This window comes from cyanobacterium endosymbiont of Epithemia clementina EcSB (genome assembly GCF_029919255.1).
Lineage (GTDB): Bacteria > Cyanobacteriota > Cyanobacteriia > Cyanobacteriales > Microcystaceae > Rippkaea.
This window is the reverse complement of record NZ_CP123991.1, coordinates 807,402-1,730,147: the sequence shown is the minus strand read 5'-3', so window position 1 is coordinate 1,730,147 and position 922,746 is coordinate 807,402. Positions and strand designations below refer to the sequence as shown.

Genomic DNA, 922,746 nt, shown 5'->3' with positions numbered 1-922,746 from the left:
GATAATAGAATAAACCTTGCTTAAGAGACTTTTGAGCAATCAACTCTAAAGGACACTTAATCACTAATTAACATTTTTTAAATTACATTTTTTAAAAAATGTTAATTAGTGATTGTGTTTTTTTAGCCAAAGAAAAAGAGACATTCAAAAGAACATCTCTCTTTAAAAAATTATGCAAGATGGGGAACCTTGAGAGCCTAGGGAATTACATCATACCCATGCCGCCCATGCCGCCCATGCCGCCCATGCCGCCCATGCCGCCCATGCCGCCCATATCAGGGGCTGCTGGGGGTTCTGGTTCTGGTTTCTCGACTACTAACGCTTCAGTAGTCAATACCATACCAGCAATAGAAGCCGCATTCTGTAAAGCAGAGCGAACGACCTTTGCGGGGTCAAGGATACCGGCTTTAATCATATCCTCAAACTTGCCTGTGACAGCGTTATAACCTATATTAAACTCTGTGTTGCGGACGCTCTCAACAATAACTGACCCTTCAACTCCAGCGTTATCTGCCAATTGACGCAGAGGGGCTTCCAAGGCTTTGGTGAAGATGTTGGCTGCTACTTGCTCTTCGGGGTTAGTTAAAGTTTTCTTAAATTCAGCAACTTTATTAGCTAAGTAAATTAAGGTTGTCCCTCCCCCTGGAACAATGCCTTCTTCAACTGCCGCTTTAGTTGCGTTGAGGGCATCTTCAATACGAAGTTTGCGATCTTTTAGTTCCGTTTCAGTGGCAGCTCCCACCTTGATAACGGCTACACCTCCAGCTAATTTCGCAATTCGTTCTTGAAGTTTTTCGCTATCGTAGTCAGAGTCAGTTTCTTCTAGTTGTTTACGGAGTTGGGCTACCCGTTTCTCAACGGCAGCTTTGGCTTTGTGTTCGCCACTAGCAACGATAGTGGTGTTATCTTTTTCAATAGTCACTCTAGCGGCTTTTCCCAACATATCGATAGAAACCGCATCAAGACTTAACCCCACATCCTCAGAAATGACGCTACCACCAGTGAGAATGGCAAGATCTTGAAGGATAGCTTTACGGCGTTCCCCAAACGCAGGAGCTTTAACAGCTGCTACATTGAGAACCCCGCGAGCTTTATTAACGACCAAGGTAGCTAAGGCTTCCCCTTCTATGTCTTCTGCAATGATTAGTAGAGGACTGCCCGCGCGAGCAACATTTTCAAGGATAGGAACTAGATCAGCGATTGCACTGATTTTTTTGTCGGTAATCAGTATCAAAGGTTTTTCAAAGTCCACTAGTTGCCGTTCAGGATCACTGATGAAGTAGGGAGAAAGATAACCACGATCAATTTGCATCCCTTCTACCACTTCTAATTCGGTAGTTAGGGACTTGGATTCTTCCACAGTAATCACCCCATCAGTGGTGACTTTATCCATCGCCAAGGCGATCATTTTGCCGACTTCGACATCGTTACCAGCCGAGACAGTAGCTACCTGAGCGATAGCCTCTCCCTTGACTGGTTGAGCCACTACTTCAATTTCCTTGACAAGATAAGCGATGGTCTTTTCAATACCACGCCGTAAAGCAACCGGATTGGCTCCAGCAATGACATTTTTTAACCCCTCTCGAATTAAGGCTTGACCAATAACGATAGCAGTCGTGGTTCCGTCTCCGGCTACTTCTTTGGTTTTAGAGGCTACTTCTTGAAGAAGTCTAGCTCCCGTATTTTGCAAGGGATCTTCGAGTTCAATTTCTTTCGCGACGGTAATTCCATCGTTAACGATCTGAGGGACTCCAAATTTTTTTTCGAGGAGGACATTACGGCCTTTGGGACCCAAGGTAATGCGAACTGCATTAGCTAAGGAATTAACCCCTTGCTCTAATGCCCGTCTCGATTCATCACTGAATGAAACAATTTTTGCCATGATTTTTTCTTAGGTACTTTGGTGACTCTCTATATTGACAACTCCCCTGATTTAGAAAGCTTCAAAAGCTTCAGGTGAGCTACGCTGCTACGCCTACTTGTAAAAGACCAGGGACACAGAGTTGGCTGTTTGTGCCAATTCTTGTGCCAATGTTTTAACCTTAATGCGTAGTGCTTCACACTCAGAACTAATTTAGAGTTAAAAAACCAAATTCTCTAGTTTGAATTGAATAAGGTTGTCCTGAGTGAATATTTTTCGGGACGGTTTGACCCTACTTATGTCAATTTAGCACTCAATAGGAGTGAGTGCTAATAATTCCGTCATCGAAATAAGAATTGTCTGGATTTTCTGATAACTGAGGGAGGGATTTCCTCACCCTTACTGTAGAGATAACGGAACACGATGAGGGGTATAGCAATAAGGGGAGAAAGAGTTCATCTCTAAATATTCTTTGGCAAACCTGCAGCACGTCTTTCACCTTTGCGAAGAAAATGCCTCAATCTTTATCAAACTTTTTAAAGTAAGGAGTTTTCATATTTGTTTAGTTAGGGTTTTCTCCGATCTGAGATTTGAATAAGTTAATCACATCTCTTAAAATTTTCGGTGATCTCATCTTGATCAGACTCATCTTCGGGGTTGTTAAGAACAATAACTTGTGTATTAAAAACTTTAGACATATCCAACTTGAAACCTGAACAATTTATTCATATTAAACCACTGACGAACCCCAGCAGTTCTCGTGATATGGATTTTTTTTCTTGTTCCCAACAACGAAAAGTCTTTGTATTCACCCCTAACAGTTTAGTGGTTTTTCTAATCACAATAAGATTATTATTTCTAGTTTGTTTAGTCATTGGTGAAGTCTACCTAATTTAGGTTTATGCACTATTTATTGTTACTTAGACTTTTTTGATCTTCAAGAGTCGATGTTCTTTCATTCTGAAAAATAGAGAATTATAGAATGAAAGAACATTAAAAATTGCTATTTTTCAAAAAATAGGGAAGGTAAGATATAGGAATTTATGACCAAATTAACTATAGGGTTATAAAACTAAAAAATAGAGCTATAATTATTGATTATAGCTCTATTAAATAATCAATTATTGACAATAATTTTTATGTTTCTTTCTTGAAAAAAGCGAATATATCCTAGTTTATGAGTAACTTTTTTTGAAAAAACTTTTACTTTTATAGAAAAGTTAAGTATGACGACCTCAGTTCTCCAAAAATTAGACAAGGTAAACACTAGATTATCATAAAGTTTGACTAACCAATCTTGATGGTTTAAAACCATACACTTAGATTATTTACTATAAATTAACTTAATAATATGAATCAATTCTGGTTTATAAATACTGTTTTTTATCTAAAATTTTATTTTTTAGTTAGTCTAGGTATCGTTGATTTGATAGCGCTTTACATTTGAATAAATAAAAGACTGTCAAATGTAAAACTTCTGAAAAACTAATATGTACTAAACTTATCAATTGTACAAATTTTGAAGTATTCAACAGCATTGATATTTTTTTACTTAGTTTTTAAACACTGGCATATGATTTTATAATCACATATATTTTTTTATTATTTTTATATACAAAAAATTCATTTTTTTCTGAATTATTATTAATCTATAATCTATAATCTATTTATTTACTAAAAATTTTATTTATTTTATTGTAGCTTTATCGACAGTAATTATTTTTAAAAAAAAACTTGAGCCGTTGCCATAACAAATTGTTATATAAAAAAATAACATGGTCAAAAGATTAATATTATTTTGCATGCTGCACTTATAATCACTAGCCCTCTTTTAGTTTTTTTAAAAAAATTTAAGGATGCATAAATAGTCTATAAGACCTCTAATAAACTATCATCTCATTAACTTTGATAATCTTCGAGACAAATGTCTTCTAAATTATCTTTTAAGAATTATCCAGTATTGATAACAATCACATTAATATGTATAAATTTATTCGGTATTATAGATACTGTTGCTCTTGAAGATTACTCTTAGTTAACACCCCCAAAAATAATCAGTATTCTTTCTCCTGAAGGAAAAATTTAATCAGCAATTTTCTGCGAGTGATCTACTCGATAAGCTGATAACGCGACCTTTACTCCTTGAGTCGTAAATTTTTGAATGAGAACTTCCCCAATACTCGATGATGGTACGGTAACAAATACTAATTTATGATTAAAATAAAATATGATTTTTGAGAAAAAATTCATGTTACATTAATTATGCCTAAACTAATTTGGTTAGGAATTGATCCAGGGTTAGCCATTCTAGGATGGGCAATTTTACAAGAAACAAAATCAAATCATCCTCTATTGATTGACTATGGGACTGTTGAAACTTCAAAAACTTTATCAACCTCTCAACGGTTAGTAGAAATTGAACAAGATTTAGTGGGGTTAGTACGAGAATTTAGCCCCCATAGAATTGCTATTGAGATGCCCTATTTTAACCGTAAAATTAAAGCCGCAGGTGGTGTAATGCAAGCTCTAGGAGTGGTTAATTTAGTGAGTTATCGTGAAGTTAAAATCGAGCCGATCTTTCTCCATCAATCGAGTTGGAAATGTCATTTGGGAAACGGACGAGCTACCAAAAAAGAAGTAGCTTACATGGTGAGTCATTTATTTGGGTTAGAATGCCTTCCCATTGATGATAGTGTGGATGCAATCGCCATTGCCTATGCGGCTTTATGTGGACTAACCAATAATATTAAATGAAGACACGATGTTGCAGAGAAGGCATTTGTCTACGTACCTGTTGAATACGGGAAGGGTTAATTTCTGCGATCACCATTCCTTCTTCTTCTCCTGCATCGGCCAAAATTGTCCCCCAGGGATCGACAATACAAGCATGCCCATGAGTATACCGTCGTTCGTAATGATTTCCAGTTTGAGCAGGGGCGATTACGTAACAGGTATTTTCAATAGCTCTAGCTTGGAGTAATACCTTCCAGTGATCCTTTCCTGTAAAGGCGGTAAAAGCAGCGGGAATAAACAAAACATCAGCTCCCTGATGAGATAGGTGACGGTAAATTTCAGGAAAGCGGACATCGTAGCAAATAGAAAGGCCTAAATTGCCAAATTGCTCAGAAGGATAAATATTAGGCAAGTTTTGTCCCGCCATTACCGTACTTGACTCGCGATATGTATTGCCATCAGGAACATCTACATCGAACAGATGAACTTTTTGATAACGGGCGACTTCTGTTCCATGAGAATCGACTAAGATGGCCGTGTTGTAAGCTTTGGTGGAATCTCCTTCCACCGGTACGGGAAAACCTCCCCCCAAAATTGTAATTTGAAAGCGTTGTGCCATAGTCTTGAGAAATTTTTGAGATTTTTCGTTAACGACTTTCGCTTCCTTTAATTTTTCTTCTTCTTTACCCAAAAATGCAAAATTTTCTGGTAGTCCAATTAATTCAGCCCCCCGACGCACAGCCAATTCTATTAGTTCTTCGGCCTCAGCTAAGTTTTTTTGAAGATTAGGCTGACTGGTCATTTGAATAGCTGCAGCAAGATAGGATTTCATCAGTTCCGTTAATAATATTGTAGATGCAACGTAGACTTCTATTTTAACTTTCAAAGTTTCTTATATCCAATCTTGGTCTTCTTCTTGATCAAAATTGGAAGACTCTTTATCCTTACGATAAGGAGGAGTCAAAACGCGGTAATTAGCATCATAAACTTGATCGACTGTTTTATTTTCTGACTCAAGAATCTCCGGCTTTTTCGGGGGGGGGTCAACCGATTCTTGAAACAGTGGACTGTCTTTAGACTCGCCGAGTTCACGATATGTATAGGAATAAATTGAGCCTTGACGAGAGGCTTTTCTTGGGGGCTGTCGAACCTCAAAATCTGTTGTTCGATCCTCCTCTTCTTGCAATTTTTGTTCTAATTTTTCACGAGTAAATGTGGGTTGTCTCGGTGGTTTTTCAATATCCCAACCATCTTCTTCCTCAAAGTCTTCTTCTATTTTTCCCCAATTCCTTTGAGATGTTTTTCCCCAGTCGGTTTTTTTTGAAGAAGGGGAAGACCCTGAGAGTTGAGAGGATTGAAGAGGAAAGGTAAAGTCTCTAGAAGAAAATGATGAAGAAAATTGATTGATAAATTGTATTATCAAACTGGTTAAAATTCCAAAAACACTAAACAACATTACCCAAATTCCCACAGGTAATGTTAAAGTAAATAAGGCAGTTTTGGCATTTATTCCTAGAAAATAAAGAGTTACAGTCTGCTGGTTTTGAATGAGAAAAACAACAGTTGAAACTAAAATTAATAACGGTAATAATAACTTCATCTGATATCATTATTGAATAATAAGGTTACCGACCAGAAGGGTGAGCAAGAGCTTTACCCACCCCATCCTTAATATTATTTAATTTTAGGTTTTTTATTCTTCTTCATCGGTTTGGGAAATAGCAAAACTTAGAGAGCCTAATTCAAGTTTTTCTCGAACTTGCTGCTCGACAGTTTCCGCAATTTTGAGATTTTCTTCAAGGTACTTAACCGCATTCTCTCGTCCCTGGGAGATGTTGTCTCCATTGTAGCTGTACCATGCCCCTTTACGATTGATGATATCAGTTTGTTCAGCTAGATCTAACATACAGCCCATGCGAGAAATTCCCTTCCCAAAGATAATATCAAATTCAGCGATGCGAAAAGGGGGGGCGACTTTATTTTTGGCAACTTTAACTTTAACTCGAATTCCGTACTCTCCTTCATTACCTTTTTTGAGAGTTTGAATACGGCGAATATCTAAACGGACTGAAGCATAAAATTTCAGAGCGTTTCCTCCTGTAGTAACTTCAGGACTACCATAGGTAATTCCTATCTTTTGGCGTAGCTGGTTCAGAAAAATGACTACACAGCCTGATTTTCCAATATTTCCGGCAATTTTACGTAAAGCTTTACTCATAAGGCGAGCTTGTAACCCCACCTGGGTGTCCCCCATTTCTCCTTCAATTTCAGCACGGGGAACTAAGGCGGCTACAGAATCTATCACAACTATATCAACGGCAGCGGATCTAACCAATTGATCGACAATTTCTAAGGCTGATTCTCCGGTATCAGGTTGAGCAACGAGCAAATTTTTAATATCTACCCCTAACGCATCGGAATAAGTGGGATCAAGGGCGTGTTCTGCATCGACAAAAGCCGCTACCCCTCCGGCTTTTTGGACTTCGGCAATCGCATGGAGAGCGAGGGTTGTTTTACCAGAACTTTCAGGACCATAAATCTCAATTACTCGTCCTTGGGGAAGTCCTCCTCCTAGGGCCAAATCTAACGTTAATGCTCCACTGGAAATAGTTTCTACCCGCATCCGCGCTGCATCCCCTAAGCGCATGATGGAGCCTTTACCGAAATTTCGTTCAATTTGATTAAGAACTAAGCCTAGGGCTTTTTCTTTGTCAGGATTATTCGTTATAGTAGCCATTAACGCCTCAAAAAGTTTTCAGATAAAAATTTATAGTACAAGAATATCCGTCCATTGTAGCTGTTTTTTGTGGCAGCTGACATTAAGTGTGACAATTTTGTTATAGTTTTTGTTATTTAAAGTCATATTGAAAATGATTATAATCATCAAGTTATTAGGTGACGAATAGATTATATATACTTTCAAAAATCTTTAATAGATTTTAACTGAATAAAGGGCTAGCTATTTGCTCTTCTGTTATTCAAATAGACTGTACTAATTTACCTTAGTTGGTTTGACTGGCAAAGGAATAAAATTAATTGTTCAAATCGTATTTTTATTTACTAGATCTTAATGGTTAAACTTATATAATTCCCTTCTCTATACGCTTTTTGATTCGAAACAATAATTAAGTTTAATTAGGTAAAGTATTTCCTATATTTGATACATCTAAAATCAATCTTGTACAAGGCAACAAAATAAAAGTTCACAGACATATAAAAGTAGATAAACATTATCAGCTCTAGTACTAGATAAGTGTAGAATAAATCAAAATATACGTTAACTAGCACTTTTTTTGTCCAAGGTATGTAGAAATAAGTGGTGTAGACAACGACTTTTATAGAGAAATCAAGATTTTTTGGGGATAAACTCAAATACTATACTTTAGTTATTTTTTTAAGTATATAAAAGTTTTTTCAAGAAAAATAATCTTTAAATAAAAAAATGTTTTTATTCTCTCTTAGAGTTATATATCGTAATTATAGTTGAATATAAGATCAATATTTGTTGTTAAATTCATGATATTTATTCTTTCATCCAGTAGAAATAAAAAATGCTAGTTGCAATTTAAAACTTTTTATAAAAAAATTAAAAAATAATATTCTATAAAATTAAAACCAATTTTTAGAGGCGCAAGAAAAAGTTTGCTTATGTTAACTTTTCAACAAGAAGAAACCAATAAATCGATATTTTTTTAGTTAAAATAGTAATTCTTATAAAGTAAGTATAACTTGATGATTAAAAGAAGAAGTAAAATTTTAATCCAAACAAATACATTTTTCCAACTTGATATATTTAGACTTAAATCTATGAATCTTAAAAAGAGTCACTTTCTGGAAAAAATATTTTTTAAAATATCTACCATAATTGACATCTATAAACTCACTAGGAATTAGTTATTCTGCAATTTATACTACTAGTTGTATCCAAAAATAACAAACTCAGAGAAATTAACAGTGTAAGTTAGCTAAGCTACTTATCCAAATGTTTCAATTAACTTAATTAACTTTGGTAGCTATATTTTGTCATCAGATTTTATCTAGTAATGGCGCACATAAGGGGAGTTATGAATAATTAAATTGAAGCAATAAGATTGGTATTTTTAGTAAAATATTTTACTACTTTATGTAGTTTTTTTTATAGATTAAATATCTTTAATGCTCACAATAAACATAAATATATAAAACCTGAAAATACTTTTTTAAAAGAAAATAATTAACTGAATTTAATGAAAATTTAATTTCATTAAAAATTTATCATCTGATTGAATAATAAACATATATTGATAGATAATATCTGTTTATATTTTTTTCAGAAAAGAGTAATTTTAACGTCGTTAATATACATAAGATTCTTCGTTTAAAAAATATTTAGAAGTAGTAATATAAAAATATAGCAATATAATTACTAGCAAAATTACTATTTTATATAGTTATTTGATATGGGTAAAAAAATAACTTTTACGACGGATAGCCTCAATATCATTATCATAAATAATAGAAAGATTGAGATAGTGAAGTATTTTGTCTTTAAAACATAAATTAAAGTTAATTTTTTATTTTTTATCGATTGAGTTACAGCCTAATTAGTGGATAGGATTGAATCCTATTTTTCTTGAGATAAAAAACTGTACTGATTTTACTTAACTGTATTAATAATCCTAAGTGAGATAAACCTGCCACAAACTTTAGAAAAGTTATCACAACACTAGCAAGTCCAAATTCAATAAAATTAAAAGTTTTAACCTCATTAGCACAATCAGCGATGACTAAGCCAAAAAAGTATAAAAGTAAGCTAAAACTATGTTTGATATTTATAATTATATTCATAAATATCAAACATAATAACTAGTTTATTGTTCAATAACTCAAAAAAAATAAAATATAAATTAAGATTTTTCTAGTTTTTTATTAAAATAAATTAAGCATATAACTTCTGAAGATTAATTGGAGTTACTGCTTTATAGTTGTGGAGTTCAGATTCAGACTTACCACTTGAGAAATAAAAAAAATATATTTAGCATCAAAAATATTATCTGAAATCAATATTAATCATAACAACTTAAAAAATGATACGATTGACGAGATAAATGTCCACGAAAGGAGTAACTATAATACATTGGTGTAGTTTTTTCCAAAAATAAAACCTATAAAGTCTAAAAGCACCAGTAGATAAGGCAAGCAGAGCTGTAATAAATCCGTTTTTCATATTTCCTACTTAAATATATTTAATATTATTTTTCGAATAAACCCATTCTGGTCATCTGTTATGATATTTCCACTTTAAATATTTAAAGATTTTATTGAAAAATAGAGAGTAATTAGTCTGATTTTGGATTTTAACAAGATAAAATACACCTTGGCTAAGTATTGAACAGATCTCGTAGAATTAAACTAAAAAACTAGGGGCAAAATAAAGATTTTAGCAGAAGATATAAGATATTTGGCTTAAATTTTAGCTATTAAGTAAAGAAGTTAATCCTCTGAGTCCACCCAGGGTATTTTTCTTGTATTTTAGCTTTAATTTTTTTTAAAGCTTGCTTATTGAACTCCTTTATGTCTTAATAGAGAGAACTCTAAAATTTAGGGAAATATTAAAGACTATGTTGGGATGCTCCTGTGAGAAGTACTCTCGTAGGTTATTGACAAGAATTTTTAGCGAATTTAGCTTCCTAGACCATTTCTTTGGAGCTGCATCTATGTCTCAATATGAATAAAGCTAAACCCTGCATAAGACACAAAATCATCAGATTAAAAGTTTACATAACATTAATCAGAACTCAAAGTTAAAAATATTGCATTTTCTTGGTAAACGAGGATATTATATGAATACAAAAGAAATACTAAGCCGATATGCTGCTGGGCAAAGAGATTTTAGAAATATTAATCTAATTGCTGCTAATTTAAGAAATGTAAACTTAAGTGGGGCTAATTTAAGTGGTGCAGATCTCAGAGGAGCTAACTTAACCAAGGCTAATTTAAGTTATGTCAATCTTACCCAGGCAACCTTAACGGGAGCCAATTTTACCTCAACCAATCTGACTTCGGCTAATCTTAGTGCCATCGATTTAAGTGATGTAAATCTAAGCAATGCTTACCTCAATAATACTATTATGTCTAGTCAAATAAGTTCTACTTAAAGTCTCCAATAATGTTAGTATTGACTCATCTCAACCTAGTGATCGTGCACAGTTAACTGAGGATATAATAATGACCCAAATAGTTTTGGGAGAGCATGAGGGTATTGAATCTGCTCTACGTCGTTTTAAAAGACAGGTCAGTAAAGCTGGAATTTTTACTGATATGAAAAAACACCGTCATTTTGAAACGCCAACTGAAAAACGTAAACGGAAAGCAATAGAAAAACAGAAACAACGCAAAAGAAACTATTCTTAAAAAACCTCAATTAGCCTTGTATTTTTAACAGGGCTGTTATGTATTTTAACTAAAAAATTAACGAAAAAATTAAAAATTAAATCTGGTCATTTTAACTTCACTAAAAAGTATTAAGTCTAATTTAGACTAGGCTGGACAGAAGTTAGTTTTTAATCGTCAAATTATTGGAAATGCAAAAGTTACTTCGAGGCATAAATATTTTTCTCATAGGAATGATGGGAACAGGGAAAACTACTGTGGGAAAACTTTTAGCACAAGAGTTAGGTTATCGTTTTTTTGATACGGACGTTTTAATTGAACGAGTGAAACAACAACCTATAGAAAAGATTTTTGCTTCTATAGGAGAGGAGAATTTTCGACAAATTGAAAGCCAAGTGCTTATTGAGGTAGCCGCCTGTACCAAAAGTGTGATTGCGACGGGAGGGGGTATTATCTTGAGACCTCAGAACTGGAGTCATCTTCGTCACGGTTTAATTATTTGGTTAGATGCTTCTGTAGAATTATTAACAGCTCGTTTAATTGACGACCAAACCCGTCCCCTTTTGCAAAAGACTGATTTAAAGAGTAAGTTAAACTCCTTATTAGAGCAGCGACGTTCTCTATATACTCAAGGAGATTTACGGATTTTTATTAATGAAAACGACACTCCTGAGATGCTTATTTCTAAAATATTAGAAAAAATTCCGAGTAAAATTATATCTAGTCTCGAAGTTTCTAAGAATTCAAACTAAATATCAACTTTAGCTTAACTATGTTATCTCTTTAAAAGAGAAGAACTAATGGTTTAGATTGGCTCTGTAGATTTTACGATAATTTCGTCATAAATTGACCATTGTATTGAAATAATCTACCGCTATAATCTAACTCAGCAGCAGTAAGAAAAATCAATCAAAAAATTATTTTGACAGACAAAAACTTTTTTGATTTCCTCAATATTTAAAACTATGATATTGGCATCTAAGGGAAAAGCTCTTTTTCCAGATTACGGGATTTATCAACCATGGACAACGATAGATTTGTCTTAAAATTATATTTATCCTTACCACAATCTTCTTTATTTGCTCATAGTAAACCAACAAACATAGAAAGTAGAAAATTAACTGTTATTAACCAATAAACCTACTTTATCCTCTGAATAAAAAGCCAAATAAAATCTTAAATACTTGCCTTGTGAGTTTTCAATGTAGCCGTATTTTAGGATTATATATGAATAATATGAGTATATTTTTAGATAAAATTAGATAACAGCTAAAGCATTTTACAAACCTTATTAGTAATTAATTTCCCAGCCAGTTTATGTCCTAATTGATTCCAATGTCCACTTCCTAAAACAGTATTTTCAAATCCGTGTAAAAATTGATTATTCTTATCGGCATAGAATTGGAATTCTGGGGCTAGATTAAGCACATAAAATTTCTCTTTTTCTCCTAACGCCTTAATTCGTTTATCAGGAGAGAATTCATCCACTACTCTTTTTTGTTTAAAATATTTATCTCGTAGAGATTTATCAGGATAAACTTGTGCTGGATTACTCAATGTTACAGCCAAAAACTTAGCTTTTATTGTTTCACTTTCTTGTCTAATCATTTTAACCAATTCTTCGGTAATATCCCAAGCTTTTTCCCAGTTTTCGTCCTCATTATTTAAGTAAAGTTCTGGCACAAAATCAAGATATTTAATAAAATTAATACTGTCATTATTTGAGTGGTATTCGTCTAAAAAACTATGGCTATTTTTAAAGGCAATTCTCGCCTTATTTATCATTTGTAATAGGTGAAAATTATTAATAATAGAAAAAATAATTTTTCTACTTAAACTACTACGCCACTGATAAGTTTTTGTTTTCTTAAAAGAAAAATCCATGACAAACTTACCCTCTTGTTCAATCAAAAAAGGACTAAATCTATCATCATAACTCAATATTTTTGAATTATTAACAATATCGTTACCTGTGAAAATAGCCAGGATTACCATGTCAGGAGAATAATGTTTAACCTGGTGTTTTAAAGTCATTAATTCTTGGGCAGTTCCATAGTCTCCCACCCCAAAATTGATAGCCTCGACCGTCTGATTATTAATACTGGGACAATTACGTAATTCCTGTTCAATAAATGACCAAAAAGTCTCCTCTAAATTTACTTGAATTGCTTCTGCAAAAGAGTCTCCTAAAATAGCAATTCTAAAGGTATCTTTTGGCTTTTCTTTGGTATAGTATTTATCTCGTAGTCCATCTTTATTTACCTTAACCCATCCATTTCCTTCTTGAATCCACCAACCGGAAACTCCTGGAATTAAAGCGTGTCCTCTATATTCATCGACTTGATAAAAACTAGGATAGGAAATTCTAGCAATTCTTAACCCAATTTCACCTAGACCTAAGGCAAAGAAAATACCACATAATCCTAACAAAATATCTAATCCAAATTGTTTAAATTTAAACATAAATCCTGAGCAATTAAATAAATTTAGTCTATTATTATAGAATATTACCGGATAGATTTTTGAGTTTTATGGTCAAATAGATGAATTTTATTTGGATTTAAAGATAACCAAAAACTTTGCTTATTCTTATTAAGAAGAGCCCAATCATCAGAAGATAGACATACTTTCATGAGAGAATTCATATCAGTAACTAGATGAAAAACAATCGAAGTTTCATTGCCTAAATTTTCGATTAAATTTACTTTAACTTCTAAATTATTAGGTGAAGGAGAACTAACGGTCAAATGTTCGGGGCGAATTCCTAAATATACTGTAGTTCGAGTATATTTTTTAAGATAAGGTTCCCAAAATTGTGGTAATTTTAGAGAAAACTGAGGATGAGTAATCGTGATAGGAGTCTCAACTGTAACCTCAAGAAAATTCATAGGAGATGACCCAATAAATTCTGCCACAAAACGATTAGCAGGATGATTATAAAGTTCTAAAGGAGGGGCTAATTGTTGAATTTCTCCACCATTTATGACCGCAATACGGTCGCCCATGGTCATTGCTTCAGTTTGATCGTGGGTGACATAAATGGTGGTAATGTTCATCTTTCGTTGTAGTTGAACAATTTCTGAACGCATCATTGTCCGTAATGTAGTGTCTAAATTCGACAAGGGTTCATCCATCAAAAATACTTGCGGTTTACGGGCGATTGCGCGGCCTAAAGCAACCCGTTGTTTTTGTCCCCCTGATAACTCTTTAGGAAAGCGATCTAAGAGATGATCCACTTCTAAAAGTTGAGCAACTTGGGAGACTTTTTCGTTGATAACTTGTTCGGTCGTAGAAAGATAACGCCAGGACTTAGGCAATGATCGTGTCAAGTTAACTAAAGCTGATTCTAGCCACTTAGGTAAGGATGAGATGGGTTTCCTTGAGTCATCTCGGCTCATACGACGCAAACCAAAAGCAATGTTATCATAGACATTTAAATGAGGATAGAGAGCATAATTTTGAAAGACCATGGCAATATCCCGTTGTTTTGGGGGAAGGGTGTTCATGACACGATCCCCAATTTTAATATTGCCCCCCGTTGCTGTTTCCAGTCCACAAATGAGACGCAACAATGTACTTTTTCCACAACCTGAAGGTCCAACAAAGACCATAAATTCCCCGTCGTTAACTGTCAAGTTAATATCTCGTAGAACGTTGGCTTGTTTACTCTTCGAAAGATTTGACTCAGTTTCTGAAGGGGTCGATTTTGCGCCCCTAGGGGAGAAACTCTTATAAAGATGTTCTAAAATAACTTTAGCCACGTTGACCCTTTACAACAATTTTGATTCAAATTTTATCTTAATACCTGTCTAACCAAGAATGTTTTTTTTCTACTTTTCTTTCTTTTTTTGTCATCAAAATATTAATGAAGTAGGTAGATTTCAATAAAGGTAAAAGAAGAAATTATTTTACCTACTTATATTCAAGCAATTAGATTTTGATTTGTACTGTTTTAATTTGTGTTTTTGGGAGTGTTTTTAAAATCAAAACTTTGCTTAACTTTCTTAGCTAAATTATATTTAATTTCTGTTATTGTTCTTGCAGAAATTTTTTTTATATATTCAATCAATTTCGATAAGTCTTGCTATTCCAATTTTTTTACTAAATTATTAAGAATGCTGGTATCTTGCAATTATTATTGAAACTTATTTATCTCCATGCTATCAAATACTAACCCCAGCTTTACCCATAAAATTTTAATTAAAATTCACTCTTTATTACTCATTCTCTTATTTCAAATAAGATAGTAAAAATTAAATTATCTCAACAATAAGTATAAGTTTCATGGAGTTATACTTATTGTTGTTTGACAAACCCTTTTTTTTATAACAATGCAGTAACTATTTAAAAATTAACTTAAAAAGAGAAAGTTGTATATATCAAAATAATAAAAATTAATCGTTGTTAAATTAGATGTAATCAATATGGATATATATTCTCATAATAGTTAAGCTTTTTTGAAAAAGAAAGAACATATTCCGTTTGAAAAACGTATAAATTACCAAAGATATCCTAGACATTGACATTAAGAATATAGCCAAAATCAATAGAGTTAATTAACAATAGATAGAAACAATGCTAAAAAATATAAATTAAACTGGTTAATAATCAATAAAACTGTTACTACAGTAGCACAAATTAAGTTAATAATTAGTATTATTTATTCAAATAAATGATAAACAATTTAATTGAATAAGTTTCTTTGCATAAGAAAAAATAGAATTAAATTCGACGTATAATACCTTAACATTGTCAATAAAAACATGCAAATCAAAAGAAAAATTCAGTTTTTTTAGAAACTTAAGATTGGACATTAAGACTATTTAAATTAACTAACTAGTCTTATGAAGACTATTAATTTTACTTTTAAAAAATGTGTTAATTAGTTTTTTTAGGTAGTTTATAACTTGTGTTAATTTTTAAACTCAAAACTTATTAACTTGGTTATTAACTTGGCATTCTACTCGTTAATTCTATATTATAAGTTCTGTAAAACCGACTTATCTAAGTTCACTCGATAAATACTACCTAGTAGATAATTTTTTATATTATAGGTAATTGTGATTGACAAAAAGGTATTTTTTTAAAAAAAAAGTAGCGGCTTAAATTTACTATTAACTTTGGTTATTCATTTTAACATAAATAGTATAGTCATACTACTGTGGTCTAAGCAATTAATAATAAAATGACCAAAAATTGATAGTTTACTCTAAATCAACCTTTTTTTAAAAAAAAGTTAAAAAGAAAGAATTTTAATAGTTTTTTGAAAAAACTATAGAATGTAAAAAACTAGTCTTTTAATGGTTTTTAGGCTATTTTTAGTTATGTTGTTAATAACATTAATAACATTTACAATGTTACTTTGCGCTTTTAGCAAATCTCTTAAACCGTCTGCTTTAATACTAGCTAATTGGATTCAATTAAGTATAGGTAATATAGTAATATAGAGTAGACGATAAGTACAAAAGTAAAGATACCTAAGTTATAAACGGGGTAAACTAACATACTCTCCCATTAACCTCTGTTGTAACGGGAAATTTTTTCTACATTACTGTTAAAAATTCCTTGTTCAACAAAACTGTTTAAATTCTTAATATTTCCACTAAAAACTCAGAAACAGGACTCTTCGAAGACTTTTAAGTCAGTTTCTGTATGCCCTACAATATCGTTAAGATAATTTTCTAAATATTAAAATTCTTTATCTAGGCACATTTATTGCTATAGTTAACAACTCTTACACGTTTAATCTGTTGTTCTGAATAACAAGCCAAGGTCCTTTGACTACACCATAAATTAGATTCTCTTGCTTTAAAACCATCAGTGGACGGGACTATTCTACGTCTATACAATAGATTCAAGCAAGTGTCTCCAAACTTTTAGTGAGATATGCTTCCTTGCGCTTTCGATGTATCCCAGTTGACTATAGTGGGGACATTCTGCGAAGATTTTAGGTAAACTAAGCTAAGTGTAAATATTTACTATTGGACAATGACTATAGCCGACTTTCTAACGAACGATACCCATTTAGTTGCCCTGCTCTACCTAACTTTTAGCGTTCTCTATCTGTTGATTATTCCTGGAATGGTTTATTTTTATCTAAACAGTCGTTGGTATGTAGCTAGTTCTTTTGAACGGGTATGGATGTATTTTTTGATGTTTTTCTTTTTCCCAGGAATGTTAGTATTGAGTCCTTTTTTAAATTTTCGGCCTAAAAGGCGCAATTTAACAACTTAATCCAGAAAATCACTTAAATTACAAGATGTAATACAACATGCGACGAATTGATGTTATTGCCATTGGGATTACTGTTTTTGCCGCAGGCGGAGTGGCTTATCTATTTTTTCAGACTGTAGGATTTGATGAAATATCAGCTGGAATTTGGAGTCAAGCCTTATTGATAGTAGGTCTAGTTGGCTGGACACTTACCTACCTGTTTAGGGTGATGGGTAAAAAAATGACCTACAATCAACAAGTTAAAGACTATGAGGATGCAGTCTTACAAAAACAACTTGAAGCAATGAGCTCAGAAGAACTTGGGAAATTACAACAGAAAATCGCACAAGAACAATCAACGTCTGAATGTTAATCAATAAAAATTGTATTTGACCTCTGTAAGGGTCAACACCCGTTTATCCCTTCTAACTTCCGACTTGGTAATTTACAACTATGACTTCGGTTTCTGATTGTTTCCAATCTCTACGCGATCAAGGTCGATGTGCCTTAATTCCCTTTATCACAGCTGGTGATCCTGATTTAGATACTACTGCCCGAGCTTTACACCTTCTTGATAGTTTAGGAGCAGATTTGATTGAATTAGGGGTTCCCTATGCCGATTCCCTGGCTGATGGACCTGTGATACAAGCGGCCGCCACCCGTGCCTTAGGCCATGGGACTAAATTGCAAGATATCTTAGGGATTGTTAAAAAAGTTTCCCCAGAAATTAAAGCCCCGATTGTTTTATTTACCTACTACAATCCTATTTTTTATCATGGAGTAGAAGCTTTTCTGAAACGAGTTAAAGAAGCTGGTGTCAAAGGTCTAGTTGTTCCTGATTTGCCCCTGGAAGAAGCTCAGAGCCTGTTAAACTCCGCAGCTGCGGAGAGCATTGAGGTGGCCCTATTAGTTGCCCCTACTAGTCCGATAGAACGAGTTCAGGCAATCGCTAGTCAATCTCAGGGGTTTATCTATTTGGTGAGTGTGACTGGAGTAACGGGAGTACGATCACAAGTAGCCAGTGGGGTAGAAGAGTTGATCACTAGTTTACATAGTATTACTGACAAACCTATTGGGGTCGGTTTCGGTATTTCCGAAGTTAAACATGCAGTTCAGATGAAAAATTGGGGGGCGGATGCAGTGATTGTAGGAAGTGCTATTGTTAAACGGTTATCTCAGGGAACTCCCGAAGAAGGATTAAGTTCGGTTGAAAAATTTTTTAGATCTTTAAAACAAGGGATCAATTAACCCAAACTTGTCTGACCGTTGAAACGCATTGAGTATCTAGTGATATCTCTGTGGTGGAGTGTCACGTTGAAGATTAATTCTTAAAAATTCCTATGTCATCTTCCCAAAAAAGAATCTTATTCATTAGTAATGGACATGGAGAGGATAATCACTCTTCCTATGTGATTGAAACCTTACTCGAACTTTGTCCGGACCTAGAGATAGCAGCAATGCCTATTGTCGGGGAGGGGAATGCCTATCGTCGGTTGAATATCCCGATTATTGGGCCTACTCAGAATATGCCATCTGGAGGATTTTCCTACATTAACCGTTGGCGTTTTCTCACAGACCTCCGAGCGGGATTGATTGGGTTAGCTTGGAAGCAATTAAAAGCAGTTTGGGAATATGCCCCTGCTTGTGATTTAATTATGGCAACAGGGGATACTGTGTCCCAAGGGTTTGCCTATTCTACAGGATATCCCTACGTTTCTTTTATTTCCTGTCTATCAAGTCTTTATGAAGGGAAATTATATATTGGTCCGTTTATTGGGCATTTCCTGCGATCACAAAAATGTTTAGCGGTGGTGACTAGAGATCCCTATACCGCTCAAGATCTTAAACGACAAGGAATCACTAAAGCCAAATTTGGCGGAATTCCTTCTCTAGATAAACTCATCCCTACGGGAAAAGATCTACATCTTAACCCCAATGTTCCCACTATCGCCTTACTTCCAGGCTCGAGACTTCCTGAAGCAGAGCGTAATTTTAAATTACAATTGAACCTTATTCTAGAAATTATTAAAGTGATGCCCGCCGATCACATTCAATTTCGGGCAGCGTTAGTCCCCAAACTAATGAACCAATTAGCCGAAATAGCCAACAATGAAGGATGGGAACACAATGAAGGTCAATTAACTTACCAGTCTGATCACGGAATAGCTGAAGTTAGGTGTTATTCTAACGCTTTTAGCGACATCCTACACAATTGTACCCTAATGTTAGGAATGGCTGGGTTAGCAGTAGATCAAGGGATAGCCTTAGGAAAACCAGTCATTCAAGTCCCAGGAGAGGGCCCCCAATTTACTTATAAATTTGCCGAGGCGCAAACCAGACTCATTGGTAGTTGCGCTCAAACTATCGGAACCGGACCTGCTACTCGAGAAACCCTGCGTGAAGCAGCCAAACAAATAGCAGAAACGGTAGCGGATAAGGAGTATTTAGCCACCTGTGTTGAAAAAGGACAAAAACGCTTTGGTCCACCTGGAGCATCTGTTAGAATCGCTAAACTTTTATTGAATTATATGGGAGATTAAATCCAAATAATGTTCAGTAAAAAAAGATAGCAAAGTTAAAAAAATTATTTTCTTCTTATGAGGAAGGAGGTTGGTATCGTCAATTTGTCAAAGTTTAATTTTGGCAAAAGTCTCAGATATAGAATGATTTCCCATCTCATCAAGAATTATTTATATTTTTCTCAAGGAGTTCAATAGAGCGACCTGCGTCTAATCTAAAATATAAAAATATATCCTAATTTAATTAGGATTAGGTTTCTATAAGAGATTTGTAAATTAAAATAATCGACAAAAAGATAGAACAATCATATTTTACTTACCTTACTGATCTGGCTCTATAAAAACTTAAACAATTCCTCAATAAGGTTTTCAAGACGTTAATATTAATAATTTCATATGACAGGTTTAGTAACCCCACTAATCTAAAGTTTTCGAGCTTATTAGCTGATAATCTATGATTATAAATCTATAAAAGCCAAAATCATTGGTTTATTGTTAATTCCTTCAGGTCTATTTTCAAGTATTGAGCAGGTTCTTAATGAGGAAAACAGTCCTCATCTATAAAAAAATGAATAAGGGTATGTTCGCAATCTAAATTACTAGTTAAAACTGCATGGTAGCATTGAATAATCTAATCTTAGAACAGATAAATTAAGCTGGATAAATTTATCTACATAAGTCAAATTAATTGAGAAAATGTGTTACAATACCACACTAGTTTATCTAACCTTTCTCATTGAGAGAGGTTAGATAAACTAGTGTGGTATTGGACTCAATGACTATTGATATTGACAGTAAAAAAAATTTACTGACTGTGCTGATATGTTAAACACCTTAACTGTCCAATACTAGCTAAATTTTAAAAGATTAATTTAAAAGATTAATTACCAATAATGACTATAAAAAAACGATCAAATTGGTGGCGAATACTTCCATATTTATGGACACAATGGTCATTAATTATCAAAGGACTATTCTGTATTTTAGGATTTGTATTTATAACTCTTTGTTTGCCATATCTTGCCGGCAAAGTAGCCCTATTTATTGGTAAAGGAGATGTAGAGAAAGTTGTCTATTGGTTAGGGTTAGGAACTTTGGCATTTTTAGTTCGGGGAATCTTTCAATATGGGCAAAATATTTTTATGATTGATGCTGCCCTTATGATGACTTTCTCCTTACGAAAAGGAGTCTATACTCATCTCCATAAACTAGGATTAGATTTTTTTGAAACGGCAAAAACTGGCGACTTGACCTATCGTTTAACAGAAGATATTGATCGGGTTGGGGAAATTATTGATAAACTATCTCATCAATTTATTTCTAATTTTCTTCAATTAATTGTCATTCCTGCTTATATGTTTTATTTGAACTGGCAGTTAACTATTGCCAGTTTCATTTTATCTCCCTTAATGGCTATTTTAGTAAGTCATTTTGGGGGAAAACTATTACTATTATCCCGTCGTAGTCAAAATCAAGTTTCCAATCTTTCAGCCTTATTAACAGAAGTTTTTAGTGGTATTCGAATCGTTAAAGCGTTCGCCGCCCAGGACTACGAAGTCAAGCGATTTGCCCAAGAAGCAGAGCGTAACCGTCAGTCTAAATATCATGCAGAACAACTCAAGGCATTTCAATATCCAATTGTAGGGTTTCTCGAAGCGATTAGTATTATGTTGCTTTTCCTGATTGGAGGCTGGCAGATTTCCCAAGGAAATCTAAAATCTGAGGAATTTGTTAGTTATTTGGCAGCTGTTGCTTTGTTGCTGCATCCCATTGACTTAATGACCAGCAATTACAATGAATTTAAACAGGCTGAAGCATCAATAGATCGTATTTTCGAATTAGTTGACTGTACACCAAGTATCGTTGAGAGTCCTAATGGGTTAATTCTACCCCAGGTGACAGGAAGAGTAGAATATTCCCAGGTTAGTTTTGCCTATCAACCCGGTCAACCAGTTTTGCGGGGACTATCCTTATTAGCCGAACCTGGTCAAATTCTTGCCTTAGTGGGGTCTTCTGGGGCTGGTAAGACGACTTTAATCAATTTATTACCCCGTTTTTATGACCCTCAAGAAGGTCAAATTTTTATCGATGGAGTAGATATTAGAAGTGTTACCTTAACTAGCCTCCGTCGTCAAATTGGTATTGTTCCCCAAGAAACTACTTTATTTTCGGGAACGATTGCCCAAAATATTGCCTATGGACGAGAAGAGTTGGAGCAACAGACCATCGAAGAAGCGGCTAAAATTGCTAACGCTCACTCATTTATTAGCAAATTACCCCAAGGCTATCAAACTTGGGTAGGGGAACGCGGAGTTAACTTGTCGGGGGGACAACGGCAACGAATTGCAATCGCTCGTGCTGTTCTGCCCAATCCTCGTATTATGATACTAGACGAAGCTACATCTGCGTTAGATTCTGAATCCGAAGCATTAGTACAAGAAGCCTTAGAACGGGTAATGGAAAATCGCACCGTTTTTGTGATTGCCCATCGTTTAAGTACCGTCCACCGCGCTGATTGCATTTTAGTTTTAGAAAAAGGACAAGTCGTTGAGTTTGGAACTCATAGTGAATTGTTGGTGAAAGAAGGCCGTTATGCTAGATTCTATAAAAAACAATATGCAAAAGGAAAGAAAGATTTTTAGTTGATAGGTTTAGAGAAGATCAAAAATGTTGTAGAGCCTTGCAGGCTTTCACAAGATACTTAATGTTATAGGTTTCAAGATTCCTAATCCCAATTTTATAAAATCTAGCCACACATTTCCGTAGGGATTAACCTTTGTCAATTTTTACAAAGTCCACGTCTGTGGTTTGAGTTGATGAAGATGGTGTTATATAAACACTATTGGGAAAAAAACTAATATCTAAAACTTTAGACAGTAGTGATTGTAATCTATGGATTAAACAAACAATAAATTTTGTATAAAAAGGAACAATTTAAATTGGATGAATTGAAATAATTTAATCAATTTTACCTCACCTGTCATCTAAAATAATCAATACATTATAGTATTGATTATTTTTTTGAAAAATTGTTTGAGTTGATAAAAATTTACTTATCGTTAAAATTATTCCCAAATCAGAGTATTTTAGAGTTTAAAATAATTTTCACTAATCAGAGTTGGGTAGAGTCATTTAATCGAGAAATTTAGAAGATATGGAGAATAATAATGGACGTGCTTTAATGAGCATTAAAACATGTCTAATAAAAATTGAAAAAAATAGGAAGTCATTGTACATCTTCGCGCTGAAATTCAAAATCTATTAGAAGATAGTCCCAGGTTAAAACCAGAATTAGAAACAATATATCCTAAGCTTATTAAGTCGCCACTCAATCCGTATCTAAACTGTATAACCTGTCTATGGATATTAATTTTTCTTTAAAATAAGTATTTAGATGATAATCGGTTCCAACCCAAATAATAATAAATTTATATTCTTAAAATAAGTTAATAAGTCCTTATTTTTAAGGTATTTATTAAACTCATTAGGTATTTTTCTGATTTTATTTTCTATTTCCTGTTACCCGTTCCCTTTTATTAAAATCTTTGGCTTATAACTAAATTAGCCATTAGTTGATAGCGATCAAACAGTAGAGAATAATTTATAGGAATTAGGCATTGACAAACTCACTTAAATATAGTTTGTATTAAAACATAAAGTAATCACTAAAAATAAAGAGAAGAAAACTGATAAAAAATAGGGCTTATCAAGATAGAAGATGGCTATCAAAACTCTTATATCGTTTAGACCTCTGTCATTGACATTCGATCGCTGAATCCCAATTTTCAAGTTGCAACTGTTTGTTCAATATATTTGACAATTTGTTTCATCACGGCATGAGTCTGTTCCAGCGAAAAGAATAATGAAGCTGTCGATTTATTCAATGAAGTTAAATAAGATATTGACATCATAGGTAAAGTATTAAGTATGAGTGATTCAATTGTAAAAAATTTTACAGTAATGCAATCTTAAGTAAATTTACTGGCTATTTTTGGTCAGAAAATAAACATAAAATTATCAAACCAAATATATAGTGATCGCTATTTCAATTAGGCTGTATCAATGGGTAGCTTTAAATTTAAACATGCTCTAAAACCTACCGCTATATGCCTTCCGTCTGTACTACGGTTTAAATGATTCAAAATCTGCCATTTACGATCACCATCCGCCTTGATTGTCTTAAGTGTAAATTTTTCTAAATTTTCGTAACTCTTCTAATAGAAAAGACTTTGTTAATTGAGTCACGTTTAATCAAGAAATTTGTTCTTTGATAAGAGCTTTAGCTCCAATTACAATATTTTACATTTTCCGTTAAATGATGCCTCCTTATTTGGACAACGTCTAGAGTTATTTTTTAACCGAATTCATAAAAGCTTTCATTGTTTTATTTATTTATTCTTATTTAATTATTTTAAAGTAATTAAATATTTTTTTAAGAAAAAATTAGAAAATTTGGACTATATTTAATCTATTAATAGACGTTATTTTTTAGTAAATTAATCTTTAAATAACTCTGGTTATAAAATTGCTACAATTTAAGCACGCTTGATTTAGCATATATATCTTAATAACTTCAAAAAATTTGAGCAATTTCTAACGCTAAATTAGGACAAGGAAGAATTGTCAAGCAAAGTCCATTTTTGCTTCTAACTTCAGCTTAATTTTTAAAACATAAACAATTGTAGGATTAAATATAAGCTATAATATTCAATATTTTAGTTTTCCTAAAAAACAATTAGACTATTAATATATAAACAGTTTACTACTTTATATATTTAAGTAAGGGAGTGACAATTACTCATTTTGTGTTCACTACTTAGCTATGATTTTACGAAGGAACCGTTTAAGAACTTTTTTGAGTGTTTTATTGATGAAGAAGTAGACTTTGGAGATAATTTTGATCATTTGGTGGCTTGGTATCAACACAGAAATAATACAATTTTTTTAAGTCTTAAAATTTATAATTTAAAAATTTAAGACTTAAAATGTAATAATAAAAATTAATAATTTTGTTGGTACAAAATATAATAATAGAATTTAATATCAACAGATATTAAATTCTATTACTCAAAGTAGTTTTGAAAACATGAGTAAAAATCAGCAGAGTTGGTTAAGTAAACTACCCAAAAGCATGCCTCCATTTATTCGTAATGGAAAAGTAGGAGATTGGAACAATTATTTATTTTCCCTCACAACAGACAAAGATTTTAAAAAATAATTTAAATAAGGAACTGCAGGAACAGTATTAGAAACACTCTGGAGAGATATTTAATCTACTTCTTCGAAGTCTGATCAAATGGAGTTAGATTACTTATTAAAAAACTCTACTTTTTTTACAAAAAAATTAACAGTTTAATTGTTAATGTTAATTAAACAGTCTTTCAAAGCATAAGCAACTTGCTGTTGTTCTTTAAAGGAAATATCAGGGAACATCGGTAAGGATAATACTTCACGGACTGCTTTCTCAGTTACCGGAAATGCACCAACTTCATAACCTAACCCTTGGTAAACCTTCTGTAAATGCAAAGGAATGGGGTAATAAATCATGGAAATAATTCCTTTTTTCTGTAATTCCTTCTGAAGGTAATCACGGAAACCTTCAGTTTCTCCTCCTTTATTTTTAACTAAAATAGTGTATTGATTCCAAACATGATACCCTCCGAATAACTCTTGAGGCAGTTGAATTCCTAAGATGAGTTTGAGCAACTGATGATATCGTTGCGCCACTGCTCGCCGTTGTTGGTTCCAACGATCTAAATAACGTAATTTAACTTGTAAAATTGCGGCTTGAATAGTATCAAGACGGCTATTTATTCCGACTAAATCATGATGGTAACGTTGACGGCTACCATGTTCCCTGATAGTACGAATAGTATCGGCGAGCACATGATCATTCGTGGTGACAGCTCCCCCATCTCCACAGGTTCCTAAATTTTTCGTGGGAAAGAAACTAAAACAACCAATATGGCCAATATTTCCTACCCTTTTCTCGTTCCATCTCGCTCCTGTTGCTTGGGCACAGTCTTCAATCACATAGAGATTGTGACGTTGAGCAATGTCCATAAGTTGATTCATGTCAACTGGTTGACCGAACAGATGAACCGGAATAATGGCTTTTGTTTTGGGGGTAATTGCCTTTTCTAAGAGGTCTATATTTAAATTAAAGGTCGTGTTATCAATATCTACAAAGACTGGAGTAGCCCCAGTCATAGAGATAGTTTCTGCAGTAGCAATAAAGGTAAACGGAGAGGTGATAACTTCATCCCCTAGCCCAATATTGAAGGCGCGTAAGGCTAAATAAAGAGCATCACTTCCAGAATTACAGCTTACACAATGAGAAGTTCCCACATATTGGCTAAATTGTTGCTCAAAATCACTAACAGCATCACCACCAATATAACGACCCGAGCGAACCACATCGAGGACAGCTAGGTCTACTTCTTCACTAATTAGCTTGTATTGACGGACTAAATCGACTGGGGGAATTGTATTCACTCGTACCTACCCGGAATTTATATTTTATGAAAACAAATTTTTTACTTAAAAGCAATTAATCTTATCTATTTTGAAGCTTGATTTAACTGCTATCGTAATCCTTCAGAGAACACCACTGGTGTTGGGTTGATAGGCTATCTCAAAGCGTAGAGTGATTATATCCTGAAGGTTAATGTCTGGGAAATGTTGATTTCGAAATTGAAGGTAGTATTCTATTAACTGCCATCGATACATTAAAAGTCTGAAAGGTCTGTTTTTGCGAAATAGCCAGTGACATCAATTTCTAGCACTAAATCAGGAGGCGAGTTTAAACGCCAATTTTAGACATTCTTTAGCAAATACAGCGTACCAACTTTGGGGATAAAAGCAATAATCAGGTTCGATCTCACATTCTTCCGACAATTTCATAGTCACTGGAGTAAAACCATCGTGTTCTTGCTGGGTCTGTTCGAGAAGCGTGGCAATAATGTCAGCGATTCAATGGACATTTCGTCTGTGTTTAGGATAAGAGAGACATTAATAGAATTTCTCCATTACGGCACTTTAAGTGAGAAATTTAATCCTTTTACCTTTGTTAGCATCAATCTCGATGTTCCTGCCAAGTTGTAGATAATTTGATCTATTGATCCTGGTGGAAGTTGAATATTTCCCGATGAGACGAGAGCGAACATGAGTTAATCAATCACGAAGCATACCAAATTGACTCTACCCGTTGTGCAATTTCTGATAACTGTTGCTGTCGAATTTTTGGACTTAAAGTCATTTCAGTTTCCTCCAACAAGACCGTAACATGACCTATTTTTCTTCCTGGGCGAACATTAGTTTTTCCATACCAATGAACGTAAGAACCAGGAATTTCTGAGAGTTTCTGCCGTTTTTCTGGATAATCTTGCTTTGAATATTCATAACCTAACAGATTTACCATCACAGCTCCTAAACAGTTTAACTCAGTTGACCCCAATGGTATTCCTGACAATGCCCGCAACTGCATTTCAAATTGAGATATTTCACAAGCATCGAGGGTATAGTGTCCTGAATTGTGGGTACGGGGAGCAATTTCATTAACCAAAACCTTATTTTGAGGAGTTAAAAACAGTTCGATCCCAAAAATTCCCACCACTTCCAATTGAGTCAATAAATTAATGGCTATCTGTTTTACTTCTGTTTGAACTTCTGTTGAAATATCTCCAGAGACGATCACCCACCTACATACTTGATCCGGTTGGTAAGTTTCTACCAGAGGATAAACTGCTACCTCTCCAGTGACACTACGGGCAGCCATGACGGCTAATTCCCGTTCAAAGGGAATAAACTCTTCTACCATGACTCCTCTTCCCTTCAAACTTTTGGCGGTGGTTTCTAGCTCCTCTGCATTTTTAACAATAAAAGTCCCCTGACCATCGTAACCGTGACGACGAACTTTCAGCACAACCGGAAAGGAAAAGTCGAGAGAGGATAGGTTTTCTAGAGTGGTAAATTTAGGTACAGGTAAGCCAATGTGCTGTAGATAAGATCTTTGCTGATATTTATCCAACAATGGAGTAAGAACTCCCAAACTAGGACAAAAACGGACCCCTTTTTCTTCTAAAGGTTTGAGGACCTCGAGATCAATAAACTCATTTTCAAACGTAATTACATCACAATGAGCAGCCAGATCGATGGTAGCTGCTCTATCACTAATAGGGGCAAAAATGACCTCCGTTGCAATAGACACGGCAGGATCGTCCTTCTGGGGCGTTTGAATGATCAAATCAAAACCCAACTTTTGAGCAGCCTTGGCCATCATCCAGGCTAACTGACCTCCTCCAATAACACCAACGCGCTTCACTGTCATTTGAGTCATGAAATTAACTATCGACAACCTAGAGATTCACGAGTACTTATTCCCGTTTTAGAATTAACTCCGTCAGCGCGGTCGCAAAGTTTGGCTACCTGTTGACTGTCTAGAACTGCTAGGGTAAAGTCAGCCCCAGTAATATTGGCATTGTCAAAAATTGTCCTCAGCATAATCGCTTCAGTTAAGATAGCATCTCTTAAGTCAGCTCCTTTAAAGTTGGACAGGTAAGCTAAACTGTTAGTTAAATCAGCCCCATGAAGGTCGGTTTCAATCAAGTCTGTAGCATTAAAAACTACTCCATGCAAGTCAGCATCCCTAAAACTCGCGTCAGTCAAATCTACATTAGTAAATTGTGCTGTCTTTAGGTCCTGTCCTGAAAAATCTTTACCAATTAACTGTACATCTTTAAAACTAGCTGCCTCGCCAGTCACTGCCGAAGAACCGGCTGCTAGGACAGACAATGGACTCACGAAAAAAAATACAAATAAGAGGGAAAATAGCACCAATTGCAGGAAATATTTCATTAACTCAATCGCTAATAACGTACCGATATCATCGTCTTCGATTGTAAAGGAAAATTGGCTCCCCTTACTTTTAAAATTAATAGAAATCAACGGCTTGTTTAGCCTTACACCTAGTAGAAATTCCACCCATTTTCATTAGGGTCTCTAACGACTTCTGCCATAGAACAAATTTAAAGTTCTCACCGTCAACACTTGGGGGGGAGTAGCGTCGGGAGGATAGAGAAAATCAACTTCGACTTCTCGTCTTTCTCCTGGTTCGAGGTTAATTCTGACTAAAGCATCCCCCTGTTGTCCCCGTCGTTGAACCAAATGAAAATAACGCTCTTGGAGTTGACCATTTCGAGTGGCATAGGCAACCTTTATGGTTCCTCGGAAAAATACCTGACCTTGGGGACGATAGGCAAATACTAAACGATCAGCATGTTCATTTTGTTTAAAAGGAGTTTGGAGAGAAATCTCAACGGTTTGCTTTTCAGAACTCTTGTTAGTTACTGGGAGAATTAAATTGTAATGTACTCCATAATTCCCATGAGCGCGGTAGGCAGTGTCGGGATATCGAACGACCATTGGTGCACTTTGAATTTGCTTGGTTCCATGAGTTCCCGTAGTGACTGTACTCAAGGGATAAGAGAAAGCTTTTCCTCGCTGAGGAATACTCAGATGGATTTTGTTAGGTCTATCGGTCAGTCGTGCTACCCATTCAGACCCCACGGAAATACCGGCCACTCGTCCGTAAATTGTGTTTTCTCCTAAATCTTGATCCATTGGTGTCGGAGGAAGATCCCTCGGAGTAACTAATTTTCCAGTGGTAATTAAATATCGCCATTCGTTAAGAGTTGGTTTTCTATAGATTATTTTCTTGGGTTTATTTTTATCCTCACTAATTTCGAAACGAGGAACTTCGTATAAAGCTAAATTAGCCATGTAGACAGGGCCGTTACTGTAGAGACGCATGAAAGTTGAACGACCATTGCTTGGACTAATGGGCAATGTAAATAACATCCGGCTCTCGCTCGGTCTCAGTATTATACGGGTAGGAAATTTATTATGATTAACTCCTCGTAAAATATCGCTCATTAATCGAGAACCTGGCCCCGAAAAAACTTGTCCTGATGGATCTTCGACTAAAGAAGGTAGATTAATAAATGGTGCATCAGGAGAAGTACGATAACTTGCTCCCTGTAAAACTTTAATGATGATTGTTTGGGAAGTAGGGTTATGAACGAGCAGTCCCTGATAAAGAGTTCTTTGTGTGTAAGCTGGCCGAGAAATATGGTGGGTGAAAACGTCAAAACGTCCTTGTAGCGGTTTATTTAAGTGGGCGTTGGGAAATCTTTTTCCACTTGAGGGAAATGTTGACAACAGGATGCCTTCAGTTTCGATTACTTCAGGACTGTTGCTATTGAAAACTAACACATCGTTGAGTTTTCCTGGAAGAGTCCTAACTTCCTGAGGTTGGGCAATAAAATCTGGGCTAGCCTCCCGAAATGTTAACGGGTAAATAGTTTGAGCCACTATGAGTGATGATAGAAGGGACAGCATAGGCTGAGAACAGCAGGTCTAAAAATTTAATTCTAGCTTTCCTTAAGATTGCCGTCTTTAACTCAAGATTGTCAATCCCTGGTCAAAGTTGTAATTTTCTACAGATCCTAACCTATCACATTCGTTCTTTATTACTTTTACATCAGCACTCAGCAATGGGAATAAAAATTGGTTAATATCTTTGGGATGAGTGAGCGCCCAAGCAATCAGTAAATAGTATTTTAAACTTTTCCATTATTTCTACTAGCTAAGAATTAGTCAAATCTATTTTTTTAAAAAAAAATTAATAAACAGGTGAAAAGAACTAGGTTTAATCTCCAATTTTATTTGTTAGAATAAAATAAAAATAATTAAGATAATATTTTTATCCGAGTAAGAAAAGTATAAAGAGGTATAAAAAATATTTTATAGATAACTGAATGATGAAAGTTCTATATTAAACTTAATTTCCTAAACTAATATCATATAATTATGATCAATGATATTTCTCATAATAAACTCTTACGCTCTTTTCAAGGAGAAGCACAACTCCAAACTTTTTAAGCAACATAATCTTGACTGATAATTCTTAAAACTATCAAACAATAAAAACTAGTTTTAACCACGATTAGGTGTTATGGTATGGGTTAATCGAAACTCCAAACAGACTGTGTTACGTTATATCATTCCTATTTTCGATCCCGATGTTCGACACTGGTCAGGAGAAGCTCGCTTTTTACGCTGGCTAACCTTCTTGTGGATATCCCTAGGCTTAATTACCCTGTTTTCCGCTTCCTATGCCGTTGCTGAAGCCGAAACAGGGAATGGATGGTACTATATGATTCGTCAGTTAATCTGGACTTGGATCGGATTACAAGGGTTCAATATAATTGTGCGATCGCCTCTACAATATTTATTTAAACTATCCCCTTGGTGTCTATTTCTAGTATTAGGATTGATTCTCTCAACCCATGTTCCTGGTTTGGGAGAAAATATCAACGGTGCTACTCGCTGGATAAAATTAGGTCCAGTTTTAATTCAACCATCAGAATTAATGAAACCTTTTTTAGTCTTACAAAGTTCCCTAATTTTTGGACAATGGGAACGGCTACCCTGGCGAATTCGTTGGCAATGGTTAATTGCCTTTGCGGTTATTTTAGCTTCAATCTTATTACAACCTAATTTGAGTACTACTGCTTTATGTGGGATGAGTCTTTGGTTAATTGCTGTCGCGTCAGGAATTCCAGCAATTTATTTAACCTCAACTGCTTTAGGGGGAGCTTTAACTGCGTTTATTAGTATTAGTTTACGAGAGTACCAACGAGAACGGGTCACAGCATTTCTTGATCCTTGGGAAGATCCTATGGGGAATGGCTATCAATTAGTACAAAGTTTGATGGCAGTCGGTTCAGGGGGAACATTTGGCACAGGATATGGGATGTCTCAACAAAAACTTTTCTATTTACCTATCCAATATACTGACTTTATATTTTCAGTTTTTGCCGAAGAATTTGGCTTTGTGGGAGGAATTATTTTGTTATTATTTCTATTTAGCTATGCGACTTTTGCCCTACGAATTGCCATGAAATGCCGTCATCGAGTCAAACGACTAGTAGCTATTGGGGTCATGGTCGTAATGGTGGGACAAGCCTTACTTAACATTGGTGTCGCAACAGGTGCTTTACCTACAACGGGTTTACCCTTTCCTTTGTTTAGCTATGGAGGGAGTTCAAGTTTAGCAAGTTTAACCCTAGCGGCTTTATTAATTAGGGTAGCTAGAGAAAATAATGAAGCTCCTGTTGTTACTTTATCAGTTCCTAGCAAACCTGTTATGTAAAAGGACAAAATTTAATTGTTAATAATGGGTTATCCAAAACTCTAATTATTTAGATATAAAGTATCCTAGTAGTTTTTATGTTTTAATTTAATGAAGCTAAACTTAATATCTCTGCTTATTAATATCTCTATTTAATTTTAGACTTATGGCTTTATGGCGTCAAATCCTTAACTCGATTTAATCAATGAGATTCCAAACTAAGAAAGACTTGCCATTATTAATTATTCATATTTTATATAAAAAAGTAATAGTTTTATTTTTTGGACAAATAGATCTGACAGCAACTTGTATTTATTTTAGTTTAAGCGCCGGTAAAGTTGGTCAAAATAATTAACTATTAGATATTCGCCTTCGGTAGAGAAAGCCGTCTATATCAAGATTAATTGTCGTTAAATGAGATGTAATTAATGTTAAAATAATCTATAAAAAGAAAAGAATATATACTGAGAGATTTTAATTTAAAATAATTGAAGAGGTATTTAGATAGTGATATGAAGATGGAGTAAGTAAACAAGAAAAAAAAGCAATATTTAAAGCTTTATTTTTTGAAATGTTTAATAGATATCAAAAATATCCAGTAGCGATTTTATGCAAACAATTAAATTGTATCAATTGCAATAAAATATTCTAAATAAAATAGTAAAAATTGTAATTGTTTTATTTTTAAAGTTAGACAGACCAATTTATTTTTAAAAAATTATTTTTGCTTTTCACAAAAAAAATAAAATATTTGCTAGGTAATTGACTTCTGGTAATTCTAGTAATACCGTATAAACACGGTATAGGTTATAAGTATATTTGTCTACAAAAAACTGAAATCTCTACGAGTCTCTTTTGCTCCAATCTATCTGCCAGAATCTTCTTTATAAGCTCTCAAATATTGAGAAGATTAAACTTATGTCTTATGCTATTACAATAAAACTAAATAATCTAAAGCTCCTTTACCTAGTTAATTTTTAAGGCGGTGCAAGATTTCAGTTAAACGGAAAAGATTAAAATGGATGAACAGTCCCAAAGCAAGCAGAGTTAAATTATTGTGGAGATAACCTTTTTAGGAACTAGTTCTGGTGTACCAACAAGATCACGGAATGTATCAAGTGTTGCTCTACGTCTGCCCCAAAGGGCAGAAGTCTGGCTATTTGACTGTGGGGAAGGGACCCAACATCAACTTTTGCGCAGTGATCTCAAAATTTCCCAAATTACCAGAATTTTCGTCACCCATATGCACGGCGATCACATCTATGGGTTAATGGGACTGTTAGCTAGTTGTGGTTTAGCAGGAAATGCCCAAGACATCGAAATTTATGGGCCACCAGACTTAGTAGACTACTTGAAAGCTTGTGCTAAGTATTCCCAGATAAAACTCTCTCATCGAGTACGAGTTTATGAAGTACGCCCTGGTGTCACATACGAGGATGATCAATTTATCGTCCGTTGTGGGTTACTCAAACATCGTGTTCCGGCCTATGGTTATCGTATCGAAGAAAAAGATCGTCCCGGTCGCTTTGACATAGAAAAAGCAACTGCTTTAGGAATTCCTCCAGGACCGATTTACGGTCAGCTCAAACGAGGTGAATTCGTCACTTTGCCCGATGGACGTAATATTCGAGGACAAGATCTGTGTGGAGACAAAGAAACCGGTCGTAAAGTTATTTATTGCACTGATACAGTCTTTTGTGATGGGGCTGTAGCCTTAGCGCAAGGGGGAGATGTCTTAATCCATGAAGCAACATTTGCCCACCAAGATGCTCAATTAGCCTTTGACCGTCTTCATTCTACCTCGACCATGGCAGCACAGGTTGCCTTAATGGCTGGCGTTAAACAGTTGATTATGACCCATTTTAGTCCCCGTTATGCCCCTGGAAATGTCTTACAATTGATTAATTTACTAACAGAAGCTAAGGCAATTTTTCCTAATACTCTTCTTGCCCGTGATTTCATGACCTATGAAGTACCCAGACGTAGACGCTCTCAAGAAGCGTTGGAAAAGACTCGGTAGTTAACAATAGCTAATGAGATAGGTGCTATAACAACAATATTAATTGTTTGTATTTGAAAACAAAAACAACTCCCTTGACGGTGAAGGGAGTATTAACCTTTAATCTTATTTAAAGGATATATCCTTAAGAATTAGTGAATCCTAACAAACACTTTGTATGGACGATCACCGCCACTGTTACCGTTTTGTCTCGAACTCGATAAATTACGCGATAAGTGTAAGCCAACTTATCACGAATCGTTGAATTGTCCCCTTCGGAAATAATTGCTCCAGCTAGAGGACAGTCCTGAAGACTGTGGGTAATATCTAGGATTTGACGGACGACGGCCGCCGCATAAGAGGGCGAGTCGCGGGCTATATATGTGGCAATTGCATCGACATCCTCAATTGCTTTGGAAGACCAAATTACTCGATAAGCCATTTGTTTAAAAGCCCCTCAACTTCCTCCTGTTGTAAGGTGGTTCCCTGATCGGCAACGTATAATCCTTGACGCACTTTTTCAAGTACGTATAAATGATACTGGATATCTTCAATTGAACAATCATCTGGTAATTGATTCAAGATAGATTGGATTCTCTCTTTAACAGTATTCATGGTCGAAGATAACTAAAATTGATAGGATTAAGAACTTATAGAAAAACTATATATACCTTTCATTCTAGCTATAGCGAGAAACAGTTGTGATAGAATCGCAAGGCTAAGATGTTGCTATAGCCTAATTTGTATTTTTGTTGCTGACTCCCATGCAAATCCGAAGACGTTCTCCTAATCCTGCCATAGATGTTGATGTTTTCCGTTATCAAGTTCGTGTTCCCGATGAGCAACCGCGACACATTCTTGAAAAAATTGTTTGGCATAAAGAAAAAGAAGTTGATCGTCTAAGACAACGTCTATCCCTGTTAGAGTTACGCAAACGAGTGAAAGATTTACCTCCCCCTAAGGATTTTTTAGCCGCTATCACCTCGGCAAAAACCCAACCAGCTTTAATTGCAGAACTCAAAAAAGCTTCCCCTAGTAAAGGAGTTATCCGTGAAGATTTTGATCCGGTAGCGATCGCTCAATCTTATGCTAAAGGAGGAGCAAGTTGTTTATCAGTACTAACCGACACTAAATTTTTCCAAGGAAGCTTTGATAACCTTGCTCTAGTGCGTCAAACAGTGAATTTGCCCCTAATATGTAAAGATTTTATCCTCTATCCCTATCAAATTTACCTTGCTCGTACTAATGGCGCTGATGGCGTTTTACTGATTGCTGCTATTTTAAATGATCGTGATCTTACCTACTTTATAAAAATTGCCCAATCCTTAGGTATGGTTTCTCTAATTGAAGTTCACTCCCTAGAGGAATTGGATCGAGCCCTTGGCGTTGAAGGCGTATCCTTGATTGGAATTAACAATCGTAATTTAGAAACCTTTGAGGTGGACCTTAACATCACGAAGAAATTATTAGCTGCTCGACGGGATACAATTAAAAAACAAGGAATTAAAATTATTAGCGAGTCAGGATTGCATACTCGTGATGACCTCAAACTTGTTCACCAAGCCGGGGCTGATGGAGTGTTAATTGGGGAATCTTTAGTCAAACAACTGGATATCACCGAGGCTATAACTCAGTTATTTTCTTAAATCGGGTGGTCGATATAGATTTTATTTATTAAAATAAAATAATTATTATAACAAAAATGGAATAATTCCTAGGGATTGACCATCAATTTCGCAAAACTTATCATGAGTCGATGAAATTTTGTAATGCTATACTTTTTGCTTTTGCCTAAATCAAGACCATCAATAATAATTGATAATGAATAACCTATAACTAAACATTAAGTCTCTTTCCTTCTTTAGTTAACTACGAACTGTTACTTCAATTACTAGAACGCAAAAGTATAGCTGTTGCTTATGAACAATCCGTCTTACAAAATCATGTTCGACAACTTATTCTTACCCTACGCAAGGCCGGTGCCCAACAAAAACAACTCGAAGCGATCTGTAACCAAATTTGTATCCCTTTTGAACATTATTGGTCCCTTAATAGTTTTAATTATTCTTTAAACATCTATTACCGATTAATCAAATTAACTAGGGAGTCAGAAAAAAATAGATCTGAATTAAACCTTAAAAATAACCAAAGCCATCAGCTTAACTTTTTAGGGTGAATAAAAATGGAGTAGACTGACTATTTGGAAGAGTTTCAACCCGAAACAGGAGCCAGAATTCATGGAAAATAAGCATATGTTAATGATCCCAGGACCAACCCCTGTCCCCGAAAAAGTTTTGCTAGCTATGGGCAAACATCCCATCGGTCATCGCAGTAGTGGTTTCAGTGAAATTATTGCAGAAATTACTGAAAATCTCAAATGGTTACATCAAACCAAGAGTGATGTTTTGATGTTAACCGTTAGCGGAACCGGGGCGATGGAAGCAGGGATTATTAATTTTTTGAGTCCTGGCGATCGTGTATTAGTTGGTAACAACGGAAAGTTTGGTGAACGGTGGGGGAAAATTAGTCGGGCGTTTGGGTTGGAAGTGGAAGAAATTACTGCCGAATGGGGCAAACCTCTAGATTCTGAAGCCTTTCGTAAAAAATTGGAATTTGACAATCAAAAACACATTAAAGCGGTTATTATCACCCATTCAGAAACCTCTACGGGGGTAATCAATCCCTTAGAAACTATTAATAAATACGTCAAAGCTCACGGGGAAGCTTTAATCATCGTCGATGCTGTCACCAGTTTAGGGGCTATCAACGTTCCTGTTGACGATTGGGGGTTAGATGTGGTCGCTTCTGGTTCCCAAAAAGGTTATATGGTCCCTCCGGGGTTGGGTTTCGTGTCTGTTAGTCAAAAAGCCTGGGAAGCTTACAAAACTGCAACTCTTCCTAAATTTTATTTAGATTTAGGGGCGTATAGGAAAGCAACAAATAAAAATAGCTCCCCTTTTACGCCTCCGGTTAACTTAATGTATGGGTTACAAGTGGCTTTACAAATGATGAAGGACGAAGGGTTAGAAGCAATGTTTACCCGTCATCGTCGTTTAACTGAGGCTACTCGCGCAGGGGTTAAGGCCTTAGGGTTACCTTTGTTAGCCGATGATGAGGTAGCGAGCACCGCCGTAACGGCTGTCATGTCGACAGGAGTTACAGCTGAGGCTATTAGATCGACGATTAAAAAGCAATTTGATATTTCTCTAGCGGGAGGACAGGATCACCTTAAAGGGAAAATTTTCCGCATCGGCCACTTAGGTTTTGTCAGTGAGCGAGATATTCTGACGGTGATCGCTGCTTTGGAATCTACCTTAATTATTCTAGGTAATCAAAGAGCGACTCCAGGAGTAGGAGTTGCTGCTGCTTCTAAGATTTTAGGATAATCTGTCTCGAAGTTCTAGTCCCCCTTTTTTAGGGGGATTTAGTCTATAAGCTTGTAACTAGAAAAAATTCCTGGCTAGGAAATTCATAAGATCATCATACTTTGGAGTACTAGGCTGAGCAAGATATGCTAAAGCCACCGGCGGCTACCTTTTCACGTCTTTTGATACCATCAAAGTGTATGAATAAGCCATCTCTGTGTTGATCCTAATACACTAGATACTGCTCATAAAGTTTGCCTATGCGGGAATCTCAGTTAGCTTCTATAAATCGATTGGTTAAGCTGAAGTTTTCTTTGACTGTGTTAACCTTCTCTAAATTTTGACCTCTTTCATAAACTACAAGGGCTGAATTCTCTTGTTAGGCTAGTGCAGCATCGGAGTCAATGATGATCGTATGTTTTTTCTAAAGCTTCTCTTATTAGACTATTACTAACTATTCCTTCTGGGGTTAACTCATTAAATAGGTCATTCATTAAGAGTCTATGTTTCTACTTCAACAATATTGTCTTCTATTCTTAGATAACCTAAAAACCAGAAACAAGCAATGGCGACTGCATCAATGCCGCAATCTACATAGGTTACACTAACTATAGTCTAGTGCCTTTTCTAGGGTGCCATTGAGAGAAAACTGTTCGGACACACAACTCCAATCACTTGACCTTTTCGCCCCATCACGTCAAACACTTTCTCCTAAATTTGGACAATCTCAGTGGTTCCCTTCCTATAGAGATTTCTCATGGGATGAAATAATGTAATTAAATCAATCTTTTTGGCAATTCTATACTCATTTTCTTACCAAAAATAGCCAATTAATTAGCTTAAATGAGTATCACTATATAAAGTTTTCCATGATCATATCATATATATTCAAGGTTCCGTCTATAAAATTAATATTTTGTTTGACTTCATTCCATAAATCAATAATTATATAATTTTTTTTTGGACAGAAAGGGAAACAAGCTTATGGAAAATAACCTAATAATTGAGAAAAAAATATTAGGTTACGCTTGCTACATTGTGTTTTGTGGCTGATTTTACTTTTGAACGATGGACAAATAGCGTTTCTTATTTCTGTTACACAAGTGCTGATACCACAACCATAGTCAGAAGCTTGTTTAGTCGTAGATAACTAACCGGCTCATAAAGCCACAAAAGTTAGAGAACTGATGATATCTATAGAAGCACAAAGTACATTTTTATCTCCTTATTCTCCTAATTTCAACTCCATTGAAAACTATTGGTCAAAAATTAAAGAAAATGTGCCAACTCAAGAATACCCGAATCCTATAGGTATCAATCAAGCGATTGGTTTAGTGCTCGGTGAAGACATAACTGGCTAGTTTACGTATTACTGCTAATATAAGCTACCCAATTTAAAACTACTATAAAGCTATCAATAAAAGGTAACTGCCGTGACCAATTTGTAATCATGACAAAGTCAGTTTTTAGTGAGACTCTATCAGACGTAAATAAGAGAATTATGTTTCAAAACTAATAAGAGAATTATCTCTCAAAATTTTTAATTAATCCTCTCTTGTTCATAGACATTATGATCCTTTACCCAAACCTGTTATCGCTTTCCCTAAAATCTTATGAATTTGTACTGCATTTACTTGTAGACTCCTTTATTCGCTCTTATACCCACTGCTTGAGATATATTTAATAAGCCTTCTTGTTCTAATTTCTTCCCTAAGCCAGTTAAAATTTGTGGAATAATCCAGGGTCCTTGATAAATCCATCCTGTGTATAGTTGTAATAAACTAGCTCCAGCTGTAATTTTGTCCCAGGCATCTTCTGGGGTAAAAATTCCCCCGACCCCAATAATAGGCAATTTTCCTTGAGTTTTTTGGTAAATAAAACGGATAATTTCTGTTGAGAGATCACGGATAGGGAGTCCACTGATTCCCCCGGTTTCTTCTTGAATTTTGTTTCCTGTTTTTGGGAGAATATTAGTGATTAATCCTTCTCTTTTGATAGTAGTGTTCGTCGCGACAATTCCAGCTAATTTGTGAGCTTGGGCCAACTCAATAATCGTTACAATTGTTTCCCAATCTAAGTCAGGTGCAATTTTAACAAAAATGGGCTTATGCTGTTCATTTGCGTGTTGTAACTCCTGTAAAATAGTCTTAAGTTGTTCCCTTTCTTGAAGTGCTCGCAATCCTGGAGTATTGGGAGAACTTACATTAACTACAAAATAATCAGCTTTATCTTCAAGATAACGAAAACTTTCTACATAATCCTTAGCAGCCTTTTCTAGGGGGGTGATTTTAGATTTACATAGGTTGATTCCAATGGGAATAGTACGGGGGTTACGCTGCCAAATTTTCCCCAAGGTTTTAGCGATTTTTTCTGCTCCTAGATTATTCGCTCCCAGGCGGTTTAAAAGAGCTTTATCAAGGGGTAAACGGAATAAACGTGGACGGGGATTTCCTGATTGAGGGTGGAGGGTAACAGCTCCTAATTCCGCCAAACCAAAGCCTAAATGACTCCATATCGCTGCTGCTATTCCGTTTTTATCACATCCGGCAGCCAATCCTACGGGATTATTAAAATTTAGTCCCCATAATGTTTGTTTTAGGCGAGGATTATAGACACAAAAAGACTCATCAAGTTGGGAAATTAACCAACGTCCTCCTACAGTGTTACGAGTGCGATCAACTATATTTAGCGTTTTTAAAAGTTGTGAATGTGCGCTCTCTGGGTTATTTTTTACTGCTGTTAATAGGAGAGGATAAAAAGGTTTAACTAAATTAAACATATGAATAATCAACAGATATAGGTTAATTGAGTTAAAAGAAACTAAATACCAGCATAACGTTTTCCTTGAGTAAAACCTGTTAAGTATCATTAATTAATAATCTTCATTTATATATGATAATTAGAAAAAATTACTGATAAAGGCATTGTAATTGCTTTTTAAAAACCTCAGTGTCACTATTTTAATTTTTTGATTGTACTTGAAAAATATCCAGGTTATTGAAAACAATAATACTATTAGCAATAAATTGATTATTCTCTTATTTAAATTTTTTTTATATATATTTTGTTAACTCTACTTAATTAACTTTGCTTTTTTAAAAAACTTGTCCTATAGTTTATACAGAAGATAAAAAGCTTCAAAAATATTAATTATTAATTATATTTAATGATGATAATCTATTGTCTTTCTCTTCAAAAGACTAATATATAAGATATAGAAAAAAGCCTTTTTTATCGAATAAATAGTAGGATTTTACTCAATCAAAGCAAAATTTTATTCTCTATGCTATTCTAATGTTCTTCTTTCCTAAAAGTTAAAGTTTACTACTTGGCTTTTTGTTGCAAATTATAAGGATATTAGTCTATCTATTATCCTCGGTCTCTGATTTTTCGTGCTTAGATCTACACTAAAAAGAAATTTTATTCAACTAGATTTCACATCATTACAACCTCTCCAAAAGATTGATTGACTTCATCTAGCAAGGAATGACTTATATTCTAAGTATTTGCTGTTAACTCTTTCTTAGAAAAAAAAATTATTAATTAATTAATTTTATCTGGGTGTTAGTATTCTGTGCACTTGTGTTTATTTAAGCACGGAAAATGGTGTCGTTAATGTTTAAATATGGTCTTTCAAGGATGCTTTTTACCTTAGCATTTAAATTATTTTTACAGTTGGTCATGGCTTAATTTACTCTAAAACTATCAAACTTTTATTGTTACTAACAATAAAAGTTTAAGTATGCTTGTTGCTAGTAACTATTTTTATAGAGTTAATGTTTGCTAATTTTTCTAGCCCAACAGCCAAAGCTTTGTTCAGTCAAGTGGCGGTAATTTGTCTTTTTAATGGAGTTCTATCTTGATGTTTTGGACTGCAAATTAGACGGCAAAATTAAATTTTAGGGACACAAATTTATGTTAGTTTAGTCAGGGATAAAATTACCCCTGAATAGATATAACTTGCGTCAATTTTATGATTTAAACTTCTTGCGAGCACAAACCCTGATTCTTGGACCAGATCTGCAAGTTATGCATCCTATGGATGAAACTAGTTCCATCTATGGAACGTCTCGAGAGTCTCTTAAACAAATAGAAGAAAAAATTTAGGTTGCTCTAACAGAACTTTATGAAACCTTTTCCCAGACCATTCACGTTTGCTATTTTTATTTTAGTGGCAAAATTTACTTAAATATGCGCTTTGTAGATGTTTTTTAGCATCAATAAGTCAATATCAAATTGATATTAGTTGTCTTAATGATGTGACTGTATTACCTTCTGAATTAGGGAAATGATGGGTTAGGTATTCAAACAGAATTCCCAACCCACACTCTTGTTACTAGACACTACAAAGGTGTCACCTGAATTTCAACTTCTGCGGTAACTTCGGGGTGTAATTTTACTGTTGCTTTGTAAAATCCAGTTTTACTAATTTCAGGTAAAGTAATCCCACGACGATCCACTTCTTGATTGGTGACTACCTGAATTGCCTCAGCCACTTCTTGGGTGGTGACAGTACCGAAAATAGCTTCACCTTCCCCAACTTGTTTACGGATAGTAAAACGTCCAATAGTTGCCAGGGCTGTTTTATGGGCTTCAGCTGCTTGTTTTTCAGCTAGCAGGCGTTGTCTTTCTTTTTCTTTGCGTTGTTCTACCTGTCTGAGAATACCTGATGTTGCTATAACCCCTAGTCCTTTAGGGATTAGATAATTGCGAGCATATCCTGGGGCAACTTCTACGAGATCTCCCGTATTTCCTAATTTATTGATAGATTGATTCAATACAATTTGAACGCGTTTAGCCATGGTTTCCTCTATGTCTTAAGCAAAATTTGTTTAGTTAAGCACAATCAATGATTGTAAAACTAATTAGTTATTCCTTACAAGTTAGAAGCTAATGTTGAAGATGAATTTGTTCCAATCTCTCCCCAAGATCAAATTCCTCCTTTTATTACTAAAATGATTGTAAAACTAATTAGTTATTCCTTACAAGTTAGAAGCTAATGTTGAAGATGAATTTGTTCCAATCTCTCCCCAAGATCAAATTCCTCCTTTTATTACTAAATAGTTGTATAATTAAAAAGATTTTGATAATCTGACCACCCTTAACAAGTTATGCTGTTCCGTCAACTCTTTGATGAGAAATCTTGGACTTATACTTACCTCATCGCTGATCGCACCACAAAAGAGGCATTACTGGTTGATCCAGTATTTGAAAAAGTTGAACGTGATTATCAACTTTTAGAAGAACTAGGATTAACCCTCAAATTCTGTTTAGAAACCCATATTCATGCTGATCACATTACAGGAACAGGAAAACTGAGAGAAATGACTGGATGTATGGGAATTATTCCCGAAAATTCCAGAATTGCCTGTGCTGATCGTTTTTTAAAAGACCACGAAACCTTACAATGTGGAGAGATTATTCTAGAGGCGATCGCTACCCCTGGCCACACCGATAGTCATCTGGCACACTTAGTCAATAAAACTCACTTATTGACAGGAGATTCTTTATTTATTCGAGGATGTGGACGCACTGACTTTCAAAGTGGAGATGCAGCAACCCTTTATGACTCAGTAACTCAGCGACTCTTTACTTTATCTGATGATACCTTAGTTTATCCTGGTCATGACTATCAAGGTCACACGGTTTCTACTATTGGAGAGGAAAAAAAATGGAACCCTCGCTTTGCAGGACGGGATAAAACTAACTTTATTACCTTTATGAACAATCTTAATTTACCCAATCCTAAAAAGATGATGGAAGCTGTCCCTGCTAATAAAAATTGTGGGAAAATCTAAGAAAAAATTTAGTTCTTTAAGCAACTTTAAAAAAGAAAGTTAACAAAAAAATATATTGCTAATTTATTATTGTCTTATTTAGTTATAAGATTAGCTTATAACTAATAGTTATCTTAATAGTAAAAATAACTATTTTATTTCAAAAAGATTACCCATAAAAATAATAAATCTATCGTTTTTTTTTTAATAATTATTTTGATACAATGTTTATCCGTAATCTTGAATTTTAATATTCCTGCAGTCGCTGATATTTAAAAGTGGTATTTTTAAACCAAATTAAAAGAGATAATCAACGTCAAATTAATCTTAGGTTACTGGAATTTCTAGATTTAATTAAATTAAACTATTCCCAAGATTCAAAAATAATTACTTGTCCCGATCTTAATTTTTAATACCTCTGATGAATTTGTAAATGACGTTCAATTTTCCACTCTTAATTTATGGCAGTGTTATTTTAGTCCATTGCTGAATAAATTAGAAAGTAATAGTTCTTAGTTGCCAGAATTACTTATAAACAGAAGACAGATTAGCTAACTGAAAAACTATCTATTTTTTTCTGTAAAGATAAAAATATTTATTTAAAAAAAGGTTAAGTATAGTTAACTTACTTTCAAATTATATGTGTTTCAGTAAAGGTATAAAAATAATTAAAATTATCCCATTTGGCTCAGTCTATTTAAATTAGTTAAAATTACAAAAAACAATTTTAGTAAAAAAAGTTAGCAAATTAAAACAATTGATTCCAACAGTCTCAAAAAACGCTACTCAGTTGTTTCTTTTTTATTTTTGTTCTTTGGTAGATCTCTAGGGGCTAGAGATATTTTTAAGGAGTTATCCGTAACCTGGACCATATAAAGTTTATTATTGACAGATAAACTTCAAATATGTGCTTTCTGAAAACATGAAACAAGAGCTAAAAATAAAGAACAAAAAATTGATAGAATGGACTAAGTTATCAAAATATGGAAATAAGTATCCAAACTCTTCAATCGAACCTTTAAAAAAATAATTTTATACATTAAAGATTCTTACCCATTGTAAAAAAGCATTGCGTAATCTAGTAAACTAGAATAATTTTGTTGAACTTAATACCTTGGGAAATAAGGTTGCTGTACTGTTCCTCTCCGAATAACAAAGGAGAAATTACATGGATTAATTCCGTCGAATCTACTGCAATAGATGTCTGTTGCCGAGTTTGCAGTACAGTAGAGTACACCGAGTTTCTGAAGGCTTAGTTCGATGTGTCTAGAATCCTTTTAGATGACATTAGGGATTTAAACTACGTTTAATGATAAACGACCGGAATTATTGGCTTTTCAGTTAAGTTCAAGAACTCTTTAAAAGGCTCTATTGACAAAGACCTCAATTTATGACTCGTCATAAATTGAAAATGAAGTAAAAGTTGGTAAGACTGAATAAGAGAATCCTACTTCGTAAGCGTTCTCTTATTCAAACAGTTAACAACCAACTTAGAAAATATATCTCAGATTGAACATTCGAGATATCGAAGTATTTGGAACTGTTTTGTTAATCTTTGTTCTCGACTGATTTCTTATGCTCATTTACTTAAAAAACCTTCTCTCAACTTAGACTTAAAAGATAAGGTAGTCTTGCTTCCTACTATTTTTAAACAACCATTGTGGTCTGGATTGTTGGTGGTTATTATTTGAAATAATCATCAACCTCGTCCTATTTTGACTTAGATATTGAGAATAACAACCGTATTTTTAAATTTCGTCGAACTTACGTTGTTTAAAATCAGCCCAAGTGAGGTTAGGGTGAGCAGGTAAACTCTAATTATTACCTTATGTCTTTTGTTTCCTAATCGTTTACTATATGAGAATATAACTGTTGATATGTTAATACAAATCATTGGACATTTGCTAGCTGGTTGTATTGGGATTAGTTTAGGACTATTAGGGGGAGGAGGTTCAGTTCTCACCCTGCCCATTTTAGTCTATGTTATGGAAATTCCCCCCAAAAGCGCGATTGCCATGACCTTAGTTATTGTGGGGACGGTCAGTATCATCGGGGCAATTCCCCACTGGCGTAAAGGGAATGTGAATCTTAAAAAAGCATTTTTATTTGGAAAAGCTAGCATGTTAGGGGCTTTTTTGGGAGCTAATTTAGCTATTCTTCCTTTTATTACAGAAACAATGCAACTGCTACTATTTGCCGTAATGATGATTTTAGCGGCTATTTTAATCATTCGGAAAAATATCTCACCCTCTTCATCTCTTTTCAAAGAAAATACTAACTCTAATCAAAAGGTTCAACCCGTCTATCGATATAGTTGGCTTTGGTTGGTCTTAGAAGGGTTAGGAATTGGGGTTTTGATCGGACTAGTGGGAGTTGGGGGAGGATTTGTTATCGTTCCAGCCTTAGTTTTGTTAGGAAATACCCCGATAAAAGAGGCTATTGGGACCTCCTTGGTAATTATTGCCTTAAATGGAATAGCTGGATTTCTAGGATATGTGGGTAAAGTTCCTCTTGATTGGAGTTTAATGGCTTCATTTACCCTAGTAGCGAGTTTCGGAACCTTTTTCGGGGCGTATTTATCTCAACATGTTCAAGCCAAGCAACTACAAAAAGGATTTGGTTATTTTTTAATTGTCGTAGCAGTCTTTATTTTAATTCAACAATGAAGTGTTTCACCCTGTTGATTGGCTTCAGGTGAAACCCAAACTCAGATTATGATAGAAGTAGCGAGCTCTAATCTTAGAGGATCGCTACAATCGAAAACAATATCCTTGCAATAGTATAGTTAATTAACATAAACAATCCTATGACATCCTACGTAGCTTCATCTGCCAGAGCAGAAATGAGTGAACTTCGACGGCTTAAAACCTTATTACCACCAGAATTGCAAAGTTGGGTCATGGTCGAAGGTAGCACCGAAGTCAATCCTTCTCTGCTTCGCTGTGAAGAACTTGGAAAAGATGAAGTTGAAATACAAGTTGATCTGACTCAATGGGAAAACTTCTCCATTGACCAGCGTAATCTACTCTTTTGGCATGAAGTTGCCCGAATTCAAAATGACACAATTCCCAGAGAAGGATGGGAAATGGCTGCTCTGGCTATTGGTTTAGGGGGAGCAGTTGGCGAACTTTGGGTACAAGATGGTTTACTACTCTTGTTAGCCCTTGCTTTATGCGGAATTTCTGGCTATCGACTCTGGCAGAAAAATAACGGTGAACGGAAACTCCGAGAATCCCTTGATGCAGATGAAAAAGCCATTACCCTAGCCACCCGTTTCGGGTATTCCCTACCCAATGCCTATAAAAGTCTTGGTAGTGCTTTAAAAACTCTTATTGAACAAACCCCAAACCGTCGCCAACGGAAACAGTATGAAACTCGTCTCCAAGCTCTCAGAAAAAGTGCAGCTAAAGCAAAAGCTAAAATGCAGCAAAACCCAGTTCAACGTCCTCGTCTTTAGTAAAAGATTATTAACACTAATAAGAGTTTTGTGTTAACAGTTTGACAACGAAGAAAACAAAATTAAGCCAATTCCCACTTTACATAATTTGCCAAAGACGTAAAATTTAGTGATCTCTGACTTATGATTTTTGATCTTCATATGTGACTCGCCAGATACCAGAAGCAAAGTTTCCAATTGTTGTTGTTGTTGACAATCAGCCAATGATGCAGGGGCATCTGCATCATTGGCTTTATAATAGCCTCTACCATGCACCAGTTTATATGAATTGCCCCAGTTTTGGAGTGTTCTCAAAGGAGATATGAGTCCAGTGGGTTCTCGACTCCCACCCCAATTCCTGATGAAGTGGGTCTTTATGAAATTCCTTAGTGGCAACGGTTAAACGTTAAGGCAGGAATAACCAAAGAATGACAAGTTTATGGGCTATCGCAGGTGAAAGTTTTTGAAGATGTGGAAGGTGAACACTTCATCATTAATCAATCGGTTTCGATTAAAATTTATAACCTAATTTAAATTTTTTTAAAAACAAAATTTTTGATCTAAAGGAGTAATTGATGGTCATTTGTCTCAAAAAACTTTATAAAAAAGTGAATTACTTTGTTCTAAAGTTTGACTAACACAGTTCTTTATACTTATCAAGATTTTTCCTCTCATCTGAACCATTGCCATAGAAATATATCAGTTTTTAAATTGCCTAAAAATTAAAATTTTGGATGTTGGGTAACATTTTTACTTATAAAAAAATGTTTTTTTTTATAAAAGTACAGTAAATCTTCTAGCTCAATAAAGAGTATGTGGACTATTTTTAATGAGAAAATTAACTGATCACTTACAATATGTTCACATTGCTGATCAGTGCAATTACTTGATTATGGAAAAAATTTTAGTCTCTATTTAGACTGAGTAGAATAAGTTAGTAGTTAATAACTTCTAAAACTCTTATTCTGACTGTATTCTATAACTCAGAAAACTTAATTTTGATAGAGATTAAGTTTTCTGAGTTATAGAAACCTTGCGAAGCAGTGCTTTCAACTTTTTTTATTATGATTTTTCCATGACTAGTCTAGAAGAGCAAAAATACTTGTAACAACCGTGACTTGGTCACAATCAACCGATAACAATTATCGACACTATTTATATTTTTAAATAGAAATGTTAAGCGCAGTCCTCACCAAAAATCCATTTATTTAGATGGGTTTAGGAGAACTGAGAAATAAACGGCAACGTACATTGACAATAAGAAATTACAATTTCAATATTATCTCTTTATAGAAAGATGAATCTTATTTTGTTGCTTATTGTGATTGTGTCCCGATTTTAGTAACCCATTGTTTCAAGGTAGCTACTACTTCCTCAATAGCCATCTCTCGGGAGTTTCTTCTTGCCCGTTCTACCACTTCTACCTTACCAGATTTGAGTGATCGCCCTGTCACAATACGATAGGGAATACCAATTAATTCCGCATCCTTAAATTTAACTCCGGCCCGTTCATCTCTGTCATCTAAGAGGGTTTCTACCCCAGCTTGGTTCAACTTGTTATAAAGTTCCTCAGCCACTTCTATTTGTTTGGAATCATTAATATTGGGAATAACTACGACCACATGATAAGGGGCGATTCCTATCGGCCAAACAATTCCATCCTTATCATAAAACTGTTCCACAGCCGCTTGAGCTAGACGAGAGACTCCTACTCCGTAACATCCCATAACTAAGGGCTGTTCTTCTCCTTTTTCATTGGTAAAAGTTGCCCCCATTGCTCGGGAATATTTTGTTCCTAATTGGAAAATATGTCCGACTTCGATCCCTCTAGCGGTTTTTAGAGTTTGTTTGGTATCATGAACCGCGCGATCACCCACCATAGCTGTTCTTACATCTACTACTAATTTCGGTAACTTAAACTCTTTATCCCAATTAGCCCCTATTTGATGATATCCATTCTTATTAGTCCCCGTGATGAAGTTTTTCAAATCTATAACAGTTTTATCCACTATTCTCAAGAATCCCGGGGCGTAATCTTTGCTAGAATTAATATAATTGTCCTCTAGATCAGGAGCAATATATCCTAATGGTAAGGGTTTAGTCGCCCATTTTTGTTGTGATATTTTATTAGAAGTTCCCAAATCTAAAATTGCACTTCCTTGATATTGAGGGGCAAATATTGCTAATTCATTTTTTAACTTGACTTCGTTTATATCGTGATCTCCACGAATTGCAACTAGCACTATAACAGTCTTTCCACTATCATACAAAACCTCATAGAGGACATTTTTGACGATCAATGTAGGGGAGCATTTCAAGAATTTACAGAGTTTCTCTATAGTATCGGTTGCTGGAGTTTCTCGTATTTCTGATTTTATAAAAGGAGATTTTTCCGCATCAGGAGGCAAAGATACAGCTTTTTCCACATTAGCTGCATATTTTCCATCTTCGGTATAGAAGATTTTATCTTCCCCTGCTTCAGCAAGGATCATAAACTCCTGAGAGGCTGATCCCCCGATCACCCCTGAATCTGCTTGTACAGCTCTAAATGCTAAACCACAACGACGAATTATGTTCCGATAAGCTTGATCCATAGCTTCGTAGGTTTCTTGAAGACTTTCACGAGAAGTGTGGAAGGAATAGGCATCCTTCATAATAAATTCCCGTCCCCGCATTAAACCAAAACGGGGGCGAATTTCGTCACGAAACTTGGTTTGAATTTGGTATAAATTGACAGGTAATTGACGATAGGAATGGATCATGTCCTTAGCAAGAGTGGTGATTACCTCTTCATGAGTTGGGCCCAGTCCTAATTCCGTTTGTCGTCTATCGATCAAAGAAAACATAATCCCTTCTGCTTTAGTATAGGTTTCCCATCGACCTGACTCTCGCCATAAGTCTGCCGGTTGCAGTTGAGGAAGTAAACATTCTTGAGCGTTGACAAGGTTCATTTCTTCACGGACAATTTGGGACACCTTTTGTAAAACTCGCCACATCAGTGGTAAATAGGTATAAATTCCACTACCAATGCGACGGATGTATCCCGCTCTCAATAGCAGTTTATGACTAGGAATTTCTGCTTCGGCAGGATCTTCCCTCAGGGTAACAAAAAGCATTTGAGACAGTCGCATGGCTAGTTTCCTCCTATTGACCCAGGATTCATTATGGCATCTTTTGGTGATCTTCGAATCTTGCAAGAGGACTTCTGTTAAATCTGTCCTAGTTTCATTCGTTCTTAGACGAAAGAAGACAAAGAACAAATATTACCCCCGATTAATATAGAACTAGGAGTTAAACCGAATAATTTACGAATATCCTAGATTAGAAGTTGATTAATTTGAAATCTTGAGTCAAGCGGACAATTAGCAGTCTATCGTTGAATTTTTTTGATAAAATTCAACTTTTTTAAAAAATCAAATTAATTTGAGGCATCATTTAATCGATACATTGGGCACACATGGTAGATAACTTATTCGATTAGTTTAATAGTCTGGGTGATTAGCTAATTAGTTTATATAAAAAAAATTAACCTTATTACTTTGAAGCGTTTAATTATTTATTAAATTGGCTTGCTATTGTCTGGCATTAGATTGTTACTCTTGTAAGTAAGACTTCAGTCTTCAGTAGAAGATTAGCAAATATTTAGCTCCAATTAGCAGTAAATCATTTTGGAAACCTTCTAACTTTTGATTTACAAAGAAGATAATGGACCAGAGAAAAGGTATGTGATGCCTATATCTCAGAGATTAATCTTCATCTAGTTTAATTCTATTACTCAATTTTAAGAATTGAGAAAAGTAAGAAAAATATCAAATTTTATTGTCTAAACCGACAGGTACTTTATCATATTTATTCATAATTTTGCATGGTGAATATAAAGCAAATATCCAAAGTATTCTTAAAGTTTACGTAACTTTAAGAATACTTTGGAATAATTTTATAATCTAGTATATCTTAGCTTCAAAAATTAAGACAAAAAAATGTTAATGTTATAAAAAATAATTCTAGATTGAAAGATTAATTTAAAATTTAATCATCATCTTGGAACTAGGTTGAATCTCAAAAATAAAGCAAATAATGACCCTGAATTAGTTGGGCGGTATTCTAGTTTATAGCATTATCCTACCTCTGCTTAGTCCTTGTCTAAGTGATATCCTTTGTTTTTTATCTTGAGTTGATGTAGTTTGAGGTAAATAAGCAGCACTATGTTAATGCGCATTATGGCTTTAAAAGTAACCGCCATAAACAAAGCTCCACAGTAGTTTAACAGAGTTATCTATAAAACTCTAATTAACTAATGTTATCTCTTCGTTGAAGAGTGTTTTTCAATGAGGAGCAGAAAAAAGTTTATTTAATCACACTAGCTCTATATTTTCTTGTTTAAGAAAATATAGAGCTAGTGTGATTAGATTATCAATAATGGGGTGAAAGTTAGAGAGAATTGCCATTTATTTAATAGCGATTTTTATTTGTATAAATTAGAATGAAAAAACCTAAAAAGCACTGGTTGCACGAAAAAATGAAGCGGCACTCCATAGATATTCCTGCTGAAATCATAGAAACTAACAATAAGACTAATCAATCAACTCCACAACTAGCAGAGAGTGTTCAAGTCAATTCGTAGTTTTGTCAATCGTCTACTTGGACGTTAGAAAGTAAGAAAAAGTATAAAATAATTCTCTCATAGCCGAGAAAAACATCCTTCAATTGAGGTAGTACAACTTAAACTCAATACTATTGAATAATTGTCATAAAACCACACAAATACTACTCTAAAAGGACTAACTACTTGTTTACAAGGAAAAATAAATGTTAAAGTCAATATTCGTGCTGTGTGTCGTCTAATTCAAACATTTAAATGAACTCCAAAAAATACTTTATGTCTTGAAGGCTTATACAGATAGGGGTCAGACCTTGAGACAGGAATATTCGACGAAACTTGGATAACTAAAACTTTTAGACCTAGTTTTTATTGACAAAACCGGAGCTTAGCTAGCTATAATTTGTTAGTGTACCAGAGCAACTGAGGGAAAACGAGCTTATGAAAAACGTCCCAATAATTGAGGAGAAAATATTACGTTAATTGGGTTACTCGTCACATCGAATTTTTCTATCCCTTTTACTTTTGAACGATGGACAAAGAAAAAAGCTTTTCTCACTTATAAAACAGAAGTGCTAACACCATAAATCTAACCAGGAGCACAAATTATACTTTTATCTTCTTATTCTCTTGATTTCAACTTCATTAAAAACTGTTAGTTAAAAATCAAAGAATATTTCTGCACTCGAGAATACTAAAATTATAGAGGTATCAATCAAACTATCAATAAAGCGATTTATTTAGTAATCGATTAAAACATAAGCCGTAACTAAAAAATGAGAACAAAAAAGAAGTGAATGTACTCAGAACAAAAGGAAACTATTTAATATCTGTGATCTCTTATAAATTAGAGAAAAAGTTTCAATTTGGACTAGTTTTAAAGAGTTTTAAAAGTTATAGTTATATTAAGTTAATGGACCGGCGAGCTGACAAAGCTGAAAAGAGATTGAAGAACTTTTATAAAAAATATACGAACTAATGTCTCTATTAGTTTTCGAGCTTTGTTTGAACTTCTTAGGCTAGAGAACCTTCTAATTCAGAATGAGTTGACAGTTGACCTATTCCCTAATAGTTCTTAATATAGTATTGTCTATTTGTGCTCGAGCTCTTAGCGCAGCTTAACCCATCTAAAAAACTATTTTGGTGGTCTACAGTAGGAAGCAAGGAAATAAACGACAAAAAAAGTTCCAGTTTATCTAACGCACTTTACTTAAAATTTAATTTGAGAAAAGTCTATTAGTCTACTTTTTGTGGCTATTGATATCTTTCTAAGCTTCAATTGTAAAACCTGTTCTGTGATATCCTCCAATATTATTTAGAGGATACCGATCAGCAATGATAGTTACTTATTCATTATTTATTATTCAAATATTTAGCCACCGTTTGCACATCTTTATCCCCTCGTCCCGAACAATTAATAATAATACGAGGACTGCCTTCCAATTGAAGACAAAGAGTTGCCAAATAGGCGATCGCGTGAGAAGTTTCCAAAGCGGGAATAATCCCTTCTAATTGAGACAATTGTTGAAAAGCTGCTACCGCCTCAGCATCGGTAACACTATAATATTCCGCGCGATGGCTATCTTTAAGATAACTATGTTCCGGGCCAACCCCAGGATAATCTAATCCAGCACTGATTGAATGGGCTTCAATCACTTGGCCATCTTCATCTTGTAAAAGATAACTCATTGCTCCATGTAAGACTCCCGGACGACCTTTTGTTAAGGTTGCAGCGTGCTTTCCAGACACAATACTCTCCCCTGCGGCTTCGACTCCAATTAACCGCACAGAAGGGTCATTCACGAACTCATAAAATAGTCCCATAGCATTAGAACCTCCTCCTACACAAGCTAAAAGAATATCGGGTAAACCGCCCCATTTTTCTAAACTTTGACGACGGGTTTCTTGTCCAATAATTTGATGAAAATCACGCACCATCATAGGATAGGGATGGGGACCAGCTACTGATCCGAGAATATAATGGGTTGTCTCCACATTTGTTACCCAATCTCTAATAGCTTGTGAGGTAGCATCTTTAAGAGTTCCTGTTCCCACTTCAACAGGTTTTACAGTAGCCCCCAACAAATTCATGCGGAAAACATTCAATTTTTGACGTTCCATGTCATGAACGCCCATATAAATAATGCATTCTAGACCAAAACGGGCGCAAACAGTGGCAGTCGCTACTCCATGTTGGCCTGCCCCTGTTTCAGCAATAATGCGCTTTTTATTCATTCGTTTAGCTAACAGCACTTGTCCCAGGGCATTATTAATTTTATGCGCTCCAGTATGGTTTAAATCTTCTCGTTTGAGGTAAATTTGGGGACCATTACCATCAGGATGACTATAATAGTTGGTTAAGCGTTCAGCAAAGTAGAGGGGACTAGGTCTTCCTACATAGTCTCGTAATAGTTGATTTAATTCTTCGCAAAAGTCGGGATCATCTTTGTAGTGACTGTAGGCAGTTTCTAGTTCACTTAAGGCTGGCATTAAGGTTTCGGGAACATACTTTCCACCATAACTGCCAAAACGTCCTAAAGCATCAGGATATTGGCGTTGTGTGGCTGAAGTGGTAGAAATAGGGGTTATGCTCATTACAGTTTCGTGATCTATGATCTATTCAAAATAGTGACACTCTCGGTGTTAATTCTATCGAATTTAACGGGGGATTCTTTCTTTCTTTCCTATCCCAACCCGATTAAATATTAAATCTATTTAAAAGTTTTCCGAAAAAATACCATGAATCAAACCATAAATTTAGATGATACTCGTAATAGGAAAATTAAAGATGTCGTTGGGGCTAATCTGACCGGAGTCAATTTTTCAGGGGTTAATTTAGTTGAAGTTAACCTGTCCAAGGCTAGTTTACAAGGGGGAATTTACAAGGAGCTAATGTCACTAATGCCGACTGTCGTGATGTTGACTTGTGAGGAACAATTCTCTTAGATATTGAAAGGAGTAATCTAAGTTTGGCTAGGGGTTTTTGCAGAAACTGTACTTAGCCACTTGGATTTAACAGGAGTCGATTTTTGCAGTTGTGACTTGCGAGGCGCATCTTTAGTGAGAAGAAAACTATGGGAACAACACTACAAGAGGCTGATCTCAGCAATGCTAACTTATCAAGAGCCAATCTATCCCAAGCTGATTTAAGAAGAAGAGATTTTTCAAGACATTTCCTCTATTAAGGTACTCTTTTAGAGTTAACTATCAGCCGTTAAATTTAAATCTTACAAGATTCTCATACTTAAATCTAACCAGGGTGATCGTGTAATTGGCGCACTACTTGAAATATAATCAACCCCCGTTTCTGCTATTGATCGAATAGTTGTTAAAGTAACATTACCCGAAGCTTCAATTTTTACTTTAACGTTGTGATTGCGGATAAGTTGCACCGCCTGTTTCATTAAGGCTAATTCCATGTTATCCAACATAATGATATCAGCAGCACCTTTCAGGGCTTGGTTTACTTCTTCTAGAGTGGTAGTTTCTACTTCTATAGTGAGAGGGTAAGGGATAGTCCGGCGGATGCTATCAATAGCTGGTTTAATACCCCCTGCTGCTTTGATATGATTGTCTTTGATCATTACTGCATCATCTAACCCCATACGATGATTAATTGCTCCTCCAACCCGAGTGGCATACTTTTCTAAAATTCTTAAGCCAGGGGTTGTTTTACGAGTGTCTACCAATTGGGTGGGAAGGTCTGCGATCGCCTCTGTGTATTTTTGGGTAGCTGTGGCAATTCCACTGAGGCGCATTGCTAAATTTAAGGCGACTCTTTCTCCCATCAACAGCACATCCAACGGTCCGTTAAACGTACTAATCACTTGTGACGGTTGTACCTGGTTTCCCTCGGCAATCGCATAATTGACTTGAACCTGATCGCTCAATAGTTCAAATACCCTAGCGGCTATGGGCATCCCTGCAATAACTCCTGTTTCTTTAGCTAACCATTGCGCTTGTCCCCATTGTTGTAAAGATAAACCTTGAGCGGTGCGGTCGCCTCGCCCCATATCTTCTTGCAACCATGTGTTAAGTAATGGATCTAAAATTAGCCGATGGGGTAAGATGTTCATCATCTAAATTGGTAATTGAGACTAAGAGAAAGAGGGGATGAGAGGCTAGACGAATTAACAGTTTTTATGGATTTAGACTATACCTAAGTTCCAAATACACAACTTCTTAGTACGGTAACATCACTAATCAGTCAATTGTTTTGCTTAATTATTAATAATCGATTCTCTTAAACTTACTTTACATTCAACTCGAAGTAATTAGCAAGGACATTCTTCCAATCTATCATTAATTTTATGTAAATAGATGAGCCAAAATAAAAAAGTAAGAACTGATTCTAAAACAGTGACTAAGTTAATGGCTCTAAATAAACATCGAAAAGCAAATTATTTTATCTCTCTATATTTGAACAACTGGAGTTGGGTTTGTATTGCTTTAATTGAAATCATTTATAATAACTCCTTTTAGCAAGACTTTGTTTAACCATCCTAGCTTAATCATGCTAATCTTCAAACACTACTCTGGCAATTTCATAAATTTTTCTTTGATGCTATTCTCTTTCTACTATGTTTACTTCTGAACTCTAACTTACTAGAAAAACTAAATATAATCCTTTTTTCATTATTCTAGTTTAGATTTATCTCAACCACTTGTATCAAAAATACTTACTTTTTTTTCATTCCTTTATCTTGACAAATTTTTTAAGTTTTATATCCTTTCTTTTCTGAGAAAAATATACTTTTTTATTTCTATTAGAAATAGTGTTAATTAATTAACAACATTATTATATGTTTCTCAAAATCTACCCCAACCTCTTCAACCTCGGTAAAAATCTTTTTTCTCTAAGCTTATAGCTGTTTTACTATTTATTTTTTGTTATAATCTCTATAATTACTACTTTATATAGAAAAAATAACACTACATAGTATTTGTTCTATATAAAAGTAGCAATTTTATATAGAACAAACAGTTTTGATTTTCTATGTTGTTTAAATATTTTTTATTAAAATAATAAACATTGTTCTAGTTTATTATTTACTGAATATATTCTGCTTAGACATTTTGTCTATAAATATTTAAAACTTATTTGATATTTTTGATCTTAAAGTTTTTAGTATATGTTTTTTTGTGATTTAATTACAATGTAGATCTATTATTTCTACTGTTCCATAAGTACAGATTAAGTTAAGAGATTGAACATAACATAATTTAATTTACATACAAAACCTTCTATGAAATCATTCATCTAATAATAATAGCTTTTGACAAGTCTATTATTGATAATAAAACTTTATCTTTATCTTTATCTTTATCTTTTATATATTTACATGACAGACTCGGTAGAACCAAAATTATTTTTCTTCTACTTCTCGGAGAATCACACCATCCCTCTCTTCCTTGAATGCTCTATATAGAAACTATTGGCAAATTAAATTTGCCAATAGTTTCACCCAATCTGCAATTTATTTAACTTTCTATTCTCTTGTCCTTAAACATACTATGTTTAATCTTTTTTGCGTTTTGGAAAGAATTTCTGGATTGCGAGTTAACTTTGACAGTTGTTGATCTCCTCAATTCTGTTAGCCTAATTTTTAGGCGGGTTTACATCTAGTAAAAGTTCCCAGGATTACACAAGCTTTTTTTATACGAAAATTGGATTTATATAGTGAAGTTGGAATAAAAGTATTTGAAGTTATTAGTTGTTAATCTAACATTATAAGTCTATAACAGCTGTTTATATTGTTTTTCTATTTATAGAATGAATAGCTGTTACTGCTAATTTTATATATAGCATAAAAGAAAAGTTGCATATTTAAAATAATCTTGGACAATGAATTTAGGAAAATTAAAAACATAATTTATGCAGAATAAATTATCATACAATGTTCATTGTAAACAGAATGTGGATCATCTCGTGAATAACATTGGTAACAGGAGTAGTTTGATCGTATAGTATAAAAGGGTAACGAAGTTAACGTTCAGGGTGACATATATCTTTGGTTAAGACAGATCATTATGCTCCCTGATGTTGTTCACTTTCTTATCTAAAGATAACTATACTCAGCGATTGTGGTGGTCGTTTTATAGTTTTTAAAATTTTGATAGATTTGCTTGTCAGTTTCTAGTTATTAGAATCAAGAGAATCAAGGAATAATCTTCTGAATATAGAATTATAAGAGGATTTTCTGATTGATATCTGATACATTTGTCAATCAAACTAGATGAGCAAAATTTATGTTGTATCAAGCCCATCTTAGATTTAAGATGCTAATCTTTTCACGGATTGTAATTCTGCAGAAAGTGCTATGTCCTATACAATTGCTAACAGTTGTCCAAGCTGTACCCCCTGTCAAATAAAATGTCCTACTGGGGCAATTCAAATCAAGGATGGAGAGTATCTGATTGACCAGAGACTATGTAACAATTGTGAAGGCTATTTCTCAGAACCTCAATGTATTGTCCAATGTCCCATCAGTAGTCCTATTCCTGTTCAAGCCAAAAAAGGTAGATATAAAAGTGTTTCGAGAATAGCGACCTCTGATGAGCTTTTTGTCAATGGAAATAATACCCCGTTTGCATCATCAATGGTCATTTGGGAAGGATGCAATGTGTTAACTAGTGCGGCGGTTTTACCCTGGGAAAAAGACGATAATGGAGCATTATATTACCAACGAGAGGTTAAACAAGGTCGTGGTACAATGATTTTTCGATTAAATGATAGTTTAGAATCAGCTTCTTCTGAAGAGTGTAATTATGCATCCAATATTTCTAACTTAGAAACGATTGATATTCGTTCGGCAAGTTTACATCTTATCTTTTCAGCTTATGCAACTACATTAGATAAACCTTGGGAGCAAGAGTTTATTATTAGTGATCAACAAATTGAAGATTATTTAGGTTTAGATAAACGTAAAGATCTCAGTAAAGCGGCAAAGCTATCGTTAATTAAAACATTAGTACAACAACCAGGCCAACTTAGAGTAACGGTTGATTGGCCAAAACAGGGAAAAGTTGAGGGATTTACGGTTCCTGAAAGTCCTCTATGGCATATTTTAGATATTCAACATCATTTCCAGCAAGACGACTCGGGATGTCAACATTTAATTGGGCTAACCTTCACCATAAAACCAGGACTGTGGGCAAAGTATTTTTTGAATAAACAAGGTTATAAACGACGGATTGCTTTTTATCAATATGGATCCTTGCCTAAGTTTCTTTTAACGACGGTCATGAGTATTTGGCAGCAACATCAAGGAGCAGTTCGGATTATGTTGTGGTTGCTATTTAAAAGTAAAATGGGAAGAAAACAATGTTTAACAGTTTCTACCTTAATGCGAGTGGCCTATGGTCAAGGAAAAATCAACCAGTCAAACTTGCAAAGGGAACAACGAAAGCGACTCATTCGTTCTTTTGAAAGTGACCTCGAAGTACTTAACCATTATGGTATTAAAGCTGTTTTCGATCCTGTTTCTTATCCTGAAACTATTCAACCAATGTGGGTAAAATTGGCGGACTTACCTGATGATGCTGATGAAGCCTTAGACTTTTGGATTAATGACGGTTCTCAAGAAAATCGCGTTACCGATGCCGGTCGTCGTGGTAAATGGAATCAGTTAATGAAAGCGCGCATTCGTAATTTTGAATTGCCCCCGGAGTGGGAAGAACAACTGGCTAAATTTGAGCGTAAAAAACAACAACTTGCCAACCGAAAAAGTCGTTCTAAAAAATTATCTAATCTCACGGCTGAACAGATTTTAGCTGCCAGACAACGTCAAGGAATGAGTCAAAGGGCATTAGCGGAGAAGTTGGGCAAAAGTCAAAGTTGGATTCGAGATGTAGAAAGGGGACGTTTTTCTGCAAAACCTGAAGACAGAGCGATCCTACAGAACGTTTTAGGATTGAGGTAAAAGTATAAAGGATTGACAGATTTATAAGATGGTTTTCATCAGATAATGAAAGTATCGATTTTATTATTATACTTTATGTCTATAAAGTATAATAATAATGCTTTCAGAAATTTATGAAATGTATTCATGATTATCAACCCAGAAAGGGAACGAAAAATTGTCCCTATCCGTAATAGGTTGCCTACTAAAAACGGTAACTGGAGTTTTGTTCGGAGACGTTCGACGTCATTACAAATCGATGGCTAAAAAACAATCAATGAAAAACCCCACCGTGTGAATTCGTGGGATTGTCTGAAGAATATTGCTTGTCTAGGACATTTATGAAGCCATCACCAGTGGTGGTTTGGTACAAATTATCCGTCCGGCAGAAGTTTGTAACGCAGAAGTTCACAATGACTCGGCTCTCACCCCCTACATACTTCTTCCCTTATTCTACCACTACCATTGGTCCAATGTTCGAGATTTCTACTCCTTGAGTCTGGTTTTTTCCCTTTTTGAGTATTTTAAGTTTGATGGTGTCTCCTGAAAGATAAATGGGGCCAATAGCTTGAGCAATATCATTAATGTTCATTAAAGTTGAGGATAACCACTTTTTGTAAATTGGCTACTTTACTTAGATTATAGTCGTTGCTTAACAAGATTCCGTTATTTGTTTAAAACAAATGTACTAATTTAGCATCAACGGTAGTAATCTCCTCATAATCTGCCAAATGAATAATAATCCGCTGAGGAAATGCCTCTTGTATTCGGTTGAGGATATCTAACCCTCGCCGTCCCCAAACTCTTTTTTGATCATTACTGGCATCGGCTAGTTCTTGTAATTACTGTAGGACAAATTGGGGAACTAGCAACTGTCCTTCAATAAATCCGGTTTCGAGAAGTTATTCGATACGACCTTCAATGATATAACTGATGTTGAGAACCTTAGTAGAGACTGGTTTTAACGTTTCTTCGTCCACTAATATGAATTTCAATGCTATTGGAGTTAATCAAGCGTAAGAAGGTGCGTCTATGGGTATCGGCTAAACTACTAATCCCCATGAAGGAGAAGACAACACTCCCTAAGATACCAACTATTAATTTAATGAAGATCAATTTTCTGGGAATGGGGAGTAAAAAGATAGGGGCTAACAGGAGATTAGCAATTAATAACCCAATGACTAGCCTCACAGCCCGTGTCACATTGATTTCAATGGGGGTACTACTAATTCTACTTTCTAAACGAGGATATGTGGTTTAAACGACTAAGCCAGAGGCTAGTCCAATAATTGAGGTAAAACCAACTATTAACCAGCGTAAGGTGTAAGGTTTTTAAACTAGAGACTTGATCTCGAACAATCAATACATAGAAACAAATCAATGCTATCAAAACTGATTCCGGCAGCTACTAGGATAGATATGAGGATAATAATGACATCAAGTATAAGTCCTATTCTACATCAATATTTTGGAAACCTAAACGATAAAATTACGATATTTTTCTAAATTTACATGAATATAAAAAAATAAGCCAAATCATCAAAGTTTTTTTCTATCAGACTTCTTCAATTAGTTAAACAAATGAAATTAAGTAATCTGCCTAAGGCAGCTTATCTCCATATTCCTTTTTGTCGTCGTCGTTGCTACTATTGTGATTTTCCAATATCGGTATTGGGAAATAAAACCGATATTAGAAAATCTTCTTCTATTTCTGAATACGTGGAAGTATTATGTCGAGAAATTATCGCTACTCCATCTGACAATAGTCTTCTAGAAACGGTTTTTTTCGGAGGAGGAACTCCATCTTTGTTATCTCCATCTTATTTGGAAAAGATTTTAATCACTTTAGATAAACATTTAGGGATTGTTCCTAATGCAGAAATTTCTTTGGAGATAGATCCTGGAACTTTCAGTCTTAAACAATTACAAGATTATAAAATTGCAGGGGTTAATAGAATTAGTTTAGGTTGTCAAGGATTTCAAGATAATTTATTAGAATTTTGTGGAAGAACTCATCGGATTGATGATATTTTTAGAGCCGTAGATTGGATTAATAAAGTTAACTTTAAAAATTTTAGTCTTGATTTAATATCAGGGTTGCCTCATCAAACTTTAGAAGATTGGCGAATTTCTTTAGAAACTGCGATAAAAATTGACCCATCTCATTTATCTTGTTATGATTTAGTTCTTGAACCTAGTACCGTTTTTGGGAAACGATATCAACCTGGAAAAAGTCCCTTACCTACGGATGAGACAACCGCAACAATGTACCGTCTTGGTCAACAATTATTGACTGAAGCAGGATATCAACATTATGAAATTTCGAATTATGCTAAACCAGGTTATCAGTGTCGTCATAACCGCGTTTATTGGGAAAATATGCCTTACTATGGCTTTGGAATGGGAGCAGCAAGTTATACAAATCAACAACGCTTTACTCGTCCTCGTACCCGAAAATATTATTTTACATGGGTAAATCAGTTGTCACAATCAGGCGGTTTTATTGATTGTCCTAAATTATCTAATATAGATATTCTCCTGGAAAATCTTATGTTAAGACTAAGGTTGTCTGAAGGTATAAATTTATCTTTAATAAAAGCAGATTTTGGAGAAGAAATAACTAGCAAAATCATATTTTGTTTGTCTAATTATTACCAGCAAAATTTAATTAATTTTATTGATGAGCAAGAGAATAAAATATTATTAGATAATACAAAGAAAATACCAGAGAACACTAAGTTAAAATTAACTGACCCTGAAGGATTTCTGTTTTGCAACACTGTTCTAGCAACTTTATTTTACAATCTAAGAGATAGCCTAAATTAGCAAGTTATTAGTACTATATTTTTAGTATTACTGCCCAAAAATCAGGTAATTATATTATTGGTTTATAATTTAACTATGAAATAGTCTAACAGTTAAGCTTAGTATATTGGTGAGAATTAAGTCACAATTTTTGATATCATATAAACAGAGATTAACAAGTTACGGAGAGAAAAAACCTTGTTAGACGAAAAAGCTAAAAAAATAATGTTACGCAAAATTCCTCACGGACTTTATATCTGTGGTGTCAAGGATGGAGAAGAATTAAATGGATTTACTGCAAGTTGGGTAATGCAAGGTTCATTTGAGCCTCCTTTGGTAATTAATTGCGTCAAAAATGATTCTAGTTCTCACAAAATACTTAAAAAAAGTGGTGTTTTTGCCTTGAGTTTCCTTGAAGATGGACAAAAAGAATTAGCTGCTAAATTTTTTAAACCTAAACGTCGTGTTGGGAATAAACTTGAAGACGTAGAATTCGTTGAGGGAACTGAAACTGGATGTCCCATCATTAAAGATTCTCTTGGTTATGTAGAATGTCAAGTGGTTGGTTTTGTAGAAAAAGGAGATCATACCGTCTTTGTTGGGGAAGTTATTGGTGCAGGAGTTTATCGTGAAGGAAAACCCTTATCATTAGAAAGTACGGGTTGGCAATACGGTGGTTAAATAAGTTATTAGTAAACAGCAAACAATCAATTAGTTTATCGACTATTTACTTTCCCTTAAGCTATTTTATCGATTTCCTTTTGTTGTTATTGTCAACAGTTGAGATATTTGAAAGAAAATATTAGAGGATAAAATGCCATTAATTAAGATAAAAACGTCTGTTGCCGAAACCAACTCATCTATTGTGGAAAGCTTATTAACAAGTCTTTCATTTAAGATGGCTAAGCATTTTGGTAAACCAGAATCTTATGTGATGACTGCTTTTGAACCAGATGTCCAAATGACTTTTGGAGGAACTTTTGATCCAGTTTGTTATGTGGAAATTAAAAATATTGGCAAAATGACTCCAGAACAAACTAAATCTATAAGTAAAGATTTTTGTCAGGAAATAAAAGATAAATTAGGAGTTCCCACGAATCGTATCTATATTGAGTTTACTGATGCTGAAAGATCTATGTGGGGATGGAATGGAGGAACTTTTTAAGAGTTGTTAATTATCCCGATTAATTTAATGCTATAGTAATAGCATTAATGTTATTACTATAGAAACAATGGTTATCTTAAGAATTATTTAAATTATTTTTATCCCAAATACTTTAAATTTGCCGTAGCTTCCATGTTAGAATAGCTTGCCGTGCCCCCCACTTAGGAGTTTACATTGAATTTGACATTTATTAAGTAGTTTGTCTACTCATTTCACTGGACTTACTTGATGTTAAAAAAACTAAACAATTGTATTATTAGTCAATAAAATAAGTTTTTTAGAAAAAGTAATTGAAACCCGGAATGTAATTTTAACAAGAGTTAAAAGTGCTTCTTTAATCAAAAGTGGTGCCATGAAAGTTGAGATAAAAGTAGACATAGCGGGGGAACTTCTCTCTATTAACATTTTCCGCTTGCTTGACACCGCTGTTTAACAATTAAGATAGTAGGTCAAGGAGCCTGTTAAAAACTTCGGGGTTACCTTTCCCGTCCGCAAAATTATTATTAATCTAAACCCAGGAGGTCTTCGTAAAGAAGTATCTTGTTTTTGTTTGCACATTAGTTAGTGTGAAAATATTGACTGCCCTATAACAAATAGGAGTCGATTTATTGAGAGATCATTTCTTGTTAGAAGAAGTCTTGATGGCAGCTGGACTAACGTTGCAGGGATATTACCTATCGCTACAGCTGCCAAACAGATAGAGATTTAGTGATTCCCACAGACAACGCACAGGAAGTAGCTATGATTAAACGTTAGTTCGACGATATTTAAAAACACGGTTGTTATTCGCAATATCTTAGTCAAGATATGACGAGGTTAACGATTATCTGAAATAGCAACCGCCAACAATTTTTATTTAAAGACGGTAGTAGGTGAGGCCAAATTACCTTTTAACGCCAAATCAATAGAAGATTTTTAGATAAAGAAAGATCAGTCATCAGTCAAATACAAAGGTTAACAAAATAGAACCATTGATAGAATAAAGTAAAAGAGTCAAGATTTAACCTTGAGTAGTTCATTAGATATTATTGTAATTGGAGGAGGGGCAGCTGGATTTTTTGCCGCTATCACTTGCGCCCAAACTCATCCCCATAGTCGCGTCACTTTACTAGAATCAACTTCCAAAGTATTAACGAAAGTTCGTATTGCTGGGGGAGGACGTTGTAATGTTACTCACCACTGTTTCGAGCCAGCACAATTAATCACTTATTATCCCAGAGGAGGTAGGGAATTACGAGGGGCATTTACTCGCTTTCAACCTAAAGATCTGATTGAGTGGTTTGAATCTCAGGGAGTGGCTTTAAAAACGGAAACGGATGGTCGCGTTTTTCCAGTTTCTGATACTTCAGAAACTATTGTTGATTGTTTAATAAAAACAGCCAAGAAAGCGAAAGTTAATATCGATATAAATTCAGAAGTTATTAACTTAATTAAAAAAAATAATCACTTTCAAGTGGAGTTAAAAACAGGAAAAATATTAAAATGTGATCGCATTTTAGTTGCAACAGGCAGCAATAAAATTGGCTATCAGCTGGCAAAATCTTTAGGACATGAAATCATCTTACCTATTCCATCTTTATTTACTTTTAAGATTAAAGATTTTCGTTTTCAAGGATTAGAAGGAATCGGTCTAAATCAAGTGGGATTAAAGTTATTAGGGACAGAAAAAAAACAGCAATATCAACAATCAGGATCGTTTTTGATTACCCATTGGGGTATTAGTGGATTTGGGGTTCTTAAACTATCTGCATTTGGGGCAAAAATATTACACAAGAAAAAATATAATATGTCTTTACTAATTAATTTTTTATTTCCCGATAATACTGACGAAGTCAAGCAAAAATTGTTAATTGCTAAATCACAAAATCAACGATCAAATAAACTTATTTCGAGTTATCCCCTTTTTAATCTGCCTAAAAGACTGTGGAAAAAATTACTAGAATATGCTAATATCGATTGCGAAAAAAATTGGTCAGAACTATCTCAAAAGGAAACAATCAAGTTAGCGAAAGAACTAACTCAAGGACAATATGAAATAATAGAAAAAGGAGTTTTTAAAGATGAATTTGTTACTTGTGGAGGCGTTAATTTAAAAGAAATTAATTTTAAAACTATGGAAAGCAAAGTTTGCCCCCATTTATACCTGGCTGGAGAGGTTTTAGATATTGATGGAGTGACAGGAGGATTCAATTTACAAAGTGCCTGGACTACGGGCTGGTTAGCAGGCAAAGCAATAGGAAATAAATGATGATCTAAACCACGATTTCTGATCGACTATTTAAGAAAAAACAGCGAAAATAAAAAGGGTATTTAAACTAACTGTTTTTTAGATTTAAGAAACAGTTAGTTTAAATAAATAATAGATGATTTATTATTAATAATAACTTGATAATGTGCTAGTAATAATTTTTTATTACAAAATATGTTTGCATCAATTGATTTGATAAAATCACCCACTGTTCTCTTTGTTTCGAGCAAACAGCAGTGCCAACAAACACCATATTATCAACAACAATAAATACTGCCTAAAAATGGTTTCCTACTAGTAAAGTAACCATTAAGTTTCCGGTTATTCTCTGTCTTTGTTCAACCCTAAATAGAAATAAAGAAAATATGATACTATTAAAAGTGTAATTAATCACAAAATCTAATACTAGACACCAATATCGCTAACGTTAAAGGGATTAGAGCTCAATTGAGATCATTTATCTCTGAACAATAAACCGATTTTGTGCACAACTTTATAACTATTATTTAGTACAAATTTTGTACTAAAAATCGAGTAAACATCATCACCATAATTAAAATCATTAGACTTTCTACTAAACCATGAGTAATTGCTGTTTGTTGTGCAATCTGCCATCAATAATCATCAAAACTTAACCCAAGTTGTCCTAAAAGTTCAACCATTGACAATGGGTAAATTATTGAATCCTAATCCTGTAGTGACTCCTAACAATAAAGGGATTCCGACTATGCCAAAACAAGAAGATGTCCTCTAACGCTACCAGTAAGAGCGCACAAATCACCGCAGGACTTGAAACCCCTGCCGCCGTTTCAAGAAAACAACCAAAACACTAAGCAGTGATAGTTACTTGTTAAATACGGCGATATACCGAGAATTGTAATAACTCTTGAAAATTATTGACAATACTATTGCTCCGACTATGTTGTTTAACAAGAAAACTGCTCTAAATAAAATGTAAAGGATGTGGCAAGCCATAACAGCTCTATTAATGGTTGTTGCCATACTTTGGAGTGAAGGCATCCGCCCTATCAATGCTACATTGACCACTGTAATTAGTTAAACTAACGAAATCACTTTTTATTCTGACCATCTCTGAAATTACGAGAAAAACAAAGATGCACAACACAGGGGCGAGGACAACAATTATTCAATTGTGTAAAAAACAGTCTCTTGATAGTCCACATAGACTCCCCAATTCTGGGGAAAACGATCTTATACACTGAAGATAACAAGTGTTTAAAAAAATTTAACTCTTAATCTGACTTTGTTAAACTCTCAAGCTCAATCCAATGGATAGTTGATTCATTGGATTGAGCTTGAGAGACCCTTTATAAAGTAAATCTTAGGATAAGACGTAGGGCGTATTATCCTGTGCTAGGAAACTAAAACTTGAGTGCAGTTGACTTCTGAATCCATCAGAATTCGTGGAAGTCGATATTTAAACCCACAAAGAATTTCCCAGGAAATAGTTCCTGAAGCGTTTGCCCAATCATCTGCTGTAATTTCTTCTGTCCTATCTTTGCCAATTAAAGTGACTGTTTCTCCGACTTGAATATCTGCGATAGAACTAACATCTAACATTAACTGATCCATGGTAATTGCCCCAATTTGGCGTACCCGTTTACCTCGGATCAAAACTTCTAAACTGTTGGAAAGGTTACGGGGAACTCCGTCTGCATAACCAATACCCACAACAGCAATACTCATCGGACGATCACTGACAAATTGATACCCATAACTAACCCCTGTTTCTGGGGGAATTGTTTTGACTTGAGTTATTTTGGCTTTAACTTGTAGTACAGGTTTTAAGGAAGTAATCAAACGCAAATGAGGAGCGGGATATAATCCATACAAAGCTAATCCAACTCTAACTAAATCGTAGTGTAAATTCGGGTCAATCAAAGTTGCTGCTGAATTGGCTAAATGTAGAGGGGGTAATTTAAATAAATGGGTTTTTAATTGAGAGATTACCTTCTCAAACCGTTGGTGCTGTTTTTGCATCACTACGGTATCAGGATTATCTGCCGTAGCGAGATGGGAATATAAACTAGCAATTTTGAGATAGGGCAACCGACTCACTAACTCCACAAATTCTTGTGCTTGATGCCAAGGTGTCCCTAGACGGGACATTCCTGTGTCAAGTTTCAGATGAACGGGTAATGACTCTTCCAGTTGACTAAGAGTATCAGAAAAAACTAAAGCTTGCTGAGGGTTACAAAGAGTAGGTTGTAATTGCCAGTAGGCGATAGCGGCGATTTCTTCAGGGGTATTAATTGCCCCTAGAATCAAGATAGGGGCTGTAATTCCTGCTTCTCGCAGTTCAATCCCTTCTGTTAAAGTAGCTGTCGCTAAACTATTAGCCCCAGCCTGTAAGGCTATCTGGGCGACCTTAATAGCACCGTGGCCATAAGCATCAGCCTTAACCACAGCCATTAACGATGTTTTTGGTGATAACAATCCTTTAATTTCCTTAACATTATGAATTAAGGCTTCTACATTAATTTCTATCCAAGCCCGTTGACGGATAATTTCTGATAGATGGTAATCGTGGCGATTTTTTTTAGTAATCTCACACGCTGACTCTTTACTCAACATCACCCCTCACTCCACACACACTCAAATCTTGAATCCATTGAGTTCTTCCTCGAAGCTTTTGATAGACTTAGAAATATGCCCAATCTAACAAAAGTTTCTGAAAAGTCAAGGAATCTATCTCAAAAGACTTTTACACAACTTGAAAGTTTGTGTAGATTAATCTAGACTAAGCAGAGGCATTAGCGGAGACTGAACCAATGCTCGCCTCAACGTACCAGTATAAACTAATACCAGACAGGCAGCAGATTAAGGCGATCGACTATGCACTGAGTGTTTGTCTTTCGATCTGGAATTATACCTTGGAAAGGGGTAAAAATTGGCTAACATCTAGTAAGTTGCCTTTCAATATTTGTTCTTCAAAAGAAGAATATATAATCCCTTATGGTGTTCCCTATCCTAATTGTCATAAACAATCTCAGAGGCTGACAAAAACTAATAAGATTATCAATACAGGTAGTGCTCAAGTCCTAAAACAAGTTTTAAGAGTTTCAAACGAGGTCTTTTTCGACATGCAGTTCAGAAAATTGTACCTTCCTCGTTCCAAACATAAATATAGAATGCGTTCTTATAAGAATCCCCAGATACTTGAAAAGTATGTCGAAGTTAATCAGATTAAGTTACCCCAATTAGAATGGGTAAAGTTAAGAAGGTCTATAAACATACAAGATGGGTTTGAGTTAATACAGGCTTGCATTTTACGGGGAGCGTCTGGTTACCTTGTAATGTTCTCAATGCAATTAAAGGTGAATATTCCCGATGTCCCCTTTCATTGGCACCCATTAGAAATTGGTTTAAGATTGGATAAACTTTGTGCTATCTGTGATGGTGAACTTGTGGACGGACTACAATTTTTAAACCAACCACACCGCAAGATAGAATGGCTGCAACTTAGATTAAAGAATAAGCAAAAAGAGTCTAATAATCGTTACAAGTTAAATCAAAAGATAGCTAGATTGTGTCGGCGTATTTCTGATACTCGCAGAGACTGGTATTTTAAGTTAGTTTCCTACTTCGTTGATCAAGCTCAATCAGCATTCATTGAGAATATTGATTTTCAATCATGGGGTAGACGGATACTTTCTAAAGATTGTCTTGAGGATAGTTTTAAACGAACCATAACCATCCTTAAGTTAAGGGTATGGAAACGAGATGTTTTTATTCCTAAAGTTTACAAGAATTTTACCTCACACATACACATCAATTATGGATTTCATACTGGCAAGAACACTTTTGATGTTAGAAAACATAATTGTCCCGGATATTAAGTGTCGAACACACAGATGTGGCCGCAGCTCAAATTATTAGCGTGGTGTAGAAAGGATATGGGCCAAGACATAGCATATCGCGAAATGCCTGTGAAGACAGTCCGACGGTGCGGGGCTTTGCCTAGTAAACAATCTAAGAAGAAGAAACCCTTAAATGTGAATTTAAGAATCTCCCGTCAAGCTACGCTGTGACGGCGAGACTATGCCAAAGGCAGGATTAACCCTCAACCATTTATTAATCAATGACACAAACTCTGGTTGTTAAAATTGGAACATCGAGTTTAACTCAATCCACAAGTGGAAAATTAGCCTTGTCCACCATTGCTGCTTTAGTGGAAACCTTAACCCAGTTGCAACAATTGGGCTATCGGGTGGTATTAGTCTCTTCTGGGGCTGTAGGAATAGGATGTGGCCGTCTGAATTTGAAAGAACGCCCAAAAAAAATAGCTTTTAAACAGGCAATCGCTGCTGTTGGTCAAGGTCGTCTCATCCGTGTCTATGATGACCTATTTACCACCATCGGGCAGCCTATTGCTCAAGTTTTGCTGACACGACGGGAACTAATCGAACGTAGCTGTTATGTTAATGCCTCTAACACTTTCCGATCACTATTCGAGTTGGGAGTTATCCCTATTGTTAACGAAAATGATACTGTAGCTACTGAAGAGTTAAAATTTGGCGATAATGATACCCTATCAGCCCTTGTAGCCAGTGTCATCCGTGCCGATTGGTTATTTTTACTTACAGATGTGGATAAACTTTATTCGGCCGATCCTCGATTAGTTCAGGATGCTCAACCGATTACTCTCGTCAATGCCGAAGAGATTGATACACTAAAAGTCAATGCAGGGAATAAGGGGTCTCAATGGGGAACAGGAGGAATGGAAACCAAACTAACAGCTGTACGACTGGCTACTAGTGCCGGGGTGAGAACCGTGATTACTCATGGACAAAACCCAGGTAACCTGCTCAAAATTTTACGAGGGAAGGCTATTGGGACTCAATTTGAACCCCAACCGTGTAATGAAAACGCCCGTAAACGCTGGATTGCTTACGGGTTGGTTCCTAGTGGCAAACTCTATCTCGATCAAGGGGCAATTGAGGCTATTTGTCACCAAGGAAAGTCCTTGTTAGCGGCGGGTATTATCAAAGTTGAGGGACAATTTGAAGCATCCGATGCAATTCAATTATGCGATAAACAAGGAGAAGAACTAGCCAGGGGAATTGTTAATTACAGCAGTTTAGAAGTAAAAAAAATTAAAGGACATCACTCTGATAAAATTGCTGAAATTTTGGGTTATGAAGGGCCACAAACCATGGTGCATCGAGATAATTTGGTTATCCAAGAGAGTCGGAAATTCGGGAAACCTGATGTCACCCCTCAATCTTGAAATTAGAAAAAACCTATGGGGTGGGCAATGCCCACTGGAGTTTAATGTCCTTGAAGGAGTGACTTAAGGTTGGGAAAACTGACGACTATAAACTTCATCTTCCTTTTTAGTTTCAATTTTTAGATTAGAACGTGGATAGGAAACACACAAAAGGGCGTACCCTTCTCCTTGAAGTTCGGAAGATATCCCCATTCCCTCACCTTGTTCTACCGTTCCTTCTAGCAATTGTGCAGCACAGGTAGTACAAACTCCTCCACCACAAGATGTAGGTAAATCTAGTCCTGTTTCTTGAGCCACATCGAGAATTTTTCGATCCTCAGCAACTTCAATGGTGTAGGTATTGCCTTGGTGATTAATTTCAACAGTATATATATTGTCCATAAATTACGTCGTAATACTTTCCTCAGTCTAATGTATCCCTCCTAGAGAGGTTGGCGACAATTGTGAAGAAACATAGCTAAATTAAAAGCTTACATGTAAGTTAAACGACAATTTATTGATTGAGAGAAATTAAAGTGTTACGCTAGGTAACATGGAGTTTTTCAGACTTATCTCTTTAAGTTGATCATAATTTTGTTTTAGGGCATTTGATTTGGATTGAACCCAATGCGCCTTTCGATGATGAAGTTGCAAGTTCTCACTTAATTAGGACTTCATTGTTAGGGGTTTTGGAGAGCACATTGACTTTTTCCTTACACAACGAGAATCAATCCTAGACAGGCATTTAAGCTAGGATTAATTCTCGTGCTAGTGGTGCTGTAGTTTTTCCATAATTAAGAGAGAGCATTTAAAATTGATTTATCTTTTTGACTTGACACAGCATAAAAATACTCTAAGCAATTCATAAAGAAATGTAGAGTATCCCAGAAAGACAATAAGTATTCATTGTTAGTCACCACAAAATGCTAAAAATATTTTTGTTGAGTAAATCATCCTTCTCCATTGATAATGGAATATAGGTGATAAATGACCAGAAAAATTGGCCAGCTAACGCAGAGGAATCATCGTGCGATTATCCAAAGGACTCGAAATTGAAATGTACACAGGGACATCCGATGGACAAATTGTGGGATTGTCTGAACGTATTATTAAAGACTTAGAAGGATTTGTTCGAGAACCTGATTCACGCAACGTAGAATACACCACAGCTCCTTTGTCCTGCTACGATCGCCTATTGTGTGCTACCATTCGACCCCGACACAACTTAAGGAAATATCTACAACGCATTGGTAATTTCACCTTGGTTCCGGGAAGTACCCTGTCATTAGGAAACAGCGATCACTTCTATCGCTCCGATCTCCATAATCCCTACCATAGTTATATTGAGAAAACCTATGGTACGAGAGTTGTGACTGCTAGTATTCATATTAATATTGGAATTAATGATCCGGAAACTTTAATTCGAGCTTGTCGCCTCATTCGCCTAGAAGCTCCTCTTTATCTGGCATTAAGTGCATCTTCTCCTTTCCTTGATCGGCAGGTCACTGGCTATCATTCTACCCGTTGGCATTTGTTTCCTCAAACTCCTGATCGTGTCCCTCTTTTTAAAAGTCATGGTCACTTTATTTACTGGACAGAAGAACAGTTAGCTCGCCAAACCATGCAGAATGTCCGCCATCTCTGGACTTCAGTCCGTCCTAATGGAGATAATCGTCCCTATAATCTTAATCGCTTGGAATTGAGAATTTGTGACCTGATAGTTGAACCAATCGCTTTATTGTCAGTTGTGGCATTGTTAGAAGCTCGTTTAATTCAACTTATTGATGAGCCAAATCTTGATCCCCTAATTCATAGTCAATTGTCCCCGGACGAATTATTGACCATTACTGCCAACAATGAAAAGGCAGTCGCCAAAGACAGCCTAAGTGCGCAACTAATCCACTGGCAAGATGGACGTAGGATAGACGCACAAAGTTGGATTCAAGAATTATATCAAGAAATATTACCAACGGCTAAACAGAGAGGCTTTAGTTGCTTTCTTAACCCCGTAAAAAGAATTTTACGCGATGGCAATCTAGCACAACAATGGCTTAGAAAATATCAGTCTGGTTGTCCCATTTCTTTGATTTTAGCTCAAGAGATCGAAGCCGTTGCCCAACTTGAACAAGAGTTAGAGGATAAATTGTGTCAATCTTTGCTAGTTGCCTAAGAATAAGTATCAATACATATATAGTTTATATAAACTGATAATTATGAAAATTTAAAATTAAATATTGATTTAAATTAAATAAAAACTATAGATTTATATGCCCAGAATTATTTTGGTTAACCCGCAAATTCCCCCAAATACCGGTAATATTGCCAGAACTTGTGCAGCTACGAACACAGAATTGCATTTAGTCGGTCCATTAGGATTTGAGTTAAGTAATCGTTATTTGAAACGGGCGGGTTTAGATTACTGGCCCTATGTCAATCTTAACTACCACAATAGTTTAGAAGACTTTTTAGCCTGGCATGAGCAACAGGGGGGGCGTTTACTTGGCTTTAGCGTTCGGGGTCGTCGTTCTTATCTTGAATGGACATTTCAAGATAGTGATTGGCTGTTATTTGGGAGCGAAACCGAAGGATTACCCCAATCTCTTCTAGCTAATTGTCAAGAAACCCTATATATTCCTATAAGTCACCCTCAAGTGCGTAGTTTAAACTTGTCGGTGAGTGTCACCATCGGTCTATTTGAAGCACGGCGACAATTGAGTATAGTTTAAGTGTTTAATAAGCAATCCATATCCATTCTCTGAAAATGCCAAGGAAATCAATTTTATGGAATTAAGAAATCGACCGTGTTGTCTTCATCGACTCAAAACACCTTAAACCAGAGCTTTCGATCGTTAGACAATACTCCATCACGAAACCTTCAATCAACTCCTATCGTCTACAGACTTGCATCGGACAAAAAGATTAGATGTAAGGGTCTCTCATTGAAATCCGAATCAGACTATACTTATTTAAAATAAATCAGCAAAAAAATAAGTTGATTTTAATATTTCATCAGTGAAATGATATCTGAGTATATTGACTTATTAATATATCTCTATTAAGATATTCCCCTGTAAAATCAAGTATCTATTCCGTTTCTGAAAATCGACCGGATTTATAGATTTTTAACAATGGCTCGTTCCTAACATTAGGAGGTTTTTTTGAAAAATACATTTACACGCAAAGTAACGCCCATATCTTCGTGCCTTACTGACTATCCTGATACATCAGTTATCCCTATAGCCGAACTTCCCTTAAGCAGTTTGACTCCCAATAACAATTGTGGTCAAGTACGTCGCTCTACGGCCATGATTGGACTAGCCATTTCTATGGGAGCTACAGGATTATTACTGACTCATAATAAAGCAGCAGTAGCAGCTAACTCATTAACTGCTACTGCTACCCTTTCAAATCTATCAGCCTCGTTGAGCTCAACTGACGCTACTAGTTCCACTAAGAGTCAATTAGCTCCTCTAAATCTTAAGCACAAAGTCAAGCTCGGAGAATCTATCAGGCAACTAGCCCAAGAGTATCAAGTGGAAGCAGCGGCACTCGCTACTCTCAATAAACTTTCTGTTGAAGCCGACTTAGTTTCTGGGCAAATTTTAAAAATCCCTTCCTTAGAAGAATCTCAGCTGCAGGCTCCATCACGCCAACTTGGCACAGTACTCTCCGAGTCCCAAGAATTACCCTCCAAATCCGTTAATACTTCACTCGAGCACCTTAGAAAAACTCGTAAACGTTTACAAGATAGTTTGGCTGAATTAAAAACAGAGAAGTCTAACCTAAAGTCTGATATCAGGTCCTTGCTAGCCGATGTCTCTGACGTGAGTCAACCCTTAAGACCTATTAGCAGTAGCAGTAAACTTCAAGAGAATGGGTCTGTCAGAGAAACGGCGATTCGAGTGATTAGTTCCCAAAAGACTGAATCAGTTTCTGCTTCAAGTCTGACTACGCTTGTAGATACTACTGGTTCTCTGTCTTCTAGTTTGTCGAGTGAGAATGTTTCTTCTACTTCTACACCAAAAAAAACTAGTGAAAATTACCCTTTGCCGTTGTCATCTTTGACAAAACTTCCTTCAGTTCCCTTGGCCCAGATGGAACAAGAAGAAATTACTCAATTTAATGAGCCTATTCCGATTCCAGTTTCTACACCTGAAAACGATCTAGCCTCAACCGCTGTCCTTCTTCCCAACTCTTCAACCCTTAGAAAATCAACCTTTGAACCATCTAAAATTGAGATCTCTGTAGAATCAAGCTCAACTGAGCAAGCTCGGATTTTTCCTAAACCACAAGTAAAATTAGTTCAAACTGAAAAATCCTATCGCGTTCAACCTGGAGATACTCTTAATAGTATTGCTCGTCATCATGGCTTAACCCTTTCAGAGTTAATTCGAGCTAATAGTATTACTAATCCAAATTTGATTAAGGTTCATCAGAGTTTGGTTCTTCCTGAATCTGCAACAAAGGCACAATATAAAAATCAACCTCGCAAGGCTCTGAATATTCCTCAATCTCGAAATTTAGTAGCCTCATCTCCCAGTCGATTTTCTGATTCTCCTCTTCCAGTTTCTATGAGTGCACTGTCATCGGCTTCTTTGGCTGAAGTTAATAAATGGGAGAAACAGTCGTCTGGAAATAAAGATATCGAAATGCTCGAGATTTCTGTTGATCCTAGTCCGGATTCCTATACCGAACAACTCAAAACAGATATTGCTAACCTTGAACAGGAATATGCAGTTGAGACTGGACCTGGTAAGATTAAAATAGAGCCTGATACTCCTAAGAAATCTAGAACTTCTGTACTAAGACAAACTCTAAATCCTGAGTGGGCCAGTGATCGCCATAATTCCCCTTCTTCTCAACAGCAAGTTGCCCAACAGCTACCTAAATTCCGTTCTCAGTTAATGGGAGCTGCTCCTAACGATACAGAACAATATAATGACGCTTTCCGTATCCCCGTGGGTACGAACGTTGGACCTGAATTACCACCCTTATCCGTTCCTGATAATTATCTTCCTAATACCCCTATGCAGTTTACTGGCTATATTTGGCCTAGTAAAGGGGTGTTGACTTCCGGCTATGGCCGACGCTGGGGCAGAATGCATCGGGGAATCGATATTGCTGCTCCCATTGGTACTCCTATCATTGCCGCAGCCCCTGGTGAGGTGATTACAGCCGGATGGAATTCGGGAGGCTACGGAAAATTAGTTAAGGTTCGTCACCCTGACGGCAGTATTACTCTCTATGCCCATAATAACCGTCTGTTGGTCCGTCGTGGACAAAAGGTAGAGCAAGGGCAACAAATTGCTGAAATGGGGAGTACGGGATACAGTACTGGTCCTCATCTTCATTTTGAAGTTCATCCGAGTGGCACAGGAGCAGTTAATCCTGTAGCCTTGTTACCCAAGAAAAGAAAGTAATCAATAGATTTTTTCAGTTCAATCCTTTCTCAGGGGAAGGTTAGACTTCCTCTGACTTTTTCTATTTACCTTGGTTAATCTCATTATTTTGTGTTATGCTAATTACGATAAAAAAGGTGCGGCTCAGTAGCTCAGCAGGTCAGAGCAGGGGACTCATAAGCCCAAGGTCGGCAGTTCAAATCTGCCTTGAGCCATTTAATTAAGTCGAAAATTTTTCAAGCGTATTCTTAGCAATTGCTAGGCTATTGAGTGATTTGAACCCTAGGATGTTTGTTGAGGACTCAGCAGTTTTCACTGAGTTGATCCTGTCAGGATCAACTCAGTGAAAACTTATCTCCATATTTTGTTAAATAATTAGAGGAGCAAAATCAATCTGGTTCTACTTAACCAGTTATGTGAAATTATTAATACGAATGTCTTCAAAGCCTTATTTAGTAATTATTTTAGTTTTTAATAGTTTTCTTGTTATTAATATTAATGTACAATCAAGCTATCTTAGGGGTAAGAACATTTTTGCCGTCTTAAGTCAGGTAGGGTTATTAATTGTATGTTTGTAGTGAGTTACGCTCGGACCTACACTCTCGGGGATAAAGCCATTACTACAAACTTTTAAAAAATACAAAAATAGTTTTGTCTCTATACTTAATTTTTGGGACATCATAATTAGGAGATTAAAATTATAACTTTAGCCGCGGTAAAAACTATTTATAAGCAATATTTTGCACTTTTATATCGAAAAAACGGTTAGATGATTAAAATCAGTAAGTTTTACTTGACTAAATTTAGATAACTTAATAGATGAGTTAGAATTTTTAGTTAAAAAAGATAAACAAAAATTATAGAACTGTTTAATAACCTTGTTTTTACAAGCTTCAAAATGGTGTTGTGCTCCTTAGGATAAAATAATTTAGAAGTAAAAAACTTTTTGATTAATAATTGAAAAACTAAAGAGGTTTACTAACTAAAAACTAAACAGAGAAATCTCTGAGGCATTACCCATTTATTTTAATAGTTGCTCTAGGAATACTGACAATAGGAATAACGCAACGATACTAATGAGCTTTATGGATAATTTTTGGAGATGTTTCAATCTAGTGATAATGGTTAGATTGTGATAACATTCTTATCAAGAAATTTAAACATAATTAGCTGATTTTATGATACGGTCTATAGTTTGTGTAAATATTTATATTTATTTCAAATAAAAACAATTATTTTTACAAAAAAATCTAGTATTCGGAAGATTATGGTGGCTATAGGAAATAAATTTTAGCTCAAAAATTGAGTTTATCTAAAGATTTTAGGGGTCAATGCTGTAGTTATTAATGGCGATGGTTAGTTGATTGTTTTCAATAAACTGTTTAATCAAAATAACCCAGCCGGACATTTTTACTGAACTGAGTTCCGCTTTGATGAGAAATTAACCAATTAGTTTTGCAGTTACGCAATCATAATTTAATAAGCCATTGGAGCAAAATTTACTAAGAAAACTGTTACGAGTTATCGAAAATATAGTTATAAATTTGGAAATGTCGATATCATTGCGCTTGGGATAATTCACCTACGCAAGTCGGCTTTCATAGTAAATCACAACCTATTGTTTTGGATTAACTGTAATTTCAAGACAGCACTCAAAAAAGTTTTAGCACGGTGACAGTAAGACTTACTCAGACAAATAAATATTAACCATTTATTTTCTAGCTCAAACAATTCATTTTCAGTGCGATAACTCAAAAAGTTTAGCTACAACTGGCATAAACAAGGACTTACAGATAACTTAATAATAGAAATCTCCTACACCAACAGAACTAGAAAAACTTGAGTATTTTTCTTAGAAGTCAAAAATTAGTCTAAGCTAAACTGGTAATGAATTTATAATTTATTAAGTTGTCAAGAGTAATCAGCATAGTTATGAGCAAACAAGGAGGACAAACTCAACCAATCCGGTCACTGGAAGATGCCCTTAACCTTTGTCAGGCACTGGGAATGCGGGTTAGTCGTCAGCGTCGCTTCATCCTAGAATTACTTTGGAAAGCTAAGGGACATTTGTCCGCTAGGGAAATTTACAAGTATCTCTCTCAAGAGGGCAAAGAGATCAGCCACACTTCAGTATATCAAAACCTAGAGGCTCTTTCAAACCAAAGGATCATTGAATGTATTGAACGATCTGACGGCAGACTGTACGGTCATATCAGCGATTCTCACAGTCATGTTAACTGCCTGGATACACAACAAATCATGGACATCCATCTGAAATTACCCCCGGAATTACTTGAACAAGTGGAACAGCAAACAGGGGTAAAAATAACTGACTATCGAATCGACTTTTTTGGTTATAAGCAATCAGACAAACCTGGACTAAACTAAAGATAGTGTTATCATTTTTTTCCCAAGCGTCGTGAGCGATCGCCCGATTAATCTACTCCTAATTGATAATGATGCTATTTTTCGCTTAGGATTATCTAATGTCTTAAGCAACTATTCAGATTTTCGTGTTGTCGTTCAAACAGATTTTTCTCAACCTATCCGAGAAACCTTAGTGGGACAGTCAATAGATTTAATCATCTTAGATCCTGATACCCCCAACAACGTCTCAGAGGGGTGGAGGTTGCTTGAAGAAATTAGACAAACCTATCGCACTCTTAAAATATGCTTGTTAAGTCATTTAACCGACCCGTTGTCACTACAAACGGCTAAACAAGCTGGTGTTGAAGGTTATTGTCCAAAAGGGATAACGATAGAACGTTTGATCGAACAACTGCAGAAAATAGCTCAAGGTCAGACAGCTTGGCCGACCCTAGCTGTCTCTTCGTCTAATGTAACCCTAGAACAACCTAAATCTCCTCAAGCATGGCTTTTACAGGGTAAACAATTAGGATTAAAACAAATTAATAAGACTATTGCACAAATTAATCTACGGCTTAACCAAAACCAATTATCGTGGGTTGACAAAGAATTTTTGAAAGAGAGAAGGCGAGAATTATTAGCCGCAAAATGGTTAGTTAATAGATTAATTCCCATCGATGTTACTATGGCTGCTCCAACCTCACAATCAAAGCTTTCCTCAACAGGCTCTCAATATCAGAACGCTCCTCCCGGATTCTCAGCCGAGTCCTCAACAAACATTCTAGGGTTAAAATCACTCAATAGCCTAGCAATTGTTAAGAATACGCTTGAAAAATTAGCGATTAACTCCGATAATTTAACATCAATTCCTTTAGAAATAGATATTCTCCAAGCTAATAAAAAAGAGGAGTTGATGACCATTGTTATTCATCAGTTGGGGAGAAGCTTAGAAGACTTAGAGTTCATTAAAGCAGATGCTTCAGAATTACCGAAGGATACCGCCATGATTACCCAAAAAATTTGGCAGGAATCAGCTGTTAATTTCTTAGGCAAGTATTGTGTATTACTACCTACAACAACCTTAGATGATATTGAAAATATCGTTGACAATAATATCAGTTTAGTCCAAGAAGAGTTCATCAAAAAAATTTATTTTTTTGATGAATTGCTAAAATATTTACTCTTCGAACAAGGATTAATAATTGAGGGAATTTTATATTGTACTAATAATACTAAAAATTGCCATCAAGCTGAGATTTTTCTTGAAAATTTTATTATTCAGATAGCTAATGGAATTGTGTTTTTAATTTTAAATAATTTCTCAGATATTGAATTAATAAGCCGTAAATTATATTTAGAGAAAATGAGTTCTTCTAGGGAAATTGCTAAATTTCGGAATAACTTGTCTTGGGCTTATCGTCAAGAACAAGTTTGGGAGGAACCGCGCAATATTTTTGAAAGTAAATACCGACTATTATTCTGGAGTAAAAAAGGAATTGAAGCAACCTTTATTCATGCCTCACGACAACATGAACTTAAACAGCTTAAAGGAATTCGTTGGGCAGTTACCATTATTTTAGAGTCTCGTGATGCCTTTGCTCCGGTATTGCGTTCTATGGTTAGATTGATTGGTAATGGCTTAGTTTATCTACTTACTCAAGTTATTGGCAGAGGATTAGGACTAATTGTTCGTGGAATCATTCAAGGAATTAGCAATAGTTTACAGGAAACTCGCTACGGAAAAAATCGGGAACGACGAGACTCCTGACCCTAAGGGGGAAGAAGGAGAGAGTTAGGGAGGACAACCGTTAAGATGCCTGACTGTTAAAAAGCCAGGCATCTTAACGGTTGTTTCTTGTAAATTCTTTGACATCATCGTTCATAATAAAAATAAAAGAACTTCTTGGCTGAACTTAGTTATGGAAAACTATTCTTAAGTTAACCTCAGAGCAAAATCTAACTCAACAAACTATGATAAAGAAAAATATAGCAATCCCCAAGGCTAAGCAATCAAAGAAACATAAAATCTCCTTAAGAGAATGGGCTCGGTTTGTTACTAGTTTTATGCTCATTCAATCATTACTAATAGCCACACCCGGTTGGGGACAAACGAAAACAGACACCAAAACTGATCAAGGCAGCTACACCGAATTAATTAAGAAAATTGAATCGGATCAAGTGGCCAACGTAGAAATTGATCCTAAACAACAAAAAGCTAAAGTTACCTTGAAAGACCCAGATAAAAAAGGGCAACACCAAGAAATTCCCATATTTAAAAATCATCTTAATACTGAATTAGTTGCCAAACTTCGAGATAACAAAGTACCATTTGCAATTCGTCCCTCTGCTGATAACTCAGCTGCAATCGGATTAGTTACCAATTTAATCGTTCTTTTTTTATTATTTGCGATTTTTATCGTAATTCTACGACGTTCAGCCGGTGTGTCTGGTCAAGCTATGAACTTTGGAAAATCCCGCGCCCGTTTCCAGATGGAAGCCAAAACAGGAATTACCTTTGACGCAGTGGCTGGTATTGACGAAGCTAAAGAGGAATTACAAGAAGTAGTGACTTTTCTCAAACAACCTGAAAAATTTACTGCAATAGGTGCAAAAATTCCTAAAGGGGTACTGTTAGTCGGTCCCCCCGGAACTGGCAAAACTTTACTAGCTAAAGCCATTTCAGGAGAAGCCGCTGTTCCCTTCTTTAGTATATCTGGCTCAGAATTTGTGGAGATGTTTGTCGGTGTCGGGGCTTCGCGGGTACGAGATTTATTCAAAAAAGCTAAAGAAAACGCTCCTTGTCTAATTTTTATTGACGAAATTGATGCAGTGGGTCGTCAACGAGGAGTAGGTTATGGAGGAGGAAATGATGAAAGGGAACAAACCCTTAACCAATTATTAACAGAAATGGATGGCTTTGAGGGTAATCATGGAATTATTGTAATTGCAGCCACCAACCGTCCTCATGTCCTCGATAAAGCATTGTTACGCCCTGGACGTTTTGACCGACAGTTAATGGTAGATTATCCTGATTTTAAAGGTCGTCAAGGCATTTTAGAAGTTCATGCCAGGGATAAAAAAGTTGATGAAAAAGTATCCTTAGAAGCGATCGCCCGACGGACTCCAGGGTTCACGGGAGCAGATTTGGCCAATGTTCTCAACGAAGCGGCAATTTTCACAGCACGGCGACGCAAAGAAGCCATTACCATGACAGAAATTAACGATGCTATTGATCGGGTCGTAGCTGGAATGGAAGGAACTCCTTTAGTTGATAGTAAGAGTAAACGGTTAATCGCCTATCATGAAGTGGGTCATGCGATCGTAGGAACTTTATGTAGTGGCCATGATCTCATGGAAAAAGTTACTTTAATTCCCAGAGGACAAGTCAAAGGTTTAACTTGGTTTACCCCAGATGAGGAATATAGACTAACCACTAGAAGTCAATTATTGGCCAGAATTGCCGGTTTATTGGGGGGTAGAGCTGCTGAAGAAATAATTTTTGGTGAGGATGAAGTCACAACTGGGGCTGGGAACGATATTGAAAAAGTGACTGACTTGGCCCGACAAATGGTAACTCGCTTCGGAATGTCTGAGTTAGGATTAGTTGCCTTAGAAAATGATGATCACAATGAGTCTGATTATTCTCAAGAGATTGCCGGTAAAATTGACCATCAAGTACGATGTATTGTAGATCATTGCCATGATAAAGCTCAAAAGATAATTCAAGAGCATCGTACTGCCATTGATAACTTAGTAGACATTTTAATTGACCAAGAGACCATTGAAGGAGAGCAATTCCGCCAATTATTAGAAAAATTTGAGGTTTATTTCCAGCAGCCCTTAGAATTTCCCGTTAAATTGTTGTAAATCTGTAGAATTATAGAATTTTATATCTCTGCCTGTAAGCTTATGAAACTCTATTCAAATTACTTTTTCGATAGTAATAAGTTAGTAACCTAACTATGACCTATAGATTTAGAGTTATTAAACCTTCTGGTATTTTAGATGGTACCTAAATCGATAGTTTCTGCGAAGCAATTATTTCTTTGATTTAAGTAGAGACCATAATAATGGTTATTGATTTTACGAATGTTACTTTTGTGTAAAGTTTAGGTTGGGAAGCATTAGTGATTTCGCTAAAGAGAGCAGAAATGTTAGGAACAAATTTATTTCTCTGTTCAATCAACGAATAAATTTAAATTTTATTTAGATTGGCTAGTACACATTAAATTTTTGACATATTTTCTAGTCAAGAATAATTAGAACAAAGAATTAAGTATCTACTACATTGAGTGTAATAAGTTAGCAAGAAAAGTATCAGTTTGATAAAACTATCCTTCCAAAATTATCAAAGTTAGTTAAGCTTTATATAAACTTATATTATAATTAATTTAATTTTCTGATTGAGCGCTTTTGCAAATCATTCTATAAATTTATCGAGAGGCTCATAAATTATTGTTTTCGGTTTTAAAAAAATTCTTATATTCTCTTTTATTTAATACATCTTCCCTAAGACTGATGACATTTTGGGGATTTTATCTATCTTAGCCTTCTCTTTGTAAGTTAGGCTTTCTTTATTCTTGAATAAGGGATATTTACTATTGATTATCCCAGCCAGTTTTTTATCTTTTGATCTTTTTTCAGTCTGCCCACTACTATTTTGACATCAGGAAGTATTTCTTTGATAACCCTTTTATAGGACACCCACAAATCTATACAATTCTACTGAATTTAGGATAGTAAAAATTCACTAAACCTTAACATAGTCTGAATAGTCTGATTGGGCAATAATGTTAATAACAAGCAAACTCCTAGAAATTTTTAAAAATTTAAAATCAGGTTTTCAAGACATTAATATCGATGATTTTATATGACAGGTTTAGTAGAACTATCTATACTAATCTATTCTATTTGGATCAATGCCTCTGAACTTAGACTAGACAAATAGTCTACTATTGTCTCTTTATTTTTTATCAAAAACTATCGATTTTCGATTTTCTATATTTACTAAAATTGCCGCATATTTTTTGACTATTCTAAGATAGATAATTTCATAAATTTTTAACTTTTTTATTCTTTGAAGTTTTTCTTTTAATAAACTGTCGATCTCTGACGGAGTCATTTTCTTCGAGCAGCTTTTTCGCAATTAGTTTCCAAAACTTCTTGAATGACTTTTGAAGCTAGTCTTATCTGTATAGTTTTTTGATTTTTGACAAAATATAGTCATTCACTCAACATTTTATGATATTAACTCCATCTAAACTAATAACTATTTATTTAGAAAAATACCAAAAATATTTTTGACTCTATACAGGTGATTTTCTTGAGTTCTATCAAGATCAAATCTTAACTCATTAAATAATAACTAGCCACTTTTACCCCGTTGATATTAATCACCTGAGTAATGAGATTGAGCAGTAGATTAGATAGCATTTTTTTAAAATACTGTGTTTTATAAATTAAAGTAATTTTTTTTCAAATAAAAAGTTTTTGTAACTTTATAAGTCTTATGAAAAAAAAGTTTCGGTTTCTATCTATTATCACTTTGTCGTAGTTAGTCTAGAAGAGCAAAAAATATCAGATCATCTGAGTTACTATCGCATTGATGACTATGACAATGGCTAATTAATCAGTAGATTAATTTAAGTAAAACTTAACTTTAATAATTATTAAAAATATAAATGTTGATTTCTTCTTCTATTTTGACTGGTGAATAGCTTATCAGCTAATTAACTAATTCTAAAACTTATTATTATCGATAATAACTTTTGATTGAAATAATTTGATTGGGGAGAACAAATTTATTAAGTAAGTAACATCCCAGGAGTTTATTACTTTAATGTAGACTGAGATTTATTATCCCCTGTCACTAATCATGGGGACAGCATTTTTTACCAAATGTAGAGATTTATTCTTGACAATTAGAATAAATTGACACTTGACCGGCAAAACTATAGTGATTGCTGAGAAAAACCTACAGTTTATTTTTGTTGCTCTTGTTTAGTAGTAGTTATTTTGATAAATTTACGGGATAACAATCACTATCGATGGGAACACAAACCGATGAATTCTCTTGTTAGCCATATTGAGGTGCAGTTAATTAACCGTGAAAGCAAGTTACCGATGATTAAGGTTATTTATTAACTTTAACTGTTGAACAAACCCTTCTGTAAGTTTATCAACAAATAGAAAAAATTATCGTTTATTGCGGTTCAGGAATAACTCCTTGTGTTGATTTATTCTCCTTAGGTTTAGTAGCTATCACCACTACAAAATTATGTCCAGTATTGTGGAGCGATTAGTGTTCTTAATTTAATAGCTTAAGAAGAATTCTGGACAATTATGTCTTTGGAGTTCTCTTAATAATTAAAGACCTAGACTTAACTTAAAATACTTACAAAGAAGTATTTTCTTGTTGACTTCTACCTTAAAGACTCCTCCTTTCTATTTGAGATCTCCATCACAACAAAGGAGGAAACTTTTAAGGTAAGATTTTAATTAAGTAAAATTGCTTAACTAGACTATTAAGCTAAAAAAATAAATTTTATTTCTAAATAATCTTAGGTTTTAATTTCATGAATGCTACGAATATTTGTCTTTTTAAGAAAGAGCGTGTTTCAATATTTATTGATGGTAATAATATGTTTTATGCTCAACAAAAAAATAGCTGGTTTTTTGACCCTAGGAGAGTTCTAGAATTTTTCACTAAAGATCCTATCGTTAGTTTAGTGAATGCTTTTTGGTACACTGGCTTAAAAGATTCTCAAGATCAAAGAGGATTTCGAGACGCTTTAATAAGTTTAGGATATACAGTAAGAACCAAAATTCTTAAAGAATATTATGACGATACATCAGGTCGTTATTCACAAAAAGCTAATCTTGATATTGAAATTGTAGTTGATATGTTTAATACAGTAGATCAATATGATCGAGTGATTCTTTTTAGTGGTGATGGAGACTTTGAACGAGCAATTGAACTGTTACGTTCTAAGAGTACCCATATTACAGTTGTCTCCACGGAGGGTATGATTGCTAGGGAATTGAGAAATGCTACTGATCGCTATATTGATCTTAATGATATTCGCCAAGACATTGAAAAGCTCGATTTTCAAAGTTAAGGAACGCTAACATCATATTGTCTGATGGGGAAGGACTGATGGTCCGTAATCCCCCATCTTAGTTAGATTGCTTCAAGATTGCTTTCTCCAGTGCGAATACGGATAATTTGCTCCACAGGAGAGACAAAGATTTTCCCATCTCCAATTTCCCCGGTGCGCGCTGCGGCGACCAATTTGTTGACCACCATATCTACCTGAGGATCTTCAACGACAATTTCTATCTTAAGTTTTTGGAGAAACTCCACCGTGTATTCTGACCCACGATACCGTTCCGTTTGACCTTTTTGTCGTCCAAATCCCCGCACTTCTGAAACTGTCATTCCAACAATGCCTGCATTGACGAGAGCAATTTTAACGTCATCTAATTTAAAAGGGCGAATGATCGCTTCTACTTTTTTCAAATTAATTACTCCTTATGAAAAGATATTTATTCGCTTCTAGTTATAATGCCAGTTCCTAGGCTTATGTTATCTAGAATCCAAAAATTTTTCTAAAAGCTACTGCATATGAAGTCTTCGAGAAAAGGTTCAAAGTAGTGGTAAGTTGCTCGAAAGTATTCATGAGGAACACTATCAAACAAAAGCAACTGAATGTATCTTTCTCAAACGTAAGGTTGGACAACCTGGATATTACTTGAATTTGTAGTATTTTATAGATATTTCCAAATAAATATCAAAGAGTCTCTCCTAAAAATCCAGCAATTTGCTTAACTGCTACTTCTAACACATCAGGATTATGAACTAAAGCAAATCTAACATAACCTTCTCCCTGTTTTCCAAAGCCTGCTCCAGGAGAAACTGCAACTCCAGTTTTTAATACTAATTGCCTACAAAATTCAGTTGATTTATTCTGCCATGGTTCTGGTAATTTTGCCCAAACATACATAGTTGCTTGAGGAGATTCGACTAACCAATTAATATTATTTAGTGCTTTAATAAAAACATCACGGCGTTTTTGGAATTCAGCAACAGTTTGTTTGACAGTTTCTTGAGATCCTTCTAGAGCGGCAATTGCTCCATCTAAAACTCCTCGATATTGATTAAAATCAATAATTGCTTTAATCTTTCTTAGTGCCGTAACAAGTTCAGCATTTCCAACAGCAAACCCAATTCGAAATCCACCCATATTGTATGACTTAGAAAAAGTAAAAAACTCAATTGAACTAGATTTATTAGGATCTGCTTGTAGAATAGAAGGCGGTGATTTTATCTCATCAAAAACAATATCAGCGTAAGGAAAATCATGAACTAAAACTAAATCATGTTGCTGACAAAATTTGACTGTTTCCTCAAAAAAGGACAAGGAAGCCATGCTCGTCGTGGGATTGTGGGGATAATTCAACACCATCAAACGAGCTTTAGCCAGAACAGAAGTGGGAATATCGGCTAAAACAGGTAAAAATTGATTCTCCGCTAACAAGGGCATTGTATGAATTTGTCCCCCTGCTAAATAAACACCACCTGCGTAGGAAGGATAGCCAGGATCAAGCAATAAAGCTATTTCCTGAGGATTAAGGATCGCTAGGGGTAAATGACCTGTTCCTTCCTGAGAACCAATTAAAAGTAATACTTCTGTCTGAGGATCAATCTCAACATCAAAACGGTGAGTGTACCATTTAGCCACAGCTTCCCGAAAAGTTAGTGTTCCATGGTACAACAAGTAGCCGTGGGTCGTGGGGTCGTGCAAAGATTTTTCGATAGCAGCAATTGCCACATTTGGAGCTTGCAAATCAGACGATCCCAAGGATAAATCTATGATAGTTTTCCCTGCCGATATGGCCTCGGCTTTCGCCTGATCCATATCAACAAAGACGTTCCCTGACAGGGCTTTGAGACGGTTAGCAAAGCGCATAGTCTTTACAAGAAGACAGTTATCTAATGACTTGTTTGAATAGATTAGTAAACAGTTATTAATCATTAACTATTTATTATTAACTGCTCACTATCTAACTTAAATAAGGATTTAAAATATCCTCAATAAGTTTTTGTTTGGTAATAGCCCCTTCATGGGAAGCTAAAAGTTCTTTGTCTTTATAGAGTCTCAAGGCTGGGACCCCTTCTACTTTACACTCAGCAGTTGCTTTAGGGTTAGGATCAACTTCTAATTTAACCACTTTTAGGCGATCACCATAAGTTTTGGCGATCAAACTAATAGTGGGAGAAACTAATTGACATGGACCGCACCAGGAAGCCCAAAAATAGACTAGAACAGGTTGCTTAGCGTGAAAAACTTCTTCTTCAAATTTGGGATCAGTAATTTCGAGAACACTACTCATAATTGGTTTTTTAATTGGCCATCTAATAATTGAGTTACCAGTTATCTAGGTTAGAGGTTAGCCAGTTATTTTACTTATCTTTTGTTCAGATAAATCCTGAAATAGAACAAGCTAAATTCGACCAGTTGAGGGGGACGTATATTATTACGTCCCTAAAAATTAGAACGAGATTTTTTGTAACGTATTTTGGGGTTCTCCTTTAGAGATTATCCAATTGTTTCCGTAAGTCTTCTAATTCTGCATCCACCGCCGAATCTTTTCGAGATGATTGGGTATTAGAGGCTTCAGGTAATTTCTGCGGTTCAGAAATCCCACCAATTTGAGCTTTTAACATGGCTAGTTCGTCATCTACACCACTTCCAGACTCTAATCTAGCAAATTGTTCTTCAATACCAGTGCCGCCCAACTCTCCAATGGCTTGAGAACGAGCTTCCATATCCAATACTTTGGATTCCATTCGCTCAAAGGCTGCCATCGAACCACTAGTATTAACGCCACTCAACGTTTGTTGAATTTCTACGTTAGCTTTAGCTGCTTTGGACCGAGCGATTAGCATATTTTTCTTAGTCTTGGCTTCAGAAATTTTACTTTCTAAAGCTACTAGATTACGCTTGAGGGTATTTACTTGACCATTTTGTTGTTCCAGCTGTTGTTTAAGAGTCACAGAAGTATCAGTATGAGTTTTTTTACGGACTAGGGCTTCTCTAGCTAAACTCTCATCTCCTTTAGATAGGGCAAGTTTAGCCCGTTGTTCCCATTTGTTTGCTTCTGACAGATCCTGATTATATCGTTGCTCAGTACGCTTTTGTTCAGCAATAGCACGGGCGACGGCTTGACGCACTTGTATCAAGTCTTCTGCCATATCATTGATGGTTTGTTCTAAGACTTTTTCGGGGTCTTCTGCTTTGCTGACGAGATCGTTTAAGTTAGCTCGGACAACTCGGCTTAGGCGATCAAATAATCCCATGATGCTGTTTATCCTCCGGTGCGTGTACTAGGGTAAGTAAAATTTTAAAGTTAAGATTGCTTTTTTATGCCACTGAGTATGGCTTGTCCATTTCTAGTTTGGCATATGAATGGTCACGGAGGGAGAGTGAGGAAGTCGGAGAAAAAAAACAACTTTGAAATACTCCTGAACAAAATTTATCTCTATTTCTTAAAAATTACGTCTTAGAATTGATCGAGCTTAGCATTAATTTCATCTATTTCTGAGGAAGATACTGATGATTGGTTAGACTGACGTGAGGTCAGTTTTTCAGCTTTGAGGTTGACAATTTCTGTATCGATGATTTTATCCATTTCTAAGGCCATGAATTGCTTTTCTAAGGGATCAGTACTCAGACTTTGGGTTATTTGTGACTCTGCTTCGAGTTCCAGAATCCTCGATTCCATCTGCTCAAAAATGCTGGTAGAACTGCCTGAATGTAGATTTCCAACAATTTCTTGTAGTCTTTGGGAGGCTATCGCTGATCGCAGTCTGGCTACGTTAAGGCTTTTTTTTGCTTTAGCTTCGGCATATTTACGTTCTAGAGTTCGTAAATCTTGCTTAACCTTCTCAACTACCTGATTTTGTTGTTCTAGTTGATTTTCTATCCCTTGAACTTGTATTTGGTAAGATCGGCGGTTAATTAGGGCTTCTCTGGCTAGGGGATCATTTCCTTTGTCAATAGCCATTGTTGCCCGTTCATACCATTTTTCTGCCGCCTTTTGGTGGTGAGCTAACTGGCGTTGTGCACTTTTGTTAATGGCGATCGCTTCTGCTAATGCTCGTCGCATGGCGATCAATTCCTGTTCTATTTGGGTAATCGCTGTCTCTAAAACTTTTTCTGGATCCTCTTCTTCTTTTATTAAGCTATTAATCTGTGATCGCACGACTCGACTAATTCTTTCTAACCATTCCATAACTATCCTCAATTTCCTCGATCCACCTATCCATGTTAACTTGAGTTCGGTTTGAGGCGGAGAGGCGGAGAAGTTAGGAGTAGCCGGAGCATTCTTGTACTCCCTGACTTATGAAACAATAAAACAGTGGAATTTATTTTCATGTTTGTCTACCTAACTTATCACTCAGAAAGGTTACTTGATTAGATTTAGAAATTATATTAATTATTATTAATACATTTTTTTAATCATTAATTTAATTGAGTTTAGTTACCATTTCTGAAGAAAGAGTAATGGTCCATTGTGACTCCCAAAGATTACAATTTTTGTCTCAAGAACTACATCAATTAAAAAGAATCAAAGACAAGCAGCAGTTCAAGAAACTTTATAATGATGGACATGTCGCTGTGGGAATATAATTATTTACCGCAGCGACATGTCCATCAATGAAGATAATTAAAAACTTAACTAATAAATCTGATATTTATTTACCTATCTTAGTAAGAAAATATGGAAATGGTAATCCTATAAATAGGAATATTAATACTTATTTTTAATTTAAACTTATTTAACAAATAAAAAAGTTATTTTTTGTTATTCAGACAAAACTAATTATGTAAAAAAACACTTCTGAAGGATAGAACGCCCCAAAAAAAGTGATATTTTTTAATTTTAGAGTTTCTCTATACAAACAATAATTATCTTATTTTTCTCTTTTAATGAAGTAAAAATTATTTCTACGGACAGATAAAATTGAGAGAATACTAACGTAAACTCTATCGAATAAAATAAATATTGATTATGCTTCTTATTTTGAAGACTTAATAATATGATTTACATTAATTTTAGGATATTAGTTGTGTATGGCTAAATAATTATTATCCGATAATGGTGTATTACTTAAAAAATTGAGCGAAAATCGTAAGGCTACATGAAATCGGTATATAAAAGTTGACAGGTAACTGTATCATTAAAAACCGTCAACCACCCAATTATAAAAAAATATTTATAATAAACCGCTCCAAAGATAATTCTTATTGAAGATCATTTTTAAAGCTGTTTTTCAGAACAAAACAATTATAGCCCTCTTGTTCCCCTTTTTAAAAACTATTTAACATCGACATCATGTCAGATGTTTCTATAATTTAGAATTAAAATCTACTGCTTTGACAACCACAATAATTTACTTTTTCTTGTTTTACTTCTGCTAAGTACCTTTTTTTTAAAAAAAATCTAATTTACTACCTATTTAAGAAGCTATTTTGAATTTAATAAATACTTAAAATTTTATATTTCTTACTGTTCTTTTATCCAAGGTACATTGTCATCATCATCTTCTCGTTTTTATTGGGAGTTGTGCCATGTTTTTAAATAATATTTTTTTGTTCCTTATATGGCTATGTATTTTCAACGTCATGCTACTAATGATAGTCTTCCTGTTTCCTTATCTCAGTCTTTTGATTGGTTGGTTTAACTGTCGGAATTACTGCTATACCCTGGAGGGTTATTGTCCGTCCCAAATTGGGAGATTTAGAAATAATGTCAGATTACCTAATTAGCAAGTTTAGTTGTAATAGAGTAACCATAACTTTTCCCATGGAGCTGTCACTATTTTTGATGTCACATAAGTTTTACTAAGATATATTTAGCGTTATATAAACCATATAAAATGGTTTCCATTATATTTATTTTTTCATAAAAGCATTTTGGGTGATTTTTAATAAACTAAAAATATAAAATTTTTTGTAGACGATAATGGCTTCAATTATATAAAATTGAAAACAATCATATCCAATTAATAATATTTACTATTTTATGTTTAATAGATGAATTAGTTTTAGGTATGGGATGCTGCGCTAAAAAAGTTAAATCGTCGTAGTTCTTTATCGAAAAGTGTTATCTAATTTTTGTTAACTAACCCAGAATAACTAAGTTTTTTTCTAAAAAATAAAAATAATATTGGAGCTAGATGGAATTTAATTCATCATTAAAATTAATTGTCCCTATATTTTTGTGATAGTAGTAATTATGAAAACCGTACTAATCGATAACTACGATTCTTACACTTTTAATCTTTACCAAATGATTGCACAAGTAAATGGAGAACCTCCAATTGTTATACACAATGATCAATTAACTTGTTCTGAACTACAAACCTTATCATTTGATAATGTAGTCATTTCTCCTGGGCCGGGTCGTCCAGAGAATTCGAAAGATTTTGGAATTTGTCAACAAGTTATTGAAAAAATAGAGGTTCCCTTACTAGGTGTCTGCTTAGGTCATCAGGGAATTGGTTATGTCTTTGGAGGCCGAGTCATATATGCTCCTGAAGTAATGCATGGACGCTTGAGTCGAGTCTATCATAACGAATCCGAAATATTTGCCGATATTCCTCAAAACTTCTGTGTTGTTCGCTATCATTCTTTGGTCGTTTCCCCAGCATTGCCCGAGAGTCTAGAAACAACTGCTTGGACAGCAGATGGGGTTATCATGGGGTTACGCCACCGCTCAAGACCAATTTGGGGTGTACAGTTCCACCCTGAGTCTATTAGTACTGAGTATGGATATACCTTGTTAGAAAACTTTAAGAATATTACTAAGCAGTATTCTACCCAAGAAAACAGAAGAAAGAGTTTAATAAATCAAAAATTTTCTATTATTCCTACTGGTCACCTCCATCAATTCCATAATCTTGATTATCGAGTTTATAGTCGTCAACTCAATATTGATCGAGATCCCGAACAAGTATTTGTTCATTTATTTGGAGACGAGTCTCTTGCTTTTTGGCTTGACAGCAGTCTAGCCGATCCAAGTCTTTCACGTTTCTCTTTTATGGGAGACGGTGGCGGTTCCAACAGTCGATTAGTTCAATATAATGTTCAGACCCGAGAAGTGTCTGTTACTCAAAGAAACGAATTGAGTGTGTATAAAGAGGGCATATTAGACTATCTTAAGCGAGAACTTGAGTTGCTTAATTGTCGCTGTGATGGTCTACCTTTTGACTTTAATTGCGGTTTTGTTGGTTACTTTGGTTATGAAATCAAAGCAGAATGTGGAAGTACATTAGAGAATCCTTCATCATTGCCTGATTCTAGCTTTATCTTAGCTGATCGATTAATTGTCTTCGATCATCAAGAACTGAAAACTTATGTCTTGTATCTAACGAAAAAGGAACAAAAAGGTGAGGCTGAGGCTTGGTTTGACACTGTAGAACAGCAACTGTCCACATTACCGCAGTTAGAACCACCTACTCTCAAAAACAGTGACAAACCAATAACTTTTCGCTTTAGCCGCTCATATCAAACCTACTTAGACAATATCCAACATTGTCTTCATAAAATCTCTCAAGGAGAAAGCTATGAAGTCTGTTTAACTAATAAGATCTCTACTGATAGTCAACCTGATCCTCTAACGCTTTATCGAATATTACGTAAAACTAATCCAGCACCTTACTCAGCATTTTTCAGATTTAAAGATCTCGTCGTTCTTAGTTCCTCTCCAGAGCGTTTCCTAAAAATTGATCGTAATAACAAAGTTGAATCTAAGCCAATTAAAGGAACAAAAGCAAGGGGAATCAATGCTCAAGAAGATAAGAAAATACAAGAAAGTTTAAAAAATGGGGAAAAAGAGCGTGCTGAAAACTTAATGATTGTGGACTTGCTACGAAATGATCTAGGATCCGTATGTGAAATAGGTAGCATTCATGTCCCGAAATTAATGGATGTCGAAACTTATGCCACTGTACATCAATTAGTCAGTACTATTTGCGGCTACCTTCGTCAAGATCTTAGAGCTACTGATTGTATCCGTGTAGCTTTTCCTGGTGGCTCAATGACCGGTGCTCCCAAAATGAGAACCATGGAAATTATTGACAAACTTGAAGGAGAAGCACGGGGTATTTACTCAGGGGCAATTGGTTTTCTAGGACTAAATGGCACAGCAGATTTGAACATTGTCATACGTACAATCGTAATGACCCCAATTGAGACGACTATCGGCGTAGGAGGAGCAATTGTTGCTCTATCGGATCCCCAGATAGAATTTGATGAAATAGTCCTCAAGGCACAGGCCTTAATTCGGGCTATTTTACTCACAGTTCATGGAGAGATCAATCCTAATCTCTACCATATCGTTGACACTCCATCAGTGAAACCTGCTGTTAAAGTTAAAGGGCAAGTTTAATATTTTGTGGACAATAAATTTTTATAAATTTCTTTGTTTTAGTAACTATCCATGGGTTTATTTTTCGATGATTTTCCCGTATTACACTACATAAATAAAGTTAATACGACGAGTCTTTGACAGACAATAGCAATGACAATAGTAGTTCGATCCTAAGTTCTCTTTTCTAGAGAATAGGCAATAACGGACTGGGTTTCATTATCAACAGTAGAGGAAGTTTAGCCTAAAATTAAAGTCAATATTTTTTTATAATTGCGCTTGCAATAGCAATTTTTTACCTTTGTTACTTAGATAGTTTTTATTCTTACTCTTAAACGAGAGTATCACCTCAAGAAGATAACACTGTAATAAATTTATGGGCTTCTGCTATTAAACTTCAGGGAAAATTTATGATTTTTATAAAAAAAGGCTGTAAATAGAGATAGATACAGGTGCTGATGATAATCACTTAATTTTTTAAATAACAAACCAAGAAACCCCCAAAAAAAACAAAAAAATTATATGAAGATGTAGATGAAACTGAAAGACACAGCAAAGACAAAAACATAAATATAGTAATTGTTCTTAATAATGACTTGGTGCATACAAATTATTTAGTTAAAGCCAAACTAAAAAAATGAGAAGGAAAAAGATTATATATATTTTATACCAAATTAGAATCCAGAACTAAATGTAATAGAACGAGAATGGCATAAAATAAAAGCTCATAAAATTGTCAGAAGTATCTTTTAAAGATAATTAAAAAAGATGATTATAATTTAGCTAAGGCAGTTAAACAGAGTCTTGTTCAAAGAAATTATTCTGAACAATGTTAATTAAAGCAATACAAGGTTAACTCTAGTTGCTTGAATGTAGAGATACAAGATAATTTTTTTTCTTCACGTCTACTTAGAGCTTAGAATCATCTACTTTATTTAAATAGAGGTTTTTTATGAGGGGTTAACATTAATCTCCACAAGTTAAGTAAAATAAAACGATAGGTAATCTTAGGAACATCAAAGATGATATTTGCATCAATTTTTTTAAAAAGTTATTCTGGTGTAGCTTAATCTACATCTAAACAATTAGAACATTTCAGCTTATGAAGCTAGTTTCTATAATAGTTAATTCGGTTGACTAATGAAAATTCCGAGTTTTTTGAAGGGCAATATTACGGTATGTTTAGAAGTATGTAAAATTTGTTATTATCCATCCTTAGATCCATAATAACATGATAATTTCGTAGAGTAGTTAATCAACCAAATTACACACTTAATTTTAGGAAGGTATCTTGAAAGTGGAAACGACTTCAACCAATACAGAAGCCATGCAGGAAAACATACAGGATTACGTGGCTCAACTGCAACTCTACATGGCATTACATTCTCGTAGTCTTGTTCCCTCTTTAACAAGAATTGAAGATCCTTCCCCCCGACTATTGCAAGAAACCCAGGCAACAATTGAAAAGTTAGCATCTCGCCAAACTCGCTAACAGTTGACTCTTTTGTTTATCTATGAAAAGGCTTTCATTATTGTCTATGTAAATGGGATGATACTGGGGGCACCTGATGAATTTAGAAAGTGACGTCAATCATGTCTTTAGCGCAAGTCCGAATTATTTTAGTTGAACCTGCTGGCCCATTGAATGTGGGAGCAGTAGCGCGAGTCATGAAAAATATGGGGTTACAACAGCTAATTTTAGTTAGCCCTCATTGTGATCCTTTGGGGGAAGAAGCGCGATTAATGGCTGTTCATGGTCTAAACATTTTAGAACAAGTTCAACAAGTAGGCAGTTTACCTGAAGCATTGCAAGGATGTCAGCAAACGATAGCTACTACAGCCCGCCCTCGTAGCCTTCCGACTCCTCTAGAAACTCCCAGTCAAGCCCTCCCCTGGTTATTAACCTCAAACCTCCCCAGTGCCTTAATTTTTGGACCGGAAGATCGGGGACTAAGTAATGAAGAACTCAATTACGCCCAACGTTTTCTCTGTATTCCGGCTAGCCCGGCTTATCCATCTTTAAATCTTGCCCAGTCCGTTGCTATCTGCGCATATGAACTATACCAAGCTGCCCAAATCCCTCTGGAATTTTCTTCATTCCCTTCGACCTCCTTTTCAAAACTGGCATCTTTTGATGTACTCGAAGGCTATTATCAACACCTCGAAATGGTTTTATTAAAGATGGGTTATCTTTTTCCCCATACGGCTAAGGCTAAAATGGAAAAACTCCGCCGTCTTTATAACCGCTCAAACTTAAGTGCTGAAGAAGTGGCTTTACTGCGAGGAATTCTTGGACAGATTAATTCCATATGGCAACATTTACCCGACAATTACAGTCACAAAAGTAAATTATCTCGATCAGATTGATACTGATTAAGGTTGCAAGTGTTGTTTTAACTTGTCTCTTCTTCAATTTATTTTAATTGCAAGGATTCTTAGACTATGCCCCGTCGAATGATTAATTCCTCCTATAATCCCAAAAGTAGTGCAATTAACAATGACTCTTCTGGTCGTTCGATCAATGGCAAAAGTAGTTCTCGTCCTCAACAGATAAATAGTGTTTCTGGGGTAGGGCCTTCAACCAGACGACTTCCTCGCCAAAGGGTTTCAACCTCAACGGTTTCTGCCAAACTTCTTGATCGGCGCGCTAAAAATTCTCGTTCCAATTTGATGACTGTCTTGTTTTTGTATATTCTCCGTTTAGGTATTATGGGGGTGGGAGTAAGTGCGATTACCGGAACAATTTTAACCGTATTCGCTCCCACCAGTTTACTTGCCACCTACTTTAATTCTACCCAACTGACAGCTTCTGAAGAGTCTGTGCAATTTGAAGAAAAAATCCCTACAGCGACTATTAACAACACAACAACTATTCCCCCAGGGAAAGAATTAACTCATCTCAAAACCAAATTAGAAAAGGTAGCCAGCCAAGAGAAATACGCTAAAGTCAAGCCTCAAGGCTGGTTTATCGATTTAGATAACGGTAACTATGTCAATTTTAATGGAGATACTTCTCTTTCTGCTGCTAGTACCATTAAAATCCCTGTTCTTGTCGCTTTTTTCGAAGAGTTAGATGCCGGAAGAATCTATCTAGACGAAATGCTAACTATGGACAAAGAAATTATCACTGGAGGGTCAGGAAGTATGCAATATCAGGAACCTGGTACTAAGTTTAGTGCCTTGGAAACTGCCACAAAAATGATTGTTATCAGCGATAATACAGCCACGGATATGTTAGTCCGTCGTCTGGGAGGTAAAGAAGTTCTCAATAAACGTTTTAAGGAATGGGGATTAACCAGCACAGAGATTAATAATCATTTACCCGATTTAGAAGGGACAAATACCACCAGTCCCAAAGATTTAGTACAATTATTGGCTCGCGTTGAACGGGGGGATTTATTGACAGTACGATCACGTGATCGTATGTTGGGAATTATGCAAAAAACACGTACTCAAACCTTATTACCCCAAGGACTGGAACAGGGTGCAATTATTTCTCATAAAACAGGGGATATTGGTACGATTCTAGGAGATGCTGGCATCATCGATATTCCCACCGGTAAGCGTTATATTGGAGCTGTCTTTGCCGAACGTTCCTACAATGACGTCATGGGGAGAATGATCATTCAAGATTTTTCTCGCACCGTTTATCAACACTTAAAATGGTATAAACCTAATCAAAATGTTAAACCTTAAAAACTCGCTCAACCGTTTCGAGAAACTACTGTTAAGGCTGAAAGAAAACTAAAAAGGAGATCTCCTCAAAGGTCACTGTAAGCTCATTTCAGTAGAAAATAAAAAACTGATAGGGTCCACCTTGGGTGCTTTTCAATTCTCAAGAAGAAGCGATTACTCGTTGCGTAGGACTGATTTGGACTAATCAGTGTAATTTGATCGGCCTATTCGCATCTATTCCCTATTTTCTTGATAATCAACAATTTTATCTTCAATAATTTCAGCAACAGATCCTTCTAGACGATGGAGACGAATTTGCAATAAACGAGGGGGTTCAACTGTGACAACTGTAAATTCTAAATTGTCATAGAATAAAGTTTCCCCTATAGAAGGAATTTTCTGCCACTGATAGAGTAAGAATCCTCCCAAGGTTTGGTATTCATCCGTTAGCGGTAACTCTAAGTCTAAAACTTTATTGAGTTCTTCGAGATTGATTTGAGCTTTTACTAAAAATGTTTGATCATCCAACATTTGTAGAGAAATATCTTCTGTCCGAGTTTCTTCTAAATCACTATCAAGAATTTCTGCAATTAAGTCTTGAAGAGTAATTAATCCAGAAGTTCCTCCAAATTCATCTACGACAATCACTATTTTCAACTGTGATCTCTGCATTACAGATAGTAATTCATCTAATGGCATGGATTCAGAGACGAATTTAATTGGTTTGAGCCAACGACGCAAAGAAGATTCCTTTGTTAATTCTCCTTGAGCCAACGGAGGAGCTAAATCTTTAAAATCAATAAAGCCTAACATATCATCAAGGGAATCTCCTTTAACCGGATAACGAGAATGACCAGTAATGGCGACTTCTTCAAGTAAATCCCCAAAAGTTGCTTCCTCAGAAATGGCAATTAATTGAGTACGGGGAACCATTACCTCAACAGCCATTACCTCGCCAAATTCAAAGACATTTTTCAGTAGTGCTCGTTCTTTGGCTTCTAAACCAGTTGATTCTCCTTCAGTGGCAATGATCAATTGAAGTTCTTCTGAGGTCACTTGGTTGTATCGTCTTTCCCTCATGTATTTAATCCCAACACTACATAATAAATAGCGAGTTGATTGATTTAAAATCCAGATAAAAGGGTTAAAGATTTGGGCAATTACCCCAATGGGAGGACCTAAGAATCTAGCTAACTTCTCTGAATAAATCAAAGCAACAGATTTAGGACAGAGTTCTCCTAACACAATTTGTAAATAAGCAACTAGCAAAAAAGCAACTGGGATAGCAAGACTATAGGATAGGGATTGGGTCAATTTAGGCGCAAACGGCATATTCCTCAAAAGAGGATTAACCAAAACTGCCATGGTTCCTTCTCCAATCCAACCGAGAGCTAAACTAGAAAGAGTGATTCCTAATTGAGTGGTTGAGAGAAGACGATCAATACTACGCTGTAGGGATTGGACAGTTTGAGCTTGCAGATCACCAGCTTCTACTAATTGACTAATGCGTGACCGCCGCACCGACACCATAGCAAATTCGGCGGTTACAAAAAAGGCATTAATAGCAATCAGTAAAAATACTAATAAAAGACGTAGTAAGATTTCACTAAGACTCAAACTATTCATTGAAAAATAAAGCTTGTAATCATTATTAATAACCTCTAAATTTTGCAAATTCAATCTTTACTAAATTGTTATTTGAGGCTAGTAATTGCTAATTTTGAACCAACCATAAAGCTTTAAACTCTCGTTGAGAGAAAACATTTCCATTATAGATCCTAAAACTCAATTTATATAATTAGATTAATGTTGGTAACTAAATCACTGAAAATCGTGTGTACTATCAATTATAGTACGCTATAAATCTCTTCAAGAGTTGCTTAACTCCTTATTTCTACCTTCGACAGACTTACGTATTACTGATGAGAAATTAAGCCGACAAAATTCTCCTTTAATTTTAGACAATTAAATTGTGGGAACTGTAGTAAAGGTTGGGAAAAAGTTCACTAAATTTCACAAAGGTGTCTCGTCTAGGTTCTCTAGTTAAGAAGTACCTGTGATCATTATTTTTATTGTCAGAAAGTATTGAGAAATCATTTTTGATTAGACGTAATTTGTCAGATACTAACTTGACGGTGGTTATACTGACTATAATGATGATGAACAGTCCGAGGACTATTCTAACTTACAAGCTATCTTATTGCTGTGTGCAGTACAATTTGATTCGGTATTGTTGCTACTACATGATAGTAGAGGCGCAATTCCTTAAAAGCCTCAAACGAACCATGAACTAGTCAATAAATAAATTTGCGAGGAGATTTTGAGCAGTTATTCCTCCTCAACTGGATAAATTGCTCAAACATCAGATTTTCAAAATAAATACTGATATTTCTTGAAATGTTACCTTAAAGTTATTTGCAGTCAACCTCAACACGATTTTAATATTCAACAGTTAGAATATAAATCGAAAATAAGTAGGGTCAACGGTTGTTGCTCCCTACTCTCTGCTTAGGTCAAAAAACAAGACTAGACTTCTTTTACCTCATATTTCAACAGGGATAATCTATTCCCAGATGATTCTTAACCGAGGAAAAATTAACCAGACGTTGCCGGATTGTAATCTTCGATTGTGATAGTGACAGGGTTAACATTCCAAATTTCTTTGCAATATTCCCTGATCGTGCGATCACTAGAAAATTTACCCATCCGCGCTGAATTCAGAATAGACATATCTGTCCACTTTTCATGATCACAGTATGCATGATTAACGGCCTCTTGGGCATCAATATAAGATTGATAATCAGCCATCAACATATAAGGATCATGGGACATTAAGGGACCAACAATGGGTTGGAATAATTCCCCATCTCCATGACTAAAGTAGCCACTGGCAATGCGGTCAATAACACCCCGTAATTCTTCATTGTTATGATAATAATCTATGGGGTTGTATCCATTAGCCTTGAGATCGTAAACTTCTTCGGCCGTTAAACCAAACAAGAAAAAGTTTTCAGCCCCAGCTGCTTCACGAATTTCAATGTTCGCTCCGTCTAAGGTTCCGATGGTTAATGCCCCATTCATAGCAAACTTCATGTTACCGGTTCCAGAAGCTTCTTTGCCGGCAGTGGAAATCTGTTCGGATAAGTCAGCGGCTGGATAAATCCGTTGACCTAAAGAAACGTTAAAGTTAGGTAAGAAGACAACTTTTAATCGGCCCCGAACATCGGGATCTTTATTAACAACTTCGGCCACGGCGTTGATTAATTTAATGACCAACTTAGCTAAGAAGTAGCCAGGAGCTGCTTTACCACCAAAAATGAAGGTTCGAGGAAGAATATCGACATGAGGATTCTGTTTGATGCGATTATATAGGGTAATGATGTGTAGAACCATTAAATGTTGCCGCTTGTACTCATGAATTCGCTTAACTTGAACATCAAATAGGGAATTAGGATCAACTTGAATGTTTCTGTGTTTGAGGATATAAGCCGCTAAGCTGCGTTTATTGCCTTGTTTAACTTCACGCCAACGATGACGAAAGTCGGGATCATGAACAACAGCTTCTATGTTCCGCATTTCATCCAAATTTTTGAGCCAACCATCCCCAATTTTTTCATTAATTAAAGTAGCTAATTCTGGGTTAGACAGTAAAATCCAACGGCGTGGTGTGACCCCATTGGTTTTGTTATAAAATTTCTCAGGCCAGAGCTTAGCAAAGTCTTTGAGAGTATCTCTTTTCAAGAGTTCTGTATGTAAAGCCGCTACCCCATTGATCGCATGGGAACCAACACAAGCCAAATTAGCCATGCGAATTAGCTTTTCTTCCCTTTCTTCGACCAAAGATAGACTAGATATCAACTGTTCATCTCCAGGGAACCAGGTCCTTACATCTTCAAGGAAACGATAGTTGATTTCGTAAATAATTTCTAGATGTCGGGGGAGAAGACTAGCAAATAATCCTGCTGGCCAACGTTCTAATGCTTCTGGCAACAGAGTATGGTTAGTATAAGCGAGGGTTTTTTGGGTTATATCCCAAGCTTTCTCCCAAGAATAATTGTGTTTATCCATTAATAACCGCATCAATTCAGCGACGGACACAGCAGGGTGAGTATCGTTAAGTTGGACCGCAACCTTTTCATGGAAATCATCTAAACTATTGTGAGTCCTTAGATGAATACGAATTAAGTCCTGTAAGGAAGCAGAAACAAAGAAGTATTGCTGCGCCAAACGGAGTTGTCGGCCTGCGGGAGTATTATCATTAGGATAAAGAACCTTAGAAATAGTCTCTGCATCCATTTTCTCGGCTACTGCTTGGTCGTATTGTCCAGCGTTGAAGGCATCAAAATTAAATGCTTCACTGGCTTCTGCTTTCCACAAACGTAGGGGGTTTACGGTGTTGGTTTGATAGCCTGGAACGGGTGTGTCATAGGGAACGGCAAGGATAGTACGGGCTGGGATCCATACCATTCTCATGTTACCTGCTTCATCGTGAATCATTTCGGTATGGCCCCCTAACTTAACCTCTACGCTCTCGGTGGGATGAGGTAATTCCCATGGGTTGCCAAATCGTAGCCAGTTATCAGGAATTTCTGCTTGCCAGCCATCTCTAAGGGTTTGATGGAAAATTCCAAATTCGTAACGAATTCCGTAGCCAATAGCTGGAATTTCTAGAGAAGCAAGAGAATCAAGAAAACAAGCAGCTAAACGACCTAAGCCTCCGTTACCTAGTCCTGGATCTGGTTCTTGTTCAATAATTTTGTCAAAATCAAGATCTAATTCCTCGACGATTTGACGCATTTTATCATATATATCTAGGTTGATTAGGTTGTTCCCTAGGTGACGACCCATGAGGAATTCAGCCGAGAAATAAGATACGATTTTTACTTTTTCTTTTTTATAGGTTTCTATTGTTTTAAGGAAGCGATGCAGAAGGCGATCGCGGACAGTATAAGCGATAGCTACATAATAGTTATACAAAGAGGCATTGGAGCGATCAATGCCTTGGAGGTAGAAGAGGTTGTCTAGGAAAGCACGTTTCAGTGTTTCCACACTCATCCCGGTGCGATCATCTTCCACTTTAATGTTTGACTGAGGGGTAAAAGTATCCATATTAAGGTCGTAAGTTTTCTCTATGCATTGATAATCCTAAGTCAGTTTAACAGGATGATGCTAGTACAGATTAAGCAACTACTAGCCAGCATAAGCGATTATTATTGGAACTACAGTTTTTTAGTTAAGTTTTGCTGACAAACTTATTTTTTAAAAAAGACTAAAGATTAATCATTAATGGTTTTAATCGAGTGAATGATTGTTATCTAGTTTAAAATATATGGAAACTGCTATATAGCAATTCTTCATGAGGATTTAGATTTAGAAAAGTGGTGTAAAAATTTACATTCAGTGAGTCTATCTTCTTTAAATTTATTAAAATTACGGACATTCAAACATAAAAAATAGTATTTCTATGTTGCACATTATATGCAATTTAACTGATTAATCAATATATTCTCACTCGATTTTTTATTAATCTCAACAAAATTAAAAATTTATATCATAATTACTAAAATCAATAACTAAATAAATTTAGATTTTTTTGTTAAAACTTATAAGACAATATTTGTTATTTTTAAAAGTTACATTAATATATAACTTTTATTCTTAAAATAAATACAAAAAAATCTCTTGGGTATTGTTTTATTGGCGATTTTAACAGTTATTTGTCATTTTTTTAGAAAAAGACTTAAAATTAACAGTAAAACATCACCGAATAAGTTAATAATAGATTCTTTTATATAAAAGTAACTGCTCCAGCATAAATAGCTAATATAGCTAAAAATTAAAATAGTTTTTAGCTCAATTTTTAAAACGGCAAAACGAAATAATAATCTGACTTATAAGAAAATATTGACCAATTTTTGAAGAACTTAAATAAAGTAGGTTATAAAAACTAAAAATGTTCTAGAAATTATCAAATATAAACTAATAGCAGTAATAATCTATTGCTTTTGACTATTACTTTGTAAAATAAATTTTCAAAAAATACGCCATGTATCTTAGCTATATTAGTAAATAAATCTATGCTTACTTTCAAGATGAATTAAAATTATAGAATAAAAAAATAATTACAACAATGATAATATTAAACAGTTTTTATGAACTTTTTATACGGATAAAACTAAAAAATTTATACAATTACCAAATTAAAATTAATCTAGTTAAACCAGCTAAATAACCTATCAATCAATTTTAAAAAATAAACTAAATGTAAACTACATTAATTTCAATCAAGTTTAAAATAGTAAAAAAAACTAAAGTAAAACAGCTCTATAAACTAATATTTTTAATTATTTCTAATGTTCTTATTGTTCTGTTAAGAAAAATTATTTTCGTGGTTAAATGGTTTTTCAATTTATTATTGATAGCTAGAAATGTCTCAACCAAGTCTTAGTTTTCTTCGGAAAAATTGATTAATGATACTAAAATGTCAGATGATTAGCTCTAAATAAACGTTGAAAAAATAAGTTATTTTATATCTGTATAATTAAGTAATTAAAGCCAAATTTATTACGCTCTGTTTTTACTTGACTACAATTAGAATAATAATGGTCTAACTTAAGACCTCAGATAAATAGTCTGCCGTTGATTCTACTAAGGGAATTATATTCTCGTAAACCATACGAGTTGGACCAATAACGCCAACGCTTCCTACTGGGATATTTCTTTGTTTATAGATAGCAGAAATCAAAGTACAAGGATGCATTGACTCTAGGGGATTTTCTGAACCAATTCTAATAGTAACTCGTTGAGTTGTTAATAATTCAACTTCAGGAACTTCAAAAATTAATGGTAATAGCTTATCTTGTTGTTCTTCTAATAAATAGAGTAGAGTTTGCACCTGTTTTAATTGAGAAAATTCCGGTTGATGCAAAACTTCTGAAAGACCGTGTATCATAATTGGGGTTGAAATAGATGATTTTAAATAATCTGATATCTGTTGTAATAGAGCTTTTAAAAACCCTGTATAATGAATGAGGTTATTGTCGATATCCTGCCAATTTAAAGCGACCAAGTTTAACAGACTTTTTCCTTTTAAATGGCTATTTAAAAAGTTAGAGATAATTTGTAGTTCTTGTGCTAACCATCTTTCATCATTAAGCTTTTCGTTGAGGATAGATTTAGGAATATCAACTAGAATAGATTGAGTTTGATAACTATTTGTAACAATTATTAGAATAACTTGGCTTGACGAGACAGGTATTAATTGTAAATGACGTAATTGATTTAGAGAACTTTGAGGAAGTGTAATTAAGGCGATATAGCCACTAAAATTTGCTAATATTTGAGTTGACTTTTGCAATAGCATTTCATAGTTAAAGGTCTCTTTTTGTAATTTTTCGTTTAAATATTTTTCAATTTTTTGTCTAATGTAATTGTCAGGTGTAATTAAATTATCAACGTAGATTCGATAACCACAGTCAGAAGGAATTCGACCGGCCGAAGTGTGAGGTTGATAGAGAAAACCAGCTTTTTCTAATTTTCCTAAAGCTTTTCTAATAGTAGCCGAGCTTACACTAAAATCGTATTCTTGAACTAAAGTTTCTGAGCCTACTGGTTCAGCTGTAGCAATATAATGTTGGATAGTTGTCCGTAGAATGTTTTGATAACGTTTAGTTAAAGCGTATTTAACAGTCATAATAATAAAGGCATAAAGACTAAAATTTGATGAAAGAATTTATAGTAATCAAAAAGCGCAAATATCTCTTAGTATAGGAAATTGCTATGATAATCCCTTATAGTAAAACCGTTTAACTAAATAAGTTCTTTTAGACTAGTGGAATGAAATTATAAAAAGAACAAAAAGTTTTGTTTAGCAAGGTTTACATGGCTATAAAAACTTGGTTTCTATAAAGAAAAAGTTTTTGGAGTTATAGAATAAAGTCAGAACAAGAGTTTTGAAAGTTATCAGCTACGTAATTGATCACATTAGATCCGAAAGGGATGTTAAACAAAAATCCTTTAAACAGTGTTTAGTTCATAGTAATTGTGAAAAAGTATTAGTAATGAGAGATGGTTGGATCAACGCAGAGAGCATAGGCATCAATGCCACCAATAATATTCCTAACATTAGTAAAACCATTATTCAGTAGCCAGCGGCACATTTGAGCTGAACGCATACCATGATGGCAAATAACGAAGGTTTCCGCATGGGGATTAAAATCTGTTGCTATTGTATCTGACCATCTCCTAAATTCACTTAAAGAAAGTACTTTGAACCCTTTGATATAAGCGATCATCACTTCATGTGGTTCTCGGACATCTATCAATTGTAATTCATCTTTGGCTTGAGCTAGTCGTTCAGCTAGTTCTGTGACAGTAATTTGAGGAATGGATAAATTTTGAGGCATACAAAACAGTCGTCTTAAAAAATCGTTCGATAGCCCAGCTTAACAGTTTTGAGGAGGAGAGAGAAAAAAATTACTTTAGGATGTTTCGTTCAAGATTAGGGTTTTCTTAAAAATTTTGTGATCAATGACGACTACAATCAAAGGTAGTCATTGATCACAAACGATGAATTATTGTGAAGCTTCGTTCTTTTTTCATCATCTTAGCTGTTAGTGTCCTCATCCTCTTGTTTGGGGCTAGTAGTAATCTGTATTGGATCTTGGGACAGAGTCCTCTCAAGCTCTTGCCAGGAGGCGTTCTTAGGGAACCCATAACGGCGGTTTTTATTCCGAAACAAGCTCCAGTTATGGTCTCGTTACTTGTTAATCCTGATCGTCTGGAATCCTTGTCCCAGTATATTACCTTTCCTAAGGGAAGACGGAGGTTACATCGAGAATTCCTTTCCCTTGAAAAGCAACTTTTGTCTAAAACGGGGCTCGATTATAAAACTCAGATTCGACCTTGGTTAGGGGAAGAAATTACCTTAGCTGTGACTTCCCTAGACTTTGATCGCAACCCAGACAATGGGGTTCAACCTGGTTATTTATTAGCTGTCACCACTAAAGATAAAGAGTTAGCCAAAATATTCCTTCAGAGTTCCTATTCTAAAGACGCGATTTCTGGAACCTCAGATCTGATTTTTGAATCCTACAAAGGGGTCAATTTAATTTATCAACGTCACCGCGATAACCCTATTAATACTCGTCTTTCTGCCACAGCTATCCTAGACGATTTGGTGTTATTTGCAAATGATCCCAAAATCTTGAAGGATGCTATCAATAATGTTCAAGTTAGAACATTAAACCTGAAAAATTCTCCTAACTATCAAGAAGCGTTAAAAACGATTACTGAACCTCGTATTGGCATCGTTTATGCTAATTTTCCAGCTCTATCCGCTTGGTTAGGCAATTTACCCATTCCTGAAATTCCTGAAATTACTCAAACTTTAACAGTCGCTTTTTCTGTCAAATCTAGGGGGTTAGTTGCCCAAACAGCATTGATTGGGGGATCAGAACAAGGGGAAGAACCTCCTGCTTTATCCAAACCTGTGGGTGCATTAGCATATGTACCTGTTAACAGCATCTTGACAGCTGCGGGAACTAACTTAAATCAATTATGGAGTCAAATTGAGACAGGACTAGCAAACGAGAGTCCCCTACAACAGTTATTAAATCGCATCCTAGTCTCTGTTCAAGAACCTTTAGGATTAGATTTATCTGAAAAGGTTTTTCCATCTATTAAAGGAGAATTTAGCTTAGCTCTTATCCCTAGTTTGGGTAGAGGGGAACCTGACGGGATTTTTGTGGCTAAAAAGGTACCAGATGTAAATTTTTCTGAGTGGGTAGAAAACTTTGATAAACTAGCACAAGAACAGGGATATAGTGTAGGAAATTTACCATTATTAAATAACACTGTAACTGTTTGGACAAAATTTAACACAGCAATGGGAAATAAGGATAATTTAACTTCTTTGGAAGCGAGAGTTAGTGGTGTTCATGCAGAAGTGGATGATTATGTGATTTTTGCTACTTCAGTTGAAGCAATGTTTCAAGCACTTTCAACTCCGGAAATAACTTTAATTCGTAGTAGAAAATTACAACAAGCTGTTGAAGCATTACCCCCTGAAAATGACGGTTATTTTTATATAGATTGGAGTCAAGGAAAAAAATTACTAGAGCGAAAATTTCCGATTGTTAAAGTAGTTGAACTGTCTATTAAACCTCTATTAAACAATTTGCGGTCCCTAACAGTAAGTAGTCAAGGAAAAGAAAATGGTATTCGCCGTGCAACTATCTTTTTTAATTTAGGTGTTCATTAAATTAAAGAAGATAGTTGAAAGTTAATAGTTATTGGTAAGACTTAATACTTGTTGACTCCTACTTATTTTTTTAGTTTTTATATTTATTTACTAATCGCTCTTTGTGTCAGGGCGATCACTTCTTGATTTTTGCTGATTGCCTAAAGCACAAAAAACTTTGACTTAACTTAAGTAAGTGAACTTAAATAAGTGTAAGATAAAAAAGTACTTAAAAATGAGTAATTGGCAAATACTAGCCTGTATAAAAATCAAGCTAACAGTATTATAAGAGCACAAACAATAAAAGTTAACTCTCGACCTAAAAGTTTTCTATAGGACCAGAATAAGAACATAAATATGATGTTTGAATACAAGAATATGGAAAGTTTTTACAAAAATAAATTAAATAAAAAGAATAGAATAAATTTTTAAAAAATTTATTCTAATTAAGATAGAAAATACGTTATAGATAAAGGAATAGATACAATCATTGTTCTTGATAATGACTGTATCTATTCTTTTGTCTACCAAATTAGAGTCCAGAACTAAATATAGGAGAATGGCATCAAATAAAAGCTCGTGAAATTACGGGAAAGATGTTTGAATATGAACATAATTTAACTACGAGTAATTTGAAGAATGTATAAATGCAGTCAAACAAAATCTCGCTGAAGGAAGTTACTCTAAAAGATATCGATTAAGACAGTTTAAAGTTAACTTTAATTTCTTATATAGATAGACATAAAGCATTTTCTAAACGTTTATTCAGAACGAGATACTTTCTAGTTAGTTAGTATTTCATCATTATCGAGATATATAAATAATTTTTGAATCACCAGTAACTGTCATTGATTTTGAAAATAACTATTATTCAATAATAATTTCTAATTAAACTAGACAGATTTCATAATTGATTAAAACTTGATCGCCATTAGTTAACTGTCGATCTCGCCGTGTTTCTATTATTCCATTTACTAACACCTCTCATCTTTAAATCTGTAACCATACTTTCCCTCTAGTTATCACCAGTCCTTTTTAGTTAAGAAACTGACCTAGTTTTATAGTTATCTGTTCTCGATTAGATTAAAAGTCAATTATAACTTAATTAATATTTTTTTCTAGGTTTACTCTTTATATCAAAATCCTAAAAGATTCTGGCTCTCCTGAACTGAGTCTTACAAATTTGGTATCTGATAAGTTACAAAACACGACTTTCAACTGTTGTCTATTATGATTTTGTCACAGCTAGTCTAAAAGAGAATAAATTATTTACGTAAGTTTATAGGAACGCAACAGGAAGATTTTAAGAGTCTGGGAAGTTTTTTACTCAAATTTAACCAATAGAAGATATTTTGTAGAGTACTTTTTCAATTTTCTCTTTAGAGAAAGAGAAAAAAATCGCTTAACGCTTCGTCGCTATAGTTCTGATGATTTAGGTTAACCTCCTATAAGTTAATTAACTTATAGGAGGTTATTACTCTTTGAAAGAGAAGATTCTAGTTTGGTTCGCTTAAAATTGAAGAATCTTTAGGCTTTTTGTGTCGGAGCAGGATAGTTAGTTGGACCAAAACTAAGATAAATATTTATCCTGAAGTGCAAAGAATAGTTCTTTTTTGAGGTCTTTACCGTCATTAACCTCATTCTACACTCCTAAAGGAAGTAGGTTCAACACGAATCGCTATAATACTTGAAGGATGAAATACAATGTATTCTCATTAAATGTTTTTAGTAAGAACATTTATAAATTTTTTAGGGTCAAATTTAAGACGCTCTTGATGAACTAATAAAATTTGTCCAGTATATTTACTCTGTAATGCATAGCCCCAGTCTGTGCAAATATTTGAACCAAACAGCAATCGAGACTTTGGTTGTTGTTGAATGCCTATAATCGGGGTTGTGTCGACTATAAATGAGATACTTTTTCGAAGTTGACACAGTTTACTATTGCTTAGGTGTAATGGTGTGTCTTCAGGACGGAGAGGAAGTTCAGGAGTTAAAGGAAATTGTCCTCGCTGACTATACTGACTTAGAGATTCCTCTATTATAGCTTTAATAGTGTTACTGGCGGCAGAATACTAGGTCTGATCACTAAAAAGAATAATAGGTTCTAAGGTTGCTACAAGATCGTATCTGCTAAAGTAAATCTCTTGGGAAATTAAATCCAAATTCGAGATCACATACCCCTACTGTCTTCAACAAAAAATTCTACGATATCCCCATCTAGGTATGCTTGAAACCAGACAGACTCCTCAATGATCTGTTTGTCATCTAAAAAATCTGTCCTTAATCCCAGTTTAAGTAAACTATCAAGATTCAGTCGAACATCTGGGGGCGCCTAATGACCTCTCGGACAGTTCATATTTCTCTAGACACCAGGTCTTAAGAGAGATAATAGCCATAGAGTTTATGAGAAAAAACAATAGGTCACTAAATAAATCTTACACCATTAAAGTAAATAGATAAATACATAAGTACTTATTGCATGAGGTCTGGGTATGAAGTGCGAGGTGTATTTTGCCACTCGACCGATCCAATACTTCAAATTAACAGTATTGCTTGACATCTTCACCCCATTTATTAGCTAAATCGGAAGAAACGCAGAAGCTTAAAGTCATTTATTCTTGTAGAAAGGGTTAAGTTGACATAACGAGGCAATACTTACGATATTCAGCCTGAATACTTTAACATCACCAGCAAAGCGATCCTATCCTAATAAGGAATAAAACAAAACAGACGACAGGCTAATTGGAGATAAGAAATTTATTTATTATTGAGCCAAATGACTGGGCTAACTTTGCAAAGCTTGCAACCTATTATACATTAATAAATTAATAGAAATTCAAGGAATAATCGAATTATTATTAAACTTCATTATTAAGTATCTTCCATCAGACTATTAATAATAAAGCACCTGATTGTGTAGTCAGTTAAATTAATTATCTTTAGATCTAACTTTCATAAAAGTTGTCTAACTATGACATGATAATTATAAATTTTAGTCTAAATTATGGTCGTCCTAATTAAGGCAAGAACTTAGTAAAAGCTTAAATTTTCTCAATTCAAGGTGTTTAAATGGTGGAACTTATAAGATTTTACTAAAAATTTCTACCATCAACCACAACGAAGAATTCTCGAGGTTACTCTAATTGTCATCAAAATGAATCTTTTTACTAGTTATTCAAAATAATAACTGAAGGAAAACAGTGTTTTCCTTATTACCAATTTCTAAGTTATTTTAACCTTGATATTAGTTAATCCATTTAATAATTTACTATTTATCGACCCCACAAAAAATTGAAGGATAGAAGCTTACAACATGTAAGCTTGGTTAAGTTAGGGTTAACTTGGGCGTTAGCTGTTAATGATAATTCCTTCAGTTCCTTCTACAACTTTACCGATCTGATAGGCTGGAACTCCTTGGCGTTCAAAAAAATTTAGGGTTGATGTAGTCTGTTGGGATGGTACAATCACCACAAACCCGATTCCCATATTAAACGTTTCCAACAGACTTGGCTGGCTAATGTTACCAATCTGAGCTATCCAGCGAAAAATTAGCGGAATTTCCCAGCTTTGGGGATTAATAACGACAGATTGCCCTTTATTTAAACAGCGAGGTAGGTTTTCTGGTATTCCTCCCCCTGTAATGTGTGCCATGGCGTTAATCTCTATTCCTAAGTTTAATGCCTCGAGGATTGGTTTCACATAAAGTCGGGTGGGGGTTAAGAGAACCTCCCCTAGGGTTTGTCCGTCAAATATTTCACGGCCATCGCTCCAATCAAGGCCATTGAGCTCTACTATTTTACGAATCAGACTAAAGCCATTACTGTGTACGCCACTACTGGCAAGTCCAATGACAATATCTCCGATCTTGACTTTGGAACCATCAAGAATTTTATTTTTTTCCACAATTCCCACACAAAACCCCGCCACATCATATTCCCCAACCTGGTAGAAACCTGGCATTTCCGCGGTTTCTCCCCCTAATAAAGTACAATCACTCAAACGACACCCTTCAACAATACCCTCAACAACATCGCTAAGTTGTTGTAGATTTAGTTTTCCAGTAGCTAAATAGTCTAGAAAAAATAAAGGTTCAGCACCACAGGTTAAGACATCGTTAACACACATGGCTACTAAGTCAATACCAATGGTACGATGTTGGTCCAGTGCTTGGGCTATTTTCAGTTTAGTTCCTACACCGTCGGTTCCTGAGACCAGGACAGGATTTCGATAGTCTTGGGGTAACTCGAAGTATCCCCCAAACCCACCAAGTCCCCCTAATACTTCCTTACGATAGGTACTTTCAACTCCCCGACGAATTTTTTCAACGAAGGATCGTCCTACTTGTATGTCTACTCCTGCTTCTCGATAATCCATAGATATCTTGTAACGGTTTCCCGAGTTATATCTTAAACTGTATTTATCCACTTTCGTTTATTCTTTATTTTTGCTCCAAAAGGGTTAACTAGGTTTGGATAATTTGTTTAAGTTCAGAAAATGGATGATAAACGATTTACCTTATCATAGTTTCCAAAACTTATTCATAATTATGCAGATAAACATTTTTTTTGATATTTTTTGAGGTCATTTGAGGACTTTTCTAAGATGTCAATTACGTCCTGCTGAACATAAAAATACTCTCTTTCTTTAAAGTTGAATGCCTATTGATAAATTCAAATGAATTTTGATTAAAATATTGATATTACTGTATTTTCTCAATTATGCTCGGGTAACAGAATTAAAGATGACAGCGTGCAGAATACCTTTTTATTGCTTTGCTAAGCAACAATTATTCTAATTTTGAAGTTTCATGAAATTGAAAAATATTCCAGGCTAAAGTTTAAATGTAATTTGGGGCAACACTGTTAATAGTAATTCCCCAGTTAGTTTTAGACTAGTAATTTTAGAGTAGACTTTACTTTTTAAAATGTTATTGACCAATATCCGTATTGTTACGTATCTAATTGTAGCCTAGTTTGCCTTTAGTTCGGAACAAGAGGATAGACCCATGTTCATCCGAAACTGATTGTTAAGGACATGAGCTGGTCTCCAGAAGTAGCAATCCTGTCCCCTTGTGTAGTAATATCGGTTAAAGAGATCATCTCATCTATCATTACATTAGCTAATAACCATGAAGGCTTTTTCAGCTTCTTCAGTGATACAGTTTGTTTTTACAAAGTTTCTTTGGGTAAACACAAGCAAATTATTTTTTCTCTCTATATTTAAGTAATTGAAGTTTAATTTATTTTGTTTTGATTCATATTTTTTATGGTAACCGCTTTTAGCAAAAATTCATTTAACTTCCTTAGTTAAATCATATTTACCTTCAAACATTATCTCGGCAACTTTATAAGCTTTTATCTGATGTAATTTTCTCTATAAATAGGTTATTTTAAACAGTTCTAGAATAGATTTTTTTTAAAAATACTTGCACTTAACTTACCATAAAAAGTTATAATAGAGTTGTCCGCAATAATTTAATCAACTGATGTTATCTTCTAATTTCAGGATGTTTATCAAGTATAAATAGAAAATAATTTTTATATTAATTTTTTTAAAAAAAAGCTATATATAGCGTAACTAAATTATCAGAAATAAGATAAAAAATAGAAGAGGCTAGGTTTTAAAAAATGGGAGTTATCGATAGTTGATATGACTATTGATCATTGATAAAATTAACAATGAATAAGCTTTTCACTCTGGCAAACCGTAACTTAACAGCCAAGTTTTATTTTAAAATTTTGCTAAATTATATTTTTTTAAGCTTCTAAAACTTTTTTTGTTACACACTAAAGTAAGAAAATTAATGGGTTGAAAGTTTTAGAAGGCTAGAATATAGTATTTCCCACAAGCTACCCCAAGACAATCAGAATTATAAATCATAAAAAATATTTAGGGTAAAAGAAAACAGAGACGTTTTCAACAAACGTCTCCCTCAAAAATCACTCAACTTAATTCTAATCTCTAACTAAATTGTTCTTCTATTTCTAGATCAAATAACATTTGCAGAGATTGAAGACAACGTTTTCGAGCTTCAATATCCTGTTGGGCTCGCAATTGTACCATTGGTTCATGGAGAATTTTATTAACGATTCCTCGTGTTAAAGCTTCAATTACTTCTTGGTGTTTCTCAGCAAATTCAGTTCCCAAACGAGATAGAGCTTTTTCTAATTCCTGTTCTCGAATACCTTCTACTTTAGTTCGCAGAGAACTGATAGTGGGAACTGTCTCTAAAGAACGCCACCACAACTCAAAGGCTTTTATTTCTTCTTCAAGGGGTCTTTCAGCTTCTTGTGCCATCCGACGACGGCTTTCATGATTTTGAGCCACCACTGCTTTTAAATCATCCACATTGTAGGATTCAATGATATCCATCTCTTGGACATCAGCAGCTACATTACGGGGAACTGAGATATCCAACAACATCAAGAAATGATTGGGATCTAATGCCTCAGTAAGATTTTCCTTACATAAAATTGGTTCTGTGGCTCCTGTACTAGTAAAAACAATATGGGAAGCAGCTACTACTTGCATCGTCTCATCAAGAGGTTTCAAGGTAAGAGGTGCTTGAGAAAATTTATTAGCTAAATCTTGGGCACGTCGTTGGGAACGGTTGACGACAGTAATATCAGTTGCCCCTTTAGCCAAAAGATGCTGCACCAGCAAACGAGCCATTTTTCCCGCGCCAATAATGGTCACTCGACGATTGGTAAAATCTTTGGCTTTAGTTTGGGCTAATTCTACCGCGGCAGAACTAATAGAAACAGCTCCAGTTCCGATATTGGTCTCGCTTCGAACCCGTTTGCCAGCAGTTATAGCTTGCTTGAAGAGACGATCAAGCAATCGCCCAATACCTTTGTATTTTTTAGCTAATCTGTGAGTAGTTTTCACTTGGGCTAAGATTTGTCCTTCCCCTAAGACTAGACTTTCTAAACCCGCAGAGACTCGAAGCAGATGACGGACTGCATCCTGGTGGAGCAAAATGAATAGGTATCGTCGTAGAGAATTTAACGATAAATGACCCACTTCAGATAGAAATTGATTAATTTCTACTACCCCTTTTTCTGTATCAGTAACCACTGCGTAAATTTCTAAACGATTGCAGGTGCTAATAATCGCTACTTCGTCGATGTGGAGATAGCTTCTTAAATGGACAATAGCTTCTTCGAGTTTTGCTTCTTGAATACTCAACTTTTCGCGGATTTCGACGGGGGCTGTTTTATGGCTTAAACCCACAACGGCAATATTCATGTGTTCTCCTACAAGGATTCGATCTTGCACTGTTAAGCAATGAAAAATTTAAGAATTTAAGTTCTGCTCTCTTTGATTTGGATAATTTATATCTAAATAGCCACTATAGCTAATATTTATCGAAATAAACCTTATAAAATTTAAAACAGAAACTAGGAGCTTGGGAATCGGGAGCTCCAAAAATTTCTACTCAAAAGCCTTACCATTCCAGACTCCTATACGGACACTACTCCTAAGCGATGGAATCTGAAATTGTTCGCCCTTATGGTCTCTTACTCCTCACATTTCAATTGCAACTGAGGCGATCTAGTGAAGATTAATGGACTTAGGTTTGTTAAACAGATGAACTCTATCGATAAAACGGGCTGTCTTAGATTGACTGGAGATAACTAAACTGTGAGTCCCGGCTCTTGTATGGAAGAGACGAACCCCTTTCATTAAAAATCCCCGGGGTAATTCCACAAGCAGCAAAGAGAACAGTTTCACCACAGGCTAATTCATCAGCGTTATAGATTCCGATCAGGATCTTCGATGCCCATTTCTCTGAGTCGTGCTAGGTTTCCCTCTTTGCTTTCGCTAATTAAACCAGTTTTAACAACTGCGGAATCATAGACTAACTGTCCTTGAAAATGTCCATCTAAACAACGCATGTCCGCAGCTGAAATAACCTTTTCGGGAGCTGCTCCGATCTCCATTAAAGCATAAATATTGGTTCCTTCAAAAGCAATTGAATCCCTATTAAATTATTTATTTTAATTTTTAAGTATATATTTTTTCGATAAATAATTAAATATCGATTACATGTCATTTGAAATCTATTTTTAGATAAATAGATACTTTTTTCTATTTAATGCAAATTAATATAGTTATTTTTTTATTGCCATGAATATTTTTAGTCATTAAATCACAAGAAAAACAAGTTGCTATTAAATCTATTTTTTTGCTCAATCAAATTATTATTTTTTGAATTAAAATATGATAATAGGTAATAGTTAGTTATTTTGAATTTAGAATCTCATTGATTAAACTGAGTTTAGTATTTGATGCAATTTCTCATCTATTACATTTGTCCGGACTATACGTCAGTCTAAAACATTAGTATAATTTTTTTTATCCTATTTTATTAGCTTTGTCTTAACTAAACTACTTATCTACACTAAGTTTTTCTCAAAAAATAATAATCATATTTATTTTTTTATTTTTTTTATTTTTGCAGTAGTTTAAATTTTATTTACTTCTTTATGTAAAAAAATCTACTCTTTACAAATTATTTCGTCTAAAAGCTATTTAAAATATTTGATATTTTCTTTATTTAAAGTTTTTTATACTTTTCAGATTATTATATAATCTTTTTTTCTTCTTAGATAATTTATCTAGAAATGACATTGCATTTTCTAATCTTAATTTAATCTTATTCATTAACCATGACGAGCATCAACTTTCATCGTAATGTCTGTAAATTCAAAGCTACTAATCTTAATCCTCAATTAACTTTTAAATTTAAAAATTAACAAGAAAATAGATCAAGAACTTTAAAATTTAACTATCCCATGTCCCGTACTATTACTTACAGTCCTGCTTATACTCTTGTTGTTACCTATGAATGTTTCAATCGTTGTACCTATTGCAATTTTAGAGTTGCTCCTGGTCAAGATTCGTGGTTAAGTATTCCCAAAGCATGGCAAATCTCACAATCTCTTCAAGAACAAAATGTTTGTGAAATACTTATTCTTAGCGGAGAAATTCATCCCCATTCTCCAAAAAGACAATCTTGGTTACAGAGAATTTATGAGCTGTGTCAATTGAGTTTATCTCTAGGATTTTTACCCCATACTAACGTTGGACCATTAAGTTTTACTGAGATGAAAACTCTCAAATCTGTCAATGTATCGATGGGGTTAATGTTAGAACAAATTACTCCTAAATTATTAGAAACTGTTCATCGCCACGCCCCTAGTAAAGTTCCTCAATTGCGCTTACAACAGTTGGAATGGGCAGGACAATTAAAAGTCCCCTTCACCACAGGACTTTTATTAGGAATTGGAGAAAATTCTGATGATTGGTGGGAAACATTGGGAGCGATCACCCAAATTCATCAAAAATGGGGCCACATTCAAGAAGTTATCTTACAACCCCATAGTTTAGGACACCAACAAGCCTTTTTAACCCCTTCTTTCAATCCTTCTAAACTACCAGAAATAATAGCCAAAGCAAGACAAATTTTACCTAACAACATTACTCTACAAATTCCTCCTAATTTAATCTTAGACCCTTCTTGTTTACTTGATTGTTTAGAAGCAGGAGCCAAAGATTTAGGTGGAATTAGCCCAAAAGATGAAGTTAATCCAAATTATCCTCATTTAACCCATCAAGAACTATTTGAACTTCTCCAATCTCAAAAATGGAATTTAGTTCCTCGTCTTCCTATTTATCCCCAATACGATTGTTGGTTACCTTTATCATTAAAGCAAGCTGTGGAAAACTGGAGAAACCAACAGAGTACAATAAACTATCCTTCTCATAGTCAAAATAAAAATTACTAGATATTATCAGTATCAGTCTTGAATCTATTTTGTAGATTAGGTTAGGTACGGAATTAATTTCAAAATTAATTTCAAACAGAATTTAATTCGATAAAAAACAACATTTAATAATTAAAACTTAAAAAATTATAAGTTTTAATTATTAAACAAATAGCTTGCCCTCAAAGAAGGCAAGCTATTTGTTTAATAATTAATCCTGGCATCGAGCTATTGTCCCGGTGGGCTACCCCACAAGTATCTTGGCCGCTGCCGCGTTTCACAAGCGAGTTCGGGATGGTATCGCAGTGGGTCCACGGTGCTAGAGACACCAGGAAGTGAAATGATTAAGAAAAGTACCCTCAAGACTGCAAAAAACGAGAAAAAAAGTTCAAAGTAAAAGTTCAAAGTAATATAGAAGGTCAAGCCCTCGATCTGTTAGTATGCCTCGGCTTCATTCATTACTGAATGTCCACCTAGCACCTATAAACGGGTAGTCTTCCCGTGATCTTACCAGGTTAACCCTGTGAGAGCACTCATCTCGAGGTGGGCTTCCCACTTAGATGCTTTCAGCGGTTATCCGCTCCGCACTTGGCTACCCTGCGTTTACCGTTGGCACGATAACAGGTACACCAGCGGTGCGTCCTTCCCGGTCCTCTCGTACTAAGGAAGGCTCCTCTCAATGCTCTTACGCCTACACCGGATATGGACCGAACTGTCTCACGACGTTCTGAACCCAGCTCACGTACCGCTTTAATGGGCGAACAGCCCAACCCTTGGGACGTACTTCCGCCCCAGGTTGCGATGAGCCGACATCGAGGTGCCAAACCTCCCCGTCGATGTGAACTCTTGGGGGAGATCAGCCTGTTATCCCTAGAGTAACTTTTATCCGTTGAGCGACGGCCCTTCCACGCGGTGCCGTCGGATCACTAAGGCCGACTTTCGTCTCTGCTTGACTTGTAGGTCTCGCAGTCAAGCTCCCTTATGCCTTTGCACTCTACGGCTGATTTCCAACCAGCCTGAGGGAACCTTTGCGCGCCTCCGTTATCTTTTAGGAGGCGACCGCCCCAGTCAAACTGCCCACCTGAAACTGTTCTTTCCCCGGCTAACGGGTTAAAGTTAGAATTCTAGCCTTTCTAGAGTGGTATCTCACCATTGGCTCCATCTGACCCACAAGCCAGACTTCAAAGCCTCCCACCTATCCTGCGCAAGAAAAGCCCGAACTCAATTCCAGGCTACAGTAAAGCTTCATAGGGTCTTTCTGTCCAAGTGCAGGTAGTCCGTATCTTCACAGACAATCCTATTTCGCCGAGCCTCTCTCCGAGACAGTGCCCAGATCGTTACGCCTTTCGTGCGGGTCGGAACTTACCCGACAAGGAATTTCGCTACCTTAGGACCGTTATAGTTACGGCCGCCGTTCACCGGGGCTTCAGTCGCTAGCTTCGGTTACCCTAACCAACTTCCTTAACCTTCCGGCACTGGGCAGGCGTCAGCCCCCATACTGCGTCTTACGACTTGGCGGAGACCTGTGTTTTTGGTAAACAGTCGCCTGGGCCTCTTCACTGTGACCACCTCTCGGTGGCACCCCTTCTCCCAAAGTTACGGGGTAATTTTGCCGAGTTCCTTAGAGAGAGTTATCTCGCGCCCCTTAGTATTCTCAACCTCCCTACCTGTGTCGGTTTCGGGTACAGGTAATTAGAAATTAACGTGGTTCGGGCTTTTCTGGGAAGCTTGACATCAGTCACTTCCTCTCCGTAGAGAGTCGGACTCGCAACTTAGCTCAGGACGTTTTCTCCGTCCCTCAATACCTCGTATACTTACACCGGTAACCATTATCCGGCTGACTTAGCCTTCTCCGTCCCCCGCCACAATTTCTAATCAGTACGGGAATGTTAACCCGTTGTCCATCGACTACGCTTTTCAGCCTCGCCTTAGGTCCTGACTAACCCTCCGCGGACGAGCCTTCCGGAGGAACCCTTAGGGTTTCGGGGTATATGATTCTCACATATATTTTCGCTACTCAAGCCGACATTCTCACTTCTATGCTGTCCACACCTGCTTGCCGCTAGTGCTTCACCCTACATAGAACGCTCCCCTACCACAGTTTCCTGTCCACAGCTTCGGTAGAATACTTAGCCCCGTTCATTTTCGGCGCAGGAGCGCTTGACCAGTGAGCTATTACGCACTCTTTTAAGGATTGCTGCTTCTAGGCAAACCTACTGGTTGTCTGTGCACTCCCACCTCCTTTATCACTTAGTATTCATTTGGGGACCTTAGCTGGTGGTCTGGGCTGTTTCCCTTTCGACGATGAAGCTTATCCCTCACCGTCTTACTGGTTGATGCATAACGGGTATTCTGAGTTTATCTCACGTTGGTACCGCTCTCGCAGCCCGCAGCGAAATAGTGCTTTACCCCCCGCCATGGTACACAACCGCTGCGCCTAAACGCATTTCGGGGAGAACCAGCTAGCTCCGGGTTCGATTGGCATTTCACCCCTAACCACAGCTCATCCGCTGATTTTTCAACATCAGTCGGTTCGGACCTCCACTTGGTATTACCCAAGCTTCATCCTGGCCATGGTTAGATCACCCGGGTTCGGGTCTACAAATTGTGACTAGCGCCCTATTCGGACTCGCTTTCGCTTTGGCTTCAGGTATTTCCCCTTAACCTGCCACAACCTGTAAGTCGCCGGCTCATTCTTCAACAGGCACACGGTCAGACGTTAAATCGTCCTCCCATTGCTTGTAGGCTAACGGTTTCATGTTCTATTTCACTCCCCTTACTGGGGTTCTTTTCACCTTTCCCTCGCGGTACTATTTCACTATCGGTCACACAGGAGTATTTAGCCTTACGAAGTGGTCTTCGCAGATTCACACGGGATTTCTCGTGCCCCGTGCTACTCGGGATTCAGCTAGGCTGTTTAAGTTTTTAACTACAGGGCTTTTACCTTCTCTGGCGCAGTGTTCAGCTGCTTCGTCTAACCGCTACAGTCCATGTTGCTGTCCCACAACCCCATCTGCCGAAGCTGATGGTTTAGGCTGTTCCCTGTTCGCTCGCCGCTACTGGGGGAATCGCTTTTGCTTTCTTTTCCTCGGGTTACTAAGATGTTTCAGTTGGCCCGGTTGGCTCGCACCACCCTATGTATTCAGGTGGCCGTGTTTAAGGTTGCCCTATTCGGATATCTCCGGCTCAATGCTTGTTTCCAGCTCCCCGGAGCGTTTCGTCGGTAACTACGTCCTTCATCGCCTCTGTGTACCTAGGTATCCACCGTTAGCCCTTTGTAGCTTGACCATTTCAATATGGTACTTATCACTTGGACTTTTCTACACGGACAGTATTTTTTTACGCTTCAGTTAACAACGTATTAACAACGCGTTAACTAATAACATAAGAATATGACCGTTTTCTCGTTTTTATGCAGTTTTCAAGGTACTTTACTGGACTTTAACTGCCCAGCAGTCTGTCCTACTTTATCCAAGTAAGACTCGGTGCTGGACCCATGTTTGAATGTTGCTTTAAAAAGCACACATTGTATTTAGGTGGGCCATCCTGGACTTGAACCAGGGACCTCACCCTTATCAGGGGTGCGCTCTAACCACCTGAGCTAATAGCCCTCGTTCCGAACCAATTCCAGTTTAGAAGCTAATACAAGCAGTTTTCCCTTGCACGACCTTGGGATCCATTCTAAGGAAAGGCGTTTATTTAGGCTTTAGACTTTCGTCTTTTACCTTTTACCTTTTACCCCGAATTAAGGTCTCCCTATAAGGAGGTGATCCAGCCACACCTTCCGGTACGGCTACCTTGTTACGACTTCACCCCAGTCACCAGCCCTGCCTTAGGAGTCCCCCTCCAAAAGGTTAGGGTAACTACTTCGGGCGTGACCAGCTTCCATGGTGTGACGGGCGGTGTGTACAAGGCCCGGGAACGAATTCACCGCAGTATGCTGACCTGCGATTACTAGCGATTCCTACTTCATGCAGGCGAGTTGCAGCCTGCAATCTGAACTGAGGCTGGGTTTGATGAGATTCGCTTTCCCTCGCGGGGTCGCTGCCCTTTGTCCCAACCATTGTAGTACGTGTGTCGCCCAGAGCGTAAGGGGCATGCTGACTTGACGTCATCCTCACCTTCCTCCGGTTTGTCACCGGCAGTCTCCCTAGAGTTCCCAACTTAATGATGGCAACTAAGGACGAGGGTTGCGCTCGTTGCGGGACTTAACCCAACATCTCACGACACGAGCTGACGACAGCCATGCACCACCTGTGTTCGCGTTCCCGAAGGCACCCTCGAATTTCATCAAGGTTCGCGACATGTCAAGCCCTGGTAAGGTTCTTCGCGTTGCATCGAATTAAACCACATACTCCACCGCTTGTGCGGGCCCCCGTCAATTCCTTTGAGTTTCACACTTGCGTGCGTACTCCCCAGGCGGGAAACTTAACGCGTTAGCTTCGGCACGGCTTGGGTCGATACAAGCCACACCTAGTTTCCATCGTTTACAGCTAGGACTACAGGGGTATCTAATCCCTTTCGCTCCCCTAGCTTTCGTCCCTGAGTGTCAGTTCCGGCCCAGTAGCGCGCCTTCGCCACCGATGTTCTTCCCAATATCTACGCATTTCACCGCTACACTGGGAATTCCCGCTACCCCTACCGGACTCTAGTTTCTCAGTTTCCACCGCCTATCTAGAGTTAAGCTCTAGCCTTTGACAGCGGACTTGAGTAACCACCTGCGGACGCTTTACGCCCAATAATTCCGGATAACGCTTGCATCCTCCGTATTACCGCGGCTGCTGGCACGGAGTTAGCCGATGCTTATTCCTCAGGTACCGTCAGATCTTCTTCCCTGAGAAAAGAGGTTTACAACCCAAGAGCCTTCCTCCCTCACGCGGTATTGCTCCGTCAGGCTTTCGCCCATTGCGGAAAATTCCCCACTGCTGCCTCCCGTAGGAGTCTGGGCCGTGTCTCAGTCCCAGTGTGGCTGCTCGTCCTCTCAGACCAGCTACTGATCGACGCCTTGGTGAGCCTTTACCTCACCAACTAGCTAATCAGACGCGAGCTCCTCTCCTGGCAATAAATCTTTCACCTTACGGCACATTGGGTATTAGCAGTCGTTTCCAACTGTTGTCCCCAACCAAGAGGCAGATTCTCACGCGTTACTCACCCGTCCGCCACTAGCTCCGAAGAGCTCGTTCGACTTGCATGTGTTAGGCATACCGCCAGCGTTCATCCTGAGCCAGGATCAAACTCTCCATAGTGTTTGATCTGACTTGCGCCGATATTTCCCAATTAAATTGGTTCTTCGGCTCCTTATCTATTTAGTCTTATCGTTTTTTTGTCTACTAGACAGGAAAAACAATAAGATGTATAATTTTTCCAATGACAAGGGTTTTATGGCTTTTAGCTTCTAAACTATGGATTTTTCAAGGTTCAGTGCGCTGGTGGAGAGCGTGTTGCTCTTAACCGCGCATTTACCAATCTATACCAACGTCCTAGAAAATGTCAACCCTTTTTTAAAACTTTTTTTCTTCTCCCTCTGTAAGCCTCTTTAAACAAGGGTTGTGGAATTTGCTTCAAGTCAAGAGATTTATTATGTAGCCCAAGTATTTATTTTTCAATTTACTCCACAAAAAGTAGTTACTACATTGAATCTGTCTCAATTACGATTGTTGAACGTGAGTTCGATGAGGACAGTGTGAAGAAGCAATTCCAGTTTTACAAAGCTTTGCTATTTTTTTCAGAGAATGGTCACATTGTGAATTATATAGAAGACATGTTGGCGAGTATGTGATATTCTCGATGTGTGAATTTATTGAGTGTCATTGATAATCTGCTGTCCCATAGGAGAAACTGCATAACCTAAAAACGTTTTAACTGCTTCTGAAGAAGGTTTTTGGTAAACATAATAGAGTGATTGCCTATAAGGATATTTGGAGACTTCAGAAGTATGGTCGTCAATGGGGACAGTTCGTACTATCTGTTGATTTCCAATTTGAGAATAGGTTGCATAACTAATGCCATCAGTTCCTAGAGCTCGTAATATAGAAGTAGTGGAAGTAGTTACCTCTTTAGTTGTGGTAATGATGTCGGAAGTATTACCAAAATCTTTCCTCTTTAGGATTAATTGTTCAAAAATCTGACGTGTGCTACTGACAGAAGGGTGATTAATCACTTGAATTGCTCCTGGAGATCTTCCTAAAATTGACCAATTGGTGATTTTTCCTTGAAAAATGTCAACTACCTGAGTTTGTGTTAATCCATGACGAAAAGGATTTTGAGCTCCAATTACGATGGCAATCACATCTTTAGCCATAAGAATAGCAGTTAATCCTTGAGATTTTTCATCATTGGTGAGATCACGAGATATTGCTGCAATATCAACGTTGCCCCTTAATAATAACTCAATACTTTTATCCGATTTCTGTGTGTTTACAATTATCTGAGCTTCTGGAAATTGTTGTTCAAAACCATTTTTTAGAGCTTGATTAAGTAATTCCATAGTGGTCGAGCTACTAATTCTGATGAGAATCCCTGGGGGGATCTTTGTAGGAAAAAAGAAAGTTCCTGAATCGGTAGGAGAAGGAGGCGGTGGTAAAGGAGAACCGGATGTAATTACTTTATTTTTAGGAAATATGGTCATTCCAGAGGAAAAAAATCGGTGATTTTCGCTAATTTTTTGAATAAACCACCAATAAGCCCCTCCTAAAATTCCGGCAGTAATCAGAAGAAACATAATAATCACGTAGGTCTTGTTTTTTTGTGACATAATTCGTCTCTAATAACAACTTCTGACCAATTGTACTTAAGTTATGTCCCGACGAAGACTTACAATAAAGAACTTTATTGATAATCTATAACTATTAAGGACTTTTAAATCTTTTGATTGTAAAAATTTAGTCTTTTATAGACTTAGTCTGATAGATCAGCAGCTAATAACTTCCAAAACTTGATCTTTATAAAAATTCAGTTTGAAAGTATTGAAAACTTTGATGAATAAAACTTCCGGCTTTTGTTTATCATAACTTTGTTGGAACTGGTCTAAGCTACAGTAGAAAGAAGAGCTAAAAGGTACAAATCCTTTATCCAGCAAGACGTGCCCGCACTTGAAACTCTTAATACCTAATTCAGGTTTGTATAGTTAAAATAATCATTTAAGTAATCCGTCAGGGTTATATGTACAGACGTTCGAGTTGACATTGACCAGTAGTTTTAGTTATTCCTCTCTTGAAGAGAAAAAATTTTTTAGGAACTTGAATGAGCAACGAAACTTATTTCAACCATCCCACCTTCGGGCTACTTTATAGAGTGTGTCTATTAGATAATAATCAAGAGTTATTTACAACCTTATATGCTCAACGGTTATTTTTTCTATTAAAAATTTTGCCCACTGACATGCTTTTTGAGCCAGTAAGTCGTTCCAGTGCTAGGCTATTGGTAGAGACTCGTGTGCGTGACCTGCGCCGTTTAGGAGCTTTTCAAGATTATCAAGAACTCCAGATGATTTATAAACGAACATTTCCCTGATTATTTGGAACATTTAACTCTACGTCAAAACTATAGTATTTTTCTAGGTCAATGACCATTGCTCAACGTCTTAATCGAATTCGTCAACAACTACCTTCTCATGTTCGTTTGATAGCTGTCACCAAACAGGTATCTGTTCCTCAAATGCGGGCAGCTTATGAATCAGGAATACGAGACTTTGCTGAAAGTCGTATTCAAGAAGCCATATCAAAACAAGAACAACTCAACGACCTAAAAGATATTTGTTGGCATTTTATTGGGCATTTACAAGCCAATAAAGTAAAAAAAGTGCTGTTACACTTTGACTGGATTCATTCGGCTGACAGTCTTAAAATTGTTCGGCGTCTTAATCGACTTGCCGCTGAATCTTCCCTATCTCCTAAAGTCTGTCTTCAGGTCAAAATTTTATCCGATCCTAATAAATATGGCTGGATAGAAGAAGAACTTTTCGCAAACTTATTAGAACTAGAAAACTTTAAAAGCTTGGAAATAAAAGGTCTGATGACAATTTTACCTTTAGGTTTATCTAAAGCAGAAATTTTAGCTACTTTTAAAAAAGTAAAAGATCTAGCTCATAAAATCAAAAGACAGTCAAGCTTAGATCTCAATCAATTGTCAATGGGGATGTCTGATGACTATCAACTAGCCATACAAGCAGGAGCAACTATGATTCGTCTAGGGAGAATTATCTTTGGGAAAAGAGATTGAATATGTTTGGTGATTAACTTCCTCATTACCCTGAAAATTGATTAAAAGCGTCTTTGTTTCTATTCAAGACAAAAAAGTTCACATAATCTAACATATTCTTTTTATTTCATAAATTGTTTATATTCTTTAGAGATCTTTGTTCGTTGGTATCCTAAAATGTAAGACAGCTGGTCAAAGATATCCTAAAATGTTAAGACAGCTGGTCAAATAATATTTTTCTAAAATCTAAAATGAGGGAACATATTTTTGAACTTAAACGACTAAGAACATGTTATTGAAGTAAAACGACTAAATAGTAGAGCCATCCGGACTAAAAGGAACTGGCTTTGATAGCGTCGCCAGACTAGAAAAGTTCACTCGTCCTTACAACAAACTAGGTAGTGCGAAGAGTGACTCAATAGAGCCCTAAATCTAATTTTAAGCCAACAGGTACAATATTGTTTTTTAACCTTTATTTCCCTTGTTTGGTTAACCCTTTGTAAAAAACGGAAATTTTGAATATGTCTTTGACAGAGAAGCTAAAAAGAATTGTGGGTATTGATGAACCTGTATATGATGAATACGATCCCTATGATTCAGAAGATTATAAAGAAATGGAGGAAGAGCAGCATCTCTCTTCCATGGGAAAAGACTATACTCAACCGTCTTCACGCAACCGTGATTTGAATTTAACTTCGGATTCATCTATAGGAACAAATAGGAATAATGTCATCGGAATGCCGGGGATTACTAATAGCATTGCTGAAGTAGTAGTAGTTGAACCCCATTCATTTGACGAAATGCCCCAGGTTATCCAAACCCTGCGGGAGCGTAAGTCTGTTGTTCTTAATTTGAATGTGATGGATCCCGAAGAAGCACAAAGAGCCGTAGATTTTGTAGCAGGTGGAACTTATGCTATTGATGGACACCAAGAAAGAATAGGTGAGAGTATTTTCTTATTTACCCCAAGCTGTGTTAAGGTAAGTACTCTTTCTGGGATGGTTCATGATGTGCCTGAAGTTCCCACAACTCCTGTGCGTACTTCAGCTCCCACCCCTAGTTGGGGAACTGACGCCAGCCGCCTGGTTCAATGATCAGTGGAGATGTAAGGTCCCGTTACGTCGATATTGTGGTAACTATAATGTTTTGGTGAAAGCTGGATCGTTAAGTTAAATTCAATTAAAACTTGTGTCTATTAGATTAGGTATCATCGGCGGCGGGGTGATGGCAGAGGCTATAATATCCCGCCTTTTAAACAAAAAACTTTATCAATCTCACGAGGTGTTAGTTAGCGAACCTAACCAACAGCGGCGAGAGTTTCTTGAACAAACCTATCGGGTTCATATTGCTGAAGACAACCAAACAGTAGTTGAGTCGGGAGAGGTGTTATTGTTATCCATCAAACCCCAGGTGTTAGATGAGGTTTTGTCCTCACTAAATTTGGTAGAACGTCCTCAGCCTTACCCGCTCGTTATCTCTATTTTAGCTGGGGTTCCCTTAATTCGTTTAGAAGCAGGTTTCCCTAAATATCCAATACTGCGAGTAATGCCCAATGTGCCGGCTACAGTCGGAGCAGGGATGACCGTGATCTCTCCTGGACAAGGAGTTAAACCAAACCATTTGACCTTAGCAACTACTCTCTTTGAGGCAGTCGGACAAGTGGTACAAGTGCCAGAGTCTTTAATAGACGCGGTCACAGGACTATCGGGATCAGGACCCGCTTTTGTAGCAATGATGATTGAAGCTTTAGCTGATGGAGGAGTGTATGCTGGCTTGCCCAGGAAAATTGCCATTCAACTAGCGTTACAAACGGTGTTAGGAACGGTACAATTGCTACAAAACACTGAGTTACATCCAGCCCAATTGAAGGATAAAGTCACTAGTCCAGGAGGAACTACAATCGCTGGAGTAGCCCAATTAGAAAAAGCTGGATTTCGGTCGGCTATCATTGAAGCGGTACAGGTAGCTTATCAGCAATCCCGAAAATTAGGCGAATAAGTGAAATGAGTAGCCTTAAATGAAAAGTAAAAAAGAAGATTATTTTGTTTCTCTGATTTCGTGAGCTTTGATTAAAATCAGTTCCGAACTAACAGGTTGATAAAAAGAAATGGATGCAATCCTTTTTTTTGTGATTGTTTCAGCTGTACTTTGACTAAATTACTTGTATTCATTTACTCGATCCAAATATATCTGTTATATTAGAATTACTTTTTTATTTTTCAACTCTCTGGAACTATTTTATTCTTTTTTTTTCACCTTTCTTGGTGTAGCATAACTCTCCTCTCCCTTAAATAATCCATCTAAAAATTGTTTTTATAATTGTATTGCCTGAATAATTCCACTTACAATTTTAAATGTTTTTAACTCTTTAAACCTTAGGATTTAAACATAATATTTCTACTTTTGCTTTAATTGTAGATAAAATTTTTGAATTGCAAACCAACCTTGATAGTTTCTACTATTTATACTGTTAGCTTAATTTTTAAAAAGGCTGGCATATAACTAGTTCTCTCTTTTAACTACTTTTCCATTTTAGACTTTTTTAAGCTCGCTTACTTGATTATTCTAATGATTAACAATAATGACTTCTGATTTTGTTTATTCCTATCCTCCTCTAATTTCAGGGATTTTAATTAGACGCTATAAGCGATTTTTAGCTGATATTGAACTTGAAACAGGTAAGATAATTACGGCTCATTGTGCCAATACAGGGCCAATGATAGGAGTGAGTAAGGTTGGCAGTCATGTTTATGTTTCTAAAAGTGATAATCCTAAGCGAAAATTAGCCTACACTTGGGAAATGATTAATGTTGAGGGAACTTGGGTTGGAATTAATACGGCTCTCCCTAATAAGGTAATTAAACTAACTTTGGAACAACAAAGTTTAGTAGAGTTAGCAGGACAATATACCCAAGTTCATTGTGAGGTTCCCTATGGGAGTGATAAAAAAAGTCGTATCGATTTTCTTTTAACACAAGATGGGAACAAGTCTCCCATTTATATAGAAGTAAAGAATACAACCCTTAGCCAAGGAAAAATAGCCCTCTTTCCTGATACTGTCACCAGTCGCGGACAAAAACACTTAAAAGAATTAATATCACTTTTGCCAGATGCAAAACCAATCATGCTCTATTTTATCAATCGAAAAGATTGTTATTCTTTTGCCCCTGGAGATAATTTCGATGCCACTTATGGAAAACTTTTAAGGAAAGCGGTTAATAAGGGAGTAAAAATATTACCTTATCGTTTTGAAGTTACTCCTAAAGGCATTCGCAATTTAGGACTTGCAGAATTTTTGATATCTTCCCTATCTTAAAGTTAAAATCAATTTTAGGTAGATTATCTCAGTTAACCACAGACTGCTAATTTTACAACGGTCAGAGAACGTGTGATATTTTTCTTTGTATTATATTCAAAAAATAACAGAGAGGTATAATTGTTCAATACCTCTCTAAAACTTAAATAATTATCCCAACAAAGTTTTGAGCTTCAAATCAAAGCTAAAACTCAAAACGGATCAAGTCGTAAACTTCTATATATTTATCTCCTAAATTTTGCCAAGAGTAATCATACTGCATCTCTTGTTTAGCTAGATTATAAAATCCTTCTCGAGTATATTACCATAACTCTAAAGGACGATGTAAAGCAGATTCTAAACCATTAAAATCTGCTTGGAAGAAAACATAACCATTGCGTTCTTCAGCGTGATGAAACTGATCATAATTTCGATCAAATACCGTATTAATCAAACCACCAACCCCACGCACAATAGGAATAGTTCCATACCGTAAAGAAATTATTTGAGTTAATCTACATGGTTCGTAATTGCTAGTAACAACTATCATATCTGCTCCTGCATAAATTAAGTGGGATAATTTTTTATTAAACTTAAGTTCTAAATGAACATCATAATTATTGTTTAAGTGATGTTTTTCATGCCAGAACCAGTTATTAATATCTGAAGCAGTAACTGCTCCTAAAAAGAAAAATTGTACTCTCTTTGCTATTCTAAAATAGATAGAATGGCGAACTAAATAAACTTCTTTTTGATCATCCAAGCGACTAATATAAACAACAATGGGTTTATCTTCATCTCTTAATAAGAAACGTTATCTTAAAGCTTTTTTATTACGAGCTTTTAATTCAAAATCTTCAGAGCCATAGTGTTTCAGGATATAGCTATCAATATCGGGACTCCAAATACTATAGTCAAGTTCATTAAGAATGCCACCAAATTTTTGTTGATGAATTTCTAAAGTGTGGCTCAAACTATGACCCTCGTTTCCAAAATGAGCTTCCCAAGCATGATGAGTAGAAACCGTGTTGACATAGTTAGAGTAAACAATACCTCTTTTTATAGGTTGACGACACTATCATTAAAGTTATCGCATAGATGATCATAATTGAGATAGTAGAGCTCATTATATGGTCCAGTTGCTCATCATCAACGCCGGCAATACTTTTGTGTTTGAAGTTATGAATGGTATAACCAACTATCTTTTTCAAGATCCTATAATGTGTATAAACTTCAAACAGTAAAATTGGAACCAGTGCCGTCTGCCAGTCATGACAGTAGATAATATCAAAACGTTTATTACTCTTAAAAAGAATTTTTAAGGCCATTTTACTGAAAAACGCAAAGCGCGTACAATCATCTATAGCGTCATAATAATATCTTCAGTTGAATAAATAATCGCGAGGGTTGGGTTGAATAAAACACAAAGTCGCCCGTATACATTACCACAAAAAACGGAACACTAAACAGTTCTATCCTTATGAAGGAATAAATAAATCTTGATAGACCTAATGGATCTCCCAAATGGGATTGTAGCATATACTATCATTCATAGGGAGAATTAGTTCGACACAGTTACCTTTACTTTCGAGTTCCCGACTTAGTCTGTAAGCTACGTCCCCCCACCCCCACTTTGATGGCGGGGACGTATTTTGAGGCAATTTGGACAATATACATAATAGTTTGCTACCTAACTTCTCCCATCCTCACTATTTATTGTAACTGTATCAGTTTTTAATATTTATAATGAGTTATGTCAAGGAAATAGTTTTCGATTCAATAATTTAGAAGAAAGGAACTTTTGAGATCGAATCAGGCTAAAACCTGATTTCACAAAGATGAAGTCTGTCTCCAGAGCTAAATTATAAGCTGGTGAAGACAAGCTTATGTTATACCGTTTTACTCTTGTCAGATTTAAGCCACAATTTTTAATTGCGTTAGAACTTAAGTCCGGTAAGGCCATTATGTGTTCTTACTATCAGCTGTCGATTTTGCATTTTCACTAGTAGTTTTGCTTTTAGTTGTCGTTTTGCTTTTTGTTGATTTACGGTTTGTCTTTTTCTTAGTTGTCGCTTTTGTGGCTAACAATTCCAATGCTGTTTCTAGAGTTAAAGTATCAACTTTTTCTCCTTCGGGAAGACTTGCATTAACCTTGCCATGTTTAACATAAAGACCATAGGGACCCTCATAAAGATTAATGGCTTCTTTGTCTTCAGGATGGATTCCCAATTCTCGTAGCGGTTTCTTGGTCCCTTGACCTCCTCTTCTAGTTCGCTTTAATTGGGCTAATAATTCTAAAGCTCGTCCTAGGTTAACCGTCAAGACATCATCCCCAACTTTTAGGGAACGATAATCTTTACCTTCTTTGCCCCGATCATGAACTATATAAGGACCAAACCGCCCTAAACCTGCTTTGATTTTGGCTCCCGTATCAGGATGATTTCCTAACAGACGAGGGAGAGATAACAACCCCACGGCTTTCTCTAGAGTGACATCTTCAGGTTTCATGTCTTTGGGTAAGGAGGTGCGTTTGGGTTTCTTATTATCCTCGCTAACCTCTCCCAATTGAACGTAAGGACCATAACTCCCGATAAGAGTGTAGATAGATTCTCCTGTTTCAGGGTGTAACCCTAATTCTTTAGGTCCTTCTATTTTTTGCTTAAGAATTGTGGATATTCGTTCAGGATTTAGATCAGCTGGGGTCAAATCCATGGGAATTGAAGCGGTAATCACTTCTTCTTCTTGTATCACCTCAATATACGGTCCAAATTTTCCAAGTTTAACAGTAACCTCTAAATTATCTAGATTAACAGCCTTAGCAACTGCAGGATCTATATTCTCAATACCCAATTGAACCAGATTGTCTAACCCCTTTTCCCCAAGATAAAAATCCTTGAGATAGGGTACCCATTGAGTTTCTCCAGTGGCAATTTCGTCGAGGGTATGTTCCATTTTCGAGGTAAATTTTGTATCCACCAAATCATGGAAATGTTGCTCTAATAGACTCACTACGGCAAAAGCGGTAAACGTCGGGACTAAAGCTTTACTGCGCATTTGAGCATAACCGCGATCAATAATTGTCCCGATAATGCTGGCGTAGGTACTCGGACGACCGACTCCCTCACTTTCGAGAATTTTCACAAGAGATGCTTCCGTAAATCGAGTAGGGGGCTGGGTTTCATGGCCTAATACGTCTAATTGCTGACAATTAGGATGATCTCCTACTTTTAGGGATGGAAGGATTACTTCTTGGTTTTCTAAAGCTGCTTCAGGATCATCAGACCCTTCAACATAAGCGCGGAAAAACCCTGGAAAATCAATCCGTTTACCTGAAGAGCGAAAGCCTGCGTCTTCTACCTCGAGACTAATAACAATTTGGGTTAAACGAGCATTTGCCATTTGACAGGCTACAGTACGCTTCCAAATTAAATCATAGATGGAAAACTCATTGCCTGATAACCCTGTTTCTTGGGGAGTGCGAAACTCATTTCCGGCCGGACGAACAGCTTCGTGTGCTTCTTGGGCTCCCTTACTTTTAGTTGTGTATTGACGAGGTTTGGGGCTAAGGTATTCTTTGCCATATTTTTGTTCAACACAGTTCCTCGCAGCAGCAATGGCTTGATCAGATAAATGGACAGAATCTGTTCTCATATAGGTGATATACCCTTCTTCATAAAGTTTTTGGGCAATCCGCATAGTATCTCGCGCTGAAATTCCTAATTTTCGGTTAGATTCCTGTTGTAGGGTAGAGGTAGTAAAAGGAGGAGCAGGTTTGCGAGTTGTGGGCTTTTCTTCTGTATTGCTAACAGTCCAATGTTTTCCGTCTAAGCGATCTTTAAGAGTATAGGCTTGATCTTTATCAAGAAGAATTACATCCCGTCCCTGAGTAATTTTTCCAGTATTGGGGTTGAAATCGTTAGCTGTGGCAATTTTTTTGTTCTTTAGAGTCACTAATTTAGCATCAAAGGAGTTCTTATCTTTTGCTTCTAATAAAGCTTTGAGATTCCAGTATCCTCCCGACTGGAAAGTTTGGCGTTCTCGTTCTCGTTGTACCAATAGACGAACTGCTACTGATTGCACTCGTCCAGCGGAAAGACCGCGAGCGATTTTTTTCCAAAGTAACGGAGAAACCGTATAACCAACTAAACGATCTAAAATTCGTCTTGTTTCCTGGGCATGAACCAAATTCTTATCAATATCACGACAATTCTTCAACGCCTGTTGGATAGCCTCACGGGTAATTTCATGAAAGACCATACGCTTGATAGGAACTTTGGGCTTCAGTAGCTGGAGCAAATGCCAACTGATACTTTCCCCTTCACGGTCTTCGTCAGTAGCAAGAATTAACTCATCTGCCTCTTTTAAAGCAAATTTAAGTTCTTGAACCACTTTTTTCTTCCCTTTGGGAACGACATAAAGTGGCTCAAAATCATTTTCAATGTTAATCCCTAAGTTTGACCAACTTTTCTCCTTATACGATGCGGGAACTTCCTCAGCTGAGGCAGGGAGATCTCGTACATGACCCATAGATGCCTCGACGCGATACCCTTTGGGTAGATAGTTTCTAATGGTACGAGCTTTAGTCGGAGATTCGACGATAACAAGCGTTGGCATAATAATAGTTCAGTCTAATCGAGCGAGTGTAGCAAATAAATCAGGTCTGTAACAGAGTCCTAATCAGCTCATAGTGTCTGGGATTCCTATGTTAATCAGCTTATAGCATAAAGAATTGACTTGCCTTTTGAACATTTTTGGATCCAACACAAGGCCATTAATGACGATGATAAGGAGTTTCAGTCAATTTTTTCATCTATCTTGTTAGGTAATTTAGCATGACTTTCTGAAAGATTAACTCAATTTATAAGGAATCATGCGTGAGTCTTTCTATGTCTGACTGGACACGATCTATGATGTATGAAGAAAATCAATGGTTAAGGATGTCATTTCTAAGTCTCTCTAGAACAGAGATATCAGTCAATAATGTTTAAATTGTTTATAAATACTGAGAGTGTTAATTGTAAATAAATATTGCATACTTCAAGAAGCTTGATTAGAATCAAAGATCAATTGTTGACTAGGATGCAATTTTTACATAAACAAGAGCCACAATTTATGGAAGGGTAAGACGCTAAATTCAGATTCACTTCTTTTGCTGAAACCTGGACAGGTCGTCTAGGTATGCTAAGTTTCACTTTCAGAAAATATTACTTCGTAAACTGATGGCACAAAAATAATAAACTGAATGAATTGCTTGATTCAGTTTATTATTTTCAATCAGAATTATTTACGGAATTCGGGCGACAATTGCTTTACCAATTTCTAAAGAAGCAGTGGCCGCCGGAGAAGGTGCGTTACAAACGTGTAAAGCTTGTTTATCTTGAATAATTAAAAAGTCATTTACTAATCCCCCATCAGGTTTCAGAGCTTGGGCGCGAACTCCCGATTTACTCGCAATTACATCAGAGACGGTTACTTCAGGGATAATTTGTTGTAGACTGTGAACAAAAGCAGCTTTGCTAAAAGAGCGGATCATTTCTTTTATACCTTCATCAGCGTGTTTGGCTGCCAGCTTCCAAAATCCTGGATAGGTCATAACTTCAGCACAATCTTTGAGGTTAAAATCTGTCTTTTTATATCCTTCTCGCTTCAAACTCAACACTGCATTAGGTCCAGCATGAACGCTACCGTCAATCATGCGGGTAAAATGAACACCTAAAAAAGGAAATTCGGGGTTAGGAACAGGGTAAACAAGGTTTTTTACTAAATAACGTTTTTCAGGAATCAATTCGTAATATTCACCCCGGAAGGGGACAATTTTAACTTGACTATCAACTTTTGCTAATTTAGCTACGCGATCACTATACAATCCGCTACAATTAATAACAAAATTAGTTTTAATTGTTCCTTGATTGGTTTCTAAAATTTGGCTATCGGAAGTTTTAATAATTCTTTTGACTTCTGTATTAAGGCAAATTTCTCCTCCTTGCTTTTGAATTAATTGAGAATACTTTTGACTTACTTTTTTATAATCAACAATTCCTGAAGTAGGAACATAAACTCCAGCTAAACAGTTAACATAAGGTTCTATTTCCTTGACTTCTTGGGAGCTAATCTTTTTGACTTTTAACTTTTTCTCTAAACCCAGTTGATAAATATTCTCTAATAAGAGAAGTTCTTTTTCTTTCGTAGCAACAATAACTTTTCCGCAAACTTCATGAGGAATATCATAGGTGCGACAGAAATCCACCATAGATTGATTACCAACAGAAGTAAATTTTGCCTTAAAACTACCAGGTTTATAATAAATTCCTGAGTGAATGACACCACTATTTCGACCAGTTTGATGAAAGGCAACACAGTCCTCTTTTTCTAAAACTACAATCGAAGCATTAGGATATTTCTGACCCAATGCCATACCCGTGGAAAGTCCAACAATACCTCCACCAATAATTGCGAAGTTATACATGATTTTTTGATATTAAAAACAGTCTTAATCTTATCATTTATTCCCTTGTATGAGAATTATAGGAAAAGACTAGATAAAAGTATCAATTTATCAGTTCTTAGAATTAACTTAATTCACTGTTGATTATTCAATTTCAGATTTCATTCTCTCTAAAGTCAAATTCATTTGATAAAACATTTGCTGAGGGGTGATACCAAATTGTCCTAGTTGAGTTTTAAGTTGTTCAACAGTTATTTTTGCCATAAAATCTTCCGATAGTTCAAAGCGTTTCATGAAAATTTTATACCGATCCATAAGGGCTTCCATTTTATCTATAAAAATTTTCTTGCCCTCACGATCAAACTTTCCGTATTCCCCTCCCAATTTCATTAAAGATTGATAGTCTTCAAATAATTGCTTGGCTTCTTGTTGAACAACTTCAGAATCAAAAAATCCCATTGTTATTTTACGTAATTTTAAACGGTGTTAACCAGCAGTCCCGTATAACAACAGAACACCACATTCCATTGTAAATGACTCTAAACTTCCTGAAAACTACGGTTTTCCGTATTATCTTTAGTAGTTAACTTTTTAGTAGTTAACTGAGATACTAACAACTGTAGGATATGTATTTCCTTAACAATTGTCTAATAAAGATTGTAGCTTTACTACTAGACATTGTAAACTTGGTAATTAATTTTGTTAAGATGCTTCTGAGTTTAAGAGGGAACTGTTTCCCTATCAACGACAGTCAAGAACAGTAGATTAAATAAATTAGATCAATTATTACTATTTCATCAAATATTCCATGGAAATTTTGGAAAAACTATTAAATAAACCAAAAAGTCGTAAAGTTGGGATTATCTTAGCCTTACTCGCTACCATTGTTCCGTGGCCGATTGCAGGACTTCATAAATTCTACTTAGGACAACCTGTCTGGGGAGTCATCTATTTTCTATTGTGGGATAGTCCTATTCCCCGCATTGCTTGTACTATTGACGTTGTATGGTACCTTGTGCAAGGGCAAGAACTGTTTACAGCTCAGTTTAACGGGTTATCCTTAAATAATCCCCAATTCGTTGAGCTTAATCCTAGCATCACTAAACCGATACAAGTTGAGGCTATCGCCGAAGGATTACGGGAATTGGATCAATTACGGGAAGAAGGTTTAGTTTCAGAGTATGAATTTGAACAAAAACGTCGTCGACTTCTTGATCGCATTGCTTAATTTATATAAGAAAACTTATCAATACCTATTTAAGAATTTTATGAATATCTAACTTAATTAATTTTGTCATATATTTGATTTATTTAACTTGATTTGTTTTAGTAGTATTTGTTAACTCTTTATAAGTAGACATACATAACATAGTACTTTATTTAAAACTATCAATCAAATAGATCAACTATTGATTGACATTGAATAAATTAGAAAATAGACTAATATAATTAACTTTTAATAAACTTGGGAATATTAAAAATAGTAGCTTATGTATTATTGAAAATAACTTTTAATAAAATTGAATTATATTTAGATTTTTATGTTTAGCTTTTGGTAAATTAACCTTCTTATTTTATTTTTAAAAAACTTTAATATATTTTAAATTTCGTTATAGTATCAAATATTTCATGTAATGAAATATTTGATACTAGTAAACGTCTATTTTTATGTTAATAGCCAATAATTTAGTTTAATTTTTTTCTTTTGTTTTAAAAAAATTAGAGTATTATTTCTCTTGTTTTATGCTAAATATAGCAATTGTTTATAAAAAACGAGGACTTACTTACACAGAAAAAAAGACATTGCAGTGTTATTTACTACTGTCTGTAGTTGAATCCATAAACTTAATTTAACTTCAGAAAAAATACTTCATATCTTGAAAGTTTATACAGATAAAGTTCACACTTTAGAGCTCTAGGAAAAAATCTGATGTTAATCACAGCGATCATTACATCAATTTTTTTATTTTCTTTTACTTTTGAACGATGGATAAATATAAAAATTCATCTCATTTCTATGACAGAAGTATTGATACTATCGTAGTATTAATACTTCTGTCATAAGCTTATATAGTCATGAAGAATCAACTAACTTATAAAGTTGTAAAAGTCAGAAAACTGATGGAATCTATATAAGAAAAACTCATATTTTTATGTCTTTATTCTTTATTTTTATAATTTTAACTTTAGTATAAACTTTTGATTAAAAATCAAATAATATTTACAAACTCAAAAATATAAAAATCCTAAAGGTATTAATCAAGCGATTAATTTAGTGGCCGATTAAGACAGAATTGATTGGTTGAGTAATTGCTGTTATTAAGAACTACTCAATTGACAAATGCTGCTAGTATGTATGGAAAATTAAAAACTTATAGCCTGATTTTAAAAAAGAAATAAAGAGATCATAGCAGAATATTTTCCCAGCTTGGGTTAAGATATATTCATCAGAATAGAAGCAGTCAGTCTTGTCTAAGACTAACTAAAAAAAATTATAAAAAATAGAGAAGTTACTTTTTGTACTTCTTTTTAGGAAGATATATAAAATAAAAGAGAAGATAGGAAACTTTGCTGTTTAAGTTAGATTTATTTCTTTCTTAAGAGTGCTTTTAAATGACATTTAACCATCAATGATAGCTGTTAATCAACAGTCATCTTTAATGGTAGTGTCCATCACAACAGACTTTTTTTTGTAAAACTTTTTGTTGCTGGTTAACAGAAGAACTTTGATCACTAGATACTGTAACTGACAAAGAGGACCTAGGGGATGATTGATAAACTTTCCCCATCTCTAATTCTAAAGCTGTACGTTTAAGATGATTAGAAATCCCTTCAACAGACAAAATGACAATGGCAATATAAATAAAATAGAGATGAAGAGGACGTAACTCAAAAGTGGGAAAGGAAATCTGAACACGGGAAAATCTAGAAGAATTTTCTGCCATTTTTGGGGGAAAAGAATTGGCTAAACCCCTACCATTTAAACCTAAATAATCAGCAACTTTCCTAATTAGTCCTCTGACATAAATAGGTTCTGGTAAGTCCTTTAAAATGCCATTTTCTAGTGACTTTAACAACCCCAGAGAAATAAAGGTGTCAGCGGCAACTGCCTCAAGAGAGATATTCTGCTCCCGACGAGCTTGATTGAGTTGGGCTCCTATATCGGCGAGAATATCATGTTGTACTTGTTCGAAATCATAGGATGAGGTTTTTTTATCCCATCGAAGCCTAGATAGAAGTCGCTTAATTCCCCTCAAAGAGGAAACTACCGGTGAATCTACTTTATACTCCATTTCTGTAAGTTCCCCCGTCTGATTTTCCGTCACCAATATATTCAGATAAATTTTAGCCACTAACCGTCGCCAAAAAGTTATACTCCCTTTTCTGGGAGAGATTTCAGATCGCTCTATCTTGGATGGTGAATCTGAAAATGGATTAACAGAGGGCTTTTTTCTAGACATAATGCTCAACTGAGCTTTTGAAATGTTTCCGTAATCAAATAGGGGCGAGATCTCAGAAAATCAATTTCTGAAGTTGTTAGCAAACGATAGTGCCCGCTGGGTAAGCTAGATTCATGGAATGACTCTGAATCTATGGTAATAGAACCGATCGCACTGCGGTGGAGTCGGAGTATATTACACCCCATCTGTTGTACGATACGGCGGATTTGACGGTTTCTTCCTTCAGTAATAACCACTTGCAAGTGGGTTTGCTGATGAGGGCAACAATGAATTACCTTAACCTGGGCTGGTAAAGTCTTTTTGCCCATAAGCATAACACCTTCACGCCATTGTTGTAAGCGTGTTTCTGGAATATTTCCAGAAATAACAACCTCATAAGTTTTCGGTAAATGATACCGAGGATGGGTTAAGTTGAGGGTTAATTCTCCATCATTAGTCAAAAGTAAAGCTCCAGTTGAGTTGAAATCTAGTCGTCCAACTGGATGTACCCCTGTACCCTGACAGAGTTTTTTTGGTAGTAAATCAAGGACTGTAGGACGATGTTGAGGGTCGTCACACGTAGAAACGACTCTTTGAGGTTTATTGAGTAAAATATACAGAAAATTAGGCCGTTGGGCTGGTTGAATAATTTGGCTATCTACTTCTAACCGATCATATTTAGGATCAGCCTTTTCACCTAACTGCACTTGATGTCCATTAAGCTTTACCCGTCCGGCTAAAATCAATTTTTCAGCTTTTCGACGAGAGGCAATTCCCCACTGGGATAAAATTTTTTGAACCCTTTCTTTCATGTAGTTTACCTGTCTTAATAAGACTTAACTTTAGTTAAAAAACTTGAAATACAGTCTTCTATAAACAGACTTTTTAGCTCAACTAGATGAGAACCCCTGCCCTCTAACTAATTCTGATCAGCTATACAACACCTACACTAGTTTATTATTTCTTAGTTCCTTGAAAACTCTTATTAAAATGAATGTAAATATAGAAATAGTCTTGGTGAGACTTTACTTTTGACTCAAAGACACCATAAATAGGTAATCTTCGACGACTTTTAAGTTATCGAAATAGCAAAATTAACTTGATTTTATCTTCAATTTTTGACTTATGTTTCCGATTAATCGCCCTCGTCGTCTACGTCAAACCATTCAGCTGCGCCGTATGGTGCGAGAAACAGTTTTGACAACCAATGATTTAATTTACCCTTTATTTGCTGTTCCTGGGAGAAAGATCGCCACAGAAGTTAAATCTATGCCAGGAGTTTATCAACTCTCGGTAGATAAAATTGTTGATGAAGCCAAAGAGATTTACGATTTAGGAATTCCGTCTATTATCCTTTTTGGTATTCCTAGAACTAAAGATATCGCAGCGACAGGGGCTTGGCATGATCATGGAATCATTCAACAGGCGGCTACTGCTGTTAAAGAAGCAGTTCCCGATTTAGTGGTTATTGTCGACACCTGTTTGTGTGAGTATACCAATCACGGTCACTGTGGCTATCTAGAAGTGGGGGATTTAACTGGACGAGTCCTTAACGATCCCACTCTAGAGTTACTGAAAAAAACGGCAGTTTCCCAAGCTAAAGCAGGGGCTGACATTATTGCCCCATCAGGGATGATGGACGGATTTGTCCAAGCGATTCGACAGGGGTTAGATGAAGCAGGATTCAATGATACTCTTGTTCTTTCCTATGCTGCTAAATATGCTTCTGCTTACTATGGTCCTTTCCGTGATGCAGCCGAATCTTCTCCTAAATTTGGAGATCGTTGTACTTATCAAATGGACCCAGGAAATGCTCGAGAAGCCCTCAAAGAAGTGAAATTAGACATTGAAGAAGGAGCAGACATGTTGATGGTTAAACCTGCTTTATCCTACATGGATGTAATATGGCGTGTTAAAGAGATAACCGACCTTCCTGTAGTAGCTTACAACGTTTCTGGAGAATATTCTATGGTCAAAGCAGCAGGCCTTAATGGTTGGATCGACGAGAAAAAAGTGATCCTAGAAACTCTAACTAGTTTCAAACGGGCAGGGGCCGACTTGATCATGACTTACCATGCCAAAGATGCGGTACAGTGGCTAAAAGAAGTTTGAGGGTGAAGAGCAAGGTGACAAGAAGGAGTTTTTAACTCTAAACTTCATGAATCGAAACTCCGAACTCTTAAAATACGTTGTTAAGCTTAACATTAAATTCAGATCAAGGAGAAGAACTTGTGACTCGTCAATCCCTCCCCAGTTTACAACCTTTAATTGGTGGCATCATTGCCGCTTTATTGGTTGTTATTAGCTTTAATTCATTTATTGTAATTAACCCTGGTCAGGCAGGGGTGCTTAGTGTTTTAGGAAAAGCCCAAGATGGGGCATTGTTAGAAGGATTACACTTTAAACCGCCGTTAATTTCAACTGTGGACGTTTATGATGTAACGGTACAAAAATTTGAAGTTCCTGCCCAAAGTGCTACTAAAGATCTACAAGATCTTACCGCTAGTTTTGCAATCAACTTTCGTCTTGATCCTTTACAAGTAGCTCAAATTCGCCGGACGCAAGGAACATTACAAAATATCGTTGCAAAAATTATTGCTCCCCAAACCCAAGAATCTTTTAAGATTGCAGCAGCTAAACGCACTGTAGAACAGTCTATTACTCAACGAAGTGAACTGAAACAAGACTTTGATGATGCCCTCAATGAACGCTTAGCTAAATATGGCATTATTGTCCTTGATACAAGCGTTATTGATTTAAACTTCTCTCCTGAATTTGCTCGCGCCGTTGAAGAAAAACAAATTGCTGAACAACGGGCTCAACGAGCGGTTTATATTGCCCAGGAGGCTGAACAAGAAGCTCAAGCCGATATTAATCGTGCTAAAGGGAAAGCAGAGGCCCAACGTTTACTAGCAGAAACTTTAAAAGCCCAAGGTGGTGAATTAGTTCTCCAAAAAGAGGCAATCGAAGCTTGGAAAGAAGGGGGAGCAAAAATGCCTAATGTGTTAGTGATGGGAAGTGAAAATAAAGGAAGTGTACCGTTTCTATTTAATCTAGGGGATCTACAAAACAAATAACCTTTACTTTAAGTTTTGAAACATATTGTCTAGCTTCTGCGCGGGAATACCCGCGCTGTAGACGGGCGGTACCTGTCAAAAAATAGGGGAGTATTTGCAATGTATTGATGTCGAGATCAAAACACGATCAGAGCTTGACTAAAAAGTTGGAAAACCTAGAGTAGGTCTAGCTCCACCTCTGAGAACAGTCCAAAAAATTAAAGGGCGGATTTCGCGGATCTCATTAAATTAGCTAATAGAGACGGGCACTTCTAGATTACGTTAGACAGTTAGTAACACTAAAAAGTTAGAAAACGAGTATAAAGGGGTTTCTAGTGATTTAAAGACAATATGCTTACAGCTAATAGATATTGAGTAGTGCTGATTGTGGAGGTATCCGGGCAGAGGTAGATAAAAGGTAATATCTTCTATCTAAATGAAGATTACTGAAATATCAACCTCCCGTTGTCGAGTAGATAGACCAGAGTTCTATGCTCAAACTGATCGTCGGGAGAAGTATCAGAGATGAGTACAGTGGTTACTACTTGCTAATTATTTTTTATCCAAAATTTCTAGCAATTACTCATAAGAACGTAGTGCAAAGTAAAGATAAAAAATATTACCTTATTGCAAGGCAGATAGTGTATGAACTTACAAAATCTTGTAACATTAATCAATGTTCTAAACATAACACGTAGTGCTATAAATTTAGCTGCCATATCTCCTCAAAGAGTTATCAAGATTTAACTAATAATATTAAAAATCGTGTTTAGTAACACTCAAAGAAACCCTATTACAATAATTCTAAATTAGTTTAAATTCAAGTAACTTTTTGAATTGAGGTAAAACAGTTCCACTCACACTTACCTAAAATTTAAAAACTTGTGTATTTGTACACTAATTCGCCAATCGGGGTTTTGTAAAACAAAATCCAGAATTAGTTGTTTACTTTCAGGGTTGTTCCATTCTTGCTGTAAATACTTAATCGCATCCAAAGGGACTTTTTTAGCCTCTTGGTATCCCCAGTATAAATCTAATTCTGATGCAATAACAACTTTTAATTCATTAACCTGATTATAAATACTTTCATTGGGTAGCCCAAACATTTTTGGGGAAAAAGTTACCCAGTCAAAACTACCACTAAATGGATGTGTTCCTGATGTTTCTAAATGAACTCGCAACCCTAAACTCCTTAATTCGTCCGTTAAGGGATCTAAATTATGAATCAAGGGTTCTCCCCCTGTAATAACAACGATGGCGGGATTAGTTTGTTTCGCTAACTCTGCCAACTCTTCTACAGACCTTTGAGGATAAGGTTTAATTGGCCAGGACTCTTTTTGATCGCACCATGAACAGTGAACATCACATCCAGCTAAACGAATAAAAAATGCACTTACTCCCATCCATGCTCCCTCTCCTTGGATAGAGTGAAAGGTTTCCACAATAGGATAAGTAATTGGGGTCGGTGCGATCACTGTCATTCAAAATAATGGTAAACTGTCTACCTACTATTATTAGCGATTTCTCCGACAGATAACCATTTTTATCAAAAAACAATTAACAATCTATTTTAAGATTGACTAATATCTATAGTCTATCGTCTGTTTAACCTTCTGGTGTGATTATCATTGAAATGGCAGAAAGTTTAGCCAGTGATTCAATTTCTAAAGAATTACTCTAACTTAAAAAAATTAATAAACTTTTTCCTTGAAAGACTTACTCTTTTCAGCTTAACCGATCCTAGTTTTCTCCAGACGAGCGAATCAATTATCCATGAGAAGATTAATTAAAATCGCCTTTTGTATAATCTTAAGTTCCTCAAACTAAATTTCTAAATTAATCAATAAAAACTAAAAAATATAAGTCGCCATACCATTCTTGTAGTTATGTATTGACAAGTTAACTCTAACACTAGCTGTATAAAATATAGAAAACAATCACTGTATATTCTGGCAACAAAAACTATTAAAAATAGGCATTTTTTTAAAATCAAGATCAAGAATACTTAAAATAAGTCATTCTATTTTGAAGTTAATTAAAAATTAACTTCAAAATAGAATCATTTTTGAATATTACATAATCATTCTAAATTCTTTAAATCCAATTAAATCTCACTTCATAAAAGCTTATAAAGTACTGAAAAAGTGAGTAAAAACAGCCTCAAATCTTCCAACTAAACTTTGTTGACTACATACAATTACTTTCAGTTACATTGGTAACAATGAATAATGAAACAATTTTTTAAAATTGAAGAAATAGACTTTTACTGACTTTCTTTACGGTTTGATTGTTTGGGCAAGATAAAATATAAAATTAAACAGTGTCGTCAGGAGGTGTTAACAATAAGGTGAAGTTGGTTAAAAGAAGAGTCTTCAAAGAATTTGTCAGTTTTTAACTCTAAAGTTTCCTGACTTGGCATTTTACTAGTTAATTCTAGATAATCCAGTTTGATGTAACCGAATTTTTTTACAAAACCTTTTGTCTTACAATACTAAAATATTGTAGGCTGGATTCAGTAACTCAATTTTTAATTCACTCTCACTGACCATTACTGGACTTTGGTTCTTCTCTAGATTAATTTGACCGCTTCTTTTAAAGATCTATTAAACCATTAGTAATTTTTTTATGTTAACTTTAACAAATTTTCAAGTTGAAGATTGCGATTTATCTGATGATACTTTACGCCGTTATTTAGCTACTCCAGCCATTGCGGTAGATACAGAAACTATGGGCTTAATTCCCCAACGTGATCGTCTCTGTTTAATACAATTATGTGATCCTAATGGATTTGTTACAGCTATTCGTATTGGACTAGGACAAACAGAAGCCCCTAATTTAAAACAGTTAATGGAATCTAAAAAAGTACTTAAGGTTTTTCATTACGCACGGTTCGATGTCGCGCAATTACTGTACAACTTTAAGATTCAGACTCAACCTATTTTCTGTACTAAAATCGCTAGTAAATTAGCTCGTACTTATACCAATTCTCATGGATTAAAAAGTTTAGTGCAGGAATTAGAAGGCATTGAATTGAATAAAAGTTCCCAAAGTTCAGATTGGGGAAACATCTCTAATTTATCCGAGGCACAACTAAATTATGCGGCAAATGATGTCTTATATTTACTATCCATTCAACAAAAATTAAGAACTATGTTAAAACGAGAGGGAAGGTGGAAATTGGCTCAAAATTGTTTTGATTGTATCCCTGTTTTTGTAGATTTAGATCTTGAACAATATAGAGATATTTTTGAACATTGAACTCTTAATAAGAGAAAAAAATTAACTATTGTCTTGTGAAGTATTGTCCATGTCCATTTTTTTTGAAAGAAAAGGCGATCACCTAAAAAACTATATTTATTTGTTAGGATGGCTTTTTCAAAGCTAAGAAAATTTTTGGCTAACAATGCTTATCAAATGCCAGGCTTCGCGTTAGGATGACAATAGCAGCAATTTTAGAACTGAAGTAGATTGAGGTTAACTATGGAAGCAATGGCACTCACTAGAGACAATGTGGAACAAGTGTTGGATGAGATGCGCCCTTACTTGATGGCTGATGGTGGTAATGTAGAACTCGTAGAAATTGACGGTCCTATCGTTAAACTTCGCTTACAAGGTGCTTGCGGATCTTGTCCCAGTTCAACTATGACTCTAAAAATGGGAATTGAACGACGGTTAAAGGAAATGATCCCTGAAGTTGCCGAAGTAGAGCAAGTTATATAAGATAGTCTCCGAATGACCCCCACACCTAAATTAGAAAACGGTAATGGGGTTTTTCGGTTGTTTCAGGTCATTTGTATATTCCTAACAAAAATAGCTTTTTTTTCCCTAAACTAATTTTCATTTTCTCAATCATGCCTAGATTTCTGCCAAATTCAGAGCCTTGAACAGTTGCTCCTCAAAATTAGCACTCGTTAGATTTGCTCTGATTTAAGTTAGATTAACCGAGACTAAACAGTGGAAATAGACTTTTATAAAAAAAGTATTTTCAAAAAAAACACTTAAATTTGCCTCACTAAACCTTGAATAATTCAAGATAGCTTTATTTGGAAGATCGGCAGTATCGATTGAATTAGTCTCATAAAAATTTGTCCGAAATATATTAGTATCACTGAATTTAATCCCATCTATTTTAGAGCTGAAGTCAACTTTATCCGACAAAAATAATTTGATAATCAATATCAATATAAAAACTTGCTCAATACCCATTTGAAGACGGTATGTTTATTGGGGTAAAGTCATGTTGCCATAATGCTTCGGCTTTCTATCATAAAAACCTCAGAGGAAGTAACTTCTTCTGAGGTTTTTATGATAGAAAGAGTGTCAGTACAAGAGTTAAAGGACAACAAAGGAGAAGAAAATGGACTTCGTCTACAAAACATCTTGTAAGACAAGCCAATTATTAAACCGCAGTAAGGAGGACTTGGGTTTGAAATTATACTCAACTTTTTAGGAAAGACTGAGATTAGATAATCTCCCCATTTTCAAGTTGTAGTATCAGGATGCCATCTTTTATTCTAAATTCCAGGTAATCCTTGAGAAGAGATGTTACCTATTTATTAAGGCACATCGATATTATTAAGAGATAATTACTTATACTTGACTGTTTGCGCTTTTTTAGATAGGGAGTTCTCCGTTTAAAAGGAACACTGTCAGAATAGGGGTTATCATCAGTTACTGAGATGTGTAGAGACCTGGCAAATTGCTGGCAATACAAAGTCTCCTAGAATCATGTTATACCCCTTCACATAACATGATGAAGGTTAAAGGGTTAAGTTAAGATAAGAATTAACTGATTTACGATGGGCGTCTTTAAAAATTATGTCGGGTAAGAGCAAGGAATCTAATGACTTTTGAGTCCCCAACACTGAAAAATTATCCCTCAAATAATTTGTGGCGAAATACCTGGCGGCGGTTTTGTCGTAATCGCCTAGCTTTATTGGGGTTAGGTTTATTAAGTCTTATTATTACTAGTATCGTTGTTGGTCCATTCTTTTATCATGTTCCCATCGATACCATTGACTTTTCTCAAGCGTCTACTCCCCCAAGTTGGCAACATCTTTTTGGCACCAATGATCTTGGGCAGGATCAACTCGCAAGGGTGTTATTTGGAGGACGCATTTCCTTAACTGTGGGAATTACGGCTATGATGGTGGCAATTTTTTTAGGAACTGCTATCGGGGTGATCGCTGGGTTGTATGGGGGGTTAGTAGACAGTGTATTGATGCGCTTAACGGATTTGTTTTTATCGTTACCCCAATTACCCCTATTATTGCTGGTAGTTTATCTATTTCGAGATACGATTAAAATGATTGCCGGCCCTGAGTTAGGTATATTTATTTTAGTTGTGATAGTCATTGGTGGACTTAATTGGATGTCCGTAGCGCGACTTGTGAGAGCAAATGTGTTAAAACTACGGGAAATGGAGTTTATAAGTGCGGCGACTGCCCTGGGTGCTAGTCCTTTACGATTAATCTCGGTTCATATTCTACCCAATGTCTTAAGTGTCATCATCGTAGCGGCGACTCTAGCAGTAGGTAATGGAATTGTTACCGAATCTACTTTAAGTTTTCTAGGATTGGGATTTCCTCCTGATATGCCAACTTGGGGACAAATGCTGTTTCAAGCCAAAGATTATTTGACCTGGTCACCCCATATGGCTTTTTTTCCAGGGTTAGCGATTTTTTTGACTGTTTTAAGTATTAACTATGTTGGAGATGGTTTACGGGATGCATTGGACCCTAAAACCCGTCGTTAAGTTTTTGTTAATGATCTCCAAACCGACAACAGATAATGTTATCCTGAGACTCGGTTGTGGGTACGTAGCTCAGTGGATAGAGCACCAGGTTCCGGTCCTGGGTGTCGGGGGTTCAAATCCCTCCGTTCCCGTCTGTCCTAAAAGTTTATTAAGTAATAAATTACGAGTATTTTAAATATAGATGTTATTATAGGGAATACCTCGTTAATCAGAAAAAAGTCTTTAGTGGAAATTATCAGCATAATAACTATACACTCTTCGCAAGAGTGAAATTATTTTTATACTAATTTTCTTTAGTTAGTTAAGAAATTAAGAAAGACTGGATTTAAGAAAATACTATAAGTCTTAAAAAGAGAGAATATAATTATTGCTTGATATAATTGATATATAGACAAAAGAATATATTAATTATGATCAGATAATGTTTAATCGTTTTACTTAGTCTCCCATTTTAAACATTACTCTCTATACATTCATGATGAAATAATAAAAACAGATTATGGGATATATTTGATAGCCTTTGATTAGTTATTTAGTCAACTGCATCATTATAAATATTTCTTCTTAGCTTTTTTTAAAAAAAGAATTAGATTTATATTTAATTCTAATAATTCAATCTATGCTATCAATTAACTTTGTCAGTTTTTATTATTTGTTTCTTGTTTGTTTTTTTACTTATATTTAGAGAATAAAAGAAGAATAACAAACTCTATATATAACCAACACTGCCTAAATTTGTTATTCGTTTTTTGTATATATCAAATATACTAACAATATGTTTCTATCCATTTTTAAGGTAAAAAGTTTATCTATTGCTCATAAAAAATAATATTTTATTATTGATTAATATCTTAATAATCAGTATGATAATTAAGATTTTTTATGAAAACATTTATCTATTTTAGTTAGAAAACTATCGAAGTTCTTATTTTTTTAGACTTTTTTACCAAAAACATAGATTGTTTAATTCTATTGAACTTATAACGTAGAACTAACGAGTAAAATCACGAGTTTAGAAAATAGAGCTGAAAAATAATACTTTTATACTTAGTATTTTATTGTTAAATTTCAACATTCAAGCTGTAATTGTTTATCCAAAATGTTTGGTTATCTATCTAAAGAAATTACTCAGAATTAATAAATTTTAATTATTAAAGGAAAATACCAGTCAGTGTTCCTATCTCTCTTGAGAACTTTTTCTCCCAAATATGTAAAGTCCCTTGAGATGTCGAGTTGTATATTATTGTCAATATAAGGATTTGGGGCAAAATCTTGATTGTAAAAATAGTCACAAGTTCAAAGTCGATAATCTCCAGAAAGTTCAGTCAGGGTCAAAAGTTTTACTTCATAATTTTTAAAAACATTTCTCTAAAAATTTGACTTATAATTTAGTTTCTTAAAAACTAAGCAAAGAGGCGTTCTCTTTTCAACGTTTTGTATCTCAGTTATGGTAGAGTACAGTTTATAAAGGATTCTGAGTAGGTATTCCTATTTGACGAGGAAATTGCCGGGGAGTTGTAGATCTTTTTTGAATATAAATAAAGTTGCGAGTACTCTGAGTTAATGGAGTTTCAATATTTTTAATTGATATAATTTCACCCCCTAATTTTTCTAAAGCAGATTTTAGGTTTAACTGATCTTCATCGTGCCAATGTCCCCTATATAATACAGCTATTCCTCCGATTTTTAAGAGAGGCAAGGCATATTCAGTACAAACAGAAGGTCTACCAACAGCACGAATTAAAGCTAAATCGTAAGTTGCTCGATATTCTTTAATTTGTCCAATAGTTTCTGATCTTCCGACTAATGTTTGACAATTATTTAACTTTAAATTGTCTAAAATAAGGTCAATAAACTTGATCTTCTTAATTCTTGAATCAAGAAGAGTAACTTGTAAATTAGGATAAATTGTAGCTACTGGAATACCTGGAAATCCTGCCCCTGTACCAATATCGATTCCCTTTAAAGATAACTTAATATCAATAATTTTTGTATCAATGCCTGCTAAAGAATCCCACAAGTGTTTTTCCCAAAAATCATTGGGGTCAGTAATCCTAGTTAAGTTGATTTTACGATTGGATGATATAATTCCTTGATATAATTTCTCCCATAGTTCAAGTTGTGATTTAGTTGGTTCCCAATGTAGAGTTTTTCGCCAAATTTCATTTAATTCAGGTAATGAGTCAGAGGACATAAATCGTTAAGTTTTAATCTTTTAAATAAGTTATTTGATTAGTATTGTATATCTTAACAAGATTGATGCTTTTTTTTTGAAGTAAATAAATAATTTTTTCCAATTCTACCTAAACAAAGAGTAGGGAACTAAATTAAAAATAGATCAATAATTGATGCCGATTTAATACTTAAATATCAAATAAATTGTGTTATATAGAAATATAAATTAACTTTAATTTAAGCACCTTCATTGTAATCATTACTTTCCATAAGATCAAGGGTAAAAAAATTGATTGAACAAAATGTAAGTATATCACTTATTTAAGTAATACATAAGGTTATCAACACTATTTTTTTTAAAATATCGGTATTTTATGATTGGGGTTCCTTGGAAAATCTTCTTCTGGTCGCGATAACAGTAGCAAAATTATCATCAGAGAAAACCATAATATTTGCTCTTTATTCACACTTTATTTACATCTATCTGTGTAATGCCCATAGCAATGCTGATATCTATATCTGCTTGTTTGATATGGACATTGTTTACTCCATCTTCATCTTCTGTCATAATCACTAATCTCTTGCACCTTTGCAAAGTACGGACGATACAGAGTTTACATTTAAGGTACACTTTTAATATAGACGTTGATTTGTTTTTCCTATAATTCTAGTTTGGATGGAGAAAACTTTGCTAATAGTTGTCCAATCAGGATTATATACTTTTTTTTTGTAATCGTCAGGGCCGTTCATTGATATTCTTCCGTAATAACGATCATACGAATACAAGTTTCTTTAAACTTTGCTAAAGTAAGTTTAACTTCAGGACTAGGAACATTCATAATTTCCTCTAACCTTAACTAAATCAACTCTTGTTTGGTACCTTGATAAGTTCCTGTGTCGGGAATTGAGTCGAAGGTTTGGGAATTAACTATAGCACTTATAACACTTGTTGTGCCATATTGTGCCATAAAATTATTGAGAATTGATAGCGTGTTAGAATTAATTTGGCAGCTACTTTAATCGAAATCATATAGGAGTGATTGCACATAGGAGTAATTGTGTTTAGGTTCCCAGTCTGACTAACTATTGCCTTTGCATATCATACTCATGCGTTTGCGTTCAGAAAAAAAAGTCAATTTCCCCGCTCGTAAAAGTTATTTTTCTACAGTAACTTCTTCAAAGTTAATTCTACCAAATCAAGTTGATAACATCTTTATATGTTTAGTCGTACCTATGATTCCAATCTCTCTAGACTCAACTGGTGTTATAGTCCAATTATTTAGCTAATACGCGGAATAATAAGGAATTTTTCTCATATATATTAATATAATCTGCACAAGAAAATCACTCCTACAGTTTATATCTGTTCCCACTTACTCGAAAATAACCTTGAGAAGTCTTGACAGAAAGACATGAGTGAGTAAGCTAAATTGAATTAATTCGCTATATGATTTTTGATTTTAAGAAACAATCAACTAACGTAAATATACGATTAAGGTAAAAATTTATCTATTGCTGCTTTTAATTCTTCAATTTCCTTATTGATATCACCTTCTTGTGCCGCACGTGCTAGACATTCGCTTAAGTGTTTATCCAAAATTAACCGAGATACTCGCTCAATTGTTTCTCTAACTGCCGCTAATTGGACTAAAATTTCTGGGCAGGGAAAGTTCTCTGTTAGCATCGTTTTAACCCCTCTAGTATGTCCTTCAATGCAAGAAAGGCGGTTATAGATTTTCTTTAAAGATTCGTCATTATTAACATGAGAACGTATCCATGATAGTAATTCTTATTATTGATTGGCATAATCGATGACTCTATGGTTTTTTCGTAGAGATTTTGTAAATTGCTTTTTGGACCAGTAATTTAACTGTATAACTTTCGAAGTATGGAATACATATATCAGGCTAAACACCTTACTATTTTAGTACAAATAATGATTATTGAAACTGTTAGCTACATTTTCAGGGGTTATTTGTTCATAAAATTCAAAAGGTTGATGAATCCAAGGATTATTTTCTAAATATTCCACATAATAATCAGGTTTAATTGTAGAACAACTTTTATACCAGAGGACAGCAGAGCGAATTTCAATTATCTTTTGATTATAATCATAGTTATGTAACCATTTAGTTCCTTCTTGAAGACTCATACCAGAATCAACTAAATCGTCGACTAACAGTATTCGATGTCCTAATGATTCTCCTATCATGGCTAAGTGATTAGAAATTTGAATTTTTCCTCGGAGTTCATTTTTTTTGCCTATATATGAAGCGGTATAGAGAATGGCTAGAGGTTTTTTATAAAGACGACAGAGAATATCCCCAATTCTTAACCCTCCTTTAGCTAAACAAACTATTTGGTCAAATTCCCATTGAGATTGATATATCTGAACTATTAAATTTTCAATATATTTATGATATTCTGGCCAAGAAACATATAAATCAGACATGGGCTAAGCTGTTGTAAGATAACACATAATATGTACTATTATACATAGTAATTTAATAAATTAACTTTGAGGTGTTTCTCCTATATTAAAAAGAATATTGAAGTGTTATAAACTTTTTTTTTTGCAACGCCTCAATATTCATAAATTTAAATAAATGTTTTCATAATTTTGCTCTTATACAGACGTTAATAAATAGGTAAAATAACAAGAAATTTAATTAAACCTAAACGATTTACAAGGAAACTTAGATATTTTTTTTTGAGTAAATGGAGCATCTGAGTACACGGAAAAGAGATGAACTTTCTTTAACTATTTATTGTCCAGTCATTTATCATTAGTACAAATGATAATTTAAATTAGAAAAATATTTCTAGTCTTGATTCATAAGAACTTATTAAAAATAAGAACATTAAATATAATAGAAAATATAATAGATTTTTTTAAATCAATCATATTCATTGAAAATTTACTTATTAAAATTGTAATGTATTACTACAGTAAACACGCTAATTTTGATATTCCATTCCTAAGATAATTTCGAAACAAAGTACTATCTTGTCAATTAGACATAATCTTCACTTTTTGACCTCTTTTTTTTGTCAAGCTTAACTAATATTTAAAGCTAAATGAAATTCTATAAAAAAATATTTAAAAGCATATGACTAGTATAAATTTTCAATAAAGACTTTTATCGTATAACAGCAAATTTAGTCAATAGAACAAGATTATTAAAATCAATTTTTTCCTAAAAAAATCTGCAGAACTAATTAAGTTACCTAGTAACTTAATTATAATTAATATTATATATTGATGTATATAATTGATAAAAACTCAGAAAAAATTTAAATCTTATAAAAGATAAATCAGAATATATTTTTTATTTACTATTATTTTCTTTATATAATAGACTTATATAAGTAAACTAAAATAGAATATAAGATTCTAAAACTTCCAATTAATAAATCGCAAAAAACAATAAATAGTTAATTTTAAAAAATCTAAAAATAGAATTTAAAGTAGTTTCTTTGGCTTTCAATTAACATTCGATTTTTAAGCTACTTTAAAGCTTAAAAATATAAAAAAAATTTTAACTTTTTTAGCTTTGCGAAAGCCATTAATTCTATTAATATCAAATATATAAAGAAAAAAATTGATTGTTAATAATTAAATTTTCAGAAATAGCAATTCTAATATAAATAGTATTGTTGCAATTTTTGTCTTGCGCAAAATATATTTTATGCTTGACATTTTTACTTAACTTATACCTATAGAAGCAAAGACTTAATTCAGGTTTAACAATTAAATTCCAAAGTTAGAAAAACTTACCACTACTTATTTTTAGATTCTAAATGAGATAAAAATAGTTTTTTTACTGTAAATATATACAATATTGACTTATTTTTTTATATTTAAACTTTACAAAAATAAGCAAAAATGATAAATTAACTCTAAAATAGTTTCCTTTAACAGGAAAAAATATATCTTAAAATTTCTTTTAAAAAGGTATATATTTTTTTAAAAGAAAATACATAAAATATATAAACTATCTCTTTTTTAAAAATTATTAAAACTAAGTTTTTTCATGCTTAGAACAAACATAAAATTCTAAAAAAATAAGAATTTTATAAAAAAATAAAATAAGTAAAAATTTAGATAAATGAGTTTTTATCTAAACTAAAGAGGTTACTTTTAATCTTCAAAACTTCTATAAGGAAGTCATAAATAAATTGATTTGATTGACTGAAGTATTGGCAGATATATCTCATTTCACGAGACTAGTAAATATTTAATTAAGTTTTTTAATAAAAAACCTAACCTAAAAAACTAACAAGCTTTAAATACTAGTTAGTTGAAAGATATTAAGAATAAGTAAAAATATATTTAGCTTAATATTCATTTTTTTTAAGAAAATTAGCTTAAATATTAAGAGTATTGAAATTAACTAATCAGCATCAACAGTATACCTATTATTATATAGGTTAAGTCTAAATTCATGAAAAATACTGCCTATTTTAGCCAAGGAATAAATTTGAAAAAGATAGAAAATCCTAATATTAAATTGAAGTTTATTAAAAAGAAAGTTTGTAAATTCAGACATTAAGTTAATTTTTAATCCTAAAGTTAATTAGCCTGCTATTTTACTAGTGAATTAATAATAAAAATTATAGTATCACTTCTTTTTTTATTTATTAATGTATAATATATATATTATACAAGCTTTAGTAGAATTAAAATTCGCGCTTTCTTTACTAAAAACTTAGTAATACAAGAATCGGTTTTCAATAAAATATGAATTTTAGTATAAGTATAGATAAGTTAATTTTCTAAAAAAAATATTGCATCGCTAAATATTTTCTATTTATTCATAAAATTACTGTTTATAAATTCCTTGTCCTATATTTATATAGAGCAATATTACTGATTAGATCATATTATTTACATATATTTTAACTTTTTTTTAAAAAAAATTGGTACTCTATTTTTCTGAATTAAATAAAAGTATAAAATTACTTTTATTTAACCTCTGTATATTTATACAGCTTTTTTTGATATAAAAATTACTGAAGTGTGACGTTCTTACTAATATAAGCTAATAGTTCCTTGTATCTTGAACTTGATAATTACTCAAGGATTTAAATAACTAAAATTAGGGAAGCTATGGATATTTTTGTTTTTATCAGCTTACTTATTAGTAAGCTAGCTTTAAGAAAACCTTTACGAGGTATATCATCTTCCAAATTGCTTTATCAGTTTTAATCCTCTTTTCCTTTATCATAATTTTCGGTGTCCTAGCAGCCTATACCTTTTCCCAAAACTAAAATCAGTCTACATTAACCCAAATATTTGGTCTGTTATTTGGACTATCCTGGTTATTATTGTAGGGGTTTTGAACGTCTTTTCAAATGTAATGCAAATGTCCCCATCGAAAGTAGAAGTTACAGATAGGGGCATTAACTGTCAATCATGGATAAACTAATAACTGATGTAGAGGTCAACAGCTGTTGACCTCTACTGATAAGAAATAACCCTTACACTGACCTACTCAACTAAATATCATGACAACATTCGAGGGAACTTTTACTCAAAATCTATCTACCTTACGCTTTGCCGTCGTTATTGGTCGTTTTAATGACCTAGTGACCGAAAAACTTTTATCAGGTTGTCAGGATTGTTTAAAACGGCACGGTATCAATGTTGAGCCTGACAGCAATCAAGTTGATTATATTTGGGTCCCAGGGAGTTTTGAAATCTCTTTAGTGGCTCGTCAACTAGCTATATCTCATCGTTATAATGCCATCATTTGTTTGGGGGCTGTGATTCGAGGACATACTCCTCACTTTGATTATGTAGCCGCAGAAGTTGCTAAAGGGATAGCAGCAGTGGGTTTTCAAACAGGCATTCCGGTAATTTTTGGGGTTTTAACCACCGATACTATGCAACAAGCTCTGGAAAGAGCTGGAATTAAAAGCAATTTGGGTTGGAATTATGCTCTTAATGCCTTGGAAATGGCCAGTTTGATGGGGCAAATTAACCAGCAAGTACGACCCTCAACGTACCAAGGTAATAATCCTCCTAAGTTACCAGTTTCTTCCCATAATCTCCCAATGGTTAGTGAATCTTTCTCAGAAATTTCAGAACGACCAGAATAATCTTTGAAGTTGACAAATCAACTGATGCTTTAGAAAGCTAAAAATTCCCCGTTGTCTCAGTAGATTAACGGGGATATTAATTAATATGTTTTCACTGAGGGGGATGAAAATGTCAAACCATTAGGCTGCTTCAGTATTAGCTACATGAAAGAAGCTTAAATGTAAAACCGTTCTTTTCCAAGGATGAGCTTGTACTTCCCTAATCAAAGCTTTGCCTGTCCAAGATAAATCAGATATCTTAACTTCAATGATGGTCTCATTGACAGAAACCTTTTTTAAAAGGTTAATTGCTTCCTTCGCATTAACGACTAAGGACACAGAATTTGCTCCATCATGGCCATATAAACTGCTAGGAATTAATCCTTCGCGACGCAGGGCATTAGGTTTACTGCCTTCGGGCCTTTTTTGACATTCAATACTAAGAGACATAGATAATTACTCCCTAAAACAAAATTGTTAATTGTTAATCAAATGTTGAATTAACGGGTTCTCCGTTGACATTAAGTAACGCCCGTTTCGGTCCGTGAATCGGATCTTCGACGATTATCGTTTGATCACGACTTGCTCCCAAGGAAATGATCGCAATGGGGGTTTCCATTAATTCTGCTAAGAACTTAAGATAGCTTAAAGCAGCTTGGGGAAGATCATCGAGAACACGACAATTAGTAGTCGACTGTTGCCACCCTGGCAAAGTTTCGTAAATAGGCTGACACTGAGCAAATTCTCTAGCGTTACTAGGAAGATGATTACAAGTTTTACCATCGAGCTTGTAGGCAATACAGACTTTTATCTCCTTCAATTCGTCAAGGACATCAAGTTTAGTAATAGCTAAACAATCTAAACCATTAATCCGTACTGCATAGCGGCCAATAACTCCATCAAACCAACCACAACGGCGACGACGGCCAGTAGTAGTTCCAAATTCTGCGCCGCGATCACCTAATAATTCCCCTACTTCGCCACGCAATTCTGTCGGAAACGGTCCTTCTCCCACACGAGTTGTATAAGCTTTGGCGACTCCAATTACCCGATCTATAACAGTCGGCCCCACTCCAGCTCCCACACAAGCTCCTCCTGCGATAGGGTTAGAAGAAGTTACATAAGGATAAGTGCCGTGATCTAAGTCTAGCAGGGTTCCTTGAGCCCCCTCGAACAGGATATTTTTACGTTTTTGGATAGCTTCAGCAATTTTAAGGGAACTATCCACCACATAGGGCCGTAGTTGTTCAGCATATTCTAAGTATTCCCCGATGACAGCTTCAGGATTGAGAGGGGATAGGTTATACAGTTTTTCTAAAATGACATTTTTATAGTTAATCGTCCATTCTAATTTTTCCTGCAAGCCGTTAGGGTTCATTAAATCAATGATCCTAATGCCTGTTCGTTCCGACTTATCTGCATAGGTCGGTCCTATTCCCCGTCCTGTTGTCCCTAATTTATGTTTACCCCTTCTTTTTTCAGATGCCATATCAAACAGACGATGATAGGGCATCGTGACATGAGCAGTTTGAGAGATAAAGAGGTTTTCAGTTGATACTTCTAAGGACCGAAATTGCCCTAATTCTTCGAGTAAGACTTTAGGATCAATAACTGTTCCTGAACCAATGATACACTCTGTGTTCGGGTAGAGAATCCCTGATGGAATCAGATGAAGTTTGAAAGTTTTTCCCTGAACAACAATGGTGTGGCCGGCATTAACTCCCCCCTGGGGACGTACCACCACATCGGCTGAACGGCTCAATAAATCAGTAATCTTCCCTTTTCCTTCGTCGCCCCACTGTGCGCCGATGACAATTACGTTAGCCAAGAGTTTATAAAAAAAGCTAAAGTTCACACAAACCGTCATTGTCTCTTATCAGGGAAGTTTCTGTCAAGCTAAGATTATTTAACTGGTTGGCTTTTAATCAGTTCATTAGCTCACTTACCCAAAAAAATAGTCTATTTTGACTGATAAAAATGTCTATTACAGATTATCAAGATTCAGAATTTTTGATAGTATCGTTCTTCGTAAGTTTTCTACTCTATAGATTTTGCTCGGATAAAAGTTATGAGTTTACTATTTGGAGATACAACCCTTTTGAATTAGTTGCTTAACGATAAAACCCTCATTTGTTTTCTTAGACAGAGCAAAGTATTCAGAACCTAAAACAAAGTTAAGAATAACTTTTCACCAAGAACAAATATTAAATAATATACATCTCTGATTAAGAGAAAAAGGATAGTTCGAGAAAATTTAGACACTGTAACATAAAGTAAAACCTTGAGATAGTTTCTGAAAGAAGAATCTACACATTTTCTAACTGTTTCAAATGCTAGGTAGCATTTGTTTAAGTCGAGTTTTTGTAACAGACCACCAATTATTAATTTTGTTTAAATCTAGATAGTCAGGTTATTGAGCTATTTTTTCCTTAACTTTTATTATTATTTTGCTTAAGAAAATTTAAATTATTGTTCGTCCTCAATTTTGCTATGTTCTCCTTTTTTAGTGCAAATTATGCAAATTACAATTTATTGGGTTGAACCGCCTCCGTTTTTCTCTATTTTTCTATGTCATAGTCATCTTTTTCTTATTTGGTCAAAAACGATGAATTTGAAGCTCATCTACACGCTGGCATAAATAATTTGTTTTAAGGTAATCTAATAATAGTTAATTCTCAATGAGATTTATTAAGTTATCCAGAACAATACATTCTATCTATAGATATTATGCAACTAATTCTTTATAGTAAACCTGGTTGTCATTTATGTGAAGGACTAAAAGAAAAATTAGGACAGGTTAAAACTCTAAATGTCAACGTAGAAATTAGAGATATCACAACTCGTGAGGATTGGTTCAAAGCCTATCAATATGAAGTTCCTGTTCTGTATCAAAAATGGGGAAAGACTGAAAAAATAATTCCCCGTCCTTCTCCCCGTCTTTCCGTTGCTAGATTGGAGCAATTACTACAAAAATATACATTAGAGAGTGATGCATAAAAAATATTTTTTATGCATCACTCTCTAATGTAAAAGTATGCTCTCTAGGCAATCACTCTATTAAGTAGGGTTTAGCTTAATTAAAGTAGTTAATACACTATTTTTATTTAACCTATTATGAAGGATTAAAAAAGTAGCAATAAATAATTATTCTTAACTCCTCATACCTAAATAGTTTTTAAGACTACGATAGATAAGCGATAATTCAATAATTTAGATTGATTTAAAAGCAACTAAAAATGTTTTGCTAGAAGGGTTTATTTCAGGATTATGAAGTTGGTTAATATTAGGTCTAAACAGGTTATCTGAGTCTTCAAATTAAATGTATCATTCGGGTGAATTTTACTTATTCTTCTCTTGTAGAAAGGTTAAAATAGTAGTTACAGTTATAGCCGTTGTCTGATACCCAGGGAAAACAACTGTGCGGTTAAAATTTAACTTGTTCCTTTTCTTATGTAGTTATCTCTACTTTTTCTCAAAAAAATATACTAAAACGTCCTAAAATTCTGCTTAAACTTCCTTAAAGTTAACTTTCCACCGCTAAAGTTCCCCGAATACTACAAGAGTCGATCGCAGAATTAAGAGTGATCTGGCTTTTATTATTGAGAGTTTTTATAGTGGTAATCTCTTTAGGGCTATTAACTACTAGTCAGGAGGAAACATTTCCAGCAATTGCTCAATATGACATTCTTTAGTTATAGATTTTGGTATTTGAGGTAGGAAGTTGGTAGACTTCTTACAATAATTTATGCTTGAGTATTCAAGTATTGCGTCACCATATTGCTGGTTCCCATAGATTTTGTAGCTCTCGATAGTTTTACATCAAGGAATACTCTTTGTAGTTGGTTATTTATAGAAATAGCGACATTGTCCTTAACTATATCGATGATCCAGATATTTAAAAGTGAAGATAATCCGGGTTATCGTTTTTGATCTCTATCAAATCATCTGGGGTTAAATTATATTTATTTAGGTTAGAATATTCCTTTTTTTATAAAAAACTTATTTAAGAGTAGTAATAACAGTAATCATTGTTCAGTTTTATAAAAAAAAGAATATAGATGAATAGTTATTGTCCTCTCAAACTTTGAGCTTACCTACACAAACAATAAATAATATTCCTTTAGCCAGACCGATACTATTGTTAGCTATGCTTCAGTTACGTTATTAATTAGAGCTATAAAAATAGATCTAATTAATGTTTTTAACTAGTATTTGAAGTCAATATTTGTAGTTAGTCAATTGTAATATGAGGTTGATTATTCTTAAGTTGATTGTTGTTAATGATGTTTACTTCGTTACAGATGATCACCGCCTCTTGTTTGGTTGAGAATAAACCTATGCCACGTTTGGCGTAGGTTTATTCTCAATATTTAGTTTCCAATTTAAATAAATAAAACTTAGTCAAGTTTAACAATAACATTGCCCTGGAGCTAGCAAAAACTTTAACTACTCTTAGTTTAATCAGCCCCTTCTTAAGAAGATATAATTTAGTTATCTTAATCTTTACTGGGGAAAAAATTACCTAAATTAAGACATAAATTTTCCTTTATCTAGCTATTCAGTTAGGAGCTTTCATCTACATGGAATTTTATTAAAGTTAATATCTATGATTAATTGGCTATCTCCTAGTCTAAATATAGAAATTTGTAAATTTTTTCTCCTTGAGTTAACGATAATAAAGCGGTAATTTTTTTAGAAAATTACCGCTTTATTGTCCAATTCTTTTATTAGAAAATAGAGTAATAGTCTATTAGATTAATAGACTATTACTTAGACCGCTATTTACTGCTCTTTGTTAGTAGCTTTAATTATAAGTGTGATTTGAGTTAGCACATATTGTAAAGAAAAATGACAGCTCCATACTAGACATAGAATTTATTAATTTAAATCTGGTGCTGTAAATATTAAGTATCGTCTCGATATTACCGATATATTTTATTATCTAAATCATTTCTATCAAGGAAATAAACAGCATTGTCATTTTGTTTTTCAATTGAAAGTAAAAAATAGATACCATTTCCATTTGTAAAGATATGAAATTATGATTTTTGTAATCGTTTATCATAGGTCAGAAGATCGAATTATTAAAAGATTTTATTTATTTCAGATTTTCTCCGTTGTAAAAAAATATTTCCTAATCTAGTTAGCGATAATCGTTTGGTGGAGCTTATGTCCTGAACAATAATATTATTATGCTATTTTTTCTAACTTACAAAAGATAAATTATAGAAACTAGTTTCATTAAAACTACTCGGATAAAATTCTTTTATCAGATTTGATATAGAACAAACTAAGTCTTTAAAACTAAAAAAATACCTGTAAATTTTATGACTTTAAATTTCTATAAATACTGATTAAGTTATCAATAAAATTGATTTAGTAAGTTATGAAGATATGATTGGATAGTTTATATGCTGCTAGTTTTATAAACTACCTAATTAGAAACTACTATCATCATATTGTATATAGAATTTTTTTATACAAATTTTTAGATTTAACTTTAAAGACTTATCCATAGTTCGTAGTATTTACTTAAAAGTTTTTTATTTTTTAGTGAATAAAGAAGTTTTAAACAAAATTTAATAAATGTTAACGATTGTCTATTAATAAAGTTGCATAACTTTATTAATAGACAATCGAGAAGTTACATTCAAAGTTAAAGAAGAAGTGTGTCCTCGGGAAAGATGAGCAGCTGCAGCACAACCAATCATTGCAGCATTATCAGTACATAATTTTAGAGGAGGAAAATGAATTTTCAGATTGTGTTTAACTCCTGATGCTTGTAATTGTTTTCTCAATTCACTATTAGCCGCCACACCTCCCCCAACAGCAATAGAATGAAGACCATAATCTAAAGCACAGGCAATAGTTTTTTTAGTGAGTGAGCGTGCTACAGTTGCTTGAAAACTGGCTGCTATATCAGCTACGGGTAATGGTCCATTATCTCCCTTATCTAATTTCTGAACTAACCGCAATACCGCTGTTTTCAGACCGCTAAAACTAGAATCATAAGGATGATAGCCACCTCCCGGTAAAGAAATTCGTCCTTCTGGAAAAAGAAACGCATTAGGATTACCGGTTTTAGCGAGGCGATCAATGGCTGGCCCCCCTGGATAGCCTAAATTTAATAATCGTGCGACTTTATCAAATGCTTCCCCGGCCGCATCATCATGAGTTGTGCCCAATTGTTCATAGACTCCACAATCTTGAACTCGAATTAAGCTGGTATGACCGCCTGATACCAACAAACATAAAAATGGGGGTTCCCAAGTAGATTCACTTAAATAAGTTGCGTAAATGTGGCCTTCGAGGTGATGAACGCCAACAAAAGGCTTTTGGTGTACAAGAGAGAGAGTTTTAGCCGTTGTAATTCCCACCATCAATGCCCCTACTAATCCTGGGGCGACAGTAGCGGCTACACCGTCAATTTCTTGCCAACTAATTTGAGATTGGGCTAACGCTTGTTCAATACAAAGATTGATGTTTATTAAATGTTCGCGGGAGGCTACTTCAGGAACAATACCACCATAAGTGCGATGTAGAGGAATTTGTGAGGCTACTACACTACTCAAAACATTGCGATCATTTACAATTGCAACGGCAGTTTCGTCACAACTTGTCTCAATGGCTAATACCGTCACCATTTTCTGCTGGCTTGTAGCGAAAGACTACTTTTTTTTATTTTATTCACTTGACTGACTGATCAGAGACTAAGATGTTATCGATACTTAACTTATCTTTTTATCTTATATGCAAAAAGTTAGTTTTTAAAAAAAAGGAAACATTTCTTATGAAAGAATTGCTGATTTTAATTTTAATAGCAACTTTCTAGTCCGATTCTACACCTTTGGCTTCCGCAGATATCTTAATATTGGCTGACTCCTTATGGTGAGTCAGCTGCTTACCAATAAAAATCTCATAATTTTTGTAACGCCACCGGCGATCCTATGTTAGGTAAAAACACACTAAAATGCACAAGCTCTCTATGGATCCAAATGTTATCCTCATCGTATTACTTTAAATTATGCAGGAGATTTTACTTACCACTCCTGGTATTCTTTTCCTCTATATTACTGGATAGCTTAGTTAGTTTAACCGGGCTTATTTAATTACGATTAAAGATCGAAAAAATACAAAAATCAAAGAAATCATTATTGATTTACCTTAAACATTTAATGAAATACTAAAGTATTTTGTTTAGCCTGTAGCTGCTTTTGGTGAATTTATCTCTGGAGAGTTAACTATGACAGACACTAAAATTACCGTTTCTCCTTGTTAATTAACAATTCATGGAAGGTTTGACAAAGGTTATCTCCCTGCCCCTGCTTTAATAGCAGTACTATTGACCGTTACTGCCAGTTTGTTAATTAAATTCAATCGAATTCAACCGTTTTTATCCTGACCTTTTATTTAATCCTTTTAGAGTAAAATAAAACTAGACTATTAAATTAATACTAAAACTTTATGGATTATCTTAATTAGGGTTATTTTAGACTGTTTCTTTCCTTGTAAAAATTATCCAATTTTCTTGAACTTCTGCTATCAGATTACCAGGAAGAGAAGAAATGCGGGATCGTCTAGGAGCATTAATTAGCCTTGTTAAGGCTTCTATCTGCTCAAAGTTAGGATTTTTGGGACTTATCTTTGAAAGAAATCGACGCATAACTCGTCGTTGTAATGGAAGAGGGACTGACTGCAAAACTAGACGATTTAATTGATTTTTATCTTCATTAAGTGCCTTTTCTAAGCTAATTTGAGCACAACTCTCTAAATATTCAGTTTCCTCCTTTATTATTTCAGCGGTTCTAGCTAAAGTTGTTTCAATTTGAGGATTAAAATTTATTTTTAAATAAGGGATTAATTCTTTTCGGATACGATTGCGGGCATAGTTCAAATCTTCGTTTGCTAGATCTTCCCAGATCGGAAGCTTATACGTTTGACAAAACTCCCGAATTTCTGAACGATTTATAGTTAATAAAGGACGAACTAAAGTAATATTATCTGTCAGGAGACGTTGCCAGGTTAAAGCACTTAGTCCGTCGTTTCCTGCACCACGAACGAGATTATAAAGTAAGGTTTCAGCGCGATCACTTTGGGTGTGTCCAGTAACAATTATAGGAAAGTTGTTCTCTTGGGCAATTTCTGTTAATGCTTTATATCGCCAATTTCTAGCCGCTGCTTCAGTTTCTTTGAGTTGGGAAGCAGTTTTTAAATAAAAAGGAATTCCCCATTTTTTAGACAATTGTTGTACAAAATCTGCTATTCCAATGTCAGATTTCCACCTATGATCACAATGGGCAATCGCAATCTTCCAAGTCCATTTTGATTGTAAGTCAAGTAAAAGCTTGAGTAAACATAACGAATCTTGACCCCCTGAAACTGCAATTAAAATATATTTTCTTGGCGGTAATAGATTGCGTTCTCGTAATGTGGTATGTAAGCGAGCATGAAGAAGAGTCCACATATCTTTCAGAAAAGTAAAAAGGAACAGGTAAAAGAAAAAAGAAATATCAAGAGAAATTTTAAGTAATAAAAAAAATAAAAATACACTATAGACAGGCCAGACATGCCTTAAGTCTAGGAATTATTAATCATAAATAACATATACTTCTCCCCTTATTTTGTCATGATGATAGTCTATATTAAAGCTCAACAAAAAGAGCTTTAATTCCACTCAAAAAATGAACTTAAGAAAATTGCTGAATTAACTTACCAATACTTTAAATTATTTTTGGTCTCAGTGTACATGAACTATATTCTCAATGTAATTTTTTTACACTATCAATGATTAACAGATTATATAGAGCTTTAGTATTGAGTAAGTTCATAAAAGTTAAAAGTACCGTCGAAGAAGTAAAGTGGTTTGAAGTCCTCTGATAACACAAAATCCCAGATATACTTTCTGAATTAGATTGTAACAATATCACTATCTCAGCAGCTTTCATCTGTAATTTCCTCATTGCCTTGATTAGCTTTACCGATGATAAACGTCAATAGTTTAAATACACTGTGGATTTAAACAAAACCCCTCATGATACTTTACTATGTTCTCATATCATCTCAGAAGAATAGATCATGGTTGTTCATGATGTAATTTTGTGATAAATGCTTTTAGTATAATCTCCTTATTACTTGTGAAGTTTGTATTCACTTTTATACTAACTTATTTATATTATAGATTCCGATAGACAGCCTCTATAAACACCTTGTGTCATTAGTCGTTAATCAATAGATTATTCCATCCCATTAGCCTTTAAGAACCGTTATCAGATTATTAAAATGATTATTTATTGTGCTTTGGCTATGTTGATAGCTACCTTTTTTGTTACTAATTTAAGGGATATATTTTTACTGAAATTTCTAGAAGAGTTAATGTCTGACTTCATGACACCATTACTTTAGGGTATCTTTTTAACTGTACCAATTGCAAACAAATTGATACGGTTAAAGCTCAGAGTTGCACTTGGGAATGCAGATGGAGCCAGGGTTTGTATAGCTCATGTAGATTTAAAATCGGACAATTTAATCTTTAACAACTGTAAAGTCAGTATCAAAGAACTAAAGAAAGCTTTTTAAAATTTATCTAGAGTAGCTCTTGATATTGAGAGATTTATTTTCTACTGTCATAGATGAAATATTATCGAAGGTTAGAAGTGCAATCATCATTCAAAATCTTTAGACCCGACTTGATTAAACTACGTGAGAATGAAGAAGAGATTTGATATTCTTCTCGTTTAAATCTTTCTTTTCCACCATTGCCAGTATTAATATACCTTTAGCCTTAGATCGAGTAAATGCTATTTTAATGGTGGCTCTAACATATGCTTTAAGAAAGTTACCTTTAGCACTCACTTTTTGTGTAGGCGATAGAATCCCATAATTTTGGTCATTTTTATAGTATGGGGAATGAATAAGGATCGATCCTGAACTTTTTGTGTCAACATCAGCGATCACCCATTCATCAGATTTATGCGCGATGGCGGTGTCATAATAATACAATTGGAGGAAAAAGACCAACAGCCCTATGTCAAAAATAGAAACTAGAACCGAACCCATGGTACTTAACATGGGTCCCCACCATCCCTCAATGCACGGGGTATTACGTTTGATCGTAACCCTAGATGGAGAAGATGTGGTAGACTGTGAACCCGTTATCGGTTATCTCCATCGAGGAATGGAAAAAATAGCTGAAAACCGTACCAATATCATGTATGTTCCCTACGTCAGTCGGTGGGACTACGCTGCAGGTATGTTCAATGAGGCAATTACCGTTAATGCCCCTGAAAAACTAGCGAATATTGAAGTTCCCAAGCGCGCCCAATATATCCGCGTCATCATGTTAGAACTCAACCGTATTGCTAATCATTTATTGTGGTTAGGTCCATTTTTAGCAGATGTTGGCGCACAAACTCCATTTTTCTACATTTTCCGTGAACGGGAGATGATCTACGATCTTTGGGAAGCAGCATCAGGAATGCGGTTAATCAACAACAATTACTTCCGGATTGGGGGGGTTGCCGTTGACTTGCCGTATGGTTGGATTGACAAATGTGAAGATTTCTGTGACTTTTTTGACCCTAAAATTGATGAATATGAAAAATTAATCACTGACAACCCCATTTTCCGTCGCCGTGTCGAAGGAATCGGTACTATTACCCGCGACGAAGCTATTAATTGGGGTCTATCAGGTCCTATGTTAAGAGGATCTGGGGTTAAATGGGACCTACGTAAAGTTGACCATTACGAATGCTATGACGACTTTGACTGGGACATTCAATGGGAAACTGCAGGGGACTGTTTTGCCCGTTATTTAGTCCGTATCCGGGAAATGCGTGAGTCTGTCAAAATTATTTATCAAGCGCTAAAAGGCATACCAGGAGGTCCTTATGAAAACCTCGAAGCAAAGCGGATGATGGAAGGCAAAGAGTCCCAATGGAATGATTTCGACTATCAATATATCGCCAAAAAAGTTGCCCCCACTTTTAAAATTCCTGAAGGAGAACATTATGTCCGCTTAGAAAGCGGTAAGGGGGAAGTTGGCATCTTTATTGTGGGTAATAATGATGTTTTCCCTTGGCGTTGGAAAATTCGTGCAGCCGACTTTAATAACCTGCAAATTCTCCCCCATCTTCTAAAAGGGATGAAAGTAGCTGATGTTATGGCAATTTTGGGCAGTATCGATATTATTATGGGCTCGGTAGACCGTTAATGGTTTTTTAGTGATAATTAATTTTTGGAGGAGGTTAATCTCCTCTCTTTTTTTATTTAAGTTATTTATTGGAGTTTAGAGACTGTGCCTAAACTAAATATATGAGTAGGCTTTGTTAAGCACATTATAGTTTTTGAGCAATTTCTCTTTTTTATTTTTCTGCTGTAACGTCCCAAAATATTTTTTGAGGCGTTACAGTTTAATACACGCCCTAAAATTCTCTTAAGATTTACTTAATCAACAGTCTCTTAGATTCTATGTTTAGATTAGTAAAAAAATTGTACTTTACATCTTAACTATAATATTTAGTGTTTTATGACTGAAACCTCCCAAACTTTTCAACTACCAACACATGAAAGTGCTATTGCTTTAGCGGGAATTGGAGAAGAAAACCTTAAATTTTTGTCCAGTTATACTGGAGCTAATTTAGTTTTAAGGGGTCAAGAGTTACAGATTTATGGAAAAGAAAAATCTGTTAAATGGGCAATACAGGTGGTGAGATTACTCCAACCATATTGGCAGGAAACAAAATCAATTTCTCGTCCTGATTTAATGACAGCCTTTCAAGCAATAGATACAGGACAAACTGAGGAATATAAAAACTTACAACAATCAGTTTTAGCCAAAACTAGACGGGGAGAAATTATTCGTGCAAAAACATTTCGTCAACGAGAATATATTAAGACAATTCAAACCCATGATATTACCTTTTGTATTGGACCAGCCGGAACTGGAAAGACTTTTTTGGCAGCTGTTTTAGCTGTGCAAGCATTATTAAATAATCAATGTGAACGTTTAATTCTAACCCGTCCTGCAGTGGAAGCAGGAGAGAAATTAGGGTTTTTGCCAGGAGATTTACAACAAAAAGTCAACCCTTTTTTACGGCCTCTTTATGATGCATTAAATGAATTTATTGACCCTCAACGAATTCCTGATTTAATTGAACGAGGAGAAATAGAAGTTGCGCCTTTAGCTTATATGCGAGGACGAACTTTAAATAATGCTTTTGTGATTCTTGATGAAGCTCAAAATACTACTCCTGCTCAATTAAAAATGGTCTTGACACGCTTAGGTTTAGGTTCAAAAATGGTGGTAACTGGAGATATAACTCAAACCGATTTACCTCGTCATCAGGATTCAGGATTAGTGATAGCAAAAAAGATTTTAAAGTCAGTAGAGGGTATTGCTTTTTGTCAATTTTTTCAGGTAGATGTGGTTCGGCATCCATTAGTACAAAAAATTGTAGAAGCTTATGAAAAGTTTGAAGTTAATTAAGCCGTATTATTCAATATCGTTTTTCTCACCTTAACTGCGGAAGCAGACCTTGTGGAGATCAATAGCCATTGAACCTCACAAAAAAGGGTAGCTTTTTTAGAAAATTAACACAAGAATTTTTCTTTTATTTTTTTAAAAAAATAATTAAACAGCCCAGTCTTAGCTTATTTAAACCTCCTGGATTCTATAGGAATTTAGAAAAAAAAAGAAGCAGCAGCTCTATGCTAGAAGCAGCATTTATTGAGGTCTGGTACTATGGAAATAAAATTTCATCTTGGTTCTATCAAAGTATTTTGTGATCTAGATGACTACTATCAAAGATAAAAATAGCATTGTCACTCTGTTCTTACACTGACAGTATTTATTGTAGAAACAAAGATACTGTTTTCGTTCGAAAAGAAACACAATTGTGACCATCGTAATTGCTTGTCATGGGTAAGTATATCAAACCCTCAAAAAAAGATTTCACTTTATTAAAGTGAATATTCTGGACAAAGATCTCATTGTACTGTTTTTTATAGACTCACAAAAAAGAAATTATAGAAACTAGTTTTATCAATTTTATCCCAATAAAAATCTTTAATCAGTCTATCAGTAAAGCATACTGAGTTTTTAAAAACTTAGTTGGGTGGGATGAAAGTTTCATGGAATGTTATTTTAACTTTAAACAATTTTTAGTATTTAATAACTGCAGTGAGTTATTAACTTTTAAGTTAACTCTAAATAAGACAGACAATCTTAAATATGTTTCTGAGTTAATGCAAGACTGAATCAGTATTTTTTTGACAAGTAAAGAATATATTACTTATTTTTTAAACAAGCTCTATCAACAAAAACTAAAAAAATAGTAGATCGAATTATATTTAATTAATATTTTCTGTGTAAAAAATCAATAAAAAAGATAAAAATATTTCTTAAATTAAATAGTTTTAAAATTTTTTTTGAAACTATTAATTATTAATGCTTATTCTTTATCCGTTATTACTATGAATAATATAACTATCTAGCATAATTTCTTCTATTTTATAAAATATTTTAGAATACTAATTAACTTAGAACTTATTGATTTAAGGATTATCTACCAATGTCTATAATCTTTCTGCTAGCTTTAATTCTGAAGAGTAATCTAGCAAACACTTTCTAGTAATTTTTGAAATAAATTTTCTCTGTTTGCTATGATACTATCCCTAATAATTTTCTATCAAGAAAGCCTTTTTTAAGATAGTCCTATTTTTTTGATAAAATGTTCGTCAATTAAATTTAGCTATTTTGTATTTACTCTTAGAATTTAATTCAATAAAGTTTTCCTTATTAGTGGGTTAACAAATCTCTCGATATATAAATATTCATATACCTGGCTTACTATAGTAATTAGTGTTTCTTAAACAAGGCTCCAATTTTTTTCTGATCTGATTAGCTTTAATTTCAGTATTTTTTTAAAAAAATACTGAAATTATTTATATGGGTTTAAATAACTATTTTTTTTATTTTAAATTTATTTATCCAACAATTTCTTAAAAATTTTATTATAATAATAAAATTTTACTTATATAGCATAAATACTACTTTTTTATCATTTATGCTTTAGATACTGTTAAAAGTAAATATTCTTTTATTTCATAAATTTATCCTATGAATTTAGTATTATCTCGATAATATCAAAATTTTGTAAGTAGTCTTAAATTTCTTTGAATTAGCAATACTACTAATCTGTAACAAGAGAATAAAGAATTTATTTTTAATGTTTATTGATTCGTTTTGTTAATCTAACAATTTTAGTTAACTTAGTAATATTTATGAGTACAATTTACAACACAAAAAGGTAGACTATAGCTTTTTTTAAAAAATCAATGTTTTAAATATAATATGTTGTACTATACTGACTTAATCAAGACACAGATTGCCGGTAATTTAAGCTAAAAAATTAAGTTTAGTATATTTTTATATTAAATCTTATGCGTTTTATTCAAAAAAACATAAAATATTTATTGCTTATTCCTATAATTAGTAATAGCTACATTATGGTTGATCGCCTTTTCTTTGTATTAATAAGTTCCCCTAATCTCGAAAAGTAGAAGAGAATGCAGGCGTATGTGCTTGTAAAACACATACTAAGTTTTTGGTAATTTAAAAATTAGTTAGCATAAAAAATATCCTAGAAATAGATAAATAATGAAATAAACTTTAGCTACTTTACTATTATTATTTTTTAGTCTTATTCAACTATCTAATTTATCATGTAAAGTTAATATTTTAAGAGAGAAAATGGAGAATAAAGATAAAATTAAATAAGTTTAGTTAATGAGGAACTAAACTCTATGCTATGCTTAAAGATATGAATACTTTGTTTTATAGTTCGTCCTTAGAAAAAATTTTAGTGAGGAGATAGCACTTGTCGATAGTATCTACACTTTTTAGTTAAATTATTAAGTTTTTAGAATCATTAACATCTAATATATTTAGGTATTATTTTATAGAGTAAAAATTATTTATAATTAGTTTTTTTATTTATCTTAAATCCTATAGGATTAGTATTATTACTCTGTAACTTACAAGATAATTTTTACTTGTTTTTAACGCTTTTGTTGATATTGATGCTTGTCTAAAATGTTTACAAGTATCAAATTTATACCCATAAATAAAAAATAATGGGTATAAATTAAACCTAATTTAATACATATAGCTTTTCTCTTTGCTGATAATTCTAATTTTTCTTTCTAGTCATTAACTTAAGACTTAAGCATGGCATTTACTCTTGAAGTTTTTAGAAAAGTGAGAACAAACAATTGACTAGTTCAAAGCAAGCGTATGTAAGTATTAGAAATAAACATCACTTAACTAAAGATATTACTTTGTGTCTGCTCAAAACCTTAAAATGGCATATATTAATAGTCCTTTACCCATCTTTTGAACGAGTTTTATGGCATAAATCTAAATAATAATTCCAATACCACCCACAGTTCCAAGATTTAGCTAGGATTGTTGCAGGCGATATTGGACGGTAGCCTAAACCTGTGTATGTAGCTCATACATTTAGATCAATCTAGTGAGGGTTTAACACAAAATTATAATGTTGTATCAAAAGTGTTTTCTTGGCTCTTATCCTTCAATTTCTGTCGCCCAATCGGAGATTTTCAGCCAAAAGTAGTTAAGATCGACCAAAATATTAGACGTTTAATTGAGAGAATCCGCAAAAGTGAACAAAAAAACAAGAATTTTACCTCAGTTATATTCAGTTATAGTAGAATAAGCTATAACCAAGCTAAAAACGGTTTCGATCAATTGAGGTTTCTCATTCAAACGTCGGAAAAATGTTTATTATCTGATGACTGTGTGAAAGTGTTAAGTTGAATGAGAAACCTCAATATAATTTTTGTACAAACTCCATGACTTCAGCCAATACTGACTCGAAATATAATGATAAAACTCTAGAGGCAATGAAAAACTTTGCTGAACAATATGCGAAACAGACTGACACTTATTTTTGTAGTGAACCATCAGTAACAGCGGTGGTTATTGAAGGACTGGCAAGACATAAACAAGAATTAGGTGCTCCTTTGTGCCCTTGTCGTCATTACGAAGATAAAGAGGCTGAAGTGAAAAATACTTTTTGGAACTGTCCATGTGTTCCCATGCGTGAACGTAAGGAGTGCCATTGTATGCTGTTTATCACTCCAGATAACGACTTTGCAGGAGATCAACAACAGATTAATTTTGAATATATCAAAGAAGTTCGTGACAACATCGATTCTTAAACGAAACCATGTCAAAAAAGCAATTTTGGCGAGGAATTGAGCAATTCAACTATCGTGAATTCTATAGTTGTCATAATACTTTAGAAGCTCTATGGATGGATGCTGTAGAGCTGGATAGACAATTTTATCAAGGTATTTTACAAATTGCTGTTGGTTGCTACCATTTGGAAAACCATAATTGGCGTGGAGCAGTAATTTTGTTAGGGGAAGGCATTAGACGGCTTAGTTCTTATCAACCTGACTATCGAGAAATTGATGTATCCAGCCTAGTAAGAGAAAGCCAAAAATTATTACACTATCTCCAACAAACTGATTCTGAGAAAATTGCTGTGGTGGCTAAACAATTCAAAGATGTTTTAGAGAATGACACTCAACGTTTTCCCTATATCCTTACGGTTAATCATTAACCAAAGTCTCTGTAATGAAGTGCTAGCTAAAAATAAAGAATAGAAAACTTATAGAACAGAGAATATTTTTATGACAAAAGGCATTCAAAAGACTATTTTAAGAAGGAATAAGCCACTAATTGTAAACTAAGCTCTATGCTTAGTGTTTTCGCTTAATTCTAATGTTAGGGTTGTCATCATTTATTCGAGGTATTTAACGATTTATTTCAGAATGACCAAGAATTAGGTTTCTTTACATTGATTAATCTCAGTCAAAAAAGGAGAGGACCAGTTAGTTGAAAGCCCAGAGATAAATGAGCAATTTTGGGTTATTCCAATAAGTATTATGATAGCTATTGCTTTATTTGTTTCAGACGACTCACATTTGACATAACCTATACAATGTGTAACTCTTGGAAGCTTAAAAAATCCTCAAGTTAAAGAGCAAAGAAAATCGAGAGCCAAAAATATAGTTTTGGTTACACGAAATATGCTACCATAAGCTGACGTACTCTGGAGAGGTGGCTGAGCGGTTGAAAGCGGCTCCCTGCTAAGGAGTTATGGGGTAACACCCATCGAGGGTTCGAATCCCTCCCTCTCCGTTCTTAAACTTGTGTAACTTAGACCGTAAAAGCGCAGCAACCTATTGTTTAGCTTCTACAATCTTGTTCAAGATTCATCTACTTTTTGAAGTAAAACCCTCAAAAAACACTTTACATGAGAGTTAACTAAATGATGATCAGTTCTTTAAGAAAAAATTTTTTGAAATTTCCCATTACCTTAGCTCTAGCCCTTATGTTGAGCAGTAGCTTATTGGTTGGTTGTGGTAAGGAACAAAAACAAACGATTAACTCCTCTTTCTCTGATGGACTAAAATTAGGAGCTTTATTACCTGTAACTGGTGATTTATCTTCAATTGGTCAGAATATGCCCGAAGCTGTCAAATTAGCCATCGATGAAATTAACGCTTGCGGTGGGGTTAATGACGAACCTGTAACTCTCATTACCGAAGACACTCAAACTGATCCCACCGCCGGCGTATCAGCAATGACAAAATTAGCAGAAGTTAATAAAGTTGCGGGAGTAGTTGGAGCATTTACCAGTAGTGTATCAAGTGCAGCTGTTACAATTGCGGTTAAAAATAATGTGATGTTAGTCTCCCCAGGTAGCACCAGTCCCGTTTTTACTGAACAGGCAAAAAATGGTGATTTTCAGGGTTACTGGGCTAGAACTGCTCCTTCTGATACCTATCAGGCTCGGGCTTTAGCAGCCTTAGCCAATAAAAAGGGCTTCAACACTATTGGAACGGTAGTGATCAATAATGACTACGGAGTTGGGTTTGAACAAGAATTTATCTCTGCGTTTAAAAGGCAGGGAGGAAAAATGACAGGTAAACGCAGGCCTATTCGTTACGATCCTAAATCGGCTGTTCTCGACAGTGAAGCAGCAGCAGCCTTTGCAAATCAACCTGACGCTGTGGCAACGGCTCTTTATCCTGAAACAGGAAGTGTTTTATTGCAAGCGGCTTACAAACAAGGGCTAACCGAAGGAGTAATTGTACTATTAACTGACGGGGTTTATTCAGAAGACTTTATCAAGCAAGTTGGTCAAACAACTAATGGAATATCCATTTTAGCGGGGGCTTTAGGAACAGTTCCCGGAGCTGATGGTGAAGCTTTAGAAGCTTTTACAACTAAGTGGAAAGACAAAACAGGGAATAAACTTACTGCTTTTATACCCCATAGTTGGGATGCTACTATTCTCCTAATGTTGGCAGCGGAAGCGGCAGATGCTAATACAGGAGAAGGAATTCAAAGTAAAATTCGCGAGGTGGCTAATGCCCCTGGAATAGAAGTTACGGATCCTTGCGAAGCAATGGAGTTAATTCGCAGTGGAAAAGACATTAATTATCAAGGAGCTAGTGGTAACGTTGATATCGACGGAAATGGGGACGTAGTCGGAATATATAATGTCTGGACAGTCAGGGAAGATGGAACTACCGAAATAATTGATAAAATTAGTCCCACCGATGCAACTGAAGACTAAAAAGATGTTACCTATGCTAATTTTATGTTATTTTTTCTTATAAAATAGGTAGTTTCAAAGTATTTCTCTAATTTTATCGGTTTTAGCAGCCATGATATAATCATTCTTATGGAGTCCAGCAATGGCATGGGTCCACCAAGATACAGTAACTTTTCCCCACTCTGTTAGTAAAGTTGGATGATGCCCTTCTGATTCAGCGAGATCTCCGACGGCCTTAGTAAAAGTGATTGCTTCTCGGAAATCTGGAAATTCATACAATTTTTTTAGTTGTAACTGTCCTTCTTTTTCAACAATATGCCAATCAGGAATCTGGGTTTTTAGTTTTTTAACTTCTTCTGGAACAACAGAAGGAGTATCAGCACTGACAGCTTCAAGTTCTTGTTTTGCAAGATCACTCATGATGGACTACTCCAATTTTTCGTTGTCAACATTATAACCAAATTGACTGATTTTTAAGAGTTAAAAGCGAAAAAAAAAGGATTTTTGTATAATACCTATAATCAAAACTATGTCAGTTCAGACAGATAGGGAGTCCTCATGATACAATCCAAATGGTTCTAAAACAGCATCAGGAAAAGCCAACTGTGGTTCAAGTATCCTTATCCTCCTCTCCTTCAACCATTTCCCTACTTCATCAAGGGGAACAGACTTTAAAGGACTGGCTTAATCAATTAGCCCAAAGAATTATTGAGGGCATTCGCATCACTAGATCAGAAGCCCTAACCCTCACAGAAATTGAAGGACAAGAGAATATTCTGTTACTATGTGAGGCTGCTGATTATATCAAACATGCCTGTTGTGGAACAAGAGTGGATCTGTGCAGTATTGTCAACGTGAAATCGGGGAACTGTTCAGAAGATTGTAGCTTTTGTTCCCAGTCTGTTCACCATCAGGGAGAAGACTCCCCCATTTATGGACTAAAGTCTTCCGAAGAAATTCTTGATCGAGCTAAATCCGCAGCAGCAGCAGGGGCAAAGCGGTTTTGTTTAGTGAGTCAAGGGCGAGGTTCCAAATATCAAGGAGTAAACTCCAAAGAATTTGAGCAAATTTTAGAAACTATCCAACTAATTACTACCAAAACAGATATTAAACCTTGCTGTGCTTTGGGAGAAATTACCGCAGAACAAGCCCGGTCCTTAAAAGCAGCTGGAGTTACCCGCTACAATCACAATCTAGAAGCCTCCGAGAATTTTTATCCTGAAATTGTTACCAGCCACAGTTGGCGTGATCGCGTTAAAACTGTTAAAACCGTTAAAGAAGCCGGTATTCAGTCCTGTACGGGAGGTATTTTGGGCATGGGGGAAACCTGGGAAGATCGGATAGATCTCGCTTTAGCCTTGCGAGAATTAGAGGTAGAATCTGTTCCTATAAATTTACTTAACCCTAGAAAAGGAACTCCCCTAGGAGGACGTTCCCCACTTAATCCCTTTGAAGTGCTCAAAGCGATCTCTATCTTCCGCTTTATCCTACCTCAACAGATCCTGCGTTATGCTGGAGGACGGGAAACAGTTATGGGCGAATTACAAAGTCTAGGGTTAAAAGCCGGAATTAATGCTATGCTAATTGGACATTATCTCACAACCTTCGGACAACTTCCAGAACGAGATATCGCTATGGTTGAATCGTTAGGACTACAAGGGGGTGAAGCTCCAATCCCTGGTGAACATAAAACACAATCGCAAGAAATTAAAACCCATCGTTATCCCAAAACTATCCCCGATTTAAGGTGTCTGCTACCAATGAATTTCTCTGGGCAATAATTGGTCTATTATTAACTGTTTTCAGTACATTTGTGCAGGCTTTCGTGGTTGGTTTGCCGTGGAATTGGGAACAACAAGGCGTTGAATCCATACCTCTAGGCGTAACCTTTCAAGTGGGAGCCGTGTTGTTGACTGGGTGTGTGGGAGGAAAGAATGCCGGGGTTCTGTCACAAATTGCTTATGTTTTCCTGGGTTTATTTGGATTGCCTGTCTTTGCTCAAGGTGGGAGTCTAAATTACTGGCAAGAGCCCAGCTTTGGTTATCTGTTGGGATTTATTCCAGGAGCTTGGCTATGTGGTTTTATGGCTTTTCGAACTAGGCGAAGATTGGAGTGTTTAGCCTGGAGTGCTGTCTGTGGATTATTGATTATTCATCTATGTGGCTTGGTGTATTTAATCGGGTTATCTTTTTTGAATCCTACAACAGTTTCTCCTAAGAGTTTGCCCGAGTTGATCATGAATTATTCTGCCAATCCCTTGCCCAGTCAGTTAGCGATTACTTGTGCCGTTGCTGTAGCGGCTTTCATTTTACGTCAACTGTTATTTTACTAAGAAACTTCATTTGAGCAGAAATTAGGGTTAAAAATTATCCTAAATATAGCGAACGCACATGAAAAAAAACAGTTTTTTTTGGCTGGTTGGCCTAGCTGGTTTAATAATTGATCAAATAACTAAATATTGGGTTACTCAATGGTTTACGAATTTAGGACAAACTATCCATATCTGGTCAGGAGTATTCCATTTTACCTATGTTATTAACACAGGAGCTGCCTTTAGTTTTTTTACTGGGGGGGCGAAATGGCTGCGCTGGCTTTCTTTAGGAGTTAGTTTAGGGCTAATGGTTTTAGCTTGGTGGGGGAATAAAATGAGGTTTACAGAACAGTTGGGTTATGGATTTATCCTGGCAGGAGCATTAGGAAATGGAATAGATCGTTTTTTATTTGGATATGTAGTCGATTTTCTTGATTTTCGATTAATTCAATTTCCAGTTTTTAATTTAGCTGATGTGTTTATCAATTTTGGCATTATTTTTTTATTAATTGCTAGTTTTTCTGAGCCATCATCTCCCCAGCAGTCAAACTTTTAAGTCTCAGAGATTGTTTGTGGATCACATTCTAAAAGAACCGTAGGTAACATTACCGTAGCATAATTTACGATAAAAACGGACTGGGTGTGTTGCGGGGGCAAAAGAAAGACTAACCTAGTAAGGTTTGTTCTGTGCCACGATCGAAATTTTCTAGCCAGAATATGCTACAACAGCCAACAGTATTATAAAGCTTCCGGAGACTGGGTTTAATTAACTAAACAATTGGAGAAAACTTGTCTGCAACTAACTGCTTTGAGGGGATTTGAGGGGAGAAAAGTTAATCTGTTTGGATGAACTAATAATCCCTAATATGTGAGTACGGGAGGATCCACTTAATTAAAAGGAAACAGACAACGTTTTTAGAGACGAAATTTATCGTTTATGGCACAGCGTACTGAGTTAATAGATTCGCTCAAACTACTTGACTCTGAGTGCAGAAAAGTGTCCCTGGTCGGTAAACCACTCGTTATAATGAGATTATATTCAGTATTTTTGCTGATTATCTTATAAATTTACAATTTTCCCCTAATTATCTAAAGGTTTACTGTCAATTTTGGAAATTAGTCTCAGCTGCGATCGATAGGTTATCAGTTATCTTTAGTGTAAAGCTCTATGAATTTAATAGGCTAACGGTTAGTTGATCAATTATCATTGAGTTAATGAAAGAAAAGTAAAGATTAATCAGTATTTAATTGTTTCTCTTGGAGATACAAATCTTTTATCTTAACTTTTCCCTATTTATCAGACTTTTTAAAGTCGGTATTTAATATCATGTTAGGTCAGTTAGCTTAGAATAACAGTATAAAGTGTTGGTCTCGTCACAGATCGATAATAGTCATTGACTAATGTAGAGGAATGTTTATGAACGTTTTTGGTATAGGACTCCCAGAAATGGCATTGATTTTTGTAATTTCCTTATTAATCTTCGGACCCAAGAAACTACCAGAAATTGGACGGAGTTTAGGCAAAGCTATTCGAGGCTTCCAAGAAGCCTCTAAAGAGTTTGAAAATGAGTTTAAACGTGAAGCCCAAAAATTAGAAAATTCTGTGACGATGAAAGCCCAGTTAGAGGAAAATAAAACTACCAAACCATCTTCTGTAAATAATCCTGCAAGGGAGACAATTAATAATACGCAAAAAGAATAGACAGTTAAAAAATTGTTGTTTAATTTATTTAGTAGCTTAAATAATGTAGAGAAATATTCTAAGAGGAAATTTTAGATGAGTGAACAAAGTCCCTATGAGGTCCTAGGAATTAATGATTTAGCCTCATTTGAGGAAATCCAAGAAGCTAAAAATCGTTTGAGTCAAAAATATCGTGAAGATAATAAAGCAGTTGAAAATATTGAAGTGGCTTATGATGCCATTATTATGGACCGTCTTAGAATGAGACAAGAAGGAAAAATTAAAGTGCCAGATCGTATCCGTTTCCCGGAAAAATCGGTAGAAATTCCTTCAACTCCTCTTTCCCTATCTTTAGATAATTCTCTCCCGTGGGTACAAGGTTTTATTGATACACCATCTTCTAATGATATTCTTTGGACGACTGGGGTATTCGCAACCTTGGCTACCTTTATTATTGTTATGCCTTCCAGTAAGATTCCTTTTATTTTGGTGTTAGGAGTTTTTGCAAATATCTATTTTCTCAACCGTAAAGAGCAACGGTCTGTAAGGGCTTTTTTCATAACTATCGTCGGTTTATTAATTGGTGTAGGATCAGGAACAGTTATTATTAGTTTACTCAGTAGTGCTAATCTTAGTATTTCTTTAGAGTTAGATAGGCTAACAAGTGTCGTTACATTGATTATGTTTTGGTTAATCAGCAGTTTTATGCGTTAAAATAAACAAATGTGACCTAGTTGAGATAATTATCTAGAACTATTAGCCTCTGCCTAATGAGAGTAATTACAACTATTTTTAAGTCATAAAAAATATAAAATTTTAGATAAATAAAAACAAACTACCATAAACTATAGTTATTAGAGTGTAAAAGTTAATTAACTTTAATGATTAAGGTTCTTTTAACTTAGCAGTGACAAAATTTTAATAAACAAGAGATAAAAATCCACGTTGCAATGGTTTCAAGATTCCAGTAACTCTATTTTTAGAGAAATAAAGTTTTTAAGGTCATAGAATACAGTAGGAATAAAAGTTGTTTAGGTTAGTAAAAAAAATACCATTTAAATAAGACTAACCCTCTAAAATTTTTCATTCAACTCACTTCTAGAACAATATCTTTTAAAGATAACTAGGACAAGTTAGATTGTGGTTTTAGTGAATTTGTCTACTCCTAATATTTTATTTTGGCTATTAATGGAATTAACCACATCTCTACAATAGCAATATCTCAAAATTTTAAGTAAATCAGTCTCCGAATTCTTTTTCAAATAAACCTGACAATATTACTGGGAAATTTAAGCTTAAATCATCTAATTTATAGAGTAAAATTTAAATAGCAAGGAAAAGTGTCGCATAAAAATGATGAGGAGTAATCAGTATCATGATATTAATTTAGTATCAAAAGTCCAAGGAAAGCAGTATGATTGCAACAGCACAATCGTTTAATTTAGAAAATATAAAAGGATTAAAACCAGAATTACCTCCAATTAGTGGTTGGGAACGAGAAATTACCTCAGTAGTTCAACACGACGACTCAGTCTTTTTATCTACTACAAACATAACTCTGGACAATGTTAAAGCAGGGTTTGCCTGCGCCCTTCATATGCACCAACCCACAATTCCTGCAGGAAAAAAGGGTGAATTGATTTGTAATCTCCAGAATATGTTTGAAAATCAAGACGTAGGAGATAATCACAACGCGGAGGTTTTTTCTTGGTGTTACCGTCGCATGGGTGAATTTATCCCAAGAATCGTCGACAATGGGGGAAATCCCAGAATTATGCTCGACTATTCTGGAAATCTTCTCTGGGGATTTCAACAAATGCAGAGTTATGACATCCTTAATGAGCTTAAGCGCATCACCTGTGAATCTCAATATCAGCCCTATGTAGAATGGCTAGGGACTATGTGGAGTCATGCGGTAGCCCCCTCGACGCCTATTCCCGACCTTAAACTCCAGATGCGGGCGTGGCAACACCATTTTGCCTCAATTTTTGGTTATGATGCCCTCAAACGGGTGAAAGGCTTCTCACCACCGGAAATGCACCTCCCCAATAACCCCGATACTCTTTTTGAATATATCAAAGCTCTTAAAGAATGCGGTTATCGTTGGTTACTGGTGCAAGAAGACTCAGTAGAAAGGTTAGACGGAAGAAATTTACACCAGAATGGGGATGATAAATATGTTCCTAACCGTTTAGTAGCGCGTAATTCCTACGGGGAAACCGTTAGTATTACTGCCTTGATTAAAACCCAAGGGTCTGATACTAAACTTGTTGCTCAAATGCAGCCCTACCATGAAGCTAAATCACGGGAACGGTATAAAATTAGAGATATTGAGATTCCTTGTTGTGTTTCCCAAATTGCTGACGGGGAAAATGGTGGAGTCATGATGAATGAGTTTCCTGATGGATTTAACCCTGTTTGGGATAAAATCAAAGAAGAAGGTAATGTGGTAGGCTTCAACGGAACTGAATATATTGAACTCCTTGAAACCGCAGGGGTCAACGCCAATGATTATCCCACTTGTCAAGCCGTAGGACAACACAAAATTTGGAATAAGATTGACCTAAATAATGTTACTCCGGAGGTAGTTGCTAAAGCTATTGAAGAGTTACCAACCATTGATGATCGGTTTCACATGGATGGGGCTTCTTGGACTGACAATTTGAGTTGGGTTAATGGTTACGAAAACGTTTTAGAACCCATGAATCAACTCAGTGCTGATTTTCACCGGAAATTCGATTCTTTAGTCCAACGTGATCCTTGTGTCACTAAAACTCCCGAATATCAGGAAGCGTTACTCTACACCTTGTTAGTGGAAACCAGTTGTTTCCGCTATTGGGGACAGGGAATTTGGACTGATTATGCCCATGAACTTTATAATCGTGGACAAAGATTAGTTAAATAATTTAAGGTTGATTTTCCATAAATTCAGAAGTCCCAATTGATCAAGTGGTTAGTCGGGGTATTTTAAAGCTTGGAAGATACTGAAAAGAAGAAAGACATCATGTATCAGAAAATTACTTTCAGCTCAATAAGTATTTTAAAATAGACAAAAATTGCTTTAACTTTTAATTGTTTACTTTTGGATGTTACTCTTTCTGATAATCTGGCTAGATTCATTAATAAACCTGTTTACTAAATTCCCACCCGAAAAAATAGGAGTAAAATTGTACAGGTTCTTATAAAAGAATACTCATAATAAAATTATCGTAATTAATCTTTATTATTAGAAGTTTTATCTGACCGAGTTGTATTACTAAGATAATTAAAATTATATCAAGAAACGATTTCAGTTGCAATAAATCTATTAGAATTAAGCATAATAAATATTGTTATTTATTTGATATAGATAATTATCTATATAAACTCAAAATATCCTTTCTAAGGATACTTTTTTACGGTTAATCCATTGTAATTAATCTTAATTAAGATTAATTACAATGGATTAAAAAGAGATAATTAAGTTAGTTTAATAACAGAAAAATACCATCCTAATTGGAGGAAATAAAAAAGTAAGTTTTTGGATGTAGACTAGTATATGTTTGTCTTTTCCAAAAATTTTATTGATAAAAGACAAACATATTCAACATTGTTTGTGAATGTTACATTGTAAAAAAATAACATTTATAAATTAAATCTAGGTCTAATTAGTTTAACTATAAATACCCAAAAAATAGATAATATATCAATATTAGTGAATTAATTGCTGTTGCATACAACGACAAATATTAATCAATAAATAATAAATTTATATCGAAATAAACTAATTACTTTGCTGAATTTTTTCCCAATTTTTACATGTCTATAATTTTAAGAGTTCTATTTAATAATATTTGACACTAAAGATTAGATATCTGTCTCTGAAATATTCTACTGTGAATAAGCTATTATATTTCTAATATCCGACTAGCTAATTCTATGGTTATTTTAGCTATAGATTTAACTAATAAATCAGTGATTATGCTGAATTAAAATTTCACTTTTTACATATAGTACTTTGGAATTAAAATCATCATACTCTCTTAACGTCCTGTCAGTACTTTTCATCTAGAGCAAGTAACTAATCAGTATGAGTTTATATAGTCAAAAATAAATATCATTCATTCTTCTAATACTTCAGTTACATTATTTTTGACTATATAAATTATTATAATTTTAATTAAAAATTAGCTTATAGATTTAACTTAAATAATCAATTATTTCAGGATAAACTTGATGAGTAATAATGACTCAAAATAATAATAAATTTTATACAAATTTTAAATAAATTTACGATGCAAGTAACCTTCCAGTAAGTGATCGCAAAAACTATCTACTAATATTACTATTGTTAGTAGTAATATTAGTAGAAAAAATTGTTTAAATATAAATAATCGCGACGTGCCAACAATTTTAAGTGAAATATATTCAACTCTTACTTCCCCTAATATAAACAGAAAAAAATATTTTTAGTATTAGAAATATTTTTTTCTGTTTATATCAAAAATAAAACTTAGAGTATAGTACTAAAAATATAACACAACAAAAAATATCTATATTTTTTGTTGTGTTATTAACAACTATTTTAAATAGTAGAAATATACGAATAGAAAGAATAATTATAATTTATACATTAATAATCTTCATGGCAAGAGTATAAATTAATGGTTTAATCAACTAATAAGTACGACCAAAATTCAACATTAATATTTATTGAATTATCTGAATAATATATACCTTCCAAAAAGTGTTATTTTTAAAGTAAAATAACTACAAAAAAATATAAAATTATTACCTAATAATATTGATTATTTGCTGAAATAACTAAAGCGACTGAGTTTTTACTATAGAACTAATGAATAAAATCTATTTTTATTAATTTTTAAAATTCGACAATATTGGGTTACAGAAAAAAAGATAAAATATAGAATTTAAATATGGTTGTTTTAGTTTAAAGCAAACCTAATCATAAAATAACTTATAAAAAGAAGATATAAATAATACGTACATAGGAAATAAAAACATTACATATAATATAATTTTTTATATATGAATAAGAATAAACTTAATTGAGTTTATTAAAATCTATATTTGTAAGTTTACATAAGTCTTTTATTACCTCATAGTCTTAATGTTAAACTCATTCAAAATTTAAGGTAGACAAAATTTTTAATATTTCTTTTACATTAAATAGTTAGAAATACTTGTTTGATTATTTATTTAAGTTAACTCTCTAAATTAGAACGCATAGTCTAAAGACATTAAGAAAATGACTTAAATTGTTTAATTAAAATTACTTATTTTATCAAAAGTCACTTTATTAATTTAGGTAGTAGAAATAGACTTACTTCAATTTCCTACTTGTGCTTTCACATTAACAACAGCTATCGCAATAGCCTCGTGTTAACTCACAAAGATTTCTTCATAATTTATTTTTGCTTCTAGTCTGTTCTCTATTAAGATTTATTTGGTTATGAATTGATTTTATACAGACGCTTAATTTTAATAATCCATAATATTTTTTTATTTTTTGTACGAATTAATTTACTAATAATTTTTATAATTAATACAAAAATATAGGTAGTCTATGCATTGACTAATAAAGTAAAAAATATTTTATTAGTACTCTTTTTTCTAGTCAAAGCTAATCTAATTCAAATTGAATTAGATTAGCTTTGACTAGCAGTTTTAATTTTAAAAATATCTTCTTCTTCTTAAATAAGAAGAAGATATTTTTATCAAGTTTTTTATCTAAATAGAAATTATTTATGTCTGTTATTTTGACTTTTAGTAAGTTATTTGACAGGAGTAAAAACCTTGTTTTACAAAACTAATTTTGCTAAAAATTCAAGACTATATATTGACTCAGATTTAAGTATATAAAATAAATCTTTAAAATTTATATACCCCCTAAACGTCCAACTACAATATTTTTCAGAGAAGTTTATCGAGAAACTAGGTGATATTTTTAAAAACCTGTCCTTTGGACATATTTTCTTAAAATTTTTAAAAATTGTGTCTAATTCCTAAATAGGAACTTTAACACTACCGAAAAAATAAAGACAGTTAATACTGTACAAAAGTGTTAATGTTTATGTACTAGTTCTATTTTTAAAAAAGATTTCTATATTGTCAAGATAAATTATAGTTTTTATTTTTTAAATAAAAATGTTTTATTAATTTGAAGTTAACCTTTTTTGTATGTATTTATTTTTTATACTAAACTAGGTTGACTGGGTTAATAATTCGTATCGTTATTTAACTTTTCAATGATTTAATCAAATATAAACATATAGAAATAGTAGGGAATTTGAATAATATGAACAGGAATAATAAAAAAAAATATTTGGTTAAATCGTTTTTTAGTAGCTGACACATTTTTAGCTATTGCTTCTTTTTCTTTGGTTAGCTGTGACGGTAACCGGACGTTCAATAGATATTCTTCTTGGTTCTAATTTATGCTACGAATTATGGCAACCTCTATTTAATCCAGCAATCACTATTATATTTTTAGGCATGATCCTCAGTTAGCTAATTAGTAAAATCTCTAATTGGTTTTAATCCTAAAGTCAACCTACGATAAAAACCTACTATAAAGTTGAACAATTTTAGTCATCTAACAGATCATGATTAGGTAAATTTTAAAGACTTTGTTAATATTAATGTCACAAGCGAGCCATCGGAGAATATTCTAAAGTTATGAGCCAATCTACTAAATCCATCGTAATTTCCCCTTCCATTCTCTCAGCTGACTTTAGTCTTTTAGGAGAAGAAGTCCGAGCCGTAGACAAAGCAGGAGCTGATTGGATTCATGTTGATGTAATGGACGGTCGTTTTGTCCCTAACATCACTATTGGTCCACTGGTCATTAAGGCAATTCGTCCCTACACTGACAAGCCTTTGGATGTTCACTTAATGATTGTTGAACCTGAAAAATATGTTGCTGATTTTGCCAAAGCTGGTGCTGATATTATTTCTGTTCATGCCGAACATAACGTTTCTCCTCATCTACACCGCACCCTAGGACAAATTCGAGAATTAGGTAAAAAAGCTGGCGTAGTTCTTAATCCTTCTACTCCCTTAAACTTAATCGAATACGTCCTAGAACTATGTGACTTGGTACTGATTATGAGTGTTAATCCGGGATTTGGCGGTCAAAGCTTTATTCCCGAAATGGTAGGTAAAATTAGTACACTCCGTCAGATGTGTGATGAGCGTGGACTAGATCCTTGGATCGAGGTTGATGGAGGTTTAAAACCAGACAATACTTGGCAAGTGTTAGAAGCGGGTGCTAACGCTATTGTTGCCGGCTCAGCAATATTCGAAGCTCCTAGCTATGACGAAGCCATTGAAAAAATTCGAAACAGCAAGCGTCCTCAGCCAGAATTAGCGGCAGTTTAACCTCTAAAATTTGAGTTCATACAAATATGAACTCAAAGATGATAAAAGGCGATCAATTTAATCGCCTTTTTGATTAGAATTAGCTCTCCATTTGATTATTTTGCTTTATCGTCTGTAACTTTTGTAGAAGAACGTCAATTTCAGCTTTTAGATGTAAATATTTTAGTTGCTGTATTGCTTGATAGGATTTGCTTAGTTGTCTTACTGAATTTGACTCTATCTTTGTTTGTGACCGCTGCTGAGTTGAGGAACTAATAGAGGTCTGGTAGTTGGGTGAAGACGAACGAGTAAGAGTTTGAATAGTCATCTATCGTTTTATTAAGTAAAGTTACTTATTATCTACTAACGTAACTCGAACATTATAACTTAACAATGGATCAAGATAGATCTCAATAGCATCGATTATCTAAATTTAAAGGATTTAATTTACTATCTTTTTCTATGCACAGTCATACAATTACCTTCAGTGTTATAGACTTCAATTATTCTACCGGTGTGATCCTAATGTCTTGTAAAGGATGTTAAAAATTAAACAGATAGTTAGACGATTCAGTTCGAAGCCGTAAATTTTGCTATTCTTTGAATTGAAGAGTAGTATTGCATATCTATTCAATGCAATTGAACTTTAGTTTAATTAACAATATATTTCCCTCTGTTAATGCTAAAAAAATTTATATAAATAATGAATTAACATTTATATATTTGTTTTGTCTTTAGCAGAAAGAACTATCTGCTTTAAAATTGATTTTTATAAAATTGGATGTGATTAATGCTGGAATAAATTTACCTAATAAATAATTAAATATATATTGAAATATTTAAGATAAAAATTATTTAATACCTTTTCATTTAAGAGGTGTTAAATAGTGACATAAGGAATGAAATAAGTGAATAGAAAATAACTAAGATATTCAAAAATTTAAATTAATAACTATATATCAAAACTCTCAGCTATTGAAACAGTCAGTAATTTTATCAATTTCTTTAATTGAAGAATAAAAAAATTATTATGTAATATATATAGATTTATATAAAGGAGTTAGCGTAGAAATCATATAAATAAGCAAATCCTGAAATATATAAAATATAGAAGCTTTAAAAAGGCTTTAGCTAAAATTTAATATATTTAGTCTAAATTGAGAAAATTCTATTAAAAATATTCTAAATAAATTAATACTACAGGTTAGAATAGTAGAAAATATGGCATAATACAGAAATTTTAGTACAGTTTTATGATTGATATTAGTAATTAAATAATTACTATTAGTTAGTCTAGTATTTTATATTTTTAATTTATATTTAGAAGTAATTTAAACAGTATAAAAAAAAAAGAAATAAAAACTGTTATTCATTTAATATTCGCCATAATCTATAATACTTTAACTTTATAGTTGTTATTTTTTTATATTAAAATTTAAGAGTATATAGTAACTATTAATAATTAAAAAATTATAATAAAAACATATGCAAAAAAATGATGATTTTACTAAACAAAGTAGAATTTGTTTTTTCTAAAAAAACAAGAAACGAGAAAAAAACTTTTATCTTTTTATTAAAAAATAATTTCTTAATAAAAAGATTTAGATACGGTCAGATTTAACAAAAAAGAAAATTATCCATGTGGATATATATCTAAAAAGATATATCACTTCCTAAAAACCAAAAAAAATAAAGATAATTAGTTTAGTCAAGGGTGTTGAGAAAAAAAGCAAAAGTTTTAAATAGATGGCAGAAAAAACTGAGTATAAACTATAGAATTTTCTACCTAAATCTTTAAGTCTGACAGTTATCAAAAGTGCAATATTATTCCATAAATTTAACCAGATTAATTATCTTATTATTAATTGCATAAATATTTTAGAAGAGCTGGTAAAAAAATACAAAATATGTCCTGGTTAAATCTTAAAACATATTCAACTTAAAAAGCAAGAAGCTTCAAGCATATAAATAAAGTACAATTAAGTTATAAATATAAACTCTAACTAACTTTTTCAAATATATACAAACTTAAAAAAGAATTTAGAACATTTTAAATTAGCCAGTTATTATAAAAAAATTGAAAAAATTAATCGAAATTTTTTTTATATTTTTTTATAAAATTACTATATATAAGTCTAAAAATAGCTTAAATAAGAATAAAAAATATATAAATATATTAAAGTTTTTCCATAGTAAATTATTAACTGTTTTCCCACAGAAAATAGTTAATAATTTACTATATAAATTGTAATAATAAATATTATTACAATTTATATATGCTTAACTTTTTATTTTATAAATTTGATTATATTACTATTATTAATAAGGCAAAAACAAATTAATGCACATTTAATTAATAAAAAATAGGATATCTTATATTATAGTTTTGTCGTTTAATTAGGCAATATAGGTAATATTTCAAAGTTGTAAGTTCTGTTAATTTAAACTATGCGTTCAATAATTATAATATTCAATCGATCTAATTAATTAGTTTAAAAAGCTATTTTTTTCTATCTCCACTAATAGTTGATTGTCTAACGGAACCTCGAATATTAGCGTCAATAAGAACTTAACGTCGTATAAACTATAAAATCATGTTTACTCCGTTTGCTAGAAATATAGGCGATATAAACTCTATTATTGCTTTAGTCTGATTAATCTTGAGTCGAATCTTTTCAGTTAAAGTTAGAAAGAAAAACTAAATAACTTTGTTGCAAATCATTAAAAATAGATTTAATAATGTCTATTATAAGTGGAATATTCATCATAAAACTGAGCATTAATACCACCACTAAGAATTTAAGTAATGGTTAATGAGAAATGACTACACCTGTTAATTTTTATTCCTATAAAAACTAATCATAACAATGAAAATAATATTAGGTGATTACTTCTTCAACTTCATATTAAATCAACAAAAGATACCTAAAATAGATATCCGTTATCCATATAATTCTGATTCAATTGAAAAGTCTAATTGAATCCAACATAAGTTTGCCAAACATAAGCAGGTACAAAGAAGAATAGGGAGATTATTCAGAGAACATCAATCTATAGTCAAAATTTGATAATTTTTAGATAATCTAACTAGCAGTAAGTCCGCTTCCATAAAGGTAGTTTTACAGTGAACTCGATTAGTTTTAACTCATGATTAAGAAAGATTCTAAACAAAGTCGAAATATCGAGAGAGATGAATCTCAGTACAGAGTATATAAAACATATATCGATGACCGGTATCAAATCAAAAAAATAATTTTTTGAAGTCAACTATCATTCTATTTTAGAACATTCAAACTAAAATTTAATCACTTTTTTAAAAATATTTAGTAATTTTTAAATAATTTTGAGTGATAAAAACATATGGCGATCACCTTATTACTTTATTCATACCAAAAAGTATATATCTGAATATAGTTTTTAATTCATAACTTCTACTTGTTCGTCAATAGGGTAGTCATATACACTTGTAGCACATGCATCCGCACTTTTTGGAGACCAACATTATGCGAACCCTTCCACGGACTTCAACAACCGAGATGGAAGTTACCAGTATTCGCTTAGAACGAAGCTTAAAACAAAAGCTTAAGGAATTAGCAGGAAACCAAGGTTATCAGGCATTAATCAGAGATATTCTTTGGAACTATGTACAACAGAAATCAGGAGATTATCGACCTCAATTTTCGAAAATGGATATTCGCGCTACCATCGAAGCTTCTGCTAGAAAAGATGAAAGCTGTGTTCTCACAGGTAAACTAATTCCAGAAAACGAACTTATGTTGTTGGGATTGACTATTCATGGAGATTTAGTCCCTTTAAGTATGGAGAGTATTACTAATCATTAACATATTCCCCCACTAAGATCTATAGATTTCAGTGGGGGATTTTTTCCAAATCATTGTTAGGAATTTTTAGATCAACGGGACAGCTTGAATTCTTAATGTCTCTGTCTCTTTAAAAATTGAGAGTTCAGACTACCCCAAGGTGTTTTAGTTAATTTACAAATGCACCACACTATCGTAAAAATAGTTACCAAAATATTGCAACTGTTTTCTAGAACATTTATCAATTAATCATGCTCTCTTTAAATTAAAACTTAAGTAAACAAACAGTCTCTAATGACTTTAGATGAAACTTTATCGCTAATGATAACTTTCCCAATTTCTGTAGGAAGAATAAAACGAACTTTACTAGCTTTCACTTTTTTATCAGTTTGTAAAACATTAATAACTTCGTCAATTTTTAACATTTTAGGAAAAGCAGTTGGTAATCCTACTTTTGCAATTAAATTATCTTGTCGTCCAGCTTCTTCTTCAGTCCATAATCGCAACTTAACGGCAATTTTGCCTGCCGCTATCATTCCCATTCCTACTGCTTCTCCATGATTAATTATTCCATATCCAGTTAAACTTTCTATCGCATGACCAATAGTATGACCGTAATTTAAAATAGCTCGTAACTCTGCTTCTTTTTCGTCTTGAACGACAACATCTACCTTGGCTTGGCAAGATCTGGTTATAATAGTTTGCAATAATTCCTGACTTAAACTATCTAAATTATCAAGGATTGTAGCTTGTTCTAATTTACTAAATAAATCTCGGTCCCAAATAATTCCATATTTAATCACTTCTGCCATTCCTGCGCGGAATTCCCTCACGGGTAAAGTTTTCAGTACGAAAGGATCAATAAAAACTAAACGGGGTTGATAAAACGCCCCAATAAGATTTTTTCCTTGGGGATGATTAACCCCTGTCTTACCTCCGATAGAAGCATCCACCATTCCCAAAAAGGACGTAGGAACCTGAACAAAATTGATTCCTCTAAGCCATGTAGCTGCTGCAAACCCTGTCATATCACCGATAACCCCCCCCCCTAAGGCTATCATGGTTGATGACCGTTCGAGATGATTTTTTAAGGCTATATCATAAACTTGGGCAATCAGATTTAGAGTTTTATAGAGCTCCCCAGAGGGGATCAGATGGTTAAATACTTTAAATCCCGATTTTGTGAGAGAGTCAACCACTATCTCTCCATAATGGTTAAAAATTTCTGGATTAGAAATTAGAAGAATTTTTTGACCCAGGTTAAGGAGTTCAAGATAACTCCCCAATTGACTGAGAATATTTGAGGCGATCACAACCTGATATGAGGCATGTGGTAGTTTAACTTCAACAATTGAAGGTATCACGGATCAACTATTTCCCCTTGTAAGTATTGTCAATATTGATTAATTGTAAATGACAATGTTATAAGTTGGAATATATCAACAAAGATTCTGACTGTTAATTAATAAATAATTACTAAAGTAGCATTCGCTTTCAATTTATTTGAATAAAGCAACATAAATAGGGTTGTTTATGTTGCTTTATTCGACGAAAATACAGATTTTACTAATCAGTAAATATAGGTGATTAGATATTAATATTTTCTTTGTTAAAAGTTTTTATTAATTTTTTTAGCTATCTATTCTATGAATACTATTTAGTAGTAGGTTTAAAAAAAATAATTATAAAGATAAGTTTATATTTTATTTTTAAATACATTTAAATAATTAATAATTTAACTATTTTTTTATTAAAATTCAAAATAAATATTGTATTTATCTCTAATTCATAAAGTTATTATTTTATTTACGTATTTTTATTTTTTTAAAAAAAGTTTCCAAAATTAACAATAATTCATATTAAAAATACTTAAAAATAAAATATGTAGCATCTAGCTAAGAAAAATTTAATTTGTTGAGAAAAAATCTTGAGCTAAAATACAGAACTTCTGCTAGGTTACCTTTACTCATAACCCTATTTAGAATTTATTAAAGAAACTTCAGTGAATCTCACTAAAATTAATTTAGCTAATTTTTAAAAAAAGCTGATTTTAAAAATGCTATTCTCAACGAATTAGATTTAGAGAAAGTATATTTAAATATAGCTAGTCTTCAAGAGGATGATTTACGAAGTGTTAATCTTGCTTTCCCATAATTAAAAGATATTAGTTCAGATCATAAAGCTCTTTAGTAAGAAATATAACCATCAAATAATTATGTCCATAGAGGAGATTTTTCGAGTACAATAACTTAATGCTCGTTATTATCAGGAGTTGTTTAAAATGTCTGTTTTTGCTGTCGGTGCTTTTGCAGGATATCTCGTTGTATTCACAGTGATTGCCTTAGGATTATATTTCGGTCTACGAGTTGCCAAAATTATCTAAGAATCATTAGTAACCAGTGATTAGAAATCATTGGTTACCGAAAAACTATATTTTAAGTCTTGCTCTTTGAGGACCATTTTCTTATGGCGTACTTTTTTAAAAAAGTAGCGGGTGGGGTAACCAAATATTTAAAAAGTCTAGTAAATATCATGTGTTAATTAACATATAGTTAAATAGTTGTCTCAATAGATTGAGCTAAAGCTTCAAAAGTTTATCCCCTTTACAACAAAAAAAAATACGGCTGGTTAAAGTTAGTAAGCATTGAGTGAGAACGCTATAACCGAACGATTGTAAAGAAATTTTTAGCAAAGAATCAACTTGATTAACCTCACATCTGGCACTGACAAATAATAAGTAAATCATGGTTAAAGTCTTGTATAGAAAGTATAATTTGGATTTTAAAGGCTTTTTGATATCCTGTTAGGGTGCTTTCTAGCAAAATTAGAATATTCAGGATATTATTTCTTCCGCTATTACTTGTTTTTCTAGTTTCTGGGTAACTTAGCAATTAATATGGGGGAGTTATTAGAAGTTTATTTGATTACAATTCCTACACTCAAGTAGATCTTGCTGGTAAATTTTGCTTTTGATTAGTGATACGCTAATCAAAAGCAAAATTTAAAAGACTTCATCAAGAATAAAACTAGAATCAAAAAACATGTTAAGCCATGGTTTATAAATATCTTTTAAGAATTAAAATAATTTATCAAGTATTAACTACAATATAAGGAGTTCTCTTCTAGAAACAATTCAACAGTTAGCTAAATGATTAGTTAGCTGTATCTACGTTAGACATTGTAATTAGTTCTCCTACTTGTCTTGAACAAAAAAAAATTTAAGTATTTTCTTCTGTTTGAACAGTTATCAAGTCTAAAATTACACAAGCCCAATATTCAGTCTGAACTCCAACTCTATATAAGCTAAATCTTATAGAGGATTAAAATTGACTATATACGACAAAATACAGTATGAAAAAGCCCAAAAAGAACATTAGAGAAGGCTGAAACTTCGTCAGTTATCTTTCCAAACTCGTACTATTCTTTTTCCTGAGAATGTTTGCCAAACCAAAGATATTATCAAGCGAACAACTGCAAAATTTACTTTGCTTAATTTAACAGGGGATTCAATAAAATCTCATCCTAAAACTAACTTTTTAGTTGCTTCCGATAAACGACGAAAACTAACTTCTCTTTCATTGGAAATAGAAACACTATATCACGCGTTCAACATCTCAAAGAGGTCTCATTGTTCACTTATCTTCTATAGCGATGTCTCTTTTATAGAGATACCATCTCTAATAGATAACAAATCACTAAGAATATCTTAGATCAATTTTCCAAATAATTTCCTAAAAGTTTGCTTCCCTTTCAAAAGCTTAAAAAAGTTAGTACCTTGGTCTAGTAAACACAATTGTTGTCTGTCAATTTCATCGCTGCTGCAATATCCTGACGATTAATGACTTGACAAACAGACTCAATAACTATTTGATCCCAGCTGTGTGTTGTAATACAAGGTAAATTACCTAGCGTAAAAAATGAGGAGAAATTTAAAATTAAAATAAATAATTGAATCAAACTTTTTTTGTTAAAACACCCACGAGGGTAAACCATCTCTACTCTACTGAGTATTTTAGTTGGACTGAGGCAGGATAAATTCGCAATCTACGGTTAGGTTCCTCTCCAAGACTATCAGATTGTAAACGGTAATGTTCTACTAATTCGTGTTGCATTTTCCTCACTTTAGGTGATCGCGGTAATAACTCCACAGGTTGTCTTTTAGGCAATACAATCTGTTCTACCGCTAACCTTGCTTCTTCTAAAGCTTCTAACTCATCATCATTACCCCCACGGGTAAACAAGCGTAAATCTGCCGTTTCAGGAATTCTTAGTTGATCCATCCCTAAAATTCGCTGTAAAGTTCTGGTAATTTGGGGAATGGTATTAGACTTAACCTCATGAATGGGAATTTGACGAATATTAACAATTTGACGCAGCTTAGATTGATTTTTAACGTGTGATCTCAAGGCTACTACCACATCAGCACCGTGTAAATCTTTAGTTAACACGATCGGAAGATTGAGAATTTCGATCACCTGTTCAATCTGTGATCGTCCAATACCGTAAGGGTAAATATATACAGGCCAATCCTCCCCATTGGGACCTGGAGTACGAACCTTATGGTTTGTTGGCTCTGGTTGATGCCAGGAGGCGTCTAACAAACGATCAAATTCTGAAGCTAGCCCTCCCTTTTGTTCGCTGAGAAAAGGAGCTACTGGACTAATTTTACCGGATGCACGCCATCCTACAGGATGTTCTGGTGTCTCTAAAAAAGCATGGCTTCTCAAGACATTATTAGATGGTTTATCAGGGGTTTCCTTGGTAATTTGAATCCGTCCGTAGTTGTCAACCGTTCTGATTGGGGGGTTAGGTTTGCCACCGCGCAGGAGAAGATCGACAGTTTGCGAGACATCTTCATGAATCACCCAACGCTGACATTCTAACATTTCGACAGCAATTTCAAAGGTGGGAGGAGCTTTCCGTTCTAATATAGTTTTTTGTGAACTCCGTCGCCTGGCTTCTTCATCTCCCAGTATTACTGCCTGAATACCGCCAACTAAATCAGAAAGAGTCGGATTCTTAATCAAATTTTCAATGCGGTTACCGTGGGCAGTTCCCACCAATTGAACTCCTCTTTCAGCAATAGTACGGGCAGCTAATGCTTCAAGTTCGGTTCCAATTTCATCGATAACAATGACTTCTGGCATATGGTTTTCCACTGCCTCAATCATCACTCTGTGCTGCAATTCAGGACTAGCTACTTGCATCCGTCGGGCACGACCAATAGCAGGATGGGGAATATCTCCGTCTCCGGCAATTTCGTTAGAGGTATCAATAATCACGACTCTTCTATGCAAATCATCGGCTAACACCCGTGCAATTTCCCGTAAAACGGTGGTTTTTCCTACTCCAGGACGACCTAACATCAGTAGAGATTTTCCTGTTTCCACTAAATCCTGAATTAAGGTAATGGTTCCAAAAACAGCCCGTCCCATACGACAGGTTAAACCAATAATCTCTCCACTGCGATTGCGAATGGCACTAATACGATGTAAAGTGCGCTCAATTCCGGCTCGGTTATCGCCGCCGAAATGTCCAACGCGCTCAATACTATAATTCAAATCTTTAGCAGAAACGGGGACATCTCCTAGATATGAGACTTTACCAGGAAAACGTGCTTCAGGCAATCTTCCTAAATCCATTACGACTTCAATCAAGTTATCATGTTGAGGATGTTCCTTAATTTTGGCTCGAATAGTGGAGGGTAGAATTTCTAGGAGCTTATTGAGATCATCAATAATCTGCATTTGTTGAGAAGAGGTTAGCTCTGACATTAAAGGTTCCGAAGTTGAGGACGATAAGGAGGAATTTAAAAAAGTATTTGTTTCGGGATCTAACATAATTTAAAAAGCGTCGTCAATAGGTCAAAAATAAAAAAATTATTCAATAATTATTTTTTTTTAAAGGAAATACTAAAGAATTGGCAGTTTTTATGGCTTTTGAGAGTAGATAAGGCTGATTTTCTAAAGTTAATTGGAAGTTTGAGTTTATTGATTGGGTTTCTAAGTGTCTTACTATGGGGGATAGTAGCGAGCGAGCATAACTACCATAGGCAACGCCAGACACAACTAAAGTAGACGACATCGAAGGGGTCAAAAGTCCTATTTCTCTTAATTTAGAAACAGTATGATGATTGGTTCCTCCTGCCAGTTGAACAAATCCAGGTATTTGAGCCTTGAGAACTTTTTGAGCCAACTTAATCGCTGCGTGTGTGGTTCCCTTTCCAATATCCCCACTCATAGGGCGACCATCAGTTTGCCAAATTAAGGGAATAGGTAAAGGGGAGATCACATCGTAGAGATAATGGAGATAGTCAATTAACCCACGCCCGTCAGGACAGCTAATAGCGAGCAATTTAAGATAACTAATCCAAGGAGCTATCACCTGCCATAATTGTTTAAACTGGTTTTCTCGTCCCACTTGAGTATGAATTTCCATGGCATCAACACCCATTCTTTGAATAAAAGGAACTATTTCTTTTGGAGAAACCAAATAGGAGCGGGTTTTAACTAATTGATAAGGACAGACAGGGATACAACGACCACACCCATAGCAACGGCTTTCTAAAACCCCAAAACTCCCTTGTTTAGTTTCAATAATAGCTCGAGGAGGACAGACTGTCTCACACGGACGAAAACAGTCTGAGGGACAATGTTGAGAATCAAAGTAAGCTTTCCGAAAGTGAGGATCTTCTCCATCATTTAAACTTACCATTAACCATGGTGTTCCTTTTTGAGAAAATCCCTGATTTTTTTGATTATTTTCTAACTTTTTAGCTATGATTAACGCTTCTTTGGCAGCGGTAATCACGGCAGGATCAGCAGCCACGTCAACACAGTCAGCCCCGGCCAAGGCATAAGCCAAAACAAGAGTACGAATGGCTGGCAAGTCTTGGAAACTCGCCCCACAAATTAGCTTAAACCAGTTTCCTGCTTTGAGGGATTGTAAGGGATAAGATGCGCTCACTCTTATATGCTAGTTTTTAGTTCACTTTTTGTGTTAGAGAATTCCCGTAGTATTTAAATCCCTGTTAAGGATAGGGATAACAAAAATTCAGTCAAAAAACCGTTGATCTGGAGGAAACTCTTATCTCATCAGAGAAGAACTTTTAAGAAAAAAGGAAAAATTATTGCCGATGAGAAGTCCTGTTAAGACTGCCCAAAAAATTTCCTGCGACAACGATTCATACTAACACAGATCACTTTATTATCTTAATATAAGAGAAGCAAAAAGTTCAGTTTTTTCTTATAAAACTAAGAAAATTATCGGCTAATTTCTGTTATTTTTATCCTCAGTTATCGAATTTCAGGTGAGGCATCGCTAGATAGTAGCCTAGATGAAGTTTACAGTTATTCAATTTTTAGTTATGATCTCCCTAAATTTAGGGCAACTTAATGTCATTCGACATACCGTGTGAGAAGAGGATAAACAAGTGTTCAGTTTAACTAATATTTTACAATTTCTCTGCTTAATTCCCATTCTAGGGGGAGCTATATTCTCAATCCTAACAGTTTTAACAATTCAACATTTTTTGAAGAACTCTGAGCCAAATATTATCTATAATTTCACCCCACCCCTAACCGTTCTTAAGCCAGTTCGAGGACTAGAAAAAAATTTAAAACGTAATTTACGTACTATTGCCACTCAAGATTACCCGAACTATCAGATTATCTATTCAGTTCAAGATCCCGAAGATCCTGCTTTACCTATTTTAAAAGAAATCCAAGAAGAATTTGGTTCGGATCTAATTTCTTTAGTAGTGAGTACTCTTGAAGCAGGAGCTAATGGAAAAGTTAATAACCTTTTGGGAGCCATAAAAGAAGCTCGTCACGACATTATTATCATCAGTGATAGTGATACTAATTTACAACCAAATTATCTTAAAAAGATTGTGGCTCCTTTAGATAATCCTGAAGTAGGATGTGTCTGTACTTTATTTAAAGTAATCAGAGGTAATCACTGGTTTGAAAAAATGGAACTTCTGACTATCAATGCTGACTTTATACCTAGTGTTATTTTTGCTGAAGTAACAGGAGCTTCTAATGCTTGTTTGGGTCCTTCTATTGCTATTAGACAATCTACGTTAAAAAAAATAGGCGGCTTAGAAAGTTTAGCAGATTACCTAGTTGAAGATTATGAAATAGGACGAAGAGTATGGACTTCTGGTGAAAAGATGGTTTTATTACCCTATATTATTGATGTAGTTGTAGATCTAAAAAACTCGCGTGATTGGTGGAATCACCAAGTATATTGGGATCAAAATACTTATTTAGCACAACCTCTTCCTTTCATTGCGACTATCCTTATTAGAAGTATTCCCTTTGCCTTACTACTTGCTTTGATTAGAGGAGATATAATTGGACTATATAGTTTCATAGGATCTATAACTATTCGCCTAATAACCGCAGCAATAACTTCCTGGAAAATGGAAGATATGGAGGGAATAAAAAGTCTCTATCTATTGCCATTTCGCGATCTACTAGGTTTAGTATTCTGGGTGTTATCATTTACTCAAAGAACAGTAGTATGGCGTGGAGTAGAATTCAAGCTTGCCAGTCATGGAAAAATGGTGATTCGTCATCATTAAAAAATTAGTAAAGATAACTCATTTACAAATTAATAATCATTAACTCAAAAAAAATAAAAACTTAAAAGATGCTTATCAATGCCTGCAATCATTCTCAATTCTATAGCTAGGAAACCTATTTTTTAGTAACTTAAAAACTGAAATTATTTACCAAATCCTGGCAAATAATTGTTTAATAAAGCCTCTACAGTATCTATGGCTTTTAAAATCTTGTTTATTCCCAGTAAATCAAGATTAATATCGCCATCTTTTTCTTAAACGATTAATCGTTTATATGGATGTAAATATTTTAGCTATATATAGACTAATTGCTTTAGCTTTGAGATCTAATTAATTGTAGTATTTCTACTGCTAAACGATTATATTGTTATACTTTTTTTATAAAAAAACTTCTAATATATATGCCAATAATTAAATTATTTTAAGTTAAATTAGGGCAAGTATTATTTATTTTATTCTAAAACTTTTACATAAATTAAATGATCTGACGTTGTTTTAGATACAGAATGTGCTGTTGTATCTAGCTCTAGTAAAGGAACATTTTTTGAGCTAAAGATAACAATTTGATACCTTTCTATTTTAGGAGCCAACCTTAAAAGATAGTAACACTCACGCATAAAAACTAAATTAACATCCAAATTAATCCCTATAACCTTATACTAAATGTCTGTAGAAAAATTCTTAATTGCAGAGCCTAGGGAAAAAATTCCCGCTTTGAGAATTAACATATATAAACCACTAAACTTATCAATAGCCTTTTCCAAAGCAGTTTGAATGGCTATTTAAATGTATTACAAAAAATTAGGACGTTCATACAAATCTGCAAAATATCAAATTCCACAACAGTTATCCTATTGTTAAGGCCAACCGGATACGAGCTTTATCAATTCCTGATCCAGCTCTGTAACTAAGGTGACTTTGCCTGTGAACATTAAAAGCTTACCACCCTTAGCTAATTTAACCTGTTTCTAGTTACCAATACTCTATATATAAAGATATCTTGGAAACTTAAACGTTGATATCCTCTCAAAACTATCACCTGTTAAATAGTCTCAATTGTATGATAGTAAATATGGGCTAAGATGGCTGCTATCTTAGTATTATAAATCGTTACACATTCCCGATTCGCAGTCTAAGTGGAGTAGGCTCTTAAATAGTTTTAAGAGCCTCCGCTGGGATAACATAGATCTCAGAATATTGTTGGCAATCCCCTAATATATCCTCCCACATCTCGTTGGAATAAAGCGTTTGCCTTTATCTGAATGACAACAGGATCAAGAGTTGCCAGTCCTTGTTGAGATAGTTCTTCAACATCTCCACGTTGGATAAATGCAAGGATGCAATCACAGAAAACTCTGCTACTTGGCAGACTTAAAACATTAAAATTTGGCTGGAGAATAACAGAGTAGTTTTGGATGTCTAATAACAGAAGTTTAAGAAATTTCCCTTATTTTATTTCAAATAGTTCTTTGCTTAACTGACTAATTCAATCATTCGTTGGTAGGACTTTTGGGCACTTTCTCCAAAAGAAAAAATGCCATGATTCATCAATACCATGCCAACAGTTTGTTTTTAAACTTTAGCAGTAAGTTTTCCTGCATACAGACAACCTAAATCAAACCCAAACATAATGTAAGAAATAAAAAACACACGATTATCGTAAATTTCTTAGATTCGTCCCCAACCTGTGGAGGTATTAGTGAGCGAAACTACCGCATCGGCGTGAGTATCATAGACCTATTTCTAGAGAATGGTTTCTAACCATGGAGATTGCGCAGTTGCGTAAATTACTTGGTTTTTCAGTTCATTCATCATCTAGAAGTTTAAAAAAACTGAAAATTTGGCTAATTTAACAAAATGGGTGAAGTAGACTTGAGAAAATACTCCTTTTTTAAGAGTCACTAAATTCAGACTACTCCCTTTACAAGAAAGAATGTTGTCTGTTTCATCCATCAAATTTTCTTGGCGGATTTTAACTGAGGTCTTGCCAGCTGTATGCAAAACTCAAATAGATTTTTATCCTAAAGATTCAGAATTATAGACTTGTAGAGCAAAATATAAACAATATTTAGCCACTTATTGATTCTTGCACAAACTTTCCATGAGTTCTTAAAACTTCCAGTTAAATCTTGAACATTAGTTATATCACTATTAGTTGATATCATTTGTCAGCAATTTCCACTTATTAATTTACTTTTGGTGTGCACTAAAAATTCTGTCACCTTAATTTTTTTAAACTCATTTTTTAGTGGTGTACTAGGATGATAGAGTTCAAAAAACATACTTAGATAAATCAGTCATCTTTTGTGACATACTCCGTAAGCCCTCAAAGGAATTAGAGAAATTATTGCTCTAAGATCCACTATTGCTCTAAAATCCATGGGTAGTCCTTCCAATAGAGTGATTCCTTATTAGACTTTCCTTAGAATCCACTTATTGGTTCATGCTATGAGGTGAGGTTAACTGCTAGGATTTTAGAGAACATAAAAGGTAATCCGTTCACAGCCCAAGCTTATCGGTTAAAACCGATAACATTCATCTTAAAACCGATTATGAAGAGTTTAAAAGCGCATGTTCAGTTACAAGCAATAATCTACCAAATTCAACCAGAAACAGCTAATGAATATCTTGAACTTAATATTGCTCGAAACACCGGACTCATTTCTTCTGAAGAGTACGCAGAGACAATATGGATGGTAACTGCTTCCTCTGCAGAGACTGAACAGCTATGGATTAATCATCAATTATTTTCTCAACTAGTGACAACTCTAGTTAACGAATATTATCTTAGTTTTATTATTTCAGATTAACTGATTCACCCCTCACAGATGCTACTCTACCTAAGTGCTTTTACTTAGCCTAGGAACTTCTGCTGAAATAAAACATCAAGAAAATATTTGAGAATGTGTATCTCGTGGTGGTCTCCTAGACGTACACCAAGACCGATTCTCTGCTGAGAATAACTTAATAACAAGTTAAATGTCTCTTTCTTGGTCAGTTCTAAAACTATGTTCCTATCAAACTGTAACGACTCTTCTATCTAGTTTAGGAGGAAAAAATGTAACTTGATTACCAGTAATCAAATTTACTATGCTGCTAACTTTTGAGTCAGTTTGATAGCCAAGGTAATTTAGAGGGTTGAATGTTAAAATTAGTTTTAGTTTAAAAAAATTGACAAGAAATTTAATTAGTAGTTAAAATTCTATTAGAGAAAAGTAAACTTGAGATAAGGTCTTTAATCGAATTTGAAGATAACGTAGGATGTGCCCAAGAAATTTATATAAGAGCTACTGTTGTTCATTCCTTCAAAGATTACTAGTTAATGACTAGTAAAACAGAGTTAACTAACAAACTGATAAAAAATTGTAATTAAAAAACTTGTTAATAAAAAATAGAGACATCTATTGATGTTGATTCTGATAAAGTTTCTGTAACAGAAACTTTATCAGAATCAACATTTTGGGAAAAGAAGTTTTTAGATTCTCCTCTTCCCAAAATTATTTTTATTGATTATGGAAAAAATTTAGAAATTTTTTAGTTATGTGTCTTAAATCAAAAAAATTTACCGTATTTTTTGCTAGAAAAATTTTTATTTCTATCACTAAACAGATTTTTTGGCTGTTGGTAGTTTCAATTTATCTTTCCAAAAAGAAATTATGGCTAGGCAATTTTGAGGAATTAACATTAATGAAAATCAGAAAATATAAAAGTTCACAAACCTTAGTCAATTTACCTCCCAATTTGCCTACTATGCACAACAAAGATTATTTAAGAGTTTACAAGATTTAAATTGACGATAAAAACTGAAAGCATTCTGTTGCTTGGCTTCGTCAAAGACTTATAGAATATTTTCGGACTTAAAATACTTAAATAAGCAACTCTACTTGAGATTTAATCCATAATTTAGATTCGATAGACTTTCAAAGAAAAAACAAGTAGTTGCTGATTAGTTATCTTTAAATATCAAGCTAAAAAAAGAATTTTAATGTCAATAGGTAACAGGAATTAATGTATACTCATCCCTAATTCTATAGAAATTCTCTCCTGACAAATTAGTCTCACTTATTATTTTCACTTACCTATCCCTTATAAAGGATGTACAAATAATGCACGCAATCCCCCGTTATTTAGCTACATTGCCTCTTAGCCTAATTCTAGGACAAGTTATTATTCCTTGTACCCTGGCTGCGCTTCCTCGTACTCCCGATAAAACCGTTGAATGTGAAATGCTGATTATTGGTGGAGGACTTGCGGGAGTAGCTGCAACTTATGAAGGTCTACTTGCCGGGAAAACTGTCTGTCTTACCGAAATTACCGACTGGGTGGGAGGACAAATTTCGGCCCAAGGAACTTCAGCTTTGGACGAACGACAAACCCAGCGCTCACAACTAATTTACCCCCGTGGTTATCTAGAATTGAGAAAACGTATCAAACAGCATTATGGCAAGCTCAATCCTGGAGACTGTTGGGTAAGTGAATCCTGTTTTTTACCAAGAGATGGTGATCTCATTTTAATGAAGATGTTGGAAGATGCAGCTAATAAACACAATGGAACCCTAAAATGGTTTCCTTCAACAGTTATTAAAGACATAAATATTGGCAAAAACCCTCGAGGAGGAACAGGAGAACAAATTTTAAGTGTGATCGCTATTCAACATCAATCGGCTGATGGCCAACCTCCTCTTAATACTTATCCTCTCTCACAAACCATTGAAGACGCTTACAGTTACGAAAATTCTCCTCGCTTTAATAAAACTATTATTCATTTTACTCCCAAGAAAAATAACAAACAAGAACCCGCAGACTGGTATGTTATAGAAGCCACAGAAACAGGAGAAATCATCGGTTTAACGGATATTCCTCACCGTTTAGGGATTGACCCTCGTTCCTATCTTGAACCCTCTTCATCAAGCGTTACAGGTAATCCTTACTGTACTCAAGGGTTTACTTACACTTTTGCTATAGAAACCATGAAGGAATCTCAAACACATAAAATGCCGATTTTTTATCCACAATATGCCCCTTATTATAGTTATGAATTAGAACGATTAGCTGACTTCGATTTAGTTTATACTTACCGACGAATTTGGAGTCGAGAAAAAGGGAAATCTAAAAAATTTGGGGGAATTAATTTTACTGTCCCTACTCCCGGAGATATCTCCATGCAAAATTGGACTTGGGGTAATGATTATCGTCCAGGGAATCCTCAAGACAACCTAATCTATACTCGTCAACAATTGCAAGAGACTGGACAATTGAAATCTGGGAAATGGATGGGAGGACTAAGGACTGAGTCCCTTCGGAAAGGAGAAGAAAACGCCTTAGGATATTTTTATTGGTTAATGAGGGGAACTACAGATTCTCAATTAGGAGAAGGAGTCAAAAAAATTAATCTCAATCATCGTTTTCTATCAGGTTTTGACTTTCCGATGGGAACTAAACATGGGCTATCTAAATATCCTTACATTCGCGAAGCAAGGCGAATTATTGGACGAAAATCTTCTGCTTATAAAGATGGGTTTCTTATAACAGAAATTGATATTTCTCGCCGTAATTATCAAGATGAATTTTATAAAAAAACTCTTTCTCCTGATACCTATCGTCGTCTTCATGCAACTATTCGACGATGGGAAGGTTTTGCGATTTTAAGTGGAAGAATTGCTCCCAGTGATGTAGCAAGACGAAAACGGTCTACTATTTATCCTGACTCGGTAGGAATAGGTCATTATGCTATTGATTTTCATCCTTGCATGACCGAATTTCCTGCCGAAAAACCCAAAAACACTGAACGAAAAGGAGAAAGACAGGGCGCTGGGCAAGCTTATCCCTTTCAAGTTCCTTTAAGAGCGATGATTCCCCAAAAACTTGATAATTTGTTGGTAACGGGGAAGAGTATTGCCGTGAGTCATATTGCGGCTGCAGCTTATCGGGTACATTCGTTTGAATGGTCTTCAGGGGCGGCCGCTGGAACCATTGCGGCTTTTGCTTTGAATCAACAAACCTTACCGTATCAAATGGTTAAAGAGCCAATCTTTCGCTCAGAAAAGTTAAAGAAATTACGAAAAAAATTGGATGATAATGGTAATTTTACAAGCTTTCCAGATACTTCTATTTTTAATAATGATTGGGATAATTGGAAATAAAATTGATTGAAATTCTAGGATCAATATAGTTGTAGAAACTATATTGAGATTGTCATGAAGACGATTAGCCCAACACATTTTACTATCATGTTTGGTCGAGTAACAGTTTGAGCACAGTTCTGATAGCTTGGCTTAGATTTCTATTTGCAGTGGAAGTAAATGGTTTATTAATCTTTACTTTTGTATGCAAGTATAAACAGCTGAATAATTATTAATGATTAATTAATCAATTTAAAATGTCATATTTGTCCCTTAAAATTTTAAATTCCTAAGAAACTACTGCCAAAAACCGTTAATCTAGATCAAAGATTAAGGACGATGTAGGAGTACGGTGGTGGCCTTTAAGATTGGTTTATTAGGTTTAGGAACAGTAGGGGCAGGAACCGCCCAGATATTGCTTGATTCCTCAGGGCGAAATCCTCTGTTGGAAGAAATTGTTATCAGTCAGGTAGGGGTACGATCTCTAGAGAAAACCCGTCCAATTAAATTTCCCCCAGGAGTGCTTACCACAGACTTAGAAGCCATTGTTACTGATCCTGAAATTAACATTGTGGTGGAATTATTAGGGGGACTAGAACCAGCGCGAGCGCTAATTTTGCAAGCAATCGACCAAGGAAAACACGTTGTGACAGCTAATAAAGCAGTTATTGCCCGTCACGGGGACGAAATTTACGAAGCAGCCAATTGTGCAGGGGTGTATGTTCTTCTAGAAGCATCTGTTGGTGGCGGAATTCCTATTATTAAACCTCTCAAACAGTCTTTGGGGGCAAACCGCATCACCAGTATTATCGGCATTGTTAACGGAACTACTAACTATATTCTGACCAAAATGACTACCGCTGGGGCTGATTTTAATGAGGTCCTAATCGAAGCACAACAGTTAGGCTACGCTGAAGCTGATCCCACCGCCGATGTAGATGGGTTGGATGCGGCTGATAAAATTGCCATTTTAGCCTCTCTAGGATTTGGTGGACGAGTCAAACGCGAGAGTGTCTACTGTGAGGGAATTCGCAAAGTAAGTGCAGTCGATATTGCTTATGCAGATAAATTAGGGTTTGTGATTAAACTTCTGGCAATCGCTAAAGGATTAGAAGGAACAGAATCTGATACTCTTCAACTACGAGTCCATCCTACCCTAGTGCCTAAATCCCATCCCTTAGCCAATGTAGACCAAGTGAACAATGCCATTTTAGTTGAAGGAGATCCTCTTGGACAAGTTATGTTTTATGGTCCAGGGGCAGGGGCAGGTCCTACAGCCAGCGCAGTTGTTTCAGATATAATAAATATTGTGGCCATACTCAAAAGCGATAATCATACCCAAACTCTTGACCCTTTGTTGAGTTGTATTCATCAACATTATTGTCAAATAACCCCGATAGAAGCCATTGAAACCCGTTTTTATGTTCGCTTTCTCACTGGAGATGTCCCAGGAGTAATCGGTCATCTAGGAACGAGTTTTGGGAACTATGAAGTAAGTTTAGAGTCTGTGGTACAGATTGGATTTAAAGAGGAACTAGCAGAAATTGTGGTTGTTACTCACTATGTTTGCGAAGGAAATTTTCGAACTGCCTTAGATGAAGTCCGTACCCTAGAGGCAATCAAAAGCATACCTAGTGTTTTACGAGTTTTGTAGATCTGTGAGTAGTCAATTGCTGTTAACCCTCCTAGTCTCTCTAATTCCTCCTATGGTTAATTTAGCCAAAATATCACCATCTCGACTGTGTCCTACTCCAGTTTTATCTCGTTTGCAACGTCATCAAGTTGTCTCAGGAGAAAGCCTATCTAGTATCGCCCAAAATTATAATTTAATTCCCGAAACTTTGGTAAGACTTAATCCGAATCTAAAAAGAAAGTCAGTTCGGATTGGACAGAAGATTCTAATTCCTCCGTTTAATGGAATTCGGGTAAAAGTTCCGAATGGAGCGACTTGGAATGATTTAGCTACAGCTTATGGTATTCGTGCTGATGTACTTTTTGAAATTAATGGTTGTGTCAAAACTCCCACTGTGGTGTACATTCCTGGGGTAAATTGGCAGATTGAAGCAAAGACTAGGCGAAATGACTATATAGGACTTGGTAAATATCCCTTACCCTCCGTCGCTAGGGTAGGGCTAACCTATGGATGGCACCGCGATCCAACTACAAGACAGTCTTTTTTTCATGGAGGAATAGATTTATTAGCTCAGATAGGAACTTCAGTCCTGGCTGCTGATACCGGAAGGGTAATATTTGCCGCTCAGGAAGGAACCTACGGGTTTTTAGTCGTAGTAGACCATGGTGATGGTAGACAGACCCGTTATGCTCATTTAAATCGGTTTCAGGTAAAGATCGGTCAGACAGTTCGAGGAGGAGATATAGTAGGATACGTGGGAAAAACAGGGCGGCCAGACTTACTGGAATCTCATCTACACTTTGAAGTTCGTTATAAGTTTCCCGTAGGTTGGGTTGCTCAAGATCCACTGACTCATTTACCAAAACTTTAACTTTAAGTCGTGTCCGTAACAAAAAGTTTTTAGTAGAGGTAGAGAACAGAAAATGAGGAACAGTTTTTCATCACTTTATGCCTTTTGCATGAATGCGTTTTAGCTTATTAACTGTTCCCCATACCCGTTAACCTATCAATTAGTATCCACTGGAACAAACAGTCTTGATTTTTGCAGATATTTCCAAGCAACTCCTTCAGGATCTTTACTTTTACTCCATTCAGGAAAGCTAGGCTCGCTTTTTCGTCTTCCAATAGTACTTGGAGTCGTGTCCAAACGCTTAGCCAAATCTACTTGGATTAAAGATAATTCAGAAGAGGTTTCAGCAGATTCCTCCTCGGTTAATGAACTTTCTGAGAGCGTCTGAGCAATTGTTTTCGGTTCGAAATTAGCATATATCTCAGTAGAGAGTTGGCCTAATTTTTGTCGTTCTTCTTTGAGTTCGGCTAGTTGAGAAAAAACTCTTACTGCTGTGTCAGAAAGTTCATTTTGCTTAGTTTTGGGAGTCTTTGGCATGATATCGGAGTCAATGCTGTCAGCTATTAGTTCAACATTTTCTGAGTCTTCAATTGAAAGTTTAGGTTCACTGTCGTCAAAAATACTACCTAGAGTACTAGCTGTAATGAAGTAATAAACCCTGCCTTTATCGGGTAATTCTTTGCAATAAGCCCCGTATTCCTGAGCTTTCCTGGAGAGAAATCGGTTTGCGCTTCTAGCAGAGAGATTAGCTTTCAAGGACAAATCCATTGAAGTGAGGCATCCCTGGTTTACTTGTAGCAACTCATTAAAAATTGGGTTAATCTGAAAACACCACTGTTGCCATTGGTAATTATTCCAAGCTTTCCAGAGAATAGTTAAACTCACGACTCCTAAAATCCATAACCAAGCTTTATACAGAAGAATGATCCCTGCCGCTAAGGGAAGGATAAGAATGAGAAAGGCGGCTGAATTGCCATCAAATACTTTTCCAGTCATAATTTCTGGTTATCAATTGAAGTGCATGACAAAACTAATGTCATTAAGGACATCAAGTCCTGTCAATATTTAAGATCTAAATGTTGAAGAACTTTATATTAACAGTATTGTATCTGAATGTCGTCAGAATATATTCTTAACTCGTAGGACGGTTAAATGGGGGGATTCTCACGACATTTTTGACAAAAATAAAAGCATCTCTCTAAAAGTAGTTAGCTATCAATACTTTTAGAGAGTACAATATGTTACGAATAAACTTTTTAAACTAGGTATTAAGCGAATGAAGAGTTTCAGTTTTAGATAGTTGTTTTTTAGAAAAAAAATTGATATTTTAAAATTTAAAGACACGATTTTACTTGTACTCATTTATTATAGTGATAGGCTTTGGAAATTCTCAAGGAAGTTAAGAGGTAAGAAAATTCTTGGCTATCTAATGTAGGAATAAAACTCAAAGCATGTACAGTTAATTTTAATATTATTACCCTTGTTGTCCATCATAAATAGTTTTTAGCAAAATATAAAAATATAGATTTGCTTAGAGCAACTTATCACTATGTAATAGTACAGTTCTATGTTGAAGATAATATTCGCGTTATTTCGCAATATTATCTTCAACTTTTGTCAAAAAAATGTAGTTTTGCTACTAGTTAATAATTAATTAAAAGTGATTTTATCCGTAAATAATAATACTTTTTATCAAAGTAGAATCATGTTATTTTTGTAATAAAAAATGAAAGTAAGATAACAACGCCAATTTTGGAAACATAATTTTAGAAACATTAAATTAGGCATACTCTTGATTTTGTTGATCATATAAGATGTGCTCATTACAATTTAGTTCATTATGAATTAGTTTATATGCTAAAAAACTGATAACACTAGAGTCCTCACCATTATATTCAAGCTGATGTTCATGATTTAATATGGAGGAATTCAGAAAAGCCAATGCCCGATCATAATAAATCTCAGGGATAAACAGGTTAAAAATAACAAATTTAGTTCAAAACAACTGTAGGTTGAGTTTTCTCGTGCAAACCAAACCCACAATCAAGACTAGAGCAATCCCACTGGGTTAAATATAAGCCGTATAATGCAAAAGCAGGATTTAGACTTAGCTAAATGGCAACTATGAGAATTAAAAGATAATCTTTTTGTTAGCGAAATTCTTAGGCTAAAAGCCTAATACACTCAGGACAGAAATTTGGATAGATCCATCAAGAATATGAAAGAAGTTATTGAAGTATATCTAGAGAAAAAAGACATTAATTAAATATCTGGATTGATCAGGGTTCAAAAAGTAATTATCTAATAACAAAATTGCCGATAGTCGTAGCAGAATAAGTAGTCTCAATTTTGAAAAAAGTTTGGCTTTTAAATTTGACACCAACCTGAAAGTCAGATGAGACTTTAACATTCTGGCGGTCGGATAGTTACTATAAAAATAATTGTGTAGCGGGATAGTATGAAAATTTCTGAAAGAAGCTATTGAGAAAATTAGATAAAAGTATCTCTTTTCTATTGATGCTTTTGTTTGACCACCAATCATTTTTATTATTTATAGACATGATTGAATGATCATAATTTATTTATAAGATCACAATTAATTACAATTTATATAACGAAATATTGTGGCGATAAGTTCCAAATTTAACAAGAGATTTCCTAGTCAAGATAAAAGCGAAAAGAAGATAATCTTTGACAGTATCATTTTCAAAAAATTGAATTGGAAATCAAAGAAATTCTACTTTACATTATGATCACATGTATGTATTCATATGATTCTGTAAGGTGTGGATTATGTAATGTAGTTTAAGACTAGCCTTGTTCCAGTGTTTATTGTTTAATCTCTAAAGAGTTTGTCCCACTGATTGAGGCAGTAATGGTATAGAAAAAATTTCCTTAAGAGATAGGTAAAAATAATCATTGCAATTCTTTATAGTCCACTATACACGCGACAAATCAATAAGCAAAAATCTGGTGTATTATATTATCTTTTACCAATCTATCCTAGATAGATACCAACGCGAGACAAATTACGCTAAGCTAATCCTCTATTGAATTCATTAATAAATATTAATATTAGTGTGTTAACGAAGTATAATGTGTGCTAAATTGACCCTGATGCAGTAGAGTCAACAAAATAGGTTCCACCACTAGTTACTTTAAAGCGGTTAGATAATACATAAGCAATTGTTGGAGATCGTCAACTAAAGTTCACAAGAATATGAATTTTTTTTCCAGCTTCTCATAGTGACTCCAACTCAGATTTGATGTTTATAGATATAGAAGATTTTTTTATAAAAAAAATTCGTTTTCGATGATCAATATTATTTTTTTACATGTTGTATTGATTTTTAAAAATAGATAAAAGACTTTAAAATAACCCCTTTCATATCAGGAAAGGGGCCATATAAATTATGGGATAGTAATTATTTAACAGGAGTTAAGGGGTTCTCCTCGACTGTAACTGGATTAGGGTTTGTCTCAGGACTATTCGCTTCAGATGAGGGAAACACTTGCCAGAATTTACTCACATAATCCTTCCAATTATCTAGGATCATCTGTCCTTTTTGGCTACCTGTATGGTCAACATGAGATTGAATTAACCCTTTTAACTGAAATTCTCCTGCTTCAGTACAAATTTTTTGAATTTCCACAGTTTCAAGATTCACTTTTTCAGGGAAGTTTCCTTCTTCATCTAAGAAGTAACCTAGTCCTCCAGTCATTCCTGCACCTAAGTTACGGCCAACGGTTCCTAAGACTACGATCACACCTCCCGTCATATACTCACAGCAATGATCGCCAGCACCTTCAATAACTGCTTTTCCGAAGGAGTTGCGCACCCCAAATCGTTCACCTGCACGACCATTGGCATATAAAAAACCACCAGTTGACCCATAAAGGCAAGTATTACCAACAATAACGCTGTTTTCAGGCTTATATTTACTTTCCTTGTGTGGAACAATCACAATTTTTCCTCCGTGCATTCCTTTACCAACATAATCGTTGGCTTCACCTTCGAGGTGTAAAATCATGCCAGGAAGGTTAAATGCCCCAAAACTTTGACCAGATACCCCTTTGAAGTTGAGGTTTAATTCCCCTTTAAATCCCGTATTTCCATACTTCTTAGCAATTACCCCAGAAATACGTGCTCCAACTGTGCGGTCAGTATTGACAATCTTGATATTTTTTATCACGGAACGGTGCTCATCAATCGAAGAGGCAATCTCCGTATCAGCTAAAATGCGATCATCTAATACCTCTCCATTACTGTGAACTGCTTCATGGTTTAACCAACTACGATCTTCTTTTACATCAGGAAGTTTAACTAAACAATCTAGATTTAACGCTTTGGTTTTGGTTAATTTTGGTGTTTTACGAGGAATTAAAAGATCGGAACGTCCAATTACCTCATCTAAGGAACGATAGCCTAATGTTGCTAAAATTGACCGTATTTCTTCGGCAATAAAGTAGAATAAGTTGGTCACATTTTCAGGAACCCCAGTAAAACGTTGACGCAATTTTTCCTGTTGAGTCGCGACCCCTACCGGACAGTTATTTGTGTGGCAAATACGGGCCATTATACAGCCCTCAGCGATAATAGCAATAGAACCAAAACCGTATTGTTCAGCCCCCATTAATGCAGCCATCATTACATCCCATCCAGTTTTTAAGCCCCCATCGGCACGTAAGATGACGCGATCACGCAATTGATTTTCTAACAACGTCCTATGAACTTCGGTAATCCCTAATTCCCAAGGACATCCCGCATGTTTAATGGAACTTAAAGGTGATGCACCCGTTCCTCCATCATGCCCCGAAACTTGAATAACATCGGCGTTAGCTTTAGCAACACCTACTGCAATGGTTCCGATGCCAATTTCTGCTACTAATTTGACTGAAACCTTAGCCATAGGGTTAATCTGATGTAAGTCAAAGATCAACTGTGCCAAATCTTCAATGGAGTAAATATCGTGGTGAGGAGGGGGAGAAATCAGGGTAACACCAGATTTAGACCGCCGCAACATGGCAATATAGGAACTGACCTTTTTCCCTGGTAACTGTCCTCCTTCCCCTGGTTTTGCCCCTTGAGCCATTTTAATTTCTAATTGCTTCCCGTTCATCAAATATTCGGGAGTTACTCCAAACCGCCCTGATGCAATCTGTTTAATAGCAGAACTTGCTGTATCTCCATTTTTTAGTCCATTTAGGTGAGGAAATGTAGGGGAATTTCCATCAGCATCCACGTCTGTAAGAGTAGTAAAGCGGATGGGATCTTCTCCTCCTTCTCCAGAATTAGATTTTCCTCCCAAACGGTTCATAGCGATCGCTATGGTTTCATGTGCTTCCCGTGATAAAGCCCCTAAGGACATTCCCCCAATACAAAACCTTTTAACAATAGCCTCGACTGTTTCCACTTCTTCAACAGAAATAGAAGGGCGATCACTGTTAAATTTCAATAGATCTCGCAAGGCAGTAATGGGACGTTCTTCAAGATATTTACTATACATAGCATAATGATCATACCCCTCTTTATTACCGCCATTTAACCCTTCTTTGTAAACTGCTACTGCTTTATGAAGAAATTTAGCCATTTTTGGGGAATTCATATGATATTCTCCCCCTGGACGATAGTTAATAAAGCCGAAGTTTTTCAGTTTTTTATCGGTTAAACTGGGAAAGGCGCGACTATGAATAGCAATAATTTCCTCAGCCAATTCTACAGTACTCAACCCACCAACACGGCTAGTGGTTCCGTCAAAAGCCATCTTAATTAATTCAGGACTTAGGCCGATCGCCTCAAAAGTTTGCGCCCCATGGTAGGAAGCCAATAAAGAAATTCCCATTTTAGAGAGAATTTTCAATAACCCTAATTCAACTGCATGACGATAGTTTGCAAATGCTTCGTCAAGGGTAATGGGTTCAATTTTTCCGTTGCCCATTAATTTCTGAGTTTTTGTATCATTCCACCATTGACGGATAGTTTCGAGGGTTAAATAAGGGCAAACTGCTGATGCGCCATAACCTACTAAACAGGCAAAATGATGGGTACTCCAACATTGTGCCGTATCTGTCACTAAGGAAGTTTGCAGACGTAACCCATGTTTAATTAAATGATGGTGGATAGTTCCTACAGCTAATAAGGGAGGAATATAACTGGTTGTTTCCGCAACACTGCCCGTTTCCGAGACACGATCACTCAAAACAATAATTTTTGAACCGTCTTGAACTGCTTGAATGGCTTCGTCACACAATCTATTTAAGCTAATTTTAAGTCCTCCAGGACCAGCAGTTAGATCGAACAAGGTAGATAGTTGCGTTACCTTAAATTCAGAAGATTTAATCTGCTCTAATTCCGTCTCATTGAGTACAGGACTTTCAATTTTTAACAAATTTGCATCTTCTGCCTTGGGATCTAATAAGTTTCCCCGTTCCCCTAATAACATTTCCAAAGACATCACCAAACTTTCCCGTAACGGATCAATGGGAGGGTTAGTCACTTGGGCAAACCGTTGTTTAAAGTAGTCGTAGAGTAGATGAGGTTTATTTGAAAGAACGGCTAATGGAATGTCATCTCCCATACAGAAGATAGGTTCCTTTCCTTGAGTTGCCATGGGAACTACAATCATTTCTACATCTTCGGCCGTATATCCAAAAGCGGTTTGTTGTTGCAAAAGTTGCCCAGGTTTATCTAGAAGAAGATTTTTTGAGAAGGGTTGGAGAGTAATTTCTCGACGAAAAGTCTGCAACCATTCCTGGTAAGGATGCCGTCGGGAAATACGTTGCTTAATATCCCAATTTTTAAGAATTTCCTTAGACTCTAAGTCGACGGCAATAGTTTGTCCAGGTCCTAATCTTCCTTTTTCTACAATGTCTTCTTCTGGTAAATCAACGACTCCTGCTTCGGAACCGATTACCAAATAGTCATCTTTAGTAATGCAATAACGAGCAGGCCGTAAACCGTTACGATCTAAACAGGCTCCTACCATTTTGCCATCACTGAATGTAAGTAAAGCTGGACCATCCCAAGGTTCTTGAAAACCACTATAGTATTGATAAAAACTAGTTATTTCGGGATAATCTTTTAAATCAGGTTGATTTTGATAAGCTTCAGGCACCAAGATCATTGCCGCTTCGAGGGGACTACGACCTGTCCTGACCAACAATTCTAAAGCACTGTCGAGGTTGTAGGAGTCACTGTTGTCATTATTGACAATGGGAGTTAATGCCTCTAGTTCTTCAGAAGTCCATCCTGGAATTTTTAAGTGAACTTCTCTGGCTGCCATAGAATTAATATTCCCAATGAGGGTATTAATTTCTCCATTGTGACCCAACAAACGCATTGGTTGAGCCAAAGACCACTTTGGCATGGTATTGGTACTAAAGCGACGATGGTATAGAGCAAATCGACTACTATAGTTAGGGTTTTTCAAATCTTCATAGAATTCTCCCAAGATTGTACTACGAACCATTCCTTTATAGACAATGGTGCGACAACTAAAAGAACAAATATAAAAGTCATCTGCCAGTCGTTTACCAATCCGTGACCGTACTATATATAAAATTCTGTCTAATGCATCTCCGGATAACCCGGCTGGAGAAGTCACCATGACTTGTTCGATATGGGGTTGATTTCGTTTAGCCTGAACCCCTAAAACCTCAGGTTTAACAGGAACTTCTCGCCACCCCAATACCTTTAAATTGGCTGCGGATACTACTGTCTCAACATGAGCACGTTGTGCTTCCCTTTTAATGTCATCGTGGGGAAGAAAGACCATACCGACCCCTAATTGGTCAATAGGTGGCATAGTTAAACCTTGATTCGTAAACCAAGGAATTAATACCTCACGGGGAATAGCTGTCATGACCCCCGAACCGTCTCCTGAGTCATTATCCGCGCTACAGCCTCCCCGATGTTCTATACAGCCTAACGCAACAATTGCCTGTTCAATAAGTTTATGGCTTTCTTTTCCTTTTACATCAGCAATAAAACCAACCCCACAGGCATCTCTTTCTTCCACCAACCATTTTTGACCAAAATAGGGGGACAATGGTTGATGAGTTGACTGAAGGAGGTGGTTTGTCTTTTTCATAGGGCTACGCTTATACATACAAGTTTAAGATACGGTATTATGGTGTTTAAGACTGCAAAATTGGTCGCTAAAGCCGGTTTAGCGAAGAGCTCACAAAACCATCATGTTTAGGATGTGGTTAACAACAATTAATGATAACGGAACAAAACAGATAATCTTCCCACACTTCTAGTTGTAGAGGCATTCAAAGATCCTTGACCTCCATGCTATCGAACCTTAGCCATGACAATGCAATCTGTTAATGATAATTTAGCTTATCTAATATTTTAGACCGACTTAAATTTTCGATATTTTCTTAAAATTACAGTAAAATCGCAACGATGAAGCTAATTTCTAGGAAATGCAACATTTGTTTCTCTCAGTGCGTCTTGTGGACAGGACAAAATACGTCAATCACTAAAGATGCCTAATGACTCGCAGAAATTCTAAATAAACTCCGAAACCTCTAAGTTTAACCTTTTCCCACTTAAATCAAATTCTTTAGAATATTTATGAAACCCTCACTTCTGGGCAAAACAGCTACTATCATCGCCTTTTGCTTCACTGGTTTTACTCATCATCTCCCTAGTAACGCTTCAACTTTCGAGCAACAAGAAGTCAATCAGGACGACCTTATCGCCATTGCTAGACCCTACGGTGACAACAAATACGACTTGCTAATCATACGTCAAATTCCTGGACAGCAAAAGTGTTGGAGTGAAAGTGGAGCTAATCCGATCTTAGTTAATCCATTGCTCCTCAACTTTGACTTTACAGGAAGTTGCGAACGTAGTACAGATAGTAACGGCTATTCCATCCGCATTGATGGACAAGATTATGGTCTAGATTATCTCTTACGCATAATAAAACATGATGGAGAACTTATACTTGTCGGAACTAATCGTAATGATCTTAGTCAATCCGAAATTATCGTCGGAAGAAGTAACGGAATAGCCAATGGGTTTATGCGACTTGAACTTGAGCCTGGTTGGAGATTCACAAAACGGACCTATAACGGCAGAGTATTAGGTCATGTTTATCTTACAGGGGATAGTTCAACTATAGAAGAACAATCTCTTTTGATAGCCACTAGCTCCTCTAGTCCCAAACAGGAGACTCAAGATAGTAGACCTATGCGAGAGATGACTTTCACTGCAGACAATCAACCCGACAGTAAAACCTCAGCTGCTTTCAAACCCTTATCTTCAGTATCTATTTCTCAAAAATCTTTTTCTTCTCCTGTTTCTCCTACAACTATGCCCTCGTCTAGTGCCCTACCTCCACCCCCTCAACCTCGTTCGTTGTCCACTATTACTGAACCTTTACCTAAGTTTTCTGACTTACCCCCCCTAGCACTTCCTCCTCAAAACAATAGTAATTCTATCGTTCCGCCTCCTCAATCCTCAACAAGCACTGATTTAGAACGTAAAGGGTTATCTAATGTTGGAGGTTTTTTGTCTAATCCTACGCCTGTCGTCCGACGTACTTCCCTTAAAGGATACCGTGTGATTGTCGCTACGAACACTAATCATCAAAAGGTTAAAGTACGCTCACTCTATCCTGAAGCGTTTCCCACTTCTCATAACGGAAAGTCCGTCTGGCAAGTAGGACTATTTAGCGAGCGTGATAATGCTGAGGAAGTACATCGAACTTTAGAAAATGCCGGACTAAAACCGACCATTATTCCCTAAGTGGGAAAATATAGTCATTCAGTGGGCGAGGAAAGTTCATCCAATTCTTTTACATAAACTTTATTTTTACTTAATCACCTAAGCCAATCGATATTAATACAATGGGAGATGTGAGTTAACATTTAGAGAGGATTGGACTATGTATACTCCGCCTCTTGCCCGTTTGATTGAGCAATTACGACATTTACCAGGGGTTGGACCTAAAACTGCCCAAAGACTTGCGTTGTATATTCTCAAACGCCCAGAAGAGGAAATTCGAACCTTAGCCAATGCTTTAATTGAAGCAAAAGAGAAAGTTGGACTGTGTCAAGTTTGTTTCCATTTTTCTGCCGACCCCGTCTGCGAAATTTGCCACAATCCTCACCGAGATTCCCAAGTTATCTGTGTAGTGGCCGATTCTCGCGATGTGATTGCCCTAGAAAAAACTAGAGAATATAAAGGGAAATATCATGTTTTAGGGGGTGTTATGTCTCCGATGGATGGTATTGGCCCTGAACAATTGTACATTCAACCCCTCGTTAGACGAGTTAGTCAAGATAGACTTAAAGAAGTAATTATAGCTCTTAGTCCTACCGTGGAAGGAGAGACGACCACTCTCTACATTGGTCAACTCCTCAAACCTTTTACCAAAGTTACACGCATTGCCTTTGGATTACCGATAGGAGGGGACTTAGAATATGCCGATGAAGTGACTTTAACACGGGCATTAGAAGGACGACAGGAATTAAAATAATTGATAATTGTTTCGTTTTCATCAGTAATGAGTGCATGGATGTAGTCATAACGGAAATTGGATTACGTTGCTGCTTAGAAAATTTGGGCTAAACTTAGCAAAATTTGCCTCAAGGAGCATCCGTCATTAAGTATCATTAACTTTTTCTGAATTTTCCTTCCTGTCCTCTTGAATTAATCAATAAGCAACCGATTTCTCTAACCTATCTGACCCAGATTACTGTAGCTGAGGCGTTAATCGATGCTCACTTTAGAGTCTGCTGGTCAAAACTATCAAATTAGTCTGGATTAATCTCTCCCTTTCTCTATTCCCCCTTCTTCCATTGACCGGAAACATTTACCCTACCAAAACTCAATAATGGCTGCCATTTAGCTTCAAACCACAGAAATAGTATATCTCCCCTATGGCTATCTATAGTAACGAGACTGTAGACAATTTTCCAAGGGGTTGAATTGATTAAATAAAGAAAATGTAAATTAGTGATCGCTGGAGCGTTAAAGTCCCCGATTACTTCCTTAACTCTAGCTAGATTTCAGAAAATAGGAGCATTAACTAAAACTGGATGTTATTCTTTTTACTTATGTTGGAAAGGACCAATATTTAGAGAAACGGGCGCACAATTACTTTCTTCTGTTGGCTTAAAAACGCTAGAATCTGACTCCAATTTTGTTAGGTGGTGGCTTAAGCGTTTGCACTAGACAAAAGTGATCAATTGGAAATTGAGATTTGACAAAAACTCCGGAATGTCTTGAACGCAACTTACCTGTTTGCTTTCAACGGCAGAACTATTGTAAACCGATAATTGAGTGGCTCATCGTTAAGAAACACTAGAGGTAAATACCTGTTAATTACACCGATATTAATTCTCTTTGGGGAGTAAGGTTGTCTTATCGGGTTTTTGTTCTCTGTTTTTTTGCTTATCTTTGTTCTCCCTGTCTTGTTCTCTTTTGAATTCGGCTAACAAATTAGCCACCTTTTGTCGAATTTTGTGATGTTTTTCCACGCCCTCATAGGCGTAACGGTTAAAATTGTTTCGCACGATTATTTCTTCGAGGTATTTAACGCGATTGCTAGTATCTGGATGAGAAGAAAACCAAGCAGGGGGACGGTTTTTCTGTTCTACATCCATGATCTCTATTAAATTTTGCAGCCCGTCAGCCGCATAGCCCGTAGTCGCTAGTAGTCGTGTCCCAAACATATCAGCCTGTTCTTCCATTTTCCGACTGTAGTTAAGGATAATGAGATTTCCGGCTAATTCCCCTAGATAGGGAACATATTGAACTACACTGCTGGCTAATGAGCCTTGAGTCATTTGTTGGAAACCGTGAGAGAGAACGGTGTGGGCTAATTCATGGGCAATTAACCCGGCAATTTCCGCTTCTGAGTTGGTTTTAGCGATCACTCCTGCATTAATAAAAATCTTGCCCCCAGGCAAAGCAAAGGCGTTGATATTTTCATCCATCACAATATAAAACTCGTACTCAAACTCATCTCGTCCTGCAACAGAAGCTAATTTTTGTCCAATTTCATTAATAAATCGATTAATTTCTGGATCTTCTACCAAAGTTAGTCGTTTTTTCAATCCTTGAGCATAATTTTCTCCAATAACTGCTTCTCCTTGTATTAACAAATAGGTAGTTTCTAAAGTAGAAAGAGGGGCAAATACATTTCCCATTAAAACCACGCTTATGCCGTCTATAATTGCAGTTCCCACCACATTCCAAGTCATTTTCTTTTGTAATCTATCCTGATATTTGGCTAAATTTTTATCTGCTACTTCCTTAAATTCAGATGCACGAAAGTGATCTGGATTAAATAGAAAAAATTGACGGGCGGTTAAGGAGGCAGTTAACCAATTTTTAGCTTCTTCATCAGCTTTAATTTTAGCTGCCACCAATGAAGCTTCATTTGGATAAAGAGTCGTCGCATTATGTAGAATTTTTAAAGCTTCTTCTGAATTTTCGTCTGTTTCAAGAACTTTGGCATAATGGAGATGACCGGGGATAAATTCAGGGTGTTTTTCTGTTAAAAGTTTTAATGCACTTAGTTTCTTACTTTTATAGATAGGGTTTCCTTCTAAACTTTCTTGGTATATTCGCCAATAAACACCACCTCCAGGTAATAAATTTTTGGATTCATACACTGGTTCAGGGATAATTTCCTTGTTAAATTCTTTTTCAGCTTCAAATGGCTCTTTAATTTCTCGATAGAATCGTTCAGCGAGCAAAGTATCTCCACAACGATAAAGATGATCAGCTTTAGCTAGAATTTGATAGCGATCTATTTTCTCGGTTAAAGTTGTATTTTCTGGATTTTCTTCTAGATTATCAGCTATTTTTTCTTCTAGTGCAGAGTCAGCCTCAAAGGGGATTTTGTTGATGGTAATGAGTTGATTTAATGAAACATCTACGATTGTGTTGTTAACAGTTTCTCCTTCTGTTTCTGCTTTGATGGGAAAGGTAAATTCAGGAAAAGCTGCTTGACAATCCGTCCCAGCAACTTTTTTAGCTGAAGTGAAGGCTTCTATCTTAGGTCTAGTCGATTGTGGTTCAGGGAACTGTTTAAGCTTAGTTTTTTCTCCTGAGACAATCACTCCTGAAACTAAATTTTGTTCAGACTCAGATTTTAATAAAGAATTATCATTATTTCGGGAAAAAGACAAAGAAGACTCTAACTCCAGTTCTTCTGCTTGAGATTTGTCTGGGATGAAAAAAACTTCTTGGGTTACTCCTGTTGAAGTCGGTATGACAACACCCATTGTCGTTAATAATAAACACCAGCGTACATTCATCACAATACCTTTTTTCATTTATGTATTAGTTACAAAAACTATAGATTTTTTTAGAAAAACTATAAATACAAGATTAATCAGACGTGTGCAATTGATTGAGTAGATTTTATCCAAAGAATCAATTGTCTTATGCTTTTAGCAGTCCGTGTTATTTTGAGAATAAGAGTGAATTTCCAGGAAGATATTATTACATATGATAGTCAAGTTTTATGAATTTGGTGATAGATTAAGTTGTTGAGACTAACAGTTTTTTTTTCTTTAAAAATTAATACAGTTCCCTCTGAAGTCTCAGTCTCGACAGGTCAATTCGTTTAGAAAACCTCTCTTATGAGATATCAGAAGGCAGTCTCAATTCTGTATTGGCAGAATACGGTTAGGTAGAATGTATTTATGTCTTTACTGACCGAAAAACCAGTTGTTCTAGAAGACTTATCTTTGTGGAAATGGATATAAAAGGATAAGAATTTACTGTCATAGATATTTTAGATAGTGTCAAATAGATAGATCGTCCAATGACAATTAATTGTCGCAAAAATATCAACAATGCTCGTATAAACAGCTTTAAATAAGTCATTTTTGTAACTTTATAGGTTGATCTTCAAGCCTTAGTTCTTAAACAAAAAAATAGATTAATCTATATAAAACTAAGTCTCTTTTTGTTATGTTTTAAGCTAGTCACCTTGAAAATTACTGTTATAGTAGCAAATTTCAATTGGGTAGCTTACAATGACAGCAGTAGAGAAACTAGCCAATTGTATCCTTGTAAGTTAATAAATTCATAGTTCGATTAAGTTCTCTAAAATTCTTGAATTGACAGATATTCTTTTATTTTTAACTAACAGTTTTTAATGGAGTTAAAATCAAGAGAATAAAGAGATAAAAATACGACTTTTGTTTCTATAAATTTTATCAGTTCTCTAGCTTTTGTGGTTTTATGAGCAGGTAAATTTTCCATGACTACACAAACTCCTGGCTACGGGGGGGATTGGCACTGCGTTACATAAGTGAGAACCGCTTTTTTATTTGTATATCTTTATAAATATCAAAAAGGCGAAAACACAATGTAGCGATCGTTACATTGTGCATAATATTTTTTCCTCGATTATTTCGAACATTTTCCATAAGCTTAGTTTTCCTTTAGTTGCTTTAGCATATTGATTAGTCATTGCTAGCTCAACTCCAGTTTCGTCAATACATACTAGGTCTTAAAGTTTGAGTTGTACGAGTGTCCTCTAATATTCCCGTTTCAACACTTGAATTTTACCTGTGTATAGTTTCAAGGCATAAAGTATTTTTTAGGGTTAAGTTAAGTTTTTGACTATCTTTTCTATCTGGATTATTTCCGTGTTATTGTGAGTAGTTTTTTGTAACTAAATTCAGTATTACCATACTATATTATAAGTTTCTATAGAGAGAATCAGCCTAAGAAGTCAATGGATAAAAATGAATAATTAACTTTTAATAAAAATTAAATAAATAAGAAATATTGATATTTAATCGATTTAAATTAAATTAGTTTAACTTTAATTAATACTTTTTATCGGCAGCTTATTTAAGAATATTTCTATTTATAAGAATATTTCCATTTAATTGCCTTGATAAATTATATGGAGTTCAGCCATTAAGCAGAAATTATCATAATTTTTTGTTATAGATATTTTCTATATGTAAATATTTAATTTCTACCTTTTAAAACTCTATATAATTACTTGTTTAAAACATCTATCTGAACATTGCTTTTATTATTGTATTTTCTAAAAGTTTTATTGAATCTGAATTTCTTTAACTTTCTATCATCTTATCCTTAAACATAAAATTTTTATTTTTGTTCTCTTTTTATAGAAAATTTTTGGGTCGTAAATAAACTTTCATCGTCTTTACTTCTTTAATTATGCTAACCTAATTTTAGGTAGGACAGACTGATATCTGGGAGTCGCTCTTTTTTAACTATTTTTTATAGTACACTTATTTAAGTTTTCTTAGATAATTACCTTTAGTTTAAACTGTTCAATGTAAATTACTCAAAACTAAAAATATCTCTTACAGAAACTCTCTAACGAATGCTTAAACACCGCAGTAATATTATCCACATCACTTAGGGTCAATAATCAAATATTTGATTATTGACCCTAAGTGATGCTCTGAATTCAGATTATAATTGGGTAATTTAGCAAAGTTACTCAAGGGTTTTATATTGTTCTACCATATAAGTATGGTAGAACAAATATACTAAAAAATGTCTATTACGGTTGTTATTCTAAATATCTAAGTCAAAACACGATAAAGTCGACAAGTATCTGAAATAGTAACTGCAAACAATCAAGCATACAATGACTGTTTAAAAATAGCACGAGACAAGGCCAGTCAACTCTAAATCAAATCGAGAGAAGGTTTTGTGAGTAAATTAAGCATAAACAATTGGTCGAGCAAAAAAGTGAACAAAATAGTTACAAGTACTTCAATTGTTCGAACATTTAATATAAGAGATATTTTTAAGTTTGCCGTTAATCAATAGAATTTTATCGCTAAGTTTTACTAACTTTTACTTCATCTTCTGTTAATAATAGAGTAATTAATTTAAAGCTTCGTTAATAGAGTTTTTCATAGTAGTTCTCAAGCAAGATATCCTCAGTCTCAAAATAATTTATCAGTTAAATCTTGCCTTAACTCAAGAACCGGTTTATAGTAATTTGTATTATCTGAAGTTAACTTAACAATTAATAATTTGTCGTAGTTCTGTGTAATTAAATATAGTTTAAATCCCTAATGCCATTCATAGGATTTTGTCTCCTAGATTGCGACACCTCAGCTTTTCCATTAATTTTGGACAAACTTACATTTGAGAAAAATGCAGCCGTAGTGATTACCCTAGAATCTTCGTTCCCTTATTTCATAATCTTAATCAGGATCCTGTAAAATTGTTTGCTTTAAAAAATTGACAAACATTATCCCCGATTCTAATAAGAAAAATCGTTGGGGGTCAACAGTTGTTGACCCCCAACGATTTTTTTATTGAGTAATAGGTTGTTTATCCTGTTCTTTAGCTAAAAATTTCTCCAATTCCGTCAACGCATCAGCATCAACTTTCGTTTGCATAGGACAGAATTTAGGTCCACACATTGAACAAAACTCCGCTGTTTTGTAGACATTTGCAGGTAAGGTTTCATCATGGTATTCCTGAGCGCGATCAGGATCTAAAGACAATTCAAACTGACGATTCCAGTCAAAATTATAACGAGCTCTTGACAGTTCATCATCGCGATCTCTTGCCCCTGGACGGTGACGAGCAATGTCGGCTGCATGGGCAGCAATTTTATAAGCAATTAATCCGTTACGAACATCTTCTGCATCAGGTAATCCTAAATGCTCTTTGGGAGTAACATAACATAACATTGCTGTACCATACCAACCAGCCATAGCAGCCCCAATTGCTGAAGTAATATGGTCGTAGCCTGGAGCGATATCAGTTACTAATGGTCCCAAAACATAGAAAGGTGCTTCGCTGCACTCTTCTATTTGTTTTTTTACATTAAACTCAATTTGGTCCATAGGAACATGGCCCGGACCTTCTACCATCACTTGGACATCGTGTTCCCAAGCACGATGGGTTAATTGCCCTAAAGTTTTCAATTCAGCAAATTGTGCTTCATCGGAAGCATCATGAGTACAGCCAGGACGTAAAGAATCCCCTAAACTAAAAGAAACATCGTATTTTTTAAATATCTCGATAATCTGGTCAAAATGAGTATAAAGAGGATTTTGCTTATGATGGTGTAGCATCCACTTGGCGATGATACCGCCACCGCGAGAGACAATTCCTGTTAAACGATTTTTGACTAAAGGAAGATGTTCAATCAACAATCCTGCGTGAATCGTCATGTAGTCCACACCCTGTTGAGCGTGCTTTTCGATGATGTGCAGGAAATCATCGGGGGTAAGGTTTTCAATGTTTCCGTGAACGCTTTCTACTGCCTGGTAAATAGGGACAGTCCCAATAGGAATAGTAGATGCTTTGATAATAGCTTTACGGATGGTGTCTAAGTTTCCTCCCCCTGTAGACAGATCCATTACAGTATCTGCACCGTATTTTACTGCTAGATTAAGTTTAACTACTTCTTCATCCACATTAGATGAGTTCGGAGACGCGCCAAGATTAGCATTGACCTTACATTTAGAGGCAATACCAATACACATCGGTTCGAGATTTGGGTGATTAATATTGGCGGGAATAATCATCCGTCCCCGTGCCACTTCCTTTCGAATTAACTCAGGGGAAAGGTTCTCTCGCTTAGCTACATAGTCCATTTCCTCGGTAATTGTGCCTTGACGAGCATAATACATTTGGGACACATTGCTGTGGCCATGACGCTTAGCAATCCATTGTGATCTCATATTTTATACCTCAAGAAACAGCTTTTCTACGCCGGCATCAACCGGTCTCAGGTTCTAAGGGTCTCTCTCAGTCTAATTAAATAAGATCCCCCTAGATCTGACACTCCACTGAACTAAGTCTGAGTGGATTCTTGGGCTGAATCTTGCCTATACCGGCATTGCCAGCTTTGGTCTTACAGTTTCATGTCTAGTCCGACTACACTTTCTACAGCAAGCACTCTGATGGACTACTCCCCAAGCGTAAATTCGGGTATGTCTTACCCTATTTGATTTCTAATCTTATCTTAACCGTTTAACCTTATGGTTTTGACTTTTCTAGCAGTTATGGTGAAAGATTCAAGGGTAAAATTTACGGAGCTAGGATATTAAACCGGTCTCCTCATCACTCTAAAGGCTATTTACTCATAAACAACCTAGGATATTATACCTCAACTGGCTGTTTTTTAAAACCAAGATTTTTCGATAAGTGTTAATTTTAACATTATAGTTATTTTTGTTGATCGGGAAGGAAGCTATATAATAAAAATAAAAAGTAAAAGAAAAAAGTAGTTAAAGATAATTAAAATCTCGAACAATATTTATGGAAAAACCTCTTAGACAGACTAATTTATTCGCAAAAATTATCTTAGTCATGTTTTAAGTAAACTATCAAAAATTACCCAAAGAAAACTACATAAGAGTAAAGTTTTTACTTGCCCACAAAATTGATTATTAGTATTGACAATATTTAAAATGATTAAGTCTTAACTCAAAAATATCTGTACGATAATGACTGATTTCTCTATAACATATCAATTAATTCGATGAAGAATTGATCGGCAAAACTTTAATTTTTAACTTTTTTAAATATTTGACATTTTTTCTTTATTAGTAAAATAGACGGAACTTTTGGAAGAAGTTTTGGTGAATTACTTCCAACTAATTTTCTTTAGTGTTAAGTTCATTTATTTCCCATAATTAAAAATTATATTCGCTTCTCATCCATAAAAAATTACAAGAAAAGGAACAACTATAAGAGTTTTGAGATCCTCATATATATGATGAGTTCTTTCAATCAGTTTCTTTCCTAAGAATTTAGTATAACTATTCAATAGTAATTAACTTCAGGTTATTATTTTCAACTTTTTTGATATTTCCTAGCTTATTGTATTTTCTCACAAAAAATTACAAAGAGTAGGGTATATGCTTATTAAGCATATACCCTACTCTTTGTAAAAAATTATATTTGTCTCTAGATTTTATATTATTAATTAACTAAAAAAAATATTAGTTTATAGATAAATAGTTATAGTTATACCTATTTCCATCTAACAACACTCTAATGACCACTAAGCAGAAATTCATTATGAGGGGAAGATCCTGTTGGACACTAACCCAAAAGTAAAAAGTTACAACGGATACTATGAAGATCAATCTAATTGAAGGTTCTCAAGACTTAATCAGTTCTTTGTCTGTTATATTTCTTCCAACTATCATCCCAGTCAACCATACAAGAAATTCTATAATGATTATTCAGTCCTTCCTATAATCCAGAGCTTTATTTTTAGCACAAGCCAGTCCTGACACAGAGCAAAATCTACTATGGGGTTGAATAAACCTAAAAAAAGGGCAAACATAGGGATTAAGAACACAACTTCAATAAGCACTGAGGTTACTGTATTGCTTCGAAAATAAGGCATAATTCTACCTCTAGTTGGATTAGTTTAGACAATCACCAAAAATTGAGCAAAAGATTATGGGGGTTATCTTTCAAAAGCGCACTGAAGTAGGCTAGTATTTGGCGACTAGACCAGTTAGTCATCAATAATTATCCCAATCGGTTAATTTTGGCTTTAGCCAGAGGAGGGGGGTTTCATTGCCTTTGAAATCGCTAAACAACTAAATCCTCTCTTAGATATTTGTTCAGTGAAGAAATTGGGTATTCCAGAGTACAAAAAATAGGACATGGAAGCTATCACATCAGGGGAAGTAAGAATTAATTATTAATCAAAAGATGGTCAATCGATTAAATATTTATCCTCAGATGATCGAACAAGTTGCTACCAAGTTAGAATATCGTGATCGCACTTATTGAAGACAGCGACCGTTATTACCCTTCATCAGAGTTTTTATAAAATAGAAATAGTCTGATTTATCAAAAAAATAGACCCGACAGCAACTCATCTTTATTGAGGTTAAACGACCAGGAAACTTCTTCATAAAAATAATAAATTAACTATCAGAAATTTCTCTTAGATAGAGAAAACTGTTTATTCCCAAATAGATCGTTAACAAATAAAATTCAATTAATATATAAAAAAAACTACAGAAGAGTTAGTCCGCTAAAATAATACATAGCAAAATATCTAAGGTACAATATTTTAAATGCTCATAAAACAACAATTTTAAAAAATAGCCATAAGAAATAGAGTTAGTGAAAAGGAAATCGACTTCTTCTTTTAATTTTAAATAGTCTTAGATTAATTATCTTTTTGTCCAAACTGATAGAGGTAGTTGAAACACCACAAAATGGTAGTGGAGTCTTTGTCTATTTGACTGGGGTGCTAGGATTCGAACCTAGGAATGGCGAGACCAAAACCCGCTGCCTTACCGCTTGGCGACACCCCAACACTTACGCCTTCGTAATTATAACAGGAGTTGATGGGAATTTGTCAAGTTCTTTTTCTGAATAAATAGATTAACCGAGAGATAGTACAGTTCATTTACTAAATTTTATTTGATATTTATCATCAAATAAAATGATAAGAGGAATATACGCTACTTATACTACTGATAGCGTATATTCTCTTTTTTCACTACGTCGTAAGCATTTTACTCCACATAACTCCGCTACAATATGGTACTTCTCGGTAGGTTAGCTAACCAACAGAAACTTTGAGAGTTGAAGGGTTCCCCAGATTCCCTTCTAGAACAACTCCTCGTCCATTGGCGGCTAGATGACGTACAATTTTGTAGACTGCTTCGACTGCATCAGGAGCTCCTGCTTTCGTTGCTAACGTAGCCATATCTAAAGTTCCAACAGAATTCTCAATCGCCTTTTGAACTTCAGTTTGTAAAGATAAAACAGAAGAAGCCATCTTCTTACCTGCTTCTACCCCAGGTTGATGATAGGCGTTAACGTTAACTAACGAGCCATAAAAACTGACAGTACGTTCATACATCGCAATTAAAGCCCCAACAGTGCGAGGATTAACTTGGGGAATAGTAATGGTCACAGAATCACGGTTATTCTCGTATAACGCCTGTCTGGTTCCTTGGATGAACCCAGATAGATAGTCTCCAGAAGTGATTCCTGGATCTAATTCAATGGACGATCCTTGACGATCCTCTAATACTTCAATAAAAGTGGCAAAGAAATTAGGAACTCCTTCACGCAATTGCTGAACATAAGCATGTTGATCCGTTGACCCTTTATTTCCATAGACCGCAATACCCTGATAGACTGTGTTGCCATCGAGGTCTTTTTCTTTTCCTAAAGACTCCATAACTAACTGCTGTAAATAGCGACTAAATAACAGCAAACTGTCTTTATAGGGAAGGATTACCATATCTTTCTCTCCCTTCCCATTGCCAGAATAATACCAAGCTAAGGCCAACAACGCTGAGGGGTTAGTTTTAAGATCCTTAACCCTGGTTGCTTCGTCCATTTCCTTAGCTCCAACCAACATCTCTTGGATATCAATACCCTGCAATGCGGCGGGTAACAACCCCACGGCAGAAAGTTCAGAAGTTCGTCCGCCTACCCAGTCTTGCATGGGAAAACGGGCTAACCAGTCCGAGGCTATCTGATCCATTTTACTTCCTGGCATGGTAATAGCGACCGCATGAGGGGCAAAGTCTAAACCTTTAGTTTCGTAAGCTGCCTTTAGTTCTAACATCCCGTTACGGGTTTCAGGAGTTCCCCCAGACTTAGTGGTTATTAAAACTAGAGTACTTTTGAGGCGATCACCTAAACGGGTTAAAATGCGATCAATGCCTGCTGGATCATTATTATCAATAAAATGGATGGCCATAGGGGGAAAGTCGGGGGATAAAGCCTCAGCCACAAATTGGGGTCCTAAGGCTGATCCACCAATACCGATAGAAAGAACATCGGTGAATTTATCGGCAGTGGGAGGTTTAATGGCTGCATTATGAACTTTGGTGACGAAATCTGCAATGGCTTCGAGAGGTTCAGTAATTTCTTTTCTAATGTCGTCATTCGGTGCTAATTCCGGAGCACGTAACCAATAGTGACCTACCATCCGGCCTTCGTCTGGGTTGGCGATCGCCCCAGCTTCTAGAGCCTCCATATCTTGAAAGGCTTTCTCAAATTTAGGCTTAAGACTATCAACGAAGGTATCATCAAAGCGCATTCTGCTGATATCAAGGTATAGTCCTAATTTTTGGTGGTAATATAGCCAATTTTGATAACGTTGCCAAAGTTGTAGCTTATTCATAGGAAATACTGCACTATCAAGATAAGTTTTTGGAGATGATTAAATATCTCTCCAACGATCATAGATATAGATCCTAGAGATAAAGGGTTAAGATTTCATTATTTTTTTAGGGAAATGATAACTTTACAATAATTTAAAATTGATTATAGGTTGAAACTTGAGACTATAAAAACAAAAGCTACCTTTGTATCCCTTATTTTTGTAGTCTCACTCTTTAAAATAGAATGCTAAGTTTAATTAGAAACCCCCACTTATGATAAGAGAAAAATAATTTAGATAAAAAAAGATCTCTAGAAAAATACCTAGAAAATTATTTAGCTTAGTATTGTAGTTAAGACTAACTATAAAAAGTGTCTAAACAATCAAAAATATGGAAAATTAAGAACATGATATTTAATAAAGAAAAAAAAGTAATAAACCACTTTAAAAATCAACTCACTAATTTAGATTAATACCTGCTAATTTACAAATAAAGATAGATAGAATAAAAATTTTTTTGTATAAACTAATCAAAATATTTTAAAAAATCAAATTAAAAATGAAAAAAATCTGAAATTTTTAGTTTTTTTCATTAAAACCTTAGCATATTTTATATGGACAAAGAGGTCTTTAAAAAATAAAATTTTACTATTTTAAATATAAATTGTTAATAATAAAAAAATATCTATAATACAGAATATGTAGTTTTTTTTCTTAAAAAAGAATAGAATTAAAGCCAATCAGGAAAAAAGTTGAAAGTCCTTTTAGGAAAAGACTAATTGCTCTAGTAGATGAGAACTATGAATGTTAATTTGTCTATAAATGTGTAAAATAGTCGACCTTAGAAATTTCATATTCTTAATTTATAAGAATGAAGAAAAAATAGCTGAGTATGTAAACTATTTTGAAGTAAAAGTATTGTTAATAGAGTAAGGGAAAAGCTAATTTTATAAAGAGCAATCTTGCATCCAATTATTCTCTATAATTGGATGTAACAGAAAGATGATGAAGATTAGTAGATGACTCTTGAATTAAGAGTTAATACATTTATTAAAATAGTCAAATAAAAGAAAAAATTTTAAATTTAACTCATTATTATTAATATCATTAGTTAAATTTTTTCTATTTTTTAAAAATTATATGACTATCGGATCTAGATTTTTCTAATTTATGTTAGAAGTGAATTACTAATTTATAGTGTCTAACTTTTTATTGTTAGTAGATAGTTAAAAGTTTGGCTTTCTTAGATCAAATAAATAAATGAGTAAAAAATAAAAATACTAACTATCATAAACTCTATTTATAAGACAAAAAAGTTAATTAACTATAAAATTAATTAGTATAAATTATTATATACAATATAACTTATGCTTGTTTATGGAGAACTAAACCATTTTAATAAATTTAAAATTACCAACTTACTTGCTTGTTATTTTATGATAATTAGAATTAAATATTCATATTTAATTAATTAACAACTTTATCTAAAAGTTCATTATTTTTTTAAAAAAATTCCTATATATCTTCTTATATTATATTTTTAAAAAAATCATAAATATTATTTAATTTTCTCTATCTTAGCTTTATCTTCTTAACTAAGAATCCATTTTTATTCATAAATATATATTTGCTATAAAGTATACTAGTCAAGTTTTTATCTTTTTTAAGAATGAGTTTTTTATTAATCTTTCTTTTTACTTGATTTAACAGTTAAATTTATAATTATTTTTTTAACATATACAATATATCAGCTTTTTTTAGAAAAAACTTCTTATTTTTTGAATATATATTGATGATTATATACAAATATATACTGACTATTTTATTTGTTTAAATCCTCTAAAACTAAAATAGATAAATATTAATCATCACTTTTTTAAAAAACTGTCAGTTTAAAATCTCTTTTATTTACTAATAAAAAAATATTTTTTTTATTAGTAAATAAAACAACTTAATTAAATACTAAGTTTTTAATATTTGATATTATTTTTTTAATAAATTAACTTGCGGCTTTTTTGACAAACTGTTGATATCTGACGGAGTCATTTCTATTTTTTTGAGTATAATTTTTGATGATAGTTTCTAAGACTTTTAGGAGATATGTCAAGTTGGGGTAATCAAAATAAATAAACTGAGTTAAACTATTAAAATATATTGCAATGCAATCACTAATCTTTTGACATGCATTTTACTAAGTAATTCTATACTAATTTGTCATTGTGTTCAATTTTCTAAACTTACTTTTTTAACTTTTGATAAGTAACTTTTATTAGAAATAACAGTTAAGTTTTTAATAAAAGCAGTAGGAGTAATTAGAATATTTTTAGTTTGTATTTGTGATCCTCTCAATCTGGTAAAATAGCTGGACTACCTTAAAAGTATATTTTCTTTAAACAAAAGAGCTAACTCTTTAAGTATACCTAATATATTTTTTCAAAAAAATATATTGCCGTTAAAATAAAAAAGATTTTTTTATTTGTTTGAATCATTGATTTTCATTTAAATATTAATTTGTAGTATATTTGAATTTATTAGCAAATACTGAAAGATAGTGTTCAATATTTGTTGAAACTAATAAATTAAGTATAATTAAGGTTGTATTAGCTATTTCAGTAATATACTTAACCTTTTATATTAGACTTTTTTAGCAAATGTTCCTCAACAAAATTAGTGTATACTTCACCAGTTAAAAAAGCGGAAGTTTCTAAAATTCGTTGATGAAAATCAATAGTGGTAGGAACCCCTGTTATCGCACATTCTCTTAAAGCTCGTTTCATCCGTTTAATTGCCATTTTCCGGTCAGGAGCCCAGACAATCAATTTACCAATTAAAGAGTCATAATAGGGGGGGATTTCATAATCTGTATATACATGAGAATCCATCCGTACTCCCGGACCTCCAGGGGGAAGATATGCACTAATTTTACCGGGATGGGGACGAAAATTATAGTCTGGATCTTCAGCATTAATACGACACTCGATTGCGTGACCTTGGAGTTTTATTTGATTTTGAGAAAAGCCGAGTTTTTCCCCTTGGGCAATACGAATTTGTTCAGCAACTAAATCTAACCCAGAGATCATCTCCGTCACAGGGTGTTCTACTTGAATACGGGTGTTCATCTCCATAAAGTAAAAATTTCCCTGCTTATCAACCAAGAATTCTACTGTTCCGGCCCCTACGTAATTAATACATTTAGCTGCTTTAACAGCTGCTCTTCCCATTTTTGCACGTAATTGGAGGTTGAGAAAAGGACTAGGAGCTTCTTCAAGTAGTTTTTGATGACGACGCTGGATAGAACAATCTCTTTCTCCCAAATGAACCACATTGCCATAACTATCAGCCAGGATTTGAAATTCAATGTGACGGGGTTGTTCAATAAACTTTTCGATATACACTCCTCTATTGCCAAATGCCGCCTCAGCTTCTCCCTGAGCCCCTTGGAAAGCACGAGAAAATTCTTTATCTTCTCGAACCAAGCGCATTCCCCGTCCTCCACCTCCAGCAGTGGCCTTAATGATGACAGGATAACCAACATCACGGGCGATGGCTAGGGCTTCTTGTTCCGTGTCGATCACCCCCCAACTTCCAGGAATCGTGGGAACTCCTGCTTTCTGCATAGTTTTTTTTGCAGTAGATTTATCTCCCATTGATCGGATAGCTTCAGGACTCGGCCCGATAAACGTAATTTTGTGATCTGCGCAAATTTCAGCAAACTTAGCATTTTCTGCTAAAAACCCATACCCTGGATGAATGGCAGTGGCATTGCGCGTGAGGGCAGCAGCAATGATATTAGGAATGTTGAGATAGCTTTTATTACTCGATGGCGGACCGATGCAAACACTTTCATCTGCAAGTTGGACATGAAGTGCCTGGCGGTCTATGGTGGAGTGAACAGCAACCGTGGCGATTCCTAGTTCCTCACAACTGTGTAAGATTCGTAAGGCGATCTCTCCGCGATTTGCAATTAAAATTTTAGAAAGTTGCATCGTTGAACCAGTGCATGAATATGAGACAGTCATACTTAGTAGAATATCTGGTTTTGTACGTTAATATTCACTCAACTATACAACTAGCCAATGTGTACCAGATGTTGTGTATTAATCAATCAACTCCTTTTAGCTATCATTAATGTTTAATAAAGAAAGTTATTGACTATTAAAATTAGCACATAATCCTTTTTATATTACCTATATCAAACTTAAGACTCAGTAAATAGATTCAATTTAATTGTCAAAACCACAAAATAACTATTGCTCAAGATTGAGCAACGACTTAAGATATTAAGTATAACCAAGATTAAACTACTTAAAAAACAAAATATTTTTAGGTTAGCACTCTGCTATTTTGTGTCGAATTCTAAGATCAATGTTGTCTGACTACCAATTTCTAATGGACTAACTATGTCTAAACTATACACTTGACAAATCCATATATTGGCAAAAATATATCTAGATCTAGGAACTCTTAGGACGACTGTGAATAAGAAGTGGCCGCAGGCATTTTGTCAATACCCTAGAAACAGAAATATATCATAACTTAGTTAGTTTCCCTTTATGTGAAAAGGGAAACTAAAATACATAGGACTGATTCTGAACCTGAAACAAATATAAATCTTAGAAAGAAGTGTTTTATAAATTAAGGGTAATAGTAATTTTCTTAAAGATTAAGTAAATAGATTAATTTTTGTAGAAAATGAACGATTAGAAAAATTTTATTGCTAAATTGCTAAGTTAATTCAAAGCTTTAACCATATCTACTTTGAATGGATTATCCCAGAAAATAACTATTTTGATCAATTGATAATTAAAAAATGTATAATGCCAGATACGATAGCCATATCCTCCTAAAAAACACAGTAAAATTAACTTATTTTTATTAGTCAATTTTTTACTTCTTTCTTTTATTTAACTGAGAATATCTCAATTTATTAGCAAAATTTATTAGATTTTAATTTTCTAGTATTTAACTAAATATTTTAAAATACCTATAAAATTAAAATTAAATGTTAATTAACTGAATATAGTAATTTTCTATTTACTTATATTATCTAATGTTCGTAAAAATATAAATATATATAGTCTTATTCTATCAAATAATTTTATCTATTTTAGATAGAAATGTTTTCTAAAAATTACCTCAAATACTATTTAAAATAGTTCATAAAAGATGTATTTTTATGAATAAACTTCATTTTTATTTAATTATTAATTACTTTTATGACTATTAATATTCATCTATGAAATAGTCTTAATTTCAATAAATAGGTTTACTACATAGATACTCTATTATAAAATTCTTATTTTTTGCGACAAATATTATCTGTCATAAACATAGCCTATTCTTTATTACAAACTATTAACACTATTTTAGATAGTACCTTAATTATGTATATAATTACTTTTATAGTACCTCTTTATAACGTTTTTTTAGGTCACTTTCTTTTTATAATTGAGTGTTTTTTTACAACTTAATTTAGTATTATTAAAGTTTTATCCAATTAAAAACCCTTAATTCTCTTATGATGGAAGATTGCCTAGTTGCAAAAAAAACTCAACGTCAGATTGAAAGCTTTTGATGACCAATGGATAAGCAAATTTCCCTTAAAATTAATAGATTTCATACCTCTTGAAACACAAGATGTGATAACTTTACGGTGAAAAGGAGGAAAATAATTTTTGCTCAGATATATCGCTAAAACTTGCAAAAACTTCCTTTAGAAAGAGCTGGTAACAAGGTTTTTCTAAACTAAGTTCCTAAAAATTTATAGACTCAAAAACCATCTTGGGAAGAAGCTTTAATTCCACCTCCCAATTCTTGAACCTCAAATGTAGACTCAGAAATTTTTTTTATTTTCCTGTTATTTAAGTCCAGATCACACTATACTAAATCTCCTTAGCCGTTTCTTGATTAAGAATATTAACCCAGGAACATCTTTATCATTATTTGAGCTATATATAACCGGAACCAATTCCCTCAACAGTGACAATCTCCTAGATCTGTTGATCCATAATCTTAAATCCTCATCAGAAAATACTGCAGAATTTCTCGACTCGATTAAAATTGATCCTGAAGTAGGTGATCGATACACACCAAGATACGTTACCATCAAAATTAAAGATAACAATGATGACCAAAATCATGAAAGTAATTCATAGCTTAACCAATGTCTGAGATATCTGAAAAAATAATCTTGGTTCGGAAATTGATTAGAAATCACAATCTTATTAATCTTTTTTCAAGGTGATTACCAACACAGCATTCGGTTAGAAGTGATCGGGAAGAAAAAATCCAAAATAAATGTTTTTTCTACTAATCGTTTTATCTTAAATCATGGAAAACACCAGAAAAACAAAAAGAAAGACTCCAGAGTAAATTCTAACTAAAACCTAGGTAATTTTTATGAATATAAAGAAACAATTAGAAATTCTCGCCAATAACGCTCCTGAATATGGCGTGTCTATAGAGATTATGGAACAAGCTGTAAACCCAGTGCTTAAATTCTTTGCTAATCAACACAAACAAACAGATTATTTTGTTTTACATACGAGTGATCGTCATTGGATAATTACGACTCTCAATAACCGCAAACAACCCCAAATAACTAAGCGAGTGGTCTATGGTTTTGTTAGCCATCAAGATGCCCGCAATTTTCAAGACACCGTAGATCCCAGTAGTGTTAATCTCCCTATTGATATTGTTTCTATACCTATAACTCACCTTTTTTTTCAAATGTTTGCTATTCGTCAAGTTGATAGCATTATTCTTATGGATAACCCAAATAATCAGACACAAGGGATTGAAATTCAACGAGAAGACATAGAAAATATGATTCAAAAACAACTTCAACAGGTTACACCTAATCATTTCTTAAAAATTAAGAATACACCGCCTAATTTAGCATAATAATGTTAATATTGATTATTTTCTTAATTGATCGATGAAAAACTATTGAAACTCTCTAAGTTATTACAACGTCTACACTTGTTCTATTTGTCGTCATGGCAAAATTTCTGCTTTAGCATTGTATGAAAGCCTTTACTTGCAATTCCTACCGTCATAATTTTTACGGCTAATTTAGAAAAACAAGTGATTACGATAGCTAATAGGCAATTCGGCTTAACCTGGTGTTGGACAAAGCAAAACTGGCAAAGAATAACCACCGAAAATTTCCTCAGATGGAAATATTTCCGTCGGGGCGATCACTTTTATTGTTCCGCCTACTGCCATAATGGGTTTGGGAGTTTACCTTTTCTTTCCCTTTCCCACAAGTCATCTGTCTTGGTTCCCTTGAGCTTGAATTGGACTGACTTTTATCTTCTATCTAGCCTGTTCGTTATAGCTAAGCCTCGAATGTTATCAGTTAATTCTGTTTTTCTGTCCAGAAGCCCTCAGACAACGCAGCCAGTAACAGTAAGGCAAGAGGCACACCATGTCAAAGCAGACTCTTTCTCTTTTACCCTCTCCCACTTTCTCCCCCTCTTTCCATGCCTCTGCCCCGTCTGTTATTTCTGATCATTGGTTTGAGTATAATTCTTGGATTGATTATATGGTTGATCAATTCGGTTTATCGTCTTTATATTCAATTCTCTTTTACAGCACCTTTATTAGGTAATCTATTGATTATCCTGATTATAGGTCTTTTGGGCTTGTTAATCTATGCTTTTATTTATTATTTCAACTTAGCTGTCTCTGGTAAGTTTTTCTTTACTCGTCGTCAAGAACGGTCTCGTCCTAAACTCCCTGAACAAAAAACTGAAGCGGCACACGAAACCCTTAAAGCAGTACGCCGCCAAGTGCAACAGATCCAAGATAAAGTCACTCAAAAAGCTCTATTGAGTCGTTCTCGTCAAATTGAAACTAGTTTGGTTAAAGGCAATTTACAAGTTGTGGTTTTCGGTACAGGATCGGCGGGGAAAACCTCTCTAGTTAATGCCTTAATTGGGGAAATGGTGGGCAATGTAGAAGCCACTCTCGGAACGACTAAAATTGGGGAGACCTATTCTCTTAAGTTAGCAGGAGTTCCTAGAGACATTCTAATTACAGATACCCCAGGAATTTTGGAAATAGGAGTAGAAGGAACTGAACGGGAACAGTTGGCACGAAAATTAGCGACAGAAGCAAATTTATTATTATTTGTGGCGGATAATGATTTACGTCAATCAGAATATGATCCCCTACAAACTTTAGTAAATATCGGTAAGCGATCATTATTGATCTTGAACAAAATCGATCTTTACCCAAAAGAAGAATTGACACTGCTAATGAAGCAGTTGCAACAAAGAGTTAAGGGATTGATTTCCCCTTTAGATATTATTGCAGTTGCTGCTAAGCCTCAACCATTTTTATTAGAAAATAAGGAAATTGTTACGCCAGAACCAGAAATTATCCCCCTAATTAAGCGTCTTGCTGTGGTTTTAAGGGCAGAGGGAGAAGATTTAATTGCTGATAATATTTTGTTGCAATCTCAACGCCTGGGAGAAGAAGCTAGAAAAATGATTGATCGTCAAAGACGACAACAGGCGGATAAAATTATTGATCGTTATCGATGGATTGGTGCCGGAGTTATTTCTGTTACTCCTTTACCCGTAGTCGATATGTTGGCAATGGCAGCAGTTAATGCCCAAATGGTGATTGAAATTGGACAAATCTATGGCTGTGAATTAAATAGTGATCGTGGTAAGGAATTAGCCCTATCTTTAGGAAAAACTTTAGTAAGTTTAGGGATAGTCAAAGGAGCCTTGGATTTGTTAAGCAAAGCCCTACAATTAAATGTAACTACTTATATAGTTGGGAAAGCGATTCAGGGAGTAACAGCTGCTTATTTAACCCGTGTTGCTGGAAAAAGTTTTGTTGAATATTTCCGTCACGATCAAGACTGGGGTGATGGAGGAATTACCGAAGTTGTACAACGTCAATTTGAACTGAGTCGTAAGGATGAATTTGTTAAAAGATTCGTTACCGACGCTATTGCTAAGGTAGTGGAACCCTTAACAGCAACTTGGGAAGAGGACGAGGAAGAATTAACTCTAGTATCTATAAAACAAAAAGCTATCCTAGAGGAGGATGATTGGTGATTTATGCCATCAATTAACTTAGCTACTCAGACTGATATCTTAGATATTCATCAATTAATCAAACAAATATTTTTCGAAGAGAAATTAACTAAAATAACAGCCGAAGGATATAACAATTTTTTTGAATTTATTGCCTGTAGTTCCTTAAGAAAAAGACTGGTCTGCGGGTCTAAAATGTGGTTATATAAAATAAATACTGAATTAATCGGAATTCTTGAAATAAGTCGAAGCAACCATATTCTACTCTATTTTGTCAAAAAAAACTATCGAGGACAAAAAATTGGGAAAATATTGTTTAATCATGCTAAAAGTTGCGTATTAGGAGAAATTACTGCTAACTCAACTGACTATGCTTTGCCAATTTATTTAAAATTAGGATTTGTCAAAACAGGTCCAGCTGTCAATCGAGGGGGTATTATTGTTTTCCCCTTTTTATTGAAAAACTTTCGTCGTTGAGATATTTCTTCGGGATATCCCAAGAATTCTAATACTTCACGATTCTAGTCTTTTACTTCGTTCCCTGCCAACTAGAATATCTTGACCAATCTCCCCATAATTTTGGCTTGCCTGTAGTCAGCATTAGGAGAAAATCATAAAAATTAAACAAAGGATAAAATAGGTCTATCATAGTACCTATGTTCGTCGAAAAAAGAGGTAAAAATCTTACCTTTAATTTATAACTATTTTCGTTCTCATTAAAACCTATGGAATCCTTAACCCCTGCACAACAAGAACTATTTGACTGGCTAGTTGAGTACATTGACAAAACCCAGCATGCCCCTTCCATTCGTCAGATGATGCACGCGATGCATTTGCGATCACCAGCTCCTGTTCAGAGTCGTCTAGAAAGATTACGAAACAAAGGTTATATAGATTGGACAGAAGGTAAAGCCCGTACAATTCGAATTTTACGCCCTAAACCCAAGGGTATTCGTATTTTAGGAGCAATTACGGCTGGCACATTGGTTGAACTATGTGCCGACAAACAAACTAAATTAGATTTATCTGAAATCACTGAACAGAAAAATTACTATGGATTACAGATTGTAGGAGACAGCATGATCGAAGATTTAATCACTGAAGGCGATTTAGTTATCATGCGATCCCTATCTAGAGATGAACATCCTAAAGATGGAGAAATTGTAGCTGCCATTGTTCAAGGTCATGGAACAACTTTAAAACGATTTTATCAAAATGGTGAAAAGGTATTACTTAAACCATCAAATTCTCAGTATAAACCGATGGAACTTAAAACTTCTGAGGTAGAAATTCAGGGAGTTTTGGTAGGAGTTTGGCGTGCTTACTCATAATGTATCCTAATTACCTCAACGAGTGAGCTAAAGAGTAGGGGTAGACAACTTCTCGCCTTAATTAATTGCTTTCAATATTTTTTTGTAAACTACATATATTCACTAGTGCTGAAATAGATACTTCCCACCCGCGAGACCGCACAATAGTAGATTGTTTAAGTTCTCCACTATCAGAGTTTAATTTTGACGGTAGGGGAGCTGCCCCATCTCAGAGGAGAAAATATTGTCTTTTTTATATAATTTACTGCGTTGATATCTCTCAGTAGAAAATTTTAAATCAATGTAAAATAAAAAGCAACAAAAAAAAAAAGTACTAAATGTTATCCTGATTAGAAATTAGGCTAATGTAATTTAAAAAATAAGAATTATTGAAATTAACTAAAAGCTAAAGATTTTCTTATTAACCTAGTGTAATAGTGGAAAGATTCTGCTAAAAAAACAATCAGAAGTCGAAGAAAATAATTAAATAGAACTGTTTATTCCGAAATACAATTATAAAAACAATATCTACATAAAAAAAAGAAGAAATAGTACAGAACGATCTGAGTAGTGGAAGAAAAAGAATCTGAAAGCAATAAAATACAAAATATCTTGAATATATCTCAGAAAAAGACAAAATAGATACAAGTAAAATAAACTCTTCAAAAAATACTTAAGTTTTTTCTAAAAATACTAGAAGTAATAGCACAAATAGCTTATAGTACAAAACTATACATAAAAAAATGGTATCAAATAAAAATATATAATTACAAAAAAATGTTTGAATTAATCACGACAAACAAGTAAGTATTTGCCAAAATACTTACTTGTTTGTTTTAAATATTGATGGACAAAATTATCTTGTTTCTATTTGTTTTTTTAGAAAAACCAAGAAAATATATATAATGTTAATACAACAATAAATAAAATAAGATGAAATTGAGAATTTGTTATGGCAGTGACGGAAGCTATCAAATCATGCTCAGGATAAAATGGTTTAAAAGTGGAGGTTTTTTGTTAAAAATTAGAAAGTTGAAAAAGTTAATTAACTGGAAATCAAATATAAAAATCTAAATATTATTTAATAAGGTTAAAAGTTCAACTTACTTTCTTAATATTTGTTATGTATAGATTGTCTATTTATGTCCGACTATTTATAGTTCCTAAGCAGAGGATAAAAGTTTCATAGAAATGAATGTGGACAAGAACTGTAATGGACAAACTAGTGTGTGCTGAATTCAGTTTCGACCTAACCCAATTAGGCTAGTTTCCTATGAAACGACAATCGCTGAGATTAGAAATTTTCTGTATTTTCTTCTGTTAAGGTTATTAACCTTTTAATCACCAACAATTTACCTAAATAGCTTAGGCTGATCAATGAATTATTGCTCTTCTACAGTAGAAAGACTTTTAAACTTATGCTATCTACTCATTCATGGATCTCTTTAACTTCCGTTCTCCAATCAGAGAAACGAAAGACCCCAGCCACGCTTTGACTTATTTACGGTGAAGAAATTCCGATGATATCTAAAGGCGTATAGCAAGCATACCAGGAGATTATTCAATTAAGTCAAACCACGAATAAAAGGGAAGAGATTTTATTGGGTTGAGCTCAACGGTCTATCTTTTTTGAATTATGGTTAACCCACATGGAATTCTATCAAGCTAAAGCTTAATCAGAAGTTTATATGAGATGATATCTTCTGATTAAAATTGAAATATTGTCTCAACTAGCTCAACGGATATTAGAGTGAATAATATCACTTATCAGACAAATAGAGGTATTATTAGCAATTGCAGGAATAAAAAAAGTTAAAGAGAGATGGCAAAACTCTTAATATTTATTAAAGCAAGAAATGAGAGAACCCATCAAAATGTGGCTAGTGCGATAGGAACAACCTACGTGAATATTACCCGATTACTTGGAGTCTTCCAACGCCAGGAATAAATCAGGATTGATAACGACTACAATATTTGTTTCCCAAATAAATTCAGATTACTTTTAATAGTAATTATTGACAAGTATATCGTTGATAACCATAACCATTAACTTGAGGAAGCTTTTTTTGATTAACAACACATTGTTTTAAGTCAATAGGAGCCTGGAAATTAACTGTCCAAACTTCAATAGAGTAGGGAATTCTACTAACTACCTGTTTTAAATTTTCTGTTGCTTCAGAGGACTCTAATTTATCTTGATGAACTAACAAAAATAAAGTATCTTGTAGTTCTGAACGTCGTTGTAGTTCTAGAGCAATTCCCATAGTTTCCCCTGTTTGGACTAAGCTTCTATGAGTTGTTGCAATCAAAACCGGACTAGAAGCCGTGTCTTTAATGACTGAAATTAAGCGATCAGGAAGATAATACTTTTGATATCCTAAATTAACTAATACGGTAATCGCTCCTAGAAATCCCATAAACCAAACAGCATAAACAGCCAACTTCCCGTTGCCATTGAGTTTATCATAGATAATCCTTAACAAATAAGTAGGATTAAATGACATTCGGTATTTTTCTTTAACTATTGAATCATCAAGGTTAGATTGATTCCAAAAAATAGCAAGACTCACAGCCACTAAAACGATAACAGCTGGAAAATAAACAAAACTGTATCGTGCACCACGGGTGATGTCCAATCCAACAACATAAGTAATTCCTAAAAAAATAGCAATTGCACTAAAAATAAATCCTATCAACCCTTTTGTTGGCAAGTAATAGTCTGAATATTTTAATCCTTCTTTGATTCCTTGTTTTACATAAGGAATAAACCAAATAAAAAAGAGTAACAAAATTAGACCCGATAAAATAACAATGGCTAGGGAAGAAGATTCAACGGGCAGCAAAGATATCATGGGAACCCAAACTGCTAACAGTTGGAATGGAGGACTAATCATATATAAAATATGTTTAATTGGATGAACCCAGGTAATCATGCCATTCCCATATCCTTTAGGAATAATAATTGCCATCCAAGTTAATCCAGCTGAAATTGCTCCGATAAAAACTAATACAATACGGATTAAATTTCGTGATATAAAAGACATTCCATCCTTTTTTTGCTGATAAAAACGATAAATTAAAAATATTATCGTTATTCCTTCCGCCAATAAAGTTATTCCGAAAAAATAATGAACTGACAAGCCAATTCCATTAATGAATATCCAGGTAATAACTAACCATAAAGGTAATATTTTTTTTGAAAAAAGAATATTGATTGAGAAGGTAAAACAAGTCAAAGAAGCAATTACAAAAAGGATTGCCAATGTATAGTGACGAGCTTCTTGTGCCAGGAAAATACCATAAGGAGAAACTGCCATTAAAGCCGCACTAATTTGTCCAACTCGTTGAGAACGGAAAGCAACTCCTCCTAAGAAATAAATTGCTGGAATTGATAAAATTCCTAATAAAGCAGAAAGTGATCGCATCACCCAAACATCTACGTATTCTCCCAGTAGGGGAAATAATTTTACCCATAAATGTACCAACACAAAATACAGAGGAGGATGGTTATCTTCTTGCAAGAGTAATGAAATAACATCTCCAATATTTGCATCAGAATTAAATTTCAGGGGTTGTAATAAAGTATCAATGGAAATTACCTCATTAAGTGGAACCGAGGTGAAATCATTTCCCAAACTCAACACCATCGTAGCAAATTCATCTGTCCAAGGGGGCTTAGCAGTTAAGTTGGTAAACCTGAGAATGGACCCAATAACAATCCATAATCCCAGTAACAACCAGTCCGCCGATCTCGGTAACTGATCAACCCAACGTTGAGACAATTGCATTTTTAACACGGACTACCTCACGACCAACTTTCCATAAAATAACTCATATTGTCATCTGTTGGGAAAATTGGAAAGGGTGATGAGGGATTAAAAGATCGAGATATAAACCATGACTTTTTTCTAAATAGTTGTTGATAAAAGTCTATTGTCAACAACTATTTAGAAAAAAATGAACACCTTTGGCAAACTATTGTTGTTGATTATAAACACAATTTTTATTATGCAGTGATGCGTCTTTCATCAACAACTATTTCTGGTATATTACGCTTAAGCTAGTAAACTCTACAATTAGAGTAAAACTTGCGATTCTACAAAATATATCTAGGCGATCAAGTTAGTTGGTATAAAGGAGACAAATGATTGTACATAATTTAAAGTTGACTTTCTAACTTTGTAATACTACAGTTAATCTGATACCTTAAATCTTTATATGCTGTAGTTTCCTTTATTTGTTCTCTAACGCGAAGATTAACCTTTTAAAGGTTATAAATTTTCAACTTTATAATATGAGCAAAATATTTAATTGTTTTATCTTTAATATCAAAATTATTTGTAGTCATATTTATTTCTGCCTCATCTAATAGTTTCTCTTCCACTGAACAGCACAGATAAATTAATTGATTCAATTAATTTAAGTGATTTTATGTCAACCTATTTTTTTTTTGAGATTATTCCAACTATTTGTATCTTTAATCTAACTTAAAAACTACCATATTATTGTTATATGATTTTAACTATTTTCTATAAAAAACGTTATCTACTTCTTTCTTTTTAAGAAAATCATGTTTATACTTAGATTTATCAGGATTTTGCTGTACCTAAAAAATAGCAAATGTAAGATAACTATTTTTAGTTTATTCATGCCTAAAAAATAGTTATCTTACATTTTAGAAAAAATAATTTATTTTTTTGTATTTTTATGAAATTTCTACTGATAAAATTAACTACAATTTATTTTTTTTAAATTAAAAACATTGTTAAACCTATTTTTCAACTGATTTAGTTGAATTAACTTAATACCCTATTTAAAAATAATCAATATTTCCTAGTATCGATTATTTTGTGACTACACTTTTAAATTAAATCAAGCTATATTAGCAAATTCATTGTACTAGTTTTTATGAGAAAATTTCAGCTAATTCTGACAATCAATTATGCGCTATATATATTTATAAGTGCGAGAGTATAAATGTAGTATTAATCACTTTTTTGAATTATTTTTAATAGTAAATTTAGTTTTATCTTTAATAAATTAATGAAGTATCTTGGGCTTATGTATAGATTTTTTTAAAAAATTAATTTAATCTAATTAACAAGAATCAGAAAGTTTATTTTTTTTCTTTAACTTGCTAACGGTCATTAATAAATAGCCTTTAATTAATAACTATTTACCATCACAGAAGACTAGAATTAGCCATTGATAAGCAAGGGGCTAATTCTAGCTTAACGATACCTACTGCCTATCTTCATAATGCACTTTTATTCACAAAACTAAACTACAATAGGGAACTAACTTGGTCAACTAAATATTCTGTAATTCGCGTTAAGTCCAGATCCAATTTTAGCTGGAAACGCAGACTGTCACTTTAAGCATCCACATAGATGAAATTATCCTAGAATTAATCAAAGAATTTTTAAAGAGAAGGCCTTCAAGTAACTTATTGTTTAGGGCAAATGTAGTTAGAAAAAACCAATTTCTTTACCATCATCAATACCAATCAAACCAACAGTAATTTCTTTCATTGCTTGAATAGCTTGAATAATGCTAGCGATGAAGATCCTTAAAGAATTGTAGGGTTCTCAACGAAAACTAGCTTATCAAAATCGTAAGCTAACATAGCACAGGTAGAGTAAGCGGAGATAGTAGTCAAGAAGAACACCTCTATAAGTCAAATAACGACGAATGGTGTACATATTGCTACCAGTACAGGTGACATCGGAGTATAACAATGACTTAGCTACAGCTTCTTTAACGATCACAGCAGTATATGTTGCTCAGCAACCTGAATCTAATTGGGACATTGTATTAAGCTTAGTAATATTTACTTGATTATTTTTAACATTTTATTCGGAAAGTAGGCTTGAATCGGAAGTCTTATCAGTTCAGATAAACTACTTAGATAAACTACACACGCAGTTTTTAACTCTTTAAGCAAAGGATTGTTATCCTAGATGTAACAATTTGCAATATTTTTTCAGTAACGGCACCGATTATGGTTGTATTTATGTTAACTCAGCCATCCGCTCAAGATACCGAGGCTCTTAAAAAGGTTTGGCAAGCTCTACACCGAGAAAGTTGCCCTTATAACTATAACTTCCACATGCACACTGTTCACTCCGACGGACAATTAAAACCCCAGGTTTTAATTGAACAAGCAGTGGCTCTCGGTCTCAGGGGGATGGCAATTACTGACCACCACTCTATCAATGGTTACCAAGTGGCGCAAAACTGGATTAATGAGACGCGCCAACACAATCCTCACAAACCTTTACCTCATCTTTGGACTGGGGTTGAGATTAGTGCTAATCTACTTGATACTGAAGTTCATATTTTAGGCTATAGTTTTGATCCACAACACAGTTTGATGCAGCCTTATCTCCGAGGGACTCATCCCGAAGACCTTTGGGTTTCAGCTCATCAGGTTATAAACGCTCTCCATCAAGCTGGTGGTTTAGCTGTCCTAGCCCACCCTGTTCGTTATAATCGTTCTGCAAATGAGCTTATTCACGCTTGTGCTGATTTAGACATTGATGGGGTGGAGGCTTTTTATGCCTATGGTAATCCTAAACCTTGGACCACTAGTCCAAAACAAACAGAACAAGTATTAGCTTTAAGTAAAACCCATGGGTTATTTAAAACCTGTGGAACTGATACCCATGGTTTAAGTTTGCTTCGACGGATCTAGTTTAAGACATACAAACTGGAAAACAAGAAGGAGAAACATTTATTATTGACTTCAGCCTTTCATGATTAATTACTATTCCTTGTTTAATCTTTCCCAATTCAAAATACTACTTATTTTATCCCAATGCCAGCGCAATAAATGGGCTGGCTGTCCTATGGAAATTCCAGGCAGATTAATGGCTTTTCTGGGAGATTCTGTTCCTAGGGAAATAGCAGTTGGCACCTCACAGACTCCCCATTTTACCAAGTTTTCTAATCCGGAAAACAAGGGCAAAGTTGTTCCTGACAATGTTCCATTTGTTAAACTTGCAGTTCCTTGTTTAACTTCAATTTGTCGCTCATCCCAAGGATAAATCCCATCTCCTAAACCAATAGGAGATAGAGCGTCACTAACTAGAAAAACTCCCTGGTCATAATGACTCGATTTCAGTAAGATTTCCATCATAGTTGGACAGACGTGTCGACCATCGGCAATTAATCCACAGTAAACATTTTGATTAATTATCGCTTCCCCTAATAATCCTGAGTTACGATGGTGTAAAGGGGGCATAGCATTGTAAGCATGCGTTACCATTGATGCGCCTAATTTGAAAGCTTTTTTTGCTTCTTTGTCTGTAGCTTGAGAATGTCCTAAACTAACAATAATTCCTTGATATTTTAAATAAGGAATTACTTTATCGGTTGAGTCTAATTCAGGAGCCAAGGTCATTATCTTGACGCGATGAGCATAATTTCCTAAAATTAGTTTAGCCGCTTCCAGACTAGGTGTTAATAGATATTGTTCAGAGTGTGCTCCTTTTTTTTGAGGGTTTAAAAAAGGTCCTTCTAAGTGAACTCCTAATACTTTTGCGGTCTCTTCGGATTTAATAACTTGTTGGCTTATAAATTGATCAATTACTGAAAGCGCTCTCTGGATATTTTTAACTGATGTTGTGACAATCGTGGGGCAGAATCCATCGATTCCTTCTTCCCATAGAAAATCACAAATTTTTTGTAGCATAGGCAAATCTTTTTCTTCAATTTCAGGAAAGGACAATCCTAACCCTCCATTAATTTGTAAGTCTATGCCTCCTAATGATAAATAATCTTCTTCTAAATCCAATATTGTCTCATTTTGGATATATTTAAAACTTGTTCCCATTGATGAGATATCTTCAATAATTCCTTGGGAATTAATAGAAACTTGTTGACTTTCTTGATAGCCGGATATTTTAGCATTAATAATTTTAATATTTTTTAGCATTTTTTAATGTAAATTACTATTTTTTGATTAGATTTTATGAATCATCTAGAATCGTAAGTTCACCAAGAAGCTCAGCTTAATCAATGGCTCCATTGTTATCGAGTCTCCATATCTAGATAGCTTTTCATTGTTAGAATAACTCTGTCGAATATACCTGAGCAACTATCATGACTAACTCTTCTTCTCGTGTAGGCATAATTATGGGAAGTGATTCTGATTTACCCACGATGAAAAGTGCGATCATCGTTTGTCAAGACTTTTCAGTTTCTTGTGAAGTTACGATCGTGTCTGCTCATCGTACACCAAAAATAATGGTAGATTATGCCCAGACTGCGCATAAAAAGGGAATAAAAGTTATCATTGCAGGGGCAGGAGGAGCAGCCCATTTACCGGGAATGGTAGCTTCTTTAACTCCTCTCCCTGTCATTGGCGTTCCTATTGCTACCAGTCATTTACAGGGGATAGACTCTCTTTATTCCATTGTGCAAATGCCTAGAGGCATTCCCGTCGCCACCGTCGCCATTGGAAACGCTGAAAATGCTGGACTACTGGCAGTGCAGATTCTGGCGTCCCATGATTCTAAACTACTGAAACAAATCCAACAACATCGACAAGATCTAACAAAAATAGTTATCGATAAGCAAGAAGAACTCAAACAGTTAGGCTATGAAGACTATTTAAAAAAAATGGAACAGAAGTCATAATAGGTAAAAAACACTATCAATAGAAACCTCCAATGATCCGTATACTATTAAGTCTGTTAAGTATTTTCTTATTGTGGTTTGGGACTATTACCAGGATTTTAGCCGAAGAAACTCCTATTGCGCCAATTACTCAAGAACAATTAGAATGGGGGAAGGAAATTGCAGAAAAAGCTTTCGAAGCCACGCAAAAAGAAAATTTTACCCAAGCAGAAACCTATTGGACTCAATTAATCAAAAAATTTCCGATAAATTCAGCATTATGGAGTAATCGGGGAAATACTCGTGTTAGTCAGAATAAATTAGACAAAGCGATTGCAGACTTTAATAAGGCTGTTGAATTAGCTCCTAATGAGTCTGCTATTTATCTTAATCGAGGAACAGCTCTAGAAAGACAAGGAAAATATCAAGAGGCAATTATAAACTATAACCGAGTCTTAGAAATTGCTCCCAATGATGCTATGGCCTACAATAATCGAGGGAATGCCCAAGGAAGTTTAGGCAACTGGGAACAAGCATTAAAAGATTACCAGACAGCTGTCAACATTGATCCTGACTTTACCTTTGCTAAAGCCAATGTTGCTTTGGTATTCTATCAATTGGGAAACACGAAGGAAGCCTTAAAGCAAATAAAAAATATTATACGAAAGTATCCTATGTTTCCCGATACGCGAGCAGCATTAACAGCTATTTTGTGGGACTTGGGAAAACAAGGGGAAGCGGAGAGTAATTGGGTAGCAACGGTAGGAATGGATAACCGTTATCAAGACTTAAATTGGGTAACAAAAGTTCGTCGTTGGCCGCCGCGCTTGATAACAGCTTTAGATAAATTTTTGAATCTAAAGTAAAGTATGATCGGTATCATCCGCCCTATGCTATTTTGCGTTTAAACCATCTCATTAATTGAGCGAAATAAACCGTAGAATACTCCAGTATTAATACTAAAAATTAGACTATAAAACTTGATATTTATAGACTGTGATTGTATAAGTTTATATTGAAGTATGCGCTCCTCCCTGCACCTTAATTAGGAATTTAATTAATGATTAATTTAAGGATTTATTATATTGATTAAGATCAATATAATAAATTTGATCCACTTGTATGGTGTGCTCATTAACATGAATTGAATCTCCTTGATTCTTAAAAATCAAATAGAGTATCATCTCCGATACCATTAACCGAGTAATAATGGATATTATCATTTGTGTAAACAACTATTCATCAATAGTTTTCAGGAAAGGTTAACTAGGATAAATTACAATTTTGTTCGTTGATTAGACAATCTCAGGTTGTCTAGAAACTGATTTTAGTTTAAATGTTCTAGTTGAGAGTTGAAATTAACTTCAAAAAATAATTTTTTTATATTTGATACCAATTATTGACTAACTCTATATTCTTAAGTTTTCTCACTATAAATTTATTAACTTCACTCAATTACGTTAGAAGCCTAACGTAACATTCAATAACCAGATAAGTCATTTGCAATTTATATCAAAAATTTAGTTTTAGGATAGATAAAATAATTTAATTAAATTAATTACTCTGATAGTTTTATGTTTATTACCTGACTAGAATAGCGAATAAATACACTTAAGTATTGATTTCTTCGTAGAGATTTTAATAGCTATCTCCAATTTTGAAAATCTCTTCATTTTATTAGTGCTCTGCTCTTTGTTTCTAGTGATGTCCTTATGTTTTAAGACAGCTTATATTGAGGTTTATTTGTCAATGTGTAACTTTTAGAAACATTCCGTACGAAACTTAATCCAAATATTGGACATTTCTGACTAAACAAGAAAAAAGTGAAAAATACTATTTAAGAGTTTTAATTGTGACTAACAATATAAGTGTTCTCCTATCTAATCACACAACTCTAATTTTCAATATGCGTTCATCATTAAGATGACTAGACTCTTAATTGCTGGTAAAGCAAAGGGGGGGGAAAATCAGAAATCGTTGATAGGATTAAAGGAAAGTGGTTATGATGAGGAACAGGAATCAGATGTGAAGCTTCATCTCATTACTGACAGCCGCCATTTTCATTGTAACCCTTTGGATTCATCTGCGAGGTATGGATGATTGCTCGAGCTTTGACATTTCCAGAAATATTGGACAAATTCTCCCCTTTGCCCTTCCGACGTCCTTTACTAATTATCGGACATGGAACTAGAGATATCGATGGAAAACAAACGTTTCTTAATTTTGTGAACACTTATCAAACATTAGATACCTCACGCCCCGTCATTCCCTGCTTTTTGGAGTTAACAGAACCGTTGATTCAAGAAGGGATTGATCGTTGTGTGACTGAGGGATTTAGGGAAATGACGGCTCTCCCTTTTTTATTGTTTGCTGCCCGTCACACAAAATTTGATGTCACTAATGCTTTAGATCAAGCTAAAAAACGTTATCCCTTTTTAAGGTTTCACTATGGCCGACATTTTGGTAATACCCCCCTGCTGTTAGATGTCTGGCGATCACGCTTAGCTAAACTTGATAAAGAAACCATTGCCCCTGAAGACACTGTATTACTTATTGTTGGCAGGGGTTCGAGTGATCCTGATGCTAATAGTGAAATGTGTAAATTTTCCCGTTTATTATGGGAAGGAAGTCACTACCGCACAGTTGAAACCTGTTTTATTGGTATTACTCATCCCCGTCTAGAAGAAGGGTTTGAACGAGCAAGACTCTATAATCCTAAACGCATTATCGTACTTCCTCATTTTCTGTTTACAGGGGCATTGGTTAAGAAGATTTTTTATATTTGCGCCCAACAACAAGAACAGTACCCCGATATTGAGATCCTTAGTTTTCCTGAAATTGGATTGACTCCGGAATTATTTTTAATAATTCGCGAACGGGAAATTGAAAGTCAACTAGGACAGACTCAGATGAATTGTGAGATGTGTAAATTCCGACTAACTCCCATCGAACATGACCATTTTCACGACCACCATCATCTCCCTCAAAATTCCTATGATGATGTGATGCAATATCATGAAAAAATCTGGCAGGTTCCCTAGAAAATGCTAAACAAATAGAAAGTTGTTCTAATAACTGTTTACTACAGATTTAACTCGTTAGAATAACCCAACAACCAGTTAGCCATAGTAGCACGGCGAGTTTGTTTTGGTCCAAATTCACCGATTTTATAGCCTTTAAATCCTAACTTTTCTTTGAGTAATTGTTTATTTTCTTTAGGAATAGAACGAGTCAGCTTAACAATAGGAGGTCGATTTTCAATAAAATCTGGGGGGTCTGGATAATCTTTTCGCCAATCTTCAGGAACTTTAGTATTATCCCAAATTTTGCGAGATTGATCATAACGATAGCCTAGATAGTACCAAACCAATTGGTTGACGGTCGCGTCATCGATTTCCTCATTAAGAATTGCCCAGATGGTATTGGTGTTGAGAGGAGGTAACTGAGTGGTCATTCGCTTTACGTCAGATATCAAAAGTAAATTGTCAAAAAACTTTATTGGGTAATAGACTAAATTATTGTCTCATAAAAACCTCACCAACCTAAAACTTACCCTTAGTTAAGGTTGCTTTCCCCTTGTCTCTCTATATTTCCCGATACGATTACCTCCCAATTGGGAAATCGGCTTAATGTTAACTTTGATGTCTTTGCGGTTTCTAGAACCAGAAGAGCATTTAAGGTGCTGTTTCCTTCCTGGTGTAATTTCTCCTAAATATCCGTTCCCATCTCTTGTTAGTTATATTGGAGCGGGTATTGCCGTAGCTTGTCACTTTACCCCAACTTCTATGTGAGTTTCTTTGATTTTTTAATTGTGGTTTCAAGAAAAACTAACAAAACAGACAATTTTAAAGACTATAGTTGTTTCAACTGAGGGAATCATTATTGTGTTGACAGGAAGAAAAGGAACCGAAGTTGCTAGTAATTCTATTTTAGGTAATAAATAATTTTAGGCAATAAGTTAATTATTATAGTAGGTGTGGAAGCAAAATCTATATCTTAGTCCGGGGATGCACAACACAACAGCAGGGATTTATGGTGAGCAATTATATTGCAATTGTCTACACTCCAGCAGTCTTAGTGTTTTTCTCGTTATCATTTTTGACGAAGAATGGTTGTTTAGAATTTATTAAGTAAGTTAATTTATTATCTGGGGTTAATGGAAATATTTCCCGGGTTAGTCGCCCCACTAAATTTTGCTTAAGCAAGACTAGTTCTGACCATGAAGGTATCCATTAGATCCCTTTAGTTAAGTCACTATTTTTTAACCGAGTTTTCCTCGTTTTTGTATAGATTTAAATCAGCCAAATTCAAGCTTACACTATCAATATTTATTTATTTAAAACCATCGTCTCTGCTTAAATTAGTGCCCATTAGATTAGTCCCAGTTAAATTAATCTAGATATGTATTGACTTTAATAAATTTTGGCTTTTGAGATCGATAGTATTAAATTATTAATTTCTTTATTTATAACAACTAAGCAAACGAATTACATTAATAAATATGAATAATTTTCTAGGAATTTAGACTGAATTTAATGACAATAAACTCGATTAGCTAAATTAGATTTAAGTACATTTTACTAATATAAATATTTAAGTCTCTTAGCTACCTACGACCATTAATTAAGCTTGCTCTATAGAGCAAGCTTAATTATAGAGGTGATCTAATTTCTAATTAAACTGGCAAAAATACAGTCTTTTTAAGAAAAACTCTCTATATAATTAGAATTTTTATATCTTTATCAAAGACAATATCCAATTAATGAGGACATCACAGTCAATGTAAAGTCTAATTTTATAGAATTTCATATTTGACCAATAGGTCACTATAAAATTAATAAAAAATTACTTATTTAACCTGCTACTTCATTCAATTTAGTCTTATCTAATTAAGGATAAAGTTTGATCCTTTATAATAAGTTTATTAAAAACTCTAATAGTCTAATTGTCATTAGAGCAGATTTTTTATTCAAAATTTATTTGAATAAGCTAAATATTTTAACTGAATCTATATTAATAACATATAACTATTAAATAATCCTTATAAATATATTTTTTAATTCAGAAAAACTTAATATTACCGTTTTTTTATTTTACATAAGATGTTAATAGTTTTATTTGTCGAAAAGTAGATCAAACAACAACTTGTATCTATTCTAATTAGACCACAAGGAAACTTCATCAGAATAATAAATTAACTATGAGAACATATTTATAGGATAATTAAGCTAACTTAAAAAGTTTAAAAAACATATTCTTAAATATTTAAGACAAGAATAATAAAATTATTTTTAAGTAGTAATATTAAGTATTAAACAACAAAAAGAAATGGAGTAAGTAAACAATAAATAGAAATACTTATAAAAGATTTAGGTTAATAATTACGAATAAAAAACTTAGATACTGAAACGAGAACCAAAAGCTAAACAGCTTGAACATACTAGTTTTTTAAAAATTATGTCAGAGTTACATGAAAGATTTAAGTAAAAAACAAAAAGCTAAATTAAACTAGGTGTATAATTAAATCACCGGTACTCTCAATAAAAATACACCAGTTAAGAGAAAACTTTTAAAGATTTCCAATAAAAATAAAACTGAGTATTAGGATTATTTTTATTGGCTATTTTGATTCAAAAAACTTATTCATTCTATTCAAAAATCTGTAGTCTGTAGGGTAATCAGATGTTAGATTTAAGAAATTACTATCTATAAAGAACAGTAGAAGGTATTGAGAATAAATTGAAGTTAATTTAAGAGAGAGCTTATGGGCTCAGAAACTTCGTCACTTTTCAACTCCTGGTTTTTTTTAGCTGGCATTTTACTGCTTAACTCTACGGTTCAATATAATCACTGTTTTTGAAAGTAGCAGATACTATTATTTAAATAATAGTATTTTTTCGGCAAAAAAAATTGAGAGAATTAATGAATTCATAAATATTAATATTGGCTTAATGGTCAAAGATTAGAGCCTATGGAATAGAGTTGTCCGTCCATCAACAAACGAGTAATTCCTTTAGCGTATAAATGGGAGCAACTCTTGTAAAGAAGACGACCATCAGGAACTTTAATCACTCGTTGGGAGCGGTTAGAAAAGCGACGCGCTCCTTGATGATTATCAAATACTGGTAAAGTTTTTTGTTGTACTTCTTCGGCTGGAATTTGACCTAAATGAGCAAATTCTTTGAGAGGACGAGCAATTAATTCAGCCGAGCGATCAATCACTAAATAACAGGTTTTAGGAAAAATAGCAGATGATAAGGGTAGGACTTGAACATCTCCATCTTGAGCTAAAGATTGATCATAATTCTCTTCTTCTCCCTCATCCCAATCGTCATCCTCTAAATCTTCATCATCATCAATCCCATCCGATAAATCCTCCCCAATCATTTCTCCAAGGGCAATAACATCGACTACTTCAAGATCGTCTTCTTCGTCCTCTTCGTCTGAATGTTGAATATATCTTGATAACTGATCCTTTACTAAGATGGGGGGCTGTTTGGTACTAGTTTCGGTTGAAGATAACTCTAATTGACTCTTTGAGGTTACCAGTACAAGCTTACTATCAGTTTTGGGAGTTTGAGACTCTGATTGACATTCTGATATCATCAACACAGGTTTAGCGTAAGTTTGTGTAGATGATAACTCTGACTTAGCCGTCCGTGCTAAACGTTTTTGTTGAATTAACTCTTCATACTCTGACTCTGATAGATAACTTTTTAGAAAACGGCTAATAGTAGAGCTACTGACCCCGTAACGATCAGCCAAGGTGGATGTAGTTTCTGGTGTTTGGCGATAAAGCTTAAGAATTTCTTGCTTATCGTCGTCGTTTAGTTTCTTGGGACTCATAGGATTCTAGCTACCTTCTTGGCAGTTTGACTTCACCCTAACACGCCGAATCACATCTGGTAAGATCATCGGTTGTAACCTAGGGATGGGTGTGTCTCAACAGATGACTAGATAGTCAAGCATTATATTGCCTGATCCAGTTTATCTCTCACCGTTGAGTTTCACCTATTTTCAGTATCAAAAATTTAATGATTATGGCAATAGCAAAGACGACACCAGCATTATTGATGTTAGTCGATGGAACTTCTTTTGAGGGATGGTCATTTGGAGCAAAGGGAACTACTTTAGGAGAGGTCGTTTTTAACACAGGAATGACTGGCTATCAAGAGGTTTTGACCGATCCGAGTTACTGCGGTCAAATCGTCACCTTTACTTACCCTGAGTTGGGGAATACGGGGACTAACCCTGATGATGAGGAATCCTCTTGTCCACAGGTTAAAGGAGTTATTGCGCGTAATATAACCTATCGTCCGAGTAACTGGCGATCTACTGAATCTCTCCCTGATTATTTAAATCGCCACAAAATTATTGGAATCTATGGCATTGATACTCGTGCCCTAACTCGTAAAATTCGTTCAGTAGGAACGATGAATGGGGCAATCTCTACAGAAATCCTAGAACCGACAGAATTACTACGTCAGGCTCAATTAACTCCTAGTATGGCTGGTTTAAATTTAGTCAAGGAAGTGACCACCAAAGAGGTTTATGAGTGGTCTATTCCGACTGATCCCATTTGGGAGTTTCGTCTGAGTAATAAAGAAATTTCAAAAAGTACTTTAACGGTAGTAGCGATTGATTTTGGGATCAAACGGAATATTCTCCGTCGTTTAGCTAGTTATGGTTGTCGGGTTATTGTAGTTCCAGCCGATACGCCTCCTGAAGAGATTTTAAAGTATAATCCTGACGGAATTTTCTTGTCTAATGGGCCTGGTGATCCCTCAGCAGTTGGAGAAGGAATCGAAGTTACCAAAGCATTAATTAAAACAAAGATACCTACTTTTGGAATTTGTATGGGACACCAAATTTTAGGATTATCTTTGGGAGCAGAAACCTTTAAATTAAAGTTTGGTCATCGGGGATTAAATCAACCTTGTGGATTAAATCAACAGGTAGAGATTACAAGTCAAAATCATGGTTTTGCAGTGGCAGAAAAGTCCTTAGATGTTGATGTAGAAATTACTCATCTTAATTTGAATGATCGGACTGTAGCAGGTTTATCCCATAAAACTTTACCTTTTTTCTCGGTTCAATACCATCCTGAAGCAAGTCCTGGACCCCACGATGCAGATTATTTATTCGAGAAGTTTGTTAGGTTAATGCGAGATAATCAGAACTAAGAATATAGGTTAAGTGATTGTATAGGGGTCGACGGTTGTAAACTCTTAAATATTTTTTATTGATGGACTCGACTTTTATCGTCGTTCACTGGAAAATAAAAAGTGTCAAAAACGATAGTTTTGTAGAGATAACTATCAAAAGTTATACGCCAAACGTCTTTATCAGCACAAATTTCTAGAAAAGCCTCGCGTAATGTATCTAAACGGTAGAAGACCAGTTGCAGAATACCAAAAACAAAGTAGATTATGTCACACTTCTTGTTCCACTGTTTGAGATAGATTTTCACTCATCTTTGGTAAAAATGTGTTAACTCACATTACTCACTTTTACAAAAATTTTGGCACACATAAGTGCAGATTTAGCAGCAGAATAAATACCTTCTCTAGAAGATTTATTAGCAGTTTCTGCAGCATCATCTACTAAAGCCACAAAATCTACAACCCGACGAGGACGAGGAGATTCAGATATGAGATGGGCTTCGACTTTGATAATTTTGTCTCCTTCTAAGTGAAGAGAAACACGCTGACGAATACCGGCCAATCCTTAATAAAAGACTTATTAACCTTCATCGTCCCTGTATCTACCTCCATATGGTCGTATTTAGGGAAACCCCCAGCGTAGAAGTCAGGGTATTGTTATAAATATAAACATCTAAGCGAGATCTTCGTAGTAAGCTATTTTATTTTTGGGGAGACGAATGCGTCATTGAAAGGCGATTACATGATTATAATCTCCCACATCAATCGATTTAGCGATTGGTGTAGAAGTTAGTCCCATCAGCATCAATCACTAAATCGATCTTTTTCCCTTGAATATTGCCGTTAGAGTGGTCAGCATAGTGAAAAATAGAAGCATCGGTGTGGTAGGAAAATCGAGTTGATAGACAGTTCTGTTAATCCAATTCACCCCCGATGATGCAGTCCGGTCGGGTAAGAACCCGTCGAGAATTTTCCGACGACACTTCTCAATATATTCATTATCCCGTTCAGTATTGATATCGACAGTAACATTAAGACGGGGAGATCATTTTTATTCTTCTCACTCGATGGTCAATAATTTCCGGCAATAGCTCAAATTCGTCTACTATGCAATAAGAGAACAGCTCCACCGAAGAATTTAGCTTTGTCCAATTGACGCTTAAATAAATAGGTTTCTATTCCAGCTTTTGCTAATGTTTCAGTTGCAAAAGACCCAGCCGCTCCTGACCAAACAACAGCTACTTTTAAAACCAAAGTTTTTCTCCTAAATTTCTACGAGCGTTACGAAAAGCATAGTAATAATGTACTTTTATCTTCAAGGAGGCGATCAATTTAATCTGTCTAAACTAGAAATAGTGCTTAACAAGTTTTGTTATAGAAGTTAATAATTGTAAAAGTAGATAGTTATTGTGAATTCTGATGACTTCATAGTCTGTCCTTAAAATCCTCACTTGAGAGCAAATTATCTTTGCTAGGATTCATTCAGTCGAGACATGACTATACTGAGAGATGAGAATGTTGCTTAAGTTATGAGGACAGAATTTTCAATCATGGCTGATCTTAGTAGTTTAGTTCAAAAAGCGTTTTATCTGGGAATAGGTCTAGCGTCTTATGCAAATGAGAAAGCTCGTATAGCTCTAACTGAGTTGGAGGAACAAGCCCAAAAAGTAGCCGATAAAATGGTGGCGCGAGGAGAGATAACCGCCGAAGAAGCCCGTAAGTATGTTGATGATTTGGTACAGCAAGCTCAGAAAAAGACAGAAGATTCATCTCAATCTCCTTCCGATAAGGAACCTCGATTAATTGAAATCATTACTGAAGAGGAAGAGACCGCTAAAACCTCAAAGTCTGACAATATAGATGAACTGCGAGATCAAGTAGATCTTTTACAAGAAGAATTACGGCGTTTGAAAGGCAAATAGGCCATTTATTATTGAAATAGTTAGGGTTGATTGAGAAGGACTTTTTTTAAAGATCACTCTCAAAAACTTTTGAGTAAGTTATTGGGCGCAAATAGACAAAAAATGCGTTATTTTAGTTGGTAGTAAAGACTTTGATTAACTAATGTTATCGTCACCTCTTTGTTCGAGGTTGTTTTTCAATTTTTAGTACACAACTACTTTATTTAAATTAAGTCAAATTAAAAAAGTTTGTTAAAAAACAAAGATACAGAGCTAAGTAAATAAATATAAAATAAAAAAGTAGTTAAATAAAGAGTAATTGCTATATGCCAATCTATACTAAAAACTTCACTGATTTTCTTAAAGTTAACTAGTAACCCAAAAACTTCATACAGAACAACAATAGAAATTGTTTCTTAAAATCCAATTAAATAGTGAGTTTTTTAAAAAAATTTTTGTATAAATTTCAGAAAATACAATTTAGCAAACAATTTTTAGATAGATTATTCAAGGAAAAAAGTAATTGTAGATTTTTCCAGTGAGTGGAAGCAAAGAAACTTAGAAGAAAGAAGACATAAAATATATCGAAAAAATGTCACCAAAGGATAAGAAAATTTATTAATAGTAAATAATTATCTAAGTTTTTAAAAAAGACAAGAACAAGACTTAATCTGTTTTATATGAAATTAAAAAATAAAAAAATATAGAGAGTTTAGATTTAGAAATAGATAGTATCAAAAATACTGTAAAGACAAAGAAATAGATACGCTGATCGTTTTGATAATAACTCAAGACATACAAGCAGTCTAGTTAAAGCTAAATATTAATAATAGGAAAAAAAGTTATATCTATTTTTTTCTATAAAATTAGAGTCCAGAGCTAAATTTAATGGAATCTGAATTCAACTGAAAGTTATGGATAGAAAGAAAAGCAGCAGTTTTATGTTAAAAACAACATTTATTGAGATCTAATTCCATAGATGTAAAATCTGCTCTCAATTTTATCGAAATATTTTGTTGTCTAGATTACCTATATCAAAAATTTGAACAGTATTCTCATTTTTTTATAGACTTCCACAGGAGAAAATACAAGAATTAGTTTCATCGATTATATTTCTATATAAGTCTGTTATAAGCCTTTCAGTGAAACACACTAAATTTTAAAGGCTTAGTTAGAAGTTCTCAAAATTCTGTAGTATGGTACTAGAGATTTAAACTTTATTTGACTAAAAACGATTGCGGTTGATTATTCGCTTTTAAGTTAATTCTAAATAACACAGATGACTACAAACTTGTTCTTAAATAAAGATACGGTTTAATTAAACCATAAAGTTTAATTTAAAAAATATTGGGGCAAAGAAAATATATCTATCAAAAAAAACATTAATTTCTACTAATAAATGCTTGGATTATTTGCTTATGAGTAACTTATACGGAGGTAAGTATAAGACACTCTGTAAAGCTCTAGGAAAATCTGTTTAAAATATTTAGATAGATCAAGCTTTTATCTCTAGTAGTCCAGTACTTTTAGTTGGTCTAAAAGCGGGTAATAATACAGTACTAAATAGACCTAGAGGAAATGGAGTAAGTTGAACATATATACTATCTAAAAATTAGAAATATAGCTCAAATATTGACTAATTCTTTAAAAGATTTAAGACAATAAAAATGTTGTTATTTTTCAAATATAACGATTTTTATGACAAATATTAAAGAATAAATAAAATAAATATAGACTAGTGATAGCAGTGGATAAAAGCTATTAAAATTTACTCATAAAAAAAGAGTTTAGAAGTAAATATACTTATTATTACCAACTAAGAACTCCTAGTAAGTTAATTAACTAAGGACTAAATATAAAAGTTTAAATTTTATTCGATTAAGAATAAAAAATATGTTATTTATACACTATTTATTTTGATAAATTGATATCATATTAAATGATAATAACATAAAATTATTTATGTTCGACTACTTACAAAATTTTAACTAAAATTTAATTTTCTAATTGTATTTATTAATAAAATTAGTTACTATTGAGTAGTTTTTAAGTTAGTCCAATATATAGCGATTGCTTTATCGATTCTAAATGTTTGATTTCTAGATCACATTTACACGAAAATCATAGCTACAATTCTGTAACTAAAGACGGTCAAATAGTTTCCGCAAGTAATGAAGCACTCTGTGGAAATGAACATCTAGAAAATTTATCACTTTTAATTTTACTTATTTGTGCTCCTGCTGTAGAATAGACAAATATTAAAAGAAGTTCTTTAACTGTTGATTGATCTGGAGATGATTTATTCGATACTTCTAAAAAGTTATGCAGTGGAAGGCTAGATTAGTTTGTAGACTTATTAAGTATAATTGGCTAACAGTTCTGAACTTAAGACTTTACCAGAATTATCTTTGATATTTTAGAGAATTTACTATTCACTAAATTCTAAAATACTCCAATATATTATCCTTGATATCTCTTTTTATTTATATAAATAAAAAGTTTTAGTAAACTCTTATATTCAGTGATTTTGGTTCTACCAAACCTTTTATGCAAAATCAACATCTTAGGATAAGAAAACAGAAAACTGGAAATAGATTGTAACTTTCTGTTTGTTTTATAAAACCAATAATCATTGTCATTTACTCTTTTTATAGAGTGAGAACTATTTCCATCTTTTTATCATCTTTTTCAGCGTATAATTTTACTCTTTTTTCTAAATTTTAGATAAGTTATCTTCTTTGTTGACTAGAATTCTGCACCATACTTGAAAATATAATATATTCCCTTCTTAAGTTTCTTCTAAATTAATTTTTTAAAAAAAAATAACACTAATATTTACGCGATATGTGAGGTCTTTGTATATACCGATTTTAAAATTTATTAGGACGTAGGCCTTATACCTCCATGATTATCACATACCATAACTCTTTCGACGGCTATAAACTATGGATTCACAAAAACTCCTATCCCATTATGAACCTTTGCTGCGGTAACAGGAGAACGATCAATTAATTGTCCTCCTAAACTTAAAGAAGTTGAACTTCCTCCATCCAGGTTTAACGCATTGACCGCCCCTAACTGTTGCATAATTTGTGCCATTTCTCCCAAACTTGCTCCCCGTCCCCCAATACGGTTATGAACTGCAACTAACATAATTTTTCCCTGGTCTGTTACGCCAATAGCACTACGAGAGGCTTTTTGTTGCTGAAATTCCTTGCTAAAATTTTCCAAAGTTCCGTTAATCACGATACGATTATTACTAATTAACAATGGACCTGCCCCAAGCATATTAGGATAGGTATTAAAATCGGCAGGAACCGTGGTGTTTTCAAGCCGAACTTCCGTTCCTAGTTGCAACGCAGCGGTAGAGACAGAATTTTTACGAATGGTCAACAAGTAGCCGTTGGGCGGGATAAGAAAGGAAGTTTCACCTGCCTTTCTGGCTTTTATTTGATCAGTCACTCTATTATTTTGTATGAGGATAACTGTTTCCTTATCTGACATAGGGATATATTTAGGTCCCCATTCGGGGGTGTAACGAGCTATTCCTGCTTGGACATAACCACTGTTGAGAAACAGGACAGGAATGCGTTGTCCTTTGCTAGTGACTAAAGTCTCTCGAAGACTGAGACGACCCATTTTTATTTGTCCTTGATCATTCCAGGCAATTACTCCCCGACCTAGAATAGGACTGGATAACCAACGAGTATGTGATCTAATTGCCCCTAGGGGTAACTTATTATTGCGGTTAAAAAAACCTCCATTGATGGCTGCTGAGGCTTTCCACTCCCTAGCCATGGTCACTAAGGGAGCCGTCCCTTCTTGTCGGTTAGAATGTGTGGTGATAGGTCTTAGGGCGATTTTAGATGATCTCGCGTTTATCTCTAACCAGTTAACCGGAAAAATATCTTTCCGTAGTTTAACTAACTGTTGTCGCCAAACAATATCCTTTGTCCAAGCAATTTGCCTTGGTATCTTGGCGTCAGGACGGACATCGATGACGATACGATGGGGGTTAGAAATACTAAAAACATTTAAACTGTGGGCTGTGGGTAAATTTATGTGGACTTTTGTGAGTTTCTCACTGTTTTCTAGAGAAAATAGCTGAGAATTGATGGGGGTAGAAATATAGCCACCGAGATCATCTTCATCAGGAGCACTCCAGGTTCTAGGAGTTATGGGTAGTCTAGTTTGCGTTTGATCAGAAGGAGAGATATTAGTACTCCCTAAAATCATCACCACCCCTTTTCCTTTAGCTTGACTAACCTGCCAAACGGTCGGACGATCAACATCTACCACAATGCGCTTACCCCAAGTGTGGCTTCCTTCACGTACATCACCAATGCGTGCTGGTGGCAAGGTAATCTCTAGGAAGTTACCCCTAACTTGCAAAGTCCCTCCCGCTAATTTCATTAAGTCAGTTACGTCTAAATATCGATAGGGAGCAATAAATCGTGCTGGAATAGGAAAAAACTGGCGAGAATCGGTAGAAAACCATCTAAGAGGCTGTAAATTAGGTTCGCTCGTGCTCAGAAGTTCTACCCCTAATAAATTCATCGCTCCAATGTCACTGATTCCTATCCGTTGATCGTTATCCTGATTCCACTGGCTCCAAGGAATGTTAAATAGTTTCCCATTAAGATAAATTTCTTGTCCTTGTTGAAATTCATCAGAAGCCTCGACAGGCAAAGGCTTAGGAAAAATAGTATATTGGGCAATTTTATCGGACTTTCCAGAAATTAACCAATAAATCAACAAAGTTGATACTAAGGAAAAACAATAAAGGCTAAGAGGGTTCCACTGTACTTGTCTCACAGATTCGTCCTCACACAGTTTTATTTAATTTTAGGTTCCAGATATCAATTTAACATAGAAAAATATACCTAAGTATTTTTTTTTTAGAAATTAATATAGAAATAAGTTCAACGCTTAGTGCCTTTTATTAGATTTTAACAATAAACTGGGTATTAATCTTAGAAACTGTTTGAAAAGAAAATATTAAGTAGGATTCGTCATGTCAACTGTCTCTGTTTTTAGTATATTAAGATGTATAGATATACTCTATTCTTGCCTTGATATATACTTGATCTACATTTTATAGTGGGCTCTCGCAGATATAAAAATTAATTTTTTTGAAAAAAAGTGAGCTTTGTGATAAACTTACGCAAACCTATTACGCAAAATTATTGTTATTGATTTTCTGAAACAACTAATCAATTATTGTTTGAGCTTTTAATATTTTTTTATTATCAAAATTTTTACTAAAAATTAGTAGATTAAAATTCAGTATATTTTTACAAGCCTAAGTTCGGTAGAATTCTTGAAAATTATCCATTCTGTGAACTCTATCAATAACTACAGTGTAGACAAATTGCTAGAATACTAGACTTACTTAGTTTGTGATTACAACAAAGTAAGTCTTCATTAAGTATGGCAAGTGGTTAAAAATTTCCTCCCCAAATTTATACACTCTATTACTCCTCTAGCGTCAACTCCAGAAAAAAAGTAAGTAAGCTAAATTACATTTAAATATCTAAAAACAATCACTTACAAACTAGACAATGTAGATTAATTTAATTAATCTAAACTTATTTTGCTGATTGGACTCTCAGAAAGCAAAAAATCAACACTATTTAAACAATTGAAATAGTTAATATCCTAACATATTAACTATTTCAACTCATATTAGTAGGGTCAAATTGTTAAGAAACTCCAATACCCAAAGTTACTGTTTAATTTTGCTAAAAATTAAACAGTAACTGAAAAAAGTTGTGTTAATAATATATTGCTATGGCTGTTTATGATGCTATCAATTCTGTCCGAAAACAACGCAAAGAAGCCATAAAATTTACCTGTGAGGTAGAATTCAATAGTACGGTACGGTAGAAATTTGATAGAATATACTTTTTGAACTCTGTTTAAAGAGCAATAGCGGTTTTGACCGCTCGACTTCAACCCAGATTGTTGTAGAAATGTTAGTGTATACCATATAATACCCCTCCTGTCCTAGAAGATGGACTTGCTCGAAAGTGATGGTAGGGAAAATCCTCTCTCATATATCAGGGAAAACCGAACAAAATAGGCTTGACGGCTTTGTTAACCTAGATTTAGAAGGATACAATTATTCAAGTTAAATTTCAAATCGTTTTTTGTTACCAGCTAGGAGGTTTCTGTTAATGGCTTCAACTGACTACAAAGATTATTACGCCATCTTAGGAGTTAATAAAAACGCTAGCGGAGAAGAAATTAAAAAAGCCTTCCGTAAGTTAGCTGTGAAATATCATCCTGACAGAAATCCTGCCAATCAACAAGCGGAAGAAAAATTCAAAGAAATTAGCGAAGCTTACGAAATCCTATCAGATCAGGAAAAACGTCAGAAATATGATCAATTTGGTCAATATTGGCAACAGGCTAATCAAGGTAGTTGGCCTAATGGTCAGAGTGGTGTTGACGTTAGCGGTTTTAATTTTAGCCAATATGGTAATTTTGATGAATTTATTAATGAATTATTAGGTCGTTTTGGCTCAACTAATGGACCAACAACAGGAGGTTACAGTTATCGAACTACCACTGGAAGACAGCCTGAATATGGTGATTTTAGTGGCTTTTCTGATATAGGCGGTTTTGGGAATCAACCCCCTGCGACTGATCGAACGGCAACCCTACGTTTAACTTTTTCTGAAGCTTTTAGAGGTGTACAAAAACGCCTTAATTTAGGCAATGAAGTTCTTGATGTTCGCATTCCAGCTGGAGCAAAAACAGGGAGTCGGGTAAGAGTCCGAGGCAAGGGTTCTATTAATCCCTATAATCAGCAACGGGGAGATTTATATCTCAAAATTGAATTAATATCCCATTCGTTTTTTCAATTTGAAGGAGAGCATCTAATCTGTGAAGTTCCTATTACTCCTGATGAAGCTATCTTAGGTGCTTCTATTGAAGTTCCTACCCCCGATGGAATAGTAACAGTAAGAGTTCCCCCAGGAATTCGTTCGGGTCAATCTTTGCGCCTTCGGGGTAAGGGTTGGGTCAATCCTAAAGATGGACGAGGAGACCAACTAGTCAAAATTGTGATTGATACGCCTCAAAGCCTAACAGAAACGGAACGAGAACTTTATCAAAAAATTAGTGCTAGTCGTGTATATGACCCACGTAGTCATTTAAAAAAGGTAAGTCTCTAACAGAGACAAAATGAACCTATAATTGAGCCACCACCTACTTTTGAGCAGAGAAAAATTTTTGAACTGTTAATGGAATGAGTTAACCATTCTTTATAAATTCCAGGAGTTTTATGTATATCAATTTTCAATATTGATTAATTTTATCTTTCACTTTTAAGCTTGTTTTTTTTTGAGCTTAAAATTTGCTCTTTGATACGAATCTTGAAACGAAATTTTAAGATCATCTGAACTATTACTCACCATCACGTCAAGATGAATGTAAATGCAATATTGAGGCATCTATAAATCAATGTCATTGATTTATAGATATGACAATCCCAACTTGAATTGTCAAAGGGAGTTTGCGAAAGAAATTGATCACAATCTGATTGTGGTTGGTTGTTCGTACTGTCATGAGTATATTTTTTCTATCTCAATGTTTATCTTAATCTGTAGCTTTTTCTTCTAGCATCCAGTCTTTTTAAGAAGTGTAATACAGTTTTTCTATTTGAATAATCATCGTTAATGCTCCTGATGAACTTTATATGTAAACTATTCTCTAAAAGAATTCCTGTAAAGCTTATCCGGAAGTATTAATATTTATTTTTGAAGTACTCCCGTTTCTAGTTAGATAGTACAACTAACTTATCTCAGCTAAACACCTTCAGGATATTATTAGCCTAATCCAGGTTTAGTGGAACCTCAATGAATTGAATTAGCTGTCAAATAAAAAATTGTCTTTAATCAAAATAATGACATTAACTCTATTGAAAATTACCATATCTTTTCCAAAGACTTCAACCAAGGTGTTTGAACCTTCTTGACATAAATTCTAATTGTCTTCTAGCGACTCCAGATCTAAGCTGATGGCAACAACCCCAATTTTATCTCTTTCCAAGGCATTGGAACTATAAATAATAGCATTTTTAAGTAAATAACTATACATTAATTTTTAATAATTAAATTATTTTGTATCTCTATATTTAAACAATTAGGGTTGAAGTGATGTTTTTCAGAACAACTACTTTGTTGCTTAATAACGACTTTATTTAACTAAATTAGCCAAATTATATTTATATCAAGAAATTACTTCGTAAATTTTATAATTTTTTATCTGATGCCAATATCTTTCTATAATATTTACTTATAAAGTAAATATTATAGAAAGATATATAACTATTTTTCTATTTATTTTTCCATCCATTTAAAAAAACACTTATATGTACTGAGTTAGTATCACAAACAATCACTTTTTTATGTAACAAATAATTTTTTATTCTAGTTAATTCAGAACATAGAGTGATTATCTTCCTCACTTTCAACTTTCTATAATTTTATTTAATTTAATTCAACATTCAATAAAAAATCTTAGATAATTAAATCTGTCTAAAATCACTCAAATTTATCTCTAACTTAGCAGATTAGTCTTCATGAAATGTATATTTTTTAAAAAAAATTATACATATAGCGATTGCACATATCAGAAATATCAAAGAAATGATATTATTTTTGCTACTACAAGATTTATAATGATTTCTTTGGTAAATTAGAAGTACTTTGAAAAAAGCGAGTACTAAATAAGAAAAAAAACTTATTTTTAATAATTTAATCAATTAACTAAATAGGTTTATGTATGAGTATAAGAAATGTATTAGTCGTTCTATTTTAGAAAAAAAGGCTAATTTTTTGATAAAAATTTTGGATAATTCAGTTAATTAAATTTTTCTCTAAATCGGAAATACAAAAAGTTTTTTCCTACTACTCCAAAAAGGTTTTAACCCTACCATTAGGACTTAACACTAAGCGAATAGTTTGATTCTCCGACATATCGAGGGATGAAACAAAGGCACTACCAGGAGTAGGAATGAATGCTTTCTCATAATACACAATAGCTGCTTTTCCCAAAGGAACCGCCCGTTTCAAGGAACCATCAGACTGAACTATTAAGCGATACTCTAGAGTTTGAGAAAGATTTCTAGGTGGTTGCCAGCGTTGCTGAAAATACTGACGAGCTTCTGCTACTTGAGGGATGGCATCAAGAAGAGTTGTCTGGGGAGTTGGTTTAGCGAAGATATAATCTTCGGACAAAGGGTTAACAATAGGGGTTTTGGGGGTTTGTTTTTCAGGAGATCGCTCTACTAACGCCTCAGCTTGTAGGGATGGTGGGATAGGAATACTAGGAATAGCACCAATACGGTCAGCCATCGTTAAAGGAGAAGAAGGCATGATCCCAGGGCCAGGGATTCTTGATCCTTGAAGGGTTAGGATATCTTCAGCCGAAGGCTGATTAGGGACTTGATAGTAGTTATTAGCTGTTGAGGCTTGTGGAGAAGCAAAGGGTAATACAGAAGGAACTGACAACATTGGAGGAGTGGGAGGTTTTATATCAACAGATAGATTACGAGGAGGTGGGGCTGCTATGCTAATCTTTTCGGGGGGTGGTAAAGGATCTTTCGTGGCCAACATTGGAGGCATTGATGGAGAAGGAATAGGTGCGCTAGGTGGAGGTGGTACAGGAGGCAACACATCTAAAAAAGATAACATTTGTTCTGGACTTTCTTTATTTTGAATTAAGGACACATCACCAGGATTTAGTCTATCGAACCATTTTGGTCCCACCATTGGAATAGCAATAGCCAATAAGGCAACTACTGCTGTCCATGTCCACACCCAAATTCCCTGACGTTGAATAGAATTTTTCGAAAAAGATAAGACAGTCAAATCCTCTTGATAATCTTCTAAAGCGTTAAGCAGATCAAAAAGCTGGGAAGAAGTCAAACTAACGGAGGGATGGGAGGCTCTAGCTTCTAGGGAACCTAAATTAAGCTGATGGCTTAAAAATCCTTTGGGCTGTAGTGAGGGAGGTAAATTGAGCTCATCTATTATTTCCTCACTTGAAGAGGTTGAAGAAGAGAGTTTAGCCGAACAGGTTGTGTCTTCAAAGGAAGACTGATGAGTAATAGTCAAACAATTAACGGTTTGATAGAGGAGATTTTGGACATAACAAGCAACCACATCACATAAAATCTCCAATTGAGAGAGATCTCCCTGAAGCGTTACTTGTTGTTCTTCTAAGAGTTTAGGATCATCGAAATTTAGCACAAAGTTTAACTCTTTTGGGGAAGCTTCTTCTCGCCAACGAGATAAACAAGAGCGTTTGTCCCATAATTCCAGAGTACAAGTAGGAGGAGTGTAGCGTCGAATAGGAGTATTGCTAAATAATTTCATAGATAAGCTATAAATTTAGGATGGGGACAGAGCAATTGATAATTTAAAAGGCGTCCTAACGGGTATAATCTAACATGACTAACCAAAGACGATGATGGCCATTAGTAGTACTGTAAAAGAGTGAATCTACTAAGAGTTTAAAAGCTAATTTTGATAACTGAGAAGATTCAAGACGTTTGTTTTCAGATACGTTTGAGTGATAAAGGCGAGCAAACTTGTTAAAGTAATTGCTAAGTAGGGCGAGTCCTAATGGATCTTTGTTTTGAGCTGTAATCTGTTCTAAGAGGGTGACGGCGCGACGGATGATTTCTTGATTTTGTTGGCATAAATAGCAAATAATAACGATCAGCGAGCGCGCCTCTTCTACTTTTAATAGTTTTGATTTTTGGTTCTCGTACGACGTTAGAGATTGTCTTTGTACCCATGGGAGCCAATTCTGAATCATGGTTGTCTGTAAGTTTAGTTCAGTAGCTACTCCAATCAGACTATCACCATTAAGATTGGTTAAAGCTTCTAACCCCAGCAATATTAAGTCTAAATGGATGTTGATCCGTTCGAGTTCTTCTGAAGTAGGAACATTAGCTAAAGGAAATTCTGCCCAACTGGTTACAGATATTGACATTTCGATAGTAGAAGACATTGATTGAGTTCCTCTCAATAGTATGTTATCAGTAGTTCTAGCATTGGTTTACCTAACTATTTTAAACTCCTTCGTAAGGAGATCACCTAATTCTTAACTCATTTAGTTATCGGACTAATTATTAGCCTAAAGTAATCTCAGATATTCAGCAATTAGAAATAAGATAATGGGGTTGAAATCTGCAACTGATCTAATGCTTAAAGCTAACTTCAAGAAGTTATTAATGGTTTTATCTACTTCTTCTAGTACTACGACTATCTCTCGTATTGTTACTTTTATTCGTCAGATTTTCATATACTTTTTTCTTAAGTTTTTTCATTATCAAACTGATTTGAGCTTTCATTAAAATTTGTTTAGTTAGTCTGTCTGTAGAGGTAATCCTAGAAATTATTCTTAAACCTCTCTTAATTTGAAGTCGCTTGGAACATTTCGTTAATTTGAGTTCACAATCAATTGTTTTCTTCTTGTTCTTTGTGCTGTAGTTTTAATTATTAGTTCTATAAATTAGCCTTCCTTAACTTTTATTCAATTGACTACTTTATTTTTTGTAATTATTCTCTTAGTAGAGGTAAGTTTTTAGCAAATATCCAGTTAATGTGGTAACTATATTTTGAAAATTAGAAGTTAGTAACAAGTAATTTTTTATTATAGGACAACGGTCATTACTTTTTTTAGTATTAATTTAAGTTTTTTTGGGAATGAATGTTTTAAAAACACAATTATAAGTTTCTATTCTTACAAAAAAATAAAAATTAGATTTAGTTTTTTAGTAAACTTCATTATATACTATTTAATTAAATTAATTGTTGTTCTCTCAGAACAACAATCTTTAACTCTATTTTCTACCTATGACACTCATCTAATGACAGAAGAATTAGATGAACTGGGGTAATTAAAGTGGTAAATGTTGGAATTATTTTAGGAATTTTTGACTCTTGAGTCATCATTAACCATTGTAATCACTTTTTATTTAATGGATCAGAGAATAATCTAGGGTTGATTAGAACTTAATTGATGGAATTACTCCAGCGTAAAAATTGGTGATTATAACAAAGTAAATATATACTCAAAAAATAATTTATATTACTCTTAATTATTAGCATATTGCGTTGTCCTAAACAGAATTTTATTCTGTCCGCTAAATCGGAACTCCCTACTAGCGTAGAACGATAAAATTATCGTTCTATACAGCAAATAATTAAATAACAATTACAGAATATTGAAGAATATATTGAAAAATTCGGCAAAAATACTCTTGATCTCAATCGTTCGCTAGAAAAAAATCACAAAAAACTTTTCTAGATATTGAAACAGATATCTATGCTAAATTAATTCGTGACACAAAATTTAAGGAGAACTCCCACATCAGGTTAGGATCAAAATTTTTCTCTAATCACTCCAAACTAGAAATTTTCTGTCACTCGTCAACATTCATGTCGGGCTTGGGAAAAGAAAATAAATATTTATATTATATTTTTACCCTTTGATTTTAGATAAGTTTTGTAGGAAAAGATGTACTAGAACTTGCCCTGTGTATATATCTGAACACTTAATAGTCATAATTTCTTGATTTTAATACTAAGTCTCTCCTTAACTACAATTTGGCTTTGTCGTTGATTGGTACTAGTAATCATTAATGAATACCCCCATTCCTTGCTCCACAAACTTTCTATAATTTCGGCTAAGAGCTCTTATTATGAAGATAATAAAAAAAAATATTATTTGTTAATGAGCAGTAGTGTAAAAATTAAGAGCAGAGACTGCCATCGCTAAAAATTAGAGATTTTAAAGAGTTGTTGTGGGTGATTCGGGCAAAATACAGTCAGTGGCGATGCTAACTAAAGGTAAACAACCGGCAGCAGAAATTGAGAAAAAATTGTTGCTCTTCTAGCCTGAATGTAACAAAATCATAATAAAAAAAGCTGAAGATCCTATTTTCCGTAGCAATCAATTTATCGTACCTCAGTTAAGAAAAGCCAAAAACGTTTATGTGAGCAATCTAAATCCCTAAAAATTAACATTATCCTTAATTAAAATTCATTACCTTGAGAGCAACTGTCAAAACTAAGATATTCACAACCGCAAGCAGAGTTTGACTCCAGATTTTCAACCAGTAGAGGTGGAGGCTCATGAATTTTGTGCAGTATAGGTAAAGGGCAACTAAACAGCTGAAAAATATACTTTAGCTTTCACAGGATCAGGAATCATAGTTCTATCTCCTTCTTTCCAATCCACAGGACAAACTTCATCGGGGTGAGTTTGAACATGTTTAATAGCCTTAAGAGTTCGCAAGGTTTCCTCAACACTACGGCCAAAGGAAAGATTGTTAACAGTGGAATGTTGAACAATTCCTTCCTTATCAACGATGAATAGTCCTCGTAGAGCGACTCCCGCTTCTGGATCTAAGACATTATAGGCAGTGCTAATCTCTTTCTTGATATCGGAAATCAGAGGATAATTAATATCACCAATTCCTCCTTCTTTACGGTCAGTTTGAATCCAAGCTAGATGAGAGAATTCACTATCGACTGATACCCCCAAAACTTCTGTGTTAAGTTTGGCAAATTCGTCATAGTGATCGTTAAATGCTATGATTTCAGTGGGACAAACAAAGGTAAAGTCTAAGGGATAGAACAATAAGACAACATATTTGCCACGATAGCTAGATAGTCTTTTGGTCTGAAATTCCTGGTCGATAACGGCTGTCGCGGTGAAGTCTGGCGCAGGTTGACCGACCTGCAGGCGTCCTTCTGTCGTCATAAGTCATAAGTCTCCTAAAATCTGCTAACCTTGGGAAAACTTTCACGTTCACCTTCGGTTCTGAATATATCATAAAATCCTTACCGATGTGCTGTTGAACAATATCATACTTGTTAAGTCATAATGGGTTCCTTTATGTTTATATGCAACGAAATTAATGACATATAGGTAAAAAATCCTCCGTACTGCAATAGTCGGAGGGATTTTAGTCGACCAAAAATTTGATTTAGGCGTTTTCGCCAAAAATTTGATTTCTTAGGGCATCAAATTCAGCCATTAACTCTTGGCGGTTAGACGCCTTCCAAAGATAACGCCACGCAAACCAAGCAGCGTGAGTTAACCCTACGAGTTGTAAGACAGGAGCCAAAAGGGGAACATCGCTAATTGCTCCGAGAACCGCCACAATAATCCTAACGCTGATTATAGCAAGAATGACAATGCCGAGAGTCGTCAGCAGTTGTTTATAGGAGTTGAACCATCGTCCAATGTAATCAGAGGCATTAGAAAGAAGATCAACTACAGGTTCTAGCCACTCTTGCCAAGGCTGATCAGTCATAGGAGGTTGCTGGGTCAATGTCCCTGGAACTTCAGTATCTAAGCCTTCAGGGATCGTTTTTTCTTGAGTTTGGAATTCCATCGTATCTTGAGCTTGGGGTTCCATCGTACATCTATCCTTAATCTAAGATTGGAGATTTTTGCAGGCGACAAGACAGTCGCATCATTTAGTATTAGTATACCGCCTAGCGTTTGCCCATATTACCAGACACATCGATGGCTAGATAATTTCCTTGAAACAACTGTCAACTTTTTGTAATCTTCCAGTTTTAATCTTAAATCAATTCTTAGTAGTTTTAGGCGAGCTTATCTTAATTTTCATCCCCTAATTAGTTCTTGCTAAGACAGACTCTTGATGTCTTAATCCTTGATGGAGTTGAGAAGACTTACAACAATAAATCTCACATGAGTTGTTGGGACTCTCGATTAATTTAACTTTATCAAGGTCGACACCGAGTTCTTCAATAGGTTTTCGCAGTAATTGAGCAATATGAAGGACAATATTTTCGGCAGTAGGAACGACTTGAGCAAAGTAAGGAACATCTTTGTTAAGAAAATTATGGTCAAACGGCTCAACTACATAGTTCTTGACCACCTCTTGTAAGGCGACTAAATCTACTAACATTCCTGTACGTGTATCAATCTCTCCAGTAACGGAAACTTCGAGATGATAATTGTGGCCGTGGCCGTGAGGACGGGCACATTTTCCATAAATTTTAGTATTTTCTTCTAAGCTTAATTCGGGAAGAGCTAAGCGATGTGCCGCACTGAAATGGGTCCGAATGGTCAAACTAGCTTTCATAGCATTTCCTTGGTATTGCGCCGACAATTGGGGGTATTCAAATAATTGGATATTAGCAAGAGGTAAATAGGGCGCTAACCTTTGCCAAATAACTCTTGCTAGGTTTTCAGTAGTGGGTAAAGTGTGTTGGAATTCTTCCCAAACATCGTTGAGATAACTATAATCGAGTTGACCAGTGACTTCTCTTTTGATAACTCGCTTGACGGTGGAAAGGTTTTCCACCATGCCATACTGATCGACTTCTCCAATTAAGGAAACGTAGAGGACATAGTTGTGTCCGTGACCAGGAAACCATGTACAAGCCCCAAATAGTCGTTGATTTTCCTCTTCATCGAATTCGGGTAGCCAATACCGATGACTCGCCGAGAATTGAGCGCGGCGGCTAATAATGCATTCCATAAAAGTTGGAAAAAACAATTTTCATAGAGTTTAGCAAACCTTGTCCTTTTTAGCATAAACTAATTAGAGACATATTCTAACTCTCGACTTTTGTAATGTATGGTCCTTAACTTAACCAAAAGTAAGTTTTTGATCTTATGAACAGTTAGTTTATTTTTTTAAAAAAAGAAAAACCCTAGATATGCTATCGAGTTGAGGGTTATTAACTAATTATTTGATGCGATGTAGCTGTTAGTTGGCAATAACTATTTTACTGTTTTTTGTGGAAAATTTTGGTTAATTCCTAAAAATATTTTTAATATAAACTTCAGCAAAGACACGACCGACGGGTTTTGAGATTGATATTTATCCGCTCAATTTTTTGTTTAAAAAATATTTAAAGAGTAAAGCTTGTTTGATTAAAACACAACTGGTAAAACCATCAAGATTGATAGTTGTGTCGTTTGCAACAATTATAGGCAAAGAAAAAGCAAGAATTTTAGGAGAAAAGGCTAAATGAATAGGTAAAATTTTAGTTTTACTAATTTTAAGAACTATCACCCTTTTAATAAAAGTAAATTGGGTAAAGACCTGAACATGCTTTATTTTTTTGTTCAGACATAGCGAAATCCTAGGAGATCTTGACAAATATTGGTAATTAATTACATGAATCAACAATATTAAAGAAGTCAATACGAATCTACTTCGTGAGCAAAAATTGAGTACCGAGACTAAAAAAGCTTAAATAGAAGTAATTCCCTAACAATTACCTATTTATTCTAAAAAATTACTTTATCACCCAAATCACATACACTAAAACTATAGTTTGCACTCCTCTTCGAAATTGGTTTCGCTATCCTTGTGACAACATTAAACTTGACAATTGATCTATATTACGGAGAGAAGAGAAATTAAAGCATCTTAGTTATCATGCTCTCCCAAATTGTCCGCCCCCTAGTTCAAACTCAAATCCGCTTGTTAGCAAATTCTCAAGCTACCCAAGCGACTCTAGTTGACACCATTGCTCGTTGGTTAGGTTATCTTGGGGTTCAGGCGAGGGTGACTAAACTTTCTCCTAAGGCTGAACGCATTCATGTTTGTCTGACAGTAGCTAAACCTGATTCATGTGATTCTAAAGACTGGCAACAAATTCTTGAAAATCTGCGATCATCGGAAATGCATATTGGGCGATCACACTCTAAGATTGATACCCTTACCAAGGGTAGTTATAACCACATGAATGATGGCCAACAATTGCAACTGTCTAGATTACTAGCGTATTTAATCCAAGTAGGAATTCCCCATGATAAGATTGACTGGCATGAGGTAGAAAATCAGCTTTCTCCCCTTAAGTTAGATCAATCTATTCTGATTAGTATCAAATCTGCTCTAAAGGTTCCTCAATCACCAGAATTATTAAAAAAACTTGACCCGGATGTAGCGGCGAGTGCCTTTCCCATTGCGGTAAGGATTGCTTGGTTGGATCAAGAAATTAATTCCCATGAAAATAATGCTCTTATTGCTTTATTAGCAGCTATGAAATGATTAAGCTTACTAATAGATTATCAGCTATTTTTTCTTAAAACTAGTCTTTATCTTATATTATTTATACTACTCCTAATGTCTGATCTTTTATGTTTTTTCTTGTCTTGTACTTAAGTACAAAGTCTTAAAGTAGAATCACATATATTATGTAGATAAACACCTTTATAAGTCGATTAAATCAAATAATACTACTATCAATTTTCTTTTTAGTTTCTTAGACAGGAACTTCGTATCGGTTTATATTAAAACTAATAGTTTAATAGCTAAAGAGGAATAACTAAAAAAGTTTAGATGGCCAGACAACAAAAAAAATACCAGACATTGTCCCCATTGTGTCTTGAAAATTACCTTCAATTATTATGTTCTTAACACTAGTTAAAAGAGTTATATTAAATTCTGTTAAGGCTAAAGATTGACAATAAGTTTCTGCTTCTAATATCTTAGCCATTGACTTTAAATCAGCAACTAATGCTTATGGAGTAACTAAATTATGACAGGATAACCCTAAAATATCGCGTAATTGACATTAATTAGGATTAATTACTAATGAGATTAAAGTGTTTTTTAACGCTTATTTTCATAGAAACTTTTGGCATAGAAATTATAAGTTTTGATGATTAATTTAGCTAATTTGTTTAGATTATATTAATAAAATTATTAATAACAATCAATATTTTTATTAAATAAATAAATTAATTGTTATTACATTTTTATGTAAAGTATTTTGTGATTTATTAAAAGATAGATATTAGCATCAATAACTACTAAGCCGACATATTAGGAGCTAAGTCAATATGTCAATTATATTTGATGGTTAAAATAGGTTGAGTAAAATATTTTTGTACTTCAATAGAAGTACAAAAATATTCTTTTCTAACGCTATTGCTTTATAGGTAATTTACCATTGTCTAGCTGCTAAAATAGCAGCTAGACGTAACTTTAATACCTTTAATTTGAATAGACTAAAACTAGAGGACATGCATTTTTATTGGAAACTTAATAACTAAAAAATACATCATTAATTTATAAAATATCTTGATAAGTATCTTGCTATTTTTAAATTAAATTGATTCTTCAATCAGAAAACTAAAATATTCCATAAAATTAATCAATTTTATGGAATATTTTAGTTTTTATGATTTTTGCTAAGCTTTCTAGTTGTCAGACTTAGTCCTCCTTTTTCTAAAAAGAACAATGTTTTTAAAGTAGTAATTTTACTTTTCATATGAACTGGAGTTTTAAAATTAAATTGTGAATAAGATTTCAACAAATCTACTGTTATTGTTAGTGTTAAATCACTAACAATAACAGAAAAATATTTTTGCAGTTTTAACTTATATAAAATTTTTCCGGAGTCAAAAGTTTAAATATTTTTCTGTGATCATCATCACCTGAATTTATATTATTCAATAATATCGTCAATTTTTCTCGTTAAATCTGTCGAACAAACCTTAGAACTTTCTAAATTTTTAGCTATCTGAGAAAAAGGTATGATCGGGTGGTATTGTTATCATTTGTTGGAAAATTTAAATCAGACAAAAAAGTAACAATATATCCAGAAGTTGGAGAAACTGACGAACAAGGTTTAATATGCAATTAGAAATGGTTATTGTGTTTGAATAGCCAACTGTCTTAAGACAAAAAATTGGGCTAAAAAGCACAAAGTAGAAGTTTCAACCTATAATTTAGGAGATTTAGTAGAATTATGAGTTTTGATTTTGATTTATTCGTCATTGGTGGTGGTTCAGGAGGCATTGCTACTGCTAGACGCGCTGCCGAATATGGAGCTAAAGTCGGGTTAGCAGAATTTAATCGTCTAGGGGGAACCTGTGTTAACAGAGGATGTATTCCCAAAAAGTTAATGGTGTATACTTCTCACTTCCCCAGCCTCTTGGAAGAGTCCCAAGGATACGGATGGAGTCCGGTTAAAAGTATCCTCGACTGGCCTAAAATGATAGCCGCCATCAATAGGGAAGTTGATCGTCTCAATGGTATTTACCAAAAAATGTTGGATAAATCCAATGTTCAACTGTATCGTGCCCATGGTAAATTACTCGACCCCAACACCATAGAAGTGGGAGATACCAAAGTTACCGCTGATAAAGTTTTAATTGCTGTAGGAGGACGTCCCGTTAAACCTGACATTCCAGGGAAAGAATATTTAGCAACCTCTGATAGTATGTTTGAGCTACCTGAACAACCCAAGCGCGTCGTCATTTGGGGAGGCGGTTACATTGGGGTAGAATTTGCCTGTATTATGCATGGACTGGGATCAGATGTGATCCAGATTATTCGCCGCGATAAAATCTTGAAAGGGTTTGATGAAGATCTCCGATCTACTATCCAAGAGTCTATGGAAAAACATGGTATTCGCATCCTGAAGAACTGTTCCATCTCTGAAGTAAAAAAGACAAACCAAGGTTTAATAATTTCTCTAGAAGGAGATAGCAATAATGACATGGTGTTGGCTGATACCATTGGGTTAGCTGCTACTGGACGTATCCCTAACTTAGAGAACTTAGGATTAGAAAATACAGAGGTTGAAGTACAAAATGGAGCGATCGCTGTCAATAAATATAGTCAAACCACCGAACCGAATATATATGCAGTCGGAGACTGTACAGATCGTATTAATCTTACTCCTGTCGCCATTAGTGAAGGCCGAGCCTTCGCTGACACCAAATTTGGGGGAAAATCGCATCTAATGAGTTATGAAAATGTCCCATCTGCCGTTTTTAGTACTCCAGAGGCTGCTACAGTAGGATTGACTGAAGCAAAAGCTAAAGAACAATATGGGAAGAATGCTATCAAAGTGTATAGTAGCGAGTTTCGGCCTATGTATTATGTACTACCTGACAAAGAGGAAAAAACTTTAATGAAACTTGTTGTTCATCAAGAAAGTGATAGGGTTTTAGGCGCACACATGGTAGGAGATCATGCTGCCGAAATCATTCAAGGAGTAGCGATTGCAGTAAAGATGGGAGCTAAAAAGGCTGATTTTGATGCTACTATTGGGATTCATCCAAGTTCTGCTGAAGAGTTTGTGACCATGCGTTAAATTTTTTTTGTCGTAAAATTCAGGGAAGATTTGATCAGCAAATCCATTAGGTTTCTCCTAAAATTTTCTGGTTACTATAATATACAAGTCTGCATCTAAAGATCTCTTGATTTGTTGCCTCATACCCCCGTAGAGACCCTGTATAAAAAGTCTCTACGGGGGTATTACCATCCACGATGGTAATACCCCACTGATATTTAATTCTTTCAATATACTTAGATTGATTCCTCATCCTGGGGTTACGACGCAGATAAGAACTTATTATTTTTTCGTTAAAAATCTAACCTTTATCTAATTCACTCTAAGAAATATAGTTTTTGAGATCAACGGTTAAAGCAAATTTCTAAAATTCTAAACTTAATTGAATATAATTTTTGTTTTCCTCTTGCTGAATTCTAGCCATTTCTGACTTACCATTTGTATATTCTTCAAACCAGGGTTCAGAACTGCCTGGGGATTTTTCATCTCTTATCCACCATTGTCTAAATACCTCTTTTCTAGCATCATCGGGAAGAACAACCTGGTACACCCTCACTCGCTTTTTATCAACTTTTTTAGAACCAATACAAGTTAATCCATAGCCAATTTTATCTAACAAGCGCCGTATAATTGTGATAGGACTAGAATTTTTAGCAATACCAATTCCCATAATAGTTTTGATTTCAGTGCGATTTTTAATGGCAATTTTTGCCATAGCTTGCAAGTCTTCATCCGTGGGCTTTAACTTTCGTTCATGGTTCATGAGTAACACCGGAATTCCCAACACCTCCATCGTCCCAATAATTCCCCCTAATTGAGAACTATTAAAATCAGGCACGAAAAGACTCCCCTGTCCTTTTTCTATGATTTTTTTTGCAAGAATGGTATCTCTATCTGCTAAATAAGAACGCCCTAAAGTTAAGAAATAATGGATACGAAGTTTATCGTACAATCCTTCATTATCTAAGGCAACTAATTGAGGAGTTACTTCAATACAATAACGTTTTTGTAAATTATATTTTTTGATGTTATGTCGTTCGACCACAGTTTTAACTAACCTCTTATTTAACGCTTGATATTGTTGTTTAGTAATTTCATTGCCTTGGGAAATCATTAGACATTCTTCTTTATAATTTTGTTCTCTAATACTTTCAATGGCTTTTATTAATTGGTGAGAATTATTGCTATTAGACGAACATTTTTTATGTTTTGTTGTTTCTTGAATTTTTACCAGTTTCTTCTTACGAAAAACAGGATGATTTTGGTCGGTAATATTTTTTAATATCGACTCTCGATAATGAGTCATTGAAACATTAACACGAACCGCCATTTTTGCCCAACAAAGTAAAGACTCTGCTTGAAATTCTGTATCTATATCATCTAAGGCTTCTAGGTCAGATTGTTGTAATAATTTAATATTTAACTGAGTAACACGATTACTAGAAGTTAATAAATTAGGAATTGAAGTAGAACCATTTCCCACCTTATTAAACCCATAGGAAGCACACCAAAGATAACGAGGAATATTATCACGAATTCGTCCTATTGATTGACAGACAGACGTGGCAGTTTGTATCCCTTGAGCTAATCCCCAAACGGAGGTAAAATGATCTTTAATATCTATACTGACTCCCGTCTCAATGGAAGGACTAGCCAAAATGATATCGTAGTTTAATAGAATTTGATTAAGGTGGTTGATAGATTGGTAAGCGTTATGATTAGGGTCGGTTAACGATTCAGAATCAATCCTTAGGATTCTCACCTCTGGGAATCGCTTTTTTAAGTAAAATTCTAGGGTTTGTGTCCCCCACTTACTAGTTAATTTCTGAGCGGATAAACAAACAAAAGGTTTACCCCCTTGCTGAATGTGTTGTACTAAATCTTTAAGCCATTCTTGGGGAGTGGTTTCCGGATAGTTATATACTCCCCATGCTTCTTTATTGTTAGATTTCCAATTGTTAATTACAATGAACGGTTTTAATTTAATTCCCATCAAAGAAATTAAATAGTCAAGAGAAATATCACTTAAGTCTGCATCAGCAATAACTATTTTTCCTTGAAATTCTAAGTTTTGTTCAAGTAGCTTCTTAAAAGTTCTTAGAATAGAAACCCTGTTTTCTTTACAAGTCTTTGAGTTTAATCCATGCCATAAAACCTGTTCAACTTCATCAATAATAATTAGACTGTCTATCCAATCACTAGGATTAAACTTAGATAAAGAATTAGGATGAAGAGAATCAATACAAAGTCCACATCCTTTTATATTTTCAATATTATTTTTTTTAATTTCTGTTAAATAAGGAATTTGAAATCGTTGACAAAGTTGTTCGACTAACTTAACTCGATGACCAATTACTAATATCTTTTGTTTACGAGCGATAGCCTGTTCGACAATCTTTTCAATGGCCTTAGTTTTTCCAGTCCCTATTGGAGATTTTATTCCTACTAATTTAGCATTTATAGGAATAGATAAATCTCCTAAATATCGAGTATTAAGCTCAACATCAGAAGGATAAGTTAATTGACTTAAACCTTGTGCTTTCCAAGTTTCTAGAGATAAGGCTTTTTCGTAAGCTTCGTCAAAAGTTTTGAGTCCTTTATGAGCTAAAAAATCATCTACTCCTTTTCCCCATTTTGGTAGCCAGACAATGACATTAACTTGACATCCTGCTCGAGTAAATAAACTTCCTAATTTTCTAATAGCAGAATTCACTTCTTTAATAGTACTTGGTTTACTATCTTGATCAAAAGCAATATAAATTTTTCTTCCCGAAATCGCTAGTTTTTCGAGTTGTGGAATGAGACGAGACTTTCCGATTCGGTTACCTAACTTATCTCTAGGGGTTCGATAGCCATTATTAATTCCCGGAAGAGCGATTGCAGGATATCCTGCTGTTAATAACGCCCCCGCTTTTTTAGCCCCTTCAGTAATGCAAAGAGGGATCGAAGGATTATTTATAACCCATTGCCAAAAACCTAAATCTGGGAGTTGATTATTAATCTCTTCTGGAGTAATATTTAGGTGGTGGCGTTGGGCTAATTGTCGCCATAGATGCAATGGGACCCGCAAAGCGAAAACCCCCGCCGATGTTTTAGGGGGATGCTCATATTTAATTGACTTGTGCTCATCATAACTCATACGGGGGGAATTGGGTTTGAAACATCCCCATAGATCCTCGCCGCCTGTCAACAGATCTACTCCTGAACACCACCAGCCTCCTCGTTCTGTATGCTTATAACGTCTCAAAATGGAATTATTAACTCGACCATCATTACGTCTAGGAAGTGCGTCAGAATAGAACAAATACTCTAAAGGGGAAGTGCCCTCTAAGGCTGTCACATTGAGGTTAATCAATTGTTCGTCAACACCGCTATTTTGCCATTCCTGTCTATGGTTCATTATCCCTTCTTTATCCGAGACTAGTTGAAGCAAACTCTATATATAGCGTTTGGATCTTTAATCTTAAAAGAAAGACTCCAGATATGGAAGATACTAATGAACTACCCCACAAAATTGTTCTAACAATAGAAGAAAATTTTGTGGTACTCCTCCGGACAAGTCGCACAAACATAAAGAAAGTAAAGCCGCAGCTCTATGCTAGAAGCAGCATTTATTGAGGTTTGATATTTTGAATATAAAATCTCCTCTCATTGCTTACCTTTAAATGAATTAATGTTATAGGCTGAAAAAGTTAGTCGAAAAGAAAAAAAATATTGTATATCTTTCCCAAGAAAAAACTTGAGGAACAGTAGAAGAGATGAATGACAAATTGAAGTTGATAAAAAAGGAAAATTAATAGGTTTAGAAATATTATTAATTTTTAACTCCAAAGTCTTTTGGATTTGGTATTTCACTAGTTAGTTTCTCATTATTAGCTTAATCTAATCAAATTTAGGTTACTTTTCTTAAGTCTTTATTCTGTTGAATCTCTTCTGAGAAGATAATCCTAAAAATTTTGTTATAGATAACAAATATTGAGCTAATTTAGCTTAAAGATAACTAAGTTATTGGGATTATTCATGACTTTTATATACACTTAAATCAATTTAATTATTCAATTAATCTCTCAATTTTAAAATTGAAATCACTCATTCCTTTAAGGGATTCAACCCGAAAACAATAGTTACCTTCAACAGTACTGGTAAACACACAAGTTGCAGAAGGATAGGGACTACTATCTTGAATAATTGCTTGTCCCTTGGGATCTTCAATATAAAGATTAAAATCTACATTTTTCACCGTTGGAATCACCGCAACTTTCCAAACAACACCACTATCAAGATGATGGTAATGATTACGAGAAAAAATAATTGTCACTGGATTAACATCAATGGCAAACTTACAATTTCCTTTAACCGATGTTACTCTAAAGAAATAGGTTCCACCTACAAAACTTGTAAATGTACAATAAGCATCGGCATTAGTACTATTATCTCGGGCAATAATATTGCCTACGGGATCTTCAATCATCAAATCAAAATCTACATCATCCCGCTCAGGGATAATGGACACCCGCCAGGTTTTACCTTGGGGTAACTCACAAGTATAAGTCTGGGAAAATTCGTTCATGGTGTCTCCCGCTGATGATAACTCAACACCGTATTACTTAATAACATTGCTACAGTCATAGGACCTATTCCCCCAGGAACTGGCGTAACATATTGCGCTGTATTAACCACAGAGTTGAAATCCACATCCCCTACTAGTTGGGAAGTTCCATCTGCTCGAACAACACGATTAATTCCCACGTCAATAACTACCGCCCCAGGTTTAACCATATCTGCGTTAATGAATTCTGGTTTACCAACCGCAACAATTAAAATATCCCCTTGACGGGTCACACTCCGTAAATCTCGGGTCTGAGAATGAGCCATAGTTACTGTGGCATTTTTTTCAAGCAACATTAACCCTAATGGTTTGCCCACTAAAATGCTTCTTCCTACCACCACCGCTTGTTTACCTGCCACTTCGATCTGATATTCTTCTAAAAGACGCATGACTCCCGCGGGGGTGCAACTGCGTAACCCTGGTTCACCACGCATTAACCGTCCTAAATTCATCGGATGAAGACCATCAGCATCTTTATCGGGATCAATGGCCAGTAACAATTGTACTGCGTCTAAATGGACCGGTAAAGGTAACTGGACCAATATACCATCTACTCGCGGATCTTGATTGAGTTGTCTAATAACGGTTTCTAATTCATCTTGGGAGATATTGCCAGAGAAATGATGACCAAAAGAAGCAATTCCCGTCTTAGCGCAAGCAAGCTCTTTATTACGAACATAAACTGCACTAGCTGGATCATCCCCTACCATCAATACGGCCAATCCTGGAGGACGGCCAATGCTAGGTTGTTGCTTTTGAACCCATTCTTGGAGTTCACACTGCATTTTTTTGGCTAAGGCTTTACCATTTAATACAAACGAAGTTGAAGAAGACATCGACAAATAATTAATGAATTTGGAACTAGTAAAAATTTCAAGGTGTCCTTATTTCAAGGTGTCCTTTCAGTTAAAATATCTCAGTTAAGTGAAGCTACTCCCACTCATCATGAAAGATTTAAACATTAGAATTTGCCATGGTGGATTTCTGTTCTTACTGCTAGGAGAAATTATCGGTTGTAATCGACTAGATTTTTTCAGAATAGCTCAAATACCAGTAACTCCTATCGATGAACTCATCCAATATCAGCAACCAAAAGAAGATCATCAAACTCAAGAGACAACTTATTATATCGAAGGAACTGTGGTTGATCATGCGCCCTTTATGGATAATGGTTCCTATAAACTTCAAGATGATACAGGGACAGTTTGGGTTCTGACCAATGGCATCCTTCCCAGACGAGGAGATTCCATAACTATTAAAGGACGAGTAGAATATCAGCCAATTTCTATTGGTGGCCAAGATTTAGGCGAATCGTATATTGTAGAGTTAGAACAACTTGAGACTAAACCCCAAACTGCCGATCAGCCCACACAACCATTACCTTCTTCTCAACCTGAATCTACATCGACACCGGATTTGGATGTTAATGAACTTCTACTACCCCATAAAAGTAACTCAAAATAAAGTTAAATTAGATTCAAATAACTATGCGATCGCATAAATACTCATCTCCTCCTCAATTATCTCTAACTAATATCGAGTACAAAGACACTAAATTTCCTCTTCAGGTGGCCTTGGCGATTGTTTACCAAGAGGATAATTTTTTACTCCAATTGCGTGATAACATACCCACAATCGCCTATCCTAACTGTTGGGGTTTATTTGGAGGTCATGTAGAGTCAGAAGAAAACCCAAAACAAGCACTAAAACGGGAACTAGTTGAAGAAATTAATTATAAAGTCTCTAACCCAATAAAGTTTAGAGTTTATAATGAACCGAATATTACTCGTTACCTTTATTCTTCTCCCTTAACTGTTGCGATAGAACAATTAGTCTTGCAAGAAGGAGTCGATTTTGGGTTAGTACCTGTAAATATGATTAAGCAAGGACAATGCTATTCTCCAAAAACCGATCAGGTTCATCCCATCGGAAAAGTTCATCAGGCAATCCTACTTGATTTTTTTGAGTACAACTTAAAGCTAAAAGAAAACATAGTGATCACCTCTACTCACACTTAATTCTTCCATTGTGGTGGTTTAATCAAAGCCATCGAGGTTGAAGACGGCTAATTCTATCACCTAAACCTTGTTGATTTGCTCGAACCCATTTCATATTGTCATTATTCTGTAAAAATCCCCATGAATAGTCCGATAAAACCCGTTCGGTTGCATCAAATTTGTCTCTGGGGGGGGATTGTCGCAGCTGTAACTCTCCAGTCTCTGGCCACTCCTGCGTTAAGTTCTCCTAAATCAGAGATAACCATCTTAGAGGATAATCCTAAAGTGGTCATCGATGAGATGTGGCAAATTGTTAACAATGAGTTTGTAGACAAAGAATTCAATCGAGTTAAATGGAAGGAAAAGCGTCAAGAATTGCTCAGCCGAAATTATGCCAATCATAAACAGGCATACAAAGCTATTCAAAAAGCCCTAAAATGGCTAGGGGATCCTTATACTCGTTTTTTGACCCCTGATAATTTTGCTACCCTTACTAGTCAGACCTCTGGGGAATGGTCTGGTGTGGGGGTAAGACTAACATTTGACAAACGTACGAGCCAGTTATATGTGGTGGAGGCCGTTAGAAGTTCACCGGCTGCTAAGGCGGGTATTAAAAGAGGTGATCGTATTAATCGCATCAACGGCCAACCAACAAGTTTAATGACTCTCGAACAGGCTATAGATGCAGTTAAAGGGGAATTAGGAACTGATGTTATTCTAGAACTGTCCCGTGGGGAGAAAGAGGTGTTTGTCGTTACCCTAACACGATCACAGATTGAAATTGCTTCTGTAACTTATAACCTCAAACAGGAGAGAAAACTTCGCCTCGGTTATATTCGCCTCGACGAGTTTAGTTCACATGCCGCCGAGCAAATGACAAGCGCAATAAAAGATTTGAGAAATAAAGAGGTATCCGCTTATATTTTAGATTTACGGGGAAATCCAGGAGGATTGCTTCTTGCCAGTGTAGATATTGCTCGTCTTTGGCTCAAAAAAGGAGAAATTGTTATGACGGTTGATCGTCGTGGTGGTGATCGTCATTTTTCAGCTAATGGAACCTCATTAACTGATTTACCCTTAGTGGTGTTGGTCGATAATGGTTCAGCCAGTGCCAGTGAGATCTTAGCAGGGGCGTTAAAAGAAAATCAACGAGCAACAGTGGTAGGAACTACCACTTATGGTAAGGGAACTGTACAGTCAGTTCACTCCTTATCAGATGGGTCTGGGTTAGCGGTTACCATTGCCCGGTATTATCCCCCCAGTGGGAAGGATATTAATCAAAAAGGGATTAAACCCGATATTTATATAGAAATAAGCGAAGAGGAACATACACAACTGAGGGATGATCCATCCTTAGTTGGAACTCATGCTGACCCCCACTATAGAAAAGCTGTTGAACTTTTAGGAGGACATGCTCCCTCTGTCTCTTTACCCAAAATCCCTAGACCAGTTAGTCTTCGTTGGGAAACTTTACACGAAGTGGTAAAGGATAAAAACCCCCGTTGAGAAAGAATGAACCGACGAGTTGAGGATAATTGAATTGTTGATCATCTGGATTGAGGTAGAACATTAATCCCTTGCCATACAGGAGCCTCCAGAGCTAGTTGTTATACTCCCTTGTGTAAAGAGGTTGCATGCAGGGTTTCTACAAAAATATCGAGAAAAAAATAAAGGGGTGTTGAGATGCAGATTTAGTAGGTTAAGTTAACTAGGCTTCTGACTATTAATAATTAATAAATTTGATTAGTAAAGGATGATCTAAATTACCATTTACAAGAAGCACTCGTTGACCATCTTTGCCTCCAACTGAAGTTATCAGTACCGAACGAAGATTGATATTTGAGAGTAAACAAAGTTGAACATATAGTTTAAGTGAAATGCTTCGACCGCAAAATGAGAATCCTAAGGAACAGTTATTCTCCCAACACTTAAAAACTTTTCTTAGGATTGTCTATGTGATGCTCGCATCTTCTTATAAGATAAAAACTTGCCGTTTACATCCTTAAAAAATTCAGCAGGATCATCTTTAGGAATATCAGCCAAGGAGAGAATTGGAAGTAAATAAGCAACATCATTAGCACATAAGAAAATATTGCAGAGTTGTTCCCGTAAAATTGATATTTCCATTCCTAACAGGAGTCTCTCAACTAGACCAGCGAGAAGCTTATTTTTCCGATCTGGTAGATAACCAATGTATTCTACTTCAACATTGATGGTAATTTGGGATTTAGAGATCAGTTGTCAAGAAATATTTTGTGCTGATTCAACTTTAAAGGTTTTCCGTTGAAGAAATAGTTTGTCCAACAGTTCTTCAGTTAGCTGAATTTGAAGTTTAGTATCACTAAATTCATTAATTAAAGCAGGATAGTACTGAGCTTCTTTTTCTAATTTTTACCTTTCTACGGCTAAAGACTGTAGCTAATTTTCTAACACCTCTATTTTGTTACTAGTTTCTATTAATTGTTGGATCAAATCTTATCTAACTTTATTTTAATACTCAAAAGCTACCGAGTTAGGGGATGCAGATAAGAAATTGTTAGTCAGAATTTATTGAGTAGTTTTATTCAACAATTTTTGCAAATTGTTCCTTTGCTTTTGTCGATCCTTGTATTGAGGACTTTTATTAGTAAACTTTGTTGAGATAACAGCAATTTATCGTTCAAGTTCTTATATTTTATCCATTTGTACTATCCTTTCTTGGTCCTAACTAAGAGTTGATGCTATCCAGGCTTTATAAGAGATCAAATTAAGTTAATTTTGCAAATTTTTTTAGTTACTCTAAGAATTTTTAGTTCATTTTTAGCTGTGAAAATATTTTCTTTTAAACTACTAATTTAGCTTAATATTTTACGATTGTTTAGGAGTATATCAATTCAACCATATGTTTTACAACATAGCAAAAATCTTAGTATTATCGTCTTTTATTGCCCTAAGATTAACAGGTTTAATAAGAATATTTTCTCTTATATCTTCCCAAATAGATCATTCCTGAACTGGCTAAAAAAACAAATTTGTCGGATAGTCTAAACCAAATAATCTTTCATTAAGAACTCCTTCTGTCGGTGCTAAAGTAAAGTACTAGGGTCGGTAAGTTTAGCACTAGAAGTAATAGGCTCAAGGAGTAAGTAGCAATTCCCTGCGTAATTATGGGGATTCTGTACACTGAAAATCAAACTGGCAAAAGTGGTTAAACTGGTTGTTTCAACAATAAGCCAGTCATTATCTCGGAAAAGTTCTGAGATAATGACTGGAATTAAACTCTTCTCGTTATTAAGGATTAAGATCTTTTCTTTCTTCTTCCAGAAAGTTTAGTAATTGTTCAGCTACTAGCTCATAGCTCATTTTGCTCATTGGTTCCACTGAAACTTATGCCTTTTTGTAACTTCGACAAAGACTTTACCTCATGGGTCTTTAATAAGAAGAAGTTATCCAAAATCGTTTCCTTTGAAGAGGCATATTGGTTTATCATGATCCTGATTTCATCAGGTAAATTAGTTTAACGCCCCCATGTTTTGCTGAACATTAAATTTAAATAGTGGCTTGACGTAAAGACTTAATGGTACTTATTGTTGACCCACTCACCTGCTCAATATCTTGGGTGGTGGTAAATCGCCCTAGTCCGAAGCGCAAGGAGGCATAAGCTAGGGAATCCTGATATCCTAAAGCTAGGAGAACATGAGAAGGAGTTGTTCCCATCGAAGAACAAGCAGAGCCTGAAGATACTGCTACTGTTGACTGTAATCCTAGTAGTAAGGCAGAGCCGTCAACCTTTTCAACACTAATGTTAAGGTTACCAGGTAACCGTTTAGTGGGGTGACCATTAAGATAAATACCGTCTAGTTGACTTAATCGATGCCAAAGGTGATTGCGCAATTGACTTTGACGTTTTCCTTCAGACTCTATTTCTTCTAATCCTAATTCCACAGCTTTAGCAAATCCTACAATTTGGGGGGTATAGAGGGTTCCTGAGCGTACTCCTTTTTCCTGTCCCCCTCCGTGCAACTGGGCAGCTAAGCGCACTCTAGGATTACGACAGCGGACATATAGTGCCCCGATGCCTTTGGGTCCATAAACTTTGTGGGCAGTTAAAGACATAACATCTAAGTTCATCGTTTGAACATCTAGAGGAATTTTTCCGATCGCCTGCGCTGCATCACTGTGGAATAAAACTTGATGATCATGACAAATTTGTCCAATTTCTGCCAAAGGTTGAATAACCCCAATTTCATTATTAGCCGCCATGACTGACAGTAAAATTGTCTCAGGACGAATAGCTTTTTCTAATTCATATAAATCGACTAATCCGTCCTTTTGAACAGGTAAAAAGGTTACTTCAAACCCTAGTGTTTCCAAATAATGGCATGGCTCCAACACTGCTCGATGCTCAGTTTGGACGGTAATAATATGTTGTCCTTTATTAAAATAGGCTTCAGCAATTCCTTTGATTGCTAAATTATTAGCTTCTGTTGCGCCACTGGTAAAAACAATTGCTTCGGGACTACAATTAATGGCATCCGCTAGAGTTTTTCTAGCCTTTTTAACGGCTGCATCGCTTTCCCACCCATAAATATGAGCAGTACTGGAAGGATTACCAAAATATCGAGTAAAATAAGGCATCATAGCCTCTAGTACTCGCTCGTCCATAGGAGTCGTGGCATGACAGTCTAGGTAAATGGGACGTTGGGACATACATAATGAATCTAAACCACCCGGAGTTGCCAATACCTCACTCGCACCTGTCAGTGCTGACAGCACATTACTACCCTAGTCTTATTAAGACACCACTTTCCTTGTTATGTTATGATAACACATTTTTTTTAAAACGTAGGATTTTCATCGCTCGAGCTAGGTATCCTTTCTGCTGAAAATTCTGTTTAAATTGTTGAAACTCCCCTGCATCAAACCAAAGACCATGGCATTCTAAACAAGTTTCATACCAAAGGGGATATTCGTCAAAATCAAATATTTTGAGCATTGGAACTTGACATCGGGGACAATTCACTTTTTTTTGTAATGATTCTGATGGACTCTCCTCCTGAAAATCTCCTAAGTCTATAGTCTCAGAACCTTTAAGATTTTTTAGCTGTTCGGCTTCTAAAGAGTCAAACCAAATTCCCCGACATTGGTAACATCGTTCCACTTTGGTCTCTTCATAGATAACTTTTTCTAAATTCCCCCCACATTTGGGGCAGATTGATAGATTCATAAATTCTTTCTTAACCAATACTCCTTTTTTCTAGGATAGCTAAGATTTATCCCAGAAGGGTACAAGATAAACTTGACTGTAACATTAAAACTGCTAAAAAGATAGGAATAAAAAATGAGTACGAAGTTACAAAGAATTATTGGGTTAACCGGAGGAATTGCCACTGGAAAAACTACGGTTTCTAACTACATTAATAAGATTTATAAAATTCCTATTTTAGATGCTGATATTTATGCTAGAGAAGCAGTTAAACCAGATTCTCCTACATTACAGGAAATTTTTACTCGCTATGGCCAATTGATTCAGTTACCTGATGGACAATTAAATCGTCAGATATTAGGAGATATTATTTTCAATAACTTAGAAGAAAAACAGTGGTTAGAAAGTAAAATTCATCCTTTTATTAAAAAAAAAATTGAGAAAAAAATAAGTAAGTTAAAATCTTTAATAATAATTTTATCTATTCCTCTACTATTTGAAGCTAAACTAACTAATTTAGTAACAGAAATTTGGGTTGTCCGCTGTTCTTATTCCCAACAAATTAAGCGATTAATTAAAAACAATAAAATGACTCAGAAACAGGCTATAAAAAGAATAGAAAGTCAAATCTCCTTGGAAAAAAAAGTTGCTTTAGCTGATGTCGTTTTGGATAATTCTTTGACTCTAGATGTACTGTATCAGCAGGTTGACTTTTACCTAAAAAATAGATTTTTTAGGTAAAAGTAACTCCTTAGAGGTATAGACAATTTGTTTTCCTCAAGAAGTTGAAGTTACAATAAAATTATTGAATATTTATTAAATTTTTAGGAGCAAATCTGAATAATATTTACTATTGTAAACCTGGTTGTTTTTCTTATCGAATTTAGCTATTATTAATTTCCCCTTAGAGGTTCTAAATAAAGATAAAGGCTAAAGCCACTCCTTAACTAAGAATCGTTAAAAGTTCGGACACTAGGGTAGGATAGTTCAATCGAACAAAATAAACGGATACGAAGACAGTCTGAGTAGCGTCAGGTTTTCTAGAACCAATAGCTACGAAGTTAAAATTCACTAATAAGCCAGTGGCATGTTCTATCCTTGTGAGGCTATGGAGTACAGCATCAGATAATAAAGTTAGTTGGCGGACATAATCAATGGTAAATCTGTTTTATTACCATAGAAAGCCATGTTACTACGAAGAGATAAACATCCTGCGTTTTCTAGAAAAGGGTTTTGGGTTTTTAAGATAGAATTCGATTGACTATCCTATGTGCTAGGAATTACGCATTAACAGATCAACTTAAATATAAGCTGTTTGAAAACATAAAGCTATCCTAAAAATCAAGAGCAGAAAACTGATAAAATAGAGGGGAGTTATAGTAACTCTTATAAATAAATCAATGGCTGAGTATCATTTATATATCTATGCTTGTATGTTTTGGTGAATACCAATATTCAGACTGTAATTGTCTATCCAAGATATTTATCAATTTACTCATGACGATGTGAACCATTTCTGGCTAAAAGAAAGTTATTAACCTGTTTATTTATTCAATAAAATTAAGTAAAAAAATAAAGTATTAAGTTAAGTTAAAATTTTTAAGACACAGTCATTAGAGAACTTATTAAGAATACAACTTAAATTGATTTATTAGCCATATTTGGTGATATAAGTTTTTCTAGTTAAATAAATTCAATAAACAAAAAATAAGATATTTTGTCTGAAAAAATTAACTATTTTAAACTGATTTTTTCAGAAACTTTAACTTGATATCTCCGTCCGGACTATACTATTTAAAATTGACAGATATTAACAAAAAAATGGATGATCATTCATTAAAACAAATTTGGAAAAGTCAAAGTATTGAAAAGCATTTTGAAAACGATATTGTTCGATTTTATATTTTATTTAGTTAAGATAATCAAGACTTCAATGAAGTTAGCACCCGCACTAGAAACCCCAGCTCATACAACAAGCCAAGTGCACCAAATTGTAGGCGAGTATCCGAAATCTTTTGACGTTACTCTCAAAGCAGAGTAACGGCTTAACGACAAAATTAGGAAAGCTAACATTAAAACGGTCAATCAACCCCCAGAAACAAGCTAAAATTAAAAGGCGAACCCCGCAGCTCTAGCTAGTGGGGACTGGCTAGAGCTGAGTTGTGCAAGATAATCAATAATCTTAAGAAGCTCGAAACAGTTTTTCTGATAGTTAAAAATGATATATATATCATTGTATATATATCATAGCTAATAAATAGTCCTTAGCACTGACTAGGTGAAGAATCCAAACGAGGGCAGATGAATGGCAACATTTTCTATCGAGAAAAGACTAATGTAAGCAGTAAAGTCTTAACTGCAAGCTAGGAAAGCCTGCGCTATACTTTTGCGCAGTTCGCGGAGAAAACTCCCACTCCTCAATAATATGTGCCTACAAGCGGCAAAAAGAACTAATTTGTTAAAGATTTTATCTAAATTAGTTTTGTGCACACGGGACTGACGGGGCTCGAACCCGCAACTTCCGCCGTGACAGGGCGGTGCTCTAACCAGTTGAACTACAGTCCCATCTCCCAAACCGTCTACGAGTATAACTAAATCCACTGACATTTGTCAACCCATAAAAAAAATACTTCAGATATTATAATAAATAACCCTACGTTTTAGAACATTTTAAAGTCTTAAAACCGTTTACTATTAACTGTTTCTTCCCTGTGGTCAGACAACTTCGTGGTAAATAGCAATAAAATAATTCTCTCGAAAAGGAAAAGGAGAAATGACGTTTACTTGGGAAAAACTTAATTGATTGAGAATAACCTATATATAGTTAATAGCTTAGTTCTTGCTGATTCAGCTAGATTTGCTTTACAAAAAATACCTTAATAAAAGTTGCAGAGTTGAGAAGCAACATCCAAGAACTCAACCCAAAAGATCCCGGTTGTAGTCGTAAAATAAGTCTTTGACTTTTCCAGAGCCACTTTACACTCAGGAATTTCTGAGAAGGTAACTGGATACGGACAACGTTGTAATGAACTCTCACTGTTCTAGAATTAAGGATTCTAAAATTAATTTAATACCACTATAGACTTCTCCACTGAGAATATATGTTAAGTAAGTCTAAACAAACTTTTAAAAAGAGAATTATTTTGCATTTCTACATTTAAGCAATTACAGTTAAATTTATATTACCTTTCTTCCTTATTTTTTAAATTTTTATATTTTGTATAATTTTTACTAAATTAAAAATTTAGTTGACTGTTAAATTTATGTTTAAACATAAATTTAATGCTCTTGTTTTTGGTTTAAAAAAATGTAAGTAAACTTTCATCATTCTTGCTTCACTGATTGTGCTAGCTAATTTTTGAAGTCAACTAGTATCTAGTAATTGCTCTTCTAAAAAATGTTCTACATTTATTAAAATCTACCTATTTAGGTTTATTTATCCTATAACTAAATTACTTAATCACCATCTTTAAAAAAGATAAATAACTACATTTGTAACAAATACTACTATCAATATAATTCACTGATGCTTTGAATTATATTGATAGTAAAGGATTAAATTTTAATTTACAATATCAGGAGGAGTTCATAAAAAAAATTTAATTTATGCCATGAGAATACTTCTAGTACACCATACTAATACTTTCTTCAAAAAAAGATAGTTAAATACTATCTTTTGTCATCAAAAATAAGCAATTATTATGTGAGATAAACTATTGAAATGCTAAGTCAAGAAACTTCGTAGTTAAAAATTGATAGATTTTCTAAACGTATCAGCTCTCTTTTTAAGAAAACTTTAATTTTTTAATAAAAAATTAAAGTTTTCTTAAGTTGTTACTCGGTAAAAATAGATAATAATTTCTTCAATTTAATGATCAGCCTAACTAATTAACAATTTTTTGGTATAGTGAACAATATTTTTAATGCCAATTAGCTAATCTTAATAATTACTATACCTAATCTAGGTTTTTCTATAAAGTCTTATACACCTAGTCTAATTTTACTTTTATAGTCAAATTTTTTTAAAATTATTTAACTGAATATTAACTGGTTTAGTTGCATAGAATCTATCCACTGCTACTTTAGTTTATTGCATTGATTTATTTACAATTTTTATGATTTATAAAGATTTACATTGACTTCAAATCTATACTAACATCTTCAATATTGAAAATAACCTATTTTACTCTCTTTTTGAAACTGTTATTATTTTTATAATTACCACGTTAATTATTTTACATAAAAATGTAAACACTACATAATAACTTCTCTGTTTTTTGATAACAGCAATTTTGTCAGTTACCAATTTAATGTCTTATTTTTCCATACTTGTAATTTTTAATCTAAATTATTGAGCATTATTTCTATTTTTTAGCTCACTTTATTCCTTTTAGCTACATTCTTAATCCCACTATTTTTAAGTATTTTTTATTTTTTTAAAAATGTTATCTACTTTTTAAGTTAGTTAAACTATTCCGTTAATTTAATTCATACTAATTTAGATTTAATTTAATAATAAACTGTCTTACAATAGATATTTTCTTGTAGCCTATACCAATAAAATACCCAATATTTAATTGATCATTTATATAAAATAATTTAATATTTTAATCTCAATTAAGATAAATTTTAATAGGTTTAAATCTTAAAATTCTATTCTTAGAATTAAGTAAATATTCAGATATTTCAACTCAATTTATACATAAAATACTCAATCATGTTGTTTATACAATTTAAATTGTAATAAGCTAATAATTAATTATTAAACTTTGTATTTATATCTTTAATCGTTACATGATATTTTTCTTAAAACCGGATATTTGTTGAATAAAAAAGAAAAGTAGCTTTCAAGTAGCTTCTATGACAAGATTGTGAATAGTCCATGACTAACAAATTTATTTTAACAAAAATTTAATTGTGCTGGACACTATTTATTACCTCAGACTACGGAAAAACAATCATCTGTTTTTAGTCTACTAGTTATATTTTAAAGTTAATTTAAGAAGGAAAAGTTTACTATAAAAATTATTTTAATAACTCGAAAATTTACTTTATTATCGTCTGTCATTTACTGTTCATTTAAATCAAAGAATTAGTCTAGAATTATCTCTTTTCCGAGAAAAACAAAAATACTATAACAATTATTTACTAATATTCATAGCTCTACAATAACCGTTAATATCGTCTTGCTTAAAGTAGTATTTGGTCGCTAGACGTAGATCTACTTCCGTTTACTTATAGTGTCCTAACTCTGCTAGAAGAATACCTTGATGACGGTAAACCCTAACATAAGTAGAATCCAAATGTAAAGCTTAAGTGTAATTTTCGATGGTTGTTTGTTTATTTCCTGACTTTTAAAAACTCAATCTCTGTTGATAATGAGGATCGGTTTTATCAGAATTCATATTAATTTCGTAAAATAAACTTTTCATATTATTTAACTCGTCAATAAATCCTTTGAATTATCATGTTTATAAGTTAACTAACCAATTATTTTTTTGATCTATTTAATAGATCAAAAAAATAGATTTAAATATTTTCTTGAGAAACCTATTGAAATTTTTATTTCGTTTATTTAATTAAAAATTAATCTCTTATTAACTTTAATCTTTAATAGTTTTTAATTGTTAGTTACCTACGATTTACTATTCGGAGTGTAGGAGTAATAGAAACTGGAATATTAGTAAAAAGAACATTGCATAATCTAGAACTAATAGCAATTTCTAATAATCCAATATCTGAGATAATATTGAAGATATTTAGCAAAATATTTTCAACTCTTTGATTATCTACAATTTGATTTTCTATTTGTAGTTTCATTATTGTAGAGGTCCTTAATTGATTGGCTCATAACGACAGCAGTGGGCAAACTAGCCAATTGTGTCTTCATCGGTTACTGAATCAATCACTTCATTGATAGCCTGATTGAGTCCTCTAGAATTTTAGGATTATTAAATTTGTAAAAATCATTTAATTTTTGATCAATAGTTTTTAATTAGATTAAAATCAAAAGGATAAGGAGATAAAACACAACTACTGCTCCCAAAGATTTTGTCAATTCTCTAATTTTTATTAATTTATAAGTTGGTAAATCATCCATGATGATACAAGCTTTTAGCCACAATTATGATACCAGTACTTCTGTAATATAAGTAAGAAAAGCTTCTTTATTTGTTCATCGTTCAAAAGTAAAAACAGCTAGAGAACCCGATGTAGCCAGCACTCCAATTAACGTGATATATTTTTCTGTACTTGCCTTAGCACAGTGACGAGTAATGACTAGAAAAACTCCAGAGACAATTAACAAAACTTTAATTTACTTAGAAACAATCTACCAGCTGTTGATTTGATTAATTAGTCTTATTGTTAATTTATATAAATTTAGTAAAAATATATATAGGATATGAATTTATTTTTTAATAAAACTGACGTTTTTTGTGTCTTTACTTTAATCTATCTAAATAGAATCAACTATAAATAAATTTTAAAAAATTTATTTATAGTTGACAAGGTCCTATTCTAAATACTCTTCTGCTTGATAAGTTTAAATAATACAGTCAGAGGTGAAAGAAAAAGCACAAAGGAAAATATAAACTGCTATGAGTTCACCGGAAAGTATAAAATATAAAATTTTACTTAATTTTTTTTTGTTCTTTTTAGTATTAAGCCTAAATAATCAAAATAAAACCTTATCCTATAAAAATAGGAATGTTCTATTCCTTTTTTTTTTAAAATTATAGAAATAGACCTATTAGTGGTAAGATAAATAATTTTATTAAATCCATTTTTTTTACTGGCTAAAACAGGTAAAAAAAAGCTATTTTTAAAATTTAACTAAATTTAAATTTTTTTAATCTTAACATTCAGAATAAAAGACAGAAGTATTTTTAAAAAAAGTTTCATATCAAAGAGTTACTGAGCAACATATGCTTGGTCCCTAAGGTCATAGTCTCACTTATTTTCAAACGAGAACGGCGTATTTCTTCTCTAAAATATGCCGTTAATTTGTCGATATAAGCACATAATGACAATGTTGTTCAAATCTTTAACAGAAGCGATCTAGATCACAAAATACTTGAGTAAGATTAAAATTAAATTTTATATCCATAGCACTATGCTTTAGTAAATACTACTTCTGTAGTAAATCTATATATTTTTCTTTTTCTTCATAAATTTTCATCAGACTCAGTTTTAAAAACAGCAAACTTCAGAAATAATTTTTAATCCCAGAGTTAGGATAACTCTGGAGTCTATAGTTGTTGATTTTTAAGTAGTTGAGGGTAAATAACTTTAATAAATAAAACACTAATTTTACTACTATAAATACTATAGTAAGCCACGATGTTTTAGTAAAGATTCAGTTTTAGGTTCTCGTCCTCGAAAAGTTTTAAATACTTCCATTGGGTGAACGCTTCCTCCCAACGCTAATACCGTATCCCGAAATTTTTGACCTACTTTTATAATAGCTTTTTCATTTTTCAAACCTACTTCTTCAAAAGCAGCAAAAGCGTCTGCACTTAATACTTCTGCCCATTTATAACTGTAGTACCCAGCCGCATAGCCTCCTGAAAATATATGACAAAAAGTACACAAAAATGAGTCTTCTGGTAAGGGTTTCATTACCATTGTTTTTTGAGAAATTCGATCACGGACTTGAGAAGTAGTTTTTTCTTTATTGGGGTTATAACGATAGTGTAATTCTAAGTCCAAAAAACTAAAGTGCAACTGACGTAACATGGATGAACCACTCATATAATTACGTGCAGCCACTAATTTTTGGTAAAAATGTTCTGGCAAGGTTTCTCCTGTTTTATAATGTTTAGCTATGTTGAATAAAGTATGGCGATCATAACACCAATTTTCCATAAATTGACTAGGTAGTTCCACAGCATCCCATTCAACATTATTAATTCCTGATGCCCCTGGATAATCTACTTGAGTTAACATATGTTGAAGTCCGTGACCAAATTCATGGAACAAAGTAGTGACTTCATTAAAGGTCATTAAACTAGGTTCTTTCCCCACAGGAGGGGTTTGATTACAGATAAGATAAGCAACAGGTAAACGAGTATAAAATCTTCCGTCTGTTTGAATTTTTGCCCGGCCAATACAATCATTCATCCAAGCCCCTTCCCGTTTTTCTAGTGGACGACTATAGGGGTCAAGATAAAAGGAGGCAATCGCTTCTCCTAATTCATTTCTAACCTGGAAATAACGAACCTCTTTGTGCCATACAGGGGCTTGACCATCAGCAGGAGTTATGGTGACCTGAAAAATCCGTTGTGCTAAAGTAAATAATCCCTTTAATACTTGAGGTAAAGGAAAATAAGGACGCAATTCTTCAGCAGTAAAATTAAACTTTATTTCTCTTTGTTTTTCTGCCCAAAAACTAATATCCCAATGTTTTAAGTTATCAGTTTTAGCGAAAGTTTTTAAAGTTTTTAAGTCCTGAACCGCCGCTTTGTAACTAACTTGACGTAATTCTTCAAGAAGTTTTTCAACCGTTTCTACATCGGGAGCCATTTTACGGGCTAAACTGACTTCAGCATAGGTATTATAGCCTAATAATTGAGCTTTTTCTTTACGTAATTCTAAAATCTGTTCTATTAAGGGATTGTTATCCAAATGTCCTTTAGAAGCACGAGTTAAAAACGCTTTATAAACTTTTTCTCGTAAGTCTTGTTGACTACTATACTTTAAAAAAGGCACATAACTAGGATAATCAAGTGTAATCACCCAAGGTCCTGCCTCTGGGGTAGCATTTTCTTCCCCTTCAGATCGAGCTGTTTGAGCAGCTAAACTCAGCAAACTAGCGGGTAAACCATCAACTTCTTTTTTCGTTTTTAATTTCAGTCTGAATGCTTTGGTTGCATCAAAAACATTATTAGAAAACTTAGTAGAAAGTTCTGCCAATTCTAATTGAATTTGATTAAATCGTTCTCGTTTTTCTCCTTCTAAGCCTACCCCAGCGAGTTCTGCTTCACGGATAGCTGTCTCAACAATGCGCTTCTGGGCAGATCCTAACGTATTCCATACTTCACTGTTTTGCAGCGCTTTAAATGCCTTATACAAGAACTGACTTTGGTTGATTTTGTTGGTAAATTGAACAACATAAGGTTGAGATTGTTCATAAGCTTTTCGCAGTTCTTGACTATTTTTAACTGACATTAAATGCTCGACAATTCCCCAACTCCATCTTAACCGTTCTTCAATTTCTGTTAAAGGTTCTACCAATCCTTCCCAAGTGGGAGTGACATTAGTTTCTAAGTTAGTTAATTGGAAATCTAAATTTTCAATTAGTTCAGTTATAGCCAGAACTATTTGATCAGTCCGAATTTCATGAAATGGAGGAAGTCCTTCCCCAATGAGTAAAGGGTTATTTCTTCTAGTCGTGTTGGTCATAGTTTTGTTATATACGGTGCTAGTAAACTTAGAATAGTTAACTGATAGTTAAGAATCGAGAACAAGAAACAATTAGGAGAAAAAGTCGAGAAAATATCAAAATACCAAAAACTTTAAAAACTTAGTAAGTTGGTAGAAACGCATGAATATTGCTTAATAATAAGACTTTATCACTATAATTCTTCTTAAGAATGAACCAACCATATAGTAGAACTTAACAGATTGAAAGAAGTGTTACCTCAATCAAAGTTAATATGAAAGAGGAAGATAGAAAGCTATATACTGAAAGGAAGTATATCAGAATTTTTAAACATAACACAAGGTTTAGTTTGTGAAGAAAAAAACACTTCTTATCATAACTAAAAAAGTATAATTGTGCTCGTAAAAAAAAATGTATATGACTCCCACTTTCTTTTAAAAAGAAAGTAGAATGATTATTAGTCCTCTTAAACAACTAAAAAGTTAAAATCTGTTTCTAGTTCCTTCCTCTTGAAGTATTTAGTCCTACATGACAGATTAAGTAAAATTTTAATACACAAAAGTAAAAACCTTTTGAATTTCACCTTAATCTATTTAGACTTAAGGAACAACTGCCAAGGGAGTCAATATTGGCTTAATGTCAATACAAATTAGTCATGGGGCTCTTTTTTTGTTGGAGTCACAAAAATTGGAGCAACTTTCGATAAAAGAGCTAAAACTTCTAGACAGAGTATAAAGCTATGTTCGACTACTCATGTATACAGCAGCTCCAGCATAAGCTGAACCACCTGTAACTTCCAAACGCTTATATTCACTCGACTCCCCAGACTCAGGAGAAAAAGTCTTTTTAATAGCTTGTAATTTACGGACCAATAGGTTTAAATTTATCCCTCATGCAGAACACTATGTCATACAAGAACCAGAAGGTGTAATTCTCTTTTCTTCTTTGATAAGTTTTTTTATTTTATCCTGCTCTATCTTACGAGAATCAGCTAGGTAGTCAGTGCACGATTCATTCCCTTAATTAGCTTTTTCAATTATGGAAGCATCGAGACAAAAGTTACGATATAAATTTAAAACATCTCTCATCATGAAAGATGTTTTAAATTTATTTAGCGAAAGCTCTCTTATGAATTTCATAATCATCAGTCTAATAATTTAACAGAATCAGCTATTTGAAGAAATTGATAGCATAATTTTTTTGAAAAAAATCGTACTATTACTTATAGTAACATTTATCTAAGAAAGAAAAAAACTTTTTACCAGTGCAATTTTTATTTTAGTTATTGTAAAATTTTAGTTGTCTTAAGGTATTAGAACTTTTAAAGCAAAAGACAGCAGCATTTACAGAAAAATATATTCGGAGTATCTTCTTTTGAAGATACTAATAAATTTACCAACAACCAAAGTTAAATAAAGAGTTAAGTCAATCAATTGTTTATATAAATCAATAATTAAAACATTGCTTGGTGAACTTAAAATTTATAAAATCACTAGATTTTTACTATTTATAGACAAAATATAGAGTAAAATTAGCTATTATTAATAATAGCCTGTATAGGCTAGCATAAATAGTAAAAATCTTTTTTTTATAGTCATAAATTTCCTAAAAATTATTTTATAAATATAAGGCTAAAAATTAAATTTATTCAAAGAATGAAAAGCTATCTTAGATAAGATAAACAGTTTTAGAAAATTAAATTTTTAAAACTATAACAATTGAAATTATTAATACCTTGCAGGATAACTATCCTATAGGTTAAAACATACCTAAAAGAAAGTCTCAGGAAAAATACATAAGAATTATACTTTAGGTTATTCAATATCTAATTCAAGATAGTTGATCTTTTAATTACCGATAATCACAGATATAATAGATACAAAAAAGCGAATAATTTATGAGCTATTTAAATAAATTGTTAACATAAATATATTGAAAGAGTCTATGATTGTTACAGTTGTCACTGAAGCTAATTTACTTTTTCCAATATAAAATTTTACTAGTTGCTTGAAGGTAATTCAGCGAACTATCCTTGATTACTAAAAAATAGGACAAAAAAAGTATTTATTTTTTAGTTAATTAATAACTTAAATGGCATTAAAAGTAATTATATTTATGTTGATACAGAACATGAATACTACCATCGTAGTTAGTAAACCTCATTATTGGTTTTTAACCCTATAGAAAAAATGCAATAACTATGAGATCATAAAATTTACCACAATCAGAGTAATTGTCTGATAATTTTACTTTTTATTGTAGATTTATTATTTATCACTGAGCTTTAATAATCGAACTAACTATCTCTAGCCATAAAAATATTTATGGCTTGTATTGCATTAACATTACGCAAATATTGATTTTCTTTTTTTCTAAACCTAGCCGTATTAAGATAGGACTATTTTAATGAAAAAAATCCTAGATAGGAATTTACACTATTTTTTATTTTTCTTTTAAAAAATATTATAGTTGGCAACTAATGACTACTAATACTTCTGTTATAAATACATTAAATAATCATAAAAAGAATAAAGACAAAAAAATTAAAGAATAACTAAAATTTTAACTTCAATTTATAATTATTCTGTCTTAGCTAGTCTATACAACTATCTGTTAAGAGGAAAAGATAACTTTAAATAAGTTAATAAAATAATGATCAATCATATTAACTGGCGATTAAAACTACTAACTATCTATTGTTAATAGATAGTTAGTAGTTTTAATCAAAAAAGGTATTATAAAGATGATAATAAACAACTTAAACTATATAAAATACAACTTTTGTATAAGTATTATTAATATAGCGTGTACTATTAGTTATAGTATTTTTAGTAAAAAAATACTATAACTAACCTATTCTTAACTAGAGGCTCTAATAATAGATTTAAAATCATTTATTTTCCTCTTTTAGAGGGGCAGAACGTGCAAAACTTAACCTATTGAGGCTCTTTTATCAGTTGAGAAATCTCTGTTCATGTTAGAGAAGAGTGGAGAAATCGAGAGCAAAACCCCCAAACCGAAATTAAGACTATTACACTAATTTTAATGATGCCGATGACTTACTTCTGTTGACTCCACGGTTTGTTTATTTAAAATAAAGAGTTTTTTATTCGTAATTTTTAACAATGAATGGATTCTACAGACTCAGTGTGACAAATTTTCCCCTTACTGAGTAGTTTGAATTTTTAGTTGAGAAAAGAAAAAAAAACTGAATTTTTTTGGCATATAATTGCCATTGAGTTAAAGTTCGGCGAATATTTTCCCTTTTACCTCCTCACCCCCAGTCTACACTTTGACTTTGTGTCAACCCATGACATCACAATTTAGGTTTGATATTCCCCTTTTTCTCTTACTTTCTCAAATCTTTGTCCCTCTTCCTTTCTGCCTTCTTCCTTTCTTCAAATTGAAGTAAGTTTTTATAACCGGATTTGGGATAAGTTTCTCTTATCAAAATTCAGAAAGGTTTATAAGATGTGCTTAGAGCATTAGCTTTCAAGTCTACATAAGAAAAATAAATGACGGACATATCTTATGTTAGGATGATACTTATAACTGAAAACGAATCTACTTAGGGCGACTAAATAGGGTTACATCTGACTTCTAAACACATAGGATTCTAGGAAATACGATTAACACTGGTTGCTCAACCTGGAGATGTGAATAGAAACAATTGGGTAACATTAGCGTTATCCAAAAACTAAAAGTGAGCTAATGGTATGGTTTTAGGTTTTCAACTAGGTTTTAATTGGGTTAAAATAATCTGGTATTTATGTATGTAGATTGTCCTTAATGATTAATGTCTAACAAAACCAAAATCACTCAACCAGCTGAAGTAATTTAATACAAATAGCACTTAACCGTTTAGTTGACTGTAACCATTGATTAGTTCACTGTTAGAAACAATTAAAGTGTTTCTTTTTGGTTCTATCATCAACTCAATTCACCTAGAAAGCATCTCGCATGCAATGAATGTTGGTGCTGACAAGTTTATTCAAAGAGGAGTTCACTAAATATCGAATGACAATTCTCGTTTTAAGATTGGTAGAGATACATCCAGAAAACGAGCAACCTCCTCAGACGAGATTACTTACGTCAGCTTAATTGGATAGCCGACGTTCGGGTGAAAGTATAAGGGTGAGTAAATTTTCGTTGATTCTTCATTGGCTTGAAGTCAATTGCGACTAAATTTAGACAGTTTTTTGACTAATCTATATCGACAGGCACTCGACTTAATAAAGTGTTCTAGTCGGCTACAAAAGTTTGAGGGAATTGCATGCCAAAGCAAATTGTTATCGCAGAGCAACACCACATTGCTGCTGTTTTCTGGGAAGATCAAATTCAAGAGCTAGTGGTTGCCACTGGCAACCAACAAGTTAGCGACATTTATTTAGGAGTAGTCGAAAATGTAATTCCAGGCATTGATGCAGCATTTGTCAATATTGGGGATGCAGAACGCAATGGGTTTATTCATGTCACCGATTTAGGTCCTCTTCGCTTAAAAAGAAGTGCGGGAGCCATTACAGAATTGTTGACTCCTCAACAAAAGGTGTTGGTTCAGGTAATGAAAGAACCTACTGGCAATAAGGGTCCACGACTCACAGGGAATATTACATTGCCAGGCCGGTACTTAGTCTTAATGCCCTATGGTCGAGGGGTTAACCTTTCTAGAAGAATTAAAAATGATGATGAACGTAGTCGCCTACGTGCTTTAGCTATTTTGATTAAACCAGCAGGAATGGGGTTACTTGTTCGGACAGAAGCCGAGGGGAAAGCTGAAGAAGCCATTATGGAAGACTTAGAGTTTCTCCAGCGACAATGGGAATCTATTCAAGTTCAGGCTACTTCAACCCGTCCTCCTTCTCTACTCAACCGTGATGACGATTTTATTCAACGGGTGTTACGGGATATGTATAGTGCAGAGGTAAACCGCATTGTTGTAGATTCCCAGGCAGGGGTAAAACGAGTAAAACAGCACTTAATGAACTGGAGTGGTGGCCGTTCTCCTGAAGGAGTGTTGATTGATCATCACCGCGAACATCTTGGAGTTTTAGATTATTTTCGCGTTAATGCCGCGATTCGAGAAGCGCTTAAACCTAGGGTTGATTTACCTTCTGGCGGTTATGTCATCATTGAACCCACCGAAGCGTTGACAGTTGTTGATGTTAACTCTGGTTCATTTACTCGTTCAGCAACAGCCAGAGAAACGGTTCTGTGGACTAATAGTGAAGCAGCCACAGAAATTGCTCGTCAATTGCGTCTACGTAATATTGGAGGGGTAATCATTGTAGACTTTATCGATATGGACTCACGGCGCGATCAACTTAAGCTATTAGAACATTTCAATAAAGCCCTCAAATCTGATAAAGCTAGACCTCAAATTGCACAACTCTCTGAATTAGGTTTAGTTGAACTGACTCGAAAACGTCAAGGCAAAAATATTTACGAATTATTTGGTCAACCCTGTCCCAGTTGTGGCGGTTTAGGACATATGATTCGCCTTCCAGGACAATCTGAATTGATTCCTTTAGAAACGGTTACTGTAGCTTCTTCTTCCCCTGTTGTAAAACCGGTGGAAAAATCGGTAGAAAAGCCTGAAATTCTTGGAGAATCTGGTTTTGAAGATGAAATCCATCAGACCTCCAGTCAACTGGAATTGCTTCACCATCCAAGCTATCAAGAACAGGGTAATGCCCCCAATACCACTCGTCGTCGCCGTCGCCGTCAATCTCAACCTCAATTCAAGGATGAGTCAACAACTAAAATGGTTCCCAATCTTGTGGTAAAAGAGAGTGACTATTTAGGAGAAATAGAAGCTGAACCCAGGAAAGAACGAGGGCATAGGCATTTACGCCGAGAAGAAATACTCATGGAAAAGGTATCTGTGGAAATGACCCCTTTAGAACAAGACCTATATGCTTTAATGGGAGTTTCTCCTCTAGTGTGTCTTGATCGTGAGTTTAAAGACCCTAAGTCTGTATTAGTATCCGTTAAGTTTCCTGAACATTCAGCAAATATGTCGAACACACAAGAAATAAGAGAGGAACAAGAGATGCAAGAGGTAAAAGAGGAACCAGAGATTCCTTCTGGAGACACATCATTTGTTATTCCTCAATCTATTCCCCTTGAGGTGTCTGAGTTTTCTGATAATGAGGAGAAGACAGATGATAAAGCAGCATCAACAAAACTATCAGAAAGTGACTCTGAACGCCCTGTTATTCGTCGTCGTCGTCGTCGTTCTTCCGCCAAAGAAGCTTGAGAATTATCTTTGAATTCAAATAAATACATAAGAAGGGACAAAGTTAAATTATCCCTTTTTATGTGTGATAAAAATTACGTCAGCTAATATTGATGAAGATTAATCTAGATTTATTGTCCCCACGGACGTTAGTTGCTACAGAAGCTGATGAAGTGAGACACGAAGCACTATTTAGCCCCGTGATAGTATTTGCTGTTTCAAGCACGTCTTATTTTAAAATAAATGATAGTTAAAGACAGTAGATATCTTACTTTGGCTGTGACAAAATTACAATAAACAAAGGCTGGAAGTTTCGCCTTATAAAATTTCCAGTATCCAAAAAACTTGATTTATGTAAAAGTTCAGTTTTTTAAAAAAACATAATACAGTCAAAATAAGAGGTTTAAAAATTATTGTCCACCAATTTAGGATTCTAAAGCCAGAAGATCTATAATAATTCCCCAAATCACTATTTTAGTAAAACTAAAATAGTGATTTGGGGAGAGGTATCTTTAAAGATTTTAAAATCTATATTGTTATGCAACTCAAAAGGTTGTCTTAAACAAGATTTAAATGTCTGAAGGGATTTATAAACTATCATCAGTATGATCTCTTATCTGGAAAGGTAATCGCTTTTTCAAGCCTAATATAAAATTTTTAAATATTTACTACCAATGACTATACAAAAGTGTTTATAAAGTAATGAAAGCCATCTAACTAGTGGGTTAAGATGGAGTGTTTGATTATGAATGGGCTCTAAAGCTCTAAAGGGGCAGACTTAAGCCTTAAGATCAACCTGCTAAAGAGTTAACAGAAGGAGTAAGTTAATTTTCTTAAGTAAATACTTTTCAAGAATGTCTACCAGCCGACTCACTGTAGTTTTTGAGTAGTTGATTCAGTAGGCATTGTTTAATTCTTAGTAGCATACTTTTTAGGAGTCTATTACCAGTCATTTTCAATAAGAGTTGAGGAGTTAACCATAATAGGGGAGCTAAAGCTACCGTAACTTCTAAATTAGCTTAGCTTTTTAAACAGGTTTTTTCCTTACAATTTTCTGGGATTGGTTGTCCCCTAAGCTTCAAAAAAAAGCGATCATTGATATAATCAATGTCCTAAATTTGACAATCTTGAGACCTTAAATATACCTTGCCTTGACTATCAACCCAAACGTTTAAAACAACTATGGGTTGGAAATAATAAAGTTCCATAAGGGACAGGGAGATTGACTCTGAGGCACTAAAATGAACATCCATAGACAATTGATCGACCTAAAAATTTGCTTTGAAAGATTTTTTGTCTAAATTTTAGTTTAGTATTTTTAAATGATTGAGAAAATAGATTTGACAAAAAATTAGGTTTTGTTAGACAAATTTCGAGAAAACCTTTTACTAATTAGGTTATACTCACGTGAACTTTAAATTGAGTTAAATTACTTAAGTATAGCGATCTAAATCTCAATATAACCAATCAGGTTACAAATTTATTGCCTATGGCTATTTCCATTGCTCATCTAGGTCCGACAGGAACTAATGCAGAAACGGCTACTCTAGCTTATCAGCGTTGGTTAGAGCAAAAAGAGGGAAAAAAATCTCTTCTGTGTCCCTATCCGACAATTGCTAAAACTCTATACGCTGTTGCCTATGGGGAAACTCAACAGGCTGTTGTTCCGGTGGAAAACTCTACAGAAGGAACAGTGGCTATTATCTTCGACAGTCTTTGGCAATTAGACAAACTCAAGATTCAACAAGAGTTAGTCTTGCCTATTTCCCATGCTTTATTATCAAGAAGAAAATCTCTAAAAGGACTGAAAACAGTTTATTCCCATCCCCAGGCTTTAGCACAATGTCAACATTGGTTAGAGCAGAATTTGCCCTCTGTCTCTTTAATTCCTACAAATTCGACCACGGAAGCCCTACATCAGATCGATCCCGATTCTACCTCGGCGGCGATCGCCTCTCCCCGTGCTGCTAAATTGTACAATTTTCCTATTCTGATCAATGATATTAACGATTATCCCGATAATTGTACTCGGTTCTGGATATTGGAATTAACGCCAACCACCATAGAAGGGAGTCGGATTTCCTTAGGATTTAGTGTTCCTGATAATGTCCCTGGCACGCTGGTTAAACCCTTAGAGGTATTTGCCAAACGGGGAATTAATTTAAGTCGTATCGAATCGCGCCCTACCAAGCGATCACTGGGGGAATATCTATTTTTTATAGATCTTGAGATCAACTCAGAGTTCAATCTTATTGAAGAAGCCCTAGCTGAACTGAGAATCTATACGGAAACTTTAAAGGTTTTTGGGGGGTATAGGGTATTATCGCTCAAAAAAATAGATGTTGCTCAATTTTAGGCTATTTGTACTAGTTTATTGCATTTTGAAAAGCTGTTCTAGCCGCTAAATAATTACGGGTACAAGTTAAAACTCTGATTCACGTTTTAAGCTGGTTGCAGTATTTTATATATCTAGTAGGGTTTATCGTTCTGTGGCTATACTGTAGAGATTTCCAGCGATCCAGTAGGATAACTATAGAGAAATATCAGGCAAGTCTTAGGACAATTCAATCTTTTGATCTATCAATTTTTCTGAGAGACGTACGATATTTTTAAATAACTGTTGCATTTCGTAAGCTAGGGGTCTTAAATCTTCGTATGGAGGTTGATTATCGACTCATTCTAGCAATCCCACTCGATAGGTTTTTTTCGAACGATACCGAGCAGTCTAAATCTTCGCTGTCCAAGGATAAGAACTTTCATTCGATCACCAGGTTAACCTTGAAATCTAATCACTTCAGCATAACAACCTACTTTAGCAATTTTGCCATTGAGAGGATTAAGCATCAAGACTCCAAAACAACAATCATTCTCTAAAACCGTATTTATCATCATAAAATAGCGAAATTAAAAGATATGAAGAGTAAGGTGGCAATTTGGGAATCAAACGACCCTTGGTAAGGGAAACAGGAGATGTTCTCTAACGGACAAGGATGAAGATGTCATAATGTACACAGAGCGTCCATAAGCCACTATCTACCACTTTAGCCAATTCTTATCGCTCAAAGTGACTTCTCAACTTTAAAACTTTGTGTTTGCTCGGGAACTTCTTAAAAATTGGTCTCATCACGGAGAGGGTGGGATTTGAACCCACGTTGGTTTGACCCAAACCCGATTTCAAGTCGGGCGCATTCGACCACTCTGCCACCTCTCCAATAATACGAACAGATTCCATTCTATCAAAAATTCTTGGACCAACACGTGATTAATAAGACTTTACGAACTACCGGTAAAAAGCTCTACTCATGAATACCTGAAATAGGTTAGATTTATTGATTGGTTAAGAAAGTTAAGTATTTAGGAAGGCTCCACCTGGAGCAATCGCATCTTGATGACGATACAAACATTCTTGAGAAGCAATCATCCCATCAGGATCAACCCAAACCAAAGATATTTCTCTAACTTCTCCTTGATTCAAAGAAACTAATGAAAAATTACGTAATTTAACCTTATCTTTTTCTATGTAGCGGGGAACACTAGCAGCATTCAAATAAATTGTTTTTGTTGAATTATGTTCAACTTGAATTCTGAGTCGAGCATTTGTATACCGTAATCGGTGGTGCATATGCCCGAAAGTTACTAAGGGAATGTGTTTACCCAAAGCGTGAACTTCAATGATAGCCTGTGCCAAATCAGGGTCACCGTGATCACCTCCCAAGGGTTTCCAATCACGTCCACAGATCGCTTCAGGTTCTTCTCCTAATCCTGTTGGTCCATTATGTCCTAAAAGAACGATAGTATTGTATGTTGCCTGTTGGGCTGCAGCGACAATTTTAGCAGTAGACTCTGCAAAACTAGTGACACCGTAGTGATCCCGTAAAAAGCTCTTGTTCTTCCATTGAGAGCCGCCCCAACTGTAGGGACGACTTCCCACCACCGAAAGGTTTAATTCTACAAAATCTAGCTTCGCATAACCTACATGGGCTGTCCCTAATAAATCGAGTTGTGCTTGTAGCCAATCTTCTCTGGTCCGATCATAAGGACATTGTTCTCGCCCCCAGTCTGAAGCGGTGTACCAAGCATCATGATTGCCCATAATAGCCGCTTTAGGGAGATCAAGATTAGCAATTAAACGAACAATAGAAACTGCCTCATTCCCAAAATCCCCAACAAAGAGGACAAGATCAACTCCTAAATTTTCTAGGGCGAGATTATCGTCCTCTTCCCACTGACCGTGAATATCACCGACTACGGCAATGGTTAATTTTTGCTTAGAATACTTGGCCATGCTAGTTTGACAAGGACTCAATTAAATCCCCCAGTTCAACCTGCTGATAGTTGTAGCTTTCAACCCCAACGAAGACGGCAACTTATTTTCAAAGACTTTGTAACTTAAGGTTTTATTGCCTACCGGTCTATCATAACATGCATAGAGAGTATACCCCAAAAGTACTATTAGTTTAATCTGAAGTGATGGGAAGACCAAAATTAATCTTTGTCTGTCTGCCTACATTGACATCTTTTCATAATTAAAAATTATGCACACTATAACAGCAGAGACAGAAAACAAAAAATGAAGAATTTAGATTGTTCTTTCTTTTTCGTTATGATGATTTTCCTTCTAATTACTTCAAAAAACAATGGGAAATAAACTACTTTGCCATATGTCAATCATTAAAAACTGTACAGTGTGACTGATTTTACCAATAAATAAACTTACTTACAGAGGACTCCGATCAACGTATAGACATCAGTTAATACCAGATAAACAGCAAATTGAAGTAATTAATATACACTAGATATTTAAAGTTTATTACGAGATAATGCCTTAAAAAAATATAAAAACTAGTTAATTTAGTTTTTAATAAATTGATCGTCAATATTTGTTTTTTAAAACAGAAGAATATTATTAGTAATCAACAGAAAAATAATATATCTATTAAGATAGCTAATGTTTAAGTACTAGATTAATTTCTAATATTTTTAGACATGGTCTATGCTAATATGTAATTCAAAATTTTACTTTTATCGTTTTATAAATAAATTTAATATGCGTTTTTACGCGTATCTTCAGATGCTTATTAATTGTGTTAATAGCCCAATATAATTAATAATTAATTTGCTAAAGGTTAATTTAAACATCGAAATTTATGTATTTGCAGGAATAATATAGCCTCTTATTGGAGAGGAGATTAATTTACATTAACGTTAATTAAACAAAAGTTAAAGTATAGAAAAGAAAATGGCAGCTTTAGGCTATAGACAGATTTTTTAAATGTTTGGTGTTAGGGATATCAAATCAAGTCCAGATCTTGCTGAAGTATTTTGCGATTCAAGTTACTTAAATTAAAGTTTTTAATAGAAAAAATACGATATTTTCTATTTTTAAAAACATGAAATAATTAGAGATAATTTCTTCTTAATAAGAAGAAATTATCTCTAACAAATTTTATGCATTACATATTTTTTTCGATTATAAAAAAAATCTAATTAACTATAGTAGTTTTGTCAAGCTTATACCCTTAAAAACAATGTTTGAAAGAAAATTATATAAATTTAGTGTTATCGATATTTCAGTGAAGCCCACCGAGTTTTTGAAGGACTAGTTAGATGAAACCAAAATTTTACGGGATTGCATTAGAAATGTAAACTACAGCCATAGTAGTGCCCATAGCGAATTTTCTACTTTTAAGTTGCCTCGAAGTTACACAGATGATTGTAAACCGATTTTTGAGTTAACAGAAAATTTAATTAGTGAATTATTTGGAGACTGAGAATATTTTGTTTATAAACTCTTTAAAAAGCTTTATAAACAAAATTGAACTGTTTATAATTGTTTTATTTCTTTCTTACTCTACTGATTACTTACGCTTATTTACCCCAAAAACCTTATCTTAATTTAGAGTAAAAAATAGGCTAGTCTCGCCTCCTGTTGTTTCATAATAATTGTTGTCGCCTTAATCGTTTGTGGTTACTATTCCAGATAATCGTCAATCTAGTCAAATTTTAACTTAAAATATGTTAATAATAACAACAGTATTTTTAAATTTTGTTGAACTAATATTAAAGTCTTTTCAGTTAATCAATGGGATCTTTTTCTTCATGATTCTCAGGTTAGGTACTCATCTAAAATTTGCAACGCTAAAAATTAACGTAATTTGGGTTATAATAAAGCCGGGTAACTAAATAAATGAAGAAAAAGTTAAGGCACAATTTTTTATACTACCGCCTCATACTACCTCTTTATCAGTTGACTAAGAGAATTTTAAAATAAGAATTGGGATAGTTTTTAATTATTACTCCTTGTTGAGAAACTAGTCCAAAAGTCACTACAAGAAGTATATCAGTTTTAAACTGGATAAGTTAAGCATACTCCAAAATTTTCTTGATCTTCTTCCATTGTCAATCAGAACATCAACTTTGGCAAGTAAAATTCTAAAAATAGTATTAAGGGCTTGTAACCGTTCAACAGCTTTAAAGGTGGCATACAAATCAAGATGGTTACAAGTTATGGGCAAAGTACAACAAATTACTCTCATCAACAAGATTTTTAAATTCTTCTAGTTTAGGTCTGACTCTCGTATCAATAACAATAACATGAAGATATTTATGGATGATATTGATTAAGCTGGCTTAGTAAACTACATGGAAGAGAAGTTTACACTCTCGTGACTAAATTATGGCAGAACGATCACGATCAGCATAAATTAATTAATGTAATCATTGTTTTACTAACTCTTCTTGTTAAGGCTGTAATTATGATAATTATCGAAATATTAGTTAATTTAGTGCATCGATTATGGCTGTTATATAATTTCAGCTCATAGATTTATATTGCCGGAGTTAAGTTAGACTATCAGAATAGATCATTGATTATCAACAGATTGATAAGTTTTAAATTCTGTTTTTTAAAAGCAGAATTCAATTATGGCTAAATCTAGTCATAACAAGACAGTTTTGCTTATGAACATTATCTATTGAGCAGTGACAATAAAAAAACTGTCATGTTTATAGGAACTTTAAAAAGAAATTTATGTCAAAACAGGTGTGTGTGAGGAGTAAGAATGAAAGACAAAAGCTCTTGGGGTCGAAACATGGCAAGACTCCCGAGAGTTTTTTTTCATAAGAAAGATTGATAGTTTATATTTTCAGTAAGCCATATAAATTTTTTCTAAATAAGGTTAAATGTTGGCTATCTCTAATTTGAAGAAGAATGTTAAGATAATTTGTAATTAGCTGACTCAATTATTGATTTTAGGTTTTAGACAGTTAATTTTAATTAAAAACATAGTCAACCAAAAGAATTACGCTTTTATCTAGCAAAAATTAGTTTAATTTATTTCTTTTTAAAAAAATTAGCTATTTTATATTGAGATAAATCAAATTTCAACAAATAACTAAAAATACTTTTATTATGACAATATTTTTTATTCTAAAAGCTTAAAAGTTGTAAAACTTAATTTCTTCTAAAATTTCTAATTTCTACAACCTAAAAATTGGAAATTTTATTTATTGTTTTTATTGCAGCCAATCAAAAAAAGCATAAGGTCAATTAATTAAATATACTTAGTTATATTTAACTAATCAATAATTATATCTTTTTAATAGAAAGTCTTATCACAGCAGTTATCGAATTACAAAGAAAATATTTTTTGATCAATCTTCGTTAACACCCTATATAACTAATAGTTTCTAGCACTTCTACTAATTGGACAAATAAAAACTAAATATTTATCAAAATTAATATAAAAAAAGTATAAACAAACTATGTCAATAAAAAAATACTTTTAATCAAAATGATAAAATCAAGTATCTTATTATGATTCTACATCTCAGAATAACTTACTCTATTATTTTTTAAGCTAACAGCACAATGTGTATATCAGCATACACTGATCCACAATTATAATATTTAGTCTAACTAAGTGAAGCTAAATCGTCTTTTAGTCTTACTTGTAATTTTCCATTCTAAAGTTAGTTGTAATGAACTTAAGATACAAAATTTATATTCAAAAATTAGAAAAAATAAATGGATAAAGAGTTGTTTCTTCTGACATTTTTAATGAAACAAAAAGTCAATATAATAGTTGTTATTAATGACTAAATTACTTTTGCCAAAAGCACATTATTCTATTTAATTAGTTAAAAAAATAAGTTAAACTTTTTTATTGCTCTTTATTAGAGCAATAAAAATAACTATATGGTTATAAATATGTCCTTATTAATATAAGTAAATAACTGAATTTTCTAATTTTAGTAATAGAGAAAAGATTTTATATTAATAGATAATCAATAATCTTGACAAAAATGTCATATTAGTAAAGTCTTGACTAAGAGCTTATTCCTCTAAAAGTCAAGATGCCTGGCAATAAAATCACTCTCTTAAACAACCTCTTTAGAAGGTCACAACTAACAATTGTATTTAGATTAAATAAGAAAATACTTTCTCAGAGAAAACCATAATGAAGTGTAGCTCTCAAATAAGTGCTAGCTTAGTATGCCTAGTGGAAATCTTAGGTCTTTCTAGCTCTGTAAATACCAATTCAATCAGCGATCTTACAATTGAAATCGCTGGATTAGGGGAACGTCGTGGACAGCTTTGTTTAAGTCTATTTTCAAGCAGTTGAGGTTTTCCAAATAGCAAGAAAGATGCAATTGAAAGTGAATGTGTAAAAATCACCGATAATCCTATGCGGATAACATTCAATAATTTACCTTCAAAAACTTATGCTGTAGTAGTTTTTTTAGACCATAATGAACATGGTAAACTTAATCATAATTTTCTATAACTTCCCACAGATTTGGATTTTATAGCAATCCAATAATTAAGAGCGGTCCTCCTAGATTTGGCGATTCAGCTATTATAGTAGTTGGCAAAAATATCAATATTTAGATTCAATTGCAATTTATTTTATAATTAATAATTTTTCCAAAATTTGCCTAAATATCATAGAATTAAAGGTGCAATAAATGACCCACTAATATAGTAGTATATTATTAATAATCTACTTTATACAGGCTAGCATCTAGTAATTAGTTTTTTAAAACTATGTTTCTATTTTAGACTTATTTATGCTTACCTACTTAATATCTAAATAAATGTTAGGTATTGTCTTTTTAGAAAAAAATGAGATAAGTTAGATAAATATAGCCAATAAAATTTTTACTGTATGTTGGTTTTTATCTAAAACAAAATGATGCAATCAAAACCGATTCCAATTATCTATGATTTAGTACTAATTGGGGGGGGGCACAGCCATGCAATAACACTAAAATTATGGGGAATGAACCCAATTCCTGGAGTACGACTCACTTTAATTACAGATACCTCCCACACCCCTTATTCAGGGATGTTACCAGGTCATGTAGCTGGTTTTTACAGTTTTGATGAAACTCATATTGATCTGCGTCGTCTTGCTCGATTTTCTAGAGCTCAACTTTATCTTGATCAAGCAATTAATTTAGATCTAATTAATAACAAAGTAATTTGTGCTAAATATCCACCAGTAGATTTTGATTACTTATCTATTGACATTGGAAGTACTCCAGAAACAGTTAATATTCCTGGCGCTTCTCAATATGCAATTACTGCTAAACCTATTCCTAAGTTTTTAACAGTTTGGAATGAAATAATTGAAACGGTTATTAAGAAGCCTCACCAACAATATTCTATTAGTATTGTTGGTGGCGGAGCAGGAGGAGTTGAATTAGCTTTAAATATACACAGTCGTTTAACTGCAATTTTGCAAAAATTTAACCAGCCTTTATCTAATATAAGAATTAATCTATTTCATCAAGGAGAAACCTTACTTACCAGTCATAACTCTTGGGTTAGTAAAAGATCAGAAACTATCTTAGAAAAAAGAAAAATACAACTATTTCTCAACGAGAGGGTAATAAAAATAACGTCTAATAATTCTAATAGTTATCAAATTTATTGTGATACAGGTTTAGCTGTTGACTGTGATTTTATTTTCTGGGTAACTCAAGCATCAGCACCTAGTTGGATAAAAGATTGTGGATTAAAAACTGACAATAGAGGATTTATCTTAGTTAACAAGAACTTACAATCTATTTCCCATCCCAATATTTTTGCAGCTGGTGATATTGCTACAATTCAAGATACTTCCTATCCCAAAGCGGGGGTTTTTGCAGTTCGGCAAGGAAAACCTTTGTTTAAAAACTTACAGAAAATTATTTTAGAAAAACCTTTAATATCTTATCAACCTCAAAAGTATTTTTTAAGTCTAATTGGAACAGGAGATAAAAGAGCCATAGCCTCTTGGGGTTATTTGGGCTGGGAATCTTCTATTTTATGGCATTGGAAAGATTATATTGATCGACAATTTATACAGCAATTTACAAACTTTCCTTCAATGGATAAAAATTCACTAATTACCATTGATAGTTTAGATTTAAAAACCAGTAACTTGATGCCTTGTGTTGGCTGTGGCTCAAAAGTAGGAAAATCTATTTTAGAAAAAGTCTTAAATCGTTTAGAAATCAGACACAATAAAAATGTTTTAGTTGGACTAAATAATCCTGATGATGCAGCAATAATAATTTTAAAAAATCAAAGTTTATTAGTGCAAACTATCGACTTTTTTCCAAGTCTAATTAATGATCCTTTTATATTTGGACAAATTACTGCTCATCATTGTCTAAGTGATATTTTTGCCATGAGCGCAACCCCTGATAGTGTTTTAGCGATTGTTACTCTTCCTTATGGATTAGAAAAAAAACTAGAAGAAACCCTATATCAATTACTTTCTGGAGTTATTAAAGTTTTAAATAGATCTCAGGTTTCTCTGATTGGTGGTCATACGATAGAATCTTCAGAACTAGCATTAGGATTATCCTGTAATGGGTTTATTTTTTCAAATAATTTTTTTAAGAAAAGTGGTATGAATTCAGGGGATAAACTAATTTTAACTAAAGGAATTGGAACGGGTACTTTATTTGCGGCTGATATGAATTATCAAGCTAAAGGAAGATGGATTGATAATGCTGTCGAATCCATGTTACTATCGAATCAACAAGCAGCAAAGATTTTCTTAAAATTTGAAGCGACAGCGTGTACAGATGTAACTGGGTTTGGATTGCTAGGACATTTAGTAGAGATGATTAAAGCTTCTAAAATATCGGTCAGTCTAGACTTAGAAAATATTGTAGTCTTGGAGGGAGCAATACAAACAACAAAACAGGGAATTACTAGCTCTTTATACCCTCAGAATTTACAAGCAAGCAATTATATTCTTAATCTAGAAGAAGTTAAACATAAAAATAAATTTCCCCTACTATTTGATCCTCAAACTTCCGGGGGACTGCTCGCCTCAATTCCTTCAGATAAAGCTGATAAATGCTTACTGAATCTGATTCGGTCAGGATTTAAAGATAGTTGTATTATCGGTCAAGTTTTAGAAGAAAATCTCACCGAGCCTTTTATTATAATCAATTAATATTGAAGTCTTCATATTTACTACTTGTGAAGTACCGATTTTTTTTGATTTGGGAACAGTCAAGAAAAAACAGAATAAAAGTACACCTGATGTATCCAATAAATTCTATAACTTATTTACTATAAATATTGAGCTCTAATTTTAATGGTATCCTACTTAATCGTAACAGCATAATTACCACAAAGATTTTGTCTCAAAAATCCCAAGTGTTTCAATCCTATTTAGATAACAATAGAAATTGTGAGATTCTCAACAAAAAATTGTCTTACTTAAATTTTAAAAACAGTCCAACTCTAATAGTAACATTTCTAACTGCTGTCTATATCAAGAAGTCTTAATTTTCTAGTAAGTACCATTTTTGAGTCCATATTAGGAGTGATAAAAATGTCCCTAGCTGCTTGTACTAAATCCCCTCTTAAAAGTATGCTGTTTATTGGAAAATGACATTAACAATGGATATTTCTATGTTTCTACATTTAGTGGTAATATTAAAAATATTTGATGAAGCAGCAAGGAAAAAGTAAGCCTAAGCGGAGATTGCTCTCCTCCTCCGCAGTAAATAAAATAGCTAATTATGTCTTTATAAGTTACTAAATTAATCATTTTATTGAAAGAGCAAAAATAATGTAATTTTTAATTCTGTAAAGATTATTAATTTTTAAATTGACTGTTTTTAATTTTGTTAAAACAATAAAAATAACGAGATAAACATACAAACTATTTTTCTATATATTCAACTATTTCTCTGATTTTTTTGTTCTATTAGCCAATCAATTATCCACACTAACACAATTAGATAACGACTGTTATGATATTAACACTAATAAAAAAATGATTTATTATTTGTTTCTTCTGAAAAATTTGTCCTAAAAAGTTAAATATTATTTACATTTAAATTTAACATTTTTTTGATTAAGTTTATCTTTTAGATAAGATGATAGATGGTGTAAATACTAACTGTAACACCTATTTTTGGGGTATGGGTGGGTATTTAGTTATTGTAGAATGGCATTATTATCTTCTTCTAGAAGTTGTTCTTTGATATGATATTAAACTATTCTGTCTCAATAAAAGAAAGTTTTTTTGTCAATAAGGGAAGGATTCTACACTTTTTACTGATTCATAAGCTCTAAGGCGATGACTAAAAAAACTATAATTTACTTCAAAATACTCTGCTAGTTGTTGTGTTGATTAATTAGTCTTAATGTAAATCTACATAATTTTAGTAAAAATATCTATTGAGTAAACCTTTATTTATTAGTAAGATTAATATCTTTTTTATTTTTAAATTTTTATTTAAATAGAATAGAATCTATACTAGATTTCTTCTTAAATAAATGCCTTAATCAATAAGACTACAAGTTTAAATATTAAATTAAAAATTTATAAAAATTAGCAGAAAATATATATTCTAATTTACTTTTCGTAATTTTAGTGGCTAGAATCTTTTTTAAGAGGTGGTAAAGTAGTATTGTACGAAGCAAAAACGTTAGGATAGTTTTTAAAAAAGTAGTTTACACATTCTCTAACTGTTTCAAATTTAGGTAATATTTGTTTAACCTAAATTTTCATAAAAAACTACTAATTCTTAATTTTATTTAAATCTGAAAAGCAAGGTGACAGATACTATAGTTCACATTGAGTGTTTTCTAATATTTCTCTAATGGTTACTCGCTTATGAAGAGGAGCATTATCTAAAATAATGATATTTTCTAGTTCTAACTAAGGAATTAAATTTTGAGATAAATAAACTTTATATAAATCTTTATTACGACTGCCATCAATAGTCAAAGAAGCAAATATTTGCTTCTCTTTTAAGGTACTGACTTAATTAGCTATTGCTTTTTTTAAAGTTTTAGAGTACATAATCTTACTTATCTAAGACTATATGAATAATTACCTTTATAATTAAAGTTAATCTAATAAAGATAAGCTCATTTTTGTTTAGCTATTTTTTTATATTTTTAAAACCTTTATCTAGTTTATTCTAATTTTTGGTTAGAATAATTTATATTCTGTTAAGTAATGTTATTTTCTTATAAGGGGTCTCTTATTAGAAGAGTTTTAGCTTCGGTATACTTGATAAAGTACTTAAAATTGTTAGTTTTGATTTTAATTATGTATTCTTTATTTATTAGTCATTAATTTTATATATGTTCTTTACTACTTTAATTGCTATATAAACAATCTTGCCACAGTGATACTAATCAAAATAGTAACTATGAATCTGTTTTTCTTTTAACAGATTCATAAAATAAATTTAATATATTTAATTTATTAAAAATAGGAAAATAGCTTGAATATAGACTAGTTTTAAAAATGATAGTTATATTTTTATTCCCAAAAGTTAAAAATAAATGGCAAAGAATAAAAGAAGATGAATTAGCCGATTAGTGTTCGAAGACGAACACTAATCGGTGATGGTTTGCCTCATTGCTATCGAACTACACTCGGAACAATCTAAATCTTATTCAATCAGGTTAAAAATTAGTGTCAAATTTACGCCAACTGACGTCTATATTAGTTTCTAATTTTGTTTAAGCTTATTATTTCAAGCAACTTTTTGATTTTCTTAGTATGGATTGACAGTTTACCTGCTTCCTTAATAGCTCTTAAAATAGTATCGTTAGTATCGTTTCTCGATGTCCAACTACTTAGAAAAGCCTTCTTTTATTTCTCCATTCTCTCCCAAAGTAGGATATGATTTTCCTTGTTGGCGGCAAACTCGTGCTATTTCAGGATAACCCCATTCAAATAAAACTTGATCGTATATCTCAGAGTCTAAGCGAGTACTATCATATATTTGTGCTGCTAACCGTTGACGTTGCGCTTCAAATAGAATAACTGCAGCAGCTACAGATACATTAAGAGATTGCACCATTCCCAACATGGGAATAACAATATGTTCGTCGGCTAGTTGAGCCGCTTCTTCAGTAACTCCCCATTTTTCTGCTCCAAAAACAATGGCACTAGGTTGAGTATAATCTATCTGACGATAGTCTAAGGACTTAGAACTAAAATGAGCCGCATAGACCTTAAATTTTTGGCGTTTAAGGTGACTTATAGCTGTTTTGGTATCAGGATGAACATTCAGAAAAATCCATTTCTCGCTTCCCTGAGATACCTGAGAAAAAGTAGGTAATTCTGCCGTAACATTAACACTATGAACTTCGAAGATTCCTACAGCGTCGCAAGTGCGTATAATGGCAGATAGATTATGAGGTTTATGGACGTCCTCCGTTAGGACGGTCAAATCCGGTTGCCGTCGGTCTAAAACTTGTTTTAATCGATGGTAGCGTTTGGGAATCACGCTTCCCATCATATAGCAATACGTACCATTAGTATTGATAAATTAACACACAAGGTAGAGTATCTAAATCCCTTCGTGTAGAACTATAGGAGGCAATTACTTTTCTGCAATTATCAAATTTAACTCTCAATAAAAATTTAATAAATATACTATGGTTACTATCCAACTGGAACCTTCTTGCCATCCTCTTGCTGAGTACATCTATCGTTTAGAACAAGGGGAAGCACTTCTTAAAAACTCACCTAACAATGTTCTTGAAGTGGTAGGTATTTTAAAGAGTTATGGGATGATATTAGATGCTTATTCCCGTAATTTAATTTATATTGCTGAAAATCAATTTTTAATGATATTTCCTTTTTTTAAATATTTTAATGGTGATGTTTCCTTCCAGAAATTATTGCACCATTGGGGTCATAATCGTATTAATTTTGAGTATGCTGAATATTGTATGAAGTCTATGATGTGGCATGGGGGAGGAGGACTAGATAAATACTTAGATAGCCCAGAGTTTCAAGAGGTTGTCAAACAGATTATTAAAGTCAAGTTTAAGAATAACTTTTTAATGTTAGCTTTAGACAAAATTTTTCCTGAATTTTTGCCTGAACAGATAAGAATGATGTCCTATTATAGTGGCTTGGGACAATTTTGGCGAGTCATGGCTGATATATTTTTGTCTCTTTCTGATCGTTATGATAGAAAAGAAATTAAGTCAATTTCACAAGTAGTTAAACATATTTTAGATGGGTTAGTTAAAGATGCTAATAGACCGATTGTTTATCGAGTTATTTTTTTAAATAAAGGCTACGATATTATTCCTAAATCTGTTGGGTTAACCTTTTTGTCTGACACAGCAGTTCCTTATATAGAATCAATTTTCTTTCGAGGAACTCCCTTTTTAGGAACTATTTCTTACAACGCTCAAGCTTATCAAATTCCCCAAGAACAAAGGTTATTTACTTATGGTGCTTTATATGCTGATCCTCTCTCTGTTGGATGTGCAGGAATTCCACCTACTTTACTAATGCAGGATATGAGACATTATTTGCCAAACTACCTTCATCAGTTTTACCAAAAAAGTATTCGTCAAGAAGACGACTTATTAGTGAAAATTTGTCAGACTTTTCAAAAATCTATGTTTTGTGTAATGACAGCTGCTATTAAAGGATTAGCTCCTTATCCTCTAAATACAACTAAATTTGAGCATAAAAAAATAAATCGCGCTTATTTAGAAAGGTGGATGGATAGATTTTTAGCCTCTCGTTTACTAACAGCTAATCAATAATTCTGATTTTAAATATTTATCTTATAGAAAGAAGATTTCATTTTCGATAAAACTACAGGTAAATTTCCTAAGTTATTGACTACTCACACCATCAATATATATTTTTAACTAATTTCAAAATTTATTATGTTAATGAGTCACTCTCTTATAAGAAAGTCTTTTTTAAGAAATTATCGTTTTGATAAATTTTACTACAAAAGTAATGGATGTAAAATACGATAAAAGACTTAAGGCAATTAAGATTAATTGTGCTTGGTACGTTGCGGTGCGATTTAACATTAGTTGATACTTGCCATAAGGACAATCAATTAAGTCCATGATCCTTAATGTTTTGTGTATAAAAAACTCTAATAAAGAACAGTCATTACAGTCAACAAAACCGCAATTAAATTCGCAGTAAGTTAAAGTAAGAGGCACTTTTCGGATAAGGTATTGTTCAAAACTTCTTCACTAATTTTCTTGCATCAGTTTATCTTCTATTGATTTATCTTTTCCTCTCCAATATAAATTGGATAAATGTATAGACAACTACATGGACATAAGATTTAGATGATAGCTTTTTGAAAACTGGACAGATATTCATTGTTCTTCGTCATTAATTGAACTTTTAAATAACTTCTTAATCTAAACGAGTGGATTGACCGGTGAGGTAAAGCACAATTATGTTAGCAGAAAACCAAGCTTATACAAAAGACAAAAACATAGTACTGCAGTGTCAGCGAGGCAATTCTATCTTATTCCGACAACTGTGCTGGCGCTATTAACATTGTGTGGCCGTGAAGTACCTGATAAATTAGTACAGGAAGTCTTTCTCCGAGTTTGGAAAGCATCACCTCGACTATGAAACCCCAATTACTTTTTTGCCTGACTGTACTGAATTACCTCGAACGTGGCTACTGATAAAAAATGGAAGTTAGCGTAAAGTCTCTCTTGAACTGAGGACAGCGCAACCTTAAATATGACCCTTTCTCTGTTATCAGATACTTCTGACTTAATATATGGCTATATTATTGAGATTTAGTTTAACAGGGATTACAAACGCTTGGCTTAGAACATCATGTTATTTTAGCATTGCATAACTCAGAAGATGTCTCCCAAAAAGAGGTTGCGAATATCTTAAATTTACCTGTGGGAACTGTAAAATCTCGTTTATTTTATACTCGCAATCAAGTTCATAAATTTTTTGAGCAACAAAGAGCATTATAATGCCCAAATTATTCTATAAACATCCAAAAATAATCTCTTTTATTTTAAAAACAGTCTATTACCTCTACTGAAAAACTCTCCTTTGAAAATCAATTAATTTATAAGGTGACTAAATAATCTCAATCTAAAGGTCACAAAAGCCGACCTTGGGTTTGGCTTGTTCCTGGCGCAGTGGTCGCTAGTAGCTCTTAGTAAGAATTATCATTGGTTGCAACTATCTTACCCAATAGGAAATAGAAGAAATATAACTGAATTAAAAACTTTTATGGTTAAAAATTTGGAGGAACCCCTAGGAGAGATACCAGGTAAAAACCATTATAAACTATTGTATTCTAATTGATTGTTGTTAGTAAATCTTGAAACCAAATATCTCAGTATTAACTCCCTGACGTTACTTTATCATTTTTAAAGTCATGAAATCACTGAAAGTACCTAAGAAGATCTTAAATATAAAATTTCATTCACAGAGTACTAATAATATTTTTATTTACTCTTTCGTTACATGGTGCTATCGTTTTCACAGAATCTTTTTCGCAACAAGATTATTTTATTTGTAAGTATCAACATCAATAGCATGCCTGAAAAGTAGTGACTTGGGAAGACCAGGCTAGAAGAGCCTATAAAAATTGATGGAACAACTTAACCTCAGCAATGATCAAGTCAACAAACTTAATTCTGTTCGTTAAAGATATCGTCCTCAAATAGAGCAGTTGTGGGAAAGAATACAAGTAACCCGCTAATATTGACGGCAAATAAGGCAGGGTAATACCTCTATACCAGATAGAGAAGCAAAACATCAAGAAGTGATTAGCTTAGATTAAAAATTACACAATTTACGCTTTGAGTGTTGAGCGATAGGTTTTGTAAATCTTATAAATGTGATCAATCAATCTATTTATCTATTCTTAATACTGCTCTAGGTAAATTATGATTTTTTTAAAAAAAATCATAATATTTTAGATGTTTATAGTTTATAAAAGCAATGTATTTATACAGGTTATATTATCATTTTTACACGATTGGGTATCCTTAAGTATAATTATTAGCAGCTAATTTAAGACCCGTCTACTCAAGATTATGACAGCAAATAAACTTATTAACATAACTCAAAAATTACAGTTTATAAAGTCTATCTTATCAGATAAATAGTAGTTATTTAAACTTTAGATCTAATCAACAATGGTATTCTATTGTTACAGACTTATTACAATTTATTTAAATCGACTCCAATTAAGTTTAAAAAAAAATAAAGATGTAAATCAATAGATCTTAACTATTTAAATTTCTATATTTATGTCATTCTAATCAAGTTATTATTGTTTTCATTTATATTGCTTATAGCAACCGCTTTGAGCAGTATATTAGTTAGATAACTTAGCCAAATAATATTGGTATCAAAACATACGTCAGGCAATTCCATATTTTAAAATTTATACAATAATTAAAATTAGATATTGAGTTCTAGTTTTTTATAATTTTTTTAAAAAATATTTATTTCTTCAATATTTATTGTTTAATAATAATTCTTAAAAAGCTATTTGTATGCACTTAGTTGTTATCTTTAATAACAACATTATCTTTGTTGTATTTCTACATTTAATTTGTATTAATAACATAAAAATTTCTCGTAGTTACTTTTTTGCCTTCATTTTTAGCCTTTCTTAGGTTTTAAATTTTTTCAGGAGTTAATTTCACTTTTGTCCCTTTTTTATTAACCTTAGATAGTTGTTAGCTATGACAGTTTATTTTACTCTTTTATGAGACTTTTTAAAGATATCTTATATCTTCTTACATCTATCCAAAAATTACATAATTATTCTGTATACTTGAATAATTTACAGATAAATTATTTTTAATAAATTTTTAGCGAGTCTACAATTTATTAAAATTTCTATCCTACTGTATATAAAAATAATTTTTCTATTTTTATTCTCATTCTGAAGATAATTTTTGAGTCGTGAGTCACGTTAGATAATTTTTGTCCTTCTAATTCTACTAGCTGAATTTTCAGGCAGACTAACATCGTAGTGTCTATCTTAGCCTCAATGTTCTTGAGACTGATGACTGAGCTATTTTTTCATTGTTTAGTAGATTAACATTTCAAGAAAAAAACAAAAAACATTACCCATTTCTGGTTTCCCATCCTCGCTTAAACACTTTCCACCGCAAATTCTAGTCTAGATAGATCAAGATCACCCTTGAAAATATAATAGTCAGGATGTCAGAATGGATTTTAGGTAATTCATTAAGATTCGTTTTGGGACGCGAGGATATTAAGTGTCGATTAATTTTCAAGAAATCATTACTAAATTACATGAGTTTTGGGGCAATTGTGGGTGCTTGATTACTCAACCCTACGACACAGAGAAAGGAGCAGGAACTATGAGTCCTCATACTTTCTTGCGGGCAATTGGACCTGAACCTTGGGCAGTAGCCTATGTAGAACCCTGTCGCCGGCCAACAGATGGCCGCTATGGAGAAAACCCTAATCGCTTTCAGCACTATTTTCAATATCAAGTACTTATTAAACCCTCTCCTGATAATATTCAAGAAACTTATCTTGACTCTCTGAGAAAGTTAGGAATTCATCCTGAAGATCATGATATTCGTTTTGTCGAAGATAATTGGGAGTCTCCTACTCTAGGAGCCTGGGGTGTAGGTTGGGAAGTTTGGTTAGATGGCATGGAAATTACCCAGTTTACCTATTTTCAACAATGTGGGGGGATTGATTGTCATCCAGTTTCCATCGAGATTACTTATGGGTTAGAACGGTTAGCTATGTATCTCCAAGATGTAGAAGCCATTACCAAAATTCAGTGGAACGATCAGGTGAATTATGGTGATATTTTTCTAAAAAGTGAAGTAGAACAGTGTACCTATAATTTTGAAGCCTCCGATCCCGAATTATTGTTTAAATTATTTGAACTATACGAACAGGAAGCTAAACAACTCCTTAAACGAGGGTTAGTGTTACCGAGTTTAGATTATGTTCTGAAATGTTCCCACAGTTTTAATTTGTTGGATGCACGGGGAGTTATCGCAGTAGCCGAAAGAACTCGTTATATTGGACGTATTCGCAATTTAGCCAGAGAAGTTGCCCAATTATATTTACAACAACGAGAGGAATTAGGATTTCCTTTGATTAAATAAGATAAGTAACAATTTTTTGTTTCTGATGGAAAAAGTTATTTATCTTATGAAGACATTAGAATAAGTTAACAAAGCTGGAGTTAAATCTGAGTGAGAAAGTAGAAAATCTAAACACCGAGGATGTTAAAAGAGTTTTTAGTGCTTTAGAAGATCCAAAATATAAATGAAAATCTCTCAAAGATATAGATTCAAGAAAAAGCATAGAGAATGATTATAGTTTTAGCTTTTCTATACAAAGAAAATGGTAAGATAGTCAGGTATTTTTCTGTTGCTCCAACAAAAGAATCTTTGTGTACAACTGGAAAAATTTTGGGTTTATGTCAAATCCTTTAGAAAAGCTGATTGGTGCTTCACAAAATAAAATTGATTAGAGAGACTTTAAACTGTGTCAGATATTTTACAATCTTGAGATTTTTAACCTATCTTTTTTATGTTTTGAACACTTCTGGAATCAAATTATTAGATTTATCTGAAATAGCTAAACTCGAAAAGGTAATCATGTTAAAATCTGTAATTTACTTTGTTACACGAAGTTCCTTGTTCCCCTCTAGTAACAGTTTTGCTTATCTATGGTTACATTTCTAGTGGTGTGGGACTGAGTTTCATTGTGGCAATGAATGTGAGGGCATAGGCTCTTTTTCTTTTCAGATCTTTGGAAAATTCTGCTTAGATGGATATTCTTCGGTCAGGCACCACACAAAATGACATTATTGATGACCGAAATTCTTCACAAAAGTAGTTCCTAATATCTAAAAATTCCATGTAGATAGGTTATACTTAATTTTTTAAAAATTTTGATCTGCGTGACGGTACATGGCTTTGTTTGAATCACAGGAAAGAAAATTGTTCGTCCCGTTTTCCGACATAAAATTTGGAACATGCCGAATTTAGTAATGAAAATGCCAAGTACCATATAGCTTGTTAATAGTAGTTTTCCACTATATAGCTCATACTAATAGTAGTAGGATAAACTGTCCAGTTCTATCTTCATTAGTTACTAAATCAATCGCTAGATTTAGTTTTCTAGAATTCCGGTATTTTTGAGATTGCAAAAATTCTTTAATTTTTGATTAACCATTTTCAATGGAGTGAAAATTGCGAGAATAAGGGAATAAAAATACTACTTTTGCTCCTATTATAAATTCCATAAGTTTTCTGATTTTTATAAGTTTATAAGTCTATGTATTTTTCATGACTACATAAGCTATTAACCATAGTCATAGTATCAGTACTTCTGTTATATAACTTAAAAATGCTTCTTGATTTATCAATTATGTAAGAGTAAAAATGGTAAAAAAAATCTAATAATTGCTTCAATTAATGCGATTTTTTCTAAATTATTTGGATATTTACCATAAAATTAGTTTTTAAAATTTATTCTGATTAGGTAACAGATAATTGCTAGATAAACTTCAGGTTTGTCAATGTAAACTAAGTTCAAAAATTAGAACTATATCTATATCAACGTCCAATATATCAAATATTGGGAGGTTTACTTAAGTTCTTAAATTAAATTAAATATATTAAAAGTAGCATCGTCACTATAAATTGTTCGATAATATTAAGTAGTTATGCCTCTCTTGATAAAAGTTTTTTGACTACGAGGAAATAGTGTAATACTTTTTATTATTTAATAATGTCTAAGCAGACTATTTACAATACTAAGTCTTTTAAAAAATGTCCTACTTATTTTGAAATTAATTAATTGATAATGAAAACAGCCATAATATCTATATTCTACTGATTTGAGCTATTATTATTGATAATAGTAAAACTACATGGATTTAGCTCTTTTGGTGTATCTATCCCCAAAAAACGAAATCGAAACCAACTATCGTAGGATTTCATGTAGACTTACAAGCTCAAAACCGATAACTTTCAGGGATTAATGCTAGTTACTGACTCTACCAAAGCAACAAAAACTAATAAATCCCGACAATGGACTTTATCCTCTGCAGTTGAACAGTTCGTGCGGGGTAATTCTTGAAACAGCACCAATTAGTTAAGTAGTCAGACTGCTCATAGTAGCTGTAGCTAGAGTAATTTTGGGAATAACTTGGCAAAGATCTGACCAAAATGCTAGTTTGGTCGTGGTGGTCGCTGGTCGTATTATTGTAATCCTAAATAAAAATCAACGATGACACTCTACTCAACTTCACTAATTTTAGCAATGTCGAGGGGATATAGCCCTAGAGAAATCTCGGTTAGAGCTTAATTTGGTAAAGAGACAGTTCTAATACCGAAAACCACCAACAGTTGGTCTTATTTTGGTTGATATCTATTAGTATCGTGAGTAACGACTGAGTCTTTAGAACTTGTTAACTTTTTATTTCATTGAGGATAAAGAGCCATCGTCTGCTTAATCAGAATGTACTTAATTTAATGAAAGCATCTAGTTAAAGCAAATTTAACTTAAGCGTAATACAATAGACATCGTCTTTAATATCTAACATGATAGATAGTAAATTTTCCTTTAGTTAGGAACTTCATAATAGTTTAGTTAGATCTCTCAGATAAGTAAGTCTATGCTATTGCCTAAATCGGTGTGAGGAGTTAAATAAATGACTTTAAGAAATAATGCCTTAAAAATTCTCAAGGAAACGAGTAGAACATTTTACATTCCCATTAGCCGTCTTCCAGATGGGCTACAGGAAGCCGTCTCCTCTGCTTATTTATGTATGCGGGCCATCGATGAAGTAGAAGATCATCCTCAACTTGATAATTTCACCAAAGCTAAACTCTTACGCCGTATGAGTCTCAATTTACAGTCAGGGACGGAAAACACTAGTATTGAGGATTTTTCAGTTGGATTAATGCCCTATAATGCTATCTTGCCAGATGTAACCTTACGGGTAGGACAATGGGCTTTATTGGCCCCTGACTCCATTGCTCCTCGTGTTTGGGATGCTACAGCAGCAATGGCTGATCGTATGGCCTATTGGGCTGAAAACAACTGGACAATCAATACTGAAGCTCACTTAGATCAATATACTTTTAGTGTGGCTGGGGCAGTAGGGTTACTTTTGTCTGACTTGTGGGCCTGGTACGATGGGACTCAAACTAACCGAACCTATGCTATTGGATTTGGTCGAGGGTTACAAGCGGTTAATATTGTCCGTAATCATCGCGAAGATCTGAAACGTGGAGTAAATTTCCTGCCCCAAGGATGGCTAGAACAAGATGTTCATCAATATGCTCGTCGTAACCTTACGTTAGCTGACTACTATACTAAGTCTTTGCCCCCAGGACCGGCCTTAGATTTCTGTAAAATTTCTTTAGCATTAGCCTATGGAACTCTAGAGGTGATGGCTTTAGGCCAAAAAAAATTAAGCCGTAGTGACGTTATTGCTTTAGTCCAACAAGTAACCGGTTTAAGTCATTAGGTTAAAAATTAGCGATTAAGTTTAGAATGAAGTCTCTCTTCGGAGAGATTATTTTTTTTGTGATTAAATTGAAAATTTACTGGCTCTTTTAAACCAAGTTATTACAGATAAGTTGCTAATAACTTCAAGAACTTGATAGGTATAAAAATATATTTTTTATACCTTAAAACTTTTGTAAGACAAGATTTTTAGTGTTTTATATCATTTTTTTGTTTCTAATTTAGAAGAATCAATTAATGAAGAACTCCTCATTAACTATCTATTAAAAATAGACAACTGTCCCTCAGTTATTTGTTCTAAATGTTGATAAGCTTGGTTAGTAACGACTCTTCCCCTAGCTGTGCGACGAAGATAACCAATTTGTAATAGATAGGGTTCATAAACTTCTTCAATAGTTTTTGCATCTTCTCCCGTAGCAGCCGCTATCGCTTCTAGCCCAATGGGTCCTCCTTGAAATTGATTAATCATGGTTTCTAAGATTAGGCGATCTGTCCAATCAAGTCCTTGAATGTCCACTTGATAAATATCCAAGGCTTCGGCTGCTAATTTTTGACTAATACAATTGAGTCTTTTCACTTGCATATAGTCTCTTACTCGCCGTAATAAACGATTAGCAATTCGAGGGGTTCCCCGTGAACGATGAGCTATTTCTGCTGCTCCATTTTTAGTGATTTCCGTATTCAGAATTTTGGCGGTTCGTAATACGATCAACATTAATTCATCAGTTTTGTAAAACTGTAATCGTTGAATGAGCCCAAAGCGATCGCGTAAGGGAGAGGTTAACGCCCCGATTTTAGTCGTTGCTCCAATCAAGGTAAACTTGGGCAAGGAAATAGTGTTAGTTCTAGCAGCTTGTCCTTTACCAAGGGTAATGTCGAGACGATAGTCTTCCATTGCTGGGTAAAGTAATTCTTCAGTCAATCGGTTGAGACGATGAATTTCATCAACAAAAAGAATATCCCCTGGTTTAAGATTAACTAGAAGTCCTGTAATATCTCTAGGACGCTCTAAAGCAGGAGCGGTTGTCATTGTACAGTGAACCCCCATTTCCGTCGCTATAATCAAGGAAATAGTCGTTTTACCGAGTCCAGGAGGTCCGTACAAAAGTAAGTGATCGAGAGAATCTTGTCTAGTTTTGGCAGCTTCTATAGCAATAGACAAAATATTTTTAAGGCTTTTTTGTCCAATATAGTCAGCTAAGCAACTAGGACGAAGAGTCTCATCTATATTTTGCTTTTCTGGGGGTGTGGCTCTCCCTGACAGTAAAATTGCAGAAGATGGGGAAGATTTCTTGTGTCTAGAGGATGATTGAGGGTTAGACGATTGACGAACAAACGATTGAGACTTAGCTGAGCGTTTAACTGTCATTGAGAACGATCAGGTTATTAATGGATTATTTTTACTATCCTAATGGCTATTGAAAGTAAAATCATGAAAACTTGTTTCCTAGCTATAGGTTGAATGCTCGGTCAAGTGTGGAAATTCAGAAAATCTAGACTAATTATGATCAAGCAACGTGTCCCCTCTATTCAAGGACTTAATTTAGGCATTATTATGAATCAGGAGAAAACTTTCAGCTATTTTAGATTAAAGATGAAGGCATTGTGCTTATAGTAGAAATTAAACCTATGAACTCACCCACTGAAAGATATAGCATTATACAAGTAGTTATTTAACTGTTAATCGATGCAGAATAAGTCATTGAAAAAATTTAAAAAATCAGTTGATCAGTGAAAAATTTTGACTCAATGGAAACTATCTAAGAGCAGCGATCCTAACTGTTTTATTAAGAAGTGTTTAATTTTTGTGATGTACGCCATTATAAAATATAAACATCACTTAGATTGACATTTACTTCAAAATGGCTTTTGACAGTCTACCGTTTACTCAGGATACCTTGAATTCTCTTAATAAGATTAATGAATATCACTCCATCATTATTCGCTTAGAAAAGATTTCTAAAATTTATGGTAGTGGCGATACCACTGTCCATGCTCTCAACAACGTTAGTCTAACTATAGAAAAAGGAGAATCTTGTGCTGTCATGGGGGCATCAGGTTCGGGGAAGTCGACCTTAATGAATATTGTTGGCTGTCTTGATCGTCCCACTTCAGGTTATTATTACCTTGACAGCATTAACGTCTCGGGACTACAAGAAACACAATTAGCTGCCATTCGTAATGGTAAAATTGGTTTTGTTTTTCAGCAATTTCACCTATTACCGCAGATGACAGCCTTAGAAAATGTCATCTTACCGATGGTTTATGCAGGAATTGCCACTCAAAAGCGACGTGAGCGCGCTGCCGCTGCTTTAGAAAAGGTAGGATTAGGGAATCGTCTTCATAATAAACCTAATCAACTTTCGGGCGGACAACAACAAAGGGTAGCAATAGCCCGCGCTATTGTCAATAATCCTTTGTTACTTCTGGCTGATGAACCTACAGGGGCCCTCGATTCCCAAATGACTCAAGAAATATTAAGTATTTTTCAAGAACTTAGTGATACTGGTATTACACTAGTAATAGTAACTCACGAGTCAGAAGTTGCCCGTCACTGTCAACGGACGATTTGGTTTCGGGATGGACAAATTTGTCAGAATTAACGGTATTCCAGAAGAATTTCTGCCGAAAACAAAGTTTTCTAATTAACTAAGAATAGTTTTTATAAAAAAATCTGTAGTAATCAATTATAAACCTATAACATTGTTATTAGTTGCAATAAGTATATTAAAAATTATTTTTAATATACTTCGCTAATCAAATTGAGTATGCTAGATTAGCCATTAATCAATTATAAAATTGATACTATCTTATTTATTAAAATGTTTTTCTAGCCTGGACAGAAAAGTTGCATTTATTTATTATTATTTGTTATTACAAAAAAAATTTTTGTAATAACAAAGCGACTTTTTATTAGGTTTAGTTAAAATACAGCAATGATCTATTTAGTTTAGGAATAAAATCTACGATTTAGCGTGAAACGATCCAATATATTAATTGGGAAAAATATTGATTATATAGAATTAACTAGTTAAATATCAGACGAAGAAAGTCAATGTTTATTTTTTGAAGACTAATTAATTAGTCTTCAAAATAAGAGGCGCCATATGATAATACTTTTTGTTATTTTTTCTCTTAGATTTTTTAAAAAATCTACTTATTTTAGCTAAAAAGATAATATTAATATTGAATATTTCTACAAAGTTTTTTGTCTTAATTAAATTTTTTTATATTCTTGAATTTTTTAGTATATGTTCTTTTTTAAGATAAATACATAAGAGTTACTCTTTACATTTAATAATAAAAATTATTAATCTAAAACAGACAGATTTTTACACCCGAATCAAACTTTTATAAAAATTTTATTAATTTAATGTATTTTTCTGAAAGTTTAACTGTAATAAATACAATTTTTTAAAATCAAAAAATACAAATTACTGTTTGGTATTCTTCAAAAGAGAAACAAACTATTTATATAAAAGTCTAGATCTGATATAAATAGTTTGTTTTTTAAAACTTAGATTTTATTTGTAAGACTTAGTTAGGTATTTAATTTTAGTGGTATTTATTAAGCAATGATATTAAATTTAAATTTAATTAAATCTAATACAAACTCTGTCTAAATAAGTTTAACTAAAATCACTTTATTAAAAGCTATTTTAGTAAAGTACTACCATTTTAATTAAAACAGAATAATTTAAGGTTATAAAACACAATTTCTAGAAAAAGATAACGATGTTTTTTTACAAAAACTAAGTACTTGCTTACATAAAAAAATAGGTATTAGAGTTGGGGTATCTACTATATATCATTTCGTCTAAAAAAAATTAACATAAAAAATACTTTATGTCTTAGTAGCTTACACAGATGGGTGTGAACTTTGAGACGAACATATTTGACATTGCTTGGATAACTCAAACTTTCAGACCTAGTTTTTATCGAAGTAACCGGAGTTAATTTAGCCATGATTCATTACTTTGTAAGAAGTACTAAAAGAAAACTAGTTTATGGAAACTATATCAACAATCAAACATATAAAATTGATTGTGGTGCTTTATAAATCAATTTATTTATTTTTTAACCTTATAAATTATGAAATTATATTTCATGATTGTGACTAGTAGCTTATGTAGTTATAGATAATTACGCAGCTCATATAACAATAAAAGTTAAATAATTGATCTTCTTTTTTTAAAAAAGTTATTTTTTTTTTATTTCTTAACTTTAATTGTATTAATATACGTTGATCATTGCTTCTAAATAAATAGATAATTTTAAAAAAGTCATAGAATATTAAAGTATTAATGCACATAATTTTTGCGGTATTTTTTCTATATTTAAAGCTATTTTTTTAGTATATAATTATCAGAGTTACTAAGTGTATTCAAAGAATAGTTAACAGATATAGTACTTAACTATTACTCCAATAGTGGTGCTTTTTTATAAAAGCTAGAAATACTAAAATAAACCAAATTATAGAAATTAGATATAAGCTATCTATTCTGTTTTCTAGATTAGAATAAGATGGTGATAAATAAGTAGCAATATTTTAAGCCTTAAAGCTGGAAATAATTATATTTTTATGCAAACAATATTTGTTTTTTGACTAGATCTAAAAAAACATATAAATTAATATTATTATGTTAATGTTTACAAAAACAATTTTTTAGATAGTTACATAATCCTAAAAGAATTTTATTTTTTCTAAAAAAGAATATTGAGATAGGAATGTCCGAAGGAAAAAATACAAAAACTATGCCTTTAATACATCAAAATTTGATAATTTTTTAAAAAGACAAAGCACCCAGAAATTTATTTAATCCTCCCTTAGATTAAGATTTAAACTTTATCAACCTGTTTGAAATGGTCAATTAAAAATAAATTAGGTTGATACTATGTCGATAGTATCACTAACAAACAATGATAAAAACTTTCAGTTAAGATGGTGAGTGTTAGAATACACATGGGTTCAAAGACGAGGTTAAATCAATTGCTGACTCTCGGTGTTAATATTGATCATGTAGCCACCATCCGCCAAGCAAGACGTACGGTGGAACCTGACCCCATCGCTGCTGCCGTCTTAGCGGAATTAGGAGGGGCAAATGGTATTACTACCCATCTCAGGGAAGATCGTCGTCATATTCAAGATATAGATGTACGGTTGTTGCGTAAAACTGTTCGTACTCATTTAAACTTAGAAATGGCTGCCACTGATGAAATGGTTGAGATCGCCCTCGACATCAAACCAGATTACGTGACCTTAGTTCCCGAAAAACGAGAAGAAGTAACTACCGAAGGAGGGTTGGACATTGTAGGGAATTATTATCGTCTGAAAGAAATTGTTGTCCGCTTACAAAGTGCAGATATTCCAGTAAGCTTATTCATCGATGCACAGGAAAACCAGATTCAAGCATCAGCCAACACCCAAGCTCAATTCATCGAACTCCACACTGGTAAATATGCAGATGCCCCTAACGCCGTAGTACGTCAAAAAGAGTTGGAATTTTTAAGACAAGGATGCGAAAAAGCGTTAACCTTAGGATTACGAATAAATGCTGGTCACGGTTTAACCTATTGGAATGTTTACCCTGTTACTTGTTTACCAGGGATAGAAGAATTGAATATCGGTCATACTATTGTCAGTCGTGCGGTGTTAGTGGGGATGGAACGAGCAGTCCGAGAAATGAAACTAACTATGAGAGGAGAATTCTAAATTATTAATGATCCTTAACATAGAAAATTTTTTTGAGATTGATAATTGATCTTGAGTAGTTTAGATACTAATCACTAATCAATGAAAACCTACTATTACGTTTTAGCCAGCCAACGTTTTCTCGTAGAAGAAGAGCCCCTCGATGAAGTATTTCGGGAGAGAACGCGGAACTATGAAGAGACAAATAAAGAAATTGATTTTTGGTTGATTAAACAACCCGCCTTTATAGAAGCCCTAGAATTCGCAGAGGTTAAAGCGAAATGTCCTCAACCATCTGTTGCCATAATCTCCCTAAATTCTGAGTTTATTACTTGGCTAAAATTACGTTTAGAATACGTTATTAAAGGTGAATTTGAAGCCCCATCAATCTCTATTGCTGATCCTTTAGCTTCCCTTGAAGGAGTTTAACAAAAATTATAAAGTAGAGGTCAAAGGTGATTAATTCTCCCCCGAAACTGATATTCAATTATTAGTAGTTAGGGTAACTTCTTGTACTTCACCAATATTTCCTAACTTTCGGCTAGGCTGATTATTAACAACAAGGTTGACTACTCCCGCATTACCAGCCCGAATAATCAAACTTTTTTGGGCAATCCAGCTTTGCTTAGTGCCTTTTCGTAAAATTCCTTCATATTCAGTTTCACCGTCTATCTTAATTCTCATCCAAGAATCCTCTTCTAGAACAACAGAAACGGCTACAGGACCATCTGAATTGAGATTTAAATCGTCTACTGACTTTTGACTGACATTTTGGGCAGCAGGGATGGTACTAGATTTAGGAGAAACAGATTCAAGGATATCGGGAGTAGTTTGAGATTTTCGGCTTGCTAGATTTTTAGTCTTTTTTGAAAGGGTTTTTACCACTTTGGAAGTCTTGTTTCGGGAAGAAGATTCAGAAGATTGAGAGACAGAGAAAAGATAAAAAAGCCCGGTTGCAGCTCCTACTAAGAGAAAAACAAACCCATAAATTTTGAGTTTAGATGGCAAGGGAATGAAAGAAATTGATAATTTTTCATAGGTCACGGGTATTAAATTTTTCAGGAGAGAAAATGCTTTTTTTCGTATTTTTGATGCTTTCTGTGTGCATTTTAAGAGAAATGACAAATCTTCTCCTAAAGATTCGACTGATGAAAGTCTCACGAATTCAGGGGAAATTTCAGAAGAGGGTTCCTCAACTTGTTGGAAGAGAAGCAGATCAGCTAAACTATGTCCGTCGAGGTTTAAGGCTTTTCCATAACGGCGCAAAAGGGCTCGCACATAGACGAGTTCGGGTAATTCATCAACCTGCCCTTGTTCGAGAGCTTTTAGAATAGATAAGTTAATGAAAGTACTCGTCGCTATTTGCTCTAGGGTTAAGGATCGAGATAATCTTTGTTGACACAAATAAGCCCCTAATTCTCGGAGTTGTTGAATTTGGTTGGGGTTATAGTTACTCATTGGTTTTCTTTAAAAGAGAAATGGAATAAAAATAAAAATTATAGAGTTCGGTTTGCTCTCGATTATTGTATCGTAGCGTCAGTTACGGTTTCCTGACGAATGTTAATACTACATTTATAACTAAAAATAACGCTGTTTTGATCCTTCTAACAAAATGGCATTTCCTTCTACCCTTTTTTGATTATCTGAAATATCAAAAGTATTAACTCATTTTTCAAATTCAATACTCTGTTTAGTTCCGATGCTAATCCCAAAAATTCTCCCTAAATCAATTTGATTTTGAGAAACTTGTTGACGGACATCATCTTGACACAGCCAAATCATTCGTTTTTTACCGGCGGTAGAGCGATTGCTACTATCAGGGCTATAAATAAGTTTTGTTACCGATCCTTCCCGAGGATTGAATTTACAATTAAAACGATTACGTTGTAATTTATCTCGAGTCCCTTTTGCCATGAAAGCTCCTCTGATTCCTTCTTCGGTGTTAAACACATAATAGGTTTCTAGACTATCGTTAAATTCTACCGAGCTATTACTATCTAGTTTTACAGTTTCTCGCAGTTCGTCCTGGCATAATCGGACACTTGATCTGAGTCCGTTTTTATCTAGATTAAAATTAACTTTAGTTACTAGTCCCTCACTCCCGTTAACTAAACAGTTATAGTTCAGGGGTTGCCAATTATTCCTGGTCCTTAAACGCGCTGTTCCTTTAATTTTATGCTCTGTCTTAGAAATTGGTGATCGCTCTACGGTGTCAAAAGATATTTCTACCCGTCTTCTCATATCTTCAGTGGCTGCTACTTTAGTTTCAATAGTCTTTTGACAAAGTTCTAGCATTAAATTGTCCGAGTTAGTTTGAGCTAAGATGGGACTAGGTAAGAGTAAACTACTCAAGCCAGTGATCATGCTTACTTTTAGTCCATAACTAATTAAGTTTTTTGAAAACGACATAGACAAACTGATAATCTGCTTCTGTCTTTTAGTATAAAATTTAGTACATTTGTAATGTAAAAAATGACTTAATAAACTTTAATCACAAAAATAGATTCAGCATAAAAATTTTAGTTTTGCAAAAATACAAAGTCCAAATATTATTCAGTAGTAAGGGAACACATTTCAGATATTTAAACTATTAATACATATTAAATTAATTAAAATATAAAAAAAAACTAAAGAAAAAGTGGTGTATTTAAACAGTCGTATATAATGTCCGCCAAGATACTTTATACTTGTTAAGATTTTTAGACAAATGACCGTAATCAATAAATTCATAGTAGCAACTTCTGCTGCTACTCTTGTTTTAACCATAGGCAGTTCTTTGATATTCAATGTTCATAGTTATACTAACTTGCACCAAGCTGAAACCCACAATCATTTAAAAACTACTCCTGCAAAGTTGATTCAAAAAGAGTCTGTCCCATCAGGAGCTCAGACTCTTTTTGAGGTGCAAAATTCAATTATTTCTTTGGCTATTCCCCAATCTATTACTGTTCTTTTTTTCTTAGTAATGGCTGGATTAGGAGGTTTTTTAAAACTCAAAATAGCTCATGCTAAGTTTAGACATAGTAAGTCGTGATAGAAAACAAATAGATAAAAAGTAAATCGATAATTTGTAAAATATCACTAATTTATTACAACAAATAGATTAAATTTTAGTTTCAATTGTTTTGACACTAATTTTATTCATGTTCTCTATCAAGTTTTCTGAGAACAATTTTTTGAGGACAGTATAGATATTGATCAAGTAAATTTTTGTAGAAGTTTAATATTATTTTTTTTAAAAATTGGAAAATAAACAAAAAAGCACTATAACATAAATATTTTTCTATATCACTGATCAAGAACTAAAATAGCTAAGTTTTCAAAATTAATATAATAGCAAAATAATAGCAAAAAATTAATATAATTACAGTAAAAATGATATAGATAAGAAAAATATCGGGAAATTAAGAACTTAAATCAGTTGCATTTATAGCTAACGATTGTTTCTTTTGGGGATGGGATGAAAGACAAAGTAATTTTTTAAATTTAGCAACATATTTTGTCATATAAATTTATTATAAAACTGATAATTTAGATATTCTCAAAGCTAACATGGAAAGATGTCGAAATAATGGAGTTAATTTAGGGTTATTAACTGATCGTTGTTATTGTTATAAACGTCAAGTATTTGTCTCTCATTGGTACTACATTGCTCAATATTTTCCTAATGCAGTATTAAATGAGAGAAATATAGTTTCTGGGGTTACACTGTCTCTAAAGATTCTACTTTGAGTTTCTTATCAACTTAATTTAACCTAGAAAAACTTTCATTAAAGATAAAATAATATTAAATTTAATAAATAAACAAGCCATGAAAATTTTAATCATTAATGCAGGTTCAAGTAGTCAAAAAAGTTGCTTATATGACTTAACTAATAATTATTTGCCTGAACATTCTATAGAACCAATTTGGGAAGCTAATATTGATTGGACAGTAGCTAGAGATCAAGGCATTTTAACGGTTAAAGCTAATGGAACTAGAAAAAATCATTATATAAACTATGATTATCCTTGTCAAGGAATATCCCAAATGCTTAATACCTTAATTCAAGGAAAAACAAGAGTAATTAAAAATTTTTCAGATATTAATATTGTCGGTCATCGGGTAGTTCATGGAGGCACAGATTATTCTGAAGCAACTTTAATTACTCCAGATGTAAAAGCGGCAATCGCCCGCTTAATTCCACTAGCTCCGACCCATAATCCGTCGCATATTAAAGCGATACAAGCTATTGAACAGATATTAGAAAATGTTCCACAAGTAGCAGTATTTGACACTGCTTTCCATTGCCATATACCACTAAAATCAGCAGCTTATCCTATTCCTTATAAATGGTTAGAAAAGGGGATTCGTCGTTATGGTTTTCATGGAATCAGTCATAAATATTGTGCCGAAAAAGTATCTCAAATTTTAAATAAACCTCTAACATCTTTAAAATTAATTACCTGTCATTTAGGCAATGGTTGTTCCTTAACAGCGATCAAGAATGGAATCAGTATTGATACGACGATGGGATTTACTCCTCTTGAAGGATTAATGATGGGAACCCGTAGTGGTTCTATTGATCCTGCTATTTTAATTCACTTAATACGCAAATATAACTTTACGGCAAATCAATTAAATACGATGTTGAATAAAGAATCGGGGTTTCAAGGAGTCTCAGGCATTTCTGCTGATCTGCGATCTATTATTCAAGCAGTTAATGAAGGGAATTCCCGCGCACAATTAGCTTTTGATATGTATATTCATCGTCTGCGATTGCACTTAGGAGCAATGTTAGGCAGTTTAGGGGGGTTAGATACATTAGTTTTTACTGCAGGAGTGGGGGAAAATTCAGCTATTGTACGTGAAAAAACTTGTGAAGCGTTTGGATTTATAGGACTGAAATTAGACCCTAATAAAAACAATAATTCTCCGGTAAATACCGATATTGCAGACGATGATTCAACTGTAAGAATTCTCGTTATTCATACCGAAGAAAATTGGGCAATCGCTCAAGAATGCTGGAAAATATTTAATCAAATATCTTTACCTTGATAGATAAAATATCATGTAACTACTTCCTCTCACAATCGATAATTAAGAATACAGAAGTTGTATGGAATTATTTCATCTATGCTTATCCTAATTTTATAGTCATAAAAGATATATATGTTATATATTAAACATAATATTTCTGCTTTTACTCCTATTCTAGAAGTTATTTTTAAGCGTGAGCTAACTTTATAGTTCTTGCTTTTTTGATCGCATTAGCTGAATTTTTAAACAGACTGGCATCTAGAGATTACTAGTTTTATATTTTACATTCATTGAAGTTCACCTACTTATTCTAAAACTAAGATATGCTAATTTAAATATTTATTAATAGACTTTCTACTAATAAATATTTAAATTTAAAAAATTGTATTAGTCTGATCGTACAGATATTTTATCTTATGTAATTAAGCAATAAAAGTTTTTTTTGTTAAATTAACTTATTGATACCTTTGCTTATTCGATGAAATTATAAAATTTCTTATTACCATATAAACTATTAGCTCCAAGTAGTTAATAATTTTTGTTTAGCAATTAATAGACTTTTTTATTATTTTAGGCTAATTTTAGTCAATAAAAATACTCTTATGAATCTTAATAAGTATTAAGATTAACTATCGTGTTTAATAAAAGTAAATCAAAAAAATTCTAAACAATCAGGGTTGTTAACATAAAAAATAATACCAGTTTTTGTCTATCAAACTACCTCTAGTTATCCTTATCTATACGAAACTACAACAGAAACTTTAGTTACTAAACTTTCTAGGGCAGCAATACTAAAAGATTAATATAAACTAGGAAAGACTGCACAATCAGAAACAGTCTAAACTTTATTTATTTTTTTATTAGATCAAAACCAAGTTAAATTCTATTTATTCTAAATCTCTAACTGCTAAACTAGGGTTTATAAATTATCAGTATTACTGCTACTAATAAATATTTATTATGCATAATTTTGAAGTTTAAAAAGCACTTTTTCTGCTGCATTGAATAAGACATAAATTATTTTTTTATTATGTGAGTTTTATGATAAAAATAAAAATTAAAATAATAAAAGTCAAGATATTATTATTTCTTCTCAAAGCGAATACCATTAAAAACAACATCAATTTTATGTCAAGGAGTATAAAAACCATCGTAATTATTAGCACATATGATATTACGAATAATTATCTGTCAAGTATTTTAAATAAGCATTTCTTTCTTACTGGCAATATAGTGTTGATTTTCTCTATGTAAACTATTACTGCGGCTATATTCTGTGGTATGAATAGTAGCAATTAAAAGTAGTTTGAAATGATGTTTGAGATCAATTGTCGTATCCCCTACCAACCAATCATGGGAGTAGACCGATTAAAAAGAATTCTTTTTAATCGGTCTACTCCCATGATGACTTATGCTATCGTTTGTGTTAAAAACCCAATGGAAGAAATTTTCCGCTATAGCTACAGTAACGCGATGGACATAAATTTCTTCTACTAATTTGTGTTTTAGAGCATCTTCAAACTCAGTTATATTAATTTAACCTTATTGAAATCACTAACTTTTTAACAATTTATGAGTTCCCCGATTTTACAAAAATAACTAGGATAATTTCACTAAAACGCCCGGTTCTTTTTGAATTGGCAACACTTCTATAACATCGGTTTTAGCACAGTATATTAAATCTTCTTCATGATTTGCTCTTAGCAATCGCTGACCATGACTTGCTTGACTAAATAGTTCAAGTAAATTCTCTTTCCATTGGGTATAAAGGGCAACTGCGGCGATAACTTCATCGTTCCCTACAATTATGGCATTAGCCGACAGTAAAGCAGGGGCGATCGCCCCTGCACACATCGTATCTTCGATAGAATAACCTCCCTGCCATCCTGAGCCAATTAAACCAATGGTTTCTGGCTGGGAACCTAACAAATAGCGCACAGTTGCTTGACGGTTAACCATAGCAGAGGTGATCACAGTGGTCGAGTTTTTCACCTTTTGCAAAGCACGAGTGCCGTTAGTAGTAGTCAAAAATAGCCGCTTATCCCCTACTATTTCAGGAGTACAAACGAGTGGAGAATTATCTAGATCAAACCCTTCTATTTGAGCTCCCCCTCTTTCACCAGCCCGAAGGCTTTTTTTGGGGAGCCAGCAATCGCTGGCTTCTCTCAAGTTATCAATGTTACTAAACACTTGTACTGCTTCTGCACCAGCATTTAAGGCAGTGGCTATCGTAGTTGTTGCCGGTAAAATATCGATCACGACGGCACATTCAGGTAAATTATTGGGGGGAATTAGTTCAGGGGTGTGGTAAACAAAAAGCTTCATTGTGTTATAGTAGTTAAATTTTAGAGCACAGAAATGGACACAAAATTTACATATTCTCTTAAAAAATTGAAGATTATATATAAGTTTGGGGTGATTTATAAAGTCTGAAAGAATTAGTTAAAATAATCGCCAATAATCTATTTAATGATAAAAGTAATTAAATAGATTATACTTAAGATACTTGACTTCTCAATTAAACTTTAAAGCTTTTAATAAGAATGGCTAAAGACAATCTCAGGTTATTAAATCTGATTAAATCAGAGGATACATAATTCTTTTTGTTTAACTAAACTAATTCTATTTTTTTAAAAAAATTAAAGATAAAATGTTCTTATCAATAAAATGCTTCTCAAGAGTAACCAGCTTTTAGCTTAATGTTATAAACACCGAAAACAAGGTAAATAAACAGATAAAATAGTTGATATTTGCCAATTTTTTTCAGAAAAAGCATGAAATTACTAATTTTAAATATTATAGATTGTGCTAAACATTGTCAGTTAATTAATGTAAATATTTAGTGTAACATTTGATATTACATTTTAATATAAAAGAAATAACCTCAATTATTTAATCAAAAATCTATTAACAAATATTTGGCACTTAAAAATGAAGAGGATTTAAGCAAAGAACAAAAAGTCAAATTAAACCAGGTGTATAAAACTTTACAAGTTCTCTTAAAAAGATATAAGTTTAAAAAAAGAGTAATTCATGTCTTTTTACTAAAAAAGTAGGACAAGTACAACCTATTATTATTGCTAATTAGTATAAAAATACTTATTTTGCGGAAAAAGTAATAGATGTAGATTTAAATACCTATAGTTTTTATTTTTTAATAAATAGTTCAAAAAAAAGTATAAACTACTAATAATTAATTAGGATTAATTAGAATTACAGCTCATAAATTTAGAAGTTTTATTTATTGTAGATTTACAAGTATTCCGTTTTAAAATTTTACTAATTATCCCTTTATAATAAGGTCAATAGAACCTTTATTTAACTGTTAAAATTATGTTTTTTAAAATCGGTAAAGGTATATAATCACTCTAATTATTTTTGACGATGTAAGTAAACAGCTATACATAAACACAAAAGATAAATTATACAATGCTCTATGTATAAATAAGCCAAATTATCTTCATTTTTAAATATCCTTTTGACAATTTTATAGATTTTTATTTTGATATTATTCTGTTCGTCTAATATTTATTAAGTTTTAAACTAAGAGTTGTAAAGAAAATAAATATAATTTTCTTTTTTTATTATCTCAATTTAGCTTTAATTAAATTATTATCTCTGCCATATTTTTAGTTTATTTTTTAAACCTGGCTTAATTATTGTTATTGTCTTTATTTCTCTTAGTTGCTATTTTTACTTCTTTTTTTCTAATCTTACGGACTCTTTCAGAAGTTAATTTAACTTCTTTATAGCTTACTTTAAGTAGATTAACACACTAATAATAGCAAAAATTGAGCTAAAAATAATTAGATAGAACTTTTCATTCATTGGAGTTTTATCCGGTTAATAAGTACTTTAAAAGTTAAATTTATATTAAGAAGGCAATTTTTAGGAGAGTAATTGATTAAGATGTCTGTCTAAGTAGAGTAATTTTTGGAGACAAAAATGGAAGAAATTAATTTAGGCGACGTCCTACATTGGACTCCCGGAGCTAAGAGAAAATTAGAAAATATTCCTTTTTTTGTGCGAACTCAAGCCCGTCAACGCATCGAAGCATTTGCCAGGAAGATTGGTTCTGATGATGTTACGGTTGAAATAGTCGAACAGGTTCGGTTAGAAGTTGGACAGTAATTTTTCTAAAAAACTTGAAATATTTCTTTTTTGAAAAGACTGTTTGTTAGCTAAATCTTAAGACAGTTGTGGGGTGTGTTTAAGCCATGCCAAGTGGGTGAGCTTAAAGCAGTATTAAATACAAAAGGACTTAAACAAAGGTAGTTGCTAGGTACTAGTCAGCCTAAAAATTAAACTAATACAATTAGAAAAGCAGAAACTATCAAAGTTGACTTACGACCCGAAAATTTTCTCCGGAACGAGCACAAGAGTAGAGATATTGTATTCAAATGCAAGAAAACAGAGAATTGCAGAAACTGCAGGTTGGGTGAATTTATCAAAAAACATAATTAGAAAAATAATCTCTAGATAGATTATTCAAGAAGCCAAATTATTGTAGAATTCACCGAGCAGTGGAGAAAAAAGAGCAAAGAACTTAGAATGAGGAAGATATCAAGCATCTTGAAGAGCCCTCAGAAAAAGATGAAACGACTTAACAATAGTCAACCTCTATCTTAGGGTTTAAAAAAATAGAAAAGTTAAATTAACTTCTGAAAGAGTCCGTAAGATTAGAAAAAAAGAAGTAAAAATAGCAACTAAGAGAAATAAAGACAATAACAATAATTAAGCCAGGTTTAAAAAATAAACTAAAAATATGGCAGAGATAATAATTTAATTAAAGCTAAATTGAGATAATAAAAAAAGAAAATTATATTTATTTTCTTTACAACTCTTAGTTTAAAACTTAATAAATATTAGACGAACAGAATAATATCAAAATAAAAGTCTATAAAATTGTCGAAAGGATATTTGAAGATGGATATGATTAGACCGAGGTGATAAAATGAAGTCTTTCTCCAATAAATTTCTTTAAAAAACTTAATTAAAGCAGTACATAGTATAAATTAGCTCTACTAGACCAAGTCTAATAAATTAGTAACTAATAATTCCCAAAACTTTCATGCTAAATAAAATATAAAAAAAAAGTTTTTATGTATTATTTTTTGAATTGCTAAAAAATAATACACCCTACGTTAATTAAGAGTATATAAAAAATATAAATTAGGTTACTTTTTAAGGTTGACTTATATCTGTATATTTAATACACATAAATTATTTATAAAACAGCAAAAACTAATATATTATGAATTCATAGATGACTTTTATAAAAAAAGTATTAAGTATAAAAAATATTTGATTGGAGATTAATCTTTTAGTTAATTGTCATGAAACTTAGGAATAAAATATAAAGAATAAAACTTAGAAAAAATTTTAGTTTTAGACTCAAAATCAATTGTACATAGTTAATAAAAATGTTAGGATCTACTTTAGTAGAAAAAATAATTATCAATGACCCTACTTGAAGCAGAAGTCCATGCCTCACTGCGAGAGTTTTTGCGCCAGCAAGGACTGCCTTTATGGGATCACCATCTAACCATGGCAAGATTAGTCTCAAGGGGTTTGCGCTTGGGACGTTCAGCAATTATTCAAACTGGGAGTACAGTATCCCGTTATGGATGTAGTTACTTAATGCCAGCATTATTGAGTGATCGCCCTGTTTTATTAGTCGCCTCTTCCACACTTCAAGAAAAATTATTAACCGGAATTATTCCTAAATTACAAAAGTGGTTACAAACTGATCAAGTTATTCATACAGAAGATGAGAGATTAACTTGGGATAATTTTCGGGGAATATTAATGGTCTCTCCCCAAACTTGGTTAAGTACTCATATAGAAAAAAAAAGTTATTTTTCCCTTGAAATTCCTACTTTAATCGATAATGCTGATGAGTTAGAATACTGGACAAGGGAATACTTTACTAGCACCCTTGAACCTCACGATTGGCAACAATTGCAAAAAAACTACTCGGCCTATGGCAATTTAATTCAAGAGGTGCGTCTTTACCTGGCAAAAAAAATTCTAAGCCGTTCCATTAATCCCTATCAATGTTATCTCTTAACCCAAGAGGAATACAATACTCTGCAACATTTAGGAGAAGTACTTAAAGGAGACTCATCCTTTAAACAATTTTTGGAAAAAATATCAGCAAAAAATCAGTTGCTTTGGGCTTCTATAGATTATGAAATTCAAGATTTTTTCCTTCATAGTAGTCCCTTGGAAGTAGGTTCCATATTACAGTCAATTTGGCAAACATCCCCTGTTGTTTTGATGGGAGGGTTTCTAGATGAGGATAAAACTGCAACAACTTACCGTGATAGTATTGGATTAAAAAATGAGGTTCTGTGTCTTAGATTCTCTCCCAATCGACAAAATGAATTTATTAAATTATATATTTGTGATCGTTTACCAATGCCAAATACACCTGAATTTCAAGGAGTAATGCTTAACCAAGTTCGTCATCTTGTTACTTTATGTTGTCATCGTTCACAACTGATTGTTATTCTAATTGATGATATGCCCTTAAAAGCACGAGTTGGAACAGTTTTAGCAGCTGAATTTGGATCGCGGGTACAAGTTGAAAAAACTCAAATTCCTAATAATGGAATTTTAATTAGTGGTTGGGACTTTTGGCATCATAATCATGAAGAATTGCCCGTCCCTCAATTGTTAGTGATGGCGACTTTGCCAATTCCTTCCTTAGAAAATCCTTTAGTGGCTGCCCATGTTAGCTTTTATAAAAAACAACATAAAGATTGGTTTCGCTTCTATCTTTTGCCAACAGCTCTGAAAATAATTCAACGAGTGGTGATGCCGTTACGGGAATGTCAAGGGGTGGTGGCTTTATTGGATAATCGAGTCAACTATCGAAGTTATGGTAGTCGAATATTAACAGCTTTAGAACCATATGCAAAAATAAATTATCTTGATGTTAGTTGGTTCCAAGATTAATTATTTGTTATGCTCTATTTAATCGATCTTTATTGTTATTTATTACCAACATAAAAGTCTGTTTTAGAGAGGTAGTACTGGGGTTATAGTCAAGATTTAAAAACTTTTAAATAGAAAAAGAAAGTGAATAAGATTGAGGCAGAAACTATATTTTTTGAAAGTTTGATTGATGTCTTAAACAAGAGGAGTTAAGTTGCGATTAGATGATGATAATGGATTAAGTTTATTAGAAGCTAAGATTTAGCTTGATGTCGTTGATAGACTAGAGCTTATTAAATTTATTAACAGCCTCTACCACCTCTAAATATTTAGTATTACGGTATGATTATGTTGCGCTCACTTTACTACTTTAGCTTTTGGTAAATCCGTCTCAGATTTAGTTCAATTAGAATGATTTTATCAAGAAGGATGATCAGGAATTTTGTAGTAAAATCAGCGATTGTTTTTGAAACAGAAATTGGTTAAAAAAACATATTGTAAGTTTGGCTGAAACATTAATCACTAGAAATTTCCCTATTTTGTTTTGGATTAATTACTAGTTTAGTGATACCAATGAAGATTACTTAAACTATTTATTAAATAACTATTTACTTATGTGTAAATCTATTTATAGAAATGTTTTTTAGGAAAAAATAATTTAAATTTTATCAGCTAACTTAAAACGTCATAAAACATTTAATTTATATTAAAAACTGAAATATATTCTAGCATTTTTTTATTTAAATCAAATTATTATTAGTTTTTAGCTATTTTTTATAATCTAATCTAGTATTGTAGAATACTTTTTTCTAATTCTTGATAGAAATAAGTATTTAATTTGGTTTAATTTAATTTAAGGGAAGAATAGACTCCATATTTTGCAAAATTGATTGTCTTCAATTAGGAGTAATAATACTTTTATTTTTAAAAATAAAAACCTTATCATAATCCCTACTGACAGATCATTATCAAAAAATATTTAACTGTTCATACCTGGATAACTCTATATAATTTCAGTTAAATGTTCAATAAATCTTTAAATGATAAAGAGGTAAACAATAAAAATTGTTTACCTCTTTATCAGATTAGTAAACTAATTCAATTTCTCAAATTTGTTTTGACAGGAGCAACTTTAAAAATCTTCCTTTATTCACAAGATTTCTAGTCTCGGCACAATTGCAATTTTTATTAGAGTTAGACTTTAATAGTTGGCACAGTTAAAAACTGTAAAAATATCTTTTAGAAAAAAAATAAAGCATAATATAAACCTAGTACTTACCTAGGGTATTCTACCTATAGAATGACTAAAATAGCTTCTTAAATTATCACCTTTAAACATCAATTTTTTTATAGAAAAATATTAAAGGAAAGACTTTAACTAATGCGGAGATAATTTTAAAAAAACTTAACCCTACTTCACAGACTGATAAAACAGGAACTATTAAGATTAAACTTCAATTAAGATTAAACTTCAATTTTTGTTTGAAGTTATTATAAATCAGGGTAAACAGCAAACAGAGATAAGAACCGATGACTTAGGCTATTTTAATAGTTATAATTATTTATATATTTTTAACAACACAGTTAAAAAATTCTTACAAAAGGAGAGAATATATTTTTTATCTAAGTAGGACAAACAATTTCAGCGACAGAACTAGTTAAAGATGTAGTAGTCCTTACTTATCCTCATTATCAATGGGGATAAGTAAGGACTATTACTATATATTTCAATCACTTATTTTATCTCTCAGTAAACTATTTAGACAGTCATTAAAGAGCAACTGAGCAAACCTAAATAACCAACATATTGAATTCGTGTTGAGGACCTGCCTCGTAATTAGTAAAGTAAAACTGATTATAAGCAGTTACAAAAAATAACTACGACTAATTTCAGAAGCGAACTTTTACTAAAGTCTTTGTCCTGTCTTGATCAGTTACTAGGTAGCTTTTAATAAATTGACTTACTTTTCATTTAAAAATTGACGGTAAATGAAAAAAAATGATAAAGCAGGGATTATAGCCTAACATATCCCTGCTGAACCGTACTCAATTATAGTCAAAATTAATGGGTGCAGGACTCTGGTTAAAGAGCTAGTATAAAGATTCTTCTTGGTGAGTCTCGATAGTACAATCAGAAGTCGGATAAGCAACACAGGTAAGAACAAATCCTGCTTCAATTTGGTCATCATCTAAGAAAGACTGATCAGACTGATCAATAGTACCAGAAACAATCTTACCAGCACAGGTAGAGCAAGCACCCGCACGGCAAGAGAATGGAAGATCTAATCCTTGCTCTTCTGCTACGTCCAAGATGTACTCATCATCAGGTACTTCGAGAGTGGTGTTGATTCCTTCTGCTTCGTTTTTCAACGTAACTTTGTAGGTGGCCATATGTAATTCCTCTTTTCAAGTAAAGCGGCTATTGACTGTTATTGAGCAAGACTTGATTGCAAGTCTTATTCTCTGATACTAAGGGAAAAAGAACCAGAGTTAGGAAAGGATTAGTAATGAGATTTTTAAATAAACTTAACATAAGTTAATCTTATGTTTTATTAGAGAATATAAATACCATAATCTAGCTCAATAACAATTTTTTATTATCTTATCTTCAAGTTAATTTGATTGATTTCATATCAGAAAACTGTCCTCAAAAATCCTTAATCGATTACTATGAATTATAGTTATGACTATAATTGATGATCCGTACTTACAGACAATGTACTAGTTAGTAGACGATGAACTCAATAAGGAAGATATATTCCCTCTCGCAGCCCCTAAGAATTGGCATTATTGGCACAGGATATGTCGCCCAGAAACGAGCAGAAACTTTTCTTCAAGACGAGCGATCACAACTGTGTTGTGTCACAGGACATACTCCCGACAAAGTAGCTACTTTTGGACAAACTTACGGTATTTCTACTTGTGAGTCTTGGGAAACACTGATTAGCCATCAAGAAATTGACTTAGTAGTTATTTGTACCATTAACCAAGATCATGCCGTGATCGCTCGCACGGCCCTCAAAACTGGAAAACATGTAATTTTAGAATATCCATTAGCTCTCAATTTTGCTGAAGGATCTGAGTTACTATCCTTAGCCATTCAACAAGAAAAACTCTTACATATCGAACATATTGAACTCTTGGGAGGAATGCATCAAAAAACTCGTCAATATCTTCCTCAATTAGGTCAAGTCTTCTATGGTCGTTATACAACAATCACCTCTCAAAAACCAGCCCCACGCCGTTGGACTTATCATCGAGAGATGTTTGGCTTTCCTATGATAGCTGCTTTACCTCATATTCATCGCTTTACTGACTTATTTGGTACAGTATCTAGCGTATCCTCTAACGTTCGCTATTGGGATGCTCCAGAAGAAGGATATTTCACAGCTTGTTTATGCGATGTTCAATTGGAGTTTAATGATCAGTTAAAAGTTGATTCAATATATAGTAAAGGAGAAGTGTTTTGGAAGAGTGAACGAACTTTTGAATTATATGGAAGTAGCGGAACCTTGAAATTTGTCGGTAATTTAGGGACATTAATTACGGAAGAAGGTACTAAAACCATTGAATTAAGCAGTCGTCGCGGTTTATTTGCCCAAGATACTGAACAAATTTTAGATCATCTGTTTGGAAAAATTCCTCTTTATGTTAGCCCCCAATCAAGTCTTTATGCCCTGCAAGTTGCTGATATTGCTTACCAGTCTTCTCAATTGGGCTCTAAATTGAATGTTGAGTAAAAAAACCATGGGATGGCCATTGTCCACCCCAAATTTAATTGTGATGTATGAAATACCATTTATGATACTCAAAGATTGATGGCAATTAACATATAAATCATCGTGATAAGAGTTACCGTTGCCATTATTCAAGTCTAAAAAATAGAGAATTGTGTTGTCTTTAAAAGAGAAAGTATCTGCACTCAAAAAACTCGATTACAGCAACATTGCTATCGCAATACATTAGATAATATAGATTATACATTCAGTATTGGCTAGAGTTATTAGTAAACTTTTGGAAAAGTAACTTGTGCTATTTTAAGTCCTTTGGACCGGTACTTTTAGGCGGTTATCTTGGCTTTTTTTGCTTGAGTATTTATAAGTATTCCTCCTGTAATTAAAACCACAACCACACCGTAGACTTCTGCAAAAGCCATTGCAAACCATTTATTCTTTATTTAGAGATAAACATTTTTAATCTAAAAGATATTGGACTTTAATTCAGATTAATTGAAAGTTTTTCTGAAAAATTCTTTTGTTGGTGATTAAGATTAAAGTTCAGCTCGCACTGTAAACTGATAGTCCCCCCCTGGTTCTAGCTGATAGTCACAGTTTTCTAAAAAACGCCCCAACGGTTCATAAATTAAAGCTCGTCCTAGGGTTGGGTGAACCGATAAATGACCTCGCTGAAAACACCATTTAAATCGCCATTCATACTGAGAAGCCCTAACTTCTCCTTCAATTTGGCCATGCTGCCAAGACTGCTGAGTAATGCGGACATAAGCGATGGTTTCTGATCGACGTTGAGAATTCACAATAACGTTAACCTGTAATTTGCTTTGACATACTCCCCATGCTAAAAGATACAGGGATTCTTTAAAAGAAACGTGATTGTATTGCCTTAAAGTCGGTGTATACTTCATCGATTACTATCACTTTATAGGTGGTTTTAAATCTAGTTTTTCTCTGGAATAGAAGTCTTTTTTAAAAAAGTCCGTAAAATCGAATATTGACTAATTGTTTTAGTTAAATCAGAAGCTATTCGCCAAGTAAAAGTAAAATCTCTCAGACTAGAGATTGGAATTGTTATCACAATTCTGGTAACTGTCACTAAAAACGTCAAGGGAAAACACCCAACTTCGAAATCCGAGATCAAGTTGACAAAGCCATCTTCCCTCAACACAAGAATTGTCTAAAATCTCTAGAACTTGTGCTAAGATACTACACATCGAATATCATATATTATTTATAATAAGTAAAGCTATCACTATGTATTGGACTAACTCAAAATTGCATAAGTAAGTGAGCTTAAAGAAGCATAAAATAAAAAAGTACTTAGACGAGAGTGATTACTAGAGGCCAACTATTGAAGTTTACTTATTTACTTGCACCTAAAAATTATCTCTAAAACTATAACAAAAGTAAAAAAATATTTTTACTTTTGTTATAGACAATCAACAAATATAATTATAAAAACAATTTATAAATTAATTTTTTAAGCGGAAGAGGAACTGTGAAATTCTCCCAGAAGTGAAAGGAAAAGAACTTGGAACAAAAAATATATAAATTATCTTAATTCTAAAAAAAAATAAAAATTATAAAATAATTAAATGTTAACCAATAATCATCTAATTTTTTAAAAAAGAAAAAAGAATTAGATCCCAGGAAAATACATTTTTTTTAGACTCAAGCTAAAAATAGCAATTAATTAAGATCATAAACTAGCTTTTATCAGTTTATTGCCAAAAAACAACTATCAAAATATTTCTTTAGAGAAAGAGGTAGATACAACAAAGACAAAAAATAGATAATGGCGTCATTCTTTATAAGAATTAAGTACATACAAATGGTTTAATTAAACCTAAATTAAAATAGCAAAAAAAATCATACTAATTCTAAGAATCTTTCTAACTTATAGTTAACAATAGATATAATAGGAAAATAGCATCTAAACAAAAACTAACAAGATTGCTTTGACAATATTTAAAGATGAATATAATTGAGTGTTTAGCTAAGATGATCAAAGAAAGTATTCATCTAATAAGTTCTTTTAAAAACCTTTATTAAAGGAACTTAAACTTAACTCTGATTACTTAGACCATGGAGATACAGAATAATTTCCTTTTTCAATGTTTTTTAAAAATTTATTTAAAGCCACTTACTTAGGCTATAATCTCTCAAGATGGTTAAAAATTTTAAATCTTGATACTTCAATACATAATATATGATTCAATTATTTAACCGATTATGGCTGAATTTCTTGGAACTACCGGAAATGATACCCTAACTGGCAGTCAAGAGAACGCTCTGAGTCAGGGGCTTAGAAGGTCAGGACTTACTCCTTGGTGCGGCTGGCAATGATATTCTCAGGGGCGGTAGTGGTGTTGAATTACTCTTAGGAGGCACTGGCGACGACTTTCTAGCGGGTGGCAGCGGGCATGAAACTATTAGAGGTGATGTGGGTGATGACACTATCCAAGGTTTGACAGGTCAAAGCTTCCTCGCCGGTGGTTTCGAAACAGATATACTTGAAGACAATAAAGATGTTGATATCCTTATCGGTGGCAATGTAGGAGCTAGTGATGATAAACAGAAGAAACTAACTGGCGGCAATAGTTTAGATATTTTTGTCCTGCAAATTGTTGCAGATGTAGAGCAGTTTGACACTATTACTGATTTTGAAGATGGCACTGATTTATTTGATAGTATTAACTTTGGCGCTGTAACCAGAATTAAGCAAGATAAAAATGATGTTGATATTGTCTCTGGTGAGAATACTGTTGCCAGAGAATTAAACACTAATGCAGTTAGGATCACTATTGCGGACTTTGTTCAACCCGTTGTTTAAGGTAATGCCTATTAATTCCTAGTTCCTAATTCAGATATTATCCCTCTAATCGTTTATAACATAGAGGGATTTTGTCATTATGGATTTTTATATCGAGTTTTTTATGAAAAAATTTTTTATTATTGACCATTCACTATCTAATCTTCAAGGACATCACTATGAATGTAGTGTATCTATTGCGGAAGCAGCTGCGAGACAGGGTTATCAACCCATCATTGTTGCTAATCATAGCTTTCCTAAAGAACTATATCATCCAAGTATTAAGATGCTTTCTGTTTTTGAGGTCGATTGGTTTAACAACCCCGTTAATATTCAAAAGCTTCAAGGTTGGAAATTATATTTACAGAAATTTCTAGAAATTTTAAACGATAAACCGTTAGAAACATTTTATCAAAAAATTGAATCTACTTTAAAATTTTACCTAACTTACTGGAATTTAACTCAACCTAAACTAAGGCTTTTTCTAGAAAAAGTTCAAGGAAGTACCTCGAGACTTTGGGATTTGATTAACAAAGATATTAAACTTTTACAATCTATTCCTTTGTCCAATTCACTTTGGGGAATAGGTAAACTAATTTGGGGATTATTCAGATTTATCATTGATATAATTAGTACTAAAATCAATAGAAAGTTAATAACCTTATTAACTCATAAACCTGCTAGTTTTCAGGAGAGTTTATCAAAGACACTTAAAGATCTAAACGTTAATCCAGACGATCATGTTTTTATTCATACCATCGGAATTGAACAAGTTGAAGAAGTATATTTCTTCTTAAGAAAAAATAATGCTTCGAGTCTACCTCAATTCCATATTCTACTGCGTCGAGATATTAAAGATCCCTTAGTTGTTTATACTAAAGGAATGGGATTAAAAAAACTTTTACAGCAGTTTGTTGAGTCCAAACTTTGGCCAGATAAAATACAATTTTATACAGATACAGAAGATCTTGTTCAACGATATAATACCCTCAGTGCCGTTATTTTTGATCAAATTCCTATTCCATTTCGTCAGGAAAAACTTAAGAGTATACCCAAAAATAAAAGTTCATCTATACCCATTAATATTGTTTACTTAGGAGATGCAAGACCAGAAAAAGGTTATCATCATTTACCAAAAATTGTAAATGCCTTATGGAAAGATTATATTAAACCAGGAAAACTCAGATTTATCATACAATCTAACTTTAATATTGAGGGTGGATTAGGAAATATTCGTACGGCAAAACTTCAATTAGAAAGATATCCTAACCAGAAAGTTTCTTTGATTAAAGAAGCAATGTCTCCTGATGATTATTACCAACTTCTAGGAAAAGCAGATATTCTGATTTTACCCTATGATCCTGATAGTTATCGTGTCCGAACTTCAGGTGTATTAACTGAAGCGTTGGCAGCAGGAAAACCTGTTGTTGTTCCGACTAATAGTTGGTTGGCAAAACAGGTAGATTTATCACGAGCATGTATTTATAAAACCTTAGATGAAATCCCTGAGAGGATTATTTCAATAGTTGAAAACTTACCCAAATTTACAGCAGCAGCCAAGCAATTTTCTTTAGAATGGAAAGAAAAAAATTCACCAGATTATTTAGTTAAGTTTCTATTGAGCAGAAAGAATATTACAATTCAAAATTTAAGTTCTATTTCTCAAGCGGTAAAAGTTAAGTTATCTCCTCAAAAAAATATTAATTCTGAAATTTTAAAAGTTCTTTTGCTTATAGAAAGTGATTGCTTATTAGAACAGAATAATAAGAAAGATTTTATACTCAAACAGATTGAATACTTATCTCGTTGCGGCTATAAAATTTATGGAATATTTTTTCCCAGTTCTAAAACTATAAAACAAGAAAATTTTGATAGTTTCAGAAGTAAACTTAATCGGGTAATTACTAATCTTAATCAAGATTTTTTTCTGACTCAAAGCTGCATTATTAACTACAGAACTCCCAATTCACTCCCTCAAGGTATTAGTGCTCGTAAATATACTCAAGATCTTTGTAAAGATAAGACAAGTTTAGAACGAGCTCTAGTCGAAAGATATAATTTAGAGATTCATTCCTTACTAGAAACTAATCAGTTTGATCTCACTTTTATTAACTCCATTGCTAGTTGGAGTATTATTGAAAGATATTCTTTAGATCAAGCTCCAATTATTTGTGAAGTTTCTGATATTTTATCCTATCAGTATGCCTCAAAAAACGATAGAAATATTGATCTCGCTGAATATCAACTAGAATGCCAATTACTTAATAAATGTAGTGGATTAATATTTCATCATGATTATGAGTTAGAAAAAATAAAAGAAAAAGTTAAAAATCCTCAAAGCTATCTTTTATCTTTTGATAAAACACAAGAATTTAAGCAATTATCAAATAACAAATATTATAGCTTAATGGATGAGATACTATCTTCATTACTTAAAAAACGAGCTTTATCAATTAAAGAAAGTAATAAAAAAGTTGCTATTTTATATCCTTGGGGAGATATTTTAGAACGTAAAAGTGGAGCTAGTAAACGAGTTGGATTATTAATAGATTATCTCAAGTCAGAACTATATCAAGTTTGGTTATTGACAACCGGAGAAAGAAAAGATTTCCGAAGAGATAATATCCGCTATACTTATTATCAAGAATCTCAGACAAATTATTCTTTAGTTAAAGACATTTATGCAGATGCTTATCGAACTTGTTCTAAAGCTTTAAATTTAAGTTTAGCTGACAATAAAGAACAAAAAGTAACTGATGAATGGAATCATTGGTTACCGTGGATTTATTATCAATATCGTTTCGATAGTGGCTTTATTAGCCAGATAGAAAATATAGTGGAATGGGCTGATGTAATTATATTAGAATATCCTTTTTGGTCCTTAACAGTTACTAATATTTGTCGTCAATATCAGACCAAATTGATTATAACGGCTCATGATATTCTTTCTAAACAATTAGATAGTTCAACTCTCCCAGGAAAAATTGCTTTAGCTGAAGAAATCGAAGGACTCAAACAAGCCGATCATTTAATTTGTGTTTCTCAGAATGATCGAGATTTTCTGAAAAAATATAAATTAGATGCTCAAGTAATTCCTAATCCTGTTGATTTAGATTCAGATAAATTTATCGATCATCAAGAAGAAATATTTAAAATTTTAGATAAAAAATGCTTAGAATTACTGACTCAACCATTTTGTTTATTTGTAGGAAGCCAACATCCTCCTAACATAGGGGCAGTTGAAAAAATTCGTCAAATATCTCAATCATTTGCTCAGGAATATCCCCGTGTTAATTGTAATTTTGTCGTGGTTGGTAGTTGTTGGAAACCGGAACACCAAGATAACTTTTTATCCTTGGGGAAGGTGGAAAATCAAGTACTATCATTCCTCTATCAAAAAGCATCTTTGATTATTGCACCTATCATGTCGGGAACTGGAACTTCCTTAAAAATTATGGAGGGGATGGCTTACGGAAAAGTTATTCTAGGAACTACTATTGCCTTTAGAGGTTATCCTGTCAAATCGCAACAGGAAGCCATTATATGCGACTGCTTAACAGATTATCCTTTGCAGATAGCTGCTCTGCTGCATAATAAACAAAAACAACAAGAAATTGGATACAACGCTAAAAAATTGGCTCAAGATTACGATTACCGCCACTTATATTCTTTATATAAAGAATTGATTGAACTTTAACAATTATTTCCGGGAGCATTCTAAGCTTACAAATTTTGTTTTTCTCCGATTAGTTATCTTTCCCGGTCTCCCTCTCACCTAGAGGGAACCTACCCTTAAATTAACGCGTCGACTGATGAAAAGTTTAAATATCTAATAATTGTTGAATTTATTAGCCTTTAAGGATGTAAATTCAATCACAATGATTAGGTATTTTAAACCAAAGCTAGGTTAAACATTAATATTATTGACCAGTCATGAGTTGACTTACTTGACTCTTGTTTCTAACATTTTACGAATGCAATGGTTTTAATCCACTAACTCAGTCCCTAAGCAAAATCAACTGTTTATTTCTTATAAAGTTTATCCTAAAGGCTTCAGCCCCACTGGATAAGCCCCTCGGGGATTTATTACAAACATAAAAAATATGTTTAAACTAGAGAAGCGTTATTAACCAATATATTATGAAAGTTCTGATTGCAGATTTTGATTTATTCAGTAAAGTAGGGGGTGGACAAACCTTTTACAAAAGTATTATTAAAAAAAATTCCCAGATTGAGTTTTATTATCTTCTTGAAAAAGAACCTTTAAACACTTCTCGCCCACTCAATGCTAATGTTCTCAAGTATCAAGAAAAATTTCTACTTACTGATTTTAAGGATTTCTTTGAAGTAACTCCTCCTAAATGGGTTGAACGGGCTTGTGTTATGGCTAGTAATATTGCTGCCTCTGTCGCCGGCCAACAATTTGATATTATTGACGTTCCTGATTATGAACAATGGGGAATTTTTTTGCGATCAGCCCTAAATCGTTATCAAGTCAATTTTAAAAGCATTGCCCTATCAATGCATGGAAAAATATCTAAAACCTTACGGTTAGATTGGTTTGACTTTGGACGAGATAATATCCCCTTAGATATTCAAGAAGTGATGCAGTATAAAGCCGTAGATATTCGCTATGGTATTAGTAAAAGTTATCTAGATGAATGGAGAGAAATTTCTGAGCTTCCATCGTATTACTATAATCCCCTTCATTTTTTTGATCTTCCTAAGCCTACCCAATGTTTAACATCAGAAACTGCCCCGAACTTAAATTTTATTGGACGAACAGAAAAACGAAAAGGCCCTGACATTTTTATTGATTTAGTATGGTGGCTCCCCCGTTCCAGCTATACTCGTGCTCAAATTATTGGTCCCCATAGTTATAACTATAACAACACAATTTCTTCTCAAGATTATCTTGACAAGATGTTAAAAAACAGACTGAAAGATCTCGATATAAGTTCTCCAGTCAGTAAGAGGGAATTGGTAGAGTTATTTGCGAGTAAATCTATTACTTTTGTGCCGTCAAGATATGATACTTTTAATTTAGTTGCCTTAGAATCTCTATTGTCTGGTTGTCCAACAGTAGTTGGCAATGGAGCCGGGGTTTGTCGCTTTTTAGAAGAGCAATTTCCTAAAGTCCCCTTTATAACCATTGATATTAATGATATTTATTCGAGTCTTCCAGCAATTATTCAAGTGTTGGAAAACTATGAAGAATATCGCCAAAACCTAGTAAATACAATTCTCCGTACTAATTTAGAAATAACTGATCCTACCTTAGAAGAAATTTATCATCAATCTTCTGTAGCTGAAGTACAAATAAAAAATGAATTAGATCAATGGTATTTTCAACTTATCGATTATTGGGAATCAAATAAACTTGGCTTTAGTTTCTCTAAAATACCAATTATTAAAGCAGTAAAATCTAAAGTTAAGTCCAAAATGAAACCAGCTTATGAGCAACTTAAACAAACTGTGGGAGAAGTTAAAGAACAATTAAGAAAACCCTTAGAGGAAACAAGTAATGCTCAAGTATTAAAAGCTTCCAAATTAATCAGACGTTATAAATATACATTTAATGCGTCAGAATTAACCCAGAAAGATTTGGGTAATAAAGTTAAAGAATGTTGGAAGTTAGGATCAGCTTTTGAAGCGGGTGTTCAAAACTGGCGGTATCACTTAGAAAATGGCTATCGTATTGATCGGGTGCGTCTGTGGAGAGAAATTGCTAGACTTGAGGAATTACGGGGCAATGATTTTGTAGCTGCTACCTATAAAATTCGGGGAATGCGTTTATTAAACGGCGATAATTTTGGAGATCTCCCCTTTGTCCTACAAACCTTAGAAAAAAAAGGGTTAACTTGTGAAACACAGGTTTTAGAAGCAATATATGGCAATTTAGCCGAACGAGAAAGTCGATGTCACACTCTAATTGAGCAGGCTTTTAACGACAATAAACAGAATAATTCTGACTGGAACTATGAAATTATCGATGATCGCCGAGAGAAGTCTAATTATAAAGTAAGTGTTATTGTTTCTCTCTATAATGCGGCTGAAAAACTTCCCTTATTTCTGAAAACTTTACAGCACCAGACTTTGATGCAATCAGGATGTGGAGAGATTATTCTAGTTGATAGTGGTTCCCCAGCGGATGAATACGCAGTTTTTCAACAGTTGGCCCCCAAACTTAATTTACCAATTCTCTATGTTAAATCGCACAAACGAGAAACTATTCAGACAGCTTGGAACCGTGGAATTTCTCTTGCCAAAGCTCCTTATTTGTCTTTTTTAGGCGTAGATGAAACTATTCTTCCTGAGTGTTTAGAAGTCTTAGTCAAAGAACTAGATAAAGATCCTAAACTTGACTGGGTAATTGGTCATAGTTTAGTCACAAATGTTGATAAACAGGGCAGTTGGATTAATGATATAATGCCCTATTATCGAAATAAATATAAGCAAGATCTAGTCTACTTAGAAACCTGTTATTTATCTTGGGTAGGAGCATTATACCGTCGTTCAATTCATGATCGTTTTGGATACTATGATGGTACATTTAAAGGAGCGGGAGATACGGAGTTTAAGAGTCGAGTTTTGCCCTTTATTAAAAGTAAAGTTATCGACCGAACTTTAGGAGTTTTTTGGAACTATCCTGATGAGCGAACTACCCAAAGTCCTCAGACCGAAATTGAAGATTTGCGAGCCTGGTATATACATCGAACCTTAGCGGGGGTGCGTTATGCTTTTGCTAATCGAAAGATTGAGGAAATAGAACAATTAATTTACCTATGTTTGTGTTATCGTAAGTCCTACTGTCGTCATACCAGTACCGATTTAGAGTATGCTTATAACCTAAGTTTATATCTGAAAGAAATTGCTCCCGAATCCCAAGCTCTCAAATATTTACCAGGAATAAAAACTCTACTTAATGCATATCGAGAGTTAGATTGGGTGCCCAAACTTTCTCGTTTTTCTCCCCTAGGACGTATGTTAAAAACTAGAAATATTGCCCACAAAATTGAGCAAGAACATCTCAAATCTTGGCATTCAGAACAAAGTTTAGGCTTACAACCAAACTATAAAATTTTCAATGATAATCGTCATGAACAACACGCTTTTCTTTGGTTTACTGAGGTAGAAAAAAGTTAATGATTAATCAATTTAAAAACTGGTTAAAGGTTCGTCTGAGCCGGACATTGGCTCCAGAGATTGATCGACAACTAGGAGTCAATCAAAAATTAGAAGAGGTTAGACTCTATGGGGTTGCTCCTTGGTATAAAGAGAACTTCTGGGAACCACCTGTTCAACTTGCATTACGAGATCTCTGTCGTCCTGGATATGTGGTGTTTGATGTAGGAGCAAATTTTGGAGGGTTGACTACCGTTATGTCTCGTATGGTAGGGCCAAAGGGAGTGGTTTGTTCCTTTGAAGCCAGTCCCCGGATTGTTGATAAATGTCAACGTAATATTGTCTTGAGCGGCTGTAGTAATGTACAGCTTTTTCATACTGCAGTTTATCATAAATCTTATGGAACTGTTCCCATTTATTTGGGTAGTCATCTTAACGATAGTATCTATACGGATAAACAAAATGAGTCTGCTACTTATCAGGTTTCAACTATTGCCTTAGATGATTTTGTAGAACACACTGGTTTAGTTCCTCAGCTGGTAAAAATGGACATTGAAGGAGCTGAATTTGATGCAGTAAAAGGAATGCATAAAACTATCAAATCAGCTAAACCACATTTGATTTTAGAAACTCAACCAGAAGATACTAATTGTCTCGATTTTTTAAGAGAAGCTGGTTATATTTCCATCGATTTAAACACCTATCAGATCATTGAAAGTTCACAAGACTATCCTAAAGGGGTGGGAATTAGGAATAACCTTTATCTTCATCAAGATAGACTGTCTGAAGTAGTTTATAATCCTCCCTTTGACTTTGAGGAATATGCCTCCTTGGAGGCAACGGATTTTGAAACCAAAACTAATGGCTCAATTTATCTTGGAACACCTTTGATTCTAGATGGAGGACGTTATCTAATTGATCTTAATTTTGTGGCTCAAGGTGAAGATAATGACCTAACCTGTGGTGTTAGAGTAGGGAAAAAAACTATTTTTCGTTATCACGCTTATAGTAACTTACTGGCTTCTAGTTATCGTGATTGGGTAATTCATTTGTCTGAAACTTCAAAAGTTGATTTTTATTTTGAATTTCTTAATGGAACAAAGGACAAAACTCTATCAGTACAAGGAGCAAAAGTCAGAAAAGTAACTAATTTCCAAAACCAACCGACCAACCTTTATATCTAAATATTTAGTCAAGTTATTTTTTCGGAATCACTTTAAAATTAAAAATCATGCTAGTCCCATTATTAAGCCTCATCTTAGGTATTGCCTTGTTGAGCATGACTCTATTAGTTTATTCAGGACCTCCTATTTCTCAAAATATCCCCTGGCTATTGAAGTTAAAAAATAAGCCGCGTTTCGCAGGAGGAAGTGGTTTAATTTCCCTGGCTTTAATTTTGGGAATTGTTGGCTACTTTAATTATGTTGACACTTCAGTTCTCAGAACAATGAGAATTTGTTTAGGAGGACTGGGACTAGGTTTTATTAGTTTAAGTTTTCTCGAAATTTTTAAGGATTCTGAAACATTTAATAAATACAATAAGTTAGATCAAATTAGCCAAACAATAAATGAAATTCTGATAATTTTCAAATATTTTGATCTTAGAACTATGCTTACAGTTACTGCAAGTATAGTTCTATTCTCTATCTTTTTAATTAGTTTCTTCGATGCTAATTATGGGGGTGATGCTTTCATGTATCATATCCCCTTTGCAGCTAGAATTTGGAACATCATTCCTCCAGAACAGTACACTTTTGAATACAATACAGAACACCGCTTTCTAGGATTTCCTTTATTAGCGAACTTTTTACAAGGTTTCTTTTGGTTTATTTTCCAAAAACCAGAGGCAACTAATTTATTGTGTTATGTTAGCTTGATAGTTTTCATTAGTTATCTAATTTTTTATCTAAGGATTCCTTTCTATTTAGGAACAATTGCCCTTTTAGCTGTTCCCATGGTTCATATGCACGCAGCTAGAAGTTATATTGATTTACCTGGAAATATTTCCGTTTCAATTCTTATTTTAACGACCTACCTTTTATACATAGGTAAAATTAATCTTAACATTAAGAACTTGTTGATAATCTTTTTGTCCGCTACTGCAGCAGCCAATACGAAGTTTCAACTTATTCCTATTACCTTTATAACTCTTTTTTTTACTCTAACTAAGATACTGATTAAATTTTGGGAAAATACTCCCCAAGGAAAATCTAAAATAATAGGCTTAACTAAGCCATTATTAATTAGCTTTGTTGCTAGTCTAATAATTTTCGCTACACCGATTAAAAATTTGGTTTTGTATCAAAATCCATTTTATCCCGTTAAAGTCGAAATTGCTGGAATGGTTCTTAATCATAATGAAGCAGTACCAGATTTTATGCACGAAAATATTAAAAAGCTTTCCCCTACCTTTCGTTGGGCAAAGTCAGTTCTAGAAATTAATGTTTTTGATTCCAGAAGACCCTGGCAATGGACTTTAGCAATGGACTTTATTTCCTGGAATGAAGAAAAATTTGGAATGGGAGGATATTTTGGCGGATATGTAGTTTTCAATATATTATTATTCATCTTTCTTTGTTGGAAACAGAACAATACTGATTCAAAAGTAGCCATTGCGTTAATGGTTATTATGACTTTACTTACATCCATTATGCCTCAGTCTTATGAACTTCGATATTATATGTATTGGATGATTGTTTTTGTTTCATTAAATTGCTATTTTATTTGTCGTTTAGTGGAAGGTTCTTCTCTAAAAAATTCCTGGATTAAACCTGAGAATTTTGCTTTGATTGCCGCTAGTTTTATGATAATTTTTATTACTAAAACTCGATATTTTTTTACAATTCCTGAGTTTTCTTCATTTCATAATCAGGTTCAAAGAACTGACATTATTGATCAAGATTTACGAAAAAGTTTTGAACATGGAGAGCAGATTTGTCTAGTTGCAAAAGTTCCTCATTCTTTCCTCTACAATTCTTATTTTCACTCTTATTCTGACTATTCAATCAAAGCAGAATTTGATATGTCGCCAGAGTATATAGAAGAAAAATGTAAAGGTAGAAAAATTATTCGATAACTGCTATTTATTGCATCATTTAGTCCTGTCTATTTAACATTAGAGCTTAATCCTTAATATGTTTAAACATATTCAGACAGAAAATTTAAGTATTTTTTATCTCTTGGGAATTGTTGTTTTAGCGTTCTTATTGAGAGTCATGTTTTTGGGAACTATTCCCAATGGATTTTTTCCAGATGAGGCTTCTAATGCTTATAATGCCTATTCTATAATTCACACTTTAAGGGATCAATATGGAGAATTTTTACCAGCATATTTTAAGTCAGCTAATGATTACCGTGAAGGCTTATATATCTATGCTATGGTCCCCTTTATTAAAATCTTTGGACTTAATGTATTTGGGGCTAGAATAACCTCAGCTTTCATCGGAACTTTGACAGTTTTAGTTTTATATTATTTAACTAAAGAATTTTTTTCTCAACGTATTTCTTTATTTTCTGCCTTATTTTTAGCCATTTCTCCTTGGCATATTCAATTTAGTAGGATTACTTTTAGGGCTATCTTATTTCCCTTATTATTTTGTCTTGCATTACTATTTTTTTTGAGAAGTCTTAAGACTTCTAAATTAATTCCGATATCGAGTTTATTATTTGCAATTAGTATTTACACTTTTTACTCTGCGAGGGTATTTGTTCCTCTTTTTATGATAGGATTAGTCATTATTTATAGACAATACTTAATCAGAAATAAAAATCAAACAATTCTTGCTATAATCCTCTTTACTATTTTATTTATTCCTCAGTTTACTTATCAACTTTCACCTCAAGGAATGGCCAGAGCTAATGAAGTAGGTCTCTTAAAAGATATCTCCGAAATTACAAGTCATTACTTCTCCTATTTTAGTCCTGATTATTTATTCTTTAAAGGAGACCCTATTCCTAGACACACTATTGATAATATGGGGGAATTATATTTATTTGAAATAGTGACTTTAATCTTAGGTATAGCAGGATTAATTAAAAATCAAGTTAAATACAAGCCAATACTTATTTTATGGTTGTTTCTTTACCCTATTCCAGCAGCATTAGTTAGTCCATATAGTGCGGTTAGGACTTGTGTCGGTGCACCTCTTTTTGCGATGATATCTGGCTATGGAATATTCTTATTGCTCGATAAATTTAATGGTAAGTTCAAATCTATAATAGCGTGGGCAAGCTTAGTGATTATTTTTGCTAGTTTAACCATCTTTACTGAACATTATTTTGTTGACTACCCTAAGCTAAAGTCAGATGCTTGGTTACCAACCTTTCAAGATGTTATTTTTGAGGCAGATAACAGCAGCGCTGACTGCATAGTTATTAGTGATAACATCGAGAGCAAGTATGTTTATATATTAGTTCCGTTTTATACACAAATGCCAGCAGCTGAATATCAAGAACTTGAGATTGATGTTGTTACTGATAAATTAGATATGAGAAGATGGAAAGTCATCGATTTTGAACCTTATAATCAGGGAGACTTACCAAAAATTGAGTATCATCTGAATGATAATTGTCTTTACCTACTACATTCTTACCGCGATAAGAACGTCTTGAAAACAGATAAATATCGTTGGCAAGATATTAAGACGTTTAAGACAATTGACGATGAACCATATTATCGATTAGTTAAGTTAATCAAAAATTGATTATCAATAAGTTGTTGTTTGTTTGTTGTCTATTTAAACTGCTTGTTAGAGTTGTGATGCGAAGACTGGCATAAAAAAACTACGATTTTATTTTGAGTTTATTTTGGATCAAAAAAGTTATGCTCGCCAAAATAACACCTAACCAAGCTAGACTACTAATCCAATTAGTCCAAGCTAGACCATGAAAAGTTACACGAATTTTATGGGTTCCTGGTTTTAAATTTAATCCGACCAAATTATGATCTCTATGATTCACTGGAAAATACTGCATTAGCTGATCATCGACCCAAACTTTTAGCATTTGAGGATAATATAGAACAGGAAGTTGAACAATCTGAGCATCTTGGTTAAGAGTAATCTCACACAGGGTACTTATTCCTTTTTGGAAACAACTATTTTGGGTAACAAAAACAGGGATGACCATACGCGCTGGAGACATTCCCTCAAAAGAGAGTCGGTTGACCTTTATTTTCAACATTTGACCATCATTGGTTGATCCTTTAAATACAAATTTGAGTCCAAGATCCTCTCCAGGAATAGGAGCCTTATAAACGGGAATTGCCCAATTTAACGTGCGGGAGGTTAAAGGAATCGTATCAAACGGTCTGCCATCAGACTGAATCTCGAGCGAGGCTGTCCCCGTAATATTATCTATATCAACTTCTCCTTGAAGGTGGAGAATTGGCTTTTCATTGTCTTGCCATAGAGGGTAACGAAATTCTGCTCCTAGCAATAACGGACGATTAACAAAAACATCCCAAGTAGCATACCCAGGAAGCCAGTCTAGGGGAAGTAAACGTAATTCTGCTCCTCCGTACAATGTAGTAATGGGGGCGCGATGTAAATAATCAAGTGCGCCAGAATATCGAAATAGAGGTTCTTTGATTAAGTCTGCAACTGTTGCTGTACTGCGAGGAATAGGAAGCCAAGGACGACTGGCAATAATAATAATTAAAATACCGATGACTAAATGGCGACGGTCTAACCGTTGGCGAAATATCAACACCACTGCGTAACCTGTTAATAATGCTCCTGACCACATAACATGGGTTAAAATACGGAAGGTAAATTGAGTTACCCACAATTGACGGGGTAGTAACTTCCAGAAGTCGATGGGACTCCAAGTAGCAAACAAGGCAATCAAAAAAATCCATAGTAACCCAATAAGATAGGGTTGGGTTGACTGTAATTTATAAGGAACTCGACGGGAGGAGTAATGGTAGTAAATCACCACTCCCCAAGCAGCTAGGAAAATCCAACCTACAGCAGGGTGTAGTCCATAGGTGGGGGCAAACCCAGTTTCCGAAGGCGCAGGAGGCAAAGAGGTAGGGGAAATTAGGGTAGATAGGGGTGTATACCAACGACTGTAAAAAGGGTTAGAACCTCCTACTTGCTTACCGACAGCTAGGTTATCTGACAGTAAGACCACGGGAACAAGAAAATAGAAGGCTAATAACCACCCCAGTCCATAAGCGAGCATAGGAGGGAGTAGTTGGGACCATTTAAACCCTGTTTTACGAGTTTTGAGAAAAACAATAAACCCCAATATCCCTATTGTTAGGGTTGTATAAATAAAGGTGATAATATGAGTAGTTGCTAATAAAAACCAACTCAAACTACTTGTAAGGAGATAACGCCTTTTTCCTGTTGCGTAACATTGAATAGTGTAATAAAGAACAAGAGGTAAAATTCCTTGGGCGATCGCTTCAGTAAAGGCTCCCCTCGCATGAATATTATTAAGAAAATAGGGAGCTGATATGTAAGATACTCCTGCTAAAACTGCTCCGGTTTGAGAGTTAATTAACCAGAGGCTGAGACGATAGATATAAAAAGCTCCTACTAAAAATGATATCCAGATAACCAACTTATAGGCATCATAGGGGTTTGATGGAGTAATAAATTTATAGAGTAATGCGCCGACAAGATAGGGAACTTGACTATAAAATTGAAACCCTGGATAACGCCAACCATGATTTTCAACAGGGGCAACCCTCAGGGGAAATTGGCCTTCTTCTAAGGCGAGACGCGCTTGGTGAATATAGCCAATATGAGACTGGGGATCAGGATAGGGAAAAATCACTTCTGATGAAGCCATTGGTCCCATCAATCCAATGGCAATCACACCATAAAGAGAGAGAATTAATAAATTAGTTTTATACGGTTGTACAAATGTAGTTACTATGTGATGCAATTTCCAAAAATTCATCAAAAATTATCCTTAATTATTAATTTTTTTCCAAATTCCTAAAATTGATTTACCTAAGGAATAGCTAATCAAAGGATCTATTTTTCTCGACAAAGGAACCATTAAAGTATCCCATAATTTAATTTGTTTAGAGGTCGGACTGGAACTTTTTAAAAGTAAGCGATTCCCTAAAGAAGCTAGTACTCCAACAGAATCTAAGTAATTTAGTTTTTGACAGTCTAAATTATCAGGCATGATTGATAGTAAAGTTTGTTTATCATAGCGGCGGTAATGGCCAAGGGCTAGATCGAAAGGAGTAAAAAGCCATTGATGGGCTGGGCAAAGAATAATCAAATACCCTCCTTTTTTCAAGTAATTAGTCGCTAAATAAACCTCATTTTTATCATCTTTAATATGCTCTAAAACATCTATATAGATTAGAGAATCAAATTGACATGAATCTTTCATATCAATCAAAGTTCCATTTTTAACTAAACAAAAATTGGGCAACTCTCCTTGAGAAATTAAATCTTGAATAGCAGATGCTAATTGAATATCTGGTTCTAAACAAATCCAGTGTTTATGATGGGTCTTGCAAAGAACTTTAGTTGTTCCTCCCATCCCAGCACCCACTTCCAAAACTTCATTGCCTAGATACTGCTCAATTAGATTACAAAAGTAAGTTTTCCAGTTTTTTGCTTCACGGGCAATTTCCAGCTCTGATCCCACATACTGATACCGATTATTTTGCAGACATTCACCCATATAACTCCCAAAATTGTTTCATTACTTTTTGATAATTTTATTAGACATTTTCTTGATATTGTTTGTATTTAAAGTTATCGCAATTAGAATAACACTAAGCCAAGCAACAAAACTAATTGAGTTAGCCCAGGCTAATCCAGTAAAGATAACTTGAATATTATGGTTACCAGGTTTTAGACGCAGACCGACTAGATTATATTCATAATGGTTGACGGGAAAATATTCGACGAGTCTTCCATCAATTTTTACCAGTTGCATTCTAGGATAGTACATCACTGGAAGTTGGACCACTTGCGCCTGTTCTCCTACAAATAATTCGCAAATGGTTTTAAATCCTCGTGACTTACATTGATTTTTAGTTATATCAAGAGGAATTGTCGTATTTTCAGAAGAGATTCCTTCAAAAACAAAATTATCTAGTTCAATTTTAGGGCGTTGACCTTGCTCAATATTTCCTTGAACAATTAACTGGAGACGGAATAGTCCTTCATTAAATTCCAAATTTTTTAGCTTCTCTGAAGCAAAAGGAATGCGCGCACTTATTCTAGGTTTATTCAAAGATATTTCGCCAAGGATTTCTTTATTTTCATCTGAATGTAGCTCTAATACCGTCACCAATAAAGTGGTTGGGTTAGGTACAGTATCTTGAACCACCTGTCCTTCTAAAACAAGGACAGGGCTGTCTGTTTCTTTCCATATAGGTAAAATCCGCCAACTGGGTTCATTTTCTAAGACCACTGGTAACAGTCTATTATTAATATGATCCCAACTTCCATGACCCGGAATCCAAGTATTGGCCAATAATGGCAATTGAGCATTGCCATATAAGGTATTTACTGGACTACGATTTAGATAATCAACAGCTCCTGAATGACCAAATTTAGGATCTTCAAGTACTTCATTGACGGTGATATTGCCTTTAGGAATTGGTAACCAAGAACGATTGGCTATGACAATTACTAAAATTCCTATTAATAAATGACGGCTATTTAAATGGCGTTTAAATAGCAAAATAGAGGCATACCCTACTAATAATGCTCCACTCCACATAACATGGGTCAGAAAACGAAAAGTAAATTGTGTTACCCACAATGATCTTGGTAGCAAATGCCAAAAATTGATGGGACTCCAGGTAATAAATAAAACCAAGGGGAAAATAGAAAGGAGTGCAAAAATATAGGCATGATTGGCACTCAAACTAGGGGGCAAAGTTTTTAAGGAAGAATAGTAATAAACAACGACTCCCCAAGCAGCCAAAAAAACCCATCCGACGGCAGGGGTTAACCCATAAGTAATTCCTTCTCCTGTAGGGGTGGGTGGGAGAGCAGCAGGAGCAAGTAAGTTAGCTAAGGGAGTCATCCAATTTGTGAAATAAGGACTAATTTGATCGATATAAAATCGCATACTAACGTACTTCGATTCCAGGACAACAGGCATCAGAAAATACATGCCAAGAAGCCAGCCTGAAAGATAACTTATAGTGGCTCGAGCTAACTGTTTTATTAAAGTACAATTCTTTGTTTTTTTTAGAACAAGTAAAACTCCAAAAATACCAAAAAATAAAGAGCCATAAATAAAAGTAATAATATGAGTTACTGCTAGAGTAAACCAAGCGATGCTACTGAGCAAAATATAATAAATTTTAGGACTATTAAAAGTGCGAATAGTGTAATATAAAACAATAGGTAAAATACCTTGAGCGATTGCTTCAGGAAATGCCCCGCGAGCATGAATTGTATTGAGAAAATAGGGGGCTGACATATAAGATAATCCGGCTAAAATAGCAGCGATATGATTACCAGTTAACCAACGGCTCAGACGGTAGATAAATAGTCCCCCAATAAACAATGCTCCCCATAGCATGATTTTATATGCTGTATAGGGATTGTCAGGGGTAATAAATTTGTAAATTAATCCCCCTAATGTATACGGAATTTGGCTATAGAATTGAAAGCTAGCATAACGTAAACCATTATTTTCATAGGGGGCAATGCGTAAGGGAAATTGTCCCTCTTCTAAAGCCATTCTTCCTTGGATAAGGTAGGCTAAATGGGCTTGGGTTTCTCCTGTAGAAAAAATAATAGAATTTGAAGCCATCGGTCCCATTAAGCCAATAGCAATCATGCTATAAAGAAAAATTACTAATAAATTCTTACTGTAATGGGTAATCCACAATTTAGACAACGACGTGAATCGCAATATTCGTAAATTTAATTTAAGAGTCATTTGCTATTTGAGTTGGTAAATAAAAATTATGTCGTTTCGTGAGTAAATAGGGATATGATTAGCTAAAAATCTCCAGTTTTTTGCCGCTAGAGAATTATGTAAAGCTTGGGAAATAATTTGTTGTTTAACCGTACTATCAATTAATAAGTACTTTACATTTAATTGAGCAATATCTATCGTTTCTGGATTAAAATTATCATAACTGTAATAAGATTGAATGTCAATTGCGTAATTTTTTTCTTGGCTTAATAAATATAAATACTGGACAAAGTTGATGTTAACCCCGAAAGTTTTATAGACAATAATATCAACATTTTTCTCCGGCAAAAGGTGATTGTTCAGTAGATATTTGACAGCATGCTGGGTTTCTTGTCCCCAATTAATAGTTGAATCGTCTGCTAAGCGCCATTTTTCTGGAGTCCACAGAGGATTAACATAACTCAAAGATTGGGGAATTCCTAATAATCCAAAATAAATATACAGACTGAAACTACCTATCAAAAAATATTTTTGCCATTTCTTCTTAAGAAGAAATGTAAGATAGGCAATACCAAAATAGATAAAAATAATCAAAGGATAAAAATATCTGTAGCCAATAATAAAGCGGCTTTTATAGGTTAAGCTTAAATAAATTAACGGATAAGATGCTCCTAAACAACATAAATATAGCTGCCATCTATTTTTTCTTAAAATTATCAACTTTTGAAGCCAATTTTTGGCATAAATTCGTTCAATTAATATTTTTTTAAATATAATAATAATTATAGATATAGTGACAATAAAAAGGGCAGGATTTTCTTTAAACCAAAAAATTTTATTTAGATATTCTAAGGAAGTTATATTAACAAAATTTTCATATACAAAAGGTTCGCGAATTCCACCTGCTGTACTCAAATTCATTTGAATTCCTTGTATATAACGCTGTATATTATGAATGATTGATTGATTAGGTAAATTACGAAAAGCATAGCAGTACATGAAAATAATTAATATCGGCTGTATCAATAAACTAATAAATCCTAAAACACTGAATTTAATAGCTAAAATATTAAGATTTTTTTTTAAAAGATAGATTAAACTGATTGAGTAAGCAGATAGAATTATTGGGACTAAAATAAGATTGCTAAATTTAGCATTAATCGCAAGAAAAAAAACAAAATTTAGAACAATAAAACAAGTGATCAATTCAGATTTTCTAAATAGTTCTAATTGACGAATTATGATGATTGTTGTCCAGAGAGATGATAAGGCATAAATACTAACAGGTACATCAAAAGATATTAAAAAATTATGGCTGTAAAAACTAGGAGAAAATACATATAATATGGTAAAAAAAATAGAGACATAAGTCGGTATTTGTGGGAGACAAAAAGTAAAAAAATACACCCAGAGCAAAAATATGCTATTAATAAATAAATAACAAAATCTTAAAATAAAAATTATTTTTTTAAAATTTTCTGGATGTTCTAGTAAGAAACTATAACCAAGATTGAAAGCAGCTAGACGGACTTCCCTGTTTTCTTCTCCACTAATAACATTTATAGGAGGAACTACTATCTGATAATCAGAAAAAAATAGGTTAATAATTAGAGAAGTAACTAATTTAAAAAAAAGGGGATGCTCTTGATTCAAACCCAATCCTTGAGTATAAGCATAAGCTGCTCCAATATAAGCAGGCTCGTCAGACGTAATAGAAGTTTGACTAATTAGATAAATCCCTAATATAAAATATACTAATACCAACGCTATAAAAATTAACCTGTTGGATAAAGAATATAAGTTTACTTCTTTAAAATTCATAAAAGTAATGAGATGAAAGTAATGACTTAGCTAGGGTCTCAAAAACAATCATAAAATACGAACTCGTGTTGCCCATTGCCTGAATTATTTTGTACATTAAGATTGAATGGATCCTCAATTAAGTCAACTTAGAGTGAAGTGGCAGGTCAGTTTGCTGATCTTATCCTGAAAAATTTTAGAGAAAGACTTAATTAAGTTTAGCTAACTAAAAAGGTTGTCTTAATTTTGATGAAAACATTAGAACTAGAAAATCAGGGTTGTTGGGAGTTGAAGCTTTTTGTTTAAAACAAAACGCCTTATCACCTCAAGGAGGAACTAGATTTGTTTATTTCAGTAATTATTCCCTGCTATAACGAAGAAGAAGTCATCAACGAAACTAATCATCGCTTAGTAAGTGTTATTGAACATCTCACTCCCCAATTTGAATTAATTTATGTTGATGATGGTAGTCATGATCAAACTCCCCATTTGCTGCGTCAATTACAACAAGCTGATCCAAGAGTACACGCCATTCTATTATCCCGCAATTTTGGACACCAAATGGCTGTGACTGCGGGTTTAGACCATGCAGCCGGAGATGCTATTGTCTTAATTGATGCAGATTTACAAGATCCTCCTGAAGTGATTGAAGAAATGGTCTACCAATGGAGTCAAGGGTATCATGTTGCCTATGGAGTCCGAACGGAAAGGACAGGAGAAACTGTCTTTAAACGTTGGACTGCAAAAGTCTTCTATCGACTTATTAATTGCCTATCGGATGTTCAAATCCCCCTTGATACTGGAGATTTTCGTTTAATGGATCGCCAAGTAGTTGAAGCTTTAAAAATAATGCCCGAACGTGATCGCTTTTTGAGGGGAATGGTTAGTTGGATTGGTTTTCAACAAATTGCCATTCCTTACCAAAGATCTCCTCGACTGGCGGGTGTAAGTAAGTATTCTTTGTGGAAAATGATTCGTTTTGCCGCTGATGGTATTCTTTCTTTCTCCTTAGTTCCCTTAAGAATGGCTATTTGGACTGGTATTTTTACCTTTGGATTCTCTTTAATTGGTATTATTTATGCTTTAGTTCTTCGTTTGTTTACTTCAATTTGGGTTCCAGGGTGGACATTGCTTTTTATCTCTGTGTTATTTATTGGAGGAATTCAATTGGTTTTCTTAGGAGTGATTGGTGAATATATTGGTCGCATTTATCGAGAAAGTAAACAACGTCCTTTATACTTAGTTCGAGAACGATTAGGTTTTGAAAAAAAAAATCACCGAATCATAAAAACTACCGATAGTAATTGTATTTAATTTAGTAAACATTGGAATGTTATAACAACGTTCTAGGCTATTTTACTAGTTGTATTTCAAGTTTAAGTACTATATGACAGTTCCCACTTTCTTAGGATACACTACTTTTTAGTGTTAGAAAACATAGCTTCTCTCATAAAACTGAAATTTATTTCAGTTTTATGAGAGAAGCTATATTAAAACTAACTAAAAAACTCATTTATGACCTTTTTCAATTTTTTATGTTAGATAACTCATCTATTGACCATCACCATTTCTCCAACAATCGCAATAAAATTTCTTCCCATATTGCCATCATTGGCGGAGGATTTACTGGATTAACGGCCGCTTACCAATTAACTCGTCAAGGATATAGAGTAACCGTTCTAGAAAAAGATGAAGAAATAGGCGGATTAGCAGGAAGTTTTGAAGTCAATGGAGAAAAACTAGAGAAATTTTACCACCATTGGTTTACTAATGATAAATATATTATGGAATTAGTCAAAGAACTAAATGTTGAAGATCAAGTTACTTATCGATCTACTCACACAGGAATTTACTACGCTAACAATTTTTTTAAACTAAGTTCTCCCTGGGATTTATTAACATTTAAGCCTTTACACTTATTTAACCGAATTCGTTTAGGAATTTTTGTTCTCTGGGTTCGTCGTATTAAAAATTGGAAAAAATTAGAATCAATTAATGCTCAGGAATGGTTATTAAAAATTTGTGGAAAACAAGTTTATCAGGTAGTGTGGGAACCTTTACTAAAAGGAAAATTTGGCATGTTTGCTGAGAGTATCTCTGCGGTTTGGTTTTGGAATAAAGTTAAGTTACGAGGAGGAAGTCGCAATAAAGATGGTGGGGAAATGTTGGCTTATTATCGCGGAGGATTTGCTGCTTTAGCTGAACGTTTAGAGACTGAAATTTCTCTCAGCGGTGGTGAAATAAAGACTAATACAACTGTGAAAGGATTAATAGTAGAAGGCGACCACGTAGTGGCAATTAAAACCTCACAGGGACTCATTAATGCTGATGCAGTGATTGCGACTCCTGCTTTACCGATTATTGCTGATCTGCTTGCTCCTCACGTTAATTCTGAATATGTTGACCAACTTCGACAAATTCAATATTTAGCTAATGTCTGTTTGGTATTAGAATTAAATCGCAGTTTATCTAAAACCTATTGGCTTAATGTCAATGACCCTAATTTTCCTTTTGTGGGAGTAATTGAACATACTAACTTCGAATCCCAAGAAACCTATGGCGGACGACATATTATCTATTTATCTAAATATTTACTAGAGACAGAAGACCTTTATCAAATCAATGACGAAGAAGCTTTGAATTACTCAATTCCTTATTTAACAAAAATGTTTCCTGAATTCAGTCGTGACTGGATTATTGACTATCATTTCTGGAAAGCACGATACTCACAACCAATTGTTTTGAATCACTATAGTCAATTGATTCCTGAGACAACAACTCCCTTGAAAAACTTCTATATTTGTACAATGTCTCAAATTTATCCTGAAGATAGGGGAACTAATTATGCGATTCGTGAAGGTAGAAAAATAGGATCTTTTGTTGGAAAACAAATACAGTCTATCAAGCTAAATAATTAAGTATTAATGACTATTAATAGTTCTTTTAGAGATTATGTCAATTCCTATATTAAGTTTAATTTTTGGAATTATATTATTAATTTTTACTATTTTAGTGTATCAAGATTATTCTCTTTTTAGAGGGATTAATTTAACTTTTAAACTAAGGAAAAATAAACTTTTTCTTGCTAGTTTTAGTTCTTGTTCTCTAAGTCTAATATTAGGAATAATTGGACAGTTCGATTATATTCATCCTTCTCTTTTAAGAACAATACGATTTTTTCTAATTGCTGGAAGTGGGTATTATCTGAGCTTACTTTTGGTTCAAAGTTTTCAACTTACAAAAAAAACATTTCCTTTACCATTTCTCACTATTAATTTTTTAATAAGTAAAAAATGGTTGTCAAAAACTTATCCCTTCTTAGGAATTGTTATTTTTTATATTATAATCTTGTTATTCTTTTTATTTTTTGGTGATCGCGTCGGTTGGGAAGGGGATGATATTGATCAGCTTGATGGAATTATCAACTTTTCTTATAAAGGAAAAAACTTAGTTTATCGCTATTACTGGCAGCCTTTAACCTATCAACTAAATCTTTGGCTTAATTCTTGGCTAAAACATCCCAGATTGCTTTTTTTTATTCCTCAAATAATTGGTGCAGCTAATATTTCTATTCTATTAATGGCTGTCTACATTTTCTCTGGGAGACGTCTAAATTTAATTTTATGTTTTTGCTTTTTGATTATTTTTCCAGAAATTCTATTTTGTAGCTTATACTATAATTCGACCGTTTTTGCTATGTTTCCTATGTCCATAACTATCTTGCTTCTATTTTGGACAGAAAGTCCTATTAAAGCAAAAAAAATATGGAATTATTTTCGCTATTTTGCAATTGGTATAACTTCAACTATAGCAGTATTTTTTCGACTTGATTTTTTACTTTCTCTGCCTTTGTTATGGTATTTAATGTTGTTTGATGATTCGTTAGAACAGAAAATAGAACAAAGATTAAAATTTTATTTTATTTATATTTTAACTAGTTTTAGTTTATTGGCAATTTTCTCTTTCACTGATATTCTCAACCTCACAAAAATTATCTATATTACTACCAGTCATCATGAAGGAGTTAACACTTGGACAATTCAACAATCGTTAACTAACTTATTTAGTGTCACCAATTTAGTAATATGGATTATTTTAATAATAAGCTTAATTTGTCTTACTCTTACAAAGATTAAAAACAAAGACTGGAAGTTAGTTTTACTTATTTTATGTGTTCTACCTTTATTTTATTCTCTACCAAGTTTAACTAGTCCTAAGTATTTAATGCCTGGAATTATTTTTTTACCTTTCTTCTGTGCTTCAACCACTTTAAAAATTAAATCTAAACTAGATAAAAATCAATTTCAATCTTTAGTCTTTAGTTTTATTACCTTAAGTTTATTTCTACAAATAGTTGCCATACAGTTGGTTCCTAGAATTCCTTTTATAGAAATCACAGCTAATCCTAATTTTATATATACTCATGACGGAATCAGAGTCCCTGGAGGATATTTAAAGGGATATAATGAAGTAAAAAAAGCACAAATCAATAGTTCTCATAGACCTATTAAATTTGCTCGTAAAATGGCAGAAGTTATCCAAAAAATAGATAAAAATGTCACTCTAATTTATTTAGATAAATCTGATAGTTTCGCTACAGAAGTTTGGATTTGGACATTTACTACTTTTTACCTTAAACTTGAAGGATATCAAGTTGAACATTATGATCGAGATAATAAAATAGTTTTATCATTGGCAGATAAAACAGTAATTATGCAAAAAGTCAATCAGGAACAATATGAAAAATACCTAGATATTAATCCAGAAAAAACTACTTTAATTAAAGTTCCTTATATAAGTCATAAAGATCCTCAAGGATTAAAAAAATTTTTCGAAGATTTTTATGACTCTCTAGATAAATTAGCATCAAGATATTAGAATCAAGTGAGGTGAATTTTGGTTATATTGAACTTGTCATGTAAGATGATTAATATTTACTTTTGAAAGCCTGATTGAGAAATTATCCAAACTTATAACAATTTACTTGTTGTCAAAATTTTTATAAGCAAAATCAGACTAAAATATAATTTTAGTCTGATTTCGCTATCTTAAATTCTGTAAATGCTAAATTATCGAATGAAATTACTAATTAAGATTGATATTCATAAAACATTTGCTTTACCATTTATTGTTTATTTAAATAATAACTTTAAAGATGATAGTTATCATTATAAACTTATTCTTTAAAAATTTTCTATAAAAAATGATAGGGTTTTTATAAATATAAAAACCCTATCAGTGAAAAGAATGTCTACATGCAGTAGCTCATTAATATGAGTCAACAGTCTAATAATTAACTCCTACATTCAGTTCACTAGTTAAAGACTAGATCATACAACAACGAAGTTATATCGTTGATTTTTTTCAAAAAAAACGCTTTTATCTTCTCCAAAAGAAATAATTACTATATTTAATTACTATTTGTAAATAGATTACATGGCTTTAAAATATTCAGTATCTAGGGATAATAAATCTTGTTGGAGTTATACCTATCCTCCTCATTTAGAGGATAAGTAAAATTTATTATAATAACTTCGATAAGCATTGTAAAACCAATGCTTTTGATGCTAATTTAGTATATTATTTACTGCTGGATTCATTAATGATCATAATTTAGAGACCTCAATTTTCTCCATTGATCTTAATATCCATGTAGAAGTTGATATTGTCTGTAATCAGGGGTCCGTAAAGGCTTAAAAACTTGTGACTTATCTATTTTTACCCCAAAAAATTAATAAATTTTCTCTTTATCGATGGTAGTCACCGCTCTTTTATGAACTCTGATCTTGCCGTTTTTATGATGAGTATTTTACCTATGCTAAAGTCTAGTGTAGTTATTGAAATCCATGATATTATGCTTTGTTGCGATTACAGTAATGAGTTTAAGAATTGGTATTGGAACGAACAAGGTATATTAGGCGTCTATTTATTAATAGCTGCTAATCTAGTTAAAATCTTGGTTTCAGGTAGATCCATTTTTTTCTTAATTAGAAACGGCGTTTCTTCAAACATCCAAAACTGGAAAAAAGATAGAAATCTTTGGCTAGGAGTAAGTTATTTATGGTTCTCTCATATAGAGAAAAGTTATCAAAAGTGGATAAAATTAATATACAAAAAAATAATTTAGTTGTTGATTAACTTAGTTGCCAACCTTTAATATAAACTATCATTGTTTACTAGATTAACTTAGGAGAGAAAACTAACTTGAATACTATCTGTCGTGTCTGTGACTCTAGTAATTTAGAATTAGCGATTGACTTAGGAAATCAACCTTGGTGTAATCATTTTTTAAAATCTGAAGAAGTCGGAACAGAACCCTTCTACCCCTTACGAGTTCTCTATTGTCATGACTGTGGAACCGTCCAACTTGATTACACCGTTAAAAAAGAAATCATGTTTGGAAATCATACTTATTTATCTGGAGTAACAAAGTCCTTAAGTGAACACTTTAGAAAAGTTGCTTATGAAGTTGATAGTCGCTTTTTTAAAAAAACTCCTAACAAATCCGTCTTAGATATTGGTTCTAATGATGGGACACAATTAAAACATTTTCAAACTCTTGGTTATGATGTTCTAGGAGTAGAATCATCGAAAACTACAGCTAAAATTGCTAATAATGCAGAAGTTCCTACCCTCAATGATTTCTTTAATTTAGAAGTGGTTAAACGTCTTGATCGTAAGTTTCATGCTATTAACGCAGCCGGGGTATTTTTCCATCTTGAGGAACTCCATTCAGTTACTGAAGGAATTCGAGAAGCATTACATGAAGATGGGGTGTTTATCGTGCAGTTTCTCTATATGAAACGTATTATTGATAATCTAGCTTTTGATCAGATTTATCACGAACATTTACTTTACTATAATCTCAACACTATTGAAGTATTACTTAACCGTCATGGACTCTCCATGTTTGATGCTTATTTATCTCCTATTCACGGCGGTTCAATTATCGGATTTGTCACTCATGAAGGAACTAAAAAACCCAGTGATCGCCTCCTCGAAATGAGGAAAGCAGAAGTGAATGAAAAAAGTAATGAATTATCTACCTATTTAGATTTTGCTAAGCGCATCGAACAAATGAAAGTAGATAACTTAACTTATCTTGAAAAAGCTAAAAAAGAAGGTAAGCGAGTCTGGGGATTTGGCGCACCGGTTAAAGGAAACACTATGTTAAATTACTTTGGAATTGGAACCCAATATCTTGATTATTTAGTTGAAAAGAACGAGCTACGACGAGGACTCTACTCCCCAGGAATGCATATTCCCCTTATCCTAGAGAAAGAATTAACAGAACTCCCTGATATTTACTATGTGTTAGCCTGGAACTTCAAAAAAGAGATTTTGGCAAACAATCAACACCTTATTGACCAAGGAACGGAGTTCTATTTTCCCGTCAATCCTTCTGAAGTTTAATTACAAAGCATAACTCGATAGATAATAGTGCGGGTGAAAACTTATTACCCTTTACTCCCCTATCGAAATCAACCTCTTCCCTAACTTAAACTTAACCTAACCTAATCGCACAGTTAAACCCTTTAGGATTTAAGTTCATAATTCTCTTAACCTCTGAGTGGGCAGAGGGGGACTCGAACCCCCACAACCGAAGTCGCCACATTTTGAGTGTGGTGCGTCTACCAATTTCGCCATCCGCCCTTGGAACTATACTTCCGATTATACTGTGTTTTACCAGTTTCTAACAATTGCTGATATTCATGGGAACTCGCCCAACGATCGAGCTCTTTGGCCCGTAATACGGGTACAGGATGGGTTAGTTGCTCAGTTTGCGCCTTTTTGAGCATTTCTCCTAAAAAGGTATCGTTAATGCCTTCATAGTCTCTGGCTTGTTCAATAAACGCATCTAGATTTAATTGAGGGGCAATAGTCGGAGAGCCACCAGCCAATTTCATTAACACTGACATCACCACTTTAGGGTTTTGAGTTGCTAACAAAGCGGCGCGATCACAACTAAATTCTGCACAGCGCAACCATTCCAAAATCTGACTTTGTAAAAATTGAGCAATAGCTACTCCCCAATTAGGCAATAACTTTGCCGCCAACACCATAATGTTAGCCAAGGTCAAATAAACCCCATGCTCACACTTGAGGTGTCCTAATTCATGGGCCATCACCCCTTGAATTTCTTCAAGGGTCAAAATTTCAATCAAAGAAGTGTGAATTACCATAAAAGGCTGTTTTCCTTGCATGGCAAAGGTATAAGCGTTAGGAACGGAATTTTGTTGTATGTAGAGTTGAGGCGGTTCTAAATCAAGGATACGACAAGCTTCTATCAACAGATTGTGGAGAGCAGGAAGTTGCCTATCACTGACACGAACACTTGAAGCAATGTTATTCAGGTAAAAAAACTGTTCAGCCACTGACCCCAGTAAATTGCGTACTACTATGTCGAGTCCAGGGAGTTGTTTGAGGGCAGTGGTAGCTTGTAGATCGAGGGGATGACGGAAATCGTCGGCTTTCAGACCAATTAAAAGATTTTTTGATAAATCCATATTATTCTATAGGAAACAACCAATTTTTAACTCGTTGTAGATTTTTCCAGTCAGGTTTACGGGTTAAGCCATCTTCAATATTTTCTCTAATATCTTGACGAATGCCCTCATCGAGAGAGATCATTCGTTTAGCCGCTTCAATATGACCACGAACCCCTTTAGCTCCAATGTCTAGCATGGCGAGGGCTAAGTTGATCCTTGCTTGGGGAGGCCTGTCATCTATTTTAATACTTTTGTTAGCGGCTTTGAGAGCGCTTTGAGGTCTATCAACGAGAAGGTAAAGCCAAGCTAAACAGGTCCAGGCGGTGCTGTTTTTTGGCGCGCGATCACAAATATGTTTAAAACAAGGGATTAGCGTTTCGGGAGATTCCCCTTGCTTATAACGTTCCAATCCTTGTTCAAAAGCAGTTTCAAGAGAGTCAGTCATCAAAATTTATGGTAGATAAATTTATGGATAGTATAAATACTAGGGAAGAACCGAGACAGACACTTTTGGTCTGTCCCGATCTCTTCCTCGTTAAAGAAACAACGTCTAAAAGGCGATGTTTTTAAACTGCAAAAGAGGTGCCGCAACCACAGGTCTGACTGGCATTGGGGTTAGTAAATTGAAACCCACCACCAATCATGGCATTACTATAGTCGAGAACAAGTCCATATAGGTAGAGGATGCTTTTGCCATCACAGACAATTTTAAATCCTTCGTAATCAAACACTTCATCGTGTTCAGTAATTTTGCTTTCGTCTTCAAAATCCATCATATAGGACATTCCTGAACATCCTCCTTGACGGACGCCGACGCGCAAACAAAGGTCTGTCCCTTGTTGTTCGCGCAACATCAGAACATGCTTTAGAGCAGTTTCTGTAAGTTGAATTCCTTTGGATTGGGTTTGAGTGGCTTGTGTCATCGGTGATGGTGACTCCTAAAAGCTATAAGTTCTACAAGCTTTCCAGTCTCTATAATAACGAGAATAACGATTTATTGTCCTAAGTTTGGTGCTAGTTTCGATGACTTTTGAATTAATTGACTAATTGCTACTTTAAGTTACGGTCGGTCACATTAACTGTTAAATCTGTCTAATTTAGAGTTTACTGCCATTCATCTTTACTGTCATTCATCGGAGGAAAGTTCTAATCTTTCTCCTTGACTTGATTTAGAAAAAGAGGTTTAGTGATTTTTTACATATCCAGTTCCCTAAAAACAAGATTGAATACATGTTCGAGAATACTTTCTTTTTCTCAGAAACTCGTTTACTTATCACACATTTAGTCGTTTAAAAGAACTTAGGCATAAAAGAGCTTAAGCAAAAGAAATAAACCAGAGTTTTGTCCACCTGATTTAATTTTACTATTTACTTGTTCTTTGTTCAGATCGTTTTAGAAACGTAACACGTACTTACTCTTATTTAACAGAGACATAGTCTTTTGTTTTTAACTAAACTTTTTAAGTTGTTTAGCTTCTCGCTTGATAGTTTTTCTTTGACTGTCCAATTGAGTATTTAATTATTTTATGCAATAAAATATATTTGCTATTGCTTTAGGTCATAAGTTTAATAAATACTCATTTTTTTTATATTTTTTCAAGGCAAATGCTGATTTTTTTATTTTGATACAAAACTATTTAATTCAAGTATTTAGCTGCCCTACTATCTATTAATAAAAAATATTATTTTTGTCTTCTATTTATTTTTTGGAGTTCATTACTTCTTATTTGTTAGAAATTTTAATTGTCTGTAAATCTGTTTTTATCTTAATTAAAATTAGTGCAATATTAATTAATAATTAAATAGGTATTTTTTAAGCTAAGGTACATATTTTAATGACTATTAAATTATTCTAAGTATACTTTTTTGTACTTAAATTACTATGAAGCTAAGTTGTTATTAGATGTATTTTTTTGATAAATTTAATTATTCTTGTGTCAAATTTAGCGGATTTTAATCCAGACGTAATACACAATTTTTTAGAGCTAATTCTTGACAATCAAAATTTCTCTTTATTTAAGATAAATTAAAAATATATTTGGCATAATTCATATTTAAAGGAGTTCAAAATAGTCTAACTTTTTCAGTGAAGTTGAGTAATGTTTATTCGTATATTAAAAAATGTAGAATTGACAATAGTAACAATAAACTATCAACAGTTTAGAAGAAACATATAAAGTAATTACCCAAGAGTTTTTTGCTAGAAGTTAGATAGATTTGTCGTCATAAATAAGACTTTACACTCTATATTGATTTATATCATACAAATTACAAAGATCAACAGATCAACAATAATCAAGATTTAAAATATTTGGATTTTTATATGCAATTTTTAAACCTCTATTTTATTTAGAGTTTAAGTTAAAAAATATAAATCCAGCTTATAGTTGGCAGCAACAACATTCATCTGATTCAAGTTCAGATATTAAACAGATCCGGCGTTATGCTCCCAATATAATCGCAGACTATTATTGCGTCTGACCTTGGGAGGTCATTCAGCGAGCTATAATCATCATCTGGTTGTTTGTCTGATTTCTCATCCATCCCCAGTGGAAACAATGGTTCCATGATGATCAACTTAATAAACAGAAATATGCTAGGGAATTACAATAAATTCTCACCTATCTTGGCTCGACCTCTATTAAAGTAGGTCAGGCACTCTCAACTAGACCAGATTTAATTCGTCCAGATTTGCTCGAAGAATTAATCAAATTCCAAGATCAACTTTATTTTTACAAAAATGAGGAAGCTTTTGTCATTATTGCAAAATGCCTAGGTCGTACTATAGGTGAAGCTTACCGAGTAATTTCTCCTTCTACCGTAGTTACAGCTAGTTTAGGATAAGTTTATTAGCCAGTTCTACAAACGGGAGAAGAAGTAACTGTTAAAGTACAACAGACTAATTTACATTCTACCTTCACCTGCGATCTCTTTTTAATCCGATGGGCTACCTGTCAGTTTTTTCGGTAGTTTACCATTAATTCAGATTAAGATCTCAGCTCAATTGTTGATAAATTTGGCGTTAAGTTTTTTCAAAAGATTGAGTACATAAATGAAGGAAAAAAGCCAAAAAATTTTTCTTGAATTTTGGCAATGACCTTGATATCAAAATTATCTGTATTTATTGGCAAAATACTAATAAATAAGTTTTTACTCTAGATTGGATCAATGGGTTAAAGTGACAGACACAAAAAAAATAAAACAACCGAGCTTAATCCTTATGTCATTGTTAAAATTGGGGTAGTATCAGGGTCACTCCAACTTCTAGAACATGTTTTTTTATGCCGATCTTTATCCAAAGAATTTATTTGCTACCTTTGATAGACGCATAGCATTTATTGACTTTGGCATAATGGCTCAAAGAGACTAAAGAAACTATTGCAAGTTTTGTGGTTAATTTAATAAATTGGGATTACAATGCCTGGGCTAAATACTTTCTTCCTCTAGGGTTTTTAACTCCTAATACGGATATTACGCTAATTATTCTAGCTTTGGAAAAGGTTCTAGACAATGCAATTGGTCAATCAAAGTATAGGTAATTTGAACTTCAAAACTATTACTGATAATTTTTAGATTTTAGTATATTAATATCCTTTCTGAGTTCCGGCTAAATTTGCCTTGATTATTCGGTCTTTAATCATCCACGAAGAGTTAGCCTTAAGTCTTCGTGGATGATTTCAAAATTATTTAAGTGGTTGATCCTCCTGTTTTCCGAAGATTATTAACGGAAGAATATCTCCAACTGTATCGGCAGTTATCGGAAATTATTTTTAAAAATAGTAAATGCCAATGGCAATTATTAGAAAATATGATTGTTATCACTAGTCCTGATGAATAACCAGATTTGCTGCCAATGGGACAATTAGGATTTTAATTTATTTTTTCGGATGAAGGATGCTATTTACGCCATTAATTATTATTAATAATAACTGAAGATGACCAGCTACATATAGAGAAAGTGCAACGCATTTTGGAATTATTTAAATGATGATTTAAAGCCTTAAAATTTACTCGATACTGCTCTTAAACTTTTTAAAATTAGCTAATGTGGGCGTTGTCGCTATTCCTTCTGGCAATGTAAAAATAAGCTGGATTGATGATTATTAATTGCTAAAAAAAATAATTACTGACTGTTCTTTTTGTATTATGTACCTAAACTGCCTTATTTTTTGATCTTTGCTGGTTTGTTTATTGGATTAGCTTATGGTATTGCTTTTGAAGCAACCATTAAGTCTCAGGTAAAAAATGGTTAAAAAAAACTGTAGATAAAATACTTAATAATTAAGTATTTTATCTACAGTTTTTAGAAATTTAGGTATAAATTTGGGTATTTTTCGTATCTAAGCTAGAAATATTTCTTTTTAATCTTTGGATATGCTATAGTCTCTTCTTGCCGCTAACTGTTTTTATCGCTGCTTTAGTTTAAATTTAATTTAAAAAAGTCTTACAACGATTAAAGACTAACAGTTCTAAAGCAATCGATTTGAACGCATTACAATTTCCCAAGTAGGGTGGATAATACCCACCCTACTTGAGAAATTGCTTTGATTTGGAATCAACCTGGTGGCCAGGTCATCTGACGTTTTCCTAGAATATGTAAGTGTAGATGATTGACTGTCTGCCCACCATCATTACCATTATTAATGACGACTCGATAGCCATTATCTAATCCCATTTCTATAGCTATTTTTTTAACTATTAGTAATAAATGTCCTAATAAAGTTTTGTCCTCTTCAGTTCCTTCCTCTAAGTTAGCAATTGGCTTTTTGGGAATAACTAGAATATGAACAGGTGCTTGGGGATTAATATCTTTAAACGCTAAGGATATATCATCTTCATAGACAATGTCCGCAGGAATTTCTTTACAAATAATTTTGGCAAAAATTGTTTCACTCATAAGAAAGCCAGCTAAATTGGTTTAGTATTTTACCATTTTATCTACTTAAATTATTTTAATAATAAAAATTTGTTATTCTATATTCTCAATTCTTAATTTCCATATCCACCTCCTCCAGGGGTTTCAATAACAAAAATTTCTTCTGGGTTCATTTCAGTCATGGCTGTACCAGCTAATTCTTCAAGTATTCCATTTTTTCTAATTACATAGTTTTTACCCACTATTCCTGGTTTTCCTCCTAGTAAACCAAAGGGAGGAATAATACGATGACTCGATAGAATAGTGGCTGTCATTGATTCTAAAAATTTTAGACGACGAATTACCCCATTACCCCTTTATATAATCCTTGACCACCACTATTAGGGCAAATCCTAAAATCTTCTAATATGACAGGAAATCGCCATTCTAAAACTTCTGGATCAGTTAAACAAGAGTTAGTCATATGGGTATGAACAGCATCGGTTCCATCAAAATTATAACCCGCTCCAGATCCTCCACAGATTGTTTCATAATACTGATATTTCTCGTTACCAAAGGTGAAGTTGTTCATCGTTCCTTGGGAAGCTGCTAGGACTTTCAATGCACCATATAAAGCATCAACAATTGATTGAGAAGTCTCCACATTTCCAGCAACAACTCCAGCTGGATAATTTGGGTTTAATAGACAACCTTCAGGAATGATTAAATTAAGTGGTTTTAGGCATCCATTATTGAGCGGAATATTATCTTTTACTAAAGTTCTAAAAACATATAGAATAGCTGCCTGAGTAACTGATTTTGGGGCATTAAAATTATCATTTTTTTGGATAGAAGTTCCAGTAAAATCAATAGTTGCACAACGACTTTCTTGGTCTATTTTGACTTTTACTTTAATTTTTGACCCTTGATCCAAGGTATAGGTAAAATCTCCATCTTTCAAAATTACAATTGCTTTCCTAACACATTCTTCGGCATTATCTTGAACAAACTCCATATAATTATGGACGGTATCGAGTCCATATTGTTCAATCATGTGATGTAATTCTTTTACCCCTGTTTTATTAGCTGCAATTTGGGACTTAAAGTCCATAATATTTTGTTCCGGATTGCGCGCAGGATAGGGATTATTCCGTAAAATATTTCTAATATCTTCTTCTTTAAAAATTCCTGATTCCACTAAAAGACAATTATCAAATAAAATCCCTTCTTCTAAGATGGATTTAGAATGAGGAGGCATTGATCCTGGAGTAATTCCCCCAATATCCGCTTGATGACCACGGGACGCTACATAAAAGATAAGTTTAGGAGTATTAGAATTTGCAAAGACAGGTGTTATAACGGTTACATCAGGTTAATGAGTTCCTCCATTATAGGGGTTATTAGAAATATAAACATCGCCAAATTTAAAGTAATTTTCTTTGTCTTTAATTAAGCTTTTGACACTTTCACTCATACTTCCTAAATGCACGGGAATATGGGGCGCATGAGCTACCAATAACCCTTGTTTATTAAAGATTGCACAAGAAAAATCAAGACGTTCTTTGATATTTACTGAAGATGCTGTATTTCGTAGGGTGATTCCCATCTGTTCAGCAATGAACTGATAGAGATTGTTAAAAATTTCGAGATAAATAGGATTGGGTTGAGATTTATGACACATTATTTAATTTGTTTCTAAGGTTTAAGTGAAATTTTTCTACTGAACTTTTATTGATTTTTATAATATACTGAGCATTAGTTATAGAAATGACTATAAAAAATAAATACTTTTTAAGTATTCTAAATTAGATTTAAAGATTCCAAGAAATTCTTATACAACTATATATTTAAATCTCATTTTTAAACTAAACTCAGTAAATTAATATCGTTGCAGAATAAGATGATTATACTCAGTTAATATCGCTTTCCAGTTAGGTTCAACAATAATGGTACTGATTTTTTCAACGATAATTGCAGGTCCTTTAATATTATCTTGAGGTTGTAAGTCTTCTCGTCGATAAATAGGAGTATCGTGCCAACTGTCATGGGTAAATATTTGAACAATTTCTAAGTATTTAGGAGACTCATTAAGGGGGCGAATACGATCAATAAAAGGCTCTTCTGGAGTTTCCATTTGTTGAATTACTTCGATAGAAATTGATTCTACAATTAAAGGTTTGTTTGATTGAATAAAACCGTAGCGCGATTGATGCTCCTCCTCAAATAATTTAACCATCGTTTCTGACGTATCTAAAAGATTAATTAATAAGGTTGAGTCTGTACCTTGATATTTTAAGTTAACTTTTTTCTTTACTTTATTTTTTACTTCTAAAGTCTGAGAATTAAGTTTATTATTACCTTCGATTTCTAACTCATTACCCAATGTATTTAATTGAGAAACTAATTCTTGAGTTAACAACTCTTCAACAGATTTTTCTTGAATCACACAAAGATCTGCTAAACCCATTCCATAAGCACTTAAAACTCCTGCATAAGGATGAAGGAAAATTGTTGTGATACCTAAAGTATCGGCAATTAAACAGCAAACTTGTCCTCCTGCACCGCCAAAACTAGTCAGAGTGTATTTTGTAACATCAAAGCCTTTTTGTAGAGATACTTGTTTAATTGCATTGGCCATATTTTGAACTGCAATTAAAATAAAGCCATCGGCGACTTTCTCTGGGTTAGTTAAATTACCTGTAGCACAACAAAATTTTTGTGTCAGTTGAGTAAACTTTTGATTAACAATTTCTCTGTCTAAAGGCAAATTTTCTTGAGTTCCAAAGATAGCGGGAAAATAACTAGGACTAATTTTCCCTACCATAACATTAGCATCCGTTACTGTTAATGGTCCACCGCGACGATAACAAGCAGGTCCAGGATTTGCCCCAGCAGACTCTGGACCCACACGAAAGCTAAACCCATCAAAAAATAGTATAGAACTACCACCAGCAGCCACCGTGTGAATACTTAACATAGGAACTCGAATTCTGATCCCCGCAATTTTATTATCAATCTGTCTTTCATATTCTCCATTGAAGTGAGCAACATCAGTAGAAGTTCCCCCCATATCGAAAGTAATTATCTTTTTAAAGCCTGCCCTTAAGCTAGTTTTAACTGCCCCAACAATTCCTCCTGCAGGACCTGATAGAATACTGTCTTTTCCATGAAATTGATTAGCATCAACCAATCCTCCATCTGATTTCATAAACATCAATCTGACATCAGGTAACTGACTTAAAACTCGGTCTATATATCGACGTAAAATAGGTGATAAATAAGCATCAACAACCGTAGTGTCTCCTCTCGCTACCAGTTTCATTAGAGGACTAACTTGATGGGAAACTGAAACTTGAGTAAAGCCAATTTCTTTAGCGATTTGACTAACTTGATTTTCATGGTAAGGAAAACGAAAACTGTGCATAAAAACAATGGCACAGCTTCTAATTCCTTGGTCGTAAACTTGTTTTAAATCTTGATATACTTCTTTATGGCTAATTGCTTTTAATTCATGACCCTGAACATCATATCTTTCGTCAACCTCAATAACATCTTTATATAACATTGAAGGTAAAATTATATTAAGTGCAAAAAGATTCGGGCGATTTTGGTAGCCAATTCTTAGAGCATCTTTAAACCCTTTGGTAATTAGTAAAACTGTGTGAGTACCTTTTCTTTCGAGTAAAGCATTGGTTGCCACAGTGGCACCCATCTTGATTACTTCTAGTTGTTTGGTATCTAACAATTCATAAGTATTAACTCCCATAATATCTCGGATACCTTGAATAACAGCATTTTGATATTTACTCGGATTTTCTGATAGAATTTTATATAAAATAATTCACTTTGTACTAGAAATTTTAAAGAAACAAAACCGTTTGTCTTGTGTTGAAATATTATCTATAATTTTTTGATTGTCAGTTACCACAACTACATCGGTAAAAGTTCCACCTCGATCAACAAAGACTTTTAACATTAATTAATTTGCTTCAATAAAGACAACTAATTTATATTCTAATCAATAGAAGGTTATCAATAAATGATTGAAAGCAACGGTTGTTTAAACCGTCGCTCAGTAATTAAGACGCAAATTTAATTTTTTCAATCATCAAATAGGGGTCAAATCAAATATAGTTAGGGAATTAATAATGATTTGGTTACTTCTAAGTCCTTAATGTTGAGTAAGATCTGCCCTTACTCCAAATCAATTCGTTCAAGTTGCCAGAGAATTTGATTCCCCTCTCTTCTTACTCGTGATACAACCCAATTACGCCAAGACCAATGATCGCCCCGACTGGTCACAGCACTAGCATTAACATCCATTAAATCAGCTAATTCTGAGCTAGTAATTAAGTACCCTCTGTTAGAGATTTCATCAGCAATGCGGAGAGTTTCTATGAGATTCTGAATTTCGATAACTCGTTCTTCACGGGTCAACTGTATTTCGTCAAGGGTAGTGACAGATGATTCAATCATAATAGTATATGCTGCAAATCTACGTGATTTTGATCTGAAGTAAATGGTTATTTAAGTACCTAAGATTTGGATAAATCTTACTATTTCTCATCATAGCGAGTTTTTTTTCTAGGATCAGGTTTAAAGATTATGTATCAAAAGTTACTGACCTTTTTTACTAGAAAACTTTCCTAACTCATAAACTATCATTTATGGGAAAGACCTCAAGCCAAAGAATTGGGGATAAACAACGGTTAAATTTTACTGTAAAATAGTTGCTGTAAATAAGCAAATCAAGAGAGTTATCTCGAGTAAAAGTGTATTATTGAAACTTTACCCATCTGACAAGACTTTTAATCTGGGTAGAGCTGTTCGTGTTTTAGACCTTAAACTAAATTTAGTGTTTACTGAAGGGTAAGTTTTGGTTAATCGTGTCAATTTCTTCCTGTTCCATCTCATTGACTTCTCCAATATAGTGTCTAAGGATTTGACTCATTTTTCGATCGTAAAAGCGGTGTAAACTGTGGTTAGGAGTTGCCGCAAAGCCTCTGCGCTGCTTATGTAGTCCTCCTGCACCGGGATCGAACATGGAGATTTTTTCTTGAATTGCCCATTGAATGGGTTGATAGTAACAAGTTTCAAAATGAAGACAGTCATATTCCTCTAAACAACCCCAATAACGCCCATATAAATTTTCTCCTTTTCGTAGACAAAAAGACATTGCCACAGGACATTGATTATTATCTTCAGTATAAGCAGCCACCAAAACTATTCGATGACGATAATGGGGATAAAGCTGTTCAAAAAACTTGCTGGTTAAATACTGACTTCCCCAATAAAATTTCTCACAAGTACTGCTATAAAATTTATAAATTAAAGGAAATAGATTATGGGGAATGTCTTCTCCTATAAAGGTTTTTACTTCTAAACCTGCTTTAATAACTGCCTTCCGCTCTCGCTTAATATTACGGCGTTGATTAGCGTTAAAAACGGCTAGATAATCATCAAAACTATTAAACCCTTTATTAGACCAAATATAACTATGATGAAGCCAAGAACTAAATCCATTATTTTCCATCAATTGCCGCCAGTCAGGGTCAACAAATAAGAAATGACACCCTGACAGTCGGTTGCGATCGCAAAAATGGTCAATCGCAGTCATCATTAATTGGGTAATTTCTGTTTCATCTTCCTTTGGAGCAATTAAAAAACGATATCCTACTGCTGGAGTAAAAGGAGTCATCCCTAACAATTTAGGATAATAAGGAACACCTAAGCGATGGAATAAATTTACCCATTGATGATCAAAGACAAATTCTCCGTAACTATGACTTTTAATATAGAGAGGCGCTGCCCCAATAAGTTGTTTATCTCGCCATATTGTGAGATGATTCGGTTGCCATCCAGTGCCTGGAATAGCACTTTGGGATATTTCAATATTATTGAGCCACTCCCACTCCAAAAATGGTGTTTTTAAGGTTTGAGCAAGTTCATCCCAGGCAGCTTTCGGAATTTCGGCAATTTTTTTAATCCAAGCGATGGAATATTGGGGTTTAATTTGTTCAACCATGAGTGATCGCGTGAATAGGAGGATGGTTATCTTTTATAGAGTAATCAATATTTTCTAAGGATGCAGCCGATAATGGAGGAAAATTTCTTGTTCAACTTGCTTGACTGTCAACAATTGTAAGGGTTTAGCTTGATGAGACAGAAAACCCATTCCTTCAACCGGGGTAGGAGATGTCACCCCACCGAGCAGAAGAGGACAAATAGTTAGCCATAAGTTATCAATCAAATTAGCTTCTAAAAGAGAAGCAATCAGGTTTCCTCCTCCTAAAATTGCTAATTTACTTAGTTCTAATTGATATAACCGTTCAAACACATTCTGCCAATCTATTTGTCTCCCTTGAGCTACATTAGAAATAACTAACTTTTCAAATCCCTGATGACATTTTTTATTCCAGGTATTAGCCCCTTCTATTGTCGTTATTAGCCAACGAGGAATTAATTGAGAAAAAAAGGGTATATTAGGATCTATTTTCCCAGAGCCCGAGACTACGATTTGTACGGGTTGTAGCGGTTTATTTTTTTGCTTTCGAGTCTCTAATAAGAAAGAGTTTGTAATTGATAAAGTTGTTCCATAAGCTCTTAAAGTTTCTGCACCAAAGAGAACTCCATCCATTAAGGAGATTTGCTCCTCTAAATGGGCTTTATCCGCCTGAGAACCAAATCGTGAAGGGTTGCGTTGGGAATCCGCAATTTTGCCATCGGCTGTCATGGCTAGAATAACCGTTGTCTGGGGTCGTTTTTCTAACATTTTTCACAAAATTACATTAAACACAATAAGGAGTTAAATAATCACAATTAGCTAAGCCAAGATAAATAATTATCATTGAACTGTTCTAAGGAAAGTACATGGATACCTGAATTGCTTTTAGCTAAATTATGATTTTTAGACGTATTAAATCCCCAGTTAGCTAAAAATAATTTAACCTTTTTTAAATCTGATTGTTCTTGAACTTTACACAAGGTTTTTAATAAGTCTTCAACAAACCACAATTGGCTAGAACATTGGGAATTTTTTAGGATTAATTCTCTCAAAATTTCATGTTTTTGTTGTCTTATTTCCTTGCCTAAAATGTTTTTTTTTGGCAATTCTACTCCCTCTTTTCCTAATAATTGTTGAACAAACCTTCCTTCTTTTGTAGTAACAATATATAATAGAGTAGAAGAGCTAGTGACTTTACCAATTTTTTCGATCACTCCAGGATAAAATCGATGTAGTTTTAACCAGCTTTCTAAATCAGAATTAATCCAATTATCTCTGACCTCGTCTAGTTTAGTTATAAGAGTTTGTTTGTTTAAGTTATCTAATTTAATAATTTTTTGACAAAGGTTAGACCAATCATCTTGCATCTGATTCTGATCAAAACCCAGAACCAAAGCTCTTAATAAAATAGGCATTTCCCACCCAGTTTCAATCACGGAGCGTAATCGATAAAAACTATGAGAAAAATTATCAAGAAAATCTAAAGAATGTTCAGTCCAAACTTGAATATAGGTCAATTTAGTTGTTTGGAAATATTCCAATAAACCATCACAAATAACGCCATCAAAATCCAGAGCTAGGATTCGGGGCTCAGTAGAGATAACCATTAGTACTTCTCAACTTTTATAGGAAAAACTACGTTCTCATCATGACATACTTTAGCGAGAAAAACGTAGAAAGTTTTATAGTCTAATTTTTTAAAAAAAGTGACTTAAATCCTGAAAATTATTTGAATTGAGCAATTTCTATAACTGTTGTATATAGTTGCTTAATTAGGACAATATTTTGATAAATTTAGTTTTACCAAATCTTTTATATAAAAAATAAAAACAAATAATAGTTCTTGATAAATACTCTATTAAAAATTATTATTTGTACATAGTAAATTTTATTTACTATAAAATGGTGTCTTACCCAGCATGTCAATTTAATTTATATATAACCATAATACTAAACTCAATATATAACATCAATATTTTTTATGCAAGTAGACTTTGAATTAACTTAAACTCTTAATTGTTAAGACATAATAAATACTATTCAAAAGTAAATACATAAAAAGTATTTAATTTTAAATTAAAATTTTTTCTATTTAAATGCTAATTATTAGATGTAATGTAAATTACATCTAATAATAGAGTTTTTTAGTTTAAGACACTAAAAATATTTAGATTTTAAAAAATGAGCTTATAAAGAACAATAAAAACGACCAAATAAATTAACAAAAAATAGAAATAATCTTCTAATTTTACTTTAAAAGCCATCACTCAAGAACTATTAGAGACTGAAACAGCTAGCAATTAATTTTTTATAAAAAAAATTAATACAATAATTATAAAAACAACACATCTATAAGTTTAAGTTTAAAAAACTTATCAAGATATAAAATATTAATATAGATATTGAAAAATCTTGAGTGGCATCGGAGAATCTTATGTATTAGAATTCAATATTTGAATGTTTAATTATATTAATACATTCAAATAAAAAACTTAAGGTGCTAATTAAAAGGAAAAATCTTATCAGTTTTAAGTAAAAAACTAAAGGCTTAATTAAACTAGTGTATAAATTGACTGTTATGTCCAGTAAAATGTCATTTTTTTTAAAAATAGACTAATTATTATAACTATTTAAATTGGTCAATTAATGTTTTAAAAAACTAATTCTTTATGGACAAAAATATGTGTTGTAGTTGGTCTAGTTGTTGGACCAGAGAAAATATTGTCTATTTTAATCAAGAAATAAATTAGGAATCAGTATAAGGTGTTAAGAATATATTGAAGTCAATTAAAAGTAGGGCTCATAGATTTAGAAAATTCGTCAAATCTAAATCTAAAAAATTATTAAATTTAAATTTAAATTTAACTAGTGAAATCATACCATCAGTATGGTATGATTTCACTAGTTAAAAAATTCTATAATTGTTCTTCTCTTTAAATAATTAATAAATTAATTATTTGTATAATTATATGTTATGCCAGACGCTGCTTTCAAGAATTATTTCAATATTCTTGAAAGCAGCGTCTATAGATTCTCTAACTATTTCAAGTTTAGATAACATTTATTTGAGTTAGGTTTTTACAAAAAATTAAAAAATATCGGGAGTTTTAAAATCTGAAGAGTTAGGTAAAATATACTATTGTTTACATTTAGTCTATTAGACTATATTACTATTTTTTTAGCTTATAAAAAACTTGAAATAAGTTTATTCTAAAACCTTCCTTAATAGTTTAAATAGTTTTTTTTAAAAAAGCGCTAACATAATTAACTATGTATCTTCTTGTTGAAAACTACTGATCGCACTTATTCCAGCATTAAACTACTTATTTTTTGCCCAGAAAATTGTCTTAACATTTCTGTGTAATGCCATATATTTATCCCCTCTAAAATGTCCTTAACTTTCCACTCTCTTGGATTTAAGGATAAAACTACCACTCTCATTCTTATTCTGTAGTAAGTTTTTAAGTTGCGAGTCAACTTTGATAGTTCTTGCTCTTCCAATTCAGCTAACAGAATTAGAAGAGCAAGCTGACCTCTAGTGATCACTATCATTTAAAACTTTCATATTTTAGACTTATTTAAGCTCATCTACTTTTTTTAAAAAACACCTAAAATTCTCAGTTCCAATTTTTAAAATTATCTCTGTCCCTTCTCTGCACAAAATAAAAAAACTATGATTCCAAATTGACTCATCATCAAAACTGAAACCAATTAAAGAGTAAAGCTAAATCAAACCAATTATAAATATAATAAAGCGATAACTAATGCTAACAAGGTATTATCAGATAGGATAAATTTTACAACAGTATGCGCCATCAGTATTTACAAAGTTTGGTTAAATAACATTGCTGAGATCTTTGTATAATCAGCTTTTTTACTTTTGACTTTAACGTGGCATCATAATCCTTTAGTCTTAAATTTACCATCGTCAGTGAATATGTTCTTTTTATTAGAAGTCGGAACAGAAGAATTGCCCGCAGATTTTATTGATAGTGCAATCGCCCAATGGGAACAACGCATCCCCTCTAGTCTAGAAGAAGAATTCCTCACTCCGGAGTCCATTACCGTTTATGGGACACCCCGTCGCTTAGCAGTCTTAATTGCTGGACTCCCCAATCAACAAGAAGATCGCACTACAACTATCAAAGGGCCATCAGCACAAGCAGCATTTAAAGACGGAAAACCAACTAAATCAGCAGAAGGATTCTCTCGTAAACAAAAGGTAGACATCGCTGATCTAGAAATTCGCCCTACGGAAAAAGGGGACTTTGTGTTTATTGACAAAAAGATTAAAGGACAACCTACATCTGAGATTTTACAAGAATTAATCCCCACCTGGATTACAAAATTAGAAGGAAGAAGGTTTATGCGGTGGGGGAATGGGGACTTACGCTTTCCCCGTCCCATTCGCTGGTTAGTGATCCTGTGTGATGATCAAGTCCTCCCTTTGCAATTAGTTAATGCAGAAAACACCTTAATTAGTGATCGTATTTCCTATGGTCATCGTATTCTTCATCCCGCTCCTATTAGCATCCCCCACGCATCTCAATATAGGGAAACCTTACAAACTGTATTTGTTGAAGTGGATCAGGCTTACCGTCGTACAACCATTCAAAAAGAAGTCAATACGATGGCCAAAAACCTAAAAGGAACCTCAGATATTCCCCTTGATTTGTTAACGGAAGTAACCAACTTAGTAGAATATCCCACGGCAATTACTGGAAAATTTGATGAAGAATTTCTTGAACTTCCCACCGAAGTCATCACTACCGTGATGATGACTCATCAGCGTTATTTTGCGGTTAAAAATTCCCAAGGGTCACTATTATCTAACTTTATTATCATTTCTAATGGTGATCCCATAAAATCTGAAATCATAGCTACAGGAAATGCACGGGTGATCCGAGCTCGTCTAGCAGACGCCCAATTTTTCTACCACGCAGACTGTAGTAAACCCTTAGATAGTTTTCTTCCCCAACTCGAAACCATTATCTTTCAAGAAGAATTGGGAACTATGAAGGACAAAATTGACCGTATTATGACGTTATCCCAACAAATTGCCCAACAATTGGAGTTAACACAACAAAAATATGAAGAGATTGAAAGTACAGCCATGCTGTGTAAAGCAGATCTTGTCACCCAAATGGTATATGAATTTCCTGAATTACAAGGAATTATGGGACAAAAATATGCCCTGGTTAGCGGAGAGTCGGAAGCAGTGGCTCAAGGAATTTTTGAGCATTACTTGCCCCGTGGGGCTGATGATATTATGCCACAGTCCTTAACTGGTCAAGTGGTAGGACTTGCTGATCGCCTGGACACTTTGGTAGGCATTTTTGGGTTAGGTCTGATACCTACTGGATCATCTGATCCTTTTGCCTTAAGACGGGCAGCTAATGGAGTTATTAATATTATTTGGAAAGCGCAATTAGAGATTAATTTAGCAAAATTATTGGACCAAGGAAGTCAAGATTTTGTAGCGATTCATAGTGATAAAAAATCTCCTCTAGTAAGATTAGAATACTTCTTTATTCAACGCCTTCAAACTCTCCTCCAAGAGGAATTAAAGATTGATTATGATTTAGTCAATGCAGTACTAGGAGAAGATGATCCTGAATTTCGGGAACGCGCTTTACATAATTTATTAGATGTCCGTGATCGCGCTCAATTCTTACAGAAAATACGCAATAATGGTCGCTTAGATGCTATCTATAAAACGGTTAATCGTTCGACTCGTCTTGCTTCCCAAGGAAACTTAGACTTTCTTGAACTTGATCCTAGAAAAGTTGTTATTCCTAAACTTTTTCAACAGAATTCAGAGATGTCATTTTATGAAGAGTTAGTAGATTTACTCCCCAAAACTTTGTCTGCAAAATCTCAACGTAACTATCAATTGTTGGTGGAAGGTTTAGTTAAAATTACTCCGATAGTAAGTGATTTTTTTGATGGAGACGATAGTGTTTTAGTGATGGATAAAGATCTTAAAGTTAGAACAAATCGCTTAAACTTATTAGGAATACTTCGAAACCATGGAAGAGTTTTATCGGATTTTGGAGCTATCATCAAGGGATGATTGTAGTGGTTTAACTTCGATATTTAATTTACAATTAAAATATTTTAAACGCAATGATGAACTCAATTAAGTTGATCAACAATTAATCATTATTATTAATAAGGTTTAGATTTTTTTAAAAAAATAAATAAACATAAAAAATTAATAAAAAACTGCTAATTAGCATTTAAACCAATGAAAAATAAAATCGATAATTTTTTGATAGAAAATCAAGGATTTATTGTTCATTCATTACATAAAAGTGGTACTATGTTTTTACATAAATTTTTTAAAGATTTATCTATAGAAAAAAGAATTAAGTATTTTTCACGCAATAATAACCCCCCTGACTACCAACATTTAAAACAAGATACTAACATTGATTTTTGTTTATGTCCAGAGCGAAATTTTAACTTAGAAGAGTACATTTTCAAAAATGTTAAAAATATAACTCATATTATACAAATAAGAGATCCTAGAGATATTTTAGTGTCTGAATATTTTTCGTTAGGTTGGACTCATCCTGATAGTCAATGGAGTCAAGAAAGAAAAAAATTAAGGAAATGGGTACAAGAAAACTCTATTGATACATATGTTGTAGAAGCGTCCGAAAAACTATTTACTTTCGGAGATCAACCCTTAAAAACTAGATATCAACCACTATTAAATTTATCAACCTTAGAAAATAGAAAAATTATTATTGTTAAATATGAAGAAATGGTCACAAACTATAGCAGTTGGCTTTCTAAAATTATTAAGTCCTTTCAATTCAATCAACTTGTAGCATCATTCTTAATTCAAAAATATTATATGAAGTACCATAGGGAGTTCAAACCTAGAGCAGAAAATTTAGTCCATAAACGAAAAATAATACCAGGAGATCATAGTAATAAGTTACGCCCAGAAACTATTGAGCAATTGAATTCTATTTTTCAAGAAATTTTATCAAAGTTTAACTATTTTTAAAAAAATTATTGAAGACTCTAATTATAAGCTAGAACTAAGATTGTGTCTCAAATAAGTTTTCAGATAATCTAAATAACACACTGGTTATATTTCGAGGTAAAAAAACTCTTCTAATCGCAAATTTAGTAAAAGAACGTTACATTAAATATTGACTTTGTAACTTTGGATAAAGGAGCCTCCATGTTAGAGTTATATCAATTTGAGTTGTCTCAATATTCTGAAAAGGTACGGCTAATTCTTGACTACAAGGGATTGGATTACCGCAAAATCGAAGTAACTCCAGGAGTTGGACAGCTTAAACTGTTTAAACTGTCCGGACAGCGACAAGTTCCTGTTTTAAAGGATGGCGAAACTATTATCGCTGATTCAACTAAAATTGCCTTTTATTTAGACCGTAAATATCCTGAAAAACCCATCATTCCCACCGATCCCTTGGCGAGGGGACAGTGCTTATTGATTGAAGAATGGGCCGATGAATCCATTGGCATTAAAGGACGTACTGCATTAATTGGGGCTTTGAATAAAAATCCTAATTTTCGTACCTCTATTTTGCCTCGAGAGGTCCCCGACTTCCTCAAAACTTTTATCGAGGCAGTTCCTGGGGATTTACTCACAGTTTTAGGAACAGGAATTGGATTAGGTCCAGAGGCAATCAAATCTGCTCATATTGGCCTTAAACAGGATTTAGAAGCTTTAAGCTTGATTTTACAGCATCGTCCTTATTTAGTGACGGAAGAACCCACCCTCGCGGATTTGACCGTAGCGGGGTTAAGTATGATTTTGAAGTTTCCTGCCGGAGATTACCTCGATATTCCTAATCAATTAAAAGGAAAGGGAATTCCTGAGTTGACGGATAATACTACTTATGACACTTTTTTCCTGTGGCGAGATCGCTTCTACACTGATTATCGCAAACCTCAAAGAAAAACAAATTCAGGTCAAAGTAACCCTACACAGATCACGATTGATTAATTGCACTAAATTACTAAACTTATAAACTAATGAAAACTTCAAAAGATAATTTTGAAATCGTCAAATCTGACCAAGAATGGCAGGAAATCTTAAGACCAGAACAATTTGATGTCTTACGCAAACATGGAACTGAAATTGCTGGAACTAGCCCCTTCAATAAACAATATAGGACAGGAACTTATGTCTGTGGTGGTTGTGGATATCCCTTATTTACTTCAGATATTAAATACAATAGTGGAACAGGTTGGCCTAGTTTTTATGATTCTATTAAAGGGGCAATCGCTACTTCGGTTGATCAGTCTTTATTCATGACCCGTAAGGAAGTCCATTGTAGTCGCTGTGGCGGTCATTTAGGCCATGTTTTTAGTGATGGTCCAGCCCCAACCGGACTACGTTACTGTATCAATGGGGTATCGTTGAAGTTTTTTCCTAAAGAAGATATTTAGATTTTACCGTCTTTTCTGAACAAACGGTTGTTCAAAAAAGACGGTTGGCATAGCCAACCTTACTGATAGTTAGTTATTTTAATACTTTTAAATCTAAGGGTAATGCCAATTAATTTAATTGTCCTAGTGGCCTCCTTATTGATTACTTGGTTAGTTTTCAACTGGACAACGGAAGTTATAAAAGCCAGTGTTAAAACTGCCTTTATTATTATCGTAATTGTTATGGCTTTACAAATTACTTTAGGAATTTCTCCTCAACAACTATGGGATCAAATTCTTAGTTTTCCCAAAATAATCCAAGAATTACTTAATAGGTAAATAGTTAACGGTGAATCTTTGTCACCTATTGGTGACAAAGATTAGTGACTAAAATTCAGCACTAAAAGGAGTTCTTGGAAAGGGAATAACATCTCGAATATTACCCATTCCTGTTATAAATTGCACCAATCTTTCAAATCCCAAACCAAACCCTGAATGGGGAACGGTACCATAACGATGTAAATCTAAATACCACCAAATTTCTTCTTCTAAAAGACCTAATTCACTAGTTCTTTTTTGCAACATATCTAACCTTTCTTCCCGTTGGGAACCTCCAATAATTTCACCAATTTTTGGAACTAAAACATCCATCGCCGCTACGGTTTTACCATCATCATTCAACCGCATATAAAAAGCTTTAATTTTCTCAGGATAATTAGTTACAATTAACGGCTTTTTAACTAATTTCTCTGCTAAATATTGTTCATGTTCCGACTGTAAGTTAATACCCCACTCTACAGGATATTCAAACTTTTGTTCTGCTCTTTCTAAAAGTTTAATAGCTTCAGTATAGGTAATTCGTTCAAAATCATTATCTATGATGTTATTGGCTGTTTCTAAAACAGTTTTATCAATGCGTTTGTCAAAAAAATCTATGTCTTCTGGACAAGTTTCTAAAACAGATTTAAAAATGTATTTGAGGAATGCTTCAGCTAAGTCTTGATTACCTTCAAGATTACAAAAAGCCATTTCAGGTTCTACCATCCAAAACTCAGCTAAATGGCGGGAAGTATTAGAATTTTCTGCTCGGAATGTTGGACCAAAAGTATACACATTTTTAAAAGCCATGGCCATCACTTCTGCTTCCAATTGACCACTAACAGTTAAATATGCTCGCTTGCCAAAAAAATCTTGACTGTAATCTATACTTTTTTCTTCATTGTTGAGAACTTTATTTAAGTCCAAATTAGTGACAGTAAACAACTCCCCCGCTCCTTCGCAGTCACTAGGCGTAATAATAGGGGTATGAACCCAGATAAAATCTCTTTCTTGGAAAAAACGGTGAATTGCATTTGAACAGGCGTTTCGAACCCGCATAACAGCGCCCATGGTATTAGTGCGTGCTCGCAAATGTCCAATCGTACGCAAAAACTCAAAGGAGTGGCGTTTTTTCTGGAGGGGATAGGTTTCAGGATCGGAGCCCCCATAAACTTTTATATATGATGCTTTAACCTCAATACGTTGCCCTTTTCCTGGGGAGAGAACTAAGGTTCCTATTACCTCAACAGAAGCACCGGTATTCAAACATCTAAGGACATCTTTATAGTTAACGACGGTAGCATCAAGAACCACTTGAACACTAGTCATGGAGGAACCATCATTGACCTCCATAAAAGTGAATTCTTTCAATTCTCGTTTGGTTCGTACCCAACCTTGAACCGTAACTGTATCATTGGGTTGACCGTTTCGTAAAATGTCTCTAATACATTGTGTTGGCATATTTATGTCTTAGGATCTGTTCAGGCTCAAACCTCTCTCATACTAACACTGTAGCACTTAGAACGAGTTAATCTCTCCGAGAAATAGAGTAAAATACTTGACACATTGACAGAAATAGAGTATCTCTCGAGCTTATTCATCTTTTACTAATAAAGCCACTGTATAAACTGAGATACCTTCTTCACGTCCAGTCGGTCCTAGTTTTTCATTTGTTGTTGCTTTAATTCCGATCTGATCATATTCAATATCTAAAATTTCAGCTAACTTTTCTCTCATGTCTAAGATATAAGGTTTGATTTTTGGACGTTCAGCAATAATAACTGAGTCAATATTACCAATCTGCCACCCTTGTGATCGCATCAATTTATTGACTTGTTCAAGTAATGCAACACTATTTGCCCCTTTCCATTGAGGGTCAGAAGGAGGGAAATAATGACCAATGTCTCCTAGACTTAACGCCCCTAATATAGCGTCCATAATAGCATGTGTTAACACATCGGCATCACTGTGTCCCAACAAACCGACAGTATGAGGAATCTTAATTCCTCCTAGAATTAAAGGACGACTTTGAACCAAACGATGGATATCATATCCATTACCAATACGAACGTTCATCTTAGTAGCCTTCTTGTAGATATTAATAATTAAGTCTAAACTAGCTTTAGGAAAATAGTAAAACTATGTAGTTGTTTACAGTTATTATTTTGATTTTATTTACCCAATGTCTCTTTTTTAGTATTTATCTTTTGCTTTAGTTATAGCTTTATCTTAACAAGAAAAACAAACCTTTGGTAAAGCTATTCACAATTTAGCTTATATACCTTATTCCAAGTTTAGGGTAAGAGCAGCTATTTTAGGAGTACACAAAACTTATGTTAGAACCAACATCAAAAATGTTAGTTTTTGGTTAACTTTCTCCATTGGCAATAGCTATTGCTTCTGTTAACAGAAAAAATACCGAGGATCTTTCTCCTATCATACCCCGCGGGGCTTGTCGCTAACGGATTGCTGAATTAGTCCTACAAGTAGAGATTATTGTTAGTGATGATACTCAAGTTTTTTCTTTAAAAGATTTACTTTCTTTTTTATTTGAGTTCAATTATTTGGCACAAAATATTCTAAAATATAGATAGTTATAAGTCCCAACTATTTCACAAACTAAACTTTTATTTTGGTGTGTTAGTCTTACTTACCATCTAGCATTACCAGAAGTAAAATTTGATTTTTAGCACTAAATAGATACACGTTCAAAATCATTAATTGTTAGATTTTTTAGGAGTAGTACAACCTAAGTTTTTCCGGTACTTCTTAAAAAAGTAAGGATTATATCCCCTACTTTATAAGTTCTAATAAAAACAGTTTGTGATGTAGAATAACCTAAATATCAGAGCTGGATCTATTTACCGTTATGAATATAGCATTAAATCACAAATAAAATATCTCCCTATGGTTGATAATAGTAGGCCTTCCTGTGAAGAGATAATCTTGCCCCGTAGTGACACAAGTTTCTTAATAGAAGTACATTATCAGCAACTAATTGGCCCCTGAAATTCCGAGCAGCTTATCTAATTATTTTTTAGCTAAAATAATTAGATAAGCTTTTTTCGATAAAATGCCTAAAGTGTTAATTCATAAAATATAAGTGGTTGGAGCAATAGCTAATTAATCGAGTTTTATTGTCATTCATTCCTAGTTTAAGCACTTAAATATTACTATCAACCCATTCCCTAAAAAGGATATGGCGGATTTCTGAAAGATTTTCTTATGAAAACCTTGGACTATTTATCAATATCTGTTTATTTTAGTTAGAATAGTTCTTATAAAAATAAGCGATTTATATGATTTTTGCTGATCGTCATTTACTTTTTTAAAAATCAAGATTATTGATGAAATTTGTTATGACTGAAATAAACTCATTTGAAGATTAATTAGGCATTACATTACGTCCCAAAATTTTACCACCTTGACTATTAACAATATATTTTAAACAAGGTTCCAATCGTTAATCTGGCGTTTCTGTTCTTCTTTCTTGACTAAGACTAGAAGCTTGTTCTCCAAATACAACTAAAGTTGATTTTTGAATAGATTTAATATCCTTAGCATAATTCTGTTGCCAAAACCTTGCTAAAAAGGAAAAAACAGCATAAAGACTTTGAGTATTAGGAGTTCCCTTGTCTAGAAAACCTAACCATTTTTACCCTACCATTTCTGCGTTAGCGAATAATGGACAAACTGAAATGATTACAAAAATTTACGGCAACGAGCATAACGATAGACTCAATTTCTTTCTTTGAAAGGAGAATCAAACAATAGATTCTATAATTACTTTTGTTAAATATTTGTAGCTAAGGAAGATTGATAATAGTCAACACTCCTGTGAGAAAATATTTGTTATGGCTAAGACAAGCAATTACCTTTAGAATGTCTCATTTAAATTCAATTAAATATTGATTAATTTTAAATGCAAAAAACGTAAATTTTATCTTAAATAATTGAAGAAATACTTTCTTAATTTTTTAAATATTGCTTACGCAATATCTTCTTAAGAAAATTGACTAAAGTTATCCTAAAAACTTAACTAAAGCCTCTAATTTTTCCCAGGCAGCCCCACTTTTTAAAATTTCTTTAGCCCTCGTAATTCCTTCATTATGCTCTTCCCAAGGAGTAATTCCTCCTACTTGTAAAGCTAAAGAAGCATTCAACGCCACCACCTCTTCTTGAGCAATAGTTCCCTTACCCTGTAAAACATTCTTTAAAATAGTGGCATTCTTTTCTACGTCTCCCCCTTTCAACGCCGATAAAGGAGCAGAAGTCAATCCTAATTTTGAGGGAGTTATATGACTATAATCAAGAGTTTTATCTCGTAATAAGGCTAAATCGGTAGCATCTTGTAACCCTGCTTCATCGAGTTTTTCTCGCCCATGTAAAATAATAGCTTTAGGCATTCCTAATTGATTTAATGCCTCTGCCATTGGTACAATAAATTCGGAGGAATAGACTCCAATAACTTGTCCCGTGGGACGTAACGGATTAACTAATGGACCTAATAAATTAAAAATAGTACGAACTTTCAAGGTCTTACGAAAGGAGGCGACATGTTTCATTGCTGGATGCCACCCTGGGGCAAACAGAAATGTAACTCCCACCTCATTTAAAGCCTCTTCTACCTTTTCTGAAGGGGCGCAAAGTTTTACTCCCAAATACTCTAAAACGTCAGCAGAACCCACTTTACTCGATGCTGAGTGGTTGCCGTGTTTAGCTACTTTAACCCCGGCTGCTGCGGCTACAAACGCTACTGCAGTGGAAATGTTAAAAGTAGAAGCCCCATCTCCTCCAGTCCCACAAGTATCAATGACAGGTTCCCCAATCGTTACCTCAGTTCGATGCAAAGATTGGGACTGTAACACTTGCGCCATCCCTGCTAATTCTTTCCCGGAAACTCCTTTAGCTTGAATTGCCGCTAAAATTGCCCCGGAAACTACAGGTGGAATGGCTTCTGATATCCACCCCTTCATCAATTCAGAAGCCTGAGATTGAGATAAAGACTCTTTTTCAAGAAGTTGTTGTAGAAGTTCAGTCCAGAGATTAGGAGAATCTTGAATCACTTTTTTGAGCTTTGCTTATTTTAGTAGGGGACCAGATTACCACAATATATTTTACATCTCACTATTTCCCCTCATTCATTACGGCTGTTGAAAATAGGAGAAGACAAAATATTCAAAAAATTGATACTTAACTATGGCCATTTGTCTATATTTTCAGTCATGAACAACTCTATTTTAATAGTTCTTAACATTTTGTTTCATAGGTTGGATTTGTTTTTTGCTAATTTAGGTAATCTATCCCGATAAATATATCCTTTGGAAAGAGGCTAGACTAACTCAATAATGTATAAATCTTATAAAAGTTAACAAAGCAATGTAACCTTATTAAGGAACAAAAAGTGTAAGTACTGACTCTCAACCCATAACTTCCCAACCTGTCAGAACATCACCCCGAATAGTCATCAGTTCTAAATCTAAATACCAAATACTATAGCCGAAAGCCATGAATAAAACAGAAACCCATAATCTACTTCAATAAGATTTACTCAGTTACTCTTATAAAATCAGAAAATATTTCATATAACCTTACAATTACCCTGAAACTGCTACTGGACTACACATTATGAAAATTTCCACAACTTCTCCCGATCCTGTTCGTGCCTACCTAAGAGAAATTGGTCGTGTTCCTTTACTGACTCATGAGGAAGAAATCCTTTATGCTAAGCGGGTACAACGATTAGTGAGCCTAGAGAACATCCAAAAATCTTTAACTGAAGAACTGGGACAAGAACCCACCATAGCTCAATGGGCGAAAACTGCTAGGATCACTCAGAAGGAACTTCGTTCAGTGATTGCTACTGGAGAAGCAGCTAAGCGTAAAATGGTTGAGGCTAATCTTCGCTTAGTCGTATCAGTGGCCAAAAAATACCTTAAGCGCAATTTAGATCTCTTAGACTTGATTCAAGAAGGAACTATTGGGATGCAACGTGGGGTAGAGAAATTTGATCCCACTAAAGGGTATCGTTTTTCAACCTATGCTTATTGGTGGATTCGTCAAGCTATCACCCGTGCGATCGCTGAGAAAAGCCGTACTATTCGTTTACCGATTCACATCACCGAAAAACTCAATAAAATTAAGAAAGCACAACGGCAACTTGCCCAGGAAAAAGGCCGTGCTGCGACCATTCAAGAACTAGCTGAAGAACTGGAGTTAACCCCCAAACAGGTTCGGGAATACCTGGAACGCGCTCGTCAACCCCTCTCTTTGGATCTGAGGGTAGGAGATAATCAAGACACCGAATTAGGAGACTTATTAGAGGATACCGGCCCGTCTCCCGAAGATTATGCCACCTATTCCTCCTTGCAGTTGGATCTCGACAAACTAATGGAAGATCTCACACCACAACAGAAGGAAGTATTAGCTTTAAGATTTGGCCTTGCTGATGGCAAGCCTCTGACGTTAGCCAAGATTGGTACTATCCTCAGTATTAGTCGTGAACGGGTTAGACAAATTGAACGAGAAGCCTTAGCAAAACTCCGAAAACTTAAGGCTAATATTAGGGAATATTTGGCTAGCTAAGTAATTTATAAGGTTAAGAGGTTGGAGAATACGGAACAACAGTTCGGTTTTACTGACCTCAATATAACAACTAAACCTGTTAAGGTGAAACATGAAGGTTATCGATACTGTCCTATTAGTTGTGGTCAATAACCCTCTAATTTGGGTAGAGTCTATAGGAGATTAGTAGTGACTAATAAATTTAAATATTCTCAACGCTTCTTTGACAATGAGGGAGAAGATAGGGAAAGTTTATGGGGATACATTCAATCTTTGAGTCCAGAAACTATTGCCAGATTGTCAAAGCCAGACTCCTCTGAAGTATTCCAATTTATGGAACAGAATATTGTTGGTCTGTTAGGAAATCTGCCATCCGAACACTTTGATATTACCGTGAATACCAGTCGAGAAGATTTGGGACGTTTATTAGCTTCTGCTATGATGAGTGGTTATTTTCTACGGAATGTAGAACAACGAATGGGATTTGAAAAATCTTTGCAATTAATAAGTAAAACAACGAAACCGTGAGCTATAAAGTTGCTTAACTGTTCTCCTTGGCAAGATTTTCAGAGGAAAAGTCCTATGGGAAGAATTTAACTAATTAAATCTTTGCTATCTTTGCTTGAAAAATCTGTGACTAAATGAATACGGGTTTACCTACTTTCAGCCTAAGATAATAGAGATTATCTTAGGCTGAAAGTAAGGGTCGAGGTTTCCATTGACGAGACCTTAAGAATCCCTATCTTGTTTAGGTGTCGGGGACTATGTGCCAATAGACTCGGGAGAAAACGGGTATTCCTTACTATCAACTCATAGTTAGAAGCGCTTTCCAGTATTGAGGACTCAAGCAAAGCCGATTTTACGAATCGTTCTTAAAGTTGGGGAATGATTAGGGTGTTATGTACACGCTCGGAATCTTAATAGGACATCAGGCGCTATCATGATGGACAGAAATTGGATGAACTACTACTGGAGGAATTCTCAGTGGAGCCTTTAGTCCAACCTGTTTTTATCCTTGATGGGAACTTTAAGTGAGTATTATCAAGATTAACTGCTTTGCATGATTCGCTTTGTAAAAGCGATACGATTTGACAAATGTAAGACAGTTTACTCGACTAAAAAAACCTTAGGATTTTAATCAAGAGTTGATAGACCTAGAAGCAATTATTGGCACTCGAACTCATCCAAAATGTTTACTATATCCCTGGCGATCACATTACCAAGCTTGTCATCAAAGAATTAAAAATCAACTTCCCATGCGTGAAAACCCTAATCCTTTACCCCATAAAAAAATAGGCGTTGCTGTTATCTATAATGAGGACGGGCAAATTTTAATTGATCGTCGTCTTAAAAAAGGATTACTTGGTGGTTTATGGGAATTTCCAGGGGGAAAATTTGAACCCAATGAGACTGTTGAAGATTGTATCAAACGAGAGGTTTTAGAAGAAATTGATATTGAGATAGGAGTACGAGAACATCTTATTACTTTTGAGCATGCTTATACTCATTTTAAAGTTACTTTAATTGTTCATCGCTGTCGTTATTTAACAGGGGAACCTAAACTCATCAGATGTGAAGAAATTCGTTGGGTAACTTTAGATGAAATTAATAGTTATTCTTTTCCAAAAGCCAATACTAAAATTATTGAAGTATTGCAAAATCAGGGGCAACCCCCAAAAAATAGAACATGAAAACTACTATTTTTATCCAAAATATTTTACTAAAAAAATCGTAATTTTCAATTATCAATTGAACTGGATAACTTGTTATCTACAATCACTTTTAAGTCTACTACAGATAGTCGGTAGAGACGTTGTATACAACTTTCCTGTCCCAGTTACATTCATAGTATTTAGTTATGCTAAATTAATCGTTAGTAAAAAACTAACTCCTTATTTTAAAAAACCTGCCTTTGCAGACTGAATTAATTAGGTAGGGTAAGCAATTTGTTTGTTTAGCCTAACTCTTCAGAGTTTAAGTTCATTCTTTCCAAGAGTTAAGCGTAACTGATACTCTGAAAGCTTAATTACAAACGCATCATTGACAGCATCGTCAAGGGTAAGTAAATTTTCATAGGAACCAGAAGCAGAACGAGTACTTAATAAATATAAACTTGGTATACGCAATACTAAAGGCTAAAAATATAAGCTATGCTCTACCCAACTCCAGAAAATAGACAATAAATAATAACTTTTATTAAAATCAGTATGGAATCGTCCCTCACACAATCTTCACCGCTATTGCAATAGTTAATTTTATTAAACTTGGTGAAGTATTTTGAAACTTCAATTTATTTCACAGACATAATTTGGTCGCCTTTGGCCACTTCTTGGAAAGCTTGAACTACTGCTTGTCTAGCCCAGCGATCAGTTTCTAAAATCTCTTCTAAAGTCGGTGTTAAAGTATTTTTATTCGTAAAGCGATCACAAACAATCTCAATTAATTTGGGAATATCAAGAAAGGTGATTTTCTTTTCTAAAAAGAAAGCTACTGCTTGCTCGTTAGCTGCATTCAATACTGCTGGCATTACCCCCCCTGCTCTTCCCGCGGCATAGGCCAACTGAATACAGGGATATTTTTGATGATCTGGTTCCCAAAAGGTTAAACTACCGGCTTTAACTAAATCGAGTTGTTCCCAATTAGTATAAATCCGTTCAGGCCACGATAAACTATACAGTAAGGGAAGACACATATTAGGCCATCCTAATTGGGCTAACACTGAGGTATCTTGTAATTCAACCAAGGAATGAATAATACTTTGAGGATGAATTACGATATCGATGTTTTCGTAATCTAACCCAAACAAATAATGAGCTTCGATGACTTCTAATCCTTTATTCATCAGGGTAGCTGAGTCTACCGTGATTTTACGTCCCATTGACCAATTTGGATGTTTAATGGCATCGTCAACGGTGACAAAGCGTAATTTTTCTACCGGCCAGTCTAAAAAAGCTCCCCCAGAAGCCGTTAAAATAATGCGGCGCAATCCTTCGGAAGGAACCCCTTCTAAACATTGGAAAATAGCAGAATGTTCTGAGTCAGCAGGAAGTAATTTAACCCCATGTTTTTCTACTAAAGGGAGGACTACTGGTCCTCCCGCAATTAATGTCTCTTTGTTAGCTAAGGCGATATCTTTTCCCGCTTCAATGGCTGCTATTGTGGGCAACAACCCTGCACAGCCTACGATTCCGCTAACTACACTTTCTGAGTCTCCGTAACGGGCTACTTCAGTCACTCCGACTTCTCCAGTAAGGAGAATAGGAGAATAGTCAAGAGAAGCAATAGTTTCTTTGAGGGTCTCTAATTGATTTTCGTTACAAATAGCGACAATTTCAGGTCTGAATTGCCTAATTTGTTGAGCTAACAGTTGGCCATTATTGTTTGCAGCTAATCCAACAACCTGAAATCGTTCAGGGTATTCGCTAACAATATCCAGGGTTTGCGTACCAATGGAGCCAGTGGAACCAAGGATGGAGATTTTCTTCACGGTGCTTAAGAATTAACGAAAATGTCGGGAGAAGCCCCTACCTAAAAATACCATGAAGAATCCTCATATTTTGAGTAGTGATCAATTTGACCTAGGGTTGTGTATTAACAATAGTTTAAACTATCTCGTGCACTTACTCCAGTAACAGGGTTAACTCCATCAGCTATCTCACACATTAAGAAAACTTAATAGCTATTAATCACTAAATTGGCTAAACTAACCCTCATAATAATTACATCATAATAAAGCGGGTAAGAGTAGTAATAATATGAACTAAAATGGCATTGGTTAAGTCGGCAAAATCCAAATTTACGTGCCCAAGAAGTTTATCGGATTTACCCCTCGTAAATTCGCTTTGAGCATTACTCCTTGAATTAAAATCTCATAAAGATAGATTTGACACTTCAAAATTAGCCTGCCTTATAATTGAACTACTCGCTAGTTTGGATAAAACTATCCTCTAACACTAAATCCTTGGCATCAAGACCGATTCGTAAGGTTATTTGGGAATCTAAATCCCCTGTAGAAGATGCCTCTACTCTACCCAGACCCAGAAGGGTTTGCAACTGTTGGGCAGCTTTTATATCTCCTTTCTGCACGACAATTTCTGTTTCACTCAAAAGTCGAGGCGAGTCTTTAATCACATAGACGTTATGAAAGTCATGATCTGCCAAATATTTCATCATCAGTTTTCCTAACCCGGGAGCATCGGCTGCATTTTGTAAGGCAATTCTGACCCGGTTCGAGGAACGATGGCGCAGAGGTCTCCATTCAGAGGTAACATTAAAGTATTCTTGCATAATTTGATCAATTCCCCCTGAAGAAAGAACCCAATAGCTACGAGAATCAAATTCATCTTCCTGACTAAATCGTCCGGGTAACATCACCATTTGAACGTTTTCCCGTTCTACTTTTCGTCCAAAATTGGCTAAGGTTAACATTTCTTCCCAGGTGAGATTAGTATCAATGCTCTGTTCAAGAAGACTCATTGCTTTGGGAATTTGAGGCAAAATAGTGGGGGCATACAGCCGTTTTAGTAGGGCTTTTAGTAGGATTTGTTGTCGTTGTACCCGTCCAATATCTCCATAACTATCTTTGCGAAAACGAGCAAAATGTTCAGCTTGTTCCCCACTGAGAATTTGCTGTCCTGCTTCAAGGTCAATTTTTAAGTTCTGGGTTTTGTCTTCATATTTCATGGGATGAGAAACAAAGACTTCCACACCACCTACCAAGTTCACTAATTTGATAAAAACATCAGTGGTAACTCGAACATAGCGATCAATAGGGACATTATTTAGCGTGTTACTCAAAACCCGAGCAGTCAAAGCTGGACCCCTATAAATGTTAGCATCATTAACCTTGGTATATCCTACCCCTGGGATGTTAACTCGGCTGTCCCTGGGAATGGAGAGTATTTTTACTGAATAATCGCTGGGATCAAAACGTAATATCAAAATTGTGTCACTACGCCCTCCAAAAGCATCCAAACTTCCTGGTGGGGCATCAGGAACTCGATCAATTCCTAAGACTAAAATATTAACAGGACGAGACAATCGATATTGTAAGACTATTCCCTCTTCCTTTTGTTGAGGTTGAGGTATTACAGCAGATGAAGTGTCCGTCTTAGGAGTCAGGGTTTTTTGTTCCCAAGGGAGCTGCATCTGCTCAACAAAAGGAATTAACTTTTCTGATAAGGGACTAAAGAGGGTAATGGTCGCCCCAACAGTAGCCGATAGTGCAGCTGTACAACTAAATGTGATCCCCCATAACAGTCCACGATAAAAAGGGATAAGTTTTTGCGAACGGAGATTTTTAGCAGGAATCTTGGTTGCAGAGGTATTTCTTGACTTATAGAGATATTTGCCAGATTTAGGAAATTTTCTAGGAACTGGTGTTTGTTGAAGACCAGTTACTGTAGACATTCTTTCAAAACTATCGGTCATGTTTACCTCATCACCATAAACCGCCCTTGGATGACATTAAACTTGTGAAACAATTATCTGTCGTCATTATTATGGATGTTAGTTTCTGGTGAAAAGTTCCTTCTTCCTTAAGAATTTTCAGTATTTTTACCCTATCTATTTTTTCCTCTTAATCCCTGTTACTGTTTAGCTTGTCCCGTACTTTTTCTTATTAATTTTTCTTATTAACTTAGGTTAGCTGACTCTAAATCTATTCCCGGTTAGGATTCTAGCGGCGAGTTTACCGAAATATTCCCCCTGTATATAACGTATGTCTTTCTCTACTATGAGAGATAGATAATCTTCCCGATTTCTCATCCCTTCAGCAATCAATACAATTTCCGTGTTGGGAAGTTATCTTAACTCTAACAAGAGTGGATTGTTTGACTTTACCTCAACCAATTTCATCAAGTCTCTAGTTTATAGATAACATTGAGCTTCCTTTAACTTATCCAATCCTATATTTATATAATCTGATAAAATTCCGCGAATACTCCCAATTTATCTATAACTTTAACATTTTATGGAGGTCTATTACCGCTTTAAAGTCAGTACATAAACATTTTTTATTTAAAAAAAAAATGATTTCTACTCCACTGAACAAACATGCCCCGTCCTCACAATAATACGGTATGATGAGGAGTGTTGTCTTTATCAAAAATTCTGAACAAAAAAACTTATGGCTAAAAAATCGATGATTGAGCGAGAGAAAAAGCGCGCTCGCTTGGCAGAAAAGTATGCCGAGAAGCGGGCAACTCTCAAAGAAGAATTCCGCGTTGCTGAGACTTATGAAGAAAAGATGGATCTTCATCGCCAACTTCAACGCCTCCCCCGCAACAGTGCACCTAGTCGTCATCGGAACCGTTGTATGGTAACAGGTCGTTCTAGAGCTTATTATCGAGATTTTGGTCTATCTCGTAATGTCCTACGGGAATGGGCACATGAAGGGTTGTTACCTGGTGTTGTTAAGTCTAGTTGGTAATCATTAAGTGGATGCTCAATGGAATTAAGTGACCAGTTATTAGTGAATGATGATTGGTCATTGTTCACCTGTTTCTAAGATAAGTTAGCCCAGTCTTTTGAGACCTTCTTAGCTAAACGTCTCCCAAAATAAACTCTAAAAGTCTCGATTTAGGCTTTCAGTCCTGTCTACTATTTTTATAATTCTCGATCATAGGTTAAACATTCTATTGAGTTTCTCCGCACTGTTCTTAGGCAGTGGTCATGATTTGGTAAATTTTAATAAATTTCAAAAACTGTTCTCTTTGAAAGGTTTTTATTGTCGGACACACAAGCGATCAATAACTCTCAAGGATTGAATCACTCATTACATTAGCCACAGCGGACTCGCTAAGAAATGTTTCTCGAAAGTAAAAATCTTGTATTTCCGTTACAATGAGAATAATGAGAAAACTTAAGTCGTTTTCTCCTTCCGGTTGCTGGCGAATAAAAATCTCGATTGCTTGTTAGGCTATGTTGTAGCTAATCGATTTGGAAATAAACTCTTGAGTAAGCTGAGTTTGTAGGACCCCCTCAACCATTTTCCTTCCGGTAAGAAAAATGATTGAGGGAGCGGGGTAGTCAGAGAAATTGGTTCAGCGACCATAAAAATTTGTTAATAGCAAAAAGCTGCAATGGAGTTTGCTGAAGATACGGATTCTATTATACAAGGATATGCTCAAGGTTATTTTGTAATGGCCGATGAGATGGGTGTACTAGATTGGTATTCAAGTCGTCAACGGGCTTTAATTCCTCTTGATGAACGTTTTCACTATCCGAAGTCTTTACGACGCATTTTAAATAAAAAACGGTTTTCAGTGGAGATTAACCGAGATTTTTTAGGGGTTTGTCGAGGATGTGCTGAGCGAGAAACGACTTGGATTTCACCCCAACTAATCAAGATTTACTACAACCTCTATCAACAGGGTTGGGCTTATAGTTTTGAAACCTGGCAAGGAAATGAGTTAGCTGGAGGAATTTTGGGGATTGCTATTCGGGGGACGTTTATTGGAGAATCGATGTTTTATCGGGTTCCTGATGCCTCTAAAGTAGCAATGGTTAAGTTAGTAGAATATCTTAAAAAAAGAGATTTTGTGTTGTTTGATGCTCAATTACAAAATCCTCATCTCGAAAGGTTTGGAGCTTATAAAGTTAGTGCTAGAAAGTATCAGATTTTATTGCAAAAAGCCCTAGCAAAAAACTGTGTTTTTGGGAATGCTGGGCAACCACTTAATTATGAGTAACTTTTAAAATTATGAGTTGATAATGGTTGACTCCTTAGCAACAGCTCAAACTAAGACTTAGCTTAATATAATTAAGCTTTCTTCAAATGAATTCACACAATATTTCTTTATTATATTAAAATTTGCATAACATCACTAAACAACGTTTAGCAAAATACTTATCATTTTAAATCTTTTCTATAAAGAAGTTTTTGACCTATCTCAGATCAATATCTTTAGGAGTGTGCAGGTTTCTATTTTTTTTAAAATTAAGATGGAGCAAAAACCTAGCCTCATTTACTTAAATATCATAAATGATATCCTTACTTATCCACACCCAGTCAACCAGTTGAATCTTAATTTCATTCTAAATAAATAAAATTAACACTAATTTTTAGGTCATCTGTTACCAACCAAGAGATATGAACATTATAATAGATATATCCATCAACACTTTTAGAAAAAAACATAGTTCCCTAAAAAAAGTACAAATATTTACGTTGATATTTTCTATTGCTCGATATGTTAATTTAAATCGCTTTTTAAATAAATACTTTATTTAAAAAGCGATTTTTTGAAAACTAATTCCTGCGACTACTTAATAAATTTTTACTGAATTTTGTTAGCAACAAATATACTAATTATCTTCATGCTACTTACTGGTAAGATAAAACTTTAAATGAATCTAGATTAACTCTAAAATAGAATTGCAGGATATCTATCTTACTTATTGGGAATCTAGTATTAATTATGGGTCTATAATGTTCATATTAATGATTGCGCTTTTCGTGGTACTTTTTATTATTTCTCAAATTCATACTCTAGCAGTTGATAATAATAACAAGACAAAAATATTTAAAATTTAACATGCAGGTTGTCATCCTAATATAAATATATTAGCTGAGGGAAAATTTTAAAATTTAGAACTCTACAAAGAAATAAATTCTACTCTGTAGAGGCGATTTCGAATTTAGTTACCCACGGGAAATAATATGTCCACATATGATGACCACCTTAGTCTCCATGAGATTAAAGCCGTTTCGACCTATGTTCTTTCACAAACTCAAAACGACTAGCTAAGATAGCGTTATTATTATGAAGGATTGTTAAGGAGTGATGAAATGTCCGATTTTAATACTATCCGCATTCGGGGTGCAAGACAGCATAACTTAAAAAACATTGATCTAGACCTTCCTCGCGATCACCTGATTGTTTTTACAGGGGTTTCAGGTTCTGGTAAGTCGTCTTTGGCTTTTGATACCATCTTTGCAGAGGGACAACGGCGTTATGTGGAGTCTTTGAGTGCCTATGCAAGACAGTTTTTAGGGCAATTAGATAAGCCAGATGTAGATGCGATCGACGGGTTAAGTCCGGCTATTTCCATTGATCAAAAGTCAACATCTCATAACCCTCGGTCTACAGTAGGGACAGTCACAGAAATTTATGATTATTTACGGTTATTGTTTGGAAGAGCTGGAGAGCCCCATTGTCCAGTGTGTGATCGCAGTATCACACCACAAACCGTTGATCAAATGTGTGATCGTGTCATGGAACTTAAAGATCGCACCAAATTTCAACTTTTGTCCCCTGTGATACGGGGACAAAAAGGAACTCATAAAAAGTTATTGTCCAATTTAGCTTCTCAAGGATTTGTTCGAGTCCGAATTAATGGGGAAGTTCGTGAACTTTCTGATACTTTTGAATTAAAGAAAAATCAATATCATAATATTGAAATTGTGATAGATCGTCTGATAAAAAAAGAAGGTATTGAAGAACGGCTAACAGATTCTTTAAGTACCTGTTTACATCAGTCAAACGGACTAGCAATTATTGATATTTTAGATTCAGATGATAATAATAACTGGGGACAAGCAAAGTTTTCAGAAATTATATTTTCTGAAAACTTTGCTTGTCCAGAACATGGGGCAGTTGTCGAAGAATTATCCCCCCGTTTATTTTCTTTTAATTCTCCCTATGGTGCTTGTCCAAACTGTCATGGGTTAGGAAGTTTACGTCAATTTTCCCCTGATTTAGTGATTCCTGACCCTTCTATCCCTTTGTATGCTGCGATCGCACCTTGGTCGGAAAAAGATAATTCTTACTATCTTTCTTTTTTCTATAGTGTGGGTCAAGCCTACGGTTTTGATATTCAAACTCCTTGGAATAAATTAACTAAGGAGCAACAAGAAATTTTACTTTATGGGACTAAAGAACCTATCTCTTTTAAAGATGATTCTCGCACTGATAAAAGTGAAGATTGCTATCGTACTTTTAATGGTATTATAGCGATTTTAGAGCGAAATTATCAAGAAACTAATTCAGATATTTTCAAACAAAAACTAGAAAAATATCTGATTGATAGAACGTGTGAAGTTTGTAAAGGAAAACGATTGAAACCTGAATCTTTATCTGTCCGGTTAGGTCAATATATGATTGATGAATTAACTAGCGTTTCTATTGATAAATCTTTAGAAAGAATTAATCAATTGCAATTGACTAAAAGACAACGGTTAATTGGAGAACTAGCTTTAAAAGAAATCAAAAATCGCCTACAATTCCTCCTTGATGTGGGATTAGATTATTTAACCTTAGATCGGGGAACTAAGACCTTATCAGGAGGAGAAGCACAACGTATCCGTTTAGCCACCCAAATCGGCTCAGGATTGACAGGAGTGTTATACGTATTAGATGAACCTAGTATTGGTTTACACCAACGGGATAATGGACGTTTATTAAATACCCTCAAAAAGCTGCGAGACTTGGGTAATACCTTGATTGTTGTTGAACATGATGAAGAGACAATTCGCAGTGCAGACCATCTTGTTGATATTGGACCCCTTGCAGGAATTCATGGTGGACAAATTGTCTGCCAGGGCGATTTAGAAACATTAATTCAAACCGATAAATCCTTGACAGCGGATTATCTATCTAGGAGAAAAGTCATAAAAACTCCGACTAAACGTCGCTCTGGAAATGGAGCGTATTTAAAACTAATTAGTTGTCGAAAAAATAATCTAAAAAATATTGATATTGAAATTCCTTTAGGCAAATTAGTGTGTATTACAGGAGTTTCAGGCTCAGGAAAATCTACATTAGTTAATGAATTGTTATATCCTGCCCTACAACATCATTTAACTCGTCATGTTCCTTTTCCTAAACAATTAGGTAAGATGAAAGGATTGGAGGCCATAGACAAAGTAATTGTTATTGATCAATCTCCCATTGGCAGAACACCCCGATCCAATCCTGCTACTTATACGGGAGTTTTTGATAGTATTAGAGAGCTTTTTTCCAAAACCATCGAAGCAAAAGCCAGAGGATACAAACAAGGTCAATTTTCTTTCAATATAAAAGGGGGGAGGTGTGAAATGTGTGGCGGTCAGGGAGTTAATGTTATTGAGATGAATTTTCTTCCTGATGTTTATGTTAAATGTGAAGTTTGCAAAGGATCAAGATACAATCGAGAGACTCTACAAGTTAAGTATAAAGATTATTCTGTTGCTGATGTTTTAAACATGACAATTGAAGAAGCGTTGGGCGTTTTCCACAACATTCCTAAAGCTATGAAAAGGCTACAAACCTTAGTAGATGTTGGGTTAGGTTATATTAAACTAGGGCAGTCTGCACCGACCCTATCGGGAGGAGAAGCACAACGGATAAAATTAGCCTCAGAATTGTCCAGAAGGGCAACTGGAAAAACCATCTATTTGATTGACGAACCAACGACAGGATTATCATTCTATGATGTCCATCATCTATTAAATGTGTTGCAACGTTTAGTAGATAAAGGAAATTCTATATTAGTGATTGAGCATAACTTAGATGTGATACGTTGTGCGGATTGGGTTATTGATTTGGGTCCAGAAGGAGGGGATAAAGGAGGAGAAATCATTGCTCTAGGAACCCCAGAACAAGTTGCCAGTAATTCTAATTCTTACACAGGAAAATATTTAAAACAAACTTTAAAACAATACTAGGTACGAAAGTCTTAAGTTATGCGATCTACTACAGTAGTAGATCTAGAAGAGCTAGTCGTTTGTGTCAATAGAACTAACTTAAAGCTAATTAATAAAATTTTGCTTAAATTCAACTATTTCGTGAAAAAAGTGCAAGTAACAATTAATAGCTAATTTAGCGTGACTCTACATTGAAAGAGACAACTCAAGAAGGACATCGTCCTTCTTGAGTTGTCTCAACTAACACGCCTTTTGATTATATTTGAAGTAATCCTTAAAATATTCTCATATTTTCTATAAAAACTTGGCAATAACTGTAATATAATAAATATTATATCTTTTTTAAGATCTTCATAGATTGGGACAGCTTAGTTATCCAAAAGTAGACAATCTTTCTTCTGGAAGAACTTATAACTCGATTTTACTACTCAAATACAAGAGTCTGACTATGCTGCGAATCAACGAGACAAGGACAAGTATACTCGCGACTGTCTTGTTGCTGGAATCGATGAAATAAACTGCACTTTTGACCTGGTCGCCCAGTCGGTATTTTGAAACTCTAAGGTAGATTAACATTAACCACGGTTTGAGTAGAGAAGTCAGTGTCTAAACTAGACTCCTAAGGTCTTGTTATTTCTAATTGTTAAATGACACTCTGTAGAAAAATTTTCTGATAATAAAGATAATCGTGCTCATACCTTGGAACAAGCGCTAAAGAATTTATCGTAAACTACCAAACCCCGTGCGCCTTACTATACTACTTGGTTATTGGCCAATTTTGGGTTAGTTACACGATGGCTGTTAAGGCTTTGTTGACCGCTTTCTTGAGGGAAATTATAATTACCGGCCAAGAGGCAATACTACCATAGCTCTAGAAAAATTGGGTGTTCACAGAGGCATGATCTTATTAATCAAGGCTCTTGATTGTTCAAATTATGATACTTAAGAGAGTCTGTCGCCCAGGTGTTAAAAATGCTGGGGGATAAGAGAGCCGTGGATCTCTAAGTTAAGTTGTTAAACAGCACAATAGAAGCGACTTAAAAAGTGAAAAGCAATTTATGTCAGGAAATTGGTAGGGATTTTGACAGGGAAAGGATTAACAGCAACGTTGTTCAGCCATAATCGATTCAAGGACCATTGGTTATGTGGAAGAAGCTGAGGTGATACCTATACGTTCAGCAGAAAATAGACTGAAATTACCTGCTTTTGAGAAATTTGTGGAACACAATCTGTCTAAACAGTCTTCTCTCAGAGAGGTTAGTCTACCGACAGCATTAGAATTACGGGGTTAGATTGATAACCTTTTGTAGAACTCCTAGGACTATCAACAACTAAAAGGATGCTCAAAGAAATTCGCCCTAGAAGGGCGATAATTTAAACCCAATAATTTGGTTAGGAATCTTTTGCAGATATGTAATAAAGTGTCCTAAGCTGCTTTTAAGCCATAGGAAGACATTTGCATGATGTCACGAGTGCTAAAGCCAATGTTGCTTAATGCCTCTCCATAACTAATCATGAAGTCTTCAATTAATGCTTCTTTTTCCATTCCTAGAACTTCTGCATCGTCTCTAACTTGATTAAGCATTGTCCAAACGATAGGTAAATTGCCTTTGTTAGCTTCTTCTAATTCCGCTTTTGATGTTTCAAAATTCTTTTGAAGCCAGACCTCACCAAAATTTAGATGAGCATATTCATCTTTAACCACTCTTTCGGTAATTTTTCGAGCAAAGGGGTCAGCAACAGGAATGTAGATATTATAAGCAGCAATAGCAAAAGCTTCGATGATCAAAGATTGAATTAACAAGCAAGTAACAATCTTTCCTTGGGCTTTGGCTTGTTGAAAATTCCCATTGAGTTGGGCAAAAAATTTTTGAGCATACTCCATATCAGGAGTAACGCTCAAATTCTTCCCACAGGACTCAAAACCTTTCTTGTGACGGTTTTCCATCTTAGCAAGACGGATTAACTCATCTTTGTGATCAGGTAGCATTTGAGCTATATCTATATAATTTTGATGCGCCTCTTCTTCGCCTTTGATAACGACGGCATTAATGCGGCTGTAGGCGTCCTTGTAGGTTTCGCTGTTGAACTCAAGCTCTGAGCGTGTGGCAAGCTCTTGCATAAGATAGTTTATCTCCTGTGGATTATTAACTGAGTTTACGGGTTAAAGTGGTGTCCTTATGAAAATCAAGACTCTTGGTGGTTAAGTCTAACTTGACTATTATCCATAATACCTTATGAAAATTAAGACTTTTGAAGATTGACTCTAACTTAGCCATTCTCCATTAAAAAAGAATGCAGTTTTAAATAAACGTTAAAAACAAATCATTTTATGTTGCTAAGTAAATGAACTTAAATAAGTCTAGAATAGGATAAGCAGTTAAAAATAGAGTGCTCACTATAGACTATTCTGTCTAATCATACTGAAAATCTCAGAAAATTACCTAGCTTAAAAAGCTTAAATTGAAGCTCGAAAGCAATAGAGACGTTAATTAGCGTAAATCTGACACTAATTTTTAACCTAGTTGAATAAGATTCAGACTTTTATATCTAGTTTTTAGTTAATCAACTCCCCTGTTTGTTCCACAGATAAGTTTTTAGGCGGACTGTCTAGGAAGCCCATTTTAAAGATAAATAACGATTTTATCTATCTTCTACCCCAGTGCTAACAGTCTAATGATGCTAGCTCTATCTTTTCTTTTTTAAGGGACTTGTTGAGCTTTGTTTAACCCGAATAAGGTTCTTTTCATCTTCTCATTTAAGAAATACTCTTAAACGAGAAGATGAAATTAGTTAATCAGAGTTCTTATGGCTAATTCTTTAGACACACTTTGGGGTCTGTTTATGGTAGTTGCTTTTAAAGCTGTAACTTTTAAAGCTTTAAAAGTTACAGCTTTAACATACATTAATGTAGTGCTGTTTATTTATGTCTAACCAATGACTGTAGTGCATTAAGAGAGATATGTCTTCAGTTTCAGGAACCTTTTATCGTTGATATTGACTAGAATTATTAGATTGTATTGATAATTAATTCAGTGGTAGTGTGAGGAAACAACATGCAAAAGACGCTCTTTCTGAGTCCCCCTTCCTTTAATGGTTTTGATGGAGGTGCAGGAGCAAGATATCAAGCGAAACGTGAAATTACCTCTTTTTGGTATCCGACTTGGTTAGCACAACCGGCAGCATTGGTTCCTGGGAGTAAACTAGTAGATGCTCCTGCTCATTATCAAACGGTGGAGGATGTTCTTAAAATTGCTAAAGACTATGAACTGGTTATTATGTATACCAGTACCCCCACTCTTCTTAATGACGTAAAATGCGCTCAGGCTATTAAAGCCCAAAATCCTAACACTCAAATTGGTTTATTAGGGGCACATGCGGCGGTTTTACCGACTAAAACTCTCGAAGAAAATCCAATTCTTGATTTTGTTTGTCGCAATGAATTTGATTACTCTTGTCAAGAATTAGCTGAAGGAAAGTCCTACGACCAAATTAAGGGACTCAGTTACCGTGATCAACAAGGAAATATTAAACATACTGAAGAACGGGAATTAATTCACGATTGGGATTCAATGCCCAGTGTTTTCCCTGTCTATGCAGATAATCTTGATATTAGAAACTATTTTGTTGGTTATTTACTTAATCCCTACATTTCTTTGTACACAGGTCGCGGTTGTCCTGCAAAATGTACGTTTTGTCTGTGGCCCCAAACTATCGGAGGACATCAATATCGCGCCAAAAGTCCTGAAGCGGTAGGAAAAGAAATGGCGTTAGCAAAATCTCTTTGGGGAAATTCTATTCGGGAATATTTCTTTGATGATGATACTTTTACCATTGATAAAAAACGGGTAATTGCTATTAGTGAATATCTCAAAAGACTAAAATTAACTTGGAGTTGTAATGCCCGTGCTAACTTAGATTACGATACTTTAAAAATTCTGCGAAACAACGGATTAAGATTACTTTTAGTCGGTTTTGAATCAGGAAATCAAAAAGTACTTGATGGAGTGAAAAAAGGTATTAAACTTGAAGTCGCCCGTAAGTTTATGGCTAACTGTAATAAACTTGGAATCAAGGTTCATGGGGCGTTTATTATCGGTTTACCCAATGAAAGCAAGGAAACCATTGAAGATACTATTCGCTTTGCTTGTGAGGTGAGTCCCCACACGATTCAAGTGTCTATTGCTTCGCCCTATCCCGGGACAGAATTGTATCAACAAGCTTTAGATAATGGTTGGTTCACTAATGGAAATTTAGTAGCAACTTCTGGCATTCAAATGTCCACTTTGCAATATCCTAATCTATCGGCAGCAGAAATTGAAAATGCAGTTGAACAGATGTATCGCCGTTTTTATTTCCGTCCTGGGGCAATTATTCCTATCGTTAAAGAAATGTTAGTTGATCCCCAGATGTTAGTGCGTCGTTTACGAGAAGGACGGGAATTTATGGCTTATTTAAATGAACGTCATAACCGAACTTTAGTTAACGCTTCTTAATCAATGGCACATGGCTTTTAATTAAAAGCCATGTGCCATTGATCGCAAAGGGCGCGCTTCCAGTAGGCGCGTCTTTCCTTTAATTCTATAAGACTTGTTATATTAATTGATGATAAAAATCATGTATATTGAATAATAAGTTCATACTTTATACGAATTAACTCAAGGCTTCTTCAATGAGATAATTCATCTGTTTATTGTCGATATCAGATAATATAAGATTAGGATAAATTGCTGTTTCTTTGAGTGGATGATTTAAAAGTTTGCAACTATTATTAGTCTTATTAAACCTGAACCCTAATGAATTATGAACAACAGAGACAATATCAAAAGTAATTTCACCTGAGGCAGAATTAATCGGCTTTCCATCTTGAGGATCTATAACTTCAATTAACCATTTTTCTCTTTGAGCAACTGCTCGGATGTTCTCTCCTAATTTCAAGAATTCTTTTTTTAATCTCTGTTTTTCCTGCTGAACTTGCTGATTAGTTTTTTCTAGAGATATTTCAGCCTCTAATAAAATAATGACCATTGTTTGAGGATAAAATTTATACTCTGGTAACAATCTCGAGTAATTTTCAATAACAAACCTGGTTGGCGGTTGAATATAAATCTCAATGAAAAGTTGAGTTGCTTGTTGATAACTAATAATAGGTTGATTTGGTAACATTAAATCCAACTACTAAAAACAACTACTTCCAATAAATAGTTGCAAAGACACAACAACTATTTTAAGACCGTCTAGGTTGAACATGGCCAAGTGATCGTCCAATTTTGCTAGACAATCTTATCCCGAATAACCTTACATTATTTTTCTTTCTAAAAAGAAAGCCTAATACAACATTGGTATTATCTCCACTTTATACTTATACGAGTATCTCTTTGGAAGAGAAATTAGTCGGCTATCTCAAGGCTGGTAGTAACGTTACCCTCGTCTTTAAAGAGATTGATAGACTATAAGTTTTAATTTTCAGTTACTTTCTCAGTATTGGGGCTAATCCTTCTTTTTGCTGCTATTAGCTATTACCTTAGCACTAGTTATCGTTTTCTCTATCAACTTATAAAAGACTTGTAAGTTTATGCCTAGTAGATTAATGATTACTTTGGATGTTATTGTTTTGCTGTTACTCTTAAATGGGTAAAGTGATGACGCTAAAAATAGACATAAAAATCATAATCGAAAGCGATAGTATAGCCAAACAGCGATTATATCAAAAAATATTAGATCGAATTCTATTACCCACAATATGACATAAAATTGAATTTATACGCAACTTTTGCCTAAAATTTTATTTATGTCAATTCCTCCTACAACCGATATTTGGAAATACAAACCTTGGTGGTGTCAACCATGGACAGTTCTTTTAACAGGAACAGGGATAATTTTGGGAAGTTGGCTACTATTTCATAGAATTTGGCTGACGGCTATGAACTCACTTCCCATTTTGATATGGTGGTTTTATTTTTTGATTTTTGTTCCTCATTTATTTAAACAACAAAGTCTCAATCGAAAACAGTAAAATTTTATTATTGCTTAATTTTAACGACAGAATAAGGCAGATAATATTTGCCCTAACCTTACGATTATCGAAAATGGTAAGGTTTTTTCTGATGTCACTATGAATTTTCTAAAAACAAGACCTTTCTATCGGAAAGGTCACTAAGTCTTCTTTTCTAAAAATTAGCAGTTCATCCCAGTCAAAAAAAACTATTAAATTTTCTTCAAATCAATAATAGGTTTCTGATTCATCTTAAATATAAAGAAATTATGATACTCACTTTATCTAAATTTGTCTGCTAAAGATTTCTAAATCTTAAAAGCGTTCTTGACTAGATCTAGATTTAATTCCTACTATTATAAAAGTAACTTGTTGCCCAGTCTAAAGTAATTTATAATGTGCAGACAGCCCTAACCAAATTAGATGCAGTATTTTACTAAGTGATAAATTTTCTGGACTATAGTTAGTACTATATAACTAATAAGTTTTATTTTGTTGTCATAACTTTATCATTGGCAACATTATAGGTATTTTAGAAGCCTCTTAAATGTAAGTTAAAAATAAAAAAAATTAATCCTATCTGGAGAAAAAATTAGTACATCCTAACTTTCATGATTTCCAAATCTGCTCTCGGTGCTAATTAACTGCATTTAACTTATTAAGATTTTATATTTTCTCGTTACTGTTAACTCATTATAAATTTACCCTTAAGAAGGTAAAATAATTAAATAGTTTGTATTTTGTACTTGTCAAGTAGTAGAAAAACCTACAAAATACTTATATGATTTTTAAGACAAATTTTATCCTATTGATGAATTTTAATTTTCTTGTTTATTTAAAATTTCTTTGATCTAATATTTTTAGCCCCCATTTTTATCATGAAATATTTTATGCCATCAGAGGAACTTTTATCTTAGCGACTATTAATCTAGAAGAAGATAAATAGAAAGCGATTAATATATACGTAATTTTTTCAAAAATGTGATTTATATAAAAACTAAAATAACTAGTATATTACTTTAATTAAAATTAATTTCAAGAGCAATTTAAATTAAAGAAAATAAATGCACTAGTATTTAACGGAGTTAATTTGAGTAACTTAAACGTTGCCGAGAAAATTTACTTTGTATCAAAAGGAATATATGTCCGTAATAGACCTAAATCTAGGTTTAAACCTAAGTTTTATATCCTTCCTGTAGAAGGAGGTGGAATATTACATGGTATCTATAATAGAAAAGTTATTTATAAAAATTGCTGTATTTAAACTTGCGGACTTGCATATTAGATATTTTGAGAAAAAAAATTATCAGGATTAAAGTTTAAAAATTATTCTAATACTAATATTGTTATTCATGGTGGTAAACTATTTCCCTTAGATGAAATTGGTTTACCTTATCAAATAAAGCACTAAAGTTTTAGACACTTTAGCGGCATGGGACTTTAAAGAACAAACAACCCGGTCGACGACAGCCTATCCCAGATCAGATAGCTACGGGACAATTGCATTTTCATCATTATTCTTTCTTTAAAATTCTCTATTTCCATTATTATATTGCTGATGCTTAAGGAAAAATTATTCGAACATCTCCTATTAAAATTGCTAACCCTTAAGATGTTTCACGATATGACAAGAGCTAAAAATTATGTTGTAGCCCAAGACAGTCTAAGAGCCTTTGACGAGGATTGAACTCGTGACCTCACCCTTACCAAGGGTGTGCTCTACCACTGAGCTACAAAGGCAATATTTAAATCGTTCAAAAACCTCTACTTTCTACCCTATATAAGGTTTGTGCAGAATAGAGAACCTTGAAAAGCATCGTGGTGGGCCGAGCTGGATTTGAACCAGCGTAGGCATAGCCAGCGGATTTACAGTCCGCCCCCATTAACCACTCGGGCACCGACCCATTTGCACCACGATTAAGAATTTTAGCACAGCTATTTTCAATATGCAATTTTTTTCTGAGAAAGTTGATTTAAAGGTTGTGGATTGGTGGGCGATCACTCTGAAACAGAATGCCCTGACCATGAGGGAAGTCACTCTCATCATAAATCTCTCCAACTAATTCTTCTAAAATATCTTCTAAAGTCACCAACCCTACGGTTCCGCCATATTCATCTACCACAATAGCAATATGAATTCGTTGCTGAAGCATCTCTTTAAGTAAATTCGTCACCCGCTTAGTCTCAGGGATATAGACGGGAGAATCCATCGCGTCGGTGACACAGATTTGAGACCGCGTTTCCTTAGATACCGATTGCAGGGTCTGGAGAGCTTGTTTAAGATGTACAATTCCTACAATCTGATCTTTGGACTCTCCTTGCACTGGAATACGAGAAAAGCCCGTTTCTAAAGATAAATTGAGTAACGATTGTAAACTAGCCTCATGGGAAATCGTGATCATGTCAATCCGAGGTTTAACAACATCTTTAGCCATCAACTGATCGAGCATTAAGGCTTTGTGGAGTAGTTGGTGCCTATACAAATCCAAATGTCCTTTTCCACCCAAAATCTCGATCATTAGCTGTAAATCTGTTAAAGATTCTCCATATTGCGCTACTTTATCAGATTTGCCTTGAAATAAATAAATTGTCTTTTGGGTAATGGCTTCAAAAACTTGAACCATTCCGATCACGCTCAGAAATTGGGATAGCCAGAAAATGGGGCGGACAGCAAGACGAAAAAAAGCACGATTATTAATGATTGCCAAAGATTTTGGGGTTATTTCGCCAAAAATTAGGATAAAAATCGTAACAACTGCTGTTGCTACCCCTAATCCTGCATTTCCCAACCAAATAGCAAATAAATTACTGGTAAGAATGGCCGAAAAATTGTTAACGAGATTATTCCCGATCAATAGACTCGTAATAAAACGCCGTCGTTTTTCAAGGACTAAGCGGTAAATTCCCGAAGGATCTCCTTGATGCTCAATCAATCCCCTCAGTTTAAAATTATCAAAAGCAGTAATGGCAGTTTCTGAACCTGAAAAAAACGCGGATAAGAGCAGCATAAGGAAAACTGCCACCAAATCTAGCGAAACCTGCCCTAACAAGGGAGCAGGTTCAGCTATAGCAAAAAGGTCAGAGTCAATAGGTGACAAAATAGTTGATAAGGATAGTGACTGAAAGGCTCAGAAATAGTATATATGTTCTGAAAACCTTAAGAGTCGTTTGGACCAATTTAAAAAATGATGGATAACCCAGTCATTAATTTAGGTTAATTTAAGCAATATAAGCGACTTTGAACGCCCACAAAATTAATCCTATAATTGCTCCAAGAACTAAGAAGGTAGAAATGGCGACGAGAACGGGCTTATCGGCTCCGTCGAACTTCATAATGCCGCGATTAAGGTCTGACATTGAACTTGGCTCCTGGCTTGAAATTGAACAGGTTAGAAAAGTAACTCTAGCTAATAGGTTAGCGAAGATTTGACTAGAGTGGGCTAAAAATTATGACAAAGATCTTCTCGAAACGGTTCGGCAACAGGGTATATTAATTAAACAAAACTCCGAGTAATTTATGAATTGGTCAGTTGGTGCCATTGTTCTGTATTCAATTTTTGTCACGTCAATCTTGATTTATGTTCCTTTTTTGGCGGTAGGATATGCCCGCTTCCAAATTGGATATAATCGCTCTAGTCCCCGTGCTATGCTGGAGAAATTACCCCCCTATGGTCAACGAGCTACCTGGGCTCATCAGAATGCTTTCGAAACTTTTATGATTTATGCTAGTGCAGCATCAATAGCTTATGTAACGGGAGTAGATTCAGCTTTAGCTAGTTATGCGGCCATTACATTTGTCGTAGCACGTTTATTGTATTCTTTTTTTTACATTGTCAATTTGCCTTTGGGGAGATCACTGATGTTTGCTACAGGCCAACTGTGCACTTATTGTTTATTTGTTTTGAGTTTCCTTGAAATTCAATCGACAGTTCAATAACTGTATTTTTTATAGGGTACGATTACATAAAAGTATCAGCAAAAAGACTAATGTAGGAGTTAACAGTTGTTGACCCCTACTGAGTAACTTAATACTCATTTAAGAAACACTAATTCCTAAATGATGTAACTCTTGGTAGATCTGGTCAGATTGTTGCCACACTTGACCATCAAGGGCGATTTGCTCAATTAAACTTGCTAGACGCAAAGCCTTGAGAGCCTGCTCTCCCCCCACAGAAGGTTGATCACCGCCTCTGACACAGTGAACAAAATGCTCCAACTCTGCATGGAGAGGTTCAATATTGCTGGTATAGACTTTTTCGATGAGTCCATCTTGACGATAGAGAACCTGACCGTAATCACTAGTGTAATTGGCCGTGGTCTGACGATGGATTAGAATTTCATTGTTCAGAAAATCCGCTTCTGTTAGGCTATTTTCACAATGTGCTGCTAGACGGCGAATTTTGCGGTGGGTTACTTTGCTAGCAGTCAAGGTAGCGACAATGCCATTAGCAAATCCTAAGGTGGCGGTAACATAATCTAGATATCCTGAATTGGCGGCACGGCTACCACTAGCAGTTAATTTAACCACGCGATCACCCACCAGCTCAAGTAACAAGTCAATGTCGTGGATCATCAGATCTAAAACTACAGAAACATCGTTTGCCCGTTGAGAATATGGACTCATGCGATGGGCTTCTAAGGCCAGTAACTCCTCAGTTTTAAGGACTTTACTTAACTCTAGGAAGGCTGGGTTAAATCGTTCTATATGTCCCACTTGTAGAATCCCATTAGATTCAGCTGCCGCATTAACTAACGATTCAGCTTCAGCAATACTTGCCGCAATGGGTTTTTCAATAAGGGTATGAACCCCGGCTTTGAGACAGTCCATTCCTACTGAGTGATGCAACCGTGTCGGCACGGCAATACAGACAGCATCAACATGGGGCAGTAAGTCATGATAATTTTCAAAAAAACGAACTCGATATTTACTAGCGGTATCTAAACCTCGTTCAACGTTGACATCGGAAACACCAACAAATTCTACATCTTTGAGTAAGCTAAAAACACGAGTATGGTGTTGACCCATGTTGCCTACCCCAATCACACCGATGCGAATGGAATCAAAGGGATTTCGTGGTCTTTTTCGGGTCAATTGTGCGTCTGACATTCTCCTGGACACTCCTACACCAAGTTTTGACTTAAAATAGATTTCAGAACGAAAAATTTTAATTCTTCAGTCGATCACAAAAAATACTAGCACAGTTTGTCAAAACGTAAAGAATTTCAACAGTGATAGATAAGTTTGCCGATCCCCTACTGACTTCCGACTTTTCTTAAGCCTCTTCTTCGTAGTATTCAGGTTGTTTCTGCTTTTGAGGAATGTTGACACGAGGAGGGTTATAAGGTTCGAGTTCAACATCATCGTCCCAAACATCTTTCCGAACTTCATCGTATTCATGCTCTCTTTCTTGCCGTGGTAGTTCGTAACGAGCTGTCCGTTCTGCCCTGACTTCTCCCCAGTTATCCTCTTCTAATTCTTCGTAGCAGATAGATTCAGTTTGTCTTTTTGGGGGGGAAGTGGCGATGGGCTGCTCCCAGGTATCCTCATCCCACCGTTCTTCCGTTACTGAGTGTCGTTCTTGGAAAGGAGTATGAGTCCGCACGGGAATTCCGGTTCCAAGTTGGTTCTCCGGTCGAGTTGTGGGAGGATAGTAAATATCTTCTTCTTCTTTTTCCCAGGGAGGACGGCCAATGCCTAACCTTTCCAGAACTCCTACAGTTATTTGAACTAATTGCTCTTCTGCCCCTTCAAAAACAATTAGACGATTAGGACCACTACTGATTACTTGTTCAATAGAAAGTTCGTAAGTACTAATTAATCGGTCAGGAATATGTGGCAGTCCAAGAGAAGCAATAATAATAGAAGACACTTTCCCGGTTTCAAGATTAAACTCGAAGTCCCGAACTCGTCCTAACGGTTCTCCTGTCTCAGTGATTACTTCGCAGTTAACAACACGAGAGTGAGCATCAATATCGACAGTTTTAATCACGTCTTCATCTTCGACCAGGACGACATCTCCGATCTGATGACTACTAGAAAGATACATATATCGGGGCATTCCCGACAATGAAAGCACATTGTCTCGTAATCCTAGGGCAATTACTTCTCGTTGGTCTATATCTACTAAGACTTCCTTGACAACACCTAACTTTTTACCTGTATTGCGAGTGATGACCTGTGTATTAATAAATTCGTTACGTAATCGGATTTTATCGCTAGTCATTGTGTCCATAAGTTGGAATTTTGGCTCCCGGAGGATAGCCAGAATACAATAAAGTTTTCTTTGGTTTGACGGTTAACCCTCAATTTATAGATAATAGCTCATGGTCTAACATTTATGGTGTAACACTGAGGTCAAAGTATGAGCTCTAGTCTAATTTTAATCGAAAAGTATTTACCGTAATTCAGAACTTATGTAGGGTCGAACTTGTTTAGAAGGATTAATCATAAAAATGTTAATTTTAACTGAAATATCCTCTCTATTATTTTAACTAACTTTTTAGCAAAATAGATGTAAAAGAAGAATTTCTAATCAAAAGTTAAAATGCACTTTCTATTTCTTGCTTTTAGTACTGTGAACGGTCCCAGTTTGCTCTAAAAACTTGACAGTCCACACATCTTACACAAGTTAAGTCAAGACTTAACTTGTGTAAGATGTGTGGACTGTCAAGGTGAATTTTTTGGTAAAAATATATTTTTCTAGATTTTAATTTGTAAAAAAATCTACAAGTTCTTACAAAGTAAGAACTTGCCCGTTCTCTTGCCAAGAATTAACTATAATTACTTGTTTAGAGTTATTTATATTGATTTTTTTGTTAAGTATAATCCAAGGTAATATCTTGACTAGTAAACTATTTTTTTTAGGTAATCACTAGTAATTTTATTGATTGAGTCTCCTGAAAATAATTAATACTGACACGGAAGACTTAATGATAATAGTTGTTTAGAGCCATTATTTGTGATTCAACCACGGTAGATTATTCTCTAATGAGATTATGTCGTGTTTTTTTTTGAAAAGTTAGACGAAGATCATCTTGATTTGTTGTGACAAATAGAGTACTTATTGAAAATTCAATTAAATTTGAATCATTTAAAAAATAATAATTGTTCATTGTGCATAGGGATTGTTTATTTTAGATAAACAATCTATAATATATTCCTATAATATATTCCTATAATTTTATGGAAGCAGCCGCTGAATTCTTTTTGAAGAGGAAACATTTTAAAAAAAATAAAAATTAAATTTTAAAAGATAGATGTTGATAACAAATAATGTTTGCTTTAAGTTTACTTTATATTATGTCGAGATCTCAGAGGTTTTTTATATTTAATTCTTTGAATATCTAAAGTATCAGATAATTACTATTACTTATGCTCATCATCCTTTGGATGTATTTAAAGGCTATATTGCAGTCATTTAATATGTTTGTATAAAGGGAATTGATGGATAAATATTTGATGTTTTTGATTATACAATTAAAGGTAAACTAGATACTATTCAACTTGTTTTCAAAATTTTTTAGTAGTACAAAAAACATAGGCTGGATAAAAAATCCTGCCAATAAATGATCAATTTTTATGTTATTTATACTATATGAAAAGAATTAAAAGTGATTAAAATAGTAGTAATTGCTTATGATTAATAACATTATCTTGCTCTAAAAATAGAGCTTTTTGTTTGTAAAATAACTCAGGTTATACAACTTGTTTTACAGTAAAAATAGCTAAATTAATAGGTTTAATAGTGACTCTATCACTATTAAAAATAGATTAAAATCTCCGTAGGTTATATTTATTTACTTTTATTTATTCTAACTAGAATATCTTTCGGTAATTAGCTCATAATTTCTTGTATTTAGATTGATTAGACTATCATTATATCGATAATTTTAAAAAAATTTATATACCAAAAATCTGATAAACAATATTGATTTTACTCTGTTATATATCGGGGATGCTTCGAGCTCTATTTAAGAATAACTTTTAATCTTTATTAAGTAATAAAAACTCGCACTTAATTCTTCCAACATCCATACTTTAGTTGTTTATTTCTTATGAGAAATAACTTCAGAGCGAGTTTTATATAAGTACAGGGCATTATAACCAGCTCAGAAAACTTGAAAATTATCAATGAGTATAACTGATATTTAGATAACTATTGGATAGTTATACTGTACCGATTCACAGATTCCATTCTTCTCTTAAATCTTTCAATAGAGTCAGTAGTGTCAAGTTAGTAGTTTGGCAAGTTGTTTTTCTATATAAAAGAGTATATCATCTCTATCTTTATTGAAAATAATCAGTGTTTTTATAAGTGGAAAATGTTGCCAACGTTCATGACGACCTCTGCCTCATATTGGTAAATAAACCAATTCCTCATGAGTCATCTGAGTCTTTAATTATCGAATTTGTTAAATATAGACTATAGTTGACCTTCTATTATTTGTTTTGATCTAATCAAGTAGCATAGACTGGGGACATTTGTTATTATTCTCACTTTTTAATACTTTTATATATTACTCACCACGAAAATAGCAGGCATTAAAATAATAGGGCTTTACCAAACCTAGGACAGTAAAAACCTGCCAGACCAAAACACAGTTTGATTTGCCGATAACGTTTAACGTTAATAACAAGCAAACTATTTAGAACCCAAAACTATTTTTAAATCAAGTTTTTAAGACATTAGCGTCAATAATTATACATGACAATCTCGGTAGAACCAATAGTAGTTTGTTTGACTATGTTTTGTGATTAAATAAAATTCTAATTAATAGAACGTCCACCAAATTTTTCTCGCAAAAGTTCATCATTATCATTAGCAATAGTAGCCGATAAAGTAATAGCACGAGAAATTTCTTCTGGGGATAAGTCAGCTACAGAGCGTTGGCTTAAGACAACAATTTTATCCTTCATAATTCCAAATCTGGTTTCTAAGGTTTCCTCCCAATTCATAGTTAATAATTTTCGCATCAACCCTTCTTCATCTTCAGCAGGAAGTTGCAATACTGCTGCCCAAACTGTTAGTAAATCATCATCTGTTTCCCCAGTAAGCTGAACATATACTTCCACACTTCCATATTGAAACTTCCAAAGATAACCTTGATCATCATGATAAACCATCGCACTTTCATTTTCTGCTAGGCTACTGATTACCGTTTCAATGACTTCATGATGGGTGCTAGTGGTACTAACAAAATTATCAGGGAGAGTTCTTTCTGTGGTGTTTTCAGAGGTTAAGTTTATCATAGTCCTCACTCTAATCACTTTGATACTGATGTTTTTAACGACGGCTTTAGACTCATTCTAATTGTATTATCTAATTTAAGCTCACTAATAAGACAATATTTTATAAAAATTTCCGTTAATCAATTAACTTTTAAGGAAAAATAGTCTAGAGAGTGTCTATTATAGCTATCTTCCTTTTTAGGATTATGTTAAGTTTTTATCAAATTTAGAATTTATTGGTTTAATTAAGTTAAATGAATAATCATAAAACCTCAGCCTAGATAGTCCTCTAAAACTATTAATGGTGCTACGAATTCAAGACTTCCTTTAGATTTGTTTTGTCAAAGTACAATGTCATCAAAAGTTGCGCAATCACATTCGATCAGAAGTTATCGATAAAATGACAGACGTGGCGGAAGCTTTTCTTGAGACAGTGATGAAAAGGAGAATTTGTCATTCAATTAAGCCTGAAATTATCACCTAAATTTTCTGTAGGAATGTTTGCGATTATTGAGATTTTCTTCGAAAAATCATTTAATCGCTCTCCAGATAGAGCAAGGAGTTACTGAAGAAATTTCTGATATTTTTCTTTATGAGGTTCTGGTATAAAGGATAGAATGGGGAAGGAGGAGAGTCGAGGGAGATTGTTTAAGAAAATAAGACTGTATATACTGGGTTAATCACCAATGACTAATGATCGATCACAACAAATTGCTTTCTTGGGACTGGGTTTAATGGGCTCTTCTATGAGCGCTAATTTAGCTCGTAAGGGATTTGCTGTTAAGGGTTGGAATCGTACTCCCAGTCGCCCTAGTGTTAGGATAGCAAAAAAAGCAGGGGTAACAATAGTCTCGTCAATAAAAAAAGCAATAGAATCAGCTGATTTTGTCTTTACTTGTGTTGGGGACGTTCCCGGTGTGGAAGAAGTGATTCTAGGAGAAGAGGGAGTTATTAACCATGGTAAGCCTGGAGGATTAGTGGTGGATTTCAGTACCATTGGCACTGATGCCGCTCGTCATTTAGGAACTCAATTGAAACACCAAAATTTTCGCTTTTTAGATGCACCCATTTCAGGGGGAGACCTTGGGGCGCAGCAGGGAACTTTAACCATTATGGTAGGGGGTGAAATAACTGCTTTTAAAGCATGTAAACCCTATTTTGAAGCTATGGGAAAAACTATTATTCATTGTGGTTTGGTAGGGAGCGGACAGGGAGTAAAAATGTGTAATCAAACCCTTTGTGCTGTACATATGGTGGCTTTATGTGAAGCGATTAAAATGGCAGAAAAGCAAGGAATTGATCCTACTCTAATCATAGAGATTTGTAGTACAGGGGCAGCAAGTTCTTGGGCATTAAACAATTTAGGAGCAAAAATTGTTGAGGGTGACTATAATCCAGGATTCGCTATCAAATATATTTTGAAAGATTTACGATTAGTTAAAGAAACTATAAAGAAATCAGGAGATAGTTTACCAGGTGTAGACTTAGCAGAACAGCTTTTTAGGCTGGTTTCTAAGATGGATAATGGAGAGGGATTAGAACAAGGAACTCAGGCAATGATTCGTTATTATCAAAGCAAACATTAGCTTAATAGTTGGCATTGTTATAAGAGAGCAATTATTAAATAAGTTAAACTTAAATTCCTAGGTTCAAATTATTCTTTAAATAGAACAAAAGTACTTACATAGGTGGGCAATTCTTGCCCTACAGGTTTTATCCGATTAGTTGATTAATATTTTAGATTAAGAGTTTTAATATTTATCCACATAACCCATATGTAGGGTAAAGATACTGGCACTTACACTATATATGTGGTATAAACAAAACTGTATCTTTAATTATTGACATAAAATTAAGTACGAAAAATAGTACAAGACTGTCAATTTTATTGCTTCAGTTTACGTTCGTCTTTAAATAGTTCAAACTAACGATGCAGCCAACTGTCTTAACTTCTTCTGATACTTCTCAAGTAACTCACCATCAATCCTCTTCTACTCGAGAAAATCCCGTTAATTTGGGAACTAGTAAAATCCAAGTTATTCGCCGCGATAACTCTTGGACTTCTCTGAATATTGGAAAAATTCGGGAGGTGGTAGATTGGGCTTGTCAAGGTTATAACGTTAATCCAATTGCTTTGGAAGCCGGACTAAAAACTCGCTTACGTCACGGGATTACTACCAGAGAAATTCAAGATAATTTGATTAACTGCGCTTTGGAAATGTGTAGTCCCAATGAACCGGGCTGGCGTTATGTAGCGGGAAGACTTCATATTTGGAGCTTATGGAAAGATACCCTCGTTAGTCGAGGCTACCAATATGGTGACTACTATAAAACCGTTAGTACAAAGATAGAATCTAAAGCTTATGATCGAAGAATACTTACTTATTCTGGCGAAGAATTAAAGGAAGCTGGCAGTTGGATCAATCCTGATTGGGATACAGACTATGATTATGCCGGGGCAGTACTTTTAACGGGACGTTATCTGTTACCCGATGAACTTCCCCAAGAAGCTTTGTTAACTTGTTCGTTGTTGTTGGCGACAGTAGAAGAGCCTGAAAATAGATTGGTTTGGGCGCGACGGTTTTATGAAGCAATTGCCACCCGTATAATTTCTTTAGCTACCCCAATATTAGCTAATCTTAGGACTCCTGGGGGATCGTTGACGAGTTGTTTTATTATATCTATTGATGATAATTTAGAGAGTATTTTTAAAGAAATAACTAACACCGCTAGAATTTCGAAGAATGGAGGTGGGGTTGGTATTAATGTGAGCCGAATTAGGGCTACTGGAAGTTGGGTAATGAAAAAAGCCAACGCTTCTGGGGGGATTATTCCTTGGATTAAATTATTTAATGATACTGCGATCGCCGTCAACCAAGGAGGTAGACGGGCGGGAGCTGTCACTGTTGGGGTGGATATTTGGCATTTAGATGTTCCCGAATTTTTGGAAATGCAGACGGAAAATGGAGATCAAAGACGCAAAGCTTATGATGTCTTTCCTCAGCTTATTTTGACTGACGAATTTATGCGTCGGGTGATGAATAAACATGAATGGACATTAGTAGATCCCTACGAGGTTCGGCTCAAGTTAGGCATAGAATTAGCTGACTTGTGGGGAGAAAAATTTGAGGAAGCTTATCAAATAATCGAACAAAAATTAGGACAGGAAATAACTCTTTATAAGCGTATTCAAGCCCGTGACTTATTTAAGACAATTATGCGCTCACAGGTAGAAACGGGAATGCCCTATTTGGCCTTTAAAGATACCATTAACCGTGCTAACCCTAATAAGCATCAAGGGTATATTCCCGGAGTAAATTTATGCACCGAATCCTTTAGTAATGTTTCCGCTGGAAAAGAAGCACATTCTTGTAATCTTGTATCCCTAAACTTAGCTAATCTTGATGCCGAGGAGCTAAAGTATATTTGTGGTGTTGCTGTTAGGATTTTAGACAATACCATTGATATTACGAATAGTCCCTTTGATGATGCGAAAGTCCACAACGATAAATATCGTACTATTGGAATCGGCTGTATGGGGTTAGCAGATTGGTTGGCAAAGAAACATCTATCCTATGATAATTTGACGGAAATTAATCAGCTGTTTGAAGAGTTTGGTTACTGGTGTACTCACGCTTCTATGGAGTTAGCCAAAGAGAGACAACCCTACCAAGCTTTTGTCGGAAGTGAATGGCATCAAGGTAAGTTAATTGGGGCAAAACCAGTAGAATGGTTTTTAAAAAATGCCACCCATAAAGAACGCTGGAAACAGTTATCGGAAGACATTCAAACTTACGGAATTCGTAACTCACATATTACGGCAATTGCTCCTAATACCTCGTCTTCTTTAGTTCAAGGATGTACGGCTAGTATTCTTCCAGTTTATAGTCGTTTCTTTTATGATAAATGGGCAAAAGGAACCGTTCCCATTGCCCCACCTTTTATTGAAAAATCTTTTTGGTTTTATCCTGAAAATAAAACCTTAGATCAACAAAAAGTAGTGAAAGCTGTAGGACAAATACAGCAGTGGGTCGATACAGGGGTTTCCATGGAATTATTATTTAATTTGAATCAGGGTGTTTATTTTCCCCATGAACCAGAACGCTCCATTAATGCTAAGGATATTTTTGAAACTTTAGTATTAGCTTGGCAAAAAGGTTGTAAGGCAGTTTACTACGTTAGAACTGTCCAAAAAGATGATTTTAAAGAGTCTGATAGTGGTTGTTCCGCTTGTGCAAATTGATTAATCTTAATCGTAACAAAAGACTGCGTTCTTCTACGTATTTTGGAGAATATTGTAAATTATAGTTTATATAGTAGGGACTACTGTCTTTAACTATCAAAAGATAATATGATTTAATCTTCTCGATTTAATTAAATAAATGCGAGAGACAAAAAAAGTTTTAAAAAGTAGTTAAAGTCCTTTTTTTGTTCTTATTAAAATATGAATAAAAGAACTGTTTAAATATTTAATTGTTAACTTTAATCGAGTTAATCGAGAAAATTTATTAAGAATATTTTGATAATAGTTTTAATTTAAAATCTTTAGATAGATTTACTTCTAACCGTTTTTCTTATATAATTTTATGTTTGTCCTTAAAAGAAATATGAATATAGACTATTTACCTAAATAAAATCTATAAAATTCGTATGAATGATAAATATTAAAATTTATACAAAAATATTTAGATCTTACGGTAGTAGAAATTATCTAATTTAGATTTACTAAAATTTAATCGAATATATTGAAGGCATAACAATTAGTAAAGATATTAAATAGAGAAAACAGAATAGTAGCTAATAAGATAAGATCTTATCACTAGCAAGGTAATTTTTGCTGTAGAGCAAGCTAATTTTCTATTTAAAATAGATGTGTAATTTAAATTAAATAAACACGTAAAATATTATAACTAAATCAACTACACTGTAAAAAAAATAAAAGTTAGATTCTGGAAATTAGATTGACTGATTTTTATGTGATGTTAGAATGATAAAGGCTTACTTGTACATTACATTATATAAACTCAATTGCACTATGGTAGTAACTAATAATAAATTACCTAAAAAAATGCCCATTAACCCTATTTTTAATCCAGATGGAGATGATACGATAGAAAATCGTTCTATTTGGTTTGGTAACACAACAAATTTAATGCAGCTTAATGATGTTAGGTTTCCGTGGACAGTAAGTTTATATCAACAAATGAGAGAGAACTTTTGGATTCCCCAACGGCTAGACATTACCCAAGATATGACGGATTACACTAATTTAACTAATGATGAACGCTATGCTTATGAAGGAATTTTGGCTTATCTTACCTTTTTAGATTCGATTCAAACCTGCAATATTCCACACCTAAAAAGTAGCGTAACAGCACCAGAAGTTAGCCTCTGTATGGCGGAACAAATTTCTCAAGAAGGGATGCACAATCAAAGTTATCAATATATAATCGAAACGATTATTCCCCCAGAAAGACGCAATCATGTCTATGAGTTTTGGCGCACCGATAAAGTTTTAAAAGAACGCTGTAAGTTCATTGCAAATTTATATCAAAAATATATCGATGATCCAACTTCTGAGAATTATTTTGTTGCGTTAATGGCAGACTTTTTATTAGAGGGATTATATTTTTATAATGGCTTTATTTACTTCTATAATCTGGCGTCAAGGATGTTAATGCCAGGATCAGCTGATATTTTTAAAATGATTAACAGAGACGAATTAAGTCATGTTCGTCTGTATCAAAAATTAATTCCAGAAGCGAGAAAGGTATTTACTCATTCTATCGATCAAATTTACGAAATGTTTGCTAAAGCAGTCGAACATGAATGCCGTTGGACTAATCATATTATTGGTAATAATATCTTAGGAATCACTGAGTCTAGTACTGAACAATATACAAAATATCTAGCCAATATTCGGTTGCGTTCAATTGGATTAGAGCCTCTCTATCCAGAGGTTAAATATAACAAGAGTCCCTACACTCATTTAGAGCGGTTTTCTGATACTAAAAAGGAAGCGCATACTAAAGCAAATTTCTTTGAAGCAACAGTTACTAGTTATGTTATGTCTTCAGGGGTAACTGGATGGGATGAGATATAACAAAATGTCCTGAGCAACTTGGCGGTTGTTCAGGACATTTTGTTATATCTCAAGGGAATAAGAAATAATAAAATATCCTAGCCCTTTTAACGATTGCCATGACTAAAGTTTTAAACTAACTCCCCTATTTTAGAATTTTGACTGTTTATAAATTAAATCAATATAATTCATATTTAAGTAATGTACAGGGAAGAGAACCATTGTAAACAGGAATACGACAAGAAGTTCTTAATCCTATTTGTTTACTTAATTCTTTGTTTGCTGTTAAAATATAAGCATTCCAACCTTTAAAACGTTGTTTTAAGACATCACCTAATAACTTATATAATTTCGCTAACTGTTGGGAATTACCAATACGCTTACCATAAGGTGGATTGCAAATAATGATACCCTTGTCGGTTGGAGCCTCAATTTTTTCTAGTTGAACTTGATTTAATTTAATGTCTTTATCAAGACCACAAGCAGTTATATTAATGGACGCTTGTTCGATGACATCCCGATCTTGATCGCTTCCAAAAATAGGAGCTTTCAACTGGGCTAATTGTTGTTTTTTAGCTTCTTTAACTATTTTAGAGTAAATAGTTGAATCGAAGTCAAGCCAATTCTGAAAACTGAATTTATTTCGATATAAGCCTGGGGCAATGTTTAGCCCTTTTAAGGCAGCTTCAACAGGTAAAACACCTGAACCACACATGGGATCTAAAAAAGGAATATTCCCATCCCAATTAGCCATATCTAATAAGGCAGCTGCTAGGGTTTCTTTTAAAGGAGCTAATCCCATAGCTGAACGATATCCTCGCCGATGTAAACTTCTGCCTGAACTATCTAAACTTAGAATACAATAATCATTATTAATATGAGCATTGATAATAATATCAGGATTTTTAACATCAATATTAGAACGAGTGTTAAAACATTCTGTTTGTTTATCAACAATAGCATTTTTGATTTTTAATGCTGTAAAATGAGTATGATTTAAATTTCGATTACTTCCAGTACAATTAACAAGAAATGTTTGATGGGCTTGTAAATACTTAGACCAATCTATATTATAAACATTTTTATACAACTGATCTGCATTATCACTTTTAATTTCTTGAATGGGGACTAAAATTCGAAAAATAATTCTTGACCACAAATTTACTCGATAAAATAATTCTTTATTTCCGTGAAAACGAACTCCTGCAAAACCAGGTTTAACTTCAGTTGCCCCTAATGATTCTAATTCTTTAGCCGCAATTTCTTCTAATCCTCTCGCGACAGTAGCAAAATAAATCTGGTTCATTATATATTAGCTAATAAAACTGTTGGTGTATTTGCTGTATTTTACCATTATGTACTAATTAAGTGAGATAATTAACAAAAAAGTAACACCATGTTTATTATATAAATAATCCACTTTTACTTAATGTAAATTTCATCTAATCAAATTTATATAAATAACAATTATATAAAAAACAAATTTTATTTTTTTTATATAAAAAATCTCATGGTCTTGTTAATAGTTTTTGAAGTGACTATCTATAAAATTATTTACTATGTATTAGGTCGTCAAAATTAACCGTGAAATTGTATACAAAGAAATCTTTAATTGCTATGTACTTTATCAAGTACATAGCAATTAAAATACGATAATGGAAGGACTTTGGCTAATACTTTTATTTGAGATATATTTATGAGCAGTAAATTATTTATTACTGTTTATGTATTTTTCTTGAGTAAAACAATAAATATTAATTAAAATTAATATTTATTGTTTTAAAATCAGGGTTTAAAAAACTAGTTTGAGACTAAAGCTAAAAAAAAGAGCTTATATTTAATTATCAATTAATTTTAATTTTTATTTATGTACTAGAAATAGTGTAAAGTTTGTATCTCAATCAAGAGAAAAAAATATATATAAATACGCGTAATACTTATATTAATGAGTAACCGTTTTACTTAAGTTTTACTACTATTAGTTAATTAAGTAGATAAATATAAATAAATTTATAATCAAGAAATGTCAAAAATAAATACTAGATATATGTTTACATAAAAAAATCTAATTTTAATAGTGTTTGACATTAAAATTAACTTATAATCCAATAATTTTCTACTCAAGGTCAACAAGATAAAGATAAATATAGAATCTTGTCAATAGTTTTTAGAAAAAGATAAAAAACTTATAAGCTTATAACTGCTAATAACGATCCAGGAGATAAAAACAAAATGAGAAAGTGAAATTAACTTCAAGAAAAATATGTAATTTCAAAACAAGAGCTGGAAATAGAAACCGACAAAGAAAGCACAGTAATTATCTATATCTCAAGAGAGAATATCCTCAAAAAACTAGAAAAACTGTAAAGAAAAGAAAATAGACGCAGTAATTGTTCTTACTCATTACTCAATGTATACAAGTTGCTTCGTTAAAACTAAACTGAAAAAACAAGAAAAAAATGCTCTGATCTACATTTCTTACTAACTTATAGCCCTAAACTAGGTATAATGGAAAGGAAATATTTTTCTATAAAATTGATCAATTTTATAGAAAAATATTTGAATATACATATGATTGACTAAGGTAGTTGAATCAAGTCTTGCTCAAGGAATTTGCTCTAAATAGATGGGAAAAAATAATTTGTATTTTCAGCGTTTATTTGGAGCTGATTACTGAGTCAATAGCTAATAGTTATTTTATGTTTCTATCAAACAGGTTATATGACATGGAACTAAAGAACGCCATGTTATGTATCTTCCCACACTTCCTTATCAAGGGGAAAATGCTAGGATGCCGATGGGTTGTTTAGTAACACGAAGGGAGTTCAAGATAAGAAAACAACTGTTTCCAAACACAATGGACGTATAATAACTAAAATTCTACTTATTTCTCTTAAAATTGGAGTTTTTGTGGATTTCTGTCAGTTTTATAACGGGTTTTCCGAGCATTCCCAAAAGCCGGGTCAGATTTATCTGGGAAGACTCCCCGTGATAGTACGAATGGCTCAAATGAGCGATATTAAAGGGCTCACCGAAGTTCTGCTCGGGAGTTTTCATACCCCCCAACAATGGTTTTCCTGGCTACAACCTTTATTCAGGTTAGAAATCCATGAAGATTTGCGCATCCGTTTTCGATCACATTCCCCTTATTATTGTTGTTTAGTAGCCATGGTTTCTAGTGGGACATCCAATGATTCCCAAGAATCAGTTATTGGTACAGTCGAAATCACTCTGGGTTCTAGGTTGCATTTTCAATCTTTATACATTAGTAATTTAGCTGTTAGCCATTCTTATCGAAGACGGGGAGTTGCTAAACATTTACTCCAGAAATGTGAGCAAGTTGCCCTAGAATGGGGACATTGCTCCCTTAGTTTGCACGTCTTAGAAGATAATTACCCAGCCAAACAACTTTATCTTAATAATGGTTATCAAGTCCAAGGGACTGAATTTACTTGGCAAAGTTGGTTATTTAAAACTCCCCGACGATTATTCTTAAAAAAGATATTAAAGTCTCCATAACATTCTGCAGGACAAAATTAAGGACTATTTGTTTAGTTAACCTTATCTAGGTTGGCTAAACAAATTTGTGCTGCTAGTTCTCAAAAAGGCGTTCAATTTATTCTTAACCAGAAAGTTTTCCCACACTGACTATCTTGAACTGAGCCACAAAATAGTTGACTAAGATAGTTAGAAAATAATTCTTAATGTTTTCAGGTAGTTCGAAAAACTTTTGATATAGAATTAGAGGACTGATAGGTTTGCTCCTATTCAAGATAATTTCGTTACCTGAGTTCGACATAAGGCAGTTAACCTTGTTCATACCCATGCCAGTTCCCAAGAAAAAACCAAACTCTATCCAAATTATCCAAAAACTACAAAGGGAGATTGCAACCTTAAAAGCAGCCCAAATAGCTACTTTAAGAATTCAACAAGAATTGCGTGAAAGTGAACAACGATGGCAATTAGTATTGCAAGGGACAAATGAGGGAATTTGGGACTGGAACCTTAAAACCGATGAGCTTTTCTTTTCTCATCGTTGGAAAGAAATGTTAGGGTATCAAAATGAAGATTTATCTAACCATTTGGATACTTGGAAAATGTTGCTACATCCCCAAGATAGAGAAAGGGTAATGGCTGCAGTACGAGCTCATTTGGAAAGAAAAACTAACCATTATACGGTTGAATTTCGACTCAAATGTAAAGATGGAACTTATAAGTGGATTTTATCACGGGGACAAGCCCTTTGGGATAAACAAGAAAACCCAATTAGGATGGTAGGAACCCACAGTGATATTAGCGATCGTAAACAAGAGCAAATTCTATTAAGCTCCCTAATTGATTGTATTCCTGACTTTATCTTTTGTAAAGATCCTCAAGGGTTTTATAAGGTCTGTAATAACGCCTTTGAAACTTTTGTCGGACGCGACAGAAAAGATATTATTGGAAAAACAGATTTTGATCTTTTTAGTCCCGAAGAAGCCCTATTTTTTCGGGAACAAGATCGTATTATGATTCACAACAAACAAGCTCATCGTAATGAAGAATGGATTACTTATCCTGATGGAAGTCGTCGTCTTCTCGACACATTAAAAACCCCCTTTTGTTGTCCTGATGGTAACTTAATGGGATCGATTGGGATTAGTAGAGATATTACTGATCGCCAACGACGAGAAGAAACCTTAAAAAAGCAAGCTCAACGTGATAGTTTACTTAGCAGTATTGCTAGACAATTAATTGATCAAGACTTCAATACTGCTGTTGAATTTACCCTAGCAGCTCTAGGAGAATTTACCAACGGTGATCGCGGCTACATCATACGTCATTCTCCTCAACAATGCCTTTGGAATATGACCCATGAATGGTGTAACGAAAATATTCCCTCTACTAAAAAGCAGTCCCAAAATATTCCTTTACAAGACTTTCCCTGGTTCTCAGAACAACTCCTGAAAGGCCATCCTATTCGAGTAAACTCACCAGAAGATCTGCCCCGACAAGCGATCGACGAAAGGGAAATATTTAAAAATAGTCTTAGTCCTACCCTAGTTGTAGTTCCTATGGTGGCCACTGGCCAAACGTTAGGGTATTTAGGGTTTGACGGAAAAATTACCAAACATTGGACTCAAGAAGATATAAATGTCTTGAAACTAGTGGGAGAATTCTTGGCTATTGCCCAAGCAAGATCTCAAGCAGAAGAAGAACGCACTGAGTCTAAAGCTAGGTTTGCTGGCATTTTAGATAATGCGAATGAGGCGATTATTTCTATTGATGAGAATCAGTGTATTACCTTGTTTAACCACTCTGCCGAAAAAACCTTTGGCTACCAAGCATCAGAAGTGTTAGGACGCCCTTTTGATCTACTTATTCCCCAAAGGTTTAGTGACAGTCACCACCGACATATTAAGGATTTTAGTATAGCCTCTGAAATTGCTAGACAAATGGGAGGTCGTCGCCCCGTTTTTGGTCTTCGTCAAGATGGGAGCGAATTTTTAGCCGAAGTCTCCATTTCTAAAATTAAACTTAAGGGACGCAAAGTATTTACTGCCATAGTGCGAGATATCACCCAACGCAAACAAGCAGAAATAGCCCTGAAAAAAGCTAAAGAAGCTGCAGATGCCGCCAATCGTGCTAAAAGTGAATTTTTGGCTAGTATGAGTCATGAATTACGGACTCCCCTCAATGCTATTTTAGGGTTCACTCAGGTAATGCAACGTGATCGCAGTTTAAGTCAAGAACAGCAGCAGAATTTGTCGATCATCTCACGTAGTGGCGAGCATTTATTAACTTTGCTCAACGACATCCTAGAAATGTCCAAAATTGAAGCAGGCCGCACGAGTTTAAACCAGAATAGTTTTGACCTATATCGCTTGCTTTCTAACATAGAAGCTATGCTAAAGTTAAAAGCTGAAGCTAAGGGGTTGCAACTGATTTTTGAACATACCCCAGAAGTTCCCCAATACCTGACCACCGATGAAGGAAAATTACGGCAAGTTTTAATCAATCTATTAGGCAATGCCATTAAATTCACCGATGAAGGGGGTGTCACTCTGCGGGTTAAAGGGAATCGGGAATCAGAAAAAATTATGATTACCTTTGAGGTAGAAGATACTGGACTAGGTATTGCCCCCGAAGAGATAGACCAACTATTCGCTGCTTTTGGACAGACAGAAACCGGACGCAACGCTCAAGAGGGAACAGGGTTAGGCTTACCCATTAGTCAGAAGTTTGTGCAGTTAATGGGGGGCGATATTCAGGTTAATAGCGTGCTGGGCCAAGGCAGTTTATTTACTTTTACCATTAAGGGACAGATAGCATCGGCTAGTGCTATTGAAACGAAAAAACCTATTCGCAAAGTCATTGGATTAGCTCCTGGCCAACCCAGATACCGTATCCTAGCGGTGGACGATCGTCTAGAAAGTCGTATTCTTTTAGTTAAATTGCTCTCATCGATGGGGTTTGAAGTTCGTCAGGCCAGCAACGGAAAAGAAGCTATTGATATTTGGGAAAGGTGGGAACCCCATCTAGTGTTAATGGACATGAGAATGCCTATTATCGATGGCTACGAAGCTACCCAACGCATCAAAACTACCACCAAAGGACAGGCTACCGTAATCATCGCCTTAACTGCTAGTGCCTTTGAAGAGGAACGCAATGTTGTTTTGTCAGCCGGATGTGATGACTTTATGCGAAAACCCTTTCGAGAAGAAGTTTTATGGGATAAGATTGCCCATCACCTTGGTATTTGCTATATTTACGAGTCTATGAGAGGAGAAGATAATCGAATAGAGGAAACAGATGTTGGAGGACAAAAAGATACCTCCGATGATCTATTGCAACTATTATCTATGATGTCTCCTGAATGGATCAGTCAAGTTCACCAAGCTGCTATAGAATGCAGCGATGATGCCATACTAGATTTAATTACTCAAATCACTCCAGCAAGTGAGCTTTTAGCTGTTACTCTAAAAGATTGGGCTAATGACTTTCTTTTTGATCAGATTATTGAATTAACAAATAAGGCAATAGTTAATAATAATTTAGATGATTAGCAACTTATGATCTTAGAAAAAGGCAATCTTCTTGTCGTTGATGACACTCTTGATAACCTGCGTTTACTCTCAGCCATGTTATCAGAACAGGGCTATAAAGTCCGTAAGGCTCTTAATGGACAGATGGCCTTAAAAACTGTATCTCAAGTTCCCCCTGATGTCATTTTGTTAGATATTAATATGACAGGAATCAATGGCTATGAAGTTTGTCAAACTCTAAAAGATAATCACAAAACCAAAGAAATTCCTGTTATTTTTATTAGTGCACTTGACGATATTTTAGATAAGGTAAAAGCTTTTGAAGTGGGAGGAGTAGACTATATTTGTAAGCCATTTCAGGAAGAGGAAGTTATTGCTAGAGTTGAAAATCAATTAACTATACAACGGCAAAAAAAACAACTCCAACAAGAAATAAAAGAACGAAAAAAAACAGAACAAACCTTGCGGGTTTACCTTCATGCAGTATCTCACGACTTACGTAACCCTGTGTTAGGAATGGCCATGGTTTTGAAAAACCTACTTAAAAAAGGAAGAAAAGAAAATAAGCCAACCATAGAGATGTCTAATGCAGTATTAGAACAGATAGTAGCTAGTTGTGATCGCCAACTTAATTTAATTAATTCTTTAGTAGAGACCCAACAATTTGAAATGGGAGGAGTCTGTCTTAATTGTACCCCCTTGGATTTATTTTCATTGAGTCAGAAATTAGCTGCAGAATGGCAACCAATATTAAAGGAACATAAAGGTATATTAGATGTCTTAATATCTCCTGAATTACCAGTAGTTAATGGAGATAGTGATCGCCTATGGCGGGTGTTTGAAAATTTGTTGGCTAATGCCCTTAAACATAATCCGCCTGGCTTAAAATTAACTATAAATGCTGAAGTTTTAACTTCCCAAAAATCAGCTTTTTATACTCAGAAGGTGATTGAAAAATCTTCTCAAGATAAAAGAATGGTTATCTGTATCTTAGCTGATGATGGAGTAGGAATGAATTCAGAACAAGCCGAGAACTTATTTGAAAGATATCATCGAGGAGATGGGGCAAAAAAAACATTAGGGTTAGGTTTAGGACTTTACCTTTGTCGTCAAATTATTGAAGCCCATGGGGGAGAAATTGGGGTAATCACTAATCCAAATGCTGGGGCTAAGTTCTGGTTTACTTTGCCAGTTTTTGATAGTTTAAAAAATACTAATTGATTTGGTTTAACTTTCCATTTTTAAGTAGCTGACTGACTAAAAAAACTAAATTAAAGATGGTGAAATATTGATTTTTTTAACAAAACTCTTACTTTAATCAGTTTTTACTTTCATAACTCAGTCTAGTTTTTGTTTTTTAGCTGAGAGATTTTGTATAGTTTATCAAGGTAGTATTAACAGTGTCAAGCAATTTTTTTTACTCTTTTAACACGAAAATTAACTTACAATTCAAGCGAATAGTAAGTTAAGCATATCCATCACCAGTCAAGAAAAAGTCCTTCCTCCTTATTAAGTAAATTTCACCAATGAAACATTGGTTTCCAACTATTCTTACCGCACGGCCATGATTGAGAGAGTATATTACCCTTGGTTAAGGGTAGTGCATCAGAAGCAAAAATCACCCTTTGTCTTAATTAACCAAACATGATTAACTTAAGAGAGTTAATAAAGTCAAATATTTTCCTTATAGTTTCAGATCACTAGAAAAGTGTAATTTTCTATCCCAGATTAACTATGGAAAAAAGTACATCAACTAATAATCGCTACCAAACAAACTTGATGTCTATTCCTCCTTGGCTTAGACGCTCTGTTGGTAAAGCCAGTGAGATTTCTGCCGTTCAGCGTATTATCAAACGACGAAACATTCATACAATATGTGAAGAAGGTCGTTGTCCAAACCGAGGGGAATGTTACGCGCAGAAAACAGCGACCTTTCTGTTAATGGGTCCAACCTGCACTCGTTCGTGTGGTTTTTGTCAAGTGGATAAAGGTCATTCCCCCATGCCATTGGATGCCTTAGAACCGCAGAAAGTAGCGGAATCAGTCAATTTATTAGGATTACTCTATGTTGTTTTAACCTCTGTAGCGCGGGATGACTTAGCTGATGGAGGTGCGAATTGGTTTGTCAGAGTTATGGAGTCCATTCGTCAGAGCAACCCCCATACTGAGATTGAAGTACTAACTCCAGACTTTTGGGGAGGGAAAGAAGGAAAAATTACTCAAAGACAACGAGTTGCTACGATTGTAGCTGCTAAGCCTGCCTGTTATAATCACAATCTTGAAACCGTTAGACGTTTGCAAAATATCGTGAGAAGAGGGGCTAAATACGAGCGTTCTTTGGGTGTTTTGAAGTGGGTCAAAGAACTTGATGAATCCATTACGACCAAATCAGGATTGATGTTGGGGCATGGGGAAACAGAAATAGAAATTATCGAAACCCTTAAAGATTTAAGAAAAGTGGGATGCGATAACCTTACCTTAGGACAGTATATGCGTCCGTCTTTAGACCATCTCCCTGTGCAAAAATACTGGGCTCCTGAAGAATTTGATAAATTAGGAGAAATCGGACGGTCTCTAGGATTCTGCCACGTCCGTTCAGGCCCTTTGGTTCGAAGTTCTTATCATGCAGGGCAAGCTTAAACTAATATTATCTTGTTACCTTATTGACATACCCCACTCACTTCAGGAGGTGAATTTTCTAAAGATCACTGTCTCGGATTTTCAGTTTAACGGGTTCGCTTAAATCAAGGTCTTTTCTTGTCTTCAACCCACAGACGCTCTCCACCCAAAGTAGAGTGAACTTCAGATTGTTATCCCACTTCAGAAGTCCGTTGTTCTATGGCCTTTTCGATTATATGATTCAGATCATGTCGTGAAATCCTCCTAACCCTGACCACTTTAGGCGATACAGAATAGGCTTAATGACTTACAAAAAAGTGTTTTGCCCCACAATTATCTCTAAGCTAATGAGACTGTTTAAGTCTTCTAGACAAAGCTTAAAAAAAAACGTATTCTTAATAAGATTTAGCACTTTTCGCTTATTATCTGACGATGTCGTGGTCCACTAAGTCTTCTTTCCTTTCGTTGAGTGTTGTTTTCTCCACCTATTGTCTGTTTGGCTGGAATGTAGGTCTCTCTGTCTCATCCTTAACTCGTTACTTGATTCAACAGGGGAAAACTTGGGGATGGCTTCTCGAAAGTGACACAGTATTTTTGATGTTGCACATTTTGGCTGGGGTTCTCGTACTAATAATTACTGCTAGTTTAGTTGCAGCACCAGTTGCGTTGATTACTATCGTATTTGGGAGTGGGTTTAAATCCGATAATCGTGCTATGGTTTCTGTACTCTGCTGGACTTTTGCCGTTGTCTTGATGGTTTGTTGGCTAGAGTATTTTATCAGGCTACTCTTGTTGTTGTGTGCAGCTACTTTGGGAAAGTTAGAACTACAAGATAAAGGGTATCCGCAATGGAAAGTTTTGTTTATTTTGATGGTAATCTGTCTGGGGAGTTTTGGATTGGGGCTGGCCGTTTTTCATGGATATACTTAGAGGGGATCTTTTGAAAGAGAAATAAACTTTGATGCAACATTGTATACTGTGTTATATCGATTGTATTTCATTAACTAAACTGATAATATCTGCTCTATAATATTAAGATTATGTCTAATAATCCTCAAAAACCATTTCAAAGAATTGTTGTTATCCTCTCAGGTTTAGCTTTACTGGGAGTTATGATACTCCCCATGTCGCGTTCAATAAATCAATCTCCGTATCCATTAGCAACCTCCACCACCAACAGTTCCCAACGAGAAAAGTTACAGGCAATCGCAGACGGATATGAACAGGTATTAAAACGCGAACCCAAAAATCCTACTGCGCTACAGGGATTAATAGAAGCAAAATTGCAACTCAAAGACTTAGAAGGGGCTATTATCCCAATGGAAAAATTGGTTCAATTATTCCCAGAAGAAGAAAAACTCGCGACTATCTTAAAAACTATGAAACAAGAATTAGAAATACAAAAAAATCCATCCTCTCCTGTATTGTCTAATAATAATTCAGAACAACCCTAAATATGAGATAAGGATGAGAATTAATCTGATTCATTTTTTTTAGTCGATTTAATTAAGAAATTAATATATACTAAAGCCTTCTTTTCATGAAAAAAGGCAGTCTATCACAAATCTAATTGTAAAGAAGAAAATAGGTGTTAGCTTGGTCAAGTTACATTACAAAACAATTACTCTTTAAATAATCTTTTAGTCCTTAAATCAATCATATTTTTATACGTAGTTTAATTCCTTTAATATTTGATAAATATCAGCAACAATGTGTTATTTTTTAGGGAAAAAGCTTTATTTTTATCTAAGTTAAACTGCTCAGGCTTATAACCAATAATTTTTATCTAATCTGGTGACTTTCCCGCCGCCATTCCACAAGCATAAGCTAGTCCATCAAAGATCACATAACTTTCGCCTAAAACTTTATAAATTTGTCCTATTGCTTATTTGTCTCCTAATATAGGAGCAATTTTTTTAACTAAGTCTTGAACATAGTGAAACTGAGTAGAATATAATCTATTTCTAGAAATAGAGAAGGAGAAATCATAAACAGTTTTATCAACAAAACTAGACTTATAAATTCTTATAATGATGAGTATCTTAGAAATAATTGGGATAAATAGAAGTAAAATGAGTGCCGCTTTTAGGTTTTAAAAATTCTATTTTGAACTTTCCTATTTATCAATATGGGGTGTTTGTTGATTTTTTAAATAAATCCAGATAGAATTAACATAAACGAAATATTAAACCTTATTCAATAAAATTTATACTAGATATATACTAGAGATTGAGCATCATTTAATTCCCAACTATTGTTATCAAATATAATATTAAATTTTTCTGTTAGTTGGGTAAGCTCTTTATGAGCTTATTTGAATAAAACTGACTTATCCCATAATTAGAACACGCATTGTTCATCTTTTTTTTTCAGAATTTATACTTTTTATTTTCTTAAATTTAAGGCAAATTATTTTACTATAAAAGCATTATCAACAATTAAATTTAACTCTAAAAATTAGAAAACAGTAAATACTTGGAATTTAAGCTGTATTGACATTTATTAATTTAGCGACAAAAATTACGCTCTAATTAGTTAATTTTTAAAAAAATGTTGTTCAACAATTATGATTTTTAGGCTTCTAAAAAATTTAAACAAACAATAGATTAGCAAAATTTAAGCCCCAATTATTTTTTTTAAAAAAGTTTTGAATAGGAAGTAATCTAATCTATTAGATATAAATATGTTCACGTAAATACTTACTTTATTAAGCGGGGAATAATTTATCATTACAAAATTACTATTAACTTAATAATAGTATATTTTAAACTAGGGATGTATAAAAAACGATGATAATTTCTTCTGCTCCTTAGATTACAAGTACTACAATTATTATAAGGAATGCTTGATAGATAATCATAATCTATTGTTACCTATCATCCTCGCTTAGTTATTTAAGTTTTATACCTTCTAAAGAAGCCTTTGATTAAGGAGACAAATTTAAGTTCTATCGTAAAGTTGAAGTCGATATCCTAAAAGGACATGTCTTAATTAATGCTCAAGAAAATAACGTATAAATATTTATACTTTTTAAGTATAAATTTTAGGAACTTTATTTCTGTAAAAAAATAAAACTTTATTACATTTACATCCTATTGACTTGTTCTCCTATTTCTCGAATTTATGAAGATATCGATTTTAGTCAACTTATCGAATCTTAATATTAAGTGAAAGTACACAAAACAAAGTAAAAAACTTTTTCTTGTTCTGACTTTCGGAGTTCGTTAATCATCCCCTCCCTTCAGGAGTAGCCAATTCAGGGTATCCCGCCTCAATTAAGGCAAAATCACGCATACGACAAGAATCACATAAACCACAGGGTGTTTCTCCCCCTTGATAACAAGACCAAGTATGCTCAATAACAACCCCTAGAGCAATAGCGCGGTGTACAATATCTACTTTAGAATTCCAAAGTAAAGGGGCAATTAATTGAGGGGCATTGCCTTCAACTCCTACTTTTGAAGATAAATTAGCTAAATTTTGATAAGCTTCAAGATAGTCAGAACGACAATCAGGATATCCTGAATAGTCTACAGCATTAATCCCTATGAAAATCGCCTTAGCTTTTTTGGTTTCTGCTAAAGAGAGGGCAAGAGCGATAAAAATAGTATTTCTTCCTGGAACGTAGGTAGAGGGAATAATATCAGGTTCAATTCCTTTTTGAGGAACAGTCAAAGACTTATCAGTTAGGGATGATCCTCCCCATTGGGCAATATTAACATCAATAATGTAGTGTTCGGTGATACCTAAGTCTTGAGCTATTTTCTCAGCCGCTGCTAATTCTTTTTCGTTGCGTTGTCCATAGCGTAGAGAAAGGGCAATTAAATTGTAACCTTCGAAGAGAGCGATTGCAGCTGAAGTAGCTGAATCTAAGCCTCCAGATAGCAGAACAACAGCTTGAGGTTGATCCATCATTTCTTGTATACTCCCTGTTAATAATAATCTATCTTTGCAGTTATTGTGGAAAATTAACCAATGAAAAACCTTCAAACTCGCTTTAGTGAAGATATTACTGATGTTAAATGGCAATATTTAACGCCCCATGTCCAAAGAGATGCTATCATTTTCGTAACTAAACATTTAGACCTAATAGAAGTTGAGGTTGCTATTGCTCAAGATGATGTCAACTCTGTACAACATTGGATTAGCAAAGCCTTAATTCACAAACCCTCTCCCGAACAATTGACAACTTGGAATGCTGATTCCTCCATTTCATTTAACACGTTAATTTTACAACCTTTTGTATTAATTCAATCAATGTAGAATACAAATAAATTTGATAATACAAAGTTTCAACGTAATTATATTAATTTTATTAACGCTTTGATGCTTAGTAAATGTTCCTACTGAATAGGACTAAAAGCAGGCATAAACAAGAAATTTACTATTTTCAAAAGTTATAATCTGTCAATTTAAAATTATCAATTTTTTTCTATGTTATATGATTTTTTCTAGTCCATAAATAAGAGATTGTAGTTGAGTTATTTTGCGAATAGCTAATAAAACTCCTGCCATATAACAAGAGCGATTACTGGTATCATGGCGTAGAGTATAAAGTTCCCCTTTTGCCCCAAAAAGAATTTCCTGGTGGGCAATTAAGCCAGGTAGACGCACACTATGAATTCTAATATTATCATTCCCCAACCCACCTCTTGCTCCTTGAATAGTTTCTGTTTCTTTCACCGAAGGAGGATTATACGTTTTGCCCAAGTCTGATAACATTTGAGCCGTTTTAATAGCGGTTCCGCTGGGTGCATCTGCCTTTTGATTATGATGAAGTTCAACGATTTCTACATGATTAAAGTATTGAGATGCTTGAATTGCCGCTTGTTGTAATAACACCATACCAATGGAAAAATTAGGGATAATCAAACATCCAGTACTAGCTTTTTCGGCAAATTCTCCTAATTCTTTGATTTGTTCTTCGCTTAATCCTGTCGTTCCTACTACTGGCCGTACCCCATAGGCGATCGCACTTCGCACATTTTCATAGACCCCATCGGGGTGAGTAAAATCCACCATAACGCCTTGTACTTTTTCTTGGGCAGCTAAAACTAAAATACTTTGCAAATCATTAACGATCGGTACCTCTAAGGCCCCACATCCGGTCACTTCCCCGATATCTTGCCCATAATAATCAGGGTTATGATCTACTGCTCCGACTAACATCATATCTTCAGCTTGAAAGACAGCCTTAACGACCTCACGCCCCATTTTACCTGCTGCTCCGTTCACTACTACTGGAATTAAAGATTCAGTTGTCATTGATAATTATCCTGAACAATAAGTATACAAATCGCATATTTTTGTATCTTAACCTATTTAACACTTCTGCAGTCAAGTCTTCTATAATTCCAGGGATTTTGTACTAATTTGTGGGCATAAAGTAGATATTATCAAATGATTGGAGTTAATGATTTACTGAACATCCCTCATTAATCTGACAGTAACAATGGGTTTAAAAAAAATATCAATTCATTTAAAAAATAAATTACTAAAAAAATTACTCAGTGACTAATAAAAAGGTATGAAAAACTGTAAATAAACTAAGCAAAGAAAAGAAGTTGTCTAGATTAGGGACAGCAAACTTTTAAGAAAGAGTTTTTTTAAAAAAGTAAAAATGTTAGCACTACCATAAAAATCATACAATTACAGCCAATTTAATAACCTAAAGCTCTAAATTTAGAAGTAAGATATTTAATATTTTGCAAAAAATATACGTTAAAAAACTAGTTAAAAGTGATAAATACGTCAGGTATAGACAGAAAAAGTATTCCTTGGTTAAGAGAAAATAGATTATAAAGAAGATGAAAAAAAGTATTTTTTATATATAAAGCTTAAAATTTTTAAATAAAACGATTTAATTGGTATTCAAAGTCTACTTATTGCATGCCAAAAGCCTTTTAATAACTAGACTAGGTGTTGAATTAGAGAAGTTACTACCCATTCTGAACTAAGAATAGTTTTTAAAAACGTCAAATGTATTAACAATCAATTCAAATTAATTAAAAAGAGAGCTTAAGAACTCTAAAAAATTGGTAAATTTTTAACCTCGAAGTTTCTTTACCTGGGACTTCACTAGTTAATTCTACATTGTCAGTTCTGTATATCCATTGAATTTCACTGAAATAATGCACGCAGTTTAAGATAAAAACTAAAACCTAATGAGCATAACGTTTATCTTAACTACTTAAGTTAAATGATTAATCCTGAAGAGGGACAACAACTCCTAACCTCCCCCAATTTTAGCGATCATCGATCATATTAAAGTACTCGATCAACTATGTTGGCTTGACCTTTAAATTGCTGTTGTCTTGCTATAATTTCTGATTACTGATACCAATGAATGAATTTGTTATCCGGTAGTGTAGCCAATTATATCTCTTGGGTAATCAAGATTGAAAGGTGGCATTAGAGTTACATAAGTGACCGCCTCCTTAAAAAGGACTCAGAAATTGACATCAGAGGACTTAAACTGACACAAGCTTACAGAAATGTAAAGCAAGCCTGTCACGATACCTCAGATTGCTTGCTACAGTTAAGCATTGTGGATGCTTTAGAGGCATTAGGAGGGCTTAAGATAAATTGTGCCAAGAAGCTTTAAAGTCTGACAATGGATTGGCAAAAATCTCTGCAATCAGTGTCTTGAGAGAGTCAGGAAATCTCGAAGCAATTCCTCTATTGATTCCTTTTGTAACTGAATATCTGGGCAACTTCATAGCGAATTTGCCCAGATATCAGGACGTTTAGACAGTAAACAAGCTCAAAAATTCTGACAACCTTATCTCAATATTCATCAGTTGAATAAGTAGCGCAAGAAGCAAAAGTATATTTAGTCTCTTTACATCTGTAACAGTAAGAAAATTTTGTTGAAACTAGAGAAGAAAGTCTGTCACAATAAAAAAGTCATAGCATTCAAACATTAAAACTAGGAGGAAACACTTTGCCACATACTATCATTACTGAAACCTGTGAAGGGGTTGCTGACTGTGTGGACGTTTGTCCTGTTGCTTGCATACATGAAGGTCCCGGCAAAAATATTCATGGAACTGATTGGTATTGGATAGACTTTCAAACTTGTATTGACTGCGGAATTTGCATAACAGTTTGTCCAGTTGAAGATGCAATTTTTCCAGAAGAACGCCCTGAATTGCAGAAAACACCATTTTAAATGGTCTGAAATAGATGTTCTCAAAGGCTCAGGGGAGAGGTATTAAAAGGTTTTTAGTTAGTCTTTTACCCTAATTGTTGATAATGTTAAGGTCTATGGAAAATATCTTAGAAGTAGAAAGTGTTTATGCAGGATACGTTGAAGACTTCAATATACTGCAAGGGATTAATTTTCGTGTTACCCCAGGGGAATTAGTAGCTGTAATTGGTCCTAATGGGGCAGGAAAGTCCACGTTAGCCAAAACGATTTTTGGACTATTAACCCCCAACCAGGGCAAAATTATCTTTAAAGGAAAAAATATCGTTCGAGTACCATCAGATAAAATTGTCCGCCATGGGATGTGCTATGTTCCTCAAATTTCTAATGTTTTTTCCGCCTTAACCATCGACGAAAACCTAGAAGTGGGAGCATTTATTAAAAAAGGATCTTTAAAACAGGATAAAGATCGCATTTATACCATGTTTCCCCGTTTGGGAGAACGTCGTCGTCAACGGGCTGGAAAGCTATCAGGGGGAGAACGCCAACTGTTAGCGATGGGACGGGCTTTAATGCTTGATCCTGATTTGTTACTCTTAGATGAACCTTCGGCTGCTCTATCCCCAATTTTAGTTAATAATATTTTTGAGCAAATCAAAGCCATTAATCGAATGGGCAAAGCTATTGTTTTAGTAGAACAAAACGCCAAAAAAGCTCTGTTAATTGCTGATCGAGGCTATGTTTTAGAAAATGGCTGTGATCGTCTTGAAGGATCAGGAGAATCCCTTCTTGGTAATCCTAAAGTTGGTCGACTATATTTGGGCGCTGCTTATCAAAAGTGATATTAACCAACTTTACCGAACTTAGGATAATAAAAGTTTCTCAAAACCAAACATAGCCTAAATCTAGCAATAATTTTATTAATAAGCAAACTATTAATAACTAAAATAATTCTTGAATAAGATTTTTAAGATGTTAGTATTAACGATTATACATAACAGGTTGAATAGAACCTAACAACCTTAATCTGAAACAGATTAAGGGAATAAATTTTTTAAAAATAAAGGAGAAGGATTCATCTGATTTTTGGTGTTGAAGAGGTCGAGACAATATAAACATATTTAATGTTGTCAAATAAATCTATTTATCTTTAAAAAAAAGATTGAACTTTCGGTTGTTATTTCAAAAGTTATTATCTTGATTTAATCATAAATAAATACAATTTACTTTATGATTAGAGTCTATCGGCTCATTGAAGAATATTTTTTCAAAAAAAATTTTTGTTTGTAAAGTAATGAAAAACTAAGTTATGTTTTAATTTTTTTAAAAAAATCTAAGTATTATTTTTCGGTAACTAATAATTACTATTATTAGTTACCGAAAAATAAAGTGAACAAACTAAAATAATAAAGCCGTATTCCATCAATATTTTTATTAAAATCATATAAACCAACAACAAGACCAATCAATGAACTCCACGACTAGCAGAACTTTTTTAACTCAGTTATAGTTTTATCAATCGTTATCTTAGATGTTAAAAAGTAAAGATAAGCATAAAACTCTTCCCTCATAGCTTAGACGACTATCTTTTAATTGAGGTAGAACAACTTAATGTTGCTAAACAATCTTTAGAACAAAATAAGGATGCTCTTCTGCAGGAACTTATTATTAGCTTAAATGAAATCATAAGTATGATATATAGTCAGTATTTTGTTTGGCTTAAAAACTTAAATTAACTAAAAAAAAAGAATACTCTATTCAGAGTAATTTTACACAGATATGGTTCAATTTTTAGGATAAAAATATTTAATAAAAATTGAAAAATTAAACGTTAAAACCTAGTCTTTGTTGATAAATTAATTGTATAAGCTAGTCATGGGCTGTCATTATGATAGAACAACTAAATAAAAACAAGTTTATAATAAACATTTTAAAAATTTATAAAAAAATATTAAGTTCATTGAGGTATTCACTGCATCTAGTTTTTGTGCTCTTTTTACTTTTGAATGATGGACCAGTAAAAAAGCTCTTCTAACTTATAAAACAGAAGTGCTGATACCATAAATTTAACTCGTAGATTATATGGTCATAGATGATTTACCTGATAAAAAAGCCATAAAAGTTAGAAAAGTAGTGGAATCTATAGGAGTAAAACTCGTATTTTTATCTTTTTACTCTCCTGATTTCAACTTGATTAAAAACTATTAGTCACAAATTAAAGAATATTTACGCACTCAAAAATCCCGAAATTCTAGAAGTCTCAATCAATCAAACCATACAATAAAACGGTTGATTTAGTAACCGATAAAGACATATTGGCTAGTTCACCTACTACTGTTATTATGGGCTACTCAATTGAAACCCGCTATAAGAAAAAAATGAACAGGAATGGTATTTTGTATGATGTGACGCAATTAAGCACAGAGCTTTATTGTCAAAAGTCAGTCAAATCCCCTGAAGTTTGACTCCTTTAGCCACAGGAATTATATTTACTTAAAATAAAACGAATGCGGCCTTGTGTCTCTTTTACTTAAATACCCTGTAAGCTAGAACAAAAATTTAATGCTGACCTATCAAACCAAGGGAGATACCTCTTTGAGTACCCCAATCCACCCTACTGCCATTATTCACCCGAAAGCAGAACTTCATCCTACCGTAGAAGTCGGCCCTTATGCAGTGATTGGAGACAATGTAAAAATTGATGCTCGAACCATTGTTGGGGCTCATGCCATTATCGAAGGACCAATAGAAATTGGAGTTGGTAATCATATTTTTCCCAGTGCTGTTATTGGTTCAGACCCCCAAGACTTAAAATATAAGGGAGCTGCCAGTTGGGCAAAAATTGGGGACCACAATATCATTAGAGAGTTTGTCACTATTAATCGGGCAACCCACGCCGATGAGGTGACCCAAATTGGTAATCATAACCTGTTGATGGCTTATGTCCATGTTGCACATAATTGTGTGATTGAAGATAATGTCATTATTGCCAATGCTGTCGCTTTAGCAGGTCATGTTTACATTGAATCACGGGCAGTTATTGGTGGAGCATTAGGGGTTCATCAATTTGTTCGTATCGGACGTAATGCCATGCTAGGAGGGATGAGTCGCATTGATCGAGATGCCCCTCCGTTTATGATGATTGAAGGGAATCCATCACGGGTGCGATCACTCAATTTAGTCGGACTTAAAAGAGCTGGACTGACCACCCAAGATATGGGGTACCTAAAAGAAGCTTTTCGTTTCCTTTATCGTTCAGATTTTACGTTTAAAGAAGCCCTAGAGAAATTATCGAAAATCTCTGACAACGAATATGTTAAGTATCTCCACCATTTTTTGATGGCCTCCACCACAGAAGAAAAACGACGCGGACCCATTCCAGCGAAAGCTTAGGGACAAGTACCACGAGTTAACTATGGGGTTCATTTACACTTTTTAGGGAATCTATGCGAATTTTTATCAGTACAGGGGAAGTATCTGGGGATTTACAGGGCTCAATGTTGGTTGAAGCTCTCTACCAACAAGCCAAAAATCAAGGTATCCCTTTGGAAATTCTAGCTTTGGGGGGTGATCTCATGGCGCAAGCCGGGGCAAAATTGTTAGGTAATACCGCTGCTATTGGGTCTATTGGTATTGTTGAGTCTCTTCCATTTATTATTCCAACTTGGTTAATGCAACGTCGAGTTAAACAATATTTACGGAAAAATCCCCCTGATATTCTTATTCTTATCGATTACATGGGACCTAATTCCGCCTTTGGCCAATATGCTCGCAAGCATTTCCCTGAAGTTCCTATTATCTATTACATTGCCCCTCAATCTTGGGTCTGGGCTCCCAATAGTAAAACTATTCAACAGTTCGCTCATATTACTGATCTTCTCTTAGCAATTTTTCCTGAAGAAGCCCGATTTTTTGCAGAAAAAGGTGTTACAGTCAAGTGGGTTGGCCATCCCCTACTAGATCGCATGACTAAAGCCCCTAGCCGTGAAGAAGCCCGTCTTAGGTTAAATATTGACCACGATCAAACGGTAGTCGCTTTATTTCCTGCTTCCCGTTATCAAGAGTTGAAGTATCACCTTCCTCTGATGTGCAAAGCAGCCCAAAAACTCCAAGAAAAAATTCCTGATCTTCATTTTTTACTTCCTATTTCTCTGAGTGAATATCGCGATACCATTAAAACAACAGTTAACGCCTATCAACTTTCGATTACTTTGCTTGAGGGACAAGAGGCTTTAGAAGTAATGGCGGCAGCAGATTTTGCTATTGCTAAATCAGGGACTGTTAATTTAGAATTAGCTTTACTGAGAATTCCTCAATTAGTATTATGTTTAGTCAATCCTTTAACGATGTGGATTGCTCGTAATATTTTAAAGTTTTCTATTCCCTTTATGTCTCCGCCGAATTTAGTGGTGATGGAGGAAATTGTTCCTGAATTATTGCAGGAAGAGGCAACCATAGATCGCATTGTCCAAGAGTCTTTAGAGTTGCTGCTTAATCCTGAACGTCGTCAAAAAACCTTAGCAGATTATGACCACATGTGTACTATGTTAGGAGAGGTAGGAGTCTGCAATCGCGTGGCTATAGAAATTTTAGGATATAAACACAAGTAACTAAGGATTTCATGAGCATTATCAACAACCAAGATTTGAACAATTTCTATTTATTTCTAAGAATTTTTAACTCTATAACTAAAGATTTTTAAATTATTTTTGTGCGATTTTTTAACTAGTTATACCTAAAGAAATGACAGAATAGTATCAGCAATGGGAATAATTACCATGACTATCAAAACCGATACTAACTCAGTAGTTATTCACTTTGCCCTCTGTTTTACTTTAATAAAAATTATTTTCTTATTATCTTCTTGCTGTCGTTATTAATTCCTATTAATTATACTGAAATTTTATGTAAAAAATTTGAGGTAAAACTAAAAGATATAAAGAAAAAGTTTAATTGTCAAGAATAGGTTTCTCAAAACCTATAATTATATTTATAATTATAAAAAGTTTTTTTTATATAAAAGCATGTTATGCTGAATCTTTTTACTTAATTTATACTTATGGCATCAAATGTTTAACTCAGTTTAATGAATAGAATTCTAAATTTAGACGTATTTACCATTACCTGCTTTTATATTTTAAATGGTTTAGAGATAGTTTTATTTCTTTTAAAAAGAGACTTAACACAAGGTCATATTTATGATATATAAATGTAATTTATACAAAAAAACTCAATAAAAATAATGAATAAATCATTATAAATTTGCCTTAGATAGATTGAATACCCTCTATATCACTATTTAATAAGAAACGATCTAATAAAAAAAAATAAATAAAAAGCTTAACTAAGTCAGGACATAAAACGTTAATAATTTCATTTTAAAAATACTGATGAAAAGAGAACATTTTAATCAGTATTTTTAAAATAAAAAATCTTAAAAAGAAAACTAAGAGTAGATTATATATATAACAATTAAAATTAGCTAGCTGATGATAGAAAACTTATCTGTTATGTTTAATAACATAGAAAATAGATATTAGGTTGAAGAGATATTATTTACTTTACTAGTTAATCTTACGATACAGATTCGGTAAAAATAACAATTATTAGGTAGATTATCCAAGGACAATAACTTAGGAATAAGAAAATATATTTTTTATATATAGCTCTCGTTCAAGGATAAAGGAGTTGAATAAATTTATAGAATAATCTGTAATTGTTAAAAAATAATTAGAAAAAGAAAGTTATAAAAGTAAAGACAAAAAGCAATCTATCTCCCAAAAAACTAAAAAGTCTAAACTGTTGTAAATTAAGAGATAAATGAAGTTGAAAAATATGGCATAAACAAAAGGACAGATACGATAATTATTCTTAATAATGACTCAGTGTATACAAGTTATTTAGTTAAGTATCAACTCAAATAATAAAAAAAAGTCGTATTTATCTTGCGCACCTACTTATACTTTAAAAGTTAACTTAGCAGAATAATAATTGTATTGAGTACATTTTTACGAAATAACTATAAACATATTTAAAAATACAAAAATTGTATAGACTTACCACAAGATATACAAGTTTAAATAATATATATTTGACTTTAATTATTTGAACATAGAAATATATCTATTTCATTGATAGATGCCTAAGACACACTAAAATACATAGTTAGTTATCCTTATGTTATTTTGACTATTAAATTAATTGGTTGTTTAGAATAGCTACTCAACAAAATTTTGGTTTATTCCAAGGATAAAGTTATTAAAAGTAAAATTTTTTTCTGCTAGAGCTTTCTCTAGGTAAGAAAATTTTTAAAAAAATAAATTTAAAAAAGATAATCAAAGACTAATAAAAGGTAATGTTTTTTCTGGTATTTGAGATATTATAAAAATAATAAGTATTAGGGGATTGTACTAATAGCTTAATTTTTAAAAATTAAGCTATTAGTATTAGGCAACATAATATTATTTAGATTAACAGCAATTAATTTACAAAATCCTAAATACTTTAAGATAAAGATATTTAAAATAATTAAGTAGCAAGTAAATTATAGATATAAGTTTGGCATAAACAATTGATATTTACTTTATATTAAAATATATAAATATATTTTAATATAAAGTAACAATCTTAATTAATGAGTTTTTTAGCAGTAGGTTCTTGAATGAAACTAAACGGAATTAAAGAACTATAGAAATACTAATACAAGTTTACTAATTACTTCTGTTCTGGCTAACAATAATAATTTTTATTTATATAAATAAAAGTAAAAAAATAGAAATATATATTTAGTCTAATAAATCAAAAATTAGCAATGACATTAATTTCGTTAACAACTAATAAGATATTTATTATGTTTTTATCCTTTTTATTACTTAATAAAAAGGATAAAAACATTACCTCATAAACTCAAAAAAATTCTTTACTTGAGACAAAAATACTTAGTGTTGTAGAACAATAGCTAGAATAAGATAACGATAATACTCTACAATGACTAAGTATTTGCTTACACAAAAAAATATGTTATGGTCAGTACTCCTAGCATGTATCATTAAGTCTAAAAACTCAACTTAAACGAAAAAATACTTCACTCCTTGACACATTACAAAAACTGATTCCAAAACTTCGGACTCAGTTTTTATTGAGAAGATCGGAGTTTGTCTAGTCATGACTCATTACTCTAACATAATAATTTAGAAAAAATATTATGTTAGTTAAAATAATTGCTAAATCTGATTTTTTTTAGCTACCTTTACTTTTGAACACTAGAGAAATAAAAAAGCTTTCTTTACTCGTGAAATAGAAGTGCTGACACCATCTATCCTACTAGTAGATCATGCGCTTATAGAGAATTTACAGGCTCCTAAAGCTGCAAAAAGCAGAGAATTGATAGAACACCTGGAAGTAAAAGTTGTATTTTTACCTCCTCTTTCTTCTGATTTTAACTTTATTGTAAACTGTTGATAAAAAAATGAAAATACTTGCAAATTCAATAAATTCATGATTCTTAAAATATCAATCAAGCGACTGGTTAAATAACTGATCAAGACATAATTGACTGATTCATCTATTGCTGTTATTAAGAGCCACCCAATTTAAAATTGTTATATATAACTAATACATGAAAAGATCGTGGTTAGTTTTTAAGGCTAACATAGTGTAAAACGCTCTACAGCTTAATTTTTAAAGATAAATGAAATAACATTAAACTCTGATTAAAAAATCATAAATGATTAATTAATATAATTCTCGATATAAAGCCTTTATTAATCAAAGTTGTATTCCAGATAAGACAAAACTGTAACCCAATAGCCACAGAAGTAGAAGTTACCGTAGCAGTAACGATTAAGGTAGAAATTATAAATAGACTAAACTAAATAGGCTAAACCGACCGATGCAAATACAATCTTCAGTACTTGAAATCTATTAACAAAAATTTTGCTATAAATCATAAATATCCGATTCTCAGCAAGTACCTCAAATAATATCAGTTATACTCAATTAATTCCAAATTGAAAAATCTATTTAAGGATGTGTAGAGTAAGCAACTTATTATCAATTCGTTAACTAGATTTAAGAACATTTACAATGAGTTTATTCCTTTATATTTAAGCATTTACTATGGAGATTAGTCTTTTTAATACCGATCATGCAACTTTTAAAATTATCTTAAAAGATTTATCTATTCAACAACAATTACAAAAACAATTATCATCCTTATTAATCAGTTCACAACTTTTTAAGGAGTCCTCATTTAATTTACCGCAGAAAACTTTAGCTGTCTCCCGTTTATCCCATCCTACTCCGATTACTTATCGTTGTGCGATAGCTATGCAACTGTCAAGTCAGCTGTCTCTATCTCCTATTGAGATTGCACAACAGGTATTTTCTGTTTTGAAGGCTCAATCTAATCTTGACGATCAAGAATTGTCCCAATCAACTTTGACAATGAAACTAATTCACCCAGGGTGGTTAGATTTTGAGGTGAGCGATCACACTCTTGTCCTTTGGTTACAATCGTTAGGACAAAAGATATTTTTCCAACCTAACTTACCTGAAATTTCAAGAAAAGCTGAAAATCTGTTTTTTATTGAATATACTTATGCGCGGTGTTGTTCTTTATTACGTCTGGGGGAGACAGAGGGGTTAATTACTTTTCAATCAAAGGCTTTGGACGACTTAACATTGCCTTGGCAAGCTCCCGATCCTATTCCTTGGCTAAAAGATACTTATCAATTACGGCTTACCCATCGAGCCGCCTTAGCCCTCATTAATCAGGTGATTATCACTGTTGATCGGTCAGTTAATAATCCTTCAGTAATCTGGAATAAGCTTGGAACTCAGTTAAGCGAATCTATTTTAGATTTCGAACGTCATTGCCGAATTTTTGGAGATTTAGCTCAAAATGATTTCCAGTTATCCCAAGCTCGATTAGGATTAATTGCCATAAGTCAACATTTATTAAAGTGGCTGTGGTACAGTCACTTGGGAAATTTTCCAAGATCCCAATTGTAATTTGTGACGCCCAAATCAAAAATTTTCCTTAAGGAAAGTGACAAATCCCTGTGAGTTATGTATACTCTTACCAAGTGTGAGGAGCGAACCAAAAAGAGAGCCAAGACGAAACATGGAAAGTCGTTGGCTCTCTTTCTGATTTTTGGGTAAATGATAGTGACTAAAAATCTAACAGGCAGTATTAAAATCTAATTTCCTAACTTAGAAATGAAAAAATTTAGTTGAAACTAGATTTATAGAACTTCAGTTCTAGTTATAAAGTCTACCGTCTACAATGGCAAACGAGCTTCTCTGTTCGAGAGTATGCCATACTTCTTAGATCAAGATTATGGTTCTCTTGAACCACCAGTTCTACCCAACTTGCACGGAGGTTTTTATAACGTAAAACTAAGTAATGGCTGCTGTCGCAAGTAACTAAAAAAGCAAATAGGTTTGAGCGTCTATCATTAATATTGTCAATCGTTTCGACAACTAGATTATTCTTAGCTAATTTTATGTAAGCAACACTATTGTATCCCGTTCCTCTATTTTCATCACTCGTAGATGGTGTTGCACTGATGATATACCAACCTGCTCCCAAGAAACCACTATATAAAAGGTTATAAACGACCCATAATTGTGCAAATCTAAAAAGCCATCAATACGATTATTCTCTACTGGACTAACATTCAGAAGATAAAGATTGTTGTAGAGAACTTAGTCTAAATCCTGCTCGTTCTGAACGTATAAACTGAAATCTTAATCTTCTGTGTGATTGACGTTTTAGTCTCCGATCCACATATCTACAGAATCAATTTCCTAATTTATTTCTTATGTCCACCTAGTTATAGGTTACTGTGTTTACCTTAGTTAAATTATCATAAATATATAGTTTTTTATAAACCTAAAGTAGGATTAAAGCCAATCAGAAAAAAAAATTGGAGTCCCCTTGGGAAACAACTAACTGCTATAGCAGCCTAGGACTATGTATAATTATATGTCTGTCTATAGATTTAGATAACCATTAATGAGAGAAACCTTGTGGAATTTAATTCCAAGAGGAAATATAAAATAGCTGGATATACTTGACCAATATTTTGCTAAAGATATGGAATTATTCGGAAAAAGGTCTTGTGGATAAAAGATAATGCCAAATAGTTTTCTAAGGAAAAAAAATTATTTCAGGAATTGCTAGGGAATGTTTACCGACTTACTTTTTAGAACTAGAGCTGTGAGAAAGATGATAGGTGATCGCTAAAATTAAAAAGAAAAAATTATTAAGATAAGAAATAGTTATCATGACTTATCCCAATAAATTAACTGTTAGCTCTAATTCACATCTCTATACTTAGTATTTAATTTTAGTATTTAATTGCTAAATAGCAATGTTCATAGTGTAATCGGTTTTCGATATTTTTGGGCATTGATATTATTTATAGTAATGATATGTAATGAATAAAAACAGCCAAAATTGACGATTTTAAATCACAAAAAAGAGTCCTTTTTAATTAAATATAGAAGTATAAAAGAACAACTATTTTTTATAGACAACAGAAATTATAAAGTCTTTCAATGTGTTTCAAGACTTTATAATTTAATATTATATATTTATCCTAATAAGATAATTGAAGCTTAAATAAGCTTAGCAAAATATATTTTTTAAATCAAATGAAATTAATTTATCGAACATTGCCATCGGATATTCAAGTAATTATGTGCAATTAATGACTGTCTATTTAAAAAACAGAAAACAAATTGAACTCAGTTACTTAGTGCATTATAAGTTTTTATTAAGTGAGTAACAATGAAGTATAAAGAGTAAATCAATAATTAAAGTCAAAATCAAAAATAATGAATTATTGAAATTATCGCGACTTTATTTTAGAGCATTTTAACTAAAATTTAATTCCCTTACCTTCTAAGATATTTGGTCATTGTTGAACATTTTTCGGTTACCATAATCATGTAGTCATTGCTTTATCTATGTTAGAAACTGCATATCTAATGTAATTTGTAGATGTGTCACTCTCTATACTATAGTCATGACTATAGTCATGAATTTTTCAAATTGTTAATATTCGCTATGACTTAGCTAAATGTTTGCCATCAGCAATCAGTAGGTAGTGTAAATTATATGCCTTCTTCTCGACAGGAAATTCATCTTCAACAAGCTCATGCTAGCCTTCAGCATGCTCTGTCTTGGTATGGGAGTTTTCGTCGTCATTGGAATCGTCCCCCTGATCCTAAACTCCAAGCTGCTGTTCGTAAAGATTTACAAATCCTCAAAGGAGCTTTAGATAAACTTGAACAAAATGTCATTAGAATTGCGACTTTTGGTTTAGTAAGTCGAGGTAAGTCTGCTGTTATTAATGCTTTGATTGGACAAACACTTCTCGATACAGGTCCTCTGCATGGGGTGACTCAGTGGCCGAAATCTGTTCGCTGGACACCTCCTGGCGGTAAAGTTTACGTAGAATTTATTGATACCCCTGGACTAGATGAGATTGAAGGAGAAACTAGGGCAAATATGGCTAGAGAAGTAGCCTATCAAGCTGACTTAATTCTGTTTGTGGTAGCGGGGGATATTACTCGTACTGAATATGAAGCATTAGAGCAACTGCAACGTAGTCAAAAGCCCCTAATTTTAGTGTTCAATAAAATTGATCTTTATCCTTACCAAGATTGTCAAGAAATTTATCAACAATTACAAGCAATAAAAATAGACAAGAAAAATCCTATTCTTTCTCCCGAAGAAATTGTTAGGGTAGCGGCTCAACCCCAACCTATTCTTGTAAAGGTTCAATATCCTGATGGTAAAGTGACAGAAGAATGGGAAACGCCATCTCCTCAAGTAGAGGAGTTACGCCAAAAAATATTAACTGTTCTGAATCAAGAAGGGCGATCATTATTATCTTTAAATGTCTTAATGCAAGCAAAAGAAGCAGAAGAGAATATTGCCAGAAAAACCCTGGAAATTCGTCAAAAAGAAGCAGAGACTATTATTTGGAATTTTACTAAATCTAAAGCCCTAGCTGTTGCAATTAATCCTCTTGCCTTTTTAGATATTATTGGAGGGACGATAACTGATTTGGCTTTAATTCGAGCTTTAGCTCGATTGTATGGATTGCCTATTACCAGTTATGAGGCGGGAAAACTTTGGAAAAAAATTCTTGTTAGTTCAGGAGGCTTATTATTAGGGGAACTGATCACCTTATTCGTTTTGGGAATTGGAAAAAGTACTTTTGCTGCCGTTAGTTTTTTTGAAAGTCCAGCCGCATTAATGACGTATGGGAGTACAGCTACAATGCAGGGTGGAATTGCCGGGTATTATGCTTACATTGTTGGGAAAGCGGCTCAAGAGTATTTAGAGAAAGGCTGTAGTTGGAGTCCGGTAGGTCCAAGTACTATTATCCAAAATATTATTAGTGAAGTTGATCCTCATACTCTTATTTATCGTTTACGAGAAAAATTATAGAGGTTTAAAATTAAATATTTTTCCATCATAGCAAAAACAATAATATGAAAATATATTTTCAAAGAAATACTCACCATCTTCATAATGAGTTAATTGTTTTATCAATAACTATTTTTTCTAATCGCAGAATCACACAGATTTTTATGATATAATCAACAATATTTTTAGCATTCATTCTAATAATTAACTAACGATAAAATAGTCAAGATAAACTTTCTAGTCAATAGTGACTTTCCTTAAGTAAAATATCGTCATGTCTTCGAATTTCTGCAATTAGTTCTTTTAAATTAGTTACAGCTAATAAATTTTTCCCTACATATTGTTTAAATCATTTTACTGAAACCTCCTGAGTTCAGAGGCTCAGTTCAGTTACATCTTCAAGTAAAAGATATTATTTTTATTCATTATATTTAAATAATAGTAATTTGTGTTTTCAAGATTATTGAACTTCGTATTTTTGATAATTGAAAGACTAGCTAACTTAATTAATTACTTAGTGATTATCTAAAATAATCATCTGCAGTTAACTAAATTTTTAGCCTAAATATATTGAGCGTATAGGCGTTTTGTATAAGTAATTTTTTTCTTCTCTTCCATCGTTACTAATAAGATTGTCTTGACATCCCCTGCGAAATCACGATAGTGATTGAGGATGGAAGACTATCAATAGATAACTTATTTTATGGTTCGTGAACAGGAAACAAAGCACTAGGAAAATCTTCAGCCGCAAGACACATGTTTAATGCTTTAATCGGAGTTACATCAGGGAGATTTCGGTTGACTGCAATGACACATTCTGAATAATGCCCTGGACGCAAACTTGCTCGACAGGCAGTCAAAAGAGTTAACAAAAAAGGTTCTGTTAAAGTAGTTGGCAAGTTTTCAGTAGATGTTTCAGTAGATGTTAAAGAAAGATTAGGAATTGCATTATAAATATCCGCCACACAGTGACCTAAATCAATAGGTCGCCTCACCTGATAACAAGCACTAAGGGCATCATCCCCTTCAATAGGAGTAGCTCCATTAATCATGGTAACACATTGGGATAACTCTTTAGGAATCAGTGCATCGGAACAGGCTAATGCAGCTTTGTCTTGTTCGACCCCATATTGGGCAATTTCAGTGATACAGACATCGAATTGATTCCAATCTGCATTCCCAGCAACGACGGGTAGAGAGGACATTTTTGGAATCAATAAACTCACGGGAATCAGAGCAATGGTAGTCAAAGACTGTAGGCGTGCAAGTAACATTATCATTGAAGTTCAAACCATAATTACCGATGAAATTCATAAATTATCTCGGATCTTAAACATAGATACTAAAAAAAATCAAGTTAATTTATAATAGGTAATTAATTTTACCTTCCTAGTTGGGATACACTTTTAACTTGTTCTTGTGACACGACTTCATTTTATCCATTATGGAATTTCCGAAAAGCATACAGAATATATTGAATCATACAGTTCGTTCCTTAACCAGAACAAAAAAACTATTAGGTTTACTCAACTTCTCAAAGTTATTGGGGCACGTTCTGTCGTAATTCTAACCAGTTCTTTAGTGAGAGCTTTTTCAACTGCATAAATTCTTCAATAAGTTGAACTGAGTCATATCATAGAAGTTGTTCAACTGCTCTCTCTTAGAGGTGATATTCAAACCGGATTAAGTTAGTAGTTGAACTTTTCCCAGCATGGAGAAGAAAGCCATCTTGCTTTAATTAGTTAAAAATCGAATTAAGGTAGTTGGGCTAAAAGTTAAGTTAAAAAATTTTTTTAGGATAAATTAGTTGTGAAAATAGTAGTAATTATTGGCTCGAAGTTGTTCTTGAGTACAACTTTAATGGTTGAAAATATTTTTTCTATTAACTATTTCTAAATACTTTCTTTAACTAGAGGTAAAATTTTATCCGTTTTTACTGGAGTTATTACGTTAAATATGGAGTATTGAACTTGGGTTTAATTTTTTATATTTTTCATTTCTATACAGATAATTCAATAAGAGTGTATTCGGGTTAGTAATCATAGTATTTCACCGATGATCTATGTGTAAAATTGGCAACCAGTTAAGTTTAATAATAGGGCAAATGTCTTAGCAGTAGAAAGTTTATTTAAAGTTAAAGTCCAGACAATAGATTTGACTAAGGCTTAATCTAAGGTTTTAGAAAGACAGGTAAAGGTAAAAATCATACAACTTTCAGCACTTTTGTCGAAATCTATTTTTTTATTATCTCCTAAAATACTCGTGAATACTCGTATTTACATTAAAACCATCAATGGTATCTTTAGTTACACAGTTGGTGTGAAAGATAGAATTTATCTCTTGTTACTGTTTTATAAACATCCTTAAAAAACATAATAATAACAGTGATTAAGTAATATCGATGTAGGATTATAAATAATTAATATGCAAATTAATATGCCATTTACAACAATTTTAAGAAATTAAATATAAAAGAAATAAAAAAGAATATAATTTTTGTTAAGACTGTTTTTTGCAAAGGAAATATCAGAAAAATAAACAAGGTATAATATCCTAGATAGGGTGTTATAGATCAGTAAAATAACTTATTAAATAAATCATTAGATTCTAATCTAATCAAAAATAGTAAAGCTATAAACTTATCTTTTAATTAATTTAATTGCCTGATTAATATCTTATTAATAAGTAAATTTTAAAATAGTTAAATATTTTTAATATAGCGATCTCTAGATGCAAACTAGCCTAAAATTTAGCTAGTCTAATTAAAAAGACAAGAACTATTAAAACTGTTTTCTACCCAAAAATATTTTGCATAATAAAAGCAGAAAGATTATTCCTATATAGAGGAGATAAGTAGTTTAATAAATTCTAAATTGGATGAGACTATTAGGACATATGATCAGAAAAATAATTCCTAGATATTTCTTAAAAAGAAGAGAGAAATTATAGGATTTTCTAAGAAGTAGAAGAAAAAAATTGGAAGGAAGAAAATAAAAAACATTTTAAAATGCTCTCAGAAAAAAGAGTTAGATATTATGTCCTCTTCAAAAAAATTGAAGTAACTTCCGCACTACAAAACTTAGACAACCCAATAGGTTTGCTTACGTTTGGACAGTTGGACTCAATCAAACCTCTCGGGAGTAATTTTTAACTAGAATCCCTAAAAGTATTTTAAATAAGGACTTAAGATGATCTAATATAAATTATTCTAGAAGCTACTACACCTAAATCACTGTAGAATTGGTTGGTGAGGACTTTAGATAAACTTCCTGATCATAGAATCTGGTTTAGCTTAAATTTTTCAAGGAGTTCAGTTCTTTTAGGGGAGATTGTGAATCTACTCTAAATATAAATCCATTAGTCTTAAACTTAAGAATATTGCTTCTATTTCCCATTGGCAAACAATGCATAGATTTGTAAAACCTAGACCACTTGTCCTTTGGTGTTTTTTGGGATTTGTTGTAAGCTGGCTCATCAGTTGCAACCCTGGAGTTCCGACAGCATCTAATCAAGAGTTAGAATTTTGGACAATGCAGCTTCAACCTAAATTTACTACTTATTTCACGGAGATTATCAATTCCTTTGAGAAGAAGAATCCAGAGATAAGTATCCGTTGGATAGATATACCTTGGGAAGCTATGGAAAGCAAAATTTTAACAACAGTGTCTGCAAAAACTGCCCCCGATGTGGTTAACCTTAATCCTAATTTTGCTTCTCAACTGGCTAGTCATAACGCTTGGTTAAACTTAAAATCCTACGTTTCTCCGGAGGTTCAACAGCAATATTTACCTAAAATTTGGCAAGCAAGCACGCTCGGCGATGTTAATTTTGGCATTCCTTGGTACTTAACTACCCATATTACCCTTTATAATCAAGAATTGCTCTCTCAAGCTAATCTTAAAACCCCGCCAAAAACCTTTGCCGGGTTGGCCGAATTTGCAAAAACATTCCACAACGAAACGGGCAAATATGCCATGTTTATTACTTTTGTACCTGGAGATTCTGGGGAGGTTTTGGAATCTTTAGTGCAGATGGGAGTTCAGCTAGTGGACAAACAAAGAAAAGCTGCTTTTAATACCCCTGAAGGTGTTGCCGCGTTTGGCTATTGGGTTGATATGTATCAAAATGACTTGTTACCTCCTGAAGTTTTAACCCAAGGACATCGCCATGCGATCGATTTATATCAGTCAGGACAAACAGCTTTACTTTCCTCAGGGGTCGAATCTTTAGCCAGTATCGAAAACAATGCTCCTACTATTGCTAAAGTTTCGGCGGCTGCTCCCCAAATTACGGGAAAAACAGGCAAAAAAAATGTGGCAGTGATGAATTTAATTATTCCCCGTGATACTGATAAACCAGACGATGGAGTGAAATTTGCTCTTTTTGTCACCAATACGGAAAATCAACTGAGGTTTGCCAAACAAGCGAATGTTCTTCCTTCGACAGTAGAGGGTGTCAAACTGTACATAGAAGACTTAAAAAAACAGTCTGAGACTACAACTCTCATCACTCAAGCCCTTCAAGTTAGTGCAATGCAGCTTGAAGATGCTGAAGTGTTAATTCCGTCGATGACAAATATTAATAAGCTGCAACAGATTATTTACGAAAATTTACAGGCTGCCATGCTTAAAGAAAAAACTGTTGAACAAGCAGTTCAAGATGCGGCAGATACTTGGAATAATATTGCTTCGAGAATGAACAATGAATAATCACCTCTTTTTGAAACAGAAATAGCTCCACCCTAACTCTCCTCCGGAGGGAATTGATAGATAGTCATTTTCTTTTTTCCTCCTTTTAATAAAAGGTTTTAGAAATAAAAAAAATAATTGATTATCAATTTTTTGGATAAAAATTATGTTTACATTCTGGTTTTTATCTAAAAATATTGCCAATTACAAATCTACTTGGGACAAACTGCTGTTGAATATAAAACTTGGTTAGCTCATGATTTAAAATGGCTAATTAAAGATGTTTCGACAAGTTAGTCTAATTTATTAGGCTTGAAATAGTTAGATTTTGTTGACTTTCTATTTCGTCCAAAATCTTATAAAAAAGTGATATTAAAATTGTTGGCTTTTAGTCCCCACATGCAGTGGTAACAATTTTATATTTTTGTTTAAAAGAGAATTCTAAGTTTTACAAGCTCTAAATCACCCTCGTATTCCTGGCTATCGAAACTATTTTGAGGTTGCTCTAGAAAATAGTTATGGCATTTCTTGGTTTGCCTTGGTACAAGACTATATCCTAGGGATATTTTTACCAGAAATTTTGGACCAAAGAGAAACATTTTCAGAACAAAGAATTTGATTTATTGCGACTGAAATTCTCAAGATACTCATCTATCTTCATCGACTACATCCCCAGTTTAAGATCAAGATATTAAACTTAGTAACTTGATTTTTAAAGAAGATAAACAAATTGATTTAATTGATTTTGGAGCAGTTTAGGACCAAACTAATGTCACTAAATTGTGGCAACTAGTGGTTTTACTTCCTTAAAACAATTTTTGGGATAAGCATTCCCTCCATCCAATTTATAGGCTTTAAGAACTACTTTGATTCATCTATTGACAGGAATTTCTTTAGCTGAGTTACCTAAAAAAGAAGGTAGTTTTAAATTAGAAAACTAAGTTAAGATTAAACTCTATCTCAAACGATGGTCAACTACATTAATTTCCATTAATGTAAAAAATTGCTGTAAAAATGAAAAACAAGCTTTAGAAAACATTAATTTAGGCAGATAAAATCTAGACTATTATCTTCTAACAGCTTCTTTATCAAGTTTTTTTTTAAAGAAAATAAATTCACAAAATAAGAAATAGCATTAAATATACGTTTCTGTTGCTCTACTATTAATTACTTTAAAAAGATTAAAAATAACTATCTATTTAAAGATAGTTTTTTTAAAAACTACAAAATGCTTAAAATCTTAATGTTAAGCGTTTTGTAGCAATTGTAGACATATTGTTACAAAATATCTCGATTATTTTTGACTCATTATCAATGAGAGTAGAAGTCTACTCTACATTAATTAGTTTATTGATACTACTTTACTTAATATTTTTTTAGCAAAAATTTACCTATAAATCAAAGAAAGAACCTTCAAAATAAAAGAGAAAATTATAGAATTTATTTTTTTAAAAAAGGCAGAATATTGACCTCCTAATTAATAAATTTAAAAATACATTATAGCTGAGAAAGGAAGATTTAAATTAGTTTAAAAAATGAATCCAATAAATAATATTAAAAGTTAGTCAGTTAATGCGATTTATCTCTAATCTATTAGATAGAAGTTAAAGCGTTAACTAAAATTTATGTTTGAGATAAAGACAATTGGCAAACTACAAAATAGAGAAAAGTAAAACTGGTTAACTTTTAGTTTTACTGCAATACTTGTTTTTGTTTTGCTTAACACCAGTCTTTGTTCTAGAACACATATAAATCTTATATATTTATATTGTTTTTAGCTAAGTAGCCTAAGTTTTAAAACTTGATTAGTTACTTGACAAATTATAATAGTGACTCCACAATTTTTTATTGTGTTGAACCTGCATTTAATTTGACAAAAAATATCAATCTAGTCTCTAAGATTTAAGAACTTTTCTTTTCTTCATATTGTTACTATAGTAGCAAAGGATCCCATTGACCTACCGAAAGACTTTATATAAAAATCTTGGCATGATTTAAGTTTATAGATTAGTAGTTTCGTAAGGTCTTAACATTTTTACTCGCAATTTTACTGACTTATACTTAGGTGAGTATAAATCAAGTATTAATTCTTGTTAACTTTTCTGAGGAGTTACTTATGTGAGATTTTAAAATCTCACATAAGTAACTATATTTTGTCGCATATAAGATTTAAGTATAGCTAACGGGAACAGTAGGTATCAAAATTTAAGTTCTAAATGAAGATAGCAACCTTCATGATAAAGGGCTCTTTATCAACCACTAAACTTAACTTAATCAATTTCTCCACACTATAGTGATTATGGAAACTATTAATGTCAACTAAATTTCAATTTTTTTGAATTGATTCAAAAATATCTAAAGTAAAGATTCTTAAGCAAGAGGGGTTGATTTTTGTACCCTTAATAGGTATAAATAGATATATAACTGTATAGGAATAAAACCCTATGAAACAAACTAATAACCGAGCAAAAGAAATCCAGGAAATCACCGGACTTGAACCCAGACACTTTGCCGATTTAGTGAGAACCGGGCAATTGATTTTTGATCCAACGGGTGGTGTCTCTGGGATGAGACTCGAAGTTGATTGGTCTTACTTTGGTATTTCTGACAACGTTGCCGAAGATTTAAAGAAATTTGGAGAAAAATACCAGTATGCATCTCCCCATATTCCAATTGATGTTGTTTGGGAGCAGTTGACACCAGAAACTCGTAGTTGGGTTATTGAAAACAAAGATAGTTTATGGAAAATTGAAGAAGCTTTTCCGGCACTAGATGAAGATTAATATTGACAGAGGACTGCTTTTTAATACTAGTATTAAAAAGCAGTCCTCTCCGTAAGTGGCAAGTTTCACTCCATTCCTTTTGATTGAGCAGCTTTCAAAGTCATTACAGCTGTAGCTTTATGGAACGGTAAATTATCAGCGATAACATAAGCCCCAGCAAACAGTTTCGGATTAATACTTTCGTTATATGAGGTTAAAAAATTTATTTACTTGTTTGCTCTTCGAAAGTAAAAAGTACGAGGGGTATTTTGATAGTTATTAATCCGATTAAAGTAGTATTTTTTATTTGATTCTTTGGACATTGACTATAAATCTCGTTTTGCTTTTATCGCCGTGCTAATAATGATGAGCCGTAGCCGTATTTACACTAGTCTTGTCAAGCAATAAAGTCTAGAGAACTTAACTTCTTAAGTCGCATTCCGGTATTTGTGTGTCAAATATTGTATAATTATTAATTAGTACTAATTTAGTACTAATTAATAATTATTAGGAGTCGTTGAGGATCAATTTAAGATTGCATTCTTCTCTGATGTGGCTAAGGCTCTGAAGTCAGAGTTGTTTTATAACATCTTACCAGGCTGTAAACAGAAAACTAATAAATCAAATACTAGATTAGTTTAGCATTTGATTTGTCGGTTTTCTGTTTAGTTTCTAAGATTTTATCGAGTAGGGTTTTATTTACAATGAGAGTTAATAGATTTTAATTTCCTTGGTATACTTCGCATTTCTATTTAGTTAATAAAAAATTATTTAGTGATTACTTTTGGTATTAATAAATATAAAACTCAACACTCATTAGCAGTGACAGCTTTAATACTAACGTTATTTCCTGCTAAAAATCCTTCATTGACAGGAGATTCGATCAGTGTGACCCAAGAATTGTATTGATTATCGAGAATACGCTGTTTTAACATAAGAACTGAGTCACACTTAGAGGTACTATCCACCAGTATAACGCAATGTTCATTAATGTCTATTTGCTTTTGCAGTAAACGCAAACAGTCAATGACTAAATTGGGGGTACGATAGTTAATGATAACTATAGCTAGACCTATTTGTTTAGAGAAGTTCTCATATTTTTTTAAAAAATTATTGGTTGACATAACATGACTAAAATTATTAGTTGTAAGTCTTTAGGAAAACGACCGGTTTATGATATTGGAGTTGTTCAAGATCATAATTTTGTCTTGGCTAACGGCGCAGTTGCATCTAACTGCTTTAATAAATCTCACTCCACTGCTTATGCTTATATAACCTATCAAACCGCTTATTTAAAAGCAAATTATCCTGTTGAATACATGACGGCTTTATTGACGGCTAGTAGTGACAATCAAGATAAGGTAGAAAAGTACCGAGAAAATTCTCAAAAGATGGGAATCCATGTTAATCCTCCTGATATTAATCGTTCTCAAAAAGATTTTACTCCTATTGGGGATAACATTCTATTTGGATTATCGGCGGTTAAGAATTTAGGAGAAGGAACTATTGATAACATATTAAAAGCTAGAAATAAAGAAGGAGATTTTAAATCCCTGTCCGATTTTTGCTGTCGTGTTGACTTACGAGTAGTCAACAGACGAGCCTTAGAAACTTTAATCTATTGTGGAGCATTTGATAAAGTACAAGCCAATCGAAATCAATTAATAAATGATCTTGACTTGATTATTTCTTGGGCACAAAAACGAGCTAAAGAAAAAGAAACTGGACAATTAAATATCTTTGATATGCTAGGAAATGATATCCAGAATAATGCCAACAATCAGTCTAAATTTGAGCAGGAACCCAGCTCTCCTTCTATAGCTGATTTTTCCTTACCTAAACGACTTAAATTAGAAAAAGAACATTTAGGTTTTTATGTTTCTGATCATCCTTTAAAATTAGTTAAAAAAGCAGCTCAAATTTTATCCCCAGTTAATTTGAGTGAATTAGAGAATCAAAGATACAAATCTAAAGTTAGTGCTGTTGTGATGGTTAATGAGGTCAAAAAGATAGTGACTAAAACTGGAAAAGAGATGGCATTTCTAACATTAGAGGATATTTCAGGACAATCAGAAGGGGTAGTTTTTTCTGATGTTTATGAACGCATTAAAGAACTATTGATTGAAGATAACCATCTGATTATTTGGGGTAAGGTTGACCGTCGAGATGATAAAGTTCAACTCATTATTGAAAATGGAGAAGTTATAGAAAATGTAAAACTACTAATAGTTAAATTAACTCTTCAGCAAGCAGTTAATAAAAATTCTCAACAGAATTTAAAAAGAATTCTTCAGGAAAATTCTAGAGATAAAACAAAAGCTAAAATTCCAGTTATTGCCATTATTAGTATTGGAGATCAACAAAAGTTTATCCGTTTCGGTCAAAATTATTGGGTACAAAATGAATTTAGGGCCATTTCTTCTCTTGAGAATGCTGAATTTCTTGTTTACACTAGCTCTTTAATGTCTGTAGCTCAGTGAATTGAATTTTATAGTCTCAGTTCTGCTCAACATTACGCATTACACATCATGGACTTAAATCCTAAAAAGTTAGGACATACAAGCAAAGGTTGTCTACATAACCTATTAATTGAGTCGGCGAAGGCGGGCTTTGTTTTTGTAGAATTAGAATTTAATCTTTTATTAGTTTTTAATTTAGCGCAGTGAATGCACTCTAACTCTAATTTTAGGGAAAGGACTAGAGAAATTAAATAAGTTTTTTTCTCTCCATTGAGAGTCAGTTATGATAAGGTCGCTCGTCGCACAAGTTGAAGCTCTAAATTTTTTTATTTCTCTATACTTAGTAAGTAGTGGAAGTTATTTGAGTCACATATTTCTATGCATATGGATCATCTGAAATGGAATAATAAGCAGTTTAGCTTGAATAGGTATAAACTAACAAAGTGGTTAAAAAAGAGTAATTGCTAGACATCAGACTTTCTAAAAGTTCAGCTAGCATGATTATAAAAACAAGAACTATCAAAGTTAACTTGCACCTAAATAAAAATCTCCTAGAATGAGAACAAGCTCAGAAATATCTGATTTATCTATCAAAGAATGAAAATTAAAAGAATTTGTAGATTGAGTGAAACTATCAGCAATTAAAACGATAAAAACAATTGCCGAATTAATTGCTTAATAAAAAAATCGTAAGTATTTTTAAGAAATAAAATCAAATAAAAGAGAAATGACATAAAATAGAAGCTTATGTAATTGTCGTAAGTATATTTAAAGATGAACATAATTTAGCTGAAGCAGTTAACCAAATCTTTTATTGGAAAATTTATTATTAATAATAAATTAAAGCGATATAAATTATCTTTTAGTTGCTTTTTTATATAAAAAAATGAATATTTATTTATAGCTATCTACTTAAGTGGATTATTTTTTTAGAAAAAAAATTTTATCTTACCACTTCTGATTTTTATATTTAGTTTTTTTAGTGATGAGTATAACCTACCCAGGTTAAATATCTCAAAAATATAACTTTATTAAAGTTATATTTTTGAGATAAAAATTAAGGAAAATTTATGTATATATTTTTATTATTTAAAACTTGATATTGTTATTAATTTGTAAAATTTTAAGTTAATGAGAATCATTTAACTTTTATAAGTTATGTTTTTTTATATTTATTTAAGGTTACAGACGAGTAGAAAGTGTCCAAGATAAGTTATTTATACTAAAAATTAGAAAAGATTATAAAGAAGGCAATGTAATATGACTCTCAGTCCTGAAATCATGACATCCGTGGAACAATTAGGATATCGCGTTACTGTTGGAGATGTCGCTACCCAAGCAGGACTCGAACTGAATGTAGCACAACAGGGGTTGCTAGCTTTAGCTTCCGATAGCGGAGGACATTTACAAGTAGCTAAATCTGGTGACATCATCTATCTTTTTCCACAAAATTTTAAGACAATTATCCGTAATAAATACTGGAAACTGCGCTTCAAAGAAACCTTGAAAAAAATATGGAATGCTCTTTTTTATTTAATTCGTATTTCTTTTGGAGTAATTCTGATTGCTTCTGTCGTTTTGATGATGATTACTATTGGTATGATTATTGTTGCTATTAGTTCTAATAGTGAAAGAGATAGAGATTCTCAAGAAAGTAGAGGTCCAGGTTATGGAGGCAATTTTATTTTTCTTCCAAATTTTTCCGATTTATTTTGGGTTTTTTATCCTGATCACAATTATAGTCTTCATCGAGATAAATCGTATCAAAGTTCTGAAAAAAATCAGCAAGAAAGCGATCTTAATTTCCTAGAAGCTATTTTTTCATTTCTCTTCGGTGAAGGTAATCCTAATTACGACTTGGAAGAATCTCGTTGGCGAGAAATTGGGTCAGTAATTCGTAATAATAAAGGAGCAATTATTGCTCAACAAATTTCTCCTTATCTCGATAAGATAACTCAATACGACGAAGATAGTGAAGATTATATGTTGCCTATTTTAACGAGATTTAACGGTTATCCTAAAGTCTCCCCCCAAGGAGAAATAATATATTATTTCCCTGAGTTACAAGTAACAGCTCAACTCCATAAAAAGCGTTTAGTTACTAGCTACTTAAAAGAAAAATCTTATTACTTTAGTCGAGCTAGTAGCAGACAAATTATGTTAGCAATTGGGTTAGGAGTATTAAATTTTATTCTCGCTCTAGTTTTAGGATATTTAATTAAAGATCCTAAATTAATAAATCAAATGACTGGATTAGTATCCTTTGCTAGTTCTATTTATTGGATATTATTAGTCTATGCAATAGCCTTCCTAGGAATTCCTTTGATTCGCCACTTCTGGATTCAGTGGCGTAATAACAGAATCGAATACCGTAATATGATTCGGCAAAAAAGAGCAGAAAATTTATTGCAACCAAATGAAAGCCTACAGCAAAAAATAAAATATGCTTGTGAGTTTGCAGCAGAAAAATTAATCACTGAAGCCGATATTAGCTATACGACTGAAAAGGATGTTTTAGAACAAGAATTTGAACGTTAAGAGCAAGTTTATTAAGAGTAGTAAAAACAGTTTGAATCTAATCAACGACTGCAATATCAGTAATATAACTTAGTCTGTAATCTACGAATGGTCATTGTAACCTTTGTGTTATCTTTACGATAACTTCTAGCCGCCTTTAATCAAAAAAGGCTAACCCATATTCTTATGCAAGACAAATCCACTTTACAACAATTCAATATTATTGTTGATGATTGCTAAATAAGGACAATGTTAATAAGCGGTTTATTTAGCGAAAAAGTTCATATTTTGCTCTTTATAGAAGTATTTATGTATATTGAACATTACCAGAGATAAAATAGTTAGAAAATAGGGCTTATGAACAAGTACGAAATAACCGCTCCAGTCAGTTTAGAATAAAAAGAGATAAGTTATCAGTATTCTTACTTTTTCGGCTGTTGTGATGTACAAACTTATTACCCCAATTCAGTGACCGTTAATAGGAATCGAGTCCATCAATAATTTTTCTTTATTATTAATTTATTTATCTTAATCCTTCAATCAACAATTCTATCAGAATAGATGTATAAAAAAATTATTGTATTTTTTATAAATTAAAAATTAGAGATCAACAGTTGTTAGCCCTTCATGAGCTTATTCCTGACTTTCTGTTAAGAATAAGTTTGATACTTTTGTAAGGTGGATAAGCTTTCAGACATGTCTTAATTACTTAAAATAGCTATTATAGTTGTCTATACCTATAATTTTAAGCTTTTTTATAAACAGTATTTTAGCGATATATTTAAGTTAATTAATTTACAATTTTTACACTAAAAAATAAACTTCATCAGTAAAATTTGTCTAACGGTATGAATAGAATGATCTACCAACTTAACTCCAGACTTGTTTATCGGTTTGGGGATTAAGACTACAATTAAAATTGATTAACTTGTGTTCATCTGTATCAAAACTATTATCTAAATAGGTTGTTTTTCCGTTGCTAAACTACAACATATTTTTTGAAATTCAACGACATCTTTCAAACTAGATATTTTTCATGAATTATCAGTAGTGAAATTTTTTATTTTTTCTAAAGTGACTGGAAGTCACCAAAAGGTATTTTTCTCCTTAACTTTAATAGTTAATCTAGAATTTTAAATTTTAAATATAGGAAACACTAGGACTTATTTAACATAAAAATATAAGCTTTTTCCAAAAAAAACGTAGATTTAAAATAATTTATCAAAGGTTATGGGCAAACACAAACCAGAATATTAACAAACAATGAAGGATTGGCACAAGCTTGTTCTTTATCAACAAAATAAGCAGCTATTCAATGGACAAAAGTTATTTAATCGGTGGAGTTAGATATAGTAACAAAAATCAAAAATAAAAAAATAGATAATGAAGTTATTCTAAATGATATTTAGAAAACCAGTTCCCAATACACAACTCCAGAGACTCTTAAATAGTCATGAATTAATTGTTTTTGTTCTCTTTGCAATGGTGATGCCTGATCTTCTAAAATTAGCTAATCTTATTTATCCTAAGCCATTGAGTCAAAGTTACCGCTCTTATTCTAGGATTTTAAAGGAGATCTCGTCCGCTCTACTAACTTGACAGTAATCGTCTTTCATTAAGAATTTCAACGCAGAGATGCTTTTCTTTGTTCTTAAATTACTTAACACTTCTGCTAACCATTGGTGAATTAACCAGCCTACAGAATTACTGTAATCCGTATTTAAAGTACGGATTACAGTAATTCGTAAATTTTCTTAATATGCATCTTGTAAAAAATATTTTAAGCATTTTATTAAAATCTTAGAGTATTTATATGTAGTTATGTGTAGTCTCTCTTTAAAAAATGAGAATTACTAACGGATTTAAAGCTAAATTTAAGTGTTTTAAAAGTACACAATAGTGGATGACAAATATCTATAAATCATTAATCAATTAAGATATGTCTAATTTCTTTCTAAGAAGAAATTCAGCAATTTTTAAGTCAATTGGAGTTGTTACTTTCAAGTTTGTTTCTTCCCCATCTACGATTTTTACAGGTAACTTGCATTTTTCAAATAAAGCTGAATCATCGGTTACTTTCCAATCTGAAATACGTCCTTTTTCATGACATTTTTTTAGGAGTTTAACATCAAATCCTTGAGGAGTTTGAGCTGCCCACAATTGAGATCTATTTGGGCTATTTTGAACAAATTTATGCTGATCAACAACTTTAATGGTGTCCCTAACGGGAATAGCTGTAATTAATCCTTGACAGGTTAATAACTCCTCAGCACAACGATCAAACAGTTCTGGAGTAACTAAACATCTTGCTCCATCATGGATTAAAATTCTTTGTACCTCTATGGATAAAGCTTGTAGCCCATTATAAACTGATTGTTGACGAGTCTTGCCTCCTTGGATTAATTCCACTGGTTTAGTCACAGAAAGATTTGCAAGAATTTCCTGAAAACTAGGAAAGTCATAAGATTTACCGATAATACCGATCCAGCAAATTTTCTCAGATGCTTCAGCCGCCAGAAGTGTCCAAGTTAATAAAGGTTTTCCTAAGAGACTAAGGAGAAGTTTGTTTTGATCGCTTCCCATTCGTTTTCCCAATCCTGCTGCCGGAATTAATAAATGCATTCTTTCATAAGAGAACGATATATTTATAAATAGTATATTATTTTAAATACACTTTGATCACTTAAAATGATCACGTTAACTTAATGAGCGATTAACTGTTATGCCTAAACCAAAAAAGTTAATTTCTAATGAACAAGTGATGGAGATTTTGAATCGCTGCGGAGGCTCATTAAATATAGTTATCATAAGTCGTATTAGGGGTGATATTAATCAAGCAATTCTAAGGAAGGCCTTGGATTTAGTTCAATTTAATTATCCATATCTAGATTATCGAATTGTAGGAACTTTAGATAATCTACATTTTACTTCTAACAAAACTTATAAAATCCCTTTAAATACTCTTTACCATGAGCAACATATTCCTTTAAAAAGTCTCATTTTGAAAGAATTAAACACTCCCTTGGAAAGCAATAAGTATTTATTGAGATGTCTATTAATTTTAGATAAACAAAAACCTGAGATAAAATATCTGATCACGACCATACATCATGCCATATCGGATGGCTTATCATCTGTGAGACTTCAAGCAGAGATATTCAATTATTGTCAAATCATTGCTTCAGAACAAAATTTAGAATTAAAACCTAATTTATCTCTAGTATCTACCCCCTTATCCTTAGATAATTCCTTTCTTCAATGGATTAAAAATCAAATATGTATAATTAATAGTGTTTGTTTTTTAGGTATGCTTAAAACTAAAATGTTTATCTATCAGATAGAATCATTGAAATCTGAAAAAAATGTAGCTATCGAGTTACGTAGCTGTGGAATAACTCAGCGATATTTAGCTCCAGAAAATACAAGAAAATTAATTAAATTATGTAAATTAGAAAATACAACAGTTCACGGAGCTTTATGTTCAGCTATGTTGATTGCAGTTGCTAATAAGCTCAGGAAAGATAAATCAAGAAAAATTAATATTTCCTGTGCTTCTTATGTAGATTTACGGCGAAGAATTAAGCCAGAAATTGCCCCTGAAAACATGGGAATGTTTACCTCGTTTTTAACATCTTTTCATACTCTAAAATCAGAGATATTATTTTGGGGTTTAGCAAGAGATGTTACTCGACAAATCAATAAAGGTTTAAAGCGAAAAGATATGTTCAAACCTTTATTTTTCCTTCGAAAAATTGTAGAAAATTTCTTGGCAAATCCTGAAACAACTTTTGCGACAATTTCTGTTACTAATATCGGCAGAATTAAGATTCCTGAAGCTAAAGGGATATTAACCTTAGAAGAAATTAGTTTTGTTCCGTCTAATGTTGTTTTTAATAGAATTTTTACGGTTGCTGTTGCAACATTTAATGAAAAAATGAGTCTTAACTTTACTGTTTCCCAACCTTCTATTAGTCAAGAAACCTTAGAATTACTAGCTGATGATGTAATTTATTCTTTAACTGAAGTATGTAATGGTACAAGTGACTAAACTTAACTTGATTAGAATAAACTGGAAATTTTGTTTACAATAAAATGGTAGATTCTCTTCCGATCCATTATGTCTATATATCTTACAAGCAAGTTCAAGGTTCGTTAAGGAGTGATCGCATAACTCATTTATAAAAATCGATTTCTATAGAGAACATAGATAACAGTTAAGGCTGGTTCTCTCTAATTCAGGTGCGATTTTGGGTCATGAGTCCATACTTTTAGTTTTAAGTTAGGGGGTGTTTGAGCTAACCTGTTAATGAGTAACCATAATATTTTTCTTTGTCTAAAACAAAATTTTAAGTTTCTTATAAAGTTTTACTGAGAGATATTTACATAAATAAGAATTTATACTCAAGTCATGACGAACTAAAATAGTAAAGCAGTAATTATGATTACAAATTCTATATTATGGCTACAACAGATACTAAAACTCCATCTCTAACCGATCAACAGACTTATCTCAACGAAATTCCCAATGATGTAGAAATGTCCTTGTTTGATCATCTTGAGGAATTGCGTCAACGTATTTTTTATGGATTAATTGCAGTTGTTATCGGAATAATTGGCTGTTTTATCTTTGTAAAACCTTTAGTGCAATGGTTGCAAGTTCCTGCTAAAGATGTTGAATTTTTACAATTAGCTCCAGGAGAATTCTTTTTTGTATCGATCAAAGTTGCTGGATATAGTGGATTCTTGATATCTAGTCCCTTTCTTATCTACCAAATTCTTCAATTTATTTTACCTGGTTTAACCCGTCGAGAGCGTCGTTTATTAGGTCCTGTCGTCTTAGGATCAAGTGTTTTATTTTTAGTTGGATTAGCCTTTGCTTATTGGGCATTGATTCCCGCTGCTTTACAGTTTTTTATCAATTATGGAGCTGATATCGTTGCACAGTCCTGGTCAATTGATCGTTATTTTGAGTTTATTTTACTATTGATGTTTAGTACTGGACTTGCTTTTCAAATTCCTATTATTCAGTTAATTTTAGGATTTCTTGGAATCGTTTCTTCGAAACGAATGCTTAAAGGATGGCGTGTAATTGTTCTAGGTTCTGTTATTTTGGGGGCTGTTTTAACTCCTTCCACCGATCCGTTAACTCAATCTTTGTTAGCTGCTGCTGTGTTAGGGCTATATTTCAGTGGAATTGGAATGTTGAAGTTAACAGGAAATTGATAGTCGATTCCCAGTTTTGAAATGTGGTTACTTGTTAATTTTTAGTTAGGTAAAAATTACTCAATTTTTTATAGGATTGATATTAAAAATCAATTATTTCTAATTGATTTTAGCTACAGACGATAAAATTACTTTATAAGTTACATAAGGGAATAGATTTCAGAATTGCTAATTTAAAAGTAATAAAAAAAGTAGTAAAAATTCTAGTTGCTGTTTCTATATAAGCTAAGCGAGTTTGAGATGAAATAATTGATTTATTAACTGTTGATCAATCTACTAAAAATAACGTTACAAGGCAAGAATATAATAATGGTCTAGTCATGAACGATGGAGAAGGTTTGAAAACACAATATTGTTATTTAACACAGAGAAGTTTTCTTATAGAACCGAATAATGAAGTTAAACCAAGAACTCCTTTAAGATTAGTCGGAGTATAGGAAGCATAATTTACGCTTAAACTTGTTAAATTATGGCAAGAACTTTCTTGAAAAAACAAATTTTTGTGAACTTCTAAGCCTTGGTATGTTGGGTGTATTTTTATGGAGGATTAAAAGGAGATATGGTATTTTTCAGCCTCATAAACCCTACTAAAAAGATTTTCAAACAATAATAGAACACGATTAAGAACTATTATCACAATCGAGTAAGTTATGTCGGACAAAAAATAGTCAATAAAACTAGATTTTCCCGGAAGTTTGGTGAGTTAGATATCAACCAAAAAGAGGATTATAATTCCTAATTATACTGAGTAAAACTGAGTAAAAAATTGAAAATAGTTTCATAAAAAAATAGGTTGAGTTAGTTAATTTAAGTGTTTTTTTATTACATTAATCTAAAATCCATTCAGAAGTTTTTTCTCCTAAATCTAGGGAAATACTGATTACTTTACCAAGACGGGGGCGATCATTAGTTTGCTCTAAATAAGTGATAATCTGCTCTGTACTTCCCCAAGCTGTTAGATAACTCGCTACAGTGTCCAAATGGTTAAAATACTCAGTTTGAGACATAGGAAAAGAAGCTTGTTCAAGGTATTTCCACATCACCTGACAAAAAATTCTCCCCTTGACTTTTCGTAACTGGATATCATAAGACCTGCCCCATTTACTGAATAGCAGTGTGTGTAATTCTTGTCCAGTCATTATCTCCTCTCGTACACAAGTTAAACTCCTTTTTTTATCATAACTGAGATTTATAACTTCAATCATGAAATATCGCGCTTCTTCAACCCATTGTGGTACTTTCTCAACCGGAGAATATAAATCATTCTGTTGCGCTATCTGTAACTCCATAACTTGTCAGTGTAAACAGGGTGCAAGAGTCTGGGATAAATCGGTCGACGGATGCAAGACCTGTATATAAATAGAACAACCCAACTACAGTCATATCTCACTCTAGATATACAGTCGAAGTATACTAATTTTATCCATTTACTAATATTCTTGATGTAAAGGTATAATTCATTGACTAAAGTTTATTTAAGTTGAGTACTATCGGCTCATTTAAATAAATCTTGAGTGGTTAAAGTTATTTAAATTTTAAAATCATCTAGTTTAAGGAAAATTAAATTAGATGATTTTTTGCCTTCCAATAACTAGCTATCAGAAATGACATCAAAGGTTATAATTATGAACTTCTACCAATTTTTGTCAGTAAGAATCAATGCCTTTTAAATCCTCTTATTATTAACCTTCAATGTCAAAGATACTTTTCCATTGTTTCAATTTGTATGAACTGAGTAATTGTTATTTACAAGAACTGTGTATACTCTTTTTTTGTAGTATTTTTTAGGGTTATCTGTATTTATATTTAATTTTTATTTCACTCGTATAGATTCTTTTTCTTTAGTACACAGACTAATTTTTATTTTTTTAGAAATTTAGTACTTTTATTTGAGAGATTGCCAAGCTTTAAAAAAGTTAATTTGATTTTTAACTTTTTTAAAATCTTAGATAATTGTTTGCTATCATATTCTTCGGAGCATATTTAAAACTATTTAATATCTTTGTCTATTCACATTTTTTCTTTCGCTTCTCAAAAAAGTACGTAATAAATAATTCATTTATAAATTATTTTTGTAGCTGTATTTTTTAATAGATAGTTTGACACAAAAAAACTTTTTAAAAGTTTTTTTTTTACATCTTAAGTCAAATACTTTTGAGATAGTATTCCTATTTTGGATAAGCTGGTATCTAGAAACCGCTCTTTTAAAAACACTTTTCTATTTTAGATCTTTTTAAAAACACTTATTTAATCAGACTTTCTATATTATTTTAGAACTCCATTTTCAAAAAAAAATTAACTATTTTAAAATTAATTTGCTAAATTTTTATCATTACGTCTATCGGATTCTTTTGGACAAATACAGTAACAGTAGAAAGATCTGTCAGTTAGTTTCAGAAAAGTTCTACCGACAGTTTAGTCATCTTTACCTAAAATTTTAATTAATATTTGACAATGACGAGGACGTAGATGAGCCAAATATCTTTGCTGCTTGAGGCTTTCGACTATTACTTTCTTTCCTCACCTCCTAATTTATGGAATGAAAATTTACATAATGTAAATAAATATCACAGGTAATTAACATGATTTAATCTGGTTGAGGCTACCCATAGCGAAAGACTAGCCCTAGCTTATCCAATCATACCTCATTTAACATTAGCTAGTAGAGAGAAGGGACAAGGTTAGATTGTAGCAATAACTATTTTAAAAATTGTTCTCTTTATGAAGTTTATTTATCCTGATGTCAGATCCGAGTTTAAAGCGTTTTTTTATAAGTCCATAGACCTAAACTTTAGCCAGCAAGTTTGTGAAATCTTTTCCATAATCTATTATTTTTATGAGTTACTCACTTGTTTTTAGATAAAAATATTGAGGGATAATCTGTATTTTTTCCCAAGCAGTAATTGCATGATAAAGCTTTTCTGCCATTACCTTATTAGATTCTTCAGTTAGATGAATAGTGTCCGAGAACATCGGAGTGGGAAAAGAAGAATTACTCTGGTAAAAATTAACGACTTTTACATTTTTTGGAAATGCTTTAGCTAAGTTTTGACTGGCTTTCACCAATTCACCATAAGCTTGAGGAAAGTCCTCAAGATAATTCTTTCCCAAATGATTGCGGATAGCCTTTTCTTCAGCTGAAAGTTGATCCACACTACGAGAGGTTATTTCTGGTTGAATGGCTAACACAACAGGAATTTCCCATCGTGCAGATAACTGAACTAACTGTTTATGGTTTTCTCTATAACGGTCAACCCGACGTTTCAATTCTTCAATATCGTTAGGTAAATAGGACTTGAGAGATTTACCATCATTATTGACAGCTAAACTGGTTTGGTCTAAAGAAACAGAAGACTGAGGAGTAAAAGAATTGAATGTTTTTACTAATGCTGTACTTCCTAACCATTGATCAAAAGAAAAATCTAAAGAATCACGAAAATAACCCTTGGCATCAGCTAAAAACTCGTCAATATGGGGAATATCAGCTTTAGGGCGACTACTTTCTAACATCAAATCTTCATAACCATCTAATACCACAATTAAATCTGGTTGATAAGGTAGAATTCCCAGCGCTAATTTAGCTAGTTGATTTCCTGAAGTATATCCTGGAACCGCGGCGTTAATAACCCGATAGTCACCCTCACGAATCTTGGGAGGTAACTTTGTTAATTCTCTTCTCGTGGGGGCAAAGAAAGGGAAAACATCAGGACGGTATTGAGCCGGAGAACTTTTTTGTTGTTTAACTCGTTGTTTAAGACGGGCTTCAAGGTAATGGCTAATGGTAGCCTGATTATTAGTATTTAACTGTCCAAAAGCGGTAGACCCCCCTAAAATAAAAATCCTAATTTCATTCTTCGGTTTTGCTAAGGGTAGAGGATCATTATCCCGTACCCCTTGTTCATTGATTTGCCAAAATTCACTTTGTTGAGGACTTATGAGTTCATAACCCAGGGTAGAACTGCGCTTAACTACTAAATCTCCTCCGTCAGTCAATCCTTCTATTGGTTGTTTATTTGCGGTCAGGAAGTTAAGCTGATAGGCTTTTATTAAAGGCGACTTACCATCCATATTGTTGTCTTTACCTGTTACTCCTAAATAAGCTTGAGCTAAAAACTCCGAAAGGATAATTAAGACAGGGCAAGCAAGGAGCAGCCAAAACAAAGAAATTTTAGGAAAGCGATTGGGCTTTTTACTGTAGAAATTGTTGGAATAGGAATTGTAAGGGCGAGTTTTCTTAAGTAAATTCAACATTTAAAAATTTTCCTCTAAGAAACAGGAGCATAAATTTGGTGATTGAACCTTAGCATTGGAGCAGGGTCAGAATCGAGCATATAATCTAGAGTGTCTTGGTTAAAATTCAGTTAGAATTGTCGTTCTAAGATATTTGGGTGAATCTAATGGTATACAGATTGCTGTTTGTCTGTCTTGGTAACATTTGTCGCTCTCCGGCAGCGGAGAACATTATGAACCACCTAATCAAAGAAGCGGATTTAGAGGAGCAGATTATTTGCGATTCGGCAGGGACATCAAGTTACCATATTGGCACTGCCCCAGATCGTAGAATGAAATCTGCTGTACTTAGTCGGGGAATTGAGTTTCGGGGCAGGGCTAGGCAATTTGATTGGTTCGACTTTAAACAGTTTGACCTGATTTTAGCAATGGATCAGGAAAATTATCAAAATATTTTAGCTCTTGATTCCCAAGGAGTGTATAAGAATAAAGTGCGCTTGATATGTGAATTTATGACAAAATATCCCGAAAAACAAATTCTCGACCCTTATTATGGTGGTCAAGCAGAGTTTGATAAAGTAATTGATTTATTATTAGATGCTTGTATGGGATTATTAGAAGAAATTCGTCTAAATCATCTTTATTCTTAATAATTATCACTAATAAGTTTTCCTAAACCTAATCATAATTAGGCGATACAATAGTCAAGGCAGTTCCCATATCTTGGATTTTTATCTGATATGCCTCTGCAAGCAATAATCAGTATGTAAGTGAGCCGTTCCAGAATTATCTAAATTATATGGATAATATCACAATCAATAAAACGATTACTATCAATTCCTATCTTATTCAATAAATAGGACTCAACTTAGACTGTTGGGTGATGGCCCATTGTAGTTCATCAATTAGGGTTAATGTCTCTGATTGGTGATTATATTAAAACTGTAATAGGGTTTGATTTAAGGTGACTCTTGAGTATCATTGGCAGCAACAATTTGATCAAGAGTCTTTCTCTTTTCCAAAAACTGAGGAAGAGTATCCCAAAGTTTTAACTGTTGGGTTTCTTCGGACAAGTTATTCCTCCTCTCTTCGATTATGTATAAGTAAAAAGATATTTTTACCAAAAATTAGACACTCCGTTTAGAAATAGAATTAACCCTTTGGAGTGCGCTTCATAAAAGAAGAAAAGAAGTTAACTTTCTAGGTTACAGCAGAAATTTAATACGAATACTTTTCTAAACAATTACATAGGTTTTATGAAATAGGTCAGCCATTATTGCGGCCTTTACGTTCTGACATATATCGAGTAAAGTAATTCCACAACATTTTAAAGTTTTTAACAAAACTTGATTACTCATAAGACTTTAATTTCTCTTAAGACATATGAAACGATTATCTCCGGGATTAGCCCTAACGAGTGTTAGCTTGCTCCTATCTGTATTTTGTAACAATATGGTTGAAGCGTCGGGAGACTCAAACGGTAGGATGAAATTTTCTCCCAATACCTCTAACCGATATAAACTAAAAACCCCTCAAATATCTACAGGTTATATTTGGCCAACTCAAGGGCGAATGACTTCCGGTTTTGGAATACGCTACGGCAATATGCACGAAGGAATTGACATTGCAGGACCAATGGGAACTCCGATTTTTGCGGCAGCCACCGGGGTAGTGATTTCAGCCGGATGGAATTCTCAAGGCTACGGAATTTTGGTAAAATTACGCCATCCTGACGGTAGCATCAGTTTTTATGGACACAATCGTCGACTTTTAGTTCGTCGCGGACAACAAGTTGAACAAGGACAACAAATTGCTGAGATGGGAAGTACTGGCAATAGCACTGGGCCCCATTTACATTTTGAAATCCACCCTCAGGGTAGAACAGCAGTTGATCCTATTGCCTTTTTACCTGAACCTGATGGGGTCACTAATGTTCGCAGAAATACTCGTACTCGTCCTTCACGGTTAGAAGTTCCTAATAGTACATTGCCTAGAATGAGCGACAGAGAATGGCGAGCTGAGGACTAGAATTTTGGGTGAATAATTGTATTGGAATGGAATTGATCGATTGTCGTTTCAAAATAGGTCAGTAGCTCTAAATAAAAATTAGAACATGGATGATTAGGACATGGATGAGTCCTCTATGTCATTTTTTTGTTTTCATTCTCAGCTATTTTGGTTAAAATTTACGGATTTTTTCGGGACTTAATTTGAATTTTCTTTTTTTAAAAAAAACCTGGATAATTGTTAGCTCTCATAAGTTTATGTCTTCTTTGTTGACAGTTTTTCTATTTCCTTAATAGTTTCTAACATAGTGTTGTTTATTTATGTTTAACTACTTACTCAAAAATCGATTTAGTAAGGCTCTGAAGATAACTTATTAATCAAATTAAAAGCGGTCTTCCTATCATAAGATATTTGGAAAATTTTCTTTGGAGGAGGTTATATTTGTCTCATCCTAGTAGTGTTGTGGTTGGTTCAGTTACAGTTACTTATTTTTTAATGACCAAAAACAAAAGACTCGAAATTGTCTTCCATCCCCAGCTTATACTCAGTTTATTGCGTATCTAGAGCAGTCTCTGAAGGTTATTAATAGAAAACCTAACCCTCAAACTTCAGTTAAGTCTAATAATCAAGTATCTATCCGTCATAGGAATCTTCCTCAGAAACGGCATCACCTCTAACTACTTCCCTGCTTTCTGTCACTCCTATTTCTATTCCAAATCGATTACCAACTTCTCCGACTCAGGTTTGTGTCTCACAATAATATTGGGTTGGGGGAGCACTTTATAATTGATCAAGTCCGGTGGCAATTTCATCAGGACTGACTTCCATAAAAAATTCTGGACATGAATTAGTGAGATTACTCAAATAAGGCGCATCATCCTTGTGTTGTCTTTACTCAATAATGGGATTAGCCGGTGTTTCTCCTTTGAAGAGTCTATTGGAATAAGTATTTGGATATTGATAGAAGTAAAAAATTAGAAAGTAGTTATTTATCCTAACGGGCAAACACGCTATCTTGAAGTAGAACAGAAATTTAAAATTAGTTAATAGTTGTATGAATATTTTTGAAAATCTTAGTCAATTTCTCGAAACACAACTTGAAGAATTCCTCGGAAATAATCCTCATCTAGAGTTACAAGCTCTTCTAGAACAACTACGAGAACAGGAAAAAGAAACGCTAAGATTAATTATTGAATTAGAAAAACAAAAAAAACACTTAGAAAATGATATTTTGACCGTAGCTCAAGATATTCAACGGTGGCACCAAAGAATTGCTAAAGCTAAGGCAGTTGGACGTTTAGATTTAGCAGAACCTGCCCAACAAAGAAAAGCTGCTTTATTGCGTCAAGGAAATCAGCTTTGGGGACAAATGCAAGGAGCAAAACAACAAATCACTAAAACTAAAGAATTACTTCGTCAAATTCAAAAACGTAAACAGGAGGTTCAAACCCAAGTTAAACAAGCTCAAACGGCTTACGCCAAGGAAAATTACAGTAATATTGGTTGGAATCAAGGGATTAATTACTATTCCTACAATAAGGCGACTGATCCCCTGGAAGTCGAATTTCAGAAATGGGAACTTGATGATGAGTTAAATAGATTGAAAGAAGATCTTTAGACTCAGACAGTTTTTGTTCAAAGATGCATATTCAAAGATGCATAATTGTAACTTTTCTAGTCTAGCTCTGAAAAAAATCATAGTAAAAAAAACTGAAAGTATTGTTTGATAAGCTTCTTAAGACTTTAAAGACTTAGTTTTTATCAAAGTGAAGCTCTTGTAGTTATATAACGATTTCATAATAAGAGTGTTGGGAGTTGTTGGTTACTGGTTACTGATATGTCATTCTCAGTCTAAAAAAGTCATAATTACTTCTTCCTACAAAGAAGAAAATGAAAAGATGGGGAAATTATTTTCGGATTTTTCCATGAAGGTAGGCACTAAGACTTTCAAAAAGTACCAATTAAGCAATACTTCCTCGTTTTCTAACCTCTTTATAAGATGTTCCAACGTTTTGTAATCCAGCACGGATCATTTGTTGTTCGAGTAGAGTAAAGAATCTGACGCGATCACCCCCTCTAATAACAGCTTGGTTATGGGCCTCAGATAAAGCAATGGGGTAACCATACCCTTTACTAACCTGGCCTAAGAGAATACCTAAAGCCTGTTCTAATAATGGTTTATCTTCTACAACCCAAGCGGGCACTTCCACTCGGGCAATTTCTGATCCCAGATTAACGTAACAAAAATAAATCTGTTGTGTTTCATCATATAATTCTAGAATTCTTTGAGAACTACGCCATAAAGGACCTCGTTGGCCAGGTTCTAAAAATTGCCCCCAAAGATTTATATCCCGCAAAGGTTCTATTATTTGACAAGGTAAATTTTTTTCTTCTGAGTCTCCACAATTGGTAAAACAATTTGGGGTATTAAAAGGACAAGTGTGTAACCGTAAAAAGTTTATACTTTCCACACTACGAGATGCGCTTAAATAACCTACTATAGGAATTCGTGATTTCTGTAACTGTTCCCAAGCTGTTAGGATTGGGGGTAAAATGTGGTCTTGCGCTCCTTTAGGTAATCCGTCTAAAAACCAGTAAATCAACGAACCGTCCATCATTGCTAAATTAGGTTCTTGATGCGCTCCTGGGTGGTTAACCCAATGACAGGCCATATCGGCAAGAATTTCTGCTTCCAAAACACTGCGACGATATCCTATCCATTCTTCTGTTCGAATTCCCCATTGTTTGGAAATATAAATATCTTCTGGACGATAATAAACTTCAGGTAAACTGTCAAGTAAAGGATGTAAATTTTGTCCATAATGAAGCATCACACGTCCCACATTTATTAAATAACAATACGCGATTTCATGGTGAGAAGGGGAGATTTCAGAACCATCAGTGGCAAAAACACTATGACTATAGGGAGGTGAGGTCAAGTTAATTCGGGTATGTAGAGGTTCGATAGGAATAGCTACCGAAAAAGTTAGGCAATGACGCCACTTCTCACATTTTTTAATTAATTCAGCTTCTTTATCGTATATTTTTTGTAAGATTTTTTGTGCTTTTTCTAACCGTCCATAACTAGCATCCACTTCTTGTCGAAAATGTTGACTAATTTTAGGTATTTTTTTAGCAAGTTTAGCAATATCAAGCATCTTTATAGTTTAAATGAATATTTAATAAACTGATTAATATTTCTTTTAAAAGAAGTCAAAAAAATATGCTCCTATCTATATTTACTTTCAGTTGTCCATGTTCTATTATAATTCCATAAGTGCGAACAAAAAAGTCAATAAATTATGTTAGATATATTATGATAAAAGAGTTTTTTGTCAGAGGGTAAAGCATAACCTACTTCTTTCACTTTCAGAGTAACTTATTAAAATCAAGAAACTATGTTACTTAGCTGTATCGGAATATTCCTTTAAAAATAATTTGATTTAATTTTAAGAATCTCAGTTGCATCATATAAAATGCAAGTTTAACAGACAACATCTTTAAGACAAAAAATATGTTTTATTGACATCAATAAAAACATATTTAAGTTGAATCGAACAAAGATTTATTTCTAATAATTAGAGGTGCTAAACTAATTACAAAAAAAATTATATTTAATTCATTGTTTATAGAGTAGATCAATATTTTACTTACCATGAAAGTGATAATAACAAGCTACCAAGCAAAAATATATATACAGTTAATTATGTATTGTGACCGTATGAGTTCAGCTATTGTTTGGTTTTATCTAACAAATAACCACACTATTACTTGAATTAAAGATGGTTATCAATAATTTTTAAATTAAGTAAATCAGTTTTTGAGAAAGAGAATATGCTTAACTTTAAACATAAACCAAGCTGATTAACTAGTACATGTTTGAATAGAGATTTAGATAAGAATTTATTCACAAAATCTTTAAGTTTTTATTGCTTTATATCTGAGTTAATTACATAAGTTAATCTATCACTAGATCTGTATAAAATGAGCTTATTAAATCCAATTAAATAGGCTTTATAAAGAAAGTATTTTAACTTTAATAACAACTTTAACAACAGTTTCTTAGTTTTATCCTAAGTTAAATAACTGTCAGTTGCTTTAACTTTGTTAGATAAATTAGATCAAGGTTGACAAGTCTTAATACTCATAAGAAACAATAATTATTTAGTTCTGAACTTAATTATCTCCTATTTAAGAAAATAAATGTTACTCTTCTAGACTCGTTTTGCAAGATTTTTAATCTTATAAAAACTTCATTTTTATAAAAAAAGTTTTTATAGTTACAGAATAGACTTAAAATAAGAGTTATAGAAGTTATTAACTGCTAATTGAACACACTTAGTTTGGAAGAGTCATAACTGTAACCTTGAAGACAAATCATGTTAGAATTGAAGTCTTATGGGTAATCAAAAGCAACCAATCAAAATTATTAGTAACAATCGCAAAGCCCGTTTTCTTTATGAAATTTTAGAAACCTACGAGGCGGGCATTGCATTGGCAGGAACAGAGGTTAAGTCCATTCGAGCAGGTAAAGTTAACCTAGGTGATGGCTATGCGTTAATTCAGAAAGGGGCAGCGTGGTTACTTAATGTTAATATTTCTCCTTATCAGGCTAGTAGTCAATATTTTAATCATGAGCCTTGCCGGAGTCGGAAATTGTTGTTACACCGTAAGGAAATTAATCAGTTAATCGGAAAAATTGAACAAAAAGGCTTGACTTTAGTTCCCCTAAAAATGTACCTCAAAGGAAGTTTAGTTAAAGTGAGTTTAGGGTTAGGACGAGGGAAGAAACTTCATGACAAACGGGAAACCGTCAAACGCCGTCAGGATGAAAGGGAAATATCACGGGCAATGAAACAATGTTAAGTATTAACAAAAAAAATGTCAGTGTGTTTGTGTAGTACTTTTAATACCATATCTAGCTAGAAATCAATGTTGAACCTAACTTGAATTTCTTCTTGAAATTTTCATCTTTTTTCCCCTCTCACAAGGAATTAGCATATTAACATAATTCAATGTCTAAAAGTAGACTTTGTTGGTTATTCTAGACTGGCTGTGACAAAATTGTAATAATCAAGTAAAAAACAATACATTCATAAAAATAATTTTAGAAGTTACTAGCTACTAATTGATTATACATAAGTCTAGAAGAAATACTTTTTTGGGTTATACAGATGAGTTGTTACCACCATTCACTATTAGTAGCTTTTCCCATTTGCCTGATGTATTGTTTTCTAGAGTCTACTCTAATGAGCCTAGATGATTTGTGAAAAAATAGATAGAACAGTCTTAAGATAATTATCACAGCTCATGGAGAATAGTTTAATGGAGAATTGTTTAGAAATTTTGATTAGAAAAAATAAAGACCCTAGCAAAATAGAATGAGTATTGTCCATAGAAATCTCTTTTTTAGGTTAAAAATATTGAAAATATATGCTTATTATAGAAATTAGTCCTGAATACATTAGTAAGTAAAGATAAACTTGTTTAAAAATTAAATAAAAAGATTATAACTAAACTAAAAATAATTTTAAAGTTATCTAAAAAATAGAGATAAGCAAGAACTAGTAAATTAGCTAAGAGCTAAAAACTATTGTAGTTTATTGCAATCAAGATATTGTTTACTGTCTGAATGAAGAGGATTTTATCCTTTTTTTATCATTAAATAAGTTCAGAAATACAGAAATTTTTATAGGAGTAAGGTGTTAATATCTAGTTTAGATTATGGTATATATAATATACTTAAATATATATTTAAGATTAAAAATATATCTATCACAATAGAAGTTATCGTTAAAATAAATCTATGTAGATGTGTCAATGCAGTCAAAAAAATATAATAAAAATTATTAAATAATATTAATATATTAATATTAAAAATATCTCCCAAGAAAATAAAGTGAGTAAACAAAAAATAAAAATAATTTTATTTGAACAATATTTATTTATTAAAAAATAAATAAATCAGCAGGGTTAATAGCTTTCTGCTTCGTATCTTTGTTAATTTACCAATAATAATAATAATAACTTCTTGATAAAATGTTCCCAATCAGAGTAATAATAACTCCTTGATTAGTTTACGATATTGTTTTAGGTAACAAAGAATACTATAAAATTTTTCAAGTTTTATATGGATGGAGTAACCCTCATCCTTTTAGATGTAACTATGGTTTTATGATAGGTTATCAATGGAAATTGATATTAGAATTAAAGGTAATATCTCTTCTTATTTAAAAACTAAATAAAATAATTTCATCTAATTAATTTCCATTTTTACTCTATTCTAGAGTTAGTAACTTTTTGCATATAAAAATAAGTTTTCACACTAATTGGGCATAGGAGTTATCGCTTTGAGATAGAAGGATTCGGAAACGCTATGTTTTTAATTATATTAGTTCACATCGCATCATTTGATTTGATTTACTAATGGCTTAAAATTGAAAGTTCATGAACATAAACCATCAAAAAACTAGAATGAATTAAGATACTAAAATTTTACCGGGTTTATTTAAGATCATTCTACTTATTTTTTCATCTAGGCCATAGATAAAATCTAATTTTAACTTTCATCATTATTAATATTTTTCCTTTTGTCTTAATTTATTAGTTTTTTTTGAAACTCAACTTATTTTTGTAAATGTTTTTTAAACCCTAGATAATTCTTGGCTATCAATAAGCTTTTTTATGTTTTTTAAATAGCTATTTAAGATATTTTATATCTTTGCCGTAATACTTCTATTCCTTAAATAATTTATTTAAAAACTGTTCTTACAATTAAATTCTCTTACAGTCTCACCAAATCTGCAATTTCTTCAACTCTTTTTGCTCTTTATTCTTGGCCATCACTTTGCATTTTTACGGAAACTATATCTAAGTTAATCTGTTAATACGTAACTTCTAAATTTCTTAATTGTTCTGTATTCTTGGTAAGGACTCATAACTAAAAACTCTCGACTCCAGTAAAATGACTTCAATAGTTGTTTGTTAGAGATAAATTTTTATGGGTCGTGCCGATACAGTTATTCTCGCCTATTCTGGAGGAGTCGATACCTCTGTTTGTATTCCCTATCTCAAACAAGAATGGGGGGTAAAAAATATAATCACTTTATGTGCTGACTTGGGACAAGGGGAGGAATTAGCGCCTATTCAAGCCAAAGCTCTTGAATGCGGTGCTTTAGAGTCTTTGGTGTTTAATGCCCAAGAAACATTCGTTACAGACTACGGATTTCGGGCAATTCAAGCGAATGCCCTTTATGAAAATCGCTATCCTCTGTCCACCGCATTAGCTCGTCCTTTAATTGCTAAGCTCTTAGTAGAAGCAGCAGAAAAATATGGGGCAGATGCAGTCGCCCACGGTTGTACCGCTAAAGGAAATGATCAGATACGCTTTGACTTAGGTATCCTCGCCCTTAATCCTGATCTAAAAGTCCTCGCCCCAGCACGGGAATGGAACATGAGTCGGGAAGAAACTATCGCCTATGGGGAGAAATTTAGCATTGAATTCCCCGTTAAAAAATCTTCTCCCTTCAGTATTGATCGTAATCTCCTCGGACGTAGTATTGAAGCAGGTCCTTTAGAAGATCCAATGACCGAACCTCCTGAAGAAATCTATTTAATGACTAAAACGATTGCCGATACTCCTGATGAGCCTGAATATATAGAGATTGGGTTTGAAAAAGGAATTCCTGTCAGTCTCAATTGTCAAATCCTCGATTCCGTGACTCTGATTAATCAATTAAATGAAACAGTAGGTAATCACGGGATTGGTCGTCTGGATATGGTTGAAAACCGTGTTGTAGGCATTAAATCACGGGAGATCTATGAAGCTCCTGCATTATTGGTGTTAATTGATGCTCATCGTGACTTAGAAAGTTTGACCCTTACTGCTGATGTAACTCAATATAAACAGGGGGTGGGTGATACCTACAGTAAACTGATTTACCAAGGGTTATGGTACAGTCCTTTAAAAGAAGCTCTCGATGCTTTTATTGACCAAACCCAAGACCATGTTACGGGAACAGTTCGGATTAAATTATTTAAGGGGAACGCCGTCATTGTAGGTCGCTACTCTGACAATTCTATCTACAGTCCAAATCTATCTACCTATGGGACAGATGATGACTTTGATCATAAGGCGGCTGAGGGATTTATTTACATTTGGGGACTTCCTACTAGAGTTTGGGCGCAAAAGGCTAAAAATATAGTTGCTCCTAAAAAGTCATAATTACCGTAGAATTTATTTGCATTGGTAGGAGCTAATGATATTAGATTCTTACCATAGTTTTTACGCTGAACATTTTAGCTCTTTTAGACTAAGTATGATAGATTAACAGCTAATAACTTCCAAAACTTTTATTCTGATTTTATTCTAGAATTCCAGAAACTTGATGTTTATATAAATCAAGTTTCTGGAATTCTAGAATGCCTGTAAAGTAAGACTCTTAGATTTTATTGTGGTTTTGTCACAGCTATCTTAGAAAAACTAATGTCCTAACTGAGTGATCACTTTAAATGTATCTACAAACAGCTACTCTCTAACGATGAGTCATCCTACAGACCTCATGATAAATTCAATAGAAATATCTGTCGTTGTTCCTTTATATAACGAAGCACCGAATATTGACCAGCTTTTTAAGCGACTGTTATCAGTTTTAGACCAATTAAATCTGACCTATGAAATTATTTGTGTTGATGATGGAAGTCGAGATAATACCCTTACGAATTTAATTGATTATCATCAACGTTATCCCAAAATTAAAGTGATTGGACTATCCCGTAATTTTGGAAAAGAAATCGCCTTAACCGCAGGTCTCGATTATGCTCAAGGAAAAGCTGTTATCCCCATCGATGGGGATTTACAAGATCCCCCAGAATTAATTGGAGAACTGATTGCCAAGTGGCGCGAAGGATATGATGTTGTTTATGCTAAACGGCGATCACGTCAAGGAGAAAGTTGGCTTAAACGCTTTACGGCCGATATGTTTTATCGAGTGATTAGTAAAATGAGTCGCGTGCCTATTCCTAGAAATACTGGAGATTTTCGACTCTTAGATCGGCGAGTTGTCATGGCTTTTAAAAAAATACCTGAACGAACCCGTTTTATGAAAGGGTTATTTGCTTGGGTAGGATATAAAGAGACAGCAATTTTCTATGATCGTCCTCCTCGTTATCAAGGACAAACTAAATGGAATTACTGGAAACTCTGGAATTTCGCTATTGACGGAATCACATCTTTTAGTATGGTTCCTTTAAAGGTTTGGAGTTATGTTGGGGTCTTGTTATCTTTGTTCGCTTTTTTCTATGGATCCTTTTTAATTGTCTGGACATTGGTTTCAGGAGTTGATGTCCCTGGCTATCCATCTTTAATGGTAACCGTTTTGTTTTTGGGCGGAATACAATTAATTAGTCTAGGGGTAATTGGAGAATATTTAGGTCGAGTTTACGAAGAAGTCAAAGAACGTCCTCTCTATCTTGTGCGAGATTGTTATGGTTTGACCATTAATGATGAAAAAGTTACGAGGTTAGAAGTTGACACGCTATAAGTCCAACCTATACTGAATAAGTTTTAGGAAAACTTGAGAGATTTAACAAATTTTAAAAGACAACTCCCAAGTACTTCTGTCATGTTCATATAACAAGCGTGTCTCGTATTGTCCAAAAGTACCTAGTAGATGTCGGATATAAATTTGATCAATTCTTCCGCTTGACTAATGGTAACAATTCGATCATCACTTACCAAAATCACCAATGATTGCCAATGTTGGTAATTTAACTCTAGTTAGTTGTTCTTTGAACTTACCAATTTAAATAGAGACAACAGCTACAAAAACTCCTAATTTTTCCTCTAGTTAACAACTAGTGTAAAACCATTACTTCTATTAATATATAAAGAAAAAACACAAAAAAATTAAGTTTTAAAGTATTTATAAAACTCAGAAAAAATATATATATAAATCCAGAGAAACTCTGATTATTACAATAGCCAGACAGCTCAGGATAAATCAGGTGATATCCAGCAATAAAAACTGTTTCTATTAGGCAAATTTTAAGTTATTTTCTTCTCTAACAACTAATTAAGTAAGGATCAAACAGATAATGTGTTAGGCTTACCTGCTTCAATATAGTGGATTCTAGCTTCGAGAATTGAGACAAGATAGAAAGTAATCATAAGTCTGATTGTTACTTCATGTCCAAGCTAGTTAATAATCAGAATTTTAACTGTTAACTAACTTACATCAATTGAAATGCTATGTTTTTCTATTAGCACAGGAAACACAGAGAGAAGTTTTTCCTTTAAGAAACCATTAGCATTTAATCTGTCATCCCGACACCATTCTTCAGATAAATCTTAGTTGATGAAACTAAGAACGCCAAGATCTCCGTCTAAACTAACTTGAGTTCCTACAGGCAAAGCGGCATTTTCCCCATCATGGCCGAAAGGAAGATTTGAGACAATGGGAATATTGAGATCTCCAAGACGATCACGTAGTACTTGATCTACTGTCCAGCTTGAGCTCGATGGGGGTAAGTCACATTGACTAAACCGCCCCAGAGCAATCCCTTTAACCCCTTTAAAGGCCCCCATTAACCGCCATTGAGTCAGAAAACGGTCTACACGGTATGGGGCTTCTCTCACGTCTTCTAGAGCTAATATGACCCCATCTAGAGAAGGTTGCAATGGGGTTCCTAGTAAGTGGGTAGCGACGGATAAATTTGCCGGAAGTAGAGTTCCTGTGGCTTGTCCACTTTCCCATCCTAAACCTTTGAGAGGAGGTAACAGTCCTCCTTCAAGGTAATTAAATAACCTTTGGACTGACCAATAAGGTTCCGATCCCAAGGTCGTTAAAACAGGGGCATGAAGACTAGCAATCTCTTCTTTAGCTAAACTCCACAATAAGCCCGTGATATCAGAAAAACCAATTATCCATTTTGGCGATGAAGTTGAAACAGAGTTCCATTGCCAGTCTTCTAACAATCTGGCACTTCCATAGCCTCCCCTAGCACAGACAATAGCTTTACAGTGGGGGTTTTTCCAAGCTTCTAATAATGCTTGTCGTCGTTGGGTATCGGTTCCAGCTAAGTATCCTTCGCTGGCGTTCCAGTGACTTGCCAATTGAATTTGATAGCCCCGTGAGCGCCAGATTTCCAATCCTTTTTCAAATGCAGACAATTCTTTTAACCGACCACTCGGAGCAATAACTTGCACTAAGTCTCCTGGTTTTAAGAGAGAAGGTAGTTTCATGACTGATAATAGATAATAAATAATTGATAATTATCTATTTATTTAATGATGTTGTGGTAATTTGAAGGGAAACCTAATCCAATTAGAGCAATTATAAGTTTTGAGATAATGAGATAAATAGAGTTGCTAAACTTAGACTTAATTGAGTTAACTATAAATAATCGTACATATTAATATTTTGAGTTTTTTTATGCAGATTTTTTGGATTAGCTAAATAAAAAATATTGCCACTTTTAGTATATAAGCTTTTAGTTAATTTTTTTCAAAAAAAAGCAAAGAAAATATTAATTTTTACTTATTATCATTGGTTAAATTTCTTATAATTTTCTGAGAGAGTATGGCAATCATATGTAGTGTGACACCATTTTAAAGTACCTACTAGTGTGAAAACAAAAGGAGGGGTCAACGAAATGTTTGTCACTACCCCTAAAATCAACAAAACCACTACTGTTTTCTGTGACTACATTTTTCTCGCTGCAACAGTAATGTTGATGAATTCCGGGTTAGTAGAAACTTTTATATCTTTTTAATGCAAATCACAATATCATAGCCTCGATAACTACAACTACAGACGTTATATGAGTAGTTGTTTAATAACTTATCCTCAAAAACTTAGTCGTTAACTGATAACCTTTTTAAAATCTATTACTTCCCTACTTTTTTAGTGTTTTTTCTTTTTTGTTAATGGACTAATCCAATAAAGTTAAGTAACAATAAGGGCTTAAAACTTTACGTTCCATATACATAAAAACTATTGAAATAAAAGGTTTACCTCTAAATTAACAATAATTAATCTCGATAAATTTTAAGTAAATCTTGATAATGGTCGATGCGGCGATCTCGTAAATATGGCCAAAGACGGCGTACAGTCTCCGAGTGTTGTAAATCAATCGTAGCCGTCACTACCTCTTCTTGATTTTCACTTGCATGTGCTAAAATCTCGCCTTGAGAACCAGCAATAAACGAATTCCCCCAAAAAAGAATACCTTCAGTTTGACAATTTGTATTGACTTCATATCCCACACGGTTACAACTAATCACAGGAATACCGTTAGAGATAGCATGGGCGCGCTGCGCAATGATCCAAGCCTCTTTCTGCTTAATTTGCTCGTTTTGGCTATCTCTAGAATCCCAACCGATCGCCGTTGGATAGATTAGTATTTGTGCCCCTTTCATAGCCATTAACCGTGCTGCCTCGGGAAACCATTGATCCCAGCAAACCATTACCCCCAAGAGTCCTACAGAGGTTTTAATCGGTTCAAATCCTAAGTCTCCAGGTGTGAAATAGAATTTCTCGTAAAAACCAGGGTCATTAGGGATGTGCATTTTACGGTATTTTCCTGCGATTTTGCCATCTTTGTCTAAAACAACTGCTGTGTTATGATACAAGCCGGTTGCTCGTTTTTCAAACAAAGAAGCGACTATTACCACCCCTAATTCTTGTGCTAATTGCCCTAAAATTTGAGTAGAATGACCCGGGATAGTCTCTGCTAAATTAAACAAAGAAAAATCTTCTGTCTGACAGAAATAAAGGCTTCTATGGAGTTCTTGTAAAATAATTAATTGAGCATTTTTTGCAGCTGCTTGCAGAATTCCCTGACTACTCTTTTCGAGATTACTATCTAAATCTGCTGTGTTACTGTGCTGGACTAAGCCAACTTTTAGGAAATCAATCATAATTGACTAAACAAAATTTTCTGATAACAATCTTAACCTCTTAGTGGGCATTATCTACTCTACATTTAAAGTTTTAGTTTTGTCGTTTTGTAACGTGAGTTCAACGGGAAGTTATGTATAGAAAGGGAAGCAGCAGCTCTATGCTGTAAGTAGCACTTATTGAGGTCTGGTGCTATACAGACAAAATCTAATGTCAATTTTACTTTTCTGTGCTCTAAGTTACTCCTATATAAGGCTCTAAACAGAATGAGAATTCTGTTTCTCAGATTTACTGTATTTAACAGTATTTATTTGGAGAGAAAAGATATCATGTCCAATTGGCTATAATTATTTTATGCAAACTATGCCCTGGACAATCATATTACTGTACTATTATTAATACACTATTTTTCACAGACCCACAAAGAAGAAGTAATAAAAATTAGTTTGATGATTCTACTCGGATAGAAGTTTATTATTAATATAACAATTATCATACATAATTTTTGAAGATTTAGATTAGATGGAACTAAAATTATGTGGGATGGCATTTTGGATTAAAAACACATTTTATTAGAATTTAATTCTGTTAATTATATAAGTTTTTTAGTTAATTCGAGGAAACATAAATTACCATAAACTTGCTCCTAAGTTAACGCATAATTTATATTAACAAATATTTGTATACAAAGTTTTTTCTTATTAAAACTATTCAATTAGCTTTTTTTAAAAAAACTTAAATACATTAATCATGATCAATAAAAATAAAGTACAAGTTAGCAAGCTTAATTATTTTTTTTAGCCTAAAAATAATAGATTAGCAGTTAATAACTTATGAAAATTTATTTTTTAAACTCCTTATTCTCCAATTATTTAAAAAATAAATCTCAAATGTATCAAAAAACAATACTGTCATTTTTTTATTAATTTCTTAATAGCTAGGCTAGGAAAGTAAACACTATAACTAATAAATATATTTTGCTTAATCATTTAAGCAATCCTTTTGGTAGTTGCATACTAATACAATGTAATGAGCCGAATTGATAAATTAAAGGTAAACAATCAATCCCAATTATTTGATAATTTGGATAGGCTTTTTGAACTTGTATCAATGCTGTCTCATCTGATTTATCTCGATAAATAGGAACCAATACCGCACCATTAATAATTAAATAATTTGCATAGGTAGCAGGAAGTCTATTCCCTTGAGCATTGTACTTAGGTTTAGGCCAAGGAAGAGGAATTAAATTGTAACTTTTTGCTTCCTCTGTTTTTAAGTCTTTCAATTCAGTTTCAAGTCCTTGAAAATCTTGATAATGACTATCTTTTTCATCATTACAAGTAACATAAACAATAGTATTATTAGGTGCAAAACGAACTAAAGTATCAATATGTCCATCTGTATCATCTCCTTCTAAATATCCATGCTCTAGATAAATAATTTTTTTAACTCCTAATTTTTTTAGCAGTATTTTATTTATTTTTTCCTGAGTAAACTGAGGATTACGATTAGAGTTTAACAGGCAAGATTTAGTTGTCAAAAGTGTTCCTTTTCCGTCTGAATCAATTGCTCCCCCTTCGAGAACAAATGAGATATATTCAGTTTTTACTTCAGGATTAATTACTTGAGCGACAAGATAACTATTAATTTTATTGTCAAGATTACTTTTGTACTTATTACCCCAGCCATTAAAAATAAAATTATTTATTTTTAGCTTTTTTTGTGAGTTTATTAAAGTAATAATTCCATAATCTCTTATCCAAATGTCATTAGTTGGAACTACGAGAAATATTACCTTTTTTAGGTCTATATTGTGGCGAATTAACTGATTTTTAACCTCAGTTTTAAGAATATAATTATGAACAATTAAAACTAATTTTTGACGTTTGGTAATTACTTGACTGATTTTAAGATAAATTGGATACACTTGTTTTAAGAAGGGAGCCATGTCCGTATCTTGATGGGGCCAAGTTAACATTACCCCATCTTGTTCATACCATTCAGCAGGAAGTGAATACATTTTGCTACTTTTTTATCAACCTTTTTCGTAAATTAAGACAAGAGAAAGATTATTCTTGTTTAGTTTTATCTTTTTCTATCAGACTGAGGTAAAATCTTAATTTTTTTTTAGTTTAAATAGCTGGCATTTGTTAAGATTAACTAGAGTGAGAGAACATAGATATATTTAAGCTTTGATCAAACATATTAAAAATTAATTTTAGTAAGGTAAAAGAGAATAGTATTGTAGCTTTCTTATTGATTGCAGTAACAAGCTGTTTAAATGCATAAAAGCCTACTTAGAAGTAGTAATCCATAAGTCAAGGAATAAAATATAGATATTTAAAGAACAGATTACTACAAATAAACAATAGAAAGAGTTCAAGCCTTACGAACAGAAATTTATCAGGATGCCAGTCGATATTGTACTGGCTATAATTTGAATCTTCTGACGACTTACTTCTATTTTCTTAAGGAATTACTCCACCATCGAGATAGTCCGGTGAGGCTTACTACTGTTACTTTTAATCAATACGAGTATCTATTTAAAAGAATATTTATGATTAATAAAATTAAGTACAAGTGTGAGTGTTCTTTAGAATAGCTATTGTGTTTTTCATATTTACAGTCTTAATTGAATTCTATTGGCTGATAAAATAATTAATTTTATAATTTATATATAAAAATAAAAATGTAAATGACTCAAACTAGTTTTAATGAACTTAATTATTGAAGTGGATGCAAAAGCAATAAATAATTGTTTATTTTTACATGAAAAATTAGCAACCATATATAAGCAATTTTAGTTAATTTTACTTGAGATTCTATCTAGATTAGTGAAAATATATAAAGTAGTAGAAAATATAGATTCATTTTGTCTACCATTGTTTTAATTTAGCTTTAACTAAACTATTTGTATACATTAAGTCATTGATAATTAATAATTACTATATTTAGTATATTATCATTGCCTTAGTTTTGATCTGCAGCTCTATCTACCTTGTAAACTAAAATTTTTCTACATTTTTTCAGAAAGAGAGCGATTCTTGTTTTTACTATTTTTATTTTTTATTTCTAGTTTTATTTTTAAAAAAATATAGATTTCATCAAAGTTAATTTAACTTTTTTCCCTTAGCTAATCATTAGCTATAATAAGTTTTGCACACTCTTATGATGTTTTTTTATATATAAAATATTTTATTTGTATTATTGATCTCATTTTTTTTTCACTCCTAATAAAGTTAGACAACCTTTCTCTTTGTTACAAAATTTATAAATAAATTATTTATATGTACTATTTTATACATTCACCAGAGCTAAATTTTCTTAATTTTTTATCTTGAATTGATATATAAGATTCTACTATTGTTATAGTTATAAAGATTTTTTTTAGAATTCAAGTAAACTTTAATTGTGCTTATTCTAATATTTTTTCGGTATACCTACATATAAAAATTGCTACTTTTTAATTACTTCTATATTCTACACTTATTTAAGTTTACCTGCCCACTATACTATTTTTATTTAAACTTAAATAAAATATTAAATGATTTATTACCATGAAAATGCTGACCACTTGATTGTTATCACAATAATACTTCATCTACTATGATTACAAAAACTAATTATACTGAGCCTATCAAATAAAAATCAAAAATATTAAATAGAGTTTCATTGTCAATGAATAAACTTGTAAAAACTCTCTCTAATCACTACCTATACAGGATTTAGTAAATTTTATATTTTAACTAAATTATGCCAGACTAAATATTTTACGATCTATATACTTATGGAGTAAAATATTTAAATTATCCTAATAAATATAACTCTAAGATTAGAATAGCTTGCCATTAATTAGATATAATCTTCTTTGAATTAAGATAAATATAGTATAATCTATTCAAAAAATAGCCAGTCATAACTTTTATTTTGATTTAAACACCAGATCTTTGCCGAAAAAATAAATAAAATATCAGAATTTTATCTCGAATAAAGAAATATATTTGTTTCAAAATTAATTATTTCTCAATTAGATTTAACAAAAATAGATTTAGATAGAGGAGTGAGTGTAGAAAATATAGTAAAAAGAACATCTGGACAGATAGAAAAACAGGTATAAGCTTTGGGTATTTTTTTATCCCAAGCTTATAGATAGAGATTAGGATATTTTTCTAGAAATAATCTAAGAATGTTGTGAAATAAATTAATGTCATATGTTAAAGTAGTAGCAGATACATTTGAAATGAAGAAGATTTAAGTAAAGAGCAAAAAGTCAAATTAAACCAGGTGAATAAAATATTACCATTACTTTTAAAAATAAACTAATGGAAAGACAAGAAAAATTTAAAAGATTTTTGATAAGCACTCAGACTAGGTATCAGGACTATTAAAATTAGCTAATTGACATCAAAAAGCTCTGGAACAATTAAACGCCTAGTTGAATTCTAGAAAGCATCGCTTTAGAAATTTTGTCAGTTTTCAAATCCGAAGTTTTTTTACTTTGCACTTTTACATCATTCGGTTTAGTTTAACCAAAATACTTTTAAGCTTGATAAAGACTTTTATTCAGAGATGAACACATTCGTCTCTTCTATAAAATCGTAACCGTATCCGTTAATGGCACTATTATTTATCATTTTTTCGTTCTGAAGTTTTGGTGTTCAGTGAAAATTAAAGACTCTGTACTTCTGAACTTTTGGCACTCTTTACAAAACTCTATGTCGTCGCTATAGTATCTCTACGCTGCTCTCCCGCGATGGTGATCAACGAATACTGAATAAAACGAGTCCTCAATAATGAAAATCCTAATTACTGGTGCAACGGGGTTTCTCGGAACTAATCTTTGTTCTCAACTTCAAGCACAAGGACACGAAATAGTCTGTCTCGACTCGAAAAGCTGCGATCTCACTCAACCTGACTCGTTACTAAGTTTTAATGATCGCAACTATGATCAAATTTACCATTTAGCTGCCTGGACCCAAGCAGGGGATTTTTGTCTCTACCATCCAGGGGAACAATGGATTATTAACCAACAAATGAACACTCACATTCTCGTGTGGTGGCAGAAATACCAACCCCAGGCTAAATTTATTTGTATGGGGACAAGTTGTGCCTATGACCCTAATTTACCCTTATTTGAGGCAAATTACCTCACAGGGATACCTATCAGCAGTTTGTTTACCTATGCCATGACTAAACGAATGCTCTACGCAGGGTTATTAGCTTTAAATAAACAATATGGTCTAAAATACCTCTGTCTGGTTCCTTCTACCCTTTATGGGCCAGGGTATCACACCGATGGGCGACAGATGCACTTTGTTTTCGATCTAATCCGTAAGATAATTCGGGGGAAACTTTATGGCGAACCTGTGGTCTTATGGGGAGATGGAACCCAATTACGGGAGTTGGTCTTTGTTGAAGATTTTGCTAAGATTGTCACCCAACTAGCTGCTACCATTGACAATGATTTAATTAACATTGGCGCAGGAAAAGAATACACTATTCGACACTTTGCTAAGCTAATCTGTGGGGAAGTTGACTATGATTTTAACCAAATTGAATTTGATACCTCTCGCTATGTAGGAGCTAGGTCTAAGTGTTTAGTTGTTGACAAACTTAAGGAATCTTTACCCAATTTCAAGTTAACTCCATTAGAATTAGGGTTAGCTAAAACTATAGAGTGGTTCTGGCTAGAACAAGAAAAACTTGTTCCGGCTAGATAAGTGAGTTAAGTGAGGAGTAACGGTGAACTATTATTGGATTCAACATAGGATAAAAAGCCTAGAAGAAGCGTTTAGCCCCAAATATTGTCGTTCAGTTGAGCAAACAATCGGCTTAATTGCTAGACAATTCAAAAATGGACATAAACTACTTATTTGTGGTAACGGCGGTTCCGCGGCTGATGCTCAACACATTGCGGCTGAATTTGTTGGGCGATTTCAACTTCATCGTAGAGGTTTACCTGCCATTGCCCTAGGAACTAATCCAGCAACTTTAACCGCTTGGGCTAATGACTACGAGTATGAAACAATTTTCGCCCGCCAAGTGGAAGCTTTTGGACAACCTGGAGATGTTCTTTGGGGACTTTCTACGTCTGGAAAATCTGCTAATGTAGTGCGTGCCTTTGAGATGGCTAAAGATATGGGATTGATTACCATCGGAATGGCGGGAAATAATGGCGGGGTACTCAAGGAAATCTCAGATTATCCCCTTTTTGTCAAACAACAACACACCCCCTATGTTCAAGAAATTCACCTAATGACCTATCATCGAATTTGTGAGCAGGTGGAGGCGCAGTTATTTGCTAACGCTGGCTTAGAAGGACAAATTGCGGTTTAATATCTGAAATGGTGGATTATCCAACCAATACTTCTCATACACATTTCAATAAAGCCCTATTTCTAGATAGAGATGGGGTGATTGTTGATTACGTCCCCTATTTGAGTCAACCTGAACAAGTTAAGCTTCCTGATGGTGCGGGAGAAGCTTTAAAACAATGGCAAGATGCAGGTTATTTACTGATTATAATCACTAACCAAGCCGGAGTTGGTAGAGGATATTACAGCTTGCAAGATGTTGAAAAAGTTCATTGTCATATTCAGCAACAATATAGCCATTTTGGGGTATTTTTTGCTGATATTTTTATTTGTCCCCACCATCCCGATGACAAGTGTTTTTGCCGTAAACCTTCTCCTGAAATGTTGATTAATGCATCTAAAAAACATCATATAGTTCTGTCTCAATCTTTCTTTATTGGTGATGCGCATAGTGATTTAGAAGCTGCTATTAGAGCCAATTGTAAACCTATTTTAGTTTTAACAGGACGGGGACTAGAAACAATGGAAAAATTGGCGCAATATTCGATAGAAATTAAAGTTTTTAAAAAATTGTTTGAGACAGTTAAACTAATAGATTTAGGCTAAAATTGTAACTGTTGTTAACAAAAAAACAAAAAAGTACAAACAGTTAACTCTGTATTATTAATACAATAGTTATTTCTAATGAGATAAGATTTATTAATGATTGAAAATCAGGAAAAGTCTTCAACACCTATATTGGTTTCACTAATTCCTAATTTAATGGGAGGGAAAGGACACATTGTTCCCTATCATCAAGCGGTTAGTAAAGCAGTTTCTAAGTTAGGTTGGAAACATTTGGCTGCTATTCCTTCTCGATCAAGAGTTGGTGATTTACTTGCAGAATGGGATGATTGTTTAAGCAATTTTGATCTTGAAAAAGAAGGTAATTTTTGGCAGAAAATTTTGAGGTTAACTGGAGTTTTTTATTTAGGGACGACAACAGCTAAATATTTACAAAACAAGGTTATTGATCAATCGGAATTATCTATTATTTTTCTCGAAAGGTTTATCCATTTACAATTGTTTGCTTTAACGATTGCCTTATGGCTGGTTCCTACAAAAAATCTGTCAGTTTGGCTTCTTTATCGTAGAAATACTCATAAAGATAAAACTAGATTTATTTATAAGTTTCTCAATTATTTGATCAAAAAAAGTCTACCAGCAGGTAACTTGAAGTTACTAACAGATAGTGATTTATTAGGCCAGTCTTTATCTAATTATTTTCAAGAAAATGTTATAGTCATGCCAATTCCTCATGCTGAAATTAAAGTAAATAATTGCGATATAAAAGATAAATCTCCCGGAATTTTATGTTGGTGGCCAGGTTTTCCTAGAGAGGAAAAAGGATGGAATATTATCAAAAAATTAGTTAATAGCAATCTGAATAACAGTGATCAAATTTGTCTGATTGCAGCAGAAAAATCTAATTTAGAAGTTACTAAAGGAGGGATTAAACTCAAATTAATTCAGGATAAATTGACAAGAGAAGAGTATGATTACTGGTTCAGTGTGAGTGATGTTATCTTATTACCCTATGATTACCAGGCCTATGGAGAAAGAACGTCAGGAATTTTCACTGAGTCCATCATTGCTGGCAAAATACCTTTGGTAACTGATAAAACTTGGATGGCTTACGAATTACTTAAATATAATTTAGGTGAATTAATCATTAATTGGGAAATTCCTGAAGAAGTATTCATCTCTATTCTTAAAATAATTAAATGTTCTTATATAAAAAATAAAATCAAAGCAATGCAAAACAGTTATCTAAACTATCATTGTTTAAATAGCTATGCTGAAGTTATGCAAAAAATAATCAACCAGAAATAATGTTGAAAGTTTGTCTTGATGGAACACCGCTGAGGGGAAAACTTAGCGGAATTGGGGTCTATACCTTAAATATAATAGCATCATTGGCTAAATTACAAGAAACAGAATACTTTGAGCTAGAAATTTACTTTCATCCTTCCGTCAAAAATTGGTTTTTGAGAAATTTTTCCATACCTCATTTTTTGACTTACTATCCTCAGGTTTCTATCTTACCAATTCCTGTTACTATTGCTGATGTATTAGCAAAATATCCTAATCCTATCTTGTCACATTTTGAGGGATATCTAAATAAACCTAATATTATTCATGGAACCGATCATTATGTTTATCCTTATCGTAAAAGTCGTAAGATAATGACTATCCATGATCTAACTTTTCTTAAATATCCTCAATATTCTACTACCATTGTTCAAGGATATCTAGAAAGAATAAAGCGCTGTTTAACATGGACAGATTTGATTATTACTTTTTCTAAAAGTACTAAACAGGATATTATTGAATGTTTTAATATTAATCCCGAAAGAGTTCAGATAACATACGAAGCAAGTCGTTACTCTTCTAATGAAATTGAACTTGATAAAATTGAGCTCCTTAAAAAATCTATAGATTATGATTTTTCTATTCCTTATCTTCTGTTTGTAAGTACTATTGAACCTCGAAAAAATGTGATTGCTTTAATTAAAGCGTTTGATTATTTAAAAGAACAACATAAAATCCCTCATAACCTCATTTTAATTGGTAAAAAGGGATGGAAGTATCAATCTAGTTTTAAAGCAATAAAAAATTCAAAATACCAACAGAGTATCTATTATCTAAACTATTTATCTGATGAATTATTAGCTTTCTTCTATGCTCAAACTGAAGCTTTTATTTATCCTTCTTTTTACGAAGGATTTGGCTTGCCTGTTCTAGAAGCAATGACATTAGGTTCCCCCGTAATCACTTCTAATACTTCATCACTTCCTGAAATCGCAGGAGATGCAGCATTGTTGATTAATCCTAATGACTTCCTAGAATTAGCTGAGGCTATTTTAAAAGTGATTAGTGATTCTCAGTTAAGAAAAGAATTAACTAAGAAAGGAAAAGAAAGAGCAAAATCATTTTCTTGGGAGAGAACGGCACAAGAAACTTTTAAAGCTTACCAATTCATTAATTAATGGTTTATTGAGATGGAAAAAAAAATATTGATTAATCTTTCTCTGTTGATGTCTAAACCGACAGGTATTACTATTTATGCAGATAGTATTTTCCCTTACTTAAAGAAACTAAATCCCATATTATTAACAGCCCAAGATAATCACAACTTTAATTGCTATTTAATTCCTAAAAATTTAACTCCAGAACAAGGAACTGTAGGTCATTTTCGTAGATTATTATGGACACAGTTTAAGTTACCAAAAATCTATGAAAAATTAGAAGGTTCATTATTATTTTCGCCAGTTCCTGAAGCTCCATTGTACACTGATTGTCGATCCGTAGTCATGGTGCATGATTTAATTCCATTGCGTTTTCCTAAAAAAAACTCCCCTTTAACACCTTATTTCAAGAAGTATATTCCAAAAGTTCTAAAACAAGCTAAACATATTCTTTGTAATTCCCAAGCAACAGCGACAGATATCATTGATTTTTTTGGAATTTCTGCTAAGAAGATAACTCCTATTCTCCTTGCTTATAATTCAAATCATTTTCGTCCTTTAAAATTAACAGAAAAAATAAAAGGAAAAACTAGTCTACCCTATTTCCTGTATTTAGGTCGTCATGATCTCCATAAAAATCTACCCCGTTTAATTCAAGCATTTGCAGGAATTAGGAATTATCAAAATTATGAACTTTGGTTAGCGGGGCAAACAGATAAACGTTATACTCCACAATTACAACAACAAGCAACAGAATTGGGAATAATAAATCAGATTAAATTTCTTGATTACGTTCCCTATGATCAATTGCCTATTCTATTAAATCAAGCATTAGCATTAGTATTTCCTTCTTTATGGGAAGGATTTGGGTTTCCGGTTTTAGAAGCAATGGGATGTGGAACACCTGTCATTACTTCTAACTTATCTTCTCTACCTGAACTTGTAGGGGATGCGGGATTGTTAATTAATCCTTATCAGGTATCAGAAATGACGGATGCAATGGAACAAATTATCAATGATAATGGGTTACGATCACAATTAAAAATCTTGAGTTTACAACAATCTAGTCAATTCAATTGGCAAAAGACGGGACATTCCACTTTAGAGGTTTTGAAAAGGTTTCTTTAAATACTAAATTGATTATTATCATTGCCATATCTGAGGTACTTTCTTCTCTTAAATTAAATTTGTATACAAAACCATGTAATTCTAATTGGTTTAAAAATTATTTTTTAAGTATTTTATACTAATGGTTTTCTAAGTTTAGATACTAAAAAATTAGTTAAATTAATTTAATTTAGATATCAGCATCACGACAAAAATTAATGATATAATCATCCCTACTTAATCAACAATGTTATGAACTTTTTTAGTATTTCATGTTAAATTTTTTACTTAAATAGCCGAATCTAACACTAGTTATATATCTAGTCCTCTATCAGCCGCATTGATAATGTTAACTAAATCAATATGTGCCAATTGTGTCCACTCTATTTATTTGATACTAAATATAAATTTAGTATCATTTTTGCTAATTCTTAATTTTTTTAAAAAAATATATAGATAGGTTTTTTAAAAGCGTTATCTGTCTATATTAAAAGTCTTAAAGTTTTCAATAAAAACTAAATAGTTTCCATAAAAAACTTAGCGGATCAAAATTATGATTAAAAATTGATTGATCTGCTTTTTTAGTAAAAAAATCGTTTGGTTTTACCAAAAAATTAACTAATATTTTTTCTAAATTTTTTAGTATAAGAGTCAATTTTTGAAGAAAATACATAAATCGGTTTATTTTTTTCTTTAATCCTGTTCATTTAAAGGGAATAGTATCCAAAGTAACTTGGAAACCGCCAACTACACAAAAAAGATTTATCTGTTTTAAGAAAAATTCCAACATTACTTTTTTTTAAATTAGGATCTAAAGACATTTAATCAAGTTAATAAAAACTTAAATGTTAACTTTTCAAACTAAAGTAGGCATAATTAATTATACTCCTACCAAAATTAAGTATTTGTTTGTTTTAAATTTGACTTAAGCTATCTCGTAAACGAGTTATATCCCATCCTTTTTGATGTAATAAAAGCAAAGATTGAAGCAAATCTGGCCCGTGTAATTCACCCATTAAACCGGCTCTGAGAGAGCGCATAGTTAACCCCTTCTTCACCTTAAAATCTTTGGTAACTTGGCTGATAATCTCCTTAGCATTATCTTCAGTTAACTGAGGATAATTAGCTAAATTATCAAGTACAGCTTGTATGATGTCTTTGATCCCCTCTTTTTGCAATTGCTCTAGAGCTTCCTTACTATAACTCAGTGTTTCTCCAAACAATAAACGGCTCTCTTTTACTGCATCAGTTAACCTAGTTAAACTTGGACCAATCAGAGCTGCTAACTGTTCTAACCAAGGACGATCACTTTCCAAATTAACTTCATAACCCGCTTCTTGCCAATAGGGGAAAGCTAGCTCAACTAATTCCGAGGCTGAAACTTGATGAAGATATTGACTATTAATCCAATCTAGTTTATCCCAATCAAATTTTGCCCCCGCTTTATTTACCTTTTCTAAACTAAATTCTTTCGCGGCTTCACTTAGGGTAAAAATTTCCTTAGTGGAGTCAGGGGCAGTCCAACCCAAAAGCATTATATAATTGACGAGAGCATCGGGTAAAAAGCCCATTTTACGGAAGTCATCAATGGATGATGCTCCGTCGCGTTTAGACAATTTTCGTCCTTCCTGATTTAGAATAAGGGGGGTATGAGCAAATTCTGGAACTGTTTCCCCTAACGCTTCATACAGTAAAATCTGTTTCGCTGTGTTGGCGATGTGATCCTCTCCCCGAATGACATGGGTAATTTTCATATCTAGGTCATCAACCACCACTGCTAAATTATATAGAGGTTGCCCAAAAGCTTCTCCTTCGAGTTGAGGGATACGAGCAATTGCCATATCCCCACCTAGATCACTTCCTCTCCAAGTTACTTTATTTCGAATTAAGTCATTCCAGACAATTTCACGGTCATCATCGATAATAAAGCGGATAACGGGCTTTCTGCCTTCAGACTCAAACTTTTGACATTCTGCTTCAGTGAGATGACGATGGCGGTTATCATAGCGAGGAGCTTGATTTTTTGCTTTTTGTTTCTCCCGCATTTTTTCTAATTCTTCGGGAGTACAGTAACAACGATAAGCAAACCCCTTATCAAGTAAGCTTTGAATTCCTTGACGATAGAGATCAAGACGTTGGGTTTGCAAAAAAGGACCCTCATCCCAATTTAACCCTAGCCAAGTGAGTCCTGATTTAATATTTTCCGTATATTCTGGTCGTGATCGCTCAAGATCCGTATCTTCAATACGCAAAATGAATTGCCCCCAGTGATGACGAGCAAATAACCAATTAAAAACAGCTGTCCTCGCAGTTCCAATGTGTAGATTCCCAGTGGGACTTGGTGCAATACGAACTCTGGGTGTCACGACATTTCTCCTAAGTCTGTGTTTGCTACTTTGAACTCAATGCACAACTCTCTATTCTAACACTCTCTGTCCTTAGAATGGCAGAGATTATTGCTTATTCTTCCTTTAGCTAGACATGATTTTTCAAGTTATACCTCCGCAAAACCAAATTCACAAGTATTCTAGCCCGACCTCTACCGACTATCTGAACAACAGGCCACATCGTCCTTGGAATATTTAATAGTTTAATAGCTCGAACTAACTAACAATTAAACTTGCAATTACTTTTTATTCAGCTTAACTGGGCAGAGTTTGTCCGTCGAATCAGAGGCAGTTTACCAGTTATTGTCTACTACAAAGTTCTAGGATCAATGTTCTAAAAAACACTCCATAAATACTTCATGCACATTACCGCAGTTTCATAATATCACATAAAGTCTCCCTAACAGAGCAGGGCTCCAACCCCAAAACATTTGGTGGCAACAGACTTTGAGATACCGCTGAGAGTTTAATTTAAGGAACAATCAAAGTTTCTCCTGTCTTTCCCGTCCCCAACCATAGCAGTGATCTAGCTACATCTCTGAGGATTTTTTTGAATGGTTCAGGAGGGCAATCACACTCAACGGCTATAGGTTTAAGTATAATCCCCCGAGTGCCAAACACGATCTCCCCAATGACGCGAGCACGGTTCATGTGATTAGCGGAAGTAACTAGATAAACACTATCAATGCCTTGTTTCTTTAAGGTATCTACTAAGGTTGTAAAGTTAGTCACCGTATCCCGTGCCTGGTAGTCTAGATAAAGGCGAGCGCTCGAAATACCGGCCTCCCTAAAAATCTTTTTAGCATAGCTTTGAGGACTCCCAGAAGAAACCCAAATGGGGAGATCACGGTATCGAGTAGCCAATTGAGCGGCAAAGTGTTCGCGTTCTTCATGTCCTCCCAAAACAAAAATCGCTTCAGGTTGCACCATATAACTCTGTAATTCTTTATAACCCGCCCACAGACTAATACCTACCAGAGAAATTAGAGGCCACAACCTACGCCTCCGACGAGATGAAAGGACTTTCACACGGTGTTTTTTGGAATTAATTTGTAACAACATGAACACAATAATGAAACTATCGAACTAATTAGGATAGCCGTCAAGCATACTGATGAAATACAAAGTTTTTTTAAATTTTAGGTAACAAAAAATAAATTTAGAGTCTACCTTAACCTTACTCTTCGTGAGGAACGCTATTTAAAGTCATTAGACCTTGACAACAACTCACAGCAAAGCCCATCATAAGTCATAAACCATCGATGTTTGTGACTTGTGTCTGACTTAAACCAAGAAGTTTATCGATTGAGTACCCAATTATGGATGACGCTTAGAATTAATATTATGCTACCTCTAGTTACCGTTTGATAGAGACTTGCTGACAAGTTAACGGGACTGGCCGGATTCGAACCGGCGACCTAGCGCTTCAGATTGGTGTGAGTTTCCCCACTCTCTGGACTATTCCTTCACCTTAGACTTGATGTCCTTAGGTGGTGGCCGTTATGTTGTAGACATGATTAGCCCTACTGCTTTTGTTTCCCTTTGGCGACCTACAACCAGTCTCTGCACCTTCTCTACCAGGGACGTAGAGCTTGGCTCAAGATTACCTTATCTGTAAGAAGACTTAGGCTTCCTTGAATTTGACCACATCCATCTATGGCGTTTCCGTCCATGATGCCCGACACTTCAGGAGGCGCTTGCTCTATCCTACTGAGCCACAGCCCCACGGGGTAAACCCCTTATTGATCATATCATCTGATTGAGTACATGAGTTCGACGAGATCTAAAAACATTTTTGTCATTCTCAATCTCTAAGTCAAAACATAACAAAGTTGATAATTAGACGATTATTCAACTCTAAAATAATATATCGCCAACAATTAAGACTACAATTTTTGTTTAAACAGACCAAGAGGCAAGGTTAACTTCTCTTTTCAACCTCAATCGAGAGAAGATTTTCAGGCATTTATTCAGTTAATCGTCAATCTTTTTAATCCAAGAACGCTTACAAAGCGTAATTCTATCAGTTAGTTTCACTAGCTTTTATTGCATCTTCTGTTGATAACAAAGAATTACTTGAAATCCTTTTTAAGGATGCTTTTCAAAGAGTTTTTGAGCAATAATTATTAGTTTAATCAAGATTTATATACTTAAAATAAGTTATATAAATTAATGGCTAAGGTTAATTTATTGTTAATCATCTTAGTTAATGATTTCGTAGAATAGCCTTTGCAAGGATATAGCTGTCGTTAAGTTCGGAAATCACCCTGAATTTTAATCACTCGTCATATTTATTTTCACGTCACCATGGTGATATAGATGCCTAAAGTTTACTTTTCAGGTAATAGTTACAATCTTTACGGAAAGTGGTTTAAGTCACTCTATCTTCCTAAATTAACGATGAACCTTTAGATAATTGCCATTATCTAAATAAATGAGCTAATATGGAGTAAGGTCAAAGTCATATCGACTACGCTTTTGTTTTTTTTATAGTGTATTTGTGTGCATTGACTCAATCTCTGGAAAAACACTAAGTATAGTGAAAGACTTTAAAGCAGGTTTCAAGGAGCCATAACGTACCAATGCCCACTGCTAATGTCAACTCAAAAACGAAACAGCCTATGTATTCAGCAGATATGGTGCGGACTTATCTGCATGAGATTGGGCGGGTACCTCTGTTAACCCATGAGCAAGAGATCATATATGGGAAACAAGTACAAAAAATGATGCTTCTGTTGGAAATAAAAGAACGACTTACTCAAGACTTAGGACAAGAACCAAGTCTTAAAGAATGGGCAAAAGCTGTCAACCTTAGCCAAGCAGACCTCCAAAAAACCATTGACCAAGGGAATCGGGGAAAGCGCAAAATGATTGAAGCAAATTTGCGCCTAGTGGTTGCCATTGCCAAGAAGTATCAGAAACGCAACATGGAATTTCTCGACCTTATCCAAGAAGGAAGTTTAGGATTAGAGCGAGGAGTTGAAAAATTTGATCCAACCAAAGGCTACAAGTTCTCTACCTACGCTTATTGGTGGATTCGTCAAGCAATTACTCGAGCAATCGCTCAACAGGCTCGCACCATTCGTCTGCCTATTCACATCACTGAAAAACTCAACAAAATAAAGAAGATTCAACGAGAACTGTCTCAAAAATTAGGTCGCAGTGCTACCCCTACCGAAATAGGTGAAGTTTTAAATCTCGAAGCTTCCCAAATTCGGGAGTGTTTGAGTATAGCGCGTCAACCTATTTCTCTAGATGTCAGAGTCGGGGATAATCAAGACACAGAACTTTTAGAACTTTTGGAAGATGAAAGTGTCTCTCCTGACAACTACATTACCCAAGAGTCACTACGCCAAGACTTGAGAAACTTAATGAAGGAATTAACTTCACAGCAACAGATCATCCTTACCTTGCGCTTCGGGTTGGAGGATGGGAAAGAACTATCCCTAGCTAAAATTGGTAAAAAGCTCAATATTAGTCGTGAAAGAGTTCGTCAGTTAGAACATCAAGCCTTAGCTCACTTACGTATAAGGAAAGCAAATGTTAAGGAATATTTGGCAGCTAGTTAAATCAATTTCTAGTCATTAGGTATTCTACAAACATCAGCTCATATAAATTAAAGCGGTCGTCTTCTCAACGATCGCCTTTTTTCTGTAAAGAAAATTATTTAATAAAAGTTAATTGTATAGTTATTCAAAATCTTGTCCATTTGTTGATCATTTATTAAAACTTAAGAAAAAATTTACCCCATTCTAGAAAACTACTGCACAATGAAAATGGTAGTGGGGAAACTTTTTTGAGCTAACTAACGTCAGCTCCCAGCAGTGTTTTGTGGGACAGTTGAATAATTGGTTTAAAAATAAGTTGAACCGAGCAGATGTGGTGTTTCTATCAATTCTGTTTTTTCAGGAAAAATGGTTCAGTTAAGCATATTTAGAGACAACGAGTTCAACATTATCATCTAATGGCACAAACGATTGTCTCCAATGAGGACTTTCTCCCAGTTTCGACATTAGCTTAAATAAGCACATTTCTTGTAATTGATATCAGTTCATATGTTCAGGGAAATCAAATGTCTTTTGTTCCAACACTCTTATTTTCACTCACACATCTCCGATTGTTATCTATAATACCTCTTAGTCTGCTTATTAGTTCAGGGACAATTAGTGGGCATTTTGCACAGGCAGCCGAAGAAAATTCATCTCATACTCATTCGTCTGAAGAAGTTTCCTTAACGCGAACTAGTGGCTTAGCTAACGGGGTTTATTTATATGGGCGATCACCAGAACCAGAAACTATGGGACAAGAATATTTAGTCTTTAAAGTTCAAAAAGGGGAGGTTATTGGAGCATTCTATATGCCAAGATCAGAATTTAACTGTTTTTCAGGTAGTTTTGACAGTCGTCAAATAAATCTTTCTATTGTCGATCCTCACGATGGCATAAAATATGATTATGCAATCAGCTTGCAGGTTGTCTCTCCGGTAGCCACTAATAGCAGACGATCTTCAGAAGTCACGTTAGAAGGATACCACCGTCTTGGTGCTCTCAGTGACAACGACCAACGCATCCTGGATGCTTGTTTACCTTCAAACTAACTAAAATTCAATTCCTGGTTGAGCTCTAACCCCTTGTTCTTTAAAAGGATGCTTAATTAAGGTCATTTCCGTTACTAAGTCTGCCCTTTCTATCAAGGGGGTGGGTGCGCCGCGTCCTGTCAATATGACATGAGTAGCGGTAAGTTTTTGGGACAGTCCTTTTAAGACCGTATCCACACCGAGATAGCCCAATTTTAAGGCAACATTAATTTCATCGAGTAACACTAATCGATACTTTTTGTTACAAATTAAAGACAACCCTTTTTCCCAGGCAACTTGGACATTTTTGATATCTCGTTCTCGATCCTGGGTTTCCCATGTAAATCCTTCCCCCATAGCATAAAATTCCAGTTGGTCTCCCCACTGACCTAGTACCGCTTTTTCTGCCGGTTCCCAAGCTCCTTTAATAAATTGGACTACAGCCACTTGAAACCCATGTCCAAGAGCTCTTATAACCATCCCTAAAGCAGCTGTAGTTTTTCCTTTACCATTACCGGTATTAACTATAACAAGTCCTTTTTCATTAGAAGCTTGAGCCAGACGTTGCGCTTGCACCTCCTTTCGTCGCTGCATTCTTTGCCGATATTGTCCTTGAGAAAAATACGTTTGATTAGCCATGGAGATCATTGTAATTAAAATCTGAGTTTTTGACATTTTCACCGCCCGTACTTACAGTACAACCGCTGGAGATTATCTCTGCTACCTCTCTTGACTAAATAATGGTTTCAGTCGTTTGACTTTGCTGTTACTCTTTATGCCCGACCGACCCGTCACTATTCCCCTTTCCAGGACAATGTCTATTCCGAGATTACGAAGGCTCAGGCAAGTCAGTCCTCTATTCTTTTATTTGTTCTTTACAGACATTGTTACCCTTATTGTTATCTATAATAACTGGTTGTCATCTACAATTACTAGTTTTCCTGTGGATACTGTGCAGTTTAAGTTCTTAGTCATTATTCAAAAGCCGAGTCTATCATTAATTTTTGCCGATTTCCTTAAACTTCTCAAACGGTTTGACAGGAATGATATCACAAAATTTAAATTAAAAATAATCATAAATTAAGTTTACTCTAAAAAAATAGTTAAAAAAGAGTGCTCATTAATTACTATATTGCAGGATGCCTAAAAATCCAGCTAGAACAATTAAAAGAACGAAAACTATCAAAGTTAACTCACGACCCAAAAATTTCCTCCAAGATGAAAACAAAAGTACAAACATTATGTCTAAATCTAAGATGATGGAAAGTTAAAGAAATTGTGAATTAAATCAAACTATCAGAGAATATAACTAGAAAGATAATTCATGAATAATCTATTCATGAATAATAAAGACTATATAATCCCTTGAAAAGTAGAAGTACAATAATTTGGTAAAGAAGAAAATGTAAAATACTTTGAAGAGCTATCCTAAAAAAAATAAATCATTTTAATTATATTAAACATATTATGTATAACAATGATCATTAACATCTTAAAAAGATAATTTAAAAGTTCTTGTTATATATAACAGCATATCACCATTTTTTTTAAAAAAATAGTGATATGCTGGAGTTTAGCCTATATTTATCGTCATAAGTTTTATAGAGCAAAAATTATAGTAGTTAACAATGCCTGAAATTTCGAAAGAAAAGAGTTAAAAATAGAAACGAACAAAAGTGAGGACAAAGATTGAGCCATACCCTTCAGAAGAAAGTAAAAAGATAGATAACTAAAGAAATACTGCAAAGGTAAAAGAACAGATACGGCAATTATTCTTGGTAGCTACTCAGTAAATACAAGTACTTTAGTTAAAGTCAAACTAAAATAAGGAAATAAATAATTTTATTGATAGTGTTTTACTAACTTAATTTCCTTTAACTAAATTTAATTTAAGGTAAATAGCATCAAGTAAAATTCATGATAATTTTGAAAATCTATTTTAAAATAGATGCGATTCAGCTATTTTTATGTTAGAAAATATCAAAAATATATAATTACTTTAATTTAGAGGTATAAAATAATCTACTTTTTTGATTTTTTTTAAAAGCTACTCACTTTAAATCTATTTAATTTTAATTTTTTAAATTTATATTTGTTTACAATCCAATTATTTAAATTCTTACTCCGTTATTGCTAGTGTTCCCTTGAATACTTAAATATACAACGGACAAGTTTAGGGAACAAATTTTCAAACAAGCCGACAAAATCTACATAAATTAAAAGTTTAAGCGATCCCAAAGAAGACAAATAGGGCTTAGAATGATGCAGTGAAACATCTAGCCTATGAGGATTTGGGGGATTTCCCTAAACTAACATTTCTCTAATTGGCTCCTTAGAAAGATTTCCCATGGCAAGATGTCACTGGAGAAATTTATCCTAAAAACCATTAAATTAAGAACAAAGGGAGATTATCGTATGAATAAAGGCGAATTAATTGACGCAGTAGCAGATAGAGCCGATGTCACCAAAAAGCAAGCCGAGGCAGTTATCTCGGCCACCATTGACACCATCATGGAAGCAGTCTCCGGAGACGATAAAGTTACTCTTGTTGGTTTTGGCTCCTTTGAGGCGCGCGATCGCAAAGCTCGTGAAGGGCGTAACCCAAAAACGAACGAAAAAATGTTAATTCCGGCGACAAGGGTTCCGGCATTTTCTGCTGGGAAACTATTTAAGGAAAAAGTTGCACCCAAGTCATAAGTGTTATTCCGTTAGGATGAAACGGCCTATCCATGGAGGAAACTTAACCTGGGCAGCGAATCAAGCAGGCTGTCCAGTCACTTCTATTATAGATTTTTCTGCTAGTATTAATCCTTTAGGACCTCCCAACAGTGCGATCACCGCTTTTCAGCAGGGAGTAGCCGCTATTACCCATTATCCTGATCCCCATTATCTTCAATTGCGATTAGCCCTAGGACAATTACATAACATCTCACCTGATTGGATCCTTCCCGGTAATGGGGCAGCCGAACTATTAACCTGGGCAGGTCGGGAATTGGCTAATCTACAGCTCACTTACTTAATAGTTCCTTGTTTTTTGGACTATTGGCGCGCTTTACAAGGATTTGGTGCTAAGGTGAAGTCTTACCCCTTCTCTTGGGAAAAGAAAACTTGTTCTCTAAACTTGGACCCTGTTGATCCCCAATCAAGCGGAGTGATCATCAACAATCCCCATAATCCCACTGGGAAGTTGTTTCATAGGGATATTTTATTGCCTTTACTTGAAAAATTTGCTTTAGTGGTGGTTGATGAAGCCTTTATGGACTTTTTACCCCCTGATGAGCAACAAAGCTTAATTCCGATGGTGGGCGATTATCCGAATTTGGTGATTGTACGATCACTCACCAAATTTTATAGTATTCCTGGGCTTCGATTAGGATACGCAATCGCCCATCCTCATCGTCTTCAACAATGGCAATTATGGCGAGATCCCTGGTCTGTTAATAGCTTAGCGGCGGCGGTGGGAGAAGCGGTAATCAATGATCACGAGTTTCAAAAGCAAACTAGGTCTTGGTTAGTTGCTAGCAAAAAAGGCTTATTGAGAGGATTATCAAATCTTAAGGGATTACAACCATTCCCCAGTGCCGCTAATTTTTTGTTAGTTAAAACTCAAGTTCCTAGTTCTCAGCTAGAACAGAAATTGTTAAAAAAACATCGAATTTTGATCCGTAATTGTCTAAATTTCCCTGAATTGGGCGACAGCTATTTTCGGATAGCAGTAAGGACTGATGCTGAAAACCAAGGATTAATAAAAGCCTTGGCTGAAGTGCAATCAAGTTGAACACAACACAGCAGGGATAGCCGAGTAAACTTCAGAAAACAGAGAATTAACAATTTAGGAATGAGAGTTTGCAGCAAGGCTAAAAAAATGTTAAATTCGTTAGACAGAGTAAGCCCACTATCCCTAATCCCAGCCACAAAAGAAAACAAATTTGAGTTAATCGTAAAGCTCGATAGATGATTGTTGGGGTAATCGGATGTAGGAAATCTCCTAATAACGGCTTGTGTTTTAATTTGCTTTGGTAAGTATTGGTACCCCCTAATTGAACTCCTAAAATAGCTGCGTAAACACATTCACTCCAACCAGAATTGGGACTGGGATCGTGGGGAGCATCCCGACAACAAATTGATAAGATGGCTAGAGGTTTTCCTGATATTAAGGCTAAGGTTAATACGGTCAAACGACAAGGAACCCAAGTTAAATAATCCTCCAACTTTGCACTAAACCAGCCTAAATCTTTAAAGGGGTCTGTTTGATAACCAATCATTGAATCAAGGGTACTCACCGCTTTATAACCCAATGCAAAAGGAACCAACCCAATTCCTGGAAAAAATGCCCCAACAATTGCATAAAATAACGGGCTTGTTACCCCATCGACAGCATTTTCTGAGACCGTTTCTAGGACAGCACGTAAGATTTCTTCTTCTGAGAGATTATCTGTATCCCTTCCTACATATTGACTAAGTTGATTCCGCGTGACTGTGATATTTCCTTTGACTAAAGAAGAAAGAACTGCTTCGGCTGCAAACCACAAACTTCGGGCTGCGAAACAACTTGCTAAGAGAATGCTTTGGACTACAATTCCTAACAAGGAATGAATATTTTTAGCTAGATGAACGATTATCCAACTAGTAGTTCCACTACCAAGAATTATCCCTAACCCTAAGATAATTCCGCACCAGCGAAGTTGCCATTTTCCTTGACAAGTGATGATTGCAACTTTACTTAGCCTTGAGATGGCCCATCCTATCCCTTGTACGGGATGCCACCAATCCTCAGGGTCGCCTATTCCATAATCAATTACGGCAGCTATCCCTAAAATAATTACTTCTAGATTTGCCTTCATCATCTGATTATTTTCTAGTTCAAGTTATTCTTTGTTGCAGGGTTATTAAAGTTTCTAATTCTATTGACATTTTTCTCTTAATTATTATTATTTAACTGTTTAAATAAATTTAATTAGATATAGATTTTCTACAAAAAAATAAGAAGGTTTAGTTAGAAATTAAATGCTATCTAACGATAATACGCAAGCTTTGTATACAAAAAAATAGAGTGACTTTTATGGTATAAAAATTAATTTTTATACATTAAATATTAATCTCTTACACCACAAAACTTATGGCTTCTCCTTGAGAAGCCTGCCAACTGCGAGCATCATAATAAAGATCAGCAAGAGTAATCTTATAAAGTGCCTCTTTAACTTTCTCATGAAGCCGTTTCCATAAACTAAATGCAACCCAATCTGATCCTTGAGTTAAATCTGGCTGATAACCTGATAAAGGTTGGTTTTTTTCTTCAACTGCATCCATAATTTGTCCTAGGGAAATTTGACTAGGTTGACAGGCCAATTGATAGCCCCCTTGAGAACCACGCACTGACTTAACTAACCCAGAATGACGCATTTCAATCAGTAATTTTTCTAAGTAAGGAGCCGGTAAATCTTGTCGTTTTGCTATCGCTTTTACTGAAGTTGGACCATAGTTAGGCTGTAAGCTAAGATCCAGCAAGGCTTTAACGCTATAATGACTGCGAGTTGTTAACTTCATTTGGTTAGTTTGTCCCCTTAGTTTTGAGTAGACTATAAGGCACTGTTAAAGGGGTGTGTTGTTGATTTTATAACACGTTCTTCTCAACAAAAACCCTGAAACTCAAATATTTGTAAATTCTGTAGATGATTCTTGTTTAAAGATCGAGAGCAATAGATTATTATTGATCTGGTCAGATGGTAGATAAATCAGATGGTAGATAAAGTTTACTTGTTGTGTGTAGAATAGAAGAGGAGATAGTTAGCAATCGTGGCACTTTTTGAGTTGCTCGATGTCATCTTAGATTTCTAATCTGTCAGCCATATTATTCATTTAGTTACTGTTTAAGTTAATGAGTCAAGATACACCCCTGACCGGTACAGCATTAGTCGAAAAAGTTAAAGAGCTAGGTAACCTCGGTAGAGAAGAAAAAGCTAGAGCTTGTGGCTACTATACCCAAACTAAAAACGGTATAGAACGGGTCAACATGATGAAATTTCTTAACGCCTTAATTGACGCGGAAGGAATTGAATTAGATAGCTCTTCGGAAGGGCAGGGAAGAGGCGGCCGTTCAGCTAGTTATAGAATTAGTGTGCAATCCAATGGTAACCTTTTGATTGGTTCAGCTTACACCAAAAAAATGGGTCTACAACCAGGGGATGAATTCGAAATTACTCTAGGGCGGAAGCACATCCATCTCAGACAACTTGGTGAACTTGATGATTATGAGGAATAAAATTAATGGTTAATCCATTCAGTTTTCCTAGACTTAACCGAATAAAAAATAGCGTCGTTTAGAGGCTACACTAAACAACGCTTACTACTTCAATCAAGGTAACAACATCAAACTACGGCTTGCAGTTCTCGGAAGAACAGCAGGCCCTATACTCCTATTTTATTAGTAAATGAGTCACTTCGTCTCATTTCAGAAAAAAAGATTACTGTTAAAGATCTCTAAATAATTTGAACAAACGGTAGATTCAAGCTCTTAGCGACTTAGAGGGTATTTAAAGACTCATGCAATTTCCTCATCTACGGTTCCCACTTTAGGATTAGGATAGCAGACTGTTAATTATTTCGACATCTAGGCTAGATTTCAGCAAGCCATTTTTCAAATTTAGGAAGAGGATGGTTGTCAAAGAAGAGTCTCAAAATGGGGTAATGTCATAACAAAGTCACTCGGCTAGAAATTCGACAAGTTCACTAACCAGTTTGTTAGTAGTCAAACTATTTTATTATCCCTTACTTAAGAAGTAGATTGTTAAGTAAGGACTGCAGTAGGAGAAAAAATTGTATTTCCTCTAAAGATACTAATAGTGATCGCTAGGAGCATACATCCTACAAAAGTTAATCCTAAAATAAATAGAACGAAAATTTCTCCGGTTGACAAAGGGCGATTACTTGAATCAAAATAAGTTGTATTCGGCCACGGAGAAGTTCCCGAAGCCTTTTGTTGGGGACTCTCATCAAGAGTTTGAATCATATTCCGATGAGAATAACCAATTTTAAGATCGTAAAGTGATCGCTCTTCAGGATTACTTAGAGTTCTATAGGCTTCATTAAGTTTTTGGAATTGCTTTATAGCTACCTCTGGGGATAAGTCTGTGGTATCCGGATGGTAACGTTTACTCAACTCCCGATAAGCCCTCCGAATTTCGACGGCAGAAGCGGACGGATAAAGTCCTAAAAAGGTGTAGTAGCTATTAGCAAACTTTGTCAGTATGGGTATCTTTCGATAGGTTGATTGTGGTGTAGTTGGCTGCTGAGTCACAAGATTTATTAGAATATTTTTTATGATTTTATTTTAACCAAACTTAAAAGTGAAGCCTTTCAATCCCCATAGCGTTTATCAAAAAAGACAGCAAATCGTTAGCAAAACGATTTGCTGTCTTTTTTGATAAACGCTATGGCTTGGGCAAATATCTATGATTATCTTCTTGATAGCAATGTTTTTGTTGTCTATGCAGAGAATGGTTCTCCCGTTCCAACAAGATTAAGCTTAACTGATAGTTAAAAACGGTAAATACCAACGAGCTTAATTTTTTGTCCTGATGACAGTCAAGATTGTAAGCAATTTGCTATTATTGTTTTTCGAATGCAGGAATTTTATGGTAGAGCTGCTAATATTTTATCTATCAATGTCGATTCCATTCTTCCTAAAGATGATTTTTCTTCTCAAGAACCAGGGTTATATTATCATAGTGGAATTCCTCAAACTGTGATAATCAACCAACAAGGGGGTATTGTCTTTGATAGTGAAGTACAGATTGCATACGAAGCCTTTGATGATGTATTATGAGAGGTCTTTGACTTATTGCCTCTTTCTGAGTTAGAAGAATTGAAACGAAGGACTTTTAATAATAATGAGTTCAATGTAAAATTCGTAAAACGATATACTTTACTTTAAAAAAGTCAATTTTGCTGACCTCTTCGCCAATTGTTTATTTCCCGTTAAGAATTTGAGTTAACCATAAGATCTCTACGCCACACTTTGCCAATAAATTTAGGTAACGTTTTAATGTCAATAACTTTTAGAGTCTTCATATCATAGGTCGTATAAGTAGTAGTTTGAGAATTTAGCTCAATATCAATTACTGTTAAGGTTTTGCTAGGAATAATATTACTGTTTAGTAACTTCCTAGGACCTGCTCCCAACGCACCGCTATGAAGTAATTCTAATCGGCCTTTTTTTGCTGGATAATAGGCGTGATGATGTCCACTAATATAAGTATGAACCTCATAGCGTTCTAACACTAATTGTAATGTTTCCCCATCACTTAAAAAATTTCCTACGTTATTCCGTCCTAGGGCTATAGGATAAAGAGGAAGATGACCAATAACCAGTCTTAATCTTGCTTTTTGTGCTATAGAACTTGCTAAACTTTTTTTAATCCAGGTTAACTGTTCAAAGGAGATAATATGGGTAGAAGCATCCAAAACTAGATAGAAAATATCATTTTGAATAAAACTGTAATAAAAAGGGAAATTAACCTGATCAATAAAATTTAATCCCGGATTATGGGTCAGTTGATTCCAATAATTTGAGGCTAATTCTCTTTCAGATGCAAAAATATATTTTCCTTGATAAATTGCTCCTGATCCATCATGGTTACCAATAGTAACCCCAAAGGGAATATTAAAATGACGTAAAGGCTTACTAATGTTAGCATCAAAAGCCGACCACATGGCTTGAATTTGGGTTTTGGTAAGGGATCTTTTTTGTCCAGCAATCATATCCCCCCCGCACAATACTAAATCAGGTTTCCACCATGGAATAAGGGTGATTGCTTGTTTAACTTGTGATTCATAAGTAGTAGACCCATATTGACTATTAAGATCGCTAATGACAACAATTCTGGTGTCTCCTCGTACAGGAGCAAATAATTCTGGGGGGGCAAAGGCTACTGAGTAAGAAATCGAGGTCTCTTTAGATTTTTGAATGGGGATAGATGGGAATTGAAAGTTTGTATTCTCATTTCTTAATCCTGGATGGGTTGAAACGGCAATTCTTAACCCAAATAACCCTCCACTAGCAATCAAGAATTGACGGCGATTTAGATCCATTTTTTTAGTGTAAAAAACGTAAATAACTATTGAATATTAATTGCACATTATATCTTTTTTTAGGTTAAGTTATTTTTTAATGAAAGGATATTTATCAAGCAAATGCTAAGAGCAATAAAATTATTATAACTGGTAGGAAACAGTGATTTGTTAGATTAATTCTTATAAGTAGAAGTCTTAAATGTTAAGAACAGAAGGCAAAAGATATTTTGGTTTAGTAAATATGATCTAGAAAATTTTGATAAAAAATTATAGAAAACAATTATTAGATTTTTAATCTACTCTAAATTTAGTAAAATAAGAGATTTTAAAGACTTAAAACCTCTTGAAAAAAGCAAGAAAAAACTTAAGCATAAAAACTAATTCTAGTAGATTTAACATTTTAAAAATCAGCTATATTAACTTTAATAGTTTTTTTATATAGTTAGAAATATGTTACATAATAAATTTATTTTTCTGGCTTAACAGCCTAACTAATGAAGTAAAAATAGTAAAGTTTTATTTTTTAAAAAAAATTAAAAAATTAGATTCAAAAGAATAGTATATTCTTCTAATTATAGAAATTAATATTAATTTTAAATTTCTATAAGATAAAAAATATTTCATTAGGACAGAAAAAAATAAGTAAGTAGATTAGTTAAAATAACTGATTTTTTTAAAATTTAGTCAACATAATTGAAAGTTAACTCGCGTCTAAGAACTTTCTCCAGAAAGAGAATAAGAGCAGATATATTATTTTTAATGCAAGAGGAGAGAAAGTTAGATAAATTTTAGATTTGATAAATCTACCATAGGAGACAATTTTTCAAAACAATTTATAAAGGGATTATTAAAGGAAGAGAAAGATCATGGAATTATCAAATAAAATAAAAACGACTAAATATGATAACAATATATTAACTTAATAAAAGTGATCATTTTAAATAAAACGGTAACCTAACAACAAAAAGTTTTGCAAAGAATTTAAAAGAAATAAAAATAAAGTAAGAAATGTAAATATAAAGGAATATATACGGTGATTAGTCTGATTATTTAGTGTATACAAGTGATTTAGTTAAAGCAAAACTAAATCAATAAAAATAAAAAAAATAAACATATTTTTTTCTGCAATTTTACAGGTTAGAACTAAATATAATAGAAAGAGGATAGCATCAAATAAAAACTTATATAATTGCTGAAAGGGGTTTAAAATGAATATGATTTAGGTTTTGTTTTTTTAAAGCTATTTACTCAGAGGCTAGAGTTATAAATCTTTGTTAGATAAAAAAAGAGAATAATATCGATTAGTCACTAATCTTTCAGAAGCTAAAATAAATCAAGAAAAAACAGTAGATACGCCACTTACTGTGTCTTAGCGTACGTTAACTTATACCAAGACACAGTAATTTATTGTCATTATTTAGCAATTTAAATTTTTTAAAAGTTTTTAAAAGTGCACTCAAAGTTAGATGAACTCATCGTTAAAATGAAAATGGAATTGATATAAAGTTCTATAGTTGCTTAACTGTCTATATAATTTTTCAATTAATAGAAATTTCTTAATAGTCAGATGATAAATTACTAGAGATATTAAAAATTTTTAAAATATTTATAAATGAAAAATAGTTATATTCATTCGTTTATAAAGTCGAATTTATAATAGTAAACCTGAGTCATCTATGGATGACACCTCTATGGTGATTAATAATCACAAAACCTATATTACAGTTTAGTGTTTTTTTGATAAAAAGTTTTCTAAACAATAAAATGTTTACTTTAAACGTCCTGATCTCAAAATACTAATAAGTAACCACATTCCTAATAAACTTGCTGCGGCAAACAGAGCCACACTAATTAGAGATAATTGTTGAGTTTTGGACCCATTAGAAATAATGGCAGCTCCTACAATCAATGAACCTAAAACGATACTAAAAGATAGACGATTAGCAGAAGCATCAACACTACGGCGTAAGGGATCTAATTCTTTTAGGCGTAAATTCCATTGTAAAGTTTCTGAGGATAAACGATCTAATAGTATCTCGATTTGCCGGGGAGTTTTTAAATAAATAGATTTTAAATCTAAAATAGTTCTTAAATTAGTTTGTAAGGGGGTGTCTCCTACTAATTGACGACGAAATAAATCTGTCATTAATGGTTTAATTTCATCAAATAAATTAACTGAAGGATTAAATTGTCTGGCTGTCCCCTCTAAATTGGCTAAGCACTTAGCATATAGTCCCAAATTTCCAGGAACTTTCATTTTATTTTGTCGAGCAATTTGTAGAATTTCATAAACCACTTCACTAAAGTTCAATTGAGCAATACTTAAATCATGATACTTTCGTAAAATCCTTTCATAATCTCTTTTTAAGTTTTCTAAACTAACGGGTTGTCCTGACTCCGATAACTCAATTGTTAGCTGAGTACAACTTTGGGCATCTAGGTCAAAAATTGCTAATAAGAGTTTTGTTAAAATTTGTTGGGTTCGAGGATCAAGTCGCCCCGCCATACCACAATCAATAATAGCAACCCGGCCATCATCTAGGTAAAAAATATTCCCTGGATGAGGGTCAGCATGGAAAAAACCATCAATATAAAGTTGTTGAAAAAAAGCTCTAAACAGTAAGGTTGTTATCTCTTGTTTTCGCTTCTCAACAGACTTCCGACTAGAGGGTATACTGAGATTTGCAGTGAGGATTGGTTTACCATTTAACCAATCCAAAACTAGAATTTTTTTCGTGCTAACTTCCCAATACACTTGAGGAACGACTAAATCTTTAGGATCAAACCAGCTACTCGTTGCTAAATTCGAGCTAATGCGCTCAGTATAGCGCCCCTCTTGGGTAAAATCTAGTTCTGACTTAATAGCTTGAGTAAACTCGTCTGTTAATTTAACAATGTCATAATTTTGTCCAAACTCCGTGAAAGAAACTAACTCAGCAATTCCCTGAATTAAAGCAATATCTTGGGCAACAATTTTATCAATTCCTGGCCTTTGAACTTTTATCGCCACTTCGGTTCCATTGATTAAAGTGCCCCGATGAATTTGACCAATAGAGCCGGCTGCAATTGGCTCATGATTAATGGTTTCAAATACATTCTCTAGAGGTTTTTGTAATTCTTGTAAAAGTAGCTCTTCAACTTCAGTCCAACACACAGGGGGAACATTAGCCTGTAGAGCGGTTAACACCTTGATATAGCTAGGAGAAAGAATATCAGGCCGAGTACTAAGAACTTGTCCTAATTTTACATAGAATGGACCCAATTCTACTAGAATATTTCGTAAAACCTCTGGCGGGGGAATTTGAGGGTTATCAACTTTTCCCAATGTCAATAATCCTCGCATATAGTCCCAGCCATTACTGAGAACTACTTCGATAATTTCCCGTTGACGTGCACTGGTTTGAGTTAAAGAAAACATTAAGGGTCTTCCTGACTAGCTATGATAACAATACAATAAGAGTCAGAAGTATTGTAAAGCAAGAGCCCCAGCACCCCCAAAACCTGACTCCCAATAAAAGTCAGGTTTTGAAATTCACATGACATAGTTTAGGAAAAGAATCTTGGAAGTTGTTAGCTGTAAACTAATCATACTCAAGCCTAAAAGAGCGAGTATTTAATTGTTAATAATTTGTTAAGGACTTAAATCGTCATAGATCATTTCAGTCGGTACGAGTACTTACAAATATCTTTCTAGTTTTTTATCAGCTTGTAATAATTCTAATAGTTTTTTGATGTCTTGAGTACGTTTTTTGTTGGCCACTAGGGTAACATTACCGTCGCGCACAATAACCAGATCTTCTAATCCAATAGTAGCAACAATATGGTTTTTGTCACTCGAATAAACGATCGTTCCTTTGGTATCCAAATGAACGTGATTAGCTAGGTCTACATTAGTCCTGTTTCCTTTGGCAAGTCTTTCTAAAGAATTCCAGTCTCCCAAATCATCCCAAACAAAACTAGCTGGTAAAACGTAGGCTAACTGGGTTTTTTCCATCAGGGCATAGTCAATACTTATCTTTTCTAATTCAGAAAAAGCTGCTTCGCCTTTATCTTTCAACAATTGCATTATTTTAGGGGCATAGGTTTCTAATTCTTTGAGGACAACTTCTGCCCGAAAAATAAACATTCCACTATTCCAGCTAAACTTTCCTGTTGTAATAAATGATTGAGCAGTTTCTTGATCAGGTTTTTCAGTAAAGCGACTGACGCGATAGATTGGCAATTTTTCACAACCGCCCTGTTTTTCTCCTTGTTCAATATAACCATAAGCTGTGGAGGGATAGTCAGGTTTAATGCCTAAAGTGACGATAGCATCTTTAGCCATAGCTAACTGGAAACAAGCTTTGATAGTTGTTTCAAAGCCTTGAATATCAGCGATAAAATGATCAGCAGGAAAAAAGCCAATAACTGCATCGAGTCCACAACGTTCAGCCACTTTTAGAGTAGCCCAGGCCACTGCGGGGGCAGTATCTCTTCCTTGGGTTTCCACCAAGAGGTTCCCTTCAGCTAACTCTGGTAATTGTTCTCGAACTCCATCAGCAATAGCAGCCGAGGTAATTACCCAAAGATTATCCCAGTTTTGGGCTAGGGGAAGTAGACGGTCAGCCGTTGATTGTAATAAGCTCTGTCCACTACCATCAAGGCAGAGGAACTGTTTGGGGCGATGACGGCGACTAAGGGGCCAAAAACGTTCTCCTTTGCCACCAGCGAGGATGACAGGAATTAAAGCTTGAGTCATAATTGGGTTTACCACCAGCGAGGATAACGGGAATTAAAGATTGAGTCATGATTAGTCTCGCATGTCTTATCAACATAAGGGACAAAGACCAAATTTAATACGAAATAATCCATTACTACTAATGCTATTAACCAAATTTACTTCTCCTCATCTTCTCTATTTTCCCCAAACTTACCTCTATAGGTTGTGGAATTAAAGTTTATTTAAGTTGATCTCCGCTTCTTTAGCCATAGCTTGTAACCCTTTCTTTTCTAGAGTTTTAATGGCTTTCGTGGACAAACGTAATCTAACCCAACGATTGCCCTCACTCCACCAAACTCGCTTCCATTGTAAGTTGGCTTCTTGTAATTTTTTAGTTCGACGGTGGGAGTGGGAAACAGCAAAGGCATTATTAGCTTGCTTTCCAGTTAATTGACATTTACGGGCCATAGAAAATCTCCTTTTCTTTTGGGGTTAACTTTCTTGCAGTCTTTTATCCTACCAAAAATTTCCTGAAAATGCCTCTATCTTAGGTCAGGACGAAGAGTTGAGTCATAAGTATATCGGTTAATGAGACTTTAGACAGTACACCCCAAATTATCACTTTAAGCTTCTGGCCTACTCACTTTAGTTGGAAACAGTTTTTGATAACCTGATTGTCGCTCCTTTGGGGATTCTGTACCGAAATTCCACAAGCTTTCATAAAAGAAAAAGGAGATCCCAGAAAATTGTTTTTGACGAATGGTTTCTACCTGCTTTATTATCTGTTCCATGGGAACTGGACGATCTTTTAAACCGGAAAGAACCCCAACTCCAAAGGGAATATGTTGTTTAGCTTCTTGAACCTCAGGGCGTCCTAATTCCCGTTGAAAATCTCGGAGATTAGGACGATAGACTTGTAAGACTAATTCTTCTATCAATCCTCGGCGTTCCCATTGATGCCAGTCGAGTAAATAACAGTTAGCTGAGAATGGTTGAGGGTTAGGAGATAGAGAAACAATGATACTAGGATTAGTGGCTTTAATAGCTTTAAAGAGCTCGGTCATATAACCTGTAATTTTTTCTGCCCGCCATCTTGTCCATTCCTGCCAAACTTGATCATTAATTGTACAGTTATTAGTTGCCTTCAGTTTTTTTGGGGGGTTTGGAGGCAATTTACCTTGATGTTCTTGTTGATAAAGTGCCAGAGTAACATTATCATAACCAAAATCAAAAGGGATGCCAAAATGATCATCAAATTGAATGCCATCTACTTCATACTTACTCACAATTTCAGTGACTAAATTAGTAATAAAGGTTTGAACTTCTGGATTTAAAGGATTTAGCCAAACCCGTTTATGGACTTTTCCTTCCAACCAAATTCTATCACCGTTTTTTCGTTGGGTTAACCATTGAGGATGATTTTTAGCAAGTTGGGAGTCCGCAGGGGCCATAAACCCAAATTCAAACCAGGGAATAACTGCCATATTTGCTTGATGTCCCTGATTAACAATTTCTTGTAGAATATCCCGTCCCTGTAGCCCTTCTGCTGGGTCTATGTTGGTCCCGGTAATAGGTTGGGCGACTTCAGATGGGTAAAGGGTATGACCCCAATTCCAGACAGTGGGATAGAGGGTATTAAAATTGAATTGCTTGAGGGTGGCAATGGCTTCGGACAGGGTTTTTTTACTAAAAAGTACATCGCTATCAATATTCGTTAGCCACACTCCCCGAATTTCTGAGGGTTGGTTACGGGACTGGACTGGAGATTGAATTGTAAAAATTATTAGGGTAACACAGAGGCTAAAGACGACTAGAAAGACTAACCAAGCCTGATAACCCCATAGGCGGCTAAAGTTAACCAATTGGTTAGCTTGGCGTTCAAATAAGTTTTTTGCCATAGAGTAAATGATGGAATTGTTGTACACTGGCTAGGCTAACTCATGGGCGAATTTTTTGAAAACGTTTCCTACTATCTTCTTTGCTTAATTAGTTTAAGTCTCAGTATCTCCCTTTACGTTTTTAATTGACTAAAATCTCTGTTAAAAAATCTAGCTAGTCATTGCTGTTGCTTTAATGGGAATGGTGATTGGAGGACTTATGTTTCTCTTTTTGACGCTGTTGGCTATGTTAGGCTTATCGACGGTTTAATCGTTACTGAGATTGCTTAGCAAGCGTAGATTGTTATTAAAGAGAAATTCTCTACATTTGAGGGTATCTACCAAGCAAAAATTGTAAAGATTGCCCTGATGGATTTATAGTGTAGTATCAGTATCAATTAATCCTCACCACGACCCCCGTGACGCAGATAACTTTCAATAAAAGTATCGAGATCGCCATCCATAACTCCACTGATATCTGTTGTTTCTTCATTTGTCCTTACATCTTTAATCATTTGATAGGGATGAAAGACATAATTGCGAATTTGATTACCCCAAGCTGCTTCTACGATATCCCCCCGAATTTCAGCAATTTCTTGAGCGCGTTGTTCTTGGGCAATAATCAATAATTTTGCCTTAAGTAGGGCGAGGGCTTTTTCTTTATTCTGGAGTTGGGAACGTTCTTGTGTACAACGAACTGCAATTCCAGTGGGCAGATGAACTACACGAACCGCCGTTTCTACCTTGTTAACGTTTTGCCCTCCCTTCCCGCCAGAACGAGTGGTGGTAATTTCTAGATCTTTTTCGGGGATATCAACAGTAATATCTTCTTCTTCTAACGCTGGCATAACTTCCACTCCAGCAAAACTGGTTTGCCGCTTTCCATTGGCATTAAAAGGGGAAATTCTCACCAATCGATGAGTTCCTTTTTCTCCTTTGAGATAGCCAAAAGCATAGCGTCCTTCTATCTCTAGAGTTGCTGACTTGATTCCGGCTTCATCTCCTTCAGAAAGTTCAGCCAAATGTACTTTATAACCTTGTTTTTCTCCCCAACGAGTATACATCCGCAACAACATTTGCGCCCAGTCTTGGGCATCGGTTCCCCCGGCCCCTGCATTGATAGTCAGAAAAGCTCCTTTCGTATCATAAACACCCGATAACAACTGTTGTAACTCCCAGCGATCAAGTTCACGGTTAAGTTGACTAATGATTGTCTCCGCTTCTTTAGACAGACTCGGATCTTCTTCTAACGCTAGTAATTCAGCGATCACTTTTGTATCTTCTAACTGACCTAGCCACTGTTGATACTGCTCAACACTAGATTTAAAATCGTTGAGTTTTTGTAAGGTGATTTGGGCTATTTCAGGATTATCCCAAAACTCAGGTTGAGCAGCTAAAGTTTCTAAGTCTTGAATATTGGCTTTTAGAGCAGGTAAGTCAAAGATATTCCTGAGTTTTCCCCAGGCGCGTACTAAGCCCTTGAATTTCGCGTTTTAATTCTGCTGTTTCCATATCTCGACAAAGTCTTAAGTGAATATTCTCTATTGTAGTTCTTTTGTCTTTAATTTAGAAATTCTACCGAACCTGGTAGTGTAAAATCATCGATACTAACGTTTTGGAAGTCTCATTCGGGAATTGTTTAAACTTCTAACAGTTTGCTTGTTGTTAAAGTTAGTCGTGTTAGAGTTCAGCCAATTTTTACAATCTCGAGTTCAGTAGAACCAATTTTAGTTTCCACCGACTATACCATTTAATTCAAACTATTTTTAGGTTTCAATAGGTCTTTACTAAAGCAGTAGAGTCTAAATTCGAAGCCACGGAACTTAAAATTAAAGTTCACAAATAAGTTGTTTCAAATAAGTTTTTGTAGCCAATAAACGAAAATAAAGTTCTTTGTAGGTTCCAACCATTTTTATATTTATTTTGAGTATGTTGTACATGAATTAAACTATCTCTTTTAGTTCGATTAATACAACCGGGTAAGTAAGTTTTCTTGTGATATTTAAATATTTTATAATGTCCCACGTTTTTTTATTTTATGCTTATTACTATGGTTGCTGGTGGAATAAAGACTTCGTTAAAAAGCAGACAAATCAGGATAAACAAAAAAATTACGAATAAAAGCTCCGATATTTTACACTAAAAGGACAACAGCTACCCCAACCCTTACAATTTTTAAAAAAGTCTTCTTCATAAAAGTCAACGTCCTTAATTATAGATCGTATACTTACGATACATTTTTTCCTAATTAGTTAGGTTAAATCAATAATATTTTTAATTTTTTTTTGAATTTCATTACTACAAAATATATTTTAAGGTGAATTATAATAAGAGATATTTACTAATATTAGCTATCCCAAAAACTTTATTTATTTTAAGTGATAAATAAGGTTTTTGGGACGTACATAAAATGACCAAAAAATCTGAAATATTAATACTGATGTTAGGAAAGATACAAAAAATCTAATATTTTTATGCCAGTTCTCAAAAGCTTCTACGTTGGAAAACACAACTAAAACTACCATTATATAAACTCTAATAACATTGGTTATAAAGCTTAATAACACTGTTCTGATTACACAAAAAATTTACTGAGTTCGATTTACAGAAAGAATGAATAAAAAGAGAATATAAATAAAAAATATCAGCATAATACTCTCAACACTAGAACAAGCTTCATAAATTTACACTCTACTTATTGGTAGTATAATAGAAACTCCTTCTCGATAAGAATTAAAGCCTGTTGCTAGCAAAAAAATATAAGATAAGTTAGCTGTTAATAGTTATAAATTAATCGCATTCAAAACTGATATAGTAGTAGAATATAAAGCTAATAAAAAAATAATAAATTATTCTTTTAAGTATTGATTTAATTTTTTAATTACTGATACTATTAAAATTATTTTTAGTAGTATCAGTAATTAAATGAGTAGATGATAACCAGCAGGAGAAATATTTCTGAGTAACACACAGATAATTAAAGTTCCTACTTAAAAAGCTGAGAATATTCCACTATCTAACTTAATCAGCTCTTTTTTATCTCAGATAAGGGAAGCAACAGTCAACTATACGAGGATGTTTAAACTCATTAAATTGGGTTCATTAAATTGATCAAGTACGGTTAGATGAAGAGTTACTAAGACAGCAGCCAATGCTACTAACCAATAAAGAGGTTTTTATAGTAATTTTTCTCAGTTTATAGTTAAGTTATGGGTAGCTATACTCAATTCTTCTGAATTATTATTCTTATAACTCATGATATCCCAAAATCCTAGTGAAATATCCTTTATTATCATTCTTTATTCATTTACGACTTAAACAAGTCTAGGGATATGGATAACGAAGGATATTTCACGTGTTAATTATTTTCAAACTGAAAAGAAGTAAGAACGCCTCGATAACTTCTATGCTCACCTAATATTTCTTATAGCAATGATGATTAACAATCTAGACTGAGCTCTCTGAGCTTTATCTTTTGTGACAATCAATAAACTGTCATATTTTACCTAAAAAATTATTGCTGAGTTTGATACACTCTCGTTGTGTGTGAGGAGTAAAAGTGATATGAAAAGATCTTTGGAGTCGAAACAAGGTAAGACGCCCAAAGGTCTTTCGTTTTTTTTACTTGGATTGAAGGGTTTTCGTATAATTATTAGGTCAAAATACAAATACTTGACAAATTTATACCCAATGTCGTTTAGCTAACCTCTATGACCAATCTGTGGAATTAGAAAATTGTCCAACAGCAATCGCAAGGTTAATAGCAATATCTTTTAAATCTTTATCACAGACGACAATCTTATCTAAAACTATTAGGACGTCAGAAAGCAATAAAACAAATCTCTTTCAAAAAAGATATTGGGCTAGTTTGTACACTAAAAGTTAAGTCGAAAAACATTAATTTTTTTATAAAAAGTTAATATAAATAATACATAAACGTATTCCAGTAGACAGTTTTTGTAGAAAAACTCAAAACAAAATCTCTTAGAAGTCTATCTATAATTATGAACGATCTCAAAATTTCTGAGAACAACCCAGTATTATATTTGTTTTCTGACTTTATTACAAATCATTTAAGCAAAGCTTATTAGAAGAAATGACTTACTCTAACATTAACTATCCTGATTATTATTCAGTTTCTTTTCATGCTTATGATAAAGGTGATTTATTTTGACAAGCAGTCTTTTAAGTCGACTTCGCTACCCTGTCCATAGCCTTAGAAGTTTGGAAGGGAAAGACTTTAACTCCAAAAACGGCTCAAAATTGCCTACGAGGAAATCTGTATAAAATTTTAGAGCTCCATAGCCCTACGGTTGTTCAAGATGTGTTAGACATAAGATGTTGGGTGAAGACTTCGACTTTAGCCTTATGGGCACATGATCTAGCTGAAAAAACGGATTATTCTCACAGTTATTTTAAAGACAGTTACATTGCCATTTATTCTATATGAATTCTCAAAAGTGGCAAACGAGACTATTTCTCCTGAAATTTTACAAATCTTCTTAACAGTGGAGTATTAGGCATTGTAGATCATAATCTTGCTCATCCTGTGATTCAAAACTTGCCCCCTGCATCATTGGTTCCGATGGAGAGTAGAGAACCTTCGAGTAAGAATTCTTATATCTTTGATGTGGAATTAACCATGATGGAAGTAGAATTTGAACACAAAACTATCATCTCCAGTAATCCTCCTCATCGAACGATTATTTCTGTGGAAAAGGACTAGGCGTTGTTTTTATAATTCCGCTAGCCAAACTTTGAGGCAAGCTGCCCTGCCGCTTGGAGATTGCTCTTTTTTAACTGCTTATCTACTTACTATGGTGGGTGATCAACAATTAGCGGTACTCACCAACCTCACCGCTTTCAACTCCAATCCTGAGCACTTTTGCTTTTAATACGCTGATAAACTTGACGAGTTTCGTGGAGTTGACGAGTTTGTTCGAAAAGTTGTTCTTCGGTTAGTTCCCATTGTTGCAATAGTAAGTCTAGATCATTTTGGATCCGCCTAGCCCCTGGAAAGTTATGGTAGCGGATACGCAACCGAGCTAATTCTGCTAGATTATGAGGATTAGTTTCTTCTTGGAGAAGGGCATTTACCACTTCTTGATCTTTTTTTTCCTGGGGATGTTGTTGATCTTGAGGCATTCATCACAATTTAAGAATTAAGTAGTTATCTATCTCACACTGCAATGTGGAGAGAATTTTTAGATGATTTCTCCGCAGCTACAAAAATGTTTACCGCAAAGCTTTAGTAATTATAGTTTTTGTCAACGAGGCTTATCATTAGTTAATCTTGGTAGAGGTGACCGCATCGAACTCAGGGGAAGATATCTTCTGGGGGGTTCTTCGGTCGCTAAAGGTTGGGCTTTTTGAGTTTGCCAGTAGCGTAGGATTACAGTGAGTAAAACCACCACTAGACCAGAGGATAGTAAAGTCGACTTCTCCCATACCCCCCCAATTACCACATCAACCGCTCCTACCACTAATATAAAGCTAGAAATCGGATCTTTACGGTAAGCTCTTTTTAGAAAACGAGGAAAAAAAGCATTCATTATGATGTACTGATATTGTGCTGTTTTAAGTAACTATTCTTGTCTCAGCTTATCTCAAGCTATACCAAAACTGAACAGGTCTTGAAGAAATTCCTTAGACTAATCAGGGTATAGACTTGACGACTAGGAAGAGAGTTTATGAATTTCTTTCTTTTGGCATGGTTATTCACCGTAAACCCAAGCAAATTAACAAGCTCTGACCAGTCAGATATTCGATGAGTAAGATTGGAAAAAATAATGGCGGTGCGGCGGCCATTGAGGCGTTTTGCATATTTATTAAAGTCAAACTTCGGTTTTTTGATTTTAAAAGTTTCGGTTGGTTGGGATTGGGAGTCTGCCATAGATCGCTTACCAAACAATAATAGTTACAATCCTTGGCCTAAAGTAGACCATTTTTCCTGAGAATAGAATAGTTATTTAGAAGAAAAAGAGCTGCTTTAATTTTAGGAGTAAGGGGAAGTACTTGTTATTTGCGTGCTTCCCTCTACTCCAACGGATTAGTCGCGACTGTTGATAGCAATCAAAAGACGTAAGATGAAAATGAACAGGTTAATATAGGTCAGGTACATCGACAGGGCTGCCGAGAGATACTGATCATTACGATAGGTACGGGGCAAAATATAAAAGTCCACCACGGCCGCTCCAGCAAACAGAAATACCCCAAGACCAGAGATAACAATATCTACCCAAGTCGGTGTGTAAACTCCAAATAGGGCAAAAAATACTTGACCAATCATTACCACTAATAGGGCAATAACCCCTAAGCTAATGGTTTTGGTTAAAGCCATGCCATCTTGTTCGGAAAGATCGGAGCCAATACTGCGACCAACAATAAAGGCAATGCCACAACCTCCAGCAGCAACGGCAATACCTTGTAGTCCAACTCCTTGGGTTCCTAAAGCGACAAAGACTACTCCACTAAGGGTATACCCAGAAAGAAGACCATAAAGGGCTAGTAAAGGTAAGGCTATGCCATTATTGCCTTGTTCAGCTATGTTACGAGCAACAAAAAACAGGACTAACTCGACAATAAGTGCTGCGATCAGGGAGGGAAAAAATAGATTGGGATAGGATTGAATAACTCCTAATCCCCCATAAGTGCCAACAGCTGTTAGCACCAATCCACCTCCAAGATAGGGTAGGGCGTTAGCAATGACATTGGGTCCAATAAGGGATTGATCCTTAACATCGCGGATGGCGTTACGAAAATCACTGGTGTTACTCATAGAATCTGTTCTACTACCTCTAATTGATTTTAAGGACTTACTTAAGTTTTATAGCTGAAATTAAGAGCGAGCAGCCAGTCAGGAATATTGAATGTAATTTTTGAATCCATGATGAATCTAGGTTTGTTAGGAAGATATCGTGAGTCAATTACAACAAAATTGACTCACGATTAACCTGCTATTTCCTCAACCCTGCAAAACCTTTGTATTTTCCTAAGGGGAAGATACAAAGATTTTGCAAGATTCCCGTGTAATGCCGACAGTCAAAATTTCTTCTGAATAGAACAGTTAAGGAAAGGTATATGACCTAAATTAGTCATTGTCAAGCCATTGACATTGTTCAAGAACAGAAGACCAATGGAGACTAAGTAGAACGATGTACAAGGAAGGCATGGAACTGTTAATTACTTATTCGCGGGACTCCTGTCTGTCCTTGCGTAATAAACTTGTTGAGTCACCATATCCGGATTAGTTTCTCCAGTTACCTATCATGTTAGCAATAAGTGTTCAGAACTCTGTAAAGATTTATCACAAATTGGCTATTTAAAATTTATTTGTACCATTGAAAAATTTAATACCCATAAAAGTTATGCTTTTAGTTCTCTTGATGTTCCCTACATTAGGGTTAAATATTCTTTTAGTGAGGACGGACATGAATCAGAATTAGTTTGATAAAACCAGATGTTGATTAGTGTTAGATTTAACCCCTAGTCCGGCGAGCAATTGTTCTATTGGCTTTGAAAAAAAAAATTTTGGCCCTTCCAGACTAAGTCTGGTAAATTAGTAGTTAGTAATTCCCAAAACTCTAATGATGACTATATTCTTTAACTCTAAAAGCTAAATTAAATTTTTATGTAATCAAGTTTTTAGTATGCTTAACACCCTGTAAAGCAAGACTTTTGGCTTTTATTATCTTTTGGTTCTTATTGTATTATACACAGCTAGGCTAGAATAGCCAAGTCCTAATTTTAATAAGCTTAAACATAATATACCACAAGAGGATAGACCATAATTACAACGGGCAATAAATTTAGCTTGAGAATGAAATAAGAGTTGCTCTTGGATTTGTATTTTCCAAAGAATCATCCTGTAAGAGTGCAGCTGATAAAATCGGTATGTTTCCACAACAATTAGCCTTCATCTCAATAAAAGGATCAAAAAATTTAATGAGTTATTTGAGGCTTAAGTTGCTTAAAGTGTTTAACTTATTTATTTAGGGGGATAACACCTAATCTACCGCAACTCAACAATATTGATTAACTACTTTTTGAATATTTTTAACATTTATTCCTTCCCCAACAGCAGCCATTTTCCACTCACTATTATGACGATAAACTTCTGCTAAAATCATACCAGTTTTTCCTTTGTATTCACTACCAGAAAGGCTGTAACGAGCGATTTCTTGTTTTTTTTCTAAATCAACTAATCGCACAAAAGCATTTTTTACCTGTCCAAAGTTTTATTTTTGTTTAATACAATTATAGATATTAACCACAAAAACAAATTTAGAAATAGTCTCAGGAACCTGAGGTAAATTGACCAATATACCCTCATCATCTTCATCTCCTTTACCAGTTAGATTATCCCCTAGATGAGTGATGGCAAGTGAGTTATGGTGCAAATTTCCAAAATAAACTACATCTGATTTGCTGGTTAGCTTATCATTTGGATTTAAACATAAAACAGAGGCATCGAGATCAACATGAGCTTGGAGTTTAAATAATCCTAACAATCTTCCGGAACTCTTCGGTATGTCCCATCCTAAACCACACATCAATTTAGTTAGACCAGGTGCTTCTTTTTTTAGGGAAATTTGCTGTCCCTTTTGTAGATTAATAGCCATTTCTTTCTACTTTTGGTAACGATTTAGGATAGCTTGCAATCCCCCTCGATATCCTGATTCAACAGCATTCATGCGCCATTGTTTATCCTTTTTATAAATTTCTGCTATAGTAATTGCGGTTTCAATTGAATAATTTTCGGTTAAATCGAACCGCAATACTTCTTCTTTGGTTTTACATCAACTAAGCGAACAAAGGCATTTTCTACTTGGCCAAAATTTTGTTTTCGTTGATCAGCTTGGTGAATAGTGACGACAAAAACCAACTTTTTAATTTCTTCTGGGACCTTCGTTAGGTTAACTCAAATAACTTCGTCATCTCCTTCTCCTTCACCAGTCAAGCTATCTCCCATATGTTCAATACAGTGAGCAGAATCTGGACTTTTTAAATTATTATAAAAAATGAAGTGGCTGTCAGAAGGAAGCTTTTCATTTTCCCCTAACATAAAAACAGAAACATCAATATCAAAATCAGATCCCGTATCAACTGTTTTTACATCCCATCCCAGTCCAACAAGGACAGCTTCTAGTCCAGGCGCAACTTTTTCCAGGGAGACCCGTTGACCTTTACTTAGTGAAATTGCCATTAATCATTACCTCTACTGATATTAAAAATATTTCTCGGTATCTTTCAAAACAAAACGCCATAAATAAAAAAAAGAAATTGTTCGATAAGAACTACCCTACTTTTAGACTAAAAGATCAAATTACTTTGGTCAAGTCCTAAAATTTTAAAAATCAGTAATTTTAGTTCTTCTAGACTAAAAATGGTAGATCATTAGTAAATAATCTCCACAATTCTTAGTTATGACTGTGTTCTGTCACTACAAAAACTTAGTTATGACTAAATTTTTATAATCTTAGAAGTATTGCAAAGATAAAACTTTAAGCTCTTTCTAAAAGATCTTTGATCTTTAACTAGCTTTTAGGATGTATCATCTAAAGCAGTAATATAATCGAGCGCAGCTTCTAATTTAGATGGATAGGAAGCAGAAAATTGTTCAAACCAAAATCCTTCATCTGAGGTAATATTAAACTCCTTTAACCATTGTTCAGCTTTCCGAGTTAATAATTTTATTTTTTGTTATTTTTTTGTTCTGTATAACGAATTTTTTTTAATTTTTTTTGTACATTGTTTTCCTGTAATTACTTTCTATTCTGATAGAAATTCTTTAATTCCTTTAATAAACTTTCATTAGTTTGTAGTTAAAGTTTTTTTAAGTTTTATCTCTGCTAGTCTAGCAGAGATATTCTTTTTTTAAATATTTTTTCTTATTTTTTATCATTATTAAATTGCTGCGAGTAATTTCTCTTGATTTTTATAATCGTATTTAAATTGATTTATCAATTCATCAGGTGAGTATTTTTGAGATAAAAAATTATCCATAATTAAATTTTATAGACTGCTTTTTTTGATAGAAATTTAATATCGATACATTTTGTAATTAGTCAACAATTAATTATACACAATCAATTCAAATAGAATAAAGTTTTTTGGGTTGATATATACATCTACATTTTAAGCTAAAATAGGCAAATTTTTTCCAAGTCTTCATTAAAAGTCGAGATCTTCTTCATTTTCTATAACTTCTGGTCGTCCTTGAACAAAAGATTTTAGTTTAGTTGTTCGTTTATTACATCGTAGTTTCTCAAAAGATTTATCTAAAGCAGATAAATTAGATTTAACCTCCTGAGAAATTGCATCTATTCTATCAATTTTTTCTAAATTAACTGATTCAGTTACCTGTTCATTATACATTTCTAGTTCTCCTAAGAATGGTTTATGTAATAAATCTGAACTTGATTGAGTTTGGTCTAAATTTTCTATTCTTATTGCCGATTGCTGTTGACCAATTGTTTCAGTAATAAGAGACTTTTTAACTTTATGAGTTCCTAAAAATGGTTGTGATAGTGGGGACGAATCATATCTACTTACTTCTAAATTTTTTTCAAGATGATTGGAAGATTCACTGTGAGACTTATAAGATAAATCAATAATTTCTCCGTCAAAAATTTTAGCTAAACTTTTAGCCGCTTTTTCAATTTCTTCGACAGCAATACTACCAGAAATATCAGTTAAATCAGTTTTTTTTTCAGGACAATGAGTTTCTAGTTGAGGTTGTAATTTTATTTCAGATTGAGAATTACAAGATGTTGAGTCATTATTATTAGATTTAGAATGATGAGAATGAGAAATTGGTTGGGAGTTAATAGATCTTGAGGTTCGGTCATTGCTAATTGGAGGAAGATTTGAGGGTAAAGGTTGGATAGTTTGAGGACTGCTAGAAGTTCTATTAAAAGAGGAAGCTACTTTTAAATTCACCTTAATAGGACGTTGGCAAACCTCGAGAAAAGCTGCTTCAAGATCAGAAATTTTTCCTTGGACCAATTTGAGCAATCCTTGACTACGGACTTCAATATAGGCCGCTGACTCATCTAAATTAAGAAGATGACAATTGGATCTAACTAAATCTTGAGGAAAAGGTTGTAATTTTCCTAGAACTGACGACCAAATTTCATTAGCGTTAATTCTTGTATCTGTCCTCGTATTTTCCGCTTGTGAAATATTGGAATGTTGGGAGGAGCGGGGCATTTGAGAAGTATTGTTAGACAAGGGAGAAATGGTGAGTGTTATCTCCTGTGTCTTGTCTATTACCTCTTCTCTTCTAACTTCTATTTCGTTATCAGACTTCAAAACGGTTTGGGAATGACAAGCTGATGGTAATAAACTTAAAAGGGTGACTTCTAACCATAAACGGGGTTGAGTAGTATTTCTAAGTTGAACTTCACTTTCTTTAAGACGTTGTTGTCCTTGCAGAATAGTCTCAACTTTCCACTTTTGCGCCTCAGTAGATAAAGCTTGCCAAGTCGCCGCTGTTACCGCTGCTATATCAGGACGATTGGGAGCTGTTTTTGCAATTAAAAGGTTGAGGTAAAACCCTGCTAAATATTGCAGGACAACTAAAGGTTCTCTTCCCCGGTTCATTAAATAACGACAGTTATCTATCACTGATTCTGGGGTATCTGAAGCGATAGCCCGTAATAGTTTCAATAAATCTTGTTCAGAAACTGCCCCAACTAGATCCCAGACTTTCTCTGAGGTAATAGTCCCCGATAATAAACTTAATTGATCCAGAAGACTTTCAGCGTCTCGTAACCCCCCATTGGCAATTTGGGCAACCAATGTTAGAGCCTCATCAGCAATATCAATCGCTTCCTGGTAAGCAATTTTGCTTAAATGACCCACCATGGGTTCTATGGGAATGCGTCGGTAATCAAACCTTTGACAACGAGAAATAATTGTCGGTAAAACCCTTTGGGGATCGGTGGTGACGAGGACAAAAATTACTCTATCTGGGGGTTCTTCTAAAGTTTTGAGGAGAGCATTAAACGCCGCTACACTAAGCATATGACATTCATCAATGATATATACCTTATAGCGACACTGAACAGGTGTAAATTGCGCCTTTTCAATAATCTGTCGAATATTATCGACTCCTGTATTACTAGCTGCGTCAATTTCAATGACATCTAGGGCTGATCCTTTGGTGATTGCCTGACATATTTCACAATTGCCACAAGGGGTGGAAGTCGGATTTTCGATTTGTTGACAATTTAGAGATTTTGCTAAAATTCGTGCCGAGGAAGTTTTTCCTGTTCCCCTAGGCCCTGTAAACAAGTAAGCAGGGGCAATTCTTCGGGAGACGATCGCATTTGTTAATGTAGTGGCGATCATTTCTTGTCCCACTAAATCAGCAAATGTTTGGGGACGGTATTTATGATGTAGAGGTTCATAAGAAGACATCTAAGTTTAATTAATAGTTAATGGTTAATTTTTGAATAGACGGCTGCGGTAGTACGATTGCCTTGATTGGGTCAAGTAACAATTAGAACACAACGGTTAAAACACTTGTTTAAATATTGAACATACTAATCTCCATAGGTAACATAATGGTGTTAATCAACACTGGCTTTGCTAACTGTAATAATGTGCATTAAAATGCGAACGTATGATTTTACTCCTTATTTTTGATAAAAGTTTAGCTTGATAGAAAAGAAATCGATTATAGCGCAATCACTTTTAATGATAGTCAATAGATAAAAATAAAACTTGTAGTTCAATAATCATAAAAAGCATATTAAGAGAGTATTATTAAATAGCATATAGTGAGATAATCCTAATTTAAATTAGGAGTTTAGATTAAATTAGCTTAATCTCATTCACTACATAAGATTGGTTATCTACAATTTACAAGAAAAATGTTTTTAACGAATGACTCTTTCTTTTATCATCATATTTTTGTTTATTTTTACTAATCAAAATATTTCTAGAATCTTAATAATCTATGATTAATTTTTCTGAATCAGCATCAACAAAAAAAACTGACAAAGTTGTTCATAAACCATAATACTGTCAAAGAAGAAAGAAAAGTATATGATAAAACCAGTAATCTAGCATTAGGAATCACGATCTATGAGTCAAGTTAATCAGCCCCTCTGTCCTGTCGTTATCTGCTTAAGTTTAGCAACTGCTCCGTTTTTAGGTAGTTTGCTTATTGTCCACCAAATTTCTCAGAGATTAGGAGAGTTGGGAGAAGCTAGCGAGGAAGTATTTCGGGGTGATCGCTTGCCTATCCTCAACTTTCCTGACAGCAGTTCAACCGATCCACTTTCTTAAAGCATAATTAAATTTTTACCAACTGTAGTTAAGATTAATTTCTAATCCAGACAAGAACCGATAGAATGATGGGGATCGTTAGTCCAAAAAAAGTTCAGCAAACACTTACTATAATAAGGTAAATCTAAATTATCTAACTCCTGAAAGGAAAAAAATGACTTATCCAAATACTGCTCTCGATTCCTAAAGATTTCTATCCTTACTAGGTTTATAGAACGTCCCTGAGGTTCCCATGAATTCGCTGCACGAATCATCTCAATTCATGGTCGAAGACATTAACGTTTTTTCGACTTCCGACTTATTTTTACGTCACCGTCTCAAACTTGTTGAAGATTTATGGGAGGCAGTATTAAAAGCTGAATGTGGTCAGGGGTTGGTGGACTTACTCAAACAACTTCGGACAATGTGTTCTCCTGAGGGACAGGTGACAAGTATCCCTGAAGCCTCGATCACCGAACTTATTGAACAATTAGAACTCAATGAAGCGATTCGGGCAGCCAGAGCATTTGCTCTTTATTTTCAACTAATCAACATTGTTGAGCAACATTACGAACAACGAGAGCAACAATTAATAAGACGAGCGACCTGTACCGGAAATGAGAATAAATCTTCAAATAGACAAGAAAAGGAAATTTATAGCCCATCAAAACAGATAAACTTATTAGAAAAACGCTTTGGAGGTGATATCGCCTCTGATAAAGCTGGAACTTTTCACTGGTTATTCCCTCAATTAAAACAACTTAATGTTCCGCCCCAACAAATTCAACGGCTATTTGATCAACTTGACATCCGCCTGATTTTTACGGCCCACCCTACTGAAATTGTTCGCCACACGATCCGACGTAAACAACAGCGTATCGTAGGCATTCTACGACGGTTGGATCAAGCTGAAGAGTCGTTTCGGGGGATGGGACTAAACAACTCTTGGGAAGCTCAAACTGCTAGGGAACAACTCACCGAAGAAATTCGCCTCTGGTGGCGCACGGATGAACTTCACCAATTTAAACCCAGTGTTCTCGATGAAGTGGACTATGCCCTTCACTACTTCGATAAAGTCTTATTTGATGCCTTGCCCCAACTGTCTAAACGATTACGACAAGCCTTGAAGTCGTCTTTTCCTTGTTTACGTCCCCCCAGTAGTACTTTTTGTCGCTTCGGTTCTTGGGTCGGGGCTGATCGTGATGGCAACCCCTTTGTTACCCCAGAAGTAACTTGGCAGACAGCCTGTTATCAGCGCAATTTGGTCTTGGAGAAGTATTTGCACTCCATTGAGAATTTGACAGAACTGTTAAGTGTTTCCCTCCACTGGAGCGATGTTTCCCAAGACTTACTCGATGCTCTGGAACGTGACCGCTCGGCCATGCCAGAGATTTACGAACAATTGGCTATCCGTTACCGGCACGAACCCTATCGCTTAAAACTATCTTATATTCAAAAACGGTTAGAAAATACTCGCGACCGCAATGATCGTTTGGCAAATCCAGAACAAAGACAATTGCTTTCTAGTCTGAGGGTACAAAATATTTATCATTCGGGAACAGAGTTTTGGCAAGAGTTAGAACTAATTAAACGGAATCTGAAAGAAACAGGACTAAATTGTCAAGAACTCGACAATTTACTCTTTCAAGCCGAAATGTTTGGCTTTACCCTAACGCAGTTAGACTTTCGTCAAAACTCCTCCCGTCATTCTGATGCGATAGAAGAAATTGCCGAATACTTAGATATTCTACCCCAACCCTATAACCAGCTTCCCGAAGAAGAGAAAGTGAAGTGGTTGATACAAGAACTAGGGACCAGACGGCCCTTAATTCCCACAGGGATGCAGTTCAAAAAAGCTGAGAATAGTGAAACCGTCGAAACTATGCGGATGTTGCGCTATTTGCAACAGGAGTTCGGCTTAGAAATCTGCCAAACCTACATCATCAGTATGACTAACTATGTCAGCGATGTTCTGGAAGTACTGTTGTTAGCAAAAGAAGCAGGACTTTATGATCCAGCTATTAGTACTACTACCATTCGCATTGTGCCTTTGTTTGAAACGGTAGACGACTTAAAACGTGCCCCACAAGTGATGGGAGATTTATTCCAATTGCCCCTATATCGCGCAGCTTTAGCGGGGGGATACGATAAACTTCAGTCCTCTAACAACCCGAACAATCCCACCCCTTTGAACCTTTCGGTACTACAACCGACTAACCTGCAAGAGATCATGGTGGGGTATTCCGACAGTAACAAAGACTCAGGGTTTCTTAGCAGTAACTGGGAGATCCACAAAGCTCAAAAAGCTCTACAAAAAGTAGCTCAACCCCATGGTATTGATTTAAGATTGTTTCATGGACGGGGTGGATCGGTAGGACGAGGGGGCGGTCCTGCCTATGCAGCAATTTTAGCTCAACCCACTTCTACCATTAACGGACGAATTAAAATTACGGAACAAGGAGAAGTCTTAGCTTCTAAGTATTCTCTCCCTGAGTTAGCCTTGTATAACCTAGAAACCGCTACCACCGCTGTGATTCAATCGAGTTTATTAGGAAGTGGGTTCGATGATATCATTCCTTGGAATGAGATCATGGAAGAGTTAGCTAAAACCGCCAGGAAAGCCTATCGGGCGCTGATTTACGAACAGCCCGATTTTCTAGATTTCTTCTTGTCAGTAACTCCGATTCCTGAAATTAGCCAATTACAAATTAGTTCTCGTCCCGCACGACGCAAAAGCGGAAAAAAGGATTTGAGTAGCTTACGGGCTATTCCTTGGGTATTTAGTTGGACTCAAAGTCGTTTTCTTTTACCAGCTTGGTATGGGGTAGGAACTGCTCTGCAAAGCTTTCTAGATAAAGAAACAGAAGAAAATTTGAAGTTATTGCGGTATTTTTATCTCAAATGGCCGTTTTTCAAAATGGTAGTTTCTAAAGTTGAAATGACTTTATCTAAAGTGGATTTACAAATTGCCCATCATTATGTAAGGGAATTATCTAACAATGAAGATATAGAGCGATTTAATCGAGTTTTTGAAGAAATATCCCGAGAATATTACCTAACTCGTGATATTATTCTCTCTATTACTAACCATCAAAAATTACTCGATGGTGATGTTGGACTACAACGTTCGGTTCAGTTACGCAATGGAACCATTGTTCCTCTAGGATTTTTACAAGTTTCTCTCTTGAAGCGGTTGCGTCAATATAGTCATCAAGCCGAATCTGGGGTAGTTCATTTCCGCTATTCTAAGGAGGAATTACTACGGGGAGCGTTGTTGACCATTAATGGAATTGCTGCAGGTATGAGAAATACAGGATGATCGGAGTAAATTCAGTTAATCGGTACTTTAATATCCATCGCGATTGTCCATAATGGGATAAGGAGAATTTTATAGTAAGCACAGATAACCCTTGATTATCACTAACCTAGATTTATCGTTAGTCTGGACGATTATCATTCCTCCAGCTGCTGGTATGATGATTGGCTATTTTACAAATGATATAGCCATTAACATGCTTTTTCGTCCTTATAGAGCTATTCATATTGGTAAGCGTCGTGTTCCCTTTACTCCAGGGTTAATTCCTCGTAACCAGGAACGTCTAGCTAAAAAAGTCTCAGATACAATTATGGGATCGCTTTTGACCCCAGAAGAGTTGCAAAAGTTAGCACGACGCTTGCTCAAAACTGAAAGGGTGCAATCTGCTATTCTCTGGTTATTAAACCTAGCTATTAAACAGATTAAAAACGATAAAGAACAAAAAACGGCGAGAATTTTGGCCGATATTTTGCGGGACTTATCTAGTGAGTCTTTGCCTCGACTTCTAAAGGCATTTGCTCGTCGTCAGGATTTCTTAGAATGTCAAATTAATCAAATTTTTGACCAAGTTTTACTTGAGTTTCGTCTGACAGATACCCAAGCACGACAGTTTGCTGACTGGTTGTTAGAAACAGTTGTCCCTCCCGATGTTTTAAGGCAAACTTTAATTGATTTTTTGAGTGATCGCAATATTCAAGTCATTGATGAAGGATTTCGGGAAAAGAGCAGTGGAACTTATTGGGTAGTTGCTAATTTATTTGGACTCAAAAATACCCTAACACGGTTGCGAAATTTTTGTTTAGAAGAACAAGACATGGCTAATACCCGTTTTAAGGAATTAATGCTATCTTTAGAACTACGTAGTCGCTTACGGGAATGGTTACAAAGTCTTTGTTTAGAAAATTTACCGATTTCCACTGTAAAACAATTACGTAAAACTACAAGGGAAACTGTACAGGATTATATTCAAAACAGGGGAACGCAATTTCTTAAAGGTTTTGCAAATACAATTGACTGGGATCAATTAGCAATGTTGATTATTAACAGATTGCAAAATTCGACTACATTAACTAGTTTTTTGACAAAAATCAGCGAAGAATTAGCTTTTCTTTTAGAACGATATTTTGAAGAAGATTTAGAAAAAATTGTTGCTCAAACAATTCCAATTTTATCTATTGATCAAGTGATTATTAATCGAGTGAATGCTACAACTCCTGAAAATCTAGAAATAGCAGTTAAAGGAATAGTTAAAAATGAGTTACAAGCTATTGTAACTCTGGGAGGTATTTTAGGATTTATGGTAGGAGTTTTACAAACACTTTTATTTCTGTTAAAGTTAAACTAATTCAATTTAAATATACAAAAGTGAGATTAGTTCAGAAAAAAATATATGCTGATATTTCTTGTTTTAAGAAAAACATATATATTTTGTTAGCCTTATTCTGTGACAATAAATTTTTTATTTGCTTTTTAGAAAAAAGTTGAATGAATAGATTTACATAAACTTTTTTAAAAGTTTAACAAGTAGTCATAAATAGATGCTAAAAATGTAAATGATATTGTATTTTTATATTTTAGCCATTACAGTTGAATTCATATTGACTTAGTTGATATTTTTTATAGTAACTTCTTTGAGAAAAACTTTGTTTAACTGTATCAGCTAAATCATATTCATCTTCGAACGTACTTCCTGGAATTTAATATTTTTTATTTAATGCCATTCTCCTTCTATTAAATTTACTTCCGAACCATCAGTTGGTAGAAAAAATAGATACAGTTCTTTTTCTTTCTATTGTTTAAGTTTAGCTAAAACAGAGCTAAACTACTTGTAGACACTGAGTGATTATCAAGAATAATTACCGTATTTATCCCTTTATCTTTGCAGCATTTTCTATGCTTCATCTACTTTTACATATAAAAATTTCTATTTTTTTTTAGGATTTAGGATATAGAGCAATACTCATACTCACTTTTATTTAGTTCTATTTCTACTACTTTATTTGTAAGAAATCACGTATTCCTTAGAGAATTAATTTTACTTTTCTATCTTTTTCTAAGAACTTTTAAATATACTTAATATTTACTTCAGTTCAAGTTATTTTTCTTCTACTTCTTGGAGAATTTTAGAATTTTGATTTTTCTTGAATTATCTATCTAGAAGTGATTTTTCTAATTGTATTTTTTGATAAATGTACCCAATCTACAATCCCTTTAATTTTCCATTCTCTTGTATTTAAATACAAAATTTCTGCTCTTGTCTTCGTTCTGGAGAGAATAGGTTACTAGTCAACTTTAATAGTGCTTACTTTTCTAATTATATGAGCTGAATTTTAAAGTAAATTTGTACCTAGCGATTATTCTTTTTTAAATACTTTTCTATTTTTTATTTATTTACTCTCATTAATTTAAATTTTATTTTTTTATAAAAATTTAAGCTGTTCTGGAGTTGTTACTCTCTCTTCCATCATTTGAACATTATCATTATGACTAAACTTAAGATACTAAAATATTTTTAGTATCTTAAGTCTTTTCTCGCAATTGAGTATTATTATGTGTTACATATTCCAGAAATAAATGAATCCCAAGTTATTTAAATTGATCTAATATTTGATAATTTTTATCTACATTTGATGAAATAATTTTCTCATTAACTTCTAATCCTAAGCAATAGAGATTAAGTTAAGTTCTGTTTATTATCTAATTAACGTTTGAACTAAATCAAATATCTTCTAATTGTTAATGTAATAAACTAACTGATATTCTTAAGAATGGCAAATTTACTTTTTACCGATTTTTTAAAAAAATACAGGCAGTTTTCAGAGCTCAATAACTTTAAGAAAAAATCTAATTAGTTAGCTTAGCTAAAGAAATGAATTTATTGATAGGTGTTTTTACAATCTGAGGATGGTATTAGTTAGAACTTATGCATTGACAAGTTATGTAAAATATAGTGTGTATGCAATATATATATAATGGGTATTATATATATTCGACTAACTATTATTTGTTAAATAATGACTAAATATATTAATAAGTAAGAATACTTAATTTGAGTTTAAATGCTCTAAAATAGAATTATTATTTACTGTTTAACTCCTCTAAACTCTAAGTTTAGAAAAAAAAACAAAGTACTCAAGAAGTCAGTTTAAATAGTCCTAGATTTTTTGACTATAAATTTACTCATTCTACGTAATTGCTTTAAGAAGCGATAGTAAAATTTAACGATTTTTTTAAAAAAAATATTCAATATTGTGACTGTCTAAAAATCTTTTAAATAAACAACCATTCAATTTTTCTCGATCCTTAAGTGTTCAGCCAACTAGTACTTATCTTTTTTGTCGAATATAAATAAACAATACTATATCAAGAACTGTTAAGGAAGCATATGAACTGTAGACTTATCCTAAAAAAATAGAAAAATTTCTTAATCTAAGAAGCTCGAACAAAAATTGAAACTAATAAAAATATCAGTTAACGTTAAGTTACGCACTAAATGTTAATTATTTTAAATAAAATTTAGACTTTTTTATTTGTTTTTTAGTCAATTAACCTCCTCTAGTTCCTAATTCTTAATAGGGAATATTTCTACTGCTAAATCATTATGTCCTGAGCATAGTTTCAATAGCTTCTATCACTGCCCGCTCATCTATAGTGAGTTTCAATTGAGTAGTTCATCCTAACAGAAGTGGGTAAACCAAGCAATTATGTCTTTACTGTGTTACTCAATTAATTGTCTTATTAATAACTTAGTTGAGATTTCTAGAATTTATAGATTCTTGAATTTACAAGTATTTTCAGAGTTTTAACTAACATTTTTTGAAAAAGTCTAAAGTTAGAAGAAGAGGGAGATAAAAATGTGATTTTTTTATATAGATTCCATCAGTTATTTAACTTTTATAGCTTTATGAGAAAATAAAATCTATGACCACACAAGTCCTTGTCCACAAGGACAGTACAATAACTTCTATTTTCTTCGTAAGAAAAAATTCTTTATTTGTCCATCCTTCGAAAGTAAAAGCAGCAATAAATCTAAGTCTTAAAATTTTATTTTTCCAAAAATTATTGAATATTTATTTTTTAAAAATTGAACTTTGTTTGTGTAAGCTGCCAAGGCATAAAGTTTTTTTCTCGGGTTAACTTTAGTTTTTAGACTAAACAACACATGGCAAGAATACTGACTATAAAACCTTTTTCGGGAGTTATCTTCAGTCATGAGAAAGTAGTTCTATACTTTTTGTAGTTTCATGACGTCTAAAAAACGCTTTGCACAACTATGACTGAATTGCAAATGTTCTGCTAGTTTTCGCGTTGATTATGAGGATAAACAAGTCAGAGAACTTCGTGAAACTTACTTAAGTTGTCTAGTCGTTCAACCGGTTATAGTAGTAACTCTGACGTTACTCAAAGCGCTATTATTATCAAATAAGCGGGTCATTTTGTAATGATAATAGAACATAGTTTAAAAAAAAATTAAGCGTACATTAGTTACTATTTATAGGCGTATTTTTAATATTTAATTCTTCTGGATCGTTGACCAGATCTTAATGGGAGAAGTTGCCAGATTTAGGAATTGATTTAATTTTGTGTGTTTATACATCAGCGTTTTGGAGAGTAGAGCAATATTTTTTTATAAAAAAAAGTTTCCAGTGATGGGAAAAATTTTTTTATGGTAAAAGTTTTAACTTTTATTGTAGTTTTGTTACTGCGAGTCTAGGATGGCTCACATCATTTGTCTTGATTCATTTGTTGGAACTGACGATACTCAGTTTTGAGAACAAGTATTTTTAGAGCATGTGATGCTAATTTAATTGTTATTTAAATATAGAAACCCTATCAAAAAAAAATATTTTACTAGAAAAAAATCCTAATAGAGCAATTAAAGAGAAACAAACAGCATAATTAATTACAAATTCACTAACCGGTGATACCGGTACTGGTGTAGTTGATATAACAACCTCTCAAGGAATTGATTTGGATGGCACTTCTATCCTCTTTGCTAAATTAGCATTTTATAAAAAGTAGCATTAGAAGCCCAAAATTAACGTGGAGTAACAAATACGATATGTTCTCGTATTGTTCGTCTTGGGTCCAAATATATTTTCCAATAAAAATTCAACCAAATGTTCGTTGATGAGGGATTTATTCCGTTAAAAGATCCAGAAATTACCGATCAAGAAATTGCCTTTTATTATAAGTAATGAGCAATATGCTAGATCTTTCCTTTAACCTCTGACAAAAATCTCGGAAATTAAGGTAATTAATCGCTGATGAAGTTTAAAGTTATAGGTTAGTGTTGTTTGACTAAAGTAGATCAAGTTAATAAAAATTGCATAGCTAGAATGACTATGTTAAATTCAAACTGTATATTATTACATTGCCAATTAGGGTTTTGTCCCAATTTGTTTTTTTAGTATTCTCAATTATTAATTACAATGTCTGCCACCTATACTCCCTTACATCAACGTTCTTTATCTCTTGATCATCCAGAACTTATCAATTTAATCTCTAATCAGCAACATATTTTAATTATTCAAGATCTTGATGGTGTTTGTATGAAGTTAGTCAAAGATCCTTTAACAAGGGTAATTGATAAAAGTTATTTAGAAGCTACTAAATTATTTGAAGGACATTTTTTTGTCTTAACCAATGGGGAACATATTGGCAAACGAGGGGTGAATGCAATTATTGAACGTACTTTAAAGAATATCGATCTAGTCCAAGATAAAGGTTTTTACTTACCAGGTTTAGCAGGTGGTGGAGTCCAATGGCAAGATTGTTATGGGAATGTTTCTCATCTTGGGGTTAGTGAAGAAGAATTAACCTTTTTACAACAAGTCCCTCAGAAGATTGAAAAAGCTTTAATCGAATTTTTTCAGCAAAATAATTGCGGGTTAGAAGAAAATAAAATTAAACAAGGGATTCAATTAGCTGTTCTAGATAATAAAGTATCCCCTACAGTTAATTTAAACATATTTCATGAATACTTACAGTATCAAGAAGATAGCTATTGTAAATTACAGCTGGCAATGAAAATTTTAATGGATAATTTGCAAGAACAAGCCAAATATCAAGGATTAGATAATTCTTTTTTTGTCCATTATGCCCCTAACTTAGGGAAAGATGTTCAAGGACAAGAAATCATGCAAATAGCTGAAGGGGAGGATTCAGGAACAACAGATTTTCAATTTATGTTGCGAGGAGCAATTAAGGAAGTTGGGGTACTAGTTATCCTCAATCGTTACTTTTACAATAAAACAGGACAATACCCCTTAGGAGAGAGTTTTAACGTTCGAAAATCTCCCAAAGAACATCAAAAATTACTAAAATTAATTAAAGATAATTTTGATCCAATGCAGATGCCAACTATTATAGGAGTAGGGGATACTGTTACTAGCAAAGCTAAGGAAATAAATGGTCAATTAACCTTTCAACGAGGAGGAAGTGATCGCGGATTTTTACAGATTATTCAAGAGATTGGCAAAGAATTTAAGTCTGGGAATGTTACCGTTTATATTGATAGTAGTAATGGGGAAGTTAAGAATCGTAAACCCCTAAAATTAAAAAAGTTTATCAACCCTGAAAATAGAGATTCACCAGGAGAATTACGAGTTATTAGAGGTCCAGGAGATCACCGAGATCAAAATGACTCACTAATCCTGAATGTTGTATTTCCTGAAGGATATAAACAGTATATTCAATTCTTCAAAAAAGCAGCTACAGCAAGGTATAAGAATAATTATCCTAGTTGAAGGGGAGTTGTAGAAATAACTGCTCTGAAACAACTAAAAGTGATTAACTTTTAGTTGTTCTCAATATAAAAAGAAAGGTTAGTTAACTATTAACTATTCAAACTTTAAGGGGTTTCCCCGAACGTAAGTGTTTAGTTTTCCCCTTTCATAAACTACTTGTCCCCCAACAATTGTGACTATTGGCCATCCAGTCAACTTCCATCCTTCAAAAGGACTCCAACCACATTTAGTTTGTAAATTTTTTCGTTGAACAGGAGCATAATTTTCTAAATCGACTAGTACTAAATCAGCATCATACCCTGGTTTAATTAACCCTTTATTGGGAATTTTATAAGCCTTAGCAACGGCAGTAGACATCCAATTAGCCACTTGGAAAATACTACAGCGCCCTAATTTAGTTTGAGTTAACATTAAGGGTAAAGATGTTTCTACCCCTGGCATGCCTGAAGGAGAATCGGGATAATCTTTAGCTTTTTCTTCTAAGGTATGAGGAGCATGATCAGTGGCGATAAAATCAATTATCCCATCTAACAAAGCCCGCCAAAGAGTAGCATTATTTTCAGGTGCCCGCAAGGGGGGGTTCATTTGAGCTAATGTTCCCATTCTGTCATAGGCTTCCGTATTAAGTAATAAATGTTGGGGGGTTACTTCTGCTGTTACCCAATTAGGTTTATTCTCCCGCAAGAATTCTGCTTCAATTCCTGTAGAGAGATGAAGGATATGCAATCGTCGTTGATACTTATTCGACAATTTTAGGGCTAATTTTGTCGCGTTAAGGGCAGCAGTTTCATCTTGGATTTGGGAATGGATAGCTGGATGAGTAATATCAGAAAATTCTTGGCGACGTTGAATAATTCTAGCTTGATCTTCGGCATGAACCGCAATCAATCGGGTTCCTTCGGCAAAAATTGGCTCTAATTCAGCTTCTCGACTCACCAGTAATTTCCCGTGTGCTGACCCCATAAAAATTTTAATGCCACAGGTAGGATTAGCTATTAATAAATCAGGTAAATTGTCAGGGGTAGCACCGATAAAAAAACCATAATTGACCAAACACTTCTGGGCGGCCAAGTGTAGTTTATAATCTAAAGCTTCTTGAGTAATGGTTAATGGACGAGTGTTAGGCATCTCTAGAAAAGAGGTGACTCCCCCCTTAGCACAGGCACAAGTAGCGGTAAAAAGGTCTTCTTTGTGTTCTAGTCCAGGTTCACGGAAATGAACTTGAGGATCAATCACCCCGGGCAACAAAGTCAGTCCCGTTGCGTCTATTAAAATATCGGGGTCCGGTGTAACAATTTCTGGAGCTACTTCAAGAATCTTTCCGTCTTGGAGTAAAACGTCCCCGAAAAGAAACTGACCATCAGGCAAGAGAATCCGAGCGTGACGAATGAGGAGTTGTATCATAGTATGAGTATTGGTAGACCAAAATCAATTCTGAGAATAATTCAATCTTGCCACCGCTTTGAATATCGTCAAACTAAAAAGCGAATGATCGTTACGTTGAAATTTTCCTGTCCCTATGTCTTTTAATTCTTTGTTTTTATATTAATAACTCCTATGGCTCGAAGCTTGAAACAAGAGATTAAGAATCCAAATCAGCCTCCCCAAGAAAACCCTTGGATTGAAGGGATTAAAACTATAGCCACGGCAGCTATTTTAGCCTTTGGCATTCGTGCATTTGTGGCAGAAGCTCGTTATATTCCTTCATCTTCTATGGAACCGACTCTACAAGTAAATGATCGCCTTATTATAGAAAAAGTTAGCTATCATTTCCAAGAACCCAAGCGGGGTGATGTGGTAGTATTTAACCCAACAAAAGCTCTTCAGGAGAAAGATTTTCGCGATGCGTTTATTAAACGAGTAATCGGGTTACCTGGAGAAACCATTGAGGTGAAAACGGGAAAGGTCTATGTTAATGGTCAAGCTATCAAAGAAAAATACATTTCTGAAGATCCTAACTACGATTACGGTCCAGTTACAGTTCCTGAAAGGGAATATCTAGTTTTAGGAGATAATCGTAATAACAGTTACGATTCTCATTACTGGGGACATGTCCCGAAAGAGAAAATTATTGGTAAAGCCTTTGTGCGTTTTTGGCCTTTTAACCGACTGGGCATATTGGATAAACATCCCATTTATCCATCAACTCAGCCCTGAATATTTCCTCAAAGTATATTTATTCAATAGATACAATAAACAAAAGCAAATCAAATCTATCTAAAATCTCCGAACTAATTTTCTCTATTCCCTAAAACTAGGGGTATGGATATAGTGTTTTTGTCTCTTCTTTAGACTAGTCCATGTGTACAGGCTTTCTTGCCATCATCACACTTTTAACATGGCAAAAATATGGGAACTGAGTGATTTATAAAATAAAACCGCAAGAGAGTTAATATTTAAGTGGGCTTATGTAGAGCTTTTAAAAGCTAAAATTTACGTCGGATTATTACTCAAATAGAAAGTTGAAAGTAACGACAATAAATCTTAATTCCTAAGACGTTGAACACATACTATACTACAAAATTAATATGTACTTTCGCAATAAGTTTCTAAAGATTGTGCAATTCTCTGCAGAAAAAAAGCAATAAGTCATGTTGAATATATTGCTTACTCCTGAATTATCTTTGATTCCGGCAGTTTACAATAGTCTTAAAGCTATTACAAATAAATTTACTCAAAGAAAAAGGCTATAATTTCACTCTTTCTATATTTACTAAACAGGCACTATCTATGTTAAATCCTTAGATATGAGAGTCAATGTACTAAAAATATGGTTATTTTTAACCCCTAATTAAGAGTATTAAAATCTGTTCAGGGCTTTTGATATGAAGTATAGTAGACTATTTAACTAAACTTTATAACTGTCCTTAATTCTTAGCTTACTTTCACACCTATTTTATATAGAAACAAGCTAAAGAGAAAAGGTTTTACTATACTTGCCAGATAAAAATTAAAATATAAAAACTAAGTTTAATCGTTAGTCATAGCTTTCATAGCTTTGATTAAAAGCCAGAATTATTACATAGTTGATACTTTTACAGGGTTCGTATTTTAATTAAATCAAATTAAATTAAATTAAATTAAATTATACTAAACTCAATATCTTTACTTTATTTATACCTATTGTATTGAATGCTGGACTCAATATAGATTTAACAGTGATTTATATTTAAAATTGTTCAACTACCAGAAAACTTTATCAAAATTTATCAAAATTTATCATAATAATCTTAACTGTTAGAGATTTGTCTTAGGAAGAAAATACCATATATCTCAAGACTAATCTTCATTAAATAAAATGCAATTTATATAAAAAAAGCAAAATAGTCAAGTTTTTTTACTAAAAAACATATACTTAAATATTTTGCAAAAAAATAACTGAAGAGGTATCATGACAGTTAAAGTCAACATTCGAATGAATAAATGATCGCAGAAATTATAGAAATAAAAATATTTTTATATAAAAAAAATAGCTATAGACTTATGAAAAAAAGGTTTTGATTAAGATTTAAGAGGTCAGTATAGAGCTTGAACAATTTCATAAGAATACTTTAAATAAATTAGTGCCATATCTTAAAGTAGTAACAGTTTTATGTTTAAAATAACTTAATTGTCAATTAAATGCCCCAAAAAACTTAAATAGTAAGCTAAAAAACTGAGAAGTATTAATTTCTTAAAAAGATTCTGTTATAGTCATATAATAACAAATATTTTTAATTTTAAGAAATAAAATTTAAGCAGAGAATAGAAAAACCAAATAAAATTAAGAACATAAAACGTCACTAGTCATCTTAAAAAGAAAGATATTAATTAAACTAAATATATGATAAAGTAAAAAATAACAAAGAGAAAGGAATAGATACAGTAATTATTTTTGATAATATTTTTTTGTCTGCCAATGATTTAGTTTAAACAGAATTAAAAAAATAGAAAAAATATATTACATCTATTTTCTCTGCCAATTTATAGTATATAAGTTAATTTAACAAAAGAAGAATAACATCAAATAAAAGCCAATAAATCGCTATAAGTATTTTGCTTAAAGTAGTCATTTCAGTAGATACAATTCAAGTAAAAATATTTTATTTTTGATTATCTGAATATAGAGACATAAAATATTATTATCTGAGTTTAAAATTGTTTTTTTATTTAAAATTGTTTAACAAAAAACTATTTTTTTATCTTTTGTTGGCAACAACAACTAATTTTAGTCCTTGCCAATAAAACCTTTTTAAATAGTTTTTGAGCAGTATTCTCTTCAAACCTACATGATTTATTAATTAAATATTGTGTTCACTTATAAATGAGTTTATGATTATTTGTATAGTCTAGGTTCACTTAGAAGCTAATAACTAATCTCAATTTTTGAGAATTAAATACCGCTTAAGTATGTAATGCTATCTCACAAAATTTTAGCCACATTCAACTAAACTTTTAAAAACTCTATGTGCTCTACTATGAGACCAGTAGAAGATTTCTATCAGAGTAGAATCAATAAAACTGATTTCTGTTATTTCTCCTTTGTAAGTCAGGGAAAAACAGTAAAATAATATTCTGTACCAGGGCATAAATTCCACAAATTATGGTTGACTAGATTAGAAGATTTTTTTTTTGTAATTAGAAAAATCCTAATGAGTAACAGAATAGCAACGCTATTTTTAGCTTTTATCAAGAGAGATATAGATACCAAAATAATTCAGTTAAATCGAGATAAATTTTATATGCAAAGTGCAAGATTTAACTCAATTCTGCTTCTTTTTTTTACCTCAATTTCATTCAAACTCAACTTCGTTTTAAAAAATATTTTTGATACAATCAAAAATATTTTTCCACTTATAGACCAATTTTACATCTGTTAAAAATAACCAACATGGCTACTAGCGACCGTCTTATAATTCCTCAACCAAGTCCCCACAAACCCCTCCCAAAACTAAACCTATTCACCATGTTCCGTCTAGGATTATTCCAGATGGGGTTAGGTATCATGTCTTTGCTGACTTTAGGAATCTTTAATCGAATCATGATCGATGAATTGACTGTGTTGCCGTGGATAGCAGCAACGGCAATCGCCATGTATCAGTTTGTCAGTCCCGCTAAAATTTGGTTTGGACAAATGTCCGATACAAAAAAAATTTGGGGCTATCATCGCTCTAGTTATGTCTGGATCGGAGCAATTCTATTTACTTCCCTAGCCTTTATTGCCTTACAAGGAGTTTGGCAGTTAGGATTTAGCTTGAAAGAGACAGGATGGAGTATGACGACTTGTACTTGGGCAGTCCTGTTAGGGGTTATTTTTGCTCTCTATGGCTTAGCTTTAAGTTTTAGTAGTACTCCCTTTGCCGCAATGTTGGTGGATATTTCTGATGAGGATAACCGTTCCCAACTAATCAGTATTGTTTGGTCAATGTTGATGGTAGGCATTATCGTTGGGGCAATTGTTAGCTCAAAATTACTTAATAGCCCCGATATTTGTGGAAATATTGTTCTATCTTATGATTCGATGGTAAGCGCTAAAACAGTTGATATTCCTGCCTTACAAGAAACTGTTAACCCTGTATTTATTACTATGCCTGCGGTGGTCTTAGGGTTGTGTTTTGTAGCGACTTGGGGGATAGAAAAGCGATATTCTCGGTTTGGTCTGAGATCAATTACAGTTGAACGAGAAGATAAAATTACCTTGGGACGAGCAATAAGAATTTTGACTGCTAATCGTCAAACTTGGTTATTTTTTAGCTTTTTATTGACTCTTACCCTTAGTCTATTTATGCAGGATACGGTACTTGAACCTTATGGGGGTGAGGTATTTGGAATGTGTATTGCTGAAACTACCCAATTAAATGCGTTTTATGGCATGGGAACCCTATTGGGCATCAGTTTAATCGGGTTCTTAGTCGTTCCTCGTTTAGGAAAGCAACAAACCATAAAATTAGGCTGTTTTTTATCAATATTTTGTTTTGGGTTAATTATCTTAGCTGGTGGGATAGAAAGTCAAAGTTTATTGAAGTCTGGGTTACTCTTTTTTGGACTAGCATCAGGAGTGTTAACTGCGGGAGCAACAGGTTTAATGTTAGATTTAACCACAGCAGAAACTGCTGGGACGTTTATCGGTGCTTGGGGGTTAGCTCAGGCGATGGCGAGGGGTTTTGCAACCGTTTTAGGAGGGGCAGTTTTAAATTTAGGAAAGGTGTTTTTTTCTACTCCTTTTTTAGCTTACGGATTAGTGTTTGTGGCGCAAGGAATAGGAATAGTTTTGACGATTTGTTTGTTAGGACGTATTAGTATTCAAGAATTTAAAAACGATACGAATTCCGCTATTGCTGCGGTCATGGAAAGTGATTTAGATGGGTAATATAGAGATTGATGGTCATTTTAAGCTATATATTGATGTATAGTGATTTTAATAAACGACGATGGCAACAAAGTTTAAAATTAAGAATTTTTCAACCTATTTATGTCTCCAGCTAAATTCTTTCAGATAACAATTTGGCGAACTAAATTAGAATCAGTTTAGCTACAATAAGATGACAAGAAAAATTATGTAGTTAAGACTTAAAAAGCAGATTGTCAAACTTTTAATGATCAACTAGTAGTAAAACTAAGAGGTTTGATTAGAGGGGTCTATGGCGTTCTCTACAATTATCAATACTTCTCAAGATTAAATTGACATTAAACCCGAGCTACGGGACTATCTAGTTTGTCAAGCACATTAAACTCAGTTGATTCTAGATTACTCTGATAAATAGATAATTGTAACGAGTTAATATAAAAATCGCTTAAGATTAATTATGTCAGCTATATTATACAAGTGTATATTAGCCAATGGACATAGGTTTTCATATAAGCGCAATCTTCCTCTAGTTAGTGTAAATAAATTTTTTATAATTACTTATTTATATCTATGAATTAAATTATTTTAAAGAACTGACTTCAAAAAAATACAGATTATCAACTTATTAGAGTAATTGCTATTATCACCACTATGATAACTTGTTTTTTTATAAAAAAACAAGTTATCATAGTGCATTTGAAAAATTTTAAACTTCGTCAGAGAACTTAAACTATTATCGATTTTGTTTAGATAAGCATTATAAATTATAAAAATATTTCTTATTTAAAAGAGATAATATTTAGTTCCTGAAAGATTAGGCAAAAATAATTAAAATATCAGATGATAAAAACTTATTATCTTTATGTTTTTATCACATAGCTAAAAGTTGGATAGATAGTATTAAATTTTTGAAAAATTCCAGTTTTCTAGATTACTTGAATAAAAGTTTTAGAGATATTTTAACGAATTTATTGCATTATTAATATATTTGAAAAATTATTGTATTCGTCAAGACACTTTCAGACTAACTGTTTCTATAATCAAAAATATCATAAGAGAAGACTAAAAAATTAATTTTAAGAAATATATAATTGCTGGAACATATCGATGGTATAAACCAGATATTACAGTAACTAATAGTTTTTTTATCTAGGGTCCTGGTAACTTTTTTGAAGTAAAAATAGACAGAAGTATTCGCAATAATTTTTTTAAAAAAAATTTAGCTATTAAATCTAAAAACCATAATTTATATTAATAGCTTTACCATCAAATAAATAAGTTTTTAACGATAATTAGAAAAGATTTATAATTAGGCGCTGGAGTCTCAGAAAAAGATAAATTTGATTAATGAGTATTGTATTGTGACCAACCCAAATCTTCCTCAGTTAGTTGAGCATCTTTCAGGATACTTTCCAAAGGTCTTTTAGGTAGACTTCAGATGAACTAGTATAAAGAAGAATGGCATCAATCCAGCCTTTCACATAAAATTATGATAGTTACTGATAATCCGCTTAAACTCTCAACCATCTTGCTCCAAACTTTTACAAAATATTTTGCTATAAATTACTCTAAACACTATTTTCTTGCGAAATAAGAGCTTTTACAAAGGCGAAGTGTATGCCTAGAATGTTAAGCAGAATGACTGTTAATCTAATGCTTCGATTACAACAGTTTCAGATCAAGGAATATCTCAGTAAATAATAGCATCTTCATTTAATTTGATATGTGAAGATGAAATGGATAATACTCAGCTTACATTAATCAAGCCCCTACAGACTCTTTAGCAGCATACATAACCTCAAGAGTAATTATAGAAAACTCATGTTTCCTGGCAAACTTTTCAGTATTACGCTTGACTTTATCTCGTACAAAACTAGGAATTTTATTTAATTCTGCTTGTGCTTCTTTATTCCAATTAAAATCGGAATTAGTAGAAATTCCTTTCGTGATAACTTCTTTAGTATCATGTCCCCCAAAGATTTCTAAGAGATGAGCTTCCATTCCCAGAGTAAAAGAATTATAAATCAGATCACAGATCTGATTTGTACCTTCATAACCACAGAAAGGTTTGTAACCAATGGGAAAATTTTGAATATGAATAGGAGCAGCAATTACTCCACAAGGAATATCTAAGCGTTTTCCAATATGACGTTCCATTTGCGTTCCAAAAATAGCAGAAGGTTCCAGACGAGCGATCGCATCACCAACTTCTGTATTATCATCACTAATTAAAACCTGATCACAATATTCACTGACTTGTTCGATGAACCATTTTTCATCATACTTACAATAAGTCCCTGCTAAAATTACATTAATTCCCATCTCCCGCGCGAGGATTTTAGTCATTGCTGCTGCATGAGTATTATCCCCAAATACCACCGCCTTTTTCCCCGTTAAATTCTGACAATCAATAGAATGAAAGAACCAAGCAGCTTGGGAAACATGAAGAGTTTGTTCTTTGATATTGTTTTCATAATCAACATTAGCACCTTGTTCATTAATTACCTGTTGAATTTTCCGGATACACCGCGCTGTTTCTACTACTCCCATTGGGGTTATATCTACATAGGGAGTTCCAACTTCTTTTTGTAAATATTGAGCTGCTATCAATCCTAATTCTCGATAAGGAACTAAATTGAACCACGCTTTGGGTAGATTTTTTAGGTTGTGAACTGATGCACCTTCGGGAATCACTTCATTAATTTCAATTCCTAAATCTTTCATTAATCGTTTTAGCTCAGTACAGTCATGTTTGTTATGGAAACCTAGGGTAGATATCCCGATAATATTGACGGAAGGTTTTTCAGTTTTTCTTTGAGGTAATTTACCTTTTTTCCTAACTTTTTCTAGATAAAATTTAATGACTTGATATAAGGTTCTGTCTGCTGCTTGCAGTTCATTATAACGATAATGATTAACATCAGCTAACATCACATCTCCTTTCGTATTTATTTGGGCATGAGCTACAAAATTTGCTAAATCTTCTTGTAAGATACTAGAGGTACAAGTGGGCGTTAGGATGATCAAATCTGGGTTTTCTTCCCGATCTTTCCGAATGATATTATCAACTACCTTTTCTTGGGAACCTCGTGCCAAGACACTACGATCTACAATACTAGCGGTAACAGGGGTAAATTCCTTTTCCCTTTCCAACATAGAACGCATTACGTTAAAGTAATCATCGCCTAGGGGGGCGTGCATGATAGCATGGACATTTTTGAAGGAACTGGCAATTCTTAGAGTTCCAATATGTGCAGGTCCGGCATACATCCAGTAAGCGAGTTTCATAAAGTTCTCCAGTATCTATTTAATAAGAATCGATTATGGTATTGCTTCAAGCTTTTTTTCGATTGTCTCAAAGTTATTGCCTTTAGGAAGTAGTTGCTTAAATAACGTTACACATGGGAAAGCAAGATTATATACTTTATTTTGACTAAAGTTAAAGGTAAATTTAAGCAACTTTTAGGCGATTCAATTTTGATCAATCTTAATGTTTTTAGAAAAATTGGTAGATATTGCTCAACTTAACAACTTCAACTACAATAAATAAAATTATGTCTAATGCTCACTATTCTTATATTCTTGCTTTAACCTTTTGCTATTGTTACTTTCTTAAAAGAGTTCTTTTTTTAGAAAAATTAATATTTTTAATAGACTTAGTAAGTGTTTGTAGATAAAGTTAAGAAGCACTATTTTAATATGTGTTTTACACCTAAAAGTTATTTCCATAAACAGATACCATAATATGGTATTATAGTCGGCTATAAGAACTACGATTAACTGATGTCATCTCCTCGTTTAAAGATATTGTTTAGGTTGGAGCAGAAGAAGACTTTATTTAAGTTAAGTAAAGCTTAAAAAGCTTCTCAAAGATTAAAAATTAAAGAGCATGTTATTAGATTATCAGCAATGAGGTGTAAGGAAGAAAAAATTTTTATTTATCAAAAATAGGTTTAATTGACGGTTCACATAATAATCTTCAATAAGACACACTTAAATTAATAGAATTATGAAATACTCCGCGAAGCTGTAGAAGAAATTTATGTTTTTTATCTAGATAAATTTAGATTTTAATCCCTAGTTAGCTATTACTTATAGTCAGAACGCAAAAAAGTATCCCTATAAAAAGTGAGGATTTTAAATACATATAGTGTATTTTTTCCATAAAAAAGTTTTCTCTATGGACTAGAAGTAAAAAGTTTCAAACATTAAAATTATATTCTTAATTATCTAAAGTTAAATAAAATTAAGGATGAACGGCAAAGAATAAAAAATAATTAGCCAGGATGTTAGAAGATGAATGAATTGACGATAGCAGTAGCTCTAAAACCATAGTATTGTGAAATTACAGCGATTAAAGTGTAAGATAGCCCTGATTTTAACTTTTTTTCCTAACCATAAATAATGTTATTAATTAATAATAACTGTTTGATTGTGTCATTAATTTTTGAGTTGTTCTCAGTTTGTACGGTTAACTGCATTTATAGTTAAACTCTCCTAATAAACTATTGGCAGTCCTAACAAAAAGATGATTATTATATTATGGACGGTAGGGCGTGGAGTAGGAGTATGAGCAATTCCTCATTTACCTAGATTAGCGCGAGCATTACGTCGCAATCTCTCCCATTTAATCCTTCGTAATGCTGAAGATCTAAAATGATTATCCCAAACTTTGAGAGAAATGTTAGCTAATTCTGTCAACTTTGGGGAAATATTTTGAGGGTATGGTTCAAAATCAACGATATTTGTTTCTTGGGCAAAACGTTTATTCCAAGGACAAATATCTTGACAGATATCACATCCGGCGATCCATCCCTTTAGGTTAGAGGTGATCACTTCTGGTAGGTTTGCCTGCTTGTTTTCAATGGTATGATAGGCAATGCAGCGATTAGCATCTACTACAAAAGGTTGAACGATAGCACCTGTCGGACAGGCTTCCAGACAGCGAGTGCATGTGCCACAGTGTTGAGTGTGAGGGGTGTCAGGAATTAAGGTTAAATTGGTTAACACTTCCCCTAAAAATACCCAACTTCCATACTCGCGGGTGATCAGATTGCTATTTTTAGCAATCCAGCCAATTCCAGCCCGTTGCGCCCAAACTTTATCTTGTATTGCCCCCGTGTCGGCACAATAAAGAGTTTTAATTGAGCCCTCTTGCCCTTTTAGTTGCTGACTGAAGGCTTTTAGCTTTTTGTGCATAACTTTATGATAATCTCGCCCCCACCCATAACGGGAGATTTTGCCGTATTCTTTCCCTTCAAGACGTTGATGGGGAGTGTAATAATTGAGGGCGACACAGATAACTGATTTTACCTGAGGCATATAGTCCCGAATATTGAGCCGTTTCGGGTTAGCCATCCAAGCCATGTCAGCATGATAACCTAATGCTAACCAACGTTTCAGGTGAGTGGTTGCAGTATCATTAAATTGGCCATCGACATTAGCAATTCCAACTTTGTGGAAACCTAGCTCTAGAATTTTTTGTTTAATGGTCTCAGTCCACTCTTCGGTATTCATGACTGATTTTTGTTTTTTTTATGGACAAACACTACCGTTGAGCATGATTGCTTTGGGAAAATTAATGTCGTTAACATTGCAACCACGAAGGTTTGCACCGTGCAAATCTCTCTCTCTCGATGAAGTATCAATCATGTTAGCGTCAGCTGAAATCTATCTTTACGAGATCGGTACGACTGAGCTCAGTCTAACTAAGCTTAGCACTTCCTCAATCATCATTCCTAAAAATTAATTTACTTGAAGTGGGCATGGCTCAAACTGACATTGGCACGGGTCAGTCGTGCATGAATCAAACCCATTCCACTGAGATTTAGAGTAATCTAAGCCAGTAGAGTTTCAATCAACTTCTATATCATGGTGGTATAAACAACATCTGCTCGTTGCATATTTTGCCAATCAAAATTTCGTTGACCCTATTATCACCGCCAGATAAACTCCTGAGCGTTTATTAATCAAGTAAATTAGAAATATTTAGAGGATTTACTGATATTTATTCACTAGAAATAAATTAAGAATTCCAACCTAAATAAGGTAATTGACTAGCGATGTCATGAACCTTATCGATGTTCTGGACGAGTTGGCCACAGCTGTCCCAAGTTCCTCCTAAAAGCATTTGCCGAGAACCTTCTCCCATCTCGAGCAGAGTTACCCACGCTCCCACGCTAAGTTTCATTTCGGTTAAATCAAGGGTAATTTTTTGGTGCGGATGGGTTTTAATTAAGTTTTGTAACTGTTTAATATCTTCTGATGTAGCTGTCACACAGGGAACTCCATTGGCGATACAATTGCCATAAAAGATCTCGGCAAAACTTTCTCCAACAATGGCTTGAATTCCCCATCGAATGATTGCTTGCGGGGCATGTTCTCTTGATGAGCCACAGCCAAAGTTAGCATTCACCACAAGAATTTTAGCGTCCTGATATTGGGGCAAATCAAAGGAGTGTTCTCCTCTAAGTTGAGCACGATCATCGGCAAAAATTTGCTCCCCTAAACCTTCAAAAGTGACACACCGCAAAAAACGTGCTGGAATAATGCGATCAGTATCGATATCATCCCCCACAACGGAAATTCCTGATCCTGAAATAGTTTGTACTTGACTCATTAATTAACTCCTGATAGTTATGAACCCACATTATGTTGTCTTGTCACCATTGTTTCACTTATTCCTAACTAGCATTAAGTTTGCAATTGTCCCACTGTAATTATAACCTCCTTAGATTTAGCTGATCCCAAATAAATGTTAGAATTTTTAGATGTTTCTAATTGTTTAGATTAAGTTAGAGTTTGCGTTTAATCTTTTCTGTAAAAAATCTCTATGATTATCAGGCTCTATTTTTTTCTAAACAATCGAAAAAAGAGATGGGTTACTTTTTTGACCTGAAAAAGATATCTTATCTAAATAAGAAATACTAGCTAAAAACAGTTTAATAGTTTCTCAGCTAAGTTATTTTTTGTTCTCTAAAAGTTTCAGTATTTTATTTTTTAAAACAACATCAATGATTTCATCTATATTTTCTAATTTTTTTAGCTACTTAAATCGCAGTATTTTTACCTTATATAGCAATGTATAAATTAACTGGTTTTACCAAAGACAACTATAGTTAACATCATTATTGTTGTTAGTGTACACAAATTTTTTTCTAAGAATTGGCAGTTTTCTAGTTTCATAAATTTTTCTCTCACTCTTGAGCTTAACGACAGTTGTAGCCCCATTCCTTTTAAAAAATGAGGCTGTGAATAGAAATCGTCAGTTACAATGCTCCAGCCACTGTTTGATCTAAAATTCCAGATCCTAAATGACTGGTTAAATTAATCGCTTGTAAAACAGGAGGTTCCTTGATTCCTCGAGGATAGTCAATCACACTAACGCCACCATTTCCTTGTTTAATGTTCCAGAAATCTCTAGTTTTTAGCCCTAACAAGTAACATAAAATCACTTTATTAATAGCATCATGAGCAACCACAATACCAATTTTAGATTCAGGAGACTTGCTATAATTCTCCACCATTTGGTTCCAACAGATGGTGGCCCGATCCCACACTTGCTGTAAATTCTCTCCCTCTGGCATTTGTAACGTTTCTGGAGAGTCTTTCCATTGAGTCAATAACCCTGGAAAATCTACTTCAATTTCCGATGCTAATTTTCCTTCCCATAGTCCATGACAAATTTCTTGAAGTTGGGATTTTAATTCTAACTCAACATCTTTATGGTATTGAAGAATTATTTGGGCGGTTTCTTTTGGACGCAACATAGGACTACTAACTGCGAAGTTCAGAGGAATTTCCTTGAGCAAATATGCAGTTTTTTTTGCTTGTTTTTGACCATTTTTATTGAGTGAAATATCTTTAACTCCTTGGAATCTAGATTCTCGATTCCATTCAGTTTCTCCATGACGAACCAAGAAAAAGCGTAAATGATTCTTGTCAGAACGAGTAGAAGGAATAGGAATTCCTAAATGGGAGGTTTGATTCAGGGATTCAAGTTGCACTGATTCCCCCCAATTACCGCTAAAATTCAAGATATTAATGCAACAATTAGACTGTTGAATTGAGTGATAACGCTCTGGAGACACTCCAATAGCACTCATAATTAAACAGCGATTGATACCATTATGAGCGACAATTAACAGAGTTTTACCCTGATGCTGAGGTATCATTTCCTGCCAAAATTTATTAGCTTGTTGATATAAAGCAAGAACTGGAAAATGTTCTTTTTTTCCCTCAGATGTAGAAAGAATCATTTTAAATTCGTGGGGACGTTCTTTCCAAGACTGATATTCAGTCTTAAACATTTTGGCTACTTTAAGTTTATTTTGCTTTTCCCAGAGAGGAAGGTCTATTTCCATCAGTTGATTGGTAGCAGACAAACTCGGTCGAGAAAGCAAACGACTATGAATAATTTCAGCTGTGGCTTTTGCCCTTTGCAAGGGACTGCAATACATTGCATCAATGGGAAGTAAACTAAGGCTATCCCCTACTTTTTGAGCATCTCGGCGACCCTTTTCGGTCAAAACTGATTCGTTATTGCGACCTTGTATAAGCTTTTCAGCATTATAGTTGCTTTGCCCATGACGCACTATAATAACGCGAGTAGCCACTATCTTCTGTCCTCTCTATGGATTACCAGTTTCTAGATTACAGGTTCCTGGGACTGATTAGATTAAATTTTATGATTTGAGTATGACAATTGTAAAAAAATGGTTTTCTCAGTTTAAATTAAATTTAATTACAAAAAATAACTTCAACCTATTATTAGTTATTAGCTTTGCTATCATCACCTTAATTGGTATTTTGAATCATGCCATGTGGCGTGATGAAGTAAATGGATGGTTAATTGCTAGGGATAGTGTTTCTTGGGAAAATTTTTTTTATAATATTAACTATGAAGGCCATCCAATTCTTTGGTATATATGTTTATGGGGACTTAATCAATTAACCCCTAATCCTTTGGCAATGCAAATTTTTCATTGGCTTATTGCTGTCGGATGTCTGACTTTATTTGTTTTCTATTCTCCTTTTACAAAACAGCAAAAATTATTATTTTCATTAGGATACTTTCCTTTTTATGAATATGCTCTAATTAGCCGGAATTATTCTTTGGGAATTCTATCTATTTTTGGCTTCTGTACTTATTTTAAGACTCGTCATAAAAATTATATTATCCTAGCTCTAATTTTAGCTGTTATGGCTAATACAAATGCCTATTGCTTGATGATTTCTATATCTTTAGCTTTAACATTAGTCTTTGACTATTTGACCCAAAATCATCTCCAATTTAAAGTTCAACTAGGAATCCAAAATATTGTTGTTGCTTTTGTAATTTTTAGTCTAGGAATAGTGTTTGCTGTAATCATGTTACTTCCTCCGTCGGACAGTACCCTACAAGGAGGAGCAAGTCAATGGTTTGTTGAGTTTGATTGGATTAGATTTAATCAGTCATTAACAAGAATATGGAAGAGCTATATTTTAGTTTTAATTCCTAGCGATAGTAACCCCCTAGATTTGGCTATTTTTGCAGTTTTATCTTTAGGTTTATTAGGGTTCGTATCGACGCTTTTAATTAAAAAACCAATCGCATTATTTTTCTATTTGGTTAGTAGTCTAGAATTTTTAACTTTTACCTATCTAAAATTTTTAGGTTCCCAAAGACACTATGGACACTTATATATAATTCTAATTGCTTCCTTCTGGATAAAAAATTATTGTTTTGATTCTGAATTCTTGGTTAATTTATTTTGTTATCTACCTCAAAAACTCTATAAACTATCGTCAAGTTGGCTCAAATTTATAACCTTTCATAAAAGCAGTTTTTTGATGATTGTTTTATATCTTCATTTAATTGCTGGTATCGTTGCGTTTAGTAGAGATTTATTGACTCCTTATTCTGCTAGTCGTGCTACAGCTAATTTTATTCAAAAAAATAATCTAGAATCAATGATAATTGTCGGTAGTGAAGACTTCACTATTGCTCCTATTAGTGGTTATCTAAATCAAAAAATTTACTATCCAGAAAACCAAAGATTCGGAAGTTATGTTTTGTTCAATGAACAGAGAAAAATGATCGATGACGAGGAAGTATTAACAATAATAAATCAGTTAATTAATAACAGTGAAAATAAAAAAAATGTAATTTTAATTTTAAATCGACAATTAAAAGCAATGAAAAGCAATCTTGAAATTATATTTCTAGCTCAATTTAAAAAAGCTTTCATTTATAATGAAAAGTATTATCTTTATTCTATTAAACAAAAATTTAATTCAAACAATAAACCTAATGACCTCTAAAATAACTAATTGTAAACAACTTTTTAAAAATATAAACCAGGATATAGCCTGGTCTATATTTTTATTATTATCTGCTCTTATTTTATATTTAATCGGCTTGGGTGATTTACCATTACGGGATTGGGATGAAGGATATTATGGAACCGTTGCTAAAGATATTTATAAAAGCGGTAACTGGTTATATATGACCTATCATAACGAACCTTTTTTACTTAAGCCTCCTCTGATTATCTGGTTAATAAATATGAGCTATTTAATTGGGGGAATCAGTGAATTTACAACCCGTTTTCCCTGTGCTTTTTTGACAGCTTGTGGTGTTCCTTTATTATACTTAATAGGAAGAGCTATTTTTCCTAGTCGTCTTCCAGCTATTTTCAGCACATTGGTATATTTGACATTATTGCCTATGGTCCGTCATGGACGACTAGCAATGTTAGATGGATCAATTAATACTTTTTTTATTTTCTCTATTTTCTGTTTACTTCAGTCTTTTTATCAAAAATTTTGGATAATTGGAGTAGGAATTGGACTAGGATTAATAGCAATGACTAAAGGAATTTTAGTCATTGCTTTGGGTGGAATTTTGGGAGTATTCTGTATTTTTAATAAGTCTTTAAAGATCTTAAAAGATCCTTTATTTTGGGGTGGATTTATCTTGGGATTTTCTCCAGTAATTTTGTGGTATTCACTTCAAATTATAGAGTATGGAGAAAAATTTATTAAAGTTCACTTTTTACAACAAAACTTGGATCGATTATCTACCGCAGTTGAAGGAAATAAAGGATCAGTATGGTATTATGTAATTGAGTTAGTAAAATATAGTTTTCCTTGGCTTTTATTTTTGCCAGGAGGATTAATCTTAGCAATCAAAAAATATCAGCAAAGTTGGGCTAAATTAGTTTTAGTTGGGTTTATCCTATTTATAGGGATTATCTCTCTGATGAGTACTAAGTTACCATGGTATATTATGCCTGTATATCCTTTTTTCTCTTTAGCTGTGGGGGCATATTTGGCTGAAATTGTACAAAATAATTATCAGTTTTATCCCAAAATTTTAGGAATTTTACTACTTATTAGTAGTATAGTATCACTGGGAGTAGGAGTCTATTTTAGTATAAAAAATAATGATTTTCAACTTCTCACATTATCAATTTTAATAGGAATTACATTTGCTTTATCCTATGTTAATTTTCTACAAAAAAATTATTACTTTATCTTTACTCTTTTTGTTGGATTATATTTTAGTTTAGGCACGTTTGTAATGTCTGATTTATGGATTTGGGAACTGAATGAGTCATTTCCTGTTAAACCTGTAGCTACTCTAATTCGAGAAAATACTCCCCCTAATACAGTGGTTTATACCTCTTATACTTACAGTCGTACTAGTTTGGATTTTTATAGTGATCGTCAAGTGATTGCTCAAAATATAGAAGAGTTAAAAAAATTAGCAGCTATTTCGTTCTATTTCCTTTTAGATCCGTTAACTTTAAAAGATTTGAACTTAAATAACTACAAAATTTTAGGAAATACTCAAGACTTCATATTAATTAAAAATTCTAGACAATAAGAAAGAATTTTTAATTATAATTCAATTATTAAAATTAAGTAAAAGTTATGTCAGTAAAGCGATTCACCTTATTAGTTTTAACTATTATTTCTTTAATTCCTGTATTATTTTCGTTAATTAATAGTATTAACCAGCCCCAAGTACAAGTTAATCTTGAGCTATATCAAACCAATTTAATTTTGCAATCTTCAGAATTTTTTGGGAAGTATTCAAATATTGAGCAGGCTGAAGCTAATTTTAATTTTGCTGAAGTTAAAAAGGTATTGATTGGGAAAACCCCCTACAAAGTTGTTTCTGATAAATATAAAACTGCTCTTGATACTTCTCAAAAAAACTTAAATAGATTGAAAAATCAGTTAAGAATTACTATTGATAGTTCAGTTTCTGTAGATGTTAAAGACTCTCCCATCACTTCAAGTAAAAATTTAGTATATTCCGCAAATCAAGAGCAATTAAAAACTGATATTAATAGTCAAAAACAAATAATAAATAAGCTAGAATTAGAGTTGGGAATTTTAAACATAAGACAAGGAGAAATATCAAAAGCAATTGAAAGTTGGGAAACACTATTAACTACTAAAGATGAGAATAATTTAGATGCTAAAACAGCAATAGTTGCTAATATTTTAATAAATTTATGGAATGAAAATCCTAAAATATTATCTAATTCAGAATTGCAGATACAGAGTAATTTACACGGGTGGTTTAGTTATCAAGCCTTAACAAGGCTATACACACTTCAAAATAGACAAGCTGACTTAATTTCATTAGAAAATAAACAAAAAGACAAAGCAAATCTAGCTATTATGAAATTAGCTTGGATCAGTATTATTCCAGTATTATTAGGAATTATTGGATTTAGTTTACTTATCTTTTTATTGGCTCAGTTATTACTCAAAAGAAATGGGTCTGTTTTATATATTAGTAATAAACTATCTTGGAAAGCGCCTTGGGATGCCGAAACCATTTGGCAAGTTTTAATTGTAGGATTTTTCTTTTTTAGCCAAATTATATTTCCTATTGTATTTAATTTTCTCCCCTTTAATCCTACCAACTTCAGTTTACGGCAAAAAGCTTTTTATATATTAGCTAGTTACTTATCTCTAACTTTAGCTGGTATTTTTGTACTTTATTGGTCAATTAAATCCTATTTTCCCTTACCAAAAGATTGGTTTCAATTCAAGATAAAAAGTAATTGGTTAGTGTGGGGAGTTGGGGGATATTTAGTTGCTTTACCCTTGGTGATTATTGTCTCTTTAATTAATCAACAAATATGGGACGGTCAAGGAGGTAGTAATCCCTTATTATCTCTAGCATTGGAAGCCCAAGATACAGTCGTTTTAGCTATCTTCTACTTCACCGCTTCTCTCGCAGCTCCTTTTTATGAAGAGATTATGTTTAGGGGATTTCTGTTACCGTCTTTGACCCGTTATGTTCCGGTTTGGGCAGCTGTTACTATCAGTAGTTTTATTTTTGCTCTTGCTCACTTAAATTTATCAGAAGTACTTCCCTTAGCTATTTTAGGTATGGTCTTGGGAGTAGTTTATACGAAATCGCGTAATCTTCTGTCTTCCATGTTAGTTCATAGTCTTTGGAATAGCGGAACATTATTGAATTTGTTTTTATTAGGTAGTAGTGGTAAGTAAGAGCTAATCTTATATTCTTAGATTGAATTAAACAATCAGTAGTATTCTTAAAATCAAAAGAGAAATGTTTCTCCGATTTGACCAAAAGTTTATTGTTAAAATTATACGTAGTTCTACTATTTTGAGCTAATTCTATCAGTAATTATCTTTCCGCAAAAGTCTATTCTAAAGCCAACTGAAGAGACTCTTATTAAAGAAGACTATAAACAAAAAGAATAGCTATAAAAACGGTAAATTTATGTATTTAGGGGATTTACAGTATGAAGATTAAATAATATCCTTCTAAATTAGATATATAAGGATATTGTTGAAAATTTTAGCGATTTAGAGACTAGTGGTTAACCTGAATATTCTCTTAGTCATGATCGTTTTGATTTGGTAAGTAGGCAGCTCTAAATAAAGCTTAAAAAAGCAAATTACTTTGTATTTCTATATACAAAACAATTAGAGCTTATTTTGAATTACTTTAATTGGTATTTAATTAGAGTTACTCCTTAGATTATGACTTCGTTTAACTGTTTTAGCTAAATAATCTTTATGTTTAAACATATTTATAGAAATTTTACAAGCTTTTATTTAATACCATTTTTTTATTAATTTTAGTTAAAAACTATAAATTAGTGAATAAATATGATTTTTTTTTGAATTATTTTTTACATAAAAAGTAATAAATAATTCTTGTCTTCACTTTTTTTATTTTTTATTTACGCCCCTTTTTTCAGTATCACGAATTATTCCTGAAGTTAATTTAGCTTTTCTCTCTTTTCAAAAAACTTAATTATTAACTATAATAGCTTTTTTTACACTTTTCTGATGGCTCTTTAAAAGAGTTTATATCTTCTTCTTTACCAGTGCTTTTTAATAACTGTTTAGAGAAACCCGCAATTATTTTCTTTTTTAAAAAATCTATCTCAAAATTGTTTTCCTGAAAAATTAGCTAAATCTGCAATTTTTAAAACTTTCTATCCTCTTAAAAAAAACATATTTTTTATATCATGAGTTAACTTTGATAGTTTTTGTTTTTCTAATTATGTCAGCTTATTTTTTATACAGGCTGACATTTAATAATCGCTCTTTTTTAACTGCTTTTCTATTTTAGATTTATTGAAATTTATCTACTTATAGCTGTTGTTGATTAGGTAATCTCTAGTAAAAATGGTAGAAAAACTAGCTAATTTTTATTAGCAAAATATACCTACCAAACTAGTATCATTATTGATAGATTACTTAACAGGTATATAATTAATACTTTTAACTATTGGCCAATATCATTTAATTTTTTATACTGATTCCAATAAAATTAAAGTCAGTATAAAAAATATAACTTGTGCTTCTACATGTTTCATTAGTTTTATATCTATAGTTGCTTTATAAGTCAATAAGTTATCTATGACCATACAATTCCTTGGGTATAATTGTGGTGTTAGTATTTTTATTTTACCAGTATTGATTGAGCGAGCGTTTCAATTAACGTAATATTTTTTTTTGATTATTAGAACATTTTCCCTAAACTTGTTTTCCTTTAGTTACTCTGATAAAGTTATGAGTTATAAGTGGCTAAACTCCTATTTTGTCAATTAAAACTAAATATAAAAAGTTAAGTTTTTTAAGTATTGTCAAATATTACTATCTTAGGCTTTTAACCTTATGAATGTAAGTTTTTAAGGAATAAAGTTTTTTTAGAAAAAGTTAATTTTAAGTTTTTGAAGTAAATAATATATATTGATAATACTAACTTTAATACCTATTTTTTGTATAAGCGAATACCTAGTTTTTGTGTAGCAGAATCGTTATCTACTTCTAGCTATTTTTTTACAAAAAAAATTATTATGCTTCAATTAAAGAAGACTGTTCTCTGCTATGAGAGAACAGTTTTATGCTTTTTGTTGTTTCATGAGGTCTAAGAAAACAATTAACAAAACTTTAATTGAGTAAAAAACACTCCGTTAGTTCTTGAGATAATTGACTGGTCTTGTTGTTAGTTTCTTTAATTTTAGTTAAAATACCTATAGAGTACGGCTTACTTTTTAAGTAAAACTAATATTTTTTTAAAAAATATTCAAATTAAACTCGCTATTAGTTAAATGATATCTTCATTTTATTGATGCTAATATTCAGTTAACTTCTTCCATTTTGATATTTACTATTAATTTAATAAAAACCGTTAATTTTTTAGCCATAGTTTATAACTATAAAAATAGTTATAAAGATATAGATTAACTGTTATTTTTAGTTTTTGTAGAAGTGGTAAAATAATTTAATATCAAGAGTGCTTACTAGTTCAAGACTCATCTCAATAAACTCAGTTAAAGATTTACCTAAATGATAGTAAAAAACCTTTTTTAAAAAACTTGTAGTTAAATTACTCAAATTAGTGCTTGGAGAAGACAATAGTTTAATCAAGTGTAACTGGTGAAAAAAAAACAACAAAAAATAATAGTAAAAATGAATAACTTAGGAGTACAAATTGAGGTAGATACTAATAGCAACATTCTCATTAATAGTTCGATTAGTGTTTTTGCAGACATACTCTCATATACATTGCAATTTAAAAAATTTAAATTTTGCATAATCGATTAAATATAGGGTTAATTTTTAAAGTTAACTAATAAGTTATTATCTGTATTGTAATCCATTACATTTTATTTTTTAAACGTAAATTAGATAAAATTTAAAAACACTATTAGCATCTCCAATACCAATTGGACTGGACTAATAATATAGAACTAACTAACAAAATGCTAAGTCAAAAACTTCAAAGTTTGAAATTAATATTTTTTTTGAATCCATAAGCTTTTATTTCAATCAACTTCAACTTATCATCAATATTTAATACTGTTCATTAAGTTATTGCTTGGTAAGAATAGACAATAATGTTTCCAATTTAACGTCTAACTTTTTCAGATACTTTCTTTAGTCTAATTAATAAGTTTTTGAAATAAAAATTAGCTAGTTTTAATGATTATCATATCCAGTCTAAAGTTTTCTAACTAATTTTCTAAATTCCTCTTTCAGTTAAATAATCTTGCCAAGACTGATATTTTGTTATTAACTTGTTTTAATTTAGCTTTTTATTTCAAGAGTCTTGTTCTAATTATCTAATTGAACATCAACTTGTTTCATCAGATAAAGTCTATCTTGTACTACTTTAGCTTATGGTATTAATTTATTCATAACATTCTTAGAACGTTTACCAAGATATATGACTAACTTATTCAATCTTATTCAATTATTATCACAACTTTTTTTAAAAAAGCCATTTTGCTACTTATCAGATTTGTTTATTTCTATATTTTCTACACTTAATTATTTATATCTAAATCTACTAACACTAGTTGATAACTTTATTGCCGTTATTAAATGGCAATAAAGTTATCAATTTAATTTCTAATTATTTGTATGTATTTTTAAAAAATTATTTTTTGATTATTAACTTAGTATTTTTTATTTTTTAATAATTACTATTATAAATTTATTTAATCCAGTTTTAAGTATATTTTTCATTTTTTTAATACATTTATACTCTTTCATGAATGTAATTTAACCTTGACTACATCTGATTTGATAATGATTAATATCAAGACATACGGCTTATCCTGCCTAAGATATATTTTTAATGTTCAATTCATTAATTTAATAAGGTTTTCTGGTTATTGAACTATTCTTATCTCATTTAAAATTTAATAATAAATTATGGTTAATTTTTTTTTAGATTTAGAGTTTCATTCATTAAATTAAGTTTAGTGTTTGATGTCATAAATATAAGTTAAGGCTAGAGAATTGAGTATAGTATAATTTTGTGCAAACAAAAAACCTGCCATACTATACAGCGATAGTGACTTTTAACAAGCCTATTGTTAATAATAAAAATCTTTCTTATTTTTTTATCTTTACATGACAAGTTCAGTAGAACTTTATTTTAAAGGATGAATATCTTGAAGTAACGCAAATAACTCAGCTACTTTTGTTAAATTTTTATTACCAGGTGATCTCTCAACACCACTAGAAAGATCAATTCCCGTTGGATCTAACCGTGTTAAAGATTGCCCTATATTATTAGGGGTTAATCCCCCTGCCAATAACCAAGGAAGCGGTGGTTTAAATCGTTCTAAAATTTCCCAATTCAAAGTATGACCAGTTCCTCCTAACAAATTAGGATGGTGAGCATCTAACAATAATGTATCTACTTCATCAAAATAAGCAGGTATGGCTCGTAACGACTGAGAAGTTTTGATTCTAAACGCTTTAATCAGTTCGAGATGAGAAAAACGTTGTTTGATCTGACGACAGAACCGGGGCGACTCATTCCCGTGCAGTTGTATCCCAGTTAACTCTGTTTGGTTAAGAACTTCTTCTATTTCTAATAGACTGGCATTAGCAAAAACCCCAATACAGCCAACTGTTGTTGGCAGTTCCTTGATCACGGCTTGAATTTGAACCGGACTAATATAACGAGGAGATTTGTGAACGCAGATAAATCCCAACATAGTAGCCCCTAATTGAGCAATCGCTTTGCCCTGGGATAGTTGGGTGATGCCGCATATCTTAATTCTCATTTTGCTACTATTAAGTATTCAAACTAAAGTAAATTTTTTGTTCAAGGAATTTCTATGATCCTTAATCATCAATTAAAGTTGATCAACTCAGGAGTCACACAGGATCCATGTTATCAGACTTGACCTGATTTGCTCAGACAATTGCCCCAGATACCATTGGTCGGAATTGGTCGATAGGGGTTATTGTGATTGTTGCTAATCTTTTTACTATCGTTGCGGGATATTTTGCCACCCAAAATACAGAGGAGGGCTAAATTTAATTTTTCCTTAACTAGCATTGCAGGAAAAATCAGGTATCCCTTAAATGTTTGTAATCACTAGCTTTGGTCACATTTTAGAAGGTTGCATTATTATAGTTTTTTCTAATGCCGGTATTCTATACATAAGAGTGTGTATTCAGAGACTATACTGAAAAACTTATCTTTTTGTTAGCTTAAAATTTGGTTATTATTCTGACTTTACTTCCTTCGTCGAGGCAACAACATCCCCGTGTGCCATTGGGCATTTGATATCGAATTAACAATTTACAGAAGACGCTATATCAACAATGATATTGTTCTCTATGGTATTGTTGTGTCTCATTAACATCTAAAATGAAAATTTGCCGTGAGGGTTCAAACTGGGAAGCAATCAAGCTAGAAGCTGATCGAACTTATACTAACGGCAAACTGATTGAGACAATCTCTGTGGTAATGGAGTAGTTTTTTGTCTCACGAAATCTGGACACAAAATCCAGATTTATCTTTTATCAAAAGGGTCTTCCATTAGTGAACAATTCAAGTTACCAAAAGAGTTTTTCTTAACTTACTGATTTAATCAAGAAACAGCTGACATAGAAAGATTTTAAAGACTTAAGTTAGTTAATAATAATTACGATAACATCAACTTAGTAAAAGAATATTAACCATAAATTTAATGCATTCTAGAATCCAAGAACCTCGGTGTAAAAAGCTTATCTCTGGTGGCAGAGTGTTGGCTGTTTTAACGAAGTTTTACTAAAGATCTAAAACGCTGATTTATTAGATTAACACATAGGTATAAATTTGGGCAACAATTAGAAAAACACTAGCTAAGAAGATTGACTAATGTTCTTGACTCTTTTATGAAGGCATAATAACGACGGAATACTAAAAATCACGTTTAAATAATTGCTAAATAAATCAATTCAATGCGATTATACAGAATCAAAATAAAACATTCAACACTGGCAAACCTCCTCTAAGGCATAATTCCTAATAGGTATAAACTAGGAATCATAATAAAATCTAGAACCAAGCTAGAACTTAACCATAAAGCTAAAGCAAACATAATAATTATCATCCAATTTAAGAACTTCACACTGTCCTCAGAAACCGTATTTTTTAAATAAAAGTCTTTTTGTATTAGACTCATAGTCTATGCCTAACAATGATCGGAAACAACTATATATTCCAGGTCCTTGATAAACATCTTTATATAAAAAAAACAATAATTAACTAAAAAAGTAAATAGTTAATCTAATTATTTTTTTTGATTTAATTTAACCCGTGGATCCAAAAAACTATAGGTGAAATCGGCAACAAAGTTACTAATAAAAATTAAAATTGCATAAATAAAAGTAACAGCCATAACTACTGGGGTATCATTACGATAAATCGATTCAATTAATAAAGCCCCAATTCCAGGAATACGAAACACCTGTTCCGTGACTAATGCCCCAGTAAAAATTGTAGGAATATCTAAGGCTATCAAGGTTATAACGGGAATCATGGCATTCCGAAGAATATGATTATTCAAGATGGCAAAACTTCCTAATCCTTTAGCATAGGCAGTACGGACATATTCTTGGGGGAGTTCATCTAAGATAGCTGAACGGAAAAACCGCATTAAAATCGCTGACTGATATAAAGCTAATACACAAACTGGCATGATGGATTGTTTGATTTGTTCAACAAAACTTGACCAATTGGTTATTTGTAATGTGCTGTTATAAATAAAAGGAAACCATTTTAATTGAACGCTAAATATAACGATGAATAATAATCCTGTCAGAAAAGTTGGCAAAGAAAATCCTAAAAAAGTAAAGGTGGTTGCAATTTGATCTAGCAATGAATATCGTTTCAATGCAGAAACTATTCCTAGAGGAAAAGCAATCAAAAAACTTAGGAGATAAGCAATTCCAGCCACCCATAACGTAGTTGGTATTCGTTGTAAGATTAGATCAATAACTGGACTTTTACTAGTAAAAGAATAGCCCAAATCTCCCCGAATAAACGCTAAAATCCATTTAATATAACGAACATAAATTGGTTGATCTAACCCTAGACTTTTACGGATATTTTCCCTTATCTCTGGTGTAATTGCCGGGTTGGAAGCAAATTCTCCCAAAGGATTACCTGGGGCTAAGGCTAAAATAGTAAAAATAACAATACTAATGACAAGTAGAGTAGGAATGGCGGTTGATAAACGCTTAATTAAGTAGGATATCATTTGATAATGACTCAATACACTGAGTTTTGCGCAACGCAACTGTTATCTATTATACTAAATCCGATGGACATACCATCCTAAAAAAATAGAGGAAATTCAACCAATAACAATAAGTTAAATTTTTGATTTCTTTTTTTATTCAACTGCAAATATGACAACAGTTTAGCAAGACTTCTTCTATCTTAGAATTTTTTTGAAAATACTCATAGAATAAATACTTATCTACATAATATCCACAGTTACTCTACTTGCTCTAACTCTGGAGAGTAAGCTTACAAATATTCTTTAGTAATTTTTGGAGCAATTTTTTCTTTTCTGCTATAAAACCGTCTGCCGCTTTAGCCAGATGTTCATGGACTAAATTAAGCCATTTTGTATTCACTCCTGGAATTTAATTTCATAAAGTTCTTCCCGTGAGTAGTTTAATAAATTCACAGATATACTGCTATCCACAGATTTAGTTTACCATAACAGCCGGTCTTTTCCACGTAGGACTTCAAATTTTTCCTTTGATTGTCCTCAATTTTACTCTAGGTTCATCAAACAACTATATATCTATTTAAGTTTCTGGATCTCTTTTTTCCAATTTTTAAATTTTTAATAAATTTTACTGGTTCAAGAAACTCTCTCTTTACTATGTTTTTCTCTTGGAGAATGACAAGAATATCTACACTTTTTTAAAGTAATTTAATCCTCTTTCGTTCCAGATCTTATTAACACAATTATGTCTATAATTGTTTATCTACCAATCTAGATTTTAATTACTAGGCTAATTTTTAAAGTGGTTTATTAGTTCAGGTTTGTTTTCTTCTTTTTTCTTTATTCTTGAATTTTTAAACTTTTCTTTTTCCTAACTTAATTAGATTTTTTAAGAACTTCTTAATTATAGTCATACTTGGATTATAGTCATAATTTATTCCTGTGACTAGCACACTATTGTCGAGAATATTTTCCTAAGATACTTTCCAAGATAGACACCATTTTAGTCAATTCTACAGAATTTTAACTTTTTGTGTACTTCTTTTTGAGTTTTTGAAAACAAAATGTCGAGCTAAATAAGTTTTTATAGACATTGTTCTTATCTAGATTGTTTTTTCCGTGTTACACGTATGGTTTCACAACTAGGTTTATGATTATCTATGTATACTCGATTTAAAAGTCAACTTTGTATATTTTCCAATCTTTAATGTTCCAGGTATTAAAGTCCCAAGGGGTTGATTTGAATCCCCGAATGTTATCACTAATTCCAACAACATCAGCTCGATGAATTAAGGGAATTACCACAAAATCATTAACCAACATGTCGTTCATTGCAATAAAAATTTCTCGTCGTTTTCTAGTATCTAATTCTTTGCTTGCTTGTTCCCATAGTTTATCATATTCTGGGTTACAATACCGGGAATAATTATCTCCAGACCAATTATTTGATTTTTGAGGAATTGTATCACACATATAGGTCTTCATATAAGTACTGGGATCAGGGTTCCTGTTTCCTGTCGTAAACATTTCTAAATCAGCATAAAAATGTTCTACTGTATCATTATTCGCCGGGTCACTGGAAAAGAAAATACTTGCATCAACATTTTTTAGTTCAACACCTATCCCAATTTTTTGTAATCCCTGCTTAACAATTTCTTGTGTTTTTTGGCGTAGTGGGTTGACTGAGGTTTGAAAGACTACTTTCATTTCTGTTCCATTTTTATCTCGAATTCCATTGTTATTAGAGTCTTTCCATCCTGCCTTATCTAATAACTTTGATGCTTTCTCTAAGTTAAACTCGTAACTTGTATTAGAAGAATTGTATTGCGGAGGAGCAATTAAAAAGTTTGAGGTGGCTTTTCCGGTTACTCCATACAACTGTTGAGCAATGGTATCTCGATCTATTGCTAAACTAAAAGCTTCCCTTACTTGCTTATTTTGAAAAAAAGGATGAGGAAATTTCAGGCTTGATTTTTCTCCCTCTGCTGTTGCTTTATTTGGATCGGTTAAATTAATTAAAATTCTTTCGCTAGTTCCTCCAAAAATAGATTTTATTTTTCCAGTTCCACCTGCTTCCAATTGGTTGAGAATATTTACTTCAACTTGTAAGTTATAAGCATAGTCTACATCTCCTGTTTGTAACACCGCTCGTGCGGCAGAAGTAGCATCTCCACCTCCTTTCAATGTAATTCTTTTAAACCCTAATTTATCAACTTCCCGGAAATGGGAATTTGCTTCATAAACGACTACATCCCCAGGTTTAAATTCTACAACCTTATAAGGGCCTGTACCAATAGGAATTAGATTTTCAGGGGCCTGCCGTGCATTTTCACCATTATATTTTTCATAAAGATGGCGAGGTAAAATCATTCCTCCCCCACCAATAAAGGGAAGATTCCAAGCTGGATTTGGTTGTTTAAAAACAACTTTTACTGTATTCTCATTTATGGCTTCGACCGTTTCAACACTGGCATAATTATTGGCACTAGTCGAACCTACTTTAGGATTAGTAATAAATTGATAAGTGAACACCACATCACCAGCCATAAATGGGGTTCCATCTGACCATTTGATTCCTTCTTTCAATTTCCATGTTACTGACTTGCCATCAGGTGAAATTCCCCCATTTTCTATAGAGGGAATTTCAGCAGCTAAAAAAGGTATCAAGTTACCTTGATTATCATAACTAGCTAAAGGTTCTAATGTAATGCGACTAGCTTCAGAATCTTTAAATCCTGTAGAAAGATGAGGATTTAAAATAGTGGGAGCCTGCCAGTATAATAAATTAAGGGTTTTACTTTGTTTTTGGAGTGTTATCTGAGAACTTAGGTTGTTTGGTTGACGATTACAAGCAAATAAAACAAATGTTACTCCAACAGATAGCAAGACTGGTACGACTGAAAAAAAATTCCTTAACGATTTCCTCATCACTATTAAGTTATGACTCCTCAAGTGGGATCGACTAAAACATGCCATTCTGACTCTTTCATGATTTCAACACGACGTGGGGATAAAGAACAGTAGAAGTTGTCAGTTATGGTGATAATCTCAGAAAAATGTGCATTAGACTACAAGTTAATCAAAAAAGTTTTCTAAACGAGAATGGGCAATATCTCGAATTAAAACAGTTTTTGAACGAAAATAAACTTTCATGACCTGTAAGTCTTCCGAGGACAAGGAGTATTGTGCATCGAGTTTCTTCAGTAACTGACTAACTAAATCTGAGTCATCTAAATTGACTAAGGTTTTGGCAGAGCTCTCTTCTACTATAGACCAAAGTTGTCGAATTATTGAAGTTTTCATTAAAAATTCCCCTCAAATCTATCTAAGTTGCAATTATCAAGGATAAGAATAAGACGATATCAGTTAGTGATCTTAATGAAATTGCTGACTGTCATCCTACGTCAATTTGCTTTAATTTTTAGTTTTCTAGATAAAAAAATTATTATAATGATAAGAAACTTGTTATTCGCTCTCATAAAGTCGACTATGAATAAATTAAGTTGAGACTTTAACTACTTACTGAATCTGATCTAACTAATCTAAATCAGTAGAATACTGAGTCCTAAGATACAATAAAAAAAGTTGATGGAATGAATTTTCATAAAATTTTTTAAGTAAGATAGTTGCTTATCTTAAATTAAAGATGAAAGAATAAGTAGAAAATACAATAGGTAATATACAATTTTTAAAAAAAGGGAAGATTCTATAACTTTCTTGTAAAAAGTCTTAACCTTATTGCTAAGGTCAACTAAATGTGTATTAAGCAAATTAATGTTTTAACATAAGATTCTTGTGATTTTTTATAATTACGTAATACTCTAGCTTAATTATCTTAAATCATAGTAAAAATTTTCTTAAAAAGATAGATATATTCCAAAGTAGGATTAACCTCTTGCCCTATATATAAAAAAATTAGAAGAATCTCCTAGTAAAACGATAGCTCTTATTTTATAAGATTTCAAAAAAAGCTTGTTATAAAAAATTATTGACTTATTCTTAAGTTTATAATTGCTGTATTTGATAATTAAGGTTGATAACAATATTGACTGTTTTCAGTTGATGAGAATTTTTCAATGGAAATAATTCCAAAGATATTGCTTGGAGACGTTCTTGAAACACTTTTATAACAGCACAAGCCTCTATAACGAGGTAATATCTCTTCTTTCTTTGATAAAAGAAATTGAGGTAGTATAGTTAAAACTTTGTATTTTAGCCAGAACTAGGATCAGATAATTTCTGAATTTTCTGCATATTAAAGGAGTTTAAGTGATCGTTTTTCTATTTATAAAAAGTTTGGTAAATGTTACTAGCTTAACCTAAAAAAGTAACCTGGTAATAGTTTTTACTATGTTAATGTTTATTAAGTTCGCTAGTTGTTAGATTGAGTAGTAATCTCTAAGTGTTCAGAATAATGTTAAGATTTTATATCTTTCAAAATAAATAATTAAATTTTGTATATCTTAAGAAATCTTTTTGTAAAAAAGTGGATGCTCCCATATTTTTTATAATTTTTAGGAAAAAACTATTACTGACAACGTTCAATTGAACAATTTTTTTGTTAATCTTAATCTTTTTATTATTTTTTGTTCTTAACCATCAACTTGATAAATAAGATACTTATTAAGTGTATAGTAACCAGCCGATAGCTTTTTTAAAAAAGCTGTAACATTTTCTCATTCTCTTTGGGCTAACATTAAAGCCATTCCTAAATAATTACTACTTTTTAGCTTCATAATTATTTATATTCATTTTTATTTTTAGACAGCTTAAGCAGTTAATCAAAATAGAGACGCTTGAATTATACGTCTCTATAAAATTGATGCTAGGAAATATTTAATGGTTGATTATAGCTGAACTGGTGGTGGTTAATGCCTCTACCAAAGAACGAACTGCAGCAACCATCGCTACTTCGTCATTGAGTTGATTAATGGCTGATCCTACCCCCACACCGGACGCGCCAGCCGCAATCGCCATAGGAACAGTCACAGAAGATAACCCTGACGCACACAAGACTGGAACAGATACCGCATCAGAAATACTGTAAGCAGCAGCTAAAGTAGGGGCAGCCTTTTCAATTAACCCTAAAGTTCCTGCATGAGTAGGTTGGCTGCTGGATCCTCCTTCAGTTTGGATAATGTTGGCTCCAAATTCTACTAAGCGCTCAGCTAATTGAGCTTGTTCATCAAGGGGAAGAATATGGGGAACCGTCACCGAAAGGGTAATTTCAGGGAGAAGAGAGCGGGTTTCTCTGGTTAAGGCTAGAACTTCCTCTGCTTCAAATCGCCGTCCTTGGGCATAAAAAGCATCAAAGTTGCCAATTTCAATTAAATCTGCCCCTGCCTTAACTGCTTCGACAAACAACGTTGGTTCAACTGCTGAGACACAAATCGGTAAATCAATTAATTGACGTACATGGCTTACCAACGCCCCATCTGCGGCAATATCAACAAAGGTTGCGCCACCAGCTTGGGCAGCTTTAACAATAGCCGTAACATTGGCTGTGTCGAAATTGGTTAACCCACTGATCACTTTGAGGGCTTTATGTTGAGCCAAGGCTGTTTGTAATTGAGGATGCATAGTCATACGATATTTAAGGTAAATTCTGATGAATTCATTGTGCCATTTTCCGATGGCGTTAAGAAAGTATTCGTTAAAACCTGAGATACACCCCCAGAGAGACGATATCATGAATAAAATTATTATTTGTTTGGCCTGGGAATATCGAATCGAATGATTAAACTGGCAACACGAGTGGGGAAGGTTTCTCAATCAATTACCCTTGCAATTGCCGCCAAAGCTAAGGCAATGAAAGCACAAGGTATTGATGTCTGTAGCTTTAGTACCGGGGAACCAGACTTTGATACCCCACAACATATCAAAGAAGCGGCCAAACTTGCTCTAAATCAAGGAAAAACTAAGTATGGTCCGGCGGCAGGGGAACCTACACTGAGAGCAGCAATCGCTAAAAAGTTACGTATCGATAACAATTTAGACTATACTCCAGATAATGTAATTGTGACCAATGGGGGGAAACAGTCTTTATTTAATTTGATGTTAGCGTTGATTGATCCTGGGGATGAAGTGATTATCTCGGCCCCCTATTGGTTAAGTTATCCAGAAATGGTTAAATTAGCAACAGGAACGCCGGTGATTGTGCAAACAACGACAGAAACAAGCTATAAAATCACGCCACATCAACTGCGTCAAGCGATTACTCCTAAAACAAAATTATTCGTTCTAAATTCTCCCTCGAATCCAACCGGAACTGTTTATTCTGCCACAGAAATAAAGGCGTTAGCTGAAGTCATTGTGGAGAATAATTTGTGGGTTGTTTCCGACGAAATTTATGAAAAGATTCTCTATGACGGGGCACAACATCTCAGCATTGGAGCAGTAAATTCTGAGATTTTTAATCGTACAATTATTAGTAATGGCTTTGCTAAAAGCTATTCAATGACAGGGTGGCGTGTAGGATATTTGGCTGCGCCTCTAGAATTAATTGAAGCTACTAATACGATCCAAAGTCATAGTACCTCTAACGTGTGTACTTTTGCCCAATATGGAGCAATTGCCGCTTTAGAAGAATCTCAAGACTCCGTAGAGCAAATGCTACAAGCCTTCACTAAACGTCGTCAAGTTATTTTAGACGGAATTAGGACAATTCCTCACCTAAGTTGTCCGACCCCCATGGGGGCTTTTTATGTTTTTGCAGATATTAGTAAAACTGAAATGAGTTCTCTCGATTTTTGTGATGCACTCTTAAATTCTCAAAAGGTAACAGCTGTTCCAGGTACAGTATTCGGGGCAGATAATTGTATTCGTTTATCATATGCCACCGATTTAACTTCTATCGAAAAAGGAATCGATAGATTAGCTAAATTTGTTAGCAGTCTTTAAGTTATCAAAAGGAGAATTGTTATGTCCTGTAAAAAAATTAGTGGCAATAGATAAAGGTATTTTAGAGAGACTGGTGTTCGAAAAACTTTTATCTATTGCCAGAATGGGGCTATTTAAATGTTGTTTTCTAGCTGACCTCTGATAAATCAAACCTTAATTCCTTATATTAATCTTTATAATCAAGAATTAGCTGAGATTTCTACCCTAGCCAATAGGACTGAAAAATTGAACAATCTGGCTGTTAGATTAGAGGATTATTTAATAGTGGTGATACAGATTTGATTACAATCGAAAGACTAGGACTCAAAGGTATTAGTAAAATGTTTTTTGGAAGTGTTAGTAACGATATGGTCCACCATCTTCATTGCTCAGTATTAGTGATTTAAAGATAAAAAACTGAGTAAATATAAAAGTGTTTAGTTGACTTTATTTTTTAAATAAAATTAACTAAACACTTTTATTACTTCTTGATAAATTAATCATTCTATAGTATCTATTTTGAATAGACTTAGAAAGTGAATCTCTCATTGCTCAAAATATCTTAAGATACATAATTCAGTAACCTAAACTTCACCCATGCGAATTCAATGATTGTAAGTATTTGTAGTGATTGCCAAAACATCTTGGGCAAGCAGCATAACGATGTAGGCTAAGATAGCCTAGTTGCTAAAACTTCCCCCGTAGAGTTGTTTTAGTGCTCACGAAGAATCGCTTAATTATTGCTCCTATTGTCAATTTCTGGAGTCTAGTATAAAAGTACCCTAATTTCTCTCAACAACCAGTTCATCGAAAGTTTCTATTTGCTTAAAAATAATTTTCAAATAACTATTATTAAATAATTTTTTTGAAAAAGTTCAATATTTCAAGTTAAGTTTTTGTCTCAATTTCTTCGGCAATAGCTTATAAATTAAGGTCTCAACCCAAAGAAATAATTGTACAGACGATCACTATTATCTCGGGATTAAAGTTCTGTAGAGTGATCACTCGGTAAGCTTGACTTAATGAATAAGTGATCGTAAAAAAAACCTAGGTAGGGCTAACATTCGCTGCCAACGCCAGGGTTCTTGATATAAACGATAGAGCCACTCCAAATTGTTGTCTCGTAACCACCGAGGGGCCCGGTCTTTAGTCCCAGACCAAATATCAAAGCTTCCGCCAACCCCAATCCAAATCCCTTGGGGACATAAATAACGGTGTTGCCGAATCCAAAATTCCTGACGAGGAACCCCCAAGCCTACAAGAATTAATTTGGGTTGTTTGTCTAGTAGAGTTTGTCGCCATAGATCCTCTTCTTCTGAGGATAAATAGCCATGGGATGAAAGAATAGAAATGCCAGGAAATTTCTTACGCCATTGGTCTGCTGCTGCATTGCTAACTCCAGGTTTTCCCCCATAAAAAACAATTAAAGGGGAATTTTCGTGGGACCCCAATTCTTGAAGCAACGATTGTGCCAGTTCAATTCCTGGACATCGTTGTTGTTTTTGTTTGCGCAGCCGCAGATACAGGACGACACCAGCTCCATCAGGAATAACTAAATCAGCTTCACGAATGACTTCTTTTACCGAGGGGTCTTCTTCAGCTAACATAGCCATCTCTGCGTTCAGAGTCACAACATGAACTCCTCGATGATGATTGAGGCATTGAAGCAGCCAATCAGAATAATCATCCAGAAGGTGTACGAAAACATTGAGAATAGGAAATGAGGGAGGATTAGTTAGCATATATGAAATTGTATTTAGAATTGCTACCACTCAGCAACTTGAGATTTAAAACTACGTCGCAAAACGACAACTTTTCTTGTTTTTTTATCTAAGTAATTGATAACTTCTAAAGGTACTATACCAACGGAAGAGACAAAATAGCCTGGTGACTATAATATATCTTCATTTTAGGTTTGAAAGAATGTTTTTCACCAATATTGACGAATAGAAATATTTTTTTAGTATCAACCACAGACGATATAGGAAGTTTTGAAGGACAGTCAATTAAAACATAAGCATGATATGCTCATCTTCTGAGTCGGATTATAGCACTTTAAAATAACTTTTTAAGGTTACTTATCTAAAATATTTTTCAATTAATGTTAGAATTTTACTGTTAAAAATTTTACTTTTATATTCAGCCAGTAAATCATATTAAATATGTGTAATTTTAAAAAAACTTTAAAAAAGTGATTGCTAGATATTAGCCATTATGAGGGGTAAACTAATATTACTACTAATGATATCATTGTTAATAATTCTATTTATAATCTAAAAATTAGAAAAGTTAACTCAATTAACTCACGATCAAAAAAATACTCTAGAAGTATAAAAAGACTGGGAATTCCATGTTTAGATTCAATTTAGTTTTAAAAAATCTATACTAGTTATTTAAGGAATATAAAAATTGTTAAATCATCCAAGAAATGAAAGAAAAATAACTCGAGATGAAGAATATATAATTTTATTTTTAATAGCTCTTAAAAAGAGATAACATAATTGATTATAATCAATAATTATTTGAAATTTAAAGGAAATAAATAAAACTTCAATTAAGTTATGCAGTTAAGTTACGCAATAATCTATTTTCTTCTATGAATTTTTTTAAAAAAGCTAGTAAGGGAAAAACCTAAAAGTTAGTAAAAAATTTTATCTAAGTTTTACAAAAAAAATAAAAAACACAGAAAATTAAGACAAAAAAGCAGGTCAGCCCTAAAATCTCGTAAAATTCTATAGTTTTAGAAACCTCATAAAATTTATAGAAGAACATTTGAATATAAATAGTGTTTAGCTTAGTTTAGTTAATTAATTTTTTTAAAAAAAACAAGGTATTTTCTCTGGAAAAAACTTTTAGCTGAGCTCTAATTAGTTAACCATAAAAATATAAAATTATTTATTTTTTTTACTTATTTAGAGCTAATTTATTAGATAAAAAATTAAATTAAACTACTAATATTTAAAAAGTTATAGACAAAGTAATCAGTTAAATTTACTAAACAAGAATTTAAACTAAAAAAGCATAATGTTACCTTATCTACAATAGGTAAATTAAATATAGTATAGTCACAAGTATAATAGTCGAGAAAACTACTCAATGGTGATTCATCGAGAACAGTCATCAAAAATAGTGCTGAATAAGTATTTTTCGAGCTTTGTTATTGAAATTTAACCCCAAACATTACCTATACCTTAAAAAATCTAGTTATATAATAGAATTGGACAATGCAATTTGTGGACTGTTTTACACGGACCTTAACTCGGTGAATTCAGTCAGACAAGAATACATTTAGCTATCCTTGTTCGACTGGGCTATATTACTATATTAGGAGAATCCTAAGGCTTCAACAAAACTAAAGCTATAGGAGTGTTAATTCTAATCTGATCCCGATCTCCAAAGTATGTGACCCATCCTTAACGATACTTAGAATCCTTTGTTCATCGGGTCTATAATGATGGGACAAATTCAGCCGATTATTGAAGTTTATTATTTATGCCTGCCGCCAACGAACTCTCTCATCAAACTCACCAAAAAGTCGAGCAGCTACCCCCCTTAATCCTTGATTCTGACTCTCAATCTGTTTCTGACACTGAGGACCAACCTCTCCTTTTTCAGGCAATTGGCACTCTTTATGGGACACCTCATCAAGAGGAAGAGGGAAAATTTGCCCTCACCATCGCAGGAAAAAATTACAGTTTATTCTTTCCTGGCTATCGCTACAAAGCTTGGCTGAAACAATATAGCAACTCTCCTGAAAACCCTATCTATTTGAGGGTTTATCCTAAGTGTCTGCTCATTCCCAGAAAGGACCCCATTATTCGCTTTCAAGTTGCTGCCTGGGGAGAAGAAAATCAATGGGAGGAAGCCCCAGGAATTTTTAAGTTTCGAGGGATTTGGCAATTTGTTCCTCAATTAAGAACACCAGTGATCTCGATCTATAGAAATTCTAATGCCATGGATCCTCAAGGTAAATTTAAAGCCTCTCATCTTCCCGCATTGATGCGCCGTAATGACGATCCGCGTCCCTTCAAATTTAATCCTAAAATTCCCAAGGAACAATTGCCCAAACGCTGGTTTATTCAAGCCATTTTTAAGTTCATCCCTTCCCGTAATTGTTGGGGATGGGTTGAAGACCTTGAACTGCCAACCGAGAGGATTCCTCGTTACCGCAAGCCCATCAAACCATCTGTAGAACAGCCCCCTAGTCAGGAAAACAAAAAATTTTTTGTTAAACCTCAAAAACCTGATAAACCTAGTCTAATGGTTGATAAGAAGACGGTAGCCACCGCATCAGAAATACATACCACCCCCTCGATGATAACAACTAATCAAGAGTCATCTAAGTCTAGAGTACTCACTAGAGCTCAAATGGCTGAAAAGTTAGGCATTAGTGATTCTACTCTCTATAAAAGGATTTCCCAAGCCAAGCAAAACTCTGATCCTCCTATGATTGAGTTGGATGAGCAAAAATGGTACTACATCGATAATCCGACTGGGAAAGGGAAAGTTTTTCGACGGGAAGCTGAAGTTTAAAACAGTCAAAGTCAGTTAAGCTTACTGAATCAACCCACATTTTTTTTAATCAAGGGGGGGGGACAAAATTACCAAAAAAATAGCCTTTTTCCTATAAAGATTGATGAACTTTTTGTTAGTAATCAATCAAAAACCCTTTCCAAAAAAGAGGAAAGGGCAACTAAAAGTTCAAGAAAAAACTTGAATTTTCACCACGTTTACAATTTTGTTCCACACTCAGAACAAAAATGACTGGTCGTCTGGTTTTCTTTGCCACAATTGGTACAGTGTATCGGCGTGATTGACTGTCCAACAGTTTTGCGCTCTGGCAATCCAAGCATTTGGGCGTTACTCTTTCCTGGAGCTACCATAGGGTAACAGTTCTCATTCTTAGTCACATGAACATCCATCAACACTGGCCCGTCATAGGCTAACATCTGAATGAGCGCTTCTGATAGTTGAGAATGTTCTCGCACAGTCATCCCTTTGACTCCAAATGCTTGGGCTAAGAGTTCAAAATCAGGCATTCCAACTTGCATATTGGAGGAAGAGTACCGCTCTCCAAAGAAGGTTTGTTGCCACTGACGCACCATGCCCTGCCAACCATTATTAATGATAATTATCTTGACAGCAATTCTGTATTGTGATAAGGATGCTAACTCTTGAAGATTCATTTGAAAACTGGCATCCCCAGTAATACAAATTACTTCTTCATCAGGAACTGCTACTTTCGCCCCCATAGCGGCGGGCATTCCATAGCCCATAGTTCCTAATCCTCCACTAGAAATCCAGCGACGAGGACCATTCTTTAAGAACTGAGCTGCCCACATCTGGTGTTGTCCCACGTCGGTGGTATAGTAGGCATTGGGAGCCTGACAAGCTACCTCGGCGATGACTTCTTGGGGGGAAATACTATCCTCATAATGAGGGACAACTAAGGGATATTCTGCTCGCCAACGGTCAATTCTAGCCAACCAGGGCTGAGTTCTTCCCACATCAGCGGGTAAGCCCAGTTCTTTGGATCTTTGTAGTAATTGTTCTAGAACACAGCATACATCCCCCACAATGGGCACGGTCGGGGCACGATTTTTACCGACCTCTGCTGGATCGATGTCGATGTGGACAACCTTAGCATGGGAGGCAAATTCGTCGAGTTTTCCCGTTACCCGATCATCAAATCTCGCTCCTACCGCAACTAAAAGGTCACATTCACTCACGGCAAAGTTAGCATAGGCGGTTCCATGCATTCCCAACATGGCCACAGAGAGAGGGTGATGCTCATCAAAGGCTCCGATTCCCATTAAGGTAGTAGTAACGGGAATTTGAAACCGTTCGGCTAGTGCTTCAACTTGGGCATGGGCATTTGCAGAAATTGCTCCCCCACCTACGTAAAGTAAGGGTCGTTGAGCTTCTTCGATTAGGCGTAAAGCTGCGTTAATCTGACGAGGATTACCTTTGAGTGTAGGACGATACCCTGGTAGTTTAACCTGTCCAAGGTCAACGGGAATATAATCACATTCTTCAAGACCCACATCCTTGGGAATATCAATTAGAACAGGTCCTGGCCGTCCCGTACTGGCAATGTGGAACGCTTCAGCAACTATCCTAGCCATATCTTGAGCATGACGGACCACATAGGAATGTTTTACCAGAGGTAAAGTAATGCCAAAAATATCAGTTTCTTGGAAGGCATCGCTGCCAATAGCTGCCCGTCCTACTTGCCCAGTGACAATGATCATGGGAATTGAATCCATGTGTGCCGTGGCAATACCCGTTACTAGGTTTGTCGCTCCCGGCCCTGACGTTCCGAAACAAACCCCCACTTTACCAGTTGCACGAGCATAACCATCGGCTGCATGAGCAGCTCCTTGTTCGTGTCTCACCAGAAAATGTTGCAAATCTCCTCTGGTTTCAGCTCTATATAATTCATCATAAATGGGCAGGATAGCCCCCCCTGGATAACCAAAAATATGTTTAACACCTTGACGAACTAAGCTATCTATTAGGACAAAAGCTCCTGTTCGTCGTTGAGGAGTCTTAGGTAAAGTCGAAGTTATTTTCTCAATTGAAGAAACCACAGGGTATACCGTCTTAAACTTATGTCTATAATCTCTATTTTAGTTTTCTTGTTTTAAATGCAACACAAAATATATCCACTAAACAGCGTATCCACTAAACAGCTCAGAAAAGTAGAACCAAGCCATTGGGGGAAAAATCCCTAGTCTGTCAGGTACTACCTGTATTTTCCCAAACAATTACTCATTTAATTCTAAATTAATGGTTAAGGTGAGTTGTTTCAGATTTTTCTGGCAATCAATGAATATTATTCTATAATTTTTTGTTGCATTAGCAAGCTAGGTTAGCATAAAATTTGCTGGAAATAACTGAGATTTATGTCTACTTGTCTCCACTTACATTAAAACCTACATCCTATGCTGATTGTAAATCTCAACTGTCCATTTCTGGCACCTGTCCGCCCCTTATATTTTATTAATCCTCTCAAAGAATCGCAATTATCACGTTCTCGTCGTCAGAGATTATCGTTAGTGATTGTCATTCGTTTGATGTTTGCCTTATTAAAACATTTTAATCTAAATTATCGTTTTAACAATAAAGTTAATCCATCAGCAATGGGAATTAGACTAATATTGACTCTTGAATCTTTATAAATTTTTTCATTCAAAGCTCGCATTTTTTTTGTTAGGTTATCTTGAATATTTTTATCGGCAACTTTCCCTCCCCATAAAACATTATCAATAGCAATTAATCCTCCAGGTCGTACTAGTTTTAAAACCTGTTCATAATAACTATCATAATTACTCTTGTCAGCATCAATAAAAGCAAAGTCAAAAGTATTACTTTGTCCTTCAGCCATCAGTTTATCTAAAGTTTCTAGAGCTGGAGCTATCCGTAAATCTATTTTGTGAGAAACTCCAGCTTTGTCCCAATAATGACGTGCGATAGCTGTATATTCTTCACTTATATCACATGCTATTACTTTACCTTTCTCAGGAATAGCTAAAGCAACGGCTAATGAACTATATCCCTTAAATACTCCCAACTCTAGGGTTTTTTCCGCTCCTATCAACTGAACTAACAAGGCTAGAAGTTGACCTTGCTCAGGAGCAATCTGCATCCTAGCCATAGGATGGTTAGCAGTTTCTTGACGTAGCTCTTTCAGAATGCTGGGTTCTCTGACAGAAACCAATTGTAAATACTCATATAATTTTGGTTCAATTCCCAGAGTTTTATCAGCCATAATTATTAATTAGTAATTATTAGTTATTGATTAACTACCGCTTCCTCCTCCAACAATGGTAACAATTTCTAAGCGATCACCTGTTCTTAACTGGGTGTTATCCCAATATTGCCGATGTAGAATTTCTCCGTTATATTCTACCGCTACCAAACGGGGATTTAATCCCATTTTTTCTAAAAGTCTTGGTAAAGCCATATTGGGAGAACAAGTTGTTGATGTTCCGTTAACTTGCAGGGTGATTTGGGATAAAGCGCTCATGCAATAGTCCTAATTACCATTGTAAGTAATTTAGTTTATAATGAATAAAGTATATGATATAGAGTGTGTAATTAAATCATTATTAACATTTCAGATCATACTGATGCTTAATTTTTTCAGTAGTTCTTGAGTAACAGCGGCGGGGTTATCTGCCTCCATAATAGCACGAACGATGGCTACTTGTTTAGCTCCTGCTATAATTACTTCATTAATATTTTCTTGATCAATTCCTCCAATAGCGAACCAAGGAATGGGGGAATGTTTTCGAGCATAATCAACATAGTCTAAACCTGCCGGAATTTTTCCTGGTTTAGTAGGAGTTGCATAGACTGGACCCACCCCAATATAATCTGCTCCTTGAGTGATCGCTTGATCCATTTCTTGGGGATTAGTAGTCGAACGCCCTACAATTCTATTTGGTCCCAAAATTTGTCTTGCTAAGGATATAGGGATATCTTGTTGTCCCAAATGTACTCCATCTGCATTAACGGCTAATGCTAAATCAACCCGATCATTCATAATAAACAAGCTATTATAATCATGGCATAACTGACAAATATCTTTAGCAGTTTTTAGTCTAAAAATATCATCGGTATTTTTATCTCTATATTGAACTAAAGTTACCCCCTCTTTCAAAGCAGATTCAACAACTGACAAAAGATTTTTCGATTTAGAAGTAACTAAATAAAGTGGAGATTTCTTAAGTTTTTGATAGCGATTATGGGTCAATAGATTGCTCTCTAGAATGTAAACTTGATAACGAATTTTTTTAAAAGCAATTCCCATTTCAACTTGATAGAGCTTACCATATTCTTCTAGGACTCTTAAAGCTTCTTGAATACGGCATAAATTAGATTGTAGGAGATGCTCAATGCTTCTACGGGTTTCTTCTTGAGGATGCGATAAGATTGTCCCAGGATCATTCAAAGTATCCCTCGCAATGCGTATTTCATGAGAATGCCAACGCGCAACTTCTTGGCGCATTTGCTTACATTCTTCGGCCAACCGATTATTTTCTAGGCCAAAGCGACACCATTCTTCGATAATTCTTAATCCTTCTCTGGCGCGATCTAGGTTAGCATCCAAAATACGAGGAAGAGACAAACTTTTCCTAATATCTTTATTCATTAAATCTCCATGATTCAACAACTTATACCTACTAAACTTCCAACGAAAGTTAGAGTGTAGTTATTGTAAACCTTTCTGAAGTTTTATCGTGTATTCTTTAAACCTTACCAAATCAGCCTGAACGGTTGACTCGATAATTCTTCCTAAAAATAAATTATCCATCAGTTGCCCTAACAAACTAGGAATATTATAAGCTATTGTTAGACGGACAATACTTTTTCCATGATGATCATAAAATCTAACTGCCCCACGATTAGGTAATCCATCGACAGATTCCCATTGTATGATTTGGTGATAAACCAATTTCAGAATTCGGGATAACCAGGTAAATTCAAAGCTACTACTCGCTAATTTCCATTGAGACAATTCAGGATCATTTTCTAGTACTTGAACTGAGTCTATCCACTTCATCCAACGAGGTATTTGTTCAAGATCCGACCAAAGACTCCAAACTAAGTCAATAGGAGCATCCACTTCAACTTGTACGCTATGTTCTAACCAATTAGACATCATTTAATTAAAATTAATGATTGATGAATAAAGAAAGTTCGCAATACCAATATTAACTGTCATTAATATACTAACTAATTGTGACAGGTTTGTGATAATTTTTAAGGTTTTCTGCCTGTTCTAAAATAACTTTCGCAGCTTTTTTCCCTGAAATTGTTGCCCCTTCCATGCTGTCAATGTAATCCTGTTGAGTATAACTCCCTGCTAGGAAAAAGTTAAAAATGGGAGTATCTTGGGTAGGACGATAAGGCTCTATTCCAGGGGCTTCCCGATACAAAGATTGTGCTAGTTTAACAACACTATACCAAGTCATTTTCAAATTTTTTGAGGAAGGGAACAGGTTATAGACTTGATTTAAAATATGATAGGCAATAGTTTCATTTTTCTTTTTTATAAATGGATCACCAGGAGTTAACACTAATTGTAATAAAGATCCTTGTCCATTCTTATAATAATCTCCAGGACTTGTTAAGGCCAAATCGGCAAAACAAGAGAAATCGGCATCAGGTGTATACAATAAGTTATCGAGTCCCATTGCTGTTTGTAATTGTTCGCGTTTTTTGGAATCGTTTAATTCGGTTACCCAACCATCAAAGCGTAATTGTACTGTCGCAACAGGAACTGTTTCCAACTTATAAATATTGTCAAACAGTGACCATTTACGCCAGTCTTGAGGAATTAGTCTTTGAATTCCAGGAATATCACAGGCACAGACATAAGTATCTGCTGTAATGGTTTCTTCAGTTGATCCATTGGCAACAATTAATCCAGTTACCTGAGTGTGATCATCATTTTCTTGGAATAAAATGTTTTTAACACGCCGTCGCGTATAAATTTTGGCTTTTCTTGTTTCAAGGTAACTAATAATTGGTTTATGAAGATATTCATAAGGAGAACCTTCCAACATTCGTAACACAGAAGCTTCAGTTTTCGTGGCAAAAAATAGAAAAATTGTCAGCATACAACGGGCTGAAATATTTTCTGTATCGATAAATCCTAAAGCGTAGGCGATGGGGTTCCACATTCGCTTGAGACTGCCATTATTTCCCCCATGTTGACGAAACCAGTCCGCAAAGCTAATGGCATCTAATTTCCTGATAGATTTCATTGCCCCATTAAAATCTATTAATCCCCATGCAATAGGGCTGATTCCTAAAGCTAAAGAGTTAAAAGCTTTATCAAAGCTAGAGAGTTGGGAAGTAGTAAAAAAAGCTTTTAACCCATTAAACGGAGCACCAGTAAGAAAACGAAAATCCAATTTTCCAACCCGTCCACCCTCATTAATAAAGGTATGGATGTGTTGTTTTAGGCGTAAATTTTGGCTTGCCCCCACTTTTTCCATTAGGGTAAACAGATTGTAATAGCAGCCAAAAAAGACATGCAATCCCATTTCAAGGTGATTACCTTCATCATCCGTCCAACTGCCTACTTTGCCCCCAATAAAAGGGCGAGATTCGAAGATTTCAACCTCGTAACCGGCATCAACCAAATCAATAGCGGTGGTTAGTCCGGCTAACCCTGCACCAACGATTACAACCCGCATTCTATTTTCCTTAATTTATTTAGTCTATGTTTTACAGATTGTAATAGATGAGCTACAGCTCATCTATTACAATCTGTACTTTAATTGTTGTCTATTGAGTCTGATTAATAGGTAAAAATATACGTTTGTTGAATATTTTTAGCATTTTCACTCTTGTTTTTCTATATTTTTTAGGTTTAATTTAGTTGAATTAATTCTCAAAACTATTTACTTAGCTGTCATTTGTTCAACTTGACCAAAGTTATAAATTATTATTCATAACCGATATTTTTTTGCTGGCTCTGCTTAACTTTAGGATAGTAGAAATTGTCTAGTTTTTAACATGAAATATTTTTATATTTTTGTTAGCAAAAAGTAACTAATCTAGAGAATTAAATAATTTATTTTTTTTAAAAAAATAGATGCTGCCATATTTATAGTATAATTGTACTGTGCAAAAGCAACATATTTTATATTTGTGCTGTTTAGTTTTAATGTGTCATTGACATACGCTTTTTAAGAAAAAGAATAGCACTTAAAAGTATATCAATGAATTATGCTATACAAGCATGAGTATGCTAAGTTATTTTTTAGGATTAAAGTTTAATTTCTTTTAATTTAGTTTTCAATGGATTTTATATATTAAATCCAGTTGCTTAAGGTTTACTGTTATTAGCAATTTTACTCCCTATAATTTTAGGAATGTAATTTTTCTAAAAATTACATTCCTAAAATTAGGAACTTAATTAAAAAAACGATAAAAAGTTGTCTAAAGTCAAAAGAAGTCAAATACCTTGGAGAAAATGAGTCTATTATAGTCCCCATCTACCATGGTTACATTTAATAGGAACTAGTCATAATTAACTATTAAGATACATTGTTAATGACTAGCTTAATGCCCCTAACAAGTCGTAAATTAATCAATAATAACTCGAATCGTCTCTATTCAGGGGGCTAAGGCTGCAACAGGAAAGTTAAATGATCATACATAAGGAATAAAATTCTGCTGTATTTCCCCAATTCTCCGTTAGGACGCTTCTCAATCACAGCTAAAGTGCAACAGCCCAAACCATAAATACTATGACCCCCTTAACAACAGACTCAACCACTCTAAAACGAGCTTCCCTTCCCCCTGAAGATGCACAAAAAAAGGTTAGTCAGTTTATGAAAAATCTTCAAGATGAAATCTGTGCCAAACTCGAAGAAGTTGATGGTCAAAGTAAATTCCGTGAAGATAGTTGGCAACGAAAAGAGGGAGGAGGAGGGCGTTCTCGTGTTCTTCGTGATGGTGGTGTGTTAGAACAGGGTGGGGTAAACTTCTCAGAAGTCTGGGGACAACAGTTACCTCAGTCTATTTTGAGACAACGACCAGAGGTCGAAGGGCATGGTTTTTATGCCACGGGGATCTCTATGGTTCTCCATCCCTGTAACCCCTATATTCCGACGGTTCACCTTAATTATCGTTATTTTGAAGCTGGTCCTGTGTGGTGGTTTGGGGGAGGGATTGATTTAACCCCTTATTATCCTTTTGCTGAAGATGCGGCCCATTTTCACCGTACTCTTAAAGAAGCTTGTGACAAACATCATCCAGAATATTACGCGGTCTTTAAACCTTGGTGTGACGAATATTTCTATCTTAAACATAGGCAAGAAATGCGCGGAGTGGGGGGTATTTTCTTCGATTATCAAGATGGCTTAGCTTCTTTATACCGCGGTCCTTATGCTGACAAACCAGCGTCTCTTCACAGTAACCAACTACCTCCTTTAGAACCTCGCACTTGGGAAGACCTTTTTGCTTTTGTTAATAGCTGTGGACAGGCCTTTTTACCAGCTTATGTTCCTATCGTGGAAAAGCGACGCAATACAGAATATGGAGACAAGGAAAGGCAATTTCAATTATATCGACGGGGACGATATGTAGAATTTAATTTAGTCTATGATCGCGGGACTATTTTTGGACTACAAACCAACGGACGCACTGAGTCAATTCTGATGTCTTTGCCGCCGTTAGTACGTTGGGAATATTGTTATTCTCCTGAACCGAATACTCCTGAATCTGAGTTATATGACACTTTCTTAAAACCTCAAGATTGGGCGAACTGGCATCAATGTTAAAAGTCAACACAAGAGTGGGTTAAACAAAAGTAATTAAGGTAACTAATCTAGATTCTACAATATGTGTTAATCAATCAATTACAAATAAAATTTAGCTTTGAGCAAGCCTTCTATCTTTGTTTAACCTTATCCTCGTTTAATTTGAGCAAAAATTTCTGCTAAGATTTGACCTGCACCAGCATCTCGTAAACATTTAGCTAAATCTAGTCCTATTTGCTCTGCGAAGAATCGTTGTCCACTAATAGTTTTTTTAATAAGGGTTTGACCGTCGAGGCTAGCCACCATTCCCGTTAAAGTTAGGGTATCTCCTTCAATAGTTGTGTGCACACCAATCGGAACTTGACAACCGCCTTTAAGTTCTCGTAAAAATGCTCGTTCGGCATAACAGCGATCGCGAGTGGGTTCATGTTCTAATACTTTGAGTATTTCTAGGATTTCTTCATCCCTTTCACGACATTCGATTCCTAAAGCTCCCTGTCCTACAGCATGAAGACAAATTTCTTTCTTAATTACTTGATGGACGCGATCACTCATATCTAAACGCTGTAAACCTGCTACAGCTAAAACAATCGCATCGTATTCTCCCTCATCAAGTTTTCTAAGGCGAGTATTAACATTACCTCGCACGTCTTTGAAGGCTAAATTTGGAAAATGATAGCGCAGTTGGGCTAAACGACGTAGAGAAGAAGTTCCAATAACTGCCCCTTCGGGTAAAGTCTCCAATTGTTTTTTCTGATGCTTTTTATTAAAAACTACCGCATCAGCCGGATCAATTCTTTCAGTAACACACCCTAATATTAAGCCATCTGGCAGATTAGTAGAGAGATCTTTGAGGGAATGTACGGCAAAATCAACTTTATTTTGCCTCATAGCCACTTCTAATTCTTTGGTAAATAGTCCCTTATCACCGATTTTAGCCAGGGAAACATCGAGAATTTTATCACCTTTAGTATTCATAGTTTCCACGTCAAATTGGCGTTCAGGATAGTAACTTTGCAGTTCTTTTTGTACCCAATAGGTTTGCACTAAAGCTAACTGACTTTTACGCGAACCGATACGAATAGGGCGATTTGGAATAAAAACGGCCATAGAGTTTTTTGTTGATTTTGGTGAAGTGTAGAGCGGTTGTTTAGTCTATCTGCTGCACCCAGATAATTATACACAAGACATTGACCGAGACAGAAGTACTTAAGTGACGAAAAGTAAGGAAAAGGAGCTCTATGTCGTAAGCGGTATTTACTGACATATGATACTTCGGACATAGAATTTAGTCCAAATCTTATTGAAGTATTTATTATTTTGTGATTTAAATTATTTCTATACGTTCATTCTATCTTTCAATTGACGGCATTTATTTTAAGAAAAAAATATTATTTTGGTTTAAAAAGAAGTGAACTTACGAACATCAAAATGTTTTTTGAGTAAACCTCCCAAAAATTTGATACATTGTAAGATTCTTCTCAATTGTAGAAAAGTCTTTTATAATCTAGTCAGCTACAATTACTGTATTACTAATTATTAGACTTTGAATAAACTATAAATAGTTTTATCTTGTCGAAAGGTAGACTTAGAAACAACTTATATTTAAGTGTTTTGGCAGCCAAAACACTTCAGCAAATGATTCATTAACTATGATAGATTTAACTTGTACATAGAAAGCAGTCCATCTAAGAACTAATTGTCGTCAAATAGAGTATTATTAATGTATAAGTAAAATTGCATAAATTTCGTTCAAAAAATAGAAAAAATATATGCTTAAAATTTAAGGTAAAAATTATCAAATAGGTCTCAAGTAGTGATATTAAGAATGTAACTAAAAGGAATAAGATGAGCAAACAAGACATAGTTATCAAAATTTGTTTAATTAATTGAAGACCAAAAAATAAAGAATTAAATTGAATTTAAATTGTAATATTAAATAAATAAAAAAATTTTATTTAAAATTAATAGCTTTAAACAAATAAATAAGTCTAATAATTTAACAAGAAATTGTTAAAAAACATCAGTTTTTTAACAAATATTTTCCAAAAAAACAAATATAATATTTTATTAAATTTATTAAATGATGTTAGATTTTTTTGAGATATATCTGTGATAAATTAAACTAGCAAGTATATTTTATTGATTAAAATAAGTTGATACTCAATTAAATACTAGTTAAGAATAACAGATATATCATAGTTAAATAAAAGTCCAATAGATTTACTCAAAAATAAAAAATATTTAAACAAAAAATAAAAAACTAAATTAAATTTAATATATTAAACGTTATTATTCCTCTCAATTAAATCGAATTTAATTGAGAGGAATAACTATTGATGATAATTCATTTTAACTATTATTAACGGTTTTCTTAAAAAAAGAACTTATAGTCAATTCAAACAGGTATATTTAAACAGTTTTAAACTTAGTATTTTACTAGTTTATTTCATAATATAAGTAGGACTTTTTCAGGGAATATAAAGTTTTGGCAGGGTTGGTTTTGAGGAGCTATTCAAGCTCATAGACTTTCATTTAACAAAATGTTCTTAGTGTAGAGTTTCTCGAACTAGGGATCTTTTGCTGCCCGCAATTTTTGAGAAATAAAGTCATAAGTCGTAAGTTCAGCTTTGAACCTACGATGTCCACAGAAATTATACAGAGTCCAGTTATAGGAATAAATCGCATGAAAAAGTATAACCAACGCTTGTTGGAGAAAGCAATCCCGATTGGGTCGGTTCAAATACACAGTTTGGGTCGGTTCAAATACACAGTGAAGAATTCGCTTGTTTTATATTTTCAAACAGGATGTTTTCTAAAGTTGCATAGTGAATGGCACAAAATAACGCATCACCGAAAACCCCAACGACTCTTATCATGCGGAAGGAAGGTATTGAGAGTCCAGTTGTGGAACCCTTGAAGGAAGAGAATAAAGCGGAGAATCCCAGCTAGTCCAAAAATCAGGGCAAAGAACCAGCTAAACAGTCCCAAAAATACATCAAGAATACACTGACGAATACCGTGATAGGGGCAGAGAAAGCAATAGAGTTGTAAGGATGAATGTTGACTAGACAGAAACTTTCAAACTATTTTTTTTGTGGGACGCGTCCGACTGCAATGGTTATTGCATAAATATCCAAATTCTTAATTAAGGACAAGGTTAAAGAGTTATCTTTATTTTTCTTGAGTTACACCCCTCCGGGATAAAGCCTCATAGTCTTCCATCTGAAATTTTAATAAAAGATTAAGATTTTTTCTTAGCTGTTGGTTCTGAAGAGAAAGATAAATTCTGTCAGATAATCAAAAGGATACCCCTGTAGTTAAGAGAATTCATGATTAGCATTGACCTGACTTTAAAATATACGTCTATCCCTATTTCCGTCCAACGCAAAGAGGCAGAAAACGCAGACTCTCTGTATGAGAAAATTATTTCTGCTATGCGCTCCACTACTCCTGAGTTAATTGAATTAACTTGCGAAAAACAAACGGAAAAGAAAGTCGCTGTGATGAGCGATCAAATCAGTGCCGTGATCCTTTCTCATAAAGATGGCGCCGCATCGACTGGGAGGGTCCCAGGGTTCTTTTCCTAGGCTGAACCGGAAAAGTAAGTAACCTTTTTGAGTTATGGCATTATCGGCTAGGTAATTAGTCAACAGGAAACAGGTGATAATCTCCCAAGAGAATATGTTAGTCTTTCTCTATTTCCTAATTTTAAATAGGTGGTGTAATAGCATAACCTGAAAAGAAATCATGTAAACTTTTTACATTTTATGTTCAGTTTTCGCTATTACTGCTGATTGATTGATAACAGTATGAGGGGTGAATGACTATTCACCCCTCATACTATTTGGTCAAACCTAAATCACCAGTTGAAACTATAAGGAAGCAGGGATTTCCAGATAATCTCCAGTAATCTCTGACAGATTTTTAAGAATGCGGGAATAATAGAATTATAGGCTTAATTTGTTGGTTATGTTCATCAACTATGACCAGTTTTATTCTGTGTTAATAGGGAAACTATTATGGATTAATAAAAAATACTAGGTTATTTCATTGGATAAGCTGAGGAATTTTTAAAAAATCCTTGAATAAGTAATGTTAAAATTATCTTCTGCTGTTAAAGAGCAAGAACGGATTAATTAAATGTTCCGGGCTACTTATTTTATCAAAAAGGAAACAGCTATACTAGGCTATAGTAGTATTCAAACTGTTACTTATCGCTCAAAAATTCTTTTAGAATTTCATGTAGAAACAAAATCTCTGTTACCCCAAAATTGGCGACTTGAGTTAGACAATACTAGTTAAAAGTTGTTGACAGAAGATTGTCTATATTAAGTAAGTTAAGATAGTAATTTAAACTTTTTTTTGTTAAAAGTAACCTACTAAAATTTTTAAGAGTATTTGCTTTTGCCGTTATTTATTATCTAATTGTTTAGGTAAAAGTTGAGTAGTAGCTAATTATAATATAGACGTGAAATAATAAGTAATTTTCATTTTATTTTTTAAAGTTGAATAACTATAGTTAACTTAATGTTGTTTTTTTAAAATTTTTTATTTAACCTCATTGATTTAACCTCATTGGCTAAATTATATTTATCTTTAAAGATTTTTTGGCAACTTCATCATCTTTCCTTTAAAAGAACCACCTTCTATTAAATCTACTTATAGACTATAAAATTATAAGAAAAATAAATATAGAATAATCTTCCTTTTTTAAGGAAGTTTTCTGATTTTTTTTAAAAAAATGGTCAAGCGAGCCCTGTCAATTGTGCCGGCACTTTATAGCAAAAAATCACGCTAAAGAGCGATTAAAGCAGTATCAGTAAAAAACAAAGGAATTAAATACTCTATCTCTTTTAACTTAGTCATAATACTCTACATTCATAGTTAAAAACAGCAACCTAAACAGGAGATAGCAATCATTATTTTTCAACTGAGTTTCTATTTTAAACTTACTTACATATTCTTTGTAGAGACTTAATTCTTTATGTACTTGTCTAGCGCTATGTTGTCTTTAGATTAACACTCAAAATCTTTAGAATTTTTTATAAACGTCCTAACCTTAGCACTGATGGCTAAGGTTGGTTTCTATGACGCGTGTCTATCGCGATATAAAAGTTAAGGATACCAATCCAGTTATTAAACTGATAACAACTTAATTTTAGAAAAGTTAAATGCTTCGGTTGTTATCTGTCCTTGTTCTTTAGTTTGGATAATACGACTGGTAAGAATGTAATACTTCCCTACTTTTTCATAATTATCCTCAAAATCATTTGTTCCACCTTTAAGTTCTCCAGTTTTAGAATCGTGGTAGACAGAATCATAACGGTGAGACAAATAGCCTTCCCCTGTGTCATGGCTACTAAAGGTATTGATAGTTACGACGACGCTATGAATATGGCGACGAACATAACACACTTCATTGTTGCGAACTTTGTAGCTATCTCCTTCGGATTTACCACCGACAAGAAGTTCTACTGCACCAGTATTATCTGTTTCCCCATAAGTAAAGGTATTCTGTCCGTGAGTGTCTTCAAAGGCTCGACGAATACGATGAATGGCAATTTCCCACAATTGATGATAAAGTTCTTTTTTGATTTCGATATCATCAACATTTAAAACCTCAGCACTGAGATTCTGATTGACTCGAACTTGAGCAGTAAAAATCTTATCTTTTCGTTGATAAGTCACATCTGCTGTAAATCCTGGAAAATTCCTATCCCAAGTGTAGCGATTTTCATAGGCAGCACGAAATAATTCTCTGGCTTCGGTAATCGTTGTCGTGTAACTTGTCATTTGATCTTCCCTAAACGGTTAGTTAGTTTAATGGTTAATGGCTATTTGTAGAGTAACAGAAGCTCTTAAGGTCTGTTTTACCCCACAATCATTGGCATGCTAGAGCATCAAAGGCTCTTGCTGAGTGCCATTCAGTTTACAACGGTCTAGGACGAGGAACATTAGTTCCGTCAATCCTAATCCTAGCGATTCCTTGAGTAGTCCAGTTCAGGACTTGTGAAATAGCTTGTGCTTGTTGGTGTGATTTAGTGGTGATAATTTTTTCTATTCCCTATCCGGTAACGGTGAAAGTTTTAACTATACTTCTTTAAGTGATCACCGGATTTGTTCTTATTAAACTTAGATAAATACTAATTCCTAAACCTATCCAAAATATCAGACTTATTACTATAAGTTTATTTCTTGTTATCAAATTTTTTTTTACCCTAAAAATTAGGGACAGCAAATATTTTTTGATTATCATTCAATCTCAATCAATTTATCTCCAGAGGATATTCCAGATTTAACGAATATCTTTAATCTGGCAACTTTAAATTCTTAGTTAAAAATCCGATTAATTGTAAAATTACTTTACCATCAATTGGCGTAAATCTTAGAAAGATCACATAATTCTTACCAAGAGATTTTTTATTGTTTAGGGTGATGCTTGACTTTCGGTTGCACTTTTATTTGATTTTTTAATCTTAAAAGCCTGCCAATTTTTAAGAATTAATAAATTAATAAATATAATTATTTTTATCTTTTCTTAGTTATTTCTGTATAATAATCTTGATATTCTAACTAATCTAACTAAGAAGTAACTTCTGTATCTAGAGACAGATTAAACTCAAACTAACCACAGACTTCTAGCACTTAAACAAGTCTCTTATAGAGGCAGGAATAATTTCCATCTAAACTAACAATTCGACTAAGATAAAATTGACCTGTTACAGCTATTTTAAATAATGCTTGACCGGACTTCATGTTCGGGCATCTCTCGAAAGCGAATCTCATCACGATGGGGGTCAGAACGACTAACCTGAACCAATAGGCGATCACCCAAAGACACAGCCCTTTCAAAGCGATGAGGCAATTCTAATCCCAATTCTTCGAGCAATAAAATTCCTAAATTTTCATCTTCGCGCAACCAACGCAAAACTACTCCTTGCCAAATTTGATCAGCATTACGCCGCAAAAACTCCAATCCCCAATAACGATTAGTTTGTCGTTCTACTAACGTCGCCTCTTGGGCTGATAAAGTCACGCTATAAATAATCTGTTGCATAACATCAAGGGGGAATGGAAAAGGATCGCCCCGTAAATGTGCCTTAAGTTGAAAATGAGTTAACAAATCCGTATAACGGCGAATGGGTGAGGTCACTTGAGTATAAGTATCTAAACCTAGACTTGCATGTCTATTAGGTAAAGTTCCAATCTCACTACGAGGCATACAACGGCGCAAAGCGCACGCCCTCACAGGTCCTGGGGGTAATAAGAGTAATTCTTCTTCTGGGGGTAATTCTGGTTGAGGCTGTCCCCTGAACGGAACTGGTAAATTGTGTTCTTGACAATAACGCCCAGCCACTTCTCCAGCCAAAATCATCATTTCTGCCACTAATTGTCTTGCTCTGGAACTATCAATCAATTCGATGACAATATCATCTTCGGATTTAACTTTAATGACCGCCTCTGGCATCTTGATAGTAATAGATCCTTGAGACTTCCGCCATCGGTGTCGCTGCTTGGAAGCGTCAGCTAGGATAGGGATCTCTGGTTCAGCTTTGATGGCTAAGTGAAACATCTCATCTACATCATGATACGTAAGGCGATAAGTTGGTTTAATTAAACTGGCGTGGATCGAATAATCTAGAACCGCCCCTTTATCATCTAAAATTACACCAAAACTCAAAGCAGGACAAATTTTCCCCTGGCGTAAACTCATTGGGCCAGTTGCCAATTCTATCGGAAACATGGAAATCATGCCCGTAGGCAAATAGAGAGTGGTACTTCGTCTTCGCGCCTCCAAATCTAATTCGTCCCCTGGAGTTACTAGACGAGTTGGATCAGCGATATGAATCCAAAGTTTGATTTGATCATCTCCTAAGAATTCCACACTCAACCCGTCATCAATTTCTTCAGTACTTTCATCGTCGATGGTATACACTTTGAGATGGGTTAAATCAAGGCGATCACTGTCTCGATCAGGGGGAGGGGTTTCTAAATAGAATTGCACCACGTCAAGTACCTTTCTAGAAAATTGAATCGGATAAGAACTACGCCGCAGAAATAGGTTTTCGTTACGACTCCACCATCCTAATTCTACTAACAACTCAAAGGCCGCTTCCGGAGTAGGAGATCGTCTAATTTCATCCAAAATTTCTTGAGCATTACGATGGGTTTGTTCCGGCTGCAAAACAAAGCGTTCTAACAATTCCAAACGATTACGATCGCTTTCTGTCCAATCGATCTTCTGCCCTGCCAGAGCTTTTTTTATGTTAGTAAAGAATACTTCTTTTTCTTGCTGACGTTGCCGTTCAACCTCTAGTTGATGTTTGATTTCTTCAACTTGACCACTGGTTCTCGGTTCGTAACTATCCCCTTTTTTCTTAAAGTAGATTTTATCGTCACACAATAAGCTATGGGCTGCATAACAGTGAGCTGGAGAGACTTCAGAAAACAGCAATTGCGCCATTTCAGAAGGAGTAACGCTCTGTCCATTTTCCACTAACAACTCCCAAGCTACTTCTAAACTAGAAGAGTCAAGGTAGGGTTTAACTTCTTGCAAAAACTGGGGAATATCTCCAATTGTGTAGGAACTTCCATTGATTTCGTATTCTACCCGTTGAGGTCGAATTTTATGAGATTGACCTTCAACATCAATGACCATCCAATCTTTTTTTCCTTCTGGGCGATCAACGACTGCAATACGACGTTCCCCTTGTAGCCTAAATTCAATGAGCTTTCCTTTTTCCACCCGCTTTGCTGCCTTGATTATTAACATTACTCCTTGATTTAGGAGTCCCGTGCTTTTACTATTCAGTCTAGCTCGACGGTTTTAGATTATGACTTTTAACCTCAAAGTTAACATGAACGGAATTATTGATAGTTTTTACTTGTGGGAAGATTTCTTGACTTTTTTTGTTATACTTACTCTTACTCAAGTTGACTTCCCCAAGTTGACTGACTTCATTCGGTAGAATGAAGACCAAGCCCCACTCCATCTCCTGCTTAATTAATGAGGTTCTGAGTGATGGCTTTAACCTTATGCTTCTTTATTTACGAAAGGTAACAAAGCAATAAGTCTAGCTCTTTTCACAGCAGTCGTTAAGTCCCGTTGCTGTTTGGACGTCAACCCTGTAATCCGTCTGGGTAGGATTTTTCCCCGTTCCGTGATAAATTTTCTTAGGAGTTCTGTATCTTTGTAGTCAATGGGTTGACTCGGAGGGATTGGAGAAAGACGCTTACGATAGTAACTCATATTTGTTCGTTTAACTTTTTATAGACTTTATGGTGACCGATGATTATTTAATTTCCTTATGTATGGTGTGAGCATTACAGTGGGGACAGAACTTCTTAATTTCCATTCTCCCTGTGTTGTTACGGCGATTCTTGCTGGTAGTATAGCGAGAAACTCCTGGTGAGCGCTTGTCTGTCTTTGTCCGACACTCAGTACACTCCACAGTAATGACGATGCGTACTCCTTTTTTAGCAGCCATAGTCGATTTTAGCAGATAGGTGATTATTTAATTTGACGCGCAAATATACATTCTCTCATATTAATTCTTAATTTGCCAATGGTAGAAAATCTTTACTTTAGCGAGGAGATTTTTAATTAAGTATTTTTAACCACCTGCTTGTAGGGTAACAAATATGGACAATATTTGTAGTTATGTTTCTCCCCACCTCCATCCTTCTGTGACCAGTCAAAGCGTAATAAATTTTACGGGTAGCTTTACCAGAATTTTTCCGGAATGGGCATACCTACATAAGTGTGGATAGAAGAGCCAAGGTAGTTGGTGTTTCTAATCAAACTCCATACAACCCTTTTCTTGATCAATAAGCACTTTTGACTGCTCTATTAGGGAGGTTAATTCTCGAATAAATCTAATAACTGAGAACATCTAAGCTTTGTGAGGCTGTTGATAGCCAAATTCAGAAAACACCCTTTTACCATGAGATTGCTGTTTGCTCATGTTTTAGCTGTCCCTACAGTCTTCTTCATCGGTCTATCTCCGCTGTACAGTTTCTTCAACGACAAGAGAAACTTATGGAAAGAAACTCTAATTCCAATTATCAACCTGTTAAACTTAACCAGATATGGCCTTAATCTAGGATTATTTTTAGTTGTTATCCTCGGTCTTCTTTTTTTATTTATTCATTTAGCTAGGTGATTTTTTTTAAAAAAAATAGTGAACAATTTTTTAAATAGATAATTAAGCAGAACAAAAGAAGATAATAATATTACTTTAGGGTGGGCAGTATTTTTTTATAAAGTCTTGTAATTCTCTCAATGTCCTAACTATAATACGCAGTCCCATTAATCAAATTAGTTAAAAACATCTATTTTAACTGCTTAAGATTTGCCAGATTAGCTTATTTTAAAAAATTCTTTAACTATTAGTTATCTTAGATATGAAATATCTAAATTTTAATTGTCAAAAATATTTTTATACAACTAAATTAATGATAATTTGTTAATTTTAACGGTTAAACTCCAGTATTTCTCTGTTTTTGGGGGTTCCAAGTAATTATTTAACACTACGAGGCAAATAGAGCCTAAATTTAACTTCTTTCGCTACTTATTAAATTAATCAAGGGAGCTAATTTCAACGATTAATTCAGATAGATTTGTTGAATTTACATTATTTACAGTATTGACAAGATATTTATATACATAATTTTAATTATGTATATAAATATCTTTACTTAGAATATTGATTAAATTTAATACCCCAGTTTTTTGACTATATTTTTAGTTAGACTTGCAGTCTATAAGCTACATTTTGGTTATAATTATACATTTAATAACCCACAAATAATTATCAATCAATACGTTAATAACGTTTTTAACTGTCCTCATCAGGCATATCATTGATATCTCAGACTGTGTAGAGAATTGACGAGCATGGGCTTAACCAGTTAACTTATCTGCCTAAGACCATAGTTTTCCTTAAAAGAGCCATAATGCTTAATTATCAATTGACTATTGATAAATATCCTTCAACTAAAATATCTTGATCAATTTGACTTAAAGTAATTCTTTGTATTTCTAACGCTTCAGTCATCTGTTTTAATCCCAACTCTCCTATGGGTGAAGGGGCCGTTAAACCGCCAATAATTTTAGGGGCAATAAAAGCCATAATTTTTCGAATCACTCCATCAGCGATCGCTTGTGCTGCCAATGTCCCTCCACATTCCCATAAAACACTGGATAATTCCTTTTGATAAAGAACCTTCATCACCTCTAATGGAGTCAAAGAAATTAATTCAATTACTTCGACCCCTTGATGACCCAATTTTTCCTGAAACGTGGGATTACTATTTATTTCTGTAAAGACTAAGGTAGGAGCAATATCTGTTTGCCAAAGATTCGCTTGAAGGGGCAAATCAAGACTACGACTCATTACCACCCGTAAAGGATTAGACCCTACCACCTGATGGGTAGTTAAATAAGGGTTATCTTGTCGAACTGTATTGCCGCCAACTACCACTGCATCACAAGCCGCTCTAACTTGATGGACTAACCGACGCGATGATTTCCCTGTTACCCAAGTACTATGACCTGTAGTGGCAGCAATTTTACCATCAAGGGTCATAGCATACTTTAAAATTCCCAAGGGTTTTTGATGTAAAACACGATGAATGAAGGCTTCATTTAACTGACGACATGCGGCTTCTTCTACTCCAATCACCACTTCAATTCCACTTTGTTTGAGTTTTTCGATCCCTTTTCCTGAAACCAAAGGATTAGGGTCAACCATACCGATAACTACTTTTTTAACCCCTGCTTTAATCAAAGCCTCTGTACAGGGAGGAGTGCGACCATAATGATTGCAGGGTTCGAGGTTAACATAAACTGTCGCTTCTTTTGCTCTTTCCTGGGCATTCCGTAGGGCAAAAATCTCGGCGTGAGAAGCTCCGGCTTTGGGATGAAAACCTTCCCCGACTATTTCCCAATTTTGGACAATCACTGATCCTACTAAAGGATTAGGAGAAGTTTGTCCTGACCCTTGCTGGGCTAATTGCAAACATCGCTGCATTATTTTTCGGTCAAAGTCTGACTGATTCATGATTTCGTTAGGGTCAAAAAATTATAAAAACTTTGAGATTGGCCAAGCATAAATATAGTTTTTAATGTCGTAATCCCTAAAAAGGGATTACGACATTAAAAGTCAATCTAGGTCAATCTAACTCTAATCTGCTACATTGGAGGAATTTGTCGGTGATATTTAGAGTTTGGACAATAAAATAAGGCCAAAAACATGGCGAGCAGTAATAGCACACAAACATTTACTGAATCTTATTGAACAATCTCGCTATCATGTCCGACATGGATAGAGTCAACCTGACTCAATGAGACGTCTCATCGAATGCTAACTAAAATGCGATCAATAAGAACGATTAAAGCCGTTTCTAAGACCTCTCCTTGTTTATGGGATGTGTCCTATTGGGAATCATTTAAATCTACTGCCCATCTTTTTTCCCCCTATTGGCTGGCTTGTATCCCCTTAACTGCCATTATTGTCATTGTTTGGCATGGAGCAACAGCCGCACAAGATGCAGAAATTACTGAAATTGCTATTGAAAACATCAATATTAATATAGCAACCCTTCAGGGAACCCTCAATGCTATTTGGGTGTTAATTGCCGCCATTTTGGTCATTTGCATGAATGCAGGTTTTGGGATGCTCGAAACAGGTTTGTGTCGTCAGAAAAATGCCGTCAACATCCTCTCAAAAAATCTAATTATCTTAGCCTTAGCAATCCTCGCGTATTGGGCAATCGGATTTTCTCTGATGTTTGGTAGTCCTGACAACCCCTTTATCGGAGGTGGCGGTTGGTTTTTAAGTAGTGATAATCCTGCAACCTATGGACTTGATCCCTTTCCAGCTGGACTACCTATTTCAGTTGCTTTTTTATTCCAAGCAGCATTTGCTATAACTACCGCTACTATTGTTTCAGGAGCTGTGGCTGAACGGATTAAATTTATTGACTTTTTGATTTTCAGTCTGTTGTTAGTGGCAGTCTCTTATTCTGTCACTGGCCACTGGGTTTGGGGTGGTGGTTGGTTAGGTAATTTTAAAGACTTTGCCGGTTCTACAGTGGTTCACTCCGTCGGAGGTTGGGCTGCTTTGGTCGGGGCTGCAGTTCTTGGTCCTCGAATGGGTAAGTATGTCTATGGTCGTCCTCAAACTATCCCTGGCCACAATATGAGTATTGCTACCTTGGGCTGTCTCATTCTGTGGATTGGCTGGTTTGGGTTTAACTCAGGTTCCCAATTAGCAGCCGATGAAATGGTTCCCTATATCGCTGTTACCACTAACCTAGCTGCGGCTGGTGGTGGTGTGGCAGCTACTTTGGTCGCTTGGGTCAAGAATGGAAAACCCAATCTTTCTATGATTATTAATGGTATTCTCTCCGGTTTAGTAGGAATTACTGCCGGTTGTGATGGGGTATCCTATTTCGGAGCTGTTGTTATCGGAGCAATCGCCGGAGTGATTGTCGTCTACTCTGTTGATTTCTTTGACTCTGTTGTGAAAATTGATGATCCTGTTGGGGCTATTTCTGTTCATTTGGTTAACGGAATTTGGGGGACTTTAGCGGTTGGGTTTTTTAACACAAAAGTGGGTCTTTTTTATGGTGGCGGTATTTCTCAATTAATTAATCAAATTGTTGGTATCGTTTCCATTGGAGTCTTTACTGTCATTTTTAGTGGCGTGGTTTGGATAGTTCTCGAGGTTACTTTAGGCATCCGTGTTACTCAAGAAGAGGAAATAAACGGACTAGATATCGGTGAACATGGCATGGAAGCTTATCATGGTTTCGTTAAGGAATCCGATAGTTTTGTTGGTGGACAAAGTATTGCTATTAGTGACAGTGATGTCGATACAGGTCCTGGAGTTTAATCTAAATCTTTCCTAAGAAAAATATCAACTACGTCCGCTTTTGCGGATTTTTTTAAGTTAAATAATAGAAGAAGTGGTTAAGTTATGAATAATTCTCTAAAAAAAGTCTTAATTTATACGGATGGAGCTTGTTCAGGAAATCCTGGTACAGGGGGATATGGAACCCTTTTGATCTACAATAAATACCGAAAAGAATTATCAGGAGGCTTTCGTTTAACTACCAATAATCGGATGGAAATGATGGCGGCAATTGTTGGGCTAAAAACTCTTAACACAAAATGTGATATTACTCTTTATACCGACTCTCGCTATTTAGTTGATGCTATCACTAAAGGATGGGCAAAAAAATGGCGGGCTAACAATTGGAAACGCAACAAGAAAGAATCTGCTAAAAATCCCGATCTTTGGCAACAATTACTAGACTTATGCGAAAAACATGAAGTTAATTTTGTTTGGGTTAAAGGTCATGCAGGACATCCAGAAAATGAATATTGTGATTATCTCGCAGTTAAAGCTTCTCAACAACCTAATTTACCCTCTGATTACGTTTATGAAACTCACATTTCATAAAAAGTTATAGGGAGACGGGGAGACAGCAGCTCTATTTTAACTAGAAGTTGTATTTATCGAGGTATAGTGTTATGGACATAAAATCTCGTCTCGATAGTATTTTTTGATCCAAATTACTTCGATCAAGGACTTGAGCAGCACTGTCATTCCGTTCTTCGATCTACAAAACTTATTTAAGAAAAAAGGGACTATCTTCGTTTAAAAAGAAATTATTGCCTTTGTAATCGCTTTTCCTAGCTCAAAATATCGTTTTTTAAAAAAACTTTGCACATTAGCAGATTCTTTCTCATTACAAAAAATCATTTTCTCACCTAGTTAAATGAATATCGTTATTTAATTAAAAACAACCACGGATTAGCTTTAAAGTGAACTCCAGGCAAAATGGATGGCTGTAAACATATCTCAAACTGTATTTAAGAAAAACATTTAGAAGCCGAGGATATATTGCTAAAAAACTATTTGACAATCTCTATAAAATATGATCTTAAGTAATTATTTGTTATTAACAATAAATGAAGTAAAAGTTAGTAAAACTGACTAATAAAATTCAACCTAGTAAGTATTTTAAAAATGAAACAGTTAACGATAAACTTAAGGAAGTAAGCTTAAACTAGTCTAAAAAAATAATTAAAAAATAGTGGCCGTTAGATATTAACCTATTTCAAAATTTAGTTAACACAATTAGAAGATCAAGAACCATCAAAATTAACTACCGGACTAAAGAGTTTATCCAGAGCTAAAACAAAAGTAGAAATATTCTATTTAGGTAGAAAATGATAGGAAGTAAAAAATATCCGAGGGGGTAAAACATCCAAAAAACAATAAGAAATAATATTAAGATAGATCATTAGAGAGAAAGAAAGAGCTTAGATGATCGTCAACTTTGTCGTATTTTGACTTAGATATTAAAAATAACAACAATTTTTCTTATATATAGTCGAACTCACGCTGTTTAAGGGCACATATAGCATTGATATAAATCTTCCTCTTTAAGGACGGAGCATCCAAGACCTTTCTTTTGCCAATATACTCTCTGATAGCCCTCAAATGAGTGGTTTAAGACGGTTAAAAGCTTAGGAAACGCAGAGTGATGAAACTGAAGTTGAACTATGCAACTTTACCTGAAATTTCCTTCACACCATTATGACGTTTCCTCTTCATAAATAGCTAAGTTTAAACAATGTGAAAAATCTGAGAAACTAAATCTTAGGAAGGAGATAAAATTTCTGGTTGTATAGATGTCTTTTCTGAGGTTTCAGGTTTATCAACAAAATGCACTAACATAGCAGCTAGTAATAAAGAAAAACCTCCTACAACCACTACTAATAAACAGTTACTATCAAGAAAAATTTTCATAATCCAACCTAATCCTAAAGCTGCAAAAATTTGGGGAATGACAATAAAAGCATTAAAAATTCCCATGTACAGTCCTATATTTTGACTAGTTACAGTTTGAGACAAAATAGAATAAGGAATAGCTAATATGCTTGACCAAGCAATGCCAAAACCTATCATTGGCAATAAAGCCAATAGGGGTTGATCAACAAACACCAAAGAAATTAATCCTACTCCTCCGCAAATTAAACATAAAGAATGAGCAATTTTATGATTAATTATTTCTGTTAATTTTGGTAACAGCCAAGAAAAAATAAGACAGACTCCATTGTAGACAGCAATACAAATTCCTGCCCATTCAATACCATCTGTATATAATTGAGAATTTTCTCGCACTGCCCCAAAAATATTGTGAGCAACGGCCGGAGGAAAATAGAGAAATACACAAAAAATTCCTAACCAGGTAAAAAATTGTACTACTGCCAATTGTTTCATCGTCGTTGGCATGGCTTTAATTAGCCAAAAAATTTCTGTAACTTTATCTAAAGCACTCTTGCTTTTTTGAGCATTTCGTATTTTTTCTAGGTTCTTCGGAGGAGTTTCTGAGGTAGTTACTACCGTCCAAATTACAGTGCCTAGAAAGACTGCTGCTCCAATATAAAAAGATGATTTCACTGAAAAAGGAACCCCTAGTTCTTTTCTATCGTCCACATGGAATAAATGAGTCAATATCCAGGGAAATAATGAAGCTGTAACTGCCCCAGCTCCAATGAAAAAACCTTGCATTGAAAACCCTCGAGTATGCTGTTTTTGGGGAAGTAAGTCTGCAATAAAAGCTCGAAAAGGTTCCATGCTAATATTTACAGAAGTATCCAAAATCCAAAGCAATCCAGCTGCCATCCATAGGCTAGAAGAATTAGGCATTAAAATAAGAGCAATAGAACTAAAAATAGCTCCCAACAAAAAGTAAGGTCGTCTACGTCCTAGAGGTCCCCAAGTGCGATCACTCATATAGCCAATAATAGGTTGAGCAATTAAACCACTTAAGGGAGCCGCTAACCACAACATAGGGATTTGTTCAGGCTCAGCCCCTAAATACTCATAAATTGCACTAGTATTGGCCATCTGTAATGCCCAACCATATTGAATACCAAAAAAGCCAACGTTCATGTTCCAAAGTTGCCAAAAATTCCGAATTTTTTTTTCCGTCATAGGGAAATCTTTTTTTACTTAATTTGACAATTTATTGAAATTACAAAATTATGGTTTTAGATCCCGTTCCATTTATGAACGGCTTCTTCTGGGGTGTTTGTTTCTTTAGGAGTCGATAATACTTGACAGGCAATGGGAATGGCGCTTTAGTGCTGATTCGCCAGGTCTACTAACACATGGGTGGTGTTAACCCCTTCTGTAGCCATTAAATCTTCTAATCCTGATAGATTAAGGCGTAGTCTCAAAATCAACTTTCACTATGGTCATTTCTGGTTAAGCACGTTTTAACATGGCAGATTTTGTATTAGTTCCTAAATGTAGACCATCACAAACCTCCAATGTAATTGTCATAACGTTTTGGATTTTTTCTACGGTACGTTCATTTGTGCTGGCTAAAATTTTAGTAGCCTGTAGTTTTTTCTCCATCTCTTTAAAAAAATTCAGCCTTGATAAAACAACAATAGGATAGTCTAGAAAAAATTCTTGCCAAATTTGGCATATAGTATGAATTTTTCTATAAAATAGACCTTTAGTTACCGTGACAACAAGAATATTTGCTGGAAAATTAAACATAATCCTGATCTGATAATGATGATGTTGGTCTGTTGATTGCTCATTATGTCCTATTGATTTCCACTTTTTCACTTAAGTGAATCTCAAACTAGAACATTTCGTTTAAAGACGGCTCTAAAGATTATTTAGAGCATCTTCTTTGTTATAACGTTATCTTTATAAGTAAATCGTAACACTTTATTCAAAACTCATAATTGCTTATGATTAAGGGGATAGGTTTTTATTGAAATTATCTTTTTTTATTGATTAAATTGTTATATTTAATGGTTTCTAATTTCTAGAAAAATGATTAGTTGGTAACTTTTTACGAGTTTATAAAATTTATGTCAGTTAGACTTTTTATATTTAAAACTTGGGTGAGGATAAATATTCTACAATAACTAAATATTTACTGACAAAGCAAAAGGACTCAAACTAACTATTGTTATTAGATGATTGAAACTTTCGTTTCATCGAAACAGACCCCTATTTCGATAATTCTATACGAGTTGTGCACTGTTAATACACCCTTCTGAAAGGGTTAATATTTGATTGACAAATATTTTTCAACTAAATTTGATGACAAATCAACCAGACTATTCATTAATCAATACCTTACCTGAAATTTGGCCCCTAACAGCCAAAAAATTTAAGGATATCGTTGCCCTTGAAGACCCCCATAGTACGCCCAAAGTAAGCATAACTTATGGTGAGTTGTACCAAAATATTAAAGACTTCGCCGCAGGACTACAAAGTTTAGGAATAAAATCTTCCTCACAAGTTGCTCTTTTCGCTGATAATGGCCCCCGTTGGTTTATAGCCGATCAAGGATCAATGATGGCTGGTGCTGCTAATGTGGTACGTTCGGCCCAAGCCGATAAAGATGAATTAATTTACATTTTGAGTGATAGCGATAGTAAAATCCTCATTGTAGAAAACCAAAAAACTTTAGCTAAACTCCGGTCTGACCTTAATAGGTTGCCTATTGAACTAATTATTTTGTTAAGTGATGAACAAAGAAATTCAGACGACATTATCAAAATCTTCAACTTTCAAGAATTGATGGAATTAGGAAGCCATTCCACCCTAAAACCTGTTCGTCAAACAAAAGAAACACTAGCCACCCTAATCTATACTTCCGGAACTACCGGACGACCGAAAGGGGTCATGTTGTGTCACAGAAACTTACTCCATCAGGTAATTTACTTGGAAGCGGTTATCCAACCTAGACCAGGTGACCGAGTCCTTAGTATCCTACCATCATGGCATGCCTACGAACGTAGTGTAGAATATTTTCTCCTTTCCCGGGGTTGTATTCTAACTTACACTAATATTCGTACGTTTAAGGCTGATCTCAAACTATTCAAACCCCAACACATGGTGGGAGTTCCCCGTCTTTGGGAATTCCTTTATGAAGGCATTCAAAAGCAATTTCGGAAACAAAGTTCTATCCAACAAAAAATTATTCAATTCTTCCTGACCGTTTCAGAACGGTACATTATCGCCCGACGTATTGCCAATAATCTTAGTTTGGACCACTTCGAAATTTCTAGTGCAGAACGCCTCTTAGCTAAAATCAAGACAGCTTTACTAACTCCCCTTCATAGGTTAGCAGACAAACTAATCTACAGTAAAATTCGGCAAGAAGTTGGAGGAAACCTTAAAACCGTCGTTAGTGGAGGAGGTTCTCTGGCTAGACATATCGATACCTTTTACGAAATTGTTAACATCCCCGTTTTAGTGGGTTATGGGTTAACTGAAACGGCTCCCGTTACCAACGTCCGTACCCACAGTCACAACTTACGCGGATCATCAGGACAATGTATTCCTGAAACCGAAGTTTGTATTGTTGATCCTGACAGCGGCCAACCAGTTCCCCAAGGAGAAAGAGGACTTGTATTAATTCGGGGAACTCAAGTGATGCAGGGTTACTATAAAAACCCCGAAGCTACCGCCAAAGCTATTAATGATGACAGTTGGTTTAATTCAGGGGATTTAGGTTGGTTAACTGATACGGGTGATTTAGTGATTACTGGACGGGCCAAAGATACAATAGTTCTGAGTAATGGAGAAAACATCGAACCACAAGCTATTGAAGACGCTTGTACGCGTAGTCCCTACATTGATCAAATTATGTTGGTAGGTCAAGATCGAAAAGCTTTAGGGGCGTTGATTGTGCCTGACCTAGAAGCATTAGACAAGTGGGCACAAAGCCAACAAATTACTCTAAACTTTCCCGATGTGTCCGGAACTTCTGAAGAAATTGCCTGTAGTGATCTTTATAGTCAGCCCGTACAAACTTTATTTCGGGAAGAGTTGAGTCGAGAGGTGAAAAAACGTCCTGGATATCGCCCTGATGACAAAATAAAAAGTTTTAAATTCGTTTTAGAACCCTTTTCGCGGGAAAATGGCTTAATGACCCAGACATTTAAAATTAAACGGCAAGTCGTTATACAACAGTATCAGGGTATGATTGACGAGATGTTTGACTATGGGCAAGTTTCCTAATTAATCATCAATAATTTATGAAAGGATTGAAAACCAATGGATGAAGCAAACACCAGCTTACTGCTAAAACGACCTATTACCCTGAAAATAATAGTTACGACAACTTGGAAACAAGAGGCACAACAGCAACTTCAAGCGCAAATTACTCAACTTGATGACCAGATGCAGCAGATTGAAATACAAGGTCAACGGGCGATCACAGAAATTCAAAAACAAAGTATCTCTCCCCCGGGACCAGCAGTCACTGAACAAATTGATAACATTCGACTCCAGATTAATGAAAAAAAAAGCGAGATGTTAGAAAGTAAAAATCAGTTTTTACAGCAAATGCAGCAGGTTCAATTGTTGGAGTTAGATCAGGAAGTGGTTCAAGGGCAGATGGAAAGTTTTTTCCGTTTGGAAAAAGGAGATAATTTACTCAAAAAGTTGAATATAGAAATTGTGGTTCGTGATGGAGTTGTTGAAGAAATTCGTGGTGATATTTAAAAATTTTTAGAAATATCAGAAGTGCCAAGCCAAAAATCAATGAAGTAAATCAGTAATGGGTGCTTCAGCCCTTACTGATTGTCCATTTCTCTACTTTAGAGTTAACTAAAATAACAGCAATCTAATCTAAAATTAGACTATTATTAAGTGAATACGTCTAATACTAGTTTAGTTACCATATTTTTGGAAAAAATATGGTAAGTTTTATGAATTAAAATGAGTTAAATTTTAAATTCTTTATTCTATCTCATAATTTTTTTAAAATACTCATTAACTTAAGGCTCATCTACTAACATCTATAATCTCTCTACTAACTTAATTATTTAGAATTAATTTAGTAAATGTTTTTTAATAAATTTTGAAATAATTTTTAGATCTTTGCTATGATACTATCTGCCATAATCTTCTATCAATTAAACTTTTTTTAGGCAGCCATGTACCTTTAGCAAAATGTCTATCAACTAAATTCAGCCATTTTGTATCTACTCTTGGAATTTAATTTCATAATAGTTTTCTCGTTAGCAGTTTGACAAATTTATGAATAGTTAGATGAAGTAATCAAACGTTATTTTAAGTTTACAATTGTTGCTAGCTAAAAAACAATTGAAAAAAGACATCTTCTGAAAAGATGCCCACTTTACTAATATCCTTAGCTTTCGATTGACAAACAATTGTTAATGGGAACCTTATAATCAAATAATTCGTCTCGGAGAATTAATGTGAGGAGTAGTCACGCATCGGGTAACCTAATGAGTCAAGCAATTCCAGCATCTTGGTCAACAGCAGAAGGGAAACGAGCTTCCCTCAAGCTATCTCCAGAGCGACTGTCTAATTACGACCTAATTTTATGCTGTCAAGAAGGATTTAAGCCGGACCGGATAGCATTTTCAGAGCTATTAAGTCGTTATCAGTCTCATGTAGATAGGATTCTCTATCACCTTGCTCCTGATTGGCAAGATAGAGCAGATCTTGCCCAAGAAGTTTGGATTAGGGTTTATCGCAATATTAAACGCCTGAAGGAACCGGTAAAATTTCGAGGTTGGTTGAGTCGCATTGCCACAAATTTATTTTACGACGAATTACGTAAACGTAAGCGGGTTAGTCATCCTATCTCCCTAGATGCTCCTCGACGCGTCGATGACGGAGAGATTGAATGGGATATTGTGTCCGATTACCCCAGTCCTGACGATGACTTGGCAACTCGTGAGTTCTATGACCGGCTAAAAGTAGCGATAGCCGATTTACCAGAAGCGTTTCGTATAACTATTGTCCTACGAGAAATCGAAGGCATGGCCTACGAAGAAATTGCCCAAATGACAGGGGTTTCCCTCGGGACGGTCAAGTCTCGTATTGCTAGAGCGAGAACAAAATTACAATCAGTTCTCCAACAATATATAGACTAAAATAAAGACGAGCCGAGACTATTACACCATTGTCCCTTTTGGCAATCTGTGAGGGGTGTCATGACAATGCTATCATTAGCATCCGTCTCCGCAGCCAACTAATTTGGTTTCGCTCCTTGGAGAGGTATATCATGATGTCTAACTTTGAACAACAGCATTTGCAATCAGCCGATTCGGGTGATATGAAGGATCAGTTTGAGCGTTTTGAGTTGTTAAGTGCCTATTTAGATGGGGAGGTAACAGCCAAAGAACGTCGTCAAGTACAGCAACTACTTGATACAGATCCTCAGTTTCATCAATTGTATATCCAGCTTTCTCGTCTACAACGGGAGATTCCCACTATTCCGTTTCCCCCAAGTCCGGTTTCATCTCAACGGTTATCTGAAAGCGTTTTCGAGAAAGTTGATCGTCAAAACCAAACCCAACGACTTATCCAATGGGGAGGTGTGGTGATCGCAACAGTTGTTATGGGAATTATTTATAATTTTTACCTAGAAAAACAATCTCTGTCTCGTAATTTTGCTGATGTAGAGGCAGAACCATTAACCATCGCGTTAAATCGTCCCGTAGTTGACATTCCTCCCTCTCCTCAATGAGAATTATAAAGGGGGTACAGTCCACTCTCTTGACAAAATCAGTATAGATCTTAAGTTTCTAGCTTTTTCTCGGGTTATAACTTCGGTCCGAGTCTTTCTAAGTGGATTTCCCGAGAGAGAATAGACAAAAAGTGATAGTCAGAGATGTTCATTATTTTGAGGTAATATTCTATGCTTAGACACTTCTAAAGTGTCTAACTTTTAGTTTTGTTGGGTCCCAAAAAGTTAGTGAATATCCTTAAACCTTCCCGTGTCTCATGATCATTGTAGGATAATCTAAATTCGGGCGATAAAGTTCTCTACTCGTGGAGGACTTTATCCCTCTATCAAGCGATTTTAGCAGTAAGTAGAATGGTTAAACTCTTCTGATTTTAAGGTTTCGTTAACAAAAACTCTTAACATAGTCAAAGATTTTAACTTAGGTATCCTACTAGATTAGTAATCTCGATTGGCTCTAACTTTTCTGCAGGTTCAAAGCCGAAAATTCGAGAGTAAAAATAAAATTCTCCATCTAAAGCCCGTTTAATATTTTCCCCGCGACGAAATCCATGTTGTTCTTCTTCAAAGGGAACATAAGCAACCGGAAGTCCTTTTTCTTTAATAGCATCTACCATCATTTGTGCTTGAGAGGGGGGAACTACCTTATCTTCTAATCCCTGAAAGAAAATAACAGGACAGTTTAAACTCTCGGTAAAATAAATAGGTGACCGCTCTTGATAAATGGCTTTTTCTTCAGGATATTTTCCAATTAATCGGTCTAAATAACGACTTTCGAATTTATGAGTGTCTTTAGCCAATGCTTCCAAATCACTGATCCCATAGTAACTTGCTCCAGCTTTAAAAGTATTCCGAAAGGTCAACGCGGCAAGGGTAGTATATCCCCCAGCACTTCCCCCAGAAATAGCTAGGCGATCACCATCAACCAATCCGTGTTCTGCTAAGTATTTAGCCCCGTTAACACAATCATCCACATCCACAATTCCCCACTTACCATCCAACCTTTGACGATATTCCCGCCCAAACCCCGTACTTCCTCCATAATTAACGTCGAGATAACCAAATCCCCGACTCGTCCAATATTGGATCCGTAAATTCAAACTAGAAGATGCACAGGCTGTAGGCCCTCCATGACTTTTGACTAATAGGGGAGGTAATTCTCCATTAAAAGAAATGTGATCTTTATTGTTGGGGGGATAGTACCAAGCATAAGAAGTCAAACCATTTTCGGTGGGAAAAACAATCATTTCAGGGGTAGACAGATGACCGGCATCGATATCTAGCTCATTAGATTGTTTTAGAATAGTTGTTTCGCCAGTTTTTAGGTTTAAATGAACGATTGCTGTGGGTTTAGTGGGACATCCTCCAGTGAAAACAACTTGATGGTCTTTGGCTTGAACCGAGGCAATATCAGTATAGGGAATTTCTAAAAGCGTTAACTGTTTTTTTTCAGTATCCAATGTAGCTAAATTCCACTGTCCTTCTTGACAGAAGGTACAAACCAAGGTGTTTGTCGAGATAAACGTATAAGTAGATAGACCAAACACCCAATGGGGACAAGCAAATTCTCCATTCAGAGGAAAAAGGGGAACAACTTCCCCTTTTTGGGTATGGCGGTATAGATTCCACCATCCCATGCGATCACTGGAAAAATATAATTGACCGTCGGAAGACCATCGGGGTTCACAAATCGACTCATCATAACTTCCTGCAATCTTTATTGGCTGCCCTAAAGAACCATTTTCATCCAAATCTGCTAACCATAATTCTGTTCGGTCCCAGGGTAAATTAGGATGATTCCAACTAATCCAAGCAAGATTAGTTCCATCATGACTTAGACGAGGACTTGAATAAAAATCATGTCCAGAAACTAGGGTATTAACCTCACCTGTATTGAGGTCGATGCTGACTAAAGTATTTTCTGGTTCTATTCCTAGGTTGCTGTGATCTTCACACACACTAATTAAACGATTTTTGGAAAAATCTAAGATAAAATCAGCATAGCGGCATCGATTTTCCGGGGTTAGAGGTTCAGGGTCTCTATTGGGTAACTGTTTATAGATGCGTTGATCTTTAAAATTAACGAAATAAATAGTTCCTTCAACAATCAAAAATGCTCCTCCCCCATATTCATGAACACGGGTCTGCACATTGAATGGTTGAGGCGTTTTATCTGTGATTTGGCCATCAGCACTACGTTTAACGAGAACATTGCGTCCCCCTTCTGTTGCTCTTGATTCTAACCAATAAATGTCTTCATTATCGAAGGTTACTTCCCCTAGTCCGATACTTCCAGAGACGATTAGATCCGCAGTTATAGGAGATTTCCAAGAACCGAAAGGTGTTAATGTTGGGGATTTCATGGGATTCTCTAGAATTTTAAGGATAAATTAGAGAAATTATTCGAAATAATTTCTTTAATCAGAAATTTTGTGGACAGAGTATCAAGATATCTAAACCATTTGCTAATTTATCAAGTCGTACTAACAAGATACCCAGTTTTGGGTTTTATTACGCAATGAGCGGGTTAGATTTTGTAAAGACTCTATGAGTCTACCTCAGTGTTGAGGTTAACTTAGAAAGTTTCTTATAGTTTTCATCTTTAATACTTAATTACTCTTGTAACTAAGTATTAAAAATTTAAATCCCTTAAATAAACAGGTTTATTTAAACATAAAAAAACAAAAAAACTATTAATTAGTCTTAAAGTTTGACCATGCTTAACTTAATTTAGCTATTGTTTTACACAAAAAATTGCTTGTAAATAGATGATAAATATCAAGTCATTCTAAAATTGGTCACTCTATTTAAGTAACCAATTTTAAGGACAGAATATATAGGCAACTTTTTTTATTTAATCTTAAAGGTAACCAACCAGCTTTAGTCACCTTATAGTCAAATTCAATATAGGTTTTATGTTTAGTCTAAAATCTGCTTTTTTGGGGTAAAATTAGAAATTTTAATTAGATATTTTAGAAAAAATTTTGTAAATAAAATAGGTTAGTGCAAGCGAGAAAAATTATTTTTTATTTAGAAGCGCTCAATAATAAAAAGTTATGAAATTTTACGCCTATAAGGATATTTTCTTATGTCTCTTAGTAAGAGTTTAGACGTAGAAGTAGTATTGGAAATAGGAGGAGATAGTTTTCTATTACCGGACAAAGAATTGTCATTTTAACATATGGTAATTAAAGTTATTGTTCAATTTTTGATGTCATATTAAACATTAATTTTTTTTTGTACAAGTAATATTCAGCTTGAATTTTATCATCTGAATTAAATATTTTTATTATTAATTAATAAAGTTAGCTTATCTATCTATATTTCCTGTCCTCACTATATTTTGAAACATTTTTTCTACTTAAACAATAATCATGAATAATATTTTTTAAGAAAAATTATTATTCATGGTAACCTATCAGCTTTCTAAAATAAAGTATAAGAAAATAAGTTTATCATTTTTAATTGATTTTAAGAAAAACTAATAAAACTGCATGATTTTAGTCTGAAATCAAACAAACTTATATATGGCAATAATTACTTAGTATTTATGTCTAATAATTAACGCTATATATATCTGTTTTAATAGAGTTTAAATTTATAAATATTTAGCTCAAATTTCCTTAATAGACAAAAACTATACAATTTATAAATAAACGAAAAAACTTAAAATTATCTTTTTTATTTAAGTTAAATGCTTTTCTTTAAAGGCTTTTTCTCGCTAATAGATCTAAAAATTGCTCGCAGCTATTAGCGAGAAAAAGCCTTCAAAGAGATACAAATTTGAAAAAATCTACGTTAAAACTGTAGATACCACCAGTGATTGGCTACTCGAACTCGATTTTTAGTTAGACTCAAAACAGGATCTATTAGGAAATTGTTCCAGAAAAGGATTAACATAAATTAACAAATGTTTATCTTCCGGGAATGTTTTCTAACATTGCCACCAGTATTATTCAGATAATACCTTGGTGTACATTCAAAAATAAACGATTCCCTTACCCTCATCTAGGAGGCTTACAGCGTGAAGAAGAATAATAAAAAATGGCGTAATGCTGGACTATACGCACTATTGTTAATAGTGGTATTGGCCTTAGCTTCTGCATTTTTTGATCAACAACCTCAAAGTCGGGAACCTCTCACCTACAGTGAATTCATTAAGAAAGTTGAAAATAATAAAATTACACGGGTTACTTTAAGTGCTGATCGCACTGAAGCAAGAGTTCCTAACCCCAATGGTGGTGCACCTTTATTGGTTAACCTTCCAAACGATCCTGACTTAATTAACATTTTGATCCGAAATAATGTCGATATTGCCGTTCAACCTCAAAGTGATGAAGGACTATGGTTTCGGGTAGCCAGTAGTCTATTCCTTCCTATTTTGTTGTTGGTAGGACTTTTCCTATTACTCCGTCGCGCCCAAAGTGGACCTGGTTCTCAAGCGATGAATTTTGGTAAGTCTAAAGCGCGGGTATTAATGGAACCCCAAACTCAAGTTACCTTTGGGGATGTAGCTGGTATTGAACAAGCTAAATTAGAATTAGCTGAAGTCGTGGACTTCTTGAAAAATGCTGATCGCTTTACTGCTATCGGGGCAAAAATTCCTAAAGGAGTTCTTTTGGTTGGACCTCCCGGAACCGGTAAGACTCTTTTAGCTAGGGCAGTAGCTGGAGAAGCTGGTGTTCCTTTTTTTTCTATTTCTGGGTCAGAATTTGTAGAAATGTTTGTTGGTGTCGGGGCTTCTCGTGTTCGAGATCTTTTTGAACAAGCCAAAGCCAACGCCCCCTGTATTGTCTTCATCGATGAAATTGATGCCGTTGGTCGTCAACGAGGTGCAGGTTTAGGCGGTGGTAACGATGAACGGGAACAAACTCTCAACCAATTACTCACCGAAATGGATGGTTTTGAAGGCAATACAGGGATTATCATAGTTGCTGCTACGAACCGTCCCGACGTTCTTGATGCGGCTTTATTACGTCCAGGTCGTTTTGACCGTCAGGTCGTGGTTGATCGTCCTGACTACGCAGGTCGTAAAGAAATTCTCAAGGTACACGCCCGTGGTAAGACCTTATCTAAGGACGTTGACCTCGATAAAATTGCTCGTCGTAGTCCTGGGTTTACAGGTGCTGACCTGTCTAACCTTTTAAATGAAGCTGCCATTCTGGCTGCCCGTCGGAATTTAACAGAAATTTCTATGGATGAAGTTAATGATGCTATTGATCGTGTCTTGGCTGGTCCTGAGAAGAAAAACCGTGTAATGAGTGAAAAACGTAAAACCCTTGTGGCTTATCATGAAGCCGGTCATGCTTTAGTGGGGGCGTTAATGCCTGACTATGATCCCGTACAGAAAATTAGCATTATTCCTCGTGGTCGCGCTGGCGGGTTGACCTGGTTCACTCCTAGTGAAGATCGTATGGAGTCAGGCTTATATTCCCGTTCGTATCTCCAAAACCAGATGGCCGTCGCTTTAGGAGGTCGTGTGGCAGAAGAGATCATCTTTGGAGAAGAAGAAGTTACTACTGGTGCTTCTAATGACCTTCAACAGGTGGCGCGGGTTGCCCGTCAAATGGTGTCTCGTTTTGGAATGAGTGATCGCCTTGGCCCTGTGGCTCTAGGTCGACAAAATGGTAATGTTTTCTTAGGTCGTGACATCGCTTCTGATCGGGACTTTTCTGATGAAACGGCTGCCGCGATCGATGAAGAAGTTCGCCAGTTAGTCGATAATGCTTACAGAAGGGCTAAAGATGTCCTAGTAAATAACCATCATATTCTTGATAAATTGGCTGAGATGTTAGTAGAGAAAGAAACCGTCGATGCCGAAGAACTACAGAACATTTTAACCAGTAATGAGATCAAAATGGCTGCTTTGGCTTAACATCTATGGTTTAACATTTTAACAATTTCATCTTTTTACCCCGCTAATTTAACAAATTAGCGGGGTAATTATTTATTAAGTCCAAAGAGTAAGCCCTTTGAGAGAATGTTTTGCCGGCCGTTGACCTAATGAAGAAATCAACAAACCTAACATAACCGAAAGGGGAGCCGAAATCGCAGATTGCCAAATTCCTGGAAAGCTAAACCATTTCAAGGTTGAACTAGTCGCAAGAAGAGCAACCGAAGCAATCGTTCCGTAAAATGCTCCTGTTGCATTAACACGAGAAAAAAGAACTCCCATAAGAAAAATTCCCAGTAATGGCCCCAAAAACATTGCGGTATACTTTATTAAAAATGGAAGTAAAGATTCTCCTGTTGAAGCAACATAAAACGCCAAAAGAATACCAAGAATACCCCAAATTAAGATCAAACCCTGAGCTACCTTCAAAGATTGAGACTCGCTGGGTTTTGACGGGGAGTAACGCTGATAAAAGTCAACCGTCATGCAAGTAGCCAGAGAATGAAGCGCAGAATCAATTGATGACATGGCCGCCGCAAAGACAGCTGCAACTAAAAATCCTGAAGCACCTGCTGGAACTTGATTAACAATAAAATAGGATAGAATTTCATCGGGTTTGATATGATCAGGTAGTCCAGTATTTAGGGAATAAAACGCAAACAAAAGAACTCCGAGCAAGAGAGTGGCGGCTACACCGACAAAGCCGGAAAACCATCCCAACAAAATTGCCTTACGTGCCGAGGTCAAATCAGCACACGAAACATAACGTTGAACAGATTGTTGATTTGTTCCTGCCACAGCAAAGGCCAATACTCCATAAGCGCATAAAGCTGTTGGTAAGGAACGGATTGATTTTGGTTCCCAGGATAGGTTAATTACAACCAGTTTTCCTCCTTCTTCTGCGACACGCCAGAGTTGTCCAAATCCACCAGATACACTTGATACAATCGCCCAAATTCCGACGACCAAACCCACAAAAATCATGAAAAACTGAAGCACGTCAGTCCAAACAACTGCCGTAATCCCGCCAGCTGTAGTGTAGACCACAGACACAATGCCGACGAGTAATATTGAAACATACAGTGAAAGTCCCGTAACCATTGAAACGACTAGGGATGCAGCATATAAAAGTCCTCCTAACCGAGCGATGACAAATAAGAGAAAACACAATGAACCCAGAGAGCGTGTTTTTGCATCGAAACGTTTCTCAAGGTATTCATAGGCAGTAGTTAAATTAAGCCGAACAAAAAATGGTAGAAATAGAAAGATAACTAGGCCGCAACCAATCAAATCACCTAACTGAAGTTGAAGATATAAAAAACCATGATTATATCCTTCTCCAGGACCCCCAAGAAGTGAAGCTGCTGAAAAAGATGTAGCAACAATTGACAGGCCAACTGCCCACCAAGGTAGTTGCCGTGATCCTCGGAAATATTCATCCGTGTTGTTTTGTTTGCGACTTGCCGCAATTCCAATTCCGAGTACAACTATTGCATAAATTAAAATAATGACCCAATCGATTGTACTCATAGAGACTCTAAACTCCTGCCGTTTTGAAGCCAAACAATAGTATAGTATGTCGATAGTAGTTTTCCAAAAAGTTTAATATTTTCATACATATAACACTACCGATGAAGGTGTTTTACATTGGTCAAAGCAGTAAATACTGTTTGCGTCAATTTTTGCTTTTTGTTGAATGAACTAGTAAAATACTAAGTCAAGAAACTTTGCGTTTAAAATTGACTAACTTTCTAAATATATAGATCTACTTTTAATTAACTTTATTTTACTACTAAAAAACTCTATTATTACTTAGTTTTTTAAAGTAAAAATAGACTATATTTTTGCAGTATATTTAGAAAATATCTACGATATTCGTGGACAATAAATATTTTTTACATAAAAAAGCTAATTTCAATAGTCCTGAGTAAGTCATATTTTTTTGAATAAATGTTATGAAGTTTTCTTCTAACTGGTTCGTTCTTGAGATCTTTTGTAAAGTCTCATGAACCTAATATGTCTATATTGTTATTTATTAAATATTAACACTTAATCCTTTGTATTATCAATCTTTATTATAAGAGTTTTTCGACTACAAAATTACTGCCTATCTAAATTTGATAACACCAAATTATAACTTTATTTTCCTTGAACTAAACAGTATAAATTAATTTATAGATATCTTAATCTCTATATATTTTAATTTTTAAAAATTAATTTTTAAGGTTATTTCTGTCTCTTTTATTTCTAAAATCTAAAAGTAACTTTTGAGAGCAATCTAGAGCTGTTTTCAATTGTGTTCTGGTGTCCAGATAAGTTAACTGACTCGTCAGGATAACATAGTTATGAGTTAACAACCTTTCATTGTTCAATTTTTTTTCTTTTAACCCCGTTTAACTAGTGCTACTAAATCTTGATCTTGATAATATAAGAGATGTTAAGATATTTTTTACTTTATTTTGCTATCTATTTAATAGGATGTCATTTTTATAGATTATCTCAATATTTTTTGGAAGTTGTTATTTGTTAAGATATCATTACAGGACTTATGAAATATTTATAGAGCTCAATCAATACCCCTTAATAATATAATTAAGAGTCAATTAAGTCTGTATATAGAGTTTCTAATCTCCTATTTTAAAAAAAGTTTTTTAGGTAGGCTTGACAAATGTACAAATATTTGAGCATTATATTAGAAAACCTAGTTTTACTATTTAATTAATGTTAGATACAAACAAAATAAAATTCTCGGTTATTACAGTTTGTAAAAATGCAGATAGATTTATAGAGAAAGCAATACAAAGTGTAATTAATCAATCTTACCAAGATTTAGAATATATTATTATTGACGGAAAATCGCAAGATTGTACAGTTAAAATAATCGAAAAATATTTAGACAGAATAACTAAGTTTGTCAGTGAAACTGATTCAGGTATTTATTCAGCAATGAATAAAGGAATTAGATATTCAACGGGAAATTTTATCTGTTTTTTGAATGCTGATGATTATTTTGTGGATGACGGTGTTATTACTGATCTTGCTAACTATATCAAGCAAAATCCTTCGAGTGATTTTATTTATGGAGATTTAGAGGTTCGTTATCCTTCAGGACGTTTAATTCGTGTAAACCCTCCCACACCTGAAAATGTCCTTGATGAACTAGTTTGTGGCTGTCTTCCTCATCAAGCAAGTTTTGCAAAAGCTGATCTCTTCTTCTCAACCATAGGATTTTTCAATGAAAATTACAAAATTTCATCAGACTATGAATGGTTTCTCAAATTAACACAAAATGAGACGGTGAAATTGAGTTACTATCCTAGATTAATTAGTTCTTACTATTCGGGCGGATTATCTAGTCAAATCAAAATATCTGTGGCTGAATCCTATCACATTCAAAATCAACACCCACTTTATCAAACTCCCTATTGGATGAAAAGAAGAATCTTGAAGTATCAAGAATTTGTGATTAATCTACGAAAATGCTTAGCTGACACTGAAGAAAGCCGAGATTATATTGAACAGCAATATTTAGGATTAGAAAAAAGATACAAAAACCTTAAACAAGATAATCAACAACTACAGGAAAAGTTAAACTTTCTTAAACGTTAATAATTTTATATTTGATAATTAATTAATAAAAGAAATAAAATGATAAATAATTTAAAACAATCAGAACTGAACCTCATTATAGCTCCTGAAATTAAAAATGATGAATTTTATCAAGCTATTCAAGAAATAGCTCGTTTTAGTAAAATAAGAACAGTTTTAGAGATAGGTTCTTCTTCAGGAAGAGGTAGTACAGAAGCCCTGACTAAAGGGTTACGAGAAAATCCCAACCAGCCAACTTTATTTTGTATGGAGGTATCTCAAACTCGTTTTAATGTCTTGAAACAACATTATAGTGATGATCCATTTGTTAGGTGCTACAATGTCTCTTCTATTGCTATTGATCAATTTCCTGATGAAGAAACAGTCAGAAAATTTTATCACTCTCATCAGACATCTTTAAATAAGTATCCTTTAGAAAGAGTCTTGAGTTGGTTATCTCAAGATATTAATTATGTTAAGGGTTCTCAAGTGCCTGATAATGGAATTGAAATAATTAAAAGAGAAAATTCAATTGATAAATTTGATCTCGTCCTAATCGATGGTTCGGAGTTTACAGGAAATATTGAATTGGAGCAAGTATATGGGGCAAAAATAATTCTTTTAGATGATATTTGCACTTATAAAAATTGGGGAAATCATCATCGTTTACTTTGCGATACTAACTATAAACTAATCAAGCAAAATTCAACACTTCGTAATGGCTATTCTATTTTTATTAGAGTTGATTATTTGTCAATTTTTCAACCTCCTATAAACACTGTAGAAGAACAGCCTATCCACTTTTTTACCATAGTTCTGAATGGAAAACCTTTTATTGAATATCATATTAATATCTTTAAACAACTTCCTTGCCAATGGTACTGGCACATTGTTGAAGGAGTGGCTGAACTAAAACATGATACAGCCTGGAGTGTAAACAAAGGAGGAGAAATTCTTAGTCATATTCATAATGAAGGACGTAGTGTTGATGGAACGACTGAATATTTAGATCAGTTACGACAGCAACATCCTGAAAATATTAGAATTTATCGAAAACCCAAAAGAACCTTTTGGGATGGTAAAAAAGAAATGGTAAATGCGCCTTTAGAAAATATCGACCAAGAATGTTTATTATGGCAAATTGATGTTGATGAACTGTGGACTGTTGAGCAAATTATTCAAACTAAAAAATTATTTAATGAGTATCCTGACAAAACAGCTGCCTATTTCTGGTGTTGGTATTTTGTTGGGGAAAAACTAGTTATTAGTAGTCGTCATTGCTATACTCAAAACCCTAATCAAGAATGGTTAAGAATTTGGCGATTTCAACCAGGAGATATTTGGCAAGCCCATGAACCCCCAAGATTGGTTCGTCCTCAACCCGATGGACAAATAAAAGATATTGCTGAAATTAACCCTTTCTTGCATCATGAAACTGAGAAAAACGGACTACTTTTCCAACACTTCGCTTATGTTACCTCTGGGCAACTTTACTTTAAAGAGAGTTATTACGGTTATAAAAATGCTCTTCAAGAGTGGAAAAGATTGCAAGAACAAACTGAGTTTCCAGTTTTATTAAAAAATTACTTATCGTGGGTCACAGATGAAACTATTGCTGAACCAGCAAATATTTGCGGTGTTGCTCCCCTGATGGAAAAAGATGTTACTTCTCAATCTTGGCGGTTCTTAAGTTCCAAAGAAATTCAACAAAAAACTATGGATGTCAAAAAACCTTTTCCTCAAATTGTGATCGATGGAGTCTTCTTCCAGTTTGCTGACTCGGGAATTGCTCAAGTTTGGAGAAGCTTATTAAAATGCTGGTCAGAAAACGGATTTTATAGACATTTAATTGTTTTAGACCGAGCAGGAACTGCTCCGAGAATTCCTAACATTCGCTATCGTCCTGTTCCTGCTTATGACTATGATAAAACTGATATAGACGCTCAAATGCTTCAGAAAATTTGTGATGAGAAAAGAGCTGATTTATTTACTTCTACTTACTATACTACCCCCTTATCTACCCCGTCAGTTTTTCTAGCTCATGATATGATTCCTGAAGTGATTGGGGCTAATTTAGAGGAAGTTTGCTGGAAGGAGAAGTACTATGGCATCATGCACGCTTCTAGTTACTTGGCAATTTCTCAAAATACCGCTTATGATCTTACTCACTTTTTCCCCCATATTTCGCCTAATGAAATAACCATTGCTAATTGTGGAATAAAACCTATTTTTGCTCCGGCAAAAGAACAAGAGATCAATCAATTTAGACAAAAATATAACGTCAGAAAACCATATCTACTTTTAGTAGGAGAAAGAATGGGATTAAATGGTTATAAAAATGCAATCTATGTATTTAGAACTTTATCTAAATTGGTTGATAAACAACAATTGACTATTTTTTGTGTAGGAGGTAAACCAGAATTAGAACCTGAGTTAACAGCACTCGCAGAGGGAATTGAAACTTTTGTTGCTCCTCTAACTGATGAAGAGTTAAAAGCTGCGTATTCTGCTGCTGTAGCTTATGTATGCCCGTCTAAATATGAAGGGTTTGGCTTACCAATTTTAGAAGCAATGGCTTGTGGTTGTCCTGTGATTACTAGTCGTAATTCTTCTTTGAGTGAAGTAGGAGGTGAGGCAGCTTATTACCTTAATGAACTCAATGAATATGAGCTAATTGAAGCGTTATATAAAATTCAAAATGTTGAAATTCGTCAACATTTAATTGAGGCGGGATTTGCTCAAACTAAACACTTTTCATGGTCAAATATGGCTAATATTGTGGCTGATGTTTTTCTGGAAACCTCTGAGAAAATCAGAACAGGAGAAATAACGCCCGTCTCACCCATTTGGAAATTGTTGAGAAAGCAACAATCTTTGTTAAAACAATCTAATAGTCTTTTAGAAAAAATTGAACAGGAATTAAATATTACCAATGTGCTTGTTGAACAATATAAGGGAGAATTAGAACAATATCATCAACAGTCTCGATCCTATATTACTAATGTTGACAACATTGTCAGTTTGAAAGAACAATTAAATATAGCACAAACAAAAATAGAGGCCATGAAAACTAGTAAATTTTGGAAGTTACGGACTAAATGGTTCCACCTCAAACAAAAGTTAGGTTTGCCCACTGATAAAGATTAAAAACTTAAGTAAGTATCTTAGTCACTTATGCTTTCTGTACAGAAACGATTTTTATTTATTCATGTTCCAAAAACAGCAGGAAATAGTGTTCAGAATGTTTTACAGCACTATTCTGAAGATAAAATTGTGACTCATGGAGAACATCAGGATGGAGTTGAACGTTTTGAGGTTAGAAATGATGTATATGAAGTTATAAAACACTCAACCCTAAAACACTACCAGGAAATCTTAGAAGTTGATCTATATCAAAAACTTTTTAAGTTTGCTACCATTAGAAATCCTTACGATCATATGATTTCCTGGTATTTTTCACCCCATCGGGGGATTCAAAATTGGGTCAGACAAGACTTCATTGATTTAATTGAAGAAGTACCAAATTTAAGAGAATATATTACTTTTTCTTCAAACTCTTTTTTAGGAAAAAAACTAAAAAAACTAGGCTTATCTATCAATTTTAATCGCAAAAAACTAGATGAAGATATTGATTTTTTAATGCGATTTGAACATCTTAACGAAGATTTTCAAAAAGTATGTGAAATAATTGATATTCCTTACCAACCCTTACCTGTTCGGAATAGATCTAACCGAAAACATTATTCTATTTATTTTGATGAAGTATTAAAAGAAAAAGTTTACACAAAGTTTCAAGAAGAAATAGAGTGGGGAAACTATAAATTTGAACAAGTAAAATATTAAGCTACTCTTCTATTTTTAAACCTAGAGATTTTTTAAGTTTCAAAAAATAAGTCCTTAACTGCCAAAATTTACTACTTTCCATGCCTATAATAGTAGCTTTACTATTATTAAGTTCTTCCTGTAATTTATCAATATATTTTAATAAAAAAAGTCGATTTTCTTCACTGATATTTAGTTTATTCTCAATATCTTCTATTTGTGTTTCTCGTTCATTAATTGTCTGTTGAAGTGATTTTTGTTGAACTTGACCTTCTACTAATCGCTGCATAGTGTCGGCCAATTTTAATTGGGTTTGATGTAAGAGATACTGAATTGCTCTTAATTCTTTACGCCCTTTTAAAATAGTTAGGTCTCGTGATTCGAGTATATCCCAAACTGTTTTTAACAATTCTGTTTCATTCATAACCTAATAATTTATCTGCCCTCCGACAGTTTCGATCAACACTGGCTGCGATATAAGACTCAGATTCTGTATTACTCGGAAGTAACTTAATCTCAGTAAGTTGTCCACCTTTTGATGATTGCTTTAAGCGATTATCTCCTGTACAACGATCAAAGTGATGAAATCTCTTGATAAAAGTTGGATCGTAATTAATGTCAAGAATTTCGCAGATCGAATGAATTTGAGTTAGAGGATCCTCACAGATTTGTTCATAATGGAAGATCGGATATTTCCAAATAGCCTGAGCATATTTTAGATATATTTCTCCAAAGCGTTGAACCGGACACTGTAAGTGTTGAAAGGTGCGGGTTATCGACTCATAAACATCAGCCCCACGACGAGTTATAACTAAGGGCAAAGGGGTTAGTCCGTAATGAGATAAATAAATGGCCTGCTCTAATAAGAAACTCGGTGTCAAGATGTTATCTCCTGTGGGATTTTCAATAAAATTTACCCCAGTCCAATCACGAATAATAAGATGATAGTTAAATTTTCGAGATATGGTAGCTAAATAGTTTATCTGTTGTCCATAGGGTTTTTGGACAAAATCATTAACCTGATCTTGGGTTAAAAGACTAAGCCAGTGTTGTGCTTGATAAGCAATAGGACTGACGGCAGCTAGGGGATTGACTTCCGATAAAATAAGATTACCTGGAATACTCCCTAAACATCGGTTAACTAATGTTCCTCCTGAACGAGGATAGGCATAGATAACAGGAATTTTCATTGGGTGATTATAATCGTTTATGATGTCAAATTGGCTAGGAGTTGTTCATAACGTTCGCCTGTTCGTTCCCAAGTGTACTCTTTTTCGACCAAAGCTCGACCATTGATAGACAGTTTTCCCCTTAACTTGGGTTGTTCAAACAAGCGGCCAATAGCATAGACATACTCATCTACCCCATTGGCCCTCATGGCACTTAGAGGAACCCCAGTGCCGTCAATGGGTAATCCTTCTAAACCGTAATCACTCGCTACTAGGGGGGTACCTGTCGCTAAAGTTTGGAGACTTCTAATTTTGGTCCCCGTACTTTTGCGAATAGGAATAACACAAACCGTTGCCCAATGAAGATATTCAATCACTGAAGGCACTTGACCTGTTACTGCAATCCCTGGAATTTGTCCGAGTTCTTTTACTTCTGGGGCAGGACGAATTCCCACTAATTCTAATGTAGCTTCTGGATAACGTTTACGCAGTTTCGGAAAAACTTCCAAACTGAAGAAACGCGCTGCATCAATATTTCCAGGTTTGTCCATCGCTCCAATAAAAACAACACGCTGGCCCCCCTGGTTGACTGTTCGTTTGGGAAACCTACTTAAATCTAACCCGTTGGGGATGAGGGTAACAGGAGTTTCTAGCTTTAAATCTTTTAGTAGTTTTTGCTCAGTTTTCGATGTTGTTACAACTGATAAAAATTTACCACAATACTGCTTTTCATAGCGACGTAATAAAGGTAAGTTAATCTGATTTCGCAAGCCAGATTCTGTTGCTTGGGTTTTTGTTTGATGTTTATACGTTCCCCACACCGAACGATGAATATTGATCAGTGTCGGTAATTTTTCCCGCCACTGAGGACGCACATAGATTTCATTGCTACTTCCTTCACAGGTTAGGAGATCAAACTCTCCTGAATCTATAGCTTGGTCTAAGCATTCTTGAATCTTGAGAGAATAGTGGGATAAAAACCTTGGAGGAGTCCCCTGTTGGAAAAAGACTCCTAATTGTTTAGCTTTATTAAGAAACCCTGACGAATTAGCTTCGCGGTTAACAGATGGAAAAATAATACAGTTTTCAACCTGTTGCCTTAAGCTATTTATATCCTCTTCTATTATCTGCTCGGGGAATTGCGTCACAAGGGTAAGATCGTGACGTTTATTTAGATGTTTAAGCAAGGAAAACGTTCTCATCTGAGTTTTACCCTGGATGGGAGGGTAGGGAAAAGTAGATGAGACCATAAGAATCTTCATCCGCGATCGCTGATTGAGACTGGATAATTCTAGCAGCATTCATCTTAATAGCAATAACTAGAGAACCTCAACTCTTCCAATTATGGTAGGATTAGTTGTAACTGCCGCGTTGGTGACTGCCAATAAAGTTTTTTGATCTATGCTTTGTAAGTTTAGGGAGCCGGCAGCTTTTTGTGGTAGTAAACCGGGCTTGTACTCGGAAACAGAAATAAAAGGCGTTAGCACCCACCTGGTCCATCCAGGTCATAAACTGAGGTAAAACGGCACGGCGGTTTTTTATTGCAATTAAAATCCGAAGGTAGTTTTCGTTCGGATAGGTTAAAGTAAAAAAACTAAGAAATATTAGTTGCGCAAAAAAATAAAGCCATACTTCATAGATATTCTCAATAGAAACTAAGAATAATACGAATCAACATAGCCGAGGAAAATTTCCTTTAATTTAAGACAGAATAGATGTCGTAGAACAATCGCTAGAATAAGATGACGATGCGACTCTACAGGGACTAAGTACTCGCTTATGCGAAAAAATAGATGTTACAGTTGGTCTTCCTCCCAGGTGCTCTTTGCTCCAAAAATTTAAGTTAACCTAAAAAAAACACTTCAGTCCTTGGAAGCTTACAGATACAGAGTGAAAACCTTGAGGCGGAAATATTGAACTACACCTGGAAAACTCAAACTTTCAGACCTAGTTTTTCTTGACAAAACTGGAGTTCATATAGCCATTGTTCGTTACTTTGCCAGTGCAACTAAAGGGAAATAATTCTATAGAAAACGGCCGATAATCTCAGACATTGAAACGGGTAAAAATTGATGAAATTGCTATGATTAAAGTATAAGAAAATTATTTTGTAGTGTGAGTGTTTTTGGATAAATAAGTGAGTGCAGGAATGATAAAGATAAAAATACCCAAATAAATGATAAAATGCTCAAGAATTACAAATAAAAAGGTTTAAATTAAACTTTACTGATAAAAATGCCACAGACTAAATTCTTAACAGACATATTTTTTTCATGAAATAGGTAAATACTCAAAAAAAATTGAAAAATTGATATTTATCTCAAGTAAATATCATTTTTGTTGGAAAAATAAAGTTTTTAAATAAGTAAAAAATAAGTACAATAACTATTTTTAAAAAAATATCTTTTTTCTAAAAAATATTAATTAGATTTTGAAATAAAAAGGCATATTCTTTTTATGCTAAAGAAGTATAGAAAGGGATAATAATGAATTAACGTAGATTTAAAGGAGAGTTTATAGATTTGGAAATTATCGTCAATTTTAAAACTTGAAGTTTTTTTGAAAAACTATTTAACCAGTTTATTTTACGTTATTATTCTAGGATAATCGTCATTTTTTTGATAAAAAAATAAGTTAACAAAAACTTTTATATCTTAGAAATGAGATGATTTCTACTCAAAAAATAGATTTGGTACATTAAAAATAAAAGGAATTAGAAATTTAAACTAATTCTACATTTACAAAAATAATGATCAAGGATAAATTTCTCAATATTCTCATAAAGAACAGAAGCGTCGTAGAGCTTATACTGAGAAAACAGTACTAGACGTAATTTATTCTGTATAGTTAATAGCATATGAAGACTCAAAAGTTAAAAATATGGTCGGAAACCGACACTCAGTTAAAAGTATTAAGGACACTGAATGCTCTCTTTTATAGGTATCGGTTAGAGTATTTTGGCTTAAATATGGCAAGCTAACAGTGGCAGTTACCTTACAATCAGTAAAAACTATTCTAGTTCTGGTTAAAAAGTCCCAAAATCTCTGTTAACAAAAACCTATATTTGTTCATACGGATATATTGATAAAATATCCGTACATAAATACCACACTTGATATTCTTAAACTAAAACTTATTACCGATTATTTTAGCTTTTTCTGAAATTCATACTTCTGGTTCATCTTATCTTTTAAATTCGTATATTTTTTCTATTTATTTTTATTTTTACACATATTATTTATCTTCTGTCGAGTAATATTGTTTCTTTATAATTGAGTTATTATTGTAATAATATAACTTTAAATTTAAAAGTTGACTTTTGTTAGTAATTTATTTTATAGATTTTTTTCTTATCTATAAGTAGTTACTGTGTAATCTTCTGTTTACTTTACTATTTTTAGTTATAAATCTAAAGTATTAAGATTCTCTTTCAATAAACGACATACTCTAATTTTTTGTCCTACTTTAATTGTTTTATGACGTAAATTATCACTATAAAGTGTCGGCATAACTGATAGTGCTCACTCAACCGTTTAATTACTTCTTTTCTGATTACTAAAACCATCCTAAAACTTTGCATATTTCTATTCTCTAAAGAAGAAAATAATTGTGATATTCTCAGAGAGGTAAAAAAAATAACCTAGAAAGAATAAAATATAACAATCTTAAAGACCTCTCATAAGAGCATTTAAATATTTTAAATAGCTAAAAATTATCTATTAGCTTACAAAAGCGAAAAAGGTTAAATCAAATTCTGAAAGAATCAGTAATTTTTTCTTTAAAAAGGTCTATAAACGAAAACATACAAAAAAAATAACAAGTAAAAAAACAGACAGAGAGATATATAAAACTGATCAATACTGCAAATGTAGAGAAAAATACTGTTTTTGTCATTAAATAGAACTTATGATATTGCTTTAATTACTATTTTTTAGAGTAATTAAAGCAATATCAATTTAACCATGAGTATTTAAATATAAAAATACAAAATAATTATCTTTTTTAGTGTTTATTTAAAGACACTTATCTTGACAGATCTAAACTAATCAAGATAAATGTCTTTGTCTCCAGAAAGCGAAAAGTAAAAGATTTTTCCCATCTTCCTGTCTCCAGACCTTATCATCGGTAATCAAATATTGAGTCAGCCACTATACAATCAACATATAAATGATTAGCTATAGTGCTTATGAACTGGTTTCAAAAACTTAGAAACAACCATCTAGCTCGTTTTGGAGCAACTATATTAATATTTTTATATATTTCAGTAATTTTAGCGGATTTTATTGCTCCCTACAATCCCTATCTTTCTCAAGTTGACGGGTCTTTGTTGCCCCCAACTCCCATCTACTGGACAACCCCAGAAGGAAAGTTTATTGGACCTCATATTTACCCCACAACTCAAAGTCCAACAGATGTGGAAACAGGAGAACGGACTTTAAATGTCGATTTTGAAAATCCTACACCCATTCGTCTGTTTATTAAAGGTGACCGTTATCAACTGTTTCAACTTCGCCTTCCTTTACCTCCCGCTTTTGAAGAAGTAGAACTGTTTCCAGGAATACCTGTTAATCGCCATCTATTCGGGGCGGTAGGAAAGGCTAAATTTAACCTCCTTGGAACTGATGAACAAGGACGAGATGAATTCAGTCGATTGCTATTTGGCGGAAGAATTAGTCTATTTATTGGCTTAGTAGGAATTGTAGTTTCTTTTCCCCTCGGTATACTTGTTGGAGGTATTTCTGGCTATTTTGGGGGGTGGTTGGATATGATATTAATGCGTCTGGTAGAAGTATTAATGACCATTCCAGGAATTTACCTGTTAGTTGCCTTAGCGGCAGTTCTTCCCCCCAGTTTAAGCAGTGCACAACGATTTTTACTCATTATTCTCATTACTTCTCTTATTAGTTGGTCTGGACTAGCAAGGGTGATTCGAGGTCAAGTTCTCTCTCTCAAAGAACAAGAGTTCATCCAGGCAGCAAGGGCAATGGGAGCAACTCCTGGACGAATTATTGTTCGTCATGTGTTACCTCAAACCGCCACCTATATCATCATCTCTGCTACTCTCGCTGTCCCTGGATTCATTGTGGCTGAGTCTGTGTTGAGTCTCATTGGTTTAGGAATTCAACAACCAGATCCTAGTTGGGGGAATTTACTTTCAGTAGCTACTAATGCCTCGATTTTAATTCTACAACCTTGGTTGATTTGGCCACCTGCCCTTTTGATCGTTCTTACCGTTTTATCCTTTAACCTACTTGGTGATGGACTACGTGATGCTCTAGATCCTCATTCCCTTAAAAATTGATACTCTTCCAATTGGAAAGATTTTGTCTGTTTTTATTATAATTTTTTTATTGCTCAATAATAGCTCTTGACTCTTAGAAAAAGTCAAGAATAACTTATATTTCGCAGTTTATACAGATTGTTGAGATAGATTTTGTCGGTAAAATTAGTATTTCGCGAGTAACAACTGATTTCCTAGCTCTAAAATTAGTCGAGCATAAGTCATGTTGATGTAAATCCTAGAATTTATCATCTGTCCCGACGGTCGTATATCAAGAGAATGTTTCAAATATTATTGAAGCTTCTTGTTAAGAGGTAACTGTAACAATTGAAATTTAATTAAGACGAGTTCTATCTAATGAGAAAACTGCGCAGTATTACACTCAAACCTTCGATTAATCCGCTTAGTTTTTTTCTAAAACACTCCTAAAAATCCACCAATTGTGTTTAACCTTAACAAGAGTAAGTTAACTAACAATCGTATTATAGTAACTCTTGATGAGAAAGAAAATGTCTAGAAAATCGTTAGTTGTGATTGTCTGGATTCAGAGTAAAAAAACTCATCGTTAACTCTGAAACCTTAACTAAATGTTTTGCCAATCAAGTACAAGAGATTAGGATACTGAGTTCCAGTATTGCTCAAGTTTATTGGAATTTACCCAAAGCACAGGAAACAATCCATTTTCACGAACAGGTGATTTAGGATGTTTGCGTTATGATGAGTTATTTATAATTGGTCGTCTCAAGGATTTAATTATTATCCGAAATCAAAATCATTATCCCTAAAATATTGAGTTAACGGTAAAACAAACTAATAAAGTTCGGCGACCTAAGTTTGGTACAGCATTTTCTAGAAATGTCAAGATTGAGGCATGATTGGTTTTTGTTCGATAATTTCAGGAAATTCACTTTATTTACGCTTGAATATCTTTCAGATAGTTAAAACTATTTGTCAAGCTGTCGCCTCATCACATCAGTTATAAATCTATGAGATTTTTTATTAAAAACGGGGACTATCTTTAAGACTTCTAGTAATAAGATTTAGTCTCATACTTGCAAAGCTGGCTTTTTTGAGGGCAGTCTTCATATAGTTAGAAGTAGTATTAATTGAGAATTTAATGTGTTAGACAAACATATTTTTGAGTGAATAGAAGAAATCTGTTGGCTGTGATATCCCAGATAAGTCCGGAGTTTCTGACATCTCATCTTCCATCTTCAGACTTTAATCTTGAATGTTTTAAAAGTAGACTTATCTAAGTTAGATTGGGAAAACCTTTTAACTACTATGAAACTCCATTTACCGACGGTAGTTAAGATGAATGATCTTCCCCCGGAGAGTTAAGAAGCCTCTTTTCAAGCAACCCCAATTTTTGAGTGTCGCACAGTTGAAGTTTTTGCTAATTATCTAGCAACAAAACTCTATCCCAAAATTGTCTCAAAGCTATAAGATGGGGTTAGTTGAAACCTAGAATTTGGGATAGAGTTTTGCTTCTCCTTCAATCGTGATTCAGTCAAGGGATTCTAAAGCTTCTTTCTTCCGCATTCCTGGATATGTAGAAACTACATTCTAACCCTATTCTCTAGCCTTTTATCTGGGTGTTGACTAACCATTTTATGGACTACAAATATAAATCGAGCCGAACCTAAGACAAGCGTAGAGATAATCACTACTTACTATATAAAAATAATCAAAGCAGACTAAGCCCACCGGCCCCTATTTTTTTCGAGTTTATTAGTTCCCCTGACAGGTAGCCTTTGGGATATTGCAACAGTTACGTACGAAAAACTGGGAATTTTTGAGAAAGGCAGAATTGTTGGAAAAATGGGACGAACAGAAGATATAAAAATTAGATTTAATATGAAAGTCGATGCAATACCACAAGTGACTGAAGAGAAAGCACCCCTCACTCCGTTAGATCATTGACTGCTAATCAAAACTCTCTAACTTTAAAATTCTCTAACTTATAAAGTTGCGAAAACCTTGCGAGCTGTCTCTAAAGTTAGAGCAATATCCTCGTCACTATGAGCTAAGGAAGTAAAACCAGCCTCAAATTGAGAAGGAGCTAAATAGACACCATGTTCGAGCATTCCCCGGTGAAAAAGGCTAAATTTATGTAGATCAGACTTTTTGGCATCATCGTAGTTACGGACAGGTCCTTCCGTAAAAAATAGTCCGAACATAGCCCCGATACGACCACCATAAATAGCATGACCTGCTTCTTGAGCAAGTTTGATTAAGCCATCACTAAGTTTTTGGGTAATTCTATCTAAATATTCATAGGTACCCGGTTTTTGTAGCAATTCAAGGGTTTTGATCCCCGCAGTCATAGCTAAAGGATTACCTGATAAGGTTCCTGCTTGATACATCGAACCTACTGGTGCCACCATTGCCATAATATCCTTACGTCCTCCATAAGCTCCTACTGGTAAACCACCACCGATAATTTTACCCAACGTGGTTAGATCAGGAGTAACACCAAATTTTTCTTGAGCTCCCCCATAAGCTAAACGAAATCCCGTCATTACTTCATCAAATACTAGTAAAGAACCGTATTCTTTAGTTAGCTCCCGTAAACCCTCTAAAAATCCAGCATCAGGAATTATAAAGCCGGAATTGCCAACAACTGGTTCTAAAATAATTCCCGCGATTTCATCAGGATTTTCGGCAAACAGAATTTTAACCGCTTCTAAATCATTATAAGGAGCCGTTAAAGTATCTCTAGTTGTGGTTTTAGGAACTCCTGGGGAGTCAGGTAAACCTAAGGTTGCAACCCCTGATCCTGCTTTAACTAAGAACATATCAGCATGGCCATGGTAACACCCTTCAAATTTAATTATCTTATTGCGTCGAGTAAATGCCCGTATAAGACGCAAGATAGACATACAAGCTTCTGTTCCTGAATTGACAAATCTAACCATCTCTATACTAGGAACGGCTTCAATAACCATTTCTGCCAAGATATTTTCCTGAAAAGAAGGCGCACCAAAACTAGTTCCTTTTTCTAAAGCTTCATGGAGGGCTGCAATGACTTCCGGATGAGCATGGCCACAGATAGCCGGTCCCCAGCTTCCTACATAATCAATGTACTGGTTGCCATCTACATCCCAGATATAGGCTCCCTTAACGCGATCAAAAACAATAGGCTGTCCACCAACGGATTTAAACGCTCGTACTGGGGAACTGACCCCACCAGGCATTAATTTTTGGGCTGCGGTGAAAATTTCTTCTGATTTCGTGGTTGTGAATAATGCTGTGCTAACCACTATTGTCTCCTTTCTGTTGGTAATTGGGCGACTTTGTTTGAGAATTAAAGTATGGGTTATCTTAACACTTAACACTGATTGCCTAAGTTTAATTATCCTACGAATACACGAAGACCACTCATGAAGTTTATAGAAAATTATTCTTCTTGATAGAGTATTTGCGCTAAATTTTTTTTAGTTAAAATAGGATAAGAAAGGTTTAGAGCTTGATTTTAACGTAAAACTTTAATACTTACTGGAATTCTACCTGATTTCAAAGAACCAATTTGTTGAAAGGCACCTCGAGACAAATCAATGTTACAACGACAGCGATCTACAACTCGGACAATGATACTCTTACCATTTTTGCGGTTTGTAACTTTTACTCTTGTACCAAAGGGGAGGGAAGGATGAGCCGCTAAAGGTTGATAATTGTTAAATATTACTCCTGATGCGGTTTTTTTGCCGTGATACTGAGAAGAATAATAAGTTGCTGTTTGAGCCTGTCCAGGAGCTGCAGTCAACGCTATCATCAAAGTAGATACCAACAGTTTTTTCATTGGAAGATAACTCCTCATACAAATAACCCAAGTTAATATACTCAGTTTTCTCACATTTGTCTAGTTGATAACACACCGCACGATGATTGCCAGCAGTAATTATTATTCGAGTGTGCCTTAACTATACAAATCTTGACTAACAAGAGTGGGGTTCTTAATAGATCAGGAGTTAATTGCTAAATTTTCTAAAATTACTCACTCGAGCAGTCCATTTTGAATTTCCCAACTTCCCCTGTTTTTTGTTTTATCTCACTCAAATCCTTTCTTATCTTGAGGATTAAATCTCGTGTTTACCTGTTTATCATATGTCTATTTCTGTTAGGTTTAAACATTGCCTGTAACCATAATTCTGCTAAAAAAAAACAAGCTGATTTAGTGAAAACTGGTTCGATTGAATTCGTTCAACAGGGGATTGCCAAAAGCCGTCAGGGTAATTTTCAAGGGGCTGCTAGAGATTTTACTAAAGCTGTTGAAAAAAATCCCAATGATGTTAATGCCTATTTTAATCGGGGGTTTGCGTATAGCCACTTAGGGAAATTTGAGTTGGCATTAGGGGATTTCAGCCGAGCTCTCAAACTCGATGCTAAACTGGTTGAAGCTTATGTTAATCGAGGGAACGTCTACTTACACCTAGGAAAAGATGAACAAGCGATCACCAATTATATGAAAGCTCTTAAACTTAATCCTAATGATGCTTTTGCTTATAATAATCTGGGATTAGCCTATTTAAACCTGGGCCAGGCAGATCTGGCTCAACATGACTTTACTGAGGCAATTAAACTTAAGCCCGACTATGGTGAAGTCTATTTCAACCGTGGACTAGCCTTATCTGATCTCGACCATAGTCGAAAAGCGATTGCCGATTTTAAAAAAGCTGCTCAATTGTGGGAACAACAGGGGTACGATCAAGGTTCTTACGCAGCCATTGAACAAATTAAAGCCCTAGAAGTAAAAAAATAATTTAAGCTTTACACAAACTTTGTTACTGTGATCATCACTTTCCATGAACCAAGGCTCATTCTTCCCCAATGTGCAGAAGGCAAGCCCAACCTACTTTTCAATTTTAAATCGAGAGAAGATCTTCCAATTAGATAGGTATAAACAGTCAGTCAAGCCAAAGAGTTAACAAAACATTTCAAACACTTTGATCTCTAAAATTTTCAATCTTAGAGATATTTTTGAGTTGGTCGTTGACCGTTCCAATCAAAAGATATTTACTAAGTAATATTTTATCAATCAGTTCAACTAACTTGTGCTTCATCTTCTGTTGATAACAAGGAATCACTTAAAGTATTTTTTTATAGAGTCTTTCAAAGAGTTTTTGAACAATATATTCTCGGTATTTCAATAATTTACTAATTAAATCTTACCTTAATCCAGGAAATGATTTACGGTCATCTGTTTTGCCTGAAGTTTTAAAAGCGAATTATTCACCGCATTCGTTTACTATTAAAAATAGTTGAAATCGCTAATACAATATTATACAATTTTGTACTCATATAACTAACTAAATATCTAAAATTTTTGTATACGTTACTGCGAGTCTTTTATCAGTCGGTAAACAATAGCAAAGGAACATTGCTATCCAGGGCATAAGTTTCACTAAACAATTGAGAAAATTACTTCTTACCCTTCCATCCACAAATTTTCGTCTAACTCACGTTATTCTATCAATGGTCTGCTCTTTATTTTTGGCGACTATTTTATCTTTTCAGACGAAGTATATTTAAGTTAATCTGTCTCAACATTTACCGTAGAGATAATAAAATTAAAGGAATTGCCAATAACTTGAATTGCTTCTAGATCACGAGGATTAACAAAATGATCAACCCCTGATTAAAGAACTTCTTATTTCTTTTCAGGGTTACTACAAAATGCTGTAATCTGATACCCTCAAAGGTGGAGAGATTCAATGGACATATAACTTAATCCCTGAACAGTCTAATTAAATTTAGCGCTGCATTATAACGATACGGTTGAAAACTGTAATTCCGCTTATTGCCGTATTTCTCTCGTTATTTTCAACTCTATTAGGTATTTTTCAATGGAGAATGAAGTTTAGTCACTAAAATAGGGATTTGGATTTAGTTTTATGAGTTAGGAAAATTATTAATAATTATTGATATTAATGTTGATTGTTATAGTTGTCGGAGTAATAAATAATTTTGGCATACAATGTTTGGTAAAACCTCTAGTTTATCTTATTTTTTTATTATGCCTAAAACTAATTATTCAGATTTTGCTAGAAGTTTATTGAATTTTTCAACTAAATTAGTTGTTAGTGATTAGACTGCTCTCATTTTCTATAGATTAAGTTTTTTTTATTGTGCTTAATATGGAGTAAGTTTAACAAAACTATCTTTAATTCGCTTTTTTCTAGCTTTGATGATTATGATGATTAGTATTATTGTTTCTAATCCTCCAGTTTTCACTTTGGGCACAAGGTTCTTAAAAAGAGATAAACTTTTACTATACTTTTCCATTTTAGAAATGCTATGATTGGAGATGATTGCTGCAATTGATTGTTGAACGGAGATTACAAAAACAACAATAGAATAAAGTAACTTAAGAATCAATTAAGTGCTAAATTCGCACTTAATGCTAAACCGTAGTTACAAGCGAGCTTAGAGTAAAAAAATGGTTAAAGTATTTATGATAGTTGGATCAACTTTAGCAGGATTAGGAGTGGCTGGAGGCGCATTTGCTCGTCATAGTTTAAAAAATCGATTAAGTGCTCACGCTTTAGATATTTTTGAAACAGGAATAAAATATCAAATGTATCATTCCCTAGCTTTATTGTTGGTTGTGTTATTATTAACCAGCCAACAAAATTATCCTTCTAGTTTATTATGGGCTGGATATGGATTTATTTTAGGAATGCTCATTTTTTCAGGAAGTCTTTATGCTCTTAGTTTAACTGGAATTAAATGGTTAGGGGCAATTACTCCCATTGGTGGGATGGCATTTATGATTGGATGGGGAAGTTTAGTTATTACTGCTTGGAATTGGAAATAAATTTGAAAAGAACTACATTTTTAAAAATTAATCTAACATTAGATTTGTTTAATTACAATCAAAACGATGCCATTACTTATTAATTTAGACATATTGCACATTTATGATGGTTAGGTTCTCTTTTTAATTTTAAAAAGTTCTCATATCTTTAATAAATCTTATTCTGAAAAATCTTTAAGTAAATAATCTACCCATTCTCATAAAATTTTCTTTTTGAGAAAAAGAGTAATGGCTGTTTCTTTGTTTTTACGATTGTTAATCGATTGATAATATTATTATTACTTGTATAAAGATGAGTTAAAAAACTGTATCGATAATATATACCAGCACCAGTTTAATAAAATCAGTTTTAGAATTTTTTTACCTTGTAAATACAAATACTGTTTTTTAAGTCATTAAGATCATTATCATCATTAAATATACCTGCTCGTTGCAGAAAGATAATCTTATAATTTTTGTTAGTTGTATTAAATATTTTTATTTCTTATTTCGGATTAATTGTAATATTCTTTTTCTGATTATCTATCAGATAAAATCTAGTTGTATAATCTAATGTAAGATTCTAAAGAATAATATATCATAAAAGCACTACCAATTGAAAAGCCCACAGTGATTGGGGTATCTAGGAACTTTTTATAGTTGATAAAATTATCCTAAAAATTGATCAACTAAATTAAATTTAACATTTTATTTCAGCTACTTTTTGACGGATCTGTATGTCTTGTTCGACAGCAAAGTACTACTTTGTAGATTTAAACGTTTTTCAAGTATATTAATTAATATTTATTTTTTTCTAATTAGAGTTATTGAACGTTTTTAATTACTTGCTGCAAAGCTAATCTTTTAAGCATACTTTTTTTGACAATTTAGTTTTTTCTATTGTACTTCTATTTTTATTTTTAAATATTTAATACCTTGAATTTTATCTATATTTCCCACGAGCTCAATGATCACTTATTAATTGAACATAACATAGATTTCTAATTGTTAAGATTAGTCTCTTAATCGAAGCTACAAGATTAGTTTACTAAAATTGAGTTTAATATTGTAACTTTTAGAATAAAGAAGATCGAAAAAAAGTCTTGATTGGTGTTCTATTGTAAGAATCACTAAAGGTAGTATACATGATACATAAATCATAGTCAAATTATCTTTTAATCTCTACTTTTTTTTATTACATACACTGGTTAACATAATATTTGTATTTTTAAAGTTGTTTGGGAGAAACTAGACAACTTTTATTAGGTAAATTTGTCTAGACAAGTACTCAATAAAAACAAAGTTTTAACCCAGATAATATTTTTATTAATTTTATAATTTCTATATCATTTTTTTAATTTGTTTTTATTGTCAACTAAAGTAGTAGTATAGTTTATAGTTTTTTGACTAATAAATAGTTTTTAGCTGACAAAATTTCAATCTTAGTTCTAGTTATATATAAGTAGTAATCAAGATAACTTGTATTCCAATACACTCATTTTTATGTAGTTAAATACTTGCCATGAACTTGCCATAAGGTTATCAACGTTTAACCAGAACTAACTATAGTTATTCAAAATAAGACAGTTTATTAACTAGAAATTAAGATTTCTAAGATATTAATATCAATGTTACCCTATAACAGGTTGGGTAAAATCTTATGTCTCAGACTTGGATTAACAATGTTGGAATAATTTGAGTTATTATCAGGATAATCAATAATGTTACACTATTATCCTTGGTTATGTTTATTTTAAATCTGTGATCGCCTCTCTAGCCATTTGTGCAATTGCCTGATCTGTTGCTCTGGGTAATTGATAGTAAGTTCCCCCTGCAGTTTGTGCTAACTCTTTTCCAAAACCTGTAGAAACGAATTTTTTTTCTGTATCGATGATCAACAATTTCATACCTAAAGCCCGAGTTTTTTTGGCAATTTCTAATAGTTCACTTTGAATATCTGGCTTTTCCCCTTCAGGTAAAGATTCTCCTAAAGATTTGGCTAAAGGAATGTTACCCCGTCCATCAGTAATAGCAACAATGACAACTTGTCCAATATCCCCAGACATCTTAGCATTTATTCCTACATGAACTGCTTGAGATAAACCGTGTGCCAAAGGTGAACCACCTCCACAGGGCAAAGTTTCTAACTGTCGTTTTGCCAAAGAGATAGAACGGGTAGGAGGTAATAAAACCTCTGCTTGTTCTCCTCTAAAAGGAACTAACGCCACTTGGTCGCGGTTTTTGTAGGCTTCTGTTAACAGACGCATAACTGCACCTTTAGCTGACTGCATCCGGTTCAAGGCCATCGACCCTGACGCATCTACCACAAAGATAATTAATGCCCCTGCTCTTCTCGTCATATATTTCGATCGAATATCTCCTTGTTCAAAGATGACACTACGACCAGGATGACGCAAACGACGAGATTTTTGATAGGGGGCCGCAGCCCTTAAGGTTGCATCGACGGCAATACGTTTAACTTTTCCTTTAAGAATTATGGGTTTGATGTAACGTCCCCTGTCTTCAGAAAAAATGAAGCCACGAGTTCCTGAATTTCCTTGTTTTTGGGCTTTTTGGGCAAAAACAAGAACATTAGGATCGATGATAACTCCCTCTACATCAAAAATGAACTCTTCAGGAATATTTAGAGGTTTTTGTTCGGGGTCTTCTTGGTTTTCTTCTTGTTTCTCTTGGTCTTGGTTAGACTCATCTTGAGTTTGTTCAGGAGGTGATGGCGGGGGTTGTTGCTCATCTTCAGGAGGAGGCTGTGTTATCGTAGAACGAGGCACTATGACCAATTCCACTGCCCGTTTTAGGTCTCCTGGGGTTACAATATTACGTCCTTCTAGGGCTGCTGCTACTTTAGCGGCTCGAACGGCGAAGAGTTCAGCGCGATGCCCTTCTGTGACTCCCCGGATAGCTTCCTCAACCAAGTAAGCAATCTGATCGTTAGTAATTTTAACCTCTTTTAACCATTCTCGTGCGAGAATAATCTCAGTTTTAATATCGTTTATTTCATCGTTATACTGGCTTATAAACGCTTGAGGTGAATTGGCATGACCAATAGCTCGTTCTACTGCTTGGACTCGTTGATCTAAAGTTAAGACACAATCAGCATAGATGGCGATCGCAATGCGGTCTAATAGATTTTGTCTCAGGGGTCCTTCTTCTGGGTTATAAGTGGCAATTAATAAGGGTCGACAATAATGTTGAAAACTAATGCCTTCCCGTTCAATTTGATTGCGTCCTTCGGTTAAAACAGTCAATATCTGATTGGAAATTTGATCATCGAGTAAGTTAACTTCATCAATATATAAAACCCCACGATGTGCCTGTGCTAATAATCCAGGTTGAAAGACTGCTTCTCCTTTTTCTATAGACTCTTCTACATTTACTGAGCCTAATAGTCTATCTTCAGTAATCCCAATAGGAACTTGAATAAAAGGAGCTGGTATAATTTCTGTCGGAATATTTTCTAAAACAAGATTTTGATATTGTTCTTGAGTGTTGTCGTCCCATTCACTGGGTTTATTGTGATCGCAGTTAAAGGGGTTATTTTTTATCCTTTCAATCGGAGGTAATAAAGCATGAATTCCCCTGGCTAAAACAGATTTTGCTGTTCCTCGACGACCGGCAATCACAACTCCTCCCAACCCTGGATCAACGGCAGCCAAAAGTAAGGCAAACTTGATAGCTTCTTGTCCAATGACCGCCGTTATTGGAAAATTAGTTGAGGGTAAGGATGGAGTGGGGACAGACATGAGTCAGGAATGATTAATTATCAATTTAAGTTGCTTATCTCTCTATTTTATCTTAAAAAACATCTCTTTTAGAAACTCTAATAATTTTTAGGGAATTGAAGGATTACACTGCTCAAGTTCGACTTTTTATTTGTTCGTTTATATTTTATGTTTAATCATACTTATCTGTCTCAGATTATATTCAAGTTTAGTATAAAAAAAATTAACAAATTGTTCTAAAAATATGAAATTGATTACAAGTAAATTGTATCAAATTAAATGATAGAATTTGCCTGGCAATTTCATATTGCCAGATTATCCACTGGATGATGTTCATCAACCTGCTCTTGCTGCTGCCTAATACTGCTATCACAACTACGAATAATAGTGTTTACGCTATAATCAATAGTAGTGTAAAGGCTTTTAACTGGGTTTATATGCCTCATATTCGTGTCTATGACACTTAGCTATCCCCTTTTTCATGGGAAACTCCTCATTATCAAGCAGGAATCTATTTCAGACACAAACCAGAGTAAATATTGTAGTAAACTTACCTATCCTCCCAGAAATAGTTCTTTTAAAAATAAATCTTCAAAGTGCCTTATTAAAGTATTTTTAACCTATACCGGAGGTTAATTGAACATTATCAAATAGTCCTAGACGTTATAGAATTACTCAATTACAGTTTTATCTAGAACTTTAGGCAGGAACTAGGGATAAACCAAAGGCTATTGATTGCGATAGTTAACTGAAAACAAAGACTTGTTACTCCGTGAGTAAGAATTGACTATTTAGAAACATCAAAAGGCTAAATTCAAAAGGTAGAAATCTCGACGTTTAGCTGTTAAATTATGCGCTGTAAGGACAGAACTAAGATCTTACAATACTTTTTATAAAAAACATTTTAAGATTAATAGGGTGTGCAAATCTAATAAATTGTAAACTCACAACCCACTTCAAATATACAAATATATTTTCTAAAAATAGATGAGGCAATTAGTATATTTTTACTGACTCATAATTACTTAATTATAACTAACCTTATTAGGTAATAATGTAGCTAAACTACAGTATAAATGATCTTAAATACAGTTAATGCTCTAAAATCCAATTATGGTTTGCTCCCTATTTATAATTAACTATAACTTGGTAAAAATCAGTTTTTTACTGAAAAAATAACTCATAAAAATCACAAATATGTGACGACAAAATAATTCATCACACTTCATTGCTTGAGATTTACTTGATAATATTGAATCACCTAATAAGTTGTTTTTAATTTTTAAACAAAATTTTTATTTAGTAGTTATTTAAGTACCTAAAAATTTGCTTGTTGTTAAAATCGTTGCCAAATTAAATTATAAACCTAAATTAATAATCATAAGATAGATACTCAAACATCTCATATATAAAGATTACAGCCTGAATATTGGCATTTAGAAATTAAATCTAAGAATAGAGGTCTAGATAGCAGTTTATTCGTTAGCAATGGTTCTGACAGCTATCTCTTGATATTATCATTCCCTGGATGTTATCTTTTTTTCGCTCTTTATTTTGACGATAAATTTATGTTTTTATCCGCATTAGACTTAAGTTTATCTATCAATACGTGACTCTTAATTTCTAATATCTTCAATAAGAGTAACCTAAAAAAAACATACATAGTTAGCTCATTTGGCAATTCAAAGTACTCCAGTTTAAATAAACCTATAAGGGTTTACTGACGGAGACAAAATTTGTAATGTAAAAATCTTGGTTCCAAAACCTCTCCTTTTAGAGCATAATATGCTAAGCTATTCACAGGTCAATGGCATTAAAGGCGATAATAAAATCGGTTAAACGTCCTATTCTAGAATTTTTAAATCTCTAACCATTGCTGGTAAAAAAAGTAAAAAACATAAGACCAAATAGGTAAGAGCAAATTAGAAATTAAATAGAGTAGGGCATCCACGGGTTCACGCTCTGGAGTTAGTCCGTCAAAGATTTGCTGTAAAAGGCATAGATTAAGACTAGACAGGGGACTGTAAGTCCAAAGCAGGCAATGCCAGCAGAGGCAAGATTTAGCCAGAGAACCAGCTCGGCTTTAACCGATGGAGTGTCGACCTGCTCATTGTTAGCGCTGGTGTAGCTCAGTGGTAGAGCAGCTGATTTGTAATCAGCTGGTCGCAGGTTCAAATCCTGTCACCAGCTTTGTGCTTTAGTTTGTTCGATAAAAACTATGTATGTCGTAATTTTCGTCAATGAATTATCGATATCTATTTTTAGCTTCAAAAATTCTTTAATTTCAGCTAATTATTTAGTATTTTCTTAAATAGCTTGGAGGATTAAACTTCTTTATGATGGTCAATGTTTTTTATGGATGAGGGAAGTTAGTTTTTTTGATAACGAGATAGAGGGCTGATTGTTTTATTGATATCGTTAATCATGATTATAGTTCTTCTAAATTATGCCGGAATTGACTACACAACAGCTACGGAAAGTACCACTGTCAGCCCATATAACTTTTGTTAGGGATATAGAAGTATTTTGTTAAGTGTAAGTAGGTGAGCTTAAATAAATCTAGAATAGAAAAGTAATTAAAAAGAGTGTTTACCAGATAGCAGCCTGCCTAAAGATTGAGCTAATCTAATTAGAAAAGTAGGAACTATCAAAGTTAACTAACAACCTGAAAATTACCGCTATAAAAAGAGTAAAGACATTATCTTTAAATTTAAAAGGATGAAAAGTTGAAGGAATGACAGACTAGACGTAATTATCAGAAAATCTAATTAATAAAGAAATTTATAGATAAATGATTCGAGAAGTAAAAAATTGTACTCTTCTCCGAGAAGTAGCAGATAAAGAATAAAGTAATGCTATAAATTTTAAGATAGACTGTTTTCTCTTTCCACGATAAATCTTTAATTGTTAATTCATTATTTAAATAAAGTTTCCTGCTGTTGCTGCTGGTTTTTACGATAAATGCAAGTTACTGTTGAGTTCATTTTTTTGAAAAAAACTATTACTATTCCATTTACAATCTGATAGTGGGCAATTGTTAGTTCTTCTTAATTTAAAATTAAATTGATTAAGGTAAAAAAATGAGCATAGCATACTTTTTAATTTAAATAAAAAAACTACTATGACATTATATATCATCTATATAATAGCTCTTAATAAGTAAATTTTTTAAAATAAAAATCAATTTGGTATAGTTGTAGATTTTTAGACAAAAAAAGTAATTAATACTTTCTTTGTCTAAAAAGATATTAAGTGAATCTCGAAATTTATTATAATTCTAAGTTCAAATTACACGTGTTTTTTATAAAGATTGAGGCACAGAATTTTTAGCTGTGACACACAAAGCAGTTTTAAAGTTTACCCCATAAGTTAAATCGGAGAGACATCATATTATTTATGAACTCGCCTAACAAAAAACAATTTTATTTACCAATGTGGTCGCATAATTATCGGTTATAATTCTATCTGAACTCACCATTTTGTGTTTGTCAAGCTCTAAAACTAGCATAACTAAAACCGTAAATATATCCAGTTACTAGGATGGAGACGACAAATGCGTTTTCTAAAAGGCTGGTTGAGTAAGTAACTTTCTATAAATAAACATCGAAAAAATATTTTTTATTTCTATATTTAAGCAATTAAAGTTCATCTGATATTGTTTGAATATGGAGAAAATCTTCGGATAACAGGCAAAGTTTGATAGTTCTTACTTTTCTAATTCTGTTAGCTGAACTTTTAGGCAAACTTAGATCTAGAGATTAGTCTTTTTTAACTACTTTTTTGTTTTAGACTTACTTACTGTAGGCAAAAATACTTAAATCCAAATTAATCAAATGCTATTGGGATTTACCCCTTACCCTAAAATGAGAAATCCCAATGACAGCTTGACTGAAATAAGTAGACGCAGCAGGAGAAAAGGCTACGGGAAACTAGTAGCCTTTCATTTCATTAGGAATTTATTTGTCTTTTAACCAACTAAACATGGCCCTTAAATTTTTTCCTACTTCCTCAATTGAATGTTCGGCTTCTTGACGACGCATCGCAGTAAAACCTGGTTTACCTGATTGATTTTCTAGTACAAATTCTCGTGCAAACTGTCCTGACTGAATTTCACTGAGAATTTTCTTCATCTCAGCACGGGTTTGATCAGTAACAACACGGGGGCCACGGGTTAAATCTCCATATTCGGCGGTATTGGAAATACTATTGCGCATATTAGCTAATCCCCCTTCTACAATAAGGTCGACAATTAATTTGACTTCGTGGAGACATTCAAAATAGGCTAATTCTGGTTGATATCCTGCAGCTACCAAAGTTTCAAAACCGCCCTTAATCAAAGCACTTAAACCGCCACAAAGAACAACCTGTTCTCCAAAAAGATCTGTTTCAGTTTCTTCTCGGAAGGTAGTTTCAAGAATTCCCGCACGGGTTCCCCCAATCCCTTTAGCATAAGCCATCGCGTGATCACGGGCTTGTCCAGTAGCATCTTGATACACAGCAAATAAACAGGGAACCCCTTCCCCTTGTTCATAGGTACGTCGAACCAAGTGACCTGGCCCTTTGGGAGCAACCATCACCACATCCACATTAGGAGGGGGAACCACTTGACCAAAGTGAATATTAAATCCATGGGCAAAAGATAACACTTTTCCTTCGGTTAAATTAGGTTCTATTTCATTAATATAAACGGTTTTCTGAACTTCATCAGGCAACAGGATCATAATCCAATCTGCTGCTTTAGCTGCTTCGGCAACACTTAGAACTTTTAATCCTTGATCTTGGGCTTTTTGAGCGGATCTACTCCCTGGATACAACCCCACAATAACGTCTATGCCACTGTCTTTGAGGTTGAGGGTGTGAGCATGACCCTGGGAACCATAACCGATGATCGCAACGGTTTTACCAGCTAAAAGATTTAGGTTGGTGTCTGTATCATAATACATCCGAGCCATGGGGTTGTCTCCTTGTTGCAAGTTTTAATCTTTTCCGGACTTACTATCATACTTAACTATTAGGAAGTTTAGATTATAATTTCTTTAAACTTAACGACCAACAGTAACCTAGACTTGCTGAGTTGAAAAATACGTTAAGTCTAGGCTAATTTCTGCAATATTTCTCTTCTGTAATCCCTAATTTTTTCGAAAAAATTAGGGATTACAGAAGAGAAATATCTACTTTCTTATTTAGCTTTTTGCTATTCTCTAGAAATTAAACCTTACCCTTTAATTAACCCACAGCTAGTTTTAGAATATACAGCCTTACTCAATTAAAATTATTGTCTAACTTCGAAATTGCTTTTCTATGACATTAACTAACAATTCCCTGGGAAGAAAACGACTAGAATTCACAATAAATTGATTGCTTAAGCCACCAGGGACAGTATTGGATTTTCTATTTTCAAGAGCTTTAAGGGCATTTTTTACAACTTCTTTAGCCGAGGTAAAACCACTGTTATTTTTATTAGTAAAACTGTCTGGAAAATCCGCCACTTTAAAAAAATTAGAATCTGTCGGACCAGGACATAACGCGAGAATATTAATATCTGTTCCTTGGTTTTCTGCCCACAACGCTTCAGAAAAACTGAGAACAAAGGCTTTTGTTGCCGCATAGACCGATAAATAAGGCAAGGGCTGAAATCCGGCAATAGACGCAACGTTAATAATATTTCCCGTTCCTCGTTGTTGCATCCCCGACAAAAATAAATGGGTCAACTCCACCAAAGCAACTATGTTGAGTTGAATCATTTCCGCTTGGCGGGGTAATTCCCGTTGGGCAAACGCTCCATAATCTCCAAATCCTGCATTATTAACCAAAAAATCAACGCTTAACCCTTTCTCAGCTGTAACATCATAGACCTTCTTAGCAGCTTGTTGCTCAGCTAAATCTTGGACAATTACCTCTACTTTTATAGGAGCCTGATGTTGTAACTTTTCGGCAAGTTGGTATAGTTTATTTTGGGAACGGGCAACTAAAATCAAATTTATCTGGCGCATCGCTAACTCTTGAGCAAAGGCTGTCCCAATGCCAGAAGATGCACCAGTAATCAAAGCCGTTTTCATGGTCATCCTACTAAAATTTAGTGAGGGTCGCTTTACTTTAAGGATTGTAACGCATGCTCAAACTAATCACCGGGAAGATTAACAGTGATGGAAAACTTACCTCTATTGGGCTACTACAGCAACTAACCAATCAATTGTCCGTCGATGTTTAATGAAGGGTGCTTCTACTAAATCTCTGATGTTGACGAAATTTCTTCAATCTCTGTCCGACTTATGGAGATCGCAACAATGCCGGTTCTCTCTATCCTTGATGGATCGCTACATTGGAGGCGAACTGATACCCCCGTTCATCTTTAGCGTGGGACTGGTTTCGTCGTTGGGGGTAGCGATTGGTTGTTTATCAGATTTAGCAAATAAAGTGGTGGAGTCAGATCTTCCCCTAATACAAGCCTTGGAGATTTTACTTCTAAAAGTACCTGAATTCACTGCCTATGCTCTACCAATCTCAGTTATGTTAACTACGTTACTAACCTATGGCCGTCTCAGTAACGATAGTGAATTAATCGCATTACGCGCTTGTGGAGTGAGTCTATATCGTATGATTGCCCCTGCTTTGGTTTTTAGTTTATTGGTCACAGGGATTACTTTTGTGTTTAGTGAATTAGTTGTCCCTGGTGCTAATTACCAAGCTACATCTATCTTAGTTAAATATCTAAAAGAAGAACATCCTTTTTGGCAAAATAAAGATATTTTTTATCCTGACTATGAAAAAGTAGATTTACCAAATGGAGAAACAGTTAAACGATTAAAATATTTATTTTATGCTGAGAAATTTGACGGACAGCACATGAAAACCCTGACTATTTTAGAATGGATAGGAACTAACCTCAACAAAATAGTTGTGTCTGATTCAGCTACTTGGAATTCTAGAGAAAATACTTGGGATTTTTTTAATGGAACAATTTATAAACTAGCTCCTGATGCTTCCTACAGAGATATGTCTTCTTTTAAACATTGTCAGTTAGCTTTAACTAAAGCTCCGTTTGAATTCGCTCTTCAAGGTCGAGACCCCTATGAAATGAATGTCATTCAAGCTCAACAATACATGAAACTATTGAGGATGATTGGGGATGAAAAAAACTTGCGAACTTTTCAAGTGCGAATCCAACAAAAACTTGCTTTTCCTTTTATTTGTATTGTTTTTGGTTTAGTGGGCTCGGTTTTAGGGGTAAGGCCTCAGCAGATGGGGAGAGCTACCAGCTTTGGCTTCAGTGTGGTAATTATTTTTACTTATTATGTGTTGGGATTTATTATTGGTAGTTTAGGCTTAATGGGTATTATTTCTCCCTTGATGGCTGCATGGTTGCCTAATTTTCTTGGCTTAGGAATGGGATACTGGTTATTGTATCATTTCGCTAAATCCTGAATTTTCCCTCATCTTGCTCTGAGCAGAGAACAAACAAAGTATAAAAATACTGTTATAGATTATTTGCATGTTAATTTTCATTTTTTTGTATCGGTGCGTTACTCGTGATCAACTTCTCCGAGTTTTGAGCTCTTGAAAAAACTTATTAATTGTTTGTATCTGAATGTTAATAATTATAAAAAACGCTAAGATAGATTACATATAAATAAAATGTAAAAAAAATGCTAAACTCTCCACCTAACGAATCAGAGTTACTAACAACAATCCTTGAGCTTTTATTGGAAGACTTTCAATACTGGTTTTTCCGTGCACAAACTTTATTAGAATCCGAAAGAATTACTTTACTTTCCCCTGAAGAACAAGACAATCTGCTCGCCAGAGTTAATAAGAGCAAGCAAGAAGTAATTACGGCTCAAATCTTATTTAAAGCGACTGATCGAAAAGTAGGAATTGATACGGCTATCTTAGTCCTTTGGCACAAATTAGTGGCGGAATGTTGGCAAGTCTCCATGCGATGGCGATTACACAAAGCGAATAAGACTTAAGTTCCCCTTGATGTTATTCCAAGATCCAGAAATCTACTAAGTGATAATTATCACTCACGATTCTTGGTAAGCTAGTCAAATAAACCTTAATTAATTTTGATGATCTCGATCATTATATAAAACCTACGTGACTACTGCTTTTTGGAGAATTTTAATGTTACATCTACTTTGCATTTTAGCGTTTACCATGATTGCGTTTCTTGTTGTCAGTAATTTAATTCAAAGTTTAATTACGTCTAGTATTGATTCCCAACATCGTCATTTTCTGAAGAGAAATACTTCAATAAATCGACAAACAAATTGGAAAAATACTCAAAAAACTGTTCATCCTGAGTTACTAGATGAGATAGGAAATCCCATCAATTAACCATTGTGAGTGATACGTTTGGTGACGGTTGAAGATGTAAGACAACAGCTTGATACTTTGTATAATTTGTCACCGAGTAAATCTCCAGAAAAAGAAAAAGAAAGCTAAAAAAAGGGTTAAAATATTAGGTAATAATTGCCATTAAACTAAAATGGAATTGTTTCAAGTCAGTAACCACTTCTCACTGAGATAATTAAACATTATTAAGCTCTTAGTCTCAACTTATTCTATTGTCCAAGTCAACAAGTAAGTATTCTTTGAATATATATCGTCCTCCTATACTCAATGACTCAATGACGGCAAAAAAGTATTATGTCTTGTTAGCTCGATTAGGTAGAATCTTTGTTATTGGGAAAAAAGAATAAGTCTTCATCCAAACTATAGTCCACTAAACACTATATCTTGTGACTGAAACACGGTTTGTACCAAGCTATCAGGGGAACCAATTAATTGGAATATATCTGTTGACATGGATTCACGTTAAATTCCAATTTTATTAAAGTTTAATATTTAAGCAATCACTTTAAAAAACGTCAAATCTCTTTAACTATTCCTGCTCTCAATCAACGGGATTCTCCCGGTTTAACCCTAATAGAAAAGTCGCAACAAATTGCCGTCTAACTTATCCACATTCAAACCTCTATTACCTTCATTGTTCCAATTTTGGGAGGGTTAATTACAGCATGGTTAAGGGAAAAATATTCTCAAGGACAAAAGTTAATGTCACTTGCCCTTAAGTTTTAGTTTCTTAACCGTACGTTAGGAATATATAGGGGTAATGGAGGTCAAACAATGGCATGAGACGGAATAGTCATCAATTTATCCTACGGGGGACAGTGATCGCTTTCTCTCGGCTATCAATTTGTCACCTATACCAGTTAATATTTTAGATCAACAGTTTCCATGTCCTAATTTTACATGGCAAACATGATTAAATTGTCCCAATTGCCCACAGTTAAGATTAAAATGAGCAACATCCTTGGGCAAAATTAAGGCTCATTGATAGAGATCATGGACTGACCGATTTCATAGAACAAATTTAGGTGACTATTAAGTAATTTTGTGAGTTAACTTTAGATTAAGATCAATTAGAGATTATTTAGATCGATTATGGGAATTAAACTAACAGAGTATGGTCAGCGTCGAGAACGCTTGATGCAAAAAATTGGTACGGGAACTGCGATTTTTTGCAGTGCGCCAACTGCAGTTATGCACAATGATGTAGAATACGTTTTTCGTCAAGATAGCGATTTTTTTTACCTTACAGGATTTAATGAACCTGAAGCCGTAGCAGTATTAGCTCCCCACCACGAAGAACACCATTTTGTGCTTTTTGTTCAACCGAAAGATCCTGACAAAGAAACTTGGACAGGTTATCGTTGTGGTGTAGAAAAAGCTAAAGAGTTCTATGGTGCAGATGAGGCATATCCCATTAATGAATTACATAGAAAGCTACCTCAATACATTGAAAAAGCTGACCGTATCTATTATCATTTCGGACGGGACAAGAATTTTAATGAGGTGATTTTGTCCCATTGGCAACGGTTAATGGCAGCCTATTCAAAGCGGGGAACTGGGCCCATTGCTATTGAAGATCCCAATCCCCTTCTTCACTCCATGCGTCAGGTAAAAAGTCTTACTGAGTTAGAGATGTTACGCACAGCGATGGACATTTCAGTTATCGCTCACAACCGAGCTAGAGAATTTGTTCAGGTAGGGCATTATGAGTACGAAGTTCAGGCAGAAATAGAACATACTTTCCGCCTGCATGGAGGCGCTGGACCAGCCTATCCTTCTATCGTAGCATCAGGAGCTAATACTTGCGTCCTTCATTATATTGAAAATTGTCGTCAGATTCAAGAAAATGAGTTGCTCTTGATTGATGCGGGTTGTTCTTATGGCTATTACAATGGAGACATTACCAGAACCTTTCCCGTTAGCGGCAAGTTTACAGGGGAACAAAGAGCCATTTATGAGTTGGTTTTAGAAGCACAATTGAAGGCTATAGAATTGGTTAGACCAGGGAAACCTTATAATGAGTTTCATGACATGGCGGTCTGTATTTTAGTCCAAGGATTGATTGATTTGGGATTATTAACAGGGGATTTAGAAGAAATTATCAAAGAAGAAAAATATCAGCATTTTTATATGCATAAAACTGGCCATTGGTTAGGGTTAGATGTTCATGATGTCGGGGTTTATAAACAAGGGGAAGGAACTTGGCAACTGTTAGAATCGGGTCATTTGTTGACAGTTGAACCTGGAATCTATATTAGTCCTAACATTCAACCTACCGAAGGACAACCAGAAATTCCTGAACGATGGCGCGGTATTGGCATTAGAATCGAGGATGATGTATTAGTTACGAAAACAGGTCACGAAGTTTTAACTGCTGGAGTTCCTAAAATGATTGATGAGATTAGTTTATAAATATAATTGTGAACTCTGAAGTCGCTCTAATATTTAATCAAGTAAAATTATCGTTTATAACATCTATAACAATAGCGAGGTCGATAATAAGTAAAAAAATGTTGACTATTATTATAGATGGCTTAAATATGATTGTGTCATTGACCACCATAACATCAGTCATCGTTGAAAAGTTTTGAGATCAAGTACTCAATGATATTTGGTAAAGAACTTTTGCCAACTTAAACAACACGGCAAAGTCTTTTAGAAGCTTTGATGCAGATAAATTACGTGTACTATGTTAGTGTATTTATACATAGTGGGATTTATTTATTGACAAATTACGTTAGATATTATGTTGTCTACTCTAGACAAGGTAATCGCTATATATTGGACTAACTCGGAATTGTTCGGCAATGAACAAATATTTTAAGAAATAAGTAGACTAGATTTTAGTTTAAATGCTCTAAAGTAGAATTGTGATAAATTATAAATTCTAAGAGATGATTCTATGTGGGATGTAATACCAACTATTAATCAACTCTGTAGTTGTCATTAAGGTTCTACCTGATTGGAATTCACAAAGTACCAAAAGGGTTAGTAAAGATCTCCTCAAATTCTTTGACTATAAAATTATTTATTTTACCTAATTACTTTAGGATTTGCTGATAATATTCAATAGCCTAATACTTTTTTTAAAGTTTAATAACTGGAGTTTTACTAACTTTGTTTAAGTTTTAATTGTCTTGGCAAAATAAAATATAAAATTAGACAATACTAACAAAAATATTGTTAGTATTGTCTAATTTATGGACATTATAAAATTTTTTATAATGAATAATTTTCCTGTTTTTTTATCTTTATATGCTTTAAACTAGTTAGTACTTTTCTGTTTTGATTAAGACTTATAGATTCTTAGTTATTTCTATCGTAAAACCTAATTTCTGGTTATGAGATAAATAGTCCGAAATTTTGGATAAACGACTATAACCCAAGTAGTAAGATTCAGTAATATATACAAATATATAAGTACAAATGACATTTAACCATTGGTTTGTTCGTAAGAATTATGACAGCTATTATTTATTTTGATAATTTCTTCTATGTTTATTATTTGTCAGTTTTTTACTCTTTATTTATAGCGATTACTTTATCTATTTAGATAGACTCCATTCAAATTTATATTTCGATACGTAACTTATAAATCTTTCTCTTCCTTGAATAATCCATCTAGATATTGCATTTTCTTATAATTTCACCCAATGTGCAATTTTTAAAAAATTCCGCTCTTTCGGATTCAAACGGAATATTAATATTCTTATTCTAGTTTGCGAGGGTATTTTTTTGTCCTAAGTTAACTTTGTCCATCTAACGATTGCTTTTTTTAACTACTTTTAGATTTTCTACTTAGAGAAGATCACCTACTTAAGAACTCAAATAATTTCCAAATAAGGCTTTTAGAACGTTAATATTAATTAATTATTTAATATAAAAAGTTTAGTATAAGTGTAGAATTTTTTATCTAAAAATAAACAATTTATATGAATATATTAATTATAACAATATGTTAAGAGGCTTGTGAAGTATATAGGGTAGAGTTATCTTCTTTCGATAAGACACTTAACTTTAAAGGTCACAAGAACTCAAGATTTGATTGCGACTGAATCAGTTTACGCAAATCTTCCATAAGATTATAAATAACTATCTATTCAAAATATTTACTGTGAAAAGAAATACAAACCTTTTATAGATAAACACGCTCAGATAATTTAAAAGTTTTTTGTTTTTTGTTGGAAAAACTAATAAATTTCTAAGAAATAGTTTGTTAATGTAGTTTATATTTCTGTGGTTTATCCTGTCACTAGACAATTATTAAAAATATTGATTTTTATCAAAAAAAATATTTAAGATTGAATTATGATCTATCACATACAGTCTATCTAATTAAAATTCAGACACAATTGAGTGTTACTCAAATCAAACTCTAATTGTTTCTTACTCTTGAACACCTATAATCCAACCACTGTTGCAAAATAATGCAAGCAGCTTGACGATCAATTGCCCCTTTATCCCAAGTAGAAAACCGTTTTTGCGCCTTGAGTTGTGCGGTAGCTTCAATGGAGGTCAATCGTTCATCGACATACTCTACTGGTAATTGTAAAGTTTGAGAAATACGCAACGTAAATCTTTGGACTTGTTTAGCTTGAAATCCCAAGCTTCCATCCATGTTGTAAGGAAGTCCTACAACTAATACTTGTGCTTCCCGTTGGTGAATCAATTGTTGAAGCTGTTGAATATCCTCCCAAAACGAGGTACGGTAAATTGTTGTTAACCCCGTTGCAATTAACCCAGTTCCATCACATCCAGCTATCCCAATTCGCTTTTTACCAACATCTAAGCCTAAGGCCGAAATTCGTTTCATCATTAAAATCTAATTATATTAGGCGAGTCAGAAGGTAGAAGTTAAAATATCTCCTCATCAGCTCGTCTACTTATTGCCGTGAGCTCCCTCATCCTACTGCTTCTATGGCTCATCATTAAACTCAGAAGATTCTCCTAAGATTTGTGGCTTATGTCTAGATTGTTTTCTATTGCGTGAATTAGAGGGTTTCTCTGAGAGATTAAAAGATATTTTAAACCAAGACATTCGACTAGGAATAGGAGTCCGAGGAACTGCCTGTAATCCTTGTAACATCTCTGATAAATGTAATCCTTCAGGCTTTGCCTCTTTTAGTTTATGCCATACCGAACGGGACATCAACAGAGTGTGTTGATTGCGTTGCGCTCCTAATTTCTCGAGATACTCTTCGCGTTCATGCTGATAATCTGTCGAGACCAACTCTAAGCTTTGGGATGGGAAATTCTGCACAATCTGTGCCATTTTTGTGAACAACTTGGGGTAGAGCCAAGTGTAAGCTGGATGTACCGTTAACTGAGCTTGATGAGGGCTAGACCCATTGTCACATAAAATTAGTTTAAAATAGCCAACAGCTGCCTTACGCTGAGGTTCAAACACATATCCTTGTGCAACATCAGTGTGGTGGCACCATTGTTGAAACTTAGAGACTAACCCCGCTAAAAAGGGGGTCTTAAAATCAGGGAGGTGGCGATCAAAAACTTGACGCAACAGAGGTGGCATCGAAACGCAATCAAGCTGATAAAGTAGATGAGCATCGGCATTGCTCACAGGTAACAGGTTAGGAAAATCAGAGTCTCCTAGGGCAAGTTCTTGCAGTAATTTCGGTGTTAAAGACCAATATGTTAATTGGGCCAAAGGTTGAAAGCCATTCTGACGATAGAGAGCAAGGGTACTTTTTTGGTTGATATTGACCTCTAAAACCCAAGTCCGAGCTTCCCAAATGGTTTCAAAACAGTGGCGCAACAGTTGAGAGCCCACTCCTTTAGGATCAGTCATCAACTGGGGTTGAGAATCTTGGTTGTTAATCACCACTCGCTCTACACACCAGGTACTGCGACCCCTATTAAAGGGACTAATTTGAATAAACCCTTGTAACCGTTCTGTTCCTTGATTTAATAGTATCTTCGGTTCGGCAATATAAACACAAAAATGGTGTTGGAACAAGTTAGGAAACCAACTCAAGAATTTGAGAAGTCCAAACCAACGCCTTGCTTGTTGTAATTGTTGAATAGACGCAGCAATGTTTGACTCCGGCTGTTCTTGGGCTATCTGAACAATCAAATGTTCTATAGGATCTAAATCTCGATACTGTACAGAACGAATTATGGGGTTAGGGGCATCATTTAAAGGAGAATTCATGGATCGCGGTGGGGAGTATGTCGCTTACTGGCTCTATCTTAACTATTTTTCCATATCTTAACCATTTTTCCATGGTTGTCATCTTCTTTCGCTAGAGATCGGGGTGAGGGAGGGATATCAAAAAACATAGACATTTTGCCGGTTTATTTGTTGCTCATTTGTTGAATCATCCTGTTTTAAGGCCAATTTTTTTAGTAATTTTAGTTTTTTAGAGGCAATATTCATTCTCCTATCTCTTCTAATGATAAAGAGTGATTTGTCCTCCTCTTTTCAAACCTAAATGTTCCAATCCTGAACAGTTAGGGACTGTTAGCGTAGTTTTTTCTACTCTCAAAGAAGTCCATAGCATTAATTCATGTTTGCAAGGATTAAGTCAGCAAAGTTACGAAGTACGGGAAATTTTGGTAATCGATAGTCATTTTCAAGATGGCACTCAAGATAGAGTTAAACAGACGGCTCAATCAGATCTTCAGTTTCGCTTGATAACGAATGAGCTCTTGCATTCCCAATAGGTTGGCCGCCCTTGAGCATTGCATACAAAATTTTTGAATAGTTCTCTTAAAAGTCAATAGGTATTAAGCATTAATGCTGATATTCAACCCTAACAAGGGTTAATAGTTAGTTTGATCGTTGCGGAGGAGGAAGGATACAATATAGTTTCCTTGTCTCCTCAATTTATCCTTAAAGATGTCGGAGAATGATTGTCAAAACCACCCTCATTGATGACCCTGTTGTATCGGTTTGATTCAGCCGGGGTTGAAGAACAATCCCCAGAACTAGTGATGGACAACGGTCAGTGTTTTTTCTCGGCAGTTGACCTTGGAACAATTGGAAGAATATTCTGGGACAGCTAGTTCCTTTTTTGAGGATATCACTTTGGCACGTCAGGCGGCTCAATAGGGTTTTAGGGTAGGTTTTCTCTATGGGGCTAACCTAATTCGGGTATAAATATATGAAGGCATTAAAGAAACCTGGACTGAATGAGGATAATCGCTTGATATCAAAGATGTGTCATCCGGGATACAACTTTGGGGAGATTTAGCCTTATTATTTTTAACTCAAAAATTTTCTTTTGGGGGATTGATGGTTTTGGGAACTTGTCGGACATTAAGATATGATTTTTTGAGTTAAAAACTGCTGATCACTTTCAATTCAGGATTATTACCAATTCATTTTGAGTTGCTGTTTGCAATTTATCCTTCCTATTATCGTAATCGTGCTGTGTTACTACCATTTCTGTTATTTTAGCTATCTCTTTTAGTTGATCCCTTGACTGTCTTGAAAATCTTTTTCTCGGCGTTTCAACAATCGAAACAATGCCAAGGAAGAGTGTATCTATAACAAATAGTAAGTGTAGAGCAGGAAAGTAGTTGAAAGAGTAATGATTGCTGTAACACTAAACAAGGATCTTAGGACAGTTTTATGATTTGAACAAGAGGTAATTAAATGATCGAGTTGGAGCCATCAGTTATGCTGGCACTTTATGCTTAATAGTTTACGGTTTACGCTAAAAACAATCAAATTACAACTAAATATATACAAAAATTAGAATTTATCGTTTTTAAAAGTTATTGATAGCACTTTATATTGTTTTTTTTTAAATAACCCCAATAAAAAATCACACATAAATTATTAATATACAAGGAAACTACAGTCAAATCTATTTTATTTAAAAAACAAAAAATTTAGTTTTTTAAATAAATGACTAAAAATAAATACAAAATGAAGATAGTCTAATTATGAAGGGATCATTTTACTTATAAAAATAAAAATTATTTGTGTTTTAATATTTATTAAAGTTCAACTATCAGCAAACGTCATTAAGATAGTCAGAGTAACTATTTTATAGTTACTCTGAACAGGTAAAATTAACATATTAATGGTAATTAATTGTTTATAAATTAAATCTAATTAATGTGCAGAAAAATTACAATAGAGTTATTTCTTCTTAAGAAGAAAGCATATAAATTTCAGTATTTAAGCTGATAATTCTAGAATACATATTGAATAGTGACATTAATAATATAACTAAAATAAAATGAGTATACTGACAACAAATAAAAACTATATTTAAATATTTTAATCAAAAATTACAGATAAAATACTCCGGTATTGAAACGATTAGTAATTGGTAAAATTGCTGCTATTTTAGATAGTATTTAGTTTAAGCAAAATAAAAATAATATAAATATTAAAGTTGAATATAAATTCAGATCTTTACTGTCCTAATAATCAATTAGACAAGAAAATCGTGTTTTTTAAAAAATGGGTGGATAAGAGCTAAACATCATGCTAATTTAGAAACCATAAATATGGTAACTATTGTTGATAGTGATTCAGTCTATACAAGTGGTTAAGTTAAAGCAAAACTGAAACAATTGGAAAGAATGTTTATATTCATTTTATCTACTAACTTAGATTTTAGAACCTAAAATAAAGGAAAATAGCATTAAATAAAGACTTGCAAAATTGCCGCAAGCCTTTATTTGAAGATAAATATGATTTAGCCAAGACAGTAAAACAAAGTTTTAGTAAAAGAATTTACCTCAAAAAATATCAACTAAAGTAACTTAGATTCAACTTTAATTGCTTAAATATAGAGATACAAAATAATTTTATCTGTTAGTGGTTATTTAACCTACTTCAAACAAGAATTAAAATGTTCATATAGGCTAATTATTAAGTCTACTTCTGTAGGGCTTGTTAGCTTAACTTAAACAACTTGAATTCCCGTACTCGATAACTTTGTTATCAATAATTCTAAGTCAGGATCAAAAATAGCTTGTCTAGCTTTATTTTTAATATTTTCAGCTTCTTGTTGAGATTGACACAAAGTAAATACTGTCGGGCCTGATCCCGACATCATTGTTCCCAGTCCCCCTATTTGTTCTAAAATTGCCCTTAACTTCATAACCTGAGAATATTCAGGTAATACTACTTTTTCTAAATCATTATGTAACAATTGACCAATTTTATGGTTATCTTTGTGACTAATAGCCTGAATCAAAGGATCTGAATGAACTTTAGATATTCGAGAGGTAACTACAGCGTGATCACTGATATATTCATGGCTAAATTGCTGCCGATAGGTTTGATAGGCCCAAGCAGTAGAAACCGCTAAGCTTTTGTATTTTCCTAAAATCACCCATAAGCTATTAAGATCGCCTATTGGAACCAATTTTTCTCCTCTTCCAGTAGCGACCACAGTCCCTCCAGCAATACAAAAAGGAACATCCGATCCCAATTTTTCTCCCAATCGTTGCAATTCAGGGATAGTTAACCCCAATTCCCAGATTAAATTTAACCCGACTAATACTGCTGCTGCATTAGTTGAGCCTCCAGCTAATCCGGCAGCTACAGGGATACGCTTATCTATCGTTATATCTACTCCCCCATAGTTAGCGAAAGCTTCACCAAATTCAAGTTTCATCAATTGTGCCGCACGATAAGCTAAATTGGTCTCATTGGTAGGAACTTGAGGGTTTGAACAAGTTAAACGAAAGTCTTGAGTTCCATGGGAACAAATTTCTAAACGATCAGCTAAATCAATACTTTGAAGGATCATTAGCAATTCATGATAACCATCTGGGCGATCACGAATGATTTCTAGATACAAATTGATTTTGGCTGGAGCAATTAAGGTATAGGATTGCATAATCGAGTGAATCAAAAAATCAGACATTCAATGTCCTCCTCTATCCTCCCACATACCTCACCTTTTCTTGTGAAGACTCTTAATATTGAGCCTAGGAGTATGATTTGGTCTTTTTCAAATCTTGAAAGACAAAGATAATTTCTTCAAAGATATTCAGAGATCAATACTAACATTAGAATCTATTAACTAAATTACGTTCATAAAAGCCATTCACTATAATTCTGATATCAGAATTATAGTGAATGGCTTTTATGATAGAACAGTTCAAGTTATCTATCTAAAATAGAGTAGGGTAAGTTATCGAAATATCCATACATATTTTATAGATTAATTTTTAGCACTAAAAGTATTCTTTTAAAATTCTTCGGTTCAACTATGAATAGTTAGATTCACAATTAATTATTGCTTACTACAGTATTAGGTCCTACAACAGAAATATAAGAAGATAATAAATATTTGTTAGAAACTGTTTGTATCATTTTCGAAGTTACTTGATTGATTTGATTTTTAAATTTCCAATCAAATTCAATTCCTAATCCTAAAGTTTCATACCGGCCATATAAGTTAGCTATTTCTGAATTAGTTTGCTTGCTTAATGCGTATTGTCCTAGTAGCTTATTTTTTGTCGACTGTAATTCCTTAGGGGTTAATTCCTGACATGATAAACGTTCAGTTTCTTGTCGCAATTGTTCAATAGCAATAGAAGTGTTATGAGCAGCAGTTCCCATGTAAACGACAAATTGAGATGGGTTTAAATGAGTAGGATAAATTGCCGAAACCTCATAAGCTAATCCTTGTTTCTCGCGCAATTCTATAGACAAACGGCTCGACAACCCACTGCCTAAATAGGTACTTAATAATTTTAAAACAGGATAATCAGGACTGTGGACTCCTGCAGTTAAATACCCTAACATAACGATGGATTGTTGAGTCTCCTGGAAAGTGAATTTCTCACAAGGACAAACTTCGAGATTAGGTAAGGTAGGTATGATTAAATAATCATCAGGAATTGGCCAATCACCAAAGGTTTTTTCTACCCAAGAAACAGCCTGATCAATATTTAAAACCCCTGATAAACTAATAATTAAATTATCTGGACGAAAGTAATTCTGATGATAGGATTGTAAATCTTCCCGAGTCAAATTTTTAACAGTTTCCTCTTTGCCTAAAATAGAAGTTCCATAGGGATGCTCTTCATACATAGCTGCTCGTAACTGATTAAAAGCTATATTCAACGGTTGTTCTTGTTGAGACCGAATACTTTGACGAATAAGCTTTTTTTCTAAAGCGACTTCCGCTTCAGGAAAAATCGGTACTCGCAAAATTTCTCCCACTAACGCTAACATTTCCTGAAAATCTGAAGAAACGGTTTTTACCCCTATTACTAAATAGTCAGCAGTGGCATTAGCTCCTAAAATAGCTCCAATAGATTCAACCGCTTCAGCAATCTCTACTGAAGACAAATTGTCAGTTCCTTTGGTAATTACCGTAGTTAAAAGATGGAACAGTCCAGTTTTTTCTCTCGGTTCCCATAAGCCTCCTGCGTTTTTTAGAAAAATACGACCTGAAATTAAATCTGCTGCGGGGTTTTCTCCTAAAATGACTGTTATTCCATTGTTTAATTTTAGATAATGAGGTGATCGCTGGCTGTTGGTCCCTTGAACCTTTTGCATATCTTAATTAAGAATTTTTGGAAAATTAATAGGGTTGCACTACTGTAATAGCATATCGTTCATCTGACAAACATTGATAGGCAACGCGCTGTAATTCTGAGACTGAGACAATAGTATGATAACGGCCTTATAACCCTGCTAATTGACTTGAGGTTTCCGTGGAAAAATATGATCATGAGATAATAGAAGCTGGGCTTTAGCTAAGTCTTCTTCAGTAATAGGTTAGACTTTTAGTATCTCTAGCACGTCTAGGATTAGATATCCTAGCGTTTCTAAATGCTGAAGAGTCAAGCATTCTTTAAGAGTAAGTACACTAGAGTATCGTTACAAGGAAAAGTTACTTTCGATCCTAAGAACTAACTACTTGTGTTAGCGTCGTTCTTGAACCAAGTGAGAAAACTGTCCCATACCTAAAATTATGGAAAGTAAGTTCAACTAGGTAGCTCATAATAATGACAGTAGATAAACTAGCCAATTATCTCTTCATTGGTTACTGAACTAACTGCCTGATTTAAGTCTTAAGAATTTCTAAATTTTTGAGTTAACAAACATTCTCCTGATATCAACCACATTGAAAATAGATTCCATCAGTCCTCTAATCTTTTATTGCTTTATGAGTCGATAAATTATCTATGACTAGACTTCTGTTTCATCAGTGAGAAAAGTTTCTTTGTCAATTGTTCAAAAGTCAAAATGGCTAAAAAACTGATGTAATGAGCATCCCAAGTAATGTAATATTTTTTCCTAGATTATCGTCTATTTTCTATAGATTTATTTCCCTTTAGTTGCCCTGGTAAAGTAACGAATAATGGCTATATGAACTCCGGTTTTGTCAAGAAAAACTAGGTCTGAAAGTTTGAGTTTTCCAGGTGTAATTCAATATTTTCGCCTCAAGGTTTTCACTCTGTATCTGTAAGCTTCCAAGGACTAAAGTGTTCTTTTTAGGTTAACTTAAATTTTTAGAGCAAAGAGCACCTGGCAGGAAGACCAACTGTAACATCTATTTTTTCGCATAAGCGAGTACTTAGTCCCTGTAGAGTCGCATCGTCATCTTATTCTAGCAATTGTTCTACGACATCTATATCTGTCTTAAATTAAAAGAAATTTTCCTCAGCTATGAGGAATAGTTTTATACTACATATAGTTTCATAACGTCTAAGAAAACAATTGACAACGCCACAACTGAATATAATTGACTTGAAAACGCCCTGCTAGTTATTGAGTTGATTGGTATTATTGTTAGTTTCTATTGAAAATATCTATGAAATGTCTTTACAGTTAACTTTTAATTGTTTATCTATGGGATTTAACGCTCATAAAACTTCTCTAGGATGTAAAATCTTTTAAAGAACTTGTGCTCGTAACCAAGCCACCGGAAGATACAGTATTTTCCTAGGAGTTCGAACAAAAGCCCGTTTGGTAAACACATCGTAGTTATTGGCTTCTATCACGTTTAAAATACTTTGATAGAGCATCAATGCTGCCCATACTGGCCAACGGGAATCTTGAGATAGAAAATGAATTCCCCGTTCGGCATCCCGATAATATTGGCGGGCGCGTTCAATTTCAAAACGCATTAGGTTACACCACCGTTCGTCAACAACACCCTCTAATAAATCGTCTTGAGTGTAATTAAATTTTTCCAAGTCTTCTAGAGGAAGATAAATCCGTCCCCGTTGGGCATCTTCTCCTACATCCCGTAAAATATTGGTTAATTGGTTAGCAATTCCGAGGGCGATTGCTTCTTTTTTGGGAATATAATGGTTTTGACTCTCTTGCCCGGGAACGCTGCACTTATCTCCATTGATTCCTAACACCGAACTGGACATTAACCCCACCGTTCCCGCCACACGGTAACAGTACAGTTGTAATTCTTCAAAGGTTTCATACCGACTATGATACAAATCCATTTGTTGTCCTGCAATCATTTCCTGAAATGGTTCAATTTCGATGGGAAAGCGTCGGAGAGTATCAACTAGTGCTACATCCTCATTATCAAAAGGATGACCTAAAAATATCATCTCCAAATGTTTTTCCCAACGTTGCAGGGTTTCTACTGTTGTCAATTGAGCTTGATGGCCATCAACTAATTCATCAGTGCGACGACACCAAACATAGATTGCCCAAATTGCTTGACGCTTTTCGGGAGGCATTAACAACGTTCCTAGATAAAATGTTTTGGAAAATTTTGCCGTAATTTGGCGACAGAGTTCGTAAGATTCCGTCAAGGAGACGAGGTTCTTTTGGATTTGGGATGGTTCAGGCAGTTGCAGCATTCAGCACAAGCAGAATGATTGTTTATAGAGGAGAAAAAGTGACTTTACCTAATGGTTGACCGTTAGATATTTAGCATTCATTGTCGCATTCTAATGATCTTTTCGTCATTAGTTTAAGTTACTAAAATAGTCTTTAGTTTAAATGAATTAAACTAAAGACTATTTTTTTAAGTTGCTTAGATTAAGAGATAATGATGTTGGCGGGATAATCTCGGGCAATAGTTTGAGCAGCTAACTTGCCTGATAGTACCGCTCCTTCCATACTCCCAAGATATTGCTGCATGGTGTAATCTCCTGCTAGATAGAAGTTAGCAATTGGAGTTTTTTGAGAGGGGCGAAAAGCTTGTCGTCCCGGGGTAGCTTTATAAACTGAACGAGGAGTTTTAACTACGTGGAATTTTAGTAATTTTGTAGGATTTTCTCCTATAAAGTGTTGAGGGAACAGTTTATTCAATTCTTCCATAGTCGCAGCGATAATGTTCTCATCCGACTGACTTATCCAATCTTTAGCAGGAGCCAGTACTAATTCCAACATGGAGCGCTCCTGGTTGGCGTATTCTTTACAAGTGTTACTCATGTCCGCATAGACACTGAGTAAGTCTGAGCGGGAGAATAACAGATGATCGACATCAGTTAATTTGCGATCAAACCACAAGTGTAAGTTAATTACAGGAACTCCTTCTAATCCTTCTAATTGGCGAGCAAAATCCAATCTTTTCCAAGGTTGAGGTAAGAGTAGTTTAAGAATATCAACTGGTATTGCAGACAAGTATAAGTGAGCTTCAAACATTTCGTCAGGTTCGCCATTTAGTCCTCTAAGTAAAAATCCTTTGACGGTGTTGTCTTCATTGAGGATGATCTCTTTGAGAGGAGCATTAAGTCTAACTTCTCCTCCCCGTTCGGTAATATAATCGACTATAGGTTTGCAAAGTCTTTCAGTGGGAGGACCGTCCAGAAAAGCCATTTTTGATCCATTTTTCTCCTGTAAAAAACGGTTGAGAGCTGTTAGGAGAACAGTAGCTGAGATTTCATCGGGGTTGATAAAATTTAATGCTTTGGACATTGCGATAAAGACTTCTTTTTCTACTCTGGGGGGAATATTTTGTTTTTTTATCCATTCAGACCAGGAATAACGATCCATTTTTTCAACGTAACTTTGTCCGTGGATAATCGCTGGAATTAAACCTAAGCCAAATTTAACTTTTTCTTCCCAAGTTAGCATATCTTCGTTGCATAAAATGGCTATGATCCCGTTGATAGGAGCAGGAATATCAGGAAAATCAAAGCGAGAATAGGTTCCAGGAGTTTCGGGTTGGTTAAAGATCATCGAATGTTCTTTCCACTGTAAGCGCTCTTCAATGCCCAATTCTTTGAATAATTGCAGTATATTGGGATAAGCGCCGAAAAAGATGTGTAGTCCAGTTTCGTACCAATCTCCATCATCATCTTTCCAAGCAGCTACTTTACCTCCTAATACATCTCGACATTCTAGGATAATAGGAGTATGTCCCGCATCTGCAAGGTATTTTCCACAAGAAAGTCCAGCTAGTCCTGCTCCGGTGATCGCGACTCGCATCTATAATCTTCTCGTCTTGATAGGTGTGTTTATAATTATTTTTATTGTACTTTTCATTTCGTTACATTTTTTAAAAATTTTGAAATTTTCATTAAAAATGAATCTATAAATGGGAAACTGAACAAAATAAGAACGGAAATATCTAATCCAAATAGTTCATTTAAATAAACGTGAGTTCAATAAGATTTAAATACATGGTTCTTATTCTCAATGACTAACTCAAAATAAGATGAGGTTAATAATTGTCTGAAATAGCAATTTTCAACAGTAAAAACTTTATTTTTTTATAGAAATTAATACCGACTTACCTTGTTAACTTAAATTGGAATATAGGGTTTTCAAATAAATAGGTATAAGCAATCAATAAAAAAATAACAAAACAGTCGCAAAAATTAAGTACTTACAAAACAAAATTATATCAGTTACTTTCGTAAACTTTTACCTCATATCATATTGATAATAATAATTAGAGTTTTTATTTACAGAGTTTATCAAAAATTTATTGAGAAATATATTTAATTGATTATTTCTTTAAAAATAATCAATTAAATATATCCTTGACTTAGAGATTAATTTAACTTATTTTTTTGTATAAATTTTATAAAAATTAAAAAATAAAAATTTTACTAAAAAATTAAAATGTAGAAAATGTCAAGTATTGCTTATAAATACAGTGCATTAAATTTAAAAGTTTTTAATCTAGTCGGTAAAAGAAAAGCTGACAATAATATTGATATTATAATAGATTATTTTCTAGCTCAAATAATGTTTCAATTTTCTGTAGGATTAATTGTCAACCAGAAAAACTTATTAGAATTAAAAATTAATCTTATGACATAAACACAATTTAAATCTTGGATTTAATAGTAAATTTTTAAAAAAGCTCAATCTCTTTTAGAGAAGATTCAAAAAAAACTAGAAAATCTTAAAAGAAGCAATCCCCAAATTTATAAATATTCTGTCTCAGGACAAAAAATATTACAGGAATATAACTTAATTAATAATTAAATTATTAATTAAGTTTATTGCAAGCTAATTTATTTAATATTAAATACTATTTAATATTAAATTAAATATTTTAAAAAATAAAACTTATTTTTATTGATTACTTTTTATAAAAAATAGATAAATTAATTACTTAATTGTTACAAATAAATAAATATTTTTTTAACAAATATTCCATCTAATGATTTCTTATTGTCGGTTTATTATTCTAAGTTTTAGAGTATTTTTTTATAAGGTTTAAACCCTATTCAACAGATTTTTAAAAAAATTGTATTAATTTTATCTTATTTGATAAGAACTGAAAATACCTAGATATTCTAGAGCAAATGTTATTAATTTTAATAGATAACTTCATTTTTTTTAAAAAACTGTAAATACAATTTTAAATATAAATTATTTACTTTAAATTTGCTTAACTAGTGAAATAAATAATCATAATTAATGATATCTTCTTTTAGAAGAAGATAGTTTTGAAGAAAAATTGTCATTTCTAATCTGGTTTTATCAGGAGTAAACTCCTTTACATCCTGAGCAAGACTAATATTTTTTCCAAAGACTTTTTAAATTAGTTTGCGGTGTTATTAAATAGAGGAAAGCAAACTGTTAGAACGCTTCAATACTTGATATTTATATTTAGAAGTTCATAAGTAATATTATTAAATTCGTAGTTAAAAGGATATTTAAACTACAACGCATCTTTTTTATGGGTTTAATTAAGTTTTTAAGCTCTAATTTAGATATTTTTCCTTTCTTAAGTAAGATATAAACTATATATAAGTAACAATTCAAGTCAATTATGTAGAGTTTTTGCACTTTAATTTATGAAAATAACTTTAATTTTTCTTTTTTTTTAAAAAAATATCTAATTTTTTAGACTAACATCTTTTTAAAGAAATTAATAAATATCAATCATGTTATTTAGAATAACAGCTACTAATTTTTATAAAATAAGAAAGATTCTTCTGGAGAATAGGGTTTAAGAAAAGTTTTCGCTTTATAAACATGAAACACATTAACCACCATCCCTCCTAAACGAATAGGAACAGTACCAATTTCTTGGAACTCTTCAAAATAACGACTAAAATCATTTTTTAAATGAGGCATCTTATTGAATTGTTCTAAAGTAATATAAAGTCCATCTTTTCCAACCCATTGATTAGTTTCATACCAGAAAAAAAATCCTCGCATATCATAACTAAAACAAGTCACAGGAATATCTTTTAAAGGTCGCAAAGCTAAATCGATTAATCCAGCCAAGTAATATGCATTAGTAAAAATAAAAGTTGTTTCATCTAAAGCATTCATAAGTTCTGAAGATTGTGCAAAAACTTTTCGCAATTGTTTAATATCAATTAGTTCCTTAGCAGGATCATTTTGAGGAGTTAGAAAAATCCCAAAAGGGGAATATTGACTAGATTTATAAAAAGTTCCAGTTGTTGTATGAAGTAGTAATAGAAGTAAAATAACAGTAGTTATTATCCCTGTTCCTCTAATCCACCATCGAATTAAATTAGATGACTGCTGTTTCCATTGAATACCATAAAATCCTAATAATAAAGTTGCACTCCAAAATCCTGGAATTGGCCAAGTAACAAGAATTTGCTGTTTACCGCCAAGCAAAGTAAATCCTAGCATTAAGGGAAGAGAAACCCACAGAATAAATAATTGTTTTTGAACTAAGTTATATTCGCTGAATGTCTGTTTTAATTTTTTAAACCCTCTAGGTATTTTATTATTAAATAATCTCATAAACTGAGATAAACTTGACTTCAAAACAACCCACCATAAAGGAATACCAATAGTAGGAAATAGTAAACTAAGTCCCGTTAGAAAAACATTAAATGCATTTAATAAACTAAATCCTGACGATGATATCTGTCCTTCTGGAGGAGGTTCAAAGCGATTAAATAATTGAAAACGAAATGAAATCCAATCATGGTTTAAATTCCAAAACCAGAGGGGAAATAAAGTTAATATATATAATAGGATTCCTAATCCTGTCCAACGAGATAGGAAGACGCGGCGATGGGGAGGACTGGTTAAACAAAATCCAATTAATCCTAACCCTAATATAAATCCATGATACTTACCCAAACAAGTTAATCCAACAAGAATTCCTAAAATAGCGAGGCGATAAGTAGGATAGAAATTTTGATTAGAATTGGGGAAAAACTCAATAGCTGCACAATATAAACTTGCAGTCCAAAAAAAGATTAAAGGACTATCAGGAAGAGTAATTACCCCAAACCCTACATTAAAAATAGGAACTACTGAGGCGATTACTAAGGTTAATTTAGCCGTTTGATGATCGAATAGTCTAGCACTAGTTAAATATAGTAACCATAAACTTCCTGTATATAAAATTACTGTTCCCAAACGTAGAGTCAAAAGGGAAGTGATACCAGTGATCCAAATACCAAAATTCGTCGTTAGAGCAACTAATAGCGGATGATCAAAATAACTCCAATCTAAATGGCGAGTGTAGAGATAATAGTAACCTTCATCATAACCAGGAAACAGCCAGCAAGCAATTATTAAACGTAATATAAGCCCTGTTAACAATAACCAAATAACGGACTTTTGCCAATGATAGAATCTTAGTTTTTTTCGAAAAAGAGAGATATTATGGCTGATAAAGTTAAAAGTGGTTTTGTCCAAAATTTTTCATGGGGAGTGGTTAAGACTCATTCAGTATGACATTTTTTCTTAAAACTCTCAACAAAGTGAACGTAGAAAAATTTTATTTTTACTAAATTTCTAAGTTTTAGAGAAGAGAATAAAAAATAGGTAATCAAAAATTTTAGGGAGTATATTATTAAACTAATAGCTCTTCTAGACTGAAGCATCCTAGCTGAGTAATTAATAACTTAACTTTTGAAACTCTCATTTTGTTACAGCTAGTCTGGAAGAGCTAAATCAATTAAATTTATTTTTTTATGAACTAATTAGCATCATAAAAGTAAAAATAACACTTTTAGTTAGATTTAAATTTTCTAGTATAAGTAATTTAACTTGTATTTTTTATATTTTGTTCTTAAACTTAGACCATTCGAGATAAGTTCTAATAGAAAAAATAATAAATATTTCTATTTTTTAAACTTTAATAACTAGAGCAAAAGTGGTTTTAAAGAAATTAAATATAAGTCATTAATAGTTTATTTTCTCATAAAAAAATAAATTTAGTACCAAAGTAAAAACGTTATTTTTAAAGCTAAATCTTGAAAAGATAAATAAAATTATAAAATCTAAGGTAATACCAACAAGTACAAACAATATCCTCAATATTTATTTTTTTATATAAATCATATATTTTTTTCCTAAAAATGTATGAGCTAATCTTTCTAACTATGTTTGGTTAAACTGAACAGAATCTATAGATAATTGCGTTTTCTTAGCTAAAAGTGAGGAGAAAAGTTTTATAAGTTCTTTCCTATTTTTCTAAAACTTCCATTGCTATTTAAGGCAACAGGTAATGCCGAAAAGTATGTGAACTTGGATTTAACCTATTGATTGAAAGAAGAGAAGAAACGAAATGGTTTCAACAGATTTTAATGTCAACTCAAATTTTTGCTCTTGCTCCTTGCCTGTTCCCCTCTCAAAGGGGAATATGGTAGTTTTAAATTGGATAGCCTGTAATAACAGCAGTAGTAAAACCAGCCAATTATTTTTTTATCGGTTCCTAAATTAATCGCTTCATTGATTGAGACCCATTGTATGATTTTACATCCAAGACTTGAGCGAACTTTTGCTCCTTTTCTGCTTTTTAGGCTAAAGACGGTTTTCCATCATCGATGAGTTTTCCAAACAATCAGTAGGATCAGTTTTTAATTCACCTCAAAAACTAATCTTACTGATTGTTTTTCTAAAAACCATGGAAATCAAGCTGAAGTAGCTGTATAAGCCTCATTATCAGTTTGAAAAGTCTTTATTGCTTTAACTTTCGAAAAGAGGCAGCAAGAGCATAATAACAATTTAATTACTTCCTGTTAGATTGTGCTACAAAGAGAGATTCAGTCAAACACTTCGCTTTACCCTGTGATGGTCCACTCATGTGGTGATTGGCCCTTGCGTTTCATTGTTAGCAGTACTTCTGTGCATGATGGCAAAAGCAACTTCGGTTGCTTGAATAACTATTCCTATTTATGTTACAAAACCTATCAGTTAGATTTCTGGGTCAAACTAAAGTAGAAGTTTTTAGTAAAATTTTTGCTAAAATTTTCGACACAGTGAGACCATAGCATTAGAAGTATAGGGATTGATAAAACTTTTTTTTCAAACCTAACCCAGCAAAGAAATTTTACTTCTGACTTATTATTTCTGACTTCTGCCATGAGTCCCTTTTTTTTACAGAAGACCAAACATCAATTATCTACCTTTCTCATGAAAAAAAGTGCGTTTTGGGTTACTATCTTGATTATTTGTTCCCTTTTACTCAATTGCTTCGTTGGGACTCCAATTGCTTTAGCGTTTACACAAGATCAAAAACTCTTACTTCAGTCTTGGCGATTGGTTAATCAAGCCTACATAGATAATTCATTTAATAACCAAAATTGGTGGTTACTACGTCAAGAGTTTCTGCAACGAAATCTTCATAATCGTGAAGAAACTTACGACACCATTGACGAAATGTTGGCTACTCTTGATGAACCTTTTACTCGACTTCTACGACCAGAACAATATCATAACTTACAAGTGAGTACGGCTGGAGAGTTATCAGGAGTAGGTTTACAGATCAATATTAATCCCGAGACGGGCAATTTGGAAGTAGTTGCCCCCTTAACAGACTCACCAGCTGAGTCCGCTGGTATTAAAGCACGTGATCGCATCTTAAAAATTGACGGAGTAGACACCGCCACTTTAACTCTCGATGAAGCAGCTACCAAAATGCGTGGGTCGAGTGGAACACAAGTCTCTTTAACCATTAAACCTTATCAAGATGAAAAAGTCATTCGTCAAATTAACATTATACGAGCTCATATTTCCCTAAGTCCCGTATTTGCTGAGCTTGATAATCAAACCCAAAGTATTCCTATTGGTTATGTTCGCATTAATCAATTTAGTGCTAATGCAGCCCAAGATGTTGCTGATGCAGTGGCTAATTTAGAACAAAAAGGAACTAAGGCTTATATTTTGGATTTACGAAATAACCCAGGGGGATTGTTACAAGCAGGGATTGAAGTTGCTCGTCTTTGGTTGAATAACGGTACTATAGTTCATACGGTTAATCGTCAAGGGATCCAAGATAGTTTTTCTGCCTTTGGTGCCGCGTTGACAGAAGCTCCTTTAGCAGTACTAGTGAACGAAAGAACCGCCAGTGCTAGTGAGATTTTAGCAGGGGCACTACAAGATAATAGTCGAGGTATATTGGTCGGCGAAAAAACTTTTGGCAAAGGCTTGATTCAGTCTTTATTCGAGTTACCTGATGGAGCAGGATTAGCGGTAACAGTAGCTAAATATGAGACTCCCAACCACAAAGATATTCATAAGTTAGGAATTGTTCCTGATGAAATCGTCCCCCAAGACCCCATTAGTTATCGACAAATTGGTACTGATGCAGATCTACAATACCAAGCTGCTATTAAGCTTTTAACAAGTAATATGGCAGTGGCTCATACTTCTTGAATTAAGGTTTGTTAGAGTATTTGTCTAGGCTCTTTTCTTCTCATAGTTTTTACTTGTAAATTGCTGTACTTTTGAACCGAACATAGTCTAAATTAATGAGAACTGTCAATTTCTTCCTTTTTTTTCTATTAGTCTCAATTATTAGTTGATTTAGATGATAGAGAACTTAGACCTCTGTTCAGATAATTTAAAGTTTGCATTTGTGAAAACTTTTGATTTTTTGTGAACCACTGTCGCTTAAAATAAATTCAATATTATCAACTAACAAAGTCTACCATAGTATATGAGAATTGCTACTTGGAATGTTAACTCAATTCGTATTAGACAACCTCATGTCATAGACTGGTTAAATAGTAATTTTGTGGATGCTCTTTGTTTACAAGAAACTAAAGTGGTTGATCACGATTTTCCTAAAAGAACTTTTGAAAAGTTGGGTTATCACGTTTATGTTTATGGACAAAAAGCTTACAATGGAGTGGCTATTCTTAGTCGTCAACCCCTAGAAGATGTTAGCACTGGATTTAGTCCTATTATTAAAGATTTTTCATTAGAAGAGTTTGATGAGCAAAAACGAATTATTACAGGAGTCTTAGAGGAGGTAAGGATTGTCAATTTATATGTTCCTAATGGTACTTCTGTAGGAAGTGAAAAATACGATTATAAATTACGGTGGTTAAAAGTTCTAAAACAATATATAACTGAGATTTTGAATAAGTCTAATCAAAAGTTATGTATCTGTGGAGATTTTAATATCGCCTTAGAAGATAGGGATATTTATGATTATAAGTCTAAAGAAAATCATATTATGTCTTCTCCATTAGAACGGAAAGCTTTACAAGACATCCTTTCGTTAGGATTAAAAGATGCCTTTCGAAAATTTACATCAGAGGGCGAGTATTTTAGCTGGTGGGACTATAGAGCGGGCGGATTTCAGCACAATCGCGGATGGCGGATTGATCACCATTATCTTACCCAAAAACTTTATGAAAAAGCTCTTAGTTGCACTATTGATGTTGAGCCAAGAAAATTGATAAAGCCGAGCGATCATGCTCCAGTTATTGTTGAATTTTAAGGAGTAATTGCAATTTGCTAATTGATTACAAAAGACCAATTGCTGTTGATTTATTTGCTGGTGCAGGAGGAATGACGTTAGGCTTTGAACAAGCTGGATTTGATGTTCTTGCATCAGTAGAAATAGATCCTATTCATTGTGCTATTCATGAATATAATTTTCCGTTTTGGACAATCATTTGTCGGGATATCCAAGAAATTACTGGATTAGAAATTAGACAACTATCAAAAATTGGTGATCGCTCCATTGATGTTATATTTGGTGGACCTCCTTGTCAAGGATTTTCTTTGATAGGTAAACGCCTTTTAGAAGATGAAAGAAATGTATTAGTTTATCATTTTGTTCGATTGATTTTGGAGTTGAAACCAAAGTATTTTGTTCTTGAAAATGTTCCAGGAATGGCTATTGGAAAACATCAAAAACTATTACAAAATATTTCCAATGAATTTAGTAAAAATAACTATCAAACAGAGAGTAATTATCAAATTTTAAATGCTGCTAGTTATGGAGTTCCCCAAAATAGGGAAAGACTTTTTCTGTTGGGATGTCAAAAGGAATTAACTTTACCTAACTATCCTCAAGCTATTAGTAATAATTTTACGCATAAATCAGCAATAAAAAAGAAATCTAGTTTACCTAAGTGTCCTACTGTTTGGGATGCAATCAAGGACTTACCTGAAGTTAATAATCATCCAGAACTTGAAAAGAGAGATTGGACTATTGTTAATTATGGAACGCAAAGTAATTATGTAAAAAAACTAAGACTTTTAGTAGACTTAGACAATGACTTTTCTTATAAAAGAAGCTATGATGAGAATCTTTTGACATCGAGTTTGAGAACAAAACATACTCTTGAGTCTAAGGAAAGATTTGATAAAACTCTGCCGGGCAAAATAGAACCTATTAGTCGATTTTTGAGGTTACATCGTGATGGTTTATGTAATACCTTAAGAGCAGGAACTCCTAGTAGTAGAGGAGCGTATACTTCCCCCCGTCCTATTCATCCTATTACCCCTAGATGTATTACTGTGAGGGAAGCTGCAAGACTTCATTCTTATCCTGATTGGTTTAGATTTCATGTTACCAAATGGCATGGATTTCGTCAGGTAGGTAATTCCGTTCCTCCTTTATTAGCGAAAGCAATTGCAACAGAGATTATCAAATGTCTTGATGTTAAATTAATTAAACCTATAGCTCAATATCCACTCAGTAAAGAAGAAATACTAAGCTTTAATATGTCTCGCGCAGCTCAATATTATGGAGTCAATTATAGTCTAATAAATAAAAGAATTCGACAAAATACTAATAAAAAGTCACTAAAAGAATCCAACAAAAATTAAATATAGAACATAAAATATGCATGATCTATATCAAAAATATAGTATAATTATACTATAATAATTAGTTTTTATAAACTTATCAATTATTTCGTTTTTACTATCATTAATTTTAGATCTAATTAAGATAGTTAACGGACTTATTGGGTGTAACTTTTACTAGCTTACTTATTAATAAGTACACGTTTTAGTTCTCCCTATTTTTATCATTCTGTATAAAAATTATCTATTATATTTTTTATTATCGTTAACTAATTATTAAAAATATTTAACTAGAAAGTGCTCTTGAAGATATATGAGAATACTTTTTAAGTCCTTAGTATTTTGACCTTTACATTAATAGATATCTTGATAAGATCAGGTATTTTTTATATATTAAAAATGAAATATTTTGCTCCGTAATGCCAGGGCAATCAAATATTAATTTTTTAGATATACCCCTTAATCTATTCAATTAGTTCTAAAGTCCAATAATGTGCTGTAATTTGACCGTTATCCCAATTGATTGAGTCAATCACCCTCTTTGAAGTTATTTTGGGAAGTACTTACTTTAATTACTTAGAAATTTGAGTCATTATATTCAGATAATTCAGATTCTTGAAATATAAAAACATTTTATTTTGCTATAATCTGGACCATCAGAAAACGCCTTAGATAAAGTATGCAAGATCACTCCTTGTAAAGTAAAATCAGCTTGGCATAGTTTGGAAGCAACAGTGACGACGGCTATCAATACTTATTTTTCTTGATTCTCAATTGTTTATAACGAGCTTTTTGTGAGTACACAATTTAGCTAAAGCTAAAGTAATCATACAAAACTTAGGATGTTAAAATCCTGAAAATTATAGACTTAAATGCAGGATAATATACTTTTATAAAAAAATCAAAAAACAGTCACTCAAGATATCATCGAAATATTAAAATTGTAGGTTTGGTAAATACGATAGTTATATTTAAGACACATAGATTGCTGAATAATTGTCTAGGCTATAAAATGATAATACTTTTTCTTGATTTTCTTGTAATAAAAATTCTCTAAAAGGCTATAAAAAGATTAAGAACACCAATATTTATTCTATCCCAATGTTTTAGTATTGCCCTTATAATAGACACAGAATATAGATAGCAATTGCAGTTAACATTCAAATTCTATGAGTCAGCAAAATCATCAAGACTGTGAACAACGCCTCAAAGATTTAGAAACGGAAATAAACCAAGAATCTGAAGCATCCCCTGTGCGGCCTTTTAGGGCTAATGAAAAGGCTAAAAGTCTCCTAGTTCGCCTCAAACAATGGTACAGTAACCTGGCTACTCCTGTAAAAGTAAGCCTGACTATTGTAGCTATTATTGCTACTTTGTCCTTACTCAATAGTATCTTACGGTTAGTGACCTCTGTAATTGTGCTCGGAATCTTAGGGGCTATTTTGTTTGCTTTGTATAAAGCTTTATTCAAAAACAAGTCTTCTTAAGACTTAACCATACGCCAAGATTAGCGTATGGTTAAGCTCATTTTGATTAAACAAAAAAAAGAGCTTGTTAAAAAATTTTTAAAAAAATTATCAAGGCATAAAACAATAAATTTAATTAGACTTAATCTTGAATAACTATCAATAAAAGTAAACATTTTTCTATTATGTTAATAATATGGAACATAATCATCATAATTATGGAGGAGTTGAAAGAACTTCATCATATGATCTTGGCTTTATAAATAATAAATATATTGTTCATAGTCCTTATGTTACTTTAGAGCCAGGACATTATAAATATGTAGTTTTACTGGACTTAAGATAGTGAGCTAATAATTAGAAATAGGAAATAGTTTAAAAAAAATGAAATATTCAGTTTAAATTTTACTCGCAATAGATATAATGTAATTTACAAAAGTAAAAAAATAGTTTCTACTGAGCCTGTAGTTTTAAACTATTAATATTGACGTGTTCAAAATTTTAATTTAGTTTTTTTTACTTTTAAAAAGTATGTTTGTTATTTTAGCTATTGCTAAATAGTGCTATACCGCAGGGATATTACCAGCTCAATATAGCAAACAATAGTTATTTTTGAAAGTCATACCATTGCTGGAGGAGTAGATCATAGTTTTTCAGACTAAGGATTCAAATTTGATAGTGGAGCTTCTTTTTGTTGCAGGTTAAAGAATGATTAACTAAAATTAAATCTTTTTGAACAAGTCTTAGATTTAGTTTAAAGAATCTTTAGACTTTGTTCTCTATGAATCTCTAAAAAGCTATCATTTGCCTGATGGCAGATTTCCTATTTTTGTTAATTTATACATTTTTGTTAAATCGTTGTTTAAATAACAACTTAAAGAAAAAAAGAGTAAGAATAAATTGAATAAAAATATTGGCTATTTATTCTTATTTTTCAAGGATTTATATAATTAGCTGACTGGCTATAAACTTTAACTTTAATTAATTGTTATTTTTTATTTTAGTTAATAGGTAGTTTCAACTAAAAACTATTAATAGTTATGGAGAGAATTAATGGATAAAACTGTTAAAAATTATTGGGCACATCGCTTAATTGATTTAGGATGTTTTCTTTATATCAGGTTTAAAATCTCATTGGTGCCGATGTAGAGGCTGAATACCTCCTAGGCGGAAGTCAAGCTATTGTTAATGTTTTGGTTAGGGAATTAAATAAGTAAGGAATTGTATATTCCTAAATATTTTGTACAAAAAACGTAAAAAAGTCTTTAAAGTACCTACTTTAAAGCTTTTGTTCATCCATCTATAAATTAAATTAGAGGGAATGGAAAAATTAATGGAACATAATATTGTTGTATACAATAGCAATAAGAACATTACAAACTTTCGGACTACTTGCATAATTTCTGTTGTCTTGATTTGCGATAAAAGTAAAGGCTATTATGGAATTCACGTTTACACTTTAAAACCTTATCAAGGATAGGAAAAAATCAGAACTATCAACTTCTGAAAAAAGAGCAGTTGCAATCCCTTTATCGTGATTTAGAAAAAGTTATTTCTTATATTTGTCAAAGAATAGTTTTAAAACCAATAAAACCCCCTCTAATTAATAGCCTACTTATACGCCGTTGTCAAGAAACCTATAGACTGAAAATCGCGGCATAACAGGCAATTGTTCCCAGTTGCCATGTTCCTATTGAAGGACTGTATCGAGTAAGAATGTAGTGCCCTTTCTGGCATTAATGTTCCCACAGTTGCAGCATCGGATATTTTTTATGCTAATACCCTAATTTAATAGATAACAAATTATAAATTCAAGAAAATCTGAAGAGACTGTTTATCAATAAAAATTGAAACCCATAGAGTGGAAAATTACGGTAACTATCTTGACTAACTATTTAGATAGTCTAAAATTTAACCACCCTAAAAAAAGATGAGATGAAATTTCTAGTTATTTTTCTTATCAACAAACAATCTCTAAGATAGTCAAAGACTATATCTAATTTTCCCTATTTTATAACTAAAGTAAAGACTTAAAGTTCTACCTTAGGATTATCATCCCTTGGTAAAAAGTTCGTCATATCTTCAAATTTACGTAACTCAACCTGGCTAATCGTTAAAACCTTTGGTTCTGCTTCCAACCATTTATCATCAAAGGTAGTTAAAACAGAGGCTAAGTAATCCCGATCAAGCTCATATATATTTTCCGTAAAATATCCCAAAGAAATATGAGCTGTAAAATGATACTGTTGTTCAATCCCCAAAGCTATTAAATCCATATTTTGATAAATCGACCGCCTTAATTGAACAATTTTTTTATAGGATAATTCATCACAAGGTACTAATCCTGCTACTAGAGCACGAGGAAATACTAATAAACCTAATAATTGCCATTTAGTTTCATTTGTTTCTAGTTCAACTTTTTGGTAGTTTTTAAAACTTTCCTCTATATAGACTTTAATTTTTTGGTCGAAATTAGGACGATCTTGAACTGCTTCTTGATAACTTTTATCCCAAATTAAATCAGCCAATGTTAAATGAAAACTATTTGGAGGAACCCAAGCAATCATATCTGACTCTATTTGTTCCGACAATTGCTGTTGTATGGTTTTCAAATGAAAATAAAATTCCCCATTGAGAGAATCTTCTGTATAAAGAGGAGTGAGAACTGTATAACCGGGAAAAGCAACAAATTTTCCACTCTGAAATTTAGGTGATTTTTGGATATTCTGAAGTTGAGTTTGATAAACATCGGGTATGGTCAGTCGTGCTACCCGATTAACATAGGTTTGATAAGTTTCGTCCAAGCTTTCTTCCTCTAAGAGTTCAACAACCTGATATTATTATTTTCTCTAATTTATCTTAGATTTTCTATGCCAATTTATTTATTGTGGGGTGAAGATGACTTTGCGATCACCCAAACTGTTAAGAAAAAACTAGAAACCCTCCTCGATCCTAACTGGCTTCAATTTAATTACGATAAAATCTATGGAAATGAGCCTAATGCTATAGTAAAGGCCTTAAATCAAGCAATAACTTCAGTTTTTGGTATGGGAGAAAGACTTGTCTGGGTTATAAACACTACCATCTGTCAAGAGTGTTCGGAAGAGGTCTTTTCCCAACTACAACAAACTTTACCCGCTATTCCCCAAAATTCTCACCTATTGTTAACATCAAGCAAAAAACCTGATTACCGACTAAAATCTACTAAACTTTTAGAAAAATATGCCGAAGTTCAAGAACTTTCTCTTATTTCTCCTTGGAAAACTGATGAATTAATTAACCAAGTTAAGCGTATTTCTCAGGAAGTTGGCGTTCAACTAACGCCTCAAGCAACAGAGTTATTAGTAGAGTCTATCGGGAATAACACGCGGAAATTAAGTTATGAACTAGAAAAGTTAAGCCTCTATAGTCTCGATCAAACCACGCCCTTAGGTACAGATACTATTAGTACTTTAGTCAATGTCAATAGCCAAAACAGTTTACAACTTGCTCAAGCTATTCGTCAGGGGAATAAAGGACAATCTTTACAATTAATTGCTGATTTGATTTCCCAAAATGAACCCGCTTTAAAACTTGTAGCCACTCTAGTAGGACAATTCCGCATTTGGGCAATGGTTAAACTCTACATTGAATCTGGTCAAAAAGATGACAAAATGATTGCCAAAGCTGCCGATATTACTAACCCCAAACGCCTTTATTTTTTGCGGAGAGAATTACAATCTTTTTCTGGTCAACAACTCTTAGCAACCTTGCCTATTTTATTGGAATTAGAATTTTCTTTAAAACGGGGTGGTGATGCTTTAGCCAACTTACAAACTAAAACTATTGAATTATGTCAGATTTTTGATAGATAATTAATAGATTTCTTTAAGCTACTATTTATGAACCAAATATTTAAGTATGGAACATTAGATAAACTCTATTGTTTTTATTAGTTTTTCTTCTTTTTTTGCTACAATGTACTAATATATATGTTTTGATATAAGTTTTTTAAAAAAAGTTAACATCTCAGAACTAATCTTCTTTTTCAGTTTGATTCTTAAATCTAATATTCTTGAACGAGTCCAATATAATTAGACTGATGGTATTATTTGAGCAGCAGTCCAAATCAGTAATTCGAAGCTTGCTTATCATGTCTTTCAACTAAATATTTATAGCTAAATAGTTCACTATTCAAAATAAAATTCTAATCTTCTTAGAGCAAATTAACGATTTTTTCCCCTATCTAGTAGCTTGATATTTAATAAAGAAATTGTGGAACCCGTCAAAAAGTTATATCCTCAATTAATCAAACTCTGTAGTTGGCTAGGTGATATGTAAATAGGAATTTACCGCAGTCATTAGGGGAGTTGGTCAAAGACTGAGGACACCATCCACCCAAAATGGGGGGAATTGTCTCTACACGGCAAATATAAAAAAATTGATTATAAATATAGCCTGTATAAAAAGCAGCTAAACTACTAGAAAAAGGTCTAACAATTGTTGTCTATAAGCTACTTTATTTCATGGCATTAATTTAACTGATTAAATTTTAATTTAACTAATATTTAATAACTTTTATCCAGAGTCAATAACTACTGATTAATAATATTTACTAATTTTTTTAGTATAAAAATGTGAAGTATTTTTTCTCTTTATACTGAACGGGAAGAATTGTGTAAACAATCTGACTTTATAACGCAACATACTTTTTTGAAAGAGGTTTAACGGATAATAAATATTGAAAAAACAACGGCACTGATTGTTCGGATAGGCAGTTTGACCCAGTATATTCACCTATGGTAGCCGCAATGCCGACTTTCCGTATAGTAATTTTAAGACACTGACTACTATAAATGATAGTGCTGCTAGCGAAATGTTTGAAGATGCTGGACATTTGTTCAGTCAAAAGTATTAGAGAATCTTGCAGTAAATTAATAAATTTTAATGATAGACAAATTTATCTATTTTTAAGCAGATATACTCAATTGTCTAATTCTAATAAATTTAAGTATTGTGTTTCGGTGCAAATTGCTTTTAATTTACGATCCCAAGGCTCAACTGATAGTCGACTAACATAGGCAAAATCAAAAACAATCCCTATGGTAGGAATATGTTGCCATTGAGGAGAATTCAACAAACGATCATAGAACCCTCCTCCATACCCTAAGCGATACCCTTGACGATCACAAGCGATAGCAGGAACCAAGATTAAATCAACCTCACAAGAGTCTAAAATTGGGGCATTTAGATCAGGTTCTAAAATTCCATAAGTTCCTACACTTAAAGCATCTCCAGGAGTCCAATAATGCCAAATTAAGGATTGATCGACACAACGAGGAAAACCCCAACAGTGTTCTCTTGTAAAGAGAGAATTAATAATAGGTTCCTGGCGAAAGGCAAAATACGCCAGAATTGTTTTGGACTCCTGAAATAAAGATAAAGATCTTATCCTTTCACAGAGGCGATTACTTTTTTCCTGCCATATTTTTTTATTTAAAGATTGACGTTGTTTTAAGAGTTTCCGTCGTAACTCTTTTTTCTCAGAAGAGACCATTTTAGTTCCAAGAATTACATTATGCCCAGAGAGCAGTTATTATACCTCTAAAAATTTCCGAACATTTTTTAAATAAGTTTTTTCATTTTTTAACATAGGAAAAAGAAATATTTCTACTATTTTCAGATATTGAAGGTTTTAAGTCAATCCTGCTGCCACTCGCTTCATCTCAACCGAGAGAACAATATCTTTTTCCCCTGAAATCAATAATGTCGGAACTGATATTTCTGCAAACTAGAGCATAACAGTAACTGCTCTTTGGCTCACAGATGTGTAAATTGTTCCTAATGTTACTTCATAATCTACAAGAATAAATTTTGCTAAAAAAGCACTCCGTTCTACTTGATTAATTGGAGTATATAAAAACCTTGCCATAAATAATTAATCCGCAAAAGAAACCTTTAGAAACTAAAGATAAGGGAATTTAACAATATATCCACCAAATTAATGCCTGTTTTTTATATTTAAAAATCCCCTTACAAGTAAGGATAATCTTTTCTACTCGGGATACATGATAATGAACAAAGTCTTGACAAAAGTACCCATCAAGTGACTATAGAATAGCCGTTCTCAATTCTTAAAGTGCCTAAGAAGTATTTTAAAATCTTGGATATACCCTTCTAGGTCATAACTTAAGCGCACAGGACTATAGAGTAGTTTAGACTTTCCAAACTCCCGTAAATTACATTATAGACAATGATTTAAGTATCATTCAATTTTTGGTCCGTTCTGTGCTAATATCAAGTCGAACCTGCCTGGACATAAATATAAACTATCACCGGTTTTTTGGGTGATTTTCTCGTATGGCGCACCCACTCATAGTAATTAGCGACACTATAAATGTCAACCATTCTAATTGTATTGTTGGGGTGAACTCATCACATCTGAGAAAGCTTAACTGGTGAAATCTAGTATCTAAATGCCCCTAGCTAGACCCATAATTAGTTGAGTCAATCATATGTGTTTACTAAATTATGGCTGACGTTTAACTAAACTTTAAGCCGACTCTGGGGTTGGCAAGGACGAGGGATGGACTAACAGGTCAGCCGTTGAACGGTTTTCGACCATCTCTTCAGTAATCATACACCTTTTAACATCCTTACGGGAAGGCAATTCATACATCATCTCTAACATCAATTCTTCTACAATGCCACGTAATGCTCTCGCCCCTGTTTTGCGACGATGAGCTTCTTTTGCGATAGCCCGCACTGCTTCTTTATTAAACTCTAACTGAACATTGTCCATCTTCAAGAGTTTTTGATACTGTTTTACCAAGGCGTTGCGGGGTTTAGTTAAAATGGCAATAAGGGCATCTTCATCTAGGGGCTCTAAGGCAGCCATTACCGGAATTCGTCCTACAAATTCAGGAATCATGCCAAATTTAACTAAATCGCCAGGTTCTGTTTGTTGCATTAAGTCAGCTGAGCGCTTGTCTTTAGCTTGACTACCATCTCCAGGGCGGATAAAGCCTATGGATTTTTTACCCCGTCGTTGTTCAATCACCTTATCTAAACCGACAAACGCCCCACCACAGATAAAAAGAATGTTGCTGGTGTCAATTTGAATGCAGTCTTGATAAGGGTGTTTTCTGCCGCCCTGGGGAGGGACATTGGCTACTGTCCCTTCCAACATTTTGAGTAAGGCTTGTTGGACACCTTCTCCAGAAACATCACGGGTAATAGAGGTATTTTCACTCTTACGAGCAATTTTATCAATTTCATCTATATAGATTATACCTCGTTGGGCTTCTTCCACATCTAAGTCAGCTACCTGTAATAGCCGTAGTAGAATGTTCTCCACATCTTCCCCCACATAACCAGCCTCAGTCAAAGTGGTGGCATCGGCAACAGCAAAGGGGACTTGTAAGATCTGGGCTAGGGTTTGTGCGAGGAGAGTTTTTCCTGAACCTGTTGGCCCCATCAATAAAATATTCGATTTTTGTAGTTCAACAAAATCGTCTGGCCCATCTCCTTCTGGAGATGGGCTAAGGCTCAAACGCTTGTAATGATTATAAACTGCGACGGAGAGAATCTTTTTGGCTTCATCTTGTCCAATAACATATTCATCGAGATAGTTTTTAATTTCCCTAGGTTTGGGGATCTGATTTAGGGAAAGATGTTCGTGACTTGAACGACGTTTAGGTTGGGACTCTTCAGCTCTTGAGGAACCGGCTGACACTGCCGTTGTCGGAGTATCCATCAATTCCTCATCTAAAATCTCGTTGCATAGCTCAACACATTCATCGCAGATGTAGACTCCTGGACCGGCGATCAATTTTCGCACTTGTTCCTGGGATTTGCCGCAAAATGAACATTTTAGGTGGGAGTCGTATTTAGACATAAGCTCTTGGAGTTAGTTGAGTTAGGTAACGGGAATGGTAGGGTCAGACAGATATTGCCGAGAAATCACTTTGTCGATTAAACCGTATTCTTTTGCCTCTTGCGCCGACATAAAGAAGTCTCGTTCTGTATCAGCTGCAATGGTATCGATGGGTTTGCCGGTATGATAGGCCAGCATCTCATTTAACCGCCGTTTTATATAGAGAATTTCTTTGGCTTGAATTTCAATCTCCACGGCTTGCCCTTGAGCTCCTCCTAAAGGTTGGTGAATCATCATGCGCGAACTAGGTAAGGACATCCGCTTACCAGGAGCTCCTCCACATAGAAGAAACGCTCCCATGCTAGCAGCCAATCCAAAACAAATGGTTACTATATCGGGACGAATTTGCTGCATGGTATCATAAATAGCAAAACCGGCATAAACAGACCCTCCGGGGGAATTAATGTAAAGCTGAATATCTTTTTCTGGGTCTTCAGCGTCAAGGAAAAGTAATTGTGCGACGATTGAGTCTGCAACTTGATCGTCAACAGAGGTTCCCAGAAAAACGATACGCTCTCGTAACAATCTCGAATAAATATCAAAGGCTCTTTCCCCTACCCCAGATTGTTCTACTACCATGGGAACGATATTTTGACTCATGGAATAGATTTCTGAAAGACGCTGGTTGGTGATGGAATAGTCTAGTAATCGCGATTTATTCATAGCCTTTAATTAAACTGTCAGGGGGAAGATTTTGAATAATGGCTCATTTCCTAATAGGTTTAGTTGTGCATTCTCCATTTTCAGTCCACCCGGACTGGAGCAGCAAATTGATCCCCTCTGTCAACATTATGCCTCAAGTGTGAAAAAAGTGAATTAGATTAACCAAGGCATAATGTTGACAAAACTAAAGAGAGGTTCATCCTTCTACAGTAGCTGTCAATGGTTCTCCAGAGTCGGCTGAAGATTCCTCAGCTTCTTTTTTCTTTAAGGTTCCTGCAGGAACTAGTTCTATAGTAGCTTGCTCTTTTAGCCAGTCGAGAGTAGCTTCTGTTAGAAGTTCGTCTGTGACCATCTGGTTCAATCTATTAAGATCTATTTTTTGGTCTGAAAGTTGTTCTTTAATCTTGTTAATTTTTTCGTCAAAAACAGCTTGTTTAACTTCAATACCTTCAACTTTAGCTAATTCCTTGAGAATCAAGGATTGCTTTAATCTTTCTGTTGCTTCTTTACGAGCATTTTCCCGCAGTTTTGGAAGATTTTCCTGGGTAAACAGTCGGCTAACCTCCATACCCATTTGTTCCATCTGCATGGCTGTTTGAGTCAAAACTTGAGTTATTTCTTCTTGAACCAGAGTCTCAGGAATATCAGCCGTACAGACTGCCATTAGCTGAGCAATAATGCCATCATAGATGCTTTTCTTAGTTGCTTCTTCGGCTTCTTCTATAAACTGTTTTTCTAAAGACTCCCTTAACTCGGCTATTGTCTCAAATTCGCTAATTTCTCCAGCTAAATCGTCATTAAGTTCGAGAAGTTCTTTCTCTTTTAGTTCTTTGAGGGTAATGGTAAAAACCGATGGTCGTCCAGCTAAATCTTCTCTGGGATAGTCTTCAGGAAACGTCACCTTAAGTTCTTTGGTTTCTTCGGGTTTCATTCCGACTATTCCTTCTACCATGCCTTCAATAAAACGTCCCTCTGCGAGATCCACACGAAAATCTGTCCCTTGTACCCCTGGAATTGCTTTACCATCAACTTTTTGCCCCTCTTCCGATACAAAATGCGCTGTATAATCAACAATAGCCACATCTCCCATCTGAGCGGAACGATCTTCGACGGGAATTAGGGCAGCTTGTTGTTCACGTCGTTCTTTTAACCAGTTTTCCACCTGTTCTGAATCATAGATGGTTTCTTCAGCTTTCACACTTAGGGTTTTATAATCTCCTAGTTCGACGCTGGGGGGAATATCTACAGCAGCGGAGAAAGTTAGAGACTGCCCTGGATTAAATTTTTCCAGCAATTCCTCAAAATCAGAACATAGCCGATAATTACCCAACGATTCTAGCTCTTCTTGCTTAACAGCTTTTTTTATGCTTTCTTGAATCAATTCTTCGAGAGTTGCGGCCTTAACGTATTTGGTTCCTAGGCGTTGAAGCAAGATTGTACGGGGAACTTTCCCCTTGCGAAACCCAGGGATATTGGCAGTACGTGCCAAGGTATTGACCTTTTTCTCGTAGGCTTTCTCTAAGGTTTCAGCCGGAATTTCAATTTCTAAGCCAACCTGACTATCAGGGAGTCTTTCCTGAGTTACTTTCATCGACGTTCTATCTCAAACAATTACATTAAACTACAGTGATACAAGCTTAAATTAAACTTAATGCTTCAAGGGCAAGCAGCTCGTGATATCCTAAAAACATTAAGGATAAATCATTAGTCCCTTGGCCTTTTGTCGGTTGACAGGGTTTGCCAGGATCTGTCCCTATCGATAATAGTACATTGTCGCATCATTCTATTATGATAGGGTAAACTAGGTCATTTACAACACCTTTAGACCGAATCAAGATAAGCCTTTCCCCTAAACCGAGTTGGCATGGTCTGATATACAGGGATGTTGTGGACACAACTAAGACATGTTTTTCTCTGTGTAAATTCTGATTAAGTGTTAATAATTCAACCCTTATAAGTCAAAATTTTCTTAACTTCAGAACAGAAAATTAATCGATGGCAATTCATGATTTTTAACCGATTAGCTAGGAGGTAATATTCATTGTCTAAACCAGTTAGGGTAGCTATTCTGGGGGCGACTGGGGCCGTTGGCACTGAGTTGATTAGCTTATTAGAACATCGTGACTTTCCTGTCGCTAGTCTTAAACTCTTCGCTTCTGAACGGTCTGTTGGAAATTCCTTGACTTTTAAAGGGAAAAAACTGCTGGTCGAAGCGGTTAGAGAAAACTCCTTTAGGGATATTGATTTAGTACTAGCCTCGGCGGGAGGAGTAACTTCCAAAACCTGGGCAAAAAATATTGTAGAATCAGGAGCAGTAATGGTAGATAATTCCAGCGCTTTTCGTATGGAGCCAGAGGTTCCCCTAGTTGTTCCTGAAATCAATCCTGAAACCGCTAAGTACCACAAAGGAATCATTGCTAACCCCAACTGCACGACAATCCTGATGGGGATTGCGATTTATCCTCTTCATCGAGTTCAACCTATTAAAAGAATTGTTGTTTCTACCTATCAATCAGCAAGTGGTGCGGGGGCCAGAGCGATGGAGGAAGTAAAAATACAATCTCAGGCTATTTTAAACGGTCAAACCCCCCAAACAGAAATCTTTCCCTATCCCTTAGCTTTTAATCTATTTCCCCACAATTCTCCTCTCAACCACGAGGGATATTGTACCGAAGAGATGAAAATGGTCAATGAAACGCGTAAGATTTTTAATGAACCTAATTTAAGAGTGACGGCTACTTGCATACGGGTTCCCGTACTACGTGCCCACTCAGAAGCTGTTAACTTGGAATTTTCTGCTCAATTTTCTGTGACCGAGGCCAGGGCGATTATAGCAAATTCCTCAGGGCTTAAACTAGTTGAAGATTGGCCAGGAAATTACTTCCCTATGCCCATGGACGCTTCAGGCCGAGATGAGGTATTGGTGGGGCGAATTCGTCAGGATATTTCTCACCCTAATGGCTTAGAATTATGGCTCTGTGGAGATCAAATCCGCAAAGGGGCAGCCCTCAATGCAGTGCAGATTGCGGAGTTGTTGATCAAAAAAAATTGGCTTAAATCTTCTGCCTCAAGGGCTGTACTTGGCCAATAAATAAAGGCTTTTAGATTAAAAATTAACCACTAACCTTTGAAAAAGTAAACGAAAGAATGAGTGATCGCAGTTTTGGACGAGTAATCACCGCCATGGTGACTCCCTTTAATAACAATGGTCAGGTGAATTACGCAGTAGCCGAGGAACTAGCTAACTATTTAGTAGAAAATGGTAGCGATGGCTTAGTGATTTGCGGCACGACGGGGGAATCTCCTACCTTAAGTTGGTCTGAAGAATATAAGTTATTTCAGGTAGTTAAAAAAGCCGTTGGTGATCGAGGGAAAATTATTGCGGGCACTGGTTCTAACGCCACAAAAGAAGGGATAGAAGCGACGGAAAAGGCATCTAAATTAGGTTTAGATGGCTCATTACAAGTGGTTCCTTATTATAATAAACCCCCTCAAGAGGGACTGTATCAACACTTTAAAGAAATTGCTCAAAAGTCCCCTGATTTACCAATTATGTTGTATAACGTGCCGGGGCGTACTGGACAAAATCTTTTACCTGAAACAGTGGCTAAATTAGCAGAAATTGAAAATATTGTTGCCATCAAAGAAGCTACTGGAAACTTAGAGCAAGCTTGTCAAATTCGTCGTTTAACCCCCGACTCTTTTGCAATTTATGCAGGAGATGACTTTATGACCCTACCTTTGTTGACCGTTGGTGGAATAGGAGTCGTCAGCGTTGCTAGTCATCTAGTGGGGCAACAAATACAAGAAATGGTTCAAGCATTTGGAACAGGAAAAGCCACGGTTGCAAGAGACATTAATTTAAAGCTTTTTCCCTTATTCAAAGCACTATTTTGCACAACTAACCCTATTCCAATCAAAGCAGCACTTAATTTAAAAGGATGGAAAGTAGGAGGACTAAGACCTCCCCTAATAGAACTATCTCCTGACTTAAAACAAGAATTAGAATCAGTTTTACAACACCTATCTCTTGTTTAGGAATTAGGCTTTATGATGGAATAAATAGGCTAAGATCAATTGGAGTTAAATAAACGACAATTGTAGAATTTACTTCAGCTAATTCTAGGAAGAAGACTAGATAAATCTTTCTGAAAAATTATATTTTTTTTGGATAACTAACGCGTTGACAATCAAAGTAGCTAAATAAAAAGGATGCCAATGAGTCAAAAACTAACAAAGTCAACAAAACCAACGTTAAAAATTATTCCCCTGGGGGGATTACACGAGATCGGCAAGAATACTTGTATTTTTGAGTATGGGGATGAGATCTTGCTGATAGATGCGGGAATTGCTTTTCCTACTGATGGAATGCATGGGGTGAATATTGTTCTCCCTGACATGACCTATTTGCGGGAAAATCGCACTAAAATTAAGGGAATGATTGCAACTCATGGTCATGAAGACCATATTGGAGGCATTCCCTATCATCTAAAACAATTTGATATTCCGGTAATTTACGGACCAAAACTAGCGATTGCCTTATTGCGCGATAAATTGGAAGAAGCCGGAGTCAGCGATCGCACAACTTTAAAAACGGCTGGACCTAGGGATATGGTCCGAATTAGTGATTCTTTTCTAGTGGAGTTTATCCGTAATACCCATTCCATTACGGATAGTTTTACCGTAGCCATTCACACACCGTTAGGAGTGGTTATTCATACAGGAGACTTCAAAGTTGATTATACTCCTGTTGATGGCCAGTACTTCGATCTACAGAGACTCGCTGAACATGGAGAAAAAGGTGTTTTATGTTTGCTCAGTGACTCTACTAACGCTGAAATTCCAGGGACAACCCCTTCGGAAAGATCGGTTTATCCCAACCTTGATCGCATCATAAATCAAGCCCCTGGACGGTTGTTGATTACGACTTTTGCTTCTTCGGTACATCGGGTCAATATTATTTTACAACTTGCCCAAAAGCATAAACGAAAAGTCACAGTTGTGGGACGTTCAATGCTTAATGTCATCGCTCATGCGCGAGAATTGGGCTACATTAAATGTCCTGATGACGTTTTTGTATCCCTCAAAGCAGTGCGAAATTTATCCGATGAAAAAGTATTGATCCTAACCACGGGATCTCAAGGGGAACCCTTAGCAGCGTTAACCCGTATTTCTAAAGGACAACATCCTCATATCAGAGTTCAAAAAGGGGATACGGTTGTCTTCTCTGCTAACCCCATTCCAGGGAATACTATTGCGGTGGTAAATACCATTGATCGCTTGATGATGCAGGGGGCTGAGGTCATTTATGGTCGTCATCAAGGAATTCATGTGTCAGGTCATGGTTGCCAAGAAGAACATAAATTAATGCTGGCTTTGACTCGTCCAAAATTCTTTATTCCGGTTCACGGGGAACACCGGATGTTGCTTAAACACGCCCAGACTGCCCACAGTATGGGCGTCCCTACGGAAAACATGGTAATTATAAAGAATGGAGATATTGTTGAGGTTTCTCCAGATAATATCGATGTTCTTGGTCAAGTTCCCTCTGGAATTGAATTAGTAGATCAGGCTGGTGTGGTGCATGATCATATTATGCATGATCGTCAACAGTTAGCTGAAGAAGGAGTGGTTACAGTAGCCACTGCTATTAATTGGCAGGGAAAACTGATGGCAAAACCGGAAGTGCATCTGCGGGGTGTGGTGACAAAAGTAGAGCGATCGCTGTTGGAACAGTTGATTATTCGCGCTATTGAACGAATTTTAACTGAGCGTTGGGATGAATTTTCCCACGAAAATAATCGTAGTGGGATTGAGGTTAATTGGAAATTTCTCCAAGAGGAAGTTGAAACAACGTTACAACGGTTAATCAGGCGCGAATTACGAACTCAACCGATGGTGGTTTTTCTCCTTCAAACTCCTGAAGAACCAGAACCTGGAGAACGTCCAGTAACGAAAACCTATCGTCGTCGTCGTTCAACTGCGTCTGCAATGTCTTAAACGTTTATTGTTGATTGTTGACTGCAGAAATTTTGAATTCAATAGAATAAACTATAGAGGCATAATCTCTTATGCCTCTATGATTTTTTCACTGATCTACTCATATACAATTAAAATGAGTTCTAGAGTAGACAGGAGTTCGGGGATGAATGGTTAGTCAAAACAGTTCTAATATTTATCCGCTCTACTACCGTCTATAGTTTTATTATCTCTAGGAGGTTATAGTTCTGTGGGTGATTTAATTCGAATTATTTGTGCTATCTTGTTGCCTCCTCTTGGGGTGTTTCTACAAGTTGGGTTAGGTCAAGATTTTTGGATTAATTTATTGTTAACAATTTTTGGGTTCTATATTCTTGGAATTGTTCATGCTGTTTGGGTAATTGCAAGAAAGTAAAGAAGAATATTTTTTAACCTTTAGCTAAAGGGGACATTTTTAAGTGAAAAATAAAATAGTGATTTTAGAAGTTTTAAAGAAGTATTTAAAAAATCTCTTAATAACTTTTTAAGAATTTCTCATCAAATGCTTGAACTTTTTAAGCATTTGATGAGAAATTCTTAACACTTATAATTAAACTTCAAAGATTATTTTTAGGTATCAAGAAACAAGGTAACTTTTAGCTAAAATTTTTGCGTTTAGTTATGAAAAGTTAAATTTAAATACTCTCAAAAATTAGTTAATTGTACTTAATCTCAGGGTAAATTAGACTTATTTTAGGTTTAAAATTATAAATAATAATCTAACTTTTTTTTAAAATAATCAGAATAAGAACGCTAAAAAAAGCTAATTTAAGTTATCCTATTAAATCTACTTTAGGTAAAGTCAACTTGATTAAAATATTTAACTATATTTTTTAGAGTTAACTCTAAAAAATAACAATGGAGTTAGTGATATTAGAGAAGTTGGATAAAGTGTTTATCTTCAGCAACGACTAACTTTTATTAATTTAATTTATCTTTAAATTAAATACTATCTTAAAATTAAGGTAATTAACTATTTTAAAGTCAGAAAATAAAAGTTTTACTTATTTTATGCTTTTATAGCTTGATAAAGATAAAGTGACTAATTTTAGTCAAAACCAATATTTAGTTAACTTCTGATTATAGAAAAGAAAGTCAACTAAAATAAACTGAAATAAGTAACGGTTATAACAAAAAATAAATAATGCTACTGCCACTAAATAATTGTCGATAAATCCTCTTGTCTTGACGATGATAGCAAGTTTAAAGCGAAGTCAATGGTTACTAAGAGAGTAGTAAAAATTATAGAATAAATGTAATAATACATTATTATATTAATGGAATATTAAACAGGTATTAATTGGAGCCACAAGAATCAGCTACCGTATTTACGGTAGCAAACATGCTACAGCTTTTAAAAGCCTAATTAATTAGTTGTATTTTATTATTTTATTTTATGTCTTTATAAGACGTAATAATAGTCGCTACTAGACTAGTGAAAAAATATTTTTACTAGTCTGCAGTTTAAATACAATTGAACATTTTTAACCTTTTGAGATAATCTATAAACAAGATATTCGATAAGTTATTAGCATATTGCTTTCACTAAATTTGTATAAATAAGACAACTTGTACAGATAAGACAAATAGCTATTACGCAATTAATACAATAATTGTGTATTCAAGAGTTATCACTACAGAATTTTGACGACAAAAAATCAACCCCCTACATATAATTGCAGGGGGCTCGATAATACCATTATAAAAATAAGTTTGAGTAGTTAATTTTGGTAGTTAAATTTAGCCCTCAGAAGTTTTTACAGCCTTAGCCATCTGCATCGAACGCATTAAATTTGTTAAAGCATACTCTAAATGTAGTCCCGCATCAACAGCGACCCAACCTTGGTCAGTTAAATGTCGCCATTCAAAGTGTAAATGGGGACCAGTGGAATAACCCGTACTTCCTACTTGTCCGATGACGGCTCCCTGGTTAACCCATTCTCCAGGTTGAACATAAACCTTTGATAAATGAGCGTAACGAGACTCTTGAGTTCCCTCTAGATGGCGCAGAATCACTGTTAAACCATACCCTCCAAGCCAGTCGGACTGGAAAACTTCCCCGTCATAAGCTGCTAGAACGGAGGTCCCAATGGGGGCACCGATATCTGTCCCGCTATGTTGACGACCAGTTCCCGAAATAGGATGAGTACGCCACCCAAAAGCCGAAGTAATACTGGCAACCACGGGCAAAGGGTACATTAAGTCTGTTTGGCTTTGTTCAGGAGCGTTAGAATTTAGACGACTATAGAGACTGGCTGCTCGATTATATTTAGGAACAGGTTCTAAGGAAATAGATAATCTTTTTCTAGTGATGGGCTTTAAACTGACCACTTGTTGAGGACTAAGCGGATGATCTTTGAAATGGACAGGTTGCACTGAAGAAGCATAACGGGAATAACTAATAACCCTAGAGGAAGCTTTTCTTTGACGACTGACGAGATTAACATGATGGTTTGCTGAGGCTGGTTTTGCTTTGGAAAACTCCGGCTTAGCAACTGAACCACAACTACCTTTAAGCAGTTGACCGTTTTGGGAAACAATTTGACATCCTGTTGACCGTTCGGTGAGAATGACGGAACTGGAAGAAATTACTGATTGTTTAGGGTTTGTAGCGTAATTAGTGAAATCTATATAACTATTTTTACCCTGAGCAGCTATTGAAGGGGTGATTTTATTTTCTTCTGATTGAAAGGGTGTTAGCAGTTCACTTACAGAAGCAGCAGAAGACTTTTTAGAGGTTAAGGGCAAGACTTTGGGGGCTGATAATCCCACTTTGGGAGCAGCATTTCCCCTAGTGAGGTTGGGGACCGAAGGTTTGGGATCTATTTTCGGAGTGGTAGGTTTAACGGAAGGAGTACTTAAGACAGGCTTATTGGCTGCAGAACGATTAGGTACTATACGAGGAGAAGATTTCGGAATTTTTTGGAAAGACGGCTCAACTGTCCCCGGTTTGCCTAATGATGTTATGGTATCGGGAATAATTAAAGTATCGGTGGAGGCATTAACTGGAGCTAGCAATAGCTGACCACCAACGACACTAAGTCCACTGATTAGACTAATACCCTGCTTTAAAAGGTAATTTGTCTTGGTGTATTTTGCGAAGGTTCCCGCTTGATAAGAAAATTGATTCATGTCCGTTACACTTTCCATAATTCACTACTTATTAAGGCATGATAACGGATTACAAATAAATATTTCTTTTCATGTCAGCTTTTTGAAAAACTTAACAACTTTAACCAGAATGGTATGATCTAGAAGTTTCGATACTTTTTCGAGAATAAAAAAACTAGGGATTTAAATTATTGCCATTGAATGATTAAAATAAGCAGTTTATGATGAACTACTCGCCCTGTTCTTTCAAACCTATAACCCATTTAATTTACGATCTGGACGGCCTACTCTTGGGGACAGAAACCCTTTATCAAAAGGTAAACCAAATCATTGCCCAACGCTATGGAAAAACCTTTGAGCTCTCAGTTAAAGCAAAAATGGCTGGCCGCCGCACTCAAGAGTCAGCACAATTGTTTGTAGAATTACTTGATATTCCCCTGACTCCCGAAGAATACATAAAAGAACGTTATGCTCTCCTCTATCCACTTTATGCCACTGTCCAACCTCTTCCGGGTGCAAAAGAATTGACTCAGCATTTTGCTAAACAGGGCATTCCTCAAGCTATTGCCTCGAGTTCTATTCAGTATCATTTTGAGTTAAAAATGTCGTCTTATCCTTCTTGGGTATCTTGTTTTGACCACTTTGTTTTCGGAGATGATCCTGATTTAAAACACAGTAAACCTGCCCCTGACATTTTCCTATTAACGGCACAAAGATTGAAGGCAGATCCCCGTGCTTGTTTAGTGTTTGAAGACTCCTTAGCGGGGATGAAAGCGGCGATTGCGGCAGGAATGTCGACGGTAGTAGTTCCTGAGAAAACGAGTGATTGCCAATTATTCGACCAGGCTGATCAAGTTCTCAATTCCTTAGAAGAATTTGAACCTGAAAAATGGTGTTTACCCTAGCTAAATAGATAATTTTTTTTCAGGTAGACCTTGCTCAATCGATCAATCCATCGTTAGAATGCTAATGGTCAGTGGCAAGCTGTGTTTACAAATTACTGACCAATTCCTAAATAACGAAATCCAAAGAATTCAAGGTTAGATCGATCTAAGAAATTACGACCATCAATTATTACAGGACTAACCATCAAACTGGCCATCCTTTCAAAGTCTAATTTAAGAAACTCTTGCCAGTCTGTTACTAACACTAATGCATCACAGCTATCGGCTAACATTTCGGGATCGGTTTCAATAATAACTCCGGATAATCCATGACTTAACCCTGATTGTGAAACAATGGGATCATAAGCCTTAACTTTAGCCCCTAAACGATTGAGTTGTTCAATAATAACTAAAGATGGAGCGTCTCGCATGTCATCGGTATTAGGTTTAAAGGTTAACCCCAACAAGCCAATGGTTTTACCTTTAAGAATCTTCAGTTCCTGCTGTAGCTTTTCAATAACAATTAATCGCTGATGTTTATTAACGGCTACGGCAGCATTGAGTAATGCTGTCTCATAACCGTAATCGGCTGCAGTATGAATTAAAGCTAGAATGTCTTTGGGGAAACAAGATCCCCCCCAACCAATACCCGCTTGCAAGAATTTATTACCAATACGGGAATCCAATCCAATCCCCTCAGCTACTTGAGTTACATCGGCTCCGACGCGATCACAGATATTGGCTACTTCATTAATAAAGCTGATTTTAGTTGCTAAAAATGCGTTTGCCGCATATTTAATCATTTCTGCAGAGTTTAAATCAGTTACTACTACTGGAACAGGATTTAAGGCGGTATTATTAGCAAATTTACGCTCCACTAAAGGACTATAGAGTTCTTGCATTATGGCAATAGCTTTATTGCTATTGCTCCCCAAAACAATACGCTCAGGATTAAAAGTATCATAAACAGCTGACCCTTCTCGTAAAAACTCTGGGTTACTAACCACATCAAACTCGACCTTACTATTATTGGGACGTTCGTTTAAGCCATCCATCACAATCATTCTTACCCAGTCCCCTGAACCAATGGGAACAGTAGATTTATTGACTATTACTTTGTACCCTTCATATAAGTTAGTGCCAATACTACGAGCAACCACTTCTACATAACGGGTATCGCTTTCGCCGGTAGGTAGGGCAGGGGTTCCCACTGCAATAAAAAGAACTTCTCCGTGGGCCACCCCTGTGGACAAATCTACTGTAAATTCTAACCGTCCAAGATCAGCAGATTCGCGCATCAATTGCGAAAGTCCAGGCTCATAAATGGGGGACTGTCCCGACTTCATTAACTTGACCTTTTCTTCGTTATTGTCAACACAAATAACATTATGACCAATATGGGCTAAACAAACTCCTGTTACCAATCCAACATAACCAGTTCCAATGACACAAACGCGCATGGTTTTCTATCCTCTAAATTGATAATTTAAATGTCAATGATTGTTTAAGAAATTCGTTGCTGAAAATCTTTGATAGTTAACTCTAAACCTTCTTTTAAAGAAATTGTGGGTTCCCAAGCTAGGTAAGTTCTGGCCTTGGTAATATCAGGTTGCCGTTTTCGCGGATCGTCTTGAGGTAAAGCTTTATAGACTAATTCCATATCAGGATTAATCATTCCTCGGATAATCCGGGCAAGTTCCAGAACAGAATATTCCCCAGGATTACCTAAATTGATTGGGCCAATATAATCATTATTCATAAGTCCAATTAAACCTTCAACTAAGTCAGAAACATAGCAGAAACTCCGGGTTTGAGAGCCATCTCCATAAACTGTTAAAGGTTTTCTTTCTAGGGCTTGAACGATAAAATTACTAACAACACGACCGTCATTTTCTAGCATTCGTGGACCGTAAGTGTTGAAAATCCGTGCAATCCGAATATTAACTTTATGTTCTCGATAATATTCAAGAGCTAAGGTCTCAGCAACTCGTTTTCCTTCATCATAACAAGCTCGTAATCCTGTACAATTAACATTTCCCCTATATTCTTCAGGTTGGGGATGCACATCAGGATCTCCATAAACTTCCGAGGTAGATGCTAACAGGAACCTTGCCTTAACCCGTTTAGCTAAACCCAACATATGCAAGGTTCCTAAAACGTTAGTTTTAATCGTTTTAACGGGATTAAATTGATAGTGAATCGGAGAGGCTGGACAAGCAAGATGATAAACTTGATCTACTTCAAGACGAATGGGTTCAGTAATGTCATGACGGATCAGTTCAAAATAGGGATTATCAAACCACTTCTCGATATTGCGTTTGTGACCTGTATAGAAGTTATCCAAGCACAGGACATCGTGTCCCTGTTCCATTAGGCGATCAATTAAATGGGAGCCGATGAAACCAGCACCGCCTGTTACTAGAATTCTCATGTAATTTACTGTTTAAAATTTAAACCTAATGTTAACTGAAGACAGACATTTCGTCATCATTATATGAATTTAATAAAGCAGCCAAAACTAGAGATATTAAATACAAATCTCTTCTAATTTATACAAAAAAATAATAAATGGATAATCAATTCCTCCTAAGAATTTGAAGTTCCGAAAATAGACTGGGTAAGTAAGCAATATCGAAGACTAAACAACAAAGCTATGACAAACAACCTGGACGCAACTAAAACAATGGCAGTTCCTGACTGGAGATTTTTGTAAAAATAACTGAGATACATCCCACTGATACTGGCAATTATCCCTAATTACTACCTCAAACATCATCTTTAAATGTAGCAGACTCACTAATACGCTGCTGCTAGGGTAATCAATAAAGATAAAACTAGTATGACTTCAATAGTTTTTAAATTAGCAACAATTATCAGCAAAACTAGTACTTTTACTTCTAAGCTTAGTAGTTAAACTAGTAATTTTACTGCTTATATATCTACTTAATTAAAAAGAAACAATAGTTCTTCTTAATTAAGATATCTCTCTCATCTCCATTGGCAAGCTCTAAGATTTTATTAAATACATAAATATTAAATTTGTAAGTAAAAATACTTGGATCAACTTTCAATAAGAAAAATAAGGAAATAATCCCAATTGTGGCATTCTATTTCAGAAGTAATCGCGTTTTAATGTTAGTTTAAATAACTTAACTAATACTAAATAAACCTACAATAAATAAATGTTTTGATAAATATATTTATACCTAAAATAAAAACAATAGCAAGTCCTGGTAAAACTGATTAGCTAATAGCATAACCAGGTTAAGCTAATCTTTGCATCATCAGATAATTATCAACAACAGTATAAATCATCTTAACAAGAATTGTCTTTATTAAGGAGATCTGCATAAAACTACAATATAATACTTCAATTAATATGTCAATCATTTTCAATACTACCAGTAATGAGATAAAACTTACACAATCAAAGGAATCAAGTATTTTGTACAATTTTTTATACATGTCTAACATAGACACAAAAGCTGGTAAATCTATAGTTTTATCATTTTCAAAAAAAAGATTAAAAAATAGCTCTATTTTTTAATCTTTTTTTTGAAAACCAAATAAATATTTAAACTGAATTTCTCTTCATTTTAAACTACCTCAAAAGTGTTACAATCACTATCGAATTACTTTACTCAGAAGTTGATAAGTTTTTTGTAAAATACAATTTTTAACTCTTAATTATTATTAAAAAATAATAAACTATAATATTTTTTAAAATTTTTTCAAGAAAAACTAGAGATAATCATTGGAATTGAGGATTTAATTAATAATTAAATTATTATATAATTAAATATAAACCTATTATGAATTTTCTATTTAATTAGATTTAAATTCCCTAAAAGAGGTATAAATATATTATTTAGTATTTTCTATAATCAGAAATCAGAAAAATTGTTCAATAATTAGACGCCTATTTTTTTGTAGTTTATATCATTTTAATAACCTTTTTATTCTTTTACAACTATCTAAAGACAAAATGTCACCCCTTACTTATAAGAAAACTATTGAGTTGTTACTCACTCTAGACCGAGAAGATTTAATTATTTTAATTTTTAAAAAACGAATATAATAATCAATTTTATAAAGTTAACAACTCTAGATAAATAAATATTATTGATGTTCAAAAAATTCTTTTTAAAAGATTTACTTACAAGCTTATTCAATAGACTAAGGTCTAAAAAAATAATATTCTTCTACCAGAAGAAAACAAACTCCGCATCTTTAAAGCAGAATAAGTTTTACTCTCAAAGAACTTGGAAACAACTCGGAAACGAAATATTGAAACTCGCAATATTCAACTAAATATTTAGCTATTACTAAAAATTTAGTTAGGTAGAGAGTCAAAAATTAAATGACTATGTTTTTACTTCATATGCTCTAATCGTAAAGTTGTAGACTAGAATAGAATATGCCTATAATTGTATTATACATATTGTTTGTATAAGTGCGATTCTGAACCTATTCTTCGGAAAACTCTAGTCAAGAGAAAAAGTAGAAAAGTCCTAAGAAGCAATCCAGATTTACCAGCAACGCCGCCAATAATTTTAGATGGAAAGACACATCTAATATCATGTATATATTGTTTCCAAAATCGGGGGGTGAAAAATACATAATTCCAAGGCTGTGGGACAAGTTATTATGTTTATATTTTTAAATTTGAACACTGTAAATATTATCTAATAAAGTTGTACACAGGGCTACGAGGATAGAGTGAGTACCATGAGCCTAATTATTTTTGGGTAGTAAAAACATCTGTATAATAACCTTGGCTAAGGTTGTATAGTCGGGGTATACTATTAATATAGTAATTATTACAGCTATTCAATTTTAAATTCATTTTTGTTGACAAACTTTTTATTTCAGAAATTAAACTCTTTTATTTTTAGTCCATACACTTGAACTAACATAGTACTATTAACTATAGTTGATCAACCCAACGATATTCGTAGAACTCATTTTTTGACCTAAAACTTAATTATTATTGTAATCTCATCCCCAATTTTAAGTATTCGTTCTCATTTTATCAAAAAATTTCTTATTAATAATTGTTACTGCATAATAAATATTAGTTTAGACATATTCCTCCCGAGAAATATCCAGCTAATATTCGTTATTTTTAGAGTTTTTTAAAACTCTAAACCTACTTTTCTAGTATTGATAATCTGAAGACTTTATATTCATTTCAGGTTGATTACAAAGTTTAATCACCATCTTAGCGTTAACAAATTTTTAAAATTTAGAAATAATAATTTTCTGATTTTCACTCAGTTTGATATTCAAGATGCGCTGAGAATAAGAACGATCAATATTTTTTGTTAAGAGTTTTTTCCATTTATACCTTATAAGCAGTCATATAGAAACTAGAATTAGTAGTATAGTTGTTATTTTATGCCCATTGCTTCCACATAGACGAGAAACAGATTATCTAATATTAATATTTATGGGGACTGCATGGGAGGTGATTGGAGTGAAACAATTAGTAATGAAGATTTCTAGGATAAAAATTTTCTAATTTATTAGAATTTTATATCTTTTTCTTTAACTTATTTTTACTAAATTTAATTTAGTAAAATGTAACTAAATTATTTTTATAATTACAAGTTTTTTTGTAAAAAACTTGTAATTTGCTGCTTTTATGTTACTACAATCAGAGTTACAAATCAAAATATTTTTATCAATTAGTCTTATTATTTTGCTTGTTTATTGACAAATAATATATAATTAATTTGTAAAAATATTGAGTATTTTAACCCAGTTTATAAGTATTTAAATAGAAAGTTAATGTAATTAGTATAGCGGCAATAACTCAATTTATTTTAGCAGTTAATTTATTTCAAACTAACAATTCTAAACATAGAAAATTTATATTAATTAATCTATTTAGTTGAGCAATAAATAAACATCGCTTTTGACTATAAAAAAAGCTTCTCTTCTTATTGATAAAGACATGTTATCTGAACATATATATATATGAGTTTAATTATTATTTTTTTTTCTTTAGGGATGATTGTAAAGTTCTTAATGGCTTTATAAAAGTACGGTACAATTTATTCCAAATTAGTTTTATACCCTGCTATTAAACTGCCATAGAAGTTATTTTTTTAAATAAAAATTTGTATAATTACTTTGTGTTTACCAAAAAATTTACATAAGTCGTTCTCTAGTCTAGGAATTTTAAATAAAGTCGATTGCAGTCCTTATCAAATCAGAGAACTTCTTTGAGAACCAGAGTTTTCTCCTGGTTTTAGATTTTTCTCTAATAGAAAAAATAACACATTGTTTCAAAAAAAATAACGAATAAAATTTGAGCGTATATAGTAATTAATTATAGGTAAATTCCTTAAAACAATTTAGGGGTAATCAAATAAAAGTTAAAGCAAAGTTTTTTTATTTAAAAAACTTTGCTTTAACTTTTATTCCAACTTAGCGAAAGTACATAAGTGACTTATTATTCCATATGGAAATGCTGTTTCTAATAGTTAGACTACCTTAAACTTTAGTTATGGTAGTGTTTTAACTGTTTCAGAAACTGGAATTTTATTAAATTATCAAATAAATGATTTAACAGCTAAATCCAGAGTTGCAAATACTTATAAACTGGATCGGAGAAAAAAATGGTATTACTCCTCAAAAACAGATACTCAGTTCCATAACGTCTGCTCTTATAATAAGGCACAGGAAACCTTAGTTATTGAAAGTAAGTCAAGGTAAACGTTCTATTCGTACCACCAACACTTATTCAATGATCATGACACTCATGATCATTGAATAAGTGTTGTAGAGGCAACTAATGTAATTCGTCTTCATTATCAATTGTTCCCCGATAAAATTCACTTAAAAAAGGGACCTAATAATGCTACAATCTAATTGTTAAAAAATAAAGGTCATACAATTGATAGCAGTTTTGTCATGAATAGTACTAAAATTCTTATAAAGAGTCAGTTTTTTACGAAATTTTATGCCGGTATACTAGGTGTGTTAATAATAAAATATTGACTTTTAATTTTTAGAAAAAATTACTTCTAACGAATTTAATTTCTATAGATTAATAGTAAATTAAACTAAATTATGGTAAAGTCGCCTTATTTTATTGATCAAATTAGTGAAAAAAATGATTGCAGTGAAATTATCGATGTCCGTTCTGAAAATGAGTTTGTGGAAGATCATATTCCTGGAGCCATTAATTTGCCAGTTCTTAATAACCAAGAAAGGGCAAAAGTTGGAACAATTTACAAAGAGATTTCTCCATTTAAAGCTCGTAAAATAGGGGCTTCATTAGTCACAAAAAATATTAGTCATTTTTTAGAAAAATACTTTTTTACAAAAGATAAAAACTATGTTCCTTTAATCTATTGTTGGCGAGGAGGTCAACGATCAAATAGTTTAGCCATTGTTTTAAGCCAAATTGGTTGGCAAGTTCAGGTATTAAAAGGAGGCTATAAAACTTATCGTCAACATGTACGACAAGAGTTAGAAATATTACCGTTGAAGTTTAATTACAATATCCTGTGCGGATTAACTGGAACTGGTAAAACCGATTTATTACATCAGCTTTCTAAACAAGGATATCAAGTTTTAGACTTAGAAAAAATAGCCAATCATCGAGGTTCACTTTTAGGAAAAGAATGGGAAAAAAAAATAGACTATCAGCCTTCACAAAAATATTTCGATTCACTTTTATTACAACAATTTAAAAGTTTTGATCTTACTAAACCTATATGGGTTGAATCAGAAAGTTATAAAATCGGTGAAGTTTATCTACCTTCAAAACTTTGGCATAAAATGAAAGAATCGCCTTGTTTTGAAGTACAACTTCCTCTCTCTGAAAGAGTTAACTTTTTACTAAAAAAATATACTTATTTAATTACCTATCCAAGCATTTTAAAAAAAAGATTAACTTATCTAAAATCTCGTTATGGTAAAGGAAAAATAGATGATTGGTTTAAATTGATTGATCAAAAAAAATGGTTTGATTTAGTACAAGACTTATTAATAACTCACTATGATCCTGCCTATCACAAATCTCTAAGTAAAACTTATAACAGATTCAAGAAAATAATTTATTTTTCTGAGTTTAACTCTGTAAAAATAGAAAAAGTATTGGAAGATTGATTAGGTCAAAAGGAAGTTAATAGTTTTCCCCTGTCTGAAAACGAGAAACCTCTATTTCGAATAGACATTAGGGTTATCCTTGTAATCAAGGGCTAACTTCTTTTTGATTTTCTTCTCTCTCTATTCTTGTATTAGCTCTTCGTATATAAGCTAAAAAGTCATTTTGTTTATAATTAAGAGATTGGGCTAAGATCAATCCTTTTTTAAAAAAATCTAAAGCTAATTTATATTGTTGACTAACCATGTAAATCTTACCAATTCTCTCATAGGCTCTCATTAACCCATAATAATTATAGGATAATTGTTCTACTTGGATTAAATTTTTATAAATCTGTAAAGCATAGTCATTTTGTTCATACTTTTGATAAAGTTTTCCTAATTGTGTTAACGCCTCTGCTGCTGCTCCAAATAATTGGAATGACCAAGCTAATGAGTAAGCTTCCTGATAGTTTCGACTTGCAATTTCTGGATTTTCTAAAGTTTCGTAATCTTTTCCTATGGCAATTTTAAGAGGAGGAATTAACTCTAGTTCTTGACTTGATAGATAGTTTTCAACTAACTGTTGTTTGATTTTAGCTGCATTTTCTGGTTGTAAAGATCGGCCATAAATCTCAGCTAATATTTGCAAATATGCTCCTTCTTCTAAGATATTCTGTCTAGTTTGGGCGCGGTTGAGTAAGTTTTCATAAATAGGAGCAGCTTTGGGATAGTCAAATTTAGCTAAATACAATTGACCTAACTCTTTGATAGCAGCTTCTTCAGCAATGAAGTCATTATCTTGACGGGCATTCTTGAGAACTTTTTGATAGATCATTAAGGAATTATCTAGAGCATGTAGTTTTTTATAAGCATCCGCTAATGCCCTTAATAAGGCGGGACTTAAAGAATCTTCTTTTTCTGATAATTCTTGCAAAGTCACTAATCGTTTGTTAATAACTTGGACATCTTCAGTTCGTGTCCGATTCCAAGCAATTTCCCCTACTCTTCCTAACGATTTAATCTCCTCTAAGCGTCCTAAAACTCTCCGTAATCTCAATTCCCGATACCAAATTTCGAAGGCTACATTATCATTATCTGCGTGCAATTGAGTTTGAGCTTCAGCATTTAAAGCATTTAGTTGTTCTCTCAGTTTACGCTGTTCAAATGGTGTGAGAGGACGGGGAACTGAAGGAAGAAGAGGATCCTCGATAAGAGTCGCTAAGGGGTTGGGCTCAAGTTCAACAACTTGAGCCAGTACCGGTAATGAGTGAATCCAAATATTAGGGTTATTGACTGTTATTAGTACAGTAATTAAAGGGAAGACTTTGCTAATTTCTTTTGGAAAGAAGAACATAAAATTCTATCAACTAGTGATGATTAACGATCAAAGGGAATCGAGATAGCAATTATCGAATTAGATGTCAGAAAAATCTCGAGGGAAAAGCAACCACGAATTTTGCGGATTATTTAGGATTGCTACGGTCAATACAATGTAGCATTCTTGTTTTTTTTAGACTAGCTGTGACAAAATCATAATAAAAAAATCTTAAAGTCTTACTTTACAAGGTTTTGAATGTTATAAACAATTAATTCTTATTCAAGATAAAGTTATCAGAGTTATAGAATACAGTTAGAACAAGAGTTATGGAAGTTATTGGCTATTAATCTATCATACTCGGTCGAGAAGAGCCACATTTTTTTAGAAAAAAATTGATGTCCTGATAAAATTTAGAAATTAGAGAGTATAGAATATCCTCAGCGTTATCATTAGTCTCAGTTTAATTACTGTCTTAACTGTTTGTTAAAACAATCTCTCAAGTTAGGGATTAGTAAAAATTATTTTCCAATTTTTTCCTAGAAAAGAAAATATTGGTTGCCAACACAAACTTTTTTAAAAAGACTGTAGGCTAATTATCGACTGTTACTTAATAATCGCTAAACTGATCACTTTTATGCCTTATCTGATAATTACTTACAAGGCATATTAACCCGATTCTATCCCCTACAATTGTCCTTAATCCTCCTTAAAAATAAGCAACCATCCAATTGAAAGGATAAATATAGAAAATGTCAATGTGCTTAAAATAAACAAGGAAAACTCTATCCACCTCAAACTATTTAGCCTGAATAAATCGCTTTGTTTTCTAAGAAGACAGTCTTGATTTCAAGTGAAGGAGTTCCCAAGTAATCGATTAATCCGTTTATAGGAGAATTTAACCTCAACACTGGATAAGTTAAACAGACTCTCCGGCTCCTCAAAGCTTTTTACTGGGAAAAAACCTGGTGGGAGTCCTTGGGTGTGGCCGACAATTTAGGATTTAAAGCATTAACAACTAGTAGTACAAGCACTTTTAGAGATGTCTCTTTTCGACTATTCATCACAACTGAATTCTCTTTAAACTAAAATACAGCCCAAACATTAAACAAATTATTGCTGAACATATCTACCTATCTAACTAACTCCTAAACGATAACTATTATCAATGGATTGACCAAGCTAGTTGCTTTAACTGAGGAAGAAAATTAGCTCAGTTTAGAACGAACTTTTGGTCTGTTTAGTCATGGTGCCAGGCTCTTCATCCTCATCAAGGCTAATAATTTTGATATCTCTAGTGTGACTCATTTGACATAAAATTTAGGAGTATTTAACCCCTTCAAAAAAAAATTGCTAGATTTAAGTTAATTGGATATCACATGAGATAATCTTGAAGGAATAACTCTCGGCTCTCAACTTACTGGTGTAAGTTAGACATTGATCTTAATTAGTAATGATAACTTCAATCAAATTCAAATGACCCCATTTTTATTGTTTTGCTTAACCTGCTTTTAAGAGTCCTTACAATAAATAGACAGAGATTTTGACGAGCTAGAAAAGACCCGATAAAATGATAAGAATGCCTGAAAAGTACAAGTCTCGATCAAGAATAAACAAGAGTGCCAGTCGGCTAAAACTATTTAGAAAAAAGAAAACTGAGCAATTGTTTGTTTAAAATAATTTGAAAAATTCAAAGTCTAATAATTAGAAATTCGAGACTTAAACAAGATTAGTAAAAGTCCAGTTTTTAAATTTTAAAAAACTTATTGAGTGATTGAATATCACCATTTATATCTAAGGTCATTAGGTTGAATAAATAAATTTATAGTCAAAGAATTCGAGGTAGTCTTGACTTGTTTCTTGAATACTTTGGGGCTTTTCTCAAATAAAAGTTTATAAAGGCTACGAAATTAATTCATATTTGGTATCAAAAGAGTCATCTATTAAAGTTAATCGTAGTTGTACTTTAGAATATTCAAGCCAAAATTAAGCCCCTGATTTTTTAATATATCTGGTCATTGATTGATCAATTTTAAGTTAGTCTGATACGGTGGTCGTTTTACCTATTCCGAAAAACGCATGTTTGACGTCACTTGATCAATATACAATGTTCGTCCTAGCATTGCTGACAATAGACTTTACGGACATCAATATTGTATTTACAATATTGATGTCCTAAGCTAGAGTTACCAAATTTTCTAAGAAAACATTGAAGGGATGAACTCCCCATTTTAACTATCTAGATATAAAAAATGTTTGGTTAGTCCATGCTGAAATTAATCCCACCCTTTCCCTTGAACAACAAACTTTAGAATAAATATGCTAAATAAGCAGTCAATTCCATAATATTAGCAAGCTCTATTTCAAGTACGAATTGTAATATGTACCGATTATTATCGGCTATACTATTCCCTTGACATTTTCTGAAGTACCTTCTGTTAAGTTAATCTCAGACTGTCGATAGCCTGACATTGAATCGACATATAAAGTTTATCATCAACGCAGTGGTCGACTAACTGCCTTGGATATCACTCACAAAAAGATTTATCAAGTACACACGCAATATCCAATACCAAGAAATTTTTTCTTTGATCGAGCAGTAGTTTCGATAAAAGTCTTTTCCAGATTCTCCTGTACAAGCATCTGTTTATAGTTTGCTGACTGCCCGACAGCATTGACCAGGCTCTGTCCGTTAAGGAAAACCTCTCAGAGAGAGTTTACTATAGCTGTTCTGATTACGGAATTCCAAAAAATTCCATATTGAAAGACACCAGAGAATGTTCCACTCGTCTCGCTGTCAAGGACATAGTAACACATTTTTACTTCACCTAAAGGCAGATGCGGTTTATCACACTTCTTTCAAGCATGGGATAGACTAAGAGAACATTGTGACTAGAAGAGTTAAAAATAGCTGCTTAAAGTCGAGTAAGAAGATCTCAGTGTAAACTGAATAAAGATAATATTAAAAAAGTTGCTTGGTTCAAGGTATTTAGACATGGTCACAACAGGCGAAAACCTTGTGGCGCAACGAGAAGTATTACATTTCGACCTTGCGTCCTATCTTAACGAAAAACAACAACTCGTTGAAGCAGCATTAGATAGTTCCCTCTCCATTACTTGTCCCAAAAAAATTTATGAAGCAATGCGCTACTCTCTACTAGCTGGGGGAAAGCGACTGCGCCCAATTCTTTGCTTAACCACTTGTGAGTTGATGGGTGGCACCAACGAAATAGCATTGCCTACTGCCTGTGCCCTAGAAATGATTCACACCATGTCTTTAATTCATGATGATCTTCCAGCAATGGATAATGACGACTATCGTCGAGGAAAATTAACAAATCACAAGGTTTATGGGGAAGACATTGCAATTTTAGCTGGAGATGGTTTATTGGCATATGCGTTTGAATATGCAGCTACCCAAACGCGTAATGTCGCTCCCCACAATTTAATTACTGTTCTTGCCCGCTTAGGTCGCACAGTAGGGGCAGCTGGATTAGTCGGCGGTCAAGTATTGGATTTAGAATCGGAAGGGCAAGACGATATTAGCGTTGATACTTTAAAGTTTATTCATACTCATAAGACCGGAGCTTTATTAGAAACATCAGTGGTATCAGGGGCTATTTTAGCTGGAGCTTCAGAAGAAGAAGTGCAACGATTATCTCAATATGCTCAAAACATTGGTTTAGCATTTCAAATTGTTGATGATATCTTAGATGTCACCTCCACCAAAGAAGAATTAGGGAAAACATCTGGAAAGGATCTGCGAGACCAAAAAGTTACTTATCCAAGCCTTTGGGGCCTTGAAGAATCAAAAAGACAAGCTCAAAACTTAGTAATTGGAGCAATTACTGAGTTAATACCCTACGGAGCCAAGGCTGACCCCTTAAGGGCAATAGCCAACTTTATCGTCACCCGTAAAAATTAAATGCTCTTAAAAAATTAACCATGCACGATTTTGAGACGATTTTCCACAATCCAATCCTTTCGGCGTCTTTGCTGGCTTGTTTTTCGGCTCAAGGATTAAAAACAATTATTGAGCTATTTCGTAACGGTAAAGTGAATCTGCGCTATCTCGTCACTACTGGAGGAATGCCTAGCTCACATTCGGCTCTAGTGGGAGCATTAGCTACTGGCGTAGGATTAACCGTCGGCTGGAATAGTCCGGAATTTGCTATTGCCTCTTTATTTGCGGTAATTGTGATGTACGATGCGGCTGGCGTTCGTCAAGCTGCAGGAGCCCAGGCAAAGATTCTCAATCAACTCCTAGATGAATTTTTTCAAGATGGCCACCATCTTAACCAAGAGCGGTTGAAAGAACTACTGGGCCACACACCTTTTCAGGTTTTTGTCGGCTTGGCTTGGGGGGTTGGCATTTCAGTTTTGGCTTTACCTGCTTTTTGATATTAGCCGCCACCTCTCTAACGCTCTTAACTGAAGCTTTTTGCACTGAGTCGGATAAGCAACGGAAAAAGGTAACCCAGTATTAGCAATACTAAAGGCTTTTTTCGACCAATATTGAGTCTTAACATTCCTTGATTTTTTAAACGAACAAATAGTTCAGTTTTATTTATTAACTTCTGTTTAAAGAAGTATGGTGTAAGTCATAGTCAAATGCAGAGTTCAACGATTATAACGGGATTATTACCAAGGTAACTTTAGAGTAAGTGCAGCGACTAATATAAAAGTCTAGGTCATCAAACTTTCACATTAGTTCGATTTTCTTGATGCTTAAGTGATCGGCACAGAAGAAACTTTGCTAACGTATGAATAGCAAGGGCACAAAATTTTTCTCTTTCAAGGACGAACGTACTGTTTTTATGTCAGTGAACATCCTCGTTTATTGGGGATGAATGTCCTCGGACTTTGATGAGAAACTCAAAACGATGACTGAAGATTTAACCAGTGTTGAGGAGCCTTGCCTAGCTTTAAAGATTGAGTCTGCTAAGGAGACCCAAGCTCGAGCTTCCCTAAGTTCGAGTAAGACTTTGGTCTGTTCTCCAGTCTTTCTAAAACTAGCTAGGTAGGTAGATTTAAAGATGAGCGTTGTTATCAACGCAATTCACTCGAGAATTTGTTTGTTAATGACCTCCATTAGCCATGTCTTCACCTGATTAAATCTAAATGTCTAGTTATCTTTTATCCAGTGTTCTTAACCCTACCCGAAATCTTAAAGGATCTTGTGCAGTTAAAACAAAAACTTTACCCGATTTTTTGTAATCGAGGCTACAATCGGAGAGGTCTCGAAATTTTTTGACCTCCGACTTTGTTCTTGGGAACTTTCCAAACTGGTTGCTTAAGACTCATAGTCCTTATGATAGTCAACTCCAAGCAGGCTAGTTCAAACAGCTTTTCCCCAAGAAACCTTATGAATCACTCCTAAGTAAGTATACTTTAGGGAGGTTGAATTCATAAACTCTACTATCACACCCTATCTTCTAGTTGTGCACTTCAAGGAGCAAGAGGAAAACGGCATGACGCAGGCTAATGAGCTATTAACCCTTACTGAACCTCAGATTGATGTGGGATTCTTCATCCCCGATGATGATGAAGCCATACAAGCATCGGCTGATGATGTGGTACTCGATGAGGGACTAACTGGACCAGAAGGGAAAAAAAACCGAAAACTGAGTGCTTCTCGCCGTCGCGATCAAAGTAAGAAAAAGCCTTACACAGAGGATTCAATTCGGGTTTATCTTCAAGAAATTGGTCGTATTCGACTCTTGCGTGCTGAAGAAGAAATTGAATTGGCTCGTAAAATTGCTGATCTTCTTGAATTAGAACGAATTCGAGAACAACTCAGTGAACATATGGGACGCTTCCCCACTGAGAAAGAATGGGCAGAAGCCGTCAATGTCGATTGGCACGCTTTCCAACGCCGTCTTTTTTTAGGACGTAGAGCTAAGGACAAAATGGTTCATTCTAACCTGCGTCTGGTGGTTTCTATTGCTAAAAAATATATGAATCGGGGGCTATCTTTCCAGGATTTGATTCAAGAAGGATCTCTGGGCTTAATTCGAGCAGCCGAAAAATTTGACCACGAAAAGGGTTATAAATTCTCGACCTACGCTACTTGGTGGATTCGTCAAGCTATTACTCGAGCGATTGCCGATCAATCGCGTACCATTCGTCTTCCAGTTCATCTTTACGAGACCATTTCTAGAATAAAGAAAACTACTAAGATTCTTTCCCAAGAAATGCGCCGTAAACCCACCGAAGAAGAAATTGCCACGCGTATGGAAATGACCATCGAGAAGCTTCGTTTTATTGCTAAATCAGCCCAACTACCTATCTCACTAGAAACCCCTATTGGTAAGGAAGAAGACTCTCGTCTGGGTGATTTTATTGAAGCTGATGGAGAAAATCCAGAAGATGAAGTCTCTAAAAATCTACTGCGGGAAGATTTAGAAAATGTTCTCGATACCTTGAGTCCACGAGAACGGGATGTTCTCCGCCTACGTTATGGCTTAGATGACGGACGCATGAAAACCCTAGAGGAAATTGGACAAATTTTCAATGTCACTCGCGAGCGAATTCGTCAAATCGAAGCTAAGGCTCTACGGAAATTGCGACATCCTAATCGCAATAGTATTCTCAAAGAATATGTCCGTTAGTACAATTAATCACTTAAAAAACTGGGTTGTCCGAGGAGAACCCAGTCGAACAAGGGGATTAACAACGGCGATTATAGTACACCAACTAAGGGTTTAAAGCAGACCCCAGAAATGGAGAACTTCTTGAACGGTCACCAACTCAGTGATCAAGACAGCAAGAAAACCAATCATCGCTAGACGGCCATTCAAAGTTTCAGCGTAGGCGGTGAAACCAAATTTTCTCTCATATTGCTTAGAATTAGTCATAGTCAGTAGCAACTTAAAACAATTGTGCATCGTAGACGACTGAAAGTCACCGTGACAAGTTTTGGATGATTTGGCAATAGTGTATAATTTTGGTGGAATGTAGACCTCGGTTAAGACGAAATATTAATGAAGAGTGTGACAACTTTATTGGAGCTCATTCTTTCTGTCAGATGCTAGAGTTTAAAGTAACCCCGCTCGAAATTAGCTGTTATGATATTCTAATAAGTTTGTTAGCGAAACATGAGATATGAAGACAAAGTCATCTCAGATATGGAACACTTGAGGTTCCGATAATATAGAGGAGATGCATCCTGCTGTTCGTCTATGTGATAAGTGTATCGAGTAAGAAAAACGTGAGGTTGCTTATAATGACGGGAAAACGAAGTTAGTATATTTGGAAGATAAGGATAAGGGGGTTAAACTTTTAATCTTAAGTGCAGTGAGATTTATCGTAAAAATGAAAAATCAAAATCTGAATAAAATAGAGAAAAAAAGTATGTTTTAGTTTAAGAAATTGATTTGAATAGTTAATATTGTAAAGAACAATAGCTCTCATATAGAAAATAATTATTAAATTTAAAATCTATCAATATATATTTTCATGCTGAAGTTAATGAAAGTATCTTAAAAAGATTGCAGATATTCGAAAATTCTATTCTGTATTATTTCATGTTTACTCATTAATACAGATAAAATTTTGAATGATAGCAGAGTTTTTAGTATGACAGAACAAGAAATGCCGCCTGAACAGAAAATAGAGTTAATGTGTAGCTAATAAGTCCGAGAAACTCCACATGTATGATATCTTATACCTTGACTTGTAAAGTACTTATGGTTTCCATTGTCAATGGTGTAACAGAGGGGAAGATAACAGGAAAATGAGAATTTTAGGGATTTCAGGCTACTATCATGACAGTGCAGCAGCTTTGGTCGAAGAAGGAACTATTATCGCCGCAGTCCAAGAAGAACGCTTCACTCGTAAAAAACATGATGCAAAATTTCCTAGAAATGCTATTCTCTATGTGCTAGCAGAAGCAAAAATTCCTCTACAGAAGTTAGATTATATTGTCTTTTATGAGAAACCAATCGTTACTTTTGAACGTCTATTGGAAACTTACTTAGCGTACGCACCTCAAGGATTTCGTTCTTTTGTCGCCGCGATGTCAGCTTGGTTACAAGAAAAACTTTATCTTAAGATCATCCTCAAAAGAGAATTAGCCAAACTTGCTAATTGTCAACCCTCCCAACTTCCACCATTATTATTTACAGAACATCATCAGTCTCATGCAGCCTCTGCTTTTTTCCCCAGTCCTTTTAAGGACGCTGCGGTATTGTGTCTAGATGCAGTGGGAGAATGGGCAACAACTTCTTTATGGCTAGGAAAAAATAACATATTAACACCTCAATGGGAAATTAATTTTCCTCATTCTTTAGGACTACTTTATTCTGCTTTCACTTACTATACTGGTTTTAAAGTTAACTCTGGAGAATACAAGCTAATGGGGTTAGCTCCCTACGGTGAACCCAAATATGTTGATATTATTTTAGAAAATTTAATTGATATTAAGGAAGATGGCACATTCCGCCTGAACATGAAATACTTCAATTACGCAACAGGGTTAACAATGACTAATAAGAAGTTTAACCAGCTTTTTGGTGCACCTCGCCGTAAACCAGAAAGTAAAATCTCTCAAAGAGAAATGAATATTGCGGCTTCAATCCAAAAAGTGACTGAAGAAATTGTTTTAAAATTGACCAATACAGCTTACAAAGAATTAAAAGTAGATAATCTTTGTTTAGCCGGGGGTGTTGCTTTAAATTGTGTCGCTAATGGGCGTATTTTGCGGGAAGGTAAATTTAAAGATATTTGGATTCAACCTGCCGCAGGGGATGCAGGAGGAGCAATTGGAGCAGCTTTAGCGATTTGGCATCAATATTTAGAAAATCCCCGGAATATGAGTGATTCAAGAATTGAGTTAGATCGAATGCAAGGAACTTATTTAGGTCCTCAATTTCATGAGGAAGAAATTGGTCAATATTTTAATGATATTTGCGCTCAATATATTCTTCTAGACAACAATGAATTATTCTCAAGAGTAGCTGAAATTATTGCTAAGGGAAATGTAGTTGGATGGTTCCAAGGTCGCATGGAATTTGGACCTCGTGCTTTGGGTAATCGTTCAATTATTGGTGATCCTCGTAACGAGAGAATGCAGTCAATGATGAACTTAAAAATTAAATATCGAGAGTCATTTCGCCCCTTTGCACCTGCAGTTTTGGCTGAACGAGTTTCTGATTATTTTGACCTAGATAAACCAAGTCCTTATATGTTATTAGTTGCTTCTGTCAAAGAAGATTTACATCTATTAATGATGGATGAACAAAAGCAACTTTTTGGCATAGAAAAATTAAAAATTCCTCACTCACAAATTCCGGCTGTTACCCACGTTGATTATTCGGCAAGAATACAAACGGTCCATCCCGAAACTAACCCTCGTTACTATCAATTAATTAAAGAATTTGAAACATTAACAGGATGTGGAGTATTAGTTAATACTTCCTTCAACGTTAGAGGAGAACCAATTGTTTGTACCCCTGAAGATGCCTATCGTTGTTTTATGCGTACTGAAATGGATTATTTAGTAATTGAGAATTATTTACTAGCTAAATCAGAACAACTACAATGGCAGAAAGATAATGAGTGGCAATATGAATTTGAACTAGATTAATAGAAAAATTATTTCTCACTATTTATTGAGTTAAATATAAAGATATGTCTTATAAAATTCCTAAGTTAAATCGAAAAGAATTACGACGTTTTGGTTTATTAACTGGAACAATTATTTCTGGATTATTTGGGTTAGTTATGCCTTTAATTTCGGGAGATAAGTTGCCATTAACCCCCTGGATTATTACAGGAGTAATGTATGGGTTAGCAACTTTCATCCCCCAGTCTCTCGATCCAATTTATAATAATTGGATGAAAGTGACGCAGGTACTTGCTTGGATTAATACAAGAATTATTCTGGGTCTAATCTTCTTTTTAATTATCACTCCTATGGCATTTATTATGCAATTATTTAATCGAGATACAATGAAAAAGATTAGTTATAGCTTGGAAACCTATCGTATTTCAAGTTTCATTAAAGAAAAAAATAGTATGGAGAAACCATATTAATGGAAGACTTTATTGATTTGATCAAAGATATCTGGGCATTTTTAAATGAGCGTAAAAAGTATTGGTTAGCCCCGTTAGTTATTACATTAGTGTTATTAGGGACTTTAATTGTATTTACGCAAGGATCAGTGATCGCTCCTTTTATTTATACTTTATTTTAAAAAAAATGGATCAAAATTGTAAGATAAAAAAATGAATAAATATCAGATATTAATGATTTTCAAAACATAGAAAAATATAATAAAGTATGGATATCACTAAAAAAAGTGATGTTTTTTTGCTAAAATTTTTCCTGAAAATGAATAAAAGAGGCAAGTAGAATGATGATTAGTTTTACTAAAAAAACTAGAAAGTTAAAATCTGTTCCCCATTTCTTCTTTTCTACCCCTATAATATAAATTATTAATGACAGGTTCGGTAGCAACGATATTAATCATAGTTAAGCCATATTTGTAATCTCTTTATATTGATAGATTGACTTATCTAGTTGATCTTCGGTTGAGCACAACAGTCCTTGATAGAAACTTAAGTGGCTGGCAAGTTGAATAACTTCGAATGGAGCTTGAGCTCAATCATCTTGCTCCACTTTGAACCCTTGAGTTTTACGTTGATATTTAATTTGGCATTTAACCGCTGAATCTAAATATTAAAGCCGTAATTGTTTATCATAGATATTTAATTATTTATCTCATGACTATAAATTATTTTTTATACTAGAAATGGCTGACAATCAATAAGCATTAATCAAAATGGGAGAGTACAAATCGGTTAAAAGCCTAGATATACAAAAAATAAGACAACCATTCACTTATTTTAGTTGAAAATAGTCACAATTCTTTTGAAAAAGTAAGAAAATATCGTTTAATATAATATTTATTTGGTTTAAAAAATTAATACTAAAATTAGGTTAGTAACAGTTTGTTTATTCAATTTAAAACAACTCATTAAGTTATTGTCCATTACTACACAGTTATTTTAGTATTGTGTGGTAATGATCAATAACTTAATAGTTAGAAACTATAATGTGACTTTAACTTATTTTTTCGTATTTTATCAGCTTTTATAAAGTTAGTTTCAATAAAAAAATTAATTGATTGTTGGTATAACATTACCATAAACTTATCTCTTAAAGATAATCATGATTTTATTTTATCAGTATCTTAACTAAAATTTATTTTCATCATTTTCCTTAAAAATTACTCAGTGATAATAATTTTTATTTAAGCTAAAATATAGCGATTACTTGATTTATTCAAGATAATTAATATTTAATCTTATTTATAAAGAAATGAATCTTAGGATTGATTAAAATCTTTTCTAAAAAAAACTGATAACAAAGATTACAGAAAGTTAAGATATTTGGGAATCCTCAACTAGGCAGAGTTAAAGATCAAGAAATCTCCTCTGAAATTAAGTCTTTACAAACCTCAGAAGAAGAATTACACTTACTTTTTTACTTAAAAATTTCAGAATGAATTTGCTCTACCAGCAACCACTATTAAGAAAGTGATACAACGATCCTAGTCATAATACGCTTATTTGTAGTGTCTTCACCTTACTACTGAGAGCTATTTATTTATGGGGTCAGATGATTTAGGTTGCTAATTTAGGACAATTTTTAGGTGATCGCGTTCTGCTTAAAACGAACTTCCCTGAAATTCCTTTTATTGCCATTGAAGAAAAAAAAATATTTTAAGATTAGCCATTGATCGAAGAATTCAGAGAGACGAGATGACTAAATGTTAAAAAATTAACAATTCTAACAAATGTCTCTGAATCATATTCTCCCTCATGTCTAAGGTGAGTGAGTATTAAATAATTAAGAGGATAATAGTTCCGAGGAAGTTTTGCTTCTGTTAAACCACATTGCGATTTTATGTTCAGCCCAATTGGTTACCTAAAACAATTCCTGATGAGAGAAGGGACACCACAAGTATTAAACCAGTAATTATTAAAATTCAGTCACTGAACTAAGTCACGAAGAAAGAGACAATAGCACAAACAAGGGGTTATTCTAAACTACACAATGACGATCATGTTGCTTACGAACAGGGAACTTGCCAGGAAGTAACCACGATTATTCAGCCTATCGCTGGAGCTGAAACCTATCGAGACAATCCTGATGTTCTGTGACTACACTGTCAGTTATTTAACTGTTCGGCTAAATCTCTCAAAAAAATTGAACAAATCATATTGCAAATCCAAAGTGAAACAGGTTTAATTATGACAGCCATCGAAGAAGAAATTCAAAAGGTCATCAATTTAGTAAATACTTCTGAACAGACAAAAATCTCCTTTGAAGATCCTTTAAAGATATTATCGATCTTTCCAACTGTATTTATAGTCTAGTGCGCTCGATTACGGTTGATACTATTCAACAACGGGAAGATTTTTGTGCCGTCAATTCCACCGATTGCATTACCTAAGTTATGGCATAAGAATTCTCCCAAAAGTCTTAGCATGTGAGTAGGTTATTTACAAGATCTAGCGGTTGTTCCCCACAATTTATTTTGTTTGACAAAAATGAAACCTAGGGTAATTTAGAGTCGTTGGTTGATAATGAAAGAGACATAATTTACAGAATAGGAAATCAATGACTAACCAGACAAGTACCCGTCGCGGTTTTGCTGTATGGTTTGAGCGGTTGCTAGCGGCTATCCTCTTAGGAGGACAAGTCTTTTTTCACCTGCTGAAAAGCAGAATTCACCGACGCAACACCCTAGAACAAATGAGTGTAGTTGGCCCTGAGTCTTTAACGATCGCTTTAGTCACGGCAGGATTTGTAGGAATGGTATTTACAATTCAAGTAGCTAGGGAATTTATTCATTTTGGCGCAGCCAGCACCGTTGGCGGCGTTTTATCCTTAGCGTTAACGAGGGAATTAGCCCCCGTTCTCACAGCTGTGGTGGTAGCAGGACGGGTGGGGTCAGCTTTTGCCGCCGAAATCGGAACAATGCGCGTAACGGAGCAAATTGATGCTCTTTATATGCTGAAAACCGACCCCATCGATTACTTAGTCGTTCCTCGTGTCTTAGCCTGTTGTATGATGTTGCCGGTTTTAAACCTTCTTTCCTTGATGACTGGGATGGCCGGAGGGTTATTAATTGCTGATAGTTTATACGATATCTCTCCGGTAGTTTTTTTAAAATCTGCCCGTAATTTTCTTGAACTTTGGGATTTATTGACTTCGATGATTAAATCGATTGTTTTTGGTAGTTTAATTGCAGTGATCGGTTGTAGTTGGGGGTTAACTACCACGGGGGGAGCTAAGGGGGTAGGACAGTCTACGACAACAGCAGTTGTAACAGCTTTATTGGCTGTATTTGTTGTTAACTTTTTCCTTTCTTGGTTTATGTTTCAAGGAACAGGAACAGCTTCTCTCTAATGAGACTTTAATTCAATATATTTAACAATAGGAAAATTTATCCTGCTTCAAAATCAGAGGTTCAGAAAGAAGGATAAAAAGCCATTTAAATAGTTAATAGCTTTTAAAGATTAATAACGTTCACTTTCACTATCCTGTTACGTGCTAAGCTATTAACTATTTACTTAAAAAAGATCTCAATCAACTAAATTAGCCAAAACTAAAAATACTGGTCAATGATGGCATTAGCCAAAGGCTATCATTGACTATTTCCAACTTATGCTGATGCTATAATATTTACTATTGCTTGTGAAACAAAATGTAAAAAGCAAGTACGTGTTAATTTGTTTTAACACTATACCCTTTAACTTAGAAAGCTAAGTCCTACCATACTTTTAATGTAAAAATATTAATATTGTCGTTTCGAAATATTTGTTTTTAATCTTCCAAGAAATACAAATAATTATCTCTGTAAAAGAAAAATTACAAAATAAAGCTATATTAGGGGTTGGTTGTTTTTGTCATCTGAAGTTTAATAAGTCCTAAATTTTTATTTCGAAAGGTTATGATAGTTTCATCAAACTAGTTGCGAGTACCCAGACAAATTATCCTAAAATTATCTCAGTTTATAATCTTGGACTAGAAATAGAAAGAATCCAAATTTTTAAAGAGTATGCAAATCTAAAACTTTTAACACTGCAATAATAATTCCAAACAATATTAGATTAGACAAAACGACTATTAAGCTGAACAAGGTCTTCGACCCTAATAATAACTTAGGTTACAATTATGGAAACTTTATTTAATAACTAGGCTAAGCTAAAACTGTACTATAAATACGATAAATTGAAGAATTAGCGTTTTCTATTGTTGAAAAAATCTCAACTCTACTCTGCTCAGTAAAGACTTTCTCCGGTTTAGCAGCATTTTCCATTAAGACTCAAAACTCGCCAAATAACCATTTTAACCCCCAAACAAAACTAAATCTTCCTGGGTAAATTCTGTTAAGATATCTAACCTTTAATGAGTTAGATTAGCTATCATTTAACTTAAGATTTACGACAAGGTTCGACAAAGATCAAAATACTTCTTTTTTGGAAGAAAAAAATCTTCTTACGAGCACCAGCAATTGTCCAACTTCAACAATTTGTTCTACTGTCCTTCAATCAAGATCTTCTATCCCAAAAGCTTTCTAAGCTACATCTCGAATGTTTAACTGTAATTGCCTATTTTTCTCTACTTATATCAACACCTTCTGATAGAAAAATTCTAGGAATGACTATGATCAAATTTATCTGCCCATCTGTAAGGCGATTATTTAGACCTTGTTAATATATTGTTATAGCTTAATTAGTAATATTTAAAATCAAAAAATTTTCCATAGGAATTACCTTATCAGCTACATAAAAATAATTTCCACTATCTCTTATAACTGGAATTATAGACACTCCATAATCTGTATATAGTTGCCGAACTTTATCAAAAAAAGAACATGGATTCTTTTCGTGAGCAATGAATTGTTGCATTCGGCGATTACGGATTATAAAGTTGGTTGGAGCTGTATCTTCATCCACCAATAATATTCTGGACCCCGCTCCAAAGACTTCAATAATATTTCCCACTGGGAAGGTAATTTTACTAGTATTAGTCGTTGAAAAACTCTCAGTAGAATTTTCTCAGGATAACCGATCAATAAAAGGAAAAATATCGACTCCTACAATGCTTCGTCGATTTTCAAACCTAATTTTACCTACTTCTGGATTCGTGACTACAAATTCTCGTCTACCCCCTGAAATATGATTATAAACTTTTAGTTCTACCGTTTTAAGTAGAGTTAATTTACTATGATGGCTACCTTAATTGTGGCAATTGAACTCAACTTCTAGAGATTGTAGCATTTGTTCCTATTTTGTATATAATTTTTGTGGTGCGAGTAAACTTCGATAGTTTTTACTCTTCTAAGTTTTTTAGCTGATTTTCTAGGTAGCCTGGTATCTAATAATCGCAATCGCTCTTTTTCAACTACTTTTCTATTCTACGCTCATTTGAGCCCAACTAATTAGTCTCACTATCGTCCTAATTAGTTAGACAAAAACACGGCTAGGCTTCTATCAGATTTCTTTTCAGTCTTTAAATAAGGATTTAAAGGTAGCTTTTTCTTTAGAAACCATAACTTTCTCTAAGTAGCAGCTATTTTTTGGGGGGACGGGAAGATGACGATAAGTATGAAAGTCTTCTTGAACTTTATAAGTCAAACGAGGAGAAATTTGGCGAATAATCTGACTCAAAAGGCTATCACCAGTTTGCTGAATTACTCTTAAAGGTAACTTGTGAATAAATTTAGGAAATTGAATAGCAACATCCATCTGTAATTGCCATCGAACTTTAGTGATCACGTCTGGTAACTGAGAGAAACCTTGCTTTTTATAAGCTTTTACTATTCCCTCTCCTGCTAGTTTGGCAGAAACTTCTTCTAATTGCATAGAAGCCTTATAATCTATCTCATAACCTAAATTAGATTCTTCAGGAAAAGGAATTGTATTCATTAGGTATATTCCATCTTGAGACGATAATAAAACTACAGCTATTTTTGGCTCCACTTCATATCCAAAAGAACTAAACCGTCCTACTGATAAGATATAACCATTTTCTCCCATAGCTTCAGTTTTCATCGGTTCAGCACAACGACAAAACCATCCTTGATGAGCATTAAGATAGTTAATTACCGTTTGCTGATCACTGTACATTTCCATATAGCCAATAAACTTCGTCTGGAAACAAATTGGGTTTTCCTCAAAGGGTTCCGATGGTTTAGAAACATCAGTTAAATTATTTTCAGTCCATTGGCATTCCATAGCAAACCTTTATAGAACATTTAAAGTTAACTTAATCTGTTGAAAGGCTCTCTTTTCTTAGAAAAAAAAGGAACAACCAATTATCGTTGTATTTAATCTTCAAGAGAAATGCTAAGCAACCTTATCAGATTTTAAGTATCTAGACTGATAAATATGAGCCAAATCAGTCCAGTTAGACAAACAACTTAAGGAGAGACAGATAAAAGCATTAGTAACAGGAGAGATCAGGGGACATATTATTCAATAATTGACCAGTTATCAAATTCCGGTTAAAATTTCGAGCAGGAATTTAGAAATAGCAAAAAAGACTTCTCCTTCTGAAATTGAGTTAGTCGTTGGCGGTGTTTTCAGAGCAGAAAATTTGACCTAGACTGTTACTGATTGCAACACACTACTTAGTGTTACTGGAGCTAGATCTAGTTTTGACCCGAGGGGACCGTATCAGATAGATTGTCAAAGAATTAAAAGTTAATTTAGCTAAAGATCATGGGATTAAACAGGTTGTTTCTGTCTCTTCCCTGTCTGTATTCGTTTTTTTTCACTGGTTAAACCTTGTTTAATTAGTCTTACTTTAGAAAAAGCTGGTGGAAATCTGTCTGCAAAACAGTAGATTAACTTAATACAATTGTTCATTCTGGTCGTCTTAAAAGTGAAGACAACTCGTGTCCAATTTTGATGTTATTAGCATATGCTTCGTTTGAAGGAAGTATTCCGCAACGAAAAGTAGCGAAAATTTGCGTATCATCCCTATTTCAAATAGAGTAACGTAACAAAATTTTCGAAATCGTTACACAAAAATCAGGAACTGTCTCTGCTTAAACTAAAATTTTTTCAACCTGTAAGTTTAGCGTCGTCTACCCCACTACAATTTATTTTTTAAAAAATACAAGAAAGAGAGCAGTTTGCTCCCTTTATGTGGGAAAATTGCTCAGATTTTAAAAAAATATTGACATATAGCACACTTAAATTCAGACATCTTAAATAGGAAAGACCCATACTACGAGTAGTTTGTTTCCCTGGATAGACACATACATTTAAGAAATCAGTCTGGCAGGCTGTTTTACATCACTTACAACCAATACAGTCTTCTATAGGAGGAGACGAAGTAACCTTACCAACCCCACAGCTATCCCAGGGGACCATCTCTAAAAATATCAAGAGGACAAGCCCTAATGCATTAAATGCAGCAGATACAAGTGGCGTAGATTTTGAGGTTATGAGACATTGATTATTGGTTCCTTAACCGAGTGTTTTCTTTCATAACACACCCCAGTCAAAACTGATAGTTTATATGTGGAACTCCCTCTTTCATCCGCCAAGGCCCCTACAAAAGTCTTGTAGGGGCCTTGGCATACGAAGGCTTGGCATATTCAATGCTGGCAAGATAGAAAACCATCTCCGGGACAGATTTCTTGTGTCTTAAGGAATAATCTTATTTGAGTTTTTTAAAAGTTCTAAATTAAATTATGACCTAGCATACTGCACAGAGCACATTCTTTTTGCTAAAAGCAGACGTAATTTTAAAGTATGTAATAATTACCTTGCGATCACTCACTAGTAATTATGTCTGAACAACTGTCATTAGTCATCGATTGATGACAGTTGTTCAATCAGTCTTCCAATTGATTGACAGAGACTTCTACGGCATCAATATCAATTGTATCTGGTGGGATAACGCGATGAAAATGTCCTCCTTCTATCTTAACAGGTTCACCACAATTAGGACATTGACCTTCGGTTTTATTAAATCCCGTAAACCCATAACTACAGACTGGACACTCATCTTCAACTAAATCTCGTTGAAGCCACCAGCGTATTCTCCATAAAATGATCGCTGGAGCAATAAAAATCAAAGCGACAAGGATAAGAAAGCTATTAAAGACCCAACTTAGCCCCACCAAACCCAAAAACAGCCCTAACAACAAGAATGTCAATAAGCAACTAAGGCCGAAGTTATTAAGCCAGACAAATTCGGGGAACTTATTATTCACGGGAGTATCCTCGGTTATTCATCTTAGAACTCACATCTAAGACAATGCTTTGCGGGTAGGATTTGTTTGCGAATTAGTGTAACAAATCACCTGCCACCATCATAACTGTAAACAGAAGGTTCACGGAAAAACGTCGAAGGAAATAAGTCGAGAAGACTTAATAATTGAAAAGAATTAATTTTCAAGGAAAACAGACTCCCTTGTAAAACAAGATCATACTCAATACGTTATTAAATTAACTAACTCAATTGAGATTTACATAGTTTGACATCTTCAATTGGCTTTTTTGATCTAAATAGACTAGTTTTGCGTTTCTAACAACACTATTTAGACAATAGAACAGATTAAGTTTAATCGAGAACAATGTCGGTCACGCCAATCAGAAATCAATCGATGGTAAATTAGTTACTTTCATTAAAGTTGAGTTAAGACTTAACTTTAATGATGCTACCAGGGCACACGATTGCCATCCCAGGAGAAAAAATATCCACTGTCGTTTTCAGTCAAACTATTAATCACTTCTAGTAGTTGATTGACTGTTTTTTCTATTGAAAATAATTGATGAGAAGAAATATTTTTTTGAAAAGGTTTTGATAAATCCGTATCAGTTGTCCCAGGATGTAAACTAACTACAATTGTTTGAGGGCATTTGTGACCATACTCTATGGCAATTGTTCTCATCAACATGTTTAGAGCAGCTTTAGAAGCGCGATAGCCATACCAACCTCCTAAATGATTATCACCAATACTACCTAATTTTGCACTAATAAAAGCCAAAATACTTTTATTTGAATGACAAAATAATGGTAGCAAATGCTTAGCAATTAAAGTCGAAGCAATGCTATTGACTTGAAAATAATAAACTAAGTTTTCTGAATAAATCTGTCTGAGACTTTTTTCAGGTTGTAAGGCTCCTTGATGTAGAATTCCCACACAGTTAACCACTAGATGAAGTTTAGACTCCATTTGTTGTATATAATCCGAAAGGTTAGCAATTTGGTCTTCTTTTGTTACATCTACGGCTAAGCAATGAAGTACCTGGGGATGTGTAGTCTCCAAGGAAAGTAATTCGGCAGCTACATTTCTTCGACGATAAGTTGCATAAATATTGATGTTCTGTTTTTTGAGAAGAGCTTTAACAAAACCTAAACCAATTCCTCTTGATGCTCCAAAAATTAGAGCGTTCGTCTGAGTCTGATAATTGTTCATTTTAATTCTTCTGGTAATGTTCGTCCTTTTCCTTCTGTAAGAGATCGAATAATTGTCTCAGGGGTAGATTGTGAAGGTTCAAAAATTGATTGAAGTGCCTTATCCAAATTCTGGGCCATAACAATTTTATTTTCATAAATCACGATGACCCTTACCAAAGTTGGAAGGCTATTTTGTTCTGCTTCTAAATATAAGGGTTCTACATAAAGAAGAGATTGTTCAGCAAAAAAAGGAATGACTAAAAGATTACCTTGAATAACACGAGATCCCTGACGATTCCAAAGGGAAATCTGTTGAGAAATTACTGGGTCTTGATTAATCAAAGCTTCAATTTGTTCAGGTCCATAAATGACTCGCTGCTTGGGTAATTGAATTAAATTCAATTTGCCATAATTTTCTCCATCAGACTGAGCAAATAAACCTGAAATTAAGTTATTACGACTTGTAGGAGTAAAAAAGTTTATTAAAATAAATTCTTGAGACTTTCCAGTCACACGCATCAAGAGATAATAAGGTTCAATGGGTTGTTGTTCTCCTCCGTAGATTTCCTGGGGAATACGCCATTGATCTTCACGATTGTAAAATACCTGAGCATCAGTCATGTGATAGGTTAACAGTCTTTCTGATTGCGTATTAAACAAGTCTTTGGGATAGCGAACATGTGCTTTGAGGGTGACAGGCATTTCTCCCAGAGGTTTAAATAAGTCTGGAAAAACTTGTTGCCAGGTTTTAATGATCGGATCACTAGGGTCAACCACATAGAATTGTACGTTTCCATTGTAGGCATCGATTACAATTTTGACGGAGTTGCGAATATAGTTAAAGTTGTGTTTTCCTGGATCAGAGTAGGGATAGCCACCACTGGTGGTATAAGCATCAATAATCCAATAGAGGGTACTGGAACTGACTAACCTATGAGAGTTAGAGTCATCTACCTTTGCACTGACTAAATAAGAATCTTGATCAAAGTGTAGAAAAGGGGCAATCTTACGAATGCGACGGTTAATATCACGATGAAACAATAAACGAGTCTGGGACGTAAAATTTTTAGTAAATAGCATTTGCCAGTCTTTGAGATACTCGGCAAATAGTAGTCGTCTTACCGCCGAATTAATAGAGATACCTCCTTGACCATCATAGACATTGTAAGCATTATCCTGACCGCTGGGATAGTCTAATTCTTGTACTTCCGTATTAGTCATAATGTAAGTATCGGTCAATTCCCCAAAGTAGATACGAGGGTTATCAATCGGAATACTGTTACAAATGTTAGAATTCGAGGTTTGTAATTCCCCTCCATTGCTGGTTGTCTCAATATTTTTGACAAAATAGAATGGTAATCCCCCTTGATCGACTCGATTGACTAGAGACAAGGTGAATCCATAGCCATGAGTGTAAATTAAATGTTTATTAACCCAGGTTTTAGCTTGTTCAGGAACTTCATTATAATCGAGCTCCCTAGCTGCAATTAATACCTGTTGTTTAGCTACATTGGGGGATAAACATTCATTTTCTATAGGAATTCTGTAACGATCAATGTCTGCGTCAGGAAATTTATAATAAAGACGAATCTGTTGCAGTTGACGGTTTGTTTGCAGTAAAGGACGAGCATCCCACAGACGAATATTCTTGATAGTTAAGCGATTATCTTGCAGATCTTCATCGGTTAGAGTTCCAGTAGCATCAAGGGTTTCGATTTTAATTTGATCTAAATTAAACGCGGCGCGGGTTAGGGCAATACTTCGTTCAATATAAGGGCGTTCTTGACCCAATTCATTCGGTTGGACTACAAAACTTTGAACTACTTCAGTCAAGAATGAACCAAAGATGAGAATGATTAAATATAAAACAAAAGGAAGGGTAAAAAAAGAAAAACAGGGTCTATTCTTACTTCTAAGAGGTTGCACAGGAAGGGGGGGACCGAATCCTGCTATGGCTTTAAGGAGTAACCATACAGCGATAACGGTGACTAAGATGCATAAAGTCGTATCCACGGGTAATGACACATGGACATCGGTGTAACTTGCTCCATAAACCACTCCACGGGGAGAATATAAAAGATCATAACGGTTCAACCAATGGCGCAATCCTACAATCGAGAGGGTTAAACCACCTAATAGATACAGATGACGTAGTTGGTGGCGAGAGAAACCTGGAAACCTTCCTTGAGAAAGACTTTTAGCCGATAGGAGATAGACAAGACTAACGGTGACAAAGCCGTATATAAATAGTCCACCTAACCAAAAATTAAGCAATTTCCAAAACGGTAATTTAAATACATAGAAACTGATGTTTCTACCAAATTGAGGATCGATCGCTGAAAAAGGGGTTGAGTTAAAATACTGAAGAATTCTTGTCCAATTTCCTGATATTACCAAGCCAAAAATGATACTAAAAATGATGGCCATGGTTTTTAGATAAAATTTTCTCTTCAATAGAGTCAAAAAAATTAATCCGCCAATAACTCCAACTTTCCAAAGATTCTGGGAAATTTGAGAAAAAAGTTTTGGTATGGAATTGAAATTAAAAGGAGAGGGAAGCGGGGGGGTTATGTTGGGAAGAGTTAAATCCGGAGTCCAAATATCATAAGCAACTTGACTGTAGTAAAGTAACATCAAGCCTATCAGTGTTCCCAGGAACAACACTAGGGTTAACAACCAAGATAGACCAAAGGAACGAGACTCCGGAAATGAGGTTTGATAGTTTTTCTGGGTGTGATCTCCGCTATTTCCCCTGTGTCGTCCTTTCTGAGGAAGAGGTGATTCTGGGATAGAATGCCATTGATAATACTGTGCTTGGTATAAGTTCTTTAGTAAAAACCCAAGAGACAATCCTGTTGTTACACCAAATAGCCCAAATTGCCACAGTAACCGCTTCAAAAAGGAATTTAGATAACCTAGCTCCTGAAACCAAAGAGACTCTACCACCAGATGGGAGAGTAATTCAAAAGCTAACCACAGTCCAAATAAACTGCTGAGGACTTTAAAAATACTATGGGTGGAGAGTTTGAACATTCAGGACGCAGGTAATAGAAAATCAAGAGTTTTACCTTAGACCCTATTAAGTTGGGTCGTTCTTTGAGGCGAATTGTCTAGGACTTTCGACTTAATCATTTTAACTCCCAGACTTGGAGATTAAAGTAAAGCTACGATGTTATAATTTCCGGGTTGTTTTTCCCATAACTTTAGTTGATCACCTAAAATAATAGTGCTCAGAACTAACTTTGTTTTAAATTGAGCCAAAGTTTTTCCCAAACAACGACAAAACCCACCTCCAAAAGGAACGAATTCATAGGGATAATTTTGCCGTTCTAGAAAGTGTTTTGGTCTGAACTCACGAGTATTAGCATAAAGGTCTTCCCCTTTTCAGGTCAAGTAGATATGGCCAATAACAGGGGTCCCTGCTACGATGGAATAGTTCAAAATCTCGACCAGTTTTTGGGCGACTTTGAGAAAGGTTAACATCGGATCAAGGAAGTCCCCAAGATTAGCTAACTCCTTATCGTTAAGGGTTTCTCCTGTTTTGTTCCGCGCTTCCATTAGCAAGAAAAGAACATCTGTACAGTTGGGATTTCGGTTAGAACGGCGAGCGCTTATTTCTGCACAAATCAATTCATCAACTTGGTTGCTTTGTCGCAGAAACTTAGCTTAAAAACTCCAAATTTCTAAATCTTTTTGTAGAGAAGAAAAAAAATGGTATGGCTGAGTCCATAGAGAACTCAAACAAGTGGGTTAATTGACTTATAAGACTCTGGAGTCTTCTGGAGAACATCTCCCTGACTAATTCCAAAGACAGTCTCCATAGTAACTTTTAGAGAGACAGATTGCATGGCACTTCGTGCCAAAAATAGTTAATCTTTTGGAAGTTGCTCTATGACTTCTTTAGCAAGATGGACTTTTAGGACTCCCCATCGTTTTTGAGTCGTTTGCCATGAAACAAGAGCATCACTTTAACGGTGATCGCTATCTATGATATTAGGATCATAATATTCCTGAAAATGAGTTGCAATAGTTGATCGTATTGACTTGGTGCACTAATTTATCTGCAATTTTTAGGCAAAAGCCCTTTAATAGCCTTAATTTAGCTCAAAAAAACTATTTATCGTTTGGTTTAAGAATATGTCGAATAGCAATGTTGGGTATTTTTGAGGTAACTCACTGTACTAAAAAGCCATTGCAGACGTTGTAATAATAAAGGGGTTTTTAACTCAGGAAGAGATTTCATCACAAACAGTTTTAGAGAAAATTTCTTTGATTATGACTCTTTGCTCAATGGTAAAACATAGGAACCTTATAATCTAAAGATTGTAGCTAAATTCGGGGCAATTTACCTGTTCTATCATCAGCAACAAGGAACTCTAGAAGAAGTAGATAATATTGCTTTGATATATTGAAATATCAAAGTTATTTTTACTCAAAGTTCATTTTTATTCTGAAATCTCTTGGGTACGACTGGACTGTATGTTAAAAAACCAGAAAATGTTATTACATATATTTAAAGACATCACTAATCTTTTTGTCGATAAACGAGTTATTGGATTGGCTACTTATACTATGTCTGATACAGTAAGTTTTGGTAAAACTAATCAGGAACAATTAACTCCTTTGTTACAATCATAATTTAACTCAGAACGGCAATAGGAGAAAAATAAAAGATAAAAAAAATGGAAATTAGATGTTTTAGAAAACATCACCCTAGAAATTAATAGTCCAGGGATGATTGGCGATCAGATTAATCAGATAGGAGAATTATTAACGCTTCCAGACTTTGGTATTCCTAGACTTGGATAAAAGTGAAGTAAGGCAATTATTCATCAAAGGTAAATCCTGAATTATAGGGGTATTTATAAGCCAGTAAATGCCCAAATATAATCAATACTAAAAGTAAAATTTGTGTTATTTCTCTTCTTAAGAGATTGTAGGTATTGTGGCTTTTCTAGCCTAGCTGTAACAAAATCATGATAGAAGAACTAAAAGTATTGCTTGGCAAGATTTACAAGATTATAAAAACTTAATTTTTATCGAAATCAAGTTTTTATAGTTGTAGATACAGTCAAAATAATAGTTTTAGAAGTTATTGATTACTAATTTGTTTTTTTAGTCCAAAAGAACAGAGTTTTCTAAAACTAAGAGAATGATTATCCAAAAAAGAATTTACATCGAGCAGACTTAGCAAAACTTCGAAAAGTTCTCTAATTATCACAACTACAGACTAACCTACATTATTCAATGTAGGTTAGTCATAGGCTGATTACTTATCTCAGGTTAAGATAAAAGTGTCATTTGATAATGAGATGGTCATTAGTAAATAAGAATAACTACTTAAACAGTAACGAGAACTTACACCGGAAAGACGCCACTTACTTAATTTATTGAATTGATAAAAACCTATTCTCTAATTTATAAACACTAGTATCGCCAATGCTTTAATTACTTGAATAGTATTGATTTGCGAAATTTATTTATGTGTTTTAAATCTTAAAATTTTTTGCTTTATCTAAGACAACAACTTGCATCAGTGCTTTTCCCGAGGCAAGTCCTTCTGGTTAAAGGAAAAGAAGTAGAATAATTTTCTATTCTACCTTTTTTTATCATTATTCTAACTTCTCTACTAACTGCTGTCTGGCAGTTAATAAAGCTTCAGCTAGCTTGCTAGTATCCCTTCCCCCTGCCTGCGCTAAATTAGGACGACCTCCGCCGCCGCCTCCGCAGATTTTAGCAATTTCACCGATGAACTTACCTGCCATCAGTTTCTTTTCTTTGTTAACTTTTTGACTAAATGCAGCCACTAAATTAATCTTTCCATCACTGGGAACTGAAGCTAAAATAACCGCAGCTTCTCCTAATTTTTGTTGTAGTCTTTCCGCCGCAGTTTGTAAAGCTTTTCCATCGATATCTCCCATGTCTGAAACTAAAATTTTGAAGGAACCAACCGCCTCAGCTTCACTCAATAATTGGTCAGATTTAGCAACAGCAAGTTCCTTTTTTACTACTTCTAATGTCTTCTGAGTAGTTTTTAATTCAGATTGCAAAGATGTAATACGATTGCTAATCTCTTCTGGTTTAATTTTAAAGCGATCACATAGTTCTTTAACCACTATTTCCCTCAGATTTAAGTATTCTAAAACTGCATTACCTGCCACCGCCTCAATACGCCTTACTCCTGAAGAAATACCACTTTCAGAAATAATTTTGAATAGCCCAATCTCGACAGTATTCTTAACATGAGTTCCCCCACATAATTCCATAGAAACTCCTGGAACATCTACTACCCGAACTTCTGTGCTATATTTCTCCCCAAACATAGCGATTGCTCCTTTATCTCTAGCTTTTTTAAACTCCATCACTGATACTTGAGTATCGTGTGCTTCGGCAATCCAACTATTAATTAAAGTCTCTATCTCTTGTAATTCTTCTGGTCTGATGCCACGGATACAATTAAAGTCGAAACGTAAGCGTTCAAAGTCTACTAATGATCCTGCTTGAGAAATAGAATCATCAACTACTTTCTTCAATGCTGCTTGCAATAAATGAGTAGCGGTATGATGTGCTTGAACCCGACGACGACAAGCGTTATCAATCGTTGCGATGATAGTATTTTCTACTTCAATAGTTCCTCGTTCAACTCGTCCAAAATGAATAAAAATACCCGATTCTTTCTTAACGTCTTCAATACGAACTAGTAAATCATCCCCGGTTAAATAACCGCGATCACCTATTTGTCCTCCCGACTCTCCATAAAAAGGAGTCTGATCTAAAACAATTTGAATATCGGTTTCTGATGTTGCATTATCAACAGGTTTACCCTTTACCAAGATTGCTTTTACTTTAGCCGTTGTTTTAGGTTCTGTATAGCCTAAAAAAATTGTAGGATTGATATATTCAAGCAATTTATCCAAGCTACCTTGTACGGTTAAATCAATGCTTTCGTAGTCAGCTTTTGAGCGTTCTTTCTGTTTTTTCATCGCTACTTCAAAGCCGTCAACATCAATAGTCAATCCTTGTTCTTCTGCAATTTCTTGGGTTAATTCTAGAGGAAAACCATAGGTATCATACAGTGTAAACACATCTAATCCTGAAATTTTACTGTTTTTATCAGTATTCTCAATAATTTCTGCTAACAGTTTTTCTCCGCGCTCCAAGGTTTCTAAGAAACGAGACTCTTCTCGTTGCAATTCTTCTTTAATTAGCGTTTCTCGTTTTCTAACATTAGGATATTCTTCTTCAGAAAGTTGCATCGCTGTTTCAGCAACCTTGGTAATAAATTCCCCATCTATTCCAATTAACCGACCATGGCGGACCACTCGACGAATCAATCTACGTAATACATAACCGCGATCAGTATTTGAAGCAGTAATTCCATCAGCTATCATCTGAACTACAGACCGCACATGATCGCCAATTACTTTCAAAGATACTTTAGTTTTTTCATCCGTTTTTCTATAGTTAATTCCCGCAATTTTTGCTGCCGTTTCAATAATAGCAAAAATTAGATCTGTTTCGTAGTTATTAGGTACTTTCTGCAGAATTTGAGCCATCCGTTCTAACCCCATTCCTGTGTCAATATTTTTATTTTTTAACGGGGTTAGATTCCCTTCTGCATCACGGTTATATTGCATGAACACTAAGTTATAAAACTCGATGAAACGGGAATCATCTTCTAAATTAATATTATTGTCCCCCAATTCAGGATGAAAGTCATAATACATCTCTGAACAAGGACCACAAGGTCCTGTGGGTCCTGCTTTCCAAAAGTTATCTTTTTCTCCCATTCTTTGAATACGACGGGGAGGGATACCAATTTTGTCACGCCAAATTGCAAACGCTTCGTTATCGTCCTCAAAAACGCTCACAACAAGGTTTTCTGGAGGTAATTCAAACACTTGAGTTGATAATTCCCAAGCGTAGGTGATCGCTTGTTCTTTAAAATAATCCCCAAAACTGAAATTTCCTAACATCTCAAAAAAGGTATGATGTCTCGAAGTACGTCCCACATTTTCGATATCATTAGTACGAATACACTTTTGGGAAGTGGTAGCCCGAGGATAGTCAGGTTTTTGTTTTCCCAAGAAGATAGGTTTAAAAGGTAACATTCCTGCAATGGTTAGAAGTACAGTAGGATCTTCTGGGATTAAAGATGCACTTGGTAATATTTGGTGTTGTTTTTTCTCGTAGAATTTAAGAAATTTTTCTCTAATTTGAGTACCTGTAAGTGATTTAGGGGTTTTAGAAGTTCTAGCCATAGAAGTTACCAATAGGAGTCTGTCGTGATCATGATTGTGGCATTTTGAGGAATGTAGCATGATTTACCTATCATGTCACCTTGTCTATATGGATGAAAGAATTTTGATAGGATGTTGGTTATTTACATGAACAATGATGAAATATACATTAATCGAAGAGGATATAGTATATTTTAAGGCTAAAGATATTAACCAAAAAATAAGAAAATCAGCCTAATTATTACTTAAATCACTTTAACACTTCAATAAAAAAGGCAAAATATAGAATTTAAATATAGACAAAGTATTAAGATAACTCTATAATTAAAAGTCGTCGGTAAAATAACAATTTAGCTTTTATTTTATTTTATTTATTGATTACCTATCTTAATTTTAAATTTTTTCTATTTTTAGCCACCCTTCTAAAATAAAGAGATTTAAATTGTTTAAGCTATTAAATCCCATTATTTAACATTCCATCGGCAAAAATATACTTTTATTGATTCATTTGCTAATCTTAAATTATTTTGCATTCCTTAGAAAATAAGCAAGAAGATAATGTTTAAGTTGTCTTTAAATAGATTTAGAGGTAATGTAAATTTACACAAATAATCTTATCAGCTGCGGTCATCATGAAGAAATCTAATTAATAAACATTACAAAAATTAAACAAAGATTAGTTTACTTTATTTGTCAGGTTTGTTTATAACATTTAATTTTTATCAGTTAATAATTTCTTTTTTAAGAGGTATATAAAATAGTAAATACACTTTTAAATAACTTATATTTAGTAATATTGTTAATATTGATCATAGGCATTTATAGAATAAATCTAATAATTAAGTGCATTCGCATTTTTTAAAATCTAGTCAAAACTATTTAATTTATTAAACTAATAAAATAGCTAATTATTTTAGATTTTATAATAGAGAGTGATTGAGTTATAATCATTGATCTATAAAAAAATAAAAAATAATTTTTACTAATTTTCTATGATTAATCAGTTAAATCAGAATTAGGAACCTACTAAAAAATTAGTCTTTATTAAGAAAATTAAGAATCTAACAAAAAAAATTGTAATTAGATTACAAAAGTAATTTATGTATTAATAGTTATTAATACATAAATTTTAAGTTTAATAACCAATATTATTACAAATAAATAGATAATATTTTACTTCTAATAAGTCTATTTTTTTAAAAGCATAGATATTGGCTTCTTTTAATGAAAAAATATGCTATCTCAACAAAAAAATTAACCTCATGTAATTAAATTTATAGAAGGAATTACAATGACTTTTTTCTATTCAAATTTAGATCATTTATTGCTGAACGATTATAGTACAACTTATTAAAATATTTGTGTATAAAATTTTATTTACCGTATTTTACACGAAACAAATAGAACAGATGTTGCCACAAATAACTATTAAATAATTTATATTCTTCTATTTTTTGCTTATTATATTTAAATCTTATTCAAATATAATAATATAATTACCAACACAATAAATGTACAATTTTGTCTCTATGCGAGAAACATAAAAACTGCTTATAGTATCAACTAAATATTTTTTAACGATCTTAGTATTATACTTTTTGTTATTTATTTTTGCTATATAAATAGTTTTCAAAAAAAGTACTTGCCTGCGTTATTATCGTTCATATAAAAAAATATATCAGATATATCATAATTTATGCCATAAAATGGACTCTATTCCATCAGAATAGAATTAACCAAAGTTAGTGTCAAAAACAATCTAACAGATAATTATCCTGTATTGAATCCTAAAATTGTAGAAGCTCAGGATAGTTAGCAGATTAATGGAAATAATTTTTCTTTCCCGCAAAGGTTACATAACTTTGACAAGCTAGTTATCACCAAAAAAACTAAAATCTATTGTGTAACCTAGACAATTACTGACTTATTAACAGAGATTTAAAAAATAAATTTAAACCTAACTAAACAAAATATTTTTTAAGACAAAATACATCGATAGTTCTGGTTAATGGGTAAATAAATTTTACTAATTAAGCTAATCAAAAGTTGTATTAGTTAACTGATACTACAATAAGTAGTGTTTAGTTAACTAATATTTTTTTGTAACTATAATAATGGATTTTAAACACTAACTAAACAAAATAAATAATAGGTAACTATGTTTTATAATCAACTGTTGTTTATCCTATGAACTAGATATCTTTGGTGTTAAGCTAATACAGAGAAGCGTTACTAACGAAACAAAAATCATGATAATTTTACCTGGTGCAACCGTGCGTGTTACTAATCCTTATGATACTTACTACTGTTTTGAAGGACTTGTACAGCGGGTGAGCGATGGAAAAGCTGCTATTTTATTTGAAGGAGGTAACTGGGATAAACTCGTCACCTTCCAACTGTCGGAATTAGAAGCATTTGATCCCACAGCCACTACAAAGAAGAAGTAGCATTCATTGTCCGTTTATAGTGAGCTCCTTTAAGATTGTTTAAATGGAGCTCAGACACTTATCTTAATAATTTAGATAATGAATAGCTTATGCGTATTCCCTTACTCCGATTTGCAACAGATGACCGTCAACCGGGTCACATTGCTGAAGTAATTGAGACATCAACCACTCAATTTTTAGCTCAATGTCTCGAACCTGAAGAACTAAACTTTCCGGTGATGCCTGCTTTTGGCAGTTGGGTTAAATCCTTAGATGAAGAATCAGGGAATAAAATTTTGGGGATTGTCACTTACGCTACCACTTCACCCATTGACTCAGTGCATAGAGCGCGAGCATTAGGATTATCTTTGACAGATTTACGCGAGCAGCAACCCCAAATTTTTGCAATGCTAAAAACTGAGTTTCGTACCACCATTGTTGGTTTTGAAACTCCTGATCATGAAGTCAATAGTAATGGAAAAACTTCTGGAAAAGTTTACCAATATTTACCCCCTCGTCCACCCCAAATTCATCAGGGGGTCTATGTATGTAAACCGGCGGAAATTATTCACTTTAGTGACAACATAGACTTTTTACGCATTCTCCTAGAAGTTAAAGATGCTCCACCTGAAGCCTTAATTGCTGCTACAATACGAGAGATTTATTTATTACGAAAAGCTGAGCGGGATTGGTTAGTTAAGGTCGGACGAAATTTGAGTTTTTTACTGAAAGACGATTATGATCGTCTGCAATATATTCTGAGCCAAGTTATCCTTTAATTAGAGAGGAGAAATTGTAGGGAATTGTAGAAAGTTTGCAAAGCAATACTTTCAAAATTTGTTTATTGTGTTTTTGTAATAGCTAGTTTGGAAGAACTTTAAGTATTAATTATCTTCATGATTAATACTTATTAAATATTAATTTCCTCATCGACATAACAAATTTATACAAGTTTTTAATAGAAAATTAAATTTTATAAAATTACTGTATTTAGCAAAAATTAAACGATAAATCTTGATCTAAATTAAACAAAATTTTCTGTTGAGCTAACTTTCTCACTAAAATCTCAATCTATCCTATCACCATTAATCAAACTCCTTAAGTCAAAAAGTTAACATAATGTAAAAAAAAACGGACATGTTAGCATTGAACCTGCTTTAAATTTATAGGCAGTTTCCCCACGTAAAAATCACTGACCCTCCGTCAAAACATTATCCGTATGGCTTCCATAGGACATTTCTTTTTCGTAGCGACTAAAGGAGAATGAAGAAATTTACTTAGGATAAACTGCTATTTTTTTAAAAAAGTATGTTCTAGATAATTTTTGAGCATATTTTATATTTTTTAACTTTAATAGTTGGTTTTATGAGTCTAAATAATATTTAGACTGATTTTATTGGCTATACTACGGTTTTCATTTTATCAACGAAATTTACTTTATATATCTTCTTAATTAGATCATTTAATTCTTCGGATGTTAGAACCTGAGTCAATAGTCAAAATCATCATCTGTCAACAGGGGTCATTGGAACTGTGTATTATATTCTGTCAATCTCTGTTATTGAAAAAAATAAGTATTTATATCTACAATAGGAGCTTTAGAAGATTCTTTTAGGAGAATACCTATGCCTTCGAAAACAATGCAGTTATTTTTCGCCCTTAGTCTAGCCACCATCATTGGAGCTTGTTCTACTCCTTCCGAAGAAGATGGAAAAGTTCAAGACAGCACCCAACCGACTACTGAAGAAATTACTCCTGGTGCTGAAGACGCCGAAGGTGGCGAAGACTAATTTGTTTTTTTAGACCAAAGCTGTTGGATTGATGAGACATAAAAAGTCTGAATTCCAACAGCTTTTTACTTTTCCCTGGTGATCCTAAACTTATTTATCGCTAACTTTAACTTGAATAGCATTGAAAACCGGCGCTCCAAATCTTAGCAACATAATTAAACTCACCAAATGGATTGACCAATGGGCAATGATTAATCCCCAAATTAGACAAGTCAAGGCACTCGCAGCGGCTAAAACTCCAAAAATATCATTATCTGTCCGTTGATACCACAAAATACTCCCGATGGAGGTTACAAAAAATAAGAGAGGAAAAACTGGGAGCAACATAACACATCACCTTCTGATCACTGGGGTTAACAAAAGCGTTAGAGGGTAAATTGTTAGAGGGTAAATTATAAATTATATGGGCCTCATTATCTTAACGCCTGTCCTTATTTGAGGATAACATTGACGTTCTCAAAAAACTGGTAATCTAGATAACCAAACTGAGAAATTGTAAAAAATATTTACATAACTTTAAAAATAAAGGCATTGCTCATCAGAAATTGGTCTTGTTCATAAATAATTATTGAGCTAGATCAAAGAAGTTTAGAGTCTTTTTACATCAGTTCTTCGAAAATCTTTAACCGAGAAATTCTAACAACCAATTTTTGAGATAAAGAGTCGCACGACAATCATCCTCGTTATAACGCAAAATAGAGGATAATAAAGTGCGATCTTCTGTTTTTAACCATTGATCATACCAGTAAACGCATTGATCTCCGCTAATACCAGGGTCACGCCAATGAAATCCAATCCAGTTGGCCAAAGATTTTAGAGAATAACTTTCCACAGGTAAGATTACAGAGGTAATAACACGGTGATGAAGATCAACAAAACGGGATAATAAACGTTCGAGTTGCCATTGAGGAGTTTGGTACAATTTAGCCAGCCGTTTCATGGTTTCTACCTCATACTCAGAAAAGTGAAAAATAGGAGCATCTTGATATTTGTTAACTAAGTCAAGAAACTGTTGCCAAATTTGTTGCTCGTCTTCAGGACTTTCTGCTAACAAGGGATAAAATGTCTCTGTTTGGGTTGAGTGTTCTACCAATAATACCCCCAATAAATAATCTAAGTTTAGCTCTGGTTCAGCTTCAATGTCGAAATACAACTCGAATTCCCGGGTAGGAATTAATCCATGAATATCGCTTTGAAATTGGGATTTTCGTATCGCCCGATTGTCTACTATTGCTTGGGCTTGTTGTTGGAGTTGATTAGCCAAATCAGAATCCATGACTTTTCTCATATTTACAGGACAAGTATCAGCCAAAGATTTAACTGTCCCCACCCCTATGTCCAACAAAGACTGATAACGACTCGGTGTTACCCCTGGAACTAACGATAAATGTTGTTGAGATTGGGCAATTGCATAACAATGGTTATACCAATGGCATAGATTACACCGTTGACGAGAAATAAACACTTCTGGCTCTTGAGATTGGGTGAGCATTTCCAAACAGTCTGTAGCCGTTATCTGAAGTCTTGGCAACCATTGGCTCAGATCTACTTCATAATGGTTATGTTGGCGTAAAATCAACGTCGGCGTTGGAGGAAGAGTTTCTTGAAGATTGCCTAAAAGATAAGAATAAAACGTGGCAACAATTTTATATTCAGGTTTGGGACGACGGCCTAAATAAATACTTACAGGAGAATAGAACCAATCCCCAAATTTTGACTGTCCAGGGTGTTTGACTAACAACGTGGGTTTTCCCAGGCAATTAAACTCATGATGATCCGGAAACAGTTTTATAGTCGAGTGAAGGTGATACTGCTCCCTAAATTCGTGAGACTCAAACAGCGTTCCATTATAAATACAGCTCATCCCTTGTTTCATTAAAGCTTCCGTGGCTTTTGCCTTATCTTTCCAATTCCTCAAGTTATATTGAGGCCTTTGATAATAGGGATAAAATGTTTCCAGGGTTGAGGTAATATGAAGTTGATTTTCCCGACGTAACTTTAGCAAAAAGTCTCGTTCAGCATTTTTTTCGAGGGAATCACCATAGACATTCAGAAAGGCACGCCGTTGACAGCGTTTATAATCGAGCAAGAGGACATCAGTTAGCAGCATTCTTGAGTTTGAGGATAAAACATAAAGATAAAAAAAGGCGATAGGTCAAAACAGAGAAAAAGTAGCTATCTTTGCTCTAGCGTAATATTTCTGCTTTTAGAAAAAGCTCCTAGAGTTGAAGAGCACTCAAAATTTTTCTAGTATCTTAGAAATAAGAACTAAGAGCAATGAAGACATTTTAACGTTAACCATCTATGTCCTATTTGTCTTGTAGATTTTTCCTCACTGTGAATGTTGGGTAGCCAATGATAAACATCCAAGGGATTACTTCCCTCTTAGAACAGCAAAGACAGGAATTTCCTAGCCTAAGCAACAAGGTTTATTTTAATTTTGGAGGACAAGGAACCTTACCCCGTTCAGCTTTAGAAGCCATTATTGATGCTCACGAATTTTTGCAGCAGAAAGGACCGTTTTCCCTAAGAGTTAATAGTTGGTTACAACAAAAGGAAGCTTTACTCAGACAAGAATTAGCTCAAGAATTTTGTGTATCTCCTCAAACAATTTCCTTGACTGAAAACGTGACCGTAGGATGTAATATTGTTCTCTGGGGCATTGATTGGCAAAAAGGTGATCGGATTTTAATGACCGATTGTGAGCATCCTGGAGTTATTGCCATTGTCAAAGAAATTGCTCGACGTTTTGGGGTAGAAATTGCAATTTGTCCCATCCTACAAACTCTTAATCAAGGAAACTCCACCACCGTAATTCAGGACTATTTAACCCCCACAACCCGACTAGTAATCCTCAGCCATTTACTCTGGAATACTGGACAAGTGTTACCCTTGGATGAGATCGTCAATGTTTGTCATCATTTTGCTCACAGTGATTGCCCCATCAGGGTTTTAGTCGATGCAGCCCAGTCAGCTGGTTCTTTACCCCTAGATTTAGCTGCCTCGGATGTCGATTTTTATGCTTTTACTGGCCATAAATGGTTTTGCGGTCCAGTTGGTGTTGGGGGACTCTATATTAGCCCCGAAAGCTTCGATTACTTAAAGCCAACGTTTATTGGTTGGCGAGGGATTGATGTTAATGGGAAGGGACAACCTACGGACTGGAAAAATGACGGAAGGAAATTCGAAGTTGCATCCTCAGCCTATCCCCAATATGAAGGATTACGGGCAGCCCTGGCAGTTCATCAAAATTGGGGAGGAATCAAGAAACGCTATGAACAAATTTGTCAATTAAGTGCCTATTTATGGCAGGGATTATCTGAAATTGAGGGTATAAAATGCTTGAAGAACTCTGCCCCTGAAGCTGGCTTAGTTTCCTTTCAAGTTACCCGAAACCTTGCTCATAAACAATTAGTTCAGGAATTGGAAGAAAAAGGGTTTTTACTAAGAACTCTCTATTATCCCGATTGCATTCGAGCCTGTATTCATTATTTTACCCTTCCGGCTGAAATCGAACAGTTAGTAGAGGCTATTGACTCGATTGTTAGATAAGTTCAAGTTTTAGATAGTTGCGGAACTTTCCCCTATTGCAGGCATTCATTAGGCATCGAACCCAAAACGATTTTGTCATCCCTCAGACATTATGAGAATAAGAACAGCTTAGGCTGTTCTCTCAAATACGGGTGGACGGCCTCTCTACACTTTTCAACTTCATTATGACTACATCCTTAGCCAGTAAGACAATCGCTAGCTTAATTGATTTAGCACAACAGGGAGATATTGATCCCTGGAATGTCCAAGTGATTGATGTGATTGATCGCTTTTTAGATGAATCAGGAATGAACCATGACTTAGATCTAAGTTATCAACAGGATAACCTACCAAGATCTGGACAAGCTTTTCTTTGGGCCTCGATGTTGGTGCGCTTCAAGGCCGATACTCTCGAAAAACTCGAATCAGCACAGGATCAAGGAGAAGATGATTTAAATTTCGATGAAATTACCCAAAATTTCTTTAGTCGTTCCTTACCCGTTTACTTCGAACAAAAACTCCGTCGTCGCACTGCTGCTTTTCCTCCTAGTCAACGCCGTGTCACCCTCTCTGAACTTATTACCCATATTGAAGAAATCGCTGAGGAATTGGACTGTCCCAAACCTAATAGTCCTCGACAACGTAAACGACCTCGTAATGCCTCTCGTCAAGAGGCTACAGAAATTGTGACCCGACTGGCTCATCAAGAGAACTTAACTGAATTAGCCCAACAATTGGAACAGTTTTTTCACAAGCAATTATCAGAATTTGTCCAAACTCAAAATTGGATTAAATTAGAAGAATTATTAACTTGTTGGCATAGAATAAAGTCCCCCAATGCTCCTGAAGTTAAGCGTGATCGTGTAGGAATTTTTTGGGCATTATTGCTGTTATGTTCCCAGTCTAAGGTAGAATTATCCCAAGAAGAATTTTATCAAGACCTAAAAATACAAGTCCTTCAATCATAACTTCCTAAGCTTTTGAAAGGGTAAATGGTAAACTGAGCATTGTCATCCTAGACACTTGCGACAGTGATTGAGGAAATAACATTCATGAAAGCCATGATTTTGGCCGCCGGAAAAGGCACTCGTGTTCGTCCAATTACCCATACCATCCCCAAACCCCTAATTCCCATTCTCCAAAAACCAGTAATGGAGTTTCTTCTTGAACTCCTACGACGGCACGGTTTTATTGAGATCATGGTCAATGTGAGTCATTTAGCTGAAGAAATTGAAAGTTATTTCCGTGATGGACAACGGTTTGGCGTACAGATTGGCTATTCTTTCGAAGGTCATATTGCAGATAATGGAGATTTAGTTGGGGCTGCATTAGGTTCAGCTGGAGGATTGAGACGAATTCAAGATTTTAATCCTTTTTTCGATGATACCTTTGTAGTACTTTGTGGAGATACCCTAATTGATTTAGATTTGACAGCCACAGTTAAACAACATAAGGAAAAGGGAGGAATCGCTACAATCGTCACTAAATCGGTTTCTAAAGAGGTGGTTTCTAGTTACGGTGTGGTAGTTAGCGACGAAGAGGGACGGATTCAAACCTTTCAAGAAAAACCCTCAATTGAAGAAGCAATTAGCACCGAGATCAACACGGGAATTTATATCTTTGAACCTGAAATTATTGATTATATTCCTCCCAATCAAAAGTATGATATCGGGGGCGAATTGTTCCCCCAATTAGTGGCAAAAGGTGCTCCCTTCTATGCGGTTAATATGGACTTTGAATGGGTAGATATTGGCAAAGTTCCTGATTACTGGCACGCCATTCGTGGTGTCTTACTACGAGAGATTAAAAATGTTGCTATTCCTGGGGTGGAAGTAAAGCCAGGTATTTATACCGGACTCAATGTTTTAGTTAACTGGGATAAAGTAAATATTCAAGGACCGGTTTATATTGGTGCAATGACCCATATTGAAGATGGGGCAACCATTATTGGTCCGAGTATGATTGGACCTAATTGTCGGGTTTGTAGTGGCGCAACAGTAGATAACAGTGTTATTTTCGAATATTCTCGCCTCGGTCCAGGGGTGCGTTTAATAGATAAATTGGTGTTTGGTCGTTACTGTGTAGACAAAACAGGGGCCTCTATTGATGTCCAAGCAGCAGCTCTCGATTGGTTAATTACTGATGCACGTCAAAAAGTCTCTCATACAAACCATAATCCCCAACAGGCAATTGCGGATTTACTAAATAAAGATGGTTGGATATAAACAGCACTGTCACAGTTTTAGCCATGGCGAAGTCTTGAATTCTTGATACTATTCAAAGTATGTATTCTGACCGTGAGACTTCTACACAACAAGTTGACACTTCGATTTATTGATTTATTGATTTTTATTAACCGCTAATTTGTTTTTTACCCGTGATATTTAGTGCTATCTTTTGTGATTCGAGAATTTCACCTCAACTATCGGTTGAATATATTGTTAATTACTTAGTAATTTATCTCGTAAATATTGAATTTTATCTCGATATTTAGCTGCTATTTCAAATTCTAATTGTTTAGCAGCCTCTTTCATTTTTATTTCTAATTCTTGAATTAATTCTGGAATTTTCTCCAAAGATAATTGATCAGACTTTTGATAAACTTCTCCGATTTGTTTTTGTTTGGATTTTAAACGTCGAGAAATATCTAAAAATGCTAAAATAGAGTTACTATCTCTTGTGATAATGGATTGAGGAACAATACCATTAATTTTGTTATAAGCCATCTGAATCTCCCTGCGTCGTTCAGTTTCTTCAATGGCTTTTATCATACTTTTAGTCAAATTGTCAGCGTACAAAATAGCCTGACCATTAACATGACGTGCCGCCCGCCCAATGGTTTGAATTAAAGACCGTTCAGTCCGTAAAAATCCTTCTTTATCTGCGTCTAGAATAACCACTAAAGATACCTCTGGTAAATCCAATCCTTCCCGCAATAAATTTACTCCAATTAAAACATTAAATTCTCCTTTTCTTAGAGCTTGCAGTATTTCAATTCGTTCAATTGACTTGATTTCTGAATGAAGATATTGGACTAAAATTCCTCGGTCTTTAAAATATTCTGTTAAATCTTCAGCCATGCGTTTAGTTAACGCAGTAATTAAAACTCTTTCTTGACGCTTTGTTCTATCTTTAATTTCTCCTAATAAATCATCAACTTGTCCTTCAGCAGGACGGACAAAAATCTCAGGATCTAATACTCCTGTTGGTCGAATAATTTGCTGATAAATTCTATCTTCTGATTGTTCAATTTCCCAATCTCCAGGTGTTGCTGAAACAAAAATACATTGATTTACTTTTTCCCAAAATTCTTCTGCTTTTAAAGGTCGATTATCCGCCGCACTCGGAAGACGAAAACCATGCTCAATTAACACTTGTTTACGAGAGCGATCACCATTATACATTCCCCTCAATTGAGGAACAGTAACATGCGATTCATCTATAACTAGTAACCAATCTTTAGGAAAATAATCAATTAAACATTCAGGAGGTTCCCCGGCATTTCTTCCGGCTAAATAACGGGAATAATTTTCGACCCCATTACAATATCCTACCTCTTGTAATAAATCCAGATCATAGCGAGTTCGTTGACTAATTCTTTGTGCCTCTAGTAGTTTTCCGGCTTTTTCTAAGGCTTCAACTTGTTCTTCTAATTCTGCTTGAATTTGTTGACAGGCAGATTCAATTTTTTTATCAGGAGTTACGAAATGACGAGCAGGATAAATATTAATCTTTTTGATATTTTGTAAAATATCTCCTGTCACCGGATCGAGATATCGAATTGCCTCAATTTCATCTCCAAAAAATTCAACCCGAATCACCCTATCCTCATAAGCTGGAACAATTTCTAAAACATCCCCTTTAACCCGAAATCTCCCTCGTTGTAAGTCAAGATCATTACGAGAATAATATACCCGAACTAAATCCCGTAATAATTGACGTTGATCTACTTCTTTCCCGACTTCTAAAGGGACTGCCGCTTTTAGATATTCTGAAGGTATTCCTAAGCCATAAATACAACTAATAGAAGCAACCACAATGACATCTTTGCGTTCGAATAGAGAACGGGTTGCGGAGTGACGTAGCATATCGATTTCATCGTTCATAGAAGAACTTTTTTCAATATAGGTATCACTGATAGGAATATAGGCTTCTGGTTGATAGTAATCGTAATAACTAATGAAATATTCCACAACATTGTTAGGAAAAAATTGCCGTAATTCATTGCACAATTGAGCTGCTAATGTTTTATTATGAGCTAGGACTAGAGTTGGTTTGCCTATTTGTTCAAGGACCGCAGCGATAGAAAAAGTTTTCCCAGTTCCCGTCGCTCCCAATAGCGTCTGAAATCGGTTTTTAGCTTGTATTGAAGTAACTAGTTCGGTGATTGCTTTGGGTTGATCTCCTTTAGGTTCAAAAGGGGCGTTGAGACGGAAAGTACTAACATTCATAGTTTAAAAAAACGATACTCTACAACAGTAAACACTATTACAGACTTTTATAGCAATTTTAGGAGAGGAGCTATGTTTGAATATGATAGAATGCACCAATAAAGAGGTGTAATAACAGAAGTAATTTTTAAAAGAAAACTAGAGTATAATTCTCCTAACTCAATCCTTCATTAGCCACTTTGTGGCACTAGAAACAAGGATATTAAAATTATAGCTACTGAAAAAGTAGAAACTAGCAGAACTCAAACTAAAAAAAACATAGAATTGGCTAAAACAATGAAAACTAGCACTAAGGGACAAAAAGCTCAAGAAGAGCAATCTGCTAGTGTGTTATCGGTTAAGGAAAAGACCATTTACTCTCCTCACGGCTTACAATTGATTGTAGAAAAAGATCATCTTCCCCGGAACTGTCCCATTGAAGCAAGTCACTTAAACGTTGTGAGAACTTACGGTGCTGTAGGAAGTAATTGTCCGGTACTCGCCAGTGGGATGGATGTTATAGGAATTTTAACCATTTCTGGTCAACGTCCTATTATGGCGAGTCATTTACAAGTAAATGAAACACATGCAGTGATGGAAAATCGTCCTGTCGCTTCTAATGAAGTAGATAATTCTGAGTTATTGATAGTTTCTAAGGATTCTTCAGGATTTTAACTTTAGGGACAATATAGAGTATCTTGTATATTTCACCCGCTGACAGGGTTAGTTCTTGTAGCAAGCGCACATATTTTTTTCAGTCCCAGAACTTAATAAAACATCAGTAAAATCTGCCAATTAATTATCGCTCTATTAAGCAAAGTATTGGTGGCAAGTGGGCCTTCTAACAAAACATTAGGAAAATTAGCAAAAGTTAATGGGGCTACCTTGTGAATTAGCATGATCAAAGAGTGCATTCTTCTAAATCTTGATCAGAAAAGCCTGTTTCAACGAAATCACCTCGATTGTAATTGTTTACACTAGTAGAAAACCTGGGAGTGATTTGCCAAGATGTTGCTAGTAAAAGTTGATAGTTAGCATTAACTATAATCATAATCCTTGTGATTTTCAGTGATTTGTTAGGAGTTAAACTTATGAATAAACCCAATACTGTCACCAAAAACTCATATTAAGATTTTAGGGAATCCTTTAATGTATAAGATTAAGTTATTTTGTGAAATCTATAATCTGAATGATTTTTATGAACAAACAATACTTTAGGACCATTGAGAAGCTTTATTATGAGAATGATTCTATCATCTTAAAAAGATGATAATGACTGTAAGAGGTTGTTCGTAAACTGGCAACTTTAAAACAGTATTTTACTTAATAAAAAATTCAAATAATTTAGACTATTTGTAGATAAAGCTTTTAAATTGATAATCGTAAATCAACATGTAAATTTAGTTTATATTGCCTTTTATTTTTTTTTTGAATCTATCAGACAAAAATATACTCTCACATTGCAAACCTTTGTAACAACAGCTTACAATAAATTTCTAAGATCATCTTTAAAAAATAGCAACCCTGATTTAACTAAATATGCCTAACTTGGATATTACAACAAACCCTCAACTAACCTCGAGTAAAACCCTAGAAAATATTGAAATCAATCTTGAAACTACAGATTCCTTTGTAAAGCGGCATATAGGACCTAATCAAGAGGAAATTAAACAAATGCTTAAGGTGTTAGGCTTTTCCACCCTAGAGCAACTGATTGAAGCTACTGTTCCCAACAGTATACGCCTGAGTCAACCGCTAAAACTCCCCGCTTCCCAAAGCGAATACGCTGCATTAGTTCAATTAAAATCAATTGCCTCTAAAAATAAAATTTATCGCTCATTTATTGGAATGGGTTACTATGATTGCATTACCCCCCCCGTTATTCAACGTAATATTTTAGAGAATCCAGGTTGGTATACTGCTTACACCCCATATCAAGCTGAAATTGCCCAAGGAAGACTTGAAGCATTGCTTAACTTCCAAACTATGATAGTGGAACTCACTGGACTCGAAATTGCTAACGCATCCTTACTTGATGAAGGAACTGCAGCGGCAGAAGCTATGAGCATGAGTTATGGACTGTGCAAAAATAAAGACGCTCATGCTTTCTTTGTGTCTAGTCACTGTCATCCTCAAACTATTGAAGTCATTAAAACTAGGGCAAATCCATTAGGAATCAAGATTATTGTGGACGACCATCGCTTTTTTGAATTTGAAGTTCCTATTTTTGGGGCACTAATTCAATATCCGGCAACTCATGGAATCATATACGATTATCACAATTTTATTGATAAAGTTCATGAAATGAAAGGGTTAGTTACCGTCGCGGCCGACCTCTTAAGTTTAGCGTTATTAACGCCCCCTGGCGAAATTGGGGCAGATATCGCCGTAGGAAACAGTCAACGCTTCGGTGTACCTTTAGGATATGGGGGACCTCATGCAGCTTATTTTGCCACACGAGAGGCCCATAAACGGCAAATTCCTGGACGTATCGTTGGGGTATCAAAAGATACTCAAGGAAAACCCGCATTACGGTTAGCGTTACAAACCAGAGAACAACATATTCGCCGAGACAAAGCTACTAGTAATATTTGTACCGCCCAAGTCTTACTCGCAGTGATTGCATCAATGTATGGAGTGTATCATGGTCCCGAAGGGATTAAAGCTATCGCTCAACGCATCCATCAATTAACCGTAATTTTGGCCGCAGGTCTAAAACGTCTCAACTACAGTATCGACGATGAGCCTTTCTTTGATACTATTCGGATAGGAGTAGGTAATGCCAGCGCATCAGCTGTAATTAAAGTAGCTCAAACTCGTAAAATTAACTTACGCTTAGTAGATGAGGGGTGTGTTGGCATTAGTTTGGATGAAACCACTACTGTACAGGATATTATCGATTTATGGCAAATTTTTGCTGCTCAAAATGAACTTTCTTTTACAGTCGCTGAAATCGCTGAAACCGTCAAGTTTGACCTGCCTAATTTCTGTCGACGTACCACAGACTACTTAACCAATCCTGTATTCAATAGCTACCATTCTGAAAGTAAATTACTGCGATACTTGCATCAACTAGAGACCAAAGATTTAGCATTGAATACGTCGATGATTCCTTTGGGGTCATGTACAATGAAGTTGAATGCAGCCTCCGAAATGTTTCCTGTCACTTGGCCAGAATTCGCAAAAATCCATCCTTTTACCCCGCTATCTCAAACAGAAGGCTATCAAATTTTATTTGAACAGTTAGAGAACTGGTTAGGAGAAATTACAGGATTTGATGGTATTTCTTTGCAACCAAATGCGGGTTCCCAAGGAGAATATGCAGGGTTACAAGTTATCCGGAAGTATCATCAAAATAGAGGAGAAGGATACCGCAATATTTGTCTAATTCCTGAGTCCGCCCATGGAACAAACCCCGCTAGTGCAGTAATGTGTGGCATGAAAGTTGTTGCAGTAAAATGTGACAAGGATGGCAATATTGATACTGCAGACTTAGATAAAAAAGCTAAAAAATACACTGAAAACTTAGGCGCATTGATGGTAACATACCCTTCTACTCATGGGGTATTTGAAACGGAAATTATTAAAATTTGTGACATTATTCACCGTAATAATGGTCAAGTCTATATGGATGGGGCGAATATGAACGCCCAAGTTGGATTATGTCGTCCGGCAGACTTTGGGGCTGATGTTTGTCATCTTAATTTACACAAAACTTTCTGTATTCCTCATGGCGGTGGTGGACCAGGAATGGGACCTATTGGTGTTAAACCTCATTTAGTACCTTTCTTACCCAGTGTGGCTATAGAGAAATACACCAACCCAAATGACAGCAATGGTAAGTTAGAACAGTCAATTGGGGCAATTTCGGCGGCTCCTTGGGGCAGTGCCAGTATTTCCGTAATTTCTTGGATGTACATCGCTATGATGGGGACTCAAGGGTTGACTGAGGCGACAAAGGTAGCTATCTTGAATGCTAATTATATAGCCGAACGTCTCCAAGGTTATTATCCTATTTTATTTAAAGGAACATCCGGTCGTGTTGCTCACGAATGTATTATCGATTTACGTTCTCTGAAGAAACGCGCTGGGGTGGAAGTAGATGATATTGCAAAACGTTTGATGGACTTTGGTTTTCACGCGCCTACAGTGTCTTGGCCGGTTATTGGGACGATGATGATAGAACCAACCGAAAGCGAAGATAAGGAAGAATTAGACCGTTTTTGCGAGGCCATGATTGCTATCTACAAAGAAGTAGAAGCGATCGAAAAGGGGTCTATTGACCCCGAAAATAATCCTCTAAAAAATGCACCACATACGGCACAAATGGTAATCTGTGATGAGTGGAACCGTCCCTATTCCCGTGAACAAGCTGCTTATCCTGCACCTTGGACAAAACAATATAAATTTTGGCCGATTGTAGGACGTATCGATAATGCTTATGGAGACAGAAATTTAGTTTGTTCTTGTGAAGGAATGGAAGTTTATCAATGAAGTCAACGTGGGTTCGAGGGTAATTTATGGAGAGAAAGAAAGGCAGCAGTTCTATACTAGAAGCAGCATTTATTGAAATCTGGTGCTGTGGACATAAAATCTCATCTCGAGCTCACGGAAGTACTTTGTCATTTAGATCATTTCTGTCAAAAATTTGAACGACTAAATTATAAAAAATTATTTCCTAATCTGATCAACTATAATCGTTTTCTGGAGCTTATGTCCTGGGCAATGATGTTGCTGTGCTGTTTTTTACTGACTTACAAAAGAAAGATGATAGTAATTGGCTTCACCGATTCTACTACGACAGAAATCTTTTTTAAAACTCACAGTAGAACAAACCAAGTTTTCTAAGGATTTAATTAGATGGGACTAAAATTCTATAGGATGACATTAAATATTAAAACTACATACAATTATAAACGACCACGGTGAATATTTATTTTTAAGTTAACTTCAAGCAATATAGATGATGACCGTACACTAGTTCCTGAGTCAAGGCAGTATTTAATGGGCAAATTATTGGGTTACCGAGCATATATTGCTCAATAACTCCTTAAAAATTTCTATTAATAAAAACTTCAATTAGTTACTCATCCTCTATTGGAGAGGAAGCAAACTGACTAATAAAATTTAGTCTATAAGCGTTTTTGATTGAAACGGTTATAGACTAACGTAAAAATATCTCCCAGATTGAATATTCGAGAACTCAAACTATTTTGTACTTTTTTGTCAACTTTTTTGCTCGAGTTATTGCGTATATCTATTTAGCTGAAAGACCTTATCTAGATTTAAGGCAAAAGGTAGGTTGGCTTTGCGTACTGTTGTTTTTAAACAATCATTATAGTCTTGATTGTTAGCAGTTGCTATTACTAATTTTGATAATTGTCAACCTTGTTATATTTTGACTTAGATATTTCGAATAACAACTCTATTTTTAAATTTCGTCGAATCTACGTAAAGTCTGATTGCAGATAAACGAAGCTTGTTTAGGCAGCTCAATTAAAATATTGCTTAGGTGGGCTTTTTCTTTCCCTTCACTGGAGACAAATAGTTTGGAAGAAAAATAACTTGATTAAGTCAATTAATAGAGATATATATATCAAATATACAGCTTTTGACTTATTTCTCCATCGAGTTATCAATTCAATAGTTGAATCGAGCAGCTAAGCATTTCCGAGAAGCACTAGTGAGAAAAATAACTCGAATCAGACAATTGGATACATAATTTCTCTCGAGAAATTACAAAAGATAAAATTCTTACTAGAAAACAAAGAAACTCAAGGAAGACTAAGTTAACATTTTTAGTATCAAGGGTTGTAGCAAACTAATCAAAAAAATATATTATAACTTCCGTCTTGACATCGTCAACTAATATTTCTATTAATTATTTTAATGGCTAAGTCAATAAGTCTCTCAATATTAGTCTATTTAGCTAGTTTTTTATTGAAAAAAGTCACATAAGTTTCGCACTATTTAATGACATCTCTTGAGAGTTCAACAATACTAATCATAATTTTTTATGGCTAATGATATCTACTTCAGGAATAGAAAATGTTCAAAATATTTATAGAAATATTTAAGGCTAATTTGACTTTTTAGTATTGCCCATTTTTTATCCCTGTTACTAGCGCTTTTGTTAATCCTTCTAAAGTATATTCTCTGGCTTCAATATCAATTTTTCCTAAAAGCTCATAACAAGTTTTAGAAGTTTGCGGTCCAATAGATGCAATAATAATTTTAGCTAAAATAGATGATATTTTTTTTGGTGATTCCCCCCCTAATTGCTGGTAGATTAAATAATGAAAATTACGGACAGTTTTAGAACTAGTAAAGGTAATAATATTGATTTTTTCTTGTTGTAAAGCTTCCCAAGTTTTAGGATTAATATTGTTAGGACATTCCGACTGATAAGTAGCTATTTCTGAGACTTGCGCTCCTTGCTGTTGTAATTCTCTAACTAAAAGATCTCGACCTCCTATTTCAACACGCGGAAATAAAATATTCTTATTATCTAAAGATTCTGGAAAGTTTTCTACTAAGGAATCAGCTACAAAATCAGGGGGAATAAAATCAGGCTTTAATCCATATTTTTTGAGTACATTAGCCGTTTTCTTTCCCACTACTGCCAGCTTAATCCCTGCTAATGCTCGAACATCTTTCCCTAAAATTTCTAACCGTTGAAAAAAGAATTTAATCCCATTTGCTGAAGTAAAAATTAACCAATCAAAGCTAGACAGTTTCTCAATAGCATCATCTAAACTCTTCCAACTCGACGGGGGAATAATTTTTAAAGCCGGCATTTCAACTACCCTTGCCCCCTGTTGTTGTAACATCAGGCTAAACTGATTTGATTGTTCTGCTGCACGGGTAACTAAAACCGTTTGTCCTGCAAGGGGACTGGAAGAAAAGTCCACATTTCTTAGACCAACCACTTCGCCAATAACAATAACCGCAGGAGATAAAGAGATCCCTGATACCTGATCTATTATGTCTCCCAACGTCGATATCCAAACCTCTTGTTGAGGACTGCCCCCGTGACGAATAATCGCAGTAGGTTCTGAAGAGGATCGCCCATTTTTTTGTAACTGAGAGACAATTTGGGGTAATGTCCTTCCCGCCATTAAAACAACTAATGTGTCTATTTTGGCTAAGGCTTCCCAGTTCAGTAAATCGGGTTGATGACCTGTCAACACCGTGAAACAGCAACTTAACTGTTTGTCTGTCAGAGGAATGCCAGCTAAGAAGGGGGCAGCTAAGGCGGAAGAAATACCTGGAACTAATTCATAATTACAATTTGCTTGGGTTAGGACTTTAATTTCAGAGTTAACTCGACCAAAAATTGAAGGATCGCCACTTTTTAACCTAACTATCTGTTTTCCCTGAAGACAATGAGCCACCAAAAGCTGATTAATGGTATTTTGATTGGTACTAGAGGAACCGCCTCGTTTCCCTACATTTAGCTTCAGACAATTTTCTGGGGCTAAATCGAGGAGTTGAGAATCAACCAAACCGTCATAAATTAGAACTTGGGCGTTACTTAGTAACTGTTGTCCTCTGAGGGTTAAATAAGCAACAGAACCAATTCCCGCCCCTACTAGATAAACTTTCCCTCGACAATCACTCATCTACTCTCATGCCTTTAACTTGTTTCAAGGTAACGCTTGCCATGCTTGCTTTACAAGATTACTCAGCCAACGGCGTTGAACGAAATCGAGCATGCGATTACATTGTAAAACTTCGGCGGTTAACTCATCTAACGATTGTCCCTGAGAACGGGCAAGTTTAACAACACCAGCATCGCCACAGCAATCATTTCTTCATTAACAGGTTGACTGCGGAAGGCAAAGATTTTTTCAGGACTAGCAGCAATAGGAGAATGTATAACAACTCAACCACGGTTTTGGATAATGTAGACGATATTATCAAATAATTGTAAACTTTTATAAAAGTATCTGTCACCCTACAGCAGAGCATAAGTTTAGCTTTTTTTAAAAAAAGCTAAACTTATATATTTTTCCTTAAGTTTTTTCCTGACAATTTTGAGATGCAAGAAATCCTTTACTTAGAAGTTCCAACACCCCATATAGATATTGTCTCTAACTGGTTACAAAATAAATGGGCTCCTCAGATAGGACAAAAGGTGATTACCCCCCAAGGTATTCGGTTACAAGTGATCTCTAATTCTGCATCAACTAGACTTACCATTTCTGAGACAGAGTTATCAATTTTTCTTTGGTCAATTCAACGAACTACTTATCTTAAAATATTTCGTTGGGGAAAAAAGCGATTTCCGTCAGAGGGGAATATTTGCCATCAATTAATCAAGGACATTCAACAGGTATTTCCACCTCAATATCCCCAAATTTGTGCTCTCGATTTATCAGAAAATTCAATCTTTGAGGCTTTAGAAGATAATTATCCCCAGACCGTTCATTTTTTCCGAAAAATGCCCCAAGGGGAAACAGACTTACAACGGGTGTATTGGTGGGAGAAACGCTGGCGTGAAGGGGTACAAAACTCACAAAAACCCAAACAGGTCATATTTGACTGTCAAAAATCCTCCGAGGAAACTATGATGGCTTACGACATTATTTATGTTGGTGGTGCTTTAGGCGCAATTCACGCGGCGATGATGGCACAATTAGGCTATCAAGTGTTGGTAGTGGAACGATTAGCTTTTGGACGGATGAACCGAGAATGGAATATTTCCCGTTCTGAATTTCAAACTTTAATTGATTTAGAATTGTTCACCCCAGAAGAATTTGAAAGTCTTATTGTCAAGGAATATATTGATGGATTTAATAAATTTTTTGATGGCAACAATCCTCCCCATCTTAAAGCAGAAGTTTTGCATACTCCCACAGTTTTAAATATTGCTATTGATACTACTAAGTTTTTAAATTTATGTGGAAAAAAGTTACTTGAATTAGGGGGAGAAATCTTGGATACAACAGAATTTATTCGTGCTGACATTGACCCTGATGGAGTAACTCTACAGTTAGTTAACTTAGAGCATAGAACTTCTCAACAGGTGAGGGGAAAATTACTAATTGATGCTATGGGAACAGCTTCTCCCATTGCTTGGCAAATGAATGGCAAGCAAACTTTCAATAGTGTTTGTCCGACAGTTGGGGCAATTGTTGAAGGATTATCTCCTAAAGTTTGGAACTCAAAATATGGAGATGTGTTAAACTCCCATGGAGATATTTCCCGTGGACGACAATTAATTTGGGAATTATTTCCAGGAAAAGAAGATGAGTTGACGATTTATTTGTTTCATTATCATCAAGTGCATCCTGAAAACCCTGGATCTTTATTGGAAATGTATGAAGACTTTTTTAATATCCTACCGGAGTATCGTAATTGTGATTTAGAAAAATTGGTCTGGAAAAAGCCAACTTTTGGTTATATTCCAGGTCACTTTTCTATGGATAAACGAGATCGTCAAGTAGCTTTTGACCGACTTTTATCGATTGGGGATGCTGCTTCTTTACAATCTCCTTTGATTTTTACAGGTTTTGGATCTTTAGTCCGCAATTTAGGGCATCTAACTCGTTCTTTAGATGTAGCACTAAAAAATAATCATTTAACAGCAAAAAATTTAAACAAAATTCGTGCCTATCAAAGTAATGTTGCAGTAACATGGTTATTTTCTAAAGGAATGATGGTTCCCACCGGAAAAACCTTACCTCCTCAAAGAATTAATGCGATATTAAATACCTTTTTTGGACTCCTTGTAGATTCTCCTACAGAGGTAGCAGATACTTTTATTAAAGATAAAACTACTTGGATAATGTTTAATAAATTAGCCTTAAAAGCTGCTTTAAAAAATCCGATATTATTATATTGGATTTGGGAAATGGCAGGTACCCAAGAACTTTTACAGTGGTCAAGATCTTATCTTGATTTTACCTTAGATGCTTTGAAAAATTTATGGATAGGAAACAAGCATCAATAATTGATAATTATCAAAGTCTTAGGGCTTTCCCTCTAATTACCAAAACTTGACTCATTCGTCTAGATAAAACTCTTATTTTCTAACTGAGTTTTAGTAAATTAAGTAAGTTATTAATCACAAGTTATAGTTAAAATTATTTATATAATAGTGAGTCTACGGTTAGCAAACTCCAATTGAGCAAATTTTAAACAATGAGATATTGAAGTAATTGGAGTAAAATCGATAGTAACTCTTCTGAGCAGGACTTTGTTTAACTGTTTTGGCTAAATTATATTTATCTTTAAACGTACTTCAGGCAATTCTATGAGTGTTTATTTGATGCCATACCTCTTCTGTTATATTTAGTTCTGGACTCTAATTTTTTTAAAAATATATCTATATTTTTTTATTATCTTAGTTTTGCTTCAACTAACATATTTATATCTACTGACTAATTATCAAAAACAATTACCGGTTCTATTTTTTTATCTTTGCCGTATTTTCAGATTAATCTGTCTCTTGCTTGCTCCAAAATTTTCGTAGAACTTCCCTAGAATAAATATTGTCATAGTCAAACAAAAACGAAAGTATTTAAAGATCATTATTACTCTCAAAAATATACGATTTAAAAGAGGAATTTATGACAAATTACAGGGAAAAATAAGACTGAAATAAAGACTATTAAAATTGACTAGCTGGTGTAAAAACCCTATTTATTATACCTAAAAAGCCATGGGGAAATTCGGCTAAATGTTAGATGATAGGAATCATTATCTATTTGGATTAAAGAAAAAACTAAAAAAAAGAATAACAGGAGTTATTTTTGATTAATTCAAAATAGAGTCTATAAATTTATTATATTTGCAAATTTTGATTTAAAATATCGATTTTTTATATTTTTATTTAGGGCATGAATTATTTCTAATAATGACTTTTATTTATTTGCATTTTCAGTATTTTCTAAAAAAAAATTACGAGGTTTTCCTGGAGTTAATTTGACGTTTTTTTATATTTCCTTATTTTTCTGGAAGAGTTTTTTAGATTACAGGTCAAATTTGAGAGTTATTGCTCTTATAATTCTTTTAGCTAAATTTTTATATAGGTTGATATCTAGTGAGTATTTTTTTTAACTGTACAAAGTATTTTAACTGAGATACTTAGAAAAAGTCTACAGTCAAATTATCAATATAGTACAGTTATTGCTCAATAATAGGATGAATTCAGAAGCTTTTAAAGTTTTTTTCATAGAAATAATGGTATAAAAGTCTAAAACAAGTTATTTTTTCATCCAAAAAATTAAGAAAAAAGGTATTATAGTAACTTTTTAAGTTCCTAAAAATATCGAACAACAAAGAAAATTTTAACAAAATATAAATAACTTTTACGAGTTTATAGATCAATTTATAATTGAAATATCTTAGCTACTTTCAGAAGTAATTACTTTTAAAAGTATTGTCATTAATCGCAACAAGTATTACATTAAAATATTTATTACGATTAATACAATTTCTATGATTTGTCGTTTATTGCCAAATAATTTAAAAATTAATATAGTAATTTTTATTTATTTTATATGAAAATAAGGACGAAATAGAGGCGAAAAGTATTAGATTTTTTTCTTGGAAAATCAGTTAAAATTTTGGGATTAACACCTAGACAAGCAGATTCAATAACTATTGTTATTTTGTATAAAAAGAAAAAGAATATCTGCCATCTATGAAACAAGTTGACTCTTACATTATTTCTAAATTTTTTTAAAAAATTGAATCTATTAATACCGCTGTCTATTTTATCTTTTCTTGATAAGAGTTATCAAAGTAATTGTTGATTACCTAGGAATGTCTGAATAAGCTAATAAATAATTAAGACAGATGTATCTCCATTATTTGCAGCAAGCTAACTGCTATTTTGAATGATTTGTGCTACGGTATTCAACGAATGTCATAAAATTATCAAAATTTTAATTTTTTGTACTCCAAGGAATAAATAATATGGTTCAAACAAAACAAGTTACTAGTAATAAAAAAGAGACTACTAACAATAAAAATGGTCTTGTATCTATCCCCTTTTCTGTTTCTCATAGCGGTATCTGTGCTACTGAAATGCGGCCTTGGGGATCATTTACTACCCTAGAAGAAGGGCCAGGATATAAAATTAAACGCATTGAAGTTGATCCTGGACATCGTCTCAGTTTGCAAATGCACCACCATCGTAGCGAGCACTGGATTATTGTTTCAGGAACTGCTAGAGTTTTCTGTGGAGATAAAGAAGAAATTTTAGTGGCTAACCAATCCACTTATGTTCCTCAATGTACGGTCCACCGCCTAGAAAACCCAGGAGTGATTAAATTAATTCTTATTGAAGTCCAAAATGGAGAATATTTAGGAGAAGATGATATTGTTCGTTTCCAAGATGATTACTCTCGTCATCAAGCATAAGTAAATTTTTAAAAATCAGCAAGATCTATTGTCAAGTTTATTAAATCTGTCTTCTCTTGTTCAAAAATTAGGCAGATTTTTTTTATCAAAAACCAATGTTACTTTCTATTTAAATCCTTTTCTAGTGGAGGAACAGGATCATAACCTCCCGGGTTCAAAGGATGACAGCGTAAAATTCTTTTCATCGTCAACCAAGTTCCTTTGATAGCACCAAATTTTTCAACAGCCTCTAAGCTATATTGAGAACAAGTAGGCTGAAAACGACAACTTGGAGGAAATAAAGGAGAAATAAAACGTCTATATATTTGAATAAGTAAAATAAAAATATTTTTCATCTCAATTTTTACCTATTTAGAGTTTCTCATTTCCTTCCAAAAAAATTCATATTCTTGTTTATTTTGCTCAGATAGTGGTTCAATAAAATCGCAATTGTTCATGATATGTTTTTCGACAAATAGGAGGGGATTTGTTTGTATTTTTGTGGATATTGTTGGGGTTGTATAAATCATTGGTGAGGCGCCATCAGTTAATAAAGAAATTTGATTGACTGACGATTCTTGCCAACAAAAATTAATCCATTGTTTTGTTAATGTCGATAGATTAATATTATTTTTTTCAGCTCTCGGTTGTACCCAGATATCTGTCCAAAGAGAGGTTCCTGATTGGGGTATAATCGCTTTAATTTTTCTATTTTTAGCCATTAAAGGTAAAATATCACTAGACCAACCCACACTCAGCCAAACATCTCCAATAATCAAAGGTTGTAAATAGTATCGAGAACTATAATATTTTATCTGTTGGTTTAAGGCTTGGAGTTGTGAAGATAAGTTGGGAATCTGGGATAGATTTGGGCTGTTATAAGAATAGCCAAGTTTTTTTAGAGTTAAACCAATAATTTCCCTTGGCTGATCAACGACCGCGATGCGATGGCGCAATTCCTCTCGCCACAGGTCACCCCAATTGGTCGGAGTCCATCCTAACGTCTCAAATTGATCACTATGATAGGCAATTAATGTAGTTCCCCAACGATAAGGTGCACCCCAGACTTGTCCTTCTAAATCTAAATTTCCGGCTTCATCTCGTTTGACCAGAGCTTGCCAACGAGAATCCAGTTTTTGCCAATTTGCTATCTCAGTTAAAGTCAGGGGTTGAATTAACTTATCTTGAATAGCTTTCCCTAACCAAGCATCTCCTAAGGTAACTAAATCGCTCATCTTGTGGGAATTATCGTTGATTAAGGGAAGTTTACCTAACCAATCTTTAAAACCTTGAGAAGTTTTATTTTTCCCTTGCCAACTTTGTAATTGTTTCCAGATATCTTTTAATTGAGCTGTCGGTTTGAAAGAAAGAGACTGATCTTTAGAAAATTGTTGATAAAAAGCTTTTAATAATTGGGGAGGAATCGAGCCTTGTAACAACAAAACTCTTAATGCAGTAGAGTGATTGTCGCATCCCGATAATAATTGCGTTAGTGCCAGGGTACCAGCACTAATTAAAAAAGAACGACGACTAAGCATAATTTACGTTGTATCAATGATTACTGTTGAGTAACTTATAAAAAGCTATGACAAATAAACGATAATTTTGTCTCTTAAAATTAAACTAAGAATAGTTAACGAATCGTTAAATTAATCGGGAGTATGTAAAGATTTTCCTTGGTCACTTCTAGGATAATACATGTAAATCTAAGTATTAGTTATGGGAATTCTTATGGATGGGCTACAGCAACAAATTAATGAACTTAATTACAAATTCAATCAACTTAATCAAATGGTGGAACAAGTTAGTCAACAGATCTCCACCTTGGCAAACCCGTTAGAAGTTTCTGCTAACATCAAGCAAAAGTCTTTTGATTGTGTTTCTCATCTTATCCCAAGTCCTAATACTGAACCTTCAATCACTAACAAACCCTTGAAGTTAGGGATTAAACATAAGGATATTCTTTCAGATGACCGTGACAACCAGAGCGTAATCTCCCCTGAAGGGGAGATAATTCTATCAAGGGATCTTCAAGTTCGCCGACTAACAGCTCAACTAACAGCAGCATATAATCGAATTGCTGCGTTAGAAGAACAACTACTCGCTTATCGCCGCTCTGGGTTACCTTTTATGAAAGTTGCTCACTCACAAGATTAGTTGTATGGGTTCATCCTTAAATAAGATATTTAATGGACAGTATTTCCTTGAGTTAATTAGCTAGTTGAATTTAAGGAGATGTGGGAACCCCTGATAAGGAAGGGTTAAGAGGAATGCTAGGGGAGCCTCCCAATCCTTGCTCTAGACTAGTCGGAACTTTTTGTGGCCAGGAACTAGGAACATTCTCGAGTAATTGATTTCTTGATGGCAAAGGAGTCAGATTCAGAGCATTACTGGAAGGCTCTGATTCCCCTGGTAAAGTTGCTAGGGCAACGCGATCACCCCCCACTTGCTTTAACATATCAAGGACTTGAATAACTTCGTTGTAACTAGCATTTCCCGAAGCGTGGAGAACCATCAGACCATTAGGATTAAACTGGTGATAGTTTTTAATTGCATCAAAAAGTTGGTTGCGCGTCACCAGTTGTTTTTCCACGTATACCTGACCGAAATCATCGAGACTAACCACTAACATTTCTCGCATTTGCGGTGTTCCAGTGCTAGCCTTAGGTAAATCCAGGCTCATAGCCTGCTGACGAGATAATCCCACAGCCCCCAAAATAAAAAAGGTCAAAATGCAAAAGATTACATCTATCATCGGCAAAATTTCAATGCGAACCTCCTGGTGGAGAGACGTGTCTTGCCACAATTTTAGGGGGCGCGAGTGAACATGGGGTTTATTTTTCTGACTTTTTAGTTTTTGTCCAGTGGCCTGTGTCATAAGTACCTTTACTAAGATCAAAGAAGTTAGTGGTCAGCTGTTTCGGAGGGCTTCGAATCGGTACTTATAGGATAGCGATCATCGTCTATTTCTAACCAGTGTTGACGATAAATTACCTCTAATTCGCTGCCCGTTTTACGGAAAACTCTCACTTGATTAAACCATAAGGCTTGGAAAATGCGATAAAAAACTAAACTAACAATGGCTACAATTAAACCAACTGCTGTTGAAATTAAGGCTTCGCCAATTCCTAGGGTAACTCCGGCAGTTGAGGCTGTTCCGAGATCGCTAATCTGAATTGAACTTAAAGAACCAATAAGTCCTAATACTGTGCCCAACAACCCCAAAAGAGGAGACAGCGCAATGACGGCTTCTAGTACCTTATCCCCTCGACGCATGAGAGCCAATTCATCATCGGCAGCTGATTCTAAAGCTAAATGGAAGACTTCAGGATCAGGATTAGTCAATCTCAGGGGAGTATAAAGATAGTTGCCTATAGGGTGATTACGGTATTCTCTGGCAATTTTTGGAGCCGAATTCCAGTTTTTAGCAGCGGTATCCATGATTCGATTAAGTATTTGCCCTTCTTTAGGGATAAATCTTACCCAGAACCAGGAACGCTCAATAATAGTACTTAATACGAGTACTGACAAGAAGAGGAGCGGGCCCATAGCTACCCCACCTTTTTGAATAATTTCTGCGATGTTCACGTTCTTTAGCTTACCTCCGTTCTTTGTCCCCAACTAAGTGTGACTTTAACGGTTAGAATTATTTGTTTACAATTCTAAGGGTTTATGTTTAGCAATCAAGTATATTCTCGAAATAAGAATGCTTTGTCCAAAATCTCATTAATAAAGCATAGAGTTGCCCAAAAGGCACAGGTCAAAAAGCTCTGGGATAAGTTTACTCGGACATTGCTGTGTGGTAAATAGGAGTGATAGTGATGACGAATCGAAAAACTTTGATCACAACTTTTGGATTTCTGGGTTTATTCCTTTTGAGTTGGTTTATTCCTTCATCTAAAATTCAAGTTTTCAGCATATTAGCAGACGCTCAAGCACTACAGGAAGTTTCCCCAAAGATATTTTTTCCGAAAAAAACTTTGGGCAATGAAAAACTGGTAAATGCTCAGATGAAATTTGGTTTTAAGCTCTTTTCCACTCTAGCCAGACAAAATTCCGAACAGAATATTGCTGTCTCTCCTGTTAGTTTAGCTCTAGCTCTATCTATGCTCTACAATGGCGCAAGCGGAACTACTCGGCAAGAAATGTCTGGTGCACTGGGGATTAAAGGTGTTAATCTTAATGCCTTTAATCATGCCAATAAAACTCTAGAAAAATCATTAGAGACGAATGATTATTGTGGTCAATTGGCAATTGTTAATTCACTTTGGACTGGACAAGGATTTCCTTTTCGTTATCAATTCCTCAAAACTAATCAAGAATACTATCAGGCTCAAATCACTAATTTAAATTTTGAGAGTGCTGAGTCAGTGGGAATTGTTAATCGTTGGGTGAAAGAAAAAACCCTAGGAAAAATTCCCCAAATCATTGAGCAAATTAGTCATGACGATGTACTTTTTTTAGTCAACGCAATTTATTTTCAAGGAGTTTGGCAAATAGAATTTGATCCTCATCTGACTACACAACAGCCATTTTACTTAAGTAATGATAGGGTTATCAAATTTCCATTGATGTCTCGTGAAGGAAAGTACCGCTATTTTGAAACATCAGAATTTCAAGCGGTGAGTTTACCTTACACAGGAGAACGCTTTAGTTTAGAAATCTTTCTTCCTCGACCAGATAAGAATCTAAAAGACCTAGTTTCACAACTAACAGTGGGTCAATGGAAAAAATGGATGGGACAATTTCGTGAACAACAAGGAAAATTAAAACTACCCCGTTTCAGTCTATCCGATGAAGTCGACATGGAAAAGGCTTTAATGTCTTTAGGAATGTCCACAATGTTCGAACAATCATCAGCCAACTTTTCCAAATTAACATCCCGTCAAGTTTATGTGAATCATATGAGACACAAAACTTTAGTGGAGATTAACGAGAGAGGAACACAGTCTGCCGTCACCAGTCCCATTCGTGCAAGGATGACTTCTGTATTTCTTCCAGAAGAGCAATTTACCATGATTGTTAATCGTCCATTTTTATGTACAATTCGTGATCATAAAACTAATGCGATTATATTCATGGGAGTTGTGAAAAAACCTAACTAAAACTTACTTCCATAAGAAAAAAAGCCCTGAATTTCTGGAATACGTCACTTTAAACGAGGTTCTTTAAAAACTTTGAGCTTCGGACATCCCCTGTTATTCATTAAAAAACAAGGAGTAAAACCGAAGTTCTACTCCTCATCACGGAAGTACCCCCAAGGGAATTTGAATCCCTGTCGCCTCCGTGAAAGGGAGGTGTCCTAGGCCACTAGACGATGGGGGCTTGTTTTTGACACATACACTAATCTAGCAATGATCTTTGTTCATGTCAATAGTCTTACTCATCAATTTTCTAGAAATTTCTAACTCAGATATTTTTTAATACATATGTTCTTTAAAAACCTGTCTATAAATTCCCAAAACTCGATCAAGAAAGTTATTATTAATTTGTCCCTTGTTGCCATTGAGCAAGACGAGCTTGAGATTTAGCGTCAAGACAGTTAAACAAGAAACGACTCTGACTACGTTTGCTAGGTCGTTGTTTACGTCTAACTTGATGAGTGGATAGATTTATTTCATTAGCTAGATGTTGAGCCGACATCCATTCTGCGCCATATCCTACTACTGTCAAACGTTGATCTCGATCTGATGTAGCGACGATTAATCGAGGCGGAGTAGGACTGGTTTGATGAAAAAAAGATGCACAGACTTTTTCAATGTATGTATCAGCCGTTTGCGCCCAAGCGGTAAAGTGTATAGATAAATTGGGGGAATATTTTTCTAAAGAACTAGGGGTCTTGCGATATTGGGAGTCAAAAATGACTTGTGCTTGATAACCACTGTGGGCTATATAATTAACCAGAGCCTCTACCAATTCTCGTCTTGCCGGTTCTAAACCATGGCGATCACGGGTTTTCTTTAAAGAAGTCCAATTCCCGATAATGTTATAACCATCGATTAATAATAAAGGATTGTGAGGAAGAAGCATGTTTTTTAAAAGTGGTCATATGTGCTTAAGGTATTTTTTGATGCAAATGTCCTCCGATTTTAGCAAAGAATTTTCATTTTAAGGGGAAGTTTTTGAAACTAATCTAGCTTTTAGATGGTTGGGGTCTCCTTTGTCTATTACTTTTCCGTTTTCTAGTAAGAAAGCACCATCGCAATAATTTAACTCTTCTAAGCGATGTGTAACCCATAAAGCGGTAATACCTTGACTCTTAACTAACTGTTGTACCTGGATCACTAATTCTAATTGGGTATCAACATCTAGGAGGGCTGTAGGTTCATCAAGGAGAAGAACTTGGCAATGACGGGCGATCGCTCCAGCAATAGCAATACGTTGTTTTTGACCTCCACTAAGAGCATAAATAGGCCGTCGCTCTAATTCTAGAAGGTTAACAGCCGACAAAGCTTTCCGTACACGCTTACGGACTTCGATAGGGGATAGACGTTCAGGAACTAACCCAAAGGCGATATCAGCTCCAACGGTTGGCATAACTAACTGAAGATCGGGGTTTTGGAAAACAAAACCGACAGGGGGACTCATGACGATAGTTCCAGTTTGGGGAGTTAGCAGTCGCGTCATTAATCGTAAGAGGGTTGATTTTCCACTACCATTAGTCCCTAATAACATCCAAAATTCCCCTTTAGGAACTTCTAGGGAACATGATTGCAGTACAAAAGAGTTTTGATCCCAACCAAAGCTTAAATCTTTAACTTGAATCGCAAAATTGGTCATTAAGTCATTAATAATTCAGTTCTACTGTTGTAGTTTAACGTTAAAATCAAAAGATTTTTATTCTAGTTCCAACTAACTTTTTAATCTTAATACTTTAATTTTTACCATATTGAGGATAGTAAAAACCTGTCAAACCCTGACATAGTAAAATTCTACAATTCTATTAATAATAAGTAAACTATTAGAAACTTAAACAATCTTTAAATAGAGCCTTTAATAGGTATATATTGAAAATATAGTACTGTAAGTTTAGCAAAACTAAACTTTACGAAAAGAAACAAATGGATAGTTAATAACCTTTTTTGTTGGCTAGATAAACGTTAAATAGTTACAATGCTCTCGAGTATCAATAATCTATACTAGAAAGTAAGGACAATAAAATTTTATATAAGTTTATAGAAACAGCGATCTTCCAGGCTTTAAAAGTATAAATTAAAAGTTAATTATTAGCTAAGTGTTAGTTAAAGGAAATAAAATAATTGGTAACGATTACAATAAACAAGTCAATAATGATGACTTTATCACCCAATTACCCATGCTAAAATAATCTTTCCAAGAAAATAGTACGTACTGATAATTACAAAGATACTGTTCTTTATTTAACTTTAATTACCTGTTATTTATGCGCAGTAGCAGTAATTTGATTTGGAGTTAGAAAAGTAGTTTCTTGAGAGTTAAAAACTTTTCGATGGCAAAATAATTCATTGAGTTTAATGGAGTTGAAATAATTTTTTCTAATCTAAAAGTATGTTAAAAATTAATAAACGAATTCATCGAATAAATTCATTACTTTAGAATAAAGGTATTGAATAATAAGTTCAATAACATTGTTGCGATTAAGTCAACAGAACAAATGGCAATATTATACCTCGATGATTAATAGCTAGTTTTCTTCTTGTCTTAATAGATTTTTAAATTATCTTTACCTTTCTACTAAATAATTTAAAATATAGAAAGACAAAAAATTCTTTGAGAGGAAATAAAATAAACGTGATAGGATTAACGGTAACAATAATATTCCTATTGCCGGCTTTTGCTGCTTTTATAATTTGCTTAGCAACCCAATCTCCGGACATTAAGCCAATAGGATTAAGGTTACTTTTAAATGGTCCTAAAATTAATTTTCTTACCACACAAGGAGCATCCAAACGACGTAAAGTAACTAGGTTTCCTAAAGCTCGTTTACTTAATTCATAAAGGGGGCTAACTGCAGGACAAACTTCTGCTTCAGAGGTGTTGACCCAAACTTCCTTGCAAACCCGATCTTTATTTGTTTTAACGGTAGTAATAAATAACTCCATTAACCGCAAACTAGAAAATGTATTTACTTCATAAGATTTATTAATAGCTTCTGGAGTTCTCTCATGATGAACATTGATACCATGATTGAGAATTAAAATATCAACTGACTCTAACTCATCCGTTAATTCCAATTCTTGATCAACCTGCCAAGTTAATGTTTTTATCGGTAATTTTTTGCCTTCAATTTCTACTGCAATAGACTGAGATTGAGAGGTGGTGAAAGCAATCGGTATAGCCCCATTACTATAAAGCTGTTTTAAGAGTGATTGCCCCAAAGTTCCTGATGCACCAGTGACTGCAACGGTTTTTCCTTTTAGAGATAATGCAGTTCCCATAAGTTTATCTACTAAGGTCAATGTTCCGCTATAATAAGCTTTCTGATTATCAAAATGATGTCGCCAATGGTACGGACGGTTTACAAACCAGTTTCCAGGAAGAGTAACAAATTCCCCTTGACGATGGGTAATATCCGTTAATTCATCGGCGTAGGGAACTCCTGCACCCCGCGTGATCGCCCCGATCAGAAAAGTTAAAGCATAAATTGACCCTCCCCACGCCATCCAGCTGTAGGGAAAACTTTCAACAAAAAATACTGTCCCAGGAATCAGGCTCAAAGTCAACATTACTAATGCTTCTGGAAGATCATTATACCAATGAGCTTTACGGTAAATTTCCTCACTGACGGGGGATAAATCAGGACGAAATACGCGATGATGCCAAGCATGAAGACGATACAAAGGAATCCAATGGTGGGATAACGCGTGGTAACAGTCCCGAACAATTTCTACCCAGAGAATTGAACCTAACAGTAGAGAGGTCATCGTAATAATATCACTCAGCATAAAATGGTCAGACTTATTTATTTGTTAAGATGGGTAAATAGTAATGAATAGTTCTTTTTTATTCTAACAGTAGCTGACGTGCCAGTATAGCCTCCCCATTATAGCTTTTCATCCTTAACGTTTAACTGAAATGAACTTTTAAAAACGCCAACAAACAAAATTTGCATTCTCCGCTAGAATAAAACCTTAAAGTATAAAGCAGACAACAAACGAACAAAGAGAATAACGGAAGTTGTTAGCATCAAAGTAAACGAATTAATCAAAACATCGACTTATGCAAAATAATTATTGGTCAGATAAAGCTGCTCAGAACTTGGATCCCTTTAGTTCATTATTATCGGAATGGTCTGATCCTCAAGACGAAGAAGAGAAATTTAGAAACGATTTTTTCCAAGGATTATCAGGACGACGTAAAAAAGCTGCTTTTGTCCTTATGGCTATTTGGGGTATCACCATTGTTCTTCATTTAGTGACTTGGGGTACTTGGGTGGTTTTAGGACTAACGGGATTATTTTCCATCCAAGCGTTACGTCTCATAATCGCTAAACCGGAGGAAGTGCCGAGTCCTTTATCTGATGAAGTTATTGCTAATGGTCATGTTCCTTCGGTTTCTTTATTAGTAGCGGCTAAAAATGAGGAAGCGGTTATTAGTCAACTGATAACGACCTTGTGCAATTTGGATTATCCCACTGATAAATATAATTTATGGGTAGTTGATGATTGCAGTACTGACAACACCCCCCGAATTTTAGCGCAATTATCCCGGAAGTATTCTCAACTCAATGTGATTCGTCGTTCGGCTAATGGAGAAGGGGGAAAATCAGGAGCATTAAATCAGGCGTTATCCCAAACTCATGGGGACATTATTGCGGTTTTTGATGCTGATGCTAAGGTTTCTCAGGATTTATTACGTTGTGTAGTTCCTTTATTTGAAGACAAAACGGTAGGAGCAGTTCAAGTCCGTAAGAATATTGCTAATGCGCCTCTGAATTTTTGGACGAAAGGACAGGGAGTAGAGATGGCCCTCGATGGCTATTTTCAACAACAAAGGGTTGCGATCGGGGGAATTGGAGAATTGCGCGGTAATGGACAATTTGTTAGGCGTTTAGCCTTATCTCGTTGTGGGGGATGGAATGAACAAACAATTACAGATGATCTTGATTTAACTATTCGACTACATTTGGATAATTGGAAAATTGTTTTTTTATCCGCTCCCGCCGTGGAAGAGGAAGGAGTAACAACAGTAACATCTCTTTGGCATCAACGAAACCGTTGGGGAGAGGGAGGGTATCAACGATATTTAGATTATTGGCGGTTTATTCTTAATGAGCATATTGGCTGGACGAAAAAAGTTGATATGCTATCGTTTATTGTCATACAGTATTTGATCTTAATGGCGGTATTTCCTGACTTTTTGATGGTGATTCTACGTCATCACTTACCAATTTTTAGTCCGTTAACCATATTAATTTTATCTTTGTCTTCTTGGGGTGTATTTAATGGGTTACGTCGCAGTGAAAAAAACAAAAATTTGGGGATTGTAGACGTGTTTCGGTTGACGTGGTTATCTTTGAAGGGAACCTTTTATATGATGCACTGGTTTATTATTATTCCTAGTGTAACTATTCGAATGTCAATTTTTCCTAAACGTCTTAAATGGGTTAAGACAATTCATGAGGGGACTCCTGAAGAAAGTTTTGTTAATTAAGTCAATTTATTTGGTAGTATTTCTGACTAATTAGGGACACAATATCACAATATAAAGTAGTTTGTGTTCCTATTTTTATAGGGATTAGACTCGGATATAACACTTAATTAGGAATAGACTTGTTTCAATCAGAAATAGAAAAGTGATAAGTAATAGTTATAAAATATTGATGATTGATTCATCACTAATTTATTTTATTCATATTTTTTCTTAAGTTTTTTAGTTCTAGTAGAATTAGTTCTAGATATAAGATGTTAGTTATAAGCAGGTAATTTTAAATATGTCTAGAATAGAAAATTTTTTAAAAAAGAGCATTTAACTAGATTTCAGCTTACCCAAAAGTTCAGCTAACACGATTGGAAAAGCAAAAACTATGAAAGTTACATTTTAAAACTCAGAATAACTACTATGATTCTCTCTACTCTAATTAGAGCGGTAATAATTTTGTAATTGTTTAAGACTTGAATAAGATGTATTGAAATTAAGGCTTTTACCTTCCATTTTTATCGAAGCAAAAGGGATAATTTCAACTACACTGTTACCATAAGCAATGATCTCTAAACTATCAATCAAATCCAAATTCCATTGGGTTTGATTAATAGGAATTTGTTGATTATTTAACCAAGATAATAACTGTGATTGTCCGATTCCTGGTAAGATTGCTTCTTCGATGGGGGGTGTATACCATTCTCCCTGTTTATATCCCCAAAGATTCCCTGTACTAGTTTCTAGCCAATTTCCTTCGTGATCAACTAAAATTGTTTCTCTAAAGCCCAACTGATCAGCTTTTTGTAAAGCTAAAAATGTTCCTAAATAATTGCCAGTTTTATAATTAGCTAAAGATCGTTTATATAAGCTAGTGTTAGCGACCCATCCTTTTATCCCTTTTTGTTGAGATTGTTCTAAATCTTCAGGTAAAAAACGTCCTATAATCCATTCTTTACCATCAGGGAAAATCGTTAATCTTAAGACAGGATAATAGTAAATTAATAATTCGGCTTCTTGACGTAATTGTTGCCAATTAGGCAACGTCCAACCAAAAGTTTTTAAGCTGCATTCGAGTCGATGACAATGAGTGGACCACTGGGTTAAACGATGGTCAAGAGACTTTTGATAGACTCGTAATGTTGTAAATACTGTTGCCCCATAAATTAAACCAGGTTCGGTCACCTTAACAGAAATAGTTTCTGTTTCAATCAATTCCCCGTCATACCAAAACATAATGTTTTAACTTAAAGATACTCTAAATAACTAAGTAAATCGGCCATTTCTTGATAATTTGGTTTAAATTTTGGCATGGGCGGTGTTTTTCCACTAGTAACTTGATTAATCAGCTTAGTTTTAGATTTATGTTTGTGGACGTGATGTAAACCTGGTCCTACGCTTCCATCGGCTTGTAACCCATGACATCCTGCACAGTTGATTTCGAAGATAGCCCGTCCCTTGTTCATATCTCCTTTAAGAGATAAGACTTTTTCAACATAGGGTTCAGACGCTTCATGAAAATACCAACCTACTATTAATACAAGGGTGATAACAGCCACGGCTATTAAGGTTGAGGTCAACCCTCCAATGACATTTTTAAGTTGGTTAAACTGATAAGTCACAGGTATTCGATCAAACTGGCTAGTCTCATCTTTACATTCTGCAATATTTTAATTATTAAAAGCTATCTTCATTAAGTTTTTGTAATAATCAAGGGGGATATTTGGTAAGTTATTATTAACTTTATTAAAGTTGGCATATATTTTTAATATAAAATGCTAAATTGATGATTGTTAAGGGGTAAGCTGAGAAAGTTGGTCAATTTCAAAATACTGATGAAACTTGTTAGTAATTTCCAACCAGTATGAACGTCCATTTTCATGACGACGCTTGCGGATAAAGCCTAGTCCGACTAATTCTTGAACGTGTTGATAAGCACTGCTACCCCTGAGTTCAATCAAGTCGGTTTGTACAATAGGATTTTTGAGGGCGATTGCAGCTAAGGTTCGAAGGGTTCCCTTTTTCAATTCTGCCGGAATTAAGTCATCTATCAAACTATCAAATATTGACCGTAGCTGTAGGCTATAGCCTTGGGACATTTCTAGTATTTCTAACGCGCTGTCTCGATACGCATAGTCTGACATTAATTCAATGATAGCTTCTTGTACCTCATCCACCTCGCAATCAGCACATTGAGCAATTTCTGTTAAGGACAAAGGTTTACCCTTCAAATAGAGAATGGCCTCAATTTTAGTTGCTAATCTCATAACTGTTCTAAGAATTGTGATGGAAAAGTTTCCGTTAAGAAAAGCTGAATTATTTCTGAATCAATTTCTGATTCTACCCTATCTATGTACCGAATAATTAGCAATGGGAAGAGCTAAAATTTCTTTCTATTTCAGATTAGCTGTAATAGAATCCGGCTAAAAAAAACCAAGTTTCTAAAGTTGACTCATCTTGAAAGCGATTAAGTCTAGCTTCTGGATGAGAATAATAAATCGAGCCATTATACTCAATTGTATCAAAGTGAATGTCACAGACAATAAGAGAAAAAGTTTCAGTACAAAAGTCTCGATTCTATTGGACTTGTTTGAAGGTGTAGTACAGCTTTTTACTCTCAAACAAGTAGAGAGCAATTGATAAATTTAACCTTACTAGAAGTTTTGATTCAGCTCTAATTCTAAGTACTGAGAAAAAGGACTTTACATTTCGATTTATCTTCAGGGGCTATTATTTGCCGTTCTTCACACTACTTGATATCCATGTTTAATAATTTCCTTAACTTCCATCTATAACGGTTATCCATTAATGCTTCACATTATTTAGTGTTATGTTAAATACGAGTCATTTAGAATAAGTTCGAAATTACTGTCTAAAAACCACAGAAGGCAATGCCTGAATCTTTAACCAATACCACCCAAACTATTGATGTTCGTACCTGTGGGATAAATCCTAATTACTGGTATGTTGTGGCTCGGAGTCTAGAAGTAACTGATCAACCGTTAGAGGTTATAGTTTGGGACCAGTCTATCGTGCTCTATCGAGATAAGCAAAAAAAAGTCCAAGCCATCGAAAACAGCTGTCCTCACCGTCAAGTAAAACTCAGTAGTGGTAAAATCATTGGAAATAGCTTAGAATGTGCTTATCATGGGTGGCGGTTTAACCGCGAAGGTAAGTGTATATTTATCCCCTATTTAAATAAAGAAAACAAGTTACCTAACTGTCAAATTATTTCCTACCCAGTTTCGGAATTGGACGGGTTTATTTGGTTGTTCTTAGGAGACTCAAAGAAATTACAAGAAACCTATGAGCAGCCGTTAGAAATTCCTGAATGGGGGCACCTCAACTATATCGCAACTGTTTCAACTATTGAATGTCGAGGACATTTCTCGTTTTTGATTGAAAATTTAATGGATATGTATCATGGACATTTACATAGGAACTATCAAGCTTGGAATTCAGCTAAATTAGCTAAACTCTCATCTAATGAGAAACGAGTAGACGCTCTGTATGAAACCCAAAGCTACTATAAAATAGATAAAATATGGTCAATTTTCCAACTTTTTTTTCCTCGTTTGCGCCGATTGCACTCTGAACCTTTGCAAGTTAGTTATATTTATCCTCATTGGACGTCAACCTTAGGAAAGGATTTTAAAATTTATTGTTTATTCTGTCCTATTAATAAGACTTATACTCGTGCCTATTTAATTCATTTTACTTCCCTAAATGCTTTTTGGAGACTTCATAAACTACCTATCTGGTTTCGACGTTGGATTAAAAATAGTTTGTTTGGATCAGCACAAAAAATGTTAGATGGACTAGTTAAACAAGATATTACCATGATTGAACAAGAACAGCAGGCATATTTAAAAGATTCACGACAACAAACCTATGAAATAAATCCTACTATTAGCCAAGTCCAAACAATGGTTAAAAAACAGTTTCAATTGTACGAAAATAATTAAAACTTAACTGTATACTAACTTTAGTTACTGTCTAGAATGTTCATCTAGAATATCCATGAATTTTTCTGCTTCTTCTCAGTCGACTCCTAACTTCATCTCTCCTCAATTATCTTCTAAAGAACTTGAGTTAAAATATCCCTTAAAATTGGGAGTTTTAGCGTCGGGAAGTGGGACAAATTTTGAAGCTATTGTCCAGGCAATACAGGAAAACAAACTAAATGCTAAGATTCCCATATTGATCTATAATAATCCTGGAGCGAGAGTTAAAGAAAGGGCGCAAAGATTAAAGATTCGGGCAGTATTACTCGATCATCGCAATTTTAAGCAACGGGTAGACCTGGATCAGGCTATTGTTGAGACTTTACAACAGCATCAAGTAGAGTGGGTTATTATGGCTGGTTGGATGCGTATTGTTACTCATGTTCTATTACAAGCCTATCCTAACCGCGTCATTAACATTCATCCGAGCTTATTACCAAGTTTTAAAGGAATTCACGCCGTTGAACAAGCCTTGGCTGCAGGTGTTAAAATTACCGGATGCACGGCTCACATTGCCAATTCAGAAGTTGATAGTGGACTAATATTATCACAAGCGGCTGTTCCTATTTTACCGAATGATACCCCCGAGACACTACAAGCTCGCATTCAAGTTCAAGAACATATTATTTTTCCTCAAGCCATTGCTCTAGCCGCAAAGCGATATTATTAATCATTCAAGACCATGATTGACTATCCAGATTGTATCCTATTTGTGCAACACGGGTGGACTGATACACATCAAGATATCCTACAACTTGCGAAAACTCTAAAAACAGCAAAAAATCAAATTGTTGCCCTCAATTTTGGATGGCTAAAAACATGGATTGAAAGTGAAGATATTCTTGAACTTATTGAACAAAAAGTAGTGGAGGTTTTGGACAGCTATCCTGATATACCTTGGCGTATTATTGGTTATTCATTAGGAGGGTTACTTTGGTTAGACTTTCTCGATCAACATCCAGAATTGTGGTCAAAAATTAACTCAATTGTTTTGATTGGTTGTCCTATTAATGGAGTGGAGTCATTTGGTATTCTTAAACCTTCAGAGACTAAAATCGCTAAATATTTATTAAAAAGTCGTCAAGCTATTACCGAAAAAATTGCTCAATCTATTCCAACTTTATCAATTGCAGGAGATCTTGGGAATAAGAGTGATGGAACTATCAGGATTGAGACGACTCAAGTCGTATTTGGGGAGTTTGCCTGTCTACCAAATCTTTCCCATGCTAAATTAAAAACCTCTCCCCAGGTTGTGGAAGTTATTCAGAAGTTTTGGAATTTTTTACCCATTCAAGTAATTCCTAAAAAAGACTTTGCAAACATTTTAATTGAACGTTTACAAGCAGTACCAGGAATGACGTATACTCAAAACCGTGATTTTGAGAGATCGCAGGTTTATTTATTATTTCAGGATGGAAAAAGTATTCGTATTTGGAAAAATTCTCTTAATATTCTTTATGTTTTTCTAGCCAATAAAAATAGAGAATGTTTATATTCAGGATGTGTCGGTTGGGTCCATGCACAGGAATTACAAAAAAGTCTTGAAGCAATTCACCAAGATTATTATGAGTTAGTTATTCATGGACTTGATTAAACTAAAACAAAACTATCCTGTATTTACGCTTTAGTAAAGAATTGGATTGAGTGGATTTAATTTGTTGAATATAGAAAGAACTTATCTCTCATTTAATTTCTACTTTTTTGTATAAAAATAACATAATAAAAATTATTATATTGATTGTTAATAGATTAATTATTATTGACTGCATATATGTATTTAATTTTGGAAAATTACACAATTCTTCTCTTTCTTAAAGAATCTATATAAAAATTATTTATTTTAATTATGTCTTATGATAGATTCACTAAGTCTGCAATTTTTAACTTTCCATACTCTTATATTTAAGCCAAAATACTGCTGCTATTCTTCTTGTTATGAAGAAATTTTTTTGAGATGAGTCAAGTTTTACAGTTATTACTTTTCTAATTATATTAGCTGAATCTTTAGGTAAGCTGGCATCTAGATAATTACTCTTTTTTAACTTTTTTAAATAAATTATCTAATAATTAAGTTATCTGTTTATTTAATTTTGACTACTTTTCTTCTTAAAACTTAAAGTTTTAAGTTTACAAACTAATCTAAAATACCTTATATTTTCTTTGTCTACTCTTATTGGCTCTAAAATTTTGACCGACCTTAATTTACATGAAAATATAATTGTATTTTTAACCTAAAAATACAATTATATTTATCTATATTAAAGAAATTGTTACTTTTTAAGACTTATTTTGCTAATGTCAATTTTAGAGCTATTTTTAGTAATTTTGTTAAAAAAGTATTTATGGATAATTTAGATATTAAAAATGATATTACTAATATTAATTAATACCATCTTTTTAAGATGAGTTTATAAAATATTTTAAATAACATAGATTGCCTTAAATAATTACTACTATTTTATCCGATAGTATTTTCGACATTTGCTATCTGTTTTTTAGCAAGGCAAAAAAATAACTTTCTAAAAACGAGGATTAATTGGACTCCAGTGTGTTTTGCTAATGAAGTTAAAATGTTTCTTTTAAAGAAAAACTATTTTAATCTCTAAAACAAAAATCATAGAGTCTTAATAAAGAATGTTAAATTGAATTACTTAACCTGTTGTGGCACAATTTGATGGAGAGGATAATCATACCCATACCCTTCTATTGTTCATGACCGTAAACCCATCCGCTTTACCCCCCCAATACGATCCCAAAACGACTGAATCTAAATGGCAAAATGCTTGGGAAACCTACCAGGTCTTTAAGGCAGATCCCAACCACCCAGGAAAACCTTACACCATCGTTATTCCCCCTCCTAATGTTACAGGAAGTCTCCACATGGGTCACGCCTTTGAAGACTGTTTAATGGACGTTCTGGTGCGTTATCATCGGATGTGCGGTTACAATGTTCTCTGTCTTCCTGGAACTGACCATGCAAGTATCGCAGTTCATACCATTCTTGATCGCAAGTTAAAAGCAGAGGGCAAAACCCGCTATGAGATCGGTCGGGAAAAGTTCCTCGGACACGCTTGGGAATGGAAGCAAGAGTCTGGTGGAAAGATTATCAACCAGTTGAAACGAGTTGGACTTTCTGCGGACTGGTCACGGGAACGGTTTACCCTCGATGAAAGACTTTCTACAGCAGTCAGAAAAGCTTTTGTTAGCCTTTACGAAGCAGGGTTAATTTATCGAGGAAATTATTTAGTTAATTGGTGTCCGGCATCTCTTTCTGCTGTCTCAGATTTAGAAGTGGAAAACAAGGAAGTAGATGGTAGTCTATGGTATTTTCGTTACCCATTAACTGATGGTAGTGGTTATTTGCAAGTTGCAACCACTCGACCCGAAACCATTTTAGGAGATACAGGAGTAGCTGTTAATCCTAAAGATAAACGTTATGAAGAGTTGATTGGAAAGACTTTAACTGTACCTATTGTTGGTCGAGAAATTCCTATCTTTGCTGATGAATTGGTTGACCCTGAATTTGGTACAGGTTGTGTTAAAGTTACTCCTGCGCATGATCCCAATGATTTCAAGATGGGAAACTCTCATAACTTGCCCTTTATTAATATTATGAATAAAGACGGTACATTGAATGAAAATGCTGGAATATTTAAGGGACAGGACCGTTATGTTGCACGGAAAAATATTGTTAATAAACTTGAAAAAGAAGGGTTCTTAATTAAGGTAGAAGAATACCGCCATGCAGTTCCTTACAGTGATCGCGGTAAAGTTCCTATCGAACCTTTATTATCAACCCAATGGTTTGTTAGAATTGACCCTCTTTCCCGAAAAGCATTAACCTTTTTAGATGAACACAATTCTCCCCGCTTTGTCCCCGAGCACTGGACAAAAGTGTATCGAGATTGGTTGATTAAATTAAAAGACTGGTGTATCTCCCGTCAATTATGGTGGGGTCATCAAATTCCTGCTTGGTATGTAATTAGTGAAACCAACAACAAAATTACAGATAAGACCCCGTTTGTAGTGGCGAATAGTGAAATAGAAGCTATCGAAAAAGCTCAAGAAAAATACGGAGAAAATACTAAACTGGAACAAGACCCTGACGTTCTCGACACCTGGTTTTCTTCTGGTCTATGGCCTTTTTCAACATTGGGTTGGCCTGAAAATACTGAAGATTTAAAAGTCTACTATCCGACCAGTACTTTAGTTACAGGTTTTGACATTATCTTCTTTTGGGTTGCTCGTATGACCATGATGGCAGGTTATTTCACCGATCAAATACCCTTTAAAGATGTCTATATACATGGGTTGGTTAGAGATGAAAACGGAAAGAAAATGTCTAAATCTTTTAACAATGGGATTGATCCTTTAGTCTTAATTGAAAATTATGGAACCGATGCCCTCCGTTATACCCTGATTAGGGAAGTTGCAGGGGCAGGTCAGGACATCAGCTTACAATACAATCGTAAAACTGATGAATCCGAATCCGTTGAAGCTTCTCGAAACTTCGCCAATAAACTGTGGAATGCAGCGCGATTTGTCATGATGAATTTAGAGGGAAAAACTCCTCAAATCTTGGGATTTTCAGAAGTAGAAAAATTAGAATTATGCGATCGCTGGATTTTATCTCGTTTCTATCGACTGGTTCAGCAAACTAAGAACTATATAGAGACTTATGGGTTAGGAGAAGCGGCTAAGGGGCTATATGAATTCATCTGGGGAGATTTTTGTGACTGGTACATTGAATTAGTTAAAACTCGTCTTTGGAAGGATTCTAACACCGAATCTCGCCTAGTTGCTCAACAGACCTTAGCCTATATCCTCGATAATATCCTGAGGCTACTCCATCCCTTCATGCCTCATATTACCGAAGAAATTTGGCATACTTTGAGCCAAACTAGCGATGAATTTTTGGCTTTACAAAATTATCCTACTTCTGACACCAAACTCATTAATGCTGAATTAGAAGAGTCATTTAACCTTATTATCGAAACTATTCGTACTCTGCGAAATTTAAGAGCTGAAGCTGAAATCAAACCTGGTGTTAGAGTTTCTGTGATTTTACAGAGTGAAGATGAAACAGAAAGGACAATTTTAAAGTCAGCCCAAGTTTATATTCAGGATTTAGGGAAAGCGGAACAACTGACCATTACACCCCAATTAGAGTTAGAAACTGGACAAGTTGTTGCAGGTGTTGTGGGAACAGTTCAAGTGTTAATTCCTTTATCAGGTATTGTCGATATTGCAAGTCTTCAAAGAAAACTGGAGATAAATTTAGGTAAAATTAAAGCAGAGGTTGAATCTCTTACTGAGCGTCTTAATAATCCTGGTTTTGTTAATAAAGCCCCTAAAAAAGTGGTTCAAGGGGCTAAAGATTCTTTAGCTGAGGCCCAAAAACAAGCGGAAATTCTACAAGAACGTCTGCATCGTCTGAAATAATAATATGACCAATTAAAGTTATCGTTTACCCTACTGTTCATGACAAACTCACCCACGCCCACTCCAGAAAAAGATCGTCCTAAAGATAAAGAAGTCACACCGTTACATTGTCTAATGGGTTCAACCATTTCAGGATCTTTGGCATTTGGACTTTATTCTCTCACTTTCTCTATTTTTCAAAGCTTTGCGGCCAAACCTCTTATCTCTCATAATTCTTTGGTCTTGAGAATTGGTTCTTTGGTACGGACCTTAGTAATGGGAATGGCTTCTTTAGGAACCTTTATTTTTAGTTTTGTAGCTTTTGGGTTAATTCTTTTAGCCATTCAACTTTTTTTGAAAAGACATTTTTCTATAAAATAAAAATAATAAATACCTTTATTTTTGCCCTCAAACTTTTGAGAATTGAGGCTCTACTTTGTGATTTTTTAATTCGTCCAAAATTCTCACTAATTCCTTTTCAAAACTGACGTGCGCTCGATTAGTTTTACCGCCAATATAACAGCGATTCTCTTGTTGTAAAACCCAAACTTGGGAGTGGGAAACATAACTTGCGATTACTCCAAGCATTAATAATCCAAACCCAGTATAAACAAGAGGAATCCCAGGATCAGCTTTAATTTGTAGTCCTGTACTCCCAATTAATTCACAAACTTTAAGAGTAGCGCCATTAATATCAAGCATCATTCCTGGGCGAATTGCACTATAAAGATTGCCATTGTTATCATAAACAATCATAGTTCCTTGTAAATCTTTAGCTAATAAGGATACCCCTTCACTTAAATCAGGTTGAGTAGGAATCCAAGTTCCCCATATTTTCCCTTTTCCCTCGGTTTTTAAGGGGACTATAGGAATTTGAAAAATAGGACCATTATTAACTTGAACTTTTACCCCAGCAATTCCCCAACTGGTTTGATAGAAAGTAACTCCATCATATCGTAAAGGTTCATTGACAAAAATAGTTTTGCGATCTAATTCTTTTCCTTGATTATTAACAACCGAGAGATCAGAATAAAACTGGTTAATATCTCCATTAGGAGTATAGTCAATCCAAAACCGATTAACTCGAATTCCCCAATTAGTCGGAATTAATGGTTTAGAGAAAGGACCTGCTTCAATAATATTCTCGACTTCAAAAGTTGAGCCACTGGCAACCATTTCTTGAGCTAAAAATCCTGCTAATATCCCCCAAATTGCTCCTCCTAAAATGATCAATATAGCAGCATGAACAACAATAGGTCCTATTCTGCCTACAATGCCTTTGCGGGCATATAAAGAATTATTATTTTGGTAAACTTTATAACCTCGTTTTCTTAATGAATTAACGACATTAACAAGAGATATATTTTCAATATTTCCACTTAAAGCAAACTTTTGAAACTGACGAGGTTGCTGATAAAAACGCCAGTTGCGGGCAGCTTTAAAAGCAGAGAATTGACGGGTAAACGTACAAGCGGTGAGACTGGTTCCCAAAAAAACTAATAGAGCTAAAAACCACCAAGTACTATATACATGATTTAATCCTAAATTTAGGATTAAATTCCAGGTAAGAAACCCAAATAGAGCAGGATCTTCAGGATAATTTTCTTGATAAAAAGATAGACTTTCTCCTTGTTCAATTACAGTCCCACTAACACTGAATAAAGCGATCACTAATAATAAAATAATAGCTAACCGTAAATTAGCTGTAATCTTGACAATTTGTTGCCATCCTTGCCAAAATAATGAAAAAAAATGAGTTTCTTGAGGTAAATTAGAAGAGTTCATAATTTAAATCTCCCTTAAAATCAACGCTTTTTTTAGATAACTATTGTCAGTTTTGGTCTGTTGAAATTATTGTAGATTCAACTCCTATTATAAATTTAATTTTTCTGAAAATTACTCCATTATTAATTATCCACTTTTGGAGGATAAACGAGATAAAAGAGACAATAATCCAAAACTAATTAATAAAATACCACTCACAGGATTAATCCAAATTGACCAACGACGTAATTCTAATAATTTTTTCAGAGATGCAGTAAAAGTTCCTGCCACAATTAAAGGAGTAACATAGCCAACTGTATAAAATAGCAATAATACTCCTCCTAATAATAAATCTTGAGTCGATGCAACCCAAGTCAACAAAGTTGCTAATACAGGAGTACTGCATGGGGAGGCAACTAATCCGAAGGTTAGACCTAGAGAATAGGAACGTATCCCTGGAGGAAAATTGTCCGTAATCCAATCACTATTACCAAAATAAGGTAATTTTAGAGAAATTAATTCTAATAAATTTAGCCCCATTAAAATTGCAATTAAACTCACAAAAATTGGTAATCCAGCTCCAATTTGTCCATATATTTTTCCCAAAGAAGCTGCTGTAATTCCTAATCCTGCAAGGGTAGTAGCTAAACCAAAAGAGAACCAAGTTGACTGGATAGCTGCTTGTCTTCTTCCTTGGTTTTCGTAACCTCCAATATAGCCAATAGTAACCGGTAACATCGATAGCATGCAAGGGGTTAAACTAGTTAATAACCCAGCGATAAAAACAACTGTTAAACTCAACCAATTTAGATGGGTTAACTGCGAAGAAACCAATTGATTGGCAAATTGTTCAAGCTTATAGAGTTGAGTTTCAAATCCGTAGAACATATTTTAGAAAATGTGGAGCAGTTCATTTTGCATTGTAGCTTAAAGTATGGGGCAATTAAGTGCTTAAAATAGTTAGATTTTTAAAAATTTTAAAGAGGCTGATAAAGAACTAATATTTTGTGATGAGAATTGATACCAACTTTCTATTTTGATAAAACTTGCAATAGTAAAAAGCATATCTTTACTATTGTAAGTTTTATCAAAATTAAATCAAGTAAAAATAAAGTAATATTTAGATAAATATTAAAGATATACAATCATTTTAAATATTTTAATTAGGACTAAAATTATTCTGAGCAATAATTAAATTTAGAGAATATACTGTTTGCGTTTTACTTTATAAAAAAATAAAATTAATCTATTTATCTTTAAACATCTATTGCATAGATATCCTATAGATAGAGATGTAACAGTTGTTTATTTTACATATCATTTATATGATCTCAGTTTAAATAGCTATATTGAAGCTGAGTTTACCGGTAATAAATATGCCAAGTAAGAATACATTCTATTATTAATTTTTATGAAAAATAAAGTGATTTATAAAATTCGATAAAATCGTAATTTCCTAGTTACCTGGTTAAGTACAATACGTTCTCTCCTTAAATTTGATAGCCAAATATTTTTTTTACAAGTCGAACGAAAAGACGATTTTCTTGATGAAACCGATGGAATAAAATTTATCAACGTATGAGATATCTAAGGTAAGAATTAAAGAAGAAGAAAGAGGAGCAGTTTTGTATGATAAGATTCAAAGATTTTTGGCAAGATACTCAGGTAATTTGAGAGATGTTATTTAGTTTTCCCCCAATACTTCCTCAAAATCAAATCCTGGGGCAGCCAGAACAAAGATTGATGTGGGTAAGTTTTCTGTCCAATTTTGTAACTTTTCATAGGATTGCATAAACATTTCCCCAGGACTAGCCATACCTAGAAAGATTAAATCAACTCCCATAGAAGACTTTTTAAGAATTGTGGCAAATGTTCTTCCATCAGCCAAGATTACCTCTGATAAAGCCCCAATTCTCAAGTGCTTAGCCAAATTATCTAAATTAGCTTGAGCTGCTTGAACCCCCGTTTCATCGGTCACTACTAGCTTAAGACAAATCTCCGCATTTTGCCAGTTTGGATTAGAACGCAATAAATAAGCTAAAATCAACATCAGACTACCATTCCCCTGCATTCCCCCACTCCACCAGATATCTATGTAACAGGGGCGGTGTCTTGACTCTAAAAAGGGGTTTTGGTCGAGTTTAGTATTTTCCCGCAAAATAATAACATTACGTTGGGCACGATGGAGATTGGCAATCATTTGACAATAGCGATCACGGTGGGATGATTGTTGAGAATCTCCCAGCAATACTGTATCGGGGACAATAGATCCTAGTCCGTAAGTCTCCACAAGTCTTTCAGCCCCATCGAATGGATCAGGGGCTGTTACCAACCGAACTAACGCCTGTACACCCCGTCGTTGCAGATAATTACGAATCCGCTTTTCTAGGATCGCCTGTTTGGCCATATCCCGCGAACCAACAGGGAGAACACTTGATACGGTAATTAAACCTCGATTATGGGTTAATGCTTCTGCTAACTGAATTAAAGGCCAGCGTTTAGTCGGCGCACCCGACAGCACTAAGAGTTGGGGTCGCCAGTTTTTAGTATCGTCAGTGTGATCGGTTTGCAGAATTGCCGTCCTTAACAAAGCCATCCAAAGTCCTCGGCGTACATCCCCCCAAGTCACTATTAATTCTCGTTGACGTACCCAAAAATAAATTCCAATCACCACAGTCGCTGCCACAACAGTCGCAAGAGCATCAATCAGAAACATGACGATTAAACAACCGATCGCCCCGGTCAGGGAAAACGCCCAATGGACCTTAAACGAGGGACGAAATGAAGGACTCTGTAAAAACCCTTCAATAGCCGCTGACATATTCAACACTAAATAGGTGGTTAAAAAGAACATCGTTAGGACAGGGGCAATTAAATTTAAATCTCCGATACAAACCGCTGCGATCGCTACCACCAAGGTCGCTAGAGTCCCGATTTTTGGTTCATCTTGAGGGCCACTTCCTTGTCCGAGGAAACTCATCCATTTTGGTAAAATCCTATCTCTGGCCAACGCCTGAAGAATACGAGGTGCACCCAAAATACTACCAATGGCACTACTAAGGGTTGCCCCCCACACCCCCAACAGAATTAAAGGACCCCAGACAGCCATCTGTTGCATAATCAAAGGTTCTGCAATTAAAGTGGCACTATTAGCTCGCATGGCCATAAAAATGGGCATGGTTATATAAATGGCAAATCCTGTCCCAACAGCCCACAGAGTTCCACTGGGCAAAGACCGGATGGGATCTCGTAAATCTCCTGACATGTTGACCCCAGCCATAATTCCCGTTACCGCAGGGAAAAATACTGAAAAAACTGTCCAAAAGGGAGCTTTGTTGTTGACCCATAATTCAATATGAGTTTCTTCTACGGGATGTCCAAAGTAGAATGACACTAAGGACAAGACAATGGCAGCCATAATGAAATATTGCGCTTTAATGGCAATACTGGCCGACATAAACGCTAATATCCCAACTAAACTTGTCACCACCAACGCCACATAAAGTTGATTTAGGTGGGGAAAGGCTGCCTTTAAGCTTTCAGCAAAACCTATAGTATATAAAGCCACGGAAAGAGCTTGGGCAAAATAGAGGGGAATTCCCACGGCTCCTCCTGTTTCTACTCCTAAAGAGCGACTGATCATGTAATAGGCTCCTCCTGCTCTTACCACCTTGTCTGTTGCGATCGCGCATACAGATAGAGCGGTAAAAAAGGTGATGGAGTTGGCTAAGATGACGATCAATAAGGTCCCTAATAACCCCACATTTCCCACCACCCAACCAAAGCGGAGATACATGATTACGCCAAGAATAGTCAAGATAGAAGGAGTATAGACTCCGCCAAAAGTACCTAAACCCCCTTGAGTCTCTTCGGGAAGGACAGTAGCAGGTTGAGAAGGGCGATCAAAAGGTAGTTTCCAGTCGGGCATAATTTAGCGTTTATTCGGTTATGGTCATTATCCCAAATTTTTTCAAAATGAGTTAGCACAATTGACTATTTTAGAAGTGTGGGAAAGACGAAATATGTTGTAAAATCAATAGAAACGAGGACTTCTCCTTAAACTTCGCCTTAACAGCGAGAGTCTCCAGATCCATCAGCCGCCGGTACGTGGAACAATGCTGAAGTAAGCTTATTATCCGGGTTGTGTTGCCAAAGGTGCTTGTCGTGAACTTTATCTGTCTACTGCTGCCCTCACTGATGCGTTGGGAATAGAATTAGTTGAACTCAAAAAAGCCGCCTGTTGTGGTTCAGGAACTTACAAAGAAGATTCCCAATTATTAGAAGATACAGTCAATGCGCGCAATATTACTTTAGCTGACTCTCTAAATCTCCCTTTGTTAACCCATTGTAGTACCTGTCAGGGGGTTATTGGCCATGTAGACGAACGTCTCAAAAATGCACAAGAAAATGACCCTAACTATTTGGAACAGGTTAATAGATTTTTAGAGAAAGAACATTGTTTTCCCTATAAAGGAATGACTGAAGTTAAACATCTGTTATGGGCATTGGTAGCTGATTATAGTTTTGAAAAACTTCAAAAAAAAGTAACAAAGAAGTTAAGCCGTTTAAATTGTGCTGCATTTTATGGCTGTTATTTGTTACGAACTCAGGATAATCTTCCTTACGATAATCGCTTTCAACCAGAATGTTTAGAAAGTATTTTTCGTCTCCTTGGGCAACTCCTATCTATTATCAAGGACGGGCTCTGTGTTGTGGCTGAACCATAGTAAGTTAGGCTACCAAAGAGTCGTTTAAAATGGCAGGAAATAATATGAAAGAAGCTATTGAAGCAGGGGCAGATTGTTTAGTAACTCCCTGCCCTTTGTGTCACTTAAATTTAGATTCTCGACAACTAGAAGTCGAGAAAGTTATTGAACACAAATTGAACTTGCCTGTGTTACATCTATCCCAATTAGTAGCATTAGCATTAGGAATCAACTCCGCTAATCTAGGATTAGATCGTCATGTCGTTTCAACAAAGTCTATTTTAGATAAATTAGATTTTTAATGGAATGTTCAATTAACTTAATTGTTAATTAATTAAATATTTCTGTAAAGGTTAATTGCCAACTGTTTCAATTGCTAAAATTTTACACCTGCAATTCTTGAAGTAGATCCTTGAGTGTTGTTTCGGCTTGTTGTCTACCTACTCTATTTCTGTGAGCTACATTTTTAATGTAATTATTTAAGATATATTTAATAGTTTTTATCTTAGACCTTTCAGAATATGTTCTTTTCTTTCTAAGATTTTATTTTTGTTTTCCACTTTGATACAGATATATATTTCCAACAGATAATCATGATACTTAATCCTTCCTTGAGAAAGATCTACGATCCCAACAGTATACCGAATAAATTTTAACTTCATTAAGTCATCGGTATAGTTCTTGGTCTTTCCAGCATGATATTTTTTCATGCCAAAGAAGCTAATTTTTTTATGACTTTAACTTTTCTGTTTATGATGACGAACTTCAATAACAGTATGAACATTTCCCCTAGGATTAAAGTCTCCTTTTAAGGTTGCTTCTAGTGGATCGCAAGCTAACACAAAATCATCCAGAATCTGGTTAATCGATTCTTCATGAGAGACATAGAGATTACGATAACCATTAATATACAATTTTAATGCTTTTAACTCAACCACTTTTTCATCAGGAACATAAGTTAAATAAAGGTTAGCAAAATCGGGATAACCAGAGAAGGGACACTTACAAGTAAACTCAGGCAAAGTAACATTAATGTCATACCGTCGACCGATACGAGGATTAGGAAAAGTAATTAATTTCCCTTCTTCAATAAACCGCTCTCCATATTTAATTGCCGAAGCATCAGACTTAAAACTAGAAGGTTGAGAACTAGCAACTTGATTCACTATTAAAATACTCTCTTTAACTGAGTTAACTCTCTCATTATAAACTATTAACTAAAGGTAACCAAACTATAAATTTTGTCCCCATATTGCGCGTTTCATCAGTGGGACTAACAAGTTCAATCAATCCTTGCATCTGAGTAACTAAATCTTTAGCAATCGCCAAACCTAATCCACTTCCTGTAATCCCTCCTGTTTCTTGAACCCCTCGATAATGACGCTCAAAAATATGTTCTTGATCTTCAACAGGAATACCGCATCCTGTATCTTCAATTACAATACCTTGATAACTTTTTCCATCAGTCATCGAGAGCAACCCAACTTGTACAAATACTTGACCTCCCGATGGTGTATATTTAAAAGCGTTGTTAATAATATTACTAAAGACTTCTCTAAGTGCTTGAGGCTCTCCCCATATACAAGGTGAGTTCTCAAGGATATCGATTCTTAATTTGATTGATTTTTCTTGGGCAATTGATTTAGCCGAAGTCAGCAATGGTTCTAATATTTCTGTAACCCGGATAACTGATAAAGATAGAGATTGTTCTGATGGTAAAAAACGAGTTGATTGAGTATTAAGAGTAACAACATCGTCTTTGAGAGATTGTTTATTAACTTCAAATTCTTGGAGTAACTCTTGAAAGTGATTACTTTCTCGTATAATGCTCTCTGCTATCGTCGCACTTTTGTCGTCTGAATGCAACCGTTTAAGTAATAGTTTACCAAAGATTTGTAAGGCGGTTAATGGATTACGCAACTGATGAAATAAATCATCGAGGCGATCATGTTCTTGTTGTTGTGATGTTTGCTGTTGACTCAATTGTTCTTGATACCATTGTTGATGGCTATCCAATAAACGAGCGATTGCTAGGGTTTGAGCAATGGTTTCAATTTGGTCCAATTCTGACTGTTGCCACGGAGGATTTTTACGTCGAGTTACTAATAATCCTACTACGATATTTTTATACATCAAGGGTAAGACTAATTGATGAGGATTGCTCATAGTTGTTTTATTCTCATCAATAATTTGGTGATCACCTTTAAAATTAGTCTTCAAAGATTTGGACAGCTTAACAGAGTTAATTATCGGTATACTGATAGAACCGTTTAGTAATTTTTCAACCTTAGGTAAATTCAAATTAACATTCTTACTGGTGTAAAACTCACGTTTTTGCGGAGAACACAAGAGGGGAATCAAGCTCGTCTGTGTTTCTTCTTTTCTTTCTTGGGTCAAATAAATTCCACTCCAATCAGCTTTCAGTCCTTGAGTTAACAACGTTATTTGAGCTTGACATAAAGTAATGAATTCTTTACTGGGTTTTATGAAAGTGTAAGTAGCAGAGGACATGAGGGATTTAATCCATAAATCTATAAAGTTTTGTTAAAAAAATTAATTTTAATCATTTCAGAATTTTTCCTTAAGTTTAGCGAAATCTATTGATTATTGAAGCCTTGTGACTTCAATAAATCCACCGAAATGTGGACAAAGGCTATTGATTTCCTAGGTTAAACCGGATATAATGCCATTAACTTTTGTAACTATGATTACAGTATATATCCAGAATAGGAGGTAATCGGGTTGGCAAGAAAACGTAAACGTAAGAGTCGTCGTCGTCAAGAAGGTCGTAGGATTCTCGAGATTGTACCCCAGTATAGTATCGAAAGTGGCGAAGATAAACCAGTGACAGCTGCAAGGAAGCATATTGGGGCGATTGGAATCCAGCCTCCGGCTTTGCTGATTGTAAAACGAAATGAGCATACAACGGATAGATACTTTTGGGCGGAAAAGGGTTTGTTCGGTGCCCAGTACGTTGAAGAAAATCATTTTCTCTTTCCTAGTTTGCGAGAATTCCAACCTCCTGTGCCGAGTAGAGTTCCCGCAGTGGTAACCGCTGGAAGTGATCGTTGACTCTTTCTTGTCTAATGAGGTTTAACATACCATTTCCCACTCTAAAAATAAGTAGATTGGGAAATGTTTTGCTATAAATTGCAATTTTCTTTTAAGGATTATAACCAGATTTCAAAAAATCTACTTTTTGTAGCCGAGCCAGTTCGTCTCGATGAGCTGTTACTATAACTAAACTCTGCATGTTTCCATCAAGTTGTGACTGGTTAGATTCTGATATCATTTTAACTTCGAGCAAAACTTTTTCAACACGTCCTGACTTCTTCCAATAAAAGATTCCACCAACTGGACACAAGAGGACTAGTCCCAGAAACAATAAAGTCAACGAGGGATATAGAAAAGATAAAATCAACGAGAAACAAAATAATCCGATGGCCGCTAACCCACTCAGAAAAATAGCAAGGAACCAACTAGGACTAACAAAACCTTCAAAAGTCATAGTCTGGCGTTTGGGGTCAACAGAACTAATGTGATAAGCACGTTGAGTAAAATATACTTGTAGTTGACTCAAAAGCTGATCAACGGATTCTCGTGGGGTCAACTTGATTCGTTCGATGCGATCCTTAGCAGATGCGCGGATGAAAAAGAACAAACCCATCATTAATAGAAGAGTCAGAAAAAAAGTAGAGCTAAGGATAGGGAGATTCACAAAGTTAAAGGATAAGTTAGTGATCCGAATGATTGATTAGGATGAACTCTTGTTTATTAGAGAACAATAGTTTAACGCTTTTCTTGGAATTCCTGGACCTCGTAGGTATAGAATTTCTGGAAGGCCCCTATTGTACCAAACTCGTAACTGGGGATTGGAAAGGGCAACAATAATTCAGTTTCGTAGATACTGAACAGAAGATAATTTCGCCGAATAGTCTCTTTAGCAATCACTTGTTCAATTTGAGGTCGTCCTGTATCTATTAAGGTTTTACAATAGCTTTGTAAGAAGCCTCCTAATTGTTGAGGGGCTTGGGGGCAAACCTCTTGTTTTAAATATTCAGTGAGGGCATCAGTAGCATAGTGTTTATAGTCATTCTGTCCAGGATTGGTTATCACCATTAAAACACCAATTCCAGCCAATGCAACTCCCCCGACGGTACTCGCCAATTGTAACGCTTCCATCACTTTTTTGGTTGCTTAACTTGCTCAACTATTAGGATAACTTAATTTAGACGATCATGAAACAAACAAAAAATATGTTATACTAGACAACAGGTGCGTATGGCGAGCGTAGCCAAGTGGTTAAGGCAGCGGTTTGTGGTACCGCCATTCGTGGGTTCAAGTCCCATCGTTCGCCCTGGTATATATAAATTTTTGTCTTCTTGTTCCGATTCGGGGCGTAAGTATTTTTTAATTTAGGGGAAATGATTGCCTACTTGGTAAAAACGAAGTCTGCCGAGGCCAAGATATAATCCCAGAGGGTTTTCCCCTTTCGGATAAGCAATGAAACTGAATGGATAAACCCCTGCTAACTCAGGATTTTGTTGGGGTTTCAGTCCTACAGTAAAAGTTGTTCCTGGAGCAATTGGGTAATCAAAAACGAGAGTAATGGCTTCATTATCTAAATTTCTTTTTATCCGAGCAATGGTTAAAGACTTGCCTCGATTAATCGGTTCTCCTTCAAAAGCAAAGGTTTCATCTAAATGATAGTTAATAATTTGAGTTGTTTGAACTTGTTGTAGTGTTAATTTTTTGAGGGGTTCGCCAACGTCATTTCCCAACTCAATTGTAAAGTAATACTCTGCCCCTTTTACCCTAATGCCACTCGACGTTGTGATCGCATTAACTAAACGAGGTGACTTATTAAACATAGTTGTTCCATTCCCTAATTCCATCGCTAGGCCAGGGAAAACACTAAGGGTTAGTATACTTGCTATTTCTAAGATAGGTTTAAAATTAATGTAGCCCATTGGGGAAATCTAAGTTGGGTTTCAAGTTGCTCGTACAGGTCAATTGCCGTTGACCTGTACACCAGAGTTTAGGATTAATCCTTAGACAGTAACTGCCGCTCGGCGGGCTGCTGTTGCTTCATCAGGATGAATGCCCAATCGAGTTAAGTTTAGGCGGCCTTTGCTATCGATTTCTCGTACTTTTACCACGACCTCATCGCCTACAGCGACTTCATCTTCTACCTTCCCTACACGACCTTCAGCTAATTGGGAAATATGAATCATTCCTTCTTTACCGGGAAGCACTTCGACAAAAGCCCCAATTTGAATAATACGGGTAACGCGACCGGCATAAACTTCACCTTCATTGAGTTTGCGGGTCATGTTATAAATGATTTGCTTAGCCTTTTCAGCTTTTTCGGCTTCGAGTGCCGCAATAGTTACGGTTCCATCGTCAGCAATATCGATTTTAGAACCAGTTTGTTCGGTAATACCTTTAATAGTTTTGCCCCCAGGGCCGATCACTAACCCAATCATATCGGGATCGATCTTCATGGTTAGGAGACGAGGAGCATAGGGAGATAGGTTCGCACGGGGTTTGTCAATGGTAGCTAACATTCTATCAAGGATATGTAATCGAGCTGGAAGAGCTTGTTCAATAGCTTTTGCGACCACCTCCATAGGCAGTCCGGTGATTTTCATATCCATTTGTAAAGCAGTGATACCGTTATCAGTGCCAGCTACTTTGAAGTCCATATCGCCTAAAAAGTCTTCAATCCCTTGAATATCAGTCAAGATACGAACTTCATTTCCTTCTTTAATAAGTCCCATGGCTGCACCACTAACCGGTTTAGTAATGGGAACCCCTGCATCCATTAAGGCTAGGGTTGAACCACACACTGATCCCATAGACGTAGAACCATTAGAAGATAACACCTCCGACACTACGCGGATCACATAGGGGAACTCTTCTTTTGGAGGAAGAATAGGAGTGATCGCCCGTTCTGCTAAAGCTCCATGCCCAATTTCTCGGCGGCCAGGAGAACGCATGGGTTTGGTTTCCCCCACAGAGAAAGGAGGAAAATTATAGTGATGCAGATAACGTTTTTCGTCTTCTGGATGAAGATCATCAGCAAGATCTTGAGCATCCCCTGGGGTTCCTAAAGTAACGAGAGATAGCACTTGCGTTAATCCTCGTCTGAATAAGCCACTTCCATGAACCCGTTGGGGTAATAGACCAACTTGAGAGGAAATAGGACGCACTTCATCAAGTTTACGACCATCAACGCGAACCCCCTCATTAACAATCTGAGAACGCATTAATTCTTTTGTCAAATCTTTGTACAATTTGCCTATAGATTTGGGATCTTCAGTGGTGGCTACCTTAATTGGGTCTTCTTTGGGCAATTCTGCGATCACCTTGTTAATTTTGCTTTCTTTAATCTCATCAAGATATTTATCTCGACTACTTTTATCGAGGTCGTATTGTGTTAATACCTTTTTAATTGATTCCGAGGCGTGATCGCGGATAAATGCTTCAACCACTTCATTCACTAATGGTGCTTCTTCGGTAGTTAATTCGAGTTCTAACGCTTCCATCACATCCCATTGAGCTTGAATGAGATCCCGAACTGCTTCATAGCCAAAGTCAATTGCTTCGATGATATCTTGTTCTGGCAGTTGATTGGCTCCCGCTTCGACCATCACTACTCCATCGGGACTTCCAGCAACTACGAGATCTAAGTCTCCTGTGTCTATTTCCCGATAGGTGGGGTTAATAATAAAATCATCTCCAATCAACCCAACTCTAACTGCGGCCATTGGACCAAAAAATGGAATTTTTGCCGCAATCATCGCAATTGACGACCCTGTGACTGCAAGAACGTCGGGGGGAACTTCTTCATCCATCGAAAGGGTCGTAGCAATAATTTGTATATCATCTCGTATCCAATTAGGGCATAGAGGACGTAGAGGACGATCAATTAGGCGGCTAATGAGAACAGCTTTTTCGGGAGGACGACCTTCTCGTCGCAAAAAACCCCCAGGAATACGTCCTGCTGCATACAGTCTTTCTTCGTAATCTACGGTTAGGGGAAGAAAATCGATTCCTTCTCTCCCTACTGTTCTTGTTGCAGTTACTAAAACCGCTGTGTCTCCAGACTGGATTAAAACGGCTCCCCCTGCTTGCGGGGCCAGTAGTCCCAACTTGAGCCGAATATCCCGTCCGTCAAAAGATATTGACTTGTCAAACTCTTGCATGTAGCGTTTGTTCCTTTTTTTATCACGTTTCTTCTTCTAGAGCAATCCTAGCATTTTTAGTTCACCCTCGCTGATTTATGTGCTACTTAAAATTACTGTACTACTTATATTTAGACGTTTTTTTGTAGAAAATGTTACTAGAGTAAAATTGATAAAAAATTAAGATATAAGTATTTTTATATTTAAGAGAAAATTATCAAATTTTTGATCAACTTGTACTTAAAAAAGTGCTAAAAATACTATAGATAATTTAATTTTTAAATTAAGAAAATGAATAATTCAGTTATGTTCTTTCTTCAAAAGATATTGCCTATTTTCTAGAATTTTAAGCTTAAAAATTTGAATTTTATTATTCTTGAAACTTCCGGGCAAACCTATCATTTTTGTTAAATTTATCCTTATAACAGGAGATCTTAAACTCAAATTAATATTGACGTATAAAATAACAATAATTACATTAGCAATGTCAACGTTTTTATTCATTAATAAAAAAAAGATAATTTTTTAAGCTCTGGCAACATTTAAACTAGCTATTCCTTCTCTCAAAAATAGAAGTATAATACTTTTAGCCGTCTATTTACTAATAGATAACACTGTATTTAAATGTATAAGATAATAACCTTATTAATAGTTATATTGACAATTTTAATAATACCAATTATTGGTTATTTCTGAGCACAGGTAGTATAGACAATAGTGACTATACTGAACATTTATTCTCTTTATTAGTTAGGTAAACATGTTATTCAACAAATCATATAGATACAAAACTTTATTATTAATGACTGTCTAAATAAAAATTATCTTTAATGTAAAGTAAAAATAATTTTTATTTTTTTAAAAAAAAATAACTGAAATTAGTAGCTTAATTAATTTTATTTAAAATAAATTAGTTAAATTTCTAGAAAATAGCAAAGCTGTTTATAGTTGCCTATTTATAGTTGCCTATTTTTTCAGTCTAACTAAGATAGTAATAGTTTCATTTGTCAAGAAATAGCCCCAATAGTAATTTGAACTTATTGTAATTCAACCACTAGTACACATCTCTTATAAGAGATGTGTATTGAGCAGAGGATCTCTAACAGAGCTGTATATCTAAAAATAGATTTTCATCAAATGAGATATAATTAATGTGCAAATTTATTAACATAAGAGTTAAACTAATCTTAGAAAGCAAAGAACATATTCTGAAATGTCTAAAATAAAAACTATTAAATATGTTTTAAATAATTACATTAAGAATGTAGCTCAAAGAAATAGAGTAGGTAGACAACAAGCCGAAACAACACTCAACAATCTACTTCAAGAATTTCAGGTGAAAAATTTTAGCCATTGAAACAGTTGACAATTGATAAAATTTTTGTAATTAGAGGACAAGGAAGTTATCATGCAATAATAGTAGATTCAGACGAAAAAGTTAGCATATAAATAAATGATAGAATAAAGAACATCTGAACAAATAGCTATAAGCTTGAATTAGTGGCAGATAGATAGTTAAAGAAAAACTCTTGAAAGAGAAGTTTAATGGCTTTTAATACCAATTAATAAAGAAAAATTTTGTCAGGGTTAAATAAAAATAAATAAGATTTAAGCAAAGAACAAAAAGGAAAATCAAACCAAGTGTATAAAACACCACTATTCTTCTCAAAAATGCAGTAATTATAAGACATAAGGAATTCCAAATATTTTCGAGAAGAACTCATACTTGGTGTTAGGACTATTGAAATTAGCCGATTGGTGTCAGAAAACTTGAGAAAAAATAGAATGTATTAAGAATTAATTGAAGTTGATTAGAAGGAAAGCTTTTGGACTCAGAAATTTAGTCAATTTTTAACTCTGAAGTTTTTTAAGTTTTTTAACTTAGCATTTTATTAGCTAATTCTAATCATAAGTTCGGTATATTCGTCTGGTAACAGCTATCAATCTATTGAATTTTCTTGGAGATTGCATATTCATTTATACTAAAATTTCTTTTTTCTCCAGTTTTTATCCCAATAATTTTATCTGATCAATCAGAACCTTAATAGAAAATACTATCAATTCTCTCATTCTTATTAAGATTTAGATAAAGTATTCACTAATTATTAGTTTCTTTTTTTAATTTTTTTTTTGAAAATCCATTTATTTTGGTGCTTATAACGAAAATAAAACCATGCTATACTTTTATCTGTTCAAAAATTACCTTTATTGCTTATCCAATGCCCAATCGATTAAGATAATGCTTATATTGTTCCCTTTAGCTAAAACTTCTTTAGTTAATTTATAATTGGCTTTGACCACGTCATTTAAATCTAATACATCAATCAACATATAAAAATATATTTGTCGATATATTCCTTTTTAAGGATTGCAAAAAATTTGATGTATTTTTTATAAATTGTTATTTTATTTATGATATTTACTCTTTGTACTTAAGTAAAAAAAATATCTAAGTCACTGCTAAAATACAGAAAAATGACAACTAATTTGAGGTAGATTAACATAAAAATATTATCAAAAAAACCTACAAAAAGTAGATGTTATCTCAATTAAATTTTATTTAGTGGTGAGAAGACCTAACTATAAGTCTAAACTTAATGACTTATAATTTCTTTTCCTGGTAAAGTAAGTTTACTTCTAACTTTATTAGATTCCATGACTTTTTCCGATTACCCAATGACGGCGAAAAAACCGAGATAGAGAAGAATCTTCTAAGGATAAATAAATTGGTCTACCGTGAGGACAAGTCCGGGGGTTTTGGGTTATCATCCAACTATCTAAAAGGTCTTGCATTTGGGATAAATTCATCGGGGTTCCATTGCGAATTGCACTGCGACAAGCAGTGGCTACTTGCGCTGTTTCTAAATCCCCTCCCAAACTTAACTCTATTAAAGCATCTTGAGAATCATCCCGTTGACTTAGTATTTTAGGAATTGTATGAACTGCCCACATCTTCTTACCAAATACTTCAACTTTTAAGCCAATTCTTTGTAATTGCTCGACTTGGTAATTTGATACTTTTGTTAGAATTATAGGGGAATCTAAACTTATAAATTCCCAGTCTTTCTGTAACTTCTCGTACAACACTCGTTCTTGGGCAATATGTTGTTCAATTAACCATAATCCACTTGAATGTTCTGCCACAATATAAGTATTGCGCACCTGTGCCACCGCCTTCAAAGGCATTAATCTGGTCCTATTAGAAGTTTTAGGTATGATGTCATAACTCTCTTTCTTTTCTGCTGCTTTGAGTAACTTTCCAACTCGTTGATTTTGAGCTGCTATCGACAGGGTTTGAGGAGATAATCGTAGTCCTTGTTCAATAATCTCGGAGATTCTTTTTTGCCAAAAATCGAGGGAATAAATATAAATTTTAGCCTTACTGGGGTGGCGGTTCCAATCAATTTGATCAGGTGAAATAGTCAAGTTTAGAAAACAAATAGGAAAACGATTTTTAGGTAAAGTTTGACTAAAAGTCGTTAAGATTGTCTGTTCTAATTGAGGTAATCGAACAACACGTCCATTAATTCCTACCTTGACCCAATCAGGTCGTCGGCGATGACAGCGATCCGGCAATCCTAAAGTAACTTCGAGTAATCCGTTTTTTTCTAATGGAGGTGAGGGTAAACCAATTAACTGCGCCTTTTCTAAAAATTGAAAAGTATGATTATCAGGAATTTTTACCTGTTGTGAAACGAATTGTAAATCATGGTGATGAACTTGCTTAAGGAGTTGGGGCAAAATATCCTTAGCCGTTTTTCCCGGACTGATATTAAGCCACAATCGCTCATTATGCCAGACGTGCCAATTCACCTGAGGATGGCATAAAGCTAGATTTTCAACAATTCCTTGTATTTCCTTCAGTTGTTGCGAGAGGGAAGGTAAACCTTGACGACGGACTGGTATTTTTCCAAATAAATTTGATCCAGTTACTATTGTTCCTGGGGCAATCGCCGTTGGTTGTTCTGTTAGAGGTTCTCCTGGGTTATCGTAACGTAAATGCCATCCCATTCCTTGGGAGTCTTTAGCATAACGACTAGCAATTTCTAACTCACAGACTTGGGCTAAACTATGTAATGCCTCTCCCCGAAATCCTAGACTAGTAATCCTAGCTAAATCATCGAAGTGAGCAATTTTACTAGTACTGTGAGGTTTAGCACAGTTGCGTAAGTCATTGAGGGACATTCCCTCACCATTATCTGCTACCTTAACACGCCATGCTTCTGGTAAGAGGGAAATAACTAGACGAGTTGCTTGAGCATCAAGAGCATTTTCAGCCAACTCTCGCACTACCGCGGCCAGAGAGTCAATTACTTCTCCGGCAGCAATGAGGCTAACAACATCTGAAGGTAAGGGTTGAATGGGGGGGGACATAAAGAAGTCCTCAAGTTGCCAAGTCGGAAATTAGACTTCCTATTGACTCAAGTTTGAAAACTTAAAGATTTATTGTATCTTAAGTTTTTACTACCATGGAAGGGAAGTTGATGACTTCCTAATCATCTCACGATAAAAATTGATTCCCTCACAAATAAACGTTAGGGGATTTTATCGCTATGAACCCCCCATCTTAATCGTTGCCAAAGGCTTCACAACCGAAATATCCGTGATCATACGTCACTTAAACAGTGGCTGCATCAGGTTCAGGTTGTTCAATAAGTTGTTCGGCACTGGGCAACTCTAGACAATAGCCCGCACCATACACAGTTTTGATATAGCAAGGATGTCTAGGATCAGGTTCTAATTTGGTCCTTAAGTGGCGAATGTGAACCCGAATAGTTTCAATATCGTCATCGGGATCGTATCCCCAAACTTCTTTAAGAATTTCACTCGGAGAGACAGTTTGGCCGTGACGTTGCAAGAGACAGTGAAGTAATTCAAATTCTAAATGGGTTAACTTGACAGTTTTTTCAAACCAAATGGCTTCAAATCGCTCTGGAATCAAGGTCAATGGACCATAGTTAAGAATTTCCGAATGTTTAGCTGCTTGAGGAATTCGATCAGTCCGCCGCAACAAAGCCCGTACCCTGGCTAACATTTCTTCTACCTCAAAGGGTTTGGTGAGATAGTCATCAGCCCCTGCATTAAACCCTTCTACTTTATCTTGAGTTTGTCCTAAAGCACTTAACATCAATACCGGAATATCGGCTGTGCGATCATCTCGGCGCAGTCGCTGACAGACAGTGAAACCATCGACCTTAGGCAACATCAGATCAAGCATAATTAGGTCTGGCTGTAATTGAACGGCTAAAGCTTGTCCCTTAATGCCGTCTTCTGCTTGATTGACATCATAACCGGCCATCTCCAGATTGATGGAGACTAATTCAGCAATTGCAGCATCGTCGTCTATTACTAGTATTCGAGGCATAACATAAGATGGTAATTACTACCGTGTATTGTAAAGGCTAACTAAGAAATGCGATCGGAAAATAAAGAATCCTGTCCCGATTATAAGCATGATTCTGAGAAAGAGAGTCTAAGATTGTTAGTCTTTGCTGATATAATCTTCGATTATCTTCTAAATAATGTTAGGATTGCCCAAAAAAAATCGAATTTTCTCATCTATGTCTTCTAGCTTCTATCCCGTACCTCTACTTAGACATGGGCTATCAATGACCATTTATACAACCTTGCAATCAAGTCGTAATTGGGAAAAAACAATTTGTCATCAAGAACCTTCCTACCGAGATTATATTTTTCAAGGAGCTAATGGGGTTCCCTTATTTGGCCGCATTGCCATTTCTGATCAACCTCAAGGGACAATTATTGGAACCTATGGCATTACAGGAGATTTAGACAATCAGTGGTTTTTGCGGTTATTAGGGCGTAAGGGGTGGGCCGAAAATTATGCTATGGTTTTGTTCGATTGGCGAGCCCATGGGAAAACAGCAGAATTATCTCCATCCCTAACGTCTGATGGGTTGCATGAGGGGGAAGATTTTGTCAGAATTGCAGCGCAAGCAAAAGCGACTGGGTGTCCTGCACCATTTTGGTTTACTGGTTATTCTTTGGGGGGACAATTGGCTTTGTGGGGAGTTAGAGCTGCCGAAACTTTATCCGACTGGGGCAATGATTTACCTTTAGAAGCCTCGGAGATTGGAGGGGCGGCAGTAATTTGCCCAAATCTTGATACTAATCGCTCTTTGCCTTATTTAGTGCGTTCTCCGTTAGGACGATATATCGAACAGTCTATTGCTAAAAATCTTAAAAATTTAGCTTGGCGTATTTATCGACACCATCCCCAAAGTATCGATCCTAATGCCATTGAGCGGGCCAATAGTATTTGGAAATTTGATGAAGAATTAGTAATTAAACCATTAGGTTTTTCTTCGGTAGAAGACTATTATAAAGCTAGTAGTCCTCTGTCTTTTCTAAACCATCTGACCAAACCCACTTTAATTATTTATGCGGCAGATGATCCGATGTTTGATCCATCAATTATCCCTGACTTAGATAAAGCTTGTAAAGGTAATAATCAAGTTGAATTATTGTTAACTAAACATGGCGGACATGTTCATTATTTAAACAGTAAAAAAGGACAATATTTAGCGAATGATTCTGATGTTTGGTGGGCATGGAATAGAGTTTTAAATTGGTTTTTGTTAAATACCTATTAAGAATAAAACATGAATTGTAACTAATTAACTTAAAATTTTCTAAAACAGAAAATATAGGTTACGATAATCTAAAGTCGAATGTATTATTATAGTAATGTCCGGACTTATGCGGATGTCTATGCATGAACTAGGAATCACTCAAAATATTGTAGCTATTGTGGCTGAACACGCCAAAGGATTATCAGTTAAACGTGTTACTCTGGAGGTCGGACAACTTTCAACAATTATGGCTGATGCAATTCGTTTTTGTTTTGATATTTGTTGCGAAGGGACAGTTTTAGAAGACGCAAGTTTAGAAATTATCGAAGTTCCGGGGAGAGGAAAATGCCAGGACTGTGGGGCAGAAATAAACCTTTCTCAACCCTTTGGTACATGTGATTGCTGTCACAGTGTTAAGTTAGATATTATTCAGGGACAAGAGTTAAAAATTAAAGAAATGGAGGTACGATGAAATATGTGTGTAACTTGCGGTTGTTCAGGTAATGATCAAGTCCAATTCACTAATCTTGAAGCAGAGGTTAACACGACAGTGAATGAACACTACCATACCCATACTTTAGATGATGGGACGATAGTCACCCATTCTCATGATAACCAAGATCATTACTCCCATTTCCATTCTAATTCCACAACAAAACCATCCCAAACTCATTCTCAAATACACCGCACAACCATCAGCTTAGAAGAAAACATTCTAGAAAAAAATGACTTGATTGCAGCACAAAATCGAGTTTGGTTTAAAAGTCATAGTATTCTAGCGTTAAATTTAGTAAGTTCTCCAGGTTCAGGAAAAACAACTCTATTAACTAAAACAATTAAAGATTTGAAAGAAAGGATAAAGATTAGTGTAATTGAAGGAGATCAAGAAACTGCAAATGATGCTCGTAAAATTAAAGAAACAGGATGTAAAGTTATTCAAATTAATACAGGAACGGGATGTCATCTGGAAGCAGCAATGATAGAAAAAGGTTGCACAGAACTAAATCCTCCTACTGATTCTGTTTTGATGATTGAAAACGTAGGGAATTTAGTCTGTCCAGCACTATTTGATTTGGGCGAATATGCTAAAGTTGCTATTCTTTCTATAACAGAAGGAGAAGATAAACCTATAAAATATCCCCATATGTTTCGAAAAAGTAATGTAATGATTTTAACAAAAATTGATCTACTTCCTTATCTTCAGTTTGATGTAAACCGCTGTTTAGATTATGCCAAACAAGTTAATCCTAATATTTGTATTTTTCAGGTTTCTTCAATTACAGGAGAAGGATTATCGATTTGGTATGATTGGTTAGAAAATACTCTAAAACAGAGTTAGAAGTATATTAAACTCGGGATGCTCATAACTTATACAGCGAAACATACTCAAATTGAATCGGAATACATTTAGCAACTAATGAAGTTTTCTGAAGTTATTACTGAAGCAAGGTTATCTCTTAGATTTTCGAGAGTTCATTCACATCAATAATTGTCTCTAAAACTTTTAAGGATTGACCATTTAAACATTGCCAATTCGCTGAAAAGGGAAAAATCTAAAAACTGCATGTCCAATTACATTTTCTCTGGGTAACATCCCCCAGATGTGGGAATCGTTACTGTTGTTTCGATTATCTCCCATAACAAATAATTTGCTGTCGGGAATGGTAATAGGTTTTAAGTTATAATGAGGAGATTCTAAAATATAATCTTCCGGGAGTAATTGGTTGTTGATGTATACTTTTCCATCGACAACTGCGACGGTGTCTCCTCCAACGCCAACAACCCTTTTAATAAAGGCCTGTTCTTTTTTATATCCTTGTAATCTCAATTGTATAGGAGGTTCAAATACAACAATATCACCTCTTTGGGGAGAATGAAAATAATAAGAAACTTTTTCCACTACCAAGCGATCACCTTCTTCTAAAGTCGGTAGCATAGACTCAGACGGAATATAACGGGGTTCAGCAATAAAAGTCCGAATAATGAGTGATAAAATCAAAGCAACAACAACGATTTGTATGTTTTCCCAAATTCTTCTCCAAAGTTGATTATTTTCCTTTTTTGAATCATATTCAGTAGAATTATTTACTTGATCTTTGTCTAAACTCATAAAAATCTCAGTAGTTTTTATAAAAAAAAGTTTATTATCAGTTTAAGTGTTTTTTTGCTTTTGCCACAAGATTTTTAACTCGTTTACAGTGTAATCTGTTAAGGAACGATCAGCGAAAGTCTCTATTATTGATAACCGTTGAATAAACTTCTCATTAGTTCCCTGCAAAGCTTCTGAGGGACTTAAACCATACAATCGAGCGATATCAACTAAAATAAAAAGTAAGTCCCCTAATTTCGCTTCTTGATGCGCTTTATCCTCTACTTCCAAAACTTGTTTAAATCCCCCTAATTCTTCAGTAAATTTTCTTAAAATTCCATCTACAGTTTCCCATTCAAAACCAGCAGATGCGGCTTTAACTAAAATTTTGTTACTAGCCATTAAAGGGGATAAAGTTTGATTATAGCGATTGAGTTTACGGCTCAATAATTGAGCAATTTCTGGAGTTTCTCCCTTCTCTTGAGCTTTGATTTTTTCCCAATTTTGACTTACTTCTTCTTTATCTTTAACTTCTATATCTCCAAAAATATGAGGATGACGACGGATTAGTTTATTAGTAATTCCTTGAGCAACTTCCTTTAAGCTGAAGTGTCCCTCATCGCTAGCAATTTGCGCTTGCAATATTACTTGTAATAATAAATCTCCTAATTCCTCGACAATAGCTTGATTATCTTTGCTTCTGATAGCGTAAACTACTTCGTGAGCTTCTTCAATGATGTAAGGGATGAGGGTTTGGGGAGTTTGGGCAAGATCCCAGGGACATCCATCGTCAGGTGATCGCAGTTTAGCCACTACTTTGATTAAACGATTTAATGCCTCTACAACCGTAGAGTAAGCCTGACTAGGCGTTTTTTGGGGGTGAGGGTCAGACATAAATTGCAATAGTAAATAACCTCTTGTCTATTTTCATTCCGATTGTCCCCTTCTGTAAAGATACAAATCTTTAGAGGCTATTTTTAAACAAAACATCAAATTTAGGGTTTGCTAGGCAAACTACTGTTATTTCTCTACGGTAACGCACCAACAAGATTGTTGTGATGTATTAAGCCATGTTGATATACTCTCAAACTATCTTAAGATTTACTTAATAAACAGTCTTTTAATGTATTGTGTTGAACGATAAAAAAAGTATTTTAGTATTAAGTAATAATGGTTTTTTAAGAAAAATGAGTAGACTGCTTTGTAGTCTTTGTTCCCAACAACTAACACAGATTCAACTTTATTTCTAGCTATAACCCATGACTCATGCAACTGTGATCGCCTTATTAACTGACTTCGGCTTACAAGATAGTTATGTAGGAATCATCAAAGGGGTAATCGCCTGTATCAACCCCGGTTTGACTGTTATCGATATTGCCCATGAGATTCCCCCCCAGAATATTGCCGCCGGACGGTTTTGTCTGATGAATGCTTATCCTTTCTTCCCGAATGGAACAGTATATGTTGCGGTTATCGATCCGGGGGTAGGAAGTCAACGAAGAGGGGTCGCAATTCAATTTCCCCAAGGGTATTTGGTTGGACCTGACAACGGCTTATTTGGAGGTGTTCTAAGTTTATCCGAGGCAATCGCAGCAGTAGAGTTGACAAACCCTAATTATTGGAGAGTTAGAGATCCCAGTTCGACTTTTCATGGAAGGGATATTTTCGCTTCCGTGGGGGCACATTTAGCCAGTGGGATTTCTCTCAACATTTTAGGAACTTCTATTAGTCCTGATAGTTTAATTAAATCCACCTTTAAGGAAGTAATAATAACAGCTAACCATGTTCATGGGTGTATTCAATACATTGATCGTTTTGGCAACCTTATTACTAATATTTTAGGGGAGTTAGTTAGGGGTCATAATTGGTCGGTTGAAATAGCGAAACAACAGATTAACACGGCATTAACTTATAGTGAAGTTGCTCGGGAAGAATTAGTCAGTTTTATCGGTAGTCATGGCTGGGTAGAAATTTCGGTAAATGGCGGGAGTGCTCAACAAAAATTACAAGTTAATTGGGGAGAGCAGACAAATATTTTTCTAGAATAAAAGTAACTTATCAGAGATTTATATAAAATACGATAGATTATCATAGAAAACTTTGAAAAATATAGAATACAAATTCAATCTAACATTTAGTCTAAATCAAAGCTGAATAGATGATAAATAAAATTATCGTTAGGTTGAATCTCTAATATATTTAGACGATTATTAATAATCTAAACTCAAACATAAGTATTGATTGCGTATATTCTGATATTGACTGTGTAGATAAATGATGATATTAGTTCGTCTATATGATATTATTTTAGCCTATTTTTTAGGCTAACTTTTTTTAAAAATACAGAGAGCATTACCATTAAAAGTAAATTAATTCCATTTTTTTGGTTATTTTTTCTCCTATCTAAGATAAAAGTTCAGTAGCTGATTTTTTACAAATTTATTCCTCTTGTGTGCCTTTTGCTGTTGATGATTTATCAATCATAATAAAAAAATTATATCTAGGACAATAAAACTTAAATACCTATTGAGAAATAAAAATTATCAGATAGTGATTTATACCGGAGTCTAATTGTGAGTAAAACAAGTTCAATTTTTACCTTTATATTCTTCTATGATAGTTCCTCCCAGATACGGGATACAATTTTATATTACTAAATTTTATTTAAAAATCCTTAAATTCAAAAATTTCTGGAAATAAATAGAGGTGCAGACGCATAATTTATTGTCTTTAAAATAAATTATGTTGTTAGACTAACTCGTCAATTAAAGATACCATAAATCTCTTTTTTAGATGTACCTAAAACCTATTGTCAATATTTATTAGATTAATATAGATGATTAAAGTTTACCCAATTTAATTTTAAAAAATACAAAGAATTTTTTAACTTTTTAGACCTTAATGGAAACAACTACTTTGTTATCAATGATATTGATAGTATTGACTTCTCAGAAAGTTCAGTCAGTAGTGGTAGTGCAGGGGATATCAATGAGGATTACATCGATAACATAAATATTGGGGCAAGTTATGCCGATCATAATGGTAATGATAGTACAGAAGAGAGTTATGTAGTCTTTAGCCGCAGTAACTTTGCTGCCAGTTTAGAATTAGCTGACTTTTAGATGATATGGAAAGATAGTTTGCTATTGATGGTAATTAATTTTTAGATTAATCTGTCCAATTTTATTTAAAAAATAAAGTAGTAATAAACTGTCGATAAAAAGATCTATTTAGTTATAGCGATTACAAAAAAATACGCAACAACAGCTATTAATTACAAACTTAACCAAAAATAATACTTCTTAATTTAGTAAAAAAAAAGCTAAAATATTTAGATTTAAAGTGTAAAATTTTTTCAGTAAAATACTTTATTTTTTATGATTTTTGAGTGTAAAAATCATAAAAAATAAAAATTGTAAAAATTTATTTTAAACTAGAGTAGATCGATTAATATTAATTCTTCGTAATTCTGTCTGCTAAATATCTTGTGCTATTGAACCTAATCAAAACTCATTAGTGGTCATAGCTAAATCTCCAGTTTCGGTAAAAATACCTTGTACGAATAATTCAACTACCTCAAGCCGTAATAACGGTTCTCTTTCCGTTAGACAAAAATCAGTAAATATTAAGTAAATGAAAATAATTTGAAGAAGCAGTAGTAATTATTCATAGTTGATCGTTTAGAGTTAAGAGTTAGTACTTTTTCGATCAAGATTTTTTCCTCTACTTTGATAAAATCAATTATTTTTACTTCTGAGCAATGACCTTCACTCTTAAGTATTCACTTCTCATTTGCTATCGTTGCTAAGTAGTGAAATAACAAAGGGCTAGGTACTATACCTAATAGTATTTAAATAAATAAACTCCTTTTTTGGGGGCTTTAAATGCAAAAATGACGACAACTACACATATTTGAGATAAACTAGCTTTAAAAAAGTTCTAGTAACCAGAACAATCATTGTGCCCGGACTAATTTCAACAGATAAAGCTAACAAACCTCCTGCTAATCCTAATGACCCATAATGGGAGAGAATTTATGGACTACTTTTTAAGCTTAACCACCTTAATTGTTAATAATCGACCTACTAATGGAATAAAAATAAGCTAAACGATTAATAAATAACCTAAGAGCGATTTGTATTCCGGCTGCTGCGGAGGCTGAAAGTATGGCCAGAATACTAAATGTTCTCAGCTCTAAGCAAAAAACTCTAATTTAATCTAAACTTTGAGTTTTGAAGATCAATGCTTATTGCCTTTTACCTCGAATAAAAATTTTTCCTAAAAAAACCTTAACCTGACGCAAGGTTGACAGTTTTTGACATTAGAATCAGGTAGAATTGACTTACGACCTGGTCTGGTTTATAGGTCTTCTGACCTGATTTACTACTGCACCCGAAGTCTACCAATGTAGGTTGGCAATCAAATGCAGTGGTTATGTTTTGGGTGAATTGGGAACAACACATAACATGTACAGTTCAAATTTAAAGGCAACTTCAACCAAAGCAACAGTGTCTGGAAACCAACTGTTTGTTTACGGGGTTGTGGGGTTAGATTCAGAGTAGCGATTAATGATAGTCTTAACTACCCAATTCGTCGCAGTGGGAGTTTCTCTATCACTGTGTCCTATCAGTGAATGAATTAGGAAACGTGCTGCATTGCTCGTATGGGTATTCGGATTATTGAGGTCAAACCTCTGAATGCAGATACTCCTTTGCAACTTACCACCAACAAGTCAGAACCCCAGGTCGTAGAACAACTGCAAAGCAACAAGAAACCAACAAGATAAGTATATGACTCAAGCAAAGGCGAAAATTCCTGTTAATATTTACAAGCCCAAAGATCCTTATATCGGGAAATGTATTGAAAATTATCCTCTCGTCGCCGAAGGCGGTAGTGGAATTGTTCAACACCTCACCTTTGATATCTCCGGCGGAGATTTACACTATTTGGAAGGACAAAGTATTGGGATTATTCCCCCGGGAACTGACGAAAATGGCAAACCCCATAAGTTAAGACTCTATTCCATCGCATCTACCCGTCATGGTGATAAGCTCGACGATGGGACAGTCTCTTTGTGTGTTCGTCAACTTGAATATAAACATCCTGAAACTGGAGAACCCGTTTATGGTGTTTGTTCGACCCATCTGTGTTATTTGGAGGTTGGTGCTGATGTAGCCATTACCGGACCCGTAGGTAAGGAAATGCTTCTCCCTGAAGATGAGGACGCTACTGTCATCATGTTAGCAACAGGGACTGGAATTGCTCCCTTCCGTTCATTTCTCTGGCGGATGTTCAAAGAACAACACGAAGACTATAAATTTAAAGGACTGGCTTGGTTGATTTTTGGGGTTCCTTACTCCGCTAATTTTCTCTACAAAGATGATTTAGAGAAGATGCAAGCAGATTACCCCGAAAACTTTCGTCTTACCAGTGCTATCAGTCGAGAACAGCAAAACAAAGACGGTGGCAAAATGTACATTCAGCATCGAGTCGCTGAGCACGCCAAAGAATTATGGAATATGCTACAACAGCCCAAAACCCACCTATATATGTGTGGACTAAAAGGGATGGAAAGCGGCATTGAAGAAGGACTCGCTCCCTTTGCTAAAAAGCAGGGTGTAGAGTGGTCTGACTTTGTCAAGTCCATGAAAAAAGATCACCGTTGGCACGTTGAGGTTTACTAAATTTCCTCACTTCAACCTAGGTAGGGTGGGTATTGCCTGCCTTACTACCATTGTAAAGTATTTTTGGGGTCAACAGTCGTTGACTCCTACCGAACGCCGAACGCTAAATAGCGGTACGATCTGTAAGGATTTCATATCCTGTTTGTGTGACTAACACCGTATGTTCAAATTGTGCGGACAGAGAATTATCCACTGTTACCACAGTCCAGCGATCGCGCAGTTTTCTTGTATATTTTGACCCTTTATTGACAATCGGTTCGATGGCTAAGGTCATTCCTGCCCTTAATTTAATGTTGGGCAATTCCTTGGTGTAATAATTAAAAACATAAGGATCCTCATGGAGATTACGCCCTATCCCATGACCAGTATAATCTTCCACAACACTATAACCATACTCTTTTACCTTATTTTCGATTGCCCCGGCAATATCCAATAAATAATTTCCCGCTTTTACCTGAGCAATTCCGGCATACAGTGCTTCCTGGGCTCCAAGAATTAGACGGGAAGTTATCGGTGAAACTTTTCCCACGGCAATAGTGATACAAGAATCCCCATGATAACCTTGAAAATAAGCTCCTGTATCTACTTTCAGTACATCTCCAGCACAAACCTTCCGTTTAGGGCTAGGAATACCATGAACAACTTCCTGGTTAATAGAAGCACAGATAGAGGCAGGAAAACCATGATATCCTTTGAAACTAGGGGTTGCTCCCATTTCTCTGATTCTGCGTTCAGCATATCTATCTAAGTCCTCTGTTGTCATCCCTGGTTCTACAACCATCTCGATCTCTTTGAGGACCGTGGCTACAATTTGGGATGATTTGCGCATAATGGCAATTTCTTGGAGAGATTTAGTTTCTATTCTTCGACCGCTTATTTTCAAGGTAGGAAGTTCTGTTTGGTGGTCATTTCGGAGTTTGGAAGGATTAGTCAAGATGTTCATATAACGTTACAGAAACCTAGAGGTTAATTTAGGTTTTCTAAATAGAATTTACAGGTTCAACCCAAATTAACAGGTCAGGTTGAAATACAGATCTATATTTTTTAATTAAAATTAAAAAATATAGATCTATAACAATTATTGATTACAAAATCCAGAACGATTTTTCATGAAATTCTGATAATTAATTTTTTTTACTAAAAAATCGTTAGGATAAACATCAGACTCGATCAATACAAAATTATCGATTTTTTTGTTATGACTATTGATAGATAAAAAGTTGATGTATAGTCTAAGGATGACGCACCATGGGCAAGACGTCGTTGCTCTTCTTTTTGGTTTTTGTTCAAATGTCTTTTGCCTTTCTTCTGCAAGAAGTCCTGTGAACCTATCGTATTATAACAATTACCCTAAACGTACTCACTCTGAGCGATGTCTCAAACGACTAAAACAAGAAGTATTACGAATGGGAACCTTAGTAGAAGAATCCTGCCGCCTTAGTCATCAAGCCCTATTTAATCAGAATCTAGACGCAGTTAGCAAAATCCTCGAAATTGATCGACAAGTTGATCGCTACTATCGACAGATAGAACTCGATTGCGCTACCTTAATGACACTACAAGCCCCTGTGGCTCAAGATTTACGCCTTGTAAGCGCCTTTATGCAACTAATCAGAGACTTAGAAAGAATTGGGGATTATGCTAAAGATTTAGCAAAAATAGCTGTAAAATTGCTTTCTTATCCCCCTCATCCTCTTATGAAAGAAGCCGCCGCTATGTCCTATCATGCTCAAATAATGCTAGGCACGAGCTTAGTTGCCTTAGTGGAACTTGATGGCAATGCTGGAAAACAGGTTAAACGACTTGACGATACGGTAGATGACACCTATGAAAAACTTTATCGAACTTTAGCTTGTCAACGAGATATTCAGGGAGTCATTGAACCGTTTCTTTTATTAGCTTTAGCCATTTGCCACCTAGAAAGAATGGCAGATCATTCTACCAATATTGCTCAACGAGTTTCTTATATTGTTACTGGATATTGAGGTTAAACTGAATCTGTCAGAGCATTCTCACAATCAAGTTAATAAGAGTATTCTTAACTACAACCCCTTAATATTTTTTAAAAAAGAAAAGAGATAGATTGTTCATCAAATTGTCATTTTTGAAAAAAAATAAAAAGCCACCCAACTTTTGTTATCGTTGTTTTACAAGAATTTTGAGAAAACTTAACTGATTTTCATCCAAACTTTGATATATCTTGTATAATTCGTCTGTTAGATTAGAAGTTAAAAATAAGCTCAACTGAGTATCAAAGAACACTCTATAGACTCGGTGTTTTTGGTACTTCTTATTTCAGGTGTGAGGACTATTCCCAATGTCACGATTTTTTAGTCAAATGCTCAAAGCAACCTCAGGAGTCTTGGGAATTCTATGTTTATTTGCTCAAGGGGTGATCGCATCTCCCGAAACGGTTATAGAAGCGGTTAACCCCGATGTGATAAACTCGACAGAAGCTTTAGGGATTCTACGAAATCGTCCCAAATTGGAAAATTTCGTTAATCGTAGTACCTCTAAGCGTAAATCTGGTACTTCTACTTTCCAAGTCACCAACGTTTCAGAATTACGGGATATATCTCCTACTGACTGGACTTATGAAGCTCTATCAAGTCTAGTTGAACGGTATGGTTGTATTGTCGGTTATCCTGATCGAGCTTTCCGCGGTGACCGCTCCGCCAGTCGTTGGGAATTTGCAGCGGGCTTAAATGCTTGTTTGAATACCATTGAACGACTCTTACAGGAAAACGTTGCTGTTTTACGAGAAGACATTGAAAACCTCAAGCGATTAACTCACGAATTTGAGCGGGAATTAATTGCCTTAGGCGCACAGGTCAATAAGCTCGAACGTAGGATGGCGTTCCTCGAAAATCATCAGTTTTCCACTACCACTAAGTCAAAAGGGGAAGTGCTATTTACTATTTCCTCTGCATCAGGGGAACGGGCTTTAGACGCTCGTGAGCAAGACGAGTTTAATCAAGACTTACAAAACGGTAAATTCACAGACGCACAACGACGTATTGACGATAACGCGACCTTTGGTTATCGGGCTCGTCTTAACTTAAATACTAGTTTTAACGGAAAGGATAGACTAACTACTCGTCTTGAAGCAGGAACTCTCTTCAACTTAAGTCATGCCACAGGGACTAACATGGTACGGTTAGGACACGATGCTAACAGCGATGCTGATCTTCAAATTGACAACTTATACTACCGTTTTCCCATCAGGAACTTCACTGGTTATGTTGGAGGTAACTCCCTAGATGTAGATGATATTTTTGATGAAGGAAATCCATTCCTAAAAAGTTCAGGAACTGGGGCATTGTCACGATTTGTCCGTCGTGATCCCATAACTATGAGGGGTGAAGAAGGTATTGGTGCCGGTTTTACCTATGAATTCAATGATATGTTTACCGTTCGTGGGCTTTATTTGACCCCTGATAATGACGGTGCTAATCCTGAACTAGGAAGCGGTTTATTTAATGGGAACTTCACAGCAGGGGGTCAACTTGGATTTTATCCGACTGACAATCTCGCCTTTAACTTCCACTACCTACACACTTACTACAAAGAGGATCATGTCAACTTGACTTCTAGCACCGGTAGTGGATTAGCTAGTGATCCTTTCTTGGGAACCCCGACAATTCTTGATGCTTACGGAGCTAACGGTAACTGGCGTATCAATGATATGTTTAACCTAACCGGTTGGGTTGGTTATGGATTAGGGCGCGCCCAAGGACTTGACAAAGATGGAAACAGTCGTCGCAGTTTTGGTGCCGACTTGTGGTCTTGGATGGCAGCCCTTAACTTCGTCGATATCTTTAAAGAAGGAGCTGTTTTTTCGTTTGCCGGTGGTGCTCTTACCCATACCCAACGAGTTGATGCCATTACTGGAGATTTACAAGTTCCTGACCAGGATACTCCTTACATCATTGAAGCTCAATATCAATACCCCCTAACCACAAACATTTTGCTAACTCCTGGTTTCTATGTTATCCTTCAACCCGAAAGCAATAATGACAATAATAGTATTTGGGTTGGTGCTTTACGAACCACCTTCGAATTCTAAACTCAGTTAATCCGATTTAGTTAATCTAAGTTTATGTCAGATTTTGATTATTTCCCTAGTTTAGTGACCATTATCTCCGAATTAGGGAAGTTTTTTTTACTAATTTTTTTCAAAAAAAATCCTTTTTTAAGCTTAGGACAGTCGAACAGAAACAAACAATACTATGTTAGAAACTATTAAAGAAATAAGTAAACCGTCAACTCGTTCTGGAAAAATTCTCTAGCATAAGAAGCTTAAACAAAGTTTGGAATTGATAGAAACATCAGTTAGCCTAAATTTGATACTAATTTTTAACCTAGTTAAATTTTGAAGGCGCTCTATTTTAATAAAAATGACTTTCTACACCCTAAGCAAATCTTTAATTTTAATGTTTGATTAATTATTGTGATGAAGTTTCCTGAAAGTTTAACCACAATAAATAGAAGTTAATGGCTAACTATTTTTTAATTAATCAAACCACTCCCATTTTATTTTAAAAAAGATTTTGTTCCTCAAATTAATATGTATAAATTAAGTTAAAGTGCTGAATATAGCATGATTGAATTATCATACTAAATCTACTAGGATTAATACCACCCAGATAGTTATTATTAACTTCTGTAAGTCTATTGCTGACAATTAAACTTTGTCTTTATATTTATAATTTTTACATCACAAATATAATAGCTATCTACCTACTTAAAAGACGATTTGCTGACGACAATAGTATTTTAGGTTATCAGTTACATTACATCTTAAATACCAGTTTTACTGGAGATGACTTACTTGACACTCGTATTAAATCAGGAACGTCACCGATGCGCTGCGTATTAATGCTTTAACAGAAGACTTGGCAGTTTCTAATTGAGACACTCACTATATTGTAGAAACTCAATATCGCCATTAGACAAAAATATCTTAGCTTATCTCTAAAACTTACGTTATTCTCGATTGTAATGTTGACAACAATAGTATCTAGGTTTGCACTTTGCGTACTACATTCACTTTCTACTTTTTTTGCTCGGAGAAAATTTTTTTCTGATTGAGTTTTTAGAAGGTTTGATCAGGAAACTCTTGATAAATGATTTTTTTATCTAAAACTATTGAATAGAGATTCAATGTCAATGACTTAGTTACAATAGAATAAGTCTATTAATTTTAGGTTTTATAGTCACTTTGGGATTTTCATTTCAAACTCAAAAAAAATGTTGTCAAACTCACGCTAGAGTTGGAATTTTGCACACTCCTCATGGACTGGTAGAAACCCCTCGATTTATGCCTGTGGGGACCCTAGCAACAGTGAAAGGGCTGACCCCCGCTCAACTGCAAACAGCGGGAGCGCAAATGGTTTTAGCCAATACTTATCACTTACATTTACAACCCGGAGAAACCCTGATTGGAAAAGCTGGGGGAATACATCAGTTTATGGGGTGGAAAGGTCCAATTCTTACTGATTCTGGTGGGTTTCAAGTGTTTAGTCTCAGTGAGTTACGCCAAATTCGAGAAATTGGCGTAACTTTCCGTTCTCCTAGGGATGGAAGAATTATTGAATTGACTCCCGAACGTTCAATACATATTCAAAATACTTTGGGGGCTGATGTGATTATGGCCTTTGATGAATGTCCCCCAGGTAAAGCAAATTATTCAACAGTTGCGGCAGCCACTGAACGTACTTATCGTTGGTTAGAACGGTGTATTGATGCCCACCAACGTCCCCAGGATCAAGCTTTGTTTGGCATTGTTCAAGGGGGAATTTATCCAGAATTAAGAATATCAGCAGCTAAGTCTTTGATAGACTTCGATTTACCAGGATATGCTATTGGAGGAGTTAGTGTCGGGGAAGAACCAGCCTTAGTTCGAAAAATTGTACAAATTACCGCGCCCTTGCTTCCAGCAACTAAACCTCGTTATTTAATGGGGGTGGGAACTTATCGGGAGATGGCTATGACAATTGCGTGCGGGATTGATCTATTTGATTGTGTAATCCCTACCCGTTTTGGCCGCCACGGAACCGCATTAGTGGGAGGAGAACGTTGGAATCTAAAAAATTTCCAGTTCCGCGAGGATTTTAATCCCCTTGATGCTGATTGTCCCTGTTATACTTGTCAGACTTTTACTAGGGCATATTTAAATCATTTAGTGCGATCACAGGAAATGTTAGGATATATTCTTCTATCCCTACACAACGTTACGGAATTAGTTAGGTTTACTCAACGAATTCGAGAAGCTATTTTAGGCGATCGGTTTATAGAAGAATTTGGTCATTGGTTAAATTAAAAGCTTAAAAAATGAGACACTAGAATAGTGTTTCCAATTGCCCATTTCCTCTGATAATAGACTTAATTATCATTATCAAATTATATTGTTGTCTTATGCTTTGGCCTCACAAAACTCCTGGCATTCCGGATCATCTTTTTGAATGCTTTCCGGGAATTCCCCTAAGTAAACGAGAAGTTCGTCTATTGTTAATTTCTGCTCTACGATTGAATGCTAACTCAATTCTCTGGGATATCGGTGCAGGAACAGGTACAATTCCTGTAGAAATTGGTTTGTTATGTCCTGAAAGTACTATTATTGCTGTAGAAAGAGACGAAGACGTGGTAAAACTAATCCGAAATAACTGTGATCGCTTTGGAGTCACAAATGTCAAGATTTTTGAAAGTAGTGCACCTGAATGTTTCAACCAATTGCAACCCTTACCTGATCGCATTTGTATCGAAGGGGGCCGGCCAATTAAAAATATCGTGACAGAAGCGTGGCAGTTTTTAAAGCCTGAAGGTAGGTTAATAGCCACCGCAAGTAATCTAGAAACCCTGTATTTGATTTCAGAAGGGTTAGCCTCACTACAAGCTCGTAACATAGAAGTTGTTCAATCAGGGGTAAATCGTCTAGAGACTAGAGGACTTCATCAGGTTTTCGCTGCTGTTGATCCTAGTTTTATTCTGAGTGGAGAAAAGTTTTAATTTCTAAGAAAAGAAGTTGGTAACGTGAAAACATTTTCTATAATTCAAATTAAGCTGCTTTCATCCTCAGAGGATTTATACAATTAGAGATACGATTAGAGATACGATTAGAGATACGAGAACTTGTTGATTTTCCATAAACATTTGTTTTTCCTTTATAAGAATTTCTTGATCTTTTCACCTAAATCTCACTCTAGCTTATGCCTTGGACTCGGATTATCAGTACTATTGTTACTATCGCCCTCGCCTTGACCATGCTCATCGTTGGAGGGTGGTATTTCACCCTAGGACTTTGCCTAATCGTTTTCTTAGGACAACTAGAATATTTTCAATTAGTCTGGGCAAAAGGTATTATTCCTGCTGCTAAAACGACCTTAGTAGTGTCTCAAGTATTACTAATCACTGCTGCTGTTGCTCCTCCTCTGACCGATGCCCTATTTCCTTTAACAGGGGCTTTAATTTGTTTTTACTTGTTATTTCAACCTAAACTAGCCACTATTGCTGATATCTCAACCTCTATCTTAGGGTTATTTTATGGGGGGTATTTACCTAGTTACTGGATAAGATTACGGGTCGGGTTTGCCAATACTGTTCCCACGGTAAATATTGCTAGTAATAATTTCTCATTGATGGGATTTTGGCCGAAATCATGGACTGAACCTAACTTATTTCCTCCTACGTTGATGGTGACTTTTATTGCCTTTGGCTGTATTTGGGCGGCAGATATTGGAGCTTATATTATGGGGAAATGGTTGGGTAGAACGCGTTTATCCGATATTAGCCCTAAAAAAACAGTTGAAGGAGCAATTTTTGGACTTTTAGGAAGCATTATCGTTGCTGAATTAGGAGCTTGGTATTTAACTTGGCCCTATGGGTATTTAACCGGACTCTTATTAGGGATATTAATCGGTATTGTTAGCTTATTAGGTGACTTGACTGAGTCAATGATGAAACGAGATGCAGGAGTCAAAGATTCAGGTCAATTAATTCCTGGTCACGGAGGTATTTTAGATCGCACCGATAGTTATGTTTTTACCGCTCCTTTAGTCTATTATTTTGTCACTTTATTTCTGCCTTTACTTGACTAGAATTAAGTACTATTTAAAATGTTAATTTCTGAATATAAATTATTTTTTTGACTTTAGATCTGATCAGAATTAATTCCTAATTATTGGAACTTTTAGGTTAGACGTTTTACGGTTTATTTTTAATAATAAACTATTTTTTATTCTTGCGGAATAAGGAAATATAGTCACTTATTATCAATAACTTAAATCCAGTCCTAATCGTTAACTACATAATTTTCTCAAAAATTAAATGAGTATATTTTTCTCTCTTTTCTAAAACTGACTAATTTTTACATGCTTAAATTGCTAAATAGCCAAACAAATAATAATTTTAATGATCTTCCTACAATAATCCTAAAAATTAATTAAAAATATTAATTGTTATAAGTGCAACTTAGTTTTGATTTGGGTTCATTCTTTAATAAATCACTAGAAGAAAAGACCACGTATTTTATTATTTTTTGAATAAAAGTGATAATATTTAATCGATCACTCTCTAACTTAGATATTAACTAGATTTTCCAGACAGAATTCTAGTTTAACTCTTGACTTGACATCTTTCTATTACAAAAATTGTTTAGGATAAACTTAGGATCTCTAATTAACTAGATAAATACTAATTCAAGATACCTAAGCCTTGAAAGTTAACGATATTTCTAAATACGTAATTTTTTATTTAGATCAACTTTTATTTATTGTTAACATCTTCTACTTTTTATAAAATTTTTACTTAGTAAAAATGGGTGATATTTATCTGAACAATCTCATCATATAACAGTTTTCTCAGTCCAATAAATAAAGTTTATAATGCCAATTAGCTAATTTGCATAGTTTTGATACCTAGCCCAAGTTATTGTTGTAAATTATCCCAAATTACTTTTTATAATTAGTTCATTTTCGATATAAATAATGACGTTTTACATATTTATGTAAATTTTACTTTTTATTTTTTTATTTCTATATTTTTTTTATTTTTATGCAAAATTATAAAAATATATTTGCACTTATTTTAGGTCTGATTGTTTTTATTTATGACTAGTATATTCAAAATTTTAAAATCTTAAATTAAGGATCTTTTAAGATTATTTCATTAATTAATAACTTGCTGTAGTGTACAAAATACATCTGTTAAGATTTTAACTTATAGCATAAATAAATTTACAATATATTTGTAAATTTTAGAAAACTATATACTAAACTTTTTAAGTTTTAGTTAGAACCTATTCTTCTTGAATTTTGGCTATTTTACTGTTTTTTATACTTTTTTATATGTTCTTTTTTTGTTATTTTGTTCATGTTTATTACCACTATTATATAGTGGTAATAAATTATAGCAACTACATCAATTAGTAACTATTTAAATATCCATTTAAGAATAAAAAATAGATATTTAAATATTTTAATATGATTTGCTTTTGTTGTTAGATAACTATATTTTTGTTGTTTTTGATGTTGATTGACTCTTAAATAAGAAAACCTTCAGAACAATTATATCTCATTTTACTATGATTAATTTTAAGATAGATAGTTTGATTTGCCAAAGATTAATTCCTAATAGTTAATTTATTTTTTTGATAAAGTATTTTTTAAATTAAACACAATAAATCTAAGTTTAGACATAGCAAATATTTCTAAATATAAAACCTTATTCATTAAGCTGAGTTTAGAATTTGATGCCATAAGTATCACTTAAGTTAAGAATTGAATCTGACATACTTTAATTTAAGAACAAAACATAGTATGATAATCATCATCATATACTACAAATAACTTATAATTAGCCTTTAATCGATCATTAAACCTTGCCCTTATATTGTTGTTTTTTCACACTAGGTTTAGTAGAATAAAAAAAATAAACCTAATAGAATGTATATTTTCTAAATCTAGAAAAGAGGAAATTCATTTAATTTACTTATAAAAACAATAAAATATTTATTTTTAAATTAAAAATAAATATTTTAGCAATGACAAAAACAGATTTTTCATACAAGTATTAGCAATTTTTATATAAAAAGCTAAAAAACTTATCTTATGCTTTTCTCTTAAGCGTCTTAATAAGATTGATAAATATTGGCAAAATTTCCTATACAAAGCATCCTTGATATATGAAAAATAAACTTGTTTATCATATTTATGATAAGACGGCGGATTGTTATCATAAATTATCTAAGTAAGGTAATTTAACCTGGGAAAACACCATTAGAGAACTCTAGAAAAAATTAATCAACTCAACTTTTTAAAAATTAGGAACAAAATTATGTATTGCATTGGTTTAATGAGTGGCACATCTGTTGATGGAATTGATGCTGCTTTAGTCGAAATTACCGGAACAGAACTAGACTTAAAAACTAATTTACTTTCAGGAAAAATCTATCCTTATCCCAAAGATCTCAAATCCAAAATAATAGAAGTTTGTGGAGGAAAACCAATTTCTATTGAAGAATTTGCCCGATTAGATGACGCTATCGCCTATTGTTTTGCCCAGGCCGCCAAAATGATTCAAGAAAGTCATCCCCAAGTGGAATTAATTGGATCTCATGGACAAACTGTTTTTCACCGACCCCTTAAGGAAGGTAACAAAGAAACCCAATTAGGATACAGTGTACAATTAGGGCGAGGATCAGTTATTGCCAATTTAACGGGAATTCCTACTGTCAGTAACTTTCGGGTAGCTGATATCGCTGTTGGAGGACAAGGTGCGCCCTTAGTGTCTAAGGTTGACGCCTGTTTATTGAGCCATACTACTCGCCATCGCTGTGTTCAAAACATTGGGGGCATTGGGAATGTTACTTATCTCCCTCCTCATCAACAACCCCACTGGGAACAAGAAATTCGTGGATGGGATACAGGTCCAGGAAATATTTTAATTGACTTAGCCGTTCAAAAATTGACCAATGGGCGACAAACCTACGACAATAATGGTCAATGGGCATCTCAGGGAACTCCCTGTAAACCCTTGGTCCAACAATGGCTAAAACAAGAATTTTTTCAACAACCACCGCCCAAATCAACAGGACGAGAGTTGTTTGGCTATGTTTACCTAGAACAATGTTGGCAAGACGCACGAACGTATCATCTCACAAACGAAGACTGGTTAGCCACCATAACAGAATTAACAGCCGCCTCAATTGCCGATAGCTATCACCGATTTATCAATAAACCTATTAATGAAATCCTACTATGTGGTGGAGGAAGTCGTAATCAATATTTGGCCCAACGATTACAAAAACACTTACTTAATTCCCAAATTTTGACTACCAATGATCTCGGAATTAGTACAGACTTCAAAGAATCTATTGCTTTTAGTGTCCTAGCTTACTGGCGGTTTGTTTGTGGTATATCGGGTAACTTACCCCAAGTAACAGGGGGAAAACGTCCCATGCTATTAGGAGAAATTCATCTGCCCATTGATTGGGAAAAAAATAGCCTTAGTTCTAAGTCTTTCGGATAGAAGGTTGCCGTCTAAATCGTCATTATGGTAGATAATTACTCAAAGGTTAGGAAAGAAACTTTAAATTTAACCTTAAAACTAAAAGTCCCTGATCACTTTTGTCAAAGGTAATTAGAGATGATAAGTCGGCTTATACATTTTTAATGGAGCCTAGACACTATAGTTATTTCTTGGAACACAGCTTTTTCAAAAGGGTGGAAAAAAAAGTAGTATTGCTTCTGATTCGATTATCCAAAGATATTGAGCTTTAGATGATCGTCAATAGCGTAGCGGCCTTAAAATTTCCTATCGCCTTGGCAATAGTATTTAATTATTTATTAAGTGAGATCTTGGGGGATCACTATCTAATCCAATACCTGGAAGTAACCTTAGAAAGTCAACTCGAATCTATCATTACAAGTCTTTAACGACTATCACACTTCATCCGATTATCCTTACCGGTAAGGATAATCGGATGAAGTGTGATAGGTTTTTGTTTTCTTAGAGGAAGAATGTACACATTATTTAAAGACTGTAGTGTAGATGAAAAAAATAGCCTTCTATAGGCATGTAATACTTTGGAGTAGAGTCCCTTAACCAAATTATTAAGTTTTGCTGTGTGCTACTCAATCATTTTTTAATGCTAACAAAATAAATATACTTAACAAAGATATCTTAAAAGGTATTTAATTTTAAGATGCCTTTGTGTTCTATTACTTCCCGAAATATTAAACCTAGTAATGTCATCATTACACAAGATGAGGCTTTAAGAAAATCGGTGAAAATTTTAGATTTTGGAAATGTTCCTTTTCTCAGCAAACTCTTCTTTTGAAGGTTGATATGAAGCTCAATATTATGACAAGCTCAAATCTATGCCCTCTCAAGAGCATTCCCCATCAATACTTGAAAATCTAATCCTAGGATATTTTACTAAAATTAATATCGACCCTAAAGCATCAATAAGCCGCTTTAAACTTTAGAAAAAGTAGAACCAGGTCAGTCTAAATCCGACAAAAACATAATTGCTAATCCCTCCTGATTGGACTCACCATCAATATTGAGACTGTTTGGACTAAAATAGCTTCCATCCGTTAAAGATTTCCGTCTGAAAATGACCTGTACTGACAATAAACCTAAACAAAAAAATTTTTCCCCCACACTATGAAAAACTCAAAAGAAACTTTTACCGATTTGTTGGGAATGCTAGAAAAGAAAGACATTGTCAGTAGATAAATAGTTAAAATGACCTCATTAATGGGAGAATGAAAACCTGTGTATATTTTGCTAAGCTTCCGTAACGATGAGTGTCAACTGGATTCGCCGTGCCGATCGCTTAAAGGCTTTACCCCCCTACGTTTTTGCCCGTCTAGATGAACTTAAAGCGCGGGCAACCGAACAAGGATTAGATTTAATTGACCTAGGAATGGGTAATCCCGACGGTTGTGCACCTCAACCTGTCATTAATGCAGCGATCACCTCTTTAGCTGAACCCCAAACCCACGGCTATCCTCCTTTCGAAGGAACTGCTAGTTTTCGCCAATCCATTACAGCTTGGTACCAAAAGTGTTACAGCGTTGATCTCGATCCCAGTTGTGAAGTATTGCCCTTAATTGGTTCCAAAGAAGGTTTAGTTCATTTAGCTTTAGCTTATGTGAATCCTGGGGATGTAGTATTAGTCCCTAGTCCTGCCTACCCAGCCCATTTTCGTGGTCCTTTAATTGCTGGAGGAGAGTTATATCCGCTCATTTTATCAGTTCAACAAGACTGGTTGATTGATTTGACTAAGATATCTGAAACTATTGCTCAAAGAGCTAAACTAATCTATTTCAATTATCCTAATAATCCAACCACAGCAACTGCTCCAAGAGAATTCTTTGAAGAAATTGTCAACTGGGCTAATCACTACGAAGTTATTTTAGTCCACGATTTGTGTTACGCGGAACTGGCTTTTGATGGTTATCAACCCACTAGTTTATTAGAGATTCCAGAGGCTAAAAAAATTGGGGTAGAGTTTCATACTCTCTCGAAAACTTACAATATGGCCGGATGGCGTGTGGGGTTTGTAGTGGGTAATGCCGATATTATTCAAGGACTACGAACCCTAAAAACTAATTTGGATTATGGGATCTTTTCCGCTATTCAAACCGCAGCTCAAACAGCTTTACAACTGCCAGATATCTACATCAAACAAGTTCAAGAACGCTATCAAAAACGGCGAGACGTTTTGATTAACGGCTTAAGAAAATTGGGCTGGGAAATAACTCCTTCTAAAGCGACTATGTATCTTTGGGTTCCCTGTCCATTGGGAATAAATTCGACGGATTTTGCTCTCGATGTGTTACAAAAAACAGGAATTGTGTTCACTCCTGGTAATGCTTTTGGGGAAGGGGGTGAGGGATATGTTCGTATCAGTTTAATCGCTGATTGTGATCGTCTGGAAGAAGCTTTACTCCGTCTTAAACAAGCAGGAATTTGTTACCAGCAATAGGCAGTTCCCAGCAAAGTTTTAGAAATTTGTCAAAAGACAAACTGTCAAAGTTAGTAGTCATATTTGAGTAAACATAGTAAAATGGGTGACAAGCTAAACCGCTAAGGTCATTAAACTATTTACAGGATTAACCGAATGTCAAATAAATTAGGCTTGTTTTTTGCTGCTGTTGTGCTGGTCGTCTCTAGCTTCCTTGTAGCTGTTAGCCCTGTTGCTGCTGAAACTGTTACGGTGAAAATGGGTGCAGATAACGGAATGCTTGCGTTTGAACCTAAACAAGTTAAAATCAGTGCTGGGGACACCATTAAATGGGTAAACAATAAATTACCTCCCCACAACGTTGTTTTTGATAAGGCGAGTGAGTACAACCATGAGGGTCTTGTATTTTCTCCTGGAGAGTCTTTTGAGGCTACCTTCAACGAACCTGGGGAATACACTTACTGGTGTGAACCTCATCGTGGTGCTGGTATGGTAGGTAAAATAATCGTCAAATAGTTTATATTATAATTAATTTGGAATTAATTATAATATAAAATTAAGCCCACGGATAGCATTCATTCGTGGGTATTATTGTAGTCTAAAGTTTCCTTAAATTAAAAGAGTTTTCCATACACTAGCAATTCGGGAAAGAAACAAAATTCATCATTATTGCTAACAACTAAATTTTGCCAACTTTAAAAATAAACTAAGCTAAAAATTAAGCTTCGTCTAAAGCAGTGATACCGGGTAAAGTTTTACCTTCTAGAAAGTCTAGACTGGCACCACCACCAGTGGAAATGTGACTTATTCTTTCAGCAACTCCAACTTTTTCTACCGCAGCAACAGAGTCACCGCCTCCAATGATAGTAGTGGTTCCAGTTTCGGTCAAATCCGCTAAAGTCTGAGCTATTGCTTCCGTTCCAACGGAAAATTTATCGAATTCAAAAACTCCCATAGGTCCATTCCAAATCACTGTTTTACAATCAGCTAAAGCTTCTTGGAATAATTTAATGGAATTAGGTCCGATATCTAACCCCATCCAGCCGTCTTCAATGCTATCAACACTGACAGTTTTATTATTAGCATTTGAAGCAAAGTTGTCTGCCAAAACCACATCAGAAGGTAACAAAAAATCTACACCTTTTTCTTTAGCTCTAGCTTCGAGAGACTTAGCTAATTCTAATTTATCATTTTCAACTAAAGATTTACCAACACTAAAACCACGAGCTTTATAGAAGGTAAAAATCATTCCTCCACCAATAATTAGCTTGTCACATTTTTCTAGTAGAGTTTCAATTACTCCAATTTTGTCAGAAACTTTAGAACCACCAATAATTGCTGCTAAAGGACGTTGGGGTTTTTTAAGTGCTGCTTGAAAATAATTGAGTTCCTTCTCAATTAAATAGCCCGCAACACTAGGGCTGAGATAGTGAGTAACTCCCTCCGTAGAAGCATGGGCACGGTGAGCAGATGCAAAAGCATCATTGACATATAAATCGGCATTAAAAGCCAATTGCTTAGCAAATTCTGGGTCATTTCTTTCTTCCTCTGGATGGAAGCGGAGGTTTTCAAGCAAAGCCACTTGACCGCTTTCAAGCTTACTAAGCTTTCTAGTTACGGAGTCTCCAACGCAATCACGACATACTACCACCTCTTGTTCTAATAATTCAGACAAGCGTGCAGCGACAGGGGTAAGACGCAGACTATCCACCACTTTTCCCTTGGGACGACCCATGTGACTACAAAGAATCACCTTAGCTCCTTTTTCCATTAAATCTTTAATGGTTGGTAAGGCTGTCCGAATTCGAGTATCATCAATAATAGTCATTCCATCGAGGGGAACATTAAAGTCAACGCGAACTAAAACCCGTCTTCCAGCTAATTCGGCCGCCGACAAGTTTAGGATGGTCTTTTTAGCCATTGTCAATCTCCTTTAAAATGATTGTTTGATAATTCAAAAAAAAGACTAACATCGATATTGACCAAAAAATGACTCAAAATTATTCTCGTCTCAAGATTAATATCGAAATAATTCCTGAGATAATAGGAAGACAAGCAAGAAATCAGGCGGTACTTGATGTTACTGATTATCTTGGAATGTATGTACAGGAGATGGATAAGTCATGTTTACTACCGTTTTATTCCCTGTGGATCAAAGTCGGGAAGCCCGCGAGGCTGCGGAAACCGTAGCTAATATCGTCAAAACCTGCAATAGTCGTCTTATATTGCTATCGGTCGTAGAAGAACCGTCAGAAGAACAAAAAATTGAGCAAGGGAGAATTATGGGGTCTGCTGATGCAGTGGCAAAATTGCTGCAAGGGGCTCATGCACTTTTTGCTAACAAAGGCATCGAGGCCGATCTTATTGAACGGGAGGGAATGCCATCATTTACCATCTGCGATGTGGCTGATGAAGTTAATGCAGATTTAATTATTATGGGGTGTCGAGGACTGGGGTTAACGATGGAAGGCGCATCCGAGAGCGTTACCAATCGTGTGATTAACCTATCTCCTTGTCCAGTTTTAATTATTCCCTAACCTTCAGTAAAGCAAAAGGTAAAAGTTAAAGTTTTTCTCTTGTTTTTTCCTCTCTCCCTCTTCCACTTTCCTTCAAACTTGGGAGAGATCTGTTTTTTGAGTTAAAGTGTGATTAACTTAATAGATTTGCTAGGTTAAATGATTAAGTGTATTCAATTTAACAAGATTAGATTAGTCCGTAGCAATGTCCTCAGAAACTTCTCCCGTCCTTTCTTGTATGTCTACAACAACCTTAACTCCTTTGTTAGTCTCCCCTAGTCAAGTGATCAAGGGAGAGGGGGTCTTGTCTCAAGCTCGAAACGTGATTGCCAGTTTTGGCCAGCGTCCTTTAGTGGTGGGAGGACAGCAAACTCTTAAGGTGATTTCCCCTTACTTTGATTCTATCATCAGTAAATGTAAGCTAAAGTCAGCCTATGCTATCTATACACCTGACTGTTCAGAAAGCTCTTTAGACGCTCTTACAACGACACTTAAGGAGCATCAAGGAGACGTTATTATCGGGGTGGGAGGGGGTAAAGCCCTCGATACCGCCAAGTTACTAGCCCATCAACATCAGTTACCCATTATCACTGTCCCAACTTCAGCCGCTACCTGTGCAGCGTGGACAGCTTTGTCAAATATTTATTCTAATGAAGGGGCATTTCAACACGACGTTTCTTTATCAAGATGCCCCGATTTACTGATTTTAGACTACGCCATTATCAAAACGGCCTCAGAACGAACTTTAGTGGCAGGAATAGGCGACGCGATCGCTAAATGGTATGAAGCTTCTGTCAGTAGTGGTGACTCTACTACTACCCTTACTATTGCTGCTGTTCAACAAGCACGAGTATTACGGGATCTATTATTTCAGAAATCAGTAGCTGCTCTGAAAACTCCTGGAGGTGAGGCGTGGCGAGAAGTAGTTGATGCTTGTGTTTTATTAGCTGGAGTTATTGGGGGGTTAGGTGGAGCTAATTGCCGTACTGTAGCTGCCCATGCAGTCCACAATGGATTAACCCATATTGGGGCAGCCCACAGTATTTTACACGGGGAAAAAGTTGCCTATGGCATTCTAGTCCAATTGCGCCTAGAAGAAATGATCCAGAGCAATCAATTGGCGGTTTCCTCCCGACAGCAATTACTAAAATTTTATGAGGAAATTGGTCTACCAAAAACTTTAGAGGAGTTAGGATTATCTAGAGTAACATTAGATGAATTGCGCCGAGCAGCAGAGATCACTTGTCGTCCTGAATCAGATATTCATCGCCTTCCCTTTGTAGTTTCATCTGAACAATTATTAGCAGCAATGGTATCTACTACTAGTGATCTTGTTTCTAACAGAGTTTCCTCAAATATCTAGATTTTCTTTTACAGTATTTAAGTTAAAATTCGCCCAATACTTTCAAAAAAGCAGCAAAATAAAGTATACTTTATTGAAGAAAAGGTCTTGTTGAAGGAATTGATAGGCCCCATTGTAGCTATTACAATCACTTTAATTGGCTTGAAGGTAATCAGTTTAAACCTTAAAGGATTAGCACAATCCAATCTTGAAGCTCAAGACCACTTTATCAAACTCCACTCCAAGGCTAATGTGGCTACATTAAGAGATATCAAGCATCAGCCGAGCTAAATCGAGTTTATGAAGCCCAAAATCATTTGGTTTAAAGGCAAAAGGGAAATAATTCCTACTCTGTCTGTATTGCAAAAGTTTACTGAACTTCGCTAAATTCTAGTTAAGAAAACTTCCTTATTACAATCATAGTTGATTCAGTTTGGAGTTTATATAAACAATTTTAATCCCACCATTATCTATCGGTAATTATACGTTTTAGTTATTCCACCATTAGTTCACTAGATAGCTCAAATATTTTCTACTAGTCATTTTTTGTCTAATTGTATACTGATATGAGTCCAAAATATCATGAGAAACAAAAACTAAAAAATACACAGCATTGTAATCTATGGTTTAAGCCTAGATTACAATGCTGTGTAAACTTAATGATTATTCATCAAATGTTCTATTTCGATTTTCTGTTCAAGATAATCCGCTAAATTAATTAAATTATCTTGTGGTTAACATTTATTCCTTACTAATATTAAAGGCTAATTTACTGCAGAGACTATCAAAATTTTGAAGAATATAAATGTCCTAGTGATATAAAAAATCAATATAGTGAATGTAAGCTTATTCAGAATCAATACAATAAAATTTATCATCAGTTTTGCTAATTTACTAATCTCATTCTTAATGAGTTATCTTCAGCAAAAATAACCACTTAACACTTTTTTTTATAAATTACGTAACTGACTATAAATAAACAAAATTTTTGATTAATTTTGCACCAAAAATATAACAAAATAATCATTTAAATACATAGTTAAAAATTACTTTCTAAAGTAAAAAAACACAAGTAACAATTTTATAATTACAGGCTAAATTTTGACCTAGATTTTCTTAAGTAAACACCTTAATAGTATCACCACCATCTCTAGATTTAACGATATAAACTTCATTTCAACTAATCTTTATTAAGACTACCTAATCAAAGAAGCCACTACTGTTGTCTTTTTTACACCTCCTTTAGGAATAAATAGCCGAAATAGAGTTTATTATTATTTTCTGTTAAAACTTAATTATTAGTATCACAGAACGTAATTAAATTATTTATCTCTGTTTTCCCAAAAAATAAAAAAATTTTAATAAAACAATTGTTCAGTTCATTCGAGCAAAGAATTTAGCGATGTGCTGCTTAAAATGAACAAAATTAGAAGAGTAACTTATGGTCTGATTTGATGACAATACCAAAAATCAGTGATTCATCCTAACTTTATAATTTCTTTGGAATTATTGTCATATTTTCAAAGAATGTGTTTTCGTTTCTTCAAATAAAATGGTAGAATTGACGGGGGCAAGGATCATAGCTTAACACTTGAGGATAAAAATAGTCACGGGCTAATTAACCGGAAAGTGATGCTTTTTGCAAAAACTATTACAACTAAATGAACTGTTACGTGTTAGAGGTTACAGAATTAATTAGGAGTCGTAACTTAAACCTAACTTAAACCTAGATTGTTGCTAACTAATTAACAACTTGGTCAATAACTTCAAAGGCAACTTGAGCTTGATTTTCGATGAGTGAAGATAGTCTTAAAGGGGTTCTCTTAGAAAGAGCTTAATTATTTTAACTTTAAATTAGGAAACAGACTTTTTATGAAAAATCAAAGGGATAAAATATGGTAAATAATCAGGTGAGATGGAGATGACGCTATACTCGTTTCAAGATAAATATCGACGCTTACAAAAAGAGTTATTGTTTGGGGCGTTGGCGTTAGGAGGAGTCTTTGGACTGGGAACCATTTGGTATTCATTAGCCGAAAAATGGTCTGTTATTGATTCAGCCTATATGACCATGATAACCCTATCTACAGTAGGATTTTCGGAAATTCATCCTCTCCAAGATCGCTCGCGATTATTTACTATTTTCTTGATCTTGATGGGATTGATTACCATTGGTTATATTGTTAATCGTCTAACAGAAGCATTAATTCAAGGGTATTTTCAAGAAGGAATTAAACAACGACAGGAGAAACGCTTGATTGATACGTTAGAACATCATTGTATAGTCTGCGGTTATGGCCGTACCGCCCGTCAGGTAGCCGTAGAATTCACCGCAGAAGATATTCCTTTTGTAATTATTGATTCGCGTACCGAGCAATTGGAAGAAGCTAAGCAACTAGGCTATATAGTGATTCAAGGGGATGCAACCCTTGATGAATGTCTCATAAGTGCCAAAATCGATAAAGCTGCTTGTATTGTATCGGCCTTAACCTCTGATGCGGAAAATCTTTACACTGTCCTATCAGCAAAAACTCTAAATCCCAATATTCGGGCAATCGCTCGTGCCAGTACAGAAGAAGCTGTTCTCAAATTACAACGGGCTGGGGCTGATGCGGTGGTATCTCCCTATATTACAGGAGGAAAACGCTTAGCAGCAGCAGCTTTGCGTCCCCAAGTGATGGACTTTGTGGATGGGATTCTAACAGGAACTGAGCGCACATTTTACATGGAAGAATTTCTGCTTGATCCCCAGTTTTGTCCTTGCGTAGGAAAAACCCTCAGTGAGGCTAGGTTAAGGTCAAAATCGGGGGCATTAGTGTTAGCGATTCGCCGGTCTGATGGAGCCCTTATAGGCGGTCCGACAGGAGATACCATCTTACTTGCTGGAGATTTACTAATTTGTATGGGAACCCCTGAACAATTACGGGAACTCAACCAGATTTTAGGTCCAATTCGTCCTTTTCCTGCATTACGCCCCCCCAGACATCGATAATTAATGTCTTGACATTAAAGAGATCATTTTTTCCAAACTTTGCTGTTCTTATTAATTGATAAACAAGTTTAGATTGTTGGAATCTAAATTATTGACTTGTTCATATTTTTGGATTTACTTTGAAAGAATTTTTTATAGGTTTTAAAAATCTGCATGATAATAATATTTAAATCTTTAAATCGTTAACTTATTTAATGTTCAATTGTAACACGAGCTCATACTCTTCACCCATAATTCTTAGCAGCAGTAAGCAACTGATAAACAGTATTCTAGGCGAAAAAGTCGAATATAACCACTTGTGCCTGACCTGATTTTAAATTATCAACGGCCTATTCTAAATTGAAAGATGGTAATCACTGTACTTTTCCATGCGATTAGTTATTGTTCAATTTCGACACCAATTTCTTTATAAAAGCCGTTATTCTCTTTCATGAAAAAAGTGTGTTGAGTAAACATAGAACTCTACTTTAACTAATCCGTTAAATAAAAATTTTTATGGGTTTTAGGTAGTTTGCTCGAAACTACCTAAATTTATCTATTTCGGAAATATTTGTTTTTGGTTTAACTGAATCTTTTGTGATAACTTACTGAGTATTGGTCACGACAAAGAAGGAGTTAGGACAATAAACCCAACCTCTGTGTTGACATGCTCCCCATTGAACTCCCTGGTAACGGGAGATTATCTTTGTATCACTCCCAGAATTCCTTATTCAAGGTAAAGGGCCTAAATTCTAAATATCCCCGTCGAGAACCCAGAAGTTGAATTTCCTGAAGCCGTCCGGTTCAGTTTCAGCACCGAGCAGAGTTGAGATGTTGAGATCATGTTAAAAAGATTGCAACTCTCGTAACCGAACAGCGTTGTTTTAGCTAATCAAAATAGAATAATGTAACTAGCTTGCGCTGCCCTTCAGCCTCTTGACAAGTTTGGAGAAGAGTATGACTGTCGTGGAAGGCAAAGCAAATTAACTGTTGACAACGGGAAATAATCTCTAGATTACACAAAGAACTTGCTTGTCTCAAAGATAGCCCGTCATTCTCCGGATTTTCCACTAAATGGACAACTTTTTGCAATTGAGCGCGGGACTCTTTCGGTTGGCATTGAAGGCTTTGGGGAAGAATAACCGTCAAGAGGTTTGGATCAGCCCTCATTGCCCCTTTAATAGCGGCTGCATTGGTTCCTATCGCCCCAGATGTCAGAAGACGATTACCTCCTAAAACTAAGGCATAGGTCATCATCTCAATCAATTGTTGATGAGTGATGGGAACGTGGCGCGAACCTAATAGGGCAATCCGTTTAGAACCTGTCTGTTGGATAGCGGCTAGCTCTTGCGCCAATATATCTAGGTTGGGAATCTCTACTGCTTTACTCAAAGATTCTATCTTAAGCTGAATGACCGCCTGTAATTCTAGCAAAACCTAACTTACTTGTGTCATTTATTTTGTAAAATTTTTAAAAAGTTTCGTTAGTTGAGCAGAACATAGCCTATCCATCAAACGGTTTGAACTAGTCAAAGTTTTTTTTTGACTTCCAATTTTAGGAGTAGGTAATGGATATAGACTTCAATAATGTTTGGGTTTTCCATAGAATTGGGATCCCATACGCTGAGAAATTAGAGTTATCGTTTTAGCTGTGTCGCAGGTGGACCCGAACCCTAGCTAGGAATTCACTAAGACTAAAGCAGTTAAACGATTTAATCATCAGCTCCTGCCCCTGTATCTAGTGCGACCACACAATCACTAATGTCATCTTTGACAATGTTAAGAGAACAATAAGGACTTTACTACTTATCTAGCGTAAGTGTTTATAGATTTTAAGGTCTGAAATATCGGGTAACATCCTATCTAAACAAAATGATGTCTAGCTCACTATCTTTAGCGAGGGTAAATCTCTATGACCAATCATTAGCCATAGTAATCTCATAACCCTTGTACTTAAAATTCTCACTCTATAAATCAAGCGAATTTTACTTTATCTTCTACTACTAAGATATATTTGAGCAAATTTGATGATCTTAATTCATTTGATAGGTTTATCTTTAATAAAGTCTTTTTTTTTACCCTCCATACTTTTTCTCTGTTAATCAACTAATCTGATAACCCTTCTACAAGAGGCCGAATCATCCAACTTAACCCTACACTGAGTTGATGTTTAAAAGTGGGAAGACGATACAGATAAATTAACCGTCGAGTTAGATAAGCCAATGGTCCATCAAGTTCCATTCCTAACCCATTGAGAGTGGCATTATTAATCCCTAGAGCTAACATTCCCCCTGATGCCTGGTAACGAAAGGGCAGCAAGGGACGTCGGGTAATAGAAGCCCAAAGATTCCAAGCACAATAGTCAGATTGCTGAAAGGCTGTTTGGGCGGTTTGGGGGATTTGTTGTCCGGTTGCATCTTTGCAGTTTGCTAAATCACCCAGCGCATAGATTTCAGGATGATCTATCACTTGTAATTCTGGGTTGACCGTAATTAACCCTTGTTCACTGTGTTTGAGGGGAAGGTCTTGTATCAAGTCTAACACTTGGGTTCCTACAGTACAAATAACTAAATCGACGGGAATGGTATCTGTTCGACCTTTGTAACATAGGGATAAGCTATCAGAAGTGATTTCACTGACTTCTGTTTCCAAATCAATCCAAACTCGTCGTTTTTCTAAGGCATCTTGAACCGCCTTGAAGTTAAATCCAGGGGAATTACTTAAAATTTCTTTTTTCCGTTCCACTAAGCGGATTCTTCCTATTTCTCCTAGATGGTCTGCGAGTTTACAAGCAAGTTCTACCCCACTAGAACCACCACCTACTACAGCGACACGTATTTTTTCAGCCTGGGCAACTTCTAGTAAGCGCAACCTTTCTTTGATGCGATAGGCATCTTGGAGACTGCGAAAGCAGATGCCATAATCTTTTGACCCTAATACCTTGTCCAAAGGCGTTTTTCCCCCCATTGCCAGGACTAATTTATCGTAAGATAAGCTATGACGATTGTCTAATTCGATGTGTTGGGTTTCGACATTAATTGCGGTGACACAACCTTGGTGGAAACGAATTCTTGTATTATTCAATAATTCTTCAAAGCAAGGGGCAATTTCCCAAGATTGCATCTCCCCAGTGATTAATTCATAGAGTAGAGGGGTAAACAGAAAGTGATCTTTTTGATCAATTAGGATGATTTCAGGAGAATGGCCATCTGTCCAAGGAAACTGACTTAAACGTAAGGCAGTATATAAGCCACCAAAACCTCCCCCCAAAATACAGATGCGTAATGCTTGCTCACTCATGATGATTCAATGTTGTGGGGTTGCTTAAACTAAGCTTGATTATTTTTAAGATAACTTAGTATCAGAGATTAGAGGTTAGAATTGATGAGATATCCTCCATAAAAAAACCACAGGTCCGCCCCGTGGAGGTCAAAATGGTTAAAAACTATCATGACAAACACACCAATTTTTTGTTATTTTCAAACCTTAAAAAATCTTTGAACAACCAAATTAAATTAATTTAATTTACTCTACGGAATAGATTTTAATATTTTTGACAACTTCTATCTATTTTTCAGCTAAAAATTTCATGAAAGCTTATCAGTCTCTTTATCATTTTAATCATCTTACTAAAAAGAAATAATTAAAAATCAAGAATGTTATATAAATATAAAATTTAAGAAAATAAGATATACTGCACTTATAAATTTTATTTTTTAAACTACTCATATAATTATACTATCTACAGTTTTAGCATATTATTTGATTTTATAAATCATCTATAATTGTGTTTTTTGTTTAAACTCCCCTAACTTTGGAAGGGTTACTTCAATAAAATTTAAGTTATATCATATATTTTTTAGGCTTTTTTAAAAAAATATAAGGATCACACAATAAATTAGAATTTTTTCTAAAAAAATAAGAGGATATCAATGGATTAATTTTATGTTAAAACGACTAAATTACCAAATTTATATAAGTAATATTCTAATCTATTCTAGAGAAACTAACTATCTTAAATAGTTAAATAATGCCACTTTTTTTGAGAAAATAGCTATCGACATTTAATATAAGTTTACCCAAAATATCTAAAAAATAGATTTATTACTAATAAAAATATTTTTTTATTAGTAATAAAAGTAAATTTGGGTTAAATTAGCTTAAAAATAGCATTAAATACTGGATGTATTAATAATACATTTTGCGTAATTAAATCAAACATACTAAATTAATTAATTCTTAACTATCTTTGGATAAGATCTTTTATTTAAATCACTTTTAAGAGATGAATTTTAATTAGGTTAATACTAATTTTCTTTAAAAAATTAATTATTATTAATGATAATATCGCAAATAAACTATAATAGTACACAATAATACCCTCCCTTTATAGGGAGGGTATTATTGTGTATAATCGACTAAGTAATTGCTAATAGTTAATAGTTTTTTAAAAACTAAAATTCAAGATTTATCTCATGTCAAAGAGGACAATTTAAAAAACTATTAATAAAAATCTCTATTCCATCTTATTTTTTTTAGTTATGCAGCAATAATATCAAAATTTACTTGTTTTAAATAGCGATTACGTAATTGTCGTTTATAGCCATAAATAATCATCCACACTTATACAATCTAGATTTAATTTTAACTACAGTTGTTTGTTTTAACTACAGTTGTTTATCGTTCTATTTTATTGAATTATTACTAGTAATAGATTCTTTTTAGATAGAACTACTACCTTTTAAATATGAAATATGTCTGAGATATGATTTACGGCAAATTTATCCTCTGGTTTAACTCCTGAAATTATCTTAGAATATTGACCTCAAATAGAACCAGTTTTAACGTGAACTTGTTCAACTACTAAGCATTTTCTTCTATTTTTTGATCCTCCAAGTTAAGTAATTGAAATAAATCTATGTTTCCCTAAACTACTAATTGCAGTAACAGGAACTAAAACTATAGGTTTTTGATTCCAAATCACTTTTACCTGTACATATTGTTGATTTTGGAAACTGCCATCCTTACGGAGGGTAATTTTAACTTGAATAGTCTAGGTATTTTGGTCTACCAAAAGAATAACATGCACAATTTATCCCTCCACTTCCGTAGTTCCATCAGGATTAATAATTTCTATAGATAGGAAGTCCTAGACACAATCGATTACAATGTTTAGCAATAATTTTAAAATTAAAAATTTAATTATCTATGATGGTAGTAATTACTTCTCTAAGATAAACGTTATCTCCAATTTCCTTTTGATTTAAACTTTATGCTCCCATTAATGGGAGCATAAAGAAAATTATAAGCTAGGGTTTGACTAGTTGGTTCCCCCTAATTTTCATTAGGCTTAATGTACAACAAATTTTTGACTATCCATATTTGCTAAAGCTTAGTATACCCGTTTTTCAGAGGCTGGCAAATTTTGGATAGCAGCATTGAGACATTCTTTGCCAGCATCATAGGTTTTAATTATGGAGTCTAATTAAGCTTTCGTAGCGTTTAAAGTATTGATTTTATCGTCAGAGTCTTGTTTACGAACCACATCGTTAGCTTAGAGACTTTGTGATCGACGAGAATTAATCTCAGCTAAAGTTAAATTAGCTTCGGTTTTATGTACATCAGTCTTAAAAATTGCTCAGCTTTCCATTGTCATAATTACACTTCAGCAGCCCGTGACTCTGCTTTAGCAACATTCAAACATCCGATAGCAGCTCTTACATCCTTTTTCTCTTAAAGAAGTTGTATTTCTACTGAGGTCTGTACTTAACGAGGGATATCCCTTTCTCTTCTCTGGTAAAAATCTTGACAATATGTCCACTGGTACTACTAGTGACTATATTAATACGTTGTCTAGTTTCAAGGGTTTCCACACATCTAATGAGGGCAGCTTATTGTGGGGTTTGAAGTTCAATAGGGATTAGCCCTAAGACCTGTAGCTTGTTATTCCTCTAATCTAGAAGCTATCCTTAACAAGGATAGAATTAGAAAGTTTCTCATAAATTTTCATGTTTAGGAATTTTCAAAGGATTTGAACGATATTGTTCGTCATTTTTATTAAAATTTTTTATCCAAAATTGTTTGGATAGAATTAAAGAGAGGATATCTGTCAATTCTCAAAATTTTTGAGTCTCGACCTTATTGTACTTTCTTAAACTGGGATAATTATTTAGTTATTAGTTAGAGTTGTAGGTCCGTCTTCTCGGAAAAATAGGGGAAACAAGTCTACACTCTACCATCCTTTGAGTTAGGGCTGTATAATTCAGTTGCCCTCCGGTAATTTGGTATTCTGAGCGGGGGTTTGGAAGATGACCAATCGGAGCATCTAAACTGTAAATCAAGTTGTGTTTAAAGGCGATCCATTGATCGTCTTTACGCCATCCTACTCGCGTCCCAAAATCATCATAGAAATAACTGGCTACTAATTTTCCAGGTTTATTTCCAGTTTCAATAAAGATAGGAAATTGAACGCTAAAGCCAAATTTTCCTTGGGAATATTCTTTCCATAAACCATCAAGGGTTTTTAAGTCCCAACAAGCCAATTGAACCACATCTTTACCGGACATCCATCCTTGTTCGTCTCGGTTAACGGCCTTAAGGATTAGGTAGGTGCTGGTTTCGTTAGCCTCTTGCCATTGTTGTTGTTGTAAACGGTTTTGTAGGGGTGTATAGTCTACCCCTGTTTCTGGAGATATTAAGGAGCTATTGCTCGGTTTAATTTTATTTAAATTTACGGTGTCTTCGGACAATACTGGTGGCAAAGATAAACAGCTAAAGACTAAAGCGAACAGGAGTTTTGGTAAGATATCTGTGAATATCATTATATATTGACTATTAATAATTTTTTTTAAGAAATACAAGAGAAGATTTAAGCTTTTGTCATTTTAACTGTTTCAATTACCAAAGTCTGTAAGGAGTTTAAAAAAATCAACTATTAAGTTGAATCTGTTATAAGACTCTTCTTAGGAAAGATTAGTAGAGTTAGCGAAGACAATACAGTAGCATGGTTATTGATTGGTTGCCCCCTCGCATCTCAGTCACAACTCACAACTTATCTAAATTAATGACTGACTAACATGAATTGGACTCGACATCATATTTTAGGGTTAGCTGATTGGACGACTGAGGAATACAATATTCTTCTGCAAACTGCCTCTAGTTTCCGGGAAGTTTTATGTCGACGTACTAAAAAGGTTCCAGCTCTTCAGGGACAGGTGGTGACCAATATGTTTTTTGAACCTTCTACCCGTACCCGCAGTAGTTTTGAATTAGCTGCCAAACGTCTTTCGGCAGACATACTTAATTTTTCCCCTGGAAGTTCTTCTTTAATCAAAGGGGAGACTATTTTTGATACGGCTAAAACTTATCTGGCGATGGGAACGGATATTATGGTTGTTCGCCATAAACAAGCCGGTGTTCCCCAAGCGATTGCGGCAGAAATGGACTTTCTAGAAACGCGAGTCTGTGTTCTCAATGGGGGAGACGGTCAACATGAACATCCTTCCCAAGGATTATTAGATTTATTTACTTTATGTTCTTTACTTGATCTTGATAATCCTAGAACAGAACTTTTAAAAGGCAAAAAAATTGCCATTGTAGGAGATATTTTACATTCACGGGTTGCCCGTTCTAATATTTGGAGTTTAACCAAGGCAGGAGCCCAGGTTTATCTAGCCGGCCCCCCTACACTGGTTCCCCAATTTTTTCTCCAGATGGTGACAGAATTGGAAAACGATCAATTATGTTTACATTGGGACATTGAACCCGCCTTAATTGAAGCTGATTTTGTCATAACTTTGCGCTTGCAACAAGAACGGATGATAGATCATTTATTACCTAGTTTACGAGAGTATCATCAACATTATGGCATTACCCGTGATCGCCTTAAGTTATGTAAACCTAAGGTCAAGGTTCTTCACCCAGGTCCAGTTAATCGAGGAGTAGAAATCAGTTCTGACTTAATGGACGATCAAGAGTTTAGTTTAATTCAACAACAGGTTACAAATGGGATCGCTGTGCGGATGGCCTTATTATATTTGATTGGAACGCTCAATAGTTAATTAATTCTAGAAACCCTGGAAAGAGAATCATTTATTTGTTAAATTTTTACCGATAGAATCGCTGCGTTGGAGATGCTTCAATAACTGCAAGCAGATGTTATTATTCTCGATTTAATGTTATCTAAATTAGACAGTTTAGAAGTTTGTAACTACATTTGTCAAACTTCAACTCCTAAAGGTCCATATATTCTAATGTTAACCGCAAAAGAAGAATAAATTGATAAGGTTATTGGATTATCAACCGGAGCTGATGATTATCTTATTAAACCATTTAGTCCTAGAGAATTAGTTGCAAGGTTTAGTCCTTACTTCGCCGTAGTTTACTACATGGAGGGCAACCCAACCGAATTTATCAAACTCAACATTTTACTGTTGATTTAAATCGTCATGTTGCTATTAGGAAATTAGAAAATAAATCAGAATAATTACTTAGATTAACAGCACTGTAATTTAATTTAATGTTAACTTTTCTGAGTTATCTTGGACTGGGTTGCAGTTGTAATCAACTAATTTTAAAATTATTTAGTAATGTTTTTTGCACACGAAAGGGTTTTGGATAATCATTTTGAAAAATTGCACAAAAAAATAGAAATTAATACCGCTTATCCAACTTTTATTAAAACAGTCGTAGGGGTAGAATATGAATTTAAATACGTATATATTTTCTGAATATCCAGTAAATTAATATCTAACTATTGTTAGATAAAAAGATCATTTATCTTTTATGTATTGGATAGAATAGTGGTGGTAATAAGTTTTATCGCCACTTCTAAAATATCTTCAATTTAAATGTTTTTTTGCGTATATATTAATTAATAAAGCGATACCTATCTACTGTTAGAACTACAATAATTCATTTAATAGAAGAATTTAAAATCACTTAAAGTAGTAATATAATTTTGTTGTTAATTTCTGGAGTAATTATCGCAAAATTACTGAATTATTGTATTATACTTAGTTTATTTTAAATATTTAAACAAAATATATGATACAAAAAATAGTTAATGAAAAGTAGCAAGAAATAATACCAGGATATGATATTACTGAACTTAAGCAGCTGAAAAAAAGTTCTAATTATATGACCAGTAGTTTAGGAAATTTTTATCAAAAAAGACCAGAATTAATTAGAGATTAAATACATAAAATAAAAATTTATTTAACAAAAAATAGAAAATATTTAAAAAAATTAGCTGATGAATCCATTGACTTCTCTTCAGAACTTTATTTAAAATTACTTAAATAAACAAGATATTTGGAGCGATTGATCCCAGATGTTCAGGAACTTTTTTAAGCTGAAGCTGAGTATTTGTCAATTAGTCTGAAGCCCTTGAATCTTATGCCAATGTTAATCACTTTAGTAGAAATATTTTCTGCTCAAATTCTTGATAACAGTCCAGTAATTGAATTAGACTGTCCTAAAGATTTATCTCTAGTATTAGGAGATAGATATCGCATTGAATAGATTTTAGTGAATTTATTAGAAAATGCTATGCTTTATCCTGAAAAAGGAATAATTTTCGTTAAAAATTGGTGCGATTATCAACGAATTTTTATGTTTATCATTGATACAGTAATTGGCATTAAACCTGAAAATTTACCCTATGTCTTTGAAAGATTTTGGCGTGCAGATAAATCCAGACCAAGTTATTCTGGAGAAGCAGGGATCGAATTAGCTATTACCCGCCGTCTAGTAGAACTACAAGGGGTAAAAATGGAAGTTACGAGCAAATTAGGAAGAGGAAGTATCTTTACCTTCTATCTTTCGGTTGCTTAGATTATTAGTGGTAAAATTTTTAATAAATATCTAATGTGGCTTAAATCTCCCAATTGCCTAACCATAAATCCATCGGATATTCACTTATGGAAACAACACCTAAAAGTCTCAGATTTAGAAGTGAATAGGTGCTTTGAAATACTCAATCAAGAAGAAAAAATAAAAGCTCAAAAGTTTTCTTTTGAAAAACATAAACGACGCTTCATTGTAGCTAGAGGTACTCTAAAAACAATTTTAGGTCGATACTTAAATATCCCGGCTCCAACAATTGAATTTACCTATAGTTCACGAGGAAAACCACGATTAACAAATAAATTAGGAGGGAATAGGTTACAGTTTAACCTTTCGCATTCCAACGAATTAGCGATTTATGGTGTAACCTGCAATCGTGTTATAGGAGTTGATCTTGAATACATTCGTCCTATGTCAGAGGCCAAGAAACTGGCTAAACGTTTTTTCTGTTTCCAAGAATATAATCACATTAACCTTCTAACTTCTCCTGATCTGGAAAAAACTTTTTTTAAACTTTGGACAGCCAAGGAAGCCTATTTAAAGGCTACAGGAGAGGGAATTGGTGGAGGACTCGATCAAGTAGAAGTCTCCCTTGACTCTTGTCCTCAATTGCTCAAGTTACCCAAGAATCAATCTCTGTTAAACTGGACTACATCCTTTTTAATACCACACCCTAATTATCAAGGAGCAATAGTTTTTCAGACTAACGAATGGAAATTGAGTTATTGGACTGTTTGAGAAGGTAGACGGCATATTCAACTCTTCAAAGTGGCCCCATTCTCTGTACAATTACGAGTTAAAATTTGTAATGAAAAATCTGATGTCAAAAATTTTATTAATAGGAACTGACGGACAATTAGGTCAAGAATTAAAGCAAACTCTAATAACTATTAGAGAAGTCTTCTGTATAAACCAAACCGCAAAATTATTGTTCTAGCTCAACCTGACCAAATCCACAAGGGAATACAGGAAATCGAGCCTGATATAAGTAAATGCTGCCGCTGCTTATACTGCTGTTGATCAAACCGAAAGTAAATCTAAGATTGCTTTCGCCATCAATGGAATTGCTCCCACAATTATGGCAGAAAAATCTCAAAAACCAGATACTTTTCTCTTTCATGTTTTCACAGATTATGTCTTCGATGGTAAACAAAATACCCCTCGTGTTAATTCTCCAGCCTACTCTGTTCTTTTCAATCAAAAATAACTGATGTTTTAGGGAATTAAAGCCCCTATTTGCGCAATTATTTAGCTAAAATGTTAAAGCAGCGCTCCAGTTAACTTTACTTTTATCTTAAAAATTGATCGAATAAGCAGTTTTTCACAGACAAAAAACATTCGGAGAAAAAACTTTTTAGTTAACTAAGAACTTCCTTCTAGGCTAAAGCTGTAACAGAGGATTATCAGTAAGATCTGACTGCGCCACAAACTGTAGGTAATTAACTCTTGGGAAGTCTATAAAAATTATTCTCCCCAAGTTTAGATAAATTCCTATTCGGGTTTGATCACTTCTAGTTCATGATCTCGAAAATGAGCCTTAAACCGTTTGTCAAATTTGACTAAGACGGGAAAATTGCTGCTGACGGGCCTTCCTTTCCAATTTGTAATAATATCAATGATTTCTCCTTCCATCCCTTTGAGATCGAAGGGCTGTTTTTTATGCTGAGGGTAATGGTAAACAATAGTAGATGCCATAACACGGACGCGATCGCCAACTTTCATGTGTGTTCTTAATTGTACGGTTAAGGGGATAAAGCTCACTGTTAATCATCTATTATCGATGATAATAAGCGGTGAGTAATTGTTTAGATAACATCTAGACCAGCTTATCACTTACTTTAGACTTAGCCTACTGAGTTAACTAACTTTTTCCCTTAAAGGTAACTTAGGATAATAGAGGTTGATCTTGGTATAGTTACTTGATTAAAAGTTTTCTTAAATCCTTGCCACAATTATCGTCGTCAGAGGTCTACAGAGGGATAACCAACAACTTCCCAAAATTTAATCATGTTTCAATTTAATCAGGTTTCAAGGAAAATTAATAATGAAATTCAATGAAATTATCAAAAAGCTTAATTCCTCAGTCATCAATTCCAGCTTAACTAATCACCCCGATAATAACCCTAATATTATTGGACTCGCCCCCGTCGATGAAGCGATAACAGGACAACTCAGCTATATCGAGGGAAATAAATTTGCTGCTATGGTTGATAAAACAGCCGCTAGTGCCCTTATATTACCCCTTGATGAGGCATTACAGAATCGAGCTAGTGAAAAGGGAATTGCTTGGATAGCTATCCAAGAACCCCGTTTAATGTTCGCTCATGTGATTAATCTGTTTTATCAACCTTTTCACCCTGCTCCAGGTATTCATCCAAGTGCTGTCATTGATCCCTCGGTCAAGCTTGGTAAAGATATTTATATTGGTCCCCATGTCGTTATTGCACACGATGTAACTATAGGGGATAACGTCTGTATTCATCCCAATGTAGTCATTTATCCACAAGTTTCCCTCGGAAATTGTACAATCCTTCATGCTAACTGTACTATCCATGAATGTACACAAATTGGGTCTAATTGCGTAATTCATAGTGGAGCAGCTATTGGCTCAGAGGGTTTTGGATTTGTTCCAACCCCTCAAGGTTGGTTTAAAATGGAACAATCAGGTTGTGTAATTCTCGAGGATGGAGTAGAAATTGGCTGTAATAGCGCGGTTGATCGTCCTGCCGTAGGTACCACTAGTATTGGACGTAATACCAAACTGGATAATTTGGTCCATGTTGCCCATAGTTGCAAAATTGGCGATAATTGTGCTTTGGCTGGACAAGTTGGTTTAGCCGGAGGCGTCAGGTTGGGACGTGGGGTAATCTTAGCTGGACAGGTAGGGGTGGCTAATCAAGTTAACATTGGAGATGGGGTTATTGCTACAGCCCAGACAGGTATTACTAATAATATTTCTCCGGGCGAAATAGTCTCTAGTAGTCCTGCAGTTTCTAATAAATTGTATCTGAAAGTTTCTGCTATCTATAAACGCCTTCCTGAAATGTACCAAACCCTAAAACGTCTGCAAAAAAAGATTGAAAAAAGTTAGTGTTTTCATGAAAATTTAAGATTTTATCTGCTATAACAGCCTAGTTTTCTGGAGTAAAAGTTAAAAACTAGGTCGGTTGTTATTTGTTTTAAACACTGTGCAAATTAATTATTTATTTTAATTTTTTTTGAATAAAAATAAATTTATGTAACTATTTTAAGTGACTCACTTTCTATATTTTTCTTTTTTATTTTTTAAAATTTAAACTTATTGTTATTTTTACATAATTTTCTAAAAATTACTTTTTTATTCATTGTTTTTACTACTTTATCTCATTTAATCAGCTCATTTTTTTATTTTTTTAAATGCCTTTTTATAATTATCATTATTTTTAGTTTTATTCTTGTTAAGATGGTAACAAGAATTTTTTAAAAATTTACTAATAACTATCCTTAAAGTTATAGATTAATTTTAATTAGAAAAGTATTGTCTTTAGATTTATTAACAAACAGAGTGATTCAATTAATTAATAAGTTTTATTATCTGTGTTGATCTTGAGTTTGTCTCCCATCAGTTTTAAATAAAAAATAACTAACTCACTACTTATTATGTAATCATCTATTGATGCAATAAAAAAATTTCTTATAACTTTTAGCAACTGTAATATTAGATTTACAATCTACTGCATTTTTTTGAGCGATATCAAGAATATTTTTACTATGAAAGTCTTAATTGGGTGTCTAGATCGAAATACTACGTATAATTAGGTTATTAGTTTACAATATTATCTAACAGGCGATTATCACAAACAGCACTGACTACTCCAAAATCTTGTACATATTCTGTTTGATATTCTTAATTGTTACCTAATTTATTTGAAAATACAGCTTTATTTTAGACATATTTTTTACTTGTCATAACTACTTTTGTATCAAAAAAAACTATGATAAGGAAAGAATAATCTATATAAAAAATATTTATAAAACTTTATTTAGCTCTAAATCCTAGTTCATTTGAATAAGAAAGTCAAGATTTTATATAATTAAGAATATGACATTTACTTTAAAGAATTATCTCGGAGATGGACTACCAAAAATAATGCTTTGTAACAAAAAGAATTAGGTAACTTTTTAAAAATTTAGATATACTTCTCAGCATCCGATACTACAACATATAAAGAGATGGCTTTTTCAATAAGAAAAATTTATTAAAACTTACTTGAAAAAATTAACAATCTGGAAAAAAGATATTAATAAACTAATATGGATTTGTAATCGATTTTGTAGTTAAAATTTTTGTCTTGTCTGTCATTCTCATCCCAGTATTAGAAATATATAGTGCGACAACTAACTTTACGGTAGAGATTAATGAGGTGGTTGAGATTTAACAAAACATGGCTATCGACTCCTTTGACAGTGAATAGGGGAAAGACTCATCTTTAAAGTCAGAACTAGTGACATTCAAAGTTAGTTGAGGAAAACATGATTCCAAGTCGGCAGCCGCCATAAAATCGAGCTATAATCATCTCTATCTTCCAGTGAAAAATCATTAGAAGCTACAGAGCAAACAATAATACTTCCAATCAAGAATACAGCTGTCTTAGAAATAATATGAAGCCTAAAGGCTTAATCTCGCTGATAGTCACAGTAAATTGACTTCATTATTTCCTATAAATCCTGTTCTCACTATAATCTGAGAAAAAATAGTCAATCTAAATTCTTATCCTACAAAAAAAATTTCCTCACTTCTCACTTCTTAGAATATTGACCAAAGCGTATAACCCTAGTTTATAACTATGCACACCAAAACCACTAATTTGTCCGATAACAACAGCAGCAATATAAGAATGATGGCGAAAATCTTCCCGTTTATAAATATTACTCATGTGAACCTCAACAGTGGGGACTTTCACTGCAGATAAAGCATCCCTAATTGCAATGCTAGTGTGGGTGTAGGCTCCGGCATTAATGATGATCCCTTGGTATTTATCCGAAGCATCATGAATAGCATCCACCAAAACTCCTTCGTGGTTGGATTGCATACATTCCAGACTAAAGCCAAGACCGTCTGCCTCCTCTTTTAGAAGGCAGTTTATACTATCTAAAGTAACAGAGCCGTAAACAAGTGGTTCCCTTTTCCCTAACAGATTTAGGTTAGGACCGTGAAGAACCAGAATATTAAGTCGCCTAAAAGTTTCAGAACACACTTCAGACCAACTGTGCCTAGCGGCGGTGCTGTGGATCGTTGACAGGGACAGGGAGCAGCTCAGGTTCAGGCTCAGCGTGCGGACCGAGTAACGTCTCAATTAACTTTTGTGCCCATTCTTTGAGCTTTTCCAGAACTTTCTCCAAATAGTCCATTAGTACAGACAGCTCCTGATGAATATGTTTAAGCGGTTTTCTGTGAGGTTTGTCAAATAGGCAACAGAATCAATTCAAGACAGACTCACCTCAAGAACTGCGCGAGTTGTTCTAAGTACTTACAACAACAAACCAGTTTATAAACAAATTTTATAGGTGTGTCAATTTTAACACAAGGTTTTTGAGATGGACACTGCTTGTTGAAATATTGAAATGGTATTGGGGCAGAGGATCAATCACAAATTTGGGACAGATTACCCCTGACCCCTATCTACGGGTTTTGTCTCGTCAATTACCCCTTTAGCTTTTAACTGTCAACAGCTTGTTCTACTTCTTCTTGGACTCCAATGTCGGCATCTAGCTCTTTTGAAGCAGCTTTCTTGACTTTAATAGTTAAATAGCGAATTACTTCGTCACTTAAGCGCAGTGCTCGTTCTAAGGGAGCTACTTGAGTCCCTTCACCCTGGTAGTTCATTTGAACATAAATTCCGTCAAAGTACCGTTGAATTGGATAAGCTAGCCGCCGTTTACCCCAAATTTTAGTTTGAAGATCGATTACATTGTACTCTTTTAGAAAATCTTCATATTTACTCACTTCTTGCTGCACCTGTTCTTCTGATAAACTGGGGCGCAGAATGTATAACATTTCGTAACTTTCATTCATAACGGTAGTCTCCTTGTGGACAAATTGGCTCCTCTACAGCTTTAAGCTTGAGAAGCAAGGGAAGTCTTTTAAACAGATCCAGATGAGATCATACTACGATTAGAAAATTTAACGCTAGTATATCTGTTACCCTATCGACTTAAAATCTATTTAACTGACCGTATACTGCTATGGCGCAACGCTACGTTAGAGTCAAAACTGCTCAAGGAAAAATCTACTACGGCTCCCTTAACCCCAACCGCACGGTGACAGTGTTAAATGCTGCTCCCTGGCAAGGGGGACAACTGACTGACATTATTCTAGGAGCTGATAATTATCATTTGTTAGCCCCTTGTTTTCCTTCTAAAATCATAGCAGTGGGGAGGAATTACCGTGCCCATACTGCTGAACTTGGTAATATGGTTCCCCAAGAACCTTTATTATTTCTTAAGCCCCCTTCAACCCTAACTCCTGATAGTCAGCCGATCTACTATCCTCCTCAATCCCAACGGGTTGATTATGAGGGGGAATTAGCTCTAGTGATGGGCGAGATTACCAAAAATTGTTCACCTCAACAAGCTCGTACCAAAATCTGGGGATATACCATTGCCAATGATGTTACTGCTCGCGATCTACAAAGAAAAGATGATCAATGGACAAGGGCTAAAGGGTTTGATAGCTTCTGTCCTCTCGGTCCTTGGATTGTGCGAGAATTAAGTGCAGGAGCTAAAATACAGACTTTTGTCAATGATGAGCCTGAGCCTCGACAATCAGCGTTAATTCATGAGATGGTTTTTTCACCGCAAGCTGTAGTTTCTTATATCTCCCATATTATGACTTTAATGCCAGGAGACGTAGTTTTCACAGGAACACCAGAAGGGGTAGGTCCAGTTAAAGTAGGAGATAAGATTAGGGTTGAAATTGAAGGAATTGGTAGTTTGGAAAATCCTGTAATGCCTGCTTTTGTGCCTCAAACCTCTAGTAACGAACTTGAGAATATGCCGCCTCAGAAATCGTAGGAATTTCAGCGTAACGCCCCAAAACTGATTGAATCATTGAATAGTAGGAAGCTGCAATGGAACCTAGGAACACAACGTTATACAGAGTTTCTATGAGTAGGCTACTATTGCCCAAAGCAGGGACAAGAACCCATTGCATAACTAGTTGAATCAGCGATAGTAGAATTCCAATCAGAATAGTTTGCATAGTGTTGTAGCGGACAAAGTGGCTGATCCTATCATTACGAACTATTCCCAAAAAGAGGATCATAAAAACCAGAAAACTACCAAACATCCCAAACAATTGAACGGAAAATCTGTAAACAACTGCAATGGGAAACCCTGGTAGTAAAAAAAAGCTAAAAACAGGAAATTGGTTAACTAAAAAGGTACTAAAAAATATTGCATCGAAAATAGCGAAACAATAAACCAAAGTTCCAAAAATGCGATCTTTAATCTCTATAGACCCGCGCCAAGCCATAATACTTGTCTCCTATGAGTGATTGATTATGTCTACTCTTTAATTTAACAATATCTGCCATATTTTGTAACTTGACATTAGTTGTCAGCTGATGAGGCAATGACCATTAAATCCTACTTTGAATTATTGGTTAACTATTTACTGTTGTCTATTATCTAATAAGTCTTGTTATCTAAGTTGAGAGTTAAACCTAATTAAAACTTAACTTCTTTTATTTTTTAACACCTCTTGTAGATTTACTCAAATTCGTTTAAGATTATTTCAAAGGTATTTATCTATCAAAAGAATCTATCAAAAAATAGATTTTTTAAAATTTACCTTATTAATTTTTGGTATTAATTACTTGAATATATTGAGGTTATTCTTAGCTATTTTTAAAAAAATAGTTATCGTTATGTATAATTATTTTTATATATTATCTAATTCTGTCTATAACAAGGAATAACGTAAAGCTTAAGGCAGTAGTAAACATTTTATCAACACACTGGCTATTATTTATGATGATTAATATCATAATAAATAATAGTTATTAACAATAACATTTTTTTGTTTGTAAAGAAAGTAAATATTCTAAATTAGTGATGTGTAATATAATAATTTAATTAGGTGAGCTCATGGATAACTTATAAAAGTAAGAAGTTATCAGTGAATACAGTCATAAGTTTTTAAACGACATAAAAAACTTAGGTTCTATTTTAGCGACGTACATCAAACTGATAGAAATAATTACCCAGTATTTTTTGTATAAGTCAAAAAATACTGGGTTTAAAAATTTTTATTATTAGTAATTTGAAATTAAATTTTATATCACTAATAATAAGTTCTAGGCTAGAGGAGCATTTATTTCAGAATTTTGAACTATAAGTAACCAGTAAAAAAATAAGTTTTATATAAGTTTTTAAATTTTATTGACTAACCAGCTTCTGCTAAATAAATTTTGTTTAACTCTGTTTTTAAAATTGATTATTTTTCAGTCTATTATTGATCTGACTAATTGCTTTTACTGTACCCTACAGAGAATAAGACAAGATGTCTACAAATTTAAAATTAGTTTTCTCTCTAAGTTGTAATGACTCTTAATATATGGTTATTAGTTTTTAGTCCCCTTCTAGACTAGGGATGATAAATTGGCAGCTAGTAAAGTCCAAAATTATTATTTTTACTGTATTGTATAACTACAAAAACTTTATTTTCACAATTTTGAAGACCCTACAAAACAAGATTTTAGCTTTTGTTTATTAAAATTGTGTTATGGCTAGTCTAGACAAGCTTTTTTAGCTTAAACATTACAATTTAACAAATTTAAGAGGCGGTAGACGATATCATAATATAAATTATTAATTATTTTTTATTCTTTATTCTTAAAATAGATTTTGTCTACTATTAGAGTGGAGATATTCTATAGAATGAGTATCTATATTCATTTCTTTTAATTTAATTAAATTATCTTTATTTGTGTGATAGGCAAAAAAATCAATCCAATCTTATTTGGTAAAATAATACTAGTCTTCTACATTTAATTTAGCATTTGAAAGACTAACCATTAACAAAATGTTCTTCTAAATTAGAATTGCTAATATATAAAGATTTTTCTAGAGTAAATGTATTTTTTCTAAATCGCTTTCTTTGCAATTTCCTGGATGTAACCATAATTATAAATTAAGTAATGATTAAAAATTTTTAAAAACTATTCACTCATAAAAACCTAAAATCAACTTATAAAGTCAATCAAGATTAGCCAGTTTATAGTAGTTTGATTGTTCAACAATATCTAGAAATATTTATTAAAAATTTGGAGAACCTATATTATTAGTCTACTCAATATGAAAATAGAAGAGCTTTAACTTGACTAACTAACTCAATCTCTTCAAAAATTTAGCAATTTCACGATTTTTTCATGGTTATCGGTACATTAATTTGTTTTCGATTGCAGAAATTCATCAATCAAATAACCAATGGTAGTATAAATTTAACCACACCAAATCCGATAATTTTAGCTCATAATGTTGCCTGACTATGTCTTCCACAACAGTAGATATTCTAAGAAGAGCTCAGTTTTTTATGATTGCTTTTTATTGAGCTATTGAATTTAATCGCTATTAAACTCAATAGCTCAAAAGAAAATGAGAATTTAACCATCTTTTTAAAAACTGCTATTAGAAATAGTAAAAGATAAAATTCGTATAAAACAAGAATCTTTTGCTGATGAACTAGTGATGTTACTTATTTTTCAGTTTCAGCACGAAGAGTTCATAGTTTTTCTAATCTCTACCAATAAAAATATATTTATTAATAACTGATAATGAATTGATTGAAACATGTTTGAATTAAGTTCAATCCATATTTTCTGATACTAATACTGATATGATATGATCGTTATCAGAAGTAGTTCTCTGAATAAAATTATAAAAATGACAGAACCTAGAAACGTCCTGGGGACTAAATTGATCGCATGTTGCACTTCCCCAATGACGGGATATTATCGAGATGGCTATTGTCGTACAGGGGTCCAAGACTATGGGGTTCATGTCGTCTGTGCCCAAATGAGTTCGGCATTTCTTGGGTTCACTAAATCTCGGGGTAATGATCTTAGCACTCCTATTCCTCAGTACAATTTCCCTGGGTTAAAACCAGGTGATCGCTGGTGTTTATGTGCGTCACGCTGGCAAGAAGCCTTAGAAGTCGGAGTTGCTCCCCGAATTATCCTAGAAGCGACCCATGTTAGAGCATTAGAAATAATTTCTTTTAGAGACCTAAAACAATATGAGTTGAATTAATACTCCCCACGAATTATATTCGTGGAGTTCTTTTTTCAAAGACCTATTTTGCTATCATTTCGGCAAGTCATCAATAGCAGTAGACCGGTCTCTACAAACGTTCGTACTTGACGTTCGTACCTAAGAGTTAGTCCAATTCAGCCCATTGTACCCAAGGCTCTATTTAGAATATTCTTTGACTGTAAGCATTTAACTGTAAGTATTTATTTTAGATAAATTGAGTCTTTCTATCATTTAGTGCTGATTTTGTTGGCGTCAAAATAAACTAGTATGGATTTTGTAGAGCTGCAATAAATTGCCTGTTAAGCTTGTTACCATGGTTAAAAACTGAGGCTTGCACTCTCTACTTTTTGGTCCATGATGATGACAATAATTAAGTGATTTTTAACGAAAATGACCATTTCCAAAACCGAAGCAAAACAACTTCTAGAACGCCTAATTTTTGAGGATACTCATCCACAAGATTGGATCAACGATATTTGGGGGTTAAGTCCCATGCATGGGGATAGTTGCGCAAAATTATTGGAGGTTTTCTATGAGCTGATTGAACTTTGTCGGGAGGAACAATTGGAAAACCTACTCCAATCAATTTATCAAGAAAAACTTTGAAGTTTTGCCTCGAGGGATTTTAGATATTCTGTGTTAACACCAGATTCTCGTACCAGGGCAATTTTTCCAGTTCGTGCTATTTCTTTAAGCCCAAATTTATTTAACATTTGGATAATGGCCACTATTTTACCAGGGTCACCGACTACTTCTATGGTAACTGTCTCTTCAGAAATATCGACAATTCTAGCTCGAAACACCTGGGCTAGTTCAATCACTTCGGCACGATTAGCAGCTGATACATTAACTTTGACGAGTATAAGTTCCCGTTCTACACAGGGAGTCTGAGTAATATCATTAACTTTAAGAACGTTAATTAGCTTGTACAGTTGTTTAGTCAACTGCTCAATACTGTCATTATCTCCAGGGACAACCATAGTTATACGGGAGACTCCCACTGTCTCAGTAGGACCGACAGCTAAACTTTCAATATTAAAGCCACGACGGGCAAATAAGCCTGCAATTCGAGTCAAAACCCCGGCTTCGTCTTCAACTAAAACAGATAGGGTATGTTTCATGCTTAATTCATTACTAAATCTGCTAAAAAGTTCGGACTGACTAACCACTTTTATCAAGGTTGTATGCTACACCTTACTATGACATGATCAGTTTTTCCTTAGCCTATTATATTACCATAATCAAGGATATTCGTAATATATAAAATATTTTTCCTATTTTTATCTGAGAGTTTTATTGTTTTGTTAATAAATTCTCAAAAATCAAATAGTTAATCACAAAGATTAGTCACGAAAATTTATTGTGAAAAGAAAAAATCAAGATTTTTTTAAAAGGATGGAAACAAAATACTCGAACTTGATAATCAGAGCTTAAATAATTTTCAGAAATAAGCTGTTTTGCCTTTAAACTGAGTATAGTCTAAATCTATAGATAAAGGAGTATTAATAATGATGAATGCTGATACGACCACTCCTATTGGTTCTCCTAATAAACTTAGAGAATTAGTTCGTATCCAACTTCAACTTTTACTGGAGCAGAAAAACTATGAAGGGGTTAAAACTTTGCTTGTTCCTGTTCAACCTGTGGATATTGCTGAAGCAATTGAAGACTTGCCAAAAACCTTACAGATAATAGCTTTTCGTCTTCTGACAAAATCAGAAGCAATAGATGTTTATGAATATCTTGATCCGATAGTACAACAATCATTAATTAAAGAATTTCATGATCAAGAAGCCATCGCTATTGTTAATGATATGTCCCCGGATGATCGGGCTAAATTATTTGATGAATTACCCCCTAAATTAGTTCGAAGGTTAATTGCCCAAATTGCTCCAAAAGAACGAGAGGTCACTGCTCTTCTATTAGGCTACCAAAGCGACAATGCAGGGCGACTTATGACCCCTGAATATATTGCCCTTAAAGAACATTTAACTGCAACCAAAGCACAAGAAAAACTAAGAACATTAGCTCATAAATCAGAAGTTAATTATTATATTTATGTGACGGATATTAATAAACGTCTCATTGGTATTTTATCCCTTAAAGATTTAATTATTGCTGAACCGGATCAAACTTTGGGGGAAATTATGACACAGGATGTAATTTATACTTATACTAATACTGATCAAGAAGAAGTTGCTAGACTTATTCAACGTTATGATTTATTAGCTTTACCCATTGTGGATAAAGATGAAAATCTTTTAGGAGTTATTACTGTTGATGATGTTATTGATATAATTCAAGAAGAAGTTACAGAGGATTTTTATAAAATGGTAGCGGTAGAATCTCAAGGAGATAACTACTTCCAAGTCGGTCTGTTTGAAGTGGTAAAAAAAAGGATTCCTTGGCTGTTATTATTGTTAATAACCAACTCAGTAACAGTAATTATTCTGAGTCAGTATGAAGCGGTATTAGATGAAGCTGTTGCCCTAGCTTTTTTTACACCTTTACTAATTGGCGCAGGAGGAAATGTAGGAGCACAATCTTCGACTGTTGTTATTCGGGGATTGAGTACAGAAGCTTTAAGGGATAAAAAACCTGTTAGTGTTATTATTCGTGAATTAGTTAGTGGTGGATTATTGGGAATTATTTTAGGATCATTAGTTATTATTGGTATTTTCTTATTTTTGGGACATCAAGAAGTGGGCTTAACGGTAGGAATAAGTTTACTAGTAATTAGTATAATTGCGGCAACAACTGGGGCAGCATTTCCCTATATTTTTAAATCTTTTGGTTTAGATCCTGCCTTGATGTCTGCTCCTTTTATTACTACTATTGTTGATATTTTAGGAATTTTTATTTATATCAATTTGGCTCGACTGTTTTTGGGTATTTAAGCTTTTATCTCTGATAAACAGAATTAAATATTAATAATAAATCTATCAAATAGAGTTTTTAAATAATCAAAAAGTAATTTTAAATATATCTTTAAGATAAAGATATCGTCTGTCGTAAACTTGGATTGTTACTGAAACAAAAAAAACTATGAAGTTCACCATCTTTTTATTAAATTTCTACTAAACTTGTGATGTAGAATTAACTAGTGAAATGCTAAACAAATAAACTTTAAATGTAAAAAATAACAAGTTCTCTAAATAAGCTAAACTCAAAAAGAGTTTAGCTTATTTGTTTATGTAAAATAAATTTATTATTATTATTGAATAATAGTCTTTTTCTGTTTTACTAGTATTTAAAATTTATTTAGTGTCTCATTTAATGTCTCATTTAATAGTTTTTCTTTCTCGTCAAAAAAAATTACAGAAATTAGTTTTATTAATTTTACTAAAATAGAAGTCTTTCATGAATTTTATACTAGAACACACCATATTTTTAAAGACTTAGTTGTATGAGATACAAATTCTATAGGATAGCATTAAGTATATAAACGTAGTTTATATAAACGATCTTGGTAAATTATTAACTTTTAAGTTAACTTCAGTTAACATAAATAACAGTAAACGTGTTATTTGACTAGGGTAAAACTTAATTGATAAATGATTAAATTTTTTAAAAATATTGTTTATTAACTATTAAGAATATTTTTCTAAAAAAACTTGAATTTATTACTTTTAATCAAGATAAAATGAACAAAAAGTTAAGAAGACTGACGAATAAAATTGTATTTTATTCATCAGTCTTCTGTTATCAAAACAGTTAACGGCTAACTTGAAAATATCTCTTAGATTTAATGTTAAAGATGTTTAAATATTTTAACTATTTTGTTAGCCTTTTTACTCGACTGATAGCTTATACGCATTTGCCTGAACAACCTTCTCTCGATTTAGGTTTCAAAACTAAATAGTCCTTGCGCCCTGTTGTTAGACAACAACAGGGCGCAAGGACTATTGACGATTACTATTTTACGACCTCGTCGTATTTTGACTTATATACAGTATGTTCCCTGATGATCAGATTCAATTATTTGATAAATTATCCTCTAGACTTGTGTGGCAATTTATTAGACAATTAATTCCTGATAAATTTAAAGTCTAAAGTTACCTCATTGTTACTCAGTTGTCTTAAGCATTACGGCAGGGCCCCTTATGATTTACAAGTATACCCAACGTACTTAGAAATTAACGGCAGAGGAAGTACAGGAGGAATATATCAATTAGTTAAAGTGTCTTAGGTCAGTTATTTTTTTGAGAAAACAGATAAATTATACCAAGTACTAAGAATTACATCCTTAAGATACTTGATCCTAGCTTATCCTGAGCAAACTTCACAATAAATTCTGAAAAAAGATATAGTTTATTCTTGTATCGACACCATTTAAGAAGAATTTGCTTGATTAATTTAACGTTATAACTTATCAGCTTTATCCATTGTAGATTAGGCAAAAAATTCCCAAGAAATAAATACTATTATCAATAGTATCTATTTATTAGAAGAAGTGAAATAAGATATATGTCAAATAGCAGCTGTAGAATTAAAAGATTATGATTACTTTGAAAATAATTTATGGGTAGCGGTTAAAAAGTGTACTTTTTGTCTATTAATTTCTTAGTCACAAATTTGTCTACTGTATTCAGGATAAGTCGCCATAAGGTTGGTTAAATTCTGTTGTAACTTTAGCATTTTCTACTCCATTATTGATTGATGCAGGGAGACATATTGAGACGTAATTTTCAACAGTTGTTATTGGGAGATTGAGTACCGATACATTGAACTATAGAAAACCTGATTTAGTGATCTAACGAATAATTTGATGACTGGAGGAATCTTAAATATTGTCTTAACTGAGATGACCATTAGTCTTCGTTTAACTATATTTAGTTTCCTGGCAGCAGCAACAAGGACAACGTTACCTTTTTTATTTATTTCTCTTATTTTTAGATACTGCTTTAACATTTTCATAACTTATAATAATAATTATGGATATTAATTAAATTAAAATCTATCTTAAAACTGCCAAATTCCTACTATAAAATTTAAGGTATTAATCAATTCTAGAAAATAACATTTCTGCCTCTACAACTACTTGTTTATCAACTACACCTTGCCCTTTCATTTTAGCAATGCGATTCCGTTTAAACGTTAACAATTCTACCGTCATAACTAACTGATCTCCTGGAACTACAGGAAGGCGAAAACGTACTTTATCAATTCCTGCAAAAGCAAAAAACTGGCCTTTCATCTCAGGAAGTAAAATTAAAATAACCCCTCCAACTTGAGCCATCGATTCGATAATTAATACCCCTGGCATAATGGGACGAGCAGGAATATGCCCCATAAAAAACTGCTCATTAATGGTCACATTTTTAATCCCGACAGCTTTTTTTTCAGGGACATAATCAATAATACGATCAACCAAGGCAAAAGGATAGCGATGGGGAAGTAATTCTTGGATTTCTTGAACGGTGAAAGTTGTTTTAATGGAAGAATTTTCCATTAATTCTTGTTTATCTTCACTTAACTCTTGAGAGGTATGAGTCGTATTAGTATTAGTTACAGTGGACATAGAAATTCGTTATGGTGATCGGTTATTCAGAATAAAATTAGATCTTTCTTATTGTTTCATATTTTTAGCTCACATCTAAATTGGATTGTTAAATTAGTTTAAAATAACTATGACTGTAACAGTTAACCAAACACTTTGGTGAAAATGTCTGAGCAATTGGACAACTATTACTATAAGCGTACTCAGTGGTGTAAATTAAACTTTTTTGAGCCTCAAAAGTTCATTTGGTTTAATAACCCCTTTTTCCGTCAAAAAAGCATCAATTAAACTGGCTGGCATGATGTCAAAAGCTGGATTATAATAATCAACACCATTAGGACAAAGTTGAGTCTCTCCTACCTGGTAAATTTCAGATGGATGACGTTCTTCAATAGGAATTTGATCTCCGTTCTCTAAGTTAAAATCAATGGTAGATAAAGGGGCTGCAACGAAAAAAGGAACATTGTGCATTTTTGCTACAACTGCTAGGGAATATGTCCCAATTTTATTAGCAGTATCCCCATTAGCGGCAATTCTATCAGCCCCCACTACCACCGCATCAATTTTTTCAAGTTTCATACAGTGGGCGGCCATGTTGTCACTAATGACAGTAACTGGAATACCTTCTTGTACACATTCCCAGGCGGTTAATTTAGCTCCTTGAAGACGAGGCCGAGTTTCATCGGCATAGACCCTTTTTAATCTTCCTTTAGTCCAGGCCGAACGAATTACTCCTAAGGCTGTACCATACCCAGCCGTTGCCAATGCACCTGCATTACAATGGGTAAGGAGAGTTAATTGTTGAGGACTATTAGGCAACGCTTCTAAGCCATACTGACCAATTTTATGACAGGTTTGTAAATCTTCTGTTTGAATGGTTTGAGCTGTTTTCAACAGAATTTTTTTAATCTCTTCGACTGTTCCTACACTTTCATACGCTGTGCTCAGCATCCGGGAAATTGCCCAAAAAAGATTAACGGCTGTAGGGCGAGTCTCTCGTAGTTTTTGTGCTACAGATTCAAGATGTATTAAAAACTCATTCATTTTTTTCGTTTGAATCTCCCTGGCCCCTAAATACATGCCATAGGCTGCCGCAATTCCAATAGCTGGTGCACCCCTGACAATCATAGTTTTAATGGCTTTAGCCATGTGTTCATAACAGGTAATTTCTACCAAGGCATATTTATCAGGCAATATCGTTTGATCAATGAGCAACACCTTGCCATTATTCCAAAGTACGGGATAGATAGGGAGAATTGGTGATTTCATAAACAAGAACAATCAAGCAAAACTAATTTTAATAAGATCTTGATACAAGATACCCGATAAATATTATTTTTTACCATTACGATGGTCAGTAGATTTATAAAAATAAAGAAATTCTTGTTTTAAAATTTTTGACAAGGCACCTCTAGTGTTTAACGTAACTCAAGAATATTGAGCGATTTTGAGCTAACCAGAGAAACTTAAAAATAAAACAATCATTCAATCACTCCTATAAATAGGATCAACGGCGCTAGCAAAGAGTATCTAATGTTTTCTAAACTTATTAGACTAATGAATAACTAAACTAGCCCAACTAGGAACTAGAAGATTTGTACTATATTTGATAGTTTCCAATCACACCCAAACTATTATAATCACTGTCAAGTTCTTATCTGAAAATAAGATTCAAAAATAATAATTAAGCCAAAAGATAAAAACAGTAGTTATCAGAGAATTAACTAAGTAGGTTTCTTGAAGATATTTTATACTAAAATTTATCTCAAATTAAGAAAGCCCAGTCAGTAGAGAAACAAACACTTGTTCAATAATCAATGTGATAATTAACCTCCTGATTGATACTGATACTTAAGGTTTTCTATTTATATTAGAAAATAATCTAATATAAACAGAAAACTTCATTAAAGACATCAAATACTTAATGGTAGGTAGTCAACTCTGTTTTAAAAAATAAAAAGTAATATTAAGCTTTTGCAAAAAAATACAATCATATAATGTGATCTAATATTTAGTTGTATTTAAACTATTATTTTTTTTATGTTTTCAATTTATTAAGTTCTTATCTAACTAATTCAAATCATGACTGCTAACATTTCTATGTTTAGGGTAAAAATATTTACACTTTTCGAGGACTAAAACCTGATATTCTTCTCATTTAAAATAAAACTACTAAGATAATCTGCAGAAAACTATTGGATAATCTGTTTATTATTTTATCGAAAAAGAATTTTTTTAAAAAAAACTAAACAAACTCCTATTTGATAGTTGTATCTATAATCTTCTCGAAGATATAAGTCCAGTTAAATCGGGAAATAGTAGGATGTCTAAAATCCGCACATGGCAGTTATTCGAGATTTTTATTTTTCTTAAAATTTTAGTAGTACTGACAATATATTTACACTGAATTGAAATAATCGAATACTTGTCAATTTTATGACTCCTAATTAAGGAGTAGTTTGATGAGGTAGACAAGTATTCGATTATCTATGTTCTTTCAAGAAAATTATTTTAGTTTTCTAACCTAGAGTCTAAAAATAAATAAAGACCATTTTAATACATTGCCCAAAATCAGCTATCCTAACAGAGGAAAAATTTTAGTTAAGGGGTTGAGTCTTCGGTGTTAGATCTAAAACAGATTCGAGAAAATCCAGAATATATTCAAGAACGTCTTAATCGTCGCAGTACTTCCAGTGAATATGATTTAAGTTCTATTTTAGACCGTGATCGTGCTTCACGGGAATTAGAAGTCACTCGAACTCAATTACAGGCTCGTGGTAACGAAATTGGGAAACTGATTGGACAGAAAATTAAAAGTGGTAGTAACCCCAAAGGGGAAGAAATTAAAGTACTTAAAACTGAAGGAAATGACCTAAAAAAACAACTAAGCGCATTAGAACCCCGAGAAAAAAAATTAAAAGCTGAAATAGAAGCTTTATTACTTCAACTTCCTAACCTTCCGAGTGACTCAACTCCCCTAGGTAAAAATGAAACAGAAAATGTGGAAGTCCGTCGCTGGGGAGACGAATATTTACCGAAAATTGAAGTTATACCCCACTGGGAAGTAGCCGAAAGATTAGGGATTTTAGAAGTAGAAAGAGCGGTGAAAATAGCCCAAAGTCGCTTTATTGCCCTAATAGGAGCAGGAGCGGCTCTAGAACGTACTCTAATTAATTTTATGCTTGATCGCCAGGTGGAGGTTGGTTATCTTGAAGTGGTGCCCCCTGTCTTAGTCAATAGCACTTCTTTGGAAGGAACTGGACAATTACCCAAATTTGCAGAAGAAAGCTTCAAATGTAGCGAAGATGACCTCTGGTTAGCCCCCACAGCAGAAGTACCTTTAACTAACTTGTATCGAGAGGAAATATTGGAAGCGGAACAACTTCCCATTAAACATTGTGCCTATACCCCTTGTTTTCGACGGGAAGCAGGGAGTTATGGAAAAGATACCCGTGGACTAATTCGTCTTCATCAGTTTCATAAAGTGGAGTTGGTGAAGATTGTTCATCCTCAAACGTCCGAGGCGGAACACCAAAGCTTAGTGAACAACGCTGAAGCCATTTTAAAGGCGTTAAAATTGCCCTATCGAGTTTTGGAATTGTGTACGGGTGATTTAGGGTTTGGGGCGAATAAATGTTACGATTTGGAGGTTTGGTTGCCATCATCAGGAACCTATCGAGAGATTTCAAGTTGTTCTAATTGTGGAGATTTTCAGGGAAGACGGGCTAATATTCGCTTTAGAGAAAAAGGCAAAAAAGGCACTCAATACGTCCATACTTTAAATGGTTCAGGGTTGGCAATTGGTCGCACTATGGCTGCTATTTTAGAGAATTATCAAAATCCTGATGGAACTGTTAAAATTCCTGATGTTTTACAAAAATATTTAAAACGAGATATCCTATAACTTTATAGGGTAGATATAAAATTTTGTTTTTTCTTGATGATTTTTAGATCCTATTGTGCTCTTGCCAACTCTACCAAGTTACAGACTGAAGCACAGTTGAAATTAAACAGCCTAGGTTACTAGATATCCATATTCTAGTTTAGTCATACGACCAGCTAGATCTAGCATACGATTATCGTGAGTAACAATTAAAATAATACAGTCCTATTCTTAAGCTAATTTTCACATTAAACTAACTATATTTATAGCCAGATTGACTTTCAAATTAAATAGTAAATTTATCGACCAAAACTATTTTTAGCATCACTGACTAAAGTAGGTGTGAAAGTCAATAAACATAATAAATTGTTTTGCTTGGAAGATGTTACCAATGTTACGATTAATTTTAACTAGTACCTGTTTAGATTTACTACTAATTTATATCCTCAAACGTTTTAACTACCTGTTTATGGTGATTACAATCCTATCATCAGGGTTGATAAAGTTGTTTTTTATAAACTCTGAATTACAAGTAATAATTACAGCTTATCCTCCTTTTGAAATTCAATCTCTATTAAATAGAATACGTTTGTAAAAATTTTAATTACTAAATACAATCAATATTTATAATAATGCTGATATATTTTTTTTTATAATTATTTTTTTAAAAAAAAGGCATCTGCTGTATTGACTAGTTTATAACCTTTAACCAGTTGATATAGCAGGAATATAACATATCAATTGCTATAAATATTATAATTTATAATCCAATTACTTTAGCTGGATTTTGTTCAAGTAATTTTGATTTATCAAAATTCAGGATAAATATAACATAACTTAAAAGAATTGCCTTTTGAGAAACTTTTATTAATAAGTAAAACTATGTATATTTTATGATTTTTAATGTTGTATGTTCTGCTAAATAATGGAACATATCTGTATACAAAAGTCAGCAAACAATAAGCGTATCTATTGCAAGTTTTATTATCTTTTCCAGAGAAAAAACTGATTGTAGTCATTTTAACTTAACTAAAAGTGTGTGTAAAAATACATATTTACTTTTAGTATTTTTTTAAAAAAAGATAAATTACTAAAATAACTTAGATGTTTTAAATATAAACATGGGGGTTTGACTTTAAAAAATAAATATGAATTTACTCCCTTTTCCACTTTAGCAAAAGCTGTTATTAATTAATATAAATTAATAACTGAGGTTTCATTTATACCGAATATATTTTATATATACAATGTTTTTAAAGCTTTATTTGAGTGAGTAAGAACTTCTATTCTTAATAATTTCTATTAATTAAATAATTCAACAAAAAGACAAGATTATAAAGAAAAGAAATTATCAAATAAAAAAGCATCCCACAGTTTAATAATCGAAATATTTTCCCTAGTTCCAGGTTAATTATATTTTGATCAAAATTTAACCCAGCTATCAAAATTAATATTTTTTAAATAAAAAGATAAGTGATATATTCGACATTATTAAAATCTTATTTTTTATAAAGTTACCAAAGTCTACCTTAAAGGAACTTAACGAATTTAGTTAAAGTCTCTAGTTGTCCAATTATCAAGACATCAGTTAAATATTTATAAAAGTAATTTTTACAGTTTTAATTAATATTTTTTATATAAAATTGACGATAAACTTCACTTAAGTTGATTTATAAATTTGCTGACTCAATTTAGTATTAAAGACAATTTTAAATTTAATTACTCTGACGTCTATATCAGCCGCAAGCTCAGTTTTTTATAAATATTTATGATTAATCTGTAAGCGAATTTTTTGTACCGTTTCTTGAAGTTCTCCAGGAACGGTGTTGTTCTCACTTTTCATTTTATCTGGTTTATTAATCTTGACCTGATGAATATCACCTTCATACACTTTAGCAATTATCACTAATTTTATTAGTCTATCCTAATTTCACATTTTCATTAGTATCATTAACATTTTTTCCTAGATAAGGATGAATTTTTAGAACTTTACTATCCTTAAGATGTTTAATATCCTCTAAGTCTAAATTAACTTGAGCTTCTTTTAGTTAAGCTACGGCTTTACTGACTTCTATTTGGACTTTTTAGACATCAACAACACGAACTTTAGCAACACGATTTAAGGTGGCTTTTGTCTATTTTATCGCTCGAGTTAAACCATTATTTTTTTAGTCAATGGGGCTTTTTTTCTTGGATTTGTTCGGTAACTATATTAATAGTTTTGTTTGGTTTTTCTTGAATTTTTCTTTAGATCTCTCTAACTTTATCTAAAGATAACTGACGCTTATCTAACTCCAAGTCAAAAACCACCCCATTGATAGCTGAGATTTCACAGCTTCCTCCTATCTTACATATTTTTATTCAGCTTCTAAGCGTTTAATAACGATGGTTTATTGCTGTTTTTCCCCAATCAATTTCCTTTTGAGACGTGCAAAAGTAGTCTGAATTAGTGGACATTTCCCGACTGATCTAGCTTCTAAGCATTCAATAGCAGCTTTTGGCACTTAAATTTTTTTAATTTTCCATCTATTTTGATAATGGCTAAATTTACTTGGGCTAGACCCACCGCTTGCTAGTCCACTTCGATCTTCCTACTGACTATATCTGAGACGGCACAACTGTTGAGAGACAACTGATTCTAATGACTGGGTTTGACTTGATTTAAGGGGTTAAATTTTGTGTGGTCCCCACGGCTCTGAATACCAGTACACTCGAGGTAATCACCCATCGCTTTCCTGAAAATAGAAAAATGAGGGTTTTTGACTCAAAATAGTTTACTATAATCTTGGTACGGAGTAGTTCATTGAAAACAAAGGTCACAATTTAAGACTACAGTTACTCTTTGATTCGAAGTTTAAAATAAAGAACCCAGAATAGTAAAACTGGACTGTTGTAGCACCTGACTATATACTCGTTCTAAGTGGATGATGTTATCACTGAGATTATATTTTTCTAAAACTCGTTGTCGTGCTTTTTGTCCTAAAAGTTGAGTTATATCGGGGTGATCTTGAAATAAAGGGAGCAAAGTTTTTAATTGAGTGGTCACACCCTGTGTATTAAGCACAATTCCCGCTCCGTCAGCCAAGACTTCCCCATCGGCTCCCGCATCCGTCGCTACACAAGCTAACCCACAGGACATGGCTTCAAGAAGGGACAGAGACAACCCTTCCACTAACGAGGGAAGGATAAACACATCAGCTCCCCGTAGGATGTCGATGCGTTGTTGTTCATCAGCTACAAACCCCAACCAATGGATACCACATTCAGTTCCGTAGAACGGCTCTAACGAGGCTTTTAGAGGACCATCTCCCACTATGAGCAGTTTGCTCTTCGATCCCATTTTAGTATGTTTCCAAGCCTTGAGCAAAGCTTCGACATTTTTTTCGGTAGCGATGCGTCCTACATAAACGAAAAGACGTTTAGCAAAAAACTTAGGTTTAAGATGAGAAACACCAGGAGAATACTTGTCTGTATGTACTCCATTAGGAATTACCTCTAATTTTTCAGTAGGAACTCCTAGTTTAATTAGCAAATCTCGTTGTAACTGAGAAAAAACGATTACTTTATCATAGTGAGCTAAAAATGGTGCATAAAATTGATAAGTCAAAAATTGAGTACTTGATTTAAGATTACGAAGTTTACTATCAAAGGCAGGATGGAAGGTTGCTATCAGAGGCAAATTGAGAGCTTGACAAATTTCAGGAAGTCGAAAATCTAAAGGGGAAAGGGTTAGAGAAGCATGAACCAAATCAGGTTTTATATCTTCCAAAGACTGCATCAAAATTCTGTTTGATCTTGGTGTTGGAATCGTATAAATCTGGGATTTATATAGAAAGGGAAGAAAAACTTCTGGACAATCAGGCCAATTAGACGAACGGACCTCTTCTTGAGCAAAATGAAGAAAACTAACGTTATATCCTCGATCTAGAAGTGCATTAGTCACTTCCCGACCATAGGTAACATTTCCGCAGAAAGGGGATTTTTTCCCTAGCCAAGCAATATGCATTCAGATAAAGAGATTGAATTAAGTTAAATAGATTAAATATACCGTAAATTAACATTTAATTACATCAGTGTGCAGAGGAAAAACCAATCCCAAACCTAGACATTTGAGAATTGATCCCTAGAAAAAAATTGATGAGGTTGATTACTCAGCCTAATTCTTTTACTGGGAATATAAATCCTTTTCCTGTCCCAGAGCAAAACGTAGGGAATGTTTAAAACTTTTATTAGACTGACTCATAAATAATATTATGGCGATGCTGGCTAAACTACCAGATAAAGCAAACATGAAACGATAACTTATCATTTGTCCCAAAATTCCTAAAATTGGACCAGCTATGGCTAGTCCCAAGTCAAATCCTCCCATACATACCGAATAAACTCGACCCCGTTCAGAAGGAGAAGATCGATCAGAAATAAGTGAAATCATCATTGGAATTAGCATTCCCCCCCCCATTCCTTCAAAAATAGCTCCTAGGAGTAAGTCCCTGGCACTGTGAGCTTGGGTTAATAAACCCATAGAAATAACGTAACAGACAAGACTAACAGTAATAAATAGTCCTCTACCATAGCGATCAGACGCTTGTCCTGAAACAAGCCGCATAATGAAACTCGCAATAGCAACGGTAGTGTAAAACAAGCCTGCACTTAATCCCAAGGCAGTTTCCCGTAAAAATAGCGGTAAAAATGCCAATAACGTCCCAAATACTAATCCAATTAATAATAGAATAAGAGCTGGAACCAAAATCGAGGGACTACTTAACAATTGCTTAAAATTTCGAGGAGGTACATAAGATATCGTTGAGTCTACGTTTATGTCACAATGACGGGGTTTCTCCCGAATCTGAGAAACGAGTAGATAACCCCAAAACCCGATGCCAGCAGTTGTTAAAAAGAACGATTGATATCCCTGAGATTCCTTTAAAAAAGTCCCCATAGCTGGGCCAATTGCCATACCAATTGGAGCTCCCAAATTCATATAACCTATGAGTTGTCCTCGCTGTTTAATAGGAGATAAATCTATTACTAACGTACTATAACCGGTGGTAAAAGCTGCTAAACTAACGCCGTGAAAGGTGCGAATAGCCATCAATGGCCAAACAGACTCAACTAAAAGATAGCCGATAGGAGCAAGTGTGGCGACTAACATACCAATGCGAACTACTGATTTACGACTATATCCATCAGCTAAGTATCCTAACCCAGTGCGAGAACCAATTAACCCAATAGCAAAACTTCCCATGACTAACCCAATTTGAGTAGTTGTCCCGCCAATATCTTCAATATAAATAGGTAGGGTAGGAAGAAGACTGGTTAAACTCGTCCAAAACAGTAGATTAGTACTAAATAACAGTGAAAAGTTACGTCGTTTATCTTGGTCAAGAGATCTAAAGGTATTGAGAATAGTCACGGATTAAAGTGGACAGGTAAGGGGGTTCTTTTAGTCATTTTTAACACATAATCATCAAAATGACCCTAAAAGTTACCATGAGTTAAAGTTTCATCTTTGTCTTAGGAAGACCTAACAAAAACCTATAGCTAACAAATCTCTTGAAAACGATAGTTACTCACGCCTGGAAGAATTCCAAGCACAAGGCCAGCGATAGGGATGTATCTAGAGAGTTCCCTAAATTTCCCTGTATTTAAAAAAAAGTACCAGTACCATAATTTTAGTTGTCAATTGCTCGGAATACTCTAAGCACCGGATAGATTCTCAGGTTGAGATGAGTCGATAATCAAAATTTGTTTCCTTTGATAAATATCCTGATTTTGAGCAGAAAGGCTCAGAGATTTCCAGGGTAAACTTTTGATCGAAGGATAACCTAGATCAATGACTTCTACCCAAAAGTTCCATCAACCTGAGGTGATCTCACCTGTTGAGCGTTAATCATTGCCTTTAGTTAGGATAAGCCATTTGTGAGGAGACATTTAAACTGATAGTGGTTTTTATTTAGAAACATTAGAGTGAAGAAACAAAAAAATATAACTATACTTTATATTTACTACTAAAAAAATTATAGAAACTAACAATAATACGAATTAATCAACTCAACTAGTAGTAGATTCTTTTTAAATTATTTATGGTTTTTTGGATATTGGTATTATTAAATCAATAAAAAGTATAAAAACATTTCCTTATGGACAAGAAACTCCTCCTTTAATCCAGGCATAGAAACTCGATATCATAGAACAATTAAAGAACAAGATAACGATATGTCTCTACAAGAATCTAGTACTCACTTTACACAGAGAAACAGATGTTGAAGTTGATATTTTAATCATGCTTAATCTAGTTTAAAAATAACTTTATTTAAAAGATAAGCCTACAATTATTTATATAAATAAATTTAAAGCTTTGAGAAGAAAATAGTAATAAGATACTTTGAAAACTTCAATTTTCATATCTAGTTTCATTGACAAAATTTGGGTTAGTCTAGCTATGACTAGTCACCATGTCATAGCAACTAAAGGGAAACGGACTCAGGAAAAATATTACGTTAATTGAAGCGTTTTTTACCTCGAATTTTGGCTTATTTTACTTGTGAAGAATGGATAAATAAAGAAGTGTTTCTTTCCGATGCAATAAAAGTTACAATACCATAACTGTCGCTAAAAGCTCGTGTAATAATGGATAATTTTATGGAATCTATTGAAACAATAATAGTACTTTATACTCCTATTTTTCTGATCTAAATTTAACCATATTTAAAATTAATCTTTAAAAGTTAAATAATTTTTGTAAAATTAACGGAAGTAAAATACATGAAATTCAATCAAACTATCGATTAAGTAATCTATTTAGTAATAAATAAAAATAATTGGTTGACAAGATACTGTTATTTTGAGCTATAAAATTTTTAATTCTATAGCTCAAAATAATCTAAAATCAAGAAGATAATATTTACTATTAAAAATATCCTGAAAATAAATTATAAAAAAATATGCTCCCTGGAAAAAATTAACTAAAAATCTAAAAAAATATGACAAAATATATAGAGTAAAAAAACTAAAATATATCGAAAATAATTTGAAGTGAAGAGGGAAATAAGCACTTTTATCAACTGATAAATCACTTTAACAATTAAACTACTAATTATAATTAAAATTATACAATAGATGAATATAGACAGAATAAAAGAAAAATTTTTAAATAAAATAAAAAAATTTTTTAAAAAATATTGAAACTAAAAAAAGTTTTCTTAACACTAAAAATAGTTAAATGTTTTGATGAACCTAGAGTACGATTAAAATTAACTAGAATAAAAACTTCTAGTCTCATTTTTAAAAGACCAATTGCTATGGTAGGCTGGGAGTATATATAGTCATGTATCCATTGATTTATTAAATTACCAACTGGAAAAACCTTATGGAATAAAATTCTAAAAGTAAATACAAAATGGCTGAATTTAGTTGATTAACATTGATCTAAAAATATAGGAACGTATAAAAAAATCTTATTGTATATACGATAGTGGCGTATGACATCTAAAAAAAGATAATTTTTCTCCAGAAGTTACTAGAGAATATTTCTTGGCTTACTCTCTATAATTAGAGTCAAGAGAGAGATTATAGACGTTAGTAGATGATCAATAAGTTCATGGAGACTGTTAAACATTTAATTAAATCAAAAAATAACTTGTTACATTGGTAAAATATTCTGTGACTTTTTAGTATTAAACTGTAACTATACTTCGTATAAAGGTAAATATATTTTTCTTAAAATTAAGAACGATCAACAAATAAAAAAATATAAATAAAGTATATTAAAAGCTATTTCTTATGGCTCAAAAATGTAGTATGATCAAGTATATAAACAATATAAATGCATATTTCAACTAAAAAAAAGAACGGTTATTAATAGCGAACTTAAGCCTCTTAATAAAAGAGAGCTGATATATTTTAAAATTTTATCTGTTTTTGAATCTGAAGTTTTTTGATTCTTCATTTCACTAGTTAATTCTGCATCAGTCAATATGACTATCTATTTTTATCTGAATGTATTCAGACAAATTATTTTGTACTACATTCTTTTGTCATTTATTATAGAAATATGGAAATAAGTTGCGTGAATTAAATGTTTTTCATACTAAGTTAGCTTGAACTTTTGACCTTTTACTCTTGTCTTTTATTTCTTGCCTGTTTTTCCACCCGTCATCTTAGGTTCGGAAAACTACACTACCGAAGACTGACCCACTACCGTCACTATAGATATGGGTGACTGAACTTACTTAATATAATCCCTGAAATATTATATGGTTTTTATTCAAGTTCAGTATCAGTTCATTCTTATAATTATCTTGGAGTTGTACTTAATATGGGAAAAGTTGTTGGAATTGACTTAGGAACTACCAACTCGTGCGTGGCGGTTATGGAAGGAGGAAAACCTACTGTCATTGCCAATGCTGAAGGATTTCGTACCACCCCCTCAGTCGTAGCTTATGCTAAAAATGGTGATCGCTTAGTAGGACAAATTGCTAAGCGTCAAGCGGTGATGAACCCTGAAAATACATTTTATTCCGTTAAACGCTTCATCGGACGTAAACACAGCGAAGTCAACATTGAAACCACGGAAGTCTCCTATAAAGTTGACAAAGACAGCAATGGTAACGTTAAATTAGACTGTCCATCGCAAGGGAAACAATTTGCCCCTGAAGAAATTTCTGCCCAAGTTCTCCGTAAATTAGTGGACGATGCGAGTAAATATTTAGGAGAAACAGTTACAGAAGCAGTTATCACCGTTCCCGCATACTTCAACGACTCTCAGCGTCAAGCTACCAAAGACGCAGGGAAGATTGCTGGAATTGAAGTTAAACGTATTATTAACGAACCTACTGCAGCATCTTTGGCTTATGGGTTAGACAAAAAAAGTAACGAAACTATCTTAGTATTTGATTTAGGGGGAGGGACTTTTGACGTTTCCATCCTAGAAGTCGGGGATGGTGTTTTTGAAGTACTAGCCACCTCTGGAGATACTCATCTAGGAGGAGACGATTTCGACAAAAAAATTGTGGACTACTTAGCTGCAGAATTCAAGGCAAAAGAAGGGGTAGACTTAAGACAAGATAAGCAAGCTCTACAACGTCTGACAGAAGCCGCAGAGAAAGCAAAAATTGAACTATCTGGCGTTACCCAGTCCGAAATTAACCTTCCTTTTATCACAGCCACTCAAGAGGGACCCAAACACCTTGATACAACTTTAACACGAGCTAAATTTGAGGATCTCTGTTCTGATTTAATTGATCGTTGTGGGATTCCTGTGCAAAATTCTATGAAGGATGCCAAAGTCAACAATAGTGATATTGACGAAGTCGTCTTAGTGGGTGGTTCTACTCGCATTCCTGCCGTGCAAGAACTAGTTAAAAAAATTTTAGGAAAAGACCCCAACCAAGGAGTTAACCCAGATGAAGTAGTTGCTGTAGGTGCAGCAATTCAAGGAGGTGTCCTAGCCGGAGAAGTTAAAGATATCCTGCTCCTTGACGTAACACCTTTATCTCTTGGGGTAGAAACCCTTGGTGGTGTCATGACCAAAATTATTCCCCGTAATACTACTATCCCTACCAAAAAATCTGAGGTATTTTCTACCGCACAAGATGGACAAGCAAACGTGGAAATTAGCGTTCTTCAAGGAGAACGGGAAATGTCGCGGGATAACAAGAGTTTAGGAACTTTTCGTCTTGATGGTATTCCTCCTGCACCCCGTGGCATTCCTCAAATTGAAGTTACCTTTGATATTAATGCGGACGGTATTCTTAATGTAACCGCAAAAGATAAAGGAACAGGTAAAGAACAGTCTATTAGTATTACTGGTGCTTCTACCTTACCTGATGCAGAAGTTGATCGTATGGTACAAGAAGCTGAAGCAAATGCTGCAGCTGATAAGGAACGTCGAGAAAAAATTGACCGCAAAAATGAGGCTGACTCTTTGGTCTATCAAGCAGATAAGCAACTCAAAGAATTAGGAGATAAAATCCCTGCAGCTGATAAAACTAAGGCTGAAGGATTGATTAGTCAACTCAGAGAAGCTATCGACAAAGAAGATGAAGAAACCATCAAAACCGTCATGCCAGATTTACAGCAACTTCTCTATAGTATTGGTACTAGTGTTTATCAACAAGCTGGTGGACAAACTCCTTCTGAGGGCACAACACCTGGGGGTCAGACAGGTTCCAGTCAGGGTTATAGCGGTTCTTCTGAAGGTGGCGATGATGTGATTGATGCTGAATTTTCAGAAACTAAATAATTCATTTCTCACCTAGTTTCAGTTTTGGAAACTCCAACTTGTAAAAGGGAAGAGTTTCCAAGATTTATTAAAATGAAATATTATATCAGTAAGAAAAAAATAAGAAATAAAATATGAGCTTAACGAAATTTTAAAGAGAGACAAAGTTAGTAAAATTGATTAATAAAATTTAAATTCGTAAGCTTTCTTTTATTTAAAAAGTTAACACTTAACTTGAAATATTTCTCGGATTGAACGTTTGAAAAATCAAAGTGTTCAGATTTTTTTTGTTAATTATTTAATTTTACTTATTGCTTATTCCTATTTAATTTAAAAACCTTTTCTATGATTTAGGCTCAAAATATAAACTAGCCTCGTCCTCGCCTTCTGCTGTTCTTAAACAATCGTTATGGTCTTGATTATTGATAGTTACTATTTTGAATGTTTGTCAACCTAATCGGATTTTAACTCAAATATTGAAAATAACAACCGTGTTTTTAGATCTCGTGGAACTCATTTTAAATTAGTAGTAAAGAAATCATAAATTTTTATAACCATTCCCTATCGTCTATTTCCTATTTCCGACTGAAACAGTTTGATGTTTGACGAGATACATGATCTGAGTTGAAAGTTTTATTAAAATTTATTCTCATAACGGATGATTACTTCATTAAATGAATAATCATAGGAAAAACGAATTATTGAATCATCTTCAAGTTCATAGACTTTTTCTAAGACGGGATATAAGCGCAAATTTTCTATCCCCCATTCTTTTCCTACTTGATTAGTTGCTTCATTAAGCTCAAAAAGCCAATCTTGTAAAAAGGGAAACAGGACCACTGCTACTTGAGGTAGTCCTGCTTCTACTAATTGGGCTGAATTTTGTTGCTGTAATTGTTCGACTAAATTAGGAAGTTGTTTCCCAAAAAGTGTTAGTAACTCACTACTACTTAAACGAGGACTACTAGAAAAAGAAACAATAGGAGATTGTAGCAAATCTCGAACGGAATTAGTACCTAAATTATTGACCTTAATACAGTTAGCTAATTGTCTCAATTTATTAGGATCAATGGCTGAAGTTTGGGGAATAGGACGATAATTATCTGGCCTTAGTTTACAAAGTTCTTCTAATTTAGTGCCGAGATTAGGAAGTAATTGGTTAGCATCTCCTTTGATTCCTAGAGTTATTTCCACTGATTGGGAACGACCACTTTGAACAATATCATCAGCAACTTCATTCGCATTAATTGCTCTTAAAGCAATATTCAATATATAAAGTTTAAATTCTAAATTAATATAGGGATTTAACAACCCTTTTTGTGGCAAAAAAGTAATAGTATTATTAGATTGACGAGAGATAAAAACACGAGTTACAGGAATATCCACTTTCCCATTATTGATATAAACTGTTCCCGATGGTTTTATAGCAAGTAATCCTGGTAGAGAAAAACTAGCTAATTGACCACTTAAACTTAAATTTCCACTAACGTTAAAAACAAATTTTGGGCTAATAGTTTTTTGCTCAATTGCAACTTCTTTAATTGAAACTCTAAAGTCATTAAATTTTGGAAGAATAACAACTTCTTCTAGGGGACTAATCCTTCTTATCCACTCTTTTACAATTGGTGATTCTGGTTGCTCATAAATATTAGAAATAAAATCAGGAACTATAATTTTACCTTGATTTAACTGTATTTCTCCTTCAATTATAGGACTAAAAACTGTTCCCTTGATAAGAATTAATGCATTAGCAATTCCTTGATATAAATTATTAAAGGTTACTTGATCTTGGGTTAAAGTAATGCTTAAAGGAATGGTGCTGTCAATGTTCTTAAGTGATGAATTAAATAGGGGGAGTACCCCCATAGTGTTAATAGTTATTTCTCCAATTTTACCTGTTAATTTATTTACTTTAATTCTGCCATTTTGTATAGCTACTTTACCATTTAAAGTTAAAGTATTTGGCAACAAGTAACTTTTAATTGTAATTAAATTCAAATCTATAATTGACCGACTGTTAGGATCGAAACTAACTTTTACTTCATCGTTAATAGTGATTTTACCACTCATATCAAGAGCTATTTTACCCTCTCCATCAACCCAACTTACTTGTTCTTGAGTTAGAATTTCTAGTAGAGAAAATGCCTCAGTTTCTAGTAGAACATTTATTTTAAATCGATTATCATTATTTATCTCAATAGGTAAGGGAAGGCGAGCATAAGCTCGAATAAAATCTGGCTTATCTATTTGTAGTTCTAATTGTGCATTTTTATAGGCAAAATTACCTTGGAAACTTTTTCTAAGTAATCGGGCATTAATGACTACTTTCTCTAAATCAAATATTCCGTTAATTTCTGGTTTTATTAAGCTTCCAGTGAGGTTGCCTGCCATATTAATACTGCCATTAAGATCCCCAGGAATAGTTATTAAGCTACGTATTGTATCTAGAGTTAGATTGTTAAGACTAAAAGTTGAAGGTTGCAAGTCAAACTTATTGTTGTCATAAGTTAAGTTAAGATTAGCTTTAATTAAACTTTCCTTGAGCTTGATCATAGGATTTATGTTAACAATTCCATTTTCTATCTTTCCTTTAATTTCCAACTTTTCGAGATGAATTACTGGAGAATCTTCCAGGACAAAACCTAAAGGATTAATGATAGATGGGGTTGGTAGTTGAGATGTCCATTCCCAACTTTCTCCTTCAAATTGAAAGGTTATTTCTGGGGCTTTGAGAGTTCCTGATAAGGATATTTCTCCATTAAATTTACCTTTAATGTCTAATTCTCGTGGTAATTTGCTAGCTTGTCTTTCAATCGCAATTTCCCTAATTTTTTGATCATTTTCCCACAACTGATTGACTTGCTCTGAAAGCAGTGCATTTACATCCCCAACTGGTTTAGGAATCACTTGTTTAAAATGTGTTGAAGAATCTTTTTTAAATTTTAAAAATCGTGAGAGACTGTCAAAATTAGAAATTTTTAGTGCGGTTAAGATTTCTTGAATATAACCTTTATCTACTTTTAGATTTCCTTGAATTTTTCCTGTTTTTAATGCTACTTGACCACTAATAATATAGTTACTTTTTCCTAAAATTAAGGTCGTATTTTTAAAACTGATATAGTCATTCTGGTAAACCCAATTAATTTGCAATTTATCTCCAAAAACTTCACCTAAATTAGGATTGATAATATCTAGTTTTCCTCTACCTGTTAAAGTTAATGAATCAATTTCTAAATTAAGATTAACTCTTCCTCCTAAATAGTCGGTTAAACCATAATTACTAATTGGGGATAATTTTAATTGTTTTAAGGGAAAGTTTTGAATATTAGCAACTAGGCGATCACCCTGACGATTTCCTTTAACAGTGATTGGAAAATAATTTCTATATTTTTGGCTTATTTCAAAAGAGTATGGAATATAAGGTAGCAAACATTTTTGTTGTGAACAGGAAGTTAAAATAGCAGTAATAACATCTTTTTTTCCTCGCAAATCAAGTGAAATATTTTGTCCTGTTACTAAATCAATTTCTCCCTTTAAAATCGGTTCAAAATTTAATTCATTAAATGTAAGATTTGATAAAGTTAAATTTCCTTTTAATTGAAAATTGCTATTAAATAGAGGAGAAGTTAATATATTTTGTCCAACTAAATGACCTTTAAATTTACCTTTTCCTGCTAAATTAATAGCTTGTGGTAAAAGTTGTTTGTTAATAGGAATCTTTGACAACAATTCTGCAATAGGTAAAATTCTCAAATCAGCTTGGGTCTCAATATTTAAATTAACAGAAGCAATATCAGGATTGTTGAGAAGATTAGTCAAGGTTATATTCCCATTAGCTTTTATGTTTTGCTCTCCTATTTTTACTAAAAAATTATTAGCTTGAATGGGAATTATGGAATTAGGCGAGAATAACGATTCTAAAGTTCCTGATAGGTCTATTTCTGCATCAATTGGTTCAATCTCTTTATTTGCAAATAATTTATTTTTCCAGGTCGATAAAATTAGTTGATCAATAATAATATTAGTTTTCCATTGATTATTAATAAGTTTGATTGATGTGGTAATTTCTTTTTCAGCAATTCCGAGTTCTATCTGAGCATTACCTTGCACCGTATTTAAATCAAAAGCTAGTAAATCAGGTAAATAAGCTATTAAATTAATTTCTGTTTTTTTGACTTTAATAGGGATAGATACTTGAGGTAAAAGATTAGTAACTAATAGAGGGGTAGCTATCGCATTAACAGTTATTTGTCCTTGGTTTAATTTACTAATAGCTGTAATGGTTCCATCAGCAATTTTAAACTGTGTGTCAGCATTTAGTTGAAAGTCATTAAAATTGGGAGTTTTACCCAAAGATAGTAGCGATTGTAGACTACCTATAAAGGTAATCTTACTATTAGTTAATTGAACAGGAATTGCTAGCTGAGGTAAAAATTGGTTGAGAGATAAATATCTCAGCTCAGCGTTTCCTTTAAGAGATCCATTTTGCCAGGTTACTTGAGCATTCAGGAGACTTTTAGCTATTTCTACTTCTAAATTAGAATGACCTTTAATTGCATTAATATCAATGGTTGATTTCTGTAAAATTTCTTCTATATTTCCTGATAAATTAAATTGATATTTTTTTAATGTAATTGGAATAAAAATATTAGCTGATAATAGACTTAAAGGTAATTGTAATCCCGTTGCTGATGTTGTGAATTTAGTTTGTTTTAACTGACTATTAATAATAATATTACCGTCGTCCAAAACCAGGGCCAAATTAGATGAAAAATTAAACGATTTTTTCCAAAGTTTATTAAGGCGACCTCTTATGTTAAGATTGGCATTTTTTAGAAAAATATTATCGGGACATTTTATATTTCTTACACTACAAATTACTGAAGTAAATGGAGTTAAATCTAGAGAGTTAGAATTTAAGTAAGCTTGCCATTTTTTACTTTCTAAATTCCCACTAGCATTTATAATTACTCTCCCTCTTTGCGTCACTAACTCTATATTTTTAAGAATGACATTATTTTTATCTATTAAAATATTGCCTTGACTGATAATTTCAGTATTGGCTTTATTTAAACTTCCAGCTGTATTCCATTTTATTAAGCCTTTAGGATTAGCAAAACTTCCATTGATATCCCCTTGTACTTCTAGGTTATTTAAATTTACTGTTATTGGTAATTTATAATAGTCATTAACTAATTTTTGACTTGGCAGTTCAGTCTTAAAAACTAATTCAAAAGGAATGTTATTCCAATCAATTGACTTGCCATTCATAAGAGATTGAATAATTTTAGGTTTAGCCATACCTTGGGCAGTAATCCACCCCCCGACCTCAGGGATAACTGATAAATTTTTCAATAAAAAATTATCCAAATTACTTTGAAAATCAATAGTAATCTTCTCAAGTTTAGTTTGAGCGACTTCTATAATTTCTTTGTTTTTTATTCTTCCTCTTAAAAAAGGGGCATTAAGCGTTCCTATTAAGTTCAATTTAGCTTGTAATTCTCCCTTAACTTCTATAGGCAATTCAATTGGGTATACTTGCTCAATATTTTTCTCGCTTAACCCACTAATATTGGCTTCTAAATCAAATCCAGTATTCCAATCATATTGACCATATAAACTAGTGGTAATATTACCTAAATTTACTTGAGTTTTTTTAATAAAAATTTTTTTCTTTTGAAAAGAAATATTGGCAAAGACTTGCAAAGGCTTCTCAAAAAAATTAGTTTTTCCTTTGAAATTACCTAAGTTAACTGTCCCTTTAGCTTTGGTTTCAGATAATCTTTCAGTAGAAGGAAAATTGAGATTGATATTTGCTTCGATATCTCCTTGATCTAATTGAACATGAGGATTGATAACAAGAGGCATTAGTTGACTAAAATCTAACTTAGAAATAGCTATTTTTACCTGACTTTCTTTGGTATCAATAACTGTTTCTCCTTCGAGAGAAATTTCACTACCAAGCAAAGCTAAATCAAGATCATAATCCCACTTTGCTTTCTTAACTTCACTATACCTTGCTTGTCCATTTAAAGTTGTTGTAAATAGATTATTTGTACCTTGAGGAAAGACATTAATTTCAACATTTGTAATATCAAAAGCAAGGTCTAACTTTAGAGGAATAATTTCATCTGTTATCTCTCCCCTGAGTAAATCTCCTTCGGAATATTGATGTAGCTCAACTTCAACATCTTCAGGTACAATTTTAATCACTAAAGTTCGTTTGAATAAAACAGCAATGATATCAAAGTGAACGACAACACGACTGGCCGTAAGTTGATTAGGATGGTCAGAGGTTTGTGGCACAGAAGTGGATCCTAGACAAAGATGAGTTAGAGAAAAACCTTGAAGTTCATCAATATCAACAGGACGATTAATCAAGTAACTAACTTGTTTTTCTAACCAAGGAGGAAGATATTTTTGAAGAAAAAGACGTAACCCTGTGTAGCTAATGATAATAATGGTTACAGAAGCAAGCCCAATCGCGACATTATACGGGTTTTTAGCTATTTTTAGCAGACGAATCCAATAGTTTGACGGAGAATCAGGAGGAAGCGGCGATTGACTCATGAAGGTTTTTTAACGGTTTAAAAACAATATCAAGTGTGAGGAGACAACCGCAGTCAAAGAATTTAGTAACTAATCTAACTTACTTAAGTGAAAAACTGGATTATGAATCTGATGAACAATAAGAGACAAGATGCCTCACAATGATAAAGAAAATACCTAAGGAGTAACCCATTCGATGTTGGCCTACATCCTAGCAATTATCATCGCCTTCACTAGCATAATTTTGTATCTATCAGCTTTCTTTTTACCAGAATTGCATCGCCAAGACGACTTTCTTTGGAGTGGTATTGGTTTGTTTTATGCCCTAGTTTTGTGGGTATGTGCTGAACGCATCACTGGTGGAATCTTATTGGGACAGTCGGCGGCAGTGCTCTTAATGGTATCCTTCGGGTGGCAAACCGTTCGGTTGAGAAGGATGCTTGCTCATCCCGAGGACAAAACTGCTCTCACTGGTTTTTCCATCCTAAGTTGGATAAAAAGCCGTTTAGGAGACAAAACAAACTCTACTGTTACCGATATTCCATCTCCAGCAGTAGAGACAGTAACACAAGCAAAGGAACTCTTTACGAGAGAAGTTTCTCGGCCAATCTCTAAAGAAGTATCTACAGAGGAAGATACTTTCCCAGAAATGGCAGAAACTTTTATTCAAGAATCAGCAGAAGTGACAGAAGAAGATATCTTCCCAGAAATGGCAGAAACCTTCATTCAAGAGTCAGCAGAAGCAATTGCCCCAATAGGAGAAACAAAAACCGTAGAAACCTCTTCCAAAGAAACACCTAAATCGTTCATTTCAGATGAAGAACTTCCTTCACCTCCACTGACGGAAGAACCAATAGAAACCCCTATTGTAGAATCCAAATTCTCTACCGAAAAAGAACTTCCTTCACCCTCACCGACGGGAGAACCAACAGAAGAACCAATAGAAACCTCTATTGTAGAATCCGAATCCTCTACCACCATTGAATTAGAACTCAAAAAACCCAAGAAGAATGGCTTCTCTCTAAGTTCTCTACTTAGGTTTATCAAACCGAAACCCCAACCGCGATCAGAAATCATTACTGAATCATCTAACCGACAGGAATTAGATATAGAAAAAGAAGACTGGGAAAATTCTGAGGCTTTGGAGAGACCCGAAACGTTTGAAGCAATTCAAGAAAAAAAAGCAGTGATAGAACATGAAGTAACAGAAGCATTAGGGGAGCAAGAAGAATCGGCAACTCAACAAATAAAGGAAGAAAATTTTGATCTTTCAGAACAACCCCAAGCAACGACAATAATTGTTGAAGGGACGGAAGTCACCCCAGAAACTTTTGAGCTCAAACAACCACAAGAAAAAAAACAGGAAACCTCAAAAACCTCTATTGTTTCGGAGGAAATTACTCTAGAAGGATCTGAAGAGACACCAACAATGATCGCAGACGATCAATCTCAAATCAGTGAATCTTTTATGATAGAAAACTCCCAAGAGACTAACTTAGACACAGATGATCTTGAAACAGAATCATCTACTTCCGGTCTGTTCGAAATTTCTGCCCAAGAAAAAGAAGAAGATAGAAAGTCAGATAAAAACGATGAAAAATCAAATTAGCCGTTAAAAGTCATGAATTAAAAAAATTCCCTCTCTCCCACTCAATTCTCTATAGTCAAGGAAAACACTATTATGAGTTCTTTAGGTAATCGCTTTAATAAGTTAACAGGGAAGAACCGTTTTGTAGTTTCTCGTATTTTTATCCATCTTGCCGGAGATGAAGTCGCCCCCCTTTTAGGGGTTCTCAACCAGGCTGCCCAAGATGCCCTAGAATCCGAAGGGGATTTAGGGGTGTTAGGGGAGAGCTTAGCTAACATCTGCCAAAAACTCCTAGAGATGTCTATTTATTGGCGATCAGCCGCCAATGAAGGAGATGTTTTTTGGGAAGAAGAAGGGGCGGGAGATTATATCACCGAATTATTTACGGATTCTGCCCAACGTTATCTCAGTGGAGCAGAGTTTGACAGTTTTACCAGTGAGGAAAACACTCTTTTGTCCCTTCCTATGACTCGTAATGTGGTTGTTATGATCGTAGTAGCTTTTAAAGGTGAAGCGCCTGAATTAGAGACCAGTCTAGCTGATCGTCTAGCCCTAGAAGAAGGACTTAAAGCTCTCATTAATCTTAATTATCAAGGGGTTTTAGAAGCGATACAAGTCCACTTTTCTCCCGCCCAATTAGGTGATGAACTTACCAATGATCAGCTATTACTTAATTTTTCAGAACTAATTTCCTTATAATCAATCCTTATCTAATAATTTAAACTTATGCCACGCAGATTCATTACTATTTTGATGATCGTAGCCCTATGTTGGACGACAGTAGCCTGTAGCTCACCAACTACCTTAACCCAGTCTTCTTCCACCTCAAAGAGTTCATCGGTTATTTCTCCTAACCAAGTGAATAAAGGAACTTATCCAGTCCAACAGGCAAGCTATGACGATGCCGATGGAACCTATACTCTGATGCTGTTAAATACACCCGCAGGAACATCTTCTGCCTATCGGACTGCTGACTTACAAATGGCACGATTGACAGATGAACAAATTGCTAATGGAGACCAAACCTCAGTAGAGGTTACTGGAAATGAAGCTATCATGTTCCTCACCAAAGACTTTAAAATTGAATACGTCCATACCGTAACCGAAACTCAAACTAATCCTCAAACTGGACAACCCCAAAGCGTAGTAGTGCACCGGGAATCTAATTTTTGGACTCCTTTTGCTGGGGCGTTAGTGGGTCAAGCGGTAGGGAACTTGCTATTTAGCCCTCGTTACTATGTTCCTCCTATGTATCAATCAGGAGGTATCATTAGGGGATATGGAGGTTACGGAAACACCTATACTCAAGCAGTTGATAGCTACCGAAGCAGATACAATGCTCCCCCTGCAGCAGTGCAAAATCGCGAAATCCTACGGACTTCAGGGAATCTAAGACGATCTCCTTCAACCAGTAGAAGTTCCCCTAATTCTAGTCAATCAAGCGGTTCAGGGGTGGGGTCGAGTAGGCTAAAAACCTCTGGAAGGTCTAAACCAACTACCCGACGCAGGAGTGGTTTTGGTAGTAGTTATCCCCGGTCGCGTTCTCGTAGTTTTGGTAGTAGAAGACGCTAAAACTCTAACTTTTAAGGCAAAAACCGGTTTTCAAGCCTCTCTTTTTTAGGGAGAGGCTTTGTCTTTTTAAAAATTAAAAATGGCAAGAAAAAAACTTTGTAATATTTTTACTAAAGATTATCAATCTCATAAAGTATAAATTTTCAAAAAATATTGATGAATGAAGGTTCTAGGAAAAAATAAATCAATTAAGTAGTAAAAAATAAAAATATTTGGACAGTTTGATAACTAAAAAAGAAGTAATTAAATAGCCTAATGAGCGCTATCAGTTATCTTAAAACCTTATACATAATAGTATACGCTAAAAAGCAATTGAAATAGTCTAAGGAAGACTCCAAAAAATTCTGTCGTCTATTTAAGATTATAAATAATCACTAACAAAAAGGAAAGACAAAATAAAATTAAGTATAAAAAATAGCTGATTTCTTTTAGGCAAAAAAATAGAACCTAACTAAAGATAGCTTGATCATGGGTAATAATTTTAATTATATTAGTAAATAAATACTAAATATTAAAAATATAAATAAGCAGAAAAAATTTAAATTTTTTAACGAAACTAATAACTAGAACTAGAAATATCTATAATAAAAATGAAAGGTATATTTGAATGAAGCTAGATTTTTCAATAGACAAATTTTCCATTAAATTATATCTAAATAGTATAAAAAAGTATAAGTGCTAGTTTGATTAATTTTTTGAGGGGAGGTCTAATAGAAGTTTATATAAAGTCTGGTTATCTCAAAGTTTAATTTCTCAATCAGGAGTAGGAAATATCATTAATTTTGAACTATACTACTTACATAAAATATTCCCTTTTAGGAGAATAGTAGAAGAGACTGGATGTTAACTATGTTAACTCCTACCTAACTTTTCAGATTTAAACTAATTAAAAGTTAGCAGTCTATTGTAAAAATTTGACTCAAACAAATGTTGCCTAGATTTTGAATAGTTAGAAAATATGTAGACGCTGTTTTCAACAACCTTACTAATCTTTTTGCATTGTAGTTTAAAGTTATAAATAGTTCAGTAATCTCAGGTTGAGACTTTGAATTAAAGAACTAGGTAAAAGACAAACTTATAACAAAAACTGAAGAGCTCAAAACGTTGACAGAGATTTTACTAAGTCATCCTATTTTTTAGTTTAAATAAAAGTATAAAATTGTTCGATAAATCGATCAATTAACTCAAAAGGTAGAAGCTAAAAACTATAATTAATCTCTTCTACTATATATAGTAAGTTTAATATGTAGAATTCTAAATTCTACATATTAAACTTACCGATAGATTTATTGATTAATAACTATCAAATATAGCTTTAAATCGAGGCAAATCTATCAAGTAATTGATATGTCTAAATAATGTCTAATTAAATTCAAATTTAATTAGACATTATTTAGACATATTTTATGTATCTACCTTGTAGCTCACTACTTTTAAATCAGCTAGATAAAATAATTTATTTTTTATAAATAAACTTCTAGAAATTAATTTTAGAAAGTAATATCTAACTTTTTTAAAAAATGTAGGTATTATCGAATAAATATTTGCAAATTGGTGCGAGAGAAGATAGAGGATTATATATTTCTTTTATTGTAGATGATAGAAAAGTTATTTAAAAATACACTTAATCTTACTTCAATTGTTAATTGTATGTTTGCAGTAAATCATAATTAAATTTCTCTAATCAAACTATAGTCTTTACTATAAGCGTCAAAAAAATTAACAAAAAATACACAATCTATTTATTTCTGAGACTTTTTCTTAATAAAGAAAATTATTGATTGCTAATTAAAAATTAAATTTCTAATCTTGATTAGATTGGCTCTTCTAGATTAGGTATGATAACAAGTAAAATCTATATAAGTGGAAATTATTTTTCCTTAGCAGAGGACGTGTAATTATCAAAATTAGCAACTTAATAAATATGCTATCTATGACTTAATTTCATTACTATGGTGGTTAATTTCAACACTATAAAGGTAGATAATTATTATTTTAAATATAGTTTTTAAATTTAATTTAAAGATTACAGTTAATTTTTTTGTTTACCTATATCAGTATTTTTTTAGTAAAACTAATTAATATTATGAATGTAAAATTGAGATGTTTATTTTGACAATTTTGTATTTATCTAAAATAAATATTTTTATTGATTGCTAATAATTTAAAGATGTGATCTTTAACATTTATAATTATTTATCTAGATTTTTTATCATTATCTCTACTTTTTATTTACTTGTTTTTTTCTTTTTTGTTTGTATTTTTTCATTTTAAATAATTTATTTTTTAAAATCTGTATAGATATTCCTATATTAATTACACCTAAGTTGATAGCGATAAATCTTAGAATTGACGGCTTTCTATGCCCAAGAAAAATTTCTAATACTTATTTTGTGAATGTGATAGACTTGGCTGGTGGCTGAACCAATTATAAATATAAGCTGCTATTATATCTACTTCTATTTCATTTAAAACTTGAGTATGGGGATACTAGGTATTTTAAGATTTTGTAATTCTTCATTAAACTAAGTTAAAAAATTGAGGTCATAAGTATAAATTAAGTAGGAATAAGTTAAACAAGTAAAAAATATTTAGTCTAGTTTGATTTGATTTAAAAATCAAACTTATTATAAGAATATTTTTATTTTAAATAATTATTTAACTTTCTAGCAAAGCGATGATTGATACTCAAAATTTATCTGTATACTTTTAACGCTTACGTTGAGGTAAATTTAAATTTTTTCTTCTTTTTTTAGAAAAAATTAAATCTTAATAAGACTTCTATTAGTTATGGTGTTAATAGTGATTTTTTAATTTATGATACTTATAGTTTAGCAACTATTTCTCTACTAAATAATAGGATCTTAATTTTTATTTTTTATAAAATTATTTTAGACCAGGATTTAGCATAGGTATTTGATTATGGACAATTAGACTATATCGGTAATTTACAGATTGATGATTATACTATCAGTGTAGAAAAAATAGATGTGATCTTTTTTCAGATTATTTCAGTTTATTTTTAACTCAACTACTTATATAAACTGAGTAATCATCAAGAATAATTGCAGTATTTTTTTATCTTTACAGTGTTTTGTAGCTAAAATTTTCTTTTATATAAAAAACTATATTTTCTACTTTTTTTAGGAGACAGAACAATTTTAATTTTCACTTTTATTTTCTTCTATCTCCAGCTCTTTAGTTGAAATTTTAACTATTTCTTAGAAGTCTAAAAAATTAAAATATTGTTGGTTATTGTTAAGTAGTTCTATTTTTTTATGAAAACTATTTAAGATATTTAATATATTCTTCGATCAAATTGTTTTTATGATTATATTTTCTAAAAGTTTCACCTAATCTTTATTTTTTAAACTTTCTATCCTCTTACATTTAAACATAATATTTATACTTTTGTTCTCATTCACATTTACAATGAACAATACAACGAAATTTTTATTATGTTGATGCTGTCAGTGTCGTTGTGATAATAATCGTTATTGAAATAAATCCTATCAAAAAATTATTACTTTTCTAACCCAATTTGGACAACTTTGTAGTAAATAAAAGTTCAAAGTTCTGCCATGATAAATTAAGTTTTTGAAGTTGCAAAACAGTTAAAATACAAGTTTTAGCAGTTATTATTAGCTAGTAAATCATCATACTTAATCTAGAAGAGCTAAAACTTTTAGGAAGGCTACTTTAGTGACTTTCGATGAAATACCTCTAATTTTGGAACTATAAGTTACTTAGTATCAAAAAACAATTACGGGTTAATGGTCTCAATTTAATGTTAGCTTGGTGCTACTTTTTTTAAAAAATGGGATATACTGATCTTGACTTGTTGAGTTGCTTAGAAGTGCTTGTCTCACTTCATTCAAGGATCTAAACGGTCATAGCAACATCTAAATCAATAACCCCAATTTCATAGCACTATTCTGGACTCAGTTGGCCAAATACCGGGTCTCTTGTAAAAAAATAAAACCTGGCAGTTTTTCCACTGAAAACAGACAATACCGAAAGACAATATCCAAAAGACAACTCATTAAAGCATGTCTTGATGGAGGTAAGCGGACTTGAACCGCTGACGTCCTGCTTGCAAAGCAGGCGCTCTACCAACTGAGCTATACCCCCAAGCTAATCGAGCAGACAATTTGTGAGAAGTCTCCAACAACTCATCCACCTCCGCTATTATACACATAGAATCTTTAAAATAACAAGTTTTTTCAAGCCAACCTACCATGAATCAAATTGTCGCTACCTTCTATAAATTCGTGACACTAACAGATTTTGAGACAAAGCAAAAACCTTTACTAGAACTTTGCTACCAAAAAGCCATTAAAGGCACAATATTATTAGCCCAAGAAGGAATAAACGGAACAATTGCGGGGTCTCGTCAGGGACTTGATGCTGTGATAGCTTACTTACGTTGTGATCCTCGCTTAACTGACTTAGAAACAAAAGAAGCCTCTATAAAGAGTTTACCGTTTAAACGGACTAAAGTTCGACTAAAAAAAGAGATTGTTACTCTGGGAATTCCAGAGATTAATCCGCTTGAAAAGGTCGGTACTTATGTTGATTATAATGACTGGAATAATTTAATTTCTGATCCAGAAATTTTGGTTATTGATACCCGTAATAATTATGAGGTCGAGATGGGAAGCTTTAAAGGTGCAATTAATCCTAATATTAATTCTTTTCGAGAATTTCCTAACTATGTTGCTCAGAATCTTAATCCATTTAAACATAAACAAGTAGCTATGTTTTGTACAGGAGGAATTCGTTGTGAAAAAGCGACTTCTTTGTTAATAAATAAAGGTTTTAATAAAGTCTATCACCTCAAAGGGGGAATTTTAAAATATTTAGAAAAAGTACAATCCGAACAAAGTTTGTGGGATGGAGAATGTTTCGTTTTTGATAAACGGGTGGCGGTTAAACATAATTTAGAAAAAGGACATTATGAAATGTGTCTTAGCTGTGGTTATCCGATTTCTGAGAGAGAAACACTATCTTTGAACTATGAATATGGAGTCTCTTCTTCTCATTGTATTTCTGATTTAACCACCCAAAAAATCGAACGTTAACGAGAAAAACAACGGCAATTAAAGTTGGCTAATCAACGAAATAAACAATGATTAATAAATTACCTCGTTCCGGCTATACGTTACCTGTATTTGCTTGCGCATCGGCAATCGCTGCTTTAAGCCATCTCCAAGACAAAGATATTAAAAATATTGTCTCTGTGGATTTAATTGAACCGTCTCAAGTAGTTAATATTCCGATTGAACAAGTAGCTAAAATTGGACTAAATTCAGCTTTAGCAATTACTAGAAGTGATCCAGGAGATAATTTAGATTTAACTAGAAATACTCCAATTTGGGTATTAGTTGAATTAGCTGAACAAACTAAAGCCAATTCTTATAAGCAAATTCTTGTTAAAGGAGGTGAGGGAATTGGTATCCAGACTAATAATAATGGGGAACATGCTATTTATAGCTATGCAAAAAAAGTGTTACAGGAAAATCTTAAAAAATATCTTAAGCCCACAGAGAGTATTATTGTAACTATTATTTTACCGGAAGGAAAAAAATTAGCTAGAAGGACATCTAATGAGTCATTTGGGGTAGTCAAAGGACTTTCTCTGTTAGGAACTACTGGCATTTCTCAGCCCTTAACTGCTGCCAATCAATTAACAGCATATCAGGAGGAATTAATTGCCAAAGCTAAACAGTTTAATAGTTTAGTATTTTGTTTAGGGGAAAATGGCTTAGAGTTAGCGAGAAAACAAAAAATAAATCCTAAAATAATAATTAAGACGGCAAATTGGCTAGGCCCTTTATTAGTAACGGCTGGATTTCAAAAAGTAGCTTCTCTTCTACTGTTTGGTTATCACGGCAAGTTAATCAAATTAGCTGGAGGAATTTTCCATACTCATCATCATTTAGCTGATGGAAGATTAGAAATATTAGTTGCTCATGGAGCTAAAATAGGTTGCCCAACTACTAAGTTACAACAGCTTTTAAAAAGTTCTACTACGGAAAATGGATTAAAATTATTGCGGGATTGTGATGAACAAACAGGAAGTAATTGGACTGAAAAAATCTATCAATCTATAGCTCAGACGATTGATCAAAAAAGTCAAGCTTATATTCGTAAACATGCTGACGTTGATGTGAGAGTGGGATCAGTCTTGTTCGGACGTGACCGCTCTATCATTGTCAGCAGCAATCACGGAAAACTAATTATGAGTAGTGAAGTTTGCAAGTAGCGAAAATACCGTATACGATCTCCGCACACCAAATCAGAAATTAACTTTACACATTACACAGAAACTGAGTATTTTGTCCCCGCCACAGCTTTAGCTTGACGGGAAATGGTCAAAACTCTTCTCCTGATTCTAAAATACGTTGAAAGAGATAGCCAGTTCCTCTAGCCGTCAGAATCAATTCAGGATTGCTCGGATCATCCTCTAATTTTGCCCTGAGACGGGAAATATGAACATCTACTACACGGGTATCCACATGGCGTTCGGGAGTATATCCCCAGACTTCCTGTAGAATTTCTGAACGAGAAAAAGGCTCACCTGATCGACTGACTAACAGCTCTAATAAACTAAATTCCATCCCCGTCAAGCGGATGCGTTCATCCCCTTTGTAAACTTGACGTTTGTTGGTATCAATTCTAATTAACCCGATATGAATGACCCCTGAACTGGGAATTCCCGGAGTTCCATTCTTGTCAGCCCGTCGCAACACGGATCTAATTCTCGCTTCTAATTCCTTAGGGGAAAAAGGTTTAACTACATAATCATCAGCTCCCAACTCTAACCCTGTAATGCGATCAGCAACATCTCCTAAAGCAGTTAACATGATGATGGGGATGTCGGATTCTTTGCGTAATTCCTGACAGACACCATAACCATCAAGCTTAGGCATCATGACATCCAGAACAACTAAATCAGGATCAGCTTTATGAAAAGTGTCTAAGGCTTCTTCTCCATCGGCAGCTGTGACCACATCATAACCAATCATAGACAAACGAGTTTCTAAAATGCGACGGATGCTGGCTTCATCATCAACTACCAGAATTTTCTCTTTATGAATTTCCAATTTCTCCAATACTCCTTAATGTAAAATCTCTGACTTTTAAGTTACATAGCGACGTTTCTGTTTTCAGAATATCGCTTTCCCATTATGATTAAGTCAATAACTATAGATCTTTTTCCCCGTAGTAACGATTTTAAACGGGATAATGAAACAGCATACCCCTTATCATTTTCTAATTATTTTGGACTCGAACCAGCTGGTTTTTTAAGTTTTTTTAACCTTTCTTAAAAAAGGCATTATGGCAAAATCTCGGACTATTCATATTTGCAGTGCCTGTGGCGCAGAATCTCCTCAGTGGTTTGGTAAATGCCCTAGTTGTGGAGTTTATGGGACTCTGGAAGAACAAGTTATTAACTCCAGTCTATCAGGGGGAATTTTACGGGGAGGATGGCAATCTAACACCCGTTCGCAGAATACTCCCACCACGTTCCCTAAACCCCGAATTTCAGTTCCGTTTTCGGAAATTACCCAAGAGGAACAATTTAGGTTTCCATCCGGATATGAGGAATTAGACCGAGTTCTCGGTGGGGGTGTAGTTCCTGGTTCTCTTGTTTTAATTGGAGGTGATCCAGGAATCGGAAAATCGACTCTATTGCTACAAACGGCTAATCAACTGTCCCAAAGATTACCCCGCATTCTCTATGTATCTGCTGAAGAATCAGGACAACAGGTAAAATTAAGAGCTTCTCGGTTAGGGGTAAAAGAAACGACAACGACCACTTATTTTGACAGTAATGGTCAAGAACTCAAACCTCCCAAATCAGCAGATTCAGAGATAAATAACACCAATGCTAACCTTTACATTTTACCAGAAACAGATTTGGAAGAAATTCTGCGAGAGTTAGAATCGTTAAAGCCACAAGTCGCTGTTATTGATAGTATCCAAACTCTCTATTTTGCTGCCTTAACTTCAGCCCCCGGTTCAGTCGCCCAAGTCCGTGAGTGTACTTCAGCTTTGATGCAAGTAGCTAAACGGGAGAATATTACTCTACTAATTGTTGGTCACGTAACTAAAGAAGGGGCGATTGCAGGACCAAGAGTGCTTGAACATTTAGTCGATACAGTCCTATATTTTGAGGGTGATCGCTATGCTTCCCATCGTCTTCTCAGATCAGTTAAAAATCGCTTTGGGGCGACTCATGAAATCGGAATTTTTGAAATGGCCGAACACGGGTTAGTAGAAGTTCTTAACCCCTCGGAATTATTTCTAGGCAACCGTGATGAATTTGCTCCAGGAACCGCCACGGTGGTTGCTTGTGAGGGAACTCGTCCTTTAGTGGTAGAGTTGCAAGCATTAGTCAGTCCTACAAGTTATTCTTCCCCTCGTCGTTCCACTACTGGAGTTGATTATAGTCGCCTACAACAGATTTTAGCTGTCTTGGAGAAGCGGGTAGGGATTCCGTTATCAAAATTAGATGTTTATGTGGCCTCCGCCGGTGGGTTAGGGGTGGAAGAACCTGCCGCTGACTTGGGAGTTGCGATTGCTGTGGTGGCAAGTTTTCGTGATCGGGTGGTTGATCCTCGCACTGTCTTGATTGGCGAAGTTGGGTTAGGGGGACAAGTTCGGTTGGTGTCCCAAATGGAACTGCGTCTTAAAGAAGCAGCTAAGTTAGGCTTTAAACGAGCAATTGTGCCTAAAGGTCAGACTTTTGCTGATGATATCGGACTAGAAATTATTGCGATTAATAAAGTGATTGATGCTATTATTGCGGCCATTCCGCCCCAATATAAATTAGGAGAAGAAATACTAGATTCTAATGAAGAACAAAATGAAGAACAAGAGGATTAGTATTAATTGAGCTCTGTAAGCTGTTGTGCATTGTTTATTTAAATAAAATTCAGTATGTAAACTAATCCTTGAGTTAGTTGATTTTCTAATTGTTTTTGGGACTTTAAAATAACAGTTTTATGAAAAAATTTTTTCTGTAACCAAGTAGATAAAATATAATCAACTGTCTCTATTTCTTTTCCCAAAATAATAATCTGTCCTATTCCATCTTGAGAAGTTTCTCCTAAACTAAAAAGACTGTTTGAAGTTTCATTTAATCTTTCAATCCAGTGAGTAACAATCTGCTGTATAAATTCCTGACGAGTTACGCCCCAAGACTTTTCTCCTAACGAAGAAACAAAACTATCTTGTTGTTTTAAAATAAGTCGAGTTAACTGAGCTACTTCTAGACAAACATTCCCTAAAGGATGATTTTTTAATTTTTGACTAAAAGCTTCACGTAAGGATAAGTCAGTACTTCCTACTTGTGGAAAATATGGTTCTATACTGGAAAATATTTTAGTGATTTGAGGTTGCCATTGAGGATAAATAAGTTGACATAAAATATCTTGATTGATCGATTGAAAACCATAGTCTAATTGTCTACTAATCAAACTAGAAAAGGGGTTTTTAACATTTACTAAAGCTAATTCTGTCATGGTTTCTCCCACATCAATAATCAAGGTGTTTGTTGTTGTTTCAGCAAGAGAAAGATAACTCAAAGCAACAGCTATTGCTTTAGGGACCCAGATAATCTGATCTGAAGTGGACAAAGAGTAAATATCTGAGATTAGACTTTGAAGTTGAGTGCGATCAACCAAATTCCATTGACTAGGACAAACTATAATAACTCCCTGCAATTTATTCATGATCTGAGTTACAGAATATTCTGTTTCCCCTACAATTAAAGAGGTTGTTTGAGCCATTAACTGAGTTTTGAGAGTCTTTAAGGCTGGTTTCCATCTAGCTAAAGGATTCATCATATTAGAAGATGTAACTGACGAAAGGTTAACTTTTTCTTCTAAAGTGGAAATTGCTGTATTCGGACTAATTTTAGCGCTAAATCCCAACAAAACAGCCATCAATTGCTCAGAAGTCAAATCAATTCCTAAAAACCATTTTTCCCGAGTAGACTTTACCCTGGCAGATTGTTTGGGAAGTGACGAAGCTAAGGTAGTCCTACCCACTGTTGCTTCTAATTGTTGCTGCAAGCGATTAGAATAGGCTAAAAATTTAGCTTCCCCTTGCTCTCCAAAATTATGTATTCTTTCGATTTCTTGAGCTAGACAATCAGAATAGGTTTGTAAGTCCTGTCCAGGACTGTCTAAAATTTTTCCTAGGGCTTCTATATGACCTGCTGACCTTTCTGAAGACATTTCGGGAGAAACTGAAAGATTGTTTAAGGAACCCTTACCGAAACAGTCACTTTTTTGAGACTTAGAAGATTGTCCTTCGATAACTTGAGTGCAACCGATAGTTAACTCTTCTGAAAACTCAGACATCATTTGTTTTCGTTTATGTTCTAACTGCCGAATTTCTTGAAGCAGGAACTGTTTTTGGTCGCGTAAATTTTCTAGGTCATTTTCCACAGATTGTACCCATGGTATTATTTGGGTCTCTAGTCTTTTTAAAATATCTTCGGTTAGTCTTTCAGACCTTTTTTGATAATTTTCAGGCTTCCAATAAGATTGATGAGTGAGCAAATAATACCGTACTCTCTCTAAGAAGGCCAACACGCCTGAATCTTCTGATAACTGACTATCCCAGAGAATTTCCTCAAGGTCAGCAATCAAGATGGCAAGATCGTCTTGAAAAATCACAGTTACTCGCTAAAGATCTCTCAAAAAAAATTAAACAGAACAAACTAACTTTTAAAAGTTAACAATTAGGCTGACAATTTTTGCTAGGCTTAGCATAACAGATAGATCGAAAATCCGCTTGAGTATTAGATAAAAGATAAAAACTACCACTATAATAAAAACCTCGATATTAAATGATTGTGGAAAAATTATTGTTTCTTTGCTAGATTAACGGAGAAAAATTGGGAACTTGTCATTATATCTTGTGTTATCTGTAGCTAACTCCTTAATGTAGTAATTCTTATAGAAAATGATTGGAGTAGCTCAGTTTATCTCATCTTAAGAAGATTGGGCAAAAATCCAGACTCATAGTGTTGAAGGAAAAAAAGTGACTTTCAATATCATTGATAGAGGAGAAGTAACTACTTTAGAAGAGATTTCTCATTCTACAGGTGCTGTTAGCTTAACAACTATGACTGTTAGCAGTATTCCTACTTGGAAATTTATTAGTCTTAGTCTTCTTCATAAAGATCTGGTAATAGACATTCCTTGAGCACAAGTGATTGCTCAACGTTTATGGTAACTAAACCAATGACCTTGTTTACGTACGTAAAACCGATAGATAGTTCATTGCGAGTAGCTGATACCCTATTATTTTTAGTAAATGGACGAAGAGAAACAACTAAATACGACATAAAATTACTGACTTACCACATCGAGAATTAAGTAGTATTAGTGAATTGGTGAGGACAACCGTAACGCGGTCACTTACAAAATTAGAAACAAAGATATAATTACGGGAACACACGATATTCTGTAGTATTACTAATACAGTCTTCGCGAGACTAGCTGTGAAAAAATCATAATTTTAAAAACTGAAAGTTTTACTTTGCAAGGATTTCAAAATTAGAAGGACTTAATTTTTACAGCAATCATTTTTTAAAGTTGTAGAATACACTCACAATAATAGTTTTAGAAGTTATTAGCTACTAATATGTATTATACTAAGTCTAGAAAAATTAGAATATGTATGACTTAGAACAAATGATTACTTAGTTTGTTCTAAAAATTTCAATGAGATGATTTTCTTTAATGAACTACTCTTCTGATAATGCTAATCCAGGATCTGATTTGGAATCTAATGCTTTAACGAATAGTGAGTCTAATTGGGTTGATGATGACACTCAAGAAACAGTTACTGTGCCTGTGTCTAACCTCAAAAATGTTCAACCTTTATCCCTGTCTAAAATTAAAGAAAGTAGTACTTTAGCAATAGTAGAAACAGCTTTTTTAGCTAGTGCTTGTAGCTTAATTTGGTTGATTAATTATTATTTTCCCCTCGGTCCTTTTTTAAGAATTTTCTTTCCTATTCCTATTGCTTTAATTTATCTAAGATGGGGACATCGCGCCGCTTGGATGGGAGCATTAGTATCTGGGTTATTATTAACAGTTTTAATGGGACCTACCCGTAGTGTTGTTTTTTTGATGCCCTATGGTTTGATGGGAGTTCAATTGGGGTATTGTTGGCGACGGAGGACAAGTTGGCTATTTTCTATGGTAACAGGGGCGTTAATTGGGACATTTGGCTTCTTTTTTCGTTTCTGGTTATTTTCAATTTTATTAGGAGAAGATTTATGGCAGTATATGATTATCCAAATTACTGAATTGGCTCAATGGTTATTTATTAAATCAGGAATTTTATCTCAACCTAGTTTTTCTTTGATTCAGTTACTGACTATTGGATTAGTTATTTTAAATAGTTTAATCTATTTATCTGCTGTTCATTTAGTAGCTTTATTAGTATTAGAGAAGCTAGGAAATCCTATCCCTCAACCTCCAAGATGGATACAAATAATTGTGGATTATAAGCAATAAGTAATTAATACAGATCTAAAGTAGGTTAAAGGCGATTTTTAGATTTATTTTTTTAATGGGTATCTAAAGATAAGTGATTCAAGTTTATACACAACAAAAAAAAGGTAACCAATGGCTGGAATCTAATCAAAATTATGAGCCAGTTTTTGCTTGCATTTTAGGGTTTACATCGACAGGATTAATTCCAGGAATTTCTGCGGCTGGGGCTACGCCAGAAGACCGAAAATATACTGCGATCGCCGATGCAGAATTTTTATTTAAGGGGATTCAATCTCATTATCAACATCCTTTACCTCCCTTAACTAAAGGAGTTTCACCAGTATTTATTACCCGCGCTATTCTAGAAACTCTTAATATTCCTATTTATCTGTTTAATGCCGGTTTACCCTTCCCTCCCTCCGTTCCTAATTTTAATTTAAAAGGTATTACTGCCAATTGTGTTACAACAGGAAAAGCTTTACCTTTAACTGTAATTAATGGTCTATTTCAACAAGGGTTGCGATGGGGGGAAAAAATAGCTAGAAAATACCCCAATTCCTATTTAATTTTGAGTGAATGTGTCGTGGGAGGAACTACTACTGCCCTGGCCATTCTCACAGGATTAGGCTTTAATGCCATCGGAAAAGTTAATAGTAGTCATTCTAAATGCAATCATGAGCAAAAATGGTCTATTGTTAGAATGGGACTTACTAAAGCCGGACTTTACCCTATTTTACAGCCGATTAATCCATTTTCTCTTGTTGCCGCAGTGGGTGATCCTATGCAAATTGTGGCAGCAGGTATGGCAATCACCGCTAGCCATCGCATAGGAGTACTTTTAGCTGGAGGAACCCAAATGTTAGCAGTTTATGCCTTAATAAAAGCAATTATTAAAAATTTTCAAAATAAAGCTAATCTAGACCAAATTATAGTAGGAACAACTCGTTGGGTCGCCGAAGATTCTACAGGGGATACAGTAGGATTAGCTAAGATGATCAATGAGGTACCCCTGTTAGGGACTCAATTGAGTTTTGCTAAGTCTTTCTATCCTCAATTATCAGTGTACGAACAAGGGTTTGTTAAAGAGGGCGCCGGGGCTGGAGGATGTGCAATCGCCGCTAGTTTATCCTATCAATGGAATCAGGAAAAATTACTACAGGCAATTGAATCTATAGTAAGTGCTAAAAAAGACTAAAAATCAATATTCAATATAACTATGAGAGTTAATCATCTGGAAGTTAGGCTTGAGTCCTTTAAACTTACTAATAAATAATTCCATCAACTTTGCGAAGATAACCGAGATTTACAATTTGAAAGAAATCTAGATTGACACCCTATAATTATGCGATCAATAAGAGAAGTAACAAAGAAAAATACTGTAAATACGGCAAAAATTGGAAATCAATATCAAAACAATCCATTTAAAATCCACTTTTCAATTGATTAAAAAGTTTTAAGCTCACCAATGGCGTAGATAGAGCCCCTGATAATGCTTGGATAACTTTAGAAAAATGGAACTATTTAAACCTAAAAGAACTATAAATATTTCTTCTATTAATGAAGATTAAAACCCTTAAGAAATAAAAAAAATTAATGAATGATTAAACAATATTTAGAAAAGTTAATTAATTTAAAAGATCAACAAGTAGAAATCTATTAATAAGGTAGAGAAGTCAAAATATTAAATGATTATGGGACTTTATTAAAAGAGGATATGTTACTTAATCTTGTTTTTAGTTTACTATTAATCTAATCAAATTGTTTTGATCGAAAAAAGTAACAACAGAAAGTATCCAGATTAGTTTTCTTATCTCTTATTTTTATCTGCTATAGATCAATTGATCTCTCCCGAAAGTTTGGGACGAACAGTGCAATCATTTACAACACTGACTTTGGCAGGTTACGGTACAAATAAAAACTTATTCATTGTTCCTCAATACTAAGGAGTGTCTAATCCACTATGCAAAGTATCGGATTTTTTGAGTGCCATACATAAATACACCAAGAGCCTATCCAAGTTTTAACCAAACCGTCCACTTACATAATCCCTCGTTGTTTCCTGGGCAGGATTTTGAAAAATAACTTTTGTTTCGTTATATTCTGCTAAATACCCGACTTTTTCTTCTTTATCAGTAGCTTCTACATTATAAAAGGCGGTAAAATCGGATACCCGTGATGCTTGTTGCATATTGTGAGTAACAATCACAATAGTGTATTGTTGCTTCAATTCGTGAATTAGTTCTTCGATTTTAAGGGTGGAAATGGGATCAAGGGCGGCACATGGTTCATCCATCAAGATTACTTCTGGTTTGACAGCGATGGTTCTCGCAATACACAGACGTTGTTGTTGTCCTCCCGATAGAGCAAGCCCACTTTGCATTAATTTATCTTTAGTTTCATCCCATATTACGGCTTTTTTTAAGGATATTTCTACTAATTCATCCATATCCCCCTTAAATCCATTTATTCTTGCTCCAAACGCAATATTTTCGTAAATAGATTTGGGAAAAGGATTTGGTTTTTGAAATACCATGCCAATGCGACAACGTAAGTCTATAGGGTCAACTTTATCTGCATAAATATCGCTTCCCTTGAAGGTTATTTTGCCATCAATTCTAGCACTGGGGATTAGATCGTTCATCCGATTAAAACAACGGAGAACAGTACTTTTTCCGCAACCTGAAGGACCAATAAAAGCTACCACTTTATTTTTAGGAATATCTAAGGAAACCTCCTTTACGGCTAAATTAGTACCGTAAAAAACACTAAGTTTTTGGGTTTTTAAAACTGTTTCTGTTGCTATATCAGCTACCATGATTTTTGTTAAACTCCCTTACAATGTTGAAGTTTGTAAAAATTAACTATATAGTTTTTACCTATTCCCTATTCTCCTCTCTTCATCTTTTCTAACCAAATCGGCCACTAATATAATTTTTGGTATCCTGTTGACGAGGACTACCGAAAATAGTCTCGGTTGTATCGTATTCTACAAGATAACCCACCTTGCTTCCTGTCTGAGTTGCTTCTGTATTAAAAAAAGCAGTTAAGTCAGCTACTCGTGTAGCTTGCTGCATGTTGTGAGTAACTATTACAATAGTGTACCGTTCCTTAAGTTCGTGCATTAATTCTTCAACTTTTAAGGTCGAAATAGGGTCAAGAGCTGAGCAGGGTTCGTCCATTAAAACTACTTCCGGTTGAGCAGCAATAGTTCTCGCAATACACAGACGTTGTTGTTGTCCTCCTGATAAAGAAAAGCCATTATTTTGTAATTTATCTTTAACTTCATCCCAAAGGGCAGAGCGTTTTAGGGAAGTTTCCACTAACTCATCGAGATCTCCCTCATAGTTATTTATCCTCGCTCCGTAAACGATGTTATCGTAAATAGTTTTTGGGAAAGGATTTGGTTTTTGGAAAACCATTCCGATCCGTTTTCTTACTTCTACAGGATCAATATCAGGGGCATAGAGATTTTGTCCATGATAGGCAATGGTTCCCGTTAGGTGAAAGATTTCGATTAAATCGTTGAGTCGATTTAAACACCGTAGAATAGTACTTTTTCCACACCCTGAAGGACCGATAAAAGCAGTAACTTTATTCTTGGGAATGGTAAAAGTAACATCCCGAACCGCGCGATAATCTCCGTAGAAGATATTAACATTTTCTAAGCTAAAAACTGTTTCTGTCTTAATAGAATCCAAAATTTCGTTATCTATCATCAAAGTCCTCTATCACTATTAACTGTTCACCATCAATTAATAAGTTTTCTGTCGAGTTGCCCAACGAGCACCTACACTGGTAATTAACACTAACAAGACCAAAATTAAGGACCCTGCCCAAGCTAATTCTTGTTGGGGCTTAAAAGGAACAATGGCATAGTTATAAACTAACACTGATAGAGTAGCAATAGGTTCAAAGATTCCTTTAGGCCAAAAGTTAGAAAACAAAGCAGTAAAAATTAAGGGAGCTGTTTCTCCTGCAGCACGGGCAATCGCTAAGGTTACTCCAGTTAAAATAGCAGGAACAGCCGCAGGAAGAACAATTTTTAAGACTGTTTGGTAGTTATAAGCTCCCAGTCCAAAGGCTGCCCAACGGATTTCTTGGGGAACAAGTTGTAAGGCTTCATCCGTTGTCCGGATAATAGTTGGTAACATCAATACAGCTAAGGCTACTCCTCCTGCAACGGCGGAAAAACCGACGATTTTTGTGGCGACTAATAAACCATAAGCGAAAATACCAGCAATAATCGAAGGGACTCCACTAAGAACATTGGTCGCAAAACGAACCAACTGGGCAATTTGATTCCCTGCGCTAAATTCCGATAGATAAACGGCAGTGAGTACCCCAATGGGAACGGCAATAAGAGTCGCTAAACCTACAGTTAGTAAGGTTCCAAGAATAGCGTTAGCAATACCTCCTTGCGATAGTCCAGGCGGTGGGGGAAGCTTAGTAAACAAATCCAGGTTAACTTGCCCTAATCCCTGAACCATCACGAAGATAAGAACCGCGACTAATGGGATTAGGGTAATAATCATACATAAAGAGGCTAAAGCAGTCCAAAAGCTGTTAAATAGGGCCCGGGGACTACCTCGTTTCTTTTTTAGACTTAAACCAATCTCGGTGGCACTTGAATCAGTCATTTTTTTAAAGAGTAAAGCGGTAGAGAGAAGGGAGAGAAAGCCTAATTTTTGCCATTCGTCTTTTACTGATACTTAGCTCGCACTTGAGTTACAATGCAATCGGCTGCAATATTAACAATTAGAGTCAACACCATTAAGACCAAGGCAGCATACATCAGGGCAGAAATCTGCATTCCTGATGCTTCGGCAAATTGGTTGGCTAAAAGAGAAGAGATAGTGTTTGCTGGTTCGAGCAGAGAAATACTAATTTTGTTAGCATTTCCGATAATCATTGTAACCGCCATAGTTTCCCCCATTGCACGACCAAGAGCTAACATAACTCCCCCAACTATTCCCGAAATAGCTGATGGGATCAACACACGAAAAATCGTTTCCCAGCGAGTTGCTCCCAAGCCTAAAGAAGCTTGGCGTAATTCAGGGGGCAAAGAAGCTAAGGAATCACGGGAAACTGCCGTTATGATAGGCAGAATCATAATAGAAAGGACAATTCCCGCAGGTAGCATTCCAGGTCCAGCAGGAGGGGTCGCAAAAAAGGGTACCCAGCCAAGGTTGTTATGTAACCAGGAACTAATAGGGTTGATAATAGGAATTAAGACAAAAATACCCCATAGCCCATACACCACACTAGGAATGGCCGCTAACAATTCCACCATGAGTACTAAGGGTGTACGGAATTTAAGAGGGATAAAATTCTCACTTAAAAACAGTGCCGTTCCTATCCCTAAGGGAACGGCAATGAATAGGGAAATGAAGGAACTCACCAGAGTTCCGTAAATAACCGGTAACGCCCCGAATTTTTCCTTTCCTACTACAGGATTCCAAGCACTGTTGGTAATAAAGCCAACCCCGTAGGTTTGAATTGCTGGCCAGGCTCGCATAATGATCACAATGGCAATAGCCAATAAAATTAACCCAATACTGACGGCAAAGGCTAAGGTTAGCCAAATAAAACCAGTATTGAAGGTTTTCTCCAAAACAGAGCGAACGCCAACTCCAGTTTGTTTAAACTTAGAAGCGGTAGGTGCAATCATAATTAATGAATAACCAAGTCGAAAGTAAAAAATAACAGTTTGACTCGATAATTTGTTCATCTGAGTTCGGCATAAGCCAAGTTCACGGAAAACTCGTAGCAATCAAAAGTACCTATTCCGAATCCTTGCGCCGGAATATCCCTGAACTCTGAACTCAGGTTATCTAGTTTTTTAGAAAGGACTAGGAAAAATCTATAAGTGATTTCATCTAGTCAATGTAGAACATCAATTTAGAAAATCGTCTGTTTGTTTGAGCTCAATAGTGTAGTCTGGGCTAATTACATCAGCAGCCGCGGCTACTTTCTTTTTGACACTAGGAGGCAATGCAACATAACCGAGTTCTTTACTGGTTTCTTGTCCATAGTTTAACGCATGTTCAATCATAGCTTCCATGGCGATAGCTTTTTGGGGATCGTCATATTGCTTGTAAGCCAACATCCAAGTGTAAGTCACAATAGGATAGGATTGATCTCCTTCAGGGTCGGTAATAAAGACTCGTAGATCTTCAGGAAGAGTAACCGCGTCTAAAGTATGTTCGGCTGACTCGTCACTGGGCTCTATATAGTTTCCTGATAAGTTTTCTAAGGCTGCCATAGTTAAACCATTATTCTTCGCATAGCCGTACTCAATATAGCCGATGGCTCCTTCAATGTGTTGAACAGTGGCAGTTACCCCTTCATTTCCTTTGCTACCGATGAATTTTCCTTTAGTGGTAGGCCATTCCACACTTTTTCCTTGGCCGATCGTAGTTTCCCACTCTGAACTAATCGCACTTAAATGCTTGGTAAAGACTTCAGTGGTTCCACTTCCATCAGAACGGTGAACGACGGTAATTGGTTGACTAGGTAAGGTTAAATCAGGGTTAGCCTCAACAATTTTGGGGTCACTCCAGTTAGTAATACTGCCTTGCATGATTCCTACATAGGCTTCCCGAGACAATTTTAGTCCTATGACCCCAGGAAGATTGTAAGCCACTACAACACTCCCGGCGGTCATAGGGAGCAATATCACCCCTCTAGAAACTTTGGCAATTTCTTCATCTTTCATCGCTACATCACTAGCACCAAAGTCTACCGTTCCGGTGGTAAATTGTTCTACCCCTGCGCCACTACCTATAGACTGATAGTTAACTTGAAGATCAGGAATTTTGCTCTTGAGTTGAACAAACCAGTTTTGATAGAGAGGTGCGGGAAAAGATGCCCCTGCACCGGTCAGAGTGACCCTACCTTCTAATGGAGGTTTATTTATGTTAGTAGCCGTTCCCTCGATAGAGCCATCATCATAAGTCTTACTACTACAAGCTCCTAAACTTACTATTAATGCCAACATTGATAGAGAAGATATTAAACGAAAAGGACGTTGTTCGAGTTTGAAAAAGTTTAACATATTTAGGTATTTTGTAAATTGAGTTACTTACACAATGAACATTCACACAGAAGGTAACGAATTTGGGTAAACAATAGGTTAAGAAATACAGTTCTTAGTCTAGGTTTAATAAACTGTCTGAGGAAAATAGATAAATCTTCACTATTTGTTTATTTTTAACTTAGCTCTTAACTTTTAAGATCGTAGTGTGATTTTGTTAGGTAAAACTTGAATTCTTAATTAAGTTTAATTTAAAAGATTACTAAAAATAGTTTGAAAAACATAACAAAATAATGTACATATAGTCACTGTATTTTTGATAGAAAACAAATTGCAAGATAATCTATAAAATTTATAGTTTTTAATAACTAAGATTCTTTAGATGTTACGAAGGAAACGATTGTAATCGCAGTTATAGCAGTTATGCCAGCTTGTAGTTTAAGTGATTTCTAATGATGTTCAATCCATCAACATAGATGCCTCAAGTGCTGTCTTTCCGATTACTGAAGTAGGGTTAAAAACCCATCAAAAATAACCTGTCCATAAGCAAGTTAAAGATCTGACCATAGAAAATAATTTTTCAGGGGCAAAGGGAGGACTCAGAAAATCTTGTACAGGGAAAACAGACATCAACGCAATCTCTCGTCCCATTTCTTCTGCAGAAATGAAGTTTTGTAATGACAATACAGTTCGTTACATTGAGCTTCCTATTGCTTTTGATGCGATCACAGTCGTAGCCAAGCTTTAAAATACTTGGATATATATCCTGAAAGTGTTAGTTAGCACAAATATAGGAGCTTAAAGTTCAAAATAAGGTATTTATCTAAAATCAAATTAATTTATCTTATCCTGATCGTTCTTTAACTCTTGATAGTCCAGATAAAAGCTCAGCAACCTAATAATTATTTCACCGAAGCAATCATGGGTTAAGCAACAGAAAGTTGCTCAGATTATATTTTTAGCAAGGATGATGAAGCATTATTAATTAGGGTTACTCAAGACCTAATACTTAGGGTTACTTTAGCTACTCTTAAATTATCAATAGAACTAAGATAAACTAAAGGCGATTGCCATTGATAATGGCGAAAGCGGGGTCTTTCCTTCAACTGAAATTGTGAAGAAGAACGAATGTCAGCCCTTATCGCGGTTTTTATGTGTTTATGTGAATGCTAAAAACGTACAAGAGAATCGGACTTTGGAAGAATTTATCAAAATTCAACTCGAACAAGTCCCAGAATTGGGGACTGGAGTAGGTTATATTTCTTTACCAGAAGAAGGTTATCATTTTACAAAAGTTCAATTTCAAAAATTTAAAGTCGGAACAGTCCTTAATAGAAAACCTCAAACAGATATGACCATTGGCGAGTTGTTACGCAAACAAGCTAGATTTGAATGAGACCCGATGAGGGAGGATTATCCTATGACTGTTTCAATTATTTTATTTAGTAAAAAGATAGAAGTGATTCCAAATAATGGTCATAACCTAGACTCAGTTTTTCCGTACTCCATTTTTGCATAAAGCTGAAGGGATTGATGAAAATAGTGTTGTCCTCAAACAACTCAAACTTGATTCCGACAATCTATACCTTAATATTTGTCTATAAATTTTAACCTAAACTAGTAATTTGACCTAAACTAGTAATTTATTTTAGTAAACTGCCCCAATATAAGACTGTAAATTAAAGGATTCCTTGGTTATAGGTAAAATGTTAGGCACTCACTATGTTCTCATGGTACAATTCACGCCAAGAAATTACAAGTTAAAATTGATATAAGTTAAAAAAATATGGGTTAATTTTGGATAATCTACTTTCTGGTAGAAATAATTGTTCTTAAGGCTTACCCTTTTTAAAGACCATCTTTAAGATTTCTTTAAAACTCAAATAAAATCACTGATTGTATCTCAGAAGTTCTAAATCAATCTAAAATTGAAAGACGGTGAAGTAGTAAAGATCATGAGTAAAGATCATGGATGAATCAAAAAACTTAGTAATCGTCAAACAACTCTGCAAAGTCACAGAAGAAGGAGATTACAGTTTGCTAAGTCTTTTATTAACTGAGTGGATTAGACGGCATCGACTGACTTTAGAACAACAGCTTAAGGCTAAATTTCTTCAAAACAAATGGGTTCACGTTCTCACTATTTGTAAAGGAAAAATTGCGCGGTTTCAGAGTCACATTGATTTAGTAACTCTCCTAGGAGTCTCCAATTAAGACAAAGATGAAGTTAAGAGTCAGTGCTCAGCAGTTAGGACAATTTTTCTGGCAACCCTTATGGTTTATTATCGGAATTTGGCTATTGAGTCGGGGATTAATTCTTGTAGGAATGTTAGGGATTGCCCCGTTACTTGAAGCCCCTTCAGGTGGAATTAAGACGGAATGGGGTTGGGAGGTGTTTTCTGCCTGGGATAGTAATTTCTATCAAAAAATTGCTACAGCCAATTATGACGGTATCGGAACTATACCGGGAGCTAACGTAGCTTTTTTTCCTTTTTTCCCCTTAACCATCAGGATTGTAATGGGTTTAGGATTATCAGCAGAAGTGGCGGGAACATTGATTAATAATTTAGCCTTTTTAGGAACATTATTTATTGTTTTTCATTGGGTAGAACGGACAAATGGCATTAAGACCGCACAGTGGACAACGACTATTTTAGCTTGGTGTCCCCTTTCATTATTTACTGCAGTTGTCTATACTGAAGGACTATTTCTGTTTTTAAGCACCGCTTCTTTGTGGGCTTTTGATCGCCAGTCTTACCTACAAGCTGCAGCGTGGGGCATGTTGGCAACTGCAACCCGCATTACAGGATTAGCTTTAATTCCCGCCTTTTTCCTCACAGCATGGTACAAACGCGTCCCCATTACGGCTTATCTAACAAGTTTTGGTAGTGCGTTAGGAATTTTACTGTATAGTAGCTATTGCTGGATACAGTTTAATGATCCTTTGGCATTTATCACAGTTCAGCATACCCAATGGAACCGTGGTCATGGTATTGATTGGCAAGGATGGGGGACTATGTTGGTTGAAATTACCACAGGAAGAAATCAGTGGCGTTATGAGAATTTATGGGATCTATTGCATCCTTTTTTATTATTACTAATGAGTGCGATTGCTTATAGCTTATGGCATTATCGCGATTGTCTAGGAGCAACTCGTTTCGATTATAGTTGTTGTGGATTACTGTTTCTATTATGGTTATTAGTTGGTGATCCTTTGCTCAATACAATATCCGTTTTAGGTGGAATTTATTTACTATGGCACTTACGCAATCAGCTCAGTTTTGTTGTAGTTGCTTATGGGTTTTCGGCCTTGGGATTGTTGTTAGCATCTGGTGGTACCATCTCTTTGAGTCGTTTGGCTTATGGGATTGTTTCTCTAAGCCTAGGGTTAGGAGTGTTATTCTCAAATTATCCCCGTTGGGGATATGCTATGATCGGGTTCTGTACTGTTTTATTAGTCAGTTTTTCAATTCGTTTCGCTCAACATCTTTGGGTCGCATAGATAATCGATAATTGTCAACAATATTACATTTTGGAATATTTAGTCTTCTTTGTTCAAAAAAAAGATTTTCATTTTAGGTCTAATATTTTTGCCCCAATAAAGTTGGATCATTTATTAATAGATTGATTATATTTTTTTATGGCATCTTTATGGCGTAGGGAGTCACAGTTTCTAAATATAACTAACGAGATGTTCCTAATAAAGGATCAAATATGCTTGCAATTTACCATAAGTTTTATTCTCATTAATGAGTATAAAAATCGAAGTAAAACGTCATTTCAATTCGTTTTTTACTTATTTTAATTTGTTTTTTCCTTGCATCCATTTTTCTTTGACTATTGCTCTTATAATTCTATTAACATAATTTTTATGGATGCTAGTATCTAGTGATTACTTTTTTTCAACTAATTTCCTATTTTACACATTTTAATCTTACCTAATTACTATTACTTCTAACCCGTTATTTTCTGCTGACCGGGTTATCATCTCATTCAGTCGAGTCTCAGTTGTTATCTCTAAAATTTATGTCATATTAGTTATCCACTGTCACTAATTTGAGATAAATTAGGGATGTCTTCAGTAGTCAAGGGAACAAAAAAGTAATTAAATATATACAATGCTGACCAAAAAGTCACTGTAAATTTAGATTATGTCTACAGAGTACTCTTTCGTAGTTTTCCGTCGGCCGCTACAACTAAAAGTTTCTATATCCCCCTATCACTTAATTTTATTTAACTTTTTTGTATTTTTTACTAAAATAGTTAGGCTGTAATAGCATTTTTATTTTGGTTATAGTTGACTTATGAAAGAGAAAGATAGTAATCTTTTCTGGCTTTGGATTATTACTGGTATGAGTACCGTTATACTCTTCTTCTGCGCAAGTTTACGTCATTTTTTATTTCAATCGAATGCGTTAGATCTGGGTTGGTTTGATCAAGCAATTTTTTTGATTAGTCAAGGAAACACGCCAATAGTTTCTTTTGTCGATAATCACATTTTAGGAGATCATGCCGCTTTTATTCTTTACCCTTTGGCATTATTTTATGTAATTTATCCTAATGTACATTGGTTATTTGCTATACAAGCGGTCGCTCTTAGTTTCGGTGCAGTACCCGTTTATAGACTAGCACAAAAAGCAGGACTACAAAAAAATTTGGCTTTAACTATGTCAGCAGTTTATTTACTTTATCCTTTAGTGTTTAATCTCAACATATTTGATTTCCATTCAGAAGTCATAGCTTTACCTATTTTATTTTGGGCAATTTTAGCGGCAAAAAATAATAATTTTTATAGATTTTTATCGGCAATTATTATTATTTTGAGTTGTAAAGCTGTACTGTCCTTAACCGTTGCGGCTATGGGACTATGGTTATTGTTCTTTGAAAGAAAACGTCTTTGTGGTAGCACGGCATTAGGATTAGGGGTTTTCTGGTTTTTAATCACAACTCAAGTCATTATTCCTCAGTTTAGTGGAGAGAAAGTTGCCGCATTAGGACGTTATTCATTTTTAGGAGATTCTGTCGGAGAAATTTTAAAAAACTTTTTTTTAAATCCTGGTATTTTTTTAAATAAAATATTCACTTTGGCTAATCTTGAATATTTAATCCTATTAGTTTGTCCGGTAATTTGGGGATTATCTTTCAGTCATTTAACTCCAATGGTTGCAGCTATTCCTCAGTTAGGATTAAATTTACTAACTGATTATCAACCACAAAAAGATTTAGTTCATCAATATTCCTTGCCCATTATACCTTTTTTATTATTGTCAAATATTTATACATTAGCAACTAGAAAAAAAATAATAAAATATCATAAAATAATAATCTGTTGGTCTTTAATTACTTTTTTAGTATTAGCTAAATATAGTTATTTTGGCTCAAAATACTTAGAACAATTAGACACATTATTTGCGATGAGACAAGGAGTAGAGTTAGTCCCTCCTAAGGTGAGAGTTTTAACCTCCCCTCAAATTGCTCCCCATTTAACCCATCGTCCTGTAGTGAAATTAGGGATTAGAGATGCGGAATCTATTGACATTAATAATTTTGACTATATTATGCTCAATGTTCGTCATCCGAGTTGGCCAAAATCCAGAAAAACTGTTATTGATTTAGTCAAAAAAATAAGAAAAAATAGAAAGTTTATTTCTATTCATGAACAAGATAATGTTTTTATGTTTAAGCAGAATTGGGATATAGAGTAAAATAAACTACAATTATACTAAAGCAAAACTTTAATAACTCAATCATCTAAAACATCAGAGTATATAGACTAATATACTTATGAAAAAGTAAAAGAACAATTAAGGTACGTCATTCAGAAGTTATTATCTAAACAGGTAAAAATTATTTTGGGCTCAGTGTTTTAAAGTCAGTTATAGTCTTGTTGATCGTATATTTATGCATGCATTAGTAAGCAATAAAAAATATAAAACTACTTTCTTCTTATAGCCGAGTAAAACTTCTTATAATTGGGGCATAACGACTTAATGGAATAAAACAAGTACTAGACAAAATATAGCAATATTAGCCGATAATAACTAAGTACTAACTTACACAAAAAATAGTATTTATTGTTCTAATTTTAGTAATAGAAAAATAAGATATTTAAATTATTTGTATTTTAAAGCCTAGTTTACATTGATAAATATAAACTTTATATGACTATAAATAATCACTTCAACATTGTAATTAAAGGAAAATCCTTATAGAAAATATTCTAATTATTGTTGATATATTACGTTTATTAGAACATTATTTATATTTAGTTTTTAGATTACTTTTCTTTTTTTTAAATAGATAAATAAAGAAACTTATCTAACTTCTGTTACAGAAGTACTAAGACAATAAATCTGACTAGGGGCTTGTATAGTTATGGATAATTCACCGACTTATTCATTTTTTTCGATTTTTTACTATTTGTTTCAATTCTGGGGAATAAGCCAACTATAAATGACGGCTTACCAGAAATATAAGCCTGATTTATCTAGGTAATTTAAACATATTTTTCTCACAACTTTGCAGAACATCCAATAATCCCATCAATCAAACATGAGTTTAACGAGATTTAAAAACGCAGTTGTTATTTTCAACATCTTAGTCAAGATACGACAAAGTTAACGATTATCGAAAATAATAACCATTGATAATCAAGACTGCTATTGTTGTTTTTAACTCTAAACAGAGAAAAGATTTTTTCGTTAAATAGATATAAGCAATCAGTCGAGCAAAAAGGTAAACAAAACAGTTTAAAATATTTTGATTTTTTAAATATTTAATTTGAAAGATATATTTTAGTGAGTCATTAACGGCTTTACTCTTTTTGTTTTCTTACTTTAATTGATTCAAATAAAAACTGTTATATCTAAAAAAAGACTTCAGTAAGCTAGATATAATCTTTTATATTCATAGCACCAGGTCTCAATAAATGCTGTTTTTAGCACAGGGCTGCTGCCTCTCTTTCTTCCCATAAATTTTTGTTTAACTCATATTAAACTTAAATAGGTCTAAGCATTTAGTCAAACATCAATGCAATTTGCGGTATACACAATAAAAATCGTCTCGTAAACAAAAAGGTAGTAGTATTAAATATACCTGTAAAAACCTACTAATGATATGAGGGAAACAATCTAGATAAAAAGAATACCTATAAAATCTTATTTGGCTCTGCATGTTAGTTCATTTAAACTAAAAAATAAGTATCTAGACAAAGTAAAAATTATGTAGAAGTAAGAAGATGGTATTTACTTTTGAAAGTATCTTAGGTATAAACGCTCGAAAATAGTGCGTTTGCTATAAAAAGAAATTATGCTTACAGTCAATATATACAATATATAGTTAAAAAATCAAAAAAAATTGAAGTAAAGACAAAGAAACAAATTTTTAAAATTTAATTGTTTTTAACAAGTTAATCAATCAATTAAAATTAAGACTGACTAATAAAGAGATATGAATATGTACTGAAATAATTCGTTAGATAAAAAATGTGTAAAAAAGTTTGGCAACAAGGAAGACGGGATTACTTTGAAAATCTCAGATACTTTTGTTTATATTATAAATATAAAACATAAAATTTTAAATAAATAGCTATTTATTTAAAATTAAGCCAATCAAAATAAAAGTCTAAAGTACTATTTAGTATATATATATCTAAATAGTACTTATCAAATGACTAACTAGAGGAATCTGATAATCTTAAAGTTTAAGAGTAGATATAAAATGACTGAATTTAGTTTGCAAATATTTGGCTACAAGTATAGAGCTATCTAAAAAGAACCTGTTAATAGAATTAATAAAGGACAACAGTGGCTAGTTTAATAGTAAAAAGATAAAAATTTATTCAGGAATTACTAGAGAATATTTATCAGTTTACTCTCCAGAGTTAAAGTCAGCAGAAAGATTATGGACATTAGTGAATAAGTATTAATTTAATTAGTATTTCCAAAAAATCGATGAAATAGAGGAATTTTTGCCTAATTTTTAGGATATCGTCAGTCAAATGAAAGAATGAATTGAAAATTTAACTTATTATCATTGATTAAATTTTTTGTGATTTTTTAAGAAGGTATGGTAATCTAGCCCTGAAACTTGTTATATATGTCTAAATCACGTTAATAACTTACTTTTTAAGTTTAGAAACTGGACTTGTTAATATTACCACATTGACTATAACTGAGACATAAATACGTCAACAAATTTTATAAATTAAGGCAGATCTACGGAATTGTAATTATGAACTACCACTACGTCTAATGGAGGAGGTGTGAGAGGGCTAGAGAGTAAGATTTCTTGTTTCTTAAACCCAATAAATTAGATTGGAAGCCCAAACTTCAACCATAGCAAGTAGGGTAGTTTACCGATCTAATTTGTTGGGAATCTCATAACATCCCCCTGAAATAGTTGCACGGGTTTTCTCTCCTCCCCAAGCACAGCAATAATAACGCTGTTCTTCAGTGA

The 922,746-nt window shown here is 34.1% G+C and carries 562 protein-coding genes, 14 tRNA genes, 3 rRNA genes, 1 other RNA gene and 30 pseudogenes (1 of these 610 cut by a window edge); 320 read left to right on the top strand and 290 right to left on the bottom strand.

From position 1 onward, the window contains the following. Window positions 1–205 precede the first annotated feature (205 nt). From groL to P3F56_RS05650, 3 genes are all read right to left on the bottom strand, one after another. Window positions 206–1,882, bottom strand: a complete 1,677-nt coding sequence (groL, locus tag P3F56_RS05660) for a chaperonin GroEL (protein WP_281151953.1) — start codon at window positions 1,880–1,882, stop codon at window positions 206–208. A gap of 704 nt (window positions 1,883–2,586) precedes the next feature. Next, entirely contained in the window at window positions 2,587–2,736 is a 150-nt protein-coding gene (locus P3F56_RS05655; protein WP_281151952.1) for a hypothetical protein, read from the bottom strand. A 1,207-nt stretch (window positions 2,737–3,943) separates the two neighbouring features. Further along, on the bottom strand, window positions 3,944–4,111 hold the full coding sequence (locus P3F56_RS05650; protein ID WP_281151951.1) for a hypothetical protein: 168 nt from the start codon (window positions 4,109–4,111) through the stop codon (window positions 3,944–3,946). 12 nt (window positions 4,112–4,123) lie between these two features. On the opposite strand from P3F56_RS05650, the gene P3F56_RS05645 reads away from it, so the two are divergent. Further along, the gene (locus tag P3F56_RS05645) at window positions 4,124–4,615 is read left to right on the top strand and encodes a crossover junction endodeoxyribonuclease RuvC (RefSeq protein ID WP_281151950.1); all 492 of its coding nucleotides are present in this window, start codon (window positions 4,124–4,126) and stop codon (window positions 4,613–4,615) included. Here the strand turns inward: P3F56_RS05645 and P3F56_RS05640 are convergent. The 3 genes from P3F56_RS05640 to recA form a co-directional block, all read right to left on the bottom strand. Then, on the bottom strand, window positions 4,608–5,426 hold the full coding sequence (locus P3F56_RS05640; RefSeq protein ID WP_281151949.1) for a carbon-nitrogen hydrolase family protein: 819 nt from the start codon (window positions 5,424–5,426) through the stop codon (window positions 4,608–4,610). The genes P3F56_RS05645 and P3F56_RS05640 overlap by 8 nt on opposite strands. A 60-nt stretch (window positions 5,427–5,486) precedes the next feature. Continuing rightward, entirely contained in the window at window positions 5,487–6,194 is a 708-nt protein-coding gene (locus tag P3F56_RS05635) for a LapA family protein (protein ID WP_281151948.1), read from the bottom strand. Between the two features lie 93 nt (window positions 6,195–6,287). Further along, entirely contained in the window at window positions 6,288–7,331 is a 1,044-nt protein-coding gene (recA, locus tag P3F56_RS05630; RefSeq protein ID WP_281151947.1) for a recombinase RecA, read from the bottom strand. A 3,085-nt stretch (window positions 7,332–10,416) separates the two neighbouring features. On the opposite strand from recA, the gene P3F56_RS05625 reads away from it, so the two are divergent. The 3 genes from P3F56_RS05625 (at window position 10,417) to P3F56_RS05615 (ending at window position 11,718) form a co-directional block, all read left to right on the top strand. Then, complete coding sequence (locus tag P3F56_RS05625) at window positions 10,417–10,731, top strand: pentapeptide repeat-containing protein (RefSeq protein WP_281151946.1); 315 nt, start codon at window positions 10,417–10,419, stop codon at window positions 10,729–10,731. Between the two features lie 70 nt (window positions 10,732–10,801). Continuing rightward, window positions 10,802–10,987, top strand: coding sequence for a 30S ribosomal protein S21 (gene rpsU / locus P3F56_RS05620; RefSeq protein WP_281151945.1), 186 nt, complete (start codon window positions 10,802–10,804; stop codon window positions 10,985–10,987). Window positions 10,988–11,157: 170 nt separating this feature from the next. After that, window positions 11,158–11,718 carry a shikimate kinase gene (locus P3F56_RS05615; RefSeq protein WP_281151944.1) on the top strand — a complete coding sequence of 187 codons (561 nt, stop codon included), beginning with the start codon at window positions 11,158–11,160 and terminating at the stop codon, window positions 11,716–11,718. 517 nt (window positions 11,719–12,235) lie between these two features. Here the strand turns inward: P3F56_RS05615 and P3F56_RS05610 are convergent. The 3 genes and pseudogenes from P3F56_RS05610 to P3F56_RS10500 form a co-directional block, all read right to left on the bottom strand. Continuing rightward, complete coding sequence (locus P3F56_RS05610) at window positions 12,236–13,429, bottom strand: SGNH/GDSL hydrolase family protein (RefSeq protein WP_281151943.1); 1,194 nt, start codon at window positions 13,427–13,429, stop codon at window positions 12,236–12,238. Between the two features lie 44 nt (window positions 13,430–13,473). After that, a complete protein-coding gene (locus P3F56_RS05605; protein ID WP_281151942.1) occupies window positions 13,474–14,727 on the bottom strand; it encodes an ABC transporter ATP-binding protein in 1,254 nt (417 codons plus the stop codon). Window positions 14,728–16,692: 1,965 nt separating this feature from the next. Next, a pseudogene (locus P3F56_RS10500) lies at window positions 16,693–16,806 on the bottom strand (RNA-guided endonuclease TnpB family protein); the annotation flags it as partial. 148 nt (window positions 16,807–16,954) lie between these two features. On the opposite strand from P3F56_RS10500, the gene ndhL reads away from it, so the two are divergent. From ndhL to P3F56_RS10495, 6 genes are all read left to right on the top strand, one after another. Further along, window positions 16,955–17,200 carry an NAD(P)H-quinone oxidoreductase subunit L gene (gene ndhL, locus P3F56_RS05600; protein WP_405054738.1) on the top strand — a complete coding sequence of 82 codons (246 nt, stop codon included), beginning with the start codon at window positions 16,955–16,957 and terminating at the stop codon, window positions 17,198–17,200. A 37-nt stretch (window positions 17,201–17,237) separates the two neighbouring features. Then, on the top strand, window positions 17,238–17,552 hold the full coding sequence (locus P3F56_RS05595; RefSeq protein ID WP_281151941.1) for a DUF3007 family protein: 315 nt from the start codon (window positions 17,238–17,240) through the stop codon (window positions 17,550–17,552). Between the two features lie 80 nt (window positions 17,553–17,632). Next, window positions 17,633–18,427 (top strand): tryptophan synthase subunit alpha, encoded by a 795-nt coding sequence (gene trpA, locus P3F56_RS05590; RefSeq protein WP_281151940.1) that lies wholly within the window; start codon window positions 17,633–17,635, stop codon window positions 18,425–18,427. Window positions 18,428–18,519: 92 nt separating this feature from the next. Further along, window positions 18,520–19,719: a lipid-A-disaccharide synthase-related protein gene (locus P3F56_RS05585; RefSeq protein WP_281151939.1), complete on the top strand. Its 1,200-nt coding sequence runs from the start codon at window positions 18,520–18,522 to the stop codon at window positions 19,717–19,719. A gap of 878 nt (window positions 19,720–20,597) precedes the next feature. After that, window positions 20,598–22,340 (top strand): ABC transporter ATP-binding protein, encoded by a 1,743-nt coding sequence (locus P3F56_RS05580; protein WP_281153736.1) that lies wholly within the window; start codon window positions 20,598–20,600, stop codon window positions 22,338–22,340. Between the two features lie 2,408 nt (window positions 22,341–24,748). Then, window positions 24,749–24,916 carry a sulfotransferase domain-containing protein gene (locus P3F56_RS10495; protein WP_405054783.1) on the top strand — a complete coding sequence of 56 codons (168 nt, stop codon included), beginning with the start codon at window positions 24,749–24,751 and terminating at the stop codon, window positions 24,914–24,916. A gap of 134 nt (window positions 24,917–25,050) precedes the next feature. On the opposite strand, the gene P3F56_RS05575 is transcribed toward P3F56_RS10495, so the two are convergent. From P3F56_RS05575 to P3F56_RS05560, 4 genes are all read right to left on the bottom strand, one after another. After that, window positions 25,051–26,193 carry a DegT/DnrJ/EryC1/StrS family aminotransferase gene (locus tag P3F56_RS05575; protein WP_281151938.1) on the bottom strand — a complete coding sequence of 381 codons (1,143 nt, stop codon included), beginning with the start codon at window positions 26,191–26,193 and terminating at the stop codon, window positions 25,051–25,053. A gap of 682 nt (window positions 26,194–26,875) precedes the next feature. Next, complete coding sequence (locus P3F56_RS05570; protein WP_281153735.1) at window positions 26,876–28,027, bottom strand: 5-(carboxyamino)imidazole ribonucleotide synthase; 1,152 nt, start codon at window positions 28,025–28,027, stop codon at window positions 26,876–26,878. A 17-nt stretch (window positions 28,028–28,044) separates the two neighbouring features. After that, window positions 28,045–28,554 carry a pentapeptide repeat-containing protein gene (locus P3F56_RS05565; protein ID WP_281153734.1) on the bottom strand — a complete coding sequence of 170 codons (510 nt, stop codon included), beginning with the start codon at window positions 28,552–28,554 and terminating at the stop codon, window positions 28,045–28,047. 144 nt (window positions 28,555–28,698) lie between these two features. Beyond that, entirely contained in the window at window positions 28,699–30,096 is a 1,398-nt protein-coding gene (locus P3F56_RS05560) for a DUF3370 domain-containing protein (RefSeq protein WP_281151937.1), read from the bottom strand. A gap of 649 nt (window positions 30,097–30,745) precedes the next feature. Between P3F56_RS05560 and P3F56_RS05555 the strand changes: the two genes are divergently transcribed. Continuing rightward, entirely contained in the window at window positions 30,746–31,912 is a 1,167-nt protein-coding gene (locus tag P3F56_RS05555) for an FtsW/RodA/SpoVE family cell cycle protein (RefSeq protein ID WP_281153733.1), read from the top strand. A gap of 1,036 nt (window positions 31,913–32,948) precedes the next feature. Beyond that, window positions 32,949–33,911 carry a ribonuclease Z gene (locus P3F56_RS05550; protein WP_281151936.1) on the top strand — a complete coding sequence of 321 codons (963 nt, stop codon included), beginning with the start codon at window positions 32,949–32,951 and terminating at the stop codon, window positions 33,909–33,911. A gap of 124 nt (window positions 33,912–34,035) precedes the next feature. Here P3F56_RS05550 and P3F56_RS05545 read toward each other — a convergent pair whose 3' ends face one another. Then, window positions 34,036–34,332: a type II toxin-antitoxin system RelE/ParE family toxin gene (locus P3F56_RS05545; protein WP_281151935.1), complete on the bottom strand. Its 297-nt coding sequence runs from the start codon at window positions 34,330–34,332 to the stop codon at window positions 34,036–34,038. Beyond that, complete coding sequence (locus tag P3F56_RS05540) at window positions 34,317–34,505, bottom strand: hypothetical protein (protein WP_119260843.1); 189 nt, start codon at window positions 34,503–34,505, stop codon at window positions 34,317–34,319. The genes P3F56_RS05545 and P3F56_RS05540 overlap by 16 nt, the downstream gene beginning before the upstream one ends. Window positions 34,506–34,654: 149 nt before the next feature. On the opposite strand from P3F56_RS05540, the gene trpC reads away from it, so the two are divergent. From trpC to P3F56_RS05520, 4 genes and pseudogenes are all read left to right on the top strand, one after another. Further along, entirely contained in the window at window positions 34,655–35,536 is an 882-nt protein-coding gene (gene trpC / locus P3F56_RS05535) for an indole-3-glycerol phosphate synthase TrpC (RefSeq protein WP_281151934.1), read from the top strand. Between the two features lie 218 nt (window positions 35,537–35,754). Next, window positions 35,755–36,066: pseudogene (locus P3F56_RS05530) on the top strand (DUF5340 family protein); the annotation flags it as partial. 61 nt (window positions 36,067–36,127) lie between these two features. Continuing rightward, complete coding sequence (locus P3F56_RS05525) at window positions 36,128–37,276, top strand: pyridoxal-phosphate-dependent aminotransferase family protein (protein ID WP_281151933.1); 1,149 nt, start codon at window positions 36,128–36,130, stop codon at window positions 37,274–37,276. Between the two features lie 1,148 nt (window positions 37,277–38,424). Continuing rightward, a pseudogene (locus tag P3F56_RS05520) lies at window positions 38,425–38,616 on the top strand (hypothetical protein); the annotation flags it as partial. A 269-nt stretch (window positions 38,617–38,885) separates the two neighbouring features. Here P3F56_RS05520 and P3F56_RS05515 read toward each other — a convergent pair. Beyond that, window positions 38,886–40,034: a quinone-dependent dihydroorotate dehydrogenase gene (locus tag P3F56_RS05515; protein WP_281151932.1), complete on the bottom strand. Its 1,149-nt coding sequence runs from the start codon at window positions 40,032–40,034 to the stop codon at window positions 38,886–38,888. Window positions 40,035–41,215: 1,181 nt separating this feature from the next. Here P3F56_RS05515 and P3F56_RS05510 point away from each other — a divergent pair. Next, a complete protein-coding gene (locus P3F56_RS05510) occupies window positions 41,216–41,362 on the top strand; it encodes a hypothetical protein (RefSeq protein WP_281151931.1) in 147 nt (48 codons plus the stop codon). 236 nt (window positions 41,363–41,598) lie between these two features. On the opposite strand, the gene rplI is transcribed toward P3F56_RS05510, so the two are convergent. After that, window positions 41,599–42,057, bottom strand: a complete 459-nt coding sequence (rplI, locus tag P3F56_RS05505) for a 50S ribosomal protein L9 (RefSeq protein WP_281151930.1) — start codon at window positions 42,055–42,057, stop codon at window positions 41,599–41,601. Window positions 42,058–42,366: 309 nt separating this feature from the next. On the opposite strand from rplI, the gene P3F56_RS05500 reads away from it, so the two are divergent. From P3F56_RS05500 to P3F56_RS05485, 4 genes and pseudogenes are all read left to right on the top strand, one after another. Then, window positions 42,367–43,053: an MBL fold metallo-hydrolase gene (locus P3F56_RS05500; protein WP_281151929.1), complete on the top strand. Its 687-nt coding sequence runs from the start codon at window positions 42,367–42,369 to the stop codon at window positions 43,051–43,053. A 1,399-nt stretch (window positions 43,054–44,452) separates the two neighbouring features. Further along, window positions 44,453–44,723: pseudogene (locus P3F56_RS05495) on the top strand (transposase); the annotation flags it as partial. Between the two features lie 186 nt (window positions 44,724–44,909). Beyond that, entirely contained in the window at window positions 44,910–45,698 is a 789-nt protein-coding gene (locus tag P3F56_RS05490) for a sulfite exporter TauE/SafE family protein (protein WP_281151928.1), read from the top strand. A 140-nt stretch (window positions 45,699–45,838) separates the two neighbouring features. Next, the gene (locus P3F56_RS05485; RefSeq protein ID WP_281151927.1) at window positions 45,839–46,489 is read left to right on the top strand and encodes a DUF3318 domain-containing protein; all 651 of its coding nucleotides are present in this window, start codon (window positions 45,839–45,841) and stop codon (window positions 46,487–46,489) included. A 33-nt stretch (window positions 46,490–46,522) separates the two neighbouring features. Here the strand turns inward: P3F56_RS05485 and P3F56_RS05480 are convergent, their stop codons facing one another. Next, window positions 46,523–46,744, bottom strand: coding sequence for a hypothetical protein (locus tag P3F56_RS05480; protein WP_281151926.1), 222 nt, complete (start codon window positions 46,742–46,744; stop codon window positions 46,523–46,525). Between P3F56_RS05480 and P3F56_RS10490 the strand changes: the two are divergent. Further along, window positions 46,743–46,817, top strand: a pseudogene (locus tag P3F56_RS10490) (sugar transferase); the annotation flags it as partial. The gene P3F56_RS05480 and the pseudogene P3F56_RS10490 sit on opposite strands and share 2 nt — an antisense overlap. A gap of 967 nt (window positions 46,818–47,784) precedes the next feature. Here P3F56_RS10490 and proS read toward each other — a convergent pair. Together proS and trpB are read right to left on the bottom strand one after the other, a co-directional pair. Next, on the bottom strand, window positions 47,785–49,599 hold the full coding sequence (gene proS, locus P3F56_RS05470; RefSeq protein ID WP_281151925.1) for a proline--tRNA ligase: 1,815 nt from the start codon (window positions 49,597–49,599) through the stop codon (window positions 47,785–47,787). 2,822 nt (window positions 49,600–52,421) lie between these two features. Then, window positions 52,422–53,663, bottom strand: a complete 1,242-nt coding sequence (gene trpB / locus P3F56_RS05465; protein ID WP_281151924.1) for a tryptophan synthase subunit beta — start codon at window positions 53,661–53,663, stop codon at window positions 52,422–52,424. A 144-nt stretch (window positions 53,664–53,807) separates the two neighbouring features. Here trpB and P3F56_RS05460 point away from each other — a divergent pair, with 144 nt between their 5' ends. After that, entirely contained in the window at window positions 53,808–54,014 is a 207-nt protein-coding gene (locus tag P3F56_RS05460) for a pentapeptide repeat-containing protein (protein WP_281151923.1), read from the top strand. A gap of 128 nt (window positions 54,015–54,142) precedes the next feature. Then, complete coding sequence (locus P3F56_RS05455) at window positions 54,143–54,253, top strand: pentapeptide repeat-containing protein (protein ID WP_281151922.1); 111 nt, start codon at window positions 54,143–54,145, stop codon at window positions 54,251–54,253. A 42-nt stretch (window positions 54,254–54,295) separates the two neighbouring features. Here P3F56_RS05455 and nadC read toward each other — a convergent pair whose 3' ends face one another. After that, window positions 54,296–55,147 carry a carboxylating nicotinate-nucleotide diphosphorylase gene (gene nadC, locus P3F56_RS05450; protein WP_281151921.1) on the bottom strand — a complete coding sequence of 284 codons (852 nt, stop codon included), beginning with the start codon at window positions 55,145–55,147 and terminating at the stop codon, window positions 54,296–54,298. Between the two features lie 2,241 nt (window positions 55,148–57,388). Here nadC and P3F56_RS05445 point away from each other — a divergent pair. Next, window positions 57,389–58,990 (top strand): helix-turn-helix domain-containing protein, encoded by a 1,602-nt coding sequence (locus P3F56_RS05445; protein WP_281151920.1) that lies wholly within the window; start codon window positions 57,389–57,391, stop codon window positions 58,988–58,990. Window positions 58,991–59,308: 318 nt separating this feature from the next. On the opposite strand, the pseudogene P3F56_RS05440 reads toward P3F56_RS05445, so the two are convergent. Continuing rightward, window positions 59,309–60,414: pseudogene (locus P3F56_RS05440) on the bottom strand (PIN/TRAM domain-containing protein). A 136-nt stretch (window positions 60,415–60,550) separates the two neighbouring features. Between P3F56_RS05440 and hemW the strand changes: the two are divergent. The 6 genes and pseudogenes from hemW to P3F56_RS05415 all read left to right on the top strand — a co-directional run bounded on the left by hemW (window position 60,551) and on the right by P3F56_RS05415 (window position 65,941). Continuing rightward, window positions 60,551–61,795: a radical SAM family heme chaperone HemW gene (gene hemW / locus P3F56_RS05435; protein ID WP_281151919.1), complete on the top strand. Its 1,245-nt coding sequence runs from the start codon at window positions 60,551–60,553 to the stop codon at window positions 61,793–61,795. 177 nt (window positions 61,796–61,972) lie between these two features. Beyond that, window positions 61,973–62,455, top strand: coding sequence for a flavin reductase family protein (locus P3F56_RS05430; protein WP_281151918.1), 483 nt, complete (start codon window positions 61,973–61,975; stop codon window positions 62,453–62,455). A gap of 133 nt (window positions 62,456–62,588) precedes the next feature. Further along, the gene (locus tag P3F56_RS05425) at window positions 62,589–62,939 is read left to right on the top strand and encodes a phenylpyruvate tautomerase MIF-related protein (RefSeq protein WP_281151917.1); all 351 of its coding nucleotides are present in this window, start codon (window positions 62,589–62,591) and stop codon (window positions 62,937–62,939) included. Between the two features lie 460 nt (window positions 62,940–63,399). Then, window positions 63,400–63,504 (top strand): annotated as a pseudogene (locus P3F56_RS10485) (magnesium chelatase domain-containing protein); the annotation flags it as partial. A gap of 441 nt (window positions 63,505–63,945) precedes the next feature. After that, window positions 63,946–65,187, top strand: coding sequence for a BaiN/RdsA family NAD(P)/FAD-dependent oxidoreductase (locus P3F56_RS05420; protein ID WP_281151916.1), 1,242 nt, complete (start codon window positions 63,946–63,948; stop codon window positions 65,185–65,187). Between the two features lie 601 nt (window positions 65,188–65,788). Next, window positions 65,789–65,941 (top strand): hypothetical protein, encoded by a 153-nt coding sequence (locus P3F56_RS05415; protein ID WP_281151915.1) that lies wholly within the window; start codon window positions 65,789–65,791, stop codon window positions 65,939–65,941. 620 nt (window positions 65,942–66,561) lie between these two features. On the opposite strand, the gene alr is transcribed toward P3F56_RS05415, so the two are convergent. After that, the gene (alr, locus tag P3F56_RS05410) at window positions 66,562–67,782 is read right to left on the bottom strand and encodes an alanine racemase (protein ID WP_281151914.1); all 1,221 of its coding nucleotides are present in this window, start codon (window positions 67,780–67,782) and stop codon (window positions 66,562–66,564) included. 197 nt (window positions 67,783–67,979) lie between these two features. Here alr and P3F56_RS05405 point away from each other — a divergent pair, with 197 nt between their 5' ends. Genes P3F56_RS05405 through proB form a run of 3 tightly spaced genes read left to right on the top strand, consistent with a single transcriptional unit; the run spans window position 67,980 to window position 70,438 of the window. Then, window positions 67,980–69,047, top strand: coding sequence for an RNA-guided endonuclease InsQ/TnpB family protein (locus tag P3F56_RS05405; protein ID WP_281151913.1), 1,068 nt, complete (start codon window positions 67,980–67,982; stop codon window positions 69,045–69,047). 15 nt (window positions 69,048–69,062) lie between these two features. Continuing rightward, the gene (locus tag P3F56_RS05400) at window positions 69,063–69,239 is read left to right on the top strand and encodes a hypothetical protein (RefSeq protein WP_281151912.1); all 177 of its coding nucleotides are present in this window, start codon (window positions 69,063–69,065) and stop codon (window positions 69,237–69,239) included. Window positions 69,240–69,289: 50 nt separating this feature from the next. After that, the gene (proB, locus tag P3F56_RS05395; RefSeq protein WP_281151911.1) at window positions 69,290–70,438 is read left to right on the top strand and encodes a glutamate 5-kinase; all 1,149 of its coding nucleotides are present in this window, start codon (window positions 69,290–69,292) and stop codon (window positions 70,436–70,438) included. A gap of 63 nt (window positions 70,439–70,501) precedes the next feature. Here the strand turns inward: proB and P3F56_RS05390 are convergent, their stop codons facing one another. Beyond that, window positions 70,502–70,819 carry a 2Fe-2S iron-sulfur cluster-binding protein gene (locus P3F56_RS05390; protein ID WP_281151910.1) on the bottom strand — a complete coding sequence of 106 codons (318 nt, stop codon included), beginning with the start codon at window positions 70,817–70,819 and terminating at the stop codon, window positions 70,502–70,504. A 625-nt stretch (window positions 70,820–71,444) separates the two neighbouring features. Here P3F56_RS05390 and gshA point away from each other — a divergent pair. The 8 genes from gshA to P3F56_RS05350 all read left to right on the top strand — a co-directional run bounded on the left by gshA (window position 71,445) and on the right by P3F56_RS05350 (window position 85,301). Beyond that, a complete protein-coding gene (gene gshA / locus P3F56_RS05385) occupies window positions 71,445–72,587 on the top strand; it encodes a glutamate--cysteine ligase (RefSeq protein WP_281151909.1) in 1,143 nt (380 codons plus the stop codon). Between the two features lie 97 nt (window positions 72,588–72,684). Next, window positions 72,685–73,143, top strand: coding sequence for a tRNA (cytidine(34)-2'-O)-methyltransferase (locus P3F56_RS05380; RefSeq protein ID WP_281151908.1), 459 nt, complete (start codon window positions 72,685–72,687; stop codon window positions 73,141–73,143). Between the two features lie 432 nt (window positions 73,144–73,575). Next, window positions 73,576–75,837, top strand: a complete 2,262-nt coding sequence (locus P3F56_RS05375; RefSeq protein ID WP_281151907.1) for a peptidoglycan DD-metalloendopeptidase family protein — start codon at window positions 73,576–73,578, stop codon at window positions 75,835–75,837. 120 nt (window positions 75,838–75,957) lie between these two features. Further along, window positions 75,958–76,031 (top strand) — tRNA-Met (locus tag P3F56_RS05370). A gap of 1,717 nt (window positions 76,032–77,748) precedes the next feature. Then, window positions 77,749–78,204, top strand: coding sequence for a Fur family transcriptional regulator (locus P3F56_RS05365; RefSeq protein ID WP_281151906.1), 456 nt, complete (start codon window positions 77,749–77,751; stop codon window positions 78,202–78,204). 31 nt (window positions 78,205–78,235) lie between these two features. Further along, window positions 78,236–79,951: a DUF3685 domain-containing protein gene (locus P3F56_RS05360; protein WP_281151905.1), complete on the top strand. Its 1,716-nt coding sequence runs from the start codon at window positions 78,236–78,238 to the stop codon at window positions 79,949–79,951. A gap of 203 nt (window positions 79,952–80,154) precedes the next feature. Continuing rightward, the gene (gene ftsH / locus P3F56_RS05355) at window positions 80,155–82,050 is read left to right on the top strand and encodes an ATP-dependent zinc metalloprotease FtsH (RefSeq protein ID WP_281151904.1); all 1,896 of its coding nucleotides are present in this window, start codon (window positions 80,155–80,157) and stop codon (window positions 82,048–82,050) included. Window positions 82,051–84,758: 2,708 nt separating this feature from the next. Next, complete coding sequence (locus P3F56_RS05350; protein WP_281151903.1) at window positions 84,759–85,301, top strand: LabA-like NYN domain-containing protein; 543 nt, start codon at window positions 84,759–84,761, stop codon at window positions 85,299–85,301. 62 nt (window positions 85,302–85,363) lie between these two features. On the opposite strand, the gene P3F56_RS05345 is transcribed toward P3F56_RS05350, so the two are convergent. From P3F56_RS05345 to P3F56_RS05325, 5 genes are all read right to left on the bottom strand, one after another. Then, a complete protein-coding gene (locus tag P3F56_RS05345; RefSeq protein WP_281151902.1) occupies window positions 85,364–85,702 on the bottom strand; it encodes a P-II family nitrogen regulator in 339 nt (112 codons plus the stop codon). 271 nt (window positions 85,703–85,973) lie between these two features. Next, window positions 85,974–87,152 (bottom strand): LL-diaminopimelate aminotransferase, encoded by a 1,179-nt coding sequence (locus P3F56_RS05340; protein ID WP_281151901.1) that lies wholly within the window; start codon window positions 87,150–87,152, stop codon window positions 85,974–85,976. A gap of 94 nt (window positions 87,153–87,246) precedes the next feature. Beyond that, on the bottom strand, window positions 87,247–87,576 hold the full coding sequence (locus tag P3F56_RS05335; RefSeq protein ID WP_281151900.1) for a thioredoxin family protein: 330 nt from the start codon (window positions 87,574–87,576) through the stop codon (window positions 87,247–87,249). 199 nt (window positions 87,577–87,775) lie between these two features. Then, window positions 87,776–88,543, bottom strand: coding sequence for a PspA/IM30 family protein (locus tag P3F56_RS05330; protein ID WP_281151899.1), 768 nt, complete (start codon window positions 88,541–88,543; stop codon window positions 87,776–87,778). Between the two features lie 203 nt (window positions 88,544–88,746). Continuing rightward, window positions 88,747–89,478 (bottom strand): PspA/IM30 family protein, encoded by a 732-nt coding sequence (locus P3F56_RS05325; protein WP_281151898.1) that lies wholly within the window; start codon window positions 89,476–89,478, stop codon window positions 88,747–88,749. Window positions 89,479–91,485: 2,007 nt separating this feature from the next. Here P3F56_RS05325 and pabB point away from each other — a divergent pair. From pabB to P3F56_RS05305, 4 genes are all read left to right on the top strand, one after another. Next, entirely contained in the window at window positions 91,486–93,639 is a 2,154-nt protein-coding gene (gene pabB / locus P3F56_RS05320; RefSeq protein WP_281151897.1) for an aminodeoxychorismate synthase component I, read from the top strand. A 1,270-nt stretch (window positions 93,640–94,909) separates the two neighbouring features. After that, the gene (locus tag P3F56_RS05315) at window positions 94,910–95,110 is read left to right on the top strand and encodes a hypothetical protein (RefSeq protein ID WP_281151896.1); all 201 of its coding nucleotides are present in this window, start codon (window positions 94,910–94,912) and stop codon (window positions 95,108–95,110) included. Window positions 95,111–95,211: 101 nt separating this feature from the next. Further along, window positions 95,212–95,985, top strand: a complete 774-nt coding sequence (locus tag P3F56_RS05310) for an RNA methyltransferase (RefSeq protein WP_281151895.1) — start codon at window positions 95,212–95,214, stop codon at window positions 95,983–95,985. 75 nt (window positions 95,986–96,060) lie between these two features. Next, window positions 96,061–97,314, top strand: a complete 1,254-nt coding sequence (locus P3F56_RS05305) for a serine hydrolase (RefSeq protein ID WP_281151894.1) — start codon at window positions 96,061–96,063, stop codon at window positions 97,312–97,314. 213 nt (window positions 97,315–97,527) lie between these two features. Here P3F56_RS05305 and P3F56_RS05300 read toward each other — a convergent pair whose 3' ends face one another. From P3F56_RS05300 to P3F56_RS05285, 4 genes are all read right to left on the bottom strand, one after another. Next, window positions 97,528–98,919: a hemolysin family protein gene (locus tag P3F56_RS05300; protein ID WP_281151893.1), complete on the bottom strand. Its 1,392-nt coding sequence runs from the start codon at window positions 98,917–98,919 to the stop codon at window positions 97,528–97,530. Window positions 98,920–99,888: 969 nt separating this feature from the next. Continuing rightward, window positions 99,889–102,402 carry a glycogen/starch/alpha-glucan phosphorylase gene (locus P3F56_RS05295; protein WP_281151892.1) on the bottom strand — a complete coding sequence of 838 codons (2,514 nt, stop codon included), beginning with the start codon at window positions 102,400–102,402 and terminating at the stop codon, window positions 99,889–99,891. Between the two features lie 1,498 nt (window positions 102,403–103,900). Then, window positions 103,901–104,986: a heat-inducible transcriptional repressor HrcA gene (gene hrcA / locus P3F56_RS05290; RefSeq protein WP_281151891.1), complete on the bottom strand. Its 1,086-nt coding sequence runs from the start codon at window positions 104,984–104,986 to the stop codon at window positions 103,901–103,903. A 361-nt stretch (window positions 104,987–105,347) separates the two neighbouring features. Next, the gene (locus tag P3F56_RS05285) at window positions 105,348–105,698 is read right to left on the bottom strand and encodes a rhodanese-like domain-containing protein (protein WP_281151890.1); all 351 of its coding nucleotides are present in this window, start codon (window positions 105,696–105,698) and stop codon (window positions 105,348–105,350) included. Window positions 105,699–105,871: 173 nt separating this feature from the next. On the opposite strand from P3F56_RS05285, the gene P3F56_RS05280 reads away from it, so the two are divergent. Then, the gene (locus P3F56_RS05280; protein WP_281151889.1) at window positions 105,872–107,554 is read left to right on the top strand and encodes a DUF3352 domain-containing protein; all 1,683 of its coding nucleotides are present in this window, start codon (window positions 105,872–105,874) and stop codon (window positions 107,552–107,554) included. Window positions 107,555–108,421: 867 nt separating this feature from the next. On the opposite strand, the gene P3F56_RS05275 is transcribed toward P3F56_RS05280, so the two are convergent. The 4 genes and pseudogenes from P3F56_RS05275 to P3F56_RS05260 form a co-directional block, all read right to left on the bottom strand. Then, on the bottom strand, window positions 108,422–108,514 hold the full coding sequence (locus P3F56_RS05275; RefSeq protein ID WP_281151888.1) for an RNA-binding S4 domain-containing protein: 93 nt from the start codon (window positions 108,512–108,514) through the stop codon (window positions 108,422–108,424). 2,370 nt (window positions 108,515–110,884) lie between these two features. Then, window positions 110,885–111,910, bottom strand: a complete 1,026-nt coding sequence (purM, locus tag P3F56_RS05270) for a phosphoribosylformylglycinamidine cyclo-ligase (RefSeq protein ID WP_281151887.1) — start codon at window positions 111,908–111,910, stop codon at window positions 110,885–110,887. A gap of 1,587 nt (window positions 111,911–113,497) precedes the next feature. Beyond that, window positions 113,498–114,784: a glutamyl-tRNA reductase gene (locus P3F56_RS05265; RefSeq protein ID WP_281153732.1), complete on the bottom strand. Its 1,287-nt coding sequence runs from the start codon at window positions 114,782–114,784 to the stop codon at window positions 113,498–113,500. A 306-nt stretch (window positions 114,785–115,090) separates the two neighbouring features. Beyond that, window positions 115,091–115,515: pseudogene (locus P3F56_RS05260) on the bottom strand (fructose-bisphosphatase class II); the annotation flags it as partial. A gap of 819 nt (window positions 115,516–116,334) precedes the next feature. Here P3F56_RS05260 and cofG point away from each other — a divergent pair. After that, complete coding sequence (gene cofG, locus P3F56_RS05255; RefSeq protein ID WP_281151886.1) at window positions 116,335–117,327, top strand: 7,8-didemethyl-8-hydroxy-5-deazariboflavin synthase subunit CofG; 993 nt, start codon at window positions 116,335–116,337, stop codon at window positions 117,325–117,327. A gap of 194 nt (window positions 117,328–117,521) precedes the next feature. Here cofG and rrf read toward each other — a convergent pair. From rrf to P3F56_RS05230, 5 genes are all read right to left on the bottom strand, one after another. After that, a 5S ribosomal RNA gene (gene rrf, locus P3F56_RS05250) occupies window positions 117,522–117,639 on the bottom strand. Between the two features lie 82 nt (window positions 117,640–117,721). Next, window positions 117,722–120,594 (bottom strand): 23S ribosomal RNA (locus tag P3F56_RS05245). Window positions 120,595–120,843: 249 nt separating this feature from the next. After that, window positions 120,844–120,917, bottom strand: a tRNA-Ile gene (locus P3F56_RS05240). 148 nt (window positions 120,918–121,065) lie between these two features. Continuing rightward, window positions 121,066–122,552: ribosomal RNA gene (locus P3F56_RS05235) — 16S ribosomal RNA — on the bottom strand. Together the 16S, 23S and 5S rRNA genes with 1 tRNA gene alongside form the textbook arrangement of a ribosomal RNA operon. 551 nt (window positions 122,553–123,103) lie before the next feature. Then, window positions 123,104–124,060, bottom strand: coding sequence for a substrate-binding domain-containing protein (locus P3F56_RS05230; protein ID WP_281151885.1), 957 nt, complete (start codon window positions 124,058–124,060; stop codon window positions 123,104–123,106). A gap of 488 nt (window positions 124,061–124,548) precedes the next feature. On the opposite strand from P3F56_RS05230, the gene pipX reads away from it, so the two are divergent. The 5 genes from pipX (at window position 124,549) to sfsA (ending at window position 128,821) form a co-directional block, all read left to right on the top strand. Next, entirely contained in the window at window positions 124,549–124,818 is a 270-nt protein-coding gene (gene pipX, locus P3F56_RS05225) for a transcriptional coactivator PipX (RefSeq protein ID WP_281151884.1), read from the top strand. 51 nt (window positions 124,819–124,869) lie between these two features. Continuing rightward, window positions 124,870–125,526, top strand: a complete 657-nt coding sequence (locus P3F56_RS05220; protein WP_281151883.1) for a YggS family pyridoxal phosphate-dependent enzyme — start codon at window positions 124,870–124,872, stop codon at window positions 125,524–125,526. A gap of 500 nt (window positions 125,527–126,026) precedes the next feature. Beyond that, window positions 126,027–126,599: a cell division protein SepF gene (locus P3F56_RS05215; RefSeq protein WP_281151882.1), complete on the top strand. Its 573-nt coding sequence runs from the start codon at window positions 126,027–126,029 to the stop codon at window positions 126,597–126,599. Between the two features lie 94 nt (window positions 126,600–126,693). After that, window positions 126,694–127,503, top strand: coding sequence for a pyrroline-5-carboxylate reductase (gene proC / locus P3F56_RS05210; RefSeq protein ID WP_281151881.1), 810 nt, complete (start codon window positions 126,694–126,696; stop codon window positions 127,501–127,503). Between the two features lie 583 nt (window positions 127,504–128,086). Continuing rightward, window positions 128,087–128,821 (top strand): DNA/RNA nuclease SfsA, encoded by a 735-nt coding sequence (gene sfsA, locus P3F56_RS05205; RefSeq protein WP_281151880.1) that lies wholly within the window; start codon window positions 128,087–128,089, stop codon window positions 128,819–128,821. Between the two features lie 301 nt (window positions 128,822–129,122). On the opposite strand, the gene P3F56_RS10480 is transcribed toward sfsA, so the two are convergent. From P3F56_RS10480 to P3F56_RS05185, 6 genes are all read right to left on the bottom strand, one after another. Next, window positions 129,123–129,563 carry a glycogen synthase gene (locus P3F56_RS10480; protein ID WP_405054737.1) on the bottom strand — a complete coding sequence of 147 codons (441 nt, stop codon included), beginning with the start codon at window positions 129,561–129,563 and terminating at the stop codon, window positions 129,123–129,125. 51 nt (window positions 129,564–129,614) lie between these two features. After that, window positions 129,615–129,773 carry a hypothetical protein gene (locus P3F56_RS10475; RefSeq protein ID WP_405054736.1) on the bottom strand — a complete coding sequence of 53 codons (159 nt, stop codon included), beginning with the start codon at window positions 129,771–129,773 and terminating at the stop codon, window positions 129,615–129,617. 64 nt (window positions 129,774–129,837) lie between these two features. After that, on the bottom strand, window positions 129,838–130,128 hold the full coding sequence (locus P3F56_RS10470) for a glycogen/starch synthase (RefSeq protein ID WP_405054735.1): 291 nt from the start codon (window positions 130,126–130,128) through the stop codon (window positions 129,838–129,840). A 634-nt stretch (window positions 130,129–130,762) separates the two neighbouring features. Next, window positions 130,763–133,414, bottom strand: a complete 2,652-nt coding sequence (topA, locus tag P3F56_RS05195) for a type I DNA topoisomerase (RefSeq protein WP_281151879.1) — start codon at window positions 133,412–133,414, stop codon at window positions 130,763–130,765. A 670-nt stretch (window positions 133,415–134,084) separates the two neighbouring features. Further along, window positions 134,085–135,266, bottom strand: a complete 1,182-nt coding sequence (gene lhgO / locus P3F56_RS05190) for an L-2-hydroxyglutarate oxidase (protein ID WP_281151878.1) — start codon at window positions 135,264–135,266, stop codon at window positions 134,085–134,087. Window positions 135,267–135,389: 123 nt separating this feature from the next. Beyond that, the gene (locus P3F56_RS05185) at window positions 135,390–135,704 is read right to left on the bottom strand and encodes a DUF1825 family protein (protein WP_281151877.1); all 315 of its coding nucleotides are present in this window, start codon (window positions 135,702–135,704) and stop codon (window positions 135,390–135,392) included. Between the two features lie 349 nt (window positions 135,705–136,053). Between P3F56_RS05185 and P3F56_RS05180 the strand changes: the two genes are divergently transcribed. Continuing rightward, window positions 136,054–136,473, top strand: a complete 420-nt coding sequence (locus P3F56_RS05180) for a hypothetical protein (protein WP_281151876.1) — start codon at window positions 136,054–136,056, stop codon at window positions 136,471–136,473. A 1,429-nt stretch (window positions 136,474–137,902) separates the two neighbouring features. On the opposite strand, the gene P3F56_RS05175 is transcribed toward P3F56_RS05180, so the two are convergent. Next, the gene (locus P3F56_RS05175; protein WP_281151875.1) at window positions 137,903–138,706 is read right to left on the bottom strand and encodes a helix-turn-helix domain-containing protein; all 804 of its coding nucleotides are present in this window, start codon (window positions 138,704–138,706) and stop codon (window positions 137,903–137,905) included. A 5-nt stretch (window positions 138,707–138,711) separates the two neighbouring features. Next, entirely contained in the window at window positions 138,712–139,497 is a 786-nt protein-coding gene (locus P3F56_RS05170) for a pseudouridine synthase (RefSeq protein ID WP_281151874.1), read from the bottom strand. Between the two features lie 313 nt (window positions 139,498–139,810). On the opposite strand from P3F56_RS05170, the gene hemB reads away from it, so the two are divergent. Together hemB and P3F56_RS05160 are read left to right on the top strand one after the other, a co-directional pair. Beyond that, window positions 139,811–140,797, top strand: coding sequence for a porphobilinogen synthase (hemB, locus tag P3F56_RS05165; RefSeq protein WP_281151873.1), 987 nt, complete (start codon window positions 139,811–139,813; stop codon window positions 140,795–140,797). A gap of 119 nt (window positions 140,798–140,916) precedes the next feature. After that, window positions 140,917–141,762 carry a prohibitin family protein gene (locus P3F56_RS05160; protein ID WP_281151872.1) on the top strand — a complete coding sequence of 282 codons (846 nt, stop codon included), beginning with the start codon at window positions 140,917–140,919 and terminating at the stop codon, window positions 141,760–141,762. Window positions 141,763–142,604: 842 nt separating this feature from the next. On the opposite strand, the gene P3F56_RS05155 is transcribed toward P3F56_RS05160, so the two are convergent. Then, entirely contained in the window at window positions 142,605–143,222 is a 618-nt protein-coding gene (locus tag P3F56_RS05155; RefSeq protein ID WP_281151871.1) for a 7-carboxy-7-deazaguanine synthase QueE, read from the bottom strand. A gap of 1,144 nt (window positions 143,223–144,366) precedes the next feature. On the opposite strand from P3F56_RS05155, the gene P3F56_RS05150 reads away from it, so the two are divergent. The 4 genes from P3F56_RS05150 (at window position 144,367) to P3F56_RS05135 (ending at window position 147,627) form a co-directional block, all read left to right on the top strand. Then, a complete protein-coding gene (locus tag P3F56_RS05150) occupies window positions 144,367–144,999 on the top strand; it encodes a ribonuclease H-like domain-containing protein (protein ID WP_281151870.1) in 633 nt (210 codons plus the stop codon). Between the two features lie 231 nt (window positions 145,000–145,230). Further along, window positions 145,231–145,461 (top strand): NifU family protein, encoded by a 231-nt coding sequence (locus P3F56_RS05145; protein WP_281153731.1) that lies wholly within the window; start codon window positions 145,231–145,233, stop codon window positions 145,459–145,461. A 1,123-nt stretch (window positions 145,462–146,584) separates the two neighbouring features. Beyond that, window positions 146,585–147,496, top strand: coding sequence for an ABC transporter permease (locus tag P3F56_RS05140; RefSeq protein WP_281151869.1), 912 nt, complete (start codon window positions 146,585–146,587; stop codon window positions 147,494–147,496). A gap of 58 nt (window positions 147,497–147,554) precedes the next feature. Beyond that, window positions 147,555–147,627 (top strand) — tRNA-Arg (locus P3F56_RS05135). A gap of 1,331 nt (window positions 147,628–148,958) precedes the next feature. Here the strand turns inward: P3F56_RS05135 and rsmG are convergent. The 4 genes from rsmG to P3F56_RS05115 form a co-directional block, all read right to left on the bottom strand. Continuing rightward, window positions 148,959–149,690 (bottom strand): 16S rRNA (guanine(527)-N(7))-methyltransferase RsmG, encoded by a 732-nt coding sequence (gene rsmG, locus P3F56_RS05130; protein ID WP_281151868.1) that lies wholly within the window; start codon window positions 149,688–149,690, stop codon window positions 148,959–148,961. A gap of 444 nt (window positions 149,691–150,134) precedes the next feature. Beyond that, window positions 150,135–150,302: a hypothetical protein gene (locus P3F56_RS05125; RefSeq protein WP_281151867.1), complete on the bottom strand. Its 168-nt coding sequence runs from the start codon at window positions 150,300–150,302 to the stop codon at window positions 150,135–150,137. 861 nt (window positions 150,303–151,163) lie between these two features. After that, window positions 151,164–151,445, bottom strand: coding sequence for a metal-sensing transcriptional repressor (locus P3F56_RS05120; protein WP_405054782.1), 282 nt, complete (start codon window positions 151,443–151,445; stop codon window positions 151,164–151,166). Between the two features lie 150 nt (window positions 151,446–151,595). Continuing rightward, complete coding sequence (locus tag P3F56_RS05115) at window positions 151,596–152,123, bottom strand: phosphoribosyltransferase (RefSeq protein ID WP_281151866.1); 528 nt, start codon at window positions 152,121–152,123, stop codon at window positions 151,596–151,598. Between the two features lie 3,056 nt (window positions 152,124–155,179). Between P3F56_RS05115 and ribH the strand changes: the two genes are divergently transcribed. After that, complete coding sequence (gene ribH, locus P3F56_RS05110) at window positions 155,180–155,773, top strand: 6,7-dimethyl-8-ribityllumazine synthase (RefSeq protein WP_281151865.1); 594 nt, start codon at window positions 155,180–155,182, stop codon at window positions 155,771–155,773. A gap of 120 nt (window positions 155,774–155,893) precedes the next feature. Here the strand turns inward: ribH and rplY are convergent, their stop codons facing one another. Then, window positions 155,894–156,202: a 50S ribosomal protein L25 gene (rplY, locus tag P3F56_RS05105; RefSeq protein ID WP_342637127.1), complete on the bottom strand. Its 309-nt coding sequence runs from the start codon at window positions 156,200–156,202 to the stop codon at window positions 155,894–155,896. A 34-nt stretch (window positions 156,203–156,236) separates the two neighbouring features. Next, window positions 156,237–157,580 (bottom strand): adenylosuccinate synthase, encoded by a 1,344-nt coding sequence (locus P3F56_RS05100; RefSeq protein WP_281151864.1) that lies wholly within the window; start codon window positions 157,578–157,580, stop codon window positions 156,237–156,239. Window positions 157,581–158,479: 899 nt separating this feature from the next. Here P3F56_RS05100 and P3F56_RS05095 point away from each other — a divergent pair. Beyond that, on the top strand, window positions 158,480–158,749 hold the full coding sequence (locus P3F56_RS05095; RefSeq protein WP_281151863.1) for a glutaredoxin family protein: 270 nt from the start codon (window positions 158,480–158,482) through the stop codon (window positions 158,747–158,749). A 2,606-nt stretch (window positions 158,750–161,355) separates the two neighbouring features. On the opposite strand, the gene tsaD is transcribed toward P3F56_RS05095, so the two are convergent. Continuing rightward, complete coding sequence (gene tsaD / locus P3F56_RS05090; RefSeq protein WP_281151862.1) at window positions 161,356–162,396, bottom strand: tRNA (adenosine(37)-N6)-threonylcarbamoyltransferase complex transferase subunit TsaD; 1,041 nt, start codon at window positions 162,394–162,396, stop codon at window positions 161,356–161,358. Window positions 162,397–163,041: 645 nt separating this feature from the next. On the opposite strand from tsaD, the pseudogene P3F56_RS05085 reads away from it, so the two are divergent. Continuing rightward, a pseudogene (locus P3F56_RS05085) lies at window positions 163,042–163,185 on the top strand (Photosystem I reaction center subunit IX). 56 nt (window positions 163,186–163,241) lie between these two features. Here P3F56_RS05085 and tilS read toward each other — a convergent pair. Continuing rightward, window positions 163,242–164,216, bottom strand: a complete 975-nt coding sequence (gene tilS / locus P3F56_RS05080; protein ID WP_281151861.1) for a tRNA lysidine(34) synthetase TilS — start codon at window positions 164,214–164,216, stop codon at window positions 163,242–163,244. Window positions 164,217–165,442: 1,226 nt separating this feature from the next. Next, window positions 165,443–165,808 (bottom strand): hypothetical protein, encoded by a 366-nt coding sequence (locus tag P3F56_RS05075; protein WP_281151860.1) that lies wholly within the window; start codon window positions 165,806–165,808, stop codon window positions 165,443–165,445. Here P3F56_RS05075 and P3F56_RS05070 point away from each other — a divergent pair. The 6 genes from P3F56_RS05070 (at window position 165,777) to P3F56_RS05045 (ending at window position 174,423) form a co-directional block, all read left to right on the top strand. Next, complete coding sequence (locus P3F56_RS05070) at window positions 165,777–166,961, top strand: NAD(P)H-quinone oxidoreductase subunit H (protein ID WP_281151859.1); 1,185 nt, start codon at window positions 165,777–165,779, stop codon at window positions 166,959–166,961. The two genes, P3F56_RS05075 and P3F56_RS05070, sit on opposite strands and share 32 nt — an antisense overlap. Before the next feature lie 315 nt (window positions 166,962–167,276). Continuing rightward, window positions 167,277–168,236 carry a PhoH family protein gene (locus P3F56_RS05065; RefSeq protein WP_281151858.1) on the top strand — a complete coding sequence of 320 codons (960 nt, stop codon included), beginning with the start codon at window positions 167,277–167,279 and terminating at the stop codon, window positions 168,234–168,236. 3,386 nt (window positions 168,237–171,622) lie between these two features. Further along, window positions 171,623–171,991 (top strand): ferredoxin-thioredoxin reductase catalytic domain-containing protein, encoded by a 369-nt coding sequence (locus tag P3F56_RS05060; protein ID WP_281151857.1) that lies wholly within the window; start codon window positions 171,623–171,625, stop codon window positions 171,989–171,991. Between the two features lie 8 nt (window positions 171,992–171,999). Further along, entirely contained in the window at window positions 172,000–172,398 is a 399-nt protein-coding gene (locus P3F56_RS05055; protein ID WP_281151856.1) for a DUF309 domain-containing protein, read from the top strand. A 494-nt stretch (window positions 172,399–172,892) separates the two neighbouring features. Then, window positions 172,893–172,979, top strand: a tRNA-Ser gene (locus P3F56_RS05050). A gap of 133 nt (window positions 172,980–173,112) precedes the next feature. Next, a complete protein-coding gene (locus tag P3F56_RS05045) occupies window positions 173,113–174,423 on the top strand; it encodes an ABC transporter substrate-binding protein (RefSeq protein WP_281153730.1) in 1,311 nt (436 codons plus the stop codon). A 54-nt stretch (window positions 174,424–174,477) separates the two neighbouring features. Here P3F56_RS05045 and P3F56_RS05040 read toward each other — a convergent pair whose 3' ends face one another. After that, on the bottom strand, window positions 174,478–174,822 hold the full coding sequence (locus P3F56_RS05040; protein ID WP_281151855.1) for a 4a-hydroxytetrahydrobiopterin dehydratase: 345 nt from the start codon (window positions 174,820–174,822) through the stop codon (window positions 174,478–174,480). A 185-nt stretch (window positions 174,823–175,007) separates the two neighbouring features. Here P3F56_RS05040 and bioB point away from each other — a divergent pair, with 185 nt between their 5' ends. The 7 genes from bioB to rpe all read left to right on the top strand — a co-directional run bounded on the left by bioB (window position 175,008) and on the right by rpe (window position 185,774). Next, window positions 175,008–176,183, top strand: coding sequence for a biotin synthase BioB (gene bioB, locus P3F56_RS05035; RefSeq protein WP_281153729.1), 1,176 nt, complete (start codon window positions 175,008–175,010; stop codon window positions 176,181–176,183). Further along, window positions 176,150–176,734 (top strand): biotin transporter BioY, encoded by a 585-nt coding sequence (locus P3F56_RS05030; protein WP_281151854.1) that lies wholly within the window; start codon window positions 176,150–176,152, stop codon window positions 176,732–176,734. The genes bioB and P3F56_RS05030 overlap by 34 nt, the downstream gene beginning before the upstream one ends. Window positions 176,735–176,792: 58 nt before the next feature. Continuing rightward, window positions 176,793–177,269 (top strand): signal peptidase II, encoded by a 477-nt coding sequence (lspA, locus tag P3F56_RS05025; protein ID WP_281151853.1) that lies wholly within the window; start codon window positions 176,793–176,795, stop codon window positions 177,267–177,269. A gap of 861 nt (window positions 177,270–178,130) precedes the next feature. Further along, the gene (locus P3F56_RS05020; protein WP_281151852.1) at window positions 178,131–178,415 is read left to right on the top strand and encodes a TatA/E family twin arginine-targeting protein translocase; all 285 of its coding nucleotides are present in this window, start codon (window positions 178,131–178,133) and stop codon (window positions 178,413–178,415) included. A 75-nt stretch (window positions 178,416–178,490) separates the two neighbouring features. After that, window positions 178,491–179,108, top strand: coding sequence for a CPP1-like family protein (locus tag P3F56_RS05015; protein ID WP_281151851.1), 618 nt, complete (start codon window positions 178,491–178,493; stop codon window positions 179,106–179,108). Window positions 179,109–179,808: 700 nt separating this feature from the next. Then, the gene (locus tag P3F56_RS05010) at window positions 179,809–181,299 is read left to right on the top strand and encodes a polysaccharide deacetylase family protein (RefSeq protein ID WP_281151850.1); all 1,491 of its coding nucleotides are present in this window, start codon (window positions 179,809–179,811) and stop codon (window positions 181,297–181,299) included. A gap of 3,773 nt (window positions 181,300–185,072) precedes the next feature. Continuing rightward, complete coding sequence (rpe, locus tag P3F56_RS05000) at window positions 185,073–185,774, top strand: ribulose-phosphate 3-epimerase (RefSeq protein ID WP_281151849.1); 702 nt, start codon at window positions 185,073–185,075, stop codon at window positions 185,772–185,774. 2,952 nt (window positions 185,775–188,726) lie between these two features. On the opposite strand, the gene P3F56_RS10465 is transcribed toward rpe, so the two are convergent. Next, the gene (locus tag P3F56_RS10465) at window positions 188,727–188,789 is read right to left on the bottom strand and encodes a hypothetical protein (protein ID WP_405054781.1); all 63 of its coding nucleotides are present in this window, start codon (window positions 188,787–188,789) and stop codon (window positions 188,727–188,729) included. A 467-nt stretch (window positions 188,790–189,256) separates the two neighbouring features. On the opposite strand from P3F56_RS10465, the gene P3F56_RS04995 reads away from it, so the two are divergent. Next, window positions 189,257–189,595: a hypothetical protein gene (locus P3F56_RS04995; protein WP_281151848.1), complete on the top strand. Its 339-nt coding sequence runs from the start codon at window positions 189,257–189,259 to the stop codon at window positions 189,593–189,595. Between the two features lie 251 nt (window positions 189,596–189,846). On the opposite strand, the gene aroB is transcribed toward P3F56_RS04995, so the two are convergent. Next, complete coding sequence (gene aroB / locus P3F56_RS04990) at window positions 189,847–190,935, bottom strand: 3-dehydroquinate synthase (RefSeq protein WP_281153728.1); 1,089 nt, start codon at window positions 190,933–190,935, stop codon at window positions 189,847–189,849. Window positions 190,936–191,855: 920 nt separating this feature from the next. Between aroB and petL the strand changes: the two genes are divergently transcribed. Beyond that, window positions 191,856–191,957 (top strand): cytochrome b6-f complex subunit PetL, encoded by a 102-nt coding sequence (petL, locus tag P3F56_RS04985; protein WP_281151847.1) that lies wholly within the window; start codon window positions 191,856–191,858, stop codon window positions 191,955–191,957. Between the two features lie 1,612 nt (window positions 191,958–193,569). On the opposite strand, the gene P3F56_RS04980 is transcribed toward petL, so the two are convergent. Both P3F56_RS04980 and ldpA read right to left on the bottom strand, forming a co-directional pair. Next, entirely contained in the window at window positions 193,570–195,321 is a 1,752-nt protein-coding gene (locus P3F56_RS04980; protein ID WP_281153727.1) for a R3H domain-containing nucleic acid-binding protein, read from the bottom strand. A 136-nt stretch (window positions 195,322–195,457) separates the two neighbouring features. Further along, the gene (gene ldpA / locus P3F56_RS04975) at window positions 195,458–196,540 is read right to left on the bottom strand and encodes a circadian clock protein LdpA (RefSeq protein WP_281153654.1); all 1,083 of its coding nucleotides are present in this window, start codon (window positions 196,538–196,540) and stop codon (window positions 195,458–195,460) included. Window positions 196,541–197,006: 466 nt separating this feature from the next. Between ldpA and hpnI the strand changes: the two genes are divergently transcribed. Next, the gene (gene hpnI, locus P3F56_RS04970; protein ID WP_281153653.1) at window positions 197,007–198,161 is read left to right on the top strand and encodes a bacteriohopanetetrol glucosamine biosynthesis glycosyltransferase HpnI; all 1,155 of its coding nucleotides are present in this window, start codon (window positions 197,007–197,009) and stop codon (window positions 198,159–198,161) included. A 1,473-nt stretch (window positions 198,162–199,634) separates the two neighbouring features. On the opposite strand, the gene P3F56_RS10460 is transcribed toward hpnI, so the two are convergent. Further along, window positions 199,635–199,718: a hypothetical protein gene (locus tag P3F56_RS10460; RefSeq protein WP_405054780.1), complete on the bottom strand. Its 84-nt coding sequence runs from the start codon at window positions 199,716–199,718 to the stop codon at window positions 199,635–199,637. Window positions 199,719–200,713: 995 nt separating this feature from the next. On the opposite strand from P3F56_RS10460, the gene P3F56_RS04965 reads away from it, so the two are divergent. From P3F56_RS04965 to P3F56_RS04950, 4 genes are all read left to right on the top strand, one after another. After that, on the top strand, window positions 200,714–200,971 hold the full coding sequence (locus P3F56_RS04965; protein ID WP_281153652.1) for a hypothetical protein: 258 nt from the start codon (window positions 200,714–200,716) through the stop codon (window positions 200,969–200,971). A gap of 1,296 nt (window positions 200,972–202,267) precedes the next feature. Next, entirely contained in the window at window positions 202,268–204,304 is a 2,037-nt protein-coding gene (locus P3F56_RS04960; RefSeq protein WP_405054768.1) for an FAD-dependent oxidoreductase, read from the top strand. Window positions 204,305–204,638: 334 nt separating this feature from the next. Further along, window positions 204,639–205,937 carry a homoserine dehydrogenase gene (locus P3F56_RS04955; protein WP_281153651.1) on the top strand — a complete coding sequence of 433 codons (1,299 nt, stop codon included), beginning with the start codon at window positions 204,639–204,641 and terminating at the stop codon, window positions 205,935–205,937. 4 nt (window positions 205,938–205,941) lie between these two features. Next, complete coding sequence (locus P3F56_RS04950) at window positions 205,942–206,787, top strand: LysM peptidoglycan-binding domain-containing M23 family metallopeptidase (RefSeq protein WP_281153650.1); 846 nt, start codon at window positions 205,942–205,944, stop codon at window positions 206,785–206,787. Window positions 206,788–206,922: 135 nt separating this feature from the next. Here P3F56_RS04950 and P3F56_RS04945 read toward each other — a convergent pair whose 3' ends face one another. Further along, window positions 206,923–207,762, bottom strand: coding sequence for a hypothetical protein (locus tag P3F56_RS04945; RefSeq protein ID WP_281153649.1), 840 nt, complete (start codon window positions 207,760–207,762; stop codon window positions 206,923–206,925). A gap of 2,429 nt (window positions 207,763–210,191) precedes the next feature. Beyond that, a complete protein-coding gene (gltB, locus tag P3F56_RS04940) occupies window positions 210,192–214,856 on the bottom strand; it encodes a glutamate synthase large subunit (protein ID WP_281153648.1) in 4,665 nt (1,554 codons plus the stop codon). 491 nt (window positions 214,857–215,347) lie between these two features. Here gltB and P3F56_RS04935 point away from each other — a divergent pair, with 491 nt between their 5' ends. The 3 genes from P3F56_RS04935 (at window position 215,348) to P3F56_RS04925 (ending at window position 217,957) form a co-directional block, all read left to right on the top strand. Beyond that, window positions 215,348–216,526, top strand: a complete 1,179-nt coding sequence (locus P3F56_RS04935) for a DUF3747 domain-containing protein (protein ID WP_281153647.1) — start codon at window positions 215,348–215,350, stop codon at window positions 216,524–216,526. A 139-nt stretch (window positions 216,527–216,665) separates the two neighbouring features. Further along, window positions 216,666–217,259, top strand: coding sequence for a recombination mediator RecR (gene recR / locus P3F56_RS04930; protein WP_281153646.1), 594 nt, complete (start codon window positions 216,666–216,668; stop codon window positions 217,257–217,259). A gap of 479 nt (window positions 217,260–217,738) precedes the next feature. Next, on the top strand, window positions 217,739–217,957 hold the full coding sequence (locus tag P3F56_RS04925) for a hypothetical protein (RefSeq protein ID WP_281153645.1): 219 nt from the start codon (window positions 217,739–217,741) through the stop codon (window positions 217,955–217,957). 161 nt (window positions 217,958–218,118) lie between these two features. On the opposite strand, the gene P3F56_RS04920 is transcribed toward P3F56_RS04925, so the two are convergent. From P3F56_RS04920 to accC, 5 genes are all read right to left on the bottom strand, one after another. Continuing rightward, window positions 218,119–220,068: a M48 family metallopeptidase gene (locus P3F56_RS04920; RefSeq protein ID WP_281153644.1), complete on the bottom strand. Its 1,950-nt coding sequence runs from the start codon at window positions 220,066–220,068 to the stop codon at window positions 218,119–218,121. A 2,991-nt stretch (window positions 220,069–223,059) separates the two neighbouring features. Then, window positions 223,060–224,442, bottom strand: coding sequence for a phosphomethylpyrimidine synthase (thiC, locus tag P3F56_RS04915; protein WP_281153643.1), 1,383 nt, complete (start codon window positions 224,440–224,442; stop codon window positions 223,060–223,062). A gap of 2,535 nt (window positions 224,443–226,977) precedes the next feature. Next, window positions 226,978–227,049, bottom strand: a tRNA-Gln gene (locus P3F56_RS04910). 251 nt (window positions 227,050–227,300) lie between these two features. Further along, a complete protein-coding gene (locus P3F56_RS04905) occupies window positions 227,301–228,881 on the bottom strand; it encodes a glucose-6-phosphate isomerase (protein WP_281153642.1) in 1,581 nt (526 codons plus the stop codon). A 2,600-nt stretch (window positions 228,882–231,481) separates the two neighbouring features. Next, entirely contained in the window at window positions 231,482–232,846 is a 1,365-nt protein-coding gene (gene accC, locus P3F56_RS04900) for an acetyl-CoA carboxylase biotin carboxylase subunit (RefSeq protein WP_281153641.1), read from the bottom strand. A gap of 1,917 nt (window positions 232,847–234,763) precedes the next feature. Between accC and P3F56_RS04895 the strand changes: the two genes are divergently transcribed. The 7 genes from P3F56_RS04895 (at window position 234,764) to P3F56_RS04865 (ending at window position 241,171) form a co-directional block, all read left to right on the top strand. After that, window positions 234,764–235,015: a hypothetical protein gene (locus tag P3F56_RS04895; protein WP_281153640.1), complete on the top strand. Its 252-nt coding sequence runs from the start codon at window positions 234,764–234,766 to the stop codon at window positions 235,013–235,015. A gap of 244 nt (window positions 235,016–235,259) precedes the next feature. Then, window positions 235,260–235,763, top strand: a complete 504-nt coding sequence (locus tag P3F56_RS04890) for a hypothetical protein (RefSeq protein ID WP_281153639.1) — start codon at window positions 235,260–235,262, stop codon at window positions 235,761–235,763. Window positions 235,764–236,289: 526 nt separating this feature from the next. After that, window positions 236,290–236,472 (top strand): hypothetical protein, encoded by a 183-nt coding sequence (locus tag P3F56_RS04885; protein ID WP_281153808.1) that lies wholly within the window; start codon window positions 236,290–236,292, stop codon window positions 236,470–236,472. After that, window positions 236,399–237,934 carry a YcjF family protein gene (locus tag P3F56_RS04880; protein WP_281153725.1) on the top strand — a complete coding sequence of 512 codons (1,536 nt, stop codon included), beginning with the start codon at window positions 236,399–236,401 and terminating at the stop codon, window positions 237,932–237,934. The genes P3F56_RS04885 and P3F56_RS04880 overlap by 74 nt, the downstream gene beginning before the upstream one ends. A gap of 3 nt (window positions 237,935–237,937) precedes the next feature. Further along, complete coding sequence (locus tag P3F56_RS04875) at window positions 237,938–238,390, top strand: GNAT family N-acetyltransferase (RefSeq protein ID WP_281153638.1); 453 nt, start codon at window positions 237,938–237,940, stop codon at window positions 238,388–238,390. Between the two features lie 248 nt (window positions 238,391–238,638). After that, complete coding sequence (gene lexA / locus P3F56_RS04870) at window positions 238,639–239,244, top strand: transcriptional repressor LexA (protein WP_281153637.1); 606 nt, start codon at window positions 238,639–238,641, stop codon at window positions 239,242–239,244. Window positions 239,245–241,045: 1,801 nt separating this feature from the next. Continuing rightward, window positions 241,046–241,171, top strand: coding sequence for a hypothetical protein (locus P3F56_RS04865; protein ID WP_281153636.1), 126 nt, complete (start codon window positions 241,046–241,048; stop codon window positions 241,169–241,171). Between the two features lie 64 nt (window positions 241,172–241,235). Here the strand turns inward: P3F56_RS04865 and P3F56_RS04860 are convergent, their stop codons facing one another. Continuing rightward, entirely contained in the window at window positions 241,236–243,020 is a 1,785-nt protein-coding gene (locus P3F56_RS04860; protein ID WP_281153635.1) for a glycosyltransferase family 39 protein, read from the bottom strand. Between the two features lie 1,671 nt (window positions 243,021–244,691). Continuing rightward, window positions 244,692–244,994, bottom strand: a pseudogene (locus P3F56_RS10455) (allophycocyanin subunit beta); the annotation flags it as partial. Window positions 244,995–245,224: 230 nt separating this feature from the next. On the opposite strand from P3F56_RS10455, the gene P3F56_RS04855 reads away from it, so the two are divergent. Next, on the top strand, window positions 245,225–245,917 hold the full coding sequence (locus tag P3F56_RS04855) for a PHP domain-containing protein (protein ID WP_281153634.1): 693 nt from the start codon (window positions 245,225–245,227) through the stop codon (window positions 245,915–245,917). Window positions 245,918–245,989: 72 nt separating this feature from the next. Here the strand turns inward: P3F56_RS04855 and nagA are convergent, their stop codons facing one another. Then, window positions 245,990–247,159 carry an N-acetylglucosamine-6-phosphate deacetylase gene (gene nagA, locus P3F56_RS04850; RefSeq protein WP_281153633.1) on the bottom strand — a complete coding sequence of 390 codons (1,170 nt, stop codon included), beginning with the start codon at window positions 247,157–247,159 and terminating at the stop codon, window positions 245,990–245,992. Window positions 247,160–247,326: 167 nt separating this feature from the next. Between nagA and purE the strand changes: the two genes are divergently transcribed. The 4 genes from purE (at window position 247,327) to P3F56_RS04830 (ending at window position 250,883) form a co-directional block, all read left to right on the top strand. Beyond that, the gene (purE, locus tag P3F56_RS04845) at window positions 247,327–247,863 is read left to right on the top strand and encodes a 5-(carboxyamino)imidazole ribonucleotide mutase (protein WP_281153632.1); all 537 of its coding nucleotides are present in this window, start codon (window positions 247,327–247,329) and stop codon (window positions 247,861–247,863) included. Window positions 247,864–247,895: 32 nt separating this feature from the next. Further along, a complete protein-coding gene (locus P3F56_RS04840) occupies window positions 247,896–248,708 on the top strand; it encodes a tetratricopeptide repeat protein (protein ID WP_281153631.1) in 813 nt (270 codons plus the stop codon). 1,057 nt (window positions 248,709–249,765) lie between these two features. Next, a complete protein-coding gene (locus P3F56_RS04835; protein WP_281153630.1) occupies window positions 249,766–249,942 on the top strand; it encodes a hypothetical protein in 177 nt (58 codons plus the stop codon). Next, on the top strand, window positions 249,939–250,883 hold the full coding sequence (locus tag P3F56_RS04830; protein ID WP_281153629.1) for a sirohydrochlorin chelatase: 945 nt from the start codon (window positions 249,939–249,941) through the stop codon (window positions 250,881–250,883). Before P3F56_RS04835 ends, P3F56_RS04830 begins: the two co-directional genes overlap by 4 nt. Window positions 250,884–250,924: 41 nt before the next feature. Here the strand turns inward: P3F56_RS04830 and P3F56_RS04825 are convergent, their stop codons facing one another. Further along, window positions 250,925–251,296: a DUF1823 family protein gene (locus P3F56_RS04825; protein ID WP_281153628.1), complete on the bottom strand. Its 372-nt coding sequence runs from the start codon at window positions 251,294–251,296 to the stop codon at window positions 250,925–250,927. Between the two features lie 175 nt (window positions 251,297–251,471). Between P3F56_RS04825 and P3F56_RS04820 the strand changes: the two genes are divergently transcribed. Then, on the top strand, window positions 251,472–251,633 hold the full coding sequence (locus P3F56_RS04820) for a hypothetical protein (protein ID WP_281153627.1): 162 nt from the start codon (window positions 251,472–251,474) through the stop codon (window positions 251,631–251,633). Between the two features lie 2,164 nt (window positions 251,634–253,797). On the opposite strand, the gene P3F56_RS04815 is transcribed toward P3F56_RS04820, so the two are convergent. Next, window positions 253,798–254,688: a helix-turn-helix domain-containing protein gene (locus tag P3F56_RS04815; RefSeq protein ID WP_281153626.1), complete on the bottom strand. Its 891-nt coding sequence runs from the start codon at window positions 254,686–254,688 to the stop codon at window positions 253,798–253,800. Window positions 254,689–254,882: 194 nt separating this feature from the next. Between P3F56_RS04815 and carA the strand changes: the two genes are divergently transcribed. Next, window positions 254,883–256,025 (top strand): glutamine-hydrolyzing carbamoyl-phosphate synthase small subunit, encoded by a 1,143-nt coding sequence (gene carA, locus P3F56_RS04810; protein WP_281153625.1) that lies wholly within the window; start codon window positions 254,883–254,885, stop codon window positions 256,023–256,025. A gap of 110 nt (window positions 256,026–256,135) precedes the next feature. Here carA and P3F56_RS04805 read toward each other — a convergent pair. Continuing rightward, window positions 256,136–257,258 (bottom strand): annotated as a pseudogene (locus P3F56_RS04805) (geranylgeranyl reductase); the annotation flags it as partial. Between the two features lie 296 nt (window positions 257,259–257,554). On the opposite strand from P3F56_RS04805, the gene P3F56_RS04800 reads away from it, so the two are divergent. Beyond that, window positions 257,555–257,926 carry a phasin family protein gene (locus P3F56_RS04800; protein ID WP_281153724.1) on the top strand — a complete coding sequence of 124 codons (372 nt, stop codon included), beginning with the start codon at window positions 257,555–257,557 and terminating at the stop codon, window positions 257,924–257,926. Window positions 257,927–260,848: 2,922 nt separating this feature from the next. Here P3F56_RS04800 and P3F56_RS04795 read toward each other — a convergent pair. Further along, a complete protein-coding gene (locus tag P3F56_RS04795; protein WP_281153624.1) occupies window positions 260,849–262,720 on the bottom strand; it encodes a phosphodiester glycosidase family protein in 1,872 nt (623 codons plus the stop codon). A 1,361-nt stretch (window positions 262,721–264,081) separates the two neighbouring features. On the opposite strand from P3F56_RS04795, the gene P3F56_RS04790 reads away from it, so the two are divergent. Then, the gene (locus tag P3F56_RS04790; RefSeq protein ID WP_281153623.1) at window positions 264,082–265,083 is read left to right on the top strand and encodes a J domain-containing protein; all 1,002 of its coding nucleotides are present in this window, start codon (window positions 264,082–264,084) and stop codon (window positions 265,081–265,083) included. 1,737 nt (window positions 265,084–266,820) lie between these two features. Here the strand turns inward: P3F56_RS04790 and P3F56_RS04785 are convergent. The 5 genes from P3F56_RS04785 to P3F56_RS04765 form a co-directional block, all read right to left on the bottom strand. Beyond that, entirely contained in the window at window positions 266,821–268,290 is a 1,470-nt protein-coding gene (locus tag P3F56_RS04785; protein ID WP_281153622.1) for a DUF4335 domain-containing protein, read from the bottom strand. A 55-nt stretch (window positions 268,291–268,345) separates the two neighbouring features. Beyond that, entirely contained in the window at window positions 268,346–268,930 is a 585-nt protein-coding gene (locus P3F56_RS04780; protein WP_281153621.1) for a DUF3038 domain-containing protein, read from the bottom strand. A gap of 2,160 nt (window positions 268,931–271,090) precedes the next feature. Further along, window positions 271,091–271,690, bottom strand: a complete 600-nt coding sequence (locus P3F56_RS04775) for a peroxiredoxin (protein ID WP_281153620.1) — start codon at window positions 271,688–271,690, stop codon at window positions 271,091–271,093. Between the two features lie 226 nt (window positions 271,691–271,916). Next, a complete protein-coding gene (locus P3F56_RS04770) occupies window positions 271,917–272,327 on the bottom strand; it encodes a CAAD domain-containing protein (RefSeq protein WP_281153723.1) in 411 nt (136 codons plus the stop codon). A gap of 243 nt (window positions 272,328–272,570) precedes the next feature. Further along, window positions 272,571–273,446 carry a 6-pyruvoyl trahydropterin synthase family protein gene (locus P3F56_RS04765; RefSeq protein ID WP_281153619.1) on the bottom strand — a complete coding sequence of 292 codons (876 nt, stop codon included), beginning with the start codon at window positions 273,444–273,446 and terminating at the stop codon, window positions 272,571–272,573. 909 nt (window positions 273,447–274,355) lie between these two features. On the opposite strand from P3F56_RS04765, the gene P3F56_RS04760 reads away from it, so the two are divergent. Next, complete coding sequence (locus P3F56_RS04760) at window positions 274,356–274,970, top strand: hypothetical protein (RefSeq protein ID WP_281153618.1); 615 nt, start codon at window positions 274,356–274,358, stop codon at window positions 274,968–274,970. A 277-nt stretch (window positions 274,971–275,247) separates the two neighbouring features. Here P3F56_RS04760 and P3F56_RS04755 read toward each other — a convergent pair whose 3' ends face one another. Then, window positions 275,248–275,418, bottom strand: a complete 171-nt coding sequence (locus tag P3F56_RS04755) for a hypothetical protein (protein WP_281153617.1) — start codon at window positions 275,416–275,418, stop codon at window positions 275,248–275,250. Between the two features lie 1,257 nt (window positions 275,419–276,675). Here P3F56_RS04755 and gorA point away from each other — a divergent pair. After that, the gene (gorA, locus tag P3F56_RS04750) at window positions 276,676–278,028 is read left to right on the top strand and encodes a glutathione-disulfide reductase (protein ID WP_281153616.1); all 1,353 of its coding nucleotides are present in this window, start codon (window positions 276,676–276,678) and stop codon (window positions 278,026–278,028) included. Between the two features lie 343 nt (window positions 278,029–278,371). Here gorA and P3F56_RS04745 read toward each other — a convergent pair whose 3' ends face one another. The 3 genes from P3F56_RS04745 to folD form a co-directional block, all read right to left on the bottom strand. Further along, window positions 278,372–281,407: a plasmid replication protein, CyRepA1 family gene (locus P3F56_RS04745; protein WP_281153615.1), complete on the bottom strand. Its 3,036-nt coding sequence runs from the start codon at window positions 281,405–281,407 to the stop codon at window positions 278,372–278,374. Between the two features lie 651 nt (window positions 281,408–282,058). Then, window positions 282,059–282,577, bottom strand: coding sequence for a PPC domain-containing protein (locus P3F56_RS04740; protein ID WP_281153614.1), 519 nt, complete (start codon window positions 282,575–282,577; stop codon window positions 282,059–282,061). Beyond that, window positions 282,574–283,452, bottom strand: a complete 879-nt coding sequence (folD, locus tag P3F56_RS04735; protein WP_281153613.1) for a bifunctional methylenetetrahydrofolate dehydrogenase/methenyltetrahydrofolate cyclohydrolase FolD — start codon at window positions 283,450–283,452, stop codon at window positions 282,574–282,576. Before folD ends, P3F56_RS04740 begins: the two co-directional genes overlap by 4 nt. Before the next feature lie 109 nt (window positions 283,453–283,561). Here folD and P3F56_RS04730 point away from each other — a divergent pair, with 109 nt between their 5' ends. The 3 genes from P3F56_RS04730 to ctpB all read left to right on the top strand — a co-directional run bounded on the left by P3F56_RS04730 (window position 283,562) and on the right by ctpB (window position 286,119). Further along, window positions 283,562–284,080, top strand: a complete 519-nt coding sequence (locus P3F56_RS04730) for a DNA-binding protein (RefSeq protein WP_281153612.1) — start codon at window positions 283,562–283,564, stop codon at window positions 284,078–284,080. Between the two features lie 23 nt (window positions 284,081–284,103). Then, window positions 284,104–284,634: an NUDIX hydrolase gene (locus tag P3F56_RS04725; protein ID WP_281153611.1), complete on the top strand. Its 531-nt coding sequence runs from the start codon at window positions 284,104–284,106 to the stop codon at window positions 284,632–284,634. Between the two features lie 120 nt (window positions 284,635–284,754). Continuing rightward, a complete protein-coding gene (gene ctpB, locus P3F56_RS04720; protein WP_281153610.1) occupies window positions 284,755–286,119 on the top strand; it encodes a carboxyl-terminal processing protease CtpB in 1,365 nt (454 codons plus the stop codon). 435 nt (window positions 286,120–286,554) lie between these two features. On the opposite strand, the gene P3F56_RS04715 is transcribed toward ctpB, so the two are convergent. From P3F56_RS04715 to P3F56_RS04705, 3 genes are all read right to left on the bottom strand, one after another. Further along, complete coding sequence (locus P3F56_RS04715) at window positions 286,555–286,740, bottom strand: hypothetical protein (protein WP_281153609.1); 186 nt, start codon at window positions 286,738–286,740, stop codon at window positions 286,555–286,557. A gap of 1,401 nt (window positions 286,741–288,141) precedes the next feature. Continuing rightward, complete coding sequence (locus tag P3F56_RS04710; RefSeq protein ID WP_281153722.1) at window positions 288,142–289,302, bottom strand: cysteine desulfurase family protein; 1,161 nt, start codon at window positions 289,300–289,302, stop codon at window positions 288,142–288,144. A 109-nt stretch (window positions 289,303–289,411) separates the two neighbouring features. After that, on the bottom strand, window positions 289,412–289,819 hold the full coding sequence (locus P3F56_RS04705) for a zf-TFIIB domain-containing protein (RefSeq protein ID WP_281153608.1): 408 nt from the start codon (window positions 289,817–289,819) through the stop codon (window positions 289,412–289,414). Between the two features lie 114 nt (window positions 289,820–289,933). On the opposite strand from P3F56_RS04705, the gene coaE reads away from it, so the two are divergent. After that, entirely contained in the window at window positions 289,934–290,539 is a 606-nt protein-coding gene (gene coaE / locus P3F56_RS04700; protein ID WP_281153607.1) for a dephospho-CoA kinase, read from the top strand. 1,750 nt (window positions 290,540–292,289) lie between these two features. On the opposite strand, the gene P3F56_RS04695 is transcribed toward coaE, so the two are convergent. From P3F56_RS04695 to P3F56_RS04680, 4 genes are all read right to left on the bottom strand, one after another. Beyond that, a tRNA-Asp gene (locus P3F56_RS04695) sits at window positions 292,290–292,363 on the bottom strand. 3,610 nt (window positions 292,364–295,973) lie between these two features. After that, the gene (locus tag P3F56_RS04690) at window positions 295,974–296,105 is read right to left on the bottom strand and encodes a hypothetical protein (protein ID WP_281153606.1); all 132 of its coding nucleotides are present in this window, start codon (window positions 296,103–296,105) and stop codon (window positions 295,974–295,976) included. A gap of 1,019 nt (window positions 296,106–297,124) precedes the next feature. Further along, window positions 297,125–299,200, bottom strand: a complete 2,076-nt coding sequence (locus P3F56_RS04685; protein WP_281153605.1) for a M3 family metallopeptidase — start codon at window positions 299,198–299,200, stop codon at window positions 297,125–297,127. A gap of 717 nt (window positions 299,201–299,917) precedes the next feature. Next, complete coding sequence (locus P3F56_RS04680; RefSeq protein ID WP_281153604.1) at window positions 299,918–300,052, bottom strand: hypothetical protein; 135 nt, start codon at window positions 300,050–300,052, stop codon at window positions 299,918–299,920. Between the two features lie 3,401 nt (window positions 300,053–303,453). Between P3F56_RS04680 and P3F56_RS04675 the strand changes: the two genes are divergently transcribed. Continuing rightward, window positions 303,454–305,436, top strand: a complete 1,983-nt coding sequence (locus P3F56_RS04675; RefSeq protein WP_281153603.1) for an Rne/Rng family ribonuclease — start codon at window positions 303,454–303,456, stop codon at window positions 305,434–305,436. Between the two features lie 827 nt (window positions 305,437–306,263). On the opposite strand, the pseudogene P3F56_RS04670 reads toward P3F56_RS04675, so the two are convergent. Further along, window positions 306,264–306,422: pseudogene (locus P3F56_RS04670) on the bottom strand (DUF1997 domain-containing protein); the annotation flags it as partial. 482 nt (window positions 306,423–306,904) lie between these two features. On the opposite strand from P3F56_RS04670, the gene pheA reads away from it, so the two are divergent. Beyond that, the gene (pheA, locus tag P3F56_RS04665) at window positions 306,905–307,771 is read left to right on the top strand and encodes a prephenate dehydratase (protein ID WP_281153602.1); all 867 of its coding nucleotides are present in this window, start codon (window positions 306,905–306,907) and stop codon (window positions 307,769–307,771) included. Between the two features lie 10 nt (window positions 307,772–307,781). On the opposite strand, the pseudogene P3F56_RS04660 reads toward pheA, so the two are convergent. The 3 genes and pseudogenes from P3F56_RS04660 to P3F56_RS04650 form a co-directional block, all read right to left on the bottom strand. Next, window positions 307,782–308,307 (bottom strand): annotated as a pseudogene (locus tag P3F56_RS04660) (LON peptidase substrate-binding domain-containing protein). A 234-nt stretch (window positions 308,308–308,541) separates the two neighbouring features. Further along, a tRNA-Ser gene (locus P3F56_RS04655) sits at window positions 308,542–308,626 on the bottom strand. A gap of 135 nt (window positions 308,627–308,761) precedes the next feature. Further along, a complete protein-coding gene (locus P3F56_RS04650) occupies window positions 308,762–309,700 on the bottom strand; it encodes a TIGR04168 family protein (RefSeq protein ID WP_281153721.1) in 939 nt (312 codons plus the stop codon). Between the two features lie 4,366 nt (window positions 309,701–314,066). Between P3F56_RS04650 and P3F56_RS04645 the strand changes: the two genes are divergently transcribed. Together P3F56_RS04645 and selD are read left to right on the top strand one after the other, a co-directional pair. After that, entirely contained in the window at window positions 314,067–314,201 is a 135-nt protein-coding gene (locus P3F56_RS04645) for a DUF2141 domain-containing protein (protein ID WP_342637181.1), read from the top strand. Between the two features lie 408 nt (window positions 314,202–314,609). Then, a complete protein-coding gene (gene selD, locus P3F56_RS04640; RefSeq protein WP_281153720.1) occupies window positions 314,610–316,871 on the top strand; it encodes a selenide, water dikinase SelD in 2,262 nt (753 codons plus the stop codon). 2,650 nt (window positions 316,872–319,521) lie between these two features. Here the strand turns inward: selD and trmH are convergent. Beyond that, window positions 319,522–320,193, bottom strand: a complete 672-nt coding sequence (gene trmH / locus P3F56_RS04635; RefSeq protein WP_405054767.1) for a tRNA (guanosine(18)-2'-O)-methyltransferase TrmH — start codon at window positions 320,191–320,193, stop codon at window positions 319,522–319,524. Between the two features lie 139 nt (window positions 320,194–320,332). Between trmH and P3F56_RS04630 the strand changes: the two genes are divergently transcribed. The 4 genes from P3F56_RS04630 (at window position 320,333) to P3F56_RS04615 (ending at window position 329,202) form a co-directional block, all read left to right on the top strand. After that, window positions 320,333–321,463, top strand: a complete 1,131-nt coding sequence (locus P3F56_RS04630; protein WP_281153600.1) for a CO2 hydration protein — start codon at window positions 320,333–320,335, stop codon at window positions 321,461–321,463. Window positions 321,464–322,534: 1,071 nt separating this feature from the next. After that, entirely contained in the window at window positions 322,535–322,669 is a 135-nt protein-coding gene (locus P3F56_RS04625) for a sigma factor-like helix-turn-helix DNA-binding protein (RefSeq protein ID WP_281153599.1), read from the top strand. A gap of 2,277 nt (window positions 322,670–324,946) precedes the next feature. Further along, window positions 324,947–325,819, top strand: a complete 873-nt coding sequence (gene glyQ, locus P3F56_RS04620; protein WP_281153598.1) for a glycine--tRNA ligase subunit alpha — start codon at window positions 324,947–324,949, stop codon at window positions 325,817–325,819. A gap of 2,561 nt (window positions 325,820–328,380) precedes the next feature. After that, a complete protein-coding gene (locus P3F56_RS04615) occupies window positions 328,381–329,202 on the top strand; it encodes a phytoene/squalene synthase family protein (RefSeq protein WP_281153597.1) in 822 nt (273 codons plus the stop codon). Between the two features lie 255 nt (window positions 329,203–329,457). Here the strand turns inward: P3F56_RS04615 and ruvB are convergent, their stop codons facing one another. Then, entirely contained in the window at window positions 329,458–330,570 is a 1,113-nt protein-coding gene (gene ruvB / locus P3F56_RS04610) for a Holliday junction branch migration DNA helicase RuvB (RefSeq protein WP_342637173.1), read from the bottom strand. Window positions 330,571–331,063: 493 nt separating this feature from the next. Here ruvB and P3F56_RS04605 point away from each other — a divergent pair, with 493 nt between their 5' ends. The 3 genes from P3F56_RS04605 to P3F56_RS04595 all read left to right on the top strand — a co-directional run bounded on the left by P3F56_RS04605 (window position 331,064) and on the right by P3F56_RS04595 (window position 335,322). Then, window positions 331,064–331,804: an ABC transporter ATP-binding protein gene (locus tag P3F56_RS04605; RefSeq protein ID WP_281153596.1), complete on the top strand. Its 741-nt coding sequence runs from the start codon at window positions 331,064–331,066 to the stop codon at window positions 331,802–331,804. 2,387 nt (window positions 331,805–334,191) lie between these two features. Continuing rightward, a complete protein-coding gene (locus P3F56_RS04600; RefSeq protein WP_281153717.1) occupies window positions 334,192–334,914 on the top strand; it encodes a pyridoxine 5'-phosphate synthase in 723 nt (240 codons plus the stop codon). Between the two features lie 81 nt (window positions 334,915–334,995). Continuing rightward, window positions 334,996–335,322 carry an MgPME-cyclase complex family protein gene (locus P3F56_RS04595; RefSeq protein WP_281153595.1) on the top strand — a complete coding sequence of 109 codons (327 nt, stop codon included), beginning with the start codon at window positions 334,996–334,998 and terminating at the stop codon, window positions 335,320–335,322. Between the two features lie 54 nt (window positions 335,323–335,376). Here the strand turns inward: P3F56_RS04595 and P3F56_RS04590 are convergent, their stop codons facing one another. Continuing rightward, the gene (locus P3F56_RS04590; protein ID WP_281153594.1) at window positions 335,377–336,351 is read right to left on the bottom strand and encodes a helix-turn-helix domain-containing protein; all 975 of its coding nucleotides are present in this window, start codon (window positions 336,349–336,351) and stop codon (window positions 335,377–335,379) included. 207 nt (window positions 336,352–336,558) lie between these two features. Further along, window positions 336,559–337,257 (bottom strand): hypothetical protein, encoded by a 699-nt coding sequence (locus P3F56_RS04585; protein ID WP_281153593.1) that lies wholly within the window; start codon window positions 337,255–337,257, stop codon window positions 336,559–336,561. A gap of 343 nt (window positions 337,258–337,600) precedes the next feature. On the opposite strand from P3F56_RS04585, the gene P3F56_RS04580 reads away from it, so the two are divergent. The 4 genes from P3F56_RS04580 to P3F56_RS04565 all read left to right on the top strand — a co-directional run bounded on the left by P3F56_RS04580 (window position 337,601) and on the right by P3F56_RS04565 (window position 341,410). Continuing rightward, complete coding sequence (locus P3F56_RS04580) at window positions 337,601–337,927, top strand: hypothetical protein (protein WP_281153592.1); 327 nt, start codon at window positions 337,601–337,603, stop codon at window positions 337,925–337,927. Between the two features lie 518 nt (window positions 337,928–338,445). Further along, a complete protein-coding gene (locus tag P3F56_RS04575; RefSeq protein ID WP_281153591.1) occupies window positions 338,446–338,625 on the top strand; it encodes a hypothetical protein in 180 nt (59 codons plus the stop codon). Between the two features lie 79 nt (window positions 338,626–338,704). After that, window positions 338,705–339,931: an acetate kinase gene (locus tag P3F56_RS04570; protein WP_281153590.1), complete on the top strand. Its 1,227-nt coding sequence runs from the start codon at window positions 338,705–338,707 to the stop codon at window positions 339,929–339,931. A 1,293-nt stretch (window positions 339,932–341,224) separates the two neighbouring features. Continuing rightward, window positions 341,225–341,410, top strand: coding sequence for a hypothetical protein (locus P3F56_RS04565; protein WP_281153589.1), 186 nt, complete (start codon window positions 341,225–341,227; stop codon window positions 341,408–341,410). 102 nt (window positions 341,411–341,512) lie between these two features. Here the strand turns inward: P3F56_RS04565 and P3F56_RS04560 are convergent, their stop codons facing one another. Beyond that, a complete protein-coding gene (locus P3F56_RS04560; RefSeq protein WP_281153588.1) occupies window positions 341,513–342,238 on the bottom strand; it encodes a 2-phosphosulfolactate phosphatase family protein in 726 nt (241 codons plus the stop codon). 1,620 nt (window positions 342,239–343,858) lie between these two features. On the opposite strand from P3F56_RS04560, the gene P3F56_RS04555 reads away from it, so the two are divergent. Both P3F56_RS04555 and P3F56_RS04550 read left to right on the top strand, forming a co-directional pair. Next, window positions 343,859–344,044, top strand: a complete 186-nt coding sequence (locus tag P3F56_RS04555; protein WP_281153587.1) for a PCP reductase family protein — start codon at window positions 343,859–343,861, stop codon at window positions 344,042–344,044. Window positions 344,045–345,373: 1,329 nt separating this feature from the next. Next, window positions 345,374–346,873 (top strand): helicase C-terminal domain-containing protein, encoded by a 1,500-nt coding sequence (locus P3F56_RS04550; protein WP_281153586.1) that lies wholly within the window; start codon window positions 345,374–345,376, stop codon window positions 346,871–346,873. 2,070 nt (window positions 346,874–348,943) lie between these two features. On the opposite strand, the gene P3F56_RS04545 is transcribed toward P3F56_RS04550, so the two are convergent. Beyond that, complete coding sequence (locus P3F56_RS04545; RefSeq protein ID WP_281153585.1) at window positions 348,944–349,243, bottom strand: ferredoxin; 300 nt, start codon at window positions 349,241–349,243, stop codon at window positions 348,944–348,946. 344 nt (window positions 349,244–349,587) lie between these two features. Between P3F56_RS04545 and P3F56_RS04540 the strand changes: the two genes are divergently transcribed. Beyond that, on the top strand, window positions 349,588–350,592 hold the full coding sequence (locus tag P3F56_RS04540) for a Gfo/Idh/MocA family protein (RefSeq protein WP_281153584.1): 1,005 nt from the start codon (window positions 349,588–349,590) through the stop codon (window positions 350,590–350,592). 530 nt (window positions 350,593–351,122) lie between these two features. Here the strand turns inward: P3F56_RS04540 and P3F56_RS04535 are convergent. Then, window positions 351,123–351,386 (bottom strand): DUF3146 family protein, encoded by a 264-nt coding sequence (locus P3F56_RS04535; RefSeq protein WP_281153583.1) that lies wholly within the window; start codon window positions 351,384–351,386, stop codon window positions 351,123–351,125. A gap of 1,547 nt (window positions 351,387–352,933) precedes the next feature. On the opposite strand from P3F56_RS04535, the gene P3F56_RS04530 reads away from it, so the two are divergent. The 6 genes from P3F56_RS04530 (at window position 352,934) to P3F56_RS04505 (ending at window position 365,226) form a co-directional block, all read left to right on the top strand. Then, window positions 352,934–353,419, top strand: coding sequence for a calcium-binding protein (locus tag P3F56_RS04530; protein WP_405054779.1), 486 nt, complete (start codon window positions 352,934–352,936; stop codon window positions 353,417–353,419). A gap of 103 nt (window positions 353,420–353,522) precedes the next feature. After that, window positions 353,523–357,095, top strand: coding sequence for a glycosyltransferase (locus P3F56_RS04525; protein ID WP_281153581.1), 3,573 nt, complete (start codon window positions 353,523–353,525; stop codon window positions 357,093–357,095). 443 nt (window positions 357,096–357,538) lie between these two features. Beyond that, window positions 357,539–360,544 (top strand): glycosyltransferase, encoded by a 3,006-nt coding sequence (locus tag P3F56_RS04520; protein WP_281153580.1) that lies wholly within the window; start codon window positions 357,539–357,541, stop codon window positions 360,542–360,544. Window positions 360,545–360,546: 2 nt separating this feature from the next. Next, complete coding sequence (locus tag P3F56_RS04515; RefSeq protein WP_281153716.1) at window positions 360,547–361,707, top strand: FkbM family methyltransferase; 1,161 nt, start codon at window positions 360,547–360,549, stop codon at window positions 361,705–361,707. A 47-nt stretch (window positions 361,708–361,754) separates the two neighbouring features. Beyond that, window positions 361,755–363,599, top strand: coding sequence for a hypothetical protein (locus P3F56_RS04510; protein WP_281153579.1), 1,845 nt, complete (start codon window positions 361,755–361,757; stop codon window positions 363,597–363,599). Window positions 363,600–363,738: 139 nt separating this feature from the next. Beyond that, window positions 363,739–365,226: a glycosyltransferase family 39 protein gene (locus tag P3F56_RS04505; RefSeq protein WP_281153715.1), complete on the top strand. Its 1,488-nt coding sequence runs from the start codon at window positions 363,739–363,741 to the stop codon at window positions 365,224–365,226. A 79-nt stretch (window positions 365,227–365,305) separates the two neighbouring features. On the opposite strand, the gene P3F56_RS04500 is transcribed toward P3F56_RS04505, so the two are convergent. Genes P3F56_RS04500 through P3F56_RS04485 form a run of 4 tightly spaced genes read right to left on the bottom strand, consistent with a single transcriptional unit; the run spans window position 365,306 to window position 372,202 of the window. Beyond that, complete coding sequence (locus P3F56_RS04500; protein ID WP_281153578.1) at window positions 365,306–367,432, bottom strand: 6-pyruvoyl-tetrahydropterin synthase-related protein; 2,127 nt, start codon at window positions 367,430–367,432, stop codon at window positions 365,306–365,308. A 12-nt stretch (window positions 367,433–367,444) separates the two neighbouring features. Further along, on the bottom strand, window positions 367,445–368,176 hold the full coding sequence (locus P3F56_RS04495) for an SAM-dependent methyltransferase (RefSeq protein ID WP_281153577.1): 732 nt from the start codon (window positions 368,174–368,176) through the stop codon (window positions 367,445–367,447). A gap of 21 nt (window positions 368,177–368,197) precedes the next feature. Then, entirely contained in the window at window positions 368,198–370,402 is a 2,205-nt protein-coding gene (locus P3F56_RS04490) for a 6-pyruvoyl-tetrahydropterin synthase-related protein (protein WP_281153576.1), read from the bottom strand. A 3-nt stretch (window positions 370,403–370,405) separates the two neighbouring features. Then, on the bottom strand, window positions 370,406–372,202 hold the full coding sequence (locus P3F56_RS04485; protein ID WP_281153575.1) for a hypothetical protein: 1,797 nt from the start codon (window positions 372,200–372,202) through the stop codon (window positions 370,406–370,408). Window positions 372,203–372,523: 321 nt separating this feature from the next. Here P3F56_RS04485 and P3F56_RS04480 point away from each other — a divergent pair, with 321 nt between their 5' ends. The 5 genes from P3F56_RS04480 to P3F56_RS04460 all read left to right on the top strand — a co-directional run bounded on the left by P3F56_RS04480 (window position 372,524) and on the right by P3F56_RS04460 (window position 379,594). Next, window positions 372,524–373,495, top strand: coding sequence for a glycosyltransferase family 2 protein (locus P3F56_RS04480; RefSeq protein ID WP_281153574.1), 972 nt, complete (start codon window positions 372,524–372,526; stop codon window positions 373,493–373,495). A 221-nt stretch (window positions 373,496–373,716) separates the two neighbouring features. Then, entirely contained in the window at window positions 373,717–375,099 is a 1,383-nt protein-coding gene (locus P3F56_RS04475) for an NAD(P)/FAD-dependent oxidoreductase (RefSeq protein ID WP_281153573.1), read from the top strand. 379 nt (window positions 375,100–375,478) lie between these two features. Next, complete coding sequence (locus P3F56_RS04470; RefSeq protein ID WP_281153572.1) at window positions 375,479–377,059, top strand: hypothetical protein; 1,581 nt, start codon at window positions 375,479–375,481, stop codon at window positions 377,057–377,059. Window positions 377,060–377,954: 895 nt separating this feature from the next. Beyond that, window positions 377,955–378,308 carry a hypothetical protein gene (locus P3F56_RS04465; protein WP_281153571.1) on the top strand — a complete coding sequence of 118 codons (354 nt, stop codon included), beginning with the start codon at window positions 377,955–377,957 and terminating at the stop codon, window positions 378,306–378,308. A gap of 77 nt (window positions 378,309–378,385) precedes the next feature. Next, window positions 378,386–379,594, top strand: a complete 1,209-nt coding sequence (locus P3F56_RS04460) for a class I SAM-dependent methyltransferase (RefSeq protein ID WP_281153570.1) — start codon at window positions 378,386–378,388, stop codon at window positions 379,592–379,594. A 158-nt stretch (window positions 379,595–379,752) separates the two neighbouring features. Here the strand turns inward: P3F56_RS04460 and P3F56_RS04455 are convergent. The 4 genes from P3F56_RS04455 to P3F56_RS04440 form a co-directional block, all read right to left on the bottom strand. Beyond that, window positions 379,753–379,834, bottom strand: a tRNA-Leu gene (locus tag P3F56_RS04455). Continuing rightward, window positions 379,813–380,688: a M48 family metallopeptidase gene (locus P3F56_RS04450; RefSeq protein ID WP_281153569.1), complete on the bottom strand. Its 876-nt coding sequence runs from the start codon at window positions 380,686–380,688 to the stop codon at window positions 379,813–379,815. Before P3F56_RS04450 ends, P3F56_RS04455 begins: the two co-directional genes overlap by 22 nt. A 1-nt stretch (window position 380,689) precedes the next feature. Then, on the bottom strand, window positions 380,690–381,115 hold the full coding sequence (locus P3F56_RS04445) for a tetratricopeptide repeat protein (protein WP_281153568.1): 426 nt from the start codon (window positions 381,113–381,115) through the stop codon (window positions 380,690–380,692). A 121-nt stretch (window positions 381,116–381,236) separates the two neighbouring features. Beyond that, entirely contained in the window at window positions 381,237–381,593 is a 357-nt protein-coding gene (locus tag P3F56_RS04440; RefSeq protein WP_281153567.1) for a HesB/IscA family protein, read from the bottom strand. Between the two features lie 1,446 nt (window positions 381,594–383,039). Here P3F56_RS04440 and P3F56_RS04435 point away from each other — a divergent pair. Next, window positions 383,040–384,776 (top strand): annotated as a pseudogene (locus P3F56_RS04435) (ABC1 kinase family protein). Between the two features lie 448 nt (window positions 384,777–385,224). Here the strand turns inward: P3F56_RS04435 and P3F56_RS04430 are convergent. From P3F56_RS04430 to P3F56_RS04400, 7 genes and pseudogenes are all read right to left on the bottom strand, one after another. After that, a complete protein-coding gene (locus P3F56_RS04430) occupies window positions 385,225–385,566 on the bottom strand; it encodes a histidine triad nucleotide-binding protein (protein ID WP_281153566.1) in 342 nt (113 codons plus the stop codon). Between the two features lie 92 nt (window positions 385,567–385,658). Further along, window positions 385,659–387,205 (bottom strand): annotated as a pseudogene (locus tag P3F56_RS04425) (hydantoinase B/oxoprolinase family protein). A gap of 198 nt (window positions 387,206–387,403) precedes the next feature. Beyond that, window positions 387,404–389,500, bottom strand: a pseudogene (locus P3F56_RS04420) (hydantoinase/oxoprolinase family protein). A gap of 218 nt (window positions 389,501–389,718) precedes the next feature. Next, window positions 389,719–390,000, bottom strand: coding sequence for a hypothetical protein (locus P3F56_RS04415; protein WP_119259985.1), 282 nt, complete (start codon window positions 389,998–390,000; stop codon window positions 389,719–389,721). A gap of 376 nt (window positions 390,001–390,376) precedes the next feature. After that, a complete protein-coding gene (locus P3F56_RS04410; RefSeq protein WP_281153565.1) occupies window positions 390,377–391,549 on the bottom strand; it encodes a GNAT family N-acetyltransferase in 1,173 nt (390 codons plus the stop codon). 54 nt (window positions 391,550–391,603) lie between these two features. Next, window positions 391,604–392,296 (bottom strand): RibD family protein, encoded by a 693-nt coding sequence (locus tag P3F56_RS04405; RefSeq protein WP_281153564.1) that lies wholly within the window; start codon window positions 392,294–392,296, stop codon window positions 391,604–391,606. Window positions 392,297–392,343: 47 nt separating this feature from the next. Next, window positions 392,344–393,135 (bottom strand): HAD family hydrolase, encoded by a 792-nt coding sequence (locus tag P3F56_RS04400; RefSeq protein WP_281153563.1) that lies wholly within the window; start codon window positions 393,133–393,135, stop codon window positions 392,344–392,346. A 2,330-nt stretch (window positions 393,136–395,465) separates the two neighbouring features. Between P3F56_RS04400 and glyS the strand changes: the two genes are divergently transcribed. From glyS to P3F56_RS04375, 5 genes are all read left to right on the top strand, one after another. Beyond that, window positions 395,466–397,601: a glycine--tRNA ligase subunit beta gene (gene glyS / locus P3F56_RS04395; protein WP_281153714.1), complete on the top strand. Its 2,136-nt coding sequence runs from the start codon at window positions 395,466–395,468 to the stop codon at window positions 397,599–397,601. Between the two features lie 174 nt (window positions 397,602–397,775). Further along, window positions 397,776–398,546, top strand: coding sequence for a sulfotransferase domain-containing protein (locus tag P3F56_RS04390; protein WP_281153562.1), 771 nt, complete (start codon window positions 397,776–397,778; stop codon window positions 398,544–398,546). Window positions 398,547–398,726: 180 nt separating this feature from the next. Beyond that, window positions 398,727–399,518, top strand: coding sequence for a glutathione S-transferase family protein (locus P3F56_RS04385; RefSeq protein WP_281153561.1), 792 nt, complete (start codon window positions 398,727–398,729; stop codon window positions 399,516–399,518). Between the two features lie 29 nt (window positions 399,519–399,547). Next, window positions 399,548–399,964, top strand: coding sequence for a peptide-methionine (R)-S-oxide reductase MsrB (gene msrB, locus P3F56_RS04380; RefSeq protein WP_281153560.1), 417 nt, complete (start codon window positions 399,548–399,550; stop codon window positions 399,962–399,964). Between the two features lie 102 nt (window positions 399,965–400,066). Continuing rightward, complete coding sequence (locus P3F56_RS04375) at window positions 400,067–400,282, top strand: hypothetical protein (protein WP_281153559.1); 216 nt, start codon at window positions 400,067–400,069, stop codon at window positions 400,280–400,282. Window positions 400,283–400,330: 48 nt separating this feature from the next. Here P3F56_RS04375 and asnS read toward each other — a convergent pair whose 3' ends face one another. The 3 genes from asnS to trpD all read right to left on the bottom strand — a co-directional run bounded on the left by asnS (window position 400,331) and on the right by trpD (window position 405,327). Continuing rightward, the gene (asnS, locus tag P3F56_RS04370) at window positions 400,331–401,722 is read right to left on the bottom strand and encodes an asparagine--tRNA ligase (protein WP_281153558.1); all 1,392 of its coding nucleotides are present in this window, start codon (window positions 401,720–401,722) and stop codon (window positions 400,331–400,333) included. A 132-nt stretch (window positions 401,723–401,854) separates the two neighbouring features. Then, window positions 401,855–402,337, bottom strand: coding sequence for a 2-C-methyl-D-erythritol 2,4-cyclodiphosphate synthase (ispF, locus tag P3F56_RS04365; RefSeq protein WP_281153557.1), 483 nt, complete (start codon window positions 402,335–402,337; stop codon window positions 401,855–401,857). Window positions 402,338–404,283: 1,946 nt separating this feature from the next. Further along, on the bottom strand, window positions 404,284–405,327 hold the full coding sequence (trpD, locus tag P3F56_RS04360) for an anthranilate phosphoribosyltransferase (protein WP_281153556.1): 1,044 nt from the start codon (window positions 405,325–405,327) through the stop codon (window positions 404,284–404,286). Window positions 405,328–405,889: 562 nt separating this feature from the next. Here trpD and P3F56_RS04355 point away from each other — a divergent pair. The 3 genes from P3F56_RS04355 to mutT all read left to right on the top strand — a co-directional run bounded on the left by P3F56_RS04355 (window position 405,890) and on the right by mutT (window position 408,516). Then, complete coding sequence (locus tag P3F56_RS04355; RefSeq protein ID WP_281153555.1) at window positions 405,890–406,846, top strand: RNA polymerase sigma factor, RpoD/SigA family; 957 nt, start codon at window positions 405,890–405,892, stop codon at window positions 406,844–406,846. A gap of 168 nt (window positions 406,847–407,014) precedes the next feature. After that, a complete protein-coding gene (locus P3F56_RS04350) occupies window positions 407,015–407,353 on the top strand; it encodes a DUF760 domain-containing protein (RefSeq protein WP_281153554.1) in 339 nt (112 codons plus the stop codon). Window positions 407,354–407,970: 617 nt separating this feature from the next. Continuing rightward, window positions 407,971–408,516 carry an 8-oxo-dGTP diphosphatase MutT gene (mutT, locus tag P3F56_RS04345; protein WP_281153553.1) on the top strand — a complete coding sequence of 182 codons (546 nt, stop codon included), beginning with the start codon at window positions 407,971–407,973 and terminating at the stop codon, window positions 408,514–408,516. 276 nt (window positions 408,517–408,792) lie between these two features. On the opposite strand, the gene P3F56_RS04340 is transcribed toward mutT, so the two are convergent. The 3 genes from P3F56_RS04340 to P3F56_RS04330 all read right to left on the bottom strand — a co-directional run bounded on the left by P3F56_RS04340 (window position 408,793) and on the right by P3F56_RS04330 (window position 412,255). After that, on the bottom strand, window positions 408,793–408,951 hold the full coding sequence (locus tag P3F56_RS04340; RefSeq protein WP_281153552.1) for a hypothetical protein: 159 nt from the start codon (window positions 408,949–408,951) through the stop codon (window positions 408,793–408,795). Between the two features lie 164 nt (window positions 408,952–409,115). Then, complete coding sequence (locus tag P3F56_RS04335) at window positions 409,116–410,312, bottom strand: 1-deoxy-D-xylulose-5-phosphate reductoisomerase (RefSeq protein WP_281153551.1); 1,197 nt, start codon at window positions 410,310–410,312, stop codon at window positions 409,116–409,118. Window positions 410,313–410,743: 431 nt separating this feature from the next. Beyond that, complete coding sequence (locus tag P3F56_RS04330; RefSeq protein WP_281153550.1) at window positions 410,744–412,255, bottom strand: LCP family protein; 1,512 nt, start codon at window positions 412,253–412,255, stop codon at window positions 410,744–410,746. Between the two features lie 697 nt (window positions 412,256–412,952). On the opposite strand from P3F56_RS04330, the gene rpsN reads away from it, so the two are divergent. The 4 genes from rpsN to P3F56_RS04305 all read left to right on the top strand — a co-directional run bounded on the left by rpsN (window position 412,953) and on the right by P3F56_RS04305 (window position 419,743). Continuing rightward, window positions 412,953–413,255 (top strand): 30S ribosomal protein S14, encoded by a 303-nt coding sequence (gene rpsN, locus P3F56_RS04325; protein ID WP_281153549.1) that lies wholly within the window; start codon window positions 412,953–412,955, stop codon window positions 413,253–413,255. 652 nt (window positions 413,256–413,907) lie between these two features. Beyond that, window positions 413,908–414,516, top strand: coding sequence for a leucyl/phenylalanyl-tRNA--protein transferase (gene aat, locus P3F56_RS04315; RefSeq protein WP_281153548.1), 609 nt, complete (start codon window positions 413,908–413,910; stop codon window positions 414,514–414,516). A 1,100-nt stretch (window positions 414,517–415,616) separates the two neighbouring features. Next, window positions 415,617–418,472, top strand: coding sequence for an excinuclease ABC subunit UvrA (gene uvrA, locus P3F56_RS04310; RefSeq protein WP_281153547.1), 2,856 nt, complete (start codon window positions 415,617–415,619; stop codon window positions 418,470–418,472). A 1,139-nt stretch (window positions 418,473–419,611) separates the two neighbouring features. After that, window positions 419,612–419,743: a hypothetical protein gene (locus P3F56_RS04305; RefSeq protein ID WP_281153546.1), complete on the top strand. Its 132-nt coding sequence runs from the start codon at window positions 419,612–419,614 to the stop codon at window positions 419,741–419,743. 134 nt (window positions 419,744–419,877) lie between these two features. Here P3F56_RS04305 and P3F56_RS04300 read toward each other — a convergent pair whose 3' ends face one another. Continuing rightward, window positions 419,878–420,573 carry an aldehyde oxygenase (deformylating) gene (locus P3F56_RS04300; RefSeq protein ID WP_281153545.1) on the bottom strand — a complete coding sequence of 232 codons (696 nt, stop codon included), beginning with the start codon at window positions 420,571–420,573 and terminating at the stop codon, window positions 419,878–419,880. Window positions 420,574–421,507: 934 nt separating this feature from the next. Here P3F56_RS04300 and hpnJ point away from each other — a divergent pair. Continuing rightward, a complete protein-coding gene (gene hpnJ, locus P3F56_RS04295; protein WP_281153544.1) occupies window positions 421,508–422,947 on the top strand; it encodes a hopanoid biosynthesis associated radical SAM protein HpnJ in 1,440 nt (479 codons plus the stop codon). Between the two features lie 157 nt (window positions 422,948–423,104). Here the strand turns inward: hpnJ and P3F56_RS04290 are convergent, their stop codons facing one another. After that, complete coding sequence (locus P3F56_RS04290; RefSeq protein WP_281153543.1) at window positions 423,105–423,617, bottom strand: methylmalonic aciduria and homocystinuria type D protein; 513 nt, start codon at window positions 423,615–423,617, stop codon at window positions 423,105–423,107. Between the two features lie 625 nt (window positions 423,618–424,242). Here P3F56_RS04290 and P3F56_RS04285 point away from each other — a divergent pair. Beyond that, a complete protein-coding gene (locus P3F56_RS04285; protein WP_281153542.1) occupies window positions 424,243–424,467 on the top strand; it encodes a DUF6737 family protein in 225 nt (74 codons plus the stop codon). Between the two features lie 1,647 nt (window positions 424,468–426,114). Here the strand turns inward: P3F56_RS04285 and P3F56_RS04280 are convergent. The 4 genes from P3F56_RS04280 to P3F56_RS04265 all read right to left on the bottom strand — a co-directional run bounded on the left by P3F56_RS04280 (window position 426,115) and on the right by P3F56_RS04265 (window position 427,803). Then, window positions 426,115–426,186, bottom strand: a tRNA-Thr gene (locus tag P3F56_RS04280). Window positions 426,187–426,265: 79 nt separating this feature from the next. Continuing rightward, a tRNA-Tyr gene (locus tag P3F56_RS04275) sits at window positions 426,266–426,350 on the bottom strand. A 69-nt stretch (window positions 426,351–426,419) separates the two neighbouring features. Further along, window positions 426,420–427,454, bottom strand: coding sequence for a hemolysin family protein (locus P3F56_RS04270; protein WP_281153713.1), 1,035 nt, complete (start codon window positions 427,452–427,454; stop codon window positions 426,420–426,422). Window positions 427,455–427,665: 211 nt separating this feature from the next. Further along, window positions 427,666–427,803, bottom strand: a complete 138-nt coding sequence (locus P3F56_RS04265; protein WP_281153541.1) for a hypothetical protein — start codon at window positions 427,801–427,803, stop codon at window positions 427,666–427,668. Between the two features lie 160 nt (window positions 427,804–427,963). Here P3F56_RS04265 and P3F56_RS04260 point away from each other — a divergent pair, with 160 nt between their 5' ends. Continuing rightward, window positions 427,964–428,383 carry an MAPEG family protein gene (locus tag P3F56_RS04260; protein WP_281153540.1) on the top strand — a complete coding sequence of 140 codons (420 nt, stop codon included), beginning with the start codon at window positions 427,964–427,966 and terminating at the stop codon, window positions 428,381–428,383. 99 nt (window positions 428,384–428,482) lie between these two features. Here the strand turns inward: P3F56_RS04260 and P3F56_RS04255 are convergent, their stop codons facing one another. From P3F56_RS04255 to P3F56_RS04245, 3 genes are all read right to left on the bottom strand, one after another. After that, window positions 428,483–429,553 carry a Gfo/Idh/MocA family protein gene (locus tag P3F56_RS04255; protein ID WP_281153539.1) on the bottom strand — a complete coding sequence of 357 codons (1,071 nt, stop codon included), beginning with the start codon at window positions 429,551–429,553 and terminating at the stop codon, window positions 428,483–428,485. A 166-nt stretch (window positions 429,554–429,719) separates the two neighbouring features. Further along, the gene (locus P3F56_RS04250) at window positions 429,720–430,670 is read right to left on the bottom strand and encodes a PRC-barrel domain-containing protein (protein ID WP_281153712.1); all 951 of its coding nucleotides are present in this window, start codon (window positions 430,668–430,670) and stop codon (window positions 429,720–429,722) included. Window positions 430,671–433,213: 2,543 nt separating this feature from the next. Beyond that, entirely contained in the window at window positions 433,214–433,696 is a 483-nt protein-coding gene (locus P3F56_RS04245; protein WP_281153538.1) for a YbjN domain-containing protein, read from the bottom strand. Window positions 433,697–434,361: 665 nt separating this feature from the next. On the opposite strand from P3F56_RS04245, the gene P3F56_RS04240 reads away from it, so the two are divergent. From P3F56_RS04240 to P3F56_RS04230, 3 genes are all read left to right on the top strand, one after another. Continuing rightward, the gene (locus tag P3F56_RS04240) at window positions 434,362–435,261 is read left to right on the top strand and encodes an NAD(P)-dependent oxidoreductase (protein WP_281153537.1); all 900 of its coding nucleotides are present in this window, start codon (window positions 434,362–434,364) and stop codon (window positions 435,259–435,261) included. A gap of 344 nt (window positions 435,262–435,605) precedes the next feature. Beyond that, window positions 435,606–437,918 (top strand): ribonucleoside-diphosphate reductase subunit alpha, encoded by a 2,313-nt coding sequence (locus P3F56_RS04235; protein ID WP_281153536.1) that lies wholly within the window; start codon window positions 435,606–435,608, stop codon window positions 437,916–437,918. 792 nt (window positions 437,919–438,710) lie between these two features. Next, window positions 438,711–439,778 (top strand): ribonucleotide-diphosphate reductase subunit beta, encoded by a 1,068-nt coding sequence (locus tag P3F56_RS04230; RefSeq protein WP_281153535.1) that lies wholly within the window; start codon window positions 438,711–438,713, stop codon window positions 439,776–439,778. A 157-nt stretch (window positions 439,779–439,935) separates the two neighbouring features. On the opposite strand, the gene P3F56_RS04225 is transcribed toward P3F56_RS04230, so the two are convergent. After that, window positions 439,936–441,063 carry a THUMP domain-containing class I SAM-dependent RNA methyltransferase gene (locus tag P3F56_RS04225; protein ID WP_281153534.1) on the bottom strand — a complete coding sequence of 376 codons (1,128 nt, stop codon included), beginning with the start codon at window positions 441,061–441,063 and terminating at the stop codon, window positions 439,936–439,938. Between the two features lie 1,496 nt (window positions 441,064–442,559). Here P3F56_RS04225 and P3F56_RS04220 point away from each other — a divergent pair. The 6 genes from P3F56_RS04220 (at window position 442,560) to P3F56_RS04195 (ending at window position 450,855) form a co-directional block, all read left to right on the top strand. Beyond that, window positions 442,560–443,276 carry a GNAT family N-acetyltransferase gene (locus P3F56_RS04220; protein WP_281153533.1) on the top strand — a complete coding sequence of 239 codons (717 nt, stop codon included), beginning with the start codon at window positions 442,560–442,562 and terminating at the stop codon, window positions 443,274–443,276. A gap of 305 nt (window positions 443,277–443,581) precedes the next feature. After that, complete coding sequence (locus P3F56_RS04215) at window positions 443,582–446,803, top strand: PAS domain S-box protein (RefSeq protein ID WP_281153532.1); 3,222 nt, start codon at window positions 443,582–443,584, stop codon at window positions 446,801–446,803. A 6-nt stretch (window positions 446,804–446,809) separates the two neighbouring features. Next, window positions 446,810–448,003, top strand: a complete 1,194-nt coding sequence (locus P3F56_RS04210; RefSeq protein WP_281153531.1) for a hybrid sensor histidine kinase/response regulator — start codon at window positions 446,810–446,812, stop codon at window positions 448,001–448,003. 513 nt (window positions 448,004–448,516) lie between these two features. Beyond that, complete coding sequence (gene lipA / locus P3F56_RS04205; protein WP_281153530.1) at window positions 448,517–449,422, top strand: lipoyl synthase; 906 nt, start codon at window positions 448,517–448,519, stop codon at window positions 449,420–449,422. Window positions 449,423–449,833: 411 nt separating this feature from the next. Further along, window positions 449,834–450,331 (top strand): hypothetical protein, encoded by a 498-nt coding sequence (locus tag P3F56_RS04200; RefSeq protein ID WP_281153529.1) that lies wholly within the window; start codon window positions 449,834–449,836, stop codon window positions 450,329–450,331. 110 nt (window positions 450,332–450,441) lie between these two features. After that, complete coding sequence (locus P3F56_RS04195) at window positions 450,442–450,855, top strand: tetratricopeptide repeat protein (RefSeq protein WP_281153528.1); 414 nt, start codon at window positions 450,442–450,444, stop codon at window positions 450,853–450,855. Between the two features lie 1,774 nt (window positions 450,856–452,629). On the opposite strand, the gene queC is transcribed toward P3F56_RS04195, so the two are convergent. Further along, window positions 452,630–453,370 (bottom strand): 7-cyano-7-deazaguanine synthase QueC, encoded by a 741-nt coding sequence (gene queC, locus P3F56_RS04190; RefSeq protein ID WP_342637180.1) that lies wholly within the window; start codon window positions 453,368–453,370, stop codon window positions 452,630–452,632. A 6-nt stretch (window positions 453,371–453,376) separates the two neighbouring features. Here queC and P3F56_RS04185 point away from each other — a divergent pair, with 6 nt between their 5' ends. Then, window positions 453,377–453,664, top strand: a complete 288-nt coding sequence (locus P3F56_RS04185; protein ID WP_281153527.1) for a DUF2288 domain-containing protein — start codon at window positions 453,377–453,379, stop codon at window positions 453,662–453,664. 174 nt (window positions 453,665–453,838) lie between these two features. Here the strand turns inward: P3F56_RS04185 and dapB are convergent, their stop codons facing one another. Next, window positions 453,839–454,666 carry a 4-hydroxy-tetrahydrodipicolinate reductase gene (gene dapB, locus P3F56_RS04180; RefSeq protein WP_281153526.1) on the bottom strand — a complete coding sequence of 276 codons (828 nt, stop codon included), beginning with the start codon at window positions 454,664–454,666 and terminating at the stop codon, window positions 453,839–453,841. 1,678 nt (window positions 454,667–456,344) lie between these two features. Between dapB and P3F56_RS04175 the strand changes: the two genes are divergently transcribed. The 6 genes from P3F56_RS04175 (at window position 456,345) to P3F56_RS04150 (ending at window position 469,014) form a co-directional block, all read left to right on the top strand. Continuing rightward, window positions 456,345–456,572, top strand: coding sequence for an indolepyruvate ferredoxin oxidoreductase subunit alpha (locus P3F56_RS04175; protein WP_281153525.1), 228 nt, complete (start codon window positions 456,345–456,347; stop codon window positions 456,570–456,572). Between the two features lie 95 nt (window positions 456,573–456,667). After that, entirely contained in the window at window positions 456,668–457,390 is a 723-nt protein-coding gene (locus P3F56_RS04170; RefSeq protein WP_281153524.1) for an ABC transporter ATP-binding protein, read from the top strand. A gap of 1,720 nt (window positions 457,391–459,110) precedes the next feature. Beyond that, window positions 459,111–459,941, top strand: coding sequence for an acyl-ACP--UDP-N-acetylglucosamine O-acyltransferase (lpxA, locus tag P3F56_RS04165; RefSeq protein ID WP_281153523.1), 831 nt, complete (start codon window positions 459,111–459,113; stop codon window positions 459,939–459,941). A 53-nt stretch (window positions 459,942–459,994) separates the two neighbouring features. Beyond that, window positions 459,995–461,158 carry a lipid-A-disaccharide synthase gene (lpxB, locus tag P3F56_RS04160; RefSeq protein WP_281153522.1) on the top strand — a complete coding sequence of 388 codons (1,164 nt, stop codon included), beginning with the start codon at window positions 459,995–459,997 and terminating at the stop codon, window positions 461,156–461,158. A gap of 3,508 nt (window positions 461,159–464,666) precedes the next feature. Beyond that, the gene (locus tag P3F56_RS04155) at window positions 464,667–465,560 is read left to right on the top strand and encodes a hypothetical protein (RefSeq protein ID WP_281153521.1); all 894 of its coding nucleotides are present in this window, start codon (window positions 464,667–464,669) and stop codon (window positions 465,558–465,560) included. Window positions 465,561–467,673: 2,113 nt separating this feature from the next. Beyond that, a complete protein-coding gene (locus P3F56_RS04150; protein ID WP_281153520.1) occupies window positions 467,674–469,014 on the top strand; it encodes a GTP-binding protein in 1,341 nt (446 codons plus the stop codon). Between the two features lie 680 nt (window positions 469,015–469,694). On the opposite strand, the gene P3F56_RS04145 is transcribed toward P3F56_RS04150, so the two are convergent. Then, complete coding sequence (locus P3F56_RS04145) at window positions 469,695–470,273, bottom strand: hypothetical protein (protein WP_281153519.1); 579 nt, start codon at window positions 470,271–470,273, stop codon at window positions 469,695–469,697. A gap of 2,124 nt (window positions 470,274–472,397) precedes the next feature. Here P3F56_RS04145 and P3F56_RS04140 point away from each other — a divergent pair. Then, on the top strand, window positions 472,398–473,702 hold the full coding sequence (locus P3F56_RS04140) for an ABC transporter substrate-binding protein (protein WP_281153518.1): 1,305 nt from the start codon (window positions 472,398–472,400) through the stop codon (window positions 473,700–473,702). Window positions 473,703–476,125: 2,423 nt separating this feature from the next. After that, complete coding sequence (locus P3F56_RS04135) at window positions 476,126–476,464, top strand: hypothetical protein (RefSeq protein ID WP_281153517.1); 339 nt, start codon at window positions 476,126–476,128, stop codon at window positions 476,462–476,464. A 785-nt stretch (window positions 476,465–477,249) separates the two neighbouring features. On the opposite strand, the gene P3F56_RS04130 is transcribed toward P3F56_RS04135, so the two are convergent. Further along, window positions 477,250–477,567 carry a glycosyltransferase family 2 protein gene (locus P3F56_RS04130; protein ID WP_281153516.1) on the bottom strand — a complete coding sequence of 106 codons (318 nt, stop codon included), beginning with the start codon at window positions 477,565–477,567 and terminating at the stop codon, window positions 477,250–477,252. Between the two features lie 3 nt (window positions 477,568–477,570). Here P3F56_RS04130 and P3F56_RS04125 point away from each other — a divergent pair, with 3 nt between their 5' ends. Continuing rightward, window positions 477,571–478,923 carry a helix-hairpin-helix domain-containing protein gene (locus P3F56_RS04125; protein ID WP_281153515.1) on the top strand — a complete coding sequence of 451 codons (1,353 nt, stop codon included), beginning with the start codon at window positions 477,571–477,573 and terminating at the stop codon, window positions 478,921–478,923. Window positions 478,924–480,162: 1,239 nt separating this feature from the next. After that, window positions 480,163–481,440, top strand: coding sequence for a hypothetical protein (locus tag P3F56_RS04120; RefSeq protein WP_281153514.1), 1,278 nt, complete (start codon window positions 480,163–480,165; stop codon window positions 481,438–481,440). A gap of 1,911 nt (window positions 481,441–483,351) precedes the next feature. Here the strand turns inward: P3F56_RS04120 and ispD are convergent. Continuing rightward, the gene (gene ispD / locus P3F56_RS04115; protein WP_281153513.1) at window positions 483,352–484,041 is read right to left on the bottom strand and encodes a 2-C-methyl-D-erythritol 4-phosphate cytidylyltransferase; all 690 of its coding nucleotides are present in this window, start codon (window positions 484,039–484,041) and stop codon (window positions 483,352–483,354) included. A 100-nt stretch (window positions 484,042–484,141) separates the two neighbouring features. On the opposite strand from ispD, the gene P3F56_RS04110 reads away from it, so the two are divergent. Beyond that, window positions 484,142–485,467 (top strand): phthiocerol/phthiodiolone dimycocerosyl transferase family protein, encoded by a 1,326-nt coding sequence (locus tag P3F56_RS04110; RefSeq protein ID WP_281153512.1) that lies wholly within the window; start codon window positions 484,142–484,144, stop codon window positions 485,465–485,467. A gap of 410 nt (window positions 485,468–485,877) precedes the next feature. Continuing rightward, window positions 485,878–486,642 carry a twin-arginine translocase subunit TatC gene (gene tatC, locus P3F56_RS04105; protein WP_281153511.1) on the top strand — a complete coding sequence of 255 codons (765 nt, stop codon included), beginning with the start codon at window positions 485,878–485,880 and terminating at the stop codon, window positions 486,640–486,642. Window positions 486,643–487,469: 827 nt separating this feature from the next. Here tatC and P3F56_RS04100 read toward each other — a convergent pair. Together P3F56_RS04100 and P3F56_RS04095 are read right to left on the bottom strand one after the other, a co-directional pair. Next, entirely contained in the window at window positions 487,470–487,781 is a 312-nt protein-coding gene (locus tag P3F56_RS04100) for a DUF3067 family protein (protein WP_281153710.1), read from the bottom strand. A gap of 1,702 nt (window positions 487,782–489,483) precedes the next feature. Beyond that, window positions 489,484–490,893, bottom strand: coding sequence for an SGNH/GDSL hydrolase family protein (locus P3F56_RS04095; RefSeq protein ID WP_281153510.1), 1,410 nt, complete (start codon window positions 490,891–490,893; stop codon window positions 489,484–489,486). A gap of 146 nt (window positions 490,894–491,039) precedes the next feature. Between P3F56_RS04095 and P3F56_RS04090 the strand changes: the two genes are divergently transcribed. The 3 genes from P3F56_RS04090 (at window position 491,040) to P3F56_RS04080 (ending at window position 494,497) form a co-directional block, all read left to right on the top strand. Continuing rightward, window positions 491,040–491,522: a low molecular weight protein-tyrosine-phosphatase gene (locus tag P3F56_RS04090; protein ID WP_281153509.1), complete on the top strand. Its 483-nt coding sequence runs from the start codon at window positions 491,040–491,042 to the stop codon at window positions 491,520–491,522. A 733-nt stretch (window positions 491,523–492,255) separates the two neighbouring features. Then, on the top strand, window positions 492,256–492,900 hold the full coding sequence (locus tag P3F56_RS04085; RefSeq protein WP_281153508.1) for a M23 family metallopeptidase: 645 nt from the start codon (window positions 492,256–492,258) through the stop codon (window positions 492,898–492,900). A 1,033-nt stretch (window positions 492,901–493,933) separates the two neighbouring features. Continuing rightward, window positions 493,934–494,497, top strand: coding sequence for a TIGR04376 family protein (locus P3F56_RS04080; RefSeq protein WP_281153507.1), 564 nt, complete (start codon window positions 493,934–493,936; stop codon window positions 494,495–494,497). Between the two features lie 343 nt (window positions 494,498–494,840). On the opposite strand, the gene P3F56_RS04075 is transcribed toward P3F56_RS04080, so the two are convergent. Further along, entirely contained in the window at window positions 494,841–496,037 is a 1,197-nt protein-coding gene (locus tag P3F56_RS04075; protein ID WP_281153506.1) for a DNA double-strand break repair nuclease NurA, read from the bottom strand. Window positions 496,038–497,277: 1,240 nt separating this feature from the next. Between P3F56_RS04075 and smpB the strand changes: the two genes are divergently transcribed. From smpB to P3F56_RS04060, 3 genes are all read left to right on the top strand, one after another. Next, window positions 497,278–497,745: an SsrA-binding protein SmpB gene (gene smpB, locus P3F56_RS04070; RefSeq protein ID WP_281153505.1), complete on the top strand. Its 468-nt coding sequence runs from the start codon at window positions 497,278–497,280 to the stop codon at window positions 497,743–497,745. 2,134 nt (window positions 497,746–499,879) lie between these two features. After that, complete coding sequence (locus P3F56_RS04065) at window positions 499,880–501,103, top strand: argininosuccinate synthase (protein ID WP_281153504.1); 1,224 nt, start codon at window positions 499,880–499,882, stop codon at window positions 501,101–501,103. 337 nt (window positions 501,104–501,440) lie between these two features. Then, window positions 501,441–502,421, top strand: a complete 981-nt coding sequence (locus P3F56_RS04060) for a glycosyltransferase family 2 protein (RefSeq protein ID WP_405054766.1) — start codon at window positions 501,441–501,443, stop codon at window positions 502,419–502,421. Window positions 502,422–503,227: 806 nt separating this feature from the next. Here P3F56_RS04060 and P3F56_RS04055 read toward each other — a convergent pair. Further along, window positions 503,228–504,121, bottom strand: a complete 894-nt coding sequence (locus P3F56_RS04055) for a S66 peptidase family protein (RefSeq protein WP_281153502.1) — start codon at window positions 504,119–504,121, stop codon at window positions 503,228–503,230. 383 nt (window positions 504,122–504,504) lie between these two features. On the opposite strand from P3F56_RS04055, the gene P3F56_RS04050 reads away from it, so the two are divergent. Continuing rightward, entirely contained in the window at window positions 504,505–504,651 is a 147-nt protein-coding gene (locus P3F56_RS04050) for a hypothetical protein (RefSeq protein WP_281153501.1), read from the top strand. Between the two features lie 259 nt (window positions 504,652–504,910). Here the strand turns inward: P3F56_RS04050 and P3F56_RS04045 are convergent, their stop codons facing one another. Next, on the bottom strand, window positions 504,911–505,798 hold the full coding sequence (locus tag P3F56_RS04045) for a carbon-nitrogen hydrolase (protein ID WP_281153500.1): 888 nt from the start codon (window positions 505,796–505,798) through the stop codon (window positions 504,911–504,913). Between the two features lie 965 nt (window positions 505,799–506,763). Continuing rightward, window positions 506,764–507,798 carry an agmatine deiminase family protein gene (locus P3F56_RS04040; protein WP_281153499.1) on the bottom strand — a complete coding sequence of 345 codons (1,035 nt, stop codon included), beginning with the start codon at window positions 507,796–507,798 and terminating at the stop codon, window positions 506,764–506,766. A 2,773-nt stretch (window positions 507,799–510,571) separates the two neighbouring features. On the opposite strand from P3F56_RS04040, the gene P3F56_RS04035 reads away from it, so the two are divergent. From P3F56_RS04035 to P3F56_RS04010, 6 genes are all read left to right on the top strand, one after another. Next, entirely contained in the window at window positions 510,572–511,498 is a 927-nt protein-coding gene (locus tag P3F56_RS04035; protein WP_281153498.1) for an NAD-dependent epimerase/dehydratase family protein, read from the top strand. A gap of 22 nt (window positions 511,499–511,520) precedes the next feature. After that, window positions 511,521–512,114, top strand: coding sequence for a D-sedoheptulose 7-phosphate isomerase (gene gmhA / locus P3F56_RS04030; RefSeq protein ID WP_281153497.1), 594 nt, complete (start codon window positions 511,521–511,523; stop codon window positions 512,112–512,114). A gap of 8 nt (window positions 512,115–512,122) precedes the next feature. Continuing rightward, a complete protein-coding gene (locus P3F56_RS04025) occupies window positions 512,123–512,698 on the top strand; it encodes a D-glycero-alpha-D-manno-heptose-1,7-bisphosphate 7-phosphatase (RefSeq protein WP_281153496.1) in 576 nt (191 codons plus the stop codon). A gap of 96 nt (window positions 512,699–512,794) precedes the next feature. Next, window positions 512,795–513,964 carry a glycosyltransferase family 1 protein gene (locus P3F56_RS04020; RefSeq protein ID WP_281153495.1) on the top strand — a complete coding sequence of 390 codons (1,170 nt, stop codon included), beginning with the start codon at window positions 512,795–512,797 and terminating at the stop codon, window positions 513,962–513,964. Continuing rightward, window positions 513,964–515,121: a glycosyltransferase family 4 protein gene (locus tag P3F56_RS04015; protein WP_281153494.1), complete on the top strand. Its 1,158-nt coding sequence runs from the start codon at window positions 513,964–513,966 to the stop codon at window positions 515,119–515,121. Before P3F56_RS04020 ends, P3F56_RS04015 begins: the two co-directional genes overlap by 1 nt. Before the next feature lie 12 nt (window positions 515,122–515,133). Then, window positions 515,134–516,228 (top strand): glycosyltransferase family 4 protein, encoded by a 1,095-nt coding sequence (locus P3F56_RS04010; protein ID WP_281153493.1) that lies wholly within the window; start codon window positions 515,134–515,136, stop codon window positions 516,226–516,228. An 893-nt stretch (window positions 516,229–517,121) separates the two neighbouring features. Here the strand turns inward: P3F56_RS04010 and gltX are convergent. The 3 genes from gltX to P3F56_RS03995 all read right to left on the bottom strand — a co-directional run bounded on the left by gltX (window position 517,122) and on the right by P3F56_RS03995 (window position 520,321). Then, entirely contained in the window at window positions 517,122–518,573 is a 1,452-nt protein-coding gene (gene gltX / locus P3F56_RS04005) for a glutamate--tRNA ligase (RefSeq protein WP_281153492.1), read from the bottom strand. Between the two features lie 492 nt (window positions 518,574–519,065). Beyond that, window positions 519,066–519,656 (bottom strand): YdcF family protein, encoded by a 591-nt coding sequence (locus P3F56_RS04000; RefSeq protein ID WP_281153491.1) that lies wholly within the window; start codon window positions 519,654–519,656, stop codon window positions 519,066–519,068. A gap of 512 nt (window positions 519,657–520,168) precedes the next feature. Further along, the gene (locus P3F56_RS03995) at window positions 520,169–520,321 is read right to left on the bottom strand and encodes a hypothetical protein (RefSeq protein ID WP_281153490.1); all 153 of its coding nucleotides are present in this window, start codon (window positions 520,319–520,321) and stop codon (window positions 520,169–520,171) included. 855 nt (window positions 520,322–521,176) lie between these two features. Between P3F56_RS03995 and P3F56_RS03990 the strand changes: the two genes are divergently transcribed. Together P3F56_RS03990 and P3F56_RS03985 are read left to right on the top strand one after the other, a co-directional pair. After that, complete coding sequence (locus tag P3F56_RS03990) at window positions 521,177–522,163, top strand: RNA polymerase sigma factor, RpoD/SigA family (RefSeq protein ID WP_281153489.1); 987 nt, start codon at window positions 521,177–521,179, stop codon at window positions 522,161–522,163. A gap of 503 nt (window positions 522,164–522,666) precedes the next feature. Further along, window positions 522,667–523,191: a hypothetical protein gene (locus tag P3F56_RS03985; protein WP_281153488.1), complete on the top strand. Its 525-nt coding sequence runs from the start codon at window positions 522,667–522,669 to the stop codon at window positions 523,189–523,191. On the opposite strand, the gene cobO is transcribed toward P3F56_RS03985, so the two are convergent. After that, entirely contained in the window at window positions 523,192–523,809 is a 618-nt protein-coding gene (gene cobO / locus P3F56_RS03980; protein WP_281153709.1) for a cob(I)yrinic acid a,c-diamide adenosyltransferase, read from the bottom strand. Between the two features lie 1,776 nt (window positions 523,810–525,585). Between cobO and P3F56_RS03975 the strand changes: the two genes are divergently transcribed. Together P3F56_RS03975 and cobD are read left to right on the top strand one after the other, a co-directional pair. Then, complete coding sequence (locus P3F56_RS03975) at window positions 525,586–525,867, top strand: HU family DNA-binding protein (RefSeq protein WP_267383087.1); 282 nt, start codon at window positions 525,586–525,588, stop codon at window positions 525,865–525,867. 16 nt (window positions 525,868–525,883) lie between these two features. Continuing rightward, window positions 525,884–526,948 (top strand): threonine-phosphate decarboxylase CobD, encoded by a 1,065-nt coding sequence (cobD, locus tag P3F56_RS03970; protein ID WP_281153487.1) that lies wholly within the window; start codon window positions 525,884–525,886, stop codon window positions 526,946–526,948. Window positions 526,949–527,027: 79 nt separating this feature from the next. On the opposite strand, the gene cbiB is transcribed toward cobD, so the two are convergent. Continuing rightward, window positions 527,028–528,014 (bottom strand): adenosylcobinamide-phosphate synthase CbiB, encoded by a 987-nt coding sequence (gene cbiB, locus P3F56_RS03965; RefSeq protein ID WP_281153708.1) that lies wholly within the window; start codon window positions 528,012–528,014, stop codon window positions 527,028–527,030. Window positions 528,015–528,273: 259 nt separating this feature from the next. Continuing rightward, entirely contained in the window at window positions 528,274–528,717 is a 444-nt protein-coding gene (locus P3F56_RS03960) for an Rrf2 family transcriptional regulator (protein WP_281153486.1), read from the bottom strand. 331 nt (window positions 528,718–529,048) lie between these two features. Between P3F56_RS03960 and P3F56_RS03955 the strand changes: the two genes are divergently transcribed. Further along, window positions 529,049–529,432, top strand: coding sequence for an AbrB family transcriptional regulator (locus P3F56_RS03955; protein WP_281153485.1), 384 nt, complete (start codon window positions 529,049–529,051; stop codon window positions 529,430–529,432). A 525-nt stretch (window positions 529,433–529,957) separates the two neighbouring features. Here the strand turns inward: P3F56_RS03955 and P3F56_RS03950 are convergent. Further along, entirely contained in the window at window positions 529,958–530,467 is a 510-nt protein-coding gene (locus P3F56_RS03950; protein ID WP_281153484.1) for a J domain-containing protein, read from the bottom strand. A gap of 324 nt (window positions 530,468–530,791) precedes the next feature. On the opposite strand from P3F56_RS03950, the gene P3F56_RS03945 reads away from it, so the two are divergent. Further along, on the top strand, window positions 530,792–530,995 hold the full coding sequence (locus tag P3F56_RS03945) for a hypothetical protein (RefSeq protein WP_281153483.1): 204 nt from the start codon (window positions 530,792–530,794) through the stop codon (window positions 530,993–530,995). Between the two features lie 152 nt (window positions 530,996–531,147). On the opposite strand, the gene P3F56_RS03940 is transcribed toward P3F56_RS03945, so the two are convergent. From P3F56_RS03940 to P3F56_RS03910, 8 genes are all read right to left on the bottom strand, one after another. Continuing rightward, the gene (locus P3F56_RS03940) at window positions 531,148–532,260 is read right to left on the bottom strand and encodes a metallophosphoesterase family protein (protein ID WP_281153482.1); all 1,113 of its coding nucleotides are present in this window, start codon (window positions 532,258–532,260) and stop codon (window positions 531,148–531,150) included. A 1,750-nt stretch (window positions 532,261–534,010) separates the two neighbouring features. Further along, window positions 534,011–535,660: an ABC1 kinase family protein gene (locus P3F56_RS03935; protein ID WP_281153481.1), complete on the bottom strand. Its 1,650-nt coding sequence runs from the start codon at window positions 535,658–535,660 to the stop codon at window positions 534,011–534,013. Between the two features lie 258 nt (window positions 535,661–535,918). After that, complete coding sequence (locus P3F56_RS03930) at window positions 535,919–536,980, bottom strand: mannose-1-phosphate guanylyltransferase (protein ID WP_281153480.1); 1,062 nt, start codon at window positions 536,978–536,980, stop codon at window positions 535,919–535,921. A gap of 192 nt (window positions 536,981–537,172) precedes the next feature. Beyond that, the gene (gene rpmB / locus P3F56_RS03925) at window positions 537,173–537,409 is read right to left on the bottom strand and encodes a 50S ribosomal protein L28 (RefSeq protein ID WP_281153479.1); all 237 of its coding nucleotides are present in this window, start codon (window positions 537,407–537,409) and stop codon (window positions 537,173–537,175) included. A gap of 155 nt (window positions 537,410–537,564) precedes the next feature. After that, window positions 537,565–538,839 carry a glycoside hydrolase family 10 protein gene (locus P3F56_RS03920; protein ID WP_281153478.1) on the bottom strand — a complete coding sequence of 425 codons (1,275 nt, stop codon included), beginning with the start codon at window positions 538,837–538,839 and terminating at the stop codon, window positions 537,565–537,567. A 377-nt stretch (window positions 538,840–539,216) separates the two neighbouring features. Continuing rightward, window positions 539,217–540,330 (bottom strand): peptide chain release factor 2 gene (gene prfB / locus P3F56_RS03915; RefSeq protein WP_281153477.1). Its coding sequence is split into 2 segments (ribosomal slippage): window positions 539,217–540,257 and window positions 540,259–540,330, totalling 1,113 coding nucleotides; the frame shifts between segments, so codons are not numbered across the junction. An 857-nt stretch (window positions 540,331–541,187) separates the two neighbouring features. Beyond that, window positions 541,188–541,394: an archaeosortase/exosortase family protein gene (locus P3F56_RS10450; RefSeq protein ID WP_405054778.1), complete on the bottom strand. Its 207-nt coding sequence runs from the start codon at window positions 541,392–541,394 to the stop codon at window positions 541,188–541,190. A 1,132-nt stretch (window positions 541,395–542,526) separates the two neighbouring features. Next, the gene (locus P3F56_RS03910; RefSeq protein WP_281153476.1) at window positions 542,527–542,649 is read right to left on the bottom strand and encodes a hypothetical protein; all 123 of its coding nucleotides are present in this window, start codon (window positions 542,647–542,649) and stop codon (window positions 542,527–542,529) included. Between the two features lie 718 nt (window positions 542,650–543,367). Here P3F56_RS03910 and P3F56_RS03905 point away from each other — a divergent pair. After that, a complete protein-coding gene (locus P3F56_RS03905) occupies window positions 543,368–543,544 on the top strand; it encodes a hypothetical protein (protein WP_281153475.1) in 177 nt (58 codons plus the stop codon). Window positions 543,545–543,681: 137 nt separating this feature from the next. Here the strand turns inward: P3F56_RS03905 and P3F56_RS03900 are convergent, their stop codons facing one another. From P3F56_RS03900 to P3F56_RS03870, 8 genes and pseudogenes are all read right to left on the bottom strand, one after another. After that, window positions 543,682–543,963: a DUF3288 family protein gene (locus P3F56_RS03900; protein WP_281153474.1), complete on the bottom strand. Its 282-nt coding sequence runs from the start codon at window positions 543,961–543,963 to the stop codon at window positions 543,682–543,684. A 122-nt stretch (window positions 543,964–544,085) separates the two neighbouring features. After that, window positions 544,086–544,370, bottom strand: coding sequence for a hypothetical protein (locus tag P3F56_RS03895; protein WP_281153473.1), 285 nt, complete (start codon window positions 544,368–544,370; stop codon window positions 544,086–544,088). A gap of 59 nt (window positions 544,371–544,429) precedes the next feature. Further along, window positions 544,430–544,711 (bottom strand): hypothetical protein, encoded by a 282-nt coding sequence (locus P3F56_RS03890; RefSeq protein WP_281153807.1) that lies wholly within the window; start codon window positions 544,709–544,711, stop codon window positions 544,430–544,432. Window positions 544,712–544,867: 156 nt separating this feature from the next. Beyond that, window positions 544,868–545,596: a Bax inhibitor-1/YccA family protein gene (locus P3F56_RS03885; RefSeq protein ID WP_281153472.1), complete on the bottom strand. Its 729-nt coding sequence runs from the start codon at window positions 545,594–545,596 to the stop codon at window positions 544,868–544,870. Between the two features lie 1,243 nt (window positions 545,597–546,839). After that, a pseudogene (locus P3F56_RS03880) lies at window positions 546,840–547,439 on the bottom strand (TerD family protein). 6 nt (window positions 547,440–547,445) lie between these two features. Continuing rightward, window positions 547,446–548,023, bottom strand: a pseudogene (locus tag P3F56_RS03875) (TerD family protein). A 338-nt stretch (window positions 548,024–548,361) separates the two neighbouring features. Further along, window positions 548,362–548,514: a salt stress protein, Slr1339 family gene (locus P3F56_RS10445; RefSeq protein WP_405054777.1), complete on the bottom strand. Its 153-nt coding sequence runs from the start codon at window positions 548,512–548,514 to the stop codon at window positions 548,362–548,364. A gap of 477 nt (window positions 548,515–548,991) precedes the next feature. Next, window positions 548,992–551,241 (bottom strand): DNA polymerase III subunit gamma/tau, encoded by a 2,250-nt coding sequence (locus P3F56_RS03870; protein WP_281153471.1) that lies wholly within the window; start codon window positions 551,239–551,241, stop codon window positions 548,992–548,994. 669 nt (window positions 551,242–551,910) lie between these two features. Here P3F56_RS03870 and P3F56_RS03865 point away from each other — a divergent pair. From P3F56_RS03865 to stpA, 4 genes are all read left to right on the top strand, one after another. Further along, window positions 551,911–552,114: a hypothetical protein gene (locus P3F56_RS03865; RefSeq protein WP_281153470.1), complete on the top strand. Its 204-nt coding sequence runs from the start codon at window positions 551,911–551,913 to the stop codon at window positions 552,112–552,114. Between the two features lie 232 nt (window positions 552,115–552,346). Beyond that, window positions 552,347–555,412: a phosphoenolpyruvate carboxylase gene (ppc, locus tag P3F56_RS03860; RefSeq protein WP_281153469.1), complete on the top strand. Its 3,066-nt coding sequence runs from the start codon at window positions 552,347–552,349 to the stop codon at window positions 555,410–555,412. 154 nt (window positions 555,413–555,566) lie between these two features. Further along, window positions 555,567–556,754 carry a DUF445 domain-containing protein gene (locus P3F56_RS03855; protein WP_281153707.1) on the top strand — a complete coding sequence of 396 codons (1,188 nt, stop codon included), beginning with the start codon at window positions 555,567–555,569 and terminating at the stop codon, window positions 556,752–556,754. Window positions 556,755–560,841: 4,087 nt separating this feature from the next. Beyond that, entirely contained in the window at window positions 560,842–562,158 is a 1,317-nt protein-coding gene (gene stpA / locus P3F56_RS03850) for a glucosylglycerol 3-phosphatase (protein WP_281153468.1), read from the top strand. A 93-nt stretch (window positions 562,159–562,251) separates the two neighbouring features. Here the strand turns inward: stpA and P3F56_RS03845 are convergent, their stop codons facing one another. Next, window positions 562,252–563,562 carry a dihydroorotase gene (locus P3F56_RS03845; RefSeq protein WP_281153467.1) on the bottom strand — a complete coding sequence of 437 codons (1,311 nt, stop codon included), beginning with the start codon at window positions 563,560–563,562 and terminating at the stop codon, window positions 562,252–562,254. Between the two features lie 153 nt (window positions 563,563–563,715). Here P3F56_RS03845 and lepB (P3F56_RS03840) point away from each other — a divergent pair, with 153 nt between their 5' ends. Together lepB (P3F56_RS03840) and P3F56_RS03835 are read left to right on the top strand one after the other, a co-directional pair. Beyond that, on the top strand, window positions 563,716–564,315 hold the full coding sequence (gene lepB, locus P3F56_RS03840; RefSeq protein ID WP_281153466.1) for a signal peptidase I: 600 nt from the start codon (window positions 563,716–563,718) through the stop codon (window positions 564,313–564,315). A gap of 2,713 nt (window positions 564,316–567,028) precedes the next feature. Next, the gene (locus tag P3F56_RS03835; RefSeq protein WP_281153465.1) at window positions 567,029–568,507 is read left to right on the top strand and encodes a BCD family MFS transporter; all 1,479 of its coding nucleotides are present in this window, start codon (window positions 567,029–567,031) and stop codon (window positions 568,505–568,507) included. A gap of 1,740 nt (window positions 568,508–570,247) precedes the next feature. Here the strand turns inward: P3F56_RS03835 and bchB are convergent. The 4 genes from bchB to P3F56_RS03815 all read right to left on the bottom strand — a co-directional run bounded on the left by bchB (window position 570,248) and on the right by P3F56_RS03815 (window position 577,101). Next, window positions 570,248–571,774 (bottom strand): ferredoxin:protochlorophyllide reductase (ATP-dependent) subunit B, encoded by a 1,527-nt coding sequence (gene bchB, locus P3F56_RS03830; protein WP_281153464.1) that lies wholly within the window; start codon window positions 571,772–571,774, stop codon window positions 570,248–570,250. A 1,293-nt stretch (window positions 571,775–573,067) separates the two neighbouring features. After that, window positions 573,068–574,003: a tRNA epoxyqueuosine(34) reductase QueG gene (gene queG / locus P3F56_RS03825; protein ID WP_281153463.1), complete on the bottom strand. Its 936-nt coding sequence runs from the start codon at window positions 574,001–574,003 to the stop codon at window positions 573,068–573,070. 508 nt (window positions 574,004–574,511) lie between these two features. Beyond that, entirely contained in the window at window positions 574,512–575,105 is a 594-nt protein-coding gene (leuD, locus tag P3F56_RS03820) for a 3-isopropylmalate dehydratase small subunit (protein WP_281153462.1), read from the bottom strand. A gap of 649 nt (window positions 575,106–575,754) precedes the next feature. Further along, window positions 575,755–577,101, bottom strand: coding sequence for a histidine phosphatase family protein (locus tag P3F56_RS03815; protein WP_281153461.1), 1,347 nt, complete (start codon window positions 577,099–577,101; stop codon window positions 575,755–575,757). An 82-nt stretch (window positions 577,102–577,183) separates the two neighbouring features. Between P3F56_RS03815 and P3F56_RS03810 the strand changes: the two genes are divergently transcribed. From P3F56_RS03810 to P3F56_RS03800, 3 genes are read left to right on the top strand one after another with little or no spacing between them, the layout of a single operon-like run. Beyond that, complete coding sequence (locus P3F56_RS03810; RefSeq protein ID WP_281153460.1) at window positions 577,184–578,788, top strand: hypothetical protein; 1,605 nt, start codon at window positions 577,184–577,186, stop codon at window positions 578,786–578,788. Continuing rightward, window positions 578,778–580,355, top strand: a complete 1,578-nt coding sequence (locus P3F56_RS03805) for an ArnT family glycosyltransferase (RefSeq protein WP_281153459.1) — start codon at window positions 578,778–578,780, stop codon at window positions 580,353–580,355. The genes P3F56_RS03810 and P3F56_RS03805 overlap by 11 nt, the downstream gene beginning before the upstream one ends. A 47-nt stretch (window positions 580,356–580,402) precedes the next feature. Beyond that, window positions 580,403–582,001, top strand: a complete 1,599-nt coding sequence (locus P3F56_RS03800; protein WP_281153458.1) for a CPBP family intramembrane glutamic endopeptidase — start codon at window positions 580,403–580,405, stop codon at window positions 581,999–582,001. Between the two features lie 3,914 nt (window positions 582,002–585,915). Here the strand turns inward: P3F56_RS03800 and P3F56_RS03795 are convergent. From P3F56_RS03795 to P3F56_RS03770, 6 genes are all read right to left on the bottom strand, one after another. Further along, the gene (locus P3F56_RS03795; RefSeq protein ID WP_281153457.1) at window positions 585,916–586,557 is read right to left on the bottom strand and encodes a phosphoribosylanthranilate isomerase; all 642 of its coding nucleotides are present in this window, start codon (window positions 586,555–586,557) and stop codon (window positions 585,916–585,918) included. Between the two features lie 113 nt (window positions 586,558–586,670). Beyond that, window positions 586,671–586,835 carry a hypothetical protein gene (locus P3F56_RS10645; protein ID WP_281153456.1) on the bottom strand — a complete coding sequence of 55 codons (165 nt, stop codon included), beginning with the start codon at window positions 586,833–586,835 and terminating at the stop codon, window positions 586,671–586,673. Between the two features lie 1,222 nt (window positions 586,836–588,057). Next, window positions 588,058–589,026 carry an ABC transporter permease gene (locus tag P3F56_RS03785; protein ID WP_281153455.1) on the bottom strand — a complete coding sequence of 323 codons (969 nt, stop codon included), beginning with the start codon at window positions 589,024–589,026 and terminating at the stop codon, window positions 588,058–588,060. A gap of 1,152 nt (window positions 589,027–590,178) precedes the next feature. Beyond that, window positions 590,179–591,933 (bottom strand): peptide ABC transporter substrate-binding protein, encoded by a 1,755-nt coding sequence (locus P3F56_RS03780; protein WP_281153454.1) that lies wholly within the window; start codon window positions 591,931–591,933, stop codon window positions 590,179–590,181. A 147-nt stretch (window positions 591,934–592,080) separates the two neighbouring features. Beyond that, window positions 592,081–592,308: a hypothetical protein gene (locus P3F56_RS03775; RefSeq protein ID WP_281153453.1), complete on the bottom strand. Its 228-nt coding sequence runs from the start codon at window positions 592,306–592,308 to the stop codon at window positions 592,081–592,083. A gap of 1,533 nt (window positions 592,309–593,841) precedes the next feature. Next, the gene (locus P3F56_RS03770) at window positions 593,842–594,591 is read right to left on the bottom strand and encodes a DUF561 domain-containing protein (RefSeq protein WP_281153706.1); all 750 of its coding nucleotides are present in this window, start codon (window positions 594,589–594,591) and stop codon (window positions 593,842–593,844) included. A gap of 147 nt (window positions 594,592–594,738) precedes the next feature. Here P3F56_RS03770 and P3F56_RS03765 point away from each other — a divergent pair, with 147 nt between their 5' ends. Next, window positions 594,739–595,905 carry a pyridoxal phosphate-dependent aminotransferase gene (locus P3F56_RS03765; protein WP_281153452.1) on the top strand — a complete coding sequence of 389 codons (1,167 nt, stop codon included), beginning with the start codon at window positions 594,739–594,741 and terminating at the stop codon, window positions 595,903–595,905. A gap of 278 nt (window positions 595,906–596,183) precedes the next feature. Further along, window positions 596,184–596,291, top strand: a complete 108-nt coding sequence (locus tag P3F56_RS10435; RefSeq protein WP_405054765.1) for a universal stress protein — start codon at window positions 596,184–596,186, stop codon at window positions 596,289–596,291. Window positions 596,292–596,903: 612 nt separating this feature from the next. Here P3F56_RS10435 and P3F56_RS03755 read toward each other — a convergent pair. Further along, complete coding sequence (locus tag P3F56_RS03755; protein ID WP_281153451.1) at window positions 596,904–597,626, bottom strand: WecB/TagA/CpsF family glycosyltransferase; 723 nt, start codon at window positions 597,624–597,626, stop codon at window positions 596,904–596,906. A 1,750-nt stretch (window positions 597,627–599,376) separates the two neighbouring features. Between P3F56_RS03755 and P3F56_RS03750 the strand changes: the two genes are divergently transcribed. Then, complete coding sequence (locus P3F56_RS03750) at window positions 599,377–600,417, top strand: helix-turn-helix transcriptional regulator (RefSeq protein WP_281153450.1); 1,041 nt, start codon at window positions 599,377–599,379, stop codon at window positions 600,415–600,417. Window positions 600,418–600,614: 197 nt separating this feature from the next. Here the strand turns inward: P3F56_RS03750 and ilvB are convergent, their stop codons facing one another. The 6 genes from ilvB to zds all read right to left on the bottom strand — a co-directional run bounded on the left by ilvB (window position 600,615) and on the right by zds (window position 607,094). Next, window positions 600,615–602,474 (bottom strand): biosynthetic-type acetolactate synthase large subunit, encoded by a 1,860-nt coding sequence (gene ilvB, locus P3F56_RS03745; RefSeq protein ID WP_281153449.1) that lies wholly within the window; start codon window positions 602,472–602,474, stop codon window positions 600,615–600,617. 518 nt (window positions 602,475–602,992) lie between these two features. Continuing rightward, a complete protein-coding gene (locus tag P3F56_RS03740) occupies window positions 602,993–603,655 on the bottom strand; it encodes a class I SAM-dependent methyltransferase (RefSeq protein WP_281153448.1) in 663 nt (220 codons plus the stop codon). Between the two features lie 30 nt (window positions 603,656–603,685). Continuing rightward, a complete protein-coding gene (gene thiS, locus P3F56_RS03735) occupies window positions 603,686–603,913 on the bottom strand; it encodes a sulfur carrier protein ThiS (RefSeq protein ID WP_281153447.1) in 228 nt (75 codons plus the stop codon). Between the two features lie 90 nt (window positions 603,914–604,003). Beyond that, window positions 604,004–605,041: a thiamine phosphate synthase gene (locus P3F56_RS03730; protein ID WP_281153446.1), complete on the bottom strand. Its 1,038-nt coding sequence runs from the start codon at window positions 605,039–605,041 to the stop codon at window positions 604,004–604,006. A 60-nt stretch (window positions 605,042–605,101) separates the two neighbouring features. Next, window positions 605,102–605,551 carry an SRPBCC family protein gene (locus tag P3F56_RS03725; protein WP_281153704.1) on the bottom strand — a complete coding sequence of 150 codons (450 nt, stop codon included), beginning with the start codon at window positions 605,549–605,551 and terminating at the stop codon, window positions 605,102–605,104. Window positions 605,552–605,621: 70 nt separating this feature from the next. Further along, window positions 605,622–607,094, bottom strand: coding sequence for a 9,9'-di-cis-zeta-carotene desaturase (gene zds / locus P3F56_RS03720; protein WP_281153445.1), 1,473 nt, complete (start codon window positions 607,092–607,094; stop codon window positions 605,622–605,624). A gap of 1,059 nt (window positions 607,095–608,153) precedes the next feature. Here zds and hemF point away from each other — a divergent pair. After that, window positions 608,154–609,188: an oxygen-dependent coproporphyrinogen oxidase gene (gene hemF, locus P3F56_RS03715; RefSeq protein ID WP_281153444.1), complete on the top strand. Its 1,035-nt coding sequence runs from the start codon at window positions 608,154–608,156 to the stop codon at window positions 609,186–609,188. Between the two features lie 126 nt (window positions 609,189–609,314). On the opposite strand, the gene hemC is transcribed toward hemF, so the two are convergent. Then, a complete protein-coding gene (gene hemC, locus P3F56_RS03710) occupies window positions 609,315–610,277 on the bottom strand; it encodes a hydroxymethylbilane synthase (RefSeq protein ID WP_281153443.1) in 963 nt (320 codons plus the stop codon). A 1,408-nt stretch (window positions 610,278–611,685) separates the two neighbouring features. Continuing rightward, window positions 611,686–612,253: pseudogene (locus P3F56_RS03705) on the bottom strand (photosystem II D2 protein (photosystem q(a) protein)); the annotation flags it as partial. 246 nt (window positions 612,254–612,499) lie between these two features. Between P3F56_RS03705 and P3F56_RS03700 the strand changes: the two are divergent. Continuing rightward, the gene (locus P3F56_RS03700) at window positions 612,500–612,757 is read left to right on the top strand and encodes a hypothetical protein (RefSeq protein WP_281153442.1); all 258 of its coding nucleotides are present in this window, start codon (window positions 612,500–612,502) and stop codon (window positions 612,755–612,757) included. Window positions 612,758–613,310: 553 nt separating this feature from the next. Then, window positions 613,311–613,472 (top strand): hypothetical protein, encoded by a 162-nt coding sequence (locus tag P3F56_RS03695; RefSeq protein WP_281153441.1) that lies wholly within the window; start codon window positions 613,311–613,313, stop codon window positions 613,470–613,472. An 834-nt stretch (window positions 613,473–614,306) separates the two neighbouring features. Here P3F56_RS03695 and P3F56_RS03690 read toward each other — a convergent pair. The 5 genes from P3F56_RS03690 to ribD all read right to left on the bottom strand — a co-directional run bounded on the left by P3F56_RS03690 (window position 614,307) and on the right by ribD (window position 621,232). Continuing rightward, a complete protein-coding gene (locus P3F56_RS03690) occupies window positions 614,307–614,963 on the bottom strand; it encodes a DUF3386 domain-containing protein (RefSeq protein ID WP_281153440.1) in 657 nt (218 codons plus the stop codon). A 937-nt stretch (window positions 614,964–615,900) separates the two neighbouring features. After that, window positions 615,901–617,916, bottom strand: coding sequence for a ribonuclease catalytic domain-containing protein (locus tag P3F56_RS03685; RefSeq protein ID WP_281153703.1), 2,016 nt, complete (start codon window positions 617,914–617,916; stop codon window positions 615,901–615,903). Window positions 617,917–618,204: 288 nt separating this feature from the next. After that, on the bottom strand, window positions 618,205–618,420 hold the full coding sequence (gene rpsR, locus P3F56_RS03680) for a 30S ribosomal protein S18 (RefSeq protein ID WP_281153439.1): 216 nt from the start codon (window positions 618,418–618,420) through the stop codon (window positions 618,205–618,207). Between the two features lie 43 nt (window positions 618,421–618,463). Beyond that, window positions 618,464–618,658, bottom strand: coding sequence for a 50S ribosomal protein L33 (rpmG, locus tag P3F56_RS03675; protein ID WP_281153438.1), 195 nt, complete (start codon window positions 618,656–618,658; stop codon window positions 618,464–618,466). A gap of 1,479 nt (window positions 618,659–620,137) precedes the next feature. Continuing rightward, window positions 620,138–621,232, bottom strand: a complete 1,095-nt coding sequence (ribD, locus tag P3F56_RS03670) for a bifunctional diaminohydroxyphosphoribosylaminopyrimidine deaminase/5-amino-6-(5-phosphoribosylamino)uracil reductase RibD (protein ID WP_281153437.1) — start codon at window positions 621,230–621,232, stop codon at window positions 620,138–620,140. A gap of 312 nt (window positions 621,233–621,544) precedes the next feature. Between ribD and P3F56_RS03665 the strand changes: the two genes are divergently transcribed. Together P3F56_RS03665 and rnhA are read left to right on the top strand one after the other, a co-directional pair. Beyond that, window positions 621,545–623,068, top strand: coding sequence for an ammonium transporter (locus P3F56_RS03665; RefSeq protein WP_281153436.1), 1,524 nt, complete (start codon window positions 621,545–621,547; stop codon window positions 623,066–623,068). 84 nt (window positions 623,069–623,152) lie between these two features. Continuing rightward, window positions 623,153–623,638 (top strand): ribonuclease HI, encoded by a 486-nt coding sequence (gene rnhA / locus P3F56_RS03660; RefSeq protein ID WP_281153435.1) that lies wholly within the window; start codon window positions 623,153–623,155, stop codon window positions 623,636–623,638. 1,206 nt (window positions 623,639–624,844) lie between these two features. Here the strand turns inward: rnhA and P3F56_RS03655 are convergent. Together P3F56_RS03655 and P3F56_RS03650 are read right to left on the bottom strand one after the other, a co-directional pair. Next, on the bottom strand, window positions 624,845–626,185 hold the full coding sequence (locus P3F56_RS03655) for an MFS transporter (RefSeq protein WP_281153434.1): 1,341 nt from the start codon (window positions 626,183–626,185) through the stop codon (window positions 624,845–624,847). Between the two features lie 273 nt (window positions 626,186–626,458). After that, window positions 626,459–626,830 (bottom strand): hypothetical protein, encoded by a 372-nt coding sequence (locus P3F56_RS03650; protein WP_281153433.1) that lies wholly within the window; start codon window positions 626,828–626,830, stop codon window positions 626,459–626,461. 486 nt (window positions 626,831–627,316) lie between these two features. Here P3F56_RS03650 and P3F56_RS03645 point away from each other — a divergent pair, with 486 nt between their 5' ends. From P3F56_RS03645 to P3F56_RS03630, 4 genes are all read left to right on the top strand, one after another. Then, window positions 627,317–629,245, top strand: a complete 1,929-nt coding sequence (locus tag P3F56_RS03645) for a long-chain fatty acid--CoA ligase (RefSeq protein WP_281153432.1) — start codon at window positions 627,317–627,319, stop codon at window positions 629,243–629,245. Window positions 629,246–629,281: 36 nt separating this feature from the next. Next, window positions 629,282–629,731, top strand: a complete 450-nt coding sequence (locus tag P3F56_RS03640; RefSeq protein WP_281153431.1) for a YlqD family protein — start codon at window positions 629,282–629,284, stop codon at window positions 629,729–629,731. A 749-nt stretch (window positions 629,732–630,480) separates the two neighbouring features. After that, window positions 630,481–631,134 carry a sigma-70 family RNA polymerase sigma factor gene (locus P3F56_RS03635; protein WP_281153702.1) on the top strand — a complete coding sequence of 218 codons (654 nt, stop codon included), beginning with the start codon at window positions 630,481–630,483 and terminating at the stop codon, window positions 631,132–631,134. Window positions 631,135–631,163: 29 nt separating this feature from the next. Next, window positions 631,164–631,730 (top strand): anti-sigma factor family protein, encoded by a 567-nt coding sequence (locus tag P3F56_RS03630; protein WP_281153430.1) that lies wholly within the window; start codon window positions 631,164–631,166, stop codon window positions 631,728–631,730. 413 nt (window positions 631,731–632,143) lie between these two features. Here the strand turns inward: P3F56_RS03630 and P3F56_RS03625 are convergent, their stop codons facing one another. Next, window positions 632,144–634,090: a S9 family peptidase gene (locus tag P3F56_RS03625; RefSeq protein WP_281153429.1), complete on the bottom strand. Its 1,947-nt coding sequence runs from the start codon at window positions 634,088–634,090 to the stop codon at window positions 632,144–632,146. 1,661 nt (window positions 634,091–635,751) lie between these two features. Between P3F56_RS03625 and ftsH3 the strand changes: the two genes are divergently transcribed. Beyond that, window positions 635,752–637,602, top strand: a complete 1,851-nt coding sequence (gene ftsH3, locus P3F56_RS03620; RefSeq protein WP_281153428.1) for an ATP-dependent zinc metalloprotease FtsH3 — start codon at window positions 635,752–635,754, stop codon at window positions 637,600–637,602. Between the two features lie 75 nt (window positions 637,603–637,677). On the opposite strand, the gene P3F56_RS03615 is transcribed toward ftsH3, so the two are convergent. Further along, window positions 637,678–639,150, bottom strand: coding sequence for a sodium:solute symporter (locus P3F56_RS03615; protein WP_281153427.1), 1,473 nt, complete (start codon window positions 639,148–639,150; stop codon window positions 637,678–637,680). Window positions 639,151–640,341: 1,191 nt separating this feature from the next. Here P3F56_RS03615 and P3F56_RS03610 point away from each other — a divergent pair. From P3F56_RS03610 to P3F56_RS03600, 3 genes are read left to right on the top strand one after another with little or no spacing between them, the layout of a single operon-like run. Next, a complete protein-coding gene (locus tag P3F56_RS03610; RefSeq protein WP_281153426.1) occupies window positions 640,342–641,229 on the top strand; it encodes a glycosyltransferase family 2 protein in 888 nt (295 codons plus the stop codon). Window positions 641,230–641,268: 39 nt separating this feature from the next. Continuing rightward, window positions 641,269–644,355, top strand: coding sequence for a glycosyltransferase family 4 protein (locus tag P3F56_RS03605; RefSeq protein WP_281153425.1), 3,087 nt, complete (start codon window positions 641,269–641,271; stop codon window positions 644,353–644,355). A 27-nt stretch (window positions 644,356–644,382) separates the two neighbouring features. After that, window positions 644,383–645,051, top strand: a complete 669-nt coding sequence (locus P3F56_RS03600; RefSeq protein WP_281153424.1) for a sulfotransferase family 2 domain-containing protein — start codon at window positions 644,383–644,385, stop codon at window positions 645,049–645,051. A 1-nt stretch (window position 645,052) separates the two neighbouring features. On the opposite strand, the gene P3F56_RS03595 is transcribed toward P3F56_RS03600, so the two are convergent. From P3F56_RS03595 to P3F56_RS03585, 3 genes are read right to left on the bottom strand one after another with little or no spacing between them, the layout of a single operon-like run. Continuing rightward, window positions 645,053–645,454 (bottom strand): hypothetical protein, encoded by a 402-nt coding sequence (locus tag P3F56_RS03595; protein WP_281153423.1) that lies wholly within the window; start codon window positions 645,452–645,454, stop codon window positions 645,053–645,055. Next, a complete protein-coding gene (locus P3F56_RS03590; protein WP_281153422.1) occupies window positions 645,447–646,220 on the bottom strand; it encodes a sulfotransferase family protein in 774 nt (257 codons plus the stop codon). Before P3F56_RS03590 ends, P3F56_RS03595 begins: the two co-directional genes overlap by 8 nt. Before the next feature lie 17 nt (window positions 646,221–646,237). Further along, a complete protein-coding gene (locus P3F56_RS03585) occupies window positions 646,238–647,449 on the bottom strand; it encodes a glycosyltransferase family 4 protein (RefSeq protein WP_281153421.1) in 1,212 nt (403 codons plus the stop codon). Window positions 647,450–647,556: 107 nt separating this feature from the next. On the opposite strand from P3F56_RS03585, the gene ssrS reads away from it, so the two are divergent. From ssrS to P3F56_RS03570, 3 genes are all read left to right on the top strand, one after another. Beyond that, window positions 647,557–647,740, top strand: a non-coding RNA gene (gene ssrS / locus P3F56_RS03580) — 6S RNA. 2,645 nt (window positions 647,741–650,385) lie between these two features. Then, entirely contained in the window at window positions 650,386–651,501 is a 1,116-nt protein-coding gene (locus P3F56_RS03575; RefSeq protein ID WP_281153420.1) for an ABC transporter permease, read from the top strand. 626 nt (window positions 651,502–652,127) lie between these two features. Beyond that, window positions 652,128–652,265: a hypothetical protein gene (locus P3F56_RS03570; protein ID WP_281153419.1), complete on the top strand. Its 138-nt coding sequence runs from the start codon at window positions 652,128–652,130 to the stop codon at window positions 652,263–652,265. Between the two features lie 1,176 nt (window positions 652,266–653,441). Here P3F56_RS03570 and hemL read toward each other — a convergent pair. Together hemL and P3F56_RS03560 are read right to left on the bottom strand one after the other, a co-directional pair. Then, window positions 653,442–654,743 (bottom strand): glutamate-1-semialdehyde 2,1-aminomutase, encoded by a 1,302-nt coding sequence (gene hemL / locus P3F56_RS03565; protein ID WP_281153701.1) that lies wholly within the window; start codon window positions 654,741–654,743, stop codon window positions 653,442–653,444. A gap of 212 nt (window positions 654,744–654,955) precedes the next feature. Next, complete coding sequence (locus tag P3F56_RS03560) at window positions 654,956–655,282, bottom strand: septal ring lytic transglycosylase RlpA family protein (RefSeq protein WP_281153418.1); 327 nt, start codon at window positions 655,280–655,282, stop codon at window positions 654,956–654,958. Between the two features lie 213 nt (window positions 655,283–655,495). On the opposite strand from P3F56_RS03560, the gene P3F56_RS03555 reads away from it, so the two are divergent. Beyond that, window positions 655,496–656,242, top strand: a complete 747-nt coding sequence (locus P3F56_RS03555) for a tetratricopeptide repeat protein (protein WP_281153417.1) — start codon at window positions 655,496–655,498, stop codon at window positions 656,240–656,242. Window positions 656,243–656,417: 175 nt separating this feature from the next. Here P3F56_RS03555 and P3F56_RS10430 read toward each other — a convergent pair whose 3' ends face one another. Beyond that, on the bottom strand, window positions 656,418–656,543 hold the full coding sequence (locus P3F56_RS10430; RefSeq protein WP_405054764.1) for a transposase: 126 nt from the start codon (window positions 656,541–656,543) through the stop codon (window positions 656,418–656,420). A gap of 1,376 nt (window positions 656,544–657,919) precedes the next feature. On the opposite strand from P3F56_RS10430, the gene P3F56_RS03550 reads away from it, so the two are divergent. Continuing rightward, a complete protein-coding gene (locus P3F56_RS03550; protein WP_281153416.1) occupies window positions 657,920–658,297 on the top strand; it encodes a DUF423 domain-containing protein in 378 nt (125 codons plus the stop codon). Between the two features lie 1,727 nt (window positions 658,298–660,024). On the opposite strand, the gene bchD is transcribed toward P3F56_RS03550, so the two are convergent. After that, window positions 660,025–662,037, bottom strand: a complete 2,013-nt coding sequence (gene bchD / locus P3F56_RS03545) for a magnesium chelatase ATPase subunit D (RefSeq protein WP_281153415.1) — start codon at window positions 662,035–662,037, stop codon at window positions 660,025–660,027. Between the two features lie 2,097 nt (window positions 662,038–664,134). Here bchD and P3F56_RS03540 point away from each other — a divergent pair. Then, a tRNA-Thr gene (locus P3F56_RS03540) sits at window positions 664,135–664,206 on the top strand. Between the two features lie 1,766 nt (window positions 664,207–665,972). Here P3F56_RS03540 and ilvC read toward each other — a convergent pair. Next, window positions 665,973–666,968, bottom strand: a complete 996-nt coding sequence (gene ilvC, locus P3F56_RS03535; protein ID WP_281153414.1) for a ketol-acid reductoisomerase — start codon at window positions 666,966–666,968, stop codon at window positions 665,973–665,975. Window positions 666,969–667,295: 327 nt separating this feature from the next. Beyond that, window positions 667,296–668,081, bottom strand: a complete 786-nt coding sequence (locus P3F56_RS03530; RefSeq protein ID WP_281153413.1) for an SDR family NAD(P)-dependent oxidoreductase — start codon at window positions 668,079–668,081, stop codon at window positions 667,296–667,298. A 172-nt stretch (window positions 668,082–668,253) separates the two neighbouring features. Here P3F56_RS03530 and P3F56_RS03525 point away from each other — a divergent pair, with 172 nt between their 5' ends. The 4 genes and pseudogenes from P3F56_RS03525 to P3F56_RS03510 all read left to right on the top strand — a co-directional run bounded on the left by P3F56_RS03525 (window position 668,254) and on the right by P3F56_RS03510 (window position 672,783). Continuing rightward, complete coding sequence (locus P3F56_RS03525) at window positions 668,254–669,441, top strand: LptF/LptG family permease (RefSeq protein ID WP_281153700.1); 1,188 nt, start codon at window positions 668,254–668,256, stop codon at window positions 669,439–669,441. Window positions 669,442–669,662: 221 nt separating this feature from the next. Next, window positions 669,663–669,986 (top strand): DUF2605 domain-containing protein, encoded by a 324-nt coding sequence (locus P3F56_RS03520; protein WP_281153412.1) that lies wholly within the window; start codon window positions 669,663–669,665, stop codon window positions 669,984–669,986. Between the two features lie 154 nt (window positions 669,987–670,140). Continuing rightward, window positions 670,141–670,461 (top strand): annotated as a pseudogene (locus tag P3F56_RS03515) (DUF2973 domain-containing protein). A gap of 1,002 nt (window positions 670,462–671,463) precedes the next feature. Further along, a complete protein-coding gene (locus tag P3F56_RS03510; RefSeq protein WP_281153411.1) occupies window positions 671,464–672,783 on the top strand; it encodes an aminopeptidase P N-terminal domain-containing protein in 1,320 nt (439 codons plus the stop codon). Between the two features lie 1,963 nt (window positions 672,784–674,746). Here the strand turns inward: P3F56_RS03510 and ruvX are convergent. Both ruvX and P3F56_RS03500 read right to left on the bottom strand, forming a co-directional pair. Then, window positions 674,747–675,184, bottom strand: coding sequence for a Holliday junction resolvase RuvX (ruvX, locus tag P3F56_RS03505; protein ID WP_281153699.1), 438 nt, complete (start codon window positions 675,182–675,184; stop codon window positions 674,747–674,749). 102 nt (window positions 675,185–675,286) lie between these two features. Beyond that, the gene (locus P3F56_RS03500; protein ID WP_281153410.1) at window positions 675,287–676,540 is read right to left on the bottom strand and encodes a GNAT family N-acetyltransferase; all 1,254 of its coding nucleotides are present in this window, start codon (window positions 676,538–676,540) and stop codon (window positions 675,287–675,289) included. A gap of 251 nt (window positions 676,541–676,791) precedes the next feature. Between P3F56_RS03500 and P3F56_RS03495 the strand changes: the two genes are divergently transcribed. The 3 genes from P3F56_RS03495 (at window position 676,792) to P3F56_RS03485 (ending at window position 677,671) form a co-directional block, all read left to right on the top strand. Further along, complete coding sequence (locus P3F56_RS03495; protein ID WP_281153409.1) at window positions 676,792–677,052, top strand: glycosyltransferase; 261 nt, start codon at window positions 676,792–676,794, stop codon at window positions 677,050–677,052. Window positions 677,053–677,262: 210 nt separating this feature from the next. Beyond that, the gene (locus P3F56_RS03490; RefSeq protein WP_281153408.1) at window positions 677,263–677,394 is read left to right on the top strand and encodes a hypothetical protein; all 132 of its coding nucleotides are present in this window, start codon (window positions 677,263–677,265) and stop codon (window positions 677,392–677,394) included. A 154-nt stretch (window positions 677,395–677,548) separates the two neighbouring features. After that, window positions 677,549–677,671: a hypothetical protein gene (locus P3F56_RS03485; protein ID WP_281153407.1), complete on the top strand. Its 123-nt coding sequence runs from the start codon at window positions 677,549–677,551 to the stop codon at window positions 677,669–677,671. A 1,582-nt stretch (window positions 677,672–679,253) separates the two neighbouring features. On the opposite strand, the gene ispE is transcribed toward P3F56_RS03485, so the two are convergent. From ispE to P3F56_RS03460, 5 genes are all read right to left on the bottom strand, one after another. Then, window positions 679,254–680,195 (bottom strand): 4-(cytidine 5'-diphospho)-2-C-methyl-D-erythritol kinase, encoded by a 942-nt coding sequence (ispE, locus tag P3F56_RS03480; RefSeq protein WP_281153698.1) that lies wholly within the window; start codon window positions 680,193–680,195, stop codon window positions 679,254–679,256. A 395-nt stretch (window positions 680,196–680,590) separates the two neighbouring features. Then, window positions 680,591–681,868: a M16 family metallopeptidase gene (locus P3F56_RS03475; protein WP_281153406.1), complete on the bottom strand. Its 1,278-nt coding sequence runs from the start codon at window positions 681,866–681,868 to the stop codon at window positions 680,591–680,593. A gap of 1,343 nt (window positions 681,869–683,211) precedes the next feature. After that, the gene (gene crtB / locus P3F56_RS03470) at window positions 683,212–684,144 is read right to left on the bottom strand and encodes a 15-cis-phytoene synthase CrtB (RefSeq protein ID WP_281153405.1); all 933 of its coding nucleotides are present in this window, start codon (window positions 684,142–684,144) and stop codon (window positions 683,212–683,214) included. 181 nt (window positions 684,145–684,325) lie between these two features. Continuing rightward, the gene (gene pds / locus P3F56_RS03465; RefSeq protein WP_281153404.1) at window positions 684,326–685,720 is read right to left on the bottom strand and encodes a 15-cis-phytoene desaturase; all 1,395 of its coding nucleotides are present in this window, start codon (window positions 685,718–685,720) and stop codon (window positions 684,326–684,328) included. Window positions 685,721–687,658: 1,938 nt separating this feature from the next. Continuing rightward, the gene (locus P3F56_RS03460) at window positions 687,659–689,347 is read right to left on the bottom strand and encodes an ArnT family glycosyltransferase (protein ID WP_405054775.1); all 1,689 of its coding nucleotides are present in this window, start codon (window positions 689,345–689,347) and stop codon (window positions 687,659–687,661) included. Between the two features lie 1,758 nt (window positions 689,348–691,105). On the opposite strand from P3F56_RS03460, the gene ctpA reads away from it, so the two are divergent. From ctpA to P3F56_RS03440, 4 genes are all read left to right on the top strand, one after another. Continuing rightward, window positions 691,106–692,347, top strand: coding sequence for a carboxyl-terminal processing protease CtpA (gene ctpA, locus P3F56_RS03455; RefSeq protein ID WP_281153697.1), 1,242 nt, complete (start codon window positions 691,106–691,108; stop codon window positions 692,345–692,347). 283 nt (window positions 692,348–692,630) lie between these two features. Beyond that, window positions 692,631–693,419, top strand: coding sequence for an exodeoxyribonuclease III (gene xth / locus P3F56_RS03450; protein ID WP_281153402.1), 789 nt, complete (start codon window positions 692,631–692,633; stop codon window positions 693,417–693,419). A gap of 20 nt (window positions 693,420–693,439) precedes the next feature. Further along, window positions 693,440–694,759, top strand: a complete 1,320-nt coding sequence (locus P3F56_RS03445; protein ID WP_281153696.1) for a DNA cytosine methyltransferase — start codon at window positions 693,440–693,442, stop codon at window positions 694,757–694,759. Between the two features lie 1,148 nt (window positions 694,760–695,907). Further along, a complete protein-coding gene (locus P3F56_RS03440) occupies window positions 695,908–696,225 on the top strand; it encodes a hypothetical protein (RefSeq protein WP_281153401.1) in 318 nt (105 codons plus the stop codon). Window positions 696,226–698,234: 2,009 nt separating this feature from the next. On the opposite strand, the gene P3F56_RS03435 is transcribed toward P3F56_RS03440, so the two are convergent. Next, entirely contained in the window at window positions 698,235–699,008 is a 774-nt protein-coding gene (locus P3F56_RS03435) for a DUF1868 domain-containing protein (protein ID WP_281153400.1), read from the bottom strand. A gap of 66 nt (window positions 699,009–699,074) precedes the next feature. Here P3F56_RS03435 and holA point away from each other — a divergent pair, with 66 nt between their 5' ends. Beyond that, complete coding sequence (gene holA / locus P3F56_RS03430; RefSeq protein ID WP_281153399.1) at window positions 699,075–700,058, top strand: DNA polymerase III subunit delta; 984 nt, start codon at window positions 699,075–699,077, stop codon at window positions 700,056–700,058. Between the two features lie 1,109 nt (window positions 700,059–701,167). Here the strand turns inward: holA and P3F56_RS03425 are convergent. The 4 genes from P3F56_RS03425 to tig form a co-directional block, all read right to left on the bottom strand. After that, window positions 701,168–701,740: a 5-formyltetrahydrofolate cyclo-ligase gene (locus P3F56_RS03425; RefSeq protein WP_281153398.1), complete on the bottom strand. Its 573-nt coding sequence runs from the start codon at window positions 701,738–701,740 to the stop codon at window positions 701,168–701,170. A 996-nt stretch (window positions 701,741–702,736) separates the two neighbouring features. Beyond that, window positions 702,737–704,080, bottom strand: coding sequence for an ATP-dependent protease ATP-binding subunit ClpX (gene clpX / locus P3F56_RS03420; protein ID WP_281153397.1), 1,344 nt, complete (start codon window positions 704,078–704,080; stop codon window positions 702,737–702,739). A 21-nt stretch (window positions 704,081–704,101) separates the two neighbouring features. Next, on the bottom strand, window positions 704,102–704,719 hold the full coding sequence (gene clpP / locus P3F56_RS03415) for an ATP-dependent Clp endopeptidase proteolytic subunit ClpP (protein WP_281153695.1): 618 nt from the start codon (window positions 704,717–704,719) through the stop codon (window positions 704,102–704,104). 259 nt (window positions 704,720–704,978) lie between these two features. Continuing rightward, complete coding sequence (gene tig / locus P3F56_RS03410) at window positions 704,979–706,373, bottom strand: trigger factor (protein ID WP_281153396.1); 1,395 nt, start codon at window positions 706,371–706,373, stop codon at window positions 704,979–704,981. A 450-nt stretch (window positions 706,374–706,823) separates the two neighbouring features. Between tig and P3F56_RS03405 the strand changes: the two genes are divergently transcribed. The 4 genes from P3F56_RS03405 (at window position 706,824) to P3F56_RS03390 (ending at window position 711,176) form a co-directional block, all read left to right on the top strand. After that, a complete protein-coding gene (locus P3F56_RS03405) occupies window positions 706,824–707,873 on the top strand; it encodes an aspartate-semialdehyde dehydrogenase (protein ID WP_281153395.1) in 1,050 nt (349 codons plus the stop codon). A gap of 56 nt (window positions 707,874–707,929) precedes the next feature. Further along, window positions 707,930–708,820, top strand: a complete 891-nt coding sequence (dapA, locus tag P3F56_RS03400) for a 4-hydroxy-tetrahydrodipicolinate synthase (protein ID WP_281153394.1) — start codon at window positions 707,930–707,932, stop codon at window positions 708,818–708,820. A 180-nt stretch (window positions 708,821–709,000) separates the two neighbouring features. Further along, a complete protein-coding gene (locus P3F56_RS03395; protein ID WP_281153393.1) occupies window positions 709,001–710,782 on the top strand; it encodes a ribonuclease J in 1,782 nt (593 codons plus the stop codon). A gap of 229 nt (window positions 710,783–711,011) precedes the next feature. Further along, window positions 711,012–711,176, top strand: coding sequence for a YqaE/Pmp3 family membrane protein (locus P3F56_RS03390; RefSeq protein WP_281153392.1), 165 nt, complete (start codon window positions 711,012–711,014; stop codon window positions 711,174–711,176). A 1,364-nt stretch (window positions 711,177–712,540) separates the two neighbouring features. Here P3F56_RS03390 and P3F56_RS03385 read toward each other — a convergent pair. Further along, on the bottom strand, window positions 712,541–713,950 hold the full coding sequence (locus P3F56_RS03385; RefSeq protein WP_281153391.1) for a M23 family metallopeptidase: 1,410 nt from the start codon (window positions 713,948–713,950) through the stop codon (window positions 712,541–712,543). A 182-nt stretch (window positions 713,951–714,132) separates the two neighbouring features. On the opposite strand from P3F56_RS03385, the gene P3F56_RS03380 reads away from it, so the two are divergent. After that, window positions 714,133–714,816 carry an HAD-IA family hydrolase gene (locus P3F56_RS03380; protein ID WP_281153390.1) on the top strand — a complete coding sequence of 228 codons (684 nt, stop codon included), beginning with the start codon at window positions 714,133–714,135 and terminating at the stop codon, window positions 714,814–714,816. A gap of 92 nt (window positions 714,817–714,908) precedes the next feature. Here P3F56_RS03380 and P3F56_RS03375 read toward each other — a convergent pair whose 3' ends face one another. The 3 genes and pseudogenes from P3F56_RS03375 to P3F56_RS10425 all read right to left on the bottom strand — a co-directional run bounded on the left by P3F56_RS03375 (window position 714,909) and on the right by P3F56_RS10425 (window position 718,185). Then, a complete protein-coding gene (locus tag P3F56_RS03375) occupies window positions 714,909–716,255 on the bottom strand; it encodes a UDP-glucose dehydrogenase family protein (protein ID WP_281153389.1) in 1,347 nt (448 codons plus the stop codon). Between the two features lie 44 nt (window positions 716,256–716,299). Next, on the bottom strand, window positions 716,300–717,226 hold the full coding sequence (locus P3F56_RS03370; RefSeq protein ID WP_281153388.1) for a UDP-glucuronic acid decarboxylase family protein: 927 nt from the start codon (window positions 717,224–717,226) through the stop codon (window positions 716,300–716,302). Window positions 717,227–717,381: 155 nt separating this feature from the next. Then, window positions 717,382–718,185, bottom strand: a pseudogene (locus P3F56_RS10425) (metal ABC transporter permease). A 3,687-nt stretch (window positions 718,186–721,872) separates the two neighbouring features. Here P3F56_RS10425 and mnmH point away from each other — a divergent pair. Continuing rightward, window positions 721,873–722,916 carry a tRNA 2-selenouridine(34) synthase MnmH gene (gene mnmH / locus P3F56_RS03365; protein WP_281153387.1) on the top strand — a complete coding sequence of 348 codons (1,044 nt, stop codon included), beginning with the start codon at window positions 721,873–721,875 and terminating at the stop codon, window positions 722,914–722,916. Between the two features lie 85 nt (window positions 722,917–723,001). On the opposite strand, the gene P3F56_RS03360 is transcribed toward mnmH, so the two are convergent. After that, on the bottom strand, window positions 723,002–724,249 hold the full coding sequence (locus P3F56_RS03360) for a tetratricopeptide repeat protein (protein WP_281153386.1): 1,248 nt from the start codon (window positions 724,247–724,249) through the stop codon (window positions 723,002–723,004). Between the two features lie 2,956 nt (window positions 724,250–727,205). Between P3F56_RS03360 and crtE the strand changes: the two genes are divergently transcribed. The 4 genes from crtE to rpoD all read left to right on the top strand — a co-directional run bounded on the left by crtE (window position 727,206) and on the right by rpoD (window position 730,821). After that, window positions 727,206–728,135 carry a geranylgeranyl diphosphate synthase CrtE gene (crtE, locus tag P3F56_RS03355; protein ID WP_281153385.1) on the top strand — a complete coding sequence of 310 codons (930 nt, stop codon included), beginning with the start codon at window positions 727,206–727,208 and terminating at the stop codon, window positions 728,133–728,135. A gap of 20 nt (window positions 728,136–728,155) precedes the next feature. Then, the gene (locus tag P3F56_RS03350; protein WP_281153384.1) at window positions 728,156–728,611 is read left to right on the top strand and encodes a divergent PAP2 family protein; all 456 of its coding nucleotides are present in this window, start codon (window positions 728,156–728,158) and stop codon (window positions 728,609–728,611) included. A 449-nt stretch (window positions 728,612–729,060) separates the two neighbouring features. Beyond that, window positions 729,061–729,234, top strand: coding sequence for a hypothetical protein (locus P3F56_RS03345; RefSeq protein WP_281153383.1), 174 nt, complete (start codon window positions 729,061–729,063; stop codon window positions 729,232–729,234). 447 nt (window positions 729,235–729,681) lie between these two features. Then, entirely contained in the window at window positions 729,682–730,821 is a 1,140-nt protein-coding gene (rpoD, locus tag P3F56_RS03340) for an RNA polymerase sigma factor RpoD (protein WP_281153382.1), read from the top strand. A 93-nt stretch (window positions 730,822–730,914) separates the two neighbouring features. Here the strand turns inward: rpoD and P3F56_RS03335 are convergent, their stop codons facing one another. Then, window positions 730,915–731,067 carry a chlorophyll a/b-binding protein gene (locus P3F56_RS03335; protein ID WP_281153381.1) on the bottom strand — a complete coding sequence of 51 codons (153 nt, stop codon included), beginning with the start codon at window positions 731,065–731,067 and terminating at the stop codon, window positions 730,915–730,917. An 878-nt stretch (window positions 731,068–731,945) separates the two neighbouring features. On the opposite strand from P3F56_RS03335, the gene P3F56_RS03330 reads away from it, so the two are divergent. The 5 genes and pseudogenes from P3F56_RS03330 (at window position 731,946) to P3F56_RS03315 (ending at window position 737,630) form a co-directional block, all read left to right on the top strand. Continuing rightward, a complete protein-coding gene (locus P3F56_RS03330) occupies window positions 731,946–733,796 on the top strand; it encodes a carbamoyltransferase family protein (protein ID WP_281153380.1) in 1,851 nt (616 codons plus the stop codon). Between the two features lie 44 nt (window positions 733,797–733,840). Then, window positions 733,841–734,245, top strand: coding sequence for an SxtJ family membrane protein (locus tag P3F56_RS03325; RefSeq protein ID WP_281153379.1), 405 nt, complete (start codon window positions 733,841–733,843; stop codon window positions 734,243–734,245). Next, entirely contained in the window at window positions 734,245–734,406 is a 162-nt protein-coding gene (locus P3F56_RS03320; RefSeq protein ID WP_281153378.1) for a DUF5989 family protein, read from the top strand. The genes P3F56_RS03325 and P3F56_RS03320 overlap by 1 nt, the downstream gene beginning before the upstream one ends. Window positions 734,407–736,387: 1,981 nt before the next feature. Then, window positions 736,388–736,650: pseudogene (locus tag P3F56_RS10285) on the top strand (hypothetical protein); the annotation flags it as partial. Between the two features lie 188 nt (window positions 736,651–736,838). Beyond that, entirely contained in the window at window positions 736,839–737,630 is a 792-nt protein-coding gene (locus P3F56_RS03315) for an MlaE family lipid ABC transporter permease subunit (RefSeq protein ID WP_281153377.1), read from the top strand. Window positions 737,631–738,955: 1,325 nt separating this feature from the next. On the opposite strand, the pseudogene P3F56_RS03310 reads toward P3F56_RS03315, so the two are convergent. From P3F56_RS03310 to P3F56_RS03275, 7 genes and pseudogenes are all read right to left on the bottom strand, one after another. Further along, a pseudogene (locus P3F56_RS03310) lies at window positions 738,956–739,453 on the bottom strand (P-loop domain-containing protein); the annotation flags it as partial. Window positions 739,454–739,732: 279 nt separating this feature from the next. Then, a complete protein-coding gene (locus tag P3F56_RS03305) occupies window positions 739,733–740,464 on the bottom strand; it encodes a DUF1997 domain-containing protein (protein ID WP_281153376.1) in 732 nt (243 codons plus the stop codon). A 1,610-nt stretch (window positions 740,465–742,074) separates the two neighbouring features. After that, window positions 742,075–742,455, bottom strand: a complete 381-nt coding sequence (locus P3F56_RS03290; RefSeq protein WP_281153375.1) for a hypothetical protein — start codon at window positions 742,453–742,455, stop codon at window positions 742,075–742,077. A 447-nt stretch (window positions 742,456–742,902) separates the two neighbouring features. Beyond that, entirely contained in the window at window positions 742,903–743,664 is a 762-nt protein-coding gene (locus P3F56_RS03285) for an SDR family NAD(P)-dependent oxidoreductase (RefSeq protein WP_281153374.1), read from the bottom strand. Further along, window positions 743,661–746,678, bottom strand: a complete 3,018-nt coding sequence (locus P3F56_RS03280; RefSeq protein WP_281153373.1) for a UPF0182 family protein — start codon at window positions 746,676–746,678, stop codon at window positions 743,661–743,663. Before P3F56_RS03280 ends, P3F56_RS03285 begins: the two co-directional genes overlap by 4 nt. A 120-nt stretch (window positions 746,679–746,798) precedes the next feature. After that, a pseudogene (locus P3F56_RS10420) lies at window positions 746,799–747,011 on the bottom strand (cytochrome P450); the annotation flags it as partial. 18 nt (window positions 747,012–747,029) lie between these two features. Beyond that, window positions 747,030–747,275 (bottom strand): hypothetical protein, encoded by a 246-nt coding sequence (locus tag P3F56_RS03275; RefSeq protein WP_281153372.1) that lies wholly within the window; start codon window positions 747,273–747,275, stop codon window positions 747,030–747,032. Between the two features lie 867 nt (window positions 747,276–748,142). Between P3F56_RS03275 and P3F56_RS03270 the strand changes: the two genes are divergently transcribed. After that, on the top strand, window positions 748,143–748,283 hold the full coding sequence (locus P3F56_RS03270) for a hypothetical protein (protein ID WP_281153371.1): 141 nt from the start codon (window positions 748,143–748,145) through the stop codon (window positions 748,281–748,283). Between the two features lie 974 nt (window positions 748,284–749,257). On the opposite strand, the gene alaS is transcribed toward P3F56_RS03270, so the two are convergent. Continuing rightward, window positions 749,258–751,906 carry an alanine--tRNA ligase gene (alaS, locus tag P3F56_RS03265; protein WP_281153370.1) on the bottom strand — a complete coding sequence of 883 codons (2,649 nt, stop codon included), beginning with the start codon at window positions 751,904–751,906 and terminating at the stop codon, window positions 749,258–749,260. Between the two features lie 2,228 nt (window positions 751,907–754,134). On the opposite strand from alaS, the gene P3F56_RS03260 reads away from it, so the two are divergent. From P3F56_RS03260 to P3F56_RS03250, 3 genes are all read left to right on the top strand, one after another. Beyond that, window positions 754,135–754,332, top strand: a complete 198-nt coding sequence (locus P3F56_RS03260) for an NAD(P)H dehydrogenase subunit NdhS (protein ID WP_281153369.1) — start codon at window positions 754,135–754,137, stop codon at window positions 754,330–754,332. Window positions 754,333–754,421: 89 nt separating this feature from the next. Further along, window positions 754,422–755,090, top strand: a complete 669-nt coding sequence (locus P3F56_RS03255) for an HAS-barrel domain-containing protein (protein WP_281153368.1) — start codon at window positions 754,422–754,424, stop codon at window positions 755,088–755,090. 846 nt (window positions 755,091–755,936) lie between these two features. Further along, complete coding sequence (locus P3F56_RS03250) at window positions 755,937–756,101, top strand: hypothetical protein (protein WP_281153367.1); 165 nt, start codon at window positions 755,937–755,939, stop codon at window positions 756,099–756,101. Between the two features lie 90 nt (window positions 756,102–756,191). Here P3F56_RS03250 and P3F56_RS03245 read toward each other — a convergent pair whose 3' ends face one another. Further along, on the bottom strand, window positions 756,192–756,428 hold the full coding sequence (locus P3F56_RS03245; RefSeq protein WP_281153366.1) for a hypothetical protein: 237 nt from the start codon (window positions 756,426–756,428) through the stop codon (window positions 756,192–756,194). Between the two features lie 295 nt (window positions 756,429–756,723). Then, entirely contained in the window at window positions 756,724–758,211 is a 1,488-nt protein-coding gene (locus P3F56_RS03240) for a TM0106 family RecB-like putative nuclease (RefSeq protein ID WP_281153365.1), read from the bottom strand. A gap of 245 nt (window positions 758,212–758,456) precedes the next feature. Here P3F56_RS03240 and P3F56_RS03235 point away from each other — a divergent pair, with 245 nt between their 5' ends. From P3F56_RS03235 to P3F56_RS03225, 3 genes are all read left to right on the top strand, one after another. Continuing rightward, window positions 758,457–759,653 carry an aminotransferase class V-fold PLP-dependent enzyme gene (locus P3F56_RS03235; RefSeq protein ID WP_281153364.1) on the top strand — a complete coding sequence of 399 codons (1,197 nt, stop codon included), beginning with the start codon at window positions 758,457–758,459 and terminating at the stop codon, window positions 759,651–759,653. A gap of 164 nt (window positions 759,654–759,817) precedes the next feature. After that, on the top strand, window positions 759,818–760,600 hold the full coding sequence (locus P3F56_RS03230) for a segregation/condensation protein A (protein WP_281153363.1): 783 nt from the start codon (window positions 759,818–759,820) through the stop codon (window positions 760,598–760,600). A gap of 84 nt (window positions 760,601–760,684) precedes the next feature. Then, a complete protein-coding gene (locus P3F56_RS03225; protein WP_281153362.1) occupies window positions 760,685–761,857 on the top strand; it encodes an NDP-sugar synthase in 1,173 nt (390 codons plus the stop codon). A 216-nt stretch (window positions 761,858–762,073) separates the two neighbouring features. On the opposite strand, the gene uvrB is transcribed toward P3F56_RS03225, so the two are convergent. Continuing rightward, window positions 762,074–764,083 (bottom strand): excinuclease ABC subunit UvrB, encoded by a 2,010-nt coding sequence (gene uvrB, locus P3F56_RS03220; protein ID WP_281153361.1) that lies wholly within the window; start codon window positions 764,081–764,083, stop codon window positions 762,074–762,076. Between the two features lie 276 nt (window positions 764,084–764,359). On the opposite strand from uvrB, the gene P3F56_RS03215 reads away from it, so the two are divergent. After that, window positions 764,360–764,737: a hypothetical protein gene (locus P3F56_RS03215; protein WP_281153360.1), complete on the top strand. Its 378-nt coding sequence runs from the start codon at window positions 764,360–764,362 to the stop codon at window positions 764,735–764,737. An 864-nt stretch (window positions 764,738–765,601) separates the two neighbouring features. Beyond that, window positions 765,602–768,556 (top strand): aminomethyl-transferring glycine dehydrogenase, encoded by a 2,955-nt coding sequence (gcvP, locus tag P3F56_RS03210; RefSeq protein WP_281153359.1) that lies wholly within the window; start codon window positions 765,602–765,604, stop codon window positions 768,554–768,556. A 1,598-nt stretch (window positions 768,557–770,154) separates the two neighbouring features. Here the strand turns inward: gcvP and cobA are convergent. Beyond that, on the bottom strand, window positions 770,155–771,684 hold the full coding sequence (gene cobA / locus P3F56_RS03205; protein WP_281153358.1) for a uroporphyrinogen-III C-methyltransferase: 1,530 nt from the start codon (window positions 771,682–771,684) through the stop codon (window positions 770,155–770,157). Window positions 771,685–771,708: 24 nt separating this feature from the next. Then, a pseudogene (locus tag P3F56_RS03200) lies at window positions 771,709–771,941 on the bottom strand (hypothetical protein). A 162-nt stretch (window positions 771,942–772,103) separates the two neighbouring features. Here P3F56_RS03200 and P3F56_RS03195 point away from each other — a divergent pair. Then, window positions 772,104–774,017 (top strand): FAD-dependent oxidoreductase, encoded by a 1,914-nt coding sequence (locus P3F56_RS03195; RefSeq protein WP_281153357.1) that lies wholly within the window; start codon window positions 772,104–772,106, stop codon window positions 774,015–774,017. A 1,970-nt stretch (window positions 774,018–775,987) separates the two neighbouring features. Continuing rightward, the gene (locus tag P3F56_RS03190; RefSeq protein WP_281153356.1) at window positions 775,988–776,434 is read left to right on the top strand and encodes a cupin domain-containing protein; all 447 of its coding nucleotides are present in this window, start codon (window positions 775,988–775,990) and stop codon (window positions 776,432–776,434) included. A gap of 98 nt (window positions 776,435–776,532) precedes the next feature. Here the strand turns inward: P3F56_RS03190 and yidD are convergent, their stop codons facing one another. Together yidD and P3F56_RS03180 are read right to left on the bottom strand one after the other, a co-directional pair. Next, window positions 776,533–776,769 carry a membrane protein insertion efficiency factor YidD gene (gene yidD / locus P3F56_RS03185; RefSeq protein WP_281153355.1) on the bottom strand — a complete coding sequence of 79 codons (237 nt, stop codon included), beginning with the start codon at window positions 776,767–776,769 and terminating at the stop codon, window positions 776,533–776,535. 12 nt (window positions 776,770–776,781) lie between these two features. Further along, window positions 776,782–777,951, bottom strand: a complete 1,170-nt coding sequence (locus P3F56_RS03180; RefSeq protein WP_281153354.1) for an extracellular solute-binding protein — start codon at window positions 777,949–777,951, stop codon at window positions 776,782–776,784. 181 nt (window positions 777,952–778,132) lie between these two features. Between P3F56_RS03180 and P3F56_RS03175 the strand changes: the two genes are divergently transcribed. After that, window positions 778,133–778,570 carry a hypothetical protein gene (locus P3F56_RS03175; RefSeq protein ID WP_281153353.1) on the top strand — a complete coding sequence of 146 codons (438 nt, stop codon included), beginning with the start codon at window positions 778,133–778,135 and terminating at the stop codon, window positions 778,568–778,570. 70 nt (window positions 778,571–778,640) lie between these two features. Here P3F56_RS03175 and P3F56_RS03170 read toward each other — a convergent pair whose 3' ends face one another. Further along, window positions 778,641–779,291 carry an ExbD/TolR family protein gene (locus P3F56_RS03170; RefSeq protein ID WP_281153352.1) on the bottom strand — a complete coding sequence of 217 codons (651 nt, stop codon included), beginning with the start codon at window positions 779,289–779,291 and terminating at the stop codon, window positions 778,641–778,643. A gap of 26 nt (window positions 779,292–779,317) precedes the next feature. Continuing rightward, window positions 779,318–779,962 carry a MotA/TolQ/ExbB proton channel family protein gene (locus tag P3F56_RS03165; RefSeq protein ID WP_281153694.1) on the bottom strand — a complete coding sequence of 215 codons (645 nt, stop codon included), beginning with the start codon at window positions 779,960–779,962 and terminating at the stop codon, window positions 779,318–779,320. Window positions 779,963–780,234: 272 nt separating this feature from the next. Here P3F56_RS03165 and P3F56_RS03160 point away from each other — a divergent pair, with 272 nt between their 5' ends. Next, window positions 780,235–781,518: a serpin family protein gene (locus tag P3F56_RS03160; RefSeq protein WP_281153351.1), complete on the top strand. Its 1,284-nt coding sequence runs from the start codon at window positions 780,235–780,237 to the stop codon at window positions 781,516–781,518. Window positions 781,519–781,665: 147 nt separating this feature from the next. On the opposite strand, the gene P3F56_RS03155 is transcribed toward P3F56_RS03160, so the two are convergent. The 4 genes from P3F56_RS03155 to P3F56_RS03140 form a co-directional block, all read right to left on the bottom strand. Then, a tRNA-Glu gene (locus tag P3F56_RS03155) sits at window positions 781,666–781,738 on the bottom strand. Between the two features lie 159 nt (window positions 781,739–781,897). Further along, window positions 781,898–782,443, bottom strand: coding sequence for a YacP-like NYN domain-containing protein (locus P3F56_RS03150; RefSeq protein WP_281153350.1), 546 nt, complete (start codon window positions 782,441–782,443; stop codon window positions 781,898–781,900). Between the two features lie 78 nt (window positions 782,444–782,521). Then, complete coding sequence (locus P3F56_RS03145) at window positions 782,522–783,193, bottom strand: ABC transporter ATP-binding protein (RefSeq protein ID WP_281153349.1); 672 nt, start codon at window positions 783,191–783,193, stop codon at window positions 782,522–782,524. 911 nt (window positions 783,194–784,104) lie between these two features. Then, window positions 784,105–785,337: a bifunctional sterol desaturase/short chain dehydrogenase gene (locus P3F56_RS03140; RefSeq protein WP_281153348.1), complete on the bottom strand. Its 1,233-nt coding sequence runs from the start codon at window positions 785,335–785,337 to the stop codon at window positions 784,105–784,107. A gap of 274 nt (window positions 785,338–785,611) precedes the next feature. Between P3F56_RS03140 and P3F56_RS03135 the strand changes: the two genes are divergently transcribed. Next, window positions 785,612–787,045 (top strand): glycosyltransferase, encoded by a 1,434-nt coding sequence (locus P3F56_RS03135; RefSeq protein WP_281153347.1) that lies wholly within the window; start codon window positions 785,612–785,614, stop codon window positions 787,043–787,045. A 423-nt stretch (window positions 787,046–787,468) separates the two neighbouring features. Here P3F56_RS03135 and P3F56_RS03130 read toward each other — a convergent pair whose 3' ends face one another. From P3F56_RS03130 to scpB, 3 genes are all read right to left on the bottom strand, one after another. Continuing rightward, the gene (locus P3F56_RS03130) at window positions 787,469–788,266 is read right to left on the bottom strand and encodes an aminotransferase class IV (protein ID WP_281153346.1); all 798 of its coding nucleotides are present in this window, start codon (window positions 788,264–788,266) and stop codon (window positions 787,469–787,471) included. Between the two features lie 11 nt (window positions 788,267–788,277). Then, entirely contained in the window at window positions 788,278–788,652 is a 375-nt protein-coding gene (locus tag P3F56_RS03125) for a c-type cytochrome (protein WP_281153345.1), read from the bottom strand. Between the two features lie 171 nt (window positions 788,653–788,823). Further along, entirely contained in the window at window positions 788,824–789,297 is a 474-nt protein-coding gene (scpB, locus tag P3F56_RS03120; RefSeq protein WP_281153344.1) for an SMC-Scp complex subunit ScpB, read from the bottom strand. Between the two features lie 624 nt (window positions 789,298–789,921). On the opposite strand from scpB, the gene P3F56_RS03115 reads away from it, so the two are divergent. The 5 genes from P3F56_RS03115 to P3F56_RS03095 all read left to right on the top strand — a co-directional run bounded on the left by P3F56_RS03115 (window position 789,922) and on the right by P3F56_RS03095 (window position 796,836). Next, window positions 789,922–790,995: an aromatic ring-hydroxylating dioxygenase subunit alpha gene (locus P3F56_RS03115; protein WP_281153343.1), complete on the top strand. Its 1,074-nt coding sequence runs from the start codon at window positions 789,922–789,924 to the stop codon at window positions 790,993–790,995. A 55-nt stretch (window positions 790,996–791,050) separates the two neighbouring features. Continuing rightward, on the top strand, window positions 791,051–791,704 hold the full coding sequence (gene purN, locus P3F56_RS03110; protein WP_281153342.1) for a phosphoribosylglycinamide formyltransferase: 654 nt from the start codon (window positions 791,051–791,053) through the stop codon (window positions 791,702–791,704). Window positions 791,705–791,716: 12 nt separating this feature from the next. Then, window positions 791,717–792,628, top strand: coding sequence for an alpha/beta hydrolase (locus P3F56_RS03105; protein ID WP_281153341.1), 912 nt, complete (start codon window positions 791,717–791,719; stop codon window positions 792,626–792,628). A gap of 1,118 nt (window positions 792,629–793,746) precedes the next feature. Further along, window positions 793,747–796,476 (top strand): valine--tRNA ligase, encoded by a 2,730-nt coding sequence (locus P3F56_RS03100; protein ID WP_281153693.1) that lies wholly within the window; start codon window positions 793,747–793,749, stop codon window positions 796,474–796,476. A gap of 39 nt (window positions 796,477–796,515) precedes the next feature. Further along, on the top strand, window positions 796,516–796,836 hold the full coding sequence (locus P3F56_RS03095) for a DUF3082 domain-containing protein (protein WP_281153340.1): 321 nt from the start codon (window positions 796,516–796,518) through the stop codon (window positions 796,834–796,836). Window positions 796,837–796,863: 27 nt separating this feature from the next. Here P3F56_RS03095 and P3F56_RS03090 read toward each other — a convergent pair whose 3' ends face one another. The 3 genes from P3F56_RS03090 to P3F56_RS03080 form a co-directional block, all read right to left on the bottom strand. Further along, window positions 796,864–798,240, bottom strand: coding sequence for a cytochrome c biogenesis protein (locus P3F56_RS03090; protein ID WP_281153339.1), 1,377 nt, complete (start codon window positions 798,238–798,240; stop codon window positions 796,864–796,866). Window positions 798,241–798,366: 126 nt separating this feature from the next. Next, the gene (locus P3F56_RS03085) at window positions 798,367–799,107 is read right to left on the bottom strand and encodes a cytochrome c biogenesis protein CcdA (protein ID WP_281153338.1); all 741 of its coding nucleotides are present in this window, start codon (window positions 799,105–799,107) and stop codon (window positions 798,367–798,369) included. A 796-nt stretch (window positions 799,108–799,903) separates the two neighbouring features. Continuing rightward, on the bottom strand, window positions 799,904–802,147 hold the full coding sequence (locus P3F56_RS03080) for an APC family permease (protein WP_281153337.1): 2,244 nt from the start codon (window positions 802,145–802,147) through the stop codon (window positions 799,904–799,906). A 247-nt stretch (window positions 802,148–802,394) separates the two neighbouring features. On the opposite strand from P3F56_RS03080, the pseudogene P3F56_RS03075 reads away from it, so the two are divergent. Further along, window positions 802,395–803,227, top strand: a pseudogene (locus P3F56_RS03075) (CoB--CoM heterodisulfide reductase iron-sulfur subunit B family protein). Window positions 803,228–803,662: 435 nt separating this feature from the next. On the opposite strand, the gene queF reads toward P3F56_RS03075, so the two are convergent. Then, entirely contained in the window at window positions 803,663–804,091 is a 429-nt protein-coding gene (gene queF, locus P3F56_RS03070; protein WP_281153336.1) for a preQ(1) synthase, read from the bottom strand. A 37-nt stretch (window positions 804,092–804,128) separates the two neighbouring features. Beyond that, entirely contained in the window at window positions 804,129–805,436 is a 1,308-nt protein-coding gene (locus tag P3F56_RS03065) for a sensor histidine kinase (RefSeq protein WP_281153335.1), read from the bottom strand. 231 nt (window positions 805,437–805,667) lie between these two features. Here P3F56_RS03065 and P3F56_RS03060 point away from each other — a divergent pair, with 231 nt between their 5' ends. After that, window positions 805,668–805,997 (top strand): DUF3155 domain-containing protein, encoded by a 330-nt coding sequence (locus tag P3F56_RS03060; RefSeq protein WP_281153334.1) that lies wholly within the window; start codon window positions 805,668–805,670, stop codon window positions 805,995–805,997. Between the two features lie 91 nt (window positions 805,998–806,088). On the opposite strand, the gene P3F56_RS03055 is transcribed toward P3F56_RS03060, so the two are convergent. Next, window positions 806,089–806,643 (bottom strand): cofactor assembly of complex C subunit B, encoded by a 555-nt coding sequence (locus tag P3F56_RS03055; protein WP_281153333.1) that lies wholly within the window; start codon window positions 806,641–806,643, stop codon window positions 806,089–806,091. A gap of 71 nt (window positions 806,644–806,714) precedes the next feature. Next, window positions 806,715–807,107, bottom strand: coding sequence for a DUF4359 domain-containing protein (locus P3F56_RS03050; RefSeq protein ID WP_281153692.1), 393 nt, complete (start codon window positions 807,105–807,107; stop codon window positions 806,715–806,717). 102 nt (window positions 807,108–807,209) lie between these two features. Here P3F56_RS03050 and P3F56_RS03045 point away from each other — a divergent pair. Beyond that, window positions 807,210–807,282, top strand: a tRNA-His gene (locus P3F56_RS03045). A 58-nt stretch (window positions 807,283–807,340) separates the two neighbouring features. On the opposite strand, the gene P3F56_RS03040 is transcribed toward P3F56_RS03045, so the two are convergent. From P3F56_RS03040 to P3F56_RS03025, 4 genes are all read right to left on the bottom strand, one after another. Then, window positions 807,341–807,895 (bottom strand): DUF2808 domain-containing protein, encoded by a 555-nt coding sequence (locus P3F56_RS03040; protein WP_281153332.1) that lies wholly within the window; start codon window positions 807,893–807,895, stop codon window positions 807,341–807,343. A gap of 81 nt (window positions 807,896–807,976) precedes the next feature. Then, window positions 807,977–810,133: a polyribonucleotide nucleotidyltransferase gene (locus tag P3F56_RS03035; RefSeq protein ID WP_281153331.1), complete on the bottom strand. Its 2,157-nt coding sequence runs from the start codon at window positions 810,131–810,133 to the stop codon at window positions 807,977–807,979. Between the two features lie 2,625 nt (window positions 810,134–812,758). After that, window positions 812,759–814,486: a DNA mismatch repair endonuclease MutL gene (mutL, locus tag P3F56_RS03030; protein WP_281153330.1), complete on the bottom strand. Its 1,728-nt coding sequence runs from the start codon at window positions 814,484–814,486 to the stop codon at window positions 812,759–812,761. 244 nt (window positions 814,487–814,730) lie between these two features. Next, the gene (locus tag P3F56_RS03025; RefSeq protein WP_267382783.1) at window positions 814,731–815,477 is read right to left on the bottom strand and encodes a response regulator transcription factor; all 747 of its coding nucleotides are present in this window, start codon (window positions 815,475–815,477) and stop codon (window positions 814,731–814,733) included. A 244-nt stretch (window positions 815,478–815,721) separates the two neighbouring features. On the opposite strand from P3F56_RS03025, the gene P3F56_RS03020 reads away from it, so the two are divergent. The 3 genes and pseudogenes from P3F56_RS03020 (at window position 815,722) to hypB (ending at window position 818,044) form a co-directional block, all read left to right on the top strand. Further along, on the top strand, window positions 815,722–816,726 hold the full coding sequence (locus P3F56_RS03020; protein ID WP_405054763.1) for a YheT family hydrolase: 1,005 nt from the start codon (window positions 815,722–815,724) through the stop codon (window positions 816,724–816,726). 118 nt (window positions 816,727–816,844) lie between these two features. Then, window positions 816,845–817,190: pseudogene (hypA, locus tag P3F56_RS03015) on the top strand (hydrogenase maturation nickel metallochaperone HypA). Next, window positions 817,181–818,044 (top strand): hydrogenase nickel incorporation protein HypB, encoded by an 864-nt coding sequence (gene hypB, locus P3F56_RS03010; RefSeq protein WP_281153328.1) that lies wholly within the window; start codon window positions 817,181–817,183, stop codon window positions 818,042–818,044. Before hypA ends, hypB begins: the two are co-directional and overlap by 10 nt. A gap of 180 nt (window positions 818,045–818,224) precedes the next feature. On the opposite strand, the gene lepB (P3F56_RS03005) is transcribed toward hypB, so the two are convergent. Together lepB (P3F56_RS03005) and mazG are read right to left on the bottom strand one after the other, a co-directional pair. After that, entirely contained in the window at window positions 818,225–818,815 is a 591-nt protein-coding gene (lepB, locus tag P3F56_RS03005) for a signal peptidase I (RefSeq protein ID WP_281153327.1), read from the bottom strand. A gap of 42 nt (window positions 818,816–818,857) precedes the next feature. Further along, entirely contained in the window at window positions 818,858–819,688 is an 831-nt protein-coding gene (mazG, locus tag P3F56_RS03000; RefSeq protein WP_281153326.1) for a nucleoside triphosphate pyrophosphohydrolase, read from the bottom strand. Window positions 819,689–820,053: 365 nt separating this feature from the next. On the opposite strand from mazG, the gene P3F56_RS02995 reads away from it, so the two are divergent. Together P3F56_RS02995 and petH are read left to right on the top strand one after the other, a co-directional pair. Continuing rightward, entirely contained in the window at window positions 820,054–820,842 is a 789-nt protein-coding gene (locus P3F56_RS02995) for an SAM hydrolase/SAM-dependent halogenase family protein (protein WP_281153325.1), read from the top strand. A 2,418-nt stretch (window positions 820,843–823,260) separates the two neighbouring features. Then, window positions 823,261–824,478, top strand: a pseudogene (gene petH / locus P3F56_RS02985) (ferredoxin--NADP reductase). Between the two features lie 103 nt (window positions 824,479–824,581). Here the strand turns inward: petH and map are convergent. Beyond that, entirely contained in the window at window positions 824,582–825,421 is an 840-nt protein-coding gene (map, locus tag P3F56_RS02980) for a type I methionyl aminopeptidase (RefSeq protein ID WP_281153322.1), read from the bottom strand. A 379-nt stretch (window positions 825,422–825,800) separates the two neighbouring features. Between map and phoU the strand changes: the two genes are divergently transcribed. From phoU to petE, 9 genes are all read left to right on the top strand, one after another. After that, on the top strand, window positions 825,801–826,463 hold the full coding sequence (gene phoU, locus P3F56_RS02975; RefSeq protein WP_281153321.1) for a phosphate signaling complex protein PhoU: 663 nt from the start codon (window positions 825,801–825,803) through the stop codon (window positions 826,461–826,463). A 332-nt stretch (window positions 826,464–826,795) separates the two neighbouring features. Further along, window positions 826,796–828,544, top strand: coding sequence for an iron uptake porin (locus P3F56_RS02970; protein WP_281153320.1), 1,749 nt, complete (start codon window positions 826,796–826,798; stop codon window positions 828,542–828,544). Window positions 828,545–829,699: 1,155 nt separating this feature from the next. Next, window positions 829,700–830,800, top strand: a complete 1,101-nt coding sequence (gene tgt, locus P3F56_RS02965) for a tRNA guanosine(34) transglycosylase Tgt (protein ID WP_281153319.1) — start codon at window positions 829,700–829,702, stop codon at window positions 830,798–830,800. A gap of 95 nt (window positions 830,801–830,895) precedes the next feature. Next, window positions 830,896–831,486: a precorrin-6Y C5,15-methyltransferase subunit CbiT gene (gene cbiT / locus P3F56_RS02960; RefSeq protein WP_281153318.1), complete on the top strand. Its 591-nt coding sequence runs from the start codon at window positions 830,896–830,898 to the stop codon at window positions 831,484–831,486. 200 nt (window positions 831,487–831,686) lie between these two features. Then, window positions 831,687–832,574, top strand: a complete 888-nt coding sequence (locus P3F56_RS02955) for a phosphatidate cytidylyltransferase (RefSeq protein ID WP_281153317.1) — start codon at window positions 831,687–831,689, stop codon at window positions 832,572–832,574. Window positions 832,575–834,810: 2,236 nt separating this feature from the next. Then, the gene (locus P3F56_RS02950) at window positions 834,811–836,004 is read left to right on the top strand and encodes an anhydro-N-acetylmuramic acid kinase (protein ID WP_281153316.1); all 1,194 of its coding nucleotides are present in this window, start codon (window positions 834,811–834,813) and stop codon (window positions 836,002–836,004) included. Window positions 836,005–836,255: 251 nt separating this feature from the next. Continuing rightward, window positions 836,256–836,411, top strand: coding sequence for a hypothetical protein (locus tag P3F56_RS02945; RefSeq protein WP_281153315.1), 156 nt, complete (start codon window positions 836,256–836,258; stop codon window positions 836,409–836,411). An 872-nt stretch (window positions 836,412–837,283) separates the two neighbouring features. Further along, window positions 837,284–838,471, top strand: a complete 1,188-nt coding sequence (locus P3F56_RS02940) for an aspartate aminotransferase (protein ID WP_281153314.1) — start codon at window positions 837,284–837,286, stop codon at window positions 838,469–838,471. A gap of 135 nt (window positions 838,472–838,606) precedes the next feature. Then, window positions 838,607–838,966: a plastocyanin gene (petE, locus tag P3F56_RS02935; protein WP_281153313.1), complete on the top strand. Its 360-nt coding sequence runs from the start codon at window positions 838,607–838,609 to the stop codon at window positions 838,964–838,966. Between the two features lie 202 nt (window positions 838,967–839,168). Here petE and P3F56_RS02930 read toward each other — a convergent pair whose 3' ends face one another. Then, window positions 839,169–840,371, bottom strand: a complete 1,203-nt coding sequence (locus P3F56_RS02930; RefSeq protein WP_281153312.1) for a phosphoglycerate kinase — start codon at window positions 840,369–840,371, stop codon at window positions 839,169–839,171. A gap of 202 nt (window positions 840,372–840,573) precedes the next feature. Between P3F56_RS02930 and P3F56_RS02925 the strand changes: the two genes are divergently transcribed. The 4 genes from P3F56_RS02925 (at window position 840,574) to P3F56_RS02910 (ending at window position 845,300) form a co-directional block, all read left to right on the top strand. Continuing rightward, the gene (locus P3F56_RS02925) at window positions 840,574–840,987 is read left to right on the top strand and encodes a universal stress protein (RefSeq protein WP_281153311.1); all 414 of its coding nucleotides are present in this window, start codon (window positions 840,574–840,576) and stop codon (window positions 840,985–840,987) included. A 184-nt stretch (window positions 840,988–841,171) separates the two neighbouring features. Beyond that, entirely contained in the window at window positions 841,172–842,329 is a 1,158-nt protein-coding gene (locus tag P3F56_RS02920) for an iron-containing alcohol dehydrogenase family protein (RefSeq protein WP_281153310.1), read from the top strand. A 90-nt stretch (window positions 842,330–842,419) separates the two neighbouring features. Further along, on the top strand, window positions 842,420–842,599 hold the full coding sequence (locus P3F56_RS02915; RefSeq protein WP_281153309.1) for a hypothetical protein: 180 nt from the start codon (window positions 842,420–842,422) through the stop codon (window positions 842,597–842,599). Window positions 842,600–844,229: 1,630 nt separating this feature from the next. Continuing rightward, window positions 844,230–845,300, top strand: a complete 1,071-nt coding sequence (locus tag P3F56_RS02910) for a potassium channel family protein (RefSeq protein WP_281153308.1) — start codon at window positions 844,230–844,232, stop codon at window positions 845,298–845,300. 867 nt (window positions 845,301–846,167) lie between these two features. Here the strand turns inward: P3F56_RS02910 and P3F56_RS02905 are convergent. The 3 genes from P3F56_RS02905 to P3F56_RS02895 form a co-directional block, all read right to left on the bottom strand. Further along, a complete protein-coding gene (locus P3F56_RS02905; protein WP_281153690.1) occupies window positions 846,168–846,671 on the bottom strand; it encodes a DNA recombination-mediator protein A in 504 nt (167 codons plus the stop codon). A 714-nt stretch (window positions 846,672–847,385) separates the two neighbouring features. After that, window positions 847,386–848,579: an NAD(P)/FAD-dependent oxidoreductase gene (locus tag P3F56_RS02900; protein ID WP_281153307.1), complete on the bottom strand. Its 1,194-nt coding sequence runs from the start codon at window positions 848,577–848,579 to the stop codon at window positions 847,386–847,388. Window positions 848,580–851,455: 2,876 nt separating this feature from the next. Then, a complete protein-coding gene (locus P3F56_RS02895; protein WP_281153306.1) occupies window positions 851,456–852,100 on the bottom strand; it encodes a GUN4 domain-containing protein in 645 nt (214 codons plus the stop codon). Between the two features lie 255 nt (window positions 852,101–852,355). On the opposite strand from P3F56_RS02895, the gene P3F56_RS02890 reads away from it, so the two are divergent. The 6 genes and pseudogenes from P3F56_RS02890 to P3F56_RS02870 form a co-directional block, all read left to right on the top strand. Further along, window positions 852,356–853,339, top strand: a complete 984-nt coding sequence (locus P3F56_RS02890) for an aspartate carbamoyltransferase catalytic subunit (protein WP_281153305.1) — start codon at window positions 852,356–852,358, stop codon at window positions 853,337–853,339. A 3-nt stretch (window positions 853,340–853,342) separates the two neighbouring features. Further along, a pseudogene (locus P3F56_RS10415) lies at window positions 853,343–854,008 on the top strand (response regulator transcription factor). Between the two features lie 667 nt (window positions 854,009–854,675). Then, window positions 854,676–854,801 carry a hypothetical protein gene (locus P3F56_RS02885; protein WP_281153304.1) on the top strand — a complete coding sequence of 42 codons (126 nt, stop codon included), beginning with the start codon at window positions 854,676–854,678 and terminating at the stop codon, window positions 854,799–854,801. 6 nt (window positions 854,802–854,807) lie between these two features. Next, window positions 854,808–855,113: an ATP-binding protein gene (locus P3F56_RS02880; RefSeq protein ID WP_281153303.1), complete on the top strand. Its 306-nt coding sequence runs from the start codon at window positions 854,808–854,810 to the stop codon at window positions 855,111–855,113. A gap of 33 nt (window positions 855,114–855,146) precedes the next feature. Continuing rightward, window positions 855,147–855,863 (top strand): 4'-phosphopantetheinyl transferase family protein, encoded by a 717-nt coding sequence (locus P3F56_RS02875; protein ID WP_281153302.1) that lies wholly within the window; start codon window positions 855,147–855,149, stop codon window positions 855,861–855,863. Window positions 855,864–856,131: 268 nt separating this feature from the next. Continuing rightward, window positions 856,132–856,332: pseudogene (locus tag P3F56_RS02870) on the top strand (sugar nucleotide-binding protein); the annotation flags it as partial. Between the two features lie 284 nt (window positions 856,333–856,616). On the opposite strand, the gene P3F56_RS02865 reads toward P3F56_RS02870, so the two are convergent. After that, window positions 856,617–856,847, bottom strand: a complete 231-nt coding sequence (locus tag P3F56_RS02865; RefSeq protein WP_281153301.1) for a ferredoxin-thioredoxin reductase variable chain — start codon at window positions 856,845–856,847, stop codon at window positions 856,617–856,619. A 322-nt stretch (window positions 856,848–857,169) separates the two neighbouring features. Here P3F56_RS02865 and lpxD point away from each other — a divergent pair, with 322 nt between their 5' ends. Continuing rightward, window positions 857,170–858,216, top strand: coding sequence for a UDP-3-O-(3-hydroxymyristoyl)glucosamine N-acyltransferase (lpxD, locus tag P3F56_RS02860; protein WP_281153300.1), 1,047 nt, complete (start codon window positions 857,170–857,172; stop codon window positions 858,214–858,216). A 1,681-nt stretch (window positions 858,217–859,897) separates the two neighbouring features. On the opposite strand, the gene aroQ is transcribed toward lpxD, so the two are convergent. Both aroQ and rpsF read right to left on the bottom strand, forming a co-directional pair. Then, entirely contained in the window at window positions 859,898–860,362 is a 465-nt protein-coding gene (gene aroQ, locus P3F56_RS02855) for a type II 3-dehydroquinate dehydratase (RefSeq protein ID WP_281153299.1), read from the bottom strand. Window positions 860,363–860,823: 461 nt separating this feature from the next. Beyond that, a complete protein-coding gene (gene rpsF / locus P3F56_RS02850) occupies window positions 860,824–861,180 on the bottom strand; it encodes a 30S ribosomal protein S6 (protein WP_281153298.1) in 357 nt (118 codons plus the stop codon). Between the two features lie 170 nt (window positions 861,181–861,350). On the opposite strand from rpsF, the gene P3F56_RS02845 reads away from it, so the two are divergent. Further along, the gene (locus tag P3F56_RS02845) at window positions 861,351–862,178 is read left to right on the top strand and encodes a fumarylacetoacetate hydrolase family protein (RefSeq protein WP_281153297.1); all 828 of its coding nucleotides are present in this window, start codon (window positions 861,351–861,353) and stop codon (window positions 862,176–862,178) included. On the opposite strand, the gene P3F56_RS02840 is transcribed toward P3F56_RS02845, so the two are convergent. Further along, on the bottom strand, window positions 862,138–862,638 hold the full coding sequence (locus P3F56_RS02840; protein ID WP_281153296.1) for a Tic20 family protein: 501 nt from the start codon (window positions 862,636–862,638) through the stop codon (window positions 862,138–862,140). The genes P3F56_RS02845 and P3F56_RS02840 overlap by 41 nt on opposite strands. Window positions 862,639–865,049: 2,411 nt before the next feature. On the opposite strand from P3F56_RS02840, the gene P3F56_RS02835 reads away from it, so the two are divergent. Continuing rightward, window positions 865,050–865,415 (top strand): DUF2237 family protein, encoded by a 366-nt coding sequence (locus P3F56_RS02835; RefSeq protein WP_281153295.1) that lies wholly within the window; start codon window positions 865,050–865,052, stop codon window positions 865,413–865,415. A 393-nt stretch (window positions 865,416–865,808) separates the two neighbouring features. Then, entirely contained in the window at window positions 865,809–866,024 is a 216-nt protein-coding gene (locus tag P3F56_RS02830; protein WP_281153294.1) for a hypothetical protein, read from the top strand. Here the strand turns inward: P3F56_RS02830 and ilvN are convergent. Continuing rightward, on the bottom strand, window positions 866,009–866,539 hold the full coding sequence (gene ilvN, locus P3F56_RS02825) for an acetolactate synthase small subunit (RefSeq protein WP_281153293.1): 531 nt from the start codon (window positions 866,537–866,539) through the stop codon (window positions 866,009–866,011). The genes P3F56_RS02830 and ilvN overlap by 16 nt on opposite strands. Window positions 866,540–866,926: 387 nt before the next feature. On the opposite strand from ilvN, the gene mgtE reads away from it, so the two are divergent. Then, on the top strand, window positions 866,927–868,315 hold the full coding sequence (gene mgtE, locus P3F56_RS02820) for a magnesium transporter (RefSeq protein WP_281153292.1): 1,389 nt from the start codon (window positions 866,927–866,929) through the stop codon (window positions 868,313–868,315). A gap of 2,102 nt (window positions 868,316–870,417) precedes the next feature. On the opposite strand, the gene fabZ is transcribed toward mgtE, so the two are convergent. Continuing rightward, window positions 870,418–870,870 (bottom strand): 3-hydroxyacyl-ACP dehydratase FabZ, encoded by a 453-nt coding sequence (gene fabZ / locus P3F56_RS02815; RefSeq protein ID WP_281153689.1) that lies wholly within the window; start codon window positions 870,868–870,870, stop codon window positions 870,418–870,420. Between the two features lie 264 nt (window positions 870,871–871,134). Continuing rightward, entirely contained in the window at window positions 871,135–872,187 is a 1,053-nt protein-coding gene (mtnA, locus tag P3F56_RS02810; RefSeq protein WP_281153291.1) for an S-methyl-5-thioribose-1-phosphate isomerase, read from the bottom strand. Between the two features lie 1,351 nt (window positions 872,188–873,538). Here mtnA and serS point away from each other — a divergent pair. After that, the gene (gene serS, locus P3F56_RS02805) at window positions 873,539–874,822 is read left to right on the top strand and encodes a serine--tRNA ligase (RefSeq protein ID WP_281153290.1); all 1,284 of its coding nucleotides are present in this window, start codon (window positions 873,539–873,541) and stop codon (window positions 874,820–874,822) included. A 1,735-nt stretch (window positions 874,823–876,557) separates the two neighbouring features. Here serS and P3F56_RS02800 read toward each other — a convergent pair. The 3 genes from P3F56_RS02800 to P3F56_RS02790 all read right to left on the bottom strand — a co-directional run bounded on the left by P3F56_RS02800 (window position 876,558) and on the right by P3F56_RS02790 (window position 880,214). Further along, complete coding sequence (locus P3F56_RS02800; RefSeq protein ID WP_281153289.1) at window positions 876,558–876,707, bottom strand: hypothetical protein; 150 nt, start codon at window positions 876,705–876,707, stop codon at window positions 876,558–876,560. Between the two features lie 948 nt (window positions 876,708–877,655). Continuing rightward, window positions 877,656–878,807: a glycosyltransferase family 4 protein gene (locus tag P3F56_RS02795; protein ID WP_281153288.1), complete on the bottom strand. Its 1,152-nt coding sequence runs from the start codon at window positions 878,805–878,807 to the stop codon at window positions 877,656–877,658. 159 nt (window positions 878,808–878,966) lie between these two features. Beyond that, complete coding sequence (locus tag P3F56_RS02790; protein WP_281153287.1) at window positions 878,967–880,214, bottom strand: MFS transporter; 1,248 nt, start codon at window positions 880,212–880,214, stop codon at window positions 878,967–878,969. Between the two features lie 2,904 nt (window positions 880,215–883,118). On the opposite strand from P3F56_RS02790, the gene dnaK reads away from it, so the two are divergent. Then, window positions 883,119–885,044 carry a molecular chaperone DnaK gene (gene dnaK / locus P3F56_RS02785; protein ID WP_281153286.1) on the top strand — a complete coding sequence of 642 codons (1,926 nt, stop codon included), beginning with the start codon at window positions 883,119–883,121 and terminating at the stop codon, window positions 885,042–885,044. Window positions 885,045–885,659: 615 nt separating this feature from the next. On the opposite strand, the gene P3F56_RS02780 is transcribed toward dnaK, so the two are convergent. Next, window positions 885,660–891,593 (bottom strand): translocation/assembly module TamB domain-containing protein, encoded by a 5,934-nt coding sequence (locus P3F56_RS02780; protein WP_281153285.1) that lies wholly within the window; start codon window positions 891,591–891,593, stop codon window positions 885,660–885,662. Between the two features lie 175 nt (window positions 891,594–891,768). Here P3F56_RS02780 and P3F56_RS02775 point away from each other — a divergent pair, with 175 nt between their 5' ends. The 3 genes from P3F56_RS02775 (at window position 891,769) to P3F56_RS02765 (ending at window position 894,732) form a co-directional block, all read left to right on the top strand. Beyond that, window positions 891,769–893,181, top strand: coding sequence for a Ycf66 family protein (locus tag P3F56_RS02775; RefSeq protein WP_281153284.1), 1,413 nt, complete (start codon window positions 891,769–891,771; stop codon window positions 893,179–893,181). A gap of 72 nt (window positions 893,182–893,253) precedes the next feature. Further along, window positions 893,254–893,859, top strand: a complete 606-nt coding sequence (locus P3F56_RS02770; protein ID WP_281153283.1) for a DUF1517 domain-containing protein — start codon at window positions 893,254–893,256, stop codon at window positions 893,857–893,859. 27 nt (window positions 893,860–893,886) lie between these two features. After that, window positions 893,887–894,732, top strand: a complete 846-nt coding sequence (locus P3F56_RS02765; RefSeq protein WP_281153282.1) for a hypothetical protein — start codon at window positions 893,887–893,889, stop codon at window positions 894,730–894,732. Between the two features lie 4,058 nt (window positions 894,733–898,790). On the opposite strand, the gene P3F56_RS02760 is transcribed toward P3F56_RS02765, so the two are convergent. Further along, a tRNA-Ala gene (locus tag P3F56_RS02760) sits at window positions 898,791–898,863 on the bottom strand. Between the two features lie 107 nt (window positions 898,864–898,970). Here P3F56_RS02760 and trhO point away from each other — a divergent pair. Beyond that, on the top strand, window positions 898,971–899,813 hold the full coding sequence (gene trhO / locus P3F56_RS02755) for an oxygen-dependent tRNA uridine(34) hydroxylase TrhO (protein ID WP_281153281.1): 843 nt from the start codon (window positions 898,971–898,973) through the stop codon (window positions 899,811–899,813). A gap of 47 nt (window positions 899,814–899,860) precedes the next feature. Next, window positions 899,861–900,997, top strand: a complete 1,137-nt coding sequence (gene cbiD, locus P3F56_RS02750) for a cobalt-precorrin-5B (C(1))-methyltransferase CbiD (protein ID WP_281153280.1) — start codon at window positions 899,861–899,863, stop codon at window positions 900,995–900,997. Between the two features lie 109 nt (window positions 900,998–901,106). On the opposite strand, the gene rpaB is transcribed toward cbiD, so the two are convergent. Continuing rightward, window positions 901,107–901,838, bottom strand: coding sequence for a response regulator transcription factor RpaB (rpaB, locus tag P3F56_RS02745; RefSeq protein WP_281153279.1), 732 nt, complete (start codon window positions 901,836–901,838; stop codon window positions 901,107–901,109). Window positions 901,839–902,073: 235 nt separating this feature from the next. Between rpaB and radA the strand changes: the two genes are divergently transcribed. Further along, window positions 902,074–903,624 (top strand): DNA repair protein RadA, encoded by a 1,551-nt coding sequence (radA, locus tag P3F56_RS02740; protein ID WP_281153278.1) that lies wholly within the window; start codon window positions 902,074–902,076, stop codon window positions 903,622–903,624. Window positions 903,625–903,662: 38 nt separating this feature from the next. Here the strand turns inward: radA and P3F56_RS02735 are convergent, their stop codons facing one another. Beyond that, complete coding sequence (locus tag P3F56_RS02735) at window positions 903,663–905,423, bottom strand: hypothetical protein (RefSeq protein WP_281153277.1); 1,761 nt, start codon at window positions 905,421–905,423, stop codon at window positions 903,663–903,665. 367 nt (window positions 905,424–905,790) lie between these two features. Here P3F56_RS02735 and P3F56_RS02730 point away from each other — a divergent pair, with 367 nt between their 5' ends. The 3 genes from P3F56_RS02730 to cobT all read left to right on the top strand — a co-directional run bounded on the left by P3F56_RS02730 (window position 905,791) and on the right by cobT (window position 908,451). Next, window positions 905,791–905,955: a hypothetical protein gene (locus tag P3F56_RS02730; protein ID WP_281153276.1), complete on the top strand. Its 165-nt coding sequence runs from the start codon at window positions 905,791–905,793 to the stop codon at window positions 905,953–905,955. A 539-nt stretch (window positions 905,956–906,494) separates the two neighbouring features. Then, a complete protein-coding gene (locus P3F56_RS02725) occupies window positions 906,495–907,277 on the top strand; it encodes a DUF2232 domain-containing protein (protein ID WP_281153275.1) in 783 nt (260 codons plus the stop codon). 73 nt (window positions 907,278–907,350) lie between these two features. Next, the gene (cobT, locus tag P3F56_RS02720; protein ID WP_281153274.1) at window positions 907,351–908,451 is read left to right on the top strand and encodes a nicotinate mononucleotide-dependent phosphoribosyltransferase CobT; all 1,101 of its coding nucleotides are present in this window, start codon (window positions 907,351–907,353) and stop codon (window positions 908,449–908,451) included. A gap of 825 nt (window positions 908,452–909,276) precedes the next feature. Here the strand turns inward: cobT and pstB (P3F56_RS02715) are convergent. The 5 genes from pstB (P3F56_RS02715) to pstS form a co-directional block, all read right to left on the bottom strand. Continuing rightward, the gene (gene pstB / locus P3F56_RS02715) at window positions 909,277–910,071 is read right to left on the bottom strand and encodes a phosphate ABC transporter ATP-binding protein PstB (protein WP_281153273.1); all 795 of its coding nucleotides are present in this window, start codon (window positions 910,069–910,071) and stop codon (window positions 909,277–909,279) included. Between the two features lie 91 nt (window positions 910,072–910,162). Beyond that, window positions 910,163–910,972 (bottom strand): phosphate ABC transporter ATP-binding protein PstB, encoded by an 810-nt coding sequence (gene pstB, locus P3F56_RS02710; RefSeq protein WP_281153272.1) that lies wholly within the window; start codon window positions 910,970–910,972, stop codon window positions 910,163–910,165. A gap of 36 nt (window positions 910,973–911,008) precedes the next feature. Further along, on the bottom strand, window positions 911,009–911,893 hold the full coding sequence (pstA, locus tag P3F56_RS02705) for a phosphate ABC transporter permease PstA (protein ID WP_281153271.1): 885 nt from the start codon (window positions 911,891–911,893) through the stop codon (window positions 911,009–911,011). A gap of 62 nt (window positions 911,894–911,955) precedes the next feature. Beyond that, entirely contained in the window at window positions 911,956–912,924 is a 969-nt protein-coding gene (gene pstC, locus P3F56_RS02700; RefSeq protein ID WP_281153270.1) for a phosphate ABC transporter permease subunit PstC, read from the bottom strand. A 225-nt stretch (window positions 912,925–913,149) separates the two neighbouring features. After that, a complete protein-coding gene (gene pstS / locus P3F56_RS02695; RefSeq protein ID WP_281153269.1) occupies window positions 913,150–914,310 on the bottom strand; it encodes a phosphate ABC transporter substrate-binding protein PstS in 1,161 nt (386 codons plus the stop codon). A gap of 538 nt (window positions 914,311–914,848) precedes the next feature. Between pstS and P3F56_RS10410 the strand changes: the two genes are divergently transcribed. The 5 genes from P3F56_RS10410 (at window position 914,849) to P3F56_RS02670 (ending at window position 919,994) form a co-directional block, all read left to right on the top strand. Further along, complete coding sequence (locus P3F56_RS10410; protein WP_405054774.1) at window positions 914,849–915,037, top strand: type 2 periplasmic-binding domain-containing protein; 189 nt, start codon at window positions 914,849–914,851, stop codon at window positions 915,035–915,037. 366 nt (window positions 915,038–915,403) lie between these two features. Then, window positions 915,404–915,685 carry a hypothetical protein gene (locus P3F56_RS02685; protein WP_281153267.1) on the top strand — a complete coding sequence of 94 codons (282 nt, stop codon included), beginning with the start codon at window positions 915,404–915,406 and terminating at the stop codon, window positions 915,683–915,685. Between the two features lie 572 nt (window positions 915,686–916,257). Further along, entirely contained in the window at window positions 916,258–916,503 is a 246-nt protein-coding gene (locus P3F56_RS02680; protein WP_281153266.1) for a hypothetical protein, read from the top strand. Window positions 916,504–916,510: 7 nt separating this feature from the next. Next, window positions 916,511–917,791: a hypothetical protein gene (locus P3F56_RS02675; RefSeq protein WP_281153265.1), complete on the top strand. Its 1,281-nt coding sequence runs from the start codon at window positions 916,511–916,513 to the stop codon at window positions 917,789–917,791. 802 nt (window positions 917,792–918,593) lie between these two features. Next, a complete protein-coding gene (locus tag P3F56_RS02670; protein ID WP_281153264.1) occupies window positions 918,594–919,994 on the top strand; it encodes a DUF2079 domain-containing protein in 1,401 nt (466 codons plus the stop codon). A 2,648-nt stretch (window positions 919,995–922,642) separates the two neighbouring features. Here the strand turns inward: P3F56_RS02670 and P3F56_RS02665 are convergent. After that, window positions 922,643–922,746: the 3' end of a pentapeptide repeat-containing protein gene (locus tag P3F56_RS02665; RefSeq protein ID WP_281153263.1), read on the bottom strand. 1,180 nt of this gene lie beyond the right edge of the window; the window shows 104 of its 1,284 coding nt (coding positions 1,181–1,284); its start codon lies off the right edge, out of view; its stop codon occupies window positions 922,643–922,645.

What these genes read in the sequence shown, in the direction of transcription:
- P3F56_RS04830 (WP_281153629.1), top strand. Translation starts at nt 249,939, where the DNA reads ATGATTGCTCGAGCTTTGACATTTCCAGAAATATTGGACAAATTCTCC.
- P3F56_RS03955 (WP_281153485.1), top strand. Translation starts at nt 529,049, where the DNA reads ATGAGTCAAGATACACCCCTGACCGGTACAGCATTAGTCGAAAAAGTT.
- cobA (WP_281153358.1), bottom strand. Translation starts at nt 771,684, where the DNA reads ATGAGTGATTGTCGAGGGAAAGTTTATCTAGTAGGGGCGGGAATTGGT.
- P3F56_RS05500 (WP_281151929.1), top strand. Translation starts at nt 42,367, where the DNA reads ATGCTGTTCCGTCAACTCTTTGATGAGAAATCTTGGACTTATACTTAC.
- P3F56_RS03990 (WP_281153489.1), top strand. Translation starts at nt 521,177, where the DNA reads ATGCCCACTGCTAATGTCAACTCAAAAACGAAACAGCCTATGTATTCA.
- P3F56_RS04540 (WP_281153584.1), top strand. Translation starts at nt 349,588, where the DNA reads ATGAACTCAATAAGGAAGATATATTCCCTCTCGCAGCCCCTAAGAATT.
- P3F56_RS03020 (WP_405054763.1), top strand. Translation starts at nt 815,722, where the DNA reads ATGACCATTTATACAACCTTGCAATCAAGTCGTAATTGGGAAAAAACA.
- purM (WP_281151887.1), bottom strand. Translation starts at nt 111,910, where the DNA reads ATGGATTATCGAGAAGCAGGAGTAGACATACAAGTAGGACGATCCTTC.
- aat (WP_281153548.1), top strand. Translation starts at nt 413,908, where the DNA reads ATGGAGTTTGCTGAAGATACGGATTCTATTATACAAGGATATGCTCAA.
- P3F56_RS04465 (WP_281153571.1), top strand. Translation starts at nt 377,955, where the DNA reads ATGAACTCTGATCTTGCCGTTTTTATGATGAGTATTTTACCTATGCTA.
- P3F56_RS02835 (WP_281153295.1), top strand. Translation starts at nt 865,050, where the DNA reads ATGACAGAACCTAGAAACGTCCTGGGGACTAAATTGATCGCATGTTGC.
- P3F56_RS04855 (WP_281153634.1), top strand. Translation starts at nt 245,225, where the DNA reads ATGGTTGTATTTATGTTAACTCAGCCATCCGCTCAAGATACCGAGGCT.
- smpB (WP_281153505.1), top strand. Translation starts at nt 497,278, where the DNA reads ATGGGTAATCAAAAGCAACCAATCAAAATTATTAGTAACAATCGCAAA.
- P3F56_RS04920 (WP_281153644.1), bottom strand. Translation starts at nt 220,068, where the DNA reads ATGAAAAAAGGTATTGTGATGAATGTACGCTGGTGTTTATTATTAACG.
- P3F56_RS05075 (WP_281151860.1), bottom strand. Translation starts at nt 165,808, where the DNA reads ATGGGTTCGGTTCTAGTTTCTATTTTTGACATAGGGCTGTTGGTCTTT.
- ispF (WP_281153557.1), bottom strand. Translation starts at nt 402,337, where the DNA reads ATGAACGTTCGTATTGGTAATGGATATGATATCCATCGTTTGGTTCAA.
- cobD (WP_281153487.1), top strand. Translation starts at nt 525,884, where the DNA reads ATGAAACGGCCTATCCATGGAGGAAACTTAACCTGGGCAGCGAATCAA.
- P3F56_RS03145 (WP_281153349.1), bottom strand. Translation starts at nt 783,193, where the DNA reads ATGACCAATTTTGCGATTCAAGTTAAAGATTTAAGCTTTGGTTGGGAT.
- pipX (WP_281151884.1), top strand. Translation starts at nt 124,549, where the DNA reads ATGAGCAACGAAACTTATTTCAACCATCCCACCTTCGGGCTACTTTAT.
- P3F56_RS04715 (WP_281153609.1), bottom strand. Translation starts at nt 286,740, where the DNA reads ATGGAAATATCAATTTTACGGGAACAACTCTGCAATATTTTCTTATGT.
- trpC (WP_281151934.1), top strand. Translation starts at nt 34,655, where the DNA reads ATGCAAATCCGAAGACGTTCTCCTAATCCTGCCATAGATGTTGATGTT.
- P3F56_RS04580 (WP_281153592.1), top strand. Translation starts at nt 337,601, where the DNA reads ATGACCGTAATCAATAAATTCATAGTAGCAACTTCTGCTGCTACTCTT.
- P3F56_RS03230 (WP_281153363.1), top strand. Translation starts at nt 759,818, where the DNA reads ATGACTACATCCTTAGCCAGTAAGACAATCGCTAGCTTAATTGATTTA.
- P3F56_RS03765 (WP_281153452.1), top strand. Translation starts at nt 594,739, where the DNA reads ATGATTAAACTGGCAACACGAGTGGGGAAGGTTTCTCAATCAATTACC.
- P3F56_RS05175 (WP_281151875.1), bottom strand. Translation starts at nt 138,706, where the DNA reads ATGTCTAGAAAAAAGCCCTCTGTTAATCCATTTTCAGATTCACCATCC.
- P3F56_RS04525 (WP_281153581.1), top strand. Translation starts at nt 353,523, where the DNA reads ATGAAAAAATTTTTTATTATTGACCATTCACTATCTAATCTTCAAGGA.
- alaS (WP_281153370.1), bottom strand. Translation starts at nt 751,906, where the DNA reads ATGGCTAGAACTTCTAAAACCCCTAAATCACTTACAGGTACTCAAATT.
- P3F56_RS04885 (WP_281153808.1), top strand. Translation starts at nt 236,290, where the DNA reads ATGTCAAAGCAGACTCTTTCTCTTTTACCCTCTCCCACTTTCTCCCCC.
- P3F56_RS04075 (WP_281153506.1), bottom strand. Translation starts at nt 496,037, where the DNA reads ATGCTTGATATTGCTAAACTTGCTAAAAAAATACCTAAAATTAGTCAA.
- P3F56_RS03100 (WP_281153693.1), top strand. Translation starts at nt 793,747, where the DNA reads ATGACCGTAAACCCATCCGCTTTACCCCCCCAATACGATCCCAAAACG.
- P3F56_RS04170 (WP_281153524.1), top strand. Translation starts at nt 456,668, where the DNA reads ATGGAAAATATCTTAGAAGTAGAAAGTGTTTATGCAGGATACGTTGAA.
- P3F56_RS05635 (WP_281151948.1), bottom strand. Translation starts at nt 6,194, where the DNA reads ATGAAGTTATTATTACCGTTATTAATTTTAGTTTCAACTGTTGTTTTT.
- P3F56_RS03655 (WP_281153434.1), bottom strand. Translation starts at nt 626,185, where the DNA reads ATGACGGAAAAAAAAATTCGGAATTTTTGGCAACTTTGGAACATGAAC.
- ruvX (WP_281153699.1), bottom strand. Translation starts at nt 675,184, where the DNA reads ATGAAACGAATTTCGGCCTTAGGCTTAGATGTTGGTAAAAAGCGAATT.
- P3F56_RS04790 (WP_281153623.1), top strand. Translation starts at nt 264,082, where the DNA reads ATGGCTTCAACTGACTACAAAGATTATTACGCCATCTTAGGAGTTAAT.
- P3F56_RS04485 (WP_281153575.1), bottom strand. Translation starts at nt 372,202, where the DNA reads ATGAATTTTAAAGAAGTAAACTTATATTCTTTATCCAACAGGTTAATT.
- tsaD (WP_281151862.1), bottom strand. Translation starts at nt 162,396, where the DNA reads ATGGTGACGGTATTAGCCATTGAGACAAGTTGTGACGAAACTGCCGTT.
- P3F56_RS04375 (WP_281153559.1), top strand. Translation starts at nt 400,067, where the DNA reads ATGCCAATTAATTTAATTGTCCTAGTGGCCTCCTTATTGATTACTTGG.
- P3F56_RS03960 (WP_281153486.1), bottom strand. Translation starts at nt 528,717, where the DNA reads ATGAAGTTAACAACTCGCAGTCATTATAGCGTTAAAGCCTTGCTGGAT.
- P3F56_RS10460 (WP_405054780.1), bottom strand. Translation starts at nt 199,718, where the DNA reads ATGGTATTGATGAATCATGGCATTTTTTCTTTTGGAGAAAGTGCCCAA.
- P3F56_RS04675 (WP_281153603.1), top strand. Translation starts at nt 303,454, where the DNA reads ATGCCAAAGCAAATTGTTATCGCAGAGCAACACCACATTGCTGCTGTT.
- P3F56_RS03575 (WP_281153420.1), top strand. Translation starts at nt 650,386, where the DNA reads ATGAACTGGTTTCAAAAACTTAGAAACAACCATCTAGCTCGTTTTGGA.
- pstA (WP_281153271.1), bottom strand. Translation starts at nt 911,893, where the DNA reads ATGACTGATTCAAGTGCCACCGAGATTGGTTTAAGTCTAAAAAAGAAA.
- P3F56_RS04195 (WP_281153528.1), top strand. Translation starts at nt 450,442, where the DNA reads ATGTCTAATAATCCTCAAAAACCATTTCAAAGAATTGTTGTTATCCTC.
- P3F56_RS05340 (WP_281151901.1), bottom strand. Translation starts at nt 87,152, where the DNA reads ATGCGCTTTGCTAACCGTCTCAAAGCCCTGTCAGGGAACGTCTTTGTT.
- P3F56_RS02675 (WP_281153265.1), top strand. Translation starts at nt 916,511, where the DNA reads ATGAAGTTAAGAGTCAGTGCTCAGCAGTTAGGACAATTTTTCTGGCAA.
- P3F56_RS05295 (WP_281151892.1), bottom strand. Translation starts at nt 102,402, where the DNA reads ATGGATACTTTTACCCCTCAGTCAAACATTAAAGTGGAAGATGATCGC.
- P3F56_RS04890 (WP_281153639.1), top strand. Translation starts at nt 235,260, where the DNA reads ATGAATATAAAGAAACAATTAGAAATTCTCGCCAATAACGCTCCTGAA.
- P3F56_RS05045 (WP_281153730.1), top strand. Translation starts at nt 173,113, where the DNA reads ATGATCAGTTCTTTAAGAAAAAATTTTTTGAAATTTCCCATTACCTTA.
- gltB (WP_281153648.1), bottom strand. Translation starts at nt 214,856, where the DNA reads ATGAAAAAGACAAACCACCTCCTTCAGTCAACTCATCAACCATTGTCC.
- P3F56_RS03225 (WP_281153362.1), top strand. Translation starts at nt 760,685, where the DNA reads ATGAAAGCCATGATTTTGGCCGCCGGAAAAGGCACTCGTGTTCGTCCA.
- P3F56_RS03150 (WP_281153350.1), bottom strand. Translation starts at nt 782,443, where the DNA reads ATGCTTCTTCCTCACAATCCTTTATTATTAATCGATGGTTATAACATT.
- P3F56_RS04265 (WP_281153541.1), bottom strand. Translation starts at nt 427,803, where the DNA reads ATGTCAGACCTTAATCGCGGCATTATGAAGTTCGACGGAGCCGATAAG.
- P3F56_RS04685 (WP_281153605.1), bottom strand. Translation starts at nt 299,200, where the DNA reads ATGACCAACACGACTAGAAGAAATAACCCTTTACTCATTGGGGAAGGA.
- P3F56_RS03335 (WP_281153381.1), bottom strand. Translation starts at nt 731,067, where the DNA reads ATGACTAATTCTAAGCAATATGAGAGAAAATTTGGTTTCACCGCCTAC.
- P3F56_RS04765 (WP_281153619.1), bottom strand. Translation starts at nt 273,446, where the DNA reads ATGGAATGCATTATTAGCCGCCGCGCTCAATTCTCGGCGAGTCATCGG.
- tig (WP_281153396.1), bottom strand. Translation starts at nt 706,373, where the DNA reads ATGAAAGTAACTCAGGAAAGACTCCCTGATAGTCAGGTTGGCTTAGAA.
- P3F56_RS04245 (WP_281153538.1), bottom strand. Translation starts at nt 433,696, where the DNA reads ATGATAAACTTAACCTCTGAAAACACCACAGAAAGAACTCTCCCTGAT.
- P3F56_RS05540 (WP_119260843.1), bottom strand. Translation starts at nt 34,505, where the DNA reads ATGAATACTGTTAAAGAGAGAATCCAATCTATCTTGAATCAATTACCA.
- lpxB (WP_281153522.1), top strand. Translation starts at nt 459,995, where the DNA reads ATGCGAATTTTTATCAGTACAGGGGAAGTATCTGGGGATTTACAGGGC.
- hemB (WP_281151873.1), top strand. Translation starts at nt 139,811, where the DNA reads ATGTTTCCGATTAATCGCCCTCGTCGTCTACGTCAAACCATTCAGCTG.
- P3F56_RS03175 (WP_281153353.1), top strand. Translation starts at nt 778,133, where the DNA reads ATGGGAATTCTTATGGATGGGCTACAGCAACAAATTAATGAACTTAAT.
- P3F56_RS05655 (WP_281151952.1), bottom strand. Translation starts at nt 2,736, where the DNA reads ATGACTAAACAAACTAGAAATAATAATCTTATTGTGATTAGAAAAACC.
- pstS (WP_281153269.1), bottom strand. Translation starts at nt 914,310, where the DNA reads ATGTTAAACTTTTTCAAACTCGAACAACGTCCTTTTCGTTTAATATCT.
- P3F56_RS03740 (WP_281153448.1), bottom strand. Translation starts at nt 603,655, where the DNA reads ATGGCTGATAAAACTCTGGGAATTGAACCAAAATTATATGAGTATTTA.
- P3F56_RS03520 (WP_281153412.1), top strand. Translation starts at nt 669,663, where the DNA reads ATGCTAAACTCTCCACCTAACGAATCAGAGTTACTAACAACAATCCTT.
- P3F56_RS04935 (WP_281153647.1), top strand. Translation starts at nt 215,348, where the DNA reads ATGAAACCCTCACTTCTGGGCAAAACAGCTACTATCATCGCCTTTTGC.
- P3F56_RS03510 (WP_281153411.1), top strand. Translation starts at nt 671,464, where the DNA reads ATGGGAATTAAACTAACAGAGTATGGTCAGCGTCGAGAACGCTTGATG.
- ispE (WP_281153698.1), bottom strand. Translation starts at nt 680,195, where the DNA reads ATGCAATCCTATACCTTAATTGCTCCAGCCAAAATCAATTTGTATCTA.
- P3F56_RS04475 (WP_281153573.1), top strand. Translation starts at nt 373,717, where the DNA reads ATGTTAGATAACTCATCTATTGACCATCACCATTTCTCCAACAATCGC.
- P3F56_RS04545 (WP_281153585.1), bottom strand. Translation starts at nt 349,243, where the DNA reads ATGGCCACCTACAAAGTTACGTTGAAAAACGAAGCAGAAGGAATCAAC.
- purN (WP_281153342.1), top strand. Translation starts at nt 791,051, where the DNA reads ATGAATTTTTCTGCTTCTTCTCAGTCGACTCCTAACTTCATCTCTCCT.
- P3F56_RS10645 (WP_281153456.1), bottom strand. Translation starts at nt 586,835, where the DNA reads ATGCTAGTTAAGGAAAAATTAAATTTAGCCCTCCTCTGTATTTTGGGT.
- yidD (WP_281153355.1), bottom strand. Translation starts at nt 776,769, where the DNA reads ATGAAAAATATTTTTATTTTACTTATTCAAATATATAGACGTTTTATT.
- rsmG (WP_281151868.1), bottom strand. Translation starts at nt 149,690, where the DNA reads ATGTCCTCTGACTCATTACCTGAATTAAATGAAATTTGGCGAAAAACT.
- P3F56_RS04010 (WP_281153493.1), top strand. Translation starts at nt 515,134, where the DNA reads ATGGAAAAAAAAATATTGATTAATCTTTCTCTGTTGATGTCTAAACCG.
- P3F56_RS03165 (WP_281153694.1), bottom strand. Translation starts at nt 779,962, where the DNA reads ATGGGCCCGCTCCTCTTCTTGTCAGTACTCGTATTAAGTACTATTATT.
- P3F56_RS03235 (WP_281153364.1), top strand. Translation starts at nt 758,457, where the DNA reads ATGATAAACATCCAAGGGATTACTTCCCTCTTAGAACAGCAAAGACAG.
- ribH (WP_281151865.1), top strand. Translation starts at nt 155,180, where the DNA reads ATGACAACATTCGAGGGAACTTTTACTCAAAATCTATCTACCTTACGC.
- P3F56_RS03930 (WP_281153480.1), bottom strand. Translation starts at nt 536,980, where the DNA reads ATGACTCAAGCTTTAATTCCTGTCATCCTCGCTGGTGGCAAAGGAGAA.
- lpxD (WP_281153300.1), top strand. Translation starts at nt 857,170, where the DNA reads ATGAAATTCAATGAAATTATCAAAAAGCTTAATTCCTCAGTCATCAAT.
- P3F56_RS05145 (WP_281153731.1), top strand. Translation starts at nt 145,231, where the DNA reads ATGGCACTCACTAGAGACAATGTGGAACAAGTGTTGGATGAGATGCGC.
- P3F56_RS04745 (WP_281153615.1), bottom strand. Translation starts at nt 281,407, where the DNA reads ATGAACCATAGACAGGAATGGCAAAATAGCGGTGTTGACGAACAATTG.
- P3F56_RS05595 (WP_281151941.1), top strand. Translation starts at nt 17,238, where the DNA reads ATGCGACGAATTGATGTTATTGCCATTGGGATTACTGTTTTTGCCGCA.
- P3F56_RS03345 (WP_281153383.1), top strand. Translation starts at nt 729,061, where the DNA reads ATGTCCTCGGACTTTGATGAGAAACTCAAAACGATGACTGAAGATTTA.
- P3F56_RS04270 (WP_281153713.1), bottom strand. Translation starts at nt 427,454, where the DNA reads ATGCTGCTCTTATCCGCGTTTTTTTCAGGTTCAGAAACTGCCATTACT.
- P3F56_RS04120 (WP_281153514.1), top strand. Translation starts at nt 480,163, where the DNA reads ATGACTCTCAGTCCTGAAATCATGACATCCGTGGAACAATTAGGATAT.
- proS (WP_281151925.1), bottom strand. Translation starts at nt 49,599, where the DNA reads ATGCGACTGTCTCAAATGCTTTTTGTTACCCTGAGGGAAGATCCTGCC.
- P3F56_RS02925 (WP_281153311.1), top strand. Translation starts at nt 840,574, where the DNA reads ATGTTTACTACCGTTTTATTCCCTGTGGATCAAAGTCGGGAAGCCCGC.
- P3F56_RS03040 (WP_281153332.1), bottom strand. Translation starts at nt 807,895, where the DNA reads ATGGGCTACATTAATTTTAAACCTATCTTAGAAATAGCAAGTATACTA.
- P3F56_RS04520 (WP_281153580.1), top strand. Translation starts at nt 357,539, where the DNA reads ATGAAAGTTCTGATTGCAGATTTTGATTTATTCAGTAAAGTAGGGGGT.
- P3F56_RS03350 (WP_281153384.1), top strand. Translation starts at nt 728,156, where the DNA reads ATGCACGATTTTGAGACGATTTTCCACAATCCAATCCTTTCGGCGTCT.
- P3F56_RS05065 (WP_281151858.1), top strand. Translation starts at nt 167,277, where the DNA reads ATGACTGAAACCTCCCAAACTTTTCAACTACCAACACATGAAAGTGCT.
- P3F56_RS04020 (WP_281153495.1), top strand. Translation starts at nt 512,795, where the DNA reads ATGATTGAAAATCAGGAAAAGTCTTCAACACCTATATTGGTTTCACTA.
- gorA (WP_281153616.1), top strand. Translation starts at nt 276,676, where the DNA reads ATGAGTTTTGATTTTGATTTATTCGTCATTGGTGGTGGTTCAGGAGGC.
- P3F56_RS02830 (WP_281153294.1), top strand. Translation starts at nt 865,809, where the DNA reads ATGACCATTTCCAAAACCGAAGCAAAACAACTTCTAGAACGCCTAATT.
- stpA (WP_281153468.1), top strand. Translation starts at nt 560,842, where the DNA reads ATGTCTGCCACCTATACTCCCTTACATCAACGTTCTTTATCTCTTGAT.
- P3F56_RS04740 (WP_281153614.1), bottom strand. Translation starts at nt 282,577, where the DNA reads ATGAACGAATTTTCCCAGACTTATACTTGTGAGTTACCCCAAGGTAAA.
- P3F56_RS03315 (WP_281153377.1), top strand. Translation starts at nt 736,839, where the DNA reads ATGACTAACCAGACAAGTACCCGTCGCGGTTTTGCTGTATGGTTTGAG.
- ndhL (WP_405054738.1), top strand. Translation starts at nt 16,955, where the DNA reads ATGACTATAGCCGACTTTCTAACGAACGATACCCATTTAGTTGCCCTG.
- P3F56_RS03595 (WP_281153423.1), bottom strand. Translation starts at nt 645,454, where the DNA reads ATGAATGAAACAGAATTGTTAAAAACAGTTTGGGATATACTCGAATCA.
- ftsH (WP_281151904.1), top strand. Translation starts at nt 80,155, where the DNA reads ATGATAAAGAAAAATATAGCAATCCCCAAGGCTAAGCAATCAAAGAAA.
- P3F56_RS05285 (WP_281151890.1), bottom strand. Translation starts at nt 105,698, where the DNA reads ATGCCTCAAAATTTATCCATTCCTCAAATTACTGTCACAGAACTAGCT.
- petL (WP_281151847.1), top strand. Translation starts at nt 191,856, where the DNA reads ATGTCTGTTTTTGCTGTCGGTGCTTTTGCAGGATATCTCGTTGTATTC.
- trmH (WP_405054767.1), bottom strand. Translation starts at nt 320,193, where the DNA reads ATGATGGGAAGCGTGATTCCCAAACGCTACCATCGATTAAAACAAGTT.
- dapB (WP_281153526.1), bottom strand. Translation starts at nt 454,666, where the DNA reads ATGACAACTGAATCTTTAATTCCAGTAGTAGTGAACGGAGCAGCAGGT.
- ctpA (WP_281153697.1), top strand. Translation starts at nt 691,106, where the DNA reads ATGAAAAAAAGTGCGTTTTGGGTTACTATCTTGATTATTTGTTCCCTT.
- P3F56_RS04125 (WP_281153515.1), top strand. Translation starts at nt 477,571, where the DNA reads ATGACTAAAATTATTAGTTGTAAGTCTTTAGGAAAACGACCGGTTTAT.
- P3F56_RS05215 (WP_281151882.1), top strand. Translation starts at nt 126,027, where the DNA reads ATGTCTTTGACAGAGAAGCTAAAAAGAATTGTGGGTATTGATGAACCT.
- P3F56_RS02725 (WP_281153275.1), top strand. Translation starts at nt 906,495, where the DNA reads ATGAACTACTCTTCTGATAATGCTAATCCAGGATCTGATTTGGAATCT.
- rplI (WP_281151930.1), bottom strand. Translation starts at nt 42,057, where the DNA reads ATGGCTAAACGCGTTCAAATTGTATTGAATCAATCTATCAATAAATTA.
- rpe (WP_281151849.1), top strand. Translation starts at nt 185,073, where the DNA reads ATGAGCCAATCTACTAAATCCATCGTAATTTCCCCTTCCATTCTCTCA.
- P3F56_RS04705 (WP_281153608.1), bottom strand. Translation starts at nt 289,819, where the DNA reads ATGAATCTATCAATCTGCCCCAAATGTGGGGGGAATTTAGAAAAAGTT.
- P3F56_RS04445 (WP_281153568.1), bottom strand. Translation starts at nt 381,115, where the DNA reads ATGACTGACTCTCTTGAAACTGCTTTTGAACAAGGATTGGAACGTTAT.
- holA (WP_281153399.1), top strand. Translation starts at nt 699,075, where the DNA reads ATGCCAATTTATTTATTGTGGGGTGAAGATGACTTTGCGATCACCCAA.
- P3F56_RS04785 (WP_281153622.1), bottom strand. Translation starts at nt 268,290, where the DNA reads ATGAAATTATTTAGCAATACTCCTATTCGACGCTACACTCCTCCTACT.
- P3F56_RS03890 (WP_281153807.1), bottom strand. Translation starts at nt 544,711, where the DNA reads ATGGCAGACTCCCAATCCCAACCAACCGAAACTTTTAAAATCAAAAAA.
- pstB (WP_281153273.1), bottom strand. Translation starts at nt 910,071, where the DNA reads ATGGTAGCTGATATAGCAACAGAAACAGTTTTAAAAACCCAAAAACTT.
- P3F56_RS05305 (WP_281151894.1), top strand. Translation starts at nt 96,061, where the DNA reads ATGCCCCGTCGAATGATTAATTCCTCCTATAATCCCAAAAGTAGTGCA.
- pheA (WP_281153602.1), top strand. Translation starts at nt 306,905, where the DNA reads ATGGCTATTTCCATTGCTCATCTAGGTCCGACAGGAACTAATGCAGAA.
- hemW (WP_281151919.1), top strand. Translation starts at nt 60,551, where the DNA reads ATGAAATTAAGTAATCTGCCTAAGGCAGCTTATCTCCATATTCCTTTT.
- P3F56_RS04240 (WP_281153537.1), top strand. Translation starts at nt 434,362, where the DNA reads ATGACTAATGATCGATCACAACAAATTGCTTTCTTGGGACTGGGTTTA.
- P3F56_RS04045 (WP_281153500.1), bottom strand. Translation starts at nt 505,798, where the DNA reads ATGATTGATTTCCTAAAAGTTGGCTTAGTCCAGCACAGTAACACAGCA.
- nadC (WP_281151921.1), bottom strand. Translation starts at nt 55,147, where the DNA reads ATGATGAACATCTTACCCCATCGGCTAATTTTAGATCCATTACTTAAC.
- P3F56_RS03780 (WP_281153454.1), bottom strand. Translation starts at nt 591,933, where the DNA reads ATGAGGAAATCGTTAAGGAATTTTTTTTCAGTCGTACCAGTCTTGCTA.
- P3F56_RS04570 (WP_281153590.1), top strand. Translation starts at nt 338,705, where the DNA reads ATGAAAATTTTAATCATTAATGCAGGTTCAAGTAGTCAAAAAAGTTGC.
- P3F56_RS05180 (WP_281151876.1), top strand. Translation starts at nt 136,054, where the DNA reads ATGGAAATTTTGGAAAAACTATTAAATAAACCAAAAAGTCGTAAAGTT.
- hemF (WP_281153444.1), top strand. Translation starts at nt 608,154, where the DNA reads ATGACCCCCTTAACAACAGACTCAACCACTCTAAAACGAGCTTCCCTT.
- P3F56_RS05650 (WP_281151951.1), bottom strand. Translation starts at nt 4,111, where the DNA reads ATGAATTTTTTCTCAAAAATCATATTTTATTTTAATCATAAATTAGTA.
- mtnA (WP_281153291.1), bottom strand. Translation starts at nt 872,187, where the DNA reads ATGAAATCACCAATTCTCCCTATCTATCCCGTACTTTGGAATAATGGC.
- P3F56_RS04055 (WP_281153502.1), bottom strand. Translation starts at nt 504,121, where the DNA reads ATGAAACTACCTTCTCTCTTAAAACCAGGAGACTTAGTGCAAGTTATT.
- rpmB (WP_281153479.1), bottom strand. Translation starts at nt 537,409, where the DNA reads ATGGCCCGTAAATGTCAATTAACTGGAAAGCAAGCTAATAATGCCTTT.
- bchB (WP_281153464.1), bottom strand. Translation starts at nt 571,774, where the DNA reads ATGAAACTCGCTTACTGGATGTATGCCGGACCTGCACATATTGGAACT.
- P3F56_RS05445 (WP_281151920.1), top strand. Translation starts at nt 57,389, where the DNA reads ATGTCCTATACAATTGCTAACAGTTGTCCAAGCTGTACCCCCTGTCAA.
- P3F56_RS05380 (WP_281151908.1), top strand. Translation starts at nt 72,685, where the DNA reads ATGCCCAGAATTATTTTGGTTAACCCGCAAATTCCCCCAAATACCGGT.
- lpxA (WP_281153523.1), top strand. Translation starts at nt 459,111, where the DNA reads ATGCTGACCTATCAAACCAAGGGAGATACCTCTTTGAGTACCCCAATC.
- P3F56_RS03795 (WP_281153457.1), bottom strand. Translation starts at nt 586,557, where the DNA reads ATGAGAATTAAGATATGCGGCATCACCCAACTATCCCAGGGCAAAGCG.
- P3F56_RS04780 (WP_281153621.1), bottom strand. Translation starts at nt 268,930, where the DNA reads ATGTCTTCTACTATCGAAATGTCAATATCTGTAACCAGTTGGGCAGAA.
- P3F56_RS03750 (WP_281153450.1), top strand. Translation starts at nt 599,377, where the DNA reads ATGCCTGCCGCCAACGAACTCTCTCATCAAACTCACCAAAAAGTCGAG.
- P3F56_RS04960 (WP_405054768.1), top strand. Translation starts at nt 202,268, where the DNA reads ATGCACGCAATCCCCCGTTATTTAGCTACATTGCCTCTTAGCCTAATT.
- P3F56_RS04440 (WP_281153567.1), bottom strand. Translation starts at nt 381,593, where the DNA reads ATGACACAAGCCACTCAAACCCAATCCAAAGGAATTCAACTTACAGAA.
- petE (WP_281153313.1), top strand. Translation starts at nt 838,607, where the DNA reads ATGTCAAATAAATTAGGCTTGTTTTTTGCTGCTGTTGTGCTGGTCGTC.
- P3F56_RS05015 (WP_281151851.1), top strand. Translation starts at nt 178,491, where the DNA reads ATGAGTGAACAAAGTCCCTATGAGGTCCTAGGAATTAATGATTTAGCC.
- P3F56_RS03320 (WP_281153378.1), top strand. Translation starts at nt 734,245, where the DNA reads ATGGAAGACTTTATTGATTTGATCAAAGATATCTGGGCATTTTTAAAT.
- cobO (WP_281153709.1), bottom strand. Translation starts at nt 523,809, where the DNA reads ATGGCTAATCAAACGTATTTTTCTCAAGGACAATATCGGCAAAGAATG.
- P3F56_RS04575 (WP_281153591.1), top strand. Translation starts at nt 338,446, where the DNA reads ATGGAAAGATGTCGAAATAATGGAGTTAATTTAGGGTTATTAACTGAT.
- P3F56_RS05640 (WP_281151949.1), bottom strand. Translation starts at nt 5,426, where the DNA reads ATGAAATCCTATCTTGCTGCAGCTATTCAAATGACCAGTCAGCCTAAT.
- P3F56_RS02950 (WP_281153316.1), top strand. Translation starts at nt 834,811, where the DNA reads ATGTATTGCATTGGTTTAATGAGTGGCACATCTGTTGATGGAATTGAT.
- P3F56_RS02775 (WP_281153284.1), top strand. Translation starts at nt 891,769, where the DNA reads ATGTTGGCCTACATCCTAGCAATTATCATCGCCTTCACTAGCATAATT.
- P3F56_RS04130 (WP_281153516.1), bottom strand. Translation starts at nt 477,567, where the DNA reads ATGTCAACCAATAATTTTTTAAAAAAATATGAGAACTTCTCTAAACAA.
- P3F56_RS04210 (WP_281153531.1), top strand. Translation starts at nt 446,810, where the DNA reads ATGATCTTAGAAAAAGGCAATCTTCTTGTCGTTGATGACACTCTTGAT.
- clpX (WP_281153397.1), bottom strand. Translation starts at nt 704,080, where the DNA reads ATGTCTAAATACGACTCCCACCTAAAATGTTCATTTTGCGGCAAATCC.
- P3F56_RS02995 (WP_281153325.1), top strand. Translation starts at nt 820,054, where the DNA reads ATGACTCATGCAACTGTGATCGCCTTATTAACTGACTTCGGCTTACAA.
- P3F56_RS04065 (WP_281153504.1), top strand. Translation starts at nt 499,880, where the DNA reads ATGGGTCGTGCCGATACAGTTATTCTCGCCTATTCTGGAGGAGTCGAT.
- P3F56_RS04145 (WP_281153519.1), bottom strand. Translation starts at nt 470,273, where the DNA reads ATGATAATGTTACTTGCACGCCTACAGTCTTTGACTACCATTGCTCTG.
- P3F56_RS04140 (WP_281153518.1), top strand. Translation starts at nt 472,398, where the DNA reads ATGCATAGATTTGTAAAACCTAGACCACTTGTCCTTTGGTGTTTTTTG.
- P3F56_RS03395 (WP_281153393.1), top strand. Translation starts at nt 709,001, where the DNA reads ATGAGTCAAAAACTAACAAAGTCAACAAAACCAACGTTAAAAATTATT.
- P3F56_RS05070 (WP_281151859.1), top strand. Translation starts at nt 165,777, where the DNA reads ATGTCAAAAATAGAAACTAGAACCGAACCCATGGTACTTAACATGGGT.
- coaE (WP_281153607.1), top strand. Translation starts at nt 289,934, where the DNA reads ATGAGTACGAAGTTACAAAGAATTATTGGGTTAACCGGAGGAATTGCC.
- pds (WP_281153404.1), bottom strand. Translation starts at nt 685,720, where the DNA reads ATGCGAGTCGCGATCACCGGAGCAGGACTAGCTGGACTTTCTTGTGGA.
- P3F56_RS03945 (WP_281153483.1), top strand. Translation starts at nt 530,792, where the DNA reads ATGCAGGAATTTTATGGTAGAGCTGCTAATATTTTATCTATCAATGTC.
- uvrB (WP_281153361.1), bottom strand. Translation starts at nt 764,083, where the DNA reads ATGAATGTTAGTACTTTCCGTCTCAACGCCCCTTTTGAACCTAAAGGA.
- P3F56_RS03425 (WP_281153398.1), bottom strand. Translation starts at nt 701,740, where the DNA reads ATGGTCTCTTCTGAGAAAAAAGAGTTACGACGGAAACTCTTAAAACAA.
- P3F56_RS04945 (WP_281153649.1), bottom strand. Translation starts at nt 207,762, where the DNA reads ATGACTGGAAAAGTATTTGATGGCAATTCAGCCGCCTTTCTCATTCTT.
- P3F56_RS03625 (WP_281153429.1), bottom strand. Translation starts at nt 634,090, where the DNA reads ATGAAATCCCCAACATTAACACCTTTCGGTTCTTGGAAATCTCCTATA.
- P3F56_RS03785 (WP_281153455.1), bottom strand. Translation starts at nt 589,026, where the DNA reads ATGATATCCTACTTAATTAAGCGTTTATCAACCGCCATTCCTACTCTA.
- P3F56_RS03325 (WP_281153379.1), top strand. Translation starts at nt 733,841, where the DNA reads ATGTCTTATAAAATTCCTAAGTTAAATCGAAAAGAATTACGACGTTTT.
- P3F56_RS03810 (WP_281153460.1), top strand. Translation starts at nt 577,184, where the DNA reads ATGACAATTGTAAAAAAATGGTTTTCTCAGTTTAAATTAAATTTAATT.
- ppc (WP_281153469.1), top strand. Translation starts at nt 552,347, where the DNA reads ATGAATTCGCTGCACGAATCATCTCAATTCATGGTCGAAGACATTAAC.
- P3F56_RS04555 (WP_281153587.1), top strand. Translation starts at nt 343,859, where the DNA reads ATGGAAGAAATTAATTTAGGCGACGTCCTACATTGGACTCCCGGAGCT.
- P3F56_RS03935 (WP_281153481.1), bottom strand. Translation starts at nt 535,660, where the DNA reads ATGTTTTCTTTAACTCAAACCAGTGCACGTCAACGGGAAATTATCGAA.
- P3F56_RS03895 (WP_281153473.1), bottom strand. Translation starts at nt 544,370, where the DNA reads ATGAATGCTTTTTTTCCTCGTTTTCTAAAAAGAGCTTACCGTAAAGAT.
- P3F56_RS03500 (WP_281153410.1), bottom strand. Translation starts at nt 676,540, where the DNA reads ATGAATTCTCCTTTAAATGATGCCCCTAACCCCATAATTCGTTCTGTA.
- P3F56_RS02945 (WP_281153315.1), top strand. Translation starts at nt 836,256, where the DNA reads ATGATCGTCAATAGCGTAGCGGCCTTAAAATTTCCTATCGCCTTGGCA.
- P3F56_RS04150 (WP_281153520.1), top strand. Translation starts at nt 467,674, where the DNA reads ATGCCTTCTTCTCGACAGGAAATTCATCTTCAACAAGCTCATGCTAGC.
- P3F56_RS04415 (WP_119259985.1), bottom strand. Translation starts at nt 390,000, where the DNA reads ATGATTGAATCATCTGTCACTACCCTTGACGAAATACAGTTGACCCGT.
- tilS (WP_281151861.1), bottom strand. Translation starts at nt 164,216, where the DNA reads ATGTGGACTCTTCTTCATGCTCGCTTACATACCACATTACGAGAACGC.
- P3F56_RS04505 (WP_281153715.1), top strand. Translation starts at nt 363,739, where the DNA reads ATGTTTTTGGGAACTATTCCCAATGGATTTTTTCCAGATGAGGCTTCT.
- P3F56_RS03285 (WP_281153374.1), bottom strand. Translation starts at nt 743,664, where the DNA reads ATGAACAATTATCAGACTCAGACGAACGCTCTAATTTTTGGAGCATCA.
- P3F56_RS05170 (WP_281151874.1), bottom strand. Translation starts at nt 139,497, where the DNA reads ATGAAAGAAAGGGTTCAAAAAATTTTATCCCAGTGGGGAATTGCCTCT.
- P3F56_RS05335 (WP_281151900.1), bottom strand. Translation starts at nt 87,576, where the DNA reads ATGAGTAGTGTTCTCGAAATTACTGATCCCAAATTTGAAGAAGAAGTT.
- P3F56_RS02680 (WP_281153266.1), top strand. Translation starts at nt 916,258, where the DNA reads ATGGATGAATCAAAAAACTTAGTAATCGTCAAACAACTCTGCAAAGTC.
- dapA (WP_281153394.1), top strand. Translation starts at nt 707,930, where the DNA reads ATGAGTGATCGCAGTTTTGGACGAGTAATCACCGCCATGGTGACTCCC.
- P3F56_RS02840 (WP_281153296.1), bottom strand. Translation starts at nt 862,638, where the DNA reads ATGGCTTGGCGCGGGTCTATAGAGATTAAAGATCGCATTTTTGGAACT.
- P3F56_RS03090 (WP_281153339.1), bottom strand. Translation starts at nt 798,240, where the DNA reads ATGAACTCTTCTAATTTACCTCAAGAAACTCATTTTTTTTCATTATTT.
- accC (WP_281153641.1), bottom strand. Translation starts at nt 232,846, where the DNA reads ATGCAACTTTCTAAAATTTTAATTGCAAATCGCGGAGAGATCGCCTTA.
- P3F56_RS04090 (WP_281153509.1), top strand. Translation starts at nt 491,040, where the DNA reads ATGGTATACAGATTGCTGTTTGTCTGTCTTGGTAACATTTGTCGCTCT.
- P3F56_RS02770 (WP_281153283.1), top strand. Translation starts at nt 893,254, where the DNA reads ATGAGTTCTTTAGGTAATCGCTTTAATAAGTTAACAGGGAAGAACCGT.
- P3F56_RS04260 (WP_281153540.1), top strand. Translation starts at nt 427,964, where the DNA reads ATGAATTGGTCAGTTGGTGCCATTGTTCTGTATTCAATTTTTGTCACG.
- P3F56_RS03490 (WP_281153408.1), top strand. Translation starts at nt 677,263, where the DNA reads ATGACCCTGTTGTATCGGTTTGATTCAGCCGGGGTTGAAGAACAATCC.
- dnaK (WP_281153286.1), top strand. Translation starts at nt 883,119, where the DNA reads ATGGGAAAAGTTGTTGGAATTGACTTAGGAACTACCAACTCGTGCGTG.
- P3F56_RS03530 (WP_281153413.1), bottom strand. Translation starts at nt 668,081, where the DNA reads ATGACCATGAAAACGGCTTTGATTACTGGTGCATCTTCTGGCATTGGG.
- P3F56_RS05220 (WP_281151883.1), top strand. Translation starts at nt 124,870, where the DNA reads ATGACCATTGCTCAACGTCTTAATCGAATTCGTCAACAACTACCTTCT.
- P3F56_RS03855 (WP_281153707.1), top strand. Translation starts at nt 555,567, where the DNA reads ATGATGATTGGCTATTTTACAAATGATATAGCCATTAACATGCTTTTT.
- cbiD (WP_281153280.1), top strand. Translation starts at nt 899,861, where the DNA reads ATGATTAATAAATTACCTCGTTCCGGCTATACGTTACCTGTATTTGCT.
- P3F56_RS03025 (WP_267382783.1), bottom strand. Translation starts at nt 815,477, where the DNA reads ATGCCTCGAATACTAGTAATAGACGACGATGCTGCAATTGCTGAATTA.
- P3F56_RS03770 (WP_281153706.1), bottom strand. Translation starts at nt 594,591, where the DNA reads ATGACTATGCATCCTCAATTACAAACAGCCTTGGCTCAACATAAAGCC.
- P3F56_RS04980 (WP_281153727.1), bottom strand. Translation starts at nt 195,321, where the DNA reads ATGCAGATTATTGATGATCTCAATAAGCTCCTAGAAATTCTACCCTCC.
- P3F56_RS04060 (WP_405054766.1), top strand. Translation starts at nt 501,441, where the DNA reads ATGATAAATTCAATAGAAATATCTGTCGTTGTTCCTTTATATAACGAA.
- P3F56_RS05020 (WP_281151852.1), top strand. Translation starts at nt 178,131, where the DNA reads ATGAACGTTTTTGGTATAGGACTCCCAGAAATGGCATTGATTTTTGTA.
- P3F56_RS05040 (WP_281151855.1), bottom strand. Translation starts at nt 174,822, where the DNA reads ATGAGTGATCTTGCAAAACAAGAACTTGAAGCTGTCAGTGCTGATACT.
- P3F56_RS03130 (WP_281153346.1), bottom strand. Translation starts at nt 788,266, where the DNA reads ATGTTTTGGTATGACGGGGAATTGATTGAAACAGAAACTATTTCTGTT.
- P3F56_RS02670 (WP_281153264.1), top strand. Translation starts at nt 918,594, where the DNA reads ATGAAAGAGAAAGATAGTAATCTTTTCTGGCTTTGGATTATTACTGGT.
- P3F56_RS04390 (WP_281153562.1), top strand. Translation starts at nt 397,776, where the DNA reads ATGAAAAATAAAATCGATAATTTTTTGATAGAAAATCAAGGATTTATT.
- ruvB (WP_342637173.1), bottom strand. Translation starts at nt 330,570, where the DNA reads ATGACAGTTAAACGCTCAGCTAAGTCTCAATCGTTTGTTCGTCAATCG.
- P3F56_RS05455 (WP_281151922.1), top strand. Translation starts at nt 54,143, where the DNA reads ATGGGAACAACACTACAAGAGGCTGATCTCAGCAATGCTAACTTATCA.
- P3F56_RS05150 (WP_281151870.1), top strand. Translation starts at nt 144,367, where the DNA reads ATGTTAACTTTAACAAATTTTCAAGTTGAAGATTGCGATTTATCTGAT.
- P3F56_RS03700 (WP_281153442.1), top strand. Translation starts at nt 612,500, where the DNA reads ATGATTAGCATTGACCTGACTTTAAAATATACGTCTATCCCTATTTCC.
- P3F56_RS05155 (WP_281151871.1), bottom strand. Translation starts at nt 143,222, where the DNA reads ATGACAGTGATCGCACCGACCCCAATTACTTATCCTATTGTGGAAACC.
- ribD (WP_281153437.1), bottom strand. Translation starts at nt 621,232, where the DNA reads ATGAATCAGTCAGACTTTGACCGAAAAATAATGCAGCGATGTTTGCAA.
- thiC (WP_281153643.1), bottom strand. Translation starts at nt 224,442, where the DNA reads ATGAGATCACAATGGATTGCTAAGCGTCATGGCCACAGCAATGTGTCC.
- P3F56_RS05545 (WP_281151935.1), bottom strand. Translation starts at nt 34,332, where the DNA reads ATGGCTTATCGAGTAATTTGGTCTTCCAAAGCAATTGAGGATGTCGAT.
- mnmH (WP_281153387.1), top strand. Translation starts at nt 721,873, where the DNA reads ATGGTAAAGTCGCCTTATTTTATTGATCAAATTAGTGAAAAAAATGAT.
- P3F56_RS04875 (WP_281153638.1), top strand. Translation starts at nt 237,938, where the DNA reads ATGCCATCAATTAACTTAGCTACTCAGACTGATATCTTAGATATTCAT.
- P3F56_RS03170 (WP_281153352.1), bottom strand. Translation starts at nt 779,291, where the DNA reads ATGACACAGGCCACTGGACAAAAACTAAAAAGTCAGAAAAATAAACCC.
- P3F56_RS05515 (WP_281151932.1), bottom strand. Translation starts at nt 40,034, where the DNA reads ATGTTTAATTTAGTTAAACCTTTTTATCCTCTCCTATTAACAGCAGTA.
- lexA (WP_281153637.1), top strand. Translation starts at nt 238,639, where the DNA reads ATGGAATCCTTAACCCCTGCACAACAAGAACTATTTGACTGGCTAGTT.
- groL (WP_281151953.1), bottom strand. Translation starts at nt 1,882, where the DNA reads ATGGCAAAAATTGTTTCATTCAGTGATGAATCGAGACGGGCATTAGAG.
- P3F56_RS03550 (WP_281153416.1), top strand. Translation starts at nt 657,920, where the DNA reads ATGGTTAAAGTATTTATGATAGTTGGATCAACTTTAGCAGGATTAGGA.
- ilvN (WP_281153293.1), bottom strand. Translation starts at nt 866,539, where the DNA reads ATGAAACATACCCTATCTGTTTTAGTTGAAGACGAAGCCGGGGTTTTG.
- P3F56_RS03475 (WP_281153406.1), bottom strand. Translation starts at nt 681,868, where the DNA reads ATGCAAAAGGTTCAAGGGACCAACAGCCAGCGATCACCTCATTATCTA.
- P3F56_RS04400 (WP_281153563.1), bottom strand. Translation starts at nt 393,135, where the DNA reads ATGGTTATCTCTACTGAGCCCCGAATCCTAGCTCTGGATTTTGATGGC.
- P3F56_RS04080 (WP_281153507.1), top strand. Translation starts at nt 493,934, where the DNA reads ATGAATATTTTTGAAAATCTTAGTCAATTTCTCGAAACACAACTTGAA.
- P3F56_RS05010 (WP_281151850.1), top strand. Translation starts at nt 179,809, where the DNA reads ATGATTGCAACAGCACAATCGTTTAATTTAGAAAATATAAAAGGATTA.
- P3F56_RS04095 (WP_281153510.1), bottom strand. Translation starts at nt 490,893, where the DNA reads ATGTTGAATTTACTTAAGAAAACTCGCCCTTACAATTCCTATTCCAAC.
- P3F56_RS04550 (WP_281153586.1), top strand. Translation starts at nt 345,374, where the DNA reads ATGACCCTACTTGAAGCAGAAGTCCATGCCTCACTGCGAGAGTTTTTG.
- pabB (WP_281151897.1), top strand. Translation starts at nt 91,486, where the DNA reads ATGAAAACCGTACTAATCGATAACTACGATTCTTACACTTTTAATCTT.
- hpnJ (WP_281153544.1), top strand. Translation starts at nt 421,508, where the DNA reads ATGCAAAAGACGCTCTTTCTGAGTCCCCCTTCCTTTAATGGTTTTGAT.
- P3F56_RS05330 (WP_281151899.1), bottom strand. Translation starts at nt 88,543, where the DNA reads ATGGGATTATTTGATCGCCTAAGCCGAGTTGTCCGAGCTAACTTAAAC.
- P3F56_RS03725 (WP_281153704.1), bottom strand. Translation starts at nt 605,551, where the DNA reads ATGTCTAATTGGTTAGAACATAGCGTACAAGTTGAAGTGGATGCTCCT.
- fabZ (WP_281153689.1), bottom strand. Translation starts at nt 870,870, where the DNA reads ATGGAAAATTCTTCCATTAAAACAACTTTCACCGTTCAAGAAATCCAA.
- topA (WP_281151879.1), bottom strand. Translation starts at nt 133,414, where the DNA reads ATGCCAACGCTTGTTATCGTCGAATCTCCGACTAAAGCTCGTACCATT.
- P3F56_RS04710 (WP_281153722.1), bottom strand. Translation starts at nt 289,302, where the DNA reads ATGTCCCAACGTCCCATTTACCTAGACTGTCATGCCACGACTCCTATG.
- P3F56_RS02910 (WP_281153308.1), top strand. Translation starts at nt 844,230, where the DNA reads ATGACGCTATACTCGTTTCAAGATAAATATCGACGCTTACAAAAAGAG.
- P3F56_RS04820 (WP_281153627.1), top strand. Translation starts at nt 251,472, where the DNA reads ATGTTAACTTTGATGTCTTTGCGGTTTCTAGAACCAGAAGAGCATTTA.
- crtB (WP_281153405.1), bottom strand. Translation starts at nt 684,144, where the DNA reads ATGCTGCAACTGCCTGAACCATCCCAAATCCAAAAGAACCTCGTCTCC.
- P3F56_RS03160 (WP_281153351.1), top strand. Translation starts at nt 780,235, where the DNA reads ATGACGAATCGAAAAACTTTGATCACAACTTTTGGATTTCTGGGTTTA.
- P3F56_RS04290 (WP_281153543.1), bottom strand. Translation starts at nt 423,617, where the DNA reads ATGTTACCAAATCAACCTATTATTAGTTATCAACAAGCAACTCAACTT.
- P3F56_RS02940 (WP_281153314.1), top strand. Translation starts at nt 837,284, where the DNA reads ATGAGTGTCAACTGGATTCGCCGTGCCGATCGCTTAAAGGCTTTACCC.
- P3F56_RS05140 (WP_281151869.1), top strand. Translation starts at nt 146,585, where the DNA reads ATGACTTTTGAGTCCCCAACACTGAAAAATTATCCCTCAAATAATTTG.
- P3F56_RS03305 (WP_281153376.1), bottom strand. Translation starts at nt 740,464, where the DNA reads ATGGAATGCCAATGGACTGAAAATAATTTAACTGATGTTTCTAAACCA.
- P3F56_RS04630 (WP_281153600.1), top strand. Translation starts at nt 320,333, where the DNA reads ATGGTTACTATCCAACTGGAACCTTCTTGCCATCCTCTTGCTGAGTAC.
- P3F56_RS04995 (WP_281151848.1), top strand. Translation starts at nt 189,257, where the DNA reads ATGCGAACCCTTCCACGGACTTCAACAACCGAGATGGAAGTTACCAGT.
- P3F56_RS03095 (WP_281153340.1), top strand. Translation starts at nt 796,516, where the DNA reads ATGACAAACTCACCCACGCCCACTCCAGAAAAAGATCGTCCTAAAGAT.
- cbiB (WP_281153708.1), bottom strand. Translation starts at nt 528,014, where the DNA reads ATGAAGGCAAATCTAGAAGTAATTATTTTAGGGATAGCTGCCGTAATT.
- P3F56_RS03940 (WP_281153482.1), bottom strand. Translation starts at nt 532,260, where the DNA reads ATGGATCTAAATCGCCGTCAATTCTTGATTGCTAGTGGAGGGTTATTT.
- P3F56_RS03605 (WP_281153425.1), top strand. Translation starts at nt 641,269, where the DNA reads ATGATAAATAATTTAAAACAATCAGAACTGAACCTCATTATAGCTCCT.
- P3F56_RS05185 (WP_281151877.1), bottom strand. Translation starts at nt 135,704, where the DNA reads ATGGGATTTTTTGATTCTGAAGTTGTTCAACAAGAAGCCAAGCAATTA.
- P3F56_RS03525 (WP_281153700.1), top strand. Translation starts at nt 668,254, where the DNA reads ATGTTGACGAAATTTCTTCAATCTCTGTCCGACTTATGGAGATCGCAA.
- rpsU (WP_281151945.1), top strand. Translation starts at nt 10,802, where the DNA reads ATGACCCAAATAGTTTTGGGAGAGCATGAGGGTATTGAATCTGCTCTA.
- radA (WP_281153278.1), top strand. Translation starts at nt 902,074, where the DNA reads ATGGCAAAATCTCGGACTATTCATATTTGCAGTGCCTGTGGCGCAGAA.
- recA (WP_281151947.1), bottom strand. Translation starts at nt 7,331, where the DNA reads ATGGCTACTATAACGAATAATCCTGACAAAGAAAAAGCCCTAGGCTTA.
- P3F56_RS03920 (WP_281153478.1), bottom strand. Translation starts at nt 538,839, where the DNA reads ATGGCAAAAAACTTATTTGAACGCCAAGCTAACCAATTGGTTAACTTT.
- rplY (WP_342637127.1), bottom strand. Translation starts at nt 156,202, where the DNA reads ATGTCTCTTAGTATTGAATGTCAAAAAAGGCCCGAAGGCAGTAAACCT.
- P3F56_RS04200 (WP_281153529.1), top strand. Translation starts at nt 449,834, where the DNA reads ATGTCGTGGTCCACTAAGTCTTCTTTCCTTTCGTTGAGTGTTGTTTTC.
- P3F56_RS04800 (WP_281153724.1), top strand. Translation starts at nt 257,555, where the DNA reads ATGGCTGATCTTAGTAGTTTAGTTCAAAAAGCGTTTTATCTGGGAATA.
- P3F56_RS05490 (WP_281151928.1), top strand. Translation starts at nt 44,910, where the DNA reads ATGTTAATACAAATCATTGGACATTTGCTAGCTGGTTGTATTGGGATT.
- P3F56_RS04035 (WP_281153498.1), top strand. Translation starts at nt 510,572, where the DNA reads ATGAAAATCCTAATTACTGGTGCAACGGGGTTTCTCGGAACTAATCTT.
- P3F56_RS03645 (WP_281153432.1), top strand. Translation starts at nt 627,317, where the DNA reads ATGACAAATCAACCAGACTATTCATTAATCAATACCTTACCTGAAATT.
- P3F56_RS05425 (WP_281151917.1), top strand. Translation starts at nt 62,589, where the DNA reads ATGCCATTAATTAAGATAAAAACGTCTGTTGCCGAAACCAACTCATCT.
- P3F56_RS02795 (WP_281153288.1), bottom strand. Translation starts at nt 878,807, where the DNA reads ATGCATATTGCTTGGCTAGGGAAAAAATCCCCTTTCTGCGGAAATGTT.
- mazG (WP_281153326.1), bottom strand. Translation starts at nt 819,688, where the DNA reads ATGTCTGACCCTCACCCCCAAAAAACGCCTAGTCAGGCTTACTCTACG.
- P3F56_RS03885 (WP_281153472.1), bottom strand. Translation starts at nt 545,596, where the DNA reads ATGAGTAACACCAGTGATTTTCGTAACGCCATCCGCGATGTTAAGGAT.
- P3F56_RS03865 (WP_281153470.1), top strand. Translation starts at nt 551,911, where the DNA reads ATGAGTCAAGTTAATCAGCCCCTCTGTCCTGTCGTTATCTGCTTAAGT.
- P3F56_RS05485 (WP_281151927.1), top strand. Translation starts at nt 45,839, where the DNA reads ATGACATCCTACGTAGCTTCATCTGCCAGAGCAGAAATGAGTGAACTT.
- P3F56_RS03600 (WP_281153424.1), top strand. Translation starts at nt 644,383, where the DNA reads ATGCTTTCTGTACAGAAACGATTTTTATTTATTCATGTTCCAAAAACA.
- P3F56_RS05390 (WP_281151910.1), bottom strand. Translation starts at nt 70,819, where the DNA reads ATGGACAATATATATACTGTTGAAATTAATCACCAAGGCAATACCTAC.
- P3F56_RS04835 (WP_281153630.1), top strand. Translation starts at nt 249,766, where the DNA reads ATGACTAGACTCTTAATTGCTGGTAAAGCAAAGGGGGGGGAAAATCAG.
- P3F56_RS04815 (WP_281153626.1), bottom strand. Translation starts at nt 254,688, where the DNA reads ATGAGTCCCAAGAAACTAAACGACGACGATAAGCAAGAAATTCTTAAG.
- P3F56_RS10430 (WP_405054764.1), bottom strand. Translation starts at nt 656,543, where the DNA reads ATGAAGCACAAGTTAGTTGAACTGATTGATAAAATATTACTTAGTAAA.
- P3F56_RS04085 (WP_281153508.1), top strand. Translation starts at nt 492,256, where the DNA reads ATGAAACGATTATCTCCGGGATTAGCCCTAACGAGTGTTAGCTTGCTC.
- glyS (WP_281153714.1), top strand. Translation starts at nt 395,466, where the DNA reads ATGTTCTTTTTATTAGAAGTCGGAACAGAAGAATTGCCCGCAGATTTT.
- P3F56_RS04825 (WP_281153628.1), bottom strand. Translation starts at nt 251,296, where the DNA reads ATGACCACTCAGTTACCTCCTCTCAACACCAATACCATCTGGGCAATT.
- P3F56_RS04755 (WP_281153617.1), bottom strand. Translation starts at nt 275,418, where the DNA reads ATGGCTAAGATATTAGAAGCAGAAACTTATTGTCAATCTTTAGCCTTA.
- P3F56_RS03105 (WP_281153341.1), top strand. Translation starts at nt 791,717, where the DNA reads ATGATTGACTATCCAGATTGTATCCTATTTGTGCAACACGGGTGGACT.
- P3F56_RS03240 (WP_281153365.1), bottom strand. Translation starts at nt 758,211, where the DNA reads ATGCTGCTAACTGATGTCCTCTTGCTCGATTATAAACGCTGTCAACGG.
- P3F56_RS02765 (WP_281153282.1), top strand. Translation starts at nt 893,887, where the DNA reads ATGCCACGCAGATTCATTACTATTTTGATGATCGTAGCCCTATGTTGG.
- P3F56_RS03805 (WP_281153459.1), top strand. Translation starts at nt 578,778, where the DNA reads ATGACCTCTAAAATAACTAATTGTAAACAACTTTTTAAAAATATAAAC.
- P3F56_RS03215 (WP_281153360.1), top strand. Translation starts at nt 764,360, where the DNA reads ATGAAAACTAGCACTAAGGGACAAAAAGCTCAAGAAGAGCAATCTGCT.
- P3F56_RS02930 (WP_281153312.1), bottom strand. Translation starts at nt 840,371, where the DNA reads ATGGCTAAAAAGACCATCCTAAACTTGTCGGCGGCCGAATTAGCTGGA.
- thiS (WP_281153447.1), bottom strand. Translation starts at nt 603,913, where the DNA reads ATGAGCGCTTTATCCCAAATCACCCTGCAAGTTAACGGAACATCAACA.
- P3F56_RS03115 (WP_281153343.1), top strand. Translation starts at nt 789,922, where the DNA reads ATGCCTGAATCTTTAACCAATACCACCCAAACTATTGATGTTCGTACC.
- P3F56_RS04225 (WP_281153534.1), bottom strand. Translation starts at nt 441,063, where the DNA reads ATGAACCAGATTTATTTTGCTACTGTCGCGAGAGGATTAGAAGAAATT.
- P3F56_RS03250 (WP_281153367.1), top strand. Translation starts at nt 755,937, where the DNA reads ATGCCTTCGAAAACAATGCAGTTATTTTTCGCCCTTAGTCTAGCCACC.
- P3F56_RS05565 (WP_281153734.1), bottom strand. Translation starts at nt 28,554, where the DNA reads ATGAAATATTTCCTGCAATTGGTGCTATTTTCCCTCTTATTTGTATTT.
- P3F56_RS04405 (WP_281153564.1), bottom strand. Translation starts at nt 392,296, where the DNA reads ATGTTAGAAAAACGACCCCAGACAACGGTTATTCTAGCCATGACAGCC.
- P3F56_RS05460 (WP_281151923.1), top strand. Translation starts at nt 53,808, where the DNA reads ATGAATCAAACCATAAATTTAGATGATACTCGTAATAGGAAAATTAAA.
- P3F56_RS03255 (WP_281153368.1), top strand. Translation starts at nt 754,422, where the DNA reads ATGCGTATTCCCTTACTCCGATTTGCAACAGATGACCGTCAACCGGGT.
- P3F56_RS04595 (WP_281153595.1), top strand. Translation starts at nt 334,996, where the DNA reads ATGAAAACCTACTATTACGTTTTAGCCAGCCAACGTTTTCTCGTAGAA.
- P3F56_RS03065 (WP_281153335.1), bottom strand. Translation starts at nt 805,436, where the DNA reads ATGTCCTCTGCTACTTACACTTTCATAAAACCCAGTAAAGAATTCATT.
- P3F56_RS05400 (WP_281151912.1), top strand. Translation starts at nt 69,063, where the DNA reads ATGTGGCCGCAGCTCAAATTATTAGCGTGGTGTAGAAAGGATATGGGC.
- leuD (WP_281153462.1), bottom strand. Translation starts at nt 575,105, where the DNA reads ATGAGTCAAGTACAAACTATTTCAGGATCAGGAATTTCCGTTGTGGGG.
- trpB (WP_281151924.1), bottom strand. Translation starts at nt 53,663, where the DNA reads ATGAGCATAACCCCTATTTCTACCACTTCAGCCACACAACGCCAATAT.
- P3F56_RS05625 (WP_281151946.1), top strand. Translation starts at nt 10,417, where the DNA reads ATGAATACAAAAGAAATACTAAGCCGATATGCTGCTGGGCAAAGAGAT.
- P3F56_RS04100 (WP_281153710.1), bottom strand. Translation starts at nt 487,781, where the DNA reads ATGACTGGACAAGAATTACACACACTGCTATTCAGTAAATGGGGCAGG.
- P3F56_RS05350 (WP_281151903.1), top strand. Translation starts at nt 84,759, where the DNA reads ATGAATGCTACGAATATTTGTCTTTTTAAGAAAGAGCGTGTTTCAATA.
- sfsA (WP_281151880.1), top strand. Translation starts at nt 128,087, where the DNA reads ATGACTTCTGATTTTGTTTATTCCTATCCTCCTCTAATTTCAGGGATT.
- P3F56_RS05115 (WP_281151866.1), bottom strand. Translation starts at nt 152,123, where the DNA reads ATGTCTGATTTATATGTTTCTTGGCCAGAATATCATAAATATATTGAA.
- P3F56_RS05230 (WP_281151885.1), bottom strand. Translation starts at nt 124,060, where the DNA reads ATGTCACAAAAAAACAAGACCTACGTGATTATTATGTTTCTTCTGATT.
- P3F56_RS04255 (WP_281153539.1), bottom strand. Translation starts at nt 429,553, where the DNA reads ATGTCAGACGCACAATTGACCCGAAAAAGACCACGAAATCCCTTTGAT.
- P3F56_RS04330 (WP_281153550.1), bottom strand. Translation starts at nt 412,255, where the DNA reads ATGACCGATAGTTTTGAAAGAATGTCTACAGTAACTGGTCTTCAACAA.
- trpA (WP_281151940.1), top strand. Translation starts at nt 17,633, where the DNA reads ATGACTTCGGTTTCTGATTGTTTCCAATCTCTACGCGATCAAGGTCGA.
- P3F56_RS05615 (WP_281151944.1), top strand. Translation starts at nt 11,158, where the DNA reads ATGCAAAAGTTACTTCGAGGCATAAATATTTTTCTCATAGGAATGATG.
- P3F56_RS02890 (WP_281153305.1), top strand. Translation starts at nt 852,356, where the DNA reads ATGAATTGGACTCGACATCATATTTTAGGGTTAGCTGATTGGACGACT.
- P3F56_RS04585 (WP_281153593.1), bottom strand. Translation starts at nt 337,257, where the DNA reads ATGATCACTGGCTTGAGTAGTTTACTCTTACCTAGTCCCATCTTAGCT.
- crtE (WP_281153385.1), top strand. Translation starts at nt 727,206, where the DNA reads ATGGTCACAACAGGCGAAAACCTTGTGGCGCAACGAGAAGTATTACAT.
- P3F56_RS02900 (WP_281153307.1), bottom strand. Translation starts at nt 848,579, where the DNA reads ATGAGTGAGCAAGCATTACGCATCTGTATTTTGGGGGGAGGTTTTGGT.
- selD (WP_281153720.1), top strand. Translation starts at nt 314,610, where the DNA reads ATGCAATCAAAACCGATTCCAATTATCTATGATTTAGTACTAATTGGG.
- P3F56_RS05525 (WP_281151933.1), top strand. Translation starts at nt 36,128, where the DNA reads ATGGAAAATAAGCATATGTTAATGATCCCAGGACCAACCCCTGTCCCC.
- P3F56_RS04355 (WP_281153555.1), top strand. Translation starts at nt 405,890, where the DNA reads ATGAAAATTTCCACAACTTCTCCCGATCCTGTTCGTGCCTACCTAAGA.
- P3F56_RS03590 (WP_281153422.1), bottom strand. Translation starts at nt 646,220, where the DNA reads ATGAAAATTCCTGTTATCTATGCCTATCCTCGTTCAGGAGGAACATTA.
- P3F56_RS05310 (WP_281151895.1), top strand. Translation starts at nt 95,212, where the DNA reads ATGTCTTTAGCGCAAGTCCGAATTATTTTAGTTGAACCTGCTGGCCCA.
- P3F56_RS03360 (WP_281153386.1), bottom strand. Translation starts at nt 724,249, where the DNA reads ATGTTCTTCTTTCCAAAAGAAATTAGCAAAGTCTTCCCTTTAATTACT.
- P3F56_RS04590 (WP_281153594.1), bottom strand. Translation starts at nt 336,351, where the DNA reads ATGAGTAACTATAACCCCAACCAAATTCAACAACTCCGAGAATTAGGG.
- P3F56_RS03755 (WP_281153451.1), bottom strand. Translation starts at nt 597,626, where the DNA reads ATGCTAACTAATCCTCCCTCATTTCCTATTCTCAATGTTTTCGTACAC.
- P3F56_RS03985 (WP_281153488.1), top strand. Translation starts at nt 522,667, where the DNA reads ATGTCTTTTGTTCCAACACTCTTATTTTCACTCACACATCTCCGATTG.
- recR (WP_281153646.1), top strand. Translation starts at nt 216,666, where the DNA reads ATGTATACTCCGCCTCTTGCCCGTTTGATTGAGCAATTACGACATTTA.
- P3F56_RS02955 (WP_281153317.1), top strand. Translation starts at nt 831,687, where the DNA reads ATGCCTTGGACTCGGATTATCAGTACTATTGTTACTATCGCCCTCGCC.
- zds (WP_281153445.1), bottom strand. Translation starts at nt 607,094, where the DNA reads ATGCGGGTTGTAATCGTTGGTGCAGGGTTAGCCGGACTAACCACCGCT.
- alr (WP_281151914.1), bottom strand. Translation starts at nt 67,782, where the DNA reads ATGTTGAGTAAAGAGTCAGCGTGTGAGATTACTAAAAAAAATCGCCAC.
- P3F56_RS04410 (WP_281153565.1), bottom strand. Translation starts at nt 391,549, where the DNA reads ATGGTTGAACAAATTAAACCCCAATATTCCATCGCTTGGATTAAAAAA.
- gcvP (WP_281153359.1), top strand. Translation starts at nt 765,602, where the DNA reads ATGCCTAACTTGGATATTACAACAAACCCTCAACTAACCTCGAGTAAA.
- P3F56_RS05570 (WP_281153735.1), bottom strand. Translation starts at nt 28,027, where the DNA reads ATGACAGTGAAGCGCGTTGGTGTTATTGGAGGAGGTCAGTTAGCCTGG.
- rnhA (WP_281153435.1), top strand. Translation starts at nt 623,153, where the DNA reads ATGAATAATTCTCTAAAAAAAGTCTTAATTTATACGGATGGAGCTTGT.
- P3F56_RS03900 (WP_281153474.1), bottom strand. Translation starts at nt 543,963, where the DNA reads ATGCCTCAAGATCAACAACATCCCCAGGAAAAAAAAGATCAAGAAGTG.
- scpB (WP_281153344.1), bottom strand. Translation starts at nt 789,297, where the DNA reads ATGAGATTAGCAACTAAAATTGAGGCCATTCTCTATTTGAAGGGTAAA.
- P3F56_RS03035 (WP_281153331.1), bottom strand. Translation starts at nt 810,133, where the DNA reads ATGCAAGAGTTTGACAAGTCAATATCTTTTGACGGACGGGATATTCGG.
- P3F56_RS03085 (WP_281153338.1), bottom strand. Translation starts at nt 799,107, where the DNA reads ATGTTCTACGGATTTGAAACTCAACTCTATAAGCTTGAACAATTTGCC.
- proB (WP_281151911.1), top strand. Translation starts at nt 69,290, where the DNA reads ATGACACAAACTCTGGTTGTTAAAATTGGAACATCGAGTTTAACTCAA.
- rpsF (WP_281153298.1), bottom strand. Translation starts at nt 861,180, where the DNA reads ATGAATGAAAGTTACGAAATGTTATACATTCTGCGCCCCAGTTTATCA.
- P3F56_RS03615 (WP_281153427.1), bottom strand. Translation starts at nt 639,150, where the DNA reads ATGAGTACAATCGATTGGGTCATTATTTTAATTTATGCAATAGTTGTA.
- P3F56_RS04285 (WP_281153542.1), top strand. Translation starts at nt 424,243, where the DNA reads ATGTCAATTCCTCCTACAACCGATATTTGGAAATACAAACCTTGGTGG.
- P3F56_RS05585 (WP_281151939.1), top strand. Translation starts at nt 18,520, where the DNA reads ATGTCATCTTCCCAAAAAAGAATCTTATTCATTAGTAATGGACATGGA.
- queG (WP_281153463.1), bottom strand. Translation starts at nt 574,003, where the DNA reads ATGAATACCGAAGAGTGGACTGAGACCATTAAACAAAAAATTCTAGAG.
- lepB (WP_281153327.1), bottom strand. Translation starts at nt 818,815, where the DNA reads ATGAGTTTAGACAAAGATCAAGTAAATAATTCTACTGAATATGATTCA.
- rpmG (WP_281153438.1), bottom strand. Translation starts at nt 618,658, where the DNA reads ATGGCTGCTAAAAAAGGAGTACGCATCGTCATTACTGTGGAGTGTACT.
- P3F56_RS03695 (WP_281153441.1), top strand. Translation starts at nt 613,311, where the DNA reads ATGTTCCGGGCTACTTATTTTATCAAAAAGGAAACAGCTATACTAGGC.
- P3F56_RS03775 (WP_281153453.1), bottom strand. Translation starts at nt 592,308, where the DNA reads ATGAAAACTTCAATAATTCGACAACTTTGGTCTATAGTAGAAGAGAGC.
- P3F56_RS03640 (WP_281153431.1), top strand. Translation starts at nt 629,282, where the DNA reads ATGGATGAAGCAAACACCAGCTTACTGCTAAAACGACCTATTACCCTG.
- P3F56_RS05560 (WP_281151937.1), bottom strand. Translation starts at nt 30,096, where the DNA reads ATGCTGTCCCTTCTATCATCACTCATAGTGGCTCAAACTATTTACCCG.
- P3F56_RS04430 (WP_281153566.1), bottom strand. Translation starts at nt 385,566, where the DNA reads ATGAGTGAAACAATTTTTGCCAAAATTATTTGTAAAGAAATTCCTGCG.
- P3F56_RS03635 (WP_281153702.1), top strand. Translation starts at nt 630,481, where the DNA reads ATGAGTCAAGCAATTCCAGCATCTTGGTCAACAGCAGAAGGGAAACGA.
- P3F56_RS03975 (WP_267383087.1), top strand. Translation starts at nt 525,586, where the DNA reads ATGAATAAAGGCGAATTAATTGACGCAGTAGCAGATAGAGCCGATGTC.
- tatC (WP_281153511.1), top strand. Translation starts at nt 485,878, where the DNA reads ATGGCTACAACAGATACTAAAACTCCATCTCTAACCGATCAACAGACT.
- P3F56_RS02885 (WP_281153304.1), top strand. Translation starts at nt 854,676, where the DNA reads ATGCCAATGTTAATCACTTTAGTAGAAATATTTTCTGCTCAAATTCTT.
- P3F56_RS04605 (WP_281153596.1), top strand. Translation starts at nt 331,064, where the DNA reads ATGGCTTTTGACAGTCTACCGTTTACTCAGGATACCTTGAATTCTCTT.
- P3F56_RS03245 (WP_281153366.1), bottom strand. Translation starts at nt 756,428, where the DNA reads ATGTTGCTCCCAGTTTTTCCTCTCTTATTTTTTGTAACCTCCATCGGG.
- lhgO (WP_281151878.1), bottom strand. Translation starts at nt 135,266, where the DNA reads ATGTATAACTTCGCAATTATTGGTGGAGGTATTGTTGGACTTTCCACG.
- P3F56_RS05365 (WP_281151906.1), top strand. Translation starts at nt 77,749, where the DNA reads ATGAGCAAACAAGGAGGACAAACTCAACCAATCCGGTCACTGGAAGAT.
- P3F56_RS03050 (WP_281153692.1), bottom strand. Translation starts at nt 807,107, where the DNA reads ATGGAAGCGTTACAATTGGCGAGTACCGTCGGGGGAGTTGCATTGGCT.
- lspA (WP_281151853.1), top strand. Translation starts at nt 176,793, where the DNA reads ATGAAAAAAAACAGTTTTTTTTGGCTGGTTGGCCTAGCTGGTTTAATA.
- lipA (WP_281153530.1), top strand. Translation starts at nt 448,517, where the DNA reads ATGGAAAAAAGTACATCAACTAATAATCGCTACCAAACAAACTTGATG.
- P3F56_RS04760 (WP_281153618.1), top strand. Translation starts at nt 274,356, where the DNA reads ATGCTCTCCCAAATTGTCCGCCCCCTAGTTCAAACTCAAATCCGCTTG.
- asnS (WP_281153558.1), bottom strand. Translation starts at nt 401,722, where the DNA reads ATGCCAACACAATGTATTAGAGACATTTTACGAAACGGTCAACCCAAT.
- P3F56_RS05405 (WP_281151913.1), top strand. Translation starts at nt 67,980, where the DNA reads ATGCTCGCCTCAACGTACCAGTATAAACTAATACCAGACAGGCAGCAG.
- P3F56_RS05095 (WP_281151863.1), top strand. Translation starts at nt 158,480, where the DNA reads ATGCAACTAATTCTTTATAGTAAACCTGGTTGTCATTTATGTGAAGGA.
- P3F56_RS03370 (WP_281153388.1), bottom strand. Translation starts at nt 717,226, where the DNA reads ATGAGAATTCTAGTAACAGGCGGTGCTGGTTTCATCGGCTCCCATTTA.
- ispD (WP_281153513.1), bottom strand. Translation starts at nt 484,041, where the DNA reads ATGCATTTATTAATTCCGGCAGCAGGATTGGGAAAACGAATGGGAAGC.
- map (WP_281153322.1), bottom strand. Translation starts at nt 825,421, where the DNA reads ATGAACATCTTGACTAATCCTTCCAAACTCCGAAATGACCACCAAACA.
- P3F56_RS04840 (WP_281153631.1), top strand. Translation starts at nt 247,896, where the DNA reads ATGATCCGTATACTATTAAGTCTGTTAAGTATTTTCTTATTGTGGTTT.
- P3F56_RS04490 (WP_281153576.1), bottom strand. Translation starts at nt 370,402, where the DNA reads ATGACTCTTAAATTAAATTTACGAATATTGCGATTCACGTCGTTGTCT.
- hrcA (WP_281151891.1), bottom strand. Translation starts at nt 104,986, where the DNA reads ATGACTGTTAAATACGCTTTAACTAAACGTTATCAAAACATTCTACGG.
- P3F56_RS03385 (WP_281153391.1), bottom strand. Translation starts at nt 713,950, where the DNA reads ATGGAAAGTGTAACGGACATGAATCAATTTTCTTATCAAGCGGGAACC.
- P3F56_RS03195 (WP_281153357.1), top strand. Translation starts at nt 772,104, where the DNA reads ATGCAAGAAATCCTTTACTTAGAAGTTCCAACACCCCATATAGATATT.
- P3F56_RS03610 (WP_281153426.1), top strand. Translation starts at nt 640,342, where the DNA reads ATGTTAGATACAAACAAAATAAAATTCTCGGTTATTACAGTTTGTAAA.
- P3F56_RS03180 (WP_281153354.1), bottom strand. Translation starts at nt 777,951, where the DNA reads ATGCTTAGTCGTCGTTCTTTTTTAATTAGTGCTGGTACCCTGGCACTA.
- P3F56_RS02845 (WP_281153297.1), top strand. Translation starts at nt 861,351, where the DNA reads ATGGCGCAACGCTACGTTAGAGTCAAAACTGCTCAAGGAAAAATCTAC.
- P3F56_RS04905 (WP_281153642.1), bottom strand. Translation starts at nt 228,881, where the DNA reads ATGAATAAGCTACAACTTTGGCAACGTTATCAAAATTGGCTATATTAC.
- P3F56_RS05060 (WP_281151857.1), top strand. Translation starts at nt 171,623, where the DNA reads ATGACTTCAGCCAATACTGACTCGAAATATAATGATAAAACTCTAGAG.
- rpsR (WP_281153439.1), bottom strand. Translation starts at nt 618,420, where the DNA reads ATGAGTTACTATCGTAAGCGTCTTTCTCCAATCCCTCCGAGTCAACCC.
- P3F56_RS03690 (WP_281153440.1), bottom strand. Translation starts at nt 614,963, where the DNA reads ATGACAAGTTACACGACAACGATTACCGAAGCCAGAGAATTATTTCGT.
- P3F56_RS03730 (WP_281153446.1), bottom strand. Translation starts at nt 605,041, where the DNA reads ATGAATAAAGATATTAGGAAAAGTTTGTCTCTTCCTCGTATTTTGGAT.
- P3F56_RS04565 (WP_281153589.1), top strand. Translation starts at nt 341,225, where the DNA reads ATGATGTTTGAGATCAATTGTCGTATCCCCTACCAACCAATCATGGGA.
- P3F56_RS04040 (WP_281153499.1), bottom strand. Translation starts at nt 507,798, where the DNA reads ATGTATTCACTTCCTGCTGAATGGTATGAACAAGATGGGGTAATGTTA.
- mutL (WP_281153330.1), bottom strand. Translation starts at nt 814,486, where the DNA reads ATGTCCCCCCCCATTCAACCCTTACCTTCAGATGTTGTTAGCCTCATT.
- P3F56_RS04650 (WP_281153721.1), bottom strand. Translation starts at nt 309,700, where the DNA reads ATGGCCAAGTATTCTAAGCAAAAATTAACCATTGCCGTAGTCGGTGAT.
- uvrA (WP_281153547.1), top strand. Translation starts at nt 415,617, where the DNA reads ATGTCCGATTTTAATACTATCCGCATTCGGGGTGCAAGACAGCATAAC.
- cofG (WP_281151886.1), top strand. Translation starts at nt 116,335, where the DNA reads ATGTCCCGTACTATTACTTACAGTCCTGCTTATACTCTTGTTGTTACC.
- P3F56_RS04965 (WP_281153652.1), top strand. Translation starts at nt 200,714, where the DNA reads ATGAAGAGTTTAAAAGCGCATGTTCAGTTACAAGCAATAATCTACCAA.
- P3F56_RS04725 (WP_281153611.1), top strand. Translation starts at nt 284,104, where the DNA reads ATGCGATCGCATAAATACTCATCTCCTCCTCAATTATCTCTAACTAAT.
- bchD (WP_281153415.1), bottom strand. Translation starts at nt 662,037, where the DNA reads ATGTCTGTCCCCACTCCATCCTTACCCTCAACTAATTTTCCAATAACG.
- P3F56_RS02895 (WP_281153306.1), bottom strand. Translation starts at nt 852,100, where the DNA reads ATGATATTCACAGATATCTTACCAAAACTCCTGTTCGCTTTAGTCTTT.
- nagA (WP_281153633.1), bottom strand. Translation starts at nt 247,159, where the DNA reads ATGCTAAAAAATATTAAAATTATTAATGCTAAAATATCCGGCTATCAA.
- P3F56_RS04025 (WP_281153496.1), top strand. Translation starts at nt 512,123, where the DNA reads ATGGTGGATTATCCAACCAATACTTCTCATACACATTTCAATAAAGCC.
- P3F56_RS03330 (WP_281153380.1), top strand. Translation starts at nt 731,946, where the DNA reads ATGAGAATTTTAGGGATTTCAGGCTACTATCATGACAGTGCAGCAGCT.
- P3F56_RS04560 (WP_281153588.1), bottom strand. Translation starts at nt 342,238, where the DNA reads ATGAAGCTTTTTGTTTACCACACCCCTGAACTAATTCCCCCCAATAAT.
- P3F56_RS03260 (WP_281153369.1), top strand. Translation starts at nt 754,135, where the DNA reads ATGATAATTTTACCTGGTGCAACCGTGCGTGTTACTAATCCTTATGAT.
- P3F56_RS04450 (WP_281153569.1), bottom strand. Translation starts at nt 380,688, where the DNA reads ATGGATTTATCAAAAAATCTTTTAATTGGTCTGAAAGCCGACGATTTC.
- purE (WP_281153632.1), top strand. Translation starts at nt 247,327, where the DNA reads ATGACTAACTCTTCTTCTCGTGTAGGCATAATTATGGGAAGTGATTCT.
- P3F56_RS05610 (WP_281151943.1), bottom strand. Translation starts at nt 13,429, where the DNA reads ATGTTTAAATTTAAACAATTTGGATTAGATATTTTGTTAGGATTATGT.
- mgtE (WP_281153292.1), top strand. Translation starts at nt 866,927, where the DNA reads ATGATGAATGCTGATACGACCACTCCTATTGGTTCTCCTAATAAACTT.
- folD (WP_281153613.1), bottom strand. Translation starts at nt 283,452, where the DNA reads ATGTCTTCTTCAACTTCGTTTGTATTAAATGGTAAAGCCTTAGCCAAA.
- P3F56_RS05325 (WP_281151898.1), bottom strand. Translation starts at nt 89,478, where the DNA reads ATGGAATGGTTAGAAAGAATTAGTCGAGTCGTGCGATCACAGATTAAT.
- P3F56_RS03380 (WP_281153390.1), top strand. Translation starts at nt 714,133, where the DNA reads ATGATGAACTACTCGCCCTGTTCTTTCAAACCTATAACCCATTTAATT.
- rpsN (WP_281153549.1), top strand. Translation starts at nt 412,953, where the DNA reads ATGGCTAAAAAATCGATGATTGAGCGAGAGAAAAAGCGCGCTCGCTTG.
- P3F56_RS04235 (WP_281153536.1), top strand. Translation starts at nt 435,606, where the DNA reads ATGCAGCCAACTGTCTTAACTTCTTCTGATACTTCTCAAGTAACTCAC.
- P3F56_RS04615 (WP_281153597.1), top strand. Translation starts at nt 328,381, where the DNA reads ATGACTTTAAGAAATAATGCCTTAAAAATTCTCAAGGAAACGAGTAGA.
- P3F56_RS04185 (WP_281153527.1), top strand. Translation starts at nt 453,377, where the DNA reads ATGAAAAACCTTCAAACTCGCTTTAGTGAAGATATTACTGATGTTAAA.
- ctpB (WP_281153610.1), top strand. Translation starts at nt 284,755, where the DNA reads ATGAATAGTCCGATAAAACCCGTTCGGTTGCATCAAATTTGTCTCTGG.
- P3F56_RS03665 (WP_281153436.1), top strand. Translation starts at nt 621,545, where the DNA reads ATGCGATCAATAAGAACGATTAAAGCCGTTTCTAAGACCTCTCCTTGT.
- P3F56_RS04300 (WP_281153545.1), bottom strand. Translation starts at nt 420,573, where the DNA reads ATGCAAGAGCTTGCCACACGCTCAGAGCTTGAGTTCAACAGCGAAACC.
- P3F56_RS04110 (WP_281153512.1), top strand. Translation starts at nt 484,142, where the DNA reads ATGCCTAAACCAAAAAAGTTAATTTCTAATGAACAAGTGATGGAGATT.
- P3F56_RS05265 (WP_281153732.1), bottom strand. Translation starts at nt 114,784, where the DNA reads ATGAATATTGCCGTTGTGGGTTTAAGCCATAAAACAGCCCCCGTCGAA.
- P3F56_RS03270 (WP_281153371.1), top strand. Translation starts at nt 748,143, where the DNA reads ATGTTATTACATATATTTAAAGACATCACTAATCTTTTTGTCGATAAA.
- P3F56_RS03585 (WP_281153421.1), bottom strand. Translation starts at nt 647,449, where the DNA reads ATGGTCTCATCTACTTTTCCCTACCCTCCCATCCAGGGTAAAACTCAG.
- msrB (WP_281153560.1), top strand. Translation starts at nt 399,548, where the DNA reads ATGAAAACTTCAAAAGATAATTTTGAAATCGTCAAATCTGACCAAGAA.
- pstC (WP_281153270.1), bottom strand. Translation starts at nt 912,924, where the DNA reads ATGATTGCACCTACCGCTTCTAAGTTTAAACAAACTGGAGTTGGCGTT.
- P3F56_RS03800 (WP_281153458.1), top strand. Translation starts at nt 580,403, where the DNA reads ATGTCAGTAAAGCGATTCACCTTATTAGTTTTAACTATTATTTCTTTA.
- P3F56_RS04510 (WP_281153579.1), top strand. Translation starts at nt 361,755, where the DNA reads ATGCTAGTCCCATTATTAAGCCTCATCTTAGGTATTGCCTTGTTGAGC.
- P3F56_RS04495 (WP_281153577.1), bottom strand. Translation starts at nt 368,176, where the DNA reads ATGGGTGAATGTCTGCAAAATAATCGGTATCAGTATGTGGGATCAGAG.
- P3F56_RS04250 (WP_281153712.1), bottom strand. Translation starts at nt 430,670, where the DNA reads ATGACTAGCGATAAAATCCGATTACGTAACGAATTTATTAATACACAG.
- P3F56_RS04155 (WP_281153521.1), top strand. Translation starts at nt 464,667, where the DNA reads ATGGAGATTAGTCTTTTTAATACCGATCATGCAACTTTTAAAATTATC.
- P3F56_RS04385 (WP_281153561.1), top strand. Translation starts at nt 398,727, where the DNA reads ATGTTAGAGTTATATCAATTTGAGTTGTCTCAATATTCTGAAAAGGTA.
- P3F56_RS03835 (WP_281153465.1), top strand. Translation starts at nt 567,029, where the DNA reads ATGGCTACTAGCGACCGTCTTATAATTCCTCAACCAAGTCCCCACAAA.
- P3F56_RS03375 (WP_281153389.1), bottom strand. Translation starts at nt 716,255, where the DNA reads ATGCGCGTTTGTGTCATTGGAACTGGTTATGTTGGATTGGTAACAGGA.
- P3F56_RS04865 (WP_281153636.1), top strand. Translation starts at nt 241,046, where the DNA reads ATGGCAAAACTCTTAATATTTATTAAAGCAAGAAATGAGAGAACCCAT.
- P3F56_RS10470 (WP_405054735.1), bottom strand. Translation starts at nt 130,128, where the DNA reads ATGGCCTTAAAAATTCTTTTTAAGAGTAATAAACGTTTTGATATTATC.
- P3F56_RS03560 (WP_281153418.1), bottom strand. Translation starts at nt 655,282, where the DNA reads ATGAAAAAACTGTTGGTATCTACTTTGATGATAGCGTTGACTGCAGCT.
- clpP (WP_281153695.1), bottom strand. Translation starts at nt 704,719, where the DNA reads ATGAGTCAAAATATCGTTCCCATGGTAGTAGAACAATCTGGGGTAGGG.
- cbiT (WP_281153318.1), top strand. Translation starts at nt 830,896, where the DNA reads ATGCTTTGGCCTCACAAAACTCCTGGCATTCCGGATCATCTTTTTGAA.
- P3F56_RS03870 (WP_281153471.1), bottom strand. Translation starts at nt 551,241, where the DNA reads ATGTCTTCTTATGAACCTCTACATCATAAATACCGTCCCCAAACATTT.
- hemC (WP_281153443.1), bottom strand. Translation starts at nt 610,277, where the DNA reads ATGGCCGTTTTTATTCCAAATCGCCCTATTCGTATCGGTTCGCGTAAA.
- pstB (WP_281153272.1), bottom strand. Translation starts at nt 910,972, where the DNA reads ATGATAGATAACGAAATTTTGGATTCTATTAAGACAGAAACAGTTTTT.
- P3F56_RS03280 (WP_281153373.1), bottom strand. Translation starts at nt 746,678, where the DNA reads ATGTTCAAACTCTCCACCCATAGTATTTTTAAAGTCCTCAGCAGTTTA.
- P3F56_RS03440 (WP_281153401.1), top strand. Translation starts at nt 695,908, where the DNA reads ATGAGTCAGCAAAATCATCAAGACTGTGAACAACGCCTCAAAGATTTA.
- carA (WP_281153625.1), top strand. Translation starts at nt 254,883, where the DNA reads ATGGCAATAGCAAAGACGACACCAGCATTATTGATGTTAGTCGATGGA.
- P3F56_RS03140 (WP_281153348.1), bottom strand. Translation starts at nt 785,337, where the DNA reads ATGCTGAGTGATATTATTACGATGACCTCTCTACTGTTAGGTTCAATT.
- xth (WP_281153402.1), top strand. Translation starts at nt 692,631, where the DNA reads ATGAGAATTGCTACTTGGAATGTTAACTCAATTCGTATTAGACAACCT.
- ilvC (WP_281153414.1), bottom strand. Translation starts at nt 666,968, where the DNA reads ATGGCTCGGATGTATTATGATACAGACACCAACCTAAATCTTTTAGCT.
- trhO (WP_281153281.1), top strand. Translation starts at nt 898,971, where the DNA reads ATGAATCAAATTGTCGCTACCTTCTATAAATTCGTGACACTAACAGAT.
- P3F56_RS04500 (WP_281153578.1), bottom strand. Translation starts at nt 367,432, where the DNA reads ATGAATTTTTGGAAATTGCATCACATAGTAACTACATTTGTACAACCG.
- P3F56_RS04730 (WP_281153612.1), top strand. Translation starts at nt 283,562, where the DNA reads ATGAAAGATTTAAACATTAGAATTTGCCATGGTGGATTTCTGTTCTTA.
- P3F56_RS02865 (WP_281153301.1), bottom strand. Translation starts at nt 856,847, where the DNA reads ATGAAAGTTGGCGATCGCGTCCGTGTTATGGCATCTACTATTGTTTAC.
- P3F56_RS04015 (WP_281153494.1), top strand. Translation starts at nt 513,964, where the DNA reads ATGTTGAAAGTTTGTCTTGATGGAACACCGCTGAGGGGAAAACTTAGC.
- P3F56_RS03190 (WP_281153356.1), top strand. Translation starts at nt 775,988, where the DNA reads ATGGTTCAAACAAAACAAGTTACTAGTAATAAAAAAGAGACTACTAAC.
- P3F56_RS04230 (WP_281153535.1), top strand. Translation starts at nt 438,711, where the DNA reads ATGGTAGTAACTAATAATAAATTACCTAAAAAAATGCCCATTAACCCT.
- P3F56_RS03080 (WP_281153337.1), bottom strand. Translation starts at nt 802,147, where the DNA reads ATGCCCGACTGGAAACTACCTTTTGATCGCCCTTCTCAACCTGCTACT.
- P3F56_RS04215 (WP_281153532.1), top strand. Translation starts at nt 443,582, where the DNA reads ATGCCAGTTCCCAAGAAAAAACCAAACTCTATCCAAATTATCCAAAAA.
- P3F56_RS05645 (WP_281151950.1), top strand. Translation starts at nt 4,124, where the DNA reads ATGCCTAAACTAATTTGGTTAGGAATTGATCCAGGGTTAGCCATTCTA.
- P3F56_RS05300 (WP_281151893.1), bottom strand. Translation starts at nt 98,919, where the DNA reads ATGAATAGTTTGAGTCTTAGTGAAATCTTACTACGTCTTTTATTAGTA.
- rpoD (WP_281153382.1), top strand. Translation starts at nt 729,682, where the DNA reads ATGACGCAGGCTAATGAGCTATTAACCCTTACTGAACCTCAGATTGAT.
- P3F56_RS02920 (WP_281153310.1), top strand. Translation starts at nt 841,172, where the DNA reads ATGTCCTCAGAAACTTCTCCCGTCCTTTCTTGTATGTCTACAACAACC.
- P3F56_RS02780 (WP_281153285.1), bottom strand. Translation starts at nt 891,593, where the DNA reads ATGAGTCAATCGCCGCTTCCTCCTGATTCTCCGTCAAACTATTGGATT.
- P3F56_RS03135 (WP_281153347.1), top strand. Translation starts at nt 785,612, where the DNA reads ATGCAAAATAATTATTGGTCAGATAAAGCTGCTCAGAACTTGGATCCC.
- hypB (WP_281153328.1), top strand. Translation starts at nt 817,181, where the DNA reads ATGTGTGTAACTTGCGGTTGTTCAGGTAATGATCAAGTCCAATTCACT.
- P3F56_RS04000 (WP_281153491.1), bottom strand. Translation starts at nt 519,656, where the DNA reads ATGTTGTTACAAATTAATTCCAAAAAACACCGTGTGAAAGTCCTTTCA.
- P3F56_RS02970 (WP_281153320.1), top strand. Translation starts at nt 826,796, where the DNA reads ATGTCACGATTTTTTAGTCAAATGCTCAAAGCAACCTCAGGAGTCTTG.
- P3F56_RS02875 (WP_281153302.1), top strand. Translation starts at nt 855,147, where the DNA reads ATGTGGCTTAAATCTCCCAATTGCCTAACCATAAATCCATCGGATATT.
- P3F56_RS04775 (WP_281153620.1), bottom strand. Translation starts at nt 271,690, where the DNA reads ATGACGACAGAAGGACGCCTGCAGGTCGGTCAACCTGCGCCAGACTTC.
- P3F56_RS05055 (WP_281151856.1), top strand. Translation starts at nt 172,000, where the DNA reads ATGTCAAAAAAGCAATTTTGGCGAGGAATTGAGCAATTCAACTATCGT.
- P3F56_RS04770 (WP_281153723.1), bottom strand. Translation starts at nt 272,327, where the DNA reads ATGGAATTCCAAACTCAAGAAAAAACGATCCCTGAAGGCTTAGATACT.
- P3F56_RS03845 (WP_281153467.1), bottom strand. Translation starts at nt 563,562, where the DNA reads ATGATACAACTCCTCATTCGTCACGCTCGGATTCTCTTGCCTGATGGT.
- lepB (WP_281153466.1), top strand. Translation starts at nt 563,716, where the DNA reads ATGGCTCGAAGCTTGAAACAAGAGATTAAGAATCCAAATCAGCCTCCC.
- P3F56_RS04135 (WP_281153517.1), top strand. Translation starts at nt 476,126, where the DNA reads ATGAAACAAACTAATAACCGAGCAAAAGAAATCCAGGAAATCACCGGA.